At 66.7% G+C, this 909,195-nt stretch carries 836 protein-coding genes, 8 tRNA genes, 6 pseudogenes and 3 riboswitches (2 of these 853 running past the window's edge); of the genes and pseudogenes, 413 read left to right on the top strand and 437 right to left on the bottom strand.

Annotation, left to right across the window (positions count from 1 at the left end):
• A protein-coding gene (lexA, locus tag G3W89_RS16700) for a transcriptional repressor LexA (protein WP_162575235.1) crosses the window boundary here: on the bottom strand, positions 1-326 show its beginning. Its footprint begins 349 nt before the window's first position; 326 of the gene's 675 nt are visible here — the first part of the coding sequence; its start codon is at positions 324-326; the stop codon falls past the left edge of the window.
• A 74-nt stretch (positions 327-400) separates the two neighbouring features.
• Between lexA and G3W89_RS16695 the strand changes: the two genes are divergently transcribed.
• From G3W89_RS16695 to G3W89_RS16685, 3 genes are read left to right on the top strand one after another with little or no spacing between them, the layout of a single operon-like run.
• Positions 401-1,396, top strand: a complete 996-nt coding sequence (locus tag G3W89_RS16695) for an asparaginase (protein ID WP_162575234.1) — start codon at positions 401-403, stop codon at positions 1,394-1,396.
• A 4-nt stretch (positions 1,397-1,400) separates the two neighbouring features.
• Positions 1,401-1,817: a hypothetical protein gene (locus G3W89_RS16690; protein WP_162575233.1), complete on the top strand. Its 417-nt coding sequence runs from the start codon at positions 1,401-1,403 to the stop codon at positions 1,815-1,817.
• A gap of 15 nt (positions 1,818-1,832) precedes the next feature.
• Positions 1,833-2,306 (top strand): DUF6152 family protein, encoded by a 474-nt coding sequence (locus tag G3W89_RS16685; RefSeq protein ID WP_162575232.1) that lies wholly within the window; start codon positions 1,833-1,835, stop codon positions 2,304-2,306.
• A 3-nt stretch (positions 2,307-2,309) separates the two neighbouring features.
• Here the strand turns inward: G3W89_RS16685 and adk are convergent, their stop codons facing one another.
• From adk to G3W89_RS16655, 6 genes are all read right to left on the bottom strand, one after another.
• Positions 2,310-2,966, bottom strand: a complete 657-nt coding sequence (adk, locus tag G3W89_RS16680; protein ID WP_162575231.1) for an adenylate kinase — start codon at positions 2,964-2,966, stop codon at positions 2,310-2,312.
• 122 nt (positions 2,967-3,088) lie between these two features.
• Entirely contained in the window at positions 3,089-3,850 is a 762-nt protein-coding gene (gene kdsB, locus G3W89_RS16675; protein WP_162575230.1) for a 3-deoxy-manno-octulosonate cytidylyltransferase, read from the bottom strand.
• 2 nt (positions 3,851-3,852) lie between these two features.
• Positions 3,853-4,035: a Trm112 family protein gene (locus G3W89_RS16670; RefSeq protein ID WP_068679561.1), complete on the bottom strand. Its 183-nt coding sequence runs from the start codon at positions 4,033-4,035 to the stop codon at positions 3,853-3,855.
• Positions 4,016-4,996 (bottom strand): tetraacyldisaccharide 4'-kinase, encoded by a 981-nt coding sequence (lpxK, locus tag G3W89_RS16665; RefSeq protein WP_162575229.1) that lies wholly within the window; start codon positions 4,994-4,996, stop codon positions 4,016-4,018. Before lpxK ends, G3W89_RS16670 begins: the two co-directional genes overlap by 20 nt.
• 1 nt (position 4,997) lies before the next feature.
• Positions 4,998-5,423 (bottom strand): ExbD/TolR family protein, encoded by a 426-nt coding sequence (locus G3W89_RS16660; RefSeq protein WP_162577511.1) that lies wholly within the window; start codon positions 5,421-5,423, stop codon positions 4,998-5,000.
• A 76-nt stretch (positions 5,424-5,499) separates the two neighbouring features.
• Positions 5,500-6,132: a MotA/TolQ/ExbB proton channel family protein gene (locus tag G3W89_RS16655; protein ID WP_162575228.1), complete on the bottom strand. Its 633-nt coding sequence runs from the start codon at positions 6,130-6,132 to the stop codon at positions 5,500-5,502.
• A gap of 311 nt (positions 6,133-6,443) precedes the next feature.
• Here G3W89_RS16655 and xseA point away from each other — a divergent pair, with 311 nt between their 5' ends.
• Both xseA and G3W89_RS16645 read left to right on the top strand, forming a co-directional pair.
• Positions 6,444-7,754, top strand: coding sequence for an exodeoxyribonuclease VII large subunit (gene xseA, locus G3W89_RS16650; RefSeq protein ID WP_162575227.1), 1,311 nt, complete (start codon positions 6,444-6,446; stop codon positions 7,752-7,754).
• A 47-nt stretch (positions 7,755-7,801) separates the two neighbouring features.
• On the top strand, positions 7,802-8,383 hold the full coding sequence (locus tag G3W89_RS16645) for a superoxide dismutase (protein ID WP_162575226.1): 582 nt from the start codon (positions 7,802-7,804) through the stop codon (positions 8,381-8,383).
• 60 nt (positions 8,384-8,443) lie between these two features.
• Here G3W89_RS16645 and G3W89_RS16640 read toward each other — a convergent pair whose 3' ends face one another.
• Positions 8,444-8,896, bottom strand: a complete 453-nt coding sequence (locus tag G3W89_RS16640) for a DUF192 domain-containing protein (protein WP_162575225.1) — start codon at positions 8,894-8,896, stop codon at positions 8,444-8,446.
• A gap of 142 nt (positions 8,897-9,038) precedes the next feature.
• Positions 9,039-9,356, bottom strand: coding sequence for a cell envelope biogenesis protein TolA (locus G3W89_RS16635; protein ID WP_162575224.1), 318 nt, complete (start codon positions 9,354-9,356; stop codon positions 9,039-9,041).
• Positions 9,357-9,552: 196 nt separating this feature from the next.
• Here G3W89_RS16635 and icd point away from each other — a divergent pair, with 196 nt between their 5' ends.
• The 5 genes from icd (at position 9,553) to sbcB (ending at position 16,824) form a co-directional block, all read left to right on the top strand.
• A complete protein-coding gene (icd, locus tag G3W89_RS16630) occupies positions 9,553-10,812 on the top strand; it encodes an NADP-dependent isocitrate dehydrogenase (RefSeq protein ID WP_162575223.1) in 1,260 nt (419 codons plus the stop codon).
• A gap of 221 nt (positions 10,813-11,033) precedes the next feature.
• Positions 11,034-11,393: an ATP-dependent Clp protease adapter ClpS gene (gene clpS / locus G3W89_RS16625; RefSeq protein ID WP_162575222.1), complete on the top strand. Its 360-nt coding sequence runs from the start codon at positions 11,034-11,036 to the stop codon at positions 11,391-11,393.
• Between the two features lie 54 nt (positions 11,394-11,447).
• Positions 11,448-13,766, top strand: a complete 2,319-nt coding sequence (clpA, locus tag G3W89_RS16620) for an ATP-dependent Clp protease ATP-binding subunit ClpA (protein ID WP_162575221.1) — start codon at positions 11,448-11,450, stop codon at positions 13,764-13,766.
• 84 nt (positions 13,767-13,850) lie between these two features.
• Positions 13,851-15,308, top strand: a complete 1,458-nt coding sequence (gene cls, locus G3W89_RS16615; protein ID WP_162575220.1) for a cardiolipin synthase — start codon at positions 13,851-13,853, stop codon at positions 15,306-15,308.
• Between the two features lie 73 nt (positions 15,309-15,381).
• Positions 15,382-16,824: an exodeoxyribonuclease I gene (gene sbcB, locus G3W89_RS16610; protein WP_162575219.1), complete on the top strand. Its 1,443-nt coding sequence runs from the start codon at positions 15,382-15,384 to the stop codon at positions 16,822-16,824.
• A gap of 83 nt (positions 16,825-16,907) precedes the next feature.
• Here sbcB and G3W89_RS16605 read toward each other — a convergent pair whose 3' ends face one another.
• The 12 genes from G3W89_RS16605 to G3W89_RS16550 all read right to left on the bottom strand — a co-directional run bounded on the left by G3W89_RS16605 (position 16,908) and on the right by G3W89_RS16550 (position 28,849).
• On the bottom strand, positions 16,908-18,188 hold the full coding sequence (locus tag G3W89_RS16605) for an amidohydrolase family protein (protein ID WP_162575218.1): 1,281 nt from the start codon (positions 18,186-18,188) through the stop codon (positions 16,908-16,910).
• A 2-nt stretch (positions 18,189-18,190) separates the two neighbouring features.
• A complete protein-coding gene (locus G3W89_RS16600; protein WP_162575217.1) occupies positions 18,191-19,111 on the bottom strand; it encodes an ABC transporter permease in 921 nt (306 codons plus the stop codon).
• The gene (locus G3W89_RS16595) at positions 19,102-20,163 is read right to left on the bottom strand and encodes an ABC transporter permease (protein ID WP_162575216.1); all 1,062 of its coding nucleotides are present in this window, start codon (positions 20,161-20,163) and stop codon (positions 19,102-19,104) included. Before G3W89_RS16595 ends, G3W89_RS16600 begins: the two co-directional genes overlap by 10 nt.
• A complete protein-coding gene (locus tag G3W89_RS16590) occupies positions 20,160-21,665 on the bottom strand; it encodes an ABC transporter ATP-binding protein (protein ID WP_232076820.1) in 1,506 nt (501 codons plus the stop codon). The genes G3W89_RS16595 and G3W89_RS16590 overlap by 4 nt, the downstream gene beginning before the upstream one ends.
• Before the next feature lie 153 nt (positions 21,666-21,818).
• Positions 21,819-22,823 carry a BMP family protein gene (locus tag G3W89_RS16585; RefSeq protein ID WP_162575214.1) on the bottom strand — a complete coding sequence of 335 codons (1,005 nt, stop codon included), beginning with the start codon at positions 22,821-22,823 and terminating at the stop codon, positions 21,819-21,821.
• Between the two features lie 123 nt (positions 22,824-22,946).
• Positions 22,947-23,576, bottom strand: coding sequence for a uracil phosphoribosyltransferase (upp, locus tag G3W89_RS16580; protein ID WP_068685359.1), 630 nt, complete (start codon positions 23,574-23,576; stop codon positions 22,947-22,949).
• A 35-nt stretch (positions 23,577-23,611) separates the two neighbouring features.
• Positions 23,612-25,021 carry a URC4/urg3 family protein gene (locus G3W89_RS16575; RefSeq protein ID WP_162575213.1) on the bottom strand — a complete coding sequence of 470 codons (1,410 nt, stop codon included), beginning with the start codon at positions 25,019-25,021 and terminating at the stop codon, positions 23,612-23,614.
• A complete protein-coding gene (locus G3W89_RS16570) occupies positions 25,018-26,361 on the bottom strand; it encodes a GTP cyclohydrolase II (protein WP_162575212.1) in 1,344 nt (447 codons plus the stop codon). The genes G3W89_RS16575 and G3W89_RS16570 overlap by 4 nt, the downstream gene beginning before the upstream one ends.
• 66 nt (positions 26,362-26,427) lie before the next feature.
• Positions 26,428-26,922, bottom strand: a complete 495-nt coding sequence (locus tag G3W89_RS16565) for a DoxX family protein (protein WP_162575211.1) — start codon at positions 26,920-26,922, stop codon at positions 26,428-26,430.
• Positions 26,919-27,686, bottom strand: coding sequence for an HvfC/BufC N-terminal domain-containing protein (locus tag G3W89_RS16560; RefSeq protein ID WP_162575210.1), 768 nt, complete (start codon positions 27,684-27,686; stop codon positions 26,919-26,921). The genes G3W89_RS16565 and G3W89_RS16560 overlap by 4 nt, the downstream gene beginning before the upstream one ends.
• Positions 27,683-28,534 (bottom strand): MNIO family bufferin maturase, encoded by an 852-nt coding sequence (gene bufB, locus G3W89_RS16555; protein WP_162575209.1) that lies wholly within the window; start codon positions 28,532-28,534, stop codon positions 27,683-27,685. Before bufB ends, G3W89_RS16560 begins: the two co-directional genes overlap by 4 nt.
• Before the next feature lie 24 nt (positions 28,535-28,558).
• Positions 28,559-28,849 carry a BufA1 family periplasmic bufferin-type metallophore gene (locus G3W89_RS16550; protein ID WP_162575208.1) on the bottom strand — a complete coding sequence of 97 codons (291 nt, stop codon included), beginning with the start codon at positions 28,847-28,849 and terminating at the stop codon, positions 28,559-28,561.
• Between the two features lie 157 nt (positions 28,850-29,006).
• Between G3W89_RS16550 and G3W89_RS16545 the strand changes: the two genes are divergently transcribed.
• Together G3W89_RS16545 and G3W89_RS16540 are read left to right on the top strand one after the other, a co-directional pair.
• The gene (locus tag G3W89_RS16545) at positions 29,007-29,579 is read left to right on the top strand and encodes a sigma-70 family RNA polymerase sigma factor (RefSeq protein WP_232076582.1); all 573 of its coding nucleotides are present in this window, start codon (positions 29,007-29,009) and stop codon (positions 29,577-29,579) included.
• Positions 29,576-30,217 carry a DUF1109 domain-containing protein gene (locus G3W89_RS16540; RefSeq protein WP_162575207.1) on the top strand — a complete coding sequence of 214 codons (642 nt, stop codon included), beginning with the start codon at positions 29,576-29,578 and terminating at the stop codon, positions 30,215-30,217. Before G3W89_RS16545 ends, G3W89_RS16540 begins: the two co-directional genes overlap by 4 nt.
• 160 nt (positions 30,218-30,377) lie before the next feature.
• Here the strand turns inward: G3W89_RS16540 and G3W89_RS16535 are convergent, their stop codons facing one another.
• Positions 30,378-31,898 (bottom strand): helicase HerA-like domain-containing protein, encoded by a 1,521-nt coding sequence (locus G3W89_RS16535; RefSeq protein WP_162575206.1) that lies wholly within the window; start codon positions 31,896-31,898, stop codon positions 30,378-30,380.
• Positions 31,899-32,009: 111 nt separating this feature from the next.
• On the opposite strand from G3W89_RS16535, the gene G3W89_RS16530 reads away from it, so the two are divergent.
• The 10 genes from G3W89_RS16530 (at position 32,010) to fabG (ending at position 41,530) form a co-directional block, all read left to right on the top strand.
• Complete coding sequence (locus G3W89_RS16530; RefSeq protein ID WP_162575205.1) at positions 32,010-32,318, top strand: phosphopantetheine-binding protein; 309 nt, start codon at positions 32,010-32,012, stop codon at positions 32,316-32,318.
• A 3-nt stretch (positions 32,319-32,321) separates the two neighbouring features.
• Entirely contained in the window at positions 32,322-32,960 is a 639-nt protein-coding gene (locus G3W89_RS16525; RefSeq protein ID WP_162575204.1) for a hypothetical protein, read from the top strand.
• Positions 32,957-34,660, top strand: coding sequence for an AMP-binding protein (locus G3W89_RS16520; protein WP_162575203.1), 1,704 nt, complete (start codon positions 32,957-32,959; stop codon positions 34,658-34,660). The genes G3W89_RS16525 and G3W89_RS16520 overlap by 4 nt, the downstream gene beginning before the upstream one ends.
• A gap of 197 nt (positions 34,661-34,857) precedes the next feature.
• Entirely contained in the window at positions 34,858-35,754 is an 897-nt protein-coding gene (locus G3W89_RS16515) for an acyl-CoA synthetase (RefSeq protein ID WP_232076818.1), read from the top strand.
• Entirely contained in the window at positions 35,732-36,322 is a 591-nt protein-coding gene (locus G3W89_RS16510) for a LolA-related protein (RefSeq protein ID WP_162575202.1), read from the top strand. The genes G3W89_RS16515 and G3W89_RS16510 overlap by 23 nt, the downstream gene beginning before the upstream one ends.
• Entirely contained in the window at positions 36,319-38,715 is a 2,397-nt protein-coding gene (locus tag G3W89_RS16505) for an MMPL family transporter (RefSeq protein ID WP_174258265.1), read from the top strand. Before G3W89_RS16510 ends, G3W89_RS16505 begins: the two co-directional genes overlap by 4 nt.
• Entirely contained in the window at positions 38,715-39,554 is an 840-nt protein-coding gene (locus G3W89_RS16500; protein ID WP_162575201.1) for a polysaccharide deacetylase family protein, read from the top strand. The genes G3W89_RS16505 and G3W89_RS16500 overlap by 1 nt, the downstream gene beginning before the upstream one ends.
• Before the next feature lie 9 nt (positions 39,555-39,563).
• A complete protein-coding gene (locus G3W89_RS16495) occupies positions 39,564-40,325 on the top strand; it encodes a class I SAM-dependent methyltransferase (protein ID WP_162575200.1) in 762 nt (253 codons plus the stop codon).
• Complete coding sequence (locus G3W89_RS16490) at positions 40,322-40,783, top strand: hydroxymyristoyl-ACP dehydratase (protein WP_162575199.1); 462 nt, start codon at positions 40,322-40,324, stop codon at positions 40,781-40,783. The genes G3W89_RS16495 and G3W89_RS16490 overlap by 4 nt, the downstream gene beginning before the upstream one ends.
• A gap of 15 nt (positions 40,784-40,798) precedes the next feature.
• Complete coding sequence (fabG, locus tag G3W89_RS16485; protein WP_162575198.1) at positions 40,799-41,530, top strand: 3-oxoacyl-ACP reductase FabG; 732 nt, start codon at positions 40,799-40,801, stop codon at positions 41,528-41,530.
• A gap of 5 nt (positions 41,531-41,535) precedes the next feature.
• On the opposite strand, the gene G3W89_RS16480 is transcribed toward fabG, so the two are convergent.
• The 5 genes from G3W89_RS16480 to G3W89_RS16460 are packed head-to-tail and all read right to left on the bottom strand — an operon-like array spanning position 41,536 to position 46,591.
• Complete coding sequence (locus G3W89_RS16480) at positions 41,536-44,418, bottom strand: SH3 domain-containing protein (protein ID WP_162575197.1); 2,883 nt, start codon at positions 44,416-44,418, stop codon at positions 41,536-41,538.
• Positions 44,405-45,187, bottom strand: coding sequence for a protein phosphatase 2C domain-containing protein (locus tag G3W89_RS16475; protein WP_162575196.1), 783 nt, complete (start codon positions 45,185-45,187; stop codon positions 44,405-44,407). Before G3W89_RS16475 ends, G3W89_RS16480 begins: the two co-directional genes overlap by 14 nt.
• 6 nt (positions 45,188-45,193) lie before the next feature.
• The gene (locus G3W89_RS16470; protein WP_162575195.1) at positions 45,194-45,883 is read right to left on the bottom strand and encodes a vWA domain-containing protein; all 690 of its coding nucleotides are present in this window, start codon (positions 45,881-45,883) and stop codon (positions 45,194-45,196) included.
• Positions 45,884-45,943: 60 nt separating this feature from the next.
• Complete coding sequence (locus tag G3W89_RS16465; protein WP_162575194.1) at positions 45,944-46,381, bottom strand: hypothetical protein; 438 nt, start codon at positions 46,379-46,381, stop codon at positions 45,944-45,946.
• Positions 46,382-46,591, bottom strand: a complete 210-nt coding sequence (locus G3W89_RS16460) for a hypothetical protein (protein ID WP_162575193.1) — start codon at positions 46,589-46,591, stop codon at positions 46,382-46,384. It lies immediately after the preceding gene.
• On the opposite strand from G3W89_RS16460, the gene G3W89_RS16455 reads away from it, so the two are divergent.
• Together G3W89_RS16455 and G3W89_RS16450 are read left to right on the top strand one after the other, a co-directional pair.
• Positions 46,590-46,895: a hypothetical protein gene (locus tag G3W89_RS16455; protein ID WP_162575192.1), complete on the top strand. Its 306-nt coding sequence runs from the start codon at positions 46,590-46,592 to the stop codon at positions 46,893-46,895. The genes G3W89_RS16460 and G3W89_RS16455 overlap by 2 nt on opposite strands.
• Before the next feature lie 126 nt (positions 46,896-47,021).
• Positions 47,022-48,713 carry a type IV secretory system conjugative DNA transfer family protein gene (locus G3W89_RS16450; RefSeq protein ID WP_162575191.1) on the top strand — a complete coding sequence of 564 codons (1,692 nt, stop codon included), beginning with the start codon at positions 47,022-47,024 and terminating at the stop codon, positions 48,711-48,713.
• A 23-nt stretch (positions 48,714-48,736) separates the two neighbouring features.
• Here G3W89_RS16450 and G3W89_RS16445 read toward each other — a convergent pair whose 3' ends face one another.
• The 4 genes from G3W89_RS16445 to G3W89_RS16430 form a co-directional block, all read right to left on the bottom strand.
• On the bottom strand, positions 48,737-49,513 hold the full coding sequence (locus G3W89_RS16445) for a glycosyltransferase family 2 protein (protein WP_162575190.1): 777 nt from the start codon (positions 49,511-49,513) through the stop codon (positions 48,737-48,739).
• Complete coding sequence (locus G3W89_RS16440; protein WP_232076580.1) at positions 49,480-50,298, bottom strand: lysophospholipid acyltransferase family protein; 819 nt, start codon at positions 50,296-50,298, stop codon at positions 49,480-49,482. Before G3W89_RS16440 ends, G3W89_RS16445 begins: the two co-directional genes overlap by 34 nt.
• Complete coding sequence (locus G3W89_RS16435) at positions 50,295-51,338, bottom strand: chorismate transformation enzyme, FkbO/Hyg5 family (protein WP_162575189.1); 1,044 nt, start codon at positions 51,336-51,338, stop codon at positions 50,295-50,297. Before G3W89_RS16435 ends, G3W89_RS16440 begins: the two co-directional genes overlap by 4 nt.
• Positions 51,339-51,420: 82 nt before the next feature.
• Positions 51,421-52,782, bottom strand: a complete 1,362-nt coding sequence (locus G3W89_RS16430) for an NAD(P)/FAD-dependent oxidoreductase (protein ID WP_162575188.1) — start codon at positions 52,780-52,782, stop codon at positions 51,421-51,423.
• Positions 52,783-52,951: 169 nt separating this feature from the next.
• Here G3W89_RS16430 and G3W89_RS16425 point away from each other — a divergent pair, with 169 nt between their 5' ends.
• Genes G3W89_RS16425 through rng form a run of 8 tightly spaced genes read left to right on the top strand, consistent with a single transcriptional unit; the run spans position 52,952 to position 59,792 of the window.
• The gene (locus G3W89_RS16425; protein ID WP_162575187.1) at positions 52,952-53,677 is read left to right on the top strand and encodes a YebC/PmpR family DNA-binding transcriptional regulator; all 726 of its coding nucleotides are present in this window, start codon (positions 52,952-52,954) and stop codon (positions 53,675-53,677) included.
• A gap of 24 nt (positions 53,678-53,701) precedes the next feature.
• Positions 53,702-54,997 (top strand): phosphoribosylamine--glycine ligase, encoded by a 1,296-nt coding sequence (gene purD / locus G3W89_RS16420; protein ID WP_162575186.1) that lies wholly within the window; start codon positions 53,702-53,704, stop codon positions 54,995-54,997.
• Positions 54,997-55,911 carry an oxygen-dependent coproporphyrinogen oxidase gene (gene hemF, locus G3W89_RS16415; protein ID WP_162575185.1) on the top strand — a complete coding sequence of 305 codons (915 nt, stop codon included), beginning with the start codon at positions 54,997-54,999 and terminating at the stop codon, positions 55,909-55,911. Before purD ends, hemF begins: the two co-directional genes overlap by 1 nt.
• On the top strand, positions 55,902-56,519 hold the full coding sequence (gene nadD, locus G3W89_RS16410; protein WP_162575184.1) for a nicotinate (nicotinamide) nucleotide adenylyltransferase: 618 nt from the start codon (positions 55,902-55,904) through the stop codon (positions 56,517-56,519). Before hemF ends, nadD begins: the two co-directional genes overlap by 10 nt.
• Positions 56,519-57,169, top strand: coding sequence for a ribosome silencing factor (rsfS, locus tag G3W89_RS16405; RefSeq protein ID WP_162575183.1), 651 nt, complete (start codon positions 56,519-56,521; stop codon positions 57,167-57,169). The genes nadD and rsfS overlap by 1 nt, the downstream gene beginning before the upstream one ends.
• Complete coding sequence (gene rlmH, locus G3W89_RS16400) at positions 57,166-57,633, top strand: 23S rRNA (pseudouridine(1915)-N(3))-methyltransferase RlmH (protein ID WP_162575182.1); 468 nt, start codon at positions 57,166-57,168, stop codon at positions 57,631-57,633. The genes rsfS and rlmH overlap by 4 nt, the downstream gene beginning before the upstream one ends.
• 11 nt (positions 57,634-57,644) lie before the next feature.
• Complete coding sequence (locus G3W89_RS16395; protein WP_162575181.1) at positions 57,645-58,250, top strand: Maf family protein; 606 nt, start codon at positions 57,645-57,647, stop codon at positions 58,248-58,250.
• A gap of 15 nt (positions 58,251-58,265) precedes the next feature.
• Positions 58,266-59,792: a ribonuclease G gene (gene rng, locus G3W89_RS16390; RefSeq protein ID WP_162575180.1), complete on the top strand. Its 1,527-nt coding sequence runs from the start codon at positions 58,266-58,268 to the stop codon at positions 59,790-59,792.
• Between the two features lie 64 nt (positions 59,793-59,856).
• Here rng and msbA read toward each other — a convergent pair whose 3' ends face one another.
• Complete coding sequence (gene msbA / locus G3W89_RS16385) at positions 59,857-61,641, bottom strand: lipid A export permease/ATP-binding protein MsbA (protein WP_162575179.1); 1,785 nt, start codon at positions 61,639-61,641, stop codon at positions 59,857-59,859.
• Positions 61,642-61,786: 145 nt separating this feature from the next.
• On the opposite strand from msbA, the gene tolB reads away from it, so the two are divergent.
• The 7 genes from tolB to G3W89_RS16350 all read left to right on the top strand — a co-directional run bounded on the left by tolB (position 61,787) and on the right by G3W89_RS16350 (position 66,073).
• Complete coding sequence (gene tolB, locus G3W89_RS16380) at positions 61,787-63,103, top strand: Tol-Pal system beta propeller repeat protein TolB (RefSeq protein ID WP_174258264.1); 1,317 nt, start codon at positions 61,787-61,789, stop codon at positions 63,101-63,103.
• 23 nt (positions 63,104-63,126) lie between these two features.
• Entirely contained in the window at positions 63,127-63,645 is a 519-nt protein-coding gene (gene pal / locus G3W89_RS16375; RefSeq protein ID WP_162575178.1) for a peptidoglycan-associated lipoprotein Pal, read from the top strand.
• A complete protein-coding gene (gene ybgF / locus G3W89_RS16370) occupies positions 63,645-64,400 on the top strand; it encodes a tol-pal system protein YbgF (RefSeq protein ID WP_162577505.1) in 756 nt (251 codons plus the stop codon). The genes pal and ybgF overlap by 1 nt, the downstream gene beginning before the upstream one ends.
• Positions 64,401-64,416: 16 nt before the next feature.
• Positions 64,417-65,238 carry a tRNA threonylcarbamoyladenosine dehydratase gene (locus tag G3W89_RS16365; protein WP_162575177.1) on the top strand — a complete coding sequence of 274 codons (822 nt, stop codon included), beginning with the start codon at positions 64,417-64,419 and terminating at the stop codon, positions 65,236-65,238.
• Between the two features lie 45 nt (positions 65,239-65,283).
• Positions 65,284-65,359, top strand: a tRNA-Lys gene (locus G3W89_RS16360).
• Positions 65,360-65,500: 141 nt separating this feature from the next.
• Positions 65,501-65,749, top strand: a complete 249-nt coding sequence (locus G3W89_RS16355) for a hypothetical protein (protein ID WP_162575176.1) — start codon at positions 65,501-65,503, stop codon at positions 65,747-65,749.
• A 57-nt stretch (positions 65,750-65,806) separates the two neighbouring features.
• Positions 65,807-66,073: a hypothetical protein gene (locus tag G3W89_RS16350; protein ID WP_162575175.1), complete on the top strand. Its 267-nt coding sequence runs from the start codon at positions 65,807-65,809 to the stop codon at positions 66,071-66,073.
• A 9-nt stretch (positions 66,074-66,082) separates the two neighbouring features.
• On the opposite strand, the gene G3W89_RS16345 is transcribed toward G3W89_RS16350, so the two are convergent.
• The 17 genes from G3W89_RS16345 to G3W89_RS16265 all read right to left on the bottom strand — a co-directional run bounded on the left by G3W89_RS16345 (position 66,083) and on the right by G3W89_RS16265 (position 78,824).
• On the bottom strand, positions 66,083-67,588 hold the full coding sequence (locus tag G3W89_RS16345) for a terminase large subunit (protein WP_162575174.1): 1,506 nt from the start codon (positions 67,586-67,588) through the stop codon (positions 66,083-66,085).
• Complete coding sequence (locus tag G3W89_RS16340) at positions 67,585-68,046, bottom strand: TerS protein (protein ID WP_162575173.1); 462 nt, start codon at positions 68,044-68,046, stop codon at positions 67,585-67,587. Before G3W89_RS16340 ends, G3W89_RS16345 begins: the two co-directional genes overlap by 4 nt.
• Positions 68,043-68,513 (bottom strand): HNH endonuclease signature motif containing protein, encoded by a 471-nt coding sequence (locus G3W89_RS16335; RefSeq protein WP_174258324.1) that lies wholly within the window; start codon positions 68,511-68,513, stop codon positions 68,043-68,045. The genes G3W89_RS16340 and G3W89_RS16335 overlap by 4 nt, the downstream gene beginning before the upstream one ends.
• The gene (locus tag G3W89_RS16330) at positions 68,431-69,669 is read right to left on the bottom strand and encodes a phage portal protein (protein WP_162575171.1); all 1,239 of its coding nucleotides are present in this window, start codon (positions 69,667-69,669) and stop codon (positions 68,431-68,433) included. The genes G3W89_RS16335 and G3W89_RS16330 overlap by 83 nt, the downstream gene beginning before the upstream one ends.
• On the bottom strand, positions 69,666-70,193 hold the full coding sequence (locus tag G3W89_RS16325; protein ID WP_162575170.1) for an HK97 family phage prohead protease: 528 nt from the start codon (positions 70,191-70,193) through the stop codon (positions 69,666-69,668). The genes G3W89_RS16330 and G3W89_RS16325 overlap by 4 nt, the downstream gene beginning before the upstream one ends.
• Positions 70,194-70,201: 8 nt before the next feature.
• Positions 70,202-71,431 carry a phage major capsid protein gene (locus G3W89_RS16320; RefSeq protein WP_162575169.1) on the bottom strand — a complete coding sequence of 410 codons (1,230 nt, stop codon included), beginning with the start codon at positions 71,429-71,431 and terminating at the stop codon, positions 70,202-70,204.
• 131 nt (positions 71,432-71,562) lie between these two features.
• Positions 71,563-72,183, bottom strand: a complete 621-nt coding sequence (locus G3W89_RS16315) for a hypothetical protein (RefSeq protein ID WP_162575168.1) — start codon at positions 72,181-72,183, stop codon at positions 71,563-71,565.
• A complete protein-coding gene (locus G3W89_RS16310; protein WP_162575167.1) occupies positions 72,180-72,713 on the bottom strand; it encodes a hypothetical protein in 534 nt (177 codons plus the stop codon). The genes G3W89_RS16315 and G3W89_RS16310 overlap by 4 nt, the downstream gene beginning before the upstream one ends.
• A gap of 9 nt (positions 72,714-72,722) precedes the next feature.
• Positions 72,723-73,301: a hypothetical protein gene (locus G3W89_RS16305; protein WP_162575166.1), complete on the bottom strand. Its 579-nt coding sequence runs from the start codon at positions 73,299-73,301 to the stop codon at positions 72,723-72,725.
• Positions 73,282-73,542 carry a helix-turn-helix domain-containing protein gene (locus tag G3W89_RS16300; protein WP_162575165.1) on the bottom strand — a complete coding sequence of 87 codons (261 nt, stop codon included), beginning with the start codon at positions 73,540-73,542 and terminating at the stop codon, positions 73,282-73,284. Before G3W89_RS16300 ends, G3W89_RS16305 begins: the two co-directional genes overlap by 20 nt.
• 10 nt (positions 73,543-73,552) lie before the next feature.
• A complete protein-coding gene (locus G3W89_RS16295; protein ID WP_197893563.1) occupies positions 73,553-73,807 on the bottom strand; it encodes a helix-turn-helix transcriptional regulator in 255 nt (84 codons plus the stop codon).
• Between the two features lie 171 nt (positions 73,808-73,978).
• Entirely contained in the window at positions 73,979-74,710 is a 732-nt protein-coding gene (locus tag G3W89_RS16290; protein ID WP_162575164.1) for a hypothetical protein, read from the bottom strand.
• A gap of 5 nt (positions 74,711-74,715) precedes the next feature.
• Positions 74,716-74,934 (bottom strand): hypothetical protein, encoded by a 219-nt coding sequence (locus G3W89_RS16285; protein WP_162575163.1) that lies wholly within the window; start codon positions 74,932-74,934, stop codon positions 74,716-74,718.
• On the bottom strand, positions 74,927-75,280 hold the full coding sequence (locus G3W89_RS16280) for a hypothetical protein (RefSeq protein WP_162575162.1): 354 nt from the start codon (positions 75,278-75,280) through the stop codon (positions 74,927-74,929). The genes G3W89_RS16285 and G3W89_RS16280 overlap by 8 nt, the downstream gene beginning before the upstream one ends.
• 119 nt (positions 75,281-75,399) lie before the next feature.
• Positions 75,400-76,728: an integrase gene (locus G3W89_RS16275; protein WP_232076578.1), complete on the bottom strand. Its 1,329-nt coding sequence runs from the start codon at positions 76,726-76,728 to the stop codon at positions 75,400-75,402.
• Between the two features lie 283 nt (positions 76,729-77,011).
• Positions 77,012-77,743 (bottom strand): GNAT family N-acetyltransferase, encoded by a 732-nt coding sequence (locus G3W89_RS16270; RefSeq protein ID WP_232076576.1) that lies wholly within the window; start codon positions 77,741-77,743, stop codon positions 77,012-77,014.
• Positions 77,744-78,296: 553 nt separating this feature from the next.
• Positions 78,297-78,824 (bottom strand): protein-tyrosine phosphatase family protein, encoded by a 528-nt coding sequence (locus G3W89_RS16265; RefSeq protein ID WP_162575161.1) that lies wholly within the window; start codon positions 78,822-78,824, stop codon positions 78,297-78,299.
• A 141-nt stretch (positions 78,825-78,965) separates the two neighbouring features.
• Between G3W89_RS16265 and G3W89_RS16260 the strand changes: the two genes are divergently transcribed.
• On the top strand, positions 78,966-79,160 hold the full coding sequence (locus G3W89_RS16260) for a hypothetical protein (RefSeq protein ID WP_162575160.1): 195 nt from the start codon (positions 78,966-78,968) through the stop codon (positions 79,158-79,160).
• A 63-nt stretch (positions 79,161-79,223) separates the two neighbouring features.
• Here the strand turns inward: G3W89_RS16260 and G3W89_RS16255 are convergent, their stop codons facing one another.
• From G3W89_RS16255 to argA, 9 genes are all read right to left on the bottom strand, one after another.
• Positions 79,224-79,445 carry a hypothetical protein gene (locus tag G3W89_RS16255; protein WP_162575159.1) on the bottom strand — a complete coding sequence of 74 codons (222 nt, stop codon included), beginning with the start codon at positions 79,443-79,445 and terminating at the stop codon, positions 79,224-79,226.
• A 173-nt stretch (positions 79,446-79,618) separates the two neighbouring features.
• A complete protein-coding gene (locus G3W89_RS16250; protein ID WP_232076574.1) occupies positions 79,619-80,191 on the bottom strand; it encodes a hypothetical protein in 573 nt (190 codons plus the stop codon).
• A 26-nt stretch (positions 80,192-80,217) separates the two neighbouring features.
• On the bottom strand, positions 80,218-82,176 hold the full coding sequence (locus G3W89_RS16245) for an ABC-F family ATP-binding cassette domain-containing protein (protein WP_162575158.1): 1,959 nt from the start codon (positions 82,174-82,176) through the stop codon (positions 80,218-80,220).
• Positions 82,173-83,039 (bottom strand): 50S ribosomal protein L3 N(5)-glutamine methyltransferase, encoded by an 867-nt coding sequence (prmB, locus tag G3W89_RS16240; RefSeq protein WP_162575157.1) that lies wholly within the window; start codon positions 83,037-83,039, stop codon positions 82,173-82,175. Before prmB ends, G3W89_RS16245 begins: the two co-directional genes overlap by 4 nt.
• A complete protein-coding gene (gene dapE, locus G3W89_RS16235) occupies positions 83,036-84,217 on the bottom strand; it encodes a succinyl-diaminopimelate desuccinylase (protein WP_162575156.1) in 1,182 nt (393 codons plus the stop codon). The genes prmB and dapE overlap by 4 nt, the downstream gene beginning before the upstream one ends.
• Positions 84,218-84,226: 9 nt before the next feature.
• Positions 84,227-85,375 (bottom strand): PilT/PilU family type 4a pilus ATPase, encoded by a 1,149-nt coding sequence (locus G3W89_RS16230; protein ID WP_162575155.1) that lies wholly within the window; start codon positions 85,373-85,375, stop codon positions 84,227-84,229.
• Between the two features lie 54 nt (positions 85,376-85,429).
• Positions 85,430-86,254, bottom strand: a complete 825-nt coding sequence (gene dapD / locus G3W89_RS16225) for a 2,3,4,5-tetrahydropyridine-2,6-dicarboxylate N-succinyltransferase (RefSeq protein ID WP_162575154.1) — start codon at positions 86,252-86,254, stop codon at positions 85,430-85,432.
• Positions 86,251-87,462: a succinyldiaminopimelate transaminase gene (gene dapC, locus G3W89_RS16220; RefSeq protein ID WP_162575153.1), complete on the bottom strand. Its 1,212-nt coding sequence runs from the start codon at positions 87,460-87,462 to the stop codon at positions 86,251-86,253. Before dapC ends, dapD begins: the two co-directional genes overlap by 4 nt.
• A gap of 11 nt (positions 87,463-87,473) precedes the next feature.
• Positions 87,474-88,820 carry an amino-acid N-acetyltransferase gene (argA, locus tag G3W89_RS16215; protein ID WP_162575152.1) on the bottom strand — a complete coding sequence of 449 codons (1,347 nt, stop codon included), beginning with the start codon at positions 88,818-88,820 and terminating at the stop codon, positions 87,474-87,476.
• Positions 88,821-88,953: 133 nt separating this feature from the next.
• Between argA and hrpA the strand changes: the two genes are divergently transcribed.
• Complete coding sequence (hrpA, locus tag G3W89_RS16210) at positions 88,954-92,784, top strand: ATP-dependent RNA helicase HrpA (RefSeq protein WP_232076572.1); 3,831 nt, start codon at positions 88,954-88,956, stop codon at positions 92,782-92,784.
• A gap of 81 nt (positions 92,785-92,865) precedes the next feature.
• On the opposite strand, the gene G3W89_RS16205 is transcribed toward hrpA, so the two are convergent.
• The 6 genes from G3W89_RS16205 to lptF all read right to left on the bottom strand — a co-directional run bounded on the left by G3W89_RS16205 (position 92,866) and on the right by lptF (position 97,894).
• Positions 92,866-93,024 carry a DUF3309 family protein gene (locus tag G3W89_RS16205; RefSeq protein WP_106556648.1) on the bottom strand — a complete coding sequence of 53 codons (159 nt, stop codon included), beginning with the start codon at positions 93,022-93,024 and terminating at the stop codon, positions 92,866-92,868.
• A 109-nt stretch (positions 93,025-93,133) separates the two neighbouring features.
• Positions 93,134-94,300 (bottom strand): pyridoxal phosphate-dependent aminotransferase, encoded by a 1,167-nt coding sequence (locus G3W89_RS16200; RefSeq protein WP_162575150.1) that lies wholly within the window; start codon positions 94,298-94,300, stop codon positions 93,134-93,136.
• A complete protein-coding gene (locus G3W89_RS16195) occupies positions 94,297-95,238 on the bottom strand; it encodes a CysB family HTH-type transcriptional regulator (RefSeq protein ID WP_162575149.1) in 942 nt (313 codons plus the stop codon). The genes G3W89_RS16200 and G3W89_RS16195 overlap by 4 nt, the downstream gene beginning before the upstream one ends.
• Before the next feature lie 63 nt (positions 95,239-95,301).
• Positions 95,302-95,673 carry a sirohydrochlorin chelatase gene (locus tag G3W89_RS16190; protein ID WP_162575148.1) on the bottom strand — a complete coding sequence of 124 codons (372 nt, stop codon included), beginning with the start codon at positions 95,671-95,673 and terminating at the stop codon, positions 95,302-95,304.
• Positions 95,674-95,681: 8 nt separating this feature from the next.
• Positions 95,682-96,788: an LPS export ABC transporter permease LptG gene (lptG, locus tag G3W89_RS16185; protein WP_162575147.1), complete on the bottom strand. Its 1,107-nt coding sequence runs from the start codon at positions 96,786-96,788 to the stop codon at positions 95,682-95,684.
• Entirely contained in the window at positions 96,785-97,894 is a 1,110-nt protein-coding gene (lptF, locus tag G3W89_RS16180) for an LPS export ABC transporter permease LptF (RefSeq protein WP_162575146.1), read from the bottom strand. Before lptF ends, lptG begins: the two co-directional genes overlap by 4 nt.
• A 21-nt stretch (positions 97,895-97,915) precedes the next feature.
• Here lptF and G3W89_RS16175 point away from each other — a divergent pair, with 21 nt between their 5' ends.
• The 4 genes from G3W89_RS16175 to G3W89_RS16160 all read left to right on the top strand — a co-directional run bounded on the left by G3W89_RS16175 (position 97,916) and on the right by G3W89_RS16160 (position 101,599).
• On the top strand, positions 97,916-99,409 hold the full coding sequence (locus G3W89_RS16175) for a leucyl aminopeptidase (RefSeq protein WP_162575145.1): 1,494 nt from the start codon (positions 97,916-97,918) through the stop codon (positions 99,407-99,409).
• 5 nt (positions 99,410-99,414) lie between these two features.
• Positions 99,415-99,852, top strand: coding sequence for a DNA polymerase III subunit chi (locus G3W89_RS16170; protein ID WP_162575144.1), 438 nt, complete (start codon positions 99,415-99,417; stop codon positions 99,850-99,852).
• On the top strand, positions 99,849-100,244 hold the full coding sequence (locus G3W89_RS16165; RefSeq protein ID WP_162575143.1) for a hypothetical protein: 396 nt from the start codon (positions 99,849-99,851) through the stop codon (positions 100,242-100,244). Before G3W89_RS16170 ends, G3W89_RS16165 begins: the two co-directional genes overlap by 4 nt.
• Before the next feature lie 137 nt (positions 100,245-100,381).
• Entirely contained in the window at positions 100,382-101,599 is a 1,218-nt protein-coding gene (locus G3W89_RS16160; RefSeq protein WP_162575142.1) for a branched-chain amino acid ABC transporter substrate-binding protein, read from the top strand.
• A gap of 46 nt (positions 101,600-101,645) precedes the next feature.
• On the opposite strand, the gene G3W89_RS16155 is transcribed toward G3W89_RS16160, so the two are convergent.
• Complete coding sequence (locus G3W89_RS16155; protein ID WP_162575141.1) at positions 101,646-102,026, bottom strand: response regulator; 381 nt, start codon at positions 102,024-102,026, stop codon at positions 101,646-101,648.
• A gap of 340 nt (positions 102,027-102,366) precedes the next feature.
• On the opposite strand from G3W89_RS16155, the gene G3W89_RS16150 reads away from it, so the two are divergent.
• The 19 genes from G3W89_RS16150 (at position 102,367) to G3W89_RS16060 (ending at position 114,086) form a co-directional block, all read left to right on the top strand.
• Positions 102,367-103,611, top strand: coding sequence for a tyrosine-type recombinase/integrase (locus G3W89_RS16150; RefSeq protein ID WP_162575140.1), 1,245 nt, complete (start codon positions 102,367-102,369; stop codon positions 103,609-103,611).
• Between the two features lie 135 nt (positions 103,612-103,746).
• Positions 103,747-104,085, top strand: coding sequence for a hypothetical protein (locus G3W89_RS16145; RefSeq protein WP_162575139.1), 339 nt, complete (start codon positions 103,747-103,749; stop codon positions 104,083-104,085).
• A gap of 240 nt (positions 104,086-104,325) precedes the next feature.
• Positions 104,326-104,526, top strand: a complete 201-nt coding sequence (locus G3W89_RS16140; protein ID WP_162575138.1) for a hypothetical protein — start codon at positions 104,326-104,328, stop codon at positions 104,524-104,526.
• Positions 104,523-105,236: a hypothetical protein gene (locus tag G3W89_RS16135; protein WP_162575137.1), complete on the top strand. Its 714-nt coding sequence runs from the start codon at positions 104,523-104,525 to the stop codon at positions 105,234-105,236. Before G3W89_RS16140 ends, G3W89_RS16135 begins: the two co-directional genes overlap by 4 nt.
• Positions 105,237-105,307: 71 nt before the next feature.
• Positions 105,308-105,499 (top strand): helix-turn-helix transcriptional regulator, encoded by a 192-nt coding sequence (locus tag G3W89_RS16130; protein WP_162575136.1) that lies wholly within the window; start codon positions 105,308-105,310, stop codon positions 105,497-105,499.
• Positions 105,496-105,738, top strand: a complete 243-nt coding sequence (locus G3W89_RS16125; protein WP_162575135.1) for a hypothetical protein — start codon at positions 105,496-105,498, stop codon at positions 105,736-105,738. The genes G3W89_RS16130 and G3W89_RS16125 overlap by 4 nt, the downstream gene beginning before the upstream one ends.
• On the top strand, positions 105,735-106,064 hold the full coding sequence (locus tag G3W89_RS16120) for a helix-turn-helix domain-containing protein (RefSeq protein ID WP_162575134.1): 330 nt from the start codon (positions 105,735-105,737) through the stop codon (positions 106,062-106,064). The genes G3W89_RS16125 and G3W89_RS16120 overlap by 4 nt, the downstream gene beginning before the upstream one ends.
• The gene (locus G3W89_RS16115; protein WP_162575133.1) at positions 106,065-106,559 is read left to right on the top strand and encodes a hypothetical protein; all 495 of its coding nucleotides are present in this window, start codon (positions 106,065-106,067) and stop codon (positions 106,557-106,559) included.
• Positions 106,560-106,668: 109 nt separating this feature from the next.
• Entirely contained in the window at positions 106,669-107,301 is a 633-nt protein-coding gene (locus tag G3W89_RS16110; RefSeq protein ID WP_162575132.1) for a DUF3102 domain-containing protein, read from the top strand.
• The gene (locus tag G3W89_RS16105; protein ID WP_162575131.1) at positions 107,298-107,825 is read left to right on the top strand and encodes a hypothetical protein; all 528 of its coding nucleotides are present in this window, start codon (positions 107,298-107,300) and stop codon (positions 107,823-107,825) included. Before G3W89_RS16110 ends, G3W89_RS16105 begins: the two co-directional genes overlap by 4 nt.
• The gene (locus G3W89_RS33310; RefSeq protein ID WP_232076570.1) at positions 107,822-108,157 is read left to right on the top strand and encodes an HNH endonuclease; all 336 of its coding nucleotides are present in this window, start codon (positions 107,822-107,824) and stop codon (positions 108,155-108,157) included. Before G3W89_RS16105 ends, G3W89_RS33310 begins: the two co-directional genes overlap by 4 nt.
• A 126-nt stretch (positions 108,158-108,283) precedes the next feature.
• Positions 108,284-108,478: a hypothetical protein gene (locus tag G3W89_RS16095; RefSeq protein WP_162575130.1), complete on the top strand. Its 195-nt coding sequence runs from the start codon at positions 108,284-108,286 to the stop codon at positions 108,476-108,478.
• Positions 108,475-109,017, top strand: a complete 543-nt coding sequence (locus G3W89_RS16090) for a hypothetical protein (RefSeq protein ID WP_162575129.1) — start codon at positions 108,475-108,477, stop codon at positions 109,015-109,017. Before G3W89_RS16095 ends, G3W89_RS16090 begins: the two co-directional genes overlap by 4 nt.
• Positions 109,018-109,115: 98 nt before the next feature.
• Complete coding sequence (locus G3W89_RS16085) at positions 109,116-109,676, top strand: hypothetical protein (protein WP_162575128.1); 561 nt, start codon at positions 109,116-109,118, stop codon at positions 109,674-109,676.
• A gap of 14 nt (positions 109,677-109,690) precedes the next feature.
• On the top strand, positions 109,691-110,872 hold the full coding sequence (locus G3W89_RS16080) for a phage major capsid protein (protein WP_162575127.1): 1,182 nt from the start codon (positions 109,691-109,693) through the stop codon (positions 110,870-110,872).
• 424 nt (positions 110,873-111,296) lie between these two features.
• Positions 111,297-111,662, top strand: coding sequence for a P27 family phage terminase small subunit (locus tag G3W89_RS16075; protein WP_162575126.1), 366 nt, complete (start codon positions 111,297-111,299; stop codon positions 111,660-111,662).
• A gap of 1 nt (position 111,663) precedes the next feature.
• Positions 111,664-111,921, top strand: coding sequence for a hypothetical protein (locus G3W89_RS16070; protein ID WP_162575125.1), 258 nt, complete (start codon positions 111,664-111,666; stop codon positions 111,919-111,921).
• Between the two features lie 224 nt (positions 111,922-112,145).
• Positions 112,146-112,811 (top strand): hypothetical protein, encoded by a 666-nt coding sequence (locus G3W89_RS16065; RefSeq protein WP_162575124.1) that lies wholly within the window; start codon positions 112,146-112,148, stop codon positions 112,809-112,811.
• Positions 112,812-112,982: 171 nt separating this feature from the next.
• Positions 112,983-114,086, top strand: coding sequence for a GNAT family N-acetyltransferase (locus tag G3W89_RS16060; protein WP_162575123.1), 1,104 nt, complete (start codon positions 112,983-112,985; stop codon positions 114,084-114,086).
• 45 nt (positions 114,087-114,131) lie between these two features.
• On the opposite strand, the gene G3W89_RS16055 is transcribed toward G3W89_RS16060, so the two are convergent.
• Entirely contained in the window at positions 114,132-114,479 is a 348-nt protein-coding gene (locus G3W89_RS16055; protein ID WP_162575122.1) for a hypothetical protein, read from the bottom strand.
• An 18-nt stretch (positions 114,480-114,497) separates the two neighbouring features.
• Complete coding sequence (locus G3W89_RS16050; RefSeq protein ID WP_162575121.1) at positions 114,498-115,091, bottom strand: ATP-dependent DNA ligase; 594 nt, start codon at positions 115,089-115,091, stop codon at positions 114,498-114,500.
• Between the two features lie 180 nt (positions 115,092-115,271).
• On the opposite strand from G3W89_RS16050, the gene G3W89_RS33700 reads away from it, so the two are divergent.
• The 4 genes from G3W89_RS33700 (at position 115,272) to G3W89_RS16035 (ending at position 116,241) form a co-directional block, all read left to right on the top strand.
• A complete protein-coding gene (locus G3W89_RS33700) occupies positions 115,272-115,352 on the top strand; it encodes a DUF3606 domain-containing protein (protein ID WP_443083210.1) in 81 nt (26 codons plus the stop codon).
• Positions 115,349-115,447, top strand: a complete 99-nt coding sequence (locus G3W89_RS33695; RefSeq protein ID WP_443083209.1) for a DUF3606 domain-containing protein — start codon at positions 115,349-115,351, stop codon at positions 115,445-115,447. Before G3W89_RS33700 ends, G3W89_RS33695 begins: the two co-directional genes overlap by 4 nt.
• Before the next feature lie 32 nt (positions 115,448-115,479).
• Positions 115,480-115,674 carry a hypothetical protein gene (locus G3W89_RS16040; protein WP_162575120.1) on the top strand — a complete coding sequence of 65 codons (195 nt, stop codon included), beginning with the start codon at positions 115,480-115,482 and terminating at the stop codon, positions 115,672-115,674.
• A gap of 393 nt (positions 115,675-116,067) precedes the next feature.
• Positions 116,068-116,241, top strand: coding sequence for a hypothetical protein (locus G3W89_RS16035; RefSeq protein WP_162575119.1), 174 nt, complete (start codon positions 116,068-116,070; stop codon positions 116,239-116,241).
• A 5-nt stretch (positions 116,242-116,246) separates the two neighbouring features.
• Here the strand turns inward: G3W89_RS16035 and G3W89_RS16030 are convergent, their stop codons facing one another.
• On the bottom strand, positions 116,247-116,468 hold the full coding sequence (locus G3W89_RS16030; protein ID WP_162575118.1) for a hypothetical protein: 222 nt from the start codon (positions 116,466-116,468) through the stop codon (positions 116,247-116,249).
• Between the two features lie 226 nt (positions 116,469-116,694).
• On the opposite strand from G3W89_RS16030, the gene G3W89_RS16025 reads away from it, so the two are divergent.
• Both G3W89_RS16025 and G3W89_RS16020 read left to right on the top strand, forming a co-directional pair.
• On the top strand, positions 116,695-116,979 hold the full coding sequence (locus G3W89_RS16025) for a hypothetical protein (protein ID WP_162575117.1): 285 nt from the start codon (positions 116,695-116,697) through the stop codon (positions 116,977-116,979).
• A gap of 245 nt (positions 116,980-117,224) precedes the next feature.
• Positions 117,225-117,806 carry a hypothetical protein gene (locus tag G3W89_RS16020; protein ID WP_162575116.1) on the top strand — a complete coding sequence of 194 codons (582 nt, stop codon included), beginning with the start codon at positions 117,225-117,227 and terminating at the stop codon, positions 117,804-117,806.
• A gap of 46 nt (positions 117,807-117,852) precedes the next feature.
• Here the strand turns inward: G3W89_RS16020 and G3W89_RS16015 are convergent, their stop codons facing one another.
• From G3W89_RS16015 to G3W89_RS16000, 4 genes are all read right to left on the bottom strand, one after another.
• Entirely contained in the window at positions 117,853-118,596 is a 744-nt protein-coding gene (locus G3W89_RS16015; RefSeq protein ID WP_162575115.1) for a hypothetical protein, read from the bottom strand.
• 77 nt (positions 118,597-118,673) lie between these two features.
• A tRNA-Ser gene (locus G3W89_RS16010) sits at positions 118,674-118,764 on the bottom strand.
• 36 nt (positions 118,765-118,800) lie between these two features.
• Entirely contained in the window at positions 118,801-119,730 is a 930-nt protein-coding gene (locus G3W89_RS16005) for an SPFH domain-containing protein (protein WP_162575114.1), read from the bottom strand.
• 35 nt (positions 119,731-119,765) lie between these two features.
• On the bottom strand, positions 119,766-120,191 hold the full coding sequence (locus tag G3W89_RS16000; protein ID WP_162575113.1) for an NfeD family protein: 426 nt from the start codon (positions 120,189-120,191) through the stop codon (positions 119,766-119,768).
• Positions 120,192-120,309: 118 nt separating this feature from the next.
• Between G3W89_RS16000 and G3W89_RS15995 the strand changes: the two genes are divergently transcribed.
• Entirely contained in the window at positions 120,310-122,604 is a 2,295-nt protein-coding gene (locus tag G3W89_RS15995; RefSeq protein ID WP_162575112.1) for an arginine/lysine/ornithine decarboxylase, read from the top strand.
• Between the two features lie 6 nt (positions 122,605-122,610).
• Here G3W89_RS15995 and G3W89_RS15990 read toward each other — a convergent pair whose 3' ends face one another.
• A complete protein-coding gene (locus G3W89_RS15990) occupies positions 122,611-123,480 on the bottom strand; it encodes an EamA family transporter (RefSeq protein WP_162575111.1) in 870 nt (289 codons plus the stop codon).
• Between the two features lie 195 nt (positions 123,481-123,675).
• Between G3W89_RS15990 and G3W89_RS15985 the strand changes: the two genes are divergently transcribed.
• Complete coding sequence (locus tag G3W89_RS15985; protein WP_162575110.1) at positions 123,676-124,236, top strand: fasciclin domain-containing protein; 561 nt, start codon at positions 123,676-123,678, stop codon at positions 124,234-124,236.
• An 11-nt stretch (positions 124,237-124,247) separates the two neighbouring features.
• Here the strand turns inward: G3W89_RS15985 and G3W89_RS15980 are convergent, their stop codons facing one another.
• The gene (locus G3W89_RS15980; RefSeq protein WP_162575109.1) at positions 124,248-125,102 is read right to left on the bottom strand and encodes a DNA ligase; all 855 of its coding nucleotides are present in this window, start codon (positions 125,100-125,102) and stop codon (positions 124,248-124,250) included.
• A gap of 74 nt (positions 125,103-125,176) precedes the next feature.
• Complete coding sequence (gene fabI, locus G3W89_RS15975; RefSeq protein ID WP_162575108.1) at positions 125,177-125,959, bottom strand: enoyl-ACP reductase FabI; 783 nt, start codon at positions 125,957-125,959, stop codon at positions 125,177-125,179.
• Between the two features lie 37 nt (positions 125,960-125,996).
• On the opposite strand from fabI, the gene G3W89_RS15970 reads away from it, so the two are divergent.
• The 13 genes from G3W89_RS15970 (at position 125,997) to G3W89_RS15910 (ending at position 142,696) form a co-directional block, all read left to right on the top strand.
• The gene (locus G3W89_RS15970; protein WP_162575107.1) at positions 125,997-127,793 is read left to right on the top strand and encodes an extracellular solute-binding protein; all 1,797 of its coding nucleotides are present in this window, start codon (positions 125,997-125,999) and stop codon (positions 127,791-127,793) included.
• A 12-nt stretch (positions 127,794-127,805) separates the two neighbouring features.
• Entirely contained in the window at positions 127,806-128,840 is a 1,035-nt protein-coding gene (locus tag G3W89_RS15965) for a microcin C ABC transporter permease YejB (protein WP_162575106.1), read from the top strand.
• A 46-nt stretch (positions 128,841-128,886) separates the two neighbouring features.
• Complete coding sequence (locus tag G3W89_RS15960; protein ID WP_162577500.1) at positions 128,887-129,942, top strand: ABC transporter permease; 1,056 nt, start codon at positions 128,887-128,889, stop codon at positions 129,940-129,942.
• A gap of 82 nt (positions 129,943-130,024) precedes the next feature.
• Complete coding sequence (locus G3W89_RS15955; protein WP_162575105.1) at positions 130,025-131,638, top strand: ABC transporter ATP-binding protein; 1,614 nt, start codon at positions 130,025-130,027, stop codon at positions 131,636-131,638.
• Between the two features lie 24 nt (positions 131,639-131,662).
• Entirely contained in the window at positions 131,663-132,868 is a 1,206-nt protein-coding gene (locus tag G3W89_RS15950; protein WP_162575104.1) for a YbfB/YjiJ family MFS transporter, read from the top strand.
• A gap of 153 nt (positions 132,869-133,021) precedes the next feature.
• Entirely contained in the window at positions 133,022-133,645 is a 624-nt protein-coding gene (rimP, locus tag G3W89_RS15945) for a ribosome maturation factor RimP (protein WP_162575103.1), read from the top strand.
• 17 nt (positions 133,646-133,662) lie between these two features.
• Positions 133,663-135,147, top strand: coding sequence for a transcription termination factor NusA (gene nusA, locus G3W89_RS15940; RefSeq protein ID WP_162575102.1), 1,485 nt, complete (start codon positions 133,663-133,665; stop codon positions 135,145-135,147).
• 24 nt (positions 135,148-135,171) lie between these two features.
• On the top strand, positions 135,172-138,087 hold the full coding sequence (gene infB / locus G3W89_RS15935; RefSeq protein ID WP_162575101.1) for a translation initiation factor IF-2: 2,916 nt from the start codon (positions 135,172-135,174) through the stop codon (positions 138,085-138,087).
• Positions 138,088-138,115: 28 nt separating this feature from the next.
• Positions 138,116-138,487: a 30S ribosome-binding factor RbfA gene (gene rbfA, locus G3W89_RS15930; protein WP_068685509.1), complete on the top strand. Its 372-nt coding sequence runs from the start codon at positions 138,116-138,118 to the stop codon at positions 138,485-138,487.
• A 2-nt stretch (positions 138,488-138,489) separates the two neighbouring features.
• Positions 138,490-139,434: a tRNA pseudouridine(55) synthase TruB gene (gene truB / locus G3W89_RS15925; protein WP_162575100.1), complete on the top strand. Its 945-nt coding sequence runs from the start codon at positions 138,490-138,492 to the stop codon at positions 139,432-139,434.
• A complete protein-coding gene (gene typA / locus G3W89_RS15920) occupies positions 139,431-141,266 on the top strand; it encodes a translational GTPase TypA (RefSeq protein WP_162575099.1) in 1,836 nt (611 codons plus the stop codon). Before truB ends, typA begins: the two co-directional genes overlap by 4 nt.
• A 34-nt stretch (positions 141,267-141,300) precedes the next feature.
• Positions 141,301-142,170 (top strand): DMT family transporter, encoded by an 870-nt coding sequence (locus G3W89_RS15915; RefSeq protein WP_174258323.1) that lies wholly within the window; start codon positions 141,301-141,303, stop codon positions 142,168-142,170.
• Positions 142,171-142,243: 73 nt separating this feature from the next.
• Positions 142,244-142,696 (top strand): YXWGXW repeat-containing protein, encoded by a 453-nt coding sequence (locus G3W89_RS15910; protein ID WP_162575097.1) that lies wholly within the window; start codon positions 142,244-142,246, stop codon positions 142,694-142,696.
• A gap of 21 nt (positions 142,697-142,717) precedes the next feature.
• On the opposite strand, the gene G3W89_RS15905 is transcribed toward G3W89_RS15910, so the two are convergent.
• The 5 genes from G3W89_RS15905 to smpB all read right to left on the bottom strand — a co-directional run bounded on the left by G3W89_RS15905 (position 142,718) and on the right by smpB (position 145,561).
• Entirely contained in the window at positions 142,718-143,107 is a 390-nt protein-coding gene (locus G3W89_RS15905; protein WP_162575096.1) for a COG4315 family predicted lipoprotein, read from the bottom strand.
• A gap of 68 nt (positions 143,108-143,175) precedes the next feature.
• Positions 143,176-143,916, bottom strand: coding sequence for an anti-sigma factor family protein (locus tag G3W89_RS15900; protein WP_162575095.1), 741 nt, complete (start codon positions 143,914-143,916; stop codon positions 143,176-143,178).
• Positions 143,917-143,927: 11 nt separating this feature from the next.
• Positions 143,928-144,437: a sigma-70 family RNA polymerase sigma factor gene (locus G3W89_RS15895; RefSeq protein WP_162575094.1), complete on the bottom strand. Its 510-nt coding sequence runs from the start codon at positions 144,435-144,437 to the stop codon at positions 143,928-143,930.
• 54 nt (positions 144,438-144,491) lie between these two features.
• Positions 144,492-145,073 (bottom strand): putative colanic acid biosynthesis acetyltransferase, encoded by a 582-nt coding sequence (locus tag G3W89_RS15890; protein WP_162575093.1) that lies wholly within the window; start codon positions 145,071-145,073, stop codon positions 144,492-144,494.
• 11 nt (positions 145,074-145,084) lie between these two features.
• Entirely contained in the window at positions 145,085-145,561 is a 477-nt protein-coding gene (gene smpB, locus G3W89_RS15885) for an SsrA-binding protein SmpB (protein WP_162575092.1), read from the bottom strand.
• Between the two features lie 177 nt (positions 145,562-145,738).
• On the opposite strand from smpB, the gene G3W89_RS15880 reads away from it, so the two are divergent.
• Together G3W89_RS15880 and G3W89_RS15875 are read left to right on the top strand one after the other, a co-directional pair.
• Positions 145,739-146,185, top strand: coding sequence for a type II toxin-antitoxin system RatA family toxin (locus G3W89_RS15880; protein WP_162575091.1), 447 nt, complete (start codon positions 145,739-145,741; stop codon positions 146,183-146,185).
• The gene (locus G3W89_RS15875; protein ID WP_162575090.1) at positions 146,185-146,517 is read left to right on the top strand and encodes an RnfH family protein; all 333 of its coding nucleotides are present in this window, start codon (positions 146,185-146,187) and stop codon (positions 146,515-146,517) included. Before G3W89_RS15880 ends, G3W89_RS15875 begins: the two co-directional genes overlap by 1 nt.
• Before the next feature lie 10 nt (positions 146,518-146,527).
• On the opposite strand, the gene G3W89_RS15870 is transcribed toward G3W89_RS15875, so the two are convergent.
• A complete protein-coding gene (locus tag G3W89_RS15870; RefSeq protein ID WP_162575089.1) occupies positions 146,528-147,067 on the bottom strand; it encodes a DUF4124 domain-containing protein in 540 nt (179 codons plus the stop codon).
• Between the two features lie 150 nt (positions 147,068-147,217).
• Between G3W89_RS15870 and guaB the strand changes: the two genes are divergently transcribed.
• The 3 genes from guaB (at position 147,218) to G3W89_RS15855 (ending at position 153,636) form a co-directional block, all read left to right on the top strand.
• Entirely contained in the window at positions 147,218-148,687 is a 1,470-nt protein-coding gene (gene guaB, locus G3W89_RS15865; RefSeq protein WP_162575088.1) for an IMP dehydrogenase, read from the top strand.
• 9 nt (positions 148,688-148,696) lie between these two features.
• Positions 148,697-150,310 (top strand): glutamine-hydrolyzing GMP synthase, encoded by a 1,614-nt coding sequence (gene guaA, locus G3W89_RS15860; RefSeq protein ID WP_162575087.1) that lies wholly within the window; start codon positions 148,697-148,699, stop codon positions 150,308-150,310.
• A 308-nt stretch (positions 150,311-150,618) separates the two neighbouring features.
• Positions 150,619-153,636 (top strand): ATP-binding protein, encoded by a 3,018-nt coding sequence (locus tag G3W89_RS15855; protein WP_332107460.1) that lies wholly within the window; start codon positions 150,619-150,621, stop codon positions 153,634-153,636.
• 100 nt (positions 153,637-153,736) lie between these two features.
• On the opposite strand, the gene G3W89_RS15850 is transcribed toward G3W89_RS15855, so the two are convergent.
• The 4 genes from G3W89_RS15850 to G3W89_RS15835 all read right to left on the bottom strand — a co-directional run bounded on the left by G3W89_RS15850 (position 153,737) and on the right by G3W89_RS15835 (position 162,038).
• Positions 153,737-154,783 (bottom strand): ABC transporter ATP-binding protein, encoded by a 1,047-nt coding sequence (locus G3W89_RS15850; protein WP_162575085.1) that lies wholly within the window; start codon positions 154,781-154,783, stop codon positions 153,737-153,739.
• A gap of 21 nt (positions 154,784-154,804) precedes the next feature.
• A complete protein-coding gene (locus G3W89_RS15845) occupies positions 154,805-157,030 on the bottom strand; it encodes an ABC transporter permease (RefSeq protein WP_162575084.1) in 2,226 nt (741 codons plus the stop codon).
• A gap of 1 nt (position 157,031) precedes the next feature.
• Positions 157,032-158,054, bottom strand: a complete 1,023-nt coding sequence (locus G3W89_RS15840) for an ABC transporter substrate-binding protein (RefSeq protein ID WP_162575083.1) — start codon at positions 158,052-158,054, stop codon at positions 157,032-157,034.
• A gap of 192 nt (positions 158,055-158,246) precedes the next feature.
• The gene (locus tag G3W89_RS15835; RefSeq protein WP_162575082.1) at positions 158,247-162,038 is read right to left on the bottom strand and encodes a Dyp-type peroxidase; all 3,792 of its coding nucleotides are present in this window, start codon (positions 162,036-162,038) and stop codon (positions 158,247-158,249) included.
• Between the two features lie 256 nt (positions 162,039-162,294).
• Between G3W89_RS15835 and G3W89_RS15830 the strand changes: the two genes are divergently transcribed.
• Positions 162,295-162,969, top strand: a complete 675-nt coding sequence (locus tag G3W89_RS15830; RefSeq protein WP_162575081.1) for a protein-L-isoaspartate(D-aspartate) O-methyltransferase — start codon at positions 162,295-162,297, stop codon at positions 162,967-162,969.
• A gap of 130 nt (positions 162,970-163,099) precedes the next feature.
• Here the strand turns inward: G3W89_RS15830 and G3W89_RS15825 are convergent, their stop codons facing one another.
• The 7 genes from G3W89_RS15825 to cyoA are packed head-to-tail and all read right to left on the bottom strand — an operon-like array spanning position 163,100 to position 169,833.
• Entirely contained in the window at positions 163,100-163,639 is a 540-nt protein-coding gene (locus tag G3W89_RS15825) for a response regulator transcription factor (RefSeq protein ID WP_162575080.1), read from the bottom strand.
• Entirely contained in the window at positions 163,629-164,924 is a 1,296-nt protein-coding gene (locus tag G3W89_RS15820) for an ATP-binding protein (protein ID WP_162575079.1), read from the bottom strand. The genes G3W89_RS15825 and G3W89_RS15820 overlap by 11 nt, the downstream gene beginning before the upstream one ends.
• Entirely contained in the window at positions 164,908-165,729 is an 822-nt protein-coding gene (locus G3W89_RS15815; RefSeq protein WP_443083175.1) for an SURF1 family protein, read from the bottom strand. The genes G3W89_RS15820 and G3W89_RS15815 overlap by 17 nt, the downstream gene beginning before the upstream one ends.
• Positions 165,726-166,127, bottom strand: coding sequence for a cytochrome o ubiquinol oxidase subunit IV (gene cyoD, locus G3W89_RS15810; RefSeq protein ID WP_162575078.1), 402 nt, complete (start codon positions 166,125-166,127; stop codon positions 165,726-165,728). The genes G3W89_RS15815 and cyoD overlap by 4 nt, the downstream gene beginning before the upstream one ends.
• Positions 166,124-166,765 (bottom strand): cytochrome o ubiquinol oxidase subunit III, encoded by a 642-nt coding sequence (gene cyoC, locus G3W89_RS15805; protein ID WP_162575077.1) that lies wholly within the window; start codon positions 166,763-166,765, stop codon positions 166,124-166,126. The genes cyoD and cyoC overlap by 4 nt, the downstream gene beginning before the upstream one ends.
• Entirely contained in the window at positions 166,758-168,761 is a 2,004-nt protein-coding gene (gene cyoB / locus G3W89_RS15800) for a cytochrome o ubiquinol oxidase subunit I (RefSeq protein WP_162575076.1), read from the bottom strand. The genes cyoC and cyoB overlap by 8 nt, the downstream gene beginning before the upstream one ends.
• Positions 168,762-168,774: 13 nt before the next feature.
• Positions 168,775-169,833 (bottom strand): ubiquinol oxidase subunit II, encoded by a 1,059-nt coding sequence (cyoA, locus tag G3W89_RS15795; RefSeq protein ID WP_162575075.1) that lies wholly within the window; start codon positions 169,831-169,833, stop codon positions 168,775-168,777.
• 172 nt (positions 169,834-170,005) lie between these two features.
• Here cyoA and G3W89_RS15790 point away from each other — a divergent pair, with 172 nt between their 5' ends.
• Together G3W89_RS15790 and G3W89_RS15785 are read left to right on the top strand one after the other, a co-directional pair.
• Positions 170,006-171,352 (top strand): MFS transporter, encoded by a 1,347-nt coding sequence (locus tag G3W89_RS15790; protein WP_162575074.1) that lies wholly within the window; start codon positions 170,006-170,008, stop codon positions 171,350-171,352.
• Positions 171,349-171,954 (top strand): 2'-5' RNA ligase family protein, encoded by a 606-nt coding sequence (locus G3W89_RS15785; RefSeq protein WP_232076567.1) that lies wholly within the window; start codon positions 171,349-171,351, stop codon positions 171,952-171,954. Before G3W89_RS15790 ends, G3W89_RS15785 begins: the two co-directional genes overlap by 4 nt.
• 36 nt (positions 171,955-171,990) lie before the next feature.
• Here G3W89_RS15785 and G3W89_RS15780 read toward each other — a convergent pair whose 3' ends face one another.
• Both G3W89_RS15780 and G3W89_RS15775 read right to left on the bottom strand, forming a co-directional pair.
• Complete coding sequence (locus G3W89_RS15780; protein WP_162575073.1) at positions 171,991-172,506, bottom strand: tetratricopeptide repeat protein; 516 nt, start codon at positions 172,504-172,506, stop codon at positions 171,991-171,993.
• Between the two features lie 114 nt (positions 172,507-172,620).
• A complete protein-coding gene (locus tag G3W89_RS15775) occupies positions 172,621-173,712 on the bottom strand; it encodes an alpha/beta fold hydrolase (RefSeq protein ID WP_232076565.1) in 1,092 nt (363 codons plus the stop codon).
• Between the two features lie 150 nt (positions 173,713-173,862).
• On the opposite strand from G3W89_RS15775, the gene G3W89_RS15770 reads away from it, so the two are divergent.
• From G3W89_RS15770 to G3W89_RS15735, 8 genes are all read left to right on the top strand, one after another.
• The gene (locus tag G3W89_RS15770; RefSeq protein WP_162575071.1) at positions 173,863-175,341 is read left to right on the top strand and encodes an ATP-binding protein; all 1,479 of its coding nucleotides are present in this window, start codon (positions 173,863-173,865) and stop codon (positions 175,339-175,341) included.
• On the top strand, positions 175,338-175,967 hold the full coding sequence (locus G3W89_RS15765) for a response regulator transcription factor (protein WP_162575070.1): 630 nt from the start codon (positions 175,338-175,340) through the stop codon (positions 175,965-175,967). The genes G3W89_RS15770 and G3W89_RS15765 overlap by 4 nt, the downstream gene beginning before the upstream one ends.
• Positions 175,968-176,093: 126 nt before the next feature.
• On the top strand, positions 176,094-176,615 hold the full coding sequence (locus tag G3W89_RS15760) for a GlcG/HbpS family heme-binding protein (protein ID WP_162575069.1): 522 nt from the start codon (positions 176,094-176,096) through the stop codon (positions 176,613-176,615).
• A 17-nt stretch (positions 176,616-176,632) separates the two neighbouring features.
• Positions 176,633-177,352 (top strand): ankyrin repeat domain-containing protein, encoded by a 720-nt coding sequence (locus G3W89_RS15755; RefSeq protein ID WP_162575068.1) that lies wholly within the window; start codon positions 176,633-176,635, stop codon positions 177,350-177,352.
• 57 nt (positions 177,353-177,409) lie between these two features.
• On the top strand, positions 177,410-178,057 hold the full coding sequence (locus G3W89_RS15750) for an FMN-binding negative transcriptional regulator (protein WP_162575067.1): 648 nt from the start codon (positions 177,410-177,412) through the stop codon (positions 178,055-178,057).
• Positions 178,058-178,060: 3 nt separating this feature from the next.
• Entirely contained in the window at positions 178,061-178,279 is a 219-nt protein-coding gene (locus G3W89_RS15745; protein ID WP_162575066.1) for a hypothetical protein, read from the top strand.
• A gap of 7 nt (positions 178,280-178,286) precedes the next feature.
• Positions 178,287-179,366: a tRNA adenosine(34) deaminase TadA gene (gene tadA, locus G3W89_RS15740; protein WP_162575065.1), complete on the top strand. Its 1,080-nt coding sequence runs from the start codon at positions 178,287-178,289 to the stop codon at positions 179,364-179,366.
• Positions 179,363-180,295, top strand: coding sequence for an LD-carboxypeptidase (locus tag G3W89_RS15735; protein ID WP_162575064.1), 933 nt, complete (start codon positions 179,363-179,365; stop codon positions 180,293-180,295). The genes tadA and G3W89_RS15735 overlap by 4 nt, the downstream gene beginning before the upstream one ends.
• Positions 180,296-180,356: 61 nt before the next feature.
• Here G3W89_RS15735 and G3W89_RS15730 read toward each other — a convergent pair whose 3' ends face one another.
• Positions 180,357-180,662, bottom strand: a complete 306-nt coding sequence (locus tag G3W89_RS15730; protein WP_232076561.1) for a hypothetical protein — start codon at positions 180,660-180,662, stop codon at positions 180,357-180,359.
• A gap of 326 nt (positions 180,663-180,988) precedes the next feature.
• Here G3W89_RS15730 and G3W89_RS15725 point away from each other — a divergent pair, with 326 nt between their 5' ends.
• The 3 genes from G3W89_RS15725 (at position 180,989) to G3W89_RS15715 (ending at position 183,847) form a co-directional block, all read left to right on the top strand.
• Positions 180,989-181,936, top strand: coding sequence for an adenylate/guanylate cyclase domain-containing protein (locus tag G3W89_RS15725; RefSeq protein WP_162575062.1), 948 nt, complete (start codon positions 180,989-180,991; stop codon positions 181,934-181,936).
• 135 nt (positions 181,937-182,071) lie between these two features.
• Complete coding sequence (locus tag G3W89_RS15720) at positions 182,072-182,290, top strand: hypothetical protein (protein WP_162575061.1); 219 nt, start codon at positions 182,072-182,074, stop codon at positions 182,288-182,290.
• A gap of 129 nt (positions 182,291-182,419) precedes the next feature.
• Positions 182,420-183,847, top strand: a complete 1,428-nt coding sequence (locus tag G3W89_RS15715) for a methyl-accepting chemotaxis protein (RefSeq protein WP_269474966.1) — start codon at positions 182,420-182,422, stop codon at positions 183,845-183,847.
• A 195-nt stretch (positions 183,848-184,042) separates the two neighbouring features.
• On the opposite strand, the gene G3W89_RS15710 is transcribed toward G3W89_RS15715, so the two are convergent.
• The 3 genes from G3W89_RS15710 to G3W89_RS15700 all read right to left on the bottom strand — a co-directional run bounded on the left by G3W89_RS15710 (position 184,043) and on the right by G3W89_RS15700 (position 187,180).
• On the bottom strand, positions 184,043-184,876 hold the full coding sequence (locus G3W89_RS15710) for a tetratricopeptide repeat protein (RefSeq protein WP_162575060.1): 834 nt from the start codon (positions 184,874-184,876) through the stop codon (positions 184,043-184,045).
• 91 nt (positions 184,877-184,967) lie between these two features.
• On the bottom strand, positions 184,968-185,921 hold the full coding sequence (ku, locus tag G3W89_RS15705; protein WP_162575059.1) for a non-homologous end joining protein Ku: 954 nt from the start codon (positions 185,919-185,921) through the stop codon (positions 184,968-184,970).
• Between the two features lie 104 nt (positions 185,922-186,025).
• Positions 186,026-187,180, bottom strand: coding sequence for an ABC transporter substrate-binding protein (locus G3W89_RS15700; protein ID WP_162575058.1), 1,155 nt, complete (start codon positions 187,178-187,180; stop codon positions 186,026-186,028).
• A 197-nt stretch (positions 187,181-187,377) separates the two neighbouring features.
• On the opposite strand from G3W89_RS15700, the gene G3W89_RS15695 reads away from it, so the two are divergent.
• From G3W89_RS15695 to G3W89_RS15665, 8 genes and pseudogenes are all read left to right on the top strand, one after another.
• The gene (locus tag G3W89_RS15695; RefSeq protein WP_162575057.1) at positions 187,378-187,815 is read left to right on the top strand and encodes a hypothetical protein; all 438 of its coding nucleotides are present in this window, start codon (positions 187,378-187,380) and stop codon (positions 187,813-187,815) included.
• A 284-nt stretch (positions 187,816-188,099) separates the two neighbouring features.
• Entirely contained in the window at positions 188,100-189,785 is a 1,686-nt protein-coding gene (locus G3W89_RS15690; protein ID WP_174258322.1) for a ShlB/FhaC/HecB family hemolysin secretion/activation protein, read from the top strand.
• A 30-nt stretch (positions 189,786-189,815) separates the two neighbouring features.
• On the top strand, positions 189,816-199,214 hold the full coding sequence (locus G3W89_RS15685) for a two-partner secretion domain-containing protein (protein ID WP_162575056.1): 9,399 nt from the start codon (positions 189,816-189,818) through the stop codon (positions 199,212-199,214).
• A gap of 12 nt (positions 199,215-199,226) precedes the next feature.
• Positions 199,227-199,721, top strand: a complete 495-nt coding sequence (locus G3W89_RS15680) for a contact-dependent growth inhibition system immunity protein (RefSeq protein WP_162575055.1) — start codon at positions 199,227-199,229, stop codon at positions 199,719-199,721.
• A gap of 4 nt (positions 199,722-199,725) precedes the next feature.
• The gene (locus G3W89_RS33690) at positions 199,726-199,854 is read left to right on the top strand and encodes a hypothetical protein (RefSeq protein ID WP_443083208.1); all 129 of its coding nucleotides are present in this window, start codon (positions 199,726-199,728) and stop codon (positions 199,852-199,854) included.
• Positions 199,855-200,166: 312 nt separating this feature from the next.
• A pseudogene (locus G3W89_RS33685) lies at positions 200,167-200,367 on the top strand (contact-dependent growth inhibition system immunity protein); the annotation flags it as partial.
• Positions 200,368-200,526: 159 nt separating this feature from the next.
• The gene (locus G3W89_RS15670; RefSeq protein WP_162575053.1) at positions 200,527-200,862 is read left to right on the top strand and encodes a hypothetical protein; all 336 of its coding nucleotides are present in this window, start codon (positions 200,527-200,529) and stop codon (positions 200,860-200,862) included.
• Positions 200,859-201,791 carry a PoNi-like cognate immunity protein gene (locus tag G3W89_RS15665; protein ID WP_162575052.1) on the top strand — a complete coding sequence of 311 codons (933 nt, stop codon included), beginning with the start codon at positions 200,859-200,861 and terminating at the stop codon, positions 201,789-201,791. Before G3W89_RS15670 ends, G3W89_RS15665 begins: the two co-directional genes overlap by 4 nt.
• Positions 201,792-202,020: 229 nt before the next feature.
• Here the strand turns inward: G3W89_RS15665 and trmB are convergent, their stop codons facing one another.
• The 4 genes from trmB to G3W89_RS15645 form a co-directional block, all read right to left on the bottom strand.
• A complete protein-coding gene (gene trmB / locus G3W89_RS15660) occupies positions 202,021-202,755 on the bottom strand; it encodes a tRNA (guanosine(46)-N7)-methyltransferase TrmB (protein WP_232076815.1) in 735 nt (244 codons plus the stop codon).
• Between the two features lie 2 nt (positions 202,756-202,757).
• Positions 202,758-203,672, bottom strand: coding sequence for a tRNA glutamyl-Q(34) synthetase GluQRS (gluQRS, locus tag G3W89_RS15655; RefSeq protein ID WP_162575050.1), 915 nt, complete (start codon positions 203,670-203,672; stop codon positions 202,758-202,760).
• Positions 203,673-203,688: 16 nt separating this feature from the next.
• Positions 203,689-204,759: an NAD(P)/FAD-dependent oxidoreductase gene (locus tag G3W89_RS15650; protein WP_232076559.1), complete on the bottom strand. Its 1,071-nt coding sequence runs from the start codon at positions 204,757-204,759 to the stop codon at positions 203,689-203,691.
• Between the two features lie 70 nt (positions 204,760-204,829).
• Positions 204,830-205,783 carry a LysR family transcriptional regulator gene (locus tag G3W89_RS15645; RefSeq protein WP_162575049.1) on the bottom strand — a complete coding sequence of 318 codons (954 nt, stop codon included), beginning with the start codon at positions 205,781-205,783 and terminating at the stop codon, positions 204,830-204,832.
• 155 nt (positions 205,784-205,938) lie between these two features.
• Between G3W89_RS15645 and G3W89_RS15640 the strand changes: the two genes are divergently transcribed.
• The 4 genes from G3W89_RS15640 to G3W89_RS15625 are packed head-to-tail and all read left to right on the top strand — an operon-like array spanning position 205,939 to position 208,670.
• On the top strand, positions 205,939-206,640 hold the full coding sequence (locus tag G3W89_RS15640; protein WP_162575048.1) for a pirin family protein: 702 nt from the start codon (positions 205,939-205,941) through the stop codon (positions 206,638-206,640).
• 46 nt (positions 206,641-206,686) lie between these two features.
• Positions 206,687-207,133 (top strand): DoxX family protein, encoded by a 447-nt coding sequence (locus G3W89_RS15635; RefSeq protein ID WP_162575047.1) that lies wholly within the window; start codon positions 206,687-206,689, stop codon positions 207,131-207,133.
• Between the two features lie 34 nt (positions 207,134-207,167).
• The gene (locus tag G3W89_RS15630) at positions 207,168-207,731 is read left to right on the top strand and encodes a flavodoxin family protein (RefSeq protein WP_162575046.1); all 564 of its coding nucleotides are present in this window, start codon (positions 207,168-207,170) and stop codon (positions 207,729-207,731) included.
• A gap of 21 nt (positions 207,732-207,752) precedes the next feature.
• Entirely contained in the window at positions 207,753-208,670 is a 918-nt protein-coding gene (locus G3W89_RS15625) for a pirin family protein (RefSeq protein WP_162575045.1), read from the top strand.
• A 26-nt stretch (positions 208,671-208,696) separates the two neighbouring features.
• On the opposite strand, the gene G3W89_RS15620 is transcribed toward G3W89_RS15625, so the two are convergent.
• Positions 208,697-209,482: a sulfurtransferase gene (locus G3W89_RS15620; protein ID WP_162575044.1), complete on the bottom strand. Its 786-nt coding sequence runs from the start codon at positions 209,480-209,482 to the stop codon at positions 208,697-208,699.
• Between the two features lie 63 nt (positions 209,483-209,545).
• On the opposite strand from G3W89_RS15620, the gene dnaE reads away from it, so the two are divergent.
• Entirely contained in the window at positions 209,546-213,046 is a 3,501-nt protein-coding gene (gene dnaE / locus G3W89_RS15615) for a DNA polymerase III subunit alpha (RefSeq protein WP_162575043.1), read from the top strand.
• 97 nt (positions 213,047-213,143) lie between these two features.
• On the opposite strand, the gene G3W89_RS15610 is transcribed toward dnaE, so the two are convergent.
• The 21 genes from G3W89_RS15610 to G3W89_RS15510 form a co-directional block, all read right to left on the bottom strand.
• Complete coding sequence (locus G3W89_RS15610; protein WP_162575042.1) at positions 213,144-213,845, bottom strand: hypothetical protein; 702 nt, start codon at positions 213,843-213,845, stop codon at positions 213,144-213,146.
• The gene (locus G3W89_RS15605; protein ID WP_162575041.1) at positions 213,763-214,503 is read right to left on the bottom strand and encodes a hypothetical protein; all 741 of its coding nucleotides are present in this window, start codon (positions 214,501-214,503) and stop codon (positions 213,763-213,765) included. The genes G3W89_RS15610 and G3W89_RS15605 overlap by 83 nt, the downstream gene beginning before the upstream one ends.
• A gap of 237 nt (positions 214,504-214,740) precedes the next feature.
• Positions 214,741-215,763, bottom strand: coding sequence for a cell envelope integrity protein TolA (tolA, locus tag G3W89_RS15600; protein WP_162575040.1), 1,023 nt, complete (start codon positions 215,761-215,763; stop codon positions 214,741-214,743).
• A gap of 3 nt (positions 215,764-215,766) precedes the next feature.
• A complete protein-coding gene (locus G3W89_RS15595) occupies positions 215,767-216,204 on the bottom strand; it encodes a biopolymer transporter ExbD (RefSeq protein WP_162575039.1) in 438 nt (145 codons plus the stop codon).
• 21 nt (positions 216,205-216,225) lie between these two features.
• Positions 216,226-216,942 (bottom strand): protein TolQ, encoded by a 717-nt coding sequence (gene tolQ / locus G3W89_RS15590; RefSeq protein WP_162575038.1) that lies wholly within the window; start codon positions 216,940-216,942, stop codon positions 216,226-216,228.
• Positions 216,939-217,403 carry a tol-pal system-associated acyl-CoA thioesterase gene (gene ybgC / locus G3W89_RS15585; RefSeq protein WP_162575037.1) on the bottom strand — a complete coding sequence of 155 codons (465 nt, stop codon included), beginning with the start codon at positions 217,401-217,403 and terminating at the stop codon, positions 216,939-216,941. Before ybgC ends, tolQ begins: the two co-directional genes overlap by 4 nt.
• Positions 217,400-218,599 carry a pyridoxal phosphate-dependent aminotransferase gene (locus tag G3W89_RS15580; RefSeq protein ID WP_162575036.1) on the bottom strand — a complete coding sequence of 400 codons (1,200 nt, stop codon included), beginning with the start codon at positions 218,597-218,599 and terminating at the stop codon, positions 217,400-217,402. Before G3W89_RS15580 ends, ybgC begins: the two co-directional genes overlap by 4 nt.
• An 82-nt stretch (positions 218,600-218,681) precedes the next feature.
• The gene (nusB, locus tag G3W89_RS15575; protein WP_162575035.1) at positions 218,682-219,215 is read right to left on the bottom strand and encodes a transcription antitermination factor NusB; all 534 of its coding nucleotides are present in this window, start codon (positions 219,213-219,215) and stop codon (positions 218,682-218,684) included.
• A 9-nt stretch (positions 219,216-219,224) separates the two neighbouring features.
• The gene (gene ribH, locus G3W89_RS15570; protein ID WP_162575034.1) at positions 219,225-219,695 is read right to left on the bottom strand and encodes a 6,7-dimethyl-8-ribityllumazine synthase; all 471 of its coding nucleotides are present in this window, start codon (positions 219,693-219,695) and stop codon (positions 219,225-219,227) included.
• Between the two features lie 28 nt (positions 219,696-219,723).
• Positions 219,724-220,887 (bottom strand): bifunctional 3,4-dihydroxy-2-butanone-4-phosphate synthase/GTP cyclohydrolase II, encoded by a 1,164-nt coding sequence (gene ribBA / locus G3W89_RS15565; protein WP_162575033.1) that lies wholly within the window; start codon positions 220,885-220,887, stop codon positions 219,724-219,726.
• Positions 220,884-221,537, bottom strand: coding sequence for a riboflavin synthase (locus tag G3W89_RS15560; protein ID WP_162575032.1), 654 nt, complete (start codon positions 221,535-221,537; stop codon positions 220,884-220,886). Before G3W89_RS15560 ends, ribBA begins: the two co-directional genes overlap by 4 nt.
• A gap of 45 nt (positions 221,538-221,582) precedes the next feature.
• On the bottom strand, positions 221,583-222,680 hold the full coding sequence (gene ribD, locus G3W89_RS15555; RefSeq protein ID WP_162575031.1) for a bifunctional diaminohydroxyphosphoribosylaminopyrimidine deaminase/5-amino-6-(5-phosphoribosylamino)uracil reductase RibD: 1,098 nt from the start codon (positions 222,678-222,680) through the stop codon (positions 221,583-221,585).
• Positions 222,681-222,717: 37 nt separating this feature from the next.
• Positions 222,718-223,329, bottom strand: coding sequence for a GspH/FimT family pseudopilin (locus G3W89_RS15550; protein WP_162575030.1), 612 nt, complete (start codon positions 223,327-223,329; stop codon positions 222,718-222,720).
• A complete protein-coding gene (locus G3W89_RS15545; protein ID WP_162577494.1) occupies positions 223,326-223,790 on the bottom strand; it encodes a type IV pilin protein in 465 nt (154 codons plus the stop codon). The genes G3W89_RS15550 and G3W89_RS15545 overlap by 4 nt, the downstream gene beginning before the upstream one ends.
• On the bottom strand, positions 223,790-228,226 hold the full coding sequence (locus tag G3W89_RS15540) for a pilus assembly protein (RefSeq protein ID WP_162575029.1): 4,437 nt from the start codon (positions 228,224-228,226) through the stop codon (positions 223,790-223,792). Before G3W89_RS15540 ends, G3W89_RS15545 begins: the two co-directional genes overlap by 1 nt.
• A gap of 18 nt (positions 228,227-228,244) precedes the next feature.
• Positions 228,245-228,811 carry a pilus assembly PilX family protein gene (locus G3W89_RS15535; protein ID WP_332107444.1) on the bottom strand — a complete coding sequence of 189 codons (567 nt, stop codon included), beginning with the start codon at positions 228,809-228,811 and terminating at the stop codon, positions 228,245-228,247.
• Between the two features lie 71 nt (positions 228,812-228,882).
• Positions 228,883-229,878: a PilW family protein gene (locus tag G3W89_RS15530; protein ID WP_269474964.1), complete on the bottom strand. Its 996-nt coding sequence runs from the start codon at positions 229,876-229,878 to the stop codon at positions 228,883-228,885.
• Complete coding sequence (pilV, locus tag G3W89_RS15525) at positions 229,875-230,477, bottom strand: type IV pilus modification protein PilV (protein WP_232076557.1); 603 nt, start codon at positions 230,475-230,477, stop codon at positions 229,875-229,877. The genes G3W89_RS15530 and pilV overlap by 4 nt, the downstream gene beginning before the upstream one ends.
• Positions 230,478-230,633: 156 nt before the next feature.
• Positions 230,634-231,077 carry a transcriptional regulator NrdR gene (gene nrdR / locus G3W89_RS15520; protein WP_106558758.1) on the bottom strand — a complete coding sequence of 148 codons (444 nt, stop codon included), beginning with the start codon at positions 231,075-231,077 and terminating at the stop codon, positions 230,634-230,636.
• A gap of 19 nt (positions 231,078-231,096) precedes the next feature.
• Positions 231,097-232,341, bottom strand: coding sequence for a serine hydroxymethyltransferase (glyA, locus tag G3W89_RS15515; RefSeq protein ID WP_162575026.1), 1,245 nt, complete (start codon positions 232,339-232,341; stop codon positions 231,097-231,099).
• Positions 232,342-232,383: 42 nt separating this feature from the next.
• Positions 232,384-232,511: riboswitch (ZMP/ZTP riboswitch) on the bottom strand.
• A gap of 37 nt (positions 232,512-232,548) precedes the next feature.
• Entirely contained in the window at positions 232,549-233,382 is an 834-nt protein-coding gene (locus G3W89_RS15510; protein WP_162575025.1) for a lytic transglycosylase domain-containing protein, read from the bottom strand.
• 595 nt (positions 233,383-233,977) lie between these two features.
• Here G3W89_RS15510 and G3W89_RS15505 point away from each other — a divergent pair.
• Together G3W89_RS15505 and G3W89_RS15500 are read left to right on the top strand one after the other, a co-directional pair.
• Positions 233,978-237,781, top strand: coding sequence for a DUF748 domain-containing protein (locus G3W89_RS15505; RefSeq protein WP_162575024.1), 3,804 nt, complete (start codon positions 233,978-233,980; stop codon positions 237,779-237,781).
• Positions 237,782-237,874: 93 nt separating this feature from the next.
• A complete protein-coding gene (locus tag G3W89_RS15500) occupies positions 237,875-240,706 on the top strand; it encodes a DUF349 domain-containing protein (protein ID WP_162575023.1) in 2,832 nt (943 codons plus the stop codon).
• Between the two features lie 24 nt (positions 240,707-240,730).
• Here the strand turns inward: G3W89_RS15500 and G3W89_RS15495 are convergent, their stop codons facing one another.
• From G3W89_RS15495 to G3W89_RS15475, 5 genes are all read right to left on the bottom strand, one after another.
• Positions 240,731-241,528 carry a zinc-dependent peptidase gene (locus G3W89_RS15495; protein WP_162575022.1) on the bottom strand — a complete coding sequence of 266 codons (798 nt, stop codon included), beginning with the start codon at positions 241,526-241,528 and terminating at the stop codon, positions 240,731-240,733.
• Entirely contained in the window at positions 241,528-242,289 is a 762-nt protein-coding gene (locus tag G3W89_RS15490) for a UDP-2,3-diacylglucosamine diphosphatase (protein ID WP_162575021.1), read from the bottom strand. The genes G3W89_RS15495 and G3W89_RS15490 overlap by 1 nt, the downstream gene beginning before the upstream one ends.
• A gap of 2 nt (positions 242,290-242,291) precedes the next feature.
• On the bottom strand, positions 242,292-242,801 hold the full coding sequence (locus G3W89_RS15485) for a peptidylprolyl isomerase (RefSeq protein ID WP_162575020.1): 510 nt from the start codon (positions 242,799-242,801) through the stop codon (positions 242,292-242,294).
• Positions 242,802-242,822: 21 nt separating this feature from the next.
• Positions 242,823-243,398: a peptidylprolyl isomerase gene (locus G3W89_RS15480; RefSeq protein WP_162575019.1), complete on the bottom strand. Its 576-nt coding sequence runs from the start codon at positions 243,396-243,398 to the stop codon at positions 242,823-242,825.
• Positions 243,399-243,462: 64 nt separating this feature from the next.
• A complete protein-coding gene (locus G3W89_RS15475; RefSeq protein WP_162575018.1) occupies positions 243,463-244,047 on the bottom strand; it encodes a tetratricopeptide repeat protein in 585 nt (194 codons plus the stop codon).
• A gap of 193 nt (positions 244,048-244,240) precedes the next feature.
• Between G3W89_RS15475 and cysS the strand changes: the two genes are divergently transcribed.
• The 7 genes from cysS to G3W89_RS15440 all read left to right on the top strand — a co-directional run bounded on the left by cysS (position 244,241) and on the right by G3W89_RS15440 (position 251,103).
• The gene (gene cysS, locus G3W89_RS15470; RefSeq protein WP_162575017.1) at positions 244,241-245,617 is read left to right on the top strand and encodes a cysteine--tRNA ligase; all 1,377 of its coding nucleotides are present in this window, start codon (positions 244,241-244,243) and stop codon (positions 245,615-245,617) included.
• Positions 245,618-245,621: 4 nt separating this feature from the next.
• Entirely contained in the window at positions 245,622-246,290 is a 669-nt protein-coding gene (locus G3W89_RS15465; RefSeq protein WP_443083174.1) for a DNA-3-methyladenine glycosylase family protein, read from the top strand.
• A gap of 15 nt (positions 246,291-246,305) precedes the next feature.
• Entirely contained in the window at positions 246,306-247,286 is a 981-nt protein-coding gene (locus G3W89_RS15460) for an acetyl-CoA carboxylase carboxyltransferase subunit alpha (protein ID WP_162575016.1), read from the top strand.
• 32 nt (positions 247,287-247,318) lie between these two features.
• The gene (gene tilS, locus G3W89_RS15455) at positions 247,319-248,287 is read left to right on the top strand and encodes a tRNA lysidine(34) synthetase TilS (RefSeq protein ID WP_162575015.1); all 969 of its coding nucleotides are present in this window, start codon (positions 247,319-247,321) and stop codon (positions 248,285-248,287) included.
• A gap of 81 nt (positions 248,288-248,368) precedes the next feature.
• Positions 248,369-249,637, top strand: a complete 1,269-nt coding sequence (locus G3W89_RS15450; RefSeq protein WP_162575014.1) for an aspartate kinase — start codon at positions 248,369-248,371, stop codon at positions 249,635-249,637.
• Positions 249,638-249,659: 22 nt separating this feature from the next.
• Positions 249,660-249,752: transfer RNA gene (locus G3W89_RS15445), tRNA-Ser, on the top strand.
• 160 nt (positions 249,753-249,912) lie between these two features.
• Entirely contained in the window at positions 249,913-251,103 is a 1,191-nt protein-coding gene (locus G3W89_RS15440; RefSeq protein WP_162575013.1) for a tyrosine-type recombinase/integrase, read from the top strand.
• 108 nt (positions 251,104-251,211) lie between these two features.
• On the opposite strand, the gene G3W89_RS33090 is transcribed toward G3W89_RS15440, so the two are convergent.
• From G3W89_RS33090 to G3W89_RS15400, 8 genes are read right to left on the bottom strand one after another with little or no spacing between them, the layout of a single operon-like run.
• Positions 251,212-252,330, bottom strand: a complete 1,119-nt coding sequence (locus tag G3W89_RS33090; RefSeq protein WP_197893620.1) for a hypothetical protein — start codon at positions 252,328-252,330, stop codon at positions 251,212-251,214.
• The gene (locus tag G3W89_RS15430; protein WP_162575012.1) at positions 252,327-253,208 is read right to left on the bottom strand and encodes a hypothetical protein; all 882 of its coding nucleotides are present in this window, start codon (positions 253,206-253,208) and stop codon (positions 252,327-252,329) included. Before G3W89_RS15430 ends, G3W89_RS33090 begins: the two co-directional genes overlap by 4 nt.
• The gene (locus tag G3W89_RS15425; protein WP_162575011.1) at positions 253,205-253,804 is read right to left on the bottom strand and encodes a J domain-containing protein; all 600 of its coding nucleotides are present in this window, start codon (positions 253,802-253,804) and stop codon (positions 253,205-253,207) included. Before G3W89_RS15425 ends, G3W89_RS15430 begins: the two co-directional genes overlap by 4 nt.
• The gene (locus tag G3W89_RS15420; RefSeq protein ID WP_162575010.1) at positions 253,801-254,025 is read right to left on the bottom strand and encodes a hypothetical protein; all 225 of its coding nucleotides are present in this window, start codon (positions 254,023-254,025) and stop codon (positions 253,801-253,803) included. The genes G3W89_RS15425 and G3W89_RS15420 overlap by 4 nt, the downstream gene beginning before the upstream one ends.
• A complete protein-coding gene (locus G3W89_RS15415; RefSeq protein WP_162575009.1) occupies positions 254,022-254,282 on the bottom strand; it encodes a hypothetical protein in 261 nt (86 codons plus the stop codon). The genes G3W89_RS15420 and G3W89_RS15415 overlap by 4 nt, the downstream gene beginning before the upstream one ends.
• The gene (locus tag G3W89_RS15410; protein ID WP_162575008.1) at positions 254,279-254,815 is read right to left on the bottom strand and encodes a DUF1643 domain-containing protein; all 537 of its coding nucleotides are present in this window, start codon (positions 254,813-254,815) and stop codon (positions 254,279-254,281) included. The genes G3W89_RS15415 and G3W89_RS15410 overlap by 4 nt, the downstream gene beginning before the upstream one ends.
• On the bottom strand, positions 254,812-255,696 hold the full coding sequence (locus G3W89_RS15405) for a DUF1631 domain-containing protein (protein WP_162575007.1): 885 nt from the start codon (positions 255,694-255,696) through the stop codon (positions 254,812-254,814). The genes G3W89_RS15410 and G3W89_RS15405 overlap by 4 nt, the downstream gene beginning before the upstream one ends.
• Positions 255,693-255,926 carry a hypothetical protein gene (locus G3W89_RS15400; protein WP_162575006.1) on the bottom strand — a complete coding sequence of 78 codons (234 nt, stop codon included), beginning with the start codon at positions 255,924-255,926 and terminating at the stop codon, positions 255,693-255,695. Before G3W89_RS15400 ends, G3W89_RS15405 begins: the two co-directional genes overlap by 4 nt.
• Positions 255,927-255,958: 32 nt before the next feature.
• Between G3W89_RS15400 and G3W89_RS15395 the strand changes: the two genes are divergently transcribed.
• Positions 255,959-256,651: a hypothetical protein gene (locus G3W89_RS15395; RefSeq protein ID WP_162575005.1), complete on the top strand. Its 693-nt coding sequence runs from the start codon at positions 255,959-255,961 to the stop codon at positions 256,649-256,651.
• Between the two features lie 11 nt (positions 256,652-256,662).
• Here G3W89_RS15395 and G3W89_RS15390 read toward each other — a convergent pair whose 3' ends face one another.
• On the bottom strand, positions 256,663-257,100 hold the full coding sequence (locus G3W89_RS15390; RefSeq protein WP_232076554.1) for a DUF5131 family protein: 438 nt from the start codon (positions 257,098-257,100) through the stop codon (positions 256,663-256,665).
• Here G3W89_RS15390 and G3W89_RS15385 point away from each other — a divergent pair.
• The 3 genes from G3W89_RS15385 to G3W89_RS15375 are packed head-to-tail and all read left to right on the top strand — an operon-like array spanning position 257,084 to position 259,383.
• On the top strand, positions 257,084-257,842 hold the full coding sequence (locus G3W89_RS15385) for a hypothetical protein (RefSeq protein WP_162572181.1): 759 nt from the start codon (positions 257,084-257,086) through the stop codon (positions 257,840-257,842). The genes G3W89_RS15390 and G3W89_RS15385 overlap by 17 nt on opposite strands.
• Positions 257,843-258,553, top strand: coding sequence for a hypothetical protein (locus G3W89_RS15380; protein WP_162575003.1), 711 nt, complete (start codon positions 257,843-257,845; stop codon positions 258,551-258,553). It begins immediately after the preceding gene.
• Positions 258,550-259,383, top strand: a complete 834-nt coding sequence (locus G3W89_RS15375; RefSeq protein ID WP_162575002.1) for a hypothetical protein — start codon at positions 258,550-258,552, stop codon at positions 259,381-259,383. The genes G3W89_RS15380 and G3W89_RS15375 overlap by 4 nt, the downstream gene beginning before the upstream one ends.
• Positions 259,384-259,822: 439 nt before the next feature.
• Here G3W89_RS15375 and G3W89_RS15370 read toward each other — a convergent pair whose 3' ends face one another.
• The 8 genes from G3W89_RS15370 to G3W89_RS15335 all read right to left on the bottom strand — a co-directional run bounded on the left by G3W89_RS15370 (position 259,823) and on the right by G3W89_RS15335 (position 266,969).
• Positions 259,823-260,842 carry a S1 family peptidase gene (locus G3W89_RS15370; protein WP_162575001.1) on the bottom strand — a complete coding sequence of 340 codons (1,020 nt, stop codon included), beginning with the start codon at positions 260,840-260,842 and terminating at the stop codon, positions 259,823-259,825.
• Positions 260,843-261,058: 216 nt separating this feature from the next.
• Positions 261,059-261,514, bottom strand: a complete 456-nt coding sequence (locus G3W89_RS15365) for a hypothetical protein (protein WP_162575000.1) — start codon at positions 261,512-261,514, stop codon at positions 261,059-261,061.
• Positions 261,515-261,721: 207 nt separating this feature from the next.
• Positions 261,722-262,954 carry an NAD(P)/FAD-dependent oxidoreductase gene (locus G3W89_RS15360; protein ID WP_162574999.1) on the bottom strand — a complete coding sequence of 411 codons (1,233 nt, stop codon included), beginning with the start codon at positions 262,952-262,954 and terminating at the stop codon, positions 261,722-261,724.
• Positions 262,955-263,280: 326 nt separating this feature from the next.
• Positions 263,281-263,457 carry a hypothetical protein gene (locus tag G3W89_RS15355; protein WP_162574998.1) on the bottom strand — a complete coding sequence of 59 codons (177 nt, stop codon included), beginning with the start codon at positions 263,455-263,457 and terminating at the stop codon, positions 263,281-263,283.
• Between the two features lie 118 nt (positions 263,458-263,575).
• Positions 263,576-264,385, bottom strand: coding sequence for a PPK2 family polyphosphate kinase (locus G3W89_RS15350; RefSeq protein ID WP_162574997.1), 810 nt, complete (start codon positions 264,383-264,385; stop codon positions 263,576-263,578).
• A 47-nt stretch (positions 264,386-264,432) separates the two neighbouring features.
• Positions 264,433-264,861, bottom strand: a complete 429-nt coding sequence (locus G3W89_RS15345) for an RNA-binding S4 domain-containing protein (protein WP_162574996.1) — start codon at positions 264,859-264,861, stop codon at positions 264,433-264,435.
• Between the two features lie 21 nt (positions 264,862-264,882).
• Entirely contained in the window at positions 264,883-266,292 is a 1,410-nt protein-coding gene (locus G3W89_RS15340; protein WP_162574995.1) for a sensor histidine kinase, read from the bottom strand.
• The gene (locus G3W89_RS15335) at positions 266,289-266,969 is read right to left on the bottom strand and encodes a response regulator transcription factor (protein WP_162574994.1); all 681 of its coding nucleotides are present in this window, start codon (positions 266,967-266,969) and stop codon (positions 266,289-266,291) included. The genes G3W89_RS15340 and G3W89_RS15335 overlap by 4 nt, the downstream gene beginning before the upstream one ends.
• A 104-nt stretch (positions 266,970-267,073) precedes the next feature.
• Between G3W89_RS15335 and G3W89_RS15330 the strand changes: the two genes are divergently transcribed.
• The 3 genes from G3W89_RS15330 to G3W89_RS15320 all read left to right on the top strand — a co-directional run bounded on the left by G3W89_RS15330 (position 267,074) and on the right by G3W89_RS15320 (position 270,186).
• Positions 267,074-268,033, top strand: a complete 960-nt coding sequence (locus G3W89_RS15330) for a Bug family tripartite tricarboxylate transporter substrate binding protein (protein ID WP_162574993.1) — start codon at positions 267,074-267,076, stop codon at positions 268,031-268,033.
• A gap of 76 nt (positions 268,034-268,109) precedes the next feature.
• Positions 268,110-268,667, top strand: a complete 558-nt coding sequence (locus G3W89_RS15325) for a tripartite tricarboxylate transporter TctB family protein (RefSeq protein WP_162574992.1) — start codon at positions 268,110-268,112, stop codon at positions 268,665-268,667.
• 1 nt (position 268,668) lies between these two features.
• Positions 268,669-270,186: a tripartite tricarboxylate transporter permease gene (locus tag G3W89_RS15320; protein ID WP_162574991.1), complete on the top strand. Its 1,518-nt coding sequence runs from the start codon at positions 268,669-268,671 to the stop codon at positions 270,184-270,186.
• Between the two features lie 28 nt (positions 270,187-270,214).
• On the opposite strand, the gene G3W89_RS15315 is transcribed toward G3W89_RS15320, so the two are convergent.
• Positions 270,215-270,661, bottom strand: coding sequence for a hypothetical protein (locus G3W89_RS15315; RefSeq protein ID WP_162574990.1), 447 nt, complete (start codon positions 270,659-270,661; stop codon positions 270,215-270,217).
• 137 nt (positions 270,662-270,798) lie between these two features.
• Here G3W89_RS15315 and G3W89_RS15310 point away from each other — a divergent pair, with 137 nt between their 5' ends.
• From G3W89_RS15310 to G3W89_RS15280, 7 genes are all read left to right on the top strand, one after another.
• Positions 270,799-271,500, top strand: a complete 702-nt coding sequence (locus G3W89_RS15310) for a Crp/Fnr family transcriptional regulator (RefSeq protein ID WP_162574989.1) — start codon at positions 270,799-270,801, stop codon at positions 271,498-271,500.
• Between the two features lie 220 nt (positions 271,501-271,720).
• Positions 271,721-273,082, top strand: a complete 1,362-nt coding sequence (locus G3W89_RS15305; protein ID WP_162574988.1) for an OmpP1/FadL family transporter — start codon at positions 271,721-271,723, stop codon at positions 273,080-273,082.
• Between the two features lie 44 nt (positions 273,083-273,126).
• Positions 273,127-275,298: an FAD-dependent oxidoreductase gene (locus tag G3W89_RS15300; protein ID WP_162574987.1), complete on the top strand. Its 2,172-nt coding sequence runs from the start codon at positions 273,127-273,129 to the stop codon at positions 275,296-275,298.
• Positions 275,299-275,306: 8 nt separating this feature from the next.
• Positions 275,307-276,122 carry a hypothetical protein gene (locus G3W89_RS15295; RefSeq protein ID WP_162574986.1) on the top strand — a complete coding sequence of 272 codons (816 nt, stop codon included), beginning with the start codon at positions 275,307-275,309 and terminating at the stop codon, positions 276,120-276,122.
• A gap of 12 nt (positions 276,123-276,134) precedes the next feature.
• Positions 276,135-277,193: a polyprenyl synthetase family protein gene (locus G3W89_RS15290; protein ID WP_162574985.1), complete on the top strand. Its 1,059-nt coding sequence runs from the start codon at positions 276,135-276,137 to the stop codon at positions 277,191-277,193.
• A 37-nt stretch (positions 277,194-277,230) separates the two neighbouring features.
• Positions 277,231-278,421, top strand: a complete 1,191-nt coding sequence (locus G3W89_RS15285; RefSeq protein WP_162574984.1) for a saccharopine dehydrogenase NADP-binding domain-containing protein — start codon at positions 277,231-277,233, stop codon at positions 278,419-278,421.
• Positions 278,418-280,079, top strand: a complete 1,662-nt coding sequence (locus tag G3W89_RS15280) for a hypothetical protein (protein ID WP_162574983.1) — start codon at positions 278,418-278,420, stop codon at positions 280,077-280,079. The genes G3W89_RS15285 and G3W89_RS15280 overlap by 4 nt, the downstream gene beginning before the upstream one ends.
• A 12-nt stretch (positions 280,080-280,091) precedes the next feature.
• Here the strand turns inward: G3W89_RS15280 and G3W89_RS15275 are convergent, their stop codons facing one another.
• The 9 genes from G3W89_RS15275 to G3W89_RS15235 form a co-directional block, all read right to left on the bottom strand.
• Positions 280,092-283,256 (bottom strand): ATP-binding protein, encoded by a 3,165-nt coding sequence (locus tag G3W89_RS15275; RefSeq protein ID WP_162574982.1) that lies wholly within the window; start codon positions 283,254-283,256, stop codon positions 280,092-280,094.
• Positions 283,257-283,290: 34 nt separating this feature from the next.
• Complete coding sequence (locus G3W89_RS15270; protein WP_162574981.1) at positions 283,291-284,256, bottom strand: acetoacetate decarboxylase family protein; 966 nt, start codon at positions 284,254-284,256, stop codon at positions 283,291-283,293.
• 218 nt (positions 284,257-284,474) lie between these two features.
• Positions 284,475-285,221, bottom strand: coding sequence for a carboxymuconolactone decarboxylase family protein (locus tag G3W89_RS15265; protein ID WP_162574980.1), 747 nt, complete (start codon positions 285,219-285,221; stop codon positions 284,475-284,477).
• Complete coding sequence (locus G3W89_RS15260; protein WP_162574979.1) at positions 285,218-286,441, bottom strand: SDR family oxidoreductase; 1,224 nt, start codon at positions 286,439-286,441, stop codon at positions 285,218-285,220. Before G3W89_RS15260 ends, G3W89_RS15265 begins: the two co-directional genes overlap by 4 nt.
• A gap of 18 nt (positions 286,442-286,459) precedes the next feature.
• Complete coding sequence (locus G3W89_RS15255) at positions 286,460-287,218, bottom strand: SDR family NAD(P)-dependent oxidoreductase (RefSeq protein WP_162574978.1); 759 nt, start codon at positions 287,216-287,218, stop codon at positions 286,460-286,462.
• Positions 287,219-287,232: 14 nt separating this feature from the next.
• Positions 287,233-288,195 (bottom strand): acyl-CoA dehydrogenase family protein, encoded by a 963-nt coding sequence (locus tag G3W89_RS15250; RefSeq protein ID WP_162574977.1) that lies wholly within the window; start codon positions 288,193-288,195, stop codon positions 287,233-287,235.
• A 1-nt stretch (position 288,196) separates the two neighbouring features.
• Complete coding sequence (locus tag G3W89_RS15245; RefSeq protein ID WP_162574976.1) at positions 288,197-289,399, bottom strand: acyl-CoA dehydrogenase family protein; 1,203 nt, start codon at positions 289,397-289,399, stop codon at positions 288,197-288,199.
• A gap of 8 nt (positions 289,400-289,407) precedes the next feature.
• A complete protein-coding gene (locus G3W89_RS15240; protein WP_162574975.1) occupies positions 289,408-291,549 on the bottom strand; it encodes an acetate--CoA ligase family protein in 2,142 nt (713 codons plus the stop codon).
• 4 nt (positions 291,550-291,553) lie between these two features.
• Positions 291,554-292,324 carry an enoyl-CoA hydratase/isomerase family protein gene (locus tag G3W89_RS15235; protein ID WP_162574974.1) on the bottom strand — a complete coding sequence of 257 codons (771 nt, stop codon included), beginning with the start codon at positions 292,322-292,324 and terminating at the stop codon, positions 291,554-291,556.
• Positions 292,325-292,621: 297 nt separating this feature from the next.
• Here G3W89_RS15235 and G3W89_RS15230 point away from each other — a divergent pair, with 297 nt between their 5' ends.
• Complete coding sequence (locus G3W89_RS15230) at positions 292,622-293,503, top strand: SMP-30/gluconolactonase/LRE family protein (protein ID WP_162574973.1); 882 nt, start codon at positions 292,622-292,624, stop codon at positions 293,501-293,503.
• 32 nt (positions 293,504-293,535) lie between these two features.
• On the opposite strand, the gene G3W89_RS15225 is transcribed toward G3W89_RS15230, so the two are convergent.
• The gene (locus G3W89_RS15225) at positions 293,536-294,477 is read right to left on the bottom strand and encodes a LysR family transcriptional regulator (protein ID WP_162574972.1); all 942 of its coding nucleotides are present in this window, start codon (positions 294,475-294,477) and stop codon (positions 293,536-293,538) included.
• Positions 294,478-294,609: 132 nt separating this feature from the next.
• On the opposite strand from G3W89_RS15225, the gene G3W89_RS15220 reads away from it, so the two are divergent.
• The 7 genes from G3W89_RS15220 to G3W89_RS15190 all read left to right on the top strand — a co-directional run bounded on the left by G3W89_RS15220 (position 294,610) and on the right by G3W89_RS15190 (position 301,632).
• Positions 294,610-295,689, top strand: coding sequence for an LLM class flavin-dependent oxidoreductase (locus tag G3W89_RS15220; protein WP_162574971.1), 1,080 nt, complete (start codon positions 294,610-294,612; stop codon positions 295,687-295,689).
• Positions 295,690-295,732: 43 nt separating this feature from the next.
• Positions 295,733-296,719, top strand: a complete 987-nt coding sequence (locus G3W89_RS15215) for a Bug family tripartite tricarboxylate transporter substrate binding protein (RefSeq protein ID WP_162574970.1) — start codon at positions 295,733-295,735, stop codon at positions 296,717-296,719.
• Between the two features lie 211 nt (positions 296,720-296,930).
• Positions 296,931-297,998: an LLM class flavin-dependent oxidoreductase gene (locus G3W89_RS15210; RefSeq protein WP_162574969.1), complete on the top strand. Its 1,068-nt coding sequence runs from the start codon at positions 296,931-296,933 to the stop codon at positions 297,996-297,998.
• Positions 297,999-298,012: 14 nt separating this feature from the next.
• Entirely contained in the window at positions 298,013-298,798 is a 786-nt protein-coding gene (locus G3W89_RS15205) for an SDR family NAD(P)-dependent oxidoreductase (RefSeq protein WP_162574968.1), read from the top strand.
• Positions 298,799-298,806: 8 nt separating this feature from the next.
• Entirely contained in the window at positions 298,807-299,175 is a 369-nt protein-coding gene (locus tag G3W89_RS15200) for a VOC family protein (protein WP_162574967.1), read from the top strand.
• Positions 299,172-300,212: a flavin reductase gene (locus G3W89_RS15195; protein WP_162574966.1), complete on the top strand. Its 1,041-nt coding sequence runs from the start codon at positions 299,172-299,174 to the stop codon at positions 300,210-300,212. The genes G3W89_RS15200 and G3W89_RS15195 overlap by 4 nt, the downstream gene beginning before the upstream one ends.
• Positions 300,213-300,351: 139 nt before the next feature.
• The gene (locus tag G3W89_RS15190; RefSeq protein ID WP_162574965.1) at positions 300,352-301,632 is read left to right on the top strand and encodes an erythromycin esterase family protein; all 1,281 of its coding nucleotides are present in this window, start codon (positions 300,352-300,354) and stop codon (positions 301,630-301,632) included.
• Here G3W89_RS15190 and G3W89_RS15185 read toward each other — a convergent pair whose 3' ends face one another.
• The 4 genes from G3W89_RS15185 to G3W89_RS15170 all read right to left on the bottom strand — a co-directional run bounded on the left by G3W89_RS15185 (position 301,633) and on the right by G3W89_RS15170 (position 308,017).
• Positions 301,633-301,995 (bottom strand): hypothetical protein, encoded by a 363-nt coding sequence (locus G3W89_RS15185; protein WP_162574964.1) that lies wholly within the window; start codon positions 301,993-301,995, stop codon positions 301,633-301,635.
• A 174-nt stretch (positions 301,996-302,169) separates the two neighbouring features.
• Positions 302,170-305,298 carry an efflux RND transporter permease subunit gene (locus tag G3W89_RS15180; RefSeq protein ID WP_162574963.1) on the bottom strand — a complete coding sequence of 1,043 codons (3,129 nt, stop codon included), beginning with the start codon at positions 305,296-305,298 and terminating at the stop codon, positions 302,170-302,172.
• 56 nt (positions 305,299-305,354) lie between these two features.
• On the bottom strand, positions 305,355-306,509 hold the full coding sequence (locus G3W89_RS15175) for an efflux RND transporter periplasmic adaptor subunit (protein ID WP_162574962.1): 1,155 nt from the start codon (positions 306,507-306,509) through the stop codon (positions 305,355-305,357).
• Positions 306,510-306,514: 5 nt separating this feature from the next.
• A complete protein-coding gene (locus G3W89_RS15170; protein ID WP_162574961.1) occupies positions 306,515-308,017 on the bottom strand; it encodes an efflux transporter outer membrane subunit in 1,503 nt (500 codons plus the stop codon).
• Between the two features lie 215 nt (positions 308,018-308,232).
• On the opposite strand from G3W89_RS15170, the gene G3W89_RS15165 reads away from it, so the two are divergent.
• From G3W89_RS15165 to G3W89_RS15130, 8 genes are all read left to right on the top strand, one after another.
• The gene (locus G3W89_RS15165; RefSeq protein ID WP_162574960.1) at positions 308,233-309,765 is read left to right on the top strand and encodes a sigma-54 interaction domain-containing protein; all 1,533 of its coding nucleotides are present in this window, start codon (positions 308,233-308,235) and stop codon (positions 309,763-309,765) included.
• Positions 309,766-309,917: 152 nt separating this feature from the next.
• A complete protein-coding gene (locus G3W89_RS15160) occupies positions 309,918-311,114 on the top strand; it encodes a substrate-binding domain-containing protein (RefSeq protein ID WP_162574959.1) in 1,197 nt (398 codons plus the stop codon).
• A gap of 65 nt (positions 311,115-311,179) precedes the next feature.
• Complete coding sequence (locus tag G3W89_RS15155; protein ID WP_162574958.1) at positions 311,180-311,947, top strand: ABC transporter ATP-binding protein; 768 nt, start codon at positions 311,180-311,182, stop codon at positions 311,945-311,947.
• A complete protein-coding gene (locus G3W89_RS15150; RefSeq protein WP_162574957.1) occupies positions 311,944-312,669 on the top strand; it encodes an ABC transporter ATP-binding protein in 726 nt (241 codons plus the stop codon). Before G3W89_RS15155 ends, G3W89_RS15150 begins: the two co-directional genes overlap by 4 nt.
• On the top strand, positions 312,666-313,649 hold the full coding sequence (locus tag G3W89_RS15145) for a branched-chain amino acid ABC transporter permease (RefSeq protein WP_162574956.1): 984 nt from the start codon (positions 312,666-312,668) through the stop codon (positions 313,647-313,649). Before G3W89_RS15150 ends, G3W89_RS15145 begins: the two co-directional genes overlap by 4 nt.
• 13 nt (positions 313,650-313,662) lie before the next feature.
• Positions 313,663-314,727 (top strand): branched-chain amino acid ABC transporter permease, encoded by a 1,065-nt coding sequence (locus tag G3W89_RS15140; RefSeq protein ID WP_162574955.1) that lies wholly within the window; start codon positions 313,663-313,665, stop codon positions 314,725-314,727.
• Positions 314,724-315,599 carry an alpha/beta fold hydrolase gene (locus G3W89_RS15135; protein WP_162574954.1) on the top strand — a complete coding sequence of 292 codons (876 nt, stop codon included), beginning with the start codon at positions 314,724-314,726 and terminating at the stop codon, positions 315,597-315,599. The genes G3W89_RS15140 and G3W89_RS15135 overlap by 4 nt, the downstream gene beginning before the upstream one ends.
• A 46-nt stretch (positions 315,600-315,645) precedes the next feature.
• A complete protein-coding gene (locus G3W89_RS15130) occupies positions 315,646-316,152 on the top strand; it encodes a DUF1993 domain-containing protein (RefSeq protein WP_162574953.1) in 507 nt (168 codons plus the stop codon).
• A 13-nt stretch (positions 316,153-316,165) separates the two neighbouring features.
• On the opposite strand, the gene hemH is transcribed toward G3W89_RS15130, so the two are convergent.
• The gene (hemH, locus tag G3W89_RS15125; RefSeq protein WP_162574952.1) at positions 316,166-317,191 is read right to left on the bottom strand and encodes a ferrochelatase; all 1,026 of its coding nucleotides are present in this window, start codon (positions 317,189-317,191) and stop codon (positions 316,166-316,168) included.
• Positions 317,192-317,206: 15 nt separating this feature from the next.
• Between hemH and G3W89_RS15120 the strand changes: the two genes are divergently transcribed.
• Both G3W89_RS15120 and G3W89_RS15115 read left to right on the top strand, forming a co-directional pair.
• The gene (locus G3W89_RS15120; protein ID WP_162574951.1) at positions 317,207-317,932 is read left to right on the top strand and encodes an HAD family hydrolase; all 726 of its coding nucleotides are present in this window, start codon (positions 317,207-317,209) and stop codon (positions 317,930-317,932) included.
• Between the two features lie 120 nt (positions 317,933-318,052).
• Positions 318,053-318,514: an SH3 domain-containing protein gene (locus tag G3W89_RS15115; protein WP_162574950.1), complete on the top strand. Its 462-nt coding sequence runs from the start codon at positions 318,053-318,055 to the stop codon at positions 318,512-318,514.
• A 7-nt stretch (positions 318,515-318,521) separates the two neighbouring features.
• On the opposite strand, the gene G3W89_RS15110 is transcribed toward G3W89_RS15115, so the two are convergent.
• The 4 genes from G3W89_RS15110 to G3W89_RS15095 form a co-directional block, all read right to left on the bottom strand.
• The gene (locus G3W89_RS15110; protein WP_162574949.1) at positions 318,522-319,010 is read right to left on the bottom strand and encodes a hypothetical protein; all 489 of its coding nucleotides are present in this window, start codon (positions 319,008-319,010) and stop codon (positions 318,522-318,524) included.
• Positions 319,010-319,690, bottom strand: coding sequence for a C39 family peptidase (locus G3W89_RS15105; protein ID WP_162574948.1), 681 nt, complete (start codon positions 319,688-319,690; stop codon positions 319,010-319,012). Before G3W89_RS15105 ends, G3W89_RS15110 begins: the two co-directional genes overlap by 1 nt.
• Positions 319,691-319,700: 10 nt before the next feature.
• The gene (locus G3W89_RS15100; RefSeq protein ID WP_162572180.1) at positions 319,701-320,048 is read right to left on the bottom strand and encodes a hypothetical protein; all 348 of its coding nucleotides are present in this window, start codon (positions 320,046-320,048) and stop codon (positions 319,701-319,703) included.
• An 84-nt stretch (positions 320,049-320,132) separates the two neighbouring features.
• The gene (locus tag G3W89_RS15095) at positions 320,133-321,389 is read right to left on the bottom strand and encodes a hypothetical protein (protein ID WP_162574947.1); all 1,257 of its coding nucleotides are present in this window, start codon (positions 321,387-321,389) and stop codon (positions 320,133-320,135) included.
• A 616-nt stretch (positions 321,390-322,005) separates the two neighbouring features.
• On the opposite strand from G3W89_RS15095, the gene G3W89_RS15090 reads away from it, so the two are divergent.
• Positions 322,006-323,274 carry a transporter gene (locus G3W89_RS15090; protein ID WP_232076552.1) on the top strand — a complete coding sequence of 423 codons (1,269 nt, stop codon included), beginning with the start codon at positions 322,006-322,008 and terminating at the stop codon, positions 323,272-323,274.
• 8 nt (positions 323,275-323,282) lie between these two features.
• A complete protein-coding gene (locus G3W89_RS15085; protein WP_232076550.1) occupies positions 323,283-324,695 on the top strand; it encodes a sigma-54 dependent transcriptional regulator in 1,413 nt (470 codons plus the stop codon).
• Here the strand turns inward: G3W89_RS15085 and hpnE are convergent.
• The 3 genes from hpnE to hpnC are packed head-to-tail and all read right to left on the bottom strand — an operon-like array spanning position 324,629 to position 327,644.
• Positions 324,629-325,906 carry a hydroxysqualene dehydroxylase HpnE gene (gene hpnE / locus G3W89_RS15080; RefSeq protein WP_162574945.1) on the bottom strand — a complete coding sequence of 426 codons (1,278 nt, stop codon included), beginning with the start codon at positions 325,904-325,906 and terminating at the stop codon, positions 324,629-324,631. The genes G3W89_RS15085 and hpnE overlap by 67 nt on opposite strands.
• Complete coding sequence (hpnD, locus tag G3W89_RS15075) at positions 325,903-326,742, bottom strand: presqualene diphosphate synthase HpnD (protein WP_162574944.1); 840 nt, start codon at positions 326,740-326,742, stop codon at positions 325,903-325,905. The genes hpnE and hpnD overlap by 4 nt, the downstream gene beginning before the upstream one ends.
• The gene (hpnC, locus tag G3W89_RS15070; protein WP_162577490.1) at positions 326,739-327,644 is read right to left on the bottom strand and encodes a squalene synthase HpnC; all 906 of its coding nucleotides are present in this window, start codon (positions 327,642-327,644) and stop codon (positions 326,739-326,741) included. The genes hpnD and hpnC overlap by 4 nt, the downstream gene beginning before the upstream one ends.
• 102 nt (positions 327,645-327,746) lie before the next feature.
• Here hpnC and G3W89_RS15065 point away from each other — a divergent pair, with 102 nt between their 5' ends.
• From G3W89_RS15065 to G3W89_RS15010, 12 genes are all read left to right on the top strand, one after another.
• A complete protein-coding gene (locus G3W89_RS15065) occupies positions 327,747-328,916 on the top strand; it encodes an efflux RND transporter periplasmic adaptor subunit (protein WP_162574943.1) in 1,170 nt (389 codons plus the stop codon).
• 10 nt (positions 328,917-328,926) lie between these two features.
• Positions 328,927-332,106, top strand: coding sequence for an efflux RND transporter permease subunit (locus tag G3W89_RS15060; protein WP_162574942.1), 3,180 nt, complete (start codon positions 328,927-328,929; stop codon positions 332,104-332,106).
• A 111-nt stretch (positions 332,107-332,217) separates the two neighbouring features.
• Positions 332,218-332,304 (top strand) — tRNA-Leu (locus G3W89_RS15055).
• Positions 332,305-332,332: 28 nt separating this feature from the next.
• A complete protein-coding gene (gene tig / locus G3W89_RS15050) occupies positions 332,333-333,646 on the top strand; it encodes a trigger factor (protein ID WP_162574941.1) in 1,314 nt (437 codons plus the stop codon).
• Positions 333,647-333,736: 90 nt separating this feature from the next.
• Positions 333,737-334,345: an ATP-dependent Clp endopeptidase proteolytic subunit ClpP gene (gene clpP / locus G3W89_RS15045; protein ID WP_162574940.1), complete on the top strand. Its 609-nt coding sequence runs from the start codon at positions 333,737-333,739 to the stop codon at positions 334,343-334,345.
• Positions 334,346-334,482: 137 nt separating this feature from the next.
• The gene (gene clpX / locus G3W89_RS15040) at positions 334,483-335,748 is read left to right on the top strand and encodes an ATP-dependent Clp protease ATP-binding subunit ClpX (protein ID WP_162574939.1); all 1,266 of its coding nucleotides are present in this window, start codon (positions 334,483-334,485) and stop codon (positions 335,746-335,748) included.
• 123 nt (positions 335,749-335,871) lie between these two features.
• Positions 335,872-338,313, top strand: coding sequence for an endopeptidase La (lon, locus tag G3W89_RS15035; protein WP_162574938.1), 2,442 nt, complete (start codon positions 335,872-335,874; stop codon positions 338,311-338,313).
• A 53-nt stretch (positions 338,314-338,366) separates the two neighbouring features.
• Positions 338,367-338,442, top strand: a tRNA-Gly gene (locus G3W89_RS15030).
• A 76-nt stretch (positions 338,443-338,518) separates the two neighbouring features.
• Positions 338,519-338,592: transfer RNA gene (locus G3W89_RS15025), tRNA-Cys, on the top strand.
• A gap of 87 nt (positions 338,593-338,679) precedes the next feature.
• Positions 338,680-338,772 (top strand) — tRNA-Leu (locus G3W89_RS15020).
• 22 nt (positions 338,773-338,794) lie between these two features.
• Positions 338,795-339,427 (top strand): DUF6806 family protein, encoded by a 633-nt coding sequence (locus G3W89_RS15015; protein WP_162574937.1) that lies wholly within the window; start codon positions 338,795-338,797, stop codon positions 339,425-339,427.
• A gap of 90 nt (positions 339,428-339,517) precedes the next feature.
• Positions 339,518-340,855: an MFS transporter gene (locus tag G3W89_RS15010; RefSeq protein ID WP_162574936.1), complete on the top strand. Its 1,338-nt coding sequence runs from the start codon at positions 339,518-339,520 to the stop codon at positions 340,853-340,855.
• On the opposite strand, the gene G3W89_RS15005 is transcribed toward G3W89_RS15010, so the two are convergent.
• Genes G3W89_RS15005 through G3W89_RS14995 form a run of 3 tightly spaced genes read right to left on the bottom strand, consistent with a single transcriptional unit; the run spans position 340,822 to position 343,973 of the window.
• Positions 340,822-341,583: a hypothetical protein gene (locus G3W89_RS15005; protein ID WP_162574935.1), complete on the bottom strand. Its 762-nt coding sequence runs from the start codon at positions 341,581-341,583 to the stop codon at positions 340,822-340,824. The genes G3W89_RS15010 and G3W89_RS15005 overlap by 34 nt on opposite strands.
• A gap of 18 nt (positions 341,584-341,601) precedes the next feature.
• Positions 341,602-342,426 carry a glutamate racemase gene (gene murI / locus G3W89_RS15000; RefSeq protein ID WP_162574934.1) on the bottom strand — a complete coding sequence of 275 codons (825 nt, stop codon included), beginning with the start codon at positions 342,424-342,426 and terminating at the stop codon, positions 341,602-341,604.
• The gene (locus G3W89_RS14995) at positions 342,423-343,973 is read right to left on the bottom strand and encodes a fumarate hydratase (protein ID WP_162574933.1); all 1,551 of its coding nucleotides are present in this window, start codon (positions 343,971-343,973) and stop codon (positions 342,423-342,425) included. The genes murI and G3W89_RS14995 overlap by 4 nt, the downstream gene beginning before the upstream one ends.
• A gap of 121 nt (positions 343,974-344,094) precedes the next feature.
• On the opposite strand from G3W89_RS14995, the gene fumC reads away from it, so the two are divergent.
• Positions 344,095-345,492 (top strand): class II fumarate hydratase, encoded by a 1,398-nt coding sequence (fumC, locus tag G3W89_RS14990; protein WP_162574932.1) that lies wholly within the window; start codon positions 344,095-344,097, stop codon positions 345,490-345,492.
• A 15-nt stretch (positions 345,493-345,507) separates the two neighbouring features.
• On the opposite strand, the gene G3W89_RS14985 is transcribed toward fumC, so the two are convergent.
• Entirely contained in the window at positions 345,508-346,128 is a 621-nt protein-coding gene (locus G3W89_RS14985; RefSeq protein WP_162574931.1) for a YqhA family protein, read from the bottom strand.
• 174 nt (positions 346,129-346,302) lie between these two features.
• Between G3W89_RS14985 and acs (G3W89_RS14980) the strand changes: the two genes are divergently transcribed.
• The gene (acs, locus tag G3W89_RS14980; RefSeq protein WP_162574930.1) at positions 346,303-348,294 is read left to right on the top strand and encodes an acetate--CoA ligase; all 1,992 of its coding nucleotides are present in this window, start codon (positions 346,303-346,305) and stop codon (positions 348,292-348,294) included.
• A 102-nt stretch (positions 348,295-348,396) separates the two neighbouring features.
• Positions 348,397-348,912: a LapA family protein gene (locus tag G3W89_RS14975; RefSeq protein ID WP_162574929.1), complete on the top strand. Its 516-nt coding sequence runs from the start codon at positions 348,397-348,399 to the stop codon at positions 348,910-348,912.
• Between the two features lie 15 nt (positions 348,913-348,927).
• Here the strand turns inward: G3W89_RS14975 and G3W89_RS14970 are convergent, their stop codons facing one another.
• Positions 348,928-349,233 (bottom strand): c-type cytochrome, encoded by a 306-nt coding sequence (locus G3W89_RS14970; protein ID WP_162574928.1) that lies wholly within the window; start codon positions 349,231-349,233, stop codon positions 348,928-348,930.
• Positions 349,234-349,335: 102 nt separating this feature from the next.
• Here G3W89_RS14970 and G3W89_RS14965 point away from each other — a divergent pair, with 102 nt between their 5' ends.
• The gene (locus tag G3W89_RS14965) at positions 349,336-349,596 is read left to right on the top strand and encodes a TIGR04438 family Trp-rich protein (RefSeq protein WP_162574927.1); all 261 of its coding nucleotides are present in this window, start codon (positions 349,336-349,338) and stop codon (positions 349,594-349,596) included.
• Between the two features lie 9 nt (positions 349,597-349,605).
• Here G3W89_RS14965 and G3W89_RS14960 read toward each other — a convergent pair whose 3' ends face one another.
• The 12 genes from G3W89_RS14960 to G3W89_RS14905 form a co-directional block, all read right to left on the bottom strand.
• Positions 349,606-350,163 carry a phosphatase PAP2 family protein gene (locus G3W89_RS14960; protein ID WP_162574926.1) on the bottom strand — a complete coding sequence of 186 codons (558 nt, stop codon included), beginning with the start codon at positions 350,161-350,163 and terminating at the stop codon, positions 349,606-349,608.
• A gap of 87 nt (positions 350,164-350,250) precedes the next feature.
• Entirely contained in the window at positions 350,251-351,315 is a 1,065-nt protein-coding gene (locus G3W89_RS14955) for an NAD(P)/FAD-dependent oxidoreductase (protein WP_162574925.1), read from the bottom strand.
• Positions 351,273-351,602, bottom strand: a complete 330-nt coding sequence (fdxA, locus tag G3W89_RS14950) for a ferredoxin FdxA (protein ID WP_162574924.1) — start codon at positions 351,600-351,602, stop codon at positions 351,273-351,275. Before fdxA ends, G3W89_RS14955 begins: the two co-directional genes overlap by 43 nt.
• A gap of 37 nt (positions 351,603-351,639) precedes the next feature.
• A complete protein-coding gene (locus tag G3W89_RS14945) occupies positions 351,640-352,980 on the bottom strand; it encodes a sulfate adenylyltransferase subunit 1 (protein WP_162574923.1) in 1,341 nt (446 codons plus the stop codon).
• Positions 352,980-353,957, bottom strand: coding sequence for a sulfate adenylyltransferase subunit CysD (gene cysD, locus G3W89_RS14940; RefSeq protein ID WP_162574922.1), 978 nt, complete (start codon positions 353,955-353,957; stop codon positions 352,980-352,982). The genes G3W89_RS14945 and cysD overlap by 1 nt, the downstream gene beginning before the upstream one ends.
• A 43-nt stretch (positions 353,958-354,000) precedes the next feature.
• On the bottom strand, positions 354,001-354,621 hold the full coding sequence (locus G3W89_RS14935; RefSeq protein ID WP_162574920.1) for a phosphoadenosine phosphosulfate reductase domain-containing protein: 621 nt from the start codon (positions 354,619-354,621) through the stop codon (positions 354,001-354,003).
• A complete protein-coding gene (locus tag G3W89_RS14930; protein WP_162574918.1) occupies positions 354,618-355,040 on the bottom strand; it encodes a DUF934 domain-containing protein in 423 nt (140 codons plus the stop codon). Before G3W89_RS14930 ends, G3W89_RS14935 begins: the two co-directional genes overlap by 4 nt.
• On the bottom strand, positions 355,037-356,815 hold the full coding sequence (locus tag G3W89_RS14925; RefSeq protein ID WP_162574916.1) for a nitrite/sulfite reductase: 1,779 nt from the start codon (positions 356,813-356,815) through the stop codon (positions 355,037-355,039). Before G3W89_RS14925 ends, G3W89_RS14930 begins: the two co-directional genes overlap by 4 nt.
• A 230-nt stretch (positions 356,816-357,045) precedes the next feature.
• Complete coding sequence (locus G3W89_RS14920; protein WP_162574914.1) at positions 357,046-358,653, bottom strand: MFS transporter; 1,608 nt, start codon at positions 358,651-358,653, stop codon at positions 357,046-357,048.
• Between the two features lie 36 nt (positions 358,654-358,689).
• On the bottom strand, positions 358,690-359,412 hold the full coding sequence (locus G3W89_RS14915; protein ID WP_162574912.1) for an extensin-like domain-containing protein: 723 nt from the start codon (positions 359,410-359,412) through the stop codon (positions 358,690-358,692).
• A gap of 7 nt (positions 359,413-359,419) precedes the next feature.
• Positions 359,420-360,034, bottom strand: a complete 615-nt coding sequence (gene trhA / locus G3W89_RS14910) for a PAQR family membrane homeostasis protein TrhA (protein WP_162574909.1) — start codon at positions 360,032-360,034, stop codon at positions 359,420-359,422.
• 176 nt (positions 360,035-360,210) lie between these two features.
• Positions 360,211-360,855 carry a LysE/ArgO family amino acid transporter gene (locus tag G3W89_RS14905; protein ID WP_162574907.1) on the bottom strand — a complete coding sequence of 215 codons (645 nt, stop codon included), beginning with the start codon at positions 360,853-360,855 and terminating at the stop codon, positions 360,211-360,213.
• A 70-nt stretch (positions 360,856-360,925) separates the two neighbouring features.
• Between G3W89_RS14905 and G3W89_RS14900 the strand changes: the two genes are divergently transcribed.
• Entirely contained in the window at positions 360,926-361,825 is a 900-nt protein-coding gene (locus G3W89_RS14900) for a LysR family transcriptional regulator ArgP (RefSeq protein WP_162574905.1), read from the top strand.
• Positions 361,826-361,841: 16 nt separating this feature from the next.
• Here G3W89_RS14900 and G3W89_RS14895 read toward each other — a convergent pair whose 3' ends face one another.
• From G3W89_RS14895 to G3W89_RS14880, 4 genes are all read right to left on the bottom strand, one after another.
• A complete protein-coding gene (locus tag G3W89_RS14895; protein WP_162574903.1) occupies positions 361,842-362,012 on the bottom strand; it encodes a hypothetical protein in 171 nt (56 codons plus the stop codon).
• 114 nt (positions 362,013-362,126) lie between these two features.
• Entirely contained in the window at positions 362,127-363,026 is a 900-nt protein-coding gene (locus G3W89_RS14890; RefSeq protein ID WP_162574901.1) for a transglutaminase family protein, read from the bottom strand.
• A gap of 52 nt (positions 363,027-363,078) precedes the next feature.
• A complete protein-coding gene (gene mnmC, locus G3W89_RS14885) occupies positions 363,079-364,962 on the bottom strand; it encodes an FAD-dependent 5-carboxymethylaminomethyl-2-thiouridine(34) oxidoreductase MnmC (RefSeq protein WP_162574899.1) in 1,884 nt (627 codons plus the stop codon).
• 16 nt (positions 364,963-364,978) lie between these two features.
• Positions 364,979-365,251, bottom strand: a complete 273-nt coding sequence (locus G3W89_RS14880) for an oxidative damage protection protein (RefSeq protein WP_162574897.1) — start codon at positions 365,249-365,251, stop codon at positions 364,979-364,981.
• A 135-nt stretch (positions 365,252-365,386) separates the two neighbouring features.
• Here G3W89_RS14880 and G3W89_RS14875 point away from each other — a divergent pair, with 135 nt between their 5' ends.
• The 3 genes from G3W89_RS14875 (at position 365,387) to G3W89_RS14865 (ending at position 368,039) form a co-directional block, all read left to right on the top strand.
• The gene (locus tag G3W89_RS14875; protein ID WP_162574895.1) at positions 365,387-366,412 is read left to right on the top strand and encodes a sulfate ABC transporter substrate-binding protein; all 1,026 of its coding nucleotides are present in this window, start codon (positions 365,387-365,389) and stop codon (positions 366,410-366,412) included.
• A gap of 86 nt (positions 366,413-366,498) precedes the next feature.
• The gene (epsC, locus tag G3W89_RS14870) at positions 366,499-367,404 is read left to right on the top strand and encodes a serine O-acetyltransferase EpsC (RefSeq protein WP_162574893.1); all 906 of its coding nucleotides are present in this window, start codon (positions 366,499-366,501) and stop codon (positions 367,402-367,404) included.
• 83 nt (positions 367,405-367,487) lie between these two features.
• A complete protein-coding gene (locus tag G3W89_RS14865) occupies positions 367,488-368,039 on the top strand; it encodes an NADPH-dependent FMN reductase (RefSeq protein WP_162574891.1) in 552 nt (183 codons plus the stop codon).
• Between the two features lie 100 nt (positions 368,040-368,139).
• Here G3W89_RS14865 and G3W89_RS14860 read toward each other — a convergent pair whose 3' ends face one another.
• Complete coding sequence (locus tag G3W89_RS14860) at positions 368,140-368,787, bottom strand: FMN-dependent NADH-azoreductase (RefSeq protein ID WP_162574889.1); 648 nt, start codon at positions 368,785-368,787, stop codon at positions 368,140-368,142.
• Positions 368,788-368,920: 133 nt separating this feature from the next.
• Between G3W89_RS14860 and G3W89_RS14855 the strand changes: the two genes are divergently transcribed.
• The 7 genes from G3W89_RS14855 to G3W89_RS14825 all read left to right on the top strand — a co-directional run bounded on the left by G3W89_RS14855 (position 368,921) and on the right by G3W89_RS14825 (position 375,014).
• Entirely contained in the window at positions 368,921-369,835 is a 915-nt protein-coding gene (locus tag G3W89_RS14855; RefSeq protein WP_162574887.1) for a LysR family transcriptional regulator, read from the top strand.
• 173 nt (positions 369,836-370,008) lie between these two features.
• Positions 370,009-370,587 carry an RBBP9/YdeN family alpha/beta hydrolase gene (locus G3W89_RS14850; RefSeq protein WP_162574885.1) on the top strand — a complete coding sequence of 193 codons (579 nt, stop codon included), beginning with the start codon at positions 370,009-370,011 and terminating at the stop codon, positions 370,585-370,587.
• Positions 370,584-371,588: a sulfate ABC transporter substrate-binding protein gene (locus tag G3W89_RS14845; protein WP_162574883.1), complete on the top strand. Its 1,005-nt coding sequence runs from the start codon at positions 370,584-370,586 to the stop codon at positions 371,586-371,588. Before G3W89_RS14850 ends, G3W89_RS14845 begins: the two co-directional genes overlap by 4 nt.
• Positions 371,589-372,479, top strand: a complete 891-nt coding sequence (gene cysT, locus G3W89_RS14840) for a sulfate ABC transporter permease subunit CysT (protein WP_162574881.1) — start codon at positions 371,589-371,591, stop codon at positions 372,477-372,479.
• Positions 372,476-373,375 carry a sulfate ABC transporter permease subunit CysW gene (cysW, locus tag G3W89_RS14835; RefSeq protein WP_162574879.1) on the top strand — a complete coding sequence of 300 codons (900 nt, stop codon included), beginning with the start codon at positions 372,476-372,478 and terminating at the stop codon, positions 373,373-373,375. Before cysT ends, cysW begins: the two co-directional genes overlap by 4 nt.
• Positions 373,376-373,387: 12 nt before the next feature.
• Entirely contained in the window at positions 373,388-374,473 is a 1,086-nt protein-coding gene (locus tag G3W89_RS14830; protein ID WP_162574877.1) for a sulfate/molybdate ABC transporter ATP-binding protein, read from the top strand.
• A gap of 1 nt (position 374,474) precedes the next feature.
• Positions 374,475-375,014, top strand: coding sequence for a disulfide bond formation protein B (locus G3W89_RS14825; RefSeq protein ID WP_162574875.1), 540 nt, complete (start codon positions 374,475-374,477; stop codon positions 375,012-375,014).
• A gap of 11 nt (positions 375,015-375,025) precedes the next feature.
• On the opposite strand, the gene G3W89_RS14820 is transcribed toward G3W89_RS14825, so the two are convergent.
• The 11 genes from G3W89_RS14820 to G3W89_RS14770 form a co-directional block, all read right to left on the bottom strand.
• Positions 375,026-375,826, bottom strand: a complete 801-nt coding sequence (locus tag G3W89_RS14820) for a hypothetical protein (RefSeq protein WP_162574873.1) — start codon at positions 375,824-375,826, stop codon at positions 375,026-375,028.
• Entirely contained in the window at positions 375,823-376,866 is a 1,044-nt protein-coding gene (locus G3W89_RS14815; RefSeq protein ID WP_162574871.1) for a hypothetical protein, read from the bottom strand. The genes G3W89_RS14820 and G3W89_RS14815 overlap by 4 nt, the downstream gene beginning before the upstream one ends.
• 50 nt (positions 376,867-376,916) lie before the next feature.
• Complete coding sequence (locus tag G3W89_RS14810) at positions 376,917-377,381, bottom strand: type III secretion system chaperone (protein WP_162574869.1); 465 nt, start codon at positions 377,379-377,381, stop codon at positions 376,917-376,919.
• Positions 377,382-378,011: 630 nt separating this feature from the next.
• Positions 378,012-378,704, bottom strand: a complete 693-nt coding sequence (locus tag G3W89_RS14805) for a mobilization protein (protein WP_162574868.1) — start codon at positions 378,702-378,704, stop codon at positions 378,012-378,014.
• A gap of 388 nt (positions 378,705-379,092) precedes the next feature.
• On the bottom strand, positions 379,093-380,619 hold the full coding sequence (locus tag G3W89_RS14800; RefSeq protein WP_162574867.1) for a hypothetical protein: 1,527 nt from the start codon (positions 380,617-380,619) through the stop codon (positions 379,093-379,095).
• 43 nt (positions 380,620-380,662) lie between these two features.
• Complete coding sequence (locus tag G3W89_RS14795) at positions 380,663-381,100, bottom strand: type III secretion system chaperone (protein WP_162574866.1); 438 nt, start codon at positions 381,098-381,100, stop codon at positions 380,663-380,665.
• A gap of 165 nt (positions 381,101-381,265) precedes the next feature.
• Positions 381,266-382,525, bottom strand: a complete 1,260-nt coding sequence (locus G3W89_RS14790) for a hypothetical protein (protein ID WP_162574864.1) — start codon at positions 382,523-382,525, stop codon at positions 381,266-381,268.
• Positions 382,526-383,119: 594 nt separating this feature from the next.
• Complete coding sequence (locus G3W89_RS14785; RefSeq protein ID WP_162574862.1) at positions 383,120-384,454, bottom strand: hypothetical protein; 1,335 nt, start codon at positions 384,452-384,454, stop codon at positions 383,120-383,122.
• 65 nt (positions 384,455-384,519) lie between these two features.
• The gene (locus tag G3W89_RS14780; RefSeq protein WP_162574860.1) at positions 384,520-384,984 is read right to left on the bottom strand and encodes a type III secretion system chaperone; all 465 of its coding nucleotides are present in this window, start codon (positions 384,982-384,984) and stop codon (positions 384,520-384,522) included.
• 474 nt (positions 384,985-385,458) lie between these two features.
• Positions 385,459-385,779: an ADP-ribosyltransferase gene (locus G3W89_RS14775; protein ID WP_162574858.1), complete on the bottom strand. Its 321-nt coding sequence runs from the start codon at positions 385,777-385,779 to the stop codon at positions 385,459-385,461.
• A gap of 181 nt (positions 385,780-385,960) precedes the next feature.
• The gene (locus G3W89_RS14770; protein WP_162574856.1) at positions 385,961-386,713 is read right to left on the bottom strand and encodes a hypothetical protein; all 753 of its coding nucleotides are present in this window, start codon (positions 386,711-386,713) and stop codon (positions 385,961-385,963) included.
• A 108-nt stretch (positions 386,714-386,821) separates the two neighbouring features.
• Between G3W89_RS14770 and smc the strand changes: the two genes are divergently transcribed.
• The 5 genes from smc (at position 386,822) to def (ending at position 394,644) form a co-directional block, all read left to right on the top strand.
• Positions 386,822-390,337, top strand: coding sequence for a chromosome segregation protein SMC (gene smc / locus G3W89_RS14765; protein ID WP_162574854.1), 3,516 nt, complete (start codon positions 386,822-386,824; stop codon positions 390,335-390,337).
• Positions 390,338-390,344: 7 nt separating this feature from the next.
• Positions 390,345-391,442, top strand: coding sequence for a cell division protein ZipA C-terminal FtsZ-binding domain-containing protein (locus tag G3W89_RS14760; RefSeq protein ID WP_162574852.1), 1,098 nt, complete (start codon positions 390,345-390,347; stop codon positions 391,440-391,442).
• 28 nt (positions 391,443-391,470) lie between these two features.
• Positions 391,471-393,522 carry an NAD-dependent DNA ligase LigA gene (ligA, locus tag G3W89_RS14755; protein WP_162574851.1) on the top strand — a complete coding sequence of 684 codons (2,052 nt, stop codon included), beginning with the start codon at positions 391,471-391,473 and terminating at the stop codon, positions 393,520-393,522.
• 116 nt (positions 393,523-393,638) lie between these two features.
• Positions 393,639-394,064, top strand: coding sequence for a hypothetical protein (locus G3W89_RS14750; protein WP_162574849.1), 426 nt, complete (start codon positions 393,639-393,641; stop codon positions 394,062-394,064).
• Positions 394,065-394,104: 40 nt separating this feature from the next.
• Positions 394,105-394,644 (top strand): peptide deformylase, encoded by a 540-nt coding sequence (gene def / locus G3W89_RS14745; RefSeq protein WP_232076548.1) that lies wholly within the window; start codon positions 394,105-394,107, stop codon positions 394,642-394,644.
• Between the two features lie 6 nt (positions 394,645-394,650).
• Here the strand turns inward: def and G3W89_RS14740 are convergent, their stop codons facing one another.
• The 3 genes from G3W89_RS14740 to map all read right to left on the bottom strand — a co-directional run bounded on the left by G3W89_RS14740 (position 394,651) and on the right by map (position 398,601).
• Positions 394,651-395,055 carry a DoxX family protein gene (locus G3W89_RS14740; protein ID WP_162574846.1) on the bottom strand — a complete coding sequence of 135 codons (405 nt, stop codon included), beginning with the start codon at positions 395,053-395,055 and terminating at the stop codon, positions 394,651-394,653.
• Positions 395,056-395,158: 103 nt separating this feature from the next.
• Positions 395,159-397,747, bottom strand: coding sequence for a [protein-PII] uridylyltransferase (locus G3W89_RS14735; RefSeq protein WP_162574844.1), 2,589 nt, complete (start codon positions 397,745-397,747; stop codon positions 395,159-395,161).
• 29 nt (positions 397,748-397,776) lie between these two features.
• Entirely contained in the window at positions 397,777-398,601 is an 825-nt protein-coding gene (gene map / locus G3W89_RS14730) for a type I methionyl aminopeptidase (RefSeq protein ID WP_162574842.1), read from the bottom strand.
• A gap of 115 nt (positions 398,602-398,716) precedes the next feature.
• Between map and purL the strand changes: the two genes are divergently transcribed.
• A complete protein-coding gene (gene purL, locus G3W89_RS14725) occupies positions 398,717-402,739 on the top strand; it encodes a phosphoribosylformylglycinamidine synthase (protein ID WP_232076546.1) in 4,023 nt (1,340 codons plus the stop codon).
• 62 nt (positions 402,740-402,801) lie between these two features.
• Here the strand turns inward: purL and G3W89_RS14720 are convergent, their stop codons facing one another.
• The 5 genes from G3W89_RS14720 to G3W89_RS14700 all read right to left on the bottom strand — a co-directional run bounded on the left by G3W89_RS14720 (position 402,802) and on the right by G3W89_RS14700 (position 406,420).
• Positions 402,802-403,581, bottom strand: a complete 780-nt coding sequence (locus G3W89_RS14720) for a peptidylprolyl isomerase (protein ID WP_162574841.1) — start codon at positions 403,579-403,581, stop codon at positions 402,802-402,804.
• A gap of 47 nt (positions 403,582-403,628) precedes the next feature.
• On the bottom strand, positions 403,629-403,889 hold the full coding sequence (locus G3W89_RS14715) for a BolA family protein (RefSeq protein WP_162574839.1): 261 nt from the start codon (positions 403,887-403,889) through the stop codon (positions 403,629-403,631).
• A 91-nt stretch (positions 403,890-403,980) separates the two neighbouring features.
• On the bottom strand, positions 403,981-404,520 hold the full coding sequence (locus G3W89_RS14710) for a septation protein A (protein ID WP_162574837.1): 540 nt from the start codon (positions 404,518-404,520) through the stop codon (positions 403,981-403,983).
• A gap of 2 nt (positions 404,521-404,522) precedes the next feature.
• Positions 404,523-404,933 (bottom strand): peptide-methionine (R)-S-oxide reductase MsrB, encoded by a 411-nt coding sequence (gene msrB, locus G3W89_RS14705; RefSeq protein ID WP_162574835.1) that lies wholly within the window; start codon positions 404,931-404,933, stop codon positions 404,523-404,525.
• On the bottom strand, positions 404,930-406,420 hold the full coding sequence (locus G3W89_RS14700) for a protein adenylyltransferase SelO (RefSeq protein WP_162574833.1): 1,491 nt from the start codon (positions 406,418-406,420) through the stop codon (positions 404,930-404,932). Before G3W89_RS14700 ends, msrB begins: the two co-directional genes overlap by 4 nt.
• A gap of 179 nt (positions 406,421-406,599) precedes the next feature.
• Between G3W89_RS14700 and G3W89_RS14695 the strand changes: the two genes are divergently transcribed.
• From G3W89_RS14695 to G3W89_RS14600, 20 genes and pseudogenes are all read left to right on the top strand, one after another.
• Positions 406,600-407,901: a UDP-N-acetylglucosamine 1-carboxyvinyltransferase gene (locus tag G3W89_RS14695; RefSeq protein ID WP_162574831.1), complete on the top strand. Its 1,302-nt coding sequence runs from the start codon at positions 406,600-406,602 to the stop codon at positions 407,899-407,901.
• Positions 407,902-408,072: 171 nt separating this feature from the next.
• Positions 408,073-409,719, top strand: coding sequence for a 3-(methylthio)propionyl-CoA ligase (locus G3W89_RS14690; RefSeq protein WP_162574829.1), 1,647 nt, complete (start codon positions 408,073-408,075; stop codon positions 409,717-409,719).
• A 163-nt stretch (positions 409,720-409,882) separates the two neighbouring features.
• A complete protein-coding gene (locus tag G3W89_RS14685; RefSeq protein ID WP_162574827.1) occupies positions 409,883-411,121 on the top strand; it encodes a branched-chain amino acid ABC transporter substrate-binding protein in 1,239 nt (412 codons plus the stop codon).
• 84 nt (positions 411,122-411,205) lie between these two features.
• Entirely contained in the window at positions 411,206-412,159 is a 954-nt protein-coding gene (locus tag G3W89_RS14680; protein WP_162574825.1) for a branched-chain amino acid ABC transporter permease, read from the top strand.
• Positions 412,160-412,161: 2 nt separating this feature from the next.
• Entirely contained in the window at positions 412,162-413,544 is a 1,383-nt protein-coding gene (locus G3W89_RS14675) for a branched-chain amino acid ABC transporter permease (RefSeq protein ID WP_162574823.1), read from the top strand.
• Positions 413,541-414,311 carry an ABC transporter ATP-binding protein gene (locus G3W89_RS14670; RefSeq protein WP_162574821.1) on the top strand — a complete coding sequence of 257 codons (771 nt, stop codon included), beginning with the start codon at positions 413,541-413,543 and terminating at the stop codon, positions 414,309-414,311. The genes G3W89_RS14675 and G3W89_RS14670 overlap by 4 nt, the downstream gene beginning before the upstream one ends.
• Position 414,312: 1 nt before the next feature.
• Positions 414,313-415,008, top strand: a complete 696-nt coding sequence (locus G3W89_RS14665) for an ABC transporter ATP-binding protein (protein ID WP_162574819.1) — start codon at positions 414,313-414,315, stop codon at positions 415,006-415,008.
• 175 nt (positions 415,009-415,183) lie between these two features.
• Entirely contained in the window at positions 415,184-417,286 is a 2,103-nt protein-coding gene (locus G3W89_RS14660) for a 3-hydroxyacyl-CoA dehydrogenase NAD-binding domain-containing protein (RefSeq protein WP_162574817.1), read from the top strand.
• A pseudogene (locus G3W89_RS14655) lies at positions 417,287-418,777 on the top strand (M20 family peptidase); the annotation flags it as partial.
• A 28-nt stretch (positions 418,778-418,805) separates the two neighbouring features.
• A pseudogene (locus G3W89_RS14650) lies at positions 418,806-419,980 on the top strand (acetyl-CoA C-acyltransferase).
• Between the two features lie 252 nt (positions 419,981-420,232).
• Positions 420,233-422,065: an acyl-CoA dehydrogenase gene (locus G3W89_RS14645; RefSeq protein WP_162574814.1), complete on the top strand. Its 1,833-nt coding sequence runs from the start codon at positions 420,233-420,235 to the stop codon at positions 422,063-422,065.
• Positions 422,065-422,268, top strand: coding sequence for a hypothetical protein (locus G3W89_RS14640; protein WP_162574812.1), 204 nt, complete (start codon positions 422,065-422,067; stop codon positions 422,266-422,268). The genes G3W89_RS14645 and G3W89_RS14640 overlap by 1 nt, the downstream gene beginning before the upstream one ends.
• Before the next feature lie 50 nt (positions 422,269-422,318).
• Positions 422,319-423,116 carry an SDR family oxidoreductase gene (locus tag G3W89_RS14635; protein ID WP_162574810.1) on the top strand — a complete coding sequence of 266 codons (798 nt, stop codon included), beginning with the start codon at positions 422,319-422,321 and terminating at the stop codon, positions 423,114-423,116.
• A 129-nt stretch (positions 423,117-423,245) separates the two neighbouring features.
• The gene (locus G3W89_RS14630; protein WP_162574808.1) at positions 423,246-423,707 is read left to right on the top strand and encodes a PaaI family thioesterase; all 462 of its coding nucleotides are present in this window, start codon (positions 423,246-423,248) and stop codon (positions 423,705-423,707) included.
• 12 nt (positions 423,708-423,719) lie between these two features.
• Positions 423,720-424,736 (top strand): NADP-dependent oxidoreductase, encoded by a 1,017-nt coding sequence (locus G3W89_RS14625; RefSeq protein ID WP_162574807.1) that lies wholly within the window; start codon positions 423,720-423,722, stop codon positions 424,734-424,736.
• Positions 424,737-424,762: 26 nt separating this feature from the next.
• Positions 424,763-426,403 (top strand): isovaleryl-CoA dehydrogenase, encoded by a 1,641-nt coding sequence (locus tag G3W89_RS14620; RefSeq protein WP_162574805.1) that lies wholly within the window; start codon positions 424,763-424,765, stop codon positions 426,401-426,403.
• Between the two features lie 22 nt (positions 426,404-426,425).
• Entirely contained in the window at positions 426,426-427,364 is a 939-nt protein-coding gene (locus tag G3W89_RS14615) for a glutathione S-transferase family protein (RefSeq protein WP_162574803.1), read from the top strand.
• A gap of 149 nt (positions 427,365-427,513) precedes the next feature.
• A complete protein-coding gene (locus G3W89_RS14610) occupies positions 427,514-428,419 on the top strand; it encodes an SDR family oxidoreductase (protein WP_162574801.1) in 906 nt (301 codons plus the stop codon).
• Positions 428,420-428,518: 99 nt separating this feature from the next.
• On the top strand, positions 428,519-428,989 hold the full coding sequence (locus tag G3W89_RS14605; RefSeq protein WP_162574799.1) for a hypothetical protein: 471 nt from the start codon (positions 428,519-428,521) through the stop codon (positions 428,987-428,989).
• Between the two features lie 292 nt (positions 428,990-429,281).
• Positions 429,282-429,641, top strand: coding sequence for a DUF1428 domain-containing protein (locus G3W89_RS14600; protein WP_162574797.1), 360 nt, complete (start codon positions 429,282-429,284; stop codon positions 429,639-429,641).
• Positions 429,642-429,683: 42 nt separating this feature from the next.
• On the opposite strand, the gene G3W89_RS14595 is transcribed toward G3W89_RS14600, so the two are convergent.
• The 6 genes from G3W89_RS14595 to G3W89_RS14570 form a co-directional block, all read right to left on the bottom strand.
• Positions 429,684-431,393: a uracil-xanthine permease family protein gene (locus tag G3W89_RS14595; protein ID WP_162574796.1), complete on the bottom strand. Its 1,710-nt coding sequence runs from the start codon at positions 431,391-431,393 to the stop codon at positions 429,684-429,686.
• A 107-nt stretch (positions 431,394-431,500) separates the two neighbouring features.
• A complete protein-coding gene (locus tag G3W89_RS14590) occupies positions 431,501-432,304 on the bottom strand; it encodes a glycosyltransferase (protein ID WP_162574794.1) in 804 nt (267 codons plus the stop codon).
• Entirely contained in the window at positions 432,301-433,659 is a 1,359-nt protein-coding gene (locus tag G3W89_RS14585; protein WP_232076545.1) for an ATP-binding protein, read from the bottom strand. Before G3W89_RS14585 ends, G3W89_RS14590 begins: the two co-directional genes overlap by 4 nt.
• A complete protein-coding gene (locus G3W89_RS14580; RefSeq protein ID WP_162574792.1) occupies positions 433,656-434,327 on the bottom strand; it encodes a winged helix-turn-helix domain-containing protein in 672 nt (223 codons plus the stop codon). Before G3W89_RS14580 ends, G3W89_RS14585 begins: the two co-directional genes overlap by 4 nt.
• A gap of 227 nt (positions 434,328-434,554) precedes the next feature.
• Positions 434,555-435,586 (bottom strand): aldo/keto reductase, encoded by a 1,032-nt coding sequence (locus G3W89_RS14575; protein WP_162574790.1) that lies wholly within the window; start codon positions 435,584-435,586, stop codon positions 434,555-434,557.
• Between the two features lie 47 nt (positions 435,587-435,633).
• Complete coding sequence (locus tag G3W89_RS14570) at positions 435,634-436,824, bottom strand: MFS transporter (RefSeq protein ID WP_162574788.1); 1,191 nt, start codon at positions 436,822-436,824, stop codon at positions 435,634-435,636.
• Positions 436,825-436,958: 134 nt separating this feature from the next.
• Between G3W89_RS14570 and G3W89_RS14565 the strand changes: the two genes are divergently transcribed.
• The 10 genes from G3W89_RS14565 to G3W89_RS14520 all read left to right on the top strand — a co-directional run bounded on the left by G3W89_RS14565 (position 436,959) and on the right by G3W89_RS14520 (position 446,919).
• Positions 436,959-437,192, top strand: a complete 234-nt coding sequence (locus G3W89_RS14565) for a hypothetical protein (protein WP_162574786.1) — start codon at positions 436,959-436,961, stop codon at positions 437,190-437,192.
• Between the two features lie 94 nt (positions 437,193-437,286).
• A complete protein-coding gene (locus G3W89_RS14560) occupies positions 437,287-438,231 on the top strand; it encodes a LysR family transcriptional regulator (RefSeq protein ID WP_162574785.1) in 945 nt (314 codons plus the stop codon).
• Positions 438,228-438,851, top strand: coding sequence for a paraquat-inducible protein A (locus G3W89_RS14555; RefSeq protein WP_162574784.1), 624 nt, complete (start codon positions 438,228-438,230; stop codon positions 438,849-438,851). Before G3W89_RS14560 ends, G3W89_RS14555 begins: the two co-directional genes overlap by 4 nt.
• Before the next feature lie 176 nt (positions 438,852-439,027).
• Complete coding sequence (locus tag G3W89_RS14550) at positions 439,028-439,690, top strand: paraquat-inducible protein A (protein WP_162574783.1); 663 nt, start codon at positions 439,028-439,030, stop codon at positions 439,688-439,690.
• Entirely contained in the window at positions 439,687-441,315 is a 1,629-nt protein-coding gene (locus G3W89_RS14545; RefSeq protein WP_162574782.1) for a PqiB family protein, read from the top strand. Before G3W89_RS14550 ends, G3W89_RS14545 begins: the two co-directional genes overlap by 4 nt.
• Positions 441,312-441,935: a PqiC family protein gene (locus G3W89_RS14540; protein WP_162574781.1), complete on the top strand. Its 624-nt coding sequence runs from the start codon at positions 441,312-441,314 to the stop codon at positions 441,933-441,935. The genes G3W89_RS14545 and G3W89_RS14540 overlap by 4 nt, the downstream gene beginning before the upstream one ends.
• A gap of 13 nt (positions 441,936-441,948) precedes the next feature.
• Positions 441,949-442,491, top strand: coding sequence for a methylated-DNA--[protein]-cysteine S-methyltransferase (locus G3W89_RS14535; RefSeq protein WP_162574779.1), 543 nt, complete (start codon positions 441,949-441,951; stop codon positions 442,489-442,491).
• A 112-nt stretch (positions 442,492-442,603) separates the two neighbouring features.
• Positions 442,604-443,809: a multidrug effflux MFS transporter gene (locus G3W89_RS14530; RefSeq protein ID WP_162574777.1), complete on the top strand. Its 1,206-nt coding sequence runs from the start codon at positions 442,604-442,606 to the stop codon at positions 443,807-443,809.
• Positions 443,796-445,226 carry an MFS transporter gene (locus tag G3W89_RS14525; protein WP_162574775.1) on the top strand — a complete coding sequence of 477 codons (1,431 nt, stop codon included), beginning with the start codon at positions 443,796-443,798 and terminating at the stop codon, positions 445,224-445,226. The genes G3W89_RS14530 and G3W89_RS14525 overlap by 14 nt, the downstream gene beginning before the upstream one ends.
• 88 nt (positions 445,227-445,314) lie before the next feature.
• Complete coding sequence (locus tag G3W89_RS14520) at positions 445,315-446,919, top strand: MFS transporter (RefSeq protein WP_162574773.1); 1,605 nt, start codon at positions 445,315-445,317, stop codon at positions 446,917-446,919.
• A 21-nt stretch (positions 446,920-446,940) separates the two neighbouring features.
• Here G3W89_RS14520 and G3W89_RS14515 read toward each other — a convergent pair whose 3' ends face one another.
• The gene (locus tag G3W89_RS14515; protein ID WP_162574771.1) at positions 446,941-447,399 is read right to left on the bottom strand and encodes a hypothetical protein; all 459 of its coding nucleotides are present in this window, start codon (positions 447,397-447,399) and stop codon (positions 446,941-446,943) included.
• 208 nt (positions 447,400-447,607) lie between these two features.
• Complete coding sequence (locus G3W89_RS14510) at positions 447,608-447,997, bottom strand: hypothetical protein (protein ID WP_162574769.1); 390 nt, start codon at positions 447,995-447,997, stop codon at positions 447,608-447,610.
• Between the two features lie 871 nt (positions 447,998-448,868).
• Here G3W89_RS14510 and G3W89_RS14505 point away from each other — a divergent pair.
• Genes G3W89_RS14505 through G3W89_RS14485 form a run of 5 tightly spaced genes read left to right on the top strand, consistent with a single transcriptional unit; the run spans position 448,869 to position 456,627 of the window.
• The gene (locus tag G3W89_RS14505; protein WP_197893562.1) at positions 448,869-451,406 is read left to right on the top strand and encodes a hypothetical protein; all 2,538 of its coding nucleotides are present in this window, start codon (positions 448,869-448,871) and stop codon (positions 451,404-451,406) included.
• Positions 451,407-451,412: 6 nt separating this feature from the next.
• Entirely contained in the window at positions 451,413-453,275 is a 1,863-nt protein-coding gene (locus G3W89_RS14500) for a GMC family oxidoreductase (RefSeq protein ID WP_162574766.1), read from the top strand.
• A 59-nt stretch (positions 453,276-453,334) separates the two neighbouring features.
• On the top strand, positions 453,335-453,766 hold the full coding sequence (locus G3W89_RS14495) for a hypothetical protein (protein ID WP_162574764.1): 432 nt from the start codon (positions 453,335-453,337) through the stop codon (positions 453,764-453,766).
• Between the two features lie 27 nt (positions 453,767-453,793).
• The gene (locus tag G3W89_RS14490; protein ID WP_162574763.1) at positions 453,794-455,092 is read left to right on the top strand and encodes a hypothetical protein; all 1,299 of its coding nucleotides are present in this window, start codon (positions 453,794-453,796) and stop codon (positions 455,090-455,092) included.
• 8 nt (positions 455,093-455,100) lie between these two features.
• Positions 455,101-456,627, top strand: a complete 1,527-nt coding sequence (locus G3W89_RS14485; protein WP_197893561.1) for a Dyp-type peroxidase — start codon at positions 455,101-455,103, stop codon at positions 456,625-456,627.
• A 278-nt stretch (positions 456,628-456,905) separates the two neighbouring features.
• Here the strand turns inward: G3W89_RS14485 and G3W89_RS14480 are convergent, their stop codons facing one another.
• Positions 456,906-457,220, bottom strand: a complete 315-nt coding sequence (locus tag G3W89_RS14480) for a hypothetical protein (RefSeq protein WP_162574761.1) — start codon at positions 457,218-457,220, stop codon at positions 456,906-456,908.
• A 359-nt stretch (positions 457,221-457,579) separates the two neighbouring features.
• On the opposite strand from G3W89_RS14480, the gene G3W89_RS14475 reads away from it, so the two are divergent.
• Positions 457,580-458,809 (top strand): hypothetical protein, encoded by a 1,230-nt coding sequence (locus G3W89_RS14475; RefSeq protein WP_197893560.1) that lies wholly within the window; start codon positions 457,580-457,582, stop codon positions 458,807-458,809.
• Positions 458,810-458,833: 24 nt separating this feature from the next.
• Here the strand turns inward: G3W89_RS14475 and G3W89_RS14470 are convergent, their stop codons facing one another.
• From G3W89_RS14470 to G3W89_RS14445, 6 genes are all read right to left on the bottom strand, one after another.
• On the bottom strand, positions 458,834-459,535 hold the full coding sequence (locus tag G3W89_RS14470) for a glutathione S-transferase (protein WP_162574759.1): 702 nt from the start codon (positions 459,533-459,535) through the stop codon (positions 458,834-458,836).
• Entirely contained in the window at positions 459,502-460,848 is a 1,347-nt protein-coding gene (locus G3W89_RS14465; RefSeq protein ID WP_162577485.1) for an MATE family efflux transporter, read from the bottom strand. The genes G3W89_RS14470 and G3W89_RS14465 overlap by 34 nt, the downstream gene beginning before the upstream one ends.
• Before the next feature lie 134 nt (positions 460,849-460,982).
• A complete protein-coding gene (locus G3W89_RS14460; protein ID WP_162574757.1) occupies positions 460,983-461,546 on the bottom strand; it encodes a DUF2239 family protein in 564 nt (187 codons plus the stop codon).
• Between the two features lie 163 nt (positions 461,547-461,709).
• Positions 461,710-462,945, bottom strand: coding sequence for an MFS transporter (locus G3W89_RS14455; RefSeq protein WP_162574755.1), 1,236 nt, complete (start codon positions 462,943-462,945; stop codon positions 461,710-461,712).
• Positions 462,946-462,950: 5 nt separating this feature from the next.
• Positions 462,951-463,754, bottom strand: a complete 804-nt coding sequence (locus G3W89_RS14450; RefSeq protein ID WP_162574753.1) for a 2OG-Fe(II) oxygenase — start codon at positions 463,752-463,754, stop codon at positions 462,951-462,953.
• Between the two features lie 7 nt (positions 463,755-463,761).
• Positions 463,762-464,574 (bottom strand): 2OG-Fe(II) oxygenase, encoded by an 813-nt coding sequence (locus tag G3W89_RS14445; protein ID WP_197893559.1) that lies wholly within the window; start codon positions 464,572-464,574, stop codon positions 463,762-463,764.
• A gap of 167 nt (positions 464,575-464,741) precedes the next feature.
• Between G3W89_RS14445 and G3W89_RS14440 the strand changes: the two genes are divergently transcribed.
• The 4 genes from G3W89_RS14440 to G3W89_RS14425 all read left to right on the top strand — a co-directional run bounded on the left by G3W89_RS14440 (position 464,742) and on the right by G3W89_RS14425 (position 469,584).
• On the top strand, positions 464,742-465,644 hold the full coding sequence (locus G3W89_RS14440) for a LysR family transcriptional regulator (protein ID WP_197893558.1): 903 nt from the start codon (positions 464,742-464,744) through the stop codon (positions 465,642-465,644).
• A 180-nt stretch (positions 465,645-465,824) separates the two neighbouring features.
• On the top strand, positions 465,825-468,182 hold the full coding sequence (locus tag G3W89_RS14435; RefSeq protein WP_162574749.1) for a Tex family protein: 2,358 nt from the start codon (positions 465,825-465,827) through the stop codon (positions 468,180-468,182).
• A 19-nt stretch (positions 468,183-468,201) separates the two neighbouring features.
• Positions 468,202-469,218 (top strand): acyltransferase family protein, encoded by a 1,017-nt coding sequence (locus G3W89_RS14430; protein ID WP_162574747.1) that lies wholly within the window; start codon positions 468,202-468,204, stop codon positions 469,216-469,218.
• Positions 469,219-469,362: 144 nt separating this feature from the next.
• Positions 469,363-469,584, top strand: coding sequence for a hypothetical protein (locus G3W89_RS14425; protein WP_162574744.1), 222 nt, complete (start codon positions 469,363-469,365; stop codon positions 469,582-469,584).
• A 25-nt stretch (positions 469,585-469,609) separates the two neighbouring features.
• Here the strand turns inward: G3W89_RS14425 and bla are convergent, their stop codons facing one another.
• Positions 469,610-470,446 carry a class A beta-lactamase gene (gene bla, locus G3W89_RS14420; RefSeq protein WP_443083207.1) on the bottom strand — a complete coding sequence of 279 codons (837 nt, stop codon included), beginning with the start codon at positions 470,444-470,446 and terminating at the stop codon, positions 469,610-469,612.
• Positions 470,447-470,579: 133 nt separating this feature from the next.
• Here bla and G3W89_RS14415 point away from each other — a divergent pair, with 133 nt between their 5' ends.
• On the top strand, positions 470,580-471,464 hold the full coding sequence (locus tag G3W89_RS14415) for a LysR family transcriptional regulator (RefSeq protein ID WP_162574740.1): 885 nt from the start codon (positions 470,580-470,582) through the stop codon (positions 471,462-471,464).
• Here the strand turns inward: G3W89_RS14415 and G3W89_RS14410 are convergent.
• Entirely contained in the window at positions 471,434-472,570 is a 1,137-nt protein-coding gene (locus tag G3W89_RS14410; RefSeq protein WP_162574738.1) for an iron-containing alcohol dehydrogenase, read from the bottom strand. The genes G3W89_RS14415 and G3W89_RS14410 overlap by 31 nt on opposite strands.
• Before the next feature lie 64 nt (positions 472,571-472,634).
• Here G3W89_RS14410 and G3W89_RS14405 point away from each other — a divergent pair, with 64 nt between their 5' ends.
• From G3W89_RS14405 to G3W89_RS14390, 4 genes are read left to right on the top strand one after another with little or no spacing between them, the layout of a single operon-like run.
• Positions 472,635-473,585, top strand: a complete 951-nt coding sequence (locus G3W89_RS14405; protein ID WP_162574736.1) for an alpha/beta hydrolase — start codon at positions 472,635-472,637, stop codon at positions 473,583-473,585.
• Entirely contained in the window at positions 473,582-474,451 is an 870-nt protein-coding gene (locus G3W89_RS14400) for a YbgC/FadM family acyl-CoA thioesterase (RefSeq protein ID WP_162574734.1), read from the top strand. The genes G3W89_RS14405 and G3W89_RS14400 overlap by 4 nt, the downstream gene beginning before the upstream one ends.
• A gap of 27 nt (positions 474,452-474,478) precedes the next feature.
• Positions 474,479-475,840 carry a cache domain-containing protein gene (locus tag G3W89_RS14395; protein ID WP_162574732.1) on the top strand — a complete coding sequence of 454 codons (1,362 nt, stop codon included), beginning with the start codon at positions 474,479-474,481 and terminating at the stop codon, positions 475,838-475,840.
• Positions 475,837-476,475 carry a response regulator gene (locus tag G3W89_RS14390; RefSeq protein ID WP_162574730.1) on the top strand — a complete coding sequence of 213 codons (639 nt, stop codon included), beginning with the start codon at positions 475,837-475,839 and terminating at the stop codon, positions 476,473-476,475. The genes G3W89_RS14395 and G3W89_RS14390 overlap by 4 nt, the downstream gene beginning before the upstream one ends.
• 51 nt (positions 476,476-476,526) lie before the next feature.
• Here the strand turns inward: G3W89_RS14390 and G3W89_RS14385 are convergent, their stop codons facing one another.
• Positions 476,527-478,272 carry a hypothetical protein gene (locus tag G3W89_RS14385; RefSeq protein ID WP_162574729.1) on the bottom strand — a complete coding sequence of 582 codons (1,746 nt, stop codon included), beginning with the start codon at positions 478,270-478,272 and terminating at the stop codon, positions 476,527-476,529.
• 316 nt (positions 478,273-478,588) lie between these two features.
• Here G3W89_RS14385 and G3W89_RS14380 point away from each other — a divergent pair, with 316 nt between their 5' ends.
• Positions 478,589-480,652, top strand: coding sequence for a carbon starvation CstA family protein (locus tag G3W89_RS14380; protein WP_162574727.1), 2,064 nt, complete (start codon positions 478,589-478,591; stop codon positions 480,650-480,652).
• A 1-nt stretch (position 480,653) separates the two neighbouring features.
• Positions 480,654-480,866, top strand: a complete 213-nt coding sequence (locus G3W89_RS14375) for a YbdD/YjiX family protein (protein WP_162574725.1) — start codon at positions 480,654-480,656, stop codon at positions 480,864-480,866.
• Positions 480,867-480,870: 4 nt separating this feature from the next.
• Here G3W89_RS14375 and ygfZ read toward each other — a convergent pair whose 3' ends face one another.
• Complete coding sequence (gene ygfZ / locus G3W89_RS14370; protein WP_162574724.1) at positions 480,871-481,794, bottom strand: CAF17-like 4Fe-4S cluster assembly/insertion protein YgfZ; 924 nt, start codon at positions 481,792-481,794, stop codon at positions 480,871-480,873.
• Between the two features lie 85 nt (positions 481,795-481,879).
• Between ygfZ and mltG the strand changes: the two genes are divergently transcribed.
• The 6 genes from mltG to G3W89_RS14340 all read left to right on the top strand — a co-directional run bounded on the left by mltG (position 481,880) and on the right by G3W89_RS14340 (position 486,457).
• A complete protein-coding gene (gene mltG, locus G3W89_RS14365; protein ID WP_162574722.1) occupies positions 481,880-482,899 on the top strand; it encodes an endolytic transglycosylase MltG in 1,020 nt (339 codons plus the stop codon).
• Entirely contained in the window at positions 482,896-483,537 is a 642-nt protein-coding gene (gene tmk / locus G3W89_RS14360) for a dTMP kinase (protein WP_162574721.1), read from the top strand. The genes mltG and tmk overlap by 4 nt, the downstream gene beginning before the upstream one ends.
• Positions 483,534-484,553, top strand: a complete 1,020-nt coding sequence (locus G3W89_RS14355; RefSeq protein WP_162574719.1) for a DNA polymerase III subunit delta' — start codon at positions 483,534-483,536, stop codon at positions 484,551-484,553. Before tmk ends, G3W89_RS14355 begins: the two co-directional genes overlap by 4 nt.
• Positions 484,550-484,924, top strand: a complete 375-nt coding sequence (locus tag G3W89_RS14350) for a PilZ domain-containing protein (RefSeq protein WP_162574717.1) — start codon at positions 484,550-484,552, stop codon at positions 484,922-484,924. The genes G3W89_RS14355 and G3W89_RS14350 overlap by 4 nt, the downstream gene beginning before the upstream one ends.
• Positions 484,925-484,988: 64 nt before the next feature.
• Positions 484,989-485,795 carry a TatD family hydrolase gene (locus G3W89_RS14345; RefSeq protein WP_162574716.1) on the top strand — a complete coding sequence of 269 codons (807 nt, stop codon included), beginning with the start codon at positions 484,989-484,991 and terminating at the stop codon, positions 485,793-485,795.
• Complete coding sequence (locus G3W89_RS14340) at positions 485,792-486,457, top strand: ankyrin repeat domain-containing protein (protein WP_162574714.1); 666 nt, start codon at positions 485,792-485,794, stop codon at positions 486,455-486,457. The genes G3W89_RS14345 and G3W89_RS14340 overlap by 4 nt, the downstream gene beginning before the upstream one ends.
• 132 nt (positions 486,458-486,589) lie before the next feature.
• Here the strand turns inward: G3W89_RS14340 and G3W89_RS14335 are convergent, their stop codons facing one another.
• Together G3W89_RS14335 and G3W89_RS14330 are read right to left on the bottom strand one after the other, a co-directional pair.
• A complete protein-coding gene (locus tag G3W89_RS14335) occupies positions 486,590-487,984 on the bottom strand; it encodes a trypsin-like peptidase domain-containing protein (protein WP_162574712.1) in 1,395 nt (464 codons plus the stop codon).
• Position 487,985: 1 nt separating this feature from the next.
• The gene (locus G3W89_RS14330; protein ID WP_162577483.1) at positions 487,986-488,408 is read right to left on the bottom strand and encodes a universal stress protein; all 423 of its coding nucleotides are present in this window, start codon (positions 488,406-488,408) and stop codon (positions 487,986-487,988) included.
• A gap of 288 nt (positions 488,409-488,696) precedes the next feature.
• Here G3W89_RS14330 and G3W89_RS14325 point away from each other — a divergent pair, with 288 nt between their 5' ends.
• A complete protein-coding gene (locus tag G3W89_RS14325) occupies positions 488,697-489,482 on the top strand; it encodes a YoaK family protein (RefSeq protein ID WP_162574710.1) in 786 nt (261 codons plus the stop codon).
• Positions 489,483-489,534: 52 nt separating this feature from the next.
• On the opposite strand, the gene G3W89_RS14320 is transcribed toward G3W89_RS14325, so the two are convergent.
• A complete protein-coding gene (locus G3W89_RS14320) occupies positions 489,535-490,128 on the bottom strand; it encodes a hemerythrin domain-containing protein (RefSeq protein WP_162574709.1) in 594 nt (197 codons plus the stop codon).
• Positions 490,129-490,159: 31 nt separating this feature from the next.
• A complete protein-coding gene (locus G3W89_RS14315; RefSeq protein ID WP_162574707.1) occupies positions 490,160-490,582 on the bottom strand; it encodes a universal stress protein in 423 nt (140 codons plus the stop codon).
• Positions 490,583-490,720: 138 nt separating this feature from the next.
• On the opposite strand from G3W89_RS14315, the gene G3W89_RS14310 reads away from it, so the two are divergent.
• Entirely contained in the window at positions 490,721-491,242 is a 522-nt protein-coding gene (locus G3W89_RS14310) for a universal stress protein (RefSeq protein WP_162574706.1), read from the top strand.
• A 37-nt stretch (positions 491,243-491,279) separates the two neighbouring features.
• Here the strand turns inward: G3W89_RS14310 and G3W89_RS14305 are convergent, their stop codons facing one another.
• A complete protein-coding gene (locus G3W89_RS14305; protein ID WP_232076544.1) occupies positions 491,280-492,836 on the bottom strand; it encodes a bifunctional aminoglycoside phosphotransferase/ATP-binding protein in 1,557 nt (518 codons plus the stop codon).
• Positions 492,837-492,916: 80 nt separating this feature from the next.
• Positions 492,917-493,648, bottom strand: a complete 732-nt coding sequence (locus G3W89_RS14300; RefSeq protein ID WP_162574705.1) for a Crp/Fnr family transcriptional regulator — start codon at positions 493,646-493,648, stop codon at positions 492,917-492,919.
• 134 nt (positions 493,649-493,782) lie between these two features.
• Here G3W89_RS14300 and G3W89_RS14295 point away from each other — a divergent pair, with 134 nt between their 5' ends.
• A complete protein-coding gene (locus G3W89_RS14295; protein ID WP_162574703.1) occupies positions 493,783-494,568 on the top strand; it encodes a hypothetical protein in 786 nt (261 codons plus the stop codon).
• Positions 494,569-494,572: 4 nt separating this feature from the next.
• Here the strand turns inward: G3W89_RS14295 and G3W89_RS14290 are convergent, their stop codons facing one another.
• Positions 494,573-495,337 (bottom strand): sulfite exporter TauE/SafE family protein, encoded by a 765-nt coding sequence (locus G3W89_RS14290; protein WP_332107443.1) that lies wholly within the window; start codon positions 495,335-495,337, stop codon positions 494,573-494,575.
• A 146-nt stretch (positions 495,338-495,483) separates the two neighbouring features.
• Here G3W89_RS14290 and fnr point away from each other — a divergent pair, with 146 nt between their 5' ends.
• On the top strand, positions 495,484-496,200 hold the full coding sequence (gene fnr / locus G3W89_RS14285; RefSeq protein ID WP_162574702.1) for a fumarate/nitrate reduction transcriptional regulator Fnr: 717 nt from the start codon (positions 495,484-495,486) through the stop codon (positions 496,198-496,200).
• Here fnr and G3W89_RS14280 read toward each other — a convergent pair.
• The 9 genes from G3W89_RS14280 to G3W89_RS14240 form a co-directional block, all read right to left on the bottom strand.
• Positions 496,181-496,426, bottom strand: coding sequence for a hypothetical protein (locus tag G3W89_RS14280; protein WP_162574701.1), 246 nt, complete (start codon positions 496,424-496,426; stop codon positions 496,181-496,183). The two genes, fnr and G3W89_RS14280, sit on opposite strands and share 20 nt — an antisense overlap.
• Positions 496,427-496,431: 5 nt before the next feature.
• On the bottom strand, positions 496,432-496,716 hold the full coding sequence (locus G3W89_RS14275; RefSeq protein ID WP_162574699.1) for a FixH family protein: 285 nt from the start codon (positions 496,714-496,716) through the stop codon (positions 496,432-496,434).
• Positions 496,717-496,757: 41 nt separating this feature from the next.
• Positions 496,758-498,197 carry a cytochrome c oxidase accessory protein CcoG gene (gene ccoG / locus G3W89_RS14270; RefSeq protein ID WP_162574698.1) on the bottom strand — a complete coding sequence of 480 codons (1,440 nt, stop codon included), beginning with the start codon at positions 498,195-498,197 and terminating at the stop codon, positions 496,758-496,760.
• A gap of 7 nt (positions 498,198-498,204) precedes the next feature.
• The gene (gene ccoP / locus G3W89_RS14265; RefSeq protein WP_162574697.1) at positions 498,205-499,119 is read right to left on the bottom strand and encodes a cytochrome-c oxidase, cbb3-type subunit III; all 915 of its coding nucleotides are present in this window, start codon (positions 499,117-499,119) and stop codon (positions 498,205-498,207) included.
• A 9-nt stretch (positions 499,120-499,128) separates the two neighbouring features.
• On the bottom strand, positions 499,129-499,266 hold the full coding sequence (locus tag G3W89_RS14260) for a cbb3-type cytochrome oxidase subunit 3 (protein WP_162574696.1): 138 nt from the start codon (positions 499,264-499,266) through the stop codon (positions 499,129-499,131).
• 11 nt (positions 499,267-499,277) lie between these two features.
• Positions 499,278-499,904: a cytochrome-c oxidase, cbb3-type subunit II gene (gene ccoO / locus G3W89_RS14255; RefSeq protein WP_162574695.1), complete on the bottom strand. Its 627-nt coding sequence runs from the start codon at positions 499,902-499,904 to the stop codon at positions 499,278-499,280.
• An 8-nt stretch (positions 499,905-499,912) separates the two neighbouring features.
• Positions 499,913-501,355 (bottom strand): cytochrome-c oxidase, cbb3-type subunit I, encoded by a 1,443-nt coding sequence (gene ccoN, locus G3W89_RS14250; RefSeq protein ID WP_162574694.1) that lies wholly within the window; start codon positions 501,353-501,355, stop codon positions 499,913-499,915.
• Between the two features lie 64 nt (positions 501,356-501,419).
• Positions 501,420-501,557, bottom strand: coding sequence for a cbb3-type cytochrome oxidase assembly protein CcoS (gene ccoS / locus G3W89_RS14245; protein WP_162574693.1), 138 nt, complete (start codon positions 501,555-501,557; stop codon positions 501,420-501,422).
• The gene (locus G3W89_RS14240; protein WP_162574691.1) at positions 501,557-503,887 is read right to left on the bottom strand and encodes a heavy metal translocating P-type ATPase; all 2,331 of its coding nucleotides are present in this window, start codon (positions 503,885-503,887) and stop codon (positions 501,557-501,559) included. Before G3W89_RS14240 ends, ccoS begins: the two co-directional genes overlap by 1 nt.
• 106 nt (positions 503,888-503,993) lie before the next feature.
• Here G3W89_RS14240 and G3W89_RS14235 point away from each other — a divergent pair, with 106 nt between their 5' ends.
• On the top strand, positions 503,994-504,437 hold the full coding sequence (locus tag G3W89_RS14235; protein ID WP_162574690.1) for a universal stress protein: 444 nt from the start codon (positions 503,994-503,996) through the stop codon (positions 504,435-504,437).
• A 37-nt stretch (positions 504,438-504,474) separates the two neighbouring features.
• Positions 504,475-504,642: a hypothetical protein gene (locus G3W89_RS14230; RefSeq protein ID WP_162574689.1), complete on the top strand. Its 168-nt coding sequence runs from the start codon at positions 504,475-504,477 to the stop codon at positions 504,640-504,642.
• A 563-nt stretch (positions 504,643-505,205) separates the two neighbouring features.
• Here G3W89_RS14230 and acs (G3W89_RS14225) read toward each other — a convergent pair.
• Positions 505,206-507,182, bottom strand: coding sequence for an acetate--CoA ligase (gene acs, locus G3W89_RS14225; RefSeq protein WP_162574688.1), 1,977 nt, complete (start codon positions 507,180-507,182; stop codon positions 505,206-505,208).
• A 322-nt stretch (positions 507,183-507,504) separates the two neighbouring features.
• Here acs (G3W89_RS14225) and adh point away from each other — a divergent pair, with 322 nt between their 5' ends.
• Together adh and G3W89_RS14215 are read left to right on the top strand one after the other, a co-directional pair.
• Positions 507,505-509,025: an aldehyde dehydrogenase gene (adh, locus tag G3W89_RS14220; protein ID WP_162574687.1), complete on the top strand. Its 1,521-nt coding sequence runs from the start codon at positions 507,505-507,507 to the stop codon at positions 509,023-509,025.
• A gap of 11 nt (positions 509,026-509,036) precedes the next feature.
• A complete protein-coding gene (locus tag G3W89_RS14215) occupies positions 509,037-509,444 on the top strand; it encodes a DUF779 domain-containing protein (protein ID WP_162574686.1) in 408 nt (135 codons plus the stop codon).
• A gap of 106 nt (positions 509,445-509,550) precedes the next feature.
• Here G3W89_RS14215 and G3W89_RS14210 read toward each other — a convergent pair whose 3' ends face one another.
• The 5 genes from G3W89_RS14210 to pedF form a co-directional block, all read right to left on the bottom strand.
• On the bottom strand, positions 509,551-509,895 hold the full coding sequence (locus G3W89_RS14210) for a DUF6984 family protein (protein WP_443083172.1): 345 nt from the start codon (positions 509,893-509,895) through the stop codon (positions 509,551-509,553).
• A 2-nt stretch (positions 509,896-509,897) separates the two neighbouring features.
• Positions 509,898-516,143: an RHS repeat-associated core domain-containing protein gene (locus G3W89_RS14205; RefSeq protein WP_162574683.1), complete on the bottom strand. Its 6,246-nt coding sequence runs from the start codon at positions 516,141-516,143 to the stop codon at positions 509,898-509,900.
• Between the two features lie 80 nt (positions 516,144-516,223).
• Positions 516,224-516,430, bottom strand: coding sequence for an RHS repeat domain-containing protein (locus G3W89_RS33085; protein ID WP_162577480.1), 207 nt, complete (start codon positions 516,428-516,430; stop codon positions 516,224-516,226).
• A gap of 233 nt (positions 516,431-516,663) precedes the next feature.
• The gene (locus G3W89_RS14195) at positions 516,664-517,518 is read right to left on the bottom strand and encodes a substrate-binding periplasmic protein (protein WP_162574682.1); all 855 of its coding nucleotides are present in this window, start codon (positions 517,516-517,518) and stop codon (positions 516,664-516,666) included.
• A gap of 11 nt (positions 517,519-517,529) precedes the next feature.
• The gene (gene pedF / locus G3W89_RS14190; protein ID WP_162574681.1) at positions 517,530-518,051 is read right to left on the bottom strand and encodes a cytochrome c-550 PedF; all 522 of its coding nucleotides are present in this window, start codon (positions 518,049-518,051) and stop codon (positions 517,530-517,532) included.
• A 284-nt stretch (positions 518,052-518,335) separates the two neighbouring features.
• On the opposite strand from pedF, the gene G3W89_RS14185 reads away from it, so the two are divergent.
• Positions 518,336-520,462, top strand: coding sequence for a sigma-54-dependent Fis family transcriptional regulator (locus tag G3W89_RS14185; RefSeq protein WP_162574680.1), 2,127 nt, complete (start codon positions 518,336-518,338; stop codon positions 520,460-520,462).
• Between the two features lie 92 nt (positions 520,463-520,554).
• On the opposite strand, the gene G3W89_RS14180 is transcribed toward G3W89_RS14185, so the two are convergent.
• Entirely contained in the window at positions 520,555-520,875 is a 321-nt protein-coding gene (locus G3W89_RS14180; RefSeq protein WP_162574679.1) for a high-potential iron-sulfur protein, read from the bottom strand.
• A gap of 38 nt (positions 520,876-520,913) precedes the next feature.
• A complete protein-coding gene (locus G3W89_RS14175) occupies positions 520,914-522,695 on the bottom strand; it encodes a PQQ-dependent methanol/ethanol family dehydrogenase (protein ID WP_162574678.1) in 1,782 nt (593 codons plus the stop codon).
• 385 nt (positions 522,696-523,080) lie between these two features.
• Here G3W89_RS14175 and G3W89_RS14170 point away from each other — a divergent pair, with 385 nt between their 5' ends.
• The 3 genes from G3W89_RS14170 (at position 523,081) to G3W89_RS14160 (ending at position 524,641) form a co-directional block, all read left to right on the top strand.
• Entirely contained in the window at positions 523,081-523,479 is a 399-nt protein-coding gene (locus G3W89_RS14170) for a group III truncated hemoglobin (RefSeq protein WP_162574677.1), read from the top strand.
• Between the two features lie 10 nt (positions 523,480-523,489).
• A complete protein-coding gene (locus G3W89_RS14165; protein WP_162574676.1) occupies positions 523,490-524,137 on the top strand; it encodes a hemerythrin domain-containing protein in 648 nt (215 codons plus the stop codon).
• An 84-nt stretch (positions 524,138-524,221) separates the two neighbouring features.
• Complete coding sequence (locus tag G3W89_RS14160) at positions 524,222-524,641, top strand: ribonucleotide reductase subunit alpha (protein ID WP_162574675.1); 420 nt, start codon at positions 524,222-524,224, stop codon at positions 524,639-524,641.
• A gap of 36 nt (positions 524,642-524,677) precedes the next feature.
• On the opposite strand, the gene G3W89_RS14155 is transcribed toward G3W89_RS14160, so the two are convergent.
• From G3W89_RS14155 to G3W89_RS14110, 10 genes are all read right to left on the bottom strand, one after another.
• Complete coding sequence (locus G3W89_RS14155; RefSeq protein ID WP_162574674.1) at positions 524,678-525,193, bottom strand: nuclear transport factor 2 family protein; 516 nt, start codon at positions 525,191-525,193, stop codon at positions 524,678-524,680.
• A 177-nt stretch (positions 525,194-525,370) separates the two neighbouring features.
• Positions 525,371-526,198, bottom strand: a complete 828-nt coding sequence (locus G3W89_RS14150; RefSeq protein ID WP_162574673.1) for a peptidylprolyl isomerase — start codon at positions 526,196-526,198, stop codon at positions 525,371-525,373.
• 18 nt (positions 526,199-526,216) lie between these two features.
• A complete protein-coding gene (gene narI / locus G3W89_RS14145; RefSeq protein ID WP_162574672.1) occupies positions 526,217-526,948 on the bottom strand; it encodes a respiratory nitrate reductase subunit gamma in 732 nt (243 codons plus the stop codon).
• Positions 526,945-527,640, bottom strand: coding sequence for a nitrate reductase molybdenum cofactor assembly chaperone (gene narJ / locus G3W89_RS14140; protein WP_197893556.1), 696 nt, complete (start codon positions 527,638-527,640; stop codon positions 526,945-526,947). The genes narI and narJ overlap by 4 nt, the downstream gene beginning before the upstream one ends.
• Positions 527,641-527,642: 2 nt before the next feature.
• Entirely contained in the window at positions 527,643-529,175 is a 1,533-nt protein-coding gene (gene narH / locus G3W89_RS14135; RefSeq protein ID WP_162574671.1) for a nitrate reductase subunit beta, read from the bottom strand.
• Positions 529,172-532,990: a nitrate reductase subunit alpha gene (locus G3W89_RS14130; RefSeq protein ID WP_162574670.1), complete on the bottom strand. Its 3,819-nt coding sequence runs from the start codon at positions 532,988-532,990 to the stop codon at positions 529,172-529,174. Before G3W89_RS14130 ends, narH begins: the two co-directional genes overlap by 4 nt.
• 27 nt (positions 532,991-533,017) lie before the next feature.
• Positions 533,018-534,670 (bottom strand): MFS transporter, encoded by a 1,653-nt coding sequence (locus tag G3W89_RS14125; RefSeq protein ID WP_162574669.1) that lies wholly within the window; start codon positions 534,668-534,670, stop codon positions 533,018-533,020.
• On the bottom strand, positions 534,667-535,956 hold the full coding sequence (locus tag G3W89_RS14120; protein ID WP_162574668.1) for an MFS transporter: 1,290 nt from the start codon (positions 535,954-535,956) through the stop codon (positions 534,667-534,669). The genes G3W89_RS14125 and G3W89_RS14120 overlap by 4 nt, the downstream gene beginning before the upstream one ends.
• Before the next feature lie 164 nt (positions 535,957-536,120).
• Entirely contained in the window at positions 536,121-536,789 is a 669-nt protein-coding gene (locus tag G3W89_RS14115; protein ID WP_232076543.1) for a response regulator, read from the bottom strand.
• A 21-nt stretch (positions 536,790-536,810) separates the two neighbouring features.
• The gene (locus tag G3W89_RS14110) at positions 536,811-538,733 is read right to left on the bottom strand and encodes a type IV pili methyl-accepting chemotaxis transducer N-terminal domain-containing protein (RefSeq protein ID WP_162574666.1); all 1,923 of its coding nucleotides are present in this window, start codon (positions 538,731-538,733) and stop codon (positions 536,811-536,813) included.
• A 128-nt stretch (positions 538,734-538,861) separates the two neighbouring features.
• Between G3W89_RS14110 and G3W89_RS14105 the strand changes: the two genes are divergently transcribed.
• From G3W89_RS14105 to G3W89_RS14090, 4 genes are all read left to right on the top strand, one after another.
• A complete protein-coding gene (locus G3W89_RS14105) occupies positions 538,862-539,305 on the top strand; it encodes a universal stress protein (RefSeq protein ID WP_162574665.1) in 444 nt (147 codons plus the stop codon).
• A 95-nt stretch (positions 539,306-539,400) separates the two neighbouring features.
• On the top strand, positions 539,401-540,834 hold the full coding sequence (gene hemN, locus G3W89_RS14100; protein WP_162574664.1) for an oxygen-independent coproporphyrinogen III oxidase: 1,434 nt from the start codon (positions 539,401-539,403) through the stop codon (positions 540,832-540,834).
• A 101-nt stretch (positions 540,835-540,935) separates the two neighbouring features.
• A complete protein-coding gene (locus G3W89_RS14095; protein WP_162574663.1) occupies positions 540,936-541,565 on the top strand; it encodes a nitroreductase family protein in 630 nt (209 codons plus the stop codon).
• 13 nt (positions 541,566-541,578) lie between these two features.
• On the top strand, positions 541,579-542,775 hold the full coding sequence (locus G3W89_RS14090; protein WP_162574662.1) for an NnrS family protein: 1,197 nt from the start codon (positions 541,579-541,581) through the stop codon (positions 542,773-542,775).
• A 53-nt stretch (positions 542,776-542,828) separates the two neighbouring features.
• Here the strand turns inward: G3W89_RS14090 and G3W89_RS14085 are convergent, their stop codons facing one another.
• Positions 542,829-543,314: a bacteriohemerythrin gene (locus tag G3W89_RS14085; RefSeq protein ID WP_162574661.1), complete on the bottom strand. Its 486-nt coding sequence runs from the start codon at positions 543,312-543,314 to the stop codon at positions 542,829-542,831.
• 193 nt (positions 543,315-543,507) lie between these two features.
• On the opposite strand from G3W89_RS14085, the gene G3W89_RS14080 reads away from it, so the two are divergent.
• From G3W89_RS14080 to G3W89_RS14040, 9 genes are all read left to right on the top strand, one after another.
• Positions 543,508-543,816, top strand: coding sequence for a DUF485 domain-containing protein (locus G3W89_RS14080; protein WP_162574660.1), 309 nt, complete (start codon positions 543,508-543,510; stop codon positions 543,814-543,816).
• Complete coding sequence (locus tag G3W89_RS14075; RefSeq protein ID WP_162574659.1) at positions 543,813-545,540, top strand: cation acetate symporter; 1,728 nt, start codon at positions 543,813-543,815, stop codon at positions 545,538-545,540. Before G3W89_RS14080 ends, G3W89_RS14075 begins: the two co-directional genes overlap by 4 nt.
• A 7-nt stretch (positions 545,541-545,547) precedes the next feature.
• On the top strand, positions 545,548-546,648 hold the full coding sequence (locus G3W89_RS14070; RefSeq protein ID WP_162574658.1) for a putative nucleotidyltransferase substrate binding domain-containing protein: 1,101 nt from the start codon (positions 545,548-545,550) through the stop codon (positions 546,646-546,648).
• Between the two features lie 16 nt (positions 546,649-546,664).
• Positions 546,665-546,865, top strand: a complete 201-nt coding sequence (locus G3W89_RS14065) for a hypothetical protein (RefSeq protein WP_162574657.1) — start codon at positions 546,665-546,667, stop codon at positions 546,863-546,865.
• 1 nt (position 546,866) lies between these two features.
• Complete coding sequence (locus tag G3W89_RS14060) at positions 546,867-549,605, top strand: sensor histidine kinase (RefSeq protein WP_162574656.1); 2,739 nt, start codon at positions 546,867-546,869, stop codon at positions 549,603-549,605.
• Entirely contained in the window at positions 549,602-549,976 is a 375-nt protein-coding gene (locus tag G3W89_RS14055; protein WP_162574655.1) for a response regulator transcription factor, read from the top strand. The genes G3W89_RS14060 and G3W89_RS14055 overlap by 4 nt, the downstream gene beginning before the upstream one ends.
• The gene (locus tag G3W89_RS14050) at positions 549,973-552,144 is read left to right on the top strand and encodes a 3'-5' exonuclease (RefSeq protein ID WP_162574654.1); all 2,172 of its coding nucleotides are present in this window, start codon (positions 549,973-549,975) and stop codon (positions 552,142-552,144) included. The genes G3W89_RS14055 and G3W89_RS14050 overlap by 4 nt, the downstream gene beginning before the upstream one ends.
• 62 nt (positions 552,145-552,206) lie before the next feature.
• On the top strand, positions 552,207-554,894 hold the full coding sequence (locus G3W89_RS14045) for a bifunctional acetate--CoA ligase family protein/GNAT family N-acetyltransferase (protein WP_162574653.1): 2,688 nt from the start codon (positions 552,207-552,209) through the stop codon (positions 554,892-554,894).
• Positions 554,895-554,990: 96 nt separating this feature from the next.
• A complete protein-coding gene (locus tag G3W89_RS14040) occupies positions 554,991-557,669 on the top strand; it encodes a bifunctional acetate--CoA ligase family protein/GNAT family N-acetyltransferase (RefSeq protein WP_162574652.1) in 2,679 nt (892 codons plus the stop codon).
• Positions 557,670-557,678: 9 nt separating this feature from the next.
• Here the strand turns inward: G3W89_RS14040 and G3W89_RS14035 are convergent, their stop codons facing one another.
• On the bottom strand, positions 557,679-558,050 hold the full coding sequence (locus G3W89_RS14035; protein ID WP_162574651.1) for a YbaN family protein: 372 nt from the start codon (positions 558,048-558,050) through the stop codon (positions 557,679-557,681).
• 158 nt (positions 558,051-558,208) lie between these two features.
• Between G3W89_RS14035 and G3W89_RS14030 the strand changes: the two genes are divergently transcribed.
• The 3 genes from G3W89_RS14030 (at position 558,209) to G3W89_RS14020 (ending at position 561,842) form a co-directional block, all read left to right on the top strand.
• Entirely contained in the window at positions 558,209-558,946 is a 738-nt protein-coding gene (locus G3W89_RS14030) for a winged helix-turn-helix domain-containing protein (protein WP_162574650.1), read from the top strand.
• Positions 558,946-560,988 (top strand): PAS domain S-box protein, encoded by a 2,043-nt coding sequence (locus G3W89_RS14025; RefSeq protein ID WP_162574649.1) that lies wholly within the window; start codon positions 558,946-558,948, stop codon positions 560,986-560,988. The genes G3W89_RS14030 and G3W89_RS14025 overlap by 1 nt, the downstream gene beginning before the upstream one ends.
• 86 nt (positions 560,989-561,074) lie before the next feature.
• On the top strand, positions 561,075-561,842 hold the full coding sequence (locus G3W89_RS14020; RefSeq protein ID WP_162574648.1) for a class II aldolase/adducin family protein: 768 nt from the start codon (positions 561,075-561,077) through the stop codon (positions 561,840-561,842).
• A 27-nt stretch (positions 561,843-561,869) separates the two neighbouring features.
• Here G3W89_RS14020 and G3W89_RS14015 read toward each other — a convergent pair whose 3' ends face one another.
• From G3W89_RS14015 to G3W89_RS13995, 5 genes are read right to left on the bottom strand one after another with little or no spacing between them, the layout of a single operon-like run.
• Positions 561,870-562,604 (bottom strand): NAD(P)H-dependent oxidoreductase, encoded by a 735-nt coding sequence (locus tag G3W89_RS14015; RefSeq protein ID WP_162574647.1) that lies wholly within the window; start codon positions 562,602-562,604, stop codon positions 561,870-561,872.
• Positions 562,601-563,320, bottom strand: a complete 720-nt coding sequence (locus G3W89_RS14010) for an enoyl-CoA hydratase-related protein (RefSeq protein WP_162574646.1) — start codon at positions 563,318-563,320, stop codon at positions 562,601-562,603. Before G3W89_RS14010 ends, G3W89_RS14015 begins: the two co-directional genes overlap by 4 nt.
• A gap of 2 nt (positions 563,321-563,322) precedes the next feature.
• Entirely contained in the window at positions 563,323-564,540 is a 1,218-nt protein-coding gene (locus tag G3W89_RS14005; RefSeq protein WP_162574645.1) for a CaiB/BaiF CoA transferase family protein, read from the bottom strand.
• A complete protein-coding gene (locus G3W89_RS14000; protein ID WP_162574644.1) occupies positions 564,537-565,397 on the bottom strand; it encodes an enoyl-CoA hydratase/isomerase family protein in 861 nt (286 codons plus the stop codon). Before G3W89_RS14000 ends, G3W89_RS14005 begins: the two co-directional genes overlap by 4 nt.
• A 35-nt stretch (positions 565,398-565,432) precedes the next feature.
• Complete coding sequence (locus tag G3W89_RS13995) at positions 565,433-566,437, bottom strand: Bug family tripartite tricarboxylate transporter substrate binding protein (RefSeq protein ID WP_162574643.1); 1,005 nt, start codon at positions 566,435-566,437, stop codon at positions 565,433-565,435.
• Positions 566,438-566,594: 157 nt separating this feature from the next.
• On the opposite strand from G3W89_RS13995, the gene G3W89_RS13990 reads away from it, so the two are divergent.
• The 5 genes from G3W89_RS13990 to G3W89_RS13970 all read left to right on the top strand — a co-directional run bounded on the left by G3W89_RS13990 (position 566,595) and on the right by G3W89_RS13970 (position 575,452).
• Positions 566,595-569,234, top strand: coding sequence for a LuxR C-terminal-related transcriptional regulator (locus tag G3W89_RS13990; RefSeq protein ID WP_232076542.1), 2,640 nt, complete (start codon positions 566,595-566,597; stop codon positions 569,232-569,234).
• Positions 569,235-569,384: 150 nt separating this feature from the next.
• Positions 569,385-570,671, top strand: a complete 1,287-nt coding sequence (locus tag G3W89_RS13985; protein WP_162574641.1) for an ATP citrate lyase citrate-binding domain-containing protein — start codon at positions 569,385-569,387, stop codon at positions 570,669-570,671.
• A 14-nt stretch (positions 570,672-570,685) separates the two neighbouring features.
• Positions 570,686-573,409, top strand: a complete 2,724-nt coding sequence (locus tag G3W89_RS13980; protein ID WP_162574640.1) for a CoA-binding protein — start codon at positions 570,686-570,688, stop codon at positions 573,407-573,409.
• A gap of 115 nt (positions 573,410-573,524) precedes the next feature.
• Entirely contained in the window at positions 573,525-574,811 is a 1,287-nt protein-coding gene (locus G3W89_RS13975) for an MFS transporter (RefSeq protein ID WP_162574639.1), read from the top strand.
• 185 nt (positions 574,812-574,996) lie between these two features.
• Positions 574,997-575,452, top strand: a complete 456-nt coding sequence (locus tag G3W89_RS13970) for a hypothetical protein (protein ID WP_162574638.1) — start codon at positions 574,997-574,999, stop codon at positions 575,450-575,452.
• Positions 575,453-575,571: 119 nt separating this feature from the next.
• Here G3W89_RS13970 and G3W89_RS13965 read toward each other — a convergent pair whose 3' ends face one another.
• From G3W89_RS13965 to G3W89_RS13875, 19 genes are all read right to left on the bottom strand, one after another.
• The gene (locus G3W89_RS13965; RefSeq protein ID WP_162574637.1) at positions 575,572-576,039 is read right to left on the bottom strand and encodes a type II toxin-antitoxin system VapC family toxin; all 468 of its coding nucleotides are present in this window, start codon (positions 576,037-576,039) and stop codon (positions 575,572-575,574) included.
• Positions 575,951-577,057, bottom strand: coding sequence for a porin (locus G3W89_RS13960; RefSeq protein WP_162574636.1), 1,107 nt, complete (start codon positions 577,055-577,057; stop codon positions 575,951-575,953). The genes G3W89_RS13965 and G3W89_RS13960 overlap by 89 nt, the downstream gene beginning before the upstream one ends.
• Before the next feature lie 27 nt (positions 577,058-577,084).
• Positions 577,085-578,056 (bottom strand): PDR/VanB family oxidoreductase, encoded by a 972-nt coding sequence (locus G3W89_RS13955; RefSeq protein ID WP_162577478.1) that lies wholly within the window; start codon positions 578,054-578,056, stop codon positions 577,085-577,087.
• Between the two features lie 32 nt (positions 578,057-578,088).
• A complete protein-coding gene (locus tag G3W89_RS13950) occupies positions 578,089-579,126 on the bottom strand; it encodes an aromatic ring-hydroxylating oxygenase subunit alpha (protein WP_162574635.1) in 1,038 nt (345 codons plus the stop codon).
• A 13-nt stretch (positions 579,127-579,139) separates the two neighbouring features.
• Positions 579,140-579,361, bottom strand: a complete 222-nt coding sequence (locus G3W89_RS13945; protein ID WP_106554704.1) for a recombinase-like helix-turn-helix domain-containing protein — start codon at positions 579,359-579,361, stop codon at positions 579,140-579,142.
• 26 nt (positions 579,362-579,387) lie between these two features.
• Entirely contained in the window at positions 579,388-580,551 is a 1,164-nt protein-coding gene (locus G3W89_RS13940; protein WP_162574634.1) for an FAD-dependent monooxygenase, read from the bottom strand.
• A gap of 22 nt (positions 580,552-580,573) precedes the next feature.
• Complete coding sequence (locus G3W89_RS13935) at positions 580,574-581,581, bottom strand: Bug family tripartite tricarboxylate transporter substrate binding protein (protein ID WP_232076539.1); 1,008 nt, start codon at positions 581,579-581,581, stop codon at positions 580,574-580,576.
• Positions 581,578-582,549, bottom strand: a complete 972-nt coding sequence (locus G3W89_RS13930) for a VOC family protein (protein WP_162574633.1) — start codon at positions 582,547-582,549, stop codon at positions 581,578-581,580. Before G3W89_RS13930 ends, G3W89_RS13935 begins: the two co-directional genes overlap by 4 nt.
• Before the next feature lie 112 nt (positions 582,550-582,661).
• Positions 582,662-584,140, bottom strand: a complete 1,479-nt coding sequence (locus tag G3W89_RS13925; RefSeq protein WP_162574632.1) for an aldehyde dehydrogenase — start codon at positions 584,138-584,140, stop codon at positions 582,662-582,664.
• A gap of 7 nt (positions 584,141-584,147) precedes the next feature.
• Complete coding sequence (locus G3W89_RS13920) at positions 584,148-584,948, bottom strand: aspartate dehydrogenase (protein ID WP_162574631.1); 801 nt, start codon at positions 584,946-584,948, stop codon at positions 584,148-584,150.
• Positions 584,949-584,957: 9 nt separating this feature from the next.
• Complete coding sequence (locus G3W89_RS13915) at positions 584,958-586,655, bottom strand: thiamine pyrophosphate-binding protein (protein WP_162574630.1); 1,698 nt, start codon at positions 586,653-586,655, stop codon at positions 584,958-584,960.
• Entirely contained in the window at positions 586,648-587,487 is an 840-nt protein-coding gene (locus G3W89_RS13910) for an SDR family oxidoreductase (protein WP_162574629.1), read from the bottom strand. Before G3W89_RS13910 ends, G3W89_RS13915 begins: the two co-directional genes overlap by 8 nt.
• Before the next feature lie 10 nt (positions 587,488-587,497).
• Complete coding sequence (locus G3W89_RS13905) at positions 587,498-588,325, bottom strand: IclR family transcriptional regulator (protein WP_162574628.1); 828 nt, start codon at positions 588,323-588,325, stop codon at positions 587,498-587,500.
• Between the two features lie 26 nt (positions 588,326-588,351).
• Positions 588,352-589,221: an alpha/beta fold hydrolase gene (locus tag G3W89_RS13900; RefSeq protein WP_162574627.1), complete on the bottom strand. Its 870-nt coding sequence runs from the start codon at positions 589,219-589,221 to the stop codon at positions 588,352-588,354.
• 20 nt (positions 589,222-589,241) lie between these two features.
• Complete coding sequence (locus G3W89_RS13895) at positions 589,242-589,796, bottom strand: cupin domain-containing protein (protein WP_162574626.1); 555 nt, start codon at positions 589,794-589,796, stop codon at positions 589,242-589,244.
• A 35-nt stretch (positions 589,797-589,831) separates the two neighbouring features.
• Positions 589,832-590,653, bottom strand: coding sequence for an SDR family oxidoreductase (locus tag G3W89_RS13890; protein WP_162574625.1), 822 nt, complete (start codon positions 590,651-590,653; stop codon positions 589,832-589,834).
• 143 nt (positions 590,654-590,796) lie between these two features.
• A complete protein-coding gene (locus G3W89_RS13885; RefSeq protein WP_162577476.1) occupies positions 590,797-591,771 on the bottom strand; it encodes a Bug family tripartite tricarboxylate transporter substrate binding protein in 975 nt (324 codons plus the stop codon).
• A 238-nt stretch (positions 591,772-592,009) separates the two neighbouring features.
• Positions 592,010-592,657, bottom strand: coding sequence for an RES family NAD+ phosphorylase (locus G3W89_RS13880; protein ID WP_162574624.1), 648 nt, complete (start codon positions 592,655-592,657; stop codon positions 592,010-592,012).
• Positions 592,654-593,331, bottom strand: a complete 678-nt coding sequence (locus G3W89_RS13875) for a hypothetical protein (RefSeq protein ID WP_162574623.1) — start codon at positions 593,329-593,331, stop codon at positions 592,654-592,656. Before G3W89_RS13875 ends, G3W89_RS13880 begins: the two co-directional genes overlap by 4 nt.
• A gap of 164 nt (positions 593,332-593,495) precedes the next feature.
• Between G3W89_RS13875 and G3W89_RS13870 the strand changes: the two genes are divergently transcribed.
• Positions 593,496-594,257, top strand: coding sequence for a transporter substrate-binding domain-containing protein (locus G3W89_RS13870; RefSeq protein ID WP_162574622.1), 762 nt, complete (start codon positions 593,496-593,498; stop codon positions 594,255-594,257).
• On the opposite strand, the gene G3W89_RS13865 is transcribed toward G3W89_RS13870, so the two are convergent.
• The 3 genes from G3W89_RS13865 to alaS form a co-directional block, all read right to left on the bottom strand.
• Positions 594,248-595,501: a D-amino acid dehydrogenase gene (locus G3W89_RS13865; protein ID WP_162574621.1), complete on the bottom strand. Its 1,254-nt coding sequence runs from the start codon at positions 595,499-595,501 to the stop codon at positions 594,248-594,250. The genes G3W89_RS13870 and G3W89_RS13865 overlap by 10 nt on opposite strands.
• A gap of 5 nt (positions 595,502-595,506) precedes the next feature.
• Positions 595,507-596,526 (bottom strand): 2-dehydropantoate 2-reductase, encoded by a 1,020-nt coding sequence (locus G3W89_RS13860; RefSeq protein ID WP_162574620.1) that lies wholly within the window; start codon positions 596,524-596,526, stop codon positions 595,507-595,509.
• Positions 596,527-596,631: 105 nt separating this feature from the next.
• Positions 596,632-599,256 carry an alanine--tRNA ligase gene (gene alaS / locus G3W89_RS13855; RefSeq protein WP_162574619.1) on the bottom strand — a complete coding sequence of 875 codons (2,625 nt, stop codon included), beginning with the start codon at positions 599,254-599,256 and terminating at the stop codon, positions 596,632-596,634.
• A 332-nt stretch (positions 599,257-599,588) separates the two neighbouring features.
• Between alaS and gdhA the strand changes: the two genes are divergently transcribed.
• Positions 599,589-600,932, top strand: coding sequence for an NADP-specific glutamate dehydrogenase (gene gdhA, locus G3W89_RS13850; protein ID WP_162574618.1), 1,344 nt, complete (start codon positions 599,589-599,591; stop codon positions 600,930-600,932).
• A gap of 63 nt (positions 600,933-600,995) precedes the next feature.
• On the opposite strand, the gene G3W89_RS13845 is transcribed toward gdhA, so the two are convergent.
• On the bottom strand, positions 600,996-601,310 hold the full coding sequence (locus tag G3W89_RS13845) for an RcnB family protein (RefSeq protein WP_232076537.1): 315 nt from the start codon (positions 601,308-601,310) through the stop codon (positions 600,996-600,998).
• A gap of 295 nt (positions 601,311-601,605) precedes the next feature.
• Between G3W89_RS13845 and G3W89_RS13840 the strand changes: the two genes are divergently transcribed.
• Positions 601,606-601,679: transfer RNA gene (locus tag G3W89_RS13840), tRNA-Gly, on the top strand.
• A gap of 54 nt (positions 601,680-601,733) precedes the next feature.
• Here the strand turns inward: G3W89_RS13840 and G3W89_RS13835 are convergent.
• From G3W89_RS13835 to G3W89_RS13800, 8 genes and pseudogenes are all read right to left on the bottom strand, one after another.
• A pseudogene (locus G3W89_RS13835) lies at positions 601,734-602,348 on the bottom strand (electron transfer flavoprotein subunit alpha/FixB family protein); the annotation flags it as partial.
• Entirely contained in the window at positions 602,347-602,652 is a 306-nt protein-coding gene (locus G3W89_RS13830; RefSeq protein ID WP_162574616.1) for a hypothetical protein, read from the bottom strand. The gene G3W89_RS13830 and the pseudogene G3W89_RS13835, both read right to left, overlap by 2 nt.
• A gap of 79 nt (positions 602,653-602,731) precedes the next feature.
• The gene (locus tag G3W89_RS13825) at positions 602,732-603,970 is read right to left on the bottom strand and encodes a CaiB/BaiF CoA transferase family protein (protein ID WP_162574615.1); all 1,239 of its coding nucleotides are present in this window, start codon (positions 603,968-603,970) and stop codon (positions 602,732-602,734) included.
• A gap of 48 nt (positions 603,971-604,018) precedes the next feature.
• A complete protein-coding gene (locus G3W89_RS13820) occupies positions 604,019-604,804 on the bottom strand; it encodes an SDR family NAD(P)-dependent oxidoreductase (protein WP_162574614.1) in 786 nt (261 codons plus the stop codon).
• Between the two features lie 11 nt (positions 604,805-604,815).
• Entirely contained in the window at positions 604,816-605,664 is an 849-nt protein-coding gene (locus G3W89_RS13815) for an SDR family NAD(P)-dependent oxidoreductase (RefSeq protein ID WP_197893554.1), read from the bottom strand.
• A gap of 59 nt (positions 605,665-605,723) precedes the next feature.
• Positions 605,724-606,842, bottom strand: coding sequence for a flavin reductase (locus G3W89_RS13810; RefSeq protein ID WP_162574612.1), 1,119 nt, complete (start codon positions 606,840-606,842; stop codon positions 605,724-605,726).
• A 6-nt stretch (positions 606,843-606,848) separates the two neighbouring features.
• On the bottom strand, positions 606,849-608,003 hold the full coding sequence (locus tag G3W89_RS13805; RefSeq protein ID WP_197893553.1) for an LLM class flavin-dependent oxidoreductase: 1,155 nt from the start codon (positions 608,001-608,003) through the stop codon (positions 606,849-606,851).
• A 145-nt stretch (positions 608,004-608,148) separates the two neighbouring features.
• On the bottom strand, positions 608,149-609,315 hold the full coding sequence (locus G3W89_RS13800) for an iron-containing alcohol dehydrogenase family protein (protein ID WP_162574611.1): 1,167 nt from the start codon (positions 609,313-609,315) through the stop codon (positions 608,149-608,151).
• 83 nt (positions 609,316-609,398) lie between these two features.
• Here G3W89_RS13800 and G3W89_RS13795 point away from each other — a divergent pair, with 83 nt between their 5' ends.
• Complete coding sequence (locus G3W89_RS13795; protein ID WP_162574610.1) at positions 609,399-610,259, top strand: GntR family transcriptional regulator; 861 nt, start codon at positions 609,399-609,401, stop codon at positions 610,257-610,259.
• A gap of 16 nt (positions 610,260-610,275) precedes the next feature.
• Here the strand turns inward: G3W89_RS13795 and G3W89_RS13790 are convergent, their stop codons facing one another.
• Positions 610,276-611,394, bottom strand: coding sequence for an NAD(P)H-dependent flavin oxidoreductase (locus G3W89_RS13790; RefSeq protein ID WP_232076535.1), 1,119 nt, complete (start codon positions 611,392-611,394; stop codon positions 610,276-610,278).
• A 130-nt stretch (positions 611,395-611,524) separates the two neighbouring features.
• On the opposite strand from G3W89_RS13790, the gene G3W89_RS13785 reads away from it, so the two are divergent.
• Positions 611,525-612,775: a CaiB/BaiF CoA transferase family protein gene (locus G3W89_RS13785; RefSeq protein ID WP_162574609.1), complete on the top strand. Its 1,251-nt coding sequence runs from the start codon at positions 611,525-611,527 to the stop codon at positions 612,773-612,775.
• Positions 612,776-612,820: 45 nt separating this feature from the next.
• Positions 612,821-613,777: a Bug family tripartite tricarboxylate transporter substrate binding protein gene (locus G3W89_RS13780; protein ID WP_162574608.1), complete on the top strand. Its 957-nt coding sequence runs from the start codon at positions 612,821-612,823 to the stop codon at positions 613,775-613,777.
• Positions 613,778-613,792: 15 nt separating this feature from the next.
• Here the strand turns inward: G3W89_RS13780 and G3W89_RS13775 are convergent, their stop codons facing one another.
• The 4 genes from G3W89_RS13775 to G3W89_RS13760 form a co-directional block, all read right to left on the bottom strand.
• Complete coding sequence (locus G3W89_RS13775) at positions 613,793-614,995, bottom strand: acyl-CoA dehydrogenase family protein (protein ID WP_162574607.1); 1,203 nt, start codon at positions 614,993-614,995, stop codon at positions 613,793-613,795.
• Between the two features lie 80 nt (positions 614,996-615,075).
• Positions 615,076-616,095, bottom strand: a complete 1,020-nt coding sequence (locus tag G3W89_RS13770; protein WP_174258260.1) for an NADP-dependent oxidoreductase — start codon at positions 616,093-616,095, stop codon at positions 615,076-615,078.
• A complete protein-coding gene (locus G3W89_RS13765) occupies positions 616,095-617,264 on the bottom strand; it encodes an acyl-CoA dehydrogenase family protein (RefSeq protein WP_232076533.1) in 1,170 nt (389 codons plus the stop codon). Before G3W89_RS13765 ends, G3W89_RS13770 begins: the two co-directional genes overlap by 1 nt.
• Positions 617,265-617,435: 171 nt before the next feature.
• Positions 617,436-618,368 (bottom strand): tripartite tricarboxylate transporter substrate binding protein, encoded by a 933-nt coding sequence (locus tag G3W89_RS13760; protein WP_162574606.1) that lies wholly within the window; start codon positions 618,366-618,368, stop codon positions 617,436-617,438.
• A 201-nt stretch (positions 618,369-618,569) separates the two neighbouring features.
• Between G3W89_RS13760 and G3W89_RS13755 the strand changes: the two genes are divergently transcribed.
• Complete coding sequence (locus G3W89_RS13755; RefSeq protein WP_162574605.1) at positions 618,570-619,340, top strand: GntR family transcriptional regulator; 771 nt, start codon at positions 618,570-618,572, stop codon at positions 619,338-619,340.
• 22 nt (positions 619,341-619,362) lie between these two features.
• Here G3W89_RS13755 and G3W89_RS13750 read toward each other — a convergent pair whose 3' ends face one another.
• The 3 genes from G3W89_RS13750 to G3W89_RS13740 are packed head-to-tail and all read right to left on the bottom strand — an operon-like array spanning position 619,363 to position 622,270.
• Positions 619,363-620,181 (bottom strand): enoyl-CoA hydratase-related protein, encoded by an 819-nt coding sequence (locus tag G3W89_RS13750; protein WP_162574604.1) that lies wholly within the window; start codon positions 620,179-620,181, stop codon positions 619,363-619,365.
• Complete coding sequence (locus tag G3W89_RS13745) at positions 620,178-621,377, bottom strand: ATP-grasp domain-containing protein (protein WP_162574603.1); 1,200 nt, start codon at positions 621,375-621,377, stop codon at positions 620,178-620,180. Before G3W89_RS13745 ends, G3W89_RS13750 begins: the two co-directional genes overlap by 4 nt.
• The gene (locus G3W89_RS13740) at positions 621,374-622,270 is read right to left on the bottom strand and encodes a succinate--CoA ligase subunit alpha (protein ID WP_162574602.1); all 897 of its coding nucleotides are present in this window, start codon (positions 622,268-622,270) and stop codon (positions 621,374-621,376) included. The genes G3W89_RS13745 and G3W89_RS13740 overlap by 4 nt, the downstream gene beginning before the upstream one ends.
• Before the next feature lie 105 nt (positions 622,271-622,375).
• On the opposite strand from G3W89_RS13740, the gene G3W89_RS13735 reads away from it, so the two are divergent.
• Together G3W89_RS13735 and G3W89_RS13730 are read left to right on the top strand one after the other, a co-directional pair.
• Positions 622,376-624,187 (top strand): acyclic terpene utilization AtuA family protein, encoded by a 1,812-nt coding sequence (locus tag G3W89_RS13735; RefSeq protein ID WP_162574601.1) that lies wholly within the window; start codon positions 622,376-622,378, stop codon positions 624,185-624,187.
• 88 nt (positions 624,188-624,275) lie between these two features.
• The gene (locus G3W89_RS13730) at positions 624,276-624,449 is read left to right on the top strand and encodes a hypothetical protein (RefSeq protein ID WP_162574600.1); all 174 of its coding nucleotides are present in this window, start codon (positions 624,276-624,278) and stop codon (positions 624,447-624,449) included.
• A 64-nt stretch (positions 624,450-624,513) separates the two neighbouring features.
• Here the strand turns inward: G3W89_RS13730 and G3W89_RS13725 are convergent, their stop codons facing one another.
• The 8 genes from G3W89_RS13725 to G3W89_RS13690 all read right to left on the bottom strand — a co-directional run bounded on the left by G3W89_RS13725 (position 624,514) and on the right by G3W89_RS13690 (position 632,956).
• Positions 624,514-625,455 carry an SDR family NAD(P)-dependent oxidoreductase gene (locus tag G3W89_RS13725; protein ID WP_162574599.1) on the bottom strand — a complete coding sequence of 314 codons (942 nt, stop codon included), beginning with the start codon at positions 625,453-625,455 and terminating at the stop codon, positions 624,514-624,516.
• Positions 625,456-625,459: 4 nt separating this feature from the next.
• A complete protein-coding gene (locus G3W89_RS13720) occupies positions 625,460-626,755 on the bottom strand; it encodes a TRAP transporter large permease (RefSeq protein ID WP_162574598.1) in 1,296 nt (431 codons plus the stop codon).
• A gap of 38 nt (positions 626,756-626,793) precedes the next feature.
• Complete coding sequence (locus G3W89_RS13715; RefSeq protein ID WP_162574597.1) at positions 626,794-627,300, bottom strand: TRAP transporter small permease; 507 nt, start codon at positions 627,298-627,300, stop codon at positions 626,794-626,796.
• A 13-nt stretch (positions 627,301-627,313) separates the two neighbouring features.
• Entirely contained in the window at positions 627,314-628,345 is a 1,032-nt protein-coding gene (locus G3W89_RS13710; RefSeq protein ID WP_162574596.1) for a TRAP transporter substrate-binding protein, read from the bottom strand.
• A 200-nt stretch (positions 628,346-628,545) separates the two neighbouring features.
• Positions 628,546-629,586: a TRAP transporter substrate-binding protein gene (locus tag G3W89_RS13705; RefSeq protein ID WP_162574595.1), complete on the bottom strand. Its 1,041-nt coding sequence runs from the start codon at positions 629,584-629,586 to the stop codon at positions 628,546-628,548.
• 45 nt (positions 629,587-629,631) lie between these two features.
• Positions 629,632-630,666, bottom strand: a complete 1,035-nt coding sequence (locus tag G3W89_RS13700) for a TRAP transporter substrate-binding protein (protein ID WP_162574594.1) — start codon at positions 630,664-630,666, stop codon at positions 629,632-629,634.
• 84 nt (positions 630,667-630,750) lie between these two features.
• Complete coding sequence (locus G3W89_RS13695; protein WP_162574593.1) at positions 630,751-631,866, bottom strand: LLM class flavin-dependent oxidoreductase; 1,116 nt, start codon at positions 631,864-631,866, stop codon at positions 630,751-630,753.
• A 34-nt stretch (positions 631,867-631,900) separates the two neighbouring features.
• On the bottom strand, positions 631,901-632,956 hold the full coding sequence (locus G3W89_RS13690) for a TRAP transporter substrate-binding protein (protein WP_162574592.1): 1,056 nt from the start codon (positions 632,954-632,956) through the stop codon (positions 631,901-631,903).
• Between the two features lie 451 nt (positions 632,957-633,407).
• Between G3W89_RS13690 and G3W89_RS13685 the strand changes: the two genes are divergently transcribed.
• On the top strand, positions 633,408-633,815 hold the full coding sequence (locus tag G3W89_RS13685) for a GreA/GreB family elongation factor (protein ID WP_162574591.1): 408 nt from the start codon (positions 633,408-633,410) through the stop codon (positions 633,813-633,815).
• Between the two features lie 39 nt (positions 633,816-633,854).
• Here G3W89_RS13685 and G3W89_RS13680 read toward each other — a convergent pair whose 3' ends face one another.
• Positions 633,855-634,688, bottom strand: a complete 834-nt coding sequence (locus G3W89_RS13680; RefSeq protein WP_162574590.1) for a c-type cytochrome — start codon at positions 634,686-634,688, stop codon at positions 633,855-633,857.
• A 78-nt stretch (positions 634,689-634,766) separates the two neighbouring features.
• Here G3W89_RS13680 and G3W89_RS13675 point away from each other — a divergent pair, with 78 nt between their 5' ends.
• The 4 genes from G3W89_RS13675 (at position 634,767) to G3W89_RS13660 (ending at position 639,184) form a co-directional block, all read left to right on the top strand.
• Entirely contained in the window at positions 634,767-635,165 is a 399-nt protein-coding gene (locus tag G3W89_RS13675; RefSeq protein WP_162574589.1) for a c-type cytochrome, read from the top strand.
• Complete coding sequence (locus G3W89_RS13670; protein ID WP_162574588.1) at positions 635,162-636,097, top strand: cytochrome c oxidase subunit II; 936 nt, start codon at positions 635,162-635,164, stop codon at positions 636,095-636,097. The genes G3W89_RS13675 and G3W89_RS13670 overlap by 4 nt, the downstream gene beginning before the upstream one ends.
• 8 nt (positions 636,098-636,105) lie before the next feature.
• The gene (locus G3W89_RS13665) at positions 636,106-638,625 is read left to right on the top strand and encodes a cbb3-type cytochrome c oxidase subunit I (protein WP_162574587.1); all 2,520 of its coding nucleotides are present in this window, start codon (positions 636,106-636,108) and stop codon (positions 638,623-638,625) included.
• A 106-nt stretch (positions 638,626-638,731) separates the two neighbouring features.
• Entirely contained in the window at positions 638,732-639,184 is a 453-nt protein-coding gene (locus G3W89_RS13660) for a hypothetical protein (RefSeq protein WP_162574586.1), read from the top strand.
• Positions 639,185-639,191: 7 nt separating this feature from the next.
• Here the strand turns inward: G3W89_RS13660 and G3W89_RS13655 are convergent, their stop codons facing one another.
• Complete coding sequence (locus G3W89_RS13655; RefSeq protein WP_162574585.1) at positions 639,192-640,112, bottom strand: hypothetical protein; 921 nt, start codon at positions 640,110-640,112, stop codon at positions 639,192-639,194.
• 433 nt (positions 640,113-640,545) lie between these two features.
• Here G3W89_RS13655 and G3W89_RS13650 point away from each other — a divergent pair, with 433 nt between their 5' ends.
• The 8 genes from G3W89_RS13650 (at position 640,546) to G3W89_RS13615 (ending at position 654,982) form a co-directional block, all read left to right on the top strand.
• Positions 640,546-640,977, top strand: a complete 432-nt coding sequence (locus G3W89_RS13650) for a hypothetical protein (protein ID WP_162574584.1) — start codon at positions 640,546-640,548, stop codon at positions 640,975-640,977.
• A gap of 701 nt (positions 640,978-641,678) precedes the next feature.
• On the top strand, positions 641,679-641,963 hold the full coding sequence (locus G3W89_RS13645; RefSeq protein WP_162574583.1) for a hypothetical protein: 285 nt from the start codon (positions 641,679-641,681) through the stop codon (positions 641,961-641,963).
• A complete protein-coding gene (locus G3W89_RS13640; RefSeq protein WP_162574582.1) occupies positions 641,953-642,645 on the top strand; it encodes a hypothetical protein in 693 nt (230 codons plus the stop codon). Before G3W89_RS13645 ends, G3W89_RS13640 begins: the two co-directional genes overlap by 11 nt.
• Before the next feature lie 10 nt (positions 642,646-642,655).
• On the top strand, positions 642,656-643,816 hold the full coding sequence (locus tag G3W89_RS13635; RefSeq protein WP_162574581.1) for a hypothetical protein: 1,161 nt from the start codon (positions 642,656-642,658) through the stop codon (positions 643,814-643,816).
• An 804-nt stretch (positions 643,817-644,620) separates the two neighbouring features.
• Positions 644,621-650,173 carry a calcium-binding protein gene (locus G3W89_RS13630; RefSeq protein ID WP_162574580.1) on the top strand — a complete coding sequence of 1,851 codons (5,553 nt, stop codon included), beginning with the start codon at positions 644,621-644,623 and terminating at the stop codon, positions 650,171-650,173.
• Positions 650,174-650,273: 100 nt separating this feature from the next.
• Positions 650,274-652,496 carry a type I secretion system permease/ATPase gene (locus G3W89_RS13625; protein ID WP_162574579.1) on the top strand — a complete coding sequence of 741 codons (2,223 nt, stop codon included), beginning with the start codon at positions 650,274-650,276 and terminating at the stop codon, positions 652,494-652,496.
• Between the two features lie 100 nt (positions 652,497-652,596).
• The gene (locus tag G3W89_RS13620) at positions 652,597-653,988 is read left to right on the top strand and encodes an HlyD family type I secretion periplasmic adaptor subunit (protein ID WP_232076531.1); all 1,392 of its coding nucleotides are present in this window, start codon (positions 652,597-652,599) and stop codon (positions 653,986-653,988) included.
• Positions 653,989-654,199: 211 nt separating this feature from the next.
• Positions 654,200-654,982 (top strand): TetR family transcriptional regulator, encoded by a 783-nt coding sequence (locus G3W89_RS13615; protein ID WP_162574577.1) that lies wholly within the window; start codon positions 654,200-654,202, stop codon positions 654,980-654,982.
• Here the strand turns inward: G3W89_RS13615 and G3W89_RS13610 are convergent, their stop codons facing one another.
• The 6 genes from G3W89_RS13610 to imuA form a co-directional block, all read right to left on the bottom strand.
• Entirely contained in the window at positions 654,983-656,041 is a 1,059-nt protein-coding gene (locus G3W89_RS13610) for a xylose isomerase (protein ID WP_162574576.1), read from the bottom strand.
• Positions 656,041-657,246: an ABC transporter substrate-binding protein gene (locus G3W89_RS13605; RefSeq protein ID WP_162574575.1), complete on the bottom strand. Its 1,206-nt coding sequence runs from the start codon at positions 657,244-657,246 to the stop codon at positions 656,041-656,043. Before G3W89_RS13605 ends, G3W89_RS13610 begins: the two co-directional genes overlap by 1 nt.
• Before the next feature lie 186 nt (positions 657,247-657,432).
• Positions 657,433-658,446, bottom strand: coding sequence for an aromatic ring-hydroxylating dioxygenase subunit alpha (locus G3W89_RS13600; protein ID WP_162574574.1), 1,014 nt, complete (start codon positions 658,444-658,446; stop codon positions 657,433-657,435).
• 197 nt (positions 658,447-658,643) lie between these two features.
• Entirely contained in the window at positions 658,644-661,988 is a 3,345-nt protein-coding gene (locus tag G3W89_RS13595; protein WP_162574573.1) for an error-prone DNA polymerase, read from the bottom strand.
• Positions 661,981-663,297 carry a Y-family DNA polymerase gene (locus G3W89_RS13590; RefSeq protein WP_162574572.1) on the bottom strand — a complete coding sequence of 439 codons (1,317 nt, stop codon included), beginning with the start codon at positions 663,295-663,297 and terminating at the stop codon, positions 661,981-661,983. The genes G3W89_RS13595 and G3W89_RS13590 overlap by 8 nt, the downstream gene beginning before the upstream one ends.
• Positions 663,266-664,063 carry a translesion DNA synthesis-associated protein ImuA gene (gene imuA / locus G3W89_RS13585; protein ID WP_162574571.1) on the bottom strand — a complete coding sequence of 266 codons (798 nt, stop codon included), beginning with the start codon at positions 664,061-664,063 and terminating at the stop codon, positions 663,266-663,268. The genes G3W89_RS13590 and imuA overlap by 32 nt, the downstream gene beginning before the upstream one ends.
• 85 nt (positions 664,064-664,148) lie before the next feature.
• Between imuA and G3W89_RS13580 the strand changes: the two genes are divergently transcribed.
• A complete protein-coding gene (locus tag G3W89_RS13580) occupies positions 664,149-664,979 on the top strand; it encodes an aldo/keto reductase (RefSeq protein WP_232076529.1) in 831 nt (276 codons plus the stop codon).
• A 10-nt stretch (positions 664,980-664,989) separates the two neighbouring features.
• Here G3W89_RS13580 and G3W89_RS13575 read toward each other — a convergent pair whose 3' ends face one another.
• Together G3W89_RS13575 and G3W89_RS13570 are read right to left on the bottom strand one after the other, a co-directional pair.
• Positions 664,990-665,871 carry an alpha/beta fold hydrolase gene (locus G3W89_RS13575; RefSeq protein WP_232076527.1) on the bottom strand — a complete coding sequence of 294 codons (882 nt, stop codon included), beginning with the start codon at positions 665,869-665,871 and terminating at the stop codon, positions 664,990-664,992.
• Positions 665,872-665,893: 22 nt separating this feature from the next.
• The gene (locus tag G3W89_RS13570; RefSeq protein WP_162574569.1) at positions 665,894-666,724 is read right to left on the bottom strand and encodes a DODA-type extradiol aromatic ring-opening family dioxygenase; all 831 of its coding nucleotides are present in this window, start codon (positions 666,722-666,724) and stop codon (positions 665,894-665,896) included.
• A gap of 135 nt (positions 666,725-666,859) precedes the next feature.
• Between G3W89_RS13570 and G3W89_RS13565 the strand changes: the two genes are divergently transcribed.
• The 5 genes from G3W89_RS13565 to G3W89_RS13545 all read left to right on the top strand — a co-directional run bounded on the left by G3W89_RS13565 (position 666,860) and on the right by G3W89_RS13545 (position 674,185).
• Positions 666,860-668,809 carry an ABC transporter ATP-binding protein gene (locus G3W89_RS13565; protein WP_269474963.1) on the top strand — a complete coding sequence of 650 codons (1,950 nt, stop codon included), beginning with the start codon at positions 666,860-666,862 and terminating at the stop codon, positions 668,807-668,809.
• Between the two features lie 233 nt (positions 668,810-669,042).
• Positions 669,043-670,425, top strand: coding sequence for a DUF2868 domain-containing protein (locus G3W89_RS13560; RefSeq protein ID WP_232076525.1), 1,383 nt, complete (start codon positions 669,043-669,045; stop codon positions 670,423-670,425).
• Positions 670,422-671,873 carry a GTPase/DUF3482 domain-containing protein gene (locus G3W89_RS13555; RefSeq protein ID WP_232076524.1) on the top strand — a complete coding sequence of 484 codons (1,452 nt, stop codon included), beginning with the start codon at positions 670,422-670,424 and terminating at the stop codon, positions 671,871-671,873. The genes G3W89_RS13560 and G3W89_RS13555 overlap by 4 nt, the downstream gene beginning before the upstream one ends.
• A 76-nt stretch (positions 671,874-671,949) precedes the next feature.
• Positions 671,950-672,594, top strand: coding sequence for a CDP-alcohol phosphatidyltransferase family protein (locus G3W89_RS13550; RefSeq protein ID WP_162574566.1), 645 nt, complete (start codon positions 671,950-671,952; stop codon positions 672,592-672,594).
• Positions 672,595-672,631: 37 nt separating this feature from the next.
• Complete coding sequence (locus tag G3W89_RS13545) at positions 672,632-674,185, top strand: phospholipase D family protein (protein ID WP_162574565.1); 1,554 nt, start codon at positions 672,632-672,634, stop codon at positions 674,183-674,185.
• A gap of 13 nt (positions 674,186-674,198) precedes the next feature.
• On the opposite strand, the gene G3W89_RS13540 is transcribed toward G3W89_RS13545, so the two are convergent.
• Positions 674,199-675,173 (bottom strand): Bug family tripartite tricarboxylate transporter substrate binding protein, encoded by a 975-nt coding sequence (locus G3W89_RS13540; protein ID WP_162574564.1) that lies wholly within the window; start codon positions 675,171-675,173, stop codon positions 674,199-674,201.
• Between the two features lie 127 nt (positions 675,174-675,300).
• On the opposite strand from G3W89_RS13540, the gene G3W89_RS13535 reads away from it, so the two are divergent.
• The 8 genes from G3W89_RS13535 to G3W89_RS13500 all read left to right on the top strand — a co-directional run bounded on the left by G3W89_RS13535 (position 675,301) and on the right by G3W89_RS13500 (position 688,957).
• Positions 675,301-677,949 (top strand): helix-turn-helix transcriptional regulator, encoded by a 2,649-nt coding sequence (locus G3W89_RS13535; RefSeq protein WP_162574563.1) that lies wholly within the window; start codon positions 675,301-675,303, stop codon positions 677,947-677,949.
• Between the two features lie 25 nt (positions 677,950-677,974).
• Complete coding sequence (locus G3W89_RS13530; protein WP_162574562.1) at positions 677,975-680,620, top strand: helix-turn-helix transcriptional regulator; 2,646 nt, start codon at positions 677,975-677,977, stop codon at positions 680,618-680,620.
• Positions 680,621-680,689: 69 nt separating this feature from the next.
• Positions 680,690-683,332 (top strand): helix-turn-helix transcriptional regulator, encoded by a 2,643-nt coding sequence (locus tag G3W89_RS13525; RefSeq protein ID WP_162574561.1) that lies wholly within the window; start codon positions 680,690-680,692, stop codon positions 683,330-683,332.
• An 80-nt stretch (positions 683,333-683,412) separates the two neighbouring features.
• Entirely contained in the window at positions 683,413-686,088 is a 2,676-nt protein-coding gene (locus G3W89_RS13520; protein ID WP_162574560.1) for a helix-turn-helix transcriptional regulator, read from the top strand.
• 192 nt (positions 686,089-686,280) lie between these two features.
• Entirely contained in the window at positions 686,281-686,895 is a 615-nt protein-coding gene (locus G3W89_RS13515; protein WP_162574559.1) for a histidine phosphatase family protein, read from the top strand.
• Positions 686,896-686,924: 29 nt separating this feature from the next.
• Positions 686,925-687,896, top strand: coding sequence for a DnaJ C-terminal domain-containing protein (locus G3W89_RS13510; RefSeq protein ID WP_162574558.1), 972 nt, complete (start codon positions 686,925-686,927; stop codon positions 687,894-687,896).
• 4 nt (positions 687,897-687,900) lie between these two features.
• On the top strand, positions 687,901-688,224 hold the full coding sequence (locus G3W89_RS13505) for a chaperone modulator CbpM (protein ID WP_162574557.1): 324 nt from the start codon (positions 687,901-687,903) through the stop codon (positions 688,222-688,224).
• Position 688,225: 1 nt separating this feature from the next.
• Complete coding sequence (locus G3W89_RS13500; RefSeq protein ID WP_162574556.1) at positions 688,226-688,957, top strand: hypothetical protein; 732 nt, start codon at positions 688,226-688,228, stop codon at positions 688,955-688,957.
• Between the two features lie 38 nt (positions 688,958-688,995).
• Here G3W89_RS13500 and G3W89_RS13495 read toward each other — a convergent pair whose 3' ends face one another.
• The 6 genes from G3W89_RS13495 to G3W89_RS13470 form a co-directional block, all read right to left on the bottom strand.
• Positions 688,996-689,643 (bottom strand): TetR/AcrR family transcriptional regulator, encoded by a 648-nt coding sequence (locus G3W89_RS13495; protein ID WP_162574555.1) that lies wholly within the window; start codon positions 689,641-689,643, stop codon positions 688,996-688,998.
• 114 nt (positions 689,644-689,757) lie between these two features.
• Positions 689,758-691,542, bottom strand: a complete 1,785-nt coding sequence (locus G3W89_RS13490) for an ATP-dependent metallopeptidase FtsH/Yme1/Tma family protein (RefSeq protein ID WP_162574554.1) — start codon at positions 691,540-691,542, stop codon at positions 689,758-689,760.
• A gap of 299 nt (positions 691,543-691,841) precedes the next feature.
• Entirely contained in the window at positions 691,842-692,738 is an 897-nt protein-coding gene (gene mmsB / locus G3W89_RS13485) for a 3-hydroxyisobutyrate dehydrogenase (RefSeq protein ID WP_162574553.1), read from the bottom strand.
• A 51-nt stretch (positions 692,739-692,789) separates the two neighbouring features.
• Entirely contained in the window at positions 692,790-693,905 is a 1,116-nt protein-coding gene (locus tag G3W89_RS13480; RefSeq protein ID WP_162574552.1) for an enoyl-CoA hydratase/isomerase family protein, read from the bottom strand.
• 71 nt (positions 693,906-693,976) lie between these two features.
• Positions 693,977-695,131, bottom strand: a complete 1,155-nt coding sequence (locus tag G3W89_RS13475) for an acyl-CoA dehydrogenase family protein (protein ID WP_162574551.1) — start codon at positions 695,129-695,131, stop codon at positions 693,977-693,979.
• Positions 695,132-695,141: 10 nt separating this feature from the next.
• Positions 695,142-696,662, bottom strand: coding sequence for a CoA-acylating methylmalonate-semialdehyde dehydrogenase (locus G3W89_RS13470; protein ID WP_162574550.1), 1,521 nt, complete (start codon positions 696,660-696,662; stop codon positions 695,142-695,144).
• Between the two features lie 99 nt (positions 696,663-696,761).
• On the opposite strand from G3W89_RS13470, the gene G3W89_RS13465 reads away from it, so the two are divergent.
• The 4 genes from G3W89_RS13465 (at position 696,762) to G3W89_RS13450 (ending at position 699,542) form a co-directional block, all read left to right on the top strand.
• Positions 696,762-697,658 carry a LysR family transcriptional regulator gene (locus G3W89_RS13465; protein WP_162574549.1) on the top strand — a complete coding sequence of 299 codons (897 nt, stop codon included), beginning with the start codon at positions 696,762-696,764 and terminating at the stop codon, positions 697,656-697,658.
• A gap of 147 nt (positions 697,659-697,805) precedes the next feature.
• Positions 697,806-698,186 carry a cupin domain-containing protein gene (locus tag G3W89_RS13460; protein ID WP_162574548.1) on the top strand — a complete coding sequence of 127 codons (381 nt, stop codon included), beginning with the start codon at positions 697,806-697,808 and terminating at the stop codon, positions 698,184-698,186.
• A gap of 150 nt (positions 698,187-698,336) precedes the next feature.
• Positions 698,337-698,579 carry a hypothetical protein gene (locus tag G3W89_RS13455; RefSeq protein ID WP_162574547.1) on the top strand — a complete coding sequence of 81 codons (243 nt, stop codon included), beginning with the start codon at positions 698,337-698,339 and terminating at the stop codon, positions 698,577-698,579.
• A gap of 102 nt (positions 698,580-698,681) precedes the next feature.
• On the top strand, positions 698,682-699,542 hold the full coding sequence (locus G3W89_RS13450) for an NAD(P)-binding protein (protein WP_232076522.1): 861 nt from the start codon (positions 698,682-698,684) through the stop codon (positions 699,540-699,542).
• 397 nt (positions 699,543-699,939) lie between these two features.
• Here the strand turns inward: G3W89_RS13450 and G3W89_RS13445 are convergent, their stop codons facing one another.
• The 3 genes from G3W89_RS13445 to G3W89_RS13435 all read right to left on the bottom strand — a co-directional run bounded on the left by G3W89_RS13445 (position 699,940) and on the right by G3W89_RS13435 (position 702,160).
• A complete protein-coding gene (locus G3W89_RS13445; RefSeq protein WP_232076520.1) occupies positions 699,940-700,515 on the bottom strand; it encodes a DUF4142 domain-containing protein in 576 nt (191 codons plus the stop codon).
• Between the two features lie 204 nt (positions 700,516-700,719).
• The gene (locus tag G3W89_RS13440; protein ID WP_162574546.1) at positions 700,720-701,358 is read right to left on the bottom strand and encodes a 3-oxoacid CoA-transferase subunit B; all 639 of its coding nucleotides are present in this window, start codon (positions 701,356-701,358) and stop codon (positions 700,720-700,722) included.
• Position 701,359: 1 nt separating this feature from the next.
• Positions 701,360-702,160, bottom strand: a complete 801-nt coding sequence (locus G3W89_RS13435; RefSeq protein WP_162574545.1) for a CoA transferase subunit A — start codon at positions 702,158-702,160, stop codon at positions 701,360-701,362.
• Positions 702,161-702,235: 75 nt separating this feature from the next.
• Between G3W89_RS13435 and G3W89_RS13430 the strand changes: the two genes are divergently transcribed.
• From G3W89_RS13430 to G3W89_RS13420, 3 genes are read left to right on the top strand one after another with little or no spacing between them, the layout of a single operon-like run.
• Entirely contained in the window at positions 702,236-702,823 is a 588-nt protein-coding gene (locus G3W89_RS13430) for a LuxR C-terminal-related transcriptional regulator (protein ID WP_162574544.1), read from the top strand.
• A gap of 4 nt (positions 702,824-702,827) precedes the next feature.
• A complete protein-coding gene (locus G3W89_RS13425; RefSeq protein ID WP_162574543.1) occupies positions 702,828-704,519 on the top strand; it encodes an alpha/beta fold hydrolase in 1,692 nt (563 codons plus the stop codon).
• Between the two features lie 6 nt (positions 704,520-704,525).
• A complete protein-coding gene (locus G3W89_RS13420) occupies positions 704,526-704,771 on the top strand; it encodes a type II toxin-antitoxin system Phd/YefM family antitoxin (protein WP_162574542.1) in 246 nt (81 codons plus the stop codon).
• A gap of 92 nt (positions 704,772-704,863) precedes the next feature.
• Here the strand turns inward: G3W89_RS13420 and G3W89_RS13415 are convergent, their stop codons facing one another.
• Both G3W89_RS13415 and G3W89_RS13410 read right to left on the bottom strand, forming a co-directional pair.
• Entirely contained in the window at positions 704,864-705,655 is a 792-nt protein-coding gene (locus G3W89_RS13415; RefSeq protein ID WP_332107442.1) for a nitroreductase, read from the bottom strand.
• Positions 705,648-706,643, bottom strand: a complete 996-nt coding sequence (locus tag G3W89_RS13410) for a LysR family transcriptional regulator (RefSeq protein ID WP_232076518.1) — start codon at positions 706,641-706,643, stop codon at positions 705,648-705,650. Before G3W89_RS13410 ends, G3W89_RS13415 begins: the two co-directional genes overlap by 8 nt.
• Before the next feature lie 99 nt (positions 706,644-706,742).
• Between G3W89_RS13410 and G3W89_RS13405 the strand changes: the two genes are divergently transcribed.
• Positions 706,743-707,735 (top strand): tripartite tricarboxylate transporter substrate-binding protein, encoded by a 993-nt coding sequence (locus G3W89_RS13405; protein WP_162574541.1) that lies wholly within the window; start codon positions 706,743-706,745, stop codon positions 707,733-707,735.
• Between the two features lie 20 nt (positions 707,736-707,755).
• Positions 707,756-708,286 carry a 4-hydroxylaminobenzoate lyase gene (locus G3W89_RS13400; protein ID WP_162574540.1) on the top strand — a complete coding sequence of 177 codons (531 nt, stop codon included), beginning with the start codon at positions 707,756-707,758 and terminating at the stop codon, positions 708,284-708,286.
• A gap of 5 nt (positions 708,287-708,291) precedes the next feature.
• Here G3W89_RS13400 and alkB read toward each other — a convergent pair whose 3' ends face one another.
• The 3 genes from alkB to ada are packed head-to-tail and all read right to left on the bottom strand — an operon-like array spanning position 708,292 to position 710,711.
• Positions 708,292-708,948, bottom strand: a complete 657-nt coding sequence (gene alkB, locus G3W89_RS13395) for a DNA oxidative demethylase AlkB (protein ID WP_162574539.1) — start codon at positions 708,946-708,948, stop codon at positions 708,292-708,294.
• Between the two features lie 3 nt (positions 708,949-708,951).
• On the bottom strand, positions 708,952-709,635 hold the full coding sequence (locus tag G3W89_RS13390; RefSeq protein ID WP_162574538.1) for a 2OG-Fe(II) oxygenase: 684 nt from the start codon (positions 709,633-709,635) through the stop codon (positions 708,952-708,954).
• On the bottom strand, positions 709,632-710,711 hold the full coding sequence (gene ada, locus G3W89_RS13385) for a bifunctional DNA-binding transcriptional regulator/O6-methylguanine-DNA methyltransferase Ada (RefSeq protein WP_197893552.1): 1,080 nt from the start codon (positions 710,709-710,711) through the stop codon (positions 709,632-709,634). The genes G3W89_RS13390 and ada overlap by 4 nt, the downstream gene beginning before the upstream one ends.
• A gap of 183 nt (positions 710,712-710,894) precedes the next feature.
• Between ada and G3W89_RS13380 the strand changes: the two genes are divergently transcribed.
• A complete protein-coding gene (locus G3W89_RS13380; RefSeq protein ID WP_162574536.1) occupies positions 710,895-712,493 on the top strand; it encodes a glucan biosynthesis protein in 1,599 nt (532 codons plus the stop codon).
• Positions 712,494-712,508: 15 nt separating this feature from the next.
• On the opposite strand, the gene G3W89_RS13375 is transcribed toward G3W89_RS13380, so the two are convergent.
• The gene (locus G3W89_RS13375; protein WP_443083206.1) at positions 712,509-712,910 is read right to left on the bottom strand and encodes an FKBP-type peptidyl-prolyl cis-trans isomerase; all 402 of its coding nucleotides are present in this window, start codon (positions 712,908-712,910) and stop codon (positions 712,509-712,511) included.
• Positions 712,911-713,003: 93 nt separating this feature from the next.
• On the opposite strand from G3W89_RS13375, the gene G3W89_RS13370 reads away from it, so the two are divergent.
• Positions 713,004-714,395: an ethanolamine ammonia-lyase subunit EutB gene (locus G3W89_RS13370; RefSeq protein WP_162574534.1), complete on the top strand. Its 1,392-nt coding sequence runs from the start codon at positions 713,004-713,006 to the stop codon at positions 714,393-714,395.
• Positions 714,392-715,186 carry an ethanolamine ammonia-lyase subunit EutC gene (eutC, locus tag G3W89_RS13365; protein ID WP_162574533.1) on the top strand — a complete coding sequence of 265 codons (795 nt, stop codon included), beginning with the start codon at positions 714,392-714,394 and terminating at the stop codon, positions 715,184-715,186. Before G3W89_RS13370 ends, eutC begins: the two co-directional genes overlap by 4 nt.
• Here eutC and G3W89_RS13360 read toward each other — a convergent pair.
• Positions 715,183-716,064 (bottom strand): phosphate/phosphite/phosphonate ABC transporter substrate-binding protein, encoded by an 882-nt coding sequence (locus G3W89_RS13360; RefSeq protein ID WP_162574532.1) that lies wholly within the window; start codon positions 716,062-716,064, stop codon positions 715,183-715,185. The genes eutC and G3W89_RS13360 overlap by 4 nt on opposite strands.
• A gap of 232 nt (positions 716,065-716,296) precedes the next feature.
• Here G3W89_RS13360 and G3W89_RS13355 point away from each other — a divergent pair, with 232 nt between their 5' ends.
• Complete coding sequence (locus tag G3W89_RS13355; RefSeq protein WP_162574531.1) at positions 716,297-716,878, top strand: peroxidase-related enzyme; 582 nt, start codon at positions 716,297-716,299, stop codon at positions 716,876-716,878.
• A gap of 66 nt (positions 716,879-716,944) precedes the next feature.
• On the opposite strand, the gene G3W89_RS13350 is transcribed toward G3W89_RS13355, so the two are convergent.
• Both G3W89_RS13350 and G3W89_RS13345 read right to left on the bottom strand, forming a co-directional pair.
• Positions 716,945-718,630, bottom strand: a complete 1,686-nt coding sequence (locus G3W89_RS13350; RefSeq protein WP_162577466.1) for a phosphoethanolamine transferase — start codon at positions 718,628-718,630, stop codon at positions 716,945-716,947.
• A 127-nt stretch (positions 718,631-718,757) separates the two neighbouring features.
• On the bottom strand, positions 718,758-719,471 hold the full coding sequence (locus tag G3W89_RS13345; protein WP_162574530.1) for a phosphatase PAP2 family protein: 714 nt from the start codon (positions 719,469-719,471) through the stop codon (positions 718,758-718,760).
• A 95-nt stretch (positions 719,472-719,566) separates the two neighbouring features.
• On the opposite strand from G3W89_RS13345, the gene G3W89_RS13340 reads away from it, so the two are divergent.
• Together G3W89_RS13340 and G3W89_RS13335 are read left to right on the top strand one after the other, a co-directional pair.
• Entirely contained in the window at positions 719,567-720,244 is a 678-nt protein-coding gene (locus G3W89_RS13340) for a response regulator (protein ID WP_162574529.1), read from the top strand.
• Positions 720,241-721,608, top strand: coding sequence for a sensor histidine kinase (locus tag G3W89_RS13335; protein ID WP_162574528.1), 1,368 nt, complete (start codon positions 720,241-720,243; stop codon positions 721,606-721,608). Before G3W89_RS13340 ends, G3W89_RS13335 begins: the two co-directional genes overlap by 4 nt.
• Before the next feature lie 13 nt (positions 721,609-721,621).
• Here the strand turns inward: G3W89_RS13335 and G3W89_RS13330 are convergent, their stop codons facing one another.
• From G3W89_RS13330 to G3W89_RS13320, 3 genes are all read right to left on the bottom strand, one after another.
• A complete protein-coding gene (locus tag G3W89_RS13330; protein WP_162574527.1) occupies positions 721,622-722,041 on the bottom strand; it encodes an acyl-CoA thioesterase in 420 nt (139 codons plus the stop codon).
• Positions 722,038-722,868, bottom strand: a complete 831-nt coding sequence (locus tag G3W89_RS13325; RefSeq protein ID WP_443083171.1) for a DMT family transporter — start codon at positions 722,866-722,868, stop codon at positions 722,038-722,040. Before G3W89_RS13325 ends, G3W89_RS13330 begins: the two co-directional genes overlap by 4 nt.
• 77 nt (positions 722,869-722,945) lie before the next feature.
• A complete protein-coding gene (locus G3W89_RS13320; protein ID WP_162574526.1) occupies positions 722,946-723,728 on the bottom strand; it encodes an SDR family oxidoreductase in 783 nt (260 codons plus the stop codon).
• A gap of 119 nt (positions 723,729-723,847) precedes the next feature.
• Here G3W89_RS13320 and G3W89_RS13315 point away from each other — a divergent pair, with 119 nt between their 5' ends.
• Both G3W89_RS13315 and G3W89_RS13310 read left to right on the top strand, forming a co-directional pair.
• Positions 723,848-725,542: an electron transfer flavoprotein-ubiquinone oxidoreductase gene (locus tag G3W89_RS13315; RefSeq protein WP_162574525.1), complete on the top strand. Its 1,695-nt coding sequence runs from the start codon at positions 723,848-723,850 to the stop codon at positions 725,540-725,542.
• Positions 725,543-725,729: 187 nt separating this feature from the next.
• Entirely contained in the window at positions 725,730-726,854 is a 1,125-nt protein-coding gene (locus G3W89_RS13310) for a substrate-binding domain-containing protein (protein ID WP_162574524.1), read from the top strand.
• On the opposite strand, the gene G3W89_RS13305 is transcribed toward G3W89_RS13310, so the two are convergent.
• From G3W89_RS13305 to G3W89_RS13270, 8 genes are all read right to left on the bottom strand, one after another.
• Entirely contained in the window at positions 726,823-727,275 is a 453-nt protein-coding gene (locus tag G3W89_RS13305; protein ID WP_162574523.1) for a MarR family winged helix-turn-helix transcriptional regulator, read from the bottom strand. The genes G3W89_RS13310 and G3W89_RS13305 overlap by 32 nt on opposite strands.
• Before the next feature lie 78 nt (positions 727,276-727,353).
• Entirely contained in the window at positions 727,354-728,121 is a 768-nt protein-coding gene (locus G3W89_RS13300) for an SDR family NAD(P)-dependent oxidoreductase (protein ID WP_162574522.1), read from the bottom strand.
• On the bottom strand, positions 728,118-728,762 hold the full coding sequence (locus G3W89_RS13295) for a cysteine hydrolase family protein (RefSeq protein WP_162574521.1): 645 nt from the start codon (positions 728,760-728,762) through the stop codon (positions 728,118-728,120). Before G3W89_RS13295 ends, G3W89_RS13300 begins: the two co-directional genes overlap by 4 nt.
• 17 nt (positions 728,763-728,779) lie before the next feature.
• Positions 728,780-729,745: a branched-chain amino acid ABC transporter permease gene (locus G3W89_RS13290; RefSeq protein WP_162574520.1), complete on the bottom strand. Its 966-nt coding sequence runs from the start codon at positions 729,743-729,745 to the stop codon at positions 728,780-728,782.
• Positions 729,746-729,762: 17 nt separating this feature from the next.
• Complete coding sequence (locus G3W89_RS13285) at positions 729,763-730,620, bottom strand: branched-chain amino acid ABC transporter permease (RefSeq protein WP_162574519.1); 858 nt, start codon at positions 730,618-730,620, stop codon at positions 729,763-729,765.
• Position 730,621: 1 nt separating this feature from the next.
• Positions 730,622-731,347 (bottom strand): ABC transporter ATP-binding protein, encoded by a 726-nt coding sequence (locus G3W89_RS13280; protein ID WP_232076513.1) that lies wholly within the window; start codon positions 731,345-731,347, stop codon positions 730,622-730,624.
• Positions 731,344-732,087, bottom strand: coding sequence for an ABC transporter ATP-binding protein (locus tag G3W89_RS13275; RefSeq protein WP_162577463.1), 744 nt, complete (start codon positions 732,085-732,087; stop codon positions 731,344-731,346). Before G3W89_RS13275 ends, G3W89_RS13280 begins: the two co-directional genes overlap by 4 nt.
• Positions 732,084-733,304, bottom strand: coding sequence for a substrate-binding protein (locus tag G3W89_RS13270; protein WP_174258259.1), 1,221 nt, complete (start codon positions 733,302-733,304; stop codon positions 732,084-732,086). Before G3W89_RS13270 ends, G3W89_RS13275 begins: the two co-directional genes overlap by 4 nt.
• A 170-nt stretch (positions 733,305-733,474) precedes the next feature.
• Between G3W89_RS13270 and denD the strand changes: the two genes are divergently transcribed.
• The 12 genes and pseudogenes from denD to G3W89_RS13210 all read left to right on the top strand — a co-directional run bounded on the left by denD (position 733,475) and on the right by G3W89_RS13210 (position 745,672).
• Positions 733,475-734,491 (top strand): D-erythronate dehydrogenase, encoded by a 1,017-nt coding sequence (gene denD / locus G3W89_RS13265; protein WP_162574518.1) that lies wholly within the window; start codon positions 733,475-733,477, stop codon positions 734,489-734,491.
• Between the two features lie 52 nt (positions 734,492-734,543).
• Positions 734,544-735,515 (top strand): TRAP transporter substrate-binding protein, encoded by a 972-nt coding sequence (locus G3W89_RS13260; RefSeq protein WP_162574517.1) that lies wholly within the window; start codon positions 734,544-734,546, stop codon positions 735,513-735,515.
• An 82-nt stretch (positions 735,516-735,597) separates the two neighbouring features.
• On the top strand, positions 735,598-736,092 hold the full coding sequence (locus G3W89_RS13255) for a TRAP transporter small permease (protein WP_162574516.1): 495 nt from the start codon (positions 735,598-735,600) through the stop codon (positions 736,090-736,092).
• A gap of 34 nt (positions 736,093-736,126) precedes the next feature.
• Positions 736,127-737,404, top strand: a complete 1,278-nt coding sequence (locus G3W89_RS13250; protein ID WP_162574515.1) for a TRAP transporter large permease — start codon at positions 736,127-736,129, stop codon at positions 737,402-737,404.
• 287 nt (positions 737,405-737,691) lie between these two features.
• Positions 737,692-738,603 carry a hypothetical protein gene (locus tag G3W89_RS13245; RefSeq protein WP_162574514.1) on the top strand — a complete coding sequence of 304 codons (912 nt, stop codon included), beginning with the start codon at positions 737,692-737,694 and terminating at the stop codon, positions 738,601-738,603.
• A 17-nt stretch (positions 738,604-738,620) separates the two neighbouring features.
• A riboswitch (glycine riboswitch) is annotated at positions 738,621-738,723 on the top strand.
• An 11-nt stretch (positions 738,724-738,734) separates the two neighbouring features.
• A riboswitch (glycine riboswitch) is annotated at positions 738,735-738,848 on the top strand.
• A gap of 38 nt (positions 738,849-738,886) precedes the next feature.
• Positions 738,887-740,059 (top strand): glycine cleavage system aminomethyltransferase GcvT, encoded by a 1,173-nt coding sequence (gcvT, locus tag G3W89_RS13240; RefSeq protein WP_162574513.1) that lies wholly within the window; start codon positions 738,887-738,889, stop codon positions 740,057-740,059.
• Between the two features lie 50 nt (positions 740,060-740,109).
• Positions 740,110-740,481, top strand: coding sequence for a glycine cleavage system protein GcvH (gcvH, locus tag G3W89_RS13235; RefSeq protein WP_162574512.1), 372 nt, complete (start codon positions 740,110-740,112; stop codon positions 740,479-740,481).
• 46 nt (positions 740,482-740,527) lie between these two features.
• Positions 740,528-743,431: an aminomethyl-transferring glycine dehydrogenase gene (gcvP, locus tag G3W89_RS13230; RefSeq protein ID WP_162574511.1), complete on the top strand. Its 2,904-nt coding sequence runs from the start codon at positions 740,528-740,530 to the stop codon at positions 743,429-743,431.
• 80 nt (positions 743,432-743,511) lie between these two features.
• A complete protein-coding gene (locus G3W89_RS13225; protein ID WP_162574510.1) occupies positions 743,512-744,279 on the top strand; it encodes a histidine phosphatase family protein in 768 nt (255 codons plus the stop codon).
• Entirely contained in the window at positions 744,279-745,157 is an 879-nt protein-coding gene (locus tag G3W89_RS13220; RefSeq protein WP_162574509.1) for an NAD(P)H-hydrate dehydratase, read from the top strand. Before G3W89_RS13225 ends, G3W89_RS13220 begins: the two co-directional genes overlap by 1 nt.
• A 70-nt stretch (positions 745,158-745,227) precedes the next feature.
• Positions 745,228-745,317: pseudogene (locus G3W89_RS33305) on the top strand (YciI family protein); the annotation flags it as partial.
• A 184-nt stretch (positions 745,318-745,501) separates the two neighbouring features.
• Positions 745,502-745,672 carry a hypothetical protein gene (locus G3W89_RS13210; RefSeq protein WP_197893619.1) on the top strand — a complete coding sequence of 57 codons (171 nt, stop codon included), beginning with the start codon at positions 745,502-745,504 and terminating at the stop codon, positions 745,670-745,672.
• Positions 745,673-745,681: 9 nt separating this feature from the next.
• On the opposite strand, the gene G3W89_RS13205 is transcribed toward G3W89_RS13210, so the two are convergent.
• The 3 genes from G3W89_RS13205 to G3W89_RS13195 form a co-directional block, all read right to left on the bottom strand.
• A complete protein-coding gene (locus G3W89_RS13205) occupies positions 745,682-746,569 on the bottom strand; it encodes a DUF3014 domain-containing protein (protein WP_162574507.1) in 888 nt (295 codons plus the stop codon).
• Between the two features lie 220 nt (positions 746,570-746,789).
• Positions 746,790-747,383 carry a carboxymuconolactone decarboxylase family protein gene (locus G3W89_RS13200; protein ID WP_162574506.1) on the bottom strand — a complete coding sequence of 198 codons (594 nt, stop codon included), beginning with the start codon at positions 747,381-747,383 and terminating at the stop codon, positions 746,790-746,792.
• 36 nt (positions 747,384-747,419) lie between these two features.
• Positions 747,420-748,592, bottom strand: a complete 1,173-nt coding sequence (locus tag G3W89_RS13195; RefSeq protein WP_162574505.1) for a YbfB/YjiJ family MFS transporter — start codon at positions 748,590-748,592, stop codon at positions 747,420-747,422.
• Between the two features lie 83 nt (positions 748,593-748,675).
• Between G3W89_RS13195 and G3W89_RS13190 the strand changes: the two genes are divergently transcribed.
• The gene (locus G3W89_RS13190) at positions 748,676-749,539 is read left to right on the top strand and encodes a LysR family transcriptional regulator (RefSeq protein WP_162574504.1); all 864 of its coding nucleotides are present in this window, start codon (positions 748,676-748,678) and stop codon (positions 749,537-749,539) included.
• Between the two features lie 10 nt (positions 749,540-749,549).
• Here G3W89_RS13190 and G3W89_RS13185 read toward each other — a convergent pair whose 3' ends face one another.
• From G3W89_RS13185 to G3W89_RS13140, 10 genes are all read right to left on the bottom strand, one after another.
• Positions 749,550-750,098 carry a DUF4124 domain-containing protein gene (locus G3W89_RS13185; protein ID WP_162574503.1) on the bottom strand — a complete coding sequence of 183 codons (549 nt, stop codon included), beginning with the start codon at positions 750,096-750,098 and terminating at the stop codon, positions 749,550-749,552.
• A gap of 68 nt (positions 750,099-750,166) precedes the next feature.
• Positions 750,167-750,841 (bottom strand): DsbA family oxidoreductase, encoded by a 675-nt coding sequence (locus tag G3W89_RS13180; protein ID WP_162574502.1) that lies wholly within the window; start codon positions 750,839-750,841, stop codon positions 750,167-750,169.
• Between the two features lie 142 nt (positions 750,842-750,983).
• Positions 750,984-754,118 (bottom strand): hypothetical protein, encoded by a 3,135-nt coding sequence (locus tag G3W89_RS13175; RefSeq protein WP_162574501.1) that lies wholly within the window; start codon positions 754,116-754,118, stop codon positions 750,984-750,986.
• A gap of 12 nt (positions 754,119-754,130) precedes the next feature.
• Complete coding sequence (locus G3W89_RS13170; protein WP_162574500.1) at positions 754,131-754,607, bottom strand: type III secretion system chaperone; 477 nt, start codon at positions 754,605-754,607, stop codon at positions 754,131-754,133.
• A 109-nt stretch (positions 754,608-754,716) separates the two neighbouring features.
• Positions 754,717-755,481: an alpha/beta fold hydrolase gene (locus tag G3W89_RS13165; RefSeq protein ID WP_162574499.1), complete on the bottom strand. Its 765-nt coding sequence runs from the start codon at positions 755,479-755,481 to the stop codon at positions 754,717-754,719.
• Entirely contained in the window at positions 755,478-755,915 is a 438-nt protein-coding gene (locus tag G3W89_RS13160; RefSeq protein ID WP_162574498.1) for a carboxymuconolactone decarboxylase family protein, read from the bottom strand. Before G3W89_RS13160 ends, G3W89_RS13165 begins: the two co-directional genes overlap by 4 nt.
• Positions 755,912-757,123, bottom strand: coding sequence for a 3-carboxy-cis,cis-muconate cycloisomerase (gene pcaB / locus G3W89_RS13155; RefSeq protein WP_162574497.1), 1,212 nt, complete (start codon positions 757,121-757,123; stop codon positions 755,912-755,914). Before pcaB ends, G3W89_RS13160 begins: the two co-directional genes overlap by 4 nt.
• 29 nt (positions 757,124-757,152) lie before the next feature.
• Positions 757,153-758,007: a shikimate dehydrogenase family protein gene (locus tag G3W89_RS13150; RefSeq protein ID WP_232076511.1), complete on the bottom strand. Its 855-nt coding sequence runs from the start codon at positions 758,005-758,007 to the stop codon at positions 757,153-757,155.
• 13 nt (positions 758,008-758,020) lie between these two features.
• Entirely contained in the window at positions 758,021-758,875 is an 855-nt protein-coding gene (locus G3W89_RS13145) for a sugar phosphate isomerase/epimerase family protein (RefSeq protein WP_162574496.1), read from the bottom strand.
• A gap of 19 nt (positions 758,876-758,894) precedes the next feature.
• A complete protein-coding gene (locus G3W89_RS13140) occupies positions 758,895-759,818 on the bottom strand; it encodes a shikimate dehydrogenase family protein (RefSeq protein WP_162574495.1) in 924 nt (307 codons plus the stop codon).
• Positions 759,819-759,978: 160 nt separating this feature from the next.
• Between G3W89_RS13140 and G3W89_RS13135 the strand changes: the two genes are divergently transcribed.
• Positions 759,979-760,773, top strand: coding sequence for an IclR family transcriptional regulator domain-containing protein (locus G3W89_RS13135; protein ID WP_162574494.1), 795 nt, complete (start codon positions 759,979-759,981; stop codon positions 760,771-760,773).
• 72 nt (positions 760,774-760,845) lie between these two features.
• A complete protein-coding gene (locus tag G3W89_RS13130; protein ID WP_162574493.1) occupies positions 760,846-761,253 on the top strand; it encodes a hypothetical protein in 408 nt (135 codons plus the stop codon).
• Positions 761,254-761,309: 56 nt separating this feature from the next.
• Here G3W89_RS13130 and G3W89_RS13125 read toward each other — a convergent pair whose 3' ends face one another.
• The 7 genes from G3W89_RS13125 to G3W89_RS13095 form a co-directional block, all read right to left on the bottom strand.
• The gene (locus G3W89_RS13125) at positions 761,310-762,719 is read right to left on the bottom strand and encodes an MFS transporter (RefSeq protein WP_162574492.1); all 1,410 of its coding nucleotides are present in this window, start codon (positions 762,717-762,719) and stop codon (positions 761,310-761,312) included.
• A gap of 88 nt (positions 762,720-762,807) precedes the next feature.
• On the bottom strand, positions 762,808-764,019 hold the full coding sequence (locus tag G3W89_RS13120; RefSeq protein ID WP_162574491.1) for an MFS transporter: 1,212 nt from the start codon (positions 764,017-764,019) through the stop codon (positions 762,808-762,810).
• On the bottom strand, positions 764,019-765,143 hold the full coding sequence (gene aroC, locus G3W89_RS13115) for a chorismate synthase (protein ID WP_162574490.1): 1,125 nt from the start codon (positions 765,141-765,143) through the stop codon (positions 764,019-764,021). Before aroC ends, G3W89_RS13120 begins: the two co-directional genes overlap by 1 nt.
• Positions 765,144-765,166: 23 nt before the next feature.
• Entirely contained in the window at positions 765,167-765,781 is a 615-nt protein-coding gene (locus G3W89_RS13110) for a biliverdin-producing heme oxygenase (RefSeq protein ID WP_232076509.1), read from the bottom strand.
• Entirely contained in the window at positions 765,774-768,299 is a 2,526-nt protein-coding gene (locus tag G3W89_RS13105; protein ID WP_162574489.1) for a response regulator, read from the bottom strand. The genes G3W89_RS13110 and G3W89_RS13105 overlap by 8 nt, the downstream gene beginning before the upstream one ends.
• Positions 768,289-768,747 carry a response regulator gene (locus G3W89_RS13100; protein WP_162574488.1) on the bottom strand — a complete coding sequence of 153 codons (459 nt, stop codon included), beginning with the start codon at positions 768,745-768,747 and terminating at the stop codon, positions 768,289-768,291. Before G3W89_RS13100 ends, G3W89_RS13105 begins: the two co-directional genes overlap by 11 nt.
• Positions 768,740-770,986 carry an ATP-binding protein gene (locus tag G3W89_RS13095; protein WP_162574487.1) on the bottom strand — a complete coding sequence of 749 codons (2,247 nt, stop codon included), beginning with the start codon at positions 770,984-770,986 and terminating at the stop codon, positions 768,740-768,742. Before G3W89_RS13095 ends, G3W89_RS13100 begins: the two co-directional genes overlap by 8 nt.
• Before the next feature lie 211 nt (positions 770,987-771,197).
• On the opposite strand from G3W89_RS13095, the gene G3W89_RS13090 reads away from it, so the two are divergent.
• Genes G3W89_RS13090 through G3W89_RS13075 form a run of 4 tightly spaced genes read left to right on the top strand, consistent with a single transcriptional unit; the run spans position 771,198 to position 775,419 of the window.
• Positions 771,198-771,809 (top strand): GbsR/MarR family transcriptional regulator, encoded by a 612-nt coding sequence (locus G3W89_RS13090; RefSeq protein ID WP_162577459.1) that lies wholly within the window; start codon positions 771,198-771,200, stop codon positions 771,807-771,809.
• 13 nt (positions 771,810-771,822) lie between these two features.
• Positions 771,823-773,214 carry a cytochrome ubiquinol oxidase subunit I gene (locus tag G3W89_RS13085; protein ID WP_162574486.1) on the top strand — a complete coding sequence of 464 codons (1,392 nt, stop codon included), beginning with the start codon at positions 771,823-771,825 and terminating at the stop codon, positions 773,212-773,214.
• Position 773,215: 1 nt separating this feature from the next.
• A complete protein-coding gene (locus G3W89_RS13080; protein ID WP_162574485.1) occupies positions 773,216-774,259 on the top strand; it encodes a cytochrome d ubiquinol oxidase subunit II in 1,044 nt (347 codons plus the stop codon).
• Between the two features lie 53 nt (positions 774,260-774,312).
• Positions 774,313-775,419: a glycosyltransferase family 4 protein gene (locus tag G3W89_RS13075; protein WP_162574484.1), complete on the top strand. Its 1,107-nt coding sequence runs from the start codon at positions 774,313-774,315 to the stop codon at positions 775,417-775,419.
• Between the two features lie 6 nt (positions 775,420-775,425).
• On the opposite strand, the gene G3W89_RS13070 is transcribed toward G3W89_RS13075, so the two are convergent.
• The 7 genes from G3W89_RS13070 to G3W89_RS13040 all read right to left on the bottom strand — a co-directional run bounded on the left by G3W89_RS13070 (position 775,426) and on the right by G3W89_RS13040 (position 783,572).
• Positions 775,426-776,520, bottom strand: coding sequence for an acyltransferase family protein (locus G3W89_RS13070; RefSeq protein WP_162577458.1), 1,095 nt, complete (start codon positions 776,518-776,520; stop codon positions 775,426-775,428).
• A gap of 46 nt (positions 776,521-776,566) precedes the next feature.
• Complete coding sequence (locus G3W89_RS13065; RefSeq protein WP_162574483.1) at positions 776,567-777,532, bottom strand: NAD(P)H-dependent flavin oxidoreductase; 966 nt, start codon at positions 777,530-777,532, stop codon at positions 776,567-776,569.
• Between the two features lie 59 nt (positions 777,533-777,591).
• Positions 777,592-779,412 carry an acyl-CoA dehydrogenase gene (locus G3W89_RS13060; RefSeq protein ID WP_162574482.1) on the bottom strand — a complete coding sequence of 607 codons (1,821 nt, stop codon included), beginning with the start codon at positions 779,410-779,412 and terminating at the stop codon, positions 777,592-777,594.
• Between the two features lie 81 nt (positions 779,413-779,493).
• Positions 779,494-780,429 (bottom strand): electron transfer flavoprotein subunit alpha/FixB family protein, encoded by a 936-nt coding sequence (locus G3W89_RS13055; protein ID WP_162574481.1) that lies wholly within the window; start codon positions 780,427-780,429, stop codon positions 779,494-779,496.
• A 12-nt stretch (positions 780,430-780,441) separates the two neighbouring features.
• On the bottom strand, positions 780,442-781,191 hold the full coding sequence (locus G3W89_RS13050; RefSeq protein WP_162574480.1) for an electron transfer flavoprotein subunit beta/FixA family protein: 750 nt from the start codon (positions 781,189-781,191) through the stop codon (positions 780,442-780,444).
• A 142-nt stretch (positions 781,192-781,333) separates the two neighbouring features.
• Positions 781,334-782,614, bottom strand: coding sequence for a mechanosensitive ion channel family protein (locus tag G3W89_RS13045; RefSeq protein ID WP_162574479.1), 1,281 nt, complete (start codon positions 782,612-782,614; stop codon positions 781,334-781,336).
• A gap of 4 nt (positions 782,615-782,618) precedes the next feature.
• Positions 782,619-783,572: a histone deacetylase family protein gene (locus G3W89_RS13040; protein ID WP_162574478.1), complete on the bottom strand. Its 954-nt coding sequence runs from the start codon at positions 783,570-783,572 to the stop codon at positions 782,619-782,621.
• Between the two features lie 75 nt (positions 783,573-783,647).
• Between G3W89_RS13040 and G3W89_RS13035 the strand changes: the two genes are divergently transcribed.
• From G3W89_RS13035 to G3W89_RS13015, 5 genes are read left to right on the top strand one after another with little or no spacing between them, the layout of a single operon-like run.
• Entirely contained in the window at positions 783,648-784,568 is a 921-nt protein-coding gene (locus G3W89_RS13035; RefSeq protein ID WP_162574477.1) for an AAA family ATPase, read from the top strand.
• The gene (locus G3W89_RS13030; RefSeq protein WP_162574476.1) at positions 784,565-785,551 is read left to right on the top strand and encodes a DUF58 domain-containing protein; all 987 of its coding nucleotides are present in this window, start codon (positions 784,565-784,567) and stop codon (positions 785,549-785,551) included. Before G3W89_RS13035 ends, G3W89_RS13030 begins: the two co-directional genes overlap by 4 nt.
• 4 nt (positions 785,552-785,555) lie before the next feature.
• Positions 785,556-787,547 (top strand): transglutaminase family protein, encoded by a 1,992-nt coding sequence (locus tag G3W89_RS13025; RefSeq protein ID WP_162574475.1) that lies wholly within the window; start codon positions 785,556-785,558, stop codon positions 787,545-787,547.
• Between the two features lie 54 nt (positions 787,548-787,601).
• Positions 787,602-788,660 (top strand): lytic murein transglycosylase B, encoded by a 1,059-nt coding sequence (gene mltB / locus G3W89_RS13020; RefSeq protein WP_162574474.1) that lies wholly within the window; start codon positions 787,602-787,604, stop codon positions 788,658-788,660.
• On the top strand, positions 788,660-789,277 hold the full coding sequence (locus G3W89_RS13015; RefSeq protein WP_162574473.1) for an HD domain-containing protein: 618 nt from the start codon (positions 788,660-788,662) through the stop codon (positions 789,275-789,277). Before mltB ends, G3W89_RS13015 begins: the two co-directional genes overlap by 1 nt.
• 139 nt (positions 789,278-789,416) lie before the next feature.
• On the opposite strand, the gene G3W89_RS13010 is transcribed toward G3W89_RS13015, so the two are convergent.
• The 7 genes from G3W89_RS13010 to glpD form a co-directional block, all read right to left on the bottom strand.
• On the bottom strand, positions 789,417-791,147 hold the full coding sequence (locus G3W89_RS13010) for an ABC transporter substrate-binding protein (protein WP_162574472.1): 1,731 nt from the start codon (positions 791,145-791,147) through the stop codon (positions 789,417-789,419).
• An 87-nt stretch (positions 791,148-791,234) separates the two neighbouring features.
• The gene (locus G3W89_RS13005; protein WP_162574471.1) at positions 791,235-791,543 is read right to left on the bottom strand and encodes a DUF2160 domain-containing protein; all 309 of its coding nucleotides are present in this window, start codon (positions 791,541-791,543) and stop codon (positions 791,235-791,237) included.
• A 17-nt stretch (positions 791,544-791,560) separates the two neighbouring features.
• Entirely contained in the window at positions 791,561-792,373 is an 813-nt protein-coding gene (locus G3W89_RS13000) for a carbohydrate ABC transporter permease (RefSeq protein ID WP_162574470.1), read from the bottom strand.
• Positions 792,370-793,260, bottom strand: coding sequence for a carbohydrate ABC transporter permease (locus tag G3W89_RS12995; RefSeq protein ID WP_162574469.1), 891 nt, complete (start codon positions 793,258-793,260; stop codon positions 792,370-792,372). The genes G3W89_RS13000 and G3W89_RS12995 overlap by 4 nt, the downstream gene beginning before the upstream one ends.
• A gap of 82 nt (positions 793,261-793,342) precedes the next feature.
• Positions 793,343-794,413: an ABC transporter ATP-binding protein gene (locus G3W89_RS12990; RefSeq protein WP_162574468.1), complete on the bottom strand. Its 1,071-nt coding sequence runs from the start codon at positions 794,411-794,413 to the stop codon at positions 793,343-793,345.
• A 2-nt stretch (positions 794,414-794,415) separates the two neighbouring features.
• Positions 794,416-795,492, bottom strand: coding sequence for an ABC transporter ATP-binding protein (locus G3W89_RS12985; protein ID WP_162574467.1), 1,077 nt, complete (start codon positions 795,490-795,492; stop codon positions 794,416-794,418).
• Positions 795,483-797,132, bottom strand: coding sequence for a glycerol-3-phosphate dehydrogenase (gene glpD / locus G3W89_RS12980; RefSeq protein ID WP_162574466.1), 1,650 nt, complete (start codon positions 797,130-797,132; stop codon positions 795,483-795,485). The genes G3W89_RS12985 and glpD overlap by 10 nt, the downstream gene beginning before the upstream one ends.
• 99 nt (positions 797,133-797,231) lie before the next feature.
• Between glpD and G3W89_RS12975 the strand changes: the two genes are divergently transcribed.
• Positions 797,232-798,002, top strand: a complete 771-nt coding sequence (locus G3W89_RS12975) for a DeoR/GlpR family DNA-binding transcription regulator (RefSeq protein ID WP_162574465.1) — start codon at positions 797,232-797,234, stop codon at positions 798,000-798,002.
• Positions 798,003-798,018: 16 nt separating this feature from the next.
• On the top strand, positions 798,019-799,515 hold the full coding sequence (gene glpK / locus G3W89_RS12970) for a glycerol kinase GlpK (protein ID WP_162574464.1): 1,497 nt from the start codon (positions 798,019-798,021) through the stop codon (positions 799,513-799,515).
• 79 nt (positions 799,516-799,594) lie between these two features.
• Here the strand turns inward: glpK and G3W89_RS12965 are convergent, their stop codons facing one another.
• From G3W89_RS12965 to G3W89_RS12940, 6 genes are all read right to left on the bottom strand, one after another.
• Positions 799,595-799,819: a hypothetical protein gene (locus G3W89_RS12965; protein ID WP_162574463.1), complete on the bottom strand. Its 225-nt coding sequence runs from the start codon at positions 799,817-799,819 to the stop codon at positions 799,595-799,597.
• Between the two features lie 521 nt (positions 799,820-800,340).
• Positions 800,341-801,297: an alpha-E domain-containing protein gene (locus tag G3W89_RS12960; protein WP_162574462.1), complete on the bottom strand. Its 957-nt coding sequence runs from the start codon at positions 801,295-801,297 to the stop codon at positions 800,341-800,343.
• A 22-nt stretch (positions 801,298-801,319) separates the two neighbouring features.
• Positions 801,320-801,481 (bottom strand): alpha-E domain-containing protein, encoded by a 162-nt coding sequence (locus G3W89_RS33680; protein ID WP_162574461.1) that lies wholly within the window; start codon positions 801,479-801,481, stop codon positions 801,320-801,322.
• Positions 801,482-801,503: 22 nt separating this feature from the next.
• A complete protein-coding gene (locus G3W89_RS33675) occupies positions 801,504-801,665 on the bottom strand; it encodes an alpha-E domain-containing protein (protein WP_162574461.1) in 162 nt (53 codons plus the stop codon).
• A gap of 17 nt (positions 801,666-801,682) precedes the next feature.
• Positions 801,683-803,212, bottom strand: coding sequence for a circularly permuted type 2 ATP-grasp protein (locus G3W89_RS12945; protein WP_232076506.1), 1,530 nt, complete (start codon positions 803,210-803,212; stop codon positions 801,683-801,685).
• Between the two features lie 101 nt (positions 803,213-803,313).
• Positions 803,314-805,749, bottom strand: a complete 2,436-nt coding sequence (locus G3W89_RS12940) for a DNA internalization-related competence protein ComEC/Rec2 (RefSeq protein WP_232076504.1) — start codon at positions 805,747-805,749, stop codon at positions 803,314-803,316.
• Positions 805,750-805,874: 125 nt separating this feature from the next.
• Between G3W89_RS12940 and G3W89_RS12935 the strand changes: the two genes are divergently transcribed.
• From G3W89_RS12935 to G3W89_RS12910, 6 genes are read left to right on the top strand one after another with little or no spacing between them, the layout of a single operon-like run.
• Positions 805,875-809,372, top strand: coding sequence for a transglutaminase family protein (locus G3W89_RS12935; RefSeq protein WP_162574460.1), 3,498 nt, complete (start codon positions 805,875-805,877; stop codon positions 809,370-809,372).
• Between the two features lie 55 nt (positions 809,373-809,427).
• Positions 809,428-812,130, top strand: coding sequence for a circularly permuted type 2 ATP-grasp protein (locus G3W89_RS12930; protein ID WP_443083170.1), 2,703 nt, complete (start codon positions 809,428-809,430; stop codon positions 812,128-812,130).
• Positions 812,131-812,139: 9 nt separating this feature from the next.
• Positions 812,140-813,141: a transglutaminase family protein gene (locus G3W89_RS12925; protein ID WP_162574458.1), complete on the top strand. Its 1,002-nt coding sequence runs from the start codon at positions 812,140-812,142 to the stop codon at positions 813,139-813,141.
• Positions 813,138-813,596: a RidA family protein gene (locus G3W89_RS12920; protein WP_162574457.1), complete on the top strand. Its 459-nt coding sequence runs from the start codon at positions 813,138-813,140 to the stop codon at positions 813,594-813,596. The genes G3W89_RS12925 and G3W89_RS12920 overlap by 4 nt, the downstream gene beginning before the upstream one ends.
• An 18-nt stretch (positions 813,597-813,614) precedes the next feature.
• Positions 813,615-814,055 (top strand): Lrp/AsnC family transcriptional regulator, encoded by a 441-nt coding sequence (locus G3W89_RS12915; protein WP_162574456.1) that lies wholly within the window; start codon positions 813,615-813,617, stop codon positions 814,053-814,055.
• A gap of 35 nt (positions 814,056-814,090) precedes the next feature.
• A complete protein-coding gene (locus tag G3W89_RS12910) occupies positions 814,091-814,321 on the top strand; it encodes an RES family NAD+ phosphorylase (RefSeq protein WP_162574455.1) in 231 nt (76 codons plus the stop codon).
• 6 nt (positions 814,322-814,327) lie between these two features.
• Here G3W89_RS12910 and G3W89_RS12905 read toward each other — a convergent pair whose 3' ends face one another.
• From G3W89_RS12905 to G3W89_RS12855, 11 genes are all read right to left on the bottom strand, one after another.
• The gene (locus G3W89_RS12905) at positions 814,328-815,560 is read right to left on the bottom strand and encodes an MFS transporter (protein ID WP_162574454.1); all 1,233 of its coding nucleotides are present in this window, start codon (positions 815,558-815,560) and stop codon (positions 814,328-814,330) included.
• A gap of 246 nt (positions 815,561-815,806) precedes the next feature.
• Positions 815,807-817,318 (bottom strand): L-piperidine-6-carboxylate dehydrogenase, encoded by a 1,512-nt coding sequence (gene amaB / locus G3W89_RS12900; protein WP_162574453.1) that lies wholly within the window; start codon positions 817,316-817,318, stop codon positions 815,807-815,809.
• Positions 817,315-818,520 carry a saccharopine dehydrogenase family protein gene (locus tag G3W89_RS12895; protein ID WP_174258258.1) on the bottom strand — a complete coding sequence of 402 codons (1,206 nt, stop codon included), beginning with the start codon at positions 818,518-818,520 and terminating at the stop codon, positions 817,315-817,317. Before G3W89_RS12895 ends, amaB begins: the two co-directional genes overlap by 4 nt.
• A gap of 134 nt (positions 818,521-818,654) precedes the next feature.
• Positions 818,655-819,668, bottom strand: a complete 1,014-nt coding sequence (locus G3W89_RS12890; protein ID WP_162574452.1) for a LacI family DNA-binding transcriptional regulator — start codon at positions 819,666-819,668, stop codon at positions 818,655-818,657.
• Positions 819,669-819,759: 91 nt separating this feature from the next.
• Positions 819,760-820,746 (bottom strand): 2-hydroxyacid dehydrogenase, encoded by a 987-nt coding sequence (locus G3W89_RS12885; protein ID WP_162574451.1) that lies wholly within the window; start codon positions 820,744-820,746, stop codon positions 819,760-819,762.
• The gene (locus tag G3W89_RS12880; protein WP_443083205.1) at positions 820,746-821,693 is read right to left on the bottom strand and encodes a sugar kinase; all 948 of its coding nucleotides are present in this window, start codon (positions 821,691-821,693) and stop codon (positions 820,746-820,748) included. Before G3W89_RS12880 ends, G3W89_RS12885 begins: the two co-directional genes overlap by 1 nt.
• Positions 821,694-821,706: 13 nt before the next feature.
• Positions 821,707-822,435, bottom strand: a complete 729-nt coding sequence (locus G3W89_RS12875) for a glutamine ABC transporter ATP-binding protein (protein ID WP_162574449.1) — start codon at positions 822,433-822,435, stop codon at positions 821,707-821,709.
• 115 nt (positions 822,436-822,550) lie between these two features.
• Positions 822,551-823,327 carry an amino acid ABC transporter ATP-binding protein gene (locus G3W89_RS12870; protein WP_162574448.1) on the bottom strand — a complete coding sequence of 259 codons (777 nt, stop codon included), beginning with the start codon at positions 823,325-823,327 and terminating at the stop codon, positions 822,551-822,553.
• A 38-nt stretch (positions 823,328-823,365) separates the two neighbouring features.
• Complete coding sequence (locus tag G3W89_RS12865) at positions 823,366-824,163, bottom strand: transporter substrate-binding domain-containing protein (protein WP_162574447.1); 798 nt, start codon at positions 824,161-824,163, stop codon at positions 823,366-823,368.
• Positions 824,164-824,207: 44 nt separating this feature from the next.
• On the bottom strand, positions 824,208-824,861 hold the full coding sequence (locus tag G3W89_RS12860) for an amino acid ABC transporter permease (RefSeq protein ID WP_162574446.1): 654 nt from the start codon (positions 824,859-824,861) through the stop codon (positions 824,208-824,210).
• Between the two features lie 5 nt (positions 824,862-824,866).
• Entirely contained in the window at positions 824,867-825,538 is a 672-nt protein-coding gene (locus tag G3W89_RS12855) for an amino acid ABC transporter permease (RefSeq protein ID WP_162574445.1), read from the bottom strand.
• A 166-nt stretch (positions 825,539-825,704) separates the two neighbouring features.
• Here G3W89_RS12855 and G3W89_RS12850 point away from each other — a divergent pair, with 166 nt between their 5' ends.
• Both G3W89_RS12850 and G3W89_RS12845 read left to right on the top strand, forming a co-directional pair.
• A complete protein-coding gene (locus G3W89_RS12850) occupies positions 825,705-827,408 on the top strand; it encodes a hypothetical protein (protein WP_162574444.1) in 1,704 nt (567 codons plus the stop codon).
• Between the two features lie 35 nt (positions 827,409-827,443).
• Entirely contained in the window at positions 827,444-828,694 is a 1,251-nt protein-coding gene (locus tag G3W89_RS12845) for an acetate/propionate family kinase (RefSeq protein ID WP_162574443.1), read from the top strand.
• Here the strand turns inward: G3W89_RS12845 and G3W89_RS12840 are convergent.
• Both G3W89_RS12840 and G3W89_RS33080 read right to left on the bottom strand, forming a co-directional pair.
• Positions 828,637-829,500, bottom strand: coding sequence for a GDSL-type esterase/lipase family protein (locus G3W89_RS12840; RefSeq protein WP_162574442.1), 864 nt, complete (start codon positions 829,498-829,500; stop codon positions 828,637-828,639). The two genes, G3W89_RS12845 and G3W89_RS12840, sit on opposite strands and share 58 nt — an antisense overlap.
• A 129-nt stretch (positions 829,501-829,629) precedes the next feature.
• Positions 829,630-833,193, bottom strand: coding sequence for a patatin-like phospholipase family protein (locus G3W89_RS33080; RefSeq protein ID WP_197893551.1), 3,564 nt, complete (start codon positions 833,191-833,193; stop codon positions 829,630-829,632).
• 131 nt (positions 833,194-833,324) lie between these two features.
• On the opposite strand from G3W89_RS33080, the gene G3W89_RS12830 reads away from it, so the two are divergent.
• The 7 genes from G3W89_RS12830 (at position 833,325) to G3W89_RS12800 (ending at position 840,041) form a co-directional block, all read left to right on the top strand.
• Positions 833,325-834,419 carry an MBL fold metallo-hydrolase gene (locus tag G3W89_RS12830; protein ID WP_162574441.1) on the top strand — a complete coding sequence of 365 codons (1,095 nt, stop codon included), beginning with the start codon at positions 833,325-833,327 and terminating at the stop codon, positions 834,417-834,419.
• 199 nt (positions 834,420-834,618) lie between these two features.
• Positions 834,619-835,767: an ABC transporter substrate-binding protein gene (locus G3W89_RS12825; protein WP_232076502.1), complete on the top strand. Its 1,149-nt coding sequence runs from the start codon at positions 834,619-834,621 to the stop codon at positions 835,765-835,767.
• Between the two features lie 121 nt (positions 835,768-835,888).
• Positions 835,889-836,761: a branched-chain amino acid ABC transporter permease gene (locus tag G3W89_RS12820; protein ID WP_162574440.1), complete on the top strand. Its 873-nt coding sequence runs from the start codon at positions 835,889-835,891 to the stop codon at positions 836,759-836,761.
• Between the two features lie 10 nt (positions 836,762-836,771).
• Positions 836,772-837,653, top strand: a complete 882-nt coding sequence (locus G3W89_RS12815; protein WP_162574439.1) for a branched-chain amino acid ABC transporter permease — start codon at positions 836,772-836,774, stop codon at positions 837,651-837,653.
• Entirely contained in the window at positions 837,650-838,426 is a 777-nt protein-coding gene (locus G3W89_RS12810) for an ABC transporter ATP-binding protein (RefSeq protein ID WP_162574438.1), read from the top strand. Before G3W89_RS12815 ends, G3W89_RS12810 begins: the two co-directional genes overlap by 4 nt.
• Positions 838,423-839,136: an ABC transporter ATP-binding protein gene (locus tag G3W89_RS12805; RefSeq protein ID WP_162574437.1), complete on the top strand. Its 714-nt coding sequence runs from the start codon at positions 838,423-838,425 to the stop codon at positions 839,134-839,136. The genes G3W89_RS12810 and G3W89_RS12805 overlap by 4 nt, the downstream gene beginning before the upstream one ends.
• A 20-nt stretch (positions 839,137-839,156) precedes the next feature.
• Positions 839,157-840,041: an MBL fold metallo-hydrolase gene (locus G3W89_RS12800; protein WP_162574436.1), complete on the top strand. Its 885-nt coding sequence runs from the start codon at positions 839,157-839,159 to the stop codon at positions 840,039-840,041.
• A gap of 52 nt (positions 840,042-840,093) precedes the next feature.
• Here G3W89_RS12800 and G3W89_RS12795 read toward each other — a convergent pair whose 3' ends face one another.
• Together G3W89_RS12795 and G3W89_RS12790 are read right to left on the bottom strand one after the other, a co-directional pair.
• Positions 840,094-841,224 (bottom strand): zinc-dependent alcohol dehydrogenase family protein, encoded by a 1,131-nt coding sequence (locus tag G3W89_RS12795; protein WP_162574435.1) that lies wholly within the window; start codon positions 841,222-841,224, stop codon positions 840,094-840,096.
• Between the two features lie 108 nt (positions 841,225-841,332).
• The gene (locus tag G3W89_RS12790) at positions 841,333-842,316 is read right to left on the bottom strand and encodes a LysR family transcriptional regulator (protein WP_232076500.1); all 984 of its coding nucleotides are present in this window, start codon (positions 842,314-842,316) and stop codon (positions 841,333-841,335) included.
• Between the two features lie 190 nt (positions 842,317-842,506).
• On the opposite strand from G3W89_RS12790, the gene G3W89_RS12785 reads away from it, so the two are divergent.
• The 6 genes from G3W89_RS12785 (at position 842,507) to G3W89_RS12760 (ending at position 849,127) form a co-directional block, all read left to right on the top strand.
• Entirely contained in the window at positions 842,507-843,499 is a 993-nt protein-coding gene (locus G3W89_RS12785; RefSeq protein ID WP_162574434.1) for a Bug family tripartite tricarboxylate transporter substrate binding protein, read from the top strand.
• Between the two features lie 108 nt (positions 843,500-843,607).
• The gene (locus tag G3W89_RS12780; RefSeq protein WP_162574433.1) at positions 843,608-844,948 is read left to right on the top strand and encodes an LLM class flavin-dependent oxidoreductase; all 1,341 of its coding nucleotides are present in this window, start codon (positions 843,608-843,610) and stop codon (positions 844,946-844,948) included.
• 25 nt (positions 844,949-844,973) lie between these two features.
• The gene (locus tag G3W89_RS12775) at positions 844,974-846,335 is read left to right on the top strand and encodes an acyclic terpene utilization AtuA family protein (RefSeq protein ID WP_162574432.1); all 1,362 of its coding nucleotides are present in this window, start codon (positions 844,974-844,976) and stop codon (positions 846,333-846,335) included.
• 1 nt (position 846,336) lies between these two features.
• On the top strand, positions 846,337-846,660 hold the full coding sequence (locus G3W89_RS12770; protein ID WP_174258256.1) for a DUF4387 domain-containing protein: 324 nt from the start codon (positions 846,337-846,339) through the stop codon (positions 846,658-846,660).
• 5 nt (positions 846,661-846,665) lie between these two features.
• Entirely contained in the window at positions 846,666-848,144 is a 1,479-nt protein-coding gene (locus tag G3W89_RS12765) for an NAD-dependent succinate-semialdehyde dehydrogenase (RefSeq protein ID WP_162574431.1), read from the top strand.
• 20 nt (positions 848,145-848,164) lie between these two features.
• Positions 848,165-849,127, top strand: coding sequence for a flavin reductase (locus G3W89_RS12760; protein WP_197893549.1), 963 nt, complete (start codon positions 848,165-848,167; stop codon positions 849,125-849,127).
• A gap of 133 nt (positions 849,128-849,260) precedes the next feature.
• Here the strand turns inward: G3W89_RS12760 and G3W89_RS12755 are convergent.
• The 4 genes and pseudogenes from G3W89_RS12755 to G3W89_RS12740 form a co-directional block, all read right to left on the bottom strand.
• Positions 849,261-849,464: pseudogene (locus tag G3W89_RS12755) on the bottom strand (LysR substrate-binding domain-containing protein); the annotation flags it as partial.
• Positions 849,465-849,473: 9 nt separating this feature from the next.
• The gene (locus G3W89_RS12750) at positions 849,474-849,662 is read right to left on the bottom strand and encodes a hypothetical protein (RefSeq protein WP_162574430.1); all 189 of its coding nucleotides are present in this window, start codon (positions 849,660-849,662) and stop codon (positions 849,474-849,476) included.
• A 12-nt stretch (positions 849,663-849,674) separates the two neighbouring features.
• A complete protein-coding gene (parC, locus tag G3W89_RS12745; RefSeq protein WP_162574429.1) occupies positions 849,675-852,059 on the bottom strand; it encodes a DNA topoisomerase IV subunit A in 2,385 nt (794 codons plus the stop codon).
• Between the two features lie 119 nt (positions 852,060-852,178).
• Positions 852,179-853,102, bottom strand: coding sequence for a lytic transglycosylase domain-containing protein (locus G3W89_RS12740; protein WP_162574428.1), 924 nt, complete (start codon positions 853,100-853,102; stop codon positions 852,179-852,181).
• Between the two features lie 91 nt (positions 853,103-853,193).
• Between G3W89_RS12740 and G3W89_RS12735 the strand changes: the two genes are divergently transcribed.
• Positions 853,194-853,910 (top strand): RNA polymerase sigma factor, encoded by a 717-nt coding sequence (locus tag G3W89_RS12735; protein ID WP_162574427.1) that lies wholly within the window; start codon positions 853,194-853,196, stop codon positions 853,908-853,910.
• Between the two features lie 43 nt (positions 853,911-853,953).
• Positions 853,954-854,523, top strand: a complete 570-nt coding sequence (locus tag G3W89_RS12730) for a ferritin-like domain-containing protein (RefSeq protein WP_162574426.1) — start codon at positions 853,954-853,956, stop codon at positions 854,521-854,523.
• Between the two features lie 24 nt (positions 854,524-854,547).
• Here the strand turns inward: G3W89_RS12730 and G3W89_RS12725 are convergent, their stop codons facing one another.
• Entirely contained in the window at positions 854,548-856,524 is a 1,977-nt protein-coding gene (locus tag G3W89_RS12725) for a DNA topoisomerase IV subunit B (RefSeq protein WP_162574425.1), read from the bottom strand.
• Between the two features lie 152 nt (positions 856,525-856,676).
• Between G3W89_RS12725 and G3W89_RS12720 the strand changes: the two genes are divergently transcribed.
• The 6 genes from G3W89_RS12720 (at position 856,677) to G3W89_RS12700 (ending at position 861,533) form a co-directional block, all read left to right on the top strand.
• Positions 856,677-857,897 (top strand): MFS transporter, encoded by a 1,221-nt coding sequence (locus G3W89_RS12720; protein WP_162574424.1) that lies wholly within the window; start codon positions 856,677-856,679, stop codon positions 857,895-857,897.
• 4 nt (positions 857,898-857,901) lie between these two features.
• Positions 857,902-858,042, top strand: a complete 141-nt coding sequence (locus tag G3W89_RS32985; RefSeq protein WP_174258255.1) for a hypothetical protein — start codon at positions 857,902-857,904, stop codon at positions 858,040-858,042.
• Complete coding sequence (locus tag G3W89_RS12715; RefSeq protein ID WP_443083204.1) at positions 858,039-858,581, top strand: class I SAM-dependent methyltransferase; 543 nt, start codon at positions 858,039-858,041, stop codon at positions 858,579-858,581. Before G3W89_RS32985 ends, G3W89_RS12715 begins: the two co-directional genes overlap by 4 nt.
• Positions 858,582-858,606: 25 nt before the next feature.
• Complete coding sequence (gene dapA, locus G3W89_RS12710) at positions 858,607-859,533, top strand: 4-hydroxy-tetrahydrodipicolinate synthase (RefSeq protein WP_162574423.1); 927 nt, start codon at positions 858,607-858,609, stop codon at positions 859,531-859,533.
• 114 nt (positions 859,534-859,647) lie between these two features.
• Positions 859,648-860,727 carry an outer membrane protein assembly factor BamC gene (bamC, locus tag G3W89_RS12705; protein WP_443083169.1) on the top strand — a complete coding sequence of 360 codons (1,080 nt, stop codon included), beginning with the start codon at positions 859,648-859,650 and terminating at the stop codon, positions 860,725-860,727.
• Positions 860,728-860,750: 23 nt separating this feature from the next.
• The gene (locus G3W89_RS12700; RefSeq protein ID WP_162574421.1) at positions 860,751-861,533 is read left to right on the top strand and encodes an MBL fold metallo-hydrolase; all 783 of its coding nucleotides are present in this window, start codon (positions 860,751-860,753) and stop codon (positions 861,531-861,533) included.
• A gap of 49 nt (positions 861,534-861,582) precedes the next feature.
• Here G3W89_RS12700 and G3W89_RS12695 read toward each other — a convergent pair whose 3' ends face one another.
• The 3 genes from G3W89_RS12695 to G3W89_RS12685 form a co-directional block, all read right to left on the bottom strand.
• Positions 861,583-861,876 carry a hypothetical protein gene (locus tag G3W89_RS12695; protein ID WP_162574420.1) on the bottom strand — a complete coding sequence of 98 codons (294 nt, stop codon included), beginning with the start codon at positions 861,874-861,876 and terminating at the stop codon, positions 861,583-861,585.
• Positions 861,877-861,967: 91 nt separating this feature from the next.
• Entirely contained in the window at positions 861,968-862,477 is a 510-nt protein-coding gene (locus G3W89_RS12690; protein ID WP_162574419.1) for a hypothetical protein, read from the bottom strand.
• Complete coding sequence (locus G3W89_RS12685) at positions 862,464-863,606, bottom strand: cupin domain-containing protein (RefSeq protein ID WP_162574418.1); 1,143 nt, start codon at positions 863,604-863,606, stop codon at positions 862,464-862,466. The genes G3W89_RS12690 and G3W89_RS12685 overlap by 14 nt, the downstream gene beginning before the upstream one ends.
• A 14-nt stretch (positions 863,607-863,620) precedes the next feature.
• Here G3W89_RS12685 and G3W89_RS12680 point away from each other — a divergent pair, with 14 nt between their 5' ends.
• Positions 863,621-864,145: an FKBP-type peptidyl-prolyl cis-trans isomerase gene (locus G3W89_RS12680; RefSeq protein WP_162574417.1), complete on the top strand. Its 525-nt coding sequence runs from the start codon at positions 863,621-863,623 to the stop codon at positions 864,143-864,145.
• A 51-nt stretch (positions 864,146-864,196) separates the two neighbouring features.
• Here the strand turns inward: G3W89_RS12680 and G3W89_RS12675 are convergent, their stop codons facing one another.
• The 4 genes from G3W89_RS12675 to coaBC all read right to left on the bottom strand — a co-directional run bounded on the left by G3W89_RS12675 (position 864,197) and on the right by coaBC (position 867,005).
• Positions 864,197-864,688 carry a glycine zipper 2TM domain-containing protein gene (locus G3W89_RS12675; protein WP_162574416.1) on the bottom strand — a complete coding sequence of 164 codons (492 nt, stop codon included), beginning with the start codon at positions 864,686-864,688 and terminating at the stop codon, positions 864,197-864,199.
• Positions 864,689-864,874: 186 nt separating this feature from the next.
• The gene (dut, locus tag G3W89_RS12670) at positions 864,875-865,321 is read right to left on the bottom strand and encodes a dUTP diphosphatase (RefSeq protein WP_162574415.1); all 447 of its coding nucleotides are present in this window, start codon (positions 865,319-865,321) and stop codon (positions 864,875-864,877) included.
• Positions 865,318-865,785, bottom strand: coding sequence for a hypothetical protein (locus tag G3W89_RS12665; protein ID WP_232076498.1), 468 nt, complete (start codon positions 865,783-865,785; stop codon positions 865,318-865,320). The genes dut and G3W89_RS12665 overlap by 4 nt, the downstream gene beginning before the upstream one ends.
• A complete protein-coding gene (gene coaBC, locus G3W89_RS12660) occupies positions 865,782-867,005 on the bottom strand; it encodes a bifunctional phosphopantothenoylcysteine decarboxylase/phosphopantothenate--cysteine ligase CoaBC (RefSeq protein WP_162577449.1) in 1,224 nt (407 codons plus the stop codon). Before coaBC ends, G3W89_RS12665 begins: the two co-directional genes overlap by 4 nt.
• Before the next feature lie 134 nt (positions 867,006-867,139).
• On the opposite strand from coaBC, the gene G3W89_RS12655 reads away from it, so the two are divergent.
• From G3W89_RS12655 to G3W89_RS12630, 6 genes are all read left to right on the top strand, one after another.
• A complete protein-coding gene (locus G3W89_RS12655; protein WP_162574414.1) occupies positions 867,140-868,810 on the top strand; it encodes a CTP synthase in 1,671 nt (556 codons plus the stop codon).
• On the top strand, positions 868,807-869,661 hold the full coding sequence (kdsA, locus tag G3W89_RS12650) for a 3-deoxy-8-phosphooctulonate synthase (protein WP_162574413.1): 855 nt from the start codon (positions 868,807-868,809) through the stop codon (positions 869,659-869,661). The genes G3W89_RS12655 and kdsA overlap by 4 nt, the downstream gene beginning before the upstream one ends.
• Before the next feature lie 160 nt (positions 869,662-869,821).
• Positions 869,822-871,105 (top strand): phosphopyruvate hydratase, encoded by a 1,284-nt coding sequence (gene eno / locus G3W89_RS12645; protein ID WP_162574412.1) that lies wholly within the window; start codon positions 869,822-869,824, stop codon positions 871,103-871,105.
• Between the two features lie 18 nt (positions 871,106-871,123).
• A complete protein-coding gene (ftsB, locus tag G3W89_RS12640) occupies positions 871,124-871,399 on the top strand; it encodes a cell division protein FtsB (RefSeq protein ID WP_162574411.1) in 276 nt (91 codons plus the stop codon).
• Positions 871,400-871,408: 9 nt separating this feature from the next.
• Positions 871,409-871,873, top strand: a complete 465-nt coding sequence (locus G3W89_RS12635; RefSeq protein ID WP_162574410.1) for a hypothetical protein — start codon at positions 871,409-871,411, stop codon at positions 871,871-871,873.
• 23 nt (positions 871,874-871,896) lie between these two features.
• Positions 871,897-872,853 (top strand): hypothetical protein, encoded by a 957-nt coding sequence (locus tag G3W89_RS12630; protein WP_162574409.1) that lies wholly within the window; start codon positions 871,897-871,899, stop codon positions 872,851-872,853.
• Positions 872,854-872,860: 7 nt separating this feature from the next.
• Here G3W89_RS12630 and hslO read toward each other — a convergent pair whose 3' ends face one another.
• Together hslO and G3W89_RS12620 are read right to left on the bottom strand one after the other, a co-directional pair.
• Positions 872,861-873,856: an Hsp33 family molecular chaperone HslO gene (gene hslO / locus G3W89_RS12625; protein ID WP_162574408.1), complete on the bottom strand. Its 996-nt coding sequence runs from the start codon at positions 873,854-873,856 to the stop codon at positions 872,861-872,863.
• 21 nt (positions 873,857-873,877) lie between these two features.
• Positions 873,878-874,402 carry a gamma carbonic anhydrase family protein gene (locus tag G3W89_RS12620; protein ID WP_162574407.1) on the bottom strand — a complete coding sequence of 175 codons (525 nt, stop codon included), beginning with the start codon at positions 874,400-874,402 and terminating at the stop codon, positions 873,878-873,880.
• A gap of 36 nt (positions 874,403-874,438) precedes the next feature.
• Here G3W89_RS12620 and G3W89_RS12615 point away from each other — a divergent pair, with 36 nt between their 5' ends.
• On the top strand, positions 874,439-875,278 hold the full coding sequence (locus tag G3W89_RS12615; protein ID WP_162574406.1) for a ferritin-like domain-containing protein: 840 nt from the start codon (positions 874,439-874,441) through the stop codon (positions 875,276-875,278).
• A 66-nt stretch (positions 875,279-875,344) separates the two neighbouring features.
• Here G3W89_RS12615 and G3W89_RS12610 read toward each other — a convergent pair whose 3' ends face one another.
• From G3W89_RS12610 to G3W89_RS12595, 4 genes are all read right to left on the bottom strand, one after another.
• A complete protein-coding gene (locus tag G3W89_RS12610; protein WP_162574405.1) occupies positions 875,345-876,325 on the bottom strand; it encodes a Bug family tripartite tricarboxylate transporter substrate binding protein in 981 nt (326 codons plus the stop codon).
• Positions 876,322-877,119: a DUF72 domain-containing protein gene (locus G3W89_RS12605; protein WP_162574404.1), complete on the bottom strand. Its 798-nt coding sequence runs from the start codon at positions 877,117-877,119 to the stop codon at positions 876,322-876,324. The genes G3W89_RS12610 and G3W89_RS12605 overlap by 4 nt, the downstream gene beginning before the upstream one ends.
• Entirely contained in the window at positions 877,094-878,008 is a 915-nt protein-coding gene (gene xerD, locus G3W89_RS12600; RefSeq protein WP_162574403.1) for a site-specific tyrosine recombinase XerD, read from the bottom strand. The genes G3W89_RS12605 and xerD overlap by 26 nt, the downstream gene beginning before the upstream one ends.
• A gap of 64 nt (positions 878,009-878,072) precedes the next feature.
• Entirely contained in the window at positions 878,073-879,047 is a 975-nt protein-coding gene (locus G3W89_RS12595) for a tripartite tricarboxylate transporter substrate binding protein BugE (protein WP_162574402.1), read from the bottom strand.
• A 108-nt stretch (positions 879,048-879,155) separates the two neighbouring features.
• Between G3W89_RS12595 and G3W89_RS12590 the strand changes: the two genes are divergently transcribed.
• The gene (locus tag G3W89_RS12590; RefSeq protein WP_162574401.1) at positions 879,156-880,061 is read left to right on the top strand and encodes an AEC family transporter; all 906 of its coding nucleotides are present in this window, start codon (positions 879,156-879,158) and stop codon (positions 880,059-880,061) included.
• A gap of 18 nt (positions 880,062-880,079) precedes the next feature.
• Positions 880,080-880,502, top strand: coding sequence for a hypothetical protein (locus G3W89_RS12585; RefSeq protein ID WP_162574400.1), 423 nt, complete (start codon positions 880,080-880,082; stop codon positions 880,500-880,502).
• 3 nt (positions 880,503-880,505) lie between these two features.
• On the opposite strand, the gene queG is transcribed toward G3W89_RS12585, so the two are convergent.
• Positions 880,506-881,573 carry a tRNA epoxyqueuosine(34) reductase QueG gene (gene queG, locus G3W89_RS12580; protein WP_162574399.1) on the bottom strand — a complete coding sequence of 356 codons (1,068 nt, stop codon included), beginning with the start codon at positions 881,571-881,573 and terminating at the stop codon, positions 880,506-880,508.
• Here queG and tsaE point away from each other — a divergent pair.
• The 4 genes from tsaE (at position 881,559) to G3W89_RS12560 (ending at position 887,790) form a co-directional block, all read left to right on the top strand.
• Positions 881,559-882,056 (top strand): tRNA (adenosine(37)-N6)-threonylcarbamoyltransferase complex ATPase subunit type 1 TsaE, encoded by a 498-nt coding sequence (gene tsaE / locus G3W89_RS12575; protein WP_162574398.1) that lies wholly within the window; start codon positions 881,559-881,561, stop codon positions 882,054-882,056. The genes queG and tsaE overlap by 15 nt on opposite strands.
• A gap of 71 nt (positions 882,057-882,127) precedes the next feature.
• Positions 882,128-883,630: an N-acetylmuramoyl-L-alanine amidase gene (locus G3W89_RS12570; protein WP_162574397.1), complete on the top strand. Its 1,503-nt coding sequence runs from the start codon at positions 882,128-882,130 to the stop codon at positions 883,628-883,630.
• Between the two features lie 124 nt (positions 883,631-883,754).
• Entirely contained in the window at positions 883,755-887,333 is a 3,579-nt protein-coding gene (locus G3W89_RS12565; protein WP_162574396.1) for an indolepyruvate ferredoxin oxidoreductase family protein, read from the top strand.
• A 166-nt stretch (positions 887,334-887,499) separates the two neighbouring features.
• On the top strand, positions 887,500-887,790 hold the full coding sequence (locus G3W89_RS12560; protein ID WP_162574395.1) for a glycine zipper domain-containing protein: 291 nt from the start codon (positions 887,500-887,502) through the stop codon (positions 887,788-887,790).
• Positions 887,791-887,856: 66 nt separating this feature from the next.
• Here the strand turns inward: G3W89_RS12560 and G3W89_RS12555 are convergent, their stop codons facing one another.
• A complete protein-coding gene (locus tag G3W89_RS12555; protein ID WP_162574394.1) occupies positions 887,857-888,507 on the bottom strand; it encodes a DedA family protein in 651 nt (216 codons plus the stop codon).
• Between the two features lie 69 nt (positions 888,508-888,576).
• Between G3W89_RS12555 and mutL the strand changes: the two genes are divergently transcribed.
• Positions 888,577-890,439, top strand: coding sequence for a DNA mismatch repair endonuclease MutL (mutL, locus tag G3W89_RS12550; protein WP_162574393.1), 1,863 nt, complete (start codon positions 888,577-888,579; stop codon positions 890,437-890,439).
• A 157-nt stretch (positions 890,440-890,596) separates the two neighbouring features.
• Complete coding sequence (locus G3W89_RS12545) at positions 890,597-891,568, top strand: alpha/beta hydrolase (RefSeq protein WP_162574392.1); 972 nt, start codon at positions 890,597-890,599, stop codon at positions 891,566-891,568.
• Between the two features lie 72 nt (positions 891,569-891,640).
• Here G3W89_RS12545 and G3W89_RS12540 read toward each other — a convergent pair whose 3' ends face one another.
• Positions 891,641-892,699, bottom strand: coding sequence for a LacI family DNA-binding transcriptional regulator (locus G3W89_RS12540; RefSeq protein WP_162574391.1), 1,059 nt, complete (start codon positions 892,697-892,699; stop codon positions 891,641-891,643).
• 115 nt (positions 892,700-892,814) lie between these two features.
• Here G3W89_RS12540 and G3W89_RS12535 point away from each other — a divergent pair, with 115 nt between their 5' ends.
• From G3W89_RS12535 to G3W89_RS12505, 7 genes are all read left to right on the top strand, one after another.
• Positions 892,815-893,831: a TRAP transporter substrate-binding protein gene (locus G3W89_RS12535; RefSeq protein ID WP_162574390.1), complete on the top strand. Its 1,017-nt coding sequence runs from the start codon at positions 892,815-892,817 to the stop codon at positions 893,829-893,831.
• 8 nt (positions 893,832-893,839) lie between these two features.
• The gene (locus G3W89_RS12530) at positions 893,840-895,720 is read left to right on the top strand and encodes a TRAP transporter large permease (RefSeq protein WP_162574389.1); all 1,881 of its coding nucleotides are present in this window, start codon (positions 893,840-893,842) and stop codon (positions 895,718-895,720) included.
• 59 nt (positions 895,721-895,779) lie between these two features.
• A complete protein-coding gene (locus G3W89_RS12525; RefSeq protein ID WP_162574388.1) occupies positions 895,780-896,322 on the top strand; it encodes a VOC family protein in 543 nt (180 codons plus the stop codon).
• Positions 896,323-896,327: 5 nt separating this feature from the next.
• Positions 896,328-897,596, top strand: a complete 1,269-nt coding sequence (locus G3W89_RS12520; protein ID WP_162574387.1) for a ribulose-bisphosphate carboxylase large subunit family protein — start codon at positions 896,328-896,330, stop codon at positions 897,594-897,596.
• Positions 897,593-898,897, top strand: a complete 1,305-nt coding sequence (locus tag G3W89_RS12515) for a four-carbon acid sugar kinase family protein (RefSeq protein WP_162574386.1) — start codon at positions 897,593-897,595, stop codon at positions 898,895-898,897. Before G3W89_RS12520 ends, G3W89_RS12515 begins: the two co-directional genes overlap by 4 nt.
• Positions 898,898-899,059: 162 nt before the next feature.
• The gene (gene miaA / locus G3W89_RS12510; protein WP_162574385.1) at positions 899,060-899,989 is read left to right on the top strand and encodes a tRNA (adenosine(37)-N6)-dimethylallyltransferase MiaA; all 930 of its coding nucleotides are present in this window, start codon (positions 899,060-899,062) and stop codon (positions 899,987-899,989) included.
• Between the two features lie 10 nt (positions 899,990-899,999).
• Positions 900,000-900,656, top strand: coding sequence for an ABC transporter ATP-binding protein (locus G3W89_RS12505; RefSeq protein ID WP_162574384.1), 657 nt, complete (start codon positions 900,000-900,002; stop codon positions 900,654-900,656).
• Positions 900,657-900,721: 65 nt separating this feature from the next.
• Here G3W89_RS12505 and G3W89_RS12500 read toward each other — a convergent pair whose 3' ends face one another.
• Complete coding sequence (locus G3W89_RS12500) at positions 900,722-901,612, bottom strand: LysR family transcriptional regulator (protein WP_162574383.1); 891 nt, start codon at positions 901,610-901,612, stop codon at positions 900,722-900,724.
• Positions 901,613-901,728: 116 nt separating this feature from the next.
• Here G3W89_RS12500 and G3W89_RS12495 point away from each other — a divergent pair, with 116 nt between their 5' ends.
• The 3 genes from G3W89_RS12495 to G3W89_RS12485 are packed head-to-tail and all read left to right on the top strand — an operon-like array spanning position 901,729 to position 904,606.
• Complete coding sequence (locus G3W89_RS12495; RefSeq protein ID WP_162574382.1) at positions 901,729-902,493, top strand: SDR family NAD(P)-dependent oxidoreductase; 765 nt, start codon at positions 901,729-901,731, stop codon at positions 902,491-902,493.
• 8 nt (positions 902,494-902,501) lie between these two features.
• A complete protein-coding gene (locus tag G3W89_RS12490; RefSeq protein ID WP_162574381.1) occupies positions 902,502-903,647 on the top strand; it encodes a mandelate racemase/muconate lactonizing enzyme family protein in 1,146 nt (381 codons plus the stop codon).
• The gene (locus G3W89_RS12485; protein ID WP_162574380.1) at positions 903,644-904,606 is read left to right on the top strand and encodes a tripartite tricarboxylate transporter substrate binding protein; all 963 of its coding nucleotides are present in this window, start codon (positions 903,644-903,646) and stop codon (positions 904,604-904,606) included. Before G3W89_RS12490 ends, G3W89_RS12485 begins: the two co-directional genes overlap by 4 nt.
• A gap of 135 nt (positions 904,607-904,741) precedes the next feature.
• Here G3W89_RS12485 and G3W89_RS12480 read toward each other — a convergent pair whose 3' ends face one another.
• The 3 genes in view from G3W89_RS12480 to G3W89_RS12470 are tightly spaced (each overlapping or abutting the next) and all read right to left on the bottom strand, a layout consistent with a single transcriptional unit that may run on beyond the window.
• Entirely contained in the window at positions 904,742-907,003 is a 2,262-nt protein-coding gene (locus tag G3W89_RS12480) for a CocE/NonD family hydrolase (protein ID WP_162574379.1), read from the bottom strand.
• On the bottom strand, positions 907,000-908,793 hold the full coding sequence (locus G3W89_RS12475) for an ABC transporter ATP-binding protein/permease (RefSeq protein WP_162574378.1): 1,794 nt from the start codon (positions 908,791-908,793) through the stop codon (positions 907,000-907,002). The genes G3W89_RS12480 and G3W89_RS12475 overlap by 4 nt, the downstream gene beginning before the upstream one ends.
• Positions 908,790-909,195, bottom strand: partial view of a glycoside hydrolase family 15 protein gene (locus tag G3W89_RS12470; RefSeq protein WP_162574377.1) — the 3' end only. The gene runs 962 nt beyond the window's last position; only the last 406 of its 1,368 coding nucleotides appear in the window; its start codon lies beyond the right edge, outside the window; it ends in the stop codon at positions 908,790-908,792. Before G3W89_RS12470 ends, G3W89_RS12475 begins: the two co-directional genes overlap by 4 nt.

The following is a 909,195-nucleotide window of genomic DNA, read 5'->3' as shown; positions in this document are numbered from 1 at the left end:
GAGCCCGCAGCGACGCGCCCGATCAACGGCAGCGCGAGCTGGGCCATGCCAGGCAGCGAGAGCGAGAACTGGGTGTTGCGCGATTCGTTCAGCGAGCGCAGTGCGTCGCCCTTGAGCCGAATGCCGCGCGAGGTGCCGCTCACAAGTTCGATGACGCCCTTGCGCGCCAAGGCCTGGAGATGTTCTTCGGCGGCGTTGGCGGACTTGAAGCCCAGCTCGGCCGCGATCTCGGCACGGGTGGGCGGCGCGCCAGTGCGTGCGATGGCGCTCTGGATGAGGTCCAGAATCTGTTGCTGGCGAGCGGTAAGCTTCACGGCGAACTGCATTGACGACTCCTTGCGGCACTGGCTGAATATCCAGTACCTGTATTTTTAACCAGTTTCCGGAGCTTTGGCAAGTCATGGCCGAAAACATCAGCGAAGGCAATCGTCGTGTGGTCGTTCTCGGCACGGGCGGCACCATTGCGGGCCGCTCGGCAACAGCGGCCGATAACGTCGGCTATACCGCCGGCCAAGTGGGTGTAACCGAACTGCTGGAAGGCATTGCGGCACCCGCGGGCGTCGCGCTGTGGACGGAGCAGGTGGCGCAGGTCGACAGCAAGGACATGAGCTTCGGGATCTGGCGCCGCCTGGCCGAGCGCTGTGCGCATTGGCTTGCGCAGGCCGATGTAGCGGGCGTGGTCATCGCCCACGGCACCGATACATTGGAGGAAACGGCGTTCTTCCTTCAGTCCGTGCTGGCTCCGTCCAAGCCGGTTGTGCTGACCAGTGCCATGCGGCCGGCGACTGCGCTGACGCCCGACGGTCCGCAGAACTTGCGCGACGCCATCGTGGTCGCTGCAAGCCCTCGTGCGCGGGGGGTGGTAGCGGTGTGCGCGGGCGCCGTGCACAGCGCTTTCGATGTGCAGAAGGTTCACACTTATCGTGTCGACGCGTTCGGTTCCGGCGATGCGGGCCCAGTGGCCTATGTGGAGGAGGGTGCCTTGCGCGAGCTCAGGAACTGGCCTGCCGCGCCGTCAGAGCCGGCGCGTTTGTCCTTCGAGCTGATGCAGCAGGCTACCCACTGGCCTCGCGTGGAAATCCTGATGAGCCACGCGGAGGCGCGCGGCAGCATCGTCGACGCCCTGGTCCGGGAGCGGCAAGCTGGCGTTGCGGAGCCGGTGCAGGGCCTGGTGCTCGCAGCCACTGGCAACGGAACGCTCCATGAAGCTTTGGAAGCGGCTGCGCTTCGGGCGCAAGCGGCGGGCATTGCGGTCTTGCGCGCGACGCGCTGCCCCCAGGGCCGCATTCTTTCCACGCCGAATGCGTTGCTGCGGGACGCCGGCGCGCTGACGCCTGTGAAGGCGCGCATCGAGCTGGTGCTGCAACTGATGGCCACCCCGACCGGCGGCGCCTGAGCGCATGTTCGAGGCCTTGCGCTCGCACGCCTGGGCCTATCCGGCATTGGAGGCGGTGCACATCGTCGGCATCGCGCTTCTGCTCGGTAATCTGGTGGCGCTCGAGCTGCGGGTGTTCGGGCACGCTGCCGGCCTGCCGGTCGCGGCCATGGCCAGGCTGTCGCTCTCGATCGCGGCCGGCGGCTTCGCACTCGCGGCGGCCAGCGGTTCGCTGATGTTCGCCACCCAGTCAGCGGAACTGCTGACCAATCAGTCCTTCCTGATCAAGATGGGCCTGCTGGTGGCTGCCGGCTTCAATGCAGGGTGGTTCCATCTGCGCGGCTCCCTGCGCAAACTCGATGCAATGGCGCGGGTACAGATGTTGTTATCTACTGCGATCTGGCTGGCCGTCGTCTTTTGCGGCCGTTGGATTGCCTACTGAAGAGGAGCCTTCCCGATGAAACGTCGCCACATAGTCGTCGCCGCCGCATCCCTGCCGTTGGCCAGTCCGCTCGCCTGGGCGCACCACGGCTGGAGCAGCTTCGACCAGGACCGTCCGATCTACCTCGAAGGGACGGTGGCCCGGGTGCGCTGGCAGAACCCGCATGCGGAGTTGTTGCTCGACGTCCCGGCGGGGCTCAAGGTGCCAGCCGATCTGGCGAAGCGCGCCCTGCCGGGGCAGAGCGCGCCCATTGACGGACCGGGCTTGCTCGCGCGCGCGGCCGTGCCTCGCCGCACTGAGCGCCAGTGGGAGCTTGAACTCGCTCCGCTGACGCGGATGGAAGCCTGGAAAGTCGCGCAGATCAAGCCCGGCACCGCAGTCTCGGCGGTGGGCTTCACGTTCAAGGAGGAAAAGGGAGAACCCGTGATGCGCGTCGAATACCTGTTCGTCGACGGCAAGGCCTACGGGCTGCGTTCCAGCCCCGCCTGACGATCAGCTCGCCAGTGCGGCCAACGCGCGCTGGGTAATGTCGTCGACGCTGCCGACGCCACTGATTGCGCGGTATTTTGGCGCGACGCCAGGCTCAGCCTTGGCCCAGGCTGCGTAGTAGTCGACCAACGGCCGGGTCTGCTGACTGTAGACCTCGAGTCGGTGGCGCACGGTCTCTTCCTTGTCGTCGTCACGCTGAATCAGGTCTTCGCCCGTGAGGTCGTCCTTGCCTTCGACCTTCGGCGGATTGAACTTGACGTGGTAGATGCGTCCGGACGCCGGGTGCGAGCGGCGTCCGCTCATGCGCTCGACGATGTCGGCGAAGGGCACGTCGATTTCGAGCACGTAGTCGAGCTTGACGTTGGCCGCGCGCATGGCGTCGGCCTGCGGGATGGTCCGGGGGAAGCCGTCGAAGAGAAAGCCGTTGGCGCAGTCCGGCAGCTCAAGGCGTTCCTTCACGAGGTTGATGATCAGGTCGTCGCTCACCAGTGCGCCGGAGGCCATTACCGCCTTGGCCTCGAGGCCGAGTGGGGTGCCGGCCTTGACGGCCGCGCGCAACATGTCGCCGGTGGAGATTTGAGGAATGCCGTACTTCTGGCAGATGAAGGCAGCCTGTGTGCCCTTGCCCGCCCCGGGGGCGCCCAACAAAATCAGTCTCATGGTGTCCTCGGAGGTTCTTCGATCTTCTGTCGCGCCTCGCATGCCGGCGACGGCGTTGCATGGGCGGAGTTGCGTCGAGGATAGCACGCACTCTCGAGCGAACCCGGCCTATGGCGGGCGTATCAGGCGGCGAACAGGGCACGGACCCGCGCGAGGTCTTCGGGCGTGTCGATCCCCGGACCGGGCGCATGCCCGCTCACATGCACGGCAATGCGATAACCGTGCCACTGCGCGCGCAACTGTTCCAGTGCCTCGGTCGCTTCCACAGGTGCCGGCGGCAAAGCCGGGAACTGCCGCACGAAGCTTGCGCGGTAGGCATAGATGCCGATATGACGCAACGGTGCCGGGGAAGCCGGCAAGGTTGTGGGCCCATGCTTCGCGAAGCCGTCGCGCCACCAGGGAATCGGTGCCCGGCTGAAGTAGAGCGCATTGCCCCGGGCGTCGAGCACCGTTTTGACGACGTTGGGATTGAGGAAGTCCTCGAGGGAATCGATCGCATGCGCGGCCGTGCTCATCGCCACATCGGAATGTGACGCCAGGGTTTGCGCAACAGCGTCGATCAGCGAAGGATCGATCAGCGGCTCGTCGCCCTGGACGTTCACCACGATCTCGTCGTCCGCCAGGCCGAGTTGCACGCAGGCCTCGGCGAGACGGTCGCTGCCGCTGGCATGGTCGGTGCGGGTCAGCAAGACTTCCACTCCGTGCGCCTCGCATGCGGCGACGATGCGGGCGTCGTCGGCAGCGACCACCACCCGCTCGGCACCGGACTGCCGCGAACGCTGCGCGACGCGCACCACCATTGGCAGCCCGGCAATGTCCGCCAGGGGCTTGTCGGGCAGTCGCGTGGAGGCGAGCCGCGCCGGAATCAGGACGGCGTAGCGCAAGCTCAGAGCCCCAGTTCCTCGTCGGACAAAGTGCGGGCCTCGGTCTCGAGCAGCACGGGAATGCCGTCACGCACGGGGTAGGCGAGGCGGGCGCTGCGCGAGCGCAGCTCCTGCGCCTCGGGATGCCAGGTGAGGGGTCCCTTGGTCACGGGGCAGACGAGCAGTTCAAGCAGCTTGGTGTCCATCGAGCGATGATAGCTTTGCGTCGAGTGCGCGGAAGAAGCCCGGCTCGGGATGGAACACCAGCGGCAGCGCGAGCGCATCGGGCGCCCGGCGCCATAACTTGACCGCGTCTTTCTCGGTGCACAACAGCACGTAGCCTGTGCCCGGCGGCGGCTGCCACTGCGTGAAATCGTGGTGGTCGGACAGCGCAATGCACTGCTGTGGCGCGAGCCCGCGTTCGCGCAGCATCTGGAAAAAGGCCTCGGGCTTGGCGATGCCCGCAACCGCCACGAGCGGCCGACCTGCGAGGGATTGGAGCGGGACCGCCGTGCCATCCACCCGCAAGGCTGCATCGGCCAGCGAACGTTGCGCGGTGAAGCCGGCGAAAGCAGGGCGCGCGCCGGTGTGGAGCACCAGATCGCAGTGCCGTGGCCATCGCTCGCGCAAAGGGCCGGCCGGCAGCAGCCAGCCATTGCCCGTGCTGCGGTCGTCGAAGACGCAGATTTCGACGTCGCGTGCCAGCGCCAGGTGCTGCAGGCCATCGTCGCTCACGATGCACTGCGTGCCCGGATGCCGCGCGAGCAATGCACGCGCGGCCTCGATACGGCGCAGCGCCACGAAGACCGGCGCCCCGGTCGAACGGCGGATCAATGCCGGCTCGTCGCCGACCTCGCGCGGGTCGCTGTCCTCGTGCACTTCCCGGCAGTCGTCGGTCGCCCGGCCGTAGCCGCGCGACACCACGCCCACGTTCAGCCCGCGAGCCTGGAGATGGCGCACCACGGCCATGACGACCGGCGTCTTGCCGGAGCCGCCCGCGACGACGTTGCCGACGACGATCACTGGTACGCCGACGCGCTCGGTACCGAGGACGCCGAGGCGATAAAACACGCGCCGGACGGCTGTCAGCGCGCTGTAGACAACGGAAATGGGCCAAAGCAGTCTCGCGAGCACGCCGCGCTGCAGCCAGGCTCGCTGCAGGTCCAAACTAGCGTCCTGCCTGCGCGGCGGATTGGGTGGCGAAGGTGATCTGCATGAGTCCGGCGCGGCGCGCGGCTTCCATCACCGTGATCACCGATTGATGTGCGGCGCTTGCATCGGCGCTGATGACCACGACGCTGTCCTTGCCGCCAGTGGACGCGGCGCCCAGGGCTTCGGCCACCGCTTCCACGCTGCGATCGGCGAGCACGGTCTTGTTGATCGAATAGCGGCCGTCGGCGGAGACACCGACGATCACTTCCTTCGGATAATCGCGCTGGGCCTCGACGTCCGCAACCGGCAGGCGCAGCTGCATCTCCGTGAACTTGCTGTAGGTGGTCGACAGCATCAGGAAGATGAGCACGACCAGCAGCACGTCGATGAATGGGATCAGGTTGATCTCGGGCTCCTCCTTCGAGCCGTGGCTGAAGTGCATTCGCCTCATGCCCGGCCTCCTGCGAACCGGCCGCCGGCCGCCAACGCTACACGCAATGGGGGAAGCCTGACGGCGTTCATGACCGCAACGTGTTCAGGTGCCGGGCAAAGCGTTCGCCGGCGAGCTCGAGATTGAGCAGGTATTCGTCGACCCGGGTGCGGAAGTACCGCCAGAAGATCAGGGCCGGTATCGCGACGATCAGCCCGAAGGCGGTGTTGTAGAGGGCGATTGAAATGCCGTGGGCCATTTGCGCCGGGTTGCCGGAGCCGACTGCGCCAGTGCTCGGCGACTGAGAGCCGAAGATCTCGATCATCCCGATCACCGTGCCGAGAAGCCCGAGCAGCGGCGCTGCCGACGCGATGGTCGCCAGCGCCGGCAGGTAGCGCTCGAGCCGGTGCGCGACGATGCGTCCCGCGGCCTCCATCGAAGCGCGCAGGTCGTCCTCCGTCGATTGAGGGTTGGCATTCATGTGGCGGAAGCCGGCCGCCAGCACCTCGCCGAGTCCGGAGTTCTTTTCCAGCTTGGTCACCACGTCCGGACCCGGAATCGTGTTGCGCGAGACCGTGATGGCCTCGTCCAGCAGTTTGGGAGGAAGAACCTTCGAGGCCTTCAGGCTGGTGAATCGCTCGATGACCAATGCGAGCCCCACCACCGAACAGGCGAGCAGCGGCCAGATTGGCCAGCCCGCAGCAACTATGATCGAAAACAAGGAACCTCCGGCCCGTGGACTGCAAATGCGCGGCGATTATCCACCGTCGGCGGCAGTTGTTCCAATTTGTATTCGCCTGTCAGCCATCGCCCACAAGTTCTGTGGATAACTTTGTGGCTAACCCGCGGGGCAACGAGCCACCAGCCCCGGCCCATGGGCCTCCCGCTGGATCGACTGAATTTTGAGCAGCATTTTTTCCAATGAAATCAAAGGCTTGTACGTGAACTCGTGCCTGCGATACCCATGCACCCGAGGCACCGTGAGCCGTTCAGCTGCTTGTGGACGACTGGCCGCCCGTTACGCGCCTGCCCATGAGCGATTTTGAAGCACGGACCGGCGGGCCGCGGGTCTGGAACGTCGGCGCGCTGTGCCGCGCAGTGGCCGATACCCTCGAGGCGCGCTTCAATCCGGTCGGGGTGCGCGGCGAGATCAGCGGCTTCTCGCGCGCCGCCAGCGGTCACTGCTACTTTGCGCTGAAGGACGAAAGCGGCCAGCTGCGCTGTGCCATGTTCAGGCGTGCTGCGGGCCTGCTCGAGTTTCAGCCGCGCGACGGTGACCAGGTCGAGGTTCGCGGTCGCCTCGCGGTGTACGAACCACGGGGCGATCTGCAGTTGGTTGTCGAGAGCATGCGCCGAGCCGGCCAGGGTGCGCTCTTCGAACAGTTCTTGCAGCGCAAAACACGTCTGGAGGCCGAGGGCCTGTTCGATACTGCGCGCAAGCGAGCTTTGCCGGCCATGCCGCGCGCGATCGGTCTCGTGACTTCGCCGGGCGCTGCCGCGCTGCACGACGTGGTCACCGCTTTGCGGCGCCGCGTGCCGCACATTCCCGTGGTGCTGGCCCCTGCTGCCGTGCAAGGCGCCGGTGCGCCAGCGGAACTGACACGCTCCCTGCAAGCCCTCTACATGCTGCGATCGCCGGTCGACGTGATCCTGCTGGTGCGAGGCGGCGGCTCGATCGAGGATCTCTGGGCGTTCAACGACGAAACGCTCGCGCGCACGATCGTGCAGAGCCCGGTACCCATCATCAGCGGCGTTGGCCATGAAACCGACTTCACCATCGCCGACTTCTGCGCTGACCTCCGCGCGCCGACACCGACTGCCGCGGCCGAGCTCGTGGCAGCGCCGCGCGAGCTGTGGCTGGGTGCGCTGGCGCTACTCGAGGGGCGCTTGCGCACTGCGCTTTCCGCGCGCCTGGATGCACTGAGCCAGCGAGTCGACGACGCTGCCACGCGTCTCGCCCGCCCTTCGACGCTGGTGCTGCGCCAGCAGCTACGGCTGGCGCAGCATGCCCAGCGTTTTCGCCACGTCATGCTTTCGAGGATGCAGCGACTCGCCCAGGTCCAGCAGGGATTGCAAGCCGAGCTGCCTCTCGATTTCGCCCGCGCGCTGATGGAGCGGAAGGAACGGCTCGAGCGGGCGGCACTGCGGCTGCAACTGCTCGATCCGACGCTGGTTCTCGAGCGCGGCTATGCCTGGCTCACCGGCCCGGACGGTCGGGCGATCACCCGCACGCAGCAGCTGGCGCCGGGCGATGCGGTCCAGGCGAGGCTGGCCGACGGCACGGCCGACATGACGGTCGTGCAAACGGACACGACAGGACTGCGTCCGACGCGAGCCTCGTGATTCCTTTCTAGAATGCTTCATCCCACAACCAACCTGCGAGAAAAGACATGGAACACGTCCTCCCACCTCTGCCATACCCGTTGGACGCGCTGGCGCCCGAGTACTCGAAGGAAACGCTGGAATACCACTACGGCAAGCACCACAACGCCTACGTGGTGAACCTGAACAACTTGCAGAAGGGCACCGAGTTCGAAAACATGGAACTCGAGGAGATCGTCAAGAAGTCCAGCGGCGGCATCTACAACAACGCCGCCCAGATCTGGAACCACACCTTCTTCTGGAACTGCATGAAGCCTGCTGGCGGCGGCGAGCCCAGCGGCGCACTTGCCAAGGCGATCGATGCCAAGTGGGGCAGCTACGCGGCGTTCAAGGAGGCCTTCGTAAAGTCCGCCGTAGGCAACTTCGGCTCCGGCTGGACCTGGCTGGTGAAGAAAGCCGATGGCGCGGTGGACATCGTCAACATGGGCGCCGCGGGCACGCCCCTGACCACGGGCGATACGCCGGTGCTGACGGTGGACGTCTGGGAGCACGCCTACTACATCGACTACCGCAACTTGCGTCCGAAGTTCGTGGAGACCTTCCTGGCCAAGCTGGTGAACTGGGAATTCGCGGCAAAGAACTTCGGCTGAGCCGACCCGCTGCCACAAAAAAGCCGACCCGCGGGTCGGCTTTTTCATGGGCCGGTGCGCTCAGCGCCTGCTCGAGAACAGTTCACTGTTCAGCTTGGTGCCCTTCTTGATGTTCTTGCGGGCGAACCAGCCTTGGTTCATCTCGAGCACGAAGCGCACGGGCTCCTCGGAGCAATGGGAGTCGTCGGTCTGCGGCTTCATGTCGGCCGTGTTGACGATGCGACCGTCGTCGGCCACGAAGGCGGCGGTCAGCGGCAGCAGGGTGTTGCGCATCCAGAAGCACTGGGTGGCCGGCTGTTCGAACACGAAGATCATGCCCTCGTTCTGGGGCATCTCCTTGCGGAACATCAGGCCGATCTGTCGCTGTACCGGGGTCTCGGCGAGCTGGGCGTCGATCTGGTACATGCCCGCGGTCAGCCTGACGCGCTGCAGATCGGTCTGTGGCTGCTGAGCGTGCGCGGGCACGAGCAACGCGGCGGAGAGGGCGAGCAGGACGGACAGGCGCTGGAACATAGGAAACTTCGGGAATGGAATGGCGATCCTCGAGGACGCGGTCGTTCAACGGCGGCGGGGAATCGCCAGTTGACGGTGCACCGAGAGGCCAAAAAGAAAAGCGTTCCGAAGAACGCTTTTTCTTGTTTCAGAGCCGGATGGCTTACTGAGGCGTACCGCCTTGAGCAGGCACCGGCTTCTTGCCGCCGCCCTTGGCGGGACGGCGTGTGTCGCGCGAATCGCGGCGGGCTTGGGCGGCCTTGTCGGCGCCGGTGGCGGTCACGCCGCCGCTGCCTTCTGCAACCTTGCCTTGGTCTCCAGCGGGAGCCTTGACTTGACCAGCAGGCTTCGCAGCCCTCCTCGTTTCGGCGCGCTCAGCCGCCTTGCCCTGACCCTGGGGGTTGATCTCGGCGGGTTGGGTCTGCGCGAATGCGGCGGTGGCGAACAAGCCGGCCATCATGACTGCGAGAACTTTGCTCATTACAGGTTCCTCTGTGTGGAAATGGTTTGAAAACGCCTCCCGTCCAGCAGAAGGTCCGTCAACAACGAGGGCTATAAGGCCACGGTTGACAAGCCTTCCAGCTCCTCAGGTTGCGTCTAAAATTCTACGGCTATTCAGCCGGCTGGAAACGTAGTGTCTTCCTGCCTTCATTTCATCCCCCGGAGTTTTCACTCTCATGTCCAGCTATCAGCACATCAAAGTCCCGGCCGAAGGCCAGAAGATCACTGTCAATGCCGACAACTCCCTCAATGTGCCTGACCAGCCGATCATCCCCTTCATCGAGGGCGACGGCACCGGCCTGGACATCACGCCGGTGATGATCAAGGTGGTCGATGCGGCGGTGGCCAAGACCTACGGCGGCAAGAAGAAAATCCATTGGATGGAGGTCTATGCCGGCGAGAAGTCGACCAAGGTCTACGGTCCCGACGTGTGGCTCCCGGAGGAAACCCTCCATGCGGTGCGTGACTACGTGGTCTCTATCAAGGGCCCGCTGACTACCCCTGTCGGCGGCGGCATCCGCTCCCTGAACGTCGCCCTGCGCCAGGAACTCGACCTGTACGTCTGCCTGCGTCCCATCCAGTATTTCGAGGGGGTGCCCAGCCCGGTCAAGGAGCCGCACAAGACCCACATGGTGATCTTCCGCGAGAACTCGGAGGACATCTACGCCGGCATCGAGTTCGAAGCCGAGAGCGACAAGGCCAAGAAGCTCATCAAGATCCTGCAGGACGAATTCGGGGTCAAGAAGATCCGTTTCCCCAACACGTCCGGCATCGGCATCAAGCCGGTCTCGCGCGAAGGAACCGAGCGCCTGGTGCGCAAGGCGATCCAATACGCGATCGACAACGACAAGCCCAGCGTGACCATCGTGCACAAAGGCAACATCATGAAGTTCACCGAAGGTGGCTTCCGTGACTGGGCTTACGGCCTGGCGGCCAAGGAGTTTGGCGCCGAGCTGATCGACGGCGGTCCGTGGATGAAGTTCAAGAACCCCAAGACCGGCAAGGAAATCACCGTCAAGGACTCCATTGCCGACGCTTTCCTGCAACAGATCCTGCTGCGTCCGGCCGAGTACAGTGTTATCGCCACCCTGAACCTGAACGGCGACTACGTCTCCGACGCGCTGGCGGCCCAGGTCGGCGGCATCGGCATCGCTCCGGGCGCCAACCTGAGCGACACGGTCGCCATGTTCGAAGCCACCCACGGCACGGCGCCCAAGTACGCCGGCAAGGACTATGTCAATCCCGGCTCCGAGATCCTCTCGGCGGAGATGATGTTGCGCCACATGGGTTGGACCGAGGCTGCCGACCTGATCATCCGCTCCATGGAAAAGTCCATCGCGAGCAAGAAGGTCACCTATGATTTTGCGCGCCTGATGGACGGCGCGACCCAGGTGAGCTGCTCGGGCTTCGGGCAGGTCATGATCGACAACATGTAAATCGTGCCGCGCGACGCGCTGGCAGCTCCCACGCCCCGGCACCGCAAAGGCGCCGGGGCTTTTTTTCTTCGCCTCGGCACCAAATCTGCTCGGAGGGGCACGCTGCTTGCATGCGTTTTTAGTGGCAATCCAAGCACCCGCGTCTTGAATGTCACAAAGCTGGCACCAGTTGTTCCACCGCGGGCGCTGCAAGCTGCGGGCGGCTCGATAAAATGATTTTCATGGCTACCAAAATCCCCTCGACTCCTCCCAGTCCCCCGGCAGTGACGCCGGGGCGGGACGATGGCGATGCGGTCGTGATCGAGAGGCGCCCGCAGAAGACCGCGCCGCCGCAGATGTATCAGGTCGTGATGCTCAATGACGACTACACGCCGATGGAGTTCGTGATCGTCGTGATCCAGGAGTTCTTCAACAAGGACCGGGAAACCGCCACCCAGATCATGCTCAAGATCCATCTCGACGGGCGCGGTATCTGCGGCGTTTATTCTCGCGACATGGCGGCCACCAAGGTCAATCAGGTGATGGAGGCGGCGCACCAGGCCGGCCATCCGCTTCAATGCGTCAGTGAACCGGTTGAATAAATCGCGCTCCAACCCATCTGAAAATCTATTAACAGCAAGGCAAAAGGAAATCTCATGATTGCCCAGGAACTGGAAGTCAGCCTGCATATGGCTTTTGTCGAAGCCAGGCAGCAGCGCCACGAGTTCATCACGGTGGAGCATCTTTTGCTCGCTTTGCTGGACAACCCGAGTGCCGCGGAAGTTCTGCGCGCCTGCTCGGCCAACGTCGACGACCTGCGTGCGTCGCTCACCAATTTCATCAAGGACAACACGCCGCAGGTGGCGGGTACCGACGACGTCGACACCCAGCCCACGCTCGGCTTCCAGCGCGTGATTCAGCGCGCCATCATGCATGTCCAGTCCACGGGCAACGGCAAGAAGGAAGTCACCGGCGCCAACGTGCTGGTCGCGATCTTCGGCGAGAAGGACTCGCACGCCGTCTACTACCTGCACCAGCAGGGCGTAACGCGCCTGGACGTCGTGAACTTCATCGCTCACGGCATCAAGAAGAGCGATCCGCCCGAAGCCACCAAGAGCAGCGGCGAATCCGCTTCCGAAGGTGAAGAAGGCGGCGGCGAGAAGAACGAGAAGTCGTCCCCACTCGAGCAGTTCACGCAAAACCTCAACCAGATGGCGAAGGACGGCAAGATCGACCCGCTGATCGGCCGCGAATACGAGGTCGAGCGCGTGATCCAGATCCTGTGCCGGCGCCGCAAGAACAACCCGCTCCTCGTCGGAGAAGCCGGCGTCGGCAAGACCGCGATCGCCGAAGGCCTCGCGTGGCGCATCACGCAGGGCGACGTGCCGGAAATCCTGGCCGAGTCCCACGTGTACTCGCTCGACATGGGCGCGCTGCTGGCCGGCACCAAGTACCGCGGCGATTTCGAACAGCGCCTGAAGGGCGTGCTCAAGTCCCTCAAGGACAAGCCGAACGCAATCCTCTTCATCGACGAAATCCACACGCTGATCGGTGCCGGCGCCGCCTCGGGCGGTACGCTGGACGCCTCGAACCTGCTGAAGCCCGCCTTGTCGAGCGGCGCGCTCAAGTGCATCGGGGCGACCACCTTCACCGAGTACCGCGGCATCTTCGAGAAGGATGCGGCCCTGTCGCGTCGTTTCCAGAAGGTCGACGTGGTCGAGCCGACGGTGCAGGAAACGGTCGACATCCTGAAGGGTCTGAAGTCGCGCTTCGAGGAGCATCATGGTGTGAAGTACGGCGTGGCTGCGCTGCAGGCCGCGGCAGAATTGAGCGCCAAGTACATCAACGACCGTCACCTGCCCGACAAGGCGATCGACGTGATCGACGAAGCCGGTGCCGCCCAGCGCATCCTGCCCGCGAACAAGCGCAAGAAGACCATCAGCAAGAGCGAGGTCGAGGAAATCGTCGCCAAGATCGCGCGCATTCCCCCGGCCAACGTCTCGAACGACGACCGCGGCAAGCTGCAGAACATCGAACGCGACCTGAAGAGCGTGGTGTTCGGCCAGGACAAGGCGCTCGAGGTGCTGGCCTCGTCCGTCAAGATGGCGCGTTCCGGCCTGGGCCGCGACGACAAGCCGATCGGCTCCTTCCTGTTCAGCGGCCCCACCGGCGTCGGCAAGACCGAGGCGGCGAAGCAACTGGCCTACATCATGGGCATCGAGCTGATCCGCTTCGACATGTCGGAGTACATGGAGCGCCATGCGGTGAGCCGGCTGATCGGCGCGCCTCCGGGCTACGTCGGTTTCGACCAGGGCGGTCTCCTCACCGAAGCCATCACGAAGAAGCCGCACGCGGTGCTGCTGCTCGATGAAATCGAGAAGGCGCATCCGGACATCTTCAACGTGCTGCTGCAGGTGATGGACCACGGCACGTTGACGGACAACAACGGGCGCAAGGCCGACTTCCGCAACGTGATCATCGTGATGACCACCAACGCGGGCGCCGAGACCATGAACAAGGCGACCATCGGCTTCACGAACCCGCGCCAGTCGGGCGACGAGATGGGCGACATCAAGCGCCTGTTCACGCCGGAATTCCGCAACCGGCTGGATGCGATCGTGAGCTTCAAGTCGCTCGACGAGCAGATCATCCTGCGCGTGGTCGACAAGTTCCTGCTGCAGCTCGAAACGCAGCTGGCCGAGAAGAAGGTCGATGTCACCTTCACCGACGTGCTGCGCAAGCACCTGGCCAAGAAGGGCTTCGATCCGCTGATGGGCGCCCGCCCGATGCAGCGCCTGATTCAGGACACGATCCGTCGCGCCCTGGCCGACGAGCTGCTGTTCGGACGCCTGCAGGAAGGCGGCCGTCTCACGGTCGACCTCGACGACAAGGAAGAGGTCCAACTGGACATCCAGCCGCTGACGAAGAAGGAAGGGCGCGCCAAGCCCGAAGCCGAAGAGGCCGCCACGGGCTGATCTGCGATCGTTGGGGACAGCGTCCCAAGGCCGGTAGCATTCGCGCTACCGGCCTTTTCTTTTGCACGAACCCCTCTTCGCCCCTTGATCCTCCCCGAGCTCAGCCAGGAATGGAAGACCGGCCTCTCCCTCGCGTGGAGTGGCTACATTGCGGTGCTTTCCGTCTGGATCGTGATGCAGAAGCGGGCGCCGGTCTCGACGATGAGCTGGATCCTCTCGCTGGCGCTGCTGCCTTTCGCGGGGTTCCTCATCTACTACTTCCTCGGGCCGCAACGCCTGAAGAAGCAGCGCCTCAAGCGGCTGCGCAGCCGCGCAATTGCCCAGGCGCCTGCCGATGTGGCGAGCCTGCGCGCGGCGGCCGAGCGGGCGCCGCCGTCGCTGCGCCAGATGGCCGCGCTCGGCACGGCGGCCTGCGGCCTGCCGGTATCGAGCGCGACAGCCGCCGAACTGCTGTCAGGCGGCGCCCGCACCTTCGACGCGATCTTTGAGGCCATCCGCGAGGCGCGCGACCACGTCCACCTCGAGTACTACATCTTCGAGCCCGACCAGACGGGCACGGCGCTGCGCGACCTGCTGATCGAGCGGGCGCGCAACGGCGTCACCGTGCGCCTGCTGCTCGATGCGCTGGGCTCCAAGCGGATCGGCCGCCGCTTCATGGCGCCCATGCTCGAGGCCGGCATCGAAGTCGCGCTGTTCCACGACACCCGCATCGGACGTCGGCTGCGGCCGGTGACGAACTACCGCACCCACCGCAAGATCGTGGTGTGCGATGGCCGCGTCGGCTTCACCGGCGGCGTCAACATCACCGACGAGGAAGACCGCCGCATCCGGACCGACGCCTACCACGATGCCCACCTTCGCATCGAAGGCAGCGCGGTGCGCTGGCTGCAGACCACCTTCCTCGAAGATTGGACCTACGCCACCGGCGAGGACCCGCGTCGCATCAATCATGCGCTCGACCTCCTGCTGCCGCGTCTGCCGGGCCAGGATGGCGCAGGCGACATCCCGGTGCAGATCGTCACCAGCGGCCCGGACAGCGGTCTCGAAGCCATTCATCGCATGCACGTCGCGGCCATTCATTCGGCCGCGCACCGAGCCTGGCTCACAACACCGTACTTCGTGCCGGGCGAACCTGGCCTGATGGCGTTGACCAGCGCTGCGCTGCGCGGCGTGGATGTGCGCCTCTTGGTGCCGCGCCGCAGCGATTCGCTCATCGTGAGCGCAGCCGCGCGCTCGTACTACGACGAACTGATCGCCGCGGGGGTCAAGATCTGGGAGTACAAGGCACGCATGCTGCACTCCAAGACGCTGGTGGTCGACGACAACTGCGCGATGATCGGCACCGCCAACTTCGACAATCGCAGCTTCAGGCTCAATTTCGAGGTGTGCGCCGTGATCTATGGCCCGGCGCTCGCCGTGCCCCTCGCTGCGCAGTTCGAGACCGACCTGCACAGCGCTGCAGCGATTCGTGGCCAGCGGCCCCAGCGTTTCCTGCGCCGTCTTGGCGATGCAACTGCTCGGCTGTTCTCGCCGCTTCTGTAGGTGGTGGGGTCGGGAGCGGGCGTCCGAACGCAAAGGACGCGAACGTAAGAAAGAGGAGGGAGAAAGTATCTTGATGACGAAGCAGACTTTTCTTTGGCACGACTACGAGACCTTCGGGGTTGTGCCGCGGCGCGATCGGCCGGCGCAGTTCGCGGGCGTTCGCACCGATGCCGAGCTCAACGAGGTCGGCGAGCCGCTGATGATCTATTGCAAGCCTGCGCCGGACTACCTGCCGAGCCCGGAGTCCTGCCTGATCACCGGCATCACGCCGCAGCTGTGCCTCGAGCGCGGGGTGCCCGAGCACCAGTTCGCTGCGCAGATCGAAGCCGCGTTCTCGCAGCCCGGCACCATCGGCGTGGGCTACAACACCATTCGCTTCGATGACGAGGTGACGCGATTCCTGTTCTGGCGCAATCTCATCGACCCCTACGCGCGCGAGTGGCAGGATGAGTGCGGCCGGTGGGACCTGCTCGATGTGGTGCGCCTGTGCTATGCGCTGCGGCCCGAGGGCATCGAGTGGCCGAAGAAGGAAGACGGCTCGCAAAGCTTCAGGCTCGAAGACCTGGCGCGCGCCAACGGGCTGCTGCACGAAGCGGCCCACGATGCGCTGTCGGACGTGCGCGCCACCATCGCCGTGGCGCGCCTCATCCGCACGCGCCAGCCCAAGCTCTTCGACTTCGCGCTGGGGTTGCGCAAGAAGGACCGCGTCGCCGCGGAGCTCGGGCTGCCCGCCATGCGCCAGACCGCACGGCCCTTCCTGCACGTCTCGGGCATGTTCCCGGCCGACCGCGGCTGCCTCGCCGTGATGTGGCCGCTGGCGAGCCACCCGACCAACAAGAACGAACTGCTGGCCTGGGACCTCGCGCACGACCCGAGCGAACTTCGCGATCTCGACATCGCGACCCTGCGACTGCGCCTCTTCACGCGCAGCGCCGACCTGCCCGAAGGCGTGCTGCGCCTGCCGCTGAAAGGCGTGCACCTCAACAAGTCGCCGATGGTGGTCGGCAACCTGAAGACGCTGGCCCCGGCCATGGCGACGCGCTGGGGCATCGATCTCGATGCGGCGATGCGCCACGCCGCGCTGGCGGCGGCCCTGCCCGACATGAGCGCGATCTGGCCGCAGGTCTACGAACGGCCCCGCGAAGAGACGCCCGATGTCGACGAGGACCTCTATGGCGGCTTCGTCGGCAATGGCGACCGCCGCCGGCTCACGCAGTTGCGCGGCCTGTCGCCCGAGGAGCTGGCGCGCGCGCGCACCGGCTTCGACGATCCGCGGCTCGAAGAGCTGGTGTTCCGCTATCGCGCGCGCAACTTTCCCGACACGCTCGATGCCGAGGAGGCCGAGCGTTGGGAAGCGCACCGCGCTGCGCGCCTGCTCGAAGGCGAAGGTGGGGCGCGCAACGTCGATCAGCTTTTCGCCGAAATCGACACGCTGGCCGAGACAGCCGACGAGCGCGGCGAGGAACTTCTCGGTGCCCTGTATGAATATGCCGAGGCCATTGCGCCTTCGACCTGAAGCAAGACCGCACGCGCCTGGCGCGCACGTGGCGCGCCCGGTCGCCGCACCGAAGTGCCGATCGCGATGAGGATGCGAGGCGCTCAGGTCCGCGGCTGCATCCAGCTCGTCGCCGCTGGCCGGTCCGGCAGATGCAGCGCTGCCGTCGCGGCCGGCGTTTCTGCCAGCAGCCGGCCGCGCCGCCAGACCTTGAGCCGCGGCGCGCGCAGCCGGATCGCCTCGACGGGATCGCGCGCCTGCAACAACACGAAGCTCGCGTCGCAGCCCGCCTCCAGGCCGTAGCCCGAGAGCCCGAGCATTGTCGCGGCGTTGGCCGTCACCGCGTCGAAGCACCGGCGCATGCCCTCCTGACTGGTCATCTGCGCCACGTGCAGGCCCATGTGCGCAACCTCCAGCATGTCACCCGACCCCATGCCGTACCACGGGTCCATCACGCAGTCATGGCCGAAGGCCACGTTCACGCCCTGCGCCATCAGTTCGGGCACGCGCGTCATGCCGCGGCGCTTCGGGTAGGTGTCGTGCCGGCCCTGGAGCGTGATGTTGATCAGCGGGTTGGCGACCACGCCGACGCCGGCCTCCGCGATCAGGGGCAGCAGCTTGCTCACGTAGTAGTTGTCCATCGAATGCATGGACGTGCAGTGCGAGCCCGTCACGCGCCCTTGCAGCCCGAGCCGCTGCGCCTCGAAGGCCAGGGTCTCGATATGGCGCGAGAGCGGGTCGTCCGACTCGTCGCAGTGCATGTCCACCGGCAGCCCACGCCCGGCCGCCAGCTCGCACAGAAGCTTCACGCTGGCGGCGCCATCGGCCATGGTGCGCTCGAAGTGCGGAATGCCGCCGACCACGTCCACGCCCTTGTCGAGCGCGCGCTTCAGGTTGTCCATGCCGCCCGGAGTGCGCAGGGCGCCGTCCTGGGGAAAGGCGACCAGCTGCAGCGTCAGGTAGGGAGCCACGCGCTTCTTGACCTCGAGCAGTGCATCGATCGCGAGCAGGCTCGGGTCGCTGGTGTCCACATGGCTGCGGATCGCGAGCAGGCCTTTGGCGACCGCCCAGTCGCAGTACGCCATGGCGCGTTCGACCAGCGCGTCGGCAGTCAGCAGCGGCTTGAGCTCGCCCCACAGTGAAATGCCTTCGAGCAGCGTGCCGCTTTCGTTGACCCGGGGCAAGCCGTAGCTCAGCGTGGCATCCATGTGGAAGTGCGGATCGACGAAATGCGGAGCGACCAGCAGGCCTTGGGCGTCGAGCTTCTCGTGCGCCGGTGCGTCCAGCCCTGCCTTCACTTCGGCGATGCGGCCGTCCTGAACGGCGATGGACATGCCGCCCCGCCCATCGGGGAGGGTGGCGTTGTGGACCAGCAGATCGAGCATGTTCAGCGTTCTCCCTTGCGATAAGGCTTCATGAGCGCCTGCGGATAGCCGGCCTTGCGCGCCACCAGCACCAGCGCCACGATCGACAACACATAAGGCAGCATCAGGTACAGCTGGTACGGCAGCAGCGCGTCGCCCGATTGTTGCAGCCGCAGCTGCAGCGCGTCGAAAAAGGCGAACAGCAGGGCGCCGAGCAGGGCCTTGCCCGGCCGCCACGAGGCGAACACCACCAGCGCCACGCAGATCCAGCCCCGGCCGTTGACCATGTTGAAGAAGAAGGCGTTGAAGGCCGAGAGCGTGAGGAAGGCGCCCGCCACGCCCATCAGCGCCGATCCGGCGACGATCGCGCCGGTGCGCACTGCCGCAACCGACACGCCCTGGCCCTCGACGGCCTGCGGGTTCTCGCCGACCATTCGCAACGCCAGCCCGAGCGGCGTGCGGTGGAGCACATAGGCGAGCAGCGGCACCAGCAGCAACGCCAGCAGCGTGAGCGGGGTCTGCGTGTCGAGCACCGGGATGGGCAGCCACTCCATCGGCGCGAAAGGCGTGACCGTGGGGGGTGTGCTGACCTTGGGAAAACTCACGCGGTAGCCGTAGTAGCTGAGCGCCGTTGCCAGCAGCGTGATGCCCAGCCCCGACACGTGCTGCGACAGGGCAAGGCCCACGGTCAGCAAGGCATGCAGCAGCCCGAACACCGCGCCTGTGAGCGCCGCCACCATCACACCTGCCCACAACGGCGCGCCTGCATACACCGCGAGCCAGCCGGCGAAGGCGCCCGCGACCATGATGCCCTCGATGCCGAGGTTCAACACGCCCGCTCGTTCGCACAGCAGCACGCCCAGCGTGCCCAGGATCAGTGGCGTGGCGATGCGCAGCACGGCCACCCAGAAGGCCTGGCTGGAGAGGATCTCGGCTATTTCCATCGCACTCTGTATTGCGTCAGCAGCGTGGCAACGAGGACCGCGATCAACGACGCCGCCACGATCACGTCGGCAATGTAGGTGGGCACGCCGATGGCACGGCTCATCGTGTCGGCCCCGACCTGGATGCCGGCTACGAACACGCCCGCGGCCAGCACGCCCAGCGGATGCAGCCCGGCCAGCATCGCGATCACGATGCCGCTGTAGCCGTAGCCGGGCGACAGGTCGAGCGTGACGTAGCTGGTGCGGCCCGCGACCTCGATCGCGCCGGCCAGCCCTGCCAGTGCGCCGGAGATCAAGGCCACCAGCACCACGGTGCGCGTGACCGGCACGCCGGCAAAGGCCGCGGCGCGCGGGTTGGCGCCCAGCGCGCGGATGTCGAAGCCGGCCACCGTGTACTTGAACAGCACCCAGGCCAGCACCGCCAGCGCGCCGGCCCACAGCAGGCCCGTGTGGACGCGGGTCTGCGCGACCAACCTGCCCAGCTCGAGCTCCGGCTGCAGCGATACGCTCTGCGGCCAACCCATCGCTGTCGGGTCCTTCATCGGTCCGTCGAGCAGGGCCGAGACCGCGAGCAGCACGATGAAATTCATCAGCAACGTGGTCACCACCTCGTCCACGCCCAGCCTGTTCTTCATCAACGCAGGCCCGAGCAGCAGCAGCGCACCGACGCCCGCGGCCGCGGCCATCATCAGGGGGAACAGCAGCCACGGCGGCAACGGGAAGCCGGTGCCGCCATGCAGGCCGCCCACCGCCACCGCGGCCAGCGCGCCGCCGTAGAACTGCCCCTCCGCACCGATGTTGAAGAGACGGGCCTTGAAGGCTACGGTGGCCGCGAGGCCGGTGAGGATCAGCGGCGTGGCGCGGGTCAGCGTCTCGCTCCACGCGAAGACCGAGCCGAAGCCACCCTGCAGCAGCAGCGCATAGGTGCGGCCGATCGGCGCGCCGGCCCAGAGCACCAGCAGTGCGCTGACCAGCAGCGTGAAGCCGACGGCGCCCATGGGCGCCAGCAGCATCGCGGCGCGCGAGGTCTCGTGGCGGCGCTCCAGTCTCATGCAGGAGAGCCCGCCATCGCCAGCCCGATTGCCTCGCGGGTCCACGCCGAAGCCGCGCGTGGCTCGCCGAGGCGCCCGCCGTGCATCACGGCGACCCGGTCCCCCAGCGCCAGCACCTCGTCCAGGTCATCGGAGATCAGCAGCACCGCGGCGCCGGCGTCTCGCGCCGCGATCAGTTGCTGCTGCACGTAGGCGACTGCGCCGATGTCCAGGCCCCAGGTGGGCTGGTGCGCGACGATCAGGCGCGCGGTCTTGTTCTGCGCCGCGTCCGGGGCCAGCAGCGCCCGTCCGAGGATCAGCTTCTGCATGTTGCCGCCCGAGAGCGCGCGCGCCGGCGCGTCCAGCCCGGCGCCGCGCACGTCGAAGGCTTGCTCGATACGGCGCGCATGGGCGCGCGCCGCTGCGCGCCGCACCCAGAGCCAGCGCGAGAAGGCCGCACTGCGCAGCCGCTCCGACACCGCGTTTTCCCAGACGGGAAGGTCGCCCACCACACCCACCGCATGCCGGTCTTCCGGGATGCGAGCGACCCCGCGCCGGACCAGCCGTGCGGGCGAGGCGGGCAGGGTGCGGCCCATCAATTGCACGCTGCCGCTCGTGGCGCGGCGGGTGCCGCCGAGCAGCTCTGCCAGCGCGACCTGGCCATTGCCTGAAACGCCTGCCACGGCCGTGATCTCGCCTGCGCGCAGGCTCAGGGAGACATCGAGCAGCCGGTCATGCCCTTCGCCGGCGGTGCGCACATGGTCGAGCACGCACACGGCATCGCCCACCTGCCGCGCCGGCGTGCGCTTCACGCCCTCGACCGCATGGCCGACCATCCACAGCGCCAGCTGCGCCGCCGTGGTCTCCCGCGTGGGTGCCTCGGCCACCAGCTTGCCGCCGCGCAGCACGGCCACGCGGTGCGAGACGCGCAGCACCTCGTCGAGCTTGTGGCTGATGAAGATGATCGAGAGCCCGTCCGCCACCATCTGCGAAAGCGTGCGGAACAGCGCTTCGCTTTCCTGCGGGGTGAGCACGGCAGTCGGTTCGTCCAGGATCAGGATGCGCGCGCCGCGGTACAGCGCCTTGAGGATCTCTACGCGCTGCCGCTCACCCACCGACAGGCTGCCCACCCGGGCGTCCGGCTGCACCGGCAGGCCGAATCGCTGCGAGACCTCGAGCAGCCTGGCGCGCGCGGCGCCGCGACGGGAAAAGGGCTGCCACAAGGGCTCGGTCCCCATCGTCACGTTGTCGAGCACGCTCAGGTTGTCGGCCAGCGTGAAGTGCTGGTGCACCATGCCGATGCCCGCGGCCAGCGCGGCCCTGGGTTGGCCGGGCACGAGCGGCCGGCCGAAGACCTCGATTCCGCCTTCGTCGGCGGTGTAGTGGCCGAAGAGGATCGACATCAGGGTGGACTTGCCGGCACCGTTCTCGCCCAAGAGCGCGAGCACCTCGCCGGCGCCGAGCTCGAGCGAGATCGCATCGTTGGCGACCAGGGTGCCGAAACGCTTGGTGATGCCGCGCAGCGAGAGGACGCACCCTTGCTCCCTCTCCCGCTTGCGGGAGAGGGCGGGGGTGAGGGGACCGGACGGTTGCTGATGTCGAGGGCTATCCACCGCCCGGTGCCCTCACCCCAATCCTCTCCCGGAGGGAGAGGGAGCAAGAAGGCCTCATCGCGCTTACTTGGCCGTGGACTTCGGCTGACTGTCGTCCACCTTCACGGTGAACTTGCCCGAGAGGATGTCGGCCTGCCTGGCCTTGACCTTGGAGACGATCTCGGCCGGCACCTTTTTCTCGAATGTGCCCAGCGGCGCCAGCTCGGAACCCTTGTGCTTCATCATCGAATACGGGCCGTAGTCCTCGGCGACGAACTTGCCTTCCTTCACGAGCTTGATCGCCCGGTCGGCCGAGGGCTCGAAGTTCCAGAGCGCCGAGGCGACCACGGTGTCGGGGTACTTGTCCTGCGTGTCGATCACGTTGCCGATGGCGAGCTTGCCCTTTTCCTTGGCCGCGTCGCTGACACCGAAGCGCTCGGCGTACATCACGTCGGCTCCCTTGTCGATCATCGCGAAGGCGGCTTCCTTGGCCTTGGGCGGATCGAACCAGCTGTTGATGAAGCTCACGCTGAACTCCACCTTCGGATTGGTCTCCTTCGCACCGGCCATGAAGGCATTCATCAGCCGGTTGACCTCGGGGATGGGGAAGCCGCCCACCATGCCGATCCTGTTGCTCTTGGTCATGCCGCCGGCGACCATGCCGGAGAGAAACGCAGGCTCCTGGATGTAGTTGTCGAAGACCGAGAAATTGGGCGCCTGCGGCTTCAGCGACGAGCCCATCAGGAACGCTGTCTTCGGGAAGTCCTTGGCAACCTTGCGCGCCGCCGCCTCCACGCCGAAGACCTCGCCCAGGATCAGCTGGTTGCCGGCCTGCGCGTACTCGCGCATCACGCGCTCGTAGTCGGCGTTGGCGACGTTCTCGGTCGCCTTGTACTCGATCTCGCCGCGCGCTTCCGCCGCCTTCAGCGCCTTGTGGATGCGGCCGACCCATTGCTGCTCGAAGGGCACGGTATAGACCGCCGCCACCTTGAGCTTGGCCTGCGCGAGCGCGAGGCCGGGTGCGCCGGCCGCGGCGAGCGCTGCGGCGACTGCAAGGGAGCGGACGATCAGTTGGCGGCGTAGGGACACAGGCTTCTCCTCAGGTTGCAAATCATTCGGGAAACACCGCGGAACCGGCTTTGCCGGGCCGCTGGTGTTGCCCCCGGTAGGGGGTGGGCGGCTACACGAAGTGAGCCAACCTGGGGGCGAGCGTCATTTCGTGCCGAAGATCCGGTCACCTGCGTCGCCCAGCCCGGGCAGGATGTAGCCATGGCTGTTGAGCTCGCGGTCGATGGCCGCGGTGTAGATGGGCACGTCGGGGTGCGCGGTCTGGAAGGTCTTGATGCCTTCAGGGCAGGTCAGCAGGCACACGAACTTGATCGACTTCGGGTTCAGCTCCTTGAGCCGTTCCACGGCCGCGACCGCCGAGTTGCCGGTCGCGAGCATCGGGTCGACCACGATGCAGTCGCGCTCGCCCATCTCGCCCGGCATCTTGAAGTAGTACTCCACCGCCGTCAGCGTCTTGGGGTCGCGGTACAACCCGATGTGGCCCACACGCGCACCGGGCACCACGCTGAGCATGCCGTCGAGGATGCCGGTGCCGGCGCGCAGGATGGAGACCAGCACCACCTTCTTGCCGTCGATCACCTTGGCGTTCATGGTCTCGAGCGGGGTCTCGATCTCGATGTCCTGCATGGGCATGTCGCGCGTGACCTCGTAGGCCATCAGCATGCTGATCTCGTTGAGAAGGCGCCGGAAGCTGTTGGTGCTGGCCTCCTTGCGGCGCATCAGCGTGAGCTTGTGCTGGACGAGGGGATGATCGACGAGGTGGACGTTGCTCATGGGTAGGCTTGAATGCGTTTTCGACAGTGGGGAGTCTAGAAGACGGTACCGTCGCTTTCGATGCGCAAGGGGGGCGTTCCTCCACGCAAGCGTTGTGCCAGCACGCGGCCTGCCGCCCAGGTGCCGCCTTGGAGCACGCGCGCCAGCGGCAGCTCTTCCTCGCTGCGGCCGAGCACCTCACGCACGCGCGCCGCCATCTCGTCGAGCAGCGCGATGGTCAGCGCTCGCCATTCGACGATGAACTCGTCGCCGGCCTTCCAGGTGCGCTCCAGCATGGCCTTGTCGCGGGGCACGATGACGCCACTGTCGATCAGCAGGCCGCCGTTGCGGTACTCCGGCAGAGCGGTCAGCGCCTCGAGATGGCGCACCTTGACGCCGGCCCGTTCGAAGGGCTCGATGAGCGAGTACGCGAGCCATTGCGAGAGCTTGTGGAAGGGCATCCATCCGTCGGTCAGCCCGGGTCCGCGCACGGCGCTGTGCCGCCAGCAGTCGCCGAGCGCGAGTACCGGCTCGTTCGGCGCGACGCCGCCCACCGCATCACCAGGGCCCGTTGCACCGGGGGCGATCACGTTGGCGGTGGGCCAGATGCGCGACAGCGATTCCAGCAGCAGCGTCAGGATGTCGTGTGCGCCGACCTCGGCCGTCGGGGGGATGTTCGGGCCCAGCGGGCTGACCAGCGCATCCAGCATGCCGCTCGGGCGGCCCGGATCGCCGAAGTTCTCCGGCTGCTCGCTCATGGCTTCGCCGAGCCGGCGCAGCAGCATGGCGCGCCCGGGCAGGCCGATCAGTTGATTGGCGTCGCTGATCTGCAAGGCATCGCCCAGCCGGTCGGTGACCAGGTTGCGCAGGCCGGCGGCATCGGCCTGCAGCGGCCGGTCGGGGTCGGACGAGAACAGGCCGCCGGTGAAGGCATGGAAGCTTGCCACGGCGAGCCCTTCGGAGCGCGTGAAGCGCTGGCCCGTGGCCGGCTCGGTGTAGTGCCAGTAGGGGCCCGCCCCGGCGTCGAGCAGCACGCTCACCAGCACCAGGTCGATGTGGGCGCGCGCGCGCAGCGAGGACTCGACAGGGCCGAGCAGGCGGTCGAGTTCCTGCAGCCGGTCCACCCCGCCGGCCTCGAAGTGGCGCCAGCGGCTGTGGAAGGGAATGGTGCCCGAGCCGTAGCGCTCGCGCGTCACCTCCGCCACCGTTCGCGCCGTCTCCGCGAGCGCGTCCTCGTCGCCGATGGTGAACCACTCGGACTCGCCGCGCCGGGCGCGCGCCAGCAGCGCGTTCGCGCGGATGCGGATCGCACGCGTGGTGCGCAGGAAGGCGGCTGCGCCGGCGGGGTGGGTCGTGTCCTCGACGAACTCGAGGGCGGGATCGACATGGCCTTGCGCATCGGCGTGGCGCACTGCGACATTGGAGGTGGCGCGATCCGCGTCGAGCCCGTAGGTGTTCTTGCTCATGTATCGAGGGTCCTTCCCTTGGCCTTCTTGAGTTCATCGGCGTCCGGCACCACGCCGGGCGTGAAATAGCCGGCCGCCATCTTGGCGTCCATCTCGACGCGCGCGTCGGCGGGGATCAGCTCGTCGGGGATGTTCACCCGCTCGCCGATCTCGATGCCCGATCCGGCGATGGCGTCGAACTTCATGTTGCTCATCGACACCAGGCGGTGGATCTTGCGGATGCCCAGCCAGTGGAAGACATCGGGCATCAGCTCCTGGAAGCGCATGTCCTGCACGCCGGCCACGCATTCGGTGCGCGCGAAGTACTGGTCGGCCGTGTCGCCGCCCACCTGGCGCTTGCGCGCGTTGTAGACCAGGAACTTGGTCACCTCCCCGAGGGCCCGGCCTTCCTTGCGCGAGTAGGCGATGAGGCCGACGCCGCCGCGCTGCGCGCCGCGAATGCATTCCTCGATGGCGTGCGTGAGATAGGGGCGGCAAGTACAGATGTCGGACCCGAAGACGTCGGAGCCGTTGCACTCGTCGTGGATGCGCGCGGTGAGCTCGACCTCGGGGTTGGCCAGGTCGCGCGGGTTGCCGAAGATGTAGAGCGTCTGGCCGCCGATGGGTGGGAGGAACACTTCGAGGTCCGAGCGCGTCACGAGCTCCGGGTACATGCCACCGGTCTCCTCGAAGAGCACGCGGCGCAGGTCGGTCTCGGAACAGCCGAAGCGGCGCGCCACCTCGGGAAGGTACCAGACCGGCTCGATCGCGGCCTTCGTGACGATGGCTGCCCCGCCGGGCGTGAGGAACTTGCCGTCGGCCACGAGCCGGCCCGTCTGCAGCCCCTCGATGACTTCGGGCAGGATGACGTGCGCCTTCGTGATCGCGATGGTCGGGCGGATGTCGTAGCCGGCCGCCAGCTCCGTCGCGAAGGCATCGGCCACCACCGCGCCCCAGGGGTCGAGCGAGACGATGCGGCCCGGCTCGCTCCATTGCGGGTAGGGCCCGATCACGTCGGTGGGTGCGGTGTTGGTCAGGTCCGCCTTGTGCTCGCGCTTGAGCGCGCCCGCCGCCACGGCCAGCGCGCGGTAGACGCTGTAGGAGCCGCTGTGGGTGCCGATCACGTTGCGGTGCGCACGCTTGGTGGTGGTGCCCACCACCGGCCCGCGCTCGGCAGGCGTGGCAGCGCCCCACTGGATGGGCAGTGCGCCCATGCCGCCCGCGTGCGAGGTCAGGCGGATGTGGGGCCGTTGCAGGGCGGAAGCACCCGGCGATACGGATGAAGACGCGGGGAGGGAGGGCTCGGGAGGATTCGGGGAAAGCGTCGGCGAAGAAGGAGTCGGAATGGCGTCAACGGACATTGCAGGCCCTCAAAAAACACAATGTAGCGAGGGCTTCTGCGGCTGGCAAGCCGCGGGCCTGCGGCGCTAGGCGATGCGCAACACACGGTCGAGAGCCAGCGCGCCGCCCCCGCGCCCGACGAGATAGAGCAGCAGCGCCGCCCACGAGAGGTGCGTCGGCCACGCATCGGGATACACGAACACCTGGATCACCAGCGTCATGCCCAGCAGCGCGAGCGCCGAGAGGCGAGTGAACAGGCCCAGCACCAGCAGCACCGGGAACAGGTGCTCGGCGTAGGCCGCCAGATGGGCTGCGAGTTCGGGCGGCAGCAGCGGCAGCTTGTATTCGGTGCGGAACAGCTCGTAGGCGCTTGGCGTCAGCATCAGGAAGCCCTCGACCTTCGTGCGGCCCGAGAGAAAGAAGATGGCGGCGATGCCCACGCGCGCAGCGAGCGCCAGCAGGTCGTGAGGCACGAGGCGCGTGAGCAGCTCGGCGAACCGGTTCCAGCGGGCGCGAACGCCATGCCCCTCGTCGGGTGCGAAAGTGGTGGAGGGTGCAGAGGCGGCTGTGTTCGAGCTCATGGCGTGCTTTCGGTGGATGGATCGGTGGTGGTGAACGCGCCGGCGCGCAGCAGTGATTCCAGCAGTGCGGCGAGGTCGGTCGCGGCGTCGAGGGCCAGGGCCTGCTCGGCGGCGTTGCCGAGCGGCAGGCCGGCGGCGCAGGCATCGAGGAAGACACAGCCGGCCCAGCCGATGGGATGCCAGGTCACTGCATCGGCGGGGCGCGTGATGAGCGCTCCTTCGCCGCGCCAGACGAGTTCTTCGTCCTCACAGCAATCTTCACCGCGATTGCGCGCCCAGATGCTGTAGATCGGCTGCTCGTCGAACCATGCCCAGCGCGTCGCGGGGTGGAGGCGAAGCACCATCGTCCCCAGCCGCTCGGGCGCATGGCGCGCCAGCCACGCCGCGTCGAGCTGCGGCGCGTTCCCGGCCGCGTGAGCCTCGCGCCAAAGCGCATCGAGGCGTGCGACACCGGGCAGATAGGGCAGTTCGGCGGCCGGCTTGAAATGCTCGAGGAAATCGGCGAAGCGCTCGCCGTAGTGCAGCAACCGCCCATCGTGCGGCGGGCTCGCCGCTGCATGCAGCGCGGCGGCGGCACGGAACCATTCGCTTCCCACGAGCCGCGCGACCGCAGGGAAATTGGCTTCGAGCGCGTCGATGCAGCCCTTCATGACCGTGTTGCGGTAGACCGCGAAGGCAGGCTGCGCTGCGAGCTGGCGCACGACGGGGTCGGTCACCGTCCCGGGTGCAAACAAGGCCTGGGCGAAGGCGTCGTGGAAGGTCATGCTTCTGCCCTTGTTGCGCCCGCGTTTTCGCGCAGGGCGGTCTCGGCGATGCTGCGTTCCAACATCAGCGTGTCGAGGGTCGGCACGTTGCCGTCACGCTCGATCAGTGTGGGCCGTGCGCCGGCGCGCTGGATGAAGCGGCGATAGAGGCGCCAGACCTCGGGCGCGACCGGCGCATCGTGCGAGTCGATCAGCAGGGCCTCGCCCCACGCGGGGTCGTGCGAATGGCCGGCCAGATGGATCTCGCTGACCCTCGCCGCCGGGAAGCGGTCCAGCCAGGACTCGGCCGCGTAGCCCAGGTTGTGCGCCGACACATGGACGTTGTTGATGTCCAGCAGCAGCGTGCAGCCAGTGCGGCGCGCCAGCTCGGCCAGGAAGTCGATCTCGTCCCAGTCGTGGTTGTCGAATCGCAGATAGTGGGAGGGATTCTCGATGGCGATCGGCGTGGCAAGCGCGTCCTGCGCCCGGCCGACGTTCGCCGAGATGCGGTGAAGGGCCTCGGTCGTGCGGGCAAAGGGCAGCAGGTCGGGAACGTAGTGGCCGTTCCACGCCGACCAGGCCAGGTGTTCGGAGATCAGCGCGGGACGAATACGCTCGGCAAGCGCTGCAAGCCGGCGCAGGTGTGCAGCATCAGGCTCGCTCTCACCCGCGAGCGAGAGCGACACGCCGTGCAGCGAGACGGGATGCTGCTCGCGCACCGCCTCGAGCCAACCGAGTCGCGGCCCGCCCGTCACCATGTAGTTCTCGGGATGGACCTCGAACCACAGGCCCTCGACGCGTGCCGATACGGCTGCGTCGTAGTGCTCGGCCTTGAGGCCGAGGCCAGCCGTGAGCACGGGGGAGGACATGGGTGAACGGGGCTGCAGGTTCGATCAGGACTTGATCGGCTCCAGCGAACCCATGCCCTTGGGCGTCTTGATCGTGGCGCAGGTGCCGGCCGGCACGTTCTTCCAGGCGTTGCCCTGGTAGTCCACCTTCGAGGTGCCCGCGCAGGTGGTGCCGGCGCCGGCGGCGCAGTCGTTCTTGCCGGCCATCGAGACGCCGTAGCATTTTTCCATCGTGGCCATCTTGTCGGCCATCGGCTTCGCATCCTGGGCCATGGCGGAACCGGCAGCGAGTGCGCCGAGGGCGAGTGCGGTGATGGCGAGGGGACGAGTGATCATGGAATGTGCTCCAGTGGTTGAGTGAAGATTGCAACCGCACCGTCTGGCGCAGTCGCTTTCTACTTCGCGGCCTGCGCGGGTCGGGTTACGGCGCGCGGCACAATTCGCGCGGTTTCTTTTTTCGCGCCGGCTGTAACCGGCGGAGCAGAAAGCACGAATGACCAGTGGGAGTCCGATGGCTAAGAGCGATGCGGAGACGGTGCTGCACGAGCTGTTCGTGCGCGGCCTGGACGGCGATGCGCAGGCCTATCGCGCCTTCCTGCAGAAGCTCAGCGCCCACTTGCGCGCCTTTCTGGCCAGGCGTTTGTTCGGCTGGCCCGATGAAGTCGAGGATCTTGTCCAGGAATGCCTGCTCGCCATGCACAACCAGCGCCACACCTACCAGAGCGACCAGCCGCTGACGGCCTGGGTGCACGCGATCGCGCGCTACAAGATGATCGACCTTCTACGATCGAAGTCCGCTCGAGAGGCACTGAACGACCCGCTCGATGACGAGCTGGCCGTGTTTGCGGATTCGGCCACCGAAGCCAGCGATGCGCGCCGTGACCTGGCCGGCCTGCTCGACACCTTGCCCGACCGGCATCGAGTGCCGATCGTGCACGTCAAGCTCGAAGGCCTCTCGGTGGCCGAGACGGCACGCCTGACCGGCATGTCGGAGTCGGCGGTCAAGGTCGGCATCCATCGCGGACTGAAGGCGCTGGCATTGAAGATCGGAAAGACATCATCATGAAGACAGACGAGCTCGTTTCCCTGCTCGCTTCCCAGGCGCAGCCGGTGCCGAGGCACGCGGCCGCACGGCGCTTCGCCCTCGCCCTCGCGGTCGGGCTGCCGTTGTCGATCGCCGTAATGGCCTTCGAGTACGGCGTGCGTCGCGACCTGGTGCAGACCATGTTCTGGCCGATGTTCTGGGTCAAGCTGCTGTTCCCGGCCTGCATCGCCGTGGCGGGCTTCGTGGTCGTGCAGCGGCTGGCGCGGCCCGGGGTGCGCGTGCGTGTCGCGTGGCTGGGCCTGGCCGTACCGGTGCTGCTGGTGTGGGCGATCGGGCTCGTGACGTGGCTGATGGCCCCGGTCGACGAGCGCGCGGCGATGGTGTGGGGGCAGACCTGGCGGAGCTGCGCCTTCAACATCGCATTGATTTCGCTGCCGGTGTTCGTGGCTTCGCTGGTGGCACTGAAGAGCCTCGCGCCCACGCAGCCGGCGCTGGCCGGTGCCGCGGCCGGGGCGATGTCGGCGGGGGCCGGCGCGGCGGTCTATGCCTTGCACTGCCCGGAACTGGCGGGGCCGTTCCTGGCGATCTGGTATGTGATCGGGATGGCGCTGCCGGTGGTGGCGGGGGCGCTGGTCGGGCACCGGCTGCTGCGTTGGTGAATGCGGGCGGACGAACTCACGATGCGGCCGAAAGTCTCGTGAACTGCGTTTTCGGCAGCAGACGACGCTTGAACTCGGCGTCGAAGCGGGCCACGTGCTCGCCTTGGTGAATGGCCGCGGCTGCCAACCATCGTATGGATTTCTGTATTGGACGGCTTACTCACCGCCGCGTCTTGGCCCCGAAGATTCCCCCCAGCACCCCTCGCAGGATCTCTTTCCCCACCTGCGTGCCCATCGTCCGCATCGCGGACTTGGCCATGGTCTGCGCGAGGCCGTCTCGCTTGCCGCCGCGCGGCCCGGTCGAGCCGAACAGGATCTCGTTCAGGCTGCCCATCACGCCGCCCGACTCGGCCGGCGCCGCAGCGCCAGGCTTGCCGGCAACCGCGGGCGGCGCATCGGGCGCCGTCTCGGCGCGCCCCTTGAGCTTCTCGTAGGCCGATTCGCGGTCCACCGACTTCTCGTAGACGCCCGCCACCAGCGAGTTCGCGATCAGCGCCTGCCGCTGCGCGGGCGTGATCGGCCCGATCTGGCTGCCGGGCGGCAGCACGTAGACGCGCTCGGTGATGCTGGGCCGACCCTTGGCGTCGAGGAAGCTCACCAGCGCTTCGCCCACCGCCAGCTCGGTGATCGCGGTCTCGATGTCCAGGCCCGGCTTCTGCCGCATCGTCGTGGCGGTGGCCTTGACTGCCTTCTGGTCGCGCGGCGTGAACGCGCGCAGCGCGTGCTGCACGCGATTGCCCAGCTGCGCGAGCACGGAGTCCGGAATGTCCAGCGGGTTCTGCGTCACGAAGAACACGCCCACCCCCTTCGAGCGCACCAGCCGCACCACCAGCTCGATGCGCTCGACCAGTGCCTTCGGCGCCTCGTTGAAGAGCAGGTGCGCCTCGTCGAAGAAGAAGACCAGCTTGGGCTGTTCCGGGTCGCCGATCTCGGGCAACTGCTCGAACAGCTCCGACAGCAGCCACAACAGGAAGGTGGCATAGAGCCGCGGCGAGTTCATCAGCTTGTCGGCCGCCAGGATGTTGACCACGCCCTTGCCGCCTTCGGTCTGCATGAAGTCCGAGATGTTGAGCATCGGCTCGCCGAAGAACTTGTCGCCGCCCTGGCTCTCGATCTGCAGCAACCCGCGCTGGATCGCGCCCACGCTGGCGGCGCTGATGTTGCCGTACTCGGTGGTGAACTGGCTGGCGTTCTCGCCCACGTGCTGCAGCATGGCGCGCAGGTCCTTGAGGTCCAGCAGCAGAAGGCCGTTGTCGTCCGCGATCTTGAACACGAGGTTCAGCACGCCGGCTTGTGTTTCGTTCAGGTTGAGCATGCGCCCCAGCAACAACGGGCCCATGTCGGACACCGTGGCGCGCACCGGGTGCCCCTGTTCGCCGAACACGTCCCACAGCGTCACCGGGCAGGCGAGCGGCTGGGGCAGGTCGAGGCCGCGCTCCTTCAGGGTGGCGGCCATCTTCTCGCCGATGCTGCCCGCCTGGCTGGCGCCGGTCAGGTCGCCCTTGACGTCGGCCATGAAGACCGGCACGCCGATGGCCGAGAGCTTCTCGGCGATGGTCTGCAGGGTGACGGTCTTGCCGGTGCCGGTGGCGCCGGTGATCAGGCCATGGCGATTGGCGAACCCCGGCAGAAGGGTGCATTCGGTAGTGTCGTGGAGGGCGATCAGGAGGGGTTCGGCCATGGGGTGCTCCGGGGTTGGGGATTGGCCGCAGTCTATCCAAGGCGCACGAGGGCGCCTCCTATAATTCCGACCCCGTGCGATAGTTCATTCAAAAGCCCCCGGAGTCCCCTTTTGTCATCGACCCAATCATCCATTTCCGCCCTTGGCGATGCGCCTGAACAATCCGCTCTGGAGAACGAGTTGGCCGTGCTCCTGGTCGAGTCGCTGAACCTCGAGATCTCACCCTCCGAGATCGCGCCGACGGCGCCGCTGTACGGCGAAGGGCTGGGGCTGGATTCGATCGACATCCTCGAGGTCGCGCTCGAGGTTTCGCGCAAGTATGGTTTCCAGCTGCGCTCGGACGACGAGCGCAACCAGCAGATCTTCCAGTCGCTGCGCAGCCTCGCAGCCCACGTCGCCCAGAATCGCGGCGAATCCTGAGTCATGTCTCGATGGCGCATGGCGCTCCTGCTGCTCGCGGGGGTGGCCTATGCCGGTGTTTCCCAATGGATGATGCTCTTTCATGCCGCCGAGCCCTGGGCGGTAGGGGTGCTGCTGGGTCCGCTGTGGCTGACGGCGCTGGGGCTCGCGGGTAGCCGCTTCGGCGCCTGGGGCTTGGGCGTCGCGGCGGTGGTGGGCGTGCTCGGATTCGCGCTGGTGCTGCGCGGCGAGGCAGGCGACCCCAATCGGCTCTACATGCTGCAGCACGTGGGGATCAATGCACTGCTGTGCGGCTGGTTCGGCAGCACGCTGCGGCGCGATCGACTGTCGCTGATCGGCCAGTTCGCCGCGCGCATCCACCCGCTGTCGCCGGGGATGCGCGAGTACACCTGGCGCGTGACGTGGATCTGGACCGCGTACTTCGCGTCGATGGTGCTGGCCTCGGTCGCGGTGTATGCCACGATGTCCTTCGCTGCCTGGTCCGTGCTGGCCAACCTGCTGACGCCCCTGATGGTCGGAATGCTCTTCGTGGGCGAGTATCTGCTGCGCTACCGGCTGCATCCTGAATTCGAGCGCACCCGCCTGATCGACACGGTGCGCGCCTTCTACAGCGCGCCGGCCGACCCGGCTGCACGGCAATGAATGTGACTGGCCTTGATCTTCTTCCTCTCCTGAGCACTCGCGATCCGGACGCGCCCCTCGCCTGGCGCGCCGGCGTGCCGGTGAGCGCGCGCGAGTTCCTGGCCGACGTGGCGCGCCTGGCATCGCAACTGCCCGAGGGCGGCCCGGCGGTCAACCTCTGCACCGATCGCTATGCCTTCGCACTGGGTCTCGCGGCGGCGCTGGTGCGCGGCCAGGCCAGCCTGCTGCCGCCCGATGCGCGGCCCGACACGCTGGCACGGCTGGTGGAACCGGACGGCCGCACGTATGCGGTGCTGGACGACCCGCAAGTCGCCACGCCCGGCATGCCGCGCATCCTGGTCGAGCACCGCCCGCCGCCCGGCGGCCCGGAGGCGCAGCCGGTGCCGGCAATCAAGGCCGGCCTGCATGCCGTGAGCCTGCTGACATCCGGCTCCACAGGCGCGCCGCAGCCGCATCCCAAGGCCTGGAGGACGCTGGTGGGTGATGTGGCTGCCGCGGTGGCCCGGCTGGCCGAGCTGCTCGGGCGCCGCTCGCTCGCTGGCCTGACGCTGGTGGCCACCGTGCCGGTGCAGCACAGCTACGGGCTCGAATCCTCGGCGCTGCTCGCGATGCTTGGTGGTGCCGCCTTCGACAGCGGCCGCCCCTTCTTCCCGGCCGATGTCGCCGAGGCGCTGGCCTCGGTGCCGCAGCCGCGCGCGCTGGTCACCACGCCGTTTCACCTCAAGACGCTGCTGCTCTCCGGCATCGCGCTGCCGCCGGTGGACCTGATCCTCTCCGCCACCGCGCCGCTCTCGCCGCAGCTCGCGGCGCAGGCCGAGCAGGCCATGGGCGGCCAGTTGATCGAGATTTACGGCAGCACCGAATCGGGCCAGGTCGCGACGCGGCGCCCGACGCGCAGCGATGTCTGGGAGACCTTAGGCGACATCCGTGTGCATGCCGAGCACGATGCCGCGGGCGCGGAGCGCTTCGTCTTCGAGGGCGACTTCGTTCCCGAGCCGACGCCGATGGCCGACGTGCTGGAACTGCTCGACGAGCGTCGGTTCCGCTTGCTCGGGCGCGCCAACGACCTGATCCACGTCGCCGGCCGGCGCAGCTCGCTGGGTTACCTCAACCACCACCTCAACAGCATTCCGGGCGTGGAGGACGGCGCCTTCTGGCTGCCTGACGACGTGACCGACGGCGTGGTGCGACCGGTGGCCTTCGTGGTCGCACCCACGCTCGATGCCCACGCGATCGTGGCCGCGCTGCGCGAGCGCCTCGAAGCGGTCTTCGTGCCGCGTCGAGTCGTGCATGTGAATGCCTTCCCGCGGGAGGGCACCGGCAAGCTGACGGCGCGCGCCCTGCGCGAGTTCGCGCTGGCGCAGCTTGCAGGGGACGGCACGCCGGTGCAGCTCACGCACGAAGTACCGCCAGACCATCCTGCTTTCGCGGGTCACTTCCCGGGCCAGCCGCTGCTGCCCGGCGCCTTGCTGCTGTCGGAGGTGCTGGAGGCCGCCCGGCAGGTGCCTGCGCTGGCGGCCCGCCTGGGCCCGCGGCCAACCCTCGCCGCGGCCAAGTTCCTCGCGCCAGTACGTCCGGGCAGCGTATTGCGCATCGACCTCAACCCCGAGAGCGGTGCCTCGCGTGGGCTGCGCTTCGAAGTGCGGGTGGCGGAGGTGGTCGCCGCGAGCGGCCGCTGGACCCCCGGGGGCGAGTCATGAGCCGTGCGGCCGTCCCGAAGGCGAATCGCACCGCAGCCGAAGGCCAGGGTAGTCCGGTGCGCCGCTCGGCCGTTGCGAAGGCCCAAGGCGTGGCGGCCGAAGGCGAAGGCGTTCCGATCAGCGTGGCACAGCCGCCCGAGGCCGGCGACGCGAAATCGCCCCAACCCGACTGGTCGCGCACGCCGGAACGCAGCAACATGCTGGCGCTGCGGGTGATCTGCTGGATCGCGATCCGCTGCGGGCGCCCGGTGGCACGGCTGGTGCTGCATCCCATCTCCCTGTACTTCCTGTTGTTCTCGCCCGCGCCGCGGCGGCACATCAAGCGCTACCTGTTCCGCGCCATCGGTCCTCGCGCGGGCTGGTCCGATGGATACCGGCTGCTGCACGCCTTTGCGTCGACCGTGCTCGACCGCATCTACTTCCTGCGCGGGCGCATGGACCTGTTCGACGTGCGCGTGCACGGCAATGCACCGGTAGAGGCCGAGGTTGCCGCGGGGCGCGGCGCCTTCATGCTCGGCGCGCACATCGGCAGCTTCGAGGCCATGGGCGCCTGCAAGCACCAGAGCGGGCGGCCGAAGGAACTGCCGCTTGCGATGCTGATGTACCAGGACAATGCACAGCAGATCACCGCGGTGCTCGACGCCATCGCCGAGCCCGGCCTGCGGCCGCACATCATCGCGCTGGGCCGGCCGCACTCCATGCTCGATCTGCGCGACTGGCTGGATGGCGGCGGCCTGGCCGGGCTCCTGGCCGACCGCACGCTGCCGGGCCCGGAGGAAGCCGGCCAGCAACGCGGCAACAGCATCAGGCTGCCCTTTCTCGGGCATCCGGCCCTGATCAACGACGGTCCATTCCGGCTGGCCGCGCTGCTGCGGCGCAAGGTGTTCTTCATGGCAGGCCTCTACGTGGGGGGCGCGCGCTACGATGTCCATTTCGAGCCGCTGGCCGACTTCAGCGAACGTGTGTCCGACCCGGCCGAGCGTGAACGCCGCATCCGCGCCGCGCTCGAAAGCTATGTCGCGCGGCTCGAGGCCCTCTGTCGCGCCTACCCCTACAACTGGTTCAACTTCCATGACTTCTGGCAAGAAGATTGAGCGCTGGTCGCGCTGGCTGGTCGCCGCGCTGGCTTTCACAGCATCCTCCGCCTGGGCCTTCGACCTGCCCGAGCTGATGGGCCTGCTCGCCCGGCAGAAGAATGGCGAGGCGCGCTTCACCGAGCAGCGCTTCGTGCGCGGCATCGAAGGGCCGCTGGACGCGAGCGGCACGTTGAGCTTTCACGCCCCCGACCGGTTGACGCGGCGCACGCTCACGCCGCGGCCCGAGACCATGTCGGTCGACGGCAACACCTTGACCCTGTCGCGCGGCGGCCGCACCCGCACGATGACGCTGGACAGCATGCCCGAGCTGCTCGGCATGGTCGAAGCCATGCGCAGCACCCTCAGCGGCAACACGCAGACCCTGCAGCGCTACTTTCGCAGCACGCTGACGGGCGCAGCCGACAAGTGGGCGCTGGACCTCGCGCCCATCGACGAGAAGCTGGCCGCGCAGGTGCGGTCGCTGCGACTGACGGGCAAGGCGGGCGAGGTGCTCGGCATCGAGATGGAGTTCATCGGCGGCGACCGCTCGGTCATGGTCATCACGCCCGTGCGCGGCGCATCGTGAGCAGCCGTCCCGAGGCAGCAGCGTCCGGCCGGAGGCGCCACGCGCTGGCAATCATCATCTGGCTGCTCGCGCTGGCGGCGGGCATCGCGCTCATTGCGCGCACGCATTTCAGCGCCGACCTCTCGGCCTTCCTGCCCGCGAGCCCGGACGAGCGGCAGCGCGTGCTGATCGAACAGCTGCAAAGCGGCATCGCGTCGCGCACCGTCTTCATCGGCATCGAAGGCGGCAAGGATGCCGGCCAGCGCGGGGCGGTGTCGCGCGCCGTCGCGGCATCGATGCGCGAGAGCAAGCTCTTCGACCAGGTACAGAACGGCGAGACCGGCGACTGGAAGGAGGCCGGCACCTGGCTCTTCGAGCACCGCTACCAGCTGGCGCCCGACGTCGCACCCGAACGGTTTACGGCCGCAGGCCTGCGCGATGCCATCGGCGACACGCTGTCGCTGCTGGGCACGCCGGCCGGCAACCTGGTCAAGCCGCTGCTGGAGCGCGATCCCACCGGCGAAACGCAGCGCATCGCCGAGGGCCTGATCCCCGCGAGCTCGCCGCGCAGCGAGGAGGGCGTGTGGGTCTCGCGCAGCGCGCCGCGGGCGCTGATCCTCGCCACCACCCATGCAGCCGGCAGCGACCTGGACGCGCAGGCGCAGGCCATCGCGCGCATCCAGCAGGCCTTCGATGCCGCCACGCGAGAGATGAACGGCGCCGGCCCGCGCCTGCAGCTGACGGGCGCGCCCGTCTTCTCGGTGCAGAGCCGCGACCAGATCAAGCACGAGGCGATCCAGCTCGCGACCGTCGGCGGCATCGTGATGGGCGCCTTGCTGCTGCTGGCTTTCGCCTCGCCGCGCGCGCTGGTGGTGGCGCTGCTGCCGGTGGCGACCGGCGTGGTCGGCGGTACGGCGGCGGTGAGCCTGGCGTTCGGCGAGGTGCATGGCCTCACCATGGGCTTCGGCAGCACGCTGATCGGCGAGACGATCGACTACGCGATCTACTACCTGATCCAGGCGCGCGGCGCCGCCGTGCCGGGCACCGGGTGGATGCGCTGGCGCGAGATCCATTGGCCCACGGTGCGGCTGGGCCTGCTGACTTCGGTCTGCGGCTTCGCGGCCCTGGTGTTCTCGGGCTTTCCGGGCTTGGCGCAGCTGGGCGTGTTTTCGCTCGCAGGACTGATCGCCGCCGCGCTGGTGGCGCGCTTCGTGCTGCCGGTGCTGGCCCCCGACGGCGCGGCCGGCATGGGCATGCGGCGGCAGATGGCGCACATCGCCGGGCTGATCGTGCGGGCCCTGCCACGGCTGCGCCTTGTCTTCATCGGCCTCGGCATTGCAGCGTTCGGCCTGGTGCTCTGGCAGGGCGGCCACCTGTGGCGCGCCGATTTGAGCGCGATGAGCCCGGTGCCCAAGGCGGCGCAGCAGCTCGACGAGGCGCTGCGGGCCGACATCGGCGCCAGCGACGGCGGCACGCTGGTGGTGGTGCGCGGCGCGGACGAGCAGGCCGCCCTGCGCAACACCGAAGCCGCGGGCGCGAAACTGGAGGCGCTGGTCGACCAGGGCGAGCTCGCCGGCTTCGAAAGCGTGACCCGCGTGCTGCCCAGCGAGGCCACGCAAGCCGCGCGCATCGCCAGCCTGCCCGATGCCGCCACCCTGAAGGCGCGGCTTGCCGAGGCCACCCAGGGCTTGCCCTTGCCCGCCAGCCGGCTCGAGCCCTTCCTCGCCGATGTGGAGAAGGCGCGCGGCCAGCCCATGGTTCGCCGCACCGATCTGTCCGGCGGACCGCTGGACGCGGTGCTCAGCGCGCTGATGTTCGAGCGCCCGGGCGGCGGCTGGTCGACGCTGATCGCGCTGCATCCGGGCGAGCGCTTCGACGCGAAGCGGCTCGAGGCCGCGCTCGCCGGCGTGCCCGAGGTGCAGGTGGTCAATGTGGGCGACGAGCTGCGCAGCCTCTATCGGCGCTACCTGCACGAGGCCTTCGTGCAGGTCATGCTGGGGGCGCTCGCGGTGGTGCTGCTGCTCGGCGCGTGGCTGCGCTCGGGCCGGCGGCTGCTGGCCGTGTGCGAACCGCTCCTGGTCGCCGTGCTGCTCACGCTGGGCGGGCTGGCCCTGCTGCAGGTACCGCTGGGCATCCTGCACCTGGTGGGGCTGCTGCTGGTGGTGGCGGTAGGCTCCAACTACGCGCTCTTCTTCGACCAGCTGCGGGAAACCGGCCGTGCCGACGAGGACACCTTGGCCTCGCTGCTGCTGGCCAACCTGACGACGGTGGTGTCCTTCACGCTGATCGCGATCTCCGACATCCCCGCGCTGTCGGCCATCGGCCGCGTGGTCGCGCCCGGTGCGCTGCTGGCGCTGCTGCTGTCGGCCGCCTTCGCGCGCGGGCCGGCGGGTGCTTCCGCGCCGCGTCGCTGATGGGAGAATCGGCGCCGATGTCGCAAGCCCTTCCTGCCTCCGGATCGTGGCCCTGGCCGCCTGTCGTGCGCGCCAGTGTCGGCTGGCATTTGCTGGCGCTCGCCGCGGCCCTCTTCGTGCCGGGTGCGATGCCCTGGGCCATCGGTGCGGTGGTGCTGAACCATGTGCTGATCACTGCCGCGGGCCTCACGCCGCGAAGCAGCCTGCTGGGGCCGAACATCACGCGGCTGCCGGTCGCATCGGCGGCGCGCGGCGAGATCGCGATCACCATCGATGACGGGCCCGATCCCGAGGTCACGCCGCAGGTGCTGGACCTGCTCGACGCCCACGGCCAGCGGGCCACCTTCTTCTGCATCGCCGAACGCGTGCGGGAGCAGCCGGCCCTGGCGCGCGAGATCGTCGCGCGCGGCCACAGCATCCAGAACCACACGGCGCGGCATCGCCACACCTTCTCCTTGCTCGGCCCGCGCGGCTTCCATGCCGAGATCGAGCGCGCGCAGCTGCTGCTGCAAGAGGTGACGGGCCAGCGCCCCATCTGCTTTCGCGCGCCGGCCGGACTGCGCAACCCTTTTCTCGCGCCGGTGCTGCATCGCCTGGGGCTGGTGCTGGTGAGCTGGACGCGTCGCGGCTTCGATACCCGCGAGCCTGACGCGGCCACCGTGCTCGCACGCCTCACGAAAGACCTGAGGGCCGGGGACATCCTGTTGCTGCACGATGGCAACGCCGCGCGCACGTCCGGCGGACGACCTGTCGTGCTCGAAGTCCTGCCTCTTCTGCTCGAGCGCGCTCACGCCGACGGCTTGCGGGCCGTGACGCTGCCACAAGCCCTGACTCCCTGATCCGCCTTCATGAACGACAGCCTCTCGACGGACGCCGCCTGGCGTCAATTGCATGAAGCGGCCACCGCGCCGTACAAGAAGGCCGGCAGCTTTGCCTGGCACTTTGCCCGCGGCAAGCTGGGTCGCGACCCGGTGTTCCGCGGCCTGATCGAGCGCGGCCTGATCGGCGAACGCCGCCGCCGCGTGGTGGACATCGGCTGCGGCCAGGGCCTGTTCGCCAGCCTTCTTTCGGCAATGACGGGCATGCAGGCGCAGCCCGGCCGCTGGCCCGGCGCCTGGGTCGCCTCGCCGGCCACGGCCCACTACACGGGCATCGAGCTGATGCCCAAGGACGTGGCGCGCGCCCAAGCCTCCATCGGGCACCTGGAGCCCGCGCCGCGCTTCGTCTGCGAGGACATGTGCAAGGCGACATTGCCAGCCTGCGACCTGGTCGTGATCCTCGACGTGCTGCACTACGTCGACCACGCTGCGCAGGAAGGCGTGCTGCGCCGCGTGCACGGCGCGCTGCAACCGGGTGGCCGGCTGCTGCTGCGCGTGGGCGATGCGGCCAGCCGCCGCGGCTTCGCGATCAGCCAGTGGGTCGATCGCACCGTCACCCGCATCCGCGGGCACCGCGTCTCCCCAACCTGGGGACGGACGCTTTCCGAATGGACGGCGCTGCTGCACGGCCTGGGCTTCTCGCCGGTGCAGAGCGTTCCGATGAGCGCGGGCACGCCCTTCGCCAATGTGTTGCTGGTGGCCGATCGTGCCGAGGAGTCTTCGTCGTCATGAACGCAGTGCAACAGCTCGACCGTGCCGGCATTGCGCGCCTGATTCCCCACAGCGGCAGCATGTGCCTCCTGGAGCGACTGCAGGCGTGGGACGCCCACAACATCCATTGCACGACCGGCACGCATCGGCACGCCGAGAACCCGCTGCGCACGGCCGGTGGCCTGCTGTCCCCCAATGCCATCGAGTACGCGGCGCAGGCCATGGCCCTGCATGGCGGCCTCATCGCGCCGGAGGGGAGCGAGCCTTCGGCCGGCTTCCTGGCCAGCGCACGCAAGGTACGGCTGGCCGTCGCGCGGCTCGACGAAATCGAGGGCCTGCTGCATGTACATGCGCAGCGCGTTTCGGGTGATGCGAGCCAGATCCTCTACGAATTCGCGGTGAAGGACGAAGCAGGGCGCGCGCTGGCCGAAGGCCGCGCGGTGGTCGTGCTCAACACGCCGCTTGTTATGCCAACCTGAAAGCCGATCTCCCTCATGAGCCTCAACGGAAAACGTGCATTGATCACCGGCGCCAGCGGCGCGCTCGGTGCTGCGGTCGCGCAGCGCCTCGCGCGCGACGGCGCCACGGTGCTGCTGCACGCCAACTCCAGGCCGCAGGCCGTCGAGCAACTCGCTGATGCCGTCAAGGCTGCAGGCGGCCAGGCCGAATGCCATGTCTTCGACCTCGGCAGCGACGAGGCCTCGCGCTCGGCCTGCGAGCGCATCCTGGCGGGCGGACCGGTGCAGATCCTCGTCAACAACGCCGGCGTGCATGACGACGCGGTGCTGCCCGGCATGAGCGCGTCGCAGTGGCACAAGGTGATCGACGTCTCGCTGAACGGCTTCTTCCGCGTCACGCAGCCATTGCTGCTGCCCATGCTGCGCACGCGCTGGGGGCGGATCATCAACATGTCGTCGGTCGCGTCACTCACCGGCAACCGGGGCCAGGTCAACTATGCGGCGGCGAAGGGCGCGCTCAACAGCGCGACCAAGGCGCTGTCGCTCGAGGTGGCGGCGCGCGGCGTCACCGTCAACGCCATCGCGCCCGGGATCATTGCTTCACCCATGGCCGACGGCGCCTTCGACAAGGCGATGATCGACCAGCTGGTGCCGGTGAAGCGGGCGGGCAGGCCCGAGGAGGTGGCGGCGCTGGCGGGCTTCCTGGCGAGCGATGAAGCGGCCTACATCACCGGGCAGATCATTTCGATCAACGGCGGAATGATCTGAGCCGGTCAGGGCATCGGGATGCTCGCGACCTCCTGAAGCACGCGACGGTTGACGTTGCGGTAGGACGGGCCGAGGCGGGCATTCGAGGCGTTGCCCTGGATCCAGCCAACCAGTGAACGGCGGTCCGCCTCGTAGAGCAGGGCCAGCCTGAGCGCCAGCCACACATCGTCGGGAGGATTGCCGGCGACTGCCATTTCGTTGGACAGCATGGCCCAGGTGAAACCCGAGCCAGGCTCGATCAGCAGCGACTGAATGTATGCACTGCGCGCCGGACCTGCCTGGCCCAGCGCCGAGTAGGCTTGTCCGAGCTTGCGCGGCGCCAGCGGGTTCGACGGATCTGCCACTGCCGCGCGCCGGAAGGCATCCACGGCCTGCGAATACTGGGACGCGTCCAGGGCACGCTGCCCTTCTTCGAGCGCACTTCGGGCGACAGCCTCGTTGCCACGCTGCCAATTGCCGCGGCCCCGGATCGACTCGGCCTGCCGGTCCACGTCGCCCCAGCGCCGCTCGCGCGCACCCGTCATCATGGTTGCCAGATCGTCGATGGTTGGGCCTGCGGCCCTGGCAGGTTGAGCAGGCGCGGTGGCCTGGACCACGGGAGGAGCCGGCGCAGGAGGAGGCGCGGCCTGCGTCTCGGGGGTCGGCGCAGGCGGCACGCCGGCCGGCAGGCTCAACGTCGCCGCGAGCGCCACGCCCAGGGGCGAGCCTTCCCTGCGCTTTGATTCGGCGGCCATGCGCTGCCGGGTCTTCGGCGGGTCCTCCGAGAATTTCTGCGCCAGGTAGAGCGCCGTCGCAGCCATCCGCCGGTCCACCTGCGGGTCCGCGGCCCAGGCGAAGCCGTTGACGTACCAGGTGTTCGTCGTCTGGGGCGCGAGCACGAGCAGCACGGCGCCTTCTTCCATCATCGCGTCGTAGTCGCCGAGCTCATAGCTCGTGAAGGCGACGCCGCTGTGATAGGACGGATCGGCCGGGTCCGCCTCGACCGCGGCGCGGAAGAACTCGCGGCTGCCGGCGATATCGCGCTCGTTGCGCGCCGCCTCGGCGGATGCCTTGAACCAGCGGGCGGCGCTCACGTCGGCGGGCACATCGATCTTTCGCGATGCGTCGAGGCGCGCGATCTCTGCGCTGAGGTCGGTGGCGCCACCCCGGATCGCGCGCAGCAGCTGCAGCCGCTGGTTGCCGGAAGCATCGATCTGCGATTTCAGCCGCACGAGGCTGCTGTCGTTGCGGCGGCCCTGCACGTAGGCCTGGGGCGTGAGCTTCTGGAGTCTCGGCAGGTCGGCGGCGTTGATGACGTAGTCGCGCGCCAGCCAACCCACTTCACCGCTGGAGGTGCGCACCTTCAGGAAGCGCTCGGCCTCCTCGAGCAGCTCGACCTGCGTGCCGCGCGCCAGTTTGCCGCGCGGCGCGCCGCCTGTGGACGATGAGCGCAGGTTCACGTTGATGGCGGCCACCGCCAGCGCGCCCTTCGACGCAGGCTGGACTGCGGGCGGGCTGCCGACGCGGTCGAACTTTGCCGTCTTCGACGAGGTTGAATTGCCGACGAGTTTGGATGGGGTCTCGTCGGTGTTTGCGGAACCGATCCATCGAACTGCAAGGACAAGGAGGAACGCGCAGCCGACGAGGGCCGCGATGGGCTTCCATGGCCAGGGCGCGGGGGTGCGAGTGCCCGATGAGTTTGTCCCCGGTGGACTCGATGAGCCCGATGGGTTCGATGTGCCCAACGGGTTCGACGTGGCCGATGGGTTCGACCCGCCCGATGGCGTCGATGTGCCCGAAGGAATCGACGTTCCCGTCGGAGCCGGCGCGAAGCCCGGCGGCACACTGGCCTGAAGTGGCGGCTGGTAGCCGCAATGCATGCAGGGCTTGGAGAAGTGAAAGTCGGCCGGGTTCTGCGGGCAGCGGCGAAGCGAACGGGCGGTGAGGCGGCGGAAATGCGCCGCCCATTCGGCGGGAGAAGGCCGTTGGTCGTCAGGCCCGAGGAAGGCTCGGCGAAACAGGGCCAGGGTCTCGTCTTCGAACAGGTAGGTGATATCGCCTCGCGGTTCCAGTCCTGCGCGGCGGGGGTCCACCGAGAACAGCCGCCCGGCGATACGTTCGTTCTCGCCCGAGGGCTCATCCGCTTTCAGGTGCCTTCCGGCGGCGGGGCTGTTGCCGGAATTGAAGAGTCGGAAGAGCGTGACGGCCAGTCCGAAGCGGGTCTGCCGTTCATCCAGCGTGCGCACGTCGTAGCTGCCAGCTTCGTGGGGGCTACGAAATTCCGGTGCCACCTCGTCGGGCTTCACGGCATCCGCCGGAATGAGGCCCTGGCCATCGAAAACCGCAAAGCCATCGCAATCGAGCAGCCCGACCCAGCCTTCGTTGCGATCGATGACGAAGTTCTTCGCGTTGAAGTCCATCACCAGGTGGCCGGCCGCGCGCACGTAGTTGATCACGTTGCACAGGTTGACGGCCACGTACAGGCGGAACGCGAGGTCGTGGCGCAGACCGCGCACCTGCCGGTTGCGCTTGGAGAAGATGGCCGTCATGGGCACCGCGTCGGCGCTGATCCTCGGCATGGTGAAGCCGACGATGCGGTTCTTGCGGTCGACCACTGCACGTTGAGGCCAGGCGATCTGTACGAAGCGCCGGTTGCCTTGCAGATGCACCTGCATGCCGGGCGGGCACGCCAGCATGGCTTCGATCTTGCGCCCGATGCCTGTGAGTCGCGCCGCCTCCTGCGGCGTGTCGTCGCGGAAGCGCTTGAGTACCTCGGTGTCGCCGGGCAGCGCATACACCCTGGCCATGGCGCCCTCGCCATCTGCCAGCTCGGTGGCGATGACGGTCTCCGGGGGGTCGGCCTGTTGCCGCCCTCGCAGCAGGAACTGACGCGCTCTAGGCTTGTTCACGCAGGCCGGCCCAGATCAGGGTGCAGTCGTCCCCGCTGGTCTTGCGGACGACGGGCGTGTTCATCATGTCGGTCAGGCCCTGCGCCCCGACGCTGCCGGGATGGGCCCGCATGAAATCGAGGATCGGCTGGTAGAAGCGAGGCTTGGGCTTGCCCCGCCGGTCCAGGGCGAAGGGTGAGAAGCCGTCGGTCATGAGCATCAGCGAATCGGCGGCCCGAACCGGCGTGAAGACGATGTTCGACTGCCAATCGGCCTGGGTGAGAAACGAGGACACGTTGGCAAAGTCGGACGGGGTGCCGGTGGATATTGCGCGCACCTCGGAAGACTCCGACGCGAAGCCGAATGCCAGCGCGAGGCCATCCCCCAGATGGAAGAAGATGCCGTTCGACCCCTGCATCGCCGCGCCGACCACGGTGGTCGCGTAGTCGTCCACGCGTTCGTTGTTCTGCGTCGCCTCATCGGCCAGCGCCGCTCGCGCGGTGGCCATGGCATCGATGATGCTCACGCGCGTCAGGCGCGTTTCGGGCGCGAGCAGCGCCGACACGATGGCCCGCGCGGCGAGCAGCGAGCCCTGGTCGCTGCGGGGCGCGCTGCCCGCGCCGTCGGCAGCGACTGCGACGAAGCGCCGTCCCCGCACGTCGGCTGCGAAGCAGTCCTGGCAGACCGAGTCGCGCCGCACGTGCGACTCGCCGCGCACGACGCTCGCCCGCACGGCCCATCGATCGGAGTCGGCATGCAGATGCGTCGGCCCCGCGGCGCTGATCAGCATCGCCGCTCAGACGGGTATGGCTGGAGGCGCCGACAGCTGCAGCCCGCCCGGCTTGCCGGGCGAAGACTCCGCGACCTTGACCAGGCTGCCCAGCAGCCACTTCACGAAGAGCGCCTTGATGTTCTGTTCCTCGACGGAGTAGACCGGGAAGTTCTTGGGGATGAACCGGCGCAGCACATCGTCCTTCGAGGGCGGGATGCCGAAGGCGAAAGGAACCAGCTTGGTGTTGGCGATCCGCTCCTGCACGAGCTCGGCGGCTTCTTCCCAATGGTCGGTGGGCTCGCCATCGCTCATCAGGATCATCCATGGCACGTTGTAGGGCGTGCCGGCTTGCTGCAGTTCGACGCGCAGCAGGTCGAGCTCGCCCATCGCGACCGTCACCGCATCGCCCATCGGCGTGTTGCCGTTGGCCACCAACGGCTCGAAGACCACGTCGTCGATCGACGCCCAGGGCGACGCCACGCGCACCTCGCCGCCGAAGGTCACGATGCTCAGGAGCAGGGCGTCGGACAGCTCGTCGCTGGTCTTCACGGCCTCGATGAACTCGGCCAGCGCGTTGTTGAGAATGCCGATGCGATTGTTCTCTTCCATCGACAGCGAGGTGTCGAGGACGAGGATCAGCGGCGTGCGCTTGATCGCGTTCTCGAGCTCGGCGCCGATCTGCGGGCGATCTTCGGAATTTTCATGGCTGCTCATGGCGGTTCGGCTTTCGGTTGTTGTTGATTCGGTCGAGCGCCGCGGCGGCAGGGCAGAGGCCTAGCGCCTGCGGCCGGGTGCGGGCCCCGGCTTGGGTGCAGGTGAAGGCGTAGGCGCCACACCCTGCGAGGGGGTGCGCACCGGGCTCGGAGACGTCGGCTTGGCGGCGGCGGCGATCACGGCACTCGCCGCCTGCGCCTTCCTCCGGCTGGCCTGGTCCCTGCGCTGCTGGTCGTCCTTGAGCGCTTGCGCGAGCACCTTGTTCTGTGCCTCGGCTTGCTTTTCGCGTGCGGCCTCCTGGCGCAGGCGTTCCTCGCGTTGCTTCTCGCGGGCCTCCTTGGCCTCCTGTGCTGCGAGCTTCTTCGGAATCTGTGTCCACTCCCAGTTCGCCTTGGCACGCACGACGTGGGGCTTGGCGATCTCGCCGGCCTTGCGCATTGCAGAGGAGCCGGCCTTTACCGCGATCCTCGCGATGATGTCCTTCAGGTCCTTGTCCATTCAGGGCTTCCTGGCCTTGTTGAAGGCAGGGCGCATCGACGGCGTGTTGGCCAGGCCTTGTTTCTGCGCGGGCGCACGTTGGGGACCGATGCCCGCGGCCTTGTTCACGACCCGCTGGGCGATTGCCGCCTTGCGTTGCAGGGAAGCGGCACGGTCGAAAGGGGCGCCGGGCCCCATCCCCGGCAACGGCTGTGGCGGCGGAGGCCGCATGTTCGGCGGCTTCGGATGGGAGGCTTTCACCGGATTGGCCGCGGCGTTGAAGACGGGCGTGATGCGCTGCCGCGGCGGTGGCGAGGCCGTGTTGAACGAGGGCGATACCCGGGCCGGCGACGGCTTGGGAGCCGAAGGCGATGGCTTCGCGGCCGCAGCCGAGGGCGGACGGGCCTGCGCTTGTGTCGTCGCAGGCGCGCGGACCGGGGTCGGCGCAGGCGCTGGGGTGGGAGGACGTTGCGACTGCCTCAGCGCGCTCGCGCGATCTGCCGGTGTGACCATTGCGTCGTGCTCAACTGAATGATATGTGACGCAGAATAGGGGCAAAACGCCAACGAAGTAAATACTTCGAATTACATAAGTTGGCTTGGCGAAGAAAAAAAGACCGGCCGATTCTCTCGTCGGCCCCACGAGAGGGGTGAATCGAAGCATGTCTCAAAGCTGGCTCACGCGCTTCATCGGCAACCGGTCGCTCGTCTTCATGCGAGTCAGGCAGTGGACGATTGCGATGGTCTCGATGGGAGCTGCCGTGGCGCTCGCCGGCATGACCCAATATCGGCCACTTGTCTACTGGGTGAGCGCGGCGATCGTGCTCGGCTGTGCCTTCGTGCTGGTGACCGGAGAAGTGGGGCGCATCGGACGCGCGCACCGTTTCAGGATCCTGCCGCCGGGAAGAGGATCGCTCGGCCATCGGCAGGCGAGCGACAACCATCGGCTTGCGGCTCTGTCGGAACTCTTCGCCTGGCGCTGGAGCCATTGGCCCGGTTCCATCCGCTACGGGAAGGTGCTGAACGAGCACCGGATCTTCGGCTTTCCACGCCGCCTCGTCGTGGCCGGCCCCAAGGGCGATCCGCGGCATGCGGTGACGATCGCCGGCGCTCGCAGCGGCAAGGGCAGGGCGATGCTGGTCCCCAATCTGCTGGAGTACCAGGGGTCTGCGCTGGTGATCGACCCCAAGGGCCAGCTGGCCGCGATCACTGCGAACGCACGCGGCAAGGGCTCCAGCCGGGTCACGCAGTTTCTTGGCCAGGACATCCACCTGATCGATCCCGAGAACATCGTCAAGGACCACCCGGTCAAGTCCTCGTTCAATCCGATGAGCGACGTCGTCGAGTCCAACCCGCTGGCCCTGCGCTTCGCGAAGATCATTGCCGAGTCGCTCGTGCCGCAGACGTCCGGCGGCGACGCCTCGGCCGAGTATTTCCAGACCCAGGCCCGCATGCTGCTCACGGCCACCATCCTGCACGTTGCAACCTTCGAGCCCGAAGACCTGCGCCACTTGGTCCATGTGCGCCATCTCCTGACCGTGGGGGACCTGGACGGGCTCGCCGTTCTCGAGTCGAGTGCGGCGCAGGCGGGCGTTCCCTGCCCGGCGGCGGATGGCGTGGAGGCCTTGCTCATCTTCATGTCCGAGAACGAGGCATTCCGGGGCGAGATCCAGGGCGTGGCGCGCTCGCTGCTGGGCAAAGGCTGGGACGAGAGAGGCGGCGTGCTCGGCGCCGTGGCCAATGCGCTGAGCTTCATCGGGACCCCCGGCATCCGCGAATTGCTTGACGGCTCGGCGGGCCCGCAACTCGAACTGCGCGCGCTGCGCGCACGGCCCACCACGGTGTATGTCTGTCTCAGCAACACAGCGCTCCAGCGGGAGGACCGCGGCCTGATGCTGATGTTGCTGGAGCTCGCGACGGTGACGCTGGAGCGGGAGCCGCGGCGCAAGGGCGACTGGCCGGTGCTCATCGCCATGGACGAGTTCTATTCGCTGGGGTACCTCAAGACCATCGACATCGGCATCGGCGCCTTCGCGGGCTACGGGATCCTCCTCTGGCCCGTGGTGCAGTCGGTGACTCAACTGCAGCAGCACTATCCGAAGACCTGGCAGAACCTGCTGGCCAACTGCCGGGCGCAACAGTATTTCGGCCAACTGGACCCGGAAACGCACGAGTACCTGTCGCAGCGGGTCGCGGGAATCTATTCGAAAGTGGACCTGTCATCCAGCTTCTTTTCCACTGACGACAGGCGCCAGATCGTGACCTTCGCCGACCGCCCGGCCTCCCTTCTGCAACTGACCTACTACGACGAGGAGTACGGCACGAACAGGTACGACATTGATCCGTACCTCTAGCGGAGTGCCAGTGTCGAGGCGGCTCAGCGCTGGAACGGCGGTGCCCGCCGCACCCGGCGCAGCAGCAGACTTGGCAAGCGCAGCACGAACTCCAGCATCAGCCGTGTGTGCATCCATGACAGCAAGGCGTTGTCGCGCAAATAACGGAAGTGCGAGACCCCGCCTTCTTCGGCGGTCAGGTACTTGACGGGCGCATCGATGTTGACCGGCTTGACGCCGCGCCAGGCCAGGCGCACCACCGCCTCGGTGTCGAAGTCGAAGCGGCGCATCCACGGCTGGCGTTCCATGGTCGCGATCAGTGCCGCCACCGGGTACACACGGAAGCCGTAGAGCGAATCGCCGATGCCGGCGAACAGCGTCTCGAGCTGGGTCCAGCTGTTGGAGACCTTGCGCCCGCGCACCCGCAGCAGCGGGGCCGAGGCGTCGAAGACCGGGCGCCCCAGCACCATCGTCTCGGGCCGCGCCTGCGAGGCCTGCATGAAGGCGGGGATCAGGTCGGCCGGATGCTGGCCGTCCGAATCCATGGTGAGCGCATGCGTGTAGCCGGCCGCCTGCGCTGCCCGCAGCCCGTGCAGGACGGCCGCGCCCTTGCCCTGGTTGTGCGGCAGCAGCCACACGCGCAGGCCGGGGTCGGCCGCCGCCATCTGCTGCAGCCGCTCGCCGGTACCGTCGGTACTGCCGTCGACCACCACCCAGACCGGATTCCATTGCGCGCGTGCCGCGCTGACGGTGGAGAACAGCCGTTCGCCGGTGTTGTAGCTGGGGATCAGGACAAGGTGGGTGCGCGAGACTGCTGGCATGCGGGCTGCGCGTCGGTGGCGCGCTGTTCCGTGGGGTGTCTGAAATACTGTTCGATCTCGCGCAGCAGCTTGTCGCTGTCTTGCTGGGGCGCGAAACGCCTGCCCAAGCGGAGCGTGAAGACGATCGGCAGCGGCGGCACGCGCCACAACGGCCAGCCCTTGGCAAGGTAGGGCGAGTCGGTTTCGATGAACACGGTCTGGATCGGCGCCTGAGCCAATTTGGCGATCAGCGTGACGCCGGGGCGGAAAGGGTTGAGCGGCGTCGTCACGGTGCGTGTCCCCTCGGGGAAGATCACCAGCTGGCCGCCGGCCTTGAGGTCCTCGACCGCGAGCCGGACCATGGTGCGCGCCGAGTCGTTGCGGATGTAGCGCGCGAGCCGCGCACCGGCGCCGAGGAAGACGTTGCGCATCAGGTCCGCCTTCATGATGCAGGCGCTGTGCGGCAAGCGGGCCACCAGCAGCAGGGCGTCGAGCATGGTGGGATGGTTGGCGACGAAGATCACCCCGGGCTCCTCGCGCAGCGCGTCGAGGCAGGCGGCGTCGATGCGCATCATCCCTGCCGCCGAGGCGGTGGCCCAGAAGGAGCGGTAGGCCAGCGCGATTACGCGCCGGCCGAGCACGCGGCCAGTGCGCGCGGGCAGCACCGGGTAGAGCAGCATCGCAACCACGTTCCAGGCCAGCGAGATGAGGCCCAGCAGCGCAAGCAGTGCGTACAGCAGCAGGGCGAGGGGGAGGGAGAAAGTCCAGCGCAGCAGGCGCTTCATGGTGACCCTGGGTTTGTTCACACCTTCTGGGGCGTGTCCAATGAGCCGCCGGCAACGGCGTGGGCTTCGATTTCCACCAGCAGGTCCTGGCGGCAGATGTCCGCTTCCAGGTAGACCGCGTGGCGCAGCGTGTGGGAATGCGCGCCCAGCTTCCGCTCGATCACCTCGCGCACGATGGGCGTGTCGGTGTCGTGGCGCACGTAGACCACCGCATCGATCGTGTCGACGGCGAAACTTGCGGAGCCGCATTGGTTGGCTGCGGCGATCACGGCTGCAAGATTGCGCAGGGTCTCTTCGGTCTGGGCCCGCACATCGCCCAGGTGCACCGTCTCGTGCCCGACGATGCTGGCCGTGCCAGAGATGAACAGTGCCACGTCGCCACCGCCGATTTCTGCCAGCGCCGCGCGCGAGAAGGTGGGCGAGCGCGGGCCGTAAGTGGGCGGATAGTGATAGGCCGAGACCTGCCGGGGGTTTTCCACCGGCAGTGGCGCGACGCGGCCCGCCAGAAAGCGGATGCACAGCGCGCCTTGGTGAATGCCCAGGGCGCACGCGGCCGGCGCGCCTTCGAAGGCGGCCTGGCCGGCCTCGACGAAAGCTTGCTGGCGCCCGAGGTTGAATTGGCGGTAGCGCTCGAGGCCACCGCCGTCGGCGTTGATGCGCGGCAGGTAGTTCCAGATGCGCAGCACCTGGGTGCATCCCGTTTGCGCGAGCGACTGGAAGAGGTCGCGGTAGGCGCGGTGGGCCAGATCGGTGAGGCCGGCTCCTTCGTGCGCCTCGTCGAGGTCGATGGCGCCCAGCATCCAGTGGCCGTCGCAGCGCCAGCGCACCGCCCCTGAGGTGCCGGATTCGATGTGTTCGCTGGCGTGCCACACGTCGGCCATCGCGCCGGCGTTCGAGAGCACGCGGGCGTTGACCGTGGGCATCCAGGACAGGTGGTCGGGAGTCCCGTAGCCGAGCGCACCGAAAGGCGGGCGGCCCTCGGATGACAGCGCCAGGCTCTCCGACAGCGACAGCCGCTCGACGCGCAGGGGCGGCACTCCGTTGAAGTCGCGCGCGCTCATTGGAATTCCCCCACGCTTGTCACTTCGTGTACTGCGCTGCCCCCCGAGGGGGCCTTCGCGCCTTCGGGCGGCCGGGCGGCGCTCACCGGGCTTCGACCACGTTTTCGCCGGCGAGCGGCCCGAGGTCGCGAATGTTCCGGCGCCGCCGCTGCCAGGACTGCCAGGTGCGCAGCGGATGGCCGGCAGACACCAGGTAGTACAGGGCCTTGAGCAACCGCAGCGAGCGCCAGATCGGCGTCTTGCCGTAGATGTCGCCGGCCAAAAGCGAGAGCAGCGCTTCCTTCACGCGGAACGGGTTTTCCGGGTACATGAAGAATTCGCGGATGGTGGGGTTGGTCACGCGGAAGATGAACCAGGAGAACTCGCGCGGGCCCCTGCGCATGTCGCGCTCGAATCGTTGCCGGGCCGCGGCGGCCTTGGCTGGACGGTCGAGCGCGGCGGCGACCACCTCGGCGCCCTCGAAGGCGCTGTACATCGCGAGGTACACGCCCGAGGAGAACACCGGGTCGATGAAGCTGTAGGCGTCGCCCAGCATCAGGTAGCGCTCGCCGCTGCAATGCGTGCTGGTGTAAGAGTAGTTGCCGGTGGCGTAGACGGCATCGTCGACCAGCTGGGCCTTGGACAGGCGCGCGGCGAGCTGCGGGCACAGCGCAATGGTGTCGGCGAAGAAGTCCTTGACCGGCTTGCTGCGCGACTTGAGGTAGTAGGGCCAGCAGACGGCGCCGATGCTGGTGGTGCCGTCCGCCAGTGGGATGTACCAGAACCAGCCGTGCGCGAACCAGAAGATGGTGATGTTGCCCTCGAGCTTGCCCGGCAATCGGTCGGCATTGGTGAAGTGGCCGAAGAGGGCCGAGCTGTTGTGCCTCGGGTTCTTCTGCTTGGCCTTGAACTTGTTCGACAGGAAGGTGTCGCGCCCCGATGCGTCGAGCACGAAGCTGGCTCGCCAGCTGCGCGTGGCGCCGTCGTCCAGACGGGCGGTCACGGTGGCGCCGTCGGCATCGAACTGGACGTCGCGTACGCGGCAGCCTTCGATCGTCTCTGCGCCGCGAGCGCCGGCGTTGCGGAACAGGATCTCGTCCATTTCCGATCGGCGGACCTGCCACGCATAGGGCATGGACTTGTCCCAGGCGTCTGCAAACTCCACCATGGCGACGTGCTCGTGGTCGGGCGAGACGAATTCGACACCCCACTTGGGCATGCCGATGCGTTCGATCTCCTCGCGCAGGCCCAGCCGGTCGAACAGCTGCGCGTTGGCAGGCAGGAGCGATTCGCCGACGTGGAAGCGCGGATGGTGCGCCTTCTCGAGCAGCACCACCTTGCGGCCCTGCTGCGCCAACAGCGCCGCGGCCGTGGAGCCTGCGGGACCGCCGCCGATCACGAGAACGTCGCAGGTCTGGTGCACCGGTGCGGCGGCTTCGGCATTCGTTGTTGGAAGAATATTCATGCGCTGTGAAGGGGTGGAAACCGGGAGATGCCCGTACTGACCTGGCGCATCAGCGGCGGATTATCCCAAAAAGGATCGATGCTTCCGCTGCAGCGCGCGGGGCTGTCGTGCGCGCCCGACAGTAAACTCCCTACCTGATTGGAAACACGAGATAGCGAGAACGACTGCCATGGCCGGACACAGCAAATGGGCGAACATTCAGCACAGGAAGGGCCGGCAGGACGAGAAGCGCGGCAAGCTCTGGACCCGTGCGATCCGTGAAATCATGGTTGCCGCCAAATCCGGCGGCGGCGACCTGAGCGCCAACCCGCGCCTGCGGCTGGCGGTCGACAAGGCCAAGGCGGTCAACCTGCCGGCCGACACCATCAAGCGCAATATCGACAAGGCCACCGGCAACCTCGAAGGCGTGAGCTACGAGGAGATCCGCTACGAGGGCTACGGCATCGGCGGCGCCGCCATCATCGTCGACACCATGACCGACAACCGCGTGCGAACCGTGGCCGAGGTGCGCCATGCCTTCGGCAAGCACGGCGGCAACATGGGCACCGAAGGATCGGTCGCCTTCCAGTTCAAGCATTGCGGGCAACTGGTCTTCGCGCCCGGCACCAGCGAGGACAAGGTGATGGAAGTCGCGCTCGACGCCGGCGCCGAGGACGTGCTGACCGACGAGGACGGCGCGATCGAGGTGCTGACCGCTCCCGGCGACTTCGAGGCGGTGCGCGACGCCCTGGAGGCAGCCGGACTCAAGTCCGAAGTGGCCGAGGTCACGATGCGCGCCGAGAACACCATCGAGCTCGCCGGCGAAGACGCCGCGAAGATGCAGAAGCTGCTCGATGCCCTCGAGGACCTCGACGACGTGCAGGATGTCTATCACAACGCGGCGCTTTCCGAGTGAGCAAGCGCCCATGAAAGCCCGCGAATGAAGGTACTGGTGATCGGGGGAGGGGGCCGCGAGCACGCACTGGCGTGGCGACTGGCACAGGCCGCGCGCGTGAGCCGGGTCTATGTGGCGCCGGGCAACGGCGGCACGCGCGCGGATTCGCGCTACGAATGCATCGACATCGCCGAGCCGTCGGCGCTGCGGGCCTGGGCGCTGCAGGAAAAGATCGCGCTCACGGTGGTCGGCCCCGAGGCGCCGCTCGCGGCCGGCGTGGTCGACGAGTTCCGCGCGCACGGGCTGCGCATCTTCGGGCCGACGAAGGCGGCGGCCCAGCTTGAAAGCTCCAAGGCCTTCTCCAAGGCCTTCATGAAGCGGCACAAGATTCCCACGGCCGAGTACGAGGCCTTCACCCATCCCGCGGCGGCCCACGCCTACGTGGACGCCAAGGGCGTGCCCATCGTGATCAAGGCCGATGGCCTTGCGGCCGGCAAGGGGGTGGTCGTCGCGGCGACGCTGGCGCAAGCGCACGAGGCGATCGACTTCATGTTGGTGGACAACAAGCTCGGCATCTCGCACAACGAAGGTGGCGCGCGCGTCGTGATCGAGGAGTTCCTGCAGGGCGAGGAGGCCAGCTTCATCGTGCTGTGCGATGGCGTGAACGTCACCGCGCTCGCGACCAGCCAGGACCACAAGCGCCTGCAGGAGGATGACCAGGGGCCCAACACCGGCGGCATGGGCGCCTATTCACCTGCGCCGGTGGTCACGGCCGAGGTACACGCGCGTGCCATGCGCGAGATCATCCTGCCGACCATCCGCGGCATGGAGAAGGATGGCATTCCCTACACCGGCTTCCTCTACGCCGGCCTGATGATCGACACCGCGGGCCATCCCAAGACTTTGGAGTTCAACTGCCGCATGGGCGACCCGGAGACCCAGCCGATCATGATGCGGCTCAAGTCCGACCTGTTCGAGGTGTTCTGGCACGCCACGGACGGCACGCTGGACCAGATCGAGCTCGACTGGGATCGCCGTGTCGCGCTGGGCGTGGTGATGGCGGCGCACGGCTACCCGTTGTCGCCGCGCAAGGGCGATGCCATTCACGGCATTCCGCCCGAGTCGCCTGACGCGGTGGTCTTCCATGCCGGCACCGCGTTCGAAGACGGCGAGCTCAAGACCAGCGGCGGACGCGTGCTCTGCGTCACCGTGCTGGCCGACAGCGTGAAGCAGGCGCAGCAGCGCGCCTACGCACTGGCGGCGCGCGTCCATTTCGATGGCGCGCAGTACCGCAAGGACATCGGGCACCGCGCCGTCCAGGTGCGCACGCCCCACGGCTGATGCCTGACGATCGCCACGCCGTCGGCGACTACCTGCGGAGGCTGCAGCAGCGCATCGTGGACGCCATCGAGGCCGCCGACGGCAAGGCTTGCCTGCGCGATGCCTGGCAGAAGGCGCCCGGGGAGCCCCTGCAAGGGAGCGGCCTGACCTGCATCCTGGAGGACGGTGTCCTGTTCGAGCGCGCCGGCTGCGGGTTTTCAGAGGTGCGCGGCCCGACGCTGCCGCCCTCTGCGACCCAGCACCGCCCCGAACTCGCCGGTGCGCCTTTCGAGGCCATGGGCGTCTCGCTGGTGTTCCATCCGCGCAACCCCTACGTGCCCACGGTGCACATGAACGTGCGCATGCTGGCCGCGCTGCCGGCGCATGGCGCGCCCGTGTGCTGGTTTGGCGGCGGGATGGACCTGACGCCTTGCTACGGCTTCGAGGAAGACGCGGTGCATTTCCATCGCAGCTGCCGCGATGCGCTGGCGCCTTTTGGCGACGACAAGTACCCGCGCTTCAAGACCTGGTGCGACGAGTACTTCTTCCTCAAGCACCGCAACGAGCAGCGCGGCGTTGGCGGCATCTTCTTCGACGACTTCGCGGAGCTGGGCTTCGAGCGCAGCTTCGCCATGTTGCGCGCGGTGGGCGATGCCTTCCTGCCGGCCTATTTGCCCATCGTCGAGCGCCGGCGCGCCATGCCTCATGGCGAGCGCGAGCGTGCCTTCCAGCTGTATCGGCGCGGGCGTTACGTGGAGTTCAACCTGGTGTGGGACCGCGGCACGCATTTCGGGCTGCAGTCGGGCGGGCGCACCGAATCGATCCTCCTGTCGATGCCGCCGCAGGCCAGCTGGGCCTACCGTCGCGAACCGGAGCCGGGGACGCCCGAAGCGGCGCTCTACAGCGATTTCATCGTGCGCCGCGAATGGCTGTGAACCGACTCCGGATCGGGGTGTTCGGCGGGGCTTTCGATCCGCCGCACAACGCGCATGTCGCGCTGGTGCAGGCTGCGCTGGCGCAGCTGGGGCTGGCCGAGCTGCGCATCTTCCCGACTGGCGATGCCTGGCACAAGACGCGCACGCTCAGCGGCGGCGCACACCGCCTCGCGATGGCGCAGCTGGCCTTCGAGGCACTGCCGGGTGCCATCGTCGACGCGCGCGAGCTGCAACGTGCCGGGCCTACCTACACGCTGGACACCTTGCGCGAGCTGCAGCAGGAGCAGCCGGCGGCCGAACTGGTGCTGATCATGGGCGCCGACCAGGCCGCCTGGCTGCCTCAGTGGCACGGATGGCGCGAGATCCTGCAAATGGCCGTCATCGCGGTCGCCCGCCGCCCCGGTTCAACGGACGGAAGCTTTTTCGATCCCCATAGGCTGCCGGATCTTCCGCCCGGCGCACGCTTCGAGAACCTCACGCTCGCGCCGATGGACACCAGCGCCACCGAAGTCCGCACGCGCGCCGCGCAAGGCCAGGACCTTTTTCAACTGGTTCCGCCGGCGGTTGCACGCTATATTGACCAACACCACCTCTACCGTTCCACCTGATGAGTACTGAAGCCGCCGCCAAGAAAGACACCCAGAAACTCCAGAGGGCCATCATCGATGGCCTCGAGGACGTCAAGGCGCAGAACATCCAGGTCTTCGACACCGAGCACCTCTCGCCGTTGTTCGAGCGCGTGATCGTCGCCTCGGGCACCTCCAACCGCCAGACCAAGGCGCTGGCCGCCAGCGTGCGCGACGCGGTGCGCGATGCCGGCTTCAACAAGCCGCGCGTGGAGGGCGAGGAGAACGGGGAGTGGATCATCGTCGACTGCGGCGCCGCTGTGGCACACATCATGCAGCCGGCCATTCGCCAGTACTACCACCTCGAAGAGATCTGGGGTGACAAGCCTGTGCGCACCAGGCTCGGCGCCGCGAAGCCGGCCGTTGCGCGGCCGGCCGAGGAGAAGCCGCCTGCCGCTGCCAAGACCTCTCCCTCGCTGAGACGCTCCAGCGCCGCCAAGACGGCGCAGCGCGCGGCGGACGCCGCCGCCAAGCCGAAGCCGGCGGCCAGGAAGACATCGGCCCGGAAGACGCCGGCGAGCAAGACGCCGGTCAAGACCGTCGTCGTGAACAAGGCACCGGCCAAGAAGGCTGCCGCCAAGAAGGCGGCGCCGGCGAAGAAGGCGCCGCGCAAGACTACGGCGCGCGCATGAAGCTCCTGGTGGTCGCGGTCGGGCAGCGTGTGCCCGACTGGGCTCAGACCGCCTGGGACGACTACGCCAAGCGCTTCCCGCCCGAGTTGAAGCTCGAGCTGCGCGCCGTCAAGACCGAGCCGCGTGGTTCCAAGACACTCGAGACCCTCTACGCGGCCGAGCGCGAACGGATCGAGGCGGCCATTGCCAAGGGCATGCGCATCGTGGTGCTGGACGAGCGCGGCACGGCTCTCACCACCAAGGCGCTCGCGGCCCGGCTGCAGGCGTGGCAAGGCGGGGGCGACGACGTCGCGCTGGTGATCGGCGGTCCCGACGGTTTGGACCCGGCCTTCAAGGCGGCGGCGCACGAGCGCATCCGCCTTTCCGACCTGACCCTGCCTCATGCGATGGCCCGCGTGCTGTTGGTGGAGCAGCTCTACCGCGCGTGGTCAGTCAACGCCGGCCATCCTTACCACCGCGAATGACGGAGTCCTGAATGACGGACTCCTTCATCTATCTCGCCTCGCAGAGCCCGCGCCGCGCGCAGTTGCTGGGCCAACTCGGCGTGCGCCACGAGCTGCTGCTGGCCGGCCCCGAGGAGGACGCCGAGGCGCTGGAGCATGTACAGCCTGGCGAATCGCCGACCGCCTATGTCCAGCGCGTCACCGCGCTCAAGCTGGATGCGGCAGTGGCGCGCCATCATCGCCTGGGCCTGCCACCGGCGCCTGTGCTGTGCGCCGACACCACGGTTGCTTTCGGCCGCACCATCCTCGGGAAGCCCGAGGATGCCCGGGACGCCGAGCGCATGCTGGCACTGCTCTCCGGCCGCACGCACCGGGTGCTGACGGCCGTGGCCTTGCAGCATGGCAAGCGCCGGCACGCGGGGCTCAGCGTGTCGCGCGTGCGCTTCGCCGCCCTCGAGAAGCGCCGCATCGCGGCGTATGTCGCCAGCGGCGAGCCCGACGGCAAGGCCGGGGCCTATGCCATCCAGGGGCGGGCAGCGGCCTTCGTCGAGCACATCAGCGGCTCGCATTCGGGCATCATGGGGCTCCCCATGTTCGAGACTGCGCAGCTGCTGCGCACGGCGGGCTTCGCGCTCTAGGGTGGTAGACGAAACATGCAAGACATCCTGGTCAACTGGTCGCCGCAGGAGACCCGCGTCGCGCTCGTGGAGCACGGCGCCGTGCAGGAGCTCCACGTGGAGCGCACGCTGGAGCGTGGGCTGGTCGGCAACGTCTACCTTGGCAAGGTCTCGCGGGTGCTGCCCGGTATGCAGTCCGCCTTCATCGACATCGGCCTGGATCGCACGGCCTTCCTGCATGTAGCCGATATCGTTGCGCCCTTTACGCCGGGCTCGCGGCCCAGCGCCGCGGCCATGGATCGCGAGGGGCGCAATGGCGGTGCGGTGGTGCCCATCGAGAAGCAGGTGTTCGAAGGCCAGTCGCTACTGGTGCAGGTGATCAAGGACCCCATCGGCACCAAGGGCGCGCGCCTGTCGACCCAGATCAGCATTGCGGGCCGGCTGCTGGTCTTCCTGCCGCAGGACAACCATGTGGGCGTGTCTCAGAAGATTCCGTCCGACCTCCGCGATGCGCTGCGAACGCGCATGCAGGCGCTGATCGAAGCTGCTGCAGCGGCAGGCGCCGGCGGCGTGGTGCCGGAGGCCACCGGCGGCTTCATCTTGCGCACCAACGGCGAGGATTCGAGCGATGCCGAGCTGGCCGAAGACATCACCTACCTGCGCAAGACCTGGTCGCGCATCCGGGAGCTGTCCACGCGCATGCCGCCGATGTCGCTGCTGCATCAAGACTTGAGCCTGCTGCAGCGCGTGCTGCGCGACATGACCACCGAGGACACGCAGACGATCCGCATCGACTCGCGCGAGCAGTTCGATGCCTTGCTGAAGTTCGGTCTCGAGTTCATGCCGCAGGCCGCCGGCAAGCTGCAGCTCTACAAGGGCGAGCGGCCGATCTTCGACCTCTATTCGATCGACGAGGAGATCGCGAAGGCGCTCGGGCGGCGCGTGGAGCTGAAGTCCGGCGGCTACCTGGTGGTGGACCAGACCGAGGCGCTCACCACCATCGACGTGAACACCGGAGGGTACGTCGGCGCGCGAAACTTCGACGACACCATCTTCAAGACCAACCTCGAGGCCGCGCAGGCCATCGCGCGGCAACTGCGCCTGCGCAACCTGGGCGGGATCATCATCGTCGACTTCATCGACATGGTGCGCGACGATCATCGCGAGCATGTGCTCGCCGAGTTCCGCAAGCAGCTGGCGCGCGACCGCGTCAAGACCACCGCAGGCGGCTTCTCGCAACTCGGGCTGGTCGAGATGACGCGCAAGCGCACCCGCGAATCGCTGGCGCACATGCTGTGCGAGCCTTGCCTGGCCTGCAATGGGCAAGGCATCGTGAAGACGGCGCGCAGCGTGGCCTACGACGTGCTGCGCGAGATCCTGCGCGAGGCGCGTCAGTTCACGCCGCGCGAGTTCCGCATCGTGTCCTCGCCGCAGGTGATCGAGCTGTTCCTCGACGAGGAGAGCCAGCACCTGGCTGGACTGAGCGACTTCATCGGCAAACCGATCTCGCTGCAGGCCGAGCCGGCCATGGGGCAGGGGCAGTACGACATCGTGCTGTTGTGAAGTCGCAATCGGCGGCTCTGATTCAAAACCAGCCTGCCGGCCCGGGTGCAATATGCCGAAGGGTTCAAAGGCTCGGCTCGCTGCCCTCCGGCGCCGAGCGCATCGCATTCGCCTGAAGGCGTGCATACAGCCCGTCCAGCGCCATGAGCTGCGCATGGCTGCCTTGCTCAATGATGCGCCCGTGATCCATCACCACGATGCGGTCGGCGTGCTGGATGGTCGAGAGGCGGTGCGCGACGATCAGGGTGGTGCGGTTGCGCATCAGCCGCTGCAGCGCCTCCTGGACCAGGCGCTCCGATTCCGTGTCGAGCGCAGACGTCGCCTCGTCGAGCAGCAGCACCGGCGCGTCCTTGTAGAGTGCGCGCGCGATCGCAAGGCGTTGCCGCTGACCGCCCGAGAGCTGGGTTGCGTTGTGGCCCAGCACCGTGTCGATGCCTTCGGGCAGGCCCGCGACGTGAACCGACAGGTTCGCGGCCGCTATGCAGGCGAGCACGCGATCGCGGTCGAGCTCGGCGCCCAGCGCCACGTTGGCGGCGAGCGTGTCGTTGAGCATGACCACATCCTGGCTGACCATCGCGAACTGCGAGCGCAGGTTCTTGAGCTGCCAGTCGCCCACGTCGTGCCCGTCGAGCAGCACCTGGCCCGCGCTCGGCAGGACGAAGCGCGGCAGCAGGTTGACCAGCGTGGTCTTGCCCGAACCCGAGGGCCCGACGAAGGCCACCACCTCGCCGGGCGCGAGCGTCAGGCTGATGCCGTCGAGCGCGCGGGCTTCCTCCTCGCCGCGGTAGTTGACGCGCACGGCGCGCAGTTCGATGCGGCCCGTCACGCGCGGGACCTGGAAGTTGCCCTGGGATTCAGGTGGCACCTGGTCGATCAGCGCCAGGCCGCGCTCGAGCGCCGCGAGGCCGCGCGTGATCGGGCTCGTCATGTCCGCGAGCCGCCGGATCGGCGCGATCAGCATCAGCATGGCTGTGATGTAGGCCACGAAGCCGCCCACCGTGAAGCCTTGCTTGCCGCTTTGCCAGAGCGCGATCATGACCACCGCGGAGAGCGCAACCGCCGCGACGATCTGGGTCAGGGGCGTGGTCGCCGCCGAGGCGATGGTGGACTTCACCGCCAGGCGATGGAGATCGTGGCTCAGGCGGTCGAAGCGCTGGATCTGGCCGGGTTCGGCGTTGTGCAGCCGGACCATGCGATGGGCAAGCACGTTCTCTTCGACCACGTAGGCGAGTTCGTCGGTCGCCCGCTGGCCGAGCTGCGTGAGCCGGTAAAGCCGCTTGGAAAATGCCTTGATGATCCAGGCCACGCACGGTGCCAGCACGCCCACGATCAGCGTCAGCTTCCAATTGAGATACACGAGGTAGAGCAGCAGCGCGATCAACGTGAAGCCGTCGCGCGACAAGCCCAGCAGAGCCTGCACCAGCAGCAGGCCGCCAGTCTGCACTTCATAGACCACCGTGTTCGACAAGGTGCTGGCAGACTGGCGCGAGAAGAGGGCGAGCTCGGCCGCCAGCAGGCGCTCGAACAGCACGCGCCGCAGCCGCTGCATGCCTTCGTTGGCGATGCGCGCGAGTGCGTATTGCGAAACGAACTGCGCCAGCCCACGCACCGCGAACAGCAGGATGACGGCGGCCGGAATGGCCCAGAGCGGGAGCTGGCCGCGCGTGAAGCCGCGGTCGAGCAGCGGCTTCAGCATGGCAGCCATCAGCGGTTCGGTCACGGCGGCGATGAGGGCGCACACAAGACCCAGGGCCCACCAATGCCGCGAGCCTCCGAACCAGGTCATGAGTCGCGCCAGCCGGCGCGTGAGAGGAGGGCGCGCGGACTCGGCGACGGGGGAAGGCTGCATGGCGGCGGATTCTAAGTTCTCGCCTTTCTGTAGGACCGCGCCGGCACATACACGTTTTGTGACGGCTGGTGCATCGCAATGTGTACCATGTGGCCTCGTTTCATCCGGGCTTGAAACTAAATTCCCGGAAAGCTCTCCGAACCGCATGAAAAAGCAGTTGCAAGAAATCTCCCCAACCCCTTCTTCATCGTTCTCCGTTCGCCGCACGTTGATTGCGGCTCTGGCTGCCTCCCCCTTCGCTCCCGCCTTCGCCCAGTTCCGGGTTGAAGTCTCGGGCGTGGGGCTGACGCAGCTGCCGATTGCGCTCGTGCCCTTCAAGGGCGAAGACGCGTCCCCGCAAAAGATCTCGGCCATCGTGCAGGCCGACCTGGAACGCAGCGGCCAGTTTCGCGGTGTCGATGCCAGCGGCCAGTCGCTCGACGAAGCCTCCCGCCCCGATCTGAGCCTGTGGCGCCAGCGCACGGCCGACTCCCTGGTGGCGGGCAGCGTGACCCGCCTGGCCGACGGCCGCTTCGACGTGAAGTTCCGTCTCTGGGACGTGGTGCGGGGGCAGGACCTGGGCGGCCAGAGCTACACCGTGCCGCAAGGCGACCTGCGCCTCGCCGCGCACCGCGTTGCCGACTACGTCTACGAAAAGCTGACCGGCGAAAAAGGTATCTTCTCGACCCGGATCACCTACGTCACCAAGGGAGCCAACCGCTTCAGCCTCTGGGTGGCGGACGCCGACGGCGAGAACGCGCAGGCCGCGCTTGCGAGCCCCGAGCCGATCATTTCGCCGGTCTGGTCCTCCAGCGGGACGCAGCTGGCCTACGTGTCCTTCGAGTCGCGCAAGCCGGTGGTCTACGTGCACAGCGTGGCGAGCGGACAGCGGCGGCTGGTGGCCAACTTCAAGGGCAACAACAGCGCGCCTGCCTGGTCGCCCGACGGCAGCACCCTGGCGGTGACGCTGAGCCGCGATGGCGGCTCCCAGCTCTTCACCATCCCTGCGGGCGGCGGCGAGCCGCGCCGGCTCACCCAAAGCAGCAGCATCGACACGGAGCCGAGGTACTCCGCCGACGGCGGCACCATCTACTTCGTGAGTGACCGCGGCGGCGCACCCCAGATCTACAAGATGAGCGCCGGCGGTGGCAACCCGACGCGCGTCACCTTTACCGGCACCTACAACATTTCTCCGTCCGTCAGCGCCGACGGTCGGTGGTTGGCCTACATCTCGCGGGTGGGCGGTGCCTTCAAACTCCACGTGATGGAACTGGCGACCGGCAACATCACGGCGCTCACGGATACCACTGCCGACGAGAAACCCAGTTTCGCCCCCAACAGCAAGCTGATCGTCTACGCCACGCGCCTGGGAGGCCGCGAGGCGCTGATGACGACCACGCTCGACGGCAAGATAAAAGCGCGACTGGCCGGGCAGGCAGGCGACATCCGTGAACCGGACTGGGGTCCGTTTCAAAAGCAATGAATGATTAACCTGAGGAGTTCGAAATGTTAAGACGTACGATTTATTCGCTGGCCATCGTGGCGCTCATCGCCGGGTGCTCGTCCGGCACCAAGCTCAACGATGCACCGGTGGTGGATCGCTCTGGCGGCACGGGCTCGGGCGGCGGCGCGGCCAGCGGCGTGGCGCCGGTCAGCATCGACCCGAATGCGCAGACCGCGCAGGGCCCAGTTGGCGTGGCACGCATCGTCTATTTCGACTTCGACAGCTACACCATCAAGCCCGAGTTCCAGTCGCTGATCGATGGCCACGCCCGCTTCCTGAAAGCCAACCCGCAGCGCCGCATCGCGATCGAAGGCCATACCGACGAGCGCGGCGGCCGCGAGTACAACCTGGCGCTGGGGCAGAAGCGTTCCGAGGCCGTGCGACGTGCGCTCAACCTGCTGGGCGTCTCCGACAACCAGATCGAGGCAGTGAGCTTCGGCAAGGAAAAGCCTGCCGCGCAGGGCACTGGTGAAGACGTGTGGGCGCAGAACCGCCGCGCCGAGATCACCTACCGTCGATGATGCAACGAGTCGTTGCCCCGCTGCGCGGCGCGGCCCTGGCTGCTGCCCTGCTGTGCGCCTCCCTCGGCGCGCAGGCCGCGCTGTTCGAGGACGACGAGGCTCGGCGCGCCATCCTCGATCTGCGCCAGCGCGTGGAGGCGATGCGCCAGCAGTCCGAGCAGCGCCAGAGCGAAGAGAACGCGCAGCTGCGGCGCAGCCTGCTCGAGCTGCAGACGCAGATCGAGCAGATGCGTGGCGAACTGCAGCGCATGACCGGCCAGAACGAGCAGCTCACCCGCAGCGTTACCGAGATTCAGCAGCGGCAGGGCGAGATCGACGACAGGCTCAAGAAGAGCGAGCCTTCGAAGGTGACGGTGGACGGGCGCGAGTTCTCGGCCGATCCGCGTGAGAAGGCCGACTTCGAAGCCGCCCTGGGCATCTTCCGCGGCGGCCAGTTCGCGCAGGCGCAGACGGCCTTCGCCGAGTTCGTGAAGCGCTATCCGCAGAGTGGCTACAACGCCTCGGCGTTGTTCTGGCTCGGCAATGCGCAATACGCTACCCGCAACTACAACGAGGCGATCGCCAATTTCCGATCGATGCTGTCCCTGGCGCCCGACCATGCGAAGGCGCCCGAGGCCGTGCTGTCGATCGCCAACTGCCAGATCGAATTGAAGGACACGCGCGCCGCGCGCCGCACGTTGGAAGACCTGACCAAGGCCTATCCGCAGTCCGAGGCGGCACAGGCCGGCCGCGAGCGCCTCTCGCGCCTGCGCTGAAGCCGGGCTCGCGCACATGAGCGCCGTCCAGCCTGCCCCGCTCGCCGAGCTGGACGTGGCCGACCTGGCCCGCCGCTTCGGCGGGCTGGAGCGGCTCTATGGCGTGCCCGGCGCGGCCCGCATCCGCGACGCGCATGTGCTGGTCGCGGGCATCGGCGGCGTCGGCTCCTGGGCTGTCGAAGCGCTCGCGCGCAGCGGGGTCGGGCGGCTGACGCTCATCGACCTCGACCACATTGCCGAGTCGAACATCAACCGCCAGATCCACGCGCTCGACAGCACCATCGGGCAGGCCAAGGTCGAGGCCATGCGCGAGCGCATCGCGCACATTCATCCTGCCTGCGAGGTCCTGGCCATCGACGACTTCGTCGAGCCCGGCAACTGGCAAACGTTGCTTGCGAGCGCGCAGGCCGCGAACGGGCGAGTGGCGGTCGTCATAGATGCGTGCGACCAGGTTCGAGCCAAGCTCGCGATGGCCGCATGGGCGCGCGAGACCGGCGCGGGCTTCGTCACGGTGGGGGCAGCCGGCGGCAAGCGGCTCGCGCACAAGGTCGACATCGACGATCTCGCCGCGGTGACGCACGATCCGCTGCTGGCGCAACTGCGTCAGCGGCTGCGGAAGGAGCATGGCGCGCCGCGCGAGGGCCGCAAGATCGGCGTGACCTGCGTCTTCAGCCGCGAGAGCGTCGCACCGCCCGATGCGTCCTGCGCCATCGACGATGCAGGCGACGGCTCGCTCAACTGCCACGGCTATGGCTCCGTCGTCAGCGTAACGGCCACCTTCGGCCAGTGCGCGGCCGGCTGGGTGCTCGATCGGATTGCCCGTAGCGGGACGCTATAATTTCGGGCTTTGCCGGCTTCAACGCCGGTGGGTAAAAAGAAGTGTGGGACGTTAGCTCAGTTGGTAGAGCAGCGGACTTTTAATCCGTTGGTCACAAGTTCGAATCTTGTACGTCCTACCAGGAAAACAGCGCCAGATAAGGAAAGCCTGCTATCAAATTGGTAGCAGGCTTTTCCTTTTACTCTTCTGTTGCCAGATCGTTGCCAGAAAACGCCGCGTCGTATCATCGATCGCTTTTTGCAACCAGTAAGCAAGGAAATTCATGGAAACACTGAAAACGGCAACCAAGACCGCCGCCGCGGAGCAGCTCAGAGCCTTCGCTGTATCGCCAGAAACCGACTTCGCGCTCGCGGCCATATTCGCGCTAGGCGAGTTGGGCGGGAGCAACGCCTTGAACCACATCGAAGAACTGATGGACGAGGCGTCGGACGCCAGAGGCCCAAACGAAAAAGCGAAATGGGCCGCCCTTTTGCGCGCCTACGGTCGCGCCAGCAGGCTCCTGCCTGAATGAAGCGGGGGGTGCCAGCCGCGCACGGGTGGAATCGCCGGGGAAAGAGTCCCGGCCCCCATGCCGCTGGCGCTCGGGGTTTTGCTGAAAGGCGGCACGACCCGAGTAATCCGCCACCGGCCTTATCTGCTCGCGCAGCCCCTGCCGGTTGGGGTGTGTTGGGTGCGTGGGGTTCGCCGGATGGCCGCCGGCTTCGTCGCGACCGCGCGCCCGGTCGGAGCGCCGGCCATGATTACTGACCCGATGGTGACAATTGAGACCACGCTGGTGCCGACGGCGATGGCACCAGCAGCGGGGCCGATGACGGGTAGGAGCATTGGCATTTGAGATTTCCTTTCAAACAAAAGTGAAGGCGCCGTCTTCGTAGGCGTTGCCGGCCTCCTCGGCGCGCGCTGCCACACCCATCGCCATGGCGAGGGCCTGCATGCCGTCGATTCGGCCGGTGGCCTTGCTCTTGTCGAGCTTGCGGGCGCCGGTGGGATCTTTGGTAACCACGGCATTGGCGGCGCACATGGCGAGCACCGGGTGCATGCCGTGCGCGATGCGGCCATTCAGTAGCTCGGCCTCGAGCGCGTCGAGCGAGGGCGCCATGTCCTTGTAACCCTGGCCCCACTCGACCAGCGGCAGGTCGGCGTCGATCTTGTCGAGCTCCTTGCGCAGAAGGTCGATGCGCCAGCGGTCATAGGCCACAGCCTGCACGTCGAGGCCAGCCAGGAGGGCGGCCATATCCTCCGCGACGTGCTCATAGTCCACCGTGGCGCCGGGCGTGGTGTGCAACTGGCCTTGCCGCGCCCACACGTCATAGGGCGCGCGGTCGCGCTTGGCGCGCTCAATCAATCCCTGCTCGGGCGTCCAGAAGTGCGGCACCACTTGCCACACGCCATCGACTCGGCCGACGATCACAAGCGCCGTCAGGTCGGTACGCGCGGACAGGTCCAGGCCACAGAAGACCGGGCCATCGTCGAAGGGCTGGACGCGCGCGCCGCAGGACTTCCAGACGTCCGGCGACACAAACGGGCTCTCCGTCGAAACCCGCTGGTTGAGCAGCAGATTGCGCGCGGTGTTCTCCATGCTCGGCATGCGCTGCGCCTGCACCATCTGCTCGCGCAGGTCGTCCTCGCTGCGGAACAGGCCGAGCGCGGGATTGGCGGCCTTCCACGCGGCCACGTCCAGCAGGTCGCAGCCCTCGGGCGCTTCGTACAGGTGGCACACGATGCGCGGGTCGCTGCTGGCCCTGGCGTCGTCGAGCCAAATGCTGAAGAGGTCGGCGTCGCTGGCGGCCTGCGTCGAAATGGCGATCAGCAGCGGCGCTTCGTGCGCGCCCTGGCTCGTGGTGATCGCGTCGACGAAGTCGGACTGCGGCCCGCGGACTTGGCCGATCTCGTCGAGGATGGCCAGCACCGGGGAGAGGCCGTGCGCGGTCTTGCCATCGGCAGCGAGCGCCTTGTACTCCGTGTTGAGGGGCAGCCCTAGCAGCCGCTTGCCGCTCGGCACAATTCGCACGATCGCCGAGAGCTTCGGCGAGAGCTGCACCATCTTGCTCGCGAGATTGAACACAAGGGCGGCTTGATCGCGGCTCATGGCTCCGCTGACAAGCTGGCTGTTCAGCTTGGCCTCGGGTCCAACCAGGTGCGCCAGCACCAGGCCGGCGATCAGGGCGGTTTTCCCGTTCTTACGGGCGAGGGAGAGTAGGGCGCGGCGCGTGCCGACTGGGTTGTCGTAGACCGCGACGATGAAGCGCCGCTGGAACTCGTCGAGCTTGATCGGCTTGCCGACGTGCGCGCCGTCCGGGGTCGGACAGTAGCGCTCGATGAAGGCAATGATCGCCTCGGCACGAGTCATCCGCCAACCACGCGCAGAGTTGGAATCAGAGGGTCGTGGTCGGCCGCGGCCTTGCGCTCGTTGTCCAGGGCTTTGGCGGCGTCCTCAGACCGGCCGACAGTGGCCTGCGCATGGACGTGCAGCACACGCGAGAGGGCCACAGCGCGGCGGCTCAGCGTTTCGACCATGGCGGCCAGAGGATTGGCCTTGCCTTCGATCAGGTAGCCGGCCGCGTCGAGCTGGGCCTGCAGGGTTTCGATGTCGGCCTGCGCGCGGGCCAGATTGGCGGCGGTGGCGAGGTCGGTTTGCGTCCAGGTGTCGCGCGCACGGGCCGTCACGATGGCATCCCAGAAAGGGCGATCACCAGGGCGAAGGGTTACATGTGCGGGCGGGTCGATCGGCCCCAGCGCGACCGCTTGCGCAGCGGCCACAGCAGCGGCGGCACTGTCCGATCGCTTGCGGCGGGGCGTCATTTTCATGGTCGGTCTTTGCGGTTTGCGGTAACGCGAGAGGAAGCGCCCGGTCTAGCGTTCTCGGTTGCTGGCGATTTTTCGAGCAGACGAGCGACCGTCGCGTTCCACGGGTGAGCCGGGTCGAGTGGCATGCCATCTGCATCGCAACCCATGGTCACTCGCTTGCCGTGGTCGGCTGCTGTCTTGCGCGAGTGACAGCTATGGCATAGAGGTTGGAGATTCAATGCGTCGTTGTTGCCGGGGTTGCCATCGCGGTGGTCCACATCAGTGGCTACCGTGGTCCTACCCTCGGCAGTGCACTGCCTGCACAGGGGCTCACCAGCCAGCACAGATGCCCTCAGGCGCTGCCACGCGGCAGTGTTGAGGGATAGGGTGCGGCGCGGGTCTGCGTCACGCCCGCTGCGGTTGGCGGCCTTGCTGGGCTTGAGAGCCTGCAGGCGGTCGGGCAGCGTCGTCAGGCGAGGCTTGAGCATCGTCAGCTTTGACATCATCGATTCCTTGAATGGTGGGCAGGTTCTCGAGGCGTCGGGCCTCGGACTTGAGCAGCCAGCCCGAAGAGATGCCCTTGTCGTAGAAGTCCGCACGGTTGGTTGCATCGCCTCGCAGCAATCCCTCGACGGCATGCTCTGCAAAGTAGATGCGCCGGCCGGCCTCGGTCAGCAGTTGCTTGGCAATGGACTGTTCCCACGCGACCAGATGGCGGCGCAGGCTCATGGTCACGAATTGGCGGGCGAGCTCGACGCTGTTGGAGTAGTTGCCATGGCGCAGGTCGCCGATGATGGTCGGCGGCACGCGGAACAGGCGCGCAACTTCCTCGACTGAGAACTGGCGCGAGGCGATCCACTCGGCGTCCTCGAGCGTCATGCTCACAGACTGGAAATCGACGCCTTCCTCGAGAATCGCGGTTTTGCCGGAGTTGGCTCCGCCACCGTGCTGGCTGCTCCAGCTTTGGCGCAACACTTCTCGCTGTTCCTTCTTGAGCGTGCCGGGGAACTTCAGCACGCCCAGCAGCTTGGCGCCATTGCGGAAGGTGTTCACCCCATGCTCGGACTCGGACAGCGCCAGTTCAACCACGCCACGCGCGGCAGCGATTGGGCTGATGCCGAGCGCGCCATCGTCGTCCAGGCGGTGGCGCAGATGCAGCACCTCGTCGGCCAGCAGCCGATGCACGATGCCCTTGCGGTCGGTGTACTCATAGCCCAGGCTCTCGCCCACGCGCAGCACGGACACGCGATCAGGCGCCAGCGGCCACAGTTCTCGCACTTGGCCGTCATAGCCGCGGACGATCCGGGCGAAGGCGTTGCCGCGCAGCAGCACGCTTGCCTGCATGTACTCGCGGAACTCGAGCGCGGTCTGCTGGGGGTTGGCGATGTCGTGCAGCACGCGATAGAGCGGATGGTCCGATGCGCGCTCGCGGTCGTCGCCATCGCGGCGGAACAGGATCAGTGGCAGGCTTGCGGTGGTCTCGCTGATCGCCTGCACGCAGGCATAGACAGCGGACACGCCCTGCGCGGTCTTCTCGTTCACCGGGCCAGAGCGCAGCGCCGCCATGTTGTCCCAATAGGGATCGCCACCCTTCGCACGTCGCTCAAAGCCGAGAGCGCCGGCCATGCGGGAAATCAGATTCATACCGTCTCGAGCCAGTAGCGATTCAGGTCGACAAAGGCCTGCTGATGCGGACGGCTGCGCAGCGCAACAGTCGTATCGGCATAAGCCGGGTCGCTGGTCAGCGTGATCTCGGCCAGTTCCACGTCGAGCAGCTCGCGCACCAGTTGCGCGCCGCGCTGTTCCCAGCGGTCGCCACCATCGCGCACGCGAAACCCGAAGGAGCAGCCGGCCACGTCGCCGCGGTCGACCAGCACGGCGAGGTCGCGCCCATGGGTGGTGTCGGGCAGCGCCAGCGAGAAAGCCAAGCCCTTGGCGTCCTCGCGCAGTTGCAGCGTGCGGCCGCGGGTCGTGCCGAGCAGCGCATCACCTTGATGGTGGTACAGGGCGCGAATGTTGGAGCCGCCGTCCAGGGACTTGCGAAAGGCTCCATTGCGGATCACCTCGACGAAGCCGCCCAGGTCGGCCTCGCTGTTGAAGATCGCGGCGTAGCCCGTCAGCGTCTTGCCGTCGCTGCGGAGGTTGCCAGTTGAGCGGACTTCCAACATTCGCAGCCTTAGATTGCGATGTCGTCCGCGACCACGAAGGCCTCGGGGTGGCGCAGGGCGATGTCGACAGTGGACATGGCCCTCACGAGAACATTTCCCTTGCTGTAGGCGGTCTCGGCGTAGGGATTGACCAGGATGTCGATCTCGCTCCAGATGCCGAGCATGACTTGCGACCAGTCACCGGCGATCAGGCGGCCGGTGTTCGGCGTGCCAGTCTTCTCGGCCACTTGGTTGCTGAAATGCACCGGCAGGTCGGCCATGCGGCCACCTTCCATCAGGTAGCCGGCGATGCCGGTGGCCTTGAGCGTGCCGGCCAGCTTGGCCTTGACCTTGGTGCTGCCGACGAAGTTGGCCGTCGCGGCGTTGACCAGGTCGGCCTTCTGCAGCATGGCGAGCACGTTGGCCCAGGTCAGCGTCGCGAGGCTCTGAGTCTGAATGCCGCTGGTGGCGAGCACGCCGGTGGGCTGATTGGTGCCGCCACCTTGGATCAGCGCACTGTCGATCGCCTGCGCCAGCATGAACGAGAGATCCGAGCGGACAAGCTGCTCGATGTCCGGGCTCGATTGCTGCAGCAGTTGGCGCGACATCTCGGTCAGGCCGCCCGCATGCTTCGGCGCCATCGTCACCGGGTCGAAAGTCATGTCGCTGGCCGTCAGTGCGGCGTTGTCAGCAACCCAGCCCACGGTTGTGCCGGTGCCATGCTTCGGGATGGTGATGTTGCCGGTCAGGCCGGACAGCACGCGCACGCCGAGGCGACGGGCGAGCAGCGAATTGCGGAAGGGCTCGATGTACTGGTCCGCGCGGTGATCGGTCGGCACGAGCTCGGAGGCGCTCGCGGCGGTGGTCACGCGCTGCTCGAGCGCGGCCAGCGGCACGAAGATGCCTTGAGCCTTGCGGCCAGTGCGGCGCTCGGTCTCGACGTTGTACTCAGCGGCGGCGCCGGTCAGCGCGCGGCCTTCCATCTGCGCGCGGATCACTTCCACCACGTTCACACTGCGCTGCAGTGCGTTCAGGGACTTGTCTGCTACCGGCTCGCCATGCATGCGGCGCTCGGCCTCTTGCATGAAGACTGCGCGGCCTTCGTCACTCTCCAGGGTCGTGATCTCGCCTTTCAGCGCGTCGAACTGAGTTTGCTCGGCGGCGTTGAGGGAGCGCTTTTCACCTTCGGCGGTGGAGAGCAGGCCGCGCATGGCGGTGACTTTGGAAGCGCGGGCTTCGCGAATGGCAGACAGATTCATGGACAGAGCCTTAGAGGTTTTGCCCATGCATTTCGACGGGCGGTTGATTGATACCAGCGGGTATAACCGCGCGCGCGAGGAATTGTTAGGGTCCGCCAGCAGATAAACCACTGGCGGACATACGCGAACAGTTAAGCTGCGATAGCGCGGGTCGTCAGGTAGCCAGTCGATGAAATCTTGAGGTCTTCACGCGTGAGCTCGGCGAGTAGCAGCCGGCCGCCGAATGGCTTGTCAGGGTGCATCGCGAGCAGGTCGGACACTTGCTCAGAGGCGATTGCACGCGCGATGCCGGGCGTCGGAAACCCGGTGGGCGCGGCCCCCCAGCTTTCATGCCAAGGTGCGTAGTAAGCATCAGTGATCTCTTGCGCCGTGAAGCCCGATGCATCGTGCGATTCGTAGGCCACGCAGTGCATGCCGCTGTAGTAATGCGAGTAGCCCACCAGTGCGAGCTCTACCTCGTAGATCGACTGCGTGAAGTGTTCCTCAACAGTCTTGAGGTGGTCCGTCGTCTGCTTGAGCAGATCGAACATGACCTTGTCGAAAGCGTCCATGGTGGTGAACGGCGCCAAGTGCAGCGCGGAAAACAAGACGTTCGTGAACACATTGGTCCCGCGGGCGGCAATCAACATGTTCGCATGCGGCAGGGTGAGCATCTTGCTGCCCTCAATGAATCTGCCGTCCTGCGTCTTGAGCTCGGTGTCGACGATGACCATGGCCTTTTGTGGCGACACAAAAACGTCGATGATGCTCATTGCGTCACCCCCTCAATTTCCACTTGAAAAGGCAATTCCGCAGGCCCTGCGGAATTAGAGTTATCCACAGGGGTCGGGGTGGTAACGGTTACCACCTTGGCCATCTTCGGAAATTCCGAAGATGCGGGCGTGTGGGGCTCCGGGTCGCTCGCCTTGAAGTCATCCACGAAGTCATCGACAGCCATGTCCAGCAGGTCGACCAGCGTGTTGATCAGACCCATCTCAAAGGTCAGATCAGCGTGATCCCAATCGGCACCCGTCTTGAACAGGTGTTGCAACTGCACGGCATGCTGACGTACCCGGAGCATGTTGCGCTTGAGGCGGTCGATGTCGCGGGCCTGCTCCGCCATCGAGGTCCGAGGGTCCGCACCGGGTGCGGAGGCTCCGATTAGGCCGAGCTGCTCGGCCAACAGGCGAACGTGCATCGGATGGATGTCCACGCAGTAGCTGTCGCCCATCGATTCGTTCTCGAGCCGCAGATTGCCGTTGGGCAGGGTCTCGATGTTCAGGTGCGGGATGTGTTCGTTCATGATGTTCCTTCAATGAGTGGTTGCAGGTGCAGGAGATGGCATCTCTAGATGGTGTCCGTCTGACGGAACAGAGAGATTGGCAAAACTGGCCTTCATTGGTCCGCTAGACGGAACAGGAGAGAGCCCCCCTGTTCCGCGAGACGGACCAATAGAGGGCGTCCCTGTTCCGCGAGACGGACTAAGGGGTGCGTTTTGGTAGGCGCCGCGTTTGAACGTGAGTGCGGTGCCTTCGTCGTAGCCGGGAAGTCGATCCAGCGCGCGCCACGTCACCGCGTACCAGCTCGCTTTGTTCGGTCGATGTCCCTTCACGGTCTCGTGAATGAAGCCGGCCGCGATGAGCTCGTGCTTGGCACGGTCGATCACTGCGGCACTCAGCCACCCACGCTTCGCCAGATAGGCGCGCGACGCGAGCAGGCGCCCGTTGTTGTCGCGCACGAATTGGCGGGCGATCTCCAGCAGCAGCGAGCGAGCTGGATGGCTTAGAGCGGCGTACGCGGGGCAATCGAGCACTGACCAGGGCAGCGCTATGAAGCCGCCCGAGTCACGCCCGGAATCGCCGCGCTTGCCGCTATTGCGGCCGTTGGCCATCCGGCTCGGAAACCAGCGTGTAGAGCGCGGCGCGCGGGTGCGTGTAGCCGTCGCGGTCCACCAGGGTGATGCGATCGGTGGTGATCACGTAGCCCAGGCGGTCGCGCAGTTCCTTGACGCGGGCCGGCGCCTGATAGCAGCCGAGCCGGCGCAGATCGTAGGAGGTCTGCGGGCGGTGCCGCAGCGCCTCAAGAATGCGCTGGCGCTGGGCTTCACTGTGCGTGCTCTTTGGGTGGTGCATGGTGGACACCTCAGGCGATCAGCGGGTTTTCCCAGAAGGACTGGCCCGCGTTGCTGGCGGTCTCCGCCTCCATGCGTGCGCGCCACTCTGCCGCGGCCTCCGCGCTGATAAGCGTGCGCCGGCCCAGCTTCATGAGGCGGGGACCCTTGCCCTGCTTGATGAGCTCGTAGAGGTGCGTGCGGCTGATGTTATGGCCTTCGCAAAACTGAGGAATGCTGTCGGCGGCGCGGGGCATGTACCCGTAACCGATTGCTTGCTTGTTCATGGCTGTTCGCCCTTTCACTAGTTGATTTACTAGCGTCCTCGCGGATCGCTGAAACGAGTTTCAAGCGGGGAAATCGGGATAGAACATTCCCCGATCCAGACGAAGAAAAACCCGCAAAGCCAATAGCCATGCGGGTTTCAGAGGCGGGGAACATTCCCCGGGGGAAAGAAACTACGGGGTTCCCGAGCTTTTTCGAGGTCCAGCCGGTTTCTTCCAGATGTTGAGCGCTTCTCGGACAATGGTGTCCCTGGATAGCGGGCCGCGCACGCCGCCAGTGCCCTCCGCGGCGAATCGTTTGCGCACCATTTCAGCAATGGTTTCTTTGCTCGGGTTGCTGCCTTCGCGTCGTGCATCCCATGCCTCTGTCGCATAGGTCCGCGCGATCTGCTTCCAGTCTGGTTCGGATTTTGAATGCACCACTGGCTTCTTCACCACCTCGCGAGCGCCGATGAGTTGGTGTGCCTCTCTAGCCAATGCTGCATTGGCTTGCTCTACCAATTGTTCTACCAATGACGTCACGGTCCAGGGCATACCAATGTCTGCAACAAACTTGTCTGCGTCGGCAAGCAGCACCCCCCAGTCGCCCAAGTCGTCTGGCAAGTCCGCCAGCGGCAGCAGCGTAACCGGATCGCGGGGCGTCACTCTGCCTTCGGAAGCAGCTGCAATCAGCGCAGCGCTCCATCCCTCCACGATGCGCCGCTCCTTGTCTAAATCAAACTCGTCGATGGCGCCCTTGATTAGCACGACGCACTCTAATGCGGTGGGCGTGTAGGTGCGCTCGATGCGGTGCGCCCAGTCCACAAAAGATGCCCGGCGGACGACGACCGGGCCGCGTTCCGTCTGCCATGTCCGCGCAGGACCTTCGCCCTCCATCGCATGAATAACCCGGTCGAATAGGTCCATGTTTGTCAGGCGCTGGGCGCCTCCTTCTCTTGCTCTGCTCGTTCGCGACGCAGCATTTCGTCGGCCTGTTGGTACGCCATCCGGCTGATCGAGCGAATGGTCATTGCGTAATCAGCATCGTCGGCATCCATGATCGTGTTGCCATATGAGGTCCAGAGGCCATTCAGGACCGCGACCGCGCAGGCGCGCCGGAACGCCTTGTCGCTGGCGCTGAGCTTAGCCATGGGACACCGCCTTCCGCGGGCGGCGTGCCGCCTTCTTCTTGGGCGGCCAAACCAACGTGAGATGCCGCTTTCGCTCTTGCAGATCGAGCAAGTAGCCGGGCGTGGCGAAATGCGTTTCTTCGTCGTCCGGCCTCTGGACTAGGTAGCCGATGCGCCGGTCGCGCCCCCCTGTGTCGGCATCACGAAACCAATGCAGCCCGTGGCCTTCGACGATGATGACTTCCTCGACGTGGTCGCCGAAGTCATAGAGGCACCGTTCGCCGGGCGCGAATGTCCCGAAGCTGGGTTTTTGGATGTCGTTCGACGCGCGGGTTTGCCTTAGAGTGCTTTGAACTGTCATGTCCATGTTCCTTTCCGAGGTTGGACGTGGGAGCCAGACGGTCGGGGTGTTGACGCACCCTGGCCGTCGCCTTTTTGCCTCAGCCATCTTGTGATCGATCACAAGATGCGCCCTGAGGCGCGGCGTCATGCTTTGCGTCTCTCCTTGATCGGCGTCACGTTGCTGGCCTGTGGCTGCGTCAGCAGCTTGTACAGGGTCTGCAGCGCCTTGCGCTTCTCCGCCATGTAGTCGTGCCCGTCATAGTGCCGAGCCTGTACGCCGGCCACGCCGTGCGACTGCAGCCGGCCGCGGATCTCTTTCGACACGCCGGCACTGGCCAGGATCGTCTCGACGCCCGAGCGGATGCGCTTCGCCTGAAAGTCGGCGATGGTGTCCCCGGCCGCTTCCACGGCCCAAGCGCTCAGCGATGTGGCCGCAACATGGGTTTCTCCGCCGTCGGTCGACAGGGCGAACTCGCCGGTGGGCTTGCACTCGGCCAGCGCCTTGGCTGCGTCCTTCGTAAGCGGCACCGTGTGCGGCCGCGGCGGGCGGCCCGGCCGGCCCTTACCGTCATGCAGCAGGATGGTGTCGGCGGTGCAGTTGGCGGTACGCAGGTTCACCAGTTGCTCGATGCGCTGGCCGCCCGTGAGCAGATGCAGGCGCAGCAGCGCACCTTTGAAGCCGGGCAGGTCGAAGATTGCACTCCAGTAGGTGCGGAGCTCCTGCGCCGTCATGGGGCGCTTGTCGGGCTTGTTCTGCGACTCGTCGGGCTCGGTTTCCGCGACGGGGTTGATGGAGATGCCGTAGGCCTTGAACGCCACCGGGATGCTCGGCTTTGACTTGGCCGCCTTGGCGATCTGGTACGCGGCCCGCGCGTAGCTGCGCAGCTTGTTGGCGGTGCGGCCCTTGCCCGCCTCGATGAGCGTCCGCATCATGTCCGCGAACTGCTCGCCGGTCACCTCCTTGGCCGGCATGGCGGCGATCTTGGGCCACGCCTCGTTGATGTGTAGCTTGAAGATGCTGCGCGCGTCCTTGTGCGAGCGACGGTCGATCGACTCCAGGTAGTCGCAATAGGCCTTGAGCAGGTTCTCGAGCGTGTGCGTGGCGGCCAGTCGCTTGGCTTCTGCTGCAGCGCGCTTCACCTCATGCTGCGCGGCCAGCAGGGCAGGGCGTCCGCCCTCGTCGCGGTGCCGGTGATGCTCAAGCGCCAGCGTTTCGGCCGCCCGCGTGGCGGCGGCGACGGAATAGCCTGCAGCGGTGGGCGCCAGACTCTTGGGCGAAGCGGACGAATCGTAGAGGCCGATCGACACCCGCTCGCTGGTGGTGCCGATGCTATAGCGCCAGTAGAAGGCGATGGCGCCGGTGGCCTGTTTGCGGGCCTGCAGCGCCCCCATGGGCTTGACCTTGCACAAGGTCGTGAACACTCCCGAGGGCATCTCGTTGAGCGTCCGTCCAGCAGTTTTCAAGGCGTCCATTGATCAGTCCGTTTGCGAGTCCTGGCACTGTCGGACTCGGGCCGTTGCCAGACCATTGCCAGAATTTTGGCGAATGGCGGCGACCGCCTACGGACTAATGTGAACGATGTTCCAAGGAAAATCAAGCACTTGCTGATGGTTGCCAGTTCGCTGGTGTTCGTCAAAGTGTGCCTAACAGGGACTTTTAATCCGTTGGTCACAAGTTCGAATCTTGTACGTCCTACCAGATATTCAGAGGGACAGGCTGTCATGGTCTGTCCCTTTGTTCTTTTCTGGGTGATCTCTAACTCTCCCGAAGCAAAGCCATCGAGTAGCTGTCTGCATACTCCCCATCGACTCGAAACGAACGCCGCTGGAGGCCTTCGACCTTGAAACCGACCCGTTCGTACAGCGCCTTCGCATTTGCGTTGTCGACACGAACCGTCAGCTCGATGCGCGTCAAGCCTGTTTCCCACGCTGCATCGATGGCCGACTTCATCAGCTTTTCGCCGAATCCGTGTCGTCGGGCCGGAGGAATGAGCCCGATGCCGAGAGTGCCGACGTGTGATCTCGCCTGACCGTGCGTCGGCAGCACGTCGCACCAACCGACCACGACGCCGTCCAGAATCGCGACCATCTGGCACCAACCATTCGCGATGATGGATGAATGGAAGGCCCGGCAGTCGTCTTCCGGCGGTGCCTCCGTGAAAGCGAGAAACCGCCTTTCGCGTGCCACTGTGTCGAGAGCGCGCCGCAATCCCTCGAAGTGCTGTTTCGCAATCGGCTCAATGGACAGATTCATCTGAATGCAATGGATGTTCGACCTCGAGGCGATTGTGACCGGGCTGCTGCCGAGTGGCTTGCACCTGGCGCGATGTCTGAGGCCCAGGTAGGTGAACGAGCGCTCAACGTCGTAACCGGGACTCTTGATCAGGTGGGGCGCAGAGGTCAGCGCCGTGCTGGTGCCCATGCCGATGGTGTAGCCGTCCGGAACGGCCGTGGGGCAGGGCGGGGGCTCCTGGTCGGCAACGGCCATCACCTCTGCTGGGCGGTGACTTCCGTGCGCCGCGCAGGGCGCTTCGCGGCGCACGGCCTGCCACAGCAGGTGCCTCAGGACGGCAGCCTCGAGCCCTCAGCGGCTGGTTCCACCCGCGGGTAGTCGACTTCCGCCGCTGAATGAACTTGGTGGTCGGCTCAACAGGGCCGCCGGTCCGGGTTCAACGAGGTCGAAGCGAGAAACCTCAGGTAGTGCTCCAAGGCTCGTTGTTCCGCCTCTTCCAATGACGCCAAGGTCTGGATCTGTTCCGGCGTGGGCCCGCTGCCGCTCCCGCACAGGCAATCCCCCAGTGACTCGATCAACAGCTCTCGCCACGCAACAGCGGCCGCCCTGCTGCTCACCAGCTTCGAGCGCAGCCTTTCCAGTTCTGCGTAGTCGGAGGTCCCCATACCATCCCGTTTTGAATAGAGTGCTTAAGTTCTAATTCGAAGATCGAGGATGGCTCCAATCCCGTCTGTAGGCAATCAGCCGAAAAGGAGGCGGGTGCAGAGATGCAGACGTGCATCTCCGGTCGAGCCTGTGCATGGCGCTCTCAGCGCTTGGGACGAACGTACGCGAGCGCCTTGAAGTCCTCGAAGGTCGGAAGCTCCCAATCGACCTCGCTCGAGAAGCGGTGGCTGTCCAGCCACGCCGACCAGCAGGCGAACTGCGGCGGCGAAGGCGCGACGATGGGACGCTGCTTCTTCATCAGGGCGAGCGCGTCAAGCGGCGCTTGGCCGCGGTGCACCAGCAGGCACAGCGCGAGGGTGGCAGAGCGGCCAATGCCGTACTCGCAATGGATCAGCACACGCTGTCCCTTGTCGAGGAATTCGTTGGCGAAACGGATGCCATGCTCCAGGTCCGGCATCTCCACCGGACGCATGTCGGTGGTGGGCAGGTGCAGCAGCGTGATGCCGTGGCGCCGAAACAGTTGCGTATCAGGCACGGCTTCGCCACGCAGGTCGATGACGGCCTGGATCCGGTGCTCGTGCGCCAGCAGCTCCGCGCAATCGGAGGGGTAGCTGCCGCCGACGGCAAGCAGCTCGGTGATCCAGCTGAAATTGGGTTGCCAAGCGTCCACGGAGAAACTCTAGTGTCATTGGTCCGGCGGGGGTGCAACGGAATACCACACCTGTCAGGACGCAGATGTAGGTGGACTTTGTAAACTAAAGCGTGCTTTTTTTCCTGGAATAGGCGGGCTGATGTAATCACAATGGATTACATGAAGAGCACTACCCAATCAACGACTCACGAATGGTGGAAAGACCATGCTGACCAGGCTGAGCAGCGCGCCTTCCTTGATTCATATCGGTCTGCCCAACGTGTCGAGCATGCCGTAGCTTGGCGCCGCAACGTGATGGTCGGGTTTCTGGTTCTCGCGGTTCCAGCCTTGGTGCGCCTGATCAGCACCTTGTGACGAGGGGCTCAGCGGCGCGGACTGCCGCTGCGCCGTGTGGGAACAGGAACGATCGGCTAACGATCAGTCTGCGTCGCCGCCCAGAATCGGCTGCGCTCCCGCGATTGCGGAAACGAGGCCGACGGCGCTTGCTCGCAGCAGTTCCTGTCTCAACGCGGCTTCGAGCTGACTGCGCGCGGTGTCCGGCCGATCGTGGTCGTACTCTTCGTCCAACTCGCAGTGCAGGTAGTAGTCAACCCGTGCCATGAGCTTTTCCACCGACGCTGCGAGATCTGTCTCATTCATCTGTTAACTCCTCACCTCGATCCCTGACATGAACCCTGGGCCGCCGTTTCATCGGCACCTTGCCCGGCATTATGAACTTGACACTCGGTCAGGCCGGATTTCGTCAGATGGTATGCCGTCGTCGTGTGGGGGCAAACAAACAGTTTCTGCCAGCCAAGGAGCGCCATGCCCGCTCAGTTGGAGCGCAGCCGCGCCCACAGGGAGCGGCTGCGCACAGCGGCCTGAGCCTCGATCTGCCGTTCGTTCCCGGGCGCGGATGGCGATGCAAGCAGGTGGCGCACCGATTGCGCCACCTGGACGCAATCCCGGATATGCAGCTCGCCCAGCGTCCGCAAGGCGGCGTACCCGATCGCAGCGGAGACCAGCTGGCCTGCGACGGGGACGTACTTCGTGGCCTGCTTGGCCGTCATGCGGATGCCGGCATGGCGAGCGAGCTTGATGAGCAATTCGCGCGTCACCAGCTTGCCCACCAGCAGGGCACCGGCTGCTGCTGCTGCTTGCTGGATGCGCTCGCGCTGATGAGGCGCCAATCCCTCGATCTGGGCCACCGAGAGACCGAATTCAGCGCTGATCCTGGGAATCAACCGCGACAGCAGGGCGGCATCGGCGGCCCAGTCGACCCCGGGGATGGGCACCGCGCTGGCGGCAGCAGCGATCAGCGCCTTGCGACCGAGCATGCGCCGGCTGCGCTGGATGGCCGCGATGAGGTGCGGATCACCGCGTGCGAGTTCGAGAGCCGACGGCATGGTTCGCCGGAGGCTATCACGTCCGGTCAGTCGGCGGCCAGAGTCTCGATCTGGTCCGACAGGGCCAGCCACCGCTCCTCGAGCCGGCCGATCTGCTCGTTGAGCGCCTTCAGGCGCCGGCCCGTCTCGGCAATCTCCGGCGCCGGGAGCGAAGCCGACAGCCGTGCCTCGAGCGCCGTCTTTTCGGCGCCGGCGGCGGCCAAGTGCTCGTCGATCTGCGCCAGCTCGCGCATCAGCGGCTTGGCTTGGCCGCTGCGCTGTTGGCGCTCCTGTGCGGCTAACGAGACTGCAGCCGTGACGGCAGCGCTCTCCGCCTCGCGAGTGGCCAGCCTGGCCTCCTCGCGCACGCGCTTGGCCTCGTCGAGCAGGTAGCGCTGGTAGTCGTCGAGGTCACCATCGAAGTCGCTGACGCGGCCACGGCCGACCAGCCAGAATTCGTCGCAGACCGAACGCAGCAGCGCACGGTCGTGGCTGACCAGCATCAGCGTGCCCTCGAATTCGTTGAGGGCAACCGCCAAGGCCTCGCGGGTCGCGAGGTCCAGGTGGTTGGTCGGTTCGTCGAGCAGCAGCAGGTTGGGACGCTGCCAGACCATCATGGCCAGCACCAGGCGCGCCTTCTCGCCGCCGCTCATGGTGCCGACCGGCTGCTTGACCATCTCGCCGCTGAAGTTGAAGCTGCCGAGGAAGCCGCGCAGGTCCTGCTCGCCGGTGCGCTCGCGGGCATTGGGCCCGAGCTCGCGCGCCATGCGCACCATGTGCTCCAGCGGCGTGTCTTGCGGACGCAGCACGTCGAGCTCCTGCTGCGCGAAGTAGCCGATGTTGAGGCCCTTGCCCTCGGTCACCGTGCCGGCGAGCGCGCCCATTTCACGTGCGATCGTCTTCACCAGCGTCGATTTGCCTTGGCCATTGGCGCCCAGGATGCCGATGCGCTGGCCGGCCAGCACCGAGCGGTTGACGCCGGTCAGGATGGTCCTGGGAGGCCCATCGTCCTGACGGTAGCCGAAGCTCGCAGCGCCGATCGTGAGCATCGGGTTGGGAATGTTCCCGGGCTCCTTGAACTCGAAACTGAAGTCGGCCTCGGCCAGCAGCGGCGCGACCTTTTCCATGCGTTCCAGCGCCTTCACCCGGCTCTGGGCCTGCTTGGCCTTGCTGGCCTTGGCCTTGAAACGGTCGATGAACTTCTGGAGGTGGGCAATCTTGTCCTGCTGCTTGGCAAAGGCAGACTGCTGCAGCTCCAGCTGCTGCGCGCGCAGCGTCTCGAAGGCGCTGTAGTTGCCGCCGTACCGGGTGAGCTGCTCGTGCGCGATGTGCAGTGTGACGTCGGTCACGGCATCGAGGAATTCGCGGTCGTGGCTGATCACGATCATCGTGCCGGCATATTTTTGCAACCAGGCTTCGAGCCAGACCAGGGCATCCAGGTCCAGGTGGTTGGTTGGTTCGTCGAGCAGCAGGAGATCGCTCGGGCACATCAGTGCGCGCGCCAGCTGCAGGCGCATGCGCCAGCCGCCGGAGAAACTGTTGACCGGCTGCCCGAGTTCCTGGACCTTGAAGCCCAGGCCGAGGATCAGCGCCTGCGCGCGTGGCGCCGCGTCGTGTTCACCGGCGTCGTGCAGGTCGGTGTAGGCGTGGGCAAGGGCCATCCCGATGTCGGGGTCGTCCGGATCGGCGGCATGGCCGGCCTCGGCGAGCGCGAGCGCCTCACGCAGTTCCACCAGGCGGGTGTCGCCACCGACCACGAAATCGGTTGCCGACTCCTCCGTTTCGGGCATGTTCTGAGCGACCTGGGCCAGCCGCCAGGACGGCGGTACCGAGAAATCTCCGCCGTCCTCGTGCAGCGTGCCGTTGAAGAGTGCGAACAAGGTGGACTTGCCGGCGCCGTTGCGCCCCACGAGCCCGACCTTCTCGCCGGGATTGATGGTGACGCTGGCGCCGTTCAGCAGCACCTTGGCGCTGCGGCGCAGGATGACGTTCTTGAGGGTAATCATGAAAGAAGGGAGCTGCGGGTGACGAGCAGCACCTGGTCTTCGCCGGCGCTGGTGTCGAGCCACACCACCTCGAGTTTGGGGAACGCTGCCTCGAAATGCACGCGCTCGTTGCCGATTTCCAGGACCAGCACGGCGTTGTCGCTCATGCAGGCTGGCGCATCGGCAAACAGGCGGCGCACGAAGTCCATGCCGTCGGCGCCGCCGGCCAGGGCCAGCTCGGGCTCGGCGCGGTACTCGGCGGGCAGTGTGGCCATGCTCCGTGCATTGACGTAAGGCGGGTTGCAGAGGATCAGGTCGTAAGGTCCGGGGAGGGCGACGAGCCCGTCGGATTCGATCAGCCTGACGCGATCGTCCAGCGCGTGGCGCGTGACGTTGATGGCAGCGACCTGGAGCGCCTCGGTTGAAAGATCGGCCGCATCGACGCGGACGTCAGGATAGGTCAGCGCGGCCAGCACGGCGAGGCTGCCGTTGCCGGTGCACAGGTCCAGCACCTGCTGCGTGTGCTCGCCGAGCCAGGGGTCGATGGTTCCGTCGGCCAGCAGCTCGGCGATGAAGCTGCGCGGGACGATGGTCCGCTCGTCCACGTAGAAAGGAACGCCCTGCAGCCAGGCTTCCTTGGTGAGGTAGGCCGCGGGCTTGCGCGTAGCGATGCGCGCCGCCAGCAGCTCGGCCACCCGCGCAACGTCGGCCGGCGAGACCGGGCGTTCGGCTGCTTCGTGGAGGCCGTCGAGCGGCAGGCCCAGCTGCCACAGCACCAGCCATGCTGCTTCGTCGAAGGCATTGGTCGTGCCGTGGCCGAAGGCGACACCGGCATCGGCCAGCTGCTTTTCGCCGGCCTCGATCAGTTCGATGACAGTCGTCATTGACCTGCCAGCGCTTCGAGCCGATCCAGCGTGCGTTGGTAGATGTTCTTGAGCTGCTCGATCCCGGCGACGTCGATGTGCTCGTCGATCTTGTGAATGCTGGCATTCACCGGCCCGAGTTCCACCACCTGCCTGCAGATCTTCGCAATGAAGCGCGCATCGCTGGTGCCGCCGCTGGTCGAGAGTTCGGTCTCGATGCCGGTCTCGTCCCGGATGGCCTGCTGCACAGCGGCCACCAGCTCGCCGGGTTGCGTAAGGAAGGGCAGGCCGCCCACGGTCCACGACAGGGTGTAGTCGAGCTTGTGCGCCTCGAGCACCGCCTTGACCCGCGCCTGCAGGGATTCGGGGGTGGCTTCGGTCGAGAAGCGGAAGTTGAAGTCGACCACCGCACTGCCAGGAATCACGTTGCTGGCGCCGGTGCCGGCGTGGATGTTGCTGATCTGCCAGCTGGTCGGCTGGAAGTACCGGTTGGGGGCCGCGTCCCAGCCGCCCGCCGCATTGATAGCGACGAGTTCCGCCAGCGCAGGCGCAAAGGCGTGCACCGGGTTCTTCGCGAGGTGCGGGTAGGCGATGTGGCCTTGCACGCCGTGCAGCGTAAGCCGGCCGCTCATGGTGCCGCGCCGGCCATTCTTGATCATGTCGCCGCAACGCTCGACTGACGTCGGCTCGCCGACGATGCAGTAGTCGATGCGTTCCCCGCGCTCCGCCAGCGCATTGCACACCACCACGGTGCCATCGACAGCAGGCCCTTCCTCGTCGCTGGTGAGCAGCAGGGCCAGGGTGAGCCGCGGGTCGGGTCGGGCGGCCAGGAAGTCCTCGATCGCGACCACGAACGCGGCCAGGGAAGTCTTCATGTCGCAGGCGCCGCGGCCGTAGAGATTGCCGTCGAGGTGGGTGGGCGTGAAAGGATGGCTCGTCCACTGCTCCAGCGGCCCGGTGGGCACCACGTCGGTGTGGCCGGCGAAGGCCAGCGTGCGGGCGGCCTCGGCGCCCGCGCTGCCCTGACGCACGGCCCACAGGTTGGTCACGCGGAAGTCGGCGGGTCCGCTTTCGAGAGTCTCCAGCCTGAAGCCCAGCCGCACGAGCCGCTCGCCGAGGATCTGCTGGCAACCCGCGTCGTCTGGCGTGACCGAGGCGCGGGAGATCAGTTGTTCGGCGAGGTGCAGCGTACGGGACATGAAAAGAAGCTAGTGGCGGACGTCGAGCGTGATGTCCGTGAAGGAGGGTTCGTCGACCTGGTCGAGCAAACTCTGCTCTTCCTTGCGGGCCGGGGCCACGTTGCGGTTCTGCAGGCGCCACATCAGGTTGGTCGGGGAGTCGGCCTGCGACAGGCCTTCCTCGCGGCTGACGCGGTTCTCGGTGATGAGGCGGGCGATGTCTTCCTCGAAGGTCTGCGAGCCTTCGGCCATGGATTGCTCCATCGCCTCCTTGATGCCGGAAAAGTCGCCCTTGCCGATCAGGTCGGCCACGAGCGCGGTGTTGAGCATCACCTCCAGCGCCGGCACCCGGCTGCCCTGGGGCGTGCGCAGCAGGCGCTGGGCAATGATGGCCCGGAGCGCGCCGCTCAAATCGCCCAGCAGGGTGGCGCGCACTTCGACCGGGTAGAAGCTCAGGATCCGGTTGAGCGCCCGGTAGCTGTTGTTGGCGTGCAGCGTGGCCACGCACAGGTGGCCCGACTGAGCGTAGGCGATGGCGGCCGTCATGGTCTCGCGGTCGCGGATCTCGCCGATCTGGATCACGTCCGGCGCCTGGCGCAGCGCGTTCTTGAGCGCGACCTGCAGCGACTGCGTGTCGCTGCCGACGTCGCGCTGGTTCACCATCGACTTCTTGTTGGCGTAGGTGAATTCGATCGGCTCCTCGACGGTGAGGATGTGGCCGCTGGCGTGCGCGTTGCGGTAGTCCAGCATCGAGGCGAGCGTGGTGCTCTTGCCGGCGCCGGTGGAGCCCACCATCAGGATGAGGCCGCGCTTTTCCATCACCAGGGTCTTGAGGATCTCGGGCAGGTTCAGGTCGTCGAAGGTGGGAATTTCCGAGGGGATGTGCCGCACCACCACCGCGTAGGTGCCGCGCTGGCGCATGCCGCTGATGCGGAAGTTGCCCGCGCCCTCGAGGGCGACCGCCATGTTGAGTTCGCCGGTGCGCTCCAGCTCGGCGATGCGCGCTTCTGGGACCACCTCCGCCAGCAGGGACAGCGGCGCCTCCGGCGGCAGCACCTGCCCGTTGATGGGCACGCAGTTGCCGTTGATCCGGATCAGCGCCGGGGAGTGGGCCGACAGGTAGATGTCGGATGCCTTGCGCTCGGCCATCAGGCGCAGAATTCGCTCCATCGTCTTCATCGGCTCTCTCCTCCAGCGTGTTTGTGAAAGGTGTCGCGGCTCGCCTGACGGGTCTTAGTCGCGCAGCAGGTCGTTCAGCGAGGTCTTGGCGCGCGTCTGCGCGTCCACGCGCTTGACGATGATCGCGGCGTACAGGCTGTACTTGCCGTTGTCCTTGGGCAGGGTGCCGCTGATGACCACCGAGCCGGCGGGCACGCGGCCATACGTGACTTCGCCGGTCGTGCGGTCATAGATGGGGGTGCTCTGGCCGATGTACACGCCCATCGAGAGAACCGAGTTCTCTTCGATGACCACGCCCTCGACCACTTCGGAGCGCGCGCCGATGAAGCAGTTGTCCTCGATGATGGTCGGGCCGGCCTGCAGCGGCTCCAGCACGCCGCCGATGCCGACGCCGCCCGAGAGGTGCACGTTGGCGCCGATCTGGGCGCAGGAGCCGACGGTGGCCCAGGTGTCGACCATCGTGCCCTCGCCGACGTAGGCGCCGATGTTCACGTAGGAGGGCATCAGGATCGCGCCCTTGGCGATGTAGCTGCCGCGGCGCGCCACGGCCGGCGGCACGATGCGAACGCCGGCTTCCTTGAGCTCGTTGGCCGAAAGGTGCGAGAACTTGGTCGGCACCTTGTCGTAGAAGCCGAGCGAGCCGGCCTGCATCTGCTCGTTGTCCTTGAGGCGGAAGGACAGCAGCACCGCCTTCTTGATCCACTGGTGCACCGTCCACTGGCCCACGGCTTCGCGGGTGGCGACGCGCAGATGGCCGTTGTTGAGTTCGGCGATCACATGCTCGACTGCATCGCGAACTTCCTTCGGGGCGCTGGCGGGGGAGAGATTGGCGCGGTCTTCCCACGCGGCGTCGATGGTCTGCTGGAGTTGCTGGGTCATGGATGGGCTCGGTTCTGGATGAAGTTCACGATGCGCTGCGCGGCCTCGGTGCATTCGGCGGTGTCGGCCACCAGCGCCATGCGGATGCGTCCGCGGCCCGGATTGGCGCCCTCGGCTTCGCGAGCGAGATAGCTGCCGGGCAGCACGGTCACATTGTATTGAGCGTAGAGCGCGCGGGCGAAGGCGGCGTCGTCGCCCTGCCACGCCGCGGGCACGCCGGCCCACAGGTAGAAGCTGGCATCGGGAAGCCGCACGTCGAGCACCTTTTCGAGCAGGGGCGTGACGGCCGCGAACTTGGCGCGGTACTGGGCACGGTTCTCGATGACGTGCGCCTCGTCGCCCCAGGCCGCGATGCTGGCCGCCGCCACCGCCCCACTCATGGCGCTGCCGTGGTAGGTGCGGTAGAGCAGGAAGGACTTGACGATGGCCGCATCGCCGGCGACAAAGCCGCTGCGCAAGCCGGGCACATTGCTGCGCTTGGACAGGGAAGTGAGGGCGATGAGATTGCGGAAATCGCTGCGGCCCAGCTTCGCCGCGGCCTCGAGCCCGCCGAGCGGCGGTTCATCGCGGAAGTAGATCTCGCTGTAGCACTCGTCGGCTGCAATCACGAAACCATGGCGGTCGGACAGCGCGAAGAGCTTTTGCCATTCTTCCATCGGCATCACGGCGCCGGTCGGATTGCCGGGCGAGCACACGAAGACCAGCTGGGTCCGCTCCCACACCGAGGCCGGGACGCTGTCCCAGTCGACCGCGAAGTTGCGGGCCGGCACGCTGGGCACGTAGTACGGCTCGGCGCCGGCCAGCAGGGCCGCGCCCTCGTAGATCTGATAGAACGGGTTGGGCGAGAGCACCACGGGGGCTGGCTTCGTCGACGCATCGACGACCGTCTGCGCGAGCGCGAACAGCGCCTCGCGCGATCCGTTCACCGGAAGCACCTGCGTGGCAGGGTCCAGTTCAAGCGCGTAGCGGCGTTGCAGCCAGCCCGTGAAGGACTGGCGCAGCTTCAGGTCGCCGGCGGTCGCGGGATATGCCGCCAGCGCGCCCAGCCCGGCCGACAACGCCTGCTTGATGAACTCGGGCGTCGGGTGCTTGGGTTCGCCGATGCCGAGGCTGATGGGCGCAAAGGCAGGGTCGGGCGTGACATCGGCGAAGAGCCGGCGCAGCCGCTCGAAGGGATAGGGCTGCAGTTTGGAAAGCAGGGGGTTCATGTTGTCGGGGCTCAGAGCTTCTTGACCAGCACCTGGCTCTTGCGATCCCAGTTGTATTTGCGCTTGCGCGCCTCGGGCAGCCAGTCGGGGTTGACCTGCTGGAAGCCGCGCCTGAGGAACCAGTGCATGGTGCGGGTGGTCAGCACGAAGATGCTTTCGAGGCCGCTGGCCTTGGCGCGCTGCTCGACGCGCTTGAGGATGCGCTCGCCGTCGCCCTGCGACTGCGACTGCGGCGACACGGTGAGCGCCGCCATCTCCGCCGTCCTCGCTTCCGGGTAGGGGTAGAGCGCGGCGCAGCCGAAGATCACGCCGTCGTGTTCGATCACCGTGTACTGGCCGATGTCGCGCTCGATCTCGGTACGGCTGCGCTTGACGAGGGTGCCGTCGCGCTCGAAGGGTTCGATCAGCTGCAGGATGCCGCCGATGTCGTCGGCCGTTGCCTCGCGCAGCGACTCGAGCTTCTCGTCGATCACCATGGTGCCGATGCCGTCGTGCACATAGACCTCGAGCAGCAGCGAGCCGTCGACCGAGAAGGGAATGATGTGGTTGCGCTCCACTCCCGCCTCGCACGCCTTCACGCAATGCTGCAGGTAGAAGCCCGTGTCGGTCGGCTTCTGTGGCGGTGCGAGCGAGGCCAGCAGCTTCTTCGCGCTGTCGAGCGGCAGCTCGGTGTCGATGGGGTTGTCTTCGCTGATTGGCTGGGCCGGGTCTTGCGGGATGCCCGGAACCTCGGTCAGGAAGATCAGCTTGTCCGCCTGGATCGAGATGGCCACGCTCGTCGCGACCTCTTCCATCGTGAGGTTGAAGGCCTCGCCGGTGGGCGAGAAGCCGAAGGGCGACATCAACACCATGGAGCCGAAGTCCAGGCCGCGGCGGATGCCGGCGGCGTCCACCTTGCGAACCAGGCCCGAGTGCTGGAAATCGACGCCATCGACCACGCCGACGGGCCGTGCGGTGATGAAGTTGCCGGAGATCATGCGCACGGTGGAGCCGGCCATCGGCGTGTTCGGCAGGCCCTGGCTGAAGGCCGCCTCGATCTCGTAGCGCAGCTGGCCGGCGGCCTCTTGTGCGCAATCGAGCGCCACTTCGTCGGTGATGCGGATGCCGTGCGAATACTTCGCCTCGTGGCCCTTGGCGCGCAGCTGCTCGTTGACTTGCGGCCGGAAGCCGTGCACCAGCACCACCTTGACGCCCATGCTCTGGATCAGCGCCAGGTCCTGCGCGATGTTGGGCAGCTTGCCGGCGGCGATGGCCTCGCCCGCCATGGCGACGACGAAGGTCTTGCCCCGATGCATGTGGATGTAGGGCGCCACCGAGCGGAACCAGGGGACGAAGGTGAAGTTGAAGACGGTGGACATGGAAGGGTCAAACGGGCGGAGGTCGGGGCGCAAGATAATTGTCGATTTTCCCCGAACTGCTGCCTTGTCCTCGACTGCGCTCCGAATCGAATTTCCAGAATCCCTGCCGGTGTCGGCGCGGCGCGACGAAATCATGGCCGCTATTGCCGGTCATCAGGTCGTTATCGTCTGTGGCGAGACCGGGTCGGGCAAGACCACGCAATTGCCGAAGATCGCCCTGGCAATGGGCCGCGGCAAGCTCAACGCCCCGCCCGGGCGGGGCCGGCTGATCGGCCACACGCAGCCGCGGCGCATCGCAGCCTCTTCGGTAGCGAAGCGCATTGCGGAAGAGCTGAAGACGCCGCTCGGCGAGGTGGTCGGCTACAAGGTGCGCTTCCAGGACCGCCTGTCGCGCGACGCCTCGGTCAAGCTGATGACCGATGGCATCCTGCTGGCCGAGACGCAAACCGATCCGCTGCTCAAGGCCTACGACACGCTGATCATCGACGAGGCGCACGAGCGCTCGCTCAACATTGATTTCCTGTTGGGCTACCTGCGCGAGATCCTGCCGCGGCGGCCGGATCTCAAGGTGATCGTGACCTCGGCGACCATCGATGCCGAGCGCTTTGCGCAGCATTTCGCATCTGCAAAAGGTCCTGCACCGACGATCTATGTCTCTGGCCGGATGTACCCGGTCGAGCAGCGCTACCGTCCCTTCGAGGAGTCGCGCGACCACGATCTCAACGACGCGATCGCCGACGGCGTCGACGAGCTCTGGCGCGACCCGCGGGATGGCGGCGATATCCTGGTCTTTCTCCCGGGCGAGCGCGAGATCCGCGAGGCCGCGGACCACCTTCGCAAGCATCTGAGCCATCAGCCGCTGCTGCGCAACGCCGAGGTGCTGCCGCTGTTCGCGCGCCTTTCGCAGGCCGAGCAAGACCGCATCTTCGACAGCCACGGCGGCCGTCGCATCGTGCTGGCGACCAACGTCGCCGAGACCTCGCTGACGGTGCCGGGCATCCGCTACGTGATCGATGCCGGCACGGCGCGCGTCAAGCGCTACAGCTTCCGCAGCAAGGTGGAGCAGTTGCTGGTCGAGCCGATCAGCCAGGCCGCCGCCAACCAGCGCGCCGGCCGCTGCGGGCGGGTGGCCGATGGCATCTGCATCCGGCTCTACGACGAGAAGGACTTCGAAGGGCGCCCGCGCTTCACCGATCCGGAGATCCTTCGCTCCTCGCTGGCTGGCGTGATCCTGCGCATGAAATCGCTGCATCTGGGGGATGTCGAGCGCTTTCCCTTCCTCGAGGCGCCGCAGCGGCGCGCCATTGCCGACGGCTACCAGCTGCTCAACGAGCTCGGTGCGGTCGACGATGCGAACGAGCTCACGCCGATGGGCATGGAGCTGGCGAAGCTGCCGCTGGATCCGCGCGTCGGCCGCATGATCCTGGAGGCGCGCACGCGCGGCGCGCTCGAGGAGGTGCTGGTGATCGCCAGCGCGCTGTCGGTGCAGGACGTGCGAGACCGGCCTCTCGATGCGCAGCAGCAGGCAGACCAGGCGCACGCCAAGTTCGATGACGAGAAGAGCGAGTTCAGCGGGTACCTGCGGCTATGGCAGTGGATTCACGATGCGCGCGGTGGAGTGCCCCCGCCCCAGTCCATCCCCAGAGGTGGAGAAGGCAAGACGGGCACACCGACCCACAAGCTCAGCAACCGCCAATACGAACAGCTCCTGCGGCAGAACTTCATCAACGTCCGCCGCGTCCGCGAGTGGCGCGACATCCATTCGCAGCTGCTCACGGTGGTGACGGAGCACAAATGGCGCATCAACAGCACGCCCGCGAGCTACGAAGCGCTGCACCTGTCCATGTTGTCGGGGCTGCTCGGCAATGTGGGCTGGAAGATGGAGGAAGAGGAGGCCTACCTCGGCGCCCGCGGCATCAAGTTCCACCGGCATCCCGGCGCGCACCTCAAGAAGAAGCCCGGCCGCTGGATCGTCTGCGCCGAGCTGGTGGAGACCACGCGCCTCTTCGGCCGCGGCATCGCCAACATCGAGCCTTCATGGCTGGAGCAGGTGGCCGGCCACCTGCTGAAGAAGCAACTCCTCGATCCGCACTGGGAGAAGAAGAGCGCGCAGGTCGCTGCGCTCGAGCGCGCGACCCTTTACGGGCTGGTCGTCTACAGCGGTCGGCGCGTGGAATTCAGCCGCATCGATCCGGTCGCGGCGCGCGAGATCTTCATCCGCGAAGCGCTGGTCGGCGGCCAGTGGGAAAGCAAACTGCCTTTCCTGGCTGCCAATCGAAAGCTGGTGCGCGAAGTCGAAGGGCTGGAGCACAAGTCCCGCCGTCAGGACGTGCTGGTCGACGACGAGCTGATCTACGCCTTCTACGACGCCCAGTTGCCTGCCGACGTGGCCAGCGGCTTCGCATTCGAGAGCTGGTACCGCCAGGCCTCGAAGGAGGCGCCGAAGCTTCTCTACCTGACGCGCGAGGAGCTGATGCGCCACCAGGCGGCGGGGATCACGACACAGTCCTTTCCGCCGACACTGCGATTGGGCGGCGTGGACTGCGCCGCAACCTATCTGCACGAGCCCGGCGATCCCAGGGACGGGTTGACGGTGACCGTGCCCCTCTTCGTGCTGAACCAGGTCAGCGATGAGCGCTGCGAGTGGCTGGTCTCGGGCATGCTCAAGGACAAGGTGCAGGCGCTTCTCAAGAGCCTGCCGCAGAAGCCGCGCGCACGGCTGGTACCGCTGCCCGAATCAGCTGCGCGGCTGGCCGGGGCGCTTGGTGCACCGGAGGCCTTCGGCCAGGGCTCGCTGACCGAGGCGCTGCTCAAGCGGGTGCGCAACGAGACCGGCCTGGACGTCAAGCGCGCCGACTTCAAGCTCGACATGCTGCCGCCCCATCTGTTCATGAATCTGCGCGTGGTCGACGAGCACGGCCGGCAGTTGGGCATGGGCCGCAACCTCGGTGCACTGAAGGCGGAGCTGGGCGCGCAGGCGCGCGGTGCCTTCCAGGCGCTGGCAGGCCTGCAGGTGAAGGTCTCGCCGGACGCGTCACCCGCGGTGGATGCCGGGCAGACGCAGACGGCGAGCCGCGCCGCGACGAAGGCCGATGCCCCGCCGGCACTGCCCGCGGGCCAGCGCTACACGAGCTGGAGCTTTGGCGAGCTTCCCGAGCTGATGGAAGTGCGGCGCGGCGCCCAGTCGCTGATCGGGTTCCCGGCCCTCGTCGACGACGGCGACGCCGTGACGATCGAGGTCTTCGACGAGCCGGCGGTGGCCGCCGCAAAGCATCGGGCCGGCCTGCGTCGCCTGGTCGCGTTGCAGCTCAAGGACGCCCTCAAGTACCTCGAGAAGAACATTCCAGACTTGCAGAAGATGGCGGTGGCGTACATGCCGCTGGGCACGGCTGAGGAACTGCGCGCGCAGATCATCGAGGTGGCGCTGGAACGGGCCTTCCTGCAGGAGCCGCTGCCGGCCGATGCGGCCGCCTTCGAACGCCGCGTTGAGGAAGGGCGCGGACGGCTCACGCTCATCGCCAACGAGATCGCACGCCTTGCCGGCATCATCCTCGCGGAATACACGCTGGCCGCGCGCAAGATCAAGGACACCAAGATCCAGCCCGAGGCGACAGCGGATGCCGCGCAGCAGCTGCAGCGCCTGGTGGGCAAGCGCTTCGTCGCGCAGACGCCTTGGCCGCGGCTGGCGCACTTCGCGCGCTATCTGAAGGCCATCAGCATGCGGCTCGACAAGCTGCGAGCCGACCCGGTCCGCGACGCCCAGCGGCTCGCGGAGCTGCGGCCACAGGAGCAGCGCTACTGGCGCTTGGTGGCCGAGCGCAAGGGTGCAGTGGACGATCGCATGGACGAGTTCCGCTGGCTGCTCGAGGAGTTGCGGGTGAGCTTCTTCGCGCAAGAGCTGCGCACGCCACAGCCGGTGAGCATCAAGCGGCTTGACAAGCTGTGGGCGCAGCTTCAGGGCTGAGAATCAGGGACGGCGGGCGAAAAAAAGCCCACCGGTGGTGGGCCTTGCCGATGCGGCGCTGGCTAGCGCCGCGTTCCATTTCTATATGCGCCCCATCAGGAGAAGCACGATCACCACCAGCACCACCAGGCCCAGCCCGCCGCTCGGCCCGTAGCCCCAGCTGCGGCTGTAGCCCCAGCTCGGCAGAGCGCCTACCAGCAGCAGGATCAGGACGATCAGCAGGATCAGCGAGAGCGACATGGATGACTCCTTGGTGTTGTGTTCCGAGAAGCCCATGGTCATTGCCAGCGGGGCTTTTTGCCGCCGGAAGGCGCGCCCTTTGCCGGTCAGGACTCTCCTACCGTTCGTGTCAGAGCCGGGCCAGCCGGTCGAGCGCCGTCCTGAGCGTCTCGTCTTTCTTGGCGAAGCAGAAGCGCACCACGCGCTGGTCGAAGCCCTCAGCGTAAAAGGCCGACAGCGGGATGGCGGCAACGCCGATCTCGCGGGTGAGCCACTGGCAGAAATCGGCTTCGCCCAAGTCGCTGACCTCGCGGATGTCGACGCACTGGAAGTAGGTGCCGGCGCTCGGCAGCAGCTTGAACCGGGTCTTCGCCAGTCCCTCGGCGAAGAGGTCGCGCTTGCGCTGGTAGAAGGCCGGCAGCTCCAGGTAGGGCGCCGGGTCGGCCATGTAGCTGGCGAGCGCGTGCTGCATCGGCGTGTTGACGGTGAACACGTTGAACTGGTGCACCTTGCGGAACTCGGCCGTGAGCGGCGCCGGCGCCGCGACATAGCCGACCTTCCAGCCTGTCACGTGGTAGGTCTTGCCGAAGCTGCTGACGATGAAGCTGCGCGCCGCCAGGCCGGGGAAGCGTGCCGCGCTCTCGTGGCGTGCGCCGGCGTAGACCATGTGCTCGTAAACCTCGTCGCTGATCACCAGCACGTCGGTCGGCGCGAGAAGCTCATCGAGCCGGCGCATCTCGGCCTCGGTCCACACGGTCGCGCTGGGGTTGTGCGGTGTGTTGACGACGATCGCGCGCGTGCGCGGCGTGAGCGCCGCCGCAATCCTGTCGAAGTCGGGGCGGAAGGTGCCGGGGGTGAGCGGCACCCGCACGACCGTGCCTCCGGCCAGCTCGATATTGGGCGCGTAGCTGTCGTAACAGGGCTCGAGCACGATCACCTCGTCGCCCGCACGCACCACCGCAAGGATGGCGGTGATGATGGCCTGCGTGGCGCCGGCGGTGATGGTGATCTCGCTCGCGGGGTCGTAGCGATGGTCGTAGAGCGCCTCGATTTTCGCGGCGATCGCCTCGCGCAGCGGCAGGATGCCGGGCATCGGCGGGTACTGGTTGTGGCCGGCGGCCATGGCGGCAGTCACCGCGTCCAGCAGCTTGGGATCGCATTCGAAATCGGGGAAGCCCTGGCCGAGGTTGACGGCGTTCTTCTCGGTGGCCAGCGCCGACATCACGGTGAAGATCGTGGTGCCGACGCTCGGCAGCTTGGTCTGCACGTCGGGGGTGCGGGCAGTTGCATTGCTCACAGTTCGTAGTCCTGGTTGTGACCAGCCAGTGCCTTGGCGATCAGGTTGCGGTCGAGCCGGTCCGACAGCAGCTCGGCAAATTTGAAGACGAAATTGCGTAGATAGGCGCTCCGCTTGAAGGCCACACGCGCGATGTTGGTGCCGAACAGATGGCCCATCGGCCGCACCACCAGGTCCGCGTTGGAGTCGTCGCGCACCGCCATCTCGGCCACGATACCGACGCCCAGGCCGAGGCGTACGTAAGTCTTGATCACGTCAGAGTCAATCGCCTCCAGCGCAATGCGCGGCGCGAGCTTCTTCTGAGCGAAGGCATGGTCGATGCGCGTGCGTCCGGTGAAGGAGGGGTGATAGGTGATGATGGGCTCGGCCGCGAGGTCCTCGAGATGGATGCGCTCCTTGTCCGCCAGCGGATGGCTCTTGGGGAGCACCAGTACGTGCTGCCACTCATAGCAGGGGAGAGTCACGAGATCCGTGTAGTCCGCGAGCGACTCGGTGGCGATGCCGACCTCGGCGATCTCGTCCATCACCATCCGCGCCACCTGGTCGGGCGAGCCCTGATGCAGGCTCACATTGACCTTGGGGTAGGCCTCGCGCAGCCTGGCCACCGGGACCGGCAGCACGTAGCGGGCCTGCGTGTGGGTGGTGGCGATCGAGAGGGTGCCGCTGTCCTGCGCGCTGAACTGTTCCCCGATGCGCTTGAGGTTGCCCACCTCGCGCATGATGAGCTCGATGCTCGCGAGCACGTGCTGGCCCGGCTCGGTCACCCGCTTCAGGCGCTTGCCGTGGCGAGCGAAGATCTCGACGCCGAGTTCTTCCTCGAGTTCGATGATCGCCTTGGATACACCGGGCTGGGAGGTGTGCAACGCCTTGGCCGCCTCGGTCAGGTTGAGGTTGCGACGTACCGCCTCCTGCACGAACCTGAACTGATGAAGATTCATAACAAATTCCGTCTTATTTCCGAATTTATTATGCCTTCTCAGTCTATCGAAAGCATCGAAGCTTCAGGATCCGAGTGCGAGCCGCGCCAAGAGTTCGAGCACCTCGGGCTCTTCGCCGACGGAAGGTGTCAGTTCCACCGGCACCTGCGGGTGCAGTGCGCGCACTTCTTCGAGCAGGCGCGGCAGGTCTTCGCGCAGATGCTTCCCCATGCCGAGGAAGAGCGGCATGATGCGCACCGCCTGTGCGCCACCGGCGACCAGATCGGCCACGGCGGTTTTCAGGTCGGGCTGCGACAGCTCGAGGTAAGCGCAGCGTACCTCGACCGACGCGTCGCGATCGGCAACCCGCCGCGCCACGGCTTCGACCGGCGCTCGCCAGCGGATATCGCGCGAGCCGTGCGCGAGCAGCACGATGCCGAGACCGCGTTTCTGCATGCGCGCCCCTAGCGCCGCAGCACCAGCCAGGTGAAGGCCGCCAGCGACATCACCGAATAGATCAAACCAGGGGCCGCGGCCGTGATCCAGGGCCACCAGTTGCTCAAGTTGCCGAGGTAGCCGAACACGTTGTTCAGCAGGAAGAAGCTGATGCCGATCATCACGCCGCCGAACACGTATGCGGTGATTCCGGCCTGGCGGAAATGCAGGTAGGCGAAGGGCAGGGCGAGCACCACCATCACAAGGCACGACAACGGATAGAAAACCTTGCGCCAAAACTCGATTTCGTAGCGCTGTGCGGTCTGTCCGTTGGCATCGAGGTGCTGGATGTATTCGAACAGGTCGATCGTGCGCATGCGGTCGGGCCGCAGCAGCGCGACCGACACCATTTCGTTGGTGAGTGAGGTCGGCCAGTTCACGACGGGGGTTTGCGTGGTGGTGACGCGGGCCTTGTCGGCATTGCCCGTGTCGTACTGCTGCTGCTCGACGCCGATCAGCGTCCACATGCCATTGGAGATGTGCGCCTGTGAGGCGGAGGTGTGAGAGACCAGCAGGCCCTTGGCGCCGAACTCGAAGATGCGCAGATCCTTCAGCGTGCCGTTGCGCGAGATCGAGGCCACGTTCACCGCATAGGACTTGTCGCCCTGTTTCTCCCTGAGCCACGCGCCGGTGTAGCCCACCATCGAAAAAGTGCCCTGGTAGCGCGACTTCAGCAACTGGGCGGTGCGGTCTGAAGCCGGCGAGACATAGTCGCCTACCGCGAAGGTCAGGAACACGAAGCCGAGGCCCAGCACGAGCAGCGTGCGCAGCGCGCGCCATGGGCCGAGGCCGCTGGTGCGCAGGATCGTGTACTCGGAGCTCTGCGCCAGCCGTGCCATCACGAAGATGGTGCCGATCAGCACCGCGATCGGCAGCAGCTCGTAAAGGTGGCTCGGGATGAGCAGGGCGACGTACATCAGGGCCTGGGCAGCGCCGTAGCCCAGGGTGCCAGGCTGGCCGATGGACTGCAGCTCATCGACGAAGTCGAAGAAGAAGAACAGGCTCAGGAAGCCCAAGGTCACGAAGGCCACCGCCTTCAGCACCTCGACGTAGATCAGTCGGCGAATGGTTTTCACGTTTCGGAACTCGCCGGCGACCGGCTGCGAACGGGGAACGGGCGCCAGCTCCAGTTGAAATGGCGTTTGGCGAGCCAGAGCAGGGCGAGTCCCAGCGCGCCGCCATGCAGCGCCAGCATGAAGCCGCCCATGCTGTAGCGGCCCATGCTGACCCAGTTCTGGCCGAGATTGAGCAGGTTGTAGTAGAGGACGAAGGCGCAGAGGGCAAAAAGCAGGTTCCCGCTGCGACCCACGCGGGGATTCGCGCTCGACACGGTCAGCGCGAGCAGCACGAAGTTGATGGCCGCCAGCACCATGCCGATGCGCCAGGCCACCTCGCCGTTAGCAGCCACGCTGGGCTCTCGAATCAGGTTCAGGGTCGTCTTGGCGCGCAGCGGCGCCGCGCCATCGGAGGGATCGATGCCGCTGCCGACCTTGGCGCCGTAGCTGCGGAACTCGCTGATCTTGAGTTCCCCGGGCAGCAGCGGGCGTTCGAGCCGCTGTCCATTGCTCAGCATCAGGTAGCGCGAGTCGCCGATGCTCTCGATGCGGCCGCTTTGCGCAGAGGTGATGATCTGCAAGCCCCGCTCGAGCGAGGAAATGAACACATTGCTGGCCGTTGCGCTGTCGGGCGTGTCCTTGTCGATGAAGAACACCCGCAGGCGCCCGGCCGACTCGCGGAACTCGCCGGGCGCCACGCGTTCGATGTCGCTGCGGCGCTGGTACTGGTCCCGCATGCCCTGCGTCTGCGAGTTGGCCCAGGGCCAGCCGACCAGCGCGAACACGGCAATCAGCAGGAGGATCGGCCATGCGAAACGGAACAGCGGTGGCGCGAATTCGGCAAGGCCGCGACCGCTGGAGAACCAGATCACCATCTCGCTGTCGCGGTACATGCGCGACAGCGTGCCCACGATGGAGACGAAAAGGCTGAGGCTCAGGATGGTGGGCATGTAGCCGAGCACCGTGTAGGTCATCACCAGAAAGACCTCGGAGGGGTTCACGCTGCCCCGGGCCGCCAGGCCGAGCGTGCGGATCAGCATCATGGTCATCACGATGGTGATCAGCACGACCAGCGTGGCTCCGAAGCTGCGCGACAGCTCCTTGCGTATGGAGGAATGGAATAACATCGTCGAGGGAAAAAAAGGATTATGGACTTTCAACTCAAGACCCTCTCCACCAGCCAGGCTGCCAATGAGAAATGCGATGCGCTGATCGTGCTCGCCGCAGCTGGAATCTCCCCCTCCAAGGATGTGATCGCGACGCTAATCGCCGAAGCCCGCAAGGCCGGCGACCTGGGCGACAAGGCCGGCAAGCTGCTGGCCTTGTACCGTCCGCAGGGCGTGGCAGCCACGCGCGTACTGCTGGCCTCGGTGGGCGACGGCAAGCCTGCCTCGGTGCGCACCGCCGTGCTGGCCGCCGTCGCCGCGGTCAAGGCAGCGGACCCCAAGCGGGTGGCGATCGTCTTTGCCCAGTCCACCGACGCGGCAGGACTGCGCAGCGCGGTCATCGCTGCGACCGACGCGAGCTATGTCTACACCGCCACCAAGTCCAAGCCCGAGCCACGCTCAATTCGCCAACTGAGCTTCGGCGTGGCCGATTCGGCGGCGCTGCGGGAGGGCTTCGACGAGGCCGCAGCCACGGTCGCGGGCATCGAGCTGGCCAAGGAATGGGCCAACCGGCCGGGCAACCACTGCACCCCCGCGATGCTGGCCGAGGCCGCGCAGAAGCTCGCCGCCGCGCCGCAGCTGAAGTGCGAGGTGCTGGGGCCGAAGGAGGTCCAGAAGCTCGGCATGGGCGCGTTCAGCGCAGTGGCGCAGGGCTCGGCCGAGCCGCTGCGTTTCATCGTGCTGCGTTATCAGGGCGCGCCCAAGGATGAGGCGCCGGTGGTGCTGGTGGGCAAGGGCATCACCTTCGACACCGGCGGCGTCTCGCTCAAGCCGGCAGCCGAGATGGACGAAATGAAGTTCGACATGTGCGGCGCCGCCAGCGTGCTGGGCGTGTTCCGCGCGCTCGCCGAGATCCGCCCTGCGCTCAACGTCGTGGGGCTGATCCCGACCTGCGAGAACATGAACGACGGCCGCGCGATCAAGCCCGGCGACGTGATCACCAGCATGAGCGGGCAGACCATCGAGATCCTCAACACCGATGCAGAGGGGCGCCTGATCCTGTGCGACGCGCTGACCTACGCCAAGCGCTTCGATCCCGCCGTGGTGGTCGACATCGCCACGCTGACCGGCGCTTGCGTGGTGGCGCTGGGCGGCGTGCGCAGCGGCCTCTTCGCCACCGACGATGCGCTGGCCGACGCGCTGCTGGCGGCCGGGGAGGCATCGCAGGACCGCTGCTGGCGCATGCCGCTCGACGAGGACTACGCCGAGGGCCTCAAGACCAATTTCGCGGATGTCGCGAACGTTGCCGGCCGCGCCGGCGGCGCGGTTACTGCCGCCAAGTTCCTGCAGCGCTTCGCGGGCGACTTTCCCTGGGCGCACCTGGACATCGCGGGCACCGCGTGGAAGAGCGGGGCTGCCAAGGGCGCCACCGGAAGGCCTGTCGGCCTGCTGCTGTCGTATCTGCTGGAGCGGGCTCGCCAAGGCGCCGCCCAGCCGGTGCCGCGCAAGGCCCGCAAGCACGCCAAGCCTCGGTAACGGCCATGACCGAGATCGACTTCCACTTCAACACGCAGGACAAGGTGAACTACGCCTGCCGGTTGCTACGCAAGGCCGTGGGTGCGCGTGGCGCGCGCGTGGTGGTGGTCGCCGATCTGCCGATGCTGGAAGCGGTCGATCTCGCGCTCTGGACCTTCGCACCGGCGGAGTTCATCGCCCACTGCCGCAGCGATGGCGAGCCTCACACGCTCGCACGCTCGCCGGTGGTGCTGGCCGAGAGCGGTGATGCGCCGCTGCCGCACCGCCAGGTGCTCGTGAACCTGGGTCACGCAGTGCCAGGCGGCTTCGAACGCTTCGATCGGCTGATCGACATCGTGAGCGCCGACGACGTCGACCGGCTGGCCGGCCGCACGCGCTGGCGGCACTACGCAGACCGCGGCTATGCAATCCAGCGCCACGACTTCGCGGGGAGTGCAGCGTGACGTCCGGCCGTACCCCGCCACGCTTCGTGCCCACGCTCACCACCGTGCTCGAGGTGCCGGGCGAGTCTGTCCCCGCGAGCCAGCCGACTCCCGAGCCTGCCGCCATCGCGGACCCTTCGCAGGCCGTTGCTCTCGGTCCGCAGGCCCTGCTGTCGGACGCCGATGCGTTCCGGGTCGAGGAGCAACTGCTGCATCGCGTGCTGCAACGTGTCGATCTCGCTCTGGAGGAGCGCCTGAGCGACACGGTGTCAGCCGCCGTTCAGCAACAGCTCGACAACATGATCCCGCGCCTGCGCGACGAAATCGAAACGGTGCTGCGCGAGCTGGTGAGCCAAGCACTCGCCCAGGAGCTGTCCGACAACACAGGGTCAACGCCACCTTTTCGCCCCTGATCCTTGGGCTACACTGCGCGCCAGGTCGAAGGCGCGAGGCGCTGAGGGTCTGCGGCGTGAAACTTGCTGAGGGTTCGCGCTCGGATCAAAAGGCCGTGTATCTAGTGTTCTTTTCCACCAATACTTGGAGGTTCCTCATGCAATTGAAATGGTCTGCAGTCGCGCTCGCGGCACTCACGCTCGTGGCTTGTGGCAAGAAGGAAGAAGCAGCGGCACCGGCGACTGCACCTGCGCCCACGGCGGCAGCACCTGCACCCGCGGCTCCTCCGGCCGATGCATTGGTGGTCAAGATCGGTCACGTCGGTCCGACCAGCGGCGCCATCGCCCACCTCGGCAAGGACAACGAGCTCGGCGCGCGCATGGCCATCGAGGACCTGAACGCCAAGGGCCTCAAGATCGGCGACAAGGTCGCCAAGTTCGAGCTGCTGGCCGAGGACGATGCCGCCGATCCGAAGCAGGGCACCGCGGTCGCCCAGAAGCTGGTCGACAGCAAGGTCAACGGCATCGTTGGCCACCTCAACTCGGGCACGACCATCCCAGCTTCCAAGCTCTACAGCGACGCCGGCATTCCGCAGGTCTCGCCATCGGCGACCAACCCCAAGTACACCCGGCAGGGCTTCAAGACCACCTTCCGCGTGGTGGCTGACGACACGCAGCTCGGCGGCACGCTGGGCAAGTACGCGGTCGACACGCTCAAGGGCAAGAACATCGCCGTGATCGACGACCGTACCGCCTATGGCCAGGGCGTCGCCGAAGAGTTCGAGAAGGCCGTCAAGGCCGCCGGCGGAACGATCGTCGGCCATGAGTTCACCACCGACAAATCGACCGACTTCAACGCCATCCTGACGAAGCTCAAGGGCGCCAAGCCCGACGTGCTCTTCTTCGGCGGCATGGACGCCGTGGGCGGCCCGATGCTCAAGCAGGTCAAGCAGCTCGGCCTGAACGTCAAGTTCATGGGCGGCGACGGCCTGTGCACCGGCGAGCTGGCCAAGCTGGCCGGCGATGCGATCGGCGAAGACATGGTGGTCTGCGCGGAAGCCGGCGGCGTCGAGGGCGACTTCAAGCAGCCGCTGGAGGACTTCAAGACCAAGTTCAAGGCGAAGAACGGCGTCGATGTGCAGATCTACGCGCCGTACGTGTACGACGCGGTCAACGTGCTCGCAGAGGCCATGGTCAAGGCCGGTTCTTCCGATCCGGAGAAATACCTGCCGGAGCTCGGCAAGATCCAGTACAAGGGCGTGACCGGCCCGATCGCCTTCGACGAGAAGGGCGACATCAAGAACGGCGCGCTGACGATCTACACCTACAAAGGTGGCGCGCGCACGCAGATCGCCGTGGTGCGCGGCGCGAGCTGAAGCAAGCCGCTTCATCTGCACAAAAAGGGGTCCTTCGGGGCCCCTTTTACATGGCGCTGCGGCTGGCGTCGTTGCAGTAGTCGAAGAAGGCCTCGAGCTCCCTCGACTTGTCGAACACGGCATCGGCCCCCAAGGCGGCGCAGCGTGCCCGTATGTCGGCATTGACGTAGTTGCTCAGGACCACCGCCCGCTGGATTGCGCTGCGCTTCCTGCAGGTTCTCAGCACACCGAGGCCGGAGCCCTGCTTCAGGAAGACGTCGACCACGACCAGCTGCCACTCGCCGGCATGCGAGGCGAGCCAGATGGCCGCATCGTTTTCGCTGTCGGCATAGCCGACGACCTGGGCGCCGACCAGGTCCTCGAGGGCAGGGATCAGGTTGTCGCGGATCGTCTTGTTGTCTTCGACAAGGAAGGTGGAGAGCGGCATACGCTTTCTTGCCTGTGAAGCCAAAAGCCTAACGCGGTGCAGCATGCGCGGTCCTGCCCAAGCCGCCCGCGGCGCCGTAGGATAAGGCGCACAAGAAACAGGTAATCAGGGCGATTGAAAGGTATCGGCCGGCACAAGCAAAAAAGCCCGCTTTCGCGGGCTTCCTGAATGTCGAGTGGCGGAGCAGGCGTCCCCGAACTCAGGATGCTTGTAAGTGCCGCACAGGTCCGCAATAGGTCAACTTTAGAGGGAAAACACCAAAAATGTAGTACCGCATCATGCCTTGTGGTGCCGCTCAGTTCCGATTAGTATTGTGGGAACCAATACCACAAGGACAAGGATGCCCAAGAAGGCGGTCGAACTCGGAGCGCTGCAGGTCAGCCGGCTGGCAAAGCAGCCCGGCCGGCACGCAGTCGGAGGCGTCGCCGGCCTGCATCTGCTGGTGAAGTCCAACGGCAACGCCGCGTGGCTGCTTCGTTCGCTCGTTGGCGGCAAGCGCAAGGACATCGGCCTGGGCGGCTTTCCCGATGTGACGCTGGCGGGCGCCAAGGAGGCCGCGCGCCGGTCTCGTGAGCTGATCGTGCAGGGCGTCGACCCAGTAGAGCAGCGACGGCAGGCGAGGGCGCTCTTGATGGCCGAGAACGCCAAGGCGAAAACCTTCGCAGACTGCGCCAAGATGTTCATTGAGGCTAAGGGCGACGAGTGGCACAACCCGAAGCATCGGCAGCAATGGGAGAACACTCTCAAGACCTACGCTGAGCCGGTGCTCGGCGAGTTAATGGTGCGAGACATCGCCCTCGCTCATGTCCTTGAGGTGCTCGAGCCGATTTGGAAGACCAAGACCGAAACCGCCACGCGCGTCCGCGGTCGCATTGAGGCGGTGCTCGACTGGGCCGCGGTGCGCGGCTACCGGGAGGGCGACAACCCGGCTAGGTGGAAGGGCCACCTTGAGCAGCTGCTGCCGAAGCCTTCCAAGGTGTCGAAGGTCGACCACCATCCCGCCGTCCCTGTCGACGAAGCCTCGGCGTTCCTGGAGGCGCTTCGAACGATGGAAGGCATGGGAGCGCGGGCGCTTGAGTTCCTGATCTTGACGGCTGCACGCTCCGGGGAAGTCCGTGGCGCTACGTGGGACGAGATCGACACGGGCGCCAGATTGTGGACCGTACCCGCTGAGCGCATGAAGGCAAAGAGGGTGCACCGCGTGCCTCTTTCAAAACAGGCCATCCGCCTCTTGGAGACGCTACCCAAGGTTGAGGGGGAAGAGGGCGTTCCTCTTCTGTTCCCTGGCGCCAAGGGCAAGCCGCTGAGCCTCATGAGCATCAGTGCCGTCATGCGCCGCATGGGCCTTGAGGCAGTTCCCCACGGCTTCCGGTCGACCTTTCGCGACTGGGCGGCCGAGCGTACCAACTTCCCGCGCGAGCTCGCCGAGATGGCGCTGGCGCACACGATCGAGAGCAAGGTCGAAGCTGCCTATCGGCGCGGAGACCTGCTGGCAAAACGCTTCCAGCTCATGCAGGCTTGGGCCGACTTCTGCGATACCCCGGTGAAGAATGGAAACGTCGTGCCGCACGCGCGGACCGGTTGACCCGCTGCGCCTCACGGCGGCAAATCTCACGGAATCGCGAGGTTTGGAAGTGAGGCAAAGGTGGCGGCCATGGTGATCTGACCCACCATGACCGCCGATCACACCCGTGCACAACGTAGAAGGAGATGCACAGCCATGACGAAGCAAATTATCGCGCTCGCACGCAACAGCGCAACAACCAAAAGCACTACATCCGACAACCGCCAGGATGTAGATCACTACCGGTCGATAAGCCCGTCCGCACGCGCCTCGTTGGCGCACGAGATGGCCACCGAGGTCGGGCAGCACTACGACCGCGCCCGCAGTCTGGTGATGGTGCTTACCGAGCGTCTGCGCGCAGAAAGCGAGGGCTACTCGGTATCTCTGGACTTGGCGGAAATTGCCGAGGCATGGCTCCACAACGAAGATCACATCGCCCAAGAAGAGCGGTTGATGGCTTGCCTGCGGGCATCCGTGGAGGCCGCAAATGCATAAGCGCTCGAGCAAGCCTTCTGAAAACAAGGTGGTCCAACTCCGCCTTGTTTCCTCCCAGCTACCGGCTGGCAAGCGACGGCCAACTTCAGGGCCTTTCGTTTTGCGGGGAGATGGCCGACGGCACCTTCATTTCCGATGTTCTCGGCACTTGCTTTGAGCGGCCGACCTATGCACGGGGGATGGTGTCCTTTTTGGCCGACCAGCTCGCCACCCTGCAACACGACGGAATTGAGGCTTCCCATGCCTAAGCTCAGCGCCAGTGACAAGGCATTCCGTCGCGCCTGCGCTGTCGCGGTCCTGAATGGCATCTGGACCAAACACGTCGACACGATCTTGAATGCGGACAAAGACGAGTACGCCCTGGCTATCCGCTCTGCCAGCCGGATGGCCTACCAACAGGCCGACGAGATGCTGCGCCGAGAGCGAGCGGAAGAGGCATGAGCAAGAGAGTCAAGCCCGCGATCGGCGACGGTACGGGCGCCCTTGTACGGGCGGATTTTTTGCCTGGCGCCTTTAGGGGAACGCTGCGAAGACTGCTCGTAAACAAGGGCAAGCTCGAAGAGGTCGATGCAGAAGCGTTCCTGGAGCGTTGCTCAGCATGGCTGCAGTTCGTTCTCGAAGACGGTTGGGAAATCGGCCTTGGCGAGGAAAAAGAGCAACTCGGGCGGGTCGCCGCTGACGCCAGGCGACTACTCGCTACGTTGACAGTCGTGAGTCAACAAACCCGGGACCGGCTGCATCTACACAGCGAGGTCCTGAAGCACAAGGACGACGTGCCTTCGGTGCCCAAGACGGTCCTTGCAACCATCCGGGCGCCTGGCATCGACCGGACCATCCCTTCATTGACCTGGGACTTCGTTCAGGCTCTTGAAGTCCTCGCTGAACTCGCGAGCGCTGGTCTCAAGCCAAGCCGGCAAGCTAAGCCGGAACAGTTCAACGCCGCGTCGTTCACCGGCCATGTGATCGATGCGTTCTATTTGCAGTTCGGCGAGCTTCCCCCCTCCGCGCAGGAATCTTGGTTCGTCGAGTTCATGGGTAAGTTCAAAGAGAAGCCATACGGCCTGCCCTGCGGCCCCGTCATTGTCCGAGCGAGCATCAAGGAAAAGCGAGCCGCCCTTAGTTTGATGGCAACGAAAACCGGATCAAAGTAACGGCCGAAGCCAATTCAATCCACCTCATGCCGCAACGCATTCTGCAAGCGGGTCTTGAAGGAGATTGAATTTTGCAAACCGTCTCACGCTCCCTGCGAGTCGCCAAAGCTCGCGAGTTCCTTGGAGTTAGCAACACGACCATTTGGCGATGGGTCCGCGAAAACCCGGACTTTCCCCGCCCGATCAAGCTGAGCCCCAAAGTCACGGTTTTCCAGCTCAACGAGCTAGTTGCCTGGCGCGACGCTCAGAAGGCGGCATCGTGATTGACGCCAAGTCCTTCGCCACGCAGCAGGCGCGCGCCGCCCTTATTGAGGCCACGCTGCAGCAACTCGACGACGACCGCGGCCAGCCCGCCTACGTCCTGACCAAGAGCCACATCACGAGGCAGCTTCGCTCTTTGGAGGAAGTCTCCGTGTGGATCGATCGCCTTGACCCGCCCTGTCACGCGGAGTCACGCGGAGTCACGCACGCAACCCATGGGATGGAGGGCAGCAAACTATGACCGACAAAAAGAAACCCGAGGACCGCGTCAACGGTGCTCAGGCTCAAAACGAAAACAGAATGCAGCGCGAGTTTCACCCGAGGTCCTCGCATAGTCAAGCACAGCGGCAACGCATCCTCGAGGCGCTGCGCCGCCGGCCTCAGACCACAGAAGACCTGCGGCGGATCGGCATCTTCCAGGCGCCAGCGCGGGTGAAGGAGCTGCGCGACCGCTTCGGCTATGTGATCGAAACGGTGCGGGTGACGGTCATCGATCGCGAGAGCTACCCCCATCCGCGAGCCGCCCTGTATGTGCTGCGGAGTGAGCCGCAAGGGGCGGGGCAATGAATGGCATCCAAGTACAAGAAAGGGCAATTGCCCTACGAGTTCGTCGCGATGCCCAAGGACGTGCTGCTATCGCCCGAATGGCAGGCTCTGGCGCCCAGCGCCATGAGGCTCGCCCTGGATCTGATGGCGCAGTACACGGGCAAGAACAATGGGCGCCTATGCCCCTCGTTCGTCGCCATGGAGCGGCACGGCTGGAAGTCGGAAACCACGCTGATCAAGGCAAAGCGCGCGCTACTCGAATGTTCGTTCGTGGTTCACACCCGGCAGGGCCACGCGCCGCACACGTCCGACTGGATCGCCTTCACCTGGTGGCGTCTGGATTGGGAGAAGTCCATGGACATCGAGCCTCGCGGGTTCCCGTACCTGAACTTTGTGCGGCTGGTGGGCTCAGCGAAAACACTTCCTGCCCTCCAGAAGCTGGAGTCATCTCCTGCAAAACAGCCCTCCAGACCTACAGAAGCTGTAGTCATTGCTGGCGGAAGAAGTCCTTCATGACTCCAGAAGCTGTAGGTCTGTCATTGGGAAGCGCCGATTTTCGAATGACTTCAGTTTCTGTAGGAGTCTTAGATGTTGCCATCTATGCGGGCAGCCGAGGGGGTGCAGCATGATCGAACTCCGACTGAACCTCGCCTCCGACATCAATCGGGCTTGCGAGCAAGCCAACGAGAAAGCGGACGAGGCAATCGGCTTCGCCAAGCTGGCCGGCACCCTGCTGCTTGAGGCAAAGGCCGCCCTGCCCCATGGCGAATGGCTGCCTTGGCTGGAGGCGAATGTCTGGGTGACACCGCGCCAGGCTCAGCGGTACATGCAGGTTGCGCAAGGCCGGCCGCTGCCTGTGCGGTCGCTGGCCTCGACCTCACTTGAAACGGTTTCAAGTGAGACGGCAAAAACGACACCGGTGTCGCATTTGGAAGTGGATGCGCCCCGCCTCTTTGCCGGCGACGCCGACGCGGCAGAGTTCGTGCCGGCGGCCGGCTACTGCTATGCGGTGATCCTGCCCGACACCACGGTCTACGCCGTTGAGCCCTCCCTGAAGCACCCGGGCTACTTCTTCGTGTCGAAGATGGACGCTGCCACCGACATGGTCGACTACACGCGGCGGCCAGTTGCGGCCGGCTGGGTCGAGGTCAATCTGCAGTACTTCGGGCTCGAGAACCCTTCCGCGGTGGAATGGCGCATGAAGCCATCTGCCGGCGTGCTGGAGGCTCTGGACACGTTCCCGGGGTGCGCAGCATGAATGAGCAGATCCCGCACCTAAACATCGAGACCCTGCCTAACGGCAACATCCGGGTCGAGAACGAAAGCATGGGCGACAGCTACGTCGTAGACCTGCACCCCATGCATCTGCGCTTCATTGCTGAGCATCTGGGCCTTGTCCGCGAGATGTCTGCATCGCACGCGGACGCCTTGCGGACGGTCGACAAGCTGGGCCGGCGTCTGCGCGTCCTGTCGGAGAGGGTCGAGCAGTTGACTGCCTGGATCTGGGAAGACTCGGAAGACATAAATCAGGCGGTGCTGTGGCACAGCGATGCCACGCGGGATCTGGCTCGCGAGTTCCTGCGCGAACTGTCTGAGTCCGGCGCAGTTGTCACGCCATGTCACGCGGAGTCACGCGTAACTCCCGCGCCTGTCCCGCGGGACACCACGGGAACAAAACCCATCGGGAACCCAGAAGAAACCCAGCGGGTTCCGAACGGTTGTCCAACCACCGTTGAACATCCGTTGTCGCGCGCTTCCTCGCAAATGGAACTCAGAGCATGAAGAGCACTGCGAGGCTTAAGACCTTGAAGCCAAAGCTGGGCACGCTGAGCGCCAGCCGCGTGCCCACTCTGGCCACGAAGGCCGGCGCCACGCCCCGGCAGCGCGGCCGGGCGTGGATGGAGACCAGACAGCGCATCGCCCTGGCGCATGGCTATGAGTGCGTCGACTGTGGCCGAGTGTGGCGATCGCACGTCGACCACATCGACCATGACACGCCGCTCGAGCAAGGCGGCAGCAATGACGACGCGAACCTCAGACCGATGTGCGATGAGTGCCACAAGGCCAAGTCTGCGCGCGAGGCCAGCGCGAAGGCAGCAGGGGCAAGGTCATGAGGGGGGTGGCCAAAACCTCCCGCCCGGTGCCTCCTGACCCGGCTCGAAGGTCTTCTTCAACGCAAACCCACAGAACGCCGGCAAACGTTGTGTGCGCGGGCCTGTGCGCGCGCGCGAGGAGGCTCCATGCTGCCTGAGAGCCAACCTCTGCCCGGCACCGTTCGCAGCCGCATCAATCGCATCGCACATGCAGCCGCCCAGCAGCACGAGATGGATCTGCGCGCTCGCCTGCTTGCAGAGTTGCGGCTGTTCGCGGCGACCGGTGCCAAGTTGGTCGACATGGAACGGCGCCTCGACGAGATCGAAAGGGCGCAGTCATGACGTCCGTTTTCGATCCTTGGACCTCCACCGCGACTGAAGCCCTGCAGGCAAACGAGCAGCACCAGCCAGGAGCCCCCGAGCCTCTTGCGCAACATCAGGCGGCGCAGGAAGTGCTCAGCGCACGGGCTGCATGCCTGGCAGGAGACGGCGGCTGCGCTGTGCTGCATTGCCTGCGGCTCTGTCTTGCGAACGCCTTGCATGTGCCTAGGTGGCTGGCTGATGCCTTCATCGGGCGGCATAGCCGGGTCGTCGATGCAGAGGTGTGCACTTGGGATGAGGCATTCGGTCGCCCGTGGCCGCCTCACACCCGTTTGGCCGCTGTGCGCAGGCAGCGCCAGCTCAAGAACAAGGTTCACGCCGCTGTATGGCGCCTGATCACCGAAGAGCCCGATGTGCCGATCGCTCGCGATCTCTTCGAGCGCATCGGAGAAATGCGCGGCATCGACGTCTGCGGGTCGACAGCGGAAGACCTCTACTACCAAGCCCTTCGGGATGGCGCCCCCAGCGTCGCCCAAGTGCGAGCGGCTCAGCGGGCATAGCAATACCCCGTAGTTCGCCAAAAGCGGGGGACGGACTTTCGGGGTCCGCATCGCATCATTGATCCATCGATTCCACCAAACCCTTAAAGATCTTCACCATGGCCCATATCTCAAAGAACCCCCGGTACGCCGAAGCAACCAAAGAGTACGAAGCGCTGGGCGTCGCGCTCGGAAAGGTCGAAGGCCGCATCGCGGAAATCGAGGCTCTCATGCGTGCCAGGGCGCCTGATCCGGAATCTGCCCATGTGGCCGCGGCGCTTGAGTTTGCAACGACCGGCAAGGTGAAGTCGGCCGACAACACGCCGACTGCTCTCAGCGAAGAGCATCTTGTCCTCCGCCAACAGCGTGAAGCCTTGAACAATGCCCTTCGCATCCGCAGGGAGGCCATGCAACACATTGCCGGCGAGCTCAGCGTCGAGGCATGCGCGGCTCAGGAGAAGGCGCACCGCGAGCTCGCCGCGCGCTATGCCGCCAAGCTCAAGGAGCTCGACGCTCTTTATGAAGAAGAAATCGCGCTGATCAGCTCCATCGAGGCGGAGGGCTTTACTGCCAACTTCCGCAACTACATCCAGTGGCCGCACATCGGCCGTCTGCGCATGGGCCATGAGTCGGCGATCTTCGTCCATCTTCGCGACATCTCGCGCTACGCCCAAGACTGAAAGGGAGAACCTACATGCCAACAATCAACGACCTGAAAGCGCAACGCGACGTCAACGTTCGCAGCGCAAAGAACATGCTTGCCGAGATGGGTTCCCGCAGATGGAACCCGCAGGAGCAAGCGAAGTTCGACCGCTATGTCGACGAGGCCGAATCGGCGCAAGGGCGCATCGACGCTGCCCAGATCGCCGCAGGGCAGTCTGACGCGGTCAGCGCCCATTACCGTGAGGGGCTTGAGATCTTCCTGCGCAATAGCCCGAACATGATGTCGGCCGCGCAGCTCAAGACGGTCCGCAACGCCATGTCGACGACGACCGGATCTCAAGGTGGCTTCACGGTCGCGCCCATGATCGCCTCTGAGATGGTGAGCCTCCTGAAGGGTTACGGCTGGATGCGCCGCGTCGCACGGCGGACCACGACCGAAAAGGGCAACGACATGAGCTACCCGACTTCGGACGGCACCGGCGAGGTCGGGGAACTGCTCGCCCAGAATGCACCCGCATCCTCGCTCGATCCGAGTTTCGGGACGGCGCCAATCCCGACCTACAGCTTCAGCTCCAAGGTGTTCACGGTGCCGATGGAACTGTTGCAAGACAGCCAAGTCGACATCGTGTCGTTCATCATGGGTCGTGCTCGGGATCGCATCGGCCGCTCTCAGAATGCCTTCTTCACCACTGGCACGGGCACTAACCAGCCCACCGGGCTTGTCACGGCCTCCAGCGTGGGAAAGACCGGCACGACCGGGCAGACGTTGACCGTGACCTACGACGACCTAGTCGACCTGGCCGACTCTGTGGACGAAGGACACCTCGGCATGCCTGATGCGGAGGCCGGCAGTTCCGACGTGCTGCCTGGCTGGATGTTCTCGCAGACCACGCGCAAGGTGATCCGGAAGCTGAAGGACACGAACGGCCGCCCAATCTGGGTGCCGGCCGCTGGGGGCGAACTCCCGCAGTTGCTTGATGCGCCCGTGTACATCAACAACGACATGCCGGCGCCGGCCGCCAATGCGAAGAGCATTGCGTTCGGCAACCTCAACAGCTACATGATCCGCGACGTGCTCGAGGTGAGGCTGCATCGCTTCGATGACAGCGCCTACGCATTGAAGGGGCAGGTCGGCTTCCTCGGCGTCGTCCGCTCGGGCGGCGCGCTGCTCGATTCTGGCGCGGTGAAGCTCTATCAGCACAGCGCAACGTGATCACCAAGCCGGCGTCCCGAGAGAGCGAAGCCATAGAGGCGCCGGCATCGCATGGGGGTTCGCTTGCCCCGGAGCCCATTGGTTCGCATGGCGGCGCCCTCAAGAGCGCTGCGAGACGGCTCACCGCCTTCACCGGCTGCACGCCGCACCTACATCAAGGGAGTTTCTATGAACCCGGCCGAACGGAAGAAGCAAGAGCGCATCGCGTTCATTCATGCAGAGCTCGAACGCCTGCAGGTTGGAGTCGAGACGCTGCCCTCTGGTGCAGTTCGCATCCAGAGGGGCAGGTGTCATCTCTTCGCCGCTGGGTTTGAGTACCTGACCGACGACGATTTGACGATGCTCGAAGGTGGCCGGGCGCCGACCTCACACGGCGCGCCGGGCAGGGTGCCCCGGGGAGGTGATTGTTTGAGATCCCCTGATCTTGGAAACCGGGCGCTTCCTCACGCGGACTGTAAGCCGGGCACTTTTCCTCAATTTTCCAATGCGTAAGCGACTAACTTCCAAACCACCGACGGGCCTGACCGCCGAAGCCCGCGAGTTGTGGAAATCGACGAACGAGGAATATTCGTTCGAGACTGCGGCCGATTTCACGCTGCTGCGGCAACTGTGCGAGACGCTGGACCGCCTGCGCGAGATCCAGGCCGCCATAAAGAAGGGCGGCCTCATGGTGGCTGGCTCACAAGGGCAGTTGCGCATGAACCCTCTCCTCCAGGCCGAGGAGGGCGCGCGCCGCACGATCCTGGCTCACGTTCGGGCCTTGCGGCTGACATCTACCCCGGAGTTCTGAAATGCCCACCTCTGATCGCAAACCCCGCGCTCGCCGCAAAACTGACGAGCCGGCGCTTTCAGGTCTGGCGCTGGCTCGCGCGATGCACGCTGCCAGCGGCGACCCTGAGGCCTGGGCTGCGCTCCGCCCGTGCGCCATTCGCGGGTTGACGAAAGGCACCCTGAAGCCCGAACAGGCCGCAAGGATCTTTGATGCCTATGGACGCAAGCCGTACCTCATGCCGAGCCTGCCCCCATCGCAACTCGATGAGGCCGAGTAGGCCTCTCCCCCTCCACCATCGTTCATAGGTAGCCCAAAAATGCCTCAGTTCCTTCCCGTCATCGGCGCAACCGCCGGGTCTATCGCGGTTGGCACCACCTTGGTCACAGTGGTCACCTTGTCGCAAGTGCTCATTGCAGGCGCCGCCGTAGGCCGCGCTGTCGCCACTACGCCTACTGCCCTCCGGCGAAGCCCTCGCTGTTCCGCATCCACGCAAGGAAAATCATGAGCCTCTTCAACGTCTGGGTGTCGCCCACCAAGGCCATGGTGATCGTGGACACAGAGGTAAAGGCGCAGGACGGCCGATACTTTGAGGGCAGCAAGATGCTCACCTTGCCGCACGCGAACATCGTTGTCGCGGCGCGCGGCAATACCTTGTTTCTGAGCACGCTGTTCTCGCTGCTTCACGTCGCGCAGTGCACGAGATGCGATGACTTCGAGGCCCTCATGTTCAGTGCGCTGAAGACGACCACCGATCAGCTAAAGACGCTCGAGCAGACCTTCGCCTTCAAGCACTCGATCTACGACAACGAAGTCGCGTTGGTCGGCTACTCGCACTACTACGGCGGCATGCACTGCGTGGCCTACGAATCGCGTGACGAGACCGGCTTCACAGCGCAGGAAATCAGCGACGCCTACTACGCGCCTTGGGATGAAAGCTGGGGACCGGCGCCGACCGGCTTTCCGACGCCTGGCATCGCGCGCGCAATCGCGTCGGAACAGATGGCGGACCTGCTGCAGATGCACCCTGACAAGCCATTCGGCGGCAGGCTGTTGCTCGCCGAGCTGACGCGCGAGGACATAAAAGTCTGCACCGGTTCACCGCTGACCGGCAGGGCACTCAACCAGCCGCCGGGGCCGCGAATCTGGGAAGCGGGCGCGGCACTTTGAGGAAAGGGAGCCCTTTCGCAAGGCTTCGTTCCGCTTGTGCCTTGAGATCCGCTAGATTCGAGGGAGGCAAGGGCACAGCACGCTGTCAGCATCCTAGGCCTAGGATGCGTCGCTTAGCACTTGCGCACCTGCAACTGCGGCGGCACAGTAGACAAGAACGAGAGGGCTCCGATGGATCTGTTTTTGAGCTGGCTGGAAAAAATCGCCGCTTTGACACAAACCTTGCCTCCCTGGGCCAAAGTTCTTTCTGCGCTCATCATTGTCGGTGCCGCCGTTCTTAGATGGTTTACCAACTGGCGGCGGCGACGGCGCGATCCCGTGGCAGGCAAGTACTTCGCTGCCTTCGGTCATAGTAGTGGGCCAGAAGTTACTAAGAGCGTCTTGGCAGTAAACCAAACTGGCTACGCAATTGACGGGAAAAACGCAATGCTGGACAAAAGTCGAACTTGGACCCTGAAAGGACGGCTCAAAGGGGGCGTGGTGCAAGGCACCTACGACGAAAAGGTAGACGGACGGCGCCTTAGCTCCGGAGGATTTGTTTTAGCGCGAGGCCCTGGGCTGCCATCGCAGCTTGCGCCTGACCTAGGTGAGAATTTGGGGACATCCTTGCGTCGGGAGGATTTTTTTGGAGGCTGGATTGGCCAAGATGCGGATGGACACGGCAAGGTGAACCACGGGTACTATCTCTGGCGGCGGAATGCGCCTGTCAATGTGAAATCAGCGTCAAAATTTCCTTGGTGTCGAAATCGACTACATGACGCCTCGGACGTCCTCAGGGATGGCTTAGGAACGTACATCCAATATTCGGAGCTTTTGAAGAGAGTCGAGAGCAACGAAAGAATTTGGGTGGAGGTTGCCTACCTAAAAAGGAAACCGGTTGGTGCAATCGTGTTTTCGATCGGAGCTGGAGACGACATCGGCGCCGGAATAAAGTCCAAAAAAGCCAAGAAGGCTCTTGAAGGACGCCCAAATGTTGGATTTCTAGAACATTTGGCAGTTACCAAAGCCTACCGAGGAACTGGCATTGCGAGTACCCTATTAACGAGGGCGATTGAAACGTTTGATAAATCCAATTGCGGCGCACGGGTGGCGGTCTCTTGGTTGCCTCAACGTCCGGGGGCACAAACCTCTCTCGGATTGCTGAAGGCGTTTAAGTTCGAGGAAATTGAGAGAATCCCTAAATACTGGGCTGACGCCCCGTCCAGAGAGGACTACTGCCCAGAATGCGCGGGCCAGTGCCAGTGCGATGCAGCCATCGCACTTTGCAGGGATTGAGCCCAGTGCCTCATTTTGTGAGCTTTGGGACAAACGAAATTTAGATCACGGAAACAACTGCTCCAAGTGATCGATCGTGTCGCGTAGTCGGACTAAGGCTTGGAGAGTTTCTGCGAAAGCTTCCTGACTAACGCCATGCTCTACGAGCACCTCGAAGACGAACGATTCAAAGGCATCACCGATGCGACCTTCAAGCATTTGGTGCTCTTCGAGTATCACATTGCCCCGTATCAGCAGATTGGCCATCGCACGCGCGACGGGAGCGTGTCCGTTGTCGAACGCCTCAATAAGCCGCTTCATTTCTTCGGGCGTCACCGGCATATTACCCTCGTCAAATTCGCAGTTGATCGGAATGGCGCCTGCCCGCCTGGGGCTTTCACGTTTGGCGTTCACGCGCGTCGCTCTTTGCAATCATCGCCTGAACCTCTCAGCCGGGATCGCCCCTTTGCGGCGGATCTTGACCCATTCTGAGGTTCGCACGCCGGGCTTGTAGAGGCTGTCGATCCTCTTGGCGACCAACCCCTCCAGCTTCAGTTGCTCGGCCATCTGGAACAGCTCCTGACCATGCTCCGCGTCTACGTGGGTCATCGGCAAGATGGACGGCAGCCCAGCCATGCGCTTGAGCATCCTGGCCTTGCGCTTCAGCAGGGGTAGCCCGGTGAGATCCTTCCCGCCCTCCTCCAGAAGATCGAAGACGCAATAGGTCACGGGGTCCGCCCCTTCGTACCACCTCCGGCGCCTGGCGCGATCCTGCAGGCGGTTGAAGTCGCTCCGGCCGTACTCGTCAAGGACGCACACCTCACCATCGACGACGTGCGGCCCACCCTTCACCGTTGCCAGGCTCTTCGCCACCTCGGGGAACCACTTCGTACAGTCGGCTCCGTTCCTCGTCCTGAGCTCTGCCGAGCCGCTGCCGAACTGAGCCAGGACACGATAGCCATCGAACTTCAGCTCGTACACCCAAGCATCGTCGCTCCACGGCAGCAACCGCTCGTCCAGGAGCATGGGGGATAGGTCACGTAAGTGAAGCATGTGCATTTAGGGTCACATCCAGCCTACAAGCCTCCTGTCAGGGAAATGCGCAAATCGCCTGCATGAAAAGCCGAGACGACCTGGTCAGAGTAATTCAGGACCTGTCGGCGCTGGCAGCCCAACCCGATCGACTGGCTGAAGGAGCACGACAACATGGCAGACGACAAGAGCAAATCGGGCGGCCAAGACCGCACCCGCATCAACTTGAACCAGGACTATGAGGTCAGGGACTGACCAAGTCGCTCGGTGTCACCGAGGACGAGCTGCGCAAGGCAGTCGCCGCGGTGGGCAACCAGGCCGACAAGGTGCGCGAGTACCTGAAGAGGTGAGCCCGGCACAGCCCACACGGCACGAGGCGACGATGCCCAAGCTCGAGACGCCCTACTACCACCGAGTCAACGGGCTCCTGTTCTTGGTCGACCGCCCGGTGATCGAAGAGGAGTTTCTTGAAGCAGTGCGGAATGCGCTGGCGGGCTTGGGTGTGGTTCCCCGCAGCGTCGAGGTCATGGCGGATGGCTATTCCTCCGACCTAGGGCCACCAAGGCAAATCGACTGATCTGCTGGGATGATTTGCCATGGACGATTTAACGTTGCTCCAGCTGTGGCGAAAGGCAGTCCGGTTAGCGGACCAAGAAGAGGTTCGCTTCTACCATCACAACTTGGAATACTTGCGCGTCCTAAGCCGAGTCCAATGGAACTAGACGCCTGCCTCAGGCTCCGCAGGCTCGCGAACAAGAGCTTTGATGAAGCAATGAAGGTGACCCCGGCCCCTCCTAGGCTTGTTGAGTGACATTTGCCCTGTTGCAGCCCTGCACGGGTGCTGCATACTTGTTGCTGAGCCTCAACTTGGCTTCAGATGAAAATATCACCGCCTCGTCAACCCTCGGACCCACCTCCTGCCCCCCCTGACTGGACCATTGAGGTTGGATGCGAGCCTGTTGGCGAAGGAATGTATTTCTATGCCGATGTGAAGCGTTCCGGCAAGGTCATGTCTCGCGTCGGCATCAGCGGGGTCGCAGAAGAGGCAACCGCCAGAAGGCAATTGGCGACAAAGGCGCGCACCTGGATCGACGAGTTTCTGAGCCGAGAACAGGGATCTGGCGCCCTATCGCAAGACGCTTGACCCGCTCAGTCACCGTCGGCCAGGAGATGCAGTTCTGAATTTGCAATGTTGAAAGCGAGTGCAGTGCAACCCGACTCCCAGGCGCTCTCGTAGGTCGAGAAGGTACGATCTGATCGCATGTAAGGTGTGAACCCCGGCAGGTCATCGAAGGACTCGGACAGCGACCATTCAAACGCTCCCGGGTGGAGCGCTTCTACCGTCAAGATGAGAAAGCGGAAGCGGCTCATGTAAACGATGGTGGGCGTGTGCACTCCCCCTTGCGTCGGCCGCCGCCTTCTTTGATGGAAGGAATCTGTGCTGCAGCTCACCGGCAGGGTAGAGGCTCAAAGAGGGTTGGCTCCTCGGCTGCTGGCGGCTCCTTCGGCTCGCGCGGTCTAGCTTGGACTTGGGCTGCCGCGGCGGCTCTGGTGCGCCGGGGCGGCGTCGCAAGCTGTATATTCATACAGTATGAGAGTGCAGATGAAGCGCCGCTTTCGGCGCGGGGTGGAACTGACCGACCGGCAATTCGGCGAGCAGCCGTGGTTGCATGGCGCCTTGGAGATGCACGGAGCGGTGCTGTACCTGAGCCAAGCCGGACCGCACGGCAAGCCGCCGCCCGAGGGCACATTGCACCGCGTGTCCCTGAAGGCGTGTTTCGGCAATTCGATCAGCTTCACCGGCATCGAGGCGAACGGCGAGCAGTGGAACGCTCAGGTCTGGTACTGCGAGCTCTCTGGAAGCGAGCCGCCGAAGGTGTAGGAACCCTGGGCGCCCGGCCTAGCCCTTGTTGTGCCACGCGTCCGGATTGCGGCACCAAGCTTCTCGCGTTTGTGGGGAGAAATTCACGTAGCCGAAAGACCGTGTGCATCTACGATCCATAACTGCCATTCGGTTGTGGCCGATGGTTGTTGTCGACCCTCCGGGGTACTCCGAATTTGGAACCCATCCTAGGGAAACCGGGCGCTTCCTCTTCCTTCGCTAAATGTGGACAGAAAACCATTCTTATGAAAAAACTCTTTCTCATCGGTTCGCTCGTGCTTCTTCCAACTGCCTCATTTGCTGGACCGTTTGGCGTGGAAATGGGAATGACAAAAGAGCAAGTCGCTACTCAAGGAACGTTGCAGCCTTCAAAAACGCCTAATGTTTACATTGCAAATAACCTGCGTAGTGGTCACCCCGATTTCGACGACTACCGCTTCTTGATAACTCCCGTCAGCGGACTCTGCAGGGTTCAAGCGTGGAAGAGCAACATCAGCACGAGCGCCTATGGCGACGGATTGCTGAGCGAATTTGAAGCGATCCAATCAGCTATAACGTTAAAGTATGGGGCAGGGAAAAAGTTCGACTATCTGCAACACAAGAGCATCTGGAACGAGCCACGAGACTTCATGATGGGTTTGAAAGCGGAGGAGCGGACGCTTGCTGTCATGTGGGCAAACCCAAGCGCTTCTGATGGACTCGAAGCCATCTCTCTAAAAGCGTTAGCAGCAAGTCCCAATACGGGAATGATCTTGCTCACGTATGAGTTCAAGAACTTCGAAGCATGTGCTCAAGAGCAAAAGGCAAAACGCTCTGCGAATCTCTAACTAGCGCTGCCCTCCTGTTCCCACCGGGGGGGAGCGATGTCCGATTTCAAGCCCGTAGCGTCACGAAAACACCGGTTGCCTGTTTTTGGTTCGGAATGCCGATTCCAATGCCAAACTTGTACTCGTCGGTGAACGCGCGAAGTTCCGCTTCATCGGACTCCCAAAGAGTGAACTGCTTCGGTGCTTGCTTGACCGAACAATTTTCCTCTGTGGCGATGTTTATCCGGAGCTCGTACTCGCCAGCCATCCACTGGAAGTTCTGCTGAAACAGCTTCACTCCCTGCTCCACCAGAGTTGGACTGATGGGCGCCGGCCCTGCATATCCTGGCGTGGGCCTATAGCCCTCTCGCTTCACTGCGGAAGAAAGTAGATTTAGTTCACGCGTTTTCTCGCGAGTGAGATCGAGATACGCATTGACGCTGAGCGTGGCCTCTGCGCCAGAAGCCAGCGTCAGGGGCATGAACATCAGCGTTTGGTTGTTCGTTTGGTCCGGAAAAAATTCCGTGACCGGCAGCTCGATCAGATGCTTTCCGGAACGTCTTATTTCGAGATTGATCGCCGTGATCCGGGTTGAGCGACCGCCTGTGTTCCGAATGTTCAGGATGACGCCAGCCGTCGGATAACCGACTATGTGGGTGAGACGGAACTTTTTGGGCGTCTCGACCACCAGCTTGGGTGGTCGAAACCAGTCCTTCAAGGGAGGTACTTGGGATAGCGCGATCGCAATCGCAGAAGCTACGAATGCCCAGAAGGTCCAGTCGAGATAGTACGGGGTCGAAGCTCCTTGCACGCCGTTTCCTCTTTGTGGGGATTTTTGTGGGAACTGGAAGCAAAACGGGCCGCGAAGGCCCGTGCTTATTGAGTGGTTGGCGGAGCAGGCGGGATTCGAACCCGCGGAGGGCTATTAACCCTCACACGCTTTCCAGGCGTGCGACTTAAACCACTCATCCACCGCTCCGAAGCCCGCGATTGTAGCAGCGAGGATCGACCCCTCTCAGGCGGTAGTCGACGTCTTTCCCGCCTGCACCATGCGCATTGCCGAGGCGATGAGCGTGGCGGTTTCGTTCATGTTGCTGGGCACGATCAGGGTGGTGGTGGCGTCGGCCGCAACCTTGCCGTAGGCATCGACGGCGCGCTCCGCCACCTTGAGCTGTACGGCCTGCTCGCCGCCCGGCTGGCGGATGGCGGCGGCCACGCGTTCGATGGCCCCGGCCGTGGCCTCCGCCACAGCGGTGATGGCCGCGGCCTCGCCCTGGGCGTTGTTGATCTGGGCCTGCTTTTCGCCCTCGGAGCGCGCGATGAAGGCCTCGCGCTCGCCGGTGGCGATGTTGATCTGCTCCTGGCGGCGGCCTTCGGAGGCGGCGATCAGCGCGCGCTTCTCGCGCTCGGCCGTGATCTGGCGCTGCATGGCCTGCAGGATCTCCTTCGGCGGCGTCAGGTCCTTGATCTCGTAGCGCAGCACCTTTACGCCCCAGTTCAACGCCGCCTCATCGATGGCGGCCACCACCTGCGCGTTGATGATGTCGCGCTCCTCGAAGGTCTTGTCGAGCTCGAGCTTGCCGATCACGCTGCGCAGCGATGTCTGCGCCAGCTGCGTCACGGCCACGATGTAGTTCGACGAGCCGTAGCTCGCCCGCATCGGGTCGGTGACCTGGAAGTAGAGGATGCCGTCGACCTGCAGCTGCGTGTTGTCGCGGGTGATGCAGATCTGGCTTGGCACATCCAGCGGGATCTCCTTCAGGCTGTGCTTGTAGGCCACCTTGTCGATGAAAGGGATCAGGAAGTTGGGCCCAGGCGTCATCGTGTTGTGGTACTTGCCCAGGCGCTCGCGCACCCAGGCGTTCTGCTGCGGCACGAACTTGATGGACTGGCTGATGACGATGATCGCGATGACCAGCAGGACCAGGGGGACGGTGAATTCCATGAAGATGCTTCCTCGTTGTGCTTGTTGCTGCAGTATCAGATCTTGTCGACCACCAGCCGGCTGCCGACGACCTCGGTCACGCGGTGCTCGCCGGGGGCCGGCGTGGCGCCGGGGCGGGGCACCACGGTCCATTGCGCGCCGCGATAGCGCACGGTGGCCGTGCCGTCCGGATTCCAGGCCTCGACGAAGATGCTCTCGCCGATGTCCAGGTTGAGGTCGCGGTTGGCGGTAGCCGGTGGCTCTGCCGGGCGCTTGCGGCGAATCGTGTGCCACACGAGGACCGCGCCCACGCCGACCACCGCCGCCACGACCAGCTGCGTGCCCAGACCTGCGCCGGCATGCGCCGAGATGGCTGCGGCGGCGAAACCCGCGCTCAGCAGCAGCAGGTAGACGGTGCCGGACAGCAGCTCCAGCACGACGGCTCCCCCTGCAATCAGCCACCAAACGGTGGAACTCGCCATGTCACGACTCCTCTCTAAGTGAAGGCACGACATTCTGTGTCAAAAAGCGCGGCGATCCCTTCATCCGAATTCCGTACACTTCGCGCCTGTTTGCTTGTCCCGCCCGCCGGAGCCCCCCATGAAATTCCGCTTTCCCATCGTCATCATCGACGAGGACTTCCGCTCCGAGAACACCTCGGGACTCAGTATTCGCGCGCTGGCCAAGGCCTTCGAAAGCGAGGGCTTCGAAGTGCTGGGCGTCACCAGCTACGGCGACCTGAGCCAGTTCGCCCAGCAGCAGAGCCGCGCCAGCGCCTTCATCCTCTCGATCGACGACGAGGAGTTCACCCCGGGCCCCGACCTGGACCCAGCGGTTTTGAACCTGCGTAACTTCATCGGCGAGGTGCGGCGCAAGAACGCCGACGTGCCGATCTATATCTATGGCGAGACGAAAACCTCGCGCCATCTGCCGAACGACATCCTGCGAGAACTCCATGGCTTCATCCACATGTTCGAGGACACGCCGGAATTCGTGGCGCGCCATATCATTCGCGAGGCCAAGTCCTACCTCGAAGGGGTACAGCCGCCGTTCTTCAAGGCCCTGATCGACTACGCGGAAGACGGCTCCTACTCCTGGCACTGCCCCGGCCATTCCGGGGGCGTCGCTTTCCTGAAGAGCCCCGTCGGCCAGATGTTCCATCAGTTCTTCGGCGAGAACATGCTGCGCGCCGACGTGTGCAATGCGGTGGAGGAACTCGGGCAGTTGCTCGACCACACCGGCCCGGTGGCCGCGAGCGAGCGCAACGCGGCGCGCATCTTCAACGCCGACCACTGCTTCTTCGTGACCAACGGCACCAGCACCAGCAACAAGATGGTGTGGCACCACACGGTGGCGCCCGACGATGTGGTGGTGGTGGACCGCAACTGCCACAAGTCGGTGCTGCACGCGATCATCATGACCGGCGCCATCCCGGTCTTCATGAAGCCGACGCGCAACCACTTCGGCATCATCGGCCCGATCCCCCAGAGCGAGTTCGAGCCAGCGGCCATCAAGGACAAGATCCGCGCCAATCCGCTGCTCTCGCATGTCGATGCCGACAAGGTCAAGCCGAGGGTCATGACGCTCACGCAGTCGACCTACGACGGCGTGATCTACAACACCGAGACCATCAAGCGCATGCTCGACGGCTACGTGGACACGCTGCACTTCGACGAGGCCTGGCTGCCGCACGCGGCCTTCCACCCCTTCTATGGCACCTACCACGCGATGGGCAAGCGGCGCGTGCGGCCGAAGGAGTCGCTGGTGTTCGCGACCCAGTCCACGCACAAGCTGCTGGCCGGCATCAGCCAGGCCAGCCATGTGCTGGTGCAGGACTCTCAGAACCGCGCACTCGATCGCGACCTCTTCAACGAGGCCTACCTGATGCACTCCTCCACGAGCCCGCAGTACGCGATCATCGCCAGCTGCGACGTGGCCGCCGCGATGATGGAGCCGCCCGGCGGCACCGCGCTGGTGGAAGAGAGCATCCTCGAGGCGCTGGACTTCCGTCGTGTGATGCGCAAGGTGGAGGAGGAGTTCGGCAAGGACGAATGGTGGTTCAAGGTGTGGGGTCCCGAGAAGCTGGTGGACGAAGGCATCGGCCGCGCCAGCGACTGGATCATGCACGGCGAGTCCCGCAGCGGCCCGAATGCCAGGAACGGCGCGCGCAACTGGCACGGCTTCGGCAAGCTCGCCGACGGCTTCAACATGCTGGATCCGATCAAGTCGACCATCGTGACGCCCGGCCTGGACCTGAACGGCAAGTTCGCCGCGACCGGCATTCCGGCCAGCATCGTCACCAAGTTCCTGGCAGAGCACGGCGTGATCGTCGAGAAGACGGGGCTCTACAGCTTCTTCATCATGTTCACGATCGGCATCACCAAGGGCCGCTGGAATACGCTGCTCACGGCGCTGCAGCAGTTCAAGGACGACTATGCGCGCAACCAGCCGATGTGGCGCATCCTGCCGGAGTTCTGCCAGAGCCATCCGGGCTACGAGCGCCTGGGGCTGCGCGACCTTTGCCAGCATGTCCACGAGCTCTATGCACGCCACGACGTGGCACGGCTCACGACCGAGATGTACCTGAGCGACCTCGAGCCGGCGATGAAGCCCAGCGACGCCTACGCCCACATCGCGCACCGCAAGACGGAGCGGGTGGAAATCGACCAACTCGAAGGCCGCATCACCACCAGCCTGATCACGCCGTACCCGCCCGGCATTCCGCTGCTGATCCCGGGCGAGGTCTTCAACAAGAAGATCGTCGACTACCTCAAGTTCGCGCGCGAGTTCAACAGCGAGTGCCCGGGCTTCGAGACCGACATCCACGGGCTCGTGGCGCGCATCGACGAGACCGGCAAGAAGCGCTACTACGCGGACTGCGTGCGCGCGGGCTGAGCGGAGTCAAGCCAGGCGCAGCACCATCACGCCAGCCACGATGATCAGCGTGCCCGCGGCGCGCTGCCAGCCGAAGCCCTCGCGAAGGAACAGCGTGCCGATCAGCGCGGCGAACAGCACCGAGGTTTCGCGCAGCGCCGCGACGATCGCCACCGGCGCCCGGGTCATGGCCCACAGCGCGATGCCGTAGCTGCCCAGCGAGGCGGCGCTGCCGATCAGCGCCAGCTTCCATCGGCCCGCCATGTAGCCAAGCGCCTCGCGGCGCTTGCCGGGGCGGCGCCACAGCACCAGCAGCATGTAGGGGATGCCGTCGAACAGGAACAGTGTCGCCACATAGGCCAGTGCATTGCCCGCGACGCGCACCCCGATGCCGTCGACGACGGTGTAGAGGGCGATGACGGCAGCATTGGCCAGCGCGAAGCCGAGCGCCTTGTTGCGTCGGGATGGGTCGTTCTCGTGCAGCGCCGAGCGCGACAGGCCCAGCGTGACCACGCCCGCGCACAGCACGGCGACGCCGACCCAGGCTGTCACCGGGATTGCCTCGCCGATGAACGTCGCGCTGCCCATGGCGACGAGCAACGGCGCGCAGCCGCGCATCACCGGATAGGTGAGGCTCAGGTCCCCGTGCTTGTAGGCGCCAGCCAGCGCGGTGTAGTAGGCGATATGGATCAGCAGTGAAGCCGCCATGTAGGGCCAGGCTGCGAGCGGCGGCAGGCCCGTGATCATCACCAGCGGAACGGCGATGAAGATGCCCATGCTGTGAACCAGCGCGGTGTCCAGCGGCTTGTCGGTGCCCGATTTGATGAGCGCATTCCAGGCGGCGTGGAGCAGGGCGCCGAAGAGCACCGCCACGACGATGGGTCCGCTCAAGCTCACGGTTCGCGCGCGTCGAGGCAGTGGGGGCGGATGTGTGCTTCGTGTGTCGGAGAGAGCCAGGACATCCGGCGATGGTAAGCGGCCTGGAATGCAGTATTTCGCTTCGTGCGTGGAATCCAATCCGGCTCGCCCTCCGTATTGAATGCAGCCGCCGCCAAACCGGTGCCGGTGTCACCCCCAAAGGAGCCTTCCATCATGAGCAGCAGCTTCCCCCGTCTCGCTTCCATCACCCTGGCCGTTGCGATGGCCGCAGGCGCCGCCACCATCGCCTCCGCGCAAGTCATGGTCGGCGGCGCGCAGATGTTCGCGACCAAGGACATCATCGACAACGCCGTCAATTCGAAGGACCACACCACGCTGGTTGCCGCGGTCAAGGCTGCCGGTCTGGTCGAAACCCTCAAGGGGCCGGGCCCCTTCACCGTGTTCGCGCCGACCAACGCGGCATTCGCCGCCTTGCCCGCCGGCACCGTGGACACACTGCTCAAGCCCGAGAACAAGGGCAAGCTCACCGCCGTGCTGACCTACCACGTGGTCCCAGGCAAGCTGGACGCCGCGGCGCTGGGCAGCCAGATCATGGACGGCAAGGGCATGGCCACGCTCAAGACGGCCGCGGGCGGCACGCTCACCGCCAAGGAAAGCGGCGGCAAGATCATGGTGGGCGATGAGAACGGCGGCTGGGCCACCGTGAGCACCGCCGATGTCTACCAGTCGAACGGCGTGATCCACGTGGTCGACAAGGTGCTGCTGCCCAAGTAAGGGCACGGCGCCTAGGAAGAGGAGGCGAGGTCGTCCCGCACCCGCAGGAAGCGCGCGAATCTCGGCAGGCCGCCGGGATTCGTGCCGTTGTAGCGATAGCTGACCCAGCTTCCCGCAGCCGGCGGGTGTTCGCGTTGCGCGTCGCTGAAGCCGCCGCCCAGCTTGAAGCGCCGGCCTTCGGGCGTCTCGACGAGCAGTGCGCCCATGCGCCCGAGGTGCCGGCCGCGGCCAGGCACGTGTGCGAGGACCCGTGCGTCGGCGTCCTCGTAAGGTTTGAACTTGAGCAGGTCGGCTGATCGTTCCCCGCGGTAGGCGGAGGCACCCCGATGCAGCATCAAGCCTTCGCCGCCCATGCGCACTGTCTTGTCGAGCAGCGCCTGCAGCTCCTCGTGCGTGCCGGCCTGCACCTGGGGCACCGGCACCACCCACGAGGCGTCCTTCAAGGGCAGCAACTTGCGCAGCGCTGCCAGCCGTGCCGTGAAGTCGCCGGGCCGGGCCGGCAGGTCAAAAACCATGAAGCGGATGTTCCGCCAGGCCGTGTCGTTCGGCGCCTGGTCGCGAACCGTGGATACCGTCTCCGCGAAGCGCCCGCGGCCGGCCCACAGTTCGCCGTCCATCGGCACCGCCGGCAGCACTGCGGTAAACCAGGCGGGAGCTGCCACGCGCTCGCCGCCACGCGTCCAGAGCTGCCTGCCGTCCCAGTAGCCGCGCATGCCGTCGTACTTCTCGCTGACCCAGTAGTCCGCCAGCGGCATTCCGCGGCGATAGACCTCGGCCAGCATGAGCTTCGACGCGGCCGCATGCACCAGTGCAAAGGGCGCCAGCGCGAGCGCGGGGCCGAGAAGCAGTAGCTTTCGACGATCCATGTGTTGTTCCCTGAATGAATTTCTTGTGCTGAGGCGAGCCGGTCTGCCGCCGGCAAATCGCGCGAAGCGGCGCGCTATTCGGCGATGCCGCCGACGACCTGGCTGAAGCCGCCGTCGACATAGGTGATCTCGGCAGTCACACCGCTGGCCAGGTCGCTCAGCAGGAAGGCCGCGACGTTGCCCACTTCCTCGATCGTGACGTTGCGCCGGATCGGGGAGACCTCCGCCACCACTGCGAGGATCTTGCCGAAGCCCTTGATGCCGCTGGCCGCCAGTGTCTTGATCGGACCGGCGCTGATGCCGTTGACGCGCATGCCCTTGGGGCCCATCGATTCGGCCAGGTAGCGTACCGAGGCCTCGAGCGAGGCCTTGGCGAGACCCATCGTGTTGTAGTTGGGCAGCACACGCTCGGAGCCCAGGTAGGTGAGTGTGAGCAGGGCCGACTTGTCGTTGAGGTAAGGCAGGGCCGCCTTCGCCATGGCCGGGAAGCTGTAGGCGCTGATGTCATGGGCCACCCTGAAGCCCTCGCGCGACAGGCCGTCGAGGAAATCGCCAGCGATCGCCTCGCGCGGCGCGAAGCCGATGCTGTGCACGAAACCATCGAACTTGGGCCAGGTCTGCGACAGGTCGGTGAACAGCTGGGTGATTTGCGTGTCGTCGCCGACGTCGCAGTCGAACACCAGCTTGGAGCCGAAGTCGGCCGCGAACTCGGTGATGCGGTCCTTGAAGCGCTCGCCCACGTAGCTGAAGGCGAGTTCGGCTCCTTGCTCGTGGCAGGCCTTGGCGATGCCGTAGGCGATGGAGCGGTTGCTCAGCACGCCGGTGATCAGGAATTTTTTGCCGGAAAGAAAGCCCATGAAGCGACCTCGTGAAAATCTTGGGCAGAATTCTCGCATGCGAGGTTGGCTGCTCTTGGTGTTGGCGCTCTCGGCGGCTCCCTCGTGGGCCGCCCATGCGTACGCGCAGTTCGGAGACATCAAGTACCCGCCGGGCTTCACGCATTTCGACTACGTCAACCCGGACGCGCCCAAGGGTGGCGAGATCCGCATGGTGCCGCCGATTGCCGTCACCAACTTCGACAAGTTCAATCCGTTCACCCTCAAAGGAACCCCGCCGGCCGGCCTGGCGCAGCTGGTGTTCGAGAGCCTGCTCATCGGCAATGACGAGGAGCCCACCACGGCCTACGGCCTCCTGGCCGAGGATGTGGAAGTGGCGCCGGACAGGCGGTCTGCGACCTTCAAGATTCGGCCGGAGGCGCGCTTCAACGACGGCACGCCCGTGCTTGCGGCCGATGTGGTCTATTCGTTCGAGACGTTGACGGGCAAGCTCGCGGCGCCCCAGTTCAAGACCATCTACGCCGAAGTGAAGGGCGCGAAGGCGCTGGGCGAGCGCACCGTGCGCTTCGAGTTTGCGAGCAGCAACCGGGAGCTCCCGCTGGTGGTGGGGGGCATGGCGGTCTTCAGCCGCGCCTGGGGCGGCGGCAAGCCTTTCGACCAGATCAACGTCGAACTGCCCATCGCATCCGGACCCTACCAGCCGGCCAGCGCGCGGCTGGGGCGCGACATTACGTACGTGCGCGATCCCAAGTACTGGGGCGCCCATCTCGCGGTACGAAGAGGCCAGCTCAACTTCGATCGCGTCACGTACAAGCTCTACCTGGACGAGACGGCGCGCTTCGAAGGACTGAAGGCAGGCGAGTTCGACTTCATGCGCGAGTTCATTTCGCGCAACTGGGCCCGCCAGTACTATGGCAAGCCCTTCGAGACCGGCGAGCTCAGGAAGCAGGCATTCGAGAACCGAAACCCGGGGGATTTCCAGGGCTACATCTTCAATCTGCGAAAGCCGAAGTTCCAGGACATCCGGGTGAGGCAGGCACTTGGGCTGACCATGGATTTCGAGTGGCTCAACCGGCAGATGTTCTATGGCCTGTACAAGCGCGCAGTGGGGTACTTCCCCAACAGCGACTTCCATGCCGAAGGCGTCCCCGGCGCCGACGAGCTGGCGCTGCTCGAGCCGCTGCGCAAGCAGCTTCGGCCCGAGGTCTTCGGCCCTGCGCCGGTGCCACCCAGCACGGATCCACCCTCCAGCTTGCGCGGCAACCTGCGCAAGGCGCGTGCCTTGTTGGCGGAGGCCGGCTGGACCTATCGAGACGGCGCGCTGCGCAACTCGAAGGGCGAGGCCATGACCATCGAGTACCTGAACGCACAGCCCTCGGGCAACCGCCTGGTGTTGCCGATGCAGGCCGCGATGCGCAAGCTCGGCATCGAGCTCACCATTCGCAACGTGGACGGCTCGCTCTACCAGCAGCGCATGGACGAATTCGATTTCGAGTTCAGCAGCCTGCGCAAGCCTGGCACCACGGCACCCGGTGGCGAGCTGTTCGACTATTTCGGGTCCAAGGCGGCGGGCACATCGGGCTCCGCCAACATCTGGGGGATCCGCGATCCGGCCGTTGATGCGTTGCTGCAGAAGGTGGTGGAAGCCACCACGAGGCCTGAACTGTCTGTCGCGATGCGCGCGCTGGACCGGGTGCTCTCTCATGGCTACTACTCGATCCCGCAATGGACGAGCAACAGCTTCCTGGTCGGATATCGCCCGGGGCCTTTCGTGCTGCCCAAGGTGCTTCCGCCTTATTACGACGCCGGCACCTGGGCCGTGTCGACATGGTGGGCTTCGCCCTCCAACAAGTAGGGCACCCACTTCATGGCCAGCTACATCCTCAAACGCCTGCTGCTGATGGTGCCCACGCTGCTGGGGGTGCTGATCGTGACCTTCGGCGTGATCCAGTTCGTGCCCGGAGGGCCGGTGGAGCAGATGGTGTCGCAACTGCAAGGCCGCGACTCCGGCGGCGAACGGGCTGCTACCAGCGGCTCCGGCTACCGCGGCCGCCAGGGCCTTGACCCGCGGCGCATCGAGGAGATCAAGCAGCTCTACGGCTTCGACAAGCCGCCGCTGGAACGTTTCTGGCAGATGCTCAAGGGCTATGCACGCTTCGACCTCGGCAACAGCTTCTACCAGCGCAAGGCCGTGTGGGAGCTGGTCAAGGAAAAGCTGCCGGTCTCGATCAGCCTGGGCCTGTGGACCTTCTTCATCAGCTACCTGATCGCCGTGCCGCTGGGCGTCGCGAAGGCCGTGCGCGCGGGCACGCGCTTCGACTTCATCACGACGCTCATCGTCCTGATCGGCTATGCCATTCCGGGTTTCGTGCTCGGCGTCGCGCTGCTCGTGGTCTTCGGGGGGCAATTGCAGTGGTTTCCGCTGCGCGGATTGACCTCGTCCAACTGGGAAAGCATGAGCTGGGGCGCCCGCATCGTCGATTACCTCTGGCACATCACGCTGCCGGTCACGGCCATGGTGCTCGGCAGTTTCGCCGTGACTGCGATGCTGACCAAGAACTCCTTCCTCGAGGAGATCCGCAAGCAGTACGTGTTGACCGCCCGCGCCAAGGGCCTGAGCGACCGCCGGGTGCTCTGGAAGCATGTCTTCCGCAACGCCCTGATTCCGATCATCACGGGGTTTCCGGCAGCTTTCATCGGCGCCTTCTTCACCGGCTCGCTGCTCATCGAAACACTGTTCTCGCTCGACGGATTGGGCCTCCTGAGCTATGAAAGCGTGATTCGGCGCGACTATCCCGTGGTGCTGGGCACGCTCTATCTCTTCACACTGATCGGACTGGTGACCAAGCTGATCAGCGACCTTTGCTACGTTTGGGTGGATCCGCGTGTCAAGTTCGATTGAGTCCCCCATCAGCGCCGGCCTTTCGAAGCCTGTCGAAGGGCAAGCGGTGGCATCGGCCGGCCAGTCCGGAGCGACCGTCAGTCTTAGCCCCGCCCGTCGTGCCTGGCTGCGCTTCAAGCGCAACAAGCTCGGTTTCTGGAGCCTCATGGTTTTCAGCGTCCTGGTGGTGCTGAGCCTGTTCGCCGAGGTGCTCTCCACAGCCCGCCCGTTGATCGTGCGCTACGAGGGGCAGACCTACTTTCCGGTGCTGCGGGACTACTCCGAGAAGACCTTCGGCGGAGACTTCGAGACACCTGCCGATTACCTCGACCCGTTCATCCGTGAGCGCATCACCGGCGGAGCCAACTGGGCGCTCTACGCGCCCAATCCGTATGGCCCGCGCACGCTCAACTACTTCGCCACGGCACCGAATCCTTCCGGGCCCTCCCGCGAAAACTTCTTCGGTACCGACGACCGCGGCCGCGACCTGCTGGCGCAACTGATCTACGGCTTTCGCGTGAGCGTGCTTTTCGCGCTGGCGCTCACCGTGACCGGCGTGGTGCTGGGCATCATCACCGGAGCGGTGCAGGGCTACTTCGGCGGCAAGACCGACCTTGCCTTCCAGCGCTTCATCGAGATCTGGGGCTCCATGCCCGAGCTGTACCTGCTGATCATCTTCAGCGCCATCTTCGCGCCCAGCGTGGCCCTGCTGCTGATCCTTCTGAGCCTGTTCGGCTGGATGGGCCTCTCGGACTATGTGCGCGCGGAGTTCCTGCGCAATCGTCAGATGGACTATGTGCGCGCTGCGCGCGCGCTCGGCGTGGGCAATCTGCAGATCATGTGGCGCCACATCCTGCCCAACAGCATGACGCCAGTGGTGACCTTCCTCCCCTTTCGCATGAGCGCGGCCATCCTTGCGCTGACCTCGCTCGACTTCCTGGGCCTGGGCGTCCCGCCGGGCACCCCTTCGCTGGGCGAGCTGCTGAGCCAGGGCAAGGCCAACATCGATGCCTGGTGGATCTCGCTCTCCACGTTCGGGGTGCTCGTCGTGACACTGATGCTCCTGACCTTCATGGGCGACGCCCTGCGCGATGCGCTCGATCCGCGGAAGGTCGATCAATGAGGGCCACGCCGGGCCGCCCCAAGCAAGCTCGCGCACCCTCGTGGGAGCGCGATGACACGAAGTGCAGAGCGAGGGGGCCGATATGAGCGCTGCCTTGCTCGACGTCCGGGGCTTGCGCGTCGCCTTTGGCGGCAAGGAGGTCGTACATGGCATCGACTTCGGCATCGCGCCCGGCGAGAAGCTGGCCCTGGTGGGCGAATCGGGCTCGGGCAAGACGGTCACCGCGCTGAGCCTGCTGCGGCTGGTCCAGAACGCCGAGGTGTCCGGCCGCGTGCGCCTGGCAGGTGGAGGGGAGGGTGCCGGCACGCGCGATCTGCTGTCACTGCGCGAGCGCGATCTGCGCGCTATTCGCGGCAAGGAGATCGCAATGATCTTCCAGGAGCCGATGACCGCGCTGAACGCGCTCTACACCGTGGGCGACCAGATCGCCGAGGTCCTGGAAATGCACGAGGCCCTTTCCAGGCATGCGGCGCAGGAGGCCGCTGTCCAGCTCCTGGCCGACACCGGCATCCCGGAGCCGGCGCGCCGCGCGCGAGCCTTCCCGCACCAGCTTTCGGGTGGCCAGCGCCAGCGCGCCATGATCGCCATGGCGCTTGCGTGCAAGCCGCGCCTGCTGCTGGCCGACGAGCCCACCACGGCGCTCGACGTGACGGTGCGGGCGCAGATCCTGGACCTGCTGGGCGAACTTCAGAGCAAGCACCGGATGGCCGTGCTGCTGATCACGCACGACCTCAACATGGTGCGCCGCTTCGCCGACCGGGTGGCGGTGATGGAGAGCGGCGACATCGTCGAACAGGGCACCGTGGCCGACGTGTTCGGCGCCCCCCAGCATGCCTACACCCGAAAGCTGATCGACAGCCGGCCCGCCCGCGATGTGCCGCCCGTGCCGCCTCAGCAGGAGCCGCCGGTGCTGGAGGCCCGAGCCCTGCGGGTGAGCTACCCTGTCTCGCGCCCCGGCTTCGCCGGTTGGTTCCGCAAGGGCGAGTTCGTGGCGGTCCAAGGCGCCGATTTCCGCATTGGACAGGGCGAGACTCTGGGCGTGGTGGGCGAGTCGGGCTCGGGCAAATCCACCCTGGCCTTGGCGGCGCTGGGACTGCTCAAGCACAGCGGCAGTCTCGGCGTCGCCGGCCAGGGCTGGAATGGCGGAAGGGCGAACGACCGCGCGCTGCGTCGGCAGATGCAAGTGGTGTTCCAGGATCCGTTCTCCTCGCTCTCACCGCGGATGACGGTGGAGCAGATCGTTGGCGAAGGCCTGACGGTGCATGCACCCGAGCTTGACATCGCCGCCCGCCGCGTGCGCGCTCTGGAAGCCTTGGCCGATGTGGGCTTGGCCGAGGTTCAGTTCCCCTCGCTTCTCGATCGGTATCCCCACGAATTCTCCGGCGGCCAGCGCCAGCGGCTGGCCATTGCGCGGGCGCTGATCGTCGATCCGCGGCTCCTGGTGCTTGACGAGCCCACCAGTGCCCTCGATGTCACCATTCAAAAGCAGGTGCTGGGCCTGCTTCAGCGCCTGCAGCGCGAGCGGGGCCTGAGCTACCTGCTGATCACGCACGATGTCGAGGTGATCCGGGCCATGGCGCACCAGGTCATCGTGATGAAGGATGGCGCGATCCTCGAGTCCGGTGCTGCCCTGCGGGTTCTCGATGCGCCGGAGCATCCCTACACGAGGAAGCTGGTGGCTGCGGCGGCTGGCTGATTGAACTCATCCGGGAACACATCGATGTCGACTATCGGAAGCGACCGGCACAGCGCGTGGCGCGCGGCGCTGGCTTGCATGGTGGCCCTCGCGGTCGCGATGGGCCTCGGGCGATTTGCCTTCACGCCCTTGTTGCCGGTCATGCTGCACGAGGGCAGACTGGGGCTTGAAGCGGGCGGACTGCTGGCATCCCTCAACTACCTGGGCTATTTCCTGGGCGCGCTGTCCTGTGCGGCGATCCGGATCGAGGCTGCCACGATGGTGCGCGGCGGGCTGGTTGCCACCGCGGCGCTTCTGCTCGGGATGGGGCTCTTGGACAGCTTTACGGCCTGGGGCGTGCTGCGAACGGCGGCCGGGATCGTGAGCGCCTGGACCTTCGTCTTCGCTTCCGGCTGGGGCCTCCGGCGCTTGGCCGAGACCCACGCGCCGACCCTGCAGGGGGTGATCTACACCGGCCCTGGCATCGGCATCGCCATCACGGGGCTGTTGGGCGGCGCGATCGGACGCTGGGGCTCGGCGGCCGGTTGGATCGGGTTCGGGTTGCTGTCGGCGGTGCTGATCGTCGGCGTCTGGCGCATTTTCGGCGACGGTGCCCACTCCCTGGCACCCACGCCAGCGTCAGGCGCGCCCCCCGCCGGACAAGCCGACCCTGCCGCCGCTAGAGCCGATGCCGTGTGGCTGGTCGCGCTGTACGGCCTCGCCGGCTTCGGCTACATCATCACCGCGACCTTCTTGCCCGTGATCGCGCGACAGGCGCTGCCGGGCTCGCCGTGGCCCGACTTCTTCTGGCCGGTGGTCGGTCTGGCGGTGGTGCCCGGCGCGTTGATCGGGGCGCGGGCGCCGGTCCGTTGGGACAACCGGCTGCTGCTTGCCGTTGCGTACGCGCTTCAGGCGCTCGGTGTGTTGCTGTCCGTGGCTTGGCCGAGCATCGGTGGCTTCATGCTGGGAAGTCTGTTGCTGGGCCTGCCGTTCACGGCGATCACACTGTTCGCAATGCGGGAGGCGCGTCGGCTTCGTGGAAATGCGGCGGCCGGGCTGATCGGCTATGCGACGGCCTCCTATGGCGTCGGCCAGATCCTGGGGCCGCTCTTCGCCGCCCCGCTCGCCCAGCGTACAGGGTCGTTCACCCTGCCGCTGGTGGTGGCTGCTGTGGTGCTGGCGCTTGGCGCGTTGCTGTTCGCTTGGGTCTGGTGGCACGCCAGGCGGTTGGCAGGCGCTTTTGCCGCGTAGAAAGGAGTGCTTCCTGACACGATTGGCATATAATTCGAGGCTCACGACCAAACGGGCGGGTACCTACCGCCCGTTTTTTATTGGTCGAAGCATTTTTTTCGGGGCGCTGGGCGGGCGGCGCACCGAGCACACGCAGAAGGCGCACTCAAGCACGTGGCATTGCAGCAGACAGTGGAACGAACCGTGGCCGGTCTCGGCTACGACCTGGTCGAGGTCGAGCGCTCGGCGGGAGGACTGCTGCGTGTCACGATTGATTTGCCCTGGAGCGGCCCCACATCGGAGGCAGCGGCGCCCGGCGCGCCGGAGCCTCTCGTCACCGTCGAGGATTGCGAGAAGGTCACTCGCCAACTGCAGTTCGCGCTGGAAGTGGAAAGCATCGACTACAAGCGGCTCGAGGTTTCTTCGCCAGGCATTGACCGGCCGCTGCGCAATGCGCAGGATTTCGAACGTTTCGTCGGCGAGGTGATCGACATCACGCTCAAGGCGCCCATGGGCGCCGCTGCGGCGGGCCAGGTAGCGGCCAATCGCAAGAAGTTTCGCGGCACGCTGGAGCGGGTCGCAGGGGCCGATGGGTCCCAGGGCTGGCAGATCGTCTGGAGCCAGGAACCCGAAGGAAAGACGGCGCCGAAGCCCGGCCAGAAGATCAGCAGGAAGCGCCCGCCGGCCGCAATGCAGGCGCTGGGCTTCGCCCTGGACGAGGTGCGCGAGGCGCGGCTCGCCCCGATCGTGGATTTCAAGGGGCGCAGGCCCAAACCCGACATGACAGTGTCGGACTGAACAAGGAGAGTGGTGGCATGAATCGCGAAATGTTGATGTTGGTGGATGCGATCTCGCGCGAGAAGAACGTCGAGCGTGACGTCGTCTTCGGCGCGGTCGAGTCTGCCTTGGCGCAAGCCACCAAGAAGCTCTATCCGGGCGATGTGGACATCCGCGTGGCGGTGGATCGCGACAGCGGCGACTACGAGACCTTTCGCCGCTGGCACGTGGTGCCCGACGAGGCCGGCCTGCAGCTGCCCGACCAGGAGATCCTGCTGTTCGAGGCCAAGGAAGAGATGCCCGACATCGAGCTCGACGAGTACATCGAGGAATCGGTGGAGTCGGTGCCGATCGGGCGCATCGGCGCGATGGCGGCCAAGCAGGTCATCCTGCAGAAGATCCGCGACGCCGAGCGCGAGATGCTGCTCAACGACTTCATGTCGCGCGGCGAGAAGATCTTCACCGGCACCGTCAAGCGCCTCGACAAGGGCGACATCATCGTCGAGGCAGGCCGCGTCGAAGGGCGCCTGCGCCGCAGCGAGATGATCGCCAAGGAGAACCTGCGCAACGGCGACCGCGTGCGCGCGATGATCATGGAGGTGGACCTGACATTGCGCGGTGCCCCGATCATCCTGTCGCGTGCAGCGCCCGAATTCATGATCGAGCTGTTCCGCCAGGAAGTGCCCGAGATCGAGCAGGGCCTGCTCGAGATCAAGAGCTGCGCCCGCGACCCCGGCTCGCGCGCCAAGATCGCCGTGCTCTCGCACGACAAGCGCGTCGACCCGATCGGCACTTGCGTCGGCGTGCGCGGCACGCGCGTCAACGCCGTCACCAACGAGCTCGCCGGCGAGCGCGTGGACATCGTGCTGTGGAGCGAAGACCCGGCCCAGTTCGTGATCGGCGCGCTGGCTCCGGCCAACGTGTCCTCCATCGTGGTCGACGAGGAAAAGCACGCCATGGACGTGGTGGTCGATGAGGAGAACCTCGCCATCGCCATCGGCCGCGGCGGCCAGAACGTGCGGCTCGCTTCCGATCTGACTGGCTGGAAGATCAACATCATGGATGCCAACGAGTCTGCCCAGAAGCAGGCGACCGAGACCGATGCCAGTCGCAAGCTCTTCATGGAGAAGCTCGATGTCGACGAAGAGATCGCCGACATCCTGATCTCCGAGGGCTTCACCAGCCTCGAGGAGGTGGCGTACGTGCCGATCTCCGAGCTGCTCGAGATCGAGAGCTTCGACGAGGACACGATCAACGAGCTGCGCTCGCGCGCCAAGGATGCGCTGCTCACCATGGAAATCGCCCGGGAAGAGAACGTCGAGAGCGTCTCGCAGGACCTGCGCGACCTCGCGGGCCTCGACCCCGCCCTGATCCCGAAGCTGGCCGAGGCCGGCGTGCACACGCGCGACGACCTGGCCGACCTCGCGGTCGACGAACTCACCGAAATCACCGGCCAGAGCGCCGATGAAGCCAAGAACCTGATCTTGAAGGCCCGCGAACACTGGTTCGCTGGCCAAGAGTGACGGTCATGGAGGCACGAAAGCAATATGTCCAGTACCACTGTCGCCGAGTTCGCGAACGAGCTCAAGAAGACGCCCGAAATCCTGCTTGACCAGCTCAAGAGCGCGGGCGTGACCAAGGCCGCCGTTACCGACGCGCTCACCGAGGCCGACAAGCAGCGCCTGCTCGGCTTCCTGAAGGCCAGCCACGGCACGGTCGAGCCTGAGCGCAAGAAGATCACGCTCACCAAGAAATCGACCACCGAGATCAAGCAGGCCGACGCCACTGGCCGCGCGCGCACGATCCAGGTCGAAGTGCGCAAGAAGCGCACCTTCATCCAGCGCGATGAGGGGCATCCGGCCACGCCCGAGCCTGTGAGGGGTGTCGCCGACGCTCCTGCGCCCTCCGCTGCCGAACCCGCGGCGCCGCGTGTGGACGAAGGCGAACTCGCGCGCCGCGAGGAGGAAGCACGCCGCCAGGCCGAGCTGATCCGCCGCCAGGAGGAAGAGCTCGTCGAGAAGCGCCGCCTGCGCGAGGAGACCGAGGCACGAGAGCGCGAGAAGGCCGAGCGTGCCGAACAGGTGGAGCAGCAGGCCCGCGCCGCGCGTGCGAAGGCGGCCGCGGAAAAGGCTGCCGCCGCCATGACCGAAGGCGCACCCGAAGCGCCGGAGGAAGCGCCGGCCGCAGCCGACCGCAAGGCCGCCGCCGAAGCCGCCGCTGCCCAGGTCAAGGAAGACGCCAAAGTCAAGGCGGCTGCCGAATCCAAGGCCCGTGCCGACGAAGAAGCCGCGCGCGCCAAGGACCTCGACGAACGTCGCCGCAAGGCGCTGGCCGAGGCTGAAGCCATCCGCGCCATGATGAATGCGCCCGCCCGTGTGCTGGTGCCGCACAAGGCCCCGGAGAAGGTGGCAGCGGAAGCCAAGGCCGCAGGCGTCAAGGGCACGCTGCACAAGCCGGCCGCACCCGCCGCTCGCACGGCGGCACCGGGGGCGCCTGGCGCCGCCGCGCCGGGCGCTGGCAAGGAAGTCAAGTCTGCCAAGCTCTCGTCGAGCTGGGCCGGTGACACCGCCAAGAAGAAAGAAATAAAGACCCGCGGCGATGCCAGCGGCGGCGTTGGTCGCGGCAATTGGCGCGGCGGTCCGCGCGGGCGCCGCGGCAATGACCGTGGCGGCCAGGAAGAACGCGTGCAGGCCGCGCCGGTCGAAGCGCGCGTGCTTGAAGTGCACGTGCCTGAGACCATCACGGTGTCCGAGCTGGCGCATAAGATGGCGATCAAGGCATCGGAAGTCATCAAGCAACTGATGAAGCTGGGCCAAATGGCGACCATCAACCAGTCGCTGGACCAGGACACCGCGATGATCATCGTGGAGGAAATGGGCCATAGCGCGGTCGTTGCCGCGCTGGACGATCCCGAAGCTTTCACCGACGAGGACGTGTCGGCGCAACTGGCCGAGGCGCTGCCGCGTGCGCCGGTCGTGACCGTGATGGGCCACGTCGACCACGGCAAGACCTCGTTGCTGGACTACATCCGCCGCACCAAGGTCGCGGCAGGCGAGGCCGGCGGCATCACGCAGCACATCGGCGCCTACCACGTGCAGACCGAACGCGGCATGGTGTCCTTCCTCGACACCCCGGGCCACGAGGCGTTTACCGCCATGCGAGCCCGCGGTGCGCAGGCAACCGACATCGTGATCCTGGTGGTCGCGGCGGACGACGGTGTCATGCCCCAGACCAAAGAGGCCATCAGCCACGCCAAGGCGGCCAAGGTGCCGATCGTGGTGGCGATCAACAAGATCGACAAGCCCGATGCCAACCTCGATCGCGTCAAGCAGGAGTTGGTGGCCGAGCAAGTGGTGCCTGAGGAGTACGGCGGCGAGACCCCTTTCGTGTCGGTGTCCGCGAAGACGGGCCAGGGCGTGGACGATCTGCTGGAGCAGGTGCTGCTGCAAGCCGAGGTGCTCGAGCTCAAGGCGCCGGTCGATGCGGCCGCCAAGGGCCTGGTGATCGAAGCGCAGCTCGACAAGGGCCGGGGCCCGGTCGCGACCGTGCTGGTGCAATCCGGCACGCTCAAGATCGGCGACGTGGTGCTGGCCGGCTCCACGTACGGCCGCGTGCGCGCCATGCTGGACGAAGACGGCAAGCCCACGAAGGAGGCCGGTCCTTCGATCCCGGTGGAGATCCAGGGCCTGACCGAGGTGCCGCAGGCCGGCGACGAGTTCATGGTGATGGGCGACGAGCGCCGCGCGCGCGAGATCGCGACTTACCGCGCTGGCAAGTTCCGCAACACCAAGCTGGCAAGGCAGCAGGCTGCCAAGTTCGAGAACGTGTTCTCGGAGTTGGGCGCCGAAGTCAAGACGCTGCCCATCATCATCAAGGCCGACGTCCAGGGCTCCCAGGAAGCGCTCGCGCAGTCTCTGCTCAAGCTCTCGACGGACGAGGTCAAGGTGCAGGTGGTGTACGCGGCGGTGGGCGGCATCAGCGAGTCGGACATCAACCTCGCGATCGCCTCCAAGGCCACTGTCATCGGCTTCAACGTGCGGGCCGACGCCGGCGCGCGCCGCCTGGCCGAGGGCAACAATGTCAGCATCAGCTACTACAGCATCATCTACGACGCTGTGGACGAGTTGAAGACGGCCATGGCCGGCATGCTGGCGCCCGAGCGGCGGGAAGAGGTCATCGGGTCGGCCGAGATCCGCACGGTGTTCGTGGCCTCCAAGATCGGCACGGTCGCCGGCTGCTACGTCACGTCCGGCTATGTCACCCGCAGCGCGCATTTCCGCCTGCTGCGCGACAACGTGGTCATCTACACCGGCGAGCTCGAGTCGCTCAAGCGGATGAAGGACGATGTGCGCGAGGTGCGCGAAGGCTTCGAATGCGGTATCAAGCTCAAGAACTACAACGACATCAAGGAAGGTGATCAGCTGGAGTTCTTCGAGATCAAGGAGATCGCTCGTACGCTGTAAGGCGTACCACGCCGTCAAGATCCTGGTCATGCCGAAGAGAAAAGCCGCCACTCCCAATCGCGCCTTCAAGGTTGCCGATCAGATCCAGCGGGATCTGACGGAGCTGATCGCGCGCGAGCTCAAGGACCCGCGGGTGGGCATGGTCACGATCCAGGCGGTCGAGGTTACGCCCGACTATGCGCATGCGAAGGTCTTCTTCAGCCTGCTGGTGGGCGACCCGGTGGAGACCACCGAGGCGCTCAACCAGGCGGCAGGTTTCCTGCGCAATGGCCTCTTCAAGCGGTTGCACATCCACACGGTGCCCACGCTGCACTTCCAGTTCGATCGCACTACCGAGCGCGCCGCCGACATGAATGCGCTGATCGCGCAGGCCGTCGCCTCCCGTTCCAAAGACGACTGAGCATGAACGCGCCACGCACACGGGTGCAGCGGCGCCCTGTGCATGGGGTGCTTCTGCTCGATAAGCCGCTGGGGCTGTCCAGCAACCAGGCCTTGCAGAAGGCCAAGTGGCTGCTGCGTGCCGAGAAGGCTGGGCACACGGGCACGCTCGATCCGCTCGCAAGCGGTGTGCTGCCGCTGTGCTTCGGGGCGGCGACCAAGTTCAGCCAGCTGCATCTGGAAGCGGACAAGACCTACGAGGCGACGGCGCGGCTGGGCATCCGGACTACCACGGGCGACGCCGAGGGCGAGGTGATCGAGGAGCGGCCTGTAGCCGTCACGCCTGCGGATCTGGCGCGCGTGCAGGTGCAGTTCACCGGGCCGATTCGACAGGTGCCGCCGATGCACAGTGCCCTCAAGAAGGACGGCAAGGCGCTCTACGAGTATGCGCGCCAGGGCATCGAAGTCGAGCGGGCGGCGCGCGAGGTCGTGATCCACGCGCTCGCACTCAGCCAGCTGTCGGCGCATGAGATCCGCATCCAGGCCCGCGTGAGCAAGGGCACCTACGTCCGCACGCTCGGCGAGGACATCGGCGAGGCGCTCGGCTGCGGTGCACATCTCAGCGCGCTGCGCCGTACTGCCACCGGCGATTTCCAGGCATCTCAGTGCGTGACGCTGGAAGCGCTGGAGGCCATGAGCGAAGAAGAGCGCATCGCCCACTTGCTGCCCGTCGAGTCGTTGGTGGCCAGCCATTCGAGCGTCATGCTAGCGGCAGAAGATGCGGCACGCTTTCTGTCCGGCCTGCGCCGCCGCGGCGACTGGCCCGATGCCGCCGAGGTCGCCGTCTTCGGCCACACGCCGCGCGCGTTCCTCGGCACCGCGCATGTAAGGGCCGGCGAACTCATCCCGGGGCGCTTGCTGAACCCCATCGAAATCCAGCAGACACTTTTGACCGAAGCCACACCATGAGCACCAATCAGATTCGCAACATCGCCATCATCGCCCACGTGGACCATGGCAAGACCACGATGGTCGACCAGCTGCTGCGCCAGTCCGGCACCTTCGCGGCACACGAGAAGGTGGTCGACACCGTCATGGACAACAACGCGATCGAGAAAGAGCGCGGCATCACGATCCTGGCCAAGAACTGTGCCGTGACCTGGAAGGGCATGCATATCAACATCGTGGACACCCCCGGGCATGCCGACTTCGGCGGCGAGGTGGAGCGTGCCCTGAGCATGGTCGATGGCGTGGTGCTGCTGATCGACGCGCAGGAAGGCCCGATGCCCCAGACGCGATTCGTCACCAAGAAGGCGCTGGCGCTGGGCCTCAAGCCGATCCTGGTGGTGAACAAGGTCGACAAGCCGGGCGCTCGCCCCGACCACGTGGTCAATGCCGCATTCGACCTGTTCGACAAGCTGGGGGCGACGGACGAGCAGCTGGACTTTCCCGTGGTCTATGCCTCTGGCATCAACGGCTGGTCGTCGCTGGAAGAGGGCGCACCGGGCGAGCAGTGGGGTCCCGACATGTCGGCCCTGTTCGACACCGTCCTCGAGCATGTACCTGCCCATGCGGGCGATCCGGACGCGCCATTGCAGCTGCAGATCTCGGCAATCGACTTCTCGACCTTCGTGGGCCGCATCGGCGTCGGTCGCATCAACGCCGGCACCATTCGCCCGATGATGGACGTGGTGGTCATGGAAGGCGCCGACGGCAAGTCCTTCAAGGGCCGGGTCAACCAGGTCCTGACCTTCCAGGGGCTGGAGCGCGTGCAGGCCACCGAAGCCGGCCCAGGCGAAATCGTGCTGGTCAACGGCATTGCCGACATCGGCATCGGCGTGACCGTGACCGATCCTGCAAATCCGGCGCCGCTGCCCATGCTGATGGTCGACGAGCCCACGCTGACGATGAACTTCTGCGTCAACACCAGCCCGCTGGCCGGCCGTGAAGGCAAGTTCGTCACCAGCCGCCAGATCTGGGACCGCCTGCAGAAGGAGCTGCAGCACAACGTGGCGCTGCGGGTCAAGGAGACCGACGAGGAGGGCGTGTTCGAAGTGATGGGCCGGGGCGAGCTGCACCTGACCATCTTGCTGGAGAACATGCGGCGCGAAGGCTACGAGCTGGCGGTGTCCAAGCCGCGGGTGGTGTTTCGCGATGTCGACGGCGTGCGGCACGAGCCGATCGAGATGGTGACGGCCGACATCGAGGACCAGCACCAGGGCGGCGTGATGCAGGCGTTGGGCGAGCGCAAGGGCGAACTGGTCAACATGGAGCCGGACGGCCGCGGCCGTGTGCGCCTCGAGTACCGCATTCCGGCGCGCGGCCTGATCGGCTTCACCAATGAGTTCCTGAACCTCACGCGCGGCTCCGGCCTGATCTCGAATATCTTCGACAGCTACGAGCCGCACAAGGGCGAGATCGGCAGCCGCAAGAATGGCGTGCTGATCTCCATGGACGACGGCGAGATCTTCACCTACGCCTTGGGCAAGCTGGACGATCGCGGCCGCATGTTCGTGCGAGCGAACGACCCGGTGTACGAAGGCATGATCGTCGGCATCCACAGCCGCGACAACGACCTGGTGGTCAATGCCACGCGCACCAAGCAGCTGACCAACTTCCGGGTTTCCGGCAAGGAGGATGCAATCAAGATCACGCCTCCGATCGATTTGACGCTGGAATACGGGGTTGAATTCATCGAGGACGACGAGCTGGTCGAGATCACGCCCAAGAGCGTGCGCCTGCGCAAGCGCCACCTCAAGGAGCATGAGCGCAAGCGCGCCAGCCGCGAGACCACCGTCTAGGGCTGTGCTCACCCACGGCCGCGCCATCTGGCTGATGGTCGCAGTGACCCTGATGTGGGCTACTGCGGGCGTCATCACGCGCCACCTCGAGCATGCGCGCAGCTTCGAGGTCACCTTCTGGCGCAGCTTCTTCACTCTCGCGGCATTGCTGGTGATCCTGCCGGTCTGGCAGGGCCGGGCCGTGTTCTCGAAGGTCCGTACCGGCAGCCGGGCGCTCTGGATCTCCGGCGTTTGCTGGTGCGTGATGTTCACTGCCTTCATGGTGGCGCTTACGCTGACCAGCGTGGCCAATGTGCTCGTGACCATGGCCCTCGGGCCGCTCCTGACCGCGCTCGCTTCCCGGCTCTTCATTGGTCACCGGCTGCCGGCGCGTACCTGGGCGGCCATCGTGATGGCCGGCCTGGGCATCGGCTGGATGTACGGCACCCAACTGGGAGAAGGGCTGCTGGCCGGCACGCTGGTGGCGCTGTGCGTGCCCCTGGCCGGCGCCTGCAACTGGACCGTGGTGCAACATGCCCACGCGAAGGGGCACGACGTGGACCTCGTGCCCTCGGTGCTGGTGGGCGCTGCACTTTCTTCGCTGTTGACGCTGCCGCTGGCCTGGCCTTTCCAGGCCAACGCACGCGACATCGGCTTGCTTGCGTTCCTGGGTTTGTTCCAGCTTGCGATTCCCTGCGTGCTCTCCGTCTTGTGCGCGCGGGTGCTGAAGGCGCCCGAAGTGGCCTTGCTCGCACTGCTTGAGATCATTTTCGGCATCACGCTGGCGTGGGTCGGCGCGGGCGAGGCGCCGTCGCCGACGGTGGTGATGGGCGGCGCACTCGTGATTGGAGCCCTGGTGTTCAACGAGTGGTTCGGCCTGCGCGGCCGACGCGCGGCGGCCTTATCAGTCCGCGGAACCCAATAGCATCCGTGCTTCCACCGATTTCGCGCCCGGCTCGGGCGCGTTCAAGACTTTTCATCCAATGAGGGGGATATCGATGCGTCTTTCTGCTTTTCTGCTGGCCGTTGTCGCGGCTTCGGCGTCCGTGGGGGCATCGGCCCAGGTGTCGGTCAACATCAACGTGCCCGGCCTCATCACCATCGCGCCGCCGGCGCCTCGGTATGAGGTCGTGCCAGCACCGCGCGCCGGTTTTGTCTGGGTGCCGGGCAACTGGCATTGGCAGCAGAACGACTATGGCTGGCGCGCGGGCTACTGGGAACGCGCGCGGCCGGACTATGTCTATGCACCCGGCAACTGGGTGCGTGCGGATGGTGGCTGGCGCTGGTCCGAACCAAACTGGCGGCGGGCGGAAAGGCGCGGCTATCGGGATGACCGTCACGACCACGACGAGCGGCACGACGATCGTCACGGCCATCGCGGCCATGACGATGGTCGCCATGGTGGTCGTTACCACTGCCCGCCCGGGCAGGCGAAGAAGGGGAACTGCTGATCGCAGCACCCCTGGTGCTGGTCAGGGCCGCGCCAGCTTCCAGACGTTGTTGACGCCGTCGCCGGTCTTGTCACCGGTTTTGGCGTCCTTGCTCCAGTAGTACAGCGGCGAGCCCTTGTACGCCCATTGGCGCTTGCCGTCGTCACGCATGACGATGGTGTATGCGCCCATCGGCTTGGCCATCTCGGGTGCCAGCAGCGGCGGCCAGTTCGTCGCGCAGGGTCCGTTGCAGGCCGACTTGCCGCTGCCGGCGGCGTCGCGGTCGAAGGTGTAGAGCGTCATGCCGGTCGGCCCGATCAGCACGCCGTCGGCGGTCCGGGTCGGGGTGTCTGGCGCCGAGGCCATCCTGGACATGCCGCCGCAGCCGGCAAGCAGTGCAGCCGCGAGAATCGAGGCGCTGAGCAGTTTCATGATGAAGTTTTCTCCTTGTTGAACAAACACACCAAACAGGCCGACGCGGCTCGCGTTCCGGCCTTCCATCAAAGCTGGCGGTACACCGCGCCTGCCAGGCTCAGCAGCACTTCACGGGGCAGGTTGCCGGTGAGTGCGTAGCCGAAGCCTTGGTCGACCCAGTAGAAGCTGGACACTGGCCCCTCCGCCGAGTAGCGGAACGCTGTTTCTCCCGGAAGCGGCTGCGGCTGCTGCTGTGTCGGCTGTATCGCAGAGGCGTCCAGGCTGCCGATGTAGAGCGTCAGGCGCTCGCCATCCCCGCGCTCGAACATGAACTGTGCCCGCGCGCCCTGGCTGCCGGGCACCAGACGCCCGCCGACCAGCGCGTAGCCCTGCGCCGACAGCTCGGGCACCTTGAGCGGCTTGTTCAGCCGCTTGGAAAGCCATTGCACCAGATGGTCCTGCTCGGCCGCGGCAACCTCGACGGGATGTCGCTTCTCCGGCGCGTAGAGGGCATGCGCCACCGCGGCAGCATGTACGAACTCGCGTGTGGGCGGTGCCTTGGCCTGCAAGGCCTGGCGCTGCGTTGTCCATTCGGCGCTGCCTAGCCAGCCGGCGCCAAACGCGACAAGCAGCCCGGCCGCTATGCCGCTCCAGCGCATCCAGCGCGCATGCTGATCCTGGCGCGCCGCCACCATTTCGGCGGCTGCCAGCAGGGAAGGCGGGATGGACTCGTCCAGCACCTCGCTGTGCAGCCGGCGCAGCGCGTCGCGCTGCGTCCGCCAGGCGGGCTGGTCGGTGTCGGGGGCCGAGGATGAAGGCGGCTTCATGGCGATGCGCTTTACTTGAGGCGGCGCAGCCCTGGGCGGCTGGCTGCCGGCGGCGGGGCGCCTTCCATCAGTTCCTGCAGGCGCACGCGCGCTCGCGCCAGGCGGGACATGACGGTGCCGAGCGGAACGTTCAGCACCCTGGACAGCTGCGCATAGGACATGTCTTCGAGCGCCACCAGCAGCAACGCGGCGCGCTGCTCCTCCGGCAGGAGCAACAGGCAACGCTGCAGGTCTATGGCACGGTCGCGCGCACCCTCCGTGCTGGGCAGCTGCGCGGCGACTTCGTCGATGTCGACTACAGCGCGTGGCGGTGCGCGGCGGACCTGGCTCGCAAAGACGTTGTGCATGATGGTGAACAGCCAAGCCCGCAGGTCGCTGCCGACGATCCACAGCTGCCACTTGCGGCAGGCGCGTTCCAGTGTGTCCTGCACCAGGTCATCGGCCGCCCATGCGTCGCCGGTCAGGGCGCGTGCATAGCGCCTGAGGCTGGGGATCTGGTCGATGAGTGCGCGGGAATCCATTGCTGCATGAACGCCGGAAGACCGCAGCTTATTCCCTGCGCCTCGAAAAAAACGTCAGCCGTGGTCGACAGCTCGCAGCACCCGCGGCTTGATCGCCTTCGCGGGGTTCCCGCCATAGACGGTCCAGGCATCAAGCGATCGGAAGGCCACGGCGCGCGCGCCGAGCACCGCGCCTTCGCCCACGTCCACGCCCGGACCGACGAAGGCCTCGGCCGCGATCCAGGCGCCCGCGCCGATGGTGATGGGGCTGGCGGTCAACTGGAAGGTGGCCGACGCGATGTCGTGGCTGCCGGCGCAAAGATGCGCGCCCTGCGACACCAGCGCGGCACGGCCCAGCGTGATCGGCGCCATGTTGTAGCAATTGACCCGCTCGGCGAGCAGAGCGCGATCAGCGAGGTGCAGGTGGGGCGGGTACCAGACCCGCGCGCTGCCGCGCACATCGCAGGCTTCGCCCAGCTGCGCGCCGAAGAGCTTGAGCAGGAACCGCCGCCAGAAGCGCATCTGCGGTGGCGTCCAGGAGGCCAGCACTGCCCAGCTCACGTTCCAGGCCGCGCGCAGCAGGCGGTTGCGCAGCGAGAAGCTGGGGCCGCCCTCGAGGGGCTTGGTTCTCTGAGCGTCGAGCGGTCTGGCAGCCATGGCGTTGTCCTTCAGCGGTTGCGGCTCTTCATCGCGCGCTCGACTTCCCGCTTGCCTTCGCGGTCCTTGATGGTGTCGCGCTTGTCGTGCTCGGCTTTACCCTTGGCCAGTGCGATCTCGCATTTCACCTTGCCGGCTTTCCAATGCAGGTTGAGCGGGACCAGCGTGTAGCCCTTCTGCTCGACCTTGCCCACGAGGCGGCGGATCTGCTCCTTGTGCAGCAACAGCTTCTTGGTGCGCACCGAGTCCGGGTTGATGTGCGTCGAGGCGGATTTCAACGGATTGATCTGGCAGCCGATCACGAACAGCTCCCCGTCCCGGACCACCACATAGCCATCGGTCAGCTGCACCTTGCCCTCGCGCAGCGACTTGACCTCCCAGCCTTCCAGCACCATGCCGGCCTCGAAGCGCTCTTCGAAGAAATAGTTGTACGCTGCCTTCTTGTTGTCGGCGATCCGGGAGGAGGTGTCTTGTTTCTTGGTGGCCATGGCTTCGTCAGGTGGGGGCGCATGGCATCCACACAACGGTCAAACGCACACACCCGTGCGATTCTATGAAATGAACCAGCGCTGCTGAATGGCCCGAGTCGCGGCGGTCGCGCGAGGCGGCGGAACGGTCAGCGTGGCGGCCCTTCATACAATCGAACGCCGCCTCCAGCCGATCTCATGAAAGCAGTCCACAAGTCCATCCTGATCTGGTACAGCGCCGAGGAAATGTACAGCCTGGTCATTGACGTGGCGAAATATCCTGAGTTCCTCCCGTGGTGCGACAAGGCCCGCGTGATCGAGCAGGACGAAGGTGGCATGACGGCGGAGGTAGGGCTGGCCTTCAGCGGCTTCCATCACAGCTTCACCACTCGCAACACCCATGTGCCGGGCCGCGAGGTGCATCTGCGACTGGTCGATGGCCCCTTTTCCAATCTCGACGGGGTCTGGAAGTTCACCCCCGTGGGAGAGGAGGGCGAACGCGCCTGCCGCGTCGAACTCAATCTCAGCTATGGCTTCAGCAATTTCGCGCTGCAGGCGCTGGTCGGGCCGGTGTTCGACAAGATCGCCTCCAACCTGGTCGAAGCCTTCGTCAAGCGCGCTGAGCATATCTACGGCCAGAGCTGATGCTCCACGTGACGGTTGCGTATTCGCCGGCGCCACGCGAGGTGTTCGAAGAGGAACTCGACTTGGCAGATGGCGCTACCGTGCGCGATGCAGTGCAGTCGAGCAGCCTGCCCGCGCGCTATCCGCAGCTTGATTTGCAAGCCATGGTGCCCGGCATCTGGGGCCGCGCCGTGGAATGGGAACAGCCGCTGCATGCGCTCGACCGCATCGAGCTGTGCCGTCCACTGACGGTCGATCCGAAGATCGCACGACGCGAGCGATTCCGGCAACAGGGGGCGAGGGGGACGGGACTCTTCGCACGCCGGCGCAAGGGCGGCAAAGCGGGGTACTGAAGCCGTTCGACTACTTGCAGTCGCTGTCGATCAACGACTGCAGCCGCTGCGCTTCGGCGGCGCGCAGCTTGTCGTCCATGATCTCGCGCTCGCCCTGAGCATTCAGGCGGGCGACGCGGATGCCGCTGTCCATCGTGGCCTTGCCTTCACGTGCGCGCTTGCAGTTTTCGGTCTTGGCCTGGGCCACCTTCTGCGCCTCCGCAGCCTGCTTGGCCTTCTCGGCCTCCTCGGCTTTGCGAGTCTTTTCCTCGAGTTCCTTGTCCACGCCGGGGGGCTTGGCGCCGCCCGGCGGGCGCGGGGCCGCAGCCGGCGAGGCGGCAGCCTGCGTACTGTCCGCCTCCGGCGCGGCCGCGGGAGCGGGACTGAAGCTGAGGCGAGAGGAAGCGGCGCCGGGGCGGCGAAGGATGTTCTTGTCGGGAATATCGGGGGGTGGTGCCTGGTCGCTGAAGACCTTCTTGTTGTTCTGGTCGACCCATTGCCATTGGGCCTGAGCGGCTGTCGCCCCAAGGAGGCAGGCCGATCCGAGTACGAGCAGGTGCGCGAGCTTCATGAGGTGGCAGTTTAGCCGCGACTTACGTTTTGCAACGTTTCCCTTGCGCTTTTCCAGGTTCGGCGAGGCATTTGGCCAACATTCGCGATGAGCCCGCACGTCGGCTGGACATGGGCCCATCGTTACAATCCGTCTTTTGGAGCTTCACCCATGCGCCTTCTCGGCAAAGCGCTCACCTTCGACGACGTGTTGCTGGTGCCAGCCTTCTCCCAGGTCCTCCCCAAGGACACATCCCTCGCCACCAAGCTCTCCCGCAATATCACGCTGAACCTGCCGCTGGTCTCCGCGGCCATGGACACGGTGACCGAAGCGCGCCTCGCGATCGCCATTGCGCAAGAGGGCGGCATCGGGATCGTGCACAAGAATCTCACCGCCGCCGAGCAGGCCGCTCACGTGGCCAAGGTCAAGCGGTACGAATCGGGCGTGCTGCGCGACCCGGTGGTGATCACGCCCACCCATACCGTGCTGCAGGTCTTGCAGCTGTCGGAAGAGCTCGGCATCTCCGGTTTCCCGGTGGTGGACGGCGGCAAGGTGGTCGGCATCGTCACGGGCCGCGACCTTCGCTTCGAGAGCCGCTACGACGTGCCGGTGAGTGAGATCATGACCCCGCGCGAGAAGCTGATCACCGTGCCCGACGGCACGACACTGAGCGAGGCCAAGGCCCTGCTCAACAAGCACAAGCTCGAGCGCCTGCTGGTGATCAACAACGCCTGGGAGCTCAAGGGCCTGATCACCGTCAAGGACATCACCAAGCAGACCAGCTTTCCCAATGCCGCGCGCGACGCCAGCGGCCGGCTGCGCGTAGGCGCGGCCGTGGGTGTGGGCGAGGGCACGGAAGAGCGCGTCGAGGCGCTGGTCAAGGCCGGTGTCGATGCGATCGTGGTCGACACCGCCCATGGCCACAGCGCCGGCGTAATCGAACGGGTGCGCTGGGTGAAGAAGAACTACCCGCAGGTCGATGTGATCGGCGGCAACATCGCCACCGGCGATGCCGCCCGCGCGTTGGCCGATGCGGGCGCCGATGCCGTCAAGGTCGGCATCGGCCCGGGCTCCATCTGCACCACGCGCATCGTGGCAGGTGTTGGCGTGCCGCAGATCATGGCAGTGGACAGCGTCGCAACAGCGCTGCAGGGCAGCGGCATACCGCTGATTGCAGACGGCGGCATTCGCTATTCGGGCGACATCGCCAAGGCCATCGCTGCCGGTGCCAGCACCGTGATGATGGGTGGCATGTTCGCCGGCACCGAAGAGGCCCCGGGAGAGATCGTGCTGTTCCAGGGCCGCAGCTACAAGAGCTACCGTGGCATGGGCTCCATCGGCGCCATGCAGCAGGGCAGTGCCGACCGCTACTTCCAGGAATCGAGCACCGGCAATCCCAACGCTGACAAGCTGGTTCCCGAGGGTATCGAAGGCCGCGTGCCCTACAAGGGGTCGATGGTCTCCATCGTCTACCAGATGTCCGGCGGCTTGCGCGCCAGCATGGGCTACTGCGGCTGCGCCACCATCGAAGAAATGAAGACCAAGGCCGAGTTCGTCGAAATCACCACCGCCGGTATCCGCGAGAGCCACGTACACGACGTGCAGATCACCAAGGAAGCGCCGAATTACCGGGCGGAATAAGACTCGCCCATGCAACATCAGAAAATCCTCATCCTCGACTTCGGCTCGCAAGTCACGCAACTGATCGCCCGTCGGGTGCGCGAGGCGCACGTGTATTCCGAAGTCCATCCCTGCGACGTCACCGACGAATGGGTGCGCGAGTACGCGAAGGACGGTGCGCTCAAGGGCGTGATCCTCTCCGGCAGCCATGCGAGCGTCTATGAAGAGTCGACGGACAAGGCACCGCAGGCGGTGTTCGAGCTGGGCGTGCCGGTGCTGGGCATCTGCTACGGCATGCAGACGATGGCGCACCAGCTCGGCGGCAAGGTCGAAGGCGGACACAAGCGCGAATTCGGCTTCGCGGCGGTGCGTGCGCGCGGACACACCGAGCTCCTGCGCGACATCGCCGATTTCAATACAGACGAAGGGCACGGCATGCTCAACGTCTGGATGAGTCATGGCGACAAGGTCACCGAGCTGCCGCCCGGCTTCAAGCTGATGGCCTCCACCGAGAGCTGTCCCATTGCCGGAATGGCCGACGAGGAACGGCATTTCTATGCGCTGCAGTTTCACCCAGAGGTCACGCACACGCAGCAGGGCAAGGCCATCCTCGAGCGCTTCGTGCTTGGCATCTGCGGCGTCAGGCCTGACTGGGTCATGCGCGACCACATCGCCGAGGCCGTGGAGGCAATCCGCAAGCAGGTGGGCGACGAGGAGGTGATCCTCGGGTTGTCCGGCGGGGTCGACTCCTCGGTCGCTGCGGCGCTGATCCACCGAGCCATCGGCGACCAGCTCACCTGTGTGTTCGTCGACCACGGCCTGCTGCGCCTCGACGAGGGTGACATCGTGATGGACATGTTCGTCGGCAAGCTTCACGCCAAGGTCATCCGCGTCGATGCGAGCGAGCTCTTCCTGGGCAAGCTGGCCGGTGTGAACGACCCCGAGGCCAAGCGCAAGATCATCGGCGGCGAGTTCATCACCGTTTTCAAGCAGGAGGCACTCAAGCTCACCAACGCCGGCGCCAAGGGCGCCAAGTGGCTGGCGCAGGGCACCATCTATCCCGATGTGATCGAGTCGGGCGGCGCCAAGAGCAAGAAGGCCGTCACCATCAAGAGCCACCATAACGTGGGCGGCCTGCCCGAGCAGTTGGGCCTGAAGTTGCTGGAGCCGCTGCGAGACCTTTTCAAGGATGAGGTGCGCGAGCTGGGTGTAGCCCTTGGCCTGCCGCCTGAGATGGTGTACCGCCATCCATTCCCCGGCCCTGGCCTGGGCGTGCGCATCCTTGGCGAGGTGAAGAAGGAATACGCCGATCTGCTACGCCAGGCCGACGCGATCTTCATCGAAGAGCTGCGCAACTTCAAGGACGCGTCGTCCGGCAAGAGCTGGTACGACCTGACCAGCCAGGCCTTCACCGTCTTCCTGCCGGTGAAGAGCGTGGGCGTCATGGGAGACGGCCGCACGTACGACTACGTGGTCGCGCTGCGCGCCGTGCAGACCAGCGACTTCATGACCGCCGATTGGGCCGAGCTGCCCTATGCGCTGCTGAAGAAGGTGTCCGGCCGCATCATCAACGAGGTGCATGGGATCAACCGGGTGACCTACGACGTGTCGAGCAAGCCGCCGGCGACGATCGAGTGGGAGTGAAATCGGGCTCCGGGACCACCGCCAATCGGCCGAGCCATTGACCGCGACGGTCGGGGGACAGCGCGCACTTCCTGTCCGCTGACCGAAACCGTCACAAGAGGCCCGGGGGGGCCTCGCGCCTTTGCGGGACACTTGGGTGCTTCCATTTGTTGCTGTAGGACTTAGACTACCAAAGTAGTCGGTCTCGGTGACCCCAGCCTGGGGAAGCGGGCCGTGCAGTCCCAGCGCCCCAAAATGTCCCCCCCTCCGAAGAAGAAACTGCCGCTGCAGATGACGCAACCGACGACGCCTCCGGGCAGCGGCGGTACCTGACCATCCTCTTTTCCGATCTCTCCGAGTCCACCCGCCTCGGCGAGCTGATGGAGTCGGAGCTCTACGCCGAAGTGCTCGCGCAACTGCGCCGGCTCTGCCGCGAGATCATTCCGCGCCATGGCGGCAATATCGCCCGCATCCAGGGAGACGGCGTGCTGGCCTTCTTCGGCTATCCCGAGACGCGCGAGGACGATGGGCGGCGTGCGACCGAGGCCGCGCTCGAGCTGCACGCGGCGGTCAGCCGGCTCGCCATCAACGGCGCTGGATTCCCGGCGGGCGCGCTGACGCTGCATTCCGGCATTCACGCCGGACTCGTGCTCATTTCCGATGGCGACGTGGAGCGCGGCCGCTTCGAGCTGCTGGGCAACGTGCCGAACATCGCCGCGCGCCTGTCGGACCTCGCCGAGCGTGACGACATCTGCGTCAGCGAGGAGACGCTCGGGCCGTATTCCCAGTTCTTCACTTCCAGCGAACCCGTGCTGGTGCTGCTCAAGGGCCGCACGCCGCCGCTGGCCGTGTGCCGGGTGCTGGGCCGTGCGCCCACGCCGACGCGCCTGGAGGCGATGGAGCGGCGCCGCCTCTGCCCCTTCGTCGGCCGCGAGCCGGCGCTGCGCCTGCTGCGCGATCGCCTGCGCTTGGCAATCGCCGGCGCGCCGCAGTGCATCGTCGTGTCGGGTGGCCCCGGTGTCGGCAAGACGCGCCTCGTGGACGAACTGCGCCGCCACGCCGCCGCCGGCGAATGCCTGGTGCTCCAGGGCTACTGCGGCACCTATCTTGCCGAACCCCTGCAGCCTTTCCTGCAGATGCTGCGCGCACTGTTCGGGCTGTCGCCGGGCTTGCCGGCCGAGTCCGCGCAGGCGCATCCGCTGCTGGCCGGGCTGGAGCTGCAAGAGGGCGCCGCTGCGGTGCTGGCCCAGGCGCGGCAGCTCGTTTCGCCGCGCGAGGAGGCGCGCCAGCTCAGTCCGGGCGCGGCGGTGCCGGCGCTGCGGAACCTGTTCGCGCAGCTCGCGGCACGCCAGCCGCTCATGCTGGTGGTGGACGACTGGCAGTGGGCGGACGAGGCGAGCCAACAGGCGCTCGATGCGGTGCTGTCGCTGCAAGCGCCGATCCTGGTCGTCGCCATGACACGGGCCGCGGCCGGCGAAAGCCTGTTCCTCGCGCCCATCACCACGCTAGAGCTGCAGCCGCTGGACGACGGCGAGGCCGCCAGGGCGACCCGCCACCTGCTGCCCGGCGCCGATCCCTTCGTCGTGGCCGAGATCCAGCGCTACGCCGGCGGCATCCCGCTGTTCATCGAGGAGCTGTGCCATTCGGCCTCGGCACAGGGCGGGGAGTGGCTGCGCGAGCTCCGCCTGGGCAGCGCTGCCTGGCTCACGGCATTGATCGAATCGCGGGTCGAGCGCCTGCCGCCCGCGCAGGCCGAAGTGCTGCGGGCGGCGGCCGTCATCGGCGGCGTATTTCCGGCCTGGTTGCTGGAACAGGTCACCGGGCATGGCGCGGACGATCCGCTCGTGATTGCGCTGGCCGAGCAGGATTTCGTCTTTGCGGGCGAGCAGCAGGGCACGCTGCGCTTCAAACATGGCATCACCCGCGACGTGATCTACGAGGCCGTCGGCCTGCACCGGCGTCGCGAAATGCATCGCCGCATCGCGCAGGTGCTTGAAGGCCGTGGCGAAGGCGCGGCCCAGGAGGAGCTCTACGAAGCCCTGGCCTATCACTGCGCCGCTGCCGCAATGGGCGAGCCCGCGGCACGCTACGCGGAGCTGGCCGGCGACAAGGCCATGGCCGCCTCGGCGCTGGACCGCGCCCGTTCCCAATACTCCGCCGCGCTGAAGGCGCTGGACGAGCTGGTGTCACGTCAACCGTCCCGCGAGCTGGCGCTGCGCTGGTGCGCGATCGCGCAGAAGCTGGGCATGGCCTGCGTCTTCGATCCGCTGGGTCTGGCTGACGGCGTGGCGATCTTCGAGCGCGGGCTGGCACTGGCGCGCCAGAGCGCCAGCATGGACGCGATCGCGCGGGCCTCCTACTGGCTCGGCTACATCTGCTATGCCAAGGGCATGTCCAAGGCGGCGATCGCGCACTGCGAAGCCGCACTCGATCTCGCCACGCAGATCGGCGATGCCCGCCTGGCCGCACAGGTGCGCGCCACGCTGGGCCAGGCACTGCTGGCGGCCGGCGACTACGGCCGGGCGCTCGTGCTGCTGGACTCTGCGGTCGACAGCAAGCGGCGCCAGAGCAGGCCCGGCAGCAGCCTCGCTGTCGGCTCTGCCTATGCCCTGGCCTGCAAGGGTTACCTGCTCGGCGACCAGGGCCGCTTCGCCCAGGCCGACGAGTGCTTCGCCGAGGCCTTGCTGCTGGTGGGCGATTCGCTGCACCAGGTCTCGGCATCGGTACACCACTGGATCAGCGTCGTCTACCAGTGGCAAGGGCGCTGGGAAGAGGCCCTGCGCGTGGCCGAGCGTGCGTCGGAGATTGCCGAACACGTGAAGAGCCGCCAGCAGCTCGCCATGGGTCGTGCGCTCGCCGGGTATGCGCAGTGGACCCTGACGCGCGATCCCGACGCCCTTCAGGCGGTAAGGGACGCCACCGCGTGGATCGAGGCGCGCAAGGGCGCGCTCGCCACCTCGCTCAATCATGGCTGGCTGGTCGACGGCGCGGTCGCCAGCGGCCGCGCCGAGGAGGCGAGGCACCATGCAGCGCGGCTCTTCATGCGGGTGCGCCAGCACGATCGCATCGGCGAGGCCCTCGGGTGCCGCGCGCTCGCACGCGCTGCCGCCAAGCTCAACGACTTCGCGAGGGCCGAGCACTACCTCGACCGTGCCGAGTGCTCGGCACAGGTGCGCGGCTCGGCACACGAGATGGCCGCGACGCAGCTGTCCCGGGCTCAGATCGAGGTGGGCCGGGGCCGCGTCGGCGAGGCGCAGCGGCTGCTCGATGCCGCCTGCCTCGCCTTCGAGCAGATGAACATGCGCTGGCACCTGGAGCGCGCCGAGCGCACGCGCGGCATGCTCTGACCGGCGCACCATCGAAGGCTACGCAGCCACGGGGCGGGATCAGGTTGCGTGATGCGCGCCGCTCCTGTCGAGCGATGCGCAATGTGCCGCATCTTTGCCTTCATGCAGCCGCAGGCACTACGGAAACGCCGTGGGCGGCCAACGACAAGTTGATTTGCGCGCCGATGTTCAGAGGGCGCGAAAGATCGGGCGAGACAACAAACACCGAGCCCAGTTCCGTCTCGAATACATACTCGTAGACGCTGCCCAGGTAGACCACCTTGCGCACAATTGCAGGCAGTCCGACCGCCGAGTCGATGAGCCACGCCTCGGGCCGCACCGCGACCTTGACGATGCCGGGCGCGATGCTGTGCCTGGACGGCAGCGTCAGCGGCCCGAGGTCCACCCGGCCATCAGCATGGGCGAGGGCCGGGAACACCATGGCCTCGCCCATGAATGCGGCGACGAACTCGCTTTCAGGGCGACCGTAGAGCTGTTGCGGGCTGCCCCGTTGTGCAATCACGCCGTTGTCCATCACGATGATCTGGTCGCTCACCGCCAGCGCTTCGCTTTGGTCGTGGGTGACGTACGCCACCGTCAGGCCGAGGCGCTGCTGCAGGTTGCGAATCTCCTCGCGCATCTCGCGGCGCAGTCGTGCATCGAGGTTCGACAAGGGTTCATCGAACAGCAGAATCTCGGGTTCGAGCACGAGCGCTCGGGCGAGTGCCACTCGCTGCTGCTGGCCGCCCGACAGTTCGCTCGGCAGCCGATCGTCGTAATCCACGAGGCCGACGCCGCGCAATGCCTCGCGAGCTCGTGCCCGCGCCTCTTCCCGCCGCAACCCGCTCATCCGGGGTCCATAGCCGACGTTGTCGATCACGTTCATGTGCGGAAAGAGGGCGTAGCTCTGGAACATCATGCTGACGTTGCGCTCCGCCGGGCCCAGCGTGGTCACGTCGCGCCCACCCATGATGATCCTGCCCGAGCTCGGCGTCTCCAGGCCCGCGATCATGCGCAAGGTGGTGGTCTTGCCGCAGCCGGACGGCCCGAGGATCGTGGTGAGCGTTCCCTTGGGCACCTCGAAGCTGATTCCCTTGACCGCCAGCGGCGCGCGCGGGTCGTCGCCGTAGCGCTTGGTGATGTCGCGAAGTTCGATGCCGGTGCTCATTCCTGTGCTTTCTGTCTTGCCTCACTGGGCCGTCACGGTCATCGCGGGCGCTACAGCCATGCGCCTTCCAAGCCGGCGCTCTCCGACGAGGAATTGCACCAGCGCGATCGCCAGGCCCATCAACAGCATCATGACGGTGCAATAGGCCAGCGCGACGCCGTAGTCTCCGTTGCCGACCCGGCTGATGATGTAGGTGGTGGCCAGTTCGTTTTCGGCCGTGACGAGGAAGATGACCGCGCTGACCGTGGTCATCGCGCGTACGAAGCTGTAGACCAGGGCGGTGGCCACGGCCGGCTTCAGCAGCGGCAGCACGACCTTGAACAGGGTTTGCGAGGTCGAGGCGCGCAGCATCAACGATGCCTCGTCGAGCGAACGGTCGAGCTGCTTGAAAGCTGCGGTCCCGGCACGTACGCCGACCGGCAGATTTCGAAACATGAAGCACAGCACGATGATCAGGCCCGTCCCGGTCAGCTCGAGCGGCGGCACGTTGAAGGCCAGGATGTAGCTCACGCCCAGCACCGTTCCCGGAATTGCAAAGGCCAGCAGCGTGCCGAATTCGAAGGCGCCCTGTCCCCGGAAGACGTTGCGCGCCAGCAGCCATGCGATCAGCAGCCCGAGCGCCGCCGTGAGCGGTGCCGCGATGGCCGCGAGCTTGACCGTGGTGATCAGCGAGTGCCACGCAGTCCCCGCCCAGACCAGGCCGAACTGGCTCCATTCGAGCGCGAAGGCGGTGTGGAAGTGGCGCAACGTGAAGGTGTAGTCCCGGCCCCAGGTCTGCACGAAACCGCCCGCGAAGGCGAACAGATAGACCACCAGCGTGAAGGCGATCCAAGGCAGCGCAATGAACTGGATGGCGCGCCGCACGCCGGACGGAAGCGCCATCGGAATGCCCGCGTCGCCCTTGCCGGTCACCGTCGTGAAGCTGCGCTTGCCGAGCAGGGCCCGCTGGATCGCGAACACGCCGAGTGCGAAGAGGGTCAGTACCCACGCCAGGGAGGCGGCGCGTCCCTGGTCGTATTGCGCGCCGACGATCGCAAAGAAGATGTCGGTCGATAGCACCGAGAACTGGCCGCCTACGACCACGGGGTTGCCGAAGTCGGCGATGCTCTCGATGAAGCCAACGAGGAACGCATTGGCCAGCCCGGGCGCAATCAGAGGCAAGGTGATCGTGAAGAAGGTGCGGCGACGGTCGGCGCGCAGCATCTGGGCGGCCTCTTCGAGGCTCGGTGCGACCCCCTGCACCACGCCGCGCATGATCATGAACGCAATCGGGGTGAAGGCGAAAAGCTGCGCGACAAGAATGCCGGGCAGGCCATAGAACCAACGCGTCGGCTCGATGCCGAATGTGCTTTCGAGCAGTTGGTTGACGACGCCGGCGCGGCCGAACAGCAGGATCAGCCCAAGGCCGACCACGAAGGGCGGCGTGATGATCGGCAGCACAGCGAGCACGCCCAGAGGCCGGCGCCATCTTCGGCCGCCGCGCTCGGCCATCAGCGCAAGCAAGGTGCCGAGCAGGGTCGTCCCGGACGCGGTGAGAAGCGCCAGTGCGAGGGTGTTCCACGCAACGCCGCAACGCACTCCGCCGGCCAGGCAGCCAAGTCCCCAGACCTGCTCGGTGCCGATCCGGCCGAAAAGAGCATGGAGCGAAAAGAGTCCGCCCTCGTCGAGGAAAGCGCTCGCCAGCGCCTTGCTCACCGGGTAGGCAATGAACAGTGCCATCAACGCACCGCATCCCATCACCGCGGCGGAGACGAACAGGTCGCCGCGGAAGTAACCCATGCGTGCCAGCCCGAAGGCGGCGAGCAGCAGCAGTGCGGCGAGTGCGATGAAGCCTCCAGCGCCGATGCCGAACTGATGCAATGGCAACTCCCCGAGACGCGCCTCGAGGGCTGCGAAGGACCAGCCCTTGGACCCGATCAGGAAGCCCGTCAGTGCCAGGCCGAGAAAACCCACCGCGCCACCGGCCAGGAGTACCTGACCCTGTGCGCGCCCTGGACGCAGCAAGGCACCTGCGACGCAGATGGCCAGGCCGGCAATACCGACCCAGAGCCAGGCGCGGCCCTGCAGCATGGCCTGCATGACGCCATTTGCGCCTTCTCCCTTGCCGAAGATGTCCGGCAGGGCTTCGTACCAACTGGTGTCCTGAATCGCGTACCAGGGCAGGAGGAGGTAGGCCGCGCAGCCGATCGCGATGCACCACCAGATGGCGCCTGCGGAGCCGGGCCGCCCGCGCACGGGTGCGCTCACGCTAGTGCGGCAAGGAGCCGACTTCCTTTTCCCAACGGGAGATCAGCCGCTTGCGCTCGGAGCTCTGTCCGTACTTCGCGTAGTCGTAGCTGATCAACTTGATCTTCTTGAAGTCGGGAACGTTGGCATCCACCGGTGTCGCCTTGTTCGACGGCAGCTGGTATTGCTTGGTCAACGCGCCGAAGGTCTGGGCCTGCGGCGTGAGTGCCCATTCGTAGAACTTCCTGGCCTGCTCGAGGTTGCGCGCACCCTTGATGATGCTCATCGAGCCGATCTCCGCGCCGGTGCCCTCCGAAGGCGTCAGCGCAGCGACCGGAAAGCCTGCCATGCGCTCCTGTGGCGCATCGTGGATGAAGCAGATCGCCACCGCCGTTTCGCCGCGAGCCACTGCCTTGAGCGGCCCGACGCCCGATCGCGAGTATTGGCTCACGTTGCGATGCAAGCCTTTCAAATACTCGAAGGCCTTGTCCTCGCCCATCAGTTGCACCAGCGTTGCGATCATGGTGTAGGCGGTGCCGCTCGACGCGGGGTTTGCTACCTGGACGTCGCCCTTGTACTCGGGCTTGAGCAGATCGGCCCAGCTGTGCGGCCCATCCATCTTCTTCTTCTTCGCCAGCTCGGTGTTGTAGGCGAAGCCGAGGGGACCGGAATAGATGCCGACTGTCTTGTAGGCCGACTGCTGCGCCTGTTGCTGGGCCCATGGATAGAGCTCAGGCAGTTTGGGCGACTTGTATTCGAGCGTCAAACCCGATTCGGCGGCCTGCAGGTGCGGGTCACCGGTGCCACCGAACCACACATCGGTCTTCGGGTTGTCGCGCTCGGCAATCAGTTGTGCCAACGCTTCGCCCGAGCCTTTGAGCGACATGTTCAGCTTCACGCCGGTCGTCCTCGCATAAACCGTCGAGATCATGTTGCACCACTCGGCCTGGACCGAGCAGATCACATTGACGGTCTGCGCCGGCGCACCCGTCGACAGACCCATCAGCGCTGCCATCGCGGCCAGTCTCCACATGTTCTTGTTCATCCGCTTGCCACTCTCCAATGAATGGGGTCCTTGGGAGAAAGCAGGGTAACTGGCATGGCGGCGCGTACCCATCGGTACAAGTACCATCCGGCGACGGCCTTCGCCGTCACTCACGTCCCGACGGTCTGGTCATGTTCGAGGACACGTCGGGTTCGCGCCTTCGGCGCCGTGGAAGTTTGGTTGCGTCGCGATTCAACCGCCGAGCCGGCCCTCGAAGGTGAAAGCCAGCGGCGCCGGGCTGGGCCGCATTCTCTCCTTCTCGTCGACCAGGCCGGCAAGAATACCGAGCAGCACGCCCATGCCCGTCTGGTAGCCCGGGCACGCATGCGCCGGATGCGGGCCGTTCTGCGTGCGGCTGCCGCCGAAGATCGGTGTCACATCGAGCTTGTTCTCGCGCAGGCTCTGCTGCGTTGCCGATACCAGCGACAGGACCACCGTCTGCCCCTCGACGAGCCTTTCGTGGCCAAGTTGGACGCCGCCGCGCTTGACGCGCCGCCAGACGAGTTCCGGCGAGGGACGCAGTTGCATCACTTCCTTCAGTGGCGCTTCGAGCAATGCCTTGGCCCTCTCGAAGACGTCCGCCTCCCGGCTCTGTGCCCAGGCGGTGCGCAGCGACCAGAAGGTGCCGTCGCGCAGCCATTCGTTGAGCGACAGCCGCAGATTGCCGTCTACGGTAGGAAGGAAGCCCATGAGTGCGCCGGCGAGACTGCGGGCCACGCAGTCGTCATCCGGCCGCGCATCGGGAAAGGCGCCGAGGATGGCCGACGCAAGCGGCGCGTCCTGGCCTTGCGGCGTCTTCGGGACGGACCTGCTTTCCTGGAAGGGGCGGATGAAGGCGTGCAGCGCCGCGGTGAGCGCCTTTCCGTAACGCTGGCCGTAGTCCTTTACGTCATCGCCGGGATGGGGCTGGAAGATGTAGCGCGAAGGCGCGGTGAATTGGGCGGGATAGATCGCGGGCTCGCCTTCCTTCCAGTCCCAGCGCCAACTGCCGGGGACCAGGGTGGGCGCGGGATCGCCCGGCGCGGGCGCGGCGGGCAGGCCGAACCACTCCTGGCACAGCTGCGCCAGCACCTTGTCGCTGACCTCCTTGGTGTCGAGGTTGAGTTCCCAGCGCTTTCGCCCCAGCAGCGGAGCGATGCCTTTTTCGGCCTCGATAAACTTGTTCAGCACCTCGGTGGTGAAGGCGAAGGCCGAACGGAAGGCGCTCTGTTTGTCGATGCCGCTGATCGCCTTGTTGACCTCTTTCGACTGCCGCTCGTACTCGCCGCTGCGGTCGCGGTCCAGGCCCAGGTGGATCTGCCCGATCGACAGGTCCATTCGTTCCCGGTAACCCGAGACCGTGTAGTGCAGGTCGTCGCCCAGCACTTCCAGCACGCGCTCGCGATCGGCCACCAGCACGCCGTAGGCGGTGCGCAGCACGCCGCCGTGATGCTCGCGGATGGCGGCCCAGATGCCCGCGCTGATGAACTTCTCTTGTGCCTCCGGATCTTCGAGCGCGCTCTTCCAGGCCAGGATCGCCCGGGCGGGGCAGGGCGCCCCTTCGAGCCGCAGCAGCTCCTTGATGCGTTGCTCGCCTTCGTCGGCCGACCAGACGGGCAGCGGACGCGGGCCGAGCGCCGCCAGGTGGATGAGCTGTTGCAGCGCGTGGACCGAGGGCGTGAACAGGTAGGCGCCCCATTCCACTCGCACGTAGGGTCGCGACTCCTCGTCCACGCCGGGCGCCGCATCCAGCGCAATGCGATGGCTCCGCGGCACGCCGTCGACCGGATGCTCGAAGCGGAAGCTGCGGTCTTCGCCCACCTCGGGCACGCCGAGCAGCGAATCGCTCTGGCCCGAGAAGCCGCCGGCGCTGTTGCCGCCGACGAGCCAGCGCTGGATGACCTCGAACTGCTCGCTGATGCTGGCGTTATAGGCCATGAACATCAAGCCGCGCTCCTGGCCGTCGTCCACGTAGCCGTCCTCGGGGGCCACCTCCGGAAACGCATAGCGCGGCCCGTAGGACATGCTCCGGCGCATGATGCGCGGGCGCCGGCGCCCCGGCGCGTCCTGCGGCCCCTGGACCGCTTCTTCCGGCCGCGGATTGGCACGGCGGATGTGCGCGTGGAAGGGGCAGACCTTGCCCTCGCCATCCGCGCGGTAGTCGAAGTCGTTGATCGCCGTGGCGTCGACGAGCGGCCGGCCGTCCCGGCGCCGGCCCATCAGCTTCGCGAAGATCAGGTCTTCGTCGAGCCCGGTGTCGCGGCTGCCCCGCCGCACGGTCTCGTAGAGCGCGGCCACGTCCTGTCGCAGCTTGCGCACGACCAGGAAGCTGCCGTTCCGGAAGAAGCGGACGCGCTCGCGCTGCGCATCGCTGTCTTCCTGCGGTGCGGGATCCGCCTCGTTCGGGTAGCCGAGCAGCAGCTCGCCCAGATGCACCTGGTTGCGGTACACGGCACCCTGGGGCACGGCGTCGAGCACCGGCTGGCCGTCGCCGTCGGCAAAGCCGAAGTGCTCCTGGATCTGCTCCTTGTTGTTGAGATATCGGCGCAGCGGCTCGATCGCCAGCAGCCGCACGCCGGGCCGCGCACCGCCCTGGCCGGGATTGCCGAAGAGCTTCCCGATCGTCCCGTGCAGCGGGTGGTTCCGGTCCGCGGGATCGCTCACTTCGTTGCCCGGCGCGCCGATGCGCAGCTGGATCACGAGGTGGACGGCCGCCAGCTCCACGGCGGTGTCGTGCTCCGATGCGCCGCCCTGGGCGAAGCGCTGCGGCAGGCGCCAACGGCGCGGATGGTTGGCGCGGAAATCCCCGAGCATGCTGGCCCGCGCCTCCATGCCCTCGCGGAATTCCTGCGGAAACCAGGCCAACTGCTCTTCGGGCATGCCGAGGAAGCGCAGGCCCTCGTAGGTGAGCGCAACATTGACGATCGGCTGGCCCGCAGGCGGCTGGCCGGTGGCGGTCGTCAGCGACTTGCGCAGCTCATCCAGCAGGCCGGCAGCGGCACCGCGTGCATCGAAGGCGACCAGCAGCAGGCAGCCGTGCGTGATGCTCTCGTAGGACCGCAGGATGCCGCCCTGCACGTCGCCGGGGTCGTCCACCACCGCCTTCGGCGGCAGCTCCGGCACCTCGCGTGGCCGGGTCACCTTGGGGTCGTCTTCGGGCAGCAGCCAGCGGAGCTGGCGATCGAAGCGCACGCGCATCGCCTGCTTCAGCTGGGGTGGAAGGGCGCTGCCTTCCATGAGCGACACGAACTCGCGCAGGATGTCGCGTCCGGCCCGTTGCAAGACCCTGCCATCGTCCGTGCCGGGCAGGTACAGGTCGGTGAGGCGAAACAAGACGGCCAGCGATTGCAGCGCCTGTCGGCTGGCGTCGAGGGCCCGCGGCTGGCTCGTGCTCGCTGCCTCCCACGCGATCTCCTCGGGCGTGCGCACGCGCAGGCGCGTCGCCGCGAGCGCCTCGGCCGCCTGCGCGTCGGGCGAGGAGGGCGCCGGCGGCCGGCGATGCAGGCGCTCTTCGTCCCGCAGATAGCGCGCGTCCTCGACCGTCAGCCCGTGCGTGTTGTAGTAGAAGGCGGTCTCGACCTGCACGTTGCGGACCCAGCCCGCCCAGGCCTCGAAGCCCGCCTCGTGCGAGACCACGTAGCCATCGGAGTTGCAGAAAATCACGTCCAGCAGCGTGCCGACCTTCTGCCACAGCACGCGGATGTAAGCCTCCCAGGTGCCGTCGAAGGTGACGGCCAGCAGGATCTTGTCTTCGGGCTCGAGCACCGCCACGCGGAAGGAATGGATCTTGGCCACGCGCTCCACCGCATCGGAGATCGGGCGCAGCAGCGTGTGCTCGTGCAGCGAGGCGCGGCCTCCCTGCAACGTCTTGAGCAGGCGCTTGGCTCGCGTCTTGTACGTGACGGCGTCCAGCGAGGGCACCAGCCCTGGCTTGATCGACGCCAGGAGCGTCAGGTCGCTCGAGCCCGTCAGGCTCTTTCCCTTGATCACCAGTTCTGCTCGCATGTTCCCTGCCTCCCGGTGGAGGGCCGCGCAACGCGCCGTGGCACGCCATGCGAGGCCAATGTAGTGGGTCGGATTGTCCTGCGTGGCCGGCGCCAAGTGCAAGGATCGTGCCCTTTGCGTGACAGCGGGGGGACGATATCTCTGACGTGGCAGCTTCCGCATCCTCCAGCGGGGGGAGAGGTGTCTCCCGATGTCTTCCGCCCGCGCACAGGCGTAGGATTGTCTGGTCAGCATTGCCCTCCCCGGAGGAGGCACCATGAGCGAACCGGATTTCACGACCCTGCACCAGCGCATGCTCGCGGAGATCGCCGCCAAGACGATTTTTTCGACCATGCACCTGGGCAAGGCGGCGCTCGACGCGCGAGTCATGGAGGCGCTCGGCAAGGTGCCGCGCCACCTCTTCGTGCCGATCGAACTTCGGCCCTATGCCTACGTCGATACGCCGCTGCCGATCGGCTACGGCAAGACCATCTCGCAGCCCTTCATCGTCGCGGTGATGACCGACCTGCTGCGCGTGCGCCCGACCGACACGGTGCTGGAGATCGGCACCGGCCTGGGCTACCAGTCAGCGATCCTGTCGGAGCTCGCGCGGCAGGTCTACAGCGTCGAGCTCATCGAGGAGTTGGCCGCGCAGGCGCGGCAGCGGCTGGCCCGGCTGGGCCGTCACAACATCGAAGTGAAGGTCGGCAACGGCTGCCATGGCTGGCCCGAGCACGCGCCCTTCGATCGGGTGATCGTCACCGCGGCGCCGGAGCTGATCCCGCCGGCGCTCATCTACCAGCTGAAGCCGGGCGGCCGGATGGTGATCCCGGCCGGCCTGCCGGAGTCGCAGCAACTGCTGCTGGTCGAGAAGGACGCGAATGGCTCCCTATCGACACGGGAGATCTTCCAGGTGCTGTTCTCGACGCTGGAGGACACGGAGACAGACTGAGCCTGCTAACACCCGGAAGATCTTTCAGATGCGGTCCTCGGTTCTGGAGAACGGTGATGCCGCATGGGCCTTCGAAAGAACCAAGTGCCGGCCATCCGGGCTGGGATGAGAGGGCGTTCCACCCGCCTCGCTACTTCACCCGCTGCTTCCCCAACTTCCGCGCGAGTGTCCGCCGATGCATGCCCAGACGCCGCGCCGCCTCCGAGATGTTGAACCCCGTCTCGGCCAGCACCTCGTGGATGCGCTCCCATTCCAGCGTCTTGATCGACGTGGAGCGCTCGGTGAGCGCTACCTCGGCATCGCCCTGGGCGCGGCCGAAGGCAGCCTCGATGTCGTCGGTGTTGGAGGGCTTGGCCAGGTAGTGGCAGGCGCCCAGCTTGATCGCCTCGACCGCGGTGGCGATGCTGGCGTAGCCGGTGAGCACCACGATCAGCATGGTGGCGTCATGCTGGTGCAGCATCTGCACGCAGGCCAGGCCCGACGCGCCGCCGGCCAGCTTGAGGTCCACCACCGCATAGCCGGGGGAATGGTCCTGCAGGAGCGCCGTCACCTGCTCGGCGCTGGCGGCCACGAGCACCTGGTAGCCGCGGCGCTCGAAGGAGCGGCTCAGCGTGCGCGCGAAGGCGGCATCGTCCTCGACGATCAGCAGCAGCCGTTGCTCAGCGTCCATGGCGCGGGGTCTCCTCCAGCCTCAGTGCAGCCAGCGCCAGGCGCAGGGTCACGGCGGCGCCGCCTTCGGGGCGGTTGTGGGCCGACACGCTGCCGCCCAGCGTGCGCGCGACGTTGACGACCAGGAACAGGCCCAGCCCGCCGCCGGGCCGGCCCTTGCTCGACTGGTATGGCTTGCCGAAGTGCGCCAGCATTTCGGGAGCGAAGCCGGGGCCGGCATCGCTCACCGTCAGGCGCAGCCACTCGCCTTCGCGCGCGGCTTCCAGGCCGATCCAGCGGGGCGAGGCCTCCAGCGCGTTGTCGAGCACGTTGTAGAGCGTCTGCTTCAAGGCTGAATCCGACACGATGGCGACATCGTCGCCGAACACGTTGGAATAGGCCAGCGCGTCGAGCGAGCGGGTGGCGCGCCACTCGGCCACCAGCTCGTCGAGGAAGGCGTTGACGGTGGTGTGTGCCGGCGCCTCTCCGCGCGCCTCGCCGGCCGACAGCAGGATGCCGCTGACGATGGTCTTGCAGCGCGCCACCTGGGCTTGCATCTCCTCGATGTCCTGCTGTAGCTCGGGTTCGGCCGCGAAAGGCTGCATGCGCTGCCAGTCGCCCAGGATCACCGCCAGCGTGGCCAGCGGCGTGCCGAGCTCGTGCGCTGCACCGGTGGCCAGCAGGCCCATGCGCACGATGTGCTCTTCCTCGGCGGCGCGCTGGCGCAGGCCGGCCAGCCGGGCGTCGCGTGCGCGCAGGTTGCGGTTGATGCGGGCGATGAAGATGGCCAGCAGCGCGGCATCGAGGGCGAAGCAGACCAGCAAGCCCTGGATATAGGGGCTGGCGAGGCCGCGGCCGTTTTCCGGGGGGATCTCCAGCGGCCGGTGGAACAGGATCAGGCCGACGAAGCAGGCCACCGTCACGCCGATCAGGGTGCGCGAGTAGACCGGCCCCAGCAGCACCGCGCCCAGGCAGACCTGCAGCAGGAACAGGAAGATGAAGGGGTTGGTGACGCCGCCGCTCAGGTAGAGCTGCACGGTGAGCGTGCCGACGTCGGCCAGGAGCGCTACGAAGAGCTCCAGGTCCGTCACGTCCTCGTGGCGGTCCCAGCGCCACAGGCTGACCAGGTTGAAGATGGCGAGGAAGCCGAGGGCGCCCAGCATCGGTCCCAGCGGCAGGCGGATGCTGAAGCCGAAGTGCACGACAGCGATGGTCGCGACCTGTCCGACCACCGCAATCCAGCGCAGCTGGATCAGCTGCTGCATGTTCTTCAGACCGGTGGCGTCGGCTTCAGTCCGCGGCTGCATCGTGGCTTCTGTCTGTGGCGCCGGCCCGTCCCGACCGGTGTGCCCGGCGCAGGCGGTGCTCGGCGCGTGCGACCAGGCAGGCGGCCAGCGCGACCCCCAGCGCCAGGCCGAACCAGGTGAGTGCGTAGACCAGGTGGCTGTTGTGGAAGGCGATCACCGTCAGGCCGCCCACCGGCCAGCGCGGCTTGGCGTGCGGGACCGATGGTGGCGCGGCATCTGCGTCCACGAAGAATGGAGCGACCTCCGCCAGCCCACGCGCCGCGGCAATGGCCTGCACGTCGCGCGAGAACCACCGCTCGGCGGCCGGATCGTTGCGGCGCAGGAAGCCGCCACCCGGTTCGCTCATTCGCAGCAGCCCGGTGAGCCGGACAACGCCTGTTGGCTCGTTGCCGCCGCGCGTGGCGCGCTCCCGCCGCTCGTGCGGCACGAAGCCGCGATTGACCAGGACAACGCCGTGCGCGGTGCGCAGCGGCGTGAGCACCCAGTAGCCGGGACCCAGCCGGGTCGAGGCCTGCACCAGGGCCTCGCGCTCGTGAAGGAAGACGCCCTCGAGCCGCACGTGCCGGTATTCGTGATCGCCGGCGTTGATGCGCGGCCACTCTGCCGGCGGCGGCGCATCGACAGGTTCGGCATGCACGCGCGCCTCGACGCGCTCGATCAGCGCCAGCTTCCACGCCCGCCGCTCGACCTGCCAGGCACCCAGCGCCGCGAACAGCGCGAAAAGAAGAACACCGGCGAAGGCGAGCAGCGCCAATGCCGACGTGGAACGCGGCCCCCGGTCCGGGTCGGGCGGCGTGTCGCTCAAGGCATGTTGCGCATCTCGTGCATGGATGCCGGCATCATGTTGCTGTTGAGGTGGAACATCACCCACAACGAGCCGCTGAGCGTGATCACCACCAGCACGATGGTGAAGATGAGCGCCAGCATGTTCCAGCCGCCCTCGGAGCGGGCGTTGAGGTGCAGGAAGTAGATCATGTGAACGACGATCTGCACGGCCGCGAAGCCCAGGACCACGAAGGCCGTGGTGCCGGGGTTCTCGAAGACCTTGCCCATCACCAGCCAGAAGGGAACCGCCGTCAGGATCACCGACAGCACGAAGCCCGTCATATAGCCCTTCGCGCTGATGTGCAGGCCGTGGTCGTCGTCCTGGTCGTGACCGTGACCGTGACCGTGGTGCTCGTCGTGATGCTGCGGCTCGCTCATCGCAGGCTCCCCATCAGGTACACAAAGGTGAAGACGCCGATCCACACGACGTCCAGGAAGTGCCAGAACATCGACAGGCAGAACAGCCGCCGCTTGTTATCGGCGATCAGGCCGTGCTTGCCGACCTGGATCATCAGCGTGATCAGCCAGATGATGCCGAAGCTGACGTGCAGGCCGTGCGTGCCCACCAGCGTGAAGAAGGAGGACAGGAAGGCGCTGCGCTGCGGGCCGGCGCCTTCGTGGATCAGGTGCGCGAATTCGTACAGCTCGATGCCGACGAAGCCCGCGCCAAGCAGGCCCGTGACGGCCAGCCAGGCAAGCGTGCCGCCCTTTCGCTTCTTCAGCATCTCCAGCATCGCGAAGCCGAAAGTGATGGACGACAGCAGCAGCAGCCCGGTATTGACGGCCACCAGCGGCAGCTCGAACAGGTCGGCACCCGAAGGTCCCGCCGCGTAGCTGCGCCCCAGCACGCCGTACATCGCGAACAGGCAGGCGAACACCAGGCAGTCGCTCATCAGGTAGAGCCAGAAGCCCAGCAGCGTTCCGTTCTCCGGGTGGTGTTCCTCCGTCACGTGGAAGAGCGAGCGGTCCGCCGTGCGCACCGCGGCGGGAGAGGAGGAGGCTGTGATCTCAGACATGGCCGGCCATCAGTCGGGTGCGCGCCGCTTCCGTGCGGACGACCTCGTCCGCGGGGATGTGGTAGTCGCGCTTGTAGTTGAAGGTGTGGACGATGGCCGCGAGGATGAGCGCGGCGAACGCCACGCCGGCGATCAGCCACATGTGCCAGATCAGCGCAAAGCCCGTCACCGCACTGATCACCGACAGCACGAAGCCCGCGGCGGTGTTCTTCGGCATGTGGATGGGCGCGAAGCCCTCGACCGGCCGCTCGTAGCCGCGCTGCTTCATGTCCCACCAGGCATCGTTGTCATGGATGCGCGGGGTGAACGCGAAGTTGTAGGCGGGCGGCGGCGATGAGGTGGACCACTCCAGCGTGCGGCCGTGCCACGGATCGCCGGTGGTGTCGCGCAGCGATTCGCGGCGCATGAAGCTCACCACCAGCTGGACGATGAAGCTGAGGATGCCCAGCGCGATCAGGAAGGCGCCGAAGGCGGCGAGCTGGAACCAGATCTGCAGCGAGGGGTCTTCGATGTAGCTGAGGCGGCGCGTCACGCCCATCAGCCCCAGCGCGTACAGCGGCATGAACGCGAAGTAGAAGCCGACCAGCCAGAACCAGAACGCGCACTTGCCCCAGAACGGGTCGAGCTTGAAGCCGAAGGCCTTGGGGAACCAGTAGGTGATCGCGGCGAAGGCGCCGAACACCACGCCCCCGATGATCACGTTGTGGAAGTGCGCGATCAGGAACAGGCTGTTGTGCAGCACGAAGTCGGCCGGGGGCACGGCCAGCAGCACGCCCGTCATGCCGCCGATCACGAAGGTCACCATGAAGCCGATGGTCCACAGCATCGGCACCTCGTACTTGATGCGCCCGTGGTACATCGTGAACAGCCAGTTGAAGATCTTCGCCCCGGTCGGGATCGAGATGATCATGGTGGTGATGCCGAAGAAGGAGTTGACGCTCGCGCCCGAGCCCATCGTGAAGAAGTGGTGCAGCCACACCAGGTACGACAGGATGGTGATCACCACCGTTGCGTACACCATCGACGCATAGCCGAACAGGCGCTTGCGGCTGAAGGTCGACACGATCTCGGAGAAGGCGCCGAAGACCGGCAGGATCAGGATGTACACCTCCGGATGGCCCCATATCCAGATGAGGTTGACGTACATCATCGGATTGCCGCCAAGCTCGTTGGTGAAGAAGTTCGTCCCGACGTAGCGGTCCAACGACAGGAGCGCCAGCACGGCGGTCAGCACCGGGAAGGCGGCGACGATCAGCACGTTGGTGCACAGCGCGGTCCAGGTGAAGACCGGCATCTTCATGAGGCTCATGCCCGGAGCGCGCATCTTGACGATGGTCGCGATCAGGTTCACCCCCGAGAGCAATGTCCCGACCCCCGCAATCTGGAGGGACCATATGTAGTAGTCCACCCCCACGTCCGGGCTGTAGAGGATGCCCGAGAGCGGTGGGTAGGCGAGCCAGCCGGTCTTGGCGAACTCGCCGATGAACAGCGACGCCATCACCAGCATCGCGCCCATCGTGGTCATCCAGAAGCTGAAGTTGTTGAGGAAGGGGAAGGCCACGTCGCGCGCGCCGATCTGCAGCGGCACCACGTAGTTCATGAGGCCGGTGACCAACGGCATGGCAACGAAGAAGATCATGATCACGCCATGTGCCGTGAAGATCTGGTCGTAGTGATGCGGCGGCAGATAGCCCGCGTTGTCGCCGAAGGCGACGGCCTGCTGCAGCCGCATCATGATCGCGTCGGAGAAGCCGCGCAGCAGCATCACCAGGCCCAGCACGATATACATCACGCCGATCTTCTTGTGGTCGATGCTGGTGATCCAGTCGCGCCACAGGGTGCCCCAGACGCGGTAGTAGGTCATCGCACCCACCAGCGCGAGGCCGCCGAGCGCCACGGCGATGAAGGTCGCCACGAGGATGGGCTCGTGGTAGGGGAAGGCCTCCAGGGTGAGGCGGCCGAAGATCAACTTCGTCAGGTCGGGAGTTTCGGGCATCGCGGTGGCGGGTTTATTGGATCGTCGTGCGCACGGCAAGCGGCGCGCCTGTCGGGTTGTCGGCGGTGCAGAGCTCGGTCGCGACGGTGCGCATCGGCAGCCCCTGCTCGCCGCGGGGCACTTCGGTCAGCGCCTGGGGCGAGAGGCCGGCCTTGCCGGCGCCGCCGGTCGCGTCGACGGCCATCATCTGCCGCATGCACATCTTTCCGGGCTCCACGCAACGGTTGAGGATGGCGTCGTACAGGCCGGGCGCTACCTTGGCGTAGCGGCGCACCGGCTCGCGCTCGCTCGGGCGCTCGAGTTGCAGGTAGTCGTCGCGGCTGAGCATCTTGCCCTCGGCCTTGGCCTTTTGCACCCAGCTCTCGAACTCGGCGCGCGGGAGGCCGTGGAACTTGAAGCGCATGCCCGAGAAGCCCGCACCGCTGTAGTTGGCGGAGAAGCCGTCGTACACGCCGGGCTGGTTGATGACCGCGTGCAGCTTCGTTTCCATGCTGGGCATGGCATAGATCATGCCGGCCAGCGCGGGCACGTAGAACGAGTTCATGACCGACGAGGCGGTGATCTTGAACTGGATCGGACGGTCCACCGGCGCGGCCATTTCGTTCACGGTCGCAATGCCCTGTTCAGGGTAGAAGAACAGCCACTTCCAGTCGAGCGCGACCACCTCGACCACCAGCGGCTGCGCGCCTGCGGGCACCTCGCGCCCCTCGGCAATGCGGTCCAGCGGGCGGTAGGGGTCGAGCGTGTGGGTGCTGATCCAGGTCAGCGCGCCCAGGGCGATGATGATCAGCAGCGGCGCGGCCCAGATCACCAGCTCGAGCTGCGTGGAATGGTCCCAGTCGGGCTTGTAGGTCGCTTCGGTATTGGACTGGCGGTAGCGCCACGCGAACAGCAGGGTGAGCGCGATCACCGGCACGATGATCAGCAGCATCAGCAAGGTGGATATCACGACCAGCCGGCCCTGCTGCGCGGCGATGTCCCCGGACGGATTCAGTACCACCATGTTGCAGCCTGCCAGCAGCAGGGCAAGAATGAGGAGGGCCGACCGGCGGAGGATGGGTAGGAGTGACATGCCAGGATGGAATGAAAAGCGCGCACCGCGGGAAAACGCGAATGGCCAATGCGCGCAAAATGTATCCCCATCGGGGGCACTTGGCGATTGGACGTTTTGTCCTATGGCGCAAAACTGCATCTGATGCGACCCTGAAGGCTCTTGCAAGGCTCCCTGAATCCATAGCACCGCGATGTCCAGCATCAGTCACACCCACCCCGAACCCTCGTCCGGCCCCCTCGAGAGGGATGCCCGGCTCACCACCGCCGACCATTCGAAGGTCGCGCCCGGCGAGATCGCCGTCGGCGTTGTCATCGGGCGCGCGTCCGAGTACTTCGACTTCTTCGTCTACGGCATCGCTTCGGTGCTGGTCTTCCCGGCCCTGTTCTTCCCCTTCGAACAGCGGCTGGAAGGCACACTTTACGCCTTCGTCATCTTCTCGTTCGCATTCATTGCGCGGCCCATCGGCACGGTGATCTCGATGCACGTGCAGCGCCGCTGGGGGCGCGCCACCAAGCTCACCATGGCCCTTTTCATGCTGGGCACCTCCACCGTCGGCATTGCCTTCCTGCCGGGCTACGAGAGCGCGGGAGCACTGGCCATCGTGCTGTTGTCGATCTTGCGCATCGGGCAGGGCCTGGCGCTCGGCGGCTCCTGGGACGGCCTGCCGTCGCTGCTCGCGATGAACGCGCCGCCGAACCGGCGCGGCTGGTACTCGATGCTGGGACAACTCGGCGCGCCGCTGGGCTTCGTGGTGGCCAGCGGCCTGTTCGCGTTCCTGTGGGCCAGCCTGTCCCTGGACGATTTCCTTGCCTGGGGCTGGCGCTATGCCTTCTTCGTGGCCTTCGCGATCAACGTCGTCGCCTTGTTCGCGCGGCTGCGGCTGGTGGTCACGCACGAGTACGAGCAGCTGATGGAAGAAGGCGAGCTCGAGCCCACCAGCGTCATCGAGCTGGTTCGCACGCAGGGCGGCAATCTGCTGATCGGCGCCTTCGCGGCGCTCGCGAGCTACGCGCTGTTTCACCTGGTCACCGTTTTCCCGCTGTCGTGGATACGGCTCTACTCCGACCAGTCCATCACCGAGTTCCTGATGATCCAGATCGTCGGCGCCTTTCTGGCGGCCGGCGGCATCGTCGCCTCGGGCTGGATCGCCGACCGCGTCGGTCGGCGCCGCACCCTGGGCACCCTGGCCGTGATGATCGCGGTATTCAGCGGCTTCGCGCCGACGCTGCTGGGCGGCGGCACGCTGGGGCAGGACGTGTTCATGCTGGTCGGCTTCGTGCTGCTGGGCCTTTCCTATGGCCAGGCCTCCGGCACCGTGACGGCAAACTTCGCCCGCAAGTACCGCTACACCGGCGCCGCGCTGACGGCCGACCTGGCCTGGCTCATCGGCGCTGCTTTCGCGCCGCTGGTGGCGCTCGGCCTGTCGGCCAATTTCGGGCTGGCCTACGTCAGCGTCTACCTGCTGTCGGGCGCCGCCTGCACGCTGGCGGCGCTCAGCATCAACCGCGCGCTGGAGGCCCGCGGCGACGAGACGTGACGCCGGGGCGCGGCGTGCGGCAGCGTGCCTCGCAGCAGGGCGTCGCGCCCGCGCCGCCGAACACCGACCGGCTGTTCTTCGCGCTGCTGCCCGATGCGGCGGCGATCGCGCGCATCGGGCGGTTGATCGAGGACCTGCGCCACGACCACCGGCTGAAGGGCAAGGCGCTCGGTGCGTCGCGCTTCCACGTCACGCTGCTCCACCTGGGCGCTTTCCCGGGCGTGCCCCGCGAGCTGGTCGATGTGGCCTGCGCAGCCGTCCAGGCGCTGACGGTCATCCCCACGTTCGAGCTCGGCTTCGACCGCGTGGGCAGCTTCTCCCGCAGGCCGAGCAACATGCCGCTGGTGCTGCTGGGCGAGGACGGCCTGATCTCCGCGAAGGCCTTCCAGCAGGCCCTTTGCAAGGCGATGGCCCGGGCCGGCGAAGACGACGGCGATGCCGTCCCGTACACGCCGCACTTGACGCTGCTGTACGACGACACGCATGTCGCCCAGCGCGCGATCGAGCCGGTCATCTGGACCGCAAGCGAATTCGTGCTGGTGCGAAGCCTGACGGGGCAAGGCCGGCACGAGGTGCTGGCTCGCTGGCCCTTGCACGGCTGAAGCGGCCCCTTTCAGCGAGGGCCCGGCGAAGCCTGTTCAGGGGGCGGCGCGCACATTGCCCGGCGCGGGATCCTCGGATTCGGGCACGTACTTGCCCGCAGCCTTGTAGCGGGCGATCGCCTGGGCCAGCCGGTCCTGCTCGGGGCAGCCGTTGTTGCAGACCAGCTTCAGCGTCGTCAGGCGCTGCTCGGCCTTCGGCAGGTTGTCCAGCACCAGGTAGAGCTCGCCGGAATAGGAGAGCGCGCCACGATGGCTCGGCTCGATGCGCAGGGCAGTGTCGTAGAAGCGCTCGGCCGCCACATAGTCGGGCTTCTTCGCCTTGCGGTGGCTGAAGCCCATCAGGTTGTTCCAATCGGCGTCGTTGGGGGCATCCACGCCCTGCAGCTCGGCGATGGCGCCTTTCCAGTCCTTGGCCTCGATCAGCGCCCGAGCGTTGGCGAGGCGAATCGAAGAGGGCAGCGAGGCCGAATCGAGGGCCTGCGCCGGTGGCGCTTGCATCGCGAGGGTGAGGAGAATGGCGGCAGCGGCGAGATGGATGGTCCTGGTGAGCATGGCGTGATCCGGTCGAGGTCGAGGGAGGATGGAGGCCGAGGATAGGCAGCGTCGCCTGGATGGTCTTGAAGATTTGCGCCACGGTATTGCGCACCATGCACCCGCGCTGCGCGCTCAGGCGCTCAACTTCCCGAAGCCCGAGTCGCGCGCCAGCACGATCGCGCGGCCGCGGCTGTCGACTTCCAGCTTGGCGAACACGCTGGTCAGGCGGTTTCGAATGGTCTTCTCCGACAGGCCGAGCGTGGCCGCGATCTGGGCGTTGTCGCGGCCCTGGGCCAGCAGTTCGAGCAGCGCGCGTTCACGGGCGGTGAGGGTCTCGAACATCGGGTCGCTCGCAGGCGCCGCTTCGCCGAGGAAGCGGCGCACCTCGGCCAGCCAGTGGGCCCAGGCCGGCTCGTGCGCAAGGATGAGGTGGTTGCCGCTGTCGATCGGCACGAAGCGCGCACCGGGAATCGCGCTTGCAATCAGCCGCCCCTCGGCGAAGGGCACGCGGACATCGCGCGTGCTGTGCAGCACCAGCGTGGGGCATTGCACCTCGGCCAAACGGGCTACGACATCGATCTGGTCGAACTCGCGCATGAAGCGCGCCGCGTTGGCCGGCGAGGTGGAGATGCGTTCCAGTTCGTTGAACCAGCGATGCTGCTCGGGTGTGCCGCCGGGGATGAATTGGCTGGTGAAGAACTGGCGAAAGGCGGTGTCCTGCTTGCCCCAGCCCAGCTCGGCCAGCCTGCGCATCATCTCTGCCTCCTCGCGCTGCTCGGGTGTGGGGCTGCGCACCAGGCGGCCGCGCGCGTAGCCGCCGTGCAGCACCAGCTGGCTCACCCGCTCGGGGTGCCGGGCTGCATAGGCGATGGCAATGGACGCGCCTTGCGAGATGCCGAGAAGGCCGAAGCGCTCGACACCCAGCGCATCGACCAGGGTCTCGAGGTCGCGCAGCCAGCTGTCGAAGCTCAGGTCCTCGGCGTCCCTGTCCGACAGGCCGCAGCCGCGCTCGTCGTAGCGCACGAAGGTGGCGTTGGCGGACAACCCGTCGAGCACATGGCGCCACACCGGGCTTTCCCAATCGAACTCGAGGTGCGACAGCCAAGTGGCCGCCTTGATCAGCAGTGGACCCTTCCCGCAGAGGGCGTAGGCCAGCTGCACGCCATCGTGGCCGCGGGCAAAGCGAATCTGCTGCCTGGGGGGCGGATGGGCGAGAGGAGGCACGGGCGATTTCTGCACAACCGCTAGTGAAGAACCTTTACCGCGGTCGGTCAATAAACCAGATGGCCGGCCATGCCTCAGCATCGCGAACCGGCGCGCGATACACCCCCGCTTGCGTCGAGCTTCCTCGTCGGCGCGGGCACAATCCGCGCCATGAGGCAATGGTTGCGTACGCAGGTTGGCTGGTGGCTCGCATGGCTGCTGCTCGCCGGCGCCGGCGCGACGTGGATCGCGCGCGCCGAGCTGGCGCAGTTGCAAGACGACTTCGAGGTCAACGGTCGCATCGCGCACCGGCTCATGAGCCAGCAGGTGGTGCAGTACGACGCCGTTCTGGCCACGCTGGCGCTGCTGGCGCCGGCAGCCGATGCAGAGCGGCCCGAGCAGCGGCTGTCGGCGGTCTACCCTTCGATCCTTCGTGTCGAACGGCGCGAGGCCGGCGCGGGCTGGTCCGACCGCGCGCTGGCGGATGCCGAAGCGAAGTCGCGCGACCTTCGGCGTCCCGAGCTGGCCGGCCAGGATCTATCGGCCGGGCGATACCGGCTCGTGATCGGCGCCACGCCCACCAGCTATGCGCTCGACATCGACCTCGCGAGCGCCGTGCCCGCGCGCGACTGGCCGATGGATCCGAAGACCAGCCCGGTGCGCGTGGTGCTGGAGCGCGCGGGGCAGCAGTTCGTGGTGCAGCCCGGGCGGCCGCCGTTGCCGCAGGGCTGGTCCTTCTCGTTCCGCAAGGTGCTGGCTTCGGACAGCCAGGCCTTCGACCTCGTGGCCGAGCGCCATGTGTCCTGGGGCGAGCTGCCTTGGGCCTGGATGCTGGCATGGGCCGGCGCCGTCGGCGTGGTGCTGTGGGGCGCACGCGCGCTGCGGCGCCAGCGCATCGAGCGGCGCCGTGCCGAGGACCTGCTGCGGCTCGGCCAGGTCTCGCGGCTCAATGCGCTGGGCGAACTCGCGGCCGGCATGGCGCATGAGCTCAACCAGCCCTTGACGGCGGTGCTCGCCAACACGCAGGCCGCACGCCGGCTGCTCGACGAAGACCCGCCCGAGCTCGCGACCGCGCGCGGCGCGATGCAGCAGGCCGCCGAGCAAGCGAGGCGGGCGGCCGATGTCGTGGGGCGCCTGCGCCGCGTGATCGAGCGGCCGGGGCAGGCTGGCGCCGTGCAGCCCGTGCCGCTGCAGGACGCCGTGCGCAGCGCGCTGCACCTGCTGGCGCCGGAGTTCGACAAGCGCGCGATCGCGCCGGTGCTCGAAGGCGCCGCGCAGGCGCCCGTCAGCGTGCACGCCGAGCCGGTGGCGCTGGAGCAGATCGTGCACAACCTGCTGATGAATGCGCTGCAGGCGCTCGACGAGCTGCCGGCCGGCGAGCGGCAGTTGCGGCTCGCGGTCGAGCGCCAGGACGGGCAGGGCGTGCTGCGCGTGAGCGACAACGGCCGCGGCATCGCGCCCGAGCTCCTCGGGCGCATCTTCGAGCCCTTCTTCAGCACGCGCGAAGGGGGGCTGGGCTTGGGCCTGAGCCTGTGCGAGACGCTGGCCGGAGCCATGGGCGGCTCACTGGCCGCCGAGGCCGAGCAGCCGCGCGGCGCGCGCTTCACGCTGCGCCTGCCGCTGGCGCTGAGCACGGAGATTTCCCAATGACGAACGAGCCGCAGTCGCCGCTTGTTCACCTGATCGACGACGATCAGGCGGTGCGTGAAAGCCTGGCCCTCTTGATCGGCACGGTCGGCCTGCGTACCCAGGCCTGGTCCGATCCGCAAGCCTTCGTCGCCGGCTTCGACCGCGGCGGCGTCGGCGCCATCGTGCTCGACGTGCGCATGCCGGGCGTCAGCGGCCTCGCGGTGCTCGACACGCTGCTTGCGCAGGGGGTGGACCAGCCGGTGATCATGCTGACCGGACACGGCACGGTGGAGATGTGCCGGCGCGCCTTCAAGGCCGGCGCGGCGGAGTTCCTCGAGAAGCCGGTCAACGACGAGCCATTGCTCGAGGCCCTGCAGCAGGCGGTGCGCCAGCATGTGCGCTCGCGCGAGCGGGCCCAGGCCGACCAGGCGGCGCGCGAGCGGTACGCGCAGCTCTCCGAGCGCGAGCGCGAGGTCCTGGGCTTCATCGTCGAGGGACTGACCAACAAGGAGATAGCCCGGACGCTGGCGCTGTCGCCGCGCACGGTCGAGACCCATCGCGCCAACCTGTTCGCGAAGCTGGAATGCGAGTCGCTGGCGCAATTGATCCGGCGCTACGCCGCGCTGGCGGGCGGCAACGCTCCGTAGTTCTACGGAGTGCGAGCGTAGCCGTACGAATGGCGGCGGCGGGCCGCAATTCCTACAGTGGCGCTGCGGTCGGCAAGTCGCCGGCGCTTCAGTCAGATCGCTTCAAACCATTTCGGAGAACCCCGCATGCATTCGTCTCTTCGCCTCGGCGCGCTCGCCGTCTCCCTCGCGCTTTGTGCATTGAGCGTGCAGGCCCAGCAAGCCCCGGCCGTCGCCGCCGCTGCCGTGCGCACCGAGCGCAACATCTCGCTGGAGCTGGCGAACCAGATCGCCGCGGCCACGGTGGCCGCGTGCACGGCCAACGGCTATGCGGTCGCGGCGACCGTGGTCGACCGGGCCGGCGTGGTGCGCGCGGTGCAGCGCGCCGACACCGCGGGCGCGCACACGGTGGCCGCCAGCGAGCGCAAGGCGTGGACCTCGGCTTCGGCCAAGGCGCCCACCCTGGCGATGATGGAGAACGCCCAGAAGAACCCGGGCGCGGCCAACCTGGGGAACATCCCCGGCTTCCTGCTGCTGGGCGGCGGCGTGCCGGTCAAGGCGGGCAACGAGGTCATCGGCGCGGTCGGCGTGGGCGGCGCGCCGGGAGGACACCTCGACGAGCAATGCGCCAACGCGGGCATCGAGAAGGTCAAGGGCCAACTGGGCTGAGCACGAGGCTGAAGGCCATGCATCGCGCGCGCCTGGCCCTGTTGCTGACGGCATTGGCGATCGCCGACGTGCAGCCCGCGGCGGCGCAGGTGCCGCCCACGGCGCCGGAGGCACTCGCCTATGAAGGCGTGCACCAGGCTGCCTGGCGCGGCGACCTCGCTCGCCTCAAGGCCCTGATCGCGGCCGGTGCCGATCTGGAGGCGCGCGACGGGCGGGGCCGCACGGCCCTGCATGTGGCAACGCATGCACGCCAGCGCGACGCGATCCGCCTGTTGGCCCAGGCCGGCGCGAAGCTCGATGTGCTGGAGGACGACCGCTACGACGCGGTCACCATTGCCGCGGTCGCCGATGACCCGGCGACGCTCTCGCTGCTGCTGTCGCTGGGCGCCAGCCCGCGCCAGACCACCAGCCGTTACGACGGCACCGCGCTGATCGCCGCGGCGCATCTCGGGCATGACGAGGTGGTGCGGCGGCTGATCGCGGCCGGCGCGCCGCTGGACCATGTCAACAACCTGCACTGGACCGCGCTGATCGAATCGATCGTGCTCGGCGACGGCGGGCCGCGGCATCAGCGCACGCTGGCGGCACTGGTCGATGCAGGGGCCGATCTTCAGTTGGCCGATCGGCAAGGCAACACGCCCTTGCGGCTGGCGCATGCGCGCGGCTACGCCGCGATGGTCGCAAAGCTCGAGGCGGCGGGCGCGAAGCAGGGCGCCCCCGGAAGAGCGCCTCGATGAGAGCGCCTCGGGGAGAGCGCCTCGGGGACAATGGCGATCCCACGAGGAGGACCGTCCATGTACATGCCGCCCCAGTTCAACAGCCGCGACCGCGCCACCGCCGCGGAGCTGATGCGACAGCATCCCTTCGCCAGCCTGATCTCGACCGATGACGAAGGCTTGCCTTTCGTCACGCACCTGCCGCTGGTGCTCGACGACCGGGGGGAGGAGGGCGGCTTCGCATTGCTGGGCCATTGCGCCAAGCCCAATCCGCAGTGGCGCTACCTGCAGGCGCGACCGCGGGCAGTCGCGACCTTTCTCGGGCCGCATGCCTACCTGTCCCCCTCGGTCTACCCGGATCTCGCGCGCGTGCCGACCTGGAACTACCTGGCGGTGCACTGCACGGTCGAAGCCCGCCTGATCGAGACGCCGAGCGACAAGGACGCGTTGCTCAAGCGCCTGATCGGCGAGCACGAGCCGGCCTATGCGCAGCAATGGCGCGAACTGGGGGAAGACTTCCAGCTGAAGATGCTCAATGGCATCGTCGGCTTCGAGCTGAAGGTGACGGCGCTGCAATGCAAGCTCAAGCTCAACCAGCACCGTCGCGAGTCCCATGGGGCGATGTACGCGCGCTACAGCGCGGGCACCCCGGACGAGCAAGCGCTGGCGGCCTGGATGCAGCGCCTGGGCATGCAGACGGACGCGGCAGAGGTGCAGGAGAACTGAATCATGCGCGCGCTTGGATTGATCGGACTGGTGCTCGCGCTCGCGGTCGTCGGCGTGCTGGTGAAGCGGCAGATGGGCAGCATGGCCGGCGCGCCGCCTGCAGCCGATGCGCGGCCACAGCTGACGCAGCCCGAGCAGGCACTGCAGGTGCAGCAGCAATTCAAGCAATCGCTCGACGCGGCGATGCAGCAGCCGCGCCCCATGCCCGACGATGCCCGATGAAGCCCCGATGACGCTCGACGACGAACACTGGATGCGGCTCGCGCTGGCCGAGGCACGCCAGGCGGCCGAGGCCGGCGAGGTGCCCATCGGGGCCGTGCTGGTGAAGGAGGGCCGGCTGATCGCCGCCGGGCGCAATGCGCCTGTCGCGCTGCACGACCCCAGCGCGCATGCCGAAATCAATGCGCTGCGCGCGGGCGGTGCGGCCATGGGCAACTATCGCCTCGACGGCTGCGAGCTCTACGTGACGCTGGAGCCGTGCGCCATGTGCGCCGGCGCCATGCTTCACGCGCGGCTGGCGCGCGTGGTGTTCGGCGCAGCCGATCCGAAGACCGGCGCGGCGGGCTCGGTGCTCGACCTGTTCGCACGGCGCGAGCTCAACCACCATGCGCAGGTGCAGGGCGGGGTACTGGCGGCGGATTGCCAGGCACTGCTGCAGGACTTCTTCAGGAGCCGCCGCAGCGCGGCGCGCGAAGCGGCCGAGCCGCTGCGCGACGATGCGCTGCGTACCCCGGACGAGCGCTTCGACGGGTTGGCCGGCTACGGCTTCGAGCCGCACTACGTCAGCAACCTCGCGAGCCAGCGAGGCTGGCGCATGCACTACCTCGACGAGGGGCCGGCCGCCGCATCGTGGGCCTGCCTGTGCCTGCACGGCCCGGGTGAGTGGAGCTACTTCTTCAGGCACCTCGCGCGCGTGCCGGGATGCCGCGTGCTGGTGCCGGACCTGATCGGCTTCGGGCGAAGCGACAAGCCCAAGCGCGAGGCGGTGCACAGCTGGCCGTGGCACCGCGACCTGCTGCTCGAATGGCTGGACCGGCTGCAGCCCGGCCCTCTGGCGCTGGTGCACAGCGCCGGCGCCGCGCCACTCGCATCCCTGCTCGCGAGTGCCGCGCCGGGGCGCTTCCCGCTGGTGCGGATGGCGCCGGATGCGTGCGAGGCCACGATCGACGCGTGGCGCGCGCCCTTTCCCGATCGCGGCTACGAGGCGGCGCTGCGTGCCCTCGGGCCGACCCCGCCGGGCGTCTCGGGTCCTGGGGCCGCACAGGCAGCCCTGCTTGCGCAGGAGGCGATGGGATACTTCGGCCCGTGAAGAAGAAACATATCTATATCTACTCCCCAAGCAGCGCCGTGCGCGACAAGGCGGCTTTCCGGCGCGGCATCAAGCGATTGCAGGCGCTGGGCCACGAGGTGGAGATCGACGAGGCCGCGCTCGCCACCCATCAACGTTTTGCCGGCGACGACGCAACCCGGCTGGCGGCCATTGCCCGTGCCGCCGCGAGCCGGGCAGACGTGGCCCTCATCTCGCGCGGAGGCTACGGGCTCACGCGAATCCTCGACGCCATTCCCTACAAGGTGGTCGCCAAGGCCATCGAGCGTGGCACCGAGTTCGTGGGCCTGAGCGACTTCACCGCACTGCAGAGCGCGTTGCTGGCGAAGACCGGCGCGGTGAGCTGGCAAGGGCCCTCGGTGGGCGAAGACTTCGGCGCCGAGGACGGCGCCGACGAGATCATGGAAGCCTGCTTCGACGACCTGCTGCACGGCCAGGGGGAAGGCACCGGCTGGCGCGTGCCGAAGCGCGACGCCGAGGCGGTGGCGGGTTTCCGCGGGCTGCACGGCGCGACGCTGTGGGGCGGCAACCTCTGCGTGCTCGTGAGCTTGCTGGGCACCCCCTACTTCCCGGCCATCGACAAAGGCGTGCTCTTCTTCGAAGACGTGAACGAGCACCCGTTCCGGGTGGAGCGCATGCTCGACCAACTGCGCCATGCCGGCGTACTGGCGCGCCAGAAGGCGGTGCTCTTCGGGCAGTTCACGGGCGGGCGCACCGTGCCGCACGATCGCGGCTTCAGCCTGGAGACGGTGATCGCACGCCTGCGCACATTGATCAAGGCGCCAGTGCTCACCGGCCTGCCCTTTGGCCATGTCCCGACCAAGGTGCTGCTGCCGGTTGGTGCCAAGGTGGAAGTGGCGGCCGATGGCCGGGATGTCTTCATGGTGTGGGGCCACCGGCACACGCACTGAGCCACGCTCAAAAACAAAAGCCGCTGCAGGGCAGCGGCTTCGAGTGAGGCAACGGGACGGCTCAGGTCGTGATGCGGTGATGCGGCCGGGGCACCAACGCGCCGGGCAGGCCGCCCTTGAACAGGCGGTTGATCTCGCGCAGCTGGCGGCGGGCTGCAGCCTCGCCATCCACCGCGCTCAGGGCGGTCAGCACATCCTGGCGCAGGTACCAGAGCGCTTCGAGGTCGCCGGCAAAGCGCACGCGCTGGGCGACCCGCTGGGCGGAATGCCCGCCATGGGTCTGCAGCAGCGACAGCATCGCACTCCGAATCTGACCGATCTGGCGATCCGCCGAACGGCGCAAGCCGAGGGCCGGGAACGACAGCAAGCGAAAGAACCTTTGTAGTGCCATGGTGTTAGAAAGGCGGAGCCAAGAGCTCAGAGGATTACAACGTTAAGCCTGTGGGAGCGGTCTTACAAGGCAGGGCGCATCATTTCATCTTCAAAAACAACATACTTCACGAATATCTTCAAGCACTAGTCGAAGACGTTGATGCTTAAGTTGTACTTGCTGCGTCCAGCTCAAGTTCAGCTTTGTTTCTTAATGAAAAAGCAACAGCTTTGCCTTCCAGCAGTCAGATTTGACGTCCCGGCGGGGAGTTCGTGCCACGCTTTGCCATAATCGTTCGGCGTGAGCTACCAAAAATTGCACAAATGACCGGCCATCCCACTGTCGTCTTCGCTGACCTGACGGGAAGCACGCGGGTTTTCGAGGCCATGGGCAACGCCAGAGCCACTGAAACCGTCACCCGGCTCATCCAGTGGATCGGCGGCGTCTGCGAGGCGCACAGCGGACGTGTCGTCAAATCGCTAGGCGATGGCGTGTTTGCAATATTCACGAACGGCGTCAACGCCACCAAAGCGGTGCTCGAGCTGCAGCGCAATCACCAGAAGCGCCTGCAGACCTGGCCGGCGCCATTGCGCATGGAACTGCAAATCGGCGTTGCCAGCGGCGAGGTGGTCGAGGTGGATGGCGATTGCTACGGCGACGCCGTCAATCTCGCTTCCCGGCTCAGCGACCTGGCGGGCCCGGGGCAAATCTGGGCGACCGAGGCGGTCATCGACCAGTTGCAGGGCGGCGAGGCGCGGCATCGAAGCCTCGGTCCGATCAATATCCGCGGCAAGAACGAGATGCCGGTGGTGTACCGCATCGACTGGCAGGACGAGGTGACCGAGTTCCTCACGATGCCGGCCACGCTGGCCATTTCGTCGCGCACCGCCGACTCCTCCTTCGGGCAGATCGAGCTCGCCTGGCTCGATGTGCGCTCGATGTTCCGCGCCACCGAGCTGCCCATCCACCTGGGCCGGGTGGACGAGGCGCAGTTCGTGGTCAACGATCCGCGCGTGTCGCGGCTGCATGCGCGCATCGAGGCGCGGCAAGGCAGCTGCGTGCTGGTCGACATCAGCACGTACGGCACCTGGGTCCGGTTCCATGGCACAGCGGGCGCCAGCGGCGAGATCGCGTTGCGGCGCGACGAGTGCGTGCTGCACGGCAGCGGGGAAATCGGGCTCGGCGCGCCATTGAGCGACTTCAGTGCACCGACCATCTCCTTCAACACCACCGGCGGCAACGTGCTGCTCGCGCGACGCGAAGCGCGCTGAGCCGGTCTGTGGCGGCGCATACGCGTTGCGCCGACTTGAAGGCGCGGGGAGCATCCACTAGGCTCCATGGTTCGACCGGCTCAAGCGCTGCGGCGCTGCGAGCGACCGCTCAACCCGACTTCCTTGGAGACTCCCATGACCTTCGCCTCCGCCGCCGACCTGTCGAATAACTCCTATGGCAGCTTTCAGCCGGTCCTCGACTGGCAGGCTGCCGTCATCGAAAGCCTGATGCACGCACAGCAGGTACAGCTGCAAATGCTGACGGCCTGGCAGCGCCCTTTCGCCGCCGTCAATCAGGAGCTCTGGGACCAGTGGGTTGTCCGGTTCGGCGGCGGCGTGCCGATCGACGGATAGCCGCCCGCAGCGGAAGCGCTATTGCAGTGGCTTCTGGGGTTTACCCCGAGGTCGATGCTCTCAATTTCCTGCGGATCGCGCCGATAAGCCTCATGATCAGGCCCCCATCGGCGGCCGCAAGGAACACGCATGCGGAATATGAGAATCGCGACCCGTCTCGGGTGGGGTTTCGGGATCGTGTTGCTGTTGATGGCGGCATCGGTTGCGATCGGCATGGTGCGCTTGCGCGGCTTGGCCGAGATCCATCAGCGCGCGGAGGTCGTGCAACAGGAGATGCTGCAAGGCGGCATCCGGCAATCGGGGCAGGCCGCCGCTGTGCCGGAGGGTGTTCAGAAGCAGCTCGCAGCGATCGCCGAACAGCACGGCCGCCAAGCCCGTGCGACGGCCGCCGAACTCGAACAGGCGATCGACGACACGCGCTGGCTTCTGCTCGGCCTGGGCCTGCTCGCGCTGGTGACGGGCGTCGGCTGGACGATCGGGCTGGTCCGCAGCATCGTCCGGCCCCTGGAGGAGGCCATCTTCATCGCCGAAACAGTCGCGGCCGGTGACCTCAGCAAGGAATTCCAAACCGAGCGCAGCGGCGAGTTCGGCCGGCTGCTGCGGGGCATGGGCGAGATGGAGGACACGCTGACCGACGTGGTGACCCGCATCAAGGAATCGACCGATTCGATCGTGACCGCGTCGCAGCAGATTGCCGTGGGCAATCAGGATCTCTCATCGCGCACCGAGGAGCAGGCCAGTTCGCTGCAGCAGACGGCCGCTTCGATGGAAGAGCTGACCTCCACGGTCAAGCAGAACGCGGACAACGCGCGGCAGGCGAATCAGCTCGCGCTGTCGGCCTCCGAAGTGGCGGTCAAGGGCGGCAGCGTGGTCGGGCAGGTGGTGGACACCATGGCCTCGATCCACGCATCGTCCAAGAAGATCGTGGACATCATCGGCGTGATCGACGGCATCGCCTTCCAGACCAACATCCTGGCGCTCAACGCGGCAGTGGAGGCCGCGCGTGCCGGCGAGCAGGGCCGCGGCTTCGCGGTGGTCGCATCCGAAGTGCGCAACCTCGCGCAGCGCTCGGCCGCAGCGGCCAAGGAAATCAAGGGCCTGATCGACGACTCGGTGGGCAAGGTCGATGCAGGCACTGCGCTGGTGGGCGAGGCCGGCAAGACGATGGAAGAGATCGTGGGCAGCATCCGCCGCGTGACCGACATCGTGGGCGAGATCAGCGCGGCGAGCCATGAGCAGACGCAAGGCATCGAGCAGATCAACCAGGCGATCACGCAGATGGACCAGGTGACGCAGCAGAACGCGGCGCTGGTGGAAGAAGCCGCTGCCGCGGCGCAGTCGATGCAGGATCAGGCCGGAAAGCTTTCGCAAGTGGTCGGCACCTTCAAGCTCGACGACGACGAGGCGCCGCGTGTGTCCGCGCCGCTGATTGCGATTCAGACCAGGCCGGTGCCCAAGGCCGCTGCCGTTGCGAAGCCGCCCGTCCAGCGCATCGGCGCCGCAAAGCCGCGCAGGTCAGAGGCGTTGCCTGCCGGCGGCGAATGGGAGAGCTTCTAGTGGGCCGTGACAGTCGAGTCGGGAGTGAAGGCCGCCAGCGGACAAGAAAAAACCCGCCGAAGCGGGTGAAGGACAGCCCTGATTGAGGGAGGAGGGAGGAAGAAGAGCGGGCTGCCGAGATGCAGTGTCGGCCCCGAGTCTTAGGGGAAACTTAAGCATGTTCATCGCTTCGGCCCTGGGTGGCGACCGGGGCGTTCAGCGGGTCAATCGCCGGTACGCGTTGAGGTGGCGCAGCGCGCCGCGGGCGTCGCCGAACAGCTCCTGCAGCCGGCCCAGGTTGTAGTGCGCATCGGCAAACTCCGGGTCGAGCTGCAGGCTGCGCTCGTAGTTCAAAGCGGCGGCGCGCAGCCGGCCGAGTTCTTCCAGCGCGATCGCGTGGTTGAAGAACAGCAGGGTCGATGCCGGGCAGCGCGGCAGGGCGAAGTCGTGCAACTGCACCGCGTCTTCATAACGCTGCAGATCGCAGAGCAATGCACCCAGATTGACGTAGGCGTCGACGTGGTCTGGCGCCACGGCGACAACCGCGCGGTAGGCGGCTTCGGCCTGGATGGGATCGGAGTCCTCCAGCGCTTCGGCGCGGGCGAACAACTGCTGCACGTCGATGCCGCTGGCCGGAGGGGTGGCGTTGGGCTCCAGGAAGGCAACGTGACCGTCGACGGGCGCGACCTCGAAGTCCAGCAGCAGTTGCCCCGACCTCGCTTCCCAGGTACCCCGGCGATCACGGACTGCGACGTCGGCGCCCACCGCGGTAATGCGCATCCCGGTCAGCGGCAGTTCTTCGGGAAGCGTGGCCCGCAGCTTGCGCAGCGAGCGCAGAATTTTGCGCGGCGGGATCTGTGCCTCCTGAAGCCCCTGGGCCGTGCGCAGCAGCATCAGATCCTGGAAGCTGAAGCGGAACTCGTTGCGCGTGCCGCGTGTCGGCGTGACGAACCCGGCGTTGACCAGGCGCTGGATCGCCACGCGCGAGATGCCGAGCATCTGCTGCACGCGCCGCATCGTGTACGGCGACGCACTGCCGGCAGCGCTCATAAGGCAACCTCCCCCAGGCACGTCACTTCGTGTACTTCGCGCACCCCCTCCTGAAGCAGCGGGCAAGCGCCTTCAGGCGGCAGGTCGGCGCTCACCCCTTCCTGGCACGCGCGCGCGCTGGCGTCGCGGCAGGTTCGTCGCTCTTGGCGGCGCGCTTGGGCGCCTTTCTCTCACCCGCCTCGAACATCGGCGAGACGTTGCCGCGGGCGGTCTTGGCCACGGTCTTGCCAGGCGCGGCAGGGGTGGCGGGCGTGGCGGGTGCGGAGCGCGGCTTTTTGCCGAGACTGGCCTTGAGCGCGTCCATCAGGTCGATGACCTGTCCGCTGCCGGTCTCCTCGGCGCGTGCCGAGGCGACGATGTGCTTGCCGGCGATCTTCTCGTCGATCGCGGCGAGCACGCGCTTCTTTTCCTCGTCCTCGTACTGGCTCGGGTCATACACGTCTTCCGAGATCTGGTCGATCAGCTGCAGCGCGAGCTGGAGTTCGGCCGGCGACACGCTGACCTTCTCGATGTCGAGATCCCTCATCGAGCGCACCTCGTCGGCGTAGAGGAGCTGCTGAAGGATCAGGCCATCTTCCGCGGGGCGGATCTGGACCACATACTGCTTGGCCTTCCACGACCACTTCGCCAGGGCGCACCGCCCGCTCTTGCGCATGGCTTCGCTGAGCAGGGCGTAGGGCTTGCCGCCGCGCTTGTCGGGGGCCAGGAAGTAGGCCTTGTCGTAGTAGATGGGGTCGACCGCGCTTTCGGGAATGAAGGCCGTGATCTCGACCACGTGGCTGCTGCCTTCCTCGAGCGCCTTCAGCTCGTCGGGCGTGAACAGGACGAAGCTGTCCTTCTCGAATTCGTAGCCCTTCACCATCTCGGAGCGCGGCACCACGCTCTGGTCCTTCTCGGAGACGTACTGCTGCTTGACGCGGGAGCCGTCCTTGGCCAGCAGGTTGAACCTGACAGTGGACGCGCTCTCGGTCGCCGAGTAAAGGCGCACGGGGATGGAGACCAGCCCGAAACTCAGCGTCAACGAAGCAATGGAACGTACGGCCATGGTGTTGTCCTTCGCGCCCGGAGGGCGAGTGCCGCGGGCGGTGTGCCGCAGCATAGCCAAATCCTATGCGCTGGCCGGCAGGCTGTCACGTAGGACCTTTCCTGCTAGCGCAGCACGCGTCCGTCCGCCGTGATGCTGATGAGGTCGATGGTGCGCTGCGGATCGCGCAGGCCGGGCCGTAGGTTGATGCGAAAACCGCCGACGTCGTAGTCTGTCATGCCCGCCATCACCCGCTGAAGGCTCGCGGGCGTGAAGGCGCGCCCCGCGCGGCGCACCGCCTCGCCGGCGGCCTTGGCGGCGATAAAGCCTTCGAGCCCTTCGTAGGAGGCCGTCTGGTCCGAGTTGTCGAGGGCCGCGAGGTATTCCTTGACGATGGGGGTGGCCGCGGACCGCGGCGAGGGCACGACCTGCGCGATCACGATGCCGCGGATGTCCTTGCCCAGCGTGGCGTAGAGCGGGTCGATGCCGACGACCGAGAAGGCCATGAAGTTGCCGCTGTAGCCGCTCTTGCGCAGCTTGCGAATGGCTTCGGCCGTGGTACCGGAGAGCGAAACGAGCACGATGGCCTGTGGCGACGCCTTCAGCACGTCGGCAAGCGCGGCATCGAGCCTGCCATCGGCGGCCGGCACCAGCGCCTGGGCGGCCAAGGGGCCGAGCTTTTGCTCGCTCATGGCCTGCTGAACCGCAGCCAGGCCTGCACGACCCATGGCGTCGTCGTCACCGACGAGCGCAATGCGCGTCTGGCCCACAGTGGCGCATTGACGCACCATCTTGATGGCTTCGTCGGCCATGCTGGGCCGCACGTGGAAGACGTTGGGATGGGCCGCGCTGCGCAGAGTGTCCGCCGCGGCGAAAGGCGCGAAGAGCACGGTGCCCTGCTGGGCCGCGGCGGCGGCGCCGGCCTCGCTGCTGGCGGTGCCGACGAATCCGAACAGCATGTCGGCCTTTTCATTGACCAGCAAGGTGCGCGCATTCGCCGCGGCGCGCTTGGCGTCGTAGCCGTCATCGAGCTGCAGCAGCTTCAGCTGCAGCCCGCCGGCTACATTGGCGTCGTTGAACTGGGTTGCATAGAGCCGGCAACCTGCTGCAAAGGCCAGCCCGATTTCACTCGCGGCGCCCGTCAGCGGGACGGACTGCCCGAGGATCACCGTGCGGCCTGCCGGACGGACAGTTTGTGCCTGGCCGATCCGGGCCAACCCACCGCCTAGCAGCAGCGCTGCGCTCGCCTTGCTCAGCCAGAGCCTGCGTGACCGATCCATGGGAGGCCCTTTCGTTGAGTCGACTGAAAAATGTAGCGACTTAGGTGCCTTTGTACGAGGGTAGTAAGTCACGTTCGGGGCGACTTCGGCGGCGATGGGTGTTAACTATTGTTTGTGGTCCGTGGTTTTTTGCACGCGGCGAAAGAGGCGTCCGATGGCAACATGCCGATCGATCCGGATGTCCTGCCGCGACCTACATGAATAAAAAGCCCTCTGATCTCTTGCTGCTGGAAAGCGCTCTCTCCACCATCGAACAGGTGCTGGCGCGCGCCGACAGCGACATGCAAGGCACGCCGTATTTCGGCCCGACCGCGAACCTGCCATTGGACGCGTTGCAGGACCCTGGCTCGGCCGGAATCCATGACCGTTTCCGGGTCAGCGCCGCACAGTCGGCGATCAACATCTGCCTCGGCTCGGCCGCGGCGCTGATCGATGTGAGCCAGGCGTTGATGAACCGCAGCGTCGACCGCTCGCCTCAGACTCTGGAGCGCGAGTGGCAGACCATCATCACGCATACCAAGATTGCGAGCCGCTCAGCCTATCGCGCAGCGCTGATCATGGCGGCGCAGAAGCATGTGCTGGCGGCGCAGGGCGAGGTGCAGTCGGAAGAGGTCTACAGCGGTCTCGTCTATTGAGCGCTGACGTTGTGCTGTGCAGAAGTCGAGTTGATCAGCGCAAGAAAGTCGAGCAGGTGATCAGGCCTCCCTGGCCGGAGCCCGCACTCCTCACGCAAATCTGAAGTTTTCTGCCGCGGCTTCCGATATTTCGGAGCCGCGCAGCAGAATCCTGCCCTTCAAAAACAAGAAGGGTCGATGTGCTGAGTGTCAGGGGAGGATTCGGGCCAGGGGCCTGGGAGAACACGCGCGCTCGTGGCGGGAAGCGCAAGACATCGGTGACGGCGCTGGCAGTCATGCTCGCGATGCTCTCGGCGTTGGCGCATGCCCAGACGCCGCCGCCAGTGCCACTGCCACCGGCGCCCAATGCTTTCGTCGAGGAGCAGCGGCAGCAGGATCGCGAACGCGCGCTGCGCCGACAGCAGGAGCGCGCTTTCCACAACCCCGCACGGCCCGAACTTCGGGCCGAGGCTCGCCAACTGCCCGACGACGAGCCGTCGTGCCTTCGCGTCGATCGCCTGGTGCTGGCCGGCGAGCGCGCCGAGGACTTTCAGTGGGCGTTGGCCGCGGCCGCCGGAGAAGTCGGCAGCGACGATCCGCGCGGCCGCTGTCTCGGTCCCCGGGGGATCGACATCGTGATGGCACGGCTGCAGCGGGCCTTGGTCGCGCGCGGCTACATCACGACCCGCGTGCTCGCGGCGCCGCAGGAACTGCACCAGGGCACGCTGACCCTGACGCTGATTCCGGCTCGCGTCGCCGCCATCCGGTTCGCCGGAGGAAGCGAGTCCCGCACCAGCCTCGCGGCCGCCATTCCGGCGCGTGCCGGCGATCTGATCGACGTGCGCGACATCGAGCAGGGCCTGGAGAACTTCAAGCGCGCCCCCACTGCCGAGGCCGATGTCCAGATCGATGTCTCCAGCCTTGCAGGCGCGCGGCCTGGCGACAGCGACCTGGTCGTCAATTACGCGCAGCGCTTTCCCCTGCGCACGACCCTGAGCCTCGATGACAGCGGCACCCACGCCACTGGCAAGAGGCAGGCCGGGGCCACTCTGGCCTGGGACAACCCTCTGGGACTCAACGACCTGTTCTACGTCAGCCTCAACCATGACGCCTTCAACCATCCGGGGCAGGGCACCAGGGGCCAGACCGTGCACTACTCGCTGCCCTGGGGCTACTGGCTCGCGAGCGCTACCGCCTCGCAGGGCAAGTACCACCAGAGCGTGCACGGCGCGTACGAGACTTATGTCTACGCGGGCGAATCGGCCAGTGCCGAGGTCAAGGTCTCTCGCTTGATCTACCGCGACCAGCGCCGCAAGACCACGCTTGCCCTGCGCGCCTTCCGGCGCAGCGCGCACAACTTCGTTGATGACGAGGAGATCTGGGTAGAACAGCGCGCCACTGCCGGCTGGGAACTGGGGCTGGCACATCGCGAGTTCATCGGCGAGGCCACGCTCGACGCCAACCTGGCGGGGCGGCGCGGCACCGGCGCCTTCGGCGCGCTCCATGCACCCGAGGAGAACTTCGGTGACGGCACTGCGCGCGTCAGGATCGCGACGGCTGAGCTCGGCGTGAATGCACCCTTTCAGCTCGGCGCGCAAAAGCTGCGCTATTCCGGGCTTTGGCGCGCGCAGTGGAGCCCAGGCGCGCTGACGCCGCAGGACCGCTTCGGTATAGGCGGTCGCTACACCGTGCGCGGCTTCGATGGTGAATCGAGCCTCCTGGGCGATCGCGGCTGGCTGCTGCGCAACGACGTCGGCTGGGCGGTGGGCGAGAGCGGCGCCGAGCTCTACCTCGGCATCGATCACGGGCAGGTCGCCGGGCCTTCCACGCGGCAGCTGGAGGGCCGTCACCTGAGCGGCGGCGTCATCGGTCTGCGCGGCGCTCGGATGGGGCTGAGCTACGACTTCTTCGTTGGCGCGCCCATCGACAAGCCCGAGGGATTCCGCACGGCCGGGACGACGGCCGGATTCAACCTGAACTACAGCTTCTGACGCGCAGGCGCAGGCAGGGGGAAAAAGAACATGAACAAGCAGCTTCACAGGATTGTCTTCAACGCCGCGCGCGGCCTGCGCATGGTGGTGCAGGAGACGGCCAGGAGCGCGGGCAAGGCCAGCGGCACGACATCCGCCCCTATCGGTACTGCGCTTGCGAGCCTGCTGGTCGCCACGGCCGCGCAAGCGCAGATCGTCGGCGCACCCGGAGTGGCGCCGGGCCTCAGGCCCACCGTGCTGGTCGCACCGAATGGCGTGCCGGTGGTCAACATCCAGACGCCTTCGCCCGCAGGCGTCTCTCGCAACCTCTACCACCGGTTCGACGTCCAGTCCCGAGGCGTCATCCTCAACAACAGCCGCACCGATGTGCAGACCCAATTGGGCGGCCGGGTGCAGGCCAACCCCTTCCTCGCGACCGGCCCGGCACGCATCATCCTCAACGAGGTCACGAGCGGCAACCCCACGCAGCTGCGTGGGGCTATCGAGGTGGGCGGGCAGCGCGCCGAGGTGATCGTGGCCAATCCGGCGGGGATCGCCGTGGATGGCACCACCTTCATCAACGCGAGCCGCGCCACGCTCACCACCGGCGCCCCGCAGCTCAATGCGGCAGGCGGGCTGGACGGCTACGTGGTGCGCGGCGGCAGCGTCACCATCGACGGGGCGGGCCTGGATGCGAGCAGCACCGACTACGCGGCCATCCTCGCACGCGCCATCGAGGTCAACGCGGCGCTCTGGGCCAACGAGCTCAAGGTCGTCGCAGGCGCCAACGAGGTCTCGGCCGACCAGACGCAGATCAGTGCGACCACCGGTACCGGCAAGGCGCCCGGCTTCGCACTCGATGTCGCGCTGCTCGGAGGCATGTACGCCAACAAGATCTTCCTGATCGGCAGGGAGGCGGGCGTCGGCGCGCGCAACGCCGGCACCATCATGGCCGCGGATGGTTCGGGTCCGCTCTCCGGCCCGGGCGAGTTCGTCATCACCGCAGCCGGGCGGCTGGAGAACATCGGGACGATCCAGGCCGCGCGCCGCGCCGCCATCGAGGCCGACAGCGTCGCCAACAGCGGGCGCATCGCGAGCGGCGGGGAACTCAGGATCGCCACGCAGGGGCCGCTCGCCAATGCGGGCACATTGGAAGCGCAGAGCCTGCAGCTTGCGAGCGCCAGCGACATCGACAACCGCGGCGGCACGATGCGCCAGACCCGCGGGGTGGGCCTGACGATCAAGGCGCCGATCCTGAGCAACACCGCTGGCGGTGTGATCGGAGTGGAGCCGACGCCGCAGGCGCCCGCGCAGCCAGGCACGAGGACAGACACCGGTAGCACCGGCGTCTCCGGCCCGGCAACGCCGGCCACGGGCATCGAGACCGGCACGGGCAGCAGCGCTGGCGGCAGTGGCAGTGGCAGTGGCAGTGGCAGTGGCAGTGGCAGCGCCAACGCTAACGCTAACGCTAACGGCAGCGGCAGCCGCACGACCGCCACGCCGAGCTACATGCCCGCGCCCGGCACCATCACCGCCGCCGGCAGCGTGCTCAACGACAGCGGGCACATCTACGCGGGCGGCGCCATCCAGCTGCAGACCCCGCAGCTCAACAACAACGATGGCTCCATTGCCGCGACGAGCCTCGCGGCCAGCGGAGCGAGCTTCAGCAACGCAGGCGGCACCGTGAACGTCGCCCAGGGCTTCAGCGCCAACGTCGATCGCTTCGACAACACCGGCGGCACGCTGCGCGCAGGCAGCCTGCAGATCGCAAGCGCGAGCGCGGGCGACCTGATCAACACGGACGGCACGCTCGAGAGCAGCGGCGATGCGAACATCACCGCGAGCGGCTCGATCGACAACACCCGAGGCAGCATCACCGCAGCGGGCGCATTCACGGGCAACGCCGGCGGCGCCATCAACAACACTGCCGGCGTGCTGATGGCCCACCAGGGCGTGGCCCTCGGCGCGCAGTCGCTGGACAACAGCCAGGGCAGCATCCAGTCGGCCACGGCGCACACGCGGCTCACCGTGGCGCAGCAGCTGCTCAATGCTCACGGCTCGATCGGCGCTGCGACAGATCTGGCCATCCAGGCCGGCAGCCTGAGCAACAGCGGCAGCCTGCGCGCTGGCAACGACACTGCCATCGGCGTCACGGGTGCTCTCGCCAACGACGGCAGCCTCACCGCCGGGCGCAGCACAACGGTCACCGCGGGCAGCCTGCAAGGCACGGGCACGCTCGGCGCGGGCATCCAGGCCGACGGCAGGCTCGGCAGCGCAGGAGATCTGCGCGTGACCACCACCGGGGCACTGGCGGCCAACGGCACCAACCTCGCCGCGGGCGATGCCACGCTGCAGGGCGCGAGCATCGATCTGTCCTCCAGCAGCACCAGCGCAGCCAACATCACGCTCGGTGCGATACAGGGCAACGTCACCACCAGCGGCGCGACGATCGCCACACCCGGCACGCTGAGCGTGACGGCCAACAACCACGGCAACCAGACGCTCGTCAACCAGCGCGGCAAGCTCAACGCAGGCCAACTGAGCCTGAGCCTCTCCAACCTCGCCAACACCGAAGGCGGCGAGATCGTGCAGACCGGCATGGGCGCCACCACCATCGCCACCTCGGGCGCTCTCGACAACACCCGCGGGCGCATCGCCACGAACGGACAGGACCTGAGCCTCTCGGGCGCCAGCCTCACCAGCACCGGCGGCAAGATCGAGCATGCAGGCACCGGCACCCTGGCCATCGCTGGCGGCAACTACAGCGGCAGCAGCGGCGAGATCACCGGCAATGGCGCGCTCGTCGTCGACGTCGCGGGCAGCTTCAGCCAGGACGGCGGCAGCACCTCCGCCAGGCAGATCACCCTCGATGCCGGCACCTTGAGCAACCAAGGAGGCAGGCTCGTGCAGTCTGGCTCGGCGGAGACGCGCATCACGGTGGCCGGTGCCTTGAACAACAACGCCGGGATCATCGCCGGCAACGGCCATGCCGCCATCACTGCGGGAAGCCTGGCGAACCAGGGCGGCTCGATCCGCGCCGCAGAGACCTCCAACCTCGGCCTCGCAGTCGCCGGGCTGCTGGACAACAGCCATGGCGAGATCGGCGCAGGCGGCAACGTCACGCTCGACGCAGCCAGCGTGAACAACGACATCGGCCGCATCACCGCTGTCGGCCATCTGAGCGCCGCAGTCGCGGGCGCCACCACCAACGTCGGCGGCAGCCTGCAGGCCGGCGGTGCCATCACCCTGCGCAACGCAGGCCTGGACAACAGCAGCGGCAAGGTCTTCGGCCACAGCGTGCGGGTCGACGCCGGCACCGCCGCACTCGACAACCCGCAAGGCACCATCGCAGGTACCACCACGGTCGATGTCAACTCCGGCGCGCTGAACAACCACGTCGGCCTCGTCCAGTCCGGTGGGGCGATGACCCTCGACACCCACGGCCAGGCATTCACCAACACCAACGCGTCAGCACATGCCAGCGGCCAGGGCGGCATCGCCAGCGGCGGCACGCTCACGCTCGCCAGCGGCGCCCTGGACAACAGCGCCGGCTTCATCGGTGCCAAGGCCATCTTGGCTGCCAGCACCGGCAGCCTCACCAACGCCGGCGGCGGCCTCATCCTCGGCCAGGACAGCGTGGGCATCGACACCCAGGGCGCTGCCTTCGACAACCGCGGCGGCCGGACCCTGGCCGCAGGCGACCTGCGCATCGACACCGTTGCACCGGCAGGAGGCCCTTCCGGCAGCATCGACAACACCGGCGCGCTGATCCGCTCATCGGGCACCACGACCCTCCACACCGGGCATCTCACCAACGCCGCGACCCTGGGCCCCGAGCAGGGCATCGAAGGCAGGAATGTCGCCATCGCCATCGCCATCGGCACCGGCCCCGCCACCGGCGCGCTGATCAACAAGGCAGGCGCCATCCGCGCCGATCTCGACGCCACCCTCACTGGCAGCAGTGGCATCGACAACACCTCCGGCCTGGTCTCCGCGGGCAACACCCTGCGCATCGTGGATCCGAACGCCGCCCACCCGGCAGCCAAGACCCTGGGCCTGGCCAACACCAGCGGCAAGCTGGTCGCCCACAAGGACCTGGCGATCGATGCCGCCACCTTCAGCGCCGACGGCCAGCTCATCGCCGGTCGGGACCTGAGCATCGCTTTGAACCAGGACATCGTGAACACGGCCGAGCTCGCGGCCAACGGCAACCTCACGTACGCCACCACCGGCGACTTCACCAACCACGCCAAGCTGCTGGCCGGCCAGACGCTCACCGTCTCGGGCCGCAACGTCGAGAACACGGCCGGTGCCGAGATGTCGGGCGTCGACACCATCGTCAACGCGAGGGGCACCCTCACCAACCGCGGCCTGATCGACAGCCAGGGCGACACGCAGATCAACGCGGGTGTCCTCAACAACCTGGGCACCGGGCGCCTCTACGGTGACCGCATCTCCATCGCCGCAGGCACGCTCGACAACACCGCCGAGACCGTCAATGGCATCAATCGATCAGCCAGCATCGCCGCGCGCGAGTCCCTGGACATCGGCGCGCGCACCATTGCCAACCGCGATCGTTCATTGATCTTCAGTGCCGGCGACCTGTTCATCGGCGGTGCCCTGGATGCCAATCGCTACGCCACTGGCCGGGGCGCAACCCTCGACAACCTGAGCGCCGACATCGAATCCCTGGGCAGCATGTCCGTCTCGATGGCGCAGGTCAACAACCGCGACATCCACCTCCAGGTGGCGCAACAGACCACGAAGTCGACCACCTCCCGGCTTGCCACCATGGACGGCAAGTTCTGGGACCGCGCCGACACCTGGGGCGACGACGCCAGCCGCTACGTGTTCCACCGCAACGCTGACGGCTCCGTCGCCGTCGTGGGCCAGGGCTGGGGCATCTGGGACGAGACCCTCGATACCACCCGCGACCAGGCCACCCGCACCGACCCGGCGCGCCTGGTCGCCGGCGGCAATCTCGACGTCAACGGCTTCCTCTACAACCGCGACAGCCAGGTGCTCGCCGGCGGCAGCCTCGCCGCCACGGGCACCAGGAACGAGGCCACCACCGGCACCCAGGCCACGACCACCACCACGTGGGTCACCGGCTACATGGCCAACAAGCCGGGCACCGGGCCCAACAACTTCAATGTGCTGGGGCCCATCACCTCGGCCAGCACCGTCGATGTGGGCGCCTTCCGCTACGAGGGCAACTTCAATGCCACCAGCGGCAAGGCGCCGGATCGCACCGGCAGCAGCGCCAGCGTGGATGCCTATGCCGGCGCTGCCGGTGCTGCCGGGGATGTGGGCGGCAATGCCCGTGCGGGCACCTTGGTCGAGGTACCGGCCAACGTCGGTGCGGTCGTCAAGGCTCTGGGCGGGAGTGCCGGCACGGCCAGCAGCGTGAACGGACCTGATGGCACCCCGTCCATGCAGGCGGGCGGCCCCGGCGGCAATCCGAGATCGTCCACCCCGATGGTCGTGCGCACCAGCACGCCCCAAGCCTCGATCCCCACCGCCAGCCTCTTCAACACGCGCCCCGAGCCGGGCAGCCGCTACCTGGTGGAGACCGATGCACGCTTCGCCGGCTATCGCGCCTGGCTCAGCAGCGACGCCCTGCTGGACAGGCTGGGCCTGAACCCGGACCTCATCCAGAAGCGCCTGGGTGACGGCTTCTACGAGCAGCGGCTCATCCGCGAGCAGATCGCGCAGCTCACGGGCTACCGCTACCTGGACGGCTTCCAGAGCGACGAGGAACAGTACGCCGCGCTGATGAGCGCGGGCGCCACCTTTGCCAGGGAATACGGCCTGCGCCCGGGCATCGCCCTCACGGCCGCGCAGATGGCGCAATTGACCAGCGACATCGTCTGGCTGGTCGAGCAGGACGTGACCCTGCCCGACGGTAGCACCCAGAAGGTGCTGGTGCCGCAGGTGTACGTGCGCGTGCGGCCCGGGGACATCGATGGTTCGGGGGCCTTGCTCAGTGCCGATGCGCTCAGGATCAGGAGCGAAGGAGACGTGACGAACACCGGCACCATCGCCGGGCGCACGCTGGTCGCCATCAATGCCGACACCATCGACCACCTGGGTGGACGCATCAGCGGCGGCAGCGTCGCCCTCGATGCCAGGACGGATCTGAACAGCATCGGCGCCACCATCGATGCGCGCGATGTCCTGTCGATCACCGCCGGGCGCGACATCAACCTCCGCACCACGACCACGACGAGCCAGACCGGGCTCAACAGCAACACCCGCATCGACCGCGTAGCCGGCCTCTATGTGAGCAACCCAAGCGGCACGCTGGTGGCCAGCGCGGGCCATGACGTGAACCTCGTCGGTGCCCTCATCGAGAACAGGGGACCGGGCGGGCTCACCTCGATCAGCGCGAAGAACGACATCCACCTGCAGACCGTGCGCGAGTCCTCGACCCTCGTGGGTGTGGGACTCGACAACAACAGCGCCATGGTGGCGTCCTCCTCGCGCGAGTTGGGGACCGCCATCGTGACCGAGGGCACCACGCTCCTGGGTGCAGGGCGCGACGTCAACGCACGCCAGGCCACGGTGGACGCCGCAAGCGGCCTGTTGAACGTGCAGGCCGGGCGCGACATCCACATCGAATCGGGCCAGCAGCAAGGCGCCGGCAGCTTCTCGATGCAGTGGACCGACAAGGGCAAGGTGAGCCGTACCGCCAACACCTTGAGCGGCCAGCACGACAACAGCACCAGCATCGCAAGCCGCTTCGAAGGCGCACTCGTTGCCTTGAGCGCAAACAACGACATCAGCATCGAAGGCTCGCACATCAGCGGCACGCAAGGCGTGATGCTCGATGCGGCTCGCCTGCTCAACATCGTCGAGGGCCGCAGCACCAGCAGTACCAGCAGTGACTTCGAGCGCAAGCGCTCCAGTCCGATCCACGACCCGGTCTTCATGCAGAACAGGGCTTCGGGCACGGGCATCGACATCGGGAGCGACACCGCAGTCGCCAGCACCCTCACCAGCAGCCGGGGCGGCGTCGTGCTGCGAGGCGGCGCGGTGAACCTGCAGGGCGTGCAGGTTGCAGCCGCCAGGGACATCGCCATCGAAGGCGGCAGCGTGAACATCGCCGCGGCCATCGATCGCAGCGAAGTCCATGGCGAGCAGCGCCGGCGTGGCGGCGACTTCGGGCCCTTGGGCCTGCACGACCTGGGGCATGGCCTGGGGGCGAAGAGCGCGGACGCGCTGGATGCAGAGATCAGCACCCTTGCGCGCACCACCCTCAGTGGTGCCAACGTCGGCATCAGCGCGACGGGTGCAGACGGCAGTGGCGGCGACCTGCACATCGCCGGCACCACCATCGACACGCCCGGCACCCTGGGCCTGAACGCCGGCACCCTGCACCTGGACACGCAGAGCACCGTGGCCACGCTGGACAGCAGCAGCCAGCGCAGGGACTTCTCGTGGCAGCAGCAGGGATCGAGCGGCACGAGCGACGAGACCACGCACTACAACCAGTTCAACGCGGGCACGCTGGTGGTCAACGCCCACCGGGTGCAGGCGGGACTCGGAGCCAGGGACAGCCTCGAGCAGCTCGCCAGGCAGCCGGGCATGGGCTGGATCGCGCAGCTCGACAACGATCCCGGCCCGGGCGGCAAGGTCGATTGGGCCAGGGTCGAGGAGGCGCACCGGAACTGGGATTACCAGCAGCAGGGCCTCACGCCCGAGGGCGCGGCCATCGTGACGCTGGTGGTGGCGTACTTCACGGCGGGGGCGGCATCGGGCATCGGCGCCGGTGCTGGAGCGGCCGTGGGCGGGACGGCCGGCACGGTCGTCGGGGGCGCGGTCACGGCCGGTGTCACGGCGCTGGCGAGCCAGGCAAGCGTCGCGCTGATCAACAACCGCGGGGATGTCGGTGGGGCGCTGAACGACCTGGGGTCGAGTGCCAGCGTCAAGAACCTGCTGACGGCCATCGTCACGGGCGGGGTGCTCGCGGGGCTGAACCTCGAGCCGACGGGTTTGCCCACCGCAGGAGGTGGTGCGCAGCCCGTCATGACGCAGCTGGGGCAGAACCTCACGGCGGGTGCGGCCCGGGCCGTGATCGGCACGGCCATCCATGGCGGCAGCTTCGAGGACAGCCTCAGGGAGGGGATCAAGGGGGCACTGCTGGACACGGCGGCTGCGCAGGGCGCGAACGCCATCGGCAATCTCACCGTCGACGGCACGCTGGATGACTTCACCAACAAGGTGGCCCACGCGATCGCGGGATGCATGGTGGGTGCGGCAAGAGCGGACCGTGCGAGCGGCTGCGGCGCGGGTGCGCTGGGTGCAGCGATCGGCGAGATGTCGGCGGAGGCTTACGGCCGAAGAGACGACACGGTGCAGTTCGCGGCGATGGTGAGCGGCATTGCTGTAGCGGTCACTGGCGGCGATGCGAGCCAGATCAACATCGGCAGTGAGGCGGGCAGCAATGCGGCTGCGAACAACTACCTGGCGCACAACCCTGCAAACACTCGCCAGAGTGAGCTGCGTGCATTTTCGGAGCAGTTGGCTCGCTGCGAAGCGACGGCCGGATGCGATGTCGAAGGTGTCTACAAATACTGGAATGGTGTCAGTGCATCAAACCAGGCCGTAGCCAAGAACGCGGTGGCTGAATGGGCGGCTACAGGTGATGCCAAGCGCCTCGGTGAGTTTCTGTCGGGGGTCGCCGGCGCGCTGGGAGCGAACCCGGCGGACTTCTGTTCGAGCGGCGATTCAAGGTGCTACCAATTCATCCAGTCCCAGAACACCCAAGCCTTCTCGGTCTACCGAGATGCAACGGTATTCCTGGGCTCGTTGGAATACGTCAACGGCATGCCGCGCGGCTCGAGCATTGGCTCACCGAGTTGGAAGGCACCTGAAGGCTACGAACCCTTCAGTCTGTCTGGGCTGCCATCACGCTCGCGCGGCATCGTCGATACAGCCACGGGCGAGATCAAGGTCATGAATGGCGCGGGGCAGATCGTCGATGTCCCTGCTGGTCCGTTGCCCACTTGGACCAGCGCGGCGGACAATGGAAGCATCAAGATCGCCTGGGGAAAGGGCATTCAGGAACAAGGTATGCCTTGGGAGGACTATCTGGCTACTTCAATGTCCGGCAGTTCCAGACTTCCGCCGAACTTCAAGGTCTTTGATTTTTTTGATCGCACGACAGGCATTGCGACAAGTGCGAAAACTTTAGATACGCTCACGACAGCGAAGGTAAATGACCCATCCAGTGTCTACTACTCCATCAAAGAAAATGTTGATTCGGCTGCAAACTTCATCGAAGGATCTTTGAGTGGTGCCGTTATTAATTCAAGGGACATAAGTGTGCGGGAGCTAAAAATTGCGGTTCCGGCTGGCACGACATCGGCACAATGGGATCAGATCCACAATGCGGTGCTCTACGGGGCATCTCTTGGCGTGAAAGTGAGCGTTACAGCTGTGCATTAAATAGACGATCAAATGACTGAACCAGCACGTAAAAAATGGGCCTCCGCCTACTTCAATGGCGATTATTACTTTATCGTAACTAATTCAGGTTACAGAGGCTGTGCCCGCGATCCGAACGGGTACGAAGCCCACTTGGCGGGCAGTGCCACGGATGAAGAAGTTGGAAAAGCCTTGCTCCAAGCGCTTTCTAGCAGTCGCTTTCTCAAAGTGGAAGAGATCGATGAGTTCTTCAGTTTGAACAGAATCATGTCAAGCTACGAGAGCTGGGTTGCTTCGCTCTTGGATCGATATAAATACAAAACGAGGCGAGCTCTATTCAAGAACATGATGCTTTGCAATATCACCGTGACAGATGAGGCTATGGAGATTGGTCCGACGCAGCACGAGAGATTGGAGGCTTGGGGAAGAGAGAGAGGTGATGGGATACAAGAGGTTTTGCTTTCGATCCACAGTCCCGCCGCGGAAATAGGAAAGGCTCTGCAAGAAGCTTTCACTCTATGTGAATAGCGGCATGTTTTTACGAGAGATCAAGAGTGCCGTTCCTGCGGGAACGACTCCAGCCCAGTGGGAACAGATCAATAGTGCCGTTCTCTATGGACAATCTGTTGGCGTGAGCGTGACTGTTACGGTGGTTTACTGAAAGGATACGTTTAAATGAGCCTACTCATCACAAATGGCCTTCAGGTCATTTCAATGGTGATTTTTACGTCATCGCAACCAACTCGGGCTAGAGAAACTGTGTACGCGACCCTAGAGGGGCTGAAGAGCATTTGCCACCCAGTGCAACGGATGAACAACTGGGCCGTGCTGTACTCGAAGCGGTCTCGCGCAGTCGTTTTGTGAAGCCTGGAACGTCGAGGAGTCCGAGCAGCTATATAGTCCTACACGAATTGCAGCCGACTACACGGAGTGGGTCATCTCGCTCATGGATCGGTAGGAGTACAAGACAAGACGCATGCTCTTCAAAGACATGGCGCTTTGCAGCGTCACAGTAACGGATAGTGCGATGGAATTCATGCCAATGCGCCACGAGAAGCTAGAGGCTTGGTCTGGCTTGGAGCTTGACAGGAACGAGAACGTTCTTGTTTCAATAGACAGTTTGCCGGAACATGTAGGAAAGGCGCTCCGAATTGCATTTGATCGATGCGAATAGCAGGACGCCTCGGTGCCGAGCGTCACGTCCCGCGAGGTCGACAGCATCATCGCCACAAAGGTGGCATCGGGGAACTGCTGGGAGCAAATACAGTGCAGAACGTGCTGCCAGGAGCCACCCGGTTGGGAAGAATGGGTGAGGTCGGCAGCCAGGGGATCGATGACCTTGTACAAGGTCACGAGCGACAAGGCCGACTATGTGATCGTGGAGTACAAGTTCGGAACTTCGAAGTTCGGCGTGACCGCGGATGGGCTGCAGATGAGTGACGGGTGGGTTTTAGGCTCCACAAGTGGAAGAAGCAGGCTGCTCGATGCAGTAGAAGATGCGCGCGCCGCGGATGACGTTCTGGCAGCATTCAATAAGGGACGAGTAGAAAAATGGGTAGTTCACACGGACCCAGCAGGTGGTACATCAGTGTGGATAGTTGATGCCGCCGGCAAGATTGTGCCGGCCGACTCCGGCCTTGCCAGAAAAGTACTTGGGAGAAAGCAATGACGCGGGACGCCCTAAAGTCTCTTGAGTGGTTTGACCAGTGGATCTCATACGATGTCAGAACCATCGAGAGGTTCATAGACAACCTAGCTGAGCCAACCGCAGATCCGAACTACCGTCCTCGGTTCTTACGAGAGGTAGCCAACAAGCATTTGTCGACCTCATTGCGCCACTACTCTCGTGGTGACCATGGCGATGTGTCTCAGAATCTTTGGTCGCTGCTGCAGTATTGGGAGCAATCCGAACGACTGGGGAAAAGCGTATGGACACCCGAGCAGCAATACACCCGCCACACATGGGCGGTCAACCTCGACCACTACATCGACTGCTTCTGGCTGATCGGTCTTGCGCTTGCCTTGAAGATTCCCGAGGCGCAATGGCAACGCCTGCTTGCCCTCGTGGGCAATGAAGGCGAAGACCTGCTGCTCGACCGCGTCATTGCCACCCGATCACCTGACCGCAAGATCGGCACGACTTTGTGCTATCCGAAGCCATATGCCCGACTGTTGGCGGCGATCGACGCGCCGAAAACCAAGCAGGCCCTGCTGTTGGATCACTTTGTCGAGCATTGGTACAAGGAGATCGGAAATGCCGCAAAGTCCGCCCGACAGAAGCAGGCCATTCCGTTCAAGACTCCGTACTGGCACAACTACCACCGCCTCGAAGGAGGCTACTTCGGCTACTGGTGCGTGGAGGCCGTGGCCGCCGTCAAGGCGTTCAATCTGGACGACAGTCTGTGTGTGGGTCATCCCCACTACCCCGGCGACCTGCTGCGTCCCGGACAAGTCACGTCGCCCGACCTGTCGCGTTTGCTGCCCGAGCTCGCAGTGACGATCGGCGCTCCTTCCGAGAAGCAGTTCAGCGGCGAGCCGCGCCATCTCACCAAATGGGAGGCGCTCAAGATGCTGGTCAAGAACAAGCTGAACGCCTAGCCGACAAGATCAAGGTCCAAGGCATCTCACCAACACAGGACGGTCGCGGCTCGGTGCTCCATATGCACGACAAAGGGTATCGAGCCGGCTAGAATGCCGGGCCGGTTAACTGGGCTGTGCTTTCAGCATTGCCCGACTCCCTGCCGGCGAAGCCGGAAACGGCTTTTCCAATGGCTCCCCGTCAGGGGAGCCATTTTTTTTGCGTGCATTCAGCACGCGCCGCACCGCCTTACACCCGCAAGAAAACAAGGTCCCACACTCCATGGCCTAGCTTGAGGCCGCGGTTCTCGAACTTGGTGAGCGGTCGATAGTCTGGCTTCGGGGCATAGGCCGCGGCCGTGTTGCGCAGCAGGGCTTCCTGCGACAGCACTTCCAGCATCTGCTCCGCATAGGGCTGCCAATCGGTCGCGCAATGCAGATAGCCGCCGGGCGCCAGGCGATCGGCCAGCTTGCGCACCAGCGGCGGCTGGATCAGCCGCCGCTTGTTGTGCCGCTTCTTGTGCCAGGGATCGGGGAAGAACACATGCACGCCGGCCAGCGTGCCGGGCAGCAGCATGTGGTCGAGCACGTCGACGGCGTCATGCGCGCAGATGCGGATGTTGGAAAGCTGCTGCTCACCGATGCGCTTGAGCAGAGCGCCAACGCCGGGCTCGTGGACTTCGCAGCAGAGGAAGTTCGTCTCTGGCTTCAGCGCGGCAATGTGCGCTGTGGCCTCGCCCATGCCAAAGCCGATCTCGAGCACGGTGGGCGCGGCGCGGCCGAAGGTGGCTTCGAGGTCGAGCGGCTCGGCGCGGTAGGGCAGCAGGAAGATTGGCCCCAGCTCGGCGAAGGCGCGCGCCTGGCCGTCGGTGGTGCGGCCTGCGCGCCGGACGAAGCTCTTGAGGCGGCGGTGCAGGGGATGCAATGGGGCGTCGCCGGAGGGCGGGCCCTCGTCGTGCGCGGGGTCGTTGGCGGGCAGGGTCATCATCACGGGGGCGGATTGTAGAGAGCCCGCCAGGCCTCGACCCATCCGTCCAGGGCCTCCGCGGGTGTCAATGCGCGCGCCGCAGCCAGCCCGAGCACGCCGGCCGCGGCATTCAGCGCCGCGAGCGCAGCGGCAGGCGTGCTGGTGTCGATCGGCGCAGCGCCGTTCTGCTTCGACAGCTTTTCGCCGTCGTGGCCGAGCACCAGCGGCGTGTGCAGGTAGCGCGGCTGAGGCAGCCCGAGCGCGCGCTGCAGCAGGATCTGGCGTGCGGTGTTGTCGGCGAGATCCACGCCACGCACCACGTCGGTGACGCCCTGGTCGGCGTCGTCCACCACGACCGCGAGCTGATAGGCCCACGGTCCATCTGCTCGCTTGAGCACGAAGTCGCCGACCTCGCGCGCAACGTCCTGGTACTGGCAGCCGAGCCGGCGGTCGGTCCAGCAGAGTCTCTTGGAGGTCCGGGCGGCTTCGTACTGCTCAGCGGCGAAGCGCCAGGCCCGGGGCGGCTTGCCGTGCAGGCCGTCGCGGCAGGTGCCGGGATAGACGCGCTCGCCGTGCCGGTGGTGCGGTTCGCCGTGCAACGCGAGCGCTTCGTCGATGTCCTTGCGCGAGCAGCCGCAGGGGTAGACCAACTGCAAGGCCTTGAGGTGCTCCAGGGCGCGGGCGTACAGCCCGCCGCGCTGCGTCTGCCAGACCGGCGGCGCATCGGGCAGGAGGGCGCAGGAGGCCAACTGAGACAGGATGTGCTCGCCCATGCCGGGCACGCAGCGCTCGGTGTCGGCATCCTCGATGCGCACCAGCCAGCGCGCTTGCGGCCCTCGGGCGCGCACGTCGAGCCAGCTCGCGAGCGCAGCGACGAGCGAACCGGCATGCAGGGGTCCCGTGGGCGAGGGCGCGAAGCGGCCAACGGCAGTCATGGCGCGCACGCTCCGGTCAGGCCACCTTCAGCGCGAGCGTAAGGCCCGACAGGAACGCGTCTTCCACCCGGTGGCCGGTGCACCAGTCGCCGGCCAGGCCGATGCGGGACTTGGCATCCCACAGGTGCGGTGCACCGATCGGCACCTGGGTCTGCGCCTCGGGCCAGCAGCGCGTCTGCGCATGCGAAGGCGTGGCGCGGATGCCGGTGATCTCGGAGAAGGCGCGCAGCAGCTTGGCTTCGACCCGCGCGGCATCGTCGCGCAGGTGCTCCTTGGACCAGGCCGGGCTGGCCTGCAGCGTCCAGCGCTCGATGCGCTCGCGGCCGGGCTTGGAGGATTCGCGCGCGAGCCAGGCCACGCGGTGATGGTTGCTGCGGGCCGCGTTCCATTGCGGGCCGAGGTGCGAGAGCGTGGGCTGGTTGGCCTGCGGAAAGGCGATCATCAAGGTCCAGCAAGGAGCGATGCGCACCGCCTCCGTCTTCTCGCGCAGCGGTGCCATGGCGGCGCCGCCGCCGAGCAGCGCGCGTGCGCTTCCCGGTGGGACCGCCAGCAGGACGGCGTCGAAGCCGGAGTAGACGTGCCGCGCATCTTCGGCACCCTCGGTACGCAGCTGCCAGCGCTGCGCGTCGAGTGCATCGGGCTCGATCGAAGTCACGCGGGTACGGGTGATGAGCGCATCGCCCAATGGTGCCGACCAGTGGGCAATCAGGGCGTCCATGCCGGGCTGCGCCACCCAGTGCTGCTCGCGGCCCGGCAAGGCAGCCTCGGCCACGCGGCCGTGCGGGTCTAGCACACGCACGAGGTTCGCACTCCAGGGGCGGCAGCAGCCGTCCGCGGTCTCGAGCGCGCGTGCAAAGCGCGGATCGCGCACGGTGAAATACTGGGCGCCGCTGTCGAAGCGGCCGAAGGGCGTGGACTCGCTCGCCATGCGCCCCCCGGGTGATGCCTCGCGCTCGAAGACACTCACGCGGTGCCCGGCCTGGACCAGGGTGCGGGCGCAGGCCACGCCAGCCATGCCTGCGCCGATGATGGCGTAGTGGCGTGGTGCAAGGGATCGGTGGCGGTCGGCGGGTGGGCGGAGGATCATGGCGTGGTCTCGATCGATGATTGGGGCAGGGCAGTGGCCGACTCTAACCGGCCCGACACACCGGAGGCGCTCAGCGTCCGCGGTGGCGCTCCAGCAGTGCGCGGCGCGTGCCTTCGTGCTCGAACTGCTCGAGCCACCATTTGAGCGCGCGCCCGGGCTTGCCGGCGGTGCGTTCGCGCCATGCGCAATGCATGGTGGCCAGCGGCGGCGCACGCTCGGTCTTGCGCTCGACCAGGTGACCGGCCTCGACATAGGGCCGCGCCATCGGCTCCGGCAGGAAGCCACCGCCGAGGCCGTGCAGCTGTGCGGCGAGCTTGGCCTGCATGGTCGGAACGGTGAGGACGTCCTGGCCGCTCACGAGATTGACCGTCATGCTCGGCCCTGCGCGCGAGGAGTCGGCTGCGGCTACGGCGCGATGTTGGCGCAGCACCGCGTCGGACAGGGGGCCTTCGAGGCGCGCAAGCGGATGATGCGGCGCCACCGCGTAGACGAAGCGCACATGGCCCAGGGGCCGGCTCCGAATGCCGGTGCTGCCGAAGGCCAGGCTGGAGGCGTCGAGCACCGCACCGACGGCGAGGTCGGCCACGCCGCTGCTGAGCGCCTCGATGGTGCCGAGCAGGGTCTCGTCACGCAGCTTCAGGCGGGTGGGCGGATCGAGTGCGAAGAAAGCAGTGGCGAGGTCGAGCATCGGGTCGCGCGCGATCACGCTGTCGATCGCGATGGTGAGCATCGGCTCCCAACCTGTGGCGACGCGCTTGACCCGGTTGGCGACGGCATCGATCTCGTTCAGCAGCCAGGAGGCTTCACGCAGCAGCTCGGCGCCGGCCTCCGTGAGCCTCGCCTGCCGGGCGCTGCGATCGAAGAGCAGCACGTCGAGCGCGTCCTCGATCTGGCGCACTCGGTAGCTCAAGGCGCTTGGGACCAGGTCCAGGTGGCGTGCCGCAGCAGCGAAGCTGCCGGTGTCGGCCACCGTCTGCAGCATGGCGAGCGCATCGGGGGTGAGGACGTCGCGAGCAGTGTGCATGGCTCATCCGATTGATCAAACGATTTGAATGATGCCATCAAACCGTGGCGCTTTCGAGACCCTCTCCAAACCCTAAAGTTCTCTTCATCCGCTGCGCATGCGGCGCGGCATATGAAAGCCTCGAGGTTCAAGTACCCGGGGCAGGAGGTTCAGAGATGTTGAAGGTTCGCAAATCCCAGGAACGCGGTTATGCCGATCACGGCTGGCTGCGCTCGTTTCACAGCTTCTCGTTTGCGGGGTACTACGACCCTGACCATATGGGGTGGGGCAACCTGCGCGTGATCAACGAGGATCGCGTTGCAGCCGGCGCCGGTTTCGGCACGCACGGCCACCGGGACATGGAGATCATCAGCTACGTCCTCTCGGGGGAGCTGGCGCACAAGGACAGCATGGGCAACGTCGAATCGATTCCGCCGGGCGACGTGCAGCGCATGAGCGCGGGCCGCGGCGTGATGCACAGCGAGTTCAACCACAAGCCTGACGAGACCACGCATTTCCTGCAGATCTGGATCGAGCCGAACGTGCGCGGCATTGCACCGGGCTACGAGCAGAAGGCGTTTCCGGACGCCGACAAGCGGGGCCGCTTGCGCCTGGTGGCTTCGCCGGACGGTGCCGACGGCTCGGTGCTGGTGCATGCCGATGCGCGGCTGTACGCGGGCCTGTTGGACGGCGACGAGAAGGCCGAACTCGCGCTCGATCCGGAGCGCAAGAGCTACGTGCATCTCGTGAAGGGCGAGCTCGAAGTCAACGGCACGAAGCTTGCGACCGGCGATGCCGCGCTGATCGAGCGCGAATCGCAACTCACGCTCACCGCCGGCAAGGATGCCGAGGTGCTGGTGTTCGACCTGGCAGCCTGAGCGCCGCCGATTCCCTTTCTTTTTATCAACCAGAGGAGTTCTTCCAATGTCCAGTAGCACCACCACCGCATCGACCTTTGCCGTACCAGCCACCGCGAGCACGGCCCAGGACACGCTGGCCCTGATCGGCCGCGTGCTGATCGCGCTTCTTTTCGTACCGGCCGGCTTCGGCAAGCTCACGGGCTTTGCCGGCGTCGTCGGTTACATCGGCTCTGTCGGGCTGCCGGTGCCGCAACTGGGGGCCGCGATTGCCATCGTCGCGGAACTCGGTGTCGGCTTGATGTTCCTCGTCGGCTACAAGACGCGCATTGCCGCCATCGTGCTCGCCGTGTTCACCATCGCCGCCAGCATCTTCTTCCACAACTACTGGGCCCTGTCGGCCGACAAGGCGATGGTCAACCAGCTGATGTTCTTCAAGAACATCGCGGTGGCAGGCGGCCTGCTCGCGTTCGCGGCCTTCGGTGCCGGCCGCTTCAGCCTCGACAAGCGCTGAAGCTGCAGGAGGCGTCGATCGCCAATAATCCCGCATGACCGACATCGTTGTTGTTTTTCATTCGGGGTACGGCCACACGCAGCGCATCGCGCAGGCGGTGGCCGATGGCGCGGAGGCCCGGCTGCTGCAGATCGATGCTGACGGCAACCTGCCGGCCGACGGCTGGGACCTGCTCGCCGCGGCCGACGCGATCATCATGGGCTCGCCCACCTACATGGGTGGCGTGAGCTGGCAGTTCAAGAAGTTTGCCGATGCGTCCTCGAAGGTCTGGTTTGTCCAGGGCTGGAAGAACAAGCTTTTCGCCGGCTTCACCAACAGCGCCGCGATGAACGGCGACAAGGGCGCCACGCTGACCTACCTGTGGCACCTGGCCAGCCAGCATGGCGGGCTCTGGGTGCCGATCGGCACGATGCCGAGCAACGACAAGGCGGCGCGGCGCGATTCGATCAACTACGTCGGCGGCTACGGCGGCCTGCTGACCACATCGCCGACCGATGCCAGCCCGGCGGAAATCGCCAAGGGCGACCTCGAGACCGCCATCGCCTTCGGCGAGCACGTGGCCGAGGTGGCACGATCGCACGGCCGGTCGCCGGCATGAATGACCCATGGAGAACCCACGATGACTGAAGCAACGCTGCTCCAACCGCACGACAAGGACCTGGGCGGAGGCTTCAAGGTCCGCCGCCTGCTGCCGGCCGCCCGGCGGCGCTCGGTCGGCCCCTTCGTGTTCTTCGACCATTTCGGCCCTGCCACCGAGACCCCGGGCAAGGAGCACGACGTGCGGCCTCATCCGCACATCGGGCTGGCCACCGTCACCTACCTGTTCGACGGCGCGATGATGCACCGCGACAGCCTGGGGGTGGTGCAGGAGATCCGTCCCGGCGCGATCAACTGGATGACGGCCGGCCGCGGCATCGTGCATTCCGAACGCAAACCCGAGCCGCTGCTGGATGCGACCTACGTCAACCACGGCCTGCAGCTCTGGGCTGCGCTGCCTCAGGCCTTCGAGGAGGTCGAGCCCAGCTTCTCGCACACCGCAGCCGACCAGATCCCGGCCGTCGAGGTGCAGGGCGTGGCGGTGCGCGTGCTGGTGGGCGAGGCCTTCGGCGCGCGCTCGCCGGTCAAGACCTATTCGAACACGCTCTATCTCGACGTGGCCCTGCCGGCCGGTGGGCGCTTCGAGCTGCCGAGCCTGGCCGAGGAAATGGCTGTCTATGCCATCGATGGCGCGATCCGGCTCGACGGCGTGCCGGTGGCGCAGCACACGATGGCGGCGCTGCCGGACGGCCAGGGCGGCGTGCTCGAAGCGGACGATGCGGTGCGCATCGTGATCATCGGCGGCGAGCCGCTCGATGGGCCCCGCTACATCACCTGGAACTTCGTCTCCAGCCGCCGCGAGCGCATCCTCGAGGCCGGCGACGCGTGGGCCGCGCAGCGCATGGGCCAAGTGCCGGGCGAAACCGAGTTCATCCCGCTGCCGGGGCATCCGTTTCGCGTGCAGGGGTCGGAGCCGGACGTGAAGACCACGCCTGTGTGACGCTGTGAAGGCGGGCAGTACGCTTCTCAGCCCTTGATGGCGAGGTCCGGGTCCTCCGCGGCCCGAGCGCTTGCCCGGTTCGAGCGCGCACTCAGATCCGGCGCGAGCGCCTCGCGCCCATCAAACACGAAGCACTCGCCGCGGTAGTGCGCCCCGCCCACCTGCTCAAAATACTTGAGGATGCCCCCGTCGAGTTGCAGCACGTCCGCCAGGCCTTCCTCGCGCATCAGGATCGCAGCCTTCTCGCAGCGGATGCCGCCGGTGCAGAAGCTCACCACCGTCTTGCCGGCCAGTTGCTCGCGATGCGTGCGCAAGGCCTTCGGAAATTCGGTGAACTTGCGGATGCGCCAGTCGATCGCGCCCTCGAAGCTGCCGTGGTCGACCTCGAAGGCATTGCGCGTGTCCAGCAGCGCGATCGGCTTGCCCGTGTCGTCGTGGCCCTGGTCCAGCCAGCGCTTGAGCGTGGGCGCGTCGACGCTCGGCGCGCGGCCGGCGGCGGGCTGGACGGCGGGATGGTCCATGCGGATGATCTCGCGCTTGAGCTTGACCAGCATGCGCCGGAAGGGCTGCGCCTCGGACCAGCTCTTCTTGGCTTCGAGGTCGGCAAAGCGTGCATCGGCACGCAGGCTGTCGAGGAACGAATCCACCGCGGCGGCTGCACCCGCGACGAACAGGTTGATGCCCTCGGGCGCAACCAGGATGGTGCCCTTGAGCGCGAGCGCATGGGTGCGGGCGCGCAGCGCCTCGCGCAGGGCCTCGCCTTCCTCGATGGCGACGAACTTGTAGGCCGCGATATTCAAAATTTCTTGCACGGGGGCGGATTGTAGGGATGACCAACTCACAGGGTGGAAGGACGGGTTTCTACAATCGAGCCCATGTTCGTTCACCTGCGCCTGCACACCGAGTTCTCCGTCGTCGACGGCACCAACCGCATCGATGAAGTCGTCAAGGCCGCCGCCGCCGACAAGCAGCCCGCGCTGGCGATCACCGATCTCAACAACATCTTCGGCGGCGTCAAGTTCTACAAGGAAGCTCGTGGGAAGGGCGTCAAGCCTGTGCTGGGCGCGGAGATCTTCGTCGACGGCCTGGGCACCGAGCCGGGTGCGCTGACGCGGATCGTGCTGCTGGTGCAGAACATGGAAGGCTACCTGCATCTGTCGGAGCTGCTGGCGCGCGCCTGGACCCAGAACGTGGGCCGTGGCCAGGCGCAGGCGGCGTGCAAGCTGGCGTGGCTCGAAGAGCTGCAAGGCGGGCTGATCGCGCTTTCGGGCGCGCAGGCCGGCCCGCTGGGTGCGCCGCTGCTGCAAGGCCAGGCCGAGCGCGCGGCCGAAGTCGCGCTGCAGCTCGCGGGCCTGTTCCCACACCGCTTCTACATCGAGCTGCAGCGCGCCGGCCGCCCCCAGGACGAACCGCATGTGCTGGCCGCGGTGCAGCTGGCCGCGCGCCTGAACCTGCCGGTGGTCGCCACCCATCCGGTGCAGTTCGCCTCCGCCGAGGACTTCGAGGCGCACGAAGCGCGCGTGTGCATTTCGGAGGGCGAGATCCTCGGCAACGCACGCCGCGTGCGCCGCTTCACGCCGCAGCAGTACTTCAAGTCGGCCGCCGAGATGGAGGCGCTCTTCGCCGACGTGCCGAGCGCGATCGCCAACACGGTGGAGATCGCCAAGCGCTGCAACCTCACGCTCACCCTGGGCAAGCCCAGGCTACCCAACTTCCCGACGCCGAACGGCATGCCGATCGAGGAGTACTTCCGCGTCGCGTCCTACGAAGGCCTGGAGGATCGCCTCGAGCACCTGTACGCCGATCCGTCCAAGCGCGATGCCGAGCGCCCGCGCTACGTGGAACGGCTGGAGTTCGAGATCAACACCATCCTCAAGATGGGCTTCCCGGGCTATTTCCTCATCGTGGGGGACTTCATCAACTGGGCCAAGAAGAACGGCTGCCCCGTGGGCCCCGGCCGGGGCTCGGGTGCCGGCTCGCTGGTGGCCTACGCGCTGAAGATCACCGACCTGGACCCGCTCGAATACAAGCTGCTGTTCGAACGCTTCCTGAACCCCGAGCGCGTGTCGATGCCCGACTTCGACATCGACTTCTGCCAGAGCAACCGCGACCGGGTGATCGACTATGTGAAGGACAAGTACGGCCGCGATGCCGTGAGCCAGATCGCGACCTTCGGAACCATGGCCGCGCGCGCCGCCATCCGGGACGTGGGCCGCGTGCTGGACATGAGCTACACCTTCTGCGACGGCATCAGCAAGCTCATCCCGAACAAGCCGGGCATGTCGGTCACGCTGCAGTACCCGCCGGTTCCGAAGGTGGAGGGCGACAAGAACAACTACGCCATCGAGATGGAGCCGCAGCTCGCCGCGCGCATCGAGAAGGAGGAAGAAGTCCGCATGCTGGTCGAGCTCGCACAGAAGCTCGAGGGCATGACGCGCAACATCGGCATGCACGCCGGCGGCGTGCTGATCGCGCCTGGCAAGCTCACCGACTTCTGCCCGCTCTATCAGCAGCCAGGCAGCGACTCGGCTGTGAGCCAGTACGACAAGGACGACGTGGAGGCCATCGGCCTGGTGAAGTTCGACTTTCTGGGCCTGGCAACGCTGACCATCCTGGAGATCGCCAAGGAGTTCATCGTCAAGCGCCACAAGGGCCAGGAGAACTTCGCCTACGAGGACATCCGGCTCGACGACACGGCCACCTACAGGCTCTTCTCCGAGGGAAAGACCGAGGCCGTGTTCCAGTTCGAATCGCGCGGCATGCAGGGCATGCTGAAGGACGCGCGGCCGACGCGGCTCGAAGACCTGATCGCGCTGAACGCGCTGTACCGGCCCGGCCCGATGGACCTGATCCCCAGCTTCGTCGCGCGCAAGCACGGCCGCGAGCCGGTGGAGTACCCGCATCCGCTGGTGGAAGACATGCTCTCCGAGACCTACGGGATCATGGTCTACCAGGAACAGGTGATGCAGACCGCGCAGATCCTGGGCGGCTACTCGCTCGGCGGCGCCGACCTGCTGCGCCGTGCCATGGGGAAGAAGAAGGCCGAGGAGATGGCCGAGCACCGTCTGACCTTCCGCGCCGGTGCGGCCAGGAACGGCATCACCGAGGAGAAGGCCGACGAGATCTTCGACTTGATGGAGAAGTTCGCGGGCTACGGCTTCAACAAGTCGCACGCGGCGGCCTACTCGCTGCTGGCGTATCACACGGGTTGGCTCAAGGTCCACTACACGGCCGAGTTCTTTTGCGCCAACATGACCGTGGAAATGGACGACACCGACAAGCTCAAGGTGTTGTTCGAGGACGCGCAGAAGAACTTCGGCATGACCTTCGAGCCGCCGGACGTGAACCGCGGCAACTACCGCTTCGAGCCGGTCACCGACAAGGTGATCCGCTACGGCCTCGGCGCGGTCAAGGGCACCGGCCAGCTCGCGGTGGAGGCCGTGGTGCGGGCGCGGGAGGAGGGCGGGCCCTTCAAGAGCCTGTTCGACTTCTGCGTGCGGGTGGACCGCCAGCGCATCAACAAGCGCACGGTGGAGGCGCTGATCAAGGCCGGCGCCTTCGATGCGTTGCAGCAGAACCGCGCCGCGCTCGTGGCATCCATCGATCGCGCCTTCGAGTTCGCAGCGGCCACGGAGGCCAACGCCGCGCAGGCCGACATCTTCGGAGAATGCGAGCATGGCTCTGCCACGCAGGAGCCCGAGCTGGTCGACGCCACGCCCTGGGGCGTGAAGGAGCGCCTGACGCTGGAGAAGACGGCCATCGGCTTCTACCTCTCGGGCCATCTGTTCGACGAGGTGGCGCACGAGGTGCGGCGCTTCTGCAGACGAGAGATCGACGACTTGATCGACAGCCGCGAACAGCAGGTCATCGCCGGCATCGTGAGCGACATGCGGGTGATCAACGGCCAGCGCGGGCGGCTGGCGATCTTCAAGCTGGACGACAAGTCCGCTTCCATCGAGGCCACGGCCGACGAGGCGCTGATCAACAACAACCGCAACACGCTGAAGGACGACGAGCTGGTCATCGTGAGCGGGCGCCTGCAGCCGGGTCGCGGTGGCTTCGAGGCGCGCTTCCAGGTGCAGCAGGTATGGGACCTCGCCACTGCGCGCTGCCGCTTCGGCAAGTTCCTGCGGGTAGCGGTCAACGGCAAAGCGCCGGACATCGCGCGGCTGGTGCGCGAGTTCCCGCCGCGCACCGAGCAGAGCGAGCACGGCGAACTGCTGCAAGGGCTGGCGGTGCGCCTGTCGATGGCGCGCGGTGGCGCGCAGGTGGAGCTGCAGTTGGGCGAGCGGGCGAAGTTCTTCCCGACCGACGCGGCGCTGGCGAGCTGGATGGCGCAGGCGGAGGCGGGGAAGGCGGCGGTGGTGTACGACTGAGGGCGATTGGCCTAAACGCGGTGGAGAAGGCGTTTTGCCTTTTGTTGGCAATCGGTGGACTGCCTCGCGATGCATTTGGGTTCGAAATGACCGGATTTTATTGGGGAAAATTGATTGCTTCTACGGTTGAGTCCAGTTCGCGCAGCTTTTTTGTCAGAGATTCTCGTGCACCGTTCCAAATAGGCTCCGAGAGCTCATGAAATTTCTCGTTGGACATGCCCATCTGTACCTTGGCAGTTTTCCGATGGGGTGCACTCCAGCTGGTGATGGCCTCAAGAGCATGGGCTATTCGCTGGCTGATGACTTCTCCATGAAGTGGCTGTAAATTGTTTTTGACAGCAGAAATCATCGGGCGCACTACTAGCTGGTAGATGATTTCGTATTTGGCATCTTCACGAAAATGCATGAAGCTGGTTCTGAAGTTCTTTGGCCAGTTGTGGTTGATGTCTTCGAAAAGACTCTTCAAAACTGTTGTGAGTTCTGATGGAAGGGCTGTGTCGGCTATCCAGTCTGGAATGCTTTTTATCAAGTCTTCCAGAAATCCATCCCATGCCGGATCATCTTTAAAGATTTGATTGAACTCGCTGACTCTGATGTCTATTTCTTCCAAACGAGCATCGATGTGCTTGAGCAAAGAGTCGGATAGGGGGGAAATTGTTTTTGCAAGCTCTTCGGGATTTATTGGAGCGAATGGATTGATTTTAATTCCAAGGTTTTCAATTTCGGCTACTGCTGATGCAATCGATTGTCCGTTGACTGGGACAAGAAGTTTCAACGCATGGGCGGAAGTTTCGTCCATCGTCCACCACTCTGTCGAGATTTTGACAGCCGTCATCATTTTTTTTTGCGGCGCTATTGATGTCATGAGGTTTCATCGCCATGTACTCCTCCCTAATACTCTCGAAGTTGGCAATGAGCATGGGCGGAATGCCGGTATTATGAGCAGCGGGGCGTTGCTGCCTGATAGCGGTGCGAACGTAAAAGTCCCATGTCAATTTTTGAATCGAAACGGGTGAATTCGACGCACGTGCTGCGCTGCATTCCTCTTCGAGAGCGATTTTCTCGGAGGGCGAAATTTGGATTAAAAACAAGGGTGCTACGACTTTTGTAATTTCCTTCAACGCTTTTGCGTCTTCCTTGGCGAGCTTGATTTGATTGCCTGCTGCGCGATCTGGCTTGTAGATCAGTCGAGACAATTTGCTCTTGATGCCGGTGTTGTCTGGCGTTGGTTTCTTGATTGACGTATTGTCGGTTTTTGCCGGCATGCGTCGTGCTTGTTTAACTCCTTCGTTTTTTAACGTCTTTGGTAAGTCTCTGTGGTTGCCCAACATTTTTTTCGGCACCGCCTTGCTTAGCTGGGATTCCGAACTTTCCTCGGACGAGATGTCGTCTGATTTCGAATCTAATTTGTCAGTAAGATTTTTACTGGAAGGAGGCAAGTAATTGTTGAAGCGCATGTTCGTCTGTAAGTTGTGGGCGTGCGCAATCGCCTGTCAGCCTGTGCAAACAGCCAGGCATGTTCAGAGCGACGAGAGTGCGCTTAGATGAGTAACGACCAGAGATCCGGCGTTCCATTGCGTTGAGCAACCACAGCATTTGGCCTGCCCCAGCACTACTCAGGCGCGTGAGCCCTCGACGATTTAACGCGCGGTCGAGTCATTTCATACCGCGTGTCAACCGTGCGCGGTACAGCCTCAACCGCGCTTCGGGCGCAGTGTGACGCTCAGGCGCGGCGGCACGGTGCCATCGACGTCGCGCGGCAGCTTCTCGGTCTTCTGCAGCGCGCGCAGGGCGGCCTCGTCCCAGTTCGGCAGGCCGCTGCTCTTGACCAGCGCCGGCGTGCCGACGATGGTGCCGTCGGGCGCGAGGCGGACGTCGAACTCGGCGCCAGGATTGCCGCTCACCAGATCTGCTTCCGGAAACACGACGTTAGGCCGCACTGCGGCTGCGACCTTGCCACCGTAGCTGCCCGAGGGGCCCGATGAGCGCGCGGCATTGCCTTCGCCGCCGGTACCCGCCATGGCCTGCATGCGCTTGAGCGTGGCCGCGCGGTCGGCCGCTGCCTGCGCGGCCGATTTGGCTTCGGCTTCCTTCTTCTTGGCGGCCTCGGCCTCCTTCTTCGCCTCTGCCTCCTTCTTCGCCTGGGCCTCCTTCGCCTGGGCCTCCTGCTTCTTCTTGGCCTCGGCCAGCTTCTGCTGCTGTTCCTTCTTGCGCTCGGCCTCTTCCTCGACGCGCTCGCGCTCGCGCTCCTTGGCTTCCTGTTCCTTCTTTTCCTGCGCGGCCTTGCGGGCGGCCTCGAGCTTCTTCTGCTGCTGTTGACGGGCAACTTCTTCCTCGCGCTCGCGCTCCTTCTGCTCCTTGAGCTTCTTCTCGCGCTCGAGCGCGATGTCAGGCTGCTTGGGCGGCGGTGGCGCGGGCTCCGGCGGTCTCGCTGCCTGAGGCGGCGGCGGAGGAGGAGGCGGAGGAGGCGGTGCGGGCGTCGGAGCCGGCGCAGGCGCCGGCGGTGTCGGCGCGACGGCGCGCGGCGCCGCCTGCTGGATGGTCGACGACCACAACTCCGCCTCGACGGCGTCGTTCTCGGCCTCCCGCCGCCAGCTCACGCCCCAGGTGAGCGCGATGATCAGCAGCGCATGCGCGATCAGCGCCAGCAGCACTGCACGAAAGGTCCCGCGCTGCGGCGGCGGGGCAAATTCGGGGCGGTCTGCGGCCAGCGACATGGCTTAGCGGGTGCCCGTGGTCTGGACCGAGAGGCCAACGCGCTCGATGCCGCTGGCCTTGAGCTGGTTCATCGCCTTGACCACCGTCTCGTACTTGACTGACTTGTCGGCGCTGATCACCACCGGGCGCTGCGCATCGCCGCTCTGCGCGGTGCGCGCAGCGCTGCCGATCTGGGTCATCGGGATCGACAGTGCGCCGGTGCCGGTGGACGGGTCCTTCTTGATCTGGATCTCGTCGTCGCTCTTGATCACGATCTCGACCGGCCGGTCGGGCTGCTTGTTGGCGCGGTCCACCGTGGGCAGGTTGATCACGCTCGGCGTGATGAGCGGCGCCGTGACCATGAAGATGATCAGCAGCACCAGCATGACGTCGATGAACGGGACCATGTTGATCTCGTTGATCGTGCGGCGGCCGCGGCCGCGGGAGGACATGGCTGGCATGGTGATGTCTCCGGCTGTCTGTCAGCGCACTGTGGCCGGGCCCATCTGGGACGGGTTGACGACGTGGGCCGTCAGGTTGCGCTGCAGGATGTTCGAGAACTCCTCGATGAACGTCTCCAGCCCGATCGCGATCTTGTCGATCTCGCGGGCGAAGCGGTTGTAGGCGACGACGGCCGGAATGGCAGCGAACAGGCCGATCGCGGTGGCAACCAGCGCCTCGGCAATCCCGGGCGCCACGGTGGAGAGCGTGACCTGCGCCAGCGCCGCCAGGCCGGTGAAGGCATGCATGATCCCCCATACCGTGCCGAACAGGCCCACGTAGGGCGAAACCGAGCCGACCGTCGCCAGGAAGGAGAGGTTCTGCTCCACCGCATCGAGCTCGCGCTGGAAGCTCGCGCGCATCGCGCGGCGGGCGCCGTCGAGCAGCGTGCCGGCGTCGGACACATGGCGCTCGCGCAGCTTCTGATACTCACGCATGCCGGAGGCGAAGATGCGCTCCATGGGCCCCGCAAACTTCGCGTGCTGGGCTGCCGAGGAGAACAACTCATTCAGGCTGGTGCCGGACCAGAACTCGCGCTCGAAGTCGTCATTGAGCGAGCGTGTGCGCTTGAGCGAGAAGTACTTGCGGAAGATGGCCGCCCAGCTGGCGATCGACACCACGATCAGGAGCAGCACGACGAGCTGCACCGGAAGGCTGGCATGCAGCAGGAGGGAAAGGATCGAGAGTTCTTGATTCATGGCTTCTGAGGTTGAGACATGGAGCCCGCATGGCGCGCAAGGGTTCCCGAAATCTGCGCCGGGATGCGCGCGGGCCGCAGCGTGTCTGCGTGAACCCAGCCGATGCGTATCGTGCCTTCGCAAAGCACTGGGGCATCGGCCGTCGGATCGGCGTGGGGGGCATGTGCGGGCCGGGCCAGCACGCGCTGGCCGATTATCAGCGACGCGGAGCCGATCTGGCGCAGCTCGGCGGTGACGAGCAGTTCGTCGTCGAGCCGGGCGGGGCTGTGGTACTTGAGCTGGGTCTCGCTGACCACGAAGATGCCGCCGGTCTGCTCGCGCAGCGCACGCTGCGCGATGCCCAGCGAGCGCAGCCACTCGGTGCGGGCCCGCTCCATGTACTTGAGGTAGTTGGCGTAGAACACGATGCCGCCGGCATCGGTGTCCTCCCAGTAGACGCGGACGGGGAACGAAAAGCTCATGCGGGATTTGCGGCGCCCGCCCAGGCCCGCAGCCGCTCTACTGATTCCTCGAGGTGTGCCATCGAGCTGGCCGTCGAGAAGCGGACGAAACGGGCGGTCTGGTCCGAGCCGAAGTCGCGGCCGGGCGTGATGGCGAGATGCGCCTTCTTCATGGCCTCGAAGGCGAAGTCCCAGCTGTTGGCGATGCCGAGGCGTTCGCCGAACGCCGAGCAGTCGGCCCAGGCATAGAAGGCGCCGTCGGGCACCACGGGCACGCGAAGGCCGAGCGATTCGAGCTGCGGGATGAACCAGTCGCGCCGTGCCTTGAACTCCGAGCGGCGGCGCTCGTACTCGGCGATGCTCGCGGGCTCGAAGCAGGCCAGGGCCGCGTACTGCGACACGGTGCTCGCGCAGATGAAGAGGTTCTGCGCCAATCGCTCGACCACCGGCACCAGCGCCTCGGGCACCACCAGCCAGCCCAGGCGCCAGCCGGTCATGCTGAAGTATTTGCTGAAGCTGTTGATGCTGATGATCTGATCATCGATGCCGAGGGCGCTTTGGGCGAACTTCTCGTCGTAGGAGAGGCCGAGGTAGATCTCGTCGATCAGCGTGATGCCGCCGCGCCGAGTCACGACCTCGTGGATGCGGCGCAGCTCGCCGGGCTCGATGGAGGTGCCAGTTGGGTTGGAGGGCGAGGCAAGAAGCACGCCGCGCGTGCGCTCGGTCCAGGCAGCCTCGACCTTGGCGGCACTGAGCTGGAAACGCTCCTCGGCCGTGGTCGGGATCAACACCGCGCGGCCTTCGGCAGCGCTCACGAATTGACGGTTGCAGGGATAGCTCGGGTCAGGCAGCAGGACCTCGTCGCCCGCCTCGATCAGGGCCAGGCAGGCCAGCTGCAGCGCGGCCGAGGCACCGGCAGTCACGATGATGCGGCGTGCCGGCACGTCGACATTGAAGCGTTCGCTGTACCAGCCGCTGATGCGCTCGCGCAGCACCTCGAGGCCGGTCGCGTGGGTGTACTGGGTCGCGCCGGCGCGCACCGCGCGCAAGGCGGCTTCCTGCACCGGCAGCGGCGCTGTGAAGTCGGGCTCGCCGATGTTGAGGAAGATCATCGGCCGATCGGTGTGCGCAACCTCGCGTGCCAGGGCTGACGCCGCCTTGGCGACCTCCATCACATAGAAAGGCTCGATGCGCTCGGCGCGCTTCGAAATTTTCATACGGCCCCCACGCTCGGCACTGGCGTGTCCTCGCTGCCCACCGAGGGGGCGTTCGCTTGCCTGGGGCGGCCCGACGCTGCGCTCACGGCCGTGCCTTGCCGCTCGCGCGGTCGGCTTCCACTTCGGCGGGGCGCAATTGCGGCGCAAGGCCGTTGAGAACCGCGTTGACGTACTTGTGGCCGTCGGTACCGCCGAATTCCTTGGCCAGCTCGATGCACTCGTTGAGCACCACGCGCCAGGGCACATCGGGGCAGTTCTGGAACTCGTAGACGCCGATCCACATCACGGCATGCTCGATGGGGGAAATCTCCTCCAGCTTGCGATCGAGGAGGGGCACGATGAGTGCATCGAGCTCCTGCGCGGAGGCGATGGCGCCGTGCAGCAGGGCATCGTAGTGCGCCGCGTCCGCCTTGTGGAATCCAGCCAGGTCGCGCGTGAACTGGTCGATGGACGCCGCGTCATTGCGCCCCACCAGGTGCTGGTAGAGCGCCTGCAGTGCGAACTCGCGCGCGCGACTGCGGGTGGATTTGGCGGAGGCCTTGCGGGCGCCCGTGCTGGTCAGCCCCGGGCGCGACTGGCGCGGCCGCTCGCCGCTGGTCTTGGTGTCGTCGGTCATGAAAAGAGGTCAGGGCCTGTTGGTAGACCCGATCAGCCGCGCCATCTCGACCGCTACGCGCGCCGCATCGCGGCCCTTGTCGGTCTGGCGGGCGAGTGCCTGTTCGAGGTTCTCGGTGGTGAGGATGGCATTGGCGACCGGAATCCGATAGTCGAGCGTGATCCGGCTCACGCCGGCGCCGGATTCATTGGCCACCAGTTCGAAATGGTAGGTCTCGCCGCGGATGATGCAGCCCAGCGCGACCAGTGCGTGGTAGCGGTTGCGTTCGGCCAGGGCCTGCAGCGCGAGAGGTACCTCGAGTGCACCCGGCACGCTCACCCGGTCGATGTCCTCGGCCGCGACGCCCAGTTGCTCGAGCTCGCCGAGGCAGGCCTTCGCGAGCGCGTTGGTGATGTCCTCGTTGAAGCGCGCCTGCACGATGCCGATGCGCAGCCCCCTGCCGTCGAGCGCGACGGCGCCGCCCTTGTTCGCGTCCTGCATCAGTGGTCCTGCCTTCCCGGGTTGTGGGTCATTGTTCGTTTTCCTTGCTGAGGTAACCGGCGATCTCCAGGCCGTAGCCTGCCGCCATGCTGGGCATGCGGCGCGGCGTGCCCAGGAGATTCATCCGGTGCACCCCGCACTCGCGCAGGATCTGCGCACCGATGCCATAACTACGCAGGTCCATGCGACCGCGCTCGGGCGCCTGCGCGGGCCGTGCCGTGCCGTCGAATTGCGACAGCAACTCGGCGCCGGTCTCGCCGCAGTTGAGCAACACGGCGACGCCCTTGCCCTCTGAAGCGATGTGCGCCAGGCTCGCATCCAGGCCCCACGAATGCAAGGAGCGGTTGACTTCCAGTGCGTCCAGGACCGAGAGCGGCTCGTGCACGCGCACGTCCACGGTGTCGCTTGCGTTCCATTGCCCGCGCACCAGCGCCAGGTGCACGCCCTTGCTGGGCTTGTCGCGGAAGGCGTGGGCGGTGAACCAGCCCCAGGCCGTGTGGATCTCGCGGCAGCCGACTTTCTCGACCAGCGATTCGGTGCGACTGCGGTGCTCGATCAGCGCGGCGATGGTGCCGATCTTGAGTCCGTGTTCCGCCGCGAAGAGCTGCAGGTCGGACAGGCGGGCCATCGTGCCGTCCTCGTTCATGACCTCGCAGATCACGGAGGCTGGCGAGCAGCCGGCCATCGCGGCGAGGTCGCAGCCGGCTTCGGTATGGCCGGCGCGCATCAGCACGCCACCGTCGACGGCCTGCAGCGGGAAGATGTGGCCGGGCTGCACCAGGTCGGCAGCGACCGCGTTGGGCGCAACGGCGGCCTGCACCGTGCGGGCGCGGTCGGCCGCAGAGATGCCGGTGGTCACGCCTTCGGCTGCCTCGATCGAGACGGTGAACGCGGTGGAGTGCTTGGCGCCGTTGCGCGCCACCATCGGCGGGAGCTGCAGCCGTTCGCACATCTCGCGCGAGAGGGTGAGGCAGATCAGGCCACGCGCATGCCGGGCCATGAAGTTGACGGCCTCGGGCGTGATGTGGTCGGCCGCGATGACGATGTCGCCTTCGTTCTCGCGGTCTTCCTCGTCGACCAGGATCACCATGCGCCCGCCGCGCAGCTCGGCCACGATCTCCTCGATGGGCGAGATGGGGGCGGGCGACCGTGCGCTCCGAGAGGCGGGCATCGGGGTGACGGAAGCGTTCATGGCGTAGGGTCCTTGGGGGTGGCAGGCAGCGTGCCGGCCTGGAGCATGCGCTCGACGTAGCGAGCCACGGTATCGATCTCGAGGTTGACCTTGCTGCCGGCTTCGAGGCTGCCCAGCGCGGTGTTCTCGACGGTGTGAGGGATGAGGTTGATGCTGATCTCGCTGCCGTCGCGGCCGTCGCTCACGCTGTTGACGGTGAGGCTCACGCCATTGACGGTGATCGAACCCTTGTACGCGAGGAAGCGGGCCAGGGCTTGTGGCGCGAGCACACGCAGCTCCCAGCTTTCCCCCACCGGCGCGAAGTGGCTGACCATGCCGATGCCGTCGACATGGCCGGAGACGATGTGGCCACCCAGGCGGTCGCTGGCGCGCAGGGCCTTCTCCAGGTTGACCCGATTTCCGGTCTCGGCGAGGCCGGCCGTCTTGTCGAGCGATTCGGTCGAGATGTCGATGGTGAAGAGCTGCTGTGCGGGATCGAGGGACGTGACGGTCATGCAGGCGCCGTTGAGCGAGATGCTGTCGCCCAGGCCCACGTCGTCCAGATAGCCGGCAGGCGCCGCGATGCCGAGCCGCTTGCCGTGTGATGAAGAGCTGCCGAGGTCGTGGACGGCGGCGATGCGCCCCACGCCGGTGATGATTCCGGTGAACATCGCGGCATTTTCGCAGAGATGCGAGGCCGGCTTGAGAGGGGCGGACTAGAAGCGGTCGCGACCGGCGATGCGGGCGACGATCCGGAGGTCGGGGCCGAGGGGCTCGACGGACTTGAATTCGAGGGCGATGGCCTGGTCCAGCCGGGTCAGGGCACCGGCGGCATGAAGCTGGTTTGCGATGCCCAGTCCATCGCCGATGAGCTTGGGGGCGAGGTAGAACAGCAGTTCGTCGACCAGCCCCTCACGTAACAGAGAGCCATTGAGCTTGTGGCCGGCCTCGACATGAAGCTCGTTGACCTCGCGCACGGCGAGATCGCGCAGCAAGGCGGCGAGGTCCACTTTGCCGCGGGAATTGGGAAGATAGCGAATCGTGGCGCCCCGTGCTTCGAGTGCGACTTGCGCGGCCGCATCCGGGGCCGCGGCGTAGATCCAGACCGGTCGGGTGGGCTCGAAGATGCGCGCGCTGGGCGGCGTCTGCAATTGGCTGTCGACCACCACCAGCGGCGGCTGGCGTGGCGCCTCGACCAGGCGCACGTCGAGCCGCGGATCGTCCTCGAGCACGGTGCCGACACCAGTGAGTAGCGCGCCGGCGCGCGCGCGCCAGGCATGGCCATCGGTGCGGGCTGCTTCGGAAGTGATCCATTGGCTGGTTCCGTCCGCCAGGGCGGTCTTGCCATCGAGCGAGGCGGCGACCTTGAGCCGCACCCACGGGGTCTTGCGGATCATGCGGCTGAAGAAACCGATGTTGAGTTCGCGTGCCTCCTCGGCGCCGGGGCCGACTTCGACTTCAACTCCGGCTGCGCGCAGACGCGCGAAGCCCTGGCCTGCAACCAGCGGATTCGGATCGGTCAGCGAGGCGACGACCTTGCGAATGCCTGCCGCGACCAATGCATCGCAGCAGGGGCCTGTTCGGCCATGATGAGAGCAGGGTTCGAGCGTGACGTAAGCGGTGGCACCGGCTACTGAATGACCCTTGGCTGCAGCATTGCGCAGGGCCATTATCTCGGCATGCGGGCCGCCAGCGGACTGGGTGTGGCCTTGCCCAACGACATGCCCATTGGGCGAGAGGATGATGCAGCCAACGCGGGGATTGGGGTCCGACACGGTCTTGGCAGCGGCGCCGAGTTCCAAGGCCATCCGCATGGCACTATCGGGGCGCTCAAGGGCGGCAAAGCCGATATCAGTCGTCGGCGTCGGGATTGGCGGGTGGGGGAGAGCACTTGGCATCCGTGGCGCTGGACGGCCGGCAGGAGCGTACTCGACCAGAGGGGGAGATGATAACGCGCCGGGTCTGGTCCAAGGCTGCCGATGTGCCCAGGTCATTGCGGGTAATACTGATGGTCAGGGGGCCAAAGCCACCCCCCTTGGTCTTCGGGTAGCCCGAAGGATCGAATCGGATGTAGGGCGGATCGGTCTGGCCTTCCTTTGCGTTGCCGTTTGCTTCCACGCTGAAGTAGCTCGGCAATGCGGGCTGCCGCAACACCGCGCTGTCGGCGCTCTCCGTGAATCCGTTATCCGCATCCCTGTCGACAAATACGACCCATCCGCTGCTCCAGTGGGTTGCGTCCGATGGCACCACCATGGCGTACCTTCCGCTCTTCATGGCCTCGCCCCGCGCTGCCGCAATGCTTGCGACCAAGCCGTTGACGGCGGAGGTGAGTTCGGAGTTGCGCTGAAAAGACAGGAATCCGGGCGCTGCGATGACCATCAAAATCGCTGCGACAGCAAGGGTCACCATCAATTCAATGAGCGTGAAACCCTTACATGCCACACGGCTGAGGCGGGATTTCATGGCCAGCACACCTTGGGCGGCGCTGCCGGCGGCGTGGTTTTGGCGGTGCCAGAGCAGTTCCGGGCCCCCGTACTCATCGCCCAGAGCGAGTCGGCTTCGGTGTCCGTGAGCGTCGGAGTCGCGGTGATCATGACGCATTCGGTCAGCTCAAGGGTGTCGCACTTGCCCGCAGAGAGCTGATAAGCCGTACCGGTCGAATTGTCACCAGAGAAGGTCTTGAATGGAACGCTTGCGGGATTGGTCACCCCGCTGGAATTGGTAAACGCCAGGTAGGTGTTGTTCTGGGTCATGTAGCGTTCCTGCTGCTGCAGTAATTCCAGGATGGCTGTCCGACCCTGGGCACGCTTGCCTTTGAGAACCGCCGACTGGTAGGACGGGTAGGCGATCGCCGCCAGGACAGCGACGACAGCGACGACGATCATCAGCTCGATCAAGGTAAACCCTTCTTGCCGGCATTTCATCATGGAGCCGCCTTCAGATCTTGATAGTTGTAGACCTGGCGCCAGCTCAGGCGGCCTGCAATCTGCTCCGACGTGACGGCGCTCTGGGCTTTCACGCCCAGCGAACCTTGGGTCAGGGTCTGCGTCTTGATGACACGGCGGCGGCGACCGGTGCTGTCGGTGGTCGTCGACGTCGTGGCCGATTCGATCGTCATGGCGATGCTTTCGCCCAAAAGACCCACCGTCGAGGCTGTTGAATTGCCGTCGCCGGTGTCGACGTTGATGAGGTACTCGCGTCCCGTGCCACCCCCGGCACCACAGGTGCTGGTCGTGGCACTGGCGTCAGGTTTGAGGCTGCTGAAGATCAAGGTATCTTGGGCAAGTGAAATTCCGCTCACCTGCCGTTCGCCTGTATCGGGAAAGTCGAAATACCAGCCGGATCGCTGTGTGCTGTCGGTGTCGCTGGTGGCACGCCCCCATACGAAGGGCAGAACGTCGAGTGCGCCGGTGGTGCTGTTGAAGGTGCCGGCTTTCAGGCGGCCGCGATCCGTGATCGCGCTCGTTACCGGGCTGGTGCCTCCATCCGGGTCTTTCGTGCCGTCGTCGTGAATCACGTAGAACGAGTTGCCGCCCGTCGAGGCGCGATCCGCGGCTTCCAGGTATTTGCCGGTGCCGAAGGCAACGTAGATCGACTCTTTGCCCTCGCCGCGAACCAGCATCGGCGCAGCGCTGATAGGTTGCACACCGCCGCTGGCGTCCTTGGCCACGTAGAGCGGATAGGGCTGCGGGCTGGTGTCGGAGCCGGCGTTAAATGCCGACAGCTTGCCAATGTTCCAGTTCGAAGATCCGTGTGGCCGGAAATCCAGCTTCCAGAGCTTCCCATGCAGATCGCCCACGAACAGCTTCGTGACTTCCTGTTGAGCCCCGAGGGCCGCCTTGAAGTTCACGACGCCGGTGGGTTTCGTAGCGCTCAGCGCGCTGTCGGTAGGAAAGGAGATCTTGTAGTAGTTGGTGCCCAGCGACCAGGCTGCACCTGGCTGCTTGGCCAAGTCCAGGAGATAGACAGCGGGCTTGCCCGTCTCGCTGAATCGGCCCTCGGAGTCCGGCACATAGTTGTTGACACCGCTGGCCACCACGGCGAACCACTTGAAGGTGGGGCTGGCGTCGGGTGCGCTGGTGCGGAACTTCAGGATCTCCGGACGCCCGACGACGTTGCCAAGGCTGTAGTTGCTGTCATTGGGGTCGATGTCGTCGGCGGGGGTGAATTCCCACATCACGTTGGCAGCCGAGAACGTTGAGGGGTCGGTCACGTCGAGCGCATACACGCCTCGCCCTCCCGCGCCGGTGCCTCCGACCAGCACTGTCTTCCAGTCCGTGCTCGCGTTGGCACTGCCAACTTGCGCTTCGGCCACGACGGGAGTGGCATCCACAAAGCTCTGGTGGTTGCTGAGATAGGTCTTGCTGGTGAGCGACGAGAGCTTGGGGCCGAGCCAGCTCGGGATATACCCAAACAGCTCGCCACCTGTGTCGGCGTCGAACGCATGCAGCATGCCGTCGTTGGCACCGACGAACACCGCGGGCGTGCGGCTTGCGTTGGTGCTGGCAAACCCAGCGTAGGTGGTCGAATTGATGGTGCTGCTGGGCTTGCCCGAATACGTGACACCTGAATTGATGATGTCGCCAAGCCGTTTGCCCTGCCGGTTGCGGAACACGGTACCTTCCTTGGAGTGGTCACCTCGAATGAAGGCAAGACGATCCTTCCCGAGGCCGTCGGCCACGGAGGACGGACCCGGTTTGTTGAGGGCCTGCTGCAGGTCGGTGCCAATGTCGTCCCAGGTGAAGGACGAAGCGGCAGGGACGGTCGTTGCACCTGGTCTGCCCACGACGATGTTGCGGTCGGCAACAGCGTTGACTCTTTTGTTCAACTGGTCGTCTGCGCGCCAACTTGGGGTTTCGGATATCGACACCGCGTTGGCTGCGTCCAACGACAGGGGGAGCGCGAGCAGGTCGCCGCTCCAGTTCGTTGTATCGAACTCCGCTTGGAAGATTGCGTTGTCCACGCCCTCCGTCAGGCTGGAAGATCGAGTTGCGGCGCCTGCAATACTTCGTGCCTGCGTCGACGCGATCGCGAAGATGCTGTCAAACGCGCGCAATATGCCCCGCGCATCACTTTGCAGGAAAAACGAATTGGGCTCGCCGGGACGGGTAGGGTCTTGCCAGACATCGTTGTTGGCGACTCCATCTTCGTTTACGAAAGGGTTTCCCCAGTTGTTGTACGGCTTGTCGACGGCTTTCGAGGAGAAGTTCGACTCGAAGCCCCCATACTTTGCAGCCGTGAATAGCTGGTTCCGATTGCGGCGATTGGCGGCGTCGTTTCCCGTGCCGTATTGATTGACGTCGAAGGCGAAGGTTTTCACGCGCAATCCTGGGCGTTGCTTGTTGGGGGCCTCTGTCCAGCCAGTGCCCCGTATGTCATGGGTGTTGGCCCAATATGCTGGGCCCACGAGGGCGAACTTATTGCGGTCGAGAGCGGTTGGGTTGGGCGCGTTGGGATTGCTGGTCGTACGTGGCTGGCCCTGGCCATCGATGTATGAGAGTGCGGTACCGTTCTCAAAGGCGGCAACGGTGTTGAACCATGCCGTGAAATTCGGGACATTTCCGGCAGCGTTGAACGCGGGGAATCGCGAATAGCGGTAGGAGTCGTTGCTGTTGATATCTCCGAGCATCACAATATTGCTCTTCAGGCACGCATAGTTGCCGTTGGCTGGCCGATTGGCATAGGGATCGTGCGCGGACCAGTCGGTGTAGATTGGAAAGCCGTCGTACATCTGCGGCGTGAGATTGCTGATGGCATCGGGGCTGGGCGGCAAGCCCTGCAGGTACCGCAGCGCTTCGTAGTGGAGCTCGCTGATCGGGTCGTAGATCTTGTAGCGCCCCGGTTTGCCCGTGCGGCCGAACTTGTTAAGGTAGTTGACAACGCCACTGATGGCCGGAGTCTGCGATGTGTCGCCGTCGGGATTCGGTTTGAAGATGCCCGTGGTCATATCCCACTCGGACGCCGGATTTCCGCCTGCAGGCGTGTTTTCCTGGCCATACTCATCGAAGGTCTTGCTGCCGACATATTTCATCGGAGCGCGCAGCACGCCGCCATAGCGTCCGTTGCAGCAGGTCGGGGTCTGGTCCAATGCGTAGCCAAACGCGGCCAGGCGCAGGGAATCGCTGTACTTCTGTATGGTGCCGGTGGGCTTGTACTTGCCGTTCGGATAGCGAGTACAGAAGGGATAGCCGCGCTCGTCGACTAACGCTCCGTCGCTGTCTTGATCGCAAACCTTGACGCGAGAGTAGAAGAAACCGTCGGTGTTGAGCGCCGGTGGCCCGGTTGTCGGTGGCGAAGCAGGCGGCGACCATGTACCGGAATAGCTGCGCGTGTAACAGTGCTTGTAGACGCCGGGAGCGGGATCGCCGCCTATGCCGCCGCACCCGATCGTGCCCGTCGCTGGGGCTACCGCCCAGCGCGTGTCGGCGCCGTACCAGACCTCCCTGATACCCGCAACCAAGCAGATATCGCCTTCCCCCGCGCAGACCGACGCGTCGCTGGGCAGGGCCTGGCTACGGATCTGCACCGGCCCCAGCGCTGGTAGATATAGATTTGCCGGCGCCCCGAGCGTGTATGCGAGAGTGTCGGTGCTCCCGCAAGCACCGCTTCTCGCCGTCCCAAAATAGATCTGGTTCAGCGCGCTGGCAATCCAGATGTCGTTGGAGCCCGCTGCTGTGCGCATCGCGATCGGCACCGCACCCCAGTACGCGCCTGCATTGCCGCCGTTGCGCAGCAACTGCTTGGCCGGGAACGTGCTTGTGTTCCAGGCGCAGAACGGGTCGCCATTGCTGATGTACGCCCGTTGCAGAATGGTCAGATCTTCACGGTCGATGGAGCGGTCGCCTCCTGACAAGGCGAGGCGCAACATGTCGACTGCCGAACTGCTGGCCCAATTCAGAAAGTTGCCACTGAATGCGTCCTCGCACATGCGTTGAGTCGCTGCGCCTGTGCGGTCGAAGCGCTTGTAGTCCGAGAGGCTCTCACCGGCCCGAGGTGTTTCAGTGGGCTTGTCGTTGTACGCATAGCAAGACTCGGCATCGTAGTAGCCGAGGTATTCGTTGGTGTTGCTGTAGCTGTCGTCGGTGGCGTCGTTGGGTCCCTTTAGATACTGCGCGCCAGCAGTAGGGAATTCGACCGAAAGCGCCAGAGCCAGCGCGGGCTTGTCGCCCGACGTTGTCGAAAAGAGTGGGTCGCTCGAAAGCGACACCGGCGGGATTGAGGGCGCGGCAGTCTGGCTACGCACGGCGATCGATAAGACGATGGCGACGGCCGGTATGACGAGCCCTACGAGCAGGCGCTGCAGACCCGGGCGTAGCCGGCGGCCAGACCGGCCCACGGGGTTGCGGAGAAGATCAAGCATAAGCATCAGCGCCTCGCACTAGTTTCTGTAAATGATTTGAGTGACGGCCTGGATGTCCTGGCGCGGGCCGAACCCCATCGCGGTGATTCGGTAGATGTAGGCGTTGGACAAAGAGAGATTGCGGTTGTCCGGATCCGGGATGGGCTCGATCACGTAACGCGGCGCCTGGAAGGGCTGGACGCCAGTAAGCGTTCCACCGCCGGAGGCAAAGTCTCTCGCGGTAAAGGTGCCGAACTTGACCGTGCGTGCAGAGGCATCGGTGGCGGTGAAGTTCACGGTCTGCCAGGCAGGCTTTCCGGTTTGGACAAGTGCGCAAAGCCCCACCCTTTTGACTCCGTCGCTGGCCTTGCCGCAGTCCTGGACGAAATCCAGAGGGTTCGGCATCGAGCCCAGCATGGCACTGCGACTGGTGACTCCGGGACCGTGGATATCGAACTCCGCGTCCTGCAGGGCGGCTTCGGCTGCTTGCCAGGCAATTTGCATGTCGCGGTCGTTGCGAGCGCCGTGCTCGGCCTGCAAGGCGATCTGCGCGCCGCCGACACCAAGGATCGACACGACGATCAGGATGAGCAGTACCACGATCAACGAGGCACCGCCTTGCCGGCGCGCGGGGCAAAGGGACGCACCGGGAAGGGAAAGTGAGGAACAACGCATCTTTACAACCCTTGGTCGTTCCGCAAATGAACGGTGAAGCTCACGACCTGCCGTACCCTGCCGTCGGCTGGGGCCGTGAAGATCGTTCCCACGTCGTCGCTCGAGCCGAAGGCGGGCCCACCGAGGGGATACAGCGTCTGGGTCTTCAGTTCCTGTGTCGCCCCGACCTCGCTTCGCAGGACCAGTCCAATCCGCAGGCTGCGCACGCGCCGCCAATTGGCGCGCGTCGCCACATCGTTTCCCGCCACTGTGAGCTGCTCGGCACGCAGGTACTTCTCCGGTACGGTGTCGGCCTTCATGCTGATGTTGGTGGGATCGATGGCAGTTTTGGCGATTACGCCATCCACGCCATACAGCACCTGGAAGTTTTCCACCCCTCGCACGAGCGGTACGGACCCTGCGAAAGGCGGAGAACCGTTTTTCGATCGGTAGCACATGAGCGTCGGCTCGCCGTCATTGGACGAGGCCACGAAGAAAATGCTCGTGCGCATATCGTCTCGGTTTGCCGCCAGCGCATCGGCGGTATAGCCGGCGCAATCGATCATGGACGCGTCGATCTCGCCTGAGCCCGGGAAGGTCTCGCTGGCCTGATGACGCAGGATCAGCACATCGCCATAGCCGTCGCTGGCGGTGCGTGCGGTGACCGTGTCCGCGGAAGTCCTATTCGCTATGCCATTGTCGAAACCGGATATGTTCGGCACGGGATCGGCGCTGATGCCGATGGCATTACCGCGTCGACTGGCAGCGTAGGAGAGGTCCCTGTAACCCGCTTGAACTGCTAGACGCTGAATGGCGTCGGTAGCAAAGCGCGCGTTGTCGCGTAATTGCGACGCCGCGTCAACGGTCGTGAAGCCGCGGCGTGCGACAACCAGAGCGGCAGTGGCCGCGAGGGTGACGAGCAAGCCGAGCGCCATTGCGACGAGCAACTCGACAAGCGTCATGCCGGCCAGGCGGCGGCGCTCCTGGCGACGGCGGGGTAGGGTCGGCGATCTCTTCACGTCGTGCTACCCGCCGTCACGGTCAGGATGACGCCCGGTTGACTATCGTCGTTGGCTCGGATGACTCGGTCCTGCGTGGCGGCACTCGCATTCGTCGACATGCGACTCCATCCGATCTTGACGACCATGACGTCGGTGGCCGCGTTCGATGTGCAGGCCCATTGCGGCAGTCCTGCGGGGTTGTAGGGTGCCGAATCCGGGCAGATCGTCACGCGCGCGCCTGGAAGATTCGTTTCGACACGAGCGAGCCATTCAGTAATTTCGGCACGGGCCACCTCAGTCGTGTCGCTGCAATTGGAGCCGACCGAAAGGCAGGAAGACTTGGTCGCAGGCGCCAGGGCCGTGCCGGAGAAGTTGCCCACATAAGGGTTGGCAGTCGCCAACATTGAGACATCCTTGTTGCCTCGCATCATTTCGGCGAGTTCGCGCGCCAAGTCGACGGCAACGGACTGCAGGCGTGCTTCGCGGTTGTTCTGCAAGGCCATTGCCTGCATACCGACCATGCCAAGCAACCCGAATGAGAGGACGACAAGCGCGACAAGCACTTCGATCAACGAAAAGCCCGTCGTCCGGCTGCGCCCTTGAATGCTCGATCGCACGATCACCTCCAGAAGATCTGTCGCCGAGGTGGCGACTCAGCCGGCGATTCTGGAAGGGGGGAAGTAGATAGAGGGAGCCGCCGAGCGGCTTTGTCGAGCCGCCGAGCCCGGGACTCTGGCGCCATCTGACGATGGCGACGAGCTTTTGTCAGAAAGTCAGATATCGCGCAGCAACTGCCTGAACTCGTCCACGTCCTCGAAGCTGCGATAGACGGAGGCAAAGCGCACGTAAGCCACTTTGTCCATGCGCTTGAGCTCGCGCATCACGAGCTCGCCGACCTTGGTCGATTCGATTTCGCGCAATCCGCTCGACAACAGCTTCTGCTCGATACGCAACAGCGCATGGTCGATCTGCTCGATGCTTACCGGGCGTTTGCGCAGCGCCAGCATCATCGAGGCGCGGACTTTTTTCGCGTCGAAGTCGGCGCGGCTGCCGTCCTTCTTGACCACCACCGGGAAGTTGACGTCTGGCCGCTCATAGGTGGTGAAGCGCTTTTCGCAGGTGCCGCACTGACGGCGGCGCCGCACGAAGTCAGCATCCTCCGACACGCGGGTCTCGACGACCTGCGTTTCCAGATGACCGCAAAAAGGGCACTTCATGCGGACGCCATGTGCAGGATCAGCGGTAGACCGGGAAGCGGCTGGTCAGCGCGTGCACCTTGGCGCGGACCGCCTCGATCGTGGCGCCATCGCGCGGGTCGTCCAGCACGTCGGCGATCAGGTTGGCGGTGGCACGCGCCTCTTCGTCCTTGAAGCCGCGCGTGGTCATGGCCGGCGTGCCGATGCGCACGCCGCTTGTCACCATTGGCTTCTCGGGGTCGTTGGGAATGGCGTTCTTGTTGATCGTCATGTGAGCACTGCCCAGCACGCTCTCGGCCTCTTTGCCTGTGATGCCCTTGGCACGCAGATCGACGAGCATCACGTGGCTTTCCGTGCGACCGCTGACGATGCGCAACCCGCGTGCGCTCAGCGTCTCGGCCACGATCTGCGCATTCTTCACGACCTGCTGCTGGTAGGTCTTGAACTCCGGCGACAGCGCCTCCTTGAAGGCCACCGCCTTGGCCGCGATCACGTGCATCAGCGGACCGCCTTGCAGGCCCGGAAAGATAGCGCTGTTGATCGCCTTCTCGTGCTGCGATTTCATCAGGATGATGCCGCCACGCGGGCCGCGAAGGCTCTTGTGGGTGGTGGAGGTCACCACGTCGGCATGGGGGACGGGATTGGGGTACACGCCGGCCGCGACCAGGCCTGCGTAGTGGGCGATGTCGACCATGAAGATGGCGCCGACATCCTTGGCGACCTTGGCGAAGCGCTCGAAGTCGATGCGCAGCGAATAGGCCGAGGCGCCCGCGATGATCAGCTTGGGCATGGCATCGTGCGCCTTGCGTTCCATCGCGTCGTAGTCGATTTCTTCCTTGTCGTTGAGCCCGTAGCTCACGACGTTGAACCATTTGCCGCTCATGTTGAGCGGCATGCCATGGGTCAGGTGGCCGCCTTCGGCCAGGCTCATGCCCATGATGGTGTCGCCGGGCTTGAGGAAGGCCAGCATCACGGCCTCGTTCGCCGAGGCGCCGCAATGGGCCTGCACGTTGGCAGCATCGGCACCGAAGAGCTGCTTGACTCGATCTATGGCCAGCTGTTCGGCTACATCGACATGCTCGCAGCCGCCGTAGTAGCGCTTGCCGGGATAGCCCTCGGCGTATTTGTTGGTGAGCTGCGAGCCTTGCGCGGCCATGACGGCCGGTGATGCGTAGTTCTCGCTCGCAATCAGCTCGATATGCTGTTCCTGGCGAGTGTGCTCGGCCTGGATGGCGGCCCAGATTTCGGGATCGGTCTGTTCGACCAGGGTCTGGCGGTTGTACATGGCAGTCCTTTAAGACGGATGGTCCTTGTTCTTCAACCAAACAAGGGCTGCCCAGGCGAACGGCGGAACGCCTGCCGTGCGCTGCAGGCGGCACGCTTCCCAGTGGTCATCCACGTCAGCGCATGGCACCTGAAGAGGTGCTGCGCCTATCGCCAGTCGCGTGCCGTGCGAGTGTAGCCGACGGCTTCGGGCCCCGCCGCGAAAAGCCTAAAGGTCCGATGCCAGCGCCACCTTCTGCGGGCTGGTGCCCTCCGGCTTGGCCGGCGCCACCACCGGCATGGGCTGCGCGCGCATGCCGGGCGGCGTGGGCGCGGTGGAGGGTGCACGGCCTGTGATCACTAGCTGCAGCCGTGCGTGCTCAGCCATCACCTTGCCCGCATATCCGCCGTCGTCCGGCAGGTTGGCTGCACCGACGTAGTACTTGAGGCCGCCTTCGAGCGAACCCGCCCGTGCTATGCATTCCTGCAGAACCTTGACGCCGACGCGCATATTGGTGACTGGGTCGAAGGCGGTCAGGGTGCCGCCGGCGCTTTCGTACTTCTCGCCATGCACCTGGGTCATTACCTGCATCAGGCCCTGGGCACCGACATGGCTTTGGGCGAAGGGATTGAAGCTGGACTCGACGGCCATGATCGCCAGGATCAACGTGGGATCGAGCTTGGTGCGCTTGCCGATCTCGAAAGCCTCTGACACCAGCACGCTCAATGGCTCGACGGCCACGCGGTACTTCTTGCTTAGCCAGTAGGCAACCGCAGCCTGTGGTTTCGGCAGCTCGAGGGGGCTGGCCGCCGTCGTGCGATCGATGGCCGTGGGTTCCAGGTCGGAGACCTCGGGTGGCGGCTTGCGCGATTGGAGCCAGCCCATCAGTTGCTCTTCGCCCGACTGGCGCAGATCCGGACGCGCGGCCAGCGCGAGAACGCCGAACACGATGGCCAACCCAAGCAGGGCAAAGCCGTTGTGGGTCACTTCGAATAAGCCTTCGGCCACGTCGGACATGAAAGTCCGCAGCCCACGGGCTGTGGCATCAAACGCCTGTTTCATCGCTCTTCCTCCTTTGTGCGGCGCCCAAGTCGCACAGCCTGAATGGCAATGGTCGAAGGCGGCAGCGCTTGTGGATTGGTACGAGTCAGGTGCCGCGCGAGAGGGTTGGATCGCGACTTCCTGATTAAGCCGAAAGTATTCGGCAGCGGGTGTAGGACAAAACCGGCCAGCAGGTGGGCGGCTCGGATAGCGCGAATTCTAGGAGGCGCTTAATACCCGGTCAAGAATAAGGAGGCTCCGCTTTATGCTATCGATAGCTTAGGCGGGTGATCGAAATTGAATAGATCTGACCATTGAAAAGCTTCTATTTGCATTCTCCTCAGAGTGGGATTACGCTGTGTCGGCCTGAATCCTCAGGCGTTAAACCGAGGTCCGGTGACCAGGAGAGCAAGCCTCGAACGGTTCAGTGGCCGAGGCCCAAACGGCGGCAATCTCTTGCCGCCAGCATGACCGGAACAATCCAACTTCCGGTCGAGCGAAAAGATGGCATGGGCGTGGCGCCCGCCATCGAGCCCGGAGGCCAGACGTCATGTCCGGCGTCCGGGCTTTCTTGTTTCTGGGAAGCTTCAGCGGTTTGGGGCACACTCGCCGTCCGATGAATGCTGCTTCGCTGAAACAAAACAAGTGGGTGAGGCGAGCGGTACTGGCCTTGCTGGTCCTGCTCGTATTTTGGGCCGTCGCCTGGCTGGCCGTGCCGCCGATCGCCAAGAGCCAGATCCAGAAAATCGCCAGTGAAAAGCTTGGGCGTCAGGTGACTGTCGGCAAGATCGACTTCAAGCCCTGGACCCTCGAGCTCGCGATCGACGACCTGCGCATCGCGACGGCCGACGGCAGCCGGCCGCAACTCGCGGTGGGTCGCATCTATGCCGACGCCGAGCTGCAGTCCATCCTGCGACTCGCGCCGGTGATCGACGCCTTGACCATTGACTCGCCAGCGGTCCTGCTGACGCACCGGGCCGATGGCAAGTACGACATCGACGACATCGTCACGAAGCTCGCCAGCGCCCCGGAGGCGCCTAAGAGCGAGCCGCCGCGTTTCGCGGTCTACAACATCGCCATTACCAATGGGTCGGTCGACTTTGACGATCAGGCGGTCAAGCGCAAGCATGAACTCCGCGACTTCGTGCTCAAGGTGCCGTTCCTGAGCAACCTGCCTTCGCAGCGCGAGATCAAGACCGAGCCCAAGCTGGCCTTCGTGCTCAACGGCAGCGCTTTCGATTCGGCCGCCTTGACCACGCCCTTCGCGGACGACCGCAAAACCGATGCGCAGATCAATTTCAAGGACCTCGACCTGGCGCCTTACCTGGGCTACATCCCCGGTGGCCTGCCGGTTGCCCTGCAGGCAGGCAAGCTGGACGCGGACCTGAAGATCGATTTCGCGCAGACGACCACGACCGGCCTGAGGATCACCGGGACCGTGGCGGCGCATGGCATCCAGCTGGCGGACTCGAAGGCGCGCGATCTGCTTCGTTTCGATTCGCTCCAGCTGGCGCTGGCGGATGTGCGGCCGCTGGAGCGGGTGGTGCACCTGAGCGAAGTGGCGGTAGCTGCGCCGCGGTTGGTGGTGGCGCGCGATGCGGCCGGGCGGCTCAACCTGCTGCCTGCCGGTCAGACCGCGGGAGCGGCCGAGAAGGCGCCGACGACTGGCGCTCCGCCGGACGGAGAGGCCGGCGCCAAGCCCGCAGCTGCGGCGCCCGGCTGGCGCGTGCAGGTCGACAAGCTGGCGTTGTCCGGCGGCGAAATAGGATGGCGGGATCAGAGCATTCAGCCGGCCGCAGCGATCGACATGAAGCAGCTTCACGTCGACGCCAGCGCCATCGTCTGGCCAATGGAGAAGCCGGCCATCTTCAACGGTTCCACCGCCATCGGTGATGCCGCCCTCAAGTTCGGCGGCGAGGCGACCGACAAGGTCGCCAATGTGCAGGCCGAGGTCGAGGCACTGCCGCTGTCGCTGGCTGCGCCGTACCTGGCACAGAGCCTGGAACCGACGCTCGACGGCAAACTCAGCGGCAAGATCGATGTGGCCTGGAACCAGCCTGAGCTCAAGTTCAAGGCAGGCCGAGTCGCCCTCGACGGGCTCGCATTGACGCAGGCCAAGACCGCGCTGGCCAGCGTTGGACGGTTCGAACTGGTCGATGCCGAAGTCGACATGACGAAGCACACGCTCAACATCGCCTCGTTCAGCGCCAGCAGCCCCAAGGTCCTGGTCGAGCGCGACAAAGAGAAGCGCTGGATGTTCGAGCGCTGGCTCAAGGCACCATCGAACGGCAGCCAGGCCGCCGGCACGGACGCCATTGTTGCCGCGCCCAAGGACCCGAAGGCCGCCAGCGGCGACGCCAAGCCCTGGGAGCTGGCCATCGGCGCCGTGGCGGTCGACAACGGCGCGCTGTCCTATTCGGACAAGGCCGGCGCGACCCCCGTCACCTTCGAGATCAGCGCCCTGAAGGTCAACGCTCAGAAGATCGTGCCCAACACCGCCACCGCCTCGCCGCTGCAGCTGTCCGGGCGCATCGCCGCTGGCCGCGCCGAACCCGGACGCTTCGAATACAAGGGAACGGTGGTCCTGAAGCCAGTGGCGGCCGAGGGCCGGTTGGAAGTGGCCGCTGTCCCGGCGCATGCCTTCAAGGCCTACTACGCGGACGCGCTCAATATCGACATCCGCCGCGCCTTTGCCAGCTATCGCGGCACGGTCAAGTACGCCACGGCACCCGGCGGAATGAGCGTCAAGCTGGCCGGCGACACGACGCTCGACGACTTCCGCGCCAACAGTGCGACGCTGACGCAATCTCCCGGCCTCGCCAATCGCAGCAATCAATTGCTGAGCTGGAAAACCCTCAACCTGCGCGGACTGCAGGTCAACCTGGTACCCAAGGCGCCGCTTGCCGTGGACGTGCGCGAAACCACGCTGACCGACTTCTTCGCGCGCGTGATCATCGACCCGAACGGCCGTCTCAACTTGCAGGATCTGACCAGGAAGCCCGGGCAACCGGCACAGACGCCGGAGCCGGGCGGCGAGGCCAGCACGCGGCGCAGCCTCGGAGGCACCGCAACGACCACCATCGCCAGGAAACCAGCGACGCCTTCCGCAGGGCCCCCCGTGTCTGCGGAGGCGATGGTCGGCGGTGGTACGACCTCGCCCGTCGTCCCGGCTCCCGCGTCGACCCTGAAGGCCCCGGAGTCCGAAGGCAGCGGGCCCGCGCCAGTCATCAACTTCGGCTCCATGAACCTGGTCAACGGGCGAATCGATTTCAGCGACCTGTTCGTCAAGCCCAATTACTCGGCCGATCTCAGCGAGCTGACCGGCAAGCTCAGCGCCTTCTCGTCCAAGCCCCAGGGCGACAGGCCGGCATTGGCAGACCTCGAGCTGCGCGGCAAAGCCCAGCAGACGGCTTCGCTGGAAATCACCGGCAAGCTCAACCCGCTGGCCAAGCCGCTGGAGCTCGACATCACGGCGAAGATGCGCGAGCTCGATCTGCCGCCGCTGTCGCCTTATTCGGTGCGCTACGCCGGGCATGGCATCGAGCGCGGCAAGCTCAGCATGGACGTGAACTACAAGATCGCGCCGGATGGTCAACTTACCGCTACCAACAAGCTGGTACTGAACCAGCTGCAGTTCGGCGACGAAGTGCAGGGTGCCCCCAACAGCCTGCCGGTGCGGCTCGCCGTCGCCCTGCTGGCCGACCGCAACGGCGTCATCGACATCGACTTCCCGATCAGCGGGTCGCTCAACGATCCGCAGTTCAGTCTTGGTCCCCTCATCCTGAAGGCAGTAGTCAACCTGATCGTCAAGGCCGCGACCGCCCCCTTCGCGCTGCTGACGGGCGGCCTCGGCGGCGGCAGCGGGGATTCGAGCACCATCACCTTCGCACCCGGCAGCGCGGCGTTGTCCGCGGAGGCGAAGCAAAGCCTGGACAAGGTCGCCAAGGCGCTGACCGACCGGCCTGCGCTGCGCATGACGGTGGTGGGCACCGCCAGCCTCGAGCAGGAGCGCGAGGCCTATCAGCGCCAGCGTTTGCGCCAGCTCGCCCAGGCCGAGAAGCGCCGCGCGGCAGTGCGTGGCAGCCAGAATGCGGCCGATGTGGCACCGGTCACCGACGCGGAGTACCCGGAACTGCTGGCCGCGGTGTACAACCGGGCCGACCTCAAGACCAAGCCCCGCAACATGATCGGCTTGGCCAAAAACGTCCCGAGCAGGGAGATGGAAGATCTGCTGATGGCCAGTATTCCGGTCGACGACGAGGCCATACGCCAGCTCGCCGTCGAGCGCGGCGCCGCGGTACGCGACTACCTGTTGGCCCAGAAGGTGCCCAGTGAGCGGCTGTTCCTCGGAGCGGTGCGCACGCAGGCCGGCGATGCCAACTGGAAACCCGGGGCAGAGCTGAATCTGGCCATCCGCTGACCCGATGCGCCGCAAGTCGGCGAAAATAGCCGGATACGCCGGCAAATGCCGGCGCCTTCGCTTTTCCTCTACAGATCAGGTTTTATTCGCGCAGTGACTTCAACATCGACCAAGCCCCACGACCTCCAGTCCCTCGACACGATGACGGGCGGTGCCTTCACCGCACCGACTTCGGGGGAGCGTGCGCAGCGCATCCGCGACTGGCTGGCGGGCAATCCGGCGCCCGAGCAGATGCAGGAGGTGTTCAAGGAACTGAGCGGCCGGGACAAGGGCGCCGCGCGCCTCCTGCGCGAGAAGCTCGACGAGCTCAAGCGGGCTCGCGGCCAGGAAGCCATTGCCGCCGAATGGGCCCAGAAGGCAGAAGCGCTGCTGGCCCAGCCCAAGCTCAACATCGCCGACGCGCTCGCCTGGCAGCGCGATGCCGCCAAGGCCGGTGCGCCCTTGTCGCGCGAGCCGCTGGCCAGCTTCAAGGCCCGCCTCGCCGAGCGCGTGAAGGGAATCGAGGATCTGCAGCACCGTGCCCAGGTGCACCGCGAAGCGGCCGTGCTGCTGGCACAGCGCTTCGAGGTGCTGTCGACCAAGGGCTGGCGCGACGCCCAGGCTGCCGAAGAATCCCTGCGCGCCGACGTGGCGCATTGGCAGCAGCAGGCCGACGAGATCGCGGCCGATCCCAATTGGAACAGCCTGGACGCCAAGTTCGCGCCACAGCTGGAATCGTCCAAGGCGCAGCTGCTGGTGGTGTCGGATGCGTTCCACCAGGCGCTCGCGCAGACCGTCGCCGCCGCGGAGGACGCGGCAGCGCCCCTGCCGCCGGTACCGGTGTGGGCCGACGAGCTGCGCGTCGCGCGCGGCGGTGCGCCCGAGGTGCAGTCCGCCCCGCAAAAGCCGCCGGTGCCGAAGGTCGATCCCGAGAAGCGCGCCGCAGCCCAGGCGGCTGTGGAGGCCGCGCTGGCCAAGCTCGAGCAGGAAACCGCTGAAGGTCATGGCAAGGCCAGTGCTGGCGCCGCTGCAGCGCTGCGCGCGGTGCTCAAGGAGCACGGCAGGATGGTCGACGCAGCCCTCGAGGCTCGCGTGCATGCGGCGCTGGTGGCCGCCGGCGAGCTTGAAGGTTGGCAGCGCTGGAGCGCCGACAAGGTGCGCGAGGAGCTCGTAGCCAAGGCCGAGGCCCTGCTCAAACGCCCTGAGGGTCAGGCCCTGGGGGGCCGCAAGATGCAGGAGACGCTGCGCAGCTTGCGCGAGCAATGGAAGCAAGCCGACCAGGGCGGTGTGCCCAACCATGCGCTGTGGAAGCGCTTCGACGAAGCGTGCAACGAAGCCCACAAGGTCGTCGAGGCCTGGCTCGAGAAAGTGCGCGCCGATGCGGCCGAGCACCGTGCCCAGCGCCTGGCGCTGATCGAGGAGGTGAAAGCGTGGGCTGAGGCCCAGGCCGGCGACACCGACCTCAAGACCTACAACCGGGCGCTGCACCAGTTCGCCGATCGCTGGCGTGACGCGGGTCACGTGGGCGAAAAGATGTTCGCCGAGCTCCAGCCCCAGTGGACCGCCGCATTCGGCGCCGCGCGAGCGCCTTTCGAGGCTGCACAGAAGGCCAGCATCGAGCGTCGGCAGGCCATGATCGCCGAGGCCGCCGAACTCGGCGCTGCGCCAATGCTGCGCATCGATGCCGTCAAGGCCCTGCAGCAACGCTGGCAGGCCGAGGCACAGACCGTGCCGCTGGACCGCCGGCAGGAACAGAAGCTCTGGGATGCCTTCCGTTCGCCGATCGACGAGGCCTTCAACCGCAAGACGGCCGAGCGTGAGAAGTCAGCGGCCGCGATGAGCGAGCACGACCGCCATGTGTTCGACGCCTCCAAGGCATTGGAGGCCGCGAACGCCACGGGGGACGCCCAGAAGATCCGTGCTGCGGTGGCCCAACTCGAAGCCGCTTTGCGTGGCGAGGCTCCGCCTGCAGCCAAACCGCCGGTCGCCGGCAAGCCCGCTGCCACGGATGGCCCTTCCGTCGGCGCGACCGAAGTGGTGGCGCCGGGCCAGGCCGCGGCCGAGTTCGGCGAAAGCGCCCAACAGGCGCCCGCGTCGGCCGATGCCGACGCTTCGCCTCCCTCCGCCGCCGACGAAGCCGCAGCGCCGACGCCCGATCTGGTGGCGCCGGCCGACGGTGCCGATTCGTCGGCCCGCGCCGACGCCGGCAAGGCCGAGACAGACGACGCCGCACCGACACCCGTTGCGCCGCCCAAGCCAGCACCCAAGCCCGTGATCGCGGTCCGAGGCGACGACCGACCTGGCAACAGGAAGGCCGAAGCCCTGCCGGCGGGGCGTGGCAACGGCCGCTTCGGAGGCGATCGCCGCGACGGCCGTAGCGGTCCACCCGGCCGCGCCAACGAGCGGCCTCCGCGGCCGGGCGAGCGCGGCCCGGGCGCCGGCCGCTTCGGCGACCGCCCGCCGCGCGAGGAGCGCGGCCCCCGGCTCGGCGATGCAGCCTTCCGCGCTCAGCGCGACGCGCTCGAGCGCGCCGATCAAGCCTTGCGCAAGCTTGCCGCCCAGGCCCACGGTGAGGCGCTGACCCAGGTGCTGGGCGCGTGGGAGCAGCGCGATGCGTCGAAGCTGCCCAGCGTGCAGGAACTCGGCCGTGTGGTGACGCCTGCAGTGCGCGGGCAGTGGTCGCAAGCCCTGGCTTCCGATCCTTTGGCCAAGCCTGATGCCGTGGCCGAGGCTCTGCTGCGGCTGGAGATGGCGGCCGAAGTGCCGACGCCGGCCGAACAGCTCGAGGCGCGTCGCGCCCTGCAGTTGAAGCTGCTGACGCGGCGCGGCGACCCCGCGCCGGCGCAGACCTGGGGCCAGGATGCCGGGACAGTCCTCGCTGCCGCGCACGACGCGGCCTCGGCGCGCCGCCTGCAGAACGCGCTCAAGGCGCTGCTGCGCAGGTAAACGAGAGGGGTCCGCGCCTGGTGCCTAGGCCGCCGAGCGCGGACGCCTGAAGAACTCGTCGAGCAGCGCGACCAAGCCGGCGAATTCGGACGCCAGCTTTGCGCGGTTCACGAAATACGCCTCGCAGGCCACGGCAAAGAATTCGCCCGGCGACGTGGCGCCGTAGTCGTCGAGCCATGGCGCCTGGCCGCCGAAGCGTTCGGCAACGATGGTTCTCTCGCGGAAGTCTTCGTAGGCCGGTCGGAGCACCGCAAACCAGGCGAGTCGCGCGTCTCGCGCGGTGGACGTGCCCGCGAAGCCGGCTGGCAGTGGCGGGCAGCCGTCGGCCTCGCCACTTTTCATGTCGATCTTGTGGGCGAATTCGTGGATCACCACGTTGTAGCCCGCGTCCTGTGTGACGCTGCCCGCCAGCACGTCCTGCCAGCTCAGCATCACCGGGCCGCGGTCCATTGCTTCGCCGGCCAGGATCTCGTCGTACTCGTGGACAACGCCGGTCTCGTCGACCGTCTTGCGCCGCGCCACCGCCTCCGACGGGTGAATCACGATGCCCACGAAGTCGTCGTACCAGCGCAGCTCCCCTGGCAAGTGCAACACCGGCAGCACAGCCTGCGCCGCTACGGCGAGCGCAACCTCGTCGGTGATGATGAAGCCATGAGCGCCATGGAATTCCTTGTCGCGCAGGAACTCCGCGGCGAGGCGGCGCAGCCGCTCCGCATCGCGTCCCGCACCGTGCGCTAGAAAAGGGTAGCGCCACAGCGTGGCCTGCCACGCCGCATCAGGAATCGAAGGCGGGGCGCGCAGCCCACGCAGCCAGTTGAACATCAACGCAGGTCGACGCGTTGCGCGCCTGCACTCGACAGGCACATCAATTGCGCGCGAGCCGGGTGCGCCTTCAGGTCCCAGTCGCTCAGCACCATGCGCCCAAGGCCTTCGCCGAGCGCATGCGCAGCCGGCCGGTGCGTGTGCCCGTGGATCAGCGTTGTCGCGCCGGCTTGCCGCAGCCAGGCGCGCGCGGCATCGGCGTCGACATCGGCCCAAACCATGGCGGGGCTGCGCTTGCGGTCCTCGCTTTGTGCGCGCATCGAGCGGGCAAGGGCGCGGCGCTGCGCCAGCGGACGCGCGAGAAAGGCGCTCTGCCAGGCAGGGGCGCGCACTTCGGCACGAAAGCGGAGGTACTCGGTGTCGTCGAGACAGAGAAGATCGCCGTGGCTGAGGAGCCACCGCCTGTCATGCAGGGCTAGCACCGTCGGGTCGTCGAGCAACTGCATGCCACATTGCTCGGCAAAGGCGGGGCCGACCAGGAAGTCGCGGTTGCCATGCATGAAGAACAACGGCCGGCGTGCGCCGGCTTCGCGAAGCACCTCTGCGCATTGCGCCTCGAAGCCAGGTTCGGCAGCCGCGTCATCGCCCACCCAGACCTCGAACAGATCGCCCAGGATGAAAATTGCGTCCGCCGGCGTGGTCTGCAGGTAGCCGCGCCACGCGTCGAAGGTCGCCGGGTCCGAGGACTGCAGGTGGAGGTCGGAGATCAGATCCACCGTGCGCCACGCCGCGGGAGCCACGAGCTCGGCGAAGCCCGTCATCGTCAGCCCTTGACGACGGCCTTCTCGATGACCACGTCTTCCAGCGGCACGTCGTCGTGGAAACCCTTGCGTCCGGTCTTCACCGCCTTGATCTTGTCGACCACTTCCGTGCCGCCGACCACCTTGCCGAACACTGCATAGCCCCAGCCCTGGGCGGAGGGCGCCGTGTGATTGAGGAAACCGTTGTCTGCCACATTGATGAAGAACTGCGCCGTGGCCGAGTGCGGCGCATTGGTGCGGGCCATGGCCACCGTGTAGTTGTCGTTCTTCAGGCCATTGTTGGCTTCGTTCTGGATCTCGGCGCCCGTCGGCTTTTGCGACATGCCCGGCTCGAAGCCGCCGCCTTGCACCATGAAGCCCGGGATGACGCGGTGGAACACCGTGTTGTCGTAGTGGCCCTTGGTCACGTAGGCGAGGAAATTCTCGACGGTCTTCGGCGCCTTATCCTGGTCCAGTTCGAGCGTGATGACGCCTTGGTCCTTGATGTGCAGTTCGACTTGGGGGTTGCTCATGAGGGCTCCTTGTTGATTGGCTTATTTCGCCACGGTGGCGGATTGAATGGTGACGCTTTCGAGCGGCACGTCTTGCATGCCGCCCTTGTTGCCCGTGCGCACGGCGCGGATTTTGTCGACCACCTCGGTGCCTGCGACCACCTTGCCGAACACGGTGTAGCCGTGCCCATCGGGATTGGGGGCGTTGAGCATCGCGTTGTCGTTCACGTTGATGAAGAACTGCGAGGTCGCGGAATCGGGGCTGGCGGTGCGCGCCATCGCGATGGTGTATTTGTCGTTCTTCAGGCCGTTGTTCGCTTCCAGCGGGACCGGCGCGCGCGTGGGCTTCTGCTTCAGCTCGGACGTGAAGCCGCCGCCCTGGATCATGAACCCGTCGATCACCCGGTGGAACACCGTGCCGTCGTAGTGCTTGTCCCGCACGTACTGCAGGAAGTTCTCGACCGTCTTGGGTGCCTTGTCTGGTGCGAGCTCGATCACGATGTCGCCGGCCGAAGTGGCGAGCTTGACGCGCGGCGCCGCTTGTTGTGCCCAGCTGGCGCCGGCCAGGCTCAGCGCCGAGACGAGGATCAATGCCGTGCGACGGGAAAGGATGTGCATGGTGAAGAAGGAGGACGGGCTGAAAAAGACAACGGACCCCGGCAGCGCCGCGGAGGCGGCGGGCTTAGCGGCGCACCGGCTTGCGGACTTCGGCCGGCGCGGCCGGCAGCGAGCCGGTACCCGACGCGCTGAAGAGCTGGCGTATCAGCGCGAGCTTGGGAGGGATGCTGGCGTTGCCGGCCTCGAGCTGCTGCGCGCGCCCATAGGACTGACCGGCGAGGCGCGCATAAACATCACCGAGATTCTCATGCGCGGTGGCGTAGTTCGGATTGAGCTTGATCGCCATCTCGAGTGCCGCGCGCGCCTTGTCGAACTGGCTCTGGCCGGCGTAGAGCGCCGCCAGGTTGTTGTAGGGCTCGGGCAGTTCGGGAAAGTCCTGGGTGAGCTGCGTGAAGGCCGTGACCGCCTCGGCCTGCTTGCCCTGTTCGGTCAAGATTACACCGCGCAGGAATCGCATCTGCGGGTCGCGCGGCTTGCCGGCGATGTAGGCATCGGCCTTGGCCAGCGCCTCGGCGGGCTTGCCCTGACGCAGCAGGGTGTTCACGTCGACGTAGTCGTCGGCGTGTGCCGCAGCGGCGGCAAAGGCGAGCAGGAGAACCGAGAGGAAACGCGGGATGAAGGAGGGGGAGGGGGCAGCGGCGTGCTTCATGAGCCTCGTGAGATGGAGGGGAACGCGGGCCTCGAAAACACCCGGGAAAATAACGGAACCGGCCGTTTATACTGACGCGGGATTGTAGCCGAGGGGCTCCGTTCATTCCCTCGTTGCCATAGCATCCTCACCCCTGAAAAAATCTGTGTCGCTCGCCGTGTCGCGCGGGCGAATTCCGGCATTCCCTTGTCTCATGAGCCTTCGCATCTACAACACGCTGTCGCGTGAACTGGAGGATTTTTCTCCTCTGCAACCCGGTCGGGTGCGCATGTACGTGTGCGGAATGACCGTGTACGACTACTGCCATCTCGGCCATGCGCGTTCGATGGTGGCCTTCGACGTGGTGCAACGCTGGCTCAAGGCTTCGGGCCTTGTCGTCGAGTACGTGCGCAACATCACCGACATCGACGACAAGATCATCCGGCGCGCGGTCGAGAACGGCGAAAGCATCCGCACGCTCACCGACCGCATGATCCAGGCGCTGCACGAAGACGCCGACGCGCTCGGGATCGAGCGGCCCACGCACGAGCCGCGCGCCACCGAGTACGTGCCGCAGATGCTGTCGCTGATCGCCACGCTGGAGCACAAGGGCCTGGCCTACCGCTCGACCAATGGCGACGTCAACTACGCGGTGCGCAAGTTCCCTGGCTACGGCAAGCTGAGCGGAAAGTCGCTGGACGAACTGCATGCCGGCGAGCGCGTGGCCGTCCTGGACGGCAAGGAGGACCCGCTCGATCCGGTGCTGTGGAAGAGCGCCAAGCCCACCGAGCCTGAGGAGGTCAAGTGGTCCAGCCAGTTCGGCCCCGGCCGTCCCGGATGGCACATCGAGTGCTCGGCCATGGCCTGCCAGTTGCTCGGGGAAACCGTCGACATTCACGGAGGCGGCATGGACCTGCAGTTCCCGCACCACGAGAACGAGATCGCGCAGAGCGAAGGCGCGACCGGCAAGCCGCTGGCGCGCATCTGGATGCACAACGGCTTCATCAACATCGACGACGAGAAGATGTCCAAGAGCCTGGGCAACTTCTTCCTGATCCGCGACGTGCTCAAGCAATTCGACGCCGAGACGATCCGCTTCTTCGTCGTGCGCGCACATTACCGCAGCCCGCTCAACTACAGCGATGTCCACCTGGACGATGCGCGCGCCTCGCTCAAGCGGCTCTACACGGCGCTTCACCTGGTGCCGCCGGCCGAAGTGGCCATCGACTGGGCCGACCCGCATGCGGCGCGCTTCAAGGCCGCCATGGACGATGACTTCGGCACACCCGAGGCCGTGGCCGTGCTCTTCGACCTGGCGGGCGAAGTGAACCGGACGAAGTCGGCGCAAGCCGCTGGCATGCTGAAGGCGCTGGGCGCCTGCCTCGGTCTGCTGCAGGCAGGTCCCGAAGCCTTCCTGCAGGCCGGCAGCGCCCTTGACGACGCCTCGATCCAAGCCCTCATTTCTCGCCGTGCCGAGGCCAAGACAGGAAAGAACTTCGCCGAGGCCGATCGCATCCGCAGTGAACTGCTGGCGCAGGGGATCGTGCTCAAGGATTCGCCGACTGGCACCACCTGGACCACCGTCAAGTGAGGGCATGAGTACGACAATGCCTGCCGTCAAGAAGTCCTCGATCATCGAAGTCCATACCCCACCGTACTGGGAAGAGGCCTGCAAGCACCTGGCGAGGAAAGACCGCGTCATGAAGCGGCTGATCCCGCAATTCGGCGACGCGTGCCTCGAATCGCGCGGCGACGCTTTCACCACACTGGCGCGCAGCATCGTGGGTCAGCAGATTTCGGTGAAGGCTGCCCAGTCGGTGTGGGACCGCTTTGCCAGGCTGCCTCGCAAGATGACGCCGCCGAACGTGCTCAAGCTCAAGGTCGACGACATGCGCGCGGCCGGCCTCTCGGCGCGCAAGGTCGAGTACCTGGTCGACCTGGCGCTGCACTTCGATGCAGGCACCGTGCACGTCGATGCCTGGGAAGACATGTCCGACGAGATGATCATCGCGGAGCTGGTCGCGATCCGCGGCATCGGCCGCTGGACGGCCGAGATGTTCCTGATCTTCCACTTGATGCGCCCCAACGTGCTTCCGCTGGACGACGCCGGCTTGATCAACGGCATCAGCCGCAGCTATTTTTCGGGCGATCCGGTCAGCCGAAGCGACGCGCGCGAGGTGGCCGTCGCCTGGGCCCCCTATTGCAGCGTCGCGACTTGGTATATTTGGCGATCGCTCGACCCCCTGCCGGTGGTCGCATACTGACAAGAGGAGAAGACGTTGGCGAAACGAACCTTTCTCGACTTCGAGCAGCCCGTTGCGGAGCTCGAATCCAAGATCGAAGAGCTGCGCTATGTGCAGACTGAATCGGCGGTCGACATCTCGGAAGAGATCGACCAGCTCAGCAAGAAGAGCCTGCAGCTCACCAAGGAAATCTACAGCGACCTGACGCCCTGGCAAATCACCAAGATAGCCCGGCATCCCGAGCGGCCCTACACGCTGGACTACGTCCACGAGATCTTCACCGACTTTGTCGAGCTTCACGGTGACCGCCACTTCGCGGACGACCTCTCCATTGTCGGCGGCCTCGCGCGCTTCAACGGCACGCCTTGCATGGTGCTGGGCCACCAGAAGGGCCGCGACACCAAGGAGCGCACCGCTCGCAACTTCGGCATGAGCAAGCCCGAGGGCTATCGCAAGGCACTGCGGCTCATGAAGACGGCCGAGAAGTTCAAGCTGCCGGTCTTCACCTTCGTCGACACCCCGGGTGCCTACCCGGGCATCGATGCCGAGGAGCGTGGCCAGTCCGAAGCCATCGGCCGCAACATCTTCGAAATGGCGCAGCTCGAGGTGCCGGTGATCGTCACCATCATCGGCGAGGGCGGCTCCGGTGGCGCGCTTGCCATCTCGGTTGGCGACCAGGTGCTGATGCTTCAGTACTCCGTCTACTCGGTGATCAGCCCCGAAGGCTGTGCCTCCATTCTCTGGAAGACCAGCGACAAGGCCCAGGAAGCGGCGGACGCGCTGGGCATCACCGCGCATCGGCTCAAGGCGCTCGGGCTCGTGGACAAGATCGTCAACGAGCCGGTCGGCGGCGCGCACCGCGACCATCGGCAGATGGCCGCCTTTCTCAAGCGCGCGCTCAACGATGCCTTCCGGCAAGTCGCCGATCTGCGGCCGAAGGAACTGCTCGAACGCCGCTACGATCGGCTGCAGAGCTACGGCCGCTTCGCCGATACCAAGGCCGAGAGCGCCAAGTAGTCCGCGGCCCGCGCGAGGGCCGGCCACGACCGATGGAGAATCCCGCCGCCCTCGCGCTCGCGCCCTGGGCGGTGCCGCTGCCGCTGGGCATCGCCTACAGCGGCGGTGCCGACTCCACCGCCTTGCTGCATGCAGCCGCCGGCCTCTGGCCGGGCCAGGTGCAGGCACTGCACGTGCATCACGGCCTGCAAGCGGCGGCCGACGCTTTCGAAGCGCATTGCCTTGCGACCTGCGAAACCTTGGGCGTGCCCCTGCGCGTGGGCCGCGTCGACGCTCGTCACGCCCCGGGCGAGAGTCCTGAAGATGCGGCGCGGCGGGCGCGCTATGTCACGCTGGCGGCGCTCGCGCGGGCGCACGGGCTGGGGCATGTCGCGCTGGCCCAGCATGCCGACGACCAGGTCGAGACCATGCTCATTGCGCTCGGCCGCGGCGCTGGCCTCGACGGACTGGCCGGCATGCCGCGCCAGATGCAGCGTCATGGCGTGAATTTCCATCGGCCTCTGCTGGACGTGCAGGCGGTCGCGCTGCGCGAATGGATCTCCCGCAGCAGCACCGCCCACATCGACGACCCCACTAACGCCGACCTGCGCTACACGCGCAATCGGATCCGGCTGCAACTGCTGCCGGCGCTCGCCGCGACACTGCCGCAGTTCCGCGAAACGTTTGCGCGCTCCGCCCGCAATGCCGCCAGGGCTTCGCGCCTGCTGGCCGAGGTCGCCGCTGCGGACATGGCGGCCGCAGGCTCGCCGCCCATGCTGGCTGCGTTGCGCACCTTGCCGCGCGAGCGTCTCGCCAACGTGCTTCGCCATTGGCTCAAGCGTGAACATGACGCCGTACCCAGCGAGGCGCAGCTCGAGCAACTGCTCGATCAGATCGCGGCTTGCAGTACCCGCGGCCACCGCATCCGGCTCAAGGTTGCGGACGGTTACGTCCAACGCGAGGGCGACCTCCTGCGTTGGTACAATGCCCGGCCTCCGTCGCAGCCTGCAGCCTTGCGCTGAAACAGATAGCCCAGGCATACGACAGGGCCCCCGGACGCCGGCATTGCGCAGGCATCCGAATCTTTCTCCTTGACTTCACCCATGGCATTGATCGTTCACAAATACGGCGGCACGTCGATGGGCTCGACCGAGCGCATCAGGAATGTCGCCAAGCGCGTTGCCAAGTGGGCTCGCGCCGGCCACCAGATGGTCGTGGTTCCGAGCGCCATGAGCGGCGAGACCAACCGCCTGCTCGGCCTCGCCAAAGAGCTGGCTCCCAGCAAGATCGACGACGACCACAACCGCGAGCTCGACATGCTGGCCGCCACCGGCGAGCAGGCCTCGTCCGCACTGCTGGCCATCGCGCTGCAGGCCGAGGGCGTGCAGGCCGTCAGCTACGCCGGCTGGCAGGTGCAGGTGCGGACCGACAGCGCCTTCACCAAGGCCCGCATCGAGCGCATCGACGACCAACGCGTGCGCGCCGAGCTCGATGCCGGCAAGGTGGTGGTCATCACCGGCTTCCAGGGCGTCGATGACGCCGGCAACATCACGACGCTGGGCCGCGGCGGGAGCGACACCTCGGCTGTCGCGATCGCGGCCGCGATGAAGGCGCACGAGTGCCTCATCTACACCGACGTCGACGGCGTCTACACCACGGACCCGCGCGTCGAGCCGGATGCGCGCCGCCTGACCACGGTGAGCTTCGAGGAAATGCTTGAGATGGCGAGCCTCGGCTCGAAGGTGCTGCAGATCCGCTCGGTCGAGTTCGCCGGCAAATACCAGGTGCCCCTGCGTGTGCTGTCGAGCTTCACGCCTTGGGACATCGACATCAAGGAAGAGGCCCGCTCGGGCACCCTGATCACATTCGAGGAAGATGAAAACATGGAACAAGCCGTCGTATCCGGCATTGCGTTCAACCGCGACGAAGCCAAGATCTCCGTGCTCGGCGTGCCAGACAAGCCGGGCATCGCGTACCACATCCTCGGAGCAGTGGCTGATGCCAACGTCGAGGTCGACGTCATCATCCAGAACCTGAGCAAGGACGGCCGCACCGACTTCAGCTTCACGGTCCATCGCAACGACTACGCCAAGACGGTCGACCTGCTGAAGGAGAAGGTGCTGCCCACGCTGGGTGCGAGCGAGATCGTGGGCGACACCAAGATCTGCAAGGTCAGCATCGTCGGCATCGGCATGCGAAGCCACGTGGGCGTGGCCAGCAAGATGTTCCGGGTGCTGAGCGAAGAGGGCATCAACATCCAGATGATTTCTACCAGCGAGATCAAGACCTCGGTCGTGATCGACGAAAAGTACATGGAACTCGCCGTGAGGGCCCTGCACAAGGCCTTCGATCTCGATCAACCGCCCGCGTAAGCTGGCATAATTGCAGCTTCCTGGAAACGTGACCGAGTGGCCGAAGGTGCTCCCCTGCTAAGGGAGTATGGGGTGTAGAGCCTCATCGAGGGTTCGAATCCCTCCGTTTCCGCCAAGAACAATCCCAGAGCCTCCCTAAGAACCCCGCGCGCTACCCGCCGCGGGGTTTTTTCATTGGGGAAGCCCTCATAATCGCCCCCACGAAACCCCGGCCAGTCTCGCCCTAGCTCACCGCTCGGCATGGTATCGGGGATGGCATCGAGGGGGCCGATACCATGGGTTTGACCGCAAAGGCGGTGGAGGCGGCGAAGCCGCGAGAGAAGGGCTACAAGCTGGCGGACGGGCAGGGCCTTTACCTGTTCGTCACGCCGGCGGGCGGGAAGAGCTGGCGGGCCAACTACACCGAGGCCGGCAAGCAGAAGACCCGGACCCATGGGCGCTGGCCGGACATGGGCCTGGCAGACGCGAGAAAGGCGCACGCAGGCGCCAAGGAAGGGCCCAAGCTCGAGGCCAAGGCGGCGCCCACCTTCGAGGCCGCGGCGCGCGAGTGGCTCAAGATCAAGCTGCCATCGCTGTCCAACACGAAGCACCAGACCCAGGTCGAGAACACGCTGGAGCGCTTCGTCTTCCCCTCGATCGGCAGGCTGCCCATCAACGCGATACCACGAACCACGCTGGTCGACGTGGTACGCAAGGCCCAGGCCGGCGACAAGATCGAGACCGCTCACCGCGTGGCGGGCCGCATCACTGCCGTGTTCGACCACGCGCAGGACGTAGGCCACATCGAGAGCCATGGAGCCGCCGGGCTTACGCGCGTGCTGGTGGCGCGCAAGGTCAAGAAGCCCATGGCCAGCATTCCGTCTTCCGAAGCCGGGGCGCTGCTGCGCGCGATCGACGACTACGACGAGCCGATCACCCGGATTGGCCTCTGGCTGCTGGCGTACACCTTTGTGCGCGTTGGCGAGCTGCGCGGCATGGCTTGGTCGGAGTTCAAGGAAGACGGGGCGGTGTGGGTGGTGCCGGCCGATCGCGTGAAGGGCGACGAGACGAAGGCGCTGCCGCATGTGGTGCCGATGTCGCGCCAGGCGCGCGCCGTGGTCGAGCAGCTCCGGCTGCTGACGGGCGAGAAGGTGCTGGTGCTGGATTCACCCTTGCGCCGAGGGCATCCGCTGTCCGAAAACACCTTCCTCTTCGCCCTGTACCGGCTGGGCTACCGCGGCCGAATGACGGCCCACGGGTTTCGAGCGCTGGCGTCGACCGTGCTCAACGAGCAATCGGGCTTTCCGCACGATGTCATCGAGCGCCAGCTGCAGCACAAGGAAACGGACGCGGTGCGCGCGGCGTACAACCGCGCCCAGTACCTCACGCAGCGGCGTGAGCTGATGCAGTGGTGGGCTGACTGGCTGGAGTCTCAACACAGGCGTGCAAGTCCGCCACGCGCCACCGCGTCATCCCCGCGATCTTGACGGGCTCGGGCAGCTTCTTCTCGCCCACCTTGCGCCAGAAGGTGGACTGGCCCATGGACAGCATCTTCGCAGCCTCGGCGGCCGTCACCAGGATCTTCTGTTCGGTTGTCATCGTGCATCTCCTTCGCCGGTCTCCAGCGACTCGAGGTCGGAATCGAACGGCGCACCGCCGCAGGCCGGCCCGACGAACGCCTGCAGGTGCTCCGCGCAGCCGATGATGGTGCTGGCCCAGGGTTCGAGGTCGGCCAGGCCGCTGTAGCCCACATCGGAGAGCAGCAGGACACGCTCGCCTTGCGCGCTCACCTCGACGCACCAGCCGCGCGCCATCTCGCAGCCAGCTGGGATGTCGAGCGCGACTGCCTGGGGTACTTCCGGCAGCGGCGAGTGCTTAGGCTTGGCGGCCTGCTTGGCGCGGATTTGCTCTACCTTCGTCGAGATGCGGGCGAGCTCGGTCTCGCCGGCCTCGTGCATGTCTAGCCCCTGCGCCAAGCACAGCGCGGCCAGTGTGATCATCACGCCGCCTGCCTCCTGCGCCTTCTCGCCCGCTGGCCGGCCGAACACGTAGTCGACCAGCTGATGCGCTTCGCTTGCCATGCAGTCGCAGGCCTGCACCAGCTCGAGCGCCTCTTCGAAGAAGCGGTGATTCCGTTCCTCGCGGTCGCCGGCGATCATTTCGCCGAAGCAAGCCATCACCCAGGGCTGCAGGCGGGCCTGCAGCGGGACCAGTGGCGCTGGGCGGCAGTATGGGCACTTCGCAGCGTTGTGGTGATTCGTCGGGTCGAAGCCGAGCGCCGCGCAGATCGCAGGCATGTCGGGCTCCGCCCGCTTCTCGGGCGCGTCGGGTGGTGCGGCATGCACGCAGTTCGCCTGGCAGTAGCACGCGCGCTTGGGCACCGGGTCGCCGCAGTTGTCGCACTTCTGCTGAGCAGGCGCAGAGGGGCGTGTGCACGCAGGGCAATCCTTTACGCATTTGACGGGCCCGTTCTCATAGGGCACGCCGTTCTCGTAGCAGTCGATTTCTCCATCGTCCACTATTCCGGTTCCGCCGCAGCGCGAGCATTGGGCTGCGCTTTTGACTTCACCTGAGAGAGCTGCGACCGCGGCCTCATGTGCGCGGTGCCACGTGGTTATGTTCACGTCCCGTGTGCCGTTGGTTCCATAGGGCAGCGGCTTGATCGCAGCGAAGGCTTCCAGCGCCTGGATGGTGGTGCTGTTCATGGCTGTCATACGAAGAGTCCTTGCTGGTTGTCGTAGACCTCCGGCGCTGTGGTGCGCATGTGGCGGTCGTACTCGGAGAAAGGGGCCTTGCGCCAGACGTGGCCGTTGGCCCAGCGAGCAACGTCCTTCAGCTTTCGCTCGGTCCAGTCGAAGCGGACATGCGGGCGCTTCTCCAGCGCGTTGAGCTTGATGTAGGGCTGCACGTGCGGCTCGCCGCCCCATGCGATGACCTCATGAATGCGCTCCATGCAGGCCTCGAACGGCTCATTGCCGATGAGGACATAGACGCGCTTCTTCTTGGCGGGCTCACCCTTGAGCATGTGCATCACGCGCTCGACATCGGTGCGCTCCGGCTGGTCGTCGTAGGCGAAGCGCCATGGGCCTTGATTGACGGCCTTCCAGCGCGCGTACACCGCATCATCGAAGGTGCGCGGCTCGAAGCCCGAATTGGCATCCAGCAGGGGCATGCCCTCCTGCTGGTAGCGGCTGATGATGTGGCGCTGGAAGTCGTCCGGCAGCGCGGAAAGGTTGTTGTCGCACAGCACGGCCCGCACAGGGAAGTCGGGCAGCAGCGTGAACTCTTTCCCCTCCATGGCAGGCACGATGCAGAACCAGCATCCCACCGGGCAGCCGCGGCTCGCGATCGTCGCCTGCGGGTTGTGCCGCGCGATCGCGTCCGGGTACTCGCCGCCCAGCTCGGCTACGTCTTCGAGCTCGTGCTTCATCTTCACGAGGAACAGCGCCGGGCCGCCCGCGCGAACCTTGTAGCCGAGCGCCCGATACCAGAGGGCACGCGAGAAGGCCTTGTCGAGCAGCCATGTGAAGGCGATCGACAAGTAGGCCGTGTCGCCCTCGGTCCACTCCGCGAAGCCACCGCTCCAGGTCATGTGCGTTCCTTCAACGCAGCATCGCGCGCGGTGTTGATCTCGGCCATGCGCTCGGCAGTGCCGCCCTTGTCCGGGTGGTGCTGGCTGGAGAGGCGGCGCCAGGCGGCATCAATGGCCTGGCGGCCGGCGTCTTGCGGTACGCCGAGCACCTCCCACCAGGGCCGCGCCATGCCGGCCACGATCGGCGGCGGCAGCGCGGTGAAGCCGGTGAAGGCAGCCTTCAGCATGTCGCCAGTCCCCCAGCGCGCGACGCCGCGCAGCGCGTCGATGGTCTTGGCTATGGCGTAGATGTTGTCCTCGACACGGTCCCACCGATCGCAGGCGAATGCCATGTCCTGCTTGTCGCGCTTGAAGCAGATCGCGACGCCTGCATCGCGCGGCGCAGCATAGCCAGATCTCGGCAGGCCATCGAGGCGCAGCGGGATGTTGCTGGAGACAATCAGGTCGGTGCCGCGCAGCAGCTTGATCTCGTTCACCAGCAGGTCGCGCGCGGAGGCCAGGCTACGCTTCCTGTCGAAGGCCGAGCGCTCGATCCGCCAGTGGTCAGTGCGCGGCTTGTGCAGCGGCCATGCCAGCGGGAATGCTGTGATGGTCAAAGGTCTCTCCAGGTGATGCAGCCGGCGCTCGAGCAGCGGCCGCTGGTGCGGCCCTCGGCCGACACGTTGAACTTGAGGACGCCGCCGCACCTCGTGCAGGGCATGGAGGCGCGCACGGGCGCCGCGGGGCGGTAGTCAGGGGCAGGGCAGTGCTCGGTGCGCACCGCGGCCATGGCCCGCGCGGTGGCGCTGGCCAGGGCGGAGAAGTGCTTCGTGGTCACAGATCGTCCTCGGGCGGGGGCTGCATGCCATGGCTGCAGTTCTCTCGGCAATCAGCGTAGCCGGGGCCGCCGGGCTGGCCGTAGTCGTGCTCGCCAAACGCCAGATCGACGTAGACGGCCTGAGAACAGAGGTCCCACCCAATGGGGCAAGACCGGCCACCCTCGAAGTGCCAGATCCGCCCACCGTGGAGCCTGCCTTCTTCGCCGGCCAGCTGGCGCGCGCCGTCGATCAGCTGCTCGAGAAGTCCGATGGTCATGACGACCTCCAGGGCAGCAGCTTCGCGTCCTTGGGCACCTTGTGCTTGCCCCGCGCCATCGGGTGCTTCGGGTAGCCGCCGGAGGTCTTGCCGAGGCAGTAGAGCGGCACGCCGTCGGGCAGCGCGCACTCGATCTCCTCGCGCACGTTGTCGAACCAGTCGGAGCATCGGTCGGCCAAGGCGCCCCAGGCCAGCAGCACCGCACCGGCGCGCGCAACCTCCTCGACAATGATCCCGACGTTCTGGTGCAGGCGATCGCGCGCGTACCAGTCCTGCGTCTTGTCCCAGTTCGTCATCTCGGTGGCCGCTGCCGGCGTGGATGAGATCAGCGGGATGCCGTTGACGATCGTCAGGCCGCCGAAGCCGTTGTGGCTGGCAATGTGGCAGAGCAGGGTGCAGGTCTGGTCGTCACGCTCGCCATTGGCGTCGCTCGGGTTGAACATGCACGCGAGGAGGATCGGACGGTCGTCCCAGACCCAGCCGAGGCGCGTGCGGTAGGTGCCGCAGGGGGAGAGCTGGGCAGTGCGCTTCACGACTCGTCTCCCGCGTGCTGCAGCGCCTTCTGCACGTCAGCAGACAGCTGCGGATCCTTGGCCTCGGCGAACAGCACGCTGTAGCTCCAGATGCAGTCGCGGAACACGCGACCGTCCTCGAAATCTTCGAGGCACGACAGGATGCAGGTCGCGATGTCCTTGTCCTCGGTGGTCTCGATCTGGAAGCGCCCGACCGCGCCGCTCACCCGGTAGGGACCCTCCGACCAGTCGCCTCGGGTCTGCGACATGGCCGCGGCGAGGTCGAGCCGCTGGTCGCGCGAGCGCAGCGCCTCCAGCACGTCGGACCAGCTTGATTCGATCGGCAACTCGTATCGCAGCAGCATGGCCGCCAGCTCCATGTCGGCCTTGCGGCGCTCCACCACGGCGGCGGCCTCACGCGCTTGCTTCTCCTTCGCCTGCTTCGCCTCGAGCTCGGCGCGTTCGGCGTAGGCCTGGTAGTCCTTCAGCAGCCGCTCGTAGGTGTGGGTCGCTGACTCGAAGCCGTCCGTGGTCGGGCAGTGCCGGCGAAGCTCGCCCAGGTAGCCGGCATCGTGGCGGATGCTCTTCGGGGAACGTGACCGGGACTTGAGGTCGCGTTCTGAATAGGACACGGGCATGCCGATCTCCGCCATCAGCGCCTCGACGCGCGACCTCACGACCTTGTTGTTCTCGATCGCGGGCCGGTTCGCCTCGTGCATAGCCACGTCCTTCGCGTGAGCCGCCTCCAGCTGCGCCAGCGCGTGCGCCGCAACTCGCGTCGCCGCGGGTTTGTGCGACGAGTAGCCGCTGGTCAGCTGCGAGGCGTAGCTCGACGGGCTGCCCATGCACTTGCTGACGGCGCCGCACTGCTCGACGGGCATGATTTTGGCGGTGTCGTTCATTGGGTGGTGTCCTTCGAAAGCGCGTGCGCAAGGTGCCGCGCGTAGGTAGACACGGCGCGCCAATAGGCGGCCATAGGGCCCTTGCGCCTGCGCCAAGCGCTCTCGGCCTCGTCGTTCGCCTGGTCACGCAGCTGGCGCAGCACGGCCTCGATGCGGCGGCGGTCCTCGGGCGGCAGGTCAAGAAGCGCGCGCCCGGCGGGCAGCTTCAGTAGCGGGTTCAGGTAGCCCATACTTGGACCTTCCCAGAACGAGAGGAGCGAGCGTGAACAAGGGATACACAACCGCTGACTACGTAGCGTTCTCGCTCGTCGTTACGGCCGGAGTAGTAGCGGGCTTCTACATGGCTTTCGGATGGAAGGCCATCGGCGACTTCCTTGCGAGCCAATCGACTGCCGCATGGATTCAGGCCGTTGGGTCGATCGGAGCGATCGTCGCGGCTATTGAAGTTGCTCGTCGGCAGGCTGTACACAGCCGGAACCTGCAGAGGGAGATTTCCAATGATCAGGCCGCAAGATCGCTCAGTGCAGTGGGGGCGCTGGCTGACATGGCTCTGCAAGAGTTTCGAGAAGCCGAGGCTGCTGTCTGCAGTCTCCGGGAGGATGCAAGCCGCTGGCTCACTGACGTCTATACAGATACCTTCTACCGGGAGTTCTGGAAGACGATCGACGCTGTTCCGGTCCACACACTTCCGACCTACGAGAGCGTTGCACACGTCGTTCGGTTTAAGGACATCATCGCGTGCTTGGAATTCAACCTCCAACAGCTGCATTTGAGCCGCCATCCCGAGGCATTGATCAACGAACAACTTCGGCTCAGTCATCTCCAGGACAACTTGCACCAACTCGAGAAGGAACTGACAGGCTTTTTCGGGCACCTGCAACAGGATGGCCTTGCAGTGAAGGGCCGCCTCAGCTACATCCAGCAGATCACCAGTGGCGCGATGAGCAAGCGCTGATCTACGGCGCTTCATGACGGCACCTCGTTCCACTCGCGGTCGTCCAGCAGCCGGCCAGCGGCCTTCCTTCCTGCCCAGTGAACCATGGCCCAGCCGTCAGCTGATGTGGCGCCTGCCGGATAGCCGGCGCGATCAAATCCGCCATCGACAACCCGGCCATCCTGCGCCACCGCAGCGGTGCGGTACCGGCCCTGTCCGAAGTCACCGGAGCCAGGCGCCCACTCGCCAATCTGCTTCAGCATGTAGGCGATGCCATGCGCTTGCGCGAAGTCGCGCGCGACGCGGTGCCAGTCCGGGTGCGATGGCCTGGCCTTGTGGCCGCTCTCGCCTCCGCTGATGAGCTGCTTGAGGAACTCCCAGCCCGTCCAGGACGCGCACTGCGGGGTGGTGAGGTGAAGCGCGACGGATTGTGCCGGCGCAGTGGAAGCAATCGTGGCCGTTGTTATCAAATTATCGGATACTCCCGGGATGCCGATTCGGCACGTAACGCACCGTAACCTAGTGCAAGACTTCCAAATCTCCCAACTCACGCTTCAGTTTAACTATCCGCCTGCGTATCTACTATGGGATCGGGCGGGAGAGTTGACTCGGAAGGTCTCAGTTTTGTGGCCTGGGTGGAAGCTGGAAAAGGCTGAGGCTGGTTCAGTACAGGCTCTTGCCAAGAATGCACGTGTACAGATGGGACTGGATATGTCCTATGTGATCGTCACCGGCCCCAAAGGATTTGGAGCTGCCGAGCAGATAGCCAAGACGATCCAACTATGGACATCAATTCTCGAACTAGAAACGATCGACAAGATTGGAACTAGGGCAATCTTTCAGAAAAAATATGCCGATCGAGAATCCGCGCACAAGGCCTACCTCGCCATGAATCTTGTGAACTGGCCACCTAGAAGGGTGTTTGACTGTGCAGTCGACAGTCCCCTTAACGGAGGGTCGGCGCATCTTCAATTTGAAGACGATCAAGCTTTGACCATTGTTCGAGTAAGCCCTCAACAAGTGGCAATAGAGATTCCTGCGCAAGAGGAATTTCCAGAGATAGAAGGCAAGAAGGTCGTCGATCGAGTAATTGTTGACGTCGATCGTCAAACCAAGAAGCCGATTGACGCGGCTAGGTTTAGTGCGCCCGATTGGTTAAAGGGGTATCAACATCTCCTTAATCGAGACTTGCCAGAAATAGTGGGAAAATAAATGTCAACCTCCCTGAATACTGATGTTGGTCGCGAGTCGACCGTTGTTATGCCGACCGTGAAATCGGGCGCGTCAGTCTCATCTGCTGCAACTTCGTCGCTATGGAAGCAATTTACAGATATATACGATCAAATTGAAACCGCTTCGGCACTGGATCAGACGCCGTCACTAACTGAGCACGCTACAAGCTCAGTGGAGCGCGCAGATCCTCGCACGCTTTATCCGCACTACTACGACCAAACTTTGCCGTCAAATGCATCGTTCGCTATTGAACATTTGAAGCTTGCCATTAAGGACATGGATTCGGCGGTTGAGGCGTACGCCAATGCGCAGATGGGAGAATTGTGGGCTGCGCTTGGTATTGTCGCAGGAAGCCTGAATCGTGCGCACGCATACACTTCTTTTAACGAGGCGCTCGGCGCCGTAGTGAGTTATGCGGCGCAGGCTTTAAACGCACCCCATTACGATACGTTGAATCGAGACTCATTGATGGCGATGCAACGTTGCCTATATGCATTGGTGGAAACTCCGACGATGTCGCTAAGCGACGCCGCAGATTCCGTCGATGATTTGGAGCAGGCGGGCTGGGATGGCAACGACAGGTCTGTGTCGAAATTTGCGCACGATCTGTTGGCGTATTTTGGGCTTGCTTCGCCTGCCATCACAAGTGAATCCGCCGCCGCTAGTGCGCAGTCGGAACTGGAAGTTTGACCGGTTCTTTTATCGATACTACGCTTGTAGTCGCGGCATCAACCGCGGGTAGCGAGTGGAGCGCTAAAGCAGAACAGCATGCGCGAGCGTTCACGCCCTCTCAAATACCGCATTATGCGCTTCGTGAAATGTCGGCAGGTGTTCTTCATATTCTCTGCGCAGCTCACAATCGAGTTAGGCAGGAAAAGGACACAGGGCGCGCCATTACAAGCGTTCTAAATCTGCCACCCATTACAGGCAGAACGAGAGAGGGGCAACTGCGTGCGCTTGCAAAGTCTCTAAGCGAAGCACTAAATTATCCGGGAATATCGACTGAGCCAATGGCATTGGAGGTCCGGCGTAAGATGTGTCACGATCTTTCATTGCAGATTGTTCGTCAATGGAAGCGCGCTAGAAGTCTCCCTGCTACGGCGCTCGTGCAACCCCTTGGTTGCTTTGGTGCGTCTGATCTCACGCTAGACGCCGATGGCTTGATTGAAGGACCGGGTCGCCGCTTTGGCTGTCGTCCGGAAATGCGTTGCGCAGCTGCGGGATATTTGTCTGATAAGCCAGAAGAGCTTGAAAAGATCGTCGCCTTCCTGAGACCCGGGAAGGAGAACAACCCAGTAAAGGACAAGCCGGAGATGGTACGTGCCCGGGCGGCGCTCAAAGAACTCATCCATGCAGGTCCGGCCAAATTTAATAAACGCTATTGCAGAGCGCTGGGAGATTCATATTTTGCAGTCATGTGTCCTCCCGGCAGTAATGTGATAACCACAAACACCAGAGATCATCAGCCACTTTGCGCTGCGCTCGGTAAGCAAGCGATAAATCCCCTCGCGCCGTCATAGCGTCACGGGTGAGCGGCCCCATAACCCGATCGGAGTGACGGCACGCCGGGGACACCTTGAATTCGTTTAACTCGGAAGCGTGCTTCGAAGGAGTAGGTTTAGGGTAGCTTCTGCCCAGTGCCAGCTTTTCCCGTGTGACACGCCTGGGGCCCTTATGAGCGTGTTGGAGGCCGTCGCGGGAAGAGTCACCGAGGCGGTGGATGTGATGGGTGCGGTGCCGGGAGAGCGGTTTAAGGGCAGTCGCGGTCGGCAATTCGAACCCCAGAGTGCCGGCCAGCTCATGGTACGGCGAGGGGTACGGGCGAGCTAAGTCGTTGTGGCGGCTAAGCTTCTGGCTTCCTCCGTTTCCGCCAGGATCCAAAGCCCCGCCAGACGGGGCTTTTTTGCGCCCGCACGCATCACCCGGCGCCACCGTGGCAGATCGCCGCGCGGAAGCGATTCAGGCCTTCGCCGCGGCTGTAGCCGGCTCCGTCAGTGCCATGAGCACGTCCGCATACCAGGCACAGTTGAGCCCGAGCGATTCGTCCTGCAAGAGGTCGCGCGTGCGCATGTCCATGCGCGTGGAGTGCACCCCGAGCAGTTGCCAGGGCAGTTGTGACCGGTCTGCGTTCGGATCCTGGCTGCGCCGCAGTACCGGGGCGCCGCTGCTGCCTCGATGGGTGCGGGCGTCGGTCAGAAAGTAACCCTGCTGCTGGAAGCGCACGCCGAAGGCCGAGGCAATGGATGCGCTTCGCACCACCGGAAGGTGGTGCACCGTGTCATGAAAGCCGAGCGGAAAGCCGATGATGACCAGCGCGTCTCCGACCTCGGCAATGTCACCCGAGGCTTCGAGGTGCTCGGGCCCGAATGCGTGCAGGATGCTCGAAGCAGGCAAGCTGCCGACGTCGATCTCGATGGCGGCCACATCCACGTCGCCGGCGCTGTCGGCCGCCTGGCGCCATTGGCTCAGGCCCTCGCGATAGAGCGGTACCGAAACCGCCGCGTAGCGCGTCAGGTCAAGCGTGTCGGTATGCACCTCGACCTCGATCCGGTCGGGAAAGTGGCTGCTCGTTTCATCGGCAAGTACATGCCGGCTGGTGACCAGGAACAGCCGCCCATCGCGGCGAAAGAAAAAGCCGCTTGCACCAGACAGGGAGCTCGGTCCCAGGAAGGTGCTGACGCGCGTCGTGGTCAGGAGCGCCGCTTCGGTGGCACTGCGTGGTGCCGGCGGGGCGGTTCCTGCGAGCACGGCGCGCAAACGGACAATCTCGCGCTCGAAGGTGGCAAGGACCTGTTCGGAGAGTAAGACGGGCTGCATCACCGCACGCGCGGCCTCGGCATGTGCCTCGAACGAGCGTACCAGTTGTGAGTGGGAGGCGACCGGCATTGCCTCGAGCAGGGCGGGCAGGAGAGCATCGATCGCGATGAGGCTCCCCTTGAGTTCGCAGATGCGCTCGCTGGCATCTTGCAGGTTCTTCATCGCGTGCACCTTCCAAAAAAGAAACGCGGTCAAGCCGCGTTCTCGAGACAGGAGCTGCCGCGAACCCCGCCAGGGTCTGGGCGACGATCAGTTGCAGCAGAAATGTTGGAGGACGGGGCCTCCTTCTTGGCGCTATGCCGGACGGCTCAGTGTACGCCGCAGAGCCGCCCCGCATGCGCTCGCAGGATCAGGCTTCCGCAAGCCGATCGCCCGGCCTCAGCGGCCGGGCCAGCGACCGAACCGCTCATAGATGGCCGACTTGAGCCGCTTGATCTCCATCAGCGCATCGAGCTTCGGTGCTTCCTTGCCCGAAAGGATTGCCGCGACATGGCCGGTGATGTCCCTGGAGGCCTGCGCTTCGCACGCGCAGCGCGCCAGTTCTTTCTGGCGATCATGCGACCCCAGTTGGGCAAAGTCCTGCATCAGCGATTCGCTGACACGCAACGATGCGGCCGCGGCGGCAAGGCTCATCTGGATGGCGGCGCGCACGCGATTGCCGAAGTCGTTCTCCTCTTCGATGCGGGATTCGGCCTCCTGCAGCGCAGGCGGCAAGCAGCCGATGTCGGTCGGGGCAAAGTAGGGAACGGCGGCGGTCAGGTGACTGCGCCCGGCGATGACTTCGTCGATGAGCGCGCGTGCCTTCTCGACGGTCTCAAGGTCCGGTGATTCCATGGCAAGTCCTCCAGGTCGTCAATGTCGTACCCGATGAAGTGTCGTTGTTGCCGAACGGAGCGCCGACGTGCCCGGCGGCATAAATGCATGCGTGCTGTTAAATCCTCGACGCTTGCAGAGAGTGCGTCCGGAATACGAAACCGCCGCGGCGAGCGGTATGGATACTTTTCACTTCGGCTTGGATCGAGCGCACTGCACTTGTCCGGTTCAGGGCGTGATGGACCGCGCGCCAAGCATGCCGCTCGCGATCGACTGCGCGGTGTTGATGGAATCCGTGAGGCCCAGGTGGCCGTGGCCGACTGCCAGCCAGAGGCCCGGCCGGCCGGCGGCCGGGCCGATGACCGGCACCGAGTCGGGCATGCAGGGACGGTGGCCCATCCACTGCTTGGCTTTCAGGCCGTCGAGGTTTGCGAAGGTCTCCCGCGCGATGCGCTCCAGGATCGCGGCGCGACGCGGGTCGGGCGGGCGCTCCAGGCCACCAATCTCCACCGTGCCGCCCACACGCAGACCCTCTTCCATCGGCGTCACGAAGATCTTGCGATCGGCCAGCACCACGGTGCGCGAGACAGTGCCGCGCCCGCCCTGGAACTGCACGTGATAGCCACGCTGGCTCTCCAGCGCCAGGTGCACGCCCAGCGGGTCCAGCAGCCGGCGCGACCAGGCCCCCGCCGCCACCACGACGTGGTCGAAGGAGTTTTCAGCGCCATCGACGGCGCCTGCCGTGGCCAGGCACCAGCGCCCGTCCTCCAGCGGTGCCATCGCGCGCACCTCATCGTGCCGCAGCCGGCCCCCGCGCGCGGTAAAGCCGCGCACCATCGCCTGCACATACCGGAAGGGGTTGACGATGGTTGCGTGGTCGGCAATGAACATCCCGACCCGGTAGCGCTCGCCCACGTGCGGCTCCAGAGCCAGGATGCCGTCGCGGTCCAGTTGCGTGAATGGGTAGCCGTAGTGAAGACGCATGCGCCAGCCGGCCGCGTCCTTGGCCAGGGCGCGCGCGTCGGGATAAAGATGCAGGTGGCCGCGGCGCACGAAGAGCTCGGGCACGCCGAGTTCGCGCGCCAGCGCTTCGTGGCGATCGATGGCGCCCGCGTGCAGCGCCGCCAGCTTGGCGGCCGAGAGCGCGACCCGCGAGGGTTGGGCGGAGGCGACGAAGCGCATCAGCCAGGGCACCGCCTTGGCCAGGTAGGGCAGGGGCAGGTGCAGCGGGCTCTCCTCGTCGAGCAGCATACGGGGCGCAGAGGACAGGATGCCCGGCATGGCCAAGGGCGCGACCGAGCCCGGACTGAGTGCGCCAGAGTTGCCGTAGCTGCAGCCGCGACCGGGCTCGTCGCGGTCGACTAGCGTGACGGTCGCGCCGCGCTTGCGCAATGCCAGCGCGATGCAGCTGCCGACCACGCCGGCACCGATGACGGCGACCCGCAAGTCAGCCGGCCGCATGGAGACCGGCGAGCCGGCGCTTGCCCGAGCCGGTTGGCTGCGATGACCATTCGGCTTGCTGCGCACGCCCAAGGCCCGGCAGGAAAAGAGCCGCGAGCGGGGTGATCGGAGCGGGGTGGCGCGGCATCGGGAGTTTGTCGGACGAAAAGCCGAGAGACACAGGCAAAGGCAAAAGGCGAAATGCCAAGGCAAAGGGCGAAAGGCGAAAACGCGAACGTCGAGAGAGGACTCTACTCGAAGCTCGATGAAGCCGAGGCGATGGCGATGCTGGTGGCCATCAACCGCGAGCTCGCCGAGTTCGGAGCAGGGCGCCCGCCGTTCCTGACTCAGCGGCTGCGCGACTCCTCGAAGGTGTCGAGCAGCGCAATCGAGCGCTCGACCCTGCGCGCGATCTCGTCGTGCAACTGCTTCGGAGCCCGGCTGGTGACCATCAGGAACAGGATGCCGGTGCCGAGAACGGAAAGAAACCCGGTCATCAGCTCTGTAGTGGTCAACACGTCCATTTGAAGGTCCTCAGAGTAGGCGGCAGCGGAGATAGCGGTTACGCAGTCTCTCATTGGCCGCTCAGTGCCTCAATACGCCATTTGGAGGAGAAACGAAGGTGAAAAATGCGGCGTTGTCCTACTTGACCTGCAGCCCATCCATTGATGGGTCCGGTCGTGGCAGGGCGAGCTTCATGTCCCGCAGCGTCTTGACCAGCAGTTCGGCAATCATCAGGTTGCGATGGCGCTTGCTGTCGGACGGGATGACGTGCCATGGCGCGTAGCTGCTGGAGGTGCCACGCAGCGCCTGGTCGTAGGCGCGCTGGTAGGCCGCCCACTTCTTGCGCACGTCCAGGTCGTCGAGCCGGAATTTCCAGCGTTTGCCAGGATCGTCGACCCGCGACTGCAAGCGCTCGCGCTGCGTCTCCTTGCTAATGTGCAGCATGCACTTGACGACCACCGTGCCCGTCTCGACGAGCAGGCGTTCGAAATCCTGGATCTGTGCGTAGCGGCGGATCAGCTCCGCCTTGTCGATCCATCCTTCGACCCAGGGCACCAGCACGTCCTCGTAGTGGCTGCGGTTCCACACCATGATCTCGCCGCCGCGCGGCACATTGGCATGGCAGCGCCATAGGTAGTCGCGGGCGCGCTCGTCCTCGCTCGGGGCCTTGTAGGCCGTCACGCGCACGCCCAGGGGCGAGGTGCGCGAGAACACCCACCGGATGGTCCCGTCCTTGCCGCTGGTGTCCATTCCCTGCAGCACGAGCAGCACCTTGCGCCGCCCCTCGGCATGGAGCAGGTTCTGGAGCTCGTCGAGGTCCCCGGCCAGCCGTTCGAGCCGTTCCAGCTGGTCTTCCTCGTCGCCTTTGAGAAAGGGTGAATCGCCCGGGTTGACGTTCGCGAGCCTGAACTTGTCACTGCTGACCCGGTACTTCTTGAAGTTGCCCATTCGCCATGAGTCCTTGTTGATTGTCGGCAATCGGTCCGAGGGTACGTTCACTCGTCGTCGGGATCCAGCGAGGCACTCCAGCGATTGTCCCAATCCACGTGCCGGGCCTGGTCAAGGTCGCGCCGGTCGCGCTTGGTCGGCCGTCCCTGCACGATGCTGAGCGCTGGCTCGCTGCCCATTCGCCGCTGCTCGCGCGCAGCCGCCTGAGCGGCCAGGCTCTCGGGCGTCTCGTCGTAGAGCTGCTGTGCCACCGGGGCCGGTCCGCGCTGGCCGCTCAGGCCCCGCACCCGCACGATGCGGTCGAGCCCGCCGCCGAGGCGCACTGCAACCAGGTCTCCCGCCTTCACCTCGCGCGAGGCCTTCGCCACCTCGCCGTTGATCTGCACGCGGTTCTTGCCGATTTCGTCGGCGGCCAGGGTGCGCGTCTTGAAGAAGCGCGCGGCCCAGAGCCATTTGTCGATGCGCAGGCGGTCCATGTCTCCGTCTGAGTGGGGGTTTCAGCGATTGTCGCCCGCCAGCGGCAGCTGCACCACGGCATCGAGCCCGTTGCGTTGTCCGCCGATTTCCCGGTTCTCGAGGGCGATGCTTCCGCCCAGCGCGAGCACGATCTCGCGGCAAATGGCCAGCCCCAGCCCTGAGCCGCTGACCATGTCGCCCGCGGCGAAGGGCGCGAACAAGCGCTGGCGCAGCTCGTCCGGAATGCCGGCACCCTGGTCGCTCACGACGAACAAGGCGGCCGCTTCTTCGGCCCGCACGCGCACCACCAGCGCTCCACCGCGCGGGCTGTGCTTGATGGCGTTGTGCAGCAGGTTGCGGGCCAGTTCCTGCAGCATCCAGCGATGTGCGCGCACGAGCACCGAGCCGCCCGAGAGCTCCACGTCCAGCGCCTTGTCGGCCATCAGCGCCGAGAGGTCGAGCGCGACCTGGCGCACCGCCTCGCCCAGGTCCAGCACCTGCCAATCGGGCTGCTGGCGCAACTGCTCGACCTTGGCCAGCGACAGCATCTGGTTGGCCAGCGTGGTGGCGCGCTCCACGGTGTCGCTGATTTCCGCGAGTGCCTCGCCGGTTGGCACGTCGCCACGGCGTGCCGACTGCACCTGGGCCTTGAGCACCGCCAGCGGCGTGCGCAGCTGATGCGCGGTGTCGCGCACGAATCGCTTCTGATGGTCCAGCAATCGCTGCAGCCGCCCCATGACCTCGGTGGTGGCATCGACCAGCGGGCGCAGCTCGCGGGGCGTGTCCGGCGCGTCGATGGGCGAGAAATCGTCGGGCGCGCGCGCTTCGATCAGCTCGCCCAGGTGGCGCACCGGCCGAGTGGCGCGCTGCACCACGAACACGGTCACCCCGGCAATCACGGCCAGCAGCACGAGCTGCCGCCAGAGCATGTCGACCAGAAGCTTGCGAACCAGCGTCTCGCGCAGCTCCAGCGTCTCGGCTACCTGCACCACGGCCATGGCGCGTCCGCGAGCGCTGGCCACCGGCTGCAGGAGCACGGCCATGCGGACCGGCTGCCCGCGAAAGCGATCGTCGTAGAAGTCCACCAGGGCTGCATAGGGCGGCCGGTCCGGCAGCTTGCCGCGCCAGAACGGCAGCTCGGCGAATCCGGAGATCATCTCGCCGCCGAGCGTGGAGACCCGATAGAAGATCTTGCTCTGGTTGTCGGCCTCGAAGGCCTCCAGCGCCGAGTAGGGAACGACGGCGCGCAGCGAGGCCTGCTCGTCGTAGCCCTCGACGTCGAGTTGCTCGCCAATGGTCTTGGCCGAAGCAAGCAGGGTGCGGTCGTAGGCGGTCGTCGCGGCCGCGCGGCTCTGGCGGTACAGGCTCACGCTATTTACCACGATGAACAGCGCAACCGGTACCAGGATGCCCGTGAGCAGCCTGGCGCGCAGCGAGGCGGCGCGCATCACGGTTCTTCGCGCAGCAGGTAGCCCAGGCCACGCAAGGTCATCAGCGCTGTGCCGGTACCTGCGAGCTTCTTGCGCAGGCGATACACCACGACCTCGACTGCCTCGTACTGCACCTCGGTCGCGCCAGGGAAGACCAGGTCGAAGAGGCGTTCCTTGGCCACCGCATGGCCCGGCTTCACCATCAGCGCCTTGAGCAGTGCGAGCTCGCGAGGCGTGAGTTCCAGCACATCGGCGCGGTGGTAAATGGCACCGTTGTCGGGCTCATAACGCAGGCCGCCGACCTGTTGCGGACTGTGAGCGGCGTCGGGCCCGGCGCTCTGATTGCGACGATGCAATGCGCGGATGCGTGCCTCGAGCTCGTCGAGGTCGAAGGGCTTGGGCAGGTAGTCGTCGGCGCCGGTATTGAGGCCGACCACCCGATCGCCCACGGTGCCGCGCGCGGTCAGCAGCAGCACCGGCGTGCGCAGGCCTTGGGCGCGCGCCTGCGCCAACACCTGCAGCCCGTCGAGGTTGGGCAGGCTCAGGTCCAGTGCGACCACGTCGGGCTCGAGCGCGCGCCACTGCGCCAGTGCCTGCGCGCCATCGCCGCACAGGCGCACGTCGATCATGCGACGGCCGAGCGTGCGCTGCAGGGTGGTTTGCATCGAGGGGTCGTCTTCGACTAACAGCAGCTTCATGGCCGGTATTTCGGTGTTTACCCCAGTGTGCAGGACAGCCAACTGACAGCAGGGGCGCGCATCATAGCGGCGTTCCGCCTTTCAGATCCTCCAAGGAGACATGCATGCGTCGAGATACTTTCCTGAAGTCCATGGCCGCACTGGCCGCTACCGGAGCCCTGCCGCTGTCGGCCTGGGCCGCCCCCAACATCAAGATGATGATCCCCGCGAACCCAGGAGGTGGCTGGGACACCACGGGCCGTGCACTCGGCAAGGCCATGACGGACGCCAAGCTGGCCGACACCGTCACCTATGACAACAAGGGCGGGGCTGCCGGCGCTCTGGGCCTGGCGCAGTTCGTCAACGGCTCCAAGGGCGACCCGAACGCGCTGATGGTGATGGGCGCCGTGATGCTCGGCGGCATCATCACCGGCAAGCCGCCGGTGAATCTCTCCCAGGCCACGCCGCTGGCGCGGCTGACCAGCGAGTACAACGTATTCGTGCTGCCGGCGAGCTCGCCCCTGAAGACCATGAAGGACGTGGTCGAGCAGCTCAAGAAAGACCCCGGCAGCGTCAAGTGGGGCGGCGGCTCGCGCGGTTCCACCGAGCACATCGCCGCCGCCATGATCGCGCAGAAGGTCGGCGCCGATCCATCCAAGATCAACTACGTGGCCTTCCGTGGCGGCGGCGAGGCCACTGCCGCCATCCTCGGCGGGAACGTCACCGTGGGCGGCAGCGGCTACAGCGAATTTGCTCCGTATATCGCCGACGGCAAGATGCGCGCCATTGCCGTCACCTCGGCGCAGCGGCTGCCCGGGATCAACGTGCCCACGCTCAAGGAGCAGGGCATCGACGTCGAGATCGGCAACTGGCGCGGCGTGTACGGTGCCCCGGGCATCACTCCCGAGCAGCGCAAAGCCCTGACAGACCTGGTCCTGGCCGCGCTCAAGACCCCCTTCTGGAACGAGGCGATGAAGAAGAACGACTGGACCCCGGCCGTCCTGTCGGGAGATCCCTTCGCCAAGTTCGTGGACGAGGAGTTCGCGAGCCTGCGCGCGACCATGCACAAGTCCGGCATGGTCTGACGCGCTTCACGCGCGTGCGGGAGCTGCGTGGCCGCGCTCCCCCTTTTTCCTTCGATCACACGCGAGGTCCAGAACAATGTCCAACATCGACCCCACTTCAAGTGGGCACGTGCCGCTCGAACGCGATTCATCCCCGACGGCGCTCTGGCCGCAGACCCTCGTCGGCGCCGGTGTTCTCCTCGTCGGCCTGGCCCTCGCCTATGGCGCAATCGGCATTTCATCGGAAGCAGGCTATGGCGGCGTCGGCCCCAACTTCCTGCCCTGGCTCGTGTCGGTAGCACTCACCCTCTGCGGCGCATGGATCATCTGGGAATCTCGCACTGGTGGCTTCCGGGACATGGAGGCGCCCGACGACGGGCCTGCGTACTGGAGCGGCCTGGCCTGGGTCTCGGCCGGCCTCTTGCTCAACGCGGCGCTGATCACCACCATCGGCTTCATCCTGAGCTGCACGCTGTGCTACCTGCTCGCGGTGCAGGGGCTGCGGCGCTCGAAGGGGCAGGCTGGCATCAATTCGCCCCGCACGTGGCTCATCGACATCGTCACAGGCCTGTTGATCGCGACGCCGGTCTACTGGATGTTCACCAAGTTCCTGGCCATCAACCTGCCAGGCCTGACTGCGACGGGCTGGATCTGACATGGACATTTTCAACGCATTGATGCAGGGCTTCGCGGCCGCGATCACGCCTGCGAACCTGCTCTGGTGCCTCGTGGGTTGCGCCCTCGGCACGGCCGTTGGCGTACTGCCCGGCATCGGTCCCGCGGTGGCTGTCGCCATGCTGCTGCCGATCACCGGCAAGGTCGACATCACCGCCTCGATGATCTTCTTCTCGGGCATCTACTACGGCGCCATGTATGGCGGGTCGACCACCTCCATTCTGCTGAATACGCCGGGCGAGACCGCCAGCATGGTGACGGCGATGGAAGGCAACAAGATGGCCAAGAACGGCCGGGCCGGGGCCGCGCTGGCGACCGCCGCGATAGGCTCCTTCTTCGCCGGGACCATTGCCACGGTGATCGTCACGTTGTTCGCGCCCTACGTGGCCGAATTCGCCGTCAAGCTGGGACCGCCGGAGTACTTCCTCCTGATGGTGCTGGCCTTCACCACCGTGAGCGCGGTGCTGGGCAAGAGCACGCTGCGCGGGATCACTGCACTGTTCATCGGCCTGGCTGCGGGCTGCATCGGCCTCGACCAGATCTCCGGCCAGGGCCGCTACACCGGCGGCATCCCCGAGTTGCTGGACGGCATCGAGATCGTGCTCGTCGCGGTCGGCCTGTTCGCGGTGGCGGAGGTGCTCTACGCGGTACTCTACGAAGGACGTACCGTCGAGACGCAGAACACGCTCAGCCGCGTGCACATGACGGCTCGCGACTGGAAGCGCTCCATTCCGGCGTGGTTGCGCGGCACCGCCATCGGCACGCCTTTCGGCTGCATCCCGGCCGGCGGTACCGAGATCCCGACTTTCCTGAGCTACGCCGCCGAGAAGAAGCTCGTGAAGGACCCGCAGGACAAGGCCGAGTTCGGCACCAAAGGCGCGATCGAAGGGGTTGCCGGGCCCGAGGCCGCCAACAACGCCACCGTAACCGCCGCGCTGATCCCGCTGCTCACGCTCGGCATCCCGACCTCCAACACCACGGCCATCCTGCTGGGCGCCTTCCAGAACTACGGCATTCAGCCGGGGCCCCAGCTCTTCACCACCTCCGCTGCGCTGGTCTGGGCGCTGATCGCCTCGCTCTACATCGGCAACGTGATGCTGCTGGTGCTCAACCTGCCGATGGTGGGCCTGTGGGTCAAGCTGCTCAAGATCCCCAAGCCGCAGCTCTACGCGGGCATCCTGATCTTCGCCACTGTTGGCGCCTACGGCATGCGCCAGAGCTCTTTCGACCTGGTGCTGCTCTACGTGATCGGCTTGCTGGGCGTGGTGATGCGCCGCTTTGACTTCCCGACCGCGCCGGTGGTGGTCGGCATGATTCTTGGCCCCCTGGCCGAGGCGCAGCTACGCAACGCGATGTCGATCGGCGAGGGCAGTGCGGTGGTGTTCTTCCAGAGGCCGATGTCGCTCGCGCTGATCTTGGTCGTCGTAGCGGTCCTGGTACTGCCGCGCGCGGCCAAGTACATGAGCGATCGCAGGCAGCTGCGCGCCGCGGCCGGCTAGGGGGCCGGCCGCGGCGCGCAGCCTTGGCCTACTCGTCGGCGGGCGTCGCCGTCGCCTGCGCGGTGGTGGCGAACGCGCCAGAGCCCTGGATACGCGCGACTTCCGCGGTGAATTCTGGTCCATGGCGCAGCCGCTGGTAGATCGCCACCTGCGCGCGGTAGTGCCCGTGCGCGGGATCGAAGTCGTCGCGATAAGCGCTCTGGCCGAGGCCGGAGCGCAGCCACAGGTTCAGGTCGGCCACCGCCTCCGCGCGGCTCAATCCGCCAGGCTGCGCGTCAGGCGGCCCGACGCGGAACTCCTGCGGCGTTCTCGCTTCGGCGGGCGCCGTGGCGACGTAGTCGGCCACCACGGCCGAGCGGCTCAGGAAGCTGGCCGACGGAATCGGCGACCCAACCCATTGCTCCGGAGGAACGGTCTGCGCAGATACGGCACCAGCGAACGTGACAGCAAAAATTACAAGAACTTTTGTATTCATGATGAAATCTCCTCTGCGGGGTGTGTGGGTGCGGAAATCGCATCCATCACGGTCCTTACTGTGAGGGGCCACCATCCCGGGCGCTGTGCTTTAGCGCACAGGTTTTGCAAAGAGGCTGTCGTTGCGGAGTCCTTGCCATGCTGCCTGATCGCTCCAGCCTGGGCCTTCAGCACATCGTGCTGCTGCACGGCCTGTCTCGCGAGCGGCTGGAGCAGATCGCCGCGCAATGCCAGTGGCACAGCCTGCCCGCGGGCAAGCCGCTGCTGCTGCGTTCCGAACGCAAAACCAATATCTTCTTCCTGGTATCCGGCCGGCTGCGGGTGACGATCTACGCGGCCAGCGGGCGGCAGGTCACCTTCCGCGATTCGCTCGAGGGCGAGCATTTCGGCGACATGGCGGCTATCGACGGCCAGCCGCGCTCGGCAGACGTCGTGACGCTCACGCCAAGCGTGGTCGCCAGCCTCGATCGCGCAGCCTTCCTCGCGCTGCTGCGCGACGAGCCAGTGGTCGCCGAGCGCGTCATGCGCAGCCTCACCGCGCTCGTGCGCCAGCTGTCCGAGCGCGTGATCGACCTCAGCACGCTCGGCGTACAGAACCGTGTCCACGCGGAGCTGCTGCGCCTGGCGCAGGCGGCAGGCATCGAGGGCAACCGCGCGCGGTTGGAGCCGGCGCCAACCCATGCCGAGCTAGCCAGCCAGATCAGCACCAACCGCGAGCAGGTGACGCGCGAGCTCAATGCCCTGCGGCGCGACGGCCTGTTGGCCAAGGACGGCCGGGCGCTACTGCTGACGGACGCGCAACGGCTCGTGCGGATGGTGGAGGAGGTGCGTGGTGCGTAGGTGTCATGGCATCGAGACGAGGCCCACTCTTTCCGACAAGACCTCCTCAATGGAGGGGATCGGCGACATCGCAGTAAGCGCCTCTGCCGTTTTTTGTCTTGCTGACGCGAATACTTTGTAGCTAGACTCGGCGCGCGGAACAGAGTCGTCGTGTCGACAGGACGGCTCAGTACTTATCTGGACGGGGGGGTGGTCATGCGTCATCGCCAAGGACAAGTTCATGGTTCAGCGCCCCCGACTCATCCGCACTGCAGTGCGAAGCTCCGGACTTGTTGCCCTGATTGGTCTGGGTCTTTCGGAACCCACCGGGGCCACTGGCTTCTTCGTGAACCAGCAAAGCGTGAGGGGGCTCGGGCGTGTCGGTGCAGGCAGTGCCGCCGCAGGTGACGACCTGGGGACCATCTATTTCAATCCGGCGGGCCTCACGGCGATCTGGGCAGATGCCGGCGACTCGCGGACCCAGATCTCGATCGGCGCACATTTGATCATTCCGCGCAGCGACTTGCACAATCGCGGCTCGACTGCTTCGACGCCCGGAACGCTGGGCGCAGTGCTTCCCTATTTCGGCAGCGACGCCAGCAATCCGACCAATCCGACACCCATACCCAACCTCTATTGGGCGCACAGATTGACGCAGGAGGCGGTGGTCGGCTTCGGAGTGAACTTCCCCTTCGGACTGGACGCGACCTACAACAAGAACTGGTTCGGTCGCTACGATGCCATCGAAGCGTCCTTGCGCACGATCAACCTGAGCGTCGTAGGAGCGTACAAGTTCCAATCGGGCATATCGGTCGGCGGCGGGCTGGACTTTCAATACGCGAGTACCAAGTTGGTTTCGGCCATACCGAATCCATTGACGCCCGGCGGTCCCATACCCGCGACGGACGGACGCGCAGAGACAACGGGGAAGGATTGGACGCCGGGATTCAACCTGGGCGTCCTGATTCCCCTGTCCGACGACACACGCGTTGGCCTCCACTATCGATCGGCCATGAAGCACACCGTCGACGGCTCGACGCTTGTCACCGGGCTGACCGGTCCATTGGTGCTGTTCAACGGGAGGGTCGGCGCCAGCGCGAAACTCGACTTGCCGGCCATGGCCTCGCTGGGACTGACCCACGAGCTGAGCAAGGAACTACGGCTTCTGGCTGGCATCGACTGGTATGACTGGAGCCGGTTTCGGGAGGTACGCATCAGGTTCTCCAACGGCAATCCGGACGTGGTCCGACCGGCGAACTACCGCGACGCATTCGCTTTTGCCTTCGGCGCCGAGTACCGCTCCTCGAGCAAGCTGACAACCCGCGCGGGCATCCGCTTCGACCAGACTCCCACGGTGAACGGCTATCGCGACAGCACCGTTCCTGATTCCAACCGGTTGTGGCTGGGCATCGGGGCGACCTACCGAACCAGCGAAAAATCCTGGTGGGATTTCGCCTTCAACCATGTGTTCTTCCGCTCCACGGACATCACGCCGGTACGCGGCTTCTTCGAAGGCTCTCCCGCGGCTTCAACCATCGGGATCAACGGCCGCGTGAAGTCGGTGGTCAACACGCTTTCCGTCGGGTATCGCCATGCTTTCTGACGCGACCTGGTTCGTCGTGCCGCCGTCCAATTGAAGGAGCCCGAATGGCAAGCCGCGGCAACAAGAAGAACAGTTCGAAGGACCCCATCCGGGTTGCCATCATCGGCGGCGGTTGCGCAGGGCTCGCCGCCGCCTGGCAACTGTCCAGGCTAGGCCGCTACGAGATCACCGTCTACGAGAAGCGCTGGCTGCTGGGCGGCAAGGGCGCCTCGAGCCGCGACGACGACGGTCGCATCCGGGAACACGGCTTGCACATATGGCTCGGCTTCTACGAGAACGCCTTCCGGATGATGCGCCAGTGCTACGCGCATGTCGCCGCGAAGGAATGGGGCCCCAAAGCGGCAGCGCCCGGCGACAAATTGCCGCACGGCACCATGGATGAAGCCTTCGTTCCCGAACCGCACCTGGGCGTCGCGGTTCGGCGCGGCGTCGGCTCGACCCTGGATCCCGTGAGGAAGCTGGCGGTCTGGAGCGGCTACATGCCGCCGGCAGAAGGCATGCCGGGTGACGACATCTCGCCTGGCAACAATCCATTCACGCTGCCGAACTATCTCATTCGTTGCTACGAACTGCTCAAGACCTTGATGCTCAGCGTGGTTGCTCCGGGTGACGGCGAATGTCCCCCATCGAGGGAGGACATCGATCTGAAAAGCGTCTGCGATGCCGAGCGATCGGAGGAAGAGATCCTGGAATGGAGCGTTCGCCTGCTGCGAGGCAGTGCGTTGACTGCGGCATCCGTCATGCTCCAGGTCCTCTACGTTCTCAGACAACTGATGAACCAGGCGGAGGGCGCACCCCAGCGGGATTTCCAACTCTTTCGTCTGATCACCGCCGTCCTGGAGCAGGCACGCAAGCTGCTGCGTGACGTGACCTCTATCGATCGTGAACTGCGCAAGAAGATGGAGGTCATCGATATCGTGATCACCATCGCCGTAGGCTTGTACCGCGACCGGGTGCTGTTCAACAAGCGCGGACTGGACGCGATCAATGGGTCCGATTACAAGCGGTGGCTGGAGCAACATGGCGCAAGTCCGGACGCCCTGCATTCCGAATTTCTCGACGGAATCTATGACCTGACATTTGCCTACAAGGGGGGCGACGACCCGAACAATGGCCTTGCGGCGGGCGTGGCCCTGCGGGGTGCATTGCGCATGTTCTTCACTTATCGGGGGGCGATGTTCTGGCGCATGCGCTCAGGAATGGGCGATGCCGTGTTCGCGCCGCTCTACAAGGTGCTGTTAGACAAGAACGTCAAGTTCCGCTTTCTGCACGCCCTGGACAAGATGAACGTGGCGACGATCGATGGTCAACGCTACGTCAGCAGCCTTGATTTCAAGACCGATGGCGATCCGGAGGCGCTCGCGGGCGGCAAGGCACTCGACGACTGCGGCTGTTGGCCAGGCGACAGCCGTCTGTTCAGTGCCGCCGGCGCGACGGGCGACTTCTTGCAAACATCGACCATCGACGACTTCGACGCGCTGATCCTCGCCACCGGCGTCGACGACTTCTTCGATGTCGTCGAACGATCGGACTGGCCGGGCGGCGTGCCGGAGAAGTGGCAGAAGGTCGCAACGGCCGCTACGCAGTCGGCCCAGGTCTGGTTGTCGAAAGACCTCGAGGAACTGGGGTGGCGCCGCGGTTCCGGGATCATCACGGCATTGGGTACACCCTTCGAGACCTGGGCGGACATGACCCACACCATGGCGACCGAGAAAGCGTGGCGAGAGAACAAGAATATGGGACCGACCACGCATGACGATGCGCGATCGATCGCGTATTTCTGCGGAGTGATTCCGGGAGATGCCCATGCTGAAACGCCAAGGGATTCACAGCAGCGGGCGGAAGCTGAGAGGCAGGCGCAGCGCAAGGCAACGGAGGATCTGGAAGGTCTCTTGCATGAGAGTCTCCGCGACCTTTGGCCCGCTGCATTCGCCAACGGGAGAACCGCTCTCGACTTGCGGATCGGGGAACCCCACGTGCAGGTGAATCTGCACGGGTCCGACCGATACACGCTGTCGCTGCCTGGAGAGATCGGCAAGCGTGTCTCGCCGCTTGACCGGTCGATCGCGAACATGACCATCGCGGGCGACTGGACCGCGTCGGGCCTCGACGCTGGCTGTGTCGAAGCCGCCGTCATGTCCGGCATGCTGGCCGCTTATGCCATCAGCGGCGACAAGACGATCCTGAAATCCATCGTCGCGTTTGACCATCCATGAGCACGTCCATGACCGACACGCAGTCCGAACCCGCCAAGCAGCCGTCGCGCTGGCGCCGTCCCGATATCGAGGAGGTCGGTCCCAACCGGGCTGCGGGCGGGTTCTATCGCACCGGGACGAGCGTCAAGGGGACGCCGCGCAGCGGAGTTCCCTTGAGCACGGCCAATGCTGCTGTGGTTGCCGCAGTTCGGCTCGCCTACGAGGTGGCCGAGACGCAGGTAGCACGGAGCACGCGCATGGCGACGCGGCTTCGCACTGCCGCTGACGAGCAGGTAGGGGAGGGCAGCGGCGCCCATGCACTCGACGCTGCCGAGCGACTGGTCATGAAATCGTTTGTGTCGGGACTGGAATGGTGGGAAAGCTCGGTCGCCGAAGGCCGCTGCCCAGTGAAGCGCCTCGCTGCGGCCGAATACCAGATGCTCGGTACCTTGCTGGGACTGGGGCCGGCTGCGAAGCGCAAGGAAGCGGACGAACGCGGGGCAGCCGCTGCAGAACGTGCATCGACCGAGAACGTCGCGCGACCGGGCCGCACGGCGAAGCAGAAGCTGCAGGTTGTTCATACGGCCGGCGCCAGGGAGCGGCGACGCGTGGCCATCGACGATTGGGAGCTCACCTGCGCCAGCAGCCTGCAGGGAAAGGTCTACTTCTATTGCGCTGACCACGGCGTCACGGACCCGATCGAAGCGGAGGTGGTCTCGGAAGCCTATGGCAAGAATGCGCGGCTGACGATCCAGACGCCACCGCAGGCAGCCGCGGGGCAATGGCAATGTGTGATCTGTGACGACGATGGCTTGCAAGTCGGCCATATCGAGATCACGCTGTAGCCGCGAAGCCTTATGGGACACGCACGCGACACCTCCTTCGAAGGCACCGACGACGTGCTGGTCCGGGAGGTGCTCGGCGAATATGGTGAGCTCACGCGGCGCTATGTCGAAGCGTATCTGCAGCAAGGCGAGCCCGGTTCCTACCTCTACGAGCTGATGGCCGACTACCCGCGTCGAACCGGCAAGATGCTGCGTCCCAGCCTGTGCATCGCCATGGCCCGGGCGACGGGTGGGCGCGCCGAGGATGCGATGGCCTGCGCCGCATCGATCGAGCTGATGCACAACGCCATGCTGATCCACGACGACATCGAGGACGACAGCGACGAACGGCGCGGCACACCCACGCTGCATGCGCTGCATGGCGTCCCGCTCGCCATCAACGCCGGCGATGCCATGGGGCTGCTGAGCCTGCGCCCCCTCAAGGAGAACTTCCACCGCCTCGGATTCGCCACGGCCTTGCGCATCTTCGAGGAGACCGAACGCATGGCCTGGGAGACAGCCGAGGGCCAGGCACTGGAGCTCGGCTGGCAGCGGGACAACCGGGTCGACATCCGCGACGAGGACTATCTGAGCATGGTGCTGCAGAAGACCTGCTGGCTGGCCACGATTCATCCATTGCGCGTCGGCTGCCTCGTCGGAGCGCGCGGCAGCCTGCCGCTCGACCCGCTGATCCGGGTCGGCTTCTTCTTCGGTGCTGCCTTCCAGATCCAGGATGACCTCCTCAACCTGACGGCCGGACCCGCCTATGGCAAGGAAATCAACGGGGACCTGCGCGAAGGCAAGCGCACCCTGATGCTTATTCATGCCTTCAGGCAGGCCTCCGAGCGAGACAGCGGCCGCCTGGCGCGGCTGATGGGCAAGCCGCGATCCGCGCGAACCGACAAGGACATCGCCTGGATCTGCGGCCTGCTCGAGCGCAGCGGTGCCATGGACCATGCGCGGTCCGTGGCGCACGCCCTCGGCGGCGCGGCGCTCTACGAGTTCGACCAGTACTGCGCGGATCTGCCGGCAAGCCGGGACCTGCGCTTCATACGCGGCCTGCTGACCTGGGTGATGCAGCGCGTGCATTAGATCTGACCATGCACCCAAGCAGAAAACGAGGAGAACCATGGCCAGCACCCTCCTGCTCTACGGCGCCACGGGCTACTCGGGTCGCCTGATCGCTGCCGAGCTGAAGCACCGCCAGGCGGTCCAGCCAGGCGCCTTTAGCATCGTGCTCGCCGGACGCAACGCACAGCCGCTGATCGAGCTTGCCAACGCGCTCGGGACGGCTTACTGCGTCCTCGATCTCGAGGACGGACAAGCGCAGGTCCGGCGGGTGATCGGCGAGCATGAAGCGACGGTCATCATCAATGCGGCCGGACCGTTCGCCAGGACTGCGGATCGCCTTGCGAAGGCAGCAATCGCCCTTGGATGCCATTACGTGGACATCAACGGCGAGGCCGATGTGTACCGGAAAGTCGACGACAACGGCACCGAGGCATCGGCCGCAAACGTTGCACTGGTCTGCGGCGCGGGCTTCTGGGCCGCGGCATCCAATCTGCTGCTCGACGCCGCGCTGCAGGCGCTGGCACTTCCGGAAAACACAGAATTGGGCGCCATCCGGATCGCGATGTCGCGCATCAAGACCTTCTCGCGCGGCAGTGCAGAGACTGTGTGGGAGTCCCTGCGGCAGCAGGTACTCGTGGTCCGCAAGGGCAGGAACGAACGCGACGCGGTGGACCGGCTGGTCCTGCGACATGAACCGGTCGGGAAGCTCGAACGGCGATTCAATTTCGGCGACACCCGACCGACCAAGGTCGACGACTGGCGCATCGCTTCGGCGGCGAACCTGGTGGACACGCTTGCCGCCCAACGCACCGTCGAGCATCGAAGGCGGATGGTTCGCACCATCGAGTCCTATGTGGAAGCCGGTCGGCTTGCGCGGGCAGCCTACCAGCTCGGCGGATGGCTTGCTCCGCTGGTGGCGAACCGCACGGTGCGCACACTGGCGCAGCAGCCTATCGAGTTGTTGGCCGCAGGTCCCACGAAGAAAGAGCGCGAGGCCGAGCCGCATCTGATCGTGCTCGAGATCGAGGATTGCCTCCACAACACCCTGATCGATTGGCGGTGGAAGACGCCCAACGTGTATCAGTTCACGGCGCAACTGGCAGTCGGCGTGGCCGTGAGGCTGGGCACCGGCGCGCGCTTGAAAGGCTTTCTGACGCCGGCGCAGGTGCTTGCGGCAACTGAGGTAATGCAATACCCCGGCGCTGGCACCTTGCGCAATTGCTTGCTGGAACGCAGGAGGGGAACATGAAATGCTTCTGGCTCGGAACATGGGGCGCCGGCGCCGGTGGAGTCCCCGGGGCAATCGAGGTGCTGCAGGACCGCGACCGATACGTGGTCCTGATCTCGGCTGTGGATGATCCCGGCACCCCGACGCATCTGAAGTGCCAGATCGGCTTTGCCAACGACGCGAAGGCATGCAACCTCTGGCGTAGCCGCGGCTTCCCGGTGGTCGATGCCGCCATCCGTCTTTCAGGCGGAAGCACGATCGAAGTGCTCTCGCCCTACTTTGCCAACAGCGAAAACCGGATGCGTTACGGTGATCTGCTGCTCAGCATCGACGGCGTGCGCTTCGAGCAGGCTGCGGATTCCACACAGCAGCTTTCCGCCAGCTATCGACAGTACAAGGAGACCCCGTCGACCTCGAAACCCGCAACGGAGTTGCAGCGCGAGTCCGTCCAGTGGCAGCCGGCTCGATCACTCGTCAAGAAGGCAGGGGCGGCGGGGGCAACCATTGACGCGAGTGCTGCGCGGAAGCCAAGCCTCTCGCCTCTCGCTAGTGGAAAAACGGTTGTCGCCGATGTATGGACGGGTGTGTATGAAGATCCGGCCGAACCCGGGCTCCCCAAGTCGGCACAACGCAAGATCGTGGATCGGCGCGCTGAGCACGGCGATGCGGCATTCCAGTTCAGCGATATCGACGTCCTTTCGATGCGCATCGAGCTCGGCAAAAGCGACCCGGTGAAAAAGGGTTTGAGAGAGTTGATAGCGCCACTGAACTTCCCGGTGCCACCTTCCGATCCCGGTTTCACTTTCGAGGTCGCGACGTCGGTCATTCAGGTGATGCTGCTGCGTTACGGTCGCATGCAAGAGGCGGAAGGCGGCGCCACGGCCGACTACCAGTCCCAGCACGAACTGGTCGTCCGCCTGCTGGTCGGCAAAGTCGACAGCGGAGGCTCCACCTATAACGATCTTGCCGTCCATGCGCCGGCCATCTTCGTCGACAACCCCTGGTCGAAAGTCATCGGGCGCGAGTTGCAGGGTTTCGAAAAATGCCTGGCTGCCTTCTGTGTCGGGCAGGACGGGGCGCGTTCGCGTCTGAACCCCGATGGCGGTCTCGCCGGCGGATCCGGCAGTCGCCCTTTGTCGGACATCACGCGAATCGAACTGGTGGACCTGGTATCGAACGACCCCACATCGAACGGCTGGCCGCTGCTCGACATCCGCTCCCCGCCCGATGAGGGCGAATGGAAGTTGCCTCAGCGGCCCGGTGGGCTTTCACTGATGGAGTCGAACAGGAAGGACGCGGCGTGGCCGGGTTGGCGCATTGAGGATTTCGGCACCCAGGTGCAGTTCGATGGCTCGCTGCTGAATCGGCTTTGGTACGAGCTCAATCTGTTCGATTCGATTCAGGCGACGCCGATCGACAATCGCGGGCTCGTCCCGGCATGGATATCGGCCGTGTGCAAGGTGGATGACCTGACGTATCAGTCGCCGCCCGGCAGCCCCGCCGCCCAGGTGCACGTCACCTTCCACGCACCCGATGCGGCTCCGCGCGGATGGCAGAAGCTATGCGATCTGCTGGGTCCGGACAATCTGACGCGGGATGTCTCCGACTGGTATCGCTCGAAGTTCTCCATGACCCTGACCGGTCAGGACGAGTTGTACGGCGGCCACTCCGGCGGCTGAGACGATGCACGCTCAAACCTGGATGCTCTCCGTCGCGAGCGCCTGCCGCAGCGTCGCCAGCCGCTCTGCCATCCAGCGGTCCTGCGCCGGGTAGTCGTCCTGTCCGTCGAGCAATTGCAGCGTCGACTGCCCGAGTTCCACTGCGGCCGGATCGGCGCCGACCCGCACCACCAACGCCGCCGCGGCGCGCAAGGCATTCGCGATCGATCCCTGAGTGTCGGCCAGTTCCAGGGCCTTGCGCAGGAGTTCAGCGGCGGCGACGACGTCATGGGTCAGCTCGGCCTTCGAGATCAGAAGTTCCGCGTTCATGCGCGTCTCTTCGCTGGCTTCAGCGCGCAGGAATGCCTGCTCGATCAATTGCGCCGCGTGGGCGTCCTGCCCCGCCACTTTGAAACCTCGTGCCAGGCCCCACAAGTACCAGGACGCGTTCAGTCCCACCCCCTTGGTCGCCAGCGCCATGCAGGTGTCGTACGCCTCCTTCAATGCGTCCGGCGCGGGCGCCATGGCCGCCTGCGCGAGGCGATCGATGAGGAAGCCCGTCACGAACCATTCCTCGAAGCCGTGGCGCTGCGAGATCTCGACTGCCTTCTGCGCCGCTTCCCTGCTTTGCGCATGGCGCCGCTGGGTGAGCCGAACACCCGCAATCCAGGCGTGCATGTACGCCTTGTCGAAATCGTGGTCGGGACGATCCACATGCTGCAGACCCTGCCGTATCGCCGCTTCCGCGGCGGCGGAATCTCCCAGGAGCCATTCGACCGTCGGCAGGATGGCCAATGCGGCGGTCGCCGGATCGTTGGGCACCGGATAGCTCAGGTTTTCTCCGCCTGCCTCCTGGTAGAGCGCAAGGCAGCGCTTGATCCAGGACCGGCACTCTTCCAGGCTCCGGTAGTACAAGGTGGCATAGCAATGCACGCTCATCGCGTCGATCCGGAATTCGGGTCGGCCCGACTGTTCTGCCAGCGCCATGGACTGAAGCGACAAGTCGTACCCTGCCGCGAGCTTCCCGCTGACGAGGTTGAAGGCGGTGCGGCCGCGCAGGATGGGAAAGAGCATCTCGGCCTGGACCGTTTCGCCACATGCTTCGTGCGCACTCCGATAGACGGACTCGACCTGCGGTGCGGAATAGCCGTGCCGCCCGGTGAGCGCCACGCCCTTCTGGATCAGCAGGTTGAACTGCAACTCGCGGTGCCTCGCGGCGTCCTTGACCTCGTCGATGATCTTCAAGGCAGCTTCGCAATGGCCCTCGGCTTCGACATAGGCGCCGCGCCTGACAGTGTCTTCGCTCGCAGCCAGATGGACCTGGATCGACTCCTCGTAGCGGGCGGCCTCGCACAAGTGCTGCGCCAGTTCGTCCGAGGACGCGTCCAGGCTTGCCGAATGGATCGACCTCATCTTGTCGGCCACCCGCGAATGGAGTTGGCGCCGGTCGTCCCGCAGCAGGGTCTGGTAGACCGCATCACGAATCATGGTGTGCGAGAAGCGCGCACGGTCCACGGAAGCATCGCCAGGGGGCAGGAACAAGCCATGTTCCGCAAGCAGCTGGATAACCTGCGACACACCTCCTGCCTGACTCGGCACCATCTGCTCCAGCAGGCTGACGGAAAATTCGCGCCCGAGCACGGAAGCGGCTTGAACAACTGCCTTGTGTTGCTGCCAACGCTCCAGGCGGGACTCCACCACGAGCTGCAGCGGCGCCGGCACCGGCCCGCGCATCGACGCGCCGGTGGCAAGTGCATCCGCGCGCGAGGAAGACTCCAGAACACCCCGCGTGACCTCTTCGAGAATCAGCGGCACTCCTTCGCAGCGGCGCACGATATCGCTGACCAGGGTGCCGGTAAGCGCTCCGCCCCTGGCGACCGAACGGACCAGATCGACTGCATCGGCCTGCGAAAGAGGACCCAGGGCAATCTCGTCGCAACTATTCCCATCGCTCCCAAGCGGGAACTCGGGCTTGGAGCGCGAAGTGACGATGAGCAGCACACGCATCGAGCTCACTTCCCTTGCAAGCCGCTGGACCGCCGTGGCTGTCGTGTCGTCGGCCCAGTGCAGATCCTCGCAAAGCAGCAGCAGCGGCCCGCGTGCGGTATGGGCACGCAACACCTTTACGACGGATGAGATCGTCATCTCGCGCAGGGTGTCCGGCGCCTGCGCGGCCGGGTCGGACGACGTGGCCAGTCCCAACACCGGTGCCAGGACGTCCATTGCTTCCGTGGTCTCGTCCGCCTGGAGCAGGCTACCGATGAACTGCCGGGCGAGCTCCGATTTCCGGCCGGGAGGAGTCGAAGGATCCGTCATGCCCGCCGCCCGGCGGAACCAGACGCCTACGGGAAACAGGGGGCTGTTTCGAGTGCTCGGCGTGCAATCGATCTCCACGCGCGCTGCGTTGTCGCGAAGTGCCCAGTCGAATACGGCTCTCGCCAGACGTGACTTGCCCATGCCAGCGTCGCCAAGGATCGACACCACATGCCCTGTGCCGGCGCGCGATTCGGCCCATGCCCGGGCCAGTCTTGCCAGTTCCTCCCCCCGGCCGATGATCTCGCCGCCGGACACGTCGAAGCGCTGCGCCTCGAAGCGGGAAACGACAGCCGTTTCGGCCACGACCTGCCATGCTTGCAGGCCGTTCTCGAACCCCTTGGCGGGCCGCACCCCAAGGTCCCTGTAGTCGAAGAAGCTCTTGGCGAGCCGTCGCGTACTTTCGTCGATCACGACCTGGTTCGGTTCAGCGATGGTCTTGAGCCTCTCTGCCACGTTGAGCGGCACGCCTTCGAGCGACCTCTCGATGAGATCGACAGCGATGGCCCCCGAAGCAATGCCGATGCGAAGCTCGAGGACGGCGCTGCCGGAATGAATCGCGCGCACGGATTGCAAGAGGGCCAGGCCTGCGCGCACCGCAGCTTCCGGTGCATCCTCGCGCGCGTGCGGATAGCCGAAGAGAATCAGCGCACCGTCGCCTTCCCAGCGTTCCACATAGCCCCCATGCTGGCTGACGACCTGGTTGACCGACTTCCTGAAGGCCCGCGCGAGTGCGAGTCCGTCGGACGGGTCGAGTCCGGCCCAGATCTGCGTCGATCCCACGATGTCGCACTTGACCGCGGTGGCCAGGCGAAGCTCTGCGTCCGGAGCAGCCAGGTCTGCATCTCGACCAGGATCTGTGATGCGGGGACTTGGTTCGTGCATGGCTGCTCCACTCCAGATCTCTTGCCGCGCCGTGTCAGCAGCCTTGCGGCGGCATGGCAAGCCGCCAGCGAACGTCGCGCATGGAAACCGCGCCGCCCTGGGCGCTCGAAAGCGTGCCCAGGGCCACCCAGTCCTCCATGCCGTCGCGGAACTTCGTCACGATTCGGTGCCTGCTCTTGGTCGGGGCAAGCATCGCGTTGGAGTAGCTCAGTTCCCAGTAGGAACAGATCAGCAAGGCGCTGCGCTTGATGCCCGCCGGCGCGAGTACGTCCGCCGGGCGCAGGCCGAGGAACGGCATCTCCAGGATGCTGCGGATGTCGTTCCATCGCGCAAGCGTGGAGGCCACGCCCGGCATCGAACCCCACTGTGCCGGGGTATCGATGTCATCCACGAACCAGGTCGTCGCGAGGTCGGGGCTGGACACCGTGTGCGTCGTCGCGCCCGGGTTTTCCGTCCGGCCCAGGTTCGCGAGCTCCTTGGCGTAGCCGAAGAACTCGTTCCCGCCGTCGACCGCGGTCTGATTGTTGAGGTACATCCGCGGCACGTAGTTGTGCCACCTGTCGCCGAGCGGCCCCCGCACGACGAAAGGGATGAGAAGGATCATCTCTTCGTACCCGGTTCCCACTTGCGTCGGATAGCCCCAGAACAGGGTGGAAGGCTCGCGCTGGTCCCCGATCAGGTGCACGACAGGGTGCTTGGACGCGGCGGCGCCGGTGACCGATGGCTTGAGCCTCGCAAGAGACAGTCCATCGGGAAGCATCTTTTTCACGATCTCCCGATCGATCATGGTGACGACCACCGTACCGCTGTAGGTCGACTGCAGGCCTGTCCACGTCGGGCCGGGCCTCGGATCGTAGGTGCCCACGAAATCCGTAGGACGGGAAAACACATCCGCCTCCGGGCCGCCGTACGCACCGCTTGATGCGACCAGGAGCGCGACCCAGACCACGCGCCACCACCGGCGCAAGACGCCCGGTCGCGAAAGGTCACCCAAGTTCATGGACTCTTCCTCCGTTTCATGCTGCTTATTGAACGGTGGATACGCCCGACACTCGCCAGTCCCCCGCGGCCAAGGTCGGCTAGCACGAAAGCGTTAGCAGTCTAGGGTGCGCGAGCTGCCAGTGTCAATCAAGCGAGGTCTAGATTGCCAGGGCGCTTGCGTCCGATGCCAGTTGGCCCATGTGCTCACTGCCCATGCGCCACCCACACGCTGGTGCGTTACCCAAAGCCTTGAACTTGCCGGAACACATTCGTGCCGAGCGCAGTCCCATGGACCGCCAGGTGCGCCCCCAACTGGATGGCCTGCAGCAGCTCGGCCGGTGTCAGCTCTTGCGACAGCGCCGTGGCGACGATCTGCCGTATCGCCTGCGGATTGAAAGCTGTAAAGCACGCGTGCAATGCCAGCTGGACCAGGCTGCGCTCCGCCGGGGTGAGGCCATCGCCGGGACGGCCTTGCTCGACAAAGTCGAGAAGCATCTCGGCATAGCCCGGGTCGAGCCGCGCGACAGAGGTCAGTGCCAGCGCGTGCTCGGGACCGAGCCGGTCGATGCGAATCTGGAGTGCCTCGTCGACCGACGCCATTGCGCTCAAGTCAGTGAACTCGGCCAGGATGTCGGTCGCCTGGCACACGCTGGCAACACCTTGCACGGCAACAAGGTGCAGCACATCGAAAATGTCTGCCTGGGTAGCACCTGCTTCGAGCGCCCGCTTCATGTGGGTGTGCAAGCCGGGCTCGAATAGATGGGAAGAAGAGGAATCGAGCGCCACATAGATGAGCTCCACCATGCGCTCCGTCAGCGGCCCGGTGCGCGCGGGATAGCCGGCATAGCGAGCGTATTGCTGCACGAAGGCGGGGCACACCTGCAGCATGGTCTCGGTCCAGGGGCGCCAGTAGCCTCGCTCCGCGATGAAGGACTGCTTGATCTGCTCGCGCGCGTCGTCGGCCGGGCCGGCTGGTGTTTTCATGGCGACTCCTGTGGCACGGCGCCACGGCAAGCAATGGTTTGCCCCGTGAGGTACTGGGCAGCAGATCCGCAGACGAAGCGCAGCAATGGGTGCAATGCCGCTGGGTCCACCTCCCTCGGTACTTCCAGCGCATTGATTCGCAAGGCCCGAGGTCCCCACTCGCAGGCGAGTGTCGAGACCAGCATGCGTGCCGCGGCAGCATCGCCGGCGTCTTGCCACCGACCGGCCTTTTCGAAAGGCAACATCAACGTCAGGCTGGCCTGCTCTGCGCAGCGCGCTGCGAAACGTGCCGCGGCGGCATGCACGGCCTCCAACAGGCAAGTCGATTCACAGTGCAGCGGCGACAGATCGAGGCAGGCTGCATAGTGCGCGCCTTCCGCGGGCGCCTGTGCCACGGCTTTCCATGGTGCCGCTTCGCCGCCGCAGACCTCCAGGTGCAGCGGCATATCGAAGGGTCGCGGTTGCAGCGTGGCCGGCGCGAACGGCTGGCTGCCGCCATAGACAGAAGAGCCGCCATTCACTGCGAGCACCTGCCCGCTCAGCGGTTGCGCTCCGGTGCTGGCCAGAAAGTACAGCGCCCGCGCCATTTCCTCCGGTACCGCCATGCGGCCGAGCGGAATCTTCGCGACTGCGCGCTCGGGCCTGAGTCGACCGGCCTGGATGAGTCCGTCCACCAATTCGGTCCGCACGAATCCTGGGGCCAGCACCGTCACGCACCAGTCGGGGCGCGCCTTTGCCAGGGCCAAGGTCTGCGCGATGAGTCCCGCCTTGCTCGGGCTGTAGGCACCGCGCCATGGAATGGCATGCAGGCCAGCGCCGGATGCCACGTTCACGATGCGTGCGCCGGCCTTGAGCAGATGAGTACACGCATCCACCACCGCCGCCGGCGCTGCCAGATTCAGCGCGAGCAGGCGATCCAGCTGCGCCTGGCCTTGCGCTGCGAGCGGCGTATTGGACGTGTCGGACATGCCGGCGTTGTTGATGACGGCGTCGAGTTCGGGCGTGCCTTCACACAGGGACGCGATCTGCCTGGGGTCCGTCAGGTCGATCGTGCGCAGCACATGCACGCCCGAAGCGGGGGAGGGCAGGCCTTGTCCCGACAGGTACAAGGCCTGCTCGTTGTTGTCGACCAGCACGCATTGCCAGCCTGCGCCGGCAAACAGCCGTGCGGTGTCGCGCCCGATGCCCGAGGCGGCACCGGTGATCAGAACGGTGGGCATCTGCAGGTCAGCGATGGATCAGATGTTGGTCAGCGTGATGCCGCCGTCCACCGCCAAGGCCTGCGCCGTGATGAAGCCCGCCTCATCGCTGGCCAGGAAGCAGATGCTGCGTGCGATGTCTTCGACTGTTCCCAATCGGCCCAGCGGCGTGCGGGCAATGCGGTTGGCATCGCGTTCGGCATTGCGGTTGCGCTGCGTGCCTTCGGTGGGAACGGCCGATGGGCACACGGCATTGACGCGGATGTTGCGTGCACCCAGTTCCGCGGCCGCGGCGCGGGTGATGCCCAGGATGCCGGCCTTGATGCCGGAATAGACCACCGAATTCGCGGCCGAGCGCAAAGCCGCGACGGAGGCCACATTCACGACCGAGCCACCGCGCTGCGGGTCCATGACCGCCGCGGCCTCCTGCAGGCTCCAGATCACGGACTTGAAGCCGACATCCAGCATGCGGTCCACGGTCTCCGGCATGATTTCGGGGATCGCCTGGTAGCGCACCCAGGCCGCGTTGTTGACGAGGATGTCGAAGCGCTTGCCGTGCTCGAACGAGCGCTGGATCGCCTCGCGGATTCCTTCGCGGGTCGCAATGTTCAGCGCGATGCCGATGGCCTGCCCTCCGCGCGACCTGATGTCCGCCACCACGGGCGTCACCAGTTCTTCCTTGAGGTCGTTCACGCAGACGATGGCCCCGCGGGCCGCCATCTGGAAGGCGGTTTCGCGGCCGATACCGGCGCCTGCGCCGGTGATGAGGGCCACGCGGCCGAGCAGGTCCTGATTCATTGCTGTTCCTTGGTTCATGCAGACCGGATGAAGTCCCGGCCGACCTGGCTGGCGAGCGCACCCGAGCCGAATGCCGCGTCGAACTTGCGCACTTCGCGAAGCGCGTAGTGCAAGGGCACTTCCCAGGTAAAGCCCATGCCGCCGTGCAGGTGGATGGATTTCTCCAGGACGAAGGCCGCGCTCGCCAGGGCATTGGCCAAAACCGGTTGGGCATTGCGCACGCTGCCGTATTCATCCGTGCCGAGCACACGCTCGATGCCCGCGTTGGAGGCTTCCTGCAGCAGGCGCATGCGCGCCAGCAGGTGGCGAACGGCCTGCTTGGCCGACAGCGGGCGTCCGAACTGCACGCGGGTCGACATGTACTCGGCCGTGGTGGCCAGGGCGGCTTCGGCGGCGCCGTTGACGAAGCCGGCGATCAGGATCTGGCTGTCGCGCTGCAGCGCCGAGAAGGTGGCGGCATCCAGCTCGGCCAGCACCTTGGCGCTGTCCAGCGCCAGCCACGACTGGGGGTTCTCCGGGTCCAGCGCGCCATCGTCGCGCATCTCGACCGAGCTGAGGTCCAGCAGGGCACCGCCGCCGTGGCCATCGGCCACGAGCACCCAGTCGCAGTCCTTGGCACAGCGGGCCTGCCCCGCCCACCGGTCCTGAAGACTGCCTTGCCATGCCCATGTGGCGACGCGTGCGCCGCCGGCAAGCTCTGCCGCCAGAGGGGAGTCACCCAGCGCCTTGGCTATCAGGATGGTTTCGAGCAACGGCCACCGAAGGCGCAGCTTGCCCGCCTCGGCCGCGATGGGCAGGGCGAATTCGATGCCCAGTCCAAGGCCGCCGGCATCTTCGAGCGCGCATACACCGCACAGCCCTGCATGGGCCAGGACCTGCGCGGTGTCACGGAAGTCGCGGGTCTGCGCATCGGCAATGGCCTCGGCTGCGGCCTGCGCAAACTCTTCGGGCTTGAGATCGTTGTCCGACGTGGTCATCTCAGAGATCCTTGGGCAGATTCATGATGCGTTGCGCAATGATGTCCAGCTGCACTTCGGTCGTGCCGGCGTAGATGGTTTCGGCACGCGCGTACAGGTAGCCTGTGGTGAAGTGCTTGCGGGCGCGTTGCGCCAGCGCGCTGGAGCGCGGGTTGACGTGCGACACGACCGACAGCGCCAGGCCCATGAAGGCCTGGTGGCATTCCGACCAGAAGAGCTTGGTCAGCGAGCCCCGTGCGCCGATCTTGTCGCCCGCCATCATCTGGTTCACCGTGCGCTCGACCAGGCCCTTCAGCGCGTCGATCTCGCCCACCACGTCGCCGATGCGGCGCTGGTAGTAACCGTCGTCCAGCAACTTCGACAGTTGCGCGTCGGACTTGCACGCGGCAATGAGCTGGCGCAGTTCGCATTCGAAGCGCCATGCGCGGTACATGCGGTTCGTGGCGCGCTCGATCGACAGGACGCGGATGGCCGCATTCCAGCCCTCGTCCGGTGCCCCGAGGCGCGCGCTGTCGGGCACTTCGACGTTGTCGAAGAAGACCTCGGCGAACGATTCCTTGCCGTCGATCGACTTGATGGGCACCACCCGGATGCCCGGCGTGTCCATGGGCACGGCGAACATCAACAGCCCCCTGTGCTTGTCGGCCACCGTGCCGGTGCGGGTGAGGAGCAGGCAGTAGTGCGCCTTGGCGGCACCGCTGGTCCAGATCTTCTGTCCGTTGATGCGCCACGTGCCGCCTTCCTGCACGGCCTTGGTACGCAGGCGCGCCAGGTCGGAGCCCGCGTCGGGCTCCGAGAAGCCCTGGCACCAGTAGTTGCGCATGGAAAGGATGCTCGGCAGGAACAACTGCTTCTGCTCCTCGGTGCCTACCGTCTGGATGATGGGCCCCGCGAGTTCCTTGCCGATCGAGCTCACGCTCTCGGGCATGGCCAGTGCGCCCACTTCCTTGTTGACGGCCAGGTGTTCCCGCAGCGTCAGGCCGAGGCCGCCATGGGCCTTGGGCCACGTCATGCCCGCCAGCCCCGCGTCGTACATGGACGCCTCCCAATCGCGGCACTCGTCCAGCGTGGGCGTGCGGTAGTCGACGCTGTCCGCACGCATGTGCTCGGGCAGGTGGGCGCGCAGCCAATGGCGCGCGTACTGGCGGTAGACGGCCGCTCCTGCTGAAGCGTCCGGAATGGCCGGGTTCTTTTCCATGTGCATGGGGGACTTCAATGTGCAGCTGTGTTGCGTGAGGTCGGGACCATCAAGGCATCCAGAACGAGGCAACCCTCGCCCTCGGGCTTGACCAGGATGGGGTTCATGTCGATTTCAGCGACGTCTTCGGCATGGCGGCATGCAAACTCCGAGAGCCGGGCCACCGTGTGCGCGGCAGCGGCGACGTCGGCCTTGGGCTGGCCGCGGGCGCCGTCGAGCAGCGCGAACATCTTGAGGCCGCGGATCATCCGCAGGGCCTCTTCCTCGGAGACGGGCGCCACCTGCACGGCGACGTCCTTGAGGATCTCCGCATGGATGCCGCCCAGTCCCACCATCACGACCGGGCCGAATACAGGGTCGCGCGAGACCCCTGCGATCAGCTCCACGCCGCCACTGACCATCGGGGCCACCAGTACGCCATCCAGGCGCGCCTGCGGTGCGTGCCTGGCGGCGTTGGCGATGAGGCGGCCGTACGCTTCGCGCACGGCATCGTCATCATGCAGGTGCAGCGCCACCCCGCCGATCTCGGTCTTGTGGGCGATGTCTTCCGATGCGATCTTGAGGACCACGGGGTACCCGGTGGCCTGTGCGCTGCGCACGGCATCGTCGGCTGAAGTCACGACCTCCTCGCGCGGCACGCTGATCCCCGCAGCCGCCAATGCCTTCTTGGCATGGAACTCATTGCGAAACACGGCCGGATCGACCTCGTCGACAGGGCCGCCATACGCGGGGGCGGGGGGCAGGGCACTCAGCTGGCCGAGCTTGACGAGACCTGCCAGGCCCCGGGCTGCCGCTGGAATGCCGGGGAACACCGGGATGCCCAGGGCATTGATCTCCGCGACCGCATCGGCCGGTCCCTGGCTGATGAGGATCAGCAGGCGGTCGGGATGGCTGGCGCGGATCTTCGACAGCGCCTCCAGGTACACGCCGCGCAGGCGGGGGTTGTACAGCGAAAGCGCCAGCAGCAGCACCAGCGTGCTGCCGTTCTCGTCGTCCTGCAGGGCAGTCAACATCTTCAGCAGGATGTCCGGCCGCGCAGACATCTGGGCCGATGCGTCCACCGGATTGTTGGTGCCGGCGGTCGGCACGGCCTCGCGGATCAGGGCCTTGGTCGTGTCGGCGAGCTGCGGCAGCGTCATGCCGGCTTCCACCATGGCATCCGCCATCATGATTCCGAATCCGCCGGAAGCGGCCACGAGCGTCACGGCTTCCGTTGCAGGCAGCCGCGCGGTGCCCAGCAGGGCAACGGCGTGGCCCACCTCGAGCAGCTCTTCGAACGAGCGCACGCGCAACACGCCATAGCGGCGGAAGACGGCATCGAACACTGCGTCGGAGCCCGTGAGCGCACCGGTGTGCGAGGCAGCGGCCGCCTGGCCTTGCTCGGTGGCGCCGATCTTGAGAACGATCACCGGCTTGTGCTGGCGGCGCGCCATGTCGAGCGCCTCGATCAGGCGTCCTGCATCGCGGCAGGTTTCCATGCAGCACAGGATGATGCGCGTGGCAGGATCGTGCGCCAGCGCGGCAATGCCGTCGGCCACATCCACGTCGGCTTCGTTGCCGGTGGCCATGAACCGGCTCACGCCGAGGCCGCGATCGGCCATGTTGCGCATGGTGAAGCTGCCGATGTTGCCCGACTGCGAGACGATGCCCACCTGTCCGGCGGTCGGCATGCTTTGTTCCAGCGCGATGGAGAAAGAGCCCACCAGCTTGTCGATCACGTTGACGATGCCCAGGCAGTTCGGCCCCAGCAGCCGCATGCCATGGTTGCGCGCCACCCGCACCAGCTCGGCCTGCATGGCCGCGCCTTCGGGCCCGGCCTCCGCAAAGCCGGTGGACAGCACGATCACGCCGCGCACACCGCGCTCGGCGCAGTCGCGCACGGCTTGCAGTGTGGCACCGGCGGGCACGGCCACGATCGCCAGCTCCGGCGCCGCTGGCGTGTCCAGGATCGAGGCGTAGGCCTGCAGGCCCTGGATGGTTCCGCCCTTGGGATTGATCGGATAGATGGCGCCGGCATAGCCGTACTTGCGCAGCAGCTGCACGGGGCGGCCGCCGATCTTGGTGATGTCGTCGGACGCGCCGATCACGGCCACGCCGTCGGCCTTGAAGAATGCATCCAGCCCGGCGCCAGGGGCTGCTTGAACCTGGGTCAGCATATGCTCAGCGCCCTTTGAAGACCGGTGTACGCTTTTCGAGGAACGCCATGCGCGCCTCGCGGGCGTCCTCGGTCTTCGACAGGGCCATCGTGAACTCCTGCTCGAAGCGGTAGGCATCGCGTTGCGGCATCACGTCGACCATGTTGGCTGCACGCTTGGCGTAGGCGATGGCGAGCGGTGCCTTGGAGGCGATCTCGCGGGCCAGCGCCATCGTCACGGGCAGGAGGTCCTTTTCGGCCAGCACGTCTTCGATGACGTTGCGCTTGAGCAGGTCGTGTGCGCTCAGTCGCTGGCCCGTGAAGAACATGCGGCGCAAGGTGGAGCGGCCGAACAAGGTCTTGAGCATGGAGGCGCCGCCCGCCAGGCCCACATTGATCTCGGGCATGCCCACGGTCGCGTTCTTCGACGCATACAGGATGTCGCACGCGGCGGCAAGGCCGAACCCTGCCCCCAATGCGGCGCCATTGATGGCGGCAATCACGGGCTTGGCGCACTCGCGAATGGCGTTCCCGGTTTCGCGGGTGATGCGGTTGTGCTCCAGGAAGTCGCCGGCGACCTCGGCGTCGGGGCGATCCTTCAGGTCGGCGCCCGCACAGAACACCTCGCCCGCGCCCGTGAGCACCGAGCAGCGGATGTCCTCGCGTTCGGAGATGGCGTCGAAGGTGGCGACCAACTGGCGGCGCATCTCGCGGCTCAGCGCGTTGACCGGTTTGCGGTCCATGGTGACCAGGCCCACGCCGTCAGAAACTTCCAAACGAACCCATTCTTCACTCATACGCCACCTCTGTAAAAAGCCGGATTGCTGCGGCAGGAATTTGCTCGGTCGATTATAGAAATGGCCGTCGAATTCATTTCCAACCAATCCGAGAGAGTGTTCTGCAAAAAATGAAGCATTCGCCTGTCGGGAGGCCGGCGCTGGGTTGCTACCATGCGGCGGACGCTGAAATCAGGATGGCGGCGCTTGGTGCCAATGGCGCGGCCAATGGCGCGGGTTTTTACCTATTTCTAATTGATCGCTCCATCGCGCATTCAATCAATAAAATTGGCTTGCAGATCAAAGGTATTTGGAAAAATGGAAATCCAGCGCTTGGGCAATTTGAAGACAGCTCTCGGCGAGTGCCCGGTGTGGCACGGAGCGCGGCTGTGGCTCATGGACTGCCGCCAGGGCCTGATCCTTGCGCTGGACCCGGACACAGGCCTGGTGACGGCGCGCCATGAAGCGCCACCGCCCCTGGGCTCGTTCGCGTTCAACGGCGACGGCCTCGATGGCATCGTGCTGGCGCTGAAGGAGGAGATCGCGGCGTTGAACCTTCGCACCGGGCAATTGCGCACGCTCGCGCGCATCGAGGCGAGCAGCCCCCATTTACGGCTGAACGACGGCATATCGCTGGCCGACGGCAGCTTCGTGGTCGGCACCATGCATGTGTTTCGCGCGCCCGATGAGCCACCGCTCGGCGGCCTCTACCGGCTGGATACCCGCTTGCACCTCCACAAGCTCGACGAGGGGCTGGGAATCGTCAACGGACCCTGCGTGAACCCGATCGACGGGCGCCTGCATGTGGCAGACAGCGCCGCGAGAGTCATCTATTCGTATGCGATCGCGTCCGACGGGACGCTGGCAGACAAGCAGGTCTTCGTCCGCACCGAAGGCCTTGACTCCGGGCCGGATGGTTGCGCCTTCGATACCGAGGGCGGGCTATGGACCGCACTGGTGCGGACAGGAGCGCTCGCACGCTTCGACATGGAGGGCCGGCTCACCCACCGGATTGAACTCCCCGTGGCCCACCCGAGCGCGTTGTGCTTCGGCGGGTCGGAGATGGCCGATCTGTTTGTCACCAGCATCAGCGACAGTGGCCGGCTGAGCGCATCGGGGCCCCTGGACGGAGCCGTGCTCAAGGCGACCGGACTGGGCTTTCGCGGGTTTGCCCGGCCCGTATGCCGCATGCCGCTGTAGCAGAGCCGGCTGCGCCGCGGGCGTCGAACCGGTCATGCAAGACCTGCGGCCTTGCCGTGCGCCGCAAAGCGCAGCTCTGGCCCCGCCACGTGTTCAGCGACGAAGTCCAGGAACAGGCGGATCTTGGCGGGGATGATGGGGGTGTCCAGGATGGTGGCGTACATGCCTTCATCGAAGCCCTTGTTGCTGATGCGATAGTCGGTCAGCACCCTGACGAGCCGGCCCGCGCGAATGTCGTTGTGCACCGTGTAGTCGTCCAGCAGCACCAGGCCCTCGCCCAGGCGGGCGAGTTCGAGCAAGGCAATGCCGTTGTTGCTGACGTGGCGGGGCTTGAAGGCCATTTCGGTGAGCCGCTCTTCCTGCTTGAAGATCCAGGTGTATTCATTGCCGGGCAACTCGTAGGCCAGACAGTCGTGCTCGAGAATGCCTTCAGGCCCCTGCAGGGGGGGCTTGCCGGCCAGGTAGGCGGGTGTTGCCGCGAGATGGCGCTCGCTCTGGAACAGCATGCGCCGCTTCACGCCGGCTTCCACCGGTGGCGAGATGCGGAAGTCGACATCGAACTGGTTGCGCCGCAGGTCCACAGCGGCCTCGGTCAGCGTGAGTTCGATGTGGATCTCGGGATAGAGCTTGCGGAACGCAGCGACCAGCGGCGGCAGCACGCCCAGGCCGAACATCACCCGCGAATGCACACGCAGCAAGCCCTGCGGCGCGGAGCTGATGGCCGTGATGTTGGCCTGGAGTTCGTTGATGCGCCACAGGATGCCCTCGAGCTGGCGCGCATATTCCTCGCCCGACTCGGTGAGCGCGACCTGGCGCGTGGAGCGCAGCAAGAGCTTGACCTTCAACTCGTCTTCGATGTCGGTGATCATGCGCGACACCCCCGTGGCCGATATGCCGAAGCGCCGCGCCGTCTCGGAAAAATTCCGGGTCTGGGAAATCGATAGAAACAGCTCCATGGCTCGCAATCTATCCATGAATCCTCCGGTTTGCGCAGTTCAGATCTGCAGTTTTTGCCATAGTCGATCCTGTTTGTCTATATAAAATTCAGCAGCCAATTGCGTGGTGCATGCGGGTGCCAGGCGGGTGCTAATTTTGCGGGGATAGACATGGAATTCGGCGTATTTATTTTGGCCCAGCAGCGGGGCTATCATCAGACTTCGCAGCAGGTCATCGACAATTCAATTCAGCAAACCATCGCAGCAGAACAGGCCGGATTCCACAATGCCTGGTATGCGGAGCATCACTTCAACAATTATTCGCTTTCCCCTTCTCCGCTGATGATGGTGGCCCACATGGCCGGCAAGACACAGCGCATTCGCCTGGGGACTGCCGTCTGCATCCTGCCGCTCTACCAACCCGCACGTTTCCTGGCGGAGGTCGGATTCGTGGACACGGTGTCCGGCGGCCGGCTCGACCTGGGGGTAGGTTCGGGCTACCAGGAATTCGAGTTTGCCCGCTTCGGCGTGAAGCTGGCCGAATCGGGCGCGATCTACAACGAGTTCCTGGACATCCTGAACAAGGGCCTGACCGAGAAGATCTTCTCGTACGAAGGCGAATTCCTCAAGATGCCGCCCAGCTCCATTGCGGTGCGCTGCGTGCAGAGCCCCATGCCGCCGGTGTGGATCACCTCGGGCAACCCCGTCTCGCTGGGTCGCGGCGTGCGCGAGAACCACAACCTGTTCGTGACCGCGCTGCTCAAGGGCAACGAGGGCATCCAGGAGCTGCGCGGACGCCTCGCGAAAGTGGCCGGCGACAACGGCAAGGACCTGGACCGCGATGTGAAGTTCGGCTTCCTGCGCTGTGCCTACGCCTCCGACAACAACGCCGAGATCGACTCCTACCTGGACTGCGCGCGGTTCCAGCGCCGCATCTCCGAGAGCCTGAAGTTCCGCCGCTCGCAGTCCGATGACGGCTACATGATCAAGGAAGTGCCTTCCGAAACCGACCCGACGATGGAGCAGCTGCGCAGGAACCTGCCCGTGGGCTCGGTCAACCAGGTCATCGACAAGATGCTGGAAGAGATCAGCATCCTGCGCCCCAAGCACATCGCGCTGCAGACCCAGCTTGGCGACTTCGACCAGAAGACCATGCTCAAGCAGATCGCGCTCTGGGGCGAAAGAATCATTCCGGCCATCAACAAGGAGCTGGAACGCAACCAGCCCAATGCTCACGCGCTCGCTGCGTAGAGACGGTCCTTCACTACCACGCAGCCCATAAAAGGAGACCTCAATGATCCACACACCCATCAAACGACGCACCGTCCTGCTCGGCGGCATGCTGCTCGGCGCCGGCGTCGGCGCCTTTGCCGACACGGGCAACTGGCCCTCGCGACCGATCCGGCTGGTGGTCGCCGGCTCGGCAGGTGCGGGCGGCGATACCTTCGCCCGCTTGATCGCCGAGCCGCTGTCGAAGGTGCTGAAGCAGCCCGTCGTGGTGGACCCCAAGGCAGGCGCCAATGGCCTGATTGCGTGCGACGCAGTGGCGAAGGCCGCGGGCGATGGCTACACGCTGCTGTTCGCGCCGTCGTCGGCCATCCTCATCAATCCGGTGATCCACCCCAAGCTTCCCTACGACGCGGAAAAGGACCTGGTCCCGGTCACGCAGATCGGCGCGGCGGGCATCCTGCTGGTGGCGAATCCGAGCATGGGTTTCAAGAACCTGGCGGACATGGTGGCCTATGCCAAGGCCAACCCCGGGAAGCTCGCCTACGGCTCCTGGGGCACCGGGTCGTCCGGCCACCTGGCCATGGAAGGCATCAAGGCGCACTACGGCCTCGACATGCCCCACGCGCCCTACAAGACGCTCGTCACCGAAGTGACCGACCTCATCGCCAACAACATCAGCGTGGGCTTCACCGATATCCAGTCCCCCCTTCAGCACATGCGCAGCGGACGGCTGGTCGGACTGGGCCAGACGGGTTCGCAACGCTGGCCTGCCACGCAGGACCTGCCGACGCTGGCGGAACAGGGCTACAAGTTCGAAGCCGACGGCTGGTACGGCGTATTCGCCCCGGCAGGAACGCCCGTGGAAATCATCGATCGGCTCAACGCCGAGATCAACCGGCTGCAGAAGACCGACGAGGTGCGTCAGAAGATCGAAGGGCAGAACATGATCGTGCCTCCCGCGCGGTCTGCCAAGCAGTTCGCGGCGTCGATCAAGAAGGACGCTGCCATCTGGCAAGGGCTGGCGAAGACAACGGACCTGAAGGACAAGTAGCAACCAGGCTGGCCGTTTGCGCCATGCGGACGATCGAGAGGGGCCACGAAGGCCCCTTTTTTTGTTGCCGCATGCAGACGGGAGTCCTTCTCCGCGGCGGCATACCGCACTTTTCTGCAGGACTGAATCACGCGCCTTCCATATTCCGGATCGGCGAGTCCGACCGGAGAATTCCTTCATCGCACATCCACCCATTCGACTCGGAGAAAACATGGAATTCGGCGTATTCATCCTGGCGCAGCAACGGGGCTATCACCAGAGCTCGCAGCAAGTCATCCAGAACTCGATCGAGCAGACCGTCGTGGCCGAGCAGGCTGGCTTCAACACGGCCTGGTATGCCGAGCACCACTTCAACAACTACTCGCTGTCGCCGTCGCCTCTGATGATGATCGCGCACATGGCGGCCAGGACCCAGCGCATCCGGCTGGGCTCAGCCGTTTGCATCCTGCCGCTGTACCACCCCGCGCGCTTCCTGGCCGAGGTGGGCTTCGTCGACACGGTGTCGAATGGCCGCCTGGAACTCGGCATCGGTTCGGGCTACCAGGCGTTCGAGTTCGAACGCTTCGGCGTGAAGATCGAGGAGTCCGGCGCGATCTACAACGAGTTCCTGGACATCATTCCAAAGGGCCTGACCCAGAAGATCGTGGAATACGACGGCAAGTATCTCAAGCTGCCGCCCAGCTCGATCGCCGTGCGCCCGGTGCAAGACCCCATGCCTCCCCTGTGGATCACCTCCGGCAATCCCGCCACCCTGGGGCGCGGCGTGCGCGAAGGCCACAACCTCTTCGTGACGGCACTGCTCAACGGCACGGACGCCATCGTGTCGCTGCGTGACCGACTGGAAAAGGTTGCGCACGACAACGGCGCCGATCTCGACGACGACGTGAAATTCGGCTTCCTGCGCTGTGCGTTTGCATCCGACAAGCAGTCCGACATCGACGCCTACCTGGACAACGCGCGCTTCCAGCGCCGCATCTCGGAAAGCCTCAAGTTCCGCCGCGCGCAATCCGACGATGGCTACATGGTCAAGGAAGTGCCGTCGCCGACCGACCCGAGCTTCGAGCAACTGCGCAAGAACCTGCCGGTGGGCTGCGTCAACCAGGTCATCGACAAGATGCTCGAAGAAATCAGCATCCTGCGCCCCAAGCACATCGCACTGCAAACGCAGTTGGGCGACTTCGACCAGAAGACCATGCTGCGCCAGATCGAGCTGTGGGGCGAGAAGATCATCCCGGCCATCCGCAAGGAAGTCGAGTCGATGAACGCCGTGGCGGCCTGAACGAACGGTCACCCATGTCTTCTACCAACCCGTTCGACACCCAGGCCCTCAAGGGCAAGGTGGCCGTGGTCACCGGCGCCTCCGGTGGTCTCGGCCTCGCCATCTGCCAACATCTGCGCGCGATCGGCGCGCAGGTGGTGCAGGTCGACATCAGCTACCCGGACGCGCCCGCCGAGGCCGATGGCCTGCTGAGCGTGCACTGCGACATCGCAGACCCCGCTTCGATCACCGCAATGGCCGAGCTGACGCGTTCGCGCTTCGGCCGTTGCGATGTGCTGGTGAACAACGCAGCCATCACCTCGTCGCCCGTGGCACTCGAGAGCTTCCCGATCGAGCTGTGGGACCGCATCTTCCACGTGAATCTGCGCGGCGCCCTGTTGTGCGCACAGGCGCTGGTACCGATGATGTTCGACCGGGAGGCGGGCAGCATCATCAACATTGCATCCATCGCGGCGCAGGTGTCCACGCGCGTCGGCGCCTACGGGCCGACCAAGGCCGCCATGCGGGCGCTGACCCATCAGATGGCCGTGGAATGGGGCCCCCGCGGCATCCGGGCGAATTCCGTCAGCCCCGGCATGATCCGCACGCCGCTGTCGGAAGTGCACTACCGCGACGAGGCCGTGCTGAAGACCCGGACGTCGCGGATTCCGGCACGGCGCATCGGCGTCCCTGCGGACGTCGCGGGAGCCGTCTGTTTCCTGGCGAGCGATGCGTCCGCATACATCAACGGGCAGGACATCGTGGTCGATGGCGGATTCCTGAAGGCCTCCCTGGCCAACGTCTACAACAACGCTCCGTGAGGCCCACCATGGAATCGCCAAAGCGCCTGCAGAACGTGTTCGTCGTGGCCGAGCGGCCCGCTGAACTCCATGCCTTCTATGAATCTGCACTCGGGCTGCAGCTGAAGTTCCGCGACAAGGATCGATGGATCCAGTACGGGGTGGGCAACACCAGCGTCGCCCTGGCTTGCCGCGAAGAAGCGCTGCCTGCGACGTCCGGTGTCGTCATGGTGTTCGAAGTGGACGACTTCGCCGCCACGGTCGAACGCGTGGCGGCCGCGGGTGGCGAGGTACTCGGCACGCGTGACATGGGTTCGCACGGCGCGGTGCTGTCGCTGCGCGACCCCGAGGGCAACATCGTTCAACTCTTCAAACGCCAGGGGACGACGACACCATGAGACGCACGGCCGTTCCGAAGGCGAATAGCACTGCAGCCGGAGGCGAAGGTACTCCGGTGAGCCATGCCACGCCGCACATCAGTGCCATCGAGCCCAAGCTGTTTCGCCAGTTGCTGGGCTGCTTCCCGACCGGCGTGGCCGTCATCACGACCCATGCCGCCGACGGCCGGCCCGTGGGGCTGACCTGCAATTCGTTCAGCTCGGTCTCGCTGGAGCCGCCCTTGGTGCTCTTCAGCCTGCGCAAGGCGAGCAGCCTGCTGCGCGCATTCGTGGAGGCCGATAGCTTCGCCATCAACATCCTGTCGCAAAACCAGGACCTGCTGTCCGCCCGGTTTGCATCGAGCAAGATCATCGACAAGTTCGAGGGCGTGGCCTGGCGCCCGGGACCGCTCGGCACGCCGCTCATCGACGACTGCCTTGCCAGCTTCGAGTGCCGTGTCCATGCCCGCCACGAGGCGGGCGACCACGAGATCTTCATCGGCGAGGTGAAGCACATGGCCACCGGTTCGGCCGACCATGCGCTGGTGTTCTACAAGGGCGCCTACATGATGCTGGCCGAGTCGCTGCGCAAGCTGGTGCTCGAGGGACAGCTCGGCACGGCCGACATCGACGAGGCCTACCGCGCGCTCTACGGCACGCTGCTTCGGCTGGCTTGCGAACGGGCATCCGACGCGGAGGTCGACTCCATCGAAGCCGCCGCCGACGAGATCGAGCAGCACCAGGGCAAGGACGCGCTTCCGCAGCGCATCGAGGCCACGGCGCGCTTCTTCTCGTCGATTGCTCTGGCAGGCCACAACGAGGCACTGCGCCTCATGGCGCAGACGATGACTGCCGTGTTGCGCGAGCGCATGACGCACGTGATCCCGGTGCGCCCGAGGCCTGACGCGTTCCCGCTGCGGCGCAAGGTCGTGCAAAGCCTGCGGGCCCGGGACGCGGAAGGCGCCGCAAACGCGCTGGATGCGCTGATCGCGAAGCTGCGCCAGGACAGTGGCGCGCAAGACGAGAGCGTCGTCTCCCTGGCGCCCGCCCAAGGCTGAATTGCCAGGTTCGCCCGGCGCATCTGCCGCCGGAGCGACATCGCGGGCTGCATTCCTACGCTGCGCCAAGCGCGGTCCGACATCGCACGTGAGCCGCCGTTCTAGCCTGTAAGTCCCAATGGACCCACGAGGGCATGCCATGCGATACGGCGGCGGGCGAGACGACGACGGTGCGATCCGCGCGATCCGCGCCGCAGCGTGCCCGCTTGGAACTTCTCCGCATTGCCATGCGGCGCTGCTCTTCGCCATTGCGGACGCCCGCTTCGTGCTCCTGGGAGAGGCCTCGCATGGCACCGACGACTTCTACCGCGAGCGCGCCGCAATCACGAAGCGGCTGATCGAAGAGAAGGCTTTCGATGCGGTCGCGGTCGAAGCCGACTGGCCCGATGCCTTGCGGGTCGACCGATTCGTTCGCGGCCTGTCCGACGATTCGAGTGCACTGCAGGCGCTCGGCGATTTCCGGCGCTTCCCGCTCTGGATGTGGCGCAACCAGCCCGTTCGCGAGTTCGTCGACTGGCTGCGCGCCTTCAACCAGGGGAGGGCGCCGGAGCAGCGCGTGGGTTTCTACGGCATCGACCTGTACAGCCTCTACACCTCCATCGGCTCGGTGCTCGAGTACCTGGACCGGGTCGATCCCGACGCTGCGCGTCGCGCGCGTTCCCGCTATGGCTGCTTCGATCATTTCGGCGAGGACACGCAAGCCTACGGCCATGCTGTCGCTTTCGACCTGAGCGCCAGCTGCGAGGACGCAGCGGTGGCGCAGCTGATGGAACTGCGCGAGAGCAAGGTCCACGCCGGTGCCGACGCGCATTTTCATGCCGAGCAGAACGCGCGGCTGGTGCGCAACGCCGAGCACTACTACCGCACCATGTTCAAGGGCCGTGTGGCCTCGTGGAACCTGCGGGACCAGCACATGGCGCAGACACTGCAGGCGCTCGATGCGCACCTGAGCGCCCGGCGGTCCAGGCCCGCCCGCATCGCGGTGTGGGCGCACAACTCGCACCTGGGCGATGCGCGCTCCACGGAGATGGCGGACATCGGCGAGCTCAACGTGGGCCAGCTCATGCGCGAACGCTACGAGGCGCAGTGCTTCAACGTCGGCTTCACCACCGCGTCGGGCGAAGTCACGGCCGCCTCTGGGTGGGACCGGAAGCCGGAGCGCAAGCGCATCAATCCCCCGCTCGCGGGCAGCATCGAGGCGCTGCTGCACGAGACCGGGCTCGGCCGTTTCGCCTTGATGCTTCGCAACAACGAGGTACTCGCCGACGCGCTGCGCGACACGCGGCTTCAGCGTGCCATCGGAGTGATCTATGCGCCCGCGACAGAGCGGCAGAGCCACTACTTCGAGGCACGCGTTGCCGAGCAGTTCGATGCCCTGGTCCACCTGGACCAGACCTCGGCCCTGGAGCCGCTGGCGTAGCTATCGCTGCGGCGCCGCCTGGCCGGCCGGGCGCACGATGGTGGCGCGGCCATCGCTAGAAGGGATGGCGTCCGAGCCGCTCGAAGGGGCGGCGCCGGGCGGTGCAACGATGGTGGCGCGCCCGTCCGAGGAGGGCTGAGGCACTTCGACCGGTGGACCGCCGCGCGCGCGATCGAGCGCGGTGCCGGCTGCGCGGATGCAGGCTTCGCGCGCCGGGGCAGCCAGGGTTCCGTTGTTGCAAGCCGCAATGTCGCGCTCGTAGCGCCGCTGCAGTGCATCGGGGGCGGGCTGGGCCGGCGCGGCGAGGGCCGCCGCCATGCCGGCGCAAAGGAAGAAGAAACGGGGCGGCTGGGACGGCTTCACGGTGTTCTCCGTTGCAAGGCTTCGGCAGCATTGCATGATTGCGCCGCCCGCTGCTGTGCGCAGCTGCAGCGAAGGGAGGTAGTCCAAGGGCGTGCCTGCCTGGGGACGCGGCCGATGCGGTGCCGTGTACCACCGCACCAGGCCGCCGAGGATCAGCAACGCGCCTGAGCCACCTCAGTGCGCCGCCGGCTGCTCGCGCGTCCGCGGAGGCGGCCCCTCCGGAGCGTCTGTCGCGTCGGGCTTGCGGCCGCGGATGCGGGCGACCATGCGATGCAGCCAGTGCTCGATATCGTCGACGTAGGTGAACACCGCCGGCACGACCAGCAGGCTCAGCACCGTGGAGGTGATCAGCCCGCCGATCACCGCCATGGCCATCGGCGCGCGGAAGCTGGAATCGGCCGCGCTCAGGCCGAATGCGATCGGCGCCATGCCCGCGCCCATGGCCAGCGTGGTCATGATGATCGGCCGCGCGCGCTTGTGGCAGGCATCGCGCAGCGCATCCCAGCGCGTCATTCCGTGATCGCGGCGAGCGACGATCGCGTACTCCACCAGCAGGATCGAGTTCTTGGTGGCCACGCCCATCAGCATGATGAAGCCGATCATCGAGGGCATCGACAGCGCCTGCTGCCCCAGCAGCAGGCCGATGAAGGCCCCGCCCAGCGCCAGCGGCAACGCGCACAGGATGGTGACGGGGTGCAGGAAGTCCTTGAAGAGCAGCACCAGCACGATGTAGATGCACAGCACGCCGGTCAGCATCGCCAGGCCGAAGCTGGCGAACAGCTCGCTCATCATCTCGGCGTCGCCCACCTCCGCCACGCGTACGCCGGGCGGCAGGTTGCGCACCGAGGGCAGTGCTTCCACCGCCTTCTTCGCGTCCCCCAGGCCAACGCCGGAGAGTTCGATTTCGAAGTTGACGTTGCGCGAGCGGTCGTAGCGGTCGATCACCGCAGGGCCGCCTTCCATCGTGAGCGCGGCGACCTGGCTCAGCATCACCGGGCCGCGCGCACCGGGGACGGTCAGGCGCTCCAGCAGCGAGAGGTCCTGCCGCGCAGAGTCCTCCAGCTTGACCACGATCGGCACCTGCCGCTGCGCCAGGTTGAGCTTGGCCAGGGCCTGGTCGTAGTCGCCGAGCGTGGCCACGCGCAGGGTCTCGGCGATGGCCGAGCTGGTCACGCCCAGGTCGGCGGCACGGGCGAAGTCCGGCCGCACCACGATTTCGGGCCGGATCAGGCTCGCGGTGGAGGTGATGTTGCCCAGGCCGGGGATGGCGCGCAGGTCCTTCTCGACCGCGCGAGCCGCGGCCGTGAGCGCGTACGGTTCCTCGCCCGTCAGCACCAGGATGTACTTCTCGCCCGAGCCGCCGAGGCCCACGGTCGTGCGCACGCCGGGCAGGGTTTCGAGTGTCTTGCGGATGTTGTTCTCGATGCCCTGCTTGCGCGGCCGGTCGCCGCGGTCGGCCAGCTTGATGGTGAGCGTGGCCTTGCGGGTCTCCGGCGTGCCGAAGCTGGCAAAGGGATCGCCGCCCGCGCTGCCGCCGCCCACGGTGGTGTAGACGCTCTTCACGTGCTCCACCGCCATCACCCGCTGTCGCGTCTCCTCGGCCATCGCCAGCGTCTGCGCCAGCGTCGCGCCCGGCGGCAGCGACAGGTACACCTGCGTCTGCGAGTTGTCGTCGGCCGGGATGAACCCGGTCTTGAGCAGCGGGATCAGCGCGATCGAGCCGAAGAAGAAGAGGGTGGCCAGCACCATGGTGGTAAAGCGATGCCGCAGGCTGCGCTCGGCCAGGCGCATGTACAAGGCGAGCCAGCGCGGCTCCTTCTCGGCGCCGACCAGCGGCTTGAGGATGTAGGCCGCCATCATCGGCGTGAGCATCCGCGCCACCACCAGCGAGGCAAAGACCGCGAGCGAGGCAGTCCACCCGAACTGCTTGAAGAACTTGCCGGCCACGCCGCTCATGAAGGCGGTGGGCAGGAACACCGCGATCAGCGTGAAGGTGGTGGCGATCACCGCCAGGCCGATCTCGTCGGCCGCCTCCATGGCCGCCTGGTAGGGCGTCTTGCCCATGCGCAGGTGGCGCACGATGTTCTCGACCTCCACGATCGCGTCGTCCACCAGGATGCCCACCACCAGCGACAGCGCCAGCAGCGTGACGACGTTGATCGAGAAGCCCAGCCAATGCATGCCGATGAAGGCCGGGATGGCCGACATCGGCAGCGCGACGGCCGAGACGAAGGTGGCGCGCCAGTCGCGAAGGAACAGCCAGACCACGATCACCGCAAGCAGGGCGCCTTCGAAGAGCAGGTGCAGCGAGCCGTCGTATTCCTCCTGCACCGGCTCGACGAAGTTGAACGCCTCGGTGAGCTCGATGTCGGGACGTTGCGCGCGCAGCTCGGCCAGGGCCTTCTGCACCGCACCGCCGACCTCGACCTCGCTCGCGCCGCGGCTGCGCGCGACCTCGAAGCCGACCACGGGCTTGCCGTCGAGCAGGGCGGCGGCGCGCGGCTCGGCAATGGTGTCGGAGACGCGCGCCACCTGGTCGAGCCGGATGCTGCGTCCGTCCGACAGCGGGATCTGCATGTCGCGCAGCTCATCGGCCGAGCGCACGGTGGCGAGCGTGCGCACCGGCTGCTCGCTGCCGCCCAGATCGGTGCGCCCGCCGGCGCTCTCGGTCTGCACCTGGCGCAGCTGGCGCGAGATGTCGGCGGCAGTGGCCCCCAGCGACTGCAGCCTGCCCGGATCGAGGTCGACATGGATCTGGCGCGTGACGCCGCCGACGCGGTTGACCGCGCCCACGCCGCTGATGGCCAGCAGCTTCTTGGTGACCGTGTCGTCGACGAACCAGCTGAGCGCCTCCGGGTCCATGCGCGAGGAAGCGATGGTGAAAGCCAGGACCGGCTGGGCCGCGAAGTCCAGCTTGTTGATGATGGGGTCGCGCACGTCCGCCGGCAGATCGGCGCGTACGCGCTGCACCGCGGAGCGCACGTCGTCGACCGCCTCCTGCACCGGCTTCTCGAGGCGGAACTCGACGATCATCGTGGCCGCGCCGTCCTGCACCTTGGTCGTGATGTGCTTGAGGCCCTGAACGGTGGCGATCGAGTTCTCGATCTTGCGCGCCACGTCGTTCTCCAGCTGCGAGGGCGCCGCGCCCGGCAGCGAGACCGAGACCGTCACCGTGGGCAGGTCGATGTCGGGGAAGTTCTGAACCTTCATCGCGTTGAAGGACAGCAGCCCGGCGAAAGTGAGCAGCACGAACAGCATCACCGCGGGGATGGGGTTGCGGATGGACCAGGCGGAGACGTTCATTCAGTGGCTCGCTTCGGATCGGGATGACTTACGGCGCACTTCTCAGGGCGCACTTCTCACGGCGCACTTCGCTTGGCCGGCGGCGCATCCACCACCCGCACCAGGTCGCCGTCGTTCAGGAAGCCCGCGCCCTGGACCACGATGCGCGCGTCCGCGGGCAGCCTGGTGGTGATCTCGATGCGGTCGCCCACGCGGCGGCCGGTCTCGACCTTCAGCTGCGCGACGCGGTTGTCGGGCTGGAGCAGGAGCAGGTGGTTGAAGCCGTCGCGCGGCACCACCGCGGCTTGCGGAACGGTGAGCGCGTTGCTGTGGCCGAGCTGGAACTCGCCGCGCGCGAACATGCCGGCCTTGACGACGCTCGTCTGCTGCAAGCCAGGGAGGTCGACGTAGACGAGGGCATTGCGCGTCTGGGGGTCGACAGTCGGCGCAATGCTGCGCACCGTGCCGCTGACCTGGGCGCCGCTGGCACTGGTGATCACGGCAGGGGTGCCCACGGCGACGCGGCTGAGCTCGGCCGATGTCACCTCGGCGCGCCACTCGAGGCGGCCCTGGCGGATCAGCCGGAACAGCTCGGTGCCGGCGCCGAGCACGCTGCCCACCGTCGCGGTGCGCGACGAGATCACGCCGTCGTCGGGCGCCAGCACCTGCGTGTTGCGGCCGCGCACCTGCTGGGCGGCCAGCACGGCCTGGGCCGCCTCGACGCGCGCCTTCGCGGTTTGCTCCGCCGTCTGGTACTGGTTGATCTGCTGCTGGCTCAAGGCGCCGGTCGCCTGCAGGGTGCGGGCGCGCGCGGCGTTGCCGGCGGCATCGGCAGCAGTCGCCCTGGCCTCGGCCAGCGAGGCGCGGGCCTGGGCCACATCGGCTTGCACGGTCTCTTGCGAGAAGGTGGCGAGCACTTGGCCCTTCTTCACTGCATCGCCCACGTTGACGCGAACTTCGGCCAGGCGCAGGCCGGTGGACTCGGAGCCGATGCTGGCTTCCTGCCATGCCGCAACATTGCCGTTGGCGGCCAGCGTGATGGTGAGCTCGCTGGTCTCGGGCTTGGCCACCGTCACGGTGAGCGCAGGCCTGGGCTGTGCGGCGGCTTCCTTCGACATGCCGGCGGCCTGCTCGGCCGGCTTGCCGCGCGAGAACAGGAAGGCGCCGACCGCGAGCAGCAGCACCAGCACAGCCACGATGATGAGCAGGGTGGAACGCTTCATTCTTGTCATAAGAGCTACTTCGCTGACTTCGCGATCGAGGAGTTGCTTGTCGTTTCGGTGCCTGGCCGCGACCAGCCGCCGCCGGTGGTGCGGTAGAGCGCAACCCAGGCCTCGGCGCGCTCGCGCTGCAGCGAGACGCGCGCGGTCTGCGCCGCGAACAGCGTGCGCCGCGCGTCCTCCAGCTCGAACAGGCTGGCAAGGCCGCTCTGATAGCGCGCGCTGGTGGCGTCGAACGAGGCCCGGTAGTTCTGCACCGCAGCATCGGCATCGCCGGTGCGCTGGTCGGTGCTCTGCAGGTTGATCAGCGCCTCCTCCACCTCGCGCACGGCCTGGCGCACGTTGCCGCGGTAGAGCGCGACGGCTTCGTCGTAGCGGGCCCGCGCGGCATCCACGTTGGCGGCCAGGGTGCCGCCGTCGAAGATCGGCACGGTCAGCGCCACCGGGCCGATGCTCCAGGTATCCACCGTCTCGCGAAAGCCGCTGGTGCGGAACTGCAGGCGGCCGATGGAGCCCTGAAGTGTCAGCCGCGGGAAGCGCTGTGCCAGTGCGGAGCCGGCCTCTGCGCTGGCAGCGGCAACGCCCAGTTCGGCCGCATACACGTCCGGCCGCTGGGCCAGCACCTCGGCGGGCACGCTGGCCACAGGGTGCACGGCCGGCAGCGTGCGTTCGACCGGCACGGCATCCAGCCGGGCCTGCAGCGTGGCGGCCTCGATGCCGGTCAACGCGACCAGCGATTGCTGCAGCAGGGCGCACTGGGCGCGTTGCTGGGTCAGCCTGGCCGAGGCATCGGAGGCGCCGGCGCGCGCCAACGCGGCGTCGGCCGGCGCGGTGAAGCCGGCACGGGCCGAAAGGTCGTTGAGACGCGCGGTCTCCGCCCGCGATCGGGTGTCGTCTGCGGCCACGGCGAGTTGGCGCCGGCAGGCGCGTTCTCCGAAATAGGCGTTGGCCGTCTCGGCCGCCACAGAGACCCGCGCTTCGTGCCACCTGGCGTCGGCGCTGTCGAGGCGGGCCTGGTTGGCATCGCGGGTGGCGCGCAGGCCACCGAACAGGTCGACCTCCCAGTTCGACTGCAGGCCGGCCTGGAGGGTGGTGATGGCGGGAATTGCAGTGCTCGTCGAGCTGGCGCCCGTGCTGCCGGTGCCGCCCAGTCCGGTGAAGCCGCCGGTGGGCGAATTGCTGCGGCTGGCCGAGGCATTGGCGCCGAGGTTGGGTGCCAGCGCAGCGCCGGCGGCGACGCGCGAGGCACGTGCCTCGGCGATGCGCGCGGCGGCGCTGGCCACGTTGGGGCTGGCGGCCTGGGCCGCGTCGATCAGCTCGACCAGGAACGGATCGTCGAGCTGGCGCCACCAGTCGGCCAGCACGGGCAGCGAGCCGCCGTGGGGCAGGGGGGTGCTCCACTGCGCGGGTGTCGGTGCCGTGACCTTCTCGGGCGGGCGCGGGAGCGTGCAGGCCGAGAACGCCAAAGGGAGCGTGAAGGAAAGCGCGAAGCAGAGCGCGCGAAGCCGGAAGTTCCTCATGAGGTTCCGCAAAAAGTGGCGTGGCTGGCGATCGGGTAGGTCGCGTCGCTGGGCCGGATGCAGCCGGTGGGCCGGGCAAGGCGCGCAGCATAGCAAGACTGCACGCGCCGCTCGGCAAGCCCCTGCGCAGATCGGAAACCTGCATCGTAGCCAGTCGCGACGACGCCATCGATGACATCGGCGCGAGCCATTGATGCACAGGCTACGATTCCGCCATGTCAGCCGTCACCGCGTCAACCGCCGCACTGCCGCTCGATGCCGAAGGCATCCTGGCCCTGGCAGCCCGCTCGATGTTCCATCTTTTTTCCAGCATCAGCCAGGGCATGTTCCTGGTCGACCGCAGCGGTCGCATCGTCTGGGTCAACGAGGGCTACCGCCGCTTCCTTCCGGCGCTGGGCTTCTCGTCCATCGACCAGTTCCTCGGGCACCCGGTGGAGGAGGTCGTGCCCAACACGCTGATGCAGCGCGTGCTGGAGACCGGCGAGCCCATCCTGATCGACCTGCTCACCAACAAGGCCGGCACCTTCGTGGTCAGCCGCATTCCGCTGCGTGAGGAGCGCGAGGACGGCGCGGCCGGGGCCGTGATCGGGGCGATCGGCATCGTGCTCTTCGACCACCCGGAGGACACGCTTCAGCCGCTGATCAGCAAGTTCGCGCTGCTGCAGCGCGACCTCGACGACGCGCGCCGCGAGCTCGCGACCCAGCGCAACAACCCGCTCTGGCAGCAGTCGGCCGACGGGCAGCGGCGATCGAAATACACCTTTGCCAGCTTCATCGGCGCCAGCCCGGCGGCGGTGGAGGTCAAGCGCCATGCGCGGCGCGCGGCACAGTCCTCCAGCCCGGTGCTCCTGCTGGGCGAGACCGGCACCGGCAAGGAATTGCTGGCACATGCGATTCATGCCGCGTCGGCCCGGGCCCGCAACGCCTTCGTCAGCGTGAACATCGCGGCCGTGCCCGATACGCTGCTGGAGGCCGAGTTCTTCGGCGTCGCCCCCGGCGCCTACACCGGGGCCGACCGCAAGGCGCGCGAGGGCAAGTTCAAGCTGGCCGATGGCGGCACGCTGTTCCTCGACGAGATCGGCGACATGCCCTTGACGCTGCAGGCCAAGCTGCTGCGCGCCCTGCAGGAGGGCGAGATCGAGCCGCTGGGCTCCAACAAGCTGGTGCCTTTCGACGCGCGCGTGATCGCCGCCACCTCGCGCGACCTGCCGGCGCTGGTGCGGGAAGGGCGCTTCCGCGAGGACCTGTTCTACCGCCTGAACGTGCTGCCGGTGCGCGTGCCGCCGCTGCGCGAGCGGCGCGCCGACATCCCCGCGCTGGTCGAAGCGCTGGGCGAGGACATGGCGCTGCGCAGCGGCGAGGCTCCGCCCGAGCTGATGCCGGATGCGCTGGCGCTGCTGGCCGCGCAGCACTGGCGCGGCAACATCCGCGAGCTGCGCAACGTGCTGGAGCAGGTCACCATGCGCAGCGACTCGCAGCGCATCGACGCGGCGCAGCTGGAACGCATCCTGCGCGAGACCGGGCAGGAGAAGATTGCCGCGCCCGACCCGCTGCAGGCGGCGCCGGGCACGGCCGGGAGCGACGACAAGGCCTTGCTGCTGCGCCCGTTGGCCGAGCAGGTGGCCGAGCTGGAGCGAAAGGCCATTGCAGCTGCGATGGCAACGACCGGCGGCAACAAGCTGGCGGCGTCGCGGCTGTTGAAGATCTCACGCGCGACTTTGTATGAACGTCTGGAAAACCCTGACTGAGAAAAATGCAATCGCCTGAAACTCAGGCAAGTCAAATGTATTGATTCCAGTCCTTTCACTCGAAGCCTGCGGGAAAGTCCTTGGCTGACAACGCGATCGCAGCTGGCATGAACTGTGCAATATTCAGTCATCCATCCTCAGGAGACAAAAGAATGCACCGTCGCCATCTGGTCGCCCTCGCGGCCGTCGCAGCTTTGGGCGCCACCGCCCTGACCACTCCCGCGCTCGCCCAGTCCAACGAGATCCGCATCGCGCATATCTACAGCAAGACCGGCCCGCTGGAAGCCTACGGCAAGCAGACGCAGACCGGCCTCATGATGGGCTTGAGCTACGCCACGGGCGGCACGATGGCCGTCAACGGCAAGAAGATCGTGGTCATCGAGAAGGACGACCAAGGCAAGCCCGATCTCGGCAAGTCGCTGCTGGCCGCGGCCTATGCGGACGACAAGGCCGCATTGGCGGTGGGCCCCACCTCCTCGGGCGTGGCGCTCGCGATGCTGCCGGTGGCCGAGGAGTACAAGAAGATCCTGCTGGTCGAGCCCGCCGTGGCCGACTCGATCACCGGCGACAAGTGGAACAAGTACATCTTCCGCACCGGCCGCAACTCGAGCCAGGACGCAATCAGCAACGCGGTCGCGCTCGACAAGCCGGGCGTCAGCATCGCCACGCTGGCACAGGACTACGCTTTCGGCCGCGATGGCGTGAAGGCCTTCAAGGATGCGATCAAGAAGGCCAAGATCGTCCATGAGGAATACCTGCCGCAGAACACCACCGACTTCACCGCCGGCGCGCAGCGGCTGATCGACAAGCTCAAGGACCAGCCGGGCCGCAAGGTGATCTGGGTCGTCTGGGCCGGCGCGGGCAACCCCTTCAAGATCGCGGACCTCGACCTCCAGCGCTACGGCATCGAGATCGCCACGGGCGGCAACATCCTGCCCGCCATGGCCAGCTACAAGCAATTCCCGGGCATGGAAGGCGCCACCTACTACTACTTCGGCATCCCGAAGAACCCGGTGAACGAGGCCCTGGTCGCGGCGCACTACAAGGAATTCAAGACGCCGCCCGACTTCTTCACGGCCGGTGGCTTCAGCGCGGCGATGGCCGTGGTGACGGCGCTCAAGAAGACGGGCGGCGACACCGGCACCAACAAGCTGATCTCGACGATGGAAGGCATGACCTTCGATACGCCCAAGGGCCCGATGACCTTCCGCAAGGAAGACCACCAGGCGCTGCAGAGCATGTACCACTTCAAGATCAAGGCCGACCCGGCCTTCGCCTGGGGCGTGCCGGAGCTGGTGCACGAGATCAAGGCGTCGGAGATGGACATTCCGATCAAGAACAAGCGCTGAGAAATCGGACTCCGGACGCCGTGCATGCACTGCGTCCGCTACCCGCATCCGTCTTCCCTTACCCCATGCTCGAAACCAGGGATCTGACGATCCGCTTTGGTGGCCATGTCGCGGTCAACGCCGTGAGCTGCGCCTTCGCACCCGGCACGCTGACGGCGATCGTCGGCCCGAATGGCGCGGGCAAGACCACCTACTTCAATCTCATCTCGGGGCAGCTCAAGGCCAGCGCCGGCACGGTCTCGCTCGACGGGCAGATGCTCACAGGGCTGAGCGCCTCGGCGCGCACGCGTGCCGGGCTGGGGCGTGCCTTCCAACTGACCAACCTCTTTCCCAACCTGACAGTGCTCGAGAACGTGCGCCTCGCAGTGCAGGCCACGCGCGAGGGGGCGCACCGGCGCGGGCTCAACCTTTGGAGCATCTGGAGCGATCACCGTGCGCTGACCGAGCGGGCCGACCAGATCCTGGAAGAGGTCGCGCTCAAGGCCAAGGAGCATGCACCCGTTGCGAGCCTGCCGCATGGTGACCAGCGCAAGCTGGAGGTGGCGCTGTTGATGGCGCTGGAGCCCCAGGTGTTCATGTTCGACGAGCCGACGGCCGGCATGAACGCGGCCGAGGCGCCGGTGATCCTCGACCTGATCCGCGCGCTCAAGAAGGACCGCAGCAAGACCATCCTGCTCGTGGAGCACAAGATGGACGTGGTGCGCGAGCTCGCGGATCGCATCATCGTGCTGCACAACGGGCAGCTGGTTGCGGACGGCGAGCCCGCGGAGGTGATTGCATCGCCGGTGGTGCAGGAGGCTTACCTCGGCGTAGCGAAGGAGCCGCAACGATGAGCGCGAACCTGCTCACGCTCGAAGGCGTTCATACCCACATCGGCGCCTACCACATCCTCCACGGCGTCGACCTCGCCGTTCCCAGGGGCCAGCTCACCATGCTGCTGGGCCGCAACGGCGCCGGCAAGACCACCACGCTGCGGACCATCATGGGCCTGTGGCATGCCTCGCAAGGCCGGGTGCGCTTCGGCGAACGCGACATCACGGCGCTGCACACGCCGCAGATCGCCGGGCTCGGCATTGCGTACGTGCCCGAGAACATGGGCATCTTCTCCGACCTCACCGTGAAGGAAAACATGCTGCTCGCGGCGCGCGGCGCGAAGAACGCCGAGCAGATGGACGACGCCCGCCTGAAGTGGATCTTCGAGCTCTTCCCCGCGGTGCAGAAGTTCTGGAACCACCCCGCCGGCAAGCTCTCGGGCGGGCAGAAGCAGATGCTGGCGGTCGCGCGTGCGATCGTCGAGCCGCGCGAGCTGCTGATCGTCGACGAGCCCAGCAAGGGCCTGGCGCCCGCGATCATCAACAACATGATCGAAGCCTTCGGCGCGCTGAAGAAAAGCGGCGTGACGATCCTGCTCGTCGAGCAGAACCTCCATTTCGCGCAGCGCCTCGGCGATACGGTCGCGGTGATGGACAACGGCCGCCTGGTGCATGGCGGCAGCATGGCGGCCTTCTCGGCCGACGAGGAATTGCAGCGGTCGCTGCTGGGGCTGGCCCTATGAAACTTGACTTCGACTGGAAGCCGCTGCTGCTCGTCCCGGTGCTCGTGCTCATCGCGCTGCCGCTGACCGGCTCGTTCTCGACCTGGCTCACGCTCACCGTCGCCGGGCTCGCGATGGGCATGATCATCTTCATCATCGCCTCGGGCCTGACGCTGGTTTTCGGCTTGATGGACGTGCTCAATTTCGGCCATGGCGTTTTCATCGCGCTGGGTGCCTTCGTGGCAAGCACGGTGCTCGGCGGCATGGGCGACTGGACCGGCTCTCAGGAGGTCTGGCGCAACCTGCTCGCGGTGTTCCCCGCGATGCTGGTGGCCATGGCCGTGGCCGGCGCGGTCGGCCTGGCCTTCGAACGCTTCATCGTGCGGCCGGTGTACGGCCAGCATCTCAAGCAGATCCTCATCACCATGGGCGGCATGATCATCGGCGAGGAGCTGATCAAGGTGATCTGGGGGCCGGGGCAGATCCCGCTGCCGCTGCCCGATGGGCTGCGCGGTTCGCTGCTGGTCGGCGATGCGGCGATCAGCAAGTACCGCCTGCTGGCGGTGGCGGTCGGGCTCGTCGTCTTCGGGGTGCTGGCCTGGACGCTCGCGCGCACCAAGATCGGCCTCCTGATCCGCGCCGGCGTGCAGGACCGCGAGATGGTCGAGTCGCTGGGCTATCGCATCGGGCGGCTCTTCATCGGCGTCTTCGTCGTCGGCAGCGCGCTGGCCGGACTGGGCGGCGTGATGTGGGGGCTGTTCCAGCAGAACCTGATCCCGCAGATGGGCGCGCAGGTCAACGTGCTGATCTTCATCGTGATCATCATCGGCGGACTGGGCTCGACCACCGGCGCGCTGATCGGCGCGTTGCTGGTCGGCTTGCTGACCAACTACACCGGCTTCCTGCTGCCGGTGGCCACGCAGTTCGCCAGCATTGCGCTGATGGTGGCGGTGCTGTTGTGGCGTCCGCAAGGCGTGTATCCGGTGGCGAGCAGCCGGTGAGGAGGGCGACACGATGCTGAATCGCCTTCTTTCCAACGACCTCCCGCGCAGCCGCGTCCTGGCCGTGCTGCTCGTGCTGCTTCTGATCGGGCTGGCCTTCGCGCCCTTTATCTTCCCCGGCGTCAAGGCGCTGAGCGTGGCGGCCAAGGTGCTGGTGTTCATCGTGCTGGTCGCAAGCTTCGATCTGCTGCTGGGCTACACCGGCATCGTCAGCTTTGCCCACACCATGTTCTTCGGCATCGGCGCCTATGGCATCGCGATCTCCGCGACGCGGCTCGGTCCGGGCTGGGGCGCGTTGCTGCTGGGGCTGGGTGCGGCGCTCGTCGTGTCGCTGCTGCTGTCGCTCGCCATCGGCCTGTTCTCGCTGCGCGTGCGGGCCATCTTCTTCGCGATGATCACGCTGGCGGTGGCCTCGGCCTTCCAGACGCTCGCCTCGCAGCTGTCGGACTTCACCGGTGGCGAGGACGGGTTGACCTTCAAGCTGCCGGAGCTGATCTCGCCGTCCTTCGAGTTTGCGCAGGAGCCTTTCCTCGGCGTGTCGCTCGATGGTCGCTTGCTGTGCTACTACCTGCTCTTCGTCGCCGCGGTGATGCTGGTTCTGGCCTTGCTGCGCATCGTCAACTCGCCTTTCGGCCGCGTGCTGCAGGCCATCCGCGAGAACGAGTTCCGGGCCGAGGCCATCGGCTACCGGGTGGTGGTCTACCGCACCACCGCCTCGGTGCTGTCGGCGCTGTTTGCCACGCTGGCTGGCGCGATGCTGGCGATCTGGCTGCGCTACAACGGTCCGGACACCTCGCTGTCCTTCGAGATCATGATCGACGTGCTGCTGATCGTGGTGATCGGCGGCATGGGCACCGTGTACGGCGCGGCCATCGGCGCCGCGCTCTTCGTGGTGGCGCAGAGCTATCTGCAGGACCTGCTGCGCCTCGGCAGCGAGGCGGTGAGCGGGATCTCCTGGCTGGCCGCGCTGCTGTCTCCGGACCGCTGGCTGCTGTGGCTGGGCCTTCTTTTCGTGCTCTCCGTCTACTACTTCCCGACCGGCATCGTCGGCCGTCTTCGAGCAAGGGCCCAGCGATGAACGCACCGACATCGAACTACCTGCAGATTGCCGGCCGCGAGATCCACTGGATGGACTGGGGCGGGCAGGGCGGTCCCGTGGTGGTCGCCTGGCATGGCCTGGCGCGCACCTGCCGCGACATGGACGAGCTGGCCGGGCATTTCTCCGAGCGCGGCTTTCGAGTGATCTGCCCGGACACGATCGGACGCGGGCTCAGCCAGTGGAGCCCGGCGCCCGACGACGAATACCAACTGGCCTTCTACGCACGCCTCGCGGCCGGCCTGTGCGATGCGCTGGCGCTCGAGCGGGTGCACTGGGTCGGCACCTCGATGGGCGGCGCCATCGGCATGGTGTGCGCGGGCGGCCTGGTCGAGCCTCGCATGAAGGCGCGCATCGCCAGCCTCGTGCTCAACGACAACGCGCCTCAGATTGCGGATGCGGCCATCGAGCGCATCCGCTCCTATGCCGGTCAGCCGCCCGCCTTCGACACGGTGGCCGAGCTCGAAGCCTTCTTCCGCACCGTGTACAAGCCCTACGGCTGGCTCAGCGATGCGCAATGGCGGCGGCTCACGGAGACCTCCACGCGGCGCTTGCCCGATGGCCGCGTGACGCCGCACTACGATCCGGCCATGGTGCGGCAGTTCGTCGTGCACCCGGAGGACTACGTGCTGTGGCCGCACTACGATGCGATCGAGGTGCCGCTGCTGTGCCTGCGCGGCGTGGATTCCGACCTGGTGCTGCCCGACACGCTGGTCGAGATGCAGCGCCGCGGCCCCGGCGCGGCGGGGCGCCTGCAGGTCATCGAGGTGCCGGGCTGCGGCCATGCGCCGGCGCTCAACGTGCCTTCTCATCTGGAGCCGATCGAGGCCTTTGTGCGCGCTGCCGGCATCTAGTGCACAAGCTCGCCACAATCGGACCTGAATCAACTCGGAGTCATCGATGGCGCTCTCGTTCTACGACATCTCGGTCCCGGTCTTCCTCCGCGGACTCGGCCAGCTTTCACATCTGCTGGACAAGGGCCTCGCGCATGCGCAGGCTTCAGGCATCGACCCGTCGGTGCTGGTGAACGCACGGCTTGCACCCGACATGTTCACGCTGGTGGGCCAGGTCCAGAGCGCGAGCGATGCTTCGAAGCTGGGCGTTGCCCGGATCGCCGGCCTCACGGCGCCGAGCTTTCCTGATACAGAAACCACCTATGCGGAACTGCAGGCTCGCGTGGCCAAGACCGTGGACTATCTGCAAAGTGTGGACCGCGCGGTGGTCGACGGCTTCGAAGACCGCCCCGTCACGATGAAGGCGCGCGGCAACGAGTTGAACTTCACCGCGCAGCGCTACCTGCTGCAGTTCGCGCTGCCCAACTTCTTCTTCCACGTGACCACCGCCTACGACGTGCTGCGGCACAGCGGCGTGCCGCTCGGAAAGATGGACTACCTCGGGCGGTTCTGAGAGCCAAGGAGCTTCAAGCCCGCGTCGGCCACCCGCTCAGATGCCGCTCGGCAATTGCGGCCAGCGCCGTGATCCAGTCGCCGCGGTCGTTGAGGCAGGGGATGTAGTGGAACTCCTTGCCGCCCGCCTGCAGGAAGGCGTCGCGGCCCTCCATCGCGATCTCTTCCAGCGTCTCCAGGCAGTCGGCGGGGAAGCCCGGGCACAGCACGTCGACGCGCGCGACGCCTGTTGCGCCCAGCTCGCGCAGCGTGGGCTCGGTGTAGGGCTCCAGCCATTTGGCACGGCCGAAGCGTGACTGGAAGGTGACGCGGTACTGCGAGTCGGCGAGCTCCAGGCGCTCGGCAAGGAGGTTCGCTGTCGTGAGGCATTGCGCCTGGTACGGGTCGCCGAGGCGGATGTTGCGCTCCGGGATGCCATGAAAGCTCATCAGCAGCCGGTCGGGCCGGCCATGGTGCTTCCAGTGGTCCTCCACGCTGCGGGCCAGTGCCTCGATGTAGAGCGGTTCGCCGTGATAGTCGTTGACGAAGCGGAACTCCGGCACACGGCGCACGCGCGCGCTCCAGGCGTTGACCGCATCGATCACGCTGGCGGTGGTGGTGGCCGAATACTGGGGGTAGGCCTGCAGCACCAGCACCCGCGTGGCGCCTTCGGACTGGAGGGCGTCGAGCTGCGACGGGATCGATGGCTGGCCATATCGCATGGCTTCGCGCACTGTCACGCGGTGCCCGCGCTCGCCGAGCCAGCCGGCCAGCAGCTTCGCCTGCTTCTGTGTCCAGACCTTCAGCGGCGCGCCCTCGGGCATCCAGACACTTGCGTACTTGACCGCCGATTTTGCCGGCCGAGTGCGCAGGATGATGCCGTAGAGGATCGGCGCCCACAGCGCCTTCGGAATCTCGACGACGCGGGGGTCTCCGAGGAAGTCGGCCAGGTAGGGACGAACCGCGCGGGCGGTGGGTTCGTCGGGCGAGCCGAGGTTGCACCAGAGCACGGCGGTACGCTCCCGGTCTGTGGCGGCGTGAGCTTCGGGGCGAAAAGGCATGCGCTATTCTCGGCCATGGCCCTTGCGACTCCCCATCCCCAGGCGCTCGACGTGAAGCGCATTGCCGCAATCTCGCTCGACCTCGACGACACGCTCTGGCCCATCTGGCCCACCATCGAGCGCGCCGAGCGCGCACTGCACGAATGGCTGCTGCGCGAGGCGCCCAAGACTGCGAACCTGCTCATCACGCCCGGCGTGCTGCGCGAGCTGCGCGAGGCCACCGAGAAGGAGCGCTCCGACCTGGCGCATGACCTGAGCGCGCTGCGCCGCGAATCCATCCGCACTGCGCTGAAGCGCGCGCACGAGGACCCGGCGCTCGCTGACCCGGCCTTCGACCTTTTCTTCGCCGAGCGCCAGCGCGTGACGCTCTACGACGACGCCTTGCCCGCGCTCGAGTGGCTCAGCGAACGCTACCCGCTGGTGGCGATTTCCAACGGGAATGCCGATGTTCATCTGACCGGTGTCGGGCCCTGGTTTCGCGCTGCCTTCAGTGCACGCGAGTTCGGCAGCGGCAAGCCGCACCCGGCCATCTTCCGCGCCGCTGCGGCTTCGATCGGGTTGCCTGCGGAGCACGTGCTGCATGTGGGCGACGATGCCGCCCTGGACGTGGTAGGCGCCCTCGGCGCGGGCATGCAGGCCGCCTGGCTGGTGCGCGAGGAGCGGCCCTGGGAACACGGCGCGCGGCCGCATCTGATCGTGCCCGACCTGCATGCGCTGTGCAGGGCGCTGGGCGCGGATTGAGGATTTCCCGCAGTCATCCGCCGGAACTTTCGCGGGTGACGACGCCCTGAAGAGGCTGGCCGCGCGATGCGGCCTGTCTGCATCTTTCTTCTCTACACCTCCGGAAAAGGACTCCACCGAATGATCGACACCCGTCGCCTGCCCGCACTCCTTCTTGCCTTCCTCGCACTCCTGTCGCTTGCCTTGCCGCTGGCGGCGCAGGCTCGCGAGATGGTCAGCGCAGCGCGCGACGAAGTGAACCTGCGCAGCGCTCCCGGCAGGCGCTACGAAGCGGCCTGGATCGTGAGTCGCGGCTATCCGCTCGAAGTCATTGGCCGCAGAGGTGCCTGGCTGCGGGTTCGCGACTTCGAGAACGATCGGGCGTGGGTACTGAGCTCCCGCACGAAACGAACGCCCCACCACATCGTGACGGCGAGCGTCGCAAACTTGCGCGGTACGCCGAGCACGCGAGGTCGCATCATTGGCAAAGCGCGTTATGGCGACGTACTGCGCACGTTGCAGCGCCGTGGCGAGTGGGTCAAGGTGCGCCTTGCCCGCGGCACCACGGGCTGGATCGCGCGGCGGCTGCTCTGGGGCTGGTAGCAGGAGGCTAGCGCCCCGCCGCCGAGCGGTTCAGTGCATCGCTCAATGTGTGCTGGGTGTTGAGGCTCTTGATCATGCCCGCCGCGTTGCTGCGGGCGTTGATCACGGTCTGGTTCACGATGCGCTGGTTGTTCAGCGTGTTCTGGATGATGGTGCCCGTGCCGTTGGCCAGCACGTCCGGCGCGACGCTGTTGCGCGGCCCGACCTGGACCAGGTTGAGCGCCGTCATCTGCCGCGCGAGCTGCGTCGCCTGAGCCGGCGTGAGGTCGGCGACGCGGCCGAAGTTGAGCGAGGTCTGGGTCACCAGGTCGCCATTGACATAGACGGCGCGCGTGATGCCGAAGCTGACCAGCAGTCCGGCGCCGACCTCGAAACCGCCTCGCTGCTTGTCCAGGGTCCGGTTGCTCACCGCCATCCACACAGCGTCGGCCCGCGCCGGCAGGGCTGCGGCCGTGCCGAGCAGGGTGCACAGCAGCAGAGACGCGGCGGTCGGCATCAGAATTCCCCCGGTCCCAGCTTGGGCAGGGCGATGCCCGCCATGCCATCGCGATTGACGCCGTTGCCCAGCGGCGCGCGCGGCGCGACGCGCCAGTCAGCCGCGAGGTTGAAGCGCGCCATTTCCATCCGGTTGTGGATGACGAACAGCAGGCCGTTCTTCCAGATCGCCTCGAAGGCTTCGCGTCGCATCGCGCGCGTGCCCTGGGCCGGGTCGCCGATCAGCACCCGGTCGCGCTGCACGCCCTTGACGACGACGAAATGGTGGTAGCCGTTCTCGTTGATCAGCACGATCGCGGGAACGCGCGCCTCGTTGAGCTTGTCGAGCGGCTGCTCGAACCCATCGGCTTGAAAGCCGCGCCCGGCCAGGAAGTTCTTCATGTCGAGCAGCGAGAAGCCTTCGCGATGGATCTTCTGCCGGTCGCCGCGCATGTACATCTGTTCGAACACCACCTGCTCCGTAACCGGGTAGCCGTAGTGATGGGTAAGCAGGGTCGCAAGCGCGGCTGATCCGCAAGAGAAGTCGTACTTCTGGAGCAGCGTGCTGGCCAGCCGCGCCTGGCGCATGCTGGTGACCGGCATGATGACGTCGCCCGAGCCCATCGCCGGCAGGTGTGCGAGCTGTGCCGCGGCCGGGCCGGCAGCGGCGAGAAGGGCGAGGGCGAGCAGTTGGCTGCGCATCGCCGCTTCCTCAGTTCATCTGCAGGTGCAGGATGACCGCGTTCTGGATCAGCACATTGGCGCCGGTGTTCTGGATCACCACCGGCAGGCCGTTCATGTTGGCGAAGGAGCCCGAGCTGATGGCGTTGTTGCCGGTCGCGACGTTGTGCGCCGCGTTGCCGGCCGTGACGCCGGTCAGTTCCATTTCGTTGCTGACCGCCTGCCCGCCTCGGTACTTGTCGAGCGCCTTGGCGTCCACCGGCTTCCAGGGCGCACCCGTCTCCTTCGGCGCCACCGATGGCTGCGCCGCAGCGGCAGCCGCGAGCACGAAGGCCAGCAGGATCGCGCCGGCGGATCGGGAGAGTGCGATGGGTCTCATGATGTCTCTCCGGTGGACCAGGGGCAAACGTCCGCGCGGCCGCAGGTTCGCTGCGGGCCGCGCGGAAGTCCTCCGCTCTCTCCCCTAACGTCCCACGGACAGGTTGGCCTGCACATTCACGCTCTGCTGGACCAGCGACGAGAGGCCGCTGTTCTGGTTCGCGATCATGATGCCGGCCGCCGACTGCCCGACGCTGGTCATGGTGTTCGACATGTTGAAGGTGCCGGCGTTGACCGTGTTGGTCCCGCCCGCGCCGCCCGTGCCGCCTTCACCCACGCCGCCGGTGCCGCCCGCCGCTGTGTTCGTGCCGCCGCTGCCAGCGCCGCCTGCACCACCCGTGCCGCTGCCGCCCGAGCCGCCGCTGCCCGCGGTGTTGTTGCCGTTGCTGGCGCTGCCGTTGGTGGCGCTGCCGTTGGTCGCCGCGCCACCGGCGCCGCCGGTGCCGGCGCCCGCCGTGCGGCTGCCGCTGTTGGTGCTGGTCGCCGTGCCGCCCGCACCGCCTGCGCCGCCCGCGCCGGCCGACGCCGACGAAGCCGCATTGCCTGCACCGCCCGCGCCGCCTGCGCCCGTCGTGCCGCCGGTTGCATCGGCCGTGCCGCTGGTTCCGCCGCCACCGCCCGCACGGCCGCTCGATCCGCCTCTGGCATTCGCATTGCCGGACGAGCCGCCGGAGCCGCCCCTGCCTCCTGCCGCCGCGGCATCCGCGGCACCGTCGCCACCGCTGGCGCCGTTCGCGCGCACGAAGCCGCTGGCATTCAGGCCGTTGGCGCCGCCGCCGTCGCCCCAGCCGCCGTTGCCCGCGCGGGCATTCCCATTGGTCGCACTGCCATGATTGATCGCGCCGTTGGACGCGGTGCCGCCCGCAGCCCCGACCGCGCCGTTGCCGACCGCGCCGTTGCCGCCCTGGCCGCTTCCATTGGCTGTGCCGCCGCGGCCTACGCCGCCGTACCCGCCCTTGCCGGTGCCGCCTGCAGCCGAGCCGACGTTGAGGGCCTGGTTGCCGATGCCGTAGATGCTGTTGCCGGTCACCGCGCCGCTGAGGTTGCTGCTTGCCGTGGCCTTCGTCACGTTGAAGGCGTTGCTGAAGGTGCCGGTGGAGCCGTTGTTGAGCGCCGCCGAGCGCGTGGCGTTGGCATAAGCGTCACCCGAGTCCTTGTTGGTGCTGCTGTCGGTCCGCGTGCTCGTTCGTGTGCTGGTGCTCGTGCTGGTACTTGTGGCAGTGCTCGTGTTGTCGCCCTCGCCGGTCAATTGAAGCGAGAGTCGGTCCGAGTCGTTGGCGAGCGCCGTACCGCTGAACCCGAACGCAACTGTCAGGGCCGAAGCCAGGATCGTCTTCTTCATAAGGTCTCCAACTGTTGATGGACAAAGCTCAGGTGAATTGCGTCGCCGCAATCGGCAGGGACCGTGCAACTTCGGTGCCAACCGGCTTGCGCCGTGTTGTGGACTTGCTTCTTCCGAGTGAGCGCGTGGGCGCGACGGCGATCCGGCGCTCGGCGCCAAAGGTGCAATGAGCGATGAAAGGCCACGATCTGTCACGGCGCTTAGACGGTAGTCCCGGCGACGCGTGAGGCAGTGTTGCTAATTTGACTCGGCAGTACGGGAGGGCCGCCGATCGCGCTATGCCCTTCGGCCGTCTCGTCGCTGTGACAGCCCGATGGAGGCGGTCGCTCCCCGCCATTCGGGTGCGCTCCCTGCAAAGCGAGGCTCGATCCGGTGGCCACGCGTTTCCTGCCGGTCCGGCTTCGCGAGTGCGGAGTGCACCAGATCTGAGACACCCTCTCTGATCCCGGAGCCGCTGCATTACCTTTGTTTTCAACTTGCATCTTGCAGCCATTTGAAATGTACGTTTACGCTGCGTTGCGACACACCCAGGGGGAACAGTAACAATGGGAGGGTCACCATGCAGACGAACCGTGCGGGCAGGACGCTGACGTTCATTGCTTGTTCTTCAATGCTCATGTCCGGCGCAGTCGCGCAGGCGCAACGCGAGGCGGCCGGCCGAACGCCGAGCACCGGCAAGCGCATCGAGGCCCTGCAGCAGCAAGTCCAGGCTCAGGGCCGGCAGCTCGAGTCGCTGCGCCAACAGGCGCAGGAACAAGAGGCCCGCTACCGCGAGCTGCAGGAGCGTTTGCAGACGCAAGAGGCGCGCAGCACGCAGCCGCCGCGTACCGAGGTGCCACTGCCGACCGCTCCAGCGGCCACGGCCCAGGCGCCCGACCCCGGAACCCGGCCGGTGCGCGTCGGCGTGGCCCCGAGTACCGAAGGGCCGGCCATTCCCGACGTCGCGCCGCTGTTCGACCAGCCTGGCATCCTGACGCCGCGCGGCAAGTTCATCTTCGAGCCATCGCTGCAATACGCGTACTCGTCGAACAACCGGGTCGCGCTGGTGGGCTACACCGTGATCCCCGCCTTGCTGATCGGGCTGGTCGACGTGCGCGAAGTCAAGCGCAATACGCTGACGGCAGCGGCGACCGGCCGATGGGGCGTTTCCAACCGGCTCGAGCTCGAGGCCAAGGTTCCGTACGTCTACCGCTCCGACTCGACCATCAGCCGCGAGATCTTCACCGGCTCGGCCAACGAGCGCGTGTTCGACACACGCGGCAACTCGATCGGCGATGTCGAGCTGGCGGCCCGCTACCAGCTCAACGAGGGCAAGGGCAACTGGCCTTACATGATCGGGTCGCTGCGATTCAAGACCCGCACGGGCAAGGATCCCTTCGAGGTGGTCACCGACTGCGTCACGCGCTGCATCGGGAACACCACCGGCACCGGCCTGCCGCTGGAGCTGCCGACCGGCTCCGGGTTCTATTCGCTGCAGGCGGGGCTGACCTGGCTGCTGCCTTCCGACCCTGCGGTGTTCTTCGGCAGCTTCAGCTACACCTACAACGCCGGCCGCGACAACCTCAGCCGCCTGGTGCTCAATGGCGAGCGCGAGTCCATCGGCAACGTAAAGCCGGGCAACGTCTTCGGCGCCAACTTCGGCATGGGGCTGGCGCTCAACGAGCGTTCCTCCTTCAGCGTCGGCGTGGACCTGAACTCCATTGGCAAGACCACGCAGAACGGCTTGCCTGTCGTGACCTCGGTCCGCACGCAGCTCGCGTCCCTCCAGCTGGGCTACGCCTACCGTCTCAGCGAAAAGACTTCGCTGAACGTCACGGTGGGGGCCGGGTTGACGCGCGACACGCCCGACCTCAGCCTGACCGTGCGGCTGCCGATGTCGTTCTAGGACGCGCCGTGCAGCACCTCACTCTCCTGTATGTCGCACTCGGCGGCGAATCACCCGAACTGCGCGAGTCGCTGATTGCCGGCGGCTGGGAAATCGCGCAGGCACCAGACTTGGCAGCTGCGAGCCGGCTTCAGGCGCATCGGCGCTTTCCGGTCGCCCTGCTGACCATCCGCGATTCGCTGCCGGTGCCGGAGGCGGCGATCGAGGCCTGCGTCAATGCCTCGAAGGGCACGGAGTGGATGGCCGTGTGCGAGCCATCCGCGCTGGAGTCTCCAGGGTTTCGCGACCTGGTGCTCGGCTGCTTCTTCGACCATGCCCCGCTGCCGCTGGACCCTCGCGAATTGATGGTGATGCTTGAGCATGCCGCCCGCCGCGCGCTGCTGCGGCGGCGGCACGAGATCCAGATGCATGCGGCCGATACGCTGGGCATGGTGGGACAGGGCCCCACCATCACGCGCCTGCGCAAACAGATCCACCGCGTGGCCGCCACCGACGCGCCGGTTCTGATCGGCGGCGAGAGCGGCAGCGGCAAGGAGCTCGCGGCGCGCGCCATTCATCAATGCTCGCTGCGCTCGGCAGGGCCTTTCGTCGCGGTCAACTGCGGCGCCATATCGCCCTCGCTGATCCAGTCGGAGCTGTTCGGCCACGAGCGCGGCGCCTTTACGGGCGCTTCGTCGGAGCGCCGCGGCCTGATCGAGGCGGCCAATGGCGGCACCATCTTCCTCGACGAGATCGGCGACTTGCCGCTGGAGCTTCAGACCAACCTGCTGCGCTTCCTGCAGGAGAAGACCATCAGCCGTGTGGGCGGCGTGCGCAGCCTGCGCGTGGACGTGCGGGTGGTCGCGGCTTCGCACGTGGACCTGGCGGAGGCCGTGGCGGTGGGCCGGTTTCGGGATGACCTGTTCTATCGGCTCAACGTGCTGTCCCTCGAGTTGACGCCGCTGCGGCGCCGCATGGAGGACGTGCCGATGCTCGCGGAGCACTTCTTCCGGTGCTGCGCGGCCACCGGCAAGACGCGCGTGCAGGGCTTCAGCCGGCAGGCGCTGTCGGCCATGATGGCGCACAGCTGGCCCGGCAATGTGCGCGAGCTCTACAACCGCGTGCAGCGGGCGGTGGTGATGAGCGAGCTGCGGCTGATCGGCCCGGCCGACCTCGGGCTGGCCGAGGTGGAGAGCCCGGCATGTTTGGAGCTGGATATGGCCCGCACGCTGGCCGAGCGCGACGTCATCTGCCTGACCCTGACGCGCGTCGGACGCAACGTCACGCGCGCGGCGCGCGAGCTCGGCGTTTCGCGCATGACCCTGTATCGCCTGATGGACAAGCACAGCATCGCGCTGGCCGCACCGCAGGCCTCTTATGCGGGGCCGAAGGCGGCGGCGGCCCTGCCGCTGCGCACTGCGCCTTCGATCGTTGCCGGGTAGGGGCCCTCGACATAGTCGCCGCAGGCCAGGAGGCCCGCCGCGATGCGGGCGGGCGGGCGCTGGAGCCCCGGCGTGCAGGCGAAGGTGGCGCGCTTCTCGACCACCGACAGCAGTGGCCGCAGATCGGCGAGCCCGAGTTGCTCGCGGGCCTGCGCGAGGACCCGTTGCTGCAGCGGTTCGCGCTCCTCGCGACTGGCGCTGACCACGAAGGCCAGCAGGCCCTGCGGACCACCGAGTTGGCCGCGGTCGAAGACGAACTGCGCGGGTGCGCCGGCAGACGATCGCAGTGCGAGCAGCGGCGCAGGCAGTGCTGCACCGCCGGTGGCATAGACGGTGGCGATGGCTTCGTGCTCCAGCGCCTGGGCCAATCGCGACCAACCGGCGGCCTCGAGCAGGCCGGCGCTTTCGGCAAGGCGGGCAGCCTCCCAAGGGGGGCAGGCGAGCACCACGCCGTCGAAGCGCTCGCCGTCGACCTGCCACCCCGTCGCGTCGTGGCCGATGGCTTGCACGCGCGTGCCGGCGTGCAGCCGCGCCCCGCGCTGGGCCAGCCAGTGCGCCGCGGCGTCGGGCAGAAGCGTGCCCAGGTCGACGCGGGGCAGCAGCAAGTCGGCGCCCCCGCGTTCGGTGAACAGGGCATCGTGCAGCACGCGCAGGAAGACCTGGCCGCTGGCGCGCTCGAGGGGCGTGTTGAGCGCCGAGATGCACAGCGGCTCGATCAGCTCGCGCTGCACGCGCGGCGTCAGGCCGGCGCACAGCTGGCCGACCGAGGTCCGCGGATCGCAGAGAAAGCCGGCCGCGCGCCAGGCGAGCGCGCGGCGCATCAGCGCGGCCTTGTCGTGCCACGACCAGCCGCGCGCGCCGAGGATGCCAGCCAGCAGGTCCAGCGGCGGCGGCCAGCCGGGCGGCACGGCAAGGCCGCCGCCGTCGGCGAAACGCAGCCGCAGCGGCATTCGCTTCAGCACCGTCTCGGGATCGATGCCCAGCTCTCGCATCAGGCCGAGGGTCGCGCTGTAGGCGCCGATGAGGATGTGCTGGCCGTTGTCAAGAATGACTGGCTTGCCGTCCGGCATCTGCGCGGGCAGGGCGCGTGCGCGGCCGCCGAGGGTGCGCGCGGCCTCGAACAGGGTCACCGCAAGGCCGCCGCGCGTGGCCTCGATGGCGCAGGCCAGGCCGGCCCAGCCCGCGCCGACGACGGCGATGCTCTTCCTCACAGCCTGCCGAGGGCTTGTACGCGCCAGGCGAGCCAGAGCTTTCGCAGCGGGGTCAGGCTCACGCGCTGGTTCAGCACCTTGAAGTCATCACGCTCGATCTCGCGCAGCAGCGTGCGGTAAATGCTGGCCATCATCAGGCCCGGCTTCTGCGCGCGCCGGTCGGCAGCGGGCAGCAAGGCGAGGGCCTCCTCGTAGGCCGCATGGGCGCGCTCCGCCTGGAACTTCATCAGGGCGACGAAGCGCTCCGAATGGAGGCGATTGAGCACCTCGTGCGCCTTGACGTCGAACTGCTGCAGCTCGTTGACAGGCAGGTAGATGCGTCCGCGCAGCGCGTCTTCGCCGACGTCGCGAATGATGTTGGTGAGCTGCAGCGCGAGCCCGAGCTTGTGGGCATAGGCCGTGGTCTGCGCATCGGTCTGGCCGAAGATGCGCGCCGCTGCTTCGCCGACTACGCCAGCCACGAGGTGGCAGTAGCGCTTCAGCGCCGCGAAGTCCAGGTAGCGGGTCTGGTCCAGGTCCATCTGGCAGCCATCGATCACCTCCTGGAGGTGACGCGCCTCGATGCCGTAGGCGCTGGCGTGCGGCATCAGCGCCTGCATGACCGGATGCTGTGGATGGCCATCGAAAGCCTGCGCGACCTCCTTGCGCCACCAGGCCAGCTTGGTGGCCGCGACGGCGGGGTCGCTGACCTCGTCGACCACGTCGTCGACCTCACGGCAGAAGGCGTAGAAGGCGGTGATGGTGGCACGCCGCGGCTTGGGAAGGAACAGGAACGCGTAGTAGAAGCTGCTGCCCGAAGCGGCAGCCTTGTCCTGGACGTACTGCTCGGGCGTCATCGTGGAAAACTCGTCATCGCGGGCGATTGTCTCCGCATCCGCAGCACGCGCCAGGCGAGAAGCGGTGCATCCGCCTTGCCAAGGGTCGGACGCTGCGACCAGGTATCGAAGCCCAGGGCCTCGATCTTGTCGAGGATGCGCAGACCGCCGTGTACGACGAAGCGCAGTTCCCAGCCGGCACGGCCCGGCAATCGATGCACCAGGGGAGCGCCCTCGTTCATCAGCGCGCGGGCCCAGGCCACCTGGGCCGCGACCAGCGCGATGGCGGAAGGCGGCGGCGCGGGCGGTGCCAAAGGCCGGAAGGCCCGGCAGTCCTCGAACGTGAGGCCATGCGACGCGAGCTCGGCGGCGGGCAGGTAATAGCGGCCCCGCGGCAGATCGACGCTCAGGTCCTGCCAGAAGTTGATCAACTGCAGGGCGCTGCAAATGGCGTCGCTCTCGGCAAGCGCGCGGGCATCGTCCACGCCGTAGAGATGCAGCAGCAGCCGGCCGATCGGGTTGGCCGAGCGGCGGCAGTAGTCGAGCAGCTCATTGCGATCTGCATAGCCTGCCTGGTCGCGGGTCTTCTCGATGTCCTGGATGAACGCAGAGAGCAGATCGGCGAGCAGGGACTCGGGCAGCGCGAAGTCGCGGATGGCCTGCGCCAGAGGGCCGAAAACCTCCGGCCATCTCGCCGACAGAGCTGCACCGCTCGCTGCGGCCGCGAGTTGGGCGCGATAGGCGCGCAGGTCGCCCAGCCGCTCTGCCGCAGCGGCCTCGCCCTCGTCGGCGATGTCATCGGCCGTGCGGGCAAAGGCGTAGATCGCCGCGATGGGTGGCCGCAATCGCGGTGGGCACAGCCAGGAAGCGACCGGGAAATTCTCGTAGTGGGCGGGTGCCGCGGCGACGGCGGGGTAGGGCATGGAAGGCACGCGCCGGATTGTCGTTGACACCGGTTCTCGTTTACCCTAGATTACTAACCGGCCGGTCATTAATGACCCCGATCTTCTGCCAAGGGTGTTCCCATGACCGCGTCATCCGCTTCCGCCGTCTCCCGTCGTGCCGGCCTCCTGCTTGTCGCTTCCCTGGCGCTCGCGGGCTGTTCGCGTCCTCAACCCGCCGAGGAGCCGCTGCGCGCGGTCAAGGTGATGGCGGTGGGTGCCAGTGCCTACGACACCGAGCCCGAGTTCTCCGCCGAGGTGCGCGCCCGTGTCGAATCGCGAATGGGCTTCCGTGTGGCCGGCAAGATCACTCGCCGCCAGGCCGAGCTCGGCGAGCATGTGAAGGCCGGCCAGGTGCTGGCGCAGCTCGATCCGCAGGACTACCGGCTGGCGGCCGAAGCAGCGCGGGCCCAGCAAGCCGCCGCTCTCACCAACCGCGACCTGGCGCAAGCCGATCTCAAGCGCTATCGCGGGCTGCGCGAGCAGAACTTCATCAGCGCAGCCGAGCTGGAGCGGCGCGAGAGCACCTTCAAGGCCGCGCAGGCGCAGCTCGAGCAGGCGCAGGCACAGATGGCCTCGCAGGGTAACCAGGCGCAGTACACCACCCTGGTCGCCGATGTGCCGGGCATCATCACAGCGATCGAGGCCGAGCCCGGGCAGGTGGTGACAGCCGGTGCGCCCGTCGTGCGGATCGCGCAGGATGGCGCACGCGACGTGGTGTTCTCGGTGCCGGAAGACCGTGCCGCCCTGGTCACGCCGGGCTCGCCAGTGGCCGTGCGCGGCTGGTCAGGCGGCCAGGAGCTGCAAGGAAAGGTGCGCGAGGTGGCGGCCAGCGCCGACGCGGTGACTCGCACCTTCACCATCAAGGTGGCCATCGACGCCGCCACGGCGCCGGCACTGGGTGCCACCGTCTATGCCCGGCCGCAGGCCCTGTCGCGCAGCGGCACGCCGGTGCTGAAGCTGCCGACCAGCGCCTTGCGCCAGGAAGGCAAGGGCAGCGCGGTCTGGGTCCTCGACAAGTCAACCATGACGGTGCGCTCGCAGCCCGTGCAGGTAGCGACTGCGGATGGCAACGAGGCGGTGATCGGCAGCGGCCTCGCTCCGGGAACACTGGTGGTCGTGGCCGGCGTGCACGTGCTGTCGCCGGGACAGAAGGTGTCGATCTATCGCGAGAAGACAGCGCAGCCCGCCGGGGCAACGCAGGAGGCCGTGAATGCGCCGGGGCACGTGACCCCGGTTTCCTCCAGCCGCTGAGGACGTTGGGATGACATCCGAGACCACCGTTCCCGGTGCCCGCAAGGCCGGCTTCAACCTTTCGAAATGGGCGCTGGACCATCCGGCGCTGACCCGCTACCTGATGCTGGTGCTGATGTTGCTGGGCTTCGCGGCCTACTTCCAGCTCGGCCAGGACGAGGACCCGCCCTTCACTTTCCGTGCGATGGTGGTGCGCACCTATTGGCCGGGTGCGACGGCGCAGCAAGTGGCCGAGCAGGTGACCGACAAGCTCGAGCGCACGCTGCAAGAGGCGCCCTATGCCGACAAGATCCGGAGCTACTCGAAGCCCGGGGAGTCGCAGATCATCTTCCAGATCAAGGACTCGTCGAAGCCGGGCGACGTCGCCAACGTCTGGTACACGGTGCGCAAGAAGATCGGCGACATTCGCGGCACGCTGCCGGCCGGTATACAGGGGCCCTTCTTCAACGACGAGTTCGGCGATGTCTATGGCGTGATCTACGCGCTCGAGAGCGACGGCTTCAGCTATGCCGAGCTCAAGACCTTCGCGGATGACGTGCGCCAGCAGCTGCTGCGCGTCAAGGACGTGGCCAAGGTCGAGGAGTTCGGCGTTCAGGACGAGAAGGTCTTCGTCGAAGTCTCCCAGAAGCGACTGGCGCAGTTGGGGCTGGACTTCAACGCGGTGCTCTCGCAGCTGGGGCAGCAGAACGCCGTCGAGAGCGCCGGCACGATCCAGGCGCCCCAGGACGTGCTTCAGGTCCGGGTGGCCGGCCAGTTCACGAGCGTGGAGCAGCTGCGCGCGATGCCGATCCGCGGCAGCTCCGGCAGCCAGATCCGCTTGGGCGACATCGCCGAGATACGGCGCGCGTATGTCGATCCGCCGCAGGTCAAGGTGCGGCACCAGGGCCAGGAGGTGATCGCGCTGGGCATATCCATGGCGAAGGGCGGCGACATCATCGAGCTGGGCAAATCGTTGCGCGCCGCCACCGCCGACATTGACAAGCGCTTGCCCGCGGGCGTGAAGCTGGCGCAGGTGCAGGACCAGCCGGTGTCGGTTTCGACATCGGTCAACGAGTTCGTGCGCGTGCTGATCGAGGCAGTGGCGATCGTGCTGGCGGTGAGCTTCATCGCGCTGGGGCTGCACAAGGGCGGGCGCTTCGGGTACTACGTCGACATCCGCCCCGGGCTGGTGGTGGCGATCACCATCCCGCTGGTGCTCGCCGTGACCTTCCTGGCGATGAACTATTTCGGCATCGGGCTGCACAAGATATCGCTGGGCTCGCTGATCATCGCGCTCGGCTTGCTGGTGGACGACGCGATCATTGCCGTCGAGATGATGGTGCGGAAGATGGAGGAGGGCTACGACAAGGTGCGCGCCGCCACCTTCGCCTACGACGTCACCGCCAAGCCGATGCTCACCGGAACGCTGATCACCGCCGCGGGCTTCCTGCCGATCGGCATTGCCAAGTCGGTGACCGGCGAGTACACGTTCGCGATCTTCGCGGTGACCGTGATCGCGCTGGTGCTGAGCTGGCTGGTGTCGGTGTACTTCGTGCCTTACCTCGGCACCCTGCTGCTCAAGGTGAAGCCGCATGACCCGGAGGAGCCGCCGCACGAGCTGTTCGACTCGGCGTTCTACAACGCCTTCCGGAGCGCGGTGAACTGGTGTGTGCAGCACCGTTGGCTCACCATCGGCGCGACGCTGCTGACCTTCGCCCTGGGCATCGTCGGCATGGGCAAGGTGCAGCAGCAATTCTTTCCCGATTCCAGCAGGCCCGAAATCATGGTCGAGCTGTGGTTCCCCGAAGGCACCTCCTTCGCGGCCAACGAGGAGGTGACGAAGCGCGTCGAGCAGCGGCTGCTGAATGAGAAGGGCATTACCACGGTCAGCACCTGGGTCGGCTCCGGCGTGCCGCGCTTCTACCTGCCGCTGGACCAGGTGTTCCCGCAGACCAATGTCTCGCAGTTGATCGTGCTGGCCCAGGACCTCAAATATCGCGAGTCGCTGCGGCTCAAGCTGCCGGCGCTGCTGGCCCAGGAGTTCCCGGAGGTTCGGGGGCGCGTCAAGCTTCTGCCCAACGGCCCGCCGGTGGCGTATCCGGTGCAGTTCCGCGTGATCGGCACCGAGCCGCAACAGCTGCGCGTGCATGCCGACGAGGTCAAGGCCATCATGCGCGACAACGCCAACATGCGCGGCGTGAACGACAACTGGAACGAGTCGGTCAAGGTCATCCGGCTCGAGGTCGACCAGGACAAGGCGCGTGCCCTCGGCGTCACCAGCCAGGCCATCGCGCAGGCGTCGCGCACCATGTTCAGCGGCACCACGATCGGCCAGTACCGCGAGAACGACCTGCTGATCGACATCGTTCTGCGCCAGCAGCCCGACGAACGCGAGGCGATCTCGGACATCGGCAACGCCTACCTGCCGACCAGTTCGGGCCGCTCCATTCCGCTGACGCAGATCGCCCGGCCGGTGTTCTCCTGGGAGCCTGGCGTGATGTGGCGCGAGAACCGCGACTACGCCATCACAGTGCAGGGGGACATCGTCGAGGGCCTGCAAGGCGCGACCGTCACCGAGCAGCTGCTGCCGGAGCTGCGCAAGCTGGAGGCCAAGTGGCATGCCGAAGGGCAGGGCGCCTACCGCATCGAGGTGGCTGGCGCGGTCGAGGAGAGCAGCAAGGGCTCGTCGTCGATCGTGGCCGGCGTGCCGATCATGCTGTTCCTGGTCTTCACGCTGCTGATGCTGCAACTGCACAGCTTCAGCCGCTCGATGCTGGTCTTTCTCACCGGGCCGCTGGGCATCGCCGGTGTTGCCGGCGCGCTGCTGGTGTCGAACCGACCCTTCGGCTTCGTGGCGCTGCTGGGCGTGATCGCGCTGATGGGCATGATCCAGCGCAACGCGGTGATCCTGATCGACCAGATCGAGCACGATCGCGCTGCTGGCGTGCCGACCTGGGACGCCATCGTCGAATCGGCGGTGCGCCGGCTGCGGCCGATCGTGCTGACCGCGGCGGCGGCGGTGCTTGCGATGATTCCGCTGTCGCGCAGCGTGTTCTGGGGCCCGATGGCGATCTCGATCATGGGCGGCCTCATCGTTGCCACGGTCCTGACACTGTTGGCCCTGCCGGCGATGTACGCCGCCTGGTTCCGCGTCCGGCGGGACGAGCACAACCCGGCCAAGGAGGCCGAAGAGGCCTTGGTTCGCGCTTAAAATACGCGGTTGACCGATTTCAGGCGGTCGGCCTTTACGGCCGGCTGCTTCTCGAATGCGCAGGCGGCCTCCGGGCCGCCTTCCGTATTCATCACCTGAAAAACTGGAACCGCGCGGGTGGCGAAATTGGTAGACGCACCAGGTTTAGGTCCTGACGTTCGCAAGAACGTGCCGGTTCGAGTCCGGCCCCGCGCACCAGAACAAGACCCTCTCAAGGAAGACACAAATGACCGTGAACGTTGAAACCCTCGACAAGCTCGAGCGCAAGATCACGCTGACCTTGCCCGTCGGCACCATCCAGTCCGAGGTCGATTCACGCCTCAAGAAGCTGGCCCGCACCGTCAAGATGGACGGCTTCCGTCCCGGCAAGGTGCCGATGACGGTGGTGGCGCAGCGCTACGGCTATTCGGTGCACTACGAGGTCATGAACGACAAGGTCGGCGAGGCCTTCTCGCAGGCTGCCAATGAAGCCAGGCTGCGCGTGGCGGGCCAGCCGCGCATCACCGAGAAGGAAGAGTCGCCCGAGGGGCAACTGGCCTTCGACGCGGTCTTCGAGGTCTTCCCCGATGTGAAGATCAACGACCTGGCCAACGCCGAGGTCGAGAAGCTCAGCGCCGAGGTGGGTGAAGACGCGATCGACAAGACGCTCGATATCCTGCGCAAGCAGCGCCGCACCTTCGCCCAGCGCGCCCAGGACGCCACGGTGCAGGACGGCGACCGCGTGACGGTCGACTTCGAGGGCAAGATCGACGGCGAGACTTTCCAGGGCGGCAAGGCGGACGACTTCCAGTTCATCGTTGGCGAAGGCCAGATGCTCAAGGAGTTCGAGGACGCCGTGCGCGGCCTGAAGTCCGGCGACAGCCGCACCTTCCCCTTGTCCTTCCCGGCCGACTATCACGGCAAGGACGTGGCGGGCAAGCAGGCCGACTTCATGGTTACGGTGAAGAAGATCGAGGCCTCGCACCTGCCCGAGATCAACGAGCAGCTCGCCAAGTCGCTCGGCATTGCCGAGGGCACGGTCGAGGGCTTGCGGGCCGACATCAAGCGTAACCTCGAGCGCGAGGTCAAGTTCCGCCTGCTGGCGCGCAACAAGAACGCGGTGATGGACGCGCTGATCGCGAACGCCGAGCTCGATCTGCCCAAGTCCAGCGTGCAGGCCGAGGTGGACCGCATGGTCGAAGGCGCACGCGCCGAGCTCAAGCAGCGCGGCATCAAGGATGCTGACAAGGCGCCGATCCCCGACGACGTGTTCCGCCCGCAAGCCGAGCGCCGCGTGCGACTGGGCCTGGTGGTAGCCGAGCTGGTGCGCGCCAACAACCTGCAGGCCAAGCCGGAGCAGATCAAGGCCCACATCGACGAGCTGGCTGCCAGCTACGAAAAGCCGGCCGACGTGGTGCGCTGGTACTTCAGCGACAACCGCCGCCTGGCCGAAGTCGAGGCAGTGGTGATCGAGAACAACGTGACAGATTTCGTCCTGAGCAAGGCCAAGGTCAACGCCAAGTCGGTCTCCTTCGACGAACTGATGGCCCAGCAGGGCTGATCGCAACCGGTCACCGGCCAGGGGCTTGTGCTTTCGCGGCATGAGCCCCATGTCGTCTGGGTACAGTACAAACCTCTCTGGAGAGCACACATGAGCGCACAGGAAATTAAAGGCCTCGGCATGATCCCGATGGTCATCGAGCAATCGGGCCGCGGCGAGCGTTCCTACGACATCTATTCGCGGTTGCTCAAAGAGCGGGTGATCTTCCTGGTGGGCGAGGTCAACGACCAGACCGCCAATCTGGTGGTGGCGCAGCTCCTGTTCCTGGAGAGCGAGAACCCCGACAAGGACATTTCGTTCTACATCAACTCGCCCGGCGGTAGTGTGAGCGCCGGCATGGCGATCTACGACACGATGCAGTTCATCAAGCCGGCCGTGTCGACCCTTTGCGTGGGCTTCGCGGCCAGCATGGGTGCGTTCCTGCTGGCGGCGGGGGAGAAAGGAAAGCGCTTCTCGCTGCCCAACTCCAAGATCATGATCCACCAGGTGCTGGGCGGCGCTCGTGGCCAGGCTACCGACATCGAGATTCACGCTCGCGACATCCTGAAGACCCGCGAGCAGATGAACCGCATCCTGGCCGAGCGTACCGGCCAGCCCCTGGAGAAGATCGCCCGCGACACGGAGCGCGACTACTTTCTGACGGCCGACGAGTCCAAGGACTACGGGCTGGTCGACCAGGTAATCGCCAAGCGCAGCTGACGCGCATGCGCTGCGGCGCCCCGGCGACAGACGGCGTTTTCCGCACGGAAAACGCCGTTTTTGTTCGGATCGGGGATGGGCCGAGGGTCTTCCTTCTTCGCTATCATTGTTAAATCCCCGTTACGAGGCATCTGTCCATGGCCGAGAAAAAAGGCTCTTCCAGCGAAAAAACGCTCTATTGCTCGTTCTGCGGGAAGAGCCAGCACGAGGTCAAGAAGCTGATCGCCGGGCCGTCGGTTTTTATCTGCGACGAGTGCATCGATCTCTGCAACGAGATCATCCGCGACGAACTGCCTGCAGGCGACGAATCACGTGAAGCGCGCAGCGACCTGCCGACGCCGCTGGAGATCAAGGCCAACCTCGACAACTACGTGATTGGCCAGGAGCCTGCGAAGCGCATGCTCTCCGTGGCGGTCTACAACCACTACAAACGCCTGCGCCACAAGGACAAGGCGAAGGGTGAAGACGTCGAGCTCAGCAAGAGCAACATCCTGCTGATCGGCCCGACCGGCTCGGGCAAGACCCTGCTGGCCCAGACCCTGGCACGCATGCTGGACGTGCCCTTCGTGATGGCCGACGCCACCACGCTGACGGAGGCCGGCTATGTGGGCGAGGATGTCGAGAACATCATTCAGAAGCTGCTGCAGAGCTGCAACTACGAGGTGGAGCGCGCGCAGCGCGGCATCGTCTACATCGACGAGATCGACAAGATCTCCCGCAAGTCCGACAACCCCTCGATCACCCGGGACGTGTCGGGTGAAGGCGTGCAGCAGGCGCTGCTCAAGCTGATCGAAGGCACCATGGCCAGCGTGCCGCCGCAGGGCGGGCGCAAGCACCCCAACCAGGACTTCCTGCAGATCGACACGACCAACATCCTGTTCATCTGTGGAGGCGCCTTCGCCGGGCTCGAGAAGGTGATCGAGAACCGCACCGAGGCCTCCGGCATCGGCTTCGGCGCTTCGGTCAAGAGCAAGCAGCAGCGCAGCCTGACCGAGGTGTTCCGCGAGGTGGAACCCGAGGACCTGATCAAGTTCGGCCTGATTCCGGAACTGGTCGGCCGCATGCCGGTCGTTGCCTCGCTCGCCGAGCTCAGCGAGGACGCGCTGGTTCAGATCCTGACCGAGCCGAAGAATGCGGTGGTGAAGCAGTTCACCAAGCTGCTGCAGATGGAAGGGGTCGACCTGGAGATCCGTCCGGCGGCCCTCAAGGCGATCGCGCGCAAGGCGCTGGCCCGCAAGACAGGCGCACGCGGACTGCGCTCGATCCTGGAGCAGTCGCTGATCGACACCATGTTCGAGCTGCCGAATGCCACCAATGTCGACAAGGTCGTGGTTGAAGAGTCCACAATCGACGAAAACAAGCCACCGCTCCTCGTCTATCGCGAGGCGGCCAAGAAGGCCTGATTGAGTGACTTTCAGGCCGGCCCCTCTCATACCGGCGACCGGCGTCTTCGGCGATTCCCGTGCCCGCGGGCTTGAAAAGCTCGCGCGGCCGACCATCTTTCCATGATCAACCAAAGGATTTCCATGTCCGGTCATACCCCCCTGCCTGCCACCGAGATCGACCTGCCGCTGCTGCCCCTGCGCGACGTGGTCGTTTTCCCCCACATGGTGATTCCGCTCTTCGTTGGCCGCCCCAAGAGCATCAAGGCGCTGGAGCTCGCGATGGAAGCGGAGCGCCGGATCATGCTGGTGGCCCAGAAGGCCGCCGCCAAGGACGAGCCTTCGGTCGAAGACATGTTCGAAGTGGGGTGTATCTCGACCATCCTGCAGATGCTCAAGTTGCCCGACGGCACGGTGAAGGTGCTCGTCGAAGGCCAGCAGCGTGCGCGCGTGAACCGCATCGATGACGGCGAGACCCATTTCTCGGCGAACGTGACCCCGGCGGAAGCGCCTGAGGCCGCGGCGCAGAAGGGCACCGAGGTCGAGGCGCTGCGCCGCGCCGTGATGCAGCAATTCGACCAGTACGTCAAGCTCAACAAGAAGATCCCGCCCGAGATCCTGACCTCGATCTCGAGCATCGACGATCCGGGGCGCCTGGCCGACACCATCGCCGCCCACCTGCCGCTCAAGCTCGACAACAAGCAGGCGGTGCTCGATCTGGACGACATCAAGTCGCGGCTGGAGAACTTGTACGGCCAGCTGGAGCGCGAGGTCGACATCCTCAACGTCGACAAGAAGATTCGTGGCCGCGTGAAGCGCCAGATGGAGAAGAACCAGCGCGACTTCTACCTGAACGAGCAGGTCAAGGCGATCCAGAAGGAACTGGGCGAGGGCGAAGAGGGCGCGGACATCGAGGAGATCGAGAAGAAGATCAAGCTCGCGAAGATGCCCAAGGAGGCGCTCAAGAAGGCAGAGGGCGAGCTCAAGAAGCTCAAGCTGATGTCGCCGATGTCAGCCGAGGCCACGGTCGTGCGCAACTACATCGATGTGCTGATCGGCCTGCCCTGGAGCAAGAGGACCAAGATCAAGCACGACCTCGCGCATGCCGAAGAGGTGCTCAACGAAGACCACTACGGCCTCGAGAAGGTCAAGGACCGCATCCTCGAATATCTTGCGGTGCAGCAGCGCGTCGAGAAGGTGAAGGCGCCGATCCTTTGCCTCGTGGGCCCGCCCGGCGTGGGCAAGACCTCGCTGGGCCAGTCGATCGCCAAGGCGACCGGCCGCAAGTACACCCGCATGGCGTTGGGCGGCATGCGCGACGAGGCCGAGATCCGCGGGCACCGCCGCACCTACATCGGCGCGCTGCCGGGCAAGGTGCTGCAGAGCCTGAACAAGGTGGGCACGCGCAATCCGCTGTTCCTGCTCGACGAAATCGACAAGCTGGGCACCGACTTCCGCGGTGATCCGTCCAGCGCACTGCTGGAAGTGCTCGACCCCGAGCAGAACCACACCTTCGGCGACCACTACGTCGAGGTCGACTTCGACTTGTCCGACGTGATGTTCGTCGCCACCTCGAACTCGATGAACATCCCGCCCGCGCTGCTGGACCGGATGGAAGTGATTCGCCTGGCGGGCTACACCGAGGACGAGAAGACGCACATTGCGCTCAAGTACCTGCTGCCCAAGCAGATGAAGAACAACGGCGTGAAGGAGGACGAGCTCCTGATCACCGAAGAGGCCGTGCGCGACATCGTGCGCTACTACACGCGCGAAGCTGGCGTGCGTTCGCTCGAGCGGGAGCTCTCCAAGATCTGCCGCAAGACCGTCAAGGGACTGCTGCTCAAGAAGATGACACCCAAGGTGGTCGTGGAGGGAAAGAATCTCAACGACTTCCTCGGCGTGCGCAAGTACACCTTTGGCCTGGCCGAGAAGCAGAACCAGGTGGGCCAGGTGGTCGGCCTGGCTTGGACCGAGGTGGGCGGCGACCTGCTCACGATCGAGGCGGTGACGATGCCCGGCAAGGGCGTGATCAGCCGTACGGGTTCGCTCGGCGACGTGATGAAGGAGTCGGTCGAGGCCGCACGCACCGTGGTGCGCAGCCGTGCGCGTCGTCTCGGCATCAAGGACGAGGTGTTCGAGAAGCGCGACATCCACATCCACGTGCCCGATGGCGCCACGCCCAAGGACGGCCCGAGCGCAGGCGCGGCGATGACAACCGCGTTCGTGTCCGCCCTCACCGGCATTCCGGTGCGTGCCGATGTCGCCATGACCGGCGAGATCACGCTGCGTGGCGAAGTCACGGCGATCGGCGGGCTCAAGGAGAAGCTGTTGGCTGCCCTGCGCGGCGGCATCAAAACCGTGCTGATTCCGGAAGAGAACGCCAAGGACCTGCAGGACATTCCCGAGAACGTGAAGAACGGTCTCGAGATCGTGCCTGTGAAGTGGATCGACAAAGTGCTCGAAATCGCGCTTGAGAAGCAACCCACGCCGTTGTCCGACGAGGAGGTCGCTGCCTCTGCGGCGGCCATGGCCGAGCAGGCGAAGCAGCGCGCGTCGCAACCAGTCGAAGGCTCCATCAAGCATTGAGCCGCAGTCTTGCGGGACACTCAAAAAGTGCTCTATAATTGAAGGCTTGAAACGCGGGAATAGCTCAGTTGGTAGAGCGCAACCTTGCCAAGGTTGAGGTCGAGAGTTCGAGACTCTTTTCCCGCTCCAGTTTTCAAAAGGGAAGCCTCAAGCTTCCCTTTTTTTCGCGAGTTCCGACCAAGAAGAAAACGTTGATTGAACGCATGGCGCGATAGCAAAGCGGTTATGCAACGGATTGCAAATCCGTCTAGCCCGGTTCGACTCCGGGTCGCGCCTCCACCTCCAGCCGTATCGATCAGACAGCCCCTCCAACCGTCGGTTGTCGGGGCTGTATTTGTTTCGGGTATCGTCCATATCCACCCGGACGCCCGGATGGTGAAATTGGTAGACACATCGGACTTAAAATCCGCCGCTTCCTGCATAAGGGGCATACCGGTTCGACCCCGGTTCCGGGCACCACCACATCACAAGGGAGCATGACATGCCTCGCTACAACGCTCCGTTCGAAATCCACGTCCACGGCGATGTGTCGCTTCGCTCCGATGTGAGCTTCGAGCAAATTCAGGAAGCCCTGAAACCCCTCTGGAAATACGCCGGTGCCCGCTCGCTGGCCGATGGCGCGAACAGTGTCTACGAAGAGGAACCCGGAATCCGCTTCGAGCAGAAGGACCACCTGCTCCAGATCTGCTGGACCGTGGCCGGAGACGAGGATTTCCGACAGGCCCTCGACGAAATGTGCATGGCTCTCAACGAGCTGGCCGAGCAAGGCGCCGCGATCGAGGTCACCTTCTACGACACGGACTTCGACGAGGAGGAGGGCGATCCCGAGGAAGAGTCCCGTGATGACTTCGTCATGCTCTTCATCGGTCCCAACCCGGCCGCGATCATGCAGGTGCAGCGCGACCTTCTGGTCGAGGACGTGGTGAACCTCATGGAGCGCCACTTCGATGGCGCAGAGCTCGGCGGCGTAGTGGCCGAGATCGACAAGCTCTTCGGCGACCGCTTCGATGCGCTGGTGAACTCCCTCGAAATTGGCAAGCGCCCGCGTGGAGGCACCGGTGGGCCGGGCAGTGGCGGTCACGGCGGCGGACGCCGCCCGCGCCACCTGCACTGAGCTGAGGCGCCGCGCGAACCTGGCGCCGGCGCCACGAGGCGGTCAGGCCGCTCCGCTATGCTCGGCGACCTTCTGCTCGAGGAGAGTCGCTTGGCGCTTTTTTCCCAGTCTGCCCTTCGTCCCGGCGTGCGCAAGCGCGAAGTCTTCGGCTGGGCCATGTACGACTTCGCCAACTCGGGCTATACGACTGTCGTGATCACGGCAGTGTTCGCCGCCTATTTCGTCGGCGGAATCGCCAAGGGCGCGCCTTGGGGCCCGTTCGCCTGGACGGTGGCCTTGAGCATCTCCTATGCCATCGTGATGTTGAGCATGCCGGCCATCGGCGCCTGGGCCGACCTCCATGCGGCAAAGAAGAAAGCATTGGCGATCGTCACTGCCGGCTGCGTGCTCGGCACCGCGGCGCTGGCGATCACGCCCCGGCTCGGAGGCCCCTTCGCGGTCGCGCTCGCGATGGGCCTGGTGGTTGTCTCCAATACCTTCTACTCGTACGGGGAGTCGCTGACCGGTGCTTTCCTGCCGGAGCTCGCGACGGCCGAGGGGATGGGCAAGGTCAGCGGATGGGGCTGGGCCTTCGGCTACATCGGCGGCATGCTCGCGCTCGGACTGTGCCTGGCCTACGTGCTCTCGGCCCAGGCTGGCGGCCTGCCGGCTGCGCACTTCGTGCCGGTCACGATGCTCATCACGGCGGCGATCTACGGTCTCGCCGCCTGCGCCACCTTCGCGTTGCTGCCCGAGCGTGCGCAGCCACAGGGAGCGGCCGACAGCCGCAGTGCCTGGCAGCAGCTGAGCGACACCTTCCGCAATGCGCGCGCGTACCGCGATTTCATGTGGCTGCTGGCCTGCACCGTCTGCTACCAGGGCGGTGTGGCAGTGGCGATCACGCTCGCGGCGATCTATGCGGAGCAGGTGATCGGCTTCCTCCCGAGCGAGACGATGGTGCTGATCTTCGTCCTCAACATCGCGGCAGCGCTGGGCGCCTTCGGCTTCGGCTATCTGGAGGACCGCATCGGCCACCGGCGTGCGCTCTCCGGTGCACTGCTGGCCTGGATCGCGGTGTGCGTCATCGCCGCTTCAGTCACAACCAAGGGAGGGTTCTGGTGGGCTGCAACCATCGCCGGTCTGGCCATGGGCTCGAGCCAGTCGGCCGGGCGCGCCATGACCGGCGTGCTAGCGCCGCCGCGGCAGTTGGCGGAGTTCTTCGGCCTCTGGAGCTTTGCAACGCGCTTGGCCGCGATCATCGGTCCGCTGAGCTACGGCGCCATCACCTGGGCGACCGGCGGCAACCAGCGCATCGCGATCCTGGCGACCAGCGTGCTTTTCATCGGCGGCCTGCTCCTGCTGCTGCCGATCGACATGCGGCGCGGCCGGGCGGCGGCGCTGCGCGACGAGACGCCTCAGTCGGGCGTCGGGCCTTTCGCAGGGCGGTAGGCCGTACCGTCGTAGCGCAGCATCCGCGAGGAGAATTTCGCCGGCCGCTCCTGCGTGACGCATTCGTCGCCTTGCGCACTGGAGCGGGTCTCGGTGCGGGTCTGGCGCAGCAGCAGATCGGCGTAAGCGTTGCTCGTGCTGCGGGCGATTGACAGGTTGCCGCGCATAGTCTCGAAATTGCCGGCGCAGTTGGCGTCCCATTCGCCGCGCTCCATCGTCAGCTCGACTCCGTCGAGCACCTTGGCGAGCCTGGGCCCCCGCGGGACGTACAGTGTCAGCGTCTCGTTCGAGTAGGGATTCACGCGCGACGAGCCCTGGCGGAGGATGCGAATGCCGAACGCGCGCGCATCGGGGGCCAGCGTGTACCGCGCCGTGTCGACCTTGATCTCGCCAATGCGCACGGCGTCCTCGCGCATGGCCGCGGCCTCGAAAAGCCGGCTGACGACCTTGGCGCGCTCGGTATTGCCGTTGTCGGCCTGCTGCACCACCAGCACGTCCAGATCGAACTGAGTGACGCCTTGGTCGGCGGAAGGGCGCGGCAGCGGCAGCACGACGATGAAGCGTCCGGCAAAGCCGCGCCAAGGCTCGCACACGGCAAGTTCGTGGTCCAGCGCCCGCCTGGCGTGCAGCTTGGCATGCATGCGCTCCGCGAGACCGGTGTCGCAGGCCGCATGCGCGGCGGCGCTCAGCAGGACCAGCAGGAAGCCAAGGAGCAGTCGTCGAGGCATGTGGCGAGGCGGGAGGGGTCAGGCGCTGGCCAGGGATGCGGCCGCGGCCGGCTGCGCGAGCCAGCGTGCGGCGGCCGCGTCGAGCGCCTCGGGCGCGGCACTGCTCAGGAGCGCCACCGCGCCTTCGCCCAGTACCGCGAGCTGCCCGGCCTGCGCCAGCAGCCGCCGCGTTTGCAGCGCAACCGGTGCGCCGGTGTCGATGAAGCGCACCGCATTGCCGCAATGACGACGCAGCTCGGCCGCGATGAAAGGGTAGTGCGTGCAGCCCAGCACCAACGTGTCGATCTCGCCGGGCGCAGTGCCGAGGCTGCCAGCTTGACGCAGATAGCGCTCGCTCAAGACCGCGATGCCGGGCCCATCGCCGCGCTCGATGGCGCCCGCCAGGCCGTCGCAAGGGACGATACGGAAGCTCGCCTGTCCTGCCACGGAGGCACGCAGCGCCTCGAACTTGCGGCTCTCCACCGTGACGCGGGTGGCGAGGACGGCAACATGGCCGGTTTTGCTGGCGGCCACAGCGGGCTTCAGGGCCGGCTCGACGCCTACCACTGGAAAGGCCGGGTGCTCGGCCCGAAGTTCGTGAATAGCGGCTGCGGTTGCAGTGTTGCACGCGACCACCAGCGCCTTGATGCCATGCCGCTCGCGCAGGTAGCCCGCCACCGTGCGCGTGCGCTGCGCGACGTAAGCGTCGCCGCGCTCGCCGTAAGGCGCATGGGCCGTGTCGGCGAAGTACGCGAAGCGTTCGTGCGGCAACGCCTCGCGCAGCGCATTGAGCACGCTGAGGCCGCCGATGCCGCTGTCGAAGACGCCGATCGGGCGATCGGCAAGAGCACCCGGAACGCTCAAGCGGCTTCCATCATGATGGTCTTGAATTCGCCGCTGGCAATGCGCTTCTGCCACTCGGCCGGGCCAGTGATGTGGGCGCTGGTGCCGCCGGCATCGACCGCCACCGTCACCGGCATGTCGACCACGTCGAACTCATAGATCGCTTCCATGCCCAGGTCGGCGAAGCCCACCACCTTGGCGGTCTTGATCGCCTTGCTCACGAGGTACGCGGCGCCGCCCACCGCCATCAGGTAGGCGCTCTTGTGCTTCTGGATCGCCTCGATCGCGACCGGGCCGCGCTCGGCCTTGCCGATCATCGCGATCAGCCCGGTCTTCGCGAGCATCATTTCAGTGAAGCCATCCATGCGCGTCGCGGTTGTCGGGCCGGCCGGGCCCACCGCCTCGTCCTTGACCGGATCGACCGGGCCCACGTAATAGATCACCCGGTTCGTGAAGTCCACCGGCAGCTTCTCGCCCTTGGCAAGCATGTCTGCGATGCGCTTGTGCGCGGCGTCGCGGCCGGTGAGCATCTTGCCGTTGAGCAGCAGCGTGTCGCCCGGCTTCCAGCTGGCGACCTCGGCCGGCGTGAGCTTGTCGAGGTCCACACGCTTGCTCTTGTTGTAGTCGGGGGCCCAGTCGATCTTGGGCCAGAGATCCAGCGAAGGCGCCTCGAGGTAGACCGGCCCCGAGCCGTCGAGCACGAAATGCGCGTGGCGCGTGGCCGCGCAATTCGGGATCATCGCGACGGGTTTGCTGGCCGCGTGCGTGGGGTACATCTTGATCTTGACGTCCAGCACCGTGGCCAGCCCGCCCAGGCCCTGCGCGCCGATGCCGAGTGCATTGACCTTCTCATAGAGCTCCACCCGCAGTGCCTCCACCTTGCTCAGCTCGGCGCCCGCGCGCTTCCTGGCCAGCAGCTCGTGCATGTCGAGGTCGTCCATCAGGCTTTCCTTGGCGAGCAGGGCGGCCTTCTCGGCCGTGCCCCCGATGCCGATGCCGAGCATGCCCGGCGGGCACCAGCCGGCGCCCATGGTCGGCACGGTCTTGAGCACCCAGTCGACCACGCTGTCGCCGGGGTTCAGCATCACGAGCTTGCTCTTGTTTTCGCTCCCGCCACCCTTGGCCGCGACCGTGACCTCGACCGTGTTGCCGGGCACGATCTCCGTGAAGATCACGGCGGGGGTGTTGTCCTTCGTGTTCTTGCGGTCGAACTGCGGATCGGCGACCACCGAGGCGCGCAGCATGTTGTCCGGATGGTTGTAGCCACGGCGCACGCCTTCGTTGATGGCGTCGTAAAGGCCGCCCGTGAAGCCGCCCCAGCGTACGTCCATGCCGACCTTGAGGAACACGTTGACGATCCCCGTGTCCTGGCAGATCGGCCGCTGGCCCGTTGCGCTCATCTTGCTGTTGGTGAGGATCTGCGCCATGGCATCCTTGGCTGCGGCGCTCTGCTCACGCTCGTAGGCGCGTGCCAGGTGGGCGATGTAGTCGGTGGGGTGGTAGTAGCTGATGTACTGGAGCGCGGCGGCAACCGACTCGATCAGGTCGGCTTGCTGGATGATGGTCATGGCTGTGTCCGTGGGAGGGGAAAGCACTCGCTCAATGCGAGCCATTCTTGTTTGCGACGATACTGGGCGAATGCCCTGGTGCGCCAGGCGCGCCCTCCATTTTGACAGCGGAGCTTTTTTCATGGCGATATCCACCCCCACCCGTATCGAACGCGACACCTTCGGCCCCATCGAGGTGCCTGCCGACAAGCTGTGGGGCGCGCAGACGCAGCGCTCGCTGCAGAACTTCGACATCTCGGGCGAGCGACAGCCGCGCGAGATCATCAAGGCGCTCGCGCAGGTCAAGCGCGCGTCGGCGGTGGTGAACCATGCGCTGGGCCTGCAGGACGATAAGAAGACGCAGGCCATCGCCGCCGCGGCCGACGAGGTGATCGCGGGCCAGCATGGCGACGAGTTTCCGCTGGTCGTGTGGCAGACCGGCTCGGGCACGCAGACCAACATGAACGTGAACGAGGTGCTGGCCAACCGCGCCAGCGAGCTGCTGGGCGGCGAGCGCGGGGAGGGACGCCTCGTGCATCCCAACGACGACGTGAACCGCAGCCAGTCGTCGAACGACGTGTTCCCGACGGCCATGCACGTGGCGGCGGTCGAGGCGCTCACGCATCGCCTGCTGCCGGCGCTTGCGCAGCTGCGCGGGACGCTGCAGCAGAAGTCCGAAGCGTTCGCCGACATCGTGAAGATCGGCCGTACCCACCTGCAGGACGCGACGCCGCTCACGCTGGGCCAGGAGTTCTCGGGCTACGTGGCCCAGCTGGCCCACGGCGAAGCCCATGTGCGGGCTGCGCTGCCGCATCTTTGCGAGCTGGCCCTGGGGGGCACCGCGGTCGGCACCGGGCTCAATGCGCCCAAGGGCTATGCCGAGCAGGTGGCGGCCGAGCTCGCGAAGCTCACCGGCCTGCCTTTCGTCACTGCGCCCAACAAGTTCGAGGCCATGGCCTCGGTCGATGCCCTGGTGCACGCGCACGGGGCGCTCAAGACGCTGGCAGCGAGCATGACCAAGATTGCCAACGACGTGCGCTGGCTCGCCAGCGGGCCGCGCAGTGGCATCGGCGAACTGAGCATCCCCGAGAACGAACCGGGCTCATCGATCATGCCCGGGAAGGTCAACCCGACGCAGAGCGAGGCGGTCACGATGCTGGCCGCGCAGGTGTTCGGCAACGATGTCGCGATCAACATCGGCGGCGCTTCGGGCAACTTCGAACTCAATGTGTTCCGGCCGATGGTGGCGCACAATTTCCTGCAGAGCGTGCGGCTGCTGGCCGATGGCATGCGCAGCTTCAACGACCATTGCGCGGTCGGCATCGAGCCCAATCGCGAGCGCATCACGGAACTGGTGCAGCGTTCGCTGATGCTGGTGACCGCGCTCAATACGCACATCGGGTACGACAAGGCCGCCTTCATTGCGAAGAAGGCGCACAAGGAAGGCAGCAGCCTGCGCGAAGCGGCGATTGCTTCGGGGCACCTCACGGCCGAGCAGTTCGACCAGTGGGTGGTGCCGGAGAAGATGACCGGCCGTTGAAATCCGGTGACCGCCTCAGTGGCCGGCGGAGGGCGCTGGAGCCATCAGCCGGTCGGTGAACGCGATCGCCATCGCCGACAGCAGGAATGCGATATGGATCGCCGTCTGCGCGATCAGCACGCGATCGGTGTAGTTGTCGGCGTTGATGAAGGTCTTGAGCAGGTGGATCGAGCTGATGCCGATGATGGCGGTGGCCAGCTTGACCTTCAGCACCGACGCGTTCACGTGGCTCAGCCACTCGGGCTGGTCGCGATGGCCTTCGAGGTTCATCCGGCTCACGAAGGTCTCGTACCCGCCGACGATCACCATGATCAACAGGTTGGAGATCATGACCACGTCGATCAGTGCCAGCACGACCAGCATGATCACCGTTTCGTTGAGCGTGGTGACCGGCGCCGCCGTCTTGTAGCCGATGCTCGTGATCAGCGACTTGAGCGCTTCCTCGCTTCCGAAGGCCGCTTCCACGAGATGGAGCAGTTCGACGAGAAAGTGCACCACGTACACGCCCTGAGCGACGATCAGGCCCAGGTACAGCGGCAGCTGCAGCCAGCGGCTGGCGAAGATCAGGTTGGGCAGGGGGCGCAGCGGCGAGGCCTTGCCGGCATGTTGCTGGAGGATGGGATCGAGGTTGGACATCGGTGGTGGGGAGGCCTGTGAGTGAGGCGGGGCGCAGGAGACGCGCGATTCTAAAGTCGCGCCACGTGACCGACGTGTCATCGACCACTCGCTACCATGGAGCGTCAGTCGTCCGTAAGTGCGGGCGCCGACATTAGCGCCCGTCAGTCCCCAGCTACATACCGGAGGCAAAGAATGAGCAGCACGATCGAGTCCTTCCTTGTCGAGAACCGCGTGTTCCCGCCCGATGCCCGTGCCGTCAACGGCGCACGCATCGACAGCATGGCTACCTACGAGGCGCTGTGCAAGGAGGCCGCCGACGACTTCGAGGGCTTCTGGGCCCGGCAGGCCAAGGCCAACGTGGTGTGGACCAAACCCTTCACGCGTACGCTCGACGAATCGAACGCGCCTTTCTACAAGTGGTTCGACGACGGCGAGCTCAACGCCTCGGCCAACTGCCTGGACAAGCACGTCGGCACCCCGATCGAGAACAAGACCGCCATCGTGTTCGAGGCCGACGACGGTACGGTCACCCAGGTCACGTACAAGGAGCTGCTGACACGGGTCTCGCAGTTCGCCAATGCGCTGAAATCACAGGGTATCCGCAAGGGCGATCGCGTCATCATCTACATGCCCATGACCATCGAGGGCGTGGTTGCGATGCAGGCCTGTGCCCGCATCGGCGCCACGCACAGCGTGGTGTTCGGCGGCTTCTCGGCCAAGGCACTGCAGGAACGCATCATCGACGCCGGCGCGGTGGCGGTGATCACCTCCAACTTCCAGCTGCGGGGCGGCAAGGAGCTGCCGCTCAAGGCGATCGTCGATGACGCGATCGCGCTGGGCGGCTGCGAGGCATCGCTCAAGACCGTGCTGGTCTACCAGCGCACCGCGACCGCCTGCAACATGGTTGCGGGCCGCGACAAGACCTTCGACGAAGTGCTCAAGGGGCAGGCCAGCGAGTGCGCACCGGAGCCGGTGGGCGCGGAGCATCCGCTCTTCATCCTCTACACCTCGGGCTCGACCGGCAAGCCCAAGGGCGTGCAGCATGCCACCGGCGGCTACCTGCTGTGGTCCAAGCTCACCATGGACTGGACCTTCGACATCCGCCCCGAAGACGTGTTCTGGTGCACCGCCGACATCGGCTGGATCACCGGCCATACCTATGTCGCATATGGCCCGCTCGCTGCCGGTGCGACGCAGGTGGTGTTCGAGGGCGTCCCGACCTATCCGCATGCGGGCCGCTTCTGGCAGATGATCGAGAAGCACAAGGTCACCGTCTTCTACACCGCGCCGACGGCCATCCGCTCCCTCATCAAGGCGGCGGAAGGCGACGAGAAGGTGCATCCGAAGAATTGGGACCTGTCTTCGTTGCGCATCCTCGGCACCGTGGGCGAACCGATCAACCCCGAAGCCTGGATGTGGTACCACCGGAACGTGGGCCGCGAGAAGTGCCCCATCGTCGACACCTTCTGGCAGACCGAGACGGGCGGCCACGTCATCACGCCGCTGCCCGGCGCGACGCCGCTGGTGCCCGGCTCCTGCACGCTGCCGCTGCCCGGCATCATGGCCGCGGTCGTGGACGAGACCGGCAAGGACATCCCCAATGGCGGCGGCGGCATGCTGGTGATCAAGCGCCCGTGGCCCTCGATGATCCGCACCATCTGGAACGACCCGGAGCGATTCAAGAAGAGCTACTTTCCCGAGGAGATGGGCGGCACCATCTACCTCGCCGGCGACGGCGCAGTGCGCAGCCCCGACCGCGGCTACTTCCGGATCACCGGCCGCATCGACGACGTGCTCAACGTCTCGGGCCACCGGCTCGGCACGATGGAGATCGAGTCGGCGCTGGTCGCCAAGACCGATCTGGTGGCCGAAGCCGCGGTGGTGGGGCGCCCCGACGACATGACGGGCGAGGCGGTCTGCGCCTTTGTCGTGCTCAAGCGCGGCCGTCCGAGCGGAGACGAGGCCAGGCAGATCGCAACCGAGCTGCGCAATTGGGTGGCCAAGGAGATCGGGCCGATTGCCAAGCCCAAGGACATCCGCTTCGGCGAGAACCTGCCCAAGACCCGCAGCGGAAAGATCATGAGGCGCCTGCTGCGCAGCATCGCCAAGGGCGAGGCCATCACCCAGGACACGTCCACCCTCGAGAACCCGGCCATCCTGGAGCAGTTGGGGCAGGCCTACTAACCTGGCCACCGAGGCGTGCCCGGCACCCCGCGCCCCCGTCCGACAGGGGTGGGGCGCGGGATGCGTTACAACCAGTCCACCGAATGTCGAGGGGAAACTTTCATGGGACTGAGAACAGGCGTGCTGCTGGTCGTGGTGCTGCTGATCGCGGCGCTCGCGGCGCTGAACTGGAGCGTGCTCGCCACGCCCACCGCGATGTCGGTCGGCTTCATGCAGGTGACGGCGCCGCTTGGGCTGATCATGCTCGGCCTCACGGCGCTCCTGGGCATCTTCTTCGTGGCCTACGTGGTTTACCTGCAGACCACGGTGCTGCTCGAGACGCGGCGCCACACCAAGGAGATGCAGGCCCAACGCGACCTGGCCGACCGCGCCGAGGCCTCGCGCTTCACCGAGCTGCGCAACTTCCTGGAAGCCCAGGAGAATGCCCACATGGCGCGCAACGCCGAGCGGCATGCGGCGCTGCTGGCGCGTGTGGAGCAGCTCGAGACCATGATCAAGGTGCGGTCCGACCAGACCGACAACACGCTCGCGGCCCACATCGGCCAGCTCGAGGATCGCTTCGACCGGCGGCCGCCGGCGGTGACGGCTACGGGCGGCGGCATGCCGCCGCCCGTCTGAAGAAGCCGGGCGCCGCTACTTCGTCGACAGGACCCAGGCCGCAAGCTTCTTGGCTTCGGCCTCGTTGACCTGGTTGTTGGCTGGCATCGGCACCGCCCCCCACACGCCGGACCCACCCTTCATGATCTTGGTCGCCAGCATGTCGGCCGCTCCCTTGTTGTCCTTGTACTTGGCAGCCACGTCCTTGAAGGCGGGGCCGAGGACCTTGCGGTCGACGGCATGGCAGCTCATGCAGTTCTTGGAAGTGGCCAGTGCAAGGTCGGCCAGGGCGGGGGACGTTGCGGCCAGGCCGATGATGGCAGCGAGAAGCGCTCTTTTCATGGGGTTCCGTGACGTGGTGCGTTAAAGTCGATCCAACGCGATTGTAGGTAGCGCGGTGCACGGTCCATGAAGATGCGGCCGGACGATCGGAGGGGTTCTCTCATGTGGTTTCTTTTCCTCGGCCTGCTCGGCGTGGCCCTCAAGTACTTCGAGGTCGGCTTCGTCGCGCAATGGAGCTGGTGGGTGGTGCTCATCCCCTTCGCGCTGGCGGCTGCCTGGTGGGCCTGGGCCGATGCCTCGGGCTACACAAAGCGCAAGGTGGTCGAGCGGGAGAATGCACGCCGGCAGGCCCGCATCGATCGGCAGCGCAGCCAGATGGGTCTGCTCACCAGCCGCTCCAACCGGCGCCGCCGCGGGCGCTGATCCGGCGGCTCAGGCGCGCAGGCTGTTGCGCGTGATCAGCGGTGCGATGAATCGTCGTCCGAGCCGGTGGACCACCCAGAAGGCCGCGGTAATGAGGGCCGCCAGCAGCAGGCCAGCCAGGACGTCGAAGGGGAAATGCACGCCCACATAGATGCGTGCCCAGCCCGTCAGGGCGGCGACGGCCAGGAGCGCAAGGCCGATCTTCCTGAGCGGTGCGCGCAGGCAGAACACCAGGCCAACGGTGAACATCACGGTCGCGTGCGCGCTCGGCAGCGAGCCGCGGGCGCCGTGCTCGATATGCGCCGGGCTCAGGCCCAGCATGAAGGGGCGCGGCATGGCGAAGGCATCCGCCAGTTCATGGGCGAGCAAGGCGGCAACCCCCGCGGCAAACAGCGAGGCCAGCACGTAGAGCCGCTGCGCGGGCCAATGCCACGCGGCCCACGCCATCAGTGCCACGCACAGCCAGGAAGCTTGTTGCGCCACGTTGCTGGCAACCCATAGAAGCACCGGATTCGGGTTGTGCCCGGCGCCGAGGATCTGGAAGAGTGCAATGTTCAGCGCCTGCATGGCAGGCATCATAGGGTCGCCATGCGGCGAGTTGATCAACGAACCCTTCAAGCTCCGTTCAGGATCGTCTCGGAAAGTACGGCAGGCTCAGGCCGCCACGCCCAGCAACTCGTGCAATCGCGTGCTGGTCGTCGTGTACTGCAGGGGCACGGCCTTGCCGGGGAACACGATCCCCGTGGCTGCCCAGGCCGCCAGCGTCGCCTCGTGGAAGCCGCAGACGATCAGCTTCTTCTTGCCCGGGTAGGTGTTGATGTCGCCGACCGCGAACACCCCCGCTTCGGAGGTCTGAAAGCGCTCGGTATCGACCGGCACCTGCTTGCGCACCAGGCTCAGCCCCCAGTCGGCGATGGGACCGAGCCTGGGCGAGATGCCGAGGCAGGCGATGAGCGCATCGAGCGGCAGGGCCAGGGTTTGCGCATCGGGTGTCGAGATCTGCAGCACCTGCCCGTCGAAAGCCGCGGGCTGGCCCACCGCGAAGTGCATCGCGCCTTCGGCCACCGCCGCCCGCATGCGTGCGAGCAGGCCCTCGTGGGCCTGGAAGCCGTCGCGCCGATGCACCAGCGTCACTGTGCTGGCCCGACCCACGAGCGCCAGTGCAGTGGCCAGCGCCGCGTCGTCGCCGCCATTGACAACCACTGCCTGGCCGTCGAAGCGCTCCAAAGATTCAGGGTGGTAGAAGAGCGCAGATCCTTCGAAGCGCTGGATGTCATCGAGCGTGATGCGCTTGGGGACGAAGGCGCCGACGCCCGCGGCAATGAACACCGTCCTGGCGAGAAAGCCCATGCCCGTGGCGGTGCGAAGCAGCAGGCGCTGGTCGGGCTGCCGCTCGAGCGTGGCGACCTGCTGCTCGAAATGAAAGGTGGGTTTCAGCGGCACCAGCTGCTGCAGCAGCGCCGCCACCAGGCCGCGGCCGCTGGTCGCCGGAATCCCCGGGATGTCATAGATGGGCTTGTCGCCATACAACTGCACGCACTGACCGCCTGCGGCGGGCAGCGTGTCGACGATGTGGCAGGAGATCTCGAGCAGGCCCAGCTGGAAGGCCTGGAACAGCCCGACCGGGCCGGCGCCGATGACCAGCGCGTCGGTTTCCGTGGGCTTGGGGAGCGTGCTCAGCGCACCAGCTCCCCGATCTTGTCGGTCTTGTCCTTCCACTCGTCGGCGTCCGGCAGCGCGGGCTTGCGCTTGGTGATGCTCTTCCAGCCGTCGGCCAGGGCCAACTCGGCATTAAGCTTGATGAAGGCGAGCTGATTGGCCGGCAGATCTTCCTCGGCGTAGATCGCGTTGACAGGGCACTCGGGGATGCAGACCGCGCAGTCGATGCACTCGTCCGGGTCGATCACCAGCATGTTGGGGCCTTCGCGGAAGCAGTCCACGGGACACACATCGACGCAATCGGTGTACTTGCAGCGGATACAGGATTCGGAGACGACGTGGGTCATGGCTGGGCTTGGGATCGAACGGGGGAAACCATCAATTTTAGGCGCTTGGCGGTGAGGGCTGCACGAGTACGGCCGCCGAGGTCCGGTGGGTGGTCGTGTCGACCAGCACCAGTGAACCGAGCGCGCGCGATTGCACGAAGGGCAGCACCGCGAGCGGCTGCTGCAGCGAGAGCACCACGTCGCCGATGGAATTGGGCTCCAGCCGGTCCGCGGGCTCGGAGTCAAGCGTCGTAATGTTGACGCGGTCGACGATGCGCGCGACCTTGGCCTTGACCCAGCGGTGGCCCTGCAGTGCCCAGTACACGCGTCCTGCAACCAGCGGCTCGTCGTCCAGCCAGGCGATGGTGGCCGTGATCTCGCGCACCGGCTCGAAGGCGCCGGGCGCCAGCAGCCAGTCGCCGCGCGAGACGTCCAGCTCGCGGTCGAGCACGATGCCGGCGCTGTGGCCCGCATGCACGGTCTTCGACTGGCGCGTGTGGCTCAGCACCTGCGCCACCGTGGCTGTCTGGTTGCCCGGCAGGACGGCGACGCGCTGCCCCGGTTCGACATGGCCGCTTGCCACGCGCCCCCAGAACACCCGGCGGCCCTTCGAGGTATCGGCCGAGCCGGAGAACTTCTCGACCCATTGCACCGGGAAGGCGAAGGGCACGGCCTCGTCCTGCTGAGTAACGGGCAGCTCCTCGAGCAGCTCGATGAGGCTGGGGCCTTCGTAGCCGCACCAGTCGCCGTGTCGCGAGGCGACGTTCCAGCCCTTCAGCGCCGAGATCGGCACCGTCGCTGCAACCCGCACGCCGGCGGCTTCGGCGAAGCTCGCGAGCGCAGAAGAGATGCGCTCGAACGCAAGCCCGGCATCCGCGATGGCATCCAGCTTGTTGACCGCGAACACAATCGACTGCACGCGCAGCAGATGGCACAGCAGCGTATGGCGGCGCGTCTGCGCGAGCAGCTCGCGGCGCACCACTTCGCCATCCTCGACCTCGGCGGCCCAGGCGAGCTTGGTCGCATCGATCAGCACCACGGCGGCGTCGGCGCCCGATGCCGCGGTGACCATGTTGCGCGTGTATTGCTCATGGCCCGGCGCGTCGCCGATGATGAACTTGCGCCGCGCCGTGGAGAAGTAGCGGTACGCGACGTCGATGGTGATGCCTTGCTCGCGCTCGGCCGAGAGGCCGTCGGTCAGCAGTGCCAGGTCGGTCTCGCCGCCGCGCTGCACGCCGGCCAGCTGATCCTGCAGCACGGTCTTGCTGTCGACCAGCAGGCGGCCGATGAGCGTGCTCTTGCCGTCGTCGACGCTGCCGCAGGTGATGAAGCGCAGGGCAGTGCCGGTGTCGCCGTGGAGGGTCTCGGGCGCAGGGAACGTGGTGGTCGTCGCAGTCATCAGAAGTAGCCGTCTTTCTTGCGCTTCTCCATCGAAGCCTCGGAAGTCTTGTCGTCCATGCGCGTCGCGCCGCGCTCGCTGACCTCAGCGGCCAGCGTCTCGACCACCACGTCAGCCGCATCGGCGGCCAGGCTGTCGACGGGGCAGGTGCAGGTGATGTCGCCCACGGTGCGGAAGCGCACGTTGCGAACCTCGACTGTTTCACCGTCGCGCGGTGGGGTGAGCTCGGTCACCGGCACCAGCAGGCCGCGGCGCTCGACCACCTGGCGCTGATGCGTGTAGTAGATCGAGGGCAGGGCGATCTTCTCGCGCTCGATGTACTGCCAGACATCGAGCTCCGTCCAGTTCGAGATCGGGAATACGCGGAAATGCTCGCCCGGTGCGAGGCGGGTGTTGAACAGGGTCCAGAGCTCGGGGCGCTGGTCCTTGGGCTGCCATTGGCCGAAGCTGTCGCGGTGCGAGAAGATGCGCTCCTTGGCACGGGCCTTCTCCTCGTCCCGGCGGGCGCCGCCGATCAGCGCGTCGAAGCGGAATTCCTCGATCGCCTCGAGCAGCGTCACCGACTGGTGCACGTTGCGTGACTCGCCCGGATGGGCCAGGCGCACGGTGCCGCGCGCCATCGAGTCCTCGACGCTGCGCACGATCAGCTCGGCGCCCAGTTCCCGCGCGCGGTGGTCGCGGAAGGCCGTCACCTCGGGGAAGTTGTGGCCGGTGTCGATCATCAGCAGCGGGTAGGGCAGGCGGCCGCGGGCACCCGTGGTTCCCGCCGAGTTCATGAAGGCCTTCTCGGCGCACTTCAGCAGCACCAGCGAGTCCTTGCCGCCCGAGAACAGCAGTGTCGGCCGCTCGAAAGAGGCAGCGACCTCGCGCAGGATGAAGATGGCTTCTTCCTCCAGCGCGTCGAGCTGCGCGTTGGACAGGCGGGTTGGCGTGTGCGCGGTCTGCAGCAACAGGTCGTGTTCGGTTCTGGCGTTCATCAGATAGCGTGCTCGGTGCGGGAAATCGGTCAGACCTTGGCGCTCAATGTGCGAGATGCAATCCGCACTCGCGGTTTTCTTCGCCCTTGGTCGGGTCCACGTAGTCGAAGTTGTTGGGCAGGCCATGCGCCTCGCAGTAGGCATGCAGATCCTTGGACGACCAGTGCAGCAGCGGAGCAACCTTGATCAGGCCATCCGGATTGACGCTGACGGCGTCCATTTGCGCGCGCACGGCTGTGTCGGTGGCCCGAAGCGCCGTGAACCAGACCTTCGGTGCCGTCTCGCGCAGCGCACGGGCAAAGGGCTCCAGTTTTACTTCCTCGGTGAAAGCGGCATGGCGCGGATCGTCGAGCGCTGGCGTCGGGCCTTCGACTGCTTCGCGATGCGCACGCGAGCGTCGCGGCAGATAGATGCGCAGGTCCAGACCCAGCAGCTTCGTCACCTCGTCGGCATACCGGTAGGTGGCCTCGGTGTTGTAGCCGTTATCCATCCAGACCACGGGAACATCCGCCTTCGCGCGCGTCACCATGTGCAGGATCACCGCCTCGAACGGACGAAAGTTCGTGGTAACGATCGCAGGCTGGCCCAAGCTGATCGCCCAGTCCACCAGGCCCTCCGCGTTGTGGCCGAGTTCGGCGTTGATGCGTGGAAGGTCGATGTTCATGTCGTGGGTTGTGATGCGGCCTCTGACCCCGCCGCGACGAAGTGCGGCGTGGGCTGCACCGCATCGCCCTGGTAGAAGTCGCCGAAGCGATCGAACTGGCGTTGTGCGTCACCGGCGTCCACGCCCTCCTTGAGCACGGCGCTCGAAAACCCGCTGCGCTGCATCTGCACCAGCTGGTCGATCAGCACGTCGCCGGTGGCGCGGATGTCGCCCTTGAAGCCGAGGCGCCGCCGCAGCAGGTAGGCCTGGCTGAAAGCGCGGCCGTCGGTGAATTTCGGAAAGTTCAGGTCGATGCGCTCGACATCGCTCAGGCAGATTTCGATCGCGAGCGGATCGGCATCGTTGGGCAGCTGCAGCACGCTCGGGTCGCCGTCGTCCACATGGTCTTCCGCGGCGATCAGTTGGAGCGTTCTATTCATGCGGCCTCCTCGACCTTGAAACGCGCGCCATTGGCAGCGGCCTTGAACGGGTCCATGCCGACGCGGCGCAGCGCGTCGATGAAGCTCTCGCCGGCATTGCGATGGTCGCGGTAGGTGTTGAGCACAGCCTCGATGACATCGGGCACCTCCGCCGCCGAGAACGATGGGCCGACCACCTTTCCGGGCAGCGCCGGGCCATTGCGCGCGGCACCGTCGGAGCCGCCGAGCGTGACCTGGTACCACTCCTTGCCGTCCTTGTCGACGCCGAGGATGCCAATGTGGCCGCTGTGATGATGGCCGCAGGAGTTGATGCAGCCGCTGATGTGCAGGTCGATCTCACCCAGGTCATCGAGCTCGTCGAGGTCCTGGTAGCGCTCGGTGATGGCGGCGGCAATCGGGATCGAGCGCGCGTTGGCCAGCGAACAGAAGTCGCCACCCGGGCACGAGATCATGTCGGTCAGCAGGTGGATGTTGGGGCTCGCGAAGCCGGCTTCGCGAGCGGCGAGCCAAAGCGCGTGCAGGTCTTCGGCGTGGACCCAGGGCAGCAGCAGGTTCTGCTCGTGCGTGACGCGGGCCTCACCTGCGCTGAAGCGATCGGCAAGCTGCGCGGCCGCCTCGAGCTGGCTGGCCGAAGCGTCGCCGGGCGCCTGGCCCAAACGCTTGAAGGACAGTGTGACGGCACGCAATGCCGGGTTCTTGTGCGGGGCCACGTTGCGCTGCAGCCAGCGTGCGAACTGCACGTCCTCGTCGGCTTGCGCGCGCAGCTCGGCATCGGTTTCCTCGGCGCTGCGGAACACGCGCGTGGCCATTTGCGGCATCACGAAATTCGCGGTCACACGGTCGAGCTCGGCTTGCGTGATGGTGTGCGGCGCGCCGTCGTGCTCGATGACCTGCCTGTATTCGGCCTCGACGTCGTCGATGTAGCGCTGGCCCTCGGCCTTGACCAGGATCTTGATGCGGGCCTTCCAGGCGTTGTCGCGCCGGCCGTAGCGGTTGTAGACCCGGATCACGGCTTCCAGGTAGTTCATCAGCTGGTGCCATGGGAGGAACTCGCGGACCACGGTGCCGATGATGGGCGTGCGCCCCATGCCGCCTCCGACCTTGACTCGGAACCCGAGTTCGCCCTCGTCGTTCTTGTAGAGCTGCAGGCCGACGTCATACCAGCCGGTGGCAACGCGGTCTTCCACGGCGCCGGTGATGGCGATCTTGAACTTGCGCGGCAGGAAGGCGAACTCCGGATGCAGCGTGCTCCACTGGCGCATGATCTCGGCGAAAGGACGTGGGTCTGCTATTTCGTCGACGGCAATGCCGGCCAGCTCGTCGCTGGTGATGTTGCGGATGCAGTTGCCGCTGGTCTGGATGCCGTGCATGTCGACGGACGCCAGCAGGTCCATCACGTCGGCCGACCTGGACAGCGGGATCCAGTTGTACTGCACGTTGGTGCGCGTGGTGAAGTGCGCGTAGTGCGTCGGCAACCGGACGCTGCCCAGCTTGCCTTGCACCTCGTTCGCGTGCTTGTACACCTCGGCCTCGGGCGCGTCGTATTCGCGAGCGATCTTCGCCAGCACGCGTAGGCGGGCGCTGGAGAGTTCGCCATAGGGAACGGCCACGCGCAGCATCGGCGCATAGCGCTGCACATACCAGCCGTTCTGCAGGCGCAGCGGCCGGAACTGTTCTTCGGCGAGCTTGCCGGCTTGCCAGCGCTCGAGCTGGTCACGGTATTGCGCCGCGCGCTGGTGCACGAACTGGCGATCGAAATCTGTGTATTGGTACATCGTGTTTTCTTTGCTGCTGGAAGGCGTGCGTCCACGGCCCGTCAACGCGAGCCCGGACTTTAAAAGTGCTTCTTATAGAACCAAACTATTTTTTGGTTCGCGTCTTATGCGGATAAGCTTATTCGCCAGTCTGCATGCGGCTTGCAGGCCGATGGGAATGCTTATTCCGGATAAGGCGGACCGCCGCTTGGCCCAACGCGGCATCCGGTCTTCGGTGCCGAGCGGGCAGCCTAGGAAGAGGTCCCGCGCAGCGCCTGCTGAATATCCTCGAGGCCGCGCCCACGCGTCTCGATCCCGCTGCGCACCAGCATCAGCGCGGCCACGGCCATCGGAAGTGCGATCAGCAGGGCCGAGGCGGCGAAATGGCCGAACACGCCCACCACGCCGAAGCCCGCGCCGAGGATGCCGCCGAACTTGGACCCGGCTGCCACGACGCCCGAGCCGGTGCCGCGCAGGTGGACGGGATAGATCTCCGCGGCGTAGGGAATGAGCATTGCGATCACCCCGCTCGAGCTCACCAGCAGCAGGGCAGTGGTCAGCACCATCGCGAGGTTCGATTGCACCCGCGCCACCCCGAGGCCGAAGAACAGCAGCAGCGTCGCCGCGGTCAGCGCAATGAACAGTACCAGCGCCTTGATGCTGCTCCAGCGGTGGTAGAGCCAGATCACGATCGCAATGCCCGGCAGCGCCAGTAGCGCCGATCGGGCCAGCAGCGTGCTGGCAGCGGCGGCGTCCATCCCCATGCTGCCGAGGTTGGTAGGCAGCCACAGCAGGAACCCGAAGTTGACAAGGCCCCACGCCACGCCACAGACCATCAGGCCCCAGGTAATGCGCGCGTGGCTGCCGCGCAGCAGTTGCCGGATGCCCCCGGCCGGCGCCTCCTCCTCAGCCACCACGGCAGCGGCGCCGATCGGCCCATGGTCCGTCGCCTTCTTGCCGGCGAAGCGCGCGAGCACGGCCCGCGCCTGGTCGTCGAGCCCCACGCTGGCGAGGAAGCGCGGCGACTCGGGGATGTAGCGGCCAAGGAAGACGATCAGGAGGCCGGTTGGGAGGCCCAGCAGCCACAGGGCACGCCAGCTGAACTCCGGCACCAGCAGCGCCGCCGATCCGGCCGCCAGCAGGTAGCCGGCCGAGGTGCCGACGCCACCCAGCGCCACCAGCAGCCACCCGCGGTGCGCGGCCGGCACGGTTTCCGCCATCAGCGTGAAGGTGATGGGCAGCAGGCCGCCGGCCGAGGCGCCCATCAGGAAACACATCGCGAGGTTCCAGCCGAAGGCCGGCATGGCGCCGCAGATCGCGGTGCCGATGAACATCAGCGCCGACAACAGGATCGCCGCGCGACGGCCGAACACGTCGGCCAGGCGGCCCCACAGCACGGAGCCCACGGTCGTCCCGGTGAGCGCCACCAGCGCGAGGATGCCGGCGGTCTGCTTGCTGATCTCGTATTCCTTCGTCATGCCGGGCATCACGAAGCCGAGGGTGGCGGGCTTGAGCACGTCGACCGCCAGGGCGATCACCAGCACGGTCACCAGCTTCCAGTGCGCGCCGTTCAGCGGCACGCCATCGGCCACGTGGAACTGCAGGTGGCGGTCGGCATGCAGGCTCTTCTTCATCTGGGCGATGCGCGGCATCAGGCCGTACATGGCCAGCAGTACGCCCAGCGGGATCATGGCCATGCCCGCGAGCATGGTGGAGTCCATCTCCATGCCAACCATCTGGTAGCCGGTGTGGCGGCCCATCATGAACATTGGCACATGGGCCAGCACGCCGCCGATGATGGCGATGCAGCCGAGCCAGAAGGCGATGGGATGGTGGAAGGCGAAGTTCTGCGATTTCATGCGGGTCTCTTGCGGCCGCACATGGTAGCCAAGCGCTCAGCGGCAGAAGCCCCAGCCGCCCACTTCGAGATGGAAATGGTCCGCGTGCAACTCGTTGTAGTCGGGGCCCAGCACGCCCTCGAAGAAGCGGCAGGCGCCGGCGTGGGCGTCGCGCAGGAACAGCGCTTCCGCATCGTCGCCACCCCAGTCGCGAAGCACGGTGATGCGTGTCCGGTCCTCGCGCACGTAACCCGCGACATCGATGGCGTCCGCAGTGGCATGGCGGCTGCGCCGGCCGTCGCGCGTGCTGCCTTCGCCGGTATTGATGTTGCGGCAGGCGTAGCTGCCGAGGTGCTCCACGGTCGCAATAGGACCGCCCAGCCGCTGCGACGCGGCCGGCTGGAGAGCGTGCCGCTCCCACATCGCAAAGGACAGTGCGGCGCGACAGCTCAACAGCGCTGGTGAGGACAGCGCGACGCTGCGTCCGCCGCGCAGGCGCAGGGCGTTCGTCAGGCCACAGCCTTGGCCGGTGCTGCGGTCGGCTACCGGTTCGTACTGCAATCCGGACTGCTCGAGGGCGGCGAAGCAGCGCGCGGGATCCGCTCTTGCACGGCGCAGCTTGAGGCCGGTGAGCAGGTTCGGCTCCGAGGCCACGTCCAGTGCCGCCCGGGGGTCGAAGCGATCGGGGATCTCGAGCGCGCCGAAGTGAAGCGCCGCCAGCAGCGCCGCCAGTGCCGTCAGAAAGGCGAGGAGCAGGCCATTTCGTGAAAACGCGCGCACACCCCGACTACAACACGAAGTGCGCCACTGTCACATAGTGGCTCGCCGTTCCGGCGAGCACGAAGAGGTGCCAGGTGCCGTGCGCGTGGCGCCAGCCCAGTGGGTTGCGATAGAAGAGGGTCCCGGCCGAGTACCAGAGGGCCCCTGCCAGCAGCCAGGCCAGGCCGGCGCCGTCCAGCCGCTCCACCAGCGGCACGGCCGCCAGCACGCCCAGCCACCCCATGCCCAGGTACAGCGCCAGCGAAGGCGCCGGCGGCTTGCCCCGCCGCAGTTCGCGCGCGATGCCGAAGAGCGCGGCGCTCCAGGCCGCAGCCAGCAGCGCCCAGCCCGAGGCGCCTTGCAGGGTGACGAGTGCGAAGGGGGTATAGCTGCCGGCGATCAGCAGGTAGATCGCGCAATGGTCCGCCCGCTGCCAGAACAGCTTCATGCGGCCGCGCGTGCTGTGGAAGAGAGTGGAGGCCCCATACAGCGCCACCATCGAGAGCCCGAACACGAGCGCGCTGGCGGTCCTGGCCGGGTCGTCACCGGGCACTGTCCTCGTGACCAGCATGGCCGAGGCCGCCGTGGCCAGCATCAGCCCGAGCAGATGGCTGTAGCCGTTGAAGCGTTCGCCTTGGTACATGGTGTCACCTCGAAGGAATGGATGGAGTGGGCCTCGGTTTTGCTGCGCCGTCGTGACATCAGACAACGCGGGTCGCGGCGGCACATCTGCCATTGGCCTTAGACCTCCTGCATGTTGGGGACTGCCAAAGGCAGTGCGGCCGAGCCCAAGGCAGGCCTGGCGCGGCGCGCACCGCCTCAGCTCGGCAGCAGCGCTGACAGCGCGCGGCTGGCCAGCAGTGCGCCGAGCAGCAGCATCACCGACCCCATCACGGCATCCAGCCAGCGCCATGCGGCAGGACGGGCGAACATCGGCGCCAACAGGCGCGCGCCGGTGCCCAGCGCCGCGAACCAACCGGCGCTGGCAAGGGCGCTGCCTGCCACGAACGCGGCCTTGCCGGCGCCTGCCTGCTGCGCGCCGACTGCGCCGACCAACAGAACCGTGTCGACGTACACATGCGGATTCAGCAGGGTGAAGGCGGCGGTCTGCGCCATCACGCGCGAGAGCGGGCTGGCGGCCCCGTGGGCACCCGCCGCGCGCAGTGCGCCCGGGTTCAGCGCACGCCGCCAGGCCAAGCCTGCATAGGCGAAGAGGAAGAAGGCCCCGCCGGCAGTCAAGACGGGGGCGAGCGCCGGCAGGCGGTGGAGCACCCGGCCCATGCCGACCACACCGAGCGCCACCAGGAGCGCGTCGGCCAACGCGCAGAACAGGACCACTGGCAGGACATGCTCGCGCCGCAGGCCCTGGCGCAGCACGAAGGCGTTCTGGGCGCCAATGGCGACGATCAGTCCCAGGCTGAGAGCGAAGCCGGTGGAGAACGAAGGGAGGAAGCTGCTGACCATGCGCCGATGATTGGCGCCGCGGCAAAATCAGTCCAGTTAACTTATCTGCATCTGCGTTAGGAATACTTCATTGCTTGACTATCTTTCCCTCTCGGCTGTCGCGCAGGTGGTGCGCGAGGGCAGCTTCGAACGCGCGGCACGCGCGCTGCACGTCACGCCGTCGGCGGTGTCGCAACGCGTGAAGCAGCTTGAAGATCGGCTGGGCCTGGCCCTGGTCGTGCGGGGCTCGCCGTGCGTGGCGACCGAGGCGGGCGCCTGGTTGTGCCGGCACGTGGAGCAGGTCAGCATGCTCGAGCGAGAGCTGCACAGCGCCATGCCGGCGCTCGGCGCCCTCGACGAGCCCGGCCAGCGCATGACCTTGCGCGTGGCCGTCAATGCCGACAGCCTTGCCACCTGGTTCATTCCCGCCTTGGCGGCCTTCACCGCCCGCGAGCCGGCGCTGGTGGATCTCAGTGTGGACGACGAGACGCACACGGCCGAGTGGCTGCGCTCCGGCACCGTGCTCGCCGCCGTGACCTCCAACCCCAAGCCCGGCCAGGGCTGCCGCAGCGTGCCACTCGGGCGCATGCGTTATCGCGCGACAGCGAGCCCTGCGTTCAAGAAGAAGTACTTTGGCCGCGGTGTGAAGGCCGAGTCGCTGGCGCAGGCACCCAGCCTGGCGTTCAGCCGCAAGGACAAGCTGCAGGCCCGATGGCTGCAGCACGTCTGCGGTCAACCGGTCGAGGTCCCGCGGCATTGGCTCCCGTCCACCGAGGCTTTCGTGGCAGCCAGCATGGCGGGCATGGGTTGGGGGATGAATCCGGCGCCGCTGGTGGCGCCGCACCTGCGCGACGGGAGCCTGGTCGAACTGGTGCGCGGCGCGGATTTGGAGGTACCGCTGTATTGGCACCATGTGCGGTTGAAGATCCCGATGTTGGAGCGGCTCACCCAGGACGTGCTCGCGGCGGCGGGCGAGGGGCTGGATCCGTAGGGCCCCGCGCCCCCGATCAGCGCCACCAGTGCCGCACCGTGATGGCAATCACGCGCGCTGCCTGCCGGCGCAGGTCGCCCGGAGGCGAGCGCTGCACCAACACACGGCCGGGGACCGTGGGGCTGGGAATCAGGAACAGGTGTCGACCCCGCGCCGGGGCGGAGGCGGGTGGTTGGAGAGTTTGCATGCCGATGCCTCTTGGATTTCTCTTGGGAAGGCAGGGCATCTTATCTGTATAAAAACACAGTGTCATGACAGCCTCCTGCCACGGCCTCGCTGTCGCAAAAAAACCGAGCCTCCCTCAGCCGGCGCTGCGCCGCACCTGCACCGTGGCCTCCAGGCCCTCGTAGGCTTCGGCTTTGCCGAACCAGCTCCCACTGATGGGCGCGGCAAGGGCAGGGTCACGCGCAACGCCGACGCGGATCAATTGCCCGCTCCCCATCAACAGGTTGTTGGTCGGATCGAAGGCGACCCAGCCGGCACCCGGGAGGTAGGCGTGCAGCCAGGCGTGGGTGGCGCCGGCACCGGTGATCATTTCGCCCGGAGCGGCTTCGCCCTCGTCGAGCGCGGCGTCGTAAAGATAGCCGGAGACGAAGCGTGTCGCGACGCCGAGCCGGCGCGCCGCCTCCATCATCAGCAGCGCATAGTCGCGGCAACTGCCGCTGCCCAGCGCCAGCGTCTCCAGCGGTGTCTGTGTGCCTTCTTCGTCGCGCGCCGAGTACTGCAGGCTCTGGCCGATGTGCGCGTTCATGCGGGTCAGGACCTCGAGCGTCCCGTTGGGCTTGTCGATGTGCAGGAACTGGTGGGCCCAGCGGATCAGCGTGCCTTCGGGGTCGTCGTGGTGCGGCCGCAGGTAGTGCTCCAGGTCCAGCCGATCCTGCACAGAGTAGGCGAAGGGCAGGTATTCGGCCATCGGCTCCAGCGTGAGCACGTCGGGCGGGGCCGCAACATGCTCGATGGCGAACGAGCACACGATGCGCAGCTCCGTTGCCTCGCCCATCGGCTGCACCAGCGCGATGGAGTTGGAATTCGGGTCCTGGATCATGCGCACATGCGCCTCGGGGCTGACCTGCAGGTCTGTGGCGAGCACGCGCAGGTCGTGGCTGTCGCGCGGCCTGAACATCACGCGGTGCAGGCCGAAGCGCACCGGCTCCTTGTAGCGGTAGAGGGTGGTGTGGCTGATGTCGTAGCGGATGGCCATGGCGAAGGGAAAATGACTTGCCTGCGGAAGACACGCCGCCGTGCGCAAACGCTCAGGCCGATGGCGCATTGTGGCGCCGACCCGCAGGCCCGCGCTGCGCATCGAGCGCCCGGGCCTGCGATGCCGGCAGCGCCAGAGGCTCGCCATGCCAGCGCGCCGCCAGGAGCTCGGCGCAGAGCGCGGCGAAGCTGAGTCCGCGCGACCCCATCGCGGTGCACAGCCAGACGCCAGCCGGCGCATCCGGGCTGAGCGGGCCGACGAGGGGGCGTCGGTCGCCGGAGGCGCAGCGCACGCCGGCCCAGGCCTGCAGCTCGCCGCGTCCGAAGAGCGGCGCGAGCTGCCGTGCGGCCTCGGGGTGCAGGCGCGCGAGCCGCTGGCGATTGGATTCGGTGTCTTGGCCGCGAAGCCCGAGTTCGTCTTCGTCGCGATCGAAAGTGGCGCCGGTGAGCCAGAGCGCCCCAGCGGGATCGGGCACGTGCGCAATCAGATGGCCGTCGCCGTTGATCGGCATCGGGGGCAGGCGCAGGCCCTCGGCCATGCGTCCCCAGGCGACCTGGCCACGCACCGGCTGCAGCGGCATCGCCGGCGCGAGTGCTGCACTCTGGTGGCCGGCTGCGATCACGACCCGATCCGCTTCGGCCAGCAACATGCCTTCTGGGTCGCGCAAAACCCAGGGTCCCACGGCCCGTGACGAAGCCTCGATCCGGGCGACGCGGCTGCCCGTCCGGACGTAGATGCCGGGCTCACGCAGCCAGGCCTCGACCAGCCGCGCCGGCCGCACCCAGCCGGCACGTGCGTGCCAGATGGCGGTGGCATCAGCGGGCAGGCCGGCCTCGCGCAATTGCTCGGGCGAGGCATGCCAGGACTCGTTGGGCCCGTCGGCGCTCCAGCCTTCCGGCAGGCGGGCCAGCCCGGCGCCGCGCCGCTCGAGCACGCCGCTTGCGCGCCAGTCGGTACCTTCGGCCAGCAGCATCGCGGCCTGTTCCCAGGTGGCGCGCACGCCCGCGCGGATCAGCCTCGAGAGCAGGGCGTCGTCAGGCGAGACATGCGGCGCGAGCACGCCGGCCGGCAGGCCCGAGGCGCCGGCTGCGGGATGCAGCCCGGCTTCCAGCACTTGCACCTGCCAGCCGCGCCGGGCCAGGCTCGCAGCAACGGCAGCGCCGGCGAGCCCGGCACCGATCACGGCGCAGCGGCCCGGCGCCGGGACCACCTCCGGGCCCTGGGCTTGCCGCCGCAAAGGCCACGACGGATCGAACACGCCTTGCAGGCAGTCGCGCTTGGGCGGCAGGCCGGGCGCCTTGTGCAGCCGAAAGCCGCAGGGCGCCAGTGCATCGCGCACCGGCCGCGACACGCTCCAGGTTGCCAGCCGCGTCCCGCGGCGCGCAAAGCGGGCCACAGCCTTGAGCGTCTCGGCCGACCACATTTGCGGATTGCGTTCCGGGCTGAAGCCATCCAGGAAGATGCTGTCGGCGTCGAAGCGATGCTGCGCCCGCAGCATGGCCTGCACATCGCCGACGCAGAGGGTGAGCAGCAGGCGCCCACCTTCGAAGACCAGGCGGTGAAAGCCCGGCAGCAGGCCGCACCACTGCGCCGCCAGCGCCTCGGCCAGCGGGGCGAGCTCGGGATGGCTTGCCGCGGCTCGCAGGAGATCCTCGCGCCCGACCGGGTGGGCCTCAATCGAGACGAAGTGCAGCAACCCGGGTCGTCGAGGGTCTTCGCGCCAAGCCTGCCAGCTTGTCAGGAATGAAATGCCGAGTCCGAACCCGGTTTCGAGAATTCGCCATTGCGACTGGCCGGCCCAGGCCGCGGGCAGCCCGCAGCCGCCCAGGAACACATGCCGGGCCTGCGCCAAGGCACCGCTTTCGGAATGATAGATGTCGCCGAAGCGCGCGCTGTGCGGCACGCCCTCGGCGCCCCAGGTGACCGGCTCGGCCATCGCGCGAGCCGAACGATCAGTCTGCGGGGGGCACGTAGCCTTGGGCAGTGTCGGCGCCTTCGCCGAAGAAATGCTTTTCCATCTGGCGTGCCAGGTACTGGCGGGCGCGGGCATCGGCCAGGTTCAGCCGGTTCTCGTTGACCAGCATGGTCTGCTGCTTGAGCCAGGCAGCCCAGGCTTCCTTGCTGACGCTTTCCCAGATGCGCTTGCCGAGTTCACCAGGGTAGGGCGGGAAATCGAGCCCCTCGGCCTCTTTGCCGAGCTTGATGCACTGGACCATGCGTGCCATTTCGATGCCTCTTGAAGGGAAGGGGTTGCTTAGTTGATTTGGCTATTTAGAACTGAGAACTCGATCGTTCCCGTTTCCTTATGCCGTATTCAGAATTCAAAGCCTCACTGTTATGCCTTCCTGAAGCACAAGACCATGAGCTATCGCCGCGACTTTATCAAGCTTTCCCTCGCTGCCGCCGCTGCGGCCGGCATCGCCCTCACGGCGTTGCCGTCGTTCGCGCAGAGCGTGACGCTGCTCAACGTCTCCTATGACCCGACCCGCGAGCTCTACGTGGACTACAACAAGGCCTTTGCCGCCTATTGGAAGGGCAAGACCGGCCAGGACGTCACGATCAAGCAGTCGCACGGCGGTTCGGGCAAGCAGGCGCGGTCGATCATCGATGGCATCGATGCGGACGTCGCCACGCTGGCGCTGGCAGGCGACACCAATGCGCTGGTGACGCACGGCGGCCTGGTCAAGGCCGACTGGCAGAAGCGGCTGCCGCACAACTCGGCACCCTACACCTCCACCATCGTCTTCCTGGTGAAGAAGGGCAACCCCAAGGGCCTGAAGGATTGGGACGACCTCGCCAAGCCCGGGGTGCAGGTGATCACCCCCAATCCCAAGACCTCGGGCGGCGCGCGCTGGAACTACCTGGCGGCTTGGGAGTTCGGCAAGCGCAAGTACGGCGGCGATGCCCAGGCCAAGGAGTTCGTGGGCAAGGTCTTCAAGAATGTGCCGGTGCTCGACACGGGCGCGCGCGGCTCCACCATCACCTTCGTCCAGCGCGGCGTGGGCGACGTGCTGCTCGCATGGGAGAACGAGGCCTTCCTGGCGCTGAAGGAGTTCGGCCCCGAGAAGTTCGAGATCGTGGTGCCCTCGATCAGCATCCTGGCCGAGCCCACCGTGACAGTGGTTGACAAGGTGGTCGACAAGAAGGGCACCCGCGCCGTGGCGGAGGAGTACCTGAGGTACCTCTACTCCGACGAAGGCCAGGACATTGCGGGCCGCAACTACTACCGCCCGACCTCCGAGAAGGCGAAAGCCAAGTACGACAAGCAGTTCCCGAAGCTCACCCTCTTCAACATCGACCAGGCCTTCGGCGGGTGGGCCAAGGCGGACAAGGAGCACTTCGCCGACGGCGGCTCCTTCGACCAGATCTACGCACCCACGAAGTGAGCGGGATCGCACCATGCATCCTTAAGCCCCCACCGGCCACGGCCGGCTCCCATTTGCCGTAACAATGGGCGCCCAAGGAGAGAGCCATGGCCGGATTCGAAGTGAGTGAGATCGTGCTTGCGCTGCGCGAGGCGCGTGAAGAATGGCGGGACGCCCAGAAGCGCTCGCGCGAGCCGGGCAGCCGCGAGTTTCCGTCGCGCGATGCGCTGGCCGCGATCGTGGAGTCGCTGAAAGGCGCGCTGTTCCCGATGCGCCTCGGCCCGCCCGAACTGCGCCACGAGGGCGAGGACTTCTATGTCGGCCACACGCTCGATTCGGCGCTGCAATCGCTGCTGGTGCAGGCCCGGCTGGAGCTGCGCTACAACGCGCGCCACCAGCCGCGCGAAGCATCCGCCATCGATGACCAGGCGCAGCAGGCGGTGCACGACTTCGCCGCCGCGCTGCCGGCGATCCGTCGGCTGCTCGATGGCGACGTGCTCGCCGCCTACCAGGGCGATCCGGCGGCGCGCAGCGTCGACGAGGTGCTGCTGTGCTACCCCGGCGTTCTCGCGATGATCCACCACCGGCTCGCGCATCAACTCTACGGCCTCGGCCTGCCGCTGCTCGCGCGCATCGTCGCCGAGCTCGCGCATGCGCAGACCGGCATCGACATCCATCCCGGTGCGCACATCGATGCCGGCTTCTTCATCGACCACGGCACCGGCGTCGTGATCGGCGAGACCACCGTGATCGGCAAGCGCGTGCGGCTCTACCAGGCGGTGACACTCGGCGCGAAGCGCTTTCCCACCGACCCGGACGGGAACCTGCAGAAGGGGTTGCCGCGGCATCCGATCGTGGAGGACGACGTGGTGATCTACGCCGGCGCCACCATCCTCGGGCGCGTCACGCTGGGGAAGGGCGCGGTCATCGGCGGCAACACCTGGATCACCGATGACGTGCCGGCCGGCGCCAACATCACCCAGGCGAACCTGCAGAAGGCAGGTTGCGACTAGATTGCGATTGAGCTTGTCCAGAAAAGGTCAAAAGGGCTTCGCATAATTTGCCTGACCTTCACATCCACTCCAAAGGAGCTTTCATGAGCCAGACCCGAATCGCCGTCGTCATCGGCAGCCTGCGCAAGGACTCGTTCAACCGCAAGCTCGCGTTTGCCATCGCGCACCTTGCACCCTCGGACTTCACCCTCGAGCATTTGCGCATCGACGACCTGCCGCTCTACAACCAGGACGATGACGGGAATCAGGCGCCTTCGGTCAAGCGGCTCAAGTCGGAGATCGCGGCCGCGCAGGGCCTGCTTTTCGTGACGCCGGAGTACAACCGGTCCATGCCCGGTGTGCTCAAGAACGCGATCGACCACGCCTCGCGCCCTTATGGGCAGAGCGCGTGGGCCGGCAAGCCGGCTGGCGTGATCGGGATCTCGGTTGGCGCGATCGGCACGGCGCTCGCGCAGCAACATCTGCGTAATGTGCTCGCCTATCTCGACGTGCCCACCATGGGGCAGCCCGAAGCGTTCATCCAGAACAAGGAAGGCTTGTTCGACGACAAGGGCCACATTGCCGAAGGCAGCAAGAACTTCCTCCAGAGCTGGGTGGACACCTATGTGGCCTGGGTCAAGCGTCACGGCAGTTGAGTGGCTCGCCTGAGCCGGCCCCCCAGACTCCTACTTGACGTGAATTGCGGGCCATTGGTGGCCCGCCCCCAAGGACAGGCCAGTGCCTGAACCGCGGCATTCAGGCTGCGAGCGCAGCGCGGTCCTGGTTCGCGGCTTCGCCCGTCGCGGCCGGGATGTCGGCACGCGCGGCGCTCAGCGCAGCGGCCTTGAGCGCATCGCCCATCGCCAGGCCCTCGGCGCGCACCACGCGCACGTCGGTGATGCCGAAGAAGCCGAAGATGGCCTTCAGGTAGCTTTCCTGGTGTTCCAACGCCTGGCCGCCTTCGCTCGTCGAGTAGATGCCGCCACGGGTCGACGCCACGATCACTGTCTTGCCGCCCGCCAGGCCGACCGGGCCCTTGTCCGTGTAGGTGAAGGTGCGGCCGGCTTGCGCCAGGCGGTCGATCCAGGCCTTGAGCTGGGTCGGCACGCTGAAGTTGTAGAGCGGTACCCCGATCACGATCACGTCAGACGCCAGGAACTGGCTCACCAGCCGCTCGGATACAGCGTTCTCGCGGCGCTGGGCTTCGGTCGGATTGGCTTGCGCGCCGACCTTGATCCCGAGCGCATCCGAATTGAAGTGGTTGGGGGTGTCCACGGCGAGGTCGAGGTACTCGACGCTTGTCTCGGGCTGGTTCTTGCGCCATTCGGCCACGATCTCCGCGGTGAGCTGGCGCGAGACGGAATTGGTGCCCAGGACGCTGGAATCAACATGCAGCAGTTTCATGATCAATCGCTTTCTTTCGACAAGGCGCCGGCACAGGGATTGGTCGGCATGTATGTGATTCTATTTTTGAGCCGATTCCGTGATAAGTCGGTAAATTTCGCACACATCGTCCTATTGGTGGAACAATCCGCGCATGCAAGATCTCAACGACATGGTTTTCTTCGCCGAGGTGGCTGAGCGTGGCGGCTTTGCCGCCGCTGGGCGAGCCCTTGGCATCCCGAAATCCCGGCTTTCGCGCCGGGTGGCCGAACTGGAAGCACGCCTGGGCGTGCAGCTGCTGCAGCGCACTACCCGGCAGCTCTCGCTGACCCCTGCGGGCGAGCTGTACCTGCGGCACAGCATTGCGATGCGCGATGCCGCCGAGGCCGCGGCCGAAGCCATCGCACAGGTGCAGACCGAGCCGCGCGGGCTGGTGCGCATCAGCTGCCCGATCACCCTCGCGCAGAGCAACTTCGGCGTGCTGGTGTCGCAGTTCATGCTGCGCTATCCGGCGGTGCAGATCGAGATGCGCATCCTGAACCGGGCGGTCGACCTGATCGAGGAGGGCATCGACCTGGCCCTGCGCGTACGGCCGGTCATCGAGGACAGCACCACACTGGTCGCCAAGCAGTTCGCCATCGCTCGGCCCATGCTGGTGGCCAGCCCGGAGCAGTTGCGGCGCCAGGGCCCGGTTGGCAAGTTGGACGATCTCGCGCGCCTGGACACCGTGGCCCAGTCGGCTTCCGACGGACGCGTCAACTGGTCGCTGGAGGGCCCAGGCGGCGCGATGCGCACCGTGCAGTTCAAGCCGCGCTACCTGGCGGACGATTTGCTGACGCTCAAGTTCGCGGTGGTGGAGGGCGTTGGCGCCAGCATCCTGCCGGGCTACATGTGCAAGGAGGACCTCGACGCAGGCCGGCTCGTGGAAGTGCTGCCGGAGTGGAGGCCTCCGGCGGGAATCCTGCATGCGGTGTTTCCATCGCGGCGGGCGCTGGTGCCGGCAATCCGGAAGCTGATCGACTTCCTGGACGAGCACGCCGGAACAGAGGGCTTCGAACTCATGGTCTGACGGCTGCTTATTCGCCATATGCCATATCGAAACAAGTAGATATTCGTTTGGCTTCGAAGCGATCCTCCGCAGAATCGGCCCTCTTTCCAGCAGCGAAGAAGAATGCAACCGACCATGTCAACCCCGCGCCTTGGCAACACGGCCCCCGATTTCCGCGCTGAACGGACGAGCGCGTGAGCGCCGCGACCATCATCATCGTGCCCGGCTGGCGTGACTCCGGCCCGGGCCACTGGCAGAGCCTGTGGGCCGAGCGCATGCAGAGCGCCGTGCGAGTGGTGCAGGACGACTGGGTCACCCCGAGGCGCGGGGCATGGGTGGCCGCGCTCGAGAAGCTGGTGCTGGAAAGTCCCGAGCCCGTGGTGATCGTCGCCCACAGCGTGGGCTGCATTGCGACGGTGCATCTGCCCGAAGCCGCCGCGGCCCGCGTGCGTGGTGCGTTGCTGGTGGCGCCTGCCGACCCCGAACGTCGTGCCGCGCTCGCGGACTTCGCACCCGCGCCCTATGCCAGGTTGCCGTATCGCAGCATCCTGGTGGCCAGCAGCAACGACCCGTATTGCCCGGTGCGCCTGGCTGGTGCCTATGCCCGCGCCTGGGGCAGCGAATTCGTTCGCATGCAAAATGCCGGCCATATCAACATCGATTCGGGACATGGCGACTGGCCCTTGGGGCTGGCGCTGCTCCAGTCGCTGACCGACGAATCCAGCACGCCGATGAGCGACCGTCCCCCCTTCGAACCACTGGCAACCCTATGACTTTCAAGAAAACGAAGACGATCATTGCCGCCCTGGCGCTGGCGGCCGCCGCTGGTGCCGCATCGGCCCAGACCCTGCTGAACGTGTCCTACGACGTTGCTCGCGAGTTCTACAAGGACTACAACGCGGCCTTCGTGGCGCACTACAAAAAGACAACGGGCAAGGACGTCAAGATCGACCAGTCGCATGCAGGCTCCAGCGCGCAGGCGCGCGCCGTCGCAGACGGCCTCGATGCCGACGTGGTGACCATGAACACCACCACCGACATCGACTTCCTCGCCAACGCCGGCGTGGTCGCGAAGGATTGGGCCAAGCGCTTCCCGCAGAACGCGGCGCCCACCACCTCGACCATGCTGTTCCTCACCCGCAAGGGCAACCCGAAGGGGATCAAGGACTGGGACGATCTCATCAAGCCCGGCATCCAGGTGGTCATCGTCAATCCCAAGACCGGCGGCAACGGACGCTATGCCTATCTTGCCGCTTGGGGCTATGTGAAGAAGAAGGGCGGCACCGATGCGCAGGCCGCCGAGTTCGTGGGCAAGCTGTTCAAGAACGTGCCCATCCTGGCGCGTGGCGGGCGCGACGCGACCACCGCCTTCCTGCAGCGCAACATCGGCGACGTGCTGATCACTTTCGAATCGGAAGTGGTTTCCATCGAGCGCGAGTTCGGCGCCGGGAAGGCCGATGCGGTCTATCCCTCGATCAGCATCGTGGCTGAGAACCCGGTGGCGGTGGTCGAGCGCACGGTTGCCAAGAAGGGCACTGCCGAACTGGCGAAGGCCTATCTCGACTACCTGTATTCCGACGAAGCCCAGGAGATCGCCGCCAAGCACGCGCTGCGCCCGCGCTCGGAGGCGGTGCTCAAGAAGCACGTTGCCACGTTCAAGCCGCTGCAGCTCTTCACCGTGCAGGAACTGTTCGGCAGCCTCGGAGAGGCGCAGAAGGTGCACTTCAACGATGGTGGGCAGTTCGACAAGCTGTATACGCCTGGCGGAAAGTAAATGAGCGGGGCTCTCTCTTCGGCGCTGCCGTCCTCGGCAGCGCCTTTGCCACGTCCGGGCAACACGGGAGTGTCGCGGCGCGTGCTGCCCGGCTTTCATCTCACGCTGGGCTTTTCGATCTTTTATCTCTGCCTGATCGTGCTGATCCCGCTGTCGGCGCTGGCATTCAAGACCTCGTTGCTCAGCTGGGAACAGTTCTGGATCGCAGTGACCGCGCCGCGCGTCATGGCCTCGTACCGGCTGACCTTCGGCGCCTCGCTCATTGCCGCGCTGGTCAACCTGGTCTTCGGACTGCTGGTGGCCTGGGTGCTGGTGCGCTACACGTTCCCGGGCAAGCGCATCGTCGATGCGCTGGTCGACCTCCCGTTCGCGCTGCCCACCGCGGTGGCCGGCATCTCGCTGACCGCGCTGCTCGCCGGCAACGGCTGGATCGGCCAGTATCTCGAACCGCTGGGCATCAAGCTCGCCTTCACGCCCGCCGGCGTGGTGATCGCCCTGATCTTCATCGGCCTGCCGTTCGTGGTGCGCACCGTGCAGCCGGTGCTCGAGGACACCGAGAAGGAGCTGGAGGAGGCCGCCACCAGCCTGGGGGCGACGCGGCTGCAGACCTTCACCAAGGTGATCCTCCCGTCGATCACGCCGGCACTGCTGACCGGCTTTGCCATGGCTTTTGCCCGCGCCATCGGGGAGTACGGCTCGGTGATCTTCATCGCCGGCAACATGCCGATGATCTCGGAGATCACGCCGCTGATCATCATCGGCAAGCTGGAGCAGTATGACTTCGCGGGCGCCACGGCGGTCGCGCTGGTGATGCTGGTGATCTCCTTCATGCTGCTGCTGGTCATCAACGCGCTGCAGGCCTGGCAGCGGCGCCGTGGAGCGTCCGCATGAGCAGCAGCCGAACCGTTCGCCGCGCCCAGGCCGGCACCACCGAAGCGCCCTGGGTTCGCTTCACGCTGATCGGCCTGGCGCTCGCCTTCATGTTCCTGTTCCTCGTGCTGCCGCTGGCCGCGGTCGCCACCGAGGCCTTGCGCAAGGGACTCGACGCGTACCTCGACGCCCTGAAGGAGCCCGATGCCTGGAGCGCCATCCGCCTCACGCTGATCACCGCCGCCATCGCGGTGCCGATGAACCTGGTCTTCGGCGTGGCCGCCGCCTGGGCCATCGCCAAGTTCGAGTTCCGCGGCAAGGCGCTGCTGACCACGCTGGTCGATCTTCCCTTCGCAGTGTCGCCGGTGGTCGCGGGCCTGATCTACGTGCTGGTCTTCGGCGCGCAGGGCTGGTTCGGCCCTTGGCTCGCGGCGCACGACATCAAGATCGTCTTTGCCGTGCCCGGCATCGTGCTGGCCACCGTCTTCGTGACCTTCCCCTTCATCGCGCGCGAGCTGATCCCGCTGATGCAGGCCCAGGGCACCGAGGAGGAGCAGGCCGCCATCGTGCTCGGCGCGACCGGCTGGCAAACCTTCCGGCGCGTGACGCTGCCCAACATCAAGTGGGGGCTGCTGTACGGCGTGATCCTGTGCAACGCGCGCGCCATGGGCGAGTTCGGCGCGGTGTCGGTGGTTTCGGGCCACATCCGCGGCCAGACGAACACCATGCCGCTGCACGTCGAAGTGCTCTACAACGAATACCAGTCGGTGGCCGCCTTCTCGGTCGCCTCGCTGCTGGCCATCCTGGCGCTCGTCACGCTGGTCATCAAGTCGGTCATCGAATGGCGCCACGAGCGCGAGATGAAGGCCCTGGCCGAACTGCCGCCCGAGCAGCCGCTGTCCGCCGCCAGCACCTGAGGATTACAGAACATGAGCATCGAAATCCGCAACGTCAGCAAACAGTTCGGCGACTTCCACGCGCTGCGCGACGTCAGCCTCGACGTCGACTCCGGCGAGCTGGTCGCGTTGCTGGGTCCCTCGGGCTGCGGCAAGACCACCTTGCTGCGCATCATCGCGGGCCTGGAGACGGCCGACGCCGGCAGCATCCTGTTCGCCGGCGAGGACACCACCGACGTGCACGTGCGCGAGCGCCAGGTCGGCTTCGTCTTCCAGCACTACGCGCTGTTCCGCCACATGACGGTGTTCGAGAACGTGGCCTTCGGCCTGCGCGTCAAGCCGCGCGGCCAGCGGCCGGGCGAGGCGCAGATCAAGGCCAAGGTGCACGAGTTGCTCGAGCTGGTGCAACTCGACTGGCTGGCGGACCGTTACCCGGCCCAGCTCTCGGGCGGCCAGCGCCAGCGCATCGCGCTGGCGCGTGCGCTGGCGGTCGAGCCCAAGGTGCTCTTGCTGGACGAGCCCTTCGGCGCCCTCGACGCCAAGGTGCGCAAGGAGCTGCGCCGCTGGCTGCGCCGGCTGCACGACGAGCTGCACGTCACCAGCATCTTCGTCACTCACGACCAGGAGGAGGCGTTGGAAGTCGCCGACCGCGTGGTGCTGATGAACAGCGGCCGCATCGAGCAGGTCGGCTCGCCGCAGGACGTGTGGGACCATCCGGCCAGCCCCTTCGTCTACGGCTTCCTCGGCGACGTCAACCTCTTCCACGGCCGCGCGCACGAGGGCGAGGTGCATGTCGAAGGCATCCGCATCGATTCGCCCGAGCACCGCGATCTGCGCAACGGCAAGGCCCTTGCTTATGTGCGGCCGCACGACCTCGACGTCGAGCGCTACGTGCCCGGCGCCAGCGGCATCGTTGCGACCCTGAGCCGGGCCATCGTCGTCGGCCCTATCGCGCGCCTGGAACTCGAACCGGTGGAATCGAATCCAGACAATCCTGGCTCCGGAACCATCATCGAGGCGCAACTTCCTGCGCAACAGTTCCGGGACCTGGGACTGCGCGAAGGCGAGACGGTGGTTGCCACGCCGCGCCGGGCCCGCGTCTTCGTCGAGGGGCACTGATTTGTTCAACTGGTACTTCGGAGCGCCGCGCCGCGCGCTTGCACTGATTTGCGCCGCCTGCGTGGCCATGCTGGCATTCGGGCTCTACCTGCAGCACGTGGTGGGCCTGGAGCCGTGCCCGATGTGCATCGTGCAGCGCTATGCGCTCGTGCTGGTGGCGGTGTTCACCGGCCTGGGGGCTCTGGGCAAGAGCCGTGGCCTGCAGCTCACCGGCGCCACGCTGGCGCTGGTGATGGCCATCGGCGGCGCCTACACCGCTGCGCGCCAGAGCTGGCTGCAGTGGTATCCGCCTGAAGTCGTTTCCTGCGGGCGCGACCTCTACGGGATGATCGAGACCTTCCCGCTCAAGCGGGCGCTGCCGATGATCTTCCGCGGCGGCGGTGACTGCACGCAGATCGACTGGACCTTTTTGGGGCTGTCGATTGCGAACTGGTCATTCATCGCCTTCGTGGTCTTCGGCGTGCTGCTGCTCTGCCTGCTGTTCTCGCGCCGCGGCCCGCGCCCCGGTCTTCAGAGCGGCAGTGTGTCAAAGGCGGCGTGACTGGGCGCGAGTCAGACCTCGACGCCGCCACTCTTTTTCTGAACGTTCAGGCGGCCCGAGAAGGTCGTCTCGATCCCGTCGGGAATCGATAGTTTCAGCACTCCCTTGCGAGCTTCATCGCCATCGACGATGAAATCTGCCTTCCAGTGAATTCCAATGACATTGTTCTCGGGCAGCGATAGCCAGTCCTGGACATCGTTGGCAACGGCATAAGTTTGCCAATCGATCGAGATCTTGTAGTCAGTTTTACCGTTCTCGGAGATCACATGCGAAAGCTTCCATTTGCATGCCCCCATTCCTTTGGTCGAGATTTTTTCGTAGGTTCCGTCGCGCTTCTGAAGCATTAGCGGCCCGTCGAAGGTTGCTGCATTGGTGCTGGTGATCATTCTAAAAGGAACACTTTCCCCTCCCGGATCGGCCAAGCAATGAAACAGCGGACTCAATGTGGTCTGATTGAGAACTGAGGAGAGCACCAAGGTGGTGTTGGGGTCCCGACCCGCAAATGCTTCGACTGCGTAAGCAACGGATATGTTGCGCTGGTGCTGCTGATCGGTTCCAACTGGTAAATCGTCGGAATTGAATACAGTACCCGGTTCTGTCGGAATTTCGTAGTTAAATCGCCAGAAATCAGCAATTGCCTGTTTGTGAACCGTGATTGGGCCGATCTTTTCTTTGCCCTTCATCAAACTCTGCGTTTTTGCGCCCTCAAGCATGTCCGCAATGGACGAGCCGGCATTGCCGCTTGCCTGTGATGGCAGTTCGGGGTATTTGGAGAAGTTCAGTACTATGCGAAGTGTCTGACCTCCACTCAAATTCCATTTTCATCCACAATTGCGCCATCCGGCAAATTGGCGTGAATGAAATTGGATTTGAATTTATTCAGGTAACTTCTGAAGTCGGCGGGCGAGTTGATTGCCAGCCCGGTAAGTGCGCCGATAGATGTATAGAATCCTTCGGGCTGATTGAGAAGCTCGTGCAGTGCGGTCAATTGCTTGCCGAGCATGGTTAGGCCCGCGCGCTTTCCTTCCGGGCAGCTCTCAACGAATCCCTTGTCCGCGAGGAGATCCATGCTGAATTTCAAATTCTTGAAATTATTGGCCAGCTCTATCGTGATCTCTTCCATTCTTTTGTCGTGAGGCCGGCGTTCGAAAATCTCTTTCAGCAGGCTGTTTATGTTTCTGTCAAAATTGAGGCTGGAATCGATTATTTCTTCGTATTCGTGCGAGGGATTGAAGGGGCAATTTTTAACATTTCGCTCGATGAAGTCCGCGGTTTTGGATCGAAGGTCCTTGCGTTCGGATCCGCTCAGTTGATGAGCCGCATTTCGAATGTCATCCATTGCATCACGCAAACCTTTTGCCAGTGGCGTGGTATTCTCGTTTTCAGGTGAAAACGGCGTTTGCGCCTTGCCGTTGTCGAAGTCAAGCTCGATTGCCTCGAAATATCGTTCTGCAAAGGCTTGCTGATGGAGGTCAATTTGTTCGGACAAGTTGGATTTCAGATCTCCCACGACCAGCGGTGCCGCGTCCATCACGAAATTGGCCTCATCCCGTTCCTTCGGTATGAATCCACTTGTTATCGAGGCATGCAAAGCTGCGTTTTGTCCTCTACTATTTGTTCCTGTGATTTTCAAGATGGCCCGATGCGCCGCGATTCTCCGAGCCTGGAATTGTTTAGGAAATAGTGCTTGCTTGAATCCAGTCCCCTTGCCTTTGCTCACATAGAGGACGAGCGAACCGTCCTTGCCGGTTTTTGCGTGAAGACTGCGTTCGTCATTTGCGCTGTTCAGGAAATCCTGCAGCTGGTGGAAAGTTGTAGCGCTGGTGACGGGAAGAGAATGGGTTGGAGGCATGGCGTTTGATCTTTAAGTGAGGCGTGAGAGTGATTCATCAGCCGTGGTTGTTAAACAAGGAAGTCCGGGTTCAATGTCTCTTCTTCGACCTGCTCTTGCTGCGCGCCCCGGGCGACAATTTCTCGCCACTCCTGCGCCTGGCCAATAAACGACTCGAAGTTCGACTGCAAATCCACGACGGAAAGCTGTGTGACCAGAACGTGGCCGCAGAGTTGGAATTCACCGTCCGGCTCGGTGAGTGCCATCGCCCAGCCTTTGGATGCGTGCTCGAGGGACGTGAGCATCATCAAGAGCTCGCAGGTCGCGAGCCGGTGCTCTTGGGGCGGTTGACCCAGGTCCGTTTCCAGAATGAGCCTGCCTCGTTCTTCATCGAGCTCCGCGAGGACGATCGAACCGTCACCCAGTTCGATGGCCCAACGAGTCGAGTTGGCCTCCTGCACGATGCTTTCGATGCGTGGTGTGCGTTGGCCCACCTCCACGAGGAGTCGGGCTATCTGGTCTGAATCAATGGTCATCGGTATTTGATTGCGGTTGAGTGTGACGGCGGCGTCGCACTACGATGTGCACTTTCGCCACGATGCCCCCCCTGCGGGATCCGGACACATTGATGATCCGGCTGACCCGTTGGGTATGGAACCTGCCGGAAACAAAGGTTCCAGCGGGGGAGCAGGTCTGCAAGTTGACCTTTTTTAACCATCCAAAAAGCCAGCCCAGACGTCGTCTACAGGGAAATTCAGCGCAATGCTGTGCAGAATCTCGTTGCCTTTGGAAGTGATCTGGCCGTGATTTCTGTAGTTGGATGGATGTGAGTTAAAACAAAAGGTCCAACGAGAAAACTCCAGGAGTTGACTTTTCCGTTCACAATTGAGAAAAATTGCACGGCGTCAGGCGGCTGTCCATTGGCACCGCCCTGAGCCCGGCAGCGCGTGGCGAGAATCTCCGCGTTGCTCGAGGCACGGTATTGTTCTCCGTGTTCACGGCGTTGAGCATTCTGGTCTGCGCCCAGGTACGCGCCGGCGTGCTCGCAGCGATCATCAGTGCCATCGCGCCATCGCGCCATCGCTGCCGGAGGGCCTGGTTTGAGTCTCGAAGGCGAGGCGGATCGCGTCGCCGATGCGCTCCCGCCGAGCAAGCGGGAGCCGCGTTCAGAGCGGCAAGGTGTCGAAGGCCGCGTAAGAGGTTGCCAGCCAGCTCTTGACGCGCTGGCGCTCCAGCAGCCCGAGCGCGTTCGGCCCCTCGCGGTCGTTGACCGCCTTCCAGAAGCTGGTGTTGCGCGCATCGATCTTGCGCATGCTCGCGTCGTGCAGGCGGGGCAGGGTGATCACGCGCGCCCCGTGCATCGTCGCCTTGCTGAGCGACTGTGAGCCCAGCAGCAGCGCGAAGTCGTTGCCGCGGCCGTAGTTCTGCACCACGATGTAGTTGGGCCGGTTGCCGAATGTATCGACCAGCGTGCCGAGCAGGTCGCTCGAGTCCTTGCCGTCGTCCAGCACGTGCCAGAAATTGACCGTCACGCCGAGCCCGGCGAAGACGTCGAAAAGCTCCGAATCCTTGATCCAGCGCGCCAGCGGTGCCAGCGTCTGCGCTGCCAGGTCGACGATCACGCTTTGCTGCGGATGCGTCTCGAAGCCGTTGACCACCGTGTCCAGGCCCTCGTAGCTGTCGACCACCACCGGCGAGGCGAAGCCCTCGTAGAAGCGGGTGAAGGAGCTGTGCGATCGATCCGTGTCGAAGCCCACGAAGGGCTTGCTGTGGTCGATGAAGTACTGCGCCAGGACCCGGGCGGTGACTGACTTGCCGACTCCGCCTTTTTCGCCGCCGATGAAGTTGATGGAGCTCATGAGGTTGCTGGAGATTGGGGGGTGGAGAAGCGTTGAGCATTCTAGGGGCCAAGCGCCGGGCGACGCCGAGCCCTTCCCTTCCTGCTGGATCCTCAGCGAAGCATGCCGATCACGGCAGTTGGTCTGGTCAATTAGCTCGGAACGAGGAATCTCAATCTGAGATTGGGATTCACCTTCGTTGACTGGCGCGGAAAGAGGGAGCGCCCCGATTTTTTGTCTTACCAACTGAGTGAACGCAATGGGATCTTCTTCAGCATGCTTGGTCAGCTCCATCAGAGCCACGGACTTGCCGAAACTGCTTTTTTCGCCGCCCATGAAGTTGCAGGGGCGTGAGGTTGCTGCAAGCCCGCACCGAGGTGGCAAACGCTGGGCTTCGTTCAGTCCTCGCTCAAACGCTGAGGCGCCCTCCGAATATCGCTTGGATACCCGTTGTCGAGAGTACCAGCAGGCGTTCGTGAGCTGCTTCTTCGTTGATCCTTATTTCGGCCTGGAAATGGACGCTGATGCCATCGGTTGGGCCCAACGGCATGCCTTCAACCACCTCCCTGTTCTTACCCAGCGGTCGCGTGTAATACGTCTGCCAGTCGACGGTCAAGACGAAGTTACCGTTGTCGCGAAACAGTCTGAGCTTGGCTGAGCTTACGCCGAAGTTTGTCCAGTTCAGTTCTTCCCGGTTGCCGTCGTCCTTGAAGACGGTAAACGACTGAGCCTTTCGGAAGGGACCCAGATGGCTATTGCTTGCCACTCCCTTGCCATTACTCAGGCTTCCCTGAATTTTCTGCAAAATGGTTGGTTGGACAATTGAGCTTAGAACGAACAGCGCGCCGGCAGACCCTGCAAAATCTTGAAGGGCATGAGCGATGACTTTGGTGCGGCCTTTCTGTGGATCTGGCATCTCGCTATCGTCGATATTTTTGGACAGAAATGAAGATCCGCTATCAAAAATCTCGAGATCGTTGAGTCGACCTAAATCACCCAATCCCGCTTGAAAAGTGATCTCAAGGCCATCTATTTTAAGGGATCTCTCCATATACGAACGACCCAATTCATTAAATCTGTCAGCGTAGCTTCTCCCCAAGAAAGCGCCATCCAGAACAGTGGCTCCTTCGCGATACTGCATTGGCGTATGCGTGATTTGTAGGCTTCCGGACAAGTTTCCATTGTTGTCCACAATCACTTCGGCAGGCAGAATTTCGCGAGCAAATGCAAGTTTTTCTTTCTTGCTGTTTATGGCCGCGTAAGTGGGTGTTTTTTCGATCCGTTCCTGCTTTTTTGTGGTGGCAAATTTGGTTCTTTTGCTATCACTTTTCACATCTGAACTTTTCTTGCTTTCGCGAGTCAAGACGTAAGTCTTGTTCCCTCTGCGAATCGAGTCAGTCGCCGGGTTCCATTTTGTCGATTCATTCGACTGTTTTTCTGGCGTTTCCGCGCTTGCTTGTGATTTGAGGTCGGAATTCAGGGGCCTAATCTGTGCCAACAAATCATCCAAATCATCATCAAATGGGGTTTTGGCACTGCTGTCAGGGTTGTGGTCAAGCCCGGTTGCTTGTGATTTGAGGTCAGGCCGGGCCGGTGCCAACAGATCTTCCAGATCCGCATCAAATGGGTTTTGAATAGCAATGCCGGACCGGTCTTCAATGTTTGCATCGTTGACGGAAAACTCAAAATTCTGCCCGTCGCGTTCGGTTTCTTTATTATCTTCATTGAATTTTTGCAATTCGGCCGGAAGTCGGTTACTACGCAATGCGACTTCGGAGGCCACCTTGTCTCTGCGTTTCCCCAATGAAACGATGTCCCCTAGTCGCGCCCTAGGTGACGCCAAGGATTGAGGCTCGTTTGGCTCGTTGTTTGTTTGATTGACGGATTTGACGACTGACGGGCGAAATTTTCCCCACTGATTTGGATTTGTATTCATGGCAAAGCCTTGTTAAATAATTAAAATAAAAAGCACAGTGTGGTCATGCAAGTTCGGGATGGAACAGTTCCCCAAGACTCTTCATCGCCGTCCCGTTGACTATTTGACGCGCCTCTTCGGTCTCCTCAACGTAGTAGCGCAGCATTTTCGCCAATTCGTCTCCATCGAGATTGGCAGCGTCAAGTAGATTGGCGCAGAAGATTGCGCGGCCTGAACTCGGCTCGAAGGCGTAGCTGCCATGATGGTTACTGTGAGTGCGCAGGTTAAGCGCCAATAATTGCTCACAGACGTCCATACGTTCGTGCGAATTCGCATCACCCAAATCGACATAGCAATGCATAGCATCAGCCTCTTCATCGAGCTCAATGAGCACATCGATGCCATCGATCGTCAACGAGCATTGGCAATCGTTTTCCGATGCGTCGGTATGCAAGACCTTGGCGGCTGTCACGCAAATATCATGGAATTTCGTGTGATCCATCAATAAGACTCCTGATAAGGTTGGCTGGACACGTCGAGCTTTTTCAGTTCAGCTTTAGACGTCCCGAGAAGACTACATTAATTCCGTTGGGTATGGAAATATTGAGCTCACCTTTCCGGGCCGCGTCGCCGTTGATTATGAAATCGGCACAGAACCGAAGGCCAATCACATGATCTTTTTCCAACGGCAAGTTGGCCTCGAGGCCTTGCGCTGCTTCAACATACGCTTGCCAGCCGATGGATATTTTGAAGTTGCCCCGTCGCGAGACAGAACCCACTTGGCTCCGCCTACCTGCCTGACGTCGGTCACCCTCTCTTCGGAGCCATCGCTCTCCGTGACTCGTAGCTCTCGTTTTACGCTGTTATGCGTACCGATCAACTTGTAAGGAATGCCTTCCCCCTTGGAATTGCTGACGGCAAGCGGAGCCGTTAAGACCAAACCCTGTGTAAGTGCGCAGGAAAGAACAAAAGTGGTGATCTTGTCGTCGGTAAGATCAAGCAAGGCCTTGGCCACTTGGCTATTTCTTATTTTGCCGCCAGGATCATTTGCATCGCGTTCGGCTATTAGATTATTTGACCCATCGTGAATCACGAGATCCAATCGATAAAAATCGTTAATTGCTTGCCGTACAACCCTTACTCCGTCGAGTTCTTCAGATTTTTCCAAAGCAACTTGGACGCGGTCTTGAACTACTTCCGCATATTTTCGCTTCTGGTACGGGGATAACTCAGTGGGTTTATTGGGATAGGTCGGAACACTCTCGATGATGTGGGTGCCGCCCAAATTACCGTGGTCATCCATGATCACCCCAGCCGGCAGGCCTGTGCGAATGGGTTGAAGCTTGGCGTCTCTGAGTTCTATCTTTTCGACTTCCGTCGCGGTAAGAGTGGTCGCATTCTTTAGCTGACTGTATGCGCCCCGGCGAGAAGGGCGGTACTGCGGAAGTTGGGGTAATCCTTGATGCCTCGGGCGATAAGGTTGGAGCGCTGCCATACCCGACGTGGAATCATCGCTATGTTGAGATTTTTTCTCGAAATCAGCATTCGGAATGAATGACTCATCATTTTCGGAGCCTTGATTTTTCGGTGTATCGTTATCTTTGACAGAGTCGTTAAGGAGGACGATTTGATCGCGCTCGAGCGACGAAAAAATCTCGCGAGGATATATCAGTGCCTCCGGCCTGTCGTGGGCGGTGCCTTTTGGTTTATCGAGCGAAATGGGTTTCGGGCGACGAGTCAGGGGATTTTTGACCGAATAACTCTTCTGCTCGTTTTCTGCTTTTGTCCTCCTTGGGGAAATGTGGCCCTTCAGTAGTGATTTGCTTTCTTTTTTCGAGAGCTTCTCTTTTTCGGAGTCACTTGAAGAGTTATTTTTTTGAATAAGAGAGGGAGTAAGAGGTGGCGAAGTTTTTGAAATGCGGCTCATGGCTGTCTTTTTCGAATGTGTGCTGGAAACTAGTGAAAGGAATGACGTCAAACTCGTGCGGCGGCGAAGACGGTGCCCAGGCCCTCAGGTGGCATGCCGGCGGCAATCACTTGCCGCACTGCTAACGTCTCGTCGACTTAGTAGCGCAGCATTTCCGCGAGCTTGTCGCTATTGCTCGCAGACGTCCATGCGATCGTATGAATGGGCATCGCCCAGATCGACATAGCAATGCAGAGCGTGCGTTTCCTCATCCAGATCGATGAGCACATCGATGCCATTGATCGTCAGCGAGCATCGGCCATCCTGCTCCGATGCATCAGCGTGCCACGCACGAGCGGCCGTCACAAATATTCTAAAATTCTGTTTAATCCATCAATAAGGCGCCCAATAGGATTTGCTGGCGAATTGAGTTACTAAGCTGACGAAATTTCTGAAGCGCGAGGCTGAGTAGCGATTTTGCCTGTTAGCTTCCACACGAACGACGAAGTTAACCTGGTCGTTCGTGGAGGGCATGTGATCCCTTTTGCAAGAGAAACCTGCAAAAAGTCCGATCAAGGGCGATGGGCCTTCTTGAATTTCCAAGGGAAAATTACCCTAGAGGAGTTGCGTAGAAGATCGATCGCTCAAATCTGAAAAGCTAATTTGTTCCTGCGAGTCACTCATATTGGAATCATCCTCTGCCAATGGCTTCGGCAGTTGCTCCGGCAATTGAGCGGCTTGTCCTATTGCCCCTTGCGCCCATTCAATGAACCACTGAGGGTTTTTTTTAGCACTCTCGAGCACAAGACGAAGCGATTGATATTGCCCATTAGGTTTTTTGAACATTTCAACCAAATTTACCATGTTGACACCGAGAATTCCTAGTGGAACGCGTTTGTCCTTTGGAAGGGTCTGGAGATACCGGTCGTTCGTAAGGAGTTTTGCCCCAACCTCCAGTTTTTTAAGTCTTTCATCGAGCTTCCCTTCGCCAGCAAGATCCTTTATTTGTGTTTCTATCTTTTTGAGATCGAAAGTGCCACTGTTGATTTTAGTGACAATATCGCCAAGTCCGATTAGCACTAGATTCAAGCTGCGATCAATATCGACTCCGTGTCCCAGGATGCCTTCGCCAACATTCACCGGAAATAGTTCGCTGCCTGCGATTTCTCTTGAAAAATCGTAGCTCATTTTATCGAAATGTGCTCGCTCCGGTGTTCTTTTGGTCGGAATTAAATCTATTCCGCACTGGACTTTTTTCCAGATCTTCGCAAGTTTATTTTGCTCGGTGTCCTTCAGCGCGGCCTCTTGCCGTGAGGCCTGAGTATTCTCTGCAGCAATGAATCCGTTCAGAATCCTGGCGTCTGCCTCCCCCATTGTTCCAAGATTTTCGTCTTCAATAAGTCCATCTTCTTTGAGCCCTTTGGCGATCGCGCTAGGACTTTTTGTGGAAATTTCGTAGATAACGTCTTTTGTGGTCTTGAAGAAATTGGAAAATGTGATCGGTTGATTTCCTTCTTTGTTTTTTGTAACTCGAAATTCAAGAGTTTTGAAGGCTTGATTTAACGATTGCTTCGAGCTTAGATTAAATTCAACTGATTGTTGAGGCGCTGCCGTTGGAAGTAAGGCTTTGAGGTCCCCTATGGTGAATTCTTTTGAGGAATTCATGCCATTTTTCATTGCCTTGGCCAAATCCGTGTTTCCTTCTCTGATTGCAACTCGCGCAATTGCGGCGCGAGCAGAATTTCGTCGGATTTTTACGGTGTCAAATAAAATATCCTTTGCCCCCGTCCTGTGCCCTTTTGTGCTAATCTTGAGAGAGTACGTGCCATCTTTGTTGATTTTTCCCCGAAGTTTTGCATTGTTGTCAAAATTTCCTGCGAATTTCTGCAGATCACTGACGAGGATGTTCTCGTTGATTGAAATTCTGCGTGTGACTGTGTTGGGATTCATAAGTGAGTTTTCAGTGTTTAGTGAAATTGATAGAAATCGAGGGGCTGGCAATCTGGCAGCTGCCATTAAAGCAAGAGGTCGGGGCTTAATTCCTGAATCTGCTTGGTCCCCGGTTGCGCTCCGCGCGCAACAATTTCTCGCCACTGCTGCGCTTGATCGACAAAAGCGGAGAGAGTTGCCTGTAAGTCCACCGGGTACGCCAGGGGCATCGCAATGTGGCCACAGAATTGGAATTCGCCGTCCGGCTCGCTGAGTGCCATTGCCCAATCGTGCGAGGCGTGCTCAAGGGACGTGAGCATCATCAAAGCCTCGCAAGTCGCCAGCCGGTGCTCTTCGGGCGGTCTGCCCAAGTCAGTCTCGAGACCGAGCCTGCTGCGTTCCTGATCGAACTCTGCGAGGACGACAAGGCCATCCCCTAACTCGATGGCCCACCGAGGTGCATCCGCCTCCTGGACGATGCTTTCGATGCTTGGTGTGCGTTCGCCGAGCTCCATGAGGAGTTGGGCTACCTGATTTGAATCAATATCCATAGACACCTACCTGCTTGCACGTGGCAAGCCGCCGCACGACGGCGTGCCTCCTTGCCACGAGTGAAACCCCCTGCGAATCCCGGAAACCTCTGTCACTGGTTTTCTCATCGGATGAGTGACCTGCTGCAAACAAAGGTTCCTCTGTCAAAGAGGCCCAGGAGTTCACCTTTTCTGAGCCATCGAGAAGAAAGAGTTAGGAAGCGGCTGCGCTTGAGATGCACGCGAACCCGCGTCTTTTCCGTTAACGCTGGAAGAAAATTTCGATGCGGCTTGGCTACAGCAACGCCAACAATCAGCAAACAAAAGTACCCACGGAAATCGAGTGGGGGCGAGCCTGATTTTTGGGGTGCAGCGAGAGGTCGTCGTCGGTCGAGGACTGCCAGACGTGATCTGGCTCGAAGAAGTTATCTTCGCGATGAAGGCGTGCTTGGACCGATATCAACGAGCGATGGGTACCTGTTTGGGAGTGCTCGCTCAGTTGATGATGATGGGCTCGAGCGTGATGATTTCCTGGTCAATCATCTGACCGTTGTCTCCACACGGCACCTGTCTTGCGCTCACTTCGCGTGAGACGACTTTGAAGGTCGTGTTGGGCAGGCCGAGGACTTCGGCCTCTGCCGAATTTCCCGTGAAGGAAGAGATATCTCGCCAACGTGGAACATCCCCCGGAACGTTGATGATCTTCAGCAGATAGCGCCCTTCGAACTTTCGCTCTGCGACTGCTTGTGAGGTGCTCGTGGATACGAATGCCGGGTCCGTGAAAACGTCACCTGGCTTGAGGTTCTCATCGAACAAGAAGTTCGTGCCGCGGAGAGGGTGTCAGTCGTTAGCGGCGGTAGATAGGCAAAGCCTCTTTGGCAGGCCTTCACCAGGTTCTTGAAGGTGTTCGGCGGAGCGAGATCTGCCCCGAGGCTGGGGTCCGCCTTCTGCCGGAGTGATTGCTGGAGTTTGCATATGAGCCACCTGATGAATCGACCTATCTCTGAACCATCGCGAAGAACGGCCCCAGGTTGCCCAGCAGCCAGTTCTGGCTGAAGTCCAGCGCCGCGCGCCGGTACTTCTCGTCCGCCTGCGCAGCCAACAGGTCGAGCCGCGCGACCACCTTCGACAGCTCGCGATCGACCACCAGGTTGCGCCCGCGCTCGCTGATCTCCGTGGCCAGCAGCAGCGGCTGGCCGTCCGGCGCCGTCTTCGAGCCGATCAGCCACAGCGAGATCTCGACATTGCGGGCCGCGCGGTAGCTGTTCTCCGCGTTCACACCGTCGAGCATGGTCTGCTCCCATGTGCCGCCGTTGGCCTGCTTGAGCATGGACGCCCAGCCGACCACCAACGCCGCGACGCGATCGCCCTCGTAAGGCTTTGGCTGGGTCTCAAAGGCGAGGCGGATGGCGTCGATGCCGGTGGCGCCGCGCAACGGGGCCAGGGGGACATCCTGCGAAATGGCGTCCCAGGTGCGCTGGGTCGCATCCTCCGCGCTCGGCGCCCACTTGCGCCATTCGCGCGGGTTGCGCCGGTACAGCGAAAGCTGCACACGCCGTATCGACTGCAGGTTGTCGCGCAAGACGAGGTTCGCGATGCGATTGGCACCGCTCTGCAGCCACTCGTTGTTGCCATAAGCCTCGGCACGCTCGGTGCTGGCGCAGCCCGACAGGCCGAGGGCCGCTGCGGCCAGGCCGCTCATGAGTACGGCGCGGCGCGCGAGAGGGGAAGACCGGAGGGTTTCGCTCATGGACCGCACGTTATCATCGCCGCCTCGGGCAGAGAGCCGATCCCGGAGGATCAGATCGGCAAATATTCCCTTACAAATCAATACCTTGGCCACCTAGCCAGACCCGCCGTGCGTCTCAATTCGATCAAGCTCTCCGGCTTCAAGTCCTTCGCGGAACCCACCAACTTCCTCTTGCCTGGTCAGTTGGTGGGCGTGGTCGGTCCCAACGGCTGCGGCAAGTCGAACATCATGGATGCGGTGCGCTGGGTACTCGGCGAATCGCGGGCTTCCGAACTGCGCGGCGAGTCCATGCAGGACGTGATCTTCAACGGCACGACCACGCGCAAGCAGGCCAGCCGCTCGAGCGTCGAGCTCGTGTTCGACAACTCTGATCACCGCGCTGGCGGCCAGTGGTCGCAGTTCGGCGAGATCGCGGTCAAGCGGGTGCTGACGCGCGACGGCAATTCGAGCTACTTCATCAACAACCAGCCGGTGCGCCGGCGCGACGTGCAGGACGTGTTCCTCGGCACCGGCCTAGGCCCGCGCGCCTACGCGATCATCGGGCAGGGGACGATCAGCCGGATCATCGAATCCAAGCCCGAGGAGCTGCGGCTCTTCCTCGAGGAAGCCGCCGGCGTCTCCAAATACAAGGAGCGCCGCCGCGAGACCGAGAACCGGCTCGGCGACACGCGCGAGAACCTCACCCGCGTCGAGGACATCCTGCGCGAGCTCACCAGCAATCTCGAGCGGCTCGAGAAGCAGGCCGAGGTCGCCACCCGCTACAACACGCTCCAGGCCGATGCCACGCGCAAGCAGCACCAGCTGTGGTTCCTGAAGCGCGGGGAGAGCGAGGGCGACCAGGCCAAGGTCAAGGCCGATGGCGAGAAGGCCATCAACGACCTCGAATCGCGCACGGCCGACCTGCGCCACGTCGAGTCCGAGCTCGAGACGGTGCGGCAAGCCCACTACGCGGCCGGCGACCAGGTCAACCAGGCGCAAGGCAAGCTCTACGAGGCGAGTGCCGAAGTCGGCCGCCTGGAGGGCGAGATCCGCTTCGTGGTCGAGGGCCGCCAGCGGGTCGAGCAGCGACTGGTGCAGCTCGGTGAGCAGATCTCGCAATGGAACACGCGCCGCGAGGAGGCCGAGGCCGAGATCGAGACCCTCGCCGGGCAGGGTGTGAATGCGGAGGAACAGGCCGAGCTGCTGGCGGCGCAGCTCGACGAGCACGATGCTCGCCTTCCGAGCCTTGAGGAGGCGCAGCAGCGCGCCCAGGACGAGGCCAACGCCCAGCGTGCAAGCGTCGCGCAGGTGCAGCAGCAGATCCAGGTGCTGGCCGCCGACCAGCGCAACATCGAGGACCAGACCCGCCAGCTCACGCAGCGCGCCGAGCGGCTGCGCAGCGACCAGAACGCGCTGGCGGCGCCCGACGAGGCCCGCCTGCGCGAGCTGCAGGAGCAACTGGCCGCCGCGCAGGAAGCCTCCAGCGAAGCCGACGCGCGCCTGCACGAGCTGCAGGAAGCCGTGCCGCAACTGGACGAGGACCGCCGCGGCAAGCAGCAGGCCGTCAACACCGAGGGCGCGCGCCATGCCGAGCTGTCGGCCCGGCTCGAAGCCTTGAAGGCCCTGCAGGAAAAGGTCAAGACCGACGGCAAGCTGGCCCCGTGGCTCGCCAAGCACGGCCTCGAGGGCCTGCAGGGCCTGTGGAGCCGGATCCACATCGAGCAGGGCTGGGAGAACGCGCTAGAAGCCGCACTGCGCGAGCGCCTCGGCGCGCTCGAGGTCAGCCGCCTCGACATGGTCCGGGCCTTCGGCAGCGATGCGCCGCCCGCCAAGCTGGCCTTCTACAGCCCGCCCACGGCCGCCGCGCCGCAGCCGTCTGGCGCGCTGCCGCGGCTGGCGGACCTGCTGCGCCTCGGCGATGCGGGCCAGCAGGCGCTGCTGGCCGACTGGCTGCACGGCTGCTTCACAGCACCGACGCTCGAAGAAGCCCTGGCCCAGCGCGACAAGCTGCAGCCCGGCGAGGCGATCTTCGTCAAGAGCGGCCATGCCGTCACAGCCCATAGCGTGAGCTTCTACGCGCAGGATTCCGAACAGGCGGGCCTGCTGGCGCGCCAGCAGGAGATGGAGAACCTGGACCGCCAGCTGCGCGCCCAGACGCTGATCAGCGAGGAGGCGCGCACCGCGCTGGCACGCGCCGAGTCCGCCTATGGCGACGCGGCGCAGCGCCTGGTCACGATACGGCGCGAAGCCGCCGACACGCAGTCGCGCGCGCACGAACTGCAGGTCGAGACGCTGCGCCTGACGCAGCTTGCCGAGCAGACGCGCGCGCGGAGCGAGCAGCTGTCCACCGACCTCGGCGAAGTCGAGGCCCAGCTCGAGGAGCTGCAGGAAAAGCGCGTTGCCGCAGAAGGCCGCTTCGAGGAGCTCGACATGCAGCTGGCTGACAGCCAGGAGCGCCATGCGCAACTCGATGAACGCGTGATCGAGGCCGGCCGCGCCCTGTCCGCCAGCCGCGAGCAGCACCGTAGCCTGGAGCGCCAGGCGCAGGAGGCCGTCTTCGCGCAACGCACGCTGGAAGCGCGTCGCGCCGAGCTCAACCGCGCCATCGAGACGGCGACCCAACAGGTCGTTTCGCTCACCGAAGAGGACGAGCGCGCCCGTGCCGAGCTCGGCCGCCTGTCCGATGCCGCTGCCCAGGCCGGCCTGCAGGACGCGCTCTCGCTCAAGCTGGAGCGCGAGACTTCCCTGGGCGCCGCCCGCAGCCAGTACGACGACCTCACGCTCAAGCTGCGCGCCAGCGACGAGCGCCGGCTGCAGCTGGAGCGCGAACTCGATCCGCTGCGCCAGCGCATCACCGAGCTGCAGCTGAAGGAGCAGGCCGCGCGCCTGGGCTTCGAGCAGTACCAGCAGCTGCTGGCCGATGCCGAAGCCGACCTCGAGGCAGTCGCTCGATCGATCGAGGAAGACAAGGTCCGCCTCACCGGCTTGCAGTCGGAAATCGACCGTCTCAACCGCGAGGTCGCTTCGCTGGGCGCCGTCAACCTCGCCGCGCTCGACGAGCTTGCGGTGGCGAGCGAGCGCAAGACCTTCCTCGACGCACAGTCGGCCGACCTCAACGAGGCGATCAACACGCTGGAGGACGCGATCCGAAAGATCGACGGCGAGACGCGCGAGCTGCTCGGCGGCACCTTCAAGATCGTCAACGAGCACTTCAGCCGCATGTTCCCCGAGCTCTTCGGCGGCGGCAACGCCAAGCTCATGATGACGGGCGACGAAATCCTCGACTCCGGCGTGCAGGTGATGGCCCAGCCGCCCGGCAAGAAGAACCAGACCATCCACCTGCTGTCGGGGGGCGAGAAGGCGCTGACCGCCATCGCGCTGGTGTTTGCGATCTTCCAGCTCAACCCCGCGCCTTTCTGCCTGCTGGACGAAGTGGATGCGCCGCTGGACGACGCCAACACCGAGCGCTATGCCAAGCTGGTGACGGCGATGAGCCGCGAGACCCAGTTCCTCTTCATCAGCCACAACAAGATCGCGATGGAGATGGCTGAACAACTGATCGGCGTGACCATGCAGGAGCAGGGCGTCTCGCGCATCGTGGCGGTCGACATGGAATCGGCCGTGTCGATGGCCGAGGCAGCGTAGGCGCCGGATGAGCAATCTCACCGTCGCCCTCGCCATCCTCGGCGGCCTCGTGCTCGCCACCGTCGTCGGCTACAACGCCTGGATGTCGCGCCGCAACGCGCCGCGCCAGCCCGATGCACCCGACGGCAATCGGCCCGAAACGGCGTCTGCGCCTCTCAGCCGCGATGAAGAGCCGGTCCTGCACGTGGTCGGACACCCGGTTGCCGGCGCCGAGCGCCACGAGCCGCTGTTCGACCCCGACCTCCCCGCGCCCAGTGCGCTGCCGATCCCGACGGCCGACCGGCGCGGCGGGCTCGACCCGCTGATCGACGTGATCGCGCCCATCACGCTGGACGGGCTGGCCTCGGGCGATGCAGCCATCGCAGCCATGCCCGCCACGCGCCGCGCCGGGAGCAAGCCGGTGGCAATCGAAGGGCTCAACGAACACACCGGCGAATGGGAGCCGGCCGCGCCCGGCCAGCGCTACGGCGCCTTCCAGGCCGGCGTGCAACTGGCCAATCGCACCGGGGCGCTCAACGAGATCGAGTACTCCGAATTCGTCGTCAAGGCGCAGGCCTTTGCAGATGCCGTCAATGGCGCGCCCGAGTTCCCCGAGATGCTCGACGAGGTCGCGCGGGCGCGCGAACTCGATCAGTTCGCGAGCGCGCACGATGCGCAGTTGAGCTTCGTGCTGCGCGCGCTGCACGCCGCCTGGAGCCCGGGCTATGTGCAGCAGAATGCTGCGCGGCTGGGCTTCGTTGCCGGCATCATCCCCGGCCGCATGGTGCTGCCGGCGAGCGAGGTCGGCCTGCCGCCCATTCTCGGCCTGTCCTTCGACACGCAGGCAGCGCTGGCCGACGACCCGGCCCAGTCCGCCATCCGCGAGCTCACGCTGAGCCTGGACGTGCCGCAGGTCGACCGCGCCGAGCGCCCCTTCTCGCGCATGCGCGAAACGGCCGCGACGCTGGCGCGCGAAATGGACGGCCTCGTGACCGACAGCGATGGCCAGCTGCTTCGCGAGGAGACGATGGACGCCATCGGGGCCGATCTCGAGCAGCTCTACGACACCCTCGATTCGCGCGAGCTGTCGGCCGGCTCGCCCCTGGCGCGGCGGCTGTTCAGCTAGAGCGTGCCCTGATAGTCCGGAGAACCTCATGACGCCACGCGAAGAAGCGGCTCGCGAAGCCGCCGCACTGGGCGAGCAGCTGCGCCGCCACGCCCATCTCTACTACGTGCTCGACGCGCCCGAGCTGCCCGACGCCGAGTACGACCGCTTGTTCCAGCGCCTGCAGGCGCTGGAGGCCGAATACCCCGAGCTGCGCACGCCCGACTCGCCGACCCTGCGCGTGGGCGGCGCCGTGCTGCCCGGCCTGACGCCGGTGCGGCACGCCGTGCCGATGCTGTCCATCCACACCGAGACCGACACCACCCCCGCCGGTGCCCTGGCCTTCGACGCACGGGTCCGGCGCGAGCTGGGCCTGGCGCCGGACGCACCACCGGTCGAGTACTCGGCCGAGCTCAAGTTCGACGGGTTGGCCATCAACCTGCGCTACGAGAACGGCGTGCTGGTACAGGGCGCCACCCGCGGTGACGGCGAGACCGGCGAAGACGTGACGCAGAACCTTCGCACCATCGGGCAGATCCCGCTGCGCCTTTCGGGCGAAGCGCCGCAGGTGCTGGAGGTGCGCGGCGAGGTCTACATGCGGCGCGATGCCTTCGAGCGGCTGAACGAGCGCCAGCGCGAGCGCGGCGACAAGACCTTTATCAACCCGCGCAACACAGCCGCCGGTGCCATTCGCCAGCTCGATCCCGCGCTGGTGGCGCAGCGGCCCTTGAGCTTCTTCGCCTACGGGTTGGGCGAGGTGGTGGGCTGGACGCAAATGCCGGCCACGCACGGCGGAATGCTGGACGCGCTGGACGCCTTCGGCCTGCCGGTCGCGAAGGAGCGCGCCGTGGGGCGGGGCGCCGACACGCTGGTCGCCTTCCATGCGCGCATCGCGGCGCAGCGCGACGCGCTGCCCTACGACATCGACGGCGTGGTCTACAAGGTCGACAGCCTGGAGCTGCAACGCCGGCTGGGTTTCAAGAGCCGCGAGCCGCGCTGGGCCGTGGCGCACAAGTACCCGGCGCAGGAGCAAACGACCGAGGTGCGAAGCATCGAAGTGCAGGTGGGCCGCACCGGCAAGCTCACGCCGGTCGCGAAGCTGGCGCCGGTCTTCGTGGGCGGCGTCACCGTGACCAACGCGACTTTGCACAATGAGGCCGAAGCGAGGCGCAAGGATGTCCGGGCAGGCGACACCGTGATCGTGCGTAGAGCCGGCGACGTGATCCCCGAGGTGGTGGGCGTGGTGCCCGAGAGCGCCGCGCGGCCGCCGGAGCAGCGCGGGCCGATCTTCACCATGCCGCACAAGTGCCCCGTCTGCGGCTCCGATGCGCTGCGCGAGGAGGGCGAGGTCGACTACCGCTGCACCGGCGGCCTGTTCTGCGGTGCACAGCGCAAGGAGGCCATCCTGCATTTCGCGGCGCGGCGCGCCATGGACATCGAAGGCCTGGGCGACAAGCTGGTGGAGCAGCTGGTGGATGGCCAGTTGATCCGCACGCTGCCCGACCTGTACAAGCTGGGGCTCACGACGCTGGCCGGCCTCGATCGCATGGCCGACAAGTCGGCGAAGAACCTGGTCGATGCGCTGGAGGCCTCGAAGAAGACGACGCTGCCGCGTTTCCTCTTCGGGCTCGGCGTCCGGCACATCGGCGAAAGCACCGCCAAGGACCTGGCCAGGCACTTCGGCAAGCTCGACGCGATCATGGACGCGAGCGAGGCGCAATTGCTCGAGGTCAACGACGTGGGCCCCGTGGTCGCAAAGAGCTTGCGCACGTTTTTCGACCAGGACCACAACCGCGAGGTGGTGCAGCAGCTGCGCGCCTGCGGGGTGACCTGGGAAGAGGGCGAGCCGGCCGCACGCGCGCCCAAGCCGCTCGCGGGCAAGACCTTCGTCATCACCGGCACCCTTCCTACGCTCAGCCGCGACGAGGCCAAGGACAAACTGGAATCGGCGGGCGCCAAGGTCGCCGGGTCGGTCAGCAAGAAAACCGATTTCGTGGTGGCAGGCGCCGAGGCCGGCAGCAAGCTCGACAAGGCGACGGGGCTGGGCGTTGCCGTGATCGACGAGGCGCGAATGCTCGAAATTCTCGAGAACGGGCTTTGAGGCGGTCGAGCCCAGCGAGCCCAGCGAGCTTTACCGGGCGTTACGGCGCTTCATGCGACAGAAGTCAACAAGGTCTACAAAGGAACGTTGACAGAAGTACTTACCAGGAGTCCATCATGATCAAGAATTGCCGCCCATGGGGTCTTTGTGCCGTGCTCGCAGGCGTGGCGCTGCTCAGCGGCTGCGTTGCCTATCCGGCGGGCTCCTACGGGTATTCCGAACCCTACTACGGCGATCCGGGGCCGGTCGTGGTCCAGCCGAACGTGTACATCGACGGCACGTATGGCGGCGGCTACTACTCCCGTCCGCGCTATCCCTATCCGTATTACCAAGGGCACCCTGGCTACTACCCGCGTGCGGACCATCCGCGGCCCGGCTGGAGCGGGGCACGCCCCGGGGTTCCCGTGCCGCCGCCGCCGGGCCTCGGCCCGCGGACCGGCGGCGTTGCCGGCACGCAGGTGCCGATTCCTCCGGGGCGCAGTGCGCGCGAGATCAACCGCATGATGACCTCGCCGGACTCTCGCAACCAGACGCCCCCGTGATGGCACGCGCGCATCGTGCACGGTCGCGATAATGGCGGCCATGACGGTACGCGAAATCCTCAAGATGGGCGACCCCCGGCTGCTGCGCACCGCACAGCCGGTTGCTGCCTTCGACACCGACGAGCTTCATCTGCTCGTTCGGGACATGTTCGAGACCATGCACGCGGTGAACGGGGCCGGCCTCGCGGCCCCGCAGATCGGCGTCGACCAGCAGCTCGTGATCTTCGGCACCGACACGGTCAACCCGCGCTATCCAGATGCGCCGGCGGTGCCGCGCACCGTGCTGATCAATCCCGTCATCACGCCGATCGGCGACGAGGAAGATGAGGGTTGGGAAGGCTGCCTTTCGGTACCGGGGCTGCGTGGCGTGGTGCCGCGTTTCGCCCACATCCGCTATACCGGCTTCGACCCCTATGGCGATCCCATCGACCGCACCGTCAGCGGCTTCCATGCGCGCGTGGTGCAGCATGAGGTCGATCACCTGCTGGGCAAGCTCTACCCGATGCGGGTGCGCGATTTCTCGCGCTTCGGCTACACCGAGATCCTGTTCCCGGGCCTCGATGCGGCCGAAGACGAGTAGCGGCGCTCAGTTGTAGCGCCCGCCGTTCCCGCCGATGCTGAAGCGCCCGGCGCCCAGGAAGGCCACGGCCAGCGCGCTGAAGAGGAACATGCCCTGCAGTTCGAGTTCCCAGCCGCCTTGCTTGTTGAGCATGCCGATCTGCTTCGTGTGCACCAGCCAGATGGCAACCAGCATGTTGATCACCGTGATCCAGGCCGCAGGCCGCGTGTAGAGGCCGATGATCAGCAACACCGGCGCGACGATCTCACCGACGTAGACCAGGTAACCCAGCGCCCCCGGCAAGCCATGCGAGACCAGCATGCTGGACGCGAAGCCCACGCCCCCCTTGATCTTGGCAATGCCATGCAGCAGGATCAGGATGCCCACGGCCAGGCGGAGGATGAGCTTGCCGGTATCGTCCGAACGGATCATGTCGAAGCCTTTCTGTTGTTAAAAAAACAGGGCGATTGTGGTCGATTCAGTGCACGGCTTGCTGACCGTCCCCCGATGCCCAGGGGAGACTCCCGCGGGTCGCTCAGGCTGCCAGTGCTTCGAGCAGCTCGGTCTCGATGGTCGCCTGCGTGCGCTGGCCCTGCAGCTCGGGCCCGCTGATCAGGAAGGTGTCCTCGACCCGCTCGCCCAGCGTCGTGATCTTGGCGAGCTGCAGGTTGAGGTGATGCCGCGCCAGCACGCGCGCCACCGAGTACAGGAGGCCCGCGCGGTCGCTGGCCGAGATGTTGAGGAGCCAGCGCTGGGCCTTCTCGTCTGGCAACAGGCTGACCCGAGGCTTGACCGGAAAGCTGCGCACCCGGCGCGACACCCGACCCTTGCTGGGCGAGGGCAGGGGGCCGGCCTCGTCCAGCGTTTTGGCCAGGCCGGTCTCGACCATGCTGATCAGGTCGCGGTAGTGCTCGGGAATGAAGGTGGTGACGATCTGGAAGGTGTCGAGCGCATAGCCGTTGGTGGCCGTGTGCACCTTGGCGTCGAGGATGCTGAAGGACGACTGGTCGAAGTAGCCGCAGATGCGCGCGAACAGATCGGCCTGGTCGGGCGTGTACGCCACCACCTGCAACCCTTCGCCCACCGGCGAGAGCCGGGCGCGCACGATCGCGGGCGCATGCGGGTCCACCGGCACGTTCTTCGGCGGCACGTGGCGCGACAGCTGCTTGGTGTGCCAGGCAATCTCGGAAGCGTCGTGGCGCATGAAGTAGCCCACGTCCAGCGTCTCCCACAGCGGCTTGTGCGCCTCGAAGGGCTGCGCGTACAGGGCCAGCTGCACCAGTGCCTCGCGCTTGCGCGCCTCGACCTCGGCGCCCGGGTCGGGCATGCGGCCGCCCAGGGCACGCAGCGTCGATCGGTAGAGGTCCTCGAGCAGCTTGCCCTTCCACGCGTTCCATACGCGCGGCGAGGTGCCGCGGATGTCGGCGATGGTGAGGAGGTACAGCGCCGTCAGGTAGCGCTCGTTGCCCACGCGCTTGGCGAAACGGCCGATCACCTCGGGATCGCTCAGGTCCTGCTTCTGCGCGACCTGGCTCATCACCAGGTGCTCGGAGACGAGAAACTCGATCAGCCTGGCGTCCTCGCGCGGGATCTCGTGCTGGCGGCAGAAGCGCTGTACGTCGCGTGCGCCGAGCTCCGAATGATCGCCGCCGCGGCCCTTGGCGATGTCGTGGAACAGTGCCGCGACGTAGAGGATCCACGGCTTGTCCCAGCCGCCCGCGAGCTGCGAGCAGAAGGGGTACTCGTGCGCGTGCTCGACGATGAAGAAGCGGCGCACGTTGCGCAACACCATCAGGATGTGCTGGTCGACGGTGTAGACGTGGAACAGGTCATGCTGCATCTGGCCCACGATGCTGCGGAACACGCGCAGGTAGCGGCCCAGCACCGAGGTCTGGTTCATCAGCCTGAAGGCGTGCGTGATGCCGCGCGGCTCCAGCAGGATGCGCATGAAGGTGGCATGGTTCACGCGGTCGTTGCGGAACTTGCTGTCCATCACGTGGCGCGCGTTGTAGAGCGCGCGCAGCGTGCGCGCCGAGAGCCCCTTGACGCCGATGGTCTTCTGGTAGAGCAGGAAGGTCTCGAGGATCGCGTGCGGATCCTTCAGATACAGGTCGTCGCTTGCGACCTCGATCAGCCCGCCCTTCTCGAAGAAGCGCTCGTTGATGCGCGTGGCCTGCTCCTCCTGCGGGTTCAGCCGCTCGGCAATGTTGAGCAGCAGGATCTGGTTGAGCTGCGTCACCGCCTTGGCCGCCCAGTAGTAGCGGCGCATCAGCGCCTCGCTGGACTTGCGCTGCGACTCCCCGGCATAGCCGAAGGTGGCGGCCACCGCGGTCTGCAGGTCGAACACCAGGCGGTCTTCGCGCCGGTTGGCGATCAGGTGCAGGCGGGCACGGATCAGGCTCAGCAGCGCTTCGTTGCGCTTGATCTGCTGTACCTCGAAAGGTGTGGCCAGGCCGTTCTTCGCGAGGTCGTCCCAGCGCCTGCCGAAGCCAGCCGCCTTGGCCACCCACAGGATGGTTTGCAGGTCGCGCAGCCCGCCCGGCGATTCCTTGCAGTTGGGCTCCAGCGCATAGGGCGTGTTCTCGTACTTCTGGTGCCGGTGCCGCATTTCCTGGGTCTTGGCCGCAAAGAAGGCGTGCGGATCGATGTCGGCCAGGAAGCTCTTGCGGAACGCCGCGTAGAGCTTCTTGTCGCCGGCGATGAGGCGCGATTCGAGCAGCGAGGTCTGGACCGTGACGTCCTTCGCGGCCTCTGCCAGGCATTCGTCCACGGTGCGCACGCTCGAGCCGATCTCGAGTCCCGCATCCCAGCAATGGCCGATGAAAGACTCGATGCGTGCCGAGTCGATCTCGGTCGCATGGTCCGCCGGCAGCAGAAGCAGCACATCGACGTCGGAGAAAGGAAACAGTTCGCCGCGACCGAAGCCGCCGACCGCCACCAGCGCCAGGCTGTTTTCGAAGCCGGCGTCCTCCCACAGCCCGATGAGCGCTTCGTCGGCCAGCGCCGCCAGCTGGCGCAGCACGGTGTGGACGCTGCGGGTGGGCGCGCGCGCGCTGCGTGCCTGGTCGTACAGCGCAAGCTTGTGCGTGCGGTAGGCGTCGCGCAGGGAAGCGATGTCCACCATGGCAGCCCGTCGAAGGCCGGAGGCCGCCTTCAAGCCGAGGCGCTGGCGAAGGCAGGCGGCGGCGGGCTCCCGGGCGAGAGCGTGAGCACCTCGTAGCCGCTCTCGGTGACCAGCACCGTGTGCTCCCACTGCGCCGACAGCGAATGGTCGCGGGTGACGATGGTCCAGCCGTCGTACTGGCCGCCGCGCGCGTCTTCCTTGATGTCGCGCTTGCCGGCGTTGATCATCGGCTCGATGGTGAAGGTCATGCCGGGCTTGAGCTCGTCGAGCGTGCCCGGCTTGCCGTAGTGCAGCACCTGCGGCTCCTCGTGGAAACCGCGGCCGATGCCGTGTCCGCAGAACTCGCGCACCACCGAGAAGCCGTTGCTCTCGGCGAAGCGCTGGATGGCGAAGCCGATGTCGCCCAGGTGCACGCCCGGCTTCACCTTGACGATGCCGTGCCACATGGCCTCGTAGGTGAGGGCGCACAGTCGCTTGGCTGCGATCGAAGCGTCGCCGACCACGAACATCCGGCTGGTGTCGCCGTGCCAGCCGTCCTTGATGACCGTGACGTCGATGTTGACGATGTCGCCCTTCTTGAGCGGCTTGTCGTTCGGGATGCCGTGGCACACCACGTGGTTCACCGAGGTGCAGACGGACTTCGGATAAGGCACGCTGGAGGCACCCATGTAGTTGAGGGGGGCGGGGACCGCGCCCTGGACCTGCGTGATGTAGTCGTGCGCGAGCTTGTCGATCTCGTTGGTGGTTGCGCCGGGCTTCACGTGCGGGGTCAGGTAGTCCAGCACTTCGGCTGCAAGGCGGCACGCGGTGCGCATGCCGGCCACGCCCTCTGCGTCTTTGTAGGTGATGCTCATGGGCGGGAATTATCCCATCCGCCCCGTTAAAATTCCGGGCTCGGTGCGGATGGCCCCAGTCAGCGGCCGCCGCCTTCTCTCCTGGTTTCCAATGCGGCCGACGGCCGATCCGATCGTGACCTTGTCCCTGAACGCGTCCTCCCATCTCGTCCCCCCGGTGGTGACTTTCTTCGAGGGCGGCCGCGCTCTCAGCGAGTTCCGCGCCCGGCAATTGCTGCCCGGGTTGCAGGCGATCGAACCGCGCATCGTGGGCGTTTCGGCACACTTCGTGCACCTGGTCGCGACCGAGCAGGCGCTCGAAGGCGCCGAACGCGAGCGCTTCGCCGCCCTGCTGGATTACGGCGAGCCCTTCGAGGCGCCGGCCAAGGCGGGCACCGTGCTGGTTGTCACGCCGCGGCTGGGCACCGTCTCGCCATGGGCCTCGAAGGCCACCGACATCGCCCACAACTGCGGCCTGGCGCTGCGCCGCATGGAGCGTGTCACGCAGTACCACCTGGCGCTCAAGGCCCCGCTGCTGGGCAAGGCGCCGGCAATCGACGAGGACCAACTGGCCACGCTGGCCGCGCTGCTGCACGACCGCATGACCGAATCGGTGCTGACCGGGCTCAGACAGGCGGCGGCGCTGTTCGCCGAATTGCCGGGCCAGTCGCTGGCGCACGTGAATGTGCTGGCCGACGGGCGCGCCGCCCTGGTCAACGCCAACACGCGCTTCGGCCTGGCGCTGGCCGAGGACGAGATCGATTACCTGGTCGACGCCTTCACCCGGCTCGGCCGCAACCCCAGCGACGTCGAGCTGATGATGTTCGCCCAGGCCAACAGCGAGCACTGCCGCCACAAGATCTTCAACGCCGACTTCGTGATCGATGGCCAGCCGCAGCCGCAGAGCCTGTTCTCGATGATCCGGCACACCGAACGCCAGAACCCGCAGCACACGGTGGTGGCCTACGCCGACAACGCCTCGATCATGGAGGGCTCGCAGATCGAGCGCTTCGCTGCCGCCTCGGCCGCCGGCCGCTACGAGAGCCAGGACGCGCTGAACCACGTGCTGATGAAGGTCGAGACGCACAACCATCCCACCGCGATCTCGCCCTTTCCGGGCGCCTCCACCGGTGCCGGCGGCGAGATCCGCGACGAGGGCGCCACCGGCCGCGGCTCCAAGCCCAAGGCAGGGCTGACCGGCTTCACCGTGTCGAAGCTCTGGCCCGCCGAGGGCAGCTACGGCAAGCCCGACCACATCGCCAGCCCGCTGCAAATCATGACGGAGGGTCCGCTCGGCGGCGCCGCCTTCAACAACGAGTTCGGCCGGCCCAACCTGCTGGGCTACTTCCGCGAGTACGAGCAGGCCATCGCGAGCGACCGGGACACGCTGCAGCGGGGCTACCACAAGCCGATCATGATCGCGGGCGGCCTGGGCAGCATCGATGCGACCCAGACGAAGAAGATCCAGTTTCCCGCGGGCACGCTGCTGGTGCAGCTGGGCGGCCCCGGCATGCGCATCGGCATGGGTGGCAGCGCGGCGAGCTCGATGGCCACTGGCGACAATGCGGCCGAACTGGACTTCGACTCGGTGCAACGCGGCAATCCCGAAATCGAAAGACGCGCCCAGGAGGTCATCAATCATTGCTGGCAGCAGGGCGCGGCGAACCCGATCCTGGCGATCCATGACGTGGGCGCGGGCGGACTGAGCAATGCCTTCCCCGAGCTCACCAACGACGCGGGCCGCGGGGCGCGCTTCGACCTGCACGCCGTGCCGCTGGAGGAATCGGGCATGGCGCCGAAGGAGATCTGGTGCAACGAGAGCCAGGAGCGCTATGTTCTGGCGATTGCGCCGGAGTCGCTGGGCGAGTTCCAGGCAATCTGCGAGCGGGAACGGTGTCCGTTTGCCGTGGTGGGAGAGGCAACGGAAGAGCGGCAACTGATCGTTGCGGACGAGGGCACCCCCGCCGTCGACATGCCCATGGATGTCCTCCTTGGCAAGCCTCCCAGGATGCTGCGCGACGTGAAAAGCGTGGCGCGCGAGTTCAAACCGCTCGACCTCACCGGCGTCGACCTGCAGAAGGCCGCCATCGACGTTCTCTCCAACCCTACCGTCGCCTCCAAGCGCTTCCTCGTCACCATCGGCGACCGTACCGTCGGCGGCCTCAGTCACCGCGATCAGATGGTCGGCCCCTGGCAGGTGCCGGTGGCCGACTGCGCCGTGACCCTGGCCGACTACAAGGGCTTCGCCGGCGAGGCCATGAGCATGGGCGAGCGCACGCCGCTCGCCGCGCTCGACGCGCCAGCCTCCGGCCGGATGGCGGTGGCCGAGGCCATCACCAACCTGCTGGCCGCGCCCATCGAGCTCTCGCGCGTCAAGCTCTCGGCCAACTGGATGGCGGCCTGCGGCGAGCCGGGCGAGGATGCGGCGCTGTACGAGACGGTGAAGGCCGTGGGCCTGGAGCTTTGTCCCGCGCTCGGCATTTCGATTCCTGTCGGCAAGGATTCGCTGTCCATGCGCACCCAGTGGCGAGACAAGGGCGAGCAGAAGAAGGTCAGCTCGCCCGTGAGCCTGATCGTGAGCGCCTTCGCCACCCTGGCCGACGTGCGGGGCACCTTGACGCCGCAGCTGGATGCCGGCGAGCCCGACAGCACGCTGGTCCTGATCGACCTCGGCCACGGCCGGCAGCGCATGGCTGGCAGCATCCTGGCCCAGACCTTGGCGCAAAGCGGCGACGTGGTGCCGGATCTCGATGACCCGCAGGACCTCGTCAAGCTGGTCGCGGCCGTCAACGCCCTGCGGGCCGAAGGAAAGATACTCGCCATGCACGACCGCAGTGACGGCGGCCTGTTTGCTGCCGCCTGCGAGATGGCCTTTGCCGGCCACGTGGGCGTCGCCCTCAACATCGACCTGCTGGTGACCGAGGGCGACGGCATCAGCGACAGCCGTGCCGACTACGGCGATGCCAAGAACTGGGCCGGCCAGGTCAGCGCCCGGCGCGAAGAGCTCAGTCTGAAGGCGCTCTTCAACGAAGAGCTCGGCATGCTGCTGCAGGTGCGCACCGCCGAGCGCAACGAAGTGATGCAGACACTGCGCGCGCACGGCCTCAGCACCCACAGCCATTTCGTCGGCAAGACCCGGCCAGACGCCTCTGCCATCGACGCCGGCAAGGGCAAGGTAGAAGTCTGGCGCGACGCCAAGGCCATCTTCAGCGCCAGCCTGCACGACCTGCACCAGGTCTGGGATGCGGTGAGCTGGAAGATCTGCCGCGAGCGCGACAACCCGGACTGTGCCGACGCCGAGCATGCCGCAGCCGGCGAGCCGCAGGACCCCGGTCGTCACGTGCACCTGGTGCCGGGCGTGGAAGAGAACGTTGCCGCGCCTTTCCTCAACCTGGCGCGGCCCAAGGTCGCGATCCTGCGCGAGCAGGGCGTCAACTCGCACGTCGAGATGGCCTATGCCTTCCATGAGGCGGGCTTCGACTCCTTCGACGTCCACATGACCGACCTGCAGTCCGGCCGCGCCGACCTGGCCGACTTCAAGGGCGTCGTGGCCTGCGGCGGGTTCAGCTACGGCGACACCTTGGGCGCCGGCATCGGCTGGGCGCGCAGCATCACCTTCAACCCGAAGCTTAGTGAGCAGTTCGAGGCCTTCTTCGGCCGCGCCGACACCTTCGGCCTGGGCGTGTGCAACGGCTGCCAGATGTTCGCCGAGCTGGCCGACATCATTCCGGGCGCCGAGGACTGGCCGCGCTTCACCACCAACCAGAGCGAACGTTTCGAGGCGCGGCTCGCAACGGTCGAGGTGCTCGATTCGCCCAGCCTGTTCTTTGCAGGCATGGCCGGCAGCCGGCTGCCCATCGCGGTCGCGCACGGCGAGGGCTACGCGAACTTCAAGCAGCGCGGCGACCCGGCCAAAGCCATTGCGGCGATGCGCTTCGTCGACAACCAGGGCCAGCCGACCGAGCGCTATCCGTTCAATCCCAACGGCAGTGCCGGCGGCCTGACGGCCGTGACCACCGCCGACGGCCGCTTCACCGCGGTGATGCCGCATCCGGAGCGCGTGTTCCGCAACATCCAGATGAGCTGGACCTCGGGCGACCAGAGCACACTGAGCCCCTGGATGCGGATCTGGCGCAATGCGCGGAAGTGGGTTGGCTGACGAGGCCGATGCCCCAAAAAAAAGCGGCCTGCAGGCCGCTTTTTTTCTGAAGCCGTAAAGCCCTATTCGACCTTCGCCTTCGCCCGCAGCTCTTCCTGGTACTTCTGCAGGCGTTGCTGCTGCAGCTGCTGCACGATCTGCGGCTTGACCTCTTCCAGCTTGGGCAGCTGGGCCTGGCGGATGTCGTCGACGCGGATGATGTGATAGCCGAACTGCGACTTGACTGGCGCGGGGGTTGTCTCACCCTTCTTGAGCTTGATCATCGCCTCCGAGAACTCGGGCACGAAGCTGGCGGGCGCGGCCCAGTCGAGGTCGCCGCCGTTGGCGCCGGAGCCCGGGTCCTTGCTCTGCTTCTTGGCCAGGTCCTCGAACTTGGCGCCCTTCTTGAGGTCGGCCAGGATCTTCTGGGCCTGGTCTTCCTTCTCGACCAGGATGTGGCGGGCCTTGTATTCCTTGCCGCCATTGGCCGCGGCGAACTTGTCGTACTCGGCCTGCGCGTCGGCATCGGACACCGCATTGGCCTTGCGGTAGTTCTCGAACAGCTGGCGGATCAGGATGGCCTGGCGTGCCAGCTCGAGCTGGTTCTTGTAGTCGTCGGTGCCGTCCAGGCCCTGCTTCTGGGCTTCCTGCATGAAGACCTCGCGGGCGACCACTTCCTCGCGCAGCTGGCCCTGCATCTCGGGCGTGACGGGGCGGCCGGCGGCCGCCAGTTGCTGGGCTAGCACGTCCATGCGCGCCTTGGGCACCGGCTTGCCGTTGACGATGGCCGCGTTCTGCGCAAAAACGGGGAGGGCAGCCATAAGAGCGGCGGCGGCTGCAGCCTGCAGGAGATGTTTCTTCATAGAGGGGAGGGTACTTTTGCCGCCCGGAGGGCGGGAATCAAAGCGCTTCAAAGCGTCTCGATGGCGATGGCGTGAAGGCCCTGTGCGATGAAAAGTTGCAGCGCATCATACACAAGCCGATGGCGTGCCACGCGCGGCTTTCCTTCGAAAAGGGGAGAGGCAATCCGCACCCGGAAATGAGTGCCGTAGCCCTCGGCATTGGCACCCGCATGGCCGGCATGCGCCGCGCTTTCGTCGATGACTTCGAGCACGGTCGGATGCAGCGCGGCCCGCAGGTGCGCTTCCAGGTCGGTGGCGGTGGGAAGCATCAAGAAGCCTCCCCCAGGCTTGTCACTTTGCGTACTGCGCGCAACCCCTCCTGAAGGAGGGGACGAGCACCTTCGGGCGGCCGTGCGGTGCTCATGCTGCAGGCTTGTCCGATTTGAGGTGCGGCGAGATGTAAAGCCCTTGCGCCACCAGGAACACGATCGGGAACGCGTAGCCCCACAGCTTGAAGTTCACCCACGCCTCGGTGCTGAAGTAGGCCGCGACGTAGCCGTTGATCGCGGCCATGAACACGCAGTAGGCGATCCATGCGACATTGAGCCGGCCCCAGACCGGCACCGGCAGCTCGAGCTGTGCGCCCAGCAGCATCTTGAGAAAATTCTTCTTGAAGACCCACAGCGCGACCGCCAGCGCCACCGCCATGGCACCGTAGAGCACGGTCGGCTTCCACTTGATGAAGCGGTCGTCGTGCAAGACCAGCGTGAGCGAGCCGAAGAGCAGGATGAGCACCAGCGTGGCTTTCTGCATCGGCGCCAGGCGACGCTCGGTGAACCACACGATCCCCATCTGCAGTACGGTGGCCGCCATCAGCACGCCAGTCGCGGTGTAGATGTCGTAGAGCTTGAAGGCGCCGAAGAACAGCAGGATCGGGAAGAAGTCGAGCAGGACCTTCATCTTCAGCGCTTCTGGAAATCGAGCGAGGCGGAGTTCATGCAATAGCGCAGGCCGGTCTCGGTCGGGCCATCCGGGAACACATGGCCGAGGTGGGCGCCGCAGTTGGCGCAGACGTTCTCGGTGCGGACCATGCCGTGCGAGCGGTCGACGATGTTCTTGATGGCACCAGGCACCGCCTCCTGCGAGAAGCTGGGCCAGCCGCAGCCGGCGTCGAACTTGGTGGCGGATTCGAACAGCTTGGCGCCGCAGCAGACGCAGTGATAGGTGCCGTCCTCCCAATGCGCCTCGTACTTGCCGGTGAAGGGGCGTTCGGTGGCGGCATGGCGCGTGACCTCGAAGGCGCCGCGCTCGGCGCCTTTCTCGGCCAGGAGGGCTTTCCATTCGGCGTCGGTTTTCTGGACGGGTGCAGTCATGATGAGCAGCTGATTTCGATCGTGGAAGCCCAGTCGGGCGGGAAGCCGGCATAGGCCTCGTGGCCGGCGTGGTCTTCAAATGGGGTTTCGAGCAGCTTCAGCAAGGTGGCCACCGCCGAGAAGTCCTTGCGCTGCGCCGATTCGATGGCCTGCTGGCCCAGATGGTTCCTGAGTACGAATTTCGGATTGGCGCTCCGCATGGATTGTGCCGCCTGGGCGGCCGGCACCTGCGCGTGGCGCTGCGAAAAAGCCTGCAGCCAGCCGTCGATGCCAGCCCGGTCGAGGAACAGGTCGCGCACGGCCGCCACGTCGCCCCCGGCCTTTTGGTCGGCGAGGCGCCGCCAGAAGATGGTGTAGTCCACCTTCTCCAGCGCCAGCAGCTTGAGCACGCCTTCTATCAGCGCGCGGTCGTCCGCCGTGGACTCCGGCAGGCCGAGCTTGGCGCGCATCCGAGCCTCGTAGGCTTGCGGGAACACCGTCTTGTACGACTCCAGCGCGGCCACAGCGACCTCCTGGTCGCCGATCAGCGGCAGCAGCGCCTGGGCCAGGCAGAACAGGTTCCAGTAGGCGACGTTCGGCTGCTGGTTGTAGGCATAGCGTCCGCCCGTGTCGCTGTGGTTGCAGACGTGGCCCGGGTCGAAACCGTCAAGGAACTGGAAGGGACCGTAGTCGATGGTGAGCCCGAGGATGCTCATGTTGTCGGTGTTCATCACACCGTGGCAGAAGCCCACCGCCTGCCACTGCGCGAGCAGCGCCGCGGTGCGCTCGCTCACCGCCTCCAGGAAGGCCGCGTAGGCATTGCCGCCGAAGCGCGCGAAGCGTGCGTCATGGCGGCAGGCCGGGTAGAAGCGGTCGATCACGAAGTCGGCCAACGCGCGCAGCTCGTCGACGCGGTTGGCGGCCGCGAAATGCTCGAAATGGCCGAAGCGGATGAAGCTGGGCGCGGCGCGCGTCACCACGGCGGCGGTCTCGATTTCCTCACGCACCACCTGCGCATCGGAGCCTGTCACGCACAGCGCGCGCGTGGTGGGTATGCCGAGGGCGTGCATGGCCTCGCTGCAGAGGAACTCGCGAATGCTGGAGCGCAGCACCGCCCGGCCATCGCCCATGCGCGAGTAGGGTGTGCGGCCCGCGCCCTTGAATTGCAGCTCCCAGCCGCTCGCAGTTTCACCCAGCAGGATGGCGCGACCATCGCCCAACTGGCCGGCCCAGACGCCGAATTGGTGGCCGCTGTAGACGCTGGCCAACGGCCGGGTTCCCGCGATCGGCACATTGCCGGTAAAGGCGGCGGAGCCGTCTTCCGAATGAAGGTGGGCTTCGTCGAGCCCGATCTCGCGCGCCAACGCGTGGCTGCGTCCGACCCAATACGGCTTGGGCAGTGGGGTGGGACGGAGCTCTGTAAAGAAGGCGGGGCCCAGGGTCGCGAAGCCGGCGGTCCAGTCGAGTCCGAGGTCGACCACGTCCGCTTCGTCTGCAAGGATGCTCATGCGGGGGATTGTCCCGTACCGACCTAAACCCCGGGCTGAAGGGGCCATCGGCGCTTCACGGCGTTTCTGTTTCCATTTGTTCAGGCAGGGCGCTGCGCCACGGTTTCCGCGGCCCGAACCGGTAGAGTTCGGCGTCGCGCTCGCTCGGGCACCACACCTCCAGGTCTTTCCCCTCTCCCATGTCCAGTCTCATCGTCCACGGCGGCACGCCCCTGCGCGGCCGGATCAGTCCTTCGGCCAACAAGAACGCGGTGCTGCCCGTGCTGTGCGCCACCTTGCTCACCCACGAGCCCTTGCGCCTGCACGGCGTGCCTGACATCACCGACGTGCGCAAGATCCTCGAGATCTTCAGCGCCCTGGGAAGCGATGTGCGGCTCGACCGCGAGGCGGGCACGCTGGACCTGCATCACCGCGACACCGCCTTCGACGCCGCGCGCCACCGGCTGCCGGAGGAGATGCGATCCTCGATCATGCTGGTGCCGCCGCTGCTCGCCCGCTTCGGCGTGGCGAGGCTGGAGGACAACGTCAAGGGCTGCACCCTGGGGGTGCGCGAGATCGATCCGCATGTGGAGGTCTTCCGCCACTTCGGCGGCCGCGTCGAACGCACCGAAGGCTCGCTGCTGGTGCGCCTGGCCGATGGCATGCGGCCGGTGGACCATTGGCTGGACTACGCCTCCGTCACCACCACCGAGAACTTCGTGCTCTGCGCGGTAGCTGCCGCGGGCACCTCGACGCTGACCAATGCGGCCTCGGAGCCCCACGTGCAGGAGTTCTGCCGCTTCATGACGATGATGGGCGCGCGCATCGAGGGCATCGGCACGTCCAAGCTGACCGTGCAGGGCGGCGCGCCGCTGGCTGGCGGGGAATTCCGCTTCGACGAGGACTTCCACGAAATCACCACCTTCCTGGCGCTCGGCGCCATCACCGGCGGCGAAGTGCAGGTGCGCAACAGCGCGCCGGAGCAGTTCCCGCTGATCGACCGCACCTTTGCCAAGTTCGGCGTCCGGATCGAGCACCGCGACGGCTGGTCCCAGGCCCACCGCAGCGGACCGCTGAAGGTCCAGGCCCCGTTCACGGCCAACGTGCTGACCAAGGTCGAGGCCGCCCCCTGGCCCTACTTCCCGGTCGACCTGCTGCCCATCTTCATCGCGCTGGGGGTGCGCGCCGAGGGCAACGCGATGTTCTGGAACAAGGTCTACGACGGCGCGCTGGGCTGGACCGGCGAGCTCTCGAAGTTCGGCGCCCATGTGTTCTCGTCCGACCCGCACCGGCTGATCACCTTCGGCGGCGGGCCGCTGGCGCCGGCCGTGGTCGAGAGCCCGTACATCATCCGCGTGGCGATTGCGCTCTTCATGGTCGCGGCGAGCATCGAGGGACGCTCGGAAATCCGCAACGCGGCGCCGATCCGGCGCGCCCATCCGCGTTTCGTGGAGAACCTGCGCAGCCTGGGGGTGCGCGTGGAGTGGACGCAGGACGAGTAGGCGCCGCCGCGGCCATCCCGGCTGCAGCGTCGAGGGGAGCTCCTTGGGGGCAGTCTGCGGGTTTCTGTCATTGTGGGATCGCCCGAAGATTGCGTGAATCGCAAGGTGCCGGAGCGCTACCGCACGGCATGCGAAATTTTTCCAAGATCTGTTGTTCGAAGGAGCCTCCCGATGCTGGGTTTGATGCAGGACCAACCATTGCTGATCTCGTCGTTGATCGAGTTCGCCGAACGCCACAACGGCGACGGGGAAATCGTCTCGCGGCGGGTCGAAGGCGACATCCACCGCAGCACCTGGCGCCAGATCGCCTCCCGGGCACGCCAGGTGGCCAATGCGCTGGACCAGGAACAACTGCTCTTCAGCGACCGCGTGGCAACCCTGGCCTGGAACGGCCATCGCCACCTGGAGCTGTACTACGGCGTCAGCGGCAGCGGACGGGTGCTGCACACCGTCAACCCTCGGCTGCATCCCGACCAGATTGCCTGGATCGCCAACCATGCCGAAGACCAGATCCTGTGCTTCGACCTTAGCTTCCTGCCGCTGGTCCAGGCCGTGCACGCCAAGTGCACCACGGTCAAGAAATGGATCGCGCTGTGCGACGCAGACAAGCTGCCGACCGATACCGGCATTGCCAACCTGGTGAGCTACGAGGCCTGGATGGGCCCTCTGTCCGACCGGTACGACTGGCCCATCTTCGACGAGAACTCGGCGTCGAGCATGTGCTACACGAGCGGCACCACGGGCAACCCCAAGGCCGCGCTCTACAGTCACCGCTCGACCCTGCTGCATGCCTACGCGGCAGCGCTGCCGGACGTGATGAACCTGTCGGCTCGCGACTCTGTGCTGCCGGTGGTGCCGATGTTCCACGTCAACGCCTGGGGCATCCCGTATTCGGCAGCGCTCACCGGCTGCAAGCTGGTGTTCCCCGGCCCCGCGCTGGACGGGAAGTCGGTCTACGACCTGATCGAGAGCGAGGGCGTCAGCTTCGCGGCCGGCGTGCCCACGGTCTGGCAGATGCTGCTGGGCCACATGCAGGCGCAGGACCTGAAGTTCTCCACCCTCAAGCGCACCGTGATCGGCGGCTCGGCCTGCCCCCCGGCCATGATCAATGCCTTCCAGCAGCAGTATGGCGTCGAGGTGCTGCACGCCTGGGGCATGACCGAGATGTCGCCGCTGGGCACGCTGTGCACCTTGAAGAACAAGCACCTGTCGCAGTCGCAGGCGCAGCAGACGGCGATCCGCATGAAGCAGGGCCGTGCCATCTTCGGCGTCGACATGAAGATCGTCGACGGCGACGGCAAGGAACTGCCGTGGGACGGCAGGGCCTCCGGCGACCTGCTCGTCAAAGGCCCCTGGGTGGTCAAGGAATACTTCAAGGGCGAGGGTGGCGACCCGCTGCTGCCGGACGCGCGGGGCCGCGGCTGGTTCCCCACCGGCGACGTCGCAACCGTCGACCCCGATGGCTACCTGCAGATCACCGACCGCAGCAAGGACGTGATCAAGTCAGGCGGCGAATGGATCAGCTCCATCGACATCGAAAACATTGCCGTGGCGCATCCTGCGGTTGCCATGGCCGCCTGCATCGGCGTGCCGCACCCCAAGTGGGACGAGCGGCCGATCGTGGTCGTGGTGAAGAAGCCAGGGGCCGAGCTCAGCCGCGAGGAACTGCTGGCGTTCTACGGCGGCAAGACGGTGGCCAAGTGGCAAGTACCGGACGACGTGGTCTTCGTCGAGGCCATTCCACTGGGTGCCACCGGCAAGATCCTCAAGACGAAATTGCGCGAGCAGCTGCGCGGCTACAAGCTGCCGGAGTGCTGAAGCCTCGAGATCCTACCGACGGGTAGCACCAGCAAGGTGCGACCCTGTCGCGTGGGTGATAGAAAGCGCCTCCGGGGCCGGGCTCTTACGGGCATTCCCTGACGGGCGGGGGTGCAAAGAACAGTAACCTCATCTCGCATTGCAGCATGACCAGGAGACACAAATGAAGTTCGCTCTGAGACTCGCAACCGCGGCCGTCCTCGCCGCCACCGCCACCGGCGCTCTGGCCCAGAAGGGCGAGACCGTCAAGATCGCCTGGCTCGATCCGCTGTCCGGCCTGATGGCCGCGGTGGGCACGAACCAGCTCAAGACCTACCAGTTCCTGGCGGAGGAGTTCAACAAGAAGAACGTTGCAGGCGTCAAGTTCGAGATCATCGGCATCGACAACAAGCTCAGCCCCCAGGAGACCACCAATGCGCTGCGTTCGGCCCAGGACCAGGGCGCACGCTATGTGCTGCAGGGCAACGGCTCGGGTGCCGCGCTGGCCATCATCGACGCGCTCGAGAAGCACAACGCGCGCAACCCCGGCAAGGAGGTGCTGTACATCAACTACGCCGCCGTCGACCCGGACCTCACCAACAGCAAGTGCAGCTACTGGCATTTCCGCCTGGACGCCGACACCTCCATGAAGATGGAGGCGCTGACCACCTTCATGAAGGACCAGCCCGACGTCAAGAAGGTCTACCTGCTCAACCAGAACTACTCGCACGGCCAGCAGGTCGCCAAGTTCGCCAAGGAGGACCTGAAGGTGAAGCGGCCCGACGTGCAGATCGTCGGCGAAGACCTCCACCCCCTGGCGCAGGTGCGCGACTTCGCGCCCTACATCGCCAAGATCAAGGCCTCCGGCGCCGACACCGTGATCACCGGCAACTGGGGCTCCGACCTGGCGCTGATGATCAAGGCGGCCAACGACTCCGGGCTGAACAACGTCAAGTTCTACACCTACTACGGGACCGTCAGCGGTACGCCGACCGCGATGGGCGCGGCCTCGGCCGGCAAGGTGTACCAGGTGGGCTACGGCCACTACAACATGGGCGGCGAGATCCAGCGCCTGGCCGAGGCGTTCAACAAGAAGTTCAACGAGGACCTCTACACCTCGTCGGCCTACACCGCCTTCGTGATGCTGAGCGAAGCCTTCGTCAAGGCCAAGTCGACCGATCCGGTGAAGGTCGCGGCGGTGCTGGAAGGCATGAAGTTCAAGAGCTTCAACGGCGAGGTCGAGATGCGCAAGACCGACCACCAGCTCCAGCAGGGGCTGTACATCGCCAAGTGGGAGAAGGCAGAAGGCAAGTACAAGGTCGATGCCGAGAACACCGGCTACACCTTCGTCCCCGTCAAGTACTACGAGCCCTACGTGGCCAGCACGCCGACCTCGTGCCAGATGAAGCGACCCAGCCCCTGATGGCTTGAACAGGCCCCAGCAGTGCGGTCGAGGCCCGACTTCAACACTCGGGCCTTTTTCTTTTCTCCTTCCTTCTGAGGAACGATGAACCTCGAATTCTTCGTCATCTCGCTGCTCAACGGCGTCAGCTATGGGCTGCTGCTGTTCATGCTGAGCTCCGGCCTGACGCTGATCTTCAGCATGATGGGCGTGCTCAATTTCGCGCACACCAGCTTCTACATGCTCGGGGCCTACGTGGCCTACACGCTGTCCGGGATCATCGGCTTCTGGCCGGCCCTGTTCATCGCGCCGTTGCTGATCGGCGCGCTCGGCGCCGGCTTCGAGCGCTACAGCCTGCGGCGCGTGCACAAGTACGGCCATGTGCCGGAGCTGCTCGTGACCTTCGGCCTGTCCTACCTGATCCTCGAGCTGGTGCAGCTGGTCTGGGGCCGCTCGACCGTGCCCTACGGCCTGCCACCGCAGCTGCAGGGGCCGTTCTTCACGCTCTACGGCACCCAGTTCCCCAAGTCGCGCTCCTTCATCATGCTGGTGTCGCTCTTGATGCTGGTGTCGGTGTGGCTGCTGTTGACGCGCACCCGTATCGGGCTGGTCATCCAGGCCGCGCTCAAGCACCCCGAGATGGTCGAGGCGCTGGGCCACAACGTCCCGCGCGTGTTCATGCTGGTGTTCGGCGGTGGCGCGGCGCTGGCGGGCCTGGCCGGTGTGGTGGGCGGCAACACCTACGTCACCGAGCCGGCGATGGCTGCCTCGGTCGGCTCCATCATCTTCGTGGTGGTGGTGGTCGGCGGCATGGGCTCGCTGGCCGGCGCCTTCCTGGCCTCGCTGCTGATCGGGATCATCCAGACCTTCGCGGTGGCGATGGACCAGTCGCTCGCCACCGGCCTGCAGGCGATCGGCGTGGCGGTGAGCGAGCAGACCTTCGGCTACGAGCTGCTCAAGCTCACGATCTCGCAGGTGGCGCCGATCCTGCCGTACCTGTTCCTGGTCCTGATCCTGATCTTCAGGCCCAAGGGCCTGCTCGGCACGCGGGAAGATTGACGATGAGCACAACGCACAACAGCCTCGAGCAGGCGCAGCCGGCTCCGGTCGTCCCGGCGGGCCCGGCCACCGCATCCGGCGCGTCGAAAAAGACCACGCCGTACTACCGTTTCAAGCCCTGGAACATCGGGCGCTACCTGATCTGGACCCTGTTCGCGCTGGCCCTCATCGTCGCGCCGCACGTGTTCCGCAGCAGCCTGGCGCTCACCATGCTCTCGCAGATGGGCTATCTCATCATCATCTGCCTGAGCTACAACATCCTGCTCGGCCAAGGTGGCATGCTGAGCTTCGGCCACGCGGTGTACACCGGGCTCGGCTCCTTCATCGCCATCCACGCGATAAACCTCGCGAGCAAGGGCGGCTGGCCCATTCCGCTGGTGCTGGTTCCGGTGGTCGGCGGGCTGGCAGGCATGTTCTTCGCGGTCCTGCTCGGCTTCGTCACGACCAAGAAATCGGGCACCACCTTCGCGATGATCACGCTGGGCATCGGTGAGCTGGTGGCCGCCATGTCGCTGATGTTCCCGAGCTTCTTCGGCGGTGAGGGCGGCATCACCACCAACCGGGTCTATGGCACGCCCTTCCTGGGCATCAACTTCGGCCCGCAGATGCAGGTCTATTACCTGATCGCGGTGTACTGCTTCGTCTGCACGGCGCTGATGTACGCCTTTACCGGCACGCCGCTGGGCCGCATCCTGAATGCGGTGCGCGACAACCCCGAGCGCGTCGAGTTCATCGGCTACAACACGCAGCGGGTGCGCTACTTCGCGTTCATCATCGCCGGCTTCTTCGCGGGCGTCGGCGGCGGGCTGGCGGCGATCAACTTCGAGATCGTCAACGCGGCCGACAGCCTGAACGCGGTCCGCTCGGGTGGCTACCTGCTGTTCACCTTTCTCGGCGGCGCAACCTTCTTCTTCGGACCCATCATCGGCGCGGTGCTGCTGGTTTTCGCATCGGTGCTGTTGTCGGAGCTTTCCAAAGCCTGGCAGCTCTACTTCGGCCTGGTGTTCGTCTTCATGGTGATGTTCGCGCCGGGCGGCATTGCGAGCCTCATCATGATGAACCTGCGGGTGGCGAAGTTCGGCAAGTTCAACCGTCTCTGGGGCCTGTACGGCGCGTTTCTGCTGGCGGCCATTCCGCTGGTGGTGGGCGGCGCCGCGGTGATCGAGATGATCTATCACATCCAGCTTAATTCGGCGCTCGGGCCGACGCTCAACTTCTTCGGCGCGACGCTCGACACCTCCAGCTTTGCCAGCTGGGCAGTCGCGGTGGCATTGCTGCTGGTGGGCATCGCCCTGATCGAGACGGTGCGGCGCCGCTTCGTGCGGGTCTGGGGCACGGCTCAGGAGGAGATCGAGGCAGAGATCAAGCGGGGGGAGAAGGCATGACCCACGCATTGGAACTGAAGGCCCTGCGCAAGAATTTCGGCAAGACCGAGATCATCCGCGGGGTCGACCTCGCGGTGGAGGCCGGTGACCGCATCGCCATCATCGGCCCCAACGGCGCCGGCAAGTCCACGCTGTTCAACCTCATCAGCGGTCGGCTGGCGCCCACGAGCGGCGAGGTGCTGCTCAACGGCCAGCGCATCGACGGCAAGAAGCCCTTCGAGATCAATCGGCTCGGCCTCTCGCGCAGCTTCCAGATCACCAACATCTTTCCCAAGCTCAGCGTGTTCGAGAACCTGCGCTGCGGCGTGCTCTGGAGCCTCGGCTACCGCTACACCTTCTTGCGCTTCCTCTCGAACCTGGACGACGCCAACGAGCGCGCCGAAGAGCTGCTGCACCAGGTGCATCTCGAAAAGAAGCGAGACGTGCTCGCGGTCAACCTGACCTACGCCGAGCAGCGAGCGCTGGAGATCGGCGTCACCATCGCTGGCGGCGCGGGCGTGATCCTGCTGGACGAGCCCACCGCCGGCATGAGCAAGACCGAGACTGCGCATTTCATCGCGTTGATCAAGCAGGTCACGGTGGGCAAGACCCTGCTCACCGTGGAGCACGACATGGGCGTGGTCTTCGGCCTGGCCGACAAGATCGCAGTGGTCGTGTACGGCGAGGTGATTGCCTTCGACGCGCCCGCCGCGGTGCGTGCCAACGCGCGCGTGCAGGAGGCCTACCTCGGGTCGGCCGTGGCCGATGCGCAGGGCGGAGGGCACTGACATGCTGAAACTCGAAGCCATCCACGCCTACTACGGCAAGAGCCATGTGCTGCATGGCGTTTCCTTCAGCGTCAACCCGGGCGAGATCGTGGCACTGCTGGGGCGCAACGGCTCGGGCCGCTCGACCACCGCCAAGGCCATCATGGGCCTGGTGCATGCCGAGGGTGGCCTGCACTGGAAAGGACAGGACATCCTGCGCCGCAAAGCGTACGAGATTGCGCACCTGGGCATCGGCTACGTGCCCGAGAACCGCGACATCTTCCCCAAGCTCACCGTGCACCAGAACCTGCTGCTCGGGCAGAAGGGCAGCGGCAAGGGCAGCCGCTGGTCCTTCGACGACATGTACGGCATGTTCCCGCGCCTCAAGGAACGCCAGCACACCGAAGCGGGCGTGCTCTCCGGGGGCGAGCAGCAGATGCTGACGCTGTGCCGCACCCTGATGGGCGACCCGGACCTGATCATCATCGACGAGCCCACCGAGGGCCTGGCGCCGAAGATCGTGGAGCTGGTGGGGCAGTACCTCCGCACGCTCAAGGACAAGGGAATCTCGGTGCTGCTGATCGAGCAGAAGCTGACCATTGCCATGGCGATCTCCGACCGCGCCCTCGTCATGGGCCACGGCAGCATCGTGTTCGACGGCACACCGGACAGCCTGCGCGCCGATGCCACGACGCGCAAGGAGTGGCTCGAGGTCTGAGGGCTCGAGCCACTTTGTCTCGCCAGCGACTGGCGGCCGTTGCCGGCTCCCCCGAAACGCCTAGAATTTCCACAAAAAAGAACGTCCGTGCTTTTTAGATGCGGTGCCGCGAAGCATGATTGCACTGCATCCCAACCCGTTTTTTCGATCCTCTCCATCCCCAAAGGAACGCAGCATGACGGCTGAATACAAAGTGCTCGGCGATGTCGCCGTGATCACCCTGTCCAACCCCCCGGTCAACGGGCTCGGCTTCTCGACGCGCGTCGGCATCACCGAAAGCCTCTCGAAGGCGTTGGACGATGCGGCCGTCAAGGCGATCGTGATCACCGGCGCCGGGAAGGCCTTCTCGGGCGGCGCCGACATCAAGGAATTCGGCACGCCCAAGGCGCTGCAGGAACCCAACCTGCTCAGCGTGATCCTCGCCCTCGAGGCATCGACCAAGCCCATCGTCGCGGCGATCCACTCGGTCTGCATGGGCGGCGGCCTCGAACTGGCCCTGGGCTGCCATTTCCGCGTCGCCGCGCCCGGCACCAGCATCGCGCTGCCCGAGGTCAAGCTCGGCCTGCTGCCCGGTGCCGGCGGCACGCAGCGCCTGCCGCGCGTGCTGGGTGTGGAGACCGCGCTCAACATGATCGTGAGCGGCGAGGCCGTCAAGAGCGAGATGCTGGCATCGCTGCCCCATCAGAAGCTGTTCGACAAGCTGGCCGCCTCGCCCGAGTCGCTGTTCGACGAGGCCGTCGAGTTCGCCAGGTCTGCGGTCGCCAAGGGCGGCGATCTGCCGCTGGTGCGCAATCTGCCTTGCAGGCATCCGCAGGGCGACGCCTATTTCCAGTTCGCGCGCAACACCGTCGGCGCGATGTCCAGGAATTACCCCGCGCCGCTCAAGTGCGTGGACGCGGTCGAGGCCGCCACCAAGCTCAAGTTCGATGAGGGCATGGCCGAGGAGCGCCGCTCTTTCATCGCGCTGATGTTCACGCCCGAGTCGGCGGCGTTGCGCCACGTGTTCATGGCCGAGCGCGCGGCCTCGCGCATTCCCGATGTCCCCGAAGACACGCCCCAGCGCGCCATCCAGTCGGTCGGCGTGATCGGTGCCGGCACCATGGGCGGCGGCATCACCATGAACTTCCTCAACGCCGGGGTCCCCGTCAAGATCCTCGAGATGAAGCAGGAGGCGCTCGACCGCGGCATCGCCACCATCCGCAAGAACTACGAGGCCCAGGTCAAGAAGGGCAAGCTCAAGGCCGACAAGTACGAGCAACGCATGGCGCTGCTGTCCACCACCCTCGACTACAACGACCTCAAGGATGCCGACCTCGTCATCGAGGCCGTCTTCGAGGAACTGGGCGTCAAGGAGAAGGTCTTCAAGGAACTCGACCGCGTCGCCAAGCCCGGCGCCATCCTCGCCTCCAACACCTCGACGCTCGATGTCGACAAGATCGCCGCCTTCACGAAGCGCCCGCAGGATGTCGTCGGCATGCACTTCTTCAGCCCCGCCAACGTCATGAAGCTGCTGGAGGTCGTGCGCGGCAAGCACACCGCCAAGGACGTGCTCGCCACCGTCATGGCGCTCGCCAAGAAGATCAAGAAGACGGCGGTCGTCTCCGGCGTGTGCGATGGCTTCATCGGCAACCGCATGATCGAGCAGTACTCGCGCCAGGCCGGCTTCCTGCTCGACGAGGGTGCCACCCCGCAGCAGGTGGACAAGGCCATCGAGAAATTCGGCTTTGCCATGGGCCCCTTCCGCATGGGCGACCTCGCCGGCAACGACATCGGCTGGGCCATCCGCAAGCGCCGCGCCGTGGAGCATCCCGACATGAAGTACAGCCGCACGGCGGACAAGCTGTGCGAGCTCGGCCGCTTCGGCCAGAAGACCGGGGCAGGCTGGTACGACTACCAGGCGGGCAAGCGCGACGCCATTCCGTCGGCGCTCGTCAACAAGATGATCGAGGACCACCGCAAGGAGCTCGGCATCACCCCGCGCAAGATCTCCGACGACGAGATCGTGCAGCGACTGGTCTACGCACTGGTCAACGAGGGCGCCCACATCCTCGAAGACGGCATCGCCTCCAAGTCCGGCGACATCGACATGGTGTACCTCACCGGCTACGGCTTCCCGATCTACCGCGGCGGCCCGATGCACTACGCCAACCAGGTCGGTCTCTTCAACGTGGCCGAAGCGATGAAGCGCTTTGCGAAGAACCCGCGCGACGACGCGGCGTTCTGGCAGCCGGCCCCGCTGATCAAGAAGCTGGTGGCCGAAGGCAAGCAGTTCGGCTGAAGACGAGCGCGAAGGCAGGCCATGGTCAAACGGGTGTTGGTGGCGCTGGTGCTGGCCCTGCTCGCGCTGGCGGTGGTGATCGCGGGCAACACCTGGCGCCGGCCTTCGCTTCAGCTGCAGGTACCGGCGGCCCAGCGCGTGGAGGTCGACGAGAAAGCCGCGGCCGAGCGGCTGGCGGGCGCGATCCCGATCCGCACCATCTCCGGCATGGAAGGCCTGCAATCCAACGGGGAGGCCTTCAAGGAGCTGCACGCCTACCTGGCGCGGCAGTTCCCGAAGCTGCACGCCACGCTGAAGAAGGAAGTCATCGGCGACAACGCGCTGCTCTACACCTGGACCGGCAGCGATCCCACGGCCAAGCCGATCGCACTGATGGCGCACCAGGACGTGGTGCCCATCGCACCCGGCACCGAGAAGTCCTGGGCGAACGACCCCTTCAGCGGGCAGATCAAGGACGGGTTCGTCTGGGGCCGCGGCACCTGGGACGACAAGGGCAACCTGCTGGCGCAGATGGAGGCCATCGAGTTGCTGCTGGCGCAGGGTTTCCAGCCCCGACAGACCCTCTACCTGGTCGCAGGCGACGACGAGGAAGTCAGCGGCCTGCGCGGCGCCAAGCCCATCGCCGAACTGCTGAAGTCGCGCGGCGTGCGGCTCGAATGGGTGCTCGACGAGGGGCTGCTGGTGACCGAAGGCGTGCTTGCCGGCCTGGACAAGCCGGCCGCACTCATCGGCCTGGCCGAGAAGGGCTACGGCACCTTCTTCCTCTCGCTGGACCAGCCACCCGGCCATTCGTCGATGCCGCCCGCGCACAGCGCCATCGGCAGCATGAGCGCGGCATTGGCAAAGCTCGAAGCAAATCCGATGTCGGCCGCCATCGGTGGCGTGGCGGGCGAGATGTTCGCCACGCTTGCGCCCGAGATGAACGGCTTCAACCGCGTCGCTCTGTCCAACCTGTGGCTCTTCGGCCCGCTGGTGCAGCGCCAGCTCGAGAAGGGCGCGAGCAGCAACGCCATGTTGCGCACGACCACCGCGTTGACAGTTGTGCGCGCCGGCAACAAGGACAACGTGCTGCCCGGCCGCGCCGAAGCCGCCGTCAACTTTCGCGTGCTGCCCGGCGACAGCCTGGCCTCGGTCGAAGCACATATCCGCAAGACCATCGACGACGAGGCGATCGCGATCAAGCCGTATCCCGGCAACTCGGAGCCTTCGCCGGTTTCTTCGACCGACAGCCTGGGCTATCGCACGATCGCCCAGTCGGTGCGCCAGGTGTTTCCCGACGCCATCGTGGCGCCCGGCCTGATGATTGCCGCCACCGACTCGCGCCATTTCTCGATCGTGAGCGATGCGGTCTACCGCTTCTCGCCGGTTCGCGCGCGTCCGGAGGACCTGTCGCGTTTCCATGGCACCAACGAGCGCATCTCGATTGCCAACTACGTCGAGATGATCCGGTTCTATCACCAGCTGCTGCGCAACACCGCGCAGCCCCAGTAGTTTTCGTTTTTTTGCAAAGGACCCCACCATGACCCGCGCCGTCATCGTCTCCACCGCCCGCACCCCGCTTGCCAAGAGCTGGAAAGGCGCCTTCAACATGACGCACGGCGCCACCCTCGGCGGCCATGCCGTGCAGCACGCCGTGGCGCGTGCCGGCATCGAGGCCGCCGAAGTCGACGACGTCATCATGGGCTGCGCCAACCCCGAAGGTGCCACCGGCGCCAACATCGCGCGCCAGATCGCCTTGCGTGCCGGCCTGCCCGTCACCACCTCGGGCATGACCATCAACCGCTTCTGCTCCTCGGGCCTGCAGACCATCGCCACCGCCGCGCAGCGCATCATTGCCGGCGAGGGCGAGGTCTACGTGGCCGGCGGCGTGGAGAGCATCTCGTGCGTGCAGAACGAGATGAACAAGCACATGCTGGCCGACCCTGGCTGGTCAAGCACAAGCCCGAGATCTACTGGAACATGCTGCAGACCGCCGAGCAGGTCGCCAAGCGCTACGACATCGGCCGCGACGCCATGGACGAGTACGGCGCCGCCAGTCAGCAGAAGGCCGCCGCCGCGCTCGAGAAGGGCCTCTTCAAGGACGAGATCGCCCCCATCACCGTGCTGGCCGGCGTGGCCGACCCCGTGATGGGCCTGCGCACCAAGGAAGTGACGGTCGAGAACGACGAGGGCATCCGCCCCGGCACCACCAAGGAAGGCATCAGCGGCATCCGCCCGGCCATTCCTGGCGGCGTGATCTCGGCCGGCAATGCCAGCCAGTTCTCCGATGGCGGCGGCGCCTGCGTGGTGGTGGAGGAGGGCTACGCCGAGAAGAAGGGGCTGAAGCCCCTGGGCCGCTTCCTCGGCTTCGCGGTCGCGGGCTGCGAGCCCGACGAAATGGGCATCGGACCGGTGTTCGCCATCCCCAAGGTGCTCAAGCGCCTGGGCCTGAAGGTCCAGGACATCGACCTGTGGGAGCTCAACGAGGCCTTCGCGGTGCAGGTGATCTACTGCCGCGACAAGCTGGGCATTCCGGGCGACCGGCTGAACGTGAACGGTGGCGCAATCGCGGTCGGGCATCCCTATGGCGTGAGCGGCCAGCGGCTGACCGGGCACGCGCTGATCGAAGGCAAGCGCCGCGGTGCGAAGAAGGTCGTGGTGACGATGTGCATTGGCGGCGGGATGGGGGCCGCGGGGGTGTTCGAGGTGCTGTGAACCGACGTGAGCTACCGCTGCCTGGCTTGTGAGCTGCCGCAGGAATCGTTTACAACCGACTGATTACCAAGCGGAATACCATAGCCATGAACCTTATTGAAACCCTTCAGACGCTCAGCCGTGAGGGCGTGGATTTCGTGCTGGTGGGGGGATTGGCTGTCAGTCTTCATCGTGTGGTTCGCGGCACCAGTGGTCGATATCCTGATCAGGCCTTCGCGTCCCATTAACCTGAGCAACTGTCAGGCAAGATCCATGGCCCTGCGCCCAACCCTCGACTTTCTTCTCTACGACTGGCTCGACGCCGAGTCGCTCAACCAGCGAGAACGCTTCGCCGACCACTCGCGCGAGACCTTCGATGCCGTGCTCGACACCTGCGAGCGCATCGCGCGCGAGAAGTACGCGCCGTACAACCGCATCGTCGACACGCAGGAGCCGCACTTCGACGGCGAGAAGGTGATCCTGCCGCAGGCCACGCACGACGCCCACAAGGCCTTCGTCGAATCGGGGATGCTCAGCGCCGCGCAGGACTACGACATCGGCGGCATGCAACTGCCCTACACCCTGCAGGCGGCTGCCAACAGCTTCTTCGCCATGGCCTCGGTGAGCATCGGCTCGAACATGCTGACCAGCGGCAATGCCAACCTGCTGATGGTGCACGGCACGGCGATGCAGCAGGCAGTGTTCGCCAAGAACGAGTTCTCCGGCCGATGGTCGGGCACGATGTGCCTGTCGGAGCCGCAAGCGGGCTCCAGCCTCAGCGATGTCGCGACGCGCGCAGTGCCCGACGGGCCCGGCTTCCAGGACGATCCACTGGGCCCGCGCTATCGGCTCACCGGCAACAAGATGTGGATCTCGGCGGGCGACCATGAGTTGACCGAGAACATCGTCCACATCGTGCTGGCCAAGATCCCGGACGACAGCGGCAAGCTGATCCCCGGGACGCGCGGCATCTCGCTGTTCATCGTCCCGAAGAAGATGGTCGACACGGACGGGCGGCTCACCGGCCAGCGCAACGATGTCGCGCTCGCGGGCCTCAACCACAAGCTGGGCTGGCGCGGCACCACCAACACGCTGCTGAACTTCGGCGAAGGCAGGTTCCCGGTCGATGGCCAGCCCGGCGCGATCGGCTACCTGGTCGGCCAGCCCGGCAAGGGCCTGCACTGCATGTTCCACATGATGAACGAGGCCCGCATCGGTGTCGGCACTGCAGCCACCATGCTGGGCATGGCCGGCTACCACGCCTCGCTCGACTACGCGAAGAACCGGCCGCAGGGCCGACCCGTCGGCCCCGCGGGCAAGGATGCCGCCAGGCCGCAGGTGCGCATCATCGAGCACGCCGATGTGCGCCGCATGCTGCTGGCGCAGAAGTCCTACTGCGAAGGCGCGCTGGCGCTCGAGCTCTACTGCGCGCGCCTGGTCGACGAGCAGAAGACCGGCGACGCCCAGGTCGCCGACGATGCGCGCCTGCTGCTCGAAGTGCTGACGCCGATCGCCAAGAGCTGGCCGAGCGAATGGTGCCTCGAAGCCAACTCGCTCGCGATCCAGGTGCACGGCGGCTACGGCTACACGCGCGATTTCCCGGTGGAGCAGTACTGGCGCGACAACCGCCTCAACATGATCCACGAGGGCACCCATGGCATCCAGGCCGCGGACCTGCTGGGGCGCAAGGTGCTGATGGAGGATGGCCGCGGCCTGCAGCTGCTGGCGGCACGCATCACCGACACCATCGGGCGTGCCGCGCCCGTGCCGGCCCTCGCCCCACACGGAAAAGCCCTGGCCCAAGCCCTGCAGCACGTCGGCAATGCGACCCGCGCCGCCTGGTCCACGGGCAACCCGCAGGAGGCCCTCGCCAATGCGGTGCCCTACATGCAGGCCTTCGGCCACACCGTGCTGGCCTGGATCTGGCTCGACGTGGCGGAGCATGCCTTGCGCCGCGACGCCTCCAGGGCCCTGCCGGCCACCGCGGGCCGAGTCGGCGCCACCGATTATTTCTTTCACTACGAGTTGCCGAAGATCGGCGCGTGGCTCCAGGTGGTGGAGCGCCGCGATCCGACCTGCACAGCCCTGCCCGAGGAAGCCTTCTGATGACCGGCACGCAGCCCAAGCCCCATGCCACGCTCGAAAAGTGGATCTGGATCCTGATCTACGGCGGCCTGTTCCTGGTGATCCTCGGCATCGCGACCGGACGCTCCGACGAGGTGGTGGGATGGTCCATGGCGCTGCCCGGCGCGGCACTGGCGGTGATCGGTGTCGTGCTCATCTACGTCCGCTCGAGGCTCAAGCCGTGACCGCACGTCGCGATTCAAACCATGAAACCCCCTGAACCGGAGAAGAGACCATGAGCGCACGAAGCATCCAGAAACTGTTCGACCTGAGCGGCAAGGTCGCCCTGGTCACCGGCGGATCCCGCGGCCTGGGCCTGCAGATGGCCCACGCACTGGGCGAGGCCGGCGCGAAGATCATGCTGAGTTCGCGCAAGGCAGACGACCTGGAGCAGGCCGCGGCCGAACTGCAGGCAGCGGGCATCGATGCCCGCTGGATCGCGGCCGACTGCTCGAAGGAGGAAGACACGCGCCGTCTCGCAGACGAGACCCTGGAGCGCATGGGCGCAGTCGACATCCTGGTCAACAACGCGGGCGCCAGCTGGGGCGCGGCGGCCGAGGACCATCCGGTCGAGGCCTGGGACAAGGTGATGAACCTCAACGTCCGCGGCTACTTCATCCTGGCCCAGCAGATCGCGCGCGGCTACATGATCCCGAAGAAGAGCGGGCGCATCATCAACATCGCCTCCATCGCCGGCCTGAACGGCAACCCGCCCGAGATGCGGACGCTGGCCTACAACACTTCCAAGACCGCGGTGATCGGCTTCACCCAGACGCTCGCGGCCGAATGGGGCCGCTACAACATCAACGTCAACGCGATCTGCCCCGGCTTCTTCATGACCAAGATGGCGGCAGGCCTGATCAAGTCGCTGGGCGAAGAGAAGATGGCCGCGGCGGCGCCGCTCGGCCGGCTGGGGGACGAGGAAGACCTCAAGGGCATCACGCTGCTCTATGCCAGCGATGCCGGCAAGCACATCACCGGCCAGTGGCTGGCGGTGGACGGCGGCGTCAGTGTCGTGCTGGGCGCCGCCTGAGAAATGAAGCTCTCCCCCAGGTTGGCCCACTTCGTGTGGCCGCCCACCCCCTCACCGGGGGCGACACCCGCGGCCCGGCAAAGCCGGTTCCGCGGTGTTCCTGGAAAAATCCCTGGCCGATGATCTGCCATGCCATCTGAACACGCCGACATCAACGTCCGCTCGTACACGAGCCAGATTCCGTTCGCGCGCCACCTGGGTTTCGAGCTCACGAAGTTCGAGGATGGCGAATCCGAGATCCGCTATACGGCGAAGCCCGAGCACCTCAACACCTTCGATGTGACCCACGGCGGCGCCTGCATGACCTTGCTGGACATCGCCATGGCCGCGGCCGCGCGCAGCCAGACGCCCGAGATCGGCGTTGTCACCATCGAGATGAAGACCAGCTTCATGCGGCCTTCCGTTGGCCCGCTGCACGCGCGCGGCCGGGTGATGCATCGCACCGCCACGCTGGCCTTCGCCGAGGCCACGATCTACGATGAACAGGAGCGCGCCTGCGCCCATGCGACCGGCACCTTCAAGTACGTGAAGCGGCGCCTGCCCACCGGCCCTGGCAGTGCGAACGCCATGCGCCCGCCTTCCACCGACTAACAGAGACTCAGCATGCCCACCAATCGCCAGCAAATCCTCGACAACCGCCCTGACGGTGAAGCCGTCGCTTCCAACTTCAAGCTCGTGAGCGTCGAGACGCCGCCGCTCAAGGAGAACCAGGTCCTGGTGCGCCACCAATACATGAGCCTGGACCCGTACATGCGCGGCCGCATGAACGATGCCAAGAGCTATGCCCAGCCGCAGCCTGTGGGGCAGGTGATGCAGGGCGGCACCGCGGGCGAGGTGGTCGAGAGCCGGCACCCCAAGTACGCGGTGGGCGACAAGGTGGTCGGCTTCGGCGGCTGGCAGGAATACAGCGTGGTCGACGCCTCGCAGCCCGGCGCGCTGAAGAAGGTGGACACCACACAGGTGCCGCTGTCGCACTACCTCGGCGCCGTCGGAATGCCGGGCGTCACGGCCTGGTATGGCCTGGTGAAGATCATCAACCCGAAGGCCGGTGAGACGGTCGTGGTCACGGCCGCGAGTGGCGCGGTCGGCAGTGCCGTCGGCGTGCTGGCCAAGGCGCGCGGCTGCCGCGTGGTCGGCATCGCGGGCGGCGCCGGCAAGTGCAGCTACGTGAAAGACGAACTGGGCTTCGATGACTGCATCGACTACAAGCAGCATCCCGACGTGAAGAGCATGAGCGCGGCGCTCAAGGAAGCCTGCCCCGATGGCATCGACGGCTATTTCGAGAACGTCGGCGGCTATATCTTCGATGCGGTGCTGCTGCGCGCCAACGCCTTCGCCCGCGTCGCGCTGTGCGGCATGATCGCCGGCTACGACGGGCAGCCGGTGCCGCTCGCCAACCCGGCGCTCTTCCTCATCAACCGGATCAAGCTCGAAGGCTTCATCGTCAGCGAGCACATGGAGGTCTGGCCCGAGGCGCTGGCCGAGTTGGGCCAGCTGGTCGGCAGCGGCAAGTTCAGGCCGCGCGAGTCGGTGGCGCAAGGGATCGAGTCGGCGCCGGAGACCTTCCTCGGCCTGCTGAAGGGCAGGAATTTCGGCAAGCAGCTGGTCAAGCTGGTCTAGCCTTCGCATCGGGCAAGGAGGCCGTGATGGACGCGACGCACGAGGTCTTCAACCAGCCGGAGCCGCTGGCCGACTACAACCTGTTCGACACCAACCAGCCCCTGCGCGATGCGCTGAAGTTCAACGCGCCGCAGCTGGAGCTGTCCGCGCTGTCCCATCTGGGCGGCGTGCTCGGGTCGGCCGAGATGCAGGCACATGCCCAGCTGGCCAATACGAACCCGCCAGTGCTGCACACGCACGACCGCTTCGGGCGGCGCGTCGACGAGGTGGCGTTTCATCCGAGCTACCACGTGCTGATGAAGACGGCCGTGGGAGCCGGCCTGCACGGAACGCCGTGGACAGACGGATCGGCTTCGCCACACGTCCAGCGCGCCGCCGGCTTCATGCTCTTCACCGAGCTCGAGCCCTCGATCCTCTGCCCCATCTCGATGAGCTACGCCGTCACGCCCGCGCTGCGCGGCAACGCGGCGATCTATGGCGACTGGGGCCCCAAGCTCGCAAGCCTCTGGTACGACCCGGTTCTCAAGCCCTGGCGCGACAAGCCCGGCCTGACCATGGGCATGGGCATGACCGAGAAGCAGGGCGGCTCCGACGTGCGGGCCAACACCACGCGCGCCGTGCGCGCCGGCAGCGACGCCTGGGGCGAGCGCTACGAAATCACCGGCCACAAGTGGTTCTTCTCCGCGCCGATGTGCGACGCCTTCCTGATCCTGGCGCAGGCCCCCGCGGGCCTCAGCTGCTTCTTCCTGCCGCGCGTTCTGGAGGACGGCAGCCGCAACGCGATCCGGATCCAGCGCCTGAAGGACAAGCTGGGCAACAAGGCCAACGCCAGCTCGGAGGTCGAGTTCCACGGCACCAGCGCCTGGCTGGTGGGCGAGGAAGGCCGCGGCGTCGCGCAGATCCTCGAGATGGGCACCATGACCCGCCTGGACTGTGCCCTCGGCACCAGCGGGCTGATGCGCCAGTCGCTCGGCCTTGCGCTGAATCATGCGTCGCAGCGGCAGGCTTTCGGCAAGCCGCTGCTGGCGCAGCCCTTGATGAAGAACGTCCTGGCCGACCTTGCGCTCGAAAGCGAGGCGGCCACGGCGCTGGCGATCCGCCTGGCGCGCGCCTTCGATCGCCCGCAGGACGCGCACGAGCGGCTGATGGCGCGCCTGCTCACGCCGGTGGCCAAGTTCTGGATTTGCAAGCGTGGCAGCCACTTCGCGCAGGAGGCGATGGAATGCCTCGGCGGCAACGGCTACGTGGAGGAGGGCGGCGAAGGCGTGATGGCGCGCATCTATCGCGAGATGCCGCTCAACTCGATATGGGAGGGCGCCGGCAACATCATGGCGCTCGACCTGCTGCGCGGCCTGCGCAAGGGCGACGCCATCGCCGCGCTGGCGCAGGAGCTGAAGCCGGCGCGCGGCAGCGATGCGGCCCTCGACCGATTGGCCGACGCGCTGCCTGCGCGCATCGAAGCCATGGCCACGGAAGCCGAGGCCCGCCGCCTCGCGCAGGACGTGGCGCTCGCGGTGCAGGCCGCGTTGCTGCTGCAGACCGCGCCGCCTGCGGTCGCGGCAGCCTTCTGCGCCTCTCGCATCGCAGGCGACTGGGGCCATGCATTCGGCACCCTGGGCGCCGGCACCGATTTCGACTCCATCATCGCGCGCGCCCAGCCCCGCTGAGCCGCCAGGAAGCTAGGACCTCATGCCAGACCTGATCCTCCACCACTACGCTACCTCGCCCTTCTCCGAGAAGCTGCGCCTCGTGCTCGGCTACAAGAAGCTGGCCTGGAAGTCCGTGATCATTCCGCAGATCGCGCCCAAGCCCGACCTGGTCGCGCTCACCGGCGGCTACCGCCGCACGCCGGTGCTGCAGATCGGCGCCGACATCTACTGCGACACCGCGCTCATCTGCGACGTGCTGGAGCACGTCGCGCCGCTGCCCTCGCTCTACCCCGAGCCGGGGAAGGGCCTGGAGCGCGTGGTTGCCCAGTGGGGCGACACCATCCTCTTCTGGGCCGCGATGGCCTACAGCTTCAGCGGAAAGGGCGCGGCCGACCTGTTCGCCAAGGCACCGCCCGAGATGGCCAAGGCCTTCGGCGAGGACCGCAAGGCCATGAGCGTCAACATGGTGCGGCAGCGCCCGGGCGATGCGGCGGCGGCGTACAAGTCGTACCTGCGCCGCATGTCCGACATGCTCGACGACACCGACTACCTGGTGGGCGCCTTTCCGACCGTCGCCGACTTCGCCTGCTACCACCCGCTTTGGTTCACCCGCAAGCGCACGCCCTCGATGGCCGACATCCTGCAGATCACGCCTGCCGTGAGCGACTGGATGGACCGCATGGCCGCCATCGGCCACGGCACGATGGAAACCTTCGACGCCGCCCAGGCCATCGCAGTGGCCGCTGCCAACACGCCGCACACGCTGCTGTCCGACAGCACCTTCCAGGACGAGCACGGCATCCCGCTGGGCACGCGCGTCACCATCGCGGCCGAGAGCTTCGGGCCCGAGCCGACCGATGGCGAGCTGATGGCGGCCACTCGCACGCACTACACGCTGCGCCGTACCGACCCGCGCGCCGGCACCGTGCATGTGCACTTTCCGCGCATCGGGTACACGCTGCGCAGGGCCGAAGGCTGAATCGAACGGAATCGAGGGCAGGAGTCGCAGAGGTTACGCAGAAGTCGCGGCAGAACAGCCAAAATTTTTCGGGTGTTTTCTACCGCGAGCTTCGCAACGCTTCGAGTCTTCTGCGTTCGGTTCGCGCTTCCATTTGACAAGGACCCCCAATGATCCAGGACTTCCAAGGCACCACTGCCGTTCTCACCGGCGCCGGCTCCGGCTTCGGCCTCGAATGCGCGCGCATCGGCGCAGCGCGCGGCATGAACCTGGTGCTGGTCGACGTGCAGCAGGACGCGCTGGAAAAGGCGCGTGCCGAGATGGAGGCGACCGGCGCCCAGGTCATGGCCCGCAAGGTCGACGTCGCCGACGCGGTGCAGATGGAACAGCTTGCAAGAGACGTGAAGGAGCGCTTCGGCGCGCCGCATTTCGTCTTCAACAACGCCGGCGTGGGAGCGGGCGGGCTGGTGTGGGAGAACACCGTTGCCGACTGGGAGTGGGTGCTCGGCGTCGACCTGTGGGGCGTGATCCACGGCGTGCGCCTGTTCACGCCCATGATGCTCGAGGCGGCGGCTGCCGATCCGTCCTGGCGCGGCCACATCGTCAACACCGCCAGCATGGCCGGGCTGCTGACGCCGCCCAACATGGGCATCTACAACACAGCCAAGGCCGCGGTAGTGAGCCTCACCGAAACCCTCTACCAGGACCTGAAGCTCATCACCGACCAGGTGGGCGCGAGCCTGCTGTGTCCGTACTTCGTGCCCACGGGCATCACCAGCAGCGAGCGCAACCGGCCCGGAGCGCTGCCTGCCGACAAGCCCACCCGCAGCCAGCTGATCGGCCAGGCCATGAGCAACAAGGCGGTGAGCAGCGGCAAGATCACCGCCGCCGAGGTGGCCCACAAGGTCTTCCAGGCAATCAGCGCCAACCAGTTCTACGTCTTCAGCCATCCCAAGGCGCTTGGCAACGTGAGGAGTCGCATGGAGAACATTGTTGCCATGGCCAACCCGGCCGATCCGTTCCTGGAGCGGCCGGAGATCGGCGCTCAATTGCGCGCCCAGCTGCGCGGCGGCTGAGAGCCCCCGCGGCGCGGGCCGCCCGGAGTCGGACACCGGAGGGCAGGCACGTAGGCCGCCGCTGGCAGACAGTGCACCTGCTTTGGTGACACTGACCGGATGTTGAACCATGCCTATGCCATGCCAGACGCCACGCGGCGCGACTACGGACCGGTGCACCAGCACCTCACCAAGTCCGATCTTGGCGCCCAACTGGCGCGGCGCGCCGACGAATGGGTGCGGCAGGCCACCCCCGCAGAGTTGCTGAGCGTCTTGCTTTCCGGCGGCCTCAGCCCCGTGATCGTGGAAGAGGAAGGTCAGGTCCGCACCGGCATCGAGCTGGGCGAACAACCCGGCTTGCTGTCGAAGCTCGGGATCATCTGGTCAGACCTGCCGCCCGCGCAGACCCTGCCCCTCGTCGCTCTCGTGTGGGAGGCGACGCCGCCGCCAGCGGACAGCCGCCTGTGGGAGGCCTGGATCGCCCTTGACGGTCATGTGCGCGAAGGCGCACGCCGGTTCCTGCATGACGAGATCGACCAGAACATCCCGCTGTTCGAGGCCTGCGCCGAGGCGTGGCTCCGGGAAAAATAGCCCTTTCGTTGTATCTGTTGCATTTAGTTGTAACCCGCTGCTTCTTAAGCAGGCAATCTGGCGGGAGGCCTTGTGCGACAAGGCTTCGCGAAGTTGCTCCGGTACTTGTCCACAAGCTTGTCCACCCCCGGCGGGGACATGTCGAGGAAGAGTCGCTCTCCAGGCGTTTCATCAGGCATCCACGTCGCGTACGCGGACTTGAACGCATCACCGGGATCGGTCTATACAGTCATGCCTCTGACGCGCCAGTCGCTGACGCGTGCCTTTCCTTCAACGCACCAAGGAGATCTGCATGGCTTACGTCGATGGGTATGTTCTTCCGCTCCCCAAGCGCAACATCGAGCAGTACCGCGAGATGGCGACCAAGGCGGGCAGGATCTGGCGCGAGCACGGAGCGCTCGAGTACCGCGAGTGCGTGGCCGACGACGTGAAATCGGGCGAGCTCACGTCCTTTCCCCAGAGCGTGAACCTAAAGGACGACGAGCTGGTGATCTTCTCGTACATCGTGTTCGAATCGCGCGCGCACCGCGACGAAGTCAACGCCAAGGTAATGAGCGATTCGCGCCTGGCCGACATGATGGACCCCAAGACCTTGCCCTTCGACGGCAAGCGCATGTTCTGGGGCGGCTTCGAGACGCTGGTGTCGGTCTGAGCCCTCGACCGCAGGCCTTGCGGCCCGCGCCGCGATCCCGCCCTAGTGGTCGAAGTGGAACGCGACCGATGCCCGCAGGCCCGAGCGCCGCGAAGTGACACGATCCGCAAAGCTTCGCAGCAGAAAGCCCGCAAGCCGCCGCTCGCCGTCATCTGAATCAACAATTTCGTCAACCGTCGGCCGGTGCAGCGGCAGCTCGAGATCAGCGCCTTCGTACGACACCTGCAGGTCGAGGTTGAACTCGTCGAACGAGGCTTGGATGGCGAGGGGGCCGCCCGCCACACCAAGCGACACCAGAGTCTCGATCGACTGCACCAGGTTGAACTTGGCGCGCGCAATGACGTCGCTGCGCGCGCCCCAGGCGGCCCCGTGCAGGTCGAGGAACTGTTCCAGCGCTATCGGATCGACTGCCTCCGGGACCACCGTCATCGAGACGCTGCGGCGAAGGCCGATGCGAAACAGCAGGTTCAGCCCAAGTCCCACCAGCGTGCCCAGCACCAGAGAATTGCCGAACGAAGGTCGCACCGCCGAAGGCAGGACCACCAGCAGCGCAGGGAAGATTTCCACTGCCAGACCGAACACGATCGCCAGGCCGATGACCAATGTCTTGCGGGCGTCGAGCAGGCGCGAGGTCATGATCAGCAAGCCGTTGATCACGATGAAAGTGGACGAGAACACGAGCGCTGCACCGAGCACGGGCCGCGGAATGAGGTTGAACAGCAGGCCAAGCTTCGGCACGAAGGCGAACAGAAGCAGGATCGCTGCCACCGACCAGCCGATGCGCCGGCTGACCACGCCCATCGCCGTCGCCAGACCGACCGCGCCGGTGGACGAGTTGATGCCGGGCGCACCCAAGGACCCGGCCGCGACGGAGGCAAGGCCGTCGGCAAGCACGCCACGGCTGATGGAGCGCATGTCGGGTCGCACCCACCCGGTCTGGCTGGCCTTCTGCGCGGTCGTGACATTGCCGATCACCTTCAGAACGGCGGCCACCGAGGCGATCAGGAAGGGCAGCACCAGCGTGACATCGAAGGACCAGCCAACCGCTCCCAAGGTCGGCACAGCCAGCAACGGTGCCGTGGCCACCCGCGCCACCTCGTGGGCGTCGAGCCGGCCGAGAACACCCGCGATCAGGCAACCGGCGCCCAGCCCGATCAGCACGCTGAACACGCGCATGCCGCCTCGGCCCCAGACGTTGAGGGCGACCATCAGGGCGAGCGTACCGAGGCCCAACAAAAGGTCGACCTGCGTCGACGGACTGTCGGCTTGCAACCCGCCTGTTGCCGTGCGCAGGCCGACAACGCCGACGGAAATGCCGGCCAGCAGCACGACCAGGCCGGTGATCTCCGGCGTGAACAATGAACGCAGGCGCGGCAGCACGCGCGCCAAGGCCATTTCAAAGAGGCCCGCGAGGATCGTCATGCCGAACACGGCTGACAGGTCGCCGTTCCGGGCAGCGATCAGTGAAGGGACGATGTAAACGACGCTTGGCGAGGGCTGGCAAAGATAACCGGAGCCGATCGGCCCAACCCTGATGACCTGGAGCACCGTACCGACGGCCATCGCGATCAGCGTGGCGCTGACCATCGCCGCAGCCACTTCCGCCGTGCTGCCGGCCGCTTGCGCGATCAGCACGGGGTAGACCAGGAAGATCGACATCAGCCCGACATGCTGCAGGCCGCTGAGGAGGTTGACGCCGAGAGGCGGCGTCTCGTCGACCCCATAGATCAGCCCCACCGGTTTGTGCGACATCGGCTTGCCTTCCTTGGTTGAGGCGTGTGGGGCGAAGGAAACCGCCGTGCGGCCGCTTGGCCGCGCGGATCATAGCCCAGCGGGTGAGGGGCGATGGCCCGCCGGGATCACTCCCGCCAGTGCTCCGCGACCCAGCCTGCCGAACGGATGAAGCGCAAGGCCCTGTTGCGCTGGCCCGCGAGCGCGTCCGTCGGGCTGCTCTCGCCATGGAAGACCACGATGCGCGCGTCCGGCGGCACGAAGGGTGCGCGCCAGTAGTTGGTCGGCCACGCCGGGATGGTGTGGTACTTGAAGCTCGGGCACCAAGGCGCTGGCCAGAATTCGAGCTTGCCCTGGCGGTGCAGAAAGTCGGAAAGGTAGGCCTGCTCGTTGCAGAAGGTCGAGCACACCTCGGCGGCGTTGTTGCGGAAATGCTCCAGCACATCCGGATGGGCGCCGATCTCGAAGCGGCAGACCGAGAAGTTGCCCGTCGGGCTCCGCTTGCGCTTGTGGTCGCGGATGACGAGGAACTTGCCCAGATGATCGAAGAACGGATCGAGTCCGCCGACGATCACCACGTCGAGGTCGAGGAAGAGCGCCGTGCCGCGCAGGCCGTACAGATTGGCGGAGAAGGCGGCCAATTTGTTCCAGCCGCGACCCGGCAGGCCCGCGGGAAGGCCCTCGACAAGGTCGAGCGCCGGAATGGGCCGGCACTCCACCTCGGACCGGATGCCCCGCGGGTCGTCCGTCATGCAAGTGAAGCGGAAGCCGCTGAGCAGCCGGCGGCGAACCATCGCATAGAGGCGGTTGACGTACTCGGGCCCGTACCTGGTGCCCCACTTCATGCACAGGATGTGGCGGCGCTGCGCGTTGAGGAAGGTCAGCTTGAATGGGATCCGGGGGGCAGGGGCGTCGTCGGTCGCGTCGGTCATGTTTTTTGGGGTGAAGAGGGCGGGCAGCGGACATGGACCGCGAGTCCCCCCAGCTGCGGGGAGCGCCCGATATCTATGGCCATGCGATGGACTGCAGCGATGCGGCGCGCGATCGACAGGCCCAGGCCGCTGCCGCTTTCGGAGTTGCCGAGCGCCCTGAAGAAGCGCCCTCCGAGCCGCCACATGTCGGCATCGGCGAGGCCGGGGCCGCCATCCTCCACGCTGAGCCGGACCCCGGAGGCGCCGCATGCGACACGCACCGTGATGCGAGCCGAGGGCGGACTGTAGCGCACGGCGTTGTCGACAAGGTTGCGCACCAGCACGGTCAGCAGCGTCTCGTCGCCTCGGACGATGCAGGCCGGGCCATTGTTCAGTTCCAGGGATTGGTGCTTGGCGATCGCCCGCGGCGCGATGTCGGCCAGCACGCGGCGCGCGAGGGCGCCGAGGTCCACGTCGCCTTGTTCCGGCATGGCATCGGCTTCCAGGCGGGCCAGAGTCAGCAACTGCTCGACCAGCCGCGTGGCACGGTCGCAGCCGTCGATGGTGCCTTGCAGGGAGCGGGAGCGGCGCGCCACGTCGGCCTCGTGCATCGCGACCTGTGCGTGCGCGCGAATCGCCGCGATGGGCGTGCGCAACTCGTGCGCGGCATCGGCAGTGAAGCGTCGCTCGGATTCGAGCAGGAACTCGATGCGCCGGAACATGGCATTGAGCGCGTCGATCATGGGCGCCATCTCGGAAGGCGCATCGTCGACCTGCATGCGGTCCAGCACGTCCGGCCGGCGCTCGAGCAAGGCGCGCCCGAGATGGCGCATCGGGCGCAGTCCCCGGTGCACGGCCCACCAGACGGCCAACACCAGCAGCGGCAGCGCGCCGAAGAGGGGCCACAGAGTGCTTCGCAAAACGGCCCACAGGATCGCGTCGCGGGATTCCTCTTCTTCGCCCACGTGGACCTGCAATCCGGCCTTGGGGTCCTGGACCGAGAACACGCGCCAGTCCCGGCCTTCGAGGCGGACCGTGCTGAAGCCCGGTGCGCTGCCGATGCGGGTCTGCGCCAGGGGTGCGAGCGGCGCGTTGGCGGAGCGCAGCACCAGGCGCTCGTCGTGGAAGACCTGGATCGCGGTCCTGTAGGCATCGCGGTGCAGCGCGGGTGCGTCGACCGGGAAGCCGTGCGCGGGTTCCCGATGCTGAGCGATGAGCAGGGTCGCGGCCTGGGCCAGGTGGCTGTCGAGGATTTCCTCCACCTTGCGGCGTGCGTCGAACCAGGTGATGGCGGCGGTGCCGGTCCAGGCCACCATCAGCAGGCCGAGCAGCAGCCATGCCAGCCGGCCCTGCAGCGAGTAGGTGGCCCGGATCACGGAGAACCGGAGGCCCGCATCAGCACGTAGCCCACGCCGCGCACGGTCTGGATCAGCGCATTCCCCAGCTTGCGCCGCAGGCGATGGACATGGACCTCGATGGCGTTGCTTTCCACTTCCCGGCCCCAGCTGTAGAGGTGCTGCTCCAGTTGCTCCCGCGACAGGACGCGGCCGGCATGGAGCATCAGCGTGTGCAGCAGGTCGAACTCCCGGGTGGAGAGCAGCACCGGCTCGCCGGCCTTGTGGACCGCGCGCGCGGCGGGGTCCAGGAGAACATCCTGCGCAAACAGGCAATCCTGCGGCTGGCCGTGGGAGCGCCGCACCAGCGCCCGCAGGCGAGCCGCCAGCTCGAGCATGTCCACCGGCTTGATCACGTAGTCGTCGGCGCCTGCGTCCAGGCCGCGGACACGATCGCGCACCGCATCGCGGGCGGTCAGCACCAGCACGGGCAGCTTGACCTGCGCGGTGCGGACCGCGGCGAGCACCGCCAGTCCGTCCTTGGCGGGCAGGCTCAGGTCGAGGACGGAAGCCGCATAGGGATTGGCTCGCAGCGCGCGTTCGGCGGCCAGGCCATCGCGTACCCAGTCGACCTGGAAGCCGAGCTGTCGGAGGCCGGCGCGAAGCCCTTCGCCGAGCAGGGCGTCGTCTTCCGCGAGAAGGATGCGCATGGGTCGGGCTTGTCTTGGTCGGGCGGGTGGCTCAGTCATTGTCCCGGCTGGCGCCGGGCTTCGGCGGCGGATGCGGTCAGTTCGCGGGGCTGTTCGCGAACCTGTTCACGTGAAGCGGCCACCGTCACGAAGCCGTCCACCGGTTGCCGAAGCAACGCCCGACATGATGCGTGCCCCGCCTTATCGAATCCTTAACGAGACCGGGCGCAGGAGGCCCATGCCCGCCCTCAGACTGCGACGGGGCTGCGCTCGGCGAACTGGCCGTTCCAGTAGGGATAGTAGGGGTACGGCGGCGTCACGGCGCTGGCCGCGTCGAGGCGCGCCACCTGTTCCGGGCTGAGTTGCCAGCCGAGCGCGCCGAGGTTCTGCCTGAGCTGTTCCTCGTCGCGCGCGCCGATCAGCACACTGGCCACCGTGGGGCGCTGCAGCAACCAGTTGAGCGCGATCTGGGGCAGGCTCCTGCCGGTCTCCTCGGCCACCTGGTCCATCGCATCGACCACGCGGTACAGCCGCTCCTCTTCGACCGGCGGTGCGAAGCCTGCGGTGTCGTGCAGCCGACTGCCGGCCGGCAGCGGCTGGCCGCGCCGGATCCTGCCCGTAAGGCGGCCCCAGCCCAGCGGGCTCCAGACGATCGCGCCCACGCCCTGGTCGATGCCCAGCGGCATCAGCTCCCATTCGTAGTCGCGGCCGATCAGCGAGTAGTAGGTCTGGTTGGCGACGTAGCGAGACAGGCCCAGGCGGTCGGAAGCGGCCAGCGATTTCATCAGCTGCCAGCCGGAAAAGTTCGACACGCCGATGTAGCGGACCTTGCCGGCCCGCACCAGGTCGTCGAGCGTGCGCAGCACCTGCTCGACGGGCGTCATCGCGTCGAAGGCATGCAGCTGCAGAAGGTCGATGTAGTCCGTGCCCAGTCGCGTGAGCGCGGCATCGGTCGCCGCGATCAAGTGGTGGCGCGAGGCGCCGACGTCGTTCGGCCCGTCGCCTGCGCGCAAGGCCATCTTGGTCGAGAGGATCACCTTGTCGCGCCGGCCCTTGACGGCGGCGCCGAGGATGGATTCCGAAGCGCCGTTCGAATAGACGTCGGCGCTGTCGAAGAGATTGACTCCGGCGTCGAGGCAGATGTCGACGAGGCGGCGCGCGCCTTCCACATCGGTGTTCCCCCAGGCGCTGAAAAGCGGCCCCTGGCCGCCGAAGGTGCCGGCGCCGAAGCCGAGGGCCGGCACCTTGAAGCCGGAGTTGCCGAGGTAGCGATGTTCCATGAGAAGTCCTTGGTCTTGAAATTGATGATTGATTGAAGAAGGCGGTTTCAGGTGCGGGCCGGCGCGCAGTCCGCCGGCGCCGGATCGCGCCGGTCGAGCGTGCGGCTCCACAGCGCGATGGCCAGGCCCGCCAGCGTGAGCAACGCTGCCACCCAGCCCAGTGCACCCAGCCCCGGGCCGCGGTCGATCACCGCGCCGCCGACCCAGGCACCCAGCGCGTTGCCGAGGTTGAAGGCGGCGATGTTGAGGCTGGAGGCGAGGTTCTGGCCGGCCCCGGCCGCCTTCTCGAGCACGCGCAGCTGCAGTGGCGCGACCGTCGCGAAGGCCGCAATGCCCAGCACGCCGACGAAGAGGGCCGCCGTCATGCCGGTCTGCAGCGCCGGCTGCATCGCCGCCAGCACCACGGCCAGCGCTGCCAGCGTGCCCAGCACGGCCGGCATCAGCGCCCGGTCTGCCAGCTTGCCGCCGAGGATGTTGCCGACCGCGAGCCCGCCGCCGAAGAGCAGCAGCAACGGCGACACCGCGGACTCGGACAGGCCGGTGATGCGCGTCAGCAGCGGCTGGATGTAGGTGAAGACCACGAACACGCCGGCATAGCCCAGCACCGTCATGGCGAGGCCGAGCAGCACCTGCGGCCGGGCCAGTACCGCGAGCTCCTCGCGCAGCGGCGCCGGAGCCTGCGCATCCGCGCTGCCGTCGCGCGGCACGAAGAGCGCGAGCACCGTCAGCGCGAGCACGCCGATCAGCGCCACCGCCCAGAAGGTCGAGCGCCAGCCGAAGTGCAGGCCCAGCCACGCGCCGGCCGGCACGCCGAGCATGGTCGCGGCGGTGAGGCCGGTGAACATGACCGCGATCGCGGAAGCGCGCTTCTCGGGCGCCACCAGGCCGGTGGCCACCACCGAGCCGACGCCGAAGAAGGTGCCGTGCGCCAGCGAGGTGATCACCCGCGCGGCCATCAGCGCTTCGTAGCTGGGTGCCAGCGCGCAGGCGATGTTGCCGAGCGTGAAGATCGCCATCAGCGCCAGCAGCACGGTCTTGCGCGAGATGCGCCGCGTGGCGATGGTGAGCAGCGGCGCGCCGACCGCGACCCCGAGCGCATAGCCCGAGATCAGCAGGCCGGCGGCCGCGATGGAGACATGAAGATCCGCCGAGACCTGCAGCAGCAGGCCCATGATGACGAATTCGGTGGTGCCGATGCCGAAGGCACCGGCGGTGAGGGCGAGGAGGGCGATGGGCATGATGTCCAGTACTGTGCGGGCGTCGGTAAGCTGCGACTAGATGGCCGTCTGGACAAGGATTGATGAGTTGAAGTCACCAATTCCCGCCGCGAAGTGCCCTCTGCATAATGTGCGGTCCTTATGAAAACACGCTGATGCCTCGTCGCGCCGTTGACCTCAAACCAAGGCCGAAAACCGGGCTGGCGATCGGTTCGCACGACGCGCAATCGGGCTTGCCTGGAGACGGCGGCAAGGCAGCTGCTTCGCTTGATCCGACCAGGGAGCGGCACGCTCCAGGCGCAGGTTTTCTGAGCTTGCGCGGCACCGGTAAGGGACTCTGGGATGCTCCGGCGCGGCTCATCCAGAACAAGCGCGACGAATGGAGCTGAATCAGTTTGAGCACTCGGCGTAGGACTGTTGCAGTCGCCTCCACGGGTGGGCGTGCTCGGCACCACTGCGCACGTGGCGGAGGAGCGAACTGACATGCCCCGCACCGACGTCAATCGCTCCGGCGAAATGGAAGCCTTCGTGCAAGTGGTCGACCGCGGCAGCTTCTCGGCCGGCGCCCGCGTGCTGGGCATGACGCCTTCGGCCGTCAGCAAGCTGGTGGCGCGGCTGGAGGCCCGGCTGGCGACGCAGCTGGTGCATCGCTCCACCCGCAAGCTGCAGCTCACGCCCGAGGGACAGAACTTCTATGAGCGCAGCGTCCGCGTGCTGGCCGACATGGACGAAGCCGAGCGCTGCGCCGCCGCGGGTGCCGCGCCGCGCGGACGGGTGCGCATCAATGCCAGCTACTCGTTCGGCCATCGCGTCCTGATCCCGCTGGTGCCCCGCTTCCTGGAACTGCATCCGCAGGTCACGCTCGACATCGTGCTGACCGACCGCGTGGTCGACCTGATGGACGAACGCACCGACATCGCGATCCGCTGGGGCCCGCTGCCGCCCTCCGACCTGGTGGCGCGGCATCTGTTCGACACGGCGCAGGCGATCGTCGCCGCGCCCGGCTACCTGGAGCGCTTCGGCACGCCGCGTACCCCCGAGGAACTCGAGGCGCACAACCGCATCGGCTCCACCTACCAGCGCCACGTGGCCGACTGGCCGCTGCGGGTCGATGGACGTTCGCTCGACATGCCGGTGATGGGGACGGTGCGCGCGGGCGATGGCGAGACGCTGCGCCGACTGGTGCTGGAGGGCGTGGGCCTGGGGCGGCTTTCGCTCTATCACATCCAGCCCGACATCGATGCAGGCCGGCTGGTACCGGTGCTGGAGGAGTTCAACCCACGCGATACGGTGCCGGTCCATGCCGTCTACCTGGGCAAGGCCGGACGGCTGCCGGCGCGCATCCGGGCGCTGCTCGACTACCTGGCCGCGCGCCTCGCCGACAATAAAGCGCAATGGGCCGAGGGCCCGCGCTATTCACGACCATGAAGGAAGTTCCCGAAGCCATCGTCTGCGAAGGCTGCGATGCCGTCTACCAACGCCAGCCGCTGCGCCGGCGCCAGGTCGCCCGTTGCGGCCGCTGCGGCACCGAGCTCGACCGCCATGCCGGCGACCAGGCCGCGCGCGTGCTGCCGCTCACGGTGGCCAGCCTGATCCTGTTCGCGATCGCAAACCTGTTCCCCATCGTCGAGATCCAGGTGAAGGGCCTGCACAGCCAGACGACGCTGGCCGGCGCCGTGGTGGCGCTCAGTACCGAAGGCATGTCGCTGGTGGCGTTGCTCGTGCTGGCCACGACGATCCTGTTCCCGCTGCTGCAGCTGTGCATCCTGTTCTACCTGCTCGTACCGATGGCACGCGAGCGGCAGCCGGCCGGCTTCAGCATGCTGGTGCGAATCCTGCAGATGGTGCGGCCATGGGGAATGGTCGAGGTCTTCCTGCTGGGCGTGCTGGTCGCGATCGTCAAGCTGTCGAGCCTCGCGCAGGTGGTCGCCGGGCCGGCGCTGTGGGCCTTCATGGGCCTGACGGTGCTGCTGACTGCGGTGCTGTCCTTCAACCCGCGCACCTTCTGGGAGATGGCGCTCGAGCCCCGGCCGGGGCAGCGTGTATGAGCCGCACGGCCGCTCCGAAGGCGAATAGCACCGCAGCCGAAGGCGAAGGTACTCCAGTGAGCCGCACGGCCGCTCCGAAGGCGAATAGCACCGCAGCCGAAGGCGCAGGTGCTCCAGTGAGCCGCACGGCCGTTCCGAAGGCGAATAGCACCGCAGCCGAAGGCGAAGGTACTCCAGTGACGATCCAGACAGCCGCCGAGCTCGGCCTGCAGAGCTGCCACCACTGCGGCACCGTCTGGCGCGACGCCGTCGAGGGCGAGCCCTGCGGGCGCTGCGCCACGCACCTGCACCGGCGCAAACCCCAAAGCCTCCAGCGCACCTGGGCCTTCCTGATCGCGGCCTGCATCATGTACGTGCCGGCCAACCTGCTGCCGGTGATGATCACCAAGAGCCTCCTGGGCACGCAGTACGACACCATCCTCTCCGGCGTGATCTACTTCTGGGTCTCGGGTGCTTACGGGCTGGCGGCGATCATCTTCATCGCCAGCTTCCTGGTGCCGCTGTTCAAGCTCACGGCGCTGATCCTGCTCGCCGTACTGGCCCAGCGACACAGCAGCTGGCGCCAGCCGGAGCGTGCCAGGCTCTACCAGGCGCTCGAGGTCATCGGCCGCTGGTCCATGCTCGACGTCTTCGTGGTGTCGCTGCTGGCCGGCCTGGTGCGCATCCAGGGCTTCGCAGAGATCTCGGCCGGTGTCGGCATCGGCGCCTTCGGCGCGGTGGTGGTGCTGACCATGATGGCCTCGCTGAGCTTCGATCCGCGCCTGACCTGGGACACCGAGGACATGATGGAAGACGAGGAGCCGCAACCCCGAATGGCTAGCAAGGAACAAGTGGTATGACCGACCCGCAGGACGAGACGAAGCCGCTGCCGAGGCCGGTCGTGGTGAGGCGCCGCAACTGGCTCCCCTCGCTGGTCTGGCTGATCCCCATCGTCGCTGCGCTGGTCGGCGTCGCGCTGGTGGCCCGTATCCTGATCGAACGCGGGCCCGAGGTGGTGCTGACCTTCGAGACTGCCGAGGGACTGGAGGCCGGCAAGACCGCTGTCCGCTACAAGAACGTGCAGATCGGCACCGTGCAGAACATCCGCCTGGCCAGGGACCGCTCGAATGTCCGCGTGACGGTCCAGCTGAACAAGGAGGCCAGGAGCTTCACGGCCGAGGACACGCGCTTCTGGGTGGTGCGCCCGCGTCTCGACACCACCGGCATCTCCGGCCTGGGCACCTTGCTTTCGGGCGCCTACATCGGGGCCGACGCAGGCGCTTCCGAGGAGACGGCGAGCGAATTCACCGGCCTGGAGGCCCCGCCCATTGTCACGCGCGATGCCTCGGGCAAGCAGTTCCTGCTGCGCGCGCGCGACGTCGGCTCGCTGGACATTGGCTCCCCGGTGTACTTCCGGCGCATCAAGGTCGGCCAGCTTGCCGCCTACGAGCTCGACGGCGATGGGCGTGGCGTCACGCTGCGCGTGTTCGTCAACGCGCCGTACGACAAGTTCGTGGGCATCAACACGCGCTTCTGGCATGCCAGCGGCCTCGACGTGCAGTTGAGCGCCAATGGAGTCAAGCTGCGCACGCAGTCGCTGGCCACCATCGTGCTCGGCGGCATTGCCTTCCAGGCGCCTGACGATGCGCAAGGCCCGGTCGCGCAGGAGAACACGACCTTCGCACTGGCCGAGGACGAGTCCACCGCCATGAAGGAGCCTGACGGGCCTTCGCAACTGTTGCTGATGCACTTCAACCAGTCGCTGCGCGGGCTCTCGCCCGGCACGGTGGTGGACTTCCGCGGCGTGGAGATCGGCGAGGTCAAGTCCATCGGCGTCGAGTTCGATCCGCAGGTGCGCGAGTTCAAGATGCCGGTGCTGGTCCAGGTCTACCCCGACCGCCTGCGTCGCCGCGGCAGCCTCGGGATGCAGGAGTCGCGCTACACGCAGGCCGAGCGCCTGAAGTTCCTGATCGACAAGGGCCTGCGTGCGCAACTGCGCACCGGCAACCTGCTGACCGGGCAGGTCTACGTGGCGCTCGACTTCTTCCCGAGAGCCTCGCCGGTGAAGGTCGACATCGACCAGAACCCGATCGAAATGCCCACGGTTGCCAACAGCCTCGACGAGATCCAGGCGCAGGTCGGCGACATCGCACGCAAGCTCAACAAGGTGCCCTTCGAGGAGATCGGCCGCGACCTTCGCAAGACGCTGGCCACGCTCGACAAGACCCTGGTCGGCGCCGAGCAGCTGGCCGCGAGCCTGAAGAACGACGTGAGTCCGGAGATGGCCGCCGCGATGAAGGATGTGCGCAAGACGCTCAACAGCGCGGAGAAGACATTGGCCGACGATTCGCCGCTGCAGCAGGACATGCGCCAGACGCTGCAGGAGGTGACGCGCGCTGCAGGCTCGCTGCGCGTGCTGACCGATTACCTCGAGCGCCATCCCGAGTCGCTGCTGCGCGGCAAGCCGGAGGACAGGAAGAAATGAACACGATCCGAGCACGAGGCCTCGCATGGGTCGCCGCCGCGCTGCTGTGCGCCTGTGCCAGCCCGGCGCCCCAGTACTACAGCCTGGCCGACGCGGATGCGCCGACCGCGCCGACCGCGTCCACCGGCGGCGCCGCGGGCTTCATCGAGCTGGCGCCCATCGCCATGCCCGAGCGTTTGGCGCGACCGCAGCTCGTGGTGCGGCAGAAGAGTGCGGGCGCGGGGCCGGAGGTCGATATCCTGGAGCAGCACCGCTGGTCCTCCTCGTTGGAGAACGAGTTGCGCGACGCACTGGCCAGCGGCATTGCGCAGCGCCTCGGCGCCGTCGATGCGACCAAGAGCGGGCGCCTGCGTGGCCAGCCCGTGACGCGCATCGCGGTGCAGCTGCGGCAGCTCGATGCGGTGGAGAGCAGCCGCGTCGACGCCGGCTTCAGCTGGACCGTTCGTCGCACGGAGGAGGGTCCCGCCGTCGCCTGCCAGCTCTTCGTCTCTGAACCGGTCGGCGGCGGCATCGAGGCACTGGCCCGCGGTACGCAGCGCGCGACGGCGCAGCTCGCCGACGCCATTGCACGCAGCGTGACCGCGATGCAGGCCAACGCAGCGAACGCCTGCCAGCGCTGATGAGAAGGCGCGGATGAACCCGGAAGGCTTCGCGCTGTTCGACACCGCCATCGGCGCCTGCGGCATCGCCTGGGGGCTGCGGGGCATCGTCGGCGTGCAGCTGCCCGAGGCCGGGGAGGGCGCCACGCGCTCGCGCATGCAGCAGCGCTTTGCGCAAGTCCCCGAAGCACTGCCCCCGGCCGCGGTCCAGGCCGCCTGCGATGCGATCCGTGCGTTGCTCGCAGGAGAGCCACGCGACCTGGCGGAGATCGTGCTGGACTATGAAGGCGTGCCGGACTTCCACCGCCGCGTCTATGACATCGCGCGCCGCATTGCGCCCGGCAGCACGCGCAGTTACGGCGAGATCGCCGCCGAGCTGGGCGACCGGCAGCTCTCACGCGCCGTGGGACAGGCCCTCGGCCACAACCCCTTCGCGCCGGTGGTGCCCTGCCACCGCGTACTGGCCGCAGGCGGCAAGCCCGGCGGCTTCTCGGCACATGGCGGCGCGGTGGCCAAGCTCAGGATGCTGATGATCGAAGGCGCGCGCCCGCCGAGCGATACGGCGCCCCTGTTCTGAGCCACAAGCACGCCGAGGTCGCATCAGCCGGCATGGTCGCCCGTCGCGGCCCGCTAGCACAGCAAGACCGTTTCTCGCACGCGCCAATTGCGGCCTTGGTCACAATCGGGCAATGACTTCCTCGCGCTTCTTCAAGATCGCGCTCGTGCTGGGCCTGCTGTCGGCCATCGGGCCCTTCGCCATCGACATGTACCTGCCGGCGCTGCCCGAGATCGGCGCCAGCCTGGGTGCCGGCATCGGACCGGTCCAGATGAGCCTCACGGCCTTCTTCATCTCGCTGGGCGTCGGCCAGCTGTTCTACGGCCCGGTGTCGGACATGGTGGGACGCAAGCCGCCGCTGTACTTCGGGCTGCTGTTGTTCGCGGCGGCGAGCGTCGGCTGTGCATTGGCCACCGACATCCAGACCCTGATCGCGCTGCGCTTCGCGCAAGGTCTGGGCGCCGCTGCCGGCATGGCGATTCCGCGCGCCGTGGTGCGCGACCTGCACACCGGCAACGATGCGGCCCGACTCATGTCGCTCCTGATGCTGGTCTTCAGCGTCTCGCCCATCCTGGCGCCGCTGGCCGGCAGCGCGGTGATTGCTTTCGCCGGCTGGCGCGGCGTGTTCTGGGCCGTGACGCTGGCCGCCGCTGCCGGCCTCGCGCTGATGGCCACGACCCTCAAGGAAACGCGGCCGGCCGAGGACTGCGTCGAAAGCAGCCTGGGCAGCGCGCTGCGTGCCTACGGGGTGCTCCTGCGCGATACGCACTACCTGGGGCTGGTCTTCATCAGCGCTTTCGCGATGGCGGGCTTCTTCACCTACCTGGCCAACTCCTCCTTCGTGATGATCGGCCACTACGGGCTTTCGCCGACGCTCTACAGCCTGGCCTTCGGCATCAACGCCGCGGCCTTCTTCGGCGCGGCCCAGCTCAACGGCCTGCTGTGCGAGCGCTTCGGCATCGTGCGCGTGGTCAAGGCGAGCGTGAGCGCCTGTGGCCTGGTGATGCTCGCGATGTTCGCCTACTACCTCTCCGGTGGCGACAGCCTGGCGGTGCTGATCGTGCTGTACTTCATCGCCAGTGGCTTCATGGGCCTGGTCATCCCGACCACTTCCGTGCTTGCGCTCGAGCAACACAGCGCCATTGCCGGCACTGCCTCGGCCTTGCTCGGCACGCTGCAGATGCTGACCGGCGCGGTGGCGATGGCGGTGATCGGCCTGTTCACCGACGGACGGCCGCTGCCGATGGTCACGGGCATGGCGGCCGGGGCGTTGATCGCCGTCGTCCTCAGCTGGTTCACGCTCGGAGGACGCCGGTCGGTGGCCTATGCGACCCGCTGAGCCGGCCGCCCTTGCAGAGGTGCCCGAGCTGGACGGCCTGCCGCAACCGCAGCGCCGCTGGGCGATGCTGGTCATCGTTCTCGGCATCACCGTCGCGGTGCTCGACGGCACCATCGTCAACCTCGCGCTGCCGGGCATCGCACGCGAGCTCCAGGCCGATCCGGCGCATGCGATCTGGGTGGTGAATGCCTACCAGATCGCGGCGCTGATGATGCTGCTGCCGCTGGCCTCTCTCGGCGACCTGATGGGCTACCGGCGCGTGTATCTGTGCGGCATGGTGCTCTTCACGCTGGCTTCGCTGGGCGCCATGCTGGCCAACTCGCTGGGAACGCTGATCGCTGCGCGCGCCCTGCAGGGGCTCGGCGCAGCCGGGCTGATGAGCGTCAACTCCGCGCTGGTGCGGGTGGTCTATCCGCGCGCGCAGCTGGGCCGCGGCATAGCGCTCAACTCGGTGGCGGTGGCGAGTGCCTCGGTGGCGGGCCCCTCGGTGGCGGCGGCGATCCTCTCGGTGGCTTCGTGGCCGTGGCTGTTCGCGTTCAACGTGCCCCTGGGCTTGCTGGTGCTGGCGCTGGGCTCGCGCGCGCTGCCGGGGCGACGCGCGGCCGCGATGGAGGTCGGCGAGCGCTTCTCCTGGCTCGACGTGCTGCTCAACGTGCTGATGTTCGCGCTCATCTTCGTCGGTGCCGACCGGTTGGGCGTGCGCAGCGGGTCCGAGCAGGGCGCTGCGCCCATCGCGTGGGCGCTGCTCCTGGCAGGGGCGGCCGTGGGCTTCGTCTACCTGCGACGGCAGCGCGCGCTGGCCATGCCGCTGTTCCCGGTGGACCTGCTGCGCATTCCCGTCTTCGCGCTGTCGATGGGCACCTCGGTGTGCGCCTTCTGCGCGCAGATGCTGTCCTTCATCGCGCTGCCATTCCTGCTGCTCGAAACCTATGGGCGCACACATGTGGAAGCGGGCCTGCTGATCACCGCGTGGCCCCTGGCCATCGTGGTGATGGCGCCGATCGCGGGGCGACTGATCGGCCGCTACCCCGACGGCTGGCTCGGCGGCGTCGGCCTGGGCCTGCTGGCGCTCGGCCTGGTGTTGCTGGCCACGCTGCCGGCGCAGCCGGGCAATGCCGACATCGTCTGGCGCATGGTGCTGTGCGGGCTGGGCTTCGGCCTGTTCCAGTCGCCGAACAACCACACCATCGTGACTTCGCCGCCTGCGCACCGCAGCGGCGCCGCCAGCGGCATGCTGGGCACCGCGCGGCTCACTGGGCAGACCTTGGGCGCGGTGCTGCTGGCCGGGATCTTCAGCATCTGGCCTCCGCACGCGGGCCGCGGACCCTTCATCGCGCTCGGGCTGGCCGCCGCCTGCGCGGCCGTGGCCGCGGTGTGCAGCACGTTGCGCACGCGCGAGCCGCGCAGCCGCGCCTGAGTTGCACGATGGGCTTGGACGCGGAGCGACCGGCGCCCATACTCTGATCGATGAGTGGCATGGCGCTCCGAAGCCGGAGGTTTATCCAATGAGTCAGATCGGCAAGCCCCCGGGCGACAACGCGGTGATCCGGCATGGCTGCGAAGCGACGCCATGCCCGCCGCGCTCGAAGCCCTGGGTGCTGGCCGCGGCCATCATCGGCTCGAGCATGGCCTTCATCGACGGCACGGTGGTCAACGTGGCGCTGCCCGCAATCCAGCGCGAGCTGAACGCCACGGCCTTCCAGGCGCAATGGGTGGTGGAGTCGTATGCGCTCTTCCTGGCTGCGCTGCTGCTGGTCGGCGGCGCACTGGGCGACCTCTTCGGGCGGCGGCGAATCTTCGCGTTGGGCGTCGTGCTCTTCGCGCTGGCCTCGGTGGGCTGTGCGCTGTCGGGCACGGTGCAGCAGTTGATCCTGGCGCGCGCGGTGCAGGGCATCGGCGGCGCCTTGCTGGTGCCCGGCAGCCTCGCGTTGATCAGCGCCAATTTCGCGGAGAAGGAGCGAGGCCGTGCCATCGGCACCTGGTCCGGCGCGAGCGGCATCACCGCGGCCGTCGGGCCGGTGCTCGGCGGCTTCCTGGTCGATCACTACGCGTGGACCTGGGCCTTCCTGATCAACGTGCCGATGGCGCTCGCGGTGCTGTGGATCGCGTGGCGCCATGTGCCGGAAAGCCGCGGTAGTTCTGCCGGCAGCGGCCTGGACGCGTGGGGCGCCGCGCTCGCGACTGCGGCGCTGGGCGGCATTGTCTATGCCTTCATCGAGGCGCCCACGCAAGGCTGGCGCTCGGCGGCCGTGATGGCAGCGCTGGCCATCGGCATGGCGAGCAGCGTCGCCTTCGTGCTGGTCGAGCGGCGTGTCGAATCGCCGATGCTGCCCTTGCAGCTCTTGCGCATCGGCAATTTCGCCGGTGCCAACCTGCTGACGCTGCTCTTGTATGCGGCGCTGGGCGGGGGCCTGTATTTCTTTCCTCTCAACCTCATCCAGGTGCAGGGCTACTCGGCCACCGTCGCGGGTGCCGCGCTGCTGCCGTTCATCCTGATCATGTTCGCGCTCTCGGGCTGGGCGGGGCAGCTTGTGGATCGCTTCGGGCCACGGCTGCCGCTGGTGGTGGGACCGAGCATCGCGGCCGCGGGCTTTGCGCTGTTGGCAGTGCCTGGCGTTGGCGCGAACTACTGGACGGCGTTCTTGCCGGCGGTGGTGGTGCTGGGGTTGGGCATGGCAGTCACGGTGGCGCCCTTGACGACGACAGTGATGAATGCGGTCGGGCCGGACGCGGCGGGGATCGCATCGGGTGTGAACAACGCGGTGTCGAGAGCGGCGGCGGTGCTGGCGATCGCTGTGTTCGGCGTGGTGATGGCGTGGGTCTTCGATGCGGTGCTGGCGGAGGGGTTGCGAGAGGCGGGGGCCTCGGCGCAGGCCAGTGCGTTCATCGAAGGGCAGCGCAGCAAGCTGGCGGGGGCCGAGATGCCGCCGGGGATTGATGCGGCGTCTGCTGCGGCACTCAAACGCGCGGTGGACGCGTCTTTTGTGGCGGGGTTTCGGTGGGTGATGCTGATCTGCGCGGCGCTGGCACTGCTGAGTGCGCTGAGTGCCTGGGTGATGATCGGGCGTGGGCCGAGTGAGGCGAGGGTGGCGGTGCCGAAGCCGCGATAGCCGTTAGTGAGACAGCAAGCGCTAAGCGCGCCAGGATGCCTGCTCCAGAACCTTGAGCAGTCGACATGCCGAAGACTGAGTGCTTCGCGCAATGTCGAGTGCAAGCTGGACGGGAGACTCGACGAGGTCGATATCGCCGGCCTCGACGCTTTCGATGAAGCCGGCGTCGTGGCCGATTTCCTGATCGAGCTCGGCGGGCGTGAGCTGGACTGCCGTTCGAAGCATGCGCACGTACTGGGCCGGGGCGAGTGTCACGACGAAGTCCTTGCTGTCGGCTTCGTCGAGATCCAGCAATGCATAAATAGAAAAACCGAGCATGGAGCAATACAGGAATGCCCTGCGAACCTGCATTGCCGCGGCTGATTCAGGAGCGAGCGATTCAAGGTCTTCAGGCTCTTCGCCGGCGTGCAACGGAGCGTCATCCTGCTCGTTCGAGTCCAGACGAACCCAGGTACCTTGAATGCGTCTGTGCACGCTCATGTTTCCTCCGCTGTGTAGTGATTTGGTATTTGGGCTGAACCTGGCGCGCCAATTCCAGAGGTACTGGGGTGGTGCCGACAGGTGGGGCATTAGAAGGCCTTCAGTGGCCTGTCGTCAACCATGCTGGTTGGTCGGGGGGATGGGCTAACCAAGCGGCAGCACGATTTTTTCAGCAACGATACGGATGATGTCGCCGGATGGCCCGCCCTCAAACCGCCACGATCTGCGCACCAGCTGAAGGTTCAAGAACAATCAATGCGAGACGACCGTCATTGAGAGCGTCAACCCATTCACGTTTCCTCTCAGATTTCAACCAAGAGGGTGCATCCGGGAGACTGGTCGCCCAATCGAGCCAATGACTTAAATCATCTTCAGAAAAGTCCTTTGCAGTAGCCCTCAGTATCCGACTGACTACATTCTGCAAGCTGAAGTCTTCGACACGGAAGGCGACTACCTCGAACAATTCAAGCGAGCTTCGTTTTTCCCTCTCAAAAGTGAAGCCAAGTCGGCACACGGAATTTTCGCGATCAATATCAATGGAGACAATTTCTGCATCGTGGCCATGTACGGCCACGTAAGAAGGGGTATCGGCACTCATTGATCATCCTTACTTTGGTTGCCACGGACCCTGGATGGGAACAGGTCCACCGCGAGAGACGAACTCAGCAAAGCTCGTGACGCCAGGATTCGGCGTGGGGCCCAGGGCGTCGTACCGGGTGCTCTGATTGCCAATGTCGGCGCTGCTCTCCGAGGTGGCGTTGCCCCGGGCGTCCCGGGCGTAAATGGTGGTCACGCCGTTGAAGTCGCTAGCCTGGGTGACGGCGTCCAGGGCGTTGTAGGCGAGGGTGGAGGAAGTGTAGGCGCGTGTGCCGCATGCCACGCCTTGATGTCGACCACCCAGGCATCGATGGCTCTGTTGCAGGCGGTCTCCCAGTTGAGATGAGTGCCCCAGACGAGAACCGGTGGGTTCGGCCAAGTCGCGATCACAGGCGCAGTCACATTCCACCCCTGCACCGTGCCGAGCGCAGCATGAGTCAAACAACCTGTCGCAAGGAGCGCAATAGCGGCTATGAATTGCCCAACACGCCTCAATGGCAAGAGACTGTTCAGCCAGCCTCTTGCCACGCAGGCCACGAGCAAGCTTGCTGCTGTGCGAACTCGACCAAGATGTTTTTTTCGCCTACGGCGCCGCAGCGGTAGCTCATGACTTCCCCCCCGTTCTAGTGCGTTGCTATTTGTTGGCGCGGATCATAACCACGCGCCGCTGCACAACAGCGGGCTAGTGTCCAAACCAGGTACAACAACCCATTTGCCAATGCGGCACGCGCGCGGCACACCAAATGCGTTCGGCGCCCACCTACGACCTTCGCGTTAGCGCGCATGGCCGATAGGCAAGCCACACCCCCGCACCCACACTGCGCCTCGTGATCCCCCGTTCACCGACGTTGTCGGACGCAGGAGGAATGGCCATGATTTCAAGACGCTGCCTTGCGGCGAAGCGATTGCTCTTGCCCCTGGCAGTCACCCTGTGCCTCGCGGCCTGCAGCAAGGGCCCGCGTCCCGGCGAGGTGCTCGACGAAGCCAGGCAGGCCGGCCGCGACGTCGCCTCCTTCCCGCACGCGACGGAGGACTATTTCCACGACATGGACGGCGGCATCGCCCTCACGCCGGAGGAAGTGAAGGGCCGCAACATGTGGCTGGTCTGGAGCGGCGGCAACGATCGCTTCTGGACACAGATGACCGACTACACATTCGGTGCCTTCGACCTGCTGAAGATAGTGAGCACGCATCCGACGCTCGGCTATTCGCGCGCCACTCGCTGGAGCTATTTCGGCCTGGTGAACGAACCCTGCTTCGAAGCCGCGACCGGCCCCGACAAGTCTCGCCGCGGCCTCTGGCTCGACGTGCGCAGCAAGGACTGCGGCCCCGACCCGTTCGAGAACGAGAGCAAGTACCCGGGCGTCAAGATCGGCTCGCGCGGCCAGCCGCTGGGCGACGGCAGCACGCAGCCGGTGGGTTCGTTCTACGGCTGGGGCACGGGCATCGCGGGACTCCGGCTCTTTCCCAACCCAGCTTTCGATGCGAAGGCGGCGAAGGAATGGGACGCGGAGAAGTACTACACCGACCCCAACTACTACAACCGCAAAGACTTGGTGCGGCCGTACCGCGTTGGCATGTCCTGCGGCTTCTGCCACCTCGGCCCGAGCCCGGTGAAGCCCCCGGCCGATCCCAACAGCCCCAAGTTCGAGAACCTCAGCTCCTCCGTCGGCGCGCAGTACATGTGGGTGGACCGGCTCTTCATCTACAACGCCAACAAGCCCGAAGGCCGCACCAACTACATGTTCCAGCTGGCCCACACCTACCGGCCTGGCAGCATGGACACCTCGCTGGTCTCCACCGACAGCATCAACAACCCGCGCACGATGAATGCGGTGTACGAGTTTGGCGCCCGGCTGGGAATGGCCAAGCGCATCGGCCAGGAGAAGCTCGCCGGCGGCGAGCTCGACAACAAGCAGTTCAACGACTTCGTGAGCAGCGGGCCGTTGCTGGACTTCTTCACCAAGGACGAGGGCGGCGCCGCCGTGCGCACGCCGCATGTGCTGAAGGACGGCGCAGACTCGGTGGGCCTGCTGGGTGCGCTCAATCGGGTCCATCTCAACATCGGCCTGTTCAGCGAGGAATGGCTGCTGCACTTCAACCCCGTGGTGGGCGGCAAGACGATCACGCCGATCCCGATCGCGACGGCGCAGAAGAACTCCAGCTACTGGCAGGCGACCGAGGCCGGCACGCCCGACACGGCGCTGTTCTTCCTCAAGGCGGCGCAGCCCGACCGGCTCAAGGACGCGCCCGGCGGCGCGGCGCACCTGCAGGCAGGCGCGGACCTGCTCGAGCGCGGCAAGACCGCCTTCGCCGACACCTGTGCGCGCTGCCACTCCAGCAAGGCGCCGCCACCGCCGCCCGCGCTGGAGCTCACGGCCGCGAAGTGCGCGGGTGCCGGCTACCTCGACTGCTTCAAGCGCTACTGGAAGTGGACGCAGAGCGACGAGTACAAGACCGAGATGCGCAAGGTCGTGCAGGCGCCTGACTTCCTCCAGGGCAACTACCTGTCGACGGACGCGCGCATCCCATCGACGCTGCTGCGCACCAACATCTGCAGCCCGCTGGCGACCAATGCGCTGGCCGGCAACATCTGGAACGACTTCTCGTCGCAGACCTACAAGCAGTTGCCCTCCGTCGGCACGGTAACGCTGCGCGACCCCTTCAGCGGCGAGCCCCGGCCCTATGCGATGCCCGCGGGCGGGCGCGGCTACACGCGCGTGCCTTCGCTGATCAGCGTCTGGTCGACAGCACCGCTGCTGCTCAACAACACGGTCGGACCTTTCGACATCGATCCATCGGTCGATGCACGCCTGCGCAGCTTCGAGGCGTCGATCGAGCAGATGCTGTGGCCCGAGCGGCGCGAGCGCGACCCGGTGCTGGGCGACAAGGTCGAAGGGCTGATCGACCGCACCACCGAACGCAGCACCGTGACCGTGCCGACCGGCTTCGTGCCCGATGCACTTCGGCCGCTGCAGGGTACGTTGCACCGCTGGGCGCCGTGGCTGGCGGAGAAGGACGGCGACATCGTGCTCGGCCCGATTCCCAAGGGCACGCCGGTGGCGCTGCTGGCCAACCTCAAGCTGCGGGCCGAGGGCGACAGCCTGCACGAGAAGGCAACGCACGTGCACGACGTGGGCGAGCTGCTGATCGAGCTCAGGCGCGCGCTGAAGAGCGCGCCGGCCGATGCGAGCGACGAGCAGCTGCGTACGCATTTCTCCAAGCTGCGCGAGCCGATGATGCAGCTGAGCAAGTGCCCCGACTTCGTGGTCAATCGCGGCCATTACTTCGGCACCGCGCAGTTCAACCGGCAGGACGGATTGAGCGAGGACGAGAAGGCCTTCGGCCGCGAGCCCGAGTTGAGCGACGAGGACAAGCGCGCACTGATCGCTTTCCTCAAGACCTTCTGATCTCAGATGGCCGAACCCGAATGGGACTACGTGATCGTCGGCTCCGGCCCCGGCGGCGGCACGCTGGCCGCGCGGCTGGCGGAGGCGGGCATGCGGGTCTTCCTGATCGAGGCCGGTGGAGATCCGCGGGCCTCGGCGCCGCGCCTGCCGGAAGACTACGACGTCCCGGCCTTCCACGCCTTCGCCTGCGAGAACCCGGCCATCAGCTGGAACTTCCGCGTGCGCCACTATGCCGACGAGGCGCGGCAGGCCCGCGACTGGAAATACGAGGCAGGGCAGGGCGTGCTGTACCCGCGCGCGGCGGCGCTGGGCGGATGCAGCGCGCACAACGCGATGATCTTCATGCTGCCGCACGCGTCCGACTGGAACCACATCGCGCGGCTGACCGGCGACCGCTCGTGGCGCGCCTCGCGCATGGGCCGCTATGCGCGGCGCATCGAGAACTGCGGGCACCGGCCGGTGTGGAGGGCGCTGCGCCATGTGGGACTCGATCCGACCGGGCACGGCTGGGGCGGCTGGCTGCGCACGGAAAAGGCGATCCCGCTCACGGTGTTGGGCGACGACGGACTGATGCGCGTGTTGCGCGACACGGCCAGCGTCTTTGCCGGCAGCCTGCCCACGCCGGTGCGCAGCACGCTGCGCTGGCTGCGCGGCGGGCTGGGCGACCCCAACTCGCGGCGCCTGCGTCCCGGCAGTTTCGAGGGGCTGTGCTACACGCCGCTCGCCACCTCGGCGCACCGGCGCACGGGCATCCGCGAGCGGCTGCTGGAGGTGGCAAAGAAGCACCCCGGCCGGCTGCACATCGAGCTCGATGCCCTGGCCGCGCGCGTGCTCTTCGACGAGGCCGGCGCGGCTTGCGGTGTCGAGTACCTCAAGGGTGCGCAGCTGTACCGCGCCCATGCGTCGCCGAGCACGGCCGAGGGCCAGCGGCGCGAGGCGCGGGCGCGTCGCGAGGTGGTCCTCTGCGGCGGCGCCTTCAACACGCCGCAGCTGCTGATGCTCTCGGGCATTGGGCCGGAGGAGGAACTGCAGCGGCATGGCATCGCGTTGCGCGTGGCCTTGCCCGGTGTCGGCCGCAATCTGCAGGACCGCTACGAGATCGGCGTTACGCACCGCATGCGACGATCGTGGGAGGTGCTGGAAGGCGCGCGCTTCGACCGCAACGACACGCTGTGGCGGCGCTGGGACGAAGGGAGCGTCGGCATGTACGCCTCCAACGGCGCGGCCTTGGGTGTGGTGCAGCGCTCGAGCTTCGCGACGCGGCGGGGTGCCGAGCCTGATCTCTTCTGCATGGCGATCCTGGCGCGCTTCGAGGGCTACTTTCCCGGTTTCTCGAGGCTGATCCGGGAGCAGCCCGACCAGCTGACGTGGGCCGTGCTGAAGGCCCACACGCGCAACCGCGCGGGCACCGTGCGCCTGCGCTCGGCCGACCCGCGCGACATGCCGCTGGTGGACTTCCACTTCTTCGACGAGACCGACGATCCCGGCGCCGAGGACTTGAAGGCGGTGGTGCAGGCCATCCGCCTGGTGCGCCGGATGACGGCGCCGCTGCTCGCCAAGGGATGGATCGCCGAGGAGATCGCGCCCGGCCCGGCCGTGCAGAGCGATGAGTCGTTGGCCGGCTATGTGCGCGACACGGCCTGGGGCCACCATGCCTCCTGCTCTTGCGCGATCGGGCCGCGGGAGCAGGGCGGGGTGCTCGACGGCAACTTCGCGGTGCACGGCGTGCCGCGGCTGCGCGTGGTCGACGCCTCGGTGTTCCCGCGCATCCCAGGATTCTTCGTCGCTTCGGCGGTCTACATGGCCGCGGAGAAAGCGGCCGATGCGGTGCTGCGCACGGCCGGGCACACACCACTTTCGGCAAATTGACGGCCCGCGACCCTGGCCGGACACTCGGACGACGGGGTCTTCACTCGAGGAGATGGCGCATGGCTTACGACGTACAGCAACTGCTCGACATGACGCAGCAGCAGCTCGACGAGCTCTTCACCGCCAGCCCGGCGGGCGATATTCCGTCCGGCGAGGCGGAGGGCACGGCGATCATCGCGCCCGGCACGCGCTACACGGAGTCGATCGCGAAGATGATCAATTTCTTCGGCTGGCAGGGCAAGGTCTTCGATCCCGCCAACGGCGTGCTCAAGAACAAGGTCAGCCTCTTCGGCATCCAGGCCATCGTGGCCAAGGTCTACAAGGGCGACAGCTGGCTGGACCAGAAGGAGTGCATCGTGCTCGACTATTCCAAAACCTCCGTGGTGGCCCACTGGATCCGGGACGAGATCCGGCTGGTGTCGCCGGCCTTCTACCTGGGCAAGGTGTACTGGGGCAAGGAGCGGCTGATCGACTTCTGCCTCAAGTTCTAGTGCGGCCTGCCCATAGAACGTCATGCAGTGACTCCGCAATCGCACTTCGTGGTGGTCGCCGCCATCGCCCCCGGACGCGAAGCAGGGCTGCGCAAGCTGCTGGCCACCATGACGCTCGCGCCGGGCACGGCCGACCCGGCCAATGCGGTGCTGCCCTTCGGTGCCTTCGAGCGATTGCACTTCGCGCGCTTCGCCATACTGGGCGACGCGACGATGGCCGACTTCGAAGTCTTCGGACTGCCGCGGCCCAAGCTGCCGACGTACCTGCTCTTCATGGGCGACTGCGACGGCCCGGCCGAAGTGCAGCTGGCCGAGATGGTGCAGCAAGCGGGCGAGGGCCTGCGCCGCATCTTCTCGCACTGCCGCAGCCTCGACTTGCGCGACGACCTGCTCGACTGGCTGATCGAGCATGACCGGCCCGTTGCTGCACCGTACGTGAATCGCATCGGCCGAACCGTCCTGCAGATCCGCGAAGAGAGCGCGCTGCAGCGGGCACTGGCGGCGCGGGTGCCGCGCAGCGTGCGCGATGCGGCGGTCGATCCGCAGACGCTGCGGCGCGACCTGGTGAACTTCGTGCGCGCCCAGCAGGCGACCGGCCGCTTGGTGCTGACGCCGCCGGCGCCGACGCCGCTCGGCTGGTGGGTGCGCAACGCCCTGCACGCGATCGGCCTTCCATTGGCTGCAGTGCTGTTGTCGCCGTTGTTGCTGATCGCGTTGCCGTTTCTTCTCGTGCTGCTGCGCCGGCACGAGCGCGCCGACCCGGAATACTGCCCACGTCCGCGCGCGGCCGCCGTGGGCGAGATGCAGGAGCTGGAGGACCACGGCCCGAGCAACAGCTTTACCGCTCTGGGCGCGCTCAAGCCGGGCTGGTTCCGGCGCGTGCTAGTGCAGGTGCTGCTGCTCGCGATCGCCTGGGCCTGCCGCCATGTCTTCGGGCGAGGGCACCTCGGGCGCGTTCGCACCATCCATTTCGCGCACTGGGTCTTCATCGACAACAAGATCCGCGTGCTGTTCACCAGCAACTACGACGGCAGCCACGAGGCCTACATGGACGACTTCATCAACAAGGTCGCGTGGGGCCTTAACCTGGTCTTCAGCAACGGCTTCGGCTGGCCCCGCACTGCGTGGCTGATCCGGCAGGGTGCGCGCCGCGAGCTGCCCTTCAAGTACTACCAGCGGGGCCATCAGTTGCCGACCGAGGTCTGGTACAAGGCCTACCCCGGCCTCACGCTCAGCGACCTGGAGCGCAACCGGCGCATCCGCGAAGGCTTCGAGCGCGTAGACATGAGCGATACGGAAGCGCTCGCGTGGCTGAGGTTGCTATGAGCAGTGCCATGAGCCGCACGGCCGCCCCGAAGGCGAACAGCACCGCAGCCGAAGGCGAAGGTGCTCCAGTGACCCAGGTCGACTTCGAAGACATTCAGGGCCTGGTGCGCTACGGCTACAAGCACATGACGCAGGCTTGCTTCCTGCTGCTGCGCGTCCGCGATGCCGGCGCGGCGCGCGCCTGGCTCGCGCGTGCGCCCGTCACGCCGGCTATCGAGCGCCAACCACCGCCGCCCACGGCGCTGCAGATCGCCATCAGCGCGCCCGGCCTGCACAAGCTGGGCGTGGCACGCGACATCGTCGAAGGCTTCTCGGCGGAGTTCCTGGCGGGCATGAGCAGCGATGCCAGCCGGGCACGGCGGCTGGGCGACCTCGGGGCGAACGATCCGGCCGGATGGCAATGGGGCGGCGCGCCGCACGAGGTGCCGCATGTGCTCGTCATGCTCTATGCAATGCCAGGCCGGCTCGACGCATGGCTCGCGACCGTGCGTGGCGATTGCGAAGCCGGCTTCGAGGAGACGGCTTGCCTCTTCACCGCCCGGCTGCGCGAGACCGAGCCCTTCGGCTTTGTCGACGGCATCTCGCAGCCGCGCGTCGACTGGGAGCGCAAGCGCCCGGCGCGCGACGAGGAGCAGTTCGGCTTCACCAACCGGTCGTGCATCGGCGAGTACCTGCTGGGCTATCCCAACGAGTACGGCGCGTACACCGATCGCCCCTTGCTCGCGCCGCATCGAGACCCCGGCACGGTGCTCCCCCGCGCCGAGGATGCGCCGGGGGTGGCCGACCTCGGGCGCAACGGCAGCTACCTCGTGATGCGCCAGTTGCGCCAGGACGTGGACGGGTTCTGGCGGTTCCTCGATCGGGAGGCCGGCGGCGACCTGGTCCTGCGCCGGCGGCTGGCCGAGGCCATGGTCGGCCGCAAGATGGATGGCGGCGAGGCGCTCGTGGGGCCCGGCCGCGAGCACATCGACGGCATCGACGATGACGCCCAGCTGCGCAACGGCTTCACTTATCGCAGCGATCCCGACGGCCTGCGTTGTCCACTTGGTGCGCACATCCGCCGCGCCAATCCACGCAACGCCGACCTGACGCCGGGCTGGGCGAATCCGTTGTCGCGCCTGTGGCGACGGCTCGGCTTCGGCGCGAACCCGCTGCGGCCTGACCTGATCGCGTCCACCCGCTTCCACCGCCTGCTGCGCCGCGGGCGCGAGTACGGGGGAGCGCCTGGCGAGGAGACAGGGCTGCACTTCATCTGCCTCGGCGCCAACATCGCGCGGCAGTTCGAGTTCGTCCAGAACGCATGGATGGCGGGGACGCGCTTCAATGGCCTCTCGGGCGAATCCGATCCGCTGCTGGGGCATCGGCTGCCGGACAACGATGGAAACCCGACGGACAGCTTCTCTATGCCGGTGGGCACGGGGCCGGATCGCCAGTGCTCGGGGCTGCCGCAGTTCGTGACCGTGCAGGGGGGGGCGTACTTCTTTCTGCCGGGAATTCGTGCGTTGCGTTACCTGTCGAAGGGGCATTCGGTGTGAGCGCCGCGTGGTCTTCTGGTGTCTTGCTGGCTCGCGTGCTGGGGGAGGGGTGGGGTGGGGGCGCCGGACCTTCGATTTGTACGTTGATTCTGAGTCGTTCGTTGCGCTTGATCAGAGGCTGGAGCCGGGGGTTCGTCCCGGCGGCCGAGTCACTTTCTTTTGCTTCGCCAAAAGAAAGTAACCAAAGAAAAGGCGACCCCACTGCGCGTGACCCTCCGCTTCGCTACGGGCAACCTGCGGTGCTCGCTTTTCGCGGGGTCCGCGCAAACTCGCTGCGCTCAAACACGCGCGGCCCTGATCCGCGAAAAGCTGCGCTCCTCGGCACGCGCAGAGGGGATGGGGAACCGCTCGGGCCATCGCTTCGCTCGGCCAACAACGGCCTCGCTGCGCGAGACCTTGAACAGGTGCGTGCGTATGCGTGCGAACGAGTGCACGCGCATGTGCATGGCTACGAGCACGAGCACGAGCACGAGCACGAGCATGTGCATGTGCATGTGCATGTGCATGCGAGTGTCTGTGAGCTTGAGCTTGAGCTTGAGCGCATGAGTGTGCGTGTGCGCGAGTGTCTGTGTGGGCGAAGACACGAGGTTCATGTCAATCTGCATTCCACACAGGGACGCGCCATGGCGCGTTGGAGTTCAAGTCCCCTCTGGCCGCGCCGAGGAGCGCAGCTTTTCGCGGAAAAAGGGCCGCGCGTGTTTGAGCCGCAGGCGAGTTTGCGCGGACCCCGCGAAAAGCGAGCACCGCAGGTTGCCCGTAGCGAAGCGGAGGGTCGCGGCCAGTGGGGTCGCCTTTTCTTTGGTTACTTTCTTTTGGCGAAGCAAAAGAAAGTGACTCGGCCGCCGGGACGACGCCCCGGCTCCAGCCTCAACACAAGCACACGATACCCATCGGCAGCCCGGTGTCCTCACCCTAACCCCAACCCTCCCCCAACGTAAGAGGGAGCAAGACCATGCCCAACTCGAACGCGAGCCGCCCCGCGCCGCGCGCCAACACCGGCTCGACGTTGAAAGACTTCGTCAGCGACTCCGGCATGGCGCTCCTGCGCCTGGAGCGCCGCTTCGATCCCTTCCTGCGCCCGGCTTTCGACGCGCTGCTGCGCGACCCGCTGGCGCGCCTGACGACGGCGCTGATCAACAGCCGCCGCCCGAACGAAGGCCTGGGAATCGCCCAGGAACAACTGTTGCCCAGTGAGGAGCAGTTCGTCGACTCGATCGTGCGCAGCTTCACGCAGCAGATGCGCGACCTGTGGAAGCCCGGAGGCTTCGAGCGCGGCGGCAACACCAAGACCCAGGGCATCGTGCGCGGCGAGTTCATCGTGCATGACGACATTCCCGCGGAGATGAAGCGGGGCATCTACGCAAAGCCGCAGCGCTTCCGAGCCTGGGTGCGCTTCTCGGGTCCCGGCCCCTACATCACGCCCGACATCGACGACGTGGGCTTCATGAGCATCAGCATCAAGCTCATGGGCGTGCCAGGCACGAAGCTGATGGAGGAGGAGCAGCACACACTGGACATGTTCGGCGTCTCCACGCCCACCTTCGTCACGCCCGATGTCAAGGCCAACGCAGCGCTGCAGATCGAGAGCGTGAAGAACGCGCAGATCTTCTACTTCGTCAACCTGCGCGAGTCGCATGTGCTGGACCTGGTGATGCAGTCGCTCTTCATCAAGACGCAGTCCAGTCCACTTGAAGCGCCGTACTTCAGCTGCGTGCCGTACCTGCTGGGCGAAGGACAGGCGATGCAGTACTCGGTATGGCCCAAGTCCACAAAGCGCACGCCGATCCCGCGCCTGCCGCTGCGTCCACCGGACGACTACCTGCGCCAGGCCATGGCCGCGACCCTGAGCAGGGAAGAGGTGGCGTTCGACATCCGCCTGCAGATGCAGACCGACCCGCACCGCATGCCCATCGAGAACGCGGGCGTGCTGTGGCCCGAGAAGCTGTCGCCGCGCATCAGCGTGGCGACACTGCGCATCCCGAAGCAGCGCTTCGATTCACCCGCTCAGATGGAATTTGCCAAGAAGCTCTCGTACAACCCCTGGCACACGATTGCCGAGCACCGGCCGCTAGGCAACCAGAGCCGGGCGCGCCGACGGATGTACTGGGAACTATCGAAGCTGCGGCATGACATGAATGCGGTGCCGCGCTACGAGCCGACAGGGGACGAAGTGTTCGAGTAGGCGGCCTCGGCACGTGCCGAGGCCTTACGCTGCCGATCGCGGGAAGTCGGCGCCAGGCTGGCCCGCGCGCCAGGGCGGGTACTTTTGCATCGCTTGCAAGAAGATCGGCGCTTCGAGCCGTGCCCCCAGCCAGGCCTGGAGTCGCGGCCAGGGACGCGATGCGAACCAGGCCGCATCGACTTGCGCGAACTGCCGCACGAACGGGGCGATCGCGATGTCGGCAAGCGCGACCTGTTCGCCGCACAGTCCGCGACTCGCCTGCAACCGCGCCTCGAGCTGCGCCAGGAAGAGGGCGCCTTGCGCCTGATGCGCACTTGCGTCGTGCGGCGGATGCCGCTCGGGATACTTGTAGCCGTCGAGATGCCGCTTGAACTCGCCATCGCATTCGGCCACCAGCGAGAGCATCTCGTCCAGCGTTGCGTGGCCAGCCTGCAGCCAGCCCTCGGGGTCGTTGTGCCGCAAGGCCCACAGCATGATGTCGATGCTCTGCTCGATGACCGTGCCGTCGGCCTCGACCAGCACGGGCACCGTGCCCTTGGCCGATGCGGCCAGCAGCTCGGCCGGCTTGTCGCGCAGCACGACCTCGCGCAGCTCGCAGCTCAGGCCGCTGACGAGGATCGCCATGCGTGCGCGCATCGCATAGGGACAGCGGCGAAAGGAGTAGAGCACCGGCCGTGCGCCGCCGGCGCCTTTCAGATCAGCCTGCGTATTGCCTTCTTGCGCCATACGAACCTGTAGTAGCTCGCCTGCAGCGTCAGCATCGCCGCAAAGGCCACCGGGTACGACACCCAGATGCCGTTGAGCCCCATGCGATGGCTCAGCCACCACGCCACCGGTACCTCGATCAGCGCGATGCAGAAGATCGAGATCGAGGTCGGCACCAGCACCGACCCGCTGGCGCGCATGATCCCCGACAAGGCGGCGCCCATGCCGAAGATGACCGTGCTCCACAGCATGATGTGCAGCAGCGTCTGCGCCACCTCGATCACGGGCTCGCTGGTGATGAAGAAGCCCATCAGCGGCCGCGAGAACAGATACCCCAGCAGTACCAGGCCGCCAGTCAGCACGACGTTCATCATCAGCGCGGTGCGGGCGATGGCTCCGAGCCGCTGCATCTGGCCGGCGCCGATGGCCTGGGCGCCGAGCACCGAGGCCGCGATGGCGATCGAGATGGCAGGGAACTGCACGTAGGCCACGACCTGGTTCACCGCACCGTAGGCCGCGGTGGCGCCCGAGCCGTAGGCGTTGACGAAGGAGAGCAGGGCGAGCTCGGCGAGCGACACCACGATCATCTGCACGCCCGTCGGCACGCCCACCTTCAGCACCGCCTTCAGCAGCGCCGGGCGCACGCGCAGGTGCCGCACGAATCCGGCGTCGGGCGCCAGCGGACTTTTCTTGCGCCGCAAGTGGAACGCGAGCCAGGTTGTCGCGACCACGAAGGAGATCACCGTGGCCCAGGCACCGCTCGCCACGCCCATCTGAGGCAGGCCGAACCAGCCGCGGATCAGCGCCGGCGTGATCACCAGGCCCAGCGTGGTGGAGATGACGAGTGTGTAGAGCGGAGCCATCGTGTCGCCCACGCCGCGCAGCATCGCGGTGGAGAGCAGGAACACGAACAGGCCCGGCATGGCGATCAGGATGATGCGTGCATAGCGAGTGGCGTCGGCCAGGATGTCGGGGGGCGTGCCGAGCGCCGCAAGCATCGGCCGTGTGAAGGCACCGCCGAAGACCGCCACGCACAGCCCGAACAGCACGCCCACCGTCAGCGTGGTACCGGCTACTGCGCGAGCCTTCTCGGGCTCGCGGGCACCCCAGGCCTGGCCAATCAGGACCGAGGCGCCGGCGCCCAGGCCGATGGTGAAGGCGATGAAGAAGAACATCATCGGGAAGAAGCTGGACACCGCCGCCAGCGCACCCACGCCGATCATCTGGCCCAGGTAGACGTTGTTGAGCGTGCCGGAGAGCGACTGAAGGATGTTGCTCAGGAGCATGGGCGCGAGAAAGACCAGGAAGGTCTTCCAAAGCGGGCGAGAGGCCATGGCCGCGGCGCGCGGATTGGTTTTCGCGGCGATCTGCGGCGGCACCGGATCGGTCACCGTCGCTGTCGGAGCGACGATTTCGCCGGCGTGTTCCACGTCTTCGGGTTCCATCGGCTGGGCGGGTATCGCGCGGTTCATTGGCTGCTCCACGCCGCTGCTGCCAGCCGCTGCAGGTATGCGCGCACGTCTTCGGGCCATGCGGCGACGAGCTCTGCGAAGCGCTTGCCGTCGCTGGCGAAGAGGGCGCGCGCCGCCTCCTCGAAGCCCGGCAGATCGCCCCCCATCGCGCTCATGAAGCGGTAGGCGGCTTCGCGCGAGGCGCGCTGCGCATCGCGGTCGGCGTGGACGCGGCGCGACTCGTCGATCAGCCGGCGCAGCGCCACCGAGGCGCCGCCGGGCTGGCGACTGAGCCAGTCCCAGTGGCGCGGCAGCAGGGTGACCTCGCGCGCGACCACGCCGAGCTTGGGGCGGCCGACGCCGCGGGTGGTTTGCTCGTCGGAAGCAGAGCCTTCCGCAACGGCTGACACGTCTTCACGCAGATCGAGATCGAGGCGCTGGCCGGTGCTGTCGTCGAAGACAAAGACCGTCTGGGCATCAGCGCGTGCGCGCAGCTGCGCGACGACTTCGGCGCTCGGCCCTGCAGCGATGCGCTCGAAGCCGGCAAAGGCGGTGAGGGTGGGATCGGGAACAGAGGACATGGCGCGAATAATACCCGGGGTAAAAGGTATTTTGCAATCTACCCGGGTGAAAATTTTCGCGCGAGTCCTCCGCAGTGCATCTGATGTACCCCGACACGCGTCGCGAACCGGCAGCGAATCCGCCCTCGAGCGAGGACGGCCGCGAGTGAGCTCCGGTCTCCGGTCAGGCGTTGGCTGCCACCGGCCTCTCGGCGCTCAGCCCTTGAAGCAACCAGAGGTAGCTCAAACAACAGGCCATCGCCAGAACGGCGAAGACGGCGCGGTAGGCATCGACGACGGGCCAATGCGCTGCCTGGAGCCGGTCCAGCGCCGCGCCCACGCACCATTGGGTGGTGAAGACACCGGCGAACAGCAGCAGGTTGAATGCCGAGATGGCGCGTCCGGCTTCGTGGGCGACAAAGGCCATGCCGATGGCAGGATGCGTGAGCGCGAGAACACTCGACAGCGCGCAGTAGATGGCAAATGCTTCCCAGCCTGCGCGCGGCCCGAGCCAGGCGACGGCCGCAAGCGCGATGAAGCCGAACGGCAATCCCCGCAGGATGATGCGCTCGGCGCTCAGCCCCGCTCGATGCAGACGCGGGTTGGCCATGCCCCAGAACCAGAACACGAAAAGCATCGTCAGGTTCATCGCGAACAGGCCGCGCGCGGCCTGGGTGGCGGAGTAGCCGGCCACCGCAGTCATCCAGGGGCCTGCCCACAATGTCTGGACGGCCACGAGCACGCCGTAGTTGACGAACCCGATCCACGCCATGCGCCGGAAGTAGCGATTCGCGAAGATGGGGGCATAGCTCGTGAACAGGTTTTTGCGCCGTGAGGATGCCGCTGGGGTCTGCACGGTGGGCACTTGCCAAGCCGTTCCGAGCATCGTCAGCGCGAAGAAGAGGGCGAGCACCAGGAACAGCGATCGCCAGCCGTAGAGCGGCAAAGCCCATTGCACCGGCAGCGTGGCGGTCAGCAGACCCAGGGAGCCCACCATCAGCATCCATGCGTTGGCGCTTTGTTGCTGGCTGCCTTGCAGCCATAAGCGCGCTCCGGTGAGCGGCGCAATCAGGCATGCGCTCACGCCCACGCCGCAGATGAAGCGCGCCAGCAGCAAGGACACGAAGCCGTCCGCCATCGCAAAGGCGATGCAGCTGAGCGCTGCCGCGGCCAGTGAGAAGCTCAAAACGCGCCGTGGCCCGAAGCGGTCGAGCCAGTTGCCCAGCGGTAACTGAAGCATCGCGAAGCCGAGGAAGTAGGCGCCGCCCAGCAGGCCGAGCTGGCTCGACGAGAGCGCGAATTCCTGGGTCAGCGCCGGCGCGAGTGTCGCGGTGACGCCGCGCACCAAGGACGAGAGGAAGTAACCCAGTGCGAAGACGGCGAAGACGACGAGCGCCCGGCCGCGGGTCATTGCCGTCATCGTGGTCAGCTCCAGAAGGTCAAGGGCTGCGCATCGCCACGGAAGCCGAGAAACGAAGACAGGGTCAGCCGGTCGGAGCCGGCGCCCGCCGCAACCGCGTGCAGCTTGCGCGCGTTGAAGAGAATCAGGTCGCCCATTTGCGGCTTCACGACGATGTCGGGCGGGCCAAGCGGCTCGATGTCCATGCCGTACTTGTCGCCGCGCCGACGCAGGAACTCGGCATCGGTGATCTCCTCGCGCCACATCATGAGTTCGCCGCCGTGCTGCGGCACATTGACGTAGATGTTCACGGCCATCTGCATCAGCAGGTCGTTGGCCTCGGCATCATGGGGCGCGAGCCGCGCGAAACAGTCATGGTGCGCCAGCAGCGGTGCGCCGGGACGCATGTTGCGCGACAGGCCGACGAACATCTTGCGCCCGGACAGGCTCTGAAGACTTGCACCCGAGGGCCAGAGCTCATCGACCACGCACCGAAAGACATCGATGGGGCACTGGTAGGGCGCGCATGCATTGCGCAGGAGGCGGATGTTGGGCAGCGCGGTGGCAAAGTACTGGTCGATGAGCTCGGCCTTGCCGCCGGTCTCGAAGAAGGACATCCCGATGCGACCGACGGCCGGCGCATTGAGATAGTCGTCATACCCTTGGCGCAGCAGGCCGCGCGCGATCAGGTGGCACACGCCGGCGGATATGAAGCCAGGAATGCGCACGATCAGGGCTTCCTGGAGCGTGAGGGCCTGTAGCGCATGGTGGCTCAGCCCACCGGGGAACGTGAGCAGATCGCGTGGCTTTTCTTCGATGACGTTGGACATGGTGTTCTCAGCTCCAGAAGCTCAGGGGATTGGATTCGCCGCGATAGCCGACGAAGCAGGACAACGCAAGGCGGCTGCGCCCGGTGCCGGGCGAAACGGCATGCATCTTTCGGGAGTTGAAGATGAGCAGGTCGCCCGGAGCGGGCCGCACCCTGACATCTGGCGGGCCCAGTCGATCGATGGGAATGCCGTAGTGCTCACCGCGCATCCTGTTGAATGTTGCGGGTGCGATCTCGTCACTCCACATCAGTAGCGAACCACCGGCACCAGGCATCTGGAGGTAGATGTTGGCGCCGAATTGAGCGCTGAGGCTGGTGGCCTCGGGGTGGCCTGGCGCGTCTTCCGAGAAGATGTCGTGATGCGCCAGGAAGGTGGTGCCGGGCTCGACGCTGCGAGAGAGGCCGACGAACATCTTGCGGCCGCCCAGACCCTGCAGGCGCGCGCCGTGCGGCCAGACTTCGTCGAGCGTGCAGCGCATGGTGTCTATCGGCGAGCAGAAGGGCGCGCAGGCGCGCCTGAAATCGGAGAGATGCTGCGGCGCCGAGGCGAAGTAGCTGTCGATGAGCTCGGACTTGCCTTCGGTCTCGTAGAACGCCATGCCGATGCGCCGCACGCTCGGGACGTTCAGGTACGACGAATAGCCAAGGTGCTCGGCACGCTGGGCCAGCAGCGCGCAAGTGGCGGGGTCGACGAAGCTGCGTATGTGCAGCACCATGGCCGCGCCGCTGGCGAGCGCGACGAGGGCCCGGGCGCTTAACTCGCCGCGCGTCGCCGACAGGACGAGCTTCGAGTCATGCTCATCATCGATGAACGTGTCCATGTATGAGGTCTCCCTGATTTGCCGTGGTTTTCAAGAGGCCGCGAAGACTGAGCTCGCGTGCGGTGAAGGCCGGCAGTTTGCGCTCGTCAACCCTGATTGAGAATGCGCACCTCAGGCATGACACTGAGGAATAAATTTCTGCAATGGGGAGGATCGGGATGCTGGGAATGGAGTGGCTTCTGACATTCACCGAGACCGTCAAGCACGGCTCGTTCGCCGCCGCGGCACGAGAGCTCGGGACCACGCCTTCGACGGTGGCCAAGGCCGTCGGCCGGCTCGAATCGACGCTGCGGCTTCGGCTTTTTCATCGCACCACGCGGCGCGTAACGCTGACCTCCGATGGCGAGCGGCTCTTCGACCGCTGCCAGCGGGTCATCGCCGAAATCGAAGAGCTTCAGGCAGAGGCCCTGGGCACGATGACCAGGCCTTGCGGAACCTTGCGCGTGGATCTGCCGGTCGTCTTCGGTCGCGAGCGCGTGATGCCCGCCATCGTCCAGCTCGCGGCCAAGCACCCTGAACTGCGGTTGGATGTGCGGCTGTCGGATGCCTTCGTCGATCTGGTGGAGGAGGGCGTCGACCTGGCGATCCGCATCGGCGCCATGTCGGATTCGCGCCTGGTGGCGAGGCGCATCGCGAGCCAGGACTGGGTCTTGTGTGCCGCGCCTGCCTATCTGGATGCCCAAGGCCGTCCCGAGGATGTGTCGGCGCTGGTCGGACACCGGGCCATTCTGTTCCGCATGCCGACCAGCGGTCGCGATCAGGTCTGGCACTTTCGCGAAGCCCGACGCAATCGCGACTTCCGTGCCGTGGCCCAATTCCGGTTCTCCGACGGCGAAGCCATGGCGCAGGCGACCGAGCTCGGGCTTGGCATCGCGCAACTGCCCGACTACATGGTGAACCGCCAATTGGCTGCGGGCACCTTGATCGAGCTGCTGCCGAACTGCCGGCCGCCCAGCACGCCCATCCACGCGGTGATGCCGGCCAACCGAATGGTGCCGGCACGGGTGCGGGCGATCCTGGATGAATTGACGCCGCTGGCGTCTGTATCGGCGCAGCGCCGCGCCGCATAGCGCGACCTGTCCGCCCGGCGCCCGAAGGCGGCATCGGGCGCAACAAGAGTTGTTGCAATGTATCGGGCCGGACGCACAAGGCGATCCGCGCCCTATGGCAAACTTGCCCGCTTCGTTTTTCTCTTCTTCTCGCCATCCGCAGGCGCCCGCGCGGCGTCCGCAGCGAACCTCCTCCCAGACATGCAGAAAATCATTCGCCAGCTCGCGGCCGAGATCAAGGTCGGCGAGCACCAGGTGAAGGCCGCCGTCGATCTGCTCGACGGGGGCGCCACCGTGCCTTTCATCGCACGCTATCGCAAGGAGGCCACCGATGGGCTCGACGATGTGCAGTTGCGCGAACTGGAGGCACGCCTCGCTTACCTCCGCGAGCTCGAGGATCGCCGCGCGGCGGTGCTGAAGAGCATCGAGGAGCAGGGCAAGCTGACGCCCGAACTGCGCGCCGCCATCGATGCCGCACCGACCAAGCAGGAGCTGGAAGACCTCTACCTGCCCTACAAGCCCAAGCGCCGTACGAAGGGCCAGATGGCGCGCGAAGCAGGCATCGAGCCGCTGGCCGACAAGCTCTTCGCGGACGCGACGCTGAACCCCACCGAGGAAGCTGCGGCTTTCGTCAAGCCCGCTGCGGACGGACTGGATTTCTCGACCGTGCAGTTGGTGCTCGACGGCGTGCGCGACATCCTCTCAGAGCGCTGGGCCGAGGACGCGGTGCTGGTGCAGCGCCTGCGCGAATGGCTGTGGGCCGAGGGCCTGTTCAAGTCCAGCCTGATGGCCGGCAAGGACGAGAACAACGCCGACGTCGCCAAGTTCCGAGACTACTTCGACTACGACGAGCCGATCGGCCGCGTGCCCTCGCATCGGGCGCTGGCGGTGTTCCGCGGCCGCGCGCTCGACATCCTCGACGCCAAGCTGGTGCTGCCCGTCGAGCCCGAGCCGGGCAAGCCTTCGATCGCGGAAGGCAAGATCGCGCTGCACCTGGGATGGAGCCATGCAGGCCGCGCAGCCGATGACCTGATCCGCAAGTGCGTGGCCTGGACCTGGCGCGTGAAGCTCTCGCTCTCGACCGAGCGCGACCTGTTCTCGCGGCTGCGCGAGGAGGCCGAGAAGGTCGCCATCAAGGTCTTTGCCGACAATTTGCGCGACCTGCTGCTGGCTGCACCGGCCGGGCCGCGCGTTGCCATGGGCCTGGACCCGGGCATCCGTACCGGCGTGAAGGTCGCCGTGGTCGATGCCACCGGCAAGCTGGTCGACACCGCCACCGTGTTCCCGCACGAACCGCGGCGCGACTGGGAAGGTTCGCTTCACACACTGGGCAAGTTGTGCGCCAAGCACGGCGTCAACCTCATCGCGATCGGCAACGGCACCGCCAGCCGGGAGACCGACAAGCTGGCCGCGGACCTGATCAAGCTGCTCGCGAAGATGGCCGAGCAGGCCGGCGCGCCGCCGCTCAAGGTCGAGAAGGTGGTGGTGAGCGAGGCGGGCGCCTCGGTCTATTCCGCCAGCGAGTTCGCCTCGCAGGAAATGCCTGACGTCGATGTCAGCCTTCGTGGCGCCGCAAGCATCGCGCGCCGGCTGCAGGATCCTCTGGCCGAGCTGGTGAAGATCGACCCGAAATCCATCGGCGTCGGCCAGTACCAGCACGACGTGAACCAGAGCGAACTGGCGCGAACCTTGAATGCCGTGGTCGAAGATTGCGTGAACTCCGTGGGCGTGGACCTCAACACCGCGAGCGTGCCGTTGCTGTCGCGCGTCTCGGGCCTGTCCGCGGGCGTCGCCAAGGCCGTGGTGCGCTGGCGCGAGGCCAATGGCGCCTTCGCCACGCGCAAGCAACTGCTGGAAGTCACTGGTTTCGGCGGCAAGACCTTCGAGCAGAGCGCGGGTTTCCTGCGTATCCGCGGCGGCACCAATCCGCTGGACGTGACGGGCGTGCACCCAGAGACCTACCCTGTCGTCGAGCAGATGATCGAGAAAACGGGCAAGCCCATCGAAGCGCTGATGGGTCGCGCCGAGATGCTCAAGACGCTGAAGCCCGAGCTCTTCGCCAACGAGAAGTTCGGTGTGATCACGGTGAAGGACATCATCGGCGAGCTCGAGAAGCCGGGCCGTGATCCGCGTCCGGATTTCAAGGTGGCGCGCTTCAACGACGGCGTCGAGGACATCAAGGACCTGGTGGAAGGCATGGTGCTCGAAGGCACGGTGAGCAACGTGGCGCAGTTCGGCGCCTTCGTCGACCTGGGTGTTCACCAGGACGGCCTGGTGCACGTCAGCCAACTCTCGCACAAGTTCGTCAACGATGCGCGCGAGGTGGTGAAGACCGGCGACATCGTCAAGGTCAAGGTGATGGAGGTCGACGTCGCGCGCAAGCGCATCGGGCTTTCGATGAAGCTCGACGCGGCGCCTGGCCGCCGCGACGGCCCGCGCGACAACCGCTTCGAGGGGGCCGGGCGCGGCCAGCAGGGTCCGCGTCGCGACAACGCTCCGCAGCCGGCGGGCCAGATGGCCAGCGCCTTCGCCAAGCTGCAGGGCCTGCGCAAGTCATAGATAGCAAGGGAAAGCCTGCATGCCTGATCCTCGCCACGCTGTAGAGCGCGCCCTGCCGGCGCGAACCGCCGCAGCGGCCGGCACCCGCGACCTGCACGCGGACTACCTGAAGGCGGCCGGCATCGTCGGCGTGGTCTGCATCCACGCGGGCCTGCCCTTCCAGGATGTGTACCGCTTCGGCGTGCCGGTGTTCATCGGGCTGTGGGCCTACTACCTCGAGAAGGCCCTGGCGCGCCGCGCGTCCGGGACGCACCTGGCCTACCTGGGCCAGCGCCTGGCGGAGTTGGGCGTGGCCTACATCGCCTGGACCCTGCTCTATGTCGAGAAGTTCTACGACGGGCGGTGGGAAGCAACGCCGATGCACACCATCGTCGGTGGTTGGTTTGGTGGCTACGGGTGGTCGGGCCAGTACTACTTCGTGATCCTATTCCAGCTCACGCTGCTCTTTCCACTGTTGCGGCGATGGGTGGCAGAAGTGCCGACCCTGCCGGTGATCGCGGCCGGCGTGGCACTCAACGTGGCTGCGGGCTACTGGATGTTCGAGAACCGATGGATCTCGGCCGTCGGAGACCGGCTCTTCATCTACTGGATTCCGTATGTGGCGATGGGCGTCGCATTGGCGCGCGGCGAGTTCGGCCGCAGGCCCGGCCTGGGTATCGTCGCGGTGCTGCTGCTGCTCGCGGCGCCGATCGAGAGCCGGCTGTTCGCCGAGCACTCGCCCTACCTGACGCTGACGGTGACGCTCGCCTCCCTGCTGCTGATGATGAGTGCCGTTGCGGCCGATCGTGCGCCGCCGAGACAGCCTGGGGTGCTGGGCCGGGCGGTCGCCTTCATCGGAAGGAACACCTTCGCGATCTACGTGGCCAATGTCGCGATGCTCGAAATCAGCAAGAGCATCGGCTTCACGGCCTTCGCCGTGTCCCATGCGGGCCCCTTGGGCCTGTTCGCCGTGGTCGCGGCAACGATGTTCGGCGGCCTCCTTGTCGGTTGGCTGCTGCAGGTCCTTGGCCTCGGTGTGCTGGTCGGCAAGCGGTGAAAGCCTTGCGCATCTACGCGGGTGCGACGGGACGAGTGGTTGCACGCGGCAGCCCGGCGGCGGTCGTGCACTCGCTCTGAGTTGGCGCCAGCCGCGGCGGCTACAGTCGGGCATCCATTTCAAACCACGGGGAAGCACGACACCATGAACGCCACAAGAATCATCGGCCTGATCCTCATCGTTGCCGGCATCGCGGCCATCGGGCTCGGCGGCTTCAGCTTCACCAAGGAAACGCACCAGGCCAAGATCGGCCCGATCGAGCTGTCGGTGAAGGAAAAAGAGACCGTCAACTTCCCGACCTGGGCCGGCGTGGCGGCGATCGTGGTGGGCGGAGCACTGGTGGCATTTGGCGGCAGGAAGGGCTGAGACCCGGCCGGCCGAGTGCCACGCGTCAGGCGCCAGTGATCCAGGGCACGACCGCGGCTGCGACAGCGGCATGCGCCGCGTTGCGATCGGCCATCGATGCCTTGGTCTCCGTCAGGTAGACCGACAGCAGGATGGGCGCGCGTCCCGGCGGCCGAAGGATCGCGATGTCGTTGGCTGCGCCGTTCTCGCCCGTGCCGGTCTTGTCGCCCACCTTCCAGTCCGCGGGCAGGCCGGCGCCGATGCGCTCGCCGCCTGTCTTGTTCCCGTCCAGCCATTGCAGCAACTGGGTGCGCGAGGCGGGCGAGAGCGCATCGCCCAAGAGAATCTTCTGCATGCTGCCCACCATCGCGGCCGGCGTGGTGGTATCGCGCGGATCGCCGGCACGGGCTTCGTTGAGGGCGGTCTCGATGCGGTCCAGCCGCGTGTGCGCGTCGCCCAGCGAGCGCATGAAGGCGGTAAGGCCTGCGGGGCCGCCGAAGCTCGCAAGCATCAGGTTGCCGGCGGTGTTGTCGCTCAGCGTGACCGCGGCCTCGCACAACTGGGCCATGGTCATGCCGTCGGTGCCGGCGTGCTTCTCGGTCACAGGCGAATAGGTCACGAGGTCGTTGCGCGAATAGGCGACACGGCGGTCCAGGCGCTCCTGGCCCCGATCCACCCGCGCCAGCACCAACGCCGCGGCGACAAACTTGAAGGTGCTGCACATGGCGAAGCGCTCGTCCTGGCGGTGGCCGGCGCGGCGGCCATTCGCGGTGTCGAGCACGTGGACGCCCAGCCGGCCTCCGGTTTTCTTCTCGATCTCGGCGAACTGTCGCGCAAGGGCCGGACGGGCCTCGGCCCGGATGTCGAAGGAAACGGCGGCCATCGGGAGAAGAAGGGCGCCTGCGAATTGACGTCGTTGAATCATGGGGATGCGTGCTCCTGAAAAGCAGCGACTTTCCGCCATGGACGGGGGCGGCACAAACGATAGTATTTGCTGTCTCGCACAAGAAAATCTTATGGCTCGCACCCACCTTCCCCTGAACGCACTGCGAGCCTTCGAATCCTCGGCGCGCCACCTGAGCTTCACGCTGGCGGCGGCCGAGCTCAACGTGACGCAGGCCGCGGTCAGCCAGCAGGTGCGCGGCCTCGAGGCGCGGCTGGGCGTGGCGCTGTTCCGCCGCCTGCCGCGCGGGCTGGCGCTCAGCGACGAGGGCCATGCGCTGCTGCCGGTGCTGGCCGAGTCCTTCGGGCGCATGGAGGCGGTGGTCCAGCAGTTCGACAACGGCCACTTCTTCGAGGTGCTGACGGTCGGCGTGGTGGGCACCTTCGCCGTCGGCTGGCTGCTGCCGCGTTTGCGGCTCTTCCGGCAAAGCTGCCCCTTCGCCGACCTGCGGCTGATGACGCACAACAACGTGGTCGACCTGGCGGGCGAGGGGCTGGACTGTGCAATCCGCTTCGGCGACGGGAACTGGCCAGGCCTGGAGGCCGAGCACCTGATGGCGGCGCCGCTCTCTGTGCTGTGTGCGCCGGCGATCGCAGCGCGCATCGCCAAGCCTCGCGATCTCTCGCAGCAGACGCTGCTGCGTTCCTATCGGGCCGAGGACTGGCCCGCCTGGTTCGCGGCATCGGGCGCGGACTGCCCGACGATCCGCGGCCCGGTGTTCGATTCCTCGCGGCTGATGGTGGAAGCGGCCATGCAGGGCGCCGGGGTCGCACTTGCGCCGGGCTCCATGTTCGAACGCGAGCTGGACGAAGGCCGGCTCGTCCGGCCGCTTTCGACCGAGGTGATGACCGGCAGCTACTGGCTCGTGCGGCTCAAGTCGAGAAAACCGAGCGCCGCGATGGAGGCCTTTCGCCGCTGGCTGGTCGACTACATCGAGGCTTCGAGCATCTCGCGGTAGTCCTCGCGGCTCGCGAGCCGCGGGTTGGTCTTGTGGCAATGGTCGGCCATTGCGCCGTCGATGATCTGCTCGAAGATCGCGTCCGTCACCCCCACCTCGCCGAGCCCCTTCGGCAAGCCCAGGCGTGCACTCATGTCGCGGATCGCCGCCGAAAGGTCACCGGGCGAGTCGAGGTTCATGGCCTGCGCCATGCGTTGCAGGCGCTGTTCCTTCTGTACCGAATCCGCGCCCGCGTTGAAGCGGATCACGGCCGGCAGGAAGAGGGCGTTGAGCGTGCCGTGATGCAGGCGCGGGTCGATGCCGCCCAGGCTGTGGCTCAGCGAGTGAACGCAGCCCAGGCCCTTCTGGAAGGCCATGGCGCCCTGCATCGAAGCGCTCATCAGGTTGAGGCGTGCCTCGCGGTCGCTGCCGTCCTTGGTGGCGCGCTCGATGTAGTTCCAGGCGCGCTGCAGCCCGTCCAGCGCGATGCCGTCGGCGGGTGGGTTGAAGGCGGCCGACATGAAGGTCTCCATGCAGTGCGCGATGGCATCCATGCCGGTGGCGGCGGTGAGCCGCGGCGGCAGGCCCAACGTCAGCTCGGGGTCGCAGATCGCAGCCTTCGGCATCAGGAACCAGCTGTGGAAGCCGAGCTTGCGGTGGTCGTCCACGATCACGATGGCGCCGCGCGCCACCTCGCTGCCGGTGCCGCTGGTGGTGGGCACGGCGATCAGCGGGGCGACGCGCTCGGTGATCTTCGGCGAGCCGCCTTCGATGGTGGCGTAGGTCTTGAGCGGCCCCTCGTGCGTGGCCGCGATGGCGACGCCTTTCGCGCAGTCGATGGCGGAGCCGCCGCCGACGGCGATGAGGCCGTCGCAGCGTTCGTCGCGGTAGAGCGCGGCGGCGGCGCGCACGGCGGCCTCGGTGGGGTTGGAGGGGGTCTGGTCGAACACCGCGGCTGGCAGGCCGCCGAGCGCGTCCAGCGCCTTTTGCAGGATGCCGGCGGCGCGCACGCCGGCGTCCGTGACGATCAGCGGCCGGGCGATGCCGATGCGGTCGCATTCGCTGCGCAGCAGCTGGATGGCGCCGAAGTCGAACTGGATCTGGGTCAGGTATTGGATGAGGGCCATGGGGCGTATGAAGTGGAAGCTACGATTCGGCCTTCCAATTTAACAAGTGCCGCCTGTCTTGCCCATGACCCAAACCCTCGCGCCGCCGCTCACCGCCAAGATGGCCGGTGTGGTCGAGCGCATGGCCCGCGCCCAGCCGGCGCCGTTCTTCACGCTGACGCCGGCCGAGGCCAAGGCGGCGTACGAGAAGGGCGCCGGCGTGCTCGAGGTCCCCAAGCCGCAACTGGGACGCGTCGAGGACTTCGAGATTCCCGCGCGCGACGGGCATTCCATGTCGGCCCGGCTCTATGCCCCTTCGCACGACGTGCTGCCGGTCCTGCTGTTCTTCCATGGCGGCGGCTTCACGGTCGGCAGCATCGCCACGCATGACACGCTGTGCCGCGTGCTCAGCCAGAAAAGCGGTTGCGCCGTCGTGTCGGTGGACTATCGACTGGCGCCCGAGCACAAGTTCCCGACCGCCTCGAACGACGCATGGGATGCCGTGCAGTTCGTTGCGCGGAGCGCCGCGGAGCTGGGGCTCGACGGCAGCCGCCTCGCGCTCGGCGGCGACAGCGCGGGCGGCACGCTGGCCGCGGTGTGCGCCATCCTGGCGCGCGACGCGGGCCTGCGGGTCGCCTTGCAGATCCTCATCTACCCGGGCACCACTGCGCACCAGGACACACCCTCGCACCGTCGCTTCGCAGAGGGTCCGCTCCTCGGCGAGCAGCTCATCACCTGGTTCTTTGCCCAGTACGTCAACACGCCGGCCGACCGCGACGACTGGCGCTTCGCCCCACTCAACGCCGAAGACGTCGAGGGCGTCGCGCCCGCCTGGATCGGCCTGGCCGAGTGCGATCCGGTGGTCGACGAGGGCATCGCCTACGCCGACAAGCTGCGCGCCGCAGGTGTGCCGGTGGACCTGGAGATCTACCGCGGCGTGATTCACGAATTCGTCAAAATGGGCCGTGCCATCCCCGAAGCGCTGCAGGCCCAGGCCGATGCGGCGCGCGCCCTGAAGGAAGCCTTGCAACCATGACCGAGAACACCCGCCGATCCGACTACCGCTTCTTCCACCGCCTGCGCGTGCGCTGGGCCGAGGTGGACATGCAGAAGATCGTCTTCAACGCCCACTACCTGATGTATTTCGACACCGCGATCGCCGACTACTGGCGCGCGCTTGCGTTGCCCTACGAGGAGGCGATGCACGCGCTGGGCGGCGACCTCTACGTGCGCAAGGCCACGGTCGACTTCCAGGCCTCGGCACGGGTCGACGACGTGCTCGACGTCGCCATGAAGTGCGTGCGCGTGGGCAACTCCTCCATCATTTTCCAGGGCGGGCTGTTCCGCGGCGACGACTTCCTGGTCGGGTGCGAGCTGGTCTACGTGTTCGCCGATCCGGCCACGCAGACCTCGAAGCCGGTGCCGACGTTGCTGCGCGAGATCTTCACGGCCTACGAATCCGGTGAAGCCCTGGCCGAAGTCCGCACCGGCAACTGGGCCGAGCTCGGCGAAGGTGCAGGCGCAGTCCGCCGCAGCGTCTTCATCGAGGAGCAGCGCATTCCCAAGGAGCTGGAATGGGACGAGCACGACGAGAGCGCCGTGCATGCGGTGGCGCGCAACCGGCTGGGGCAGGTGATCGCGACCGGACGGCTGGTGCCGGGCGCGCCCGGCCAGGGCCGCATCGGCCGGATGGCCGTGCACCGCGTGCTGCGCGGTGGTGGCCATGGCGCGGCGGTTCTGCGCGCGCTGGAGGACGCTGCCAAGGCGCGCGGCGACCGCGAGGTGATGCTGCATGCACAGCGCAGCGCCGAGGCCTTCTACACGCGCCTCGGGTATGCGCAGCATGGCGAGCCGTTCGAGGAAGCTGGCATCCCGCACATCGAGATGCGCCGCGCGCTCTGAGCGCCCGCCGTTCGTGCCGCCACGCCGATGAACCTCCGCCTCAAGATCGTCGCGCTGGCCGTCGCGCCGCTGCTGGTCGCACTGGCACTGGTGGCGCTGGCAGTGCGCCACCAGGAGCGCGACCTGGCAACCCGCGAGCGCGCGCTGATCGAGCAGACCTACATGAACCAGCGACGCAACGAGCTGCGCAGCTACGTGGCGTTGGCGGTCAGCGTGGTGCAGCCGCTGTACGACACGGGCCGGAACGACGAGGCGACGCGCGCCGAGGCCCTGCGCCGGCTCGCCGCGCTCGACTATGGCAACGACGGCTACTTCTTCGTCTATGACCTGCGGGGACGCTCTCTGATGCATTCGCGGCAGCCCGAGCTGGTGAACCAGGATCTGTGGGAGCTGCGCGACTCACGCGGGCGCTTCACCATCCAGGAGCTGATCGCCCGGGCTCGCGACGGCGGCGGCTTCGTGGAGTACGAGTGGCGCAAGCCCTCGAGTGCCCAGCTCGCGCCCAAGCTGGGCTACGTGACGGCGCTGCCGCGCTGGAACTGGATGCTCGGGACCGGCCTGTACCTGGACGACATTCAGGCGACCATGCAGACGCTGGATCGGCAGATGAATCTCAACGTCACCACCACCCTGCTGTGGATCGCAGCCATCGCGGCGCTGTGCCTGGCGGCGGTCAGTGCCGGCGGGCTGCTGCTCAACCTCAGCGAGCACCGGGTGGCCGAGGCCAAGCTGCGCCTGCTCGCGCGCCAGGTGGTGCAATCGCAGGAGGAGGAGCGCGGACGGCTCGCGCGCGAGCTGCACGACGGCACCAGCCAGACGCTGGTGTCCGCCAAGCTGCTGGTGGAGTCCGCCGTGGAGATGCTGGAGCGCGCGAACCAGCCCGCGCCGGCGGTGCTGGCCAAGTCGCTGGCGCGGCTCAACACATGCCTCGCCGAAGTACGACGCATCTCTCACCGGCTGCGGCCGGCGCTGCTGGACCAGTTGGGCCTGCCGGCCGCGCTGGAACGATTGGGCGCGGAGTTCGGCGAGGAGGGCGACGTGGCCGCCGCCGTCGCGGTGCAGGGCGAACCGCGCGAACTGCCGGAAGAGGTCAAGACCGCGCTGTTCCGTGTGACGCAGGAGGCGCTGACCAATGTGCGCAAGCACGCACGCGCGCGACAGGTGCGCATCGCGCTGGACTTCGAGTCGCGCGGCGTGCGGCTGGAAGTGAACGACGACGGCGTCGGCTTCGACCTGGCAGCCACGCAGCTCGATCCGCACCGGGGCATCGGGTTGCGCAACATGCGCGAGCGCATCGCGGCGATCGGCGGGCGGCTCGACTTGCACTCGGGCAGCAAGGGGACCGCCATCGTCGCCTTCGTCCCGGCGAAGAGCCTGGAGGCGGCTTGACGACGACGCAGCCGATCCGCGTCTTCCTGGTCGACGACCATCCGCTGGTCCGCGACGGCCTGCATGCGCGCCTCGATCCCTTGCCCGGCATCGAGATCGTGGGCGAGGCCGGCAGTGCCGCTGAGGCGCTGGAAGCGATCGAACGCCTGCAGCCGCATCTGGTGCTGGCCGACGTGGGCATGAAGGACATGAACGGCATCGAGCTGGCCGCGCGGCTGCAGGCGGTTGCGCCCGCGGTGCGCGTCGTGATGCTCAGCATGTACGACAACCCCGAGTACGTGCAGCAGGCGCTAACGGCCGGCGCGCGCGGCTACGTGCTCAAGGATGCGCCGGCGGCCGAGATCGTCGCGGCCATCGAGGCAGCGGCAGCCGGCGGGACCTTCTTGAGTCCCGCGGTGTCGCAGCGGCTGTTCCGCAACCAGGCGCCGCGCCCGCTGCTCACGCCGCGCGAGAGCGAGATCCTGTCGGCGCTCGGGCGTGGGGAATCGAGCAAGCAGATCGCGCGCGACCTCGGCCTGAGCGTGCGCACCGTGGAGGCGCATCGGCAGAGCATCAAGCGGCGTCTGGGACTCGAGGGGCAGGCGGAGCTGATCAAGTATGCGGTGGAGCATGCGCGGCAGTTCGGCAAGGGCTGAAAGGGGAGGGCGCGCACTCCCCCTGCTCCAGGAATCGAAGTGGCGGTTTTGTCAGGTGGGCTTTCGCCGCGCCATAACCCAGACCCTGGCCATATCGCGGGTTGCCGGTTGGGGACGTACCGTCCCGTTCTCCAGTTTCTCACTCATCTCCCGACGAAGTTCCTTGCCGCGCGGCACTGTCATCCGGACTGAGTAGCGCAAGTGGGGAATGTCGATCAAGGCCGTACCGTCGAAAGGATCTTCGGTGGTCGCCTTCATCGCCAACGCCTTGAAAAGCATCGCTGCGTCAGCTTCGGCAAGCCCTGCATCGCGCAAGAGCTCCTCCAGTTTGCTGCGGTCAATCCAATCGTCGGATAGCGCCAGCTCTTCCAGTTGTACCGCCGCCTTGTGTGCACCAAGTACAAGAGAATTCCTGGTGGATGGCGACTCACCACGGGCGTAGCACTGCCGAACCCTCGAGTACTCCTTCTCAGTACGAGGACCGAAGCAGAGTTGCAGCGCAGGGCCCATGCCCGCGATGACCGAGACGAGTACGAATGCGCCGCGATGGTGAACGAACGGGGTCGAGTGGACCATCAACTCGTCGCAGCCGCCAATAAAACCCCAGGGTTCGACCTGAGGTGCGTATGCCGTGCCGTGCGGGGGCGTCTGGAGTATTTCCGCGACCTCGTCGACAAAAACGGAAGGCAGTTGGCGTTCTATGAACGCCTGATGTTCCGGCGGATTCGCAAGCCCGGGTATGTACTCCATGCCTTCGATGTGTTGGTCATTGCAGTACAGGAGAAGCACGAACAGGTTCTCCCCTTCGGTGTCCTTGTGAGCGCCGTTTTGCGTCAGGTTGCGGCTGAAATAGAGGCCTACGTTGACCAGGATGTCCCATTCACCGTCTATCAACGTCGCGGCATGGGCCTGCAGGTACTTGACATAGCCGCACTTCGTCATTGCCTGCCAGATGGCGACTCGCAGATCTTCGGAGTGAGCGTTGAAGATTTCGATTGTTCTCGGCAAGTCCTCTGCCTCGGCAGAGCGCGGATCAAGACTCCCGTCGATGTGGGGTGGTTCCGCGAGCTTCGACAGCCCGAGCTCGCCACCTTGCCTTCGAAGAATCTTGAACCCTCCCAAGTTGTAGCCGCTGCCCCCGGCCAGGTCGATCCTGGTGCCAAGGGTTTCGCGCACCAGGCTCACGAAATGCTGCAGCCCTGCCTTCGCGTCTGGGTCGAGTGTGCCGATGAAGGGGCGCTCGAGCGGACGGAGCATGTTTTCCGCCAAGGCGGCATGAACCTTTTGCCGGCTTTCAATGTCGACGGTCTCCGGCGGTTTCGCAGAGCCCTGTGGGCTCGACAGATCGCACATCAAATCTGGACATTGCTTTTCGAGCAGATTCAAGGCGGCGTCGGAATCGCCAGTGAATCCGTGCGCGATGAGCTGTCTGAGCGCAGTGAACTTGATGATCCACCCGGGCATCCTCACGAGCCCCGATGGAAGAATCAACCGAATCGTTGACGGGTCTGCGCGGGTGCACGCCTCGGCATGCCCGTCGACCAGATGGTCCGACAGCTCCAGGCATGCCTGTGCATCGCAGTGACCCAAATTCAGCTCGCTGCTTGGATGCCTGGCGGCGCTGTCGAGCAAGCGCACGAGTTCTTTTCGTGCAGTGCAAGCATTCTGTGTTGCTCCCTGGGTCGCCCATGAGTCGAGCAGTCCCGAATCGGGCAAGGACGGAGCGTGGGTGGAAGCGTTTAGTTTGAGTTGGGTCGGCAGCGGCGTGCCGGAGGGAGATTTCTTGGTCAGAAACATGATTGCATCAAAGAAGAGTCCGTGGAGAGCGCCCCTGGAGGCGCCGTGGCTGAATGCATGGGTTGCAGACAGGGCCGCATTCCTTCGGGACAGAGGGATCCGGTGTGTGAAGGCCGCCAATGGGTGACGCGCGAGTCGGATAGGTTCCGCCCAAGCGCCAGCCAGTTCCCGCCAAAAGTCGCAGCCGCTCTTCGGTGAGCCCTGCCTCTGGGTTTTCCCTTAGGCAACACCACGCGGCCCGCCCTCGCGTTGCAACGGATGCCACCCAGCCAGCGAATCGGGACACTCGCCGGGTTCAACCTCTGGAGACATCCGCATGCACAGCATCCGCCGCCACCTGGTGTGGCTTGTCGTGGCCGTGGTCGGCGCCTTTTCACTGGGCACCGTGGCCCTGGCCCGCGGCGAGGCCATCAGTGCCCTGTGGGTCGTGGTCGCAGCGATCTGCTGCTACCTGATCGCCTACCGCTACTACAGCCTCTTCATCGCCGACCGGGTACTCGGGCTCGACGGCAAGCGCATGACGCCGGCCCATCGCCACAACGATGGGCTGGACTACGTGCCCACCGACAAGAACGTGCTCTTCGGCCATCATTTCGCGGCCATTGCCGGAGCGGGGCCGCTGGTGGGCCCCGTGCTGGCGGCGCAGATGGGCTACCTCCCGGGACTGCTGTGGATCGTGGCCGGGGTGGTCTTCGCCGGCGCGGTGCAGGACTTCATCGTGCTCTTCATCTCGACCCGGCGCGACGGGCGCTCGCTCGGCGACCTGGTCAAGCAGGAGATGGGCACCGTGCCGGGGCTGATCGCGCTGTTCGGCACCTTCATGATCATGATCATCATCCTCGCGGTGCTGGCGCTGATCGTGGTGAAGGCGCTGGCCGAATCGCCCTGGGGCACCTTCACGGTTGCGGCGACCATTCCCGTCGCGGTGTTCATGGGCGTGTACCTGCGCTACATCCGGCCGGGGCGCATCGGCGAGGTCTCGGTGATCGGCTTCGTGCTGCTGATGCTGGCCATCTTCGGCGGCCAGGCGGTGGCGCAGAACCCGGACTGGGCGCCGCTCTTCACCTTCGACGGCAAGGCGCTGACCTGGATGTTGATCGGCTACGGCTTCATCGCCGCGAGCCTGCCGGTGTGGCTGCTGCTGGCACCTCGCGACTATCTCTCGACCTTCCTGAAGATCGGCACCATCGTCGCACTGGCGATCGGCATCGTGTTCGTCGCGCCGACGCTGCAGATGCCGGCAGTGACGCAGTTCGCGCAGGGCAACGGACCGGTGTGGTCGGGCAGTCTCTTTCCCTTCCTCTTCATCACCATCGCCTGCGGCGCGGTGTCGGGCTTTCATGCGCTGATCTCTTCGGGCACCACGCCCAAGATGCTGGACAACGAGCGCCACGCGCGCTTCATCGGCTACGGCGGCATGCTGGCGGAATCGTTCGTGGCGGTGATGGCGCTGGTGGCGGCGGCCTGCATCGAGCCGGGCGTGTACTTCGCGATGAACAGCCCGGCCGCGCTGGTCGGCAGCACACCGGCTGCCGTGGCGCAGACCATCTCGAGCTGGGGTTTCGTGGTCACGCCCGAGATGCTGCTGCAGACGGCCAAGGACGTGGGCGAGAGCACGATCCTCGGCCGGGCCGGCGGCGCGCCGACGCTCGCCGTGGGCATGGCGCACATCCTGCACCAGGCCATTGGCGGGCCGGCCATGATGGCCTTCTGGTATCACTTCGCGATCCTGTTCGAGGCGCTGTTCATCCTGACCGCCGTGGACGCCGGCACGCGCGCCGGGCGCTTCATGCTGCAGGACCTGCTCGGCAGCTTCGTGCCGGCGCTGAAGCGCACCGACTCGATGGTGGCCAACCTGACCGCCACCTTCCTGTGCGTCGCAGCCTGGGGCTATTTCCTGTACCAGGGCGTGGTCGATCCGCTGGGCGGCATCAACACGCTGTGGCCGCTGTTCGGCATCTCCAACCAGATGCTCGCTGCGGTGGCGCTGCTGCTGGGCGTGGTGGTGCTGTTCCGCATGAAGCGGGAGCGCTACGCCTGGGTCGCGATCGCGCCGGCCGCCTGGCTGCTGGCGTGCACGCTGACGGCGGGCTGGCAGAAGATCTTCTCGGCCGACCCGAAGGTGGGCTTCCTGTCCCACGCGGCGAAGTACGCGGAGGCGATCGAGAAAGGCGTGTTGCTCGCGCCGGCCAAGACGCCCGACGCGATGGCACGCATCGTCTTCAACGACCGGCTCGACGCCGCGCTCTGCGGGCTCTTCATCTTCGTGGTGCTGAGCGTGCTGTTCTACAGCGTGCGCAGCGCGCTCGCGGCGCGCGCTGCCAACAAGCCGACGGCACGCGAAACTCCCTTCGAGCCGATGCCGGCGCAGGCGGCCTGAGATGCGATCGCTGTCCGCCTTGCCCGAAGCCGGGCGCTATTTGACGCGCTCGCTCGCGCAATCGCTGCGGTTGATGGTGGGTCTGCCTGACTACGACGCCTACCTCGGCCATATGGCGCGCACGCATCCCGAAGCGGCGCCGATGAGCTACGAGGCGTTCTTCCGCGAGCGCCTCGAGGCGCGTTACGGCGGCGGCAAAGGGCGTTGCTGTTGAACGCTCAGATGTCTTCGAGCAGCGGATAGGGCAGGGGCTCGACGCTGAGCGCGGGCCCATCGGCGCCGCCGGCGCGCAGGCCGCCCCCGCCGAGTGCCGCGATCTGCATGGACACCAGCGCGGCCCATCCGCCGCCGGGCGCCGGCGCCGCCTGTGCCACCGTGCCAACCGGCTGCTCGGGATCGTTGGCCGCAAAGACATCCTGGCCTGCGGCCAGCGGAGCGGTCGCCTGCACGAGGTAGGTCCGGCGCTTGAGGGTGCCCCGGAACTGGCTGCGCGCCACCACCTCCTGGCCGGGGTAGCAGCCCTTCTTGAAATTCACGCCGCCCACCGATTCGTAGTTGAGCATCTGCGGGACGAAGGCCTCGACGATCGGCTCGCTCACGGTCACGATGCCGCTGCGGACCTCGCTCCACTGCCACAGCGCGGGGTCTAGCGCCGAGCCCTCGGGCTCGGCGCTGCCCACCGGCGCGATGCGAAGTGCGCGCGGCACGCGGTCCGACGGATAAAGCGAGACCACGTTGACATCGCCGATCTGGCAGCAGCGCCCGGGCGGCGCGTCCGCACTGACACCGTTGGCCATCAGCGCCGTCCCGGCCAGGCCGTGGAGCATGAACTCTTCCGTGGCATCGCCGAGCTTGAGCTTGGCGCGCAGCACGTACATCGACAGGCGCTTGAGCGTGGCTGCAAGGATGTCGCGGCCGATGACCAGCAGCACGCGGTCGGGCTGCGGCCGGATGCCGATGAAGCTCGCGATCATCCGGCCCTTGGCCGTGCACAGCGCAGCCAGGCGCGCTTCGGTCGGGCCGAGGAGGGCGAAGTCCTGCGTCAGCTGGCCATTGAGGAAATCCGCGGCTTCGGGGCCCTCGGCGCGAATCACGCCGAGGTGCGAAAGGGCTGTTACGCCATTCAGAACGACTGAGGTCATCGCTGAATTATCATGGGCTGCTCCGTTCCGTTCGGCCCGCAGGGCTACCGCGTTTTCCCTTCCGTCCGCCGATTCATTCGCATCCGTGCGCCGCCTTCTTCTCACGCTCTTCCTGCTCGCCGCCTTCGTCGTCCTCGGCGCCGGCGCGGCAGGGCTCTGGTGGGTGCAGCATCCGCTGAAGCTGCCGGCGCCCACTGTGGACCTCTCGGTCGAGCCGGGCACCACGCCGCGGGGCGTCGCGCAAGCAGTGGCCGACGCGGGCGTGCGCGTGCCGTGGCAACTGCTGTACGGCTGGTTCCGCTTCTCCGGCCAGGACCGGCAGATCCGCGCCGGCAGCTACGAACTGGAGCAGGGCGTCACGCCGCGCCTGCTGCTCAACATGCTGGTGCGCGGCGAAGAGGCCACGCGCAGCATCGTGCTGGTCGAAGGCTGGAACTTCCGCCAGGTGCGCGCCGCGCTGGCCAAGGCCGAGCAGCTCAAGCCCGTGACCCTGGGCCAGAGCGAAGAGGAGCTGATGGCCCGGCTCGGCAAGCCCGGCCTGCATCCCGAGGGCCGCTTTTTTCCAGACACCTACACCTATTCGAAGGGGTCCACCGACCTCGCCCTGCTGCAGCGGGCGATGCGGGCCATGGACAAGAAGCTTGAAGCCGCCTGGGCCGCGCGCGCGTCCGATCTGCCGCTGAAGACGCCCGATGAGGCGCTGATACTGGCCAGCATCGTCGAGAAGGAGACAGGCGTAGCCAAGGACCGGGCCGAGATCGCGGCCGTGTTCGTCAACCGGCTGCGCGTCGGCATGCCGCTGCAGACGGACCCGACCGTGATCTACGGGCTGGGCACGCGCTTCGATGGCAACCTGCGCAAGAAAGACCTGCAGACCGATACGCCCTGGAACACCTACCTGCGGCCCGGGCTGCCGCCCACGCCGATCGCCATGCCAGGCAAGGCCGCGCTGGTGGCAGCGGTGCAGCCGGCTCAAAGCAAGTCGCTGTACTTCGTGTCCCGCGGCGATGGTTCCAGCCATTTCAGCGGTTCGCTCGACGAACACAACCGGGCGGTGAACCGCTACCAGCGCGGCACCGAGCCGTCACCACGGAGCGGACGATGACGCGACCTGGCCTGTTCCTCACGCTCGAAGGCATCGACGGCGCCGGGAAGTCCAGCCACATCGACGCGCTGGAGACATTGTTCAAGGCCCACGGGCGGCAGGTCACACGCACCCGCGAGCCCGGCGGCACGCCGCTCGCCGAGACGCTGCGCACCATGATCCTCACGCAGGCCATGGACCCGCTCACCGAGTCGCTGCTGGCGTTCGCGGCACGGCGCGACCACATCGTGCAGGTCATCGAGCCCGCATTGGCGCGCGGCGAGGTGGTTCTGTGCGACCGCTTCACCGACGCCACCTTCGCCTACCAGGGCGCGGGGCGCGGCTTCGACACGGCGGTGCTCTCGACCCTGGAACAGTGGGTGCAGGCGCGTGATGGCACGCTGCTGCAGCCGGCGGTCACGCTGTGGTTCGACTTGCCGCCCGAGGCCGCCGCCGAGCGCCTGGCCGGTACGCGGCTGCCCGACAAGTTCGAATCGCAGCCGATCGAGTTCTTCCGCCGCGTCGCAGCCGGCTACGCCGAGCGCGCTGCGGGCGCGGCGCGCTTCGTGCGCATTGACGCGAACCGCCCGCGCGAGCAGGTGTGGCAGCAGATCGAAGCGGCCTTGGCCCAGCGCGGCCTGACCGGCAGCGGGCCATGAGCGAAACGACCCTCTCGCCCTGGCTGCACAAGCCGCTGGCCGAGCTGCTGCGGCAGCGTGGCCACGCCTGGCTGCTGCACGGCCCGTCGGGCCTGGGCCAGTACCACCTCGGGCTGGCACTGGCGGCCGCGTGGCTCTGCGAGCAGCGGGACGAAGCGAGCCAGCAGGGCGCCTGCGGCCGGTGCGCGAGCTGCCATGCCATCACCGTGCGAACCCATGCAGATCTCTGCGTGCTGATGCCCGAAGTCGCGATGCAGGAACTGGGTTGGCCGCTCGACGAGAAAAGCCAGGCCGACATCGACGACAAGAAGCGCAAGCCGAGCCGCGAGATCCGCGTCGAGGCCATGCGCGATGCGGTCGGCTTCGCCCAGCGCACGAGCGCCCGCGGCCGCGGCAAGGTCGTGCTGGTCTATCCGGCCGAGCGCATGAACACCATCACCGCCAACGCCTTGCTCAAGACGCTGGAGGAGCCGGTCGGTGACGTGCGCTTCGTGCTGGCGAGCGAGGCCGCCTGGCAGTTGCTGCCCACCATCCGCAGCCGCTGCCTCGGCTTCACCTTGCCCTGGCCCGGCGACGACGAGGCGCGCGACTGGCTGGTGGGGCAGGGCGTTCCGCCGACGGACGCGGCCGCCCTGCTGCGCGCCGCGGGCGGCCGGCCCAGCGATGCGCTGCGGCTCGCTGCCTCGGGCCAGTCGCCCAAGGCCTGGAGCCTGCTGCCCAAGGCCATGCTGCGCGGCGAGGTCGGCGCACTGGCCGACCGTGCGCCGGCCCAGGCCATCGGTGCGCTGCAGAAGCTCTGCCACGACCTCATGACCGTGGACAGCGGCGCCGCGCCGCGCTTTTTCGAAGCCGCCGACCTGCCGGCCGTGCCGCCGAGAGCCGCGCTGGCCCGGTGGGCCCGGTCGCTCGCCAATGCGGCAAAAACCGCAGAACATCCTTTCAATCCTGGCCTGATGCTCGAAGCGCTTGTGAGCGAAGCACGAAGCACCCTAAACTCCGCCAGCCGCCGCCCATGAACACAACAGCCTCTCCACCCCCCGCCGCACCCGCCCGCCCCAGCGTCATCCAGCTGGCGATCAAGGAAAAGGGCGCGCTCTATGCGGCCTACATCCCGCTGTTCGCCGAAGGCGGCATCTTCATTCCGACCTCCCGCGAGTACCGCCTGGGCGACGACGTCTACGTGCTGCTCACCCTCCCGGAGGATCCACAGCGCTACCCGGTCGCCGGCAAGGTGGCCTGGATCACGCCGGCGCGTGCGGCCGGAAATCGGGCGCCAGGCGTCGGCATCCGTTTCCCCTCGGACGAAAAGTCGCGCCAGCTCAAGGCGCGCATCGAAGAGGCGCTCGGCGGCACCGTGGCCTCCGACCGTCCTACCCAGACCATTTGAGCTTTGTCTGCATGATGCAGACCGCAGGCGCTGCGGTCGCGCCGCCGTTTTCCGAAGTTTTGCGATGTTCACCGACTCCCATTGCCACCTGACCTTCCCCGAGTTCACTGGCCAGATGCCGCAGATCCGCGAAGCCATGGCTGCTGCGCAGGTCGACCGGGCGCTGTGCATCTGCACGACGCTGGAAGAATTCCCCGAAGTGCAGGCTTTGGCGGCTGGTTTCGACAACTTCTGGGCGAGCGTAGGCGTCCATCCGGACAACGAGGACATCGCCGAGCCTTCGGTTGACGATTTGGTGGCACGTTCCGCGCTCCCCAAGGTGGTTGCCATCGGCGAAACCGGCCTCGACTACTACCAGATGGAAGCGCGCAAGGGCGGTCGCAGCATCGCCGATCTGGAATGGCAGCGCGATCGTTTCCGCGTGCACATCCGCGCCGCCCAGCAGGTGCGCAAGCCCCTGATCATCCACACCCGCGATGCTTCGGCCGACACATTGGCGATCCTGAAGGAGGAGGGCGAGGATGGCTCGCGCGGAGCCGCCGGAGGCGTGTTCCACTGCTTCACCGAGACGGCCGAGGTCGCGCGCGCCGCGCTGGACCTGGGGTTCTACATCTCTTTTTCGGGGATCCTGACCTTCAAGAAGGCGCAGGACCTGCGCGACGTGGCGGCCTTCGTGCCGCTGGACCGCATGCTGATCGAAACCGACAGCCCCTACCTTGCGCCGGTGCCCTACCGCGGGAAGACCAACAATCCGTCGTACGTGCCTTTCGTGGCGCGGCAGATCGCGGAACTGCGGAAGGTGCCGGTGGAGACCATCGGTCAGGTCACCAGCGACAACTTCGACACCCTGTTTTCAGGCGCCAAGAGATGAAGAGTTACTTTAAGAATGCGCTATATCTTGCTGTAATTACAGCATCTTTCGCGCTCCATGCGGGATCGTTCGATGACTTCTTTCGTGCCGCCCGCAGCGACAACGCCGACGGCGTCGCAGATTTGCTGAACCGCGGTTTCGACCCCAATACGCGCGATGAGCAAGGCCAGACGGGCCTGCTGATCGCCATGCGCGAGCCGTCACCCAAGGTCATCCAGGTGCTGTTGAACTCACCCAGGACCAATGTGGAGCTGCGCAACACGAAGGATGAAAGTCCGCTGATGCTGGCTGCGCTCAAGGGCCAGCAGGAGCTGGTGACCCGGCTCATCGCACGCGACGCCGACGTCAACAAGCCAGGCTGGACTCCACTGCATTACGCGGCTACCGGCGGGCATGTCGCGATCATCAAGCAACTGCTGGAGCATTACGCCTTCATCGATGCGCAGTCGCCCAACGGAACCACGCCGTTGATGATGGCCGCCATGTACGGCTCCAGCGCCGCGGTCCAGTTGCTGCTCGACGAGGGTGCCGATACGGCAATGAAGAACCAGTTGGGCATGTCGGCGCTGGATTTCGCCCAGCGTGCCAAGCGGCCGGACGCGGTGCGGCTGCTGAGCGCCGCGGCGCCGGCGAGCAAGCGGCCGAGCGATGGGAAATGGTGAGCCAGGGTGATCGCGGGGCTGAGCGCTTGCCCATCAGCTTGCGCGTCAACTAGAAAAATACAATGTGCATTATGTTAAATCATCTGCACAGCGACAGCCAGCAGCCTGCGGCGGTGTCGGTCAACCAAGCGCTCAGCGCGTGAGTCCAGGCGGCGGCGTCAACGGCACGAAGGTCGTGATCGCGCCGCGCCGGATGAGCAGGGCCACTGTCTCACCCTGCCCGATCGATTCGAGCGCCTTGTCCAGGTCCGCGATGCCCGCGACGGTCGCGTCGTTGACGGCAAGAACCACATCGCCGAGGCGCAGTCCCGCTCTCTGGGCAGACCCCGAGGTGGACCTCACATAAAGGCCCGGCTCGAGGAGAACCCCCGTCTGCCTGGCCGAGCGCTCGACCAGGTCGAGTCCCAGTCTCTGTTCGCGTCCGCTTGACGGCGTTGTGCGCCGCGGGAGGTCCGGGGCGCTTTCTGCCACGGTGAGTTTCACCGTCATCGGCGCCTTGCGACGCCAGACGCTCATCGTCAACGCACTGCCGGGACGAGCAGCGGCCACCCGCTCCTGGATATCTGCGTAAGCGGTTGCCTTGTCTTGGTCGACGCCGAGGACGACGTCACCGCTGCGAAGGCCTGCGCTCGCGGCCGGTCCGCCCGCATCGACGCGCACGATCAGCGCGCCCATCGCTGTATCGAGCCCGAATGCCGTCGCAAGATCCGAGGTCAGCGCCTGTGTCCGGGCCCCGATTTGGCCGCGCGTCACACGTCCCGTCGAGCGGAGCTCGACCGCGATGCGCATGGCGGAGTCGATGGGCAGCGTGAATGACACTCCGAGGTAGCCGCCGCTCGCCGAATAGGCCATCGAGTTCATCCCGACAACCTCGCCGCGGCCATTGAACAGGGGTCCGCCCGAACTGCCAGGATTGAGCGCGACGTCGGTCTGTATCAGGGCCACGCCGCTTCCACCCGGCAGAAAACGCGGGTTGGCGCTGACCATGCCGGCAGTGACGCTTTGCTCGAATCCGAATGGGGCTCCCAGCGCCGCCACCCATTCGCCGGCGCAAAGGTGCGCGCTGCTGCCGATCGCAGCGACCGGGAGGCTGGTGGCAGCAACCTTCAGAACGGCCAGGTCGCTGCGGCGGTCGAGCCCGACGACGCCGGCCGGCAAGCGACGGCGGCCGTCGACGAGAACCGATATCTCCTCGGCATCGATCACAGCGTGCGCGCTGGTCAGGATGTATCCGTCGGCGCTGACGACAAAACCCGAAGCCGATGAGCGCTCCGATCCGAGACGGGACCGCGCGCCTGTCCCGAGCTCGTCGCTCCCGCCCCAATCCGTGCCCTGCCCTATTGCCAGGACGCTGACGACAGCCGGCGCCTGGCGCGCCACAGCGGCCACGAAGTCGGCGCCATGCGTGGAGCGCTCGGCCGACTCGATGCACAACCGGTCGCCCGACCACGAACAGGTGGTGCCCAGGCATGCAAGTGCGCGCAGTGTCGTCGCCACGACCTGTCTCGCGAACAGCTTGCTCGGCATTTCAGCGCACCAGCAGGACCGGCACCGTGCAACGCGCCAGAACCTTCGTGGCGACCGAGCCGAGCACGAGACCCTTCAATGCGCCGACGCCGTGCGATCCCATCACCAGCAGATCGAATCTGCCTTCCTCCGAGAATGAAGCGATCTCTTCGGCCGCGTGGCCGACCTTGTGCACGAAGCTCGCGTCGATGTTCACTCCACCGAGAAACGCTCGGATTGGCTCCAGAACGACGCGGGCGTCGTCTTCGTAGTAGCCGTGGACCACCCGGGGCCCGGCGAACGCCGCCGCGCGGTGCGGCACCGGGAGGACCGCATGGAAAACGGTGTACGTGTGAGCCGTACCGAGAAAGTCCTTGTGCGTTGCCAGGTAAGACAGCATGCGCCTCGTGTAGTCGCTGCCATCTACCGCGAGAAGAATCTTCATGGTCATGCCGTGGAGAGTTCGGGATGGCCTGATGTTCGTCGGGGGCTCAGCGTCTTCTCTTGCGCCAGATCAAGGCGCGGCCGTTCACGCTCCAGATCTGCGTTGAAGCCTTCCTCTGCAAAGCTGTGCTTCGGTTCACGAGCCGTACACGCGGCGCGCCTCGCGGGTGCAGGCGGGTGCAGAAGCCCCAGAGGCTATCGATCGCGTACCCGCCTTTGATCTTGCGCAAGCCAGCCATGGCGAGATAGACCGAAACTTCCAGTTTGCAATCAGAATCGGCTGACGCCCATGCCCATCAACTACGTCAGGCGTCTTACAGGTCGGAAGCGGACCCCGGGTGCCAATCGCCACCTCGGATTTGCGCTCGCGTTCGTGGCCGGAGCCGTCAACGCCGGTGGGCTCCTGGCCGTCCAGCAATACACGTCTCACATGACCGGCATCGTCTCCTCGATGGCCGACCACCTGGTGTTGGGCGTCTATGACGTGGTGCTCGGCGGGGCCGGTGGCCTTGTGTCGTTCTTGGCGGGCGCGGCGAGCTCGGCGGTACTCGTCAACTATGCGCGCCGGCGCCGGATGCACAGCGAGTACGCCCTGCCGCTGTTGGTCGAGGCCTCTCTGTTGATCTTCTTCGGAGTGGTAGGTGCCCGACTGTCCGGCATGCAAGGCTTCTTTGTGCCAGGCACCGTCATGCTGCTCTGTTTCATCATGGGACTGCAGAACGCGGTGATCACCAAGCTGTCGCATGCCGAAATTCGAACCACCCACTTGACCGGGATCCTGACCGACATCGGCATCGAGCTTGGAAAGCTGCTCTATCGGAATGCCGCCGGCCCACCTTCGCGCTTGCGCGTGATGGCCAACCGCGAACGTCTTCGCGTCCTCGCGCTTCTCGTCGTCTTTTTCTTTTGCGGCGGGTTGCTCGGGGCTGTCGGCTTCAAGCATGTCGGCTACGTTTCCACCGTTCCCCTCGCCCTGCTCTTGCTGCTTTTTGCGATTGTTCCGGCATTCGACGACCTGGCAAACCTGGCACGGCGGTGGAGCCGGACATCCAGACTGTCGCAAAGAAAGGAGTGACGGCGTCCCTGTGCCCAGAAGTGCAGCGCTTCGGCATGAGCCCTGTTGGCCGTCAGAGCTCCTGCGCCACAGGCCCGAGTCCGATCGGCGCAGGCACCGCATTGACGATGCGCCTGAACAGTTGTTCGTACTCCGTATCGGGCTCGCATCCGGCCAGGGCGTCCCGATTCGCGCTGAAGGACTGGTCGAGGTCTGCCCAGTCCTCGTCCGTCAGCACCCGCTCGGCCAGCGGCAGGATCTCCCGCTCCTCCAGTGCCATGTGGCCAAGGTAGAAGTCGACGTAGTGATCGACCGCCTGCTCGAAGACCTGGCGTCGCGACTCGCCCATCATCTCGAAGGCGAGCAGCGCGTGTTCCACGTTCCGGATCCGCCGCTCCCCGCGCGCGTGGTCGTCGTCCAGCCGATCGAGGAGCTCGCGCGACAGCGGCGTGCGGGCGCGCAGCTTCGGAAACAGCAGCTCCGACTCCTTGCGGTGGTGCCGCTTCTCGGGAAACTCATCCACGTAGAACAGCATCGCCCGCAATGCGCCGAAATCGGGCATCGTGCCTTGGCGCCGATGCTGCGCCAGCAGCAGCACGATGGAACGCAGCATGGCCGCAAGCGCCGCGTGTTCGTCCCGAATGATTCTGGTGGTGGTGTGCGTCATGCGATTCCCCCGTTGAAGTGGCGCGCGAATGTCAGCGCACCAGCAGCACAGGCACGGTGCACCGTGCCAGCACGTTCGTTGCGACCGAGCCGAGCACAAGGCTCTTCAGCGCGCCGGCTCCATGCGAGCCCATGATCAGCAGGTCGAACTTGCCCGCCTGCGCATACTCGGCAATCTCGTTGGCGGGATGCCCCACCTTGTGCACATAGGCCGCATCGATGTCCTGCTGCGACAACGAGGCCCGGATGGGCTCCAGCACGGCGCGTGCTTCGTCGTCGTAATAGCCCCGGACCATGTCGTGTCCCGCGAACGCCGCCGCCCGATGCGGCACCGGCAGAACCGCATGAAACACCGTATAGGCCTGGCCCGCGCCGAGCCACTCCTTGTGTGTTGCCAGGAAAGAGAGCATGCGCCTCGTGTAGTCGCTGCCATCCACCGCAAGAAGAATTTTCATGATGTGTCCGTATGGAAATGGGTTGGATGGCCCGATGTTCGCCGTGCCCTCATCGATCTCCCTTGCGCCAGATCAAGGTGCGTTGAATCGGAGTCCGGACACTGGTCGCCTCCGGTCCCACCACTGAAGGAGCTCCTCATGTACCAACGGATTCTTGTGCCCATCGACGGCAGTTCGACTTCGAAGCGCGGGCTCGAGGAGGCGCTTCGCCTTGCGAAGCTGACCCAAGGCCGGTTGCGGCTGTTCCACGTGATCGACGAGCTGTCGTTCGCCCTGTCGATGGATGCCTACGCCGCGTATGCCGGCGACTGGCTGAAGGTGCTTCGCGAGAACGGCAGGAGCACCCTCGCCGAAGCGGCGGCCACCGCCCAGGCGGCGGGCATCGAGGCAGAGACCGTGCTGTGCGACAGCTTCTCCGGCTCGGTTCACGAACAGGTGAACGCCGAAGCCGCCAAGTGGCCCGCGGACCTGATCGTCCTCGGCACGCACGGCCGCCGCGGGGTCGGCCGGGTGGTCATGGGCAGCAGCGCCGAGCACATCCTGCGGTACGCGTCGGTGCCGGTGCTGCTCGTGCGCGCCCCGGAAGCCGAATCGAAGGCCGAACCGGCGCCGGCATCGGTGCGCGTCAGCCTGCCAACCGGCGCGCTAGCGTTCGAATGAGGGACTGGTGGGCGTTGCTGCGCTGAAGCCCAGCCGATCAGTACGCGCGTGCGAGCCAGCGCGCGCACAGCGCGGCCACATCCAAGGTCCCCTCCGTGACGACTTCGAGGGCCACGGCGCCCTCCTCCCGGTCCAGCGGCTCGTGGGCGGCCAGCTGCCGCTCCAGCACCGCCAGGGTGGCCTCGGACGCATCGCGCCCCTCCGCCGCCCGCGCCGCCACCCGCCGACGCAGCTGCGCCTCGGCGGCGCGGCAGTCCAGGATCGAGAAGGGCACGCGCAGTTCGGTCGCCAGTGCCCGGAAGGCCAGCCGTTCCTCGCGCCGCAGGAAGGCGGCATCGACGATCACGGGATAGCCGGCCTGCAGGGCGGTGCGCGCGCACTCTGCCAGCCGGGCAAAGGTGCGCCGCGTGGCATCCGGCGTGTAAATCTCGGCATGCTCTGCCGATCGCTGCAGCGCACTCAGCCCGAAGAGACGCTTGCGCTCCACGTCCGACCGGATGCGGATCGCGCCGGCAGCTGCCACCAGTGCCGCAGCGATGGTCGACTTGCCCGAGCCGGACAGACCGTGGGTGATCAGCAGACGGGGCGCGCCCTCCGGAACCTGCGCCAGCCGTGAGGCACAGGCCAGATAGTCCGGTTCGTCGGGCGGGAGGCCGGCACCGGCCTGCACGCGCAGGCAGCCGACCAGGGCGCGCACCAGTGCCCGATGCACCTCGTAGAAGCGGAGCACCGGCAGGCCGGCATAGTCGCCGGTGTACTGCAGGTACGCGTCGAGAAAGCGGAACGCGAGATCCCGACGGCCATGGGCTTTCAAGTCCATCGTGAGAAAAGCGACGTCGCTGATCACGTCGATCCAGCGCAAGGCCGGATCGAACTCGATGCAGTCGAAGGCGGTCAGGCGGCCATCGAACCGCACCACGTTGGCGAGGTGAAGATCGCCATGGCATTCGCGCACCGCGCCACGGCGCTGCCGCTCGAGCCAGGCGGTGCGCAGCACCCGCCTCTGCTTGAAGACCCACGCCTGCAGGCCCCTCGGATACCGGGCATCGCCGACGGCACGCAGGCGCGCCAGCACATCGACCACCGGGCGCGCCACCTCCTCCGGTCCGCCGTACGCCGACGCCGGCGAGACGACCTGCGCACCCTCATGAAAGATGGCGAGCTCCCGCGCGAACTGCTCCAGCAGACCCTCTTCCAGCTGCCCGGCCGGGAGCAGGCGGCGCAGCAGCGCATCTTCGGGAAACCGCCGCATGCAGACGGCGAAATCGATGGGGTGGTCGTCGTCGCCGATGTGCGGCGCCTCGATCGTGCCGCACACCGCCACGACGCCGACATACAGCGACGGCGCGAGACGGCGGTTGAGCCGCACCTCCTCCTCGCAGAAGTGCTTGCGCGACGCCAGCGTGCCGAAGTCGACGAAGCCCAGCGAGACCGGCTTCTTCAGCTTGTAGGCATATTCCGCCGTCAGCAGCACCCAGGAAATGTGCGTCTCGACGAGCGAGACGGCCTGGCCCGTGTCCGATTCCAGGCGTTCGCGCAAGGCCGTGACCAGCCTGCGATGCACGGCGACGGCAGCCGGATCTGGCGATTTCATCCCGGCAGTGTGCACGGACTTGTGCATTGCGTGGCCCTACTCGCGCCGCGGGCGCAACGGTCCGCCGGCCGAGGCATGTCTCAATGCATCGCCGCAGCTTCCATCGGCGCCGCGATGTGCTGGATGAAGCTCGTCAGCGCCTCCACCTTCGGAATGTGGATGTCGCGCCGCCCCTTCTCCATGAAGCGGATCACGTCGCCGCGCGCCAGTCGCGAAAACGCACGGCTCACGGACTCCAGCGTCATCCCCAGGTAGTTGCCGATCTCGGCACGTGTCATGTGGAGCGTGATCTGATCGGTGCGCAACCCGCGCTGCGCGAGCGCGTCGGCCCAGTAGCGCAGGAAGCCCGCAACGCGCGCGTCCGCGGGCAAGGTGCAAAGCGAGAGAAGCGATTCGTGATCGCGCGTGAGCTCGCGGCTCATGGCCTCGTGCAGCGCGGTCAGCAACGCCGGGGTGCGAAGGGCAGCCTGGAGCAAGGCGTCGTAGCGGATCGCCCAGACCTCGCCGGTGTCCATGGCGATCGCGTCGCAGCCGTAGCGCCCTGCGGCGATGCCGTCCAGGCCCAGCCAGTCGCCCTTGAAGTGGAGCCCGACCACCTGCTCGCGCCCTTCGCCGGAGAGGTTGACCATCTTGAAGAAGCCGGAGTTGATCACGTAGAGGCAGGCGAACGGCTGCCCCACCTGGTAGACCGAGTCGCCCGTTCGCACGATGCGCCTGTGGATGGCGACGTTGCTCTCCAGCAGCTCCAGGGCATTCGCGATGCGCTGGGCGCCGGAGGGGGTGGACTTTGGGGGCGAGATGGCTTGGGTCATTGCATGTTCCTCGGATCGATGACCGAAGCTTAGAAAGGCACTGCAACCGGAGCGCCAATGCGACGGCCGCCTCGGTAACAGTGGGTGAACGCCGTGTGTCAGATCGGTATCAGCGCCTGCCAAGACGACAAACATTGACGGGCATCAAGCCCGGCGCGGCGGCAAGCCCTACCTTTGCCTTTGTGAAGTCCGCCCTCTTTGATCCTCATGTCCAGGCGCCGCTGCGCGAGCCGTTGCTCGCCAAGAGCATTTTCGAGACCTTCGTTGCGGTCGATCGCCTGCGTGCGGGCGCCCGTGCGGGCGCCCTCGGCCACCCGCTGCGCGGCAAGAACCTGGCGCTGCTGCTGGGGCCGGATTCGGGCGCGGAGGTCCCTGTGCTCCGGCGCGCAGCGCAGGACCTGGGCGCCCGCGTGGCAGAGCTTCGATTCACCGCTCCCGCGGACCCCGGAGCGCCCGCGCGCGACGACGTCCGCGTGCTGGCGCGCATGCTGGGCCGCATGTACGACGCCGTCGACTGCGGGCACCTGCCGCCCGCAGCGGCGCGCCAGGTCGAGCAGGACGCGGCCGTGCCGGTCTACCGTGGCCTGGCGCTGGACGATCATCCCGCCCGTGTCGTGGCGGACCTGATGACGCTGCGCGAGCAGCGCTCGCCGCCCGGGGCGTCGATCCTGTTCCTCGGCGACCCCTCCACCGTGCGGGGCCGCCGCTTCGTCGCAGCCGCCCGGGAGGCGGAGTTCGACGTGCGGATCGCCGGCCGCGGACAGTCCACGCGCGACGACGCGACCTTCCTCGTGGATGCCACGCACTCCCCGCACTGGTCGCTGCTGGCATCTGCCTGCCCTGTCGACGAGGCCCGGCGTGCGGAAAATCACCGCAGCGTGATCCAGGCCGTGCTGCTGGATACGATCGTCAAGGGCTGAGCCCTCAGCCGCACCAGAGCTCGATCTGGTGCCTCAGGTCGATGCTCAGCGCCTGCAGGGACATCAGCGCCAGCAGCGTGCCGGCGAGACGGGTTCCCCATGTGCCGCGCAGCAGCCCGGCGCCCCGGCCCAGGTGCTGCCACAGCCATGGCGCCGCCATCAGCGATACGCCGCTGCCCGCGGCGAAGAGCGCCATCACCCATGCGCCTTGCAAGGGGCCATTGGCCAGGCTTGCGAGCATCAGTGCCGAGTAGAGCAGTCCGCAGGGCATGGAGACCCACAAGGCGCCGATGGCGAGCAGGCCGGGCGCCGAGCCCGATGCCGGCCGCAGACGCATCGCGAGCGAGCGCCCGATGCGGCTCGCCCACAGCGGCTGGCGACCCAGCGCGGCCAACAGCAACCCCCAGGCCAGGACGAACACATGCAGCAGCACCCAGAGCGGGCGCAGCGCCGCCACCTGCTCGCTCGCCAGGGCCAGGCCCTGCGCCGCGACCGCGGCAAGCGCGCCGGCCGCCGCATAGCCGGCGATTCGACCCGCATGGAACAGCCATGGCGCGGACGCCCCTCGCACGCCTGCACGCGGCAGCGTCGCGACGCCCCCGCCTTCAGGCGCGCGGACGATCCGGATCACGCCGGCGCAGGCCGCACCGCACATGGCCACGCAATGCGGACCTCCAGCCAATCCCATCAGGAGTGCGGTGCCTGCAAGTGCCGTCTGCATGTTCAGGCCGGCCCGCGCCGCGGCAGCGCCGGCGACGAGGCGGTACAAGGATCGAGGGCAAGAGATGAATTCATCGCGACGGCCAGGGCGGGCAATGGATCACTATGCCGGCAGGCCGGCCTGCGGCCCTTGATGTGCATCAACCCGGCACCACCCGCCGCAGCCCAGAATCGGCGAAAACTTCATCGCCCTTCATGAAAGCCCAGAACATCAAGGTCTCCTGCTCGAGCTGCACCCTGCGCGAGCTCTGCATGCCGGCCGGGCTGGAGCCGGATGAGCTGAAGCGCATCGACGAGCTCGTTTCCACGCGACGCAAGGTGAGGCGTCGCGAGACCTTGTTTCGCAACGGCGAACGCTTCACTTCGCTCTACGCGATTCGCTCCGGCTTCTTCAAGACCCGCGTGGCCAGCGAGGACGGGCGCGACCAGGTCACCGGCTTCCAGATGGCGGGCGAGATCATCGGACTCGACGGCATCGTCAACGAACAGCACACCTGCGACGCCGTCGCGATCGAGGACGCCGAGGTCTGCGTGCTGCCCTTTCACCGCCTCGAGGCGCTGTCGCGCGATGTCAAGGCGCTGCAGCGCCACGTGCACCAGATCATGAGCCGTGAAATCGTGCGCGAGCACGGCGTGATGCTGCTCCTGGGCAGCATGCGGGCCGAGGAGCGGCTTGCGGCCTTCCTGCTGAACCTGGTGCAGCGGCTGCACGCGCGCGGCTTCTCGCAGTCGGAGTTCATCCTTCGCATGACCCGCGAGGAGATCGGCAGCTACCTGGGCCTCACGCTCGAAACGGTGAGCCGCACGCTTTCGAAGTTCATGACCGACGGCATCGTCGAGATCGACCAGCGCAAGGTGCGCATCGTCGATCCGGAAGCGCTGCGGCGCATCGTCAACCCTCCTGGCTGTTGATCTCCTTCGCCCCTCTCGTCAGCAGCAGCGTCAGTGCACTTGCGCCGGCCGCCAGCATCCAGAAGACGAAGAAGCCGCCTGTGTAAACCGCCTGGCGAGACAGGCCGATGGCTTCGCCGCGCCAGTGAAGATCGATCGGGTCGACCAGCGCGAAGACCAGCAGCTCGGTGGCGCAGGCCAGCAGGAAGGCGGGCCAGAGAATCGACATCCAGTTCTGCATCTTCATGATGTTCAGCGCCGGGGCGCGGGCACGTCGGAGTCCGGCGTCGCCGCGTGATTGCGTCCGGCCAGCGCCGGCAGCAGCTTCTTGTCGGCAGGGGCCCTGTCGATCTCGATGCCGCGGCGGGAATAGTCCGGCTCGATCACCGGATCGGGTGTTCGCACGGCGAGCCAGAGTGTGAGGAAGCTCGCGGCGACGACGATGGCTGGCCCCGCCATCACCATCCAGAGCAGCGGAAAGCGCCACCAGGCTGCGGCTGCCTCGGGAGTTGGCGAAATCGTCGTGTGGTCGTTCATCGAGCTCTCCTGGAGATTCGGATTCTGGTCGTGCGGAACATTCAACGGGGCACCAGGAAGACGGCCTTCTCCGACACCTGCGCGCTGCCGTCCATCGAGCGCACGTCGAAGTGCACCGGGTGGGAGCCGGCCGCCGCGCTGCCATACGGCAGCTGCAGCCGCACCGCGACCCAGCGCGACTGCGCGGGTCCCACTTCGACCGGATCGGCCGGCGACACGCCCAGCCCCTCCAGGCCGTGCGCCTCGACCCGATAGCGCTGCGGCCGCTCGGTCGCGTTCATGATTTGCAGCCGGTAGACGTTCTCGAGCTGCCCGCCCTCCACGATGCGTGCGAGCGAGGCGCGGTCGCGCACCACGTCGACCTTCAGCGGCGTGCGCACGACCAGGCTCGCGAGCAGCCCGACGGTCAATGCCATCAGCACCGAGGCGTAGATCAGCACCCGTGGGCGCAGGACCCGGCGCAGCACCTGGGCGCGCGTCCACCGGCCGGCCATCCCGTTCTGCGTCGCATACCGGATCAGGCCACGCGGGCTCGCCATCTTGTCCATGACGGTGTCGCAGGCGTCCACGCACAGGCCGCAGCCGATGCACTCGTACTGCAACCCCTGGCGGATGTCGATGCCGGTCGGGCAGACCTGCACGCACAGCGTGCAGTCGATGCAGTCGCCGACGCCGAGGGATCGCGCGTCGCTGCCCTTCGCCCGCAAACCGCGGGGCTCGCCGCGCGCGGCGTCGTAGCTCACGATCAGCGTGTCGCGATCGAACATGGCGCTCTGGAAGCGCGCATAGGGGCACATGTACATGCAGACCTGCTCGCGCATGAAGCCGGCATTCCCGTAGGTCGCAAAGCCGTAGAAGAAGACCCAGAAGACCTCCCACGAGCCCATGCGGGTCTGCAGGAACTCGAGGCCCAGTTCGCGGATCGGCGTGAAATAGCCGACGAAGGTGAAGCCGGTCCACAGCGCGATGCCGAGCCAGATGATGTGCTTGAACCACTTCTTGACCAGCTTCTCCAGCGAGAACTCGCCCTCGTCCAGCCGCATGCGCGCAACGCGATTGCCCTCGATCTTGTGCTCGACCCACATGAAGATCTCGGTGTAGACCGTCTGGGGACACGCATAGCCGCACCAGAGCCGCCCCGCCACCGCGGTAAAGAGGAACAGCGAGAGTGCCGAGATCACCAGCAGCCCGGTGAGGTAGATCAGGTCCTGTGGGTACAGCACCAGGCCGAGGATGTAGAAGCGCCGGGCCCCGAGGTCGAACAGCACGGCCTGGCGCTGGCCCCACTCGAGCCACGGCAGGCCGTAGAAGACGAGCTGCGTCAGGAACACCACCGCCCAGCGCCATCGCGCGAAGATGCCGCGAACCGTGCGAGGGTAGATCTTCTGGTGTGCGGCAAAAAGCCCGCCGCCCTCCTGCGTCGCGGCGATCGGGATCACCTTGCGCGCGGGCCGGACGGGTACTGGAGCGGTTTCCTGCATGGCGCGCCTACGGAGCCACCACGGCCTTGTTCGACAGGCCCCAGACGTAGGAGGCCAGCACATGGATCTGCGCCTCGGTCAGCCGGCCCTGCTGCGCCGGCATCTGGTTGGTCCTGCCGGTGTTGATGATCGAGATGATCGCCTCCTGCCCGTAGCCGTGCAGCCAGACCCGGTCGGACAGGTTGGGCGCGCCCAGCGCCGGATTGCCGGTTCCCCCGACCCCGTGGCAGGCCGCGCAGGCGCTGAACTTGGGCTTGCCCAGGCCGGCACGCACCGAGTCGTGCGGGCTGCCCGACAGGCTCAGCACGTAGTTGGCAACGTTCTTGACGTCCTCGGGCGTGCCCACCACGGCCGCCATCGGCGGCATGACGCCGGTTCGCCCGTGGGTGATCGATTCCTTGATCTTCTCGGGCGTGCCCCCGTGCAGCCAGTCGCCGTCGGTCAGGTTCGGAAACCCTTTGCTGCCGCGCGCATCCGAGCCGTGGCACTGTGCGCAGTTGTTGAGGAAGAGGCGCTCGCCGATCGCCATTGCCGCCGGCGCGCCGGACACGCGCTCGGCGGGCATCGCCATATAGGCGGCATAGACCGGCTCGAGCTCGCGGGCGGCGCGGGCCTGGTCCTTCGTGTACTCGCTCTCGGTGCTCCACGCGAGCTCGCCCTTGTAGCTCCCGAGCCCCGGGTAGGCCACCAGGTAGGCCAGGCCGAAGACGATGGTGATGACGAAAAGGCCCACCCACCAGCGCGGCATGGGATTGTTGGCCTCGCGCAGGTCCTCGTCCCACACATGCCCCGTGGTGCTGCCCTCCCCCTTCGTGGTCGGGGCGCGGGCCACCAGCCACAGGAGCACTCCGCACAGCACGATGCTGACCAGCGTGCCGACGGCCACGTAGTTCGACCAGAAGTCGTTGAAAAAGTCGCTCATGGAGGTCTCTCAGTCCTGTTCGAGGAGGAGCCGGCCCGCTTCTTCGAAGGCCTTCGCGCGACGGCGCGAAAAAGTCCACACGAGAATGCCGACGAAGGCGGCGAAGGAGGCCAGCGTGGCCACGATCCGCAAGGTGGTGATGTCCATCTGCATGCTCCCTACTTGAGCGCGAGGCCCAGCGACTGGAGATAGGCGACCAGCGCGTCCATCTCGCTCCTGCCCTTGACCTCGGCCGGCGCCGCGGCGATCTGAGCGTCGGTGAAAGGCACGCCGACGCGTCGCAGTGCGCGCATATGCGTCTCGGCCTCGGCGCCATCGAGCGGCGCCTTCTCGAGCCAGGCGTAGGCCGGCATGTTCGATTCGGGCACCAGGTCGCGCGGATTGGTCAGGTGGATGCGATGCCACTCGTCGCTGTACTTGCCGCCCACGCGCTGGAGGTCGGGGCCGGTGCGCTTGCTGCCCCACTGGAACGGGTGGTCGTACACGAACTCGCCCGCCACCGAGTAGTGGCCATAGCGCAGCGTTTCCGCGCGGAACGGCCGGATCATCTGCGAGTGACAGTTGTAGCAGCCCTCGCGCACGTAGATGTCGCGGCCCAGCACCTGCAGCGGCGTCGGCGGCTGCATGCCCGCCACCGCCTGCGTGGTCGATTTCTGGAAGAACAGCGGCACGATCTCGACCAGGCCGCCGATGGCGACGACCAGCAGGATCAGCACGACCATCAGGAAGTTGTTGGTCTCGATCTTCTCGTGCGAGAAGCCGGACTGGGAATTGCTCGAGCTCATGGGTTTCCTCAGGCGTGTGCAGCGATGGCGGGCAACGGAATGGCGGAGCGTGCCGAGCGGCCGGAGAGCACGGTCATCCAGACGTTCCATGCCATGACCAGCATGCCGCCCAGGTAGAGCACGCCGCCGAGCATGCGCACCACGTAGTACGGGTACGTGGCCTTGACGCCCTCGACGAAGGTGTAGGTGAGCGTGCCGTCGGCATTGACGGAGCGCCACATCAGGCCCTGCATCACGCCGGCGATCCACATGGCCGCGATGTAGAGCACGATGCCGACGGTGGACATCCAGAAGTGCAGCTCGATGGCCTTGACGCTGTGCATCTCGGTGCGGCTGTACATGCGCGGGATCAGGTAGTAGAGCGAACCCATCGAGATCAGCCCGACCCAGCCGAGCGCGCCGGCATGCACGTGGCCCACGGTCCAGTCGGTGTAGTGCGAGAGCGCGTTGACCGTCTTGACCGACATCATCGGTCCCTCGAAAGTCGCCATGCCGTAGAACGAGAGCGCCACGATCAGGAAGCGAAGGATCGGGTCGGTGCGCAGCTTGTGCCAGGCGCCCGACAGCGTCATCACGCCGTTGATCATCCCGCCCCAGCTCGGGGCCAGCAGGATCAGCGAGAACACCATGCCGATCGACTGCGTCCAGTCCGGCAGCGCGGTGTAGTGCAGGTGGTGCGGGCCGGCCCACATGTAGGTGAAGATCAGCGCCCAGAAGTGCACGATCGAGAGCCGGTACGAATACACCGGCCGGCCGGCCTGCTTGGGGATGTAGTAGTACATCATCCCCAGGAAGCCCGCCGTGAGGAAGAAGCCGACGGCGTTGTGGCCGTACCACCACTGCACCATCGCGTCCTGCACGCCGGCATAGGCCGAGTAGCTCTTCATCCAGCCGGCCGGTATCGCCGCGCTGTTCACGATATGCAGCAGCGCCACCGCGAGGATGAAGGCGCCGTAGAACCAGTTGGCCACGTAGATGTGGCGGACCTTGCGCGTGCCGATGGTGCCGAAGAACACGACGGCATAGGCCACCCACACCAGCGCGATCAGGATGTCGATCGGCCATTCGAGCTCGGCGTACTCCTTGCCGCTGGTGTAGCCCATGGGCAGGCTGATGGCGGCGGCGACGATCACCGCCTGCCACCCCCAGAAGACGAAGGACGCCAGCCCCGGCGCGAACAGGCGGACCTGGCACGTGCGCTGCACCACGTGGAAACTCGTCGCCATCAGCGCGCAGCCGCCGAAGGCGAAGATCACCGCGTTGGTGTGCAGTGGCCGCAGGCGGCCGTAGCTGAGCCAGGGAATGCCGAAGTTGAGCTCCGGCCATGCCAGCTGCGACGCGATGATCACGCCGACCAGCATGCCGACGACGCCCCAGACCACCGACATGAGGGCAAACTGCCGCACGACGGTGTCGCTGTAGACGGCTGTGGAGGGATTCGATGGTTGCATCTTGGTGGCCTTGTCGTGGAGCAGCCAGTGTCCCGGCGCCGCAGGGCGGCCGGCTTGATGCAGATCAATCGTTGCGCAGAATGCGCTCGCCTTCGGTTTCGATGTCGTCGAATTGGCCACGCTCGATCGCCCACCAGAGACCGCCCAGGATCACCAGCACGAGCACGACCGAGAACGGGACGAGCAGGAAGAGGATGTCCATCAGCCTGCGCTCCCCGCCGGCCTGGCCAGGCGCGCCGCGTTGAGCACCACCACCAGCGAGCTCGCCGCCATGCCGAGCCCGGCGAGCCAGGCCGGCAGCCAGCCCGCCAGCGCCATCGGCACGCACAGCGCGTTGTAGCCGGCCGCCCACCAGAGGTTCTGGCGCACGACGCGAAGCGTGCGGCGTGCCTGCGCGATGGCCTGAGGGATGGCCGCGAGCGAATCGCCCAGCACCACGAAATCGGCGCGCGCCTGCGCCAGGGGGACCGCAGCGCCCACGGCGAAGGACGCGTGGGCATGCGCGAGCACCGGGCCGTCGTTGAGGCCATCGCCGACCATCGCGACGCGCCCACCCCGCGCCTGCAGCGCCTGCAGCACGCGCAGCTTGGCCTCGGGCGTGCAGTCGCCCTGGAACGTGCCGATGCCCGCGCGCCGCGCGACCTCCTGCGCGGCGGCGGCGCGGTCGCCGGAGAGCAACTGCACGGCCAGGCCCTGCCCCCGCAGCGCGGCCACCACGTCGACGGCATCCGGGCGCAGCTCCTCGGCCAGCACGAAGCTTGCGATCCAGCCCTGCGCGTCGCTCAGGTGCACCTGCGCCGCTTCGACGTCCAGCGGATCGACCACGCAGAAGGCCGCCGAACCCAGGCGCAGCGAGCGAGCCGGGCCGCCTGCATCGCCTGGACGGCGCAGCCGGCCCTCGAATCCCATGCCGCTGTATTCCGTGGCGCTCAGAAGTTCCCAGGCCGGCGGCGAGCGGAACTGCGCACGCCATGCACTGACCAGCGCGCGAGCGGCCGGATGCAGCGACTGCGCCCCGAGGGCGGCGGCGAGCTCGACTGCGTCGCCGGGCCGCAGGCCTTGGCGGCAATAGACACGCTCCAGCCTGGGCGTGTCGCTCGTCAGCGTTCCGGTCTTGTCGAACACCACGGTGTCCACCGATGCCAACGCTTCCAGTCCCTGGAGATTGCGCACCATCACGCCGCCGCGCGCGAGGGCGCCGGCGCTCGCAAGCATGGCCGCCGGCGTGGCGAGCGATAGCGCGCAAGGGCAGGTCACGATGAGCACCGCCACCGCGACCATCAACGCGCGGCCGGGATCGGCCTGCCACCAGAACGCAGCGGCGAGCGCAGCCGCGGCCATCACCGCCAGCAGGAAGGGCCGCGCCGCACGGTCCGCCAGCCGGGCGAGCCGCGGCTTCTGCAGCGAGGCGCTCTCCATCAAGGCGACGATCTGCGCGAAGCGCGTGCCCTGCCCCACCGATTCGACCTGCACCTGGACCGCCGACGAGAGGTTGTGGCTGCCGGCCAGCACCCGCGCGCCGCAGGGGCGCGGCACCGGGCGCGATTCGCCGGTCAGCAGGGCCTCGTCGGCCGTGGTGTCGCCGGCGGTCACGATGCCGTCCGCCGGGAAGGCCTCGCCCGGCAGCACGCGCACGACGTCGCCGGGCACGAGCCGCCGCACCGCGACGCGCACGAAGGCGCCATCGGCGCCGAGCCGCTCGACGCTGTCGGGCAGCCGGTTCATCAAGGCCTCCAGGGCCCCGGCCGTGCGGTCCCGCAATCGTGTCTCCAGCCATCGCCCCGTGAGCAGGAAGAACACGAACATCGTGAGCGAATCGAAGTAGACCTCATGGCCCAAGGGCCCAGCAGCGTCGAAGGTGGCTGCGGTACTGACCACGAAGGTCACCGCGATGCCGAGCGCGACCGGCAGGTCCATGCCGACGCGGCGCATGCGCAGGTCGCGCAGCGCGCTTCGAAAGAAAGGCCCGCACGAGAACAGCATCACGGGCAACGTGAGCACCCAGGAGGCCCAGCGCATCAACTGCGCGGCGTCGGGCGCCAGGTCGCCGGGCTGGGCGATGTACGCGGGATAGGCGTACATCATCACCTGCATCATGCAGAAGCCCGCGACCAGCCAGCGCCAGAGCGCCAGCCGGGCCTCGCGCCTGCGTCGTGCGCGCAGGGCCATGTCCGCGGCGGGCAGCAGCCGGTAGCCGGCTGCTGCGCTGGCGTCGAACCAGCGCGAAGGCCTCACTGCCCCGGCCGACCAGACCACGCGTGCCCGCCGGGTCGCGGCATTGACCTCGACCTTGTGCACGCCGGGCACCTGGGCCAGCGCCGCCTCGACGGTGAAGGCACAGGCCGCGCAGTGCATGCCTTCGACGACGACCTGCGATTCCCAGCGGCCGGCGGCTGCATCGCCGTCGAGCGGTCGGCCGAAGGCGTGCCATTCGGCCGGGTCGTCCAGCGCCGCCCAGCCGGCCTGTGCTTCGGCATCCGGGCGCGTGGGATCTGCGCGGGTGGACGGACCCGTCGATAGTGCAGCTTGCATGCCGCGAGGCTAAGGGGGCGCGCGTGCGCCGGGCTTGATCTGTATCAACCTGGGGGCGCGCCGTGCGCCTACGCTTGGCGGCATTGCATCTTTCATCGGAGACATCATGTTCAAACGCATCCTCGTCGCGACGGACGGCTCGACGCTGTCGAAGAAGGCCGTCGCCAGCGCCATCTCGCTTGCGGCGCAGCATGACGCGGACCTCGTCGCCCTCACCGTCGTTCCGCGCTACCCCATGAACTATTTCGATGGCGCGATGTCGTTCGCGCACGAGGATGTCGCGCGCATCGAGAAGCAGTGGGCCGACAAGGCGCAGGGTCTGCTCGACGCCATCGGCACGCGGGCGAAGGCGGCCGGTGTCCCGATCAAGACGATCACGATCACCTCGGACCGGGTGGCCGATGCGGTCATCGCGGCGTCGAAGAAGCACAAGAGCGACCTGATCGTGATGGCCTCGCACGGGCGAAAGGGGATCAAGCGGCTGTTGCTGGGCAGCGAGACGCAGCACGTGCTGACGCACTCGGCACTGCCGGTGCTGGTGCTGCGATAGGCAGCCGGGCGCTTTCATTCATGCAGGAGTTCATTTCATGACCACGAGGCAAATCCTGATGCTGAAGGCAATGGCCTTCGTATTCGCGACGGTTGGGGCGACCGGGCTGCTGGTCGCGGCAGGGCTTGCCGAGGAGCCGGAGATGTCCGCCGCGAACAGCTGCGTGTTTTGCCTGGGGGACGGTGGGTTGGTGACCAGTCGATGACATGCGGGAGAGGTCCTGCGGAGTGAACCTCTCTCTTGCTCCCTTTCATCTCGGTAGAAGGTTGGGGTGAGGGGAACTGGGCCTTCTGTTTGTACGTTGCGCTTATGTTGCGGCTGGAGCCGGGGCGTCGTCCCGGCGGCCGAGTCACTTTCTTTTGCTTCGCCAAAAGAAAGTAACCAAAGAAAAGGCGACCCCACTGGCCGCGACCCTCCGCTTCGCTACGGGCAACCTGCGGTGCTCGCTTTTCGCGGGGTCCGCGCAAACTCGCTTCGCTCAAACACGCGCGGCCCTGATCCGCGAAAAGCTCCGCTCCTCGGCGCGGCCAGAGGGGACTTGGAATTCAACGCGCCATGGCGCGTCCTTCTGTGGAGTGCAGAGTGACGTGAGCCCTTGGTCCTCGCTCGCACTCGTGCTCGCGCATACGCTCCTAGTCACGCCCAGGCCGCCGGGACGAACCCCCGGCTCCAGCCTCAACAAAAGCACAAGGTACGAATCGACAGCCCAAGTGCCCTCCCCCCAACCCTTTCCAAAGAAAGAGAGAAAGACAGACAGAGCCACCCTTCTCAGTGCGCCTCCGACAGCTGATCCAGGATCGCCGGATTCTCCAGCGTCGACGTGTCCTGCGTAATGGCTTCGCCTTTTGCCACCGAGCGCAGCAGCCGCCGCATGATCTTCCCGCTGCGTGTCTTCGGCAGGTTGTCCGCAAAGCGGATGTCCTTCGGCTTGGCGATCGGGCCGATCTCCTTGCCGATCCAGTTGCGCAATTCCGCGGCGAGCTTGCGCGCCTCCTCGCCGGTCGGACGCGAGCGCTTGAGCACGACGAAGGCGCAGATGGCCTCGCCGCTGGTCTCATCTGGCCGGCCGACCACTGCCGCCTCGGCCACGAGCTCGGTGCACGACACGAGGGCAGACTCGATTTCCATCGTCCCCATGCGATGGCCACTCACGTTCAGCACATCGTCGATGCGGCCGCCGATCGTGAAGTACCCGGTTTCGGCGTCGCGCGCTGCGCCGTCCCCTGCCAGGTAGTAGCCGCGCAGTTCGGACGGATAGTAGCTCGAGCGGTAGCGGTCGTCGTCGCCCCAGATGGTGCGGATCATCCCGGGCCAGGGCTTCTTGATCACGAGGATGCCGCCTTGGCCGTTGGGCACGTCGGCCCCTGTCTCGTCGACGATGGCGGCGATGATGCCCGGGAACGGCAGGGTGCACGAGCCCGGCACGAGGGCGGTCGCACCCGGCAGCGGCGTGATCATGTGGCCGCCGGTCTCGGTCTGCCACCAGGTGTCGACGATCGGGCAGCGCCCGCCGCCGACATGCTTGTGATACCACTCCCACGCGGCCGGATTGATGGGCTCGCCCACCGAGCCGAGGATGCGAAGGCTGGAAAGGTCGAAGCGCCGCGGATGCACGTCGGCGTTGGCCTCGGCCGCCTTGATCAGCGAACGGATGGCGGTCGGCGCGGTGTAGAACACCGTCACCTTGTGCTTCTCGATCATTCTCCAGAAGCGCGCCGCATCCGGGTACGTCGGGACGCCTTCGAACACCACCTCGGTCGCGCCCAGCGCCAGCGGCCCGTACGCGATATAGCTGTGGCCCGTGACCCAGCCGACGTCGGCCGTGCACCAGAACACATCGTCGTCATGAAGGTCGAAGGTCCATTTGGCGGTCACGGCCGCCTGCACCAGGTAGCCGCCGGTGCTGTGCTGCACGCCCTTGGGCTTGCCGGTGGAGCCGGAGGTATAGAGCAGGAAGAGCGGGTGCTCCGCACCCACCCATTCAGGCTCGCAGGTGTCGGGCTGCTCGTGCGTGAGCTCGTGCATCCAGTGGTCATGCGGCTGCCATTCGACGGCGCCGCCGGTGCGGCGATAGACAACCACATTGCGCACGGCCTCGCACCCGCCGAGCGACAGCGCCTCGTCGACCAGCGCTTTCAAGGGCAGCGTCTTGCCACCGCGCACCTGCTCGTCGGCCGTGATGACAGCGACGGCACCGGTGTCGGCAATCCGGTCGCGCAGCGAATGCGCCGAGAAGCCCCCGAACACCACGGAGTGCACCGCGCCAAGGCGCGCGCAGGCCTGCATGGCCGCTACTGCCTCGACGGACATGGACATGTAGATGGCGACGCGGTCGCCCTTGCCGATGCCCAGCGCCTTGAGCGCGTTGGCCAGGCGGCAGGTCTGCGCGAGCAGCTGCGCATAGGTGGTGTGCGTCACCTTGCCGTCGTCGGCCTCGAAGACGATGGCGACCTTGTCGCCCCGGCCGGCAGCGACCTGACGGTCCAGGCAGTTCCAGGAGACGTTCAAGGTGCCGTCCTCGAACCACTTGTACATGGGCGCCCGGTCGGCACCGAGCACCTTCTTGAAAGGCGTCTTCCATTCCACGAACTCGCGTGCCAGGCGTGCCCAGTAGCCTTCGTAGTCGGCCTCGGCCTCGGCCGCCAGCGCGTCGTAGGCGGCGCGTCCGGCGACATGGGCCGAGCGCGCGAGGGCCTCGGGCGGGGGATAGTGCTTCGGGGTCTGGGTGCTGTCCGGTGCTGTCATGCGTGGGTCTCCTGTGTGTCCCGATGGTCGGCGACTCGACACCGGCGAACCTTGCGCTAGCGCAAATGTCGTGCCGGTGGAAGGCGGCGTGCCCCGCCGATCACGCTGTCCCGTTTTGCAGCAGTTGCTCAACAGCGGCACAGCGGCCCGCGCAGCAGCATTGCCGCGCCGGCGCACTGCGCCTTCGAAAAGCTCAAGCGCGACAAGGACTTGCCCCGTCCGCGACGGCGCGCCAGCGGCATGGCCCGCGCTTTGCAGAAGTGGCTGCGCGGGACGCGTCGTCCCGTCGGCACCTTTTCCAACCCCTGACTGGAGACGATTCATGGACATGGCAGAAATGGCCCACCTGGGCATTGCGAACCCGTACAAGGCGCAATACGGCAACTACATCGGCGGACAGTGGCTCGCGCCGATCGACGGCCAGTACTTCGACAACCTCACCCCGATCACCGGAAAGGCCTTCACCAGCATCCCTCGTTCGAATGCAAAGGATGTCGAGGCGGCGCTCGATGCCGCGCACAAGGCCAAGGCCGCCTGGGGCGCGGCTTCGCCCACCGAGCGCGCCAACGTCCTGCTGAAGATCGCCGATCGCATGGAGCAGAACCTGCAGCTGCTTGCCGTGGCCGAGACCCTCGACAACGGCAAGCCGCTGCGCGAGACCATGGCGGCCGACATCCCGCTGGCCATCGACCACTTTCGCTACTTCGCTGCCTGCATCCGGGCGCAGGAAGGCGGTATCAGCGAGATCGACCACGAGACCTACGCCTATCACTTCCATGAACCGCTGGGCGTCGTCGGCCAGATCATTCCCTGGAATTTTCCGATCCTGATGGCGGTGTGGAAGCTGGCGCCGGCGCTGGCTGCGGGCAACTGCGTGGTGCTCAAGCCGGCCGAGCAGACGCCGGCCTCGATCCTGGTACTGATGGAGCTGGTGGGCGACCTGTTGCCGCCGGGCGTGCTCAACGTGGTCAACGGCTTCGGACTGGAGGCGGGCAAGCCCCTGGCCTCCAGCAGTCGCATCGCGAAGATCGCATTCACGGGCGAGACCACCACCGGCCGACTGATCATGCAGTACGCGGCGCAGAACATCATCCCGGTGACGCTGGAACTGGGGGGCAAGTCGCCCAACATCTTCTTCGAGGACGTGATGTCGGCCGACGATGCCTTCTTCGACAAGGCGCTCGAGGGCTTCGCGATGTTCGCGCTCAACCAGGGCGAGGTCTGCACCTGCCCGAGCCGGGCACTGGTGCAGGAATCGATCTACGAGCGCTTCATGGAGCGCGCGATCAAGCGGGTGGAAGCCATCAAGCAAGGCCACCCGCTGGACCCGTCGACCATGCTCGGCGCCCAGGCCTCGCAGGAGCAGATGGAGAAGATCCTCTCGTACATCGACCTCGGCAAGCAGGAGGGTGCACAGTGCCTGACGGGCGGCGAACGCAACGTGCAGGGCGGCGAGCTCGCGGCCGGCTACTACGTCAAGCCGACCGTCTTCAAGGGGCACAACAAGATGCGCATCTTCCAGGAGGAAATCTTCGGGCCGGTGGTGTCGGTCACGACCTTCAAGACCGAAGAGGAGGCTCTGGAGATCGCCAACGACACGCTCTACGGATTGGGCGCCGGCGTGTGGACCCGCGACGGCGCACGCGCCTTCCGCATGGGCCGCGGCATCCAGGCAGGACGCGTATGGACCAACTGCTACCACGCCTATCCGGCGCATGCCGCCTTCGGCGGCTACAAGCAGTCGGGCATCGGCCGCGAGACGCACAAGATGATGCTCGACCACTACCAGCAGACCAAGAACCTGCTGGTGAGCTACAGCCAGAACAAGCTGGGCTTCTTCTGAAGCGAAGCCTCATGGCATCCGACCCGGGGGCGCGCGAGGCGCCCTGCGGCATCGTCCGCCGCGTGTCCGCCACGCCGGCGGCGCAGGCGCTCATCGAGCGCCTGCGCGCCGTGCACGGGCCATTGATGTTCCACCAGTCTGGCGGCTGCTGCGACGGCAGCGCACCGATGTGCTTCGTGCTCGGTGAATTCCAGACGGGTGACGCGGACGTGTGCCTGGGCGAGATCGGCGGCGCGCCCTTCTACATGAGCCGCTCCCAGTTCGAATACTGGGAGCACACCCACCTGATCATCGATGCGGTGGCCGGCAACGGCGGCATGTTCTCGCTGGAGCGGCCCACCGGGCTGCGTTTCATCACCCGCTCGCGGTTGTATGACGATGCGGAGTGGAGGTGGCTGGAGGGGCAAGGGAAGCTCTAGTCTGGGTTGGGTTGTATGGTCAGTGGGTGGCGGGGGGCCTCACGTGAGAGGAACAAGGACGGGCTATGCGCCATGAATCCATGAATCGCCGATTTTTAGATATCACCTACTGCAGCGTAAGCGTTTCCCAACGTGGCCCTAGAAGGTCACTCGAATCCCAGCGTACAAGCTCCAATTCGAGCAATCGACCGTTCTCGTCGGCGTGGAGCAGCACAGACAATTCGGCGCCGTCGCTGTCGAGCATCCGTCCTTCGATGCCGAAGGGATGCTGCCCACGATATGGAGGTCTCTTGTACCCAGCGATGTCGAACATGACTCGAGATCCATCTGGGGTGGCCAGGGTTGCGGAGGCTTTTTCAAGATCTTCAAGGAGTTGCGTCCGTTCACGTTCTTCAAGCCTGCTGGCGAAGTTGGCGATTAGCGTCATCTCATCGTGAGTTAGTGTGCGCATGTTTATTTCACCGGGAAGAGTGTTCCGACGTTTACCGTTCCGCTGGGCAGCAAGCGTGCGCGATATTCGACTTCGACGCCGTCGACGGTCAGCCGCCCAACAACGTCGGAATTCGTGGCCAAGTTCCCGCGCATGGCGCTAACCTCCTTCGCCACAGCAGTTTCGGCACGAGCAATGTTTACACCGGCAGTTTCGAGACGCGAGGCATAGTGAACCGTCTTAAACATTATCTCGGCGCCTGCCGCGGTGCCAGTGGCGGCAACACTACCCACTCCCTTTGCAACCGCCTGTGCCGCCCCTCTGAGTATTCCCAACCCTCCACCAATCAGAAACTCCTCGGGATAGACACCCTCTAGCGGTGGATCGTAGAGTGGCGAATTGTCAATCCAGTTTCCAAGAGGCGTGCCTTGCACATTGGACTGCGGGGCCACAGGAAATGCGGACGCACCGCCAACACCAGCCGCCAGTGCCGCTGCCTGGCTGGCGATCAAGCCGGTAGGGTCCGTCCGGTTCGCCGGGTTGTTGCCCACGTAGGCATACAGATTGAGGTCGTCCTTGTAGCCAATCGGATCCGTCTGCAGGAACCTGCCGAGGCTCGGCGAGTAAAGCCGTGCCTTGTAGTAGTACAGCCCTAGCTCGCCGATGAGTTGCTGGCCGGTGTACCTGAACCTCGGTCCCGTCGCCGTGTTCGGCTCGCCAAAATGCCCATAGCTGTAGATGCCCGTGGAGGCACCGGTCGCATTGGCCGTGGCCACGATGCTGCCCAGGTGGTCCGCGTAGAACCAGTTCTTGGCCGTGGTGCCTGCGCCTTCGTACCAGACGATCGGCTCGTCGGTGCCCGGTCCATGCACATAGCGTCGTTGCAGCGTGGTCCCCGCCGCGTCGTACTCGGCAATCAGGTTCGCGGCGTCGTACAGCAGGTTCGTCATGCTGGCTCCGATCACCGTCTGCCTGAGTCTTCCCTCTGCGTCGTAGGCGAGGCTGGCTGCAGTGCCCGTCTTGCTCGCCGTCTTCAGCCGGTTGTCCAGGTCGTAGCCATAGCTCCAGGTGCCATCGCCCGTGAGGTTGCCGTTGGCGTCGTAGCTCTGCGTTGCGCCACCCGCCGCGGTGTACTGGTTCAGCCCATTGCTGGTGTAGCTCTTCGTGCCCGCGCTTGCCCCGCTCCACTGGTACAGGTTGTTGGTCCAGGCGACGCTCTTGAGCTCTCTGACTTGGTTGCGCGTGTAGCTGTATTGCACTTCCTGAGACGGCGAGGCGAGGAAATTCTTCAGCGTGGCGAGTGCCCCCTGGTTGTCATAGCCACGCTGGACGGTGGTGCCGTTGCCCAAGGTCACGGTGGTGCGCCGTCCCAGGTCGTCGTAGGCGTAGCTGGCCAAGTTGACGTTGCCGTTCTCCTGGATGACGCTCGGCCGGCTGGCCGCGTCATAGCTCGTGGTCGTGTAGAACGCATCGGGCCAGGTGGTGCGGATGCGGTTGCCCGCGGCGTCGTACTGGTGGCTCAGGGTCTTGCCGCCCGCGGCGGTGCTCGCGAGCCGCCCGGCGTTGTCCCAGGCATAGCTGATCGCGTGCGTGCCATTGGCGAACTGGGCCGAGGTCCTGAGCCCTCGCAGGTCGTAGCCGAACTGTACGTTGTCGGCAGTGTTCGGATAAGACCGTGCTGTCAGGCGGTTGAGGTTGTCCCAGCTCTGTGCGATGGTCTGGCCATTGCGCTTGCGCAGGCTCGTGACGTTGCCGTTGGCGTCGTACGCGTTCTCCTCGTAGTCGTTCGCGTTGCCGTAGAGAGGCATGTTGGGCAGCGGGTAGTACGTCCTGGCGAGCCGGTCGAAGCCGTCGTAGGTGTGGACGGTGAGGTTGTTCTTGGCGTCCTTGACCGAATCGACATTGCCGTTGGGCGTGTAGGTGTAGGTCGCATAAGCCTGGGCCAGTGCCGTGCCCACGGCCTTGTTGACCGCCTGCACGGTGTCGTCGAGGTTGTAGATGGTCTCGGTGACGCGGTTGCCCCCGTCGGCTGCGGGAAGGTACTGCGTCGTCCGGAAGGGTCGATCCACGTCGTCATAGGCGATGTCGGTGATGGGCGTCGGAGCCGCCTCGCCGGGGCAGGTGGTGGCCGCGGCAGTGAGCGCCGGACCCCAGGCCCGGGTGACCTTGCCGGTCTCGCTGTAGCGGCTGCAGCTCACGAGCCATTGAGTCCCCTGCTGCGCCGCGCTCTTGACCGCGCGGCCGTCCGCGTCATAGGCCACGCGGCTCTGCTTGCCCACCGCATCGGTGACCTGCGTGGGCCGGCGCTCGGTGTCGTAAGCCGTGGCGATCGTGTCCGCCACATCGGTGCGCGGCCCATCGACCCCGGTAGGGTTTCCGGTCAGGTCATACGTAAAGCTGGTCGTCAGATTCAGCTTGCCGGTGCCCGCATCAACCGTGCTGGTCTGCGGCACGTACTTGTTCGCAGCGTTGTAGGTGGTGGCGGTCACCACGCTGTTGCTGGCGCTGGTCTTGACGGTCTGCGAGCTCGGCAGGTAGAAGCTCGGGAAGCCGCTCGGCGTGAAGGCGCTGTAGGCGTAGGTGGTCTGAGGTGCCACTCCGGCCGCATCGGCCGGGGCGGTGATGGCCAGCGGCAGGCCTTGCGCGGTGTAGGTGTAGGTGGTGGTTTTGCCCCGCGCGTCAATGGCGGTAGCCACCTTGTTGAAGGCGTTTTCGTAGTAGAAGCGCTGCACCCGGCTGGCCAGGCCGCTGCCGGGCTTGGCAATGCTGGTGATGCTCTGGACGTTGTGCGTGCAGCGGAACGTCGGGTTGGTGCAGGTAGCGTCGTCGTAGGCGTACTCGGTGGCGTTGCCCTCGGGCAGCTGCCTGCGGATGAGGCGCGACTGGCCGTCGTAGGTATTGATGGTCCAGTTACCCACGGGGGTGCTGGACTGAATGACATTGCCCTGCCCGTCGAGATAGCTGGTGCGGGCGACTGCGCCCGGACCCACTTCCTCGGTTCGAGATCCGGCGAAGTAGTAGTCGTAGCTCTTGCCCCGCGCATTCACCTGGTTCTTCACGCGCCCGAGGCTGTCGTAGGTGTTGGTGAGCGCGGCGGTGGCCGGGAGGCTGGGGTTGTAGATGCTGCGGATCTGTCCCGGTAGGGTGTACGAGAAGGTCGTGCCTTGACCCAGTGTGTTGGTGAAGGTGGCGAGGTTCGAGTTGGCGTCGTAGCCGAAGCTCACGGAGCGCGTCCCGTCGCTGACCTGCGCGATGCGCCCGTTGGCGTTAGTAAAGGTCAACGTGCGGCCCAGGCTGTTCTGGACCTGCGCGAGGTCGTTGCCCGAGTAGGTGAACTTGGCCTGGACGCCGCTGGGCTCGGTGTAGGTTTCGGCCTTGCCGGCGGCGTTGAACTTCAGGGCGGCGCGGTTAAGGAACTCATACGCATAGGTGCCATCGGTGCTCTTCGTCAGCTTGCCGGATTTGCCGGGTGGCGGGTTGTACATGCCGGTTCCGTCGGGCAGCTTGACGAACACCTCGGCGTTGAGACCCTGGGTCACCACCACGGTGTTGTTGATCAGTTGGTCGCCGAACCAGCGTTGGCCGAGCGTGGCGGCCACGAGCTTGGCAAGCGGGCGTGCCGGGTCCATCAGCAGGTCGAAGGAGGCCTTGTGCTCGACGATGGTGCCCACGGCATCCAATGCAGAGTCCTCGCCCATGGCCTGGAAGCCATCGGAGTTGACAGCGGCGCTGGCGTTGAAGTTGTGCGTCCAGCCCTTGCCCAGAGGGCCGTTCTGGTTGCGCATGCCGGAGCTGTAGAGGCGTTGGAAGCTCAGGCTCAGGGGGAAGGCGCCGACGCCGACATTGATGTCTTCGTGGTTGTAGAGGAAATGGCCCTGGACCATGTCGATCGGATCGCCGAGGAGTTGCGGGCCAGCCTGGGTCAGATCGCTTTGTTCTCTGGTTGCTTGGACCACGGTTGCGCTGGCCGCCCCCGCCGACTGGTCGTACGTCGAGTAGCCGCCGGACAAACCGTTGCTGATGATGGAACCCAGGTACAACCCGGAGCCCACGGTGAAGTAGCCCGCACCGCTCCAGCTGTTCTCGGCGATGTCGCAGCGCGCGGGCAGGATCAGGCGCAGCCCGGAGGCCAAATAGCTGCTGAAGTTGCCGAGATGCGCCCCGCAGTTCACCAGGTTGGGCTGCACGGCGCTCGCGTAGTTGGCCGACGTGGCGTTGTAGATGCGCTGGCCGGCCGCCGAGGCGAGGTCCATGAGCTTGACCGTTGATACGGCCGGAACGCCGGTGGTCTGCTGCACGGCCGTGGACTCCAGGATGCTCAGGTGCATGGCCCAGTTGGCGAACGCCGCGCTCTCCTTGTCGGTGTTGCCTGCGAGGTTGGCCACGGCCAGCACGTTGCTGGGAAGGTCGACGTAGGCGCTGCCGGTGTAGCCCACGATGCCGACCTGGTGCTGGTGCAGCAAGGTGGTGTCGGCGATGCGCTCGGTGATGGTGCCGGCGTGGGTGTTCTGGGCGATCCACTGGGCGCCGATGACGCCCAGGGTGCTGCCCAGCAGCGGTTCGGAAGCGTCGGCGGCGCCGGAAGCCTTGAGGTCGCTGAGGGTCCTGCGGTAGTTCTCGGCGGGGCCTCGGCCTGCCGGACCCCAGCCGTTGGCGATCAGGAAGGTGTTGGTGCCGCCGCCCAAGATCCTCTGGGTGAAGCTGTGGTTCGCCCAGGTGGAAACGTAGGCGTTGTGGGTGACGGTGAAGGTGATCGAGGTGGAGGTACCGGGAGTGACTGCCGTGCCGGGCGCCCCCACAGCGACGCCATCGAGCTCGAGGATGGGCTGGTTGGCACCGTTGTAGGTGAGGGTCAGGCGACGCCCGTAGATGGCATCGGACGTGTAGGTCTGATCGATGCCCTGGTACTGCACGCGCAGGGTGGGCTTCATGTAGGCCGGGAGTTCGGCGAGTTCCTCGCTGCCCCAGGCGGTGTTCTGGTAAGGCAGTGATGTCTGGCGCAAGGCGCCGTAGAAGGGGACGATGGTCTTGCCGCCGAGGACGTCGTCCAGGGTGGCGGTTTGTTTGGAGGTGCGCAGGGAGACCGCGAGGATGCCAGCGTACTTCTCGAGGTTGAAGCGGATGTTGTTGCGGTTGATGTTCTGGACGTAGTCGGCCGCGACGGTGGCGCCGCTCTGGGCGGAGGCCAGGTAGTTGGCGGCGTTGTAGCCGGCGTAGCTGGCGAGGTCGATGCCGCTCTTGAAGGTGTGGGGCTTGTAGCTCGGGTCGAAGACGTACCAGCTGCCGTTGATCTTGGTCTTGACCCAGACGTGCTCGATGGAGACATCCGTCAATGCGGCGACGGTGCCGGGGCAACTGCCCGCGGTGGTGGCGTTGATCTCGTAGACCGGGATCTGGGCCTGGCCCAGGAGCGAGAGGACACCGCAGGCATTGGCGGTGCTCACGCCCCACCACTCAGTCAACTGAGCGGCGCTGAGCTTGGCGATGCCGCGCACGTAGTTGGCCTCCATGCCGGAGGCGCGCAGCAGCTCGACCATCAAGGCCGCCTGGTCGTGGGCGGTGGCCTGGTTGTCGAGCACGGCGCCGAGCGCGCCCTTCTGGATGCCGAAGGTGGGGTAGTACTCGATGTTGTTGCGAACGTACTGGTAGATGAGGTCCGGGTGGTTGCGCAGGGACCGCGCGAGCTCGGCGATGGAGGCGGGGCCGGAGGCAGCGGCGTCGCCGGAGATCTTTGCGGCGGAGGTGGAGGTCGAAGTCTTGCTGGTCTTGGTCGCCGTGGATGCCGCAGTGACGCCTTGATTGACGTTGGCCGGAAGGACTCTCGACTTCAGGATGCGCTGGGCATCGGCGAAGGTGACCGGGGGCATGTTGGCGCGAAGGACGCCGGGGGCGGGGGCGAATTCGCCGGGGGTGCTGCTGGTGCTGCTGGTAGCGGCTGCACCTCGCGCGGAGACATTGGCCTCCTTGGCACCGTCCTTGACCGCCTCGCGCCGCACGGGGTCCTTGGCGGTGGGAAGGTCCACAGCCTGGTAGCGCAGCGCAGGCTGGCCGCTGGCGAAGCTCAACGAACTGCCCGAGCCTGCTGCGGCACTCAGAGAGGAACGCTGGCTGATGGCGGAGGTGGCCTTGGCCACGGGAACACCGAGGGCAATGGCAGGCGGTGCCGCCTTGCGTGCACCGCCTCCCTGGATCTGTGCAGCAGCGATGCCGCCCGCAAACGATGTGGCAACGGCCACGGCAACGGCGCACGCGCGCGCGAGCTTGGACATGGGAACTCCCCGATTGTTTTCAATGGAAAGGAAACGAGCAGCCCTGCCCTCCCAGGCCAGGCTGCAACAGCGCGCCGACGCTACGGCGAGGTGGTCGCCACCGAGGTGCGATTGCCCGCGGCGTCGTAGCTGTAGGTGATGGTGGTGGTCGCGCTGCCGTCGCTGTAGACGGTACTGGCCAAGCGGCCCAGGGCGTCGTAGCTGTAGCTCACGGAATCGGCATGAGCAGGATGACCCGCGAGCGCGGCGGTGCACAGGCAAGCGGCAAGAACTGTGCGGCTCAACATCCGTGTCGGCATAACACGATTGGAGGGCATCGATGCGTGCGATCTCGATGCATACGCTGGCAATGCAGCGATCTTCTTATTCATGGGGGCTCCCGTTTTTTTGGTGTCGCGGACTGTAGTCGAGCCGAGAACAAACAAAACTCGTTCTTTGTCGCGCGAATCTGGCGCATGCATCCACGCGCGGAAGCCGCTCGAACCTCAGGGAAGCTCCGCTCTCTCGCCAGGCCCGCGTCTCAGGCAGCCCGCCACGTCACGTTGCCGCGCTCGAAGATCTGCGCCAGCCGGCCGCTCGCGGCCAGCTCGTTCACCGCGCCCTGCAACGCCTGCGCGAGCTCCGTGGAAGCGCGCTTGACCGCCATCCCCACCGCCCAGCCGTCGCGCGGCGCGCGCGGCGAAGGCAGCGGCGTGATCTCGAAGCGCGTGTCGCCGCGCAGCACGGCTTCCAGTTCCGAAGCCAGTCCTGCCGCCGCCACGACTTCCTCGCGCAGCAGCGCACGTGCGGCCTCGGTGCCGTCCTTCCATTGCGTGTTCAATTGGCTCCGATAGGCGCCGCTTTCCGCGCCGATCAGCAGCCAGCCCGCGAGCGACTGCCCCGGCACCGCCACCCGGCCTTCCGCCAGTTGCGACAGCGTGTCGAGACGGGGCACGCGTTCGAGCCGCCTGGCGATCGCGACGCGGTCGCGGCAATAGGGCGCCAGGATGGCGACCTGCGGGTTGGCGTCCATCAGCGGCCGGTCGACCGGGACGTGCAGCAGCACGTCGGCCGGCCCGTAGCCGAGGTAATGCCCACGCCACACCATGTTGCGCAGGTCATCGGCCATGTTCTCGTCCGCATGGAAAGGCAGCAGCGAGAGCCGCACGCCCAATGATTCGGCAAGGGCCTGCGCCAGTTCGATGTCGATGCCCTTGCCGCCCGAGTGAAAGGGCGGCATGTCGTGGTAGATGCCGACAGTCAGTGCGCCGCGCTCGCGCACACGCTCCAGCGGGGTGGCTCCCGGGCGCAGCGGCAGTACCGCCAGGCCCGCGGCTGCGCCGGCCGCACCCAGGCAACGCAGCCAGTCGCGACGGCTTGCTCCGATGTTCTTCATGGTCGGCTCGCTCAGAAGGGCTTCTCGCGGCGCGTCTCGAGGTACGCCTTGATCGACCAGACGGCTTCCTGGTTCATGACGCCTTCGAAGGGCGGCATGTACACGGCGCCGTTGCGGGTGCGGCCGGCGCGCACGGTCGCGGCGTAGAACTCGTCGGTCTCCTTGACGCAGGCGGTTCGGCGTCCAGCGTCCTTCATCGTCGCGCACTCGCCGTCGAGCTTGCGCAGATCGGGCGCAATGCCGCCGGAGATGGCCTCCAGGCCATGGCAGCGGGCGCAGTTCTGGTTGTAAGCAGACGTGCCGATCTTGATGGCGACCTCGTTGCCGCGGAAGGGGTTCTCGGCGCGCCACTGCTCGCCGAGCTTGGGCAGCGCCGCAGTGTCGACGGCCTGGGGCGTCACGTCGCCGTGCGCCCAGGCGATGGGGGCGGCCAGGCAGGCGCAGAGGGCCAGCAGCACGGCGCCGGCCTTCGCTGCGCTGCGGCTGTGCGTTGGACGAATGGAAACGGGGTTGGGGGGCGGGATGCGATTCATGTCAGGTCTCCGTCATGGTTGTGTTGAACGATGCGCAGCGGACCGCAAAGCCCGTGCCATGCGGACCTGTTTCAGGCTGGAACACAAATTGCCTTCAAAGACCTGCCGATTGCTCCACATCAAAGCAACCGGCCAGTTCAATGGCATGCTTCGGAACGGACTTGGCGACGCCATGCCGCACGGTCTGCCAACCTAGAAAAAGCACAGCCGCGACGCCTTCGAGCTGCGCGGGGTTCGACGGAGACGAGCTGCCCGAAGGGCAGCAACACGAGCAGGAGATACGGATGTCCACATCCCCTCAAGTTCCGGCCCCGGATGCCGGGAGTTGGTCGACCCCCACCGCCCTGCCCTGCATGCAGCTTCCCGCGCGCACGGAGCAGATCGAGCAATCGCATCAGCGCTGCGCCGCGCTCGGGCTCACGCGGGTCGAGCGTCCCGACTTCGAGCCGCTGATGCGCAGCGACCTGAGCGTGGCGCGGGAGCGCAACCAGCGGCTGTTCACGCATGCGGCGCCGGTGATGGAGATGCTGTTCGAGCAGATCGTCGACACCGAAAGCATGATCGTGCTGGCCGACACCCAGGGCATCATCCTGCACTCGGTCGGCGACGACAGGTTCCTGGAGCGTGCCGGCAAGGTCGCGCTGTCGCCGGGCGCCAACTGGGCCGAGCATTCCAAGGGCACGAACGCCATCGGCACCGCGCTGTTCCAGGAGTCGCCCACCGTCGTGCATGCCGGCGAGCACTTCATTCACGCCAACAGCTTTCTCACCTGCTCGGCGGCGCCCATCTTCGACCCGCGCGGGAACATGCTGGGCGTGCTCGATGTCACCGGCGACCACCGCTCCTACCACCAGCACACCATGGGGCTGGTGCGCATGTCGGCTCGCATGATCGAGAACCAGTGGCTGTCGGACGACTACGGCAACCGGCTGAGGCTGCACTTTCACGGCCGCGCCGAGTTCATCGGCACCTTGCTCGAGGGCATCATCGTCGTGGGTGCCGACGGCAAGATCCTGGGGGCCAACCGCAGTGCCATCGACCAGCTCGACATGAGCAGCGCGGCGCTGCGCATGCACAGCCTGACCAGCCTGTTCGGCACGAGCGTCTCGGCCATCTTCGATCACTTCCGCACGCCGCTGCCGACGCCCGCCCGCCTGAGCCTGGCGAGCGGCCGGCAGTTCTTCGTCAACGCCCGCTTCAACGGGGGGCGCGCGATGATGGCCGGCATGGATGCCGACGCGCCGGGCACGCCGGGCACGCCGGGCACGCCGGGCACGCCGGGCGTGTCGGCCGGCACAGCCGCTGCGGCCGGTGCCATGGCGCCACGTCCGGGCGCAGCCACGCCCGCCGCGGGCGGCGCCTTCTCGGGCCTGCACTACCTGCTCACCGGCGACCCGCAGATCGAGGCGGTGGTCCAGAAGGTGCAGCGCGTGCTCAACCGCGACATTCCGCTGCTGGTCCTCGGCGAGACGGGTACCGGCAAGGAGCTCCTGGCGCGAGCGGTGCACCAGGACTCCAACCGCGCCAAGCAGCCTTTCGTCGCGGTCAACTGCGCCTCCATTCCGGAGTCGCTGATCGAGGCCGAGCTGTTCGGCTACGAGGATGGTGCCTTCACAGGCGCGCGCCGCAAGGGGGCCTGCGGACGCATCGTTCAGGCCAACGGCGGCACGCTGTTCCTGGACGAGATCGGAGACATGCCACTGGCGCTGCAGGCGCGACTGCTGCGCGTGCTGCAGGAGCGATGCGTGACGCCGCTGGGCAGCCAGAAGTCCATCTCGGTAGACATCGCCGTGGTCGCCGCCACCCACCGCAACCTGCGCGACATGATCGAGGTCGGCACCTTTCGCGAGGACCTGTACTACCGGCTCAACGGGCTGGTGGTGCGCCTGCCGGCGCTGCGCGATCGCCGCGACCTCGAGATCGTCGCGCAGCGCATCCTGCTGTCGGAGTGCGCGCAGGGCACCCCCACGATCGCGCCCGAAGTCGCCGAGCTCCTCAACGGCTATGCGTGGCCCGGCAACATCCGGCAGCTCGCGAACGTGCTGCGGACCGCTGTCGTGATGGCAGCGGGCGAGGCGCAGATCACCGAGCACCATCTGTCGGACGACTTCCTCGAGGATGCACGGCGGCTTCGTGCGACCCGGGCGCCGGCGCCGGCCCGATCGATCGCAGGACAGGAAAGCGCACCCGGCGCCCTCATGCCGCAGGCTGCGCCCGCCGTCATCGCGCAGCCCGAGCCCGGCCCCGCCTCGGCGCTCACCGGCGCCGCGGTACGCACGCTCGAAGAAGCAGAGATAGAGATGATCCGCGCCGCCGTGGAAGCGGCGCAGGGCAACATCTCGGTCGCGTCCAAGCGCCTGGGCATCAGCCGCAACACCATCTACCGCAAGCTGCGCTGGGCCAAGCCTTAGCGAGGCATGCCTGCCAGGCCGGGGGGAATCCCTGTGTCTCGGTTGCGCACCACTGCTCCACGAGGGAACAGTGTCACACGGGTTCAGGCTGCTCAGGCCGGCTTGGCCGCCCAGGCGTTGCACCAGCCGGGGCCGGCGATCTGCTTGCGCCCGAACATCGCGCAACCGCCCCACTCATCGGTGGCGCTGCCCTGGAAGAACGAACAATTGGTGCAGCGCTGCGTGGCGCTGTGCTTGGGAAAGCGCTTGTCGTCGACCTTGCTGGTGTCGTGCCTGTAGCCCAGGGCCTGTGCCGTGTCGTCGCTTTCCTCCGTTCGCGCGGGCGCGGCCCGCGCGAGTCCGGAGAATGCGAGGACGGCGCTGCCGCCAGCCAGGTTGCGAAGGATGAAGAGGCGGCGCGTGCTGTCTTTCATGTGGGTCTCCAGTCTTGTCTTCGGTGGAACGTGTCTTGTCAGCCGGCCTTCGCACTGCGCGTCGTGCCCTTGGCGTCGCCGGCCTTCGGAATCTTGAACACCCACACCATGCCGCCCTGCTCGAGGAAGTTGACCTTCTTGGCGACCTCGCCGCCCCACAGCGGCACCGCGCCACCCCAGCCGGAGACGACGCTCACGTACTGCTCGCCGTCCTGCTGCCAGGTCACCGGCGGCGCCACCACGCCGGAGCCGGTCTGGAACTCCCACACCACCTTGCCCGTCTTGGCGTCGGCCGCCTTCAGGTAGCCTTCGGGCGTTCCCCAGAACACCAGGTTGCCGCCGGTGGTCAGCACGCCACCCCACAGGGGCGCGTTGTTCTTGACCTCCCAGGCGATCTTCCCGGTCTTCGGGTCGATCGCGCGCAGCGCGCCGATGTAGTCTTCGTTGAGCGGCTTGATGGTGAAGCCCGCACCGAGGTACGCCGCGCCCTTCTTGTAGGCCACGGGTTCGTTCCAGATCTCCATGCCCCATTCGTTGGCGGGTACGTAGAACATCTTCGTGTCGGGGCTGTAGGCCATCGGCATCTGGTTCTTGCCGCCGAGGAAGCCCGGCGCGGCGAAGACCGCACTGCCCTTCTTGCCCTCCGTGCCGGCCGTCGGATCACCGGGCCGGTTCTCCGCGATGAAGTTGGGGCGGCCGGTCTTCAGGTCGATGCTGCTGGCCCAGGTGATCTTCTTGACGAAGGGGAAGGCGTTGACGAGCTTGCCGGTGGTCGCGTCGTTCACGTAGAAGAAGCCGTTGCGGTCCGCCTTGCCGCCTACGCGCTTGCCGTCCATGTCGAAGGTCACGAACTCGTTCACGCCGTCGAAGTCCCAGCTGTCGTTGGGTGTGCCCTGGTAGTGCCACTTGATCTGCCCGGTCTTCACGTCGATGGCCACGGTCGAGCAGGAGAACAGGTTGTCGCCCTCGCGCAGGTGGCTGTTCCACGGGGCGGGGTTCCCGGTGCCGAAGTAGGCCAGCCCCGTCTTGCCGTCGTAGGTGCCGCCGAGCCAGGTGGCAGCGCCGCCGGTCTTCCACAGGTCGCCCGGCCAGCTCTGGTTGACAGTGCCGGAGACACCGTTTTCCTTGGCTGCGCCATCGGCATCGTAGGTGTAGCCCATGTGGCCTTCGACGGTAGGCCGCATCCACACCAGCCGCCCGGTCTTGGCGTCGCGCGCCTCGACCCGGCCGACCACGCCGAACTCGCCGCCCGACACGCCGGTGAGGATCAGCCCGTTGGCGATGATGGGCGCCGCGGTGGCCGAGTAGCCGGCCTTGTAGTCGTCGATCTTCTCCTTCCACACCACGTCGCCGGTGTTCTGGTCGAGTGCCACGAGCTGCGCGTCCAGCGTGGCGAAGATCACCAGGTTGTCGTACAGCGCAGCCCCGCGGTTGACCACGTCGCAGCAAGGCATGATGCCTTCGGGCAGGCGGTGCTCGTACTTCCACAGCTTGCGGCCGGTCGTGGCATCGAGCGCGAAAAGGCGCGAGTAAGAGGCCGTGACGAACATCTTCCCGTTGTGGACGACCGGCTGCGATTCCTGTCCGCGCTGCTTCTCCCCGCCGAAGGAGAAGGCCCACACCGGCGCCAGCTTGCCGACGGTGGCCGTGTTGACCTGCTTGAGCGGCGAGTAGCGCTGCCCCTGGGTGTTCAATCCCCAGGTGAGGATGTTGCCGGTGGCGGTGGCTTCGTTCTCGATCATCTGGTTGGTCACGACAGCGTGGGCTGCGGAGGCGGCCAGGCCGGCGGAGATGAGAACGTTCAAGAGCTTCAGTTGCATGGGGTCGTCTCCTCGTGGGGTTGAAAAAAGCGGGTCCGACACGTCCGGATGGTTGCGTCTTCCACGCTCTTCAAAGGGCAATGTCCGTGCCACGGCGTCAGTGGCGCCGGACGGCTGCCGAAGGCGTCGAATGGGCCGGCAAGCCGCGGGTTTTCCCGCTGAACTGCTCCAGCGTTGAGCAGCCGGCCACCACCCGCCGTGGCATGAAGGAACACCCGTCGCGGCCAAGTGCAGGGAGCTTGCTTCATATCAAGGAAATGGCGGTCGATCCGCGCTAGGCTTCCATCGCGGTTTCAAGCGGAATGAATGAAGGCCAGGAGACATAAGGAGATGTGGGATGTTCGCGGAGCACAAATCCCCGGGCGCGCGGCCCGCAGGTTCGCTGATGCCAAGTCCTGACCTTTGCACCGAGGAAGAGGTCGTGCGCCTGGTCCACACCTTCTATTCGAAGGTGCGCAAGGACCCGGTGCTCGCCCCGATCTTCGAATCGCACATCGACGACTGGGATCGGCACCTGGCTCGAATCGTCGACTTCTGGTCGTCCGCCCTCAGGGGCACGGCCCGTTACAAGGGGGCGCCGATGCCCAAGCATGCGGCATTGCCCGGGCTCACGCCCGCACTGTTCCACCGCTGGCTCGCCCTCTTCCGCGAAACCACCCAGGCGTTGGAGAACGCGGCGCTGCAGCAGCGCGCCGACGATCTCGCACATCGCATCGCCGGCAGCTTCTGGTATGGCTATCAGGCGCGGCATGGCGAGCTGCCCGACGGCGACCGGGCCCACTGAGCGCGCGGCCATGGCGCACCCCAGCCTGACGATCATCTGCCAGGAGCATCGGGCGCTGTCGGCCATGCTGCGTTCGATCACCTTGCTGCTGCGCGAGCATCGGCGGCGAAACACCCTGCCCGACTTCGATGCCCTGCAGGCCATGCTGTTCTACGTCGACGAGTTCCCCGAGAAGCTGCACCACCCCAAGGAAAGCCGCCTGCTGTTTCCCAAGCTCCGCGGGCACGATGCACACACCGACGCGGTACTCGACCGGCTGGACCACGACCACGAACATGGCGAGCAGGCCATCCGCGAACTCGAGCACGTACTGCTCGGCTTCCGCCTCATGAGCGAGACAGGACAGTGCGAAGCCCGGCGCCGCCATTTCGAGGCCTTGATGAAGCATTACGCCGACTTCTACCTGGCGCACATGCACGTCGAGGAGACCGAGATCCTGCCGCTGGCCGAGACAGTGCTCAGTGACGGCGAATGGGCCGAACTCGACGCAGCGTTCCTGACGAACCGCGACCCGCTGGCGGGCAGCGAGGCCGACGAGGCGTACCGGCCGCTCTTCAGGAAGATCGTCGGTGCGCTGCGGAACTCGGGGAGCTTCGGCTCGGCACTCGAAGCCTTCGGGGGCGTTGCCATGCCGACCTTCGCGCCGCCACCGCGATGACGGGCTGGACTTGACGTGGATCAAGGCTCGACCCACAGGCCTCCGGATACTGCCGGGAACTCAACTTCATTCGGAGGCACCGGCATGTCCAAGCCCGCCACGGCCATTTCAAGCTTCGACGACCTGCTGCGCGCCGCGCGCGCACAGGCCCAGCCGCAGCGCCTGCTCTTCGTCTTCACCACAGCCGGCGTTCCGGACGATGCCTCGCCGGCGCAGCGCGAGCGCTTCCAGTCCGGCCGGGGCGGCACCTTGACGCCGCTGATGTGCGTCGACAAGACGCCTGACGAACTGCTCTCGTTCGACGCACTGCACGAGGAATCGCGGCAGTTCGGCCAAACCTGGGACATCGTCTTCGTTGCGGCGATGTCCGGCAGCGGCGGCCTCAGCCCGGGCAGCGAACAGGCCGAAGCACCGCTGCAGCGCATGGTCGAATCAGTCAAGTCCGGCGACATCGCCGGCTTCATCCCCTTCGACAGCGCAGGCCAGCCGGTGCAGATCGGATGACATCGCGACGGTGGGTGCTGCCAGGCGGAATCGCTGCTACTGCATTCCGTCCTTCTTCATTTCGTCTAACGCCCAACCCTTGTGCGACGTGAAAAAGAACAGCTGCCACTTGCCGCCTGCGACTCGCCAGCGGCTGAAGCTCGGCTCGCTGACGTCCTCGCGCTTGTATTTGCCATCGGTCTTGGGCGGTATCAAGCCGACCTGACGCAACACGACGCTCGCGGTCCCGTCGGGCATCATGCGCACGCCCTTCACCTCCCATCGGAGGTCGGTGTTCTTCACGTCGTACTCGAAGACGGCTTTCACCGCCGCCTTGCCCTTCATGCGCCCGTAGTAGTCGATCGCCTGGGTGAACCAGACGTCCTCGGTCATCAAGGCCAGGCAGGCGTTCACGTCGTGCCGGTTCCAGGCTTTCTCGAACTGGACAATGGTGTCACGCAGGGCGGCCTCGGTGCCGGTGCCCTGCGCCTTCTTCGGTTGGGCGCCGGCGTCGCGCCCGAACGGCATCGTCACGGCGGCCAATCCGATCAGAAGAGCTTGTCGCTTGTTCATGGCGCGGCACCTCCGGACCAAAGCTTGGTCGTCGTCTTGAGTGTTGTCAATACAGGTCGCCAGCAAGCGAACTCACGTCAGGGACGATCAGCCTCGGAGCGCACCCTCCTCGACGCACTTTGGAAACGCCTCGGCCGCTCCCGCAGTTCGTCAGGCATGGCGCACCGCCGGCTGCGGCTACTGGACCAGCGGCGTCTGCGCCGCGTCGAGGTCCACGCCTTCGACCGTGGCCTGTCCGGCCAAGAGCTGAAGGCACTGCCGAAGCGCCGTGACGTAGACCTGCTGGCGCAGGGCCGTCGCGACGGCGCCGCGGACCGACTCGAAAGACTGGGGCTCGCCGCCCTCGCGCTCGAGCACTTCCACCACGTGCAGGCCGAAGCGGCTGTGCACCAGGCGCGGCAGGACGCCGACCTCGACATGGCCGAAGATCTCGCGCGCGAACTCGGGTGCGCAATCGGCAGGCGTCAGCCATCCGAGCGCACCGCCTTCTGCCCCGCTGGGACAGTTGGACAGTTCACGGGCCGCGCGCTCGAAACCGCTGCCCGCGCCATCCTTCGGCTTGCCGTCGTGGCAGCGGACATCGAGCAGGCAGGCCTCCGCGCGATTGCGCAGTGCCACCACGTCCGTGCCCGGCGTCACTGCGAACAGGACATGCCGGACCTGCGCTCGCTGACCCGCCTTGTAGCGAGCGGGGTGCGCCGCATGATGGCGCCGGCAGGCTTCCTCGGAGGGCTCGGGCACCTGCACCTCACGCTCCAGCCAGGCATCGATGGCCTGCGATGCGGCTTCGCCGAGCACGCCATCGCAGGGCGCCGGGTCGGTGGGCGCCAGCAATCCGCTCTCGATGGCTGCCTGCCGCAGCAGCTCGGAACATGCGCGCTGGCGCAATTCCTCGGTCGACAGTGTCTCGGCTTCGGCGTGCAGGGCCACGCCGTTGACCCGCGCCACAAGCGGCGCCGTCGCCTGAGGCGCCGCGGCGCCCGATTGAAGAAATTCGGCATTCATGAAGTTCTCTCCTCGCGTTCAGATGGCGCCAGGCTCGCGTGGCTGGTTGTGTCCGGGCGGCACGTTCAGCCGGCGGCTGCGCACGACCTGGTGCGACCGGAACAGGAACCGAACCGTGCCGAAGCCGCTCCACACATGCACCAGACGGCTGAATGGGAACAGCAGGAAGATCGTCATGCCGAAGACGATGTGGAACTGGTAGGGCCAGGCCAGGGAGGCCAGCGCCGTGGCATCCACCGGCCGAAGGGTGACGATGCGCTGCGCCCAGTCCGCGAGGATGAGCATCACGCTGCCGTCGGCGTGCTGCAACGAGTACGGCAGCGTGATCAGCCCCACCACCAGCTGGACCCACAGCACCACCAGCACTGCGATGTCCGTGGGATGGCTGGTGAGGCGGATGCGCGGATCGAACACGCGCCGGTACAGCAGCAGCGACAGGCCGACGAAGCACAGCGCGCCGGCGACGCCGCCTGCCACGACGGCCATCATCTGCTTGGTTGCCGCGCTCATGAAGATGCCGTAGACGCTGTGCGGCGTGAACAGCCCGACCATGTGGCCGAAGAACAGGAACAGCACGCCGAAGTGGAACAGGTTGCTGCCCCAGCGCAGGGTGCCGGCGCGCAGCATCTGGGAGGAGTCGCTCTTCCAGCTGTACTGGCTCTGGTCGAAGCGGATCAGGCTGCCCAGCACGAACACCATGAAGCACACGTAGGGATAGACCTGGAAAAGAAAGCCATACACGCCGTTCATGACGTTGCTCCTTGTGTCGCGTTGTTCCTGCGCATGATGTGGACGGGTTGAGGCTGGCCCGGCTTGGCCTGCCCCTTCGACGAGCAGCCGTCGAACGCGACCGGCTCGGCCCAGCTCTCGTCGAGCGGCTCGTCGGCCGGCGGCTTGACCGCCTGCGCCTTTTCCCCCGCCAGCTCGAGCAGTGCGCCGAGCACGCTGGCATAAGGGCTTTCGCGATGCCGCAGCGCGCCGAAGATGGCATTCAGGATGTGCGCCGTCTCGCCGAGGAAGGCGCGCGCCTCGCGGGCCGGCTGCGTGGAGACGAATTCCAGCACCGCGGGGAGGTAGTCGGGGAGCTCGCCCTCGGCCAGGCTGAGGCCGGCCTTCTCGTAGGTCTGCCCCAGGTCGATCATGGCCGGTCCGCGCTCGCGCGAGTCGCCGTGCACATGCTCGAACAGATGCAGGGAAGTACCGCGGCCCCGGTCGAAGAGCTCGACGTAGTCGGCTTCGACCTCCAGGGCCTCGGCGCGCCACAGCATGTCCATCAGCGCATCGAGCTCGGACAGGCGCGAGCCCGACAGGGCATGCTCGGTGCGAAGCAGTTCGCGCATCTCCGGCAGATGGCCGCGCAGCTGCGCATCGGGGTAGCCGAGCACGGCCGAGAGGACACGCAGGCTCTTCGCCATCGGGCGCGGGGTGTTCAGCGTGAACATGCTCATACCTCCGCCCGGATGGGAATCGTGCGCTTCTTCTCGCTGCCGAAGAGGCTGGCCTCGCTGGTACCTTCCGAGCATCCGTTGCCGAAGGTAAAGCCGCAGCCGCCGCGCACGTTGAAGGTGTTCTCCGCGTACTCGCGGTGGGTCGAGGGGATCACGAAACGGTCCTCGTAGTTGGCGATCGCCATCACCTGGTACATCTCCTCGACTTCCGCCTGGCTGATGCCCACCTGCTCCAGGACGGCGTGATTGATGTGCCCGTCGACATGCTTCTCACGCTGGTAGGCGCGCATGGCCAGCATGCGCTCCAGCGCCTGCACGACCGGCCCGGTGTCGCCGGCCGTCAGCAGGTTGGCCAGGTAGTTGACCGGAATGCGAAGCTGGTTGACGTCGGGGATCTCGCCGTTGCTGCCCACGTGCCCTGCGTTGGCGGCGGCACTGATCGGCGACAAGGGCGGCACGTACCAGACCATCGGGAGCGTGCGGTACTCGGGATGCAGCGGCAGGGCCACCTTCCATTGCACCGCCATCTTGTAGACCGGGCTGTTGCGCGCCGCCTGCATCCATTTGTCGGGGATGCCGTCCAGCCGCGCCTGTGCAATCACCTTGGGGTCGTTCGGGTCGAGGAAGATGTCGAGCTGCGCCTTGTACAGGTCGCGGTCGTGCTCGACGCTGGCGGCCTCCTGGATGCGGTCCGCGTCGTACAGCAGCACGCCCAGGTAGCGGATGCGGCCGACGCAGGTCTCGCTGCACACCGTCGGCTGGCCCGCCTCGATGCGCGGATAGCAGAAGATGCACTTCTCGGCCTTGCCGCTCTTCCAGTTGTAGTAGATCTTCTTGTAAGGACAGCCGCTCACGCACATGCGCCAGCCGCGGCATTTGTCCTGGTCGATGAGCACGATGCCGTCTTCCTCGCGCTTGTAGATCGAGCCGGAGGGACACGAGGCAACGCACGCCGGGTTCAGGCAGTGCTCGCACAGCCGCGGCAGGTACATCATGAAGGTGTTCTCGAACTGGCCGAGCATGTCCTTCTGCATCCGGTCGAAGCCGTCGAGGTTCTTGTCCTTGCTGCGTCCGGAGAATTCGCCGCCGAGGATTTCCTCCCAGTTCGGCCCCCAGACGATCTTGTCCATCTGCTTGCCGGTGATCAGGCTGCGCGGACGGGCCGTGGGGGTCGCCTTCATCTCGGGTGCCGACTGCAGGTGGCCGTAGTCGAAGGTGAAGGGCTCGTAGTAGTCGTCGATCTCCGGCAGGTTGGGGTTGGCGAAGATGCGCATGAGCAGCTTCCACTTCGCGCCTTGGCGCGGCTCGATACTGCCGTTGGCCTTGCGCACCCAGCCGCCGTTCCACTTGTCCTGGTTCTCCCACTCCTTGGGGTAGCCGATGCCCGGCTTGGTCTCGACGTTGTTGAACCAGGCGTACTCCATGCCGGGCCGGCTGGTCCAGACGTTCTTGCAGGTGACCGAACAGGTGTGGCAGCCGATGCACTTGTCCAGGTTGAGCACCATCGCGATCTGCGCGCGGATCTTCATGCGACTTCTCCTTGCGCCTGCACAGGGCGAATCAGTTCGTCGGCGACCGGCGTATCGAGCCAGTCGATGCGGTTCATCTTGCGCACCACCACGAACTCGTCGCGGTTGGTGCCGATGGTCCCGTAGTAGTTGAAGCCGTAGCTGAACTGCGCGTAGCCGCCGATCATGTGGGTGGGCTTGAGCACGATGCGCGTCACCGAGTTGTGGATGCCGCCGCGCGCGCCGGTGATCTCGGAGCCCGGCGTGTTCACGATCTTCTCCTGCGCGTGGTACATCATCACCATGCCCGGCTTGACGCGCTGGCTCACCACCGCGCGCGCGGCGATGGCGCCGTTCACGTTGAACAGCTCGATCCAGTCGTTGTCGACAATCCCGGCGCGCTTCGCGTCGTCCTCGCTCATCCACACGCAAGGCCCGCCACGGCTGAGCGTGAGCATCAGCAGGTTGTCTGTGTAGGTGGAGTGGATGCCCCACTTCTGGTGCGGCGTGATGAAGTTCAGCGCGATCTCGGGGTTGCCGTTCGGCTTGACGCCCTGGATCCCCGCGGTGGTCTTCAGGTCCACCGGCGGGCGGTAGCTGGCAAAGCCCTCGCCGAAGGCGATCATCCACGGATGGTCCAGGTAGAACTGCTGCCGTCCGGTCAGCGTGCGCCATGGGATCAGCTCGTGCACGTTGGTGTAGCCGGCGTTGTACGAGACGGTCTCGCTCTCGATGCCGCTCCACGTCGGCGAGCTGATGATCTTGCGCGGCTGCGCCTGGATGTCGCGGAAGCGGATCTTCTCGTCCTCGCGATGGATCGCCAGGTGCCGGTGGTCGCGCCCGGTCTGCTTGCCCAATGCCTCCCAGGCCTTGACTGCCACCTGGCCGTTGGTCTCGGGCGCCAGCATCAGCACCACCTCGGCGGCGTCGATGTCGGTCTCGATCTTCGGCATCCCGCAGGTCACGCCGGGCTCGGTGACGAAGCCGGAGAGCTCGCCGAGCTGCTTCACCTCGGCCTGCGTATTCCAGCCGATCCCCTTGCCGCCGTTGCCGGCCTTGCCCATCAGCGGCCCCAGCGCGGTGAAGCGCTTGTAGACGTTGGGGTAGTCGCGCTCGACCACCTGCAGGGTGGGGGCGGTCTTTCCCGGCACCAGCTCGCACTCTCCGCGCTTCCAGTCGCGAACCTCGAAGGGCTGGGCCAGTTCCGAGGGGCTGTCGTGCATCAGCGGCGTCAGCACCAGTTCGCGCTCGACCCCCAGATGGCCGACGCAGACCTCGCTGAACTTCTTGGCGAAACCCTTGTAGATGTCCCAGTCGCTGCGCGATTGCCAGGCGGGGTCCACCGCGGTGGAAAGCGGATGGATGAAAGGATGCATGTCGCTGGTGTTGAGGTCGTTCTTCTCGTACCAGGTGGCCGTGGGCAGCACGATGTCGCTGTAAAGGCAGGTGGTGCTCATGCGGAAGTCGAGTGTCACCAGCAGGTCGAGCTTGCCTTCAGGTGCCTTGTCATGCCACACGACTTCCTGGGGCTTGGCATCCTCGGCGCCAAGGTCCTTCCCCTGCACGCCGTTGCTCGTGCCGAGCAGGTGCTTGAGGAAATACTCGTGCCCCTTGCCGCTGGAGCCCAGGATGTTGGAACGCCACACGAACATGTTGCGCGGCCAGTTGTCCGGGTGGTCGGGGTCGGTGCAGCTCATCTTGAGCGAGCCGTCCTTCAGCGCCTGGACGGCGTAGTCCTTCGGATCGACACCCGCGGCCTGCGCGTCGCGCACCACCTGCAGCGGATTGGTCTGCAGCTGCGGCGCGCTCGGCAGCCATCCCATGCGTTCGGCACGCACGTTGTAGTCGATCATGCTGCCCGCATACGCCTTCTTGTCGGCGAGCGGCGAGAGCACTTCCTCCACGCCCAGCTTCTCGTAGCGCCACTGGTCGGTGTGTGCGTAGAAGAAGCTGGTGCTGTTCATCTGGCGCGGCGGCCGCACCCAATCGAGCGCGAAGGCCAGCGCGGTCCAGCCGGTCTGCGGTCGCAGCTTCTCCTGCCCCACGTAGTGCGACCAGCCGCCGCCGCTCTTGCCGATGCAGCCGCACATCATCAGCATGTTGATGACGCCGCGATAGTTCATGTCGCTGTGGTACCAGTGGTTCATCGCCGCGCCGATGATCACCATCGACTTGCCCTGCGTCTTGTGCGCGTTCTCGGCAAACTGGCGCGCCACCGTGATCAGCTGCGCGCGGGGCGTGCCGGTGATGCGCTCCTGCCAGGCCGGCGTGTAGGGGGTGTCGTCGTCGAAGCTGGTGGCCGCCAGCTCGCCATCGAGGCCGCGCGCCACGCCGTAGTTGGCCACCTGCAGGTCGAAGACCGTCGCCACCCACGCATCGCGCTGCTCGCCGGCCTTTCCGAGCGCGATACGCCTGACCGGCACAGTGCGCACCAGCACGTCGGTCTGCTCGTTGTGGGGAAAGTGCTCGCTGGCGATGCCGCCGAAGTACGGGAAGCCGACGCGGGCCGTCTCGGTGCTCGGCGTGCCGCCTTCGAGCACCGAGAGCTTGAGCTTGACCTCCTTGCAGTGGCGCGCTTCCTTGGCCTCGAGGTTCCACTGGCCTTCGTCGGCGCGGCCGTCCGGCCCCCAGCGGAATCCGATCGCGCCGTTCGGCAGCACCACCCTGCCCTCTTGGTCGAAGGCGACGGTCTTCCATTCCGGGTTGTTGGCCTGGCCGAGCTTGCCGTTGAAATCCGATGCCCGGACATAGCGGTCGGGCACCATGACGACTTCGCCGCTGGGCAAGGTGTGCTCCTTGAGCATCACCAGCATCGGCATGTCGGTGTAGCGGCGCACGTAGTCGTCGAAGTAGGCGCTGCGCTCGCGGCCTGCGTCGGGAAAGTAGAACTCCTTCAGGATCACGTGGCCCATCGCCATCGCGACCGCCGCGTCGGTGCCCTGCTTCGGATGCATCCAGATGTCCGCCAGCTTGGCGACCTCGGAATAGTCCGGCGTCACCGCCACCGTCTTCGCGCCCTTGTAGCGCACCTCGGTGAAGAAGTGCGCGTCGGGCGTGCGCGTCTGCGGCACGTTGGAGCCCCAGGCGATGATGAAGCTGGAGTTGTACCAGTCGGCCGATTCGGGCACGTCGGTCTGCTCGCCCCAGACCTGCGGACTGGCGGGCGGCAGGTCGCAGTACCAGTCGTAGAAGCTCATGCACACGCCGCCGATCAGGCTGAGGTAGCGGCTGCCCGCGGCATAGCTGATCATCGACATCGCCGGAATCGGCGAGAAGCCGATGACGCGGTCCGGCCCGTGCTTCCTGATCGTGTACACGTTGGCGGCTGCGACGATCTCGTTGACCTCGTCCCACGACGAGCGCACGAAGCCGCCGAGCCCCCTCACCTGCTGGTAGTCGCGCCGCTTGGCGTCGTCCTCGACGATCGAGGCCCACGCGCCGACGGGGTCGTGCGCAATGCGCGCCTCGCGCCAGCTCTTGAGCAACCTGCCGCGCACCATCGGGTACTTGACACGGTTGGCGCTGTACAGGTACCAGCTGTAGCTGGCGCCGCGCGCGCAGCCGCGCGGCTCGTGGTTGGGCATGTCCCAGCGGGTGCGCGGGTAGTCGGTCTGCTGGGTTTCCCAGGTAACGATGCCGCCCTTGACATAGATCTTCCACGAGCACGAACCGGTGCAGTTCACGCCGTGGGTGGAGCGCACGATCTTGTCGTGCGCCCAGCGGTTGCGGTAGGCGTCTTCCCACGTGCGGTCTTCGCCGGTGGTAACGCCGTGGCCGTCGGAAAAGGATTCCCGCGGCTGGCTGAAGTAGCTGAGTCGGTCCAGGAAATGGCTCATGGGGTTGGGCTCCGGAAAGGTCTGGGCTCAGGGGTTCTTCACGTACGCTTTGCCGCGCAGGTAGAACCACCAGTTGAGAACGAGGCACAGGGCGTAGAACGCCGCGAAGCCGTACATGGCGAGTTGGGGCGTGGCGGCCTTGATCTGGGCGCCGATCACCACCGGCGCGATGAAGGCCCCGTAGGCCGCGACGGCCGAGGTCCAGCCCAGCACCGGGCCGGCCTGCTGCCGGTCGAAGATCACGCCGATGGTGCGGAAGGTCGAGCCGTTGCCGATGCCGCTGGCGGTGAAGAGCACCACGAACAGCACCATGAAGATCAGGAAGTACTGCTCGGGCGCCGCCGAGCGGTAGGCCAGCAGCATCACGTAGCCCACCGCCGCCGAGGCCACCACCATCAGCGCCGAGATGATCTGGGTGACGATCGAGCCGCCGATCCGGTCGGAGATCCAGCCGCCCAACGGCCGCACCGCCGCACCGATGAAGGGCCCGATCCAGGCATAGGTGAGCGCCGAGGGCGCATTGGGGTTCTTCAGTACGTGCTGCATCACACCCGACGCGTCCGGCACGTGGCTCACGCCGAAGATCACCGTGATGGCCAGCGGCAGCGCCATCGAGAACCCGATGAACGAGCCGAAGGTCACCATGTACAGCAGCGTCAGCGCCCAGGTGTGCCGGTTGCGGAAGATCTCGAACTGCTTGGCGATGCTCTCCTTCATCGGGCCGAAGGCCGTGAGCTTGAGCACCAGCAGCGTGCTGACGATGATCAGCGGCATGGCGAGCCACATGTTCAGCACGCCGAGCCCGGTCGGCGCCGGCAGGTACAGGTACAGGCCGACGCCGGCCGGCACGAAGGACAGCGTGTAGAGCCAGATGATCTTGAGGAAGGCGGCGATTGCGCCGCCCGTGTTCGGCGACACGGTCTTCAGGTTGTTCATGCCGAACCAGCACAAGGCGGCCAGCGGCACCAGCGACAGCAGCCAGGCAAAGCCGGCGTTCTGGATCCAGGTGGGCGTGCCGGCGGGGATCTTGCCGAAGATCCAGCCGCTGTCCTTGACCAGCGTCATCGGCTCGCCGCCGAACCCACCGAACAGCCCGACGGTCATGACCAGCGGAATGACGATCTGCATGCTCGTCACCCCGAAGTTGCCCAACCCGGCATTCAGCCCCAGGGCGGTACCCTGCAGCCGCTTGGGAAAGAAGGTGCTGATGTTGGACATCGAGCTCGCGAAGTTTCCGCCGCCCACGCCCGACCACAGCGCCATCAGTTGGAAGGACCACAGCGGCCAGTCCTTGTGCTGCAGCACGATGCCGGTGCCGATGGCCGGGGCCAGCAACATGGCGGTGGTCAGGAAGATGGTGTTGCGCCCGCCCGCCAGGCGGATCAGGAACGAGGCCGGTATCCGCATCGTGGCGCCGGCGAGGCCGGAGATCGCCGTCAGCGAGAACAGCTCGGCCTGGCTGAACGGAAATCCCAGGTTCAGCATCTGGACCGTGATGATTCCCCACATGCCCCAGACCGCGAAGCCGCACAACAGGCTGGGCACCGAGATCCAGAGGTTGCGGTAGGCGATGCGGCGGCCGGTGGACGCCCAGAAGGCCTCGTCCTCGGGTCGCCAGTCGGCGACGTCGGTGTCGTTCGAGGGCGGCAACGGCCCCTTGATGTCGATGGTGGTGGTCATGCGGGTTCCTGCAAGGAGGGGGAAGCGGACGAGCCGCCGAGGCGGAAGGCGTGGGCGCGCCGGCCCAGGACCTCGGTGCCGCGCACCTCGGTCCAGTACATCCAGATCAGCGAGACCCAGACCACGCCGTACATCAGCATGAAGGCGCTGGAGCGGACGCCGGTGAGATCCACCAGCACGCCGAACAGGATCGGCAGCACGAAGCCACCCAGCCCGCCGGCCAGGCCGACAATGCCGCTGATGGTTCCGATGTTCTCGGGGTAGTCGTCCGCGATGTACTTGAACACCGAGGCCTTGCCGAAGGCGAAGGCGATGCCGAGCAGGAACATCAGCCCGGTGAAGGCGTAGACGTTCAGGCCGATGTGGAAGGTCTTGGGGCCCGCGAGCGTGGCGATGGTGAACTCGGTCTGCGGATAGCTCAGGAGGAACAGGCAGATCCAGCTCACCCACATCACCCACCAGGTGACCGAATGCGCGCCGTACTTGTCGCTCAGCCAGCCGCCGACGGCCCGCAGCACACCGCCCGGCAGCGAGAAGCAGGCAGCCAGCAGCGCCGCGGTGCGGATGTCGAGCCCGAACTCGCCGATGTAGTACTGCACCATCCACAGGCTCAGCGCAACGTAGCCGCCGAACACGATGCTGTAGTACTGGCAGTACTTGACGACCTTGGGCTCCTTCAGCGCGCGCAGCTGATCCGAAAAGCGCGTATGACTCGGCACCAGGTGCGCCGGATCGCTCGCGCTGAACACCCAGAACAGCAGCAGGGTGCCGAGCATGACGGCCGCATACACCTGCGGCACCATGGCCCATCCGAAGGCGACCACGAGCGCCGGCGCGATGAACTTGTTGACCGCCGCGCCGGAGTTGCCGGCGCCGTACACGCCCATCGCGAAGCCCTGGCGATTCTTCGGGAACCAGCGCGCCACGTACGGCGTGCCCACCGAGAACGAGCCGCCGGCCAGGCCGACGAACAGGCCGATGACCAGGAAGTGCCAGTACGCCGTCGCATAGCTCATGAGCCAGATGGCAGGCACGGTGAGCGCCATCAGCAGGACCATCACGATGCGGCCCCCGAACTTGTCGGTCCAGATGCCCAGTGGCACGCGGACCAGCGAGCCCGTGAGCACCGGCATGGCGGTCAGCAGGCCGAACTCGGTGGCGTTGAGGCCCAGCGCCTTCTTGATCGGGATGCCGATCACGCCGAACATCATCCACACCATGAAGCACACGGTGAATGCCAGCGTGCTGACCATCAGGACGGCCAGGGCCTGGCTCTTCTTGCTCATGACGAAGTCCGCTCGTTGATCATGGATCGACTGTAGGAAATGCCGGCACCTGGCGACATCCTTCCGTGGTAGGACTGCGGGGCGCTACAAGAACGATGCGGCCGGGCGCCGGCATCCTCATGAAGAACTAGTCGAATGGGAAAACGGCGCGGACTTGCGCTGGATCAACCCAGGCCGCGCTCGACCGCGATAACGGCGGCATGCACGCGCGAGCTCACGTCGAGCTTGCGCAGGATGTGCTGGACATGGATCTTCACCGTGGTCTCGGCGATGCCCAGCGAGCGTGCGATCTCCTTGTTGCCCTGGCCGCTCGCGATGCCGCGCAGGATGTCCTGCTCGCGCGGCGACAGCGCGTCGAGCGGCGACGCCGCGGCTGCAGGTTCTGCGGCCTTTGCGGGCCGCGGTGCGGCGGCATCGCGGTAGGCCGCCACCAGCTTGCCGGTCATCTCCTCGGCCACGATGCTCTCCCCGCGCATCACGCGCCGGATGGCTGCGGCCAGTGCGTCGCCCTCGATGGTCTTGAGCAGGTAGCCGCTCGCGCCCGCACGCAGGGCGCCCGCGAGGTCGCCTTCGTCCTCGCTGACCGTGAGCATCAGCACCCGTGCCGCAGGCACGGCCTCGCGCAGCGCCGGCAAGGCATCGACGCCGGTGACGCCCGGCAAATGGTTGTCCAGGAGGATCAGGTCGGGCTTCAGTTCCTCGGCGCGGCGCTGGGCTTCCCCGGCGTCGCCGGCGTCGCCGACGACCTCGAAGCCCGGATCGCGATTCAGCAGTGCGGTCAGTCCGCGCCGAAACAGCGTGTGGTCGTCCACCACCAGGATTCGGATCTTCATCGGGAGAGGGTTCATGGGGGATCAGGCGAGGCGAAGTTGCGGCGCCGCTGCCGGCTGTGCGGCGGGGCCGGACGGCATCGGCAGTGTCAGGACGACGGAGGTGCCTCGGCCGGGCAAGGACATCACCTCGAGCTGCGCACCCAGGCGCTCGGCACGCTCGGCCATGATGCGCATGCCCACGTGGGTCTCGTCGGGCCCGTCCTCGCCTTCGGCAAGCCCGAGGCCATCGTCGCGCACCTCGAGCCGCCATTGCGGCGCCTGCTGCACGTCCAGCCACACCTGGCTGGCTTGGGCGTGCTTGCGAACATTCGACAGCGCCTCCTGCACGATGTGGAGCACCTGGATCTGCGTGTCCGGGAGCAAGGGCATGCCGTGCCCTTGCATCCGGAGGCTGGCCTTCAATCCGCTCTGGTGCTCGAACTTGCGCAGCGTGGTGAGAAGCGCCGGCTCGATGTCTTCGTTGTTGGTCCGGGTGCGGAAATGCATCAGGAGCTCGCGCACATCGCCATAGCTCTCGCGCACGCCCTCGTCGATCTCGCCCAGGACGTGCTGGACCTGCGAGGCGTCGCCGTCGGCGAGCGCATCCCGCATGAGCTGGACCTGGATCTTCAGGAAGGCAAGCGACTGGGCGATGGAGTCGTGCAACTCGCGCGCGAGAAGACCTCGCTCCTGCGAGACCGCGGCCTCCAGCTCCAGCGAATTCAGCCGAAGATTCTCCATGGCCCCCGCGAGGTGAACTGTGAGCGATTCCAGCAGCGAACGCTCCGCCTCCGAGATCGTGATACGGGCGTGGAAGAACAGGTCGACCTCGCCCATCAGGCGCTCGTGCAGCCGGATCGGTATGGTGACCACGGTCTCGAAGCCCGCCTGCGCGCAATGCTGCATCCGCATGGGCTGCATGGTCCGAATCGGTATCACGCGCGCGCCCGATGAAACCGGCGCCGAACCGCAATGACAGTCGCCGGCCGTCACGCAAAGCTCGGCATCCGTCATGGCCTGGGGCAGGCCCTGCGAGGCCAGCATCAGGTAGCGGCGGTTCGCCTCGTCGGACCAGCGCAGGGCCACGCCGTCCGCATGGGCGATGCGGGCGATGCTTTCGGTAAAGCCGTGTGCCAGCTCGTCGAGCGTCGCGGCCCGGGCGGTCAGCGTCGTGACCTCGTAGAGGCACTCCAGGCGGCCCCGCTCTTGCTCCAGCAGGGCCGTCTTCTCCCGCACCCGGCTCTCCAGGTCGCGGTACATGGACTGCAGTTGCTCGGCCATGTCGTTGAACCCCTCCGCCAGCATTCCGAACTCGTCCGTGCTGGTGCGCGCGACACGGCCGCCGAGATCGCCGGCCTGCAGGCGGCGAATCGCCTCCTTGAGCAGGCTCAGCGGCTCCAGGACGAAGCGATAACCCGTATGAACGAGCACCGCCGCGGCAACGAGGGCGATGCCCATCATGGCGACCTGCAGCAGATGCATCAGCGCGGTCCAGTGTGACAGGTGGTCTTCGATGGCGGCGACGAATGCGTCGATGTCCAGGGTGAAGGCAACCGCGTCGGCATCAAGCTCGCCCATGGCCGGGGCGCCGGCCGCCTCCCGGTCGGCGAGGCGGCCGCGAAAGGCGATCCAGTCGCGCTCGACCACGGTGAAGCGCTCGCGCACCATGCGGTCCCAGGGCACGAACAGGGGCCGTTCGGCGTCGCCGTTGCGCAGCAGCTGAAGGCTGCGCTCGAACTCCGCCACCTGGTGCGGCAGCGCCTGCACGTCCGGCGAGCCCGCCGACAACACGATCCGGTAGGTATGCATGCGCATCCGGCCCGCTTCGTTGACCGCGGCAGCGCCACCCTCGATCTGCCACGACATGTTGACCAGCGTGGCGATGGCGCCCAATGCGACCAGCAGGAATGGCATGGCCACCAGCGCCAGCTTGGCGCCCAGAGTCCATTGCCTCGGTTTGATCATCGAGCGTGAGTCTTTCGTTTGATTGCCGAATTCTCGATCCTGATCGGCATGCTTGATTGATCCAGATCAAGTCCCCAGAGGCCCGCCGGGCTACGCTGCGAACGACACGACCTACCAGGAGATCGATCATGTTCAAGCGCATTCTTGTCGCCACCGATGGCTCCCCACTGGCAGACAAGGCGGTGGCCAAGGCCATCGACCTGGCCACGGAACACAAGGCCGAACTGACGGCCCTCACCGTGGTGCTGCGGCAAGCAAAGAGCCATATGGAGGGCACGCTCAGGTTCCAGTCCGAAGAGTTGGACCGCATCGAGAGCCGTCGCGCGGAGCAGGCCAAGGCCATGCTCGATGCAATCGAAAAGCGCGCAGAGGCCCGTGGCGTCCGGGTCAGTTCCGCCGTCGTCAGGTCCAGCCGCGTGGCGCCTTCCATCATCGAGGCATCCGGCAAGTACGGCAGCGATCTCATCGTGATGGCCACGCACGGACGAACCGGGCTGACGAGCGCCTTCCTGGGCAGCGAAACCGCGCAGGTGCTGGCACATTCCGATGTGCCCGTGCTCGTGCTGCGCTGATGCCCGGCATGGCCACGAGCCTTGTCTCGCGCGCTCGTGCGGCCAGCCCCCGGCAAGGGCGTGGAACCCTGCAGACCGCGCACCTGGAAGAGACGATGCCTGTCACACCGGCACCCGCACCCACGACTGCATCCGAACCGGCAAGCGCGCAGTCGATCTCTGCCGAGGTGCTGGCCCGCTTCGACGTGTCCGGGCCTCGCTACACCTCCTATCCGACCGCAGACCGCTTCGTGGAAGCCTTCGGCCCCGCCGACTATGGCGATGCCGCGCGCCAGCGCAGGCTGGGCATCAGCGCAAGCAAGGCGCCGATCTCGCTCTACGTCCACATCCCGTTCTGCGCATCGCTGTGCTACTACTGCGCCTGCAACAAGATCATCACCCGGCATCAATCGCGTGCGCGCGAGTACCTGCAGTACCTGGAGAAGGAGATCGCCCTTCACCAGGCGCACCTGGGGCCGCGGACACCGGTGAGCCAGCTTCATCTCGGCGGCGGCACGCCGACCTTCCTGAGCGATGACGAGCTGACCGAACTCATGCGCATGCTGCGCGATGCCTTTTCATTCGCGCCGGACGGCGAATACTCCATTGAGATCGATCCGCGCACGGTCGATGCCGGCCGCCTTGCGCACCTGGCTCGACTCGGCTTCAATCGCCTGAGCTTCGGTGTCCAGGACTTCGACCCGGCCGTCCAGCAGGCGGTTCATCGCATCCAGCCTGCCCAGCAGGTCTTCGATCTCGTCGCATCGGCACGCGCACTGCAGTTCCAGTCCGTCAACGTCGACCTGATCTACGGGCTGCCGCGGCAGACCGCCGCATCCTTCGACCGGACGCTCGCGCAGATTTGCGCGCTGCGGCCCGACCGCATCGCGCTCTACGCCTACGCGCATCTGCCCGAAAGGTTCAAGCCGCAGCGACGGATCGCCACCAGCGAGTTGCCCTTCGCGGCCACGAAGATCGAGATGCTGTCGCGCTCCATCCGCGCGCTCACGGCCGCCGGCTACGTCTACATCGGCATGGACCATTTCGCGTTGCCGGACGACAGCCTGGCCATCGCCAGGCGCCAGGGCCGGCTGCACCGCAACTTCCAGGGGTACAGCACGCATCCGGACTGCGACCTGGTCGCGCTCGGCGTGTCGGCGATCGGAAGGGTCGGCAGCACGTACAGCCAGAATGCGAAATCCCTGGAGGACTACTACGACCTTCTCGATCAGGGACGTCTGCCGGTGGCGCGCGGGCTGGCGCTGTCGCGCGACGATGTACTGCGCCGTACGGTGATCATGGCCATCATGTGCCAAGGGTACGTGGACTTCGAGTCGGTCGCCATCGCTCACCTGATCAACTTCAGCGAGTACTTCGCGCCCGAACTGGACGCCCTGCGCCAGCTCGAGGCAGACGGACTGGTCCGGGTGACCGAGCGCGATCTCACTGTGACCGATACCGGCTGGTTCTTCGTGCGGGCCGTGGCCATGGTCTTCGATCGCTATCTGCAAACCGACCGCAAGCGCGCCCGCTTTTCCCGGGTCATCTAGAAATGGGGTGCCCACACAATGATCCGCAAGGCCGGCTGCGACCATTGCACGCAGTGCGGTCATCTGGGAAGCTGTGGGTGAAGCTTGATGGGGACTTCCACATGTCTACTGAAACGGACCCTCGCGGGTCGGCCGCCGACCCGCCCATCACGGGGCGGCAACTGGCCCACCTCCTGCACGCACGCCGTACCGTGCTTCCCAAGCGGCTGGGTGCCCCGGGGCCCGAGCGGGCCGAACTCGATCAGATCCTGGGTGCCGCGGCCGCGGCGCCCGACCATGGCGGCCTGGTGCCGTGGCGCTTCGTCATCGTTCCGCCGCGTGAGAGAGAGCGGCTCGCCGAGGTGTTCGCGCAGTCCCTGCAGGAACACGATGCCGCAGCCACGCCGGACGAGCGCGGAAGAGCGCGCGACAAGGCATTCCAGGCGCCGGTCCTGATGCTGGCGATCGTGCGGCTGGGCCCCGGCGCCGGGGAAGTACCGGACATCGAGCGGATCCTGTCGGCCGGATGCGCCATCCAGAACATGCTTCTGACCGCGACCGTCCTGGGCTACGAGTCGGCGCTGACCTCGGGCAGGACGATGGAGTCGGCCGGACTGCGCTCGTTGTTCGACCTGGACGAGCACGAGAAGCCGCTGTGCTTCATCAGCCTGGGCACGATGCTGGCCTACAAGGCGGGCCCGGAGCGGCCCGTGGTGGAGCGCTACGTCTCCGAACTGGGCCACGCGCCGTAAGAAGGTGGTCCATTTGGCCCCCTACATCGCAATCAAACCCTCGCAAGCACCGGTAGACCTTCAATCGGGCTTTGCCCTGTGGCAACTCGGCTTCCGGCCCTTCTACCTGCTGGCCAGCACCTTCGCAGCCCTCTCCATCGGTCTGTGGGCGGTGCAGTTCGCCGGGTGGCTGCCGCTGGCCTATCTCCAGGGGCCGCTGTGGCACGCGCACGAGATGCTGTTCGGCTTCGCGCTCGCCGTGATCGTCGGATTCCTGTTCACCGCGGGACGCAACTGGTCCGGCCGGCCGACGCCCACGGGCCTGCCGCTGGCCGCCCTCGCGGCGCTCTGGGTGGCAGGGCGCATCCTCGTGCTCACGCCTCTGGGTTGGACAGCCGCGCTCGTGAACGCGGCGTTTCCGCTGGCGAGCGCGGTCGCGCTGGCCATTCCACTCGTGGGCGCGCGCAACCGCCGCAATTACTTCTTCATCGGTTTGCTGCTGTTGCTGTCCGGGGCGGCACTGGCGTTTCATCTTTCGGCGCTCGGGGTGATCCGGGTGCCGGCATGGATCGGCATCCAGCTGGCGCTGGACACCTTGCTGTTCATCATGGCGGTGATGGGCGGCCGGGTGATCCCGATGTTCACCAACAATGCCGTTGCGGGTGCCAACGCGACGCGCCGGCCCCTGGTCGAGCGGGCGGCGCTCGGCGCCGTGCTCGCCCTCTTCTTGACCGATGCGCTGGGCCTGCCGCCCACGGTCGTGGCCGCTGTCGCGCTCGTCGCGGCGCTCGCGCATCTGGTGCGATGGCTGCTTTGGCGGCCCTGGAAGTCCGTGGACGACACGCTCGTCCTGGTGCTGCACCTGGCCTACGCATGGATTCCCGTGCACCTCGCCTTGCGAGCGCTGGCGTCGCATGGCTGGGTGTCCCCCTCCCTGGCGACCCACGCGCTGACCGTGGGAGCGGCAGGGGGACTCATCATCGGGATGATGGTCCGCACGGCACGAGGTCACACGGCCCGGGTCCTGCGCGCCGACGCGTTCGACACCGCCTGCTTCCTGCTGGTTCTGCTCGCGGCGCTGGTGCGGATCGTGGTGCCGCTGTTCGCACCGGCGCAAACGATCACCGCCGTGCTCGCCTCTGCCGCGTTCTGGAGCGGGGGCTTCGGCCTGTACGCAGTGCGCTACTGGCCTGTGCTGACGCGACCGCGCCTGGACGGCCAGCCCGGTTGAACTCGCCCCTACCCGTCGACATCGCGTGCGCCGGGCTGAATTCCTGACCTGGGTCAGTCCGAGGAAACGTGCTCCACCGCTTCGCGCAGCGCAGACCACACGGGGGGCGCAGCCTTGGCGGCGGCCCCGGCGGCCCCGGCGTTCGCGGGTTCGAATCGAGCGCCACGCAAATGGAGAGCGAGCGCGGCATCCAGGGTCTGGACATGCCTTGCGTACCAGCTCCTGAGTTGGCGCGCCATCTCGCGCACCTGCAACAGCCTGCCTTCCCCGGCCTGCAACGCACCTTCGCGCATGACCCCCAGCACCACGCGATGCTGGATATCGTGGTCTTTCCGCGATGCATGGCCCGTCGCCCGCATCCAGACTTCCTCGCGCGCGAAGTTTTCGGCGGCGCACTCGACCAGGTCGTTCCAGGCCGAGGGCAACCGGGTGTTGTCGGCCTCGTCGACCCGGGTCAGGAGCCGGATGAACTCCTCGCGGGCGCGGTCCATAAAAGGCAAGTCGAGCGAGAGCGCGCCGGAGCGATCCAGGGCTGCCATGTGATCTCCTTCGATGATGGAGACAAGACGTTATCGCCGCTCGACGGACAGTGTGTTGATATGGCTCAACAGTCGGGCAGTCGATGCAGACGATCCCGGCTGCACGACATCCAAAGACCTTGCGCTAGCGCAAAGGCGCATTCCGCGCCGCAGCTTCCAATGGCGTCGCCCATCCACCCTTGAAGGAGACCCCATGGACGACGATCTGGTTCGGCGCATTGCCAGCCACCCCCAATACCAGACGCTCAAGGCGAGGCGCACGCGCTTCGGCTGGATGCTCACCCTGGTGATGCTGCTCGTGTATTACGGCTTCGTCCTGCTGGTGGCCTTCAACAAGCCCTTCCTCGCGCAGCGGATGGGCGAAGGCGTGATGACGCTGGGCATCCCGATCGGCTTCGGCGTCATTGTCTTCACGATCGCGATCACCGCCTACTACGTGAAGCGCGCCAATGCCGAGTTCGACACCCTGTCAGAGGCCGTGGCCAAGGGAGCCCTCAAATGAAGCTGCATTGGCACTCCGCGCGCCGCGCGCTCACAGTCGCTGCCCTGTTCGCCGCCTGCGCGGCGGCGTGGGCGGCCGGGGCCGATCTCGGCCAGACCCAGAAGCAGGCGACCAACTGGACGGCCATCGGCATGTTCGGCATGTTCGTCCTCGGCACACTTTTCATCACCAAGTGGGCAGCAGCGAAGACCAAGTCGGCCGCCGACTTCTACACCGCCGGCGGCGGCATCACCGGCTTCCAGAACGGCCTGGCGATCGCGGGCGACTACATGTCGGCGGCCTCCTTCCTCGGCATCTCGGCGGCGGTGATGGCTGCCGGCTACGACGGGCTGATCTACTCCATCGGCTTCCTGGTCGGCTGGCCGGTCATCACCTTCCTGATGGCGGAGCGGCTGCGCAACCTGGGCAAGTTCACCTTCGCCGACGTGGCGGCCTTCCGCTTCAAGCAGGCGCCGGTGCGGATCTTCGCGGCCTCCGGCACGCTGGTGGTGGTGGCCTTCTACCTGATCGCGCAAATGGTGGGCGCCGGCCAGCTGATCAAGCTGCTGTTCGGCCTCGAGTACTGGATCGCAGTCGTGATCGTCGGCTCGCTGATGATGGTCTACGTGCTCTTCGGCGGCATGACAGCGACGACGTGGGTCCAGATCATCAAGGCCTGCCTGCTGCTGGGCGGCGCCACCTTCATGGCGCTCTCGGTGCTGTGGCATTTCGGCTTCAGCCCGGAGGCGATGTTCGCCGGCGCGGTGAAGGTCAAGACCGACCTGGCGCTGAAGGACGGCAAGACAGCGCAGACGGCAGCGGCCATCGGCCAGTCGATCATGGGGCCCGGCAACTTCGTCAAGGACCCGATCTCGGCCATCTCCTTCGGCATGGCGCTGATGTTCGGCACGGCCGGCCTGCCGCACATCCTGATGCGCTTCTTCACCGTGCCGAGCGCCAAGGAGGCGCGCAAGTCGGTGATGTGGGCGACCGGCTGGATCGGCTACTTCTACCTGCTCACCTTCATCATCGGCTTCGGCGCCATCACCTTCGTGCTCACGAACGCCCAGTTCGTCGACGCCAAGGGCGGCCTGATCGGCGGCGGGAACATGGCGGCCATCCACCTCGCCAACGCGGTGGGCGGCAATGTGTTCCTCGGCTTCATCTCGGCGGTGGCCTTCGCGACCATCCTCGCGGTCGTCGCCGGCCTCACGCTGTCGGGTGCCTCGGCGGTCTCGCACGACCTGTACGCCACCGTCGTCAAGAACGGGAAGGCCGACAGCGCCTCGGAGCTGCGCGTCACGCGCATCACCACCGTCGCGCTCGGCATCCTGGCGGTGCTGCTCGGCATCGTCTTCGAGAAGCAGAACATCGCGTTCATGGTCTCGCTGGCCTTCGCCATCGCGGCTTCGGCGAACTTCCCGGTGCTGTTCATGTCGGTGCTGTGGAAGGGCTGCACGACGCGTGGCGCGGTGATCGGCGGCTTCCTCGGGCTGATTTCCTCGGTGGCGCTGACCGTGGTCTCGCCGTCGGTGTGGGAGGCGACGCTCGGCCACCCGCAAGGTTCGGCCTTCTTCCCCTACGCCTCGCCCTGCCTGTTCTCGATGACCATCGGCTTCCTCGGCATCTGGATCTTCTCGCTGCTGGACAGCAGCAAGCGCAGCGACATCGACAAGCAGGGCTTCCTCGCGCAACAGGTGCGGTCGGAGACCGGCATCGGGGCCTCCGGCGCCAGCGGGCACTGAAGAAGCCGTGAGCGAACCCGGCATGCGGTGCAGCGAGGGCGACACCATGCCGGATCTGCCCGTTCTGCTCGACCCCCGGCGGCTGGCAGGCCGCGACCCGCAGACGCTCGCGCTGCGGATCGACGGTGCGACCGGCGTCGCCGACCTGGCCGCCGTGGCCATGCACATGGACGAGCTCGTGGCACTCCTGCACGACGGCGGGCTGAAGATCGAGCGCATCGCGTTGCTTGTCGGCGCGCTCAACGCGCGCCTGTTCCAGCGCCTGTGGTCCCTGCTGGCGCCACCGGCGCTGGTGGCCAACAGCTGCCTGATCGTCATGGGCAGCGAGGGCCGAGGCGAGCAGATCCTCAAGACCGACCAGGACAACGCCCTGCTCCTGCGCGACGGCTTCGAAAGCCCCGAGCTCGCCTCTGTCGCCGCTCGCTTCAGCGCCGCGCTGGCCGAGCTCGGCTATCCGCCCTGCCCTGGCGGGATCATGCTGACCGAGGCACTCTGGCGCCAGCCGCTGGCTGCCTTCAAGGAGGCGCTGCGGGACTGGGTCTACGGCAGCCGACCCCAAGGGCCGATGCACCTGGCCATCTTCCTCGACAGCCGCGCGGTCGCCGGCGACGCCGCGCTGCTCGTCGCGGCGCGCGACCACCTGGACCACATCGTCGACCGCAACGATGTCTTCCTTGCGCGCTTCGCCAGCGCCATCGACCTGTTCGATCCGCACCCGAACTGGTGGCACAGGCTCATCGCCCGCCACGAGGACGAGGCGCTGGACCTCAAGAAGCTGGGCACCTTCCCGATCGTGCATGGCGTGCGGGCGCTGGCGCTGCAGCAGGGCCTGCGCGTCACGCCGACGTCAGAACGCCTGCACCGGCTCGTCGAGCTGCAGCAGCTGGACGCCGGACTCGCGCGCGACGTGCTCGACGCCCTGCATTGGCTGATGGCGCTCAGGCTCGGCCGCCAGCTGCGGCAGAAGCAGGCCGGGCAGCCGCCCGACAACCGGGTGCAACCGTCCGAACTCGCGACGCTGGAGCGCGACACGCTGCGCGCCGCGCTCGGCATCGTGCGCCGCTTTCGTGGCCTGTTGCAGCAGCGATTTCGGCTCGACGCCCTGTAATCCAGCGAGATCACCCATGTTCGAAGGCCCCAGACCCCAGCGCCTGCTCGGCCTCTTCGCGCTCGGCTGGCTGCTGCTCGACGTGCCGCTGCTCACGCTGTGGGACCGACCCGTCATGCTCTGGGGCCTGCCGCTGATGCCGCTGGCGCTGTTCGGCGGATGGGCCGTGCTGATCGCGCTGGCCGCGTGGATCGCCGAAGCGCCGGACGAGTCCTGACATGTCGTCCGTGCCCGTCATCGTCGGCGCCGCGTTCGCCTACCTCGCGCTGCTGTTCGCCGTCGCGCACTTCGTCGACCGGCGCGCGCGCCAGGGCCGCTCGCTGATCGGCAACCCCTGGGTCTACACGCTGTCGCTGGGCGTCTACTGCACCGCCTGGACCTACTTCGGCAGCGTCGGCCGCGCCGCCTCATCGGGCCTCTGGTTCCTGCCGATCTACCTTGGCCCGACGCTCGCCATGCTGATGGCGTGGACGGTGCTGCGCAAGATGGTCCGGATCGCGCGCAGCCAGCGTATCACCTCGATCGCCGATTTCATCGCCAGCCGCCACGGCAAGAGCCCCGCGCTGGCGATGCTGGTCACACTGATCGCGGTGGTAGGCATCCTGCCCTACGTGGCGCTGCAACTCAAGGCCGTGGCGAGCGGCTACGCCCTCCTCGCCGGCGCGCCCGCGCAGCCGCAAGCCTGGTGGCACGACGGCGCGCTCTACGTCGCGCTGGCACTCGCCGGCTTCACGGTGATCTTCGGCACGCGCCACCTCGACACGACCGAGCGCCATGAGGGCATGGTGGCGGCGATCGCCGTCGAATCGCTGGTGAAGCTGCTCGCCTTCGTGGCCGTCGGCGTGTTCGTGACCTGGGGCCTCTTCGACGGGCCCGCCGACCTGTTCGGCCGCGCCGCGGCGCGGCCCGACACGGCGCGCCTGCTCAGCCTCGGCAGCGAGGTGGGCGGCTTCGCCGGCGGCCAGTGGTTCGCGCTGACGCTGCTCGCGATGCTGTCGGTGGTCTTCCTGCCGCGGCAGTTCCAGATGATGGTGGTCGAGAACGTGGACGAGCGCCACCTGCGGCGCGCCACCTGGGCGTTTCCGCTGTACCTGCTGCTGATCAACCTGTTCGTGCTGCCGATCGCGCTTGGCGGACTGCTGCAGCCGCCGGCCGGCCAGGCCGACGCGGAGACCTTCGTGCTGTCGCTGCCGCTGGCGGCCGGCCAGCCCGGCCTGGCGCTGGCCGCGTTCATCGGCGGGTTGTCCGCGGCCACGGGCATGGTGATCGTCGAGGCCATCGCGGTCTCGACCATGGTCTGCAACGACCTCGTGATGCCGCTGCTGCTGCTGCGCCGTGGCCTGCGCACCACCCGCGACCTGAGCGGCTTGCTGCTGGGCGTGCGCCGCGCGGTGATCGTGGCGCTGCTGCTGCTCGGCTATGTCTACTACCGCATCGCCGGCGAGGACTATGCGCTGGTCAGCATCGGGCTGATCAGCTTCGCCGCCGTGGCGCAGTTCGCGCCGCCGATGCTGGCGGGGATGTACTGGAAGGGCGGCACGCGCCAGGGCGCGCTGGCCGGGCTGGGTGCGGGGTTCGTGCTGTGGGCGTGGACCCTGATGCTGCCGTCGATCGCGAAGTCGGGCTGGATGCCGGGCCGCTTCATCGCCGAAGGGCCGTTCGGCATCGCCTGGCTGCGGCCGGAGCAGCTGCTCGGTCTCTCGGGGCTGGACAACCTGACGCACGCGCTGTTCTGGAGCCTGCTGGCCAACACCGCGCTGTACTTCGGCGTCTCGCTGCTCGGGCGGCCGTCGGCGCACGAGACGAGCCAGGCAATGATGTTCGTCGACGTGTTCCGGCGCACCGGACAGGCCGGCGAGGCCCCGGTTTTCTGGCGCGGCACCGCCAGGCTGGACGACCTGCGCCGGCTGGCCTCGCGCTTCCTGGGTGCGGAGGCGGTCGACCGGCTGCTGCACGACTATGCGCAGCGCAACGGCATCGCCGGGGCGGACCAGATCGCTGCGGATGCGCGGCTGGTGCAGTTCGTCGAGAGCCGTCTGGCCGGCGCCATCGGCAGCGCCTCGGCCCGGGCCATGGTGGCCTCGGTGGTGAAGGAAGAAGTGCTGGAGCCGCAGGACGTCGTGAGCATCCTGGAGGAAGCCTCGCGCGAGACCGCCGCGCTGCGCGCCCACTCGCAGGCACTCGAGGAGAAATCCCGCTCGCTGGAGCGCGCCACCGCGGAGCTCAGCGAACTCAACGAACGGCTCAAGAGCCTCGACCACCTGAAGGACGACTTCATGTCCTCGGTGACGCACGAGCTGCGCACGCCGCTGACGTCGATCCGTGCGCTGGCCGAGCTGATGCTCGATGACCCGGCCATGGAAAGCGAGCAGCGCCAGCAGTTCCTGGGCCTCGTGGTCGCCGAGACCGAACGCCTGACGCGGCTGGTGAACCAGGTGCTCGACATGGCGAAGATCGAGTCGGGCAGTGCCGAATGGAACCGCGCGCAGGTGGACCTGTGCGCGCTGGCGCGGCAGGCCGTGCAGACCACGCAGGAACTGTTTCGCGAGCGCGGCGCGACCGTCGCGCTGCACCTGCCCGACGCGGTGCCGCCGCTGCTGGCCGACCCGGACCGCCTGACGCAGGTGCTGATCAACCTGCTGTCGAACGCGGCCAAGTTCGTGCCCGCCGGACACGGTCGTGTCGAGCTGTGCGTGCGGGCCGAGGACGACCGCATCGTGTGCACCGTGCGCGACAACGGGCCCGGCGTGCCGCCCGGGCAGCAGGCGCTGGTGTTCGAGAAGTTCCGCCAGGGCGGCGATGCGGCGCGCCGCCCGCAGGGGACCGGGCTGGGCTTGCCCATCAGCCGCCGCATCGTCGAGCATTTCGGGGGGCGGCTTTGGCTCGACCCGGCGCCGGGACAGGGCGCATGCTTCGGTTTCGAGCTGCCGCTGCGCAGGACGGAGGTGACCCAATGACCCACAAGGTGCTGATCGCAGACGACGAGCCCAACATCGTGGTCTCGCTGGAGTTCCTGATGAAGCGCGAGGGCTACCAGGTCAGCATCGCGCGCGATGGCGAGCAGGCGCTGGATGCCATCCGGCGGCTGCGGCCCGACCTGGTGCTGCTCGACGTGATGATGCCGATCAAGTCCGGGCTCGAGGTGCTGCAGGCGGTGCGGGCCGACGAGGCGATCGCGGGGACCCGCATCCTCATGCTCACCGCCAAGGGCCGCACGACCGACGCGGCCAAGGGCCTGGCCCTGGGAGCCGATGCCTACATGACGAAGCCGTTCTCGACGCGCGAACTGGCCGAACGCGTGCGCTGCATGCTGAGCGGGACCGAATGAAGCCCGACCCGCGCGAACTTGCGGCGGCGCTGGCGCCCGGCGCGGTGCTGGCGCTTGCCGGCCTCGTGCTCGGCGCCCTGCTCGCTCTCACGCTGGCGCCCGCCGAGCGCGATTCACTCGCCGCGATGCTGGCGCCGCGCACTGCCCTGCTGCTGCTCGGCTGGGCGGTGCTGGCGATCGCCCTCGGCATGCTGTCGCGTCACGCCCATGCCACCTGGGTGCGCCAGCCGGCCCGGCTGGCCGAGGCTGCGCAGGCGCTGCTGACTGCCGGCGACCTCTCGCGCGCGGCGCCCCCGGCCACAGCAGCGGCGTGCGGTGCAGGCGCGCGCGCACTCGCCGACATTGCCCAACGGCTGGCTCGCCAGCGCGACGCCCTGCGCGCCGATATCGACGCCCAGGTGCAGGAGGCGGCACGCGGCATCGAGCAGGAGCGCAGTCGCCTCGCGGCGCTGATGTCCGAGCTGACGCAGAGCGTGGTCGTGTGCAATCTGGATGGCCGCATCCTGCTCTACAACGAGCAGGCGCGGCTTCAGTTCCGGTCGCTGTCCCCGGCCGGCGGCAACGAGCTGATCGGGCTCGGGCGCTCGATCTACGCGGCCTTCGACCGGCAGCTCGTCACCCACGCGCTGGAGCGCATCCGCCAGCGCCTGCAGCGCCGCACCGCCCAGCCTTCGGCGCAGTTCGTCACCAGCTCGCGCGCGGGCCGGCTGCTGCGGGTGCAGATGGCGCCGGTGCGCGATCCTTCCGCGCCGCCGGAGGAGGCGGCGCCGCTGTCGGGCTTCGTGCTGATGCTGCAGGACATCACGCGCGAGTTCGAGGAAGACTCCGAGCGGGACCGCCTGCTGCATGCGCTCACCGAGGGCACCCGTGCGTCGCTGGGGAGCCTGCAGGCGGCCGTGGACATGCTGGAGCTGCCCGACCTGGACGCACCTGCGCGCGAGCGCTTCCTGCGCGTGGTGCGCGAGGAGGTGCGCTCGATGACGGCGCGCATCCAGTCGCTTGCGGCGAGCACCAGCGAGGATTCGAAGACGCGCTGGCCGCTCGAGGAGATGCTCGGCGCCGACCTGCTGCAGGCCGCGTTGCGCCACATCGAGGCACGCTCCCCGGTGCGCGCCAGCGCCGCCGATGTCGACCCCGGCCTGTGGCTGCGGGTCGACAGCTATTCGCTGCTGCAGGCGCTGGCTTCGCTGGCCGCGCGCCTGGCCGGGGAATACGCCGTCGAGCGCGTGCAACTGCGCCTGCGACGCGAGGACGAGCGCATCCACCTCGACCTGGCCTGGAGCGGCACGGCGATCAGCACCGAGACCGCAATGGCCTGGGAGTCGAGCCCGATGACGGCGGGCGACGAAGCCAGTCCACTGTCGGTGCGTGACGTGGTCGAGCGGCACGGCGGCGCGTTCTGGTTCCAGCGCGAGCGGGCACGACAGGAGGTCTTCTTCCGCTTCCTGCTGCCCTCGGCCATGCCGCAGGAGTCGCTGGAGACCGCCCCGGCGCTGCACGATGACAGCCGGCCCGAGTACTACGACTTCGACCTGTTCCGCGCCAGCGAGCAGGCGCGCGAACTGGGCGACCGGCGGCTGGTGGACCTGGCCTACACCGTGTTCGACACCGAGACCACCGGCCTCGACCCCGCGCAGGGCGACGAGATCCTGCAGATCGGCGCGGCGCGCATCGTCAACGGCAAGGTGCTGCGGCACGAGTGCTTCGAGCAACTGGTCGATCCCGGCCGCGGGATCCCGGCGGCGGGCATGGCCATCCACGGCATCACGCCGGCGATGGTCGCCGGCCAGCCCCGCATCGCGCAGGTGCTCCCGGCCTTCCACGCCTTCGCCGCCGACACGGTGCTGGTGGCGCACAACGCCGCCTTCGACATGCGCTTCCTCCAGATGCAGGAAGCCGCCACCGGCGTGCGCTTCGGGCAGCCGGTGCTGGACACGCTGCTGCTCTCGGCCGCGGCCAGCCCTCAGCAGGCGTCGCACGAACTGGAGGCCATTGCCGCGCGCTTCGGCCTCCCGGTGCTCGGCCGCCACACGGCGCTGGGCGATGCGCTGCTGACGGCAGACGTGTTCCTGCGGCTGATCCCCCTGCTGGCGTCGCGGGGCATCCACACGCTGGGCCAGGCGCGCGAGGCGGCGCAGCGGACCTGGTACGCGCGGCTGAGCTACTGAACGGCTGCGGGGGCGCGGACTGAGGCAGACTAGGCCCCGTCATGTCAACAGGCCCTGGACCGATGGACAAGCACTACCTCGCGCCGCTCCTCGCACCGCAATCCGTGGTGGTCTTCGCCGGACCGGCCGACGACGCCGGGGCGGGCACCCAGGCCCGGGCCGTGCGCGACGCACTGCGGGCCACCCGCTTCTCCGGCACGATGCAGTTCCTGGACATCGGCACGAGCGGCACCCTGGCCGACCTGGCGCAGACGCGCGCCGACCTGGCCATCATCGCGCTGCCGCCCGCGGAGATCGCCGCGGCGCTGGAGGTCGCGGGCCGCATCCGCTGCCGCGCCGCGCTGGTCGTCTCCAGCGGCATCGGTGCCGAACAGGCGTCCGCGCTGCGCAAGATCGCCCATCAGGCGGGCCTGCACCTGCTGGGCCCCAATTCGCTGGGCCTCCAGCGCCCTTCGCTGCAGCTCAACGCCAGCGCGGCCGGTCCGCTGGCGCGCAGCGGACCGCTCGCGCTGGCGGCCCAGTCGGGCGCCCTGACCGCCTCGATGCTCGATTGGGCGCGTCAGAACGCGGTGGGCTTCTCCAGCGTGGTCTCGCTGGGGCCGCACACCTGCGTGGACATCGCGCAGGTGCTGGACTTCTTCGCCGACGACGCCGCGACCCACAGCATCATCGTCCACCTCGAAGGCATCTTGAACGCGCGGCACTTCATGAGCGCGCTGCGCTCCGCGTCCCACGCGAAGCCGGTCGTGGTGCTGAAGGCCGGGCGCAAGCCCGCGGGCAACGAGGCGGCGCACACGCACAGCGCCTCGATCGTGGGCAGCGACGAGGTCTTCGACGCGGCGCTGCGCCGCGCCGGCGCCGTCCGGGTGCGATCCTTCGTCGAGCTCTTCTCGGCTGCCAAGTGCCTGGCTTCGCGCTACCGGCCCGTCGGCAAGCGGCTGGCGATCGTCTCCAACGGGGGCGGCCCCGGCGTGCTCGCGGCGGACTGGGTCAACGAGATCGGCCTGCAGTTGGGCAAGCTCTCGCCGGCTTCGCAGCAGGCGCTCGGGCCGCAGGTGCCGCCGCTGGCCTCGCTCACCGACCTGATCGACCTGTCGGAAGACGCGCAGCCCGCTCATTACCGCGCGGCGGTCGACGCGGCATCGAAGGACCCGGGCATCGACGGGGTGCTGGCCATCTTCTCCCCCAAGACCGGCTGCGACCCGGCCGACGTTGCGCGCGCCCTGGCTGCGATCCCGAAGCCGACGAGCAAGCCGCTGCTGTCGTGCTGGATGGGCGACGCCTCCGTCGGCGCCGCCCGCGAGGTGTTGGCGGAAGCGAGCATTCCGAGCTTTCGCACGCCCGAGGCGGCCGTCGGCGCCTTCGGCAACATCGCGACCTTCCACCAGAACCAGCAGCTGCTGCAGCAGACCCCGCCGCCCCTGTCGCAGTTGGCCAAGCCCGATGTCGAAGGAGCGCGGCTGCTGATCGAGAGCGTGCTGGCGGAACGCCGCACGGTGTTGACCGAGATGGAGTCCAAGGCACTGCTGTCGTCCTTCCACATCCCGATCACCCGCACGCTGCTGGCGCACAGCGCCAACGAGGCCATGATGATCGCGACGCAGCTCGGATTCCCGGTCGCGCTCAAGATCGATTCGCCCGACATCGCCCACAAGTCCGACGTCGAAGGCGTGGCCCTCAACATCGTGAATGCGGCGGGCGCCCGGGACACCTACCTGAGCATGATGGAGCGCGTGGCCCGGCTCGCCCCCGGCGCGCGCATCAACGGCGTCACGGTGCAGCAAATGGCGCGCGCCCGGCGCGGGCGCGAGATCTACGTCGGGCTGGTGACCGACGACCCGTTCGGGCCGGTCATCGTGTTCGGCGCGGGCGGCACCATGATCGAGCTGCTGGACGACCGCGCGATGGAGCTGCCGCCGCTCAACCAGTTCCTGGCGCGACGGCTGATCGAGCGTTCGCGGGTGGCCGAGACGCTGGGGGAGTGGCGCGGCGCGGCCGCCGCCGACACGCAGGCGCTCGAGCACGTGCTGCTGCGCGTCTCCGAGATGGTGTGCGAGCTGCCCGAGCTGCGCGAGATGGACATCAACCCCATCATCGTGGACGAATCGGGCTGCGTCGCGGTCGATGCCCGCATCGTGGTCGCGCACGCGCCCTCGCCGATCGGCGGACGCGGCAGCGACTACCAGCACCTGGCGATCCTCCCCTACCCGGCCCGCTACCAGCGCGAATGGCCGCTGCGCGAAGGCGGAATCTGCACCGTGCGGCCGGTTCATCCAGCCGATGCGCAGATGCTGCAGGCGCTGGTGCAGCAGCTGTCGCCCGAGAGCCGGTGGTTCCGCTTCGTCTCGCGCTTCCACGAGCTGCCGCCGGCGATGCTGGCGCGCTTCACCCTCATCGACTACGACCGCGAGATGGCGCTGGTCGCCGTCGTGCGCGAGCGCGCCGCGGCGCCGGACGGCACGGCCCTCGAAAAGGAGCGCATCGTGGCCGTGTCGCGCTACTTCACCAATCCCGACCAGTCGAGCTGCGAGTTCTCGCTCGTGGTGGCGGACGACTACAAGGGCCAGGGCCTCGGGTCGCGGCTGCTCGAGAGCATCATCGACGTGGCGCGCGACAAGGGCCTGGCCGAGATCGTGGGGCTGGTGCTCTCGAACAACGCCGAGATGCTGAAGCTCGTGAGAAGGCTCGGCTTCGCGGTCAGGCCGTTCCCCGAGGACCCGGATTTCCGGCTGGTCACCCACGCCTTGTGAGGCCCAGCGCGGCCGGCGGCGCCCGGGCTTGATGCGCATCAAGGAATGCCCCTGCGCCGCCGCGCATGATGCCTTCGATCCGCATCGGAGGCTTTCTTGACCATCCGCCATCTCGACCGCCTGCTGTCCCCCACCTCGGTCGCCGTGTTCGGCGCCTCGACCCGTCCGGGCAGCGTGGGCGCCACCGTCTGGCGCAACCTGCGCGCCGGAACGTTCGCGGGGCCGGTCTACCCGGTGAATCCCAGGCATTCGCTGCTGGATGGCATGCCGGTGTACGCCACCGCGGCGCAACTGCCCGCGGCGCCGGACTTGGCGGTTCTCTGCACGCCGGCGGCGACGGTGCCGGGGCTCATCGCCGAACTCGGCGCGCTGGGCACCCGCGCCGCGATCATCGTCACGGCGGGACTCGGCGCCCAGAACAAGCAGGCTGCGCTGGATGCAGCGCGCCCCTACCTGCTGCGGCTGCTGGGCCCCAACTGCATCGGGCTGCTGAGCCCGCACCTCGGCCTGAACGCCAGCTTTGCCCACACCGATGCGCTGCCGGGCGACATGGCCTTCGTGTCGCAGTCGGGTGCGCTGGTCACCGCCGTGCTCGACTGGACGCGCAGTCGCGGCATCGGGCTGTCGCACCTCGTGTCGCTCGGCGACCATTGCGACGTGGACTTCGGCGATCTGCTCGACTACCTGGCGAGCGACGCGCGCACGCGCTCGATCCTGCTGTACATCGAGTCGGTGGAATCGCCCCGCAAGTTCATGTCGGCCGCGCGTGCGGCGGCGCGCAACAAGCCGGTCATCGTGGTCAAGGCGGGCCGCGCCGGCGCCGGCCTGCGCGCGGCCGCCTCGCACACGGGCGCGCTGGCGGGCTCCGACCGGGTGTACGACGCCGCCATCCGCCGCGCGGGCATGCTTCGCGTCGACACCTTGCAGGAGCTCTTCATGGCGGCCGCGACGCTTGCGCGCTTCCGCGGCAACCGCAGCGAGTCGCTGACCATCATGACCAACGGCGGCGGCGCCGGCGTGATGGCCGCGGATGCCGCCGCGCGCGCAGGCATCGCGCTGGCCGAGCCGGGCGAGGCCCTGCTCGAGCGGCTCGACGCGGTGCTGCCGGTGCACTGGTCGCACGCCAATCCGATCGACATCATCGGCGACGCGCCGGTGGAGCGCTACACCGCCACGCTGTCGGCCCTGCTGGCCGATCCGGCCGCCGGCGCCGTGCTGCTCGTGCATGCGCCGACCGCCATCGTGCGCAGCGACGACATTGCCCGGGCCTGCGTGCCGCTGCTGCGCACCGATGTGCCCCGCGTCATGAGCTGCTGGCTTGGCGATGCCGCGGTGGCGCAGGCGCGCCAGCTTTTCGAGCAGGCCGGTGTCCCGGACTACCCGACGCCGGAAGATGCCGTGCGCGCCTTCGCGATGCTGCAGACCTACAGGCGCAACCAGGCGCTGCTGACGGAGGCGCCCGGTTCCAGCGAGAGCCCGGCGCCCGAGTTCGCCAGGGCGCGCCGGCTCCTGGACGAGGCGCTGTCCGCCGGGCGCGAATGGCTCGGCGAAGCCGAGGCCAAGGCCGTGCTGCAGGCCTACGGCGTGCCGACGGTACGCACCCTGCAGGTGGCACCGACCGCGCAAGCCGCGCTCGGGGCCGCCGAGGAGCTGGGCTATCCCGTGGCGCTGAAGATCGTGTCGCGCGCGATCACGCACAAGACCGACGTGGGTGGCGTGCGCCTGGACCTGCGCGATCGGGCCACGCTCGAAAAGGCAGCGGGCGAGATGCTGGAGGCCGTGCGCGCGGCGCGGCCCGACGCGCCGATCGACGGCTTCAGCGTCCAGCAGATGGCCGACCGTCCGCACGCGCAGGAGGTGATCGTCGGCGCCAGCATCGACAGCATCTTCGGCCCGGTCATCCTGTGCGGCCAGGGCGGCACTGCCGTCGAGGTGAGCGACGACACGGCCGTCGGCCTGCCGCCGCTCAACCGCAGCCTGGCGCGCGAGATGGTCTCGCGCACGCGCATCTCGCGGCTGCTGGCCGGCTACCGCGATCACCCGCCCGCCCGCATGGACGCGCTGTACGACGTGCTGATCTCGGTGTCGCAGATGCTCGCCGACCTGCCGCAGCTCGCAGAACTCGACATCAATCCGCTGTGGCTCGACGAGCACGGCGCGCTGGCGCTCGATGCCCGCATCCGCCTCGCGACGCCGCCGCAGGCCGGCGCCGAGCACTTCTCGATCGTGCCCTACCCGACGCAGTGGGTCCGCAAGCGCGACTGGAACGGGCGCAGCATCACCGTGCGGCCGATTCGGCCCGAGGACGAGGCACAGCATCGCCGCTTTCTGCAGCAGCTCGAGCCGGAGGACATCCGCCTGCGCTTCTTCCAGATGCGGCGCGACCTGCCTCACAGCGAGCTCGCCCGCCTGACCCAGATCGACTACGACCGCGAGATGGCCTTCATTGCCGAGGAGATCGATGCGGATGGATCGGCCGAGACGCTCGGCGTCGCGCGCAGCGTGTGCGACCCGGACAAGGTGGAGGCCGAGTACGCCATCGTGGTCCGGTCCGACCTGAAAGGTGCGGGGCTCGGCCGGCTGCTGTTCGAGCAGCTGATCGAGCACGCGCGCAGCCGCGGCATCAGCCGAATGGTGGGTATCGTGCTGCGCGAGAACACGCGCATGTTGAAGCTGGCCCACGACCTGGGCTTCACGGAGGACCGTGCCGCGCCGCAGGACCCCGGCACGCGGCGCCTCGTCAAGGCGCTGGACGACCGACGCGAACGCCGCTGAGGCCCCGGGCTAGGCTTCGGGCCGGGTCCACAGCCAGACGGCCACGACGGCCAGCACCACCGGCACGACCGCCCTCAGGGCCATGGGCACGCCGGTGAACTGCAGCACGACGGCACCGAGCGCCATCATCGAGATGGCCGCGCACTTGCTGCTGCGCGAGATGATGCCTCCCTCGCGCCATTGCCGAATGGGCGGGCCATAGCGCGGGTGCCCCAGGAGCCACTGCTCCAGGGCCGGCCAGCCACGGCCGCCGGCCCAGGCCGCGACCAGCAGGAAAGGCACGGTCGGGACGACCGGAAGCACGATCCCGATCACGCCGAGGACGATCGACAGGATGGCCAGCAGACGCCATAGCAGTCGCGTGAGGAGGGTAGGCAGCATCGGCAGGCGCTTGGACCTTTCTTGGGGAAATGCAGCGGATGGTAGTCGAGCGGCGGCAATCCCCCGAGCGGGAAGGCCGATTGCAAGGCGGCACCGTCGGCGGACGAGCGCTCGATCGCGGCAGTCGAGGCTTCGGGCTTGGCGCTAACATGGCGCGGGTGAGCACGACCACCCACCTTGCCGTCCTGGACGACGAAGCAGACATCACGCTGCTGCTTGCCAACTACCTCGCCGGCCACGGTTTTCGCGTGACCCAGCTGCATTCGGGAGCGGCCCTCATGGATCTCATGTCCCGCGACGCGCCGTCGCTCGTGCTCCTCGACCTGGGCCTGCCGGGCGAGGACGGCTTTGCCATCGCGCGCCAGCTGCGGGAGCACTGGCGCTGCGGGCTGGTGATCGTGACGGGGCGCGGCGACGCCGTGGACAAGGTGGTCGGACTCGAGGTCGGCGCCGACGACTACGTCACCAAGCCGTTCGACCTGCGCGAGCTGGTCGCCCGCGTCAAGGCGGTGCTGCGGCGCCTCGCACCGGCGGAGCCCGTCAGCGCCCGCGAGGGTGCGGACAAGGGCGCCGGCGGCACGCTCCTGCGCTTCGACCAATGGGAGCTCGACACGTCGGCACGCAGGCTGCTGGATGCGCGGGGCAGCGAGGTGCCCCTGACCACGGGCGAGTTCGACCTGCTCAACACGCTGGCCGCCCACGCGGGGCGCGTCCTGTCGCGCGACTTTCTCCTGGAGCACACGCGCGGCCGCGAAGCGGGCCCCTTCGACCGCACCATCGACGTCCAGATCGGTCGCTTGCGGCGCAAGCTCGAGGCCGACCCGAACAACCCGCAGATCATCAAGTCGGTGCGGGGCGCGGGCTACATCCTCGTCTCCAAGGTGGAGGCGCCCTGATGGCCGAGTCGCCGCTCGTCCCGCAGTTCGATGACAAGACGGTCTTCCGGTCCCTCTTCGCCGCCTATCCCGACGCGCTTCTCCTCGTCGACTCGCAGGGTGCCATCAAGCTCGCCAATCCGGCCGCCTTCGCGCTGCTGGGTTACCCGGCCGAGGAGCTGCTCGGCATGTCCGTGGATGAACTCGTTCCGGACGCGATCCGCCCCCGACACGCCGCCTACCGGGATGCCTACGCCCATCATCCGCGGACGCGCCCCATGGGCATGCAGATGGACCTCGTGGCCAAGCGGCGCGACGGCAGCGAGGTGATGGTCGAGATCGCCCTGAGTCCGCTGCAGGACCAGGGCCTGCCCTACGTGGTGGCGGCGATCCGCAGTGTGGCGGAATACCCCCGCGTGAAGCAGGCGCTGCAGCGGGCCCGTTACGCGGAGCACCTGGCGCAGTTCGGGCGGCTCGCGGTGGACGCCCGCGAGTCGCAGGACCTGCTGGACCAGGTTCCCGTCATCGCCGCCGAGGCGCTCCACATGGACATGGCCAAGATCCTGCTGCTCGAACCCAGCGGGCTCGAGTTCCGCGTCGCGGCAGGCGTGGGACTGCCGCCCCATGAAGTGATCGGACAACGCATCGCGAACGAGCACGGGTCCTCCTACGGCTACGTGGTGACCGAAGGCAAGCCGGTCCTGATCGGCGACTACGCCCACGAGCAACGATTCAAGATGCCCGCGCACCAGCTGGAAGCCGGATGGGTGTGCGAGCTCTCGGTGCCGCTGGCAGACCGCGGCCGGACGATCGGCGTGCTGGCGGTCCGCTCCCGCGCGCCGCGGAACTTCGGCGATGACGAGACGCGTTTCCTCGGATCGTTGTCGAACATGCTCGCCACGGTTCTGCAGCGCATCAGCAGCGAGGACGCGTTGAACCATGCCCAGCGGCTCGAGTCCGTGGGCCAGCTGACCGGCGGCGTCGCGCACGACTTCAACAACCTGCTGACGGTCATCTCGGGCAACCTGCAGGTGCTGGAAGAAGCGCCTGCCTGTGCCGGAGATCCGCTCGTCCAGCAGCTGGTCGGTGCCGCGGCGCGCGCGACGCGGCGCGGCGCCGAACTGACCAGCAAGCTGCTCGCGTTCTCACGGCGCCAGGTGCTCCAGCCCACGGTCGTCGACGCGGCTGCGCTGCTGCGCTCTCTCACCGACATGCTGCGCCGCACGCTCGACCAGCGCATCGTCATCACGCTCGACGCCGAGGAGGTCCTGTGCATGGCGGACCCGGTGCAGCTCGAATCCGCACTCCTGAACGTGGCGATCAACGCGCGCGACGCCATGCCGCAGGGAGGCACGCTCGCGTTCAGCTGCCATCCCGCGAGCACACTGCCCGCGGAGCTCGATGCCCGGCCTGCCGACGGGGAAGGCTACGTCGCGATCACGATCTCCGACACCGGCGAAGGCATGTCCGAGGCGGTGAAGGAACGCGCCTTCGAGCCCTTCTTCACGACCAAGGAGAGCGGCCGCGGCACGGGCCTGGGCCTCTCGACCGTCTATGGGTTCGCCAAGCAATCGCGCGGATCGATCACCCTTCGAAGCGCTCCGGGCAACGGGACGGCGGCCACCCTCTTCCTCCCGCGCGTCCACCTCGACGACGCGACCGGAGAAGGCGCGGATGCCGGCCCGCCGGGCGAGGTACCCGCCGGGCTGCGCGTGCTGCTCGTCGAGGACGATGCCGAAGTCCGGGACGTTGTCCAGAAGTTCCTCGTGTCGATGCGCTGCGAGGTCAGTGGCTGTGCGGACGCGCAGCAGGCGCTGCGAGTGCTCGAGGCCGGCCACGGCGTGGACCTGCTGCTGACCGACATCATGCTCGGCGCCGGCATGCGCGGCACCGAACTGGCCGACGTGGTGCGGCAGCGCCTGCCGCGACTGCCGGTGCTGCTCATGTCCGGGTACTCGGGCGAACTGCTCGAGGAGCCGCAAGGCTGGGCCCTCCTGCGCAAGCCCTACACGCGGACCGACCTCGAGCAGGCGATGGCCAGGGTGCTCAACGCTGCCCGTTGAGCGGCGACCCGGCGTTTTCCCCCGTTGGAATCCTGCTGCGCTTTCCTGAAAATCGGCCATCCGAACCCACAGGGCCGCGCATCGCCATGAACACCTCCACGCATTCCGAAATCCAGAAGCTCGTTTCCGCCGAGGAATGGCAGCTGCGCGTGGACCTCGCGGCCTGCTACCGGCTCGTCGCCCTCTACGGCTGGAGCGACCTCGTGTTCACCCACATCAGCGCGCGCGTGCCGGGACCCGAGCACCATTTCCTCATCAACCCGTACGGGCTGATGTTCGACGAGATCACGGCGTCGAGCCTGGTCAAGGTGGACCAGGATTGCACCAAGGTGATCACCTCGCCCTACCCTGTGAATCCGGCAGGTTTCGTCATTCACAGCGCCATCCATGCGGCGCGGCCCGACATCCAGTGCGTGCTGCACACCCACACGCGAGCCGGCATCGCCGTCAGCGCGCAGAAGAACGGCGTGCTGCCCATCAGCCAGCAGTCGACCTTCGTGCTGGCCTCGCTGGCCTATCACGACTATGAGGGCGTGGCATTCCGCGACGACGAGAAGCCGCGGCTGCAGGCCGACATGGGCGAAGCCAATTTCCTGGTGCTGCGCAACCACGGCCTGCTGACCGTGGGCAGGACCATCGCCGACGCCTTCCTCTCGATGTACACCTTCGAGAACACCTGCCAGATCCAGATCGCCGCGCAGGCAGGTGGCGGCGAGCTCACTCAAGTGGATCCGCGCATCATCGAAGGCGTGGGCCAGGCGCTGAAGGTGCAGACCGGCGGCCTCGGCGGCGCCTTCGTCTGGCCGGCGCTGATCCGCAAGCTCGACCGCATCGATCCCGGCTACAAGGATTAGGTCAGTCTATGGCTCGGCTGGGGACGATCATTGGCAAGGCTGTTCAGATGTCTGGCTGCCTTTTGGTTTGAACTGTTCGTCGAAGTCGCCAAGGCGCGGCAGGTCGAAGGTCTTCCGCTGATCGAGCGCGGTGATCTGCTGGTCGAGCGAGGCCAGCATCTCGCGCCTCGCTTCCTCCGTCACGTAAGGCACGTGGAAGGCCACATAGGGTTCGTATACCTCGTAGCCGACGTAGCCGAGCGTGCCCTGCATGATGTGGCGCAGCATTCCCGTTGTCAGGTCGCCGTGGATCGAATCGGAGCCGAACATGTGCTCGCGTCCGCCCAGCGAGGTCAGCACGATGGCCTTGCGACCGTTCATGCCGCCGCGGTCGTAGACGCGGCGACCTCCGTAGAAAGTTCCGGACAACAGCACCCGGTCGAACCAGCCCTTGAGCATCGCGGGCACGGAAAACCAGAAGACCGGAAAGGCGAGCACGAGCAACTCCGAAGCCAGCACGGGTTCGAGTTCGTCGACGATGTCCTTCGCCAGCGTGCCATGCTCGCGCGCATGGCGTTGCTCCAGCGAGTAGACGAGGTGCTCCGGGTTGCCCCGGCTGCCGAAGTCTTCGACGCTTGCGACGGGGTTGAAGCGCTTGGCGTAGAGGTCTGAAATCGTGACTTGCCAGCCTGCACGCTCGAGACTCGCACGCGCTCTGGCCGCCATGGCGCCGACGAAAGACTTGGGCTCGGGATGGCAGTAGACGATGTGTGCGCGCTTCATGCGTTGCCCTCCCCGGCTTTGCGCCTTTCCAATACCGCCACGTTGATGGCCTCGATCTCTTCATCAATGCGCGCATGCAGATCGGTGTCGAGCGCGAGCCAGTCTTTCACCCGCTTGAACATGGACGGCGACTTGTTCGCCAGTTTTCCGGCGCGGTCGATCGCAGCCGCACGCAGTTGATCGGCGGGCCGCAACTCGGTCACCAGGCCCCAGGCATGTGCAGTTTGACCGTCGATCGGCTCCGCCCCGAGCAACAGCCGGCGTGCACGCAGCAAGCCCACCGCACGCGCCAGCAGGAGACTGCTGCCCGCCTCGGGCGCGATGCCGAGGTCGAGGAACGGAAAGCGCAGCGATGCGTCCGGCGCAGCCACCACCCAGTCCGCATGCAGCAGCGACGTCGCACCGATGCCCACCGCCCACCCTTGAACCGCGATGACCAGCGGCTTGCGCAATGCAGCCAGGGCGTGCAGAAAGCGCGGCACCGGATCATCGGGCGATTGCGGCCATTGCTCGAAGGCTTTCAGGTCATGCCCCGCGCAGAACCCGTTGCCCGCGCCGCAGAGCAGAACGGCGCGCACCGCATCGTCGGCGTTGGCATTCGCGAGTTCGCGCGCAAGGACATCGAACATCGGCAGGTCGACGGCGTTGCGCTTGCCGGTACGGTTGATCTCCAGGCTCAGCACGCCTTCGTCGCGGCGGATGTTGATGTCGCTCATCGTCAGATCACCTTGTCCCGTTGCAGTCGCGCAAGCTCTTCTTCCGGCAGGCCCAGTTGCCCACCGAACACTTCGTCGTTGTCCGCGCCGATACCGCGCGCGGTGCGCTGCGGCGCGCACACGTGGTTGCCGAAGCGCGGCACGACGCCGGGGATGCGGACCTCGCCGAAGTCCTCGTCCTGCACCGACTTCAGGAAACCACGCGCGCGCACCTGCGGGTCTTCGACAATCTGCTTCGCCGAATAGACCGGTGCGATGGCGCCTTCGCACGCCTCGAAGCGCGCGAGCACGTCGGCGAGGTCGTGCGTGCCGAACCAGTTGCTGAAGATGCGGTTGATGGCATCCGCGTGACGGCAGCGATCGATGTTGCGGCTGAACCGCGGGTCATCGACGAGGTCGGGCCTCTCGATGGCGCGGCAGTTGCGTGCATACAGCGCGTTGGTGCTGCCGGAGAGCGAGACCCAATGGCCATCGCGCGTCGCATACACGCCCGTAGGAGCCGCATACTGGCTCACGTTTCCCGAACGGCCATGCGATTCGCCGAGCAGATCCTGCTTGAGCGTCAGGAAGTCCAGCAACTTGATCACGCCTTCCGTCATCGAAAGGTCGATTTCTTCGCCGCGTGCATCGGGATCGCGGGCCTGCTTCCACAGCGACGACATCACGCCCAACGCACCGAAGAGCCCGCCGATCGAATCGCCGATCGGGTAGCCGACGTGCATCGGTTGGCCCTCGGGTTCGCCGGTGATGTAGGTCATGCCGCCCATGGCTTCGAAGATGCGGGCGAAGCCCGGGCGGTCCTTGTAGGGGCCGTCTTGCCCGAAGGCGGTGGCGCGCAGGATGACGAGGCGCGGCTGCGCCTCCCACAAGACCTGCGCGTCGAGGCCCCAGCCAGCCAGCGTGCCGGGGCGGAAGTTCTCCATCAGCACGTCGGCCTGCGCGATCAGCTTCAGAAAGAGTTTGCGGCCCTCGGGCTTGCGCAGGTCGAGCGAAGCCAGCCGCTTGTCGCGGTTGAGCACCTTCCACCAGAGAGACTTCTCGTCCTTGAAAGGTGCGAAGGTGCGCAGACCATCGCCCAGGCCAGGCAGTTCGATCTTCAGCACGTCGGCGCCATAGTCGCAGAGCAATGCGGCGGCCGTCGGGGCTGCGACGATCGTGGAGATGTCGATCACGCGCAGCCCGGCGAGGGGGCCGGTGCGGGTGGAGGTCTTGGTGGTCACGTTCGGTCGTCCGGTTGGAACCCGAGGTCGCGTGCGTCGCGATCCCAGTCGTAGGCGAGCGGCTGCCTGGCGGTGAACCGACGGGCTGCATCATGGTGGTAGTCGGCGCTCATCGCGCTGCCCTGGGCCTCGGCTTCGAGCGCGCCCATCGCGCGGTAGTCTGCTTGCGCACTCTGGTTGAGCAGGCGCTTGGTCGTGGCGAACACCTCGGCCGGGCCTGTGCACAGGCGACGTGCCGTCTCGCGCGCACGCTCGACCAGTTGATCGGCAGGGTGGATCGCGTGGACCATGTGCAGGCTGCGCGCTTCCTGCGCGTCGATGGTTCGTCCGGTGATCAACAACTCGCGCGCGGCCCCGAGGCCGGCGATTCTTTGCAGCAGGTAGTGAGCGCCGAAGTCGGGCACGGCACCGATGCGGGGAAAGGACATGCAGAAGCACGCGCCAGGTGTGGCCAGCACGAGGTCGGCATGCAGCGCGAGGCTGAAGCCGCCACCGAATGCCGCGCCATCGACCGCCGCGATCACGACCGCGCGCAACTGGAGCAGCCGTTGAAGCCATGCGTTGTCGTTCTCGATCCGCCGGCGCGTGGTCTCGGGCGTGTGCTGTTCGGGATGCTCGAGCCTCGCCGTCATCTCGCGCACATCGCCACCCGCGCTGAAGCTGCCGCCCGCGCCACGAAGGATCAACACGCGGATCGATGCATCGGCCTCGATGCGGTCGAGCATCCGCACGTAGTCGCGACGCAACGGCTGCCCGAGCGGGTTGCGTGCCTTCGGCTGCTCGTGAACGAACTCCGCGACGCCTGCCGCCACATGGAGCGTGGCGACCTCGAACTGATCGGCTTGGCCGGCGGTCATGCAATCGTTCCAATTTTCATCTTCGCTCTGCCAGATCAGTTCTTGAGCGAAAGCTGCAGTTCGCCGACGAGCTTGTTGATGCGCGCACGCTGGTCGTTGAAATAGGCCGCGGCTTCCGCGGTTGAGCTGGATTCGGGCTCCACGCCGAGCTGCGCCAGTTGCTGCCGCACTTCAGGCATCGCCAGAACTTCGCGCAATTGCCTGTTCAGCGCATCGACGACCGGCTTCGGTGTGCCGATCGGCGCGAACATGATGAACCAGGGCGTCAGGCCTTCGACATCCTTGGTGATGCCCAGCTCGCGGCCGGTCGGCACGTCAGGCTGGATGGCAGAGCGCCTGGGCTCGGTCACCGCCAGCAGCCGCGCCTTGCCGGCCTCGACCATCGGCCGCGCGACTGCGTATTCCATCATCGCGAAATCGACCTCGCCCGCGCCAACGGCGGTCGCGGTGGGCTGCGTGCCCTTGTACGGAATCGGCGTGACCGGCATGCCGGCCGCGCGTGCAAGCGCGAGCCCGGCAATGTGGGGATTGCTGCCGTTGCCGGGGTGGCCGAGCGTGAGCTTGCCGTCCTTCTTGCCGAGGGCGACGAACTCCTTGTAATCCTTGGCAGGAAGATCCTTGCGCACCATCAGGAAGGTCGGCGCACGGCCGAGCATCGAGATCGGCGCGAAGTCCTTGCCGGGCGCGAAAGTCACGCCGTCGAACATCAATGGGAAGGCGGTGGTGACGGCCGTCGCAAGTCCGATCGTGTAGCCATCGGCCGGCGCCTTTTGCGCAGCTTCGATGCCGATTCGGGTGGCGGCACCGGGCTTGTTGTCGACGATGAACTGCTGGCCCATGCGCTCGCTCAGCATGCGCGCAAGAACACGCGCCAAGCCGTCGGTGGCGCCACCGGGTGCGAAGCCGAGCACGATCTTGACCGGACGGTCCGGGTAGTCGGCGGCATGCGCCGCGGGCGCGACGGGCGCTGTGATGGCCGCGAAGCTCAGGGCAATCGCGAAACCGAGCAAGGCGCGGCGGCCAAGGGTGGATGGTGTCATGTGGGTCTCCTCGGCACTGTCTCTGGCGCCGTCCGGTCATTCTTGGTTATTCCGCCATTGCACGACCCACCCGAAACGGGTGGGCGGGCGGACCCCTGTCTAGAATCGCGCGGTGCACCGAACCCCATCCTCCGGCAGTCCATCGTGCAACACGCCGATGCCGCGAGCGCGCCTGCTGGATGTCCTGCAGCAGGCGCGAGAGCTGCGTTGCATCGTCATCACCTCGCCGGCCGGCAGCGGCAAGACGGCGCTCCTGCGAACATGGGCGCGCAAGGCGAGCGCGAGGCGCACGACGCTGGTCTGGCTGGATGGGAGCGCGCCTCTGGCAGGCCAGCTGCTGTTGCGTTGCGCCGAGGCGGACCCTGCGCTTGCAGGCGTACTTCCGGATGATTTGCCCGAGCAGGACGACGAAGCGCTGGTCCGCGTCGCCATTGCGCTGGTGCGAGCGGCAGGCACCATCAAGCGGCGAATCGCCCTGGTGTTCGATGGCTTGCATCTCCTGCCGGATGCATCCGTCCTGCAAGGCCTGCAGCCGTTGCTCGACCATGCGCCGCCGCATCTGCAGTGCGTGTTCGCGAGCCGCGATCATCTGCCGCTCTCGCTGGGCCGATTGCGGGAGCACGACCAGTTGCTCGAGCTTCATGCCGACGACCTGGCATTCACCGCAAGCGAAGCACAAGCGCTGTGGCGCTGGCAGCTGGGCCCGCGCGCCTTCGCGTCGGCTGAAGCAAGCGTGCAAGGCTGGCAAGAGGCGGCTGGTGGATGGGGCATGGCGGTTGCGTCGATCGGGCGCGCGGTGAATGCCGGGCTAGGGCAGGACGCATGGCTGGGCGAAGCCTTCGACCTCCTCGACGCCGAGGTGCTCGACACGTTGAGCCTCGATCAACGCCGGATGCTGATGCGGCTGTCCTGCGCGGAAGCCTTCGACACCACCTTGGCAGCGCATCTCGGCAGGAGTCCGCCGGCCGAATGCGCTTCATTCCTGGAGCGCTTCGCAACCACCGGCTTCCTGACCCGAACGCAAGGCGACGGCAACTGGTGGCAACTGCATCCGACGCTGGCCTCGCGCCTTCGACGGCTGTTCGCGCGCGAGCCGGCCACGACCCGGCGCAATGCACACCGCCTCGCCAGCATCCATCTTGCGGAATGCGGCCGGCAGTCCGACGCGGTGCGGCAAGCGATGGCTTCCGGCGACACCCGGCGCGCAGCCGATCTGGTCGAGGGCTGGGCCGGCGACCTGTTCAAATCGGGCCAGCACGAGCCGCTCGCCGCGCTGGTCCGGCTGGTGCTGCCGTCCTCCTCGTTGCATCGCCCGCGCCTGCGCCTCTGGATCACGCTGCTCGCCTTGATGGAGCATCGCTTCAACGATTGCGCCGTCATGATCGCCGCGCTGGAACGCGATGTGAGCCGACGTGATCGTTCGACGCGTCGCCGGATGCGGGTTCTCAAATGCTGGCTCGCCGTCTTCCTCGACGACATGGAGGCGGCGGCCGGGCTTCTTGCCGACCCGCGCGCGAAAGCCGACCCCGAGGTGGACGAGATCACATTGGCTGCCGAGCGCAACGTGCTCTCGTGGATCCACATCTACCGCAACGACTACCAGCGCGCGAGGGACGTGCAGGCGCGAGCCGCCGCCAAACTCATTGCCGCGCCGCGCGGCACCTTGTTCGGTTCGCTGACCGGCCGCTGCATGGCCGGGCTGAGTCTCGCGCTCGAAGGCCGGATGGACGCGGCCGAGCGCACCTATCGCGACGTGCTCGAGGACTGTCGATCGGGAAGCGAGACCGACCCGGCCTGCATCGATGCAGCGGCCCTCGCAACTGGCCTGCTCGGCGAAACGCTGTACGAACTCGGCGACTTGCGCGGGGTGCTGGCGCTGGAGCCGCGGCTCGCCGACATCAAGCATCGTTCGCTGCCCGATACCTTGCTGCGCGTGATGCTCGCCATCTGCCGCAGCCACGCCCTCCAGGACCGCATCGACGATGCGTTGCGGATCGCGTCCGAACTCCAGGCCTATGCCGACGCACGCAAGCTCGACCGGCTGACGTCTTATGCCTTGCTCGAGCAACTGCGACTGCACCTGCTTCGACAGGACCCCGCCTCCGCACAGGCCGCATGGGAGAAGACCACCCGCCTGCGCGCGGTCTACGATCGCGCGGAGGGCACGACCTTGAGCGAAGTCACCGTCGTGGCGGACCGCGCCGAGATCCTCGTGCTCATGTACCAGGGGCGCTTCGAGCTCGCGCGCAAGCGCATCGCCACGCTGATCGAACTCTGTCGCCGACGCGGCCGGCATCGTCGTGTGGCCGCCCTGCACTTCCAGCATGCCGTGATGGACCGTGAACTCGGCGCGCGTGAGAGCGCAGCACGGCATGCCTTGATGGGACTGCGCCTGGGTGCGCAACTCGGGCTCGTGCGCAGTCTGCTCGACGCGCATCCGGATGTGCCGGACTTTCTCTGCGAAGCTCTTGCGCTCAACGGTCATGAGACCATGCTTGCTTTCCATGCCGATCGACTCCGGGCCGCCGCTGGCTTCGGCCCGCTGCGCGCCAGCGCGCTGAGTGCGATGGTCGAGTACGCACCGGCCAGAGCACAAGCGCCAGGCGTCGCGTTGAGCCAACGAGAGGAAGAGATCGCCCAGCTGTTGGCCCAGGCCCTGCCCAACAAGGAGATCGCGCGCGAACTCGGCCTGTCGCCCGAGACGGTGAAGTGGCACCTGCGCAATGTCTTCGCCAAACTGGGCGTCGGCAAACGCTACCAGGCACTGGCCCTGCTTCGCGAAAGGTCGACGCGTTGAAAGGCCTTGGGCGCGGGCGCTCGCGCCACCCGTACTTACCCTCACCGCACTGACGGCGGATCGACAGCTTCGATTCCTACGATTTCTCCGAGGCCTCCCGAGACGCGGGCAGCCCACGGCGCAGTTCGCGCACTACAGGAGACATCGACCATGCAGATCACCGGCATGTTGCACGGCGCACGCCTGCTGCACTTCGTGGGCTTTCCCGCCACCGAGGTGCTGGGCCCCGCGGCCAGCGAAGAGGAAATCAAGGCGCTGATCGACAAGTACGGGCTCATCTTCGTCAAGCCCGTCTTCAAGGGCGGCATCGGCAAGAAGGGCAAGGCCGGCCTGCTGGGCCGCGCCAGCGACCTGAAGACCGCACTGGCCGAGAAGGAGCGCCTCTACTTTGCAGAGCACACAGTGGGCCATGTCAAGGCCAAGGCCAATGGCGTGACGTTCGAGGCGGGCGTGCCGGCCAAGCACGAGGTCTACTTCTCCATCAGCGACTCCACCCGCTTCCGCGCCCCGACCATGACGCTCACGCACATGGGCGGGATGGACATCGAGGAACTGGACAAGACACAGGTCGCCACGGTGCCCTTCGACCCGCTCACCGGCCTGAAGGCCTTCGTGGTGGCCAATGCCCTGACGGAGATCGGCGCGCCGAAGGAGATCATCTCGCCGCTGGTGCAGCAGCTGCCCAAGCTGTGGGAGCTGTTCCACGACTTCGGCATGACCACGCTGGAACTCAACCCGATCCGCATGCGCGAGGACAAGAAGGGCCGGCTCACGCCGGTGGCCTGCGACTTCAAGTGCGGCTTCGACCGCGACGACCCGCGCTGGCTGCGCCTGGGCCTGCCGCCGCACCTGTTCGCGGCCGACTATTCCGACTTCGAGCAAGAGATCAACACCCTGCGCACCCACCAGGGCCAGAGCGACGTGTACGTGATCAACGAGAACGGCACGGTGCTCGCCCCCACCTTCGGCGGCGGCGCCAACTCGCTGGTGACCGAGATGCTCGGCGACGACGCGATCATCAGCTCCGACTTCGGCGGCAACCCGCCCTACGAGAAGATGAAGGAGGTGGCGCGCATCTGCTTCAAGCACTGGCTGAAGCAGGCCAACGTGCTCTTCATCATCGGCGGCAAGAGCAACAACACCGACATCTTCGAGACCCTGCGCGCGATGGCCGATGCGTTGCGAGAGCACTTCAGCCAGCACGGCCCCACGCCGCTGTACGTGGTGCTGGGCCGCGGCGGGCCGAACCTGGTGCGCGGCATGGGCGCCCTGCGCGACACCTGCGATGCGCTGGGCCTGCCGTATCGGCTCTTCGGCTTCGACTCCGACATGAGCGAGGTGATCCAGTTCGCCCGCAAGGTCAACACGTGGATGAAGGCCGGCGGGCGCGGGCAGGTCGCCGCATGCCTCGGCATCCAGGCCCCGACGGCCGCTTGAAAGGGAGAAAGATCATGCACTCCAGCTGGCAGAAGACAGGCGTGGGCGGCTTCAAGTACCACGTGGGCATCAGCTCGCTCACGCAGGTCGCCTCGCGCGAGGACCGCGTCTGCGTGCTCAACATCCTCGGCGGCGAATCGAGCGAGGTGACGCCGGTGAGCCATGCCTACTCCGGCGGCAACGTGGTTTTCGGCACCGCGCCCGGCAAGGGCGGCGCGGTGCTGGAGACGCCGATCGGCAACATCCCCGTCTTCAACAACGTGCGCGACGGGCTGGCGGCGGGCCATCGCTTCGATTGCGGCGTGGTGTACCTGCCGCCCTCGGCGGCGCGCGACGGCGTGGCCGAACTGATCCGCGTGAACCCGGAACTGCGCAAGATCTTCATCATCACGGAGAAGATCGCCGTGCACGACGCACGCGAGATCCGCGCCATGGGCCAGCAGAACGGCATCGACATCTTCGGCGCCAATGGCCTCGGCGTGGCCGACTCGTGGAACCAGGTTCGCATCGGCGGCGCCCTGGGCGGCGACAAGCCCGGCGACTCGCTGCGGCCAGGCTCGATCGCGATCTTCTCGAACTCCGGCGGTTTCTCGACCACCATCGCGCAGTACCTGCGCATGGCGGGCTGGGGCACCACCACCGTCATCTCGTCGGGCAAGGACGTCTACATCCACTACGCCGCGCCCGAGTTTGCCTTCGCGCTGGCCAACGACGCGCGCAGCAAGGCCGCGGTGCTGTACTGCGAGCCGGGCGGCTACTACGAGCTGGACGCGACGTTCACCAAGCCGGTCGTCGCCTGCGTGGTCGGGCGCTGGAAGAGCAAGCTCACGCGCGCGGTCGGCCATGCCGGCGCGATGGCCGGCGGCTCGGACGACGCGCTGGCCAAGGAGCGCTGGTTCCTGGAGAAGTTCGGCGTCGACGCGATCTTCACGCCCGACAACCCGGTGTTCTCGGCCAAGGGCGCACTGGTCACCAACATCGCCCACATCCCCGCCGCGCTCACGGCGGTGATGCGCGCCAATGCGAGCCTGCCCGACTTCGCGCCCGAGGGCACGCTGGCCCTCAAGCCCTGGTTCGGCTCGGACGAAGGCCTGGACCTGCCCCAGGAGCTGCGTCCGCAAGTGGTACAGGCGCTCGCGCCCTACAACGAACAGGTGGCGCTGCTCAACACGCAGATCGGCGGCGTGGTGCCGCGCCAGGCCATGAAGGACGCCTCGGGCGCCTCGCAGATGGATGCGAAGACGCAGGTCAGCAGCCTGCACGGCACCACCATGCTGGACGCGGCAACACGCTCGCTGGAATCCAACGTGGCGCTCGCGCTGCTGCACGACGCCGGTGGCGAGAACGACCGCCGGCTGATCGCGCCCGCGATTGCCGCCCAGGTCAACCTGCATGGCCGTCCCGAACTCGCCGCGGCGCAAGCCAGCCGCGAGGCGGGCAATGCACCCAATGCGGTGCTGGCCGGCGCGGCAGCCATCGTCGGGCCGAAGCGCCAGCAGGCGGCGCGCGAGGCGCTGGGCTTCATGCTCGAGCGCTTCCATGCCGCGGGGCTGGGCAACGAATTCGGCGCTTCGCTCAGCGACAGCTTCGACCTGGGGCAAATCGACATGGCGGGCGCGCCAACGCTCACAAGCGACGCGCTCGACACCCGCGCCGAGGCCTTGTTGGCCGGCGTGCAGGCGCGTGGCGGGCGCTCGGTGTTCCTGCGATGGCTGCAGAGTCTCCCCGGCCATCCGACCGAGGCGGCCGTGCTGGCCGCGATCTCGGCCACCCTGGCGTGGGGACCGCTGTCCCGCAAGCGCATCTCGCTGTTGACGGCGCAGAACTTCCCATGGTGGCTGCAGCTCTTCGGCACGCTCATCGGTGCCTCGGCGGATGCGGCGCGCCATGAGGAAGGCCGCTTCTGCGGCATCTCGCAGCAGCAGTTGCTGGAGAGTGCAAGCCTGGGCGAGATCGCCTTCGCCGCCCTCCTCGGCCGCACGCCGGGCGAGGCCGACCTGTTCGCCTTCCAGACGCTGGTCGGGCTGCTGCTCACCAATGGTCCTGGGGCCATCTCGGCCCAAGGCGCAAAGGGCGCTGTGTCGGCAGACGGGCCCGAGCAGCCCGAGCGTGTGCAGCTCAACAAGGCGCTCGTCGGCTTCCTCACGCACACCGGCTATGCGCACGGCGGCAACGGCTACGAGGGCATCGCCTACCTGATCGAGCAGTTCAAGGGCAGCGGCCTCGAGGACCCTGGCGCCATGGACCACGGCGTCGATCTCCAGGCCCTGGCAGCGAAGGCCGTCGACCAGTACGCGCAGTACAAGTCGCGCAAGAAGAGCGCGGGCAGCCTGGACATCGCCAAGCTGCCGGGCGTGAACCACCCGGTCTTCAAGGACAAGCCGGTCAACCTCGACCCGCGCGAGGTGTTCATCGCGAAGCTGCGCGAGGCGCGCGGCGACCACAACGTGTTTCACGATTTCTACCGCGCGCTGGTGCAGCAGCTCTTCGATGCCGGCGTCTCGCGCAACGTCTACTGCGTGAACGTGGACGCGGTGATTGCCGCGCTGCTGCTGAAGATGCTGTGGAAGCCGCTGCAGTCCGGAGACATCGGCGAGCGCGAACTCGAAACGGCCGCGTTCACGATCTTCCTGTACCCGCGCATGCTGGGCTGCGCCGCCGAGATCGACGACCACCTCAACCGCGGCCGCAACATGGACACCCGCACCGTCGCGTCGCTTTGCAAGTTCGTGGCCTGAACAGGGCGCGCATTCAACTGCCGGTCAGGGTGCCGCAAGCACGCCTGAAATAGGGTCTGCGGTCCCTGGCCATTCCTTCTCCGCCAAAAACCTCATACAGCACTGGAGAGTCCCCATGAATTCCGCCATCCTGGCCGACGGCGCGCCCGCGCCTGCCTCGAGCTCCAAGCTAGGCGCCGTGCTGCGCGTGACGAGCGGCAACTTCCTCGAGCAGTTCGATTTCTTCCTGTTCGGCTTCTACGCGACCTCGATCGCCAAGGCCTTCTTTCCCTCCGGCAGCGACTTCGCCTCGTTGATGCTGACCTTTGCGGTCTTTGGCGCCGGCTTCCTGATGCGGCCGTTGGGCGCCATCGTGCTGGGCGCCTACATCGACGAAGTCGGTCGCCGCAAGGGCCTGATCGTCACCCTCGCGATCATGGCCAGCGGAACGGTGCTGATCGCCTTCGTGCCCGGCTACGCCTCGATCGGCCTGGTCGCACCCGCGCTGGTGCTGCTCGGGCGCCTGCTGCAGGGCTTTTCCGCGGGAGCCGAGCTGGGCGGCGTATCGGTCTACCTGTCGGAGATGGCCCCGCCCGGCCAGAAGGGCTTCTACACGGCGTGGCAGTCGGCGAGCCAGCAAGTGGCGATCGTGCTGGCGGCGGCACTGGGCTTCGCGCTCAACGCATGGATGCCGGCCGAGGACCTGATCGCCTGGGGTTGGCGCATCCCCTTCTTCGTCGGCTGCATGATCATCCCCTGCATCTTCGTGTTGCGCCGCTCGCTGCAAGAGACCGAGGCGTTCCAGGCCCGCACCCACCATCCGACCACGCGCGAGGTCGCCCTGTCGATGCGGCAGAACTGGCGCATCGTGCTGGCCGGAATGCTGCTGGTGGCAATGACCACCGCCACCTTCTACCTGATCACCGTATACACGCCCACCTTCGGGCGCACCGTGCTGCACCTGAGCGCGAAGGACAGCCTGCTCGTCACCCTGCTGGTCGCCGTCTCCAATTTCTTCTGGCTGCCGGTGGGCGGGGCTGTTTCCGATCGCATCGGCCGCAAACCCATGCTGATCGCCATGAGCGTGCTGGCCGTCCTCACGGCCTACCCCGCCATGTCGTGGCTGGCCGCGGCGCCCAGCTTCGGCCGCTTGCTGGACGTGCTGCTGTGGTTGTCTTTCCTCTTCGGCATGTACAACGGGGCGATGGTGGTCGCGCTCACCGAGGTCATGCCCGTGCAGGTGCGCGTGGTCGGCTTCTCGCTCGCCTACAGCCTGGCCACCGCGCTGTTCGGCGGCTTCACGCCGGCGGTGTCCACCTGGCTGATCGAGGCCACGGCGGACAAGGCGGCGCCGGCCTACTGGATCAGCATCGCGGCGCTGTGCGGTCTGGCAGCGACGCTGGCGCTGTACCGGAAGCGGTGAATGAACGACCTGCCTCGCAAGGCTTGCTGGATCAGCACCGGCTGATGACCTGAAGATGGCAGCGGGCCAATCGCCCTGCGCAGCCGGGGAGATTCGCGACCGAAGTCAGGTACCGGTGGGAAGCGTTCCTAGAATTTGCGGCAACGATTCACACCGGGCCTGCCGCTCGCCTTCCCAAGATGCTCATGCACGAGATCGACTTGCCCGCCCAGACGGCGGCGGTTCGCAACGTTCTTGCCAATCATGGGATCCATCCTGCGCTGGCGTTGCTCAACGACAGGACGCCGTATCGCTACACGGCCATCTACAAGCTGAACGGCGAGATCATGGAGGCGGTCCATGTGTTCGACCGCAATGCCGAATATCGAAGTTGGCTCAAGGCCGTCCCGCTGGACAAGCGCTTCTGCCAATTCGCGATCCGCGAGGGCGAGTTCACGACCCAGCATGCTTCCAAGGACCAGCACCAGGTGAGCCCCTACGACGGCCTGGTCGAGTCCTATCACGGCCGGCTGCTGCGGCGCGAAGACGGCTCTCCCTACGGCACCTTCATCCATTTCGACGTGGAGCCGCGCAGCATTGCCGAAGGAGAAGCGACCTTCCTCCAGGACGTCATTCCATTGTTCCTCGAGTATCTGGACTAGGCGGTTTCCAAGGATGAATGTGCGCGTCGGCTCCGTCGTGGAAACCTGCGTCAGTGTTTCTTCGCCATAGGTAAGACCTCGACCGAGGGCTTCCGGAGGGCGGTCGCAGACTCAAGCCATCAAGTGTCGGCGACCCACGGATTCAAAAGCGGGACTCGCGTGAGCTTGTAGTCCCCGGTATCGCGGGTCACGACGGTCAGCCCGTGCTGCAGAGCGGTTGCAGCGATGATCAGATCGGGCTGCGAGAACGTGTGGCCACCCTTGCGGCCCTCTTCTACAAGGAGGCGCCACCTGAACATGACGTCCTCGGACACCTCCATGACGCGCTGGTCGAACATGGGCCGCACTCGGTGCTCCAGCCACTCACTCAGTTCGGCGCGCCGCGTTGGATCGCCGACGGCCTCGATACCGAAGCGGATCTCGGCCAAGGTGACGGTGCTGACGAACAGGTCGTCGAGCCGTTGGCCTGCGATGAAGGGCTGGCCCGAGCGTGCCAGCTCAGAACGCGTGCCGAATGCCGAACTCCGTCCCCCTCGAAGCGCGGTTCGGCGCCGTGATGGAACCGGCGAGCGACTGCGTCGCGCCATTGCGGTTGCGCAGATAGGCCAGGGTGCCGTACAGCGCCGTGCGCTTCGACAGGTTGTAGACATAGCCGAGCGCGAGCTTCGAGGTCGTGGGCTCCGGCACGTTGCCCACCGGCTCGCGCTTGTAGCGCGCGTATGAACCCTTGATCTCGCCCACGCCGACCGGCAGGCTGAAGCCCAGCAGCGCGCCCTTGCCGTCCACCGCACCGAGCGATTCGCTGTAGATCTCGCCCATCAGCTTGAGGCTCATCAGCGACTCGAAGACGTACGAGGCACCGATGTTCGACACGCGCAGGTCGCCGGTCGCGTAGCGCGTCTTGCCGGTGGCGAGCGTCACGTTGAACGGGCCGTTGAGATAGCCGACCCGGACCCCGGCGTAGTCACCGTCGTCGCGGTTCGAGATCAGCGTGCCCGGCAGCACGGAGCGGTTGTCGTTCTCGCCCATCGCGACCATCGCCTGCCCGTAGAAGCCGCCCAGGTTGGGCGGCAGGAAGTAGCCGATGCTGTTGGAGGCGCGCGTGCCCGTCGGTGACGTGAGACCCCCCAGGCCCGAGAAGTAGAGCTGGTTGGCACCGATGCCGCCGCCGGTGCCGAAGGGATCGTAGAGCGCCGTGTTCCAGAAGGTCGGCGTGTAGTCGCGGCCCAGGCGCAGCTCGCCGAAGCCGCCGGAGAAGCTCACGGTCGAGCGCCGGTTGAAGGTCAGCAGGCCGGGGCCGGCTGCGCCGCTGGCCTGGTTGTTGGTGTTCGAGTTGAAGCCCGTGCCGTTGTCGTTCTGCAGGCCGGCCTCCAGCCAGAAGCTCGCGGCCAGGCCGCCGCCGAGGTCTTCGCTGCCGCGAAAGCCGAGCCGGCTGAAGCTGTTGCCGCTGTTGGTCAACTGCCATTTGCTGGACGAGCCGTAGCCCGACCCGGTGGTGTAGGTGACCGCGGCATCGACGACGCCGAAGAGCTGCACGGAGGAGGATTGCGCGCAGGCGCCGGCCGCAGCCGCGCATGCGGCCGCGGCCACAAGGGATTTCTTCATTGGAGTTTTGGGAGTGGAGTTGGGAAACTAGATGTCGAGCACCAGCGGGCCACGCTTGCACTGCGAGACGCAGATGAACATGGTCTTGTTCGCGGCCTGTTCGGCCTTGGTGAGGATGCCGTCGCGGTGCTCGATTTCGCCGGCCGAGATGACCTTCGTTTCACAAGCGCCGCACACGCCTTCCTTGCAGCTGTGGTCGGGGTTGAGGCCGGCGTCGATCAGGCTGTCGAGGATCGATTTGCCCGGCGGCACCTCGACGCTCTTGCCGCTCTTTGCGCACTCCACGACGTAGGTCTCGGTTGCGCTGGGTGCCTCGACATGCGCGGCAGAAAAGCGCTCGATGTGCGCATGCGCGTAGCCCAGTTGCGCGCAGGTCTTCTCGAAGGCATCGAGCATGGGCGCCGGGCCGCAGCAATAGAAATGATCGTCTGCGCTCTTGCCGGCCAGCAGCGTCCCGAGGTCGGGCGGCGCGCCCTTGTCTGCGTCGAAATGCCAGGTCAGCGCGACCTTGCTCTCGCGCGCCAGTGCGTCGATCGCATCGCAGAAGGCGGCTTCCTTGCGCGTGCGCGCGCAGTAGATCAGCTCCACCGGCTTGTCGATGTCGGCCAGGCGCTGCAGCATGCACCAGATGGGCGTCACGCCGATGCCGCCGGCCACCAGCACCGAGCGCTCCGCACCCTCCTCCAGGTGAAAGTTGTTGCGCGGTGCGGAGATCGGCAGCGTCATGCCCACGCGCAGCTGCTGGTGCACGTAGCGCGAGCCGCCGCGGCTCTTGCGGTCGTTGGCCACGCCGACGACGTAGCGCTGGCGGTCGCTGGCCGGGTTGCACAGCGAGTAGCTGCGCACCAGGCCGTTGGGCAGGTGCAGGTCGATGTGCGAGCCGGCTTCGAAGGCGGGGAACTCCACCTCGGGCGAAGCCGGGCGGAACTCGACGCTGACGATGCCCTCGGCCTCGTAGCGCATGGTGTGCACGAGCGCATTGAGCGTAGGGGAAGACATGGGCATGGACCTCTGGAAAAGCGTAGGCAACCTCAGGCCGCGGCCTGCTCCAGCTGCGCCTGTGCCAGGTTGCGCATGTGGCGACGCAGACGCACGATGCCGAGGTCGTGCTGGTACAGGCTCTCGTGCTGGTTGGCATCGGGCTCCATGTCCTCCAGCATCACGCGGTCCTGCTCCAGCACGTGCCAGTGGCGCGCCTCCAGCCGGTTCTTGTAGAGGAAGCGCCAGGTGTCGCGTTCCCAGCCGGACGGCAGCTTGCGCACGCGCCAGAAGAAGGTCGCCGTCATGCCGTTGGGCATGGGCGAGAAGGCGCCGATGATGATGAAGTTGCCACCGGGCCCGCCGGTGCGCGGATACGGGATCTCCAGCCGCATCCAGTGGATGCCGGTGTCAGCCCATTCGGTCCAGTCGAAGTTCACGTTGCGCTGGCCTTCCTTCTCGAACACGAAGCCGTGGTCGGTCGGGCGGATGCCGAACTTGGCCTGCGAATCGCCTTCGGCCATCGAGTGCGACTGCTTGTGCAGGAAGGTGCCGTGCATCGGGTCCATGACGTTGTCCAGCACGTAGCGGTAGTCGCCTTTCCACTCGGTGTAGCAGAGGAAGGACGAATACTGCGCATCGTCCGAGAGCTGCTCGGGCAGCGCCAGCGGCGGCGGCACGTCCACCGGCTCCTTCCCGTTGTAGAGGAATACCGCGCCTGCGCGCTCTTCCACGTGGAAGTGGCGCGTGGCCTGCGAGCCCTCGAGCTTGCAGCCGGGGCTGCCGGGCACGCGCATGACCACGCCGTCATGGCGCACCTCGACGCCGTGATAGGGGCAGGACAGCCGGTCGCCCAGGATCACGCCCTGCGACAGCGGCGCGCCGCGATGCGGGCAGCGGTCCTCCAGCGCATGCAGCTTGCCCTCGCCGTCGCGCCAGAGGGCCAGCTTGCGCCCCAGGCGGCGCAGCGACACGGGGTTCTCGCGGATGAAATGGGAGGGGCAGATCGGGTACCAGAGATCCTTCAGGCCGATCTCGAGCAGTTGGTCCACCGGGTCTTGCGCGACGGGTTGGATGGCAATCGTGGTCATGGTGCTGTTCTCCTCAGGCGCCGAGCTTCGCCATTTCCTGGCGGTACAGGTCTTCGGTCCAGCGCTGGCCGCCGGGCGTGGCCAGGCCGCTGTCGTTGAGCCGTTCGACCAGCCCGGCGAGGTCGTGGACGCCGTCGCCGAAGGCGCGCTCGATCGCATCGCCCAGCAGGTCTTCGTAGGTGGTCGCCGGGCGCTGGCGCGCCTGGTGGGGTTGCAGGTAGCGGTCTTGTTGCATCGTGGCCTCCGTGGGAAGAGATGGATTCAGGCTGTTGCGGCAGTGGCTGCGGTCGCGGCGAGCGGCACGGTCCAGGCGTCGTAGCCATAGACCCAGTCCGCATTGCCGCCCTCGCGCAGCCAGTTGTTGCCGCGCGAGCCCAGCTGGATCTGGCTCGTGCGTTCGAGGCGCGCGCCCTCGTAGCGCTGCAGCGCGCTGCGGATGTCGCGCATCGCAACGCCTTCGAGATGGCGGGCCAGAAGCACCGCATCCTCGATCGCCATCCCCGCGCCCTGCGCCATGAAGGGGAGCATCGGATGCGCGGCGTCGCCAAGCAGCGCCATGCGGCCCTTCGCCCAGGCCGGCATCGGGTCGCGCTCGTACAGCGCGGTCTTGAGCACCGTGTCGCAGGCATCGAGCAGCGCACGTGCCTCCGGGTGGTAGGCGACGTACTGCTCGCGCAGTTCGTCCACACTGCCGGGGGCGGTCCAGGATTCGAGGTGCCAGCTGTCCTGCGGGGTCGTGGCGAAGATGAAGATGTCCTTGCCCCGATTCAGTGGGAAGGTGACGATCTGGCTCTGCGGATTGGGCCCCCACCACTTGGTGAAGGCGCCGAGGTTCGGCACGCCCGCGACGCGCTCGGCCGGCACCACCGCGCGGTACGCCACGATGCCGGTGAAGCGCGGGCTCTCGGCCCCGAACATGGCGCCGCGCACCGCGGAATGGATGCCGTCGGCGCCGATCAGCGCCCCGACGCGGGCGCTGCTGCCGTCCTCGAAGGAGAGGCTCACGCCCTCCTCGTCGGCCGCGATCTTCGAGGCCCGCTTGCCGAGTGCCACGCGCTCGGCAGGAAACATCTCGGCCAATGACGCCAGCAGGTCGGCCCGGTGAATGGTGAGCTGCGGCGCGCCGTACTTCTGCTCGGCGGTCTCGGCCATCTCCAGGCGCGAGGTCTCCTCACCGGTGTCGTAGTTGCGGCTGATGCGGTGCGTGGGCCGCGCCGCGGTCACCCGCGCCGCTTCGCCAGCGCCCAGGCCATCGAGCGCGCGCACGGCATTGGGCGTGAGGTTGATGTCGGCGCCCACGCGGGCGAACTGCTTCGCCTGCTCGAACACCACGACCTCGTGGCCCGTGCGCGCCAGGGCGATGGCGGCGGCCAGTCCGCCGATGCCCGCGCCGACGATGCCGATGCTGGATTCGCTGGTCTTCATGGCTTGTCTGCGTCCTTTTCGCTCACTCGGCCACGATGTTGCGGGCCTTGATGATCTTGGCCCACATGGCGGTCTCGTCGCGCATGTAGACGGTGAATTCGCCCGGCTTCATGGTCGCCTCGCTCATGCCCTGCGCCTTCAGGCGCTCGCGCACCTCGGGCTGCCCCAGCATCTGCGCCGCATCCCTGGCCAACTGCTCGGCCACCTCGGGCGGCGTTCCAGCCGGCGCCAGCAGGCCATACCAGGAGGTCACGGCCACGCCCTGGATGCCCTGCTCCGCCAGCGTCGGAATCTCCGGCGCGGCCGGGCTGCGCCTGGCCTCGGTCACCCCGAGCGGGATCAGCTTGCCGTTCTTGATGAAGGGCAGCGTGGCCGGCAGGTTGCTGAACATCAGTGGCACCACGCCGCCCAGCACGTCGTTGAGCGCGGGCGCGGTGCCCTTGTAGGGCACGTGCAGCAGGTCGATGCCGGCCTGCTGCTTGAAGAGCTCGCCCGCCAGGTGCAGGCCGCTGCCCACGCCGGGCGAGGCATAGGACAGCGTGCCCGGCTTCGCCTTGGCCTGGGCCACCAGGTCCTTCGCGCTCCTGATCCCGGCGGAGGGCGAAGCCACGAGCACGTTGGGCGCCTTGGCCAGCATGGTGATGGGCACGAAGTCCTTCTCGATGTCGAAGGGGAAGTTCGGCATCAGCGTCGGATTGATGGTCAGGTTGCCCGCCGGCACCACCAGCAGCGTATGGCCGTCGCCCTTCGCGCGCTTGACCTTGTCGATGCCGATGTTGCCGGCCGCGCCGGGCATGTTCTCGACCAGCGCGGCCTGGCCGTAGCGCTTGGCCAGGCCTTCGGAGAGCACGCGTGCGAGCGTGTCGACCGGGCCGCCGGGCGGGAACGGCGAGACGATGGTGAAGCGGTCGCTCGAGAGCTGCTTCTCGACCGCGGTCTGTGCGTGCGCGGTGACGGTGGCCAGCGCCATCAGGGCGGCGCCAGCGAGGGACAAAAGGGAGGTGCGTCGTTGCATGGTCTTCGAAGTCATTTTTTCTCGGTGATGAACTTGCCCTGCGGGCCTTCGGCGTTCTTCTGGCGGCGGGTTTCGCCGTCGAGCCCGCCATCGACCGCCCATTCGGCGAACACGGTCGGGCCCGGCTCGAACTCGCGCGGCTGCCACTCGGCCGTGAGCTGGTCTTCGTCGGCGTAGTACTCGATCAGGCCGCCGGCCGGGTTCTTGAAGTACCAGAAGTAGGCCGACGAGATCGGGTGCCGGCCCGGGCCCAGCTGGGTCTCCCAACCGCAGCGCGAGAAGTGCAGCCCGCCGCCGAAAACCTCGTGGATGTCGCGCACGGTAAAGGCGACGTGGTTGAGGCCGCGCTTGCCCGAGGGCAGCTGCAGCAGGAACAGGTCGTGGTGCCCGCCGTCGGGCGCGCAGCGCAGGAAGGCGCCGCGGTTGGGGTAGCTGTCGGAGCCCACGAAGCCGAAGCGCTGCGCATAGAACTCGGCGGTGGTCTTCACGTCGGCGACGAAGAAGACGACGTGGCCCACCTCGATCGGCGTGGCGCGCTCGTACACCGGCGCGGCCTGGTTCACACGAGGCTTGGCGTTCCAGGTGTTCATGGCGCCGCAATCGACCTCGATGCTGCGCTTGCGGCTGACCTGCAGGCGCACCGCCAGTCCGTTCGGGTCGGTGCAGCCGATGCGGCGCGCGCCCTCGGCTTCTGCGTCGACGAAGCCAGCGTCCTCTGCGATGGCCTTCGCGTAGCGGCTGAGGTCGTCATCGTTCTCGACGCCCCACACCACTTCTCGCAGGGTCGGGCCCTCTTCCATGGCCGGCGCCAGGCCGGGCTTGTCCAACGCGGCGACCACCACGCGGCAGCCATTCAGGCACTCGAAGACGAGCTCGTCCGCCGTCTCGGACTTCAGCGCCAGTCCCCAATCGGAGAAGAAGCGCCGGCAGGTCGGCAGGTCGTCTGCCGCATAGGTGATCTGGTCGATTCCAATAACTGTCATATGGCTCTCCCCCAGGTTGGCTCACTTGGTGTAGCCGCCCACCCCCTCACCGGGGGCAACACCGACGGCCCGGCAAAGCCGGTTCCGTGCTGTTTCTGGAACAAGACAGGTTTCATTGCTGTGCCCAAGGTAGTGGTTGCTCGTTGGTGCCCCAGTACATGCTCTTCTGCTCCATGTACTGGAAGATGCCCTCACGTCCCTTCTCGCGGCCCAGGCCGCTGTCGCGCCAGCCGCCGAACGGCGTGGAGACCGAGAACTGCTTGTAGGTGTTGACCCAGACCGTGCCCGCCTGCACCGCGCGCCCGAGGCGCCAGGCGCGCTTGAAGTCGCGGCTCCACACGCCCGCAGCCAGCGCGTAGACGCTGTCGTTGGCCTGTGCGATCAGTTCCTGCTCGTTGTCGAAGGGCATGGCCACGAGCACCGGGCCGAACACCTCTTCCTGGCTGATGCGCGCGCTGTTCGTCAGGCCCTCCAGGATGGTGGGCGCGAAGTAGTAGCCGCGCTCGAATTCGGCGCCGTGCGGGCGCACGCCGCCGGTGCGGATCTGCCCGCCCTCGGAGACGCCCAGCTCCACGTAGCGCTCGATGCTCTCGCGGTGCTTCGCGGTGATCAGCGGGCCCATCTGCGTGCGCTCCGAGGCCGGATCGCCCACCCGCAGCGCCTTGGCCGCCTCGGCCACGCGCGTGACGAATTCGTCATAGATGCTGCGCGCCACGAAGAGGCGCGAGCCCGCGATGCACGACTCGCCCGAGGAGCTGAAGATGCCGTAGAGCACGCCGTTGACGGCGTGGTCGAGGTCGGCATCCTCCAGCACCATCGTTGGCGACTTGCCGCCGAGCTCCAGCGACACCGGCATCATCTTGTCGGCCGCGATGTGGGCAATGTGCTTGCCAGTGGTGGTGCCGCCGGTGAAGGACACGCGCCTGACCAGCGGATGCTTGGTGATCGCATCGCCGATCACCGAGCCCTTGCCCGGCAGCACGCTCACGATGCCCTTCGGCACGCCGGCGGCCTCGCAGATGCGCGCCAGCTCCAGCGCCATGAGCGGCGTGACCTCGGCCGGCTTGACGATCACGGCGTTGCCCGCGGCCAGCGCGGGTGCGAGCTTCTGCGCCTCGCTCGCGATCGGCGAATTCCACGGCGTGATGGCAGCGACCACGCCCATCGGCTCGTGCACGCTCATGGTGACGAAGGCGCCGCGCGAGGGCGTGATGGTTTCTTCCAGCGTTTCCAGCGCCGCCGCGAAGAACTGGAAGGTGCCGGCCGCGCTGGCGACCAGCGCGCGCGTCTCGCTGATCGGCTTGCCGTTGTCCAAACGCTGCTTCTGCGCCAGCGGCTCGGCCTCCTCGCGGATCAGCTGCGCCACGCGATGCAGCACCGCTGCGCGCTCGTGCGGGAGCTTCTGTGCCCAGCCGCTGGTGCGGAAAGCCTGGTCGGCACGCACGATGGCCTCGTCGACATCGGCGAGGCTCGCCGCCTTGAGACGTGCGATGGGCTCGCCGGTGGCCGGATAGAGGCTCTCGTAGGCGTCGCCGCCGCCCAGGCGCCATTCGCCGGCGATGTTGATGGGGAGGAGTTCTGTGGAGATCATGGCTTCTTCAGATGGCAAGGGCCGCGGCGCGGTTGCGCAGGGCGCGAACGGCGCTGTAGACCGTCAGCGCGGAGGTCTTGGGATTGGCTGCGAGAGGCTTGTTCCGCATGCTGAGCTCGAAGCTGCCGAAGGCGCCCTCGGCTTCGACCGTGTGCACGTTCTCGTCGACGGCCGGATCGGCAATCAGGCGCACCTGCGTGCGGTCGAGGCCGAGCCCTGCGAGAGACACCGTCGCCGCCACGTTGGCGTTCTTGGGGTACAGCGCGGCGGCCTCGCGGGCGCTGCCTTCGAAGATCACGCATTCGGCAGTCAGCGCATCGAGGTCGCGGCCCTGCGCCGCCGGCGTGCCCTTCCAGGCACGCGGCGGCTTGCGGCCGGTGTAGCGCACGCTGTCGAGCCCGCCGATGCGGGCCGCGGCCAGCGCATCGATGGCGCCGATGGCGCCGGCGATCAGCTGCACCTGCGTGCCGCCGGTAATGGCCGCGATCTCGAGTTTTTCCGCGAGGCCTTGCGCGGACAGCGCGCCGACGGAAGCGACCACGCAGGGCGTGCCGCGCCGCAGTGCCGGCAGCACGTGTTCCTCGATCGCCGCGTGACCGGCGGTCTCGACCACCAGGTCGACGCCGGATGCAGGCACGGCAGTGCCGACCTGCACGCCGGGCGCCAGCGTCTGCAGCGCGGCCTGCGCCGCGACCAGGCCCTCGTGCGGGACCACCACGGCGACCACCGCGAGCGACGCGTCGCCCTTCAGCAGCTCGATGACCGAGCTGCCGATGGCGCCGCAACCGATGAGTGCCACACGCAGCATGTCAGCGGCTCACTTCGCCAACGCAGGGATCTGCGTCACGGTATTGGTCGGCGGGCCGGCGAAGGTGCTCTTGAAGTCCCCGATGGACAGCATGTCGATCTCCATCAGGAAGGGACCGCGCGCGGCCAGGGCCTCTTCGAGCTGGCCCTTCAGCTCCTCAAGGCGCGACACGCGGGCGTGCGGCAGCGCGATCGACTTGCACAGGAGCGCGTAGTCGGGCGTGTGCAGCTCCGCGTAGCAGCGGCGGCCGCCGTACTGCGCGTCCTGGATGTTCTTGATGACGCCGTAGCTCTTGTCGTTCATGAGCACGATCACCATCGGGGCCTCTTCCTGCACCATGCAGGCGAGCTCGCCCAGGTTGAGGATGAAGCCGCCGTCGCCAGCGAGGCAGAAGGTCTTGCGGCCCGAGCCGGTGACTGCCGCTCCGATGGCTGCGCCGATGGCCATGGGCATGCCCTGGCCGATGCCGCCGCCGGTGGCGTGGACGCCCGAGCTCGGATCGAAGATGCGCAGTTCGCGGTTGCCCCAGGTGCTGTTGGAGACGGTCACGTCGCGCACCCAGTTGAAGTTGCGCCCGGCCACCGATTGGATCTGGCGCACGAGTTCGGCGTAGGGGCCGAGGCCGTCGCGCAGTGTCGCAACCGCCTGCTCGTGCGCGGCGCGCAGATCGGTGAGCAGCGCCGGGTCGGCCTGGTACTGCAGCGCTTCCAGCCGGTCGGCCAGCCCCTCGAGCGCGAGCGCGGCATCGCCGCAGACGAAGGCGTCGGTCGCGTAGCAGCGTCCTTCAGCCGCGGCATCGGCATCGATGCGGTACAGCGGGCGCGGCAGCTTCAGCTCGTACTTGAGCGTCTCGTTGCCGCGCAGGCGCGAACCGATCACCAGCATCGCGTCGCAGCTCTGGTAGAAGGCCTCGACGGGCTTCTGGATGTTGTAGGCACCGAGCGAGCCCGGATCGTCCTCGGGCACGATGCCGCGGCCCTGCGTGGTCGTGACAACGCCGAAGCCGAGCTTCTGCAACCGCCTGATGGCCCCGCCGGCGCGGCGTGCCCCGCCGCCGATCCAGAGCATCGGGCGCCTGGCGGCCGAGAGGCGCGCCGCCAGAGCATCGAGCCCGGTCTTCGAAGGCACGGCAGCCTCGATCGGCAAGGGCGAAAGGTCAGCAGGCATGGTGGTCAGCGCCGACTGGATGTCGATTGGAATCTCGACACTGACCGGGCCGGTGGGCGCGGTCAACGCGACCTGTACCGCACGCTTGAGCGTGCCGAGCACGTTGTCGACGCTGCGCACGCGGAAGGCCGCCTTGGAGATGGCCTTGAGCATGGCCAGCTGGTCCGGCGCCTCGTGGATGTACGACATGCCCTTGTCGAGGTAGGGCGTCTCGATCTGGCCGGTGATGTGCAGCACGGGCGCGCCGGCGGTGAGGGCTTCCACCATGCTGCCGGCGATGTTGCCCGCGGCCGGGCCGGTGCTGGTGACGCACACGCCGAGGCTGGCGGTGGAGCGGGCGCAGGCGTCGGCCATGTTGCCCGCGCCGGCCTCCCCGCGCGCGGAAACAAAGCGGATTGCACCGCGCTGCGCGAAGGCGTCGAGGATCGGCATGTTGTGGATCGAGATCACGCCGAAGGCCGCCTTGACGCCGCACTGCTCGAGGAAGGCGGCGACGACGGCACCGACGGTGACCTGCGCGGGGGGGGATGGGTTATGCATGGCGGGACAGGCCTCCAGAGATGTCGATGTGGCTGCCCGTCGTGTACGACGCGAGGGGCGAGGCCAGGAAAAGAATCGCGCGTGCGGCTTCGGTCGGAAGCCCCAGGCGACCCAGCGGGATGTGCTTGTCGTGCGCGAGTTGCCCGCTCCAGGCGGACCAGTCGAGCGACTTGTCCTCGCGCGACTCGAAGCGGCGGCGCCACTGGCCGGACTCGACCAGGCCGATCAGGATGCCGTTGACGCGCACGCCCTGCGGCGCGAATTCGGTGGCCATCGAGCGCACCAGGTTGAGCAGGCCCGCGCGGGCGGCAGAGGTCGCGACCATGTGCGCCTCGGGCTGGCGCGCGAGGAGCGAGTTGGCGCAGACGATGGCGGCATCGCCCCACACCGTGCGCTGCGCCGCGAGCTGCGGCAGGAAGGCGCGGGTGGGATGAATGACGGAGAAGAACTTGAGATGCAGCTCCTCGGTCCAGGCCGCGTCCGTCGTGTCGGCGAAGGTGGAGACGCGCCCCTGCCCTGCGTTGTTGACGAGCATCGAGGCTGGGCCGAGCGCAGCCTCGCTGGCCGCAGCGAAGGCCCTCACCGATGCCGGTTCCAGCACGTCGCAGGTCTGCGCGAACAGCTTGGCGTCGGGCCGGGTTTTGCGCAGGCCGGCAACCGCGTGCTCGAGCCGCTCTGCGTTGCGGCCGCACAGCGCGACCGCGGCGCCGCAGCCGAGCAGGGCTTCGACCGTCGCGAGGCCGATGCCCGACGAGCCGCCGGTCACCACGGCCACGCGGCCGGCCAGCGCGTCGGCGGCGAAGAAGGACAAGGAAGAAGTGGATGCAGGCATGTCGTCGACCTCAGGCGCTGCGCAGCGGAACCACCTTGGCCTTGCTGGCGGGGGCGTAGTTCAGGAGGCCCGAGATTTCGTCGGCCGTCTCGCGCACGCGGCGCACCATCTCGTCCATGCGGTTCTCGTCGATGTGGCCCGAGGTGATGGTCGCGCCCAGCGCGGCGGCGATGTGGCCGCTGTGGTCGCGCACCGGCGCGGCAATGGACGAGATGTTCGATTCGAAGAATCCCTCGCCCAGCACGTAGCCGCGCTCGCGGTCGCCCTGGACCATGTCGAAGAGCTCGTTGACGGTCTTGGGGGTGCTCGGCGAGAAGGTCTCGAGCTTGTCCTCCGGGTAGAGCGCGCGCAGCTGCGGCAGCGTGAGGTCTTCCAGCAGGATGCGCCCCAGCACGGTCGCATGGGCCGGCAGGCGCGTGCCGACGCTGACCGAGCTCGCAAAGGGCGTGGGCGGCGCGACCTTGGCCACGTACACGATGGAGCGGCCGTCGCGCACGACCAGGTTGCAGGGCGTGCGCAGCGCCTCGCACAGGCGATTGAGCAGCGGCGTGCCCAGTTGCGTGAGCTCCAGCGAAGCCAGGTACTCGAAGCCCAGGCGCAGCACGGCCAGGCCCAGGCGGTAGTCGCGGCCGCCCTCGGCGCGCTCCAGGAAGCCCATGTTCTCCAGCGTGCTGAGCAGGCGGAACACGGTCGAGCGCGGCAGGTCGAAGCGGCGCGCCAGCTCGGGCGCGGAAAGGGTACGGCTCTCGCGGCTGAACTCGCACAGCATGCGCAGGCCGCGTTCCAGGGCCGGCACGTTGTAGCGATCGGCGCCCTCTTCCATCAGGTCGTTGCTCATGGGTCTCTCGTTCTTGTTTCGATTGATCAGGCCGTCACCGCTTCACGCAGCATCGCGGCCACGGCGGCGGGCCGCTCCACGTAGCAGGCGTGGCCTGCTACGGGCAGCAGCTCGAGGGGCACGCCACATTGCTTCGCCACTTCGGCGCAGGCTTCGGGCGTGGTGACCACGTCCAGGGCGCCGCAGGCCACGCGCACGGGCATCGCTGGCGGCAGGTCGGCCATCAGGTCGGCACCGCACAGCAGCTCGATGGCCTGGCGGTAGCCTGTCTCGTGCAGGCGCGCCATGTTCCAGCGCACCCATTGGCGCGCGGTCTCGCTCGCGTGGTCGGAGACCAGCCGGCCCGAGCGCTTCGTGGCCATGCCGGCGATGCCGAGCGCATCGAGCGTGCCCAGGCGTTCGGCGCGCACGCGGGACCGCGCCTGCGCGCGGCTCGCCGCACCGTAGCCGGCGGCCGGGCTGATCAGCAGCAGCCTCGAAATGCGCGATGCCAGAGGCGAGCCGGGGCGCGCAGCGGAGGCGGCCGTCAGCGCGCCGAGCGAATGGCCGACCAGCACGCACGAAGAGATCTCCAGTGCATCGAGCAGGCCATGCAGGCGCTGGGCATAGTGCTGCGCGGTGGGGACTTGGGCTGGCAGCGGCGTCGACTCGCCGTAGCCCGGCGCATCCCACGCGACCAGCCGCGCCTCGCCTTCGAGCAGGAGGGCCGTGTCCAGCCATGAGGCCGAGCCGGAGCCGATGCCATGCAGGCACACGATCGCCGGCCCCGTGCCGCATTCGCGCACCGAAAGCTCGGCGCCGCACACCGACACGCTGCGCGCCGGGAAGCGCGCTTGGAGGCGCGCCAGCTCGGAAGCCGGCAGGGGCTGGGCGTCGATCAGGGCTGCATCGCTCATGGCTGTGTCGTCCCGCGCGGTCAGCGCTTGATCTTGGTCAAGGGGTGATCCGCCGGGTACGTCGGCGTGACCGGCTTCCTCGCGCCGAGCATCACGCACATCAGCGCATCCTCGTCGCCGATGTTGATCTCTTCGCGGTACACGCCGGGGGGCACCGAGATCAGGTCGCGGTCGGTCAGCACCGTCTCGTAGCGCTCGCCCTCGGGCGTGGTCAGCACCACCTTGAGCTTGCCGCGCAGCAGGAAGAAGACTTCTTCGACGTCGACGTGCAGGTGCGGCGGGCCTTCGTGGCCGGCCGGGATCACCATCGTCGAGAAGGTGAAGTGCTCCGACGGCACGGTGTTGACGTCGCTCGCCACGCCGGTGCCGCCGGTGCCCACGTAGCGCATCTGCGCGCGGCGGAACTTGGGGTCGAAGTCGGCCTGGAACTTCAGCGCGTCCCAGTCGTACTTGCGCGTCGAGTAGCGCGCGATGCGGGTGTTCATCCACGCCTCGAGGCTCGCGCCTTCAGGGCGGCGCAGGGTCTCGCCCACGTTGCTGTCGTCGAATTTCTTTTGCTCGGACAAATCGCTCATGGAAAACTCCTTGGGGAAATCAGTGCATCCATGCATCAGTGCATGACGAAGCCGCCGTTGACGGCGAGCAGTTGGCCGGTCACGAAGCGCGCCAGGCCGGAGAGAGAAAAGAGCACCGCGCCGCAGACGTCGACCGCCTGCTGCTCGCGCGGGAGGGCGCGGCCCTCGAGGTATTTCTGGTGGCGCGCGAGTGGCACGTACTCCGTGGCCTCGACCAGCGTGAGCCCGGGCGCGACGGCGTTCACGGTGATGCCGGCCTCGCCCCATTCGCGGGCGAGCGAGCGGGTCATCGAGATCACGGCGCCCTTGCTCGAGGCATAGGCCAGCAGCTTGGGCGCGCCCCAGAGGGCCGTGTCCGAAGCGAGATTGACGATGGCGCCTCGCCCGCCCTGTTCGAGCGCCGGCTGGCAGGCACGGCTCATGAGCCAGGTGCCGCGCACGTTGACGTCCATCACGCGGTCCCAGGTCTCGATGTCCAGCGCATGGGCGTCGCGGCCGCCCGAGTTCGTGATCGCGGCGTTGTTGACCAGGCCGTCGAGGCCGCCGAGCGCTTGCACTGCGGCGGTGGCGCAGGCCTCGATCGAGGCCGGGTCGCACAGGTCCAGCGCCAGCGCATGAGCCTTGAAGCCGGCCTTGCGCAAGGCCTGCGCCTCGGTCTCTGCGAGCTCCGAAAGAATGTCGGCCAGCACCACGGACGCGCCTGCGGCGGCGATGCATTTGGCAAAAGCCAGCCCGAGGCCGCGCGCCGCACCCGTCACCAGCACGCGCCGGCCGGCAAGCAGATTGGTCGGCAGCTCGGCCAGCAGGCCCTGCAAGCTGTCGGGATCGGGGATGGCCTTGATGCCTTCAGTACTCATGAACAGCTTCCTAAAATGCGCGGCCCGCGAAGCGCGGCCCGTTGGTGGAACACCGCGGAACCGGCCTTGCCGGGCCGCTGGTGTTGCCCCCGGTGAGGGGGTGGGCGGCCACACGAAGTGGGCCAACCTGGGGGAGAGCCATATCAATCAGCCTGGATGCCAAGTTCCTTGATGATCTTGCCGAAGCGCTCGAAGTCGGCGGCATTGGTCTTGGCCAGCACCTCCGGCGCGCCGCCCAGCGGCAAGGCGCCGTAGACCGCCATCTTCGACACCACGTCGGGCATCTTGAGGATCTCGTTCATGTGTCCGTTGAGCGTCTTCACGATCTCGGGCGGCAGCCCCTTGGGCCCGAACAGGCCATGCCAGGCCGTCACTTCGACGTTCTTGTAGCCCAGCTCCGCGAACGTGGGCACATTCGGCGCGAGCGGCGAGCGGGCGCGGTCGGCGACGGCGAGCGGCAGCATCTTGCCGCCTGCCAGGTGCGGCGCAATGGGGCCGTAGGTGATGTAGGTCAGCGGCACATGGCCGCCGAGCACATCGTTGACTGCCGGCGCGACGCCCTTGTACGGCACGTGGCCGAGGCTCATGCTCGCGGCCTTGTTGACCATTTCGCCCAGGATGTGCATGGGCGAGCCGCTGCCCGGGCTCGCGTACGAGAGCGACTGCCCCTTCGCCTGCACGTCCTTGAGGCTCTTGAGGCCGGCGCCCGATCCCGCCACCAGGAACAGCGGCAGCGTGCCCGTCTCCACGATGGGCGTGAAGCCGTTGAGCACGTCGTAGCTGGAGCTGCCGCCGGTCTTCAGAACCAGCTGCGCGATCGAGAAGGTGCTGGGCGCCAGCAGCAGCGTGTAGCCGTCGGCCGGGGCCTTGGCGACGAAGCTGCTGCCGATCACGCCGCTGGCGCCGGGGCGGTTGTCCACCACCACCGGCTGGCCGATGCGCGTGGCCAGCTTCTCGGCAAAAAGGCGCGCGAGGGCGTCCGTGTCGCCGCCTGCCGGATAGGCAACCACGATGGTGATCGGCTTGGCCGGATAGCCTTGCGCCCACGCGGGGGCACCAGCGCTGATGGCGGCAAGGGAAAGGGCCAGCGCGAGCGCCTGGCGACGGTTGGGCTTCATCATCGTGGGTTCGATCCGTGCTGTGGGTAAGTGGCTCATTTGTTCCATTAGTAAAACGCTGATTTATTAATGGAACGGATGTGCGAAGAATAATGCCGAAGTCTTCGGGCCGTCAAGCACAAACTGGTCGGTGGGGCGCGCGTTTTCCATGAGTCCGCGTAACGGCGAACCGACAGCAAACAGTGCTGCGCGAGCGCAGGAATGGCGCAATCGAAGGGCGGCGCTCAGGCCCTGAATATCAGGATGCGTCGATGCCGGCGCGCAGCGCCGCTGCCAGGATGGCTTGGCGCAATGCATCGTTGCGCGCCAAAGGCCCGCCCATGCGCGTTCCGGAAAGAGCGCCTTTCACACGGTCGCCGAAGAGCAGCATCGCCCGGTCGCGATCGCGCTGGCGCGACATCCATACCAGGCCGTCGGCATCCTTGCACTGGCGGTGCAGTGCCTCGGCCCATTTCGCGGTGTCGACGTAGTCGCGCGCGGGGCTGGCGATGAGCTCCTCCTTGGGAACCTTGAGCCGGTGCAGCCCTTCGCTCGTGAGGTCCACCAGCAGGAGTTCTCGGTTGGGCGTGAGCTGGCCTTGGCCGCGGTGTGCGAAGTCGTCGAGCGCGACGAACTTGTCGGGCGCGTCGATCGGTACGTCGTGAAAGACCGTCTCGAAGATCGCGCAGTCCAGGGTCGCACCGCCGTAGAGGTAAGGCACGACGCGGCCCCTGGCGTCGCGGATGGGCGCGAAGCGCGTGAACTTGCACGGCGTGCCGGCCCCACTGGTGCCGGGGTTGAAGCTTTCGGGTGCGAAGGCCGTGTCGTGGATGACGTGAATCGGCGCGCCGGCCGGCCAGCGATCGAAAAGAGGGTCGAGAAGCGGCGCCGGTGCGCGGCAAGTCAAGCCGCGCTCCCTTCCGCATCGCGCTGCGCCGCCTCGATCACGGCCTGCGGATTCGATGCCAGGAGGTCGACGGGCCGCGCACTGTCGGGCAGCCAGCCGTTGTTCGAGGTGAACCACAGCGCGAGCTTCCAGGGCGCCCGGCGATCGCCGAAGGCTTCCAGCACGGCCTGCACCGCCTTGATCGGCTTGTGGTCGTCGAACTGGAAGGCCGGGTAGATGTCGCGGTCGCGCGCGCTCTTGTCGGGGTGCGGCACCGCGAATACCTGGCGGCGCTTGCGCCAGTTGTCCACCAGTGCACTGCGGCTGCTGGCCTGCGAGCGGTTGGCGTCGGCCAGCTGCTCGGCCGTGAAGTACCCGAAATCGTTCAGCACGCGGGCATGCCGCTTGGCGAGCCGCTGGGCCATTTCCCTGTCGATCTCGCTGGGCTGCACCATCTGGCCCGCCATGAAATCGACCACGGCCTCGATGCGGCGCTCGCGGGCCTGGGCGGTCTTCTCGAGCAGCGCGCGTTCCAGCATCGGAAACGAGGCCAGCAGCACCTTCGAGATCGCCTCGTCCTTGATTTCCAGCAGGAACTTGCGCGCGCTGGTCTTGCGGGCCGCGCGCGCGGAGGTATAGGGTTCCAGCGACAGCAGGTCGCCTTGCAACTTGGCGGTGAGATCGCTGGTGCTCATGGAGGTCTCGTTTGATCCGTTTGACCTGATTCTACAGATCTGCATCAATCGGATCAAACGTGAGGTCAAGGGAGTCCTCTCGCCCGCAGATCGCCAACTTACACTGAGCCAGCGGTCCGCTTCCACGCAAGCCCCGGCGGGCGGCGCAACCGAAGAAAGCGACGATGAGCACCCTACTCCCCTCCACGGTCGTCCGCGCCTTCACGCCAACCGGCGTGCTGCGTGCCTCCATCAACCTCGGCAACCCGATCCTCGCGAGCAAGGACGCTGCAACCGGCGAACCGGTTGGCGTCTCGGTCGATCTGGCCCGCAGCTTCGCGCAGCGCCTGGGCATGCCGGTCGAGCTGGTTGTGTTCGAAAAAGCTGCGGCCTCGGTCGATGCGGTGCGCAACGACGAGGCCGACATCGGCTTCTTCGCCATCGATCCGGCACGCAGCGATGGCCTGCACTTCACGGCGCCCTACGTGCTGATCGAAGGCAGCTACCTGGTGCCCGCCGGCTCGGCCCTGCAGCGCAACGAGGACGTGGACCGCGAGGGCACCCGCATCGCGGTCGGCGCCGGCAGCGCCTACGACCTCTTCCTCACGCGCGAGATCGTCAAGGCGCAGCTGGTGCGCGTGCAGGGTGCGCAGGGCGTGTTCGACAGCCTGCAGGCGGGCGATGTCGAGGTGGCCGCGGGCATTCGCCAGGTGCTCGAGGCCGAAGCCGCGCGCAAGCCGGGCCTGCGGCTGCTGCCCGGGCGCTTCATGGTGATCCGGCAGGCCATGGGCACGCCGGCGTCGCGCGGCGCCGAAGCGGCTGCGGCGCTGGCCGTCTTCGTCGAAGAGATGAAGGCCGGCGGCTTCGTGGCCGAGGCGCTGGCGCGCCACCGCATCCAGGGCGCGAGCGTGGCACCGGCGGGTACGTCCGCGCCTTCTCAGGCGTAGCGTTCGAGGCCCAGGCCTTCCATGTCGATCTCGGGCTGACGGCCTGCGATGAGGTCGGCCATCACCCTGCCGGTGCCGGCGGCCATCGTCCAGCCCAGGGTGCCGTGCCCGGTGGCCAGCAGCAGGCCTGGAATCGGCGTGGCGCCCAGCAGTGGCGTGCCATCGGGCGTCATCGGGCGCAGGCCGGTCCAGAACTCTGCCCCTTCGACGCTGCCGCCTTCCGGAAACAGGTCGGTGACCACATGCTCGAGCGTGTCGCGCCTGCGGTCGTTCAGGCGCAGGTCATAGCCGGAAAGCTGCGCCGTGCCGCCGACGCGGATGCGTGCGCCCAGGCGGGTCACCGCGACCTTGAAGGTCTCGTCCATCACCGTCGACTCGGGCGCCATCGCGGCATCGGTGATCGGCACGGTGATCGAGAAGCCCTTGACCGGATAAACCGGCAAGCGGAGGCCCAGTGGCCTCAGGAGAAGCGGCGAATAGCTTCCCAGCGCGACCACGTAGCGGTCGGCATGGAAGGGCCCCGCGTCGGTATGGACAGCGACGATGCCTTCGGCATTGCGCACGATGTCGGTGATGGTCACGCCGAAACGGAAGCGCACCCCCGCGGCCTCGGCCAGCCGCGCCAGGCCGCGTGTGAACATGAAGCAGTCGCCGGTCTCATCGCCCGGCAGGCGCAGCCCGCCCACGAACTTGTGCCGCACGGCGGCCAGCGCCGGCTCGTATTGCAGGCAGCCCTCGCGGTCGAGCAGTTGGTATGGCACGCCGTAGGCCTCGAGGATCTCGATGTCCTTGCCCGTGGCGTCGAGCTGCTTCTGCGTGCGGAACAGCTGCAGCGTGCCCAGCGAGCGCTCGTCGTAGCGGATGCCGGTCTCGGCGCGCAGCTGCCGCAGGCAGTCGCGGCTGTATTCGGCCAGCCGCACCATCCGGCTCTTGTTGATCTCGTAGCGCGCCTGCGTGCAGTTGCGCAGCATGGCGACGCCCCAGCGCCACATGGCCGGATCGAGCATGGGCCGGATCACCAGCGGGCTGTGGCGCATGAGCAGCCACTTGACGGCCTTTGCCGGCACGCCGGGCCCGGCCCACGGCGCCGAGTAGCCGGGCGAGACCTCGCCCGCGTTGGCATAGCTGGTCTCCAGCGCCGGGCCGTCCTGGCGTTCGAGCACCGTGACCTCGTGGCCGGCCTTCGCAAGGTCGTAGGCGATCGTGGTCCCGATAACGCCGCTGCCCAGGATCAGGACATGCATGCGCCCTACCCCACGCCCAGGGCCGACAGCAGTTCCTGCGCCGAGAGCGGCTGCGGCCGGCTGGGCCAGGCTTCGATCAGCTCCACCATCTTCGCGCTCAGTGGCGCGCGAGCGCCGTTCGAGCGCGCGAGCCGCACCACCTCGCCGCACAGTTCGTTGACCTCGGTGCGGCGGCCGAGCGCCAGGTCGTCCGCCATGCTGGAGCGCGCCTTGTCGTCGATGCGCAGCATGCGCGCCGCGACCACCTTGAACAGCGCATCGGGCAGCCGCAGGATCGTGGGCATGCGGCGCGGCGACACGGCCGCAAGCTGCGCCGGCTTGATGTGGGCCCAAGCAAGTGCCTCCAGCGCCTCGTCCATCAGCGCCGCCAGGCAGCGGCGATAGCCCCGGTCCATCAGCTGCTGGCGCAGCGGCAGGCCTGACAGTGCATTGACCGGATTGTTGAGATTGAGCAGCAGCTTGCCCCACTGCACCGGCAGCATGTTCGCGTGCCGGTCGATCGGCACGCCGGCGCTATCGAACACGGCCAGCCAGGGCCGCAGCAGCGGGTGGTCCTGCACGGCCAGGCGGCCGGTCGTGCCCCTGTGAAAGGCGCCGCGATCGATCTCCGCCACGTTGTACGGCACCATGCCTGGCAGCACCCGCAGGCCGGGTGCCACCTGCGACGCCTTGGCGGCGTTCGAGATACCGTTCTGCAGCGAGACCACCGGCGTGCCCGGCGGCAGTGCTTCGCCGAGCTCGGCCGCGGCCTCCGTCGTGCCGCTGCTCTTCACGGTCAGCAGCACCAGGCCAGGCCGCACACCGCGCGGAATTCGCTCGGCCATGCGCAAGTTGCCTGGCGGCACGAAGCGCTGGCCGCCGTCCAGGTCGCTGACCCTCAACCCGTGCCGCTCCAGCGCCTCGAGCATGCGGGGACGGCCGACGAAGAACACCCGCACGCCTTCGGACGCGAGGCTGCCGCCGATGTAGCAACCGATCGCGCCCGCTCCCATCACCAATACGTCGACCGGTGGGACCTCAGCCATGGACGGGAGCGGCCGCCCACGGCGGCGCGAGAAAGTGGAAATCGATCCGGAAAGCCCCTTGCATCCGCGTGACTATGGCACGGACCAGCCCGGCTGGGCAGGGTGTCAGACCCGTTGCGCAACCCAGTCCTGCACCGAGGCGAGCGCCTTCGGAAGCCCGGCCGCATCGGTGCCCCCGGCCATCGCCATGTCGGCCTTGCCGCCGCCCTTGCCGCCCACCTGCTGCGCCACGAAATTGACCAGCTCGCCGGCCTTGAGCTTGCCCATGCTGTCGGCCGTGACGCCGGCCGCGAGCTGGACCTTGCTGCCGTCGACCGCCGCCAGCACGATGGCCGCCGTCTTGAGCTTGTCCTTGAGCTTGTCCATGGTCTCGCGCAGCGTCCTGGCATCGGCACCGTCCAGCTTGGCGGCCAGTACCTTGATGCCCTTGACCTCCACCGCCTGCGCCAGCAGCTCGTCGCCCTTGGAGGAAGCCAGCTTGCCCTTGAGCGCGCCGACTTCGCGCTCCAGCGCGCGCACCTGCTCGAGCACCTGCACCAGGCGCGGCTGCACCTCCGGCACCGGCGTCTTGAGCGTAGCCGCCACGCTGTTGACCGTGGCCTCGAGCGCCTGCAGGTAGGCCAGCGCATTCGCGCCGGTCACCGCCTCGATGCGGCGCACGCCGGCGGCCACGCCGCCCTCGCTCACGATCTTGAAGAGGCCGATGTCGCCGGTGCGCGCCACGTGCGTGCCCCCGCACAGTTCGCGGCTCGTGCCGATGTCGAGCACACGCACGCTCTCGCCGTACTTCTCGCCGAAGAGCATGACGGCGCCGGTCTTCTGGGCCGACTCCATGTCCATCACCCGCGCCTGGGTGGCCTCGTTGGCCAGGATCTCGGCATTGACGCGGCGCTCGATCTCGAGCACTTGCGCCGGCGCGACCGGGGCGTTGTGCGCGAAGTCGAAGCGCGTCTTGTCTGCATCGACCAAGGAGCCCTTCTGCTGGACGTGCCCGCCCAGCACCTCGCGCAGGGCCTTGTGCATCAGGTGGGTGACGCTGTGGTTGCGCATGGTGGCGGCGCGCAGCGCCGTGTCGACACGTGCCGTGACCGTGTCGCCCACCTTGAGCGTGCCCTGCGTCTGCGTGCCGTGGTGGCCGAAGACATCGGCCTTGATCTTCTGCGTGTCGTCGACGCCGAATTGCAGGCCTTCGGCGACCAGAACGCCCTGGTCGCCGACCTGGCCGCCGCTCTCTGCGTAGAAGGGCGTGGTGTCGAGCACCACGATGCCGGGCTGGCCCTCGTTGAGCTCCTGCACCGGGGCGCCTTCGAAGTACAGCGCCACCACGCGTGCCTGTTCTTCCAGGTGCTCGTAGCCGGTGAAGGCATTGGCGGTGCCTGCGTACTCGACGGCCCGGTCCATCTTGAACTTGCCGGCGGCGCGGCCTGCCGCCTTCTGCTTTTCCATCGCCGCATCGAAGCCGGCGGCATCGACCTCCACGCCGCGCTCGCGGCAGACGTCGGCCGACAGGTCCAGCGGAAAGCCGTAGGTGTCGTGCAGCTTGAAGGCCACGTCGCCCGGCAGCACCTTGGCACCGCCGGCCAATGCCGCGTCCAGGATCTCCATGCCGTTGGCGAGCGTCTCGAAGAAGCGCTCTTCCTCGGCCTTCAGTGTCTCGGTGATGCGCCGCTCGTCGGCGACGAGCTTGGGGTAGGCCTCGCCCATCAGCGCGACCAGGTCGGGCACCAGCTTGTGGAAGAAAGGCTTCTTCTGGCCCAGCTTGTAGCCGTGGCGGATGGCGCGGCGCACGATGCGGCGCTGCACGTAGCCGCGACCTTCGTTGCTGGGGATCACGCCGTCGGCCACCAGGAAGGCGGTGGCGCGGACGTGGTCGGCGATCACCCGCAGGCTCTTGTTGCCGAGGTCCTTCTCGCCGGTCTCGCGCGAGGCCGCCTTGACCAGCCGGTCGAACAGGTCGATCTCGTAATTGCTGTGCACGTGCTGCAGGATCGCGGCCAGGCGCTCCAGGCCCATGCCGGTGTCGACGCAGGGCGCGGGCAGCGGCTTGACGCTGCCGTCCGGCTGCATGTCGAACTGCATGAACACGTTGTTCCAGATCTCGATGTAGCGGTCGCCGTCTTCATCGGGCGAGCCGGGCGGACCGCCCGCGACCTCGGGGCCGTGGTCGTAGAAGATCTCGGAGCACGGGCCGCAGGGGCCGGTGTCGGCCATCATCCAGAAGTTGTCGGACATGTAGCGCCCGCCCTTGTTGTCGCCGATGCGCACCACGCGCTCGGGCGGCAGGCCGATGACCTGGGTCCAGATGTCGTAGGCCTCGTCGTCCTCCTGGTAGACCGTGGCCCAGAGCCGATCGGCCGGCAGCTTGTAGACCTGCGTCAGCAGCTCGAAGGCCCAGCTCAGCGACTCGCGCTTGAAGTAGTCGCCGAAGCTCCAGTTGCCGAGCATCTCGAAGAAGGTGTGGTGGCGCGCGGTGTAGCCCACGTTCTCCAGGTCGTTGTGCTTGCCGCCGGCACGCAGGCAGGCCTGCACGGAGGCCGCGCGCACGTAGGGGCGCTTGTCGGCGCCGAGGAACACGTCCTTGAACTGCACCATGCCGGAGTTGGTGAACATCAGGGTCGGATCGTTGCCCGGCACCAGCGAGCTCGACGGCACCACGGTATGACCCTTGGAGGCGAAGAAGTCGAGGAAGGACTTGCGGATGTCCGCGACGCTGAAGGTGGGCTGGCTCATCTTGGGATTGGAGTGCTGAGAGAGGCGGCCGGCTGCGGGCAGCCCCTGCGTCGAACCCACCTGACTGTTGATCTGCTGAGCCGATGATTATAGGTTTGGCCCTGCGATTGCCGCCCTCACTGCAGGGCCCGGCGGTGCGCCGGCGCCCGCCTATGTGCCGCCCGGGCAGAAGGCACAGGGGCCGGTGGTGCAGTTTCCGTAGACGCTCGAGCCGCGCCGCTGCGGCCCAGAGAGCACCGCGAGCCGAATCAACCGTGTCGGACCTCGAGGCCCCGGGCTGGCGACCAACGCACAATAGAGTTCGATTCGAATTCACAAGGAGCAGTTTGCAGATGAGACACGCCTCGGTACATGACTTTCTCGAACACGTCGCCAACCGCAACCCAGGACAACCGGAGTTCCTGCAGGCGGTGGCAGAAGTCATGGAGAGCCTCTGGCCCTTCATCGCGGCGCACCCCAAGTACGCGGAGCATGGCTTGCTGGAGCGGCTGATCGAACCCGAGCGCATCGTGATGTTCCGCATCGCGTGGACCAACGATCGCGGCGACGTGCAAGTCAACCGGGGCTACCGCATCCAGCACAGCTCGGCAGTGGGGCCCTACAAGGGCGGCATGCGTTTTCATCCGTCGGTGAACCTGTCGATCCTCAAGTTCCTCGCGTTCGAGCAGACGCTGAAGAACGCGCTGACCACGCTGCCCATGGGCGGCGGCAAGGGTGGCTCGGACTTCGACCCCAAGGGCAAGAGCCCAGGCGAGGTCATGCGCTTCTGCCAGGCGCTGGTGACCGAGCTGTTCCGTCATGTGGGCAGCGACACCGACGTGCCGGCCGGCGACATCGGCGTGGGCGGCCGCGAGGTCGGCTTCATGGCCGGCATGATGAAGAAGCTCAGCAACCGCGCCGACTGCGTGTTCACCGGCAAGGGCCTGAGTTTTGGCGGCTCGCTCATCCGCCCCGAGGCCACCGGCTATGGCACCGTGTACTTTGCCGAGCAGATGCTCAAGCGCGCGGGCCGCAGTTTCGACGGGCTGCGCGTCAGCGTCTCGGGCTCGGGCAACGTCGCGCAATACGCAGTGCAGAAGGCCATGGCGATGGGCGCGAAGGTGGTGACCGTGTCCGACTCCAGCGGCACCGTGATCGACGAGGACGGCTTCACCCCCGAAAAGCTCGCCGAGCTGATGGAGGTCAAGAACCACCTCTACGGCCGGGTGAGCGACTACGCAGATCGCACCAAGGCCAATTTCAAGGCCGGCATGAAGCCGTGGGCCGTGCCGGTCGATGTCGCCCTGCCCTGCGCGACGCAGAACGAACTGGGTGCCGACGATGCGGCCATGCTGGTGGCGAATGGTGTCAAGTGCGTCGCCGAAGGGGCCAACATGCCGACGACCATGGACGCGATCAAGCGCCTGCAGGATGCCGGCGTGCTCTACGCACCAGGCAAGGCCAGCAACGCCGGCGGCGTGGCGACGTCAGGGCTGGAAATGAGCCAGAACGCGATGCGCATTTCATGGCCGCGCGAGGAAGTCGACCGCCGCCTGCACGACATCATGGTGGGCATCCACGAGACCTGCGTGCAGCATGGGTCACAAGCGGACGGTAGCGTCAACTACGTGGATGGTGCGAACATCGCGGGCTTCGTCAAGGTGGCCGACGCGATGCTGGCGCAGGGCGTGGTCTGAACGTACGGGCCTTGGCTCGGCCCGGCGCGAGGCCGGGCCGCCATGCGTGGGCCGTGTTGTGGATCAGCGCGTGAGTGCGTTGATGACCACCGCGCTGATCACGCCGGTGGCGATGGCGGCGAGCACGTAGTCCGAGCCATTCTGGACCCAGTAGTAACCGCGCGGCGGCTGGCGCAGGCCATGGCCACGCCAGTCATTCACCACGTACTGCGGCTGGCGATATTGCGGCGGCAGGCGGTCGCCGCGATTGAAGCGTTGGTACTGGGGGTACGCGGGATAGGCTGCGGGCGGCGGGCCGCGGCGAGGTCCCCGGTGATCCATGCGGCGGTCCATGCGGCGGTCCATGCGGTTGTCTATCCGGTGGTCAGGGCGATTCATCTGATGCCCCGGCGGCGGGCCCATCCGGTGGGCATTGGCGCCAGGACCTGGACCACGATCCCGCTCGCGCGGCCCTGGTTGGGCAAAGACGGTGGCCGCACATGCGAAAGCCAAAGCGCCCAGCACTATTCGATTTGCATTCATCGTCAGTCCTTTTCTTGGTGAACCTGCGCATGTTAGGCGTCGAGGCGGTGGCCTGGCGTAGGTCGATGCCACGCATTGATCGCCGCCGCCCGCGCCGATGGTGGGACGATGAGGTCGGGCGGTATCCAGAAGGGTACAATCCGCACCCGCTGCGGGTGTAGTTCAATGGTAGAACGGCAGCTTCCCAAGCTTCATACGAGGGTTCGATTCCCTTCACCCGCTCCACCGATTGGTGAACACCGAGCTGCCCCTCAAGGTGACAGCCTCTGGCAGGTCCATTCAATCGGCGCCAACCATCCCAGCCAGTTCAGGCACAGCCGCAAACAAATCGGCGACCAGTCCATAGTCCGCCACACTGAAGATCGGCGCCTCTTCATCCTTGTTGATCGCCACGATCACCTTGGCGTCCTTCATGCCGGCCAGATGCTGGATGGCCCCTGAAATTCCTGCGGCGATGTACAGCTGCGGCGCCACGATCTTTCCGGTCTGGCCGACCTGCCAGTCGTTGGGTGCGTAGCCGGCGTCGACCGCGGCGCGGCTGGCGCCCAGCGCGGCGCCCAGCTTGTCGGCCAGCGGGGTCATGACTTCACTGAACTTCTCGGCCGAGCCCAGCGCCCGACCGCCGGAGACGACGACCTTGGCCGCCGTCAGCTCGGGCCGATCGCTCCTGGCGATCTCCGATGCCACGAAGGCGCTCTTGCCGCTGTCGGCAACCGCATCGATTCTTTCGATCGCGGCCGCGCCGCCGCTGGCCTGGGCCGGATCGAAGCCGGTCGTGCGCACCGTGATCACCTTGACCGCATCGACGCTTTGCACGATGGCAATCGCGTTGCCCGCATAGATCGGGCGCTCGAAGGTATCGGGCGCATCGACCTTGGTGATGTCGCTGATCTCAACGGCGCTCGACATGGGCGCGGATGTCGCCGGTCGGCCCGTCGATCCAGCCATGTGGCCGCGCCTTCGAGACCATGGTGTCGAGGTTCGCCAGCCACTGCGGCGTTGCCAGCGGTCCGGCCAGCGCACGCAGGCCATGCTGGGACACCCAGCAGGCGTGATCGTCTTCGAAACTCGCCGTGCCCGTGAAGTCCTGCAAGACGCGGTCTTTCAGGTTCGAGGCCGCGTGAATGACGATCTTGAACGACTTGAAATCGTCTGGCGATTGCAAGGACAGCGTACCGTCGGTCCAATGTATTTCCATGGGAATCGGGTGGATCTGTTGTGACAGGGTGATCAGGTTCGCGGCCGAGGTCGGGTCGCCTGGATCGATCAGGGGCCGATCAGATCGGCTCGGCTTCGCTCCTGGAATACGGCATGCCGGCACCCGTCACACCCTGCCCGGCCAATGCCTCGATGTCGTCTTCCCCGTACCCGAGCTCGCGCAGGATCTCGGCGCTGTGCTCGCCGAGCGCCGGCGGCGGCCGGTAGTTCGAGGGCGGTGTGCCATGCCATTCGCTCGGAACGGCCGTCTCGCGGATCATGCCGAGGGACGGCACGTCCTGCTCGCGGAAGAAGCCGATGTCCTTGAGGTGGGGATCGTCGAGCAAAGTCTCGAAGGTATGAACCGGGAACACCGGGATGTCCGCAGACTTGAGCAACTCGCGCCACTGCGCCGTGCTCTTGCGTGCCAGGTGCTGCTCGACGAACGCATTGAGTTCATCGGCGTGCTGCGTGCGCGTCGTGATGTTGGCCAGCCGGGGATCCGTCTCGTACATGTCACCCATGCCCAGGATTTCCAGGAACGCCTTCCAGTGATGGTCCTGATAGATCACGCAGCACACATGAGCGTCCAGGGTGCGAAAGGGCCGGCGTGCCGGCGACAGCAAGCGCGGATATCCGAAGTCCCCCCGGGCCGGAACGAACTTTTCTCCGTAGAGGTGATCGCCGAGCACGTAGGGCACCATGGTCTCGAACATGGGCACGTCCACCCGTTGGCCGCGGCCGGTCTTTTCGCGCGCATACAACGCCGACGCGATCACGCCGAAGGCATAGAGTCCGACGGACCGATCGGCCAGGTTGATGGGAATGAAGCGCGGCGTCCCGTCCACGCTCGGCGCCATCGCGCTGGGCATCGCGGTCGCGGCCTGGATGAGGTCGTCGAAGGCGGGCGACGGTGCATACCGGCCCCGCTGCGAAAAGCCGAACATGCCGACGTAGATCAGGCGTGCGTTGAGCGCGCTCAGCGCCTCGTAGGTCAGGCCCAATCGTTCCATCGCCGCCGGCCGGACGTTGTAGGTCAGCACGTCGGCCTTCGCGACGAGCTTGCGCAGAACCTCCAGGCCTTCGGGCGTCTTCAGGTTGAGCACCAGGCTGCGCTTGTTTCGATTGAGGCCCAGGTAGATCGGTCCCATGCGCTCGTCGCCCGCGGGTCCGATCTTGCGCGTGGCATCACCGGCCGGGGGTTCGATCTTCACCACGTCAGCGCCCAGGTCCGCGAGCATCTGGGTGGCGGACGGGCCCATGAGCACTGCCGTGATGTCCACCACGCGCACGCCTGCCAGAGGTCCGGAGAATTCCATGAAGGTCCTTGTGTGTGTGTGTCGTGTCGCTGTCGGTGCTGCTGTGGCTCAGCGCATGTACAGGCCGCCGTTCACATCGATGGTGGCCCCGGTGATGTAGCCGGCGTCGATCGAGGCGAGCCAGGCAACGGCCGCCGCAATCTCGCCCGGCAGCCCGACGCGCCCCAGGGGAATGCCCTGGACATGCTCGTACTTCTCGCCGGCACGCGCGGCCGGCACGGTCGAACGCAGCATCTGGGTGTCGATCGGGCCGGGCGCGATGGCATTCACGGTGATGGCCTGGCTGGCGAGTTCGCGCGCGCACACCTTGGTCAACGCGAGCACCGCGCCCTTGGATGCGCTGTAGGCGGCGCCTGCGGCCAGGCCGCCTTGCTGGCCGGCCAGCGAGGCGATGGTGATGATCCGCCCATGCTCCACAGGCACGGCGGCTCGGCGACGCGCCATCTCGCGAATGCACAGGAAGGTGCCGCGCGCATTGACGGCGTTGACGCCCTCCCACTCGTCCAGCGACAGATCCGTCAGAAGAACGCGCCCGGGCACGCTCGCGGTGCTCAGGAGCCCGGCGAAGCAGCCCAGCACGGCGACCGGGCCGATCTCGCCTTCGACCTGATCGAAGGCCGAACGCACGGAGGTCTCGTCGCTGACGTTCATCCCGATGCCTCGATGTCCCGTGCCCGGCAGCGATTCGGCCGCCGTGCGGGCGCCTACCGCGTCGAGATCGGCGATGACCACGGTCATGCCGTCGGCGGCGAAACGTTCGGCCGTGGCCTGCGCAAGGCCGCCGGTGCCGCCCGTCAGCAGCGCCACGCGCCTGGATGGTTGTTGACTCGACATCGTCGATTCCTTCACGCCGCGGGCGGGCTGGCGGGCGGGCCGTACACGCCCTTTTCCAGCATGGCCTTGGAGCCCAGGTCCGCGCCATGCCAGCGCGTGAAATAGCCCGCGGTCAGCCCGCCGTCCACCGCGAGCGTCGTGCCATTGATGTAGGACGCACCGTCCGACAAGAGGAACAAGGTGGCATGGGCCTGCTCGTCGGCTCGCGAGAAGCGGCCCATCGGGACGCGATCCACCATCGCGTTCTGCACGTGTTCCGGCGGCGCCACCTTGCGCAGCAAGGGCGTATCCACCACGCCGGGCGCCACCGCGTTGACGCGAACACCGTAGCGGCCCCATTCGATTGCAAGCGAGCGCGTCAGCCCCACGACGCCGTGCTTGGACGCGGCATAGTGGGATCGCCCTGCATGGCCGCCCAGCGCGTCGGTAGACGCGATCGTCACGATTGCGCCGCGGCCGCGCGCCAGCATGCGCTGACCCACCGGGCGAACGCTGTGGAAGACGCCGCTCAGGTTGATGTCGATCACCAGGTCCCAGGTCTCCTGCGCCATCTGCTCCGCGGGCTCGGGGCGCGAGACGCCGGCGCATGCAGCCAGGCCATCGATGGGCCCGAGCTCCCGCTCGATGGCCTCGACGGCGGCCTCGCAGCCGGCCTTGTCCCGCACATCCACGGCGTGGGCGACGACCGTGGCCTCGGGCATGGCCTTGAGCTCCGTCAATGCGGCATCGATCTGCTGCGTGGAGCTGTCCAGGAGCGCAACGCGCGCGCCCTGCCGAAGCGCCTCTCGCGCCACCGCCAAACCAATGCCGGAAGCGCCGCCGGTGACCGCGATGACGCGGCCTGCGAGTCCATAGTTCACGTGTTGTTCCTTCGATTCAAAGTCCGGGGCGTGCCCGGTGGACATAGGCAACGGCGATGTCACCGATGCCGCTGGTATTCGGCCTTGTAGCCAAGGCGCATGGAGAGGCCCGCCGCCACGGCACGCAGTCGCTCGACCGCGCCATCGTCCACGCGAAACTCCTTCGCGTCGCCGAGCATGGCGATGGCCAGGACGATGGCGCCCTTGGCATCGAACACCGGTGCGGCCACGGCGGTCACCGGGTGCTCGTTCACGCCCGGCGTCATGGCATCGGTGATGGTGCCGACGCCACGCGCGCGGACCTCGCGCAGGTAGTTCTCGACGTCGTCGCGGGTGCGAAATCGCCGTTCGTCGCCCGGCTCCTGCTGCGCCAGTTCCTGGTCGAGGTACGGCCCGGTCACCTCGCGCGGCGCGTAGGCCGCGAACAGCGCGCCCGTGGACGACCCGAGCAGGGAAACCACCAGCCCGCAGCGCACACTGGTGCGCAGAGGCCGGCTCGACTCGCGCCACCAGATCATGGTGGGGCCCAGGTTTCCCCACACCGAGATGCCGACCGTGCGGTCGGTCTCTCGACCGAGCTCGTCGGTCAAGGGCCGCGCCGCATGGATCGCCGACAGCGTCGCGACGTTGGCCTCGTCGACCTCCGCCGGCGCCACCGGCTCGTGCGCGTGGACCACCATGTACTTCCCGCTGCGAAGCGCCAGGGCCGGGCGCCCATGGTTGCGGATGCGCAGGACGCGCCCGAGGAACACGACGTGATCGCCGCCCGGATACGTCGCCTCGCGACGGCACTCGATCTGCGCGACGCAGCCGTCGAGCAGCGGCACGCCGTCGGCGCTCGGCGTGAAAGCCACGCCGTCGAACTGATCGACTGCCGACTTGGCAAAGCGCTGCGACAACGCGATCTGGTCTTCCGCGAGGATGTTGACCACGAAATGGTCGGCGGTGCTGTAGATCGGGAAGTTCGACGCATTGAGCCGCAGGCTCCACAGGATCAGCGGCGGGTCCAGCGACACCGAGCTGAAGGAGTTGGCGGTCAACCCGTAGCGGCGCCCGTCCGGCCCCACGGTCGTGATGACCGTGACGCCGGTGATGAACTCACCCAGGCAACGACGGAAGTCGACCGAGCTGAACTCGGTGATCGTGCCGACATCCCCAGTGCTTGCGACGGCGCTCATGGACGCTCAACCTACCTTGCGCGGGGCTGCCTCGTGCTGTGCGAAGGCCTTGTCCGCCGCGCCGCGCCGCAGGGCCTTGAACTCCTCGACCCGTTCGGCCATCACGTTGTAGGTGGCGATGCGATTGGCATTGGCGCCGCTGAAGTGGGGCATGACGTAGCGCGCATAGAGCTCGAAGGACTTCATGGTCTGGTCCCAGTCGGCCCAGTCCACGTGCTGCGCCAGGAACACGCCGAACTGGCCCTGCTTGCCGCGCAGCCGCTCGATCATGGCAATGGCGTCCTCGGGCGTTCCGATGACGGCACGGCCGGAATCGATCAGGATGTCGACCGGGTCCCGGCCGTCTTTCGGGAACGGGTTGGGCGAGGCCATGTCGTAGTAGCGAACCCAACGGTCCAGGCCGTGGCGGACGTTCTCGCGCGCTTTTTCGCGGGTCTCGGCAAGGTGCACCGGCGCAACCAGGCGCAGCTTGGCCGGGTCCATGGTGTTGCCGTACTGGGCAGCCACCTCGTTGGCGATCCTCCAGTTGCTTGCGAGCACGTCGAATGCACCCACCTGGGACGCGGCAACGCACAACATCGACATGCCGAACTTCCCCGCGGCGCGGCCGCCGGACGGCGTTCCCGCACTGGCCACGGCCATCTCCAGCGGCTGGGAATACGGCAGCAGGTGGGCACGCGCCTCGACCAGGTTGAACCACTCGGTCTTGGCAGTCACGGACTCGCCGCGCAGCAGCCGGACGATCACATCCATCGCTTCGAGCAGCATGTCGCGCGTCTTCTCCGGGTCGATCCCCATCATCAGCGCATCGGACATCAACAGCCCGGGACCGAAGCCGAAGGACACGCGGCCCATCGTCTGATGATCGAGCTGGGCGATCCGGTTGGCGACCACCAGGGGGTTGTGATACGGCAGCGTCATCACGCCGGTGCCGAAGCGGATGCGGCGCGTGACTTCGGCAGCTGCCGCGATGAACAGGTCAGGCGACGCGATGATCTCGAAGCCGCCCGAGTGATGCTCACCCACCCACAGCTCGGCGAAACCCAGCTTGTCCAGATGCTGCGCCAGCTCGATGTCGCGGCGCAGCCATGTGGTGGGGCTTTCCTCGTTCGGGTGATAGGGGGCGAGGAACACGCCGTGCTGGAGGGGGATCTGGGACATTGGGTCTCCTGTCTGGACTTCGGAATGAAGAGGGTCGCAAGGCAAAGCAAATTGACCTGGCAAGTTCGAGTGGACAATGGTCTTAAAGATCTGTCAATAGTACTTGTTAGGATTTGAAAGATGCGATGAGCCATCGCCTCGCAGGTCACCAGCACGCTTCCAACAACGCGCGCAGCTGCAATGGGCCATCAACCCGACGGGGATTGCGCTGCAGGAAGTGGTCGGCGCCAGCATCGGCGACTACCGCATCGAAGTCGGCGTGTTGCAGACCCGTGTCGCGCAGCCGCCCAGGCAGGCCCAGGTCGACGAACAGGGCTTCGAGCGCTTCGATGACATCCATCGTCGGCGGCTCCGCGCCGGCGGCTGCCGGGAGGCTGGCCCGCACCTTCCACAAACGCTCCTGCGTCGCCGGCAGGTTGAAGCGCATGGTGTGCGGCAGCACGATGGCGTTGACGATGCCATTGGCGACGTCGCTGCGATGGCCGATGGCGTGGCCCAGCACCGAAGCGAGACCCCCTCCGGCCTGATCGGTGCCCTGCCCGCACAGGACGGCCGCCAGCACGAGTCGCGCCCGCAGTGGCGCATCCGGCGGTTCATCTCGCATCGCAGGCAAGTCTTTCGCCAGCAGGCGCAGTGCATGCATCAGCAGGGCATCGGACAACGGATCGCTGCTTTCCGACTCCAGCCCTTCCACCGACATAACGAGTGCATTCAACGCGGCAGAGCGGATCAAGCCTTCCGGCGCCGTGGCAAGCAAGGCGTGATCGATGAACACTGCCTTTGCACGGGTCTTCGGATCGAACAACGCCAGCCGGTCGCCACCGGCGTCCTGCACCGCGCTGCCGGCCTTCACGCAAGCCGTGGTGGGCGTGGTCGGCAAGACGAACTGCGGCAGCTTGGGTTTGCCCAGCCTCGGGCTGCGCATCTGGCCATCGCTGTCGATGCGGGTGGCCAGGTCGCTCACACGGCCTCCTTCCGCCGCCAGGATGCCAGCCGCGCGTGCCGTCACGATGGCCGAGCCGCCCCCCAGCGCGACGACAGCGTCGGCCCTTGCGTCGGCGATGCCGGCTGCGCCCTCCTCGACGCTGGCCACGGGGCTGTGCCCGCGCACGCCCGGAAAGACCGCTGCCAGTCGATCGCCCAGCGCGTGCGCGACCCGGTCCAGCGCCCCGCCCGGCCGGCTCAGCGTGGCGCCGCAAAAGACGATCGCTCGTCGGCATCCCGCGCGGTCGAGCTCGCGCGGCAGTGCCTCCAGCGCCTGTTCGCCACAATGAAGCCGCAACGCGTTGAAGTGGTGCTGGAAACCCGTCATATTGGTATTGGAAAGAATGCGTCGAGTCTAGGCTAGTGCTATAAGCTTGTCATTAGTCTTTCTATACACCTGAGGAGAGCTGGATGTCACTTGCAGCCGCCTATGCCCCTGGGAGCATGAACCACGCACCGCTGCGAGCCGGGCCCATCACGCTGTACGCACAGCTCGCGGGCATCTTGCGCGATCGCATCGTCACCGGGCTGTGGAAGCCTGGTGACGAGATTCCGACGCTCGAACAACTGGTCGAAGAGTTCGCGGTGGCGCGGGTCACGGTGCGCCAGGCAGTCCAGATCCTTGTGGAGGAAGGCCTCTTGTCGAGCCAGCGCGGCCGCCGCACATGCGTGACCTTCGATCCCGCCAGCGTCGATGCCCCGCTGTTCTCTTCGACCGGATCGATCGACGACGACGACGGCAACAGCTATTCGATCAAGGTGCTCTCGCTTCAGGAGTTCGACCAGCTGCCGGCGCAGTTCGCCGGGCTGGGCACGCCTGCCGGAAAGTACGTTCGCATCCGCAAGGTCGATGGACTCAACGGATCGCCCTACACGGTCTCGGACAACTATGTGGCCTTGTCGCTGTACCAGCGCTTTCCCTCGGGCAGTGAGCACACCATCAAGCTGAGCCGCCTGGTGCGCGACAACGCGAGCCCGCCGCTCACGTCGGCCATCGAACGCACGTCGATCTCCGTGGCCACCTATGAAGACGCCACGCATCTGCAGGTGGCGGTCGGCAGCCCGGTGGCGCACGTGATGCGGGCCTTCTTCGCGCCCAACCGCCTGTTGGTCTACCTCGGCGTGCTAGTCTATCGAGCCGACCGCTTCGCAGTCGAACGCGACGTTAGCTACGCACTGGCGGCCGCGCCCGGCCAGGCGGACCGCACGAGCGACCCGAGGCCGCTGATGTCCGCCGGCTCGGCGACCCACCCCGGTCGCCGTGTCGGCTGAGGCCGCTCACGCCTTCTCAGACCAGGCCGGACCTTTCGCCCAGGCCTTCCATCGTGTCGGCGAACTCGTCGAGGATGTCGTAGATCACCTGGCGAACCGAGCTCTCGTGGTTGATGGTTCCCACGATCTGGCCGACCGGGCAGGTCATGTAGTCGAGCGCGCGCGCACGGTCGATGCGCAGGCGAGCCTCGACATTCAGCACGCTTTGCCAGGGCATGGGCAGGGGCTTGGGTGCATCGGGCTGCACCCAGGCCTCGGTGTACTTGCTGCGCAGCATGCGCCCCGGCTTGCCGGTCTTGGAGCGCGTCTGCACGGCGTCACCCGATCTGGCCTTGAACAGCAACTGCTTCATCTCCTCGGTCAGATCGCTTTCACGGGTGCCATGCCAGATCGACCCGCACCAGATGCCCTGCGCACCGAGCGCGAATGCCGCGACCATCTGGCGTCCCCGCCCGATGCCGCCGGCCGCCAGAACCGGCATGGGTGCGACCGCGTCCACCACTTCCGGCCAGAGGACCATCGAGCTCACCACGCCGGTATGGCCGGCTGCCTCCGTTCCCTGGGCGATCACCAGGTCGAGCCCGGCCTCCTTGTGCTTGAGGGCGTGTTCGACCTTTCCCGTCATGGCACCCACCTTGATGCCCTGCGCGTGCAGGCGCTCGAGGATGGGACGCGGCGGCGAGCCGAGTGCACTGACGACCAGCTTCACGTTCGGGTGGCGCAAGGCGACATCGAGCAGCTCGCCGGCAAATTCGGGGGTCATGTGCAGGCGGCCGAGTTCGGCCTGCATCAGCTCCTCCCGCTCCGCGGCTGGAAGTGGAGGAATACCCGCCGCATCGAGCAGCTCGCGCTGCCACTTCACATGGTCCGGCGAAAGGCGGGACGGATCGAGGGAAGCCTCGCCCACCGTCTCGTACTTCTGCGGCAGCAGCAGGTTGACGCCGTAGGGCTTGTCGCCGACCTCCTCGTCGATCCACTTGAGCTCCCACTCGAGTTCCTCGGGGGTGTAGTAGGCGGTTCCAAGACACCCCAAACCACCTGCCTTGGTGATCTCTGCCACCACGTTGCGGCAGTGGGAAAAACCGAACACCGGGATCTCGATGTTGAACATGCTGCACATGGCATTCTGGGTCACGTTGTCTCCTTCAAAGGGCATGGATTGCGGCATCGGGCCGCCGAGGAAAGTCCGGCAATGAAAGCTCTCGCTCGGAAGTTCCGATAATGGTACATTAAGCACACCGCCTTGAAAACATCTGCTTCCAAAAATGCCGCATGACAAGCCACTCACGGGCCCGCTCTCGGGCCTGAAGATCGTCGACCTCACCGCCGTGCTGATGGGACCGTCCGCCACGCAGATGCTCGCCGACCTGGGTGCAGACGTGATCAAGGTCGAGACCAGCGTGGGCGACGCGACCCGAAAGATCGGGCCGCAGGGCGACGCCGGAATGGGCCCTGTCTACCTTGCCGCCAACCGGAACAAGCGCAGCATCGTGCTGGACCTGGCAAAGCCTCCGGGCCGGGAAGCCTTTCTGCGGCTGGTGAAGGACGCGGATGTGCTGACGACCAATGTCCGGCCGGATGGAATGAAGCGCTTGCGCCTGACCTACCAGGACGTGGCCGAGGTCAACGAGCGCATCATCTACGTGAGCATGGTCGGCTTCTCGCAGCGCGGACGCTATGCGCGCTCGCCGGCTTTCGACGACCTGATCCAGGCCGCCACCGCGGTGCCGTGGGCCGTGGCCGCCAACACCGACGACGAGCCGCATTACGTACCCGTGAACATCGCCGATCGCTCGGTCGGCCTGTACGCCTTCGGCATCGTGCTGGCCGCGGTGTACAGCCGCAACCAGACGGGCAAGGGGCAGCAGGTGGACGTGCCCATGTTCGAAACCATGGTGCCTTACGTGCTCGGCGACCATCTCTATGGCCACAAGTTTCTGCCGCCTCAGGGTGACTTCGGGTATCCCCGCCTGCTGGCGAAGGCCCGGCAGCCGTACCGCACCAAGGACGCCTGGGTTTGCTGCGCCATCTACCACGACCATCACTGGAAGGCATTTCTCGAAGTGGTCGGCATGGGTCACCTGTGGGGCACGGACCCGCGCCTGACGACGATGACCACGCGCACCGCGCACAGCGAAGAGCTCAACGCGTTCGTGCGCGACCAGCTCGTTCTGCGCACCACGGCGCAATGGCAGGAAGCGCTGGCCACGGCGGATATTCCGGTGTTTCCGATGAACACCTTCGAAAGCCTGCTGGACGACCCCCATCTGCGCGACATCGGCTTCTTCTCCGAAGTCGACCATCCGCACGTGGGCAAGATCCGGGAGATGGCGGTGCCGAGCGAATGGCACGGCACTCCGCCGGCGAACTACCGTCCCCCGCCCCTGCAGGGAGAACAGAGCGCCGACATACTGCGCGAGGTCGGGTACAGCGAGTCACAGATCGAGCAGATGCTGCAAGACGGCATCACCCACCAGCCGCCCGCAAGCCCAGGGGGTACTGGAGACCGCGGCTGAAGCCGCTGAACCCGCAACGATTTATTCACGACGTCCGAGGTCGCCATGACATGCAATCGCCGCACCGCCACTGCCGCCCTGTTGGCCATCCTGGGATCGACCGGCGCACGCGCCCAGCAGGTCACGAAGTTCATCACCGGCAGCGCGCCCGGTGGCGGGACCGACGTCCTCACGCGCCTGCTGGCCGACCAGATGGGCCGCGTGCTGGGGCGAACCATCATCGTGGAGAACAAGCCCGGCGCCTCGTACAACATTGCCGCGGACCATGTGGCCAAGGCGCCGCCGGACGGCAATACGGCGCTCGTGACCTTCAACGTCCATCCGATCGCTGGCGCGCTGCACCCCCATCTGCCCTTCGATCCCGTGACCAGCTTCCAGGCGGTGGGCATCATCGCGACCACGCCCTATGCGCTGGTGGCCACGCCATCCCTCCCCGGCTCCAACCTCAAGGAAGTTCTCGACCTGGCGCGCACCCAGCGCCGCTCGCTCACCTTCGCGTCCATCGGCATCGGAACGCCGCAGCACCTGATGCTCGAGCGGCTGAAGCAGCAGAGCGGCGTGGACATCCAGATGGTTCACTACAAGAACCCTTCGCTCGGCCAATCGGACGTGACGGCCGGCCATGTCGACTTCACGCTGTCGACCATCGCGTTCTGCGAACCGCTGGTGCGCGCCGGACGGATGAAGATGCTGGCGGTGACCAGCCCGCAGCGCCTGCCGGAGCTTCCCGACGCACCGACAGTCAAGGAGATGGGCTACCAGGGCTTCGTCACGGATGGCTGGTACGCGATGCTGCTGCCCGCACGCACGCCGCCTGAGATCGTGAAGACCTACAACGATGCGCTCAACAAGGTCCTGGCCGACCCGGCGGTGCTTCAGAAGTTCAAGGCAACCAACCTGGTGGCCACGCCGGGCAAGCCCGAGGTGCTCGACCGGCAGATCCGCGAAGACGCCGCCATGTGGAAGAAGGTCATCACCGAGCAGGGCATCAAGCCGGAGTGAGGCCGGTGCCCGTGTTCATTCTGCGGGCCTCGCCTGCCGCTTGATGTATCGGGCGAGCGACCACTTGTGAACCTCGGTCGGGCCGTCGTAGATGCGAAAGGCCCTGACTTCCCGAAAGATCTGCGCCACGATGGTGTCCGCGCTCACGCCGGTTCCTCCCATCACCTGGACACAGCGATCGGCGACGCGGTACAGCGCTTCCGACACCGCGACCTTGGCCATCGAGCTTTCCACGCTCGCCTGCGAGCCGCCGTCGAGCGCGTCGGCGCACCACTCGATCATCAGCGCGGCCTGCCGCAGGTCGATCAGGTTTTCGGACAGCATGAAGCCGACGCCTTCATGATCGACCAGGGGTTTGCCGAAGGCCTTGCGTTGCAGCGCATAGGCGGTCGCGATGCCCTGCGCGCGCACCGCGCCGCCATGCCAGCGCATGCAATGCGACAGGCGCGCCGGGGCCAGTCGCACCTGTGCGTAGCGCAGGCCCTCGCCCGGCCCACCCAGCACGTCTTCGTCGGGCACCTCCAGCGCGTCGATCATCACGATCGAGTGGCCGCCCGGCATGGAGCTGTCGATGGTGTCCAGCACGCGCTCGATGCGCACCCGGGGATGCGGCAGATGCACCAGGAACATCGTCGCCTCGACCGCATCGCCTGTGCCGGTTCGGGCCATGACGATGCCCACGCCGGCGCCGTCCGCACCCGTGATGAAAGCCTTCCGGCCGGAGATCGACCAGCCGCCCGGCGTGCGGATGGCGCGGGTCTTCAGCATGGACGGGTCCGATCCAGCCCCGTCCTCGGCGGCAGGCTCCGTCATGAAGAAGGCCGATCGCACCCTGCCCTGCACCAGCGGCTCCAGGAAGCGCTCGCGCTGGGATGCCGTGGCCACCTTGCCGAGCAGGAACATGTTGCCCTCGTCGGGCGCGGCGGTGTTCACAGCGACCGGGCCGAGCGGCGACAGGCCGGAACGCTGAAGCACGGCCGCTGTTTCACGCTGGGTGAGATGGCTGCCGTCGTCCAGGATGTGCGGCGTCATGACACCCGCGGCTGCGGCCGCCGCACGCAGTTCGTTCACCAGTTCGGCGCTCGGCCCGTGCGAGGTGCACCGAGGATCGCGCTCAAAAGGAATGACGATGTCCCTCACGAAACCTTCGACGCGGTCGGCGATTTCGCGCGAGCGCGCGGTCGGCGCCTTGATCAGGTAGATGTCTTGGATGGTCATAGGCCAGAGATTGTCCGACCGTCGAAGTCCCGGCCCGGACGCGCCCGTGACAGGCGCTCACCTGTCCGCCAGAGAAGGCCTCATGCCGCTTCCCCGTGGTCCGCTGCGAGCGAGACCAGCACCTTGCCGCGGTTGTGCCCCTGCAGCATCCCGATGAAGGCAGCGGGCGCGCTGGCCAGCCCCTGGCTCACGTCCTCGCGCATGCGGATCCGCCCCTCGGACCACCAGCGCGCCATGTCTCGCTCGAACGCACCGCGCAAGTGCAGGTGATCCGAGGTGATGTAGCCGCGAATCGTCAGGCGCTGCGTCAAGAGCCGGTACCAGCCAGGGCCCGTGGCCGGTGGCGCGTTGTATTCGGAGATGAGGCCGCACACGACGATGCGTCCACCACGCGCCATGAGGGGCCATACCGCGTCGCGCGACACACCGCCGGCATTCTCGAAACTCACGTCGATGCCATCGGGGCAGGCGCGCGCGAGGGCCTGCGCCAGATCGGGATCGTGGTGGTCCACACAGGCATCGAAGCCGAACTCCTCGACCGCGGCGCATTGCTTGTCCGCGCCTCCGGCGATGCCCACGACGCGACACCCGTGGATGCGCGCGATCTGCCCCACTACCGAGCCCACCGCGCCGGCAGCGGCGCTCACCACCACCGTCTCGCCCTGCCTGGGCCGGCCGTGTTCGAGGAGGCCGATGTAGGCGGCGAGTCCGGAAGTGCCCAAGGGGCCCAGCCAGGCAGGCGGCGGCGCCAGCTGCGGATCGATCTTGTTGAGGTCGCCACCAGGCAATGCGGAAAAGCCTTGCCAGCCACCGCGCATGGCCATGGCCATGTCTCCGGGTTCGAAGTCAGGGTGGCGACTGTGCAGGACGGTGCCGATCGCCTGCCCATAGACCACATCGCCCAGCGACATGGGCGCGCTGTACGAGCCCGCCTCGTCCATGCGCAGGCGGGCAGCCGGCGCGAGCCCCAGCCAGTCGTGGCGCATCAGCACCTGGCCATCGGCAGGCGATGGGACCGGCGATTCGACAAGCGCGAAGTCGTCGGGCCGGGGCAGTCCCCGCGGCCGCGCCGTGAGGACGATCTGTCGATTCGAGGGCATCAGTAGGACTTGGGCAGGCCGAGGACCTTCTCGGCGATGAAGCACAGGATCAGTTCGCGGCTGACCGGCGCGATGCGCGGCAGGATCGTCTCGCGCAGGTAGCGCTCGACATGGAACTCCTTGGCGTATCCGAAGCCCCCGTGCGTGCGGACCGCGCGATCGCACGCGCGGAACGAGGCCTCGGCCGCCAGGTATTTCGCTGCGTTCGCCTCGGCGCCGCAGGGCTTGCCGGAGTCGTAGAGTTCGGCCGCGTGCCAGGTCATGAGGTCGGCGGCCTCCAGCTCCATCCAGCTTTCGGCGAGCGGGTGCTGGATCGACTGGTTCTTGCCGATGGGGCGTCCGAACACCACGCGATCCTTGGCGTACTCGGTCGCCTTGCCCAAGGCTCGGCGGCCCAGGCCCACCACTTCGGCGGCGATGATGATGCGCTCGGGATTCAGGCTGTCCAGCAGGACCTTGAAGCCCTGTCCCTCCTCGCCGATGCGGTCTTCCACCGGCACTTCGAGCCCTTCGATGTAGATGGAGTTGGAATCGACCGCCGCGCGCCCGAGCTTCTCGATCTCCTGCACCTGGATCGCCTTGCGGTCGAAGTCGGTGCAGAACAGCGTCATGCCGTCGGTGGGCCGTGCGCATTCTTCCAGCGGCGTCGTCCGTGCCAGCAGCATGATCTTGTTCACCACCTGGGCGGTCGACGTCCAGACCTTCTGGCCATTGACGATATAGCGATCGCCCCTCCTGACGGCCCGCGTCGTGATGGCCGTCGTGTTCAGGCCGGCGTCCGGCTCCGTCACACCAAAGCAGGCCTGGTCCTGCCCGGTCGCCAGCCGCGGCAGGATGCGCCTCTTCTGCTCCTCGGTGCCGTGCACCGTGACTGCATGCGGGCCAAATACGCCTGCCTGGATGGTGGAGCAGGCAGCGATAGCGCCGGCCGATCCGCCGACGACCTGCATCAGCAAGGCCGCCTCCGTCACGCCCAGCCCGGCCCCGCCGTATTCCTCGGGGATCGTGATCCCGAGCCAGCCAGCTTCCTTGGCGGCGGCGTGGTAGGCCGCCGGCCATTCATGCTTGAGATCCTTGTCGAGCCAGTACGCGTCGTCGAAGCGATCGCAGATCTTCTTGGCGGAGTCGTGAATCTGTTGACGCAAAGGCGTCATGACCAATCCGGGCATGGGGTTCTCCTGCAAGGTTGACTGGCGCCGGCACGGGTAGGTCCGATGCCGGCGCGGCAACGGCAAGAATAGAGTAGTCCTAATGAGCGGTCAACCGACTTTATCGAATCGACCTGATCCATCGATGGGCCGGTCGCTCTAATCGAGCCCCCCTGCGCCGCCCAGGCCGGATCAGTCGGACTTGATGTTCAGCTCCCTGATCAGCCCGGCCCACATCTGCGCATCGCCCTGCACCTGCCGATCGAGCACTGCGGGGGTGCCGGGCGTCGGCATGATGCCCTGCGCCTCCAGCCGCTCCTTCACGGGTGAGGTGCTCAAGGCCTTGTTGAGTGCGTCGTTGTAGCGCTGCACGACAGCCTCCGGCGTGGCCGCCGGCAGCAGGAGCGCGAACCATCCGAGCGACACGAAGTGAGGGAATCCGGCCTGAGTCACGGTCGGCACATCCGGCAGCTCGGGCAGGCGCTTGTCGCCGGTGACCGCCAGCGCCTTGAGCCGGCCGGCCTTGATCTGCGGCATTGCGAGACTGGGCGTGGCCAGGGCCATGTTCACGTGCCCCGCGATCACATCGTTGCTGGCCAGCGCGCCGCCCTTGTAGTGCACCATGGTGATGTCGATGCCCGCCTCCTTCTTCAGGCGCTCCATCGTCAGGTGCTGCGGCGATCCCGCGCCCGTCGAGCCGAAGGACAGTGGCGTAGCGGCGGCCCGGGCCTGCACCAGCACCTCGCGGAGGTTGCGTCCTGGCAAAGTCGGCGTGGCCACGAGGACATAGGCAGTAGTCCCGATCATGCCGACCGAGCGAAAGTCCTTGATCGGATCGAACGGAAGATGGGGAAACAGCGCGCCGACGGCGGGATGGGCGTTGTAGATCAAGAGCAGGTTGTTGCCGTCCGGGGGCGACTTGGCGACCAGCTCGGCAGCGATGTTGCTCGAGGCGCCCGGCTTGTTGTCGACGATGAAGGTGCGGTTGAGGGTGCGAGTGAAGCTGTCGGCCAGCAAACGGGCCACGGCGTCGGAGCTGGCGCCGGCCGCACTCCCCACGACGATGCGGGCTGCACCGCCAGCACTATCGCGCGCAGCGGCCGTAGCAGCCGAAAGAGCAAGCAAGAGCGCAGCAGCAGCGACACCAAACCGGCGGGAAGCGGATGAAGCACGGGGTTCATTCATGCGCTGAAAACTAAACTCCTCCCAAGGTATCGTCAATAGTCTTTATCAGGTTTGCACGCCCCGTGCGCATGTTGTATGGACGCACAACCCAGACCGGTTCGGAGAGGGGAAAGCCTACATGTCCCATCTACAATCCGACGCATGCTGGCACCCTCGCCCTCGCCCTCGTCCTCTGCCTACCGACTCGAATCCGGGCCGGTCACGCTGTATGCCCAACTTGCCGGAATCCTCCGCGAACGCGTGAAGAGCGGCGTCTGGCCCAACGGCGCGGAGATCCCGACGCTCGAGGAGCTTGCTGCCGAATTCAACGTCGCGCGCGTCACGGTGCGCCAGGCCATGCAGATCCTCATGAAGGAAGGCCTGGTGTCCAGCCAGCGCGGGCGGCGCACCTTCGTCACCTACACACCGGCCGAAGACAAGAACCCCCTGTTCCTGTCGATCAACATGGTGTCGTCGATCACGCCGCGGTACGAGATCAACATCATCAGCCGTGACAACGTGCCCGAGGGCTATCTCGGCGACCCGTACATGGGCAAGGCTCGCGGTCCGTACATGCGCATTCGCAAGGTCGACTTCGAAAGCGGCGAGCCCTATTCGGTCTCGACCCATTTCATCTCCCTGCCGATCTACAAACGCTTCGGCAAGGTGGGCGAAGAACAGGTGAAGATCGCACGGCTGGTGCGCGACAAGTCGCGCGGCGCGCTTCACCTTTGCCACGAGCGTGTCACGGTGGACGCAGCCGACCTCGAGGAGTCGCAACTGCTGAAGTGCCCGCTTTCCGCGCCCGTCGCGCGCATCCGGCGGGTGTTCCTGGACGCCAAGGGCGACATCCTCTACTACGCCCTGCTCACCTTCCGCAGCGACCGCTTCGGCATCGAGCGGGACACGACGGAGATGATCAAGGCCGGTTGAGCTCTGAGGCCGCGCGCGCGCCTCAGCGGTTCTTCCACTGCGGTGGCCGTTTTTCGTTGAACGCCGCCAGGCCTTCGCGGGCATCCTGGGTCTGGATCATTGCGCTGATGGCCGTTTCGGTGAACGCCACGCGTTCCGGGAACGCCATCGCCTCGACCGCGCGCAGTGCATATTTTCCGCGCCGGTTGGCCATGGGCGATGCGGCAAGGAGGTCTTGCACGAGGCTGTCCACGGCGGCGTCGAGCTGGGCCGCAGGGACCACCTTGTTCAGCAATCCGATGGAGAACGCGGTCGCGGCGTCGATCGGCTTGCCTGTCATGCACATCTCGTTGAGAAAGCGCGCCGGAATGAGGTCGCGCAGCACGATGAGTATCTGCATCGGGAAGATGCCGACCTTCACCTCGGGCATTCCGAAGCGTGCGTCATCGACGGCGATGGCCATGTCGCACAGGCCGAACAGACCCATCCCCCCCGCCATGCAGACGCCGTTGATGCGGCCGATGATCGGGATGTGGCAGTCGTGCGCCGCCCGCATCAGGTCGGCCATCGGCAGCGTCAGCCGCGCAAAGTCCGGCTGGAAAGGCGTATCGCCAGGCGTCAGGTCGGCACCGGCGCAGAAGGCCTTGTCGCCAGCGCCGGTGAGGATGATGGCGCGCAGCGTCGTGTCCCTGGAGGCCGCGGCCAGTTCGTCGCGCAGGCCGAGGAGCACCGCATCCGTCAGCGCGTTGCGGCGCTGCGGCCGATTGAGGGTCAGACGCAGGATGCTGCCCTCGCGGGCCACCAGCAGATCGCCGTTGGCGCGGCTGCAATCCTTGTCGCTCGCGCAACCATCTTCATTCATCGAATACCTCCGTCTTGTTCGTGGATAGGGTGTGGGGCGACCCGGCGCGGCAGGCGCACTTGCGCCAGCGCATCCAGCGCTTCGGGCAGGCCGGGCTCGCAACGCAGCCCGCGCGCGGCGAAGGCGTCGCGGGCCTGGGCAAAAGTCATCTCGCGTTCGCCGGCGCCCGAGCAGAGCAAGCCGATCACCAGCGGCTTCGGCGGCGCGGCAGCATTCAGCAGCGCCATGATTCCCTTCACGACGCTGGCGACCGAGGTCGCGGCCAGGGTGAAGTACATCAGGATGGCGGTCACGTCCGGCCGGGCTGCACGCTCGAAGGCAATGCGCCCCAGCGTCTCGAAGACGTCCGCACCACTTCCGCCGGAAGCATCCGCGAAATTGGCCGCCGGCATGCCTGCGTCGGCCAGGATATCCAGGATGGCCATGCCGATGCCCGCGCCGCCGGCCAACATGGCAATCTCACCATCGAGCTCGACGAACGCGAAGCCGTTGGCCGCGGCGCGGCGCTCGAGCGCCGTGGCCTGGCGATCCGCCAGACGGGAGGAATACAGCGCCGGCCAGTCCAGGTGGCGGGCAGCGGCGTTGTCATCGAGCACCAGCTTGGCGTCCAGCGCCATCACCTCGCCGGAAGGCAGCACGGCCAGCGGATTGATCTCCAGCAGTTGCGCGTCTTCCTGGACGAATACGCGCCAGGACGCGCTGGCAAAGCGACAAAGCGCACCCACCGTTCGCCCTTGTGCGCCTGCCTGTGCGAAGAAGTGGATGAACTCATGGGCGGCCGGCACATGGCATGGCCTGAAAAGCAGCCTGCGCAGGGTGTGGGCCCGCGATTCGACCTCGACGCCACCCTGCATCGAAAATTGCAGGACGTAGTCCTGCGCCACGTCATCGATGCTCCAGCTGAAGTAGCACTCCTGCGCCGCTGCGATGGACTCCTCCACCAGGACACAGGGCGCATCGTGCCCTTGTGACCGCATCCGATCGCGCAGCAGGCTCAGTTGCGACGCGCCATCGTCGCCGACGGTCACGGGCAGGATGAGCCCGCGCTTGCCCCGTCCGCCTTCGGCGATCTGCGCCTTCAAGACACAGGGCGCCGGCATGGCGATGGCGGCGGATTCATCGGCGACGGTGCCGGCCGGCAGCGGCAAGCCGGCCCGGCGCAGCAGCGCCTTCGCCTCGAACTCGACGAGATTCATGCGGGCGACTCCAACGCAGTCGGCGCAGGCTGACCGAGCAGGCGCCCGGCGATCTCGACCACCTCGTCCGGGGACCTGGCGATATGCGCACCCGCCGCGGCGAGCGCATCGATCTTGGCGGCAGCGGTTTCGCGTTCGCTGCCGACCAAGGCGCCTGCATGGCCCATGCGGCGCTCCTTGGGAACATGGCGGCCGACTACCAGCGCCACCACCGGCTTCCCGGCACTGCGCACGGCGTCCAGCATGGCGTACTCCTTGGTGCCGCCGGGCTCTCCGAGATAGACCACCAGGTCGGTCTGCCGATCGGCGATGAACAGGCCGAGCCATTCGTGCGGATTGCGTCCGCACACCACGTCGCCGCCGATGTGCACGACCGAGCTCTGGCCAAGCCCGGCCCGGCTCAGCGCCCGGCAGACGTTCATGGTGAGCGTGCCGCTTCGGCCCATCACGCCGATGCGGCCTGGGCGTGTCATGCCAGGGGGAATGGCCCCGAGCACGGCCTGCCCGGGCGATGCCATGCCGCTGGAGTTCGGGCCCACGATCCACAACCCGGCTTCTCGCGCCTGCTGTGCGGCGCGCAGCACGTCATGCACGGGCACGAACTCCGCAGCCGCGAAAGCGAGTGTCAGGCCCGCACGCGCGGCCTCGTCCAGGGAATCACGCACGCCAGCCGCCGGCGTGAAGATGGCCGCGGCGCTTGCCTGTGTGGCCTTCACCGCATCCGCGATGGTGGCAAATACCGGCAGTCCCTCAATCTCGCCAGTGCGACCGGGCGCCACATGAGCCACCACCTGCGTGCCGAATCCACGCATCGCGCGCACCTGGCCGCCGCCATACGCACCGGTCGCATTGACGGCCAGGACGCGGGTTCCAGAGGTCAGCAAGATCGCCATGCCGCACAGCGCTCCATGAGTGAATCTTCGAGAAGTACTATTGACAGGACGATATGCTAACAGGAAACTCCAGGCTCGAAACACCCCTGCATGAAAGGAATAGTGATGGCAAACAAGGACACGCTGCGCATCGGTGGCGCCAGCGCCTTCTGGGGAGACAGCAACAAGGGCGTCGAACAACTGATCCAACGCGGCGACGTCGACGTGCTGGTGTTCGACTACCTTGCCGAACTCACACTCTCCATCATGGCCAGCGCCAAGAGCCGCAATGCGGAGCTCGGCTATGCAACTGACTTCGTGAAGGCCCTAGGCCCGCACCTCAAGACGCTCAAGCAGCGCGGGACCACGCTCCTGAGCAACGCCGGCGGCATGAATCCGCAGGCCTGCGCTCAGGCCCTGCGCGCGGCGGCGGACGCGGCCGGCGTGAGCCTCCGCATCGCGGTGATCGAAGGCGACGACCTGCTGCCTCATCGCGAGGAAGTGAGCGCCGCGGGTGTGCGCGAGGCGTTCTCCGGCGCGCCGCTGCCCGAAGGCCTGACCAGCATGAACGCCTATCTCGGTGCCTTCCCGATCGCGGCGGCGCTGCGCCAGGGCGCCGAGGTGGTCATCACCGGGCGCTGCGCCGACAGTGCCCTGGCACTCGCTGCACTCGTCCATCGCTTCGACTGGAAGCCCGGGGACTACGACCGTCTCGCGGCCGGCAGTCTCGTCGGCCACATCCTCGAATGCACGACGCAGACCACGGGCGGCTTGTTCACCGACTGGTGGAAGGTGCCCGGATGGGAGGACATGGGCTACCCCATCGCCGAATGCGAAGCCGATGGCACGTTCGTGCTGAGCAAGCCCGCGGGCACCGGCGGGCTCATCACCCCGCTGGTCGTCTCCGAGCAGATGCTGTACGAGGTGACCGAGCCGGCCAACTACCTGCTGCCGGACGTGACCTGCGACTTCACTTCGGTGACCCTCGAACAGGCCGACGCCAATCGCGTGCGCGTAAGCGGCGCGCGCGGACGGGCGCCCACGCCGACCTACAAGGTCAGCGGCACGTGGGTGGATGGCCATCGCCTCTCGACCACGCTCACCTTCGTCGGCAAGGACGCCGTCGCGATGGGGCAACGCGCCATGGACGCGATCGTCGCCCGCGCACGCCGGCTGATGGCAGAGGCCGGGCACGGAGACTTCAAGCGCGTGTGCATCGAGGTGCTCGGCAGCGAGCAGCCGTCCTTCGGCGCCCATGCCCGGTCGGACGCCCGCGAGGTGGTGGTTCGTCTGGCCCTCCATCACGACAACGCCAAGGCGCTGGAACTCGTGGCCGGCGAGATCGCCCCCATGGGCATCGCCGGCGCGCCCGGGACCACCGGCTTCAGCGGCCGCCAGAAGCCGCAGGCGGTGTTCCGGCTGTTCTCCTTCCTGTGGCCGAAGAGCCGCGTGCCTGTGAGCGTGGTGATCGACAAGGAGCGAAACGCGGTCGAGATCGCCTCGTCCGCACCCGAGTTCGTGCCGGGTGACGGCGCCCGCTTCTCGCTCGCGCCCTTGCCGGCAGGCGAAACCGTGACCGTGCCGCTGTCGGCCATCGCGGTGGCGCGCAGCGGCGACAAGGGCGACCGGGCACACCTGGCGATCATCGCCCGGCAACCGCGCTTCGCCTCCGTCATCGGCACGCAGCTGACCGAGGCCGCCATGCGTGACTGGTTCGATCACCTGGCGAAGGGCCGTGTGCACCGCTACGAGGTCCCGGGCATCCACGCCTACAACTACGTCCTCGACGAGGCCCTCGGCGGCGGCGGTGCGGCATCGCTGCGCAACGACCCGCTGGGCAAGACCTTCAGCCAGATTGCGTTGACCCACCCGGTCGACATCCCCAAGGCCTGGCTGCCGGAGATCGACCCCGGGTTCCAGGGAACGATCGCGTCCTGACCCATGGGCGCGACTGCTGCGGCCGCACCCGACGCGGCCGACGGCCCGCTGCGCCTGCGTCGGCGACCTGCTGGTGCTGCTGTCGGTGATGATGTTCGCCGCCGGCAGCGCCCTGGCACCTCGCGTGGCGCGCGATCTCGACACGCTGGTGCTCAGCGCCGGGCTCCATGGCATCGGCGCCCTCTTCCTGATGGGCCACACCGTGTTGTTCGCGAGCCCGTCGTTCACCGCGCGCTGGGCGCCCAGGCGCCTGCCTGCTTGAAAAAGCCGAAAGCGTCATCCCCGCCGGAACCGGGATGACGCCTTTCTTTGCGCGCGAGTGCGGCTTACATGACGCCCATCTCGGTCAGCATCTTCTCCATGGCCGCCTGCGTGCCGCGAAACTCGGTCGCGCCTGACATGTCGCACACCGTATCGAAGCGCATGGCGACCATCTCCGGCGTGACCGCCTGGTTCGGGTCGAACTGGACGCCCGGCGCCTTGTGCACTTCCAGCTTCGCGACATGCCCACCGGCGACAGCGAACATGCCGCTGTTGGAGGTGCAGCCTTCGCTGGCCAGGAACAGCACGGCCGGCGCGACCAGCTCGGGGCGCAGGAACTTCTCCATCTTCGGCCAGAGCAAACCTTGGCTCATGCGGGTGGTCGCCGTCGGAACGATGGTGTTGGTGAAGATCCCCTGCTCGCCATACTCGCGCGAGATGCAGTTCATCAGCCCCACCATGCCGGTCTTTGCCGCGCCGTAGGCGGCCTGTTCGGCAAAGCCCACCAGTCCCGAACCCGAGCTGGTCAGCACGATGCGGCCGTAGCCGTGGCGCTGCATCGCGGGCAGGGCCGCGCGGCAGCAGTACAGGGACCCCATCAGGTGCACGCCCACCTGCGCATCGACATCGTGCACCGCCGCCTCGCCCAGCCTGGCCATCTTCAGGTTGCCGGCGTTGTTGATCAGGACATCGAGCCGGCCGAAGTGCTGGACGGCCGCCGCGACGATGCGCTCGGCCCCTTCGGCCGTGGCCACGCTGTCGTAGTTGGCCAGCGCCTCGCCGCCCGCGGCGCGGATTTCGGCGACCACGCTGTCGGCGGCCTGGCTGGAGCCGCCCTGCCCGATCACGCTTCCGCCGAGATCATTGACCACCACCTTGGCGCCGCGTTCGGCAAGCTGCAGGGCATAGATGCGGCCGATGCCCGTGCCGGCGCCGGTGACGATGGCCACCCGGCCATCGAATCGAAGGGTCATGGCTTCGTCGGGGTTGGGTGATGGGTCGGGCATGGGCTCACTTGTAGAAAAGGTTCGGGAGATACATCGACAGGATCGGGAAGGCCGCGATGATGAAGATCCTCACGATATCGGCCACCGCAAAGGGTGCGATCCCCTTCACGATGGTCTTGATCGGTATATCCGGCGCGAACGAGCGGACGACGAACAGGTTCATCCCGACCGGCGGCGCGATCATCCCCAGCTCGCACAACACGATCACCAGCACGCCGAACCACACGCCGTCATAGCCCAAGCCCGTCACCACGGGGAAGAACAGCGGCACCGTCAAGAGGATCATGGAGAGCTCTTCCATGAGCGCACCCAGGACGATGTAGATCACGCAGATCACGGCCACCACCTGGAAAGGAGAGAACCCGTGGTCCTTCACGAGCGAGAGCACCGCGTTGTGCGCGCCCGTGCGGTTCAGGAATTCGGTGAACACCAGCGCGCCGATCAGCAGGCCAAAAATCACGGCGGTGGATCGCGCGGTGTCGAGCAGGACTTCCTGCAGCAACTTGACCGACATCTTCTTGCGGGCCACGCCGAGCGCGAATGCGCCCATGGCGCCGATGCCCGCAGCTTCAGCCGCCGTGAACAGGCCGCTGTAGATGCCGCCCAGCACCAGCCCGAAAAGGACCAGGATGGGCCAGATCGCCAGCACCGCGCTCAGCTTCTCTGCGCGGGTCGATCCGGTCGAGGGAGGTGCACTCGACGGATTGCGCCAGACGGTCCAGCGGACGGCCAGGATGTACCCGATGATGCCCAGGAAGCCCGGAACCAGTGCCGCCGCATACAGCTTGCCGATATGGGTCTCGGTCATCACACCGTAGATCACCAGCAGCACGCTGGGCGGAATGATGATGCCCAGCGTGGCGCCCGCGGCGATGGTCGCGGCGCTCAGCCGGTCGTCGTAGTTGAACGACCGCATCGAGGGCAGCGCCACCTTCCCCATCGTCACCACGGTGGCGACACTCGAGCCGCACACCATGGCAAAGCCGCCGCAGGACAGCACGGTGGCGCTTGCCAGGCCCCCGCGCTGCCGTCCCAGGAAGGCCTGTGCGGCGCGGTAGAGCTCCTTGGACACGCCGGTGCCCGCGACCAGGTTGCCCATCAGGATGAACAAGGGAATGACGACCATCGAATACGTCATCGCCGCTTCGCGAGTGGTCAGCGCCAGCATCACGAACGACTGGGTCCAACCGGCGGTCAGGCCGAAACCGACGACGCCCGTGAGCCCCAGTGCCACCGCAATCGGGACGCGCATGAAGATCAGCACGAATGAAAACAGGAAACCCGCGCTTGCTGCGTACATGGTGGCTCCGAGAAGTTATGGACTGAAGGTTGCAAGCGTCAGACGACGACGGGCTCATGCGCGGGTTCAGCATCGGCCGCCAGATCCGATCTCCGGTTCCGCGGAACGATCGCAAGCAGCGAGGCCACCGAAACGATCCCGGCCATGATGGCCAACCCATAGAGGACCGGACCGACCGGGATTTGAAGCGCAGCGGTCCTGTCGCCATAGCCGATCGCCCTGTTCGCGAGAATCCAGCACTGCCAGGCGATCAGGCCGAACATGATGGATGCCAGCACGCAGGCGAACGCGTCAAGCGCCTTGCGCACCATGGGGCTGCAGACCTGGTCGATCAGGTCGATCACGATGTGTTCGTTGCGCCGAGCGACTTGCGGCAGCATCAGGAAAATGACGAGCGCCAGAAGAATTTCGGTCAGTTCGGAGGCCCCCGTGAGCGGCTTGTTGAACAGATTGCGTCCGGCCACGTCGACAAAGGTCAGGAGCATCAGGCCGAACAGCAGCACTGCTGCCAGGTTCACTGCCGCGCGTTCGATTCGGTGATACATGGCGTTGTGCCCTTTAGCGGGACTGGACTGCGGCGCGGAACTCGGCAAGTGCGGCGGCCGGATCGGCAACGCCCTTCTTCTTTGCCTTGGCGATCCACTCGTCCTCGATGGGGCTCAGCGCCTTGCGAAGGCCCTCCGCCAATGCCGGGTTGGCGCGCTCCAGGACGTACTTGGCTTCCTTCATCGCATCGATGCTGGACTGGTCGGCCGCCGCATAGGCGCGGCCGATCTTCGCCGCCAGTGCTTCACCGGACACGCCCATGATCGCGCGCTGGTCGGCCGGCGAGATCGTCTTCCACTTGTCGCCGTTGACGATGACGGCGAGCGAGGAGTTGAACAACCCGCCCGGAACGAGCAAGCCGTAGTGCAGGAGGCCCACCGAGTTGGTCGACTTCACCGTCTCCTGCAGCATCAGGCTTCCGTCGATGGCGCCTGTCGACAGCATTTCGAAGGCTTCGGTGGACGACTTCAGGATCGGCACCGCACCCAACAGCGTCAGGGCCCGCGTGCCGGTGGCCGAGGCGCTGCGAAGCTTCATGCCCTTGAGGTCATCGACGCTCTTGATCTGCTTCTTCGACGTGAAGATGTGTCCCGGGGCTATCGTGAAGATGCTCATCACCTCCACGCCCTTGAATTCGTTGGCGCTCGCGAAGTGCTTTCGGTACACCCGGTCGAACGCCGGGGACATGATGGTCGGATCCTCGCCGAGGAAGGGAAGCTCGCCCATCTCCGCCAACTCGAATCGGCCCGGGGTGTAGCCCGTCACGATCAGGCTGAGATCCGCCAGGCCGTCGCGAACCACGTCGAACTGCGTGGGCGGCGTGCCGACGGTCTTGGGCAGCATCTCGATCTTGACCCGGCCCTGTGTCGCCTTCTCGACCTCGGCCATCCAGGGAATCACGGCGGTCGTATTCAGCCAATGCGTGGGGGGCAGCCACGAGGAGTACTTCACGACGACTGGCGCCTGGGCCTGCGCCAACGCGGTAGTGGCCGCAAGAAGCAGACCGATCGCGGCAGTCCGAACAATTGTCTTGAGCTTGTGCATCTGTTGTCTCCATCGACTGTCATGTCCCGTTGGGGGCGGGCGTCTGGGGGTTGTCGTCGCCGCGGAAAATCCGCCCAGCCAATCTACGCCTTTGCCTGTTTACCTGTCAATAGTACTTGTCATGGCTGGAGAGATCGAAGTTGGAGGTCGGCTACGCGCACCGTGAGGCCTGCAAACTCTTCGCGCATCACGCGTGCCGTTCACTGGCCGATCATCGGAACGCCGAGTGCCTGGTGCCGCGCGACGATGTCCGCACGGAACTCCGCCAGCACCGCCTCCGGATTGGCCATGCCCTTCTTTTTCGCCTTGGCGATCCACGTTGCCTCGGCGTAGGACAGCGACTGCTTGATCTGCTTGTAGAAATCGCCCTCGGCGACGATCACGGTCTTGCCCGCCTGCTTCATCGCCGCGACGGCATTCGCATCGGCCTTGCTATAGGCCCGTCCGACTTCCTTGGCCATGGCCTCGCCCGAGATCTTCGTGATGGCTTCCTGGTCCTTCGCGGAGATCGCCTTCCACTTGTCCTCGTTGATCGCCAGCGACAGCACGGAGTTGTAGATGCCGCCCGGAATGATCGTCAGGTTGTTGAGGGTGTTGACCAGGCTGAAGCTGACCACGCCTTCCTTGCTCAAGAGGGTTCCGTCCAGCACGCCGGAAGACACGAGCTCGTAGATTTCATTGGTCCCCTTTTGCACCGGCACCGCGCCCAGCGCCTGCACGGCGGGGCTGTTGGCAGCCAACGAGGTACGGAGCTTGACGCCCTTGAAGTCCTCCATGGACCGCACCGGCTTCTTCGCGGTGTAGACGTGTCCGGCGGCCGTGGTGAAGATGCTGACGATGTGCACGCCCTTGAACTCGTTGTACTTCGCGAGCTGCTTCGCATAGAGCTGCGCGACGGCAGGCGCCATCACGTTGGGCTCGTCGGCGACCAGGGGAAGCTCGGCCATCTCGATCAGGTCGAAGCGTCCTGGAGAGAACCCGGGGACGAACACGGCCATGTCCGCCAGGCCATCACGAACCACGTCGAACTGCGTCGGCACGGTGCCGACCATCTTCGGCAGGATCTCGAACTTGACGCGTCCCTCGGTGATCTTTTCCACCTCGGCCATCCAGGGTACGAAGACCTCGGAATGCATCTGGTGCTTGGCAGGCAGCCAGTTCGAGTAGCGCAGGATCGTCTGCGACCAGGCCGGGGCGGCGCTCGCCAACGAGATGGCGAGGCAGAGCGCGAATTTTTTCATGTGATGTCTCCTTTCGTGGTGGGTCGATGCGGCGTGGGCGCGGGGCTAACGAGCGCGTTCGAACGCCCGCTGGCGTGCGGCAATGTCGGCCTTGAAGTCGGCGAGGACGGCTTCCGGATTGGCCATCCCCTTCTTTTTGGCCTTCGCGATCCAGGTCGCCTCCGCAGGCGACAGCGCCCGGCGGATGGCGGCCAGGAACTCGCCGTCTGCCGTGACGACGTTCGCCCCCGCGGCCTTCATCATCTGGAGGCCTCGCTCGTCGGCGCGGCTGTAGGACTCGCCTATCGCCTTGGCCATCACATCGCCCGAGATCTTCGTGATGGCATCGCGATCGTTCGGGGCGATGGTGTTCCACTTGTCTTGGTTGATCGCGAGCGCCAGGATGGAGTTGTACAGACCGCCGGGGACCAAGAGCATGTGGTTCAAGGTGCCGTTGACCATGCTGAAGCCGGCCGGGCCTTCCTTGGTCCACAAGGTGCCGTCGACGACGCCGCTGGTCACCAGTTCGTAGATCTCGTTGGTTCCCTTCTGGATCGGCACCGCTCCGAGCGCGATCATGGCCGGGCCGTTGCTTGCCAGCGAGGTGCGCAGCTTCAGCCCCTTGAGGTCCCCGATCGAGCGCATCGGCTTCTTGGCCGTGTAGATGTGTCCGGCAGCCGTCGAGAAGAGGCTCACCATGTGCACACCCTTGAACTCGTCGTACTTCGCCAGGTGCTTCGTGTAGAGCGCATTTGCCGCCGGCGAGATGACGGTGGGTTCGTCTGCCAGAAGCGGCAGCTCCGTGACCTCGATCAACTCGAAGCGGCCGGGAGAGAACCCGGGGACGAACACCGCCATGTCGGCCAGCCCGTCGCGGACCACGTCGAACTGCGTCGGCACGGTGCCCACCAGCTTCGGAAGGATCTCGAACTTGACGCGGCCTTGCGTGATCTTTTCGACCTCGGCCATCCAGGGAACGAAGACTTCCGCGTGCATCTGGTGCTTGACGGGCAACCAGTTCGAATACCGGATCAGGGTCTCAGCAGTGGCTGGAAACGCTGCCGCCAGCCAGAGAGCGGCAGCCAGGACCATGGGCTTCATGGATGTCTCCTTCCCCTCTCGGGGGTATGCTTTTTTTCGCGTTGGGCCGCGGCGAGGCGCCGAGCGGAAAGTGCTGAACAACGCTCAACCGAGGGTGCCGGTACGTGGTTCCCGGTCTGCCAACGCGGCGTTGACCATGGGCATGACACGCGTGGCCATCAGCTCCATCGAACGGCGCGCCAGCTTTGTGTCCATCCAGTCGGCACCGACATAGAGAACGGTGCCGAAGCCACCCAGGGCATCGTGATGGGCGAGCAGCTTCTCGGCCACCACCTCGGGCGTTCCGCTGATCGTCAGCGTATCGACCAGGTACTGCGCGTCGATCGCCGAGTCGGGCAGCTTCAGGTCCGGCTTGAACAGATCCATCCGGCCGTTGAAGACGAAGCGCGTGCGCAAGCTCTCCCAGCGCTGCCCGTAAGGCCCGTCCGCGCTGCCGCCGTAGCGCTTCGCCGTGGCGGCATCGTCGCCGACGAAGATGTTCACCGCGACCCGCCAGTCCTGGCGGTCGGCCACGCGGCCGACGTTCTGGCAACCCTTCTCGTAGAGCGGCCAGTGCGTTGCCTTCCACACGCCTTGCAGCATGTCGCCGGTGATCGGCAGCCAGCCGCGTTCGGCCGCGGCGACGATCCCCTTGGAATACGGCGCCACCACGGTCGCGAAAATGTCCGGTATGCGGTTCTGGTAGGGCCTCAACATGACGCCCTGTCCCAGTTCGCGCACAAAGGTGCGATCCGTCCGGATGTTCCAGTACTTGCCTTCGCGCACGATCGGCGGCTCGTCCTGCCACATGGCCAGGATGTGGTCGATGGACTCGACGAACATCGCCGTGCGGTCCTCGTCCAGGTTGCCGAAGGCTTCGGAATCCGACTTGAGTCCGCCCGGCCCGATGCCCAGGAGAAAGCGCCCTCGAAGGAGGTTGTCCAGCATGGCCACCTGCGCCGCCACCGCCACCGGATGGTTGTTCGGCAAGTTGACCGTGCCGCTGCCCAGGCGGATCTGCCTTGTATCGGAGGCCAGCGAGGCAAGGAACATCAGCGACGAGCTGATCGGCTCCGAGAGGTCGGTCACATGCTCGCCAACGAATGCTTCCGTGAACCCCAGCTGATCCGCCAGGATGATCGCCTGGCGATCCTCATCCAGGGTGTCGGGGTAATTCCGCGACAGCGGATGAAGGGGCATCGTGAAAAAGCCGAGGTCCATGGAAGAAAGTCTCCGTTGCGATGAGGGATGCCGTTCAGCGCGCCGTCGCGACACTGGGCTTCACGGACTCCTGGCGGAACTCGTTGAGCACGGCCATCGGGTCGGCAATGCCCTTCTTCTTGGCGCGCTCGACCCACTCGGACTCTTGCGGCGCGAGCGCCTTCTTCATGTCCGCCATCAGCGCAGGGCTGGCCGTCTCGACGACGTACTTGGCCTGCGTCATGAGTCCGACGGCTTCCTTGTCGGCCTCGACGTAGGCGAGGCCCATGTGACGGGCCATGGCTTCGCCCGAGACTGACATGATGGCCTTGCGATCGGCTTCCGGGATGGCCTTCCACTTGTCGGCGTTGACCACCACGGCCAGCACGGCATTGAAGACCCCGCCAGGCACCAGCGTGCCGTACTTCAGCAAGTCGACCGCGTTGCCGGACTTCACGGTCTCCTTGAGCATGAGGCTGCCGTCGATCGCGCCGGTGGACAGCATCTCGTGCGCCTCGGTGAACGACTTCAGGATCGGCACGGCGCCCATCAGCGTGAGCGAGCGGGTCGATGTCGCGCCCGGGCTGCGCAGCTTCAGTCCCTTGAGGTCGTCGAAGGTCTTGACTTGCCGCTTGGTGGTGAAGATATGACCGGGCGAGATCGTGAAGATGCTCAGCACCTCGACGCCCTTGAACTCTTCGGCCTTGGCGAAGTGCTTGCGGTAGATGCGGTCGAACGCAGGGGACATCGTCGATGCGTCATCGCCGGCAAAGGGCAGCTCGCCCATCTCCGCCAGGGGAAAGCGCCCGGGTGTGTAACCGGCAATCACAATCGACATGTCTGCCAGCCCGTCGCGAGCCACCTCGAAGGCACTCGCCGGCGTGCCGACCGTCTTGGGCAGGGTCTCGATCTTCACGCGGCCCTGGGTTGCCTTCTCGACCTCGGCGATCCAGGGGTTGATCCCTTTGCTGGTGAACCAGATGGTCTGTGGATGGTAGGACGAGTACTTCAGGACGATAGGCTGCGCGGCAGCCTGTGCCGCCGCCATGATCGGAGTGGCAGCCGTGCCTGCGGCCAGGACGAGGCCAAGAAGGGACGATACGATGCGCATGCGGATGTCTCCTGACTTAACAATGGGTCAATAGGACTTTTTATGGGACTTCTCGGGCTCGCCGTACCAAGTGATGTGAGCCGCCTCCTCGACGCGAAAACGTCAGATGGCGAAAGAATTATTAATAGGACTTGGGGCTTTGTCAATCGAGGGAGTCCCCGCATCTGCGTCATGACGCCAACCCGGCCTAGAATGGTCCGATGCCCATCTCGGTCTTCACCCACTTCCGCCTCGACGCTGCCATGCGCGTCATGCGCGCGAGCGTGCTTCGGGTGGCCCGCGCAGAGGGCACCAAGCCGTGCGGGCAGCACGTGTCGGCTGCACCCTCCTCCGCCCGGCGATCCCCCTTCTCCCTTCTTTAGCGCAACCATCGATCGCCGGGCCCCAGCCCCGCGCATTCGCGAGCGCCTTTGCCTTGTGCAGCGCGTCCGCCATTCGATTGGAGTGCTTCATGTCCACCACGCTTCTTCTCGGCGAGCGCACGCTCACCGAACTCGATCACGCCCGCCTCGCCAAGCTGCTCGACACGTCCCCGCATCATTCGATACTCGAGGCCCTGCTCGAGTCCGCCGACGTGATCCGCTCGCGCGAGGTCCCGTCTGACATCGTGACCATGTATTCGCAAGTGACGGTCGTCGACGCGCGCTCGGGCGAGCGCCGCAAGCTTGTGGTTTGCTATCCCCACGACGCCGATCCTGCATCGGGGTTCGTCTCGGTGCTGTCGCCCGTGGGCATCAGCCTCATCGGCCTGCGCCTCGGCGCCACGGCGCACTGGACATTGCCCGGCGGCGCCGAGGGCAGCGCCCGGGTGACCGAGATTTCGTTCCAGCCCGAAGCCAGCGGCGACTACACGACCTGATCGCCTCTTGACGGCCACACGCGGCCGCAAGCTGCAAATTCAATCGAGCGTCGACAGGAACTCCGCGATGTCGCGCGCGTCCTGCTCGGTCACGCCCATCTCCGGCATCGCCGTGCGCGGATCGACCTCGTGCGTGCGGCGCAGCCAGCGCACCATGCTGTCGGGCGTGTTGGCGAAGCGGCCACCGATCATCGTGCGGCGCGCGATGCCATCGAGTGGCGGGCCGACATGGACCGAAGACCCCGTGATGCCGGGAATGCTGTGGCACGCATTGCACGCGTACTGGTGCAGCGCTTGCGCGCCGCGCCGCGCGTCGCCCAGTGTGCCGCTCGTCACTGCTTCGCCCGGGCCGCAGGTTGCCGGCCCCTCCGTCTGCTCGGCATAGTCCCGCGCCGTCAGGTCGGGCAGGCGCTCGAGAAACGCGACCACCGCCCACAGGTCCTCCTCCGCGAGGCGGTATTCCCAAGCCGGCATGCCGCTCATCTTGATGCCGTGCTTCGTCACCCAATAGAGCTCTCGCGACTTCCAGTGATGGCGCGCATCCACCAGCGGGCCGGGCAGCGGCTGCATGCTCTTGCCGATGTCGCCCTGCGCCACCCCGGGGCCACCGTGGCATTGCTGGCACTTGGCGCGGAAGCAGGCCGCGCCGCGCATCACCAGTTGCGGGTCGTCCAGCCGCGGCACCTCGATGGCACGGGCACGCAGCCGGACTGATTGGCGCATCGCGGTTTCGAGCACCGTATGCACCGGCTGGATGTGTTGGGATGTCGCCGCCACGTTGTAGAGCCCGCCGTACACCACCGCTGCCGCACCGGCCGCGGCGACGAGGCCAAGCACCGCGGACGTGAGCAGGACGGTCTTGAAGGTTCGCATGGACTGGCGGCATTGTCCGACGCACAACAGCGCCGCACTGTCGGCGCAGCGCCAATTCCCACCCCCAGAATGCCCGCCATGGCCCTCTCGCTGGACCGCCACGGCCCACGGACCGCGCTGCTGCTGGCGCTGGTCCCGTTGGCGCTGGCAACCGGCTGCGTCAGGGAAAGCGGTCTGCCCTACGCCGATGCCCCACCCGCGCAGCGGCTGCGCGGCCAGGCGCTGCTGGGCCAGTACCAATGCGGCAGCTGTCATGCCATCCCCGAGGTGCCTGCGGCCCGCGGAAGAATGGGACCGGCGCTCGCGAGCTTCGGCCGACGCAGCTACATCGCGGGCGAGGTGCCGAACCGGCCCGACCTGCTGGCGCAGTGGATCGTCCAGCCGAAAGCACTGGTGCCCGACACCCTGATGCCGGCGATGGGCGTCTCCCCCGATCAGGCACGCGACATGGCCGCCTACCTGCTGGCACTCGAATGAGCGGCGTTCACGCACAGTCAGCCTTGCACGCGGCTGGGCCGGTGGCCGAGACGCTGTTAGGCGTGACCGGCGTGCTTGTTGCGGGCGCAACGCTGATCTTCGCGGGCGTCATGGCGCTGCTCGCACTCGCGGTCCGCCGCCGCCGCGGGCGGGTGAATGCGCGCGGGTGGGTGCTCGGAGGCGGCCTGGCCTTTCCGGGCGCCGTGCTCGCCGCCCTCTTCGTCTACAGCGAGTGGCACAAGCCGCCCTGGCGGGTGGCGCCGCCCAGGGATGCGCTGATCGTCGCCGTCACCGGACACATGTGGTGGTGGGAGCTGCGCTACCGCGACCCGGCCACCGGCCACGAGGTCGCGGGTGCGAACGAGCTGCGCATTCCGGTCGGCCGGCCGGTGTACCTCGCGCTCGCCAGCGCCGACGTGATCCACAGCTTCTGGGTGCCGGCGCTCGGCGGCAAGATGGACATGGTGCCGGGTCGCATGCAGCACCTGCAGTTGCAGGCCGATCGCCCGGGACTCTGGCGCGGCGCCTGCGCCGAGTACTGCGGCGACCAGCATGCGCGCATGGCATTGCAAGTCGTGGCCGAACCGCCCCCGGCCTTCGATGCCTGGCTCACGATGCAGGCACGACCGGCCGCGCCACCGGCGACGCCCGCGCTCGAGCGCGGACGGGACGCCTTCCTCGCGCACCGCTGCAATGCCTGCCACGCCGTGCGCGGCGTGAGCGAGGAAAGCCGCCTGGGGCCTGACCTCACCCACGTGGGCAGCCGCCTGTACCTGGGTGCCGGGCTCTTGCCGAACGATGCCGATGGCCTGGCGCGCTGGGTGGCGCACACGCAGCAATTGAAGCCCGGCGCGCGCATGCCTTCGTCACACGAGCGCATCGACGAGAACAGCCTGCAGGCCATCGCCGCCTGGCTGGCGCAGCTGAAATGAGCGAGGAGATGAGCGAGCTGCCCTCCGCCCTTCCCCGGCCCGCAGGCGAACGCGAGGCGCTCGAGCGCGCGTGGCAGGCGCCGCAGGGCTGGAGGGCGCTCTCGGCCGTCAACAACACGCGCATCGGGGTGTACTACATCGCGACCGCGATGCTCTTCTTCGTGCTGGCGGGTGTGCTCGCGCTCGTGATGCGCGCGCAATTGGCCGTGCCCGACAACGCGCTGGTGGAGCCGCGGACCTACAACCAGCTCTTCACCATGCACGGCACGGTGATGATGTTCCTCTTCGCCGTGCCGATCGTGGAAGCGGTGGCGGTCTACCTGCTGCCTGGCATGCTGGGTGCGCGCGACCTGCCCTTTCCGTGGCTGTCGGCCTATGCCTTCTGGGCCTATGCCATCGGCGGGCTGGTCTTCTTCTGCACGCTGTTCTTCGGCGAGGCGCCCGATGGCGGCTGGTTCATGTACCCGCCACTCACCGGCAAGGAGTTCTCGCCCGGACGCGGCGCCGACTGGTGGCTGCTGGGCATCGGCTTCATCGAGATCTCGGCCATCGCGGGCGCCATCGAGCTCATCATCGGCATTCTCTTCACCCGCGCGCCGGGCATGACGCTGATGCGCATGCCGGTCTTCGCCTGGGCGATGCTGGTCACGGCGCTGATGATCGTCTTCGCCTTTCCCGCGGTGATCGCCGCGACCACGCTGCTCGAACTGGAACGCGCCTTCGACTGGCCCTTCTTCATCGCCGGGCGCGGCGGCGATCCGCTGCTGTGGCAGCACCTGTTCTGGTTCTTCGGGCATCCGGAGGTCTACATCATCTTCCTGCCCGCCGCGGGCATGGTCTCGATGATGATCCCCGCGCTCGCGGGCACGCGGCTGGTGGCCCACCGCGCGATCGTGGCCGCGCTTGCCGGCGTCGGGCTCGTGAGCTTCGCGCTCTGGATGCACCACATGTTCGCCGCGGGCGTAGGTGACCTGGCGATGACGGTCACGTCGGCCGCGAGCTTCCTGGTCGCGATTCCCAGTGGCGTGCAGGTGTTCGCGTGGATCGCGACCTTGTGGCGCGGCGAGGTGCGGCCGAACACGCCCACGCTGTTCCTGCTGGGCTTTCATTTCATCTTCGTGCTGGGCGGCCTGACGGGCGTGATGGTGGCGGTTCTGCCCTTCGACTGGCAGGCGCATGACAGCTACTTCATCGTCGCCCATCTGCACTATGTGCTGATCGGCGGCATGGTGTTTCCGCTGTTCGCGGGCTTCTACTATTGGGCGCCCGTCTTCAACGGCCATCGCCTCTCGGAGCACTGGGGCCGCTGGGTCTTCGGCCTGATGTTCGGCGGCTTCAACCTGGCCTTCTTTCCCATGCACATCGCGGGCCTGCTGGGCATGCCGCGGCGCGTCCACAGCTACCCGGGCGACCTGGGCTGGAACGCGCTCAACCTGTTGTCCACGGCCGGCGCCTTCGTGCTGGCTGCCGGCGTGCTGCTGTTCATCGTCGACGCGGCGCGCACGCTGCGACGGCCGGAGAAGGACCACGGCAACCCGTGGCGGGCCGGCACCCTCGAATGGCTGCCGTTGCGCGAGTACGGTGTGCGGAGCATCCCGCAGCTGGTGTCGCGCGAGCCCTTGTGGGACCAGCCGTCGCTCCCTCGGGAGGTCGAGGATGGACGGCATTGGCTGCCCGGCACCGTTTTCGGCGGCCGCGAGACGCTGGTCACCAGCATCGTCGATGCGCGCCCGCTGCACCTGCTGCGCCTGCCCACCGACGGCTGGTGGCCGTTGCTGGCTGCCATCGGCACGGCGGGCTTCTTCCTGCTGCTGACCGTCGAGCTGGCGGTTGCCGCCTTTGCTTTTGGGGCGGTCGCGATCGTGGCGGTGCTGCGCTGGCTTTGGGCCACGGACCTGCCGCCGCCGCGCCCGCATGCCGAGGTAGCGCAAGGCGTGGAGCTGCCCGCGGGCAGCCGCCGCCTCGCCGACTCGCATTCGCGGTGGGCCACGCTCGTCCTCGTGGTGGTGGACATGACGGTCTTCGCCTCCTTCGCGTATGCGCATGTGCATGTCGCCATGGCGGCCGACACGTGCCCGCCGCCCGGCGCTGCACTGCCGGCCTTGCGCTGGCCCTGGGCGTCGGCCGCGCTGCTCGGCATCGGTTCACTGCTGATGGCGACGGCGCCGCGGCGGCTGCGCGGCGCCGACCCGCAGGGCCAGCGAATGCTGCGCCTGCAGGTGGCGCTCGCCATGCCATGCGTGGCGGGTGCCTTCGGCATCGACCTGTTCGCGCAGGCGCAAGCCGGCCTGAACCCGCAGGCGCAGGCCTGGAGCGCCACCGTTGCGATGCTGCTCGCCTACCAGGGGCTGCATGTGGCGGTGCTGATGCTCATGGGCGGCTACCTGCTGGCGCGCTCCTTGACCGGACGCCTGCAGCCGCAGGCGCGGTCGACGCTCGACAACGCGCTACCCCTCTGGCATTGCGCAACTTTGCAGGGCCTCGTCGGCCTGCTTCTCGTGCAGGGCTTGCCGCTGCTGCTGGGCTGAAGGCACCCGACCTCACGCTGGCCGACATGCGGCGTCGGCCGCAGCCCACACGGCACGCGGTGCCGCCGCGCAGAGTCGAGCCATGCCATCGACAAGGAGGACCATCATGGCCACCAGCAGCATCTTGGGCGGCGAGCACGCGCCGGCGGAGCCTCGCGGCACCGACGTGGATTCGCTCGGTCCGAGCGACACCAGCGACAGCGGCAGCGACGTGCAGACCGACGGCAGCCGCAGGGCCGTGCCCGACGGGAGCGCCGAAGGCGCGCTGCCCATCTCGCACGACAGCGACTCCGATTCCACGGGCACCGGCGAGCGTGCGTCGGCCGACACCACGGCGTCATCGGACGATGCCGACATCCTGCCCGACCGCATCGGCACCGTGCCCTACGACGTGGGCGACGTGACGGATGCGGTCGACGACCCGGCTGCCGCGACGGCCGGTGAGTTGGCCGGGGACTCGGACGACCTCGACGACGACGTGGGCGACGACGAGGAAGATGGCGAGGACGGCGGATCTGCCCCGCTCGGCCGCGCGGTGCCGGTCAGGCGCGGCTCCTGAAGAGAGTTCAGCCTTCGACGCCTGCCAGCAGATCCTGCGATTCGTCGTCGAAGCCGGACACCGGCTGCGCCTTGGCCAGCGCCATCCAGACGCTGAATGGCAGGCGCGGCTGGGCGCGGTGCACGGCCGCGCGTGCCACCACCAGCCGCGCGCCTTGCGCGACCAGCACGCCGCATTCCGGCGGAACCTCCTCGGGCTCGCCAATGGGCCGGCCCTTGGCATCGCAGCCCAAGACGTACCAGCACTCGCCGCCCACATCGAGGTAGGCCGCGCGCTTGTCGGGCTTGCGCAGGTCGCCGAGCAGATCGGCGCGGCTGACCTTCACCTCGTGGACGACGGGTTGCGCATAGGCCTCCACGCTCGTGTTGCGGATCGAGAACACGTCGGGCCGTGCGAGGCACCAGCGTGGCTTGTCACCCTCCTTTGCGGCCGGTAGCCGTGCGCGCAGGCTCAGCCCGCGCCACGCGACCCGCCCGGCGCGCGTCATCTCGCGCGCAACCTGCTCCACCAGCGCTTCGTGCCGCGAGAGCGCCGCGCGGTTGACGACCAGGCTCCCTGCGATGTGGGCGATGCCGGCATCGCTCACGCGCAGCGTCTCGTGGCCCTGCGGCCAGCGCACGCGCTCCAGCAGGCCGGCGGCCAGCAGTTCGACCTCGATCTCGTCGCAACAGGGCCAGCCGGCCGAGCGGTACATCTCGCGCAGGCGCCGCGCGTGGAGGCGGCCGAGCGCTGAAGCGCCGGGCGGCGGGTCGGCCACCGGCGCCGGCGCGCCGGGCTCGGTCATCGGCGGATCGGCCGCCGGCGGGTCTCCCTCGGGCGGAGGTGAAGGTGCGGGAGGCGGTGAAGGCGGTATCGGCAGGTCGGGTGCGGGGGGCGGCGGGCCGATGGGGGCTTCGACGGCGGAGCGCTGCGGGGCGAGTGCGTTCATGTCGCTAGGGTAGCGAAAAGCGAGGGACTCGACGATGCCTCGGGCCCGGTGTTACGGGCAGCACGACGGCGATGACAACGACGTCGCGGAAACAATTCCCCAAGTTCTCGAAGGTGCCTTTTCGAAGGTATTTCAGAGGTGGACAAGGGCGGCATCGGTTCGTGAATTATGAAAACTTCGATTCCCGGACACATTTGTGATTGCGGCGCCTACCGATGCAAGCACGGTTAAATCTGTTTAATTCTGGCTAATTCTGACGAAAAGCGTTTGGTATTATTTACATTGAATTCCGAACCACGCTTCATTAAAGTGCCGGGCTGGCGCGACGGCGGCCCTAACTCTTGCACACCTGCATCCGGGAAGGACAGAGACATCAGAGCGGCACCATCAGGCCAATCAATGATGAAAAGTAACACTTCGATATTGGAACGATATGAGTACTAAGCAAGGCGAAGGCGCCGCCATCTTTGGGGCAGTTGACGGCATGATCGCGGCGCACAATCTCGTGAGCGTGCTCGAGCTTTTCGGCGAAGGCTTTTCGGCACGCCGCCCACCGCATCGTCATGGCCTCCACACAACTCTCGCACGTGCGGCAGAGCTACGACGCCTAAAAGAATGCATCTGCAGCACTCTAGGGCCGCAGAGCCGGCTAAAGCCGTACCTGGATGCCATCGAGTTCACCATCGACAAAACCGGGCTGCACTTCGACGCAACCGCGCTCGAGGGTCTCCTCGATCAGAAGAGAGCCGCCAATGAGCAAGAGGCCCTCACCGATCTGCTGGATCTCAACTGCTTGGCGATGCCGCTTTTGGATGCAGTGGGCTTCGACAGCTTTCTTGTTCTGCATCGTTGGATCGACGCGTAGATGATGGATGAACTATAAATTAATTAGACCATTTTTTCGATTTGTTCACTATGACTTATTTTTTTTGGTCCTGCAATACTGCCGCTTTCGGAATTCCTTAATTTAACTGGGCGCGAATTATCAAATTTCCCCATTTCGTGTTATTGCCTTTTTTGGCCGCTGCTCTCGGCGAGGCTTGCTCAGGCAAACACAAAGAGGCAATCGTAGAAATTTCTCCCGAATTTACAAGATAAAGTCAATTAAATCCAAACTTGCAACGCCCGTGGTGGACGAAGCCATCAAGTCGAGTCCCTCCAAAGTCATTGTCTATGCATGCTCATCCACTCCGCCCCGCAAAATTATCCAGTTCGAAAGAGAATTCTCAGCGAGATCAAAAAGCTGAACTAATTTTGGTGGTTTCGAAAAGTGATTGCGCCGTCGAATAGAGATTTCGACGATGTTTTGTCTATTGACAAGCAATTTGAGTGTTGCACTGTTGTTTGTGGCAGCAGTTGCAGTTCATGGAATCGTTGCGAAATTCTCCAATAGCGGAGGGCCAGGAGCGCTGAATATTGTCTTTTTGACATTTTTGGCTTTATACATCACATGGAGGAAATATGTCATTTAATGGGAAAGAACTCGTGAAGGATGCGGCTCTATGGGTCGCGGACAAGGCACAGGAGCCAGCAAATAGCTTCACAACGGGTTGTAGCAAAGGAGAAATGGTCTTTAAGAGCGGCACCACCGTCAACGGCAACCTCATCGCCCAGAGCGCCTGCTTCACCCGCGAGGTCGATGGGGTGCAGGTCAACCGCACCGTCGGCGCGATCGACCTCGAATCGAATCCCTTCTATCGCGGGTTTACCGTGGCCGTGCCGCTGACCGAGCAGGCCAGGTCCCTGCCCCAGATGCAGGGCTCGGGGCGTGCTCGCGACTTGGCCGAAGCGGTCCGCCTGAGCCAAACCTTCAAGGCCCGGCTCCACTTCAAGGAATGCTATGTGGTCTGACGATGTTGTTACCCCCAATGACGAATCCTCTGAGCCGCCGAACCGTAGGTCGTTGGCAATGGCGTGGATCGCATTCGCAGTCATCTTGACGATCATGTTGTGCTTCGCAGGATTTATCGCTTATCAGCACTACTTGCGCGAGCCTTCACGCAATGTGATCAAAGTCAATGTTGATCATGGGCAAACGAGGCATGTACTTTATTTAGATCGAGGCTATTTGAAAGATCCAGACGCGCCGCCGGAAGACTACGTTGTCTTGTATGCCGCTTATCCCAGCATGTTGCCTTGTGCTCGCAACAACGTGCCTGGCAATCATTGCATGCACATTCTCATCGCTCCTGAACATAGAGGTACGCACGGCGAATTCATTGTCGAGCGATGGAGGATCAATAAGGATCGCAGTGACCTTGGACCGGGATTTGACCGCTATGTTGGAGAAGAAGATGGCTATCAAATTTATGAGGGATTGCTCAGTCAAAAAACGGGGACAACCATTCGAACTCGAATTTTTAATGATGAGAATGGAAATCTGGTGGCGGATAGCTACTATGCAGAGGCCAGATTTCTTTCCGGCATCCCCGTTCGCTATGGTTCAGCCGAAGGATACGGAACCACACCAAGAGAAATGCATATTTGGATAAAGAATCTTTTGAAAAAACTGACCAACGAAATCAAGCAATAGGAGAGGAAAAATGACCACTGCACTCAATCTGACGCATCATGAACTTGTTGATTTGACCTTGATGAGAGATCAAGGCCGCTATGCGGAGGCTTATGAATACATGCGAGGAATCGTCGATGGTGCTCGATCATCGGAAATCGACGCTACGCGTTCAACTGAACTTGGAAATCTATCGACATGGCTAGATCGTGCAGCCAGCATCAATGCCAATGATGGCTCGTTTGCGAGTGAGTTTGTCCGCGGCGCGACCTCCGGAATTCGAGAGCGTCTGACCGGCGAGCCAATAAGCGATGATGAATTTCAACGAGTTTCGGACGGATTGGCTCGCAAAGTTCTTGAGGATGTCATCCGTGATCGAGGCATTCCCTCCGCAAAAGAAATCCTCGCGAAGGATGTCGACAGTGCAGTGCAAGATACCGGCGCGGGAGGATTCGGCTTGCCTAACTGGGGCTGGGCCGGCACATGGGGCGACTGGATATGGTCACCGATTGGGCTCGGCGAGGACTACGTCTCCATCGACGGCAAGTCCGTGCGCGACTACGCGGAGAACTGGGGCAAGTCGTTGGGTTCCCAAGGCGATGGCTTTTCGCGCTGGCTACGGACGCGTCTCAATGACGCCCAAGACCTCGGTGGTGACCCCTTCACCGGCATGCCATGGCCCGGTGTCGATCGGCAGGTGGACCAATACTTCGACAACGCCCGCGCCTGGCGCCAACCCGTCGATCCCCTGATGCTCGACCTCGACGGCGACGGCCTCGAACTCAAGCGCGCCGACGGCTCCATCCTCTTCGACCACAACGCCGACACCATTCGCACCGGGACCGGCTGGATCGACGCCGACGACGGCATCCTGGTTCGCGACCTCAACGTCTACGGCACCATCGACTCCGTCCGCGAACTCTTCGGCATCGACACGTTCAAGTCCGATGGCAAGAACGCGCTCAACGGCTTTGATGCCTTGGCCGACCTGGACAGCAACGCAGACGGCCAGCTCAATGCCGCCGATCTCGCCTTAGGTTCCTTGCAGGTCTGGCGCGACCTCGACCAGCACGGCATCGCCGACGCAAGCGAACTCTTCAGCCTCGACGCCTTGGGCATCAGCCGCATTGGCGTGGTCGGCAGCACCACCAACGCCACCGGCGGCAACAGGTTCATAAAGGGAAGGGCATGAGAGCGTTTTTCTTTTCTTTTGGATTCATTTGGACACTTGCATCAGTTGGATCCGTTGTTTTGGGGCCCTTTGTTGGACTGAATAGATCAAAAATCAAAGAGGAGCTCAAGGATTTCTATTATCAAACACCCGTTGCGCATTGGAAAAAAATCCCAGTTCTACTTCTATTTTTTATTTCTCTGATTGGGTTGATTATTCCCATTGCATATCCATTAATTGGATTTGCTGTAGGTGCGGTGTTTTTCTGTCTTTCATTGATGGAGTAAAGAAATGAGTTTGGTTGGAACAGGGATCAAATTGGCGCTCGGGCAGCTCAAGAGGCTTGCAGCGCAAGCTCCGGGAACAGCTGGGATCGGAGTGTTGGGCGCGACGGTCGCCGGTGAAGTCACTGCCGGACAATCACTGGGTGACGAAACCAATATATACATTCCTATTTATGGCCCGGCAGGAATTGACTCTGGCGTCGTTGGTTATACCGCTGCAACGGTCGGCTTTCTCGCAGGCATGGGTACGATTGCAGCGCTTGCTGCCGGAGTTCCCGTTGCGGCCGGGGTTGGTGTGCTAGCTGTGGGAATAGGGGTTGTTGCAGCAGCAGTCAACCCAGCATTTCAAGAACATGTTTTTGATATCGCTGATCACATTCGTGATTACTTGAATGAAAAAGTCGCGGATGGAACTATTCCGACTGAAGTTCACCCCATTGATATTCCAGAATTCGATTGGTCGATTCCGGGAGGCATTGGAGAAAGGACGAATGGCTGCTTCAGAGATGCCCGCGCCTGGCGCCAACCCGTCGACCCGTTGATGCTCGACCTCGACGGCGATGGCCTCGAACTCAAGCGCGCCTCCGGCTCCATCCTCTTCGACCACAACGCCGACACCATTCGCACCGGGACCGGCTGGATCGACGCCGACGACGGTATCCTCGTTCGCGACCTCAACGGGAACGGGTCGATCGACTCCGGGCGCGAGCTCTTCGGCATCGACACCGTCAAGTCCGATGGCAGGAATGCCGTGAACGGCTTCGACGCCCTGGCCGATCTGGACGCCAACGCCGACGGCCAGCTCAATGCCGCCGATCTGGCTTGGGGCTCGCTGCAAATCTGGCGCGACCTCGACCAGGACGGCATCACCGACGCAGGCGAACTCTCCGGCCTCGACACCCTCGGCATCAGCCGCATCGGCGTGAATGGCAGCGCGAGCAACGCCACCGGCGGCGCCCAGGCCGGCACCACCGTCAACGGCAACCTCATCGCCCAGAGCGCCAGCTTCACCCGCGAGGTCGATGGGGTGCAGGTGAACCGCACCGTCGGCGCCATCGACCTCGAATCCAACGCCTTCTATCGCGAGTTCACCGTGGCCGTGCCGTTGACCGAGCAGGCCAGGTCCCTGCCCCAGATGCAGGGCTCGGGCCGCGCCCGCGATCTGGCCGAAGCGGTCAGCCTGAGCCCAACCCTCGGGACCAGCCTCTCTGCCTTCAGCAGCGCCACCACCCGCGACGCCCAGCGGGCCCTGTTGGACGACCTTCTCACCCAATGGGCCCAGGGCTCGGACTTCTGGCAGAGCCTGGAGACCAGCCTCGACGGCAACGTCAAGATCAGCGGCCTGCCCGCGGGCATGACCGAAGCGCAGTACCGCAACCTCGTGGGCGTGCTGGAGGTCTTCAACGGCGAGCGCTTCTACAGCACCGGCGCCAACGGCATCGCCATGACCGCCGGCACCACCAAGACCACCACCACCGACGCGGCCAGCAACGTGACGCGCGCCGGCTACGGCATCGCCCCGCCGGCCGCGCAACTGGCGCTGCTGCAGCAGAGCTACGACGCATTGAAGGAGAGCATCTACAGCGCCCTCGTGCTGCAGACGCGGCTCGAGCCGTACCTCGATGCCATCGAGCTCACCATCGACGAGAACGGCCTTCGCTTCGACACCACTGCACTTGCCGGGCTACTCGATCAACGCAGGACGGTCAGCGAGCGCGATGCATTCAGCGATCTGGTGGAGCTGAACCGTTTTGCGCAGCCCACCCTGCAGGCCGTAGGCTTTGCTGGCCTGGAGACGCTGCGCGGCTGGGTCGAGGCCCTGCCGGCCGGATCGGCGCTCAGGACCGAACTCGCAGCCTTGAACGTCTATGCCGGCGCCACCACAAGCGGCACTGCCAAGTCGGACATCTACCTGGGCGATGCCAATGGCAACAGCTTCAGCGGTGGAGCCGGAGACGACATGGCCGATGGGGATGCGGGCAATGACGCCCTCAATGGCGGCGAAGGCAATGACAGCCTGTTCGGCAAAGCCGGCAACGACAGTCTCTATGGCGATGCTGGCGACGACACGATTGACGGTGGGGTCGGCAACGACTACCTCTATGGCGGTGCCGGCTCGGATCTCTACCGGTTCGCCCGCGGCTGGGGCCAGGATGCCGTATCCAACTACGACACCAGCATCGGCAAGACCGATGCGATCGAGTTCGCCGAAGGCATTGCGGCCAGCGACATCGTCGCAACCCGCTCGGGCGACGATCTGATCCTCAGCCTAAGGGGCAGCACCGACCGCGTCACTGTCAGTTCCTGCTTCTACACCGATGGCGTCAGCGGCTACAAGATCGAGGAGATCCGCTTTGCCGATGGCACACGCTGGGACATGACCCAGCTCAAGCAGATGGTGCAGCAGGGCACCGAGGGCAACGACTCCCTGCAGGGCTATGCCGTCGCCGACACGCTGTCCGGGGGCGCGGGCAACGACTACATTCGCGGCTGGGCAGGCAACGACACCCTGGATGGTGGGGCCGGCAACGACACCCTGTTCGGCGACGATGGCGACGATCGCCTCACCGGAGGTGCGGGCGAGGACTCGTTGTCGGGCGGAAACGGCAGCGACAGCCTGCTGGGTGGCGATGGCAACGACAACCTCTATGGCGAGGCGGGCGACGACACGCTCGACGGTGGAGCCGGCAACGACTGCCTCAATGGCGGTGCCGGCTCGGATCTCTACCGGTTCGCCCGCGGCTGGGGCCAGGATGCCGTATCCAACTACGACACCAGCATCGGCAAGACCGATGCGATCGAGTTCGCCGAAGGCATTGCGGCCAGCGACATCGTGGCCACCCGCTCGGGCGATGACCTGGTCCTCAGCCTCAGGGGCAGCACCGACCGCGTCACTGTCAGTTCCTGCTTCTACACCGATGGCGTCAGCGGCTACAAGATCGAGGAGATCCGCTTTGCCGATGGCACACGCTGGGACATGGTCCAGCTCAAGCAGATGGTGCAGCAGGGCACCGATGGCAACGACTCCCTGCAGGGCTATGCCGTCGCCGACACGCTGTCCGGGGGTGCGGGCAACGACTCCATCCGCGGCTGGGCAGGCAACGACACCCTGGATGGTGGAGCCGGCAACGACACCCTGGTCGGCGACGAAGGCGACGACGCCCTCGGTGGCGGCACGGGCGACGACACGCTCTACGGCGGGAACGGCAGCGACAGCCTGCTGGGTGGCGATGGAAACGACAGCCTCTATGGCGAGGCGGGCGACGACACGCTCGACGGTGGAGCCGGCAACGACTACCTCTACGGCGGTGCCGGCTCGGATCTCTACCGGTTCGCCCGTGGCTGGGGCCAGGACGTCATCAACAACTACGACACCAGCATCGGCAAGACCGATGCGATCGAGTTCGCCGAAGGCATTGCGGCCAGCGACATCGTGGCCACCCGGTCGGGCGACGATCTGATCCTCAGCCTAAGGGGCAGCACCGACCGCGTCACTGTCAGTTCCTGCTTCTACACCGATGGCGTCAGCGGCTACAAGATCGAGGAGATCCGCTTTGCCGATGGCACACGCTGGGACATGGTCCAGCTCAAGCAGATGGTGCAGCAGGGCACCGATGGCAACGACTCCCTGCAGGGCTATGCCGTCGCCGACACGCTGTCCGGGGGTGCGGGCAACGACAACATCCGCGGCTGGGCAGGCAACGACACCCTTGACGGCGGAGCCGGCAACGACACCCTGGTCGGCGACGAAGGCGACGACGCCCTCGGTGGCGGCACGGGCGACGACACGCTCTACGGCGGGAACGGCAGCGACAGCCTGCTGGGTGGCGATGGCAATGACAGCCTCTATGGCGAGGCGGGCGACGACGCGCTCGACGGTGGAGCGGGCAACGACTACGTCAATGGCGGTGCCGGCTCGGATCTCTACCGGTTCGCCCGTGGCTGGGGCCAGGACGTCATCAACAACTACGACACCAGCATCGGCAAGACCGATGCGATCGAGTTCGCCGAAGGCATTGCGGCCAGCGACATCGTCGCCACCCGCTCGGGCGACGATCTGATCCTCAGCCTCCGGAGCAGCACCGACCGCGTCAGCGTCAGCGCCTGCTTCTACACCGATGGCGTCAGTGGCTACAAGATCGAGGAGATCCGCTTTGCCGACGGCACACGCTGGGACATGACCCAGCTCAAGCAGATGGTGCAGCAGGGCACCGATGGCAACGACTCCCTGCAGGGCTATGCCATCGCCGATACGTTGTCCGGGGGTGCGGGCAACGACAACATCCGTGGCTGGGCAGGCAACGACACCCTGGATGGCGGAGCCGGCAACGACACCCTGGTCGGCGACGAAGGCGACGATCGCCTTACCGGAGGTGCGGGCGAGGACTCGTTGTCGGGCGGGAACGGCAGCGACAGCCTGCTGGGTGGCGATGGCAATGACAGCCTCTATGGCGAGGCGGGCGACGACGCGCTCGACGGTGGAGCCGGCAACGACTACCTCAATGGCGGTGCCGGCTCGGATCTCTACCGGTTCGCCCGTGGCTGGGGCCAGGACGTCATCAACAACTACGACACCAGCATCGGCAAGACCGATGCGATCGAGTTCGCCGAAGGCATTGCGGCCAGCGACATCGTGGCCACCCGCTCGGGCGATGACCTGGTCCTCAGCCTCAGGGGCAGCACCGACCGCATCACCGTCAGCGCCTGCTTCTACACCGATGGCGTCAGTGGCTACAAGATCGAGGAGATCCGCTTTGCCGACGGCACTCGCTGGGACATGGTCCAGCTCAAGCAGATGGTGCAGCAGGGCACCGATGGCAACGACTCCCTGCAGGGCTATGCCATCGCCGATACGTTGTCCGGGGGTGCGGGCAACGACAACATCCGTGGCTGGGCAGGCAACGACACCCTGGATGGCGGAGCCGGCAACGACACCCTGGTCGGCGACGAAGGCGACGATCGCCTTACCGGAGGTGCGGGCGAGGACTCGTTGTCGGGCGGGAACGGCAGCGACAGCCTGCTGGGTGGCGATGGCAATGACAGCCTCTATGGCGAGGCGGGCGACGACGCGCTCGACGGTGGAGCCGGCAACGACTACCTCAATGGCGGTGCCGGCTCGGATCTCTACCGGTTCGCCCGTGGCTGGGGCCAGGACGTCATCAACAACTACGACACCAGCATCGGCAAGACCGATGCGATCGAGTTCGCCGAAGGCATTGCGGCCAGCGACATCGTGGCCACCCGCTCGGGCGATGACCTGGTCCTCAGCCTCAGGGGCAGCACCGACCGCATCACCGTCAGCGCCTGCTTCTACACCGATGGCGTCAGCGGCTACAAGATCGAGGAGATCCGCTTTGCCGATGGCACACGCTGGGACATGGCCCAGCTCAAGCAGATGGTGCAGCAGGGCACCGAGGGCAACGACTCCCTGCAGGGCTATGCCGTCGCCGACACGCTGTCCGGGGGTGCGGGCAACGACAACATCCGCGGCTGGGCAGGCAACGACACACTGGACGGCGGAGCCGGCAACGACACTGTGGTCGGCGACGAAGGCGACGACGCCCTCGGTGGCGGCACGGGCGACGACACGCTCTACGGCGAGAACGGCAACGACACCCTGCTCGGCGGCGAAGGCAACGACAGCCTGTATGGCGACGCCGGCAATGACATCCTCGACGGTGGAGCGGGCAACGACTACCTCAATGGCGGCGCCGGCAACGACACCTATGTATTCGGCCGAGACTCGGGCCGGGATACGGTGAACGACTACGACACGACCAGCGGCAATACCGATGTGGTGGCATTCGGCTCGAATGTGTCAATGGACCAGCTCTGGTTCCGCCACATCGGCAACAGCCTAGAGGTCAGCATTCTGGCCACCGACGACAAGCTCACCTTGAGCAACTGGTACTCCGCCGGCGCGTACCACGTCGAGCAGTTCAAGACCTCCGACAGCAAGGTGCTGCTGGACAGCCAGGTCGATGTGCTGGTCGCCGCCATGGCCGCCTTTGCGCCCCCTGCACCTGGCCAGACCTCACTGCCGCCTGACTACCAGACGGCGTTGAACCCGGTAATCGCCGCGAACTGGAAGTAGGCGCCCCGCCCGAGGGAATCGCCCGTCCCCCTCGCTCTGCCCAGAAGGCTACTGGCCGGAGCTTGGGGGTTTTTTGTATCGATGAAGAAAACACAGTTCGATGGCTGACGACCGCCCCAATGACCACCCCGACGACAAAGGCAGCGCCGATCGGCACTTGACGATTGTCGAGCACCCGTCCGCTACTGCGACAGAGCCATCTCCTGCCGCCAGGCTCGATTCCGGTCTGGCCTGCCTGGTGATGATGGCCCGTCTGCACGGCGTGGCCGCCGACCCTGACCAGCTGGTCCATGAGTTCCCAACGGGAAGCGAGTTCGGCGTCACGGACATCCTGCTCGCGGCCAGGCAGCTCGATCTGCAGGCCAAGGCGGTGAAGATCGATCTTGCACGCCTGGCAAAAACACCCTTGCCCGCCGTCGCAGTCGGCAGGAACGCTGCAGGCAACACAAGCTTCTTCATCCTGGCTCGGCTCGATGGCGATCAGGTCCTGGTGCAAGACCCGGCAGCCGGCCGGCCGCAAGCACTCAAGCTGGCCGAACTGCCAGCGCGCTGGACCGGCGAACTCATCCTGTTCACGTCCCGCGCCTCAATGGCGGGCGAGCTCGCCAGGTTCGACTTCACCTGGTTCGTCCCGGCAATCGTGAAGTACCGCAAGCTCCTGGGCGAAGCGCTGCTGGTGAGCTTCGCGCTGCAGATCTTTGCGCTCATCACGCCGCTGTTCTTTCAGGTGGTGATGGACAAGGTGCTGGTCCATCGCGGCTTCACCACCCTGGATGTGATCGCCGTGGGCTTGACCGTGGTGGTTCTGTTCGAGGTCTCGCTGACCGCCTTGCGCAGCTACGTGTTCGCCCATACCACCAGCCGCATCGATGTAGAACTGGGCGCACGGCTGTTTCGGCATTTGCTGAGCTTGCCGCTGGGCTACTTTCAGGCGCGGCGCGTGGGTGACTCCGTGGCCCGGGTGCGCGAACTCGAGAACATCCGCTCCTTCCTGACCGGCAATGCCATCACGCTGGTCCTGGACCTGTTGTTCTCGGTGGTCTTCATCGCCGTGATGCTGTATTACAGCGGCTGGCTGACGCTGATCGTGGTCTTGTCGCTGCCGTGCTATGTCATCCTGTCGCTGGCATTCACCCCTCTTCTGCGCGCCCGCCTGCATGAAAAATTCAACCGAAGTGCGGAGAACCAGGCCTTCCTGGTGGAGACCATCAGCGGCATCGACACCGTCAAGGCAATGGCGGTGGAGCCACACTGGACGCGCAAGTGGAACAACCAGTTGGCGGCCTATGTGTCGTCCAGCTTCAGGACCGTCGCCATCGGCACATTGGCCAACAGTGGCGTGAGCCTGATTTCGAAGCTGGTCACCGTTGCGACGATGTACATGGGTGCCCGCCTGGTGATCGATGGTCGACTGTCGGTGGGGCAGCTGATCGCCTTCAACATGCTGGCAGGCCAGGTCGCCCAACCGATGATGCGCCTGGCGCAGCTATGGACTGACTTCCAGCAAACGGGCATCTCCCTTCAGCGCTTGGGGGACATCCTGAACACCCGCACCGAAGTGGCGGGCACCAGGAGCGCCCTGCCTCCCCTCGCCGGCCGCATCACCCTGGATGGCGTTGTGTTCCGCTATCGCCCCGACGGCCCGGAGGTGCTCAAGGGCATCGACCTGGACATCCGCCCCGGCGAGGTGATCGGCATCGTGGGCCGTTCCGGCTCGGGGAAAAGCACGCTGACCAAGCTGATGCAGCGCTTGCATGTGCCGGAACGCGGCCGGGTGCTGGTGGATGGCACGGACCTGGCGCTGGCCGAGGCCAGCTCGCTGCGCAGGCAGATGGGGGTGGTGCTTCAGGAGAACGTGCTGTTCAGCCGCTCGATCCGGGACAACATCGCGCTGGCCGATCCTGGCGTGCCGCTGGAAGCAGTGATCCACGCGGCCAAGCTGGCAGGCGCGCACGACTTCATTCTCGAACTGCCCGAAGGCTACGACACGCCGGTGGGCGAGCACGGTTCGACACTGTCGGGCGGGCAACGGCAACGCATGGCCATCGCGCGCGCGCTCATGACCAACCCGCGCATCCTCATCTTCGATGAGGCGACCAGCGCGCTGGATTACGAGAGCGAGCGCATCATCCAGAACAACATGAAGGCCATCTGCCAGGGCCGCACGGTGATCATCATCGCGCATCGGCTTTCGGCGGTGCGCGATGCCCACCGCATCGTGGTGATGGATCGCGGGCAGATCGCCGAAAGCGGCAGCCATGCAGAGCTGCTGAAGCACGAGGCAGGCCACTACGCACGGCTTCATCGCTTGCAGCAAGGATGATGTGATGAGCCGCACGTCCGCTCCCAAGGCGAATGAAACCGCGGTCGAAGGCGCCGGTGCGCCGGTGAACGCAAAGCCGCGACTTCAAGCCTCCAGGGACTTGTTGCGCCGCTACACGGCAGCGTTCGCCCGTGCGTGGCGTCATCGGGCACAGATGGAAACCATGGAGCGGCAGCCGCATGAGTTGCAATTCCTGCCTGCAGCGCTGTCGCTGCAGGAAACCCCGGTGTCACCCGCGCCACGGCTCGCCATGTGGATGCTGCTGTCCTTTGCGCTGCTGACCTTGCTCTGGGCGGTACTCGGTCGTATCGACGTGGTGGCTACGGCGCAAGGCAAAGTGGTGCCCAACGGCCGCACCAAGACCATCCAGCCGTTCGAGACCGCCACCGTGAAACGCATCCTGGTCAGCGACGGGCAGCAGGTCAAGGCGGGCGATGTGCTGATCGAACTCGACGGCACCACCCTGCAAGCCGACAAGGACCGGGTGCAGGGCGACCTGGCCATGGCCCGTCTGCAAGTCGCACGCGGGCAGTCCCTGCTGCAAGCGATCGACAAGGGCACAGCGCCCAAGCTGGATCGACCGGAACAGGTGACGGATCTCCAGTTCATGGAAGCACAACGCTTGCTGGCAGGACAAGTGGCCGAATACGCCGCCAAGCTGGGACGTATCGATGCCGAGGTGGCACGGCGAGAAGCGGAATTGCGCTCCACGCTGGAGCTGGTGCGCAAACTGGAGCAGACCGTGCCGATCGCCCAGCAGCGCGCCAGGGACTTCAAGAATCTGGTCGATCAGAACTTCGTCTCGAAGCACGGCTATCTCGAGCGGGAACAGGCACGCATCGAACAGGAGGCCGATCTGGCGAACCAGAGAAGCCGGCTGATGGAAATCGAAGCTGCGCTTCGTGAAGCCAAGGGCCAGCGCCAGGAGCAGACGGCCGGTACCCGACGCACCGCGCTCGACAGCCTCACCGATGGGGAGCAAAAGCGCGCCGCACTGGAACAGGAGTACTTGAAGGCCGATTCGCGCAGCAAGCTGATGCAATTGGCCTCACCGGTCGATGGCACCGTACAGCAATTGGCAGTGCACACGATGGGCGGCGTGGTCACTCCCGCGCAGCCGCTGATGATGATCGTGCCGCGCGACAACCCGCTGGAGGTGGAGGCCTTCATCGAGAACAAGGACATCGGATTCGTCAAACCCGATCAGGAGGCGGAGGTCAAGGTCGAAACCTTCCAGTACACCAGGTACGGCACCATCCATGCCAAGGTGACGTCGGTCTCGCATGACGCGATCAATGACGAAAAGCGGGGGTTGATCTACTCGACGCGGGTGAAGTTGGCCAGGTCGGCCCTCCTGGTCGAAGGCACGGAGGTCAACCTCAGCCCCGGCATGGCGGCGTCGGTCGAGATCAAGACAGGCAAGCGGCGAGTGATCGAATATTTCCTGTCGCCACTGGTCCAGCATACCGGTGAGAGTCTGCGTGAGCGTTAGCCGCAAGTGAGGGGGCTCGCCCGCGCCACCCACTCGGGTCGGTCGGTGTCGAGAGCATTCCTCGGCAAGATCGCACTGAACCGGGGACGCCGCACACGACGCTGCTCCCTCATGCGCCGGGTCGATCCTGCCCACGCCTCGATCGGCATGCGAGAGAATGCCTCTTCATCGTCCGTTGCCCGGACCCGCAATGACAAGGAGCGACTCCACCGTGCCAGAACGATCCTCTTCCGCCGGCCGCACCGGCCGCCCTGCGGCAAACGCGGGCGAGCCTGCGCCGGCCGAGGGAGGCGGCCCGACACGCCGGCGCCTGCGGCGCGAGCGCACGGAACTGCTCGAAACCCGCATCCTCGACGCTGCCGTCGAGGAGTTCGCCGAGCACGGATTCGCCGGCGCGCGCATCGAGCGCGTCAGCGCCGCGGCCGGCACGGTGGACCGCATGCTGTACTACTACTACGGCAACAAGGAGCGCCTCTACCAGGCCGTGCTGGCGAAGATCTACGAGGACATGATCGGCGCGCAGCGCGAGTTCGTGACCCCCGAGGACCCGGTCGAAGGCATGCGCCAGCTCGTGCAGCATTCGTGGGACCACTACCTCTCGCACCCGAACCTGCTGCGGCTGCTCATGAACGAGAACCTGCTGCGCGGCAAGCACATCCGGCAAGCGCCGCAGGTGGTGGAGCGCACCGCGCTGCCGCTGGTGCACACGGTCGCGACCCTGCTCGAGAACGGGCAGGCGCGCGGGGTGTTCCGCCGCGACGTGTCGTCCGAGCATGTGCTCATGACGATCATGTCGCTCGGCTTCTTCTATCTCTCGAACCAGTACACCTGCGCCACCTGGATCGGTGCTGACCTGATGAGCCGGCCGCGCCGCACAGCCTGGCGCGCGCACATCTGCGACGTGGTGCTGCGCATGCTTGCGACCGGCGACGAATCCGCCGTGGCGCAAGCCGCGCCCAAGCCCCGGCGCAAGCCGCCCGCTGCAAAGAAGTGATCAGGCCGGGCCGAGTGTGGCCCACTGATCGCGCACGAAGCGCGCGATGGCCGCGTTCTGCCCGATCAGCGAGAAGCGCGCGTTGTGCGCGTAGTCGGGCAGGTTGATCATCTCGGTGGTGATCCAGCGCAGTGGCGAATCTTCGTGCGTGCGGTGGTAAGCCAGCACCTTTCGAACCACCTCGCGCGTACAGGCGAGCGCGCCCGAGTCCCACGGCGAGTGCCATTCGCCGCGCGCCGGCTCGGTGAAGGGATAGAGAATGCCGCGGCCCGGTTCGCCCTTCGCGTACGGAAAGATGGAATGGTCAGGCACGGCCGCGACGGCTTCGCCCGAGTCGCCCAGCGACCATCGGTTGCGCGGCCCGTTCGGCGCCACGCTGCGCACCTGCAGCCAGCGCACGATGCCCATCTCCAGCCATTGGTCCACGAAGCTGCCGGGCTTGAAGGGGTCGAGCACCGCGCGCTCCGAAGCGATGTCTTCCGTCAATCCGCAGATCGCCAGCTCCTGCGCATTGCCGATCTTGAAGATCGCATGGCTGTAGTCCAGCGTGAAGTGAAAGGGCACGCCGCGTCGGCGCACCGCCTCGGCCACCGGCGCAACACGCCGCGGGTCCTCGCTCCACATGTTGACGTGAAACTCGAAGGCCGGCTCCACGCCGCGCGCCATGCCTTCGTCGTAGGCGCGCAGGTAGAAGTCGACCACCTCGTCGTTGCCGATGGGCCGCCCCGTCGCATCGTGCCAATGCAGCATGATGTTGTGGGTGCGGGCGCCGACCTCGGCCGCGAGCCGCAGCTTGTCGGCAAGCAGCGCCTCGTCGCGCCCGAGCGCATAGAACCAGCTCGCGGTGTGCACCGGCAGGCCGAAGCGCTCGATGCAGCGCAGGTAGGTGTCGACCTGGCCGGGCATCGGCAGGCGGTCGAAGCAGTCGAACGCGCCGCTCTCGCGCACCAGGCGGAACTGCTCCTCGACCGAGGGCTCGGCCAGCGACACCGGCCGCTCGAGCGACGAGGCCTGCGCGCCGCGGCCGTTGCAGCCGATCGGCGGAAGGGTCGCGCTCATCACGAGGGGTTGCGCAGCTTGCGGATCTGCTCGTCGGCCGGCTGCAGCTTCGCGCCGTCGAGGTAGGTGCCCGAGGGCATCACGCCCTTGCCGTCCTTCACCGCGGTACGGCCGACGAAGATGCCGAGCGTCGACTGGTTGTCCTGCGGCCGGAACACGACCGGCCCGAAGGGCGAGTCGAACTTCAGGCCCTTGAAAGCCGCGACCAGCTTCTCGGTGTCGGTCGAGCCGGCCTTCTGCACGCCCGCGGCGATCGCCTTGACGGTGGCATAACCCACGACCGAGTTCAGGCGCGGATAGTCGTTGTATTTCTTCTGGTAGGCGGCGAGAAAGGCCTTGTGCTCGGGCGTGTCGATGCTGGCGTAGGGGTAGCCGGTCACGATCCAGTTGGCGGGCGCGTCGTCCTTCAGCGGATCGAGGTACTCGGGCTCGCCGGTGAGCAGGCTCACCACCTCGCGGCCTTCGAACAGGCCGCGGGTCTTGCCCTCGCGTGCAAGCTTGGTCAGGTCGCTGCCGAACATGACGTTGAAGATGGCATCCGGCTTGGCATCGGCCAGCGCCTGCACCACGGCGCCGGCGTCGATCTTGCCGAGCGGCGGCGACTGCTCCGCCACGAACTCGACATCGGGCTGCGCCTTCTTCATGTTCTCCTTGAAGGCCGCCACGGCCGCCTGGCCGTACTCGTAGTTGGGGTAGACCAGCGCCCAGCGTTTCTTCTTCAGCTTGACCGCTTCGCTGATCACCGAGGTGGCGAGCGCGTACGTGCCGGAGCGCAGGCGGTAGGTGTAGCGGTTGCCGTTGTCCCACACGACCTTGTCGCTGAGGGGGCCGGAGGCGAGGAAGAAGAACTTCTTCTGCTTGGCGAAATCGGTCAACGCCAACCCTACATGCGAGAGCGTCACGCCGGAGAGGATGTCGACCTTCTCGCGCGCGAGCAGCTCCTCCGCCATGCGCACCGCATCGCCGGGGTTGCCGTTGTCGTCGCGGAACACCGTCTCCAGCTTCTTGCCGAGCACGCCGCCCGCCGCGTTGATCTCTTCCTGCGCCAGCAGCCAGCCTTGCTTGTAGGGCACCAGGTTCTGCGGCAAGGCCTTGTAGCTGTTGATCTCGCCGATCTTGATGGTGTCCTGCGCGGCGGCGTGCGCGCCTGCGAGGCAGAGACTGGCCGCCAGCAGGCGGGCGGACACGGAGAGCATGAGACGCATGGCGAAGTCCTTTCTGGCGATGTCTGGGGACGGAGAAAAAGGTAGCGACTCGTGGCTCAATCAGTCGCTTCGAAGCTGTGCAGGCAAGCCGGGGAACACCGCGGAACCGGCTTTGCCGGGCCGCTGGTGTTGCCCCCGGTGAGGGGGTGGGCGGCTACACGAAGTGAGCCAACCTGGGGGAGAGCTTCATTCAGCGGCCATCTCCTCGACGATACGGCGCATCTTGATGGAGGAGCCATCGAGCGCGAGATTGATGCGGTGCCATTGGCGCGGCTTGTCCTCGTTGCGCTGGATGGCCTCGAGCACGCGCTTGTCCTCGTTGAAGGCCATGCGCAGGCTGCTTTTCAGGCGTTCGTCGACCACCGGGTCGGCGGGCGAGTTCTTCAGGCACAGCCAGTGCTGCACGCAGCTGCGCTGGTCGATGGGCGTGATGAAGTGGCAGGCGTACATCTGGATGCAGTCGTCGCGGTTGCCCTCCGGTGCGCCGGTGCCGGTGCGGGCGGAGCCGAAGTCGATCACCGCGATACTGGGGGCGTGGTAGTGGTAGTAGTGCCAGCGGTCGACATTGCCCCCGAAGTCCTTGAGGCCTTCGAAGATCGGGATCAGCGGGCCGTCGATCACCCAGCGCCAGGTCACGACCTTGTTGCCCTGGCGCTCGTGCTGCACGCGCGTTTCCTCGCGGCCGGCGCTCGCCAGCGTGGTCTGGTGCACGTAGACCACATGCGTGGGGTCGCAGAGGTTGTCGGCGAGGCTCAGGTAGTTGGCCTGCACGAGCAGCGCGTCACCCTCGACCACGCTGTAGCCCGGGTCGTCGTACTGCGGCAGGTGGAACACCTGGCTGCGGTCGGCCTTCTCGGCATCGCCCATCCAGACCCAGACCATGCCCATGCTCTCGGCGGTGGGATAGCTGCGCACGCGGAAGCTTTCCGGCACGCGCGGCATGCCCGGTGCGTGCACGCAGCGGCCGCTGCAGTCGAAAGTGAGGCCGTGGTAGGCGCACTGGATGGCATCGCCCTGGAGCCAGCCGATGGTCAGGGGCGCCAGCCGGTGCGGGCAGGCGTCCTCCAGCGCGGCGACGGCGCCCTCCTCCGTGCGGTAGATCGCGAGGTCCTGCTCGAGCACGCGGCGCGCGACGATCTCGCGTCCGATGTCCCGCGACCAGGCGAGCGGGTACCAGGCGTTGTAGGCGAAGGCGGTCATGGGCGTCGTTCCTCGTGGGGTAGGCAACTTGCAGTGATGCGGAGCATTGCAGAATGCATGCCAGCAGTTAAGTAAGCAACTTCTCCAATTTAATGGAGAGAATACTTAATTTCGGTGCTCTCGTACACCGGGTTTGCACCGGGAAGCGGCATCGGCGTGCCGCGGGCGTGCACGCTCCCGGGCAGGCCGTTGTCCCCTCAGTGGAAGTCGCGGCTCCTGCTGCTGCTTGCGAGTCTCCCCAGGAGCGGCGTCAGGTCCCTGAAGCCGGTGGCGACCACGTGCCGCACCTCGCCGCCGCTGTCCACGTCGCGCTGCCAGGTGCCCTGCACCGCGAGCAGCTGCGACTTCAGCACCTGCTCGCGCCAGGCTTCGACGACGTGCTTCCAGACGATCACGTTGACGTTGCCGGTCTCGTCCTCGAGCGTGACGAAGATGGTGTCGTTCGCGGTCTGCGGGCGCTGCCGTCCCATGACCATGCCGCAGGCGCGCACCGTCTGGCCGCTGGGCAGGTCGCGCAGCTGCTCGGCGCTGCTGAGCTTCATGCGCGCCAAACGCGGGCGCAGCAGCGCCAGCGGATGGCGGCGCAGCGTGAAGCCGAGCGAAGCGTAGTCGCCGACGATTTCTTCGCCCTCCGGCGCCAGGGGCAGCTGCAGCGCCCGCTCATGGATGGGCACGCCCTTGAGCAGCGCCGGCGCGCGCCGCTGCGCAGTGGCGTCCCAGACCTGCTGGCGCCGCTGGCCCGAGAGTGCGAGCAGCGCATCGGCCGCTGCGAGCGCGGCCATGTCCTTGGCGTCGAGCTCGGCGCGCAGGGCCAGGTCTTCGGTGCTGGTGAAGGGAGCTTGGTTGCGGGCTTCGACGATGCGTTGGGCGCCGGCTTCGCCGAGGCTTGCGATGCGGCGCAGGCCGAGGCGCACGGCGGGTTGGCGGGGGCGGCCCGGGCGGGTGGCGAAATGGGGGGAGATGGAAGGCGCAACAGCCGAAGATTCCAGAGTGCAGTCGAGTTCGCTCGCGGTCACATCCACCGGCCGCACCTCGACGCCATGCCGGCGAGCGTCCTGCACCAGCTGCGAGGGTGAATAGAAGCCCATGGGCTGCGAATCGAGCATGGCGGCGAGGAAACAGGCGGGCTCGTGCAGCTTGAGCCAGCTGCTCACGATCACCAGCAGCGCGAAGCTCGCGGCATGGCTTTCAGGAAAGCCGTATTCGCCAAAGCCCTGGACCTGCTTGAAGATGGCCTCGGCAAATTCGCGGTCGTAGCCGTTGTCGACCATGCCGTCGACCAGCGGCTCGTGGAACTTCTCCACGCCGCCCTTGCGCTTCCAGGCGGCCATCGAGCGGCGCAGCCGATCGGCCTGGTCGGGCGTGAACCTGGCCGCGATCATCGCGATCTGCATCACCTGCTCCTGGAAGATCGGCACGCCGAGGGTGCGGCCGAGCGCCGGGATGAGGTCGGGGTAGCGGTAGGCGATCTCGCCGCCCTTTCGGAGCCTCTCGCGATTCTTGAGGTACGGGTGCACCATGCCGCCCTGGATCGGCCCCGGCCGCACGATGGCGACCTCGATCACCAGGTCGTAGTAGCAGCGAGGCTTCAGGCGCGGCAGCATCGTCATCTGCGCCCGGCTCTCGATCTGGAACACGCCGATGGTGTCGGCATCGCAGATCATGTCGAACACGGCCTCATCGTCGTTCGGTATCTGGTGCATCTGCAGCGACGTGCCGCGCCAGCCGTTCACCAGGGCCAGCGTGCGCCGGATGGCGCTCAGCATGCCGAGGGCCAGCACGTCGACCTTGAGCATGCCCATGGTCTCGAGGTCGTCCTTCTCCCACTGGATGACGGAGCGGTCTTTCATGGATGCGTTCTCGACCGGCACCAGGCGCGTGAGCTTGCTCTGCGTGAGCACGAAGCCGCCCACGTGCTGGCTCAGGTGGCGCGGAAATCCGCGCAGCTGCTGCGTGAGCTCGATCCACTGCAGCAGCCGGGGCATGGCTTCCTGCACGCCCGAGCGCTGCATCGCCTCTTCCAGCCGCTGGTCGAGAACCACGCCGTCGAACCAGTAGTGGTCCTTGGCGAACTCGTCGACCAGTCGGGCATCGATGCCCAGTGCCTTGCCTACGTCCCGCAGGGCGCTGCGGGAGCGGTAGCAGATCACGACCGCGGCGATGGCGGCGCGCTCGCGGCCGTACTTCTGGTAGATGTACTGGATCACCTCCTCGCGCCGCTGGTGCTCGAAGTCGACGTCGATGTCGGGCGGCTCGCGGCGCTCGCGGCTGAGGAAGCGCTCGAACAGCAGGTTGCCGGTTTCTGGATCGATGGCGGTGATGCCGAGGCAGAAGCAGACTGCCGAGTTGGCCGAGGAGCCACGGCCCTGGCACAGGATCTTCCTGGAGCGCGCGAAGTGCACGATGTCTTCGACGGTGAGGAAGAACATCTCGTAGTGCATTTCGATGATCAGATCGAGCTCGTGCCGGATCTGGCCTTGCACCTTCTCCGGAACGCCCTGCGGATACTTCTCGCGCGCACCCTCCCAGGTCTTGCGCACCAGCGTCTGGGCCGGCGTCTCGCCGTTGGCCACGTTCTCGAGCGGGTACTTGTAGTGCTCGCGGATCACGTTCAGGTCGAAGGTGCAGCGCCGCGCGACTTCGAGGGTGTTGGCCAGCAACTCGGCCGGATAGAGGTTCGACAGGCGCAGCCGCGAACGCAGGTGCCGCTCGGCATTGGATTGCAGCGCAAAGCCGCATTCGGCGACCGCCCTGCCCTCGCGCACGGCCGTGATCACGTCCTGCAGCGGCTTGCGCGAGCGCACGTGCATGTGCACGTCGCCGGCTGCCAGCAGCGGTACGCCGGCCTGCGCGCCCGCCTGCAACAGAGTCGCGAGCCAGAGGTCGTCGTCGAGCTCGTTGGGCAACTCGGCCGCGATCCAGAGATGGCCCGCGAAGAGGCGCGCGACCTCGGCCAGGTCGGCACCGAGCGCTTCGGCGTCGGGCGTGGCGCCGGGCGTGCGCAGGGGCACGAAAAGGATCTCGCAATTGCGCAGCGAGGCGAGGTCGCTGCCTTCCAGGCTCACCTCGTAGGTGCCCTTGGGCGCCGCGATGCGCGCGGCGGTGATGAACTCGCAGAGGTTGCCCCAGCCATCGAGATCGTGCGCGATCGCCACGAGCTTGAACCGCTCGAAGCGGAACTCGCTGCCGAACAGCAGCCGGAAGGGATGATGTTCCGACGGATCGAGGTTTTCGAGGAGCTCACGCAGCCCTTCGAACGCCCGTACCACGCCGGCCACCGAGCATTCGTCGGTGATCGCGAGCGCCTCGTAGCCGAGTTCGTAGGCGCGCTGCACGAGCTCCTCGGGATGCGAGGCCCCGCGCTGGAAGCTGAAGTTCGTGAGGCAGTGCAGCTCGGCATAGGAGGGCAGGCCCGGCGGCATTGGCGGCGTTGGCGGCTTTGGCGGCCCGGCTTCCCGCTGCGGCAGCCGCGGCTGCAAGGCATGCACCGTGGCCGAGGCGCGCTCCTGCTTGCGGATCTGCTTGTCGCCGAGTTCAGGCATACAGGCCTTGCAGGTACCAGCGCGGCGTGCCGGACGTAAGGCAGGAGGAGGGCCGCTCGCAGTAGATCCACACCAGACCGGCCTTCGGGCTTTCCGCGATGTAGTAGTCGCGTACCGCGGGCTGGCCCTCGCCCCACCAGCCGGTTTCCACCCGCTGCGGCCCGACCAGCTTGCGCAGCGGCCCCTGGTAGCACGGGCGCTCGCCTTCCATGTCCAGGCGCAGGGGCTCGCGCAAGAGCCAGGGTGGGTAGATGGCGTCGGCTGCCTGGGGGCGGCGAGCCTCGGCCGGAGGCTTCTGCAATGCAGGCTGCCACGCCTGCCGGCACTCGGGCCGATGATCGGCCCGCGCCACCGCGCGCAGCACCTGCTGCGGCCCGAGCCGCGCGCTGAGGCGCTCGACCAGTTCGTGCAGCTTGTCGCCCTTTCGGTTGTCTTCCGGCAGGAAGCTGGTGCTGGCGCCGGCCCAGGGAGCGGTCTCGACCGAGCGCAGGCGCAACCAGCTCGCGGGCGCGGCCAGGGCCGTGAGCGCGAGCCGCTCGGACAGGAGACGCCGCAGGTGCGCCATGTCCTGCGTGGGTTCGGCCGTGCGCACCGTGACCTGCTGGTGCGGCGGCAGCGCGACGCCGTCGAGCCGCTTGAGGTCGAGCGTCCACTGCAGCTCCAGCGCCAGCACGCCCCGCTGCCGCGCGCGCAGCCAGATCTGCAGGGCCGCGAGCAGGCGGTTGGCCGACCACATGAGCTCGGGTGCGCCCTCGGCCAGTGCGGGCAGCTCCAGCTTCTGTTCGAACGCGTCGGGCAGTTGCAGCCAGTCACGGCTGTCGGGCGCGAGGCCGTAGGCCACGTCCAGGGCCGCGCGCAAGGCCTTGCCGAAGCGGCGCGCGAGGCCGCCGCGTGGCAGCTTCTCGACATCGCCCCAGCTGCGGCATCCGAGATGCGACAGAACAGCGAGGTGATCGCGGGCCGCGCTCAGGGTGTCGAGAGGCAGGCCGCATGGCAGCTCGTGCGGCGGCTGCTCGCCGCGAGCGAACATGCGCAACTGCGCCAGTGCAACCAGGCTGGTCGCGCCCTGCGCGCGCTGAACGGGCACGTCCGGCACCGGGTTGAGCCGCGCGATCTCGCGCATCAGGGCCAGGCGGCCGCCCCACAGTCGCTCGCAGGCCGAGACTTCGAGCAGCAGGGCCTCGCCATCGGCCCAGGCGACACGCGGCGTGAATTGCAGGGCCCACCACCCGAGCGCCTCGGGGGATGGCAGCGGCACCTCCTTGGCGGCGGCGATCTCAGGCGGCCAGCGCAATGCGATCCAGTGCATGGCCTTGTTCCGGGTGAAGGTCGAGGCGCACCACGGTCGCGCGCTCGGTTTGTAGCAGCCCGCCTTCCTGCTGTTGGCGCAGCTTTCGCCGCAGCTGGCCGGCCGCGAGCAGCGCCGCCATGCGCTCGTTGCGCGCGGGCAGTTGCAGGGGGGCGGCCAACGGTGGGCCGCGGCGCTTGAGGATGTGGACGTCGATCTGCGCGGCATCCGTGGTGCAGGTGGCGAGCCGCAGGCGCAGCCGCGCCGGCGACGACGAGTGGTCCAGCGCTTCGGGACGGAACACGAACAGCAGGCGGTCGTGCTGCGCCGCCGCAAGCTGCAGCCGCCGGAGCTCGCCCACGCGCGCCTGAGGAAGCCACGCCAGCACGGCGGCCACCTCGGCGCAGCGCAGCGCCTGTTCGCAGGCCCAGAGTCGCGCGGCCGGCGCCTCGCTGCGCACCCACAGCAGCGCCTCGACCGGCAGGCCTTGCGCCGCGAGTGCGGGGCCGAAGGGCTCCTGCGGCGCACCGATCAGCACGACAGGCCCGGCGCCGCCCCGCACCGCTTGCGCCAGCGCGGGCAGCAGCACTTGCCAGGCGTGCGCCTCGGGCGCGGCCTGCAGCAGCTCGGTCATTGCGCCCACCGGCCAGCCGCCGCCAGGCAGTTGCGCATCGAGCGCAGCATGCCCGGTGCCGATGACCTGCCCATCCGCCAGGCCCAGCGTGTCCCCGCGCCAGACCTCGTGGCGAGCGGCGGTGGAGAAGGAGTCGAAGGAAGGCAGGCCCATGATGATCGATGGCTGTATTTTTATACAGTATTTGACCCAAGCATGTTTTCTTTTCGCAAGTCCGCGACGATCATGCGGAAAAGCCATGGACCTCATGACTACCCGCCCCATCCCTTCCACCCGCGAAGCCCTGCCGGTGATCGGCTGCGGCACCTGGATCGGCTTCGATGTCAGCCCCGGGAGCACCGAGCACCAGCGCCTGCCGGGCGTGCTGGACGCCCTGTTCACCGCTGGCGGCACGCTGATCGACAGCTCGCCGATGTACGGCCGCGCCGAGGCCGTGGTGGGCGGGCTGCTGGCTGCGAGCGGGCGGCGCGAAGAAGCCTTCCTTGCCACGAAAGTCTGGACCTCCGGCCGCGAGGCCGGCATCGCGCAGATGGAGCAGTCCTTCCAGCGCCTGCGCACCGAGCGCATCGACCTGCTGCAGGTGCACAACCTGGTCGACTGGCGCACCCATCTGATCACCCTGCGCGACTGGAAGGCGCAGGGCCGCGTGCGCTATATCGGTATCACCCACTACACCGCCTCGGCCTATGCCGAGGTCGAAGCGGTGCTGCGCGCCGAGCCGCTCGACTTCCTGCAGATCAACTATTCGATCGATGCGCGCCAGGCCGAGGATCGCCTGCTGCCGCTGGCGGCCGAGCGCGGCGTGGCGGTGATCGTCAACATGCCGTTCGGCGGCGGCGGGCTCCTGCGCCGATTGAGCACCCGGCCGCTGCCCGGCTGGGCGGCCGAGATCGGTTGCGCGAGCTGGCCGCAGCTTCTGCTGAAGTTCGTGCTGAGCCATCCGGCCGTGACCTGCGCCATTCCAGGCACCAGTCGGGCGGAGCACATGGCCGACAACGCGGCGGCTGCAAAGGGCAGCTTTCCAGACGCGGCCTTCTGGCAGCGCCACGCGGCTTCGCTGCCACTCTAGGGACTTCGCTTCAGGCGAAGAAGCGCAGCAGCAACGCGTTGACTTCCATCGCCTGCTCGTACTGCACCCAGTGTCCTGCGCCGTCGATCACGATGCCCTTGCGCTGCGAACGTCCCGCAAGGAGCTGCGCGACCAGCGCGCGCGAATCGGCCGTCACGTCATGCTCGCCCCACAGCAGGAGCGTCGGTCCGGCGAAGGCGTCGAGCGCCTCCTGCAGCCCGCCCGCCATCGAGACTTCCTTGCTGCGAAAGCGCGTGCCATGGCAGGAAAGATCGTGGATGACAAAGGCCAGCGGGTCGATGGCAGCCGGATCGTGCAGCATCAGTGCCCGCAGGTTGTGCAGCAGCGCCGAGCGCTCCTCGAGCCGGTCCCTTGCCTCGCGCCAGTTGATCATCTGCACGCTCATGCGGCGCATGGTGGCGTGGCCTGCGCTGCCCAGCAGCGCGAGTCGGCGCACATGGCCGCGCCGCTGCGCGAACTTCGAAGCGACCAGTCCGCCGAAGGAGAAGCCGGCCAGGTCGATGGAAGCGTCGGCACCGATCGCCGTCGCCAGCGAGCCGACGAGCGCATCGAGTGCCGGGTCCAGTGGCGCCTGGCCTGCCTCCGGCTGCGGCGGCGTGTCGGAGTCGTTGAACCCGGGCATGTCGGGCAGCCACACGGCGCGCGCGGCGCAAAGCGCCTCGATGTTGCGCAACCAGTGCATCCAGCTGCCATGGCCGCCATGCAGGAGCACCAGCGGCGGCCGCTGGCCGTTGTCTTCGCCGAAGCGGCGCCAGCGCACGCGCCGGCCTGCATGCAGCACGTCATGATGGGTGGAGAGCGCGTCGAGGCGGGCGATCAGCCGATGCGCGCTCGCATCGGCGGCTGGGTCGAAGATGGCGTGTTCAGGCACCGGGCGATTGTGCAGTGCACGCTCAGCCCGCATCGCCCGCTGCCGCACCGAAGCGATAGCTCGACACCGCGATGCTGCCCATGAAGGCGTCCTCGTGGTAGATGCGCAGGCCCGCATCCTGTCCGGCCGCGCCCACGGCGACCATCAGCGGGATCAGGTGCTCCTCGCGCGGATGCGCCATCCGCGCCGCCGGCGCCTGCGACCAGGCCAGAAGGCGCTCGATGCGCTGCGCCGGCGCCGCATCCACGGTCTGCGCCAGCCAGTCATCAAAGGCTCTCGAAGGCTCGCGCGCCTGCGGCCCGAAGTTGCGCAGGTTGTGGTAGCTCAAGCCACTGCCGACGATCAGTACGTTCTCGTCGCGCAGCGGCGCCAGCGCGCGGCCCAGCGCCACGTGCTCGGCCGGGTCGAGCCCGCTCCTTAGCGACAGCTGCACCACCGGCACCTCGGCCTTCGGGTAGATCGCGGCCATCGGCGAGAACATGCCGTGGTCGAAGCCGCGCTCGGCATCGAAGGCCGCCGGCAGGCCGGCCGCATCGACCAGGCCCTGCACGCGGCGTGCCAGCGCGGGCGAGCCAGGGGCGTCGTAGTGCACCTGGTAGGTGTGCTCGGGGAAGCCGCCGTAGTCGTAGATCATCGGCGGCTTCGGGTTGCCCATGACGGTGAAGGCCGGCGCTTCCCAGTGGGCGGAGACCATCAGGATGGCTTCGGGCGTGCGGCCGATCTGGCGCGGCATGTCGGCCAGCGCGGCTTCGAGCTGTGCGTAGGCATCGCCCATCTCCTTCTTCATCCACGGCCAGGGGCCGCCGCCGTGGGAGATGAAATAGGTGGGAAGGGTCTGTGGGGTCGTGCTCATGGAATGCTCCTCGGGTGCAGTCTAGGGTTTGGGCGACCAGGATGCACGGCTTCGCCATGGAATCCCGGCGAAACCCTCGCCCAGCGCATGCGCATATGCAAGGCTACAGTGACGCCTCTAAAAAGAGCGCCTCCCTTGTTCACCTACTTCGAAAAACTACTCAAGCCCTACCCTGCTGCCGAACCCCGCCTTCCGCCAAACGGGTTCTTCGCATTTCTCTGGGCCTGCATCGAGGGCCTGCGCGGAAAGATCCTCGCGATGGCGCTGCTCACCGCCGCGATGTCGGCTTTCGAGGCGCTGCTGTTCGCCATGCTGGGCCGCATCGTCGACTGGCTCGGCAACCAGGTGCCGGCGCGGCTGTGGGAAGAGCGCGGCACCACGCTGATGTGGCTGGGCATCGCCCTTGCCGCCAGCATCGCCGTGGTGGCGCTGCAGACCATCGTCAAGCACCAGACGCTGGCAGTGAACCTGCCGATGCGGCTGCGCTGGAACTTTCATCGGCTGATGCTGGGCCAGAGCATGGCCTTCTACCAGGACGAGTTCGCCGGCCGTATCACGGCCAAGGTGATGCAGACGGCGCTGGCCGTGCGCGAAACCGTCTTCGTGCTGGCGGACGTGCTGGTGGCCATGGGCGTCTATGTCGCCACCATGATCGTGCTGGCGGCCGTGCTCGACCGCCAGCTGATGCTGCCCTTCGCGATCTGGCTCGTGCTCTACATCGCGATGCTGTTCTTCTTCGTCCCGCGGCTGGGCAAGATCGGCAAGGCCCAGGCCGATGCGCGCGCCATGATGACCGGCCGCATTACCGACGCCTACACCAACATCGCCACCGTCAAGCTGTTCTCGCATGCGCATCGCGAGGCCGGCTTCGCGCGCGCGGCCATGCAGGACTTCATGGCCACGGGCTACGGCCAGATGCGGCTGGTGAGCGCTTTCGAGATCGCCAACCACACGCTCAGCATGGGCCTGACCGCCGGCATGGCGGGCATGGGCCTGTGGCTGTGGTCGCAGGGTGCGGTGGGCGTCGGCGCGGTGGCGGCGGCCACTGCGATGGCGCTGCGCCTGCAGGGCATGTCGCACTGGATCATGTGGGAGATGACCAGCCTGTTCGAGAACATCGGCACGGTGCAGGACGGCATGAAGACGCTGTCGCGCCCGCGCACCGTACTCGACGCGCCCGATGCCGCAACCCTCGAGGTGCCGCGCGGCGAGGTCCGCTTCGAGCATGTCACCTTCGGATACGGGCTCGACCCGGACGAAGGCGGCCGCCGCGTGATCGACGACCTCACGCTGACCGTTGCGCCCGGCGAGAAGATCGGCCTGGTCGGCCGCTCCGGCGCCGGCAAGTCCACGCTGGTCAATCTGCTGCTGCGCTTTCACGACCTCGAAAGCGGCCGCATCCTGGTCGACGGCCAGGACATCGCGCACGTCACGCAGGACTCGCTGCGCGCGCACATCGGCATGGTGACGCAGGACACCTCGCTGCTGCACCGCTCGGTGGCCGACAACATTGCTTACGGGCAGACCGATGCGAGCCCGGCGGCAATCCGCGCGGCGGCCGAGCGCGCCGAGGCGCACGACTTCATCCAGACGCTGGGCGACCCGAACGGCCGCCGCGGCTACGAGGCGCACGTGGGCGAACGCGGGGTCAAGCTCTCGGGCGGCCAGCGCCAGCGCATTGCCATCGCGCGCGTGATGCTGAAGGACGCGCCGATCCTGCTGCTCGACGAGGCCACCAGCGCGCTCGACTCCGAGGTCGAGGCTGCGATCCAGGCCAGCCTGTACCGGTTGATGGAGGGCAAGACCGTGATCGCGATCGCGCACCGGCTTTCGACCATCGCGGCCATGGACCGGCTGATCGTGCTCGACCAGGGCCGCGTGGTCGAACAGGGCGACCACCACACGCTGCTTGCGCGCGGCGGGCTCTACGCGCGGCTGTGGGCGCATCAGAGCGGCGGCTTCCTGGGCGAGGACGACGAAGAAGGTGATGGCGAGGGACCCGGAATCCCTGGCGAGTCCTACAGCGCGCGAGGTTCGGTGACTACAACTCGCCAGCCCGTTGCGGGCAAGCTGGAGCGGTCTTAACGCAAGAGGAGCCTGCGCCGTGAATTCCATCATTTATATCGTCGGTCTGGTCGTAGTCGTCGTGGCCGTTCTGTCCTTCTTCGGACTGCGCTGACCCCCGCCAGCGCTGAACCTTCCTGCCTCGCCGGAGGCAGTACCACGGGGCCGGTCGCGGCCCCGTTTTTCGTCGCCGGGCCGCCCCAAGACGAAAAGCGCCCCCGGGCATAATTCCGCGCTCTTCTCGAAGGAAGCCGTTGAATCCCGGAGCGCTCCCCTTTTCTTTTCAGGATGCGGCGATCGCCGAAGCGGTGCAACTGGTCGAAGAAGCCGGCCCGCTCGACGATGCGCAGGCCATCCGCCAGGCGATGGCAGCGCGCGCCGATGGCGACGGACGAATTGTCGAGCGCGCCCGCGTTCTGGGGCAGCGCCTCGGACTGCAAGACGAGCTGGCACGCGCCCGTGCGTGCGCGCCATGGATCCTGCTGGCGCTGGTCGCGCTCATCGTGCTTGGCGGCCTGACGCTCGCCGGCAGTGTGGTCGGCGGCAACGAACGCAGCATCAACGTCGTGGTGGCGCTGGCCAGCCTTCTCGGCCTGCATCTGCTGACCCTGCTGCTGTGGCTGCTCGGCCTGGTGCTGCCCCTGGGCTCCCTCAATCTCTCCCTCGGCTGGCTCTGGCTGGCGCTCACGGCACGCGTGGCTGGCGGGCGCCAGGGCCAGGCGCCTCTGCTGCTGCGGGCGGCCACGCGGCTGCTGGTGCGCGCGCGGCTCGCGCCCTGGGCGCTGGGCTTCGTCAGCCATGCGATCTGGTCGCTCTCCTTCGCCGTGGTGCTCGCGGTGCTGCTGTTCGCGCTGGCCTTCCGCAGCTACACGCTGAGCTGGGAGACCACCATCCTCGACCCGGCCTTCTTCGTGCGCGCCGTCCAATGGCTGGGGCGAGCGCCGGCCTGGCTGGGTTTTCCGGTGCCGGATGCGCAGACCGTCTTGTCGCCGCAGGCGGCCACCGCCGGCCAGCGCGACTGGGCGCTTTGGCTCACCGGCTGCATCCTGGTCTATGGGCTGCTGCCGCGCCTGTTCTTCACGCTGCTGTGCGCGGCCGTCTGGCGCTCGCGCCGCGGGGCGCTGCAGCCCGACCGGTCGCAGCCCTATCACCGCCGCCTTCTGGCTCGCTTCGAGGCTCTGGCGCCGCGGCAGATCGTCGATGCCGATCCGGGCAGTGCGCGGCATGACGCCCTGGGCGGCCTGGCGGCGGACCAGACCCGCGACACGCTGATGGCGATCGGTTTCGAGCTGCCCGAAGAGCTGCCCTGGCCGCCGGCCGCGCTCGACATCGCCGGCGCGCAGCCGCTGCGCGTCGACGGCAGCGCCGGCGCACGCCGCGAGGCGCTGGACCTGCTTTCACGGCTGCGGCCGCGCCGGGTGCTGGTCGGCTGCAACGGCGCCGCCAGCCCCGACCGCGGCACCGAGCGCTTCCTGCGCGAAGTCGCCGCACTCAGCACCGAATGCCGTCTCTGGCTGCAAGGCAGCGGCGCCACGCCCGAGGCGCGCAGCCGATGGCTCGCCTGGCTGGCGGATGCCGGCCTCGAGCGCATCGAAGCCAGCGACGAAGCACGGGGCGCGCTGCGCGGCTGGACGTGAGCTTCCAGGATCCCATCCGCATCGCCGTGGTCGGCCACACCAATGCCGGCAAGACCTCGCTGCTGCGCACGCTGGCGCGGCGCGTGAACTTCGGCGAGGTGTCGGGGCAGCCCGGCACCACGCGCCATGTCGAGGCCATCGAGCTGCTGGTGGACGGCCGCGCCGCGGTGCGTTTCCTGGACACGCCGGGGCTGGAAGACGCCGTCGCGCTGCGAGAGCACATCGACGCCCTCGACGAGCGCGGCGAGCTCACCCCGCCCGAGCGCATCCGGCGCTTCCTGGGCGGGCCCGAGGCGCACGGCGTGTTCGAACAGGAGGCCAAGGTGCTGCGCGCCCTGCTGGAGGTCGATGCCGCCTTCCTGGTGATCGATGCGCGCGAGCCGGTGCTGCCCAAGTTCCGCGCCGAGATCGAGCTGCTCGGCGCCTGCGCCCGGCCGCTGCTGCCGGTGATGAACTTCCTGCGCGACGCGGGAAGCCGGGAGGACGCCTGGAAGGCGCTGCTCCCCGCCTACGGTCTGCACGTGGTGGTGCGCTTCGACGCCGCCGCGCCCTTCGTCGGCGCCGAGCGCGAGCTCTACCGCGACCTCGCCACGCTGCTGCGCGACCGGCGTGCGCAGCTCGACCGGATCGCCGCCTTTCTCGAGGAGGAAGCCGCCCGGCGCCGCGAAGCGGCCGGTGAGCGCATCGCCGAGCTGCTGGTCGATGCGGCGGCGATGCGACGCACCGCCTCGGCGGTCGAGTTCGAGATCGAAAGCAGCCGCGAGCGCCTGGTCGCCGGCCTGCAGAAGGCCGTGTTCGACAAGGCGCAGCGCTGTGCCTCCGACCTGCTCGCGCTCTATGGCTTTCGCGAGAACGATGCCGACGAGGCGCCACTGCCGCTGCTGGCAGGCCGCTGGACCATGGACTTCTTCCATCCCGAGGCGCTGAAGAATGCCGGAATCCTGCTCGGCAAGGGCGTGGCGGTGGGCGCCGCGGTCGGCGTGGTGGCCGATCTGGCGCTGGCCGGCCTTTCGCTGGGCGCTGGCGCAGCGTTGGGTGGGGCGATCGGCGGCGCGCTCTCGCAGGGCTTCGGGCCGCTGGGCCGCAAGCTCGCCAACAAGCTGCGCGACGTCCACGAGCTCACGGTCGAAGACCGTGTGCTGGTCGTGCTTGCGGGTTGGCAACTGAGGCTGCTGTGCGCGCTGGAGCAGCGCGGGCACGCCGCCGTCGATCGCGTCGCTGCCCACGTGCCGGCGGACGCGCCGATGGATGACCTCGAAGCCGCCCGGCGTCCGCTGGCCGGGCTGGTGCGCGCCGCCCAGCCCGCGCGCAGCCATCCGGACTGGGACAGCGATGCCCGCCTGCGCTGGCGCGAGGCGCCCCAGCGCCGCGACCTGGTGCTCCGGGTGGCCCGGCAGGTGCCGCCCGCCATCGACGCCTTCGAGAAGAACATTCGAGCGGGCGGCTGACATCGGACGGCGACTACACGCGGCCGGCGCCAGTTGCGCTAAGGTGCATCGCATCCCGACCCACCGAAGCGCAGACATGTCCACCCCTTCCCCGGTCGCGGCGCGGCCCCGCAAGCACTTCTCGATGATCCGAGGCTTCCACCTGGCCGACTTCTTCACGCTCGGCAACGCGGCCTGCGGGGTCGGCGTCGTGTTCCTGGCGATGGCTTACGTCGCGAGCCAGCAGCTCACGCACTTCCTGTGGGCCGCGGCCCTGGCGCCCGCCGCCTTCATCTTCGACGTCTTCGACGGCCGCATCGCGCGATGGCGGCAGACGCAATCGGCGCTCGGGCGCGAGCTCGATTCGCTGGCCGACGTGATCTCCTTCGGCGTCGCGCCTGCCGCCCTCGGCTTTGCCGCCGGGCTGGACGGCGGCTGGGATTGCCTGGTCCTCACCTACTTCGTCTGCTGCGGCGTGAGCCGGCTGGCCCGCTACAACGTCACTGCAGAGTCGCTTTCGGCCGGCAGCGACAAGGTCAAGTACTTCGAGGGCACGCCGATCCCGACCAGCGTGGTGCTCGTCGGCGTGCTGGCCTGGGCGGCCTGGCAGGGCCGCCTCGGCGACGCCGTATGGGGAGGCGCGTGGACGCTCGGGCCGTGGGTGCTGCATCCGCTGACGCTGCTGTTCGCGCTGTCGGGGACGCTGATGATCAGCAAGACGCTGCGAATTCCGAAGCTGTAGCCGTCTGCGCGCCCGGCACGCCGGTTACGCTCCCGGCATGCGATCCCTGCGCGCGCTCCTTGCACTTTCACTGGCACTCCTCCTCGCGGCCTGCGCGACGCTGCCGGCCACGGTCGAGCGCCCGCCCTCGTCCGCCTTCACGAGTACCGACGACACCTTCCTCGGCCGCGCCCTGGCGCCCGAGCTGGCCGCGCATGCGGGACTCACCGGCATCCTGCCGCTGATCGATGCCCGCGAGGCCTTCGCGGCGCGGATGGCGCTGGCCCAGGCCGCCGAGCGCAGCCTGGACATGCAGTACTACATCTGGCGCGGGGACACCACGGGGCAACTGCTGTTCGAGGCCGCCTGGAGGGCGGCCGAGCGCGGCGTGCGCGTGCGCCTGCTGATCGACGACAACAACACCAGCGGGCTCGACGGCATGCTGGCCGTGCTCGATGCGCATCCGAACCTCGAGGTCCGGCTTTTCAACCCCTTCGCCAACCGCAGCCTCCGGGCAGGCGACTTTGCACTCGACTTCTCGCGCGTCAACCGCCGGATGCACAACAAGTCCTTCACGGCGGACAACCAGGTCGCCATCGTGGGGGGACGCAATGTGGGCGACGAATACTACGGGGCCAACCAGCTGCTCGGCTTCCAGGACCTCGACGTCGTCACGGTCGGGCCGGTGGTGCGCGAGGTCTCGCGCCAGTTCGACCTGTACTGGAACAGCGAGGCCGCCTACCCCGCCACTGCCCTGCTCGGCAAGCCGCCGCCCGACGCGGCGGCGCGGCTGCTCGCACAATGGGCCGGCCTGGGCCAGCAGCCGCAGACGCAGGACTATCTGGAGGCCGTGCGCCAGACGCCGCTGATGCGCGAGGTGGCCGCGCGCCGCCTGCCCTTCGAGTGGGCCGATGCGCACGTGGTGAGCGACCTCCCGTCGAAGGTGCAGGCGCGCGACGGGCACGAGCAGCAGCTCATGTTTCCCCTGCTCAAGGAAGCGATGGGTGACCCCCAGCGCGAACTCGATCTGGTGTCGCCCTACTTCGTGCCCGGCCCGGAGGGGGCGCAGGAGCTTGCCGCGCTGGCCCGGCGCGGGGTGGCGGTGCGCGTGCTGACCAACTCGCTGGCCGCGACCGATGTCGCCGCGGTGCATGCCGGCTATGCCCGCTACCGCAAGGACCTGCTGGCCGCCGGCGTCATCCTCTTCGAGCTCAAGCCCAGTGCCGCGCCGCCGCCGAGGCCGGAGGAGGAAAGGCGCCGCAACCCGGGCGGCAGCTCGGCGGCGAGCCTGCATGCCAAGACCTTTGCGGTGGACCGCAGCCGCATCTTCGTCGGCTCGCTCAACCTCGATCCGCGCTCAGTGCATCTCAACACCGAGATGGGCGTGGTGATCGACAGCCCCACGCTCGCGCGCCGCCTGGGGGTGGAGATCGATCAGGCGGTGCCGACCCAGGCCTACGAGGTGCGCCTGCCCCGACAAGGCACCGGCGTGGAGTGGATCGACCGCGGCCCCGACGGCGAGACACGCTACCGCAGCGAGCCCGATACCGGCGGACTGCGGCGCTTGTGGGTCGACTTCCTGTCGCTGCTGCCGATCGAGTGGCTGCTGTAGGACCTGCCACGGCTCATTGGAGCGGGATGCCGACCCGCGCGATCACCCTGGCCCAGCGCGTGATCTCGTTGTCGAGCAGCGTCGCCAGTTGTTCGGGGCTGCTGGCGCGCGCCTGCACGTTCAGGTCCGCAAGCTGCTGCTTCGCCTCTGCCGATTCCAGCAGCTGGCGCACCTCGCGCGCGAGGCGGGCGACGATGTCGCGCGGCAATTTCGCAGGCGCGGCCAGCGCGGTCCACGAGCTGACGTTGAAACCCTCGATCCCGGCGCTCTGCGCCACGGTGGGCACCAGCGGCAGCTGCGGCGAACGCTTTTCGCCGAGCACGGCCAGGAGGCGAATGCTCTGCGCCCGGATCTGCGGCACGAGCGGCGGCAGGGACTCCACTGCCGCATCGATCTGCTCGCTGCGCAGGGCGGTGAGCACGCCCGGCGTGCCGTTGAAAGGCACCACCTGCAATTCGACCTGCGCCGACAGCCTGAACAACTCGGCCGCGAGATGCTGGGTACTGCCGACGTAAACCGTGCCGACATTCAGTTCGCCGGGCCGCTGCCGGGCGGCCGAGAGCAATGCCTGCAGGCTCTCGAACCTCGACGTACCGGGCACGACAAACGCCAGGTCGTACTGGCTCAGCAAGGAGATCGGGGTGAAGTCCTTGCGTGCATCGAAAGGCAGGTGCTTGAAGAGGCTCCGGCTCACCGCCGTGGCGTTGCTCATCAGCAGCAGCGTGTAGCCATCCGGCGCGGCCCTGGCCACGGCCTCGCCGGCAACCGCACCGCCAGCGCCCGGGCGGTTGTCCACCACCAGTCCCTGGCCGAGACGCTGGCCCAGGATTCGACCGACGGCGCGCGCAGTGAGATCGGCCACACCGCCGGCACCGAAGGGCACAACCAGGCGGATGGGCCTGACCGGGTAGTCCTCCGCACGGGCAGGCCAGGCACTCATCGTGACGGACGTCGCCGTGGCACTCGCAAGAAAGAGGCGTCGTCGCATGTCGTTCAGCCAAGGTCCAAGCAGCCAGACAGTCCTCATCTTCTCCTACCCGACGAAATCATTCAACGGAGATGCACACGGATTCGGCCGTCGCACGGCTGAGCAGGTCTTATAGTCCGGACAAGCCATGCAGTCCGCCAGCCTTTCCAGAGCCAAGATCCAGGCGCCCCGGTTCCGAGGCGGACTGATCGAGCGCAAGGATCTGGAACAGCACCTCGGCGATGCACTGATGAGCCGACGCCTTGTCCTGCTCGTGGCGCCGGCGGGCTACGGCAAGACGGCCGCGCTGTCGCGCCAGCTGCAGCGGCTGCCTCCAGGCTGCGCCGTCGCCTGGCTCACCGTGGACGAGGAAGACGATCTCCAGCGGCTCCTCTCCCACCTGATCGAAGCGCTGGAACCCCTGGATCCACCGTGGCGCCTGGCACCGGAGGCCCTGCTCGAGCTGGTGGCCCAGGGTCGGCTGCGCGAGGCTGCTTCCGCGTTGCTCGGCGCACTCGAAGCCACCGACACGACCAACGGCGTGATGGTGCTGGACAACCTGCATGCCGTCGCGGACGCCCGCGTGTTCGAGTTTCTGGGCCACCTGCTCGAAGGCTTGCCGCAGAACTGGACGCTCGTCATTTCGACCCGGGTGGAGCCGCCGCTGGCGCTGGGGCGTTGGCGAGCGCGCCGCGAACTTGCCGAGTTCGACGAGACGGCCCTGAGCTTTTCCAGGCAGGAAGTGCGGGATCTGTGGCGCCATGCCACCGGGCATGATGATCCGGAGCGCGCCGAGCGCCTGCTTGATCGCACGCAGGGCTGGGCCGCCGGACTCTGCCTGGGCCTGGAAACTTCGGAAGGATCGGTCGCGACGGCCCCGAAGGGCATCTGGCACAACCGCCGCCACCTGTTCGAGTACCTGGCCAGCGAAGTCCTCGAACAACTGCCCGGCGAACTGCAGATGTTTCTCCTGCGCTGCTCCTTGCTGGCGGAACTCACGGTGCCGCGCTGCGAGCAGATCAGCGGCTATCCGCACGCGGCCCGGTTGCTGGAGGACATCGAGCGGCGGCGGCTGTTTGTCTCGGTGCTCGACAGCGAAGAATTGACGATGCGTCTGCACGATCTCTTCCGCGACTTCCTGGAGGAGCGATTGCGCCGCCTCCATCCCGAGGAGGTGCCGGCACTGCTGCGCCTTGCGGCGCAGGGCGAAACCGATCCCGTGCGCCGAACGCTCATGTACTTGCGCGCGGGCGCCTGGGAGGAAGCGCAGCAGAGCCTGGCCGACGCCACGGCAGACATGCTGGCCTCCGACGAAGGCGCCCAGGTGATTCGCATCATCGAGCAGTTTCCTGCCGACATCCAGGCCAACTCGCCCTTGCTGGCCTATGCCCGGGGCCTTTGCGTCTGGCCGCATTACCAATATGACGCGGTACGGTCCGCCATGGAACATGCCGCAGCCGGCTTCGACGCCATGGGGCGGCACAACGACGCGCAGCGCGCCCGGGCCATGCAGGCGCTGGCCATGTTCTTCTGCGGCCACATGGCGCAGGCGCGTCGATTGAGCCAGGCTGTCCGCGCACGGCCCATGGACCTCGAAACAGAGACGCTCAGCGAACTGCTCGACTGCTGGTACGAGGCCTACCACGGCCCGGTCGAGGGGCCCGGCGCTCGCCTTGCCAAGGTCGTCGAACTGCTGCTTCAGGGGGGCAGTGCCGAGCTGTGGTTTCGCTGCCAGACTCGGGTCAACATGCTCATAAGCCGCCCCGGCGTGAGCGCACAGATCCAGCGCCTCGTCCACGGCGCCAGAGCGGCCGCAGGCGAAGGATATTGGTCCCTGCTGGCCAATGCGAACCTGACGGAAGCGTGGCTGCTTCTCTGGCGAGGCAGGATCGCCGAGCTGGAAGCCGCATTGCAAAAGATCGAAGAAGATTCCCAATGGCTGGGCCAGCCACCAGGTTTACGTATTCGGCTGCTGACACTGAAAGTCATGTACCAGCTGATCTGTGATGACCGGGAGGCCGTGCGCACGACCCGCGACGCCATCGCCGCGCAGGCCGCCTTGCTGGAACGCTCGAGCGAAATGGCACTGTCATACCTCGCTGTTGCCGTGAGGGCCTCCGCCGCCATTGGGGATTGGCCGGCTGTGCGCATGTACTTGCCTGCTTTCAACGTCGAAGTCGGCCGTGAAAATTCCAGCTTGCAGATGTTCATGCGCGCCTCCGAGGCGCAACTGGCAATGCAGGAAGGACGGGTCGACGAGGCGCTGAGGACGCTTCGCGAGCTGGCGACAAGATCAGCCCTGCTCGACACCAACAGCCTCGATGCCACGGTGCGGACACGACTCGCGCTCGCCGAGCTCGCCGATGGTTCGCCGGCAGCAGCCTGGCGAGCGCTCGAGCCGCTGGTCGAGCGCGTCTCGGCCAGCGGCAATGTCGGCCAAGTCCTGGTTACTGGACCGCGGGGCTTGGCCGAGCTGTCCCTGGCACCGTGGGGCGATGCTGCGTCCAAGGAAGGGCTGGCGGTCCTGCGCCAATGGGTCGAGATTGCGCGGCGGTTCAAGGACGGCTCGCAGCAGGCGCAGCCGCGTGCCTCGGCTGCCAAGGACGAAGGCCTCAGTGCCCGTGAACTGCAGGTCCTTGCATTGCTGGCCGAGGGCCAAAGCAACAAACTCATCGCACGCGCCCTGGACCTGAGCCCGCACACCGTCAAGCGGCACGTCGCGCGCATTCTCGATCGGCTCGATCTTGCCTCGCGCATGCAGGCGGCCGAGTGGTATTCCACACGATTGCGCGGCTGATGCGCCGGGCAGCGCTGCAATGGGTATGCAATCCGCCAGCCTCGCCAGAGCCAAGATCCAGGCGCCTCGCTTCCGCAGAGGACTGATCGAGCGCCGCGAACTCGAACAGCGACTCGGCGACGCACTGACGAGCCGCCGCCTGGTCCTGTTGGTGGCGCCGGCGGGCTACGGCAAGACGGCTGCGCTGTCGCGGCTGCTGCAGCGCCCCACAGCAGCCTGTGCCATCGCCTGGCTTACCGCGGACGAACAGGACGATCTTCACCGCTTCCTCTCTCACCTGATCGAAGCGCTGGAGCCCCTGGACCCACCATGGCGACTGGCGCCGGATGCCCTGTTCGAGCTGGTGGCCCATGGGAGGCTGCGTGAGGCGGTGTCCGCATTCGCCGGCACGCTCGAAGCCACCGACGTGCCGAATCGCGGCGTGATCGTGCTGGATGACATGCATGCCGTCCCGGACGCCCGCGTGTTCGAGTTCCTGGGCCACCTGCTCGAAAAGCTCCCGCAGAACTGGACGCTCGTCATCGCGTCGCGCGTGGAGCCCCCAATGGCCCTGGGGCGCTGGCGTACGCTGCGCGAGGTGGCCGAGTTCGACGAGACGCTCCTGGGCTTTTCCAGAAAGGAAGTGGAGGACCTGTGGCGCCACGCCACCGGCCGCGACGACCCCGAGCAGGCGCAGCGCCTGCTCGACCGGACCCAGGGCTGGGCCGCAGGCCTTTGCCTGAGCCTTGAAACCTCGGAGCGATCGGCCGCCGCCGCCCCGAAAAGCGTCTGGCACAACCGCCGCCACCTGTTCGACTACTTGGCCAGCGAAGTCTTCGATCACCTGCCGCGCGAGCTGCAGGGGTTCCTCCTGCGCTGCTCCTTGCTTCCGGAGCTGACGGTGCAGCGCTGCGAGCAGATCAGCGGCACTCAGCGCGCAGCCCGGTTGCTGGAGGAGCTCGAGCGCCGCCGGCTGTTTGTCTCCGTGCTCGACAGCGAGGAACTGACGCTGCGCCTGCATGACCTTTTTCGCGATTTCCTCGAGGAGCGCCTGCGCCAGCTCCATCCGGAGGAGGTGCCGGCGCTGATGCACCTTGCCGCCGAGGGCGAAGCCGATCCCGTGCGCCGCACGCTCATGTATTTGCGCGCGGGCGCCTGGAACGAGGCCCAGCAGTGTCTTATGGAGGCAACGGCAGACATGCTGGCCGGCGACAAAGGCGGCCAGGTGATTCGCCTCCTCGAGCAGTTTCCTGCCGACGTTCAGGCTCGGTCGCCTGTGTTGACCTATGTCCGGGGATGGTGCGCCTGGCCGCACTACCAGTACGACCAGGTGCGCTCGGCCATGGCGCATGCCGCGACCGGATTCGATGCGCTGGGGCGGCACGACGACGCCCAGCGGACGCGGGCGATGCAGGCGCTCGCAACCTTCTTCTGTGGCGATATGGAAGATGCCCGGCGCCTGGGTCAGGCGGTGCGGGCCCGGCCCAGCGACCATGAAACCAAGATCCTCAGCGAACTCCTCGACTTCTGGTACGAGGCCTACCACGGGCCGGTCGATGGGCCCGGCCATCGGCTTGCCAGGATGGTCGACTTGCTGCTGCAAGGGGCCGGTGCAGAGCTGTGGTTTCGCTGCATGCCCCGCATCAATCTGCTCATCAGCCGCCCCGGCGTGAGCGCGCAGCTCCAGCGCATGGTTCACGGCGCCAGGGCGGCTAGCGGCGCGGGGCACTGGTCGCTCCAAGCCACCGTGAACCTGCTGGAAGCCTGGCTGTTTCTCTGGCAAGGCAGGGTCTCCGAGATGGAGGTCGCGTTCCACAGGATCCAGGAAGATTCCCAGTGGCTTGGCCAGCCCGCAGGCTTGCGCATTCGCCTGCTCGCACTCAAGGTCAACTATGAGGTGATCTGCAACGACAGGGATGCCGTGCGGTCGACCGGCGATGCCATCGCCACGCATGCGTCTCTACTGGGTCACTCCAGCGATCTGGCCCAGATCGTTCTTGGCACCGCCACGAGGTCCTCTGCCGCCATCGGAGACTGGCCAGCCGTGCGCATGCGCTTGCCTGCCTTGGTCGAGTTCGGCCCCAAGAACCCCAGCATCCAGATGTTCATACGCACCTTCAGGGCGCAGCTGGCCTTCCAGGAAGGGAAGCTCGGCGAGTCTCTGGCGATGCTGCGCGAGCTGGCGATGAGTTCAGCGCTGCTGGACACAAGCTGTCTCGATGCCCTGGTCCGAACGCGGCTGGCGCTCGCCGAGCTCGCAGATGGTTCACCAGCAGCAGCCTGGCAAGCGCTGGAGCCCTTGGTCGAGCGAGTGGTCGCCAGCGGCGACGTCGGCCAGGTCCTGATCACAGGCGTGCAGACCCTGACAGAGCTGTCGCTTGCCCCCTGGGGCACGGCCGCCCCCGAGGACGGGCTGGCGGCCTTGCGCCAATGGGTCGAGACTGCGCGGCGGTTCAAGACCGGCTCGCAGCAGGTTCCCCGCGCCTCGACAGCCAACAATGCCGGCCTGAGTGCCCGGGAACTTGAAGTGCTCGCGCTGCTGGCCGACGGGCAGAGCAACAAGCTGATCGCACGCGCCCTGGACCTGAGCCCCCACACCGTCAAGCGCCACGTTGCGCGAATCCTGGACCGGCTAGACCTGGCCTCGCGCATGCAGGCGGCCGAGTGGTACCGCACACGCTTCAGCGGTTGAGGGCGCCCGCTTGCAGGGCTCCGACCTTGTCACGGACAACCGTTCGCAGGGCTATAGTCTTGCTCATCCATGCAGTCCGCCAGCCTCGCCAGGGCCAAGATCCAGACGCCCCGCTTCCGCAGCGGCCTGATCGAGCGCAACGAGCTCGAACAGCAGCTCGGCCATGCTGTGGCAAACCGCCGGCTGGTGCTTCTGGTCGCACCGGCGGGTTACGGCAAGACGGCCGCGCTGTCGCGACAGCTGCAGCGGCTTCCGCCCGGCTGTGCCGTCGCCTGGTTCACCGCCGACGAAGACGACGATCTCCAGCGCCTGCTGGCCCACCTGATCGAAGCACTGGAACCTCTGGATCCGCCGTGGCGCCTGGCGCCCGAGGCTTTGTTCGAGCGGGTGGCCCAGGGCCGCCTGCGTGAGACGGCGATCGCGTTCCTCAGCACGCTCGAAGCCACGGAAACCCCCGGACACGGTGTGATCGTGCTGGACGATCTGCATGCCATCGCCGACGCCCGCGTGTTCGAGTTTCTGGGTCATCTGCTCGAAGGCTTGCCGCCCAACTGGACACTGGTGATTGCCTCGCGCGTGGAACCGCCGCTGGCGCTCGCGCGCTGGCGGTCACGGCGGGAACTGGCCGAGTTCGACGAGACTGCCCTGAGCTTCTCCAAGAAGGAAGTGCAGGACCTGTGGCGCCATGCCACAGGCGAGGACGATGCCAAGCAGGCAGATCGCCTTCTCGAGCGGACCCAGGGCTGGGCCGCGGGACTCAGCTTGAGCATCGAAGCCTCGCAGGGGTCTGCTGCCAGAACGCCAATGGACCCGCGGCACAGCCGCCGCCACCTCTTCGATTACCTGGCCAGCGAAGTCCTCGAAGACCTGCCTGGCGAACTGCAGGCGTTTCTGCTGCGTTGTTCGTTTCTGTCCGAACTCACGGTGCCGCGCTGCGAGCAGGTCAGCGGCAACCCCCGTGCGGCCGAACTGCTGGAAGAGATCGAGCGCCGCCGCCTGTTCAGCTCGGTGCTCGACGGCGAGGAGCTGACGCTGCGCCTGCACGATCTCTTCAGAGACTTCCTGGAGGAGCGCCTGCGCCGGCTTCATCCCGAGGAAGTGCCGATGCTGCTGCGCCGAGCGGCACAGGGCGAAGCGGATCCCCTGCGGCGCACGCTCACGTACCTGCGCGCGGGCGCCTGGGACGATGCCGAACAGAGCCTGGCCAGCGGGACGGCCGATATGCTGGCCGACGACAGAAGCGCCCAGATCCTTCGCATCATCGAGCAGTTTCCGGCCGACATCCAGGCGCGCTCGCCCGTGCTGGCCTATGCCCGAGGCTTGTGCGCCTGGCCCCGCTACCAGTACGCCACGGCGCGGTCGAGCATGGAGCACGCCGCGGCCGGCTTCGACGCACTGGGGCGCCATGACGATGCGCAACACGCCCGGGCGATGCAGGCGCTGGCCATGATCTTCTGCGGCCAGATGCAGGCTGCACGGCGCCTCGGGCAGGCAATTCGTTCTCGGCCCATGGACCTGGAAACGGAGACGCTCAGCGAGGTGATCGACTTCTGGTACGAGGGCCATCACGGCCCTGTCGACGGACCCGGCCATCGCCTTGCCAAGGTCGTCGATCTGCTGACCCGAGGGGCCAGCGCCGAACTGTGGTTTCGCTGCATGGCGCTCTTCAACATCTTCATCGGCCGCCCCGGCGTGAGCGCCCAGCTTCAACGGCTGCTCCGCGGTGCCAGGACCGCCGCCGGCGAAGGGCATTGGTCCCTGCACGTGATGGAAGCCTGGCTGCTGCTCTGGCAAGGCAGGATCGCCGAGCTGGGAACGGTGCTGCAGGACATCGAAGAAGACTCCCGCTGGCTCGGCGAGCCCTCGGGCTTGCGCATCCGGCTCGCGACGCTGAAGGTCATGTACCAGGTCGCCCGCGGCGACATGGACGACCTGCGGGCGACGCGCGACGTCATCGCCGCGCACACTTCCTTGCTGGACCGCTCCAGCGACATGTATCTCGCAGTCCTCGGGATTCTCGTCAAGGCTTGCGTCGCCCTCGAGGACTGGACGAGCGTGCGCACGTACCTGCGCACGTTCCACGTCGAAGCCGGCCGTGAAAATCCTGGCACCCAGATGCTCATAGACAGCTTCAAGGCGCAGTTTGCCTTGCACGAAGGACGCATCGGCGAAGCCTTGACGATGCTTCGCGAGCTGGTGACGAGGTCTTCCCTGCTCGACACGGTCTACCTGGATGTCACGGTGCGAACGCAGCTGGCGCTCGCCGAGTTGGCCGATGGTTCGCCGGCTGCTGCCTGGCGAGCGCTGGAGCCGCTGGTCCGGCAGGTGACGGCCAGCGGCAATGTGGGCCAGGTCCTGATCGTCGGCATGCCGGTCCTGTCGCGGCTGTCGCTCGCCTCGTGGGACGGCGCCGCGTCCAAGGAAGGGCTGGCGGTCCTGCGCCAATGGGTCGAGACGGCCCGGCACTTCAAGGTCGGCGCGCAGGAAAAACCGCGTAGCCCGGCAGCCCAGCAGGACGCCGGCCTGAGTCCGCGAGAACTCGAAGTGCTCGCGTTGCTGACTCATGGCCAGAGCAACAAGCTGATCGCCAGGACACTGGACCTGAGCCCGCACACCGTCAAGCGCCATGTCGCGCGCATTCTCGACCGGCTCGACCTGGCCTCGCGCATGCAGGCCGCCAACTGGTACCGCGCGCACTTCGGCGGCGGGTGAACCCACGGCGTTGCTGCTCGAGTCTCTGCAGAAGGCCGGGCTATCGTCTTGCAGGCATCATGGGATAGTCAGTTTTCGATATGCAGTCCGCCAGTCTCGCCAGAGCCAAGATCCAGACACCCCGTTTCCGCGGCGGCCTGATCGAACGCGGCGAGCTCGAACAGCGGCTTGGCGACGCGCTGGCGAGCCGGCGGCTGGTGCTTCTGGTGGCGCCGGCGGGTTATGGCAAGACGGCCGCGCTGTCGCGACAGTTGCAGGCGCTTCCGGCGGGCCGTGCGATTGCCTGGCTCACCGCCGACGAGGACGACGATCTCCAGCGGCTCCTGGCCCACCTGATCGAGGCGCTGGAGCCGCTGGATCCACCGTGGCGCGTGGCGCCGGAGGCCTTGCTTGCGCTGGCGGATCAAGGCCGCCTGCGGGACGCAGTGCCTGCCTTGCTCGGCACCCTCGAAGCCACCGACGCGCCGGACGGCGGCGTGCTCGTGCTGGATGACCTGCATGCCGTCGCGGACGCACGCGTCTTCGACTTCCTGAATCAGCTTCTGGAAGGCCTGCCGCAGAACTGGACGCTCGTGATTGCGACGCGCGTGGAGCCGCCGCTGGCGCTGGGCCGATGGCGGGCGCGGCGCGAACTGGCCGAGTTCGATGAATCCGCCTTGAGCTTTTCGAGGAAGGAAGTGGAGGACCTATGGCGCCATGCCACCGGCGCAGAAGACCAGGAGCAAGCCTGGCGCCTGCACGAACGTACCCAGGGCTGGGCCGCCGGGCTCAGCCTGAGCCTCGCAGCATCGGAACGCTCGGCCGCCACGGCGCCGGCGAGCGCGCGGCACAGCCGCCGCCACCTGTTCGAATACCTGGCCAGCGAAGTCCTCGACGATCTGCCGGGCGAGCTGCAGGAATTTCTGCTTCGCTGCTCGTTGCTGTCCGAACTCACGGTGACGCGCTGCGAAAAGATCAGCGGCAACCCGCGGGCGGCCCAATGGCTGGATGAAATCGGGCGCCGCCGCCTGTTCAGCTCCGTGCTCGACAGCGAGGAGCTGACGCTGCGCCTGCACGATCTGTTTCGCGACTTTCTGGAACAACGCCTGCGCACGGTCCACCCCGGAGAAGTAGCAATGCTGCTGCGCCGCGCGGCGCAGGGCGAAGCAGACCCGCTGCGCGGCACGCACCTGTACCTGCGTGCCGGCGCCTGGGAAGAGGCTGAGCAGTGCCTGGCCAATGCAACAGCAGACATGCTGGCCCGCGATGAAGGCGCCCAGGTGATTCGCCTCGTCGAGCAATTTCCGGCCGACATCCAGGCCCAGTCGCCCGTGCTGGCCTATGTCCGAGGCTGGTGCGCATGGCCGCGATTCGAGTACGCCACGGCACGGTCGTATATGGAGCAGGCCGCAGCCGGCTTCGATGCGTTGGGGAGGCACCACGACGCGCAACGGGCGCGGGCGATGCAGGCGCTGGCCATGTTCTTCGGCGGCTTCACGCAAGAGGCCCTGAGCCTGAGCCGGGCGGTCCGCTCCGGGCCCATGGACCTCGAAACCCAAACGCTCAGCGAGCTTCTCGGATTCTGGTACGAGGGCTACCACGGGCCGGTCGAGGGACCCGGCCACCGCCTTGCGAAGGTGATCGACCTGCTGGAGCAAGGAGGGAGTGCCGAACTGTGGTTTCGCTGCATGACCCGCGTCAATACGTTCATCAGCCGCCTGGGCGTGAGTGCGCAGCTCCAGCGCATGATCAACGGCGCCAGAGCAGCCACTGGCGAAGGGCGCTGGTCTCTGCAAGCCACAGCGAACCTGATGGAGGCCTGGCTGGTCCTCTGGCAAGGCAAGGTCTCCGAAACCGAGGCAGCACTCCAGAGAATCGAAGAAGACTCTCGCTGGCTGGGCCAGCCAGCAGGCTTGCGCATGCGGCTGCTGTCATTGAAGGCCGTCTACCAGGTGACGTGCGATGAGAGGGAGCCTGTGCGCCAGACGTGCCAGGCCATGGCCAGCCATATCTCCTTGCTCGATCGCTCCAGCCATCTCCCGCTGGTGTACCTCATCGTGATCATCGTGGCCTCTGCGGCCGTCGAGGACTGGCCGACCGTGCGCATGCACTTGCCCACGCTGCGACTTGCGGTCGGCAATGAAAAGCCGGACGTGCAGATGCTCATCCACAGCTTCGACGCGCAACTGGCTTTTCAGGACGGACGCCTCGGCGAGGCCCTGACCGGGCTTCGCGCCCTGGTGGAGCGCTCGGCGGTACTCGATACGCTCTTTGTCGATGGCACGGTCCGGACCCGTCTTGCCCTCGCCGAGCTCGCCGATGGTTCGCCGGCAGCAGCCTGGCAGGCGCTGGAGCCCTTCATCGAGCGCATCGAGCGCAGCGGCAATGTCGGGCAGGCCCTGTTCATGGGCGCGCAGGTGCTCACCAAGCTGTCGCTCGCCCCTTGGAGAAGTGCAGCGCCCAAGCAACGAGTGGCCATCTTGCGTCAATGGAAGGAGACCGCGAGGCGGTTCAAGGCCGGCGCGCAGGAGGAACTGCCTGCTGCGAGCACGCGGCACGATGCGGGCCTTACCGGCCGGGAACTCGAGGTTCTTGCCCTGCTGACCGACGGCCAAAGCAACAAGCTGATCGCACGCACCCTGGACCTGAGCCCGCACACCATCAAGCGGCACGTCGCCAGCATTCTCGATCGGCTCGACATGGCCTCGCGCATGCAGGCTGCCAACTGGTATCGCGCGCGCTTCAGCCAATTTCCTGGCGCTGTCGCAGGGCTGTAACCCGTATCACAAGCGAGTGCCTGCAGGGCTATAGTCCTGCTTCCGATGCCATCCGCAAGCCTTGCAAGAGCGAAGATCTCTCCACCTCAACGAGGTGCCGGCGCAGCAGTGGCACCCCCTGCCCTTCCCCAGTGCCGCCATGGAGGCCCAGCGGATCGGCGCTCCCCTTCTACTCGGTTATCGAGGATATGCATGCAAGACGGCCTTGCCCGACTGATCGAACTGGCCGCAGCCCTGCCGTTGCTGCCGGCTTGCAACCACTTCTACTTCCTGCGCCACGGCCAGACCGCAGGCAATGCACAGCGGATCTTCCAGGCCGTCGACGCTCCGCTGAGCACGCTCGGCCTGCAGCAGGCGGCGCGCGCTGCCGAGCGGCTGGCGGGCGAGCCGATCCGCAGCGTGGTCTGCAGTGACGCCCGGCGCGCCTTCGACACGGCTCACACGGTCGCGGCCGGCCTGGGCATCGCTCCACTGCACTTCGAGAGCCTGCGAGAGCGCAACTTCGGCGCCCTCATCGGGACTTCCTCGGCCGAACTGGACTGGGCCTGCGAACCCGAAGGCGGCGAAACGCTGGCCGAGTTCGTCCTGCGCAAGCGGGCCGCGCTGGAGGCGGCGCTCGCCCACCCAGCGCCGGTGCTGATCGTGGCCCATGGCGGCTCGCTCCACGTGCTGGTGGCGGCGCTCGGCATTGCGCCGGAGCGCAGCGTGCTCGGCAACGCGCAGCCCTTGCGCTTCGAGCGAAGCGGTCCTACATGGACGGTGAGGCCGCTCCTGCACCATTCGGATGGTGGGGCCGCGTTGGCCTGAACGGCTCCCGAAGCCGCCCGAATTTGCCCATGGACTTCAAGAACTATTACCAAGCGCTCGGGGTCGAGCGCGGCGCGACGGAAGAGGACATCCGCAAGGCCTACCGCAGGCTCGCGCGGAAGTACCACCCGGACGTCAGCAAGGAGCCTGACGCTGAGCGGCGCATGCGCGAGATCAACGAGGCGAACGACGTGCTGCGCGACAAGGAGAAGCGCGCCGCCTACGACGCACTGGCAGATCAGGTCGCTCGAGGCCACCAGGCGGGCGCTGGCGCCGGCGATGGCTTCCAGCCGCCGCCGGGCTGGGACGAGGGCTTCGAGTTCCACCGCGGGCCGGGGCAGGGGCCGGCAGACCATGCCGAGTTCAGCGAGTTCTTCTCGTCGGTCTTCGGCGCCGCCGAGCGCCGCGGCGCCCAGCGCCGTCAATACCGGGCACGGGGCGAGGACCACCACGCGGCGATCGAGATCACGCTGGAAGATGCCCTGAAAGGCGCTGAGCGCGAGATTACCCTGCGATCGCAGGAGCTCGACGACCAGGGCCGCCCCCAATGGAACACCCGGACGCTCGCCGTGAAGATCCCGCCCGGCGTGCATCCCGGCCAGTACATCCGGCTCGCCGGCCAGGGCATGCCGGGGCATGGCGGCGAACCGGCGGGCGACCTGTACCTCGAGGTGCGCATCGCGCCGCACACGCTTTATCGCATCGAGGGACGCGACCTGTACATGACGCTGCCGGTCACGCCGACCGAAGGCGCGCTCGGCGCACAGGTGAAGGTGCCCACGCCCGGCGGAGGCATCGTCGAGGTCACGGTGCCGCCCGGCGCCCGCAACGGCCTCAAGCTGCGGCTGAAGGAGCGCGGCCTGCCCGGCCAGCCGCCTGGCAACCTGTACCTGCTGCTGGAGATCGCGCTGCCGCCAGCCCAGACCGAAGTCGCGCGCAAAGCCTACGAGCAGTTGGCACAGGCCGCCCCTTTCGATCCGCGCCGTCATCTGGGAGTCTGACGTCATGGCCAGCCCATCTTTCGACACCATCCCTCTGGGCAATGCCCATCCGCTGCGTGCCGGCGAGCTCGCGCATGCCTGCGGCGCCGAGATTGCGTGGGTCGTTCAACTCGTCGAGGTCGGCATCATCGAGGTGCGCGGCCCCGCCGAACGCCCGGACGACTGGTGCTTCCACAGCGCCGACCTGCAATGCGCACTCGATGCGCGCCGGCTGGAGCGCGACTTCGGAGTCGGACTCGATGCCGCGGCGCTGATCCTCGATCTCGAGCATGAAGTTCGACGGCTCAAGGCCCTGCTGGCTGCGCGGGGCCTCGGCCGGGAGATCTGACATGCCGGTGGTCTGCGACCAGTGCGGAACCGGGAACCGCGAGAGCGCCAAGTTCTGCAAGGGCTGCGCGGCGAAACTGCCGTCCTTCGCGGCCACCGGCCCGTCCGCACTCCAGAGCATGAAGGCGCTGCGGACCCCGCACGCGCCGCCACCCCCGGCCGTGCCGACGCCAGGCATGCTGCCGATCGAGACGCGCGCTTTCTGGATCCGCTTCGCCGTACTGTCCGTGGTGATCACCACGGCCTTCGTCAGCTGGTATGCCTACGTGACCCGCAAGGTGCCGCCGAATCACGCGCCCGGCCGGCCCCCGGCGATCGCCACCGCGGCTATCCCGCAGGCGCGGGCAAACGTCGCGGCAACGCCCAGCGCGCCCGCCGACTACGAGAGGCCTCCTCCTTCCGAACCGGTGCGCCCTGCGGAGGCGCTGGGCCCCGCCGAGAGCCTGGTCGCCCCGGGGCCCGCGCAAGGCGAACTGGTGCAAGTGACGCCGCCGCCGCGCCGCGGCAACGATTCGCAGACCGTGCGCACGGAAGAGTCGCGCAAGGTCGTGGCGCGCCCAAGCGTGGCCGACCCGCGACCCGGTTGTGCGCATCTGAATTTCATCGCGGCCTCGCGCTGCGAGGCGGCCCAGTGCGCCAAGGCACAGTACTACAGGCACCCGCATTGCGATGCAGTACGCGAACAGACGCGCCGCGACGTGGCGCGGCGCAATCCGCTGCAGCTCGGGTACTAGCGGGCCGTAACAGCCAATTGAGGAGTGCCTGCCCTGCCCTACTCGGCGTGTGCGGTTACGCCGAACAGCGTGTCGATCGCGCTGCGCGCATCCGCCCGCAATTCCTCGACGGCATCCTCGCTGCCCGACAGGTGACGCAGCAGGTAATGCTGGAACAGCCCATCGAACAAGGCGTAGAGCACCGACGGCGACAACGCCAGCGGCACCTCTGCCAGCGCCGAAAAGCGCCGCATGACGCGCAGGACCATGTTCTCCAGGCTCTTGTCGATGGCGGCCACGTCGGCGCGAAAGGCGTCCGCGAACAGCGCCTGGGCGCGCAGGTCGTACCACAGCCGGTGCATGTGCGCCTCGTCGCGCAGGGTGTTGCCCAGGGCGCGCAGGAAGCCTTCCATCATCTCGTCGTAACTGGCGGCATCCGCGGTCACGCGGTCGTATCGGGTGACGCACCGCGCCTTGTACTGGCGCACGCTGCAGACAATCAGGTCGACCTTGTCGCTGAAGTAGTAGTGAAGCACGCCATGCGAGAACTCCGAGTTCTGAGCGATCTCGCGCAGGCTGGTGCGGGCATAGCCCAACGCGGCCAGCGTCTGCAGCGCGGCCTCGCCGAGTTCGGCGCGCCGTTCGGCGAACTTGTCCACGCGCGTGCGCGGCACACGATCCGCCTGCTTTTGTCGTTGTGAAGCCATGGCCGACGATTGTTGGAACAGGTGCCCAGATCCGAAAAAGAATAGCACGCGGTCCTGTGCGCCAAGCTGACTTGCGATGATCTCCCCGAGGTTTTTTGACAGTCGGCCAGGCACTCAGGCCACGAGCGCCACTGGCACCGGCCCACGCGCACCGACCAGTTCCAGCACGCGGTCGCCAGACACCGTCTCTTGCGCCAGGAGCTCCTCGGTCAACGCGTCCAGCGCCCGGCGATGTGCGCGCAGAACATGTTGGCACTGAAGGTTCAGCGCCTCGAGCAGCTGGTTGGCCTGGCGCACCGCGGCCGAGATCTGTCGTGAGGCGTGCTGCGCCGGCAGCGCGCCTATGCTGAAGAGCGCGCCGTCCTGGCCGAAACCGTAGCGCCCCACCATGTCGAGCGCCAGCCTGGAGGCCTGCTGGAGATCCTGGCTGGCCCCGCTCGATGCTTCGTCGAAAACGGCCAGCTCGGCGTTGCGTCCGCCAAGCAGCATCTGGATGTGCTTCTCCATGTCGCTCCTGAGCACGAGCGTCTGGTCCTCTTCCTGCGTGACGAGCGTGACTCCGAGCGCGCCGCCGCGCGGCAGGATGGTGACCTTCTCGACCTTGCCGTAGCCCAGCGCCGCCGAGACCAGGGCATGCCCGGCTTCATGCACCGCGATGTAGCGGCGCTCGCGCTCGCCCAGCGCGCGCTGGGCCCCGTTGAGCTCGCCGATGCGCGTCGTCTCGATGGCTTCCATCAACTGGCCCATCGCGACAGCGCGACTGCCTGCGCGCGCGGCCACGAGTGCGGAATGATTGACGATGTGCGCGATGGTGGCCGGGGACAGGCCGGTGGTCAGTCGGGCGAGCTGCTCGTGGTCGATTGCGCCTTCGGTGCGCAGCTTGCCGGTGTACAGCCTGAAGATCGCGCAGCGATCGCGCACGTCGGGCAGCCTGACGTGGACACGTCGGTCGAAGCGGCCTTCGCGCAGCAGCGCCTCGTCGAGATGCTCCTCCAGGTTCGTGGCGCCGACCACGATCACGCCCTCGTTCGCGTCGAACCCGTCCATCTCGACCAGCAGCTGGTTGATGATGCGGTTGCTTTCCGATTCGGCCGGCCCCGCGCCCGACGAGGTGCGCTTGGAGATGCCGTCGAGCTCGTCGATGAACAGGATGCAGGGCGCATTCTTGCGTGCGGTTTCGAAGAGCTTCTTGACCTTTTGCACGCCCACGCCGTAGAACTTCGACGTGAATTCGCTGCCGTTGGTAGCGATGAAGTTTGCGCCGCACTCGCCCGCCAGCGCCTTCGCCAGGAGGGTCTTGCCGACACCCGGGCCCCCTAACAGGAGCACGCCGCATGGTGCCCGCGCACCGATGGCGCGGTAGCGGCTCGGGTCCTTCAGGTAATCGACGATGTCCTGCAGCGCATGCTTGGCCTCGCCAGCACCAATCACATCGTCGAAGCCGACGCCGGCAGGCTTCTCGACCAGCTTCGCTGCGCCGCCGATCGAGTCGCGCATGGTGTAGACCACGAGGGCGAGCAGGAAGAGGGGCAGGAAGATGGCGGCCAGGTCACGTGCCGTCGTGAGCGCACGGCTGTCCGCGGCAGGCGCACCGACTGTGCTGTCCGGCAGCACGACGAGCTGGAAGGGATGGACGCCGGCTTCCTGGGCCTGCGAGATGACCAGCGCGGCAAAGGAGCCGCGGCCATCGACGACAAAGTAGCGTTCGCCGCCGGTGGTGGAGACAAGAAGCGCATTCGGCGCCAGGCCCACGGCGTCGACATGGCCGGCACGCAGGTCACGCAACAGGTCGGAGCCATCCTTCTCGAGCGCTGTCCACGCATCCGGCGTGCTGCGCATCGCGCGGGCCGGCCCGTCCAAGGCTTGGACGGCTGGCGCAGGCCGAAGCAGAAAGAACATGGCTGCGCCGGCGAGTGCGGCAAAGGCAAGGACGAGTGCAAGGCTCAGCCGGGGCTTGGAGCGGAGGAGTCGGTGGAAATGCTTCATGGAGAAAAGACGCGGTCGTGAGGCCGGATCGTAGGCAATCGCACGGGCGCAAAGCGGCAGGGACGACGCGGCGTGCAGGTAACAGCCGGCGTGCGTGCAATTGTTGGCGCCCCTGCGCGTTGCGCTGGCGCATCTCGGCCTGCGGCTCGCTCTCGCCGCGCGCGGCGACCCGGGCTGACCGCGGCAGGCACCGCCGCCGCGACCAAGGAAACTCAGCCGGCCTTCTGCACCAGCTTGATCACGCTGGAGAAATCCAGGGACCCGTGCCCCGCCAGGCTATGGGCGGCGTACAGGTTGCGCGCCAGCCCGCCCAGCGGCGTGGCTGCGCGAACGGCTGCCGCGTTTTCCTGCGCCAGGCCAAGGTCCTTGAGCATGAGGTCGGTTCCGAAGCCGCCCGCGTAGCCCTTGGACGCCGGCGCGCTCTCCATCACGCCCGGCAGCGGGTTGTACTTCTCGAGCGCCCAATTGCCGCCCGAACTGCGGCGCATGATCTCGGAGAGCACCTTGGGATCCAGCCCATTGGCAACACCGAGTGCGATGGCTTCCGACGTGCCGATCATCAGGATGCCGAGCAGCATGTTGTTGCAGATCTTGGCCGTCTGGCCCGCGCCGGCCTCGCCGGCGTGGAAGATGTTGGCGCCCATCTTCTCCAGCACCGGACGCGCGCGCTCGAGGTCGGCTGCGGCGCCGCCCACCATGAAGGTCAGCGTCCCCGCGATCGCGCCACCGGTGCCGCCTGAAACTGGCGCATCGAGAACCGCGATGCCCCGTTTCGCGCCGGCTTGCGCCAGCTTGCGTGACGTGGCCGCGGCGATGGTGCTGCTGTCGATCACGAGCGTGCCCGGCGCAATCCGCTCCAGCAGCCCGGACTGGCCCTCGCTGCCGAAATAAAGCGATTCCACGTGCTGGCTCGCGGGAAGCATGCTGATCACCACCTCGGCGCCGGCCAGCGAGTCGGCGGCGGACGGCGCAATGGACACGCCCTCTGCGCCGAGCTTCCTGCAAGCCTCTGCCGAGAGGTCGAAGGCGCTCAGCCCGTGGCCGGCCTTGTGCAGGTTGTGGGCCATGGGGGCGCCCATGTTGCCCAGGCCGATGAATGCGATCTTCATTTGTTGTCTCCAGTGGATGCGGATAGCGGACGCACAGGGCGGCCCCTTTTTTTACACGAGCTCTGCGAGCTCCTGTGGCATTTCGCCACGTGGCCTCAAGTGGTCCTCGACGAACTCCTGCGTGATCTCTTCGAGCGTGGCTGGGCTCCACTTCGGGTTGCGGTCCTTTTCTATGAGGAGTGCGCGGATGCCCTCCGCGAAATCCTTGTGCGCGCAGAAGCCCAGCGAGGCCCGGTACTCGAGGCGGAACACCTCTGCCAGCGACATGCGGGTCACGCGCTGCCACAGCGCGAAGGACACGGCGGCGGAGCTGGGCGAGCCTTTCGTGAAGGTCTGGGCCGCGCCTTGCAGCCACGGATCCTCCGACTTCAGCGCGCGCAGGCGCTTCGCGATGTCCAGCAGGTCGTCGCCCGCCATCAGTTCGTTGATGGTGTCGAAATGCTCGCGCACTTTCGACGGCTGGGCGTCCGTGCCCTGGCCTGACCGTGCGAGCAGGCGCGAGAGCGTGGCCCGATCCGCGTCGGCCTCGACGCGCCAGGCCGCCGCCGCAATGGCATCCACCAAATGCGCCTTGCGCTCGTGCGGCACCACGATGTCCGCCAATCCGCAGAAGATCGCATCGGCCGCATTGAGGGGCGCCGCGGTCAACGCCAGGAACAGGCCCACCCGCCCTGGCATGCGCCGCAGGAACCAGCTGCCGCCCACGTCGGGGTACAGGCCGATGTTGATCTCGGGCATCGCGACGCGGCTCTGCGGTGTGACCACCCGGTGCGAGGCACCCACCATCAAGCCCACGCCGCCGCCCATCACGATGCCGTGGCCCCAGCACAGCAGGGGCTTCGGGAAGGTATGGATCAGGTGGTCGAGCACATACTCCTCACGAAAGAAATCCTCCGCATAGGTGTTGCGTGCCGGTCCGCACACCAGGAGTGTCTGATAGAGCTGCCGCAGGTCGCCACCGGCGCAGAAGGCCTTTTCGCCCGCCGACTGCAGCAGCACGCCGGCCACGGAAGGGTCCTGCGCCCATTCACGCAACTTCGGCGTCAGCAGCCGCACCATTGCCACCGAAAGCGAATTGAGGGAGGTCGGCGCATTGAGGGTGGCGACGCCGAAGCGCAGGCCCCCGGCGGTCTTGATTTCATCGAAGAGAACTACTGGGTCGGTCATGTTTCAGGTGCGGGGTTTGCGTCCGGAACGCAGACTCCCTGCGTTCGGCTGTCCGATTTTCGATGTCAGGCTCAGCGAATATCGCCATCGCCCTCCAGCAGCTTGCGCGAGACGATCACGCGCATGATTTCGTTGGTGCCTTCGAGGATCTGGTGCACGCGCGCATCGCGCACCAGCCGCTCCAGCGGAAATTCGCTCAGGTAGCCGTAGCCGCCATGCAGCTGGAGCGCCTCGTTGCAGACGTTGAAGCCGGCGTCCGTGGCAAAGCGCTTGGCCATGGCGCAATAGGTGCTGGCATCGGCATGGCCCGCGTCGAGCTTGCTTGCCGCCAGCCGCACCATCTGGCGCGCGGCCACGAGTTCGGTCGCCATGTCGGCCAGCTTGAACTGCAGCGCCTGAAAGCTCGCCAGCGGCTTTCCGAACTGCTGGCGCTCGTGCAGGTAGCGCCGCGCTGCGTCGAGTGCACCCTGAGCCGCGCCGACCGAGCAGGTCGCGATGTTGATGCGGCCGCCGTCCAGGCCCTTCATTGCGATGCGGAAGCCCTCGCCCTCCACGCCCAGCAGGTTCTCGGCCGGTACCCGCACATTGTCGAAGCTGATGGTGCGAGTGGGCTGGCTGTTCCAGCCCATCTTGTGTTCCTTCTTGCCATAGCTGATGCCGGGCGCATCGGCCGGCACCGCCATCGCCGAGATGCCGCCCGCGCCGCCGCCGCCGGTGCGGGCCATCAGCACCAGCACGTCGGTCGCGCCGGCGCCCGAGATGAAAGCCTTGCCGCCGTTGATCACGTACTCGGCACCCTCCAGTTCGGCGCGCGTCTTGAGCGCGCCGGCATCCGAGCCGGCGCCGGGCTCGGTCAGGCAGTAGGAAGCCAGCTTGCGGCCGCTGGTCAGGTCGGCGCCCCAACGCTCGCACACGGCCGGCGTGCCCCAGGTGCCGAGCATCCACGTGGCCATGTTGTGGATGGTGATGAAGGCCGTGGTAGAGGGGTCGACCGCCGCCATTTCCTCGAAAACCAGCGTGGCATCGAGGCGCGGCAGCGCCAGTCCCTCGATGCGCTCCGGCGCATACAGGCCGCAGAAGCCGAGCTCGCCGGCCTTGGCGATCGCCTCCTTCGGGAAGATGGCTTCCGCATCCCACCGCGCGGCATGCGGAGCGAACTCGGCGAGCGCGAACTCGCGCGCGGTGCGGGCGAAGGCGCGCTGCTCCTCGGAAAGTTCGAAGTCCATGCAGCCTAGACTACTTCAGGCTGATCGTGGTGTTGAGGCCGTGCGCCGTGGCGTCGTCGAACCAGCGTGCCGTGACGGTCTTGGTCTGCGTATAGAACAGCACGACCTGCTTGCCGTAGGGCCCGAGGTCGCCGAGCTTCGACGCGCGCGAGCCGGTGAAGGAGAACATCGGCACCGGCACCGGGATCGGCACATTGATGCCCACCTGGCCTACGTCGATGTCTTCCTGGAAGCGCCGCGCCGCCGCGCCAGACTGCGTGAAGATCGCGGTGCCGTTGCCGTTCGGGTTGGCGTTGATCATCTCGATCGCCTCGTCGATGCTCTCGGCACCCGCCACGCACAGAACCGGCCCGAAGACCTCCTGGTCATAGATCGTCATGCCCGGCTTGACGCCGGAGAAGATGGTCGGGCCGACGAAGTTGCCCTTCTCGTAGCCCGGCACCGTGGGCTTGCGGCCGTCGAGCTCCAGCGTCGCACCCTCGGCCACGCCGCGCTCGATCAGGCCGGTGACGCGCTCGTAGGCCGCGCACGAGACCAGTGGGCCCACGTCCACGCCCTTCTCCGTGCCGGCGCCCATCTTCAGTGACTTCGCCTTCTCGACCAGTTCGGGAATCCACTTGCGCGCATCGCCCACCAGCACCGCGACCGAGACCGCCATGCAGCGCTGCCCCGCCGCGCCAAAGCTCGCGCCGACAAGGGCGTTGAGCGACTGGTCCTTGTGCGCATCGGGCATGACGATGGCGTGGTTCTTCGCGCCCATCATGCATTGCACGCGCTTGCCGGCCAGCGTGGCGCGGTTGTAGACGTGGGTGCCGACCCTGGTCGAACCGACGAAGGAGATCGCCTTGATGTCCTTGTGGTCGCAGATCGCGTTGACCACGGCCTCGCCGCCATGCACGACGTTGAGCACGCCCGGCGGGATGCCGGCCTCCAGCGCCAGCTCGGCGAGGCGCATCGTCACCATCGGGTCCTGCTCCGAGGGCTTGAGCACGAAGGTGTTGCCTGTGACGATGGCCATCGGGAACATCCACAGCGGGATCATGGCCGGGAAGTTGAAGGGCGTGATGCCCGCGCACACGCCCAGCGGCTGCAGCAGCGTGTAGGTGTCGACCCCGCCTGCGACGTTGTTGGCCATCTCGCCGAGCTGCAGGTTGCCGATGCCCGCGGCATGCTCGACCACCTCGAGGCCACGGAACACGTCTCCCTCGGCATCGGGCAGGGTCTTGCCCTGCTCGGCGGTGAGGATGGCGGCCAGCTCGCCCATGTGCTCGCGGATCAGCTGCTGATACTTGAGGAAGATGCGCGCGCGGGCGCCGATCGCGGTCTTGCGCCAGGTCTTGAAGGCGTGCTGGGCCGAGGCGACGGCGGCATCGACCTCTTCCTGCGTCGCAAAAGGCACGCGCGCCAGCACTTCCTGCGTGGCGGGGTTGACGATGTCGCGCCATTCGCTGGTCTTTGACTCGATGAACTTGCCGCCGATGAGCAGCTTGACGGTGGCGACCTCGGTCGCGGGGGTTGTGGTGGCATCCATGGTTTGTCTCCGGGGTTGGGGCTTCGATGCCATGCTAGCTTTGCACTTTTGCCATGGCAATAGACAAATGTGCACCGAGCATCTGCATAATCGCAACGCATGGATTGGGACAACCTGCGTTTCTTCCTGGAGCTGGCACGCAGCGGCACGCTGGTGAGCGCGGCGCGCCGGCTGACAGTCGATCACACGACAGTGGCGCGGCGCATCCAGGCGCTGGAGAAGGAGATCGGTACCGCCCTCTTCGCCCGCGAAGCCGCCGGGCATCGACTGACGGAAGCCGGGCGGCGGCTGCAGCCGCAGGTCGAGGCCATGGAAGGGGCCTTCCTCGCGATCGAGAGCGCGACGCCGGGGGCACAGGAGGGCTTGTCGGGCCTGGTGCGCATCGGTGCCACCGAGGGCTTCGGCACGGTGGTGCTCGCGCCAGAGCTCGCGCGGTTCGCGCAACAGCATCCCAGGCTGGTGATCGATCTGCTGGCGATGCCGCGGCTGGTGCACCTGTCACGCCGCGAGGCGGACATCGTGATCTCGCTGGAGCGCCCGGCCCGGGGCTCGGTGGTGGTCACCAAGCTGACCGACTACGTGCTCCGGCTCTACGCGTCCGTGGACTATCTGGCCGCGCACCCGCGCATCGCCTCGCGCGAGGATTTGCGGGGCCACACCTTCATCAGTTATGTCGACGACCTGCTGTTCAGCAAGGAACTGCAGTACCTGGACGAGCTGTACCGTCCGGACGCGTTCGCACTGCGCAGCACCAGCATCCTGGCCCAGCACCACGCGGCGGCAGCCGGCACGGGCATCGCGGTGCTGCCCGCTTTTCTTGCCGGGCGCGATTCGCGGCTGCGGACCGTGCTGCCAGGGGAGGCGAACTTCACGCGCACGTTCTGGATGTCGATGCCGGCCGAGAGCAAGCACCTGGCGCGGATGCAGGCGGTCTGGGGCTTTCTGCGCGAGACGGTGGAGGCGCAGCGGACTGTCCTGCTGCCACCCGAGGCCTGAACCCCTTCCGGGGGGCGGCAATAGAGCCAAGTACACGCCTCAGGAGCCGTCCATTGGCTCGCCATTGGCTCTTGATTGGCCTAGGCACCACGCGCTGGACGGGGAACACTGGCGTCAGACCCTCAAGAGTATCCAGACCCGCGCGAGATGACGGGTACGCGCCGGTCAAAACTCCCAAAAATCATGCATGTCATCGACCACTCCACCCTGCCTCGCCTCCACGCCGAAGGGCGGCAGCGCTTTGCCGCGGTCCATCGAGGCCTGGGTTTTGCGCCTTTCGAGCTCTGGATGGAAGTCCTCGAGATCGACGCACGCGTCGATCTCCAGCCCATCGAATGTGCCCGGGTCGTGCTCGTGCTCTCCGGCCACGGCAAGCTCGTGGTCGACGGCGCGGCCCAACGCTTCCACGCCCCCTGCAGCCTGGTGCTGCCCGCCGGGATCGACAGCCAGGTGGTCAATATCGGGGCTGAAGCCATGCAACTCGTGACAGGTTTCACACCGGCCGCGGCGGTATCAACTCAGGCTTGAGTCTCGGGCCGGACCATGGCCCTTGTGCCTTGGCCCTCCGATCACGCCGAAGTGGCTCCTCCGGGCGATGTAGTGAAAACCTGAAAACCAAATACTTCGATCATGCGCAGGAAAGAGATGAATCCGGCGCCCCACTGATCGGAGATTGTCATGAGCTCAGCCGCTGCGACCTCGCTGGATAACCTGCATTCCAGCCTTCAGCCCTTGCATCAACTGCGGCCCACGAGGTCCCGCATCTCTGCCTTTCTGCAATCCGTGCTACACCAAACCGCCGTCCGGTCCGTCGAGATCTGGCACAAGCTCTCGCGCAAGACCCAGATCCTGCTTGTCGCCCTGTCCATGACCTTTTCCAGCTTCGGTCTTTCGATGATCGTGGCCGCCCTCTCGCGTTGATGCTCAGCGCGTGCGCGCCGGCGGAACCGGTGCGCTCTTGCCCTTGGCGCCGGGCACGCCGCTTGCCGCCTATGGCTGAGTCACTCACCAACAGACCCAGCCATGACCGCCGAACCAATATCTCTTGCCTGCGCGACCGCGCGCGCCTACGACTTCCTGATCGTCGGCGGCGGATCCGCGGGTTGCGTCCTCGCCGAGCGGCTCACCAGCCAGCTCGGCCTGCGTGTTCTGATCATCGATCGAAGGCCACCCATCGGCGGCAACGCCTACGATCATCTGGACGAGCACGGCGTCATGGTGCACCGCTACGGGCCGCATATCTTTCACACCAATTCGCTCGAGATCCTGGACTATCTTTCGCAGTTCACGCAGTGGCGACCTTATGAGCACCGGGTGCTCGCGCAGGTCGACGGGCAGCTACTGCCCATCCCCATCAATCTCACGACGATCAACGGGCTCTTCGGCCTTCAGCTCGACGCAGCGGGTGACGCAGCGCTTCCTTGCCGAGCGCGCGTCGCCCGGGATCGAGATCAAGAGTTCGCGCGACGTCGTGATCAGCCAGGTGGGCGAAGAGCTCTACCGCAAGTTCTTCGAAGGCTACACCCGCAAGCAATGGGGCGCGACGCGTCCCTGCTCGACCGATCGGTGACTTCACGGGTGCCCACGCGAACCGACGACGACGACCGGTACTTCCAGGACCGCTACCAGTGCATGCCGCTGCACGGCTACACGCGCATGTTCGAACGCATGATCGCGCACGAGCACATCGACTTCCTGCCGCAAGCCGATTTCGCGCAGGTTCGGCCCCCAGGCCGATGCAGATCGCGAGGATCTGCGCGTGCGCATGGAGTGCGCGGACGCCACCGATGGCTTGGGATCACCCTGCTCGCCAAGTGCAGCGCTGCCGCCGAAACGGTGGCCCTCGCCGCGGCGGACCGCGATTTCGCTGGGCCTCTTCCGTAACGACGAAGCGCAGCACGCGCAGATTCTGGTGAGCGCCCTTGAAACGCTGGGCGACATGGTGCGGCGATGAAATCCGCAACGCTGACGTACCTCGTCCAGCTCTCTGCCACGCGGCTGCCTTCGTTCGTCCCGTCCTGGTACAGATCGCTGCATCGTGGCGACCCTGCGCCATCGTGTCCACGATGAGCTTCATCGCGTACTGCGCTGCAATGCCGCACGAGGCCGCGATCAGGATGACGGTCCACAGCGCGGCAAAGTGCGCCTTTCGCCGCCGTGCGGCGCGCAGTATGAACCCGCCAGGGCCGGTCGGCAGCACGCCGCCAAGGTCCATGCAGCCGGGCTGGTCTGCGCGGGAAGGCACCGGCCGCTTCAGCACTGCGAGCTTGGAAGCTCCGCGCTACTTCTTCGCCATGCCCTGCGCGTGCTTCAGGTGCTCTTGCACCACCGGCGTCATCTTGGTCGCGAGCGCCTTCAGGTCCGCATCGGCCGCTTCCGCCTGCGTCTTCTTGAGCAGCTTGAGCGTGTTCTCGTGGTCGCCCACGCCGGCATGCTTCATGTACTGGCTGTCGAAGGTGTCGCCCTTCAAGGCCTTGAACTCGACCATGGTGGCCTTGTGCTTCATGTCGACCCCATCCGGCAGCTCAGCGCCCTTGGCGCTGGCCAGCTCCTTCACGTCCGCCATGGCCTTCGTGTGATCATCCACCATCATCTGGGCGAACTTCTTCACGTCCGCGTTCTGAGATTTTTCCAGCGCCACGCGCCCGGTCTCGATCTCTGCCATGTTGGCCTGTGCAATGTCGCGCAACATGCCTGCGTCCCCACTGCTGAACTTCGACGTCGCTCCCTTGGCGGTAGCGGCACTTCCGGTGCCGGCACGTTGCTGCTGCTGCTGAGCGGCCGTGTTGAACTGAATCATCAAGCCGGCTGCGGCGACGGCAGCAATGGCCAATGTTCGCGTCGTTGAATGCATCATGTCTTGCTCCAAAGTGATGTGGTGGGAGCAATGTGCAGAGAGGTCGCAGCCGATGTTGTAGGCCATCGGCGACGCCTGCCGCCATCCTTCGATGGGCACATGGATGAGCTTGGAAAGAGCGCATCAGGGAAGTCATGCCCTCTCTTTCGATGAAGAGAGAGCAAGTCCGCGAAGCGCTGCCTGTTGCCGCTTGGCGGGTACGGCTCAGTGCAGGAGCTTGACGCCGGTCTTCGCCTGCAGCGCCTCGAAGGTCACGCCGTCTGCCAGCTCGACCACCTTCAGGCCCTCGGGCGTGACGTCCATCACGGCCAGGTCGGTGATGATGCGGTCCACCACGCCGACGCCCGTCAGCGGGAGGGTGCACTCCTCAAGGATCTTGAGATCCTCGGTGCCGTCCTTCTTGCGCGCGACGTGCTCCATCAGCACGATCACCCGCTTCACGCCGGCCACCAGGTCCATGGCGCCGCCCATGCCCTTGACCATCTTGCCCGGGATCATCCAGTTGGCCAGGTCGCCGCTGGCGCTGACCTGCATGGCACCGAGGATCGAAAGATTGATCTTGCCCCCGCGAATCATCGCGAAGCTGTCGTGGCTGCCGAAAATGGCCGAGCCGGGCAGCGTGGTCACGGTCTGCTTGCCGGCGTTGATCAGGTCGGCGTCGACCTGGTCTTCCGTCGGGAAGGGGCCGATGCCCAGCATGCCGTTCTCGCTCTGCAGCCAGACTTCCTTGTCGCCGACGAAGTTGGCCACCAGCGTGGGAATGCCGATGCCGAGGTTCACGTAGAAGCCGTCTTCCAGCTCCTGGGCGGCGCGTGCCGCCATCTGGTCTTGGGTCCAGGGCATTTCAGATTCCTTTGCTGTTCTTGACGGGGGCCGGCACCTCACTGCCGGCGGCTGCCTGGGCAATGGCGGCCTGCGCTTCGACCTTGGCAGCGGCCACGTCGACCGCCGCGCTCACGGTGCGCTTCTCGATCCGCTTTTCGGGATGGGCATTGAGCACGATGCGATGCACGTAGATGCCCGGCAGATGAATGTCGTCCGGGGCCAGTTCGCCGACCTCGACGATCTTCTCGACCTCGACGATGCAGAGCTTCCCGGCCATCGCTGCGGCCGGATTGAAGTTGCGCGCCGTCAGGCGGAAGCGCAGGTTGCCGGACTTGTCGGCCACGTCGGCCTTGACCAGCGCCACGTCGGGCACCAGCGAACGCTCCATGACGTAGGTCTCGCCGTCGAACTCGCGCAGCTCCTTGCCCTCGGCCACCAGCGTGCCGACGCCGGTCTTGGTGAAGAAGGCCGGGATGCCCGCACCGCCAGCGCGCAGCTTCTCGGCCAGCGTGCCCTGGGGCGTGAACTCGAGCTCCAGCTCCTTGGCCAGGAACTGGCGCTCGAATTCCTTGTTCTCGCCGACGTAGCTCGCGATCATCTTCTTGATCTGGCGCGTCTCGAGCAGCTTGCCGAGGCCGAAGCCATCGACGCCGGCGTTGTTGGAGATGCAGGTCAGGTCCTTGACGCCCGAATCGCGCAGGGCGTCGATCAGGGCCTCGGGGATGCCGCACAGGCCGAAGCCGCCGACTGCGAGCGTCTGGCCATCGGCAACGACGCCCTTGAGCGCCGCATCGGCGGAGGGATAGATCTTGTTCGCCATGATTCCTCGTTCGGAAATGGGTGGTTGAGGGACAAGCCGGACGATACTACGTATGCGCATACGTAGTATTTCGTAATGGAGACACCGGACACCGCCTTCGCTCCCATCGACTACCGGCTCGCCTTCGAGGAGGCGCCGGTGGGCATGGTGCTGTCGCGCCATCGGATCATCGTCGATTGCAACGCGCGCCTGTGCGAAATGTTCGGCGCCACCCGCGACGTGCTGATCGGGCAGTCCTTCCGCGTGCTGTACCCGAGCGTCGCCGAATTCGAGCGCATCGGCAAGCGCATGGAGCCGATCCTCAACGCCAGCGGCCGCTACGCCGACAACCGCATGATGCGGCGCGTCGGCGGCCTGCACGGCGCCTTTGCTGGCGAGACCTTCTGGTGCCACGTGAGCGGCCAGGCGCTCAACCGCGCGGCGCCACACGAGGCCGGCATCTGGACCTTCGAGGACCTCGGCTCGCGCCGCGCGGCGAAGGCCGAGCTCACGCCGCGCGAGCGCGAGGTGGCGGCACAGCTGATGAAGGGTCTGACCTCGAAGGAGATCGGGCGGGCGCTGGGCATCAGCCACCGCACTGTCGAAATCCATCGCGCGCGGCTAATGCGCAAGTACGCCGCCGCGACCACCGGGGAGCTGGTGCAGAAGCTCATGGCGGGCTGAGCGCATGCTGCGAAACATCTTCGTCCCTGCACTCGCCGCCTGCGCCCTGGCGGCCTGCGGCACCGTCGGGGAGCCAGCGCCGCGCGAGGCCGGCGCCGCACCGCAGCCCAGCGACTGCCATGCCCGCGTGGGCGCCGATCGCAACGCCGAACTGCCGGGCTATCTGCTTCCGAATGCGAACGGCACGACTGCCTGCGTCCCGTTGTTGCTGAGCGCGTATCGTCCGCCGCCAGACTACCGAGGCCACGACTTCTACGTCGATGAATTCACCGATGCCAAGCTCAAGGGGCGCTGGAATTCCTGCAAAGCCGACGCCACCTGCTTCCGACGCATCGATGCCCAGATGCAGCGCTGGCTCCCACCCAACAAGGAGCGCGCCACGCGTTCCACCGGCGTGGTCGATTCGTCCGGCCGGATCGACCCCGAAGGCGAGGTGGATCTGAGCGACATCCGGCGCCCCGCCTTCTTCGCGAAGGCACCTTACCGCGAGTCGATCGCGCAGGCCGAGCCGCGCACCTACACCGTCGAGTTCAGCGCGCCGCGCGACACCTTCGAGCACATCGAGCTGAAGATGCAGGACACGATCAAGCTGCGCGGCTGGTACATCGAAGGCGCGGGCGTGGACGACGGCAAGGGTGGCCGCCTGCGTGCGCTGGTGATCATGGCCAACGGCGGCGGCGGGCAGATGACCGCCATCCAGCACCCGGACGAGAAGGCCTACCGCATCGACGCCGTCACGGGCCTGACCATCGCCATCGCCTTCCCCAACGCCACCACCGAGACCATGGGCCAGCGCTGGTGGCGCGAGAACCTGCAGGCGCTGAATGCCGCCGGTTTCGACGTGCTGGCCTATGACCGCCGCGGCGAGGGCATCTCCGGCGGCTTCAGCGACACGAACACGCTCGAACAAGGAGAGGACGTGTTCCGCGTGCTGGAGCAATTGGAAAGCGGCCGAGGCCTGCGCATGCTCACGCCCTCGCGCCAGTTGCTTGAAGGCAGTGCGGCGGGCGGCAGGCTGCTGGCCGGCATGAACGCCAGGCAGATCCCCATCCTGCTCGGCGGCTACTCGCGCGGCTCGATGTCGACGGCCTGGGCGATAACCAAGAATTTCGTCGAGTCCTGCAGCTACGACATGCCGGTCGTCACCTGCGCGCCGCCGAAGGGCTACACGAACATCAAGGGCGCGATCCTGCTCGCCTCCTTCGCAAGTGGCGCGGGCTACGTGCCGGCGGCGCCCGACCTGGCCGATCGCAACCTGTTCCTCGGCGGCATGGCGGCCGAGCATCACATCGCCTTCTATCCAAATTCGGCCACGCTCGCGGGCATGGCGCGCTGGCCGGCCGCGTTCTTCGGCAAAGGACTGTGGGACCGCGCCGAGAGCCTGGAGGGCACCGTCGCCGCCTACGACCGCATCCGCGGCCTGAAGGAAATCGTGGTGGCGCGCGGCCCGCATTCGATCGAGACCTGGGACCCGGACGACCTGCGCTACCTGCAGGAACGCATGGTGGCGTTCGCGAAGGCGGCGGTGACGGGTGCCTCCAAAGTGCACGGCGCCAGGTCGTGGAGCGACCTCAAGAGCCTCGCCGCGACCACGGACGAGCGCTGGGAAGCGTCTTCGCGGCCTCGGAAAGCCAGTCCGACAAGCACGCGCCAGGACCATACAAAGATTCCATTCGGACTCTCCCAATGGAAATAGACCGACATGCGCCATTCATCTCGAATTAAGCCGATCAGCGACCTCAAGGCCAATGCTGCCGACGTATCAATACACCTCACTCAGGAGCGTGAGCCGCTGATCATCACCGAGAACGGAGAAGCCAAGGCAATCTTGCAGGATGTCGCCTCGTTCGAGCAAACTCAACAAACGCTGGCGCTGCTGAAAATCACAACTACATCGCCGGCTTCGATGGCGTGGCCAGGGCCAACGGCGTGTTGGACAGCTTGTTGAAAGTTGTCGAAAGCCCGCCCGGCGAGTCCAGCAATCCGAGCAGCGACTCAGAGCGCGACCATGCCCGATCGCTGGGAGCCCTCCTCACAGCACTAGGCGCCCGGCCCGCCGAAACCCCAGAACACAGTGAAATCCTCGACCGCTTCCCTGGGCATCCGGAGATCGTTCACCTGCGCTTCCGCCTCTGCATAGCCCAGTGACATGCCGCAGACCAGCGCCTGCGTGGCGGGAAGCCCGAGGAATTGCGAGATGACCGGCTCGTACCGCACGAACGAGACCTGCGGGCAGGTATCGAGCCCCCGGGCCCTTGCGGCAATCATGATCGTCTGAAGGAACATGCCGTAGTCGGCCCAGCTGTGCCGCGTAAGCCGGCTGTCGATGGTGAAGAGCAGCCCGACCGGCGCATCGAAGAAGCAGAGGTTGCGTCCGGACTGCCGGTAGCGCGCCGCCAGGTCCGTCCGTTCGATCCGCAGCGCGGCGTAGTAGCGGGCGCCAAAGTCGGACTGCCGCGACGCGCACTCCGCCGGCAGGTCGGCAGGGAAATGCGCTGAAGGCGGCAGCTCGTTGCGCTCGTGCGCCTGCATCAGCGCTTCGCCCAGGCGCCGCTTGGGCTCGCCTTCCAGCACATGCACCCTCCACGGCTGCGTGTTGGAATTGCTCGGCGCGCAGCGCGCCACGCCCAGGATCTCTGCGACCACGGCGCGCGGCACGGGCGCCGGGCTGAAGGCGCGCACGGCGCTTCGCGATCGGATCACGGCGTCCACGATGCCGGCGAGGGCATCGCGCTCGGCCAGGACAGGAACGGGATCTGATTTCGTCATGTGGCCATGGTGCACCAGCAGCGCGCCGGCATCCACTGAACTCTGCGCAAGTTGCTCATGCATGAAACGACATCGCGAGCCGGGCGAGCTGCTCCCTCAGCCAGACATGCGCCGGATCGTGCTCGTGCCGCCGATGCCAGACGGCGCGCATGGGGGCGTGCTGGGACACATAGGGCAGCGCCTTCGCCATCAGCTCGCGCCGCGCGACGAAGGCTTGCGCCAGCGGCGCCGGAACGATCGACACCATGTCACTGCCGGCGAGCAGGTCGGGCACGGCCAGCGAGTGCGGCACGGTGATGCGGTAGCGCGGATGCAGCCCGGCCAAAGCCAGTGCATCCTCCAGCGCGGCGCGGTCGAACATCTCCGACTGGCGCGCCAGGCCGCGCTCGGCGATGAAGCCGCTGACGGCGCCTTCCTCCTGTCCGCCCAGCGACACGGTCAGCAGCGGGAACTCCGCAAGGTCGGCGATGCGCGGCTTGCGCCGCGCGAGCGCATGCCCGCGCCGGAACACCAATACATCTTCCTGCAACCACAGGCGCGCGCTCTGGAAGCGGGTCGGGACCTCGGCAAAAACTCCGAGCGCGATGTCGATGCGGCCGACATCGATCTGCTCCGCGAGGTCCAGTCGCGTCGAAGGACGCACCACGAGATCGATGGCCGGCGCCGCCTCGCCCATGCAGGCAGCCAGCCGTGTCAGCAGCACCGACGTCAGGTAGTCGTTGGCTGCGACCACGAAGCTGCGCGTGGTGCTCGCGGGCTCGAAGGGCTGCACACCGAGCGTGTCGTGAATGCTGCGCAAGGCCTCTCGCAAGGCCGGCGCCATGGCGAGCGCCCGGGCGGTCGGCTCCATGCCCTTGGGGGTCCGCACGAAGAGCTCGTCCTGCAGTGCCTCGCGCAAGCGGCCCAGTGCATGGCTGATCGCCGATTGGCTCAGGTGCAGCCGCTTGCCCGCACGCAGCAGGTTGCGGTCCTCGAAGACGGCGTCGAAGACGCGCAGCAGGTTCAGGTCGATGCGCCTTGCGGTCAGCGCGGCCTGCGCTCTCGTGGTCATGTTGCACCTCGTGCATGTGGCGGTTGCAGATTCATCGCTTCCGGCGGCGGCGCGGCGCTGGCACTGTCCAGGCCTGCACCACAACCGATGGAGCCCGCCATGACCGAACTCTCCCGCCGACGATTCGCCAAGTATGTGGCCTGCCTCGTGCCGGTCCCCAGCCTGCTCGCCGGCCCGGCCCGCGCGCAGACCGACGGCACGCCGGGTCGCATCGTCGTCGGCTATCCGGCCGGCGGCACCATGGATCAGACCGCCCGGCGCCTGGCCGAGGCATGGCGCACACAAGGTCGTGCTTACCTGGTCGACAACCGGCCCGGCGCGGCGGGCCGCATTGCGACGGCGCAGATGAAGCGCGAGCGCGCGGACGGCAGCATCGTGCTGTGCACCCAGACCTCGGCGATGACGATTTATCCGCATGTCTACACGCGCCTGTCGTACGACCCGGTGCGCGACCTGCGCCCGATCGCCGCACTGGCTTCTTCCACCTGCGTGCTCGCGATCAGCACGGCCGTCCCCACCCAGGTGCGCACGCTGGCCGACTATGTTCGGTGGCTGAAGGCGAACGAGGCCGGCCGCAGCTATGCCTCGCCCGCCGCCGGGTCGTTGGCGCAATTCCTCGGTTTCCGCTTCTCCGAGGCGGCGGGCGTTCCGCTGGCCCACGTGCCCTACCGCGGCTCCGCACCTGCACTGCAGGACCTGCTGGGCGGGCAGGTGCCTGCCTATTTCGGCTTCGTCGGCGACTTCCTGCAATACCTGGGCAGCGGCAAGCTGCGGCTGCTGGCCGTGAGCAGTGAGCGGCGCTCCCGCTTTCTCAAGGACGTTCCCAGCTTCGCCGAGCAGGGCTTCGGGTCGGTCGTGGGCGTGGAAAGCTACGGCCTGTTCGCGCCGGCCGGCACGCCGGACCCGGTGGTCTCCGCGCTCGCAGCCGCAACGCGTACGGCAGGCGGCGACAAGGCGCTGGTCGGCGGCCTGGAACAGATCGGCCTCGAGGCGGCCTACGTCGGCTCTGCCGAGTACGCGCAGTTCATGGCCGTCGAACGCGAGCGGTGGAAACCGATCGTCGCAGCGTCCGGCTTCAAGGCCGACGAATGAGCACACAAGGAGCAACCCCCATGACCGACCAGGAACAACTCATCGCCGCCAGCCTGCCCTTCCTCGAGCAGATCAAGAACATGACCGCGGGCTCCGAGGTCGAGCGATGGCTGAACGCAACCCACGGCCCCGGCAGCGCGCTCTACGAACGGCTCGCGGCGCTGGTGAAGGCCGGCGTGCGCGATGGCTGGGCCGCCAACGTCGAGATTCGCGGCCAACGCTACCGGCGCAGCCGCATCAGCGAGGCCACGCCGCAAACGCTCGGCTTCAGCATCACCGCCGTCTACATGGACAGCACAGGCAACGACCAGGGCAACATCGAGGACAGCTTTCGCGGCGACTACCACGCGCATCCGTATGGAGAGTTCAACATGGTCGTGCCACTGAACGATGGCGCGGCGCTCGCGGGCCCCAACGGCTGGTGCTACGGAGGGTGGACAGCGCCGGCGCCGGGGAGCCATCACTATCCCGAGGCCAAGGGAGGCGCCGTCATTGCACTGTTCTACTTGCCAGCCGGGCGGATTTCGTACGACATCCAGCCGCCGGCCTGAGCGCTTCAGCCCGCCTTGCGAAAGGTCAGGTTGATGCGGCAGGCACCCGTCAGGGAATGCGTGCCCTCCTTCACCGGCAGCACGCCGTGGTAGTGCAGCCGCGAAGGCCCGCCCCACACCACCACGTCGCCGTGCGCAAGCGGCACCCGCTGCGCCTTGTCCGAGCGTTTCGGGCCGCCGAACAGGAACACGGCCGGCAGGCCCAGCGAGACGGAGACGATGGGCCAGTCGTAGTTGCCTTCATCACGATCCTGATGCAGCGAGAGCCGGGTGCCGGGCTCGTAGCGGTTGATCAGGCAGGCGTCCGGTGCGAAGCCCTCGAAGCCGCTCGCGCGCGCGGCGGCCGCGGCCAGTTCGAGGAACGCATCCGGCATCACGGGCCAGGGCCGCCCGCTGTCGGGATCGTTCGCGTCGTAGCGATACCCGCCGAGCTCCGAAACCCAGCCCAGCCGCCCGCAGTTGCTCATCGCCACCGACATGCGAAAGCCGCCAGGCGTCACCAGGTGACGCAGCGGTGCCCGCGCCAGCACTGCTTCAACCCCGGCCAACAGCTGCCCTTCGTGCGGTCGCGCGAAGCCGCGCAGCAGCACCGCGCCGGGCGCGAGGGGCTGCGTCGCCGGCAGTGCGGGCGCGTCCAGATCGTCGAAGAGATCGGGGGTCATGTGTCAGGCTGCATCGTGAAAGATGATGCCCGCCGTATGCCGATGCCCCGAGCGCACCCGGCTCACGCCATGGCGCAGGTTGACGCGATAAACGCCTCGCGTGCCCTGCACCGGGCGGTGGTGCACGGCGATCACCGCTGCATCGCCCTGGCGCAGCGGCAGCACCATCGGACGCGACTGCATGCGCGGGCGCTGCTCGGTCATCACGAACTCGCCGCCCGTGAAATCGCGCCCCGGCTCGGACAGGAGGATCACCAGCTGCAGCGGGAACACGTGCTCGCCGTAGAGATCCTGGTGCAGGCAGTTGTAGTCGCCCTCGCCGTATTGCAGCAGCAATGGCGTAGGCCGCGTCTGCCCGGCCGCATGGCAGCGTGCGATGAACTCCGCGTGTTCCGGCGGGTAGCGCACCTCGATGCCCATGGCCTGGTTCCATCGGTTGGCGATGGGCGCGAGCTCCGGGTACATCGCCTCGCGCAGGCGCGCCAACCGCTCGGGCAGCGGGTAGTCGAAGTACTTGTACTCGCCGCGCCCGAAGCCGTGGCGCTCCATCAGCACGCGGCTGCGGAACAGCGGATCGAGCGGATACAAGGCCGCGAGCGCCTCGCATTCGTCGCGCGACAGCAGGCCTTCGATCAGCGCGCTGCCCTCTGCATCGAGGTCCAGCACCACGCGGTCCCAGTCGATCATGCCGGCTCGGCCTCCCGCTTCAGCAGTGCGCTCTTGCGCTCCACGCCCCAGCGATAGCCTGAGAGCGCGCCGTCGCTGCGCACCACGCGATGACAGGGAATTGCCACGGCGAGTGCGTTGGCACCGCAGGCCTGCGCCACGGCGCGCACCGACTTCGGGCTGCCGATGCGCTCGGCGATCTCGGCATAGCTCGCCGTGCTGCCCGGCGGAATGTCGCGCAGCGCCTGCCACACCCGCTGCTGGAACGCCGTGCCGCGCACGTCAAGCGGCAGGTCCAGCCCCACGCCCGGCGCCTCGACGAACCCCACCACGCGCGCGACCAGTTCCTCGAAGGCCGGGTCGCCGCCGATCAGGCGGGCCTGCGGGAAGCGGTCCTGCAGCTCGCGCGCCAGCACATCAGGGTCATCGCCCAGCGCGATGGCGCAGACGCCGCGTTCGCTCTGCGCCACCAGGATGGCGCCGAGCGCGCATTGACCGATGGCGAAGCGGATGTCGGTGTCGGCGCCGCCCGCGCGGAAGCGTGTCGGTGTCATGCCCAGCACCTCGTTGGAGCGCTCGTAGAAGCGGCCGTTGGAGTTGTAGCCGGCGTCGTAGATCGCGTCCGTCACGCTTTCACTGCGCGCGAGCGCATCACGCACGCGCCTTGCACGATGCGCCGCGGCATAGGCCTTGGGTGTGAGCCCGGTCGCTTCCTTGAAGATCCGATGCAGGTGAAAGCTGCTGAGCCCCGCGCGCTCGGCCAGTTCACTCAGCGTCGGCGCCTCGTCGGCGTTCTCGATGAAGCGGCACAGTTCGGCCACCAGGGCTGCCTGCTGCGCGGCACGTGCCGGCTGGTCGGGCTTGCAGCGCCTGCAGGGCCTGAAGCCCGCGCGCTCCGCATCGGCCGCCGTCGCGTGGAAGGCCACGTTCTCGGGACGCGGCTGACGCGCCCCGCACGACGGCCGGCAGTACACGCCGGTGCTGCGCACCGAATAGAAGAACTGCCCGTCGGCCGCGGCGTCGCGCGCGACCACCGTCGCCCAGCGCGGGTCGCTCACGGTCTGGAGGGCACGGATTTCGTTTGCGTTGCTCATCATGTTCATTGCAAGTCCTTTCGGCATGTCATGGATCGATGTGCCGATTCTGTAGATCGGGCCTCGCATGCGCACTCCGGGTCTTGCTCTCGAATTCGATCGTAGGACAAGGCCGCCTCCTGGCGCTCGGGGCTTGCGCCCTCGGCCTACGGAGCGCAGGGGCTGGCCTCGTTACCATCTTGGCCGATGATCGACCGCCGTTCACTCCTCACCGCCGGTGGCGCCTCCATGGCGCTCGCCGCCCTCGGATTCCCTGCAGATGCCCTCGCGGCAGAGGCAGTCAAGCTCAGCCAACCCCGCCCCTTCTCTTTCGAACGTCTTGTTACCGACGCCAAGGCCCTCGCGGGAAGGCCCTACGTGCCCGATACCTCGCTGCCCGCCGAGGTGCTGCAGCGCATCGACTACGACGCGCACGGCAAGATCAAGTACAACCCCGAGCTCGCGGTGTTCCGCGACGGCCCCGGCCAGTTCCCCGTCACCTTCTTCCACCTGGGCCGCTACTTCCAGGCGCCGGTCCACATGTACGTGACGGAGGCCGCCAGCGGCGACGGCTTCGCGCGCGAGATCCTCTACGACAGCGCCTATTTCACGATGCCCGCGGACAGCCCCGCGCGCCAGCTGCGCGAGGGCGCCGGCTTCGCCGGCTTCCGCCTGCAGGAAAGCCGCCTGGGCGACCAGAAGAAGCTGGCGTGGCAGACCAACGACTGGGTCGCCTTCCTCGGCGCCTCCTACTTCCGCGCCATCGGCGAGCTCTACCAGTACGGACTGTCGGCGCGAGGCATTGCGCTCGACGCGGCCATGCCTGACCGGCCCGAGGAGTTTCCCAACTTCACCCGCTTCTACTTCGAGCCGCCGGCCAACCCCGAGGCCAACACCATGACGGTGTATGCCCTGCTGGAAGGCCCGAGCATCACCGGTGCCTACAAGTTCGTGATGCAGCGGACCCAGGCGGTGGTGATGGACATCGAGGCGCGCCTGTTCCTGCGCCGCGACGTCGGCCGCCTCGGACTGGTGCCGCTGACCTCGATGTTCTGGTATGGCGAGGCGATCAAGCCGACCGCCATCGACTGGCGTCCCGAGGTGCACGACTCGGACGGCCTTGCGATCTGGAACGGTGCGGGCGAACGCATCTGGCGACCGCTCAACAACCCGGCGCAGACCCGCGCCTCGGCCTTCGGCGACACGCGCCCGCGCGGCTTCGGCCTGCTGCAGCGCGACCGCAACTTCGACCACTACCAGGACGGCGTGCTCTACGAGAAGCGGCCCAGCCTGTGGGTCGAGCCGCTGGGCGACTGGGGCGAGGGCTCGGTGCAGCTGATCGAGATTCCGACGGACGACGAGATCCACGACAACATCCTGGCCTGCTGGGTGCCCAAGGCGCCAGCCAAGGCCGGCATGAGCTACCAGCTCAAGTACCGGCTGCACTGGACCGACCAGGAGCCCTTCCCCTCGCCGCTGGCGCGCTGCATTGCCACGCGCTTGGGCCGCGGCGGCGAGCCGGGCACGCAGCGTCCGGCGGGCGTGCGCAAGTTCATGGTCGAATTCATCGGCAAGCCGCTCGAAGCCATCCCCTTCGGCGTCAAGCCCGAGCTGGTGCTCACGGCCTCGCGCGGCAAGTTCTCGTACATCTTCGCGGAGGCAGTGCCCAATGGCGTGCCGGGCCACTGGCGCGCGCAGTTCGACTTCACGGCCGAGGGCACGGAGCCGGTGGACATGCGGCTCTACCTCAGGAACGGCGAGCAGACGCTGACGGAGACCTGGCTGTACCAGTACCAGCCCGGCTGACGCGTCTCCGCTAAATCAGCGCTTCGTTACCGAAATCAACTCGATCTCGAAGTTCAAGGTCGCATTCGGCGGAATCACCCCGCCCGCGCCGCGCGTCCCATAAGCAATGGCAGGCGGGCAGGTCAGCTTGGCCTTGCCACCGGGCTTCATCTTCTGCACCCCTTCGGTCCAGCACGGGATCACGCCATTGAGCGGGAACTCAGTCGGCTCGTTGCGCTTGTAGGAGCTGTCGAACTCCTTGCCGCTGTCCGGAAAGGTGCCGCGGTAGTGCACCTTGACGACGTCGGTGGCCGACGGCGAGGCGCCGCTGCCCTCCTTGAGCGATTGGTAGACCAGCCCGCTGGGCGTGGTGACGGGCGCTGTCTGCGCGAGCGCGAGGGGCAACGCACACAAGGACGCGAGGGCTGCGGTGGTCAGGCGAAAAAAGGAATGCACGTGACAGTCTCCCGGATTGGTTGAAAACAGTCCATTATTTACCCTGGCCTGAACTCTTCCCGCGGCAGATGCCAGATGCGCTACCGGACCACCCTTCATTCGCAAGCCTTCGCTTTCGACGACCTCCGGCAGGTCATGGCCTTCGCCAGCCCGGCGCGCTCGGGCGACTACCTGGCGGGCATCGGCGCGGCCACCGCGCAGCAGCGCATGGCGGCGCGCCACGTGCTGGCCGAGACGCCGCTCGCGCAATTCCTGAACGAGGCGCTGATTCCCTACGAAGAGGACAACATCACCCGCCTCATCATCGACGGCCACGATGCGGCCGCCTTCGCGCCGGTGGCGCACCTGACGGTCGGCGACTTCCGCAACTGGCTTCTTTCCGAACAGGCGAGCACGCAGACGCTGGCGTCGCTCGCGCCTGGCCTCACCCCGGAGATGGTGGCCGCTGTGTCCAAGCTCATGCGCAACCAGGACCTGATCGCCGTGGCGCGCAAGTGCTGCGTGGTCACGCGCTTTCGCGACACCATCGGCCTGCCCGGCCACCTCGCGGTCCGGGTGCAGCCCAACCACCCGACCGATGATCTCCGCGGCGTCGCCGCCTCCATGCTCGATGGCCTGCTGATGGGCGCCGGCGATGCGGTCATCGGCATCAACCCCGTGACAGACAGCGTCCAGCACCTGGGCGATTTGCTGCGCATGCTCGACGAGGTGATCCAGCGCTTCGAGGTACCGACGCAGAGCTGCGTGCTGACCCACGTGACCCACGCGATCAAGCTCGTCGAGTCCGGCGCGCCGGTGGACCTGGTGTTCCAGTCCATCGGCGGTACCGAGAAGACCAATCGCTCCTTCGGCGTCACGCCCGAGCTGCTCGATGAAGCGCATGCGGCCGCGCAATCGCTCGCGCGCGGCACGGTGGGCCGCAACCTCATGTACTTCGAGACCGGCCAGGGCAGCGCGCTCTCGGCCGATGCCAACTTCGGCGTCGACCAGCAGACCTGCGAGGCGCGCGCCTATGCGCTGGCACGCCGCTACCAGCCGCTGCTGATCAACACCGTCGTCGGCTTCATCGGTCCGGAATACCTCTATGACGGCAAGCAGATCATCCGGGCCGGCCTGGAAGACCATTTCTGCGGCAAGCTCCTTGGCCTGCCGCTGGGCTGCGACGTCTGCTACACCAACCACGCCGAGGCCGACCAGGACGACATGGACACCTTGCTGGTGCTGCTGGGCACCGCGGGCATCAACTTCATCATGGGCGTGCCGGGCGCGGACGACGTGATGCTCAACTACCAGAGCACCTCCTTCCACGACGCGCTCTTCCTGCGCGAGTCGATGGGACTGAAGCGCGCGCCCGAGTTCGAGGCCTGGCTGCAGCGGATGCAGATCACCGACGCGGCAGGGCGGCTGCAGCCGCCCTCCTCCAACCGGCTGCTCGCGGACATGCGTTCGCTGAAGGCATTGAAATGAGCGATCCTGTCACGCACAGCCCCTGGAGCGACTGGCGCAGCTCCACGCCCGCGCGCCTCGCGCTCGGGCGCGCCGGCGCCGGCATGCCGACGGACGAGGTGCTGCGATTCGGCTGGGCGCATGCAATGGCGCGCGATGCGATCCATGCGGCGCTGGATGCCGATGCCCTCGAGGCCGCTCTGCGCGCCGAGGGCTGGGAGGTGTTGCGGGCGCGCAGCCGTGCGCCGGACCGCGCGACATACCTGCGGCGTCCGGACCTGGGCAGGCAACTCGAGCCGGAGAATGCAGCTGCCCTGCGTACGCAAGCGAGCGCGCCGTTCGATCTCTGCATCGTGATCGGCGACGGCCTGTCTTCCCTGGCCGCAACCCGTCATGCACCGCCGCTGCTGTCCGCCTTGCGCCCACAACTGCCCGCCTCGCTTCGGCTCGCGCCGCTCGTGATCGCCACGCAGGCGCGCGTGGCGCTGGCGGACGAGATCGGCGAAGCCTTCGGCGCCCGGCTGGTCGCGATGCTGATTGGCGAGCGCCCCGGGCTCAGCTCGCCCGACAGCCTCGGCATCTACATCACCCACGCACCGCGCCGAGGCAGGCACGACGCCGAGCGCAACTGCATTTCGAACGTGCGCCCGGAAGGGCTCCTATACGAAGCTGCGGCCTTCAAGCTCGCCTGGTTCGTCCGCGAAGCGCTGCGCCGCGGCCTGACGGGCGTGGCGCTCAAGGACGAAAGCGCATCGGCCGTGCTCGCGCAGGAAGGCTCTTCGCTGCCAGCGCCCAGACCGTCGGACGCTTAGACCCCCAACCACGCCGTCAAGGCCTTCTCGATCTCCACCGAAGGTGCAACGAAGCCCGAGTAGCTCGACGTCGCGAGCGCGCGCTTGCCGCCTTCCGACTGCCCGAGCTGCAGCAAGGCCTCACGCACTGTCGCGGCCGTGGTGGCATCGAGCTTGCTCGACATCAGCCATTGCTTGATGGGCACCGCGCGCGACTCGGCGCAGGTCTTGCCGCCGGCGGTCTTCCACGCCTTGATCACTCCGGCGGACGCCGTGGCGCCGTAAGCGGTAAAGCCGTTCTGCACATAGAAGGGCACCGCATCCTGGTATCGGGTGTTGGAGAGCTTGACCGCACCCTCCTGCAAGCCTTGCTCGCGCAGCATCGCGCGCGTGATCACCGACGTGATCGAATCCGGATCGGGCATGACCAGGCTCTTGCCGGTCATCTCCTTCCAGTTGGAGATGGGCTGCATGTCCTTGCACAGGAACGACACCTTGTACTCGGTGAAGCCCGCGGTCCAGGCGAGCCCCTTGTAGCCGCCGCCCTTGGTCGCCTCGAAGGCCACATGGGCCGGATGCACGAAGGCCAGTTCGACCTGCTGCTGCTTCAGGGCCTCGCGCGCGCTGCCGTACGAGCTCAGCACCTTGATGGTCACGGGCTGCTTGAGCGTCTTGCTCAGCACTTCCGCGATCAGCGCGAACCGGGCTTCGATCTCGCTGTCGCTCGCCCGGTAGGTCACACCCTCGGTCACGCCGATCACCAGCGCATGGGCCGATCCGCCGGCCGCCAGCAGGATCATCGGCGCCAGCCATCGCCTGGCGACGGCGGACGCGTGTGCGCGCCACGCGGCTTCGTTGCGGCCGATGGCGGCCGGCGTCTTGTCTCCGTGGTACTCCATCACGGCCTCCCTTGTGTTGTGACGCCCGAGCGCGACGGTTGCCAGTCTGCTTCCGGGCTGCGCTTTCACACGCTGCTTTCCGATGTCCTCGAAGGACTGTAGCCAATAGATGTGCTTTCAGGCTTCGAGCGCGATGACGTCGCGGCAGGTCGGGTGACTTAAGTCACGTCGGCCGCATCGACTGCACGGCCTTGCCTATGATGGCCGTTCTGACGCAAGCCAAGGAGATGCCATGGATGCCCCGCGCTACCCTCTCGCCGAGCTCAAGGACCTGCCCGAAGACATCCGCACCCGGGTGCTCGAGGTGCAGGAGAAGGCCGGCTTCGTCCCCAACGTGTTCCTCGCTCTCGCGCGCCGCCCGGCCGAATGGCGCGCCTTCTTCGCCTACCACGATGCGCTGATGCTGAAAGAGGATGGCTCGCTCACCCAGGGCGAGCGCGAGATGATCGTCACCGCCACCAGCGCCGCCAACCGTTGCCTGTATTGCGTGGTGGCGCACGGCGCGCTTCTGCGCATCTACGAGAAGAAGCCGCTGTTGGCCGATCAGGTGGCTGTCAACTGGCGCAAGGCCGACATCACGCCGCGCCAGTTCGCGATGCTCGAGTTCGCGATGAAGGTGTGCGAGCGTTCGCACGACATCGACGACAGCGACTTTGCGCCGCTGCATGCGCATGGGTTCAGCGACGAGGACATCTGGGACATCGCTGCGATCACGGCCTTCTTCGGGCTTTCCAATCGGATGGCTAGTTTCAGCGGGATGCAGCCGAATGGTGAGTTCTATTTGATGGGGCGGGTGCCGAGGGCGAAGAAGTAGCGTTTCTGTTGCTTTCTCTCTCTCCCTCTCCTCTCCCGGAGGGGGCGAGGGAGAGGAAGCAGAACCTCACCCCACCCCCCGGCAAGACGCCAGCGCATCCAACCCCGCCTTGTACGTCGGCGTCCGCACATCCATCACCCCCAGCACCGTGTGATAAAGGTTGTCATGCGTAAGCGCCGCATCGAGCCCCGCCTCCATGCAGCCGCTCGACAGCCGCGCGCGCTCGCGCATTTGCGGCCCGAACCACATCACCATCGGAATGTGCTTCTGCACCTCCGGCGCAAAGCTGTAGGGCACGCCGTGCAGGAACAACCCATACTCGCCCAGCGACTCCCCATGGTCGCTCAGGTAGAGCAAGGCCGTGTCGTAGCGACCCGATTGCGCCTGCAGCCAATCGATGGTCTTGCCCAGAAAGCGATCGGTGTACGCGATCGAATTGTCGAAGCCGTTCACCAGTTCGGCGTGGCTGCACTCGGCCAGTGCGTTGGTCTTGCACTCGGGCATGAAGCGCTTGGCATCCGGCGAGGAGCGCTTGTAGTAGGCGGGGCCATGGCTGCCCATCTGGTGCATGACCAGCACGACACCCTTGTCGCGGCGCTCGGGCGGCAGCGCAGCCAAGCGCTCGTCCAATCCCTGGAGCATGACGTCGTCGAGGCATTCGTCGCCGTCACACAGCGCTGTCTTCGCCTCTGGTGCGAGCCGGTCGAACGCGAATGCATGCGGAATGCGGTCGCACACGCCCTTGCAGCCGCCAGGCTGGTTGTCGAGCCAGAACACTGCGAGGCCGGCGGCCTGCAGCACGTCCATCAGGTTCTCGTAGTCGTCCTTGCGCGCCTCGAAGCCTGCCTTGCCGACGGGCGAGAACATGCAGGGCACGGAAGCCAGCGTGTTGGTGCCGCAGGAGTGAACATCGCGCCAGGACAGCACCTTGTGAGCGGCCAGCGCCGGCGTGGTGTCGCGGGCATACCCGTTGAGCCCGAAATGATCGGCCCGCGCGGTCTCCCCGACCACCAGAACAAAGAGCGGCGGCCGGGCCTGCGCCGCGTAGCTGGCCCCCAGCACCGTGCCGCCGGAGATCGGGATGAGCTTGCGGCTGTGCTTGAACAACGGCTTCAGCGCCACGGACGACACCGAGTAGATGCTGGCCAACGGATTGATCATGTAGCGCAGGTGGACGTTGTTGCGCATCAGTGGCGCAAGCTGCCGGTTCATCGCCAGCGCGCCGCCTATGGCCAACGAGACGGCCGCGACGAGCAGCAGCGCATTGCGCCATGCCTGCGACAGGAGACCCATGGGCACCACGCGCATGCGCCACAAGGCCCAGGCCGGCAGGGCCGACGCCAGCACGACGTGGAACAGCAGTCTCCACCCCATGAGGTCGCGTGCTTCGTGGAGGTCGGTCTGCATCGCGTTGGCCAGCATGCTCGGGTCCATCACCGCGTGGTAGCTGAGCATGAAGTGCTGTGCCACGGCGGCGACCACCACCACGGCAAACCACAGCGGTTTCATCCAGCGCGACCAGGCGGTCAGCGCCAGCAGGGCCACGGTGCCGCAGACGGTGAGCAGCGTCATCAACGCGACTTGGGGCAGGTAGATGCTGGGTGCGCCGCCGATGCGCGCCAGCTCTGTCCACAGTGGCCAGTTGGCGGCCACTGCGAGATAGAGGCTCAGCCAGACGACCACGCTGCGCGCCGAGCGGGGCTGCGCCAGCCAGGCGTCGAAGCGCCGCCACGGAGACGAGGTGGTCTCCATGGTGGAGGCGGCCTGCGGCAGTGGCGCGGCAGCGGAGCGGTCGGAAGAGAGGACGGAAGTCTGGACAGTCGACAAGGGCATCCGGCGAGTCTGGAAAGCCGGGCTGAAAAGTCGCTGAATGACCTGGTCAGCTTCCGTTCAGCTTGGGAAGGACACCCGCTGGCGCATCGCGCCTGAAGTATTTGAGGCGAAGCAGCGCATCCACGGCGAACCCGGTGGTCCAGCAGAGCCAGGCGGTCCACAGCGTGTGGCTCATGTAATGCGCCCCCCGCTGCTGCTGCGCCAGGCCCAGCAACAGCCCAACCACCATAGCACCCGCGAGCCACACCCGCGCCGCGGACGGCGACACGCGCCGCAGCACGAACCACCCGGCCACGAAGGCGAAGCCCGCGGAGGCGTGCCCGGCCGGGAAGCAGCCACCCGGTCCGCCGTCGCGCACGCCCCATGCCCAATGCGACACGTAGTGGGCCATGCCGCCGAAGGCCTGGAGGTCCCAGGGACAGCTGGTCGCGCTCGCCTGCTTGACCAGCGAGACCACCAGCACGCCGGCCAACACGGCGAGGGGGATCTGCGCCCGGTCGCGCATGCGCAAGCGGCGCAACACGCCCACCGGCCAGCGGATCGCGGCGAACAGCGCCGCCAGCAGCAGCCAGCTCAATGACCTGGCGCCCTCGTGCATCACGTGCACGAGGAACCCGTTGTCGCGCCACGGGAAGCCCGTCGGCGTGCCCGAGAGGCCGGCCAGCGCGAGGTCGAGCCCGCTGGCATCCCAGGCCAGGAGCAGGAGCAAGCTCAGAAGTGTCCAGGCGAGAGGCTGCCTGGCGAGTGTGGAACGAAGCATCGAGGCGCGAGCCTAAGTCCGCCTGCTGAACATTGGCTGAAGAGGCCTGCCCCAGGGCCTGCCCTAGACTCCGGTTCTTTGGAAAGGATGGCGACGTGCGCATATTGCTGGTCGAGGACGATGCCGCGCTGGCCAGCGCGGTCTGCAGCTACCTCGAGGCCAAGGCTTTCGTGGTCGATGTGACGCCCGGCCTGGCGCAGGCGCGGGCGGCGCTGGCGACGGTGCAGTACGCAGCCGTGCTGCTCGACCTGCACCTGTCCGATGGCGAAGGTCTGTCGCTGCTGCCGGACGTGCGCGCGCTGCGTGACCGCCCCATCGTGATCGTGCTCACCGCGCGCGACCAGGTCACCGACCGCATTCGCGGCCTCGACGCCGGCGCCGACGACTACCTCATCAAGCCCTACGACCCGGCCGAGCTGCTCGCGCGCCTGCGGGCCGTCGAGCGCCGCCGCAGCAATGCCAGCACGCCCGTGCTTCACTTCGGCACGCTGGAAATCGATCTCGCGCGCGACCTCGTCCGCAAGAACGGGATCCCTGTCGCGCTGACGCAAAAGGAATGGGCACTGCTGCGCGTGATGGCGACCCGGCCCGAGCGCATCCACACGCGCGAGAACCTGGCCGACGCGCTGTATGGCTTCGGCGACGAGGCCGACAGCAACACGCTGGAGGTCTTCATCAGCCGCCTGCGACGCAAGCTGGGGCGCAGCCACATCCAGACGCTGCGCGGCCTGGGTTACCGGCTGTCGTTCTCGCCCGAGGAAGAGGAAGAATGAAATTCGGTTTTCTGCAGCAGGCAGAAGCCGAGCTCGGTTCACGCGATTCGCTCGCCGGGCGGCTGACGCGCACGCTCATCGTCTGGGTCGGCGGAGTCTGGATGCTGTGCGTGCTGGGCGCGGCCTGGTACGTGGACCGCGAGATCAACCACAACTTCGACAACGAGCTCGCCGAGGTCGCGCATCGCACCTTCGACACGGCCGTGCACGAGTTCGACAAGCTGCGAGCGGACCAGCCCGATGCCGCCACGCCGTTGATCCCGCCGCCGCAGCTGTATCCCATCGATGCGGTGCTCTACCAGATGGTCGACGTGCACGAGCGCGTGCTGCTGCGCTCCACCGAGGCGCCTGCCAACGCCTTCGACGTGCCACTCGCGCAGGGCTTCGCCGACAGCGCGGCCTGGCGCATCTACACCGCGCGCCATCCCACGCTCGGGCTCTACCTGCAGGTGGCGGATCCCTTGGACGAGCGCCGCACGGCGCTCAACCGCACCCTCATCGGGCTGATCATTCCACTGATCGCGGTGCTGCCCCTGCTGGCGCTGGTACTTCGGAACGTGGCCCGCAGCGAGCTGCGCGGCCTGCAGGTGCTGGCCGGCGAGATTGCGCTGCGCAATGGCGCGGACCTCCGGCCGATCCGGGTCACGGGCTTGTCGCGTGAGCTGCGCTCGGTCGGCGACGATGTCAACCGGCTGCTGGAGCGGCTGTCCCACGCGCTCGACGTCGAGCGCGCGCTCGCGGCGAACGCGGCACACGAGCTGCGCTCGCCGCTCACGGCCGCCCGGCTGCGGCTGCAGACTGCGCTGGAACACGATCTGCGGCGCCACGATGTCGAAGCCGCTCTCGATGCGCTGGAGGTACTGGGCCATCGCGCCGAAAAGCTGCTGCAGCTCTCGCGCGCCGAATCGGGGGCCTCGTTCGCACGAGCGCAGGTCAACCTGGTCCAGCTCGCGGGGACCGTGGCGCAGGAATTCTGGAAGGATGCGCGCGTCAACGAGCGCCTGTCGCTCAGGGTGCCCGACAGCGACGCGCCACTGGTGATGGGCGACGTGGATGCACTGGCGATCGCACTGCGCAACCTGGTCGAGAACGCCTTGCGCTACGGCCGCGGCCGCGTCGTGATGGAGGTGATGGCGCCCGGCACCCTGGCCGTGCGCGACTTCGGGCCGGGCGTCGGCAGCGCGCAGCTGCGCACATTGCAGCACCGCCATGTGCGCCACAGCTCCGATTGCGCGGGCTATGGACTTGGGCTTTCGATCGTCAACACCATCGTCGAGAAGCACGGGGCGCGGCTCGAGCTGTACTCGCCGCCGCCGGGGGCAGCGACGGGGTTCGAGGCGCGGATCGTGCTGGAGGCAGCCTGATTTGCGAGCGCGCTCAGCTCACGATCGCCCGCAGCCAGTCGGGCAGCGGCAGTGCCTTCTGCTTCGGAAAATCCACCCAGATCGTGGTCGCCCCGCCTGCCGCGCAAACGACGTCGGGCGCATCGGCGCGGGCCATGGTGGCCCAGCTCTCGAAGGTGGTGCGGCCGGGGTCGCTCACATACATCTTGACGAGCACGTCGCCCGGGTACTCGAGCTGCTTGTAGAAGTTGCAGAAGGCATTGACGATGACCACGCCCTGCCCCTCCGGCGAGGGCTCGGCGCCCAGCGAGTGAATCCAGTCGATACGCGCCGTCTCCAGGTAGCGAAAGTAGGTCGCGTTGTTGAGGTGGCCCATCGCGTCCATGTCGCCCCAACGGATGGGGATCGTCATTTCGTAGACCAGCTTCTTGACTTCGGGGATTTCGATTCTCATCGGTGTGCCTTGATGGATGCCAGGATGCCGAGGACGAACAGCAGCGCCGCGGCGAGCTCGCTCGCATGTGGCCAGCGGCCGTCCCACAGAAAAGAATAAAGCAAGGCGAACAGCGTCTCGCTCACGATCAACTGGCCGCAGAGACTGGCCGAGAGCCGCTGGCTGGCGATGCTCCAGAGCACAGTCGCCAGCCATGAAGAACCCAACCCGCCGGCCAGCGCCAGCAGCACAAACAGGCCGCCGTCCGGCTGCGCGCGCAAGGTCGCCGTGTCGGAGCCCGCGGCCAGCCACAGCAGGAAAGCGCCCAGGCCGGTGGCGAGTCCGAGCCAGTTGGTCCAGTCCGCCGCATGCACCTCCGGATGGCGCCGTAGCCAGGCGGCATTGAGCAAGCCGAAGGCAGTCCAGCTCGCCATCGCCAGCACGGCAAGCGCCAGGCCCCAGCCGAAATGCGCACGCCCGGTGTTGGCGATGCCGCCCTCCGGCCAGGCGGCGCCCACCATCAGCCCGATGCCGGCGGCGGTAAGTGCCAGCCCGGGCAACAGGGCCCGCATGCGCAGTCCCGCGGGCCGGCCCAGCAGCATCATCCAGACCGGGATGGTGCCGATGATCAGGCTGGGCACCTCCGTTCCCGCGTGCATGATCGAGAAAGCCAGCAGCAGGTAGTAGCCGGTGAAGCCCAGCCCGCTCAACGCCAGCACGGCGGAAGCCTGGCGCGCATCCGGCCAGCGGTGTCCGGCCGGCCGCCACCAGACGGCCGCGCCCGCCACCGCGCCGAACACGACGAAGCGCGCTGCGGTGATGTCGACCATGCCGAAGTGACCCACCATGCGCGGCGCCACGAACACGAGTCCCCAGAGCGCCCCCGCGGCCAGGCCGGCCGCGATGCCGATGGCAGCGCGACGGCTCAGAGCGCGTATCCGTCGTCGGCCGCGATCACCGCCCCATTGACGAAGTGGCTCTGGCCGCTGGCCAGCAGCACGATCAGCCCATCGAGGTCTTCGGGCTTGCCCAGGCGCTTGCGCGGCAGGCCGCCGACCAGCTTCTGGCCGTCGTCGGAGGCCCAGTGGTCCTCGTTGTTGTCGGTCGTGATGTAGCCGGGACACAGCGCGTTGACATTGATGCCGAAGCGTCCCCATTCGAGCGCCATCGCCTTGGTCATCTGCACCACGGCGGCCTTGCTCATGCAGTAGACGCCGATCTTGGGGATGACCTTCAGCGCGCCCACCGAGGCGATGTTGACGATGCGCCCGCCGATGTAGGTGCCCGGCGCCGCGCCGCGGGCTCGCGCCAGCATGCGCTTGCCGACCTCCTGCGCGATGAAGAAGGCACCCTTGACGTTGGCATCGAAGATGAAGTCGTAGTCCTCGGGCTTCACCTCATCCAGCCGCTGCGTGGTGCTCACGCCCGAGTTGTTGACCAGGATGTCGATGGGCCCGACTTCGGTCTCGGCGCGTGCCACCGCGGCCTTGATGCTGCCCATGTCGGTTGCATCGAGTTCCACCACGTGGGCGTCGCCGCCCTCGCCTTCGATGCGCGCTCGCAGCTCCTTCAGGCGGTCGGTATGGCGGCTGGCCAGCACCACGGCGGCGCCGGCGCGGGCCAGCGCCTTGGCGAACTGCGCGCCGAGCCCGCTCGATGCGCCGGTGACGAAGGCCACGCGGCCCGAAAGATCGATGCTGTAAGCCATGAGGGAGGTCCTGTTGGGAGTCGCCGGGGCGACGTGCGGAGGCACGCCGGGCGCCGCATAAAATGGCCCGGCCTTCGCGGCGCCTCGCCCCTTCAAAAACATTATCGACCAGACCCCACATGACGCACGACGAAATCCTCGCCCAGTTCGGCCCCCGTGAAGCCATGGAATACGACGTGGTCGTGGTGGGCGCCGGCCCGGGTGGGCTGGCGACCGCCATCCACCTCAAGCAACTGGCGGCCTCGCACGGCAAGGACATCTCGGTGGTGGTGCTCGAGAAGGGTTCGGAGCCCGGTGCCCACATCCTGTCCGGCGCGATCATGGACCCGCGCGCACTCTACGAGCTGCTGCCTGACTGGGAAGAGCAAGGCGCCCCGCTCAACCAGCCGGTGACGCAGGACACCTTCCTGATGCTCAGCGAGACCGGGGCCTACCGCACGCCCAACTTCCTGCTCCCCACGAACTTCCACAACGAGGGCAACTACATCGTCAGCCTGGGCAACGTCGTGCGCTGGCTCGCGCAGCAGGCCGAGGCACTGGGCGTCGAGATCTTCCCGGGCTTCCCCGCGGCCGAAGTGCTCTACACGGATGACGGCAAGGTGCGCGGCGTTGCCACCGGCAACCTGGGGCTGGGCAAGGACGGCGAGCCGACCGAGAACTTCCAGCTCGGCATGGAGCTGCATGCCAAGTACACGATCTTTGCCGAAGGGGCGCGCGGCCACCTGGGCCGCCAGCTGATCACCAGGTACAAGCTCGACGCCGGCAAGGACCCGCAGAGCTACGGCATCGGCATCAAGGAGCTGTGGGAAATCGACCCGGCCCGTCACGAGCCCGGCCTCGCCGTGCACACCGCGGGCTGGCCGCTGCCGTCCGACACCTATGGCGGCTCCTTCGTGTATCACGCCGAGAACAACCAGCTGATCGTCGGCTTCGTGGTGGGGCTCGACTACCAGAACCCGCACATGAGCCCGTTCGAGGAGTTCCAGCGTTTCAAGACACATCCGAACATCCGCTGGTATTTCGAGGGCCAGGACAAGGGCCTGAAGGCGCCGAAGCGCCTGAGCTACGGTGCCCGCGCCATTACCGCGGGCGGCCTGCTTTCGCTGCCCAAGACAGTGTTCCCGGGCGGCGCTCTGGTGGGCGACGATGCCGGCTACCTGAATGCAAGTCGCATCAAGGGCAGCCATGCCGCCATCAAGACCGGCATGCTCGCGGCCGAGGCTGCCTACGACGCGGTCATGGCCGGTCGCCAGCACGACGAGCTCACGGCGTATCCCGCTTCATTCGAGAGGAGCTGGCTGCACCGGGAGCTCAACAAGGCGCGCAACTTCAAGCAGTGGTTCAAGAAGGGCCTGACGGTGGGCACGCTGATGACCGGCATCGAGCAATACGTGCTGCGCGGCCATGTCCCCTGGACCGTACACCGCCACCAGGCCGACCACGAGCGCCTGAAGAAGGCCGCGCAGTGCAAGAAGATCGTCTATCCGAAGCCGGACGGCCAACTCACCTTCGACCGGCTCTCCTCGGTGTTCGTCAGCAACACCAACCACGAAGAGAACCAGCCGCCGCACCTGACGCTGAAGAACGCCGCGGTGCCCACCGAGATCAACCTGCCCGAGTACGCCGGCCCCGAGGCCCGCTATTGCCCGGCCGGCGTCTACGAGTTCGTCGACGGCGAGAACGGCAAGCCGCGCCTGCAGATCAACGCGCAGAACTGCGTGCACTGCAAGACCTGCGATATCAAGGACCCGACCCAGAACATCGTGTGGGTCACGCCGGAAGGCGGCGGCGGGCCGAACTACGTCGGGATGTAGGCTTCCCTTCCTGCCCGTCGGCCATTCCAGTCAAGTAACCGATGCGCTCACCCATGCCGCTCCATGGCGAGGGGGGCGCCTCAGTGCATTCCCTGCGTGGCGATGCACCCGCAGACGCTAAGCTGCGCGCTTAGCGTGGCGCGCCTGGCGCCATTCTTGCTTCTTCGATGCGAGCCTGCGCTGTCTTATGGGAACTCGAATCACAACCAGCGAAATCTTCGGTCGCCGCGTCTTCGCCAAGCGCGCGGCGCGACGGGGTGAAGGGTTCAATGTCGGGCTGCTGCTGCCCGCCTCGGGTGCCATGGGCCTGCTTGGCCCGTCGGCCTATGCGTGCGCCCAGTTGGGCTGCGAAATGTGGAACGACGCAGGCGGCGTGCAGGGAGAGCCGGTGCGGCTGACGGTGCTCGACTCGGGCGAGAGTTCGCCGGATCTGCATCCCGAACTCGACCGCCTGCTCGCCATGGGGGAACTGGATGCCCTGGTGGCCTTGTGCAACACAGACGTCTGCCAGCGCGTGAGCCGGATCGTCGACTCTCGCGTGCCGCTGATGTTTACGCCGCAGTTCGAGGGCGGCGGCCTGCCGTCGTGGGTGCACGCCTTCGGAGAGACCCCCGATCGGCAGTTGCTGCCCGCACTGGACTGGATGACTCAGCGCTATCGCACGCGGCGCTGGTACCTGCTGGGCAGCGACTATTGCTGGCCACGCCGCGCTCATGCGGCGGCGGTGGGTCATCTCAAGTCCGCGGGAGCACAGGTCGTCGGCGAAAGCTATGTTCCGCTGGGCGAACGCGACTTCGAGCCGGTGCTCGAACATATCGGCCGCAGCCGCGCGGACGCCGTGTTGCTGACCTTGATCGGCAGCGATGCAGTGCACATGTGCAGGGCCTTCGGGGCAGCGGGGCTGTCCGATCGCGTGCTTCGGCTTTCGATCTGCGTGGAAGAAAATGCGTTGCTCGGCATGGGGTATGCCAACACCGCCGGCATGTTCGCTTCGGCGGGCTACTTCGCCAGCGTGGATTCGGACGCCAACGGGGCTTTCAAGGAGCGCTACCACGCCCGCTTTGGTGCCCGTGCACCGGCGCTGAACTCGCAGGCGCAGTCGGTGTACGAGGGCTTCGTGCACCTGCAGCGCCAAACGCAAACGCCGAGGACGGGTCGTGCGCTTCGTGACGGTTCGGTGCTCGACAGCGTGCGCGCAGCTCGCCCGCGCCGCTCGCAGGCAGAGCCTTCGCGGGACAACCCGATCTATCTCGCCGAGGCGCAGGGCATGACGATGCGCGTCATCCAGTCTCTCGCCGGTGCGCGCGGATGAAGTCTTCCAGCAGTCCGCGCAGCTCGCGCTCGCGGGCCGCCCCGAGCGTTTGGGCAAGCCGCTGCCGATGGCGCTCCATGTCGCCGCGCAGCGCATCGACCTTCTGAAGGCCGAAGTCGGAGATGTAGAGGACGACGCGCCGCAAGTCCGCCGGATCGAGCGAGCGCTGCACCAGCGCAGCGTCGACCATCCGGTCGATCAGCTTGCTGGTCGCGGGCATCTGCATGCCCGTGGCTGCGGCCAGGGCCGACATCGAACGTCCTTGCTCGTCGGCCAGCACTTCGAGGACGCGCCAGAACTCCACCGGGACGCCCTCCGTTCCAGCCAGGCGGCGCAGCTCGCTCGTGGCCTCGCGATGCGCCCGCTGCAACAGACCATGAAGCGAGGGTTGAAGTTTGGCGTCGAGCGGCACCTTCTTCATGGCGGGCATCGTGCAGGTGGGTTCCAGTGGTACGAGCGGGTTGTCAACGGGGTGCGGCTGGCGATCTTAAGCGCGCGCTCAGACCACGGTATAGCCGCCGTCGACGACCAGGCGCTCGCCGGTGACGAAGCTCGCCTCGTCGGACGCAAGGTACACGTAGGCGTTCGCGATCTCGGCCGGCTCGGCGAAGCGCCGCATCGGCTGAAGAGCCGCATAGGACGCCATGGCTGCGTCGTAGTCGGCGGCGGTTGCTCGCACGCTCGACACCAGCCCGGGGGTCATCGTCGTGCCGGGGCACACCGAGTTGACGCGGATGCGATCCTTGATGAGCGCCACGGCTGCAGCGCGCGTCACCGAGTCGACGCCACCCTTCGTGGCGTGGTAGGCCGCGTAGCCGGGCGATCCGACCAAGGCAAAGGTGGAGGACGTGTTCACGATTGCGCCGCCCCCCGCTCGCCGCATGAAGGCGATCGCCTCGCGCGTGCCGAAGAAGACCGCCTTGAGGTTGATCGCCACGATCCGTTCCCACTCGAGCTCGGTGGTCTGCTCGAAGTCATGGGTCGACTGCATCGCGGCGTTGTTGATCAATACGTTCAGCCGGCCGAAGCGGCTCTCGCATTCGGCAAATGCCGAATTCAGCTGTCCCACCTGGCTGACATCGCAATGGCGATAGCACGCATTGGCGCCAAGCCCGCGGGCCAGTGTTTCGCCGTTTGCATCGTCGATGTCGGCGATGAGCACCTGCGCGCCTTCCTCGACGAAGCGGCGCGCAATCGCCGCTCCGATGCCCGCTGCGCCGCCGGTGATGACGGCGGCCTTGCCGGCAAGCCGTGCAGCACCGCTCATGCGATACCTTCGAGGTTGGTCAGCGCCTTGCCTTGCGCCAGCGAATCGATGACCAGGTCGCTGCGCGAGACCACGCCGAAGTGGGTCGCAATGTCGTAGAGCGAGCTGTTCTGTTCGCGCTCGCTGGTGGCCGCACAGCAGTCCTGCGGCACCACCACTTCATAGCCCTCGAAGAAGGCATCGTGCACAGTCGAGCGCACGCAGATGTTGGTGACCACGCCGGTGACCACGAGCTGATCGCACTGCATGTCCTTGAGCATCAGGTCCAGGTCGGTGCGAAAGAAGGCCGAGTAGCGGTGCTTGAAGACCCGGAAGTCCTCCGGCCTTGCATCGAGGTCGTCGATCACCTCTGCGCCCCAGCTGCCGACCAGGCAGTGCGTGCCGCGCTTGAGCAGTTCGCGGTCTCGTCGCAGTCTCGGGTCATGGCATTGGATCACCCAGAAGATCGGCACCCCTTGCGCGCGTGCCGCGGCGATGAGCGAGCGCTGTGGTGGCACCAGCCTCTCATAGCCCGGCAGAACCATCAGGCCGCCGGGCTTGCAGAATTCGTTGAGCATGTCCACCACGAGCAAGGCGGTGCGGCGAGGGGCAAGCGTGATGCTCTGTTCGTGGCGCACGCTTGAAAACACGTCATCGGGCATTCGAGTCTCCAGAAAATTCACTTGATCATGCGAAGCCGCCTTGGCAGCGCGTCCGACAGCAGGCCGCCCAGCAGCCCGCGAGGCAGGTACATGACCACTGCCACCAGCACCAGTCCGAGGACCAGGAGCCAGTACTCGCCAAGCGTGTCCGAAAGGAAGCTCTCGAGGTACTTGAGCCAGATGGCTCCCAGCAAGGCGGCCGTCAGCGACTGGCGCCCTCCGATGGCCACCCAGATCAGCACCTCCGTGGACAGGCCGAAGCCGAGCGTCGAAGGCGCCACGAATCCGAACTGCCCCGCAAACAGGCCGCCGGCAAGTCCCGCCACGGCGCCAGCGAGCGCAAACGCGCTGACCTTGTGACGCGCGACCGGATAGCCGAAGGTGGCAGCGCGCGTCTCGTCGGCACCGATGCTGCGCAGCACCGTGCCCCACGGCGAAGCGGCCAGCCAGCCCAGAAGCGCCGTCATCAGGGCGACGATGGTCAGCACGATCCAGTAGCCGCGCTGGGGGTCGAGCATGTCCAGCCCATCCCACAGCGATGGCGGCGGAATATCGAGCAGGCCGTTGAAGCCGCCGATCGCATTCCAATTGGTGGCCACCCGCTCTGCGATCACCCCTGCGCACAGGGTCACGATTCCGAAGAACGCGCCCTTGACCACCCGCCCGATGAAAAGAGACAGGCCCAGCAGCCCGGCGGCCGCCGCACCACCGGCCGTCGCCAGCAGCAAGCCGAGCCATGGCGAGGACGGCAGCCCCGGCAGCATTCCCTTGCTCACCGACGCGGCAAGATAGGCTCCGACACCGAAGAAGAGCGCGTGCCCGAAGCACAGCAGCCCGGCCTGGTTCCAGGCGAAGGCGAGACTGACGGCGAAGAGCCCATAGCAGAGCAGCTGCGTGAGGCGGTTCAGATCGACGCCCGGCCACAGCGGCGCTGAAATCATCAGCAGCCAGATCAGCGCCAGAAGGACTCCGGCACGGGTCATTGTCGTGTGCCCGGCATTCATCGGCGCAGCCCCGTGATGCCGCTCGGGTAGAGACGGATGATCGCGATCGCGATGGTGAAGACGGCGATCTGTGCAATGACCGGGCTCCAGAACGAAGCCATGACCGTCTGCGAGCCGCCGAGCAGTCCGGTCCCCCAAAGCGCGCCGAGCGGCGAGCCCACGCCGCCAACCAGGATCGAAAGGAAGGCCGGCAGGACGAAGCCGAAACCCATCTGCGGATCGACGCTCATCAGCGGCGCCATCACGGCACCTGCCAGTCCCGCCAGCGCAGTCCCGAGGGAGAACGCGGCGCGGTCGATCCTGCGTGCGTCGATGCCGATCGAACGCGCCATGGCGCGATTCACCATTGCGGCCCGGGCGGCGAGCCCGAGGCGGGTGCGGTAGAGCAGCGTGAACACCAGCAGCGCGACCACGACGGCGACTGCGATCACGAGCAGACGGTACGACGAGTAGCTGACGCCGAAGACCGATACCGCCGAGGTCAGGGGCGCGGCAATTTGCTGCGACTGCGGCCCGAACGCGATCACGATGGCCTGCTTGATCGCGATCGACAGCCCCCACGTGGCCAGGATGGTGTCGAGCGGGCGCTGGTACATGCGCGAGATCACGGTGACTTCGGCCAACAGGCCGACCAGACCGGCCAGCATGGCCCCGACCAGCACGCCTGCTGCAAAAGGCAGACCGGCGTTCTGCGACCACCACAGCCCGTAGGCGCCAATCAGGAAAAACTCCCCGTGCGCCAGGTTGATGACCTGCATCAGACCGAAGATCAGGACCAGCCCGATGCTCACGAGCAGCAGGACCGCCATGTAGTTGACCGAATCCAGCAGGATCGGCAGGAGTTGAGCAGTCATGTCACAGGCCCATGTTGCGTTCGAAGATCGCAGGGTCGCCCCGCAGCTGCTCGATGGTGAAGCGTTCGCCCTCGCGTCCGTTCTCGATGAACAGCACGTCGTCGGCGAGCCACTGGACCATCTCGAGGTTCTGCTCGATCAGGAGAATGGTCAGCTGTTCTTCGCGATTGATGCGCGAGAGCGTGAGAGCGATCTCGTGGACGATCGACGGCTGGATACCTTCGGATGGTTCATCCAGAAGCAGCAGCGAGGGGCGCGCGGCGAGCGCGCGCGCGATCGCGAGCATCTGCTGCTGGCCGCCGGAGAGCGTCTGCGCCGGCTGGTTGCAACGTTCCCGCAACACTGGGAAGTAGCCGTAGAGCCGCTCCCAGTCGGGTTCGCGCTGCGCATGCGACAAGGCCCCGAGCCGCATGTTCTCCTGAACCGAGAAGCCGGGGAAGATCTCCCTCCCTTGGGGAACGTAGGCAATCCCGGCCTGGCTGATGCGGTGTGTCGGCTGCCCGACGATCGCGCGACCGCTGAACTCGATGTCTCCGGCCGACACGTCCACCAGTCCCATGATGGCGCGCACAAGCGTGGTCTTCCCCATGCCGTTGCGGCCCATGAGCGCGAGCGTGCGCCCCGCCTGCAGTTCCATCGACAGGCCCTTGAGCACCTGGTTGCCGCGCGAATAGCCAGCGCCCAGGTTGCGCACCGAGAGCATGGCCTTCGCTGCCGCCGCGCTCATGCCGCTTCTCCCAGGTAAGCCGCTCGCACCTGCGCGTCCTGGCGCACTTCCTCGTACTGGCCTTCGCGCTGAACCACCCCCTTGAGCATGACCACGACCGGACACGCCAGCGCCCGCACGAAATGCATGTCGTGCTCGATCACCAGGACCGCTACGCCGTGTTCGCTGCTGAGCCTGCGGATCAGTTTCGCAACCTCGGCCGTTTCCTGGGTCGTCATGCCGGCGGTCGGCTCGTCCAGCAGCAGGAGCCTCGGTCCGCGGCTCACCAGCATCAGCAGTTCGAGTCTTTGCTTGAGACCATGCGGCAACTGGTCTGCGGCGGTGCCGCCATGGGCCTCGAGACCCGCGTCGCGCAACGCGCCGCGGTAGTCGAAGCGCGGAGCCCCTGACAGACAGGAGCCCACGCCGCCGCCTGCGCGGCCGAGCTGCGCGACCTCGAGGTTCTCGAGGACCGACAGTCCCGGGAACACGCCGGGCACCTGGAACTTGCGAAGCATGCCGCGCCCGGCGATCCGGGCCGGGGCGAAGCGCTCGACGCGCTCGCCGGCAAACTCGATCCGTCCTGCATCGGCTTTCAGCACACCCGTGAGGATGTTGAAGAAGGTGCTCTTGCCGCAGCCGTTCGGGCCGATGATGCACTTGACCGCTCCCGCATCGAGCTCGATCGACATTCCGTTGAGCACCGCAAGCGCGTCGAAACGCTTGCGTATGTCTCGCACGCTCAAGAGCGGCGAACTCATCCCTGCTTGCTGCACTGGTTCGGCGCGACGATCTTTCCCACGTACTCCAGCATGCGCAGCTGTCCGCCACGCGCCTCCGAGATCAGCATGTTCAGGTCGACGTGACGGTCCTGCTCGCGCAGGACGACTTCGCCATTGCCTACGGTCAGCTTCGATCCCGCCATGGCTTTCATCGCATCGTCGGGCTTTGTCGAGCCCGCCTTCTTCATCGCATCGAGGAAGAAGCGCGTGATGCCGTAGTGGGAGTCCACATAGAAGCTGACCGTGGCGTTGTCGCCGAAGCGCTTGCGCTGGCGCGCCACGAATTCCTTGGCCTCGGGGCGGTCGAGCGTCGAAATGAAGTGCGAGCACGTGATGATCCCGTCGGACTCGGTGTTCGAGAAACCGGGCAGGTAGTTCTCGTTGAAGCCCATGAACGCGACCTGCACCTTGTCCTTCAGGCCTGCAGCAACGAATTGCTTGACGAAGGTGACACCGTCGGCGCCCGGCAGCGTGAGGACCAGCACCTTGGCGCCGGAATCGGCGATCTTGCGCAGCGTGGGCGCAAAATCCTTGGTGCCGAACGGCGTGTATTCCTCCCCGACGATCTTGCCGCCGTCCTGCTGCACAGCCGCCTTGATGGCCGCGTTCATCTTTTGCGGCCACACGTAGTCTGCTCCGAAGAGATAGAAGCCGGCCCCCTTGCCCACCTTCTTGCCCAGGTACGGGATCAGCGGGTTGACGTAGTGGGCCGGAAGGGCCGAGTAGCAAGCCATGTAGGGACTGCACACGCCGCCTTCGTAGTCGGTCGCGTAGAGCAGCGGCGTCTTGCCACGCTCGATCGTGGACTTGATCGCATCGCGGTTGGCCGAGGTCACCGGCCCGACGATCGCCGCGACCTTGTCGCGCCGGATCAACTGCCCGGCGCGCTCCACGGCCGTCTTCGGATCGGTCTTGTCGTCCGCCTTGACGATCTCGACCTGGCGGCCGAGTACGCCGCCGGTGGCATTGCACTCTTCGACCGCCATCCGCACGCCTTGCTCGCCCTGCTGGCCGAACAGTTCGAGCCCGCCGGAATAAGGCAGCAGGATGCCTAGCTTGATCGGGTCCGCCGCGCGCGCGATGAACGGGAAGCCGGCCATCGACACGCTGGCGAGCGAGCCGGCAATCAGGCGGCGTCGGGCAGGGTCATGGATCGGCGTGGAGACGGCTTGGACCGGGCGCGAGCTGAGCTTCATGAATACCTTCAGGAGTTCGGAGTCGGTGTGGACGGGCTTGGTTTTGGTTTCCTGGGAAACTAATGGCAACTCTATCGCGCAATGTTCCGGCCCGCAAGTGCAGCGCGCATGCGGGCGAGCAGGTCACCGGAGCAAGGCGGAGATAGACTGAACATCTCCAAGGAGACACCATGCATATCGTCATCACCGGCGGCGCCGGTTTTCTCGGCGCACGCCTCGCGCGCACGCTGCTCGCGCAAGGCAGCCTCGCACTCGCCGGTGCCGCACCCCAGCCCATCGAACGCATCACCCTCGTCGACCGCGCCGCGCCACCGGCCGATCTCGCGGCCGACTCCCGCGTTACCGCGGTTGCAGGCGACCTCAACGCCCAATTGGCCGACGCCGACGCCGCGTATTGGGAGGAGGCAAACGCCGTATTCCACCTCGCTGCCGCTGTCAGCGGCGAGTGCGAGACCGACTTCGACCTCGGCATGCGGAGCAACTTCGGCGCCACCAAGGCCCTGCTCGAACGCCTGCGCGCCGCCGGCACTGCGCCGGTCCTGGTGTTCTCCAGTTCGCTCGCGGTGTTCGGCAACTCGCCCGAGCAGCCGCTGCCCGAAGTCATCGACGACAACACGCTGCCCACGCCGCAGACCAGCTACGGTATCCAGAAGTTCATCGGCGAGCAGCTGGTGGCCGACTACACGCGCAAGGGCTTCATCCGCGGCCGCAGCGTGCGGCTGATGACGGTGAGCGTGCGCCCCGGCCGCCCCAATGGCGCGGCCTCGGGCTTCTTCAGCGGCATGATCCGGGAGCCGCTGGCCGGTATGCGCGCCGCGTGCCCGGTGCCCGACGACACGCCGGTAGCGCTGGCATCTCCGGCACGCACCATCGAAGGCATCATCCGCGCCGCCGAAGCGAGCGATGCGCAGTGGGGCCCGCGCACCGCACTCAACCTGCCCTCGCTGGGCCTCACGGTGGGCGACATGGCCGCGGCACTCGAGCGCGTCGCCGGGCCGGACGCCACTGCCCTGCTCGACCGCACGCCCGATCCGGCGATCCAGCGCATCGTGAAGACCTGGCCGGGCCGCTTCGAAGCGCGGCGCGCGCGCGGACTGGGCCTTGTGCCCGATACCAGCTTCGAGGAGGTGATCCGCGACTACGTCCGTGAAAATCCCGACGCCGTGAAGCTGCCAACCAATGCATAGTCATACGTTTGCTAAACGTCACATCAATCGTCACATCGACAGGAGACTTTCCATGAAGTTGAACCGCCTGGCCGCCGGCCTCGTCCTCGGCCTCGGTATGGCCTGCGCGGCCTTTGCGCAGACCGCCATGAAGATCAGCATCTCGACGGCGCAGAACTCGCACCAGGGCGTGGCCATCGACACCTTCGCCAAGGAAGTGGCTTCGCGCACGAATGGCCGCTACAAGATCGAGACCTTCTACAACGGCTCGCTGGGCGGCGAACGCGAGTCGATCGAGGCGGTGCAGCTTGGCACGCAAGAGCTGGCCTTCTCCTCCACCGGTCCCGTGCCCAACTTCGTGCCCGAGACCAAGATCCTCGACGTGCCTTTCCTGTTCCGCGACAAGGCCCACGCACGCGCGGTGCTCGACGGCCCGATCGGCCAGGAACTGCTGACCAAGTTCGACGCCAAGGGCTTCAAGGCCCTGGCATGGGCCGAGAACGGCTTTCGCCACATGACGAACAGCAAGCGCGACGTCAAGGCACCGGAAGACCTCAAGGGCCTGAAGATGCGCACGATGGAAAACCCGGTGCACATCGCCGCGTACAAGGGCCTGGGCATCATCACCACGCCGATGGCCTTCCCGGAAGTGTTCACGGCGCTGCAGCAGGGCACCGTGGACGGCCAGGAGAACCCGCTGCCCGTGATCATGTCGGCCAAGTTCTCGCAGGTGCAGAAGCACCTCACGCTGACCGGCCATGTCTACTCGCCCTGCATCTTCCTGATGAACAAGGCGGCCTTCGACAAGCTCAGCGCAGCCGACAAGACCGCCTTCCTCGAGGCTGCCAAGGTGGCCGTCAAGGCGAACCGCGACCGCGTCGACCAGGACGATGCCAACGGCGTGAAGGAACTGCGTGCCCAGGGCATGACGGTGATCGAGGACGTGGACAAGGCGAAGTTCGTCAGCATGCTCGCGCCGGTCAATGCCGAGTTCGAGAAGCAGTTCGGCAAGGCCAACCTCGACAAGATCCGCAACTACAAGTGAACGCCCCGCGGCGATGACCGCGGCGGACGCCCGCACAGCAGCGCTGGCGGGCGTTTCTTGTCGACCTTTGCATGCCTTGCTCATGAAATCCGCCTTCCTACGACTCGACCACTGGACCAATTCGCTGTCCATGGCCGTCGCGTGCCTCATGCTGGTGATCGCCTCGGCGCTCGGCGTGTTCCAGATCGTCACCCGCTTCGTGCTCGAGCAGCCGGCCGAATGGTCGGAGATCCTGATCCGGGTGAGCCTGATCTGGATGGTCTTCCTGGGCATTCCCACCGCCTTTCGCCATGGCGCGATGGTCAGCGTCGACGTGCTGTACCGCTGGAGCCCGCCCAAGATGCGGCGCGTGCTCGATTGGCTGGTGTGCCTCGCGGCGCTGACGCTGATCGCGGTCATCGTCTGGTGGGGCTGGGACTACGCCCAGCGCGGGAGCGTGCAGTCGATGGCGGGGCTCGAGTCGATCTCGATGTTCTGGGCCTACGTGGCAATGCCCGTCGGAGGCTTGTTCAGCATCATCGGCATCATCGGCAACCTGCTCGATCCGCAGCGGCAGGAACTGGAGACCGCGCAATGATCGCAATACACGCAGTGACACGCGTGGGTGCCCCATGACCCCCGTGATGGTCGCCACGATGGTGGTGTGCTTTGCACTCACCGTCTCCGTCGCCGTCTCGATCGGACTGGCCTCCATCGTCGGCATCCATGCCTCGAACGCGAACATGCTGATCTCCGTCAAGGAGATGTTCAACGCCATCAACAAGTTTCCGCTGGCGGCCATTCCCTTCTTCATCCTCGCCGGCAACCTGATGGAGACTGGCGGCATCTCGCGGCGCCTGGTGGAGTTCGCCAAGAGCCTGGTCGGCGGCGTACAGGGCGGCCTGCCGATGACCTGCGTGCTCACCTGCATGATCTTCGCCGCGGTGTCGGGCTCTTCGGTGGCCACCACCTTCGCCATCGGTGCCATCCTGATCCCGGCGCTGATCAAGCACGGCTACCCCACCAGCTACGCGGCGGCGCTGCAGGCCACGAGCGCGGAGCTGGGCGTGATCATCCCGCCCTCGATCCCGCTGATCCTCTACGGCGTGAGCGCCGAGGTGTCGATCGGCGAACTGTTCATCGCCGGCTTCGGCCCGGGCATCCTGATCAGCCTGGCGCTGATGGGCTTCGTCTACATCTACTGCAAGGTCAAGGGCCTCGGCAAGAACGACGGCGATGGCCGCCTGGGCGTGGGCATTGCCACCTGGCGCGCGGGCTGGGCGCTGCTGATGCCGGTGATCATCCTCGGCGGCATCTACGGCGGCATCTTCACCCCCACCGAGGCTTCGGCCGTGGCCGTGCTCTACGCGCTCGTCGTCGGCCTGCTGATCTACCGCGAGATCAAGCCGCAGCAGCTCTATGCGGTGCTGCGCAAGTCGGTGATCTCGTCGTCGGTGATCATGTTCATCATCGCCAACGCGGGCCTGTTCGCCTTCCTGATCACGCGCGCCGGCGTGCCCGAGGCCATCGGCCACTGGCTCGAGGCCGTGCTGAAGTCGCCGGCCATGTTCCTGCTCGGGGTCAACGCGGCACTCTTCATCATCGGCATGTTCATCGAGACCAGCGCGGCCATCATCGTGCTGGCGCCGATCCTCGCGCCGGTTGCGCAGCACTTCGGCATCGACCCGGTGCACTTCGGGCTCGTGATGGTGGTCAACCTGGCCCTGGGCATGATCACGCCGCCGTTCGGCGTCAACCTGTTCGCGGCCTGCACCGTGGCGCGCATTTCGCTGGACCGCATGGTCGCGCACCTGATCCCCTTTGTGCTGGTGATCCTGGCCTGCCTGATGGTCATCACCTACGTGCCGGGCATTTCTCTCGGGCTGCGCGATCTTGTCTATGCGAAGTAGTTCAGACCCGGCGGCGGCCTGAGCCGAGGCTCGATCAGGGTGCATCCGGTGGCACTGCGAGGAGGAGGCCGTGCAACGAGAACAAGGGGTTACAGGGCGGTCGGCGACACGGCGTCTTCGCTGACAAGGGAGACCCCTCGTTCATGAATAGGCTTGGGAATTCGAGCCGCTCCCGCAGACAGCATCGCCGCTCTCTGCATCGAGGGGTAATATTTGCGAAGCTCGCGACGGCGAGCGACGCATGGGCGAAGCCCGCCCGCACCTGATTTCTTCTCTCCCCTGCACGCATGACAAGCTACGGTTTCGTTCATTTGGAATTCGGCGACCAGCACCGCGACCGTTCGCTCCAGGTCCTGGAAAAGCTGCGAACCCGCCTGGCCCAGGACGGCGACCGTTTCTCGAGTGTGATCGTCGACAACGCCCGCGCGAGGCCCGCCGAAAGCGCAACCGGCATGGCTTCCGAGCAGGGCCTGGTGGTGCCCGGCGACAACAGCAACCGCGAGTTCTCCGGCTGGGACAGCGGCATCGAGACCCTGCTCTCGCGCGGCGAGCAGCCTGACGTGTGGCTCTTCTCGAACGACACCGTCGCGCTCAACCACGCCTGGAGCGAGCGCCGGCTCGAGCGCTTCGGCGGCGAGATCCGAAAGCTCGCACTGCACCCGGCCCCGTGGCTGTTCGGCGAGATCAACGATTTCCCTCGCTCGACGATGACCCCCATGGGACCGCTGCTCGAATGGGTGTCGACCTACTGCTTTGCAATGAACGACACGCTGCGCCACCGGCTGGGCACGCTTTCGCCCGGCAACGCACTGCTCGATTCGCTGGTCAACGAGCGCTTCGAGCCCGAGCGGGGCGTATTCCGCGACCATGTGGGCGAGCCCTATGTCGATTTCGTGTCCGCCTGGCTCATCAGCGACGAGGGCCAGGGCGTGCAGAAGAAGCGCGGTTTCAAATGGGACCACGAATGGCACAAGGCCAGTCCGCTCGGCCCGGACAATTTCGAGGACCTGCGCATGAAGGCGCGCTGCTGCCTGTCGGAGCACATGCTGAGCCTGCGCGCGCGGCAGCTCGGCGCCGACATCCGGTCACCGTATGACGCCCGCAATGCACGCGAGCACATCCGGCGCTCCCTGCAGTTCCTTTCGGACAAGCTATGGGAGAAATTCCTGCTGCGCCGGCTGCGGCTGGAGCGGTCCTAAGCCCTGTTTCCCTTACACTCGGCCGGTCAGGAGAGAGCCTCGCAGCGCGGGGCCGCCGAAGGCGCAGGGCCCATCGAACAAGGGGCCCGAACGCTCAGGCAAAAGGACTGACGAGGCGCCCGGGTATCGGGCGTTTCCTTGCTGGAGAGAGGCGACGCTTTGCCTTGAAGCGAAGGTTGCCCACCGAAGGAGCAAACCCCGATCGTGGGGCGAATCTCTCAGGTAAAGCGGACAGCAGGGGTGGCCCATGGCCTGACCGCCATGGATCCGGACTGCCCCCCTGATGGAGAGTGCCTTGGCCTCCGCTTCCGACAATCTGCAAAAGACCCCCCTGTACGACCTTCACGTCGAGCTCGGCGCCCGCATGGTGCCCTTCGCCGGTTATTCGATGCCGGTGCAGTACCCCGCCGGCCTCATGGCCGAGCACAAGCACACGCGCACCGCGGCCGGCCTGTTCGACATCTCGCACATGGGCCAGCTGCGGCTGGTCGGGCCCGAGGCCGCTGCAGCCTTCGAGACCCTCATGCCCGTCGACGTGATCGGCCTGGCACCCGGCAAGCAACGCTACGGCCTGCTCCTGAACGACGAGGGGGGCATCCTCGACGACCTGATGTTCTTCAACGAAGGTCACGACTCGATCTTCGTGATCGTCAATGGCGCCTGCAAGGCCGGCGACATCGCGCACATCCAGGCAAGGATCGGCCAGCGCTGCCAGGTGCGGCCGCTACCCGATCACGCGTTGCTCGCGCTGCAGGGGCCGCAGGCCGCCGCGGTGTTGGCACGCCTGTCGCCCGGCATCGAGCGCTTCGTCTTCATGACGGGTGGCGCGGTGCAGATCGGCGGCATCGCGGCCTTTGCCACCCGCAGCGGCTACACCGGCGAGGACGGCTTCGAGATCTCTGTTGCCGGCCGCGATGCGGAAGCCCTGGCTCGGCTCCTGCTGGCGCAGCCGGAGGTGCAGCCCATCGGCCTGGGCGCACGCAACTCGCTGCGGCTGGAAGCCGGCCTGTGCCTCTACGGCAACGACATCGACGACACAACCACCCCCGTCGAGGCCTCGCTCAACTGGGCGATCCAGAAGGTGCGGCGCAGCGGCGGCGCGCGCGAAGGCGGCTTTCCGGGCGCCGCCAGGGTGCTGTCGCAGCTCACGGCCGACGCCGGCAGCGCCGGGCATGTCGACCACGAGACACTCAAGCGCAAGCGCGTCGGCCTCGTGGCGCTGGAGCGCGTACCGGTGCGCGACGGCACGGCGCTGCAGTCCTTCGAAGGCGTCGACATCGGGCGGGTCACGAGCGGACTGCTCGGCCCCACGGTGGACCGGCCGGTCGCGATGGGCTATGTTGCCCTTGCCTACGCAGAGCCCGGCACCCGCCTGCAGGCCATTGTGCGCGGCAAGCCGGTGCCGATGGAGGTCACTACCCTGCCTTTCGTACCCGCCCGCTACTACCGCGGCTGAAGACCTGCCGCTCGACCTCGTATTTCCATTTCTTTCCCAGGAGCCATTCCATGACCATCAAGTACACCAAGGACCACGAGTGGGTGAACGCCGAGGGCGGGGCCGCCACGGTCGGCATCACGCTGCATGCACAGGATGCGCTGGGCGACGTGGTCTTCGTCGACCTGCCGCAGGTCGGCCAAGGCTATGCCCAGGGCGAGGTCGCCGGCGTCGTCGAGTCGGTCAAGGCCGCGGCCGACGTGTTCATGCCTGTCTCGGGCGAGATCACCGAGGTCAACGAGGCGCTGCGCGCCGATCCTTCGCTGGCCAACAGCGCGCCCGAAGGCGAAGGCTGGTTCTTCAAGATGAAGATCACCGAGCCCGCACAGGTCGACGCCCTGCTCGACAAGACCGCCTACGACAAGTTCGCCGACGAGGCCTGAAGCGGACTGCCAAGGTTTCCTGATCCTGCCACCCTGTTCACCAACCATGCCGAAGTCCACCCTGCCTTCTCCGCCCACCCTCGCCGATCTCGAGAACGCGGGCGAATTCATCGCCCGCCACATCGGCATCGAGGCCGAGGACGAGGTGCGCATGCTCGCTGTCGTCGGCTCGAACACGCGCGCCGAGCTGATCGACGGCATCGTGCCGCCGGCCATTCGCCGCAGCCACCCGATGCGCCTGCCCGCGCCGGTCACTGAAGCCGGCGCGCTGGCCGAACTGCGCGGCATCGCGGCGAAGAACAAGGTGGCGAGGAACTTCATCGGCCAGGGCTACTACGGCACCCACACGCCCGGCGTGATCCTGCGCAACGTGCTGGAGAACCCGGCCTGGTACACCGCGTACACGCCCTACCAGGCGGAGATCTCGCAGGGGCGCATGGAGGCGCTGCTCAACTTCCAGACCATGGTGTGCGACCTGACCGGCATGGCCATCGCCAACGCCTCCATGCTCGACGAGGCTACCGCCGCGGCCGAGGCAATGACGCTGGCGCGCCGCAGCGTCAAAAGCAAGAGCAACGTGTTCGTCGTTTCCGGCGACTGTCATCCGCAGACCATCGAGGTCATCAAGACGCGCGCCGCGCCGCTGGGCATCGAGGTCAAGGTCAGCACCGTCTCGGAGACCCTGCCTCACCTGATGGCAAGCGGCGACTTCTTCGGCGCGCTGGCGCAATACCCCTCCACCACGGGCCACGTGCACGACCTGCGCCCGCTCGCCGGCCACGCCCACGCGTGCGACGCCGCCTTCTGCGTGGCGGCCGACCTGCTGGCACTCACGCTGCTGGCGCCACCCGGCGAATGGGATGCCGACATCGTCTGCGGCACCACGCAGCGTTTCGGCATGCCCTTGTGCAACGGCGGGCCGCATGCGGCCTACCTGGCCTGCCGCGACGAGTTCAAGCGCTCGCTGCCGGGCCGGCTGGTGGGCGTCAGCGTCGACACGCAGGGCCGGCCGGCCTACCGCCTGGCGCTGCAGACGCGCGAGCAGCACATCCGCCGCGAAAAGGCCACCTCCAACATCTGCACCGCCCAGGTGCTGCCCGCGGTAGTGGCGAGCATGTATGCCGTCTACCACGGGCCCGAGGGACTGACCCGCATTGCCCTGCGCGTGGCTGCCCTTACCGCGATCCTGGCGCAAGGCCTCGAGCAGATGGGCCGCGAGCTCGCCAATGCCACCGCCTTCGACACGCTCACGGTCCTGACCGGCGACGACACGCCGAAGATCGTGGAGAAGGCCCAAGCCGCGGCGGTCAACCTGCGCCAGGGCCTGCAGCAGCACCTGGGCATCTCGCTGGACGAGACCAGCACGCGTGCCGACATCGAGACGCTGTGGGCCCTGTTCGTGCCCGCCGGCACGCCGATGCCGCGCTTCGAGGAGCTCTCGGCCGCGGTCGATGCGCGCATCCCGCAGGACCTGCGCCGCACCAGCGCCTTCCTCACGCATCCTGTGTTCAACACCCACAAGAGCGAGACCGCGATGCTGCGCTACATCCGCAGCCTTTCCGACAAGGACCTGGCGCTGGACCGCAGCATGATCCCGCTGGGCAGCTGCACCATGAAGCTCAACGCGACGAGCGAGATGATCCCCATCACCTGGCCCGAGTTCGCGAATATCCACCCCTTCGCGCCGGCCGAGCAGTTGCGCGGCTACGCCGAGCTCGATGCGCAGCTGCGTGCCTGGCTCTGCGAAGCCACCGGGTACGCGGGCATCAGCCTGCAGCCCAACGCCGGTTCGCAGGGCGAGTACGCGGGCCTGCTGGCGATCAAGGCCTACCACGAAGCCCAGGGCCACGGCCACCGCAACATCTGCCTCATCCCCTCCTCGGCCCATGGCACCAATCCCGCCAGCGCGCAGATGGCGGGCATGAAGGTCGTGGTGACCGCCTGCGACGCGCAGGGCAACGTGGACATGGACGATCTGGCGCGCGCCTGCGAGCAGCACCGCGACGACCTGGCCGCCGTGATGATCACCTACCCCAGCACCCACGGCGTGTTCGAGACCCGCGTCAAGGAGCTGTGCGAAATCGTGCATGCCCATGGCGGCCGCGTGTACGTGGACGGCGCCAACATGAACGCGCTGGTCGGCGTGGCCGCACCGGGCGAGTTCGGCGGCGACGTGAGCCACCTCAACCTGCACAAGACCTTCTGCATCCCGCACGGCGGCGGCGGGCCCGGCGTGGGGCCGGTGTGCGTGGTAGAGGACCTGGTGCCCTACCTGCCCGGCCATGTGAGCAGCGGCCTTCCCTCGAACGGCGTCGGCGCCGTGTCGGCCGCGCCGCTGGGCAACGCGGCGGTGCTGCCGATCAGCTGGATGTACTGCCGCATGATGGGCGCGGAAGGCCTGCAGGCCGCGACCGAGACCGCGATCCTCAGTGCCAACTACATCAGTGCCCGGCTCAAGGACCACTACCCCACCCTCTACGCCAGCCCGAACGGCCATGTGGCGCACGAGTGCATCCTGGACCTGCGTCCGCTCAAGGACAGCAGCGGCGTGACCGCCGAAGATGTGGCCAAGCGCCTGATCGACTACGGCTTCCACGCGCCCACCTTGAGCTTCCCGGTGCCCGGGACGCTGATGGTCGAGCCCACCGAAAGCGAGCCGCTGGCCGAGCTCGATCGCTTCATCGACGCGATGATCGTGATCCGCGGCGAGATCCGCCGCATCGAGGAAGGCATCTGGCCGCGCGAGGACAACCCGCTGAAAAACGCGCCGCACACCGCCGACAGCCTGCTGGCCAGCGAATGGACCCGCCCTTACTCGCGCGAGCTCGGCGCCTTCCCGATCGCCTCGGTAAAGGACGCCAAGTACTGGCCGCCGGTCGGCCGCATCGACAACGTCTACGGCGACCGCAACCTGTTCTGCAGCTGCGTGCCGGTCGCCGACTACGCGTGATGGCGCCGGGCGCGCATCGGCCGAAATAGGTCTTTGCCTACGAGGCACGCGGGCAGGGCTTCCTACCATGGCCCTCGCCCATGCAATCGAACTGGCCCCAAACCTTCTGGATCGTGCGCCACGGTCAAAGCGCCGGCAATGTCGCGCGCGACGCGGCTGAAGCCGGCGGGCTTCCGCTGATCGAGCTTGCGTGGCGCGACATCGATGTGCCGCTCTCTGAGCTCGGCGTCGAGCAGTCGATTGCGCTCGGCGAGTGGTTTGCCAGGCTGCGCGAGCAGGAGAAGCCGGAGGTGATCCTCTGCTCGCCTTATGTGCGTGCCCGCAACACAGCGGAACTCGTCGCGGAGCATGGCGGCCTGTCGGGCGACAGGATGAAGCTGCGCATGGACGAGCGCCTGCGGGAAAAGGAATTCGGCGTCCTTGACCGGCTGACCAAGGTCGGGATCCGGCAGAAGCATCCCGAACTCGACGCGCAGCGCCTGCACGTGGGCAAGTTCTACTTCCGCCCGCCCGGGGGTGAAAGCTGGTGCGACGTGATCCTGCGCCTGCGCAGCCTCCTGGAGATGGTGACCCGCGAGTACGCCGGCCAGCGCGTGCTGGTCGTGGCGCACCAGGTCATCGTCAACTGCCTGCGCTACCTGATCGAGCATATGGATGAGAAGCAGATCCTCGATATCGACCGGCAGGGAGACGTGCCGAATTGCGCCGTGACCTCCTACTGCGCCAAGCGCCGCGGCGACGCAGACGAGGTGCTGCAGCTCGACCTGGTGAACTTCCTCGCACCGCTGCGCGAAGCCGCCACGCCGGTGACCCGCGCCCCCGACCAGCCGACGGCGCCCAAACCCTGATGGCCCGTCCGCGCGCCGCAGCCCTGACCGAAGCGTCGCTGGCGCATTGGCCGCTGCCCGATCCCGGGCCGGACGGCGACAAGGAGGCGCGTGGACAGGTGCTGGTGATTGCGGGCAGTGCGGAGCTGCCCGGCGCCGCGCTGCTCGCCGGTACCGCGGCGCTGCGGGCCGGCGCGGGCAAGCTCGCCATCGCCAGCCCCGCGTCCATCGCGCCGGGTCTGGCGCTCGCGATCCCGGAGTCACGGGTCATCGCATTGCCCGAAACGCGTGGCGGCGGTATCGCCGCGCGCGGCTGCGAGGCGCTGGCGCCGCTTGCCGAGAAGGTCGCGGCCGTGGTCATCGGGCCGGGCTTGCGCGACGAGCGCGGCAGCATGGCTTTCGTGCGCAGGCTGCTGCCACTTTTCCGGGGGTGCACCGTTCTGCTGGATTCGATCGCGATGTCGGTGGCAACGCAACGAGCCTTCGACCAGCCGGTGCTGCTGACCCCGCACGCGGGCGAAATGGCGCACTTGTCCGGCCTGCCCAAGGAGGCGGTCGCTCACGACGCGCTGGCGGTCGCTTGCGAGGCCGCCATGCGCTGGAACGCCTGCGTCGTGCTCAAGGGCGCAAGCACCGTGATCGCGACTCCGCAACACCGCGCCTGGTGCTTCAAGGGCGGCTCGCTCGGACTGGCTACCTCGGGTTCAGGTGACGTGCTGGCCGGTCTGATGGGCGGATTCGCGGCGCGCGGGCTGCGGCCGGAGCACGCCGCAGCCTGGGCCGTCGTGGTGCATGCCAAGGCGGGCAAGAACCTGGGCCGGCGCGTAGGCCCGCTGGGTTATCTGGCGCGCGAGTTGGCCGCGGAAGTGCCAGGCTTGATCCGGCAGTTCGCCCGCTGAGCGGCATTTCTCTGCCTCGTGGGGAAGGCCCTTGCAATAATTCACAACACGCTTGTCGATCATCGCCCTCTTCAGCGAGAGCAAGGAGCTGATCGCCGGCTATTGGCCCTGGCAGGTGCGCTCCAGGGACGAAGCCATCGAATGGCTCAAGCGCGCGCCCTTTGCGGACATGGACGAAGCCATCGACTGGGTCCGGCGCTATCCCTTCGCGCACGCACGGCCCGAGGTCGAGATCCATCCCGTCGCCGGGTAAAAAGCGGCATGGCACTGCCTGGACGCCCGCATGCCCATCATGTCCGGCACAGAGCGGCGAGGCCGCAGTCGATGCCTCGCTCGATGACGACGTGGGCGACGACCTGCTGGCCAAGCTCGGCCGCAAGGCCGAGGCGAGCAAGGAGTTCCAGCACGCCGCCTCGCTCACGCGCAACGCACGCGATCGCAAGTTGCTGTTGATGCGTGCGCTGGCCTGCTCGGGAAGCCCGCTGCCGAGTGAAGGGCAGCACGGGCCCCGATAACCGAGATGACTATTCGGCCTTCTTCTTCGCGAGCGCGCCGCCAGCAATCTGCCCGCGAAATTCGCGCAGCCTTGCCTTCAGCCGGCGCTCGTTGACGAGGCCACTGCGGATCATCATCTTCTGCCCGGCCGACAGCGATTCGAGCGCGGGGTCGACGAACTCGTAGTGCACCCACGGCCGCTCGGAAGGCGTGTCGCCCTTGATCTCGACCAGCTTCACCTGCGGCGGGCCGGCCGGCTCGGGCGCCTGCAGCAGGTGATCGATCACCGTGACCAGGCGGTCGTTGAAATGGCGGTTGGGGTAGCCAAGCTCCTCGTACGCCTGTTGGAACAAGGGGTAGAGCTTCTGGTAGAGCACTGCCGCGCGCTGAGGGTTGACCGATTCGGCGAACAGCACGAGAGGCGTGTAGCGCGCACCGTTGTCGAGGCTGATGGCTTGCGCCTCCCCGCTGCCGCTGGCCATGAAGCGCTTGGGCGTGCGCTGCACCGGCCAGATGCGCGCCGCGGCCTGGTCGCGCGGCAGGTTGTCGACGGTGGCGACGAAGCGGTGCACGAAGCCGTCGGTCTGCAGGAAGCTGGCCACGGCCTTGGCACCGAGCAGCTCGGCCAGTGCGGAGTTCACGTAGGCGTCGGCGTCGTTGAGCTTGGGCACGGTGGCGTCTGCCGTGGTGTCGACCGGGTTCTGCGGCTCCACCGGCGCAGCCGCGGCAGGCGGCGGCGCCGGGACCTCGGGCTCCGGCGCAGTGGCGGCCGGGCTTGCTTCGATCGGGGCGGCCTGCTGGTGCGACCAGCGCCACCAGACTGCGCCGGCGCCCAGCGCCAGCACCACCAGCACCACGAGGATCCACAGCGAGGACTCGCGCGCCGGCCTCAAATCGTCGAACTCACGTTCGGGCATGGGGCATCTCTCCTTTTCATGAGCTCCACCATTGGACGCCAATCCGGCGCGACAGCAGCCGCGGCGCTGGTAACGGCCTGTGACGGTGGGGGCTCAGCCCCGTCGGATCGCCTTCGCGTGCAGTGGTTCCGCGCGGTTCACGGGAGTACTTTCCCCTTCGGCTACGGTGCTGTTCGCCTTCGGAGCGGCCGTGCGGCGGCTCGTGTGCTGCTTTGTGGCTCTACAGCGGAAAGGCTTCGAGCCCCGCCTGCCCCTCTGCGGCCTTGCCCGGCGTGTGCGCCACGTTCATCACCCAGCACACCATCGCGAAGTAGCCCACGAGCGCGCTGAGTTCCACGACGGCCTGCTTGCCGAAGTGGGACTCGGCGGCGGCATAGGTGGGCTCGCTCACGCCATGGTGGCGCACCAGCTCGAGCGTGAAGTCGAGCGCGAGCTGCTCGTCGTCGGCCAGGGGCGCGGCGCGGCGGCCCTGGCGCAGCGCCTCGATGGCTTCGGTGCTCACGCCGGCCTTGACCGCCGCCTGCGCGTGCAGAAGCCATTCGAACTGGTTGCCGACCTCGCGAGCGACCGCGCAGGTCACCAGCTCGCGCACGCGCGCATCGAGCTGGCTGCCGAAGCGCAGGTATTCGCCCAGGCTGCCGATGCGCTCCATCAGCACCGGGCTCTGCAGCAGCGGGATGAAGGGGCCGAAGACGCCCTTGCGCGGCCCGTCGATCAGCGTCTGGGCCGCCTTGCGCTGCGCGTCGGACAGGGTGTCCGCGGCGGGCATGGGCAGGCGCTCGGACCAGGGTAGGGTGTGGCCTTGTTCGAACATGGATCGTTTCCTTTCAGCGAATAGATGGTGCGCGGATCATGCGGCACGCGCCAGCCACCAGGCGCTGCCGGCCAGCGCCAGCGCCCCAATCGCCAGTGCAATGAAGAGACCTCCAAAGCCCTGGGCGCTGCCGCTGAGGAGGGAGGACAGCACCGGCCCGACCATCTGTCCGATCGCGAAGGCGGCGGTCATGCGGCCCAGCGCGCGCGTGGGGTTGCCGAGGGTACGCGCCCTCGCCTCCTGCATGCCGGCCATGGTCGCGACCATGAAGGTGCCGCCCACCAGCAGCGCCGCCAGCAGTACGGTGAGCGCTGACAGGTGCAGCACCGGCAGCAGGCAACCCACGGCCATCAGCGCATGGCTGCCTGCCAGCACATGGCGCCGCGCCACCTTCGGCAATGCCAGGCTCGCGAAGATCGTGGAGACTGCAGCGGCCGCGCCGAACACCGGCCAGGCGGCGCCAAAGACGGCCGGATCGTCGACCACTGCGCGCGCCAGGACCGGCAGGAAGGTGGCGGGCAGGATGTAGCCGAAGCCGAGCAGGCCGTAGCAGATCACCAAGCTCCAAGACACGGCGCCAGCCGTTGCCGGCCCCGACGTGGTGGACGCCACCGCCGCTGCGGGGGGCATGCTCCGTGGCATCAGCAGCGCGACCGCTGCCAGGCCCGCGAGCGCAAGCGCGCCGAGCTGCAGCCACAGCGCGTCGGGCCTCACATCCGCAGCGCCCGCGCGCCAGCAGTAAAGACCGGCGAGCGCGATGCCCGCACCCACGCCGGCATAGAGCAGGCCCGGCCCCGCGGGCCGCTCGAAACGCGACAGCCAGCCCAGGCACCAGACACTGGTACTCACCAGCGCCCACGCGCTGGCCATGCCGGCTACGAAACGCAGCAACAGCCAGGCCGGCAGCGAGCCTGTCCAGCCCATCGCGGCGGTCGAGGCCACGATCAGCGCGAGGGCCAGGAGCGCTACCCGCTGCGGCGTGAGCGGAAGGCGCGCCGTCGTGAGCGCGCCCAGCAGGTAGCCGGCGTAGTTGGCGGCGGCCAGCCATCCGCCAGCCGCGACATCGGCGCTGCCGGCGCGGATCATCAGCGGCAGCATGGGCGTGAAGGCAAAGCGGCCGATACCCATCGCGATCGCCAGCGCGATCAGGCCGGCCAGGCAGATCGCTGCAAAGGAGGGCCGCGGCAGGGTGAGGGAAGGATTCGACATGGGAGTCCATTGGACGCAGAATCCCGCTGTTGCACAAATGAATTATCGAGAACGACCATTCTCTTTTCGAGAATGATGAAGCCATGCGAACGATCGACCTCGACTCCCTCGAAATCTTCCGCACCGTGGTGAACGAAGGCGGCGTGATCCGCGCGGCAGGCAAGCTCAACCGCGTACAGTCGAACGTCACCACGCGCATCCGGCAGCTGGAGGAGCGGCTGGGCCAGAAGCTCTTCCTGCGCCAGGGCCGCTCGCTGGCGCTTGCGCCCGCCGGGCGCAAGCTCTTGCCCTATGCAGACCGGCTGCTGCGACTGGCCGAAGAAGCCGAAGGCGAGCTGCGCAGCGAAGTCCCGGTCGGCACCTTCAGGCTGGGCTCTCTGGAGAGCACCGCCGGCAGCCGGCTGCCGCCGGTGCTCTCGCGCTTCCACAAGCTCTATCCGGGTGTGGTGGTCGAACTGGTCAGCGGCACGACCGGTGCGCTGCTGAAGCGCCTGGAGGCCTTCGACGTGGAGGCGGCCTTCGTGTCACAACCCTTTTCCGCGTCCGGCTTCGAGACCCTGGCGGTATTTGACGAAGAGCTGGTGCTGATCACCGCGCGGAGTGTCGCCTCCGTGGCGCGCCCGGGTGACCTCGCGGGCGCCACGCTGATCGCCTTTGCCCAGGGCTGCTCGTACCGGCGGCTGCTGGAGCAATGGCTGGGCAAGGGCGGCGTGCAGCCCTCGCGCTCGCTGGAGTTCTCGTCTTACCAGGCCATGATCGCCTGCGTGGCGGCAGGCACCGGCTTCGCGATCGTGCCGTTGTCGGTGCTGAAGGCGCTGCGGGCCACCGCGGACGTGCGGCAACATGCGCTACCCGAGCGCATGCGCGCCAACCGCACGCACCTGGTGTGGCGCGGCACGCCCTCGGTGGCGCTGGCGCGGCTGATCGAGATGTTGAGCAAGAGCTGAGCCGGCAGGCTCAACGGCAGATCGTCGTCGTTCCCACCGGCCGGCAGGTCTTGCCGTCGAGGCCCCGATAGCGGTCGAGCTGGCCGGCTCGGTCGTAGTGGTTGCCCTGGGTGTCGTTGCAGCCGCTCGCGTCGCAGTTGCGCACGCGCGGCCGCAAGTCGCGCGACCGTGGTTGCCGATAGGCGCCTGGATAGGCGTAGCCGCCATCGATCGCCGAGTCGTCGTCGCCGCGATCGCTGCGGCGAGAGTCCGTGGGCCGATCGGCGCCGGCGCGAGGGTCGATGATGACCGGGCCCGCTGGCGCTTGCGGCGGGCTTGCAGCGGCCTCCGCCGACGCTCGCGCCGGCGGGCTGGCCGGCCTGGTATCGCTATTGCGCTCTGCCTGGCTTTGCTGGGGTGCCGGCTCCGGTGTTGCGACACGCCCGACGCGGCTCGCGCCCGCAGGACACGCGCCGTCGGTGTAGCTCACATTGCCGGCAGCGTCTGCGCAGCGAATCACCTCGGCAGTGCACAGCGAGCCGAGGCCGCCGAGGATGCAGAGGACAAGAATGCGGCGCATGGCGCGCTCATTGTGCGCTCCGGGGCACCGGAGCGCGGGCCTGTCCTGGAAGCCCGAGACCTCGGACCTCAGGCCAGCGCCGTGGTGGCCGGCGCGGCCCCTGCGATCTGGCGCAGCGCGCGTTCGAACACCTCCACCGGCTGGCCGCCGGAGATCAGGTGCTTGTTGTCGATGATGATGGCCGGCACCGAGTGGATGCCGGCATCGGTGTAGAGGCGCTCGCGCTCGCGCGTCTCCGCGGCATATTCGTCGCTGGCGAGGATGGCACGTGCGCGCTGCGGATCGAGGCCTGCCTCCCCGGCCAGCCGCACCAGCACCTCCGGATCGGACGGGTCCTCGCCATCGGCGTGATACGCCTTGAGCAGCGCCTTCTTGAGCGCGACCTGCTTGGCCGCATCCTCGAGCGCGGCCCAGTACAGCAGGCGGTGCGCATCGAAGGTGTTGTAGACCCGCGAGCGCCCTTCCCTGCGGAACTCGAAGCCCACCGCGGCGCCGCGGGCGCGGATCGTTTCGCGGATCTGGGCCTGCTGCTCGCGCGTGCTGCCGTATTTCTCGTGCAGGTGCTCGAAAGCATCCTGGCCTTCGCGCGGCATGTGGGGGTTGAGTTCGAAGGGCTGGAAGTGGAGCTCGGCGGTGATCTCGGGGGCCACGCGTTGCAGCGCGGCTTCGAGGGCGCCGAGGCCGACGGCGCACCAGGGGCAGGCGATGTCGGAGACGAAGTCGATGCGGAGGTGGGAGGGCATAAACGATGAGGGCTTGGGGAAAGGCGCCATGATGCAACCGGCCGTGACCCCGGGAGGGGGCACGGCCGGGATAGCCTTACGGGCCGTGCTACCGGCTTGCCGTGCATTTTTTGTATTGAAGGAAACGCTAGTTCACTTCCGTCTACGCGACGTTTGGCAGCTGCACCGGCTCATCAAGGGCCGACGTGCCATCGTCCCCATTCGGCGGAGCCGGCGGCAAGTCGGTCGGAGGCATCGGCGTCACGGCCGCGTAGAGAAGCGACTTGCCTTTTGAGGGATCCGCCACCCCGATATCACACAGCCGATACAGAGCAGCAAAAGGCCCTTCCGGGTCAAGCATCATCCCGTTAAGTTCTCGCAGGGCCTCACCAAGCTCTCGCATTTTCAAGGCCACGGCCGGACGCGAACTCATCGAAATCTCACCATTAAGGAACAATCGTTCTGCTGCCTGCAAACGAGCGATTCGATATGTAATACCACGCTGCACACCCTCTGCTTCGTGCCCAAAGTTCGCCTTTGATTGTGGATTTGCCGCCTCGATAAGCTCCTTCATATTCGATGAAAACAGGGGATCATAAGCACTAATTGCGTTTCTTATGAATTGATCCAGGGCCTTCATCGGCTCCAAGATCAAGCCAACATCGGAACGCTGTTCAGGCACCCACAATTCGACTTGCTTCGCAAATTCAGGGTCTCTGCGCAGCGGGCTCAGCATGGCGTCGAGTTCGACGCCGAGATTCATGACGATTCCTGTTGTTTTGGCCAACTCATCTTCGTGGTTATAGAGAGGGCCAGTATCAACAACCTGAAGTTTTCCGTCTTTTTTCTCCAAAAAGCGCGCACGCAATCTGTCATAGAAATTTTGCCGATTGCCTCCACCCATCAAAGCACGGATATTTATGTCAGGCTCAACAGATTCTTTCCATGGCGCAGCTATGATTTTCATTTGCTCCGCTCTTAATTCATCGGCAACCCGGAAAGCATCTTTCTGCAAAAGGCCCTTCGCGGCAAAAGTCACCTCCACCGGAACCCCCTCTTCCAGGAGGATTGGCCGATCAATCCAATCTTGAATTTTCTTGATGCGTTCTAAATTTTGACTTGAGGTTTCTGTGCGCTTGGCATTTTCCAACAGCGCTTGAAATCCAAGTTTGGCTTTCTTTATCTGAGACCGCCTATGTCGCTTCAGCGGATCGATTCGACGCTCCTTTAATTCCTTGACTTTCAGGAAATTTACTTCGCCGGTCGCGTTGACGACGCGGTATCCCTTGCCATCGTCTGCTTTATTAATGCTTAAAAATGATTGAAGGTCTGTTTTTGCCAGGGAAATCTGATACGCCCGGTCGAGTTCTGCAGCATCTTGAACCTTCTTCGATGCGTAAAGAACCTCGGGCTTTCGGTTCATCTCGGCTATGGCCTGCGTGATCTCAAGATCGATCATGCCCAATTTGTTTTTAAGGGTCTCCGACAAGGTGCCAGGAGGCGGCGGAATGTCGCTCGGAGGCAGCGCATCGGTGTGATCATCCGGTGACGGATTGGTGTATTGCGCCACACGCTTCGCCACGAACTTGCCCGGAGCGGATTGCGCCACGTTCGGAAGCGGCGGGACGCTGGCAGGTTGCGCCAGGTGTGGCGCCAGCGGCGGCTCGTCGTCTGGAAGCAGCGACACGCCAGCAGCAACCGGAAGCGTGTTCGCAGCTTGCGCTAATTGTGGCGCTGGCGGCGGCTCGTCGTCTAGAGGTAGCGACCCGCCAGCAGCAACCGTAAGCGTGCTAACAGCCAGTGGCAGCAGGTAGTCTGGCGGCAGCGACACGCCACCAGGAACCGGAAGCGTATTCGCAGCTTGCGCTAAATGTGGCGCTGGCGGCGGCTCGTCGTCTAGAGGTAGCGACCCGCCAGCAGCAACCGGAAGCGTGCTAGCAGCCAGTGGCAGCAGGTAGTCTGGCGGCAGCGACACGCCACCAGGAACCGGAAGCGGCGGCGGCAGATAGTCGAAAGCCGGCGCGAGGCCAGCCACACCCGGAAGCGGCGGCGGCGGGCCGTGGGGGATCGGTGGGAGATCGGGCAGTGGCTGTCCATTGCCAACGGCCGGCTGCACGACGACGGGCTGTGCCGCCGGCTGCACGACGACGGGCTGTGCCGCCGGCTGCACGTTGGCGGGCTGCTGCGCGGCGGGATCGCCTGCAATCGGTCCAATTAAAGACTGGAAGAACTCATCCCGCTTGGAAACAACCTGCTTAGCCGTCTCCTTCGGCCAGTGATATCCCGCCAAGGCTAGCCTTTTGAGCCTCCCGAACGGCGAATGAGGGTTGCGAAACTCCGAGAGAAGTTGTTTAGCCGAGTCGCGGAGATTCTGCAATTTTCTTCGATCACCATCATCTTCGATCGTATTGATGATTTCATTGCTGAATAAATTAAGAATGGATTCCTGTTCAGCCAGGGACAAAAGCAGCTTCTTGCTCGCCAGCTGGATTTGGTCGCTGCTTTCGGATTTGGCGCATGCAAAGAAATGTGCCAAATCCTGCTGCAGATCAGGACCCGGCCAGTTGGCGATCTTGTCTAGAAAATTCTTGCCGGTCATCTCTCCCGCAGTAGAACTCGCAGAAGCCGTGAAGGACGGTCGTTTCAGTTTCAGTCGGCTGGTGATATTCTGATTTCGGCCAAGACTGTTTGCCTGCCTGTTGACATCTCTGATTTTCCCCAAGAGGACCTTGTTTTTTGGATCTTTAACATTATCGTGAGCCGCCGCCTTGCTGATGCTCCCTGATTTTATTGCTTCAACGTCGTCCAGGAAATGCGATATGGAGTCGTCATCCTTACGAAGATCCGTCTTCAATGCCTCCGCAGATTTTTCAGTTGTCGCTTTGACGCCATTGATAATGATTTCGACATCGTTCCGGATGTCCTTCATTTTGATGACACCCTTCGATTTGCTTGTCGCAAGCACGCGTTGAATTCTTTGTGCCGCCAAAACTTGACGTTCTTCGGGAGAGCCCTGCCTGGCCTGATAAGCCAGCTGCTCAAGGTAGATCCTGGCCTCTTTGTAGTCGTTCTGTCTGCGCCCGCTCAGGCGATACGCCGCAGCCGCCGCACCATGCTTTGCCTTTTTCTGGGACAGATACGTGATGTCGCCCCGCTCGACCCCGTCGATTTCGCATTTATCCTTGGTTTTTTCCGCGACGAGATACTTTCCCTCTGGGGAGTCCATGACACCCTGGAAAGCATGCGCCAGGCTCTCAAAACTCTGCGGCGGATTGTTGTTGCCGATTTTTTTACCCATTGACTCTTCTCCTTAGATTCGAGCCGCCATCTGCGCCATGGCAGGGGCTGATGCGGGTATGGCGATCTCTTCGGCGGTGACGTAGCCTTCCCACCACTGCGCGACCGCCGCAAACTGTTCGAGGACGCCCGCGAACTCGCCGCCCTGGACGCTGTCCGGGTCCAGCTCGCGCACGAGGAGCAGGCCCCCTTCCTCACCCCCCATGCCGATACGGGCGCCCCCGGTGTCGCGCCACAGCGTGTTGTAGGACAGCGCAGTCTTGTGCACCTGGGCCGCGCGGCCCTCCGGCGGCGTGCCGATGTCGGCGCTCAGGACGAGGCGCGCGGGCTCCTCGGCCCATTCGGCGAGGATGAGAACGGTGACCTCGCTCTCAAAGGCAAGGGTCCAGGTGGAATCGTCATCCCGGACGATGACCGAAAGGTTCTCGGCATCGGGACCGACCTCGCCGAGGCGCTGGCTGATGTACTGGGGATCGAAATGAAAGCTCACAAGCGTGACTCCGGCAGTGAAACGGTGCACCCCCCTTCAAAAAGGGGTACTGCTGCCTGAGTAACGCGAAAGACTCCAGGGTTCCAGGAGCCGTCAGCCCATCAATCCGTCAAAGGCTGCGCCAGAAGTCGATCAGCAACTGCGCGAACTCCACCGGCCGCTCGACCGCGCTGAGGTGCGCGGCATCGATGCGGGCCAGCTTCGCGCCGGGAATCGCCTCCGCGATGGCCTCGGACATCGAGGGCGGCGTCGCCTCGTCCCGGTCGCCGGCAATCACCAGCGACGGCGTCCGGATGCTTCGGTTGCTTTCGCGAAAGTCGATGGCCGCCACGGCCTCGCAGCTGGCGATATAGCCGGCCGCGTCGGTGGCAGCCAGCGTTGCGTGCAGCCGGCGCGCGGCTTCCGTGCCCTCCGGCGTGGTCGCATAGGCGGGTGTGAGCCAGCGCGCGACTGCCCCCGTCGCAATAGCCGCCACACCCTGCGCCTGCACCGTCTCGACGCGCGTGCGCCACGGTGCGCGGTCGGGGTAGTACGCCGAAGAGTTCGCGATCACCACGCTGCGCAGCAACTGCGGGTGCTTCGGCGCGAGCGCCTGTGCCGTCATGCCGCCCATCGACAGGCCGACGAAATGCACGGGCTCGCCCCCGGCCTCGCGCCCGATCAGCGCGGCCGCGTCGTCGGCCAACGCCTGCATCGTGACGGGGCCCGGCACCACCTCCGAGCCGCCATGGTTGCGATGGTCGTAGCGCAGCACCGTGTGGGCCCGCGCCAGCACCTCGGCCACGCCATCCCACATGTGCAGGTCGCAGCCGAGAGCATGGCTCAATACGACGATGGGCCCCTCGCCCTCGCGCAGCACGTTCAGTCGACTCATGCCATGTCTTCCTTCTTGCCTTCTTCCTGGAGCAGGCCCTTCTCGCGAAGGATGCCCGTGGCGATCCCGAAGGCATGGTTGGCCACCGGCACGCCGCAGTAGATGGCGGCCATCATGATCACTTCCTTGATTTCCTCGGGCGTCAGCCGCGACTCGGGCGGGCCGTCGAGCGCCGCGCGCATGTGCATCGCGAACTCCTCGTAGGCATGCGTGCCCAGCATCATCGACAGCACCATGAAGCGCCGCGTCTTGTCGCCCAGCGCCGGGCGGCCCCAGATGTCGTTCCACGCGTGGCGCGTGATCAGTTCCTGGAACTCGCTGTTGAAGGCGTTGCGGTTGGCCAGGGACTTGTCGACCCAGGCATCGCCGAGGATGCGGCGGCGGTTGAGGAGGCCGGCTTCGTAGTCGCCGGCAGGCGGGGAGGATGCGGTCATCGTTGCGTGTTCCGTTCGTTGAGCTGGTCCTGCAGGACATGCACCTGCTCCAGCGCGATGGTGGAGGCCGCGCCGGCCATGGCCGGATCGAACCATTCGTCTGCGGCCTCGCCCGGCAGCTCGGCGCGCAGCCGCTCGATGTTGCCACGCATGCGCGCGGCATCGATCTGCAGGCCGGGCAAGGCCCCGGCCAAGGCGCGCACGCTGCCGTGGGCGCACATCAGCAGTTGCGGCCACTCGCCCAGCTCGGCCTGCCAGGCGCCCAATGCGCGCTCGTGCTCCTGCGGCATCGCGCCCAGCAGCGCGGCAACGCGTTGCGGTGCGCGCTGCGCGGCAGCCAAGGCGACCATCGAGGCCACCGGATTGCGCTTGTGCGGCATGGCGGAGGAGCCGCCCCTGCCGGGTTCGCTGGGCTCGGCCACTTCGCCGACCTCGTATTGGCCCATGAGGGCGATGTCTTTCGCGATCTTCCCGAGGCTGCCGACCATCAGGCCCAGCTCGCAGCCGAGCGCGACCCATTCGTCGCGCTGCGTGTGCCAAGTCTGGCCGGGATCGCCCAGGCCCAGGTCCCGCGCCATGCGGCGGCGCACCGCCGGCCCCTGCCCTTTCATTTGCGCGAGCGTCCCGACGGCGCCACCGAGCTGGACGTTGAGCGCGCGGCGCGCCGCCTCGGACAGCCGCGCCTGCCTGCGCACCAGCGGTGCGGCCCAGCCCGCGCACTTGAGGCCGAAGCTGGTCACCGAAGCCGGCTGCATCAAGGTGCGCGCGAGGATCGGGGTGGCCGCGTGCTGCTTCGCGTGCACCAGCAGCGCCTGCGCGGCCTTGCGCAGGTCCGCTTCGACCAGCGCCACGGCCTCGCGCGTGACCAGGGCCATCGCGCTGTCGATCACGTCCTGGCTGGTGCTGCCGAAATGCACGAATGGCACGGCATCGGCATTGAAGAGCCCGACCGCCTCCTTGAGGCTCTTGACCAGCGGAATCGCGACGCTGCCGGCGCGCCCGCTCTCGCGCACGATCTTGGCAACGTCGAAGAGCTCGACCTTGCAGCTCCCGACGATGGAGCGCGCGGCCGAATCGGGAATCAGGCCCTCGGCCGCCTGCGCATTCGCCAGCGCGGACTCGAAGCGCAGCATGGCGGCGACGAACGCGTGGTCGCTGAAGACGGCCAGGGTTTCGGAAGTGGAGAGGAAGCCCTCAAAGATACTCATGGTCGGCAAGCCGGGGTGTGCGTTTCATTTCAATAAGCCACCCGCGCAGTCGCCCGCAGCTCGTCCGGCGTGGCGCTGCCGTAGCCGAAGAACTCGAGGTAGGCGGGGATCATTTCGAACAGCATGTCGGTGCCGACCTGGACCGCACAGCCCTTGTCGCGGGCCGCACGCAGGAGCGGCGTGTACTCGGATTTCATCACGACCTCGCCGACGAAGGTCGAGGGTGCGATCCGCTCGACATCGAAGGGTAGCGGATCGTCCACCTTCATGCCCAGCGGAGTGGCATTGACCACCAGGTCGTGCCCCGCCGGGTCCTTGGAGCCGGTAGCCACGCGCAGCGCGGGGTAGTGCGCCTTCAGCCGTTCGCCAAGCGCCTCGGCCGACTCGGCGCGCGTGTCGAAGACCGAGAGCTCGGCCACCCCGGCCTCGGCCAGCGAAGCCGCGATGGCTGAGCCCACGCCCCCGCTCCCCGAGACCAGCACACGCGCGCCTTCCAGCCTGCAGCCCTTGCGCTGCACGCCGCGCACGAAGCCGGCGCCGTCGAACTGGTCGCCGACCAGCCGGCCGTCCGCGTCCTTGCGCACCGCGTTGCAGGCGCCCGCGATCTTCGCCGCCGGCGTGAGCGTGTCGACCAGCGCCATGGTCGTGACCTTGTGCGGCATGGTCACCAGCGCGCCGCGGATGTTGCTCATGCGGAACAGCAAGGGAAAGAAGGCCTCGTAGTCGTCGGGCTTCACGCCCATGGGCACGACGAGCGCATCGATGCCGCGCGCCTCGAACCAGGGGTTGTAGATCATCGGCGCCTTGAAGCTCTCGGTCGGATAGCCGACGTGCGCGATGAGGGTTGTCTTGCCGGAGATGGTCATCATGTGTGCGAAGCTCATGTTTTCTTGTCAGCTACGCGCCGATGACGGACTCGCCAATCCAGCGTGCGCTCTTCATGCCGCGTTGCGCAACCACCATGGGGTCGGAATTCACGTAGTCGTCGTTGAACACCTCGAAGGTGTAGTGGCCGCGGTAGCCCTTCTGCTCGAGCAGCTGCACCAGGTCGCGCACGTCGTGCAGGCCTTCGCCCGGGAACAGGCGCTGGTGGCGCGCCAGCTCGATCATGTCGGCCTGCCGGTCGCTGTACTCGAAAAAATAGTCGGCCAATTGCACCAGGAAGATCTTGTCGACCGGCACCTGGGCCAGTTGCGCCAGCGTCTCGGGCGTGTCGTCGCCGTGCACCGACATGTGGAAGCTGTCGAGGTTCAGGCCCACGTTCTGGCGATTGCAGCGCCGCACGATATCCCAGGCCTGGTGCCAGCGGTTCACATGGCGGCCCCACGACAGCGCCTCGTAGCAGATGCGGATGCCCAGCGGCGTTGCCAGCGTGGCGAGCGTGCGCAGGTCCTCGGCCGCGCGCTCGGGGTCGTCGATGGCCAGCGGCGACGTGGTGGAACACACCAGCAGCAGATCGGTGCCGACCAACGCCATCTGGCGCAGTTGCTCGCGCGCCATTTCGAGGCGGTGCGGGCGCATGGCCTCCGGTGCGCATTCGAAATCGCGAAGCGGCTGGAAGTCCGTGACCTTGAGGCCGCTGGCCTTCACCAGCTCGGCCGCCTTCTCGACCCCGGCCGGATGGGCGATCAGGTCGCGCGCCCACAGTTCGACGCCTGCGAAGCCCGCAGCCTTCATGCATTCCAGCTTGTGGCCCAGGTCGCCGCCCATCGTGACGGTGTTGAAGCCGAAGCGGTCGATGGAGATGGCCATGGTGCAAGGGGCGCGGTGCTCAAGCCACGCTGTCGGAGTGATACCGCTGGGGCGAGTCGATCTCCGCCGCCATCGCCTGGGGATAGATCAGCTCGCGCAGGAAGCGCGCGTCCTCGCGCACCCCATGCGCCGCGGCTGCGCGACCGAAGAAATCGAGGTAGTACGGCATCTGCTGGATCAGCATCTCGAAGCCGGCCTGGGCGTTGAGGCCGCGGGCGCGGGCCGCGCGCACCAGCGGCGTCGGCTGGTTGCGCAGCAGGATGTCGAACAGCGCCGCGTGCGCGTCCAGGCGCGCCACGTCGACCGGAAGAGCGTCGTCCTCTTTCAGGCCCAGCGGCGTGGCGTTGATGACGAGGTCGTAGCCCGCAGGGTCGCTGCTGTCGACCGCGACCGTGGTGGCGTCGAAGAAGGCGTCGAGCTTGGCGGCGACACCCGCGGCCTTGCCGGCCGAGATGTCGTGGAAGGCGATGTGCTCGGCACCGTCGACCGTGCCGCCCTCGGCCAGCGCGACGCCGATGGCCGCCGCGCTGACGCCGGCGCCCAGGATCAGCACACGCTTGCCGCGGAACGGGATGTTGTAGTGGTCCAGCGCACCCACCAGGCCTTCGCCGTCGAACAGGTCGCCCTCGAGCTCGCCGTTGGCGATGCGCTTGACCACGTTGACCGAGCCAGCCACCCGGCCGAACAGGCCCGCGCCATCGAGCAGGTCCACTGCCAGCGGCTTGTGCGGCGGCGCGATCACCATGCCGCGCACGTTCTTCGCGAGGAAGGCCGCCTTGACGAAGACGGCGAAGTCGCGCGTCGCGACCTGCACCGGCGCCATCACGGCGTCGATGCCGAAGCGCTCGAAGACGGCGTTGAACATGCGCGGCAGGCGCACGTTGGTCACCGGATCGCCCGGGATCAGGTAAAGGTCGGTGCTGCCTGCGATGGAAGGAAACATGGCTGGGTCTGGCTCGCTGTGGTTCGGCTATCGCGCAAATTACCGTGGAGCGCCGCTAATGTACGGCGCCGGCTTGCACAACCCAAGGGGAAGACCGCAGAATGGCGCGATCATCACCCGAGCACGATCGATCATCGAACGAATCCAGGGTTTGTCCCCAATGACCACTGACGACCCAGATGCCTCCCCTGCCCTCGCCGGACTCGACAAGCGCGACTGGATTGCAGGCCTCGAACGCGGCGTATCGATCATCGAGGCGTTCGACGATGCCCATCCGCGGATGACGGCAAGCGAGGCGGGCCAGCGAACCGGCATGACGCGCACGGCCGCCCGGCGCTACCTTCTCACGCTGCAGCACATGGGCTACGTGGCGGGCGACGGGAAGCTGTTCTGGCTGACGCCGCGGGTGCTTCGCCTGGGCCAGTCGTACCTGGAATCGGCTCGGCTCCCGCGCATCGTGCAGCCCTTCCTGCAGCGCGTGGCGGCCGGTACGCATGAAATCGCCTACCTCAGCGTGATGGACGGCGACGAGGTGGTCTACATCGCACGCAACGGCCCCAACCGCAGCATGAGCACAGGCTACGTCCTCGGCGCCCGGGTGCCAGCGCAGGTCACTGCATCGGGCATGTTGATGCTGGCGATGCGCAGCGACGAGGAGCGCAGCCTGTGGCTGACCACGCACGAGCTCACCGTCTTCACCTCGCACACCATTGCCAGCAAGGAGCGCATGAAGCTGGAGCTTGCACGCATCCGCGCGCAAGGCTGGGCGCTGTCGGAGCAGCAACTCGACCTCAACTCGCGCGGCATCGCGGTGCCGCTGCGCGATCGGCGCGGGGAACTGGTGGGCGCGCTCAACATCACCATGCCGATGGGCCACGAAAGCAGCGAGGACGCGGTCGCCCGCGTGCTCCCGGTCTTGCGCGAAACGGCGCAGGCGATGCGCAATCTGATCTGAGCGAAGTATCCGCATCCTGAAGGCGCGGCGCAGATTCGGCGACGTTCACGTTGCCGACCGTAGCTCGGAGTGATGGCTCTGCAAGAAAGCGCGCGCCTGACATTCTGTAGCCTCGGTAGCGCTCGGGAATCGACATGCGCGTACGCCGGCAACGAGGAATCCGCAAACGGTTCAGCGACAAAAGACCAGATTCGCTTCGACCCGATCGGCCCCAGAATCCGGCCCTTCGACGGGAGCCGGGCTGCAGCGCTGAAGCGTTGGCTCGGCCTCCCCACCGGTTCGAGGCGTATGAAAACCACAAAGAAGACACAGGCGATGGCCAACAACATTCAGCGGCGCCATGAACTCGAGGGCGATGGACTTGTGCTCGATTTCAGGAATCTCACGGCAGAGAATCAAGAACTGCTGATAGACAACGTTCTTGATCATTTCTCGCCTGACGAAAGAGCCAGGATCTTCATCCTGCGCAGCGAGAGCTAGAACGCGATACGCGACATCATCACCTCGAGATCACGTCGCGTCCTATCGGTGGGGGTTCAGCCAAGCGCCTTTGCCAGCCGCGCATCCGCCAGTGTCTTCTCCCGCATCCGCTCATAGTCGGGCTTCGGCACTGCGACCGCTTCTGCATTGCCAAGATCATTCATGGGGATGCGATAGGTTTCCCTCGCACTCAGTGCGGCAATCGCCGCGATGACAGTAATGCCGAAGGCCAGCGAGCCGACGATGAGCGGGATGTTGGCCGCACCGGGAGGCGCGACAGTGGCGAACAGTGCCGGCAGCATCGCGGTGATGGCCGTGCCGATGTTCTGCGAGATCGCCATGGCCGAGACGCGCGTTCGGGTCGGGAACAGTTCAGGGTAGAAGCTCGGGAACACCGCGTTGTAGCCCTGGTAGACCACGCCCCACATCAGGAGCGACATGCAGATCGCCAGCGGCACGCTCCTGATGCTGATCGCATAGAGATAGCCGAAGGCCAGCAGGCCCGAAGCCAGCGCGCCGAAGACGATGGGCGGCTTGCGGCCGATCCGGTCCGAAAGGTTGCCGACGTAGGGAATCACCACCACCGCGAGGATGTTGCCGAGCACTGGAATCCACAGGTAGATGTCTTTCGCAAAGCCGATGCCGTAGGCGGACTGCACGGCATAGGCCGCACCGAAGATGGTGGCGATCACCGGGATCACGTTCATCAGCGACATCGCGACCACGCGCAGCATGTCCTTCCAGCTGTACTTGAAAGCGTCGACGATCGGTGAGCGCGGGCGCTGCTGCTTCTGCCCCTCCTCTGCGAAAGCAGGCGTCTCCTCCACCTCGCGTCGGATGATGTAGCCCGCGACGATCACGACAAAGCTCAACAGGAACGGAATGCGCCAGCCCCAGCTGTTGAAGGCTTGCTCCGGCATGTAGTGCGCGAGCGGCAGGAACACCGCCGCGGCCAGGATCTGCCCGGCTTGCACGCCCTGCAGCGTGAAGCTGGCGAAGAAGCCGCGCCGGCCAAAGGGCGCGTGCTCCAGGATCATGGAGCTGGCGCCCGAGATCTCGCCCGCCACCGCGAAGCCCTGCACCAGGCGGCAGATCACCAGCAGCGCCGGCGCCAGCAGGCCAACCTGGTCATACGTCGGCAGCAGGCCGACCGCAATGGTCGAGAAGCCCATCAGGAACATGCACAGGATCAGCACCTGCTTGCGGCCGTGGGTGTCGCCCCAGTGACCCAGGAAGAAGGCGCCGATCGGCCGCGCCACGTATCCCACCCCATAGGTCGCGAGCGAGGCAACGATGGCGATCTTCGGATCGCCCTTGGGAAAGAAGATCTGCGGAAAGATCAGCGAGGCCGCCGTGGCGTAGATGAAGAAGTCGTAGTACTCGAGGGCCGAGCCGATCCAACCGCTGGCTGCGGCCTTTTTCGACTGGTGCCGCCCGGGGGGCTCGTGCGCCTGGGAAGTGCTCATGGGTGTCTCCGTTGAATGTGGCAAGCGACTGTAGGTCTGCAGCCGAGCCGCCAACAACGGGCGAACGCCCTGACTGATCGATCATCGATCAGTCACGTTCGAACTTCGCGCGGAACCGGGGTTTGTCCCTGGGTTCCAGACGCTGCGTGCGCCAAGCGCATGCGCTGCCGACCGCCGCCAACAGGGTCGCAACGCCGAACATCGCCACATAGCCGAAGCGCTGCGCGATCGCGCCGCCGGCCAGCACGCCCAGCACGCCCCCGAAGCCGTAGCCGATCACGGTGAAGAGCGCCTGCCCGCGCCCGCGCAGCCGCCCGGGAAAATGGCGCGACACCATCGCGATGCAGGTCGTGTGGTGGGCGGCGAAGGACAGGGCATGCAGCAGTTGCGCCGCCGCCAGTGCCCAGAGCCACGGCCCGCAGCCCGCCGTGATCCCCAACCGAAGCACCGCCGCCACGCCGCAGATCAGCAGCGAGCGCGGCATCGCGAAGCGGCCGAGCAGCCGGCCCTGCAGGGAGAACCAGGCGACCTCGGCGGCCACCGAGAGCGCCCACAGCAGGCCGATCACGCCTTTGCCGTAGCCGAGCGAATCCAGGTAGAGCGACAGGAAGCCGTAGACCGCGAAATGCGCCATCACATGAAAGAACAGCGAGGCGAAGAACCAGCGCACCGCCGGGATGCGCAGTACCGGCCCGACCGGCTCCTTCTGCGCCGCGTGGGCCAGGGGCGCCTCGCGCGTGTCGGGCAGGCGCAAGGTCGCGATCAGGACGATGGCCAGGGTGCCGCCCGCCCAGGCCGGGAAATGGGCCATTCCGAAACGCTCGAACCACTCGCCCGCAACGAAGACAGTGACGAGGAAGCCAGCCGAGCCCCACAACCGGATGCGGCCGTACCGGCCCCAGTCCCCCGCCACGAGGTGAGCCATGGCCGCCTCGGTGAGCGACATCATCGAGCTGGTGTGGGTGAACGTCACCAGCAGCACCAGGCCCAGCCACCAGGCGCCGCCGTTCCACCACAAGCCCAACGAGGCGAAGAGCGCCACCGCCGCGCTGATGCGCAGCAGCAGCACGCGATGGCCCGTGTGATCGCTCAGCGCGCCCCAGGCGTAGGGCGCGAACACCCGCGTGATCGACTGCACCGAAGTCAGCAGGCTGATGGTGAAGATCGGCAGCCCCAGGCTCTGGAGCCAGAGCGGCAGGTACGGGTTGAAGAAGCCGATGTGGGCGAAGTAGCTTGCCGACAGGCCGGCGAACGCCAGCAGATGGCCGCGGCCGCCCGCAGGAGACTCCGGCCCGGCCACTAGAGGAAGGACGCCTGTGGCGACGTTCCTTCGGCGGCAGACTGGCCCGGATCGGGCGCCCCGATCACGTCGCCGCACTGGGCGCGGTTGCGCAGCGCGTGTTCCATCACGACCAGCGCCAGCATGGCCTCTGCGATGGGCGTCGCACGGATGCCGACACAGGGATCGTGCCGCCCCTTGGTGACCACCTCGACCGGCTGGTTGTTGATGTCCACCGACTGGCGCGGGCTGATGATCGAGCTGGTCGGCTTGATGGCGATGCTCACGTCCAGGTCCTGCCCGGTGGTGATGCCGCCGAGCACGCCGCCGGCGTTGTTGCTCTCGAAGCCGTCGGGCCTGATCGAGTCGCCATGCGTGGTGCCGCGCTGCGTGACGCTGGCGAAGCCGGCGCCGATCTCCACGCCCTTGACGGCGTTGATGCCCATCATGGCCCAGGCGATGTCGGCGTCCATCTTGTCGAACAGCGGCTCGCCGAGGCCCACCGGCACTTTCGAAGCCGTCACGCGGATGCGTGCGCCGCATGAATCGCCGGCCTTGCGCAGCGCGTCCATGTAGGCCTCGAGTCGGGAGACGTCAGCGGCTGGTGCAAAGAAGGGGTTGTTCGGCACATGGTCCCAGCTCTCGAAAGGGATCTCGATTTCTCCGATCTGGGCCATGCAGCCGCGAAACACGGTGCCGTATTTCTCGAACAGCCACTTCCTGGCGACCGCGCCCGCCGCCACCATGGGCGCGGTCAGGCGCGCCGAGGAACGGCCGCCGCCGCGCGGGTCGCGAATGCCGTACTTCTTCCAATACGTGAAGTCGGCGTGGCCAGGGCGGAACTGCTGCGCGATCTGGCCGTAATCCTTGCTGCGCTGGTCGGTGTTGCGGATCAGCAGCGCGATGGGCGTGCCGGTGGTCTTGCCCTCGTACACGCCGGAGAGGATCTGCACGATGTCCGGCTCGTTGCGCTGCGTCACGTGGCGGCTGGTGCCCGGGCGGCGCCGGTCGAGGTCGCCCTGGATGTCGGCTTCGGTGAGCGCCAGCCCAGGCGGGCAGCCGTCGATGACGCAGCCGATCGCGGGGCCGTGGGATTCGCCGAAATTGGTGACCGCGAAAAGGGTGCCGAAGGTGTTGCCGCTCATGGGCGGGGATTATCCGCGCAAGCTCAATCCTGGCGGGCGCCGAAGCGCTCCAGCAAGTCAAGGAAGGCCGCGGTCGCGCCGCGCTCTGCCTGCCGGACGGACGTCGGGTCCGCGACGCTTTCCCGCAACTGCAGGACGAAGTCGCGCCAGCGCGCCCCGACTCCCGCTTCGTCGCCGGGCTTCGCCAGGTAGCGCAACGGGTGCGGCGCGAGGCGGTCGCGCAGCCGGCGGTGGAGCACGACGCCGCCGAGCTGCGAACCTTCGACGACATAGGCCAGCCCCCATCCAAAGGCCGGCAAGGTGCGAGCGTCGGTCGGCCGACAGGCGACCTCGCGCTCAGGTGCGGAATCACGGGCATCCACGAGATCGAGCGCCAGGTCGGCGAGCTTGGCATCGATTCTCCGGGCCACCGCCTGCAGCCCCGCTACCCCGCTGGCAAGCAGGTCCCGCCGCAGCCCGAGGAGCCACGGCCGAAGCACCCGCAGGTGCGCCACGTAGTCATCGAGCGAGGCATCCTCGCGGGCGATCGGCAAACCATTGTCGAGCCGCTCATGCAGCGGCGCGGTGGCAGCCCGCAGCGCCTGCAGCACGTCGGTGCGCAGCGGCACGAGCAGGGACGAAGGGCGCTCTTCAGACACTCGCGATCAACTCCTTGACGCGCCTGGCCAGCACTTCCAGCTCGAAAGGCTTGCTCATCACCTGCATGCCCGGGTCGAGGTGTCCGTGGCTCACAACGGCGTTCTCCGCATAGCCGGTGATGAACAGCACCTTGAGCCCCGGGCGGGCAGTACGCGCGGCATCAGCGAGCTGGCGCCCGTTGATGCCGCCCGGCAGCCCGACATCGCTCACCAGGAGGTCGATGCGCTCATCGGACTGGAGCACGCGCAGCGCTTCGGGGCCATCGCCGGCTTCCAGCGTCGCGTAGCCCAGCCCCTGCATGACCTCGACGATCAACATGCGCAAAGCGGCTTCGTCGTCGACCACGAGCACTGTGTCGCCCTGATCGGCGCGCGGGCTCGCCGCCGGGAGCAGGCCACGCTCCTCGGGCTCAGCCGTACGCAGGTCCCGCGGCAGATAGACGCTGACCGTCGTCCCCTCGCCCGGCGCCGAATCGATGCGCACCTGTCCACCCGATTGCTTCGCAAAGCCGTACACCATCGACAAGCCCAGGCCAGTGCCCATGCCGATGGGCTTGGTCGTGAAGAAGGGATCGAAGGCGCGGGCCACCACGTCGGATGTCATGCCGACGCCGCTGTCGCTGACGCTCAGCGACACGTACTGGCCCGGTGCAAGATCGCGACCGGCCGCCGTGCGTGCATCGATCCACCGGTTCGCCGTCTCGATGGTGAGCTTGCCGCCCTCCGGCATCGCATCGCGCGCATTGATGCACAGGTTGAGCAATGCGCTCTCCAGCTGACCCGGGTCGGCATGCACATTCCAGACGCCGACGGCAGCCACGACGTCGAGCGAGATCTGCGGTCCCATCGTGCGGCGGATGAGTTCTTCCATGCCGGCCACCAGCCGGTCGAGGTTGAGCGGCTTGGGCTCCAGTGTCTGCCGGCGCGAAAACGCCAGCAGCCGATGCGTCAACGATGCTGCGCGCTTGACGGCACCTTGCGCCACTTCGAGGTAGCGGTCCACTTCGACAGTGCGGCCTTCCACGCCCTTGCGTCGCATCAGCTCGAGGCTGCCGGAAATGGCGGCCAGGAGGTTGTTGAAATCGTGTGCCAAGCCTCCGGTGAGCTGCCCGACGGCTTCGAGCTTCTGGCTCTGGCGCAGCTGCTCGCGTGCGGATTCGAGCTCGGAAGCACGCTCCTTCTGCTCGTTGATGTCGCGCGCCACGGTGTAGTACAAGCCCTCCTCCGGCACGATGGTCCAGGAGAGCCAGCGATAGTCGCCGGCACGCGTGCGGCAACGGCTCTCGAGGCCGCGCGTGCGCTGGCCGCGTGCAAGGCCTTCGAACTGGAGCTCGGCGGCGGGGAGGTCGTCGGGATGCAAGAGCTGGCGCAAGGGCGTGGCACGCAGTTCATCGCTGGTCCATCCAAGCACCGTCGTCCAGGCCGGGTTGACGCTTTCGAAGTAGCCATCGGGATTGGCGACGCCCAGGAGGTCTTCGCTCAGCGCCCAGATCCGGTCGCGCTCGCGCGTGCGCTCCTCCACCTGCCGTTCGAGCGAGGCCGCGAAAGCCTGCAGCTCCATCTGCGCCTCGCGCCGCGCCACCGCGGTGCGCACCCGCTCGCCGACTTCACGGACGTAGGCGAGCTCGTCGCCAGTCCATTCGCGCACGCCGCCGTGGTTCAGGTAGAGCAGCCCGACGAGGCCCTCGCGCTCCGTGAGGGGCATGTTCACGACGGCGCGCGCGCTGATCCCTTCCAGCGCCTCTGCCGTGCCACGCGTGCGCGGGTCCTCCCGGGCATCCGCAAAGGCCACGGTCACGCCGCGCCGCAGATCGTCGATATAGGAGCCGTAGTCCCTGAAGTTCAGCCTCCCGGCCAGGCTGGCGACACCGGGCGCGCACCAGTCGCGCTCGATGGTGATGGTTTCCGCGGCCTTGTTGACCACGCCGTATCCCGCACGGTCCACGTTCAGCATGCGGCCGAGCATTTCGGACGCGACGTAGGCGATCGCGCTCGGTTCATCGAGGTCGCGGATGCGATCGCCCAGTTCGATCAGCGCCAGGCGCCGCGCCTCGGCCTGCGCGAAGGCGGCATTCGCCTCGCGTAGCCTGTGCTGGGCCGCTTCCCTGGCCTGCCTGTCGGAGGACTCGCTCAAAGCGCGTTCCAGTACCAGCGGCAGACGCGCAAGGCGCCCCTTGCTCACGTAGTCGGTGGCGCCGCGCTTCAGCAGTTCGACCGCGTTGTCTTCCCCGATCACGCCGGAGACGAAGATGAACGGAACGCCCGGTGCGATCTGCTTTGCGATCTCGAGGGCGTGCGCGCCGCTGAAGCCGGGCAACTCGTAGTCGGACAGGATGAGCGTGGGCGTCTCCCGGCGCAGGGCGTCCGAAAAATGCCCCTCGGCGTTGACCACCGTGGCTTGCGCAGTGGGCTGTGCCAGGCGCACGGCCTCGAGCAGCAGCTCGGCGTCGAAGCGCGAGTCCTCGAGGATCAGGATCCGCAGGCTTGGGGCCGGCGGAGCACCGCTGTCATGAATCATGGCGCCTGGCCTTGAGCGACCCGGGCGGCGGCTCGTTGAGAACCGCCCAGAACACGCCGAGGTCTGCGATCGCAGACACGAACTGCTCGAACAGCACGGGCTTGACCACATAGGCATTGACGCCCAGTTCGTAGCTCTTCACGACGTCGGACTCTTCTTGCGAGGAGGTCAGCATCACGATCGGGATGCTGCGCAGTGCCGGATCGTCCCGCACTTCCTTGAGGACTTCGAGGCCAGTGACCTTGGGCAGCTTGAGGTCCAGCAGGATGACGGCAGGGTTCCCCAGGTCGCGGCCCGCGTAGTCGCCCTCGCGGCGGAGATAGTCCAGCGCCTGCGCACCATCCCGCAGGATCACCACGTCGTTCGCGAGCTGGCTGCGCTCCAGGGCAATCAGCGTGAGTTCGAGGTCGCGCTTGTCGTCTTCGACCAGCAGGATCGGCTTAAGCATTTCCTTCTCCATGTTCACCAGGGGCTGCGTCGTCGACGTGCGGCAGCAGGAAGCCGAAGGTCGCGCCCACGCCGACCTCGCCGCGGGCCCAGACCTCGCCGCCGTGGCGCTCGACAATGCGCTTCACGTTGGCGAGCCCGATGCCGGTGCCCTCGAAATCCTCTGCAGCGTGCAGCCGCTGGAAGACGCCGAAGAGCTTGTCCGCGTATTTCATCTGGAAGCCGACCCCGTTGTCCTCGACCTCCAGCCCTTCTCCCCGCGCGACGCGCACGCCCCGCACCACCACGCGCGCCGGATCCCGTCCGCGGGAGTACTTGATCGCGTTCGACAGGAGATTGCGCACGGCCACCTGCAGCAGAAGCGCATCGGCATGCAGCAGCGGCAGATCGGGCTCGACGATCCATTCCACCGGCCCCTGCTCGCCGCGCGACAGCTCCCGCACCAGGTCGGAGACCAGCATCGAGGTGTCGATCGACCGGCGCTTGAGCGACGCCCGGCCCATGCGCGAGAAATCGAGGAGCGAGTCGACCAGTTGCCCCGCAAACGCCGACGCCTCGCGGGCATGCGCGAGATAGCGCAAGGAGCGATCCGACAGCTTCTCGCCCTCCTGGCTCACGACCAGGTCGACGTAGCCCGAAATGTGGCGCATCGGGGCACGCAGGTCGTGCGACACCGTATAGGAAAAGGACTCGAGCTCCTTGTTCACCCGGGCCAGCTCGGTGGCGACTGCGGCCATCTCCTCGGCGCGCCGCAGCACGATCCCGATCAGCGCCTGCCGCAGCTCGGCAGCGGCACCCACTTCCGCGTCGGACCAGGCGATGGAGCGGCCGCGGATGTGCTCCACCCAACTCGCGAAGCTCAGGCGCGGATGGATCCGCCCGTCGGGGGCCGGGTTGACTGCCTTGCGCGGCTCGCCAGCCCAGGTCACCGTCTGGACGATCTCGGGTCGGAACCACAGGACCAGGTGGCGGTGCACCTGCGAGATCGAGATCGCCAGCACGCCGGCCGCCTTGGCCGCAAAGGCACCGGCCGCCGCGCAGTGCGCAGAGAGCGCATCGCTGTGATAGACCTCCGCGCCCGTGCCGACGATCCACTGCGAAAGCTCAAGGATCTGCGCCTTCTCGGGGGTCTCGCCGACCTGCCAGACCTCATCGTTCAGCACCACGGCCGCGCCCGCCGCACGCGCCACGCGCAGCATGGGCGAAGCCTCGCGCACCAGGTGTTGCAGGGTGGCGTCGCTCTCTGCGAGCTGGGCGACGATCTCCAGCGTGAGCTTGCGCAGTTCGAGCCGCTCGGCCACCGAGGCGGTTGCGTTGTTGGACTGGATCTGCAGCGCGAGCAGCTGTCCGAGATGCTCGCAGGCTCGCCGTGTCGGGATGCTCAGCGGCCGCGGCGCATGGTCATGGCACGAGATCAGGCCCCACAGGTGCCCATCGACCACGATCGAGACCGACGCAGAGGCCAGCGTGCCCATGTTGCGCATGTATTCCAGGTGGATCGGCGAGACGCTGCGCAGCTGCGACTGCGACAGGTCGACCTCGTGCGCAGCAAGGGATGCATCGGTGGTCTGCAGTGGCACGGGCCGGTAGTTGGCGTCGGCGATCAGCCGGAAGCGGTTCAGCAGATAGAGCTCGCGCGCCTGCTGGGGAATGTCGGAGGCAGGAAAGTGGTGGCCGGCATAGCTGTCGTAGCCCGCCTCGAGGACCTGCGCCAGCACCTCGCCATGCCCCGCTTCGTCGAAGCGATACAGCAGGCAGCGCCCGAATCCCGTCAGCCGCTTCATTTCGGCGACGGCGAGCCGGCTGACCTCCCCGATGGAGCTCGCCCGCTGAAGCTGCGGCAGGAACACCCGCATCAGCGAATAGACGGGCGCCTCGTTGCCCTCGGAGGGCAACGCCGGCTCGAACTCGGCGATCAGGTGGTCTGCGGTCCGATGGACAGAGGCATCGAACGTACCCTGTCCGGCAGCAACCACACCCAGCGACTGGGCGGGTGCGCCTTCAGGAAGGTCCTGCACGGGTCGCTTGCGCAGGAACTCGGCAGCCTCGTCGATGCTGTCGCCGTCCCAGTTCGCACTGAAGGCTGCGATGCGCAGCGTGTACGCATCCAGCACGAGCATGCGGCCATGAGGCTGGATGGCGCCCGGCACCCGGATCGGTTCGCGATCGCACGCGGCGAGATCGGCGTCTGGCGGGTTCGGGGTCGAGGCAGCGGCAATGGCGGCGGTGGCTTTCGGCATCTTTGAAGGCGGCCGATTTTGCCCCGCACCCGACTGGCTTTCGCGTGAGTCGTTTCCTACGCGCACTGCAAGTCGATGCGCCGGAATTCGATGGGATCTTGTCGAGGCACTCCGGCGGCTGGGACTCGGCATTGCCTTGAACATCGTTCGCGAATTGTTCGAAGTTTCAGTAATTCTTGAAATTACAGCAATCGTGAGCGACAATCGCGCGATGGCCGACACCACCCACCTCCCCGCTCTCAATCAACGCTTCGTCGCCCACTTCGGCGAGATGGGAAGCCGCTGGGGCATCAATCGCACTGTCGGACAGATCTATGCGCTGATCTTCATCTCCGAGCGCGCGCTCAATGCCGACGAGATCGCCGAGCTGCTGGAGTTCTCGCGCTCCAACGTGAGCATGGGGCTGAAGGAACTGCAGGCCTGGCGGCTGGTGCGCCTGCGGCACCTGCCTGGCGACCGCCGCGAGTACTTCGAGGCGCCGCAGGACGTGTGGGAGATCTTCCGCGTGCTGGCCGAGGAACGCCGCCGCCGCGAAATCGAGCCGACGCTCTCGATGCTGCGCAGCGCGCTGCTCGAGACGCCTTCCAGCGACGCGGAGCGCCACGCACAGGCACGCATGCGGCAGATGCACGAGCTGATCGATCGGCTCATGACCTGGTTCGACGATGTCCAGAAGCTGGCGCCCGAGACCGCGATGCAGCTGATGGGCATGGGTGCCAAGGTGACCAAGGTGCTCGAGTTCAAGGATCGCCTCGCGGGCAGGACGGCACGCCCCTCGCCGGCCGCGCCGAAACCCGCGAAGCTACGGAACCATAAAGATTGAGAAGGACTGAACCATGGACTTCGACACTCTTCTCCTGTCGCGCATCCAGTTCGCGGCCAACATCAGCTTCCACATCCTGTTCCCCACCATCAACATCGCGCTCGGCTGGGTGCTGGTGTTCTTCAGGGTGCGGACCATCGCCGCAAAGGGCACGCCCGGCGCCGCGCAATGGGAGGCCGCCTACTACTTCTGGACCAAGGTGTTCGCGCTGAGCTTCGCGCTCGGGGTGGTTTCCGGCATCACGATGAGCTTCCAGTTCGGCACCAACTGGCCGGGCTACATGGAAAGGGCGGGCAACATTGCCGGCCCGCTGCTGGGCTATGAGGTGCTCACCGCCTTCTTCCTGGAGGCCACCTTCCTGGGCATCATGCTGTTCGGCCGTGACCGGGTGTCGGAGCGCGTGCACCTCCTGGCCAGCCTGATGGTGGCCGGTGGCACCACGCTCTCCGCCTTCTGGATCCTGGCGCTCAACTCGTGGATGCAGACGCCCAGCGGCTACGAGATCATCGAGGGGCGCTTTCACGTGCTGAGCTGGTGGGACGTGATCTTCAGTCCCTCCTTCCCCTACCGCCTTGCGCACAAGCTGCTGGCTTCCACGCTCACGGCGTCCTTCCTCGTCGCCGGCCTGAGTGCCTGGCAACTGCTGCGCGGCACCCCGAACGGGGGCACGCGCAAGGCACTCCGCGCAGCCGTCGGCCTGGCTGCGATCGCGATTCCGCTGCAGATCTTCATGGGCGACCTGCACGGCCTGAACACGCTGCACCATCAGCCCGCGAAGATCGCCGCGATCGAAGGCGTGTGGCACACCGAGAAGAGCGCACCGCTCACCCTGTTCGGCTGGCCCAACGAGAAGGAAGGCCGCACCGACTATGCCATCCAGGTGCCCAAGCTCGCCAGCCTCATCCTCGCGCACGACATCAATGCCGAGATCAAGGGCCTCGATGAATTCCCGAACGCCCATCCGCCCGTGGCGCCGGTGTTCTGGAGCTTCCGCGTGATGGTGGGCATGGGCGTGCTGATGCTCGTTGTTTCCTGGTCTGCCGCCTGGACGCTGCTGCGCCGCAGGCGAGACGGTGCCGAGGCGCCGGAGCCGCGCCCGCTGCTGTGGACGCTGGCCGCCATGACCTTCTCGGGCTGGGTCGCGACGCTGGCCGGCTGGTACGTGACCGAGATCGGCCGGCAACCCTTCATCGTGTACGGCCTGCTGCGCACTGCCGATGTGGTGGCAGTGCATCCGCCGGCCCTGGTGGGAAGCACCCTCGTTGCCTGGCTGCTGCTCTACGTCGTCCTCCTGCTCTCGTACGTGGCGGTGCTCAAGTACATGGCCGAACACCCGGCGTCACCAGCGCCCGAAGCGCCATTGCCTGTAACCACCCGAGCCGGCTCCGCCGCGCTGGAAGGCTGACATGAACGCGCTGAACTGGGCCACCGTACTGCCCCTCCTCTTCATGGCGGTGATGGGCCTGGCGCTCATGATCTACGTCGTGCTCGACGGCTACGACCTCGGCGTGGGCATCCTGCTGCCCTTCGCGAGCGATGACGAAAAGGACGTGATGGTGTCGAGCATCGGTCCCTTCTGGGACGCGAACGAGACCTGGCTGGTGCTCGGCATCGGCGTGCTGCTGATCTGCTTTCCGCTCGCGCACGGCGTGGTCCTGAGCGCGCTCTACCTGCCCGTGACGCTGATGCTGGTGGGCCTCACGCTGCGGGGCGTGTCCTTCGACTTCCGCGTGAAGGCGCGTGACGAACACAAGCGGGCCTGGAACAACGCGTTTTCCATCGGCTCGCTGCTGGCTGCGATGGCGCAGGGCTGGATGCTTGGCAGCTATCTGACGGGATTCAGCCACAGCGCCATGTCGCTGGCTTTCAGCCTGGGCATCGCGCTGACGCTGCCGACCGCCTACGCCATGCTCGGTGCCGGCTGGCTGATCATGAAGACAGGCGATGCACTGAAGCAGAAGGCGGTTGGCTGGGCCCGTGCCGTGCTGTGGCCGATGGGCGTCGCCCTGGTCGGCATCTCTGTCGCGACGCCGATCATCAGCCCGACCGTGTTCGACAAGTGGTTCAGCCTGCCGGAATTGCTGGGGCTGCTGCCGATTCCGCTGGCCTGCGGGGCGGCCTTCTTTGCGATCTTCCAGGTCATCTCCAAGCCGAGGGTGGTCGCGGCCGGCTACGGATGGGTGGTGTTCGCCGGCACGGTGCTGATCTTCCTGATGGCTTTCCTCGGGCTGGCCTACAGCATCTATCCGTACGTCGTCCTCGACCGCCTGACCGTGTGGCAGGCTGCGAGCTCCACCGAAGCGCTGGTCGTGATCGGCATCGGCGTGGCGATCACCCTGCCCGCCATCATCGTCTACACGATCTTCATGTACCGCGTGTTCTGGGGCCGCGCGCAGGCGCTGAGCTATGGCGCCACTGCGGCGCACGGCTCAGCCGCTTCCGGTCCCTGAGGCGCGCCGCAGGCCGCTGCTACGATCGGCCGAAGCAGCATCCGGGAGCGACATTGAGAGTTCTTTCCATCACGCCGACCTACTTTCCCCAGGTGGGAGGCATCGAGTCCGTGGTTCGCGAACTGGCAGTACGCACCTCGCGGGCTGACGTGCAGGTCGACGTGGCCCATGTCTCGGCCCAACTTGCCGAGCCCTCGGTGGACGTGGTCGACGGGCTGAAGGTGCACCGCGTGCCCGTGGCCGGCAACCGGCTCGCCGGCTATGCGCGCGATTTCGGCCGCCTCGCTGCCGGTTATGACCTGCTGCACGTGCATGACCCGCAGCTGATGATGCTCACCGGCAACGTGCTGCTGCAATGCAGGCACATCCCCGCCGTGCTGAGCACGCACGGCGGCTTCCGCCACACGACGCGGCACCAGGCAATCAAATGGCTGCACGAGCGCCTGCTGATGCGTTCCCTGCTGCGGCACTACCGCAAGATCCTCGCGACCAGCGAATCGGACACCGCGTACTTCAGCCAGTTCTCGGACCGCGTCGAGAAGTGCGAGAACGGCATCGCCTATGCCAAGTTCCAGCAGGGGCGGCTGACCGGCGCGCCCGATCCGGCGAAGTGGATCTACTGGGGCCGCTGGTCGCGCAACAAGCGCATCGACGCGGTGATCGACACGGTCGCCATGTCCCGCGACCAGGGCATCGCGATCGACCTGCTGATCGCCGGGCCCGACTTCGACAACCTCCGCGAATCGCTGCAGAACCAGATCCGGGCGTTGAAGCTGGACACCGCCGTGCGGCTGCATCCTTACATCGAGGACGCCGCGCTGATGCACGAGCTGCAGCAGCGCAGCGTGTTCGTCACCGGCAGCGAGTACGAAGGCTTCGGCGTCGGCATCCTCGAGGCCATGGCGGCCGGCAAGATCGTGCTGTGCCGCGACATCGCGCCGATCAACGGCTTCGTCGAGCGCGGCGTCAATGGCTTCTTTCTCGGCTTCGACAAGAGCGCGGCGGACGCCGCCGTGGTGCGCGAGATCGCGGGTCTCGACGGCAAGCGCTGCGCCGCCATGTCAGTGGCTGCCCAGCAGCGAGCCAAGCGCTACGACTGGGACGTGATCGCCCAGACCTTCTCGCGCCACTACCAGGACGCCCTGGCGACCGGTCGCTGAGCCTCTTCAGCCCCCAGTGATCGCCCAGCAGGCCAGCAGGCCGGCGAACAGCGCCAGCACCCTGGGCCACGTGACCGGCCGCGACTCGACCCAGCGGTACAGCAGCGCCGCCGCCGCGATCGACAGACCGAAGGCGGCGATGAGGCCGAGCAGACTGGTCCAGGGCCCGGCGGGTGCCAGCCGCGCCACCACCGCACTCACCAGCAGCAACACCGGGAAGTGGATCAGGAACAGCGAATACGAGATGCGCCCCAGCCACAACAGCGGCAGCCATGCGCCCAGTGCCAGATTGCGGCGGCGCTGCGCCGCCACCAGCAGCAGAGCGGTGACCAGTGCGGTAGCGATGCGGCTGCGCCAGTCGAGCGCCAGGGCGGCGACGCCCACCATCACCAACAGGGCCACCGCGAAGCGCCAGGTGCTGCGCCGCGTGGCGCGGCCGATCCAGAACACCAGCATGCCCAGCCCGTAGGCACCAAAGAAATAGAGCGCCGTGTCGTCGAGCGCGGCGTTGCGGTTGAACACCGCGAGTGAGGCAACGGCGAGCACCAGCACCAGGCCCACAGCCAGCCAGCGCGAGCGCTCCGGGTCCAGCGCCCAGCTGCGCTGCAGCACGTCCGACAGACCCATCGCCGCAAGCGCCAGCACGAAGAGCTGGAAGTCGATCGCCACGTACCACACGCCGGCGGAGAGCGCTTCGTAGCCGAGCAGGTCCTGCAGCAGCAGCCCGTGCGCCGCCAGCTGTGCGAGGCCGGGCGCCGCCGGCACGGCCTCGTCGAGGAGCCAAGGCCGCACCAGTGCGGCAGCCAGCACGCTGACGATGAGCGCCACGAGGTAGGGCGTGGCGAGCCGGCTATAGCGCTGGAACACACGCAGCATGGGCCGGTCCATGCGCAGCACGCCATCGGGCGCGAGGCTGCCGGCGGCCAGGAAACCCGCGAGCACGAGGAACACCTGCACCGCAAGGCGGCCGTTGTCGGCCAGCCATTCGAAAACCGATGGCGCCAGCGTGGAGGCACTGGCCGGCAGTGGGCCGTAGCGCGCGAGGTGATGCCCGACGATCAGCGCGCAGGCGAGCCCCTTTGCCACGTCGAGCAGCGGCATGCGCACCGCGACCGCAGGCGCGGCCTTCGTGCGCGCCGCGCCCGGATCAGAGGCCAAGGCGCTGCCGCGCTTCCTGGTACTCGCGCTTGAGCTTCTCGATGAAGGCGGCGGCAGTGCCGACCTCGGTGACGGCGCCGATGCCCTGCCCCGAGCCCCAGATGTCCTTCCAGGCCTTGGTCTTGCTCCCGCCCTCCGCCGCGCCGAAATTCATGGTCTTCAGGTCGCCCTGCGGCAGATTGGCCGGGTCCATGCCAGCGGCCACGATGCTCGGCGCGAGGTAGTTGCCGTGCACGCCGGTAAAGAGGTTCGAATAGACGATGTCGTCGGAGTTGCCGGCGACGATGGCCCGCTTGTACTCCTCGCTCGCGCGCGCCTCCTGGGTCGCGATGAACGCAGTGCCGATGTAGGCGAAATCGGCACCCATGGCCTGTGCCGCCAGCACCGCGCCGCCGGTCGCGATCGCGCCCGACAGCGCGATAGGTCCATCGAACCACTGGCGGATTTCCTGCACCAGCGCGAAGGGGCTCTTGATGCCGGCGTGCCCGCCGGCACCGGCCGCCACCGCGATGATGCCGTCCGCGCCCTTTTCGATCGCCTTGCGGGCGAATGCGTTGTTGATGACATCGTGCAGTGTCACGCCGCCATAGCTGTGCACCGCGTCGTTGACGTCGGTGCGCGCACCGAGCGAAGTGATGACGATCGGCACCTTGTACTTCACGACCATTTCCATGTCGTGCTCGAGCCGGTCGTTGCTCTTGTGCACGATCTGGTTGATGGCGAAGGGCGCTGCAGGCCGGTCCGGATTCGCCTTGTCGTGTGCCGCGAGCTCCTCGGTGATCTCGGCCAGCCAGTCCTCCAGCTGCGAGGCCGGACGGGCATTGAGCGCGGGCATCGCCCCCACCACGCCCGCCTTGCATTGCGCGATCACGAGCTTGGGGTTGCTGATGATGAACAGCGGCGAGCCGATGATCGGGAGCGGGAGGTTGGCGAGCACGGGAGGAAGCTTGGACATGGTTCGGTCGTCTCTTTGCAGGTTGTGAAAAACGGGGGCGATCCGCCGGGGTTCCGCTTTCAGAAGGCGTCGATCGCCAAGGCAGTCACGCTCTCGGCGCCTTCGACGATGCTGTCGCGCAGCCCGGGTGCCTTGTTGAGAATGTGCTCGGCATAGAAGCGGGCAGTGACGATCTTGGCCTGCATGAAGGCGACGTCGTTGCCGGCCTCGACCTGGTCCTCGGCCACCAGCAAGGAACGCGCGAGCTGCCAGCCGGCGACGAGGTTGCCCGCCAGCATCAGGTACGGCACGCTGCCTGCAAACACCGCGTTGGGCGATGCCTTGGTCTGGCCCGCGACGAACTCGACCACTTCGACGAAAGCCTCCCGCGCGGCCTTCAGCCGCTTGGCAACCGACTGCGAGCCGGCAGTGTCGCGCCTGGCGAGCTCGGCCTCGGTCTTCTCGATCTGGGCCGCGATGGCCTTGGCGACCTGACCGCCGTCGCGGGCGGTCTTGCGGCCGACGAGGTCGTTCGCCTGGATCGCGGTCGTGCCTTCGTAGATGGTGAGGATCTTGGCGTCGCGCAGATACTGCGCCGCACCGGTCTCCTCGATGAAGCCCATGCCGCCATGCACCTGGACGCCCAGCGAAGCGACCTCCAGGCTCATCTCGGTGCTGTAGCCCTTGACCAGCGGCACCATGTATTCGTAGAAGGCCTGGTTCTGCTTGCGCGTCTCGGCATCGGGATGGTGATGCATCGCATCGTAGGCCGCCGCCGCCGTGGTGGCCATGGCGCGGCAGCCCTCGGTGTAGGCGCGCATCGTCATCAGCATGCGCTTGACGTCGGGGTGGTGAATGATGGTCGCGCTCGCGTTGAGCGAGCCATCCACGGGGCGGCTCTGCACCCGGTCCTTAGCATAGGCCACGGCCTGCTGGTAGGCCCGCTCGGCAATCGCGATGCCCTGCATTCCGACCGCATAGCGCGCCGCGTTCATCATGATGAACATGTACTCGAGGCCACGGTTTTCCTGGCCGACGATGTAGCCCACGGCGCCGGGTCCGGCGCTGTCTGCAATGCTCGCCGCCGTGCCGTCCCCGTACTGGAGGACCGCCGTCGGAGAGGCCTTGATGCCCAGCTTGTGCTCGATGCTGACGCACTGCACGTCATTGCGCGCGCCGAGGGAACCATCCTGGTTGACCAGGAATTTCGGCACCACGAAGAGGCTGATGCCCTTCACGCCCTCAGGCGCGCCGGTGACGCGCGCCAACACGAGGTGCACGATGTTCTCCGCCATGTCGTGCTCGCCGTAGGTGATGAAGATCTTGGTCCCGAAGATCTTGAAGGTGCCATCGGGCTGCGGCTCGGCGCGGCTGCGCACCATCGCGAGGTCGCTGCCGGCCTGCGGCTCGGTCAGGTTCATGGTGCCGGTCCATTGCCCGCTCACCAGTTTCTCGAGGTAGGTGGCCTTCAGCTCGTCCGACCCCGCGGTGAGCAGTGCCTCGATGGCCCCGTCGCTCAGGAGCGGGCAGAGGGCGAAGCTCATGTTGGCCGAGTTGAGCATCTCGCCGCAGCCCGCGCCGATGGTCTTCGGCAGGCCCTGGCCGCCGAACTCGGCCGGATGCTGCAGCCCCTGCCAACCGCCTGCCGCGTACTGTGCGAAGGCTTCCTTGAAGCCGGGTGTGGTTGCCACCTCGCCGTCCTTGAACGACGAGGGATGCCTGTCGCCCGCGACGTTGAGAGGCGCGACCACGTCCTGGTTGAAGCGCGCGCACTCCTCGAGCACGGCTTGCGCCGTCTCGAGGCCGGCGTCTTCGAGGCCGGGCATCTGCGCGACCTGCGCGATGTCGGCGAGATGCTCGATGTCGAAGAGCATGTCCTTGACGGGGGCGATGTAGCTCATGAAGGTCTCCAATGCGGCAGATATGAAAAGGGCATCGCGAACGATGCCCTGTTGTTTCGACGGTCGGTTCGCCGAAGGTGCTTAGAGTGCCTTGACCAGTTCCGGCACCGCCGTGAACAGGTCCGCCTCGAGCCCGTAGTCGGCCACGCTGAAGATGGGTGCTTCCGGGTCCTTGTTGATCGCCACGATCACCTTCGAGTCCTTCATGCCCGCCAGATGCTGGATCGCGCCCGAGATGCCGCAGGCGATGTAGAGCTGCGGCGCCACGATCTTGCCGGTCTGGCCCACCTGCCAGTCGTTCGGGGCGTAGCCCGCGTCCACCGCGGCACGGCTTGCACCGAGGCCCGCGTTGAGCTTGTCGGCGAGGGGCGTCATCACCTCCGTGAACTTCTCGGAACTGCCGAGCGCACGTCCACCGCTCACGATGATCTTGGCGGCGGTCAACTCGGGGCGATCGCTCTTGGTAACTTCGCGGCCGACGAAGGTCGACTTGCCGCTGTCGGCCACGCCTTCGGCGTTTTCTACCGAGGCGCTGCCACCCGTGGCAGCAGCGGCGTCGAAGCCGGTGGTGCGCACCGTGACGACCTTGATGGCGTCGCTGCTCTGCACGGTTGCAATGGCATTGCCCGCGTAGATCGGACGCTCGAAGGTGTCGGGGCTGTCGACCTTGGTGACGTCGCTGATCTGCGCCACGTCGAGCTTGGCCGCCACGCGAGGCGCGACGTTCTTGCCGTTGGCCGTGGCCGGGAACAGGATGTGGCTGTAGTTCCTGGCGATGGCCAGCACCTGGGCGGCGACGTTCTCCGCCAGGTTCTCGGCCAGGCTCGGGCTGTCGGCGGCGATCACCTTGGCCACGCCGACGATCTTGGCGGCCGCGGCTGCCGCTTCGGCCGCATTGGCGCCGGCCACCAGCACGTGCACATCGCCGCTCTGGCAGGCGATGCCCGCGGTCACGGTGTTCAGGGTCGCCGGCTTGACGGTGGCGTGGTCGTGTTCTGCGATAACGAGTACGGTCATGTCGATTCCTCCTCAGATCACCTTGGCTTCGTTCTTGAGCTTGTCCACCAGCGTGGCGACATCGGGCACCTTGATGCCGGCGCCGCGCTTCGGCGGTTCGGTCACCTTGAGCGTCTTCAGGCGCGGCTTGGCGTCCACGCCCAGGTCCTCGGGCTTGAAGGTGTCGAGCTGCTTCTTCTTGGCCTTCATGATGTTGGGCAAGGTGACGTAGCGCGGCTCGTTCAGGCGCAGGTCGGTCGTGATGACCGCGGGCAGCGTGAGGGAGATGGTTTCGAGGCCGCCATCGACCTCGCGGGTGACGTTGACCTTGTCGCCGGACACTTCGACCTTGCTGGCGAAGGTGGCTTGAGGAAGATCCGCGAGAGCAGCCAGCATCTGACCTGTCTGGTTGGCGTCATCGTCGATCGCCTGTTTGCCGAGGATGATGAGCGAAGGCTGTTCCTTGTCCACCAGCGCCTTCAGCAGCTTGGCCACTGCCAGGGGCTGGAGCTCTTCGGTGGTCTCGACGAGGATGCCGCGGTCGGCACCGATCGCCATGGCGGTGCGCAGGGTCTCCTGGCACTTGGCGTCTCCGCAGGACACGGCAATGATCTCGGTGGCCACGCCCTTTTCCTTGAGCCTCACCGCTTCTTCGACGGCGATCTCGTCGAAGGGGTTCATGCTCATCTTGACGTTGGCGATATCGACACCGGTGCCGTCGCTCTTGACGCGCACTTTGACGTTGTAGTCGACGACCCGCTTGACGGGGACCAGGACCTTCATTGGCTTGACTCCATTGAATTGCAAAACTGGGGGTGCAGAGGAACCGAAGATTTTAGGCGCCGGCCTCTGCGCGAACTGTTCATTTCAATCATGGGGCGCCGCGGCGCAGAAAACAAAAAAGAACGGTCGTGCTTTTTTGCGATTATAGGCGAGCATCGCCGGCAGACGGCACGCCAGTTGGTAACGATTCGACGCGCAGCACGCGCTGGGGGTAGGGAATGTCGATCTTCGCCTTGCGCATGCCCTCGAGGATGGCGATGTTGATCGCCGAGCGCAGGTTGTCCTTGCCGTTGTGAGGGTCGGCGACCCAGACGTTGAGGCTGAACTCCAGTCCGTCGGGCGCGAAGTTGCCCAGGTAGGCCACGGGCGCCGGGTCCTTCATCACGCGCGGCTGCGCGGTCGCCGCACCGCAGAGGATCCCGATCACCTGCGCCACGTCGCTGTCGTAGCCCACCACGATGCTGGTCGTGATGTTGAACTTGAGATCGGCCATCGAGAGGTTCTCGACGCGGCTCGTGATCAGAGATTCGTTCGGCACGATCGACTCGCGCCCGTTGCCCGCCCTGACCAGCGTGTAGCGGGTCTTGATGTCCGTGATGCGGCCCTCGAAGCCGTCGACCTTCACGTTGTCGCCGATGCGGATCGACCGCTCGAGCAGGATCACGAAGCCGCTCACATAGTTGGCGGCGAGCTTCTGCAGGCCGAAGCCCAGGCCGACACCCAGGGCACCGCCCAGCACCGACAGCGCCGTCAGGTCCACGCCCACCGCCGACAAGGCAAAGAGCAGCCCGACCAGCAGCAGGATGGCGCGGAGGGCGTTCGAGGCCACCTTGCGCATGGAAAGGTCGGTCAGCGCGGTTTGAAGAACGCGCTTTTCAACGGTCGACGCGATCCACAAGGCGATCACCAGCACCAGCGCGGCGGACAGCGCGCCTTCGAGCATGGTGCGCAGGCTGACCTCGTTCTTTCCGAACGAGAGCGTGATGTTGTCGAGCTCGGTCAGCACGGCCGGCAGCAGGCCGACGATCCAGAGCACTGCTGCGATCCAGGCCAGCCAGGAGACTGTGCGCTCGACCAGCCGAACCAGCGCCGAGGTCGGGAAAACGGCTCGCAGCACGCGCGCGACCAGGCGGATTGCGACGAGCGAGAGGAACACAGACACCGCGATGCGCAACACCAGCACCGGCAGGAAATCGAGCGCGGCGCGGCGCGCAAGATCGGTCAGCACGAGTGCCAGCAGCGGGAACAGCAGCCCATCGAAGGTGCGTTCGCCGAACCAGATCGAGTCCTTGGGCTGGTCGCGGCCGAACCAGCGGCAGATGCCCCAGGCCAGCGCGACACAGGCGATCAGCGCGGCAATCTCGACCCAGAGGGTCTCGGCATGAATCTGGCGGAGCCGCTGGAGGAAGTCGTCCAGAGTCATCGGCCTACAGGTCTGCCAGCACCCGGACATGCGCCTCGACGCTGGTGGCCAGCGCATCGAGGTTGTAGCCGCCCTCGAGCAGGGAGACGATGCGCCCTGCGGCATGGCGTCGCGCCACGTCGCGGATGCGCTCGGTGATCCAGGCAAAGTCGTTCTCGTTGAGCCGCAACTGGCCCAGGTCGTCGTCGCGGTGCGCGTCGAAGCCGGCACTCACGAAGATCATCTGCGGCCGGAATTCGTCGAGCCGCGGCATCCAGCAGGCCTCGATCAGCTCGCGCACATCCATGCCCTTCGTGTAGGCCGGCACCGGCAGGTTGAGCATGTTGGGCGCCGGATGGTCGGCGCCGCTGTACGGATAGAAGGGGTGCTGGAAGATGCCAACCATCAGCACACGCGGATCGCCGCTGAAGATGTCTTCCGTCCCGTTGCCGTGATGGACGTCGAAGTCGACGATCGCGACGCGCTCCAGCCCGTGCACCTCGATGGCGTGGCGCACGGCCACCGCGACGTTGTTGATGAAGCAGAAGCCCATGGCCTTGTCGTGGCAGGCATGGTGACCCGGCGGACGCACGGCGCAGAAGGCGTTGTCCAGCGCGCCCGACATCACGGCGTCGGTTGCCGCGATGGCCGCACCGGCCGCGCGGCGCGCCGCCAGCATGGTGAACCGCATGAGCATGGTGTCGGGGTCGAGCTGCGCATGGCCGGGTCCGCCGGCAGGCTCGTCGGCCACCAGCCGCTGGTTCAGGGCCTCGAGGTGCTCGATGTGTTCGACGTCATGCGCCCGCGTGATCTGCGGCAAGGTCGCCAGCGGCACGTCGCCACGTTCAAGGGCATCGGCGACGCCGGTGAGGAGCAGGCGGTCCTCGATGGCATCGAGCCGCTGCGGGCATTCGGGATGGCCCGCACCCATGTCATGCTTCCAGCAGTCGCGGTGTGTGAAGTAGCCGGTTTTGCCCATGATCGACTCGCATCGGAGGCCTCACGCGGCATGGGGCCGCCAGGCTTACGGTATTGTTTGCATATGGATACAAAAATGGACGTGGCCGCGAAGCTCGCCAGTTTGCTCGGTCAGCTTAACACGGTGATCGTGGGCAAAGATGCGCAGGTGCGCGATTGCGTGGCCTGCCTTCTGGCCGGCGGCCACCTGCTGATCGAGGACGTGCCGGGAGTCGGCAAGACCACCCTCGCCCACGCGCTCTCGCACACCTTCGGGCTGCAGTTCTCGCGCGTCCAGTTCACCGCCGACCTGATGCCCGGCGACCTGTCGGGCGTCGCCATCTACGATCGGGGGCAGCAGGCCTTCGTCTTCCATCCCGGGCCGATATTCGCCCAGGTGCTGTTGGCCGACGAGATCAATCGGGCCAGCCCCAAGACGCAGAGTGCGCTGCTCGAGGCGATGGAGGAGAAGCAGGTCACGGTCGAAGGCGAGACCCGCCCTCTTCCGAGCCCCTTCTTCGTGATCGCGACGCAAAATCCGCACGATCAGCTGGGCACCTTCGCGCTGCCCGAATCGCAGCTCGACCGCTTCCTGATGCGCATCTCGCTGGGCTATCCCGACCGCGCCGCAGAGCGCGAACTGCTGGCGGGCGCCGACCGTCGCGAGATGCTGGCCGGCCTGCCCGCCCTGTTGACCGCCGGCGAACTTACCGCGCTGCAGCAGCGTGTGCTGCAGGTGCATGCGGCCGAGCCGCTGTTGAACTACGTGCAGGACCTGATCGCCGCGACCCGGTCGGGCCGATGGTTCCTGCAGGGCCTGTCACCGCGCGCGGGCATCGCGGTACTGCGCGCCGCCAAGGCGCAGGCGCTGCTGGCCAACCGCGACTACGCGGCGCCCGACGACGTGCAGGCCGTGCTGCCGCAAACCATCGCACATCGCCTCACCCCTGTCGGCGATGCCGGCCGCGGCGCGACCGAGCAGGTGCGCGCGATGGTCGCCGCCGTGCCCTTGCCGTGAATCGGGCTGCGCGCCTCTTCGTTCCGGTCCGCTCGCGCATCGACGGCTGGTTCCTGTCGCGCCGGCCGCCCTCGGACACACTCGAGCTGACCCAGCGCAATGTCTACATCGTTCCCACGAAGGCCGGCTGGATGCTGGCCGCCACGCTGCTGCTGCTGCTGATCGCGTCGATCAACTACCAGCTCAACCTGGGCTACCTGCTGACCTTCCTGCTGGCCGGCAGCGTAGCGGTCGGCATGCACGTGAGCCACGGCACGCTGCGCGGGCTGGAGCTGCGCCTGATGGCGCCCGACCCGCAGTTCGCGGGCGCCGCGGCCGTGCTGCGCGTGGTGCTGCACAACGCGCGGCGCAGTACCCGCTACGGCATCGGCCTGGCGGTTCGCCACAGTGGGCAGTGGGCGTGGAGCGACGTGCCCGCGCAGGGCAGCTCCACGGTCGAGGTGGCCTTCCAGCCCGATCGCCGTGGCCTGCATCCGGTCCCCACGCTCACCGCCGAGACCCGCTTCCCGCTCGGCACCTTCCGCGTCTGGACCGTGTGGCGGCCGGCCTCGAAGGTGCTGGTCTATCCCTCGCCCGAGCCGCACCCGCCGCCGCTGCCGCCGGGCGAGCCGCTGGCCGGCCAGGCCGCTTCTTCGGCACTGCGCGCCAGCGTGGCCGGCGAATACGACGGCGTACGCGCCTACCGGCGCGGCGATCCGCTGAAGCTCGTGGTCTGGAAGCGGGCCGCGCGGGCCCAGGCCACGGGGTCGGAAGACCTGGTGAGCCGCGACACGCAGCAGGCGCAAAGGCACGAGCTCTGGCTGGATGGCCAGGCCACCGGAGTCGCGGATCCCGAAGGCCGCCTGTCGCGGCTTTGTGCCTGGGTGTTGATGGCGGAGCGGCTTGGGGTGGACTACGGATTGCGCATCGCGGGGCGGACCGTCGCGCCTTCCCAAGGCGAGGCTCACAGGCGACGTTGCCTGGAAACGCTGGCGCTCTGTTGAGAACATGACGCTCGCAGCCAGGCTCCAGTCCCTTCCCCGCGAAGCCAGGGACACGCTCTTCCTGCTGGGCGTGATCGCCCTCATCCTGCTGCCCCAGCTGCGCAACATCCCCTGGTGGTGCAGCACCCTCGCCGCAGTCGTGCTGCTCTGGCGCGGCAGCCTGGCGGTGCAAGCCCGACCGCTGCCCAGCAAGTGGTGGCGCGCCGGCCTGCTCGCCGCCACGCTGCTCGCCACCTACGCCACCTACCGCACCCTGCTGGGCCGCGACGCGGGCGTCACGCTGATCGTGATCCTCCTGGCGCTCAAGACGCTCGAGCTGCGCGCACGCCGAGATGCCTTCGTGGTCTTCTTCCTGGGCTTCTTCACGATGCTCACCAACTTCTTCTACTCGCAGGCACTGCCGACGGCATTCGCCATGCTGCTGGCACTGCTGGGCCTGCTGACCGCGCTGGTCAACGCCCACATGCCGGTCGGCCGGCCGCCGCTGATGCAGGCTGCCCGCACCGCCGGGTGGATGGCCTTGCTCGGGGCGCCGATCATGCTGGTGCTGTTCCTGCTCTTCCCGCGCATGGCGCCGCTGTGGGGCACGCCGAGCGATGCCATGGCCGGGCGCAGCGGCCTGTCGAACACGATGCGCGTCGGGAGCATCGCGCAGCTTGCGCTGGACGACGGTATCGCCGCACGCATCAAGTTCGACGGTGACCGGGTGCCGGCGCAACGCGACCTGTACTTCCGCGGCCCGGTGCTGTCGCGCTTCGACGGCCGCGAATGGACGGCTTCGCCGCTGCTCACGCGCGGCGCCCAGAACGTGCGCGTGCAGGGCCAGCCCATCGGCTACCAGGTCACGCTGGAGGCGAGCAACCGGCCCTGGCTCTTGACGCTCGACGCCACGCCGCAGAAACCCGAGCTGCCGGGCTACGAGCTCTTCGGCACGGCCGACCTGCAATGGGTCGCAAACCGACCGATCAGCGACCTGGTGCGCTACCGGGCCGAGAGCTACACGCAGTTCCAGAGCGGTCCGCAGCGCCGCGGCGTCGCCCTGCGTCCCTACGTGGCCCTGCCTGCGGGCTCCAACCCGCGCACCCTTGCGCTGGCCGCGCAGATGAAGAGCGACCCTGCCCTCGCGAGCGCAGGCACCAGCGCCTTCGTGCAGGCCGCGCTGCGGCGGCTGCGGACCGGCGGCTACAGCTACACGCTGGAGCCCGGCGTCTACGGCAACGAGACCGCGGACGAATTCTGGTTCGACAGGAAGGCCGGCTTCTGCGAGCACATCGCCTCGGCCTTCGTGGTGTTGATGCGCGCGCTCGACATTCCGGCGCGCATCGTGACGGGCTACCAGGGGGGCGAGCTCAACGGCGTCGACAACTACTGGACGCTGCGCCACAGCGACGCGCATGCCTGGGCAGAGGTATGGGAAGAGAACACAGGCTGGGTGCGCGTCGACCCGACCGGCGCGATCTCGCCCGACCGCGTCGGCCAGTTCCAGCGCCTGGTGCCGCAGCCCGGGCTGTTCGCCGGCGCAGTGGACGCCATGAGCCCCACCCTCGCACAGAACCTGCGCGCTGCCTGGGAAGCGGTGAACAACGGCTGGAACCAATGGGTGCTCAGCTACACGCAGAGCCGCCAGCTCGACCTGCTGAAGAACCTCGGCTTCGACGCGCCCAGCCTGCAGGACCTCGCGACCGTGCTGCTGGCCCTGCTGGTCATGGCCAGCCTCGGGGGCGCCGCCTGGACCTTGTGGGAGCGCAGCCGGCACGACCCGTGGCTGCGGCTGCTTGGCCAGGCGCGCATGCGCCTCGCGCAGGCCGGCATCGAACTGCCCGAGGGCACGCCGCCGCGCCAGATGGCGCAGCAGCTTGCCGAGCGCTTCGGCGACGGCTCGCAAGCCGCGCAGGACTGGCTCCTGCGGCTCGAGGCGCAGCGCTACGCCGCCTCGCCCAAGCTCACGTTGCCGGCCCTGCGTGCCGAGTTCCGACATCTCGCCTGGCCGCGCTGAAACCACTTGTGTCGCGCGCCCTGGCCTTGCCCACGGGCTGCACAATCGGAACCCATGCGACGCCTTCTCCCGACCGCTTTCTCGCTGGCCCTCGTGCTGTTGGGCGCCGCCCTCCCCTCCTTCCCCGCCCTGGCCCAAAAAGTCGTGCGCGGTGAAACGCCCTACGCCACACGCCCCGACGCAATGCAGTTCGCCGACGACGTGGCCGCGCGGCGCAACCTCGATCGCGCCTGGGTGCGCAGCACCATCGGCAATGCGCGCTTCCTGCCGAACGTGCCGCGCCTGATGGTGCCGGCGCCTCGCGGCACCGCGAAGAACTGGCGCGTCTACCGCAGCCGCTTCATCGACCCGGTACGCATCGCCGCCGGCGTGCGCTTCTGGCGCGCCAACGCCGACATGCTGGCTCGCGCCGAGGCCGAGTACGGCGTGCCGGCGGAAATCATCGTCGGCATCGTCGGGGTCGAGACCATCTACGGCCGCAACATGGGCAACTTCCGAGTGATCGACGCGCTCGCCACGCTGGCCTTCGACTTCCCGCAGGCCCACCCGCGCGCGGCCGAGCGCCAGGCCTTCTTCCGCAGCGAGCTCGAAAGCTTCCTCAGCACCGAGAGCCGCACCGCCGAAGACCCGATGGTTCCGGTGGGCAGCTATGCCGGTGCCATGGGCATGCCCCAGTTCATGCCCAGCAGCATCGCCAAGTACGCAATCGACTTCGATGGCGACGACCGCATCGACCTGGTCAACAACCCGGCCGACGTCATCGGCTCGGTGGCCAGCTACTTCAAGGCTTTCGGCTGGCAGGCCGGCATGCCGCCGATCTACCCGGTGAGCTTCGATCCGGCGCGCCTCAAGAAAGACGTGCTGCTGGCGCCAGACATCGTTCCCACCTTCAGCGCCGACGCCTTCGTGGCCGGCGGCGCGGTGCTCGAGGGCGAGGCGCTGCGGCACAAGGGACTGCTGGCGCTGATCGAGCTGCCGAACGGCGAAGATGCGCCCACCTATGTGGCGGGCACGCAGAACTTCTACGTCATCACGCGCTACAACTGGAGCAGCAACTACGCGATGTCGGTGATCGAGCTCGGGCGCGAAATCCACACCGCGATGGAGGAGTGATGCAGGCCGTTGCGCGCCACGCCGCCTGGGTCGAAGCCTGGGATGCATTCGGCGTGGAGGCGCCCGGCGCCGCGCTTCTCGACACGCTGCTCGCGCGCTACAGCGAGCCGCACCGCGCCTACCACACGCTGCAGCATCTGGACGAATGCCTCGAAGGGCTGGCGCGCGAGCGCAGCCATGCCAAGCGCCCTGCGGAGATCGCGCTGGCCCTCTGGTTCCACGACGCCATCTACGACGTACATCGCCACGACAACGAGGAACGCAGCGCCGACTGGGCGCAGCAGGCATTGCGCGATGCAGGCGTGGATGCCGATGCGGCGCAGCGCGTGCATGCACTGGTGATGGCCACGCGTCACCAGGCGCAGCCCGAGGAAGCCGATGCGCAACTGCTGGTCGACATCGACCTCTCGATCCTCGGTGCGCCGGCGCCACGCTTCGCCGAGTACGAGCAGCAGATCCGATTCGAGTACGCGCACGTGCCGCCCGAGGTCTTCGAACCCCGTCGGCGCCAGATCCTCGGCAGCTTCCTCGCGCGCGACCCGCTCTATCTCACGCCGTCGGTCCGCGCGCGACTCGAGGCCCCGGCCCGCGTCAACCTGCAGCGCGCGATCGGCTGATCAAACGCCGAAGCCGCAGGCAGCAGGATGAGTTCGCGTCGTCCGACGCCTGGCGCGAGGCCAGCAAAGCCGCCGGCCCCAATGCAAAAAGGGCTGCCATGCCCGCGGCACGACAGCCCCTTCAGAAACGCCAGGACGCTCAGCGTGCCTTGCCTTCCTTCCACGCCGTCAGCAGCTTCTCGTAGTCGATGGTCTCGCCCTTGGGCTTCTCGTTGGCCAGCTTCTTCCAGGGCGCGTGCTCGTCGCTCAGCATCTTGGCGGGATCGCCCTTCGCCGCGAGCTTGGGCGCGCACTTGGCCATGCCGGCGCGCTCCAACCGGCCCATCACGTTGTCCATTTCCTCGGCCAGGTTGTCCATCGCCTTCTGCGGCGTCTTCTCGCCGGTGACTGCCTCGGCCACGTTCTTCCACCACAGTTGCGCGAGCTTCGGGTAGTCGGGCACGTTGGTGCCGGTCGGCGTCCATGCAATGCGCGCCGGGCTGCGGTAGAACTCGATCAGGCCGCCGTACTTGTTGGCGTTCTGGGTGAAGTAGTCGTGACGGATATCGCTCTCGCGGATGAAAGTGAGGCCCACCACGCTCTTCTTGGCCGAGACGGTCTTCGAAGTCACGAACTGCGCGTAGAGCCAAGCGGCCGCCGTCTTGTTGGCGTCATGGGCCTTGAAGAAGGTCCACGATCCCACGTCCTGGTAGCCGTTCTGCATGCCCTGCTTCCAGTACGGGCCGTTCGGGCCGGGCGCCATCCGCCACTTGGGCGAACCGTCGGCATTGACCACCGGCAGGCCCGGCTTGGTCATGTCGGCGGTGAAAGCCGTGTACCAGAAGATCTGCTGCGCGATCTGGCCCTGCGCCGGCACCGGCCCCGCCTCGCCGAAGGTCATGCCGGTGGCTTCCTTGGGCGCATATTTCTTCATCCAGTCGATGTACTTGGTGAGCGCATAGACGGCGGCCGGCGAGTTGGTTGCGCCGCCGCGCGCCACGCTGGCGCCGACCGGTGTGCACTTGTCGGCGGCGACCTTGATGCCCCATTCGTCGATCGGCATGCCGTTGGGAATGCCCTTGTCCGCGGTGCCCGCCATCGAAAGCCACGCATCCGTGAAGCGCCAGCCCAGCGACGGATCCTTCTTGCCGTAGTCCATGTGGCCGTAGATCGGCTTGCCGTCGATGGTCTTCACATCGACGCTGAAGAACTCGGCAATGTCTTCGTAGGCGCTCCAGTTCAGCGGCACGCCAAGGTCATAGCCGTACTTGGCCTTGAACTTGTCCTTCAGGTCCTGGCGCGCGAACAGGTCGGCGCGGAACCAGTAGAGGTTGGCGAACTGCTGGTCGGGAAGCTGGTAGAGCTGGCCGTCCGGCGCCGTGGTGAAGCTGGTGCCGATGAAATCCTTGACGTCCAGGCCCGGGTTGGTCCATTCCTTGCCAGCACCGGCCATGTAGTCGGTCAGCGACAGGATCTTGCCGTAGCGGTAGTGCGTGCCGATCAGGTCCGAATCGCTGATCCAGCCGTCGTAGATGGACTTTCCCGACTGCATCGAAGTCTGGAGCTTTTCGACCACATCACCTTCCTGGATGATGTCGTGCTTGACCTTGATCCCGGTGATCTCCTCGAAGGCCTTGGCCAAGGTCTTCGACTCGTACTCGTGCGTCGTGATCGTTTCCGACACCACCGAGATCTCGCGCACCCCCTTGGCCTGAAGCTTCTTCGCGGCGTCGATGAACCATTTCATCTCCGCGGTCTGCTGGTCCTTGCTCAGGGTCGACGGCTGGAATTCGCTGTCGATCCATTTCTTGGCCTCGGCCTCACCGGCCGAGGCGCTCTGCATCGCGAGCGCTGCCGCTGCGAGTGCCAGCGCTGTGTAGCGAATCTTCATGGATGTCTCCTCTAGGTGCTTCCCGGTGTTGTGCAGATCCCGGCCCCGGGAAAGCGAAGAGCCGGAGAGCTTAAAAGCAATGCGTGCTCAGCCTTTGCGCATGACGAGCGCCAGCACGAGCATCGACAGAACGAAACTGATCCAGATCGACGGCTCGGCCTCCAGCGCCAGCCACTCCTGGAGCTTGCCCGCGATGCCGATGAAGACCAGGTTGACGTAGGCCGCAATCAGCAGGCCGATGAAGAGCCGGTCGCCGCGCGTGGTTTCCATCGGCAGCCAGCCGCGGCGCAAGGTGGTGGGCGACTTGACTTCCCACATCGTCATGCCCACGAGCATCAGCGCGATGCAACTGAAGAAAACGGCCACCGGCGTGGTCCAGACCATCCATTCGAGCATTCCGAACTCCTTTCCACCTAGACCCGGCCCATCGCGAAGCCCTTCGCGATGTAGTGCCGCACGAACCAGATCACGATCGCGCCCGGCACGATCGTCAGCACGCCCGCGGCCGCCAGCGTCGCCCAGTCCATGCCGGACGCGCTCACCGTCCGCGTCATCGTCGCCACGATGGGCTTGGCGTTCACGCTGGTCAGCGTGCGCGCAAGCAGCAGTTCGACCCAGCTGAACATGAAGCAGAAGAAGGCCGCGACGCCGACGCCCGCCTTGATCAGCGGCAAGAAGATGGTGAGGAAGAAGCGCGGGAAGGAGTAGCCGTCGATGTAGGCCGTCTCGTCGATCTCGCGCGGGATGCCGCTCATGAAGCCTTCCAGGATCCACACCGCCAGCGGCACGTTGAAGAGCAGGTGCGCCAGTGCCACCCCCAGGTGCGTGTCCATCAGCCCGACGGTGGTGTAGAGCTGGAAGAAGGGCAGCAGGAACACCGCGGGCGGCGTCATGCGGTTGGTCAGCAACCAGAAGAAGACATGCTTGTCGCCGAGGAAGGAGTAGCGCGAGAAGGCATAGGCGGCCGGCAGCGCCACCGTGAGCGAGATGACGGTGTTGATGCCCACATAGATCAGGCTGTTGATGTAGCCCGAGTACCAGGACTCGTCGGTGAAGATGCGCGCGTAGTTGGCCCAGGTGAAATGCTGCGGGAAGAAGGAGAAGCTCGAAAGGATCTCCTCGTTGGTCTTGAAGCTCATGTTGATCATCCAGTAGATGGGCAACAGGGCGAACAGGATGTAGAGCAGCAGGAAGATGCTGCGCTTGCGGAATCTCTTCTCGTTCATTGCGGCTCCTCCACCCTCTGGGTCCCCACCCGCTGCATCCAGTTGTAGAGCACGAAGCAGAACAGCAGGATGATCAAGAAGTAGATCAGCGAGAACGCGGCCGCAGGCCCCAGGTCGAACTGACCCACGGCCTTCTGCGTGAGGTACTGGCTCAGGAAGGTGGTGGCGTTGCCCGGCCCGCCGCCGGTCAGCACGAAGGGCTCGGTGTAGATCATGAAGCTGTCCATGAAGCGCAGCAGCACCGCGATCATCAGCACGCCGCGCATCTTGGGCAGCTGGATGTAGCGGAACACGGCGAAGCGGCTGGCGCCGTCGATGCGCGCGGCTTGGTAGAAGGCGTCCGGGATGGAGCGCAGCCCGGCAAAGCACAGCAGCGCCACCAGCGGCGTCCAGTGCCAGACGTCCATCACCAGCACCGTGATCCAGGCATCCGTGGCGCTACCGGTGTAGTTGTAGTCGATGCCTAGCCTCTGCAGGGTCCAGCCGAGCAGGCCGATGTCGGCGCGGCCGTAGATCTGCCAGATGGTGCCGACCACGTTCCAGGGGATCAGCAGCGACAGCGCGATGATCACCAGCACGGCGGAAGACTTCCACCCGGTCGAGGGCATCGACAGGGCCAGGCAGATGCCGAGCGGGATCTCCACCAGCAGCACCGCCAACGAAAAGCCGAGCTGGCGCCAGAGCGCCGCATGCAGCTCGTCGTCGCGCATCACCGAGGCGAACCACTCGGTGCCGACGAAGACACGGCGCTCGGGCGAGATGATGTCCTGCACCGAGTAGTTGACCACCGTCATCAGCGGCACGATGGCCGAGAAGGCCACGCACAGCAGCACCGGCAGCACCAGCCACCAGGCCTTCTGGTTGATGGGCTTCGTGGTTCCGTTCATATCTGCCCCCACGCTCGGCACTTCGTGTCCTCGCTGCCCCCCAAGGGGACGCGAGCTTGCTTGAAGCGGTTCTGCGCTGCGCTCATGCGACCAGCTCCTCATCCCGATAGAAGCACGTGTGCGCGTCCACCACCTTCAGCCAGACCGGCTCGCCCGCCGCAGGCGCCTGGGCGTCGGAAGACAGCCGTGCCTTGATCACGCTCTCCCCCGCCCGCGCCGTCAGCATCTGGTGGGTACCCACGTCCTGCAGTTGCACGACGGTCGCCCCAAGCGCACCGGCCGCGTTCGGCTCGGCCAGCGTGACGTACTCAGGGCGGATGCCCAGCTTGAGCGCACCCTCCGGCAGCGCGCGCGGGGTCGTGAGCCGCATGCCCGCGACGTCGAGCGACCAGCCGCTGCTCTGCACCGGCAGGAAGTTCATGCCCGGCGAGCCGATGAAATGGCCGACGAAGGTATGGGCCGGCCGCTCGAACAGCGCATCGGCGCTGCCCACCTGCACCGCCTTGCCGCGCGTCATGACCATCACCTCCTCCGCGAAGGTCAGCGCCTCGACCTGGTCGTGCGTGACATAGATCAGCGTGAGCTTGAGCTCGCGATGGATCTGCTTGAGCTTGCGCCGCAGCTGCCACTTGAGGTTGGGATCGATCACGGTCAGCGGCTCGTCGAAGAGCACGGCCGACACATCGCTGCGCACCAGCCCGCGGCCCAGCGAGATCTTCTGCTTGGCATCGGCCGCGAGCCCTGCGGCGCGCTGGTTGAGCTGGCCGCTCATGTCGAGCATCTCGGCGATCTCGCCCACGCGCTTCCTGATCTGCTCGGCGGGCATCTTCCGGTTGCGCAAGGGAAAGGCGAGGTTTTCGGCCACGGTCATCGTGTCGTAGATCACCGGGAACTGAAACACCTGCGCGATGTTGCGCTCCTGCGGCGACGCATGCGTGACATCGCGCCCATCGAAGCTGACCGTGCCGCGCGACGGCGCCAGCAGGCCCGAGATGATGTTGAGCATGGTGGTCTTGCCGCAGCCCGAGGGGCCGAGCAAGGCGTAGGCGCCGCCGTCGCGGAAGCTCATCGTGAGCGGCAGCAGCGCATAGTCGCTGTCCTGCGTCGGATTGGGCCGGTAGGCATGGGCCAGGTCGAGGTCGATGCGTGCCACGTTCAGGCTCCCTGTCTGCGCCAGGCCGGCGCGACGGCCAGGCGTTCGGCGGAGTCGAACACATAGGCTTGCGTCGCCGGAAAGTAGAGCGTGATGGCGGCCCCGAGCTCGAAACGGTGCACGCCCGTCAGCTGTGCCACCAGGTCGCCTACCGGGGTCTCGACGTGCACGAAGGTGTCGGAGCCCGAGATCTCGGCCAGTTCGACCTTGCCGGGAATGGCGATATCGCCCTCGCCCGGCCGCACGTCGAGGGCGCTGGCGCGCAGGCCCATGGTGACGGCCCCATCGACGCCGGCCGACAGAGTGACCGGCACCAGCGGGCCGCTGGACAGCTGCACGCCATCGGCCGCCACGCGCCCGGCCAGCAGGTTCATCGGCGGGTCGCTGAAGGCGCGCGCCACGCGCAGCGACTGCGGCGCGTGGAAGACTTCGGCAGTCGGGCCGTACTGCAGCAGCTCACCCGCATCCATCACCGCCGTGTAGCCACCGAGCAGCAATGCCTCGCCCGGCTCGGTCGTGGCGTAGATCACGGTGGAGTCGCCGGTAGCGAAGAGCTGCGTGAGCTCTTCGCGCAGGCCTTCGCGCAGCTTGTAGTCGAGGTTGACCAGCGGCTCGTCGAGCAGCACCAGCGGTGCGTTCTTGGCCAGCGCCCGGGCCAGCGCCACCCGCTGCTGCTGGCCGCCGGAGAGCTCGGCCGGGTAGCGGTCGAGGAACATGCCGATGCTCAGCTTTTCGGCCAGCTCGCGCACGCGGGCGTCGATGTTCTTCTCGCCGCGCAGCTTGAGCGGCGAGCCGATGTTCTCGGCCACCTTGAGCGAGGGGTAGTTGATGAACTGCTGGTACACCATCGCCACGTTGCGCTCGCGCACCGGCACGCCGGTCACGTTCCTGCCGTCGACCAGGACCAGGCCCGAGCTGGGCGTGTCGAGCCCGGCCATCAGCCGCATCAGGCTCGTCTTGCCGGCCTGCGTGGCGCCGAGCAGCACCGTCACCGCGCCGTGCCGCGGCGCGATGCTCTGCTCGTGGAGCCAGGTCTGCGCACCCACCTTCTTGGTGACGCGCTCCAGTGTCAGTTGCATGCAACTCCTTCCTGCTGCCTGGGGGTACGCGCCTGCTGCTTCATCCAGTCAGCAACGCGCTCGCGTTCCTCCGGCGTGTAGTGCAGGCCGAGCTTGGAGCGCCGCCACAGCACGTCCTCCGCGCTGCACGCCCATTCCTCGTCCTGCAGGTAGCGCAGCTCGCGCTCGTGCAGGCCGGGTGCGACGGCCTCGCCCAAGTCATTCATCGATTGCGCATCGCCAATCACCGTCGCGATGCGTGCGCCGTAAGCGCGCGAGAGGCGGCGCGCCAGCTCAGCGTCGAGCCAGGGGTGCTTCGCGCGAACCGCCGCCACGAAGCGCTCGAAGTCTTCGTCCGGCCGGGTGGCGGGGCCGATCCAGCCAGACAGGTCTCCGCCGGCCAGGAAGGCGCCCTCGGTCCAGGCCGCGCGCGATTCGCCCAGCATGCGGCCCACCTCGTCTGCCGCGTCCTCGGAGAGCTTGCGAAAGGTCGTGATCTTGCCGCCCCACACCGACAGCAGCGGCGCCGCGGTGGTGTTCGATTCGAGCATGTAGTCGCGCGTGACCGCGGACGGATCGCCCGAGGCATCGTCGAGCAGCGGGCGCACGCCGGAGTAGGTCCAGGCCACGTCCGCCGGCGCGACCGGCTTCTCCAGATAGCGGCTGGCCTGGGTACAGAGATACTCGATCTCGTCCGCGCCGATGCGCGCCGCGCCCGGGTCGTCGCCACTGAGTTCGATGTCGGTCGTGCCGATCAGCGTGAAGGCGTCCTGGTAGGGAATCGCGAAGATGATGCGCTTGTCGGGGTTCTGGAAGATGTAGGCGTGGTCGTGGGTGAAGAGGCGCGGCACCACGATGTGGCTGCCCTTGACCAGGCGCAGGTGCCTGGTGGCCAGCGCCTCGCCGTCGGCTGGCCGCGCCACGCCGCGCAAGAAGGACTCGGCCCAGGGCCCGGCGGCATTCACCACCGCGCGCGCCCGCACGGTGCGCCGACCGGCCGGACCGTCGAGCATCGCCGTCCAGCCATCGGCATCGCGCTGCGCGCCGAGGCAGCGCGTGCGCGTCAGCACCTCGGCACCCCTGGCGCGCGCATCCAGCGCATTGAGCACGACCAGGCGCGCATCGTCGACCCAGCCATCCGAATACACGAAGCCGCGCTTGAACTGCGGCTTGAGCGGCACACCGGCCGCGTGCGCGCGCAGGTCGACCGAGCGCGAGCCCGGCAGCACTTCGCGCCGGGCCAGGTGGTCATACAGGAACAGGCCGATGCGCACCATCCAGGCTGGCCGCATCGACGGGTCGTGCGGCATCACGAAGCGCAGCGGCCACATGATGTGCGGGGCGCTGCGCAGCAGCACCTCACGCTCCTGCAGCGCTTTGCGCACCAGCGAGAACTCGTAGTACTCGAGGTAGCGCAGGCCGCCATGGATCAGCTTGGTAGAAGACGAAGAGGTGTGCGCCGCGAGGTCGTCCTGCTCGCACAGCAGCACCCGCCAGCCGCGGCCTGCCAGGTCGCGCGCGATGCCGCAGCCATTGATGCCGCCACCCACGATCAGCACGTCGCAGGCGGCCGCAGCGGCCGACGAGGATGAAAAAGTTGCGCTCACGGTCTGAGGTTGGATGGTTCGATCTCCGCTCGAGGCGTCTTCGGTTTTTTTCATTTTGGTTCCTTATGGCGCGATTTTCCTACTCGTTAACCCTTGCGTCCATTCGTTTTCTTTCGTTCTAAAGTAGCGCGCCCTGCGCTCTGTTCCATTTGCGTGAATTCGAATCCCCGACAACTCAAGCTCCTCAACACCGTGCGCACGCGCGGCTCGGTCACCGTCGAACAGCTCGCCGACATGCTCGGCGTGACGCTGCAGACGGTGCGACGCGACGTGCAGCGCCTGGCGGACGAGGGGCTGCTCAGGCGCTTCCATGGGGGCGTGCGGGTGCCGAGCTCGACCACCGAGAACATCGGCTACCAGCAGCGAGAAAACCTGCATGCCGAAGGCAAGGCGCGCATCGCGCGCGCCGTGGCGGCGCGCGTGCCGAACGACTGCTCGCTGATCCTCAACATCGGCACCACCACGGAGGCGATCGCCAAGGCCTTGCTGCAGCACACCGGCCTGCGCGTGATCACCAACAACCTCAATGTGGCCACCATCCTGAGCGACAACCCGAACTGCGAGGTGATCGTGGCCGGCGGCTCGGTGCGGTTGCGGGACCGCGCGATCGTGGGCGAGGCCACGGTCGATTTCATCCGCCAGTTCAAGGTCGACATCGCGCTGATCGGCGTCTCCAGCATCGAGGCCGACGGCACGCTGCGCGACTTCGACCTGCGCGAGGTGAAGGTGGCGCAGACCATCATTGCGCAGGCGCGCGAGGTCTGGCTCGCGGCCGACGCGAGCAAGTTCAACCGCCCTGCCATGATCGAGCTGGCGACGCTGTCGCAGATCGACTGCCTGTTCACCGACGCGGCGCCGCCGCCGCCCTTCCCCGAGCTGCTCGAGCGCGCACAGGTCCGTTGCGAGATCGCGCGCGAACACTGATCCAAGAGGTTTTCCCATGACCTACCTGCTCGCCCTCGACCAGGGCACCTCCAGCTCCCGCAGCATCGTGTTCGACCGCGAAGGGCGCATCGTCGCCCTGGCCCAGAAAGAGCTCACGCAGATCTACCCGCAGCCCGGCTGGGTCGAGCACGACCCGATGGAGATCTGGCGAAGCCAGCTCGCCACCGCGCACGAGGTGCTGGCCAAGGCGAAGCTGAAGGCGGGCGACATCCATGCGATCGGCATCACCAACCAGCGCGAGACCACCGTGCTGTGGAACCGCAGGACGGGGCAGCCGGTGCATCACGCCATCGTCTGGCAGGATCGCCGCGCGGAGCCGCTGTGCGCGAAGCTGCGCGAGGACGGCATGACCGGCACCATCCAGGAGAAGACCGGCCTGGTGATCGACGCCTACTTCTCCGCCACCAAGCTGCGATGGTTGCTCGACAACGTGCCGGGCGTGCGCGCAGCAGCCGAGCGCGGCGAGCTGGCCTTCGGCACCGTCGACAGCTGGTTGATATGGCAACTGACCGGCGGCAAGCAGCACGTGAGCGATGTCACCAACGCCTCGCGCACCATGCTCTTCAACGTGCATACGCACCAGTGGGATGCGGACCTGCTCAAGGCGCTGGACATCCCCGCCTCGCTGATGCCCGAGGTCAAGCCGTCGAGCACGCATTTCGCCGACACCGATGCCGGCCTTTTCGACTGCCCGCTGCCCATCGGCGGCGTGGCCGGCGACCAGCAGAGCGCGCTCTTCGGCCAGGCCTGCTTCGAGGCGGGCATGGCCAAGAACACCTACGGCACCGGCTGCTTTCTGCTGATGCACACCGGCGGCGACTTCCAGCCTTCGCACAACGGCCTGCTCGTGACCAGCGCCGCACAGACGGTCGGCATGCCACCGCAGTACGCGATGGAGGGCAGCGTCTTCGTCGGCGGCGCGGTGGTGCAGTGGCTGCGCGATGGCTTGAAAGCCATCCAGGGCAGCGCCCAGGTGCAGGCGCTGGCCGAGAGCGTGCCCGATGCGGGCGGCGTGATGATGGTGCCCGCCTTCACCGGGCTCGGCGCGCCCTACTGGAACGCCGATGCGCGCGGCACCATCACCGGCCTGACGCGCGGCACGACCGTGGCGCACATTGCGCGCGCGGCGCTGGAGAGCATCGCCTACCAGAGCGCCGCGCTGCTGCAGGCGATGAGCCGCGACGCCATGGCAGCGGGCGGCAAGCCGGTGGCGGAACTGCGGGTGGATGGTGGTGCGGCCGTCAACGACCTGCTGATGCAGTTCCAGGCGGATCTGCTGGGGATTCCGGTGGTGCGGCCGGAGGTCATCGAGACCACGGCGCTCGGCGCCGCCTACCTTGCGGGGCTTTCGACGGGCGTGTACCGCGACACGGGAGAGCTGTCGAAGCAGTGGCGGGTGGAGCGGCGCTTCATTCCGACGTTGAGCCGGGAGAAGGCTGAGGAGAAGATGGGGCGCTGGGAGCTAGCGGTGCGGAGGGCGACGCTGGTTTGAACGAGGCTCGGTGCCGCGACAAACCGAGCACGATGCGAACGCCGTCCGGGTTGAGGTCCATCAGTTCGACCGCGGGAGATCACTTCACCCACTCCCACAAGGCGAATCCAATCGCTCCCAACAGCGCTGCCACCGCCGCAACGCCGACAGCCCACAACAGAACTATCTCCAGCCACACAAGTTGCCGATGCCGCCGCTCCCCAGCCGCGTCCTCACCGAGAAACCACGCCACGACGAGGATCGTCACGGCGACGCTCAGCCAGAGGCCGAGGGGAACGTCTCCCATTCCCATACCCACGTCCATATCCACCTCCTCTTCTCTTTTCGCATTGATTCAACGTTCCCGCAGACTGTCGCTCGCCGCGTGCTGCACGGGACTCAGCAGGCACTCACTCGATGATCCGCCTCTTGCCCGTCTTGATCTCCGCCATCAGATTCATCCCCCCGGCCCAGCTTGACTGGTTGGCCTCGATATCGACATGGCTGCGCTCCAGTACCAGCTTCACCGGAAAGATCGCGCCGCGCTGCTCTCGTTCACTGCATCGGCGGGTACCGTGCGCACGATGGCAGCCACGGTGCCGTAGCGCGTGAACGGGAAGGTCTCAACTTGAGCTCGGACCGCTGGCCTTGTCGATCGGCTGCCGTGCGATAAGGGCATCGCAGCGCGCGCTGCGTCAAATGCCAACTCCCCGAGCCTTGCGATGTGTGGCGGGGAAGATAGCCGAAGCCTGGGGGAGCGGCACCCCTCCAGAAGTCGATAGTTGAAACCGATAAGACTTGCGCCTTACCGCAGTCGGACCTGCCGCCGACTTGGGATTAATCCCTTCAGTGCCCCGGCACCAGGAAGTCCTGGCTGATGCGCCACCCCAGGTCGTTCACCCGGTCGAGAAACTGTGTGAGATAGGCGTGCAGTCCTGTCGCGAGGATCTCGTCGACGACGGCGTACTGCAGGTCGGCGAGCAGCTTGCCGGCACGCCGCTGGGTCTCGGCGCTCTGGTCGTTCTTCACTTTCTCGAGATCGTTCACCACCTCGATCAGGCTGGCGTGCAGCGAGCGCGGCATGTCGGGGCGCAGGATCAGCAGCTCGGCCACGCGCTCGGGCTTGATCACGTCGCGGTATACCTTGCGGTAGACCTCGAAGGCCGAGACGCTGCGCAGGATCGCGCTCCAGTGATAGAAGTCGTACTCCTGGTCCTCCTCGGTGGCGGTGCCGAAGAACTCGCTGTTGAGCGCGTGGAACTTCACGTCGACCAGGCGCGCGGTGTTGTCGGCGCGCTCGATGAAGGTGCCCAGACGCGAGAAGTGAAAGGCCTCGTCCTGCAGCATGGTGCCCACGGTCACGCCGCGCGAGAGATGCGAGCGGAACTTGACCCACTCGAAGAACTGCCCCGGGTCGCGCTCGAAGTCGCCGGCGCGCAGCATGCGATTGACCTCGAGCCAGGTGGTGTTCTGCGTTTCCCACGATTCGGTGGTGAGCGCGCCCCGAACGGCCCGCGCGTTCTCGCGCGCGGCACGCAGGCAAGAGAGGATCGACGACGAATTCGACTCGTCCTTGACCATGAACTCCATGACCCGGTCGGGCGTGATCTGGTCGTACTTCTCGTTGAAGGCGGGCAGCAGTTCGCTGATCGACAACAGGCCCTGCCAGCCGTACTTGGCGACCTCGGCCGATTGCGGCAAAAGCGAGGTCTGGTAATTGACGTCGAGCATGCGGGCGGTGTTTTCGGCCCGCTCGGTGTAGCGCGACATCCAGTAGAGGTGATCGGCGGTGCGTGAGAGCATGTGGCGGTTCCCTGTAATGGCCTCAAACCCCGAAAGCGCTATCGCGCTTTGGCGTGTTTTGGTGGCGACATGACAAGCGCTTCGCGCAGTTGTCAGTCGCCCCCGCGAATGCCTTCGGCATATCGCCGGCCCGCTCGGTGTAGCGCGACATCCAGTAGAGGTGATCGGCGGTGCGTGAAAGCATGTGGCGGTTCCCTGTAATGGCCTCAAACCCCGAAAGCGCTATCGCGCTTTGGCGTGTTTTGGTGGCGACATGACAAGCGCTTCGCGCAGTTGTCAGTCGCCCCCGCGAATGCCTTCGGCATATCGCCGGCCCGCTCGGTGTAGCGCGACATCCAGTAGAGGTGATCGGCGGTGCGTGACAACATGGCAGATGCTCTCCTGATCAGCTCGACTGTGTTTGCGTCTGGGTCTGCTTCCGGGGGGTCTCGGCCTGGCCCGAGTCTCCGTTGCGCGGCTTGCCCCGCCGGTCGCCCTCGAGGATCCAGGTGTCCTTGGTGCCGCCGCCCTGCGAGGAGTTGACCACCAGCGAGCCTTCCTTGAGCGCCACGCGCGTGAGCCCGCCAGGGACCATCTGCACCTCCTTGCCCGAGAGCACGAAGGGCCGCAGGTCGATGTGCCGCGGCGCGATGCCCGACTCGACATAGGTCGGCGAGGTCGACAGGCTCAGGGTGGGCTGCGCGATGTAGCCGTCGGGCTTGGCCAGCACGGCCTTCTTGAAGTCCTCGATCTCGGCCTGCGTCGCCGCCGGGCCGATCAGCATGCCGTAGCCGCCGGCGCCGTGGACTTCCTTGACCACCAGGTCCTTCATGTGGGCCATCGTGTAGTCGAGGTCGTCCTTGTTGCGGCACACCCAGGTCGGTACGTTCTTGAGGATCGGCTGCTCGCCCAGGTAGAACTCGATCATCTTCGGCACGTAGGGATAGATCGACTTGTCGTCGGCCACTCCGGTGCCCACGGCATTGCAGATCACCACGTTGCCCTCGCGGTACGCACGCATCAGGCCGGCGCAGCCCAAGGTGGAGCTCGGCCTGAAGACCTCGGGGTCGAGGAAGTCGTCGTCGACGCGGCGATAGATGACATCCACGCGCCGCGGCCCGCGGGTCGTGCGCATGTAGACGAAGTCGTCCTTGACGAAGAGGTCTTGCCCCTCGACGAGTTCCACGCCCATCTGCTGCGCGAGAAAGGCGTGCTCGAAGTAGGCGCTGTTGTACATGCCGGGCGTGAGCACCACCACCGTGGGTTCGGCGGTGGCAGGCGGCGCGGAAGCGCGCAGGGTCTCCAGCAGCAGGTCGGGGTAGTGCGCCACCGGCGCGACGCGGTTCTGGCTGAAGAGGTCGGGGAAGAGCCGCATCATCATCTTGCGGTTCTCGAGCATGTAGCTCACGCCGCTCGGCACGCGCAGGTTGTCTTCGAGCACGTAGTACTCGCCGTTGCCGCTGGCGTCGGGTGCGCGCACGATGTCGATGCCCGAGATGTGCGAGTAGACGTCGTTGGGCACTTTCACACCCACCATCTCGGGCCGATACTGCGCGTTGTTGAAGATCTGGTCCGACGGAATCACACCGGCCTTGATGATTTCCTGCCCGTGGTAGACGTCGTGGAGGAAGCGGTTGAGCGCCGTGACGCGCTGCACCAGGCCCTTTTCCATGCGCTCCCATTCATGGGCGGGAATGATGCGCGGCAGCAGGTCGAAGGGGATCAGGCGCTCGGTGCCCGAGCCGTCCTCGTCTTTCGCGCCGTAGACGGCAAAGGTGATGCCGACACGGCGGAAGATCATCTCCGCTTCCTCCCGGCGCGAACGCATCACGTCGGGGGGCTGCTTCGCGAGCCACTGGTCGTAGCGCTTGTAGTGGTTGCGGATCGCGGCGCCTTGATAGGGCAGCTGCTCGTACATCTCGTCGAATTTGTGCATGGGCGACCGATCTCCTAGGCCGTAGCTTAGCAAGTTCAAGGCCAGAAACCGTGCTCACGCTAACCCCAACACGGCGCCAGCACGCAGCGCCAGGAAGGCATTCACGGCAGCCGGTGATGCCAGTAGCGCTGTTCTTCCTGCCGTTCGCAGCGCACGGCCGAGGGATGCGCGCTGGACCAGCGGGCCGCGCCGCAATGCGCGGAGTCGACTACGGCAATGCCACGCTCCGCATAGCGCGCCGTCACCTCCGCGGCTGGGTGCCCGAAGCGGTTGCGGTACCCGGCCTGGACCAACGCGATGCGCGGCCGCACCGCCTCGAGCAGCGTGGCGCTCGACGAAGTCTTGCTGCCGTGGTGCGGGACCAGCAGCACATCGGCGTGCAGGGTGGGCGCGCGCGCCGTCAGCGCCGCTTCCTGCAGGCGCTCGATGTCGCCGGTCAGCAGCGCAGTCGCGCGCCCGTTGCCGATGTGCAGCACGCAAGAGACCGCATTGGGCTTGGTGACGCCGGCGTAGTCGGCCTCTTGCGGATGGAGGATCTCGAAGCGAACGCCGTCCCAGGTCCACGCCTGCCCGGCCAAGCAGCGCTGCACCGGCCGCAGCTGCCGCAGGGGGTGCCCGGCCTCGATCGAGCTGCGCAGCTCGGCCCCGGGCTGCATTGCCAGCACCGCGGGCGCGCCGCCGGTGTGGTCGCTGTCGCGATGGCTCAGGACGACGGTGTCCAGCCGCTCGCCCAGCGCACGCAGCAGCGGCACCAGCACGCGGTTTCCGGCATCGCTTTCGAGGCTGTAGCGCGGCCCGGCGTCATACAGGAGGCTGTGGGTGGCGGTGCGCACCAGCACCGCATTGCCCTGCCCGATGTCCGCGGCGAGCAGCTCGAACTCGCCGGCAGGCGGTCGCGGCGCTTGCCAGAGCAGCGCCGGCAACAGCAGCGGCAGGCCCTGCACTCGCAGCGCCCACGGCAGGCGCATGGCCAGGAGCACCCCGCCGGCCACGCCGGCGACGCTGGCCCAGAGCGCGGGCGCCGGTGCCGCCAGCGTGGCCAGCGGCAGTTCGGCCAGCCACTGCAGCACCAGCGCCAGCCACTGGACTGCCCGGGCGGCCAGGTCCCACAACGGCGGCAGCAACACACCCAGCATGGCGAGCGGCGTGAGCACCAGCGTGACCCACGGTATGGCGATCGCATTGGCCAGCAGACCGACACTCGAGACCTGCTGAAAAAGCAGCAGGCTGAGCGGCGTCAATGCCAGGGTCACCGCCCATTGCTCGCGCGCCATGCGGGTCAGGCGCGCCGCGATGCCCGTGCCGCCTTCATCGGAGGCGCCCGTGGCGAACAGCACGCCCACGGCCACGAAGCTGAGCCAGAAACCGGCCTGCATCAGCGCCCAGGGATCGACCGCCACGACCACCGCGCACGTCGTCAGCCAGACGAAGGGCCAGGGCCACTGCCGCCCCGAAAGGCGCAACAGCGCGACCGTGGCGAGCATCCACACCGTGCGTTGCGAGGGCAAGCCCCAGCCGCTGAAGAGCGCATACAGCGCCGCCAGCAGCACGCCGCCCACCAGAGCCGCATGCGGCGCGGGCACCCACAGCATCAGCCGGACGCTGCGCCGCCAAGCCGCGCCCACCAGCCACGCGGCGAGCCAGGCGAACATCGTGATGTGCAGGCCGGAGATCGACATCAGGTGCGCAACGCCGGTGGCGCGGAACACGTCCCAGTCGGCACGTTCGATCGCGTTCTGGTCGCCCGTGACCAAGGCCGCGATCACGCCGGCCGTCCGGCGCTCGGCCACGCGCTCGAAGACCGCGTCGCGCACGGCCTCGCGCGCACGCTCGACCGGGTGAAGCCAGGTCTGGCCCTGCGGCTGCGGCGGCGCATCGCGTGCGCCGGTGCGCACATAGCCGCTGGCCTGCACGCCCTGTTCCCAGAGCCGCAGTTCCTGGTCGAAGCCATGCGGGTTCAGAGTGCCATGCGGCGCCTTCAGCCGCACCGTCATGCGCCAGCGCTCGCCCGCGTGCACAGTGCCTGGCGCCGCGACGGGTTCGGCGCGCGAGGCCTCCTCGGGCGCGCGTCCCCAGAGGCCTGTGTTGTCCGCATACCAGCCAAGCGCGACGCGCGCGGGCGGGCGCGGCAGCCCTCGCCCGGCACCGTCAGCCCAGGCAGCGCTCTCGACATCGAAGAGAAAACGCATCGCTCCATCGCCTGGCTGCGGCATCTGCGAGACCACGCCGAGCAACGCCAGATCGCGTCCTTCGAGTGCGGGATCGAGTGCGTCGTCGGCATGGGCGCAGGCACGCCAGCCCGCAAGACCGGCCCCGGCCATCGCGCCGGCGAGCAGCAGTGCCGGCAGCAGCACGCGCGGGAAGAACCACCACCGCGCGCGGTGCAGCAACAGCCAGCCCGCCGCCGCGACCAGCAGCAGCCCGGCATAGGCCGCGTGCTCCCACAACGCCGACTGCTGAAGCTGCAAGGCCGCGCCGAGCACCGAGCCGCCCATCAGCGCGAAGAAACCCAGGCCGCGGTCCTGCGCCTCGGCCATCAAGAAACACTCATGGATGACATGCTGCAATTCCTCCCTTGGCTGCGCTCTGTGGCGCGCTAATTGCTATGCGTGTCAGCTAGTATGCGTCCTCGTTCAGGGGCCCTTCGACGCCATCGAAAAAAATGTCCATCCACGCCGCTCTTCACCACGTCACCCACTACAAGTACGACCGTCCGGTGCAACTGGGGCCTCAGGTGGTGCGCCTCCGTCCGGCGCCGCATTGCCGCAGCAACGTCATCTCCTATTCGCTGCGGGTCGAGCCCGAGCAGCACTTCGTCAACTGGCAGCAGGACCCCTTCGCGAACTACCTGGCGCGGCTTGTGTTCCCCGAGAAGGCGCGAGAGTTCAAGGTCACGGTCGACCTGGTGGTCGAGATGGCGGTCTACAACCCCTTCGACTTCTTCCTCGAGCCGCAGGCCGAGAACTTCCCCTTCAAGTACACCGAATCGCAGGCGCAGGAGCTGGCCCCCTACCTGGTGGCCGATCCCGCCACGCCGCTGGTAGCCGCCTACCTCGAGAAGGTCGACCGCAAGACGCAGCGCACCATCGATTTCCTGGTCGGTATCAACCAGCAGGTGCAGAAGGACGTCAACTACCTGATCCGCATGGAGCCCGGCGTGCAGACGCCCGAGGAGACGCTGGCGAATGGCTCGGGCTCCTGCCGCGACTCGGGCTGGCTGCTGGTGCAGCTGCTGCGCCACTGCGGGCTGGCGGCGCGCTTCGTCTCGGGCTACCTCATCCAGCTCACGCCCGACGTGAAGGCGCTCGATGGCCCGAGCGGCACCACCGTCGACTTCACCGACCTGCACGCGTGGTGCGAGGTGTACCTGCCCGGCGCAGGATGGATCGGCCTCGATGCCACCTCCGGCCTGATGGCAGGCGAAGGCCACATTCCGCTGGCCTGCACGCCTACCCCGTCCAGCGCGGCGCCGATCGAAGGCGTGGTCGACGATGCCGAGGTCGAATTCGGCCACGAGATGAAGGTCACGCGCATCCACGAATCGCCGCGCGTCACCAAGCCGTACACCGAGGACCAGTGGGCCGAGGTACTGGCGCTGGGCGACGCAGTGGATGCGCGCCTTTCGGCCAGCGACGTGCGGCTCACCATGGGCGGCGAGCCCACCTTCGTCGCCACCAGTGACCGCGACGCGGCCGAATGGAACACCGATGCGCTCGGTCCCACCAAGCGCGGCTACGCGACCGAGCTGGTGCACCGGCTGCGCGAGGAATACGGCCAGGGCGGCTTCCTGCATTTCGGGCAGGGCAAGTGGTACCCGGGCGAGCAGCTGCCGCGTTGGGCGCTGTCGATCTTCTGGCGCGCCGACGGCCAGGTCGTGTGGCACCGGCCCGAGCTCTTCGCCGACGAGCGACACCCCACCCACTACACCAGCGAGGACGCGCAGCGCTTCACCCGCGCGCTTGCGCGCAAGCTGGGGCTGACCGACCGCTTCGTGCAACCCGGCCACGAGGACGTCTTCTATTACCTCTGGCGCGAGCGCCGCCTGCCGGTGAATGTCGATCCCTTCGACTCCAAGCTCGATGACGAGATGGAGCGCGTGCGCCTGCGTCGCGTGTTCACGCAAAAGCTCGATGCCATCGTCGGCTACGTCCTGCCCATCGAGGCCGCGAACGCCGAGTCCGATGCGCCCGCGCTCGCCGGCCCGGCGTGGAAGACCGGCCCCTGGTTCCTGCGCGACGACCGCCTCTACCTGATCCCAGGCGATTCGCCGATGGGCTACCGCCTGCCGCTGGATTCGCAGCCCTGGGCCAGCAAGGGCGACTACCCCTACCTCATCGAGCGCGATCCCAACGCCCCGCGAGCGCCCCTGCCCGCCTCGGCGCTGTTCCGCGAGCGCTACGAGGGCACGCTGGGCAGTGCGCCCGACCTCGCGGAGGTGCCCTATGAGTTCGGCGCACCGCAGCAGGCGCCGGCCGCGGTGCGCTTCCAGGCGGCACACGGCAACGCCGCGGCGGCGCGCGCTCCGATGGAGAAGGAGCCGGGCTCATTGCGCCGTCCGCAGAGCGGCGAGTCGGCCCACTGGGTCACGCGCACCGCGCTGTGCGTGGAGGTGCGCGACCCGCGCCGCGCCAACGGCCCGGGGGCCGAGAAGGTCGGCAGCGCCTCGGGCGTGCTTTACATCTTCATGCCGCCGCTGGCACGGCTGGAGGACTACCTCGACCTGCTCGCGGCCGTCGAGGCCACGGCGGACGAGCTCGACCTGCGGGTGGTGATCGAAGGCTACCCCCCGCCGCGCGACCCCCGCCTCAAGTTGCTGCAGGTCACGCCCGATCCGGGAGTGATCGAGGTCAACATCCATCCGGCGCACAACTGGCGCGAACTGGTGGCACACACCGAGTTCCTCTACGACGCGGCCTTCGAGACCCGGCTGTCGGCCGAGAAGTTCATGACCGACGGCCGCCACACCGGCACCGGCGGCGGCAACCACTTCGTGCTCGGCGGTGCCACGCCTGCCGACAGCCCCTTCCTTCGCCGGCCCGAGCTGCTCGCGAGCCTCTTGCTCTACTGGCACAACCACCCCTCGCTCAGCTACCTGTTCTCGGGCATGTTCATCGGCCCGACCAGCCAGGCCCCGCGCGTGGACGAGGCCCGAAACGACCAGGTCTACGAACTCGAGATCGCGCTGGCGCAGATCGCCCGCAACCGCGATATCCATGGCGACGGCATGCCGCCCTGGCTGGTCGACCGCACGCTGCGCAACATCCTGGTCGATGTCACCGGCAACACCCATCGCAGTGAGTTCTGCATCGACAAGCTGTACTCGCCCGACGCCGCCACCGGCCGCCTGGGCCTGCTGGAACTGCGCGCCTTCGAGATGCCGCCGCATGCGCGCATGAGCATCGCGCAGCAGCTGCTGCTGCGTGCGCTGGTGGCGCGCTTCTGGGACGCGCCTTACCGCGCGCCCGTGACGCGCTGGGGCACCGAGCTGCACGACCGTTTCCTGCTGTCCACCTTTGTCCGGATGGACTTCGACGACGTGATCAGCGAGATGCGCCAGGCCGGCTTCGCCTTCGACCCAACCTGGTTCGCGCCGCACTTCGAGTTCCGCTTCCCGCTGGTCGGCCAGGTGCAGGCCATGGGCGTGGAGCTGTCGCTGCGCAACGCGCTCGAGCCCTGGCACGTGATGGGCGAGGAAGGCTCGGCCGGCGGCACGGTGCGCTATGTCGACTCCTCGCTGGAGCGCATCGAGGTGCGCGTGACCGGGCTCAACGAAAGCCGCTACGCCATCACCGTCAATGGCCAGGCGCTGCCGCTGCAGCCCACCGGCACGGCCGGCGAGTTCGTCGCGGGCGTGCGCTACAAGGCCTGGAACCCGCCCTCGGCACTGCACCCGAGCATCGGCGTGCATGCGCCGCTGACCTTCGACATCGTCGACACCTGGATGAAGCGCTCGCTCGGCGGCTGCCAGTACTTCGTCTCCCATCCGGGCGGGCGCAATTACGAGACCTTCCCGGTCAATGCGTACGAGGCCGAAAGCCGGCGCCTGTCGCGCTTCTCGCGCATGGGCCATTCGCCGGGGCTGCTGCGCACGCCGCCTGCCAACATCGAGATTGCGGGCAGCCGCGAGTTCCCGTTCACCCTGGATTTGCGAAGGACCTGACGCGAGCGCACGGGTCTCGCGCTCACGGGGTGACAATCAACACACCGTGGACCCCTTGAACGAATCCCTCTTCGACGCCCAGGCGCTCGAGTCGCCGGCCGACCTGGCTTCCTCGCTTGCACCGCCGGCAGCGCCAGGTCATTTCGACGAGCTGCGCGGCGCCGCCACCCCTGCCCCCGCCGCCGTGCCGCGGCTCGGCGTGCCCTCGCAGCCGGCGCCGCTGCATGACGCGGCCTCGCCGCCCCCGGCCGCGGCCGCGGCTGCGCGGCCCGACGCCGAACCCGGCGCGCGCAGCCCGCTGGCGCCGCACTGGGCAGACTTCTTCGAGCAGCTCGGCACCGACGGCTTCCGCGACCTGCCCCGGCGCGCCGTCGGCCTGGAGCGCCAGATCCGCGACAACGGTGTCACCTACAACGTGTATGCCGACGCCGGCGGCCCGCAGCGACCCTGGTCGCTCGACCTCTTCCCGCTGATCGTCCCGCCCGAGAGCTGGGCTGCGATCGAGGCCGGCGCGCTGCAGCGCGTGCGCCTGCTCGACCGCATCCTGGCCGACGTGTACGGCCCGCAGCACCTGCTGGCCGAAGGCCTGCTGCCCGCTGCCCTGGTGCAAGGCAATCCCGGCTACCTGCGACCGATGCACGGCGTGCGCCCGCCCGGCGACACCTGGCTGCGCATTGCCGCCCTCGACCTCGCGCGCGGGCCCGACGGCGACTGGTGGGTGGTGTCGCAGCGCACCCAGGCTCCGTCGGGCCTGGGCTACCTGCTGGAGAACCGCCTGGCCATCGCGCGGCAGTTCCCGCAGGCCTTCGAGGCGCTGAACGTGCAGCGCCTGGCCGCCACCTACAACGCGATGATGGAGGGGCTCCAGAGCATGTGCCCGGCCGGCCACCCGCCGCACATCGCGCTGCTGACGCCCGGCCCCTACAACGAGACCTACTTCGAGCACGCCTACATTGCCCGCTACCTGGGCATCACGCTGGTCGAGGGCAACGACCTCACGGTGCGCGACCAGCGGCTCTATCTCAAGACCTTGCAGGGCCTGCGTCCGGTGCATGGACTCATCAAGCGGCTGGACGACCAGTTCCTCGATCCCCTGGAACTCCGGGCCGACTCCACGCTGGGCGTGCCCGGCCTCCTGCAGGCGATACGCGCCGGAAACGTGCTGCTGGCCAACACGCCGGGGTCGGCCTTCCTCGAATCTCCCGCGCTGCTCGGCTTTCTCCCCGCGCTGTCGCGCCGCCTGCTCGGCGAAAAGCTGCTGCTGCCGGCCCTGCCCACCTGGTGGTGCGGCGAGCGTGCCGCGATGGAAGCCGTGCTGCCGCAGCTGGCCGGCTGCACCATCAAGCCCACCTACGCCGGCGAGGAGGGGCATGCCGGCTTCGACACCCAGCTCGGCAGCCGCCTGAGCCGGCGCGAGCTCGACGAATGGGCGGGCCGCATCGTGCGCGCGGGAGAGGAATACACGGTCCAGAATCACCTGCCGATATCGCAGATGCCCACCTGGGCCCAGGACCTCGGCGCCGGCCACATTGCGCCGCGCTCGGTGCTGCTGCGCGTCTTCGCGGTCTGCGTCGGCCCGCAGTCCTGGCGCGTGCTGCCCGGCGGCCTGGCGCGGCTGTCCGGAGCCGACGCGCAGATCGCCTCGATGCAGCGCGGCGGCAGCAGCGCCGACGTGTGGGTGCAGACCCATGGCGAGGTCGACCGCACCACCCGCCTGCAGGTGCACGCCACCCCGGCGTCTCTCGCCCGCCACCGCGCGCCGGTCACCAGCCGCGCGGCCGAGAACATGTATTGGCTGGGCCGCTACACCGAGCGCGCCGAGAACGCGGTGCGCCTGGCGCGGCTCACGCTCGACCTGCTCGGCGGCGAAGACCCCTCCTCGCCCGCACTGCTGACCTGGCTGCACGACATGGCCTGGCGCAACGCGCTGGTGCCGCGCGACGTGCCCAGCCTGCCGCGCTCGCGGCGCGTCTTCGAGCGCTCGCTGATCGCCGAGCTGGCCGACATCGACGAGGGCGGCAGCGTTGGCTACAGCCTGCGCTGCGTGCGCCAGGCCGCGGCCGCCGTGCGGGAGCGACTTTCGCCCGACCACTGGAACCAGATCGTGCGCGCCGAGGGCGAATTCATGCGCCGCAGCGCCGAGCAGGCCGGCGAGCGCGTCGACGGCGGCTACGCCAGCGCCGCGGCGCTGCGCATGCTCGAATCCACCAGCGCCGCGCTCGCCGCAATGACCGGCGCCCAGACCGATCGCATGACGCGCGACGACGCCTGGCGCCTGCTCTCCATCGGCCGCCACATCGAGCGCCTTGCATTCCTGTCCAGTTCGCTGGCCGCCGGCTTCGAGATCGGCTCGGTACACGACGTGAGCGGCTTCGAGGCCATGGTCGGCCTGTTCGACAGCACCATCACCTTCCACGCGCGCTACCAGCAGCGGCGCGACGTCGCACCCCTGGTGGATCTGCTGGTACTCGACGGCGACAACCCGCGGTCGCTGGCCTGGGTCACGCAGACGCTGCGCGGGCGCATTGCGCGGCTCGCGGGCAGCGCACCGGGCAAGCTCACGGCGCTCTCGCATGAGTTGCCCGACCCCGCCTCCTGGACCCTCGAGGACCTCTGCGAGCCCGGGGCCAACGCCGACTACGGCGCGCTGATGCAGCTGCTCGAGACCTGCGAGGCCGCGGCCTACCATGTGTCGGATGCCATCGGCATCCGCTACTTCACACTGACTTCGGAATCGCTCCGCTCGGTCGGGGCATAGGGCCAAGCCATGCTCTTGAACGTGACTCACGAGACACGCTACGCGTATTCGCCCCCGGTCGAAACCGCACAGCACCTCGCACACCTCAAGCCGCGGACCACGCCGGCGCAGCGCCTGGTGAGCCACGCGCTCACGATCAGCCCCGAGCCCGCGCAGCGCAGCGAATCGCCCGATGTCTACGGCAATGCGCGCGCCTTCTTCGCGCTGGACTCGACCCATGATGAGCTGGTGGTGACGGCCGAGAGCGTCGTCGAGACCTCCGCGCCCCTGCTCTCGACGGCCGCGGCGTGCGAGTTGCCCTGGGAAGAGGTGCGCGAGCGCTTCCGCTACGCCAAGGACACGCGCTTCGACGCCGCCGCCGAATTCGTCTTCCCCTCGCACTACGTGCCGCGGCACGACGACTTCGCCGCGTACGCGCGGCCCAGCTTCACGCCCGACCGGTCGGTCTTCGACGCCGCGATGGACCTGGCGCTGCGCATGCACGCGGACTTCCGGTACGACAGCGGCAGCACCGAGATCAGCACGCCGGCGATCGAGGCCCTGGCGCAGCGCCACGGCGTGTGCCAGGACTTCGCCCACATCATGATCGCCTGCTTTCGCACCCTGGGCCTTCCGGCGCGCTACGTCAGCGGCTACCTGCTGACCCAGCCGCCGCCAGGCCAGCCCCGGCTGATCGGCGCCGATGCCTCGCACGCCTGGGTCTCCGTCTACATTCCCGGCGCTGACGGTCCGGGCGACTGGGCCGAGTTCGACCCCACGAACGGCCGCCAGCCCGGCGAGGACTATGTCGCGCTCGCCATCGGTCGCGACTACGCCGACATCTCGCCGATGCGCGGCGTGCTGCACGGGGGCGCGCGCCATACGCTGGACGTGCGCGTCACCGTGCAGCCGCTGGAAGAGCTGTGCGCCGAGGCGGCGCAAGCCGCGCAGCAGGTGCAGACGCAGAAACAGATGCCGACGCGAACACAGACACAATCGCCCCTCCAAGACCCAGACAAGGAGCCCTCATGAGCATCAACGACAAACTCAAAAGCCTCGGCATCACCCTGCCGCCGGTCGCCATCCCCGCGGCCGCCTACGTGCCTTTCGTGCAGACCGGCAAGCTGGTCTTCCTCTCCGGGCATATCGCGAAGAAGGACGGCAAGCCCTGGGTCGGCCAGCTCGGCGCCGGCCTCGGCACCGAGGAAGGCAAGCAGGCGGCGCGCGCCATTGCGATCGACCTGCTGGGCACGCTGCAGGCCGCCATCGGCGACCTGAACAAGGTCAAGCGCATCGTCAAGGTGATGAGCCTGGTCAACTCCACGCCCTCCTTCACCGAGCAGCACCTGGTGACCAACGGCGCCAGCGAGTTCTTTGCCGAGGTCTTCGGCCCAGAGAAAGGCGCGCATGCGCGCAGCGCCTTCGGCGTGGCGCAGATCCCCTTCGGCGCCTGCGTCGAGATCGAGCTCATCGCTGAAGTCGAATGACGCCGTCCTGCCTCTAGCTTGGACGACACCGACCGTCACCTGCTGAGCCTCCTGCAGGCCAACGCCCGTGCCCCCGCGGCCGAGCTGGCGCGCAAGTTGAAGGTGGCGCGCACCACCGTGGTCGCGCGCATCGCCCGCCTGGAGCGCGAGGGCGTGATCGCCGGCTACGGCGTGCGCCTCGGCCAGCGCCTGGAGCAGGCCGCGGTGCGCGCCTACTGCGGCCTGAGCGTCGCGCCGAAGATGGCGGCCGGCGTGATCCGTGCGCTGGAGCGGCTGCCCGAGCTGGAGGAGCTCTCGGCCGTCAGCGGCGAGTACGACTACATGCTCGCTTTGCGCTGCGAGACCAACGAGCAGCTCGACGCCCTCCTCGACCGCATCGGCCTGATCGAGGGCATCCAGCACACCCACACCTCGGTGGTGCTGAGCCGCAAGATCGATCGGCGCAGTGCGGTGGGATAGGGATGCGGCAATCGAACTGAGGCGGACTCGAAGACGTGCGCAGCCTGGCAGACCTGCTTCGGGACTGGATCGACCGCGAATCACTGACGCAGTCGATCGGCATCGAATGGCGAAGGACGAACCGCGCACTGGGACTGTGGGTGCCTTCTGCGGTCGAGCCGGGGGAGAACAACATCGTCCTCAATCCAGACCACATGTCGTTCGCGTCCATCACGGTCAGTGTCGAACGGAACCCGTTCAGCTTCGACGATCGAATCTTTTCCTAGGACCGTTCAGCCGACGCGTTCAAGGGCCAGCGCGCGCGGCGCCCGTCCCAGTGTCGCGATGACCGCCGCCGCCACCAGCACCAACGCGGCGCTCATCAGCATGGTGCTCGCGATGCCGTACCCGTCCACCACCACGCCGCCGGCCAGGGCGCCGCTGGCGATGGCGACCTGGAAGCCGCTCACCAGCAGGGCCTGCCCCGCCTCGGGCGCGTCGGGCACGGCCTGCATCATCCAGCCGGTGAGTGCCACCGGGATCAGGCCGAAGGCCATGCCCCAGACCACCACCACGACCGCGCCCGCCAACATGCCGCTGCCGACCATCGTCGAGAGCACCAGCGCCGAAGCCAGCAGCAGCGCCGCCGCCAGTGCGGCCAGGCGCACGCTGCGTGCCACCAGGCTGCCGCCGAAGAAGGTGCCGACGAAGCCGGTCGCGCCGTAGACCAGCAGCAAGGTCGTCACCGCATCGGGCCCGAGGCCGAAGCTCTGCTGCAGCAGAGGCTTGAGATAGGTGTAGGCCGCGAAGTGGCCCGCGATGAGGAACAGCACCGCCAGCAGCCCCACCTGCGCCATGCGGCGCGTGAGCGGCGTCAGCAGGTCGCGGGGCCGTATCGCGCGTGCCGGCGGCATCGAAGGCAGCAGCCAGATCTGCATGAGCAGCACCACGGCCGCAAGCACGCCGGTCGCCCCGAAGCTTGCGCGCCACCCGGCCAGGTCGCCGAGGAACGCGGTGACGGGCACGCCGAACACGGTTGCGCCCGAGACGCCTGCCAGCACGATCGACATGGCGCGCGCCTTCGAGACCTCCGGCACGAGCTGGGTGCCGGCACCCGGCGCGAAGGTCCAGAAGCCGCCGATGCACAGGCCCAGCAACAGCCGGGCAACAAGCATGGTGGCGAAGTTGGGCGCCAGCGCGGCGAGGAAGTTGGAGGCCACCAGCAGCGCGCTGAGGGCGATCATCACGGTGCGCCGGTCGAGCCGGCCCGAGGCCACGATCAACGCCGGTCCCGCGAAGGCGGCCAGCACGCCGGGCATGGTCACCATGAGCCCGGCGGTGCCGTCGGAGACGCCGAGGCCGGCCGCGATGTCGGTCAGCAGGCCGATCGGCAGGAACTCGGTCGTGACCATCGCGAAGGTGCCGACGGCGATGGAGCCGACCGCGAGCCAGGTGGAGCGCGAGGCTTCTTCCGTGCGCGCGGGCGCGAGCACGGCGCCGTCGCAGGTGGTGCAGGGAGCATTCATGGGCGGTTCTTCGAAAAAGAAAAGCCGGGGCCTTCGGCGCGCCCGGGCTTGCGTTGAATAGGCGTCGAGTCTGAAGGCGCTCCGCCGTTCGTCAAAGACGGCACGGGGAAGTTGTCCGTTTCCCGATCGCTAACAATGCGCTGCGAAGAAGCTCATGCGCGAACCGACCAAGGGGTGTCGGCGATTCCGAGGCCCGGTGCCCTCGCCCCCTCCCTCTCCCGGAGGGAGAGGGAGTCATACGGGCGCTCAGCCGAAGCGGATGCCCTGCGCCAGCGGCAGCTCGGTCGAGTAGTTGATGGTGTTGGTGCTGCGGCGCATGTACTGCTTCCACGCATCCGAGCCGCTCTCGCGGTCGCCGCCGGTCTCCTTCTCGCCGCCGAAGGCGCCGCCGATCTCGGCGCCGCTGGGCCCGATGTTGACGTTGGCCATGCCGCAGTCGGAACCCGCGACCGAGAGAAAGAGTTCGATCTCCCGCAGGTTGTTCGAGAAGATGCAGGAGGACAGGCCCTGGGGCACGTCGTTGTGCATCGCGATCGCCTCATCGAGCGCTTCATAGTCCATCACGTAGAGCAGCGGCGCGAAGGTCTCGCGGCGCACCACCTCGGTCTGCGCCGGCATCTCGGCAACCGCCGGACGCACGTACCAGGCCTGCGCGAAGAGCTCCGCATGCACGCGCTCGCCGCCGGTCAGGATGCGCCCGCCCTGCGCCTTCGCCTCCGCGATGGCAGCCTGCATCGCGCCATAGGCGGCCTCGTCGATCAGCGGCCCGACCAGCGTTCCCTCCTCCAGCGGATGGCCGATGCGCAAGCTCCGGTAGGCGGGCAGCAGCTTGCCGAGCAGCGCCTCCTTGACGCTGCGATGGACGATCAGCCGCCGCAGCGAGGTGCAGCGCTGGCCCGCGGTGCCCACTGCGCTGAACAGGATGGCGCGCACCGCCATGTCGAGGTCGGCCGCGGGCGTGACGATCATCGCGTTGTTGCCGCCCAGCTCGAGGATGCGGCGTCCGAAGCGAGCCGCCACGCGCGGCCCGACTTCGCGGCCCATGCGGGTGGAGCCGGTGGCCGAGACCAACGGCACCAGTGGGCTGTCGACCAGCGCCTCGGCCTGCGGCTGGCCGCCCATCACGATCTGCGCCAGCCCGGTGGGCGCACGCTCGCCGAAGCGGGCAATGGCGCGCTCCAGGGCGCGGAAGGTCGCGAGGCCCGACAGTGGCGCCTTCTCCGAGGGCTTGAAGATCACCGGATCGCCGCACACCAGCGCGATGGCGGCATTCCATGCGAACACCGCGCTCGGGAAGTTGAAGGCGGTGATCACCGCCACCGGCCCCAGCGGGTGGTACTGCTCCATGATCCGGTGGCCCGGGCGCTCGGAGACGATGGTCCTGCCGTAAAGCTGGCGCGCAAGGCCGAGCGCGAACTCGCAGATGTCGACGCCCTCTTGCAACTCGCCCAGGCCTTCCTGTGCGATCTTGCCGGACTCGATCGAGATCACACGGCCGATCGATGCCTTCGCCTCGCGCAGCTCCTCGCCCCAGAGCCGCACCAGCTCGCCACGCACCGGTGCGGGCACCTCGCGCCATTGCCTGAAGGCCGCCTGGGCCTGTTCGATGATCGAGGGCATCGACGCCATCGGCGTCTCGTGCAGCCGGGCGATCTCGGCGCCGTCGATGGGCGAGCGCACGCGCAGGCTGCCGCCCGATCGCTGCGCGCCGGGAATGCCGCAGCGCTCGAACAGGGCTGAGCGTTCTTCGTCGTTCATGGGCGGGCCTCCTTCGATCTGCGGTGCCGGATCGGCGATGGCCAAGCATGGACGGACGCATGGCCCTGGCGCGAGATTGCATGCGACTGCGTCGAGGCCGTCTCGCCCAGCGCCGCATAGCAGTTGCCTACGCGCGTGCTCAGGAAGGCTTCCAGCCCCACCTGTTCCTGCCCGACGAAGCCGCGCGGTGGCAGGCGTCCGGTGCGCAACAGCTCGAACACGCCGACCACGCCGGCGGCGGTCGCGAGCTCGATCGCGGTGCGATCCACGCCGCGCAGCCGGCCGCCGTGGATGCGCGCCATGCGCGTCAGCTGTTCGAAGCGGCCGTCGCGCTCGCCGGCCGCGGATGCGAAGACGATCACGACATCGTCACGGCTGTGGGGCACGGCATGCTCCAGCACCTGGCGCAGCAGCTCGCGCCGCTCGACCAGTTGCAGGTCATGCAGCAGGAAGTCCATCGCATCGCGGTGGCCGGGGTAGCGCAGCGTCTTGTAGTCGAGGTTGCGCACGCGGCCCGCCAGTGTCTCGGCCAGCGTGCCCAGGCCGCCGGAGGTGTGGAAGGCCTCGTAGGCCTCGCCTTCCAGCAGCAGCGTCTCGTGCCCTTCCAGCGGCTGCACCGAGACCGGCCGGCCTTGCACGATGGCGGCGCAGGGATTGCAGTACTCGTTGATGAGGCCGTCGATGCTCCAGGTAAAGGCGTAGCGCAGGCGGTTGGTCGCATGCCGCGGGAGTGCGCCCACGCGCAGGTGCAGATCGCGCAGTGCGTCGAAGCGGCTGGCCAGCTGCATGCCCAGCATGCCGATCACGCCTGGGGCTAGCCCGCATTGCGGCATCAACACCGTGGCGGCGTTCGGTGCAAGCGCGCGGATGGCGGCGGTAGCGGCCACGTCCTCCGTCAGGTCGAAGTAGTGCAGGCCCTGCGCGCAAGCGGCCGCGGCGACCTGCGCGGCAAGATGGAAGGGCAAGGCATTGATCACGACCTCATGCCCGGCCATCGCAGCCGTGAGCGCGGCGCCCTCCTCCACGTCGAGCACGATGCGCGCGACCCCGCGGTCACCGGGCTCCGCGGGCGGCAGCGTGCGGTCCGCCAGCGTCACCGGCAGGTGGTGGTACTCGGCCACCATGTCGGCCACCGTACTGCCCACCTTGCCGGCGCCCAGCACCAGGACCTTGCGGATCCTGTCGTTCTCGATCGGGGTCATCGCACACCTCCTTCAGTCGTACGAAGACTGTAGGTGGGAGGGCTGGCAGGCGGAAGCCGCCAATGCGTCAGGAACTACAGCGAGCCGGCCGAAACGTAGGCCGCGTGCGTCGAACCGTCAGCTTGGACAGAACCTCATGGTCCGCCCGAGGACCCGCGCACCACCAGTTCCCCGGGTAGCAGCACCTGCCGCGGCGGCCCCTCGAGCCCGCGCAGGCGTTCGATCAGGCAGGTTGCCGCAGTGCGGCCAATGGCATCGGTGGGCTGCGCGATCGTGCTGAGCCCCGGACCGATCAGCGGCGCCCATTCGGGATCGTCGAAGCCTACGAAGCCGAGCTCGACGCCGAAGTGCCAGCCCAGGCGCGCCATCGCCGAGGCGACGCGCAGGGTCATGACCGCGTTGCCGGACAGCACGGCAGCGCGGCGCGCGCCCCTGGCACGCTTGCGCAAGGCCCGCAAGGCGGCGTCGAGCGCATCGTTGTCCTCGCCGTTGCTTTCGAACACCTCCCCGGCGACGCGCGGCTGGTGCGCCGCGACGCAGTTGCCGAACGCCGCGGTCCGTTCACGCCGTGAGCTCACGCCCTTGAGCGGCTCGGTGATGTAGAGCAGTTCGCGATAGCCGCCCTCGACCAGGTGGCCGCAGGCGGCCTTCATCGCCGCCGGGTTGTCGAGCGAGACAAAGTCGGTGTGCATGCCGGCATGCCTGCGATCCACCAGCACCGCCGGCTTGCCATGCAGTGCGTCGGCGTCGACCAGCCCGGCGCCGCGGCCCAGCGTGTTGAGGATGAAGCCGTCCACCTGGTAGCCGGCGAGCGCATCGATCGCCTCGCGCTCGCGATCGATGTCGTTGCCGAGATTGAACAGCATCACCAGGTAGCCGGCCTCCTGGCAGGCCTTCTCGGCGCCGCGCAGCACGGCCACCGAGTAGGGGTTGGTGATGTCGGCCACGATCAGGCCGATGAGGCGCGAGCGGCCATGGCTCAGCGCCTGCGCCATCGGGCTCGGCGTATAGGCCAGCCGGGCGACTGCGGCCTCGACGCGCGTCGCGATCTCGGCGCTGAGCAGGCGATCTCGGTGGTTGAGGAAGCGTGAGACGGTGGCCTTGGAGACGCCGGCCTCCTTCGCCACGTCGGCGATGGTCGGTCTCATCGGCTTCCTGGGGCTCATTTGTACGGTGCGCTTGTTGTGAGGGCTCCAGCCTCAACACAACAGCACCGAACCAAATCGCCCAACCCGCAGCTCACGCCAAGCCCGCAGTGTCATAAGCCGCCAGCGGTCGCTCGCCACCAAGGGCCTTCAGCAGGTTGGTAGTCGCCAGCTCGGCCATCGCATGTCGCGTCTCATACGTGGCCGAGCCGATGTGCGGCAACGGCGTCACCCGCGGATGTGTGCGCAACGGCGAATCAGCCGGGAGCGGCTCGGTCGCGAACACATCGAGCCCGGCCGCCCGCAGCGTGCCTTGGTCGAGCGCAGCCAACAGCGCGGGCTCCTGCACCGTCGCCCCCCTCCCACCGTTGATGAATATCGCGCCGGGCTTCATGCGGCCGAACACGCGCGCATCGACCATGCCCCGCGTGCTGTCCGACAGCGGCAGCATCGCGACCACGATATCCGCGCGCGCCAGCAGGTCGTCGAGCGGCGTGTGCGCGGCCCTGTCGACCAGCTCGGGCGCCTGCGCCGCGAGGTCGACGGCGCGCCGCGCGTGGTAGAGCACGGGCATGCCGAAGCCCAGGGCCGCGCGCCGGGCAATGGCCTGGCCGATGCGGCCGAAGCCCAGCAGGCCGAGCGTCTTGCCGTGCACGTCGTAGCCGAACAGCGCCTCGTCGATGTTCTTCGTCCAGCGGCCTTCGCGCACCAGGTTCGACAACTCGACCACGCGGCGGCTGGTCGCCATCAGCAGCGCGAAGACGGTGTCGGCCACTGTCTCGTCGAGCACGCCGGGCGTGTGGCACAGCAGGATGCCGCGCGCATGCAGGGCTGCCAGCGCATAGTTGTCCACGCCAACCGAGACGCTGGAGACCACCTCGAGCTTCGGCGCACGCGCGAGCAGCGCCTCGTCGACCGGGAAGCTGGAGCCGATCAGCCCCTGGGCCTCGGGCAGCGCGGCCTCGAAGGCGCCGAGCTGCGCCGCGATGCGCGGGTTGGCGACGGTGACCTCGTGGGCGGCCTGCAGGCGCGCGAGCTGGTCATCGGGCAACTCGCGGAAAACCAGAACCTTCTTGCGCATCACAGCCTCGCTTCGTCCAGTTGCGCCCGCGTCGGCAGGCCTTCGGTGTCGCCCAGCACCTGCACTGCGCGGGCGCCGATCCAGGCGCCACGGCGCACGGCCTCGGGCACCGGCTTGCCTTCGAGCAGCGCGCTGATCACGCCCACGGCGAAACCATCTCCGGCGCCCACGGTGTCGATCACCTGCGCCACGGGGAAGCCGTCGACGCGGCCGGTGCCCGCCGCATCGCTGTCGTAGTAGGCGCCTTGCGCGCCGAGCTTGACCACCACCAGCTTCGCACCGCGCTCGCGGTAGAAGCGCGCCACGCCCTCGGGCGTGGTCTCGCCGGTGAGCAGCAGGCCCTCTTCCATCCCGGGCAGCACCCAGTCGGCGCGGGCGGCCAGCGCGTTGATCCAGTGGCGCATGGTCTCGGTCGAGGACCACAGCGTGGGACGCAGATTGGGATCGAAGGAGATGGTGCGGCCGGCCGCGCGCATCACCTCCATCGCCTTCAGGGAGGCTTGCAGGCTGGTGTCGGAGATGGCGGCGAACACGCCGGTCGCATGCAGGTGCCGCGCCGAGCGCAGCCAGGCCTCGTCGACATCCGACGGGCCCATGTGGCTCGCGGCAGAGCCCTTGCGGTGGTACTCGACCGGCGGGTCGCTGCCGTCGGTCACGCGCCCCTTGAACTGGAAGCCGGTGCGCTGCGCCGGATCGCTGGTCACGTGCGAGCAATCGATGCCCTCGGCCTGCATGGTGGCCAGCAGCGAGCGGCCCATCGAATCGGTCCCGAGCCGGCTGGCCCAGCCGACCTTCAGGCCCAGGCGCGAGAGACCGATGGCGACGTTCGTTTCCGCACCCGCGGTGCGCTTGTGAAAGCCGGTGGCGTTCTCGATCGCACCGGGTTGATCGGCCACCAGCAGCAGCATGGCCTCGCCGAAGAGGGCGACATCGAAGGCAGGATTCATCATGGCGCGGCTCTCAGCGAACGCAACGGATCTGGGTGACCTGCTCGCGCGTGACGGCGAGCAGGTCGTCGCCGACCAGCGGGTATTCGATGGCGTGCGGCACATCGGCGGGCAAGGCCCGCAGCACCGCGCGCCAGGGTGCCAGCGACTCGCCCAGCGGCACCGCCACCCATTTCGCCGGCAGACGCTGCACGCCCTTGCAGTGCACATAGCGCACCCGCGGCGCCAGCGCCTCTGCCGCCGCGAGCGGGCATTCGCCCAGCCAGTGCCAGTTGCCCATGTCGAAGGTCATGCCCAAGTCGAGCCCCGCCGCATCGGCCGCGCTGAAGAAGGCCTGGAGCGCGGGCACTGTGCCGGCCTTCACCGTCTGGTCGTTCTCGATCAACAGCTCGACCGCCTGTCCATCGAGCAGCGCCTTCAGGCGCGCGAGTGAGGAGCCACCGCCGTAGCCGCCGATCGACATCTTGAGCCGATGCGCGCGCAGGACGCCCGCCGCGGCCAAGCCGCGCGCAAGTGCGCCTTCATTCAGGGCGCCGTCGTCCGACCACAGTCCTTCCGGACTCGAGTAGACGGATGCCAGCCCGGCCAGTGCAGGCAACTCGGCCGCCGCCTCGCGCAACAGCTCCCCCCGCACCTCGACGCTGTCCGCACCAGCTTCCAGCGCCAGCCGCGTACACCACAGCTGCCCATGCCGGCCCACCTCGGCCGCGCCAAATGACGAGAGGGAAATAAGAACGTTCATATCGACACCTCTCCTTCAGGGAACACCGCGGAACCGGCTTCGCCGGGCCGCTGGTGTTGCCTCCGGTGAGGGGGTGGGCGGCTACACGAAGTGAGCCAACCTGGGGGAGAGCCAGTCATGCCTGATGCGAACTGAGAATCTGCCCCAGGAACTGTCGCGTCTTCTCGTGCTTCGGGCTGCCGAAGAACTCCTGCGGCGGCGCCTGCTCGACGATCTTGCCGTCGGCCATGAAGATCACGCGGTCGGCCACGCTGCGCGCGAAGCCCATCTCGTGCGTCACGCACAGCATGGTCATGCCGTCCTCGGCCAGGCCGATCATCGTGTCCAGCACTTCCTTGACCATCTCCGGGTCCAGCGCTGAAGTGGGCTCGTCGAACAGCATGATCTTGGGCGACATGCACAGCGCCCGCGCGATCGCCACGCGCTGCTGCTGCCCGCCGGAGAGCTGGCTCGGGTACTTGTGGGCCTGCTCCGGGATGCGCACGCGCGTCAGGTACTTCATTGCCACCTGCTCGGCCTCTTCCTTCGACATGCCGCGCGATCGCATGGGCGCCAGCGTGCAGTTCTGAAGAATGGTCAGGTGCGGGAACAGGTTGAACTGCTGGAACACCATGCCGACCTCGGCGCGCACCGCATCGACGTTCTTTCCGCCGGCCGTGAGCTCGATGCCGTCGACCACGATCTTGCCCTTCTGCACCGTCTCGAGCCGGTTGATGCAGCGGATGAGCGTGGACTTGCCGGAGCCCGAGGGCCCGCAGATCACGATGCGCTCGCCGGTGCGCACCGACAGGTCGATCCCGGTCAGCACCTGGAAAGTGCCGTACCACTTGTTCACCCCTTCCATGCGGATGACCGATTCGGCACCGGCGTGGGTCGCGACTGCGTCCGTCATGAGGATGCGCTCCTGTCTCGGTCTTGTCGATGCGCGGCTCAGTTGAGCTTCGGCAGGTCCGTCTGCAGCCACTTGTTGTACAGCTTGTTGAGCTCGCCGTTGGCCGTGTTCTTCGACACGAACTCGTTGACGTTCTTCAGCAGGTCGTCCTGGCCCGGGCGCATGGCGACGGCCATGGCTTGCTGCACGAGGGTGAACTTGTTCTCGAAGGTGTTGGCGGGCACGCGCTTGGCAATCTGCGCGGCCACGGTGACGGAGCAGCCGATGGCGTCGACCTGGCCCGAGATCAGCGCCTGCATGGCCGAGGCGTCGTCGTCGAACCGGCGGATCTCGGTGCCCTCGGGCGCGGCCTTGGTCACGGCCACGTCCTGCGTGCTGGCACGGGCCACGCCGACACGCATCCCCTTCAGGTCGGCGGCGCCCTTGATGTTGCTGCCCTTCTTGCCGTAGAGAACGATCGTCGCCGCGGCATAGGGTTGCGAGAACTGCACCTGCTTGGCGCGCTCGGGCGTCACCGCCAGCGAGGCCACCAGCAGGTCGACCTTGTTGGTCAGCAGGAACGGAATGCGGTTGGGGCCCGTGACCGGCACGATGTTGGCCTTGACGCCCCAGTCCTTGGCCAGCAGCTTGGCGACGTCGGCGTCGTAGCCGTCGGGCTGGTTCTGCGCATTGGTGGTGCCGTAGGGCGGGAAGTCGACCAGCATGCCGATGGTGACTTCGCCCTTCTTCTTGATCTCGGCCATGGTCTGGGCCGAGGCAAGCGGCGCGAACGCGGTCAGCGCCGCGCCGAGACCCAGTGCAGCGATGGTGGCACGGCGGGTGGTGAAGAAAGTCATGGAAGTGGTCTCCTTGGATTGAACGGAAAAAGAAGGAAGCAAGCTCAGCGCACCAGTGCACGGGCGCGCTTGCGCTCCATGTGCGCCGCCATCAGCGAGAGCGGCCAGCAGATGACGAAGTAGATCGCCGCCACGGTGCTGAACACGTACAGCGGCTGGAAGGTCGCGTTGTTGATGATCTGCCCGGCGCGCGTGACCTCGGTGAAGCCGATGATCGCGGCAAGCGAGGTGCCCTTGATGATCTGCACCACGTAGCCCACCGTCGGCGGCAGCGCGATCTTGAAAGCCTGCGGCAGCACCACGTCGCGCATGCGGCTCGCATAGCCGAGGTTGAGCGCATGCGCGGCCTCCGTCTGGCCACGCGGAATGGCCTCGATGCAGCCACGCCAGATCTCGCCGAGGAAGGCGGCGCTGTTGAGCACCAGCGCCACGCCGGCAGCGATCCACGGGTTGATGTCGAAGCCGATCACCGGCGCGCCGAAGAAGATCAGGAAGAGCTGCAGCAGCAGCGGCGTGCCCTGGAAGACCTGGATGAAGCCGGTGGAGAGCACGCGCGCCGCGCTGTTCTCGGACGTGCGCGCCAGCGCGATCACGAGGCCCAGGATCGCGCCGCCGACAAAGGCGATCAGCGACAGCGCCAGGGTCCACCTGGCGGCCTCGAGGATGAAGAGGAAATCGGGAAAGCCGAAGGTACGCATGGTGTTCAGCGCCGGTCGGGGTAGTTGAGCGTGCGCTGGTAGATCAGCTTGAACAGCACCGAGAACGACATCGCCAGCGCCAGGTAGATGCCGGCCACCACGATGTAGATCTCGAAGCTGCGGAAGGTCTGCGACTGCAGGTTGGCCGCGACCGAGGTAAGGTCTTCGGCCGAGATCACCGACACCACGGCCGAGCTCAGCATCAGCAGGATGAACTGGCTGGTGAGCGCCGGGTAGATGGCCTTCAGCGCCGGCTTGATGATCACGAAGCGGAAGATCTCCCACGGCTTGAGGTTGAGCGCGCGGCCGGCCTCGATCTGCCCCTTCGGAATGGATTCGATGCCGGCGCGGATGATCTCGGTCGCGTAAGCGCCGAGGTTCACGACCATGGCGGTGAGCGCGGCCGTGTAGGGCGACCAGCGCAGCCCGATGGCCGGCAGCGCGAAGAAAAAGAAGAACAACTGCACCAGGAAGGGCGTGTTGCGGATCACCTCGATATAGGCATTGACGATGAAGCGCAGCCAGCCCGGGCCCGAGGTCTTGCCCCAGGCGCAGAAGACCGCCACCATCAGCCCCAGCAGCGTGGCCACGAGCGAGAGCTGGATGGTGATCCAGGTGCCCTTCAGCAGCAGCGGCCAGGCGGCGAAGACGGCATCGAACTGGAATTGGTAGTTCACGGGGATGAGAGTTCCGAGGCTGGTGAATTCGCGAATGCGATGGCACCCAATGGGTCTTTTCGTCGGCTTGCGTCAGTGTACTGAAACCGGTTTCAGCACCAATAAGGGATTTCCCTAGATCACCTCGCCGTTTTCCCGGCGGCATGCGCATGCCTACACTCGCGGCATGCAGCAGATCACTCCAACATCAGAAGCTGCGGCGAAGGCGGCAAGCGCAGGCACGGCGCCCGCGGTGCGCCACTTGCGGGCCAACCTGCTGTGGCCGTTGCGCCTGATGCCGGTGCAGGGACAGCAGCAACATCGGCGCAGTCCGTGGCAGCTGCTGAAGGAGATGGGCCCTGCCTCGCCCTGGCGCGAGGAGGTGGACGAATACACGGGCAGCAGCGAAGGCTTCCACGAGCGCCACTACAACGAGTTCGTGAGCTTCCTGCCCTATGTGCAGCGCTTCCTTTACGGCGAAGGCCGCCGCGGCCGCGAGGCGGGCGGCACGGGCGGGGAGTCGCCGATGCGCATCTTCCGACGGCGCGACCTCGCGGCCGTCCGCGTGGTCGCGCGCACGGGCGATGCGCCCATCACGCTGCAGGTGGTGCACGCAGACCTCTACTTCTTCTTCGACGTCGACGTGGTGATGCTCAACATGGAGGTGGGCGTGGACGACTTGAGCCTGCCGCAGGCGCAGGAGGTCCTCTACCGCTTCGGCCGCGCCTATCCCGGCGGTTGGGACGCGCAGGGCGCGGCGCTGCACTGCATGGCCGGCGTCGAGTGGCTGGATGCCGGCGGCCGCGTGCTCGCGAGCTCCGATGCGCAGCAGCGCGACCTCTTCCTCGAGCATGTGGCCGAGCACCGTGCGCCGCGCATTGCAGCGCACTGGGCCTGGTTGATGCAGCCGCTGGTCAGCGACCATTCCGGTGAGGCCGGCCCGCTACGCTTTCGCCAGCTCGAGTACTACCGGATGCCGCTGATGGCCTACCTGGCCCTCGACGATCCGCGCCGTCTCTCGCGCAGCGACTTCATCCGGCTGGCACTCGTTACTGGCGCGGCCGAGCCCGTGGTCAGCGGCAACGGCCCCCTGCCCTTCGCCGAGGAACACTTGGCAGACTTCGAGCAGCGCTACTGCTACGACCGCTTCTGGGTCGATGCGGGGAGCGCGCCGAACACGCGCTACCTGTGCAGCGGCCGCTCGATGGTGGTGGTCGGCGCAGCGGACTCGGAGTTCTTCTGCTGCCGGGACCGCGGCGTGCTGGCGCAGTTCCGGCACCAGCACTTCCTGGTGTTCCTCATCGCGCATTTCCAGAAGGCCGCGCTGCTGATGTTCTCCGATCGACTGGTCGAAGCGCTGCGCCGGCTCGACGTGCATGACCTGGCCAGCGTCAAGCTGTTCAAGCGGGCCATCCGCGCGAGCTTCGAGGCTTTCCTGCGCTTCACCCACCGCTACTGGTTCCACGAGATCTCGGAGCAGGCGCAGGTGCGCGCGCTGTCGCGGTTGTGCACCACGCACCTGGCGCTCGATCCGCTCTACGAAGAGGTCAAGGAGCGCATCGCCGACATGAACACCTACCTGGACGCCGACAGCCTGCGCCGGCAGGCGAACACGGTGGTGCGCCTCACGGTCGTCACGCTGTTCGGGCTGATCGGCACCGTCACCACGGGCTTCCTCGGGATGAACCTGCTGGCCGAAGCGGACGCGCCGCTTTGGCGAAAGCTCCTGTGGTTCGGCGTGGTGGGTGCCTTCACCACCTGGCTGACCTTCTACACCATGATCAAGTCCAAGCGGCTCTCGGACTTCATCGACGCGCTCTCGGACGAGCGGCACAGCTTCAGGAGCCGGCTCGCGGTGCTGGCGCGGGTGTGGCGGCCGGGGTCGGACTGAAGTCCGGACCGAGAGCCGACGCACGAACAAGCCTCATGACCGACCACATCATCACCTTCAACGCCGGGTCGTCGTCGATCAAGTTCGCACTGTTCTCGGTTGGCGCAGACGATCTCCTGCAACGGGCCGCCGCGGGCCAGGTCGACGGCTTGGGCGGCGACGCCCGGCTCGAGGCGAAAGCCGCCGATGGGCGCGTGCTGCATGACGCAGCCGCGCCTGCGGGCAAGCTGAACAACGAGCGCGACGCCCTCGCCGCGATCCTCGCGCTGATGCAGGCGCGTTTCCCGCAGCTGCGCCTTGCCGCGGTCGGGCATCGCGTGGTGCACGGCGCCTCGCGCTTCAGCACGGCGACATTGATCGACGCCACGATGCTGGCGACACTGCGCACGCTGGTGCCGCTCGCACCGCTGCACTTGCCGAACAACATCGCCGCCATCGAGGCGACGCGCCGCGCCTTCCCCGGCGTGCCGCAAGTGGCCTGCTTCGACACCGCCTTCCATCGCGGCGGCGGCTTCCTGCGCGAAGCCTATGCGCTGCCGCGCGACTACTTCGACGCGGGCATCCGTCGCTACGGCTTCCATGGCCTTTCCTACGAGTACATCGCCGGGCGACTGGCCGAGCTGTCGCCGCGCGAGGCGGCGGGGCGCGTGATCGTCGCGCACCTCGGCAACGGCGCGTCGATGTGCGCGCTGCGCGGCGGGCAATCGATCGACACGACGATGGGCTTCAGCGCGCTCGACGGCCTGCCGATGGGCACGCGCTGCGGCGCGATCGACCCGGGCGTGCTGCTGCACCTGATCGAAACGCACGGCTACGAGGCGGCGCGCCTGTCCGACCTGCTCTACAAGGAGTCGGGTCTCAAGGGCCTGTCGGGCATCTCGCACGACATGCGCGAGCTCGAGGCCTCGGACGATCCGCGCGCCGGCGAGGCCATTGCGTATTTCTGCACCCGCGTCCGGCGCGAGGCCGGCGCGCTCGCAGCATCGCTGGGCGGCGTCGATGCGTTCGTCTTCACCGGCGGCATCGGCGAGAACTCGGGGCGGGTGCGCGCCGAGGTGCTCGCGGGGCTGGAATGGCTCGGCATTGCATTCGATCGCGACGCGCAGCCCGAGGGTCGCGAGGACCGCGTGGTCTCGGTTCCCGGCTCGCAAGCCCGCGCCTGGGTGATCGCGACCGACGAGGAGGCGATGATCGCCCGCCATGCGCTGCGCGTGATCCGTGCAGGTGCTCAGGGAGCGATCACGCCCTCGATCCCAGCGCGCCATACCGACGCCAGCTTGCCGTAGCCCTGCGGATTGGGGTGGATCTCGTTGAGCCAGTCGTGGCTGTCGCCCTTGGCGCCGGCCGCAGCGCGGGTCAGCGTGCCGAGGGTGTCGATCACATGCACGTTCGCGAGGCCCAGCGTGCGCACCACGCCCGCCAGGCGCTCGATCAGGTGATCAGCCAGCGGCTGGTGCATCGGCTCGGGAATGCGGTGCGCCAGCAGGGCCGGCAGCAGCCAGGGGCCGCGGCCCGGCGCGGCGGGTGCATCGTTGGGCGTTGGGTAATCGTAGGTGTGCACGAAGATCGGCGTGCTGCCATTCTGTGCACTCCCGGCCGCCAGCTGCGAAACCATCGCGAAGTTGGCGCGCAGGTAGGTCTCGAACGCTGCCCAGGCCTCGGGATGAATGCAGTCCGCGGGCGAAGCCGGGTCACTGCCGGGGGACAGTCGGCGCAGCAGCTGCTGGTCGACCCGGCGATCGCTGATGGCGTCGATCAGGTCGTTGCCGCCGCCGCTCAGCAGGATCGCATCGAAGGCCCAGCCCCGGCGGCCGCGCCGCCCGCCCGCGATCAGGGTCGCGAAGGCCGGGTCGCGCCACCAGTCGACCACGTGGGCCAGCGTGTCGCTCGGGCGCGCCGTGTTCGTGACAAGCGTGCTGCGCGTGAAGGTCAGCCGGTTGAGCAGGTTGTTGCCCAGCAGCGAGCCGAAGGAAAACCACGAGTCTCCTTCGGCCAGCATGAGCCAGCCGAAGTCCGAGGGGCTCACGCTGCGCTCGCCGAAGCCGAGCTGCTCCGGGCGCACCATCACGATGGGCTTGCCGAGGGTCGCCATGGTTCTTCTCCTAGTGCGTCACTGAACCCGCTTTGGCTGGCGCATGCTTTGCATCAACGACGGCCCACTTGATCCAACAACTGCCTTCGCACTCTTGCCCAAAGGCTCGGCTTCAGGGGGCCCGTGCCTTCAGTTCGCCAATGGCCCGCCAGTGCGCGGCAGCCACACCTCGATGTTGCTCTTCGTCTCGGCGCCACCCTGCGGCCGCAACTTGATGGCCCAGGGCTGGCCTGTGGGCGAGGCGGCGGTCTGAATCATGGCTTCGGCGCAGGGGCGGGTCTTCTCGTCGCGGATGATCACCGTGGGCTCCGGATGGCCCGCTGGCGGCGAGCGCCCCGCGCGGCGCGAGGTGCTCAGCACGTCCTCGATGGGCGGCACCGAGGCGCCCAGCGTGCGCCACGGGCCGCGCCAGCTGCGCGCGCGATCGCGCAGCGCGGGGCCGTAGAGCTGGATGTAGACCACCGTGCCGGCGCAGACATCGGCCGCCGGCGGCTGCGGGAGCGGGGGCGCCTCGGTCCCGTTCGAGGGCTCGACGCCCGGCCCGGGCACCGGTATCGGATAGGGCTGCGCCTGCGGGCCGGGCGCAGGCAACCGGACCGACCCAACCTGCACTTCGCCCGGACCCAGGTCCTGAATACGGTCGCGCAGCCACACCAGGGCCGGCCAGGGCGCGGGCAGGATGCCGCTGCAGTTCTGCTTCGAGCCGACCTGACCGGTGTAGTCGCGGGCCCAGTAGCGCGGCGCGCAGGGCGGCGCCTGCGCGGGCTGCAGGCAGTCGATGCCGTTGCCGGCATCGAGCAGGCGCGCGCAGGCCGGCGTGCGCTGCTCGGCGGGCTCCCTGGCGCAGGCCTGCTTGGCGTCATCCACGATGCGCACCGAGAGCCGGAACCTGGCCATGAAGTTGTCGCGGCCGTCGCGGCACAGCAGGTCGCCGGTGCGCAGCAGCTCCGCGGCCAGCTGCGCGGAGGCCTCTCCGGTCGAGGCGCTCGCCTGCAGGCGGGCCCAGTGCTCGGTCAGTTCCTTGAAGGAGCTGTTCTCGGCCTTCTCCGTCTCGGCCCGCTGCGCGCGCCAGCTGTCGATGCCCTGCCATGCCGCGACGGCGAAGGTCGCGGCGGTGCCGATACCCACCGAGGCAGTGACGGCGCCCGCCCGCATCACGCGTGCCTGCAGGCGGCTCATGGAGCCTGCCGCGGCGGCGGTCGCGCTGTCCTTGTCCAGCGACTCGGGATCGCCCTGGGTGGTGGCCTTCGCGACTTGCTGCGGCTGCCCGTCGTCAGGCACGAACATGCCAGGGGCGCCCGCCGCCACCTGCGCCAGCATTTCGCCTTCGAGTCGCGTACCGATCTCGGCGCCGAGACGGAAATAGCTCTCCCACTGCGCCTCGTCGAAGAACTGGTCGGTGGTGGGCTGCTGCGGAAACAGCGGATTGGCTGCCTTGAAATTCACCAGGTCCACTGGCAGCGCGGCGGACACATTGGGCTTCACCAGCACGATCTGCCCGGTCGCGCCACTGGCGTAGCGCACCTGCGCCAGCGCCAGGCAGGCCTGGCTCTGGGTCGAGGCCAGATCGTTGAGCGAACCGAAGGCGCCCAGGTGCGTCCAATCGCCGCCGGGCCGCGGCTTCATGAAGGTGATCTCGGCGTTGAGGTCGATGCGCGCGCGGCGGATCAGGACCTCGAGATCGCAGAAGCGGTAGTCCGGGTCGGCGCCGCAATCGGCGATCACGATCAGCGCGGCCTCCTGGCGCAGCAGCGTGTAGGCGCCGGTGTTCTCGAAATGCCCGCCGTCGCTCAGGTACCAGTTGGCGGAGCTGCTGCCGGGAAAGACGCCGAAGCATTCGAGCAGCATGAAGCGCGTCTTCATCAGCAGCGGGCTGCCATGCAACGCGGCGCCGTGCTGCACGATGCCGGCCTCGGCGCTGTTCCACCAGTAGCCCAGGCGCAGGCCCGCGAAGACCGACAGCGCCGCGATGCCGCGCTTGGTCAGGCGGCCGAGGCCGGGCGCGAAGGCCGCGCCCGAGATCGCGGTCCATGCGCCGAGGGTGAGCGCGCCGTCGCCGTGCGCCTGCGCCCAGCCGGCGCCACCGGCCTGCATCCAGCCCTGCGGGCCGATGGTGAGGGGCAGGCTGCGCCGGTCGCGGTTGAAGAGCTTCTGCTTGGTGTCGTGCGTCTGGTTGATGCAGACGTTGGCCAGGTGCACCGGCCCGCCGTGCAGGTGCGGCGCGTAGCGGAGCTGGGAAATGTCGTCCTGCGGATCGACCTCCCCCACAGGCACCTGCGGTGGCTCCAGCCCCGAGACCTGCTCGGTCGGGCTCGCGCCCAGGCGGCGCGCGTTGGCCGCGCCCAGGTAGCCGCGCACGATCCGCGCCTTGTAGAACATGTGCAGCGAGGAGACGTTGAGGAAGGCGAAGTTGCGCCCCGTCACCAGCGCGTAGCTGAAGACGATGATGAAGATGGTGCCCAGCCAGACCCAGCCGCGCGAGAAGTCCAGCCCGGACGGCGTGAACACCGGCACCAGCGTCGCCGCGTACACCAGGCCCACCCACCAGGCCGCGAGGCAGAAAGCCAGCAGGAGCCCTGCCAGGCTGGCCAGGTTGAGCATCAGCGACTTGCCGATGCCCGGCGCCTGGCTCTTCTGAGACAGCAGCATCGGCAGCACGCCGCGCAGCGCCGCCGCGACCAGCAGCAGGGCGGCGCCGTAGGAGGCGCGGAGGTCCTGGCTTTCAGCCGCGATCCACCAGCCGACCCGGTCGAGCAGGCCCAGCAGCACGATCAGCAGCGCGGTGTTGATCACCGAAGCGAGCCCGTCGGTCAGGTCGTTGCGCAGCTCCGCGGGTGAGCGCTTCTGGCTGCGCCACAGCACCCACAGCAGCGCCACCATCCAGCACAACGCGAAACCGACGAAGGCGGGCGCCAGCCACAGCGGCCCGCTGTAGTGGCGCACCAGTTGTGGCCCGACCCAGCAGGCGCCCGCGGCAAGCGCGCACCACATCGCCACCTGCAGCAGCATCGATGCCGTGGACTTCCGGTCGCGCACCGACCAGTAGGCGCAAGCCAGCACGATCGAGGCGATGAAGGGCCCCACCAGCGTGAACCACAGGGTGGGCCACTGCGTCGCCCACTGGACCAGCAGGCGCAGCGAATGCACGCTGTCCAGGTCGCTGACGCCGACGACGGAATCGGGCGGCACGCTGTTGAGATCGACCGCGCGGAACACCGAGTCCCACAGCAGCAGGTTGACTGCGGCGAGCACCATGCCGATCAGGCTGGCGGCGATCGCAATCTCGATGTGCGTGCCCAGCAGGTTGCGCAGGTAGAGCGCGCCTGCGAACAGGGTGTCGCGCAGGCCACCCGGAATCAGGTAGCGGCCGTTGCCGCGCAACCACCAGCCGAAGCGCGCGCGGTCGACATCGCCGAAGGCGCGCTCGATCTCGCGCACCTCCTCGGCCGATTTCGCGTTGGTGCACAAACGCCCCAGCGTGGCGCCGATGTAGCCGCCGCCCGAGACGGTGGAGACCAGGTCGAACTCGAGCAACTGCCGGCGCGCGGCCAGCGACTTAAGCAAGCCGAGGCAGAAGGTCGCGCTGCGGATGCCGCCGCCCGACAGCGCCAGGCCCCACGGCCGGCGGCCGTCGTCGGTGCCCGAGAGCGCCTCGCGGCGGGCCGTGACCAGCTTGCGGATCACCTCGTCCATGCGGCTCCTCGTCGTTCCGCACGGAATATTTCATGGTTGGCAGGGGGCGGCAATGGCGCGAACGGCCTATGCCGGATCGCAGGTAAGCTCGGCCCTCGCCGCAACGGCCCTCCCCCCCACCGGAGCCACCGATGACCACCGCCCTCCTCTGCAAGAGCCTCATCCTGGCCTCGGCCTTCGGCCTGGTTGCCGGCTGCGCCAGCACTGCGAGCAGCGCGTGCGAGACGCCCTACGCGGCCTCCCCGCAGTTCAAGGACTGCAGCTTCCAGAACCTCCCCAACCCGCAGGCCCTGCCTTCGGCCAGCTCGTGGAAGATCTGGTCGCGCTTCCTGGGCGGCACCAAGACCGACACCGTGCCGGTCGATCCCATCCCCGTGCGGGCGCTGGACCCCGCGCAGCTCGAAGCGCTGGACCGCGGCGCCAACCACGTGATCCGCCTCGGCCATTCCTCGCACCTGCTCAAGCTGCGCGGCAAGTACTGGCTGATCGACCCGGTGTTCGGCGAGCGCGCCTCGCCCTTCTCTTTCATCGGGCCGAAGCGATTTCACAAGCCGCCGCTGCGGCTCGAGCAGTTGCCGCCCATCGAGGGCCTGATCCTCTCGCACGACCACTACGACCACCTCGACGTACCGACGATCGAATACCTGGCGCAGCGTGTGAAGCGCTACTTCGTCCCCCTGGGCGTACGCGCCCGGCTGGTGGAGATGGGCGTGCCGCCCGAGCGCGTGGCCGAGTTCGACTGGTGGCAGGCGGCCGAGCACGACGGCGTGCGGCTCACGGCCGCACCGGCACAGCATTTCTCGGGCCGGACGCTCACCGACCGGAACAAGACGCTCTGGGCTTCGTGGATTGTCGAGAGCGGTGGCGAGCGCATCTTCTACAGCGGCGACTCGGGCTACTTCGGAGGCTTTCGCCAGATCGGCGAGCGCTTCGGTGGCTTCGACCTGGCGCTGATGGAGAACGGCGCCTACGACGCTTACTGGCCCTCGGTGCACATGACGCCTGAAGAGAGCGTGCGCGCCTTCGAAGATCTTCGCGGCAAGGTGCTGTACGTGGTGCACAACAGCACCTTCGACCTCGCCTTCCACACCTGGCATGACCCAATGGATCGCATCGCGAAGCTGGCGCAGGCGAAGAAGATCGAGCTGGCAACGCCGGAGATCGGAGAAGTGCTGACCATCGGAAAGCCGCGCACCAATGCCCTCTGGTGGGAAGGCCTCAGGTGAGGCGCGGCCGCCGTGGGGGCGACAGGCCAAAGGCATCGCACGAGTGCGTTCCCCGTTGAACCCACCAAATCGAACGCGCTCCCGCCCGAGCGCTGGGCTGCGAGAGTCATACACCCGGCCTATAAGCCTATAGACGTAAGTGAATTGTTCGCAGCCATCTCCCCCCGGAAAATCACGAGACAATTTCTGGAGATAAGACTTGACGGTATTCGCCACTTCCCTGCGGAAGGCTGCGTTCGCGGCCGCCTGCGCCCTGTCCTTTGGTCTAGCAGGAGCAGCCGATGCCCAGAACCTGCAGATCGGCGCCAACTTCCCCCTGAGCGGGCCCAACGGCTCGTACGGCGACATCTTCATGTCGGGCACCAACCTGGCAGTCGAGCATGCCAATGCCGACAAGATGATCAACGGCAAACTGAGTATCACCTACGAAGACAGCCAGGGCACGCCGCAACGGGGCGTGATCAGCATGAACAAGCTGGTGAACGTGGACAAGGTGCCCTACGTGCTGTCGTCGTTCACCGGCGTGCTCAAGGCGACGGCGCCCATCGGCGCACGCACCAAGACGCCTATCCTCAATGGCTCGGGCATCGCACCCGACCTGGCTGACCTCGGCAGCTATTTCTGGAGCGTGATTCCGCTGGTCAACTTCGAAGTGCAGGCCATGCTTCCCTACCTGGTCAAGGAGCGCAAGCTCAAGCGTTTCGTGCTGGTCTATGTCGACGAGACCGTGGGCCAGGCCGTGCGCAAACAGATGGAGACCAGCCTGCCTGGCTTGGGCGCCGAACTCGTCGAGGCGATCTCCATCCCTGCGACGCAGCAGCAGTTCAGCAGCATCGCCGCGAAGGCGCGAGAGGCCAAGCCCGATGTGATCTACATCGCATCGTGGGGCGCGCAGCAGGTGCAGATCGTCAAGCAGATGCGTGACAACGGCGTGCAGCAGCAGCTGGCCAGCTTTTCGGCCTTCGCCATGCCCGAACTCGAGGTACTGCCCGAAGCCAAAGGCACCCTGTACACCACGCAGAGCGTGAACTGGGCCGCCAAGGACCCGGTGACGCAGCGCTATGTGCAGGACTTCAAGACAAAGAACGGCGGCAAGATGCCGACGGTGTACAGCGCCAATTTCTACAACGCGGTGCGCCTCTTCGCGCTGCTGGCGCATGACCTGCAGAAGAAGGGCAAGCCCGTCACCGGCGAGAACCTCCTCGCCCAGCGCGACGAGACCAAGGCCTTCGACATGGTCGGCGGCCGCATGGAGTTCCAGGCCAACGGCACCGTGGCCATGCCGATCCAGGTCAATGAATACGACGGCAAGACGTCGAAGATGATCCAGGTCCTGCCGGCGCACTAAGCGCACACGCCACTGGACCGCTACTGCGCCGCGCCACTGGCGCAGTGACCACAGTCGGCCCGCTCGCGCCGCGCCCGTGCGGCTCCTTCCGCTCCAGACTGCCTGACACACGCCTGTTCCCATGCTCTTCCTGCAACTCCTGCTCAACGGGCTGCAGGTCGGGGCGCTCTATGCCCTGACCGCCGTCGGGTTCTCGCTGATCTTCGGCTCGACCAAGGTGTTTCACTTTGCGCACGGCTCGACGTTCACGATCGCCGCATACATCTTCTATTGGCTCTATTCCGTTTCGCACCTGCACTGGGGGTTCGCCGCCCTCGCAGCGGGCGTGGCAGCCGTGGCTTTCGGCGTCTTCATGGACCGCTGCGTGTACGCGCCCATCCATCGGCACGAAGGCTCGTATTTCACCGTGTTCGTCGCCTCCTTTGGCGCGGGCATCGTGGTACAGAACGCCATCGGCATGTTGTTCGGGCGCAGCTTCGTGTCGGTCTCGACGCCGCTGTCGAGCAGCATCGAACTCGCACCAGGCTTGTTCGGCTCGCCGCTGTCGCTGATCGCCATCGGCTGCGCCGCCGTGTTCTTCGCAGGCCTGCAGGCCTTCCTGATGCGCACCAATGCCGGCATCGCGTTGCGCGCTTTGTCCGAAAACCCGGAGCTGGTGCGCGCCTATGGCCTGAACCCACGCAAGCTCTCGACACTGGTATTCGCACTCGGGTCGCTGCTGGTGGTGCCCGCGGCCATCCTCACGGCGGCATCGGCCGGCCTGAACCCTGCCATCGGCCATCACGTGATGCTGATCAGCCTGGCAGCGACCATCGTCGGCGGTGTCGGCAGCCTGCGCGGCGCCGCTTGCGCCGGCCTCCTGCTCGGCCTGGCGGAGAACCTGGCGCTGCTGTGGTTTCCGCCCCAGTGGAGCGAGGCCGTCACTTTCGTGGTGCTGTTCCTCTTCGTGCTGCTGCGCCCTTCCGGCTTCTTCGGCCGCCCCGTGACCTCCTGAGGCCATCGACATGCTTGCCTATCTCCTCAATTTGGCCACGCTGATCTGCATCAACGCGATTCTTGCGGTCACGCTCAACTTCATCCTCGGCTACGCCGGCATCTTCTCGCTGGCCCACGCCATCTTCTTCGGCATCGGCGCGTATACCGCGGCCTATCTCGGCCTGCAGTTCGGCGCCTCGCTGTTCATCGTGCTGCCGGTGGCCATGGCTGTCGCCGGCCTGCTGTCGCTGGTGCTGGCCCTTCCGGCGCTGCGCGTTCGCGGCGAGTACTTCGTCGCGGCATCGCTCGGCCTGCAGGTGCTGGGCGTCACGGTGTTCGCCGAATGGAAATCGGTCACTGGCGGCGTCAGCGGCCTGAGCGCGATTCCGCCGGCCCAGGTCTTCGGCTACGAGATCGTCGGACCATTCGAGACCTTGGGCCTGGCCTTTGCCTGCCTCGTGCTGGTCGTGGCCTTCACCACTGCACTGCTGCGGAGCAGCTTCGGGCGCAACCTGCGCGCGCTCCGCGACAGCGAGTCGGCCGCGCATGCGTCCGGCAAGAACGTGGCGGCAATCAAGACGCTGTCCGTCGTAGTGTCTTCGGCACTGGCCGCCGTGGGCGGCGTGACCTATGCGTTCTACCTGTCCTTCGTGAACGTCGAGAGCTTCACGCTCGACACCTCGGTGCTGCTGATGGCGATGATCATCATCGGCGGCACGGGCACGGTGCTCGGCCCTATCGTGGGCGCCGTTCTGCTGATGGTGCTGCCCAGCCTCTTCAGCTACATGTCCTTCCTGCCGCAGACCGAGATCGGCTCCATCCAGCAGATCGTGTACGGCCTGGTCATGGTGCTGCTGATGATCTATCGGCCCGGCGGCATCGCCGGCGCGCGAAAGGAGGGCGTGAAATGAACGGGACGAACCTTGCGGGCGCCCCCGTGCAGCCCGTTGTCGAGATACGGCACCTGAACAAGAGCTTCGGTGGTCTGAAGGTGACCGACGATGTTTCGCTGAGCCTGCGCCCCGGCATCGTGACGACGCTGGTCGGTCCCAACGGCGCCGGCAAGACCACGCTGTTCAACCAGATCACCGGCCATCTCGTGCCCGACTCGGGAGAGATCCTGCTCAACGGCGAGGTGCTGGGCCGAGAAGCCCACTGGAAGATCGCGCGTCGCGGCGTGGGCCGCACCTTCCAGGACCTGCGCCTGTTCGACCACATGACGGTCGAGGAAAACGTGCTGACCGTGATGGAGCCCAGCGCCTGGCTCTGGCAGAGCGGCGGCGGCGCAAGAAAGCGCCAGCGACAGGACCGCGTGAGCGACATCCTCGAGGCCACGCGCCTCCTGAACAAGGCGAAGACACGCGCGATCGACCTCTCGTACGCCGAGCGCAAGTTCTTGAGCATGGCTCGCGTGATGGCCACCGATTCGCAGCTCTGGCTTCTCGACGAACCCGCGTCGGGATTGGACCGCAGCTCCTATGAACTCTTCCTGGAGCTCCTGCGTTCGCAGACCCGCATGGGCATCACCGTCTGCATCATCGAACACAATCTGGACATCGTGATCGGCATCTCGGACCGCATCGCCTTCCTCGATCGGGGCAAGCTGCTGGCCGACGGCGAGCCCGCCAAGGTGCTGGCCGACCCGCACCTGGCCGCCATCTACTTCGGGGAGCAAACGGCATGAGCGATACCGTTCTGAGCGTCAGGGGCTTGGTCGTCGGGTACGGCGGACGGCCCGTGCTGGAGAACCTCGACTTCGAGCTGCGCAGCAACGAGGTGCTGTGCCTCATCGGCCACAACGGTGCGGGCAAGTCCACGCTGGTGAAGTCGCTGGTCGGCCTGGTACCGATGCAGGGCGGGCAGATCTCGCTGCACGGCAAGGCCGTTGCGCTGCGTGGGCCGCGCGACCTGGTCAAGGGCGGTGTGTCGCTGGTGCCCGAGGGGCGCGGGGTGTTCCCCGGCCTCACGGTGGCCGAGATCATGCGCCTGGGCCTCTGGGCCGCCGAGGTACCGCCGGCCGAGCACGCCAGCCGCGTCGAATGGGTGCTGTCGGTGCTACCGGTCATGAAGGAGTTCTACGGCAGCCGCGCCGGCTCGCTCTCGGGCGGGCAGCAGCAGATGGTCTCCATCGCCCGCGCGCTCCTGAACCGGCCGCGCTGCCTGCTGATGGACGAGCCTTCGATCGGACTGGCGCCCAAGCTGTTCCAGGACCTGCTGCGGCCGATTCGCGAACTGCAGCAGAGGACCGGCATGTCGATCCTTCTCGTCGAGCAGAACGTGAAGGAGGCGCTGAAGATTTCCGACCGCGTGGTGGTGATGAAGTCCGGCGTGATCGTGCGCGACACGCTGCCTTCCGAGCTTGCCGACAACGCGAAACTCATGGAACTGTATTGAGGCCCGAAAGGAAGACGGACATGGTGCGATTCAGGATTGGCAAGGCGGTCGCCACCCGGGTGGAAGAAATGACCGACCGCAGTTTCGACTTCCGCAAGTTCTTCCCACTGTCGACCGATGAGGACGTGGCCGCCAACCTGCACTGGATGGCACCCGGACACTACGAGGCCGACACCGGCCGGCTGCTGCTGAGCATGCATTCGTGGCTGGTCGATACCGGGCGCTTCAAGGTGCTCATCGACGGCTGCATCGGCAACGACAAGGAGCGGCCCGGCCGCCCTGACTGGTGCAACCTGCAGACGCCCTTTCTCGATCGGCTGGCTGAAGCCGGTGCGCGGCCCGAGCAGGTCGACTATGTGCTCTGCACCCATCTGCACGCCGACCATGTGGGCTGGAACACGCGCCTTCTCGACGGCCGCTGGGTGCCGACCTTCCCGAATGCGAAGTACGTGTTCTCGCGCAAGGAATACGACCACTGGCAGGCCCAGTTCGCCAGCGATTCCAATGGCCACCACCTGGCGGGGTACCGCGACAGCGTGCTGCCCATCATCGAGGCCGGCCAGGCACTGGTGGTGGACGACTACGCCGAGATCGCCGATTGCCTGGTGCTGGCCCCTGCGCCCGGCCACACGCCGGGCCACGTGGCGATCTGGCTCAAGTCGGGCGACGATGCGGCGGTCTTCACCGGCGACATCATCCACCACCCGGTGCAGCTCAAGAAACCGGCATGGAGCTGCTTCGGCTGCAAGGACCAGGCGCAGGCCAGCCAGACGCGCGAGAAGGTGCTGGCCGAATGCGTGGACCGCGGGGCGACGCTGCTCCCGGCGCACTTCATGGCGCCCTTCGGCGGCAGGATCAGGCCGGCGGCAAGAGGTTACTGGTGGGATGGCGAGGCGCAGCCCTGAGCGGGCGGCGGCGCATCCGGCGAAGCACTTGCGAGCTGCGCCTCGAGTGTCTTCAGTCGAACAGCACGACGTCGCGCAGGGCTTGGCCGGTCGCAAGGCGATCGAAGCCCTCGTTGATGCTGTCCAGCTTCAGGGTGTTGCCCATCAGGCGGTTGATCGGCAGCTTGCCGCGCCGGTACAGGTCGATGTAGCGCGGGATGTCGCGCGCGGGCACGGCCGAGCCGATGTAGCTGCCGCGGAGCGTGCGCTCTTCTGCCACCAGCGTCACCGGCGGCAACTGAAAGCGCAGCGCCGGATTCGGCAGGCCCGCTGAAATGGTGCTGCCGCCGCGCCGTGTGATCTTCCAGGCCAGATCCATCGCGGGAATGGCGCCGGCCATCTCGAATGCGTAATCCACGCCACCCTTGGTGAGCTCGCGGATCTGATCGGCTGCGTCCGGGTGGGCCGCATTGAAAACCGCGGTGGCGCCGAGTTCGCGGGCGAGCTGGAGTTTTTCTTCGTTCAGGTCAATGGCGATGATCTCGCGTGCGCCACTGGCCACCGCGCCGAGCAACGCACTGAAGCCGACGCCGCCCAGGCCCAGGACGGCTGCGGTGCTGCCGGCCTGCACGCGCGCGGTATTGACGACCGCGCCGACGCCAGTCAATACCGCGCAGCCGAACAGCGCGGCCTCGCGGTGCGAGATGTCGGACTCGATCTTCACGCACGAGCGGCGCGACACGACGGCGTGTTCGGCAAAGCATGAGACGCCAAGGTGGTGATAGATGTCGCTGCCGTCGGTGCCATGCAAGCGGCGACCACCGCCGACCAGCGTGCCGGCGTTGTTGGCGGCAGCACCAGGCTCGCACAAGGCAGGACGGCCCTCGGCGCACGGCAGGCAGCAGCCGCAGCTCGCCATGAACACCAGCACGACGCGATCGCCCGGCTTCAGGTCCGTGACCCCTGCACCGCACTCGACCACTTCACCGCAGGCTTCGTGACCCAAGGCCATGGGCACGGGACGCGGGCGGTCGCCGCTGATGACAGACAGGTCGGAATGGCACAGGCCGGCCGCCCGCATGCGCAGCAGCACTTCGCCGTGGCCGGGCGCATCGAGTTCGACATCGCCGACACGCAGCGGCAGGCTTTGGGCATAGGGAGCGGGCAGGCCGATGGCCTGGAGAACGGCGGCGCGAGTTTTCATGTATTTCTTCGTCGGGGATAAGCACTGGGCACGAAGGCCGAGCTTAGGACGTAGGTGGGTCCGAGGCAATTCAGCGATGCTGAATAAGCCATAGCCTCGCAGAATGAATCAGGCCCCGGCGGCGGGCGTCTTTGCCGCCAGCGAGTTGGCGTATTCCTGTTGCAGGTAGCGCACGAAGTTCAGTGCGGCACCGCTCAAGCCGCCCTTCTTCTGAAGCACGATGCCGTACTGGCGCGTGAGCCGTACGTCGGTCACGTGCAAGCTGACGCGCTCGCGGCGCGCGTTGATCTGGGCCATGGACGAGGGCAGGAACGTGATCCCGTTGCCGGCGTCGAGCATGCCCAGCAGCGTGTTCAGGTTGGACGCCTCGCTTAGCGACGGGAAGGCCAGATTGCGTTGCCGGCATTCTTCGCCGATGGAGCCGATGAGGCTGGTGTAGCGGTCCAGGATCAATAGCGGGAAGCCCATGACCTGTTCCAGTGTGACGGCGCCCGCTGCTGCCAGCGGATGCCCCTGCGGCACGACAAGCAGCAACTCTTCTTCGGCCAGTGGCTGGAACCGCAGCTTGGCCGAATCGCCGTCGAAAGCCACGACGCCGAGATCGGCAGCGCCAGTCTCGATCTGATCGATGACGTCGCGGTAGAGCAGATCAAGCAGCTTGATGCGCACATCGGGAAAGCGCTTCTTGTAGGCATGTATCAGCGGCGGCAAGGCGGTGGCCGCGATCATCGGCGTGGCGGCCACCACGATGCGCTGGCCACTGCGCGCCGCAGCGCCGTCGAACTCACGGACGAGCTGCTTGAGGCCGTGCAAGGCCTGAGTGGCGGCGTCGTACAGGCGCTGGCCTTCCTTCGTGGCCTCGACCCGGCGTGTGGTGCGCCTGAGCAGCTGGGTGGAGAGCCGCTCCTCGAGCCGCTGTACGCGCGCGGTGACCGAAGGTTGCGATACATGCATGCGCGTTGCTGCCAAGCTGAAGCTGCCCAGCTCCACGATGGCTATGAAGGTTTCCAGCTCCGTCAGGTCCATGCGCAATGGCGGCAGGTCCTGCGGGGCGCTGGAGGCCTTGACGGCGCGAGGGCGTGAGGTGGTCACGGGGTGGAATCGGCGTGGTTTGGCGAGGCAATCGAGGGCGCGATGGTAGTGCGCCGACTTATCGACGTGGCAAATAAGACTATCAGATACGGCGAATTGTGCGTTCCGCGCGGGGGTTTGATACTTGCCTCAGAGCCCGCCTGGCAGCCATGCATGGCAGGTGCATCCGATTCAACAAATGGAGACAGACATGAACCCGAACCGCCGCGCCGTTGCGTCCATTGCACTGGCTGCCTTGCTGGCCGGTACGGCCTCGCTGGCCACCGCGCAGGACACTGCCGCCAACTACCCCGACAAGCCGATCCGCATCGTGGTGGGCTTTCCGAGCGGCCAGGCCATCGACGGTGTGGCGCGCTACTTCGCCCAGAAGCTGGGCGAGGAATTGAAGCAGCCCGTCATCGTCGACAACCGCGCAGGCGCCTCCGGCATCATTGCCCATGAACTTGTGAAGAACGCCGAGCCCGATGGCTACACGCTGCTCATCACCTCGGGCGCCACGATGGCCATCAACCCGGCGCTTTTCAAGAAGCTGCCCTACGACCCGATCAAGGACTTCGCGCCAGTCATCCTGACCAACACGACGCCGATGTTCCTGGCCGTCAACGCCGGCACGCCCATCAACTCGTTCCAGCAAATGGTGGCCTACGCCAAGGCGCGCCCGGGCAAGCTGGCCTACGGCTCCGGCGGCAGCGGCCTGACGCAGCACATCGCGATGGAGATGCTGAAGAAGGCGGCCGACATCGACCTGCTGCACGTGCCGTACAAGGGCTCGCCGGCCATGGTGACCGACCTGATCGGCGGTCAGGTGCAGTTCGCCTTCGATACATCGACCTCCATCCTGCCGCACGCCACCAACGGCCGCGTGAAGCTGCTGGGCGTGACCAGCCTCACGCGCTCGGCCGCTGCACCCAATGTGCCCACGCTGGCAGAGCAAGGCCTGCCCGGCTTCGAGGCGCTGACCTGGGCCGGCCTCGTAGCGCCCGCACGCACGCCCCGGGCCATCGTCGAGAAAGTCAACGCCGCGATGAACCACGTGCTGAAGACACCCGCCACCGCCACCTACCTGGCCGGCATCGGCGCGACGCCAGCGGGCGGCTCGGTTGGCGACTTCGACCAGTTCATCCGCAAGGAGCTGACGCGCTGGGGCAAGGCAGTCAAGGACTCCGGTGCCCAAGTCGACTGATGCAAACGCAGACAAGCCCACCGGCTGCCTTTCGTTTCATCTCTTCACCCCACTCAAGCCGCCAGGGCGGCAATCCAAGCCATGACCACTTCCGCTAGAAAACGCCAGATGGCGCTCGTCGCTTTCATGCAAGCCCAGAACTGCTCGATGTATGTCGGTTCTTGGCGCCATCCGTCGAGCATGACGGACTTCACTTCGGCGGAGTACTACCAGCGCATCGCCCGGACCCTCGAAGAGGGCAAGTTCGACATGGCCTTCTTCGATGACCGCCTGGCGATGCCGGACATCTACGGCGACAGCCACCGCGAGACCGTGGCGCACGGTGTGCGCGCAGTGAAGCTCGATGCCGCGACCGTGATGATGGCGATGGCGATGGCCACCACGCGGCTCGGCCTGGGCGCAACCTATTCGACGAGCTACTACGAGCCCTATCACGTGGCACGCCTTTTCTCGACCATGGACCTGATGACGCGCGGACGCGTGGCCTGGAACGTGGTCACTTCGCTCAACGATTCGGAAGCGGCCAACTTCGGCAAGTCCGGCCACATGGAACACGACCTGCGCTATGACCGCGCCGACGAGTTCATGGAAGTGGTGCTGGGCCTGTGGGACAGCTGGCAGGACGACGCCCTGATCGTGGACAAGACCAACGACCGCTTCGCCGATCCCGACAAGGTGCACCGCCTGGACTACGAAGGCAGGTTCTTCAAGTCGCGCGGCCCGTTGACTGTGCCGCGTTCGCAGCAGGGCCACCCCGTGATCCTGCAGGCGGGGTCGAGCGGCCGCGGCCTGAAGTTTGCTGGCCGCTGGGCCGAGCTGGTCTTCGCCGTCTATCCCAGTCTCGAATCGGGCAAGAAGCAGTACCAGGCCCTGCGCCAGGCGGTGGCCGACGATGGCCGCGACCCGGACCTCGTGAAGATGATGCCGGAGATGAAGATCATCGTCGCGCCGACCGAGTCCGAGGCAAAGGACCGCCGCGACATGGTCGCCGCGACCGCCAAGCCCATCGATGGCCTGACGCTGTTGTGCGAGGTGCTCAACGTCGACTTCTCCAAGCGCCCCTACGAGTTGCCCTTCACCGACGACGAGCTTGCCGCCGTGTCCTGGCAGAGTTTGCGCGACCGCGTGGTGCAGGTCAGCGGCAAGAAGAACCCATCGGTGCGCGACTTCGTCGAGGCCTCGGGCCGCGGCACGCTGCGCGAGGGCCCCTGCTTCGTCGGCACCCCGACGCAGGTCGCCGACCAGATGGAGGAGTGGTTCGGCTGCGCCTGCGACGGCTTCGTGCTGTCGGCCACCTCGGTGCCCGGCACCTATGAGGACATCGTGCGTCTGGTGGTGCCCGAGCTGCAGCGCCGCGGCCTGTTCCGCAAGGAATACGAGCACGAGACGCTGCGTGGCAACCTGGGCCTTGCGCGCCCCAATGCGCGCGACTGGCGCAAGGCGGCCTGAGCGGAGGGCCCGGCAGGTGAACGACATGAAGAAAGAACTGAAGATCCTCACGCCACACGGCATCCTTGGCTACGGCATTCCCGAACAGGACTTCTGGCGCGGCATCGACGCGGGTGCCGATGCGATGATCATCGACGCCGGCTCCACGGACCCCGGGCCCTACCTGCTGGGCCGCGATGCGACCATCGTCTCGCGCGAAGCCTACATCCGCGACCTGACCGTGATGCTCAAGGCCACGGCCACGCGCAAGGTGCCGGCGTACATCAGCTCGGCTGGCGGTGCCGGCACCAACAGCCAGGTCGATGCCTTGCTGGACGTGATCGCCGAGATTGCGAAGACGAACGGCTGGAAGTTCAAGTGCGCGACGATCTATTCGGACATCGACAAGGCGGTCATCCTTGACCGCCTGGGTGCGGGCCGCATCGAACCCTGTGCATCGGCACCGGACCTCACGGCCGCCGACGTCACGTCATCGACCAACATCGTGGCGCAGATGGGCGCCGAACCTTTCCTCAAGGTGCTGCAGGAGCAGCCCGATGTCGACATCATCGTCTCGGGCCGCTCGTACGATCCATCGCCCTTCGCAGGCCTGTGCATGTTGCACGGCATCGACCCCGGCGTGTACTGGCACATGGGCAAGATCGTGGAGTGCGGCGCCAACTGTGCCGAACCCAAGGGCAAGGTCATACTGGCGACCGTGCGCCAGGGCAGCTTCGACCTCGAGCCGATGAACCCGAAGGAGCGTTGCACGATCGCCTCCGTGGCGGCGCATTCGCTGTACGAGAAGACGCGGCCCGACCTGTTGTCCGGCCCCGGCGGTGTGCTCGACCTGCGCCAGTCGCGCTATGAGCAGCTCGATGAACGCCGCGTGCGCGTCAGCGGCAGCGTCTTCGTCCCCTCCGAGGTCTACAAGGTCAAGCTCGAAGGCGCGGCCGTGGTCGGCTTTCGCACGATCTTCATCGGCGGCATCCGCGACCCCATCCTCATCGGCCAGATCGACACCTTCCTCGACAAAGTGCGGCAGGACGCGGGCGAGACCTACCCCGACATTGCTTCGGGCGCGGCCAGCATCCATTTCCACGTGTACGGCAAGAACGGCGTCATGGGCGATTCCGAACCACTCAAGGACGTGGTGCCGCACGAGATCGGACTGGTCGGCGAAGTGACCGCGCCGACGCAAGCGGCTGCCAACGCCATTTGCAACAGCACGCGCATCTCGGTGCTGCACAACCCCTACCCCGGACAAGTCGCCACCGCAGGCAACTTCGCCATTCCGCTGAACCCGCCCGAGAACCCGATCGGGCCGGTGTGCAAGTTTTCCGTCTACCACCTGATGGAAGTGGACTCGCCAACCGAGCTCTTCCCGATCCGCTACCTGGAGATCTGACATGGCGATCCGAACATTGCGCGAGTTGGCCAAGGTGGTGCGCAGCAAGAACTCCGGCCCCTTCGAGATCACCTTCGACGTGATCTTCGACGACATCGCCCTCTACGAGAGGGTCAAGGCCAGCGGTGCGCTCCAGCCCGAGACCTTGGCTGCGACCTACAACGTGCCGGTGACCGACATCGTGACCTTCATGTTCTTCGACCCGGCCCGTGCCTTCAAGATGACGCTCAAGCGCAACTGGGCGCAGGGCAGCGTCGGCGAACGCGACACCTTCGGTGCGCAGCAGCATGCCCCGCTGCTGGACATCGCCGTCGAGATGGGCTGACCGGCATGGACATGAAGACATCGCCATTGGCACTGCTGAAAGACTCCACACTGCTGAGGACCGACGCGCGGATCGGCGGCCGGTGGGTGCAGGGCGCAACGCGCTTCGACGTGCACGACCCGGCGACGGGCCTGAAGCTGGTCGACGTCGCCAACCTCGGCGCAACCGATGCTGAGCACGCCATCGACACGGCCAACCAGGCATGGCCTGCCTGGCGGGGCAGGACAGCCAAGGAGCGCAGTGCCCTGCTGCGCAAATGGTTCGACCTGCTGATGGTCCACCAGGAAGACCTGGCTCGCCTCATGACTGCCGAGCAGGGCAAGCCGCTGGCCGAGGCACGCGGTGAAGTTGCCTACGGCGCGAGCTTCGTCGAGTGGTTTGCAGAAGAGGCCAAGCGCATCAATGGCGAGACGCTGCCGCAGTTCGACAACAACCGGCGCCTGATGGTTCTTCGCGAAGCCATCGGCGTCTGCGCGGCCATTACACCGTGGAACTTCCCGCTGGCGATGATCACCCGCAAGGTCGCGCCCGCGCTGGCCGCAGGCTGCACCGTGGTCATCAAGCCGAGCGAGCTCACGCCGCTGACGGCGCTGGCCGTGGCCGAACTCGCGCTGCGGGCCGGCATACCGGACGGTGTGCTGAACGTGTTGACGGCCGACAGCCCGAACTCGATCGCCATCGGAAAAGTGTTCTGCAACAGCCCCGTCGTGCGCCACATCAGCTTCACCGGCTCGACCGAGGTCGGCCGCATTCTGATGGAACAAGCCGCTCCCACGGTCAAGAAACTGGCACTGGAACTCGGCGGCAACGCCCCCTTCATCGTGTTCGACGACGCGGATATCGACAGCGCGGTCGAAGGCGCGCTGGCGAGCAAGTACCGCAATGCGGGCCAGACCTGCGTTTGCGCCAATCGCTTCTATGTGCAGGACGGCGTGTACGACACCTTCGTGGCGAAATTTGCCGAGCTCGTGCGGGCGCTGAACGTCGGCAACGGCTTCGTCGATGGCGTGCAGCAAGGCCCGCTGATCGAGGAGGCGGCGCTGGAGAAGGTCGAACGCCATGTCGCCGACGCGCTGGCCAAGGGCGGCACCGTGATCGCCGGAGGGCGGCGGCTGAAGGGCCAGTTCTTCGAACCCACGGTGGTCGCCAACGCCACGGCCGACATGCTGTGCGCGCGGGAGGAAACATTCGGCCCGTTCGCGCCGGTCTTTCGTTTCAGCACCGAGCAGCAGGCGATCGACGCGGCCAACGACACCGAATTCGGCTTGGCCAGCTACTTCTACAGCCGCGACGTGGGCCGTATCTTCCGCATCGCCGGTGCCTTGGAATACGGCATGGTCGGCATCAATGCCGGCGTGATCGCGACCGAGCACGTGCCTTTCGGCGGCATCAAGCAGTCGGGGCTGGGCCGCGAAGGATCACACCACGGCATCGACGAATACGTCGAGATGAAATACCTCTGCATCGGCGACGTGCTCGCCTGAAAAGAATCGGAGACAACCTCATGAGCAGCACCACCATGACCACGCCAGAGCGCGAGGCTGTTGCGTTCGACCCGAAGGAATTCCGCCGTGCATTGGGCAGCTTTCCGACCGGCGTGGCCATCATCACGACTCGCGACGGCGAGGGCGCGCCTTCGGGCCTGACCTGCAACTCGTTCAGCTCGGTTTCCCTGGAGCCGCCACTGGTGCTGTGGAGCCTGCGCAAGGCGAGCAAGTCCATCGATACGTTCCGCGCGGCGCAATCCTTCGTCATCAACGTGCTGGCCGAAGACCAGGACGAGCTCTCCTCACGCTTCGCGACGAGCAGCATCATCCAGAAGTTCGAGGGCGTGGCCTGGAGCACCGGCTACAGGGACATGCCGCTGATCGACGATTGCGTGGCGCGCTTCGAATGCAGCGTGTTCGCGCAGCATGATGCGGGCGACCACGTCGTCTTCATCGGCAAGGTCGAGAAGTTCGAGGTGGTGCGCGAGGAAGACCCGCTGGTCTTCTACAAGGGTGCCTACATGATGCTTCAGCAGTCGATGCGCGAGCTGGCCAGCAAGGGCCGCATCTCGCACCAGGCGCTGGCCGACTCGCGCCGCATGGTCTACGTGGCGCTGCTGCGGCTGGCCTGCGAGAACGCGCAGCCTGCGGACTTTGATGCCATCGAGGCCAACCTGCGCCAAATGGACGCGCAGATCATGGCGCGCGACATGCCGGGACGGATGAAGTCGGCCATCCGCTTCTTCGAACTGATCAGCGCGGCTGCGCACAACGAAGTGATGTCGCTGGTGGCCAGGTCGCTCAATACGCTGCTGTTGCACACGGTGAAGGCCCAGGCCGCCACCCGTGCTGCGCAGGATGTGTACGTACCGGCGCTGGACCCGATCCGCTGGGAAATCCTGTCGGCGTTGCGTGCTCGTGACGAAGCCGCTGCCGTCGCGGCCGTGGCGCAGTATGTGCAGCGCGCCACGCTGCATTGAGGCGTCGGACCTTTTAAGCCTCGACGGCGGTCGCGTACGCCGCCGCGAGAGCCCTCGGCTTGCGGCAGGATGTCCTCGTCCCTCCCCACGCAGGTGAAGCGGCCGCCGGTGATCGCGACCGCGCTGGCGGCTGTCATCCCCGCGCAGCCAGAAAGTCCAGAAAGCACGCGATCCGCGCCGCCAGCTTCGTATTCCGGTAGTACACCGCATCGATCCCCTGGCGGACGTCTGCGGTGTCGTTCACGAGCAATTGCACCAGGTCGCCGTGCTAGCGGTCGGCGGCGGTCATGAAGTCAGAGAGGCACGCGACGCCCGCGCCCTCCAGTGCGAGAGCCTTCGGCTGGCGTCAATTGCGCCCGCCACGCCGCTCGCGCTCGCGCGCGCGCCGCACCTGCCGGCTTTGAGACGCCTCCTCGCTGCGCCGCTCCCGCTCGCGCTTCGAGTCACGCCGCCGCTTCGAGAGCCAGCGCGCAAGCAGAAAGCTCGCGGCGCTGGTCACGACGAGAACGAAGAGGCCGATCGGGCCGAAATCCATGTGCCGCCTTCCTCAGAGCACGCGCACGACACTGGCCGGCTTGAAGCCCAGGTCCGCTGCCTTGCCCTTGCGCGCACGGCTGCCGCGCGCGTTGTTGAGGCTGCGGATCTCCAGCGTCTCCTCGCGTTCCTTGCCGCCACGGCCGATGCCCTCGATCTTGATGCTGCGCGTGTAGGCGGCGGCGCCGGCCAACGTGTCCTTGGCGTCGAGGTCGATCAACGTGAGTCCGCGACCGCCCTTGGGCAGCGCCTTCATCTCGAGGATCTCGAAAGTCAGGATGCGCCCGCCCGTCGAAGCACACGCGACGTGCGTCGCCGGCGGCATCGGCTCGGCGCCGCTGGCGCCTCCGACCAGCGAGGGCCTGCACAGCTGCTCGCCCTCGCCCACGTCGATGAAGGCCTTGCCGCCGCGCTGCCGCGAGATCATGTTCTCGACCGAAGCGATGAAGCCGTAGCCGCCTGTGCTGGCCAGCAGCAGCGCCGCACCGAGCGGCCCGGCAAAGTAGTGCGCGACGTGCGTGCCGCTGTCGAGATCGATCAGCGTCGTGATCGGCTGGCCGTCGCCGCGCCCGCCCGGCAGGGACGCCACGGCCACGCTGTAGACGCGCACGCTCTTGTCCTTGGCGGTGCCGAAGACCAGCAGCGTGTCGACCGAGCGGCATTCGAAGGCACCGTAGAGCGCATCGCCGGACTTGAAGGTGTACTCGGGCGCGGCGGCGCCGGCAGCGCGCTCGCTGGCCCAGCCCTTCTGCGTGCGCACCCAGCCTTTCTGCGAGACGATCACCGTCACCGGCTCGTCGACCACGCGCACCTCGGCCACGGCGCGCTTCTCGGCCTGGATCAGCGTGCGGCGCGGGTCCTCGAAGCTCTTCGCGTCGGCCTCGATTTCCTTGACCAGCAGGCGGCGCAGCGCGGCCGGGCTGGCCAGGATGTCCTCGAGCTTCTTCTGCTCCTCGCGCAGGCCCTTGAGCTCCTGCTCGATCTTGATGGCCTCCAGCCGCGCCAGCTGGCGCAGCCGGATCTCGAGGATGTCCTCGGCCTGCCGCTCGCTCAGGTCGAAGCGCGCGATCAGCGCGGCCTTCGGGTCTTCCGCGGCGCGGATGATCGCGATGACCTCGTCGATGTTGAGCAGCACGAGCTGCCGGCCCTCGAGGATGTGGATGCGGTCCTGCACCTTGGCCAACCGGTGCCGCGAGCGGCGCTCGACGGTGATCTCGCGGAAGGCGATCCACTCGTTGAGCATCTGGCGCAGCGACTTCTGCGTCGGCTTGCCGTCGATGCCCACCATCGTGAGGTTGATGGGCGCGGAGTTCTCCAGCGAGGTCTGCGCCAGCAGCGTGGTGATGAACTCCTCCTGGCTGATGCGCGAGGTCTTGGGCTCGAACACCAGGCGCACCGGCGCGTCCTTGCTGGATTCGTCGCGCACGACGTCGAGCACCGAGAGCACGGCCGCCTTGAGCTGCACCTGTTCGGCGGTCAGCGCCTTCTTGCCGGCGCGGACCTTGGGATTGGTGAGCTCCTCGATCTCCTCCAGCACCTTCTGCGTGCTGACGCCGGGTGGCAGCTCGTTGACCACCAGTTGCCACTGGCCGCGCGCGAGCTCCTCGATCTTCCAGCGCGCCCGCACCTTGAGCGAGCCGCGGCCAGTGCGGTAGGCCTCGGCAATGTCGGCCGGGCCGCTGATGATCTGCGCGGCGCCGGGATAGTCAGGGCCGGGGACCAGCGCGAACAATTCCTCGTCGGAGAGCTTGCCGTTGGTCTTGATGAGCGCCACGCAGGCGTCAGCGATCTCGCGCAGGTTGTGGCTGGGGATCTCGGTGGCCAGCCCGACCGCGATGCCGCTGGCGCCGTTGAGCAGCGTGAAGGGCAGCCGCGCGGGCAGCAGGCGCGGCTCCTCGGTGGAGCCGTCGTAGTTGGGAATGAAGTCGACCGTGCCCTCGTCGATCTCGTCGAGCAGCAGGCTGGTGATGCGTGACAGCCGCGCCTCGGTGTAGCGCATGGCCGCGGCGCCGTCGCCGTCGCGGCTGCCGAAGTTGCCCTGGCCGTCGACCAGCGGGTAGCGCTGCGAGAAGTCCTGCGCCATGCGCACCAGCGCGTCGTAGGCGGCCTGGTCGCCGTGTGGGTGGAAGCGGCCCAGCACGTCGCCGACCACGCGCGCACTCTTGACCGGCTTGGCGCCCACGGTGCCGTTGGCACCGCCGAAGCCGAGGCCCATGCGCGACATCGAGTAGAGGATGCGCCGCTGCACCGGCTTCTGGCCATCGCTGACATCGGGCAGCGCGCGGCCCTTGACGACCGAAAGCGCGTATTCGAGGTAGGCCGTCTGCGCGTAGTCGGCCAGCGTGAGGGCCCCGTCCTCTTCGGGGTTCTGAAAATCGAGGGGCGGTTGGGAATCCATTGCGAGAGAGACTTTGTAAGAGCGGCAAGTGTAGTGGCCGTGCCGTCCTCCTCTCAGTGGATCAGCTCTCGCGCGACCATGCAGGTGCCTGAGGACTCAGCCCAGCGTGAAGGCGGCCCTCATCGCCTTTTCAATATCCGATTCGACAGTTTCAGCTGCGCGTCGCTCGCATCCATGTCGCCCGCCTGCGGTGCCTCGGCCATTTCCGTCAATGCCGGGACCGCGCTCGTCGGCGAAGGCATGTTTCCGCGCCCCACTGCACCGCCGCGCGGTGCCGCCAGTTCCATGCGCACGCGGCCCGGCGCGTTGCCTCGGCCCGTCGCCGTCGAGGGCTTCAGATAGGCATAGAGCTGCAGCACCGTCTTCACGTAGTTCTGCGTCTCCCGATAGTTCGGGATCTTGTTTCCCGCGCGCTGCACGGCGCCCTCGCCGGCGTTGTAGGCGGCGAGCGCGAGCCCGATGTCGCCGGGGAACATCGCGATCAGGTCGCGCAGGTAGCGCGCGCCGGCGGCGATGTTGATGTGCGGATCGAAGAGCTTCTTCTCGATCGAGCCGCGCTTGTCGGCCCCCACGCCATAGCGCTGCGCGGTCGCGGGCATCAGCTGCATGAGGCCGAGCGCGCCTTTGGGCGAAACGGCCCGCGCATCGAAGCCGGACTCGGTGGCGACGAGCGCCTGGAGGAGCTCGTAGTCGATGTCATGGCGCTGCGCCGCTTCACGCAGCGCCTTCTGCGCGGGCTTGTAGTTGGGCGAGGCCTCGAACAGCGCGAGCAGCGATTGCGACGCGCGAGGCACCTTGCCGTCGATGTTGCCCATGCGGCCGCGCGCGAGCGGGCCGACGCCTTGGGCGGTATCGAAGGCCTGGCCGCCCCGAAAGAAGAGCTGGTAGCGCTCATCGATCTTCTCGGAGGCGAAGTGGGCCACGCCCTTGTCGTCGACATAGCCGAAGATGTCGGACGCGTGCACGAGCGCGTGCCACGAGCACAGGGCCAGCAGCAGCAGCGGGAGCCGCCACCAGCGGCCGGGAACATGTCGGAAGTTCATGGACGGCGGATTGTCGTCCATGCTCGCCGATTTACGTCTGGGAACAGGAATGCGCCCCCGCCCATCCAATGGGCAACACGACGACATCACCATGCACACGCTCGAACGCATCCAGGACGCCCACGACCCCGCGGCACCGACCGACACCGAGCTCGCGGAGCGAGCCGCGCAAGGCGACGCCCTGGCCTTCCAGCTCATCATGCGGCGCCACAACCGGCTGCTCTTTCGCACCGCCCGCAGCATCCTGAAGAACGACGACGATGCGCAGGACGCGTTGCAGGACGCCTATCTCCGCGCGTGGCGCGCGCTGGGCTCCTTTCGTGCCGAGTCCCGGCTCTCGACCTGGCTGGTGCGCATCGTGGCCAACGAAGCCCTGGGACGGCTACGGCGGCGCGGCAGCGCCCAGGTCATCCCCTTCGACACCGCGGTCGAGGCAGGCGACACCCCGGAGGGCACATGGATGCAGGCAGACCCCAATGAACAGCCGGAACGCAGCGCAATGCGCGGCGAGACGCGCCAGCTGATCGAGGCGGGCATCGATGCGCTGCCCGAGGTGTTTCGCACGGTGTTCGTGCTGCGCGCCGTCGAGGACCTGAGCATCGAGGAAGTGGCCGCGGCGCTCGGCATTCCCGAAGCCACGGTGCGCTCACGGTTCTTCCGCGCACGGGGCCTGCTGCGCGAAGCCCTGTCGCGCGAGATCGATGTCGCGATCGGCGACGCCTTCTCTTTTGCCGGCGCGCGCTGCGACCGGATCGTCGCCCGCGTGATGGCCGTCATCGCCGGACCACCGCCGGGCCCGCCCGCCTGATTCTTTCCACCCACCCTGACTCACCCTTTTCAAGGAGACCGCCATGTCCTTCCTTCGGATGCCCACGCCCGTCGCCGCGCGACGCTACTTCCTCGGCCGCTCGGGCCTGCTGCTGTCGGGTGCTGCCGTCGCACTGCTGGCAGGCAACGACACGCTCGCGGCCCAGGCCGGCGGGGACGCGGCGAGCGATGCGCAGATCCTCAACACCGCGCTTGGGTCCGAGCTCGAAGCCATCGCGGCCTACCAGGTCGGAGCCGAGAGCAAGCTGCTCGACAAGCCCGTGCTCGACCTCGCCCTGACTTTCCAGGGCCACCACCGGGCCCATGCCGCGCTGCTCGCGGCAACGGTCGAGAAGCTCGGCGGCAAGGCCGTGAGTGCGAAGGCGAAATACGACTTCCCGACCTCGCAGCTGAAGTCGCAGGCCGATGTGCTGCGCTTCGCAGCCAAGCTGGAACAAGGCGCCGTCAGCGCCTACCTGGGCGCGGTACCGATGTTCGACGACCGTGCGCTGGCGAAGGCCGCCGCGAGCATCCTCGGCGACGAGGCGATGCACTGGGCGGTGCTGCGCAACGCACTCGGCGAGGCGCCGGTGCCCGGGGCCTTCATGTCCTGAGCGATCCGGCGCGCCCGGTTTTGCTCAGACGTCGACCTCGACGTCGTCGGCGCGCAGCTCCATGAGCTCGCGCCGCGCGGCGGCCTCGCCCTTGCCCATGAGCTTGGTGATCTCGCCCTGCGTGCCGAGGAGGTCGAAGCGGCCCAGGCGCACCTGCAGCAGGCGGCGCGTGTCGGGGTTGAGCGTGGTCTCCCACAGCTGCTCGGCGCTCATCTCGCCCAGGCCCTTGAAGCGGCTGATGCTCCAGGCGTTCTCGCGCACGCCGTCCTTGCGCAGCTTGTCGAGGATGGCGGTGAGCTCGCCCTCGTCGAGCGCATACACCTTGGACGCGGGCTTCTTGCCGCGCGCCGGCGCGTCGACCCGGAACAGCGGCGGCTTGGCCACGTACACATGCCCGGTGTCGATGAGCTTGGGAAAGTGCCGGAAGAACAGCGTGAGCAGCAGCACCTGGATGTGCGAGCCGTCGACGTCGGCGTCCGACAGGATGCAGATCTTGCCGTAGCGCAGGCCCGAGAGGTCGGGCGTGTCTTCGGGTCCGTGCGGGTCGACACCGATGGCGACCGAGATGTCGTGGATCTCGTTGTTGGCGAACAGGCGGTCGCGCTCCACCTCCCAGGTGTTGAGCACCTTGCCGCGCAGCGGCAGGATGGCCTGGCTTTCCTTGTCGCGCCCCATCTTGGCGCTGCCGCCGGCCGAATCGCCTTCGACCAGGAAGACCTCGTTGTGGGCGATGTCCTTGCTCTCGCAATCGGTCAGCTTGCCCGGCAGCACTGCGACGCCCGAGCCCTTGCGCTTCTCGACCTTCTGGCCGGCGCGCTGGCGCGTCTGCGCGGCCTTGATGGCCAGCTCGGCGAGCTTCTTGCCGTAGTCGACGTGCTGGTTGAGCCAGAGCTCCAGCGCCGGGCGCACGAAGCTGGAGACCAGCCGCACCGCATCGCGCGAGTTGAGCCGCTCCTTGATCTGGCCCTGGAACTGCGGGTCGAGCACCTTGGCCGAGAGCACGTACGACGCGCGCGCGAACACGTCCTCGGGCAGCAGCTTCACGCCCTTGGGCAAGAGGGAATGCAGGTCGACGAAACTCTTGACCGCATTGAACAGGCCATCGCGCAGGCCGCTCTCGTGGGTGCCGCCGGCGCTGGTGGGAATGAGGTTGACGTAGCTCTCGCGCACCGGCTGGCCGTCCTCGGTGAAGGCGACGCACCACTCGGCGCCTTCCCCTTCCGCAAAGTTGTCGGCGTTCTTGTCGGCATGGCCGGCGCCTTCGAACAGCGGAATCACCGGGTCGGCGTTGAGCGTCTGCATGAGGTAGTCGCGCAGGCCGCCCTTGTAGAGCCACTGCTGGGTCTCCTTGGTCTTCTCGACCACCAGCGTGACGGTGACGCCGGGCATCAGCACCGCCTTGCTGCGCAGCAGATGGGTCAACTCGTTGACCGGCAGCGTGCCGGACTCGAAGTACTTGGGGTCGGGCCAGGCGCGCACCGTGGTGCCCTGGCGGCGCTCGCCGCTCTCGACCGGACGAAGCTGGAGCGGCTCGACCACATCGCCGCCCGCGAACACGATGCGCGCGGCCGAACCTTCGCGGAAAGACTGGACCTCGAGCCGCTTCGACAGCGCATTGGTCACCGACACGCCCACGCCGTGCAAGCCACCCGAGAAGCTGTAGGCGCCGCCCGCTCCCTTGTCGAACTTGCCGCCCGCGTGCAGCCGGGTGTAAACCAGTTCGATGACGGGCGCCTTCTCTTCGGGATGCAGGCCGAAGGGAATGCCGCGGCCGTCGTCCTCGACGCTGACCGAGGCGTCGCTGTGCAGCGTGACCTTGATCTTCTTGCCGTAGCCGGCCAGCGCCTCGTCGGCGGCGTTGTCCAGCACTTCCTGGATGATGTGCAGCGGGTTGTCGGTCCGGGTGTACATGCCCGGACGCTGCTTGACGGGCTCGAGGCCCTTGAGAACGCGGATGGAGCCTTCGGAATAGGCCGGGGGAGTCTGGGTGAGAGTCGCCATGGGGGCGGATTGTATGCGTGGGCTCCCGAAAACCTGGATGGACATACAGAGCCACGCTGATGCGCACGCCGCATCAACGCTCGACGAAAAAATCAACAATGCCCGTCGCAGCGTTGCGGATGGACTCCGGTCCTTTTGGATACAGTCGCCGGATGCACGCTCAATCCCAGCCGCTCTCGCTCAAGCAGGTTCTTTTCTGCGGCGCGATGATCGTCACCCTGTCCATGGGGATCCGCCACGGCTTCGGATTGTGGCTCCAGCCGATCACGCAGGAGCAGGGCTGGTCGCGCCAGAGCTTCTCGATGGCGCTCGCCATTCAGAACCTTGCCTGGGGCGTGATCGGTGTCTTCGCCGGCATGCTGGCCGACAAGCTGGGCGCCTTCCGGGTGCTGGTGGCGGGAGCCGTGCTCTACGCAGCCGGGCTCGCGGGCATGGCGCTGTCGCCGACGCCGCTCCTGTTTGCGCTGACGGCCGGCGTGCTGATCGGCGCGGCGCAGGCCGGCACCACCTACGCCGTGATCTACGGCGTGATCGGCCGGCAGATCCCGGTCGAGCGGCGATCCTGGGCGATGGGCGTGGCGGCCGCGGCGGGCTCCTTCGGCCAGTTCCTGATGGTCCCGGTAGAGGGGCAGCTGATCGCGGGCTTCGGCTGGCATACGGCCCTGCTGGTGCTGGCGGTCATGGTGCTGCTGATCGTGCCGCTCGCGTTCGGCCTGCGCGAGCCACGCGTCGGGCACGCCGCCGTCGCCCACCGCGATCAGACCATCCTCCAGGCCGTGGGCGAGGCCTTCAAGTACCCCAGCTTCGTGTTGCTGATGGCGGGCTATTTCGTCTGCGGCTTCCAGTTGGCCTTCATCGGCGTGCACATGCCGAGCTACCTGCGCGACAAGGGGCTCTCGCCCGAAGTGGCCAGCTATGCGCTGGCGCTCGTCGGCCTGTTCAACGTGTTCGGCACCTATGTCGCCGGGTCTCTCGGGGCGCGGCTCGCCAAGCGCAAGCTGCTGTCGGTCATCTACTTCAGCCGTGCGGCGACGATCGCGGTCTTCCTGGCGGCGCCGATCACGCCCCTTTCGGTGTACGTCTTCGCGAGCGTGATGGGCTTCCTCTGGCTGTCGACCGTGCCGCTCACCAGCGGCATCGTGGCCCAGATCTTCGGCGTGGCGCATCTCTCGATGCTGGGCGGCTTCGTGTTCCTGAGCCACCAGGTCGGCTCCTTCCTCGGCGTCTGGCTCGGCGGCTACCTCTACGACAGCACCGGCAGCTACAACATCGTCTGGTACCTGGCGATCGCGCTGGGCGTGTTCGCGGCGGTGGTCAACCTGCCGGTCAAGGAAGGCGCGATCGTGCGCCGGCCGGCCCCTCAGCCCGCCTGAACCCATGCGCCCGAGCACGCGCCACCATCTCGTGCATGCCGGCTGGCTGGCCGCCGCAGCGCTGGCGCTGCTGGCAGTGTTCGGCCTCTACACGCGCCCCGCTTTCCTGGTCGGGCTGGTCGACCAGCTCTGGGCCTGCTTCTGAGCCACGATCTCCCGCCCTCCCCCTGGGTCGCGCGCTGGTCGCACCTGCTCGCCCCGGGCGCGACCGTGCTCGACGTGGCCTGCGGCGGGGGGAGGCACATGCAATGGTTCGCGCAGCGTGGACACGCGGTCACGGGCGTGGATCGGGCTCCCGAGGCGATCGCGTCCGCGTCCCGCTTTGGCCTTGCAGTGCTGGCCGACATCGAGCAGGGCCCATGGCCCTTCGCCGGCCAGCTCTTCGGCGCTGTGGTCGTGACCCACTACCTATGGCGCGCGCGGCTGCCCGACATCGTGGCGGCGGTGGCGCCCGGCGGCGTGCTGCTCTACGAGACCTTCGCCGCCGGCAACGAGAGCGTGGGCAAGCCCTCGCGGCAGGACTTCCTGCTGCAACCGGGCGAGCTGCTCGCCGCCTGCGCCGGGCTGCGCGTGATCGCCTACGAAGACGGTTTTCTTTCAGGGCCCGAACGCTTCGTGCAGCGGATCGCAGCCGTCCGGCCGCCGGAAGGCGCGGCCCGCACCCCTTTGCGCTACCCCCTCTGACTGGCCTGCCGGACCAGTCAGTAGAATGGCTGCCTTTCCGCAACCGACAAAGAGACCCCCCTTGGAGCAACTGACAGGCAGCATCGTCGCGCTCGTCACGCCGATGCATGACGACGGCAGCGTCGACTATCCCGCCTTGCGCCGGCTGATCGACTGGCACATCGACGAAGGCACCGATTGCCTGGGCGTGGTCGGCACCACCGGCGAGTCGCCGACGGTGAACGTCGAGGAGCACTGCGAGATCATCCGTGTGTCCGTCGAGCAGGCCCGCGGTCGCGTGCCCGTGATGGCCGGCTGCGGCGCCAATTCGACGAAGGAGGCCATCGAGCTTGCCCGATTCGCCAAAGGTGTTGGCGCCGATTCGCAGTTGCAGGTCGTGCCCTACTACAACAAGCCGACGCAGGAAGGCCAGTACCAGCACTTCAAGGCCATCGCCGAGGCGGTCGGCGACCTCCCCGTCGTGCTCTACAACGTGCCCGGTCGCACGGTCGCCGATATGGCGCACGACACCGTGCTGCGCCTGGCGCAGGTGCCCGGCATCGTGGGCATCAAGGAAGCCACTGGCAACATCGAGCGTGCGCAGTGGCTGATCCGCGATGTGCCGAAGCACTTCGCCGTGTACTCGGGCGACGACCCCAGCGCTGTCGCGCTGATGCTGTGCGGCGGCCAGGGCAACATCAGCGTGACGGCCAACATCGCGCCTCGAAAGATGCACGAGCTCTGCGTGGCGGCCCTCGCCGGCGACGCGAAGCGCGCGATGCAGATCCAGTTCGAGCTGATGCCGCTGCATCGCCATCTGTTCGTCGAGCCGAACCCGATTCCGCTGAAGTGGGCCATGGCAAGGCTGGGTTTGTGCGGCGGGGCCCTGCGCCTGCCGATGACGGAACTCGCCGAGTCCGCCCGGCCGGTCGTCGAATCCGCGCTGCGTGCCACCGGCCTCCTCAAGGACTGATCCCATCTTTACCTGCCGCACCTCGACGCCGGCAACCTTTTGCAGGGCCGGCGCTCTGACACAGCGGCGCTGCAGCCTGACGATTGTGCTAAACATTCCACAAGGAAGATGACGTTGAACACCTTTTCGCGATTCGCATTGCTGGCCCTGGTCGCCAGCCTCGCCGCCTGCTCGGTCCTCGAGAGCGACAAGATCGACTACAAGAGCGCCGGAAAGGCCCCTTCGCTCGAAGTGCCACCGGACCTCACGCAACTGTCGCGCGAGAACCGCTACGCCGTGCCCGGCAACGCGGTCTCGGCCAATGCCTTTCAGGCAGGCGCCGCGAACGCACCCAGCATCCCTACGGCAGTCTCCAATCTTGGTGACGTGCGCATGGAGCGCTCGGGCACCCAGCGCTGGATCGTGGTCAGCCGCCCGGCCGACCAGCTCTGGGACCCCATCAAGGACTTCTGGCAGGAGAACGGTTTCCTGCTGACCACCGAGCAGCGCAACCTCGGCATCATGGAAACCGATTGGGCCGAGAACCGCGCCAAGCTGCCGCAGGACGTGATCCGCGGCACGCTGGGCAAGCTGGTCGACGCGATCTACTCCACCGGCGAGCTCGACCGCTTCCGCACCCGCATCGAACGCGGTGCCAACGGCACCACCGAGATCTTCGTCAGCCATCGCGGCATGCAGGAGGTCTACACCAACGTTCGGCAGGATCAGACGGTCTGGCAGGCGCGCCCCAGCGATCCCGAACTCGAGACGGAATTCCTGAGGCGACTGATGGTGAAGCTGGGTGTATCGCAGGAACAGGCGAAGCTTGTTGCGCAAACCAGCGCGCCTGCACGGACGGCGAGCGTTTCCAATGTCGGCGGCCAGCCCGTGGTGCAGATCAACGAGAACTTCGATCGCGCCTGGCGCCGCGTCGGCCTGGCACTCGACCGCACCGGCTTCACGGTCGAGGACCGCGACCGGGCTGCCGGCGTGTACTTCGTGCGCTACGTTCCCCCGAACCCCGACAAGAAGGAGCCGGGCTTCTTCTCGAAGATCTTCAGCTCGAGCAAGACCGAAGCGCCGCTCAAGTTCCGCATCATGGTCAAGGGCCAGGGCGAGACGAGCACGGTGTCGGTACAGAACGACAGCGGCGCAGCCGAAACATCGGCCAACGCGCAGCGCATCGTCCAGGTCATTGCCGACGACTTGAAATGACGCTCTCCCCCAGGTCCATCTAGGTGCTGCGCTTCCGCAGCCTGGGCAGCGGCAGCACGGGCAATGCCACGCTGGTCGAGGCGACCAGCGGCGGGCGCCGCTCGAGGCTGCTGATCGATTGCGGCTTCGGGCTCAAGCACCTCGATGCACGCCTGGCGCGCACGGGCCTCGCGGCCTGCGACATCGATGCGATCTTCATCACCCACGAGCACGGCGATCACATCGGCTGCGCCCGTGCGCTGTCGAGGCGCGAGCGCATTCCCGTCTGGATGAGCGAGGGCACCTGGCTTGCAGCCGGCGGGCACGACTTCGAGGGGCGCCTGCACCTCGCGCGGGACGGGAACGACATCGAGGTCGGCGACCTCCTGGTCCAGCCCTTCACGGTGCCGCACGATGCGCGCGAGCCGCTGCAACTGCGCTGCAGCGATGGCGCGCGCAGCCTCGGCGTGTTGACCGACCTGGGGCACGCAACGCCGCACGTGCTCGCGTGCCTGGCGGGAATCGACGCCCTGATGCTCGAGTTCAACCACGACAGCGACATGCTGGCCCGCTCGGCCTATCCGCCCTTCCTCAAGCTGCGCGTGGGCGGCAACTACGGCCACCTGTCCAACGCCGCCGCGGCAGCCATCGCGCAGGCGCTGTGCCACGATGGCCTGCAGTACATGCTGGGTGCGCACCTCAGCGAACAAAACAACCGTCCCGAGCTCGTGCGCCGCGCGATGGCCGAGGCGCTCGGCGCGAGCGAGCACGAGATGCTCACGGCCGACGCGGCCGAAGGCTCTGGCTGGCTGGAGCTCCGCGCATAAAAAGAAAGGCCGCCCTCGGGCGGCCTCCTGGCGAAGCTGCATCACTGCATCACTGCTTGGGTGCGTCTTCCTTCTTCTTGGCAGCATCCGTGGCTGAATTGGCCGAGTCGAGCGCCGAAGAAGCTCCCGGCGAGGGGGCCGGCGTGGCGGAAGGCATCGAGGACGAGGACGAGGAGGACGACGAAGTGTCGGGTGCTGGCGCCGGTGCAGGCGTCGGAGCGGGTGCCGGCGTCGTTGCAGCTGGCGGCGGGGTCACGACGGCCGGCGCGGACTCCTCCTTCTTGCCGCAGGCGGCAAGGGCCACCGCGACGGTCAACGAGGCGAGCAGGGCGGACTTTCTCATTACAGGGCTCCTTTGGATTGGTCTCGAAGAAAAAATTCTAGACCTGTACCCTCGGTGAACCGCCTGTTGCGCCACGATTCGCGGCTTTGGCTTACAAGCCCAGCGTCGTGGCCGCAAATGCCGGTTTTGCATGGCGCATGCATTCGTCGATGCGCTCGCGCAGGGCACGCCGGCGCTCCGGATCGCGGCCACAGACGCCGCGCACCCGCTCCGCGTCGACACGCGCCAGAAACCAGCCCGGCGTCCAGATGCCGCTCGGCACCTGCGGCAGTCCCGGCCCATTGCAGGCACGGCAATCGATGATGTGGCTCCAGATGCGCCGCCATGTCACGAAACGCGCATGCTCGCGCTCGAACACGTCGAAGCGCTGCGCCAGCATCACGAAGGTGCGCCCCGCTGCCGACCAGGCTTGCAGGGCCTCGGCCATGGCACGTTCCCCGAGCGGCCAGTCGATGAAGGCCGGATCGGCGAGCACGATCTCGCGCCAGTTCTCGCGCGCGGCCGCGGCCAGCGCGGCATGCAGGTGTGACTCGAAGGCGCGGCGACCGTCGAAGGCGCCCTCGGGCAATGCGTTGTCGATCGACATTTCATTCGTCGGCATGCAGCCAACCCGCTTCGCACCAGTCTTGCAGCAATGCGCGCGCATCGTCGCTTGCTGTCGCAAGATCGCGCGGCTTCAGCGCGCGCTGGTCCGCGAGGCGACGCATGAGCCGGGCGTCGCGGCCCGAGGCACGAAAGCTCTCGCCGTTGATGTAGAGATGGCGCGCGTCGTAGAGCATGCGTGTGCGGCGGTCGAGTGACACGCCGTTCAATGCGGCCGGCGGCTCGCCTTGTTCGAACCACACAGTGGGTCCGGGCTCGGTCATCGATTCGCCGAGGGCGCGGTCGATGGCATCGGGATCGCGCAGCGCCGCGAGCACGGCCTCGCGCGCGAACGCCTGCAGCGCACGCGGCATTTCGGCCGGCGCGGCCACCGCGGGCTGCGCCGGGTCCTTGTAGTGAACGGCCGGTCCGGCAGGCGCGTCCTGCAGCAGTTCGGCCTGCGCCTCCGCGATGCGAGCCAGGAGGTCGGCGCCCAGCGGCGCAGCCGCCGGTGCGCGCAGCCCGATGGAGTAGGTCATGCAATCACCGCCCTCGGCGACCCCGTCGTGCGCATAGCGCGGCGGCAGGTAGAGCATGTCGCCGGGCTCGAGCACGAAGCTCTGCTCGGGCTCGAAATGCGCGAGGATCTTGAGCGGCAGGCCGGGCTCCAGGCGCAGGTCGCGCTGCCTGCCGATGGACCAGCGGCGGCGTCCGTGCGCCTGCAGCAGGAACACGTCGTAGCTGTCGAAGTGCGCGCCGACGCCGCCGGTGTCGCTTGCATAGCTGATCATCAGGTCGTCGAGCCTCGCATCGGGCACGAAACGAAACTGCTGCAACAGTTCATGCACGCCTTGGTCATGCTGGTCCACTCCCTGGACCAGCAGGGTCCACGCAGCCTGCTTCGGCGAAGGCAGCGCTCGACGCGCGAAAGGGCCGTGCTTGAGTACCCAGCCGCTCTTGCCGTGACGGATCAGCCGCGACTCGACCTCCTCGCGGCCAGCCATTGAAAACAGCGCCTCTCGCCCGATCAGTGGCACCATGCCTGGAACGGCCTGGCGCACGAGCAAGGGCTTCTTCTGCCAATGGCGCCGCATGAATTGCGAGGCGCTGAGGCCTCCGAGCAGAGCCAGGGGTCGTTCAATCTCCATGGGAGAATTCTCGTATGGAAATCTCTGAACAATGCGTGGTCGGCCTGACCTGGACGCTGAAGGACACCCTCGGCGACGTGCTGGACGTGCTCGAGGAACCGGTGGAGTTCCTGGTCGGTGGCGATGATCTCTTTGCTGTCATCGAGTCCGCGCTGCTCGGCCATGAGCCCGGCGCGCGCGTGCAGCTGCAGCTCGAGCCCGAGCAGGCCTTCGGCGACTTCAACGACCAGTTGCTCTTCCTCGAGCCGCGCAGCCTCTTTCCAGAAGGCATCGAGGAAGGCATGACCTTCGACGGCGCCGCGCTGCCGGCCGGCGTGAACCCGGACATCCCCAGGGACGCGATCTACACGGTGAGCGAGATCTACCCCGAGCACCTTGTGCTGGACGGCAACCACCCGCTCGCGGGCATCGCGCTGCGGCTCGATCTGACCGTGCGCTCGGTGCGCGAAGCCACCGAGGAGGAGATCGGCCGCGGCACGGCCGGTACCGGCTTCTTCAAGGTTGCGCCGGCCGCGCCGGGCAACGACACGCTGCACTGACGTTCGAACAACGAAAAGCCGGGCACTGCCCGGCCTTTTCGTTGCATGCGCTCAGACGCGCGAGATCTGCCCGCCCTCGATGCGTACGCGGTCGCCGATCCGCAGGTCGCCCGGGCTGGGCACGTCGAAGGAGCGATAGGCACCCTGCTCGGTCTGGATCGAAATTCGGTAGCTCTCGTAGGCCCGCGGTGCATTCGCGTTCGCCTCGACGCTGTTGCCCAGGAGGGCGCCACCGATGACGCCGAGCGCTGTGGCCGCCGCACGGCCGCTGCCATGGCCGAACTGGTTGCCGACGACGCCGCCGAGGACACCACCGGCCACGGCGCCACCGCCGCTCGGCCCAGCGCCGGACGTCTGGCTGCGGATCACCTCGATGTTGGCCACGCGGCCATACTCGACGTAGGCCGAGGGGGCTGCTGGATACGTCGGCTGATAGGGGTAGCGGGAAGTTTCGTAGACAGGCTGTGGCGCTACGCAGGCAGTCAGCGCGGACAACGCAAGCACGGAGACAGTGACGGGAACAAGGCGAGTCGGGATTTTCATGGTGTGTACTCCTCGAAACAGATCGGGGCGATGCGCCCTCCATGGTTCCAACGCATCACGTTTGAGCGCGATGACCGCTTCGACACATGTTGAAAGCTTCGATGCTGACGGCATAGTGCCGGTTCCGTTCTTTACCTGTGAGCCACACGGCCCCGAGGCCGCAGGCGCCCGCCTACACACGCGCGCTCAATGCTTGCCCGTCGAGCCGTAGCCGCCTTCGCCGCGCGCGCTGGGTGGGAACTCCGCCACCACGCGGAACTGCGCTTGCACCACCGGCACGATCACCAGCTGCGCCAGCCGCTCCATCGGCTGCAGCACGAAGGCCGTGTCGCTGCGGTTCCAGGCGCTGATCTTGAGCTCGCCCTGGTAGTCGCTGTCGATGAGGCCCACCAGGTTGCCCAGCACGATGCCATGCTTGTGGCCCAGGCCCGAGCGCGGCAGGATCAGCGCCGCATAGCCGGGGTCTGCGAGGTGGATCGCGATGCCGGTCCCCACCAACTGCCAGGCGTTGGGCGCCAGGGAAATTGGCGCATCCAGGCAGGCGCGCAGGTCCAGCCCGGCGCTGCCGGGGGTGGCGTAGGCAGGCAACTGGTCCTGCATGCGGGGATCGAGAATTCGAATGTCGACGTTCACTTGTTGCGCCCTTGTTGTTGCCGCTGCTTTTGCTTCCTGGCCTCTTCTTCGAGCCACTCACGCCAGTTCGCCACGCCCGGTGGGAGCGCCCAGCGACGCAGCCGATGGGCAAGCCAGAGTCCGAAGGCAAATACCGCCGCGACAATACCGAACGGCACCTTCAGAATCAGCAAGACAAGCAGCACCGCCATCCATGCGATGGCCAGCACCTTGGCCATGGCGTGTGCCGCGGCGCCGCCGTCCCGTGCCGGGCTCGCCTCGCCATTCGACAGCATGCGACGCCGCGTCGCGGACGCGGCGTCGCCCGCTGCACCGTGTGGCGGCGATGAAGGCGTCATGCCGACATCGAGCCCATGCTCGCCCTCTTGGGGCGGCCGGTGCGGCTGCGTGGCCTGCGCAGCGAGGCGCTCGACGTAGCGCGCGAAATCACCGTCCGGCGGCGTGTTCCATTGCGGATTCATCATCGGCTCCCCGGCGGCAGGCGTGCCGCGATCTCGGCCACCAGTTCGCGCGCCAGCGCAAGCTTGGGCGCACGCGGCAGTTCCCGCACGCCCTTTTCGTCGACCAGCAGCAGGCTGTTGTGGTCCTGCCCGAATGTCAGCGGGCCGATGTTTCCCACCAGCAGCGGAATCCCCTTGCGCTCGCGCTTGGCCTTGGCATGCGCAACCAGGTTCTCGCTCTCGGCCGCGAAGCCCACGCAGAAGAGCTTGCCGGTCCTGCCGCGCTCGCCCTGCGCGATCGTCAACAGGATGTCGGGGTTCTCGACGAACTGCAGCGTTGGCGCGCTGCCGCTGCCGTCCTTCTTGATCTTGTGCTCGCTGTGGGACGCCGGTCGCCAGTCGGCCACCGCCGCGGTGGCGACGAACACCGACGCTGCCTGTGTGGCCTGTCGGCTGGCTTCCAGCATCTCCCGGGCGGATGTCACGTCGATGCGCGCGACGCCGCGCGGCGTGGGCAGATGCACCGGGCCTGCCACCAGCGTGACCCCGGCGCCCGCTTCGCGCGCCGCCTGCGCGATCGCGAAGCCCATCTTGCCCGAGGAATGGTTGGTGATGCCGCGGATCGGATCGAGTGCCTCGAAGGTCGGCCCCGCCGTGACCACCACCTGCCGCCCCGCCAGTACCTTGGGCTGGAACTGCGCCACGATCTCCTCGAACAGCTGTTGGGGCTCGAGCATGCGGCCGTCTCCGGTCTCGCCGCAGGCCTGCCAGCCGTTGCCCACGCCCAGCACGCAGGCGCCATCGGCATCGACCTGCCGCAGGTTGCGCTGGGTCGCCGGATGGACCCACATCTCGCGGTTCATGGCTGGCGCGATCAGCAGCGGCACACGGTCGGCGGGGCGCGCGAGGCACAGCAGGCTCAGCAGCTCGTCGGAGCGCCCCTGGACCAGCCGCGCAATGAAGTCTGCACTGGCGGGCGCCAGTACGATGGCATCCGCCTCGCGGCTCAGGTTGATGTGCGGCATGTTGTTGGGCTCGCGCGCATCCCACTGCGAGGTGTAGACCGGGCGCCCCGACAAAGCCTGCATCGTGACCGGCGTCATGAACTGGGTCGCCGCCTCGGTCATCACCACCTGCACGGCGGCGCCGCCCTTGACCAGGAGCCTGCACAGCTCCGCCGACTTGTAGCAGGCGATGCCTCCCGTGAGGCCCAGGACGATGTGTTTGCCGGCGAGGTCTTGCAGAGCTTGCATAAGCCGGCAATGTAGCAGCCCCACTACGCGCGCGTTCACGCACCATCCCTTCGCCTTCGAGGCCCATGAGGCCGCACCTATAATCTGCATTTCCCACTGCCCGGACCTGCACGTTCGGAACTGGCATGACCAAATTCGTCTTCGTCACCGGTGGTGTGGTGTCTTCCCTCGGCAAGGGAATCGCCTCCGCCTCGCTGGCCGCACTCCTCGAGTCCCGCGGCCTCAAAGTCACCCTCATCAAGCTGGACCCCTACATCAACGTCGACCCCGGCACGATGTCGCCCTTTCAGCACGGGGAGGTCTTCGTCACCGACGACGGCGCCGAAACCGACCTCGACCTCGGCCACTACGAGCGCTTCATCACGACGCGCATGCGCAAGGCCAACAACTTCACCACCGGCCAGATCTACAAGTCCGTGCTCGAAAAAGAGCGCCGCGGCGACTACCTCGGCAAGACGGTGCAGGTGATCCCGCATATCACCAACGAGATCCAGGAGTACGTCAAGCGCGGTGCCGGCATCGCCACGCCGCACGAGGTCGACGTGGCCATCGTCGAGATCGGCGGCACCGTGGGCGACATCGAGTCCCTCCCCTTCCTCGAGGCCGTGCGCCAGATGAGCCTGCGCATGGGCCCCAACAATTCGGCGTTCGTGCACCTGAGCTATGTGCCCTGGATCGCGGCGGCGGGCGAGCTCAAGACCAAACCCACTCAGCACACCGCCAAGGAGCTGCGCGCCATCGGCATCCAGGCCGATGCACTGCTGTGCCGCGCCGACCGGCCCATCCCCGACGACGAGCGCGCGAAGATCTCGCTCTTCTCGAACGTGCCCGAGTGGGGCGTGATCTCCATGTGGGACGTGGACACCATCTACAAAGTCCCGCGCATGCTGCATGAGCAGGGCCTCGACGGCCTGATCTGCGACAAGCTGCGCATCAACACCCCGCCGGCCAAGCTCAAGCGCTGGGACGACCTGGTCTACGAGGTCGAGCATCCGCAAAAGGAAGTGAGCATTGCAATGGTCGGCAAGTACGTCGACCTGTCGGACAGCTACAAGTCGCTCAACGAGGCGCTGCGCCATGCCGGCCTCAAGAACCATGCGCGAGTGAAGATCGACTACATCGACTCCGAGACCATCTCGCCGCTCGACGTGGCCCGCCTGGGCAAGTACGACGCCATCCTGGTGCCTGGCGGCTTCGGCCAGCGCGGCGTCGAAGGCAAGATCGCCGCGGCCCGCTTCGCCCGCGAGACCAAGGTGCCCTACCTGGGCATTTGCCTCGGCATGCAGGTCGCGACCATCGAGTACGCGCGCAATGTGGTGGGCCTCAAGAACGCCAACAGCACCGAGTTCGATCCCGACACCAGCTGCCCCGTGATCGCGCTGATCACCGAGTGGAAGGACCGCGACGGCACCATCAAGCTGCGCGACGAGAAGTCCGACCTCGGCGGCACCATGCGCCTGGGCGCCCAGAGCTCGGACGTGGCGCCCGGCACGCTCGCACACAGCATCTACGGCGACGTGGTGACCGAGCGCCATCGCCATCGCTACGAGGCCAACGTCAACTACCTCGACGAGCTGCGCCGGGCCGGCCTGGTGATCTCGGCGTTCACGCAACGCGAGCACCTGACCGAGATCGTCGAGCTGCCGAAGGACGTGCATCCCTGGTACATGGGCGTGCAGTTCCACCCCGAGTTCAAGTCGACGCCGTGGAGCGGCCATCCCCTGTTCAACGCGTTCATCAAGGCGGCGCTCGAGCATCAGGTCGCAGAGAAGAAAGCACTGAAGGTCGTCGCATGAAGCTTTGCGGATTCGACATCGGGCTCGACAAGCCCTTCTTCCTGATCGCCGGGCCCTGTGTCGTCGAGTCCGAGCAACTGCAGATGGACACCGCCGGCACGCTGAAGGAAATCACCGGCTCGCTTGGCATCCCCTTCATCTTCAAGAGCAGCTTCGACAAGGCGAACCGCTCCTCGGGCACCAGCTTCCGCGGCCCCGGCCGCGACAAGGGCCTGGAGATCCTGGCCAAGGTCAAGCGCGAGCTGGCGCTGCCGGTGCTGACCGACGTGCACACCGAAGAGGACATCACGGCCGCCGCGATGGTGGTCGACGTGCTGCAGACCCCCGCCTTCCTGTGCCGCCAGACCGACTTCATCCGCGCCGCGGCCCAGTCGGGCAAGCCGGTCAACATCAAGAAGGGCCAGTTCCTCGCACCGCACGACATGAAGAACGTGATCGACAAGGCGCGCGCGGCTGCCAAGGAAAAGGGGCTGCCCGAAGACAGCTTCATGGCCTGCGAGCGCGGTGCCAGCTTCGGCTACAACAACCTGGTGTCGGACATGCGTTCGCTGGCGATCATGCGCGAGACGGGTTCGCCGGTGGTGTTCGACGCCACGCATTCGGTGCAATTGCCCGGCGGCCAGGGCACCAGCTCGGGCGGCCAGCGCGAGATGGTGCCGGTGCTGTCGCGCGCCGCGGTGGCGGTCGGCGTGGCGGGCCTCTTCATGGAGACGCACCCCGACCCGGCCAAGGCCCTGAGCGATGGCCCCAACGCCGTGCCGCTCAAGCACATGAAGGCCTTGCTCGAGACGCTGCTGGCGCTCGACCGCGTGACCAAGAAGAGCGGGTTCCTGGAGAACTCCTTTCAATGAGCGTGTGCCCGAATAAGCTCTATGCCCCGCCGGAATGCGGCAAGGCGAGCAAAACGCGCCGGAGCTGCCATCATCCGCAGGGTCGTGGTCGAGTGCGGGGCCTGAGAGCACGCGCGCTCGACACGACGCAAAAGATCCAGATACTCCAGAAGGAAATTGAATGAGTGCAATCGTTGACATCGTCGGGCGCGAGATCCTCGACAGCCGCGGCAACCCCACTGTCGAATGCGACGTGCTGCTCGAATCCGGCACCATGGGCCGCGCCGCGGTTCCATCGGGCGCCTCCACCGGTTCGCGCGAGGCGATCGAGCTGCGCGACGGCGACAAGAGCCGGTACCTGGGCAAGGGCGTGCTGAAGGCCGTCGATAACATCAACACCGAGATCTCCGAGGCCGTGCTGGGCCTGGACGCCAGCGAGCAGGCCTTCCTGGACCGCACGCTCAACGACCTCGACGGCACCGAGAACAAGGGCCGACTGGGCGCCAACGCGACCCTGGCGGTCTCCATGGCCGTGGCCCGTGCCGCGGCCGAGGAGTCGGGACTGCCGCTGTACCGCTACTTCGGCGGCATGGGCGGCATGCAGCTGCCGGTGCCGATGATGAACGTCATCAACGGCGGCGCGCACGCCAACAACAGCCTCGACCTGCAGGAGTTCATGATCATCCCCGTGGGCGCATCCAGCCTGCGCGAGGCGGTGCGCTATGGCGCCGAGGTCTTCCACGCACTCAAGAAGATCCTGAACGACCGCGGCATCAGCACGGCCGTCGGCGACGAGGGCGGCTTCGCCCCCAGCGTCGAGAGCCACGAGGCCGCGATCCAGCTCATCCTCGAAGCCATCGACAAGGCCGGCTATGCTGCCGGCACCCAGATTGCGCTGGGCCTGGACTGCGCCGCCAGCGAGTTCTACAAGGACGGCCAGTACGTGCTGGCCGGCGAAAACCTCACGCTGTCGGCCGGCAGCTGGGCCGACATGCTGGCGACCTGGGTCGACAAGTACCCGATCATCAGCATCGAGGATGGCATGCACGAAGGCGACTGGGACGGCTGGAAGCTGTTGACCGACCGCCTGGGCAAGCGCGTGCAACTGGTGGGCGACGACCTGTTCGTCACCAACACGAAAATCCTGCAGGAAGGCATCGAGAAGGGCATCGCCAACTCGATCCTCATCAAGATCAACCAGATCGGCACGCTGACCGAGACTTTCGCCGCGATCGAGATGGCCAAGCGCGCGGGCTACACCGCCGTGATCAGCCATCGGTCAGGCGAGACCGAGGACTCCACCATCGCCGACATCGCAGTAGGTACCAACGCCGGCCAGATCAAGACCGGCTCGCTGTCGCGCTCGGACCGCATCGCCAAGTACAACCAGCTGCTGCGCATCGAGGAAGACCTCGGCGACGTCGCCAGCTACCCCGGCCGCGCTGCTTTCTACAACCTGCGCTGACCCGCGGGACTGGGCCCCATGCGTTCGCGCATCGTTCCGGTCATCCTGGTCCTGCTGCTGCTGATTCTTCAGTGGCAGCTCTGGACCGGGCGCGGCAGCGTGCGCGACGTGGCGCAGCTGAAGGATCAACTGGCCGAGCAGAAGGACCAGAATGCAAAGGCCGCGCTCGCCAACGAACGGCTCAACTCCGAGGTCAACGACCTGAAGGAAGGGCTGGAGATGGTCGAGGAGCGCGCTCGCCAGGAGCTCGGCATGGTCAAGCCCAACGAAGTGTTCGTGCAGATCACGCGCTGAAGGTTCTTCATGACCCCTGCCCTGCCGCCCGGCTGCGTGATCGCCCTGGTCGGCACCGATGACAGCGGCAAGACCAAGCTCGCCGAGTCCCTCGCGCAACGGCTTGCGCTGCGCGGCATGGAGGCCTCGCTCGTGGTCGAGCTTTTGCCCGGGCGCTCGATCGAGCCAGGCACGCTCGAGGCACACCGTGGTGCCCTCATCCTGTTCATCGCAGCCGCCTCGCCGACACCGATGGAAGACATGCTTCGCAGTGCGCTGGTGCTCGCGAAGCTGAGCTTTGCGGTGGTGCACGGCGAAGGCGAGGAGCAACTGGCCAACGCCTGGAACGCGATCAATGCCGCAGCAGACGCCGATGACCGCGGCCCCACCACACCCGAAGGCACCGCCGCGTGGTCCTGGGCATGCGAGAAGTGCTCCGATCCTGCGTGCGAACACAGGCTGTTCAGCGACCTGATTGCCAGGCGCTCGGCCTAGCTCGCCCCGAAAGAAGGGAAGAAATGCATTTCAAACTTTGTGCGGCCGCCCTGCTATCGGCCCTGTTGTCTTCGGCAGCGGTCTCGGCAGCGCCGGCGCAAGCCACCATCAGCAACGACACCCACGCGACCGCCTGCGCCGAGGAGGACAACGTGTCCCTCAACCTCGACGGCGCCGGCATTCGCCGCTTTCGCGTGGAGGCGCTCCCGCCCACCTATCTGGCCACCATCGAGCAGGACCGCACGGCGCCCGACTTCTCGGGCTGCAACTTCGACGGGACTGCGCACCCGACCGATCCGCGCTACACCTTCAAGGAGCGGCGCGCGGTGCTGCACGACGGTCCTCGGTGGCAAATCGTAGGCATCACACTCCCCTCTTTCTGGCGGCCCGAAAGCGTGCCGGTTCGCGTGGACGGCCGCCCCGATCGCGGCTTCCACATGATCCAGGTGTTCGCCAAGACCGGCACCAAGCCGCTGGAGGCGCTGGTGATGTACCCGTCCGACGGGTACTGGCGCATCAAGCCGCTGCCACCTGCCCGCTTCGGTGACGGTGTGTACGGCTCCTCCTTCGTGATGGGCCCGGTCGAGCAGGCGCGCCGGCCCATGGCCCGCATCGCATCCATCGCGATCGACAGCAAGCCGCTCGCCTTCAAGCTCCGGTTCGCGAATGGTGGCGAGGCGAGGGTCGATGTGCGCGAGATCAGCGAGGCGCGCACCACGCTCGACGTGAGCATGAAGCCGGGCCGCAGGCAGGGTCCGCGCTTCGCGGTGCTGCGCTCGATGTACGTGGCGCCGGACAACGCCGACATGAGCGAGGTGGCGTGGCGCGCCACGCCGGACGGCACCGAGCAGCGCAACCCGCTGCCCGAGGTCGGGACGCTGCAGGCGGCCGACGTGCGCTTTGGCCGCAGCATCCCTTCACGCCACAACACCAGCGCACCGGACATCCGCTTCGGCCGCTTCGAGACCGGCGCGCGCTGAAGGCGCCTTACTGCATCACCGGGCTCGCCGGCAACTGGTCGCCCGGCGCAGTGAAGATCTGGGCCGTATCGACCGCGTCGAAGCGGTACTGCTTGCCGCAGAAATCGCACCCCACCTCGATGTCGCCGCGCTCCACGAGGATGGACTCGGCCTCCTCCTGACCGAGGCCGCGGATCATCTGCGCCACGCGCTCGCGCCCGCAGGTGCAGGCGAAGTGCGGGCCCAGCATGCCGGTCTGCGGCTCGAAGCGCAGCAGCTTCTCTTCCCAGAACAGGCGGCGCAGGATGGTCTCGACGTCCAGCGTGAGGAGTTCCCCTTTCGTCAGGCTCGCGGCCAGGATCGCGATGCGGTTGTAGTCCTCGTTGTGGCCGATCTGGTCCACGCTGATCGGATCGCCAGCACCCCGCGTGCCCTCGAGATTGGCCTCGCCCTTGATGGGAAGGCGCTGGATCAACAGCCCGGCCGCCACCTTGTCGTCAGCGGCGAGCACCAGCGTGGTGTCGAGTTGCTCACTTTGCAGCATGTAGTGCTGCAGCACATCGCTGAGGCGCTCGAGCTTGCGGCCTTCCGCATCGACCAGCGGCACCACGCCCTGATAGGGCTGCTGGCCCGGGAGCTTGTCCTTGGGATCGAGCGTGATCGCGCAGCGGCCCTTGCCGGTCGCATTCACCATGTCGGAAAGATGCGCATCGACATCGAGCTCGCCCAGCACCTTGGCGGTCGCACGCAGGCTGAGATCGGGCTTGACCTCCGCCACCACGACCTTGAGGGGCCCGTCGCCGAAAATCTGCAGGATCAGCGCGCCGTTGAACTTGATGTTGGCCTGCATCAGCGTGGCCGCAGCGGTCATTTCGCCGAGCAGTTCGGTCACGGGGACGGGATAGGCGCCTGTGGACGTGTTCGAGGCGCGCCGCGACAGGATTTCCTGCCAGGCGTCGGTCAGGCGCACGATCATGCCGCGCACGGGCAGACCGTCGAACAGGAACTTGTGCAACTCGCTCAAGGCAGTCTCTCCGATCAGCTTTCAGCCGATCTTTTTCAGGCCCTTCGCGAAGCGGCGGGCGTTTTCCACATAGTGATCGGCATTCTTGCGAAGCCGCTCGGCGGCAGCCTCGTCGAGCGTGCGCACCACCTTGGCCGGCGCGCCGATGATGAGCGAGTTGTCGGGGAACTCCTTGCCCTCGGTGACGACGCTGCCGGCGCCGACGATGCAATTGCGGCCGATCTTCGCGTTATTCAAGACCACCGCGCCGATGCCGATCAGCGAGTTGTCGCCCACGGTGCAGCCGTGCAGCACGACGTGGTGGCCCACGGTCACGTTGTCGCCGATGGTCAGCGGCACGCCGGCGTCGGCATGGAGCATCGAGAGGTCCTGGATGTTGCTGTTGCGGCCGATGGTCAGGGTGTCGCTGTCGCCGCGCGCCACCACGCCGAACCAGAGGCTGGCGTTGTCGCCCATGACGACACGGCCAATGGCCTGCGCACTGTCGGCGACATAGGCGCCCTGCCCCAGTTGCGGCGCCACGCCGTCGAGTTCGTAGAGGGCCATCGCAAGTCTCCAGAGTGCAAAACTAGAATTGTAGGGATGCAGCACCCTCGCCTCGACGCCCTGGCCGCGCTGCGCCTCACCGACCCCGAACAGAAGGTGGCAGCGACCCATGCCGCCGCGGCGCGGATGCGGGCGCACCCGGCGCCCGCCGCGCCTGTGCGCACCGATGGCGATGAAGCCGGCGTGCCCGGCCGCCCGGAACGGCCGTTGCGCGTGGCGGCCACGGCGGTGGAGAAGCGGTCCCCCTTCACGCTCGAGGGCCGGGCAGCGCTGATCCATTCGATCTGCCACATCGAATTCAATGCCATCAACCTCGCCCTCGACGCAGCATGGCGCTTCGACGACATGCCCGAGGACTACTACCGCGACTGGCTGCGCGTGGCCGACGAAGAGGCCCTGCACTTCGCGCTGCTGCACGAGCATCTGCGCGGCATGGGCTGGCGCTACGGCGACTTCACCGGCCACGACGGCCTGTGGGCCATGTGCGAGAAGACCCGGCACGACGTGCTGGCGCGCATGGCGCTGGTGCCGCGCACGCTGGAGGCACGCGGACTCGACGCCACCCCGTTGATCCAGGCCAAGCTGCGGCGCGTCAACACGCCGGACGCGATCAAGGCCTGCGAGATCCTGGATGTCATCCTGCGCGACGAGATCGGCCACGTCGCCATCGGCAACCGCTGGTACCGCTGGTTGTGCGGACGCGAGGGCCTGGACCCAGTCGCCCATTACCGCGTGCTCTACCGCCTCCATGAGGCGCCGCGCCTGCGCGCGCCGTTCAATCTCGAAGCCCGGGCGCATGCAGGCTTCACCCCGGAAGAACTGGAGGCGCTCGCGTCAGAGGGCTCCACCACGTTTACCTCGCGGCTGGACGTCTAGAGACCACCAGCTTCGTGGTGAGCCGATACCGGCCCGATCGAGCAGAGTAGCGATCCCGGTCGATGATCAATCGGCCTTGATGCCCGCTGCCCTCACGACGCGCGCATTGCTCTCGTACTCGGCCTCGATCTCGTCGGCAAAGGCCTCCACCCCGCCGCCGGTCGGCACGTTGTCGGTCGCCAGCAGCCGCGCACGCAGGTCGGGGCTGGCCAGCGCCTTGTTGATCTCGGCGTTGTACTTCGCGACCAGGATGGCGGGCGTATTGCCGGGGGCGAACACACCGAACACGGAGCTCATGTTGGCCGACGGAAAGCCCAGTTCGGCGAGCGTCGGCACCTTCGGCAGGCTCTGCAGGCGATCCGGCGCGCCCACCGCGAGCGCACGCAGCTTGCCTGAGCGGATGTGCGGCGCCACCGTCGGGCCGGCGTTGATCGACAGGATCTCGAACTGGCCGCCCAGGGCATCGTTCATCTGCTGCGCGCCGCCCCTGTAGGGCACATGGGTGATGTCCACCCGCGCCGCGCGGCGCAGTTGCTCCAGCACGATGTGGCCCAGCGAGCCCTGGCCCGAGGTGGCCCAGCGCACCGCGCCCGGCCGGGCGCGGGCATCCTCCATCAGCGTGCGGAAATCGCGCGTGCCCGTGGCCTCGGTGGCCAGCAGCAGCACCGGCGAGTACATGACGCTGGCCACCGGCGCGATGTCCTTCAAGGGGTCGAAGGGCGACCTGCCGAGGTGCGGATTCAGCACCAGCGGGCTGATGGCCGCAAACCCCAGCGTGGCGCCGTCGGGCGCGGCCTTGGCGACCGCGTCCATGCCGATGGTGCCGCTGGCACCGCCCTTGTTCTCGACCACCACCGTGCTGCCCAATTGGGCGGCCAGCTTGTCCGCCAGCGCGCGCGCGACCACGTCGCTGACGCCGCCGGTCGGGTAGGCCACGATGAGGCGGATGGTCTTCGGTACGGCCTGCGCGTGCGCAACGGGGACGAAAGCGCAGCACGCCAGGGTCAACGCCACCGCGTGGGCAGCAAAGCGGGATTTCCAGTTCATCGATGTGCTTCCTTGCGAGCCCGCCATTCTGGCGCGGCATCGATCATCACCGCGAGCGTCAGGGCATTGGCAACAGCCGCGCCGCTGGCCGTGTTGTCGAACACGCACCAGCACTGCGCGCCCTCCCCACGCGCCTGGCGCAGGCGCTTGGCAAGCTGCTGCAGCACTGCATCGGAGTACCAAGACCAATAGCGCCGCGGCGAACCGTGGAGCCGCAGATAGACCAGCCCCGGCCAACCGCCCGGCGCTGCCGCATCATCGTGTATCACCGGATCAGCGAGCACCCGCGCGGTGCGGAAGCGCGCGAGAAGTGCCTCGGCCTGCGGCACGAACCAGCTCGGATGCCGGGGCTCCAGCGCGACAGGGCCCTGGTGTCGCCGACGCAGCGCACCGAGGAAATCCGAGATCAAGGGCTCGTCAAAGTCCAAGCTGGGCGGCAGTTGCACGACCAGGCAGCCCAGCTTGTCCCCGAGGCCCACCACCTGCATGAGAAAGGCTTCCAACTCAGGCACGGCGCCTACCAGCCGCTTCTCGTGCGTGATGCTCTTCGGCAGCTTGGCTGAGAAGCGGAAATGTGCTGGCGTGCCCGCGGCCCAGCGCGCGTAAATCTCGGGCCGGTGAGGCCGGTAGAAGGAAGAGTTGATCTCGGCGATGTCGAGGCGCGCCGCATAGCGCTCCAGGTGCGAGCCCGCGGCGGGAAAGTGCGGCCACTGCGCGCGCGGCAGGCTCCAGCCGGCGCAGCCCACATGCAGCACGGCGGGCACGCCTTCATCCACGGGGATGGTGCTTCGCATGCAACTGCTTGAGGCGCTCGCGCGCCACATGCGTGTAGATGGTGGTGGTCGAAATATCCGCATGGCCCAGCAACAGCTGCACCGCCCGCAGGTCGGCCCCGTGATTGAGCAGGTGCGTGGCGAAGGCGTGGCGCAGCGTGTGGGGCGACAGCGGCACATCGATGCCGGCCGCCTGCGCGTGCTTCTTGACGATGATCCAGAACATCACCCGCGTCATCCCCGCACCGCGCGCGGTGACGAACAGGTCGGGCGTCTGCTGGCCGTCGAGGATGGACGGCCGGGACTCGTGCATGTAGCGCTCGATCCAGCGCCGCGCCTCGCCGCCGAAGGGGACCAGCCGCTCCTTGCTGCCCTTGCCCAGCACGCGCAGCACGCCGTCGTTGAGGCTCAGCTCGAAGACCCTGAGCGCCACCAGCTCGCTCACGCGCAGCCCGCTCGCGTACATGAGCTCGAGCATCGCGCGGTCGCGCAGGCCCAGCGGCGTGTCGACATCGGGCGCGGAGAGCAGGTCGTCCACCTGCTTCTCCGACAGCGTCTTGATCGCGCGCGGCGACTGCCGGGCAGGCATCAGCCTGAGGCTCGGATCGGCACCGATGCGCCGCTCGCGCACGGCCCAGCGGAAATACCGCTTGAACACCGTGAGCCGCCGGTTGGCCGAGGTTGCCTTGCCGCGCGCCGTGAGCCGCGCGCCCATGTAGGCCTGCAGATCGCTTTCGCGCGCGGCGTCCAGGGCCCGGCCGCATTGCACACGGAGCCATTGCGCGAACAGCGCGAGATCGCGCCGGTAGGCCGCGAGCGTGTTCTTCGACAACCCGTCCTCGAGCCAGAGCGCGTCGATGAAATCGTCGATCTCGGGCGTGGCGGTGAGCGTGTCGAGGGCCGCGGTCATGGCAGGCAAGATAGCAAAAACAAAAGCCGCCCGTCATGGGCGGCCTCGGATCGGAAAGCGCCGCTTAGTCGAGCGTAAGTTTTTGCTTGACCACCACCTGCTTGTAGACCGCGAACTCGGCCTTGATCTGCTCGGCGAACTGCTCCGGCGAGTTGGCGACGACCAGCGAGCCGGTGTCCTCGATGCGCTTGCGCACGGCCGGGTCCTCGACCGCCTTCTTCACGCCCGCATTGATCTTGTCGACCACTTCCTTCGGCAGGCCCTTGGGCCCGAGAATGCCGTAGTAGGCCATGCGGTTGACGGGCTCAAGGCCCACTTCCTTGAAAGTCGGCACGTTGGGCAGTTCCTTCAGGCGCTGCGGCGCCGAGACGACGATCGGCACCAGCTGCTTGTTCTTGATGAAGGGAAGCGCCGAAGGAATGTTGTCGAAAATGATCGGCACCTGGCCGCCCACCACATCGTTGAGCGCCGGGCCAGCGCCCCGGTAAGGGATGTGGGTCACGAAGGTGTTGCTCAAGCTCTTGTAGAGCTCCATCAGAAGATGGCCGATCCCGCCGGTCCCCGATGACGCGTAGGAGTACTTGCCGGGATTCTTCTTGATCTCGGCCACGAACTCGGCGTAGTTCTTCGCCGGGAAGCTCGGGTGCACCGCGATCAGGTTGGGCGTGGCCGCGATGTTGATGATGGGCGTGAAGTCATTGATGGGGTCGTAGGGCACCTTCGGGTTGATGGCCGGGTTGGCCGCGGTGCTCGACACCGTCGCCACGCCGAGCTTGTAGCCGTCCGGCGCGACGCGCGCCGTCTCGGCCGCGCCCACGATGCCGCCCCCGCCCGCCTTGTTGGTCACCACCACACTCTGGCCCAGCTGCTTGCCCAGCGGCTCGGCGATCACGCGGGCCACGATGTCGGTGGTGCCGCCGGGTGCGAAGGGCACCTGCAGCTCGATGGGCTTGTTCGGATAGCTCTGAGCCCAGACCGGGGCGGCGACCAGCGCCAGCGCGGCGGCGCCGGCGAGTGCGTTCCATTGACGACGTTGCATGTTGGAGGTTCCTGGAAATCGAAGAATCGAAAACGGGAATCCTAACGGCTCGAGCCACCCTGCCAGTTGCTGGATAACCCATGGGAAGGCACCGCTTATCCTCGGACGGTGAACTATGCACAGCTACTCTTCCCCGATTTCTCCCTGATTGCCTGCGGCTGGCTCTTGTGCCGCTACACGCCGCTGGACCGTCGCGTGTGGGACCAGGTCGAGAGCCTGGTCTACTACTTTCTGTTCCCCGTGCTGCTGTTCCACTCGATCGTGCGCAGCCCGTTCGACCTCTCTGCCACGTCGCATCTGCTGACCGCGGGCGTGGGCATGGGCCTCTCCGGCATCGCGCTGGCTTACGCCCTGCCCTTCCTGCCGTGGCTGCGCACGCACATCGATCGCAGCGACCACGCCGCGAGCGCGCAGATCGCCTTCCGCTTCAATTCCTTCATCTGCCTCGCAATGGCCGACCGCATGGCGGGGCCCGCCGGCCTGCTGATGATCGCGGTGCTGATCGGCGTGTGCGTGCCGCTCTTCAACATCGCCGCGGTCTGGCCCATGGCGCGGCATGCGCAGAGCGGCTTCGCGCGGCAGCTGCTGCGCAATCCGCTGATCATCGCGACGCTGAGCGGATTGACGGCCAATCTCCTGGGCTTCAGCGTGCCGGGCTGGCTGGAGCCCACGCTCACGCGCATCGGGGCCGCGTCCCTGGCGCTGGGCCTGATGGCTGCGGGCGCGGGCATGCAGTTCGCCACGCTGGCGCGCGGCAAGGCGCTGGCCATCTCGGTGCTGGCGATCCGGCACCTGGTGCTGCCGCTGATCGCCTGGGGGCTCGCGCTGGCCCTGCGGCTCGATGGAGCCCAGGCCGCGGTGCTGATGATCTTCTCCGCCGTGCCCACCGCTTCCAGCGCCTATGTGCTGGCGGCCAGGATGGGCTACAACGGTGCCTACGTCGCGGGGTTGGTGACGCTCTCCACCCTCCTGGGCGTTGCCAGCCTTCCCTTCGCCCTGTCGTTGAGTCGCTAGCTCGCTACCATCTCGCCGATGCGCACCCTGCTGGTTCTCGCCGCCGCATCGCTCGCGACGTTGGCGCAGTCGCAGGAATACACGCACTATCACGGAGGATGGCAAGGACCGTTCCTCTTGTACGTGACGCAGCAGGACACGGGCGCGCAGGGCTCCCCGGCGGTCTACGACGGCAGCCTGCAGATCGCCGCCGATGGCAGCGTGCGCGGCCAGTTGCCCGACGCCGACTGCATCCTGAGCGGCTCCAGCACCGACTTCGTCTCGCCGGCCAACGCCGCGCTCGAGCTCGACATCAGCGGCTGCAAGGACATCCGCTTCAACGGCCACTTCGCCGGCAAGCTGATCAACAACCCGATCCTCAAGTACGCCTCGCTGCGGCTGAGCTCGACAAGATCGCTCGATGCCGACACCGCCCAGGTGTCGGCCATCCTGCAGCGCTGAGCCTCACTCCCCCTGGGCAAGGGCCCATTCGACATGCTCGCGCACCAGCGCGCTGGGATCGTCGCGCCGCGTCTCGAGGGCAACGCGCGCCTCCTGCCGGCCAGCGCGCAGCGCATTGCCCAGCGCCACAGCGATGTTGCGCAGCCAGCGCTCATGGCCGATGCGGCGGATCGCGCTGCCCTCGGTGAAGCGCAGGAAATCTTCCTCGCGCCACGCGAACAGCTCGCCGAGCTGGCGTCTACTCAGCCCGTCGCGTGCATCGAAATCCGGCAAGGCGCTCTTCTTCGCGAACTTGTTCCAGGGGCAGATCAGCTGACAGTCGTCGCAGCCGTAGATGCGGTTGCCGATCAGCGGCCGCAGCTCGAGCGGGATCGGCCCGGCATGCTCGATGGTCAGGTAGGAGATGCAGCGCCGCGCGTCGAGCCGGTAGGGCGCCACGATGGCACGCGTGGGGCACACCTCGATGCAGGCGCTGCAGCTGCCGCAATGCGCGCTGACCGGCGCGCTGGCCGGCAGGGCCATGTCGACGTAGATCTCGCCGAGGAAGAACATCGACCCCGCATCGCGATCGAGCACCAGCGTGTGCTTGCCGCGCCAGCCCTGGCCGCTGCGCGAGGCGAGCTCGGCTTCGAGCACAGGCGCCGAGTCGGTGAACACGCGATGGCCGAAACGCCCGACCTCCTCGCCGATGCGACCGGCGAGCTTCTGCAGCCGCCCGCGCATCACCTTGTGGTAGTCGCGGCCGCGGGCGTAGGCGGAGACGATGGCCTCGCCCGGACGCCGCAGCCGGTCGAATTCGACGGCCTGCCAATCGTCGGACGTGCTGCGCGGCAAATAGTCCATGCGCGCGGTGATCACCGACACCGTGCCCGGCACCAGCTCGGCCGGGCGGGCTCGGCGCGTGCCGTGCGCGGCCATGTAGTGCATCTCGCCGTGGAAGCCCTGCGCCAGCCATTGCGCGAGTCCTTCCTCCGCGCTCGACAGGTCGACACCCGCGACGCCGATTTGGGAGAATCCGAGCTCCCGGGCCCAGGCCCGAACTTGACTCACGAGTTGATGGCTGCCGATCACCTGCCGATTGTAGAAACCCGAACCCTGGTGCAGCGCTGGCTGAGCGAGGACGACTGCGACACGCTCGCGGTCAAGCTCGCGTCATCGCAAGCACTGGGCGACGCGTTCATCGCACTGCATGGAGACCTCGGCGCCGGCAAGACCACCTTCGTTCGCCACCTGTTGCGGGCGCTGGGGATCGGCTCGCGCATCAAGAGCCCGACCTACGCGGTTGTCGAGCCGCACGAGGCACCCGGCGGGCTCGCCATCTTCCATTTCGACTTCTACCGCTTCAGCGACCCCCATGAATGGGACGACGCGGGCTTCCGCGACATCTTCGCGGGCCCCGGCCTCAAGCTTGCGGAGTGGCCCGACAACGCCGCAGGGCGCATTCCACTTGCCGACCTTGCTATTAAAATCGAAGCAATGACTGACGACACCCGCATCGTGACCCTGCAAGCGAATACTGCGCTCGGCAGCCGCCTGATCGACGCCGCCGCATGAGGCGCACGTCCGCTCCGAAGGCGAATAGCACCGCAGCCGAAGGCGAAGCTACTCCAATGAATCGCGAAGGGATGAGCCGCCAAGGGATGAACCGACGCTCGCTGCTCCTGCAAGGCGGCAGCCTCGCCCTGCTGCTCGGCGTGCACGAAATCGCACGCGGCGCCACCATCGTGGCTGTGCGTGTCTGGCCCGCGAACGACTACACGCGCGTCACCATCGAATCCGACGGCCGCCTCCACTCGCAGCAGCTGGTGGTGGGGAATCCGCCGCGGCTCGCGGTCGACGTCGAGGGTATCGACCTCAACCCAGCGCTGCGCGAACTGGTCGGCAAGATCAAGCCTGGGGACCCCTTCATCAATGGCCTGCGCGTCGGCCAGTTCGCCCCGAGCGTGGTGCGCATCGTGTTCGACCTGAAGCAGACCGTGGCGCCGCAGGTCTTCTCGCTCGCGCCGGTAGCCGCCTATCAGCACCGACTGGTGCTGGACCTCTATCCGCAGCAGGCCATCGACCCCATGGAAGCGCTGATCGCCGAGCGCCTGCGCGATGCGCCCAAGGCGCAGGGCCGCGACAGCACCGTCGCCGGCATCGCGCCGCGCAACGCGGGCGCGCCCGGCGACACGCCCGCGCCCCTGCGGGCGGCGCCACCCGCGACGGACCCGCTCGGCGACCTCATGGCGCAGCAGTCGATGCGCCCCGCAACGCCGCTTGGTGGCAGCGCGCCCGCCCCCGGGCTGGTCGCGCCCGCGCCGCTGCCGCCGGTCGTGGGCACGGCGCCAGTGATGCCCACGGCGCCGGCAACGGCACGCGGCAACAACGGCAACGGCAGCACGGCCACCGCCAGCCGCACCGACCGCATCATCATCGTCGCCCTCGATCCCGGCCATGGCGGCGAGGACCCCGGCGCCATCGGCCCCAACGGCACGCGCGAGAAGGACATCGTGCTTCAGGTCGCGCACCGGCTGCGCGACCGCATCAACGCCAGCAGCGTCAACGGCAACCCGATGCGCGCCTTCCTCACGCGCGACGCCGACTTCTTCGTTCCCCTCGGCACGCGCGTGCAGAAGGCCCGCCGGGTGCAGGCCGACCTGTTCGTGAGCATCCATGCCGATGCCTTCACCAATCCCGATGCGCGTGGCGCCAGCGTGTTCGCGCTGAGCCAGACCGGCGCTTCCAGCAGCGCCGCGCGCTGGCTCGCCAACAAGGAGAACCAGGCCGACCGGGTCGGCGGCGTGAACGTCGGCTCCCACGAGGCCCAGGTGCAGCGCGCAATGCTCGACATGAGCACCACCGCGCAGATCAACGACAGCCTCAAGCTCGGCGGCGCGATGCTCGGTGAGATCCGTGGCATCGGCGCCCGGCTGCACAAGCCGCGGGTCGAGCAGGCCGGCTTCGCGGTCCTCAAGGCGCCCGACATTCCCAGCGTGCTGGTGGAAACCGCCTTCATCAGCAACCCCGAGGAAGAGGCCAAGCTGCGCAGCGTGGCCTACCAGGAAGACCTGGCCGACGCCCTGATGCGCGGCATTCACCGCTACTTCGCGCAGAACCCGCCGCTGGCGCGCAGCCGCGAGCTGTAAACCTTTTGGCTTGCTGCACGACACCGCCGCCGCGCATCTGCATCGCGCGGACATGCGGCCTGCGGCGAATTCCTGCATCTTCCGTCATCATCCAGCGTTAGTCTCGCGAGGTACACCCAACGCCATGGCCGACACCACCGCCCCCTCGCCACTCGCCCGCCCCGACTACCGCCTGAGCGACAGCCTCTGGGCCAGCGGCGGCTGCGTCTTCATCACCGGCACGCAGGCGCTGGTGCGGCTGATGCTGATGCAGCGCCAGCGCGATGCGGCAGCCGGCCTGGACACGCGTGGCTTCATCAGCGGTTACCGCGGCTCGCCGCTGGGCATGGTGGACCTCGCGCTGTGGAAGACCGGCAAGAAGCTCGACGAGAGCGGCATCCGCTTCCTTCCCGCCATCAACGAGGAACTCGGGGCCACCGCGGTGCTCGGCACGCAGCGCGTCGAAGCCGACCCCGAGCGCACCTGCGCTGGCGTGTTCGCGATGTGGTACGGCAAGGGGCCGGGCGTCGACCGCGCGGGCGATGCGCTCAAGCACGGCAACGCCTACGGTGCATCGGCCCATGGCGGCGTGCTGATGGTCGCTGGCGACGACCATGGCTGCGTATCGTCCTCGATGCCGCACCAGAGCGACCAGGCCTTCCAGTCCTGGCATGCGCCGGTGGTCTCGCCAGGCTGCATTGCCGAGTACCTTGAGTACGGGCTGTACGGCTGGGCGCTGTCGCGCTTCTCCGGCAACTGGGTGGGCTTCACGGCGTTGTCTGAAATCGTCGAAAGCGGTTCCACCGTCGACCTCGATCTCGTCAACGCCCGAGCCGCGACCTGGCAGGACGGTGACACCGTGCGCCGCATCACCGGCTATGCGCCGCCGGCCGATGGCCTGCACTACCGCTGGCCCGACCTGCCCTCGCTGAAGATCGAGGAGCGCCTGCACGCCAAGCTCGACGCAGTGCGCGCCTTCGCCCGCGTCAACAGCATCGATCGCCTGATCGTCGAAAGCGACAGTGCGACAGTGGGTATCGTGACTGCCGGCAAGGCGCACTACGATTTGATGGAGGTGCTGCGCCGGCTCGACGTGACCACTGAAGCCCTGGAGCGCCACGGCCTGCGCATCTACAAGCTGGGCTTGACCTACCCTGTCGAGCCGAGCCGCATGCGCTGCTTCATGCAGGGCTTGAACGAAGTGCTGGTGATCGAGGAGAAAGGCCCGGTGGTCGAAGACCAACTGCGCGCCATGTTCTACAACGCCGCAGAGCGCCCGACGATCGTCGGCAAGCAGGACGCGCAGGGCCGGCCGCTGGTCAGCGCCGTCGGCGAGCTGCGGCCCTCGCGGCTGATCCAGGTCGTCGCCGACTGGCTGGCCACGCATTTCCCCGACCTCGACCGGCGCCACCTGGTGCGCGACTTCACGCCGCCCGAGCTTCTGTCCAATGCCAGCGACAGCGTCAAGCGCCTGCCGTACTTCTGCGCGGGCTGCCCGCACAACACCAGCACCCGCGTGCCGGAGGGGTCGCACGCACAGGCCGGCATCGGCTGCCACTTCATGGCCAGCTGGATGGACCGTGAAACCGAGGGCCTGATCCAGATGGGCGGCGAAGGCGTGGACTGGGTGTCGCACGCGATGTTCACCCGCGTGCCGCACGTGTTTCAGAATCTCGGCGACGGCACCTACTACCACTCGGGCTACCTGGCGATCCGCCAGGCCGTGGCGGCCCGGGCCACGCTGACCTACAAGATCCTCTTCAACGACGCGGTGGCGATGACGGGTGGCCAACCGGTGGACGGCTTCATCAGCGTGGACGGCATTGCGCGCCAGGTGGAGGCCGAGGGCGTGAAGCAGGTGGTGGTGGTCTCGGACGACATCGGCAAGTACGAGCACGTGCGGCAGCGCTTTCCTGCCGGCACCGAATTCCACGACCGGGCCGAGCTCGACGCCGTCCAGCGGCGACTGCGCGAGATCCGCGGCGTCACCGTGCTTATCTACGAGCAGACCTGCGCGGCCGAGAAGCGCCGCCGCCGCAAGAAGGGCGAACTGGTCGACCCTGCGCGGCGCCTCTACATCAACGACCGGGTCTGCGAGGGCTGCGGGGACTGCTCGGTCCAGAGCAACTGCGTGGCCGTGCTGCCGACGGAAACGCCGCTGGGCCGCAAGCGCAAGATCGACCAGAGCAGCTGCAACAAGGACTACTCGTGCGCGCAGGGCTTCTGCCCCAGCTTCGTCGGCGTCCTGGGTGGCGGCATGCGCAAGAAGACCGGTGCGCTGGCCAACGGGGCCGAAGCCTTCATGCAGCGCGTGAATGCGCTGCCGCGTCCCGCACCGCATGCGTGGACGGGCCCGTACGACCTGCTCGTCACGGGCGTCGGCGGCACCGGCGTCGTCACCGTCGGTGCGCTGGTCGCGATGGCCGCGCACCTGGAGGGAAAGAGCGCCAGCGTGCTCGACTTCATGGGCTTTGCGCAGAAAGGCGGTTCGGTGCTCAGCTTCGTGCGCATCGCGGACGTGCACTGGCGCCTGAACCAGGTGCGCATCGACACCCAGCAGGCCGATGCGCTGCTGGCTTGCGACCTCGTGGTGGGCGCCTCGGCGGACGCGCTCGCCACCGTGCGCCATGGCCGCACCCGCATCCTCGCCAACACCCACGAGACGCCCGTAGCCGAGAGCCTGCGCAACCCCGACGCCAGCCTGAAGGCGCCGCAGCTGCTCGACAAGCTGCGCTTCGCCGCCGGCGCCGAGCGCGTCGAGACGCTCGATGCGCAAGCGCTGGCGGACGCCTTCCTCGGCGACTCCATCGTCTCCAACATCCTCGCGCTCGGCTATGCCTGGCAGCGCGGCCTGGTGCCGGTCGCCCTCGAGGCCTTGCTGCACGCCATCGAGCTCAACGGCGTGGCGGTCGACAACAACAAGCTTGCCTTCTCGCTGGGCCGGTTGGCCGCGGGCGACACGAATGCCGCGGCCTCGCTGCTGCGAGACACGTCAGCCGAGCCCGCGCAACTGGAGCCGCTGGACACGCTCATCGGACGCGCCATGGCCCACCTGGCCGCTTATCAGAACGCCGCCTATGCGGAGCGCTATGCCGGCATGGTGGTCGCGGTGCGGCAGCGCGAGGCCGCACTGCAGGCCGACCCCGCGCTGCCCTTCACGCGCGCGGTGGCGCAGGGCTTGTTGAAGCTCATGGCCTACAAGGACGAGTACGAGGTGGCCCGCCTCTACACCGACGGCGAATTCAAGCGCTCGCTGCAGCAGCAGTTCGAGGGCGAGCTCCGGCTCGAGTTCTACATGGCCCCGCCTGGGCTGAGCCGCGCACGCGAGGGCCGGCCGCCGCGCAAGCTGCGACTGGGCGGCTGGATGATGCCGGTGCTGAAGCTGCTGGCCCACGGCCGCCGCCTGCGCGGCACGGCGTTCGATCCCTTCGGCCACACCGACGAGCGGCGCATGGAGCGTGCATTGATCGATGAGTATCGTCGTCGCATCGAATCGCTGCTGCCTTCGCTCGACGCCGAGCGCCTGAAGATCGCCACCGAGATCGCGCTGCTGCCGATGCAGATGCGCGGCTTCGGCCACGTGAAGCAGGCCAACGTCGCGCTCGCGCGGGTGCGCGAGGCCGAGCTGCTGTATCGATTCGATTCCAAGGCCTTCCCGCGGCCCGCGCCGTCGCGAACCGCGGGGCAGATCCGCGGCATCGCGGTGACCGCCTCGGGGCGCTGATCGGCGTCGAAAAAGGCGACCCGCCGGGCCGCGCGACGACTTCGCGGTTGCTTCTTGTTGCACACCTCGTCCGCGCACTCTCGGTCAAGGGGGTGCGGCAGGCTCCTACATTGGCCCGGCGTCGGCTTTCGACAATGTCTTCATCACTCATCGAAAGGTGGACAACATGAAGACACGTCTCTGGATCACGGCCGGTGCGGCCACGGCCGTCATGGCGCTGGCGGGCTGCGCATCAGGACCTAACGAGCAGTGGGGCACGGCCGGCGGTGCCGTGGGAGGCGCTGTGCTCGGCAACGCCATCGGCGGCAACACGGCCAGTACGGTGGGCGGGGCCGCCATCGGCGGTGTCATCGGCAACCAGGTGGGCCGTCGTGCAGACGAGCGCAACTACGACCGCAACTACTACCGGGGCCAGCGCAACGGCGGCTACTACCCCTACAACGGGCCGACCTACTGAACTGAGCGTTGACGCATGAACGAAAAGGCGTGCCCGTGGCACGCCTTTTTTGTGGATGCTGCGCGATCAGCGCGCCGAAGACGGCGCGCGGCCGGCCCGCCACGCGCCGAAGATTGCAATCAGGCCGGGAACGATGATCAGCGCCCAGATGATCTTGTCGAGGTGCTCCTTCACGAAGGCCAGGTTGCCGAACAGGTAGCCGGCCGTGCACAGGCCCACCACCCACAGCAGCCCGCCAGCGATGTTGAAGAGGCTGAACTTCCCGCGCGTCATGTCGGCCACCCCGGCAACGAAGGGCGCGAAGGTGCGGATGAACGGCATGAAGCGCGCCAGCACGATCGTGATGCCGCCGTAGCGCTCGTAGAAGGCATGCGCCTGGTCGAAGGCCTTGCGATTGAAGAACCGCGAGCTCTCCCACTGAAAGACCTTCGGCCCGAAGTAGCGGCCGATGCTGTAGTTGCACTGGTCGCCGAGGATCGCCGCGGCGATGAGGACCGGCACGGCGATGCCGAAGCTCATGAGCCCCGTGCCGCACAGCGCGCCGACGATGAAGAGCAGCGAGTCGCCCGGCAGGAAAGGCATGACCACCAGCCCCGTTTCGACGAACACGATGAGGAACAGCAGCGCATACACCCAGGGGCCGTAGGTGATGACGAAGGTCTCCAGGTGTTTGTCGACATGAAGGATGAAGTCGACCAAGAAGCTGATGATTTCCATGGCCGCGCATTATCCGGGTGCAGCTCACCCGCCCTTCGGGAAGCCCCTGCGCCCTTCTAGAATGCCTGTGTGAGCGCACTCCCCTCTGCCCTGCCCTCGGCCGCGCGCCGCCCCATCCGCGAACTCCCCGACGAACTGATCAGCCAGATCGCTGCTGGCGAAGTCGTCGAGCGTCCGGCCTCGGTCGTGCGCGAGCTGCTCGACAACGCCCTCGACGCCGGCGCGCGCCAGGTGACGGTGCGGCTCGCGGCCGGTGGCGTGCGCCTGATTTCAGTCGAGGACGATGGCCATGGTTTGCCGCGCGACGAACTGCCGCTGGCACTGCGCCGCCACGCGACCAGCAAGATTGCCAGCCTCGGCGAACTCGAAACCGTGGGCACCATGGGCTTTCGTGGCGAGGCGCTGGCCGCCATCAACGCGATCGCCGAGTTGAGCCTGCTCTCGCGGGCGGCGGGCGCCGACGGCGCCTTCGCGCTCGACGGCCGCACCGGCGAGCTGCGCCCGGTGGCACGCGCCACCGGCACCACGGTCGAGGTGCGCGAGCTCTTCTTCGCCACGCCCGCACGACGCAAGTTTCTGAAGACCGACGCCACCGAACTGGCCCACTGCATCGAGGCTGTGCGGCGCCATGCCCTGGCCCGCCCAGAGGTAGGCTTCGCGGTCTGGCACGAAGGCAAGCTGGTCGAGCAATGGCGCGCCGCCGCGGCGCGCGACCCGCGCCTGGCCGATGCGCTGGGCGATGATTTCGTGGCGCAGAGCGTGGCGGTCGAGCACGCCGCCGGGCCGGTGCGCGTGACGGGCCGCGCGGGCATTCCCGATGCGGCGCGCTCGCGCGGTGACCAGCAGTTCTTCTACGTCAACGGCCGCTTCGTGCGCGACAAGGTGCTGGCCCATGCGGTGCGCAGCGCCTATGAAGACGTGCTGCACGGCCAGCGCCAGCCGGTCTATGCGCTGTACCTGGAGATCGATCCGGCACGTGTCGACGTCAACGTGCATCCCACCAAGATCGAGGTGCGCTTCCGCGATGGGCGCGAGGTGCACCAGGCGGTGCGCCATGCGATCGAGAACGCACTGGCGGCGCCGCGTGCAGGCGAAGCGGTTGCCGTGCCGGCCGCGCCCTTCTTCAAGCCGCACAGCGCGCCCGCCGCCCCGGCATGGACCCAGCCGGGCATGCATTTCGCTGGCGAGCGTGGGCTCGGCGATGCCGCCGCGATGTGGCCCGGCGAGCGGCGTGAGGCCGTCGTTGCGCCCCTGCCGTCGTTCGGCGCCGCGGCAGCCCGGGACGCAACCGGCGCCTCGTTCGAGCAGGCGCCCTCTGCCAGACCGGCTGCGGCCCCCGGCGATGAAGCCTGGCCCCTCGGCCGCGCCCTGGCACAGCTGCAAGGCATTTACATCCTGGCCGAAAACAGCCAGGGCCTGGTGATCGTGGACATGCATGCCGCCCACGAGCGCATCGTCTACGAGCGACTGAAGACCCAACTCGACGGCGCCGCGATCGCCAGCCAGCCACTGCTGATTCCCGCCACCTTCGCCGCCACGCCGCAGGAAGTCGCCACCGCCGAGGCCTGCGCCGCGGTGCTGCCCGCGCTGGGCCTCGAGATCACGCCCTTCTCGCCCCGCACGCTGGCCGTGCGCGCGGTGCCCGGCACCTTGGCCGATGGCGATCCAGTCGAACTGGCGCGCGGTGTGCTGGCCGAACTGGGCCAGCACGACGCCAGCACCGTCGTGCAGCGCGCCCAGAACGAGCTCCTCTCGACCATGGCCTGCCACGGCGCGGTGCGCGCCAACCGCCGGCTGACGATCGACGAGATGAACGCCTTGCTGCGCCAGATGGAGGCCACGGAGCGCTCGGACCAGTGCAACCACGGCCGGCCGACCTGGCGCCAGTTGTCGGTCCGGGAACTGGACGGGCTGTTCATGCGCGGCCGCTGAGGCGTTTTTCGAAGTCCGGCTGGCGCCAAGTTCCGCACATTTGTCGCAAGTCGGCCTGGTGACCAAGGGTTTCCGCGCGTCATCGAGAACCCCGGCACGGCCGTTGCATGCAGTCTTGAGTGAACTTTTCTCTCAATCTACTGTCATTCAGCCGTCGATGAAGTCCTGGTCTCTCTTCGCCTCCGCTACCGCCCTGGTCGCCTTGCTGGCCGGGGGTTGTTCCACTCTCGACGAACAGCAGCGCGAATGGATCTTCCAGCCCAGCGACCGCAGCTGGGGCAACTCCGAGGCCATGAGCGAGGGCATGGAGCATGTCTGGATCGACTTCGATTCCAAGGTCACGGGCCAGCCGGCCCGGCTGCACGGCCTGTGGCTCGGCGGCGCGCCGGAATCGGTCGACACCCCGGTGCTGCTCTACCTGCACGGCGCGAAGTACAACGTGGCCGCCTCGGCACCCCGCATGCGACGCATGCACGACCTGGGCTTCTCGGTGCTGGCAATCGACTACCGCGGCTTCGGCAAGAGCAGCAAGGCCCTGCCCTCCGAGGACTCGGCCCGCGAGGACGCGCGTGCCGCCTGGATCTGGCTGGCGGCGCGGCACCCGAAGCAGCACCGCTACATCTTCGGCCACTCGCTCGGCGGCGCGATCGGCATCGACCTGGCCTCGCAGGTGAGCGACGAGAGCGGCACCATCGTCGAGAGCACCTTTACTTCCATCGCCGACGTGGTCGGCAGCTTCAAATGGGGCTGGCTGCCTTTCGGCCCGTTCATCACGCAGCGCTTCGAGGCGATCTCCAAGGTCAAGAGCATCGGTGCCCCGCTGCTGGTGGTCCACGGCAGCGCCGACAGCCTGATCAACCCGACGCTCGGGCGCAAGCTCTACGAAGCCGCCACCGTCCCCAAGCAATTCGTGCTGGTCGAGGGCGGCTCGCACCACAGCACCGGCTCGATCGGCCAGGCGCAATACCGCGCCGCACTCGGCCAGCTGTTCCGCATGAAACCGCCGACCGTGCTGGCCGCCCACGGACAGGCGGCCGAGCTGCACCCGACGCCTGAAGCACGCCAGGCGATACCCAGCGACCCCACCGGCCAGCGCGACGTCGCCCCGGCCCTGCCGCACAAGAGCTGATTCGCGCGGTTCCTGGCAGCCATGCGGCGGGTCGGCCGCCGGCTGCGACCTCCGATGCCGAAGCCGCAGCGCTCAGGGCAGGTTCTCGCGAAAGATCACCTGGCTTCGCGTGTTCTCCACGCCGCTCATCGCCTCTCGCCCATCACGCAGGTTCGTGAAGATGCGTACGCAGCTCATCAGCGTGGCGTAGGGGCTCTGCGTGATGACTGCGTCGAGGCTGCCGTCGACCAGCAGCGCACGGGTGTCCGGCGTGAGCCCGTGGCCGATGAAGGCGACTTTCTGGTCGCGGCCCGCCTCCTTCAGCGCGCGTGCCACGCCATCGGACGCGCCGCCGATGTTGTAGATGCCGCAGAGTTCAGGATGCTGGTCGAGGAGCGCGCGGGTCTGCCGGTAGTTCTGCTCGGCATCGTCGTGGCCTTCGCGCAAGCCCACCACCGACAGGTGCGAGAACATTTCCTCGATGACGTGCAGGAAGCCTGCTTCGCGCTCCTCATGGGCGCGATAGCTCAGGCTGCCCGCGATCAGCGCCACCTTGGCGCTGCGCACGCCGATGAAGCGTCCGATGAGGTAGCCCGCGGTGCGACCCGCGGCGCGGTTGTCGAGCCCGATGTAGGCCGCGCGCGGCGAGTTCGAAAGATCCGAGATCAGCGTGATCACCGGCACGCCCTGCGCAGCCAGCTCGGTAACCGCCTCGCGAACCGCTGGATGCTCGAGCGCCATCATGGCGATGCCGTCGCTGCGCTTGCCATGCCGCTGAAGCGCCGCGGCCAGCTCATGCGGATTGAAACTCTCGATGAATTCGGCCCGGCAGCGCACGTTGAAGGGCGCCCAGTGTTCCTCGGAGTAGCTCACCATGTCTCCGAGCATGCGAATGAATCGATTGGTGCCGGCAGGCAGCAGGACGCTCAGCCGCAAGGGCTTGGGCGCGAGCGCCGAATAGAGAAGCTGCCCCGGAAGGTAGTCGAGCTCGCCAGCCGCCCTCATGACGCGCTGAATCGTGGCGTCGCGCACGCCGGCTCGCTTGTTGAGCACGCGGTCGACCGTGGCCGTCGACACCCCGGCCGCGCGCGCAATGTCGACGACCCGAGCACGGCTCGGCAAGGCACCGGGTGTGGCAGGGTCAACCCTCATCAATCAAAAACCATCATCCGGATTGTTTGACGTGGCGCTGCTGCATCTCTATCGTCCTGAGGCATTGCACACATGATGCATCAAAAGGCATCAAACCTACAACGGAGACAGACCCATGAAACTCACCCGACGCGGTGCCCTGCGCACGCTTTCCGCCCTTCCCGCCGCCAGCATCGTGACGGCGGTGCCGCGCATCGCCCGTGCCGCCGAGTTCTCGTACAAATACGGCAACAACCTGCCGGTGACGCACCCGCTCAATGTGCGCGCGCAGGAGGCGGTCGAGCGCATCGCCAAGGACACGAAGGGCCGGGTCGAGATCAAGATCTTCCCGAACAACCAGCTCGGCGGCGACACCGACATGCTGGCCCAGGTGCGCTCCGGCGGCATCGAGTTCTTTACGCCGTCGGCGCTGGTCATTGCAACGTTGGTGCCCGTCGCCGCCATCAACGCCATCGGCTTCGCCTTCTCCGACTACAACCAGGTGTGGGGCGCGATGGATGGCAAGCTGGGCGCCCACGTGCGCGCGGCCATTTCCAAGGCGCGCCTCTACGCCTTCGACAAGATGTGGGACAACGGCTTTCGCCAGACCACCAGCTCCAAGGCGCCGGTCACCTCGGCGAAGGATCTCGACGGCCTGAAGATCCGCGTGCCCGTGAGCCCGCTGTCGATCTCGATGTTCAAGAGCCTGGGCGCAGCGCCGGCCAGTCTCCAGTTCAGCGAGGTGTATTCGTCCTTGCAGACCAAGATCGTCGACGCCCAGGAGAACCCGCTGCCGATCATCCAGGTGGCCAAGCTCTACGAGGTGCAGAAGTACGCCTCGCTCACCAACCACATCTGGGACGGCTACTGGTTCATCGCCAATGGCCGCGCCTGGGACGCGCTGCCGGCCGACCTGAAGACCATCGTGGCCGCCTCCATCAACGACGCCGGCCTGAAGCAGCGCGAGGACATCAAGAAGCTCAACGAGTCGGTCGTGACCGACCTGGAGTCGAAGGGCCTGGCGATCAACCGTCCGGCGGCCGACAGCTTCCGGGCCAAGCTGCGCGAGGCCGGCTTCTACGGCGAATGGAAGGGCCGCTTCGGCGACGAGGCCTGGGGCCTGCTCGAACAGAGCGTCGGCAAGCTCGCCTGAACCCGCCGATGGCCATCGCTTCCGTCACCGAGTTCGGCCGCGCGCCGGCCAATTCATTCGCCGGCACCGCCGAGCGCATCGACCGGTACCTGGGCACGCTCATCGAGGTCGTTGCGGCCTCGCTGGTGCTGGTCGAGATCGTCGTGCTGTTCGCCGGCGTGGTGGCGCGCTACGCATTCCACGCGCCGCTCGTGTGGTCGGACGAACTGGCCTCGATCCTGTTCCTGTGGCTCTCGATGCTGGGCGCGGTAGTGGCGCTGCGGCGCGGCGAGCACATGCGCATGACGGCGGTCGTCGGCAAGCTGAGCCCGTCCATGCGCCGCCTGTTCGAGGCGCTGGCCATCGCCGCGTCGCTGGCCTTCCTGGCGATGGTGCTGTGGCCTGCGTATGAATATGCGGCCGACGAGGCCTTCATCATCACGCCCGCGCTGGAGATCAGCAACGCCTGGCGCGCCTCGGCCATCCCGGTGGGCGTGGCGCTGATGATCGTCCTCGGCACGCTGCGGCTGCTGCGCCTGTCGACCGCCCGGGAGATCGTCGTCACCCTCGCCGCCGTCGCGCTCGTGGTCGCGGCCTTCTGGCTCGCGCGGCCGATGTTCGCTTCGCTGGGCAAGCTGAACCTGGTCGTCTTCTTCCTGGTGATCGTGGCGGTGAACGTGTTCTCCGGGGTGCCGATCGCGTTCTCCTTCGCGCTCGCCACCTTCGGCTATCTGGCGCTCACCACCTCGACACCGATGGCGGTGATGGTCGGCCGCATGGACGAAGGCATGTCGCACCTCATCATGCTGGCGGTGCCGCTCTTCATCTTCCTGGGCGCATTGATCGAGATGACCGGCATGGCCAAGGCCATGATCCAGTTCCTCGCCAGCCTGCTTGGCCATGTGCGTGGAGGCCTGTCGTACGTGCTGGTCGGCGCGATGTACCTGGTGTCTGGCATTTCGGGATCGAAGATCGCCGACATGGCGGCCATCGCCCCTGTGCTCTTCCCCGAGATGAAGAAGCGCGGTGCCCGGCCGGGTGACCTGGTGGCGCTGCTGTCGGCCACGGGAGCCCAGACAGAAACCATTCCGCCGTCGATCGTGCTGATCACCATCGGCTCGGTCACCGGCGTGTCGATTGCCGCGCTTTTCACCGGCGGCATGCTGCCGGCGCTGGTTCTCGGCCTGTGCCTGTGCAGTGTGGTCTGGTGGCGCTACCGCAAGGAAGACCTCGGCGGTGTCGCGCGCTACTCGGGCGCACAGATCGGCCGCTTCTTCGTCGTCGCACTCCCGGCGGTGGTGCTGCCCTTCGTGATCCGCGCGGCGGTGGTCGAAGGCGTGGCCACCGCCACCGAGGTGTCGACCATCGGCATCGTGTATGCCGCGCTGGCAGGCCTGCTCATCTACCGCCAGTTCGACTGGCGCCGGCTCAAGCCGATGCTGATCGAGACCGCGTCGCTCTCGGGCGCCATCATGTTCATCGTCGGCTGCGCCACCGCCATGGCGTGGGGGCTCACGCAGTCGGGCTTCTCCACGGACCTGGCGCACTGGATGGCGGCCATTCCGGGCGGCGCCCACGGCTTCATCGCGATTTCGATCCTGGCCTTCGCCGTGCTGGGCTGCGTGCTCGAAGGGATCCCGGCCATCGTGCTGTTCGGCCCGCTGCTGTTCCCGATTGCGCAGGCGGCCGGCGTGCACCCGGTGCACTACGCGATGGTCGTGATCTTCGCGATGGGCATCGGCCTGTTCGCGCCGCCCATCGGCGTCGGCTACTACGGCGCCTGCGCCGTCGCCAAGGTCGACCCGAACGAAGGCATGAAGTACATCGGCGGCTACATGGTCGCCCTGCTCGTCGGGCTGGTGCTGGTGGCGGCCGTGCCCTGGTTGTCCATCGGCTTCCTTGCCAGGTAGCCGAACGCCCGCGACGCAGGCATCGCATTCTTCCCCCGCACTCCCACACAGAAAACCAAATGAGCCACCATTTCGGAGAGATCCGCCAGCTGGGCTATGTCGTGCACGACATCGAAGCCGCCATGGACTACTGGAGCAAGACGCTGGGCGTCGGCCCCTGGTACTACAACCCCAAGGTGCCGATCGTGAACTATCGGTACGACGGCGAGCGCTACGAGCCGCACAACTCGGTGGCACTCGCCAACTCGGGCTTCGTTCAGGTCGAGCTGATCCAGACGCGCAACGACGTGCCCTCGATGTACCGCGACTTCCTGCGCGCCGGCCACACCGGGCTGCAGCATGTCGCCTACTGGACGGAGCGCTACGACGCCGACGTCGAGCGGCTGCTGGCTCAGGGTTTCAAGCCCAAGATGAGCGGCGAGGTCGGCGAGCGCGGACGCTTCATCTACTTCGATACCGAGTACCACCCCGGCACCGTGATCGAACTGTCGGAAGTCGCCGGCCCCAAGGGCAAGATGTTCGACCTGATCCGCGAAAGCTCGAAGACCTGGGACGGCAACACCGACCCGGTGCGCCCATTCCCCGATCTCTCCAGGCTGTGAGCGCGATGGCCACGGAGCGCATTCGCGCCAGCTACCTGATCGAGACGCCCGGGTCGCCCGAGACCGTGGCCGAGGTGATGGCGGGCGAGCAGTCCTGCGGCACCTTCACCCGGGTCGAGGGCGAAACCGATGCGCTGCGAGCGCGAGCCCGTGCGTGGGTCGAATCCATCGTCGAGCTCGAACCGGCCACCTCGCCCAGCCTGCCCAACGCGCTGCTCGAGCGCAAGGGCGTCCGAGGTCCGTGGCGGCGTGCGCGCGTGGACATCTCCTTCCCGGTCGCCAACATCGGCGCCAACCTGCCGACGCTCGTGGCCACCGTGGCAGGAAACCTCTACGACCTGGGAGAGGTCAGCGGGCTTCGCCTGGAGACGGTCCACCTGCCCGCTGCCTATCGCGCCCGCTTCGAGCTGCCGCGCGTGGGCATCGCCGGCACTCGCCGCGCCTGCGGGGTGGAGAGCGGCGCGCTGGTCGGCACCATCATCAAGCCGAACGTCGGCTTCTCCGCGGCCGAGACGGCCGAGCTGGTCGGCCGCCTGTGCGCCGCCGGTGTCGACTTCATCAAGGACGACGAGGTCTGTGCCGACCCGGATCACGCGCCGCTGGCGCAGCGCATTCCGGCAGTGATGGCCGTGGTGCGCGCGCATCGGGAGCGCACCGGCAAGCAGGTGATGGTGGCCTTCAACATCACCGACGAAACCGATGCCATGAAGCGCCACGCCGACCTGGTGGAGCGCGAAGGCGGTTCCTGCGTGATGGCCAGCCTCAACTGGTGCGGACACGCGGGCATCCAGACGCTGCGCCGCCACACGCCGCTGGCCTTGCACGGCCATCGGAACGGCTTCGGCGCCCTGTCGCGCCATCCGTTGCTGGGCATTTCGTTCCAGGCCTACCAGACGCTGTGGCGTCTTGCCGGCGTCGATCACATGCACGTGCACGGACTGCAGGGCAAGTTCTCGCAGCCCGACGACGAGGTGATCGCGTCCGCCCGAGACTGCTACACGCCATTGGCCGAAGGCATCGACGACCGTGTGATGCCCGCCTTCTCGTCGGGGCAGTGGGCCGGTACCGTGCCTGCGACCTGGGCTGCGATCCGCAGCGACGACCTGCTCTTCATGTCCGGCGGCGGCATCCTCGCGCATCCGCAGGGCCCCGCTGCGGGCGTGGCCAGCATTCGGCAGGCCTGGGCGGCCGCCCGCGCCGGCACGCCGCTGGCCGATGCCGCCCGTGACGCGCCGGAACTCGCCTCGGCGCTGGAATTCTTCGGCCGGCGATGAGCGCGCCGCCCGCCATCGTCTACTACGCCGACGACTTCACCGGCGCGACCGACACCTTGGCGACCGGCGCACGCGCGGGGCTGCGCACGCTGCTCTTCCTGCAGGTCCCGACGCCGGCGCAGATCGCGGCCGCCGGGCCGCTCGACTGCCTTGGCATTGCCGGCGCCGCGCGGTCGATGGCGCCCGACGAGATGCGCGCCGAACTGGCGCCCGTGGCCACGTTGTTTCGCCGACTCGGCGCGCGCGTGCTGCACTACAAGACCTGCTCGACTTTCGACAGCGCGCCCGAGGTCGGCAACATCGGCGTGGCCATCGACACCCTCGGGCCTGCAGTGGACACGCCGTGGGCCGCCATCGTCGGCGGCCAGCCTGACCTGGAACGCTATTGCCTCTTCGGCAACCTGTTCGCCGCGGCGGGCGCTGGCGGTGCGGTGCACCGCATCGACCGGCATCCGACCATGAGCCGTCACCCGGTGACGCCGATGCACGAAGCCGACCTGCGCCTGCATTTGGCCTCGCAAGGCCTGGCCGACACGCGTTTGCTGCCGTACCCGATCTACGCGACGGGCGCCCCGGCGCTGCGCAATGCCTTCGAGGCGCTGCTCGCCGAAGCGCCCCGCGCGGTGCTGTTCGACGTCGCCGAAAACGCGCACCTCCAGGCCATCGACGCGCTGCTGGGTCCGCGGGCCGAGGCCGCCTCCCTGCTGACGGTCGGGCCGAGCAGCGTGGTGCAGGCCTTCGCCTCGCGCTTCGCGAGCGCACCACGCGCGCTCGCGTCGGTGGCGGCCGCGAGAGGCCCGGTGCTGGCGCTGGCCGGCAGCTTGTCCCCGGTCACGGCACGGCAGGTCGCCGCGGCGCAGTCCTTCGAGAAAGTGTGGCTCGACCCCCGGCGCCTGGTGGCCGATGCGCACGCGCGCTCCGAGGCGATCGACATCATCGCGGCCCTGCTGTCGCGCGGCTGTCATGTGCTGGCGTGCACTGTGCAGCCGGGCGCCGCCACCACGTCCCGCCCCGGGGTTCCTGCGCGCGCGCTCGCCCGCGCGGGCGGCGATGTGCTGGCCGGCGTGCTGGCGGCCGTGCCGCTTTCACGCATCGGCGTCGCTGGCGGCGACACCTCCAGCCACGCGGTGCAGGCGCTCGACGCCTGGGGCCTGTCCTTCCAGGCGTCGCTGGCGCCGGGCGTCGCACTGTGTCGCCTGCACAGCGAAGCGCCGGGACTCGATGGCCTGGAGGTCGCGCTCAAGGGCGGCCAGATGGGTGGCGAGGATTTCTTCGAGCGATTGGTGCACGGCAACGCCTGAGCCGGCATCCATCCCGCCTCGCCCTGGCGGATCGGAGGATCGCATTTGCTAACCTCGGGCGCATGTCGCCCACCACGGCTTCCGCTGTCCCCTCCTCCTCGCGCATGTCCCGCGCGCTTGCGCTCCTGCAGCCTCACGGCGAGCACCGCCACGGCGAACGCCATGGCCATTGAGGCCGGCTACGTCGCCGTTGCAGGGCCTACGGCCTCGGGCAAGACCGCGGCCGCGCTCGCGATCGCACGCACGCGGCCGGTGGAGATCGTCAGCGTCGATTCGGCGCTGGTCTACCGCGGCATGGACATCGGCACGGCCAAGCCCACCGCCGCCGAGCGTGCCGAGGTTCCGCACCACCTGATCGACATCCGCGATCCGCGCGAGCCCTACAGCGCGGCGGCCTTCGTGTCGGATGCCACGCGGCTGGTGGCCGAGATCCGCGCGCGGGGCCACCTGCCGCTGCTGGTCGGCGGCACCATGCTGTACTTCAAGGCGCTCGCAGAGGGCATCGATGCGATGCCCGCCGCCGATCCGGAGGTGCGCCGGCAGCTCGAGGCCGATGCGGCAACCCTCGGCTGGCCCGCCATGCATGCGCGGTTGGCGCAGGTGGATGCGGCCACCGCCGCGCGCCTTGCGCCCAACGACAGCCAGCGCATCCAGCGTGCGCTCGAGGTCTGGATGACGAGCGGGCACGCCATCTCCAGTTTCCATGCATCCGAACGCGCCGGCGGCTTGCCGCCGGTCGCGCTCTTCTCGCTCGAACCGACCGATCGGGCCTGGCTGCACCAGCGCATCGCCGAGCGCTTCGACGCGATGCTGTCGGCCGGCTTGCTCGACGAAGTGCAGGCGCTGCGCGCACGCGGCGACCTCGTGCCGGACCTGCCCTCGATGCGCAGCGTGGGTTACCGCCAGGCGTGGGAAGCGCTGGATGGCCAATGGCCGCTGGCCGAGCTGCGCGAGCGCGGCATCGCGGCCACGCGCCAGCTCGCCAAGCGGCAGATCACCTGGCTGCGCAGCATGCCCGCACGCCGCGTGGTGCCGGCCGAAGCGCCGGACGCGATCGCGCGCATCGTGGCCGCAGTGGGCGAGATCACATGAGCCGCACACCATGACGCTGCAGGTCCAGGGCCTCGCCAAGCGCTACGGCAACAGCGTCGTCTTCGAGCGAGTCTCGCTCGAGGTCGCGCCCGGCGAATTCGTCGCGATCGTTGGCGAGTCGGGCGTAGGCAAATCCACCTTGCTCAATTGCATGGCGGGGCTGGACAGCTGGGATGCCGGGACGATCGTGCACGACGGCATCGACATCGGCGCGCTCGACGCCGAGGCTCGCGCCCTCTGGCGCCGCCGGCACGTGGGCTTCGTGTTCCAGGCCTTCCATGTGCTGCCGCACCTGGACGTGGCGCAGAACGTCGGGCTGCCGCTGATGCTGCTGCAACAGGCGGACCCGTCCCGCGTGGCCCACATGCTCGAGGCCGTGGGGCTCGCCGGGCTTGGTGAACGCCTGCCCGGACAGCTGAGCGGCGGCCAGTTGCAGCGCGTGGCCATCGCGCGCGCCCTGGTGCACCGGCCCGCGCTGCTGCTGGCGGACGAGCCCACCGGCAATCTCGACCCGGGCACCGCGGCGAAGGTGATGGAGGTGCTGTTCGCGCAGACGCGCGAGCACGGCGCCTCGCTGGTGCTGGTCACGCATTCGGAGGCCGCCGCGGCGCGAGCGGACCGGGTGCTGCACCTGAGCGCTGGCGGCATCGACTGCGCCGCCGGGTAGTCGCTACCGCGTTCCCAGGGCTTGCCAGGCGACTGCAATGTCACGTGCCATGGAGGTCGCGGTGCTCAGGTGCTGGTCTTCGCGATCTTGGCGGCAGCGCGATTCAACGCATCGAGCAGCGCCGCCGTCAGGCGCCCCTTGGGGTTTCCGACGCGCTCGGCCAGCCCGATGGTCCGCGACAGCGGCGGTCGGCCGAGCGGGACGGCCTTGACACGATGCAGCCGAAGGAAACTCGTGTGGCTCACGGGAATGATCGACACGCCGAGGCCATGGGCCACCATGAGCGCGATCGCCTCCAGGGAATCCAGCTCCATGGTCTCGCGCAGGACGATGCGCCGCTTCGCCAGCGCCTCCTCGATCACGTGGCTGACCCAGAAGTGGCGATTGAACCGGATATACGGATACGCCTTGAGTAGCGCCTCGTCCGTGCGGCCCTTCGCTTCGCGCGGTGCGATCACGAGGATGGGCTCCCGGGCGAAAGGCTCCCAACGGAGGTTGGGCAATTGGACCCGCGGCTCGCTGATGATCGCCGCGTCGATTTCGCCATTGCGCAACATCTCCGCGAACGAAGGCGACAGGCCATGGTGCACCCTGATCTGCAACCGCGGATGCAACTCGCGAAGCGACAGCAGCGCCTTCGGGATGACGCTGGTCAGCGCGGTGGGGATCGAGCCGAGCACGAGGCTGCCGGTGAGGTCGTCGGGCTCGCGAATGGCGTCCCCGATCTGGTCGTAGAGGCCCAGCACCTCCCGCGCCTTCGCAAGCAGCGCGAGGCCTTCGTTGGTCAGCCGCGCGGGCTTGCGCGTGCGATCGAAGAGGCTGATGCCCCATTCCGCCTCGAGGCTTGCGATCTGCGCGCTCACGGCCGGCAGGCTGATGAAGCGCGCCTCGGCACCGGCGGACAGGCTGCCGCGTTCCGCGACGGCGACGAAGGTCTTCAGTTCACGGATGCCCATATGAGCGCCATATTCCTATGTTCCAAAGAATTGATCATCTTCTTTGGAAAATGCGTTCTTGTCTAACTTCGGACCACGTAGATTTGCTCCTCGGCACAACACATGGAGCAAACGAGATGCGCCTCAAAGGCAAAGTAGCAGTGGTCACCGGAGCGGGCAGCGGCATGGGTCGCGCCATCTCGCTGGCCTTCGTGCGTCAGGGCGCGAAGGTCGCCGTCGCGGACATCAACCTGGAAGGCGCGGCGCAGACGGCGGCCCTGATCGAAGCGGAGGGCGGCGAGGCGATCGCGGTCAAGGTCGATGTGACGCGCAAGGCCGAGACCCTGCAGATGGCGCAGGCGGCGCTCGATCGCTTCGGACGCATCGACGTGCTGGTGAACAACGCCGGCTCGCGCTGCCTGAAGAGCTTCCTCGATCACACCGAGGACGACTGGCATCGCATGATCGACATCAACCTCACCGGTCATTTCTTCTGCGCGCAGGCGGTCATACCCAGCATGCTGGAGACCGGCAAGGGAAAGATCATCAACCTCGCATCGATCGCGGCGCATACCGGGCGACCGGACCGCGTCGCGTACTGTGCGGCGAAGGCCGGCGTCATGGGGCTGACGCGCGCGCTGGCGATGGACATGCGCGGCAAGAACATCTGCGTCACCGCGATCTCCCCAGGCTCGATCGCGACGCCGATGAACGAGGCCGCCGCCACCAGCACGGAGGTGGCGTGGGGCAAGGAGACCGTGGTCGGCCGCTGGGGCACTGCGGACGATATCGCGCATGCGGCGGTGTTCCTGGCCTCCGACGAATCGGACTACATCACGGGCTCGGAGATCGCGGTCGAAGGCGGCTGGCTCATCGGCCGGGCTCGCGACGGCGAGATCTAGGGCTGGCCGTGCCCGGGACAACCCACATCGACCTGGCGCGCATCGAGCGCATCGAGGTGCACCGGCTGCGCGTTCCACTCGTGCGCCCCTACCGCCTGGCCTTCGGCGACCTCACCGCCTTCGACACGCTGCTGGTCGAGCTGACCGACGCCGACGGCGCCACCGGCTTCGGCGAGGCGACGCTGCTCAACGGCTACACCGACGAGAGCGTCGACGGGGCCTGGATGCTGGCGCAGCAGATGGCCGACGAATGGATCGGATGCACGCACGATGCGTTGCGCGCCCGCGTGAACGCCGTCGCGCAGAAGGCGCCGTTCACAGCCACCGCCTTCGGCACGGCGCTGGACATGCTCGGGCGCAGCGAAGGGCTCGCGCTGTCCGAACCCGCGCGGGTGCCGCTGCTCGCGTTGCTCAATGCCGACGACGAAGCGACGACCGCCGACGAGTTCGAGAAGCTGCTCGACGAGGGCTATCGAACGATCAAGGTCAAGGTCGGTCTCGCTGGCTCGGACGACCTTGCGCGCATCGGCCGGATCCAGGCGGTGGTCGCAGGTCGGGCACGCATCCGCATCGACGCCAACCAGGCCTTCTCGGGGCCGCAGGCCGCCGCCTTCCTGGCGGCGCTCGATCCGCAGGACATAGAGCTCTTCGAGCAGCCGTGCCACGCCGACGACTGGGCCGCGCACGCAATGGCCGTGCGCGCGTCGCGCGTGCCGATGATGCTTGACGAGTCGATCTATGCGCTGCCCGACATCGAGCGTGCCGCGGCCGAGGGACTCGCCACCTACGTCAAGGTCAAGCTGGTGAAGTTCGCCGGCCTCGAACTGCTGGCCAGCGCCATCGAGCGCATCCGGGCACTGGGCATGCGCCCCGTGCTCGGCAACGGCGTGGCCTGCGATCCCGGCTGCTGGATGGAGGCCTGCGTGGCCGCCAGGCACATCGACAACGCGGGCGAGATGAATGGCTACCTGAAGGTGCGCCGGCCGCTCCTCGCGAACCCGCCGCGCATGGACCGGGGCGACATGCTCATCGCAGCCGGCGAACAGCCAGTGCTCGATCGTGATGCGCTGCTCAGTCAGCGCGTGGGCCTGCACGTGGCGCGATGCGCGATGCAGGTCGGTACATCCATCAACGACAGGACGAGACAACCATGAAAAAGACCTTGGCGATTCTGTGCGGGGCCATTGCGTCGGCCGCGCTTCTGCTGCCGTCGGTGCACGCGCAACCGACCTACCCGGCCAAACCTGTCGACGTGATCGTGCCCTGGGGCGCGGGCGGCGGCGCCGACGTGATGGCGCGCATCCTGGCGAAGTGGCTCGAGGCCGATCTCAAGGTACCTTTCCCCGTCTTGAACCTGCCTGGCGCGTCGGGGATGATCGGCCTCTCCCGCATGATCAGCCAGCCCGCCGACGGCCAGACGCTCGCCATCCTCACGGGCGACAGCCTGATGATGGCCGCGACGCCCAACCCGATCTTCAAGCTGCAGGACTCGACCGCGCTGGCGGTGCTGCTGCGCCAGCCGTCGGGCATCTTCGCGCCCAAGAACAGCCGCTTCAAGACGTGGGACGACGTGGTGAAGGAGTTGCAGGCCAATCCGGGCAAGGTGACGCTGGGCATCACCGGCCCCAACACTGCCGACGACCTGACCGCGCGCTACCTCGCGACGAAGAAGGTCGCGCTCACGGGCATCCCGTACACCAAGCCTGGAGAACGGTACTCGGCCGTGCTCGGCGGCCATGTCGACCTGCTCTACGAACAGGCAGGCGACGTGCGCACCTTCATCGATGCCGGCGACCTGAAGCCGCTCTTGTTCTTCGCATCCAAGCGCCTGCCGGCACCCTTCGCCGACGTGCCGGTGTCGGCGGAGTTCGGCTACGAGGTGCTGTTGCCGCAGGTGCGCGCGGTATTGATCAAGGGTGGGACGGACCCACAGCGCGTGAAGGTGCTGGCCGATTCGATCGAGCGCTTCGTGCACAGCGCGGACTACATCCACTTTGTCGAGCAGCAGCTCGCGCTGCCGGACAGCTACATGGCGGGTGGGCAGGCGCAACCCTTTCTCAAGTCGGAGCTCGAAGCCCTGCGCAGGCTGCTCGCGGCATACGGGGAGAAGTAGCGATCTGCTGCGACAACGTCGGCAGCCAAGAGAGGAAGTGCGCCGATCCGCGCGGTCCGATCCGGTGCGATTCATCCGGTTCGTTGGACCCGTGGGCCGTCATGGTTGGCCCGGCAGGCACTTCCCGATTGGCTGTCAGGGCCCACCGGTCTGGATCTCGACGTGGCTGCGCACATGCAAGCGCACGCGCACAGGCCGTCTTGCGTCGGCGATCGTCTCGGAGTTCACGTCCTTGCCGCTGCCGTAGTTGATCTGCCGGTCGGGACGGTTGTTCAGGCCGACCCGCAGCACGATGCGGCTGCCCGCCGCAAGCTTGCGAGCGGTCACGCGCTCGGCGGTGAACGCAAGCGACTGGCGCTCGCCGGCCCGAAGAAGGCGCCGGTACACGCGATGTCCGGCATAGCTGGCGCGGAAGTCGTAGGGCTCGAACAGCAATTGGTACTCGCCGCTCGCCGTCAGCTCGTACAGCGAGACACTGAGGTCCACGTCCTGGCGCGAGGGCGTGATGTCGAACTCGCCGCGCAGGCTGCCGTCGATCTCGGTGTCCTTCGGCAGCGGATCGCTGACGAAGCTGATGCTGTTGCGCGCAGGCAGTTGCCTGCCGCGCAGCGCGTCCGGCCACGGGATGCGCGCGTCACTGCGATCGGCGAGATCGACCGAGAATTGCGCGGTGCCATCGCCTTCGGACGGCGACGACGACAGGCGATGCGAGCCGTCGCGCTCGCGCGTGTCGAGATACAGGCGCAGCCGGTTGCGATCCGGTGCGTCCAGGGTCGGCGCATGGCGCCACTCATCGGTGCCCATCACCTGGAAGTTGACGCGATCCTGCAGCAGCGGAGGCTTCTTTGCGCCCTTGAAGACGTGGTCGAGCCACTGGTAGCGCAGCGCGGGCAGATCGACGCGCGCGACCGGGTCGAGCGTATAGCCGCGCAGCTGCGCCGCTGTGCCGAGCCGGATCGAGTCGGCGTCGTAGGGGCCGATCAGCAGCGTCGTATCGGCCTGCGGCCGGTTGCGGCGATGCTCCTGGTGGAAGTACAGCGCCCCCGCCTCGGCGCCGTAGTAGCCGGCAATGCCGAGCACCGGGATGTCGATCTGCGCAAACTGCTTCGCGGTCGGCAAGAACTTCTGCCAGTAGCGATCGTGGCTGGGGTGCGTCAACCAGGTTCGGATCAGTTTGCTGCGCTTGCCCAGCAGGACGCGGTCCACGTCCCAGTAAGGTCCACCGAGGCGATACCAGCGCGCGTCGAGCGCCTGCCAGCGCGCGTCCTCTTCGGCACCGGCGTCGGCGCGCAAGAGCCCGCCATTCGCGTGCTCCTGCGCCCAGCGGACCATGGCGTTGCGGTAGATCTGTCCAGCCATCGGGAAGTCGATGCCCGGCGCCATCGGCGCGATCGTGGCGATGGCCTTGAGCGCCGCCGGTTTCCTGCGCGCAGCGGCCCAGGCGGCGTAGCCGGAGTAGCCGTCCCCGAGCATGCCGACGCGGCCGTCGCTCCACGGCTGCTGCGCAATCCAGTCGATGACGGCCGCGGCGTCTTCGCCATCGCGGACGAACGGCCACACGGCGCCCTTGCCGTCGGGCGTGCGGCCTCGCACATACGCCGTGACCCCAACGTAGCCTTGGACGGCGCTGCGCTGCGCGTCGTCCTCGGCGGGATCGAGCGTGAAGCGCAGCAAGGTCGGCAAGGGACTCCTGGCGCCGCCCGGCCGGACGACATTCGCGTGGATGACGACACCCGGGCGCACGGGAATCCGGACGTCGGCTTCCGTCACGTAGCGACGGCTCCGTTCCGCCGCGAGCAGATCCGGCAGCAGCACGGCAAAGCTGCGACGGGACTGGTAGGCAAGCCAGGCGCGCACGAGCGCCACCGCGTCGGCCTGCGGGATGCTGCCCTTCGCGCGCCAGCGATCGAAGGCTTGCTGCACGGGCTCCCTGTATGCGCCAGGCGGGGTTTCGAGCCGCGCAATGACGGCTGCGGCTTGCGCGTCGTCGAGCGGCCACACCAGCTCCTGGAACGCGCGCGCGAAGGCGTTGGCAAAGGCGAGGCGCTCGTTCGCTTCGAGCGCGAGGGCACGCGCATAGATGCCGTCGAGTACCGCGCGCTCGGCCAGGCCGTCGAAGGGCTTGCCTTGCTGGCGCCCACGCAGCGTCCTGTTGGTGGCGGCGGCCGCACGGTAGGCGCCGCTGACGATCTGCAGGGCCGTCATTTCGGCCAGGAAGGCGTCGGTTTCGGCCTGCTGGTAGACCGGCACGATGCGCTGCGCCAGATCTCGCATCACATCCACCGCGGCGGCATCGTCAGGGTCGCTCGGCGGCCGGAAGCCGAAATCCAACGCCCGGGCCCAGGCCGGCAGCGCAAGCAGCAGCAGCACGAGTGCGCGACGAGAAAGAAAGCTCATTTGGCATCCTCGTGCGCGGCGGGCTGCGCATCATCCGGTGCAACCGGCTCGACCACAGGTGACTTGACCAGATGCACCACCTGCGTGAACAGGCGCCCGTGCGCCTCTCCGGCCGACCCGATGTGGACGATGCCCGTGTGCGCGAGCTTGGTCGTCAGCACGTCGATGAGGAGTTCCAGCGTGTCGTCGTCGAACGCGCCGAAGGCTTCGTCCATCACCAGCCAGGGCGGCGCCTGCAGCACCACGCGGGCGAAGCCCAGCCGCAGTTGCTCGTCCATGCTGAGCTCGCGCTCCCAGCGGCCTGTCGTGTCCAGCAGTGGTCCCAGCCGCTGGAGACCCACGCTCGCCAGCGCGCCTGCCATGGCTTCTCTGGGATAGCTCGATGGCGCCATCCCATACGACAGCGCTTCCGCCAGCGTGCCGCGGGGAAGGTAGGGCGTGCCGCGCGGCATGTAGTGGATCGTCTCGCCGCGGGGCCGGCGCACGGTGCCGGAACCCCAGGGCCAGAGGCCCGCGAGCGCCCGGAACAGCAAGGTCTTCTCGGTGCCCGGCGTGCCGAGGATCAACAGGCGCTGACCGGCATGCACCACGAGGTCTGCGGCGTCCAGCCGATCGTGGCCGGCCCAGGCGCGGACCTCGAGCGCTTCGATCTCGAGGGTTCGGGCTTCGCTCTCCGCATAGACGATGCGGCTGCCGTCCGATTGCGCATCCATTTCGGCCGCCAGCACCTGGCGCAGGCCGGCGACGCGCAGCAGTGTGGCGCGCCAGTCGGCAATGAGGCTGAAGTTGTCGACGAACCAGCGCAGCGAGGACTGCGCCTGCGTGAAGGCGGCGGCGGCCATCATCAGGCCGCCGAACGAAACCTTCCCCGAGAAGTACAACGGTGCGGCCACCAGCAGCGGCGCGATGACCGTGACCCAGCCGAAGCCCGCGGTCACCCAGGTCAGGTTGGTCAGCCCGAGCACCACGCGCGACGTGGCATGCAGGACGTCGCCCAGGTGCAGGGCGACGCGTCGCTTCTCGTCGGGCTCGCCGCCGGCCAGCGAGATGCCGTCGAGATGCTCGTTGATGCGGGTCAGCGAAAAGCGCAATTCGCCTTCGCGCGCGTAGCGCTCGGCGTTGCGCAGGACGAGGCCGTTGCCGACCCAGTAGGTCATCAACGAGCCAGCGACCGCATAGACAATCGCGGCCCACAGCATGAAGCCCGGCAGGGGATGGTCCCTGCCGTCGAAGAAAATGTTGAAGTCCCTGGAGAGAACCCACAGCACGCTCGCGAAGCTGCCGAACAGCATCGCTGCCTGCAGCAGCCCGACGCCGAGGCCGACCGACAGGTCGCAGAGCTTCAGCGTGTCGTCGTGCATGCGCTGGTCCGGGTGGGCGCCGATGGGGCCGCTGCCCTGGAGCCAGAACGCCCGGCGCGGCTGCAGCCACAGCCCGACGAGGTCGGTGACCAAGGCCTCGCGCAGCTTCAGCTGCAAGGTTTCGACCAGCCATCTCTGTGCGACGTTCAACACCAGCAGCACGCCCGCAATCACCGCGAAGATGCCGAGCTGCTCGATGAAGTCGCCGACGTCGCGACGCGAGATGGCGTCGTAGAACGGCTTGTTCCAGCTGTTGAGCTCGATCTGCCCATACGCCGTGAGGGCGATGACCACGACGATCCCGCCCGAGAGCGCGGCCAGCGTTTTCGCGACCGCGGACACTCGCACGGCGCCGAGAAGGTCGCGGACCTGACGGACGACGCCGGTCTTCACGGCCGGCTCGGCAAGGTTCGGCGACGCTGCGCTCATTGCCGCCGCGGCTCGCCTGCGGCCGCGATCCGGCGCGCCGAGAGGCACGAGATGAACGCGGCGTGGCTCCAGGCCAGCTGCTTCGCCGAGGTCTGCGCGCCGGTGCGCTGATCGAACTGCTCCGACAGATCGCCGTTGGCCGGCGTGTACGCGCGCACGGTGGCAAGGTAGGCGTCGCCGCGCGCTGTCCAATGGCTCCAATCGCGTGCATCGCCGGCCGCCGCCGCGGCGCGGAAGCAGAACTCGGCCGCGCCGAGCGTCGAGAAGTAGTACGCACCCCCCGAGTAGTACACGTCGCCTGCGTACCGGCCCATCGCCGGGCCACGGCCTTCGGTGCGGCCGTGGTTGATCGGATAGGCCGCATCGAACAGCGCCTCGAGCCGCGCCAGCGTGGCCTGCATG

It is taken from the genome of Variovorax sp. PBL-H6, from assembly GCF_901827155.1.
GTDB lineage: Bacteria > Pseudomonadota > Gammaproteobacteria > Burkholderiales > Burkholderiaceae_C > Variovorax.
Note: the sequence above shows the minus strand (reverse complement) of the source record. Positions and strands in the feature narration are given on the sequence as shown.

Bases quoted from the DNA above. Each gene is read 5' to 3' on its own strand.
- G3W89_RS13060 (WP_162574482.1), bottom strand. From the start codon at position 779,412: ATGAGCTACATCGCCCCCGTCAAGGACATGCTCTTCGACATCGAGCAT.
- rbfA (WP_068685509.1), top strand. From the start codon at position 138,116: ATGCCGAAGAGAAAAGCCGCCACTCCCAATCGCGCCTTCAAGGTTGCC.
- G3W89_RS12875 (WP_162574449.1), bottom strand. From the start codon at position 822,435: ATGAACGTTCTTATTTCCCTCTCGTCATTTGGCGCGGCCGAGGTGGGC.
- rng (WP_162575180.1), top strand. From the start codon at position 58,266: ATGCAAGACATCCTGGTCAACTGGTCGCCGCAGGAGACCCGCGTCGCG.
- G3W89_RS13295 (WP_162574521.1), bottom strand. From the start codon at position 728,762: ATGCCCGATGACGTGTTTTCAAGCGTGCGCCACGAACAGAGCATCACG.
- gcvH (WP_162574512.1), top strand. From the start codon at position 740,110: ATGACCATCAAGTACACCAAGGACCACGAGTGGGTGAACGCCGAGGGC.
- G3W89_RS13930 (WP_162574633.1), bottom strand. From the start codon at position 582,549: ATGACAGTTATTGGAATCGACCAGATCACCTATGCGGCAGACGACCTG.
- G3W89_RS13090 (WP_162577459.1), top strand. From the start codon at position 771,198: ATGGCCGACACCACCCACCTCCCCGCTCTCAATCAACGCTTCGTCGCC.
- G3W89_RS15320 (WP_162574991.1), top strand. From the start codon at position 268,669: ATGGACATTTTCAACGCATTGATGCAGGGCTTCGCGGCCGCGATCACG.
- ybgF (WP_162577505.1), top strand. From the start codon at position 63,645: ATGCAACGAGTCGTTGCCCCGCTGCGCGGCGCGGCCCTGGCTGCTGCC.
- G3W89_RS14450 (WP_162574753.1), bottom strand. From the start codon at position 463,754: ATGTCCAACGTCATCGAAGAAAAGCCACGCGATCTGCTCACGTTCCCC.
- hrpA (WP_232076572.1), top strand. From the start codon at position 88,954: ATGGCCGCTATTGCCGGTCATCAGGTCGTTATCGTCTGTGGCGAGACC.
- G3W89_RS14860 (WP_162574889.1), bottom strand. From the start codon at position 368,787: ATGAAACTGCTGCATGTTGATTCCAGCGTCCTGGGCACCAATTCCGTC.
- G3W89_RS14405 (WP_162574736.1), top strand. From the start codon at position 472,635: ATGACCCAAACCCTCGCGCCGCCGCTCACCGCCAAGATGGCCGGTGTG.
- narI (WP_162574672.1), bottom strand. From the start codon at position 526,948: ATGAACGGCGTGTATGGCTTTCTTTTCCAGGTCTATCCCTACGTGTGC.
- G3W89_RS13130 (WP_162574493.1), top strand. From the start codon at position 760,846: ATGGCTCTGCAAGAAAGCGCGCGCCTGACATTCTGTAGCCTCGGTAGC.
- G3W89_RS13300 (WP_162574522.1), bottom strand. From the start codon at position 728,121: ATGAGCGGTGCTGCACGGCTTGCCGGCAAGGCCGCCGTCATCACCGGC.
- cysW (WP_162574879.1), top strand. From the start codon at position 372,476: ATGAGCAGCAGCCGAACCGTTCGCCGCGCCCAGGCCGGCACCACCGAA.
- G3W89_RS12985 (WP_162574467.1), bottom strand. From the start codon at position 795,492: ATGCAACTGACACTGGAGCGCGTCACCAAGAAGGTGGGTGCGCAGACC.
- G3W89_RS14300 (WP_162574705.1), bottom strand. From the start codon at position 493,648: ATGACCCAAGCCATCTCGCCCCCAAAGTCCACCCCCTCCGGCGCCCAG.
- G3W89_RS14975 (WP_162574929.1), top strand. From the start codon at position 348,397: ATGGGACTGAGAACAGGCGTGCTGCTGGTCGTGGTGCTGCTGATCGCG.
- G3W89_RS12565 (WP_162574396.1), top strand. From the start codon at position 883,755: ATGGCCGACACCACCGCCCCCTCGCCACTCGCCCGCCCCGACTACCGC.
- G3W89_RS14660 (WP_162574817.1), top strand. From the start codon at position 415,184: ATGACGGCTGAATACAAAGTGCTCGGCGATGTCGCCGTGATCACCCTG.
- G3W89_RS14675 (WP_162574823.1), top strand. From the start codon at position 412,162: ATGAGCACAACGCACAACAGCCTCGAGCAGGCGCAGCCGGCTCCGGTC.
- prmB (WP_162575157.1), bottom strand. From the start codon at position 83,039: ATGACGACTGTCATCGAACTGATCGAGGCCGGCGAAAAGCAGCTGGCC.
- G3W89_RS12760 (WP_197893549.1), top strand. From the start codon at position 848,165: ATGAGCAGCACCACCATGACCACGCCAGAGCGCGAGGCTGTTGCGTTC.
- G3W89_RS13825 (WP_162574615.1), bottom strand. From the start codon at position 603,970: ATGGAATTCTCCGGACCTCTGGCAGGCGTGCGCGTGGTGGACATCACG.
- G3W89_RS14920 (WP_162574914.1), bottom strand. From the start codon at position 358,653: ATGAAATCGCAGAACTTCGCCTTCCACCATCCCATCGCCTTCTGGCTC.
- G3W89_RS16395 (WP_162575181.1), top strand. From the start codon at position 57,645: ATGACGGACTCCTTCATCTATCTCGCCTCGCAGAGCCCGCGCCGCGCG.
- G3W89_RS14460 (WP_162574757.1), bottom strand. From the start codon at position 461,546: ATGTCCTCTGTTCCCGATCCCACCCTCACCGCCTTTGCCGGCTTCGAG.
- G3W89_RS15680 (WP_162575055.1), top strand. From the start codon at position 199,227: ATGACTGAACCAGCACGTAAAAAATGGGCCTCCGCCTACTTCAATGGC.
- fabI (WP_162575108.1), bottom strand. From the start codon at position 125,959: ATGGGCTTTCTTTCCGGCAAAAAATTCCTGATCACCGGCGTGCTGAGC.
- G3W89_RS12960 (WP_162574462.1), bottom strand. From the start codon at position 801,297: ATGCTCTCACGCACCGCCGATCACCTCTACTGGATGTCGCGCTACACC.
- G3W89_RS15240 (WP_162574975.1), bottom strand. From the start codon at position 291,549: ATGCTGACCCAGGTTCAAGCAGCCCCTGGCGCCGGGCTGGATGCATTC.
- G3W89_RS15355 (WP_162574998.1), bottom strand. From the start codon at position 263,457: ATGGACGTGTTGACCACTACAGAGCTGATGACCGGGTTTCTTTCCGTT.
- G3W89_RS14025 (WP_162574649.1), top strand. From the start codon at position 558,946: ATGGCCGAGTCGCCGCTCGTCCCGCAGTTCGATGACAAGACGGTCTTC.
- G3W89_RS16565 (WP_162575211.1), bottom strand. From the start codon at position 26,922: ATGAGCTCGAACACAGCCGCCTCTGCACCCTCCACCACTTTCGCACCC.
- G3W89_RS14000 (WP_162574644.1), bottom strand. From the start codon at position 565,397: ATGACCGCCGGCCAAGCCGATCAGTTCGAGGTCGCCACGCTCCATGTG.
- G3W89_RS13640 (WP_162574582.1), top strand. From the start codon at position 641,953: ATGTGGTCTGACGATGTTGTTACCCCCAATGACGAATCCTCTGAGCCG.
- G3W89_RS15300 (WP_162574987.1), top strand. From the start codon at position 273,127: ATGGCAAGCCGCGGCAACAAGAAGAACAGTTCGAAGGACCCCATCCGG.
- G3W89_RS14865 (WP_162574891.1), top strand. From the start codon at position 367,488: ATGAGCCAGACCCGAATCGCCGTCGTCATCGGCAGCCTGCGCAAGGAC.
- G3W89_RS13940 (WP_162574634.1), bottom strand. From the start codon at position 580,551: ATGAAGACCAGCGAATCCAGCATCGGCATCGTCGGCGCGGGCATCGGC.
- G3W89_RS15720 (WP_162575061.1), top strand. From the start codon at position 182,072: ATGACCTTCGCCTCCGCCGCCGACCTGTCGAATAACTCCTATGGCAGC.
- G3W89_RS16175 (WP_162575145.1), top strand. From the start codon at position 97,916: ATGGACTTTCAACTCAAGACCCTCTCCACCAGCCAGGCTGCCAATGAG.
- G3W89_RS15220 (WP_162574971.1), top strand. From the start codon at position 294,610: ATGGAATTCGGCGTATTTATTTTGGCCCAGCAGCGGGGCTATCATCAG.
- G3W89_RS15260 (WP_162574979.1), bottom strand. From the start codon at position 286,441: ATGCCCACCGTTCTGATCACCGGTGCCGCCTCGGGCATCGGGCGCGAC.
- G3W89_RS13100 (WP_162574488.1), bottom strand. From the start codon at position 768,747: ATGCTTAAGCCGATCCTGCTGGTCGAAGACGACAAGCGCGACCTCGAA.
- ccoN (WP_162574694.1), bottom strand. From the start codon at position 501,355: ATGCAACCATCGAATCCCTCCACAGCCGTCTACAGCGACACCGTCGTG.
- G3W89_RS15450 (WP_162575014.1), top strand. From the start codon at position 248,369: ATGGCATTGATCGTTCACAAATACGGCGGCACGTCGATGGGCTCGACC.
- G3W89_RS14105 (WP_162574665.1), top strand. From the start codon at position 538,862: ATGTTCAAGCGCATTCTTGTCGCCACCGATGGCTCCCCACTGGCAGAC.
- G3W89_RS14525 (WP_162574775.1), top strand. From the start codon at position 443,796: ATGCGACCCGCTGAGCCGGCCGCCCTTGCAGAGGTGCCCGAGCTGGAC.
- G3W89_RS13080 (WP_162574485.1), top strand. From the start codon at position 773,216: ATGAACGCGCTGAACTGGGCCACCGTACTGCCCCTCCTCTTCATGGCG.
- imuA (WP_162574571.1), bottom strand. From the start codon at position 664,063: ATGGGCCTGCCTTCCTTCGACTCCTTCTCCACCGCCGCTCGCCACGAG.
- G3W89_RS15415 (WP_162575009.1), bottom strand. From the start codon at position 254,282: ATGACCATCGGACTTCTCGAGCAGCTGATCGACGGCGCGCGCCAGCTG.
- G3W89_RS16190 (WP_162575148.1), bottom strand. From the start codon at position 95,673: ATGCAGAAACGCGGTCTCGGCATCGTGCTGCTCGCGCACGGCTCGCGC.
- G3W89_RS16560 (WP_162575210.1), bottom strand. From the start codon at position 27,686: ATGACCTTCCACGACGCCTTCGCCCAGGCCTTGTTTGCACCCGGGACG.
- G3W89_RS14555 (WP_162574784.1), top strand. From the start codon at position 438,228: ATGAAGGAAGTTCCCGAAGCCATCGTCTGCGAAGGCTGCGATGCCGTC.
- denD (WP_162574518.1), top strand. From the start codon at position 733,475: ATGCATATCGTCATCACCGGCGGCGCCGGTTTTCTCGGCGCACGCCTC.
- G3W89_RS16230 (WP_162575155.1), bottom strand. From the start codon at position 85,375: ATGAAGACGATGGAGCGAATTCTGCGCCTGATGGCCGAGCGCAAGGCA.
- G3W89_RS14895 (WP_162574903.1), bottom strand. From the start codon at position 362,012: ATGCAAACTCTCCAACCACCCGCCTCCGCCCCGGCGCGGGGTCGACAC.
- infB (WP_162575101.1), top strand. From the start codon at position 135,172: ATGTCCAGTACCACTGTCGCCGAGTTCGCGAACGAGCTCAAGAAGACG.
- G3W89_RS14640 (WP_162574812.1), top strand. From the start codon at position 422,065: ATGACCGGCACGCAGCCCAAGCCCCATGCCACGCTCGAAAAGTGGATC.
- G3W89_RS16340 (WP_162575173.1), bottom strand. From the start codon at position 68,046: ATGAAAATGACGCCCCGCCGCAAGCGATCGGACAGTGCCGCCGCTGCT.
- fumC (WP_162574932.1), top strand. From the start codon at position 344,095: ATGGCGATATCCACCCCCACCCGTATCGAACGCGACACCTTCGGCCCC.
- cyoC (WP_162575077.1), bottom strand. From the start codon at position 166,765: ATGTCTGAGATCACAGCCTCCTCCTCTCCCGCCGCGGTGCGCACGGCG.
- G3W89_RS15820 (WP_162575079.1), bottom strand. From the start codon at position 164,924: ATGCAGCCGCGGACTGAAGCCGACGCCACCGGTCTGAAGAACATGCAG.
- clpX (WP_162574939.1), top strand. From the start codon at position 334,483: ATGGCCGAGAAAAAAGGCTCTTCCAGCGAAAAAACGCTCTATTGCTCG.
- G3W89_RS14710 (WP_162574837.1), bottom strand. From the start codon at position 404,520: ATGAAGGTCCTGCTCGACTTCTTCCCGATCCTGCTGTTCTTCGGCGCC.
- G3W89_RS16310 (WP_162575167.1), bottom strand. From the start codon at position 72,713: ATGAACGAACACATCCCGCACCTGAACATCGAGACCCTGCCCAACGGC.
- G3W89_RS13705 (WP_162574595.1), bottom strand. From the start codon at position 629,586: ATGAAAAAATTCGCGCTCTGCCTCGCCATCTCGTTGGCGAGCGCCGCC.
- dapC (WP_162575153.1), bottom strand. From the start codon at position 87,462: ATGAACCCCCTGCTTTCCAAACTGCAGCCCTATCCCTTCGAGCGGCTG.
- G3W89_RS16600 (WP_162575217.1), bottom strand. From the start codon at position 19,111: ATGGAAATAGCCGAGATCCTCTCCAGCCAGGCCTTCTGGGTGGCCGTG.
- G3W89_RS12845 (WP_162574443.1), top strand. From the start codon at position 827,444: ATGACCGACCACATCATCACCTTCAACGCCGGGTCGTCGTCGATCAAG.
- G3W89_RS33675 (WP_162574461.1), bottom strand. From the start codon at position 801,665: ATGTTGTCACGCACCGCCGATCACCTCTACTGGATGTCGCGCTACACC.
- G3W89_RS13180 (WP_162574502.1), bottom strand. From the start codon at position 750,841: ATGCCCTCCCACCTCCGCATCGACTTCGTCTCCGACATCGCCTGCCCC.
- G3W89_RS15900 (WP_162575095.1), bottom strand. From the start codon at position 143,916: ATGAAGCCGCCTTCATCCTCGGCCCCCGACACCGACCAGCCCGCCTGG.
- G3W89_RS14930 (WP_162574918.1), bottom strand. From the start codon at position 355,040: ATGAATAGAACGCTCCAACTGATCGCCGCGGAAGACCATGTGGACGAC.
- G3W89_RS15090 (WP_232076552.1), top strand. From the start codon at position 322,006: ATGTCCGGCGCAGTCGCGCAGGCGCAACGCGAGGCGGCCGGCCGAACG.
- G3W89_RS15405 (WP_162575007.1), bottom strand. From the start codon at position 255,696: ATGAACGACACCGCCAAAATCATGCCCGTCGAGCAGTGCGGCGCCGTC.
- truB (WP_162575100.1), top strand. From the start codon at position 138,490: ATGAACGCGCCACGCACACGGGTGCAGCGGCGCCCTGTGCATGGGGTG.
- G3W89_RS14685 (WP_162574827.1), top strand. From the start codon at position 409,883: ATGAAGTTCGCTCTGAGACTCGCAACCGCGGCCGTCCTCGCCGCCACC.
- G3W89_RS13145 (WP_162574496.1), bottom strand. From the start codon at position 758,875: ATGGCCATCTCCATCGACCGCTTCGGCTTCAACACCGTCACGATGGGC.
- G3W89_RS12865 (WP_162574447.1), bottom strand. From the start codon at position 824,163: ATGACTTTCTTCACCACCCGCCGTGCCACCATCGCTGCACTGGGTCTC.
- G3W89_RS13695 (WP_162574593.1), bottom strand. From the start codon at position 631,866: ATGGACCTCGGCTTTTTCACGATGCCCCTTCATCCGCTGTCGCGGAAT.
- G3W89_RS14995 (WP_162574933.1), bottom strand. From the start codon at position 343,973: ATGACCATCATCCAGCAAGCCGACCTGATCGAGTCGGTTGCCGCCGCG.
- G3W89_RS13870 (WP_162574622.1), top strand. From the start codon at position 593,496: ATGAGCACCCTACTCCCCTCCACGGTCGTCCGCGCCTTCACGCCAACC.
- G3W89_RS13765 (WP_232076533.1), bottom strand. From the start codon at position 617,264: ATGCCCGGATTGGTCATGACGCCTTTGCGTCAACAGATTCACGACTCC.
- G3W89_RS14065 (WP_162574657.1), top strand. From the start codon at position 546,665: ATGTTCGAAGGCCCCAGACCCCAGCGCCTGCTCGGCCTCTTCGCGCTC.
- G3W89_RS13500 (WP_162574556.1), top strand. From the start codon at position 688,226: ATGCCGGTGGTCTGCGACCAGTGCGGAACCGGGAACCGCGAGAGCGCC.
- G3W89_RS15285 (WP_162574984.1), top strand. From the start codon at position 277,231: ATGGCCAGCACCCTCCTGCTCTACGGCGCCACGGGCTACTCGGGTCGC.
- G3W89_RS13635 (WP_162574581.1), top strand. From the start codon at position 642,656: ATGACCACTGCACTCAATCTGACGCATCATGAACTTGTTGATTTGACC.
- G3W89_RS13460 (WP_162574548.1), top strand. From the start codon at position 697,806: ATGACGGGTACGCGCCGGTCAAAACTCCCAAAAATCATGCATGTCATC.
- hpnD (WP_162574944.1), bottom strand. From the start codon at position 326,742: ATGACGCCCGAGCAGTACGTCCAGGACAAGGCTGCCGCTTCGGGCAGC.
- G3W89_RS16355 (WP_162575176.1), top strand. From the start codon at position 65,501: ATGGAAACACTGAAAACGGCAACCAAGACCGCCGCCGCGGAGCAGCTC.
- miaA (WP_162574385.1), top strand. From the start codon at position 899,060: ATGGCCATTGAGGCCGGCTACGTCGCCGTTGCAGGGCCTACGGCCTCG.
- G3W89_RS13725 (WP_162574599.1), bottom strand. From the start codon at position 625,455: ATGCCCGACCCATCACCCAACCCCGACGAAGCCATGACCCTTCGATTC.
- G3W89_RS14150 (WP_162574673.1), bottom strand. From the start codon at position 526,198: ATGAATGCCGAATTTCTTCAATCGGGCGCCGCGGCGCCTCAGGCGACG.
- G3W89_RS15110 (WP_162574949.1), bottom strand. From the start codon at position 319,010: ATGCCGACCGCCGCGTCTCTGCTGCTGTGCACCCTGCTCGGCACGGCC.
- G3W89_RS13920 (WP_162574631.1), bottom strand. From the start codon at position 584,948: ATGCTGCGTGTGGCACTCATCGGTTGCGGCGCCATCGGCAGCTCGGTC.
- G3W89_RS12695 (WP_162574420.1), bottom strand. From the start codon at position 861,876: ATGAGAAAGTCCGCCCTGCTCGCCTCGTTGACCGTCGCGGTGGCCCTT.
- tolQ (WP_162575038.1), bottom strand. From the start codon at position 216,942: ATGAATCAAGAACTCTCGATCCTTTCCCTCCTGCTGCATGCCAGCCTT.
- G3W89_RS15155 (WP_162574958.1), top strand. From the start codon at position 311,180: ATGCTCGAAACCAGGGATCTGACGATCCGCTTTGGTGGCCATGTCGCG.
- G3W89_RS15465 (WP_443083174.1), top strand. From the start codon at position 245,622: ATGAGTACGACAATGCCTGCCGTCAAGAAGTCCTCGATCATCGAAGTC.
- G3W89_RS14695 (WP_162574831.1), top strand. From the start codon at position 406,600: ATGTCCAGTCTCATCGTCCACGGCGGCACGCCCCTGCGCGGCCGGATC.
- G3W89_RS14210 (WP_443083172.1), bottom strand. From the start codon at position 509,895: ATGCGCACACTAACTCACGATGAGATGACGCTAATCGCCAACTTCGCC.
- G3W89_RS13465 (WP_162574549.1), top strand. From the start codon at position 696,762: ATGGATTGGGACAACCTGCGTTTCTTCCTGGAGCTGGCACGCAGCGGC.
- G3W89_RS14415 (WP_162574740.1), top strand. From the start codon at position 470,580: ATGGCTCGCACCCACCTTCCCCTGAACGCACTGCGAGCCTTCGAATCC.
- G3W89_RS13890 (WP_162574625.1), bottom strand. From the start codon at position 590,653: ATGAGTACTGAAGGCATCAAGGCCATCCCCGATCCCGACAGCTTGCAG.
- G3W89_RS15695 (WP_162575057.1), top strand. From the start codon at position 187,378: ATGAATAAAAAGCCCTCTGATCTCTTGCTGCTGGAAAGCGCTCTCTCC.
- G3W89_RS14945 (WP_162574923.1), bottom strand. From the start codon at position 352,980: ATGACTGCGACGACCACCACGTTCCCTGCGCCCGAGACCCTCCACGGC.
- G3W89_RS16605 (WP_162575218.1), bottom strand. From the start codon at position 18,188: ATGCTCGATCTGCTGGTCCACAACGCCACCCTCCCCGATGGGCGGGGC.
- G3W89_RS13345 (WP_162574530.1), bottom strand. From the start codon at position 719,471: ATGCTTCGTTCCACACTCGCCAGGCAGCCTCTCGCCTGGACACTTCTG.
- G3W89_RS14480 (WP_162574761.1), bottom strand. From the start codon at position 457,220: ATGAACCTCGTGTCTTCGCCCACACAGACACTCGCGCACACGCACACT.
- G3W89_RS13475 (WP_162574551.1), bottom strand. From the start codon at position 695,131: ATGGACTTCGAACTTTCCGAGGAGCAGCGCGCCTTCGCCCGCACCGCG.
- G3W89_RS14305 (WP_232076544.1), bottom strand. From the start codon at position 492,836: ATGAAATCGCCAGATCCGGCTGCCGTCGCCGTGCATCGCAGGCTGGTC.
- G3W89_RS12595 (WP_162574402.1), bottom strand. From the start codon at position 879,047: ATGCAACGTCGTCAATGGAACGCACTCGCCGGCGCCGCCGCGCTGGCG.
- G3W89_RS13875 (WP_162574623.1), bottom strand. From the start codon at position 593,331: ATGAGCACCAGCGATCTCACCGCCAAGTTGCAAGGCGACCTGCTGTCG.
- G3W89_RS14560 (WP_162574785.1), top strand. From the start codon at position 437,287: ATGCCCCGCACCGACGTCAATCGCTCCGGCGAAATGGAAGCCTTCGTG.
- G3W89_RS14580 (WP_162574792.1), bottom strand. From the start codon at position 434,327: ATGCGCATCCTTCTCGCGGAAGACGACGCCCTGCTCGGCGAAGGGCTT.
- G3W89_RS16155 (WP_162575141.1), bottom strand. From the start codon at position 102,026: ATGCCGCTCTCCACCTTCCTTGTCGAAGACAACAAGACGATCCGCGAC.
- G3W89_RS13525 (WP_162574561.1), top strand. From the start codon at position 680,690: ATGCAGTCCGCCAGCCTCGCCAGGGCCAAGATCCAGACGCCCCGCTTC.
- G3W89_RS12610 (WP_162574405.1), bottom strand. From the start codon at position 876,325: ATGAACTGGAAATCCCGCTTTGCTGCCCACGCGGTGGCGTTGACCCTG.
- G3W89_RS16540 (WP_162575207.1), top strand. From the start codon at position 29,576: ATGAAGACAGACGAGCTCGTTTCCCTGCTCGCTTCCCAGGCGCAGCCG.
- G3W89_RS16135 (WP_162575137.1), top strand. From the start codon at position 104,523: ATGAGCAAGAGAGTCAAGCCCGCGATCGGCGACGGTACGGGCGCCCTT.
- G3W89_RS16065 (WP_162575124.1), top strand. From the start codon at position 112,146: ATGAGCCTCTTCAACGTCTGGGTGTCGCCCACCAAGGCCATGGTGATC.
- G3W89_RS16080 (WP_162575127.1), top strand. From the start codon at position 109,691: ATGCCAACAATCAACGACCTGAAAGCGCAACGCGACGTCAACGTTCGC.
- cysD (WP_162574922.1), bottom strand. From the start codon at position 353,957: ATGAACGCCAGAACCGAACACGACCTGTTGCTGCAGACCGCGCACACG.
- G3W89_RS12680 (WP_162574417.1), top strand. From the start codon at position 863,621: ATGGAAATCTCTGAACAATGCGTGGTCGGCCTGACCTGGACGCTGAAG.
- G3W89_RS15290 (WP_162574985.1), top strand. From the start codon at position 276,135: ATGGGACACGCACGCGACACCTCCTTCGAAGGCACCGACGACGTGCTG.
- G3W89_RS13315 (WP_162574525.1), top strand. From the start codon at position 723,848: ATGACGCACGACGAAATCCTCGCCCAGTTCGGCCCCCGTGAAGCCATG.
- G3W89_RS14645 (WP_162574814.1), top strand. From the start codon at position 420,233: ATGGCCCTGCGCCCAACCCTCGACTTTCTTCTCTACGACTGGCTCGAC.
- hemN (WP_162574664.1), top strand. From the start codon at position 539,401: ATGCCTGTCACACCGGCACCCGCACCCACGACTGCATCCGAACCGGCA.
- G3W89_RS15190 (WP_162574965.1), top strand. From the start codon at position 300,352: ATGCGATACGGCGGCGGGCGAGACGACGACGGTGCGATCCGCGCGATC.
- G3W89_RS14935 (WP_162574920.1), bottom strand. From the start codon at position 354,621: ATGAACATCGACCTTCCACGCATCAACGCCGAACTCGGCCACAACGCG.
- G3W89_RS14185 (WP_162574680.1), top strand. From the start codon at position 518,336: ATGTCCACATCCCCTCAAGTTCCGGCCCCGGATGCCGGGAGTTGGTCG.
- G3W89_RS14750 (WP_162574849.1), top strand. From the start codon at position 393,639: ATGATCAAGAATTGCCGCCCATGGGGTCTTTGTGCCGTGCTCGCAGGC.
- G3W89_RS16150 (WP_162575140.1), top strand. From the start codon at position 102,367: ATGCCCAAGAAGGCGGTCGAACTCGGAGCGCTGCAGGTCAGCCGGCTG.
- G3W89_RS14155 (WP_162574674.1), bottom strand. From the start codon at position 525,193: ATGAACAAGCGACAAGCTCTTCTGATCGGATTGGCCGCCGTGACGATG.
- guaB (WP_162575088.1), top strand. From the start codon at position 147,218: ATGCGCCTTCTCGGCAAAGCGCTCACCTTCGACGACGTGTTGCTGGTG.
- G3W89_RS14080 (WP_162574660.1), top strand. From the start codon at position 543,508: ATGGACGACGATCTGGTTCGGCGCATTGCCAGCCACCCCCAATACCAG.
- G3W89_RS14570 (WP_162574788.1), bottom strand. From the start codon at position 436,824: ATGCCCATCGCCCTCCTCGCCCTCACCGCCGGTGCCTTCGGCATCGGC.
- G3W89_RS16470 (WP_162575195.1), bottom strand. From the start codon at position 45,883: ATGAGCAGCCATGAAAATTCCGAAGATCGCCCGCAGATCGGCGCCGAG.
- G3W89_RS16475 (WP_162575196.1), bottom strand. From the start codon at position 45,187: ATGCTGATCAGCGCCGCGGGGCCGACGCATCTGCATGCCGACTCCGAT.
- G3W89_RS15065 (WP_162574943.1), top strand. From the start codon at position 327,747: ATGACCGCGTCATCCGCTTCCGCCGTCTCCCGTCGTGCCGGCCTCCTG.
- G3W89_RS16460 (WP_162575193.1), bottom strand. From the start codon at position 46,591: ATGCGGCCTCCGCCGCCACAGCCGTTGCCGGGGATGGGGCCCGGCGCC.
- G3W89_RS16500 (WP_162575201.1), top strand. From the start codon at position 38,715: ATGGGAGAATCGGCGCCGATGTCGCAAGCCCTTCCTGCCTCCGGATCG.
- G3W89_RS13670 (WP_162574588.1), top strand. From the start codon at position 635,162: ATGAGCGGCGTTCACGCACAGTCAGCCTTGCACGCGGCTGGGCCGGTG.
- narJ (WP_197893556.1), bottom strand. From the start codon at position 527,640: ATGTTCACGCTGAACACCCCGCGCCCGATGGCGAAGAGCCTGCGTGTC.
- G3W89_RS13820 (WP_162574614.1), bottom strand. From the start codon at position 604,804: ATGTCGAGTCAACAACCATCCAGGCGCGTGGCGCTGCTGACGGGCGGC.
- G3W89_RS13175 (WP_162574501.1), bottom strand. From the start codon at position 754,118: ATGGGTAAAAAAATCGGCAACAACAATCCGCCGCAGAGTTTTGAGAGC.
- G3W89_RS16515 (WP_232076818.1), top strand. From the start codon at position 34,858: ATGCTGGCGCTGCGGGTGATCTGCTGGATCGCGATCCGCTGCGGGCGC.
- G3W89_RS16685 (WP_162575232.1), top strand. From the start codon at position 1,833: ATGAAACGTCGCCACATAGTCGTCGCCGCCGCATCCCTGCCGTTGGCC.
- acs (WP_162574930.1), top strand. From the start codon at position 346,303: ATGAGCAGCACGATCGAGTCCTTCCTTGTCGAGAACCGCGTGTTCCCG.
- G3W89_RS16115 (WP_162575133.1), top strand. From the start codon at position 106,065: ATGGCATCCAAGTACAAGAAAGGGCAATTGCCCTACGAGTTCGTCGCG.
- G3W89_RS14780 (WP_162574860.1), bottom strand. From the start codon at position 384,984: ATGGATATTGATTCAAATCAGGTAGCCCAACTCCTCATGGAGCTCGGC.
- ada (WP_197893552.1), bottom strand. From the start codon at position 710,711: ATGATGAGCAACGCAAACGAAATCCGTGCCCTCCAGACCGTGAGCGAC.
- G3W89_RS14020 (WP_162574648.1), top strand. From the start codon at position 561,075: ATGAACACCTCCACGCATTCCGAAATCCAGAAGCTCGTTTCCGCCGAG.
- G3W89_RS14355 (WP_162574719.1), top strand. From the start codon at position 483,534: ATGAGCGAAACGACCCTCTCGCCCTGGCTGCACAAGCCGCTGGCCGAG.
- G3W89_RS16090 (WP_162575129.1), top strand. From the start codon at position 108,475: ATGACGTCCGTTTTCGATCCTTGGACCTCCACCGCGACTGAAGCCCTG.
- G3W89_RS16070 (WP_162575125.1), top strand. From the start codon at position 111,664: ATGCCCACCTCTGATCGCAAACCCCGCGCTCGCCGCAAAACTGACGAG.
- G3W89_RS16000 (WP_162575113.1), bottom strand. From the start codon at position 120,191: ATGGCGAGTTCCACCGTTTGGTGGCTGATTGCAGGGGGAGCCGTCGTG.
- cyoA (WP_162575075.1), bottom strand. From the start codon at position 169,833: ATGTCACTCCTACCCATCCTCCGCCGGTCGGCCCTCCTCATTCTTGCC.
- parC (WP_162574429.1), bottom strand. From the start codon at position 852,059: ATGGATTCCCAACCGCCCCTCGATTTTCAGAACCCCGAAGAGGACGGG.
- G3W89_RS14395 (WP_162574732.1), top strand. From the start codon at position 474,479: ATGAACCTCCGCCTCAAGATCGTCGCGCTGGCCGTCGCGCCGCTGCTG.
- G3W89_RS13085 (WP_162574486.1), top strand. From the start codon at position 771,823: ATGGACTTCGACACTCTTCTCCTGTCGCGCATCCAGTTCGCGGCCAAC.
- G3W89_RS14515 (WP_162574771.1), bottom strand. From the start codon at position 447,399: ATGAGCGTGCACAGACGCATTCAAGGTACCTGGGTTCGTCTGGACTCG.
- G3W89_RS15205 (WP_162574968.1), top strand. From the start codon at position 298,013: ATGTCTTCTACCAACCCGTTCGACACCCAGGCCCTCAAGGGCAAGGTG.
- G3W89_RS14875 (WP_162574895.1), top strand. From the start codon at position 365,387: ATGAGCTATCGCCGCGACTTTATCAAGCTTTCCCTCGCTGCCGCCGCT.
- G3W89_RS14595 (WP_162574796.1), bottom strand. From the start codon at position 431,393: ATGTCGCACAAACCGGTGGGGCTGATCTATGGGGTCGACGAGACGCCG.
- G3W89_RS15250 (WP_162574977.1), bottom strand. From the start codon at position 288,195: ATGACCACGTCGGACAACGATCTCAAGCCCGAAGAGTTTGCGCAGGCC.
- G3W89_RS12515 (WP_162574386.1), top strand. From the start codon at position 897,593: ATGAGCGCGCCGCCCGCCATCGTCTACTACGCCGACGACTTCACCGGC.
- G3W89_RS13285 (WP_162574519.1), bottom strand. From the start codon at position 730,620: ATGACTGCTCAACTCCTGCCGATCCTGCTGGATTCGGTCAACTACATG.
- G3W89_RS15580 (WP_162575036.1), bottom strand. From the start codon at position 218,599: ATGAAAATTTCGAAGCGCGCCGAGCGCATCGAGCCTTTCTATGTGATG.
- G3W89_RS13655 (WP_162574585.1), bottom strand. From the start codon at position 640,112: ATGAACGCACTCGCCCCGCAGCGCTCCGCCGTCGAAGCCCCCATCGGC.
- G3W89_RS12945 (WP_232076506.1), bottom strand. From the start codon at position 803,212: ATGCACAAATTCGACGAGATGTACGAGCAGCTGCCCTATCAAGGCGCC.
- G3W89_RS12685 (WP_162574418.1), bottom strand. From the start codon at position 863,606: ATGGAGATTGAACGACCCCTGGCTCTGCTCGGAGGCCTCAGCGCCTCG.
- G3W89_RS15560 (WP_162575032.1), bottom strand. From the start codon at position 221,537: ATGTTCACCGGAATCATCACCGGCGTGGGGCGCATCGCCGCCGTCCAC.
- G3W89_RS12740 (WP_162574428.1), bottom strand. From the start codon at position 853,102: ATGAACTTCCGACATGTTCCCGGCCGCTGGTGGCGGCTCCCGCTGCTG.
- G3W89_RS12570 (WP_162574397.1), top strand. From the start codon at position 882,128: ATGAGCCGCCAAGGGATGAACCGACGCTCGCTGCTCCTGCAAGGCGGC.
- G3W89_RS16550 (WP_162575208.1), bottom strand. From the start codon at position 28,849: ATGATCACTCGTCCCCTCGCCATCACCGCACTCGCCCTCGGCGCACTC.
- ribH (WP_162575034.1), bottom strand. From the start codon at position 219,695: ATGCAGGACGCGAACAAGGGCGGCGCCGTCGCGCTCGACGGCAGGGGG.
- G3W89_RS13720 (WP_162574598.1), bottom strand. From the start codon at position 626,755: ATGTACGCAGCAAGCGCGGGTTTCCTGTTTTCATTCGTGCTGATCTTC.
- G3W89_RS13025 (WP_162574475.1), top strand. From the start codon at position 785,556: ATGACGCTCGCAGCCAGGCTCCAGTCCCTTCCCCGCGAAGCCAGGGAC.
- G3W89_RS15755 (WP_162575068.1), top strand. From the start codon at position 176,633: ATGCATCGCGCGCGCCTGGCCCTGTTGCTGACGGCATTGGCGATCGCC.
- G3W89_RS14260 (WP_162574696.1), bottom strand. From the start codon at position 499,266: ATGGACATCACCACCTTGCGGATCGTGGCCACGCTGGCCTCCTTCGCC.
- G3W89_RS15490 (WP_162575021.1), bottom strand. From the start codon at position 242,289: ATGACGGGCTTCGCCGAGCTCGTGGCTCCCGCGGCGTGGCGCACGGTG.
- G3W89_RS16325 (WP_162575170.1), bottom strand. From the start codon at position 70,193: ATGTTGGAAGTCCGCTCAACTGGCAACCTCCGCAGCGACGGCAAGACG.
- G3W89_RS14960 (WP_162574926.1), bottom strand. From the start codon at position 350,163: ATGCAGGCGCTGAACATTGCACTCTTCCAGATCCTCGGCGCCGGGCAC.
- dapD (WP_162575154.1), bottom strand. From the start codon at position 86,254: ATGACCCAGCAACTCCAGCAGACCATCGACGCCGCGTGGGAAGACCGC.
- G3W89_RS13370 (WP_162574534.1), top strand. From the start codon at position 713,004: ATGCGCTACCGGACCACCCTTCATTCGCAAGCCTTCGCTTTCGACGAC.
- hemF (WP_162575185.1), top strand. From the start codon at position 54,997: ATGCCTGACGATCGCCACGCCGTCGGCGACTACCTGCGGAGGCTGCAG.
- G3W89_RS12545 (WP_162574392.1), top strand. From the start codon at position 890,597: ATGAAGTCCTGGTCTCTCTTCGCCTCCGCTACCGCCCTGGTCGCCTTG.
- G3W89_RS13770 (WP_174258260.1), bottom strand. From the start codon at position 616,095: ATGCCCTCGAATCGACAGATCGTCCTCACGGCGCGGCCGCGGGGACTG.
- G3W89_RS13730 (WP_162574600.1), top strand. From the start codon at position 624,276: ATGATGTTCGCCGCCGGCAGCGCCCTGGCACCTCGCGTGGCGCGCGAT.
- G3W89_RS13550 (WP_162574566.1), top strand. From the start codon at position 671,950: ATGTCCACCCCTTCCCCGGTCGCGGCGCGGCCCCGCAAGCACTTCTCG.
- G3W89_RS12535 (WP_162574390.1), top strand. From the start codon at position 892,815: ATGAAACTCACCCGACGCGGTGCCCTGCGCACGCTTTCCGCCCTTCCC.
- G3W89_RS12765 (WP_162574431.1), top strand. From the start codon at position 846,666: ATGGACATGAAGACATCGCCATTGGCACTGCTGAAAGACTCCACACTG.
- G3W89_RS13305 (WP_162574523.1), bottom strand. From the start codon at position 727,275: ATGAAGAAGGTGCCGCTCGACGCCAAACTTCAACCCTCGCTTCATGGT.
- G3W89_RS15835 (WP_162575082.1), bottom strand. From the start codon at position 162,038: ATGCGAGCAGAACTGGTGATCAAGGGAAAGAGCCTGACGGGCTCGAGC.
- G3W89_RS15995 (WP_162575112.1), top strand. From the start codon at position 120,310: ATGAAATTCCGCTTTCCCATCGTCATCATCGACGAGGACTTCCGCTCC.
- G3W89_RS13455 (WP_162574547.1), top strand. From the start codon at position 698,337: ATGAGCTCAGCCGCTGCGACCTCGCTGGATAACCTGCATTCCAGCCTT.
- G3W89_RS13450 (WP_232076522.1), top strand. From the start codon at position 698,682: ATGACCGCCGAACCAATATCTCTTGCCTGCGCGACCGCGCGCGCCTAC.
- G3W89_RS15325 (WP_162574992.1), top strand. From the start codon at position 268,110: ATGTCCAACATCGACCCCACTTCAAGTGGGCACGTGCCGCTCGAACGC.
- G3W89_RS13330 (WP_162574527.1), bottom strand. From the start codon at position 722,041: ATGAGAATCGAAATCCCCGAAGTCAAGAAGCTGGTCTACGAAATGACG.
- G3W89_RS33090 (WP_197893620.1), bottom strand. From the start codon at position 252,330: ATGACAGCCATGAACAGCACCACCATCCAGGCGCTGGAAGCCTTCGCT.
- G3W89_RS16170 (WP_162575144.1), top strand. From the start codon at position 99,415: ATGACCGAGATCGACTTCCACTTCAACACGCAGGACAAGGTGAACTAC.
- G3W89_RS15430 (WP_162575012.1), bottom strand. From the start codon at position 253,208: ATGACCTGGAGCGGTGGCTTCGCGGAGTGGACCGAGGGCGACACGGCC.
- G3W89_RS14760 (WP_162574852.1), top strand. From the start codon at position 390,345: ATGAGCAATCTCACCGTCGCCCTCGCCATCCTCGGCGGCCTCGTGCTC.
- G3W89_RS13325 (WP_443083171.1), bottom strand. From the start codon at position 722,868: ATGGTGGGTCACTTCGGCATGGTCGACATCACCGCAGCGCGCTTCGTC.
- G3W89_RS14600 (WP_162574797.1), top strand. From the start codon at position 429,282: ATGGCTTACGTCGATGGGTATGTTCTTCCGCTCCCCAAGCGCAACATC.
- G3W89_RS15255 (WP_162574978.1), bottom strand. From the start codon at position 287,218: ATGAATCAGGACCTGCTCGGCCGCGTGGCCCTCATCACCGGCGCAGGC.
- ccoG (WP_162574698.1), bottom strand. From the start codon at position 498,197: ATGCAGGAAACCGCTCCAGTACCCGTCCGGCCCGCGCGCAAGGTGATC.
- G3W89_RS16695 (WP_162575234.1), top strand. From the start codon at position 401: ATGGCCGAAAACATCAGCGAAGGCAATCGTCGTGTGGTCGTTCTCGGC.
- G3W89_RS13780 (WP_162574608.1), top strand. From the start codon at position 612,821: ATGACATGCAATCGCCGCACCGCCACTGCCGCCCTGTTGGCCATCCTG.
- G3W89_RS15380 (WP_162575003.1), top strand. From the start codon at position 257,843: ATGTCAACCTCCCTGAATACTGATGTTGGTCGCGAGTCGACCGTTGTT.
- G3W89_RS15685 (WP_162575056.1), top strand. From the start codon at position 189,816: ATGAACAAGCAGCTTCACAGGATTGTCTTCAACGCCGCGCGCGGCCTG.
- G3W89_RS13415 (WP_332107442.1), bottom strand. From the start codon at position 705,655: ATGCATGAGCAACTTGCGCAGAGTTCAGTGGATGCCGGCGCGCTGCTG.
- narH (WP_162574671.1), bottom strand. From the start codon at position 529,175: ATGAAGATCCGCGCGCAGATCGCGATGGTGCTCAACCTGGACAAGTGC.
- G3W89_RS12795 (WP_162574435.1), bottom strand. From the start codon at position 841,224: ATGAAAACTCGCGCCGCCGTTCTCCAGGCCATCGGCCTGCCCGCTCCC.
- lon (WP_162574938.1), top strand. From the start codon at position 335,872: ATGTCCGGTCATACCCCCCTGCCTGCCACCGAGATCGACCTGCCGCTG.
- G3W89_RS13470 (WP_162574550.1), bottom strand. From the start codon at position 696,662: ATGGATGCCACCACAACCCCCGCGACCGAGGTCGCCACCGTCAAGCTG.
- G3W89_RS14690 (WP_162574829.1), top strand. From the start codon at position 408,073: ATGCTGGGTTTGATGCAGGACCAACCATTGCTGATCTCGTCGTTGATC.
- G3W89_RS14380 (WP_162574727.1), top strand. From the start codon at position 478,589: ATGCACAGCATCCGCCGCCACCTGGTGTGGCTTGTCGTGGCCGTGGTC.
- tadA (WP_162575065.1), top strand. From the start codon at position 178,287: ATGACGCTCGACGACGAACACTGGATGCGGCTCGCGCTGGCCGAGGCA.
- G3W89_RS13945 (WP_106554704.1), bottom strand. From the start codon at position 579,361: ATGCAACAAGACCGCTACCTGCAACCCCACCAGGCGCGCCAGCGCCCG.
- G3W89_RS13775 (WP_162574607.1), bottom strand. From the start codon at position 614,995: ATGACCATCCAAGACATCTACCTGATCAAGGCGCCGACCGCGCGCTCG.
- G3W89_RS14510 (WP_162574769.1), bottom strand. From the start codon at position 447,997: ATGAGTGCCGATACCCCTTCTTACGTGGCCGTACATGGCCACGATGCA.
- G3W89_RS32985 (WP_174258255.1), top strand. From the start codon at position 857,902: ATGCGCCCGAGCACGCGCCACCATCTCGTGCATGCCGGCTGGCTGGCC.
- aroC (WP_162574490.1), bottom strand. From the start codon at position 765,143: ATGAGCGGCAACACCTTCGGCACCCTTTTCGCGGTCACCAATTTCGGC.
- G3W89_RS13435 (WP_162574545.1), bottom strand. From the start codon at position 702,160: ATGGCGAACAAGATCTATCCCTCCGCCGATGCGGCGCTCAAGGGCGTC.
- G3W89_RS14700 (WP_162574833.1), bottom strand. From the start codon at position 406,420: ATGAGCATCCTTGCAGACGAAGCGGACGTGGTCGACCTCGGACTCGAC.
- G3W89_RS14275 (WP_162574699.1), bottom strand. From the start codon at position 496,716: ATGAACGACCACACGACGATTTCGCCAACTCCCGAGGCAGCCGCAGCC.
- tolA (WP_162575040.1), bottom strand. From the start codon at position 215,763: ATGTCGCTGGCCGCAGACCGCCCCGAATTTGCCCCGCCGCCGCAGCGC.
- G3W89_RS16495 (WP_162575200.1), top strand. From the start codon at position 39,564: ATGAACGACAGCCTCTCGACGGACGCCGCCTGGCGTCAATTGCATGAA.
- ccoO (WP_162574695.1), bottom strand. From the start codon at position 499,904: ATGAGCTCGAGCAATTCCCAGTCCGGCTTCTCGCACGAGAAGATCGAG.
- G3W89_RS13535 (WP_162574563.1), top strand. From the start codon at position 675,301: ATGCAGTCCGCCAGCCTTTCCAGAGCCAAGATCCAGGCGCCCCGGTTC.
- G3W89_RS16640 (WP_162575225.1), bottom strand. From the start codon at position 8,896: ATGTTCCAGCGCCTGTCCGTCCTGCTCGCCCTCTCCGCCGCGTTGCTC.
- G3W89_RS13885 (WP_162577476.1), bottom strand. From the start codon at position 591,771: ATGAAGCCCAACCGTCGCCAGGCGCTCGCGCTGGCCCTTTCCCTTGCC.
- cyoD (WP_162575078.1), bottom strand. From the start codon at position 166,127: ATGAGCGAGCCGCAGCATCACGACGAGCACCACGGTCACGGTCACGGT.
- G3W89_RS15630 (WP_162575046.1), top strand. From the start codon at position 207,168: ATGACCGACATCGTTGTTGTTTTTCATTCGGGGTACGGCCACACGCAG.
- G3W89_RS16570 (WP_162575212.1), bottom strand. From the start codon at position 26,361: ATGTCCGTTGACGCCATTCCGACTCCTTCTTCGCCGACGCTTTCCCCG.
- G3W89_RS15725 (WP_162575062.1), top strand. From the start codon at position 180,989: ATGACCGGCCATCCCACTGTCGTCTTCGCTGACCTGACGGGAAGCACG.
- G3W89_RS16335 (WP_174258324.1), bottom strand. From the start codon at position 68,513: ATGCTCAAGCCTCGCCTGACGACGCTGCCCGACCGCCTGCAGGCTCTC.
- dapA (WP_162574423.1), top strand. From the start codon at position 858,607: ATGGCTGCCTTTCCGCAACCGACAAAGAGACCCCCCTTGGAGCAACTG.
- G3W89_RS15715 (WP_269474966.1), top strand. From the start codon at position 182,420: ATGCGGAATATGAGAATCGCGACCCGTCTCGGGTGGGGTTTCGGGATC.
- G3W89_RS16145 (WP_162575139.1), top strand. From the start codon at position 103,747: ATGACGAAGCAAATTATCGCGCTCGCACGCAACAGCGCAACAACCAAA.
- G3W89_RS14925 (WP_162574916.1), bottom strand. From the start codon at position 356,815: ATGTACCAATACACAGATTTCGATCGCCAGTTCGTGCACCAGCGCGCG.
- tilS (WP_162575015.1), top strand. From the start codon at position 247,319: ATGGAGAATCCCGCCGCCCTCGCGCTCGCGCCCTGGGCGGTGCCGCTG.
- bufB (WP_162575209.1), bottom strand. From the start codon at position 28,534: ATGTCCTCCCCCGTGCTCACGGCTGGCCTCGGCCTCAAGGCCGAGCAC.
- G3W89_RS13420 (WP_162574542.1), top strand. From the start codon at position 704,526: ATGCGCCATTCATCTCGAATTAAGCCGATCAGCGACCTCAAGGCCAAT.
- G3W89_RS14790 (WP_162574864.1), bottom strand. From the start codon at position 382,525: ATGAGCCGCATTTCAAAAACTTCGCCACCTCTTACTCCCTCTCTTATT.
- msbA (WP_162575179.1), bottom strand. From the start codon at position 61,641: ATGCAGCCTTCCCCCGTCGCCGAGTCCGCGCGCCCTCCTCTCACGCGC.
- G3W89_RS14470 (WP_162574759.1), bottom strand. From the start codon at position 459,535: ATGGCGCAAGAAGGCAATACGCAGGCTGATCTGAAAGGCGCCGGCGGC.
- G3W89_RS14165 (WP_162574676.1), top strand. From the start codon at position 523,490: ATGGCGCACCCCAGCCTGACGATCATCTGCCAGGAGCATCGGGCGCTG.
- G3W89_RS12555 (WP_162574394.1), bottom strand. From the start codon at position 888,507: ATGGAAATCATCAGCTTCTTGGTCGACTTCATCCTTCATGTCGACAAA.
- G3W89_RS15540 (WP_162575029.1), bottom strand. From the start codon at position 228,226: ATGCTTGATCTTCTCCGCAACCCCGTGGGCCGGTCTGGCCGCCGGCTA.
- G3W89_RS12920 (WP_162574457.1), top strand. From the start codon at position 813,138: ATGAGCATCAACGACAAACTCAAAAGCCTCGGCATCACCCTGCCGCCG.
- dapE (WP_162575156.1), bottom strand. From the start codon at position 84,217: ATGTCCCGTACGCTGCACCTCGCCGAACAACTGATCTCCCGCGCCTCG.
- G3W89_RS13955 (WP_162577478.1), bottom strand. From the start codon at position 578,056: ATGTCTTCCCCTACGCTCAATGCGCTCGTGCACACCATGCGCTACGAG.
- G3W89_RS15135 (WP_162574954.1), top strand. From the start codon at position 314,724: ATGAACGCACCGACATCGAACTACCTGCAGATTGCCGGCCGCGAGATC.
- lptF (WP_162575146.1), bottom strand. From the start codon at position 97,894: ATGTTATTCCATTCCTCCATACGCAAGGAGCTGTCGCGCAGCTTCGGA.
- G3W89_RS16160 (WP_162575142.1), top strand. From the start codon at position 100,382: ATGCAATTGAAATGGTCTGCAGTCGCGCTCGCGGCACTCACGCTCGTG.
- ribD (WP_162575031.1), bottom strand. From the start codon at position 222,680: ATGCGGATGGCCTTGGAACTCGGCGCCGCTGCCAAGACCGTGTCGGAC.
- G3W89_RS13805 (WP_197893553.1), bottom strand. From the start codon at position 608,003: ATGTCCCAGATCCCCCTCCAGCACGGCGTGTTCCTCGCCCCCTATCAC.
- msrB (WP_162574835.1), bottom strand. From the start codon at position 404,933: ATGACTGCACCCGTCCAGAAAACCGACGCCGAATGGAAAGCCCTCCTG.
- rsfS (WP_162575183.1), top strand. From the start codon at position 56,519: ATGAGTACTGAAGCCGCCGCCAAGAAAGACACCCAGAAACTCCAGAGG.
- G3W89_RS16120 (WP_162575134.1), top strand. From the start codon at position 105,735: ATGACCGACAAAAAGAAACCCGAGGACCGCGTCAACGGTGCTCAGGCT.
- G3W89_RS15870 (WP_162575089.1), bottom strand. From the start codon at position 147,067: ATGAAGCTCGCGCACCTGCTCGTACTCGGATCGGCCTGCCTCCTTGGG.
- G3W89_RS16255 (WP_162575159.1), bottom strand. From the start codon at position 79,445: ATGAATGAGACAGATCTCGCAGCGTCGGTGGAAAAGCTCATGGCACGG.
- G3W89_RS16490 (WP_162575199.1), top strand. From the start codon at position 40,322: ATGAACGCAGTGCAACAGCTCGACCGTGCCGGCATTGCGCGCCTGATT.
- G3W89_RS16280 (WP_162575162.1), bottom strand. From the start codon at position 75,280: ATGGACATGACAGTTCAAAGCACTCTAAGGCAAACCCGCGCGTCGAAC.
- G3W89_RS16345 (WP_162575174.1), bottom strand. From the start codon at position 67,588: ATGACTCGTGCCGAGGCGATCATTGCCTTCATCGAGCGCTACTGTCCG.
- G3W89_RS16195 (WP_162575149.1), bottom strand. From the start codon at position 95,238: ATGAATCTTCATCAGTTCAGGTTCGTGCAGGAGGCGGTACGTCGCAAC.
- G3W89_RS16535 (WP_162575206.1), bottom strand. From the start codon at position 31,898: ATGGCCGAACCCCTCCTGATCGCCCTCCACGACACTACCGAATGCACC.
- G3W89_RS14310 (WP_162574706.1), top strand. From the start codon at position 490,721: ATGTACCAACGGATTCTTGTGCCCATCGACGGCAGTTCGACTTCGAAG.
- G3W89_RS12940 (WP_232076504.1), bottom strand. From the start codon at position 805,749: ATGGCCGAGGCGCAGGACCGCGGCCTGGGTTTCTTCGCGCTGATGGGC.
- G3W89_RS15640 (WP_162575048.1), top strand. From the start codon at position 205,939: ATGTTGAAGGTTCGCAAATCCCAGGAACGCGGTTATGCCGATCACGGC.
- xseA (WP_162575227.1), top strand. From the start codon at position 6,444: ATGAGCGATTTTGAAGCACGGACCGGCGGGCCGCGGGTCTGGAACGTC.
- G3W89_RS13205 (WP_162574507.1), bottom strand. From the start codon at position 746,569: ATGCCCGAACGTGAGTTCGACGATTTGAGGCCGGCGCGCGAGTCCTCG.
- G3W89_RS13190 (WP_162574504.1), top strand. From the start codon at position 748,676: ATGCGAACGATCGACCTCGACTCCCTCGAAATCTTCCGCACCGTGGTG.
- G3W89_RS13480 (WP_162574552.1), bottom strand. From the start codon at position 693,905: ATGACCGACCCAGTAGTTCTCTTCGATGAAATCAAGACCGCCGGGGGC.
- G3W89_RS14505 (WP_197893562.1), top strand. From the start codon at position 448,869: ATGATTTCAAGACGCTGCCTTGCGGCGAAGCGATTGCTCTTGCCCCTG.
- G3W89_RS13390 (WP_162574538.1), bottom strand. From the start codon at position 709,635: ATGATCGACTGGGACCGCGTGGTGCTGGACCTCGATGCAGAGGGCAGC.
- G3W89_RS12505 (WP_162574384.1), top strand. From the start codon at position 900,000: ATGACGCTGCAGGTCCAGGGCCTCGCCAAGCGCTACGGCAACAGCGTC.
- G3W89_RS14735 (WP_162574844.1), bottom strand. From the start codon at position 397,747: ATGGTGGACATCGCTTCCCTGCGCGACGCCTACCGCACGCACAAGCTT.
- tig (WP_162574941.1), top strand. From the start codon at position 332,333: ATGACCGTGAACGTTGAAACCCTCGACAAGCTCGAGCGCAAGATCACG.
- G3W89_RS16300 (WP_162575165.1), bottom strand. From the start codon at position 73,542: ATGCACCACCCAAAGAGCACGCACAGTGAAGCCCAGCGCCAGCGCATT.
- G3W89_RS14010 (WP_162574646.1), bottom strand. From the start codon at position 563,320: ATGAGCGACATCAACATCCGCCGCGACGAAGGCGTGCTGAGCCTGGAG.
- G3W89_RS15890 (WP_162575093.1), bottom strand. From the start codon at position 145,073: ATGGCTGCCAGACCGCTCGACGCTCAGAGAACCAAGCCCCTCGAGGGC.
- trhA (WP_162574909.1), bottom strand. From the start codon at position 360,034: ATGTACCAAGGCGAACGCTTCAACGGCTACAGCCATCTGCTCGGGCTG.
- G3W89_RS14325 (WP_162574710.1), top strand. From the start codon at position 488,697: ATGCCCATCAACTACGTCAGGCGTCTTACAGGTCGGAAGCGGACCCCG.
- G3W89_RS15175 (WP_162574962.1), bottom strand. From the start codon at position 306,509: ATGACAAGAATGAAGCGTTCCACCCTGCTCATCATCGTGGCTGTGCTG.
- argA (WP_162575152.1), bottom strand. From the start codon at position 88,820: ATGTCCACCGTCTTCAACTTCACCTTCGTCCCCTGGTTCCGCTCGGTG.
- G3W89_RS14680 (WP_162574825.1), top strand. From the start codon at position 411,206: ATGAACCTCGAATTCTTCGTCATCTCGCTGCTCAACGGCGTCAGCTAT.
- G3W89_RS12495 (WP_162574382.1), top strand. From the start codon at position 901,729: ATGCGCCTCAAAGGCAAAGTAGCAGTGGTCACCGGAGCGGGCAGCGGC.
- G3W89_RS15160 (WP_162574959.1), top strand. From the start codon at position 309,918: ATGCACCGTCGCCATCTGGTCGCCCTCGCGGCCGTCGCAGCTTTGGGC.
- G3W89_RS14485 (WP_197893561.1), top strand. From the start codon at position 455,101: ATGAGCCGCACGGCCGCCCCGAAGGCGAACAGCACCGCAGCCGAAGGC.
- G3W89_RS16305 (WP_162575166.1), bottom strand. From the start codon at position 73,301: ATGGCCAACGGCCGCAATAGCGGCAAGCGCGGCGATTCCGGGCGTGAC.
- epsC (WP_162574893.1), top strand. From the start codon at position 366,499: ATGGCCGGATTCGAAGTGAGTGAGATCGTGCTTGCGCTGCGCGAGGCG.
- G3W89_RS14590 (WP_162574794.1), bottom strand. From the start codon at position 432,304: ATGACCGACGCGACCGACGACGCCCCTGCCCCCCGGATCCCATTCAAG.
- G3W89_RS13860 (WP_162574620.1), bottom strand. From the start codon at position 596,526: ATGGCTGAGGTCCCACCGGTCGACGTATTGGTGATGGGAGCGGGCGCG.
- G3W89_RS13505 (WP_162574557.1), top strand. From the start codon at position 687,901: ATGGCCAGCCCATCTTTCGACACCATCCCTCTGGGCAATGCCCATCCG.
- G3W89_RS15970 (WP_162575107.1), top strand. From the start codon at position 125,997: ATGCGAGGTTGGCTGCTCTTGGTGTTGGCGCTCTCGGCGGCTCCCTCG.
- G3W89_RS13160 (WP_162574498.1), bottom strand. From the start codon at position 755,915: ATGACCGCATCCTCCCCGCCTGCCGGCGACTACGAAGCCGGCCTCCTC.
- bla (WP_443083207.1), bottom strand. From the start codon at position 470,446: ATGGCCGCCGTTTCCTTCGACATCCGGGCCGAGGCCCGTCCGGCCCTT.
- G3W89_RS16285 (WP_162575163.1), bottom strand. From the start codon at position 74,934: ATGGCTAAGCTCAGCGCCAGCGACAAGGCGTTCCGGCGCGCCTGCGCG.
- G3W89_RS12725 (WP_162574425.1), bottom strand. From the start codon at position 856,524: ATGGCGACTCTCACCCAGACTCCCCCGGCCTATTCCGAAGGCTCCATC.
- G3W89_RS14815 (WP_162574871.1), bottom strand. From the start codon at position 376,866: ATGCCTCCAACCCATTCTCTTCCCGTCACCAGCGCTACAACTTTCCAC.
- G3W89_RS16365 (WP_162575177.1), top strand. From the start codon at position 64,417: ATGAGCGCCGTCCAGCCTGCCCCGCTCGCCGAGCTGGACGTGGCCGAC.
- icd (WP_162575223.1), top strand. From the start codon at position 9,553: ATGTCCAGCTATCAGCACATCAAAGTCCCGGCCGAAGGCCAGAAGATC.
- G3W89_RS14715 (WP_162574839.1), bottom strand. From the start codon at position 403,889: ATGCTTCCCACCGCCACCGACCTGGAAGCGCACCTGCGGGCCGCGCTG.
- G3W89_RS12665 (WP_232076498.1), bottom strand. From the start codon at position 865,785: ATGATGAATCCGCAATGGAACACGCCGCCGGACGGTGATTTCGCGCGC.
- G3W89_RS12620 (WP_162574407.1), bottom strand. From the start codon at position 874,402: ATGGCCCTCTACGAACTCGACGGCGTGGCGCCGCAACTGGGGCAGGGC.
- rlmH (WP_162575182.1), top strand. From the start codon at position 57,166: ATGAAGCTCCTGGTGGTCGCGGTCGGGCAGCGTGTGCCCGACTGGGCT.
- G3W89_RS13430 (WP_162574544.1), top strand. From the start codon at position 702,236: ATGGAGACACCGGACACCGCCTTCGCTCCCATCGACTACCGGCTCGCC.
- G3W89_RS13350 (WP_162577466.1), bottom strand. From the start codon at position 718,630: ATGGAGACCACCTCGTCTCCGTGGCGGCGCTTCGACGCCTGGCTGGCG.
- G3W89_RS16095 (WP_162575130.1), top strand. From the start codon at position 108,284: ATGCTGCCTGAGAGCCAACCTCTGCCCGGCACCGTTCGCAGCCGCATC.
- G3W89_RS13905 (WP_162574628.1), bottom strand. From the start codon at position 588,325: ATGAGCAACGACCTGATGGAAGAGGGCGCCGATCGCTACAACGTGCCG.
- G3W89_RS15840 (WP_162575083.1), bottom strand. From the start codon at position 158,054: ATGAACAAGAACATGTGGAGACTGGCCGCGATGGCAGCGCTGATGGGT.
- eno (WP_162574412.1), top strand. From the start codon at position 869,822: ATGAGTGCAATCGTTGACATCGTCGGGCGCGAGATCCTCGACAGCCGC.
- G3W89_RS13735 (WP_162574601.1), top strand. From the start codon at position 622,376: ATGGCAAACAAGGACACGCTGCGCATCGGTGGCGCCAGCGCCTTCTGG.
- G3W89_RS16350 (WP_162575175.1), top strand. From the start codon at position 65,807: ATGCCGCTGGCGCTCGGGGTTTTGCTGAAAGGCGGCACGACCCGAGTA.
- G3W89_RS15915 (WP_174258323.1), top strand. From the start codon at position 141,301: ATGGTCGCAGTGACCCTGATGTGGGCTACTGCGGGCGTCATCACGCGC.
- G3W89_RS13355 (WP_162574531.1), top strand. From the start codon at position 716,297: ATGGATGCCCCGCGCTACCCTCTCGCCGAGCTCAAGGACCTGCCCGAA.
- G3W89_RS15765 (WP_162575070.1), top strand. From the start codon at position 175,338: ATGACGAACGAGCCGCAGTCGCCGCTTGTTCACCTGATCGACGACGAT.
- glyA (WP_162575026.1), bottom strand. From the start codon at position 232,341: ATGTACAACCGCCAGACCCTGGTCGAACAGACCGATCCCGAAATCTGG.
- G3W89_RS13260 (WP_162574517.1), top strand. From the start codon at position 734,544: ATGAAGTTGAACCGCCTGGCCGCCGGCCTCGTCCTCGGCCTCGGTATG.
- G3W89_RS14125 (WP_162574669.1), bottom strand. From the start codon at position 534,670: ATGACCACCACCATCGACATCAAGGGGCCGTTGCCGCCCTCGAACGAC.
- G3W89_RS15210 (WP_162574969.1), top strand. From the start codon at position 296,931: ATGGAATTCGGCGTATTCATCCTGGCGCAGCAACGGGGCTATCACCAG.
- eutC (WP_162574533.1), top strand. From the start codon at position 714,392: ATGAGCGATCCTGTCACGCACAGCCCCTGGAGCGACTGGCGCAGCTCC.
- G3W89_RS15105 (WP_162574948.1), bottom strand. From the start codon at position 319,690: ATGCGCAGCCAACTGCTCGCCCTCGCCCTTCTCGCCGCTGCCGGCCCG.
- G3W89_RS12520 (WP_162574387.1), top strand. From the start codon at position 896,328: ATGGCCACGGAGCGCATTCGCGCCAGCTACCTGATCGAGACGCCCGGG.
- G3W89_RS14615 (WP_162574803.1), top strand. From the start codon at position 426,426: ATGCCAGACCTGATCCTCCACCACTACGCTACCTCGCCCTTCTCCGAG.
- nusB (WP_162575035.1), bottom strand. From the start codon at position 219,215: ATGACCGACGACACCAAGACCAGCGGCGAGCGGCCGCGCCAGTCGCGC.
- mltB (WP_162574474.1), top strand. From the start codon at position 787,602: ATGCGACGCCTTCTCCCGACCGCTTTCTCGCTGGCCCTCGTGCTGTTG.
- G3W89_RS15955 (WP_162575105.1), top strand. From the start codon at position 130,025: ATGAGCGCTGCCTTGCTCGACGTCCGGGGCTTGCGCGTCGCCTTTGGC.
- G3W89_RS12690 (WP_162574419.1), bottom strand. From the start codon at position 862,477: ATGCCGACGAATGAAATGTCGATCGACAACGCATTGCCCGAGGGCGCC.
- G3W89_RS14235 (WP_162574690.1), top strand. From the start codon at position 503,994: ATGTTCAAACGCATCCTCGTCGCGACGGACGGCTCGACGCTGTCGAAG.
- G3W89_RS12810 (WP_162574438.1), top strand. From the start codon at position 837,650: ATGAACGGGACGAACCTTGCGGGCGCCCCCGTGCAGCCCGTTGTCGAG.
- G3W89_RS14315 (WP_162574707.1), bottom strand. From the start codon at position 490,582: ATGAAAATTCTTCTTGCGGTGGATGGCAGCGACTACACGAGGCGCATG.
- G3W89_RS14970 (WP_162574928.1), bottom strand. From the start codon at position 349,233: ATGAAAAGAGCGCTTCTCGCTGCCATCATCGGCCTGGCCGCAACGTCC.
- G3W89_RS15510 (WP_162575025.1), bottom strand. From the start codon at position 233,382: ATGAAACAGGCGTTTGATGCCACAGCCCGTGGGCTGCGGACTTTCATG.
- xerD (WP_162574403.1), bottom strand. From the start codon at position 878,008: ATGACCGCGGCCCTCGACACGCTCACCGCCACGCCCGAGATCGACGAT.
- trmB (WP_232076815.1), bottom strand. From the start codon at position 202,755: ATGACCCTGCCCGCCAACGACCCCGCGCACGACGAGGGCCCGCCCTCC.
- G3W89_RS13405 (WP_162574541.1), top strand. From the start codon at position 706,743: ATGACCGAACTCTCCCGCCGACGATTCGCCAAGTATGTGGCCTGCCTC.
- G3W89_RS13015 (WP_162574473.1), top strand. From the start codon at position 788,660: ATGCAGGCCGTTGCGCGCCACGCCGCCTGGGTCGAAGCCTGGGATGCA.
- G3W89_RS12480 (WP_162574379.1), bottom strand. From the start codon at position 907,003: ATGAGCTTTCTTTCTCGTCGCGCACTCGTGCTGCTGCTGCTTGCGCTG.
- G3W89_RS13490 (WP_162574554.1), bottom strand. From the start codon at position 691,542: ATGTTCTTTCTGCTTCGGCCTGCGCCAGCCGTCCAAGCCTTGGACGGG.
- G3W89_RS13440 (WP_162574546.1), bottom strand. From the start codon at position 701,358: ATGCCCTGGACCCAAGACCAGATGGCGGCACGCGCCGCCCAGGAGCTG.
- G3W89_RS15480 (WP_162575019.1), bottom strand. From the start codon at position 243,398: ATGCACATCCTTTCCCGTCGCACGGCATTGATCCTCGTCTCGGCGCTG.
- G3W89_RS14805 (WP_162574868.1), bottom strand. From the start codon at position 378,704: ATGAGCTCCATCAACTTCATCGGCGGCGAAAAAGGCGGAGTCGGCAAG.
- G3W89_RS12485 (WP_162574380.1), top strand. From the start codon at position 903,644: ATGAAAAAGACCTTGGCGATTCTGTGCGGGGCCATTGCGTCGGCCGCG.
- G3W89_RS13800 (WP_162574611.1), bottom strand. From the start codon at position 609,315: ATGACGGGTTTCCAGCACCACTTCAACGCGTTGCGGCTTCATTGTGGC.
- G3W89_RS13095 (WP_162574487.1), bottom strand. From the start codon at position 770,986: ATGCCGAAAGCCACCGCCGCCATTGCCGCTGCCTCGACCCCGAACCCG.
- G3W89_RS14060 (WP_162574656.1), top strand. From the start codon at position 546,867: ATGTCGTCCGTGCCCGTCATCGTCGGCGCCGCGTTCGCCTACCTCGCG.
- G3W89_RS16525 (WP_162575204.1), top strand. From the start codon at position 32,322: ATGTCTCGATGGCGCATGGCGCTCCTGCTGCTCGCGGGGGTGGCCTAT.
- G3W89_RS16455 (WP_162575192.1), top strand. From the start codon at position 46,590: ATGTTCGGCGGCTTCGGATGGGAGGCTTTCACCGGATTGGCCGCGGCG.
- G3W89_RS14110 (WP_162574666.1), bottom strand. From the start codon at position 538,733: ATGATCAAACCGAGGCAATGGACTCTGGGCGCCAAGCTGGCGCTGGTG.
- tsaE (WP_162574398.1), top strand. From the start codon at position 881,559: ATGGCTGCCGATCACCTGCCGATTGTAGAAACCCGAACCCTGGTGCAG.
- G3W89_RS14045 (WP_162574653.1), top strand. From the start codon at position 552,207: ATGGACAAGCACTACCTCGCGCCGCTCCTCGCACCGCAATCCGTGGTG.
- acs (WP_162574688.1), bottom strand. From the start codon at position 507,182: ATGACAGCACCGGACAGCACCCAGACCCCGAAGCACTATCCCCCGCCC.
- G3W89_RS14230 (WP_162574689.1), top strand. From the start codon at position 504,475: ATGACCACGAGGCAAATCCTGATGCTGAAGGCAATGGCCTTCGTATTC.
- G3W89_RS13595 (WP_162574573.1), bottom strand. From the start codon at position 661,988: ATGCCTGAACTCGGCGACAAGCAGATCCGCAAGCAGGAGCGCGCCTCG.
- G3W89_RS14425 (WP_162574744.1), top strand. From the start codon at position 469,363: ATGAACGCCACAAGAATCATCGGCCTGATCCTCATCGTTGCCGGCATC.
- G3W89_RS12780 (WP_162574433.1), top strand. From the start codon at position 843,608: ATGGCGCTCGTCGCTTTCATGCAAGCCCAGAACTGCTCGATGTATGTC.
- G3W89_RS15550 (WP_162575030.1), bottom strand. From the start codon at position 223,329: ATGAAATCCCGCCTCAGCCGTGTGGCATGTAAGGGTTTCACGCTCATT.
- G3W89_RS15100 (WP_162572180.1), bottom strand. From the start codon at position 320,048: ATGAGACCCATCGCACTCTCCCGATCCGCCGGCGCGATCCTGCTGGCC.
- adh (WP_162574687.1), top strand. From the start codon at position 507,505: ATGGACATGGCAGAAATGGCCCACCTGGGCATTGCGAACCCGTACAAG.
- ftsB (WP_162574411.1), top strand. From the start codon at position 871,124: ATGCGTTCGCGCATCGTTCCGGTCATCCTGGTCCTGCTGCTGCTGATT.
- G3W89_RS12905 (WP_162574454.1), bottom strand. From the start codon at position 815,560: ATGAATGCTCCCTGCACCACCTGCGACGGCGCCGTGCTCGCGCCCGCG.
- G3W89_RS13400 (WP_162574540.1), top strand. From the start codon at position 707,756: ATGACCGACCAGGAACAACTCATCGCCGCCAGCCTGCCCTTCCTCGAG.
- G3W89_RS13700 (WP_162574594.1), bottom strand. From the start codon at position 630,666: ATGAAGCCCATGGTCCTGGCTGCCGCTCTCTGGCTGGCGGCAGCGTTT.
- G3W89_RS14890 (WP_162574901.1), bottom strand. From the start codon at position 363,026: ATGGCCATCCGCTACGACATCAGCCACACCACCCTCTACCGCTACAAG.
- G3W89_RS15170 (WP_162574961.1), bottom strand. From the start codon at position 308,017: ATGAGGAACTTCCGGCTTCGCGCGCTCTGCTTCGCGCTTTCCTTCACG.
- ku (WP_162575059.1), bottom strand. From the start codon at position 185,921: ATGGCCGTACGTTCCATTGCTTCGTTGACGCTGAGTTTCGGGCTGGTC.
- G3W89_RS12885 (WP_162574451.1), bottom strand. From the start codon at position 820,746: ATGCGCAAGAAGGTTCTGGTTTTCCGCGAGTTGCCCGATGACCAGCTC.
- G3W89_RS12830 (WP_162574441.1), top strand. From the start codon at position 833,325: ATGACCACCGCCCTCCTCTGCAAGAGCCTCATCCTGGCCTCGGCCTTC.
- dnaE (WP_162575043.1), top strand. From the start codon at position 209,546: ATGTTCGTTCACCTGCGCCTGCACACCGAGTTCTCCGTCGTCGACGGC.
- G3W89_RS16330 (WP_162575171.1), bottom strand. From the start codon at position 69,669: ATGAATCTGATTTCCCGCATGGCCGGCGCTCTCGGCTTTGAGCGACGT.
- G3W89_RS16245 (WP_162575158.1), bottom strand. From the start codon at position 82,176: ATGATTACCCTCAAGAACGTCATCCTGCGCCGCAGCGCCAAGGTGCTG.
- G3W89_RS12605 (WP_162574404.1), bottom strand. From the start codon at position 877,119: ATGCGAAGCACCATCCCCGTGGATGAAGGCGTGCCCGCCGTGCTGCAT.
- tolB (WP_174258264.1), top strand. From the start codon at position 61,787: ATGAAAAAGCAGTTGCAAGAAATCTCCCCAACCCCTTCTTCATCGTTC.
- G3W89_RS13605 (WP_162574575.1), bottom strand. From the start codon at position 657,246: ATGCGTCTCATGCTCTCCGTGTCCGCCCGCCTGCTGGCGGCCAGTCTC.
- G3W89_RS12475 (WP_162574378.1), bottom strand. From the start codon at position 908,793: ATGAGCGCAGCGTCGCCGAACCTTGCCGAGCCGGCCGTGAAGACCGGC.
- G3W89_RS15665 (WP_162575052.1), top strand. From the start codon at position 200,859: ATGACGCGGGACGCCCTAAAGTCTCTTGAGTGGTTTGACCAGTGGATC.
- G3W89_RS15270 (WP_162574981.1), bottom strand. From the start codon at position 284,256: ATGAACTTGGGTGACCTTTCGCGACCGGGCGTCTTGCGCCGGTGGTGG.
- G3W89_RS15245 (WP_162574976.1), bottom strand. From the start codon at position 289,399: ATGCACATGGAAAAGAACCCGGCCATTCCGGACGCTTCAGCAGGAGCG.
- G3W89_RS15345 (WP_162574996.1), bottom strand. From the start codon at position 264,861: ATGGACCGCCTGCGCATCGACAAATGGCTCTGGGCCGCGCGCTTCTTC.
- G3W89_RS13380 (WP_162574536.1), top strand. From the start codon at position 710,895: ATGATCGACCGCCGTTCACTCCTCACCGCCGGTGGCGCCTCCATGGCG.
- G3W89_RS14410 (WP_162574738.1), bottom strand. From the start codon at position 472,570: ATGGCCCTCATCCAATACCTGACCCAGATCCAGTTCGACTTCGGCGCC.
- clpS (WP_162575222.1), top strand. From the start codon at position 11,034: ATGGCTACCAAAATCCCCTCGACTCCTCCCAGTCCCCCGGCAGTGACG.
- G3W89_RS14475 (WP_197893560.1), top strand. From the start codon at position 457,580: ATGCCCAACTCGAACGCGAGCCGCCCCGCGCCGCGCGCCAACACCGGC.
- G3W89_RS13745 (WP_162574603.1), bottom strand. From the start codon at position 621,377: ATGAATCTCGTCGAGTTCGAGGCGAAGGCGCTGCTGCGCCGGGCCGGC.
- G3W89_RS13710 (WP_162574596.1), bottom strand. From the start codon at position 628,345: ATGCACAAGCTCAAGACAATTGTTCGGACTGCCGCGATCGGTCTGCTT.
- glpD (WP_162574466.1), bottom strand. From the start codon at position 797,132: ATGAAAAAAACCGAAGACGCCTCGAGCGGAGATCGAACCATCCAACCT.
- G3W89_RS15770 (WP_162575071.1), top strand. From the start codon at position 173,863: ATGAGGCAATGGTTGCGTACGCAGGTTGGCTGGTGGCTCGCATGGCTG.
- G3W89_RS15180 (WP_162574963.1), bottom strand. From the start codon at position 305,298: ATGAACGTCTCCGCCTGGTCCATCCGCAACCCCATCCCCGCGGTGATG.
- G3W89_RS16060 (WP_162575123.1), top strand. From the start codon at position 112,983: ATGGATCTGTTTTTGAGCTGGCTGGAAAAAATCGCCGCTTTGACACAA.
- G3W89_RS15265 (WP_162574980.1), bottom strand. From the start codon at position 285,221: ATGAAAACACCAGCCGGCCCGGCCGACGACGCGCGCGAGCAGATCAAG.
- G3W89_RS14440 (WP_197893558.1), top strand. From the start codon at position 464,742: ATGGAGTGGCTTCTGACATTCACCGAGACCGTCAAGCACGGCTCGTTC.
- G3W89_RS12995 (WP_162574469.1), bottom strand. From the start codon at position 793,260: ATGAACGGAACCACGAAGCCCATCAACCAGAAGGCCTGGTGGCTGGTG.
- adk (WP_162575231.1), bottom strand. From the start codon at position 2,966: ATGAGACTGATTTTGTTGGGCGCCCCCGGGGCGGGCAAGGGCACACAG.
- def (WP_232076548.1), top strand. From the start codon at position 394,105: ATGACGGTACGCGAAATCCTCAAGATGGGCGACCCCCGGCTGCTGCGC.
- G3W89_RS14565 (WP_162574786.1), top strand. From the start codon at position 436,959: ATGCCTCGTCGCGCCGTTGACCTCAAACCAAGGCCGAAAACCGGGCTG.
- G3W89_RS16030 (WP_162575118.1), bottom strand. From the start codon at position 116,468: ATGAGCCGCTTCCGCTTTCTCATCTTGACGGTAGAAGCGCTCCACCCG.
- G3W89_RS16050 (WP_162575121.1), bottom strand. From the start codon at position 115,091: ATGCTCCTGGACGAGCGGTTGCTGCCGTGGAGCGACGATGCTTGGGTG.
- G3W89_RS12630 (WP_162574409.1), top strand. From the start codon at position 871,897: ATGCATTTCAAACTTTGTGCGGCCGCCCTGCTATCGGCCCTGTTGTCT.
- G3W89_RS16020 (WP_162575116.1), top strand. From the start codon at position 117,225: ATGAAAAAACTCTTTCTCATCGGTTCGCTCGTGCTTCTTCCAACTGCC.
- G3W89_RS16290 (WP_162575164.1), bottom strand. From the start codon at position 74,710: ATGGACCTATTCGACCGGGTTATTCATGCGATGGAGGGCGAAGGTCCT.
- hpnC (WP_162577490.1), bottom strand. From the start codon at position 327,644: ATGCCCTACCCCGCCGTCGCCGCGGCACCCGCCCACTACGAGAATTTC.
- G3W89_RS16510 (WP_162575202.1), top strand. From the start codon at position 35,732: ATGACTTCTGGCAAGAAGATTGAGCGCTGGTCGCGCTGGCTGGTCGCC.
- G3W89_RS13005 (WP_162574471.1), bottom strand. From the start codon at position 791,543: ATGCTCGAATGGATGGTCTGGACCACGCCGGTGGCCGTTTTCTTCAGT.
- G3W89_RS14345 (WP_162574716.1), top strand. From the start codon at position 484,989: ATGTTCACCGACTCCCATTGCCACCTGACCTTCCCCGAGTTCACTGGC.
- G3W89_RS15060 (WP_162574942.1), top strand. From the start codon at position 328,927: ATGACATCCGAGACCACCGTTCCCGGTGCCCGCAAGGCCGGCTTCAAC.
- G3W89_RS16660 (WP_162577511.1), bottom strand. From the start codon at position 5,423: ATGCACTTCAGCCACGGCTCGAAGGAGGAGCCCGAGATCAACCTGATC.
- G3W89_RS12890 (WP_162574452.1), bottom strand. From the start codon at position 819,668: ATGAGACCGACCATCGCCGACGTGGCGAAGGAGGCCGGCGTCTCCAAG.
- G3W89_RS33690 (WP_443083208.1), top strand. From the start codon at position 199,726: ATGTTTTTACGAGAGATCAAGAGTGCCGTTCCTGCGGGAACGACTCCA.
- G3W89_RS14160 (WP_162574675.1), top strand. From the start codon at position 524,222: ATGTCCAAGCCCGCCACGGCCATTTCAAGCTTCGACGACCTGCTGCGC.
- G3W89_RS13520 (WP_162574560.1), top strand. From the start codon at position 683,413: ATGCAGTCCGCCAGTCTCGCCAGAGCCAAGATCCAGACACCCCGTTTC.
- G3W89_RS14385 (WP_162574729.1), bottom strand. From the start codon at position 478,272: ATGTTTCTGACCAAGAAATCTCCCTCCGGCACGCCGCTGCCGACCCAA.
- kdsA (WP_162574413.1), top strand. From the start codon at position 868,807: ATGAAGCTTTGCGGATTCGACATCGGGCTCGACAAGCCCTTCTTCCTG.
- ligA (WP_162574851.1), top strand. From the start codon at position 391,471: ATGACGCCACGCGAAGAAGCGGCTCGCGAAGCCGCCGCACTGGGCGAG.
- G3W89_RS33080 (WP_197893551.1), bottom strand. From the start codon at position 833,193: ATGGACGAGGTGATCCGCAAGCTGGTCACGGCCCGCCGCGAGGCGCTC.
- G3W89_RS15230 (WP_162574973.1), top strand. From the start codon at position 292,622: ATGGAAATCCAGCGCTTGGGCAATTTGAAGACAGCTCTCGGCGAGTGC.
- G3W89_RS12530 (WP_162574389.1), top strand. From the start codon at position 893,840: ATGGCCATCGCTTCCGTCACCGAGTTCGGCCGCGCGCCGGCCAATTCA.
- G3W89_RS15315 (WP_162574990.1), bottom strand. From the start codon at position 270,661: ATGAATACAAAAGTTCTTGTAATTTTTGCTGTCACGTTCGCTGGTGCC.
- G3W89_RS16005 (WP_162575114.1), bottom strand. From the start codon at position 119,730: ATGGAATTCACCGTCCCCCTGGTCCTGCTGGTCATCGCGATCATCGTC.
- G3W89_RS13310 (WP_162574524.1), top strand. From the start codon at position 725,730: ATGGGAACTCGAATCACAACCAGCGAAATCTTCGGTCGCCGCGTCTTC.
- G3W89_RS14800 (WP_162574867.1), bottom strand. From the start codon at position 380,619: ATGAATACAAATCCAAATCAGTGGGGAAAATTTCGCCCGTCAGTCGTC.
- G3W89_RS15830 (WP_162575081.1), top strand. From the start codon at position 162,295: ATGAGCGAACCGGATTTCACGACCCTGCACCAGCGCATGCTCGCGGAG.
- purD (WP_162575186.1), top strand. From the start codon at position 53,702: ATGAAGGTACTGGTGATCGGGGGAGGGGGCCGCGAGCACGCACTGGCG.
- G3W89_RS13990 (WP_232076542.1), top strand. From the start codon at position 566,595: ATGCCGCGAGCGCGCCTGCTGGATGTCCTGCAGCAGGCGCGAGAGCTG.
- G3W89_RS14500 (WP_162574766.1), top strand. From the start codon at position 451,413: ATGGCCGAACCCGAATGGGACTACGTGATCGTCGGCTCCGGCCCCGGC.
- G3W89_RS13580 (WP_232076529.1), top strand. From the start codon at position 664,149: ATGGACCTCATGACTACCCGCCCCATCCCTTCCACCCGCGAAGCCCTG.
- G3W89_RS14375 (WP_162574725.1), top strand. From the start codon at position 480,654: ATGCGATCGCTGTCCGCCTTGCCCGAAGCCGGGCGCTATTTGACGCGC.
- fabG (WP_162575198.1), top strand. From the start codon at position 40,799: ATGAGCCTCAACGGAAAACGTGCATTGATCACCGGCGCCAGCGGCGCG.
- G3W89_RS14605 (WP_162574799.1), top strand. From the start codon at position 428,519: ATGTTGAACCATGCCTATGCCATGCCAGACGCCACGCGGCGCGACTAC.
- G3W89_RS13105 (WP_162574489.1), bottom strand. From the start codon at position 768,299: ATGATTCATGACAGCGGTGCTCCGCCGGCCCCAAGCCTGCGGATCCTG.
- G3W89_RS13970 (WP_162574638.1), top strand. From the start codon at position 574,997: ATGCACGAGATCGACTTGCCCGCCCAGACGGCGGCGGTTCGCAACGTT.
- G3W89_RS15875 (WP_162575090.1), top strand. From the start codon at position 146,185: ATGCTCCACGTGACGGTTGCGTATTCGCCGGCGCCACGCGAGGTGTTC.
- G3W89_RS12925 (WP_162574458.1), top strand. From the start codon at position 812,140: ATGCTCTTGAACGTGACTCACGAGACACGCTACGCGTATTCGCCCCCG.
- G3W89_RS12805 (WP_162574437.1), top strand. From the start codon at position 838,423: ATGAGCGATACCGTTCTGAGCGTCAGGGGCTTGGTCGTCGGGTACGGC.
- G3W89_RS16635 (WP_162575224.1), bottom strand. From the start codon at position 9,356: ATGAGCAAAGTTCTCGCAGTCATGATGGCCGGCTTGTTCGCCACCGCC.
- gcvP (WP_162574511.1), top strand. From the start codon at position 740,528: ATGCCGAAGTCCACCCTGCCTTCTCCGCCCACCCTCGCCGATCTCGAG.
- G3W89_RS12525 (WP_162574388.1), top strand. From the start codon at position 895,780: ATGAGCCACCATTTCGGAGAGATCCGCCAGCTGGGCTATGTCGTGCAC.
- G3W89_RS13200 (WP_162574506.1), bottom strand. From the start codon at position 747,383: ATGTTCGAACAAGGCCACACCCTACCCTGGTCCGAGCGCCTGCCCATG.
- G3W89_RS14015 (WP_162574647.1), bottom strand. From the start codon at position 562,604: ATGAAGCGCGCACACATCGTCTACTGCCATCCCGAGCCCAAGTCTTTC.
- G3W89_RS15850 (WP_162575085.1), bottom strand. From the start codon at position 154,783: ATGAGCACCGGCATCGAACTTCGCGACATCACCAAGCGCTACGGCGAC.
- G3W89_RS15965 (WP_162575106.1), top strand. From the start codon at position 127,806: ATGGCCAGCTACATCCTCAAACGCCTGCTGCTGATGGTGCCCACGCTG.
- G3W89_RS12655 (WP_162574414.1), top strand. From the start codon at position 867,140: ATGACCAAATTCGTCTTCGTCACCGGTGGTGTGGTGTCTTCCCTCGGC.
- G3W89_RS13980 (WP_162574640.1), top strand. From the start codon at position 570,686: ATGCACTCCAGCTGGCAGAAGACAGGCGTGGGCGGCTTCAAGTACCAC.
- G3W89_RS14795 (WP_162574866.1), bottom strand. From the start codon at position 381,100: ATGGATCACACGAAATTCCATGATATTTGCGTGACAGCCGCCAAGGTC.
- G3W89_RS14535 (WP_162574779.1), top strand. From the start codon at position 441,949: ATGAACCCGGAAGGCTTCGCGCTGTTCGACACCGCCATCGGCGCCTGC.
- typA (WP_162575099.1), top strand. From the start codon at position 139,431: ATGAGCACCAATCAGATTCGCAACATCGCCATCATCGCCCACGTGGAC.
- G3W89_RS13225 (WP_162574510.1), top strand. From the start codon at position 743,512: ATGCAATCGAACTGGCCCCAAACCTTCTGGATCGTGCGCCACGGTCAA.
- G3W89_RS15335 (WP_162574994.1), bottom strand. From the start codon at position 266,969: ATGAAGCTGCTGTTAGTCGAAGACGACCCCTCGATGCAAACCACCCTG.
- pcaB (WP_162574497.1), bottom strand. From the start codon at position 757,123: ATGAGTATCTTTGAGGGCTTCCTCTCCACTTCCGAAACCCTGGCCGTC.
- G3W89_RS13795 (WP_162574610.1), top strand. From the start codon at position 609,399: ATGTCACTTGCAGCCGCCTATGCCCCTGGGAGCATGAACCACGCACCG.
- G3W89_RS14335 (WP_162574712.1), bottom strand. From the start codon at position 487,984: ATGCCGAGCAAGCTGTTCGCGAGACAGGTCGTGGCGACGACACTGCGC.
- G3W89_RS16670 (WP_068679561.1), bottom strand. From the start codon at position 4,035: ATGGACACCAAGCTGCTTGAACTGCTCGTCTGCCCCGTGACCAAGGGA.
- clpP (WP_162574940.1), top strand. From the start codon at position 333,737: ATGAGCGCACAGGAAATTAAAGGCCTCGGCATGATCCCGATGGTCATC.
- G3W89_RS14770 (WP_162574856.1), bottom strand. From the start codon at position 386,713: ATGAGCGAAACCCTCCGGTCTTCCCCTCTCGCGCGCCGCGCCGTACTC.
- G3W89_RS15305 (WP_162574988.1), top strand. From the start codon at position 271,721: ATGGTTCAGCGCCCCCGACTCATCCGCACTGCAGTGCGAAGCTCCGGA.
- fdxA (WP_162574924.1), bottom strand. From the start codon at position 351,602: ATGACCCACGTCGTCTCCGAATCCTGTATCCGCTGCAAGTACACCGAT.
- smpB (WP_162575092.1), bottom strand. From the start codon at position 145,561: ATGGCCACCAAGAAACAAGACACCTCCTCCCGGATCGCCGACAACAAG.
- G3W89_RS16545 (WP_232076582.1), top strand. From the start codon at position 29,007: ATGACCAGTGGGAGTCCGATGGCTAAGAGCGATGCGGAGACGGTGCTG.
- G3W89_RS14075 (WP_162574659.1), top strand. From the start codon at position 543,813: ATGAAGCTGCATTGGCACTCCGCGCGCCGCGCGCTCACAGTCGCTGCC.
- G3W89_RS14280 (WP_162574701.1), bottom strand. From the start codon at position 496,426: ATGAAGATGCAGAACTGGATGTCGATTCTCTGGCCCGCCTTCCTGCTG.
- G3W89_RS15295 (WP_162574986.1), top strand. From the start codon at position 275,307: ATGACCGACACGCAGTCCGAACCCGCCAAGCAGCCGTCGCGCTGGCGC.
- G3W89_RS15690 (WP_174258322.1), top strand. From the start codon at position 188,100: ATGCTCTCGGCGTTGGCGCATGCCCAGACGCCGCCGCCAGTGCCACTG.
- G3W89_RS14445 (WP_197893559.1), bottom strand. From the start codon at position 464,574: ATGGACACGTTCATCGATGATGAGCATGACTCGAAGCTCGTCCTGTCG.
- G3W89_RS13545 (WP_162574565.1), top strand. From the start codon at position 672,632: ATGCGATCCCTGCGCGCGCTCCTTGCACTTTCACTGGCACTCCTCCTC.
- G3W89_RS13150 (WP_232076511.1), bottom strand. From the start codon at position 758,007: ATGAGCTTCGCACACATGATGACCATCTCCGGCAAGACAACCCTCATC.
- G3W89_RS14545 (WP_162574782.1), top strand. From the start codon at position 439,687: ATGACCGACCCGCAGGACGAGACGAAGCCGCTGCCGAGGCCGGTCGTG.
- G3W89_RS14740 (WP_162574846.1), bottom strand. From the start codon at position 395,055: ATGATCCGTTCGGACGATACCGGCAAGCTCATCCTCCGCCTGGCCGTG.
- G3W89_RS13245 (WP_162574514.1), top strand. From the start codon at position 737,692: ATGACAAGCTACGGTTTCGTTCATTTGGAATTCGGCGACCAGCACCGC.
- map (WP_162574842.1), bottom strand. From the start codon at position 398,601: ATGAGCATCACCTACAAAGACGCAGAGGGCGTGGCCGGCATGCGCACC.
- G3W89_RS12935 (WP_162574460.1), top strand. From the start codon at position 805,875: ATGTCCATCCACGCCGCTCTTCACCACGTCACCCACTACAAGTACGAC.
- G3W89_RS16250 (WP_232076574.1), bottom strand. From the start codon at position 80,191: ATGCCGTCGGCTCTCGAACTCGCACGCGGTGATCCGCACCTCATCGCG.
- nusA (WP_162575102.1), top strand. From the start codon at position 133,663: ATGAATCGCGAAATGTTGATGTTGGTGGATGCGATCTCGCGCGAGAAG.
- G3W89_RS15195 (WP_162574966.1), top strand. From the start codon at position 299,172: ATGAGACGCACGGCCGTTCCGAAGGCGAATAGCACTGCAGCCGGAGGC.
- G3W89_RS16595 (WP_162575216.1), bottom strand. From the start codon at position 20,163: ATGAGACTGGAGCGCCGCCACGAGACCTCGCGCGCCGCGATGCTGCTG.
- G3W89_RS12675 (WP_162574416.1), bottom strand. From the start codon at position 864,688: ATGAAAATCCCGACTCGCCTTGTTCCCGTCACTGTCTCCGTGCTTGCG.
- G3W89_RS13925 (WP_162574632.1), bottom strand. From the start codon at position 584,140: ATGATCTCCACAGAACTCCTCCCCATCAACATCGCCGGCGAATGGCGC.
- G3W89_RS15360 (WP_162574999.1), bottom strand. From the start codon at position 262,954: ATGCGGCCGGCTGACTTGCGGGTCGCCGTCATCGGTGCCGGCGTGGTC.
- G3W89_RS12850 (WP_162574444.1), top strand. From the start codon at position 825,705: ATGCAGCAGATCACTCCAACATCAGAAGCTGCGGCGAAGGCGGCAAGC.
- G3W89_RS15985 (WP_162575110.1), top strand. From the start codon at position 123,676: ATGAGCAGCAGCTTCCCCCGTCTCGCTTCCATCACCCTGGCCGTTGCG.
- G3W89_RS13985 (WP_162574641.1), top strand. From the start codon at position 569,385: ATGCAGATCACCGGCATGTTGCACGGCGCACGCCTGCTGCACTTCGTG.
- G3W89_RS12775 (WP_162574432.1), top strand. From the start codon at position 844,974: ATGAAGAAAGAACTGAAGATCCTCACGCCACACGGCATCCTTGGCTAC.
- G3W89_RS13625 (WP_162574579.1), top strand. From the start codon at position 650,274: ATGGCTGACGACCGCCCCAATGACCACCCCGACGACAAAGGCAGCGCC.
- ribBA (WP_162575033.1), bottom strand. From the start codon at position 220,887: ATGAACGCTTCCGTCACCCCGATGCCCGCCTCTCGGAGCGCACGGTCG.
- G3W89_RS14530 (WP_162574777.1), top strand. From the start codon at position 442,604: ATGACTTCCTCGCGCTTCTTCAAGATCGCGCTCGTGCTGGGCCTGCTG.
- G3W89_RS15790 (WP_162575074.1), top strand. From the start codon at position 170,006: ATGTCCAGCATCAGTCACACCCACCCCGAACCCTCGTCCGGCCCCCTC.
- G3W89_RS14540 (WP_162574781.1), top strand. From the start codon at position 441,312: ATGAACACGATCCGAGCACGAGGCCTCGCATGGGTCGCCGCCGCGCTG.
- G3W89_RS13680 (WP_162574590.1), bottom strand. From the start codon at position 634,688: ATGCGAACCTTCAAGACCGTCCTGCTCACGTCCGCGGTGCTTGGCCTC.
- G3W89_RS14810 (WP_162574869.1), bottom strand. From the start codon at position 377,381: ATGACCATTGATTCAGACCAGATAGCCCGACTCCTCGTGGAGGTGGGC.
- G3W89_RS12735 (WP_162574427.1), top strand. From the start codon at position 853,194: ATGCACACGCTCGAACGCATCCAGGACGCCCACGACCCCGCGGCACCG.
- G3W89_RS13540 (WP_162574564.1), bottom strand. From the start codon at position 675,173: ATGCGACGACGCCTCTTTCTTGCGAGTGCCACGGCGACGTCCGTCACG.
- G3W89_RS15650 (WP_232076559.1), bottom strand. From the start codon at position 204,759: ATGATCCTCCGCCCACCCGCCGACCGCCACCGATCCCTTGCACCACGC.
- G3W89_RS13685 (WP_162574591.1), top strand. From the start codon at position 633,408: ATGTCCACCACGCTTCTTCTCGGCGAGCGCACGCTCACCGAACTCGAT.
- G3W89_RS14455 (WP_162574755.1), bottom strand. From the start codon at position 462,945: ATGACGGCAATGACCCGCGGCCGGGCGCTCGTCGTCTTCGCCGTCTTC.
- G3W89_RS13915 (WP_162574630.1), bottom strand. From the start codon at position 586,655: ATGCATAACCCATCCCCCCCCGCGCAGGTCACCGTCGGTGCCGTCGTC.
- G3W89_RS14195 (WP_162574682.1), bottom strand. From the start codon at position 517,518: ATGAAGAACATCGGAGCAAGCCGTCGCGACTGGCTGCGTTGCCTGGGT.
- G3W89_RS14095 (WP_162574663.1), top strand. From the start codon at position 540,936: ATGTCTACTGAAACGGACCCTCGCGGGTCGGCCGCCGACCCGCCCATC.
- G3W89_RS13715 (WP_162574597.1), bottom strand. From the start codon at position 627,300: ATGTATCACCGAATCGAACGCGCGGCAGTGAACCTGGCAGCAGTGCTG.
- G3W89_RS14035 (WP_162574651.1), bottom strand. From the start codon at position 558,050: ATGCTGCCTACCCTCCTCACGCGACTGCTATGGCGTCTGCTGGCCATC.
- amaB (WP_162574453.1), bottom strand. From the start codon at position 817,318: ATGAACGACGAAGAACGCTCAGCCCTGTTCGAGCGCTGCGGCATTCCC.
- G3W89_RS16575 (WP_162575213.1), bottom strand. From the start codon at position 25,021: ATGAGCAAGAACACCTACGGGCTCGACGCGGATCGCGCCACCTCCAAT.
- G3W89_RS14630 (WP_162574808.1), top strand. From the start codon at position 423,246: ATGCCATCTGAACACGCCGACATCAACGTCCGCTCGTACACGAGCCAG.
- G3W89_RS15545 (WP_162577494.1), bottom strand. From the start codon at position 223,790: ATGAAATGCCGGCAAGAAGGGTTTACCTTGATCGAGCTGATGATCGTC.
- G3W89_RS13360 (WP_162574532.1), bottom strand. From the start codon at position 716,064: ATGGAGTACCACGGAGACAAGACGCCGGCCGCCATCGGCCGCAACGAA.
- G3W89_RS16040 (WP_162575120.1), top strand. From the start codon at position 115,480: ATGCCCAAGCTCGAGACGCCCTACTACCACCGAGTCAACGGGCTCCTG.
- G3W89_RS13275 (WP_162577463.1), bottom strand. From the start codon at position 732,087: ATGAGTTCGCCGCTCTTGAGCGTGCGAGACATACGCAAGCGTTTCGAC.
- G3W89_RS12860 (WP_162574446.1), bottom strand. From the start codon at position 824,861: ATGCGTACCTTCGGCTTTCCCGATTTCCTCTTCATCCTCGAGGCCGCC.
- G3W89_RS14620 (WP_162574805.1), top strand. From the start codon at position 424,763: ATGGACGCGACGCACGAGGTCTTCAACCAGCCGGAGCCGCTGGCCGAC.
- G3W89_RS15095 (WP_162574947.1), bottom strand. From the start codon at position 321,389: ATGAAGAAGACGATCCTGGCTTCGGCCCTGACAGTTGCGTTCGGGTTC.
- G3W89_RS13270 (WP_174258259.1), bottom strand. From the start codon at position 733,304: ATGAAGCTCAGCTCGCGCCCGGTCCAAGCCGTCTCCACGCCGATCCAT.
- G3W89_RS16140 (WP_162575138.1), top strand. From the start codon at position 104,326: ATGCCTAAGCTCAGCGCCAGTGACAAGGCATTCCGTCGCGCCTGCGCT.
- G3W89_RS16260 (WP_162575160.1), top strand. From the start codon at position 78,966: ATGAAGAGCACTACCCAATCAACGACTCACGAATGGTGGAAAGACCAT.
- G3W89_RS14635 (WP_162574810.1), top strand. From the start codon at position 422,319: ATGAGCGCACGAAGCATCCAGAAACTGTTCGACCTGAGCGGCAAGGTC.
- cysT (WP_162574881.1), top strand. From the start codon at position 371,589: ATGAGCGGGGCTCTCTCTTCGGCGCTGCCGTCCTCGGCAGCGCCTTTG.
- G3W89_RS16320 (WP_162575169.1), bottom strand. From the start codon at position 71,431: ATGAATCTGTCTGCCATTCGCGAAGCCCGCGCTTCCAAAGTCACCGCC.
- G3W89_RS14180 (WP_162574679.1), bottom strand. From the start codon at position 520,875: ATGAAAGACAGCACGCGCCGCCTCTTCATCCTTCGCAACCTGGCTGGC.
- G3W89_RS12840 (WP_162574442.1), bottom strand. From the start codon at position 829,500: ATGGCGACCCTCGGCAAGCCCATCGTGATGGTGCGCCCGGAGCAGCTC.
- gdhA (WP_162574618.1), top strand. From the start codon at position 599,589: ATGAGACACGCCTCGGTACATGACTTTCTCGAACACGTCGCCAACCGC.
- G3W89_RS14120 (WP_162574668.1), bottom strand. From the start codon at position 535,956: ATGAGCAAGAAGAGCCAGGCCCTGGCCGTCCTGATGGTCAGCACGCTG.
- G3W89_RS13755 (WP_162574605.1), top strand. From the start codon at position 618,570: ATGCTGGCACCCTCGCCCTCGCCCTCGTCCTCTGCCTACCGACTCGAA.
- G3W89_RS12730 (WP_162574426.1), top strand. From the start codon at position 853,954: ATGTCCTTCCTTCGGATGCCCACGCCCGTCGCCGCGCGACGCTACTTC.
- G3W89_RS14115 (WP_232076543.1), bottom strand. From the start codon at position 536,789: ATGAAGATCCGAATCCTGGTGGTGGACGACCACACGCTGTTTCGGCGC.
- G3W89_RS13495 (WP_162574555.1), bottom strand. From the start codon at position 689,643: ATGGCTTCACAACGACAAAAGCAGGCGGATCGTGTGCCGCGCACGCGC.
- G3W89_RS14205 (WP_162574683.1), bottom strand. From the start codon at position 516,143: ATGTCCAAGCTCGCGCGCGCGTGCGCCGTTGCCGTGGCCGTTGCCACA.
- G3W89_RS12815 (WP_162574439.1), top strand. From the start codon at position 836,772: ATGCTTGCCTATCTCCTCAATTTGGCCACGCTGATCTGCATCAACGCG.
- G3W89_RS13995 (WP_162574643.1), bottom strand. From the start codon at position 566,437: ATGACACCATCCACCCTTGGCCGCCGCGCCTTGCTCGGTTTCGCGATT.
- cysS (WP_162575017.1), top strand. From the start codon at position 244,241: ATGAGCCTTCGCATCTACAACACGCTGTCGCGTGAACTGGAGGATTTT.
- G3W89_RS12560 (WP_162574395.1), top strand. From the start codon at position 887,500: ATGAAGACACGTCTCTGGATCACGGCCGGTGCGGCCACGGCCGTCATG.
- G3W89_RS15005 (WP_162574935.1), bottom strand. From the start codon at position 341,583: ATGCCTCGACGACTGCTCCTTGGCTTCCTGCTGGTCCTGCTGAGCGCC.
- G3W89_RS15880 (WP_162575091.1), top strand. From the start codon at position 145,739: ATGAAAGCAGTCCACAAGTCCATCCTGATCTGGTACAGCGCCGAGGAA.
- G3W89_RS13570 (WP_162574569.1), bottom strand. From the start codon at position 666,724: ATGAGCACGACCCCACAGACCCTTCCCACCTATTTCATCTCCCACGGC.
- G3W89_RS13810 (WP_162574612.1), bottom strand. From the start codon at position 606,842: ATGAGCGCCGTCGCAAGCACTGGGGATGTCGGCACGATCACCGAGTTC.
- gluQRS (WP_162575050.1), bottom strand. From the start codon at position 203,672: ATGACTGCCGTTGGCCGCTTCGCGCCCTCGCCCACGGGACCCCTGCAT.
- G3W89_RS13660 (WP_162574586.1), top strand. From the start codon at position 638,732: ATGGCCACCAGCAGCATCTTGGGCGGCGAGCACGCGCCGGCGGAGCCT.
- G3W89_RS15215 (WP_162574970.1), top strand. From the start codon at position 295,733: ATGATCCACACACCCATCAAACGACGCACCGTCCTGCTCGGCGGCATG.
- G3W89_RS15700 (WP_162575058.1), bottom strand. From the start codon at position 187,180: ATGGATCGGTCACGCAGGCTCTGGCTGAGCAAGGCGAGCGCAGCGCTG.
- G3W89_RS15980 (WP_162575109.1), bottom strand. From the start codon at position 125,102: ATGGATCGTCGAAAGCTACTGCTTCTCGGCCCCGCGCTCGCGCTGGCG.
- G3W89_RS13425 (WP_162574543.1), top strand. From the start codon at position 702,828: ATGCTGCGAAACATCTTCGTCCCTGCACTCGCCGCCTGCGCCCTGGCG.
- upp (WP_068685359.1), bottom strand. From the start codon at position 23,576: ATGAGCAACGTCCACCTCGTCGATCATCCCCTCGTCCAGCACAAGCTC.
- G3W89_RS12800 (WP_162574436.1), top strand. From the start codon at position 839,157: ATGGTGCGATTCAGGATTGGCAAGGCGGTCGCCACCCGGGTGGAAGAA.
- G3W89_RS12750 (WP_162574430.1), bottom strand. From the start codon at position 849,662: ATGGATTTCGGCCCGATCGGCCTCTTCGTTCTCGTCGTGACCAGCGCC.
- G3W89_RS16445 (WP_162575190.1), bottom strand. From the start codon at position 49,513: ATGCCAGCAGTCTCGCGCACCCACCTTGTCCTGATCCCCAGCTACAAC.
- ccoP (WP_162574697.1), bottom strand. From the start codon at position 499,119: ATGAGCGACTTTTTCAACGACTTCTGGTCGAACTACGTGGCCGTCGGC.
- G3W89_RS12615 (WP_162574406.1), top strand. From the start codon at position 874,439: ATGCAGCACCCTCGCCTCGACGCCCTGGCCGCGCTGCGCCTCACCGAC.
- G3W89_RS12500 (WP_162574383.1), bottom strand. From the start codon at position 901,612: ATGGGCATCCGTGAACTGAAGACCTTCGTCGCCGTCGCGGAACGCGGC.
- G3W89_RS13320 (WP_162574526.1), bottom strand. From the start codon at position 723,728: ATGGCTTACAGCATCGATCTTTCGGGCCGCGTGGCCTTCGTCACCGGC.
- G3W89_RS13645 (WP_162574583.1), top strand. From the start codon at position 641,679: ATGGTCTTTAAGAGCGGCACCACCGTCAACGGCAACCTCATCGCCCAG.
- G3W89_RS13040 (WP_162574478.1), bottom strand. From the start codon at position 783,572: ATGGGCAAAACCGGCTACTTCACACACCGCGACTGCTGGAAGCATGAC.
- G3W89_RS13665 (WP_162574587.1), top strand. From the start codon at position 636,106: ATGAGCGAGCTGCCCTCCGCCCTTCCCCGGCCCGCAGGCGAACGCGAG.
- G3W89_RS13135 (WP_162574494.1), top strand. From the start codon at position 759,979: ATGACCACTGACGACCCAGATGCCTCCCCTGCCCTCGCCGGACTCGAC.
- G3W89_RS13185 (WP_162574503.1), bottom strand. From the start codon at position 750,098: ATGCGCCGCATTCTTGTCCTCTGCATCCTCGGCGGCCTCGGCTCGCTG.
- G3W89_RS12635 (WP_162574410.1), top strand. From the start codon at position 871,409: ATGACCCCTGCCCTGCCGCCCGGCTGCGTGATCGCCCTGGTCGGCACC.
- G3W89_RS13065 (WP_162574483.1), bottom strand. From the start codon at position 777,532: ATGTCCAAGCTTCCTCCCGTGCTCGCCAACCTCCCGCTCCCGATCATC.
- G3W89_RS15225 (WP_162574972.1), bottom strand. From the start codon at position 294,477: ATGGATAGATTGCGAGCCATGGAGCTGTTTCTATCGATTTCCCAGACC.
- pedF (WP_162574681.1), bottom strand. From the start codon at position 518,051: ATGAATCGCATCCCGCCCCCCAACCCCGTTTCCATTCGTCCAACGCAC.
- G3W89_RS13510 (WP_162574558.1), top strand. From the start codon at position 686,925: ATGGACTTCAAGAACTATTACCAAGCGCTCGGGGTCGAGCGCGGCGCG.
- G3W89_RS13865 (WP_162574621.1), bottom strand. From the start codon at position 595,501: ATGCATGTCCTGATCCTGGGCAGCGGCGTTATCGGGACCACGATCGCC.
- G3W89_RS13690 (WP_162574592.1), bottom strand. From the start codon at position 632,956: ATGCGCATCGTATCGTCCCTTCTTGGCCTCGTCCTGGCCGCAGGCACG.
- G3W89_RS14665 (WP_162574819.1), top strand. From the start codon at position 414,313: ATGCTGAAACTCGAAGCCATCCACGCCTACTACGGCAAGAGCCATGTG.
- G3W89_RS13935 (WP_232076539.1), bottom strand. From the start codon at position 581,581: ATGACTTCGAAGACCATGCAACGACGCACCTCCCTTTTGTCCCTCGCT.
- G3W89_RS14720 (WP_162574841.1), bottom strand. From the start codon at position 403,581: ATGAAGAAACATCTCCTGCAGGCTGCAGCCGCCGCCGCTCTTATGGCT.
- G3W89_RS14055 (WP_162574655.1), top strand. From the start codon at position 549,602: ATGACCCACAAGGTGCTGATCGCAGACGACGAGCCCAACATCGTGGTC.
- G3W89_RS16430 (WP_162575188.1), bottom strand. From the start codon at position 52,782: ATGAATATTCTTCCAACAACGAATGCCGAAGCCGCCGCACCGGTGCAC.
- G3W89_RS15310 (WP_162574989.1), top strand. From the start codon at position 270,799: ATGCTGCCTGATCGCTCCAGCCTGGGCCTTCAGCACATCGTGCTGCTG.
- G3W89_RS15235 (WP_162574974.1), bottom strand. From the start codon at position 292,324: ATGAGTGAAGAATGGGTTCGTTTGGAAGTTTCTGACGGCGTGGGCCTG.
- G3W89_RS14985 (WP_162574931.1), bottom strand. From the start codon at position 346,128: ATGTCCAACCTCGATCCCATCCTCCAGCAACATGCCGGCAAGGCCTCG.
- G3W89_RS13530 (WP_162574562.1), top strand. From the start codon at position 677,975: ATGCAATCCGCCAGCCTCGCCAGAGCCAAGATCCAGGCGCCTCGCTTC.
- ccoS (WP_162574693.1), bottom strand. From the start codon at position 501,557: ATGGACATCCTCTTCCTGCTCGTCCCGTTCTCGGTCGTGCTCGTGCTG.
- G3W89_RS13845 (WP_232076537.1), bottom strand. From the start codon at position 601,310: ATGAATCGCCCTGACCACCGGATAGACAACCGCATGGACCGCCGCATG.
- G3W89_RS14625 (WP_162574807.1), top strand. From the start codon at position 423,720: ATGCCCACCAATCGCCAGCAAATCCTCGACAACCGCCCTGACGGTGAA.
- hemH (WP_162574952.1), bottom strand. From the start codon at position 317,191: ATGCCTTTTCGCCCCGAAGCTCACGCCGCCACAGACCGGGAGCGTACC.
- ygfZ (WP_162574724.1), bottom strand. From the start codon at position 481,794: ATGACCTCAGTCGTTCTGAATGGCGTAACAGCCCTTTCGCACCTCGGC.
- G3W89_RS12880 (WP_443083205.1), bottom strand. From the start codon at position 821,693: ATGAATCCTGCCTTCGATGTCGCCCTCTTCGGCGAGGCCATGCTGCTG.
- G3W89_RS15350 (WP_162574997.1), bottom strand. From the start codon at position 264,385: ATGGGCAACTTCAAGAAGTACCGGGTCAGCAGTGACAAGTTCAGGCTC.
- sbcB (WP_162575219.1), top strand. From the start codon at position 15,382: ATGACGAAGCAGACTTTTCTTTGGCACGACTACGAGACCTTCGGGGTT.
- G3W89_RS13410 (WP_232076518.1), bottom strand. From the start codon at position 706,643: ATGACCACGAGAGCGCAGGCCGCGCTGACCGCAAGGCGCATCGACCTG.
- G3W89_RS13255 (WP_162574516.1), top strand. From the start codon at position 735,598: ATGAAATCCGCCTTCCTACGACTCGACCACTGGACCAATTCGCTGTCC.
- G3W89_RS12720 (WP_162574424.1), top strand. From the start codon at position 856,677: ATGCACGCTCAATCCCAGCCGCTCTCGCTCAAGCAGGTTCTTTTCTGC.
- G3W89_RS15670 (WP_162575053.1), top strand. From the start codon at position 200,527: ATGACCTTGTACAAGGTCACGAGCGACAAGGCCGACTATGTGATCGTG.
- G3W89_RS13050 (WP_162574480.1), bottom strand. From the start codon at position 781,191: ATGAAGGTCCTGGTCCCCGTCAAGCGGGTCGTCGACTACAACGTCAAA.
- G3W89_RS13195 (WP_162574505.1), bottom strand. From the start codon at position 748,592: ATGTCGAATCCTTCCCTCACCCTGCCGCGGCCCTCCTTTGCAGCGATC.
- G3W89_RS15605 (WP_162575041.1), bottom strand. From the start codon at position 214,503: ATGCGCTTCAACAATTACTTGCCTCCTTCCAGTAAAAATCTTACTGAC.
- G3W89_RS33700 (WP_443083210.1), top strand. From the start codon at position 115,272: ATGGCAGACGACAAGAGCAAATCGGGCGGCCAAGACCGCACCCGCATC.
- G3W89_RS15910 (WP_162575097.1), top strand. From the start codon at position 142,244: ATGCGTCTTTCTGCTTTTCTGCTGGCCGTTGTCGCGGCTTCGGCGTCC.
- G3W89_RS16035 (WP_162575119.1), top strand. From the start codon at position 116,068: ATGTATTTCTATGCCGATGTGAAGCGTTCCGGCAAGGTCATGTCTCGC.
- G3W89_RS13045 (WP_162574479.1), bottom strand. From the start codon at position 782,614: ATGACTCTGGACGACTTCCTCCAGCGGCTCCGCCAGATTCATGCCGAG.
- G3W89_RS14215 (WP_162574686.1), top strand. From the start codon at position 509,037: ATGGCATCCGACCCGGGGGCGCGCGAGGCGCCCTGCGGCATCGTCCGC.
- G3W89_RS15645 (WP_162575049.1), bottom strand. From the start codon at position 205,783: ATGCACACTGCTCGCGACGTCCTCACCCCCGATGCGCTCGCCATGCTG.
- G3W89_RS14340 (WP_162574714.1), top strand. From the start codon at position 485,792: ATGAAGAGTTACTTTAAGAATGCGCTATATCTTGCTGTAATTACAGCA.
- G3W89_RS16435 (WP_162575189.1), bottom strand. From the start codon at position 51,338: ATGAGCGCGCGCGACTTCAACGGAGTGCCGCCCCTGCGCGTCGAGCGG.
- G3W89_RS13630 (WP_162574580.1), top strand. From the start codon at position 644,621: ATGCTCGACCTCGACGGCGATGGCCTCGAACTCAAGCGCGCCTCCGGC.
- G3W89_RS13220 (WP_162574509.1), top strand. From the start codon at position 744,279: ATGGCCCGTCCGCGCGCCGCAGCCCTGACCGAAGCGTCGCTGGCGCAT.
- G3W89_RS12820 (WP_162574440.1), top strand. From the start codon at position 835,889: ATGCTCTTCCTGCAACTCCTGCTCAACGGGCTGCAGGTCGGGGCGCTC.
- G3W89_RS14050 (WP_162574654.1), top strand. From the start codon at position 549,973: ATGAAGCCCGACCCGCGCGAACTTGCGGCGGCGCTGGCGCCCGGCGCG.
- G3W89_RS13610 (WP_162574576.1), bottom strand. From the start codon at position 656,041: ATGAGCGCGACCCTTCCGCCGATCGGCTGCAACGGCCGCGGCGCGCAG.
- G3W89_RS15485 (WP_162575020.1), bottom strand. From the start codon at position 242,801: ATGAGCAACCCCCAAGTCGAACTGCACATCAAGGACCAAGGCGTCATC.
- guaA (WP_162575087.1), top strand. From the start codon at position 148,697: ATGCAACATCAGAAAATCCTCATCCTCGACTTCGGCTCGCAAGTCACG.
- G3W89_RS33680 (WP_162574461.1), bottom strand. From the start codon at position 801,481: ATGCTTTCACGCACCGCCGATCACCTCTACTGGATGTCGCGCTACACC.
- G3W89_RS14830 (WP_162574877.1), top strand. From the start codon at position 373,388: ATGAGCATCGAAATCCGCAACGTCAGCAAACAGTTCGGCGACTTCCAC.
- G3W89_RS16105 (WP_162575131.1), top strand. From the start codon at position 107,298: ATGAATGAGCAGATCCCGCACCTAAACATCGAGACCCTGCCTAACGGC.
- G3W89_RS15505 (WP_162575024.1), top strand. From the start codon at position 233,978: ATGAATGCTGCTTCGCTGAAACAAAACAAGTGGGTGAGGCGAGCGGTA.
- alaS (WP_162574619.1), bottom strand. From the start codon at position 599,256: ATGAGCCAGCCCACCTTCAGCGTCGCGGACATCCGCAAGTCCTTCCTC.
- glpK (WP_162574464.1), top strand. From the start codon at position 798,019: ATGACCTACCTGCTCGCCCTCGACCAGGGCACCTCCAGCTCCCGCAGC.
- G3W89_RS13750 (WP_162574604.1), bottom strand. From the start codon at position 620,181: ATGAATGAAGATGGTTGCGCGAGCGACAAGGATTGCAGCCGCGCCAAC.
- ybgC (WP_162575037.1), bottom strand. From the start codon at position 217,403: ATGAGCTTTTCGTTCCCCGTCCGCGTCTACTGGGAGGACACCGATGCC.
- G3W89_RS16465 (WP_162575194.1), bottom strand. From the start codon at position 46,381: ATGGACAAGGACCTGAAGGACATCATCGCGAGGATCGCGGTAAAGGCC.
- G3W89_RS13965 (WP_162574637.1), bottom strand. From the start codon at position 576,039: ATGGCGCGACGCAGTCGCTCGCCGGTTCCATCACGGCGCCGAACCGCG.
- G3W89_RS14320 (WP_162574709.1), bottom strand. From the start codon at position 490,128: ATGACGCACACCACCACCAGAATCATTCGGGACGAACACGCGGCGCTT.
- G3W89_RS15165 (WP_162574960.1), top strand. From the start codon at position 308,233: ATGTCAGCCGTCACCGCGTCAACCGCCGCACTGCCGCTCGATGCCGAA.
- gcvT (WP_162574513.1), top strand. From the start codon at position 738,887: ATGGAGAGTGCCTTGGCCTCCGCTTCCGACAATCTGCAAAAGACCCCC.
- G3W89_RS14175 (WP_162574678.1), bottom strand. From the start codon at position 522,695: ATGCAACTGAAGCTCTTGAACGTTCTCATCTCCGCCGGCCTGGCCGCC.
- G3W89_RS16425 (WP_162575187.1), top strand. From the start codon at position 52,952: ATGGCCGGACACAGCAAATGGGCGAACATTCAGCACAGGAAGGGCCGG.
- G3W89_RS16085 (WP_162575128.1), top strand. From the start codon at position 109,116: ATGGCCCATATCTCAAAGAACCCCCGGTACGCCGAAGCAACCAAAGAG.
- G3W89_RS13895 (WP_162574626.1), bottom strand. From the start codon at position 589,796: ATGAGCGATTTGTCCGAGCAAAAGAAATTCGACGACAGCAACGTGGGC.
- G3W89_RS13740 (WP_162574602.1), bottom strand. From the start codon at position 622,270: ATGGCGATCTTGCTGACCTCTGGAACCCGCGTCCTGGCCGTCAATGCG.
- G3W89_RS13070 (WP_162577458.1), bottom strand. From the start codon at position 776,520: ATGCCGCTGCTCGACGTGGCAAAGGGGCTCGCCTGCGCGCTGATCGTC.
- G3W89_RS15595 (WP_162575039.1), bottom strand. From the start codon at position 216,204: ATGCCAGCCATGTCCTCCCGCGGCCGCGGCCGCCGCACGATCAACGAG.
- G3W89_RS13035 (WP_162574477.1), top strand. From the start codon at position 783,648: ATGGACGTGGCCGCGAAGCTCGCCAGTTTGCTCGGTCAGCTTAACACG.
- G3W89_RS33085 (WP_162577480.1), bottom strand. From the start codon at position 516,430: ATGTTGAGCCGCACAGTTCTTGCCGCTTGCCTGTGCACCGCCGCGCTC.
- G3W89_RS12770 (WP_174258256.1), top strand. From the start codon at position 846,337: ATGGCGATCCGAACATTGCGCGAGTTGGCCAAGGTGGTGCGCAGCAAG.
- cyoB (WP_162575076.1), bottom strand. From the start codon at position 168,761: ATGCCCGAAACTCCCGACCTGACGAAGTTGATCTTCGGCCGCCTCACC.
- G3W89_RS16205 (WP_106556648.1), bottom strand. From the start codon at position 93,024: ATGTCGCTCTCGCTGATCCTGCTGATCGTCCTGATCCTGCTGCTGGTA.
- G3W89_RS13960 (WP_162574636.1), bottom strand. From the start codon at position 577,057: ATGAAGAAATCCCTTGTGGCCGCGGCCGCATGCGCGGCTGCGGCCGGC.
- G3W89_RS15610 (WP_162575042.1), bottom strand. From the start codon at position 213,845: ATGGACGAAACTTCCGCCCATGCGTTGAAACTTCTTGTCCCAGTCAAC.
- G3W89_RS13055 (WP_162574481.1), bottom strand. From the start codon at position 780,429: ATGACCGTACTCGTTATCGCAGAACACGACCACGCCACCGTCAAGCCG.
- G3W89_RS15400 (WP_162575006.1), bottom strand. From the start codon at position 255,926: ATGGGCTACCTGAACCCGCTACTGAAGCTGCCCGCCGGGCGCGCGCTT.
- G3W89_RS16295 (WP_197893563.1), bottom strand. From the start codon at position 73,807: ATGAACAAGCAAGCAATCGGTTACGGGTACATGCCCCGCGCCGCCGAC.
- G3W89_RS14130 (WP_162574670.1), bottom strand. From the start codon at position 532,990: ATGAGCCATTTCCTGGACCGACTCAGCTACTTCAGCCAGCCGCGGGAA.
- G3W89_RS15365 (WP_162575000.1), bottom strand. From the start codon at position 261,514: ATGGAATCACCGGACCTTGAGACCGTCGAGAAGGCACGCGCGCTCATC.
- G3W89_RS14610 (WP_162574801.1), top strand. From the start codon at position 427,514: ATGATCCAGGACTTCCAAGGCACCACTGCCGTTCTCACCGGCGCCGGC.
- G3W89_RS16645 (WP_162575226.1), top strand. From the start codon at position 7,802: ATGGAACACGTCCTCCCACCTCTGCCATACCCGTTGGACGCGCTGGCG.
- G3W89_RS16450 (WP_162575191.1), top strand. From the start codon at position 47,022: ATGTCTCAAAGCTGGCTCACGCGCTTCATCGGCAACCGGTCGCTCGTC.
- G3W89_RS14330 (WP_162577483.1), bottom strand. From the start codon at position 488,408: ATGAAGATTCTTCTCGCGGTAGATGGCAGCGACTACACGAGGCGCATG.
- G3W89_RS15745 (WP_162575066.1), top strand. From the start codon at position 178,061: ATGCGCGCGCTTGGATTGATCGGACTGGTGCTCGCGCTCGCGGTCGTC.
- G3W89_RS13165 (WP_162574499.1), bottom strand. From the start codon at position 755,481: ATGAGTCGACTGAACGTGCTGCGCGAGGGCGAGGGGCCCATCGTCGTA.
- G3W89_RS13140 (WP_162574495.1), bottom strand. From the start codon at position 759,818: ATGTTTCCTTCCATCGCAGGCAGCACCGACCTTTACCTGATCCCGGGC.
- G3W89_RS16690 (WP_162575233.1), top strand. From the start codon at position 1,401: ATGTTCGAGGCCTTGCGCTCGCACGCCTGGGCCTATCCGGCATTGGAG.
- G3W89_RS15475 (WP_162575018.1), bottom strand. From the start codon at position 244,047: ATGAAGCACGCCGCTGCCCCCTCCCCCTCCTTCATCCCGCGTTTCCTC.
- G3W89_RS15780 (WP_162575073.1), bottom strand. From the start codon at position 172,506: ATGCTCACCAGGACCATCCATCTCGCCGCTGCCGCCATTCTCCTCACC.
- G3W89_RS15635 (WP_162575047.1), top strand. From the start codon at position 206,687: ATGTCCAGTAGCACCACCACCGCATCGACCTTTGCCGTACCAGCCACC.
- G3W89_RS16315 (WP_162575168.1), bottom strand. From the start codon at position 72,183: ATGAGCATCATCGACGTTTTTGTGTCGCCACAAAAGGCCATGGTCATC.
- G3W89_RS15495 (WP_162575022.1), bottom strand. From the start codon at position 241,528: ATGTTCAACTGGCTGCGTGGGCTGCGCGCCCCGCCTTCGATTCCTGAT.
- G3W89_RS15120 (WP_162574951.1), top strand. From the start codon at position 317,207: ATGGCCCTTGCGACTCCCCATCCCCAGGCGCTCGACGTGAAGCGCATT.
- G3W89_RS13675 (WP_162574589.1), top strand. From the start codon at position 634,767: ATGGCCCTCTCGCTGGACCGCCACGGCCCACGGACCGCGCTGCTGCTG.
- G3W89_RS14670 (WP_162574821.1), top strand. From the start codon at position 413,541: ATGACCCACGCATTGGAACTGAAGGCCCTGCGCAAGAATTTCGGCAAG.
- G3W89_RS15150 (WP_162574957.1), top strand. From the start codon at position 311,944: ATGAGCGCGAACCTGCTCACGCTCGAAGGCGTTCATACCCACATCGGC.
- G3W89_RS14430 (WP_162574747.1), top strand. From the start codon at position 468,202: ATGCCTGATCCTCGCCACGCTGTAGAGCGCGCCCTGCCGGCGCGAACC.
- G3W89_RS13280 (WP_232076513.1), bottom strand. From the start codon at position 731,347: ATGAGCGCGGCGGCAGCGAAGGCCATGCTCTCGGTGCGCAACCTGGGC.
- G3W89_RS14350 (WP_162574717.1), top strand. From the start codon at position 484,550: ATGAACACAACAGCCTCTCCACCCCCCGCCGCACCCGCCCGCCCCAGC.
- G3W89_RS15140 (WP_162574955.1), top strand. From the start codon at position 313,663: ATGCTGAATCGCCTTCTTTCCAACGACCTCCCGCGCAGCCGCGTCCTG.
- G3W89_RS13900 (WP_162574627.1), bottom strand. From the start codon at position 589,221: ATGAGCGATGCAGCCCTGATCGACGCCCAGCCCCTGCCGGCTTCCGAG.
- G3W89_RS13650 (WP_162574584.1), top strand. From the start codon at position 640,546: ATGAGTACTAAGCAAGGCGAAGGCGCCGCCATCTTTGGGGCAGTTGAC.
- G3W89_RS15905 (WP_162575096.1), bottom strand. From the start codon at position 143,107: ATGAAACTGCTCAGCGCCTCGATTCTCGCGGCTGCACTGCTTGCCGGC.
- G3W89_RS15825 (WP_162575080.1), bottom strand. From the start codon at position 163,639: ATGGACGCTGAGCAACGGCTGCTGCTGATCGTCGAGGACGATGCCGCC.
- G3W89_RS14435 (WP_162574749.1), top strand. From the start codon at position 465,825: ATGCAGAAAATCATTCGCCAGCTCGCGGCCGAGATCAAGGTCGGCGAG.
- G3W89_RS14855 (WP_162574887.1), top strand. From the start codon at position 368,921: ATGCAAGATCTCAACGACATGGTTTTCTTCGCCGAGGTGGCTGAGCGT.
- G3W89_RS14085 (WP_162574661.1), bottom strand. From the start codon at position 543,314: ATGGCAGCCCTGGATCGCTCCGGCGCGCTCTCGCTCGACTTGCCTTTT.
- G3W89_RS13000 (WP_162574470.1), bottom strand. From the start codon at position 792,373: ATGAACGAGAAGAGATTCCGCAAGCGCAGCATCTTCCTGCTGCTCTAC.
- G3W89_RS12540 (WP_162574391.1), bottom strand. From the start codon at position 892,699: ATGAGGGTTGACCCTGCCACACCCGGTGCCTTGCCGAGCCGTGCTCGG.
- G3W89_RS15895 (WP_162575094.1), bottom strand. From the start codon at position 144,437: ATGGATTCCCGCGCACTCATCGACCAGATCCCCAGCCTCAGGCGCTAT.
- nrdR (WP_106558758.1), bottom strand. From the start codon at position 231,077: ATGAAGTGCCCTTTTTGCGGTCATCTGGAAACGCAGGTCGTCGAGACC.
- G3W89_RS14495 (WP_162574764.1), top strand. From the start codon at position 453,335: ATGGCTTACGACGTACAGCAACTGCTCGACATGACGCAGCAGCAGCTC.
- G3W89_RS15145 (WP_162574956.1), top strand. From the start codon at position 312,666: ATGAAACTTGACTTCGACTGGAAGCCGCTGCTGCTCGTCCCGGTGCTC.
- G3W89_RS16520 (WP_162575203.1), top strand. From the start codon at position 32,957: ATGAATGTGACTGGCCTTGATCTTCTTCCTCTCCTGAGCACTCGCGAT.
- G3W89_RS15625 (WP_162575045.1), top strand. From the start codon at position 207,753: ATGACTGAAGCAACGCTGCTCCAACCGCACGACAAGGACCTGGGCGGA.
- G3W89_RS12870 (WP_162574448.1), bottom strand. From the start codon at position 823,327: ATGACGGACGCAGTCGCGACCCACGCCGGTGCCGAATCGGTCATCCGC.
- G3W89_RS12895 (WP_174258258.1), bottom strand. From the start codon at position 818,520: ATGACCCCGATCGAGAACGACAGGATCCGCAAGGTCCTGGTGCTGGGC.
- tmk (WP_162574721.1), top strand. From the start codon at position 482,896: ATGACGCGACCTGGCCTGTTCCTCACGCTCGAAGGCATCGACGGCGCC.
- G3W89_RS14785 (WP_162574862.1), bottom strand. From the start codon at position 384,454: ATGAATCCCAACACAGTCACACGCAGAATTTCAATCAACGAGAACATC.
- G3W89_RS16110 (WP_162575132.1), top strand. From the start codon at position 106,669: ATGATCGAACTCCGACTGAACCTCGCCTCCGACATCAATCGGGCTTGC.
- G3W89_RS15275 (WP_162574982.1), bottom strand. From the start codon at position 283,256: ATGCACGAACCAAGTCCCCGCATCACAGATCCTGGTCGAGATGCAGAC.
- fnr (WP_162574702.1), top strand. From the start codon at position 495,484: ATGAAAGCCCAGAACATCAAGGTCTCCTGCTCGAGCTGCACCCTGCGC.
- G3W89_RS13125 (WP_162574492.1), bottom strand. From the start codon at position 762,719: ATGAGCACTTCCCAGGCGCACGAGCCCCCCGGGCGGCACCAGTCGAAA.
- G3W89_RS13250 (WP_162574515.1), top strand. From the start codon at position 736,127: ATGACCCCCGTGATGGTCGCCACGATGGTGGTGTGCTTTGCACTCACC.
- G3W89_RS14880 (WP_162574897.1), bottom strand. From the start codon at position 365,251: ATGGCACGCATGGTCCAGTGCATCAAGCTCGGCAAAGAGGCCGAGGGG.
- mnmC (WP_162574899.1), bottom strand. From the start codon at position 364,962: ATGGCCGAGCCGGTCACCTGGGGCGCCGAGGGCGTGCCGCACAGCGCG.
- G3W89_RS13290 (WP_162574520.1), bottom strand. From the start codon at position 729,745: ATGACCCGTGCCGGAGTCCTTCTGGCGCTGATCTGGCTGCTGATGATT.
- G3W89_RS15130 (WP_162574953.1), top strand. From the start codon at position 315,646: ATGGCGCTCTCGTTCTACGACATCTCGGTCCCGGTCTTCCTCCGCGGA.
- G3W89_RS14400 (WP_162574734.1), top strand. From the start codon at position 473,582: ATGACCGAGAACACCCGCCGATCCGACTACCGCTTCTTCCACCGCCTG.
- G3W89_RS16270 (WP_232076576.1), bottom strand. From the start codon at position 77,743: ATGGCCGTTGCCGACCAGGAGCCCCCGCCCTGCCCCACGGCCGTTCCG.
- G3W89_RS15115 (WP_162574950.1), top strand. From the start codon at position 318,053: ATGATCGACACCCGTCGCCTGCCCGCACTCCTTCTTGCCTTCCTCGCA.
- G3W89_RS15015 (WP_162574937.1), top strand. From the start codon at position 338,795: ATGCCTCGCTACAACGCTCCGTTCGAAATCCACGTCCACGGCGATGTG.
- G3W89_RS14465 (WP_162577485.1), bottom strand. From the start codon at position 460,848: ATGGCCTCTCGCCCGCTTTGGAAGACCTTCCTGGTCTTTCTCGCGCCC.
- G3W89_RS13600 (WP_162574574.1), bottom strand. From the start codon at position 658,446: ATGACCGCCTTCGCCTACAACGCCTGGTACCCGCTCGCCTGGTCGCGG.
- G3W89_RS15440 (WP_162575013.1), top strand. From the start codon at position 249,913: ATGGGTTTGACCGCAAAGGCGGTGGAGGCGGCGAAGCCGCGAGAGAAG.
- mmsB (WP_162574553.1), bottom strand. From the start codon at position 692,738: ATGAAGATCGCATTCATCGGCCTGGGCAACATGGGCGCCCCCATGGCC.
- G3W89_RS13515 (WP_162574559.1), top strand. From the start codon at position 686,281: ATGCAAGACGGCCTTGCCCGACTGATCGAACTGGCCGCAGCCCTGCCG.
- G3W89_RS13910 (WP_162574629.1), bottom strand. From the start codon at position 587,487: ATGCCTGCATCCACTTCTTCCTTGTCCTTCTTCGCCGCCGACGCGCTG.
- G3W89_RS15710 (WP_162575060.1), bottom strand. From the start codon at position 184,876: ATGAGCGCTGCCGGCAGTGCGTCGCCGTACACGATGCGGCGCGTGCAG.
- alkB (WP_162574539.1), bottom strand. From the start codon at position 708,948: ATGACCCCCGATCTCTTCGACGATCTGGACGCGCCCGCACTGCCGGCG.
- G3W89_RS15950 (WP_162575104.1), top strand. From the start codon at position 131,663: ATGTCGACTATCGGAAGCGACCGGCACAGCGCGTGGCGCGCGGCGCTG.
- G3W89_RS15750 (WP_162575067.1), top strand. From the start codon at position 177,410: ATGTACATGCCGCCCCAGTTCAACAGCCGCGACCGCGCCACCGCCGCG.
- G3W89_RS14845 (WP_162574883.1), top strand. From the start codon at position 370,584: ATGACTTTCAAGAAAACGAAGACGATCATTGCCGCCCTGGCGCTGGCG.
- G3W89_RS12585 (WP_162574400.1), top strand. From the start codon at position 880,080: ATGCGCACCCTGCTGGTTCTCGCCGCCGCATCGCTCGCGACGTTGGCG.
- G3W89_RS13445 (WP_232076520.1), bottom strand. From the start codon at position 700,515: ATGATGCATTCAACGACGCGAACATTGGCCATTGCTGCCGTCGCCGCA.
- G3W89_RS13975 (WP_162574639.1), top strand. From the start codon at position 573,525: ATGAATTCCGCCATCCTGGCCGACGGCGCGCCCGCGCCTGCCTCGAGC.
- G3W89_RS15370 (WP_162575001.1), bottom strand. From the start codon at position 260,842: ATGAAGAACCTGCAAGATGCCAGCGAGCGCATCTGCGAACTCAAGGGG.
- G3W89_RS15760 (WP_162575069.1), top strand. From the start codon at position 176,094: ATGCATTCGTCTCTTCGCCTCGGCGCGCTCGCCGTCTCCCTCGCGCTT.
- G3W89_RS12785 (WP_162574434.1), top strand. From the start codon at position 842,507: ATGAACCCGAACCGCCGCGCCGTTGCGTCCATTGCACTGGCTGCCTTG.
- clpA (WP_162575221.1), top strand. From the start codon at position 11,448: ATGATTGCCCAGGAACTGGAAGTCAGCCTGCATATGGCTTTTGTCGAA.
- G3W89_RS14240 (WP_162574691.1), bottom strand. From the start codon at position 503,887: ATGCAAGCTGCACTATCGACGGGTCCGTCCACCCGCGCAGATCCCACG.
- G3W89_RS13590 (WP_162574572.1), bottom strand. From the start codon at position 663,297: ATGCACTGGATCGCATTGCGCTGGCCGCCTGAGATCGCCGCCGCCAAG.
- G3W89_RS15330 (WP_162574993.1), top strand. From the start codon at position 267,074: ATGCGTCGAGATACTTTCCTGAAGTCCATGGCCGCACTGGCCGCTACC.
- G3W89_RS15200 (WP_162574967.1), top strand. From the start codon at position 298,807: ATGGAATCGCCAAAGCGCCTGCAGAACGTGTTCGTCGTGGCCGAGCGG.
- G3W89_RS13950 (WP_162574635.1), bottom strand. From the start codon at position 579,126: ATGACCACGATTGCCATCCAACCCGTCGCGCAAGACCCGGTGGACCAA.
- G3W89_RS14905 (WP_162574907.1), bottom strand. From the start codon at position 360,855: ATGGTCAGCAGCTTCCTCCCTTCGTTCTCCACCGGCTTCGCTCTCAGC.
- G3W89_RS13010 (WP_162574472.1), bottom strand. From the start codon at position 791,147: ATGAAGATTCGCTACACAGCGCTGGCACTCGCAGCGGCAGCGCTCGCG.
- G3W89_RS15280 (WP_162574983.1), top strand. From the start codon at position 278,418: ATGAAATGCTTCTGGCTCGGAACATGGGGCGCCGGCGCCGGTGGAGTC.
- G3W89_RS14170 (WP_162574677.1), top strand. From the start codon at position 523,081: ATGCCAAGTCCTGACCTTTGCACCGAGGAAGAGGTCGTGCGCCTGGTC.
- nadD (WP_162575184.1), top strand. From the start codon at position 55,902: ATGGCTGTGAACCGACTCCGGATCGGGGTGTTCGGCGGGGCTTTCGAT.
- G3W89_RS33310 (WP_232076570.1), top strand. From the start codon at position 107,822: ATGAAGAGCACTGCGAGGCTTAAGACCTTGAAGCCAAAGCTGGGCACG.
- G3W89_RS14965 (WP_162574927.1), top strand. From the start codon at position 349,336: ATGTGGTTTCTTTTCCTCGGCCTGCTCGGCGTGGCCCTCAAGTACTTC.
- G3W89_RS13830 (WP_162574616.1), bottom strand. From the start codon at position 602,652: ATGGAAATACATTGGACCGACGGTACGCTGTCCTTGCAATCGCCAGAC.
- G3W89_RS16275 (WP_232076578.1), bottom strand. From the start codon at position 76,728: ATGGACGCCTTGAAAACTGCTGGACGGACGCTCAACGAGATGCCCTCG.
- pal (WP_162575178.1), top strand. From the start codon at position 63,127: ATGTTAAGACGTACGATTTATTCGCTGGCCATCGTGGCGCTCATCGCC.
- G3W89_RS14575 (WP_162574790.1), bottom strand. From the start codon at position 435,586: ATGGAACATCGCTACCTCGGCAACTCCGGCTTCAAGGTGCCGGCCCTC.
- G3W89_RS13335 (WP_162574528.1), top strand. From the start codon at position 720,241: ATGAAATTCGGTTTTCTGCAGCAGGCAGAAGCCGAGCTCGGTTCACGC.
- G3W89_RS12965 (WP_162574463.1), bottom strand. From the start codon at position 799,819: ATGGACGTGGGTATGGGAATGGGAGACGTTCCCCTCGGCCTCTGGCTG.
- G3W89_RS13785 (WP_162574609.1), top strand. From the start codon at position 611,525: ATGCCGCATGACAAGCCACTCACGGGCCCGCTCTCGGGCCTGAAGATC.
- G3W89_RS14520 (WP_162574773.1), top strand. From the start codon at position 445,315: ATGAGTCAGATCGGCAAGCCCCCGGGCGACAACGCGGTGATCCGGCAT.